Origin of the sequence: Streptomyces sp. NBC_01460 (assembly GCF_036227405.1) — a bacterium.
In the GTDB taxonomy this organism is placed as follows: Bacteria; Actinomycetota; Actinomycetes; order Streptomycetales; family Streptomycetaceae; genus Streptomyces.
Genome location: NZ_CP109473.1, coordinates 5,878,039 through 6,800,784, shown reverse-complemented (window position 1 = coordinate 6,800,784; position 922,746 = coordinate 5,878,039). Strand labels below are relative to the sequence as shown.

Annotated in this window: 775 protein-coding genes, 6 tRNA genes, 3 rRNA genes, 12 pseudogenes and 2 riboswitches (2 of these 798 cut by a window edge); of the genes and pseudogenes, 315 read left to right on the top strand and 481 right to left on the bottom strand. The window is 71.0% G+C overall.

The features are described 5' to 3' along the window. From OG488_RS30620 to OG488_RS30590, 7 genes are all read right to left on the bottom strand, one after another. Positions 1 to 3,054, bottom strand: partial view of an ABC transporter ATP-binding protein gene (locus tag OG488_RS30620; RefSeq protein ID WP_443074251.1) — the 5' portion only. Its footprint begins 798 nt before the window's first position; 3,054 of the gene's 3,852 nt are visible here — the first part of the coding sequence; it begins with the start codon at positions 3,052 to 3,054; the stop codon falls past the left edge of the window. Beyond that, the gene (locus tag OG488_RS30615; RefSeq protein WP_329234657.1) at positions 3,051 to 4,430 is read right to left on the bottom strand and encodes an LLM class flavin-dependent oxidoreductase; all 1,380 of its coding nucleotides are present in this window, start codon (positions 4,428 to 4,430) and stop codon (positions 3,051 to 3,053) included. Before OG488_RS30615 ends, OG488_RS30620 begins: the two co-directional genes overlap by 4 nt. Before the next feature lie 49 nt (positions 4,431 to 4,479). Next, positions 4,480 to 5,214 (bottom strand): ABC transporter ATP-binding protein, encoded by a 735-nt coding sequence (locus OG488_RS30610; RefSeq protein ID WP_329234654.1) that lies wholly within the window; start codon positions 5,212 to 5,214, stop codon positions 4,480 to 4,482. Beyond that, positions 5,190 to 6,071: an ABC transporter permease gene (locus OG488_RS30605; protein WP_329234651.1), complete on the bottom strand. Its 882-nt coding sequence runs from the start codon at positions 6,069 to 6,071 to the stop codon at positions 5,190 to 5,192. The genes OG488_RS30610 and OG488_RS30605 overlap by 25 nt, the downstream gene beginning before the upstream one ends. Beyond that, positions 6,068 to 7,132, bottom strand: coding sequence for an ABC transporter substrate-binding protein (locus OG488_RS30600; RefSeq protein ID WP_329234648.1), 1,065 nt, complete (start codon positions 7,130 to 7,132; stop codon positions 6,068 to 6,070). Before OG488_RS30600 ends, OG488_RS30605 begins: the two co-directional genes overlap by 4 nt. Before the next feature lie 14 nt (positions 7,133 to 7,146). Further along, on the bottom strand, positions 7,147 to 7,701 hold the full coding sequence (locus OG488_RS30595) for a flavin reductase family protein (RefSeq protein ID WP_329234646.1): 555 nt from the start codon (positions 7,699 to 7,701) through the stop codon (positions 7,147 to 7,149). 376 nt (positions 7,702 to 8,077) lie between these two features. Beyond that, positions 8,078 to 9,331 (bottom strand): ROK family transcriptional regulator, encoded by a 1,254-nt coding sequence (locus OG488_RS30590; RefSeq protein ID WP_329234643.1) that lies wholly within the window; start codon positions 9,329 to 9,331, stop codon positions 8,078 to 8,080. A 489-nt stretch (positions 9,332 to 9,820) separates the two neighbouring features. Here OG488_RS30590 and OG488_RS30585 point away from each other — a divergent pair, with 489 nt between their 5' ends. After that, positions 9,821 to 12,235 carry an endonuclease/exonuclease/phosphatase family protein gene (locus OG488_RS30585; protein ID WP_329234640.1) on the top strand — a complete coding sequence of 805 codons (2,415 nt, stop codon included), beginning with the start codon at positions 9,821 to 9,823 and terminating at the stop codon, positions 12,233 to 12,235. Between the two features lie 114 nt (positions 12,236 to 12,349). Here OG488_RS30585 and OG488_RS30580 read toward each other — a convergent pair whose 3' ends face one another. From OG488_RS30580 to OG488_RS30570, 3 genes are read right to left on the bottom strand one after another with little or no spacing between them, the layout of a single operon-like run. Further along, positions 12,350 to 13,315, bottom strand: coding sequence for an alpha/beta fold hydrolase (locus OG488_RS30580; RefSeq protein ID WP_329234637.1), 966 nt, complete (start codon positions 13,313 to 13,315; stop codon positions 12,350 to 12,352). Positions 13,316 to 13,333: 18 nt separating this feature from the next. Continuing rightward, positions 13,334 to 14,608, bottom strand: coding sequence for a beta-ketoacyl-[acyl-carrier-protein] synthase family protein (locus OG488_RS30575; protein ID WP_329234634.1), 1,275 nt, complete (start codon positions 14,606 to 14,608; stop codon positions 13,334 to 13,336). Then, positions 14,605 to 14,838: an acyl carrier protein gene (locus OG488_RS30570; RefSeq protein WP_329234631.1), complete on the bottom strand. Its 234-nt coding sequence runs from the start codon at positions 14,836 to 14,838 to the stop codon at positions 14,605 to 14,607. Before OG488_RS30570 ends, OG488_RS30575 begins: the two co-directional genes overlap by 4 nt. Positions 14,839 to 15,345: 507 nt before the next feature. On the opposite strand from OG488_RS30570, the gene OG488_RS30565 reads away from it, so the two are divergent. The 4 genes from OG488_RS30565 (at position 15,346) to OG488_RS30550 (ending at position 19,625) form a co-directional block, all read left to right on the top strand. Continuing rightward, on the top strand, positions 15,346 to 16,077 hold the full coding sequence (locus OG488_RS30565) for a nitroreductase family protein (protein WP_329234628.1): 732 nt from the start codon (positions 15,346 to 15,348) through the stop codon (positions 16,075 to 16,077). A 220-nt stretch (positions 16,078 to 16,297) separates the two neighbouring features. After that, positions 16,298 to 17,842, top strand: a complete 1,545-nt coding sequence (locus OG488_RS30560; RefSeq protein ID WP_329234625.1) for an N-acetylmuramoyl-L-alanine amidase — start codon at positions 16,298 to 16,300, stop codon at positions 17,840 to 17,842. Positions 17,843 to 18,031: 189 nt separating this feature from the next. Beyond that, complete coding sequence (locus tag OG488_RS30555) at positions 18,032 to 18,457, top strand: DUF3291 domain-containing protein (protein ID WP_329234621.1); 426 nt, start codon at positions 18,032 to 18,034, stop codon at positions 18,455 to 18,457. A 334-nt stretch (positions 18,458 to 18,791) separates the two neighbouring features. Beyond that, the gene (locus OG488_RS30550) at positions 18,792 to 19,625 is read left to right on the top strand and encodes a DUF3626 domain-containing protein (protein WP_329234618.1); all 834 of its coding nucleotides are present in this window, start codon (positions 18,792 to 18,794) and stop codon (positions 19,623 to 19,625) included. Positions 19,626 to 19,731: 106 nt separating this feature from the next. On the opposite strand, the gene OG488_RS30545 is transcribed toward OG488_RS30550, so the two are convergent. From OG488_RS30545 to OG488_RS30520, 6 genes are all read right to left on the bottom strand, one after another. Then, positions 19,732 to 23,484, bottom strand: a complete 3,753-nt coding sequence (locus tag OG488_RS30545) for a S8 family serine peptidase (RefSeq protein ID WP_329234614.1) — start codon at positions 23,482 to 23,484, stop codon at positions 19,732 to 19,734. Positions 23,485 to 23,589: 105 nt separating this feature from the next. Then, a complete protein-coding gene (locus tag OG488_RS30540; RefSeq protein WP_329234610.1) occupies positions 23,590 to 24,729 on the bottom strand; it encodes an XdhC/CoxI family protein in 1,140 nt (379 codons plus the stop codon). A gap of 41 nt (positions 24,730 to 24,770) precedes the next feature. After that, positions 24,771 to 26,228, bottom strand: coding sequence for an NCS2 family permease (locus OG488_RS30535; protein WP_329234606.1), 1,458 nt, complete (start codon positions 26,226 to 26,228; stop codon positions 24,771 to 24,773). A gap of 213 nt (positions 26,229 to 26,441) precedes the next feature. Next, a complete protein-coding gene (locus OG488_RS30530) occupies positions 26,442 to 28,859 on the bottom strand; it encodes a xanthine dehydrogenase family protein molybdopterin-binding subunit (RefSeq protein WP_329234603.1) in 2,418 nt (805 codons plus the stop codon). Between the two features lie 2 nt (positions 28,860 to 28,861). Then, positions 28,862 to 29,458 (bottom strand): (2Fe-2S)-binding protein, encoded by a 597-nt coding sequence (locus tag OG488_RS30525; RefSeq protein WP_329234601.1) that lies wholly within the window; start codon positions 29,456 to 29,458, stop codon positions 28,862 to 28,864. Between the two features lie 2 nt (positions 29,459 to 29,460). Next, entirely contained in the window at positions 29,461 to 30,351 is an 891-nt protein-coding gene (locus OG488_RS30520) for an FAD binding domain-containing protein (RefSeq protein ID WP_329234598.1), read from the bottom strand. A 269-nt stretch (positions 30,352 to 30,620) separates the two neighbouring features. On the opposite strand from OG488_RS30520, the gene OG488_RS30515 reads away from it, so the two are divergent. Beyond that, complete coding sequence (locus tag OG488_RS30515; protein ID WP_329234596.1) at positions 30,621 to 32,351, top strand: PucR family transcriptional regulator; 1,731 nt, start codon at positions 30,621 to 30,623, stop codon at positions 32,349 to 32,351. A 192-nt stretch (positions 32,352 to 32,543) separates the two neighbouring features. Further along, positions 32,544 to 33,329 (top strand): hypothetical protein, encoded by a 786-nt coding sequence (locus OG488_RS30510; protein WP_329234593.1) that lies wholly within the window; start codon positions 32,544 to 32,546, stop codon positions 33,327 to 33,329. 19 nt (positions 33,330 to 33,348) lie between these two features. Here the strand turns inward: OG488_RS30510 and OG488_RS30505 are convergent, their stop codons facing one another. Then, on the bottom strand, positions 33,349 to 34,098 hold the full coding sequence (locus OG488_RS30505; protein ID WP_329234590.1) for a GntR family transcriptional regulator: 750 nt from the start codon (positions 34,096 to 34,098) through the stop codon (positions 33,349 to 33,351). A 143-nt stretch (positions 34,099 to 34,241) separates the two neighbouring features. Between OG488_RS30505 and OG488_RS30500 the strand changes: the two genes are divergently transcribed. Beyond that, a complete protein-coding gene (locus tag OG488_RS30500; RefSeq protein ID WP_329234589.1) occupies positions 34,242 to 35,090 on the top strand; it encodes a (2Fe-2S)-binding protein in 849 nt (282 codons plus the stop codon). Positions 35,091 to 35,294: 204 nt separating this feature from the next. After that, positions 35,295 to 36,380, top strand: a complete 1,086-nt coding sequence (locus OG488_RS30495) for a DUF2637 domain-containing protein (protein WP_329234586.1) — start codon at positions 35,295 to 35,297, stop codon at positions 36,378 to 36,380. A gap of 3 nt (positions 36,381 to 36,383) precedes the next feature. On the opposite strand, the gene OG488_RS30490 is transcribed toward OG488_RS30495, so the two are convergent. After that, complete coding sequence (locus OG488_RS30490; protein ID WP_329234583.1) at positions 36,384 to 36,794, bottom strand: ATP-binding protein; 411 nt, start codon at positions 36,792 to 36,794, stop codon at positions 36,384 to 36,386. Positions 36,795 to 37,036: 242 nt separating this feature from the next. On the opposite strand from OG488_RS30490, the gene OG488_RS30485 reads away from it, so the two are divergent. Further along, positions 37,037 to 37,435, top strand: coding sequence for a ribonuclease (locus OG488_RS30485; protein ID WP_329234580.1), 399 nt, complete (start codon positions 37,037 to 37,039; stop codon positions 37,433 to 37,435). 96 nt (positions 37,436 to 37,531) lie between these two features. Beyond that, positions 37,532 to 37,921: a barstar family protein gene (locus OG488_RS30480; RefSeq protein ID WP_329234577.1), complete on the top strand. Its 390-nt coding sequence runs from the start codon at positions 37,532 to 37,534 to the stop codon at positions 37,919 to 37,921. A gap of 33 nt (positions 37,922 to 37,954) precedes the next feature. Here OG488_RS30480 and OG488_RS30475 read toward each other — a convergent pair whose 3' ends face one another. Together OG488_RS30475 and OG488_RS30470 are read right to left on the bottom strand one after the other, a co-directional pair. Further along, the gene (locus tag OG488_RS30475; protein ID WP_329234574.1) at positions 37,955 to 39,697 is read right to left on the bottom strand and encodes a pyruvate dehydrogenase; all 1,743 of its coding nucleotides are present in this window, start codon (positions 39,695 to 39,697) and stop codon (positions 37,955 to 37,957) included. 60 nt (positions 39,698 to 39,757) lie between these two features. Continuing rightward, positions 39,758 to 41,236, bottom strand: coding sequence for a protein phosphatase 2C domain-containing protein (locus OG488_RS30470; protein ID WP_329234572.1), 1,479 nt, complete (start codon positions 41,234 to 41,236; stop codon positions 39,758 to 39,760). Between the two features lie 310 nt (positions 41,237 to 41,546). On the opposite strand from OG488_RS30470, the gene OG488_RS30465 reads away from it, so the two are divergent. Next, the gene (locus OG488_RS30465) at positions 41,547 to 42,533 is read left to right on the top strand and encodes a helix-turn-helix domain-containing protein (RefSeq protein WP_329234569.1); all 987 of its coding nucleotides are present in this window, start codon (positions 41,547 to 41,549) and stop codon (positions 42,531 to 42,533) included. Positions 42,534 to 42,610: 77 nt separating this feature from the next. Continuing rightward, positions 42,611 to 43,093 (top strand): DUF456 domain-containing protein, encoded by a 483-nt coding sequence (locus OG488_RS30460; RefSeq protein WP_329234567.1) that lies wholly within the window; start codon positions 42,611 to 42,613, stop codon positions 43,091 to 43,093. A 52-nt stretch (positions 43,094 to 43,145) separates the two neighbouring features. Here OG488_RS30460 and rsgA read toward each other — a convergent pair whose 3' ends face one another. Beyond that, the gene (gene rsgA, locus OG488_RS30455) at positions 43,146 to 44,309 is read right to left on the bottom strand and encodes a ribosome small subunit-dependent GTPase A (protein ID WP_329234564.1); all 1,164 of its coding nucleotides are present in this window, start codon (positions 44,307 to 44,309) and stop codon (positions 43,146 to 43,148) included. A gap of 316 nt (positions 44,310 to 44,625) precedes the next feature. On the opposite strand from rsgA, the gene OG488_RS30450 reads away from it, so the two are divergent. Further along, complete coding sequence (locus OG488_RS30450; protein ID WP_329234561.1) at positions 44,626 to 45,126, top strand: DUF5949 family protein; 501 nt, start codon at positions 44,626 to 44,628, stop codon at positions 45,124 to 45,126. 140 nt (positions 45,127 to 45,266) lie between these two features. Here the strand turns inward: OG488_RS30450 and OG488_RS30445 are convergent, their stop codons facing one another. From OG488_RS30445 to OG488_RS30420, 6 genes are all read right to left on the bottom strand, one after another. Next, positions 45,267 to 45,674 carry a rodlin gene (locus OG488_RS30445; RefSeq protein WP_329234558.1) on the bottom strand — a complete coding sequence of 136 codons (408 nt, stop codon included), beginning with the start codon at positions 45,672 to 45,674 and terminating at the stop codon, positions 45,267 to 45,269. 115 nt (positions 45,675 to 45,789) lie between these two features. Next, on the bottom strand, positions 45,790 to 46,026 hold the full coding sequence (locus tag OG488_RS30440) for a hypothetical protein (RefSeq protein WP_329234555.1): 237 nt from the start codon (positions 46,024 to 46,026) through the stop codon (positions 45,790 to 45,792). 266 nt (positions 46,027 to 46,292) lie between these two features. Continuing rightward, positions 46,293 to 46,703 carry a rodlin gene (locus OG488_RS30435; protein WP_329234552.1) on the bottom strand — a complete coding sequence of 137 codons (411 nt, stop codon included), beginning with the start codon at positions 46,701 to 46,703 and terminating at the stop codon, positions 46,293 to 46,295. A 174-nt stretch (positions 46,704 to 46,877) separates the two neighbouring features. Then, complete coding sequence (locus tag OG488_RS30430) at positions 46,878 to 47,180, bottom strand: hypothetical protein (protein WP_329234549.1); 303 nt, start codon at positions 47,178 to 47,180, stop codon at positions 46,878 to 46,880. A gap of 191 nt (positions 47,181 to 47,371) precedes the next feature. Then, entirely contained in the window at positions 47,372 to 47,605 is a 234-nt protein-coding gene (locus OG488_RS30425) for a chaplin (RefSeq protein WP_386860295.1), read from the bottom strand. Between the two features lie 222 nt (positions 47,606 to 47,827). Further along, positions 47,828 to 48,232, bottom strand: coding sequence for a rodlin (locus OG488_RS30420; RefSeq protein WP_329234547.1), 405 nt, complete (start codon positions 48,230 to 48,232; stop codon positions 47,828 to 47,830). 266 nt (positions 48,233 to 48,498) lie between these two features. Between OG488_RS30420 and OG488_RS30415 the strand changes: the two genes are divergently transcribed. The 3 genes from OG488_RS30415 to OG488_RS30405 all read left to right on the top strand — a co-directional run bounded on the left by OG488_RS30415 (position 48,499) and on the right by OG488_RS30405 (position 51,420). After that, positions 48,499 to 49,257, top strand: a complete 759-nt coding sequence (locus OG488_RS30415) for a chaplin (protein ID WP_329234544.1) — start codon at positions 48,499 to 48,501, stop codon at positions 49,255 to 49,257. Between the two features lie 203 nt (positions 49,258 to 49,460). Beyond that, positions 49,461 to 50,192 (top strand): FadR/GntR family transcriptional regulator, encoded by a 732-nt coding sequence (locus OG488_RS30410; RefSeq protein WP_329234541.1) that lies wholly within the window; start codon positions 49,461 to 49,463, stop codon positions 50,190 to 50,192. A 55-nt stretch (positions 50,193 to 50,247) separates the two neighbouring features. Continuing rightward, positions 50,248 to 51,420: an FAD-dependent monooxygenase gene (locus OG488_RS30405; protein WP_329234538.1), complete on the top strand. Its 1,173-nt coding sequence runs from the start codon at positions 50,248 to 50,250 to the stop codon at positions 51,418 to 51,420. On the opposite strand, the gene OG488_RS30400 is transcribed toward OG488_RS30405, so the two are convergent. Then, entirely contained in the window at positions 51,408 to 52,106 is a 699-nt protein-coding gene (locus OG488_RS30400; protein ID WP_329234535.1) for a FadR/GntR family transcriptional regulator, read from the bottom strand. The two genes, OG488_RS30405 and OG488_RS30400, sit on opposite strands and share 13 nt — an antisense overlap. Positions 52,107 to 52,257: 151 nt before the next feature. Here OG488_RS30400 and OG488_RS30395 point away from each other — a divergent pair, with 151 nt between their 5' ends. From OG488_RS30395 to OG488_RS30380, 4 genes are read left to right on the top strand one after another with little or no spacing between them, the layout of a single operon-like run. Continuing rightward, positions 52,258 to 53,217: a dihydrodipicolinate synthase family protein gene (locus OG488_RS30395; RefSeq protein WP_329234531.1), complete on the top strand. Its 960-nt coding sequence runs from the start codon at positions 52,258 to 52,260 to the stop codon at positions 53,215 to 53,217. Beyond that, positions 53,214 to 54,158 carry an ROK family protein gene (locus OG488_RS30390; protein WP_329234528.1) on the top strand — a complete coding sequence of 315 codons (945 nt, stop codon included), beginning with the start codon at positions 53,214 to 53,216 and terminating at the stop codon, positions 54,156 to 54,158. The genes OG488_RS30395 and OG488_RS30390 overlap by 4 nt, the downstream gene beginning before the upstream one ends. Beyond that, positions 54,155 to 54,835, top strand: coding sequence for an N-acetylmannosamine-6-phosphate 2-epimerase (locus tag OG488_RS30385; protein ID WP_329234525.1), 681 nt, complete (start codon positions 54,155 to 54,157; stop codon positions 54,833 to 54,835). Before OG488_RS30390 ends, OG488_RS30385 begins: the two co-directional genes overlap by 4 nt. A gap of 40 nt (positions 54,836 to 54,875) precedes the next feature. Then, positions 54,876 to 56,348 carry a sialate:H+ symport family MFS transporter gene (locus OG488_RS30380; RefSeq protein WP_329234522.1) on the top strand — a complete coding sequence of 491 codons (1,473 nt, stop codon included), beginning with the start codon at positions 54,876 to 54,878 and terminating at the stop codon, positions 56,346 to 56,348. 47 nt (positions 56,349 to 56,395) lie between these two features. On the opposite strand, the gene OG488_RS30375 is transcribed toward OG488_RS30380, so the two are convergent. From OG488_RS30375 to OG488_RS30360, 4 genes are all read right to left on the bottom strand, one after another. Further along, entirely contained in the window at positions 56,396 to 56,854 is a 459-nt protein-coding gene (locus tag OG488_RS30375) for a MaoC family dehydratase (protein ID WP_329234519.1), read from the bottom strand. A gap of 48 nt (positions 56,855 to 56,902) precedes the next feature. Further along, the gene (locus OG488_RS30370) at positions 56,903 to 58,246 is read right to left on the bottom strand and encodes an MFS transporter (RefSeq protein WP_329234516.1); all 1,344 of its coding nucleotides are present in this window, start codon (positions 58,244 to 58,246) and stop codon (positions 56,903 to 56,905) included. Positions 58,247 to 58,367: 121 nt separating this feature from the next. Continuing rightward, on the bottom strand, positions 58,368 to 59,594 hold the full coding sequence (locus OG488_RS30365; RefSeq protein WP_329234514.1) for an acetyl-CoA C-acetyltransferase: 1,227 nt from the start codon (positions 59,592 to 59,594) through the stop codon (positions 58,368 to 58,370). Positions 59,595 to 59,709: 115 nt separating this feature from the next. After that, positions 59,710 to 60,600, bottom strand: coding sequence for a LysR family transcriptional regulator (locus OG488_RS30360; RefSeq protein ID WP_329234511.1), 891 nt, complete (start codon positions 60,598 to 60,600; stop codon positions 59,710 to 59,712). Positions 60,601 to 60,754: 154 nt separating this feature from the next. On the opposite strand from OG488_RS30360, the gene OG488_RS30355 reads away from it, so the two are divergent. From OG488_RS30355 to OG488_RS30330, 6 genes are all read left to right on the top strand, one after another. Next, positions 60,755 to 61,672, top strand: a complete 918-nt coding sequence (locus tag OG488_RS30355; protein WP_329239118.1) for a CoA transferase subunit A — start codon at positions 60,755 to 60,757, stop codon at positions 61,670 to 61,672. Between the two features lie 26 nt (positions 61,673 to 61,698). Further along, complete coding sequence (locus tag OG488_RS30350) at positions 61,699 to 62,475, top strand: CoA-transferase subunit beta (RefSeq protein ID WP_329234508.1); 777 nt, start codon at positions 61,699 to 61,701, stop codon at positions 62,473 to 62,475. A gap of 116 nt (positions 62,476 to 62,591) precedes the next feature. After that, positions 62,592 to 64,136 (top strand): 3-hydroxyacyl-CoA dehydrogenase, encoded by a 1,545-nt coding sequence (locus OG488_RS30345; protein WP_329234506.1) that lies wholly within the window; start codon positions 62,592 to 62,594, stop codon positions 64,134 to 64,136. Between the two features lie 113 nt (positions 64,137 to 64,249). Beyond that, the gene (locus tag OG488_RS30340) at positions 64,250 to 64,828 is read left to right on the top strand and encodes a TetR/AcrR family transcriptional regulator (protein ID WP_329234504.1); all 579 of its coding nucleotides are present in this window, start codon (positions 64,250 to 64,252) and stop codon (positions 64,826 to 64,828) included. 139 nt (positions 64,829 to 64,967) lie between these two features. Then, positions 64,968 to 66,260 carry a hypothetical protein gene (locus tag OG488_RS30335; protein WP_329234502.1) on the top strand — a complete coding sequence of 431 codons (1,293 nt, stop codon included), beginning with the start codon at positions 64,968 to 64,970 and terminating at the stop codon, positions 66,258 to 66,260. Positions 66,261 to 66,338: 78 nt separating this feature from the next. Further along, positions 66,339 to 66,734: a VOC family protein gene (locus tag OG488_RS30330; RefSeq protein ID WP_329234499.1), complete on the top strand. Its 396-nt coding sequence runs from the start codon at positions 66,339 to 66,341 to the stop codon at positions 66,732 to 66,734. On the opposite strand, the gene OG488_RS30325 is transcribed toward OG488_RS30330, so the two are convergent. Together OG488_RS30325 and OG488_RS30320 are read right to left on the bottom strand one after the other, a co-directional pair. Beyond that, positions 66,671 to 67,432, bottom strand: coding sequence for a DUF6597 domain-containing transcriptional factor (locus tag OG488_RS30325; RefSeq protein ID WP_329234498.1), 762 nt, complete (start codon positions 67,430 to 67,432; stop codon positions 66,671 to 66,673). The two genes, OG488_RS30330 and OG488_RS30325, sit on opposite strands and share 64 nt — an antisense overlap. A 25-nt stretch (positions 67,433 to 67,457) precedes the next feature. Next, positions 67,458 to 68,585 carry a YihY/virulence factor BrkB family protein gene (locus OG488_RS30320; RefSeq protein WP_329234497.1) on the bottom strand — a complete coding sequence of 376 codons (1,128 nt, stop codon included), beginning with the start codon at positions 68,583 to 68,585 and terminating at the stop codon, positions 67,458 to 67,460. 17 nt (positions 68,586 to 68,602) lie between these two features. Between OG488_RS30320 and OG488_RS30315 the strand changes: the two genes are divergently transcribed. Then, entirely contained in the window at positions 68,603 to 70,240 is a 1,638-nt protein-coding gene (locus OG488_RS30315) for an acyl-CoA dehydrogenase family protein (protein WP_329234495.1), read from the top strand. A gap of 165 nt (positions 70,241 to 70,405) precedes the next feature. Here the strand turns inward: OG488_RS30315 and OG488_RS30310 are convergent, their stop codons facing one another. Next, positions 70,406 to 70,900, bottom strand: a complete 495-nt coding sequence (locus tag OG488_RS30310) for a hemerythrin domain-containing protein (protein ID WP_329234493.1) — start codon at positions 70,898 to 70,900, stop codon at positions 70,406 to 70,408. Between the two features lie 633 nt (positions 70,901 to 71,533). Here OG488_RS30310 and OG488_RS30305 point away from each other — a divergent pair. The 13 genes from OG488_RS30305 to OG488_RS30250 all read left to right on the top strand — a co-directional run bounded on the left by OG488_RS30305 (position 71,534) and on the right by OG488_RS30250 (position 83,049). Next, positions 71,534 to 72,826 (top strand): helix-turn-helix domain-containing protein, encoded by a 1,293-nt coding sequence (locus OG488_RS30305; protein ID WP_329234490.1) that lies wholly within the window; start codon positions 71,534 to 71,536, stop codon positions 72,824 to 72,826. Positions 72,827 to 72,874: 48 nt separating this feature from the next. Further along, positions 72,875 to 73,468 carry a GNAT family N-acetyltransferase gene (locus tag OG488_RS30300; protein WP_329234487.1) on the top strand — a complete coding sequence of 198 codons (594 nt, stop codon included), beginning with the start codon at positions 72,875 to 72,877 and terminating at the stop codon, positions 73,466 to 73,468. Positions 73,469 to 73,600: 132 nt separating this feature from the next. Beyond that, positions 73,601 to 73,684, top strand: a complete 84-nt coding sequence (locus OG488_RS39330; RefSeq protein ID WP_349817346.1) for a putative leader peptide — start codon at positions 73,601 to 73,603, stop codon at positions 73,682 to 73,684. Between the two features lie 113 nt (positions 73,685 to 73,797). After that, the gene (locus OG488_RS30295; protein WP_329234484.1) at positions 73,798 to 75,495 is read left to right on the top strand and encodes a nitrite/sulfite reductase; all 1,698 of its coding nucleotides are present in this window, start codon (positions 73,798 to 73,800) and stop codon (positions 75,493 to 75,495) included. Then, positions 75,492 to 75,671, top strand: a complete 180-nt coding sequence (locus OG488_RS30290) for a hypothetical protein (RefSeq protein ID WP_031095411.1) — start codon at positions 75,492 to 75,494, stop codon at positions 75,669 to 75,671. Before OG488_RS30295 ends, OG488_RS30290 begins: the two co-directional genes overlap by 4 nt. Continuing rightward, positions 75,668 to 76,384, top strand: coding sequence for a phosphoadenylyl-sulfate reductase (locus OG488_RS30285; protein ID WP_329234477.1), 717 nt, complete (start codon positions 75,668 to 75,670; stop codon positions 76,382 to 76,384). The genes OG488_RS30290 and OG488_RS30285 overlap by 4 nt, the downstream gene beginning before the upstream one ends. Further along, positions 76,384 to 76,953, top strand: a complete 570-nt coding sequence (gene cysC / locus OG488_RS30280; protein ID WP_329234475.1) for an adenylyl-sulfate kinase — start codon at positions 76,384 to 76,386, stop codon at positions 76,951 to 76,953. The genes OG488_RS30285 and cysC overlap by 1 nt, the downstream gene beginning before the upstream one ends. Beyond that, entirely contained in the window at positions 76,950 to 77,885 is a 936-nt protein-coding gene (gene cysD, locus OG488_RS30275; RefSeq protein ID WP_329234472.1) for a sulfate adenylyltransferase subunit CysD, read from the top strand. Before cysC ends, cysD begins: the two co-directional genes overlap by 4 nt. A gap of 2 nt (positions 77,886 to 77,887) precedes the next feature. After that, a complete protein-coding gene (locus tag OG488_RS30270; protein ID WP_329234469.1) occupies positions 77,888 to 79,234 on the top strand; it encodes a sulfate adenylyltransferase subunit 1 in 1,347 nt (448 codons plus the stop codon). Positions 79,235 to 79,468: 234 nt separating this feature from the next. Continuing rightward, the gene (locus OG488_RS30265) at positions 79,469 to 80,584 is read left to right on the top strand and encodes an aliphatic sulfonate ABC transporter substrate-binding protein (protein WP_329234466.1); all 1,116 of its coding nucleotides are present in this window, start codon (positions 79,469 to 79,471) and stop codon (positions 80,582 to 80,584) included. A 49-nt stretch (positions 80,585 to 80,633) separates the two neighbouring features. Continuing rightward, positions 80,634 to 81,425, top strand: coding sequence for an ABC transporter ATP-binding protein (locus tag OG488_RS30260; RefSeq protein WP_329234463.1), 792 nt, complete (start codon positions 80,634 to 80,636; stop codon positions 81,423 to 81,425). After that, the gene (locus OG488_RS30255; RefSeq protein ID WP_329234459.1) at positions 81,412 to 82,290 is read left to right on the top strand and encodes an ABC transporter permease; all 879 of its coding nucleotides are present in this window, start codon (positions 81,412 to 81,414) and stop codon (positions 82,288 to 82,290) included. The genes OG488_RS30260 and OG488_RS30255 overlap by 14 nt, the downstream gene beginning before the upstream one ends. 6 nt (positions 82,291 to 82,296) lie before the next feature. After that, positions 82,297 to 83,049, top strand: a complete 753-nt coding sequence (locus tag OG488_RS30250) for a sirohydrochlorin chelatase (RefSeq protein ID WP_329234457.1) — start codon at positions 82,297 to 82,299, stop codon at positions 83,047 to 83,049. Here the strand turns inward: OG488_RS30250 and OG488_RS30245 are convergent. From OG488_RS30245 to OG488_RS30215, 7 genes are all read right to left on the bottom strand, one after another. Beyond that, the gene (locus tag OG488_RS30245) at positions 83,046 to 83,678 is read right to left on the bottom strand and encodes a mycothiol-dependent nitroreductase Rv2466c family protein (RefSeq protein ID WP_329234455.1); all 633 of its coding nucleotides are present in this window, start codon (positions 83,676 to 83,678) and stop codon (positions 83,046 to 83,048) included. The two genes, OG488_RS30250 and OG488_RS30245, sit on opposite strands and share 4 nt — an antisense overlap. Before the next feature lie 81 nt (positions 83,679 to 83,759). Continuing rightward, complete coding sequence (locus tag OG488_RS30240; protein WP_329234452.1) at positions 83,760 to 84,347, bottom strand: TIGR03086 family metal-binding protein; 588 nt, start codon at positions 84,345 to 84,347, stop codon at positions 83,760 to 83,762. Between the two features lie 56 nt (positions 84,348 to 84,403). Then, complete coding sequence (locus tag OG488_RS30235) at positions 84,404 to 85,405, bottom strand: ketopantoate reductase family protein (protein WP_329234450.1); 1,002 nt, start codon at positions 85,403 to 85,405, stop codon at positions 84,404 to 84,406. 95 nt (positions 85,406 to 85,500) lie between these two features. Continuing rightward, positions 85,501 to 86,418: a S1 family peptidase gene (locus OG488_RS30230; protein WP_329234447.1), complete on the bottom strand. Its 918-nt coding sequence runs from the start codon at positions 86,416 to 86,418 to the stop codon at positions 85,501 to 85,503. Positions 86,419 to 86,961: 543 nt separating this feature from the next. Continuing rightward, the gene (locus OG488_RS30225; RefSeq protein WP_329234446.1) at positions 86,962 to 87,345 is read right to left on the bottom strand and encodes a nuclear transport factor 2 family protein; all 384 of its coding nucleotides are present in this window, start codon (positions 87,343 to 87,345) and stop codon (positions 86,962 to 86,964) included. Further along, positions 87,338 to 87,886 (bottom strand): DUF1697 domain-containing protein, encoded by a 549-nt coding sequence (locus tag OG488_RS30220; RefSeq protein ID WP_329234443.1) that lies wholly within the window; start codon positions 87,884 to 87,886, stop codon positions 87,338 to 87,340. Before OG488_RS30220 ends, OG488_RS30225 begins: the two co-directional genes overlap by 8 nt. 84 nt (positions 87,887 to 87,970) lie before the next feature. Beyond that, entirely contained in the window at positions 87,971 to 89,173 is a 1,203-nt protein-coding gene (locus OG488_RS30215; protein WP_329234440.1) for a S8 family peptidase, read from the bottom strand. A 305-nt stretch (positions 89,174 to 89,478) separates the two neighbouring features. Between OG488_RS30215 and OG488_RS30210 the strand changes: the two genes are divergently transcribed. The 4 genes from OG488_RS30210 (at position 89,479) to OG488_RS30195 (ending at position 94,952) form a co-directional block, all read left to right on the top strand. After that, on the top strand, positions 89,479 to 90,900 hold the full coding sequence (locus tag OG488_RS30210) for a nucleotide sugar dehydrogenase (RefSeq protein WP_329234437.1): 1,422 nt from the start codon (positions 89,479 to 89,481) through the stop codon (positions 90,898 to 90,900). Beyond that, on the top strand, positions 90,897 to 91,847 hold the full coding sequence (locus OG488_RS30205; protein ID WP_329234434.1) for a hypothetical protein: 951 nt from the start codon (positions 90,897 to 90,899) through the stop codon (positions 91,845 to 91,847). Before OG488_RS30210 ends, OG488_RS30205 begins: the two co-directional genes overlap by 4 nt. Continuing rightward, on the top strand, positions 91,844 to 93,328 hold the full coding sequence (locus OG488_RS30200) for a glycosyltransferase family 2 protein (RefSeq protein ID WP_329234431.1): 1,485 nt from the start codon (positions 91,844 to 91,846) through the stop codon (positions 93,326 to 93,328). The genes OG488_RS30205 and OG488_RS30200 overlap by 4 nt, the downstream gene beginning before the upstream one ends. A 100-nt stretch (positions 93,329 to 93,428) precedes the next feature. Continuing rightward, positions 93,429 to 94,952, top strand: a complete 1,524-nt coding sequence (locus OG488_RS30195) for a polysaccharide deacetylase family protein (RefSeq protein WP_329234428.1) — start codon at positions 93,429 to 93,431, stop codon at positions 94,950 to 94,952. Here the strand turns inward: OG488_RS30195 and mgt are convergent. From mgt to OG488_RS30175, 4 genes are all read right to left on the bottom strand, one after another. Then, positions 94,924 to 96,126: a macrolide-inactivating glycosyltransferase gene (mgt, locus tag OG488_RS30190; protein WP_329234424.1), complete on the bottom strand. Its 1,203-nt coding sequence runs from the start codon at positions 96,124 to 96,126 to the stop codon at positions 94,924 to 94,926. The genes OG488_RS30195 and mgt overlap by 29 nt on opposite strands. A gap of 63 nt (positions 96,127 to 96,189) precedes the next feature. After that, the gene (locus tag OG488_RS30185; RefSeq protein ID WP_329234421.1) at positions 96,190 to 97,488 is read right to left on the bottom strand and encodes an ABC transporter substrate-binding protein; all 1,299 of its coding nucleotides are present in this window, start codon (positions 97,486 to 97,488) and stop codon (positions 96,190 to 96,192) included. Beyond that, the gene (locus tag OG488_RS30180) at positions 97,488 to 98,327 is read right to left on the bottom strand and encodes a carbohydrate ABC transporter permease (protein ID WP_329234419.1); all 840 of its coding nucleotides are present in this window, start codon (positions 98,325 to 98,327) and stop codon (positions 97,488 to 97,490) included. Before OG488_RS30180 ends, OG488_RS30185 begins: the two co-directional genes overlap by 1 nt. Further along, positions 98,324 to 99,280 carry a carbohydrate ABC transporter permease gene (locus OG488_RS30175; RefSeq protein ID WP_329234416.1) on the bottom strand — a complete coding sequence of 319 codons (957 nt, stop codon included), beginning with the start codon at positions 99,278 to 99,280 and terminating at the stop codon, positions 98,324 to 98,326. Before OG488_RS30175 ends, OG488_RS30180 begins: the two co-directional genes overlap by 4 nt. Before the next feature lie 124 nt (positions 99,281 to 99,404). Between OG488_RS30175 and OG488_RS30170 the strand changes: the two genes are divergently transcribed. The 3 genes from OG488_RS30170 (at position 99,405) to OG488_RS30160 (ending at position 101,640) form a co-directional block, all read left to right on the top strand. Next, positions 99,405 to 100,271, top strand: coding sequence for a phosphotransferase enzyme family protein (locus tag OG488_RS30170; protein ID WP_329234413.1), 867 nt, complete (start codon positions 99,405 to 99,407; stop codon positions 100,269 to 100,271). A gap of 301 nt (positions 100,272 to 100,572) precedes the next feature. Beyond that, positions 100,573 to 101,085: a hypothetical protein gene (locus OG488_RS30165; RefSeq protein WP_329234410.1), complete on the top strand. Its 513-nt coding sequence runs from the start codon at positions 100,573 to 100,575 to the stop codon at positions 101,083 to 101,085. A gap of 201 nt (positions 101,086 to 101,286) precedes the next feature. Next, a complete protein-coding gene (locus tag OG488_RS30160) occupies positions 101,287 to 101,640 on the top strand; it encodes a DUF4333 domain-containing protein (protein WP_329234407.1) in 354 nt (117 codons plus the stop codon). Between the two features lie 16 nt (positions 101,641 to 101,656). Here the strand turns inward: OG488_RS30160 and OG488_RS30155 are convergent, their stop codons facing one another. Beyond that, positions 101,657 to 102,391 (bottom strand): 3'-5' exonuclease, encoded by a 735-nt coding sequence (locus tag OG488_RS30155; RefSeq protein ID WP_329234404.1) that lies wholly within the window; start codon positions 102,389 to 102,391, stop codon positions 101,657 to 101,659. Between the two features lie 78 nt (positions 102,392 to 102,469). Beyond that, positions 102,470 to 103,702 carry an SAV2148 family HEPN domain-containing protein gene (locus OG488_RS30150; RefSeq protein WP_145811960.1) on the bottom strand — a complete coding sequence of 411 codons (1,233 nt, stop codon included), beginning with the start codon at positions 103,700 to 103,702 and terminating at the stop codon, positions 102,470 to 102,472. A 380-nt stretch (positions 103,703 to 104,082) separates the two neighbouring features. Here OG488_RS30150 and glgX point away from each other — a divergent pair, with 380 nt between their 5' ends. Further along, the gene (gene glgX / locus OG488_RS30145) at positions 104,083 to 106,236 is read left to right on the top strand and encodes a glycogen debranching protein GlgX (protein ID WP_329234397.1); all 2,154 of its coding nucleotides are present in this window, start codon (positions 104,083 to 104,085) and stop codon (positions 106,234 to 106,236) included. A gap of 97 nt (positions 106,237 to 106,333) precedes the next feature. Next, the gene (gene treY / locus OG488_RS30140; protein ID WP_329234394.1) at positions 106,334 to 108,733 is read left to right on the top strand and encodes a malto-oligosyltrehalose synthase; all 2,400 of its coding nucleotides are present in this window, start codon (positions 106,334 to 106,336) and stop codon (positions 108,731 to 108,733) included. Between the two features lie 26 nt (positions 108,734 to 108,759). On the opposite strand, the gene OG488_RS30135 is transcribed toward treY, so the two are convergent. Continuing rightward, positions 108,760 to 109,419 (bottom strand): TetR/AcrR family transcriptional regulator, encoded by a 660-nt coding sequence (locus OG488_RS30135; protein WP_329234391.1) that lies wholly within the window; start codon positions 109,417 to 109,419, stop codon positions 108,760 to 108,762. A 237-nt stretch (positions 109,420 to 109,656) separates the two neighbouring features. On the opposite strand from OG488_RS30135, the gene OG488_RS30130 reads away from it, so the two are divergent. Next, positions 109,657 to 111,549 carry an RICIN domain-containing protein gene (locus OG488_RS30130; protein WP_329234388.1) on the top strand — a complete coding sequence of 631 codons (1,893 nt, stop codon included), beginning with the start codon at positions 109,657 to 109,659 and terminating at the stop codon, positions 111,547 to 111,549. A gap of 133 nt (positions 111,550 to 111,682) precedes the next feature. Here the strand turns inward: OG488_RS30130 and OG488_RS30125 are convergent, their stop codons facing one another. Further along, a complete protein-coding gene (locus OG488_RS30125; protein ID WP_329234384.1) occupies positions 111,683 to 112,249 on the bottom strand; it encodes a DUF1707 and FHA domain-containing protein in 567 nt (188 codons plus the stop codon). Positions 112,250 to 112,412: 163 nt separating this feature from the next. On the opposite strand from OG488_RS30125, the gene OG488_RS30120 reads away from it, so the two are divergent. Together OG488_RS30120 and OG488_RS30115 are read left to right on the top strand one after the other, a co-directional pair. Then, positions 112,413 to 113,372 (top strand): GNAT family N-acetyltransferase, encoded by a 960-nt coding sequence (locus tag OG488_RS30120; protein WP_329234381.1) that lies wholly within the window; start codon positions 112,413 to 112,415, stop codon positions 113,370 to 113,372. A gap of 234 nt (positions 113,373 to 113,606) precedes the next feature. Then, complete coding sequence (locus OG488_RS30115; protein ID WP_329234378.1) at positions 113,607 to 114,518, top strand: GNAT family N-acetyltransferase; 912 nt, start codon at positions 113,607 to 113,609, stop codon at positions 114,516 to 114,518. On the opposite strand, the gene OG488_RS30110 is transcribed toward OG488_RS30115, so the two are convergent. After that, positions 114,490 to 115,884 carry a GH1 family beta-glucosidase gene (locus OG488_RS30110; protein WP_329234375.1) on the bottom strand — a complete coding sequence of 465 codons (1,395 nt, stop codon included), beginning with the start codon at positions 115,882 to 115,884 and terminating at the stop codon, positions 114,490 to 114,492. The two genes, OG488_RS30115 and OG488_RS30110, sit on opposite strands and share 29 nt — an antisense overlap. 203 nt (positions 115,885 to 116,087) lie before the next feature. Here OG488_RS30110 and treZ point away from each other — a divergent pair, with 203 nt between their 5' ends. After that, positions 116,088 to 117,848 carry a malto-oligosyltrehalose trehalohydrolase gene (gene treZ / locus OG488_RS30105; RefSeq protein ID WP_329234372.1) on the top strand — a complete coding sequence of 587 codons (1,761 nt, stop codon included), beginning with the start codon at positions 116,088 to 116,090 and terminating at the stop codon, positions 117,846 to 117,848. A gap of 97 nt (positions 117,849 to 117,945) precedes the next feature. Here the strand turns inward: treZ and OG488_RS30100 are convergent, their stop codons facing one another. Together OG488_RS30100 and OG488_RS30095 are read right to left on the bottom strand one after the other, a co-directional pair. Beyond that, on the bottom strand, positions 117,946 to 119,076 hold the full coding sequence (locus tag OG488_RS30100; protein WP_329234367.1) for a M24 family metallopeptidase: 1,131 nt from the start codon (positions 119,074 to 119,076) through the stop codon (positions 117,946 to 117,948). 92 nt (positions 119,077 to 119,168) lie between these two features. Continuing rightward, the gene (locus OG488_RS30095) at positions 119,169 to 119,795 is read right to left on the bottom strand and encodes a nucleoside/nucleotide kinase family protein (RefSeq protein ID WP_329234364.1); all 627 of its coding nucleotides are present in this window, start codon (positions 119,793 to 119,795) and stop codon (positions 119,169 to 119,171) included. A gap of 82 nt (positions 119,796 to 119,877) precedes the next feature. Here OG488_RS30095 and OG488_RS30090 point away from each other — a divergent pair, with 82 nt between their 5' ends. After that, positions 119,878 to 120,264 carry a VOC family protein gene (locus OG488_RS30090; RefSeq protein ID WP_329234360.1) on the top strand — a complete coding sequence of 129 codons (387 nt, stop codon included), beginning with the start codon at positions 119,878 to 119,880 and terminating at the stop codon, positions 120,262 to 120,264. A 45-nt stretch (positions 120,265 to 120,309) separates the two neighbouring features. Here OG488_RS30090 and OG488_RS30085 read toward each other — a convergent pair whose 3' ends face one another. The 4 genes from OG488_RS30085 to OG488_RS30070 form a co-directional block, all read right to left on the bottom strand. After that, entirely contained in the window at positions 120,310 to 121,215 is a 906-nt protein-coding gene (locus OG488_RS30085) for a LysR family transcriptional regulator (RefSeq protein ID WP_329234357.1), read from the bottom strand. 30 nt (positions 121,216 to 121,245) lie between these two features. Then, positions 121,246 to 122,439 carry a glycine C-acetyltransferase gene (locus OG488_RS30080; protein ID WP_329234354.1) on the bottom strand — a complete coding sequence of 398 codons (1,194 nt, stop codon included), beginning with the start codon at positions 122,437 to 122,439 and terminating at the stop codon, positions 121,246 to 121,248. A gap of 44 nt (positions 122,440 to 122,483) precedes the next feature. Next, entirely contained in the window at positions 122,484 to 123,512 is a 1,029-nt protein-coding gene (gene tdh, locus OG488_RS30075) for an L-threonine 3-dehydrogenase (RefSeq protein ID WP_329239115.1), read from the bottom strand. Between the two features lie 301 nt (positions 123,513 to 123,813). Then, complete coding sequence (locus OG488_RS30070; protein WP_329234351.1) at positions 123,814 to 124,266, bottom strand: MarR family winged helix-turn-helix transcriptional regulator; 453 nt, start codon at positions 124,264 to 124,266, stop codon at positions 123,814 to 123,816. 142 nt (positions 124,267 to 124,408) lie between these two features. On the opposite strand from OG488_RS30070, the gene OG488_RS30065 reads away from it, so the two are divergent. Continuing rightward, on the top strand, positions 124,409 to 124,882 hold the full coding sequence (locus OG488_RS30065) for a MarR family winged helix-turn-helix transcriptional regulator (protein ID WP_329234348.1): 474 nt from the start codon (positions 124,409 to 124,411) through the stop codon (positions 124,880 to 124,882). 162 nt (positions 124,883 to 125,044) lie between these two features. Then, positions 125,045 to 126,637, top strand: a complete 1,593-nt coding sequence (locus OG488_RS30060) for an MFS transporter (RefSeq protein WP_329234345.1) — start codon at positions 125,045 to 125,047, stop codon at positions 126,635 to 126,637. Between the two features lie 63 nt (positions 126,638 to 126,700). On the opposite strand, the gene OG488_RS30055 is transcribed toward OG488_RS30060, so the two are convergent. After that, complete coding sequence (locus OG488_RS30055) at positions 126,701 to 127,537, bottom strand: alpha/beta fold hydrolase (RefSeq protein WP_329234342.1); 837 nt, start codon at positions 127,535 to 127,537, stop codon at positions 126,701 to 126,703. A 195-nt stretch (positions 127,538 to 127,732) separates the two neighbouring features. On the opposite strand from OG488_RS30055, the gene OG488_RS30050 reads away from it, so the two are divergent. The 7 genes from OG488_RS30050 (at position 127,733) to OG488_RS30020 (ending at position 137,483) form a co-directional block, all read left to right on the top strand. Continuing rightward, positions 127,733 to 130,147, top strand: coding sequence for a GTPase-associated protein 1-related protein (locus OG488_RS30050; RefSeq protein WP_329234340.1), 2,415 nt, complete (start codon positions 127,733 to 127,735; stop codon positions 130,145 to 130,147). 95 nt (positions 130,148 to 130,242) lie between these two features. Next, a complete protein-coding gene (locus OG488_RS30045) occupies positions 130,243 to 130,719 on the top strand; it encodes a hypothetical protein (protein WP_329234338.1) in 477 nt (158 codons plus the stop codon). Between the two features lie 41 nt (positions 130,720 to 130,760). Continuing rightward, positions 130,761 to 131,483, top strand: coding sequence for a GntR family transcriptional regulator (locus OG488_RS30040; protein ID WP_403917854.1), 723 nt, complete (start codon positions 130,761 to 130,763; stop codon positions 131,481 to 131,483). Positions 131,484 to 131,681: 198 nt separating this feature from the next. Next, entirely contained in the window at positions 131,682 to 132,983 is a 1,302-nt protein-coding gene (locus OG488_RS30035; protein ID WP_329234335.1) for an amidohydrolase family protein, read from the top strand. A 121-nt stretch (positions 132,984 to 133,104) separates the two neighbouring features. Next, the gene (locus tag OG488_RS30030) at positions 133,105 to 134,451 is read left to right on the top strand and encodes an amidohydrolase family protein (protein WP_329234331.1); all 1,347 of its coding nucleotides are present in this window, start codon (positions 133,105 to 133,107) and stop codon (positions 134,449 to 134,451) included. A gap of 215 nt (positions 134,452 to 134,666) precedes the next feature. Continuing rightward, positions 134,667 to 135,215, top strand: coding sequence for a TetR/AcrR family transcriptional regulator (locus OG488_RS30025; RefSeq protein ID WP_329234329.1), 549 nt, complete (start codon positions 134,667 to 134,669; stop codon positions 135,213 to 135,215). Between the two features lie 96 nt (positions 135,216 to 135,311). Beyond that, positions 135,312 to 137,483, top strand: coding sequence for an MMPL family transporter (locus OG488_RS30020; protein ID WP_329234326.1), 2,172 nt, complete (start codon positions 135,312 to 135,314; stop codon positions 137,481 to 137,483). Positions 137,484 to 137,613: 130 nt separating this feature from the next. On the opposite strand, the gene msrB is transcribed toward OG488_RS30020, so the two are convergent. The 4 genes from msrB to OG488_RS30000 all read right to left on the bottom strand — a co-directional run bounded on the left by msrB (position 137,614) and on the right by OG488_RS30000 (position 140,864). Continuing rightward, the gene (gene msrB, locus OG488_RS30015) at positions 137,614 to 138,021 is read right to left on the bottom strand and encodes a peptide-methionine (R)-S-oxide reductase MsrB (RefSeq protein WP_329234322.1); all 408 of its coding nucleotides are present in this window, start codon (positions 138,019 to 138,021) and stop codon (positions 137,614 to 137,616) included. Between the two features lie 10 nt (positions 138,022 to 138,031). Further along, the gene (murC, locus tag OG488_RS30010) at positions 138,032 to 139,426 is read right to left on the bottom strand and encodes a UDP-N-acetylmuramate--L-alanine ligase (RefSeq protein WP_329234319.1); all 1,395 of its coding nucleotides are present in this window, start codon (positions 139,424 to 139,426) and stop codon (positions 138,032 to 138,034) included. 45 nt (positions 139,427 to 139,471) lie between these two features. Then, entirely contained in the window at positions 139,472 to 139,924 is a 453-nt protein-coding gene (locus OG488_RS30005) for an indole-3-glycerol phosphate synthase (RefSeq protein ID WP_329234317.1), read from the bottom strand. A gap of 157 nt (positions 139,925 to 140,081) precedes the next feature. After that, entirely contained in the window at positions 140,082 to 140,864 is a 783-nt protein-coding gene (locus OG488_RS30000) for a pyrimidine reductase family protein (protein ID WP_329234314.1), read from the bottom strand. A 59-nt stretch (positions 140,865 to 140,923) separates the two neighbouring features. Between OG488_RS30000 and zapE the strand changes: the two genes are divergently transcribed. The 4 genes from zapE (at position 140,924) to OG488_RS29980 (ending at position 145,013) form a co-directional block, all read left to right on the top strand. Further along, on the top strand, positions 140,924 to 142,018 hold the full coding sequence (zapE, locus tag OG488_RS29995) for a cell division protein ZapE (RefSeq protein ID WP_329234311.1): 1,095 nt from the start codon (positions 140,924 to 140,926) through the stop codon (positions 142,016 to 142,018). An 84-nt stretch (positions 142,019 to 142,102) separates the two neighbouring features. Next, positions 142,103 to 142,528, top strand: coding sequence for an OsmC family protein (locus tag OG488_RS29990; RefSeq protein WP_329234308.1), 426 nt, complete (start codon positions 142,103 to 142,105; stop codon positions 142,526 to 142,528). A 134-nt stretch (positions 142,529 to 142,662) separates the two neighbouring features. Further along, positions 142,663 to 144,039 carry an alkaline phosphatase PhoX gene (locus tag OG488_RS29985; RefSeq protein WP_329234305.1) on the top strand — a complete coding sequence of 459 codons (1,377 nt, stop codon included), beginning with the start codon at positions 142,663 to 142,665 and terminating at the stop codon, positions 144,037 to 144,039. A gap of 116 nt (positions 144,040 to 144,155) precedes the next feature. Next, positions 144,156 to 145,013 (top strand): polysaccharide deacetylase family protein, encoded by an 858-nt coding sequence (locus OG488_RS29980; protein WP_329234302.1) that lies wholly within the window; start codon positions 144,156 to 144,158, stop codon positions 145,011 to 145,013. A 21-nt stretch (positions 145,014 to 145,034) separates the two neighbouring features. Here OG488_RS29980 and OG488_RS29975 read toward each other — a convergent pair whose 3' ends face one another. From OG488_RS29975 to OG488_RS29965, 3 genes are read right to left on the bottom strand one after another with little or no spacing between them, the layout of a single operon-like run. Next, positions 145,035 to 145,214 (bottom strand): hypothetical protein, encoded by a 180-nt coding sequence (locus OG488_RS29975; protein WP_329234298.1) that lies wholly within the window; start codon positions 145,212 to 145,214, stop codon positions 145,035 to 145,037. A 14-nt stretch (positions 145,215 to 145,228) separates the two neighbouring features. Then, entirely contained in the window at positions 145,229 to 146,905 is a 1,677-nt protein-coding gene (locus OG488_RS29970) for an ATP-binding cassette domain-containing protein (RefSeq protein WP_329234295.1), read from the bottom strand. After that, entirely contained in the window at positions 146,902 to 147,579 is a 678-nt protein-coding gene (locus OG488_RS29965) for an AIM24 family protein (protein WP_329234292.1), read from the bottom strand. Before OG488_RS29965 ends, OG488_RS29970 begins: the two co-directional genes overlap by 4 nt. Before the next feature lie 74 nt (positions 147,580 to 147,653). Here OG488_RS29965 and OG488_RS29960 point away from each other — a divergent pair, with 74 nt between their 5' ends. Together OG488_RS29960 and OG488_RS29955 are read left to right on the top strand one after the other, a co-directional pair. Next, positions 147,654 to 148,418, top strand: a complete 765-nt coding sequence (locus OG488_RS29960) for an aminoacyl-tRNA hydrolase (RefSeq protein WP_329234289.1) — start codon at positions 147,654 to 147,656, stop codon at positions 148,416 to 148,418. Between the two features lie 235 nt (positions 148,419 to 148,653). Beyond that, positions 148,654 to 149,406 carry a DUF4142 domain-containing protein gene (locus OG488_RS29955; protein ID WP_329239110.1) on the top strand — a complete coding sequence of 251 codons (753 nt, stop codon included), beginning with the start codon at positions 148,654 to 148,656 and terminating at the stop codon, positions 149,404 to 149,406. Positions 149,407 to 149,437: 31 nt separating this feature from the next. Here OG488_RS29955 and OG488_RS29950 read toward each other — a convergent pair whose 3' ends face one another. After that, a complete protein-coding gene (locus tag OG488_RS29950) occupies positions 149,438 to 150,199 on the bottom strand; it encodes a helix-turn-helix domain-containing protein (protein WP_329234287.1) in 762 nt (253 codons plus the stop codon). Between the two features lie 223 nt (positions 150,200 to 150,422). Here OG488_RS29950 and OG488_RS29945 point away from each other — a divergent pair, with 223 nt between their 5' ends. Genes OG488_RS29945 through OG488_RS29935 form a run of 3 tightly spaced genes read left to right on the top strand, consistent with a single transcriptional unit; the run spans position 150,423 to position 152,864 of the window. Then, positions 150,423 to 151,085, top strand: coding sequence for a DUF4097 family beta strand repeat-containing protein (locus OG488_RS29945; RefSeq protein ID WP_329234284.1), 663 nt, complete (start codon positions 150,423 to 150,425; stop codon positions 151,083 to 151,085). 28 nt (positions 151,086 to 151,113) lie between these two features. Next, the gene (locus OG488_RS29940; protein WP_329234282.1) at positions 151,114 to 152,076 is read left to right on the top strand and encodes an ATP-binding cassette domain-containing protein; all 963 of its coding nucleotides are present in this window, start codon (positions 151,114 to 151,116) and stop codon (positions 152,074 to 152,076) included. Continuing rightward, the gene (locus tag OG488_RS29935; RefSeq protein ID WP_329234279.1) at positions 152,073 to 152,864 is read left to right on the top strand and encodes an ABC transporter permease; all 792 of its coding nucleotides are present in this window, start codon (positions 152,073 to 152,075) and stop codon (positions 152,862 to 152,864) included. Before OG488_RS29940 ends, OG488_RS29935 begins: the two co-directional genes overlap by 4 nt. A gap of 118 nt (positions 152,865 to 152,982) precedes the next feature. Here OG488_RS29935 and OG488_RS29930 read toward each other — a convergent pair whose 3' ends face one another. After that, complete coding sequence (locus tag OG488_RS29930; RefSeq protein WP_329234276.1) at positions 152,983 to 154,338, bottom strand: family 43 glycosylhydrolase; 1,356 nt, start codon at positions 154,336 to 154,338, stop codon at positions 152,983 to 152,985. A 599-nt stretch (positions 154,339 to 154,937) separates the two neighbouring features. Between OG488_RS29930 and OG488_RS29925 the strand changes: the two genes are divergently transcribed. The 3 genes from OG488_RS29925 to OG488_RS29915 all read left to right on the top strand — a co-directional run bounded on the left by OG488_RS29925 (position 154,938) and on the right by OG488_RS29915 (position 158,124). Further along, the gene (locus tag OG488_RS29925; protein WP_329234274.1) at positions 154,938 to 156,227 is read left to right on the top strand and encodes a DUF692 domain-containing protein; all 1,290 of its coding nucleotides are present in this window, start codon (positions 154,938 to 154,940) and stop codon (positions 156,225 to 156,227) included. Between the two features lie 7 nt (positions 156,228 to 156,234). Then, complete coding sequence (locus OG488_RS29920; RefSeq protein WP_329234272.1) at positions 156,235 to 157,230, top strand: TIGR04222 domain-containing membrane protein; 996 nt, start codon at positions 156,235 to 156,237, stop codon at positions 157,228 to 157,230. A gap of 117 nt (positions 157,231 to 157,347) precedes the next feature. Beyond that, entirely contained in the window at positions 157,348 to 158,124 is a 777-nt protein-coding gene (locus tag OG488_RS29915; RefSeq protein WP_329234269.1) for a TIGR04222 domain-containing membrane protein, read from the top strand. A 315-nt stretch (positions 158,125 to 158,439) separates the two neighbouring features. Here OG488_RS29915 and hemQ read toward each other — a convergent pair whose 3' ends face one another. Together hemQ and hemG are read right to left on the bottom strand one after the other, a co-directional pair. Beyond that, positions 158,440 to 159,153, bottom strand: a complete 714-nt coding sequence (gene hemQ / locus OG488_RS29910; protein ID WP_329234266.1) for a hydrogen peroxide-dependent heme synthase — start codon at positions 159,151 to 159,153, stop codon at positions 158,440 to 158,442. A 4-nt stretch (positions 159,154 to 159,157) separates the two neighbouring features. Further along, positions 159,158 to 160,645 (bottom strand): protoporphyrinogen oxidase, encoded by a 1,488-nt coding sequence (gene hemG / locus OG488_RS29905; protein WP_329234264.1) that lies wholly within the window; start codon positions 160,643 to 160,645, stop codon positions 159,158 to 159,160. 148 nt (positions 160,646 to 160,793) lie between these two features. Here hemG and OG488_RS29900 point away from each other — a divergent pair, with 148 nt between their 5' ends. Both OG488_RS29900 and OG488_RS29895 read left to right on the top strand, forming a co-directional pair. Beyond that, on the top strand, positions 160,794 to 161,765 hold the full coding sequence (locus tag OG488_RS29900) for a DUF4349 domain-containing protein (RefSeq protein ID WP_329234260.1): 972 nt from the start codon (positions 160,794 to 160,796) through the stop codon (positions 161,763 to 161,765). 50 nt (positions 161,766 to 161,815) lie between these two features. Then, positions 161,816 to 163,195 carry an FAD-dependent oxidoreductase gene (locus OG488_RS29895; protein ID WP_329234257.1) on the top strand — a complete coding sequence of 460 codons (1,380 nt, stop codon included), beginning with the start codon at positions 161,816 to 161,818 and terminating at the stop codon, positions 163,193 to 163,195. Between the two features lie 9 nt (positions 163,196 to 163,204). Here the strand turns inward: OG488_RS29895 and hemE are convergent, their stop codons facing one another. Next, complete coding sequence (gene hemE, locus OG488_RS29890) at positions 163,205 to 164,314, bottom strand: uroporphyrinogen decarboxylase (RefSeq protein WP_406465139.1); 1,110 nt, start codon at positions 164,312 to 164,314, stop codon at positions 163,205 to 163,207. A 92-nt stretch (positions 164,315 to 164,406) separates the two neighbouring features. Here hemE and OG488_RS29885 point away from each other — a divergent pair, with 92 nt between their 5' ends. The 6 genes from OG488_RS29885 to OG488_RS29860 all read left to right on the top strand — a co-directional run bounded on the left by OG488_RS29885 (position 164,407) and on the right by OG488_RS29860 (position 171,961). Further along, the gene (locus OG488_RS29885; RefSeq protein WP_329234254.1) at positions 164,407 to 165,066 is read left to right on the top strand and encodes a DUF3000 domain-containing protein; all 660 of its coding nucleotides are present in this window, start codon (positions 164,407 to 164,409) and stop codon (positions 165,064 to 165,066) included. Between the two features lie 224 nt (positions 165,067 to 165,290). Then, positions 165,291 to 165,953, top strand: coding sequence for a helix-turn-helix transcriptional regulator (locus OG488_RS29880; RefSeq protein WP_033300087.1), 663 nt, complete (start codon positions 165,291 to 165,293; stop codon positions 165,951 to 165,953). 117 nt (positions 165,954 to 166,070) lie between these two features. After that, entirely contained in the window at positions 166,071 to 167,345 is a 1,275-nt protein-coding gene (locus OG488_RS29875; RefSeq protein WP_329234251.1) for an HRDC domain-containing protein, read from the top strand. A gap of 272 nt (positions 167,346 to 167,617) precedes the next feature. Further along, positions 167,618 to 168,838 (top strand): thiolase family protein, encoded by a 1,221-nt coding sequence (locus OG488_RS29870; RefSeq protein ID WP_329234248.1) that lies wholly within the window; start codon positions 167,618 to 167,620, stop codon positions 168,836 to 168,838. Then, complete coding sequence (locus OG488_RS29865) at positions 168,835 to 170,964, top strand: 3-hydroxyacyl-CoA dehydrogenase NAD-binding domain-containing protein (RefSeq protein ID WP_329234243.1); 2,130 nt, start codon at positions 168,835 to 168,837, stop codon at positions 170,962 to 170,964. Before OG488_RS29870 ends, OG488_RS29865 begins: the two co-directional genes overlap by 4 nt. A gap of 151 nt (positions 170,965 to 171,115) precedes the next feature. Next, positions 171,116 to 171,961 (top strand): endonuclease/exonuclease/phosphatase family protein, encoded by an 846-nt coding sequence (locus tag OG488_RS29860; RefSeq protein WP_329234240.1) that lies wholly within the window; start codon positions 171,116 to 171,118, stop codon positions 171,959 to 171,961. Here OG488_RS29860 and OG488_RS29855 read toward each other — a convergent pair. From OG488_RS29855 to OG488_RS29840, 4 genes are all read right to left on the bottom strand, one after another. Further along, positions 171,936 to 173,450 carry a hypothetical protein gene (locus tag OG488_RS29855; RefSeq protein WP_329234237.1) on the bottom strand — a complete coding sequence of 505 codons (1,515 nt, stop codon included), beginning with the start codon at positions 173,448 to 173,450 and terminating at the stop codon, positions 171,936 to 171,938. The two genes, OG488_RS29860 and OG488_RS29855, sit on opposite strands and share 26 nt — an antisense overlap. Positions 173,451 to 173,492: 42 nt before the next feature. Further along, positions 173,493 to 175,040, bottom strand: coding sequence for a hypothetical protein (locus tag OG488_RS29850; RefSeq protein ID WP_329234234.1), 1,548 nt, complete (start codon positions 175,038 to 175,040; stop codon positions 173,493 to 173,495). Continuing rightward, the gene (locus OG488_RS29845; RefSeq protein ID WP_329234231.1) at positions 175,033 to 178,818 is read right to left on the bottom strand and encodes a bifunctional glycosyltransferase/CDP-glycerol:glycerophosphate glycerophosphotransferase; all 3,786 of its coding nucleotides are present in this window, start codon (positions 178,816 to 178,818) and stop codon (positions 175,033 to 175,035) included. Before OG488_RS29845 ends, OG488_RS29850 begins: the two co-directional genes overlap by 8 nt. A 363-nt stretch (positions 178,819 to 179,181) precedes the next feature. Then, complete coding sequence (locus OG488_RS29840) at positions 179,182 to 180,267, bottom strand: hypothetical protein (RefSeq protein WP_329234228.1); 1,086 nt, start codon at positions 180,265 to 180,267, stop codon at positions 179,182 to 179,184. A gap of 291 nt (positions 180,268 to 180,558) precedes the next feature. Between OG488_RS29840 and OG488_RS29835 the strand changes: the two genes are divergently transcribed. Both OG488_RS29835 and OG488_RS29830 read left to right on the top strand, forming a co-directional pair. Beyond that, the gene (locus OG488_RS29835; RefSeq protein ID WP_329234225.1) at positions 180,559 to 181,659 is read left to right on the top strand and encodes an LCP family protein; all 1,101 of its coding nucleotides are present in this window, start codon (positions 180,559 to 180,561) and stop codon (positions 181,657 to 181,659) included. A gap of 17 nt (positions 181,660 to 181,676) precedes the next feature. Further along, on the top strand, positions 181,677 to 182,075 hold the full coding sequence (locus OG488_RS29830) for an NTP pyrophosphohydrolase (protein WP_329234223.1): 399 nt from the start codon (positions 181,677 to 181,679) through the stop codon (positions 182,073 to 182,075). 6 nt (positions 182,076 to 182,081) lie between these two features. Here the strand turns inward: OG488_RS29830 and OG488_RS29825 are convergent, their stop codons facing one another. From OG488_RS29825 to OG488_RS29795, 7 genes are all read right to left on the bottom strand, one after another. Then, on the bottom strand, positions 182,082 to 183,584 hold the full coding sequence (locus OG488_RS29825; protein ID WP_329234220.1) for an amino acid permease: 1,503 nt from the start codon (positions 183,582 to 183,584) through the stop codon (positions 182,082 to 182,084). A gap of 145 nt (positions 183,585 to 183,729) precedes the next feature. Next, positions 183,730 to 185,643, bottom strand: coding sequence for a 1-deoxy-D-xylulose-5-phosphate synthase (gene dxs / locus OG488_RS29820; RefSeq protein WP_329234218.1), 1,914 nt, complete (start codon positions 185,641 to 185,643; stop codon positions 183,730 to 183,732). Between the two features lie 173 nt (positions 185,644 to 185,816). Then, positions 185,817 to 187,094 (bottom strand): sugar ABC transporter permease, encoded by a 1,278-nt coding sequence (locus OG488_RS29815; RefSeq protein ID WP_329234216.1) that lies wholly within the window; start codon positions 187,092 to 187,094, stop codon positions 185,817 to 185,819. Continuing rightward, positions 187,091 to 187,879, bottom strand: coding sequence for an ATP-binding cassette domain-containing protein (locus tag OG488_RS29810; protein WP_329234213.1), 789 nt, complete (start codon positions 187,877 to 187,879; stop codon positions 187,091 to 187,093). The genes OG488_RS29815 and OG488_RS29810 overlap by 4 nt, the downstream gene beginning before the upstream one ends. Before the next feature lie 188 nt (positions 187,880 to 188,067). Further along, positions 188,068 to 189,177: a sugar ABC transporter substrate-binding protein gene (locus OG488_RS29805; protein ID WP_329234210.1), complete on the bottom strand. Its 1,110-nt coding sequence runs from the start codon at positions 189,175 to 189,177 to the stop codon at positions 188,068 to 188,070. A gap of 119 nt (positions 189,178 to 189,296) precedes the next feature. Next, the gene (locus OG488_RS29800) at positions 189,297 to 190,496 is read right to left on the bottom strand and encodes an ROK family transcriptional regulator (protein WP_329234207.1); all 1,200 of its coding nucleotides are present in this window, start codon (positions 190,494 to 190,496) and stop codon (positions 189,297 to 189,299) included. A 318-nt stretch (positions 190,497 to 190,814) separates the two neighbouring features. Beyond that, the gene (locus OG488_RS29795) at positions 190,815 to 191,402 is read right to left on the bottom strand and encodes a dihydrofolate reductase family protein (RefSeq protein WP_329234204.1); all 588 of its coding nucleotides are present in this window, start codon (positions 191,400 to 191,402) and stop codon (positions 190,815 to 190,817) included. 67 nt (positions 191,403 to 191,469) lie between these two features. Between OG488_RS29795 and OG488_RS29790 the strand changes: the two genes are divergently transcribed. The 7 genes from OG488_RS29790 (at position 191,470) to OG488_RS29760 (ending at position 198,437) form a co-directional block, all read left to right on the top strand. Further along, entirely contained in the window at positions 191,470 to 192,045 is a 576-nt protein-coding gene (locus tag OG488_RS29790) for a TetR/AcrR family transcriptional regulator (RefSeq protein WP_329234201.1), read from the top strand. A 719-nt stretch (positions 192,046 to 192,764) separates the two neighbouring features. Then, positions 192,765 to 193,427, top strand: a complete 663-nt coding sequence (locus OG488_RS29785; protein WP_329234198.1) for a hydrolase — start codon at positions 192,765 to 192,767, stop codon at positions 193,425 to 193,427. Between the two features lie 5 nt (positions 193,428 to 193,432). Continuing rightward, entirely contained in the window at positions 193,433 to 193,963 is a 531-nt protein-coding gene (locus tag OG488_RS29780; RefSeq protein WP_329234194.1) for a DoxX family membrane protein, read from the top strand. 117 nt (positions 193,964 to 194,080) lie between these two features. Further along, entirely contained in the window at positions 194,081 to 194,668 is a 588-nt protein-coding gene (locus tag OG488_RS29775) for a Dps family protein (RefSeq protein ID WP_329234192.1), read from the top strand. Between the two features lie 192 nt (positions 194,669 to 194,860). Then, on the top strand, positions 194,861 to 195,814 hold the full coding sequence (locus OG488_RS29770) for an alpha/beta hydrolase (RefSeq protein WP_329234190.1): 954 nt from the start codon (positions 194,861 to 194,863) through the stop codon (positions 195,812 to 195,814). Next, positions 195,811 to 197,697 carry an amidohydrolase gene (locus OG488_RS29765; RefSeq protein WP_329234188.1) on the top strand — a complete coding sequence of 629 codons (1,887 nt, stop codon included), beginning with the start codon at positions 195,811 to 195,813 and terminating at the stop codon, positions 197,695 to 197,697. Before OG488_RS29770 ends, OG488_RS29765 begins: the two co-directional genes overlap by 4 nt. Before the next feature lie 17 nt (positions 197,698 to 197,714). Beyond that, positions 197,715 to 198,437 carry a GPR1/FUN34/YaaH family transporter gene (locus OG488_RS29760; RefSeq protein WP_329234186.1) on the top strand — a complete coding sequence of 241 codons (723 nt, stop codon included), beginning with the start codon at positions 197,715 to 197,717 and terminating at the stop codon, positions 198,435 to 198,437. A gap of 75 nt (positions 198,438 to 198,512) precedes the next feature. Here OG488_RS29760 and OG488_RS29755 read toward each other — a convergent pair whose 3' ends face one another. The 3 genes from OG488_RS29755 to ngcE form a co-directional block, all read right to left on the bottom strand. Further along, the gene (locus OG488_RS29755; protein WP_329234184.1) at positions 198,513 to 199,430 is read right to left on the bottom strand and encodes a carbohydrate ABC transporter permease; all 918 of its coding nucleotides are present in this window, start codon (positions 199,428 to 199,430) and stop codon (positions 198,513 to 198,515) included. Positions 199,431 to 199,527: 97 nt separating this feature from the next. Then, complete coding sequence (locus OG488_RS29750) at positions 199,528 to 200,451, bottom strand: carbohydrate ABC transporter permease (protein ID WP_329234182.1); 924 nt, start codon at positions 200,449 to 200,451, stop codon at positions 199,528 to 199,530. 50 nt (positions 200,452 to 200,501) lie between these two features. Further along, positions 200,502 to 201,950: an N-acetylglucosamine/diacetylchitobiose ABC transporter substrate-binding protein gene (ngcE, locus tag OG488_RS29745; RefSeq protein ID WP_329234180.1), complete on the bottom strand. Its 1,449-nt coding sequence runs from the start codon at positions 201,948 to 201,950 to the stop codon at positions 200,502 to 200,504. A 492-nt stretch (positions 201,951 to 202,442) separates the two neighbouring features. On the opposite strand from ngcE, the gene OG488_RS29740 reads away from it, so the two are divergent. From OG488_RS29740 to OG488_RS29725, 4 genes are all read left to right on the top strand, one after another. Then, the gene (locus tag OG488_RS29740; RefSeq protein ID WP_329234178.1) at positions 202,443 to 206,291 is read left to right on the top strand and encodes a GH92 family glycosyl hydrolase; all 3,849 of its coding nucleotides are present in this window, start codon (positions 202,443 to 202,445) and stop codon (positions 206,289 to 206,291) included. Between the two features lie 79 nt (positions 206,292 to 206,370). Next, positions 206,371 to 207,843 carry a hypothetical protein gene (locus OG488_RS29735; RefSeq protein ID WP_329234176.1) on the top strand — a complete coding sequence of 491 codons (1,473 nt, stop codon included), beginning with the start codon at positions 206,371 to 206,373 and terminating at the stop codon, positions 207,841 to 207,843. A gap of 245 nt (positions 207,844 to 208,088) precedes the next feature. Next, a complete protein-coding gene (locus OG488_RS29730) occupies positions 208,089 to 208,814 on the top strand; it encodes a hypothetical protein (protein ID WP_329234174.1) in 726 nt (241 codons plus the stop codon). A 52-nt stretch (positions 208,815 to 208,866) separates the two neighbouring features. Further along, positions 208,867 to 209,514 (top strand): class F sortase, encoded by a 648-nt coding sequence (locus tag OG488_RS29725; RefSeq protein WP_329234172.1) that lies wholly within the window; start codon positions 208,867 to 208,869, stop codon positions 209,512 to 209,514. 97 nt (positions 209,515 to 209,611) lie between these two features. Here OG488_RS29725 and OG488_RS29720 read toward each other — a convergent pair whose 3' ends face one another. Both OG488_RS29720 and OG488_RS29715 read right to left on the bottom strand, forming a co-directional pair. Continuing rightward, positions 209,612 to 211,345 carry an LCP family protein gene (locus tag OG488_RS29720; protein WP_329234170.1) on the bottom strand — a complete coding sequence of 578 codons (1,734 nt, stop codon included), beginning with the start codon at positions 211,343 to 211,345 and terminating at the stop codon, positions 209,612 to 209,614. A gap of 391 nt (positions 211,346 to 211,736) precedes the next feature. Continuing rightward, on the bottom strand, positions 211,737 to 212,360 hold the full coding sequence (locus OG488_RS29715; RefSeq protein WP_329234168.1) for a histidine phosphatase family protein: 624 nt from the start codon (positions 212,358 to 212,360) through the stop codon (positions 211,737 to 211,739). Between the two features lie 356 nt (positions 212,361 to 212,716). On the opposite strand from OG488_RS29715, the gene OG488_RS29710 reads away from it, so the two are divergent. Next, on the top strand, positions 212,717 to 212,998 hold the full coding sequence (locus OG488_RS29710) for a hypothetical protein (protein WP_329234166.1): 282 nt from the start codon (positions 212,717 to 212,719) through the stop codon (positions 212,996 to 212,998). Positions 212,999 to 213,069: 71 nt separating this feature from the next. Here the strand turns inward: OG488_RS29710 and OG488_RS29705 are convergent, their stop codons facing one another. The 4 genes from OG488_RS29705 to yicI all read right to left on the bottom strand — a co-directional run bounded on the left by OG488_RS29705 (position 213,070) and on the right by yicI (position 220,921). Further along, complete coding sequence (locus tag OG488_RS29705; RefSeq protein ID WP_329234164.1) at positions 213,070 to 213,792, bottom strand: hypothetical protein; 723 nt, start codon at positions 213,790 to 213,792, stop codon at positions 213,070 to 213,072. After that, positions 213,792 to 216,812 carry a hypothetical protein gene (locus OG488_RS29700; RefSeq protein WP_329234162.1) on the bottom strand — a complete coding sequence of 1,007 codons (3,021 nt, stop codon included), beginning with the start codon at positions 216,810 to 216,812 and terminating at the stop codon, positions 213,792 to 213,794. The genes OG488_RS29705 and OG488_RS29700 overlap by 1 nt, the downstream gene beginning before the upstream one ends. 8 nt (positions 216,813 to 216,820) lie before the next feature. Continuing rightward, positions 216,821 to 217,300 (bottom strand): DUF2690 domain-containing protein, encoded by a 480-nt coding sequence (locus tag OG488_RS29695; protein ID WP_329234160.1) that lies wholly within the window; start codon positions 217,298 to 217,300, stop codon positions 216,821 to 216,823. Between the two features lie 1,392 nt (positions 217,301 to 218,692). Beyond that, on the bottom strand, positions 218,693 to 220,921 hold the full coding sequence (yicI, locus tag OG488_RS29690) for an alpha-xylosidase (protein WP_329234158.1): 2,229 nt from the start codon (positions 220,919 to 220,921) through the stop codon (positions 218,693 to 218,695). A 329-nt stretch (positions 220,922 to 221,250) separates the two neighbouring features. Here yicI and xylA point away from each other — a divergent pair, with 329 nt between their 5' ends. The 7 genes from xylA to OG488_RS29655 all read left to right on the top strand — a co-directional run bounded on the left by xylA (position 221,251) and on the right by OG488_RS29655 (position 228,531). Then, the gene (gene xylA, locus OG488_RS29685; RefSeq protein ID WP_329234156.1) at positions 221,251 to 222,420 is read left to right on the top strand and encodes a xylose isomerase; all 1,170 of its coding nucleotides are present in this window, start codon (positions 221,251 to 221,253) and stop codon (positions 222,418 to 222,420) included. A 149-nt stretch (positions 222,421 to 222,569) separates the two neighbouring features. Beyond that, on the top strand, positions 222,570 to 223,832 hold the full coding sequence (locus tag OG488_RS29680) for an ABC transporter substrate-binding protein (protein ID WP_329234153.1): 1,263 nt from the start codon (positions 222,570 to 222,572) through the stop codon (positions 223,830 to 223,832). Between the two features lie 11 nt (positions 223,833 to 223,843). Beyond that, positions 223,844 to 224,806: a carbohydrate ABC transporter permease gene (locus OG488_RS29675; protein WP_329234151.1), complete on the top strand. Its 963-nt coding sequence runs from the start codon at positions 223,844 to 223,846 to the stop codon at positions 224,804 to 224,806. A 5-nt stretch (positions 224,807 to 224,811) separates the two neighbouring features. After that, complete coding sequence (locus tag OG488_RS29670; protein WP_329234149.1) at positions 224,812 to 225,666, top strand: carbohydrate ABC transporter permease; 855 nt, start codon at positions 224,812 to 224,814, stop codon at positions 225,664 to 225,666. Positions 225,667 to 225,674: 8 nt separating this feature from the next. Further along, positions 225,675 to 227,054: a GH1 family beta-glucosidase gene (locus OG488_RS29665; protein ID WP_329234146.1), complete on the top strand. Its 1,380-nt coding sequence runs from the start codon at positions 225,675 to 225,677 to the stop codon at positions 227,052 to 227,054. Between the two features lie 140 nt (positions 227,055 to 227,194). Beyond that, positions 227,195 to 227,656 carry a MarR family winged helix-turn-helix transcriptional regulator gene (locus OG488_RS29660; protein WP_329234144.1) on the top strand — a complete coding sequence of 154 codons (462 nt, stop codon included), beginning with the start codon at positions 227,195 to 227,197 and terminating at the stop codon, positions 227,654 to 227,656. 17 nt (positions 227,657 to 227,673) lie between these two features. Beyond that, positions 227,674 to 228,531, top strand: coding sequence for a haloalkane dehalogenase (locus OG488_RS29655; RefSeq protein WP_329234142.1), 858 nt, complete (start codon positions 227,674 to 227,676; stop codon positions 228,529 to 228,531). Between the two features lie 49 nt (positions 228,532 to 228,580). On the opposite strand, the gene OG488_RS29650 is transcribed toward OG488_RS29655, so the two are convergent. Together OG488_RS29650 and acnA are read right to left on the bottom strand one after the other, a co-directional pair. Then, complete coding sequence (locus tag OG488_RS29650) at positions 228,581 to 229,810, bottom strand: ROK family protein (protein WP_329234140.1); 1,230 nt, start codon at positions 229,808 to 229,810, stop codon at positions 228,581 to 228,583. A 69-nt stretch (positions 229,811 to 229,879) separates the two neighbouring features. Beyond that, on the bottom strand, positions 229,880 to 232,594 hold the full coding sequence (gene acnA, locus OG488_RS29645) for an aconitate hydratase AcnA (RefSeq protein WP_329234138.1): 2,715 nt from the start codon (positions 232,592 to 232,594) through the stop codon (positions 229,880 to 229,882). Between the two features lie 404 nt (positions 232,595 to 232,998). Here acnA and OG488_RS29640 point away from each other — a divergent pair, with 404 nt between their 5' ends. Beyond that, entirely contained in the window at positions 232,999 to 233,694 is a 696-nt protein-coding gene (locus OG488_RS29640) for a GNAT family N-acetyltransferase (protein WP_329234136.1), read from the top strand. A 28-nt stretch (positions 233,695 to 233,722) separates the two neighbouring features. Here the strand turns inward: OG488_RS29640 and OG488_RS29635 are convergent, their stop codons facing one another. From OG488_RS29635 to OG488_RS29625, 3 genes are all read right to left on the bottom strand, one after another. After that, entirely contained in the window at positions 233,723 to 235,066 is a 1,344-nt protein-coding gene (locus OG488_RS29635; RefSeq protein WP_329234134.1) for an amidohydrolase family protein, read from the bottom strand. Next, positions 235,063 to 235,569, bottom strand: a complete 507-nt coding sequence (locus OG488_RS29630) for a nucleoside deaminase (protein ID WP_329234132.1) — start codon at positions 235,567 to 235,569, stop codon at positions 235,063 to 235,065. Before OG488_RS29630 ends, OG488_RS29635 begins: the two co-directional genes overlap by 4 nt. Before the next feature lie 109 nt (positions 235,570 to 235,678). Continuing rightward, positions 235,679 to 237,106, bottom strand: coding sequence for a purine-cytosine permease family protein (locus OG488_RS29625; RefSeq protein WP_329234130.1), 1,428 nt, complete (start codon positions 237,104 to 237,106; stop codon positions 235,679 to 235,681). A gap of 387 nt (positions 237,107 to 237,493) precedes the next feature. Here OG488_RS29625 and OG488_RS29620 point away from each other — a divergent pair, with 387 nt between their 5' ends. The 4 genes from OG488_RS29620 (at position 237,494) to OG488_RS29605 (ending at position 241,140) form a co-directional block, all read left to right on the top strand. Next, entirely contained in the window at positions 237,494 to 239,032 is a 1,539-nt protein-coding gene (locus OG488_RS29620) for a helix-turn-helix domain-containing protein (protein ID WP_329234128.1), read from the top strand. Positions 239,033 to 239,114: 82 nt separating this feature from the next. Next, a complete protein-coding gene (locus OG488_RS29615; protein WP_329234124.1) occupies positions 239,115 to 239,246 on the top strand; it encodes a hypothetical protein in 132 nt (43 codons plus the stop codon). 14 nt (positions 239,247 to 239,260) lie between these two features. Then, on the top strand, positions 239,261 to 239,458 hold the full coding sequence (locus OG488_RS29610; RefSeq protein WP_329234122.1) for a DUF4236 domain-containing protein: 198 nt from the start codon (positions 239,261 to 239,263) through the stop codon (positions 239,456 to 239,458). Between the two features lie 152 nt (positions 239,459 to 239,610). Beyond that, positions 239,611 to 241,140: a helix-turn-helix domain-containing protein gene (locus tag OG488_RS29605; RefSeq protein ID WP_329234120.1), complete on the top strand. Its 1,530-nt coding sequence runs from the start codon at positions 239,611 to 239,613 to the stop codon at positions 241,138 to 241,140. Between the two features lie 402 nt (positions 241,141 to 241,542). Here the strand turns inward: OG488_RS29605 and OG488_RS29600 are convergent, their stop codons facing one another. From OG488_RS29600 to OG488_RS29580, 5 genes are all read right to left on the bottom strand, one after another. Further along, a complete protein-coding gene (locus OG488_RS29600) occupies positions 241,543 to 242,454 on the bottom strand; it encodes a carbohydrate ABC transporter permease (protein WP_306103173.1) in 912 nt (303 codons plus the stop codon). A gap of 2 nt (positions 242,455 to 242,456) precedes the next feature. Beyond that, entirely contained in the window at positions 242,457 to 243,350 is an 894-nt protein-coding gene (locus OG488_RS29595; protein ID WP_329234116.1) for a carbohydrate ABC transporter permease, read from the bottom strand. A gap of 94 nt (positions 243,351 to 243,444) precedes the next feature. Further along, on the bottom strand, positions 243,445 to 244,767 hold the full coding sequence (locus OG488_RS29590; RefSeq protein ID WP_236063478.1) for an ABC transporter substrate-binding protein: 1,323 nt from the start codon (positions 244,765 to 244,767) through the stop codon (positions 243,445 to 243,447). Positions 244,768 to 244,837: 70 nt separating this feature from the next. Continuing rightward, the gene (locus OG488_RS29585) at positions 244,838 to 246,571 is read right to left on the bottom strand and encodes an alpha-glucosidase (RefSeq protein WP_329234114.1); all 1,734 of its coding nucleotides are present in this window, start codon (positions 246,569 to 246,571) and stop codon (positions 244,838 to 244,840) included. Positions 246,572 to 246,653: 82 nt separating this feature from the next. Further along, positions 246,654 to 247,835 carry an ROK family transcriptional regulator gene (locus OG488_RS29580; protein WP_219568420.1) on the bottom strand — a complete coding sequence of 394 codons (1,182 nt, stop codon included), beginning with the start codon at positions 247,833 to 247,835 and terminating at the stop codon, positions 246,654 to 246,656. A 734-nt stretch (positions 247,836 to 248,569) separates the two neighbouring features. On the opposite strand from OG488_RS29580, the gene OG488_RS29575 reads away from it, so the two are divergent. From OG488_RS29575 to OG488_RS29555, 5 genes are all read left to right on the top strand, one after another. Beyond that, the gene (locus OG488_RS29575) at positions 248,570 to 250,945 is read left to right on the top strand and encodes a family 49 glycosyl hydrolase (RefSeq protein ID WP_329234112.1); all 2,376 of its coding nucleotides are present in this window, start codon (positions 248,570 to 248,572) and stop codon (positions 250,943 to 250,945) included. A gap of 97 nt (positions 250,946 to 251,042) precedes the next feature. Further along, entirely contained in the window at positions 251,043 to 251,477 is a 435-nt protein-coding gene (locus OG488_RS29570) for a DoxX family protein (RefSeq protein WP_329234110.1), read from the top strand. An 81-nt stretch (positions 251,478 to 251,558) separates the two neighbouring features. Further along, positions 251,559 to 252,212 (top strand): lytic polysaccharide monooxygenase auxiliary activity family 9 protein, encoded by a 654-nt coding sequence (locus OG488_RS29565; protein WP_329234107.1) that lies wholly within the window; start codon positions 251,559 to 251,561, stop codon positions 252,210 to 252,212. A 155-nt stretch (positions 252,213 to 252,367) separates the two neighbouring features. Then, positions 252,368 to 252,892, top strand: coding sequence for a DoxX family protein (locus tag OG488_RS29560; RefSeq protein ID WP_236063477.1), 525 nt, complete (start codon positions 252,368 to 252,370; stop codon positions 252,890 to 252,892). Positions 252,893 to 252,939: 47 nt separating this feature from the next. After that, positions 252,940 to 254,256: an ABC transporter ATP-binding protein gene (locus OG488_RS29555; RefSeq protein ID WP_329234105.1), complete on the top strand. Its 1,317-nt coding sequence runs from the start codon at positions 252,940 to 252,942 to the stop codon at positions 254,254 to 254,256. 891 nt (positions 254,257 to 255,147) lie between these two features. Here OG488_RS29555 and OG488_RS29550 read toward each other — a convergent pair. Next, positions 255,148 to 255,387 carry a hypothetical protein gene (locus tag OG488_RS29550; protein ID WP_329234103.1) on the bottom strand — a complete coding sequence of 80 codons (240 nt, stop codon included), beginning with the start codon at positions 255,385 to 255,387 and terminating at the stop codon, positions 255,148 to 255,150. After that, entirely contained in the window at positions 255,345 to 255,833 is a 489-nt protein-coding gene (locus OG488_RS29545; RefSeq protein ID WP_329234101.1) for a hypothetical protein, read from the bottom strand. Before OG488_RS29545 ends, OG488_RS29550 begins: the two co-directional genes overlap by 43 nt. Positions 255,834 to 256,507: 674 nt before the next feature. On the opposite strand from OG488_RS29545, the gene OG488_RS29540 reads away from it, so the two are divergent. The 8 genes and pseudogenes from OG488_RS29540 to OG488_RS29505 all read left to right on the top strand — a co-directional run bounded on the left by OG488_RS29540 (position 256,508) and on the right by OG488_RS29505 (position 274,795). Next, positions 256,508 to 257,413: a sterol desaturase family protein gene (locus tag OG488_RS29540; protein ID WP_329234099.1), complete on the top strand. Its 906-nt coding sequence runs from the start codon at positions 256,508 to 256,510 to the stop codon at positions 257,411 to 257,413. 137 nt (positions 257,414 to 257,550) lie between these two features. Next, positions 257,551 to 266,877, top strand: a complete 9,327-nt coding sequence (locus OG488_RS29535; protein ID WP_329234098.1) for a non-ribosomal peptide synthetase/type I polyketide synthase — start codon at positions 257,551 to 257,553, stop codon at positions 266,875 to 266,877. Beyond that, the gene (locus OG488_RS29530) at positions 266,864 to 268,549 is read left to right on the top strand and encodes a phytoene desaturase family protein (protein ID WP_329234096.1); all 1,686 of its coding nucleotides are present in this window, start codon (positions 266,864 to 266,866) and stop codon (positions 268,547 to 268,549) included. The genes OG488_RS29535 and OG488_RS29530 overlap by 14 nt, the downstream gene beginning before the upstream one ends. An 11-nt stretch (positions 268,550 to 268,560) precedes the next feature. After that, positions 268,561 to 270,204 carry a phytoene desaturase family protein gene (locus tag OG488_RS29525; protein WP_329239105.1) on the top strand — a complete coding sequence of 548 codons (1,644 nt, stop codon included), beginning with the start codon at positions 268,561 to 268,563 and terminating at the stop codon, positions 270,202 to 270,204. Continuing rightward, positions 270,201 to 271,256: an MDR family NADP-dependent oxidoreductase gene (locus OG488_RS29520; protein ID WP_329234095.1), complete on the top strand. Its 1,056-nt coding sequence runs from the start codon at positions 270,201 to 270,203 to the stop codon at positions 271,254 to 271,256. The genes OG488_RS29525 and OG488_RS29520 overlap by 4 nt, the downstream gene beginning before the upstream one ends. Beyond that, the gene (locus OG488_RS29515) at positions 271,253 to 272,347 is read left to right on the top strand and encodes a Rieske 2Fe-2S domain-containing protein (protein WP_329234092.1); all 1,095 of its coding nucleotides are present in this window, start codon (positions 271,253 to 271,255) and stop codon (positions 272,345 to 272,347) included. The genes OG488_RS29520 and OG488_RS29515 overlap by 4 nt, the downstream gene beginning before the upstream one ends. A 103-nt stretch (positions 272,348 to 272,450) precedes the next feature. Beyond that, a pseudogene (locus OG488_RS29510) lies at positions 272,451 to 272,630 on the top strand (hypothetical protein); the annotation flags it as partial. 629 nt (positions 272,631 to 273,259) lie between these two features. Next, the gene (locus OG488_RS29505) at positions 273,260 to 274,795 is read left to right on the top strand and encodes a gamma-glutamyltransferase (protein WP_329234090.1); all 1,536 of its coding nucleotides are present in this window, start codon (positions 273,260 to 273,262) and stop codon (positions 274,793 to 274,795) included. On the opposite strand, the gene OG488_RS29500 is transcribed toward OG488_RS29505, so the two are convergent. After that, a complete protein-coding gene (locus OG488_RS29500; RefSeq protein WP_329234088.1) occupies positions 274,792 to 275,628 on the bottom strand; it encodes a hypothetical protein in 837 nt (278 codons plus the stop codon). The two genes, OG488_RS29505 and OG488_RS29500, sit on opposite strands and share 4 nt — an antisense overlap. A 107-nt stretch (positions 275,629 to 275,735) precedes the next feature. Between OG488_RS29500 and OG488_RS29495 the strand changes: the two genes are divergently transcribed. Beyond that, a protein-coding gene (locus tag OG488_RS29495; protein ID WP_329234086.1) for an IS5 family transposase occupies positions 275,736 to 276,589 on the top strand; the annotation gives its coding sequence in 2 pieces (ribosomal slippage) (positions 275,736 to 276,083 and positions 276,086 to 276,589; 852 coding nt in all). A 21-nt stretch (positions 276,590 to 276,610) separates the two neighbouring features. On the opposite strand, the gene OG488_RS29490 is transcribed toward OG488_RS29495, so the two are convergent. Beyond that, positions 276,611 to 276,907 (bottom strand): barstar family protein, encoded by a 297-nt coding sequence (locus tag OG488_RS29490; RefSeq protein ID WP_329234084.1) that lies wholly within the window; start codon positions 276,905 to 276,907, stop codon positions 276,611 to 276,613. Between the two features lie 358 nt (positions 276,908 to 277,265). Here OG488_RS29490 and OG488_RS29485 point away from each other — a divergent pair. Next, positions 277,266 to 277,414 (top strand): annotated as a pseudogene (locus OG488_RS29485) (IS701 family transposase); the annotation flags it as partial. 309 nt (positions 277,415 to 277,723) lie between these two features. Here the strand turns inward: OG488_RS29485 and OG488_RS29480 are convergent. After that, positions 277,724 to 278,737, bottom strand: coding sequence for a LuxR family transcriptional regulator (locus OG488_RS29480; RefSeq protein ID WP_329234082.1), 1,014 nt, complete (start codon positions 278,735 to 278,737; stop codon positions 277,724 to 277,726). A 202-nt stretch (positions 278,738 to 278,939) separates the two neighbouring features. On the opposite strand from OG488_RS29480, the gene OG488_RS29475 reads away from it, so the two are divergent. Next, positions 278,940 to 281,750: a M4 family metallopeptidase gene (locus OG488_RS29475; RefSeq protein ID WP_329234080.1), complete on the top strand. Its 2,811-nt coding sequence runs from the start codon at positions 278,940 to 278,942 to the stop codon at positions 281,748 to 281,750. A 139-nt stretch (positions 281,751 to 281,889) separates the two neighbouring features. Here the strand turns inward: OG488_RS29475 and OG488_RS29470 are convergent, their stop codons facing one another. The 3 genes from OG488_RS29470 to OG488_RS29460 form a co-directional block, all read right to left on the bottom strand. Beyond that, positions 281,890 to 282,708, bottom strand: coding sequence for a helix-turn-helix domain-containing protein (locus OG488_RS29470; protein ID WP_329234077.1), 819 nt, complete (start codon positions 282,706 to 282,708; stop codon positions 281,890 to 281,892). Between the two features lie 157 nt (positions 282,709 to 282,865). After that, positions 282,866 to 283,570, bottom strand: coding sequence for a hypothetical protein (locus OG488_RS29465; RefSeq protein ID WP_329234075.1), 705 nt, complete (start codon positions 283,568 to 283,570; stop codon positions 282,866 to 282,868). A 68-nt stretch (positions 283,571 to 283,638) separates the two neighbouring features. Next, a complete protein-coding gene (locus tag OG488_RS29460; RefSeq protein WP_329234073.1) occupies positions 283,639 to 285,102 on the bottom strand; it encodes an MFS transporter in 1,464 nt (487 codons plus the stop codon). Positions 285,103 to 285,263: 161 nt separating this feature from the next. Between OG488_RS29460 and OG488_RS29455 the strand changes: the two genes are divergently transcribed. Next, the gene (locus OG488_RS29455) at positions 285,264 to 285,551 is read left to right on the top strand and encodes a hypothetical protein (protein ID WP_329234071.1); all 288 of its coding nucleotides are present in this window, start codon (positions 285,264 to 285,266) and stop codon (positions 285,549 to 285,551) included. Next, a complete protein-coding gene (locus OG488_RS29450; RefSeq protein WP_329234069.1) occupies positions 285,551 to 285,922 on the top strand; it encodes a hypothetical protein in 372 nt (123 codons plus the stop codon). The genes OG488_RS29455 and OG488_RS29450 overlap by 1 nt, the downstream gene beginning before the upstream one ends. A gap of 430 nt (positions 285,923 to 286,352) precedes the next feature. Here OG488_RS29450 and OG488_RS29445 read toward each other — a convergent pair whose 3' ends face one another. Together OG488_RS29445 and OG488_RS29440 are read right to left on the bottom strand one after the other, a co-directional pair. Next, positions 286,353 to 286,874 (bottom strand): helix-turn-helix transcriptional regulator, encoded by a 522-nt coding sequence (locus tag OG488_RS29445; RefSeq protein ID WP_329234067.1) that lies wholly within the window; start codon positions 286,872 to 286,874, stop codon positions 286,353 to 286,355. 112 nt (positions 286,875 to 286,986) lie between these two features. After that, positions 286,987 to 287,625, bottom strand: a pseudogene (locus OG488_RS29440) (anthranilate synthase component I family protein); the annotation flags it as partial. 737 nt (positions 287,626 to 288,362) lie between these two features. On the opposite strand from OG488_RS29440, the pseudogene OG488_RS29435 reads away from it, so the two are divergent. The 4 genes and pseudogenes from OG488_RS29435 to OG488_RS29420 form a co-directional block, all read left to right on the top strand. Further along, positions 288,363 to 289,113 (top strand): annotated as a pseudogene (locus OG488_RS29435) (3-deoxy-7-phosphoheptulonate synthase); the annotation flags it as partial. Positions 289,114 to 289,400: 287 nt separating this feature from the next. After that, positions 289,401 to 289,652 carry a hypothetical protein gene (locus OG488_RS29430; RefSeq protein ID WP_329234065.1) on the top strand — a complete coding sequence of 84 codons (252 nt, stop codon included), beginning with the start codon at positions 289,401 to 289,403 and terminating at the stop codon, positions 289,650 to 289,652. 200 nt (positions 289,653 to 289,852) lie between these two features. Beyond that, a complete protein-coding gene (locus OG488_RS29425; protein ID WP_329234063.1) occupies positions 289,853 to 290,224 on the top strand; it encodes a DoxX family protein in 372 nt (123 codons plus the stop codon). A 177-nt stretch (positions 290,225 to 290,401) separates the two neighbouring features. After that, entirely contained in the window at positions 290,402 to 290,755 is a 354-nt protein-coding gene (locus OG488_RS29420) for a cupin domain-containing protein (protein ID WP_329234061.1), read from the top strand. 152 nt (positions 290,756 to 290,907) lie between these two features. Here OG488_RS29420 and OG488_RS29415 read toward each other — a convergent pair whose 3' ends face one another. Both OG488_RS29415 and OG488_RS29410 read right to left on the bottom strand, forming a co-directional pair. Further along, positions 290,908 to 291,642, bottom strand: coding sequence for an esterase/lipase family protein (locus OG488_RS29415; RefSeq protein ID WP_329234059.1), 735 nt, complete (start codon positions 291,640 to 291,642; stop codon positions 290,908 to 290,910). Positions 291,643 to 291,898: 256 nt separating this feature from the next. Beyond that, on the bottom strand, positions 291,899 to 292,525 hold the full coding sequence (locus tag OG488_RS29410; protein ID WP_329234057.1) for a class I SAM-dependent methyltransferase: 627 nt from the start codon (positions 292,523 to 292,525) through the stop codon (positions 291,899 to 291,901). Between the two features lie 747 nt (positions 292,526 to 293,272). Here OG488_RS29410 and OG488_RS29405 point away from each other — a divergent pair. Then, positions 293,273 to 294,115: a GH25 family lysozyme gene (locus OG488_RS29405; protein WP_329239102.1), complete on the top strand. Its 843-nt coding sequence runs from the start codon at positions 293,273 to 293,275 to the stop codon at positions 294,113 to 294,115. An 89-nt stretch (positions 294,116 to 294,204) separates the two neighbouring features. Here OG488_RS29405 and OG488_RS29400 read toward each other — a convergent pair whose 3' ends face one another. The 11 genes from OG488_RS29400 to OG488_RS29350 form a co-directional block, all read right to left on the bottom strand. After that, a complete protein-coding gene (locus OG488_RS29400) occupies positions 294,205 to 295,701 on the bottom strand; it encodes an alkaline phosphatase family protein (protein WP_329234055.1) in 1,497 nt (498 codons plus the stop codon). 136 nt (positions 295,702 to 295,837) lie between these two features. Further along, on the bottom strand, positions 295,838 to 296,899 hold the full coding sequence (locus OG488_RS29395; RefSeq protein WP_329234053.1) for a 2-aminoethylphosphonate ABC transporter substrate-binding protein: 1,062 nt from the start codon (positions 296,897 to 296,899) through the stop codon (positions 295,838 to 295,840). Positions 296,900 to 296,986: 87 nt separating this feature from the next. Beyond that, positions 296,987 to 297,784, bottom strand: a complete 798-nt coding sequence (locus tag OG488_RS29390; RefSeq protein WP_329234051.1) for an ABC transporter permease — start codon at positions 297,782 to 297,784, stop codon at positions 296,987 to 296,989. Further along, on the bottom strand, positions 297,771 to 298,715 hold the full coding sequence (locus tag OG488_RS29385; RefSeq protein WP_406465054.1) for a 2-aminoethylphosphonate ABC transporter permease subunit: 945 nt from the start codon (positions 298,713 to 298,715) through the stop codon (positions 297,771 to 297,773). Before OG488_RS29385 ends, OG488_RS29390 begins: the two co-directional genes overlap by 14 nt. After that, positions 298,708 to 299,865: an ABC transporter ATP-binding protein gene (locus tag OG488_RS29380; protein ID WP_329234047.1), complete on the bottom strand. Its 1,158-nt coding sequence runs from the start codon at positions 299,863 to 299,865 to the stop codon at positions 298,708 to 298,710. Before OG488_RS29380 ends, OG488_RS29385 begins: the two co-directional genes overlap by 8 nt. Continuing rightward, the gene (locus OG488_RS29375; protein WP_329234045.1) at positions 299,862 to 300,566 is read right to left on the bottom strand and encodes a phosphonatase-like hydrolase; all 705 of its coding nucleotides are present in this window, start codon (positions 300,564 to 300,566) and stop codon (positions 299,862 to 299,864) included. Before OG488_RS29375 ends, OG488_RS29380 begins: the two co-directional genes overlap by 4 nt. A 5-nt stretch (positions 300,567 to 300,571) precedes the next feature. After that, positions 300,572 to 301,696: a TIGR03364 family FAD-dependent oxidoreductase gene (locus tag OG488_RS29370; protein WP_329234043.1), complete on the bottom strand. Its 1,125-nt coding sequence runs from the start codon at positions 301,694 to 301,696 to the stop codon at positions 300,572 to 300,574. Positions 301,697 to 301,843: 147 nt separating this feature from the next. Continuing rightward, complete coding sequence (locus OG488_RS29365) at positions 301,844 to 302,608, bottom strand: GntR family transcriptional regulator (RefSeq protein WP_329234041.1); 765 nt, start codon at positions 302,606 to 302,608, stop codon at positions 301,844 to 301,846. Between the two features lie 73 nt (positions 302,609 to 302,681). After that, positions 302,682 to 304,112, bottom strand: a complete 1,431-nt coding sequence (locus tag OG488_RS29360; protein ID WP_329234039.1) for an MFS transporter — start codon at positions 304,110 to 304,112, stop codon at positions 302,682 to 302,684. Next, positions 304,109 to 304,987, bottom strand: a complete 879-nt coding sequence (locus OG488_RS29355; RefSeq protein WP_329234038.1) for an SDR family NAD(P)-dependent oxidoreductase — start codon at positions 304,985 to 304,987, stop codon at positions 304,109 to 304,111. The genes OG488_RS29360 and OG488_RS29355 overlap by 4 nt, the downstream gene beginning before the upstream one ends. Continuing rightward, the gene (locus OG488_RS29350) at positions 304,984 to 306,345 is read right to left on the bottom strand and encodes a flavin-containing monooxygenase (RefSeq protein WP_329234036.1); all 1,362 of its coding nucleotides are present in this window, start codon (positions 306,343 to 306,345) and stop codon (positions 304,984 to 304,986) included. Before OG488_RS29350 ends, OG488_RS29355 begins: the two co-directional genes overlap by 4 nt. A 222-nt stretch (positions 306,346 to 306,567) precedes the next feature. Between OG488_RS29350 and OG488_RS29345 the strand changes: the two genes are divergently transcribed. Then, positions 306,568 to 307,746 carry a helix-turn-helix domain-containing protein gene (locus OG488_RS29345; RefSeq protein WP_329234035.1) on the top strand — a complete coding sequence of 393 codons (1,179 nt, stop codon included), beginning with the start codon at positions 306,568 to 306,570 and terminating at the stop codon, positions 307,744 to 307,746. A 102-nt stretch (positions 307,747 to 307,848) separates the two neighbouring features. Here OG488_RS29345 and OG488_RS29340 read toward each other — a convergent pair whose 3' ends face one another. From OG488_RS29340 to OG488_RS29305, 8 genes and pseudogenes are all read right to left on the bottom strand, one after another. Beyond that, positions 307,849 to 308,373, bottom strand: a complete 525-nt coding sequence (locus OG488_RS29340; RefSeq protein ID WP_329234033.1) for an O-acetyl-ADP-ribose deacetylase — start codon at positions 308,371 to 308,373, stop codon at positions 307,849 to 307,851. Between the two features lie 182 nt (positions 308,374 to 308,555). Continuing rightward, a pseudogene (locus OG488_RS29335) lies at positions 308,556 to 308,769 on the bottom strand (transposase); the annotation flags it as partial. Between the two features lie 136 nt (positions 308,770 to 308,905). After that, positions 308,906 to 309,593, bottom strand: a pseudogene (locus OG488_RS29330) (hypothetical protein). A 92-nt stretch (positions 309,594 to 309,685) separates the two neighbouring features. Beyond that, on the bottom strand, positions 309,686 to 312,496 hold the full coding sequence (locus OG488_RS29325) for a hypothetical protein (protein ID WP_329234029.1): 2,811 nt from the start codon (positions 312,494 to 312,496) through the stop codon (positions 309,686 to 309,688). Next, positions 312,493 to 313,605 (bottom strand): ATP-binding protein, encoded by a 1,113-nt coding sequence (locus OG488_RS29320; RefSeq protein WP_329234027.1) that lies wholly within the window; start codon positions 313,603 to 313,605, stop codon positions 312,493 to 312,495. The genes OG488_RS29325 and OG488_RS29320 overlap by 4 nt, the downstream gene beginning before the upstream one ends. Positions 313,606 to 313,664: 59 nt before the next feature. Further along, on the bottom strand, positions 313,665 to 315,185 hold the full coding sequence (locus OG488_RS29315) for a vWA domain-containing protein (RefSeq protein ID WP_329234025.1): 1,521 nt from the start codon (positions 315,183 to 315,185) through the stop codon (positions 313,665 to 313,667). After that, on the bottom strand, positions 315,182 to 316,573 hold the full coding sequence (locus tag OG488_RS29310; RefSeq protein ID WP_329234024.1) for a hypothetical protein: 1,392 nt from the start codon (positions 316,571 to 316,573) through the stop codon (positions 315,182 to 315,184). Before OG488_RS29310 ends, OG488_RS29315 begins: the two co-directional genes overlap by 4 nt. Next, on the bottom strand, positions 316,573 to 317,043 hold the full coding sequence (locus OG488_RS29305) for a hypothetical protein (RefSeq protein ID WP_329234022.1): 471 nt from the start codon (positions 317,041 to 317,043) through the stop codon (positions 316,573 to 316,575). Before OG488_RS29305 ends, OG488_RS29310 begins: the two co-directional genes overlap by 1 nt. Positions 317,044 to 317,574: 531 nt before the next feature. Between OG488_RS29305 and OG488_RS29300 the strand changes: the two genes are divergently transcribed. Next, positions 317,575 to 317,886 (top strand): hypothetical protein, encoded by a 312-nt coding sequence (locus tag OG488_RS29300; RefSeq protein WP_329234020.1) that lies wholly within the window; start codon positions 317,575 to 317,577, stop codon positions 317,884 to 317,886. A gap of 44 nt (positions 317,887 to 317,930) precedes the next feature. Here the strand turns inward: OG488_RS29300 and OG488_RS29295 are convergent, their stop codons facing one another. The 5 genes from OG488_RS29295 to OG488_RS29275 all read right to left on the bottom strand — a co-directional run bounded on the left by OG488_RS29295 (position 317,931) and on the right by OG488_RS29275 (position 322,922). Next, positions 317,931 to 318,452 (bottom strand): GNAT family N-acetyltransferase, encoded by a 522-nt coding sequence (locus tag OG488_RS29295; protein ID WP_329234018.1) that lies wholly within the window; start codon positions 318,450 to 318,452, stop codon positions 317,931 to 317,933. A 198-nt stretch (positions 318,453 to 318,650) separates the two neighbouring features. Next, positions 318,651 to 319,433: a class I SAM-dependent methyltransferase gene (locus tag OG488_RS29290; protein WP_329234016.1), complete on the bottom strand. Its 783-nt coding sequence runs from the start codon at positions 319,431 to 319,433 to the stop codon at positions 318,651 to 318,653. 806 nt (positions 319,434 to 320,239) lie between these two features. Continuing rightward, entirely contained in the window at positions 320,240 to 320,788 is a 549-nt protein-coding gene (locus tag OG488_RS29285; RefSeq protein ID WP_329234014.1) for an ABC transporter substrate-binding protein, read from the bottom strand. A 57-nt stretch (positions 320,789 to 320,845) separates the two neighbouring features. After that, complete coding sequence (locus OG488_RS29280) at positions 320,846 to 321,355, bottom strand: methylated-DNA--[protein]-cysteine S-methyltransferase (RefSeq protein WP_329234011.1); 510 nt, start codon at positions 321,353 to 321,355, stop codon at positions 320,846 to 320,848. 79 nt (positions 321,356 to 321,434) lie between these two features. After that, complete coding sequence (locus OG488_RS29275; protein ID WP_329234009.1) at positions 321,435 to 322,922, bottom strand: AlkA N-terminal domain-containing protein; 1,488 nt, start codon at positions 322,920 to 322,922, stop codon at positions 321,435 to 321,437. A gap of 132 nt (positions 322,923 to 323,054) precedes the next feature. On the opposite strand from OG488_RS29275, the gene OG488_RS29270 reads away from it, so the two are divergent. Next, a complete protein-coding gene (locus OG488_RS29270) occupies positions 323,055 to 323,402 on the top strand; it encodes a transcriptional repressor (protein ID WP_329234007.1) in 348 nt (115 codons plus the stop codon). Next, the gene (locus OG488_RS29265; protein ID WP_329239099.1) at positions 323,395 to 324,861 is read left to right on the top strand and encodes a catalase; all 1,467 of its coding nucleotides are present in this window, start codon (positions 323,395 to 323,397) and stop codon (positions 324,859 to 324,861) included. The genes OG488_RS29270 and OG488_RS29265 overlap by 8 nt, the downstream gene beginning before the upstream one ends. Before the next feature lie 67 nt (positions 324,862 to 324,928). Here the strand turns inward: OG488_RS29265 and OG488_RS29260 are convergent, their stop codons facing one another. Then, entirely contained in the window at positions 324,929 to 325,306 is a 378-nt protein-coding gene (locus tag OG488_RS29260; RefSeq protein WP_329234005.1) for an ankyrin repeat domain-containing protein, read from the bottom strand. Between the two features lie 200 nt (positions 325,307 to 325,506). Here OG488_RS29260 and OG488_RS29255 point away from each other — a divergent pair, with 200 nt between their 5' ends. Beyond that, positions 325,507 to 327,060 carry a sugar transferase gene (locus tag OG488_RS29255; protein WP_329234003.1) on the top strand — a complete coding sequence of 518 codons (1,554 nt, stop codon included), beginning with the start codon at positions 325,507 to 325,509 and terminating at the stop codon, positions 327,058 to 327,060. 72 nt (positions 327,061 to 327,132) lie between these two features. Here the strand turns inward: OG488_RS29255 and OG488_RS29250 are convergent, their stop codons facing one another. Continuing rightward, positions 327,133 to 328,116 (bottom strand): GDP-L-fucose synthase family protein, encoded by a 984-nt coding sequence (locus OG488_RS29250; RefSeq protein WP_329234001.1) that lies wholly within the window; start codon positions 328,114 to 328,116, stop codon positions 327,133 to 327,135. A gap of 114 nt (positions 328,117 to 328,230) precedes the next feature. Between OG488_RS29250 and gmd the strand changes: the two genes are divergently transcribed. From gmd to OG488_RS29225, 5 genes are read left to right on the top strand one after another with little or no spacing between them, the layout of a single operon-like run. Next, on the top strand, positions 328,231 to 329,244 hold the full coding sequence (gene gmd, locus OG488_RS29245; protein WP_329234000.1) for a GDP-mannose 4,6-dehydratase: 1,014 nt from the start codon (positions 328,231 to 328,233) through the stop codon (positions 329,242 to 329,244). Then, on the top strand, positions 329,241 to 332,021 hold the full coding sequence (locus OG488_RS29240; RefSeq protein WP_329233998.1) for a LamG-like jellyroll fold domain-containing protein: 2,781 nt from the start codon (positions 329,241 to 329,243) through the stop codon (positions 332,019 to 332,021). The genes gmd and OG488_RS29240 overlap by 4 nt, the downstream gene beginning before the upstream one ends. Then, positions 332,018 to 334,273: a LamG domain-containing protein gene (locus tag OG488_RS29235; protein WP_329233996.1), complete on the top strand. Its 2,256-nt coding sequence runs from the start codon at positions 332,018 to 332,020 to the stop codon at positions 334,271 to 334,273. The genes OG488_RS29240 and OG488_RS29235 overlap by 4 nt, the downstream gene beginning before the upstream one ends. After that, entirely contained in the window at positions 334,270 to 334,971 is a 702-nt protein-coding gene (locus tag OG488_RS29230; RefSeq protein ID WP_329233994.1) for a hypothetical protein, read from the top strand. Before OG488_RS29235 ends, OG488_RS29230 begins: the two co-directional genes overlap by 4 nt. Beyond that, on the top strand, positions 334,968 to 335,795 hold the full coding sequence (locus OG488_RS29225) for a glycosyltransferase family 2 protein (RefSeq protein WP_329233992.1): 828 nt from the start codon (positions 334,968 to 334,970) through the stop codon (positions 335,793 to 335,795). Before OG488_RS29230 ends, OG488_RS29225 begins: the two co-directional genes overlap by 4 nt. Positions 335,796 to 335,807: 12 nt before the next feature. Here the strand turns inward: OG488_RS29225 and OG488_RS29220 are convergent, their stop codons facing one another. Continuing rightward, entirely contained in the window at positions 335,808 to 336,965 is a 1,158-nt protein-coding gene (locus OG488_RS29220; protein WP_329233990.1) for a glycosyltransferase, read from the bottom strand. Between the two features lie 108 nt (positions 336,966 to 337,073). On the opposite strand from OG488_RS29220, the gene OG488_RS29215 reads away from it, so the two are divergent. Beyond that, positions 337,074 to 338,615 carry a hypothetical protein gene (locus tag OG488_RS29215; protein WP_329233988.1) on the top strand — a complete coding sequence of 514 codons (1,542 nt, stop codon included), beginning with the start codon at positions 337,074 to 337,076 and terminating at the stop codon, positions 338,613 to 338,615. Here OG488_RS29215 and OG488_RS29210 read toward each other — a convergent pair. Genes OG488_RS29210 through OG488_RS29200 form a run of 3 tightly spaced genes read right to left on the bottom strand, consistent with a single transcriptional unit; the run spans position 338,584 to position 342,829 of the window. Further along, a complete protein-coding gene (locus OG488_RS29210) occupies positions 338,584 to 339,828 on the bottom strand; it encodes a hypothetical protein (RefSeq protein ID WP_329233986.1) in 1,245 nt (414 codons plus the stop codon). The two genes, OG488_RS29215 and OG488_RS29210, sit on opposite strands and share 32 nt — an antisense overlap. Further along, the gene (locus OG488_RS29205; RefSeq protein WP_329233984.1) at positions 339,825 to 341,510 is read right to left on the bottom strand and encodes a lipopolysaccharide biosynthesis protein; all 1,686 of its coding nucleotides are present in this window, start codon (positions 341,508 to 341,510) and stop codon (positions 339,825 to 339,827) included. Before OG488_RS29205 ends, OG488_RS29210 begins: the two co-directional genes overlap by 4 nt. Continuing rightward, on the bottom strand, positions 341,507 to 342,829 hold the full coding sequence (locus OG488_RS29200; RefSeq protein WP_329233982.1) for a glycosyltransferase: 1,323 nt from the start codon (positions 342,827 to 342,829) through the stop codon (positions 341,507 to 341,509). Before OG488_RS29200 ends, OG488_RS29205 begins: the two co-directional genes overlap by 4 nt. Before the next feature lie 118 nt (positions 342,830 to 342,947). Here OG488_RS29200 and OG488_RS29195 point away from each other — a divergent pair, with 118 nt between their 5' ends. Next, entirely contained in the window at positions 342,948 to 343,397 is a 450-nt protein-coding gene (locus tag OG488_RS29195) for an adenylyltransferase/cytidyltransferase family protein (protein ID WP_329233981.1), read from the top strand. On the opposite strand, the gene OG488_RS29190 is transcribed toward OG488_RS29195, so the two are convergent. The 7 genes and pseudogenes from OG488_RS29190 to OG488_RS29160 all read right to left on the bottom strand — a co-directional run bounded on the left by OG488_RS29190 (position 343,366) and on the right by OG488_RS29160 (position 350,936). Next, positions 343,366 to 344,097, bottom strand: a complete 732-nt coding sequence (locus OG488_RS29190) for a CDP-alcohol phosphatidyltransferase family protein (RefSeq protein WP_329233979.1) — start codon at positions 344,095 to 344,097, stop codon at positions 343,366 to 343,368. The two genes, OG488_RS29195 and OG488_RS29190, sit on opposite strands and share 32 nt — an antisense overlap. 103 nt (positions 344,098 to 344,200) lie before the next feature. After that, positions 344,201 to 344,602, bottom strand: a complete 402-nt coding sequence (gene mnhG / locus OG488_RS29185; RefSeq protein ID WP_329233977.1) for a monovalent cation/H(+) antiporter subunit G — start codon at positions 344,600 to 344,602, stop codon at positions 344,201 to 344,203. Beyond that, positions 344,599 to 344,922, bottom strand: coding sequence for a monovalent cation/H+ antiporter complex subunit F (locus OG488_RS29180; RefSeq protein WP_329233975.1), 324 nt, complete (start codon positions 344,920 to 344,922; stop codon positions 344,599 to 344,601). The genes mnhG and OG488_RS29180 overlap by 4 nt, the downstream gene beginning before the upstream one ends. Beyond that, positions 344,919 to 345,545, bottom strand: coding sequence for a Na+/H+ antiporter subunit E (locus OG488_RS29175; protein WP_329233973.1), 627 nt, complete (start codon positions 345,543 to 345,545; stop codon positions 344,919 to 344,921). The genes OG488_RS29180 and OG488_RS29175 overlap by 4 nt, the downstream gene beginning before the upstream one ends. Beyond that, positions 345,542 to 347,200 carry a Na+/H+ antiporter subunit D gene (locus OG488_RS29170; RefSeq protein WP_329233971.1) on the bottom strand — a complete coding sequence of 553 codons (1,659 nt, stop codon included), beginning with the start codon at positions 347,198 to 347,200 and terminating at the stop codon, positions 345,542 to 345,544. Before OG488_RS29170 ends, OG488_RS29175 begins: the two co-directional genes overlap by 4 nt. A gap of 278 nt (positions 347,201 to 347,478) precedes the next feature. Further along, positions 347,479 to 348,033: pseudogene (locus OG488_RS29165) on the bottom strand (Na(+)/H(+) antiporter subunit C); the annotation flags it as partial. Then, entirely contained in the window at positions 348,030 to 350,936 is a 2,907-nt protein-coding gene (locus tag OG488_RS29160) for a Na+/H+ antiporter subunit A (protein ID WP_329233968.1), read from the bottom strand. The gene OG488_RS29160 and the pseudogene OG488_RS29165, both read right to left, overlap by 4 nt. Positions 350,937 to 351,671: 735 nt before the next feature. Between OG488_RS29160 and OG488_RS29155 the strand changes: the two genes are divergently transcribed. Genes OG488_RS29155 through OG488_RS29135 form a run of 5 tightly spaced genes read left to right on the top strand, consistent with a single transcriptional unit; the run spans position 351,672 to position 357,152 of the window. Further along, positions 351,672 to 354,551, top strand: a complete 2,880-nt coding sequence (locus OG488_RS29155; protein WP_329233966.1) for a nitrate- and nitrite sensing domain-containing protein — start codon at positions 351,672 to 351,674, stop codon at positions 354,549 to 354,551. Continuing rightward, the gene (locus OG488_RS29150) at positions 354,548 to 354,985 is read left to right on the top strand and encodes a roadblock/LC7 domain-containing protein (RefSeq protein WP_329233965.1); all 438 of its coding nucleotides are present in this window, start codon (positions 354,548 to 354,550) and stop codon (positions 354,983 to 354,985) included. Before OG488_RS29155 ends, OG488_RS29150 begins: the two co-directional genes overlap by 4 nt. Then, positions 354,982 to 355,389: a DUF742 domain-containing protein gene (locus OG488_RS29145; RefSeq protein ID WP_386860659.1), complete on the top strand. Its 408-nt coding sequence runs from the start codon at positions 354,982 to 354,984 to the stop codon at positions 355,387 to 355,389. Before OG488_RS29150 ends, OG488_RS29145 begins: the two co-directional genes overlap by 4 nt. Before the next feature lie 6 nt (positions 355,390 to 355,395). Next, complete coding sequence (locus OG488_RS29140) at positions 355,396 to 355,965, top strand: GTP-binding protein (protein ID WP_329233963.1); 570 nt, start codon at positions 355,396 to 355,398, stop codon at positions 355,963 to 355,965. 53 nt (positions 355,966 to 356,018) lie between these two features. Further along, positions 356,019 to 357,152: an FAD-dependent monooxygenase gene (locus tag OG488_RS29135; RefSeq protein WP_329233961.1), complete on the top strand. Its 1,134-nt coding sequence runs from the start codon at positions 356,019 to 356,021 to the stop codon at positions 357,150 to 357,152. Between the two features lie 59 nt (positions 357,153 to 357,211). Here the strand turns inward: OG488_RS29135 and OG488_RS29130 are convergent, their stop codons facing one another. Continuing rightward, on the bottom strand, positions 357,212 to 357,613 hold the full coding sequence (locus OG488_RS29130) for a RidA family protein (protein ID WP_329233959.1): 402 nt from the start codon (positions 357,611 to 357,613) through the stop codon (positions 357,212 to 357,214). Further along, complete coding sequence (locus OG488_RS29125) at positions 357,610 to 358,740, bottom strand: acyl-CoA dehydrogenase family protein (RefSeq protein WP_329233957.1); 1,131 nt, start codon at positions 358,738 to 358,740, stop codon at positions 357,610 to 357,612. The genes OG488_RS29130 and OG488_RS29125 overlap by 4 nt, the downstream gene beginning before the upstream one ends. A gap of 92 nt (positions 358,741 to 358,832) precedes the next feature. On the opposite strand from OG488_RS29125, the gene OG488_RS29120 reads away from it, so the two are divergent. Genes OG488_RS29120 through OG488_RS29105 form a run of 4 tightly spaced genes read left to right on the top strand, consistent with a single transcriptional unit; the run spans position 358,833 to position 362,615 of the window. After that, the gene (locus OG488_RS29120; protein WP_329233955.1) at positions 358,833 to 360,452 is read left to right on the top strand and encodes an AMP-binding protein; all 1,620 of its coding nucleotides are present in this window, start codon (positions 358,833 to 358,835) and stop codon (positions 360,450 to 360,452) included. A gap of 4 nt (positions 360,453 to 360,456) precedes the next feature. Next, complete coding sequence (locus OG488_RS29115; RefSeq protein WP_329233953.1) at positions 360,457 to 361,278, top strand: PaaX family transcriptional regulator; 822 nt, start codon at positions 360,457 to 360,459, stop codon at positions 361,276 to 361,278. A gap of 54 nt (positions 361,279 to 361,332) precedes the next feature. Next, positions 361,333 to 362,154: a GNAT family N-acetyltransferase gene (locus tag OG488_RS29110; RefSeq protein WP_329233951.1), complete on the top strand. Its 822-nt coding sequence runs from the start codon at positions 361,333 to 361,335 to the stop codon at positions 362,152 to 362,154. Then, the gene (locus OG488_RS29105) at positions 362,151 to 362,615 is read left to right on the top strand and encodes a hypothetical protein (protein WP_329233949.1); all 465 of its coding nucleotides are present in this window, start codon (positions 362,151 to 362,153) and stop codon (positions 362,613 to 362,615) included. Before OG488_RS29110 ends, OG488_RS29105 begins: the two co-directional genes overlap by 4 nt. Here the strand turns inward: OG488_RS29105 and OG488_RS29100 are convergent. Then, positions 362,602 to 364,887 carry a bifunctional salicylyl-CoA 5-hydroxylase/oxidoreductase gene (locus OG488_RS29100; protein ID WP_329233947.1) on the bottom strand — a complete coding sequence of 762 codons (2,286 nt, stop codon included), beginning with the start codon at positions 364,885 to 364,887 and terminating at the stop codon, positions 362,602 to 362,604. The two genes, OG488_RS29105 and OG488_RS29100, sit on opposite strands and share 14 nt — an antisense overlap. Positions 364,888 to 364,891: 4 nt before the next feature. Further along, positions 364,892 to 365,719 (bottom strand): enoyl-CoA hydratase family protein, encoded by an 828-nt coding sequence (locus tag OG488_RS29095; protein WP_329233945.1) that lies wholly within the window; start codon positions 365,717 to 365,719, stop codon positions 364,892 to 364,894. Between the two features lie 289 nt (positions 365,720 to 366,008). Between OG488_RS29095 and OG488_RS29090 the strand changes: the two genes are divergently transcribed. Further along, the gene (locus OG488_RS29090) at positions 366,009 to 366,467 is read left to right on the top strand and encodes an ATP-binding protein (protein WP_329233944.1); all 459 of its coding nucleotides are present in this window, start codon (positions 366,009 to 366,011) and stop codon (positions 366,465 to 366,467) included. Here the strand turns inward: OG488_RS29090 and OG488_RS29085 are convergent. The 3 genes from OG488_RS29085 to OG488_RS29075 all read right to left on the bottom strand — a co-directional run bounded on the left by OG488_RS29085 (position 366,415) and on the right by OG488_RS29075 (position 370,568). Then, positions 366,415 to 367,893 (bottom strand): amino acid permease, encoded by a 1,479-nt coding sequence (locus OG488_RS29085; RefSeq protein ID WP_329233942.1) that lies wholly within the window; start codon positions 367,891 to 367,893, stop codon positions 366,415 to 366,417. The genes OG488_RS29090 and OG488_RS29085 overlap by 53 nt on opposite strands. A 192-nt stretch (positions 367,894 to 368,085) precedes the next feature. Next, entirely contained in the window at positions 368,086 to 369,102 is a 1,017-nt protein-coding gene (gene argF / locus OG488_RS29080) for an ornithine carbamoyltransferase (protein WP_329233940.1), read from the bottom strand. Positions 369,103 to 369,335: 233 nt separating this feature from the next. Beyond that, on the bottom strand, positions 369,336 to 370,568 hold the full coding sequence (locus tag OG488_RS29075) for an arginine deiminase (RefSeq protein ID WP_329233938.1): 1,233 nt from the start codon (positions 370,566 to 370,568) through the stop codon (positions 369,336 to 369,338). 230 nt (positions 370,569 to 370,798) lie between these two features. Between OG488_RS29075 and OG488_RS29070 the strand changes: the two genes are divergently transcribed. Continuing rightward, complete coding sequence (locus OG488_RS29070) at positions 370,799 to 371,134, top strand: nuclear transport factor 2 family protein (protein WP_329233937.1); 336 nt, start codon at positions 370,799 to 370,801, stop codon at positions 371,132 to 371,134. Positions 371,135 to 371,234: 100 nt separating this feature from the next. On the opposite strand, the gene OG488_RS29065 is transcribed toward OG488_RS29070, so the two are convergent. The 14 genes from OG488_RS29065 to OG488_RS29000 all read right to left on the bottom strand — a co-directional run bounded on the left by OG488_RS29065 (position 371,235) and on the right by OG488_RS29000 (position 385,451). After that, the gene (locus OG488_RS29065) at positions 371,235 to 373,808 is read right to left on the bottom strand and encodes a polynucleotide kinase-phosphatase (RefSeq protein WP_329233935.1); all 2,574 of its coding nucleotides are present in this window, start codon (positions 373,806 to 373,808) and stop codon (positions 371,235 to 371,237) included. Then, positions 373,805 to 375,283 (bottom strand): 3' terminal RNA ribose 2'-O-methyltransferase Hen1, encoded by a 1,479-nt coding sequence (locus OG488_RS29060; RefSeq protein ID WP_329233933.1) that lies wholly within the window; start codon positions 375,281 to 375,283, stop codon positions 373,805 to 373,807. The genes OG488_RS29065 and OG488_RS29060 overlap by 4 nt, the downstream gene beginning before the upstream one ends. A 43-nt stretch (positions 375,284 to 375,326) precedes the next feature. Then, on the bottom strand, positions 375,327 to 376,262 hold the full coding sequence (mmuM, locus tag OG488_RS29055; protein WP_329233931.1) for a homocysteine S-methyltransferase: 936 nt from the start codon (positions 376,260 to 376,262) through the stop codon (positions 375,327 to 375,329). A 209-nt stretch (positions 376,263 to 376,471) separates the two neighbouring features. Beyond that, on the bottom strand, positions 376,472 to 377,395 hold the full coding sequence (locus OG488_RS29050; protein WP_329233929.1) for an LLM class F420-dependent oxidoreductase: 924 nt from the start codon (positions 377,393 to 377,395) through the stop codon (positions 376,472 to 376,474). Positions 377,396 to 377,488: 93 nt separating this feature from the next. Then, positions 377,489 to 378,025: a DUF6099 family protein gene (locus OG488_RS29045; protein WP_329233927.1), complete on the bottom strand. Its 537-nt coding sequence runs from the start codon at positions 378,023 to 378,025 to the stop codon at positions 377,489 to 377,491. A gap of 135 nt (positions 378,026 to 378,160) precedes the next feature. Continuing rightward, positions 378,161 to 378,520, bottom strand: coding sequence for a nucleotide pyrophosphohydrolase (locus OG488_RS29040; protein WP_329233924.1), 360 nt, complete (start codon positions 378,518 to 378,520; stop codon positions 378,161 to 378,163). Further along, positions 378,517 to 379,737 (bottom strand): AAA family ATPase, encoded by a 1,221-nt coding sequence (locus OG488_RS29035; RefSeq protein ID WP_329233922.1) that lies wholly within the window; start codon positions 379,735 to 379,737, stop codon positions 378,517 to 378,519. Before OG488_RS29035 ends, OG488_RS29040 begins: the two co-directional genes overlap by 4 nt. Positions 379,738 to 379,744: 7 nt before the next feature. Further along, the gene (locus OG488_RS29030) at positions 379,745 to 380,152 is read right to left on the bottom strand and encodes a cell division protein SepF (protein ID WP_329233920.1); all 408 of its coding nucleotides are present in this window, start codon (positions 380,150 to 380,152) and stop codon (positions 379,745 to 379,747) included. Positions 380,153 to 380,227: 75 nt separating this feature from the next. After that, positions 380,228 to 381,535: a cytochrome P450 gene (locus OG488_RS29025; RefSeq protein WP_329233918.1), complete on the bottom strand. Its 1,308-nt coding sequence runs from the start codon at positions 381,533 to 381,535 to the stop codon at positions 380,228 to 380,230. Further along, positions 381,532 to 382,146 (bottom strand): GTP-binding protein, encoded by a 615-nt coding sequence (locus OG488_RS29020; protein WP_329233916.1) that lies wholly within the window; start codon positions 382,144 to 382,146, stop codon positions 381,532 to 381,534. Before OG488_RS29020 ends, OG488_RS29025 begins: the two co-directional genes overlap by 4 nt. Further along, entirely contained in the window at positions 382,124 to 382,477 is a 354-nt protein-coding gene (locus OG488_RS29015; RefSeq protein WP_329233914.1) for a DUF742 domain-containing protein, read from the bottom strand. Before OG488_RS29015 ends, OG488_RS29020 begins: the two co-directional genes overlap by 23 nt. Next, positions 382,474 to 382,896 (bottom strand): roadblock/LC7 domain-containing protein, encoded by a 423-nt coding sequence (locus OG488_RS29010; RefSeq protein ID WP_329233912.1) that lies wholly within the window; start codon positions 382,894 to 382,896, stop codon positions 382,474 to 382,476. The genes OG488_RS29015 and OG488_RS29010 overlap by 4 nt, the downstream gene beginning before the upstream one ends. Next, positions 382,893 to 384,392, bottom strand: coding sequence for an ATP-binding protein (locus OG488_RS29005; RefSeq protein ID WP_329233910.1), 1,500 nt, complete (start codon positions 384,390 to 384,392; stop codon positions 382,893 to 382,895). The genes OG488_RS29010 and OG488_RS29005 overlap by 4 nt, the downstream gene beginning before the upstream one ends. Positions 384,393 to 384,458: 66 nt before the next feature. Further along, positions 384,459 to 385,451, bottom strand: a complete 993-nt coding sequence (locus tag OG488_RS29000) for an MBL fold metallo-hydrolase (RefSeq protein ID WP_329233909.1) — start codon at positions 385,449 to 385,451, stop codon at positions 384,459 to 384,461. A gap of 406 nt (positions 385,452 to 385,857) precedes the next feature. Here OG488_RS29000 and OG488_RS28995 point away from each other — a divergent pair, with 406 nt between their 5' ends. After that, the gene (locus tag OG488_RS28995; protein WP_329233907.1) at positions 385,858 to 386,751 is read left to right on the top strand and encodes an SIS domain-containing protein; all 894 of its coding nucleotides are present in this window, start codon (positions 385,858 to 385,860) and stop codon (positions 386,749 to 386,751) included. A 127-nt stretch (positions 386,752 to 386,878) separates the two neighbouring features. Here OG488_RS28995 and OG488_RS28990 read toward each other — a convergent pair whose 3' ends face one another. Further along, entirely contained in the window at positions 386,879 to 387,460 is a 582-nt protein-coding gene (locus tag OG488_RS28990; protein ID WP_329233905.1) for a hypothetical protein, read from the bottom strand. A gap of 210 nt (positions 387,461 to 387,670) precedes the next feature. Then, a complete protein-coding gene (locus tag OG488_RS28985) occupies positions 387,671 to 388,528 on the bottom strand; it encodes a LysM peptidoglycan-binding domain-containing protein (RefSeq protein WP_329233904.1) in 858 nt (285 codons plus the stop codon). A 2-nt stretch (positions 388,529 to 388,530) separates the two neighbouring features. Then, positions 388,531 to 388,716, bottom strand: a riboswitch (cyclic di-AMP (ydaO/yuaA leader). A 359-nt stretch (positions 388,717 to 389,075) separates the two neighbouring features. Between OG488_RS28985 and OG488_RS28980 the strand changes: the two genes are divergently transcribed. After that, positions 389,076 to 389,306 carry a hypothetical protein gene (locus OG488_RS28980; protein WP_329233902.1) on the top strand — a complete coding sequence of 77 codons (231 nt, stop codon included), beginning with the start codon at positions 389,076 to 389,078 and terminating at the stop codon, positions 389,304 to 389,306. A 104-nt stretch (positions 389,307 to 389,410) separates the two neighbouring features. On the opposite strand, the gene OG488_RS28975 is transcribed toward OG488_RS28980, so the two are convergent. Further along, a complete protein-coding gene (locus OG488_RS28975; RefSeq protein ID WP_329233900.1) occupies positions 389,411 to 390,049 on the bottom strand; it encodes a TetR/AcrR family transcriptional regulator in 639 nt (212 codons plus the stop codon). Between the two features lie 93 nt (positions 390,050 to 390,142). Here OG488_RS28975 and OG488_RS28970 point away from each other — a divergent pair, with 93 nt between their 5' ends. Then, positions 390,143 to 391,108 (top strand): quinone oxidoreductase family protein, encoded by a 966-nt coding sequence (locus OG488_RS28970; protein ID WP_329233899.1) that lies wholly within the window; start codon positions 390,143 to 390,145, stop codon positions 391,106 to 391,108. 102 nt (positions 391,109 to 391,210) lie between these two features. On the opposite strand, the gene OG488_RS28965 is transcribed toward OG488_RS28970, so the two are convergent. The 6 genes from OG488_RS28965 to OG488_RS28940 form a co-directional block, all read right to left on the bottom strand. After that, the gene (locus tag OG488_RS28965) at positions 391,211 to 391,402 is read right to left on the bottom strand and encodes a ferredoxin (RefSeq protein ID WP_329233897.1); all 192 of its coding nucleotides are present in this window, start codon (positions 391,400 to 391,402) and stop codon (positions 391,211 to 391,213) included. 49 nt (positions 391,403 to 391,451) lie between these two features. Then, positions 391,452 to 392,675, bottom strand: a complete 1,224-nt coding sequence (locus tag OG488_RS28960; RefSeq protein ID WP_329233895.1) for a cytochrome P450 — start codon at positions 392,673 to 392,675, stop codon at positions 391,452 to 391,454. 47 nt (positions 392,676 to 392,722) lie between these two features. Further along, positions 392,723 to 393,901 carry an NAD(P)/FAD-dependent oxidoreductase gene (locus OG488_RS28955; RefSeq protein ID WP_329233892.1) on the bottom strand — a complete coding sequence of 393 codons (1,179 nt, stop codon included), beginning with the start codon at positions 393,899 to 393,901 and terminating at the stop codon, positions 392,723 to 392,725. 71 nt (positions 393,902 to 393,972) lie between these two features. Then, positions 393,973 to 394,620 (bottom strand): TetR/AcrR family transcriptional regulator, encoded by a 648-nt coding sequence (locus tag OG488_RS28950; protein ID WP_329233890.1) that lies wholly within the window; start codon positions 394,618 to 394,620, stop codon positions 393,973 to 393,975. A gap of 321 nt (positions 394,621 to 394,941) precedes the next feature. After that, positions 394,942 to 395,394: a flavodoxin family protein gene (locus OG488_RS28945; RefSeq protein WP_329233889.1), complete on the bottom strand. Its 453-nt coding sequence runs from the start codon at positions 395,392 to 395,394 to the stop codon at positions 394,942 to 394,944. Positions 395,395 to 395,412: 18 nt separating this feature from the next. Continuing rightward, a complete protein-coding gene (locus tag OG488_RS28940; protein WP_329233887.1) occupies positions 395,413 to 397,743 on the bottom strand; it encodes a heavy metal translocating P-type ATPase in 2,331 nt (776 codons plus the stop codon). A gap of 186 nt (positions 397,744 to 397,929) precedes the next feature. Here OG488_RS28940 and OG488_RS28935 point away from each other — a divergent pair, with 186 nt between their 5' ends. Further along, positions 397,930 to 398,898: a hypothetical protein gene (locus tag OG488_RS28935; RefSeq protein ID WP_329233885.1), complete on the top strand. Its 969-nt coding sequence runs from the start codon at positions 397,930 to 397,932 to the stop codon at positions 398,896 to 398,898. Here OG488_RS28935 and OG488_RS28930 read toward each other — a convergent pair. Together OG488_RS28930 and OG488_RS28925 are read right to left on the bottom strand one after the other, a co-directional pair. Next, positions 398,801 to 399,274: an NUDIX domain-containing protein gene (locus OG488_RS28930; RefSeq protein WP_329239095.1), complete on the bottom strand. Its 474-nt coding sequence runs from the start codon at positions 399,272 to 399,274 to the stop codon at positions 398,801 to 398,803. The genes OG488_RS28935 and OG488_RS28930 overlap by 98 nt on opposite strands. A gap of 123 nt (positions 399,275 to 399,397) precedes the next feature. Then, positions 399,398 to 400,087, bottom strand: a complete 690-nt coding sequence (locus OG488_RS28925) for a FadR/GntR family transcriptional regulator (RefSeq protein WP_329233883.1) — start codon at positions 400,085 to 400,087, stop codon at positions 399,398 to 399,400. A gap of 197 nt (positions 400,088 to 400,284) precedes the next feature. Between OG488_RS28925 and leuA the strand changes: the two genes are divergently transcribed. Together leuA and OG488_RS28915 are read left to right on the top strand one after the other, a co-directional pair. After that, positions 400,285 to 402,090 (top strand): 2-isopropylmalate synthase, encoded by a 1,806-nt coding sequence (gene leuA / locus OG488_RS28920; RefSeq protein WP_329233881.1) that lies wholly within the window; start codon positions 400,285 to 400,287, stop codon positions 402,088 to 402,090. Next, a complete protein-coding gene (locus OG488_RS28915) occupies positions 402,087 to 402,890 on the top strand; it encodes an ABC transporter ATP-binding protein (RefSeq protein WP_329233879.1) in 804 nt (267 codons plus the stop codon). Before leuA ends, OG488_RS28915 begins: the two co-directional genes overlap by 4 nt. 83 nt (positions 402,891 to 402,973) lie before the next feature. Here the strand turns inward: OG488_RS28915 and OG488_RS28910 are convergent, their stop codons facing one another. Together OG488_RS28910 and OG488_RS28905 are read right to left on the bottom strand one after the other, a co-directional pair. After that, positions 402,974 to 404,587, bottom strand: coding sequence for a subtype B tannase (locus tag OG488_RS28910; protein ID WP_329239092.1), 1,614 nt, complete (start codon positions 404,585 to 404,587; stop codon positions 402,974 to 402,976). A gap of 297 nt (positions 404,588 to 404,884) precedes the next feature. After that, positions 404,885 to 405,886, bottom strand: coding sequence for a LysR family transcriptional regulator (locus tag OG488_RS28905; protein WP_329233877.1), 1,002 nt, complete (start codon positions 405,884 to 405,886; stop codon positions 404,885 to 404,887). Positions 405,887 to 406,034: 148 nt separating this feature from the next. Between OG488_RS28905 and OG488_RS28900 the strand changes: the two genes are divergently transcribed. After that, positions 406,035 to 406,931: an SDR family NAD(P)-dependent oxidoreductase gene (locus tag OG488_RS28900; protein WP_329233875.1), complete on the top strand. Its 897-nt coding sequence runs from the start codon at positions 406,035 to 406,037 to the stop codon at positions 406,929 to 406,931. A 193-nt stretch (positions 406,932 to 407,124) separates the two neighbouring features. Here OG488_RS28900 and OG488_RS28895 read toward each other — a convergent pair whose 3' ends face one another. The 4 genes from OG488_RS28895 to OG488_RS28880 form a co-directional block, all read right to left on the bottom strand. After that, a complete protein-coding gene (locus OG488_RS28895; protein ID WP_329233873.1) occupies positions 407,125 to 407,667 on the bottom strand; it encodes a hypothetical protein in 543 nt (180 codons plus the stop codon). Between the two features lie 220 nt (positions 407,668 to 407,887). Continuing rightward, entirely contained in the window at positions 407,888 to 409,216 is a 1,329-nt protein-coding gene (locus OG488_RS28890; protein WP_329233871.1) for an enolase C-terminal domain-like protein, read from the bottom strand. A 49-nt stretch (positions 409,217 to 409,265) separates the two neighbouring features. Further along, positions 409,266 to 410,603, bottom strand: a complete 1,338-nt coding sequence (locus OG488_RS28885) for a gluconate:H+ symporter (protein ID WP_329233869.1) — start codon at positions 410,601 to 410,603, stop codon at positions 409,266 to 409,268. Between the two features lie 114 nt (positions 410,604 to 410,717). Beyond that, a complete protein-coding gene (locus OG488_RS28880; RefSeq protein WP_329233867.1) occupies positions 410,718 to 410,867 on the bottom strand; it encodes a hypothetical protein in 150 nt (49 codons plus the stop codon). Positions 410,868 to 410,973: 106 nt separating this feature from the next. Here OG488_RS28880 and OG488_RS28875 point away from each other — a divergent pair, with 106 nt between their 5' ends. Continuing rightward, positions 410,974 to 411,762: an IclR family transcriptional regulator gene (locus OG488_RS28875; RefSeq protein ID WP_329233865.1), complete on the top strand. Its 789-nt coding sequence runs from the start codon at positions 410,974 to 410,976 to the stop codon at positions 411,760 to 411,762. A gap of 136 nt (positions 411,763 to 411,898) precedes the next feature. Here OG488_RS28875 and OG488_RS28870 read toward each other — a convergent pair whose 3' ends face one another. The 5 genes from OG488_RS28870 to OG488_RS28850 form a co-directional block, all read right to left on the bottom strand. Then, the gene (locus OG488_RS28870) at positions 411,899 to 413,125 is read right to left on the bottom strand and encodes a cysteine desulfurase-like protein (RefSeq protein ID WP_329233864.1); all 1,227 of its coding nucleotides are present in this window, start codon (positions 413,123 to 413,125) and stop codon (positions 411,899 to 411,901) included. A 94-nt stretch (positions 413,126 to 413,219) separates the two neighbouring features. Continuing rightward, positions 413,220 to 414,695, bottom strand: a complete 1,476-nt coding sequence (locus OG488_RS28865; protein ID WP_329233863.1) for an aldehyde dehydrogenase family protein — start codon at positions 414,693 to 414,695, stop codon at positions 413,220 to 413,222. A 357-nt stretch (positions 414,696 to 415,052) separates the two neighbouring features. After that, positions 415,053 to 416,615 (bottom strand): pectate lyase family protein, encoded by a 1,563-nt coding sequence (locus OG488_RS28860; RefSeq protein ID WP_329233861.1) that lies wholly within the window; start codon positions 416,613 to 416,615, stop codon positions 415,053 to 415,055. A gap of 315 nt (positions 416,616 to 416,930) precedes the next feature. Continuing rightward, positions 416,931 to 417,350 carry a DUF1737 domain-containing protein gene (locus tag OG488_RS39325; protein WP_443074250.1) on the bottom strand — a complete coding sequence of 140 codons (420 nt, stop codon included), beginning with the start codon at positions 417,348 to 417,350 and terminating at the stop codon, positions 416,931 to 416,933. A gap of 76 nt (positions 417,351 to 417,426) precedes the next feature. Then, a complete protein-coding gene (locus tag OG488_RS28850) occupies positions 417,427 to 418,635 on the bottom strand; it encodes a CaiB/BaiF CoA transferase family protein (protein ID WP_329233859.1) in 1,209 nt (402 codons plus the stop codon). Between the two features lie 57 nt (positions 418,636 to 418,692). Between OG488_RS28850 and OG488_RS28845 the strand changes: the two genes are divergently transcribed. Then, positions 418,693 to 419,019 (top strand): alpha/beta fold hydrolase, encoded by a 327-nt coding sequence (locus OG488_RS28845; RefSeq protein WP_329233857.1) that lies wholly within the window; start codon positions 418,693 to 418,695, stop codon positions 419,017 to 419,019. Positions 419,020 to 419,097: 78 nt separating this feature from the next. Here OG488_RS28845 and OG488_RS28840 read toward each other — a convergent pair whose 3' ends face one another. Beyond that, positions 419,098 to 419,415, bottom strand: a complete 318-nt coding sequence (locus OG488_RS28840; RefSeq protein WP_329233855.1) for an immunity 53 family protein — start codon at positions 419,413 to 419,415, stop codon at positions 419,098 to 419,100. A 206-nt stretch (positions 419,416 to 419,621) separates the two neighbouring features. Here OG488_RS28840 and OG488_RS28835 point away from each other — a divergent pair, with 206 nt between their 5' ends. From OG488_RS28835 to OG488_RS28820, 4 genes are all read left to right on the top strand, one after another. Next, a complete protein-coding gene (locus tag OG488_RS28835; protein ID WP_329233854.1) occupies positions 419,622 to 421,055 on the top strand; it encodes a hypothetical protein in 1,434 nt (477 codons plus the stop codon). A gap of 109 nt (positions 421,056 to 421,164) precedes the next feature. Further along, complete coding sequence (locus OG488_RS28830; protein WP_329233851.1) at positions 421,165 to 422,430, top strand: AAA family ATPase; 1,266 nt, start codon at positions 421,165 to 421,167, stop codon at positions 422,428 to 422,430. Further along, positions 422,427 to 423,761: a vWA domain-containing protein gene (locus OG488_RS28825; RefSeq protein ID WP_329233850.1), complete on the top strand. Its 1,335-nt coding sequence runs from the start codon at positions 422,427 to 422,429 to the stop codon at positions 423,759 to 423,761. Before OG488_RS28830 ends, OG488_RS28825 begins: the two co-directional genes overlap by 4 nt. Before the next feature lie 230 nt (positions 423,762 to 423,991). Continuing rightward, on the top strand, positions 423,992 to 425,134 hold the full coding sequence (locus OG488_RS28820; protein WP_329233848.1) for a serine hydrolase domain-containing protein: 1,143 nt from the start codon (positions 423,992 to 423,994) through the stop codon (positions 425,132 to 425,134). Positions 425,135 to 425,198: 64 nt separating this feature from the next. Here OG488_RS28820 and OG488_RS28815 read toward each other — a convergent pair whose 3' ends face one another. From OG488_RS28815 to OG488_RS28800, 4 genes are all read right to left on the bottom strand, one after another. Then, positions 425,199 to 425,702 carry a DinB family protein gene (locus OG488_RS28815; protein ID WP_329233846.1) on the bottom strand — a complete coding sequence of 168 codons (504 nt, stop codon included), beginning with the start codon at positions 425,700 to 425,702 and terminating at the stop codon, positions 425,199 to 425,201. Positions 425,703 to 425,928: 226 nt separating this feature from the next. Then, positions 425,929 to 427,266 (bottom strand): allantoinase AllB, encoded by a 1,338-nt coding sequence (gene allB, locus OG488_RS28810; RefSeq protein WP_329233844.1) that lies wholly within the window; start codon positions 427,264 to 427,266, stop codon positions 425,929 to 425,931. Positions 427,267 to 427,328: 62 nt separating this feature from the next. Then, on the bottom strand, positions 427,329 to 428,054 hold the full coding sequence (locus OG488_RS28805; protein ID WP_329233842.1) for an aspartate/glutamate racemase family protein: 726 nt from the start codon (positions 428,052 to 428,054) through the stop codon (positions 427,329 to 427,331). 23 nt (positions 428,055 to 428,077) lie between these two features. Then, complete coding sequence (locus OG488_RS28800) at positions 428,078 to 429,577, bottom strand: NCS1 family nucleobase:cation symporter-1 (protein ID WP_329233840.1); 1,500 nt, start codon at positions 429,575 to 429,577, stop codon at positions 428,078 to 428,080. 640 nt (positions 429,578 to 430,217) lie between these two features. Here OG488_RS28800 and OG488_RS28795 point away from each other — a divergent pair. Then, on the top strand, positions 430,218 to 430,736 hold the full coding sequence (locus tag OG488_RS28795; RefSeq protein WP_329233838.1) for a GtrA family protein: 519 nt from the start codon (positions 430,218 to 430,220) through the stop codon (positions 430,734 to 430,736). A 58-nt stretch (positions 430,737 to 430,794) separates the two neighbouring features. On the opposite strand, the gene OG488_RS28790 is transcribed toward OG488_RS28795, so the two are convergent. Both OG488_RS28790 and OG488_RS28785 read right to left on the bottom strand, forming a co-directional pair. Next, entirely contained in the window at positions 430,795 to 431,766 is a 972-nt protein-coding gene (locus tag OG488_RS28790) for a hypothetical protein (RefSeq protein WP_329233836.1), read from the bottom strand. A gap of 102 nt (positions 431,767 to 431,868) precedes the next feature. After that, positions 431,869 to 432,267, bottom strand: coding sequence for a VOC family protein (locus OG488_RS28785; RefSeq protein ID WP_329233833.1), 399 nt, complete (start codon positions 432,265 to 432,267; stop codon positions 431,869 to 431,871). A gap of 187 nt (positions 432,268 to 432,454) precedes the next feature. Between OG488_RS28785 and OG488_RS28780 the strand changes: the two genes are divergently transcribed. Next, entirely contained in the window at positions 432,455 to 434,476 is a 2,022-nt protein-coding gene (locus OG488_RS28780; RefSeq protein ID WP_329233832.1) for a beta-N-acetylglucosaminidase domain-containing protein, read from the top strand. A 347-nt stretch (positions 434,477 to 434,823) separates the two neighbouring features. After that, complete coding sequence (locus OG488_RS28775) at positions 434,824 to 436,485, top strand: amino acid permease (RefSeq protein WP_329233830.1); 1,662 nt, start codon at positions 434,824 to 434,826, stop codon at positions 436,483 to 436,485. 16 nt (positions 436,486 to 436,501) lie between these two features. On the opposite strand, the gene OG488_RS28770 is transcribed toward OG488_RS28775, so the two are convergent. Continuing rightward, positions 436,502 to 437,131, bottom strand: a complete 630-nt coding sequence (locus OG488_RS28770; protein ID WP_329233828.1) for a TetR/AcrR family transcriptional regulator — start codon at positions 437,129 to 437,131, stop codon at positions 436,502 to 436,504. Positions 437,132 to 437,327: 196 nt separating this feature from the next. Between OG488_RS28770 and OG488_RS28765 the strand changes: the two genes are divergently transcribed. Genes OG488_RS28765 through OG488_RS28750 form a run of 4 tightly spaced genes read left to right on the top strand, consistent with a single transcriptional unit; the run spans position 437,328 to position 444,020 of the window. Continuing rightward, entirely contained in the window at positions 437,328 to 438,146 is an 819-nt protein-coding gene (locus OG488_RS28765) for an urea amidolyase associated protein UAAP1 (RefSeq protein WP_329233826.1), read from the top strand. Then, entirely contained in the window at positions 438,143 to 438,766 is a 624-nt protein-coding gene (locus tag OG488_RS28760) for an urea amidolyase associated protein UAAP2 (protein ID WP_329233824.1), read from the top strand. The genes OG488_RS28765 and OG488_RS28760 overlap by 4 nt, the downstream gene beginning before the upstream one ends. Then, positions 438,763 to 442,362: an urea carboxylase gene (gene uca, locus OG488_RS28755; protein ID WP_329233822.1), complete on the top strand. Its 3,600-nt coding sequence runs from the start codon at positions 438,763 to 438,765 to the stop codon at positions 442,360 to 442,362. Before OG488_RS28760 ends, uca begins: the two co-directional genes overlap by 4 nt. 50 nt (positions 442,363 to 442,412) lie before the next feature. Then, the gene (locus OG488_RS28750; RefSeq protein ID WP_329233820.1) at positions 442,413 to 444,020 is read left to right on the top strand and encodes an allophanate hydrolase; all 1,608 of its coding nucleotides are present in this window, start codon (positions 442,413 to 442,415) and stop codon (positions 444,018 to 444,020) included. A gap of 112 nt (positions 444,021 to 444,132) precedes the next feature. Here OG488_RS28750 and OG488_RS28745 read toward each other — a convergent pair whose 3' ends face one another. After that, the gene (locus OG488_RS28745) at positions 444,133 to 444,591 is read right to left on the bottom strand and encodes an ATP-binding protein (RefSeq protein WP_329233818.1); all 459 of its coding nucleotides are present in this window, start codon (positions 444,589 to 444,591) and stop codon (positions 444,133 to 444,135) included. A gap of 289 nt (positions 444,592 to 444,880) precedes the next feature. Between OG488_RS28745 and OG488_RS28740 the strand changes: the two genes are divergently transcribed. After that, a complete protein-coding gene (locus OG488_RS28740; protein WP_329233816.1) occupies positions 444,881 to 446,095 on the top strand; it encodes a beta-ketoacyl-[acyl-carrier-protein] synthase family protein in 1,215 nt (404 codons plus the stop codon). A 73-nt stretch (positions 446,096 to 446,168) separates the two neighbouring features. On the opposite strand, the gene OG488_RS28735 is transcribed toward OG488_RS28740, so the two are convergent. Then, entirely contained in the window at positions 446,169 to 447,194 is a 1,026-nt protein-coding gene (locus OG488_RS28735; protein WP_329233814.1) for a MarR family transcriptional regulator, read from the bottom strand. A gap of 530 nt (positions 447,195 to 447,724) precedes the next feature. Here OG488_RS28735 and OG488_RS28730 point away from each other — a divergent pair. Further along, positions 447,725 to 448,612, top strand: a complete 888-nt coding sequence (locus tag OG488_RS28730; RefSeq protein ID WP_406464918.1) for a helix-turn-helix domain-containing protein — start codon at positions 447,725 to 447,727, stop codon at positions 448,610 to 448,612. After that, positions 448,609 to 448,794, top strand: coding sequence for a DUF397 domain-containing protein (locus OG488_RS28725; RefSeq protein WP_329233812.1), 186 nt, complete (start codon positions 448,609 to 448,611; stop codon positions 448,792 to 448,794). Before OG488_RS28730 ends, OG488_RS28725 begins: the two co-directional genes overlap by 4 nt. 73 nt (positions 448,795 to 448,867) lie before the next feature. Here OG488_RS28725 and OG488_RS28720 read toward each other — a convergent pair whose 3' ends face one another. Both OG488_RS28720 and OG488_RS28715 read right to left on the bottom strand, forming a co-directional pair. Continuing rightward, positions 448,868 to 449,590 (bottom strand): alpha/beta fold hydrolase, encoded by a 723-nt coding sequence (locus OG488_RS28720; protein WP_329233810.1) that lies wholly within the window; start codon positions 449,588 to 449,590, stop codon positions 448,868 to 448,870. 177 nt (positions 449,591 to 449,767) lie between these two features. After that, complete coding sequence (locus OG488_RS28715; RefSeq protein WP_329233809.1) at positions 449,768 to 450,346, bottom strand: TetR/AcrR family transcriptional regulator; 579 nt, start codon at positions 450,344 to 450,346, stop codon at positions 449,768 to 449,770. A 90-nt stretch (positions 450,347 to 450,436) separates the two neighbouring features. On the opposite strand from OG488_RS28715, the gene OG488_RS28710 reads away from it, so the two are divergent. The 3 genes from OG488_RS28710 (at position 450,437) to OG488_RS28700 (ending at position 451,771) form a co-directional block, all read left to right on the top strand. Further along, complete coding sequence (locus OG488_RS28710; protein WP_329233807.1) at positions 450,437 to 450,883, top strand: DUF1772 domain-containing protein; 447 nt, start codon at positions 450,437 to 450,439, stop codon at positions 450,881 to 450,883. Between the two features lie 75 nt (positions 450,884 to 450,958). Continuing rightward, entirely contained in the window at positions 450,959 to 451,384 is a 426-nt protein-coding gene (locus OG488_RS28705) for a DUF4267 domain-containing protein (protein WP_329233805.1), read from the top strand. Between the two features lie 66 nt (positions 451,385 to 451,450). After that, entirely contained in the window at positions 451,451 to 451,771 is a 321-nt protein-coding gene (locus OG488_RS28700; protein ID WP_329233803.1) for a hypothetical protein, read from the top strand. Positions 451,772 to 451,861: 90 nt separating this feature from the next. On the opposite strand, the gene OG488_RS28695 is transcribed toward OG488_RS28700, so the two are convergent. Both OG488_RS28695 and OG488_RS28690 read right to left on the bottom strand, forming a co-directional pair. After that, the gene (locus OG488_RS28695; RefSeq protein ID WP_329233801.1) at positions 451,862 to 452,365 is read right to left on the bottom strand and encodes a cupin domain-containing protein; all 504 of its coding nucleotides are present in this window, start codon (positions 452,363 to 452,365) and stop codon (positions 451,862 to 451,864) included. A 49-nt stretch (positions 452,366 to 452,414) separates the two neighbouring features. Further along, positions 452,415 to 452,852: an SRPBCC family protein gene (locus OG488_RS28690; RefSeq protein ID WP_329233800.1), complete on the bottom strand. Its 438-nt coding sequence runs from the start codon at positions 452,850 to 452,852 to the stop codon at positions 452,415 to 452,417. A gap of 107 nt (positions 452,853 to 452,959) precedes the next feature. Between OG488_RS28690 and OG488_RS28685 the strand changes: the two genes are divergently transcribed. Beyond that, positions 452,960 to 454,612 carry a hypothetical protein gene (locus tag OG488_RS28685; protein WP_329233797.1) on the top strand — a complete coding sequence of 551 codons (1,653 nt, stop codon included), beginning with the start codon at positions 452,960 to 452,962 and terminating at the stop codon, positions 454,610 to 454,612. 56 nt (positions 454,613 to 454,668) lie between these two features. On the opposite strand, the gene OG488_RS28680 is transcribed toward OG488_RS28685, so the two are convergent. Then, positions 454,669 to 454,947 (bottom strand): hypothetical protein, encoded by a 279-nt coding sequence (locus tag OG488_RS28680; protein ID WP_329233795.1) that lies wholly within the window; start codon positions 454,945 to 454,947, stop codon positions 454,669 to 454,671. A gap of 219 nt (positions 454,948 to 455,166) precedes the next feature. Here OG488_RS28680 and OG488_RS28675 point away from each other — a divergent pair, with 219 nt between their 5' ends. Beyond that, positions 455,167 to 456,855 carry an ABC-F family ATP-binding cassette domain-containing protein gene (locus tag OG488_RS28675; protein WP_406464908.1) on the top strand — a complete coding sequence of 563 codons (1,689 nt, stop codon included), beginning with the start codon at positions 455,167 to 455,169 and terminating at the stop codon, positions 456,853 to 456,855. A gap of 607 nt (positions 456,856 to 457,462) precedes the next feature. Here OG488_RS28675 and OG488_RS28670 read toward each other — a convergent pair. Continuing rightward, positions 457,463 to 460,519: an AfsR/SARP family transcriptional regulator gene (locus OG488_RS28670; RefSeq protein ID WP_329233791.1), complete on the bottom strand. Its 3,057-nt coding sequence runs from the start codon at positions 460,517 to 460,519 to the stop codon at positions 457,463 to 457,465. 269 nt (positions 460,520 to 460,788) lie between these two features. Between OG488_RS28670 and OG488_RS28665 the strand changes: the two genes are divergently transcribed. Both OG488_RS28665 and OG488_RS28660 read left to right on the top strand, forming a co-directional pair. After that, positions 460,789 to 461,337, top strand: coding sequence for a hypothetical protein (locus OG488_RS28665; RefSeq protein ID WP_329233789.1), 549 nt, complete (start codon positions 460,789 to 460,791; stop codon positions 461,335 to 461,337). Between the two features lie 118 nt (positions 461,338 to 461,455). After that, positions 461,456 to 462,976: an outer membrane protein assembly factor BamB family protein gene (locus OG488_RS28660; protein WP_329233787.1), complete on the top strand. Its 1,521-nt coding sequence runs from the start codon at positions 461,456 to 461,458 to the stop codon at positions 462,974 to 462,976. A gap of 619 nt (positions 462,977 to 463,595) precedes the next feature. On the opposite strand, the pseudogene OG488_RS28655 reads toward OG488_RS28660, so the two are convergent. The 3 genes and pseudogenes from OG488_RS28655 to uppS (OG488_RS28645) form a co-directional block, all read right to left on the bottom strand. Next, positions 463,596 to 463,832 (bottom strand): annotated as a pseudogene (locus tag OG488_RS28655) (NAD(P)-binding domain-containing protein); the annotation flags it as partial. Between the two features lie 358 nt (positions 463,833 to 464,190). Further along, entirely contained in the window at positions 464,191 to 464,862 is a 672-nt protein-coding gene (locus OG488_RS28650) for a hypothetical protein (protein WP_329233786.1), read from the bottom strand. Between the two features lie 29 nt (positions 464,863 to 464,891). Beyond that, positions 464,892 to 465,626, bottom strand: coding sequence for a polyprenyl diphosphate synthase (gene uppS / locus OG488_RS28645; protein ID WP_329233784.1), 735 nt, complete (start codon positions 465,624 to 465,626; stop codon positions 464,892 to 464,894). Between the two features lie 202 nt (positions 465,627 to 465,828). On the opposite strand from uppS (OG488_RS28645), the gene OG488_RS28640 reads away from it, so the two are divergent. After that, positions 465,829 to 466,800 carry a hypothetical protein gene (locus OG488_RS28640; RefSeq protein ID WP_329233782.1) on the top strand — a complete coding sequence of 324 codons (972 nt, stop codon included), beginning with the start codon at positions 465,829 to 465,831 and terminating at the stop codon, positions 466,798 to 466,800. Positions 466,801 to 467,262: 462 nt separating this feature from the next. Here the strand turns inward: OG488_RS28640 and OG488_RS28635 are convergent, their stop codons facing one another. The 3 genes from OG488_RS28635 to OG488_RS28625 all read right to left on the bottom strand — a co-directional run bounded on the left by OG488_RS28635 (position 467,263) and on the right by OG488_RS28625 (position 470,029). Further along, positions 467,263 to 468,258 (bottom strand): ABC transporter substrate-binding protein, encoded by a 996-nt coding sequence (locus tag OG488_RS28635; protein WP_329233780.1) that lies wholly within the window; start codon positions 468,256 to 468,258, stop codon positions 467,263 to 467,265. Positions 468,259 to 468,520: 262 nt separating this feature from the next. Then, complete coding sequence (locus OG488_RS28630; protein ID WP_329233778.1) at positions 468,521 to 469,153, bottom strand: ABC transporter substrate-binding protein; 633 nt, start codon at positions 469,151 to 469,153, stop codon at positions 468,521 to 468,523. A gap of 477 nt (positions 469,154 to 469,630) precedes the next feature. Next, positions 469,631 to 470,029, bottom strand: a complete 399-nt coding sequence (locus OG488_RS28625; RefSeq protein ID WP_329233777.1) for a hypothetical protein — start codon at positions 470,027 to 470,029, stop codon at positions 469,631 to 469,633. A 422-nt stretch (positions 470,030 to 470,451) separates the two neighbouring features. Between OG488_RS28625 and OG488_RS28620 the strand changes: the two genes are divergently transcribed. Together OG488_RS28620 and OG488_RS39320 are read left to right on the top strand one after the other, a co-directional pair. After that, positions 470,452 to 470,595 carry a hypothetical protein gene (locus OG488_RS28620; protein WP_329233775.1) on the top strand — a complete coding sequence of 48 codons (144 nt, stop codon included), beginning with the start codon at positions 470,452 to 470,454 and terminating at the stop codon, positions 470,593 to 470,595. Positions 470,596 to 470,654: 59 nt separating this feature from the next. Further along, positions 470,655 to 471,200 (top strand): carbohydrate-binding module family 14 protein, encoded by a 546-nt coding sequence (locus OG488_RS39320; RefSeq protein WP_406464902.1) that lies wholly within the window; start codon positions 470,655 to 470,657, stop codon positions 471,198 to 471,200. Positions 471,201 to 471,321: 121 nt separating this feature from the next. Here the strand turns inward: OG488_RS39320 and OG488_RS28615 are convergent, their stop codons facing one another. Continuing rightward, positions 471,322 to 471,486, bottom strand: a complete 165-nt coding sequence (locus tag OG488_RS28615; RefSeq protein WP_329233773.1) for a hypothetical protein — start codon at positions 471,484 to 471,486, stop codon at positions 471,322 to 471,324. A gap of 66 nt (positions 471,487 to 471,552) precedes the next feature. Here OG488_RS28615 and OG488_RS28610 point away from each other — a divergent pair. Then, positions 471,553 to 471,886, top strand: a pseudogene (locus OG488_RS28610) (transposase); the annotation flags it as partial. Between the two features lie 1,113 nt (positions 471,887 to 472,999). Here OG488_RS28610 and OG488_RS28605 read toward each other — a convergent pair. From OG488_RS28605 to OG488_RS28565, 9 genes are all read right to left on the bottom strand, one after another. Further along, entirely contained in the window at positions 473,000 to 474,376 is a 1,377-nt protein-coding gene (locus OG488_RS28605) for a condensation domain-containing protein (protein WP_329239087.1), read from the bottom strand. After that, positions 474,376 to 475,581, bottom strand: a complete 1,206-nt coding sequence (locus OG488_RS28600) for a cytochrome P450 (RefSeq protein WP_329233770.1) — start codon at positions 475,579 to 475,581, stop codon at positions 474,376 to 474,378. Before OG488_RS28600 ends, OG488_RS28605 begins: the two co-directional genes overlap by 1 nt. 121 nt (positions 475,582 to 475,702) lie before the next feature. Next, entirely contained in the window at positions 475,703 to 476,914 is a 1,212-nt protein-coding gene (locus OG488_RS28595; RefSeq protein WP_329233768.1) for a cytochrome P450, read from the bottom strand. Positions 476,915 to 477,013: 99 nt separating this feature from the next. Beyond that, complete coding sequence (locus OG488_RS28590; protein ID WP_329233766.1) at positions 477,014 to 477,562, bottom strand: hypothetical protein; 549 nt, start codon at positions 477,560 to 477,562, stop codon at positions 477,014 to 477,016. Between the two features lie 114 nt (positions 477,563 to 477,676). Then, entirely contained in the window at positions 477,677 to 478,885 is a 1,209-nt protein-coding gene (locus OG488_RS28585) for a cytochrome P450 (RefSeq protein WP_329233764.1), read from the bottom strand. A gap of 197 nt (positions 478,886 to 479,082) precedes the next feature. Then, a complete protein-coding gene (locus OG488_RS28580) occupies positions 479,083 to 480,303 on the bottom strand; it encodes a beta-ketoacyl-[acyl-carrier-protein] synthase family protein (RefSeq protein WP_329233762.1) in 1,221 nt (406 codons plus the stop codon). An 84-nt stretch (positions 480,304 to 480,387) separates the two neighbouring features. Next, positions 480,388 to 480,648, bottom strand: coding sequence for an acyl carrier protein (locus OG488_RS28575; RefSeq protein WP_329233760.1), 261 nt, complete (start codon positions 480,646 to 480,648; stop codon positions 480,388 to 480,390). Positions 480,649 to 481,024: 376 nt separating this feature from the next. Further along, entirely contained in the window at positions 481,025 to 481,825 is an 801-nt protein-coding gene (locus tag OG488_RS28570) for a bestrophin-like domain (RefSeq protein WP_329233758.1), read from the bottom strand. Positions 481,826 to 481,982: 157 nt separating this feature from the next. Continuing rightward, positions 481,983 to 482,657 carry a HalD/BesD family halogenase gene (locus OG488_RS28565; protein WP_329233756.1) on the bottom strand — a complete coding sequence of 225 codons (675 nt, stop codon included), beginning with the start codon at positions 482,655 to 482,657 and terminating at the stop codon, positions 481,983 to 481,985. Between the two features lie 519 nt (positions 482,658 to 483,176). On the opposite strand from OG488_RS28565, the gene OG488_RS28560 reads away from it, so the two are divergent. Continuing rightward, positions 483,177 to 483,968 (top strand): hypothetical protein, encoded by a 792-nt coding sequence (locus OG488_RS28560; protein ID WP_329233755.1) that lies wholly within the window; start codon positions 483,177 to 483,179, stop codon positions 483,966 to 483,968. A gap of 51 nt (positions 483,969 to 484,019) precedes the next feature. On the opposite strand, the gene OG488_RS28555 is transcribed toward OG488_RS28560, so the two are convergent. From OG488_RS28555 to OG488_RS28545, 3 genes are all read right to left on the bottom strand, one after another. Then, positions 484,020 to 484,694 carry a hypothetical protein gene (locus OG488_RS28555; protein ID WP_329233753.1) on the bottom strand — a complete coding sequence of 225 codons (675 nt, stop codon included), beginning with the start codon at positions 484,692 to 484,694 and terminating at the stop codon, positions 484,020 to 484,022. A gap of 32 nt (positions 484,695 to 484,726) precedes the next feature. Further along, entirely contained in the window at positions 484,727 to 485,461 is a 735-nt protein-coding gene (gene uppS, locus OG488_RS28550; RefSeq protein WP_329233751.1) for a polyprenyl diphosphate synthase, read from the bottom strand. Between the two features lie 698 nt (positions 485,462 to 486,159). Next, entirely contained in the window at positions 486,160 to 487,305 is a 1,146-nt protein-coding gene (locus tag OG488_RS28545) for a DegT/DnrJ/EryC1/StrS family aminotransferase (protein WP_329233748.1), read from the bottom strand. A 562-nt stretch (positions 487,306 to 487,867) separates the two neighbouring features. Between OG488_RS28545 and OG488_RS28540 the strand changes: the two genes are divergently transcribed. Together OG488_RS28540 and acpP are read left to right on the top strand one after the other, a co-directional pair. Continuing rightward, a complete protein-coding gene (locus OG488_RS28540; RefSeq protein WP_329233747.1) occupies positions 487,868 to 488,896 on the top strand; it encodes an HBL/NHE enterotoxin family protein in 1,029 nt (342 codons plus the stop codon). Positions 488,897 to 489,192: 296 nt separating this feature from the next. Then, positions 489,193 to 489,435 carry an acyl carrier protein gene (gene acpP, locus OG488_RS28535; protein WP_329233745.1) on the top strand — a complete coding sequence of 81 codons (243 nt, stop codon included), beginning with the start codon at positions 489,193 to 489,195 and terminating at the stop codon, positions 489,433 to 489,435. A 66-nt stretch (positions 489,436 to 489,501) separates the two neighbouring features. On the opposite strand, the pseudogene OG488_RS28530 reads toward acpP, so the two are convergent. Continuing rightward, positions 489,502 to 490,061: pseudogene (locus tag OG488_RS28530) on the bottom strand (NAD(P)-binding domain-containing protein); the annotation flags it as partial. A gap of 250 nt (positions 490,062 to 490,311) precedes the next feature. On the opposite strand from OG488_RS28530, the gene OG488_RS28525 reads away from it, so the two are divergent. Both OG488_RS28525 and OG488_RS28520 read left to right on the top strand, forming a co-directional pair. Further along, on the top strand, positions 490,312 to 491,388 hold the full coding sequence (locus tag OG488_RS28525) for an ImmA/IrrE family metallo-endopeptidase (protein WP_329233743.1): 1,077 nt from the start codon (positions 490,312 to 490,314) through the stop codon (positions 491,386 to 491,388). A 3-nt stretch (positions 491,389 to 491,391) separates the two neighbouring features. Next, a complete protein-coding gene (locus OG488_RS28520; protein WP_329233741.1) occupies positions 491,392 to 492,549 on the top strand; it encodes a hypothetical protein in 1,158 nt (385 codons plus the stop codon). A 19-nt stretch (positions 492,550 to 492,568) separates the two neighbouring features. On the opposite strand, the gene OG488_RS28515 is transcribed toward OG488_RS28520, so the two are convergent. Further along, positions 492,569 to 493,186, bottom strand: a complete 618-nt coding sequence (locus tag OG488_RS28515; RefSeq protein ID WP_329233739.1) for a hypothetical protein — start codon at positions 493,184 to 493,186, stop codon at positions 492,569 to 492,571. An 864-nt stretch (positions 493,187 to 494,050) separates the two neighbouring features. On the opposite strand from OG488_RS28515, the gene OG488_RS28510 reads away from it, so the two are divergent. Next, the gene (locus tag OG488_RS28510) at positions 494,051 to 495,121 is read left to right on the top strand and encodes a hypothetical protein (protein WP_329233738.1); all 1,071 of its coding nucleotides are present in this window, start codon (positions 494,051 to 494,053) and stop codon (positions 495,119 to 495,121) included. A gap of 273 nt (positions 495,122 to 495,394) precedes the next feature. Here the strand turns inward: OG488_RS28510 and OG488_RS28505 are convergent, their stop codons facing one another. Then, positions 495,395 to 496,738: a class I SAM-dependent RNA methyltransferase gene (locus OG488_RS28505; protein ID WP_329233736.1), complete on the bottom strand. Its 1,344-nt coding sequence runs from the start codon at positions 496,736 to 496,738 to the stop codon at positions 495,395 to 495,397. 104 nt (positions 496,739 to 496,842) lie between these two features. Further along, complete coding sequence (locus OG488_RS28500) at positions 496,843 to 498,894, bottom strand: APC family permease (protein ID WP_329233734.1); 2,052 nt, start codon at positions 498,892 to 498,894, stop codon at positions 496,843 to 496,845. A gap of 391 nt (positions 498,895 to 499,285) precedes the next feature. Here OG488_RS28500 and OG488_RS28495 point away from each other — a divergent pair, with 391 nt between their 5' ends. Together OG488_RS28495 and OG488_RS28490 are read left to right on the top strand one after the other, a co-directional pair. After that, the gene (locus OG488_RS28495; protein WP_014153600.1) at positions 499,286 to 499,954 is read left to right on the top strand and encodes a potassium channel family protein; all 669 of its coding nucleotides are present in this window, start codon (positions 499,286 to 499,288) and stop codon (positions 499,952 to 499,954) included. Next, positions 499,954 to 500,631 carry a potassium channel family protein gene (locus tag OG488_RS28490; RefSeq protein WP_073748168.1) on the top strand — a complete coding sequence of 226 codons (678 nt, stop codon included), beginning with the start codon at positions 499,954 to 499,956 and terminating at the stop codon, positions 500,629 to 500,631. The genes OG488_RS28495 and OG488_RS28490 overlap by 1 nt, the downstream gene beginning before the upstream one ends. A 69-nt stretch (positions 500,632 to 500,700) precedes the next feature. On the opposite strand, the gene OG488_RS28485 is transcribed toward OG488_RS28490, so the two are convergent. From OG488_RS28485 to OG488_RS28450, 8 genes are all read right to left on the bottom strand, one after another. Continuing rightward, positions 500,701 to 501,471, bottom strand: coding sequence for a DUF3159 domain-containing protein (locus OG488_RS28485; protein ID WP_329233731.1), 771 nt, complete (start codon positions 501,469 to 501,471; stop codon positions 500,701 to 500,703). A 3-nt stretch (positions 501,472 to 501,474) separates the two neighbouring features. After that, complete coding sequence (locus OG488_RS28480; protein ID WP_329233729.1) at positions 501,475 to 501,894, bottom strand: OB-fold nucleic acid binding domain-containing protein; 420 nt, start codon at positions 501,892 to 501,894, stop codon at positions 501,475 to 501,477. Between the two features lie 70 nt (positions 501,895 to 501,964). After that, a complete protein-coding gene (locus OG488_RS28475; protein ID WP_329233727.1) occupies positions 501,965 to 502,672 on the bottom strand; it encodes a response regulator in 708 nt (235 codons plus the stop codon). A 55-nt stretch (positions 502,673 to 502,727) separates the two neighbouring features. Next, positions 502,728 to 505,271, bottom strand: a complete 2,544-nt coding sequence (locus OG488_RS28470; RefSeq protein ID WP_329233725.1) for a DUF4118 domain-containing protein — start codon at positions 505,269 to 505,271, stop codon at positions 502,728 to 502,730. A gap of 169 nt (positions 505,272 to 505,440) precedes the next feature. Further along, entirely contained in the window at positions 505,441 to 506,175 is a 735-nt protein-coding gene (locus OG488_RS28465; protein ID WP_329233723.1) for an ABC transporter ATP-binding protein, read from the bottom strand. Positions 506,176 to 506,327: 152 nt separating this feature from the next. Next, positions 506,328 to 507,101 (bottom strand): DUF3710 domain-containing protein, encoded by a 774-nt coding sequence (locus OG488_RS28460; protein ID WP_329233722.1) that lies wholly within the window; start codon positions 507,099 to 507,101, stop codon positions 506,328 to 506,330. 1 nt (position 507,102) lies between these two features. Beyond that, positions 507,103 to 507,630, bottom strand: coding sequence for a dUTP diphosphatase (gene dut, locus OG488_RS28455; protein WP_329233720.1), 528 nt, complete (start codon positions 507,628 to 507,630; stop codon positions 507,103 to 507,105). Further along, the gene (locus OG488_RS28450; RefSeq protein ID WP_329233718.1) at positions 507,630 to 508,214 is read right to left on the bottom strand and encodes a PaaI family thioesterase; all 585 of its coding nucleotides are present in this window, start codon (positions 508,212 to 508,214) and stop codon (positions 507,630 to 507,632) included. The genes dut and OG488_RS28450 overlap by 1 nt, the downstream gene beginning before the upstream one ends. A gap of 58 nt (positions 508,215 to 508,272) precedes the next feature. Between OG488_RS28450 and OG488_RS28445 the strand changes: the two genes are divergently transcribed. After that, complete coding sequence (locus OG488_RS28445) at positions 508,273 to 508,728, top strand: DUF3093 domain-containing protein (protein WP_329233716.1); 456 nt, start codon at positions 508,273 to 508,275, stop codon at positions 508,726 to 508,728. 22 nt (positions 508,729 to 508,750) lie between these two features. Here OG488_RS28445 and OG488_RS28440 read toward each other — a convergent pair whose 3' ends face one another. The 4 genes from OG488_RS28440 to OG488_RS28425 form a co-directional block, all read right to left on the bottom strand. Then, entirely contained in the window at positions 508,751 to 509,701 is a 951-nt protein-coding gene (locus tag OG488_RS28440) for a hypothetical protein (RefSeq protein ID WP_329233714.1), read from the bottom strand. 12 nt (positions 509,702 to 509,713) lie between these two features. Then, positions 509,714 to 510,010, bottom strand: coding sequence for a DUF4193 domain-containing protein (locus tag OG488_RS28435; protein ID WP_003965732.1), 297 nt, complete (start codon positions 510,008 to 510,010; stop codon positions 509,714 to 509,716). A gap of 405 nt (positions 510,011 to 510,415) precedes the next feature. Continuing rightward, a complete protein-coding gene (locus tag OG488_RS28430) occupies positions 510,416 to 511,657 on the bottom strand; it encodes a sensor histidine kinase (protein ID WP_329233712.1) in 1,242 nt (413 codons plus the stop codon). A 7-nt stretch (positions 511,658 to 511,664) separates the two neighbouring features. Next, positions 511,665 to 512,318 carry a response regulator transcription factor gene (locus OG488_RS28425; RefSeq protein WP_031089418.1) on the bottom strand — a complete coding sequence of 218 codons (654 nt, stop codon included), beginning with the start codon at positions 512,316 to 512,318 and terminating at the stop codon, positions 511,665 to 511,667. A gap of 363 nt (positions 512,319 to 512,681) precedes the next feature. On the opposite strand from OG488_RS28425, the gene OG488_RS28420 reads away from it, so the two are divergent. Then, a complete protein-coding gene (locus OG488_RS28420) occupies positions 512,682 to 512,855 on the top strand; it encodes a hypothetical protein (protein ID WP_329233710.1) in 174 nt (57 codons plus the stop codon). 100 nt (positions 512,856 to 512,955) lie between these two features. On the opposite strand, the gene OG488_RS28415 is transcribed toward OG488_RS28420, so the two are convergent. Both OG488_RS28415 and OG488_RS28410 read right to left on the bottom strand, forming a co-directional pair. Next, on the bottom strand, positions 512,956 to 513,756 hold the full coding sequence (locus tag OG488_RS28415) for an inositol monophosphatase family protein (protein ID WP_329233708.1): 801 nt from the start codon (positions 513,754 to 513,756) through the stop codon (positions 512,956 to 512,958). A gap of 64 nt (positions 513,757 to 513,820) precedes the next feature. Then, positions 513,821 to 514,945 (bottom strand): ferrochelatase, encoded by a 1,125-nt coding sequence (locus OG488_RS28410; protein ID WP_329233706.1) that lies wholly within the window; start codon positions 514,943 to 514,945, stop codon positions 513,821 to 513,823. Positions 514,946 to 515,069: 124 nt separating this feature from the next. Between OG488_RS28410 and OG488_RS28405 the strand changes: the two genes are divergently transcribed. Both OG488_RS28405 and OG488_RS28400 read left to right on the top strand, forming a co-directional pair. After that, complete coding sequence (locus OG488_RS28405; protein ID WP_329233704.1) at positions 515,070 to 516,314, top strand: MFS transporter; 1,245 nt, start codon at positions 515,070 to 515,072, stop codon at positions 516,312 to 516,314. Then, positions 516,274 to 517,593: a D-arabinono-1,4-lactone oxidase gene (locus tag OG488_RS28400; protein ID WP_329233702.1), complete on the top strand. Its 1,320-nt coding sequence runs from the start codon at positions 516,274 to 516,276 to the stop codon at positions 517,591 to 517,593. The genes OG488_RS28405 and OG488_RS28400 overlap by 41 nt, the downstream gene beginning before the upstream one ends. A gap of 24 nt (positions 517,594 to 517,617) precedes the next feature. Here OG488_RS28400 and OG488_RS28395 read toward each other — a convergent pair whose 3' ends face one another. Next, positions 517,618 to 518,673 carry a hypothetical protein gene (locus OG488_RS28395; protein ID WP_329233700.1) on the bottom strand — a complete coding sequence of 352 codons (1,056 nt, stop codon included), beginning with the start codon at positions 518,671 to 518,673 and terminating at the stop codon, positions 517,618 to 517,620. Positions 518,674 to 519,170: 497 nt separating this feature from the next. On the opposite strand from OG488_RS28395, the gene sepH reads away from it, so the two are divergent. Beyond that, positions 519,171 to 520,235: a septation protein SepH gene (sepH, locus tag OG488_RS28390; protein WP_329233698.1), complete on the top strand. Its 1,065-nt coding sequence runs from the start codon at positions 519,171 to 519,173 to the stop codon at positions 520,233 to 520,235. An 83-nt stretch (positions 520,236 to 520,318) separates the two neighbouring features. On the opposite strand, the gene OG488_RS28385 is transcribed toward sepH, so the two are convergent. Continuing rightward, a complete protein-coding gene (locus OG488_RS28385) occupies positions 520,319 to 521,146 on the bottom strand; it encodes a sulfurtransferase (protein WP_329233696.1) in 828 nt (275 codons plus the stop codon). A gap of 239 nt (positions 521,147 to 521,385) precedes the next feature. Here OG488_RS28385 and OG488_RS28380 point away from each other — a divergent pair, with 239 nt between their 5' ends. The 9 genes and pseudogenes from OG488_RS28380 (at position 521,386) to OG488_RS28340 (ending at position 534,568) form a co-directional block, all read left to right on the top strand. Continuing rightward, entirely contained in the window at positions 521,386 to 522,162 is a 777-nt protein-coding gene (locus OG488_RS28380; RefSeq protein ID WP_329233694.1) for a VOC family protein, read from the top strand. 945 nt (positions 522,163 to 523,107) lie between these two features. Beyond that, positions 523,108 to 527,145 (top strand): amino acid adenylation domain-containing protein, encoded by a 4,038-nt coding sequence (locus OG488_RS28375; RefSeq protein WP_329233693.1) that lies wholly within the window; start codon positions 523,108 to 523,110, stop codon positions 527,143 to 527,145. A gap of 61 nt (positions 527,146 to 527,206) precedes the next feature. Next, positions 527,207 to 527,815: a serine O-acetyltransferase EpsC gene (epsC, locus tag OG488_RS28370; RefSeq protein ID WP_329233691.1), complete on the top strand. Its 609-nt coding sequence runs from the start codon at positions 527,207 to 527,209 to the stop codon at positions 527,813 to 527,815. Positions 527,816 to 527,864: 49 nt separating this feature from the next. Next, positions 527,865 to 528,767 (top strand): annotated as a pseudogene (locus tag OG488_RS28365) (ATP-grasp domain-containing protein); the annotation flags it as partial. Between the two features lie 57 nt (positions 528,768 to 528,824). Then, entirely contained in the window at positions 528,825 to 530,129 is a 1,305-nt protein-coding gene (locus tag OG488_RS28360) for a pyridoxal-phosphate dependent enzyme (protein WP_406466321.1), read from the top strand. Further along, positions 530,126 to 531,439 carry an ATP-grasp domain-containing protein gene (locus OG488_RS28355; RefSeq protein WP_329233688.1) on the top strand — a complete coding sequence of 438 codons (1,314 nt, stop codon included), beginning with the start codon at positions 530,126 to 530,128 and terminating at the stop codon, positions 531,437 to 531,439. The genes OG488_RS28360 and OG488_RS28355 overlap by 4 nt, the downstream gene beginning before the upstream one ends. Positions 531,440 to 531,520: 81 nt before the next feature. Beyond that, complete coding sequence (locus OG488_RS28350; protein WP_329233687.1) at positions 531,521 to 532,777, top strand: ATP-grasp domain-containing protein; 1,257 nt, start codon at positions 531,521 to 531,523, stop codon at positions 532,775 to 532,777. A gap of 8 nt (positions 532,778 to 532,785) precedes the next feature. Further along, a complete protein-coding gene (locus OG488_RS28345) occupies positions 532,786 to 534,051 on the top strand; it encodes an MFS transporter (RefSeq protein ID WP_329233685.1) in 1,266 nt (421 codons plus the stop codon). 64 nt (positions 534,052 to 534,115) lie between these two features. Further along, on the top strand, positions 534,116 to 534,568 hold the full coding sequence (locus OG488_RS28340; protein WP_329233683.1) for a cupin domain-containing protein: 453 nt from the start codon (positions 534,116 to 534,118) through the stop codon (positions 534,566 to 534,568). A 78-nt stretch (positions 534,569 to 534,646) separates the two neighbouring features. On the opposite strand, the gene OG488_RS28335 is transcribed toward OG488_RS28340, so the two are convergent. The 7 genes from OG488_RS28335 to OG488_RS28305 form a co-directional block, all read right to left on the bottom strand. Then, positions 534,647 to 535,192, bottom strand: coding sequence for a nucleoside deaminase (locus OG488_RS28335; RefSeq protein WP_443074249.1), 546 nt, complete (start codon positions 535,190 to 535,192; stop codon positions 534,647 to 534,649). A gap of 2 nt (positions 535,193 to 535,194) precedes the next feature. Next, entirely contained in the window at positions 535,195 to 536,055 is an 861-nt protein-coding gene (locus OG488_RS28330) for an LLM class flavin-dependent oxidoreductase (RefSeq protein ID WP_329233681.1), read from the bottom strand. A 158-nt stretch (positions 536,056 to 536,213) separates the two neighbouring features. Beyond that, positions 536,214 to 537,419 (bottom strand): MFS transporter, encoded by a 1,206-nt coding sequence (locus tag OG488_RS28325; protein ID WP_329233679.1) that lies wholly within the window; start codon positions 537,417 to 537,419, stop codon positions 536,214 to 536,216. 180 nt (positions 537,420 to 537,599) lie between these two features. Then, positions 537,600 to 538,250: a thymidine kinase gene (locus OG488_RS28320; protein ID WP_329233677.1), complete on the bottom strand. Its 651-nt coding sequence runs from the start codon at positions 538,248 to 538,250 to the stop codon at positions 537,600 to 537,602. A gap of 63 nt (positions 538,251 to 538,313) precedes the next feature. Continuing rightward, positions 538,314 to 539,501, bottom strand: a complete 1,188-nt coding sequence (locus tag OG488_RS28315; RefSeq protein WP_329233675.1) for an alkaline phosphatase family protein — start codon at positions 539,499 to 539,501, stop codon at positions 538,314 to 538,316. Then, complete coding sequence (locus tag OG488_RS28310; protein WP_329233674.1) at positions 539,501 to 540,097, bottom strand: DUF5998 family protein; 597 nt, start codon at positions 540,095 to 540,097, stop codon at positions 539,501 to 539,503. The genes OG488_RS28315 and OG488_RS28310 overlap by 1 nt, the downstream gene beginning before the upstream one ends. A gap of 70 nt (positions 540,098 to 540,167) precedes the next feature. After that, positions 540,168 to 543,149: a bifunctional acetate--CoA ligase family protein/GNAT family N-acetyltransferase gene (locus tag OG488_RS28305; RefSeq protein WP_329233672.1), complete on the bottom strand. Its 2,982-nt coding sequence runs from the start codon at positions 543,147 to 543,149 to the stop codon at positions 540,168 to 540,170. Positions 543,150 to 543,313: 164 nt separating this feature from the next. Between OG488_RS28305 and OG488_RS28300 the strand changes: the two genes are divergently transcribed. Then, complete coding sequence (locus OG488_RS28300; protein WP_018520603.1) at positions 543,314 to 543,595, top strand: HPr family phosphocarrier protein; 282 nt, start codon at positions 543,314 to 543,316, stop codon at positions 543,593 to 543,595. Between the two features lie 174 nt (positions 543,596 to 543,769). Here the strand turns inward: OG488_RS28300 and OG488_RS28295 are convergent, their stop codons facing one another. The 4 genes from OG488_RS28295 to OG488_RS28280 all read right to left on the bottom strand — a co-directional run bounded on the left by OG488_RS28295 (position 543,770) and on the right by OG488_RS28280 (position 548,634). Then, a complete protein-coding gene (locus tag OG488_RS28295; RefSeq protein WP_329233671.1) occupies positions 543,770 to 544,474 on the bottom strand; it encodes a GntR family transcriptional regulator in 705 nt (234 codons plus the stop codon). 223 nt (positions 544,475 to 544,697) lie between these two features. After that, a complete protein-coding gene (locus tag OG488_RS28290) occupies positions 544,698 to 545,492 on the bottom strand; it encodes a M23 family metallopeptidase (protein WP_329233669.1) in 795 nt (264 codons plus the stop codon). Between the two features lie 13 nt (positions 545,493 to 545,505). Further along, positions 545,506 to 545,673: riboswitch (cyclic di-AMP (ydaO/yuaA leader) on the bottom strand. 190 nt (positions 545,674 to 545,863) lie between these two features. Then, positions 545,864 to 547,246 (bottom strand): M16 family metallopeptidase, encoded by a 1,383-nt coding sequence (locus tag OG488_RS28285; protein WP_329233666.1) that lies wholly within the window; start codon positions 547,244 to 547,246, stop codon positions 545,864 to 545,866. Between the two features lie 26 nt (positions 547,247 to 547,272). After that, positions 547,273 to 548,634: a M16 family metallopeptidase gene (locus OG488_RS28280; RefSeq protein WP_329233665.1), complete on the bottom strand. Its 1,362-nt coding sequence runs from the start codon at positions 548,632 to 548,634 to the stop codon at positions 547,273 to 547,275. A 245-nt stretch (positions 548,635 to 548,879) separates the two neighbouring features. On the opposite strand from OG488_RS28280, the gene OG488_RS28275 reads away from it, so the two are divergent. Continuing rightward, positions 548,880 to 551,330, top strand: a complete 2,451-nt coding sequence (locus OG488_RS28275) for a DNA gyrase/topoisomerase IV subunit A (protein ID WP_329233663.1) — start codon at positions 548,880 to 548,882, stop codon at positions 551,328 to 551,330. A 24-nt stretch (positions 551,331 to 551,354) separates the two neighbouring features. Here the strand turns inward: OG488_RS28275 and OG488_RS28270 are convergent, their stop codons facing one another. After that, positions 551,355 to 552,419, bottom strand: a complete 1,065-nt coding sequence (locus OG488_RS28270; protein ID WP_329233660.1) for a CobW family GTP-binding protein — start codon at positions 552,417 to 552,419, stop codon at positions 551,355 to 551,357. Positions 552,420 to 552,441: 22 nt separating this feature from the next. Next, positions 552,442 to 553,611 carry a citrate synthase gene (locus tag OG488_RS28265; protein ID WP_329233658.1) on the bottom strand — a complete coding sequence of 390 codons (1,170 nt, stop codon included), beginning with the start codon at positions 553,609 to 553,611 and terminating at the stop codon, positions 552,442 to 552,444. 148 nt (positions 553,612 to 553,759) lie between these two features. Here OG488_RS28265 and OG488_RS28260 point away from each other — a divergent pair, with 148 nt between their 5' ends. Continuing rightward, on the top strand, positions 553,760 to 555,130 hold the full coding sequence (locus tag OG488_RS28260; protein WP_329233656.1) for a citrate/2-methylcitrate synthase: 1,371 nt from the start codon (positions 553,760 to 553,762) through the stop codon (positions 555,128 to 555,130). 29 nt (positions 555,131 to 555,159) lie between these two features. Here the strand turns inward: OG488_RS28260 and OG488_RS28255 are convergent, their stop codons facing one another. Beyond that, entirely contained in the window at positions 555,160 to 556,167 is a 1,008-nt protein-coding gene (locus OG488_RS28255) for a LacI family DNA-binding transcriptional regulator (RefSeq protein WP_329233654.1), read from the bottom strand. 157 nt (positions 556,168 to 556,324) lie between these two features. On the opposite strand from OG488_RS28255, the gene OG488_RS28250 reads away from it, so the two are divergent. Beyond that, a complete protein-coding gene (locus OG488_RS28250; RefSeq protein WP_329233652.1) occupies positions 556,325 to 558,040 on the top strand; it encodes a sensor histidine kinase in 1,716 nt (571 codons plus the stop codon). Further along, complete coding sequence (locus OG488_RS28245) at positions 558,037 to 558,714, top strand: DUF7342 family protein (RefSeq protein ID WP_329233650.1); 678 nt, start codon at positions 558,037 to 558,039, stop codon at positions 558,712 to 558,714. The genes OG488_RS28250 and OG488_RS28245 overlap by 4 nt, the downstream gene beginning before the upstream one ends. A gap of 51 nt (positions 558,715 to 558,765) precedes the next feature. Here the strand turns inward: OG488_RS28245 and OG488_RS28240 are convergent, their stop codons facing one another. From OG488_RS28240 to OG488_RS28215, 6 genes are all read right to left on the bottom strand, one after another. Further along, on the bottom strand, positions 558,766 to 560,358 hold the full coding sequence (locus tag OG488_RS28240) for a solute symporter family protein (protein WP_329233648.1): 1,593 nt from the start codon (positions 560,356 to 560,358) through the stop codon (positions 558,766 to 558,768). Then, the gene (locus OG488_RS28235) at positions 560,355 to 560,828 is read right to left on the bottom strand and encodes a DUF485 domain-containing protein (protein ID WP_329233646.1); all 474 of its coding nucleotides are present in this window, start codon (positions 560,826 to 560,828) and stop codon (positions 560,355 to 560,357) included. Before OG488_RS28235 ends, OG488_RS28240 begins: the two co-directional genes overlap by 4 nt. A gap of 96 nt (positions 560,829 to 560,924) precedes the next feature. Continuing rightward, positions 560,925 to 561,602, bottom strand: coding sequence for a response regulator transcription factor (locus tag OG488_RS28230; RefSeq protein ID WP_329233644.1), 678 nt, complete (start codon positions 561,600 to 561,602; stop codon positions 560,925 to 560,927). Next, positions 561,599 to 562,762, bottom strand: coding sequence for a sensor histidine kinase (locus tag OG488_RS28225; RefSeq protein ID WP_329233642.1), 1,164 nt, complete (start codon positions 562,760 to 562,762; stop codon positions 561,599 to 561,601). The genes OG488_RS28230 and OG488_RS28225 overlap by 4 nt, the downstream gene beginning before the upstream one ends. After that, positions 562,759 to 563,298 carry a DUF1453 domain-containing protein gene (locus OG488_RS28220; RefSeq protein ID WP_329233640.1) on the bottom strand — a complete coding sequence of 180 codons (540 nt, stop codon included), beginning with the start codon at positions 563,296 to 563,298 and terminating at the stop codon, positions 562,759 to 562,761. The genes OG488_RS28225 and OG488_RS28220 overlap by 4 nt, the downstream gene beginning before the upstream one ends. A gap of 122 nt (positions 563,299 to 563,420) precedes the next feature. Further along, positions 563,421 to 565,547: a DNA gyrase/topoisomerase IV subunit B gene (locus OG488_RS28215; protein WP_329233638.1), complete on the bottom strand. Its 2,127-nt coding sequence runs from the start codon at positions 565,545 to 565,547 to the stop codon at positions 563,421 to 563,423. A 432-nt stretch (positions 565,548 to 565,979) separates the two neighbouring features. On the opposite strand from OG488_RS28215, the gene OG488_RS28210 reads away from it, so the two are divergent. Continuing rightward, a complete protein-coding gene (locus tag OG488_RS28210) occupies positions 565,980 to 566,213 on the top strand; it encodes a DUF7455 domain-containing protein (protein WP_014153643.1) in 234 nt (77 codons plus the stop codon). A gap of 106 nt (positions 566,214 to 566,319) precedes the next feature. Here OG488_RS28210 and OG488_RS28205 read toward each other — a convergent pair whose 3' ends face one another. From OG488_RS28205 to OG488_RS28180, 6 genes are all read right to left on the bottom strand, one after another. Beyond that, positions 566,320 to 567,150 carry a S1 family peptidase gene (locus OG488_RS28205; protein WP_329233636.1) on the bottom strand — a complete coding sequence of 277 codons (831 nt, stop codon included), beginning with the start codon at positions 567,148 to 567,150 and terminating at the stop codon, positions 566,320 to 566,322. A gap of 126 nt (positions 567,151 to 567,276) precedes the next feature. Beyond that, positions 567,277 to 568,821: an RNA polymerase sigma factor gene (locus OG488_RS28200; protein WP_329233635.1), complete on the bottom strand. Its 1,545-nt coding sequence runs from the start codon at positions 568,819 to 568,821 to the stop codon at positions 567,277 to 567,279. A 324-nt stretch (positions 568,822 to 569,145) separates the two neighbouring features. Further along, positions 569,146 to 570,012, bottom strand: coding sequence for a FadR/GntR family transcriptional regulator (locus tag OG488_RS28195; protein ID WP_329239079.1), 867 nt, complete (start codon positions 570,010 to 570,012; stop codon positions 569,146 to 569,148). A 181-nt stretch (positions 570,013 to 570,193) separates the two neighbouring features. Further along, complete coding sequence (locus OG488_RS28190) at positions 570,194 to 572,014, bottom strand: ABC transporter ATP-binding protein (RefSeq protein ID WP_329233633.1); 1,821 nt, start codon at positions 572,012 to 572,014, stop codon at positions 570,194 to 570,196. 146 nt (positions 572,015 to 572,160) lie between these two features. Continuing rightward, positions 572,161 to 572,925, bottom strand: coding sequence for an NUDIX hydrolase (locus tag OG488_RS28185; protein WP_329233631.1), 765 nt, complete (start codon positions 572,923 to 572,925; stop codon positions 572,161 to 572,163). Between the two features lie 136 nt (positions 572,926 to 573,061). Then, entirely contained in the window at positions 573,062 to 574,408 is a 1,347-nt protein-coding gene (locus OG488_RS28180; protein ID WP_329233630.1) for a DUF4192 domain-containing protein, read from the bottom strand. A 111-nt stretch (positions 574,409 to 574,519) separates the two neighbouring features. Here OG488_RS28180 and OG488_RS28175 point away from each other — a divergent pair, with 111 nt between their 5' ends. Beyond that, on the top strand, positions 574,520 to 576,691 hold the full coding sequence (locus OG488_RS28175) for a RecQ family ATP-dependent DNA helicase (protein ID WP_329233628.1): 2,172 nt from the start codon (positions 574,520 to 574,522) through the stop codon (positions 576,689 to 576,691). Between the two features lie 216 nt (positions 576,692 to 576,907). Next, entirely contained in the window at positions 576,908 to 577,540 is a 633-nt protein-coding gene (locus tag OG488_RS28170) for a hypothetical protein (protein ID WP_329233626.1), read from the top strand. A gap of 57 nt (positions 577,541 to 577,597) precedes the next feature. Here OG488_RS28170 and OG488_RS28165 read toward each other — a convergent pair whose 3' ends face one another. From OG488_RS28165 to OG488_RS28140, 6 genes are all read right to left on the bottom strand, one after another. Further along, positions 577,598 to 578,236 (bottom strand): hypothetical protein, encoded by a 639-nt coding sequence (locus OG488_RS28165; protein ID WP_329233624.1) that lies wholly within the window; start codon positions 578,234 to 578,236, stop codon positions 577,598 to 577,600. 58 nt (positions 578,237 to 578,294) lie between these two features. Next, positions 578,295 to 579,005 carry a ribonuclease HII gene (locus OG488_RS28160; RefSeq protein ID WP_329233622.1) on the bottom strand — a complete coding sequence of 237 codons (711 nt, stop codon included), beginning with the start codon at positions 579,003 to 579,005 and terminating at the stop codon, positions 578,295 to 578,297. Positions 579,006 to 579,707: 702 nt separating this feature from the next. Further along, positions 579,708 to 581,489: a DUF4153 domain-containing protein gene (locus OG488_RS28155; protein WP_329233620.1), complete on the bottom strand. Its 1,782-nt coding sequence runs from the start codon at positions 581,487 to 581,489 to the stop codon at positions 579,708 to 579,710. A 224-nt stretch (positions 581,490 to 581,713) separates the two neighbouring features. Further along, positions 581,714 to 582,625 (bottom strand): ADP-ribosylglycohydrolase family protein, encoded by a 912-nt coding sequence (locus tag OG488_RS28150; protein WP_329233618.1) that lies wholly within the window; start codon positions 582,623 to 582,625, stop codon positions 581,714 to 581,716. 12 nt (positions 582,626 to 582,637) lie between these two features. After that, positions 582,638 to 583,297, bottom strand: a complete 660-nt coding sequence (locus OG488_RS28145) for a histidine phosphatase family protein (protein ID WP_329233616.1) — start codon at positions 583,295 to 583,297, stop codon at positions 582,638 to 582,640. 92 nt (positions 583,298 to 583,389) lie between these two features. Beyond that, positions 583,390 to 583,995, bottom strand: coding sequence for a YdbC family protein (locus OG488_RS28140; protein WP_329233614.1), 606 nt, complete (start codon positions 583,993 to 583,995; stop codon positions 583,390 to 583,392). Positions 583,996 to 584,199: 204 nt separating this feature from the next. Between OG488_RS28140 and OG488_RS28135 the strand changes: the two genes are divergently transcribed. After that, the gene (locus OG488_RS28135) at positions 584,200 to 584,730 is read left to right on the top strand and encodes a TerD family protein (protein WP_329233613.1); all 531 of its coding nucleotides are present in this window, start codon (positions 584,200 to 584,202) and stop codon (positions 584,728 to 584,730) included. A gap of 180 nt (positions 584,731 to 584,910) precedes the next feature. Here OG488_RS28135 and OG488_RS28130 read toward each other — a convergent pair whose 3' ends face one another. The 3 genes from OG488_RS28130 to nrdR form a co-directional block, all read right to left on the bottom strand. Continuing rightward, entirely contained in the window at positions 584,911 to 585,642 is a 732-nt protein-coding gene (locus OG488_RS28130) for a hypothetical protein (protein WP_329233611.1), read from the bottom strand. 205 nt (positions 585,643 to 585,847) lie between these two features. Next, a complete protein-coding gene (locus tag OG488_RS28125; RefSeq protein WP_329233609.1) occupies positions 585,848 to 588,757 on the bottom strand; it encodes a vitamin B12-dependent ribonucleotide reductase in 2,910 nt (969 codons plus the stop codon). Between the two features lie 156 nt (positions 588,758 to 588,913). Next, complete coding sequence (gene nrdR / locus OG488_RS28120) at positions 588,914 to 589,429, bottom strand: transcriptional regulator NrdR (RefSeq protein ID WP_329233607.1); 516 nt, start codon at positions 589,427 to 589,429, stop codon at positions 588,914 to 588,916. A 524-nt stretch (positions 589,430 to 589,953) separates the two neighbouring features. On the opposite strand from nrdR, the gene lexA reads away from it, so the two are divergent. Further along, positions 589,954 to 590,751: a transcriptional repressor LexA gene (lexA, locus tag OG488_RS28115; RefSeq protein WP_329233606.1), complete on the top strand. Its 798-nt coding sequence runs from the start codon at positions 589,954 to 589,956 to the stop codon at positions 590,749 to 590,751. A gap of 114 nt (positions 590,752 to 590,865) precedes the next feature. Here lexA and OG488_RS28110 read toward each other — a convergent pair whose 3' ends face one another. Genes OG488_RS28110 through OG488_RS28090 form a run of 5 tightly spaced genes read right to left on the bottom strand, consistent with a single transcriptional unit; the run spans position 590,866 to position 598,873 of the window. After that, positions 590,866 to 592,833, bottom strand: a complete 1,968-nt coding sequence (locus OG488_RS28110; protein WP_329233604.1) for an ATP-dependent DNA helicase — start codon at positions 592,831 to 592,833, stop codon at positions 590,866 to 590,868. A gap of 50 nt (positions 592,834 to 592,883) precedes the next feature. Beyond that, complete coding sequence (locus OG488_RS28105; RefSeq protein WP_329233602.1) at positions 592,884 to 594,728, bottom strand: IucA/IucC family protein; 1,845 nt, start codon at positions 594,726 to 594,728, stop codon at positions 592,884 to 592,886. 60 nt (positions 594,729 to 594,788) lie between these two features. Then, positions 594,789 to 595,505 carry a GNAT family N-acetyltransferase gene (locus tag OG488_RS28100; RefSeq protein WP_329233600.1) on the bottom strand — a complete coding sequence of 239 codons (717 nt, stop codon included), beginning with the start codon at positions 595,503 to 595,505 and terminating at the stop codon, positions 594,789 to 594,791. A gap of 40 nt (positions 595,506 to 595,545) precedes the next feature. Further along, a complete protein-coding gene (locus tag OG488_RS28095) occupies positions 595,546 to 597,453 on the bottom strand; it encodes an IucA/IucC family protein (RefSeq protein ID WP_329233599.1) in 1,908 nt (635 codons plus the stop codon). Between the two features lie 28 nt (positions 597,454 to 597,481). Beyond that, positions 597,482 to 598,873 carry a diaminobutyrate--2-oxoglutarate transaminase family protein gene (locus OG488_RS28090; protein WP_329233597.1) on the bottom strand — a complete coding sequence of 464 codons (1,392 nt, stop codon included), beginning with the start codon at positions 598,871 to 598,873 and terminating at the stop codon, positions 597,482 to 597,484. Positions 598,874 to 599,207: 334 nt separating this feature from the next. Here OG488_RS28090 and OG488_RS28085 point away from each other — a divergent pair, with 334 nt between their 5' ends. After that, positions 599,208 to 600,419 carry a trypsin-like serine peptidase gene (locus tag OG488_RS28085; protein WP_329233595.1) on the top strand — a complete coding sequence of 404 codons (1,212 nt, stop codon included), beginning with the start codon at positions 599,208 to 599,210 and terminating at the stop codon, positions 600,417 to 600,419. Positions 600,420 to 600,551: 132 nt separating this feature from the next. On the opposite strand, the gene hflX is transcribed toward OG488_RS28085, so the two are convergent. From hflX to miaA, 6 genes are all read right to left on the bottom strand, one after another. Then, a complete protein-coding gene (gene hflX / locus OG488_RS28080; protein WP_329233594.1) occupies positions 600,552 to 602,072 on the bottom strand; it encodes a GTPase HflX in 1,521 nt (506 codons plus the stop codon). Between the two features lie 133 nt (positions 602,073 to 602,205). After that, positions 602,206 to 603,696, bottom strand: coding sequence for a M1 family metallopeptidase (locus tag OG488_RS28075; RefSeq protein ID WP_329233592.1), 1,491 nt, complete (start codon positions 603,694 to 603,696; stop codon positions 602,206 to 602,208). A gap of 108 nt (positions 603,697 to 603,804) precedes the next feature. Next, positions 603,805 to 605,955: a RelA/SpoT family protein gene (locus OG488_RS28070; protein ID WP_329233590.1), complete on the bottom strand. Its 2,151-nt coding sequence runs from the start codon at positions 605,953 to 605,955 to the stop codon at positions 603,805 to 603,807. A gap of 140 nt (positions 605,956 to 606,095) precedes the next feature. Beyond that, positions 606,096 to 606,968 carry a diaminopimelate epimerase gene (gene dapF, locus OG488_RS28065; protein WP_329233588.1) on the bottom strand — a complete coding sequence of 291 codons (873 nt, stop codon included), beginning with the start codon at positions 606,966 to 606,968 and terminating at the stop codon, positions 606,096 to 606,098. 63 nt (positions 606,969 to 607,031) lie between these two features. Further along, positions 607,032 to 607,469: a hypothetical protein gene (locus OG488_RS28060; RefSeq protein WP_329239077.1), complete on the bottom strand. Its 438-nt coding sequence runs from the start codon at positions 607,467 to 607,469 to the stop codon at positions 607,032 to 607,034. Positions 607,470 to 607,576: 107 nt separating this feature from the next. Further along, positions 607,577 to 608,515, bottom strand: a complete 939-nt coding sequence (gene miaA / locus OG488_RS28055; protein WP_329233586.1) for a tRNA (adenosine(37)-N6)-dimethylallyltransferase MiaA — start codon at positions 608,513 to 608,515, stop codon at positions 607,577 to 607,579. 175 nt (positions 608,516 to 608,690) lie between these two features. Between miaA and OG488_RS28050 the strand changes: the two genes are divergently transcribed. After that, positions 608,691 to 608,936, top strand: coding sequence for an antitoxin (locus tag OG488_RS28050; RefSeq protein WP_329233584.1), 246 nt, complete (start codon positions 608,691 to 608,693; stop codon positions 608,934 to 608,936). 100 nt (positions 608,937 to 609,036) lie between these two features. Here OG488_RS28050 and OG488_RS28045 read toward each other — a convergent pair whose 3' ends face one another. Together OG488_RS28045 and miaB are read right to left on the bottom strand one after the other, a co-directional pair. Continuing rightward, entirely contained in the window at positions 609,037 to 609,756 is a 720-nt protein-coding gene (locus OG488_RS28045; protein ID WP_329233583.1) for a class III extradiol dioxygenase subunit B-like domain-containing protein, read from the bottom strand. A 14-nt stretch (positions 609,757 to 609,770) separates the two neighbouring features. Next, positions 609,771 to 611,291, bottom strand: coding sequence for a tRNA (N6-isopentenyl adenosine(37)-C2)-methylthiotransferase MiaB (gene miaB, locus OG488_RS28040; protein ID WP_329233581.1), 1,521 nt, complete (start codon positions 611,289 to 611,291; stop codon positions 609,771 to 609,773). A 263-nt stretch (positions 611,292 to 611,554) separates the two neighbouring features. On the opposite strand from miaB, the gene OG488_RS28035 reads away from it, so the two are divergent. Then, positions 611,555 to 612,469 carry a YceI family protein gene (locus OG488_RS28035; protein WP_329233578.1) on the top strand — a complete coding sequence of 305 codons (915 nt, stop codon included), beginning with the start codon at positions 611,555 to 611,557 and terminating at the stop codon, positions 612,467 to 612,469. 125 nt (positions 612,470 to 612,594) lie between these two features. Beyond that, entirely contained in the window at positions 612,595 to 613,593 is a 999-nt protein-coding gene (locus OG488_RS28030) for a TAXI family TRAP transporter solute-binding subunit (RefSeq protein ID WP_329233576.1), read from the top strand. 45 nt (positions 613,594 to 613,638) lie between these two features. On the opposite strand, the gene OG488_RS28025 is transcribed toward OG488_RS28030, so the two are convergent. Together OG488_RS28025 and OG488_RS28020 are read right to left on the bottom strand one after the other, a co-directional pair. Beyond that, positions 613,639 to 615,033, bottom strand: a complete 1,395-nt coding sequence (locus tag OG488_RS28025) for a sensor histidine kinase (protein WP_329233574.1) — start codon at positions 615,031 to 615,033, stop codon at positions 613,639 to 613,641. Between the two features lie 16 nt (positions 615,034 to 615,049). Next, a complete protein-coding gene (locus OG488_RS28020) occupies positions 615,050 to 615,742 on the bottom strand; it encodes a response regulator transcription factor (protein WP_329233572.1) in 693 nt (230 codons plus the stop codon). 361 nt (positions 615,743 to 616,103) lie between these two features. Between OG488_RS28020 and OG488_RS28015 the strand changes: the two genes are divergently transcribed. From OG488_RS28015 to OG488_RS27980, 9 genes are all read left to right on the top strand, one after another. Next, complete coding sequence (locus OG488_RS28015) at positions 616,104 to 616,889, top strand: amino acid ABC transporter ATP-binding protein (RefSeq protein WP_329233570.1); 786 nt, start codon at positions 616,104 to 616,106, stop codon at positions 616,887 to 616,889. A 32-nt stretch (positions 616,890 to 616,921) separates the two neighbouring features. Next, positions 616,922 to 617,845, top strand: a complete 924-nt coding sequence (locus tag OG488_RS28010; RefSeq protein WP_329233569.1) for a glutamate ABC transporter substrate-binding protein — start codon at positions 616,922 to 616,924, stop codon at positions 617,843 to 617,845. Between the two features lie 140 nt (positions 617,846 to 617,985). Next, positions 617,986 to 618,633: an amino acid ABC transporter permease gene (locus OG488_RS28005; RefSeq protein ID WP_329233568.1), complete on the top strand. Its 648-nt coding sequence runs from the start codon at positions 617,986 to 617,988 to the stop codon at positions 618,631 to 618,633. Then, positions 618,630 to 619,562 carry an amino acid ABC transporter permease gene (locus tag OG488_RS28000; RefSeq protein WP_329233566.1) on the top strand — a complete coding sequence of 311 codons (933 nt, stop codon included), beginning with the start codon at positions 618,630 to 618,632 and terminating at the stop codon, positions 619,560 to 619,562. The genes OG488_RS28005 and OG488_RS28000 overlap by 4 nt, the downstream gene beginning before the upstream one ends. Positions 619,563 to 619,933: 371 nt before the next feature. Continuing rightward, complete coding sequence (locus OG488_RS27995) at positions 619,934 to 621,565, top strand: FAD-dependent monooxygenase (RefSeq protein ID WP_329233564.1); 1,632 nt, start codon at positions 619,934 to 619,936, stop codon at positions 621,563 to 621,565. 32 nt (positions 621,566 to 621,597) lie between these two features. Next, positions 621,598 to 621,684, top strand: coding sequence for a putative leader peptide (locus OG488_RS39315; protein WP_311605579.1), 87 nt, complete (start codon positions 621,598 to 621,600; stop codon positions 621,682 to 621,684). Positions 621,685 to 621,757: 73 nt separating this feature from the next. Then, a complete protein-coding gene (locus OG488_RS27990; RefSeq protein ID WP_329233562.1) occupies positions 621,758 to 622,423 on the top strand; it encodes a cysteine dioxygenase in 666 nt (221 codons plus the stop codon). Then, positions 622,414 to 622,827 (top strand): rhodanese-like domain-containing protein, encoded by a 414-nt coding sequence (locus tag OG488_RS27985; protein ID WP_403916290.1) that lies wholly within the window; start codon positions 622,414 to 622,416, stop codon positions 622,825 to 622,827. Before OG488_RS27990 ends, OG488_RS27985 begins: the two co-directional genes overlap by 10 nt. Before the next feature lie 262 nt (positions 622,828 to 623,089). Beyond that, positions 623,090 to 623,755: a DUF6197 family protein gene (locus OG488_RS27980; protein ID WP_329233557.1), complete on the top strand. Its 666-nt coding sequence runs from the start codon at positions 623,090 to 623,092 to the stop codon at positions 623,753 to 623,755. A gap of 331 nt (positions 623,756 to 624,086) precedes the next feature. Here OG488_RS27980 and recX read toward each other — a convergent pair whose 3' ends face one another. The 4 genes from recX to OG488_RS27960 form a co-directional block, all read right to left on the bottom strand. Further along, a complete protein-coding gene (gene recX, locus OG488_RS27975) occupies positions 624,087 to 624,779 on the bottom strand; it encodes a recombination regulator RecX (protein WP_329233555.1) in 693 nt (230 codons plus the stop codon). 3 nt (positions 624,780 to 624,782) lie between these two features. Next, positions 624,783 to 625,913, bottom strand: a complete 1,131-nt coding sequence (recA, locus tag OG488_RS27970; RefSeq protein WP_329233553.1) for a recombinase RecA — start codon at positions 625,911 to 625,913, stop codon at positions 624,783 to 624,785. 502 nt (positions 625,914 to 626,415) lie between these two features. Then, positions 626,416 to 627,537 (bottom strand): AI-2E family transporter, encoded by a 1,122-nt coding sequence (locus OG488_RS27965; RefSeq protein ID WP_329239074.1) that lies wholly within the window; start codon positions 627,535 to 627,537, stop codon positions 626,416 to 626,418. 205 nt (positions 627,538 to 627,742) lie between these two features. Then, the gene (locus OG488_RS27960; protein ID WP_329233552.1) at positions 627,743 to 627,937 is read right to left on the bottom strand and encodes a DUF3046 domain-containing protein; all 195 of its coding nucleotides are present in this window, start codon (positions 627,935 to 627,937) and stop codon (positions 627,743 to 627,745) included. Between the two features lie 79 nt (positions 627,938 to 628,016). Between OG488_RS27960 and OG488_RS27955 the strand changes: the two genes are divergently transcribed. Beyond that, positions 628,017 to 628,931, top strand: a complete 915-nt coding sequence (locus tag OG488_RS27955) for a hypothetical protein (RefSeq protein ID WP_329233550.1) — start codon at positions 628,017 to 628,019, stop codon at positions 628,929 to 628,931. A gap of 10 nt (positions 628,932 to 628,941) precedes the next feature. Here OG488_RS27955 and OG488_RS27950 read toward each other — a convergent pair whose 3' ends face one another. Genes OG488_RS27950 through OG488_RS27940 form a run of 3 tightly spaced genes read right to left on the bottom strand, consistent with a single transcriptional unit; the run spans position 628,942 to position 630,906 of the window. After that, on the bottom strand, positions 628,942 to 629,247 hold the full coding sequence (locus OG488_RS27950) for an AzlD domain-containing protein (protein WP_329233548.1): 306 nt from the start codon (positions 629,245 to 629,247) through the stop codon (positions 628,942 to 628,944). Further along, a complete protein-coding gene (locus OG488_RS27945; RefSeq protein WP_329233546.1) occupies positions 629,244 to 630,032 on the bottom strand; it encodes an AzlC family ABC transporter permease in 789 nt (262 codons plus the stop codon). Before OG488_RS27945 ends, OG488_RS27950 begins: the two co-directional genes overlap by 4 nt. Positions 630,033 to 630,042: 10 nt before the next feature. After that, positions 630,043 to 630,906 (bottom strand): AraC family transcriptional regulator, encoded by an 864-nt coding sequence (locus tag OG488_RS27940; protein WP_329233544.1) that lies wholly within the window; start codon positions 630,904 to 630,906, stop codon positions 630,043 to 630,045. A 101-nt stretch (positions 630,907 to 631,007) separates the two neighbouring features. Between OG488_RS27940 and OG488_RS27935 the strand changes: the two genes are divergently transcribed. Further along, a complete protein-coding gene (locus tag OG488_RS27935) occupies positions 631,008 to 635,717 on the top strand; it encodes an Lhr family ATP-dependent helicase (RefSeq protein WP_329233543.1) in 4,710 nt (1,569 codons plus the stop codon). Positions 635,718 to 635,789: 72 nt separating this feature from the next. After that, entirely contained in the window at positions 635,790 to 636,596 is an 807-nt protein-coding gene (locus OG488_RS27930) for an Fpg/Nei family DNA glycosylase (RefSeq protein WP_329233542.1), read from the top strand. A 124-nt stretch (positions 636,597 to 636,720) separates the two neighbouring features. Here OG488_RS27930 and OG488_RS27925 read toward each other — a convergent pair whose 3' ends face one another. From OG488_RS27925 to OG488_RS27875, 11 genes are all read right to left on the bottom strand, one after another. Then, a complete protein-coding gene (locus tag OG488_RS27925; RefSeq protein ID WP_329233540.1) occupies positions 636,721 to 636,966 on the bottom strand; it encodes a hypothetical protein in 246 nt (81 codons plus the stop codon). 284 nt (positions 636,967 to 637,250) lie between these two features. Next, positions 637,251 to 637,439 (bottom strand): CsbD family protein, encoded by a 189-nt coding sequence (locus OG488_RS27920; RefSeq protein WP_329233538.1) that lies wholly within the window; start codon positions 637,437 to 637,439, stop codon positions 637,251 to 637,253. A 49-nt stretch (positions 637,440 to 637,488) separates the two neighbouring features. After that, positions 637,489 to 637,959, bottom strand: coding sequence for a Dps family protein (locus tag OG488_RS27915; protein ID WP_329233536.1), 471 nt, complete (start codon positions 637,957 to 637,959; stop codon positions 637,489 to 637,491). 239 nt (positions 637,960 to 638,198) lie between these two features. Then, the gene (locus OG488_RS27910) at positions 638,199 to 638,582 is read right to left on the bottom strand and encodes a helix-turn-helix domain-containing protein (RefSeq protein ID WP_014153702.1); all 384 of its coding nucleotides are present in this window, start codon (positions 638,580 to 638,582) and stop codon (positions 638,199 to 638,201) included. A gap of 109 nt (positions 638,583 to 638,691) precedes the next feature. Beyond that, positions 638,692 to 639,204: a CinA family protein gene (locus OG488_RS27905; protein WP_329233534.1), complete on the bottom strand. Its 513-nt coding sequence runs from the start codon at positions 639,202 to 639,204 to the stop codon at positions 638,692 to 638,694. Next, complete coding sequence (gene pgsA, locus OG488_RS27900) at positions 639,201 to 640,037, bottom strand: CDP-diacylglycerol--glycerol-3-phosphate 3-phosphatidyltransferase (protein ID WP_329233532.1); 837 nt, start codon at positions 640,035 to 640,037, stop codon at positions 639,201 to 639,203. The genes OG488_RS27905 and pgsA overlap by 4 nt, the downstream gene beginning before the upstream one ends. After that, a complete protein-coding gene (rimO, locus tag OG488_RS27895) occupies positions 640,034 to 641,512 on the bottom strand; it encodes a 30S ribosomal protein S12 methylthiotransferase RimO (protein WP_329233530.1) in 1,479 nt (492 codons plus the stop codon). The genes pgsA and rimO overlap by 4 nt, the downstream gene beginning before the upstream one ends. 169 nt (positions 641,513 to 641,681) lie before the next feature. Further along, positions 641,682 to 642,482, bottom strand: a complete 801-nt coding sequence (locus tag OG488_RS27890) for a helix-turn-helix domain-containing protein (RefSeq protein WP_329233528.1) — start codon at positions 642,480 to 642,482, stop codon at positions 641,682 to 641,684. Positions 642,483 to 642,695: 213 nt separating this feature from the next. Beyond that, on the bottom strand, positions 642,696 to 645,464 hold the full coding sequence (locus OG488_RS27885) for a DNA translocase FtsK (protein WP_329233527.1): 2,769 nt from the start codon (positions 645,462 to 645,464) through the stop codon (positions 642,696 to 642,698). Between the two features lie 111 nt (positions 645,465 to 645,575). Further along, positions 645,576 to 646,256 (bottom strand): response regulator, encoded by a 681-nt coding sequence (locus OG488_RS27880; RefSeq protein WP_329233525.1) that lies wholly within the window; start codon positions 646,254 to 646,256, stop codon positions 645,576 to 645,578. 244 nt (positions 646,257 to 646,500) lie between these two features. Next, complete coding sequence (locus OG488_RS27875) at positions 646,501 to 651,936, bottom strand: HAMP domain-containing protein (protein ID WP_329233523.1); 5,436 nt, start codon at positions 651,934 to 651,936, stop codon at positions 646,501 to 646,503. A gap of 402 nt (positions 651,937 to 652,338) precedes the next feature. Between OG488_RS27875 and OG488_RS27870 the strand changes: the two genes are divergently transcribed. Further along, entirely contained in the window at positions 652,339 to 654,966 is a 2,628-nt protein-coding gene (locus OG488_RS27870; RefSeq protein ID WP_329233521.1) for a SpoIIE family protein phosphatase, read from the top strand. Between the two features lie 115 nt (positions 654,967 to 655,081). Here OG488_RS27870 and OG488_RS27865 read toward each other — a convergent pair whose 3' ends face one another. Beyond that, positions 655,082 to 655,615, bottom strand: coding sequence for a DinB family protein (locus tag OG488_RS27865; protein ID WP_329233520.1), 534 nt, complete (start codon positions 655,613 to 655,615; stop codon positions 655,082 to 655,084). A gap of 70 nt (positions 655,616 to 655,685) precedes the next feature. On the opposite strand from OG488_RS27865, the gene OG488_RS27860 reads away from it, so the two are divergent. Beyond that, complete coding sequence (locus tag OG488_RS27860; protein ID WP_329233519.1) at positions 655,686 to 656,180, top strand: hypothetical protein; 495 nt, start codon at positions 655,686 to 655,688, stop codon at positions 656,178 to 656,180. A 731-nt stretch (positions 656,181 to 656,911) separates the two neighbouring features. Here OG488_RS27860 and OG488_RS27855 read toward each other — a convergent pair. The 7 genes from OG488_RS27855 to thyX form a co-directional block, all read right to left on the bottom strand. Further along, positions 656,912 to 656,984 (bottom strand) — tRNA-Thr (locus tag OG488_RS27855). Between the two features lie 241 nt (positions 656,985 to 657,225). Then, positions 657,226 to 657,342 (bottom strand): 5S ribosomal RNA (gene rrf, locus OG488_RS27850). A gap of 79 nt (positions 657,343 to 657,421) precedes the next feature. Further along, positions 657,422 to 660,545 (bottom strand): 23S ribosomal RNA (locus tag OG488_RS27845). Between the two features lie 303 nt (positions 660,546 to 660,848). After that, positions 660,849 to 662,374, bottom strand: a 16S ribosomal RNA gene (locus OG488_RS27840). Together the 16S, 23S and 5S rRNA genes with 1 tRNA gene alongside form the textbook arrangement of a ribosomal RNA operon. A gap of 632 nt (positions 662,375 to 663,006) precedes the next feature. After that, positions 663,007 to 664,692, bottom strand: coding sequence for a ribonuclease J (locus tag OG488_RS27835; RefSeq protein WP_329233517.1), 1,686 nt, complete (start codon positions 664,690 to 664,692; stop codon positions 663,007 to 663,009). A 130-nt stretch (positions 664,693 to 664,822) separates the two neighbouring features. Beyond that, a complete protein-coding gene (gene dapA / locus OG488_RS27830; protein ID WP_329233515.1) occupies positions 664,823 to 665,722 on the bottom strand; it encodes a 4-hydroxy-tetrahydrodipicolinate synthase in 900 nt (299 codons plus the stop codon). Between the two features lie 152 nt (positions 665,723 to 665,874). Next, positions 665,875 to 666,612, bottom strand: a complete 738-nt coding sequence (gene thyX, locus OG488_RS27825; protein WP_329233513.1) for an FAD-dependent thymidylate synthase — start codon at positions 666,610 to 666,612, stop codon at positions 665,875 to 665,877. A gap of 174 nt (positions 666,613 to 666,786) precedes the next feature. Here thyX and OG488_RS27820 point away from each other — a divergent pair, with 174 nt between their 5' ends. Then, positions 666,787 to 667,026: a hypothetical protein gene (locus OG488_RS27820; protein WP_329233511.1), complete on the top strand. Its 240-nt coding sequence runs from the start codon at positions 666,787 to 666,789 to the stop codon at positions 667,024 to 667,026. A gap of 93 nt (positions 667,027 to 667,119) precedes the next feature. Continuing rightward, entirely contained in the window at positions 667,120 to 667,671 is a 552-nt protein-coding gene (locus tag OG488_RS27815; protein WP_329233509.1) for a hypothetical protein, read from the top strand. 54 nt (positions 667,672 to 667,725) lie between these two features. On the opposite strand, the gene OG488_RS27810 is transcribed toward OG488_RS27815, so the two are convergent. The 6 genes from OG488_RS27810 to eccD form a co-directional block, all read right to left on the bottom strand. Next, entirely contained in the window at positions 667,726 to 668,178 is a 453-nt protein-coding gene (locus OG488_RS27810) for a hypothetical protein (protein WP_329233507.1), read from the bottom strand. 14 nt (positions 668,179 to 668,192) lie between these two features. Beyond that, a complete protein-coding gene (gene dapB, locus OG488_RS27805; protein WP_329233505.1) occupies positions 668,193 to 668,945 on the bottom strand; it encodes a 4-hydroxy-tetrahydrodipicolinate reductase in 753 nt (250 codons plus the stop codon). Positions 668,946 to 668,969: 24 nt separating this feature from the next. Continuing rightward, entirely contained in the window at positions 668,970 to 670,349 is a 1,380-nt protein-coding gene (locus tag OG488_RS27800; RefSeq protein ID WP_329233503.1) for a M16 family metallopeptidase, read from the bottom strand. Next, positions 670,346 to 672,559: a polyribonucleotide nucleotidyltransferase gene (locus tag OG488_RS27795; RefSeq protein WP_329239071.1), complete on the bottom strand. Its 2,214-nt coding sequence runs from the start codon at positions 672,557 to 672,559 to the stop codon at positions 670,346 to 670,348. Before OG488_RS27795 ends, OG488_RS27800 begins: the two co-directional genes overlap by 4 nt. 269 nt (positions 672,560 to 672,828) lie before the next feature. Continuing rightward, entirely contained in the window at positions 672,829 to 673,119 is a 291-nt protein-coding gene (gene rpsO / locus OG488_RS27790; RefSeq protein ID WP_003965855.1) for a 30S ribosomal protein S15, read from the bottom strand. A 188-nt stretch (positions 673,120 to 673,307) separates the two neighbouring features. Next, entirely contained in the window at positions 673,308 to 674,810 is a 1,503-nt protein-coding gene (gene eccD, locus OG488_RS27785) for a type VII secretion integral membrane protein EccD (RefSeq protein ID WP_329239067.1), read from the bottom strand. 244 nt (positions 674,811 to 675,054) lie between these two features. Here eccD and eccCa point away from each other — a divergent pair, with 244 nt between their 5' ends. From eccCa to OG488_RS27760, 5 genes are all read left to right on the top strand, one after another. Continuing rightward, entirely contained in the window at positions 675,055 to 679,023 is a 3,969-nt protein-coding gene (eccCa, locus tag OG488_RS27780; RefSeq protein ID WP_329233502.1) for a type VII secretion protein EccCa, read from the top strand. 156 nt (positions 679,024 to 679,179) lie between these two features. After that, positions 679,180 to 679,650 carry a hypothetical protein gene (locus tag OG488_RS27775; protein WP_329233500.1) on the top strand — a complete coding sequence of 157 codons (471 nt, stop codon included), beginning with the start codon at positions 679,180 to 679,182 and terminating at the stop codon, positions 679,648 to 679,650. Then, complete coding sequence (locus tag OG488_RS27770) at positions 679,650 to 681,950, top strand: DUF6571 family protein (protein WP_329233499.1); 2,301 nt, start codon at positions 679,650 to 679,652, stop codon at positions 681,948 to 681,950. The genes OG488_RS27775 and OG488_RS27770 overlap by 1 nt, the downstream gene beginning before the upstream one ends. 101 nt (positions 681,951 to 682,051) lie before the next feature. Beyond that, positions 682,052 to 683,047 carry a hypothetical protein gene (locus OG488_RS27765; protein WP_329233497.1) on the top strand — a complete coding sequence of 332 codons (996 nt, stop codon included), beginning with the start codon at positions 682,052 to 682,054 and terminating at the stop codon, positions 683,045 to 683,047. A gap of 1,353 nt (positions 683,048 to 684,400) precedes the next feature. After that, a complete protein-coding gene (locus OG488_RS27760; protein ID WP_329233496.1) occupies positions 684,401 to 685,471 on the top strand; it encodes a (+)-(1(10)E,4E,6S,7R)-germacradien-6-ol synthase in 1,071 nt (356 codons plus the stop codon). Between the two features lie 155 nt (positions 685,472 to 685,626). Here OG488_RS27760 and OG488_RS27755 read toward each other — a convergent pair whose 3' ends face one another. Then, positions 685,627 to 686,043, bottom strand: coding sequence for a hypothetical protein (locus OG488_RS27755; RefSeq protein ID WP_329233494.1), 417 nt, complete (start codon positions 686,041 to 686,043; stop codon positions 685,627 to 685,629). Positions 686,044 to 686,204: 161 nt separating this feature from the next. Between OG488_RS27755 and OG488_RS27750 the strand changes: the two genes are divergently transcribed. After that, positions 686,205 to 686,702, top strand: a complete 498-nt coding sequence (locus OG488_RS27750; RefSeq protein ID WP_329233493.1) for a GNAT family N-acetyltransferase — start codon at positions 686,205 to 686,207, stop codon at positions 686,700 to 686,702. A 179-nt stretch (positions 686,703 to 686,881) separates the two neighbouring features. On the opposite strand, the gene OG488_RS27745 is transcribed toward OG488_RS27750, so the two are convergent. The 7 genes from OG488_RS27745 to eccB all read right to left on the bottom strand — a co-directional run bounded on the left by OG488_RS27745 (position 686,882) and on the right by eccB (position 694,120). Then, complete coding sequence (locus OG488_RS27745; RefSeq protein ID WP_329233491.1) at positions 686,882 to 687,181, bottom strand: WXG100 family type VII secretion target; 300 nt, start codon at positions 687,179 to 687,181, stop codon at positions 686,882 to 686,884. 72 nt (positions 687,182 to 687,253) lie between these two features. After that, positions 687,254 to 687,607, bottom strand: a complete 354-nt coding sequence (locus OG488_RS27740) for a WXG100 family type VII secretion target (protein WP_329233489.1) — start codon at positions 687,605 to 687,607, stop codon at positions 687,254 to 687,256. A 76-nt stretch (positions 687,608 to 687,683) separates the two neighbouring features. Then, positions 687,684 to 688,940, bottom strand: a complete 1,257-nt coding sequence (locus OG488_RS27735; RefSeq protein WP_329233488.1) for a S8 family serine peptidase — start codon at positions 688,938 to 688,940, stop codon at positions 687,684 to 687,686. A 25-nt stretch (positions 688,941 to 688,965) separates the two neighbouring features. Then, positions 688,966 to 690,693 (bottom strand): hypothetical protein, encoded by a 1,728-nt coding sequence (locus OG488_RS39310; RefSeq protein WP_443074248.1) that lies wholly within the window; start codon positions 690,691 to 690,693, stop codon positions 688,966 to 688,968. Beyond that, positions 690,693 to 691,145: a hypothetical protein gene (locus OG488_RS27730; RefSeq protein ID WP_329233487.1), complete on the bottom strand. Its 453-nt coding sequence runs from the start codon at positions 691,143 to 691,145 to the stop codon at positions 690,693 to 690,695. Before OG488_RS27730 ends, OG488_RS39310 begins: the two co-directional genes overlap by 1 nt. A gap of 174 nt (positions 691,146 to 691,319) precedes the next feature. Further along, positions 691,320 to 692,579 (bottom strand): type VII secretion-associated serine protease mycosin, encoded by a 1,260-nt coding sequence (gene mycP / locus OG488_RS27725; protein ID WP_329233486.1) that lies wholly within the window; start codon positions 692,577 to 692,579, stop codon positions 691,320 to 691,322. An 11-nt stretch (positions 692,580 to 692,590) separates the two neighbouring features. Further along, positions 692,591 to 694,120, bottom strand: a complete 1,530-nt coding sequence (gene eccB / locus OG488_RS27720) for a type VII secretion protein EccB (RefSeq protein WP_329233484.1) — start codon at positions 694,118 to 694,120, stop codon at positions 692,591 to 692,593. 183 nt (positions 694,121 to 694,303) lie between these two features. Between eccB and eccE the strand changes: the two genes are divergently transcribed. The 9 genes from eccE (at position 694,304) to OG488_RS27675 (ending at position 706,164) form a co-directional block, all read left to right on the top strand. Next, positions 694,304 to 695,644 carry a type VII secretion protein EccE gene (gene eccE, locus OG488_RS27715; protein WP_329233482.1) on the top strand — a complete coding sequence of 447 codons (1,341 nt, stop codon included), beginning with the start codon at positions 694,304 to 694,306 and terminating at the stop codon, positions 695,642 to 695,644. Continuing rightward, entirely contained in the window at positions 695,641 to 696,351 is a 711-nt protein-coding gene (locus tag OG488_RS27710) for a hypothetical protein (protein ID WP_329233481.1), read from the top strand. The genes eccE and OG488_RS27710 overlap by 4 nt, the downstream gene beginning before the upstream one ends. Positions 696,352 to 696,434: 83 nt before the next feature. Next, positions 696,435 to 696,668, top strand: a complete 234-nt coding sequence (locus OG488_RS27705) for a DUF397 domain-containing protein (protein WP_329233478.1) — start codon at positions 696,435 to 696,437, stop codon at positions 696,666 to 696,668. A 332-nt stretch (positions 696,669 to 697,000) separates the two neighbouring features. Next, complete coding sequence (locus OG488_RS27700; protein WP_329233477.1) at positions 697,001 to 700,024, top strand: SCO5717 family growth-regulating ATPase; 3,024 nt, start codon at positions 697,001 to 697,003, stop codon at positions 700,022 to 700,024. Positions 700,025 to 700,221: 197 nt separating this feature from the next. Further along, complete coding sequence (locus OG488_RS27695; protein ID WP_329233474.1) at positions 700,222 to 702,096, top strand: ABC transporter substrate-binding protein; 1,875 nt, start codon at positions 700,222 to 700,224, stop codon at positions 702,094 to 702,096. Positions 702,097 to 702,099: 3 nt separating this feature from the next. After that, positions 702,100 to 703,191, top strand: coding sequence for an ABC transporter permease (locus tag OG488_RS27690; protein WP_329233472.1), 1,092 nt, complete (start codon positions 702,100 to 702,102; stop codon positions 703,189 to 703,191). Further along, a complete protein-coding gene (locus OG488_RS27685) occupies positions 703,188 to 704,108 on the top strand; it encodes an ABC transporter permease (protein WP_329233470.1) in 921 nt (306 codons plus the stop codon). Before OG488_RS27690 ends, OG488_RS27685 begins: the two co-directional genes overlap by 4 nt. Beyond that, positions 704,105 to 705,166: an ABC transporter ATP-binding protein gene (locus OG488_RS27680; RefSeq protein ID WP_329233468.1), complete on the top strand. Its 1,062-nt coding sequence runs from the start codon at positions 704,105 to 704,107 to the stop codon at positions 705,164 to 705,166. Before OG488_RS27685 ends, OG488_RS27680 begins: the two co-directional genes overlap by 4 nt. Continuing rightward, positions 705,163 to 706,164, top strand: a complete 1,002-nt coding sequence (locus OG488_RS27675) for an ABC transporter ATP-binding protein (protein WP_329233466.1) — start codon at positions 705,163 to 705,165, stop codon at positions 706,162 to 706,164. The genes OG488_RS27680 and OG488_RS27675 overlap by 4 nt, the downstream gene beginning before the upstream one ends. Before the next feature lie 16 nt (positions 706,165 to 706,180). Here the strand turns inward: OG488_RS27675 and OG488_RS27670 are convergent, their stop codons facing one another. The 10 genes from OG488_RS27670 to rimP all read right to left on the bottom strand — a co-directional run bounded on the left by OG488_RS27670 (position 706,181) and on the right by rimP (position 719,275). After that, positions 706,181 to 707,305: an XdhC/CoxI family protein gene (locus tag OG488_RS27670; RefSeq protein ID WP_329233464.1), complete on the bottom strand. Its 1,125-nt coding sequence runs from the start codon at positions 707,303 to 707,305 to the stop codon at positions 706,181 to 706,183. A 76-nt stretch (positions 707,306 to 707,381) separates the two neighbouring features. After that, positions 707,382 to 708,335: a bifunctional riboflavin kinase/FAD synthetase gene (locus tag OG488_RS27665; protein WP_329233462.1), complete on the bottom strand. Its 954-nt coding sequence runs from the start codon at positions 708,333 to 708,335 to the stop codon at positions 707,382 to 707,384. 43 nt (positions 708,336 to 708,378) lie between these two features. Next, positions 708,379 to 711,930 (bottom strand): serine protease, encoded by a 3,552-nt coding sequence (locus OG488_RS27660; protein ID WP_329233461.1) that lies wholly within the window; start codon positions 711,928 to 711,930, stop codon positions 708,379 to 708,381. Between the two features lie 248 nt (positions 711,931 to 712,178). Next, complete coding sequence (gene truB / locus OG488_RS27655) at positions 712,179 to 713,075, bottom strand: tRNA pseudouridine(55) synthase TruB (protein ID WP_329233459.1); 897 nt, start codon at positions 713,073 to 713,075, stop codon at positions 712,179 to 712,181. Further along, entirely contained in the window at positions 713,072 to 713,530 is a 459-nt protein-coding gene (gene rbfA, locus OG488_RS27650; RefSeq protein WP_056792836.1) for a 30S ribosome-binding factor RbfA, read from the bottom strand. The genes truB and rbfA overlap by 4 nt, the downstream gene beginning before the upstream one ends. 25 nt (positions 713,531 to 713,555) lie before the next feature. Beyond that, the gene (locus OG488_RS27645) at positions 713,556 to 713,852 is read right to left on the bottom strand and encodes a DUF503 domain-containing protein (protein WP_329233456.1); all 297 of its coding nucleotides are present in this window, start codon (positions 713,850 to 713,852) and stop codon (positions 713,556 to 713,558) included. 201 nt (positions 713,853 to 714,053) lie between these two features. After that, the gene (gene infB, locus OG488_RS27640; protein ID WP_329233454.1) at positions 714,054 to 717,164 is read right to left on the bottom strand and encodes a translation initiation factor IF-2; all 3,111 of its coding nucleotides are present in this window, start codon (positions 717,162 to 717,164) and stop codon (positions 714,054 to 714,056) included. 156 nt (positions 717,165 to 717,320) lie between these two features. After that, positions 717,321 to 717,590 (bottom strand): YlxR family protein, encoded by a 270-nt coding sequence (locus tag OG488_RS27635; protein ID WP_329233452.1) that lies wholly within the window; start codon positions 717,588 to 717,590, stop codon positions 717,321 to 717,323. Between the two features lie 144 nt (positions 717,591 to 717,734). Then, on the bottom strand, positions 717,735 to 718,775 hold the full coding sequence (nusA, locus tag OG488_RS27630) for a transcription termination factor NusA (RefSeq protein WP_329233450.1): 1,041 nt from the start codon (positions 718,773 to 718,775) through the stop codon (positions 717,735 to 717,737). A 2-nt stretch (positions 718,776 to 718,777) separates the two neighbouring features. Then, complete coding sequence (gene rimP / locus OG488_RS27625) at positions 718,778 to 719,275, bottom strand: ribosome maturation factor RimP (RefSeq protein WP_329233448.1); 498 nt, start codon at positions 719,273 to 719,275, stop codon at positions 718,778 to 718,780. 171 nt (positions 719,276 to 719,446) lie between these two features. On the opposite strand from rimP, the gene OG488_RS27620 reads away from it, so the two are divergent. The 3 genes from OG488_RS27620 to OG488_RS27610 are packed head-to-tail and all read left to right on the top strand — an operon-like array spanning position 719,447 to position 721,448. Then, the gene (locus tag OG488_RS27620; protein ID WP_329233446.1) at positions 719,447 to 719,974 is read left to right on the top strand and encodes a hypothetical protein; all 528 of its coding nucleotides are present in this window, start codon (positions 719,447 to 719,449) and stop codon (positions 719,972 to 719,974) included. Then, positions 719,971 to 720,483: a ferritin-like domain-containing protein gene (locus tag OG488_RS27615; protein WP_329233445.1), complete on the top strand. Its 513-nt coding sequence runs from the start codon at positions 719,971 to 719,973 to the stop codon at positions 720,481 to 720,483. The genes OG488_RS27620 and OG488_RS27615 overlap by 4 nt, the downstream gene beginning before the upstream one ends. 50 nt (positions 720,484 to 720,533) lie before the next feature. Beyond that, complete coding sequence (locus tag OG488_RS27610; protein WP_329233443.1) at positions 720,534 to 721,448, top strand: aminoglycoside phosphotransferase family protein; 915 nt, start codon at positions 720,534 to 720,536, stop codon at positions 721,446 to 721,448. A gap of 56 nt (positions 721,449 to 721,504) precedes the next feature. Here OG488_RS27610 and OG488_RS27605 read toward each other — a convergent pair whose 3' ends face one another. From OG488_RS27605 to OG488_RS27525, 17 genes are all read right to left on the bottom strand, one after another. Further along, positions 721,505 to 723,208 (bottom strand): proline--tRNA ligase, encoded by a 1,704-nt coding sequence (locus OG488_RS27605; RefSeq protein WP_329233441.1) that lies wholly within the window; start codon positions 723,206 to 723,208, stop codon positions 721,505 to 721,507. 72 nt (positions 723,209 to 723,280) lie between these two features. Continuing rightward, a complete protein-coding gene (locus OG488_RS27600) occupies positions 723,281 to 723,856 on the bottom strand; it encodes a GNAT family N-acetyltransferase (protein ID WP_329233439.1) in 576 nt (191 codons plus the stop codon). Positions 723,857 to 723,885: 29 nt separating this feature from the next. Continuing rightward, positions 723,886 to 724,731, bottom strand: coding sequence for a GNAT family N-acetyltransferase (locus OG488_RS27595; RefSeq protein ID WP_329233437.1), 846 nt, complete (start codon positions 724,729 to 724,731; stop codon positions 723,886 to 723,888). A gap of 152 nt (positions 724,732 to 724,883) precedes the next feature. Next, positions 724,884 to 726,041 (bottom strand): flavodoxin-dependent (E)-4-hydroxy-3-methylbut-2-enyl-diphosphate synthase, encoded by a 1,158-nt coding sequence (gene ispG, locus OG488_RS27590; protein ID WP_103513666.1) that lies wholly within the window; start codon positions 726,039 to 726,041, stop codon positions 724,884 to 724,886. Between the two features lie 181 nt (positions 726,042 to 726,222). Then, entirely contained in the window at positions 726,223 to 727,533 is a 1,311-nt protein-coding gene (locus tag OG488_RS27585) for a M50 family metallopeptidase (RefSeq protein ID WP_329233434.1), read from the bottom strand. Continuing rightward, positions 727,530 to 728,792 carry a 1-deoxy-D-xylulose-5-phosphate reductoisomerase gene (gene dxr, locus OG488_RS27580; RefSeq protein WP_329233431.1) on the bottom strand — a complete coding sequence of 421 codons (1,263 nt, stop codon included), beginning with the start codon at positions 728,790 to 728,792 and terminating at the stop codon, positions 727,530 to 727,532. Before dxr ends, OG488_RS27585 begins: the two co-directional genes overlap by 4 nt. Positions 728,793 to 728,844: 52 nt before the next feature. Next, positions 728,845 to 729,612 (bottom strand): hypothetical protein, encoded by a 768-nt coding sequence (locus tag OG488_RS27575; protein WP_329233429.1) that lies wholly within the window; start codon positions 729,610 to 729,612, stop codon positions 728,845 to 728,847. Between the two features lie 77 nt (positions 729,613 to 729,689). Continuing rightward, positions 729,690 to 730,184 (bottom strand): nucleotidyltransferase domain-containing protein, encoded by a 495-nt coding sequence (locus OG488_RS27570; protein WP_406464769.1) that lies wholly within the window; start codon positions 730,182 to 730,184, stop codon positions 729,690 to 729,692. Positions 730,185 to 730,222: 38 nt separating this feature from the next. Next, positions 730,223 to 731,467 carry a 3-phosphoshikimate 1-carboxyvinyltransferase gene (aroA, locus tag OG488_RS27565; RefSeq protein WP_329233425.1) on the bottom strand — a complete coding sequence of 415 codons (1,245 nt, stop codon included), beginning with the start codon at positions 731,465 to 731,467 and terminating at the stop codon, positions 730,223 to 730,225. Positions 731,468 to 731,546: 79 nt separating this feature from the next. Continuing rightward, the gene (locus OG488_RS27560) at positions 731,547 to 733,493 is read right to left on the bottom strand and encodes an acyl-CoA dehydrogenase family protein (protein ID WP_329233423.1); all 1,947 of its coding nucleotides are present in this window, start codon (positions 733,491 to 733,493) and stop codon (positions 731,547 to 731,549) included. 380 nt (positions 733,494 to 733,873) lie between these two features. Beyond that, on the bottom strand, positions 733,874 to 734,836 hold the full coding sequence (locus OG488_RS27555) for an SUKH-3 domain-containing protein (protein WP_329233420.1): 963 nt from the start codon (positions 734,834 to 734,836) through the stop codon (positions 733,874 to 733,876). Continuing rightward, a complete protein-coding gene (locus OG488_RS27550) occupies positions 734,833 to 735,222 on the bottom strand; it encodes a YwqJ-related putative deaminase (protein ID WP_329233418.1) in 390 nt (129 codons plus the stop codon). Before OG488_RS27550 ends, OG488_RS27555 begins: the two co-directional genes overlap by 4 nt. Next, a complete protein-coding gene (locus tag OG488_RS27545) occupies positions 735,215 to 735,688 on the bottom strand; it encodes an SUKH-3 domain-containing protein (protein WP_329233416.1) in 474 nt (157 codons plus the stop codon). Before OG488_RS27545 ends, OG488_RS27550 begins: the two co-directional genes overlap by 8 nt. A gap of 36 nt (positions 735,689 to 735,724) precedes the next feature. Then, positions 735,725 to 736,276: a YwqJ-related putative deaminase gene (locus OG488_RS27540; RefSeq protein WP_329233414.1), complete on the bottom strand. Its 552-nt coding sequence runs from the start codon at positions 736,274 to 736,276 to the stop codon at positions 735,725 to 735,727. 268 nt (positions 736,277 to 736,544) lie between these two features. After that, positions 736,545 to 737,990 carry an aldehyde dehydrogenase family protein gene (locus OG488_RS27535; RefSeq protein ID WP_329233412.1) on the bottom strand — a complete coding sequence of 482 codons (1,446 nt, stop codon included), beginning with the start codon at positions 737,988 to 737,990 and terminating at the stop codon, positions 736,545 to 736,547. A gap of 160 nt (positions 737,991 to 738,150) precedes the next feature. Continuing rightward, positions 738,151 to 739,728: a PucR family transcriptional regulator gene (locus OG488_RS27530; RefSeq protein WP_329233410.1), complete on the bottom strand. Its 1,578-nt coding sequence runs from the start codon at positions 739,726 to 739,728 to the stop codon at positions 738,151 to 738,153. A 160-nt stretch (positions 739,729 to 739,888) separates the two neighbouring features. Further along, positions 739,889 to 742,267, bottom strand: a complete 2,379-nt coding sequence (locus tag OG488_RS27525) for an ATP/GTP-binding protein (protein ID WP_329233408.1) — start codon at positions 742,265 to 742,267, stop codon at positions 739,889 to 739,891. 245 nt (positions 742,268 to 742,512) lie between these two features. On the opposite strand from OG488_RS27525, the gene gabT reads away from it, so the two are divergent. Together gabT and OG488_RS27515 are read left to right on the top strand one after the other, a co-directional pair. After that, complete coding sequence (gene gabT / locus OG488_RS27520; protein WP_329233407.1) at positions 742,513 to 743,853, top strand: 4-aminobutyrate--2-oxoglutarate transaminase; 1,341 nt, start codon at positions 742,513 to 742,515, stop codon at positions 743,851 to 743,853. Between the two features lie 404 nt (positions 743,854 to 744,257). Further along, positions 744,258 to 744,794 (top strand): phosphatase PAP2 family protein, encoded by a 537-nt coding sequence (locus OG488_RS27515; protein ID WP_329233406.1) that lies wholly within the window; start codon positions 744,258 to 744,260, stop codon positions 744,792 to 744,794. Here OG488_RS27515 and OG488_RS27510 read toward each other — a convergent pair. From OG488_RS27510 to OG488_RS27475, 8 genes are all read right to left on the bottom strand, one after another. Beyond that, positions 744,779 to 746,605, bottom strand: coding sequence for a chitinase (locus OG488_RS27510; protein WP_329233404.1), 1,827 nt, complete (start codon positions 746,603 to 746,605; stop codon positions 744,779 to 744,781). The two genes, OG488_RS27515 and OG488_RS27510, sit on opposite strands and share 16 nt — an antisense overlap. A gap of 85 nt (positions 746,606 to 746,690) precedes the next feature. Then, entirely contained in the window at positions 746,691 to 747,152 is a 462-nt protein-coding gene (locus OG488_RS27505) for a hypothetical protein (protein WP_329233402.1), read from the bottom strand. 125 nt (positions 747,153 to 747,277) lie between these two features. Further along, positions 747,278 to 748,693: an NAD(P)/FAD-dependent oxidoreductase gene (locus OG488_RS27500; protein ID WP_329233401.1), complete on the bottom strand. Its 1,416-nt coding sequence runs from the start codon at positions 748,691 to 748,693 to the stop codon at positions 747,278 to 747,280. A gap of 21 nt (positions 748,694 to 748,714) precedes the next feature. After that, complete coding sequence (locus tag OG488_RS27495; protein ID WP_329233399.1) at positions 748,715 to 749,518, bottom strand: ABC transporter permease; 804 nt, start codon at positions 749,516 to 749,518, stop codon at positions 748,715 to 748,717. Continuing rightward, positions 749,518 to 750,450 (bottom strand): ABC transporter permease, encoded by a 933-nt coding sequence (locus OG488_RS27490; RefSeq protein ID WP_329233397.1) that lies wholly within the window; start codon positions 750,448 to 750,450, stop codon positions 749,518 to 749,520. Before OG488_RS27490 ends, OG488_RS27495 begins: the two co-directional genes overlap by 1 nt. After that, positions 750,447 to 751,598 carry an ABC transporter ATP-binding protein gene (locus OG488_RS27485; RefSeq protein WP_329233394.1) on the bottom strand — a complete coding sequence of 384 codons (1,152 nt, stop codon included), beginning with the start codon at positions 751,596 to 751,598 and terminating at the stop codon, positions 750,447 to 750,449. The genes OG488_RS27490 and OG488_RS27485 overlap by 4 nt, the downstream gene beginning before the upstream one ends. A gap of 52 nt (positions 751,599 to 751,650) precedes the next feature. Then, complete coding sequence (locus OG488_RS27480; RefSeq protein ID WP_329233392.1) at positions 751,651 to 752,901, bottom strand: polyamine ABC transporter substrate-binding protein; 1,251 nt, start codon at positions 752,899 to 752,901, stop codon at positions 751,651 to 751,653. A 47-nt stretch (positions 752,902 to 752,948) separates the two neighbouring features. Beyond that, positions 752,949 to 754,463 carry a gamma-aminobutyraldehyde dehydrogenase gene (locus tag OG488_RS27475; RefSeq protein ID WP_329233390.1) on the bottom strand — a complete coding sequence of 505 codons (1,515 nt, stop codon included), beginning with the start codon at positions 754,461 to 754,463 and terminating at the stop codon, positions 752,949 to 752,951. A gap of 218 nt (positions 754,464 to 754,681) precedes the next feature. Here OG488_RS27475 and OG488_RS27470 point away from each other — a divergent pair, with 218 nt between their 5' ends. Continuing rightward, positions 754,682 to 755,221 carry an NADAR family protein gene (locus OG488_RS27470; RefSeq protein WP_329239064.1) on the top strand — a complete coding sequence of 180 codons (540 nt, stop codon included), beginning with the start codon at positions 754,682 to 754,684 and terminating at the stop codon, positions 755,219 to 755,221. Positions 755,222 to 755,284: 63 nt separating this feature from the next. On the opposite strand, the gene OG488_RS27465 is transcribed toward OG488_RS27470, so the two are convergent. Then, positions 755,285 to 755,989, bottom strand: a complete 705-nt coding sequence (locus OG488_RS27465) for a DUF4190 domain-containing protein (protein ID WP_329233388.1) — start codon at positions 755,987 to 755,989, stop codon at positions 755,285 to 755,287. A gap of 118 nt (positions 755,990 to 756,107) precedes the next feature. On the opposite strand from OG488_RS27465, the gene OG488_RS27460 reads away from it, so the two are divergent. From OG488_RS27460 to OG488_RS27435, 6 genes are all read left to right on the top strand, one after another. Further along, positions 756,108 to 757,142, top strand: a complete 1,035-nt coding sequence (locus OG488_RS27460; protein WP_329233386.1) for an adenosine deaminase — start codon at positions 756,108 to 756,110, stop codon at positions 757,140 to 757,142. Between the two features lie 22 nt (positions 757,143 to 757,164). After that, positions 757,165 to 757,869, top strand: a complete 705-nt coding sequence (locus tag OG488_RS27455; RefSeq protein ID WP_329233384.1) for a glycerophosphodiester phosphodiesterase — start codon at positions 757,165 to 757,167, stop codon at positions 757,867 to 757,869. Positions 757,870 to 757,920: 51 nt separating this feature from the next. Continuing rightward, entirely contained in the window at positions 757,921 to 758,727 is an 807-nt protein-coding gene (locus tag OG488_RS27450) for an SAM-dependent methyltransferase (protein WP_329233383.1), read from the top strand. Further along, entirely contained in the window at positions 758,727 to 759,926 is a 1,200-nt protein-coding gene (locus OG488_RS27445) for a sensor histidine kinase (protein WP_443074247.1), read from the top strand. The genes OG488_RS27450 and OG488_RS27445 overlap by 1 nt, the downstream gene beginning before the upstream one ends. A 22-nt stretch (positions 759,927 to 759,948) precedes the next feature. Continuing rightward, positions 759,949 to 760,680 carry a response regulator transcription factor gene (locus tag OG488_RS27440; protein WP_329233382.1) on the top strand — a complete coding sequence of 244 codons (732 nt, stop codon included), beginning with the start codon at positions 759,949 to 759,951 and terminating at the stop codon, positions 760,678 to 760,680. A gap of 71 nt (positions 760,681 to 760,751) precedes the next feature. Beyond that, entirely contained in the window at positions 760,752 to 761,960 is a 1,209-nt protein-coding gene (locus tag OG488_RS27435; protein WP_329233380.1) for a serine hydrolase domain-containing protein, read from the top strand. A gap of 2 nt (positions 761,961 to 761,962) precedes the next feature. On the opposite strand, the gene OG488_RS27430 is transcribed toward OG488_RS27435, so the two are convergent. The 3 genes from OG488_RS27430 to OG488_RS27420 form a co-directional block, all read right to left on the bottom strand. After that, a complete protein-coding gene (locus tag OG488_RS27430) occupies positions 761,963 to 762,499 on the bottom strand; it encodes a hypothetical protein (RefSeq protein WP_329233378.1) in 537 nt (178 codons plus the stop codon). Between the two features lie 86 nt (positions 762,500 to 762,585). Beyond that, on the bottom strand, positions 762,586 to 763,749 hold the full coding sequence (locus OG488_RS27425) for an ABC transporter substrate-binding protein (RefSeq protein WP_329239059.1): 1,164 nt from the start codon (positions 763,747 to 763,749) through the stop codon (positions 762,586 to 762,588). A gap of 243 nt (positions 763,750 to 763,992) precedes the next feature. Next, positions 763,993 to 765,432, bottom strand: coding sequence for a gamma-aminobutyraldehyde dehydrogenase (locus OG488_RS27420; protein ID WP_329233376.1), 1,440 nt, complete (start codon positions 765,430 to 765,432; stop codon positions 763,993 to 763,995). 162 nt (positions 765,433 to 765,594) lie between these two features. Between OG488_RS27420 and OG488_RS27415 the strand changes: the two genes are divergently transcribed. From OG488_RS27415 to OG488_RS27395, 5 genes are all read left to right on the top strand, one after another. Further along, complete coding sequence (locus OG488_RS27415) at positions 765,595 to 766,101, top strand: Lrp/AsnC family transcriptional regulator (protein ID WP_329233375.1); 507 nt, start codon at positions 765,595 to 765,597, stop codon at positions 766,099 to 766,101. Further along, complete coding sequence (locus tag OG488_RS27410) at positions 766,086 to 767,465, top strand: aspartate aminotransferase family protein (protein ID WP_329233373.1); 1,380 nt, start codon at positions 766,086 to 766,088, stop codon at positions 767,463 to 767,465. The genes OG488_RS27415 and OG488_RS27410 overlap by 16 nt, the downstream gene beginning before the upstream one ends. 227 nt (positions 767,466 to 767,692) lie before the next feature. Further along, positions 767,693 to 768,430, top strand: a complete 738-nt coding sequence (locus tag OG488_RS27405; protein WP_329233372.1) for an ABC transporter ATP-binding protein — start codon at positions 767,693 to 767,695, stop codon at positions 768,428 to 768,430. Further along, positions 768,412 to 769,575: a hypothetical protein gene (locus tag OG488_RS27400; protein ID WP_329233370.1), complete on the top strand. Its 1,164-nt coding sequence runs from the start codon at positions 768,412 to 768,414 to the stop codon at positions 769,573 to 769,575. Before OG488_RS27405 ends, OG488_RS27400 begins: the two co-directional genes overlap by 19 nt. Before the next feature lie 35 nt (positions 769,576 to 769,610). Then, complete coding sequence (locus OG488_RS27395) at positions 769,611 to 770,729, top strand: LOG family protein (protein ID WP_329233368.1); 1,119 nt, start codon at positions 769,611 to 769,613, stop codon at positions 770,727 to 770,729. A gap of 16 nt (positions 770,730 to 770,745) precedes the next feature. Here the strand turns inward: OG488_RS27395 and OG488_RS27390 are convergent, their stop codons facing one another. From OG488_RS27390 to rlmN, 5 genes are all read right to left on the bottom strand, one after another. Continuing rightward, positions 770,746 to 771,198 (bottom strand): SRPBCC family protein, encoded by a 453-nt coding sequence (locus OG488_RS27390; RefSeq protein ID WP_329233367.1) that lies wholly within the window; start codon positions 771,196 to 771,198, stop codon positions 770,746 to 770,748. A gap of 110 nt (positions 771,199 to 771,308) precedes the next feature. Further along, positions 771,309 to 772,331, bottom strand: a complete 1,023-nt coding sequence (locus OG488_RS27385; protein ID WP_329233365.1) for an ABC transporter ATP-binding protein — start codon at positions 772,329 to 772,331, stop codon at positions 771,309 to 771,311. A gap of 2 nt (positions 772,332 to 772,333) precedes the next feature. Beyond that, positions 772,334 to 773,947: an ABC transporter permease gene (locus OG488_RS27380; protein ID WP_329239056.1), complete on the bottom strand. Its 1,614-nt coding sequence runs from the start codon at positions 773,945 to 773,947 to the stop codon at positions 772,334 to 772,336. Positions 773,948 to 773,991: 44 nt separating this feature from the next. Beyond that, complete coding sequence (locus tag OG488_RS27375; protein WP_329233363.1) at positions 773,992 to 775,083, bottom strand: thiamine ABC transporter substrate-binding protein; 1,092 nt, start codon at positions 775,081 to 775,083, stop codon at positions 773,992 to 773,994. Between the two features lie 265 nt (positions 775,084 to 775,348). Further along, positions 775,349 to 776,455 carry a 23S rRNA (adenine(2503)-C(2))-methyltransferase RlmN gene (gene rlmN / locus OG488_RS27370; protein ID WP_033304082.1) on the bottom strand — a complete coding sequence of 369 codons (1,107 nt, stop codon included), beginning with the start codon at positions 776,453 to 776,455 and terminating at the stop codon, positions 775,349 to 775,351. A 414-nt stretch (positions 776,456 to 776,869) separates the two neighbouring features. On the opposite strand from rlmN, the gene OG488_RS27365 reads away from it, so the two are divergent. Beyond that, complete coding sequence (locus tag OG488_RS27365) at positions 776,870 to 777,025, top strand: hypothetical protein (RefSeq protein ID WP_329233361.1); 156 nt, start codon at positions 776,870 to 776,872, stop codon at positions 777,023 to 777,025. A gap of 107 nt (positions 777,026 to 777,132) precedes the next feature. On the opposite strand, the gene OG488_RS27360 is transcribed toward OG488_RS27365, so the two are convergent. From OG488_RS27360 to rpsB, 5 genes are all read right to left on the bottom strand, one after another. Next, positions 777,133 to 778,218 carry a phosphatidate cytidylyltransferase gene (locus OG488_RS27360; RefSeq protein ID WP_329233359.1) on the bottom strand — a complete coding sequence of 362 codons (1,086 nt, stop codon included), beginning with the start codon at positions 778,216 to 778,218 and terminating at the stop codon, positions 777,133 to 777,135. Next, complete coding sequence (gene frr / locus OG488_RS27355) at positions 778,218 to 778,775, bottom strand: ribosome recycling factor (protein WP_031100531.1); 558 nt, start codon at positions 778,773 to 778,775, stop codon at positions 778,218 to 778,220. Before frr ends, OG488_RS27360 begins: the two co-directional genes overlap by 1 nt. A 115-nt stretch (positions 778,776 to 778,890) precedes the next feature. Further along, on the bottom strand, positions 778,891 to 779,667 hold the full coding sequence (pyrH, locus tag OG488_RS27350; RefSeq protein WP_329233357.1) for a UMP kinase: 777 nt from the start codon (positions 779,665 to 779,667) through the stop codon (positions 778,891 to 778,893). Between the two features lie 158 nt (positions 779,668 to 779,825). Then, positions 779,826 to 780,662, bottom strand: coding sequence for a translation elongation factor Ts (gene tsf, locus OG488_RS27345; protein ID WP_329233355.1), 837 nt, complete (start codon positions 780,660 to 780,662; stop codon positions 779,826 to 779,828). Positions 780,663 to 780,763: 101 nt separating this feature from the next. Beyond that, a complete protein-coding gene (gene rpsB, locus OG488_RS27340) occupies positions 780,764 to 781,699 on the bottom strand; it encodes a 30S ribosomal protein S2 (protein ID WP_329233353.1) in 936 nt (311 codons plus the stop codon). A gap of 277 nt (positions 781,700 to 781,976) precedes the next feature. On the opposite strand from rpsB, the pseudogene OG488_RS27335 reads away from it, so the two are divergent. Next, positions 781,977 to 782,579: pseudogene (locus tag OG488_RS27335) on the top strand (peptidoglycan DD-metalloendopeptidase family protein); the annotation flags it as partial. 176 nt (positions 782,580 to 782,755) lie between these two features. On the opposite strand, the gene OG488_RS27330 reads toward OG488_RS27335, so the two are convergent. The 17 genes from OG488_RS27330 to OG488_RS27250 all read right to left on the bottom strand — a co-directional run bounded on the left by OG488_RS27330 (position 782,756) and on the right by OG488_RS27250 (position 795,601). Beyond that, entirely contained in the window at positions 782,756 to 783,313 is a 558-nt protein-coding gene (locus OG488_RS27330) for a TetR/AcrR family transcriptional regulator (protein WP_329239053.1), read from the bottom strand. 97 nt (positions 783,314 to 783,410) lie between these two features. Beyond that, complete coding sequence (gene whiG / locus OG488_RS27325) at positions 783,411 to 784,247, bottom strand: RNA polymerase sigma factor WhiG (protein ID WP_329233351.1); 837 nt, start codon at positions 784,245 to 784,247, stop codon at positions 783,411 to 783,413. A gap of 262 nt (positions 784,248 to 784,509) precedes the next feature. Then, entirely contained in the window at positions 784,510 to 785,688 is a 1,179-nt protein-coding gene (gene dprA / locus OG488_RS27320) for a DNA-processing protein DprA (protein WP_329233349.1), read from the bottom strand. After that, the gene (locus tag OG488_RS27315; RefSeq protein WP_329233348.1) at positions 785,685 to 787,307 is read right to left on the bottom strand and encodes a YifB family Mg chelatase-like AAA ATPase; all 1,623 of its coding nucleotides are present in this window, start codon (positions 787,305 to 787,307) and stop codon (positions 785,685 to 785,687) included. Before OG488_RS27315 ends, dprA begins: the two co-directional genes overlap by 4 nt. Continuing rightward, entirely contained in the window at positions 787,307 to 787,666 is a 360-nt protein-coding gene (locus OG488_RS27310; protein ID WP_329233346.1) for a YraN family protein, read from the bottom strand. The genes OG488_RS27315 and OG488_RS27310 overlap by 1 nt, the downstream gene beginning before the upstream one ends. Before the next feature lie 192 nt (positions 787,667 to 787,858). After that, positions 787,859 to 788,167, bottom strand: a complete 309-nt coding sequence (locus OG488_RS27305) for a DUF2469 domain-containing protein (RefSeq protein WP_003965949.1) — start codon at positions 788,165 to 788,167, stop codon at positions 787,859 to 787,861. 63 nt (positions 788,168 to 788,230) lie between these two features. After that, positions 788,231 to 788,719 (bottom strand): NUDIX hydrolase, encoded by a 489-nt coding sequence (locus OG488_RS27300; RefSeq protein ID WP_329233344.1) that lies wholly within the window; start codon positions 788,717 to 788,719, stop codon positions 788,231 to 788,233. Continuing rightward, positions 788,709 to 789,479, bottom strand: a complete 771-nt coding sequence (gene lepB / locus OG488_RS27295; RefSeq protein ID WP_329233342.1) for a signal peptidase I — start codon at positions 789,477 to 789,479, stop codon at positions 788,709 to 788,711. The genes OG488_RS27300 and lepB (OG488_RS27295) overlap by 11 nt, the downstream gene beginning before the upstream one ends. A gap of 49 nt (positions 789,480 to 789,528) precedes the next feature. Beyond that, entirely contained in the window at positions 789,529 to 790,410 is an 882-nt protein-coding gene (gene lepB / locus OG488_RS27290; protein ID WP_329239050.1) for a signal peptidase I, read from the bottom strand. Beyond that, positions 790,328 to 791,386, bottom strand: a complete 1,059-nt coding sequence (lepB, locus tag OG488_RS27285) for a signal peptidase I (protein ID WP_329233341.1) — start codon at positions 791,384 to 791,386, stop codon at positions 790,328 to 790,330. Before lepB (OG488_RS27285) ends, lepB (OG488_RS27290) begins: the two co-directional genes overlap by 83 nt. Further along, positions 791,379 to 792,143, bottom strand: coding sequence for a signal peptidase I (gene lepB, locus OG488_RS27280; RefSeq protein WP_329233340.1), 765 nt, complete (start codon positions 792,141 to 792,143; stop codon positions 791,379 to 791,381). Before lepB (OG488_RS27280) ends, lepB (OG488_RS27285) begins: the two co-directional genes overlap by 8 nt. Before the next feature lie 45 nt (positions 792,144 to 792,188). After that, complete coding sequence (gene rplS, locus OG488_RS27275; RefSeq protein WP_014048592.1) at positions 792,189 to 792,539, bottom strand: 50S ribosomal protein L19; 351 nt, start codon at positions 792,537 to 792,539, stop codon at positions 792,189 to 792,191. Positions 792,540 to 792,663: 124 nt separating this feature from the next. Beyond that, positions 792,664 to 793,485 (bottom strand): tRNA (guanosine(37)-N1)-methyltransferase TrmD, encoded by an 822-nt coding sequence (gene trmD / locus OG488_RS27270; protein WP_329233336.1) that lies wholly within the window; start codon positions 793,483 to 793,485, stop codon positions 792,664 to 792,666. After that, a complete protein-coding gene (gene rimM, locus OG488_RS27265; RefSeq protein ID WP_329233334.1) occupies positions 793,485 to 794,063 on the bottom strand; it encodes a ribosome maturation factor RimM in 579 nt (192 codons plus the stop codon). Before rimM ends, trmD begins: the two co-directional genes overlap by 1 nt. Positions 794,064 to 794,169: 106 nt before the next feature. Next, entirely contained in the window at positions 794,170 to 794,409 is a 240-nt protein-coding gene (locus OG488_RS27260) for an RNA-binding protein (RefSeq protein ID WP_014048589.1), read from the bottom strand. A 2-nt stretch (positions 794,410 to 794,411) separates the two neighbouring features. After that, positions 794,412 to 794,852: a 30S ribosomal protein S16 gene (gene rpsP / locus OG488_RS27255; RefSeq protein ID WP_015578912.1), complete on the bottom strand. Its 441-nt coding sequence runs from the start codon at positions 794,850 to 794,852 to the stop codon at positions 794,412 to 794,414. A 155-nt stretch (positions 794,853 to 795,007) separates the two neighbouring features. Then, entirely contained in the window at positions 795,008 to 795,601 is a 594-nt protein-coding gene (locus OG488_RS27250; protein ID WP_014153813.1) for a hypothetical protein, read from the bottom strand. A gap of 519 nt (positions 795,602 to 796,120) precedes the next feature. Between OG488_RS27250 and OG488_RS27245 the strand changes: the two genes are divergently transcribed. Then, entirely contained in the window at positions 796,121 to 796,987 is an 867-nt protein-coding gene (locus OG488_RS27245; protein WP_329233331.1) for a methyltransferase domain-containing protein, read from the top strand. Positions 796,988 to 797,046: 59 nt separating this feature from the next. On the opposite strand, the gene ffh is transcribed toward OG488_RS27245, so the two are convergent. From ffh to nsdA, 5 genes are all read right to left on the bottom strand, one after another. Then, positions 797,047 to 798,594, bottom strand: a complete 1,548-nt coding sequence (gene ffh / locus OG488_RS27240) for a signal recognition particle protein (protein WP_329233329.1) — start codon at positions 798,592 to 798,594, stop codon at positions 797,047 to 797,049. Between the two features lie 121 nt (positions 798,595 to 798,715). Continuing rightward, entirely contained in the window at positions 798,716 to 801,169 is a 2,454-nt protein-coding gene (locus tag OG488_RS27235) for a [protein-PII] uridylyltransferase (RefSeq protein WP_329233327.1), read from the bottom strand. Between the two features lie 32 nt (positions 801,170 to 801,201). Next, entirely contained in the window at positions 801,202 to 801,540 is a 339-nt protein-coding gene (locus tag OG488_RS27230; RefSeq protein WP_033304048.1) for a P-II family nitrogen regulator, read from the bottom strand. Beyond that, positions 801,537 to 802,889 carry an ammonium transporter gene (locus tag OG488_RS27225; protein WP_329233325.1) on the bottom strand — a complete coding sequence of 451 codons (1,353 nt, stop codon included), beginning with the start codon at positions 802,887 to 802,889 and terminating at the stop codon, positions 801,537 to 801,539. Before OG488_RS27225 ends, OG488_RS27230 begins: the two co-directional genes overlap by 4 nt. Positions 802,890 to 803,226: 337 nt before the next feature. After that, positions 803,227 to 804,702, bottom strand: a complete 1,476-nt coding sequence (gene nsdA, locus OG488_RS27220) for a transcriptional repressor NsdA (protein ID WP_329233324.1) — start codon at positions 804,700 to 804,702, stop codon at positions 803,227 to 803,229. Between the two features lie 421 nt (positions 804,703 to 805,123). Here nsdA and OG488_RS27215 point away from each other — a divergent pair, with 421 nt between their 5' ends. Next, positions 805,124 to 805,771 carry a bifunctional DNA primase/polymerase gene (locus OG488_RS27215; RefSeq protein ID WP_329233323.1) on the top strand — a complete coding sequence of 216 codons (648 nt, stop codon included), beginning with the start codon at positions 805,124 to 805,126 and terminating at the stop codon, positions 805,769 to 805,771. Positions 805,772 to 805,837: 66 nt separating this feature from the next. On the opposite strand, the gene ftsY is transcribed toward OG488_RS27215, so the two are convergent. Then, positions 805,838 to 807,052 (bottom strand): signal recognition particle-docking protein FtsY, encoded by a 1,215-nt coding sequence (gene ftsY / locus OG488_RS27210; protein ID WP_329233321.1) that lies wholly within the window; start codon positions 807,050 to 807,052, stop codon positions 805,838 to 805,840. A gap of 111 nt (positions 807,053 to 807,163) precedes the next feature. Here ftsY and OG488_RS27205 point away from each other — a divergent pair, with 111 nt between their 5' ends. Beyond that, positions 807,164 to 808,555, top strand: coding sequence for a purine-cytosine permease family protein (locus tag OG488_RS27205; protein WP_329233319.1), 1,392 nt, complete (start codon positions 807,164 to 807,166; stop codon positions 808,553 to 808,555). Between the two features lie 104 nt (positions 808,556 to 808,659). Here the strand turns inward: OG488_RS27205 and OG488_RS27200 are convergent, their stop codons facing one another. From OG488_RS27200 to OG488_RS27185, 4 genes are all read right to left on the bottom strand, one after another. Next, positions 808,660 to 810,078: a sugar porter family MFS transporter gene (locus tag OG488_RS27200; RefSeq protein WP_329233317.1), complete on the bottom strand. Its 1,419-nt coding sequence runs from the start codon at positions 810,076 to 810,078 to the stop codon at positions 808,660 to 808,662. Between the two features lie 253 nt (positions 810,079 to 810,331). Beyond that, complete coding sequence (locus OG488_RS27195; protein ID WP_329233315.1) at positions 810,332 to 814,066, bottom strand: chromosome segregation SMC family protein; 3,735 nt, start codon at positions 814,064 to 814,066, stop codon at positions 810,332 to 810,334. A gap of 315 nt (positions 814,067 to 814,381) precedes the next feature. After that, positions 814,382 to 814,594, bottom strand: coding sequence for a hypothetical protein (locus tag OG488_RS27190; RefSeq protein ID WP_033304037.1), 213 nt, complete (start codon positions 814,592 to 814,594; stop codon positions 814,382 to 814,384). Between the two features lie 444 nt (positions 814,595 to 815,038). Further along, positions 815,039 to 815,320 carry an acylphosphatase gene (locus OG488_RS27185; protein ID WP_329233313.1) on the bottom strand — a complete coding sequence of 94 codons (282 nt, stop codon included), beginning with the start codon at positions 815,318 to 815,320 and terminating at the stop codon, positions 815,039 to 815,041. 155 nt (positions 815,321 to 815,475) lie between these two features. Between OG488_RS27185 and OG488_RS27180 the strand changes: the two genes are divergently transcribed. After that, complete coding sequence (locus OG488_RS27180) at positions 815,476 to 816,420, top strand: CAP domain-containing protein (RefSeq protein WP_329233311.1); 945 nt, start codon at positions 815,476 to 815,478, stop codon at positions 816,418 to 816,420. Between the two features lie 20 nt (positions 816,421 to 816,440). On the opposite strand, the gene OG488_RS27175 is transcribed toward OG488_RS27180, so the two are convergent. The 5 genes from OG488_RS27175 to OG488_RS27155 are packed head-to-tail and all read right to left on the bottom strand — an operon-like array spanning position 816,441 to position 819,964. Continuing rightward, positions 816,441 to 817,676: a tyrosine-type recombinase/integrase gene (locus tag OG488_RS27175; RefSeq protein ID WP_329233309.1), complete on the bottom strand. Its 1,236-nt coding sequence runs from the start codon at positions 817,674 to 817,676 to the stop codon at positions 816,441 to 816,443. Next, positions 817,676 to 817,873: a helix-turn-helix transcriptional regulator gene (locus OG488_RS27170; RefSeq protein ID WP_329233307.1), complete on the bottom strand. Its 198-nt coding sequence runs from the start codon at positions 817,871 to 817,873 to the stop codon at positions 817,676 to 817,678. The genes OG488_RS27175 and OG488_RS27170 overlap by 1 nt, the downstream gene beginning before the upstream one ends. Continuing rightward, positions 817,870 to 819,303: a replication initiator protein RepSA gene (repSA, locus tag OG488_RS27165; RefSeq protein ID WP_443074246.1), complete on the bottom strand. Its 1,434-nt coding sequence runs from the start codon at positions 819,301 to 819,303 to the stop codon at positions 817,870 to 817,872. The genes OG488_RS27170 and repSA overlap by 4 nt, the downstream gene beginning before the upstream one ends. Next, complete coding sequence (locus OG488_RS27160) at positions 819,300 to 819,512, bottom strand: hypothetical protein (protein WP_329233305.1); 213 nt, start codon at positions 819,510 to 819,512, stop codon at positions 819,300 to 819,302. The genes repSA and OG488_RS27160 overlap by 4 nt, the downstream gene beginning before the upstream one ends. Next, positions 819,509 to 819,964, bottom strand: coding sequence for a hypothetical protein (locus OG488_RS27155; protein ID WP_329233304.1), 456 nt, complete (start codon positions 819,962 to 819,964; stop codon positions 819,509 to 819,511). The genes OG488_RS27160 and OG488_RS27155 overlap by 4 nt, the downstream gene beginning before the upstream one ends. A gap of 182 nt (positions 819,965 to 820,146) precedes the next feature. Between OG488_RS27155 and OG488_RS27150 the strand changes: the two genes are divergently transcribed. From OG488_RS27150 to OG488_RS27135, 4 genes are all read left to right on the top strand, one after another. Continuing rightward, positions 820,147 to 821,013, top strand: a complete 867-nt coding sequence (locus OG488_RS27150; protein ID WP_329233302.1) for a winged helix-turn-helix domain-containing protein — start codon at positions 820,147 to 820,149, stop codon at positions 821,011 to 821,013. Further along, positions 821,003 to 821,701, top strand: a complete 699-nt coding sequence (locus tag OG488_RS27145; protein ID WP_329233300.1) for an HAD family hydrolase — start codon at positions 821,003 to 821,005, stop codon at positions 821,699 to 821,701. Before OG488_RS27150 ends, OG488_RS27145 begins: the two co-directional genes overlap by 11 nt. A 776-nt stretch (positions 821,702 to 822,477) precedes the next feature. Further along, positions 822,478 to 822,651, top strand: coding sequence for a hypothetical protein (locus tag OG488_RS27140; protein WP_180288938.1), 174 nt, complete (start codon positions 822,478 to 822,480; stop codon positions 822,649 to 822,651). Positions 822,652 to 823,161: 510 nt separating this feature from the next. Further along, a complete protein-coding gene (locus OG488_RS27135) occupies positions 823,162 to 823,569 on the top strand; it encodes a winged helix-turn-helix transcriptional regulator (protein WP_329233298.1) in 408 nt (135 codons plus the stop codon). 9 nt (positions 823,570 to 823,578) lie between these two features. Here OG488_RS27135 and mutM read toward each other — a convergent pair whose 3' ends face one another. The 9 genes from mutM to OG488_RS27090 all read right to left on the bottom strand — a co-directional run bounded on the left by mutM (position 823,579) and on the right by OG488_RS27090 (position 832,663). Then, positions 823,579 to 824,436 carry a bifunctional DNA-formamidopyrimidine glycosylase/DNA-(apurinic or apyrimidinic site) lyase gene (gene mutM / locus OG488_RS27130; RefSeq protein WP_329233297.1) on the bottom strand — a complete coding sequence of 286 codons (858 nt, stop codon included), beginning with the start codon at positions 824,434 to 824,436 and terminating at the stop codon, positions 823,579 to 823,581. A 121-nt stretch (positions 824,437 to 824,557) separates the two neighbouring features. Then, positions 824,558 to 825,382, bottom strand: coding sequence for a ribonuclease III (rnc, locus tag OG488_RS27125; protein ID WP_329233296.1), 825 nt, complete (start codon positions 825,380 to 825,382; stop codon positions 824,558 to 824,560). A gap of 19 nt (positions 825,383 to 825,401) precedes the next feature. Further along, complete coding sequence (gene rpmF, locus OG488_RS27120; RefSeq protein ID WP_003965982.1) at positions 825,402 to 825,575, bottom strand: 50S ribosomal protein L32; 174 nt, start codon at positions 825,573 to 825,575, stop codon at positions 825,402 to 825,404. 2 nt (positions 825,576 to 825,577) lie between these two features. Beyond that, positions 825,578 to 826,243 carry a YceD family protein gene (locus OG488_RS27115; RefSeq protein WP_103760344.1) on the bottom strand — a complete coding sequence of 222 codons (666 nt, stop codon included), beginning with the start codon at positions 826,241 to 826,243 and terminating at the stop codon, positions 825,578 to 825,580. 136 nt (positions 826,244 to 826,379) lie between these two features. Beyond that, positions 826,380 to 827,492 carry an ATP synthase F0 subunit B gene (locus OG488_RS27110; RefSeq protein ID WP_329233294.1) on the bottom strand — a complete coding sequence of 371 codons (1,113 nt, stop codon included), beginning with the start codon at positions 827,490 to 827,492 and terminating at the stop codon, positions 826,380 to 826,382. Between the two features lie 97 nt (positions 827,493 to 827,589). Then, positions 827,590 to 828,069 carry a pantetheine-phosphate adenylyltransferase gene (coaD, locus tag OG488_RS27105; RefSeq protein ID WP_329239045.1) on the bottom strand — a complete coding sequence of 160 codons (480 nt, stop codon included), beginning with the start codon at positions 828,067 to 828,069 and terminating at the stop codon, positions 827,590 to 827,592. Positions 828,070 to 828,095: 26 nt separating this feature from the next. Then, positions 828,096 to 828,680: a 16S rRNA (guanine(966)-N(2))-methyltransferase RsmD gene (gene rsmD, locus OG488_RS27100; protein ID WP_329233292.1), complete on the bottom strand. Its 585-nt coding sequence runs from the start codon at positions 828,678 to 828,680 to the stop codon at positions 828,096 to 828,098. Positions 828,681 to 828,769: 89 nt separating this feature from the next. Further along, positions 828,770 to 830,989: an ATP-dependent DNA helicase RecG gene (gene recG, locus OG488_RS27095; RefSeq protein ID WP_329233290.1), complete on the bottom strand. Its 2,220-nt coding sequence runs from the start codon at positions 830,987 to 830,989 to the stop codon at positions 828,770 to 828,772. A gap of 51 nt (positions 830,990 to 831,040) precedes the next feature. Continuing rightward, on the bottom strand, positions 831,041 to 832,663 hold the full coding sequence (locus OG488_RS27090) for a DAK2 domain-containing protein (protein ID WP_329233289.1): 1,623 nt from the start codon (positions 832,661 to 832,663) through the stop codon (positions 831,041 to 831,043). Between the two features lie 256 nt (positions 832,664 to 832,919). Here OG488_RS27090 and rpmB point away from each other — a divergent pair, with 256 nt between their 5' ends. Further along, positions 832,920 to 833,105: a 50S ribosomal protein L28 gene (gene rpmB / locus OG488_RS27085; protein ID WP_003965989.1), complete on the top strand. Its 186-nt coding sequence runs from the start codon at positions 832,920 to 832,922 to the stop codon at positions 833,103 to 833,105. 87 nt (positions 833,106 to 833,192) lie between these two features. Here rpmB and thiD read toward each other — a convergent pair whose 3' ends face one another. Further along, the gene (thiD, locus tag OG488_RS27080; protein WP_329233288.1) at positions 833,193 to 834,002 is read right to left on the bottom strand and encodes a bifunctional hydroxymethylpyrimidine kinase/phosphomethylpyrimidine kinase; all 810 of its coding nucleotides are present in this window, start codon (positions 834,000 to 834,002) and stop codon (positions 833,193 to 833,195) included. A gap of 10 nt (positions 834,003 to 834,012) precedes the next feature. Next, positions 834,013 to 834,984 carry a thiamine-phosphate kinase gene (locus OG488_RS27075; protein ID WP_329233286.1) on the bottom strand — a complete coding sequence of 324 codons (972 nt, stop codon included), beginning with the start codon at positions 834,982 to 834,984 and terminating at the stop codon, positions 834,013 to 834,015. Positions 834,985 to 835,304: 320 nt separating this feature from the next. Between OG488_RS27075 and OG488_RS27070 the strand changes: the two genes are divergently transcribed. Further along, a complete protein-coding gene (locus tag OG488_RS27070) occupies positions 835,305 to 835,538 on the top strand; it encodes an Lrp/AsnC family transcriptional regulator (protein ID WP_056791028.1) in 234 nt (77 codons plus the stop codon). A gap of 20 nt (positions 835,539 to 835,558) precedes the next feature. Next, complete coding sequence (locus OG488_RS27065) at positions 835,559 to 836,062, top strand: DUF3515 domain-containing protein (RefSeq protein WP_329233284.1); 504 nt, start codon at positions 835,559 to 835,561, stop codon at positions 836,060 to 836,062. A gap of 35 nt (positions 836,063 to 836,097) precedes the next feature. On the opposite strand, the gene OG488_RS27060 is transcribed toward OG488_RS27065, so the two are convergent. Genes OG488_RS27060 through OG488_RS27050 form a run of 3 tightly spaced genes read right to left on the bottom strand, consistent with a single transcriptional unit; the run spans position 836,098 to position 839,076 of the window. Further along, positions 836,098 to 837,282, bottom strand: coding sequence for a D-alanine--D-alanine ligase family protein (locus tag OG488_RS27060; protein ID WP_329233282.1), 1,185 nt, complete (start codon positions 837,280 to 837,282; stop codon positions 836,098 to 836,100). Positions 837,283 to 837,316: 34 nt separating this feature from the next. Next, positions 837,317 to 838,327, bottom strand: a complete 1,011-nt coding sequence (locus OG488_RS27055) for an NAD(P)H-dependent glycerol-3-phosphate dehydrogenase (RefSeq protein ID WP_329233279.1) — start codon at positions 838,325 to 838,327, stop codon at positions 837,317 to 837,319. Beyond that, complete coding sequence (locus tag OG488_RS27050) at positions 838,324 to 839,076, bottom strand: lysophospholipid acyltransferase family protein (RefSeq protein WP_329233277.1); 753 nt, start codon at positions 839,074 to 839,076, stop codon at positions 838,324 to 838,326. The genes OG488_RS27055 and OG488_RS27050 overlap by 4 nt, the downstream gene beginning before the upstream one ends. Before the next feature lie 149 nt (positions 839,077 to 839,225). On the opposite strand from OG488_RS27050, the gene cofC reads away from it, so the two are divergent. Next, entirely contained in the window at positions 839,226 to 839,909 is a 684-nt protein-coding gene (gene cofC / locus OG488_RS27045; RefSeq protein WP_329233275.1) for a 2-phospho-L-lactate guanylyltransferase, read from the top strand. Positions 839,910 to 839,919: 10 nt separating this feature from the next. Then, the gene (locus OG488_RS27040; protein WP_147959669.1) at positions 839,920 to 840,123 is read left to right on the top strand and encodes a hypothetical protein; all 204 of its coding nucleotides are present in this window, start codon (positions 839,920 to 839,922) and stop codon (positions 840,121 to 840,123) included. 111 nt (positions 840,124 to 840,234) lie between these two features. Here the strand turns inward: OG488_RS27040 and OG488_RS27035 are convergent, their stop codons facing one another. From OG488_RS27035 to leuC, 4 genes are all read right to left on the bottom strand, one after another. Beyond that, entirely contained in the window at positions 840,235 to 840,894 is a 660-nt protein-coding gene (locus OG488_RS27035) for an HU family DNA-binding protein (RefSeq protein ID WP_329233270.1), read from the bottom strand. A 142-nt stretch (positions 840,895 to 841,036) separates the two neighbouring features. Continuing rightward, on the bottom strand, positions 841,037 to 841,264 hold the full coding sequence (locus OG488_RS27030) for a hypothetical protein (RefSeq protein WP_329233268.1): 228 nt from the start codon (positions 841,262 to 841,264) through the stop codon (positions 841,037 to 841,039). Positions 841,265 to 841,368: 104 nt separating this feature from the next. Then, positions 841,369 to 841,962 carry a 3-isopropylmalate dehydratase small subunit gene (leuD, locus tag OG488_RS27025; protein WP_329233267.1) on the bottom strand — a complete coding sequence of 198 codons (594 nt, stop codon included), beginning with the start codon at positions 841,960 to 841,962 and terminating at the stop codon, positions 841,369 to 841,371. A 5-nt stretch (positions 841,963 to 841,967) separates the two neighbouring features. Beyond that, positions 841,968 to 843,392 carry a 3-isopropylmalate dehydratase large subunit gene (gene leuC, locus OG488_RS27020; RefSeq protein ID WP_329233265.1) on the bottom strand — a complete coding sequence of 475 codons (1,425 nt, stop codon included), beginning with the start codon at positions 843,390 to 843,392 and terminating at the stop codon, positions 841,968 to 841,970. A 173-nt stretch (positions 843,393 to 843,565) separates the two neighbouring features. Between leuC and ndgR the strand changes: the two genes are divergently transcribed. Beyond that, positions 843,566 to 844,282 (top strand): IclR family transcriptional regulator NdgR, encoded by a 717-nt coding sequence (gene ndgR / locus OG488_RS27015; protein ID WP_033303994.1) that lies wholly within the window; start codon positions 843,566 to 843,568, stop codon positions 844,280 to 844,282. Between the two features lie 170 nt (positions 844,283 to 844,452). Here the strand turns inward: ndgR and OG488_RS27010 are convergent. From OG488_RS27010 to OG488_RS26970, 9 genes are all read right to left on the bottom strand, one after another. Beyond that, a tRNA-Glu gene (locus OG488_RS27010) sits at positions 844,453 to 844,525 on the bottom strand. A gap of 20 nt (positions 844,526 to 844,545) precedes the next feature. Further along, a tRNA-Gln gene (locus OG488_RS27005) sits at positions 844,546 to 844,617 on the bottom strand. A gap of 12 nt (positions 844,618 to 844,629) precedes the next feature. After that, positions 844,630 to 844,702 (bottom strand) — tRNA-Glu (locus OG488_RS27000). 60 nt (positions 844,703 to 844,762) lie between these two features. After that, a tRNA-Glu gene (locus tag OG488_RS26995) sits at positions 844,763 to 844,835 on the bottom strand. An 18-nt stretch (positions 844,836 to 844,853) separates the two neighbouring features. Then, positions 844,854 to 844,925: transfer RNA gene (locus OG488_RS26990), tRNA-Gln, on the bottom strand. A gap of 85 nt (positions 844,926 to 845,010) precedes the next feature. Continuing rightward, complete coding sequence (locus OG488_RS26985) at positions 845,011 to 845,730, bottom strand: HAD family hydrolase (RefSeq protein ID WP_329233263.1); 720 nt, start codon at positions 845,728 to 845,730, stop codon at positions 845,011 to 845,013. A gap of 104 nt (positions 845,731 to 845,834) precedes the next feature. Next, on the bottom strand, positions 845,835 to 847,307 hold the full coding sequence (gene gltX, locus OG488_RS26980) for a glutamate--tRNA ligase (protein WP_329233261.1): 1,473 nt from the start codon (positions 847,305 to 847,307) through the stop codon (positions 845,835 to 845,837). Beyond that, positions 847,300 to 848,076, bottom strand: a complete 777-nt coding sequence (locus OG488_RS26975) for a fumarylacetoacetate hydrolase family protein (RefSeq protein WP_329233260.1) — start codon at positions 848,074 to 848,076, stop codon at positions 847,300 to 847,302. The genes gltX and OG488_RS26975 overlap by 8 nt, the downstream gene beginning before the upstream one ends. 102 nt (positions 848,077 to 848,178) lie before the next feature. Beyond that, entirely contained in the window at positions 848,179 to 848,361 is a 183-nt protein-coding gene (locus OG488_RS26970) for a hypothetical protein (RefSeq protein ID WP_329233258.1), read from the bottom strand. Between the two features lie 608 nt (positions 848,362 to 848,969). Between OG488_RS26970 and OG488_RS26965 the strand changes: the two genes are divergently transcribed. The 8 genes from OG488_RS26965 (at position 848,970) to OG488_RS26930 (ending at position 859,425) form a co-directional block, all read left to right on the top strand. Continuing rightward, positions 848,970 to 852,602, top strand: a complete 3,633-nt coding sequence (locus tag OG488_RS26965; protein WP_329233257.1) for a nitrate- and nitrite sensing domain-containing protein — start codon at positions 848,970 to 848,972, stop codon at positions 852,600 to 852,602. 9 nt (positions 852,603 to 852,611) lie between these two features. Further along, a complete protein-coding gene (locus OG488_RS26960; RefSeq protein WP_006127850.1) occupies positions 852,612 to 853,025 on the top strand; it encodes a roadblock/LC7 domain-containing protein in 414 nt (137 codons plus the stop codon). Positions 853,026 to 853,159: 134 nt separating this feature from the next. Next, positions 853,160 to 853,567, top strand: a complete 408-nt coding sequence (locus tag OG488_RS26955) for a DUF742 domain-containing protein (protein WP_003966010.1) — start codon at positions 853,160 to 853,162, stop codon at positions 853,565 to 853,567. Then, positions 853,548 to 854,129 (top strand): GTP-binding protein, encoded by a 582-nt coding sequence (locus OG488_RS26950; protein WP_014153856.1) that lies wholly within the window; start codon positions 853,548 to 853,550, stop codon positions 854,127 to 854,129. Before OG488_RS26955 ends, OG488_RS26950 begins: the two co-directional genes overlap by 20 nt. Positions 854,130 to 854,480: 351 nt before the next feature. Next, positions 854,481 to 857,675 carry a nitrate- and nitrite sensing domain-containing protein gene (locus tag OG488_RS26945; RefSeq protein WP_329233256.1) on the top strand — a complete coding sequence of 1,065 codons (3,195 nt, stop codon included), beginning with the start codon at positions 854,481 to 854,483 and terminating at the stop codon, positions 857,673 to 857,675. Positions 857,676 to 857,685: 10 nt separating this feature from the next. Further along, positions 857,686 to 858,099, top strand: coding sequence for a roadblock/LC7 domain-containing protein (locus OG488_RS26940; RefSeq protein ID WP_006127847.1), 414 nt, complete (start codon positions 857,686 to 857,688; stop codon positions 858,097 to 858,099). 89 nt (positions 858,100 to 858,188) lie between these two features. After that, complete coding sequence (locus tag OG488_RS26935) at positions 858,189 to 858,863, top strand: DUF742 domain-containing protein (protein WP_329233254.1); 675 nt, start codon at positions 858,189 to 858,191, stop codon at positions 858,861 to 858,863. After that, positions 858,844 to 859,425 carry a GTP-binding protein gene (locus OG488_RS26930; RefSeq protein WP_014048542.1) on the top strand — a complete coding sequence of 194 codons (582 nt, stop codon included), beginning with the start codon at positions 858,844 to 858,846 and terminating at the stop codon, positions 859,423 to 859,425. Before OG488_RS26935 ends, OG488_RS26930 begins: the two co-directional genes overlap by 20 nt. 113 nt (positions 859,426 to 859,538) lie before the next feature. Here the strand turns inward: OG488_RS26930 and OG488_RS26925 are convergent, their stop codons facing one another. Beyond that, on the bottom strand, positions 859,539 to 859,742 hold the full coding sequence (locus OG488_RS26925; RefSeq protein ID WP_329233252.1) for an acyl-CoA carboxylase subunit epsilon: 204 nt from the start codon (positions 859,740 to 859,742) through the stop codon (positions 859,539 to 859,541). A 62-nt stretch (positions 859,743 to 859,804) separates the two neighbouring features. Next, positions 859,805 to 861,388: an acyl-CoA carboxylase subunit beta gene (locus OG488_RS26920; RefSeq protein ID WP_329233250.1), complete on the bottom strand. Its 1,584-nt coding sequence runs from the start codon at positions 861,386 to 861,388 to the stop codon at positions 859,805 to 859,807. 682 nt (positions 861,389 to 862,070) lie between these two features. On the opposite strand from OG488_RS26920, the gene OG488_RS26915 reads away from it, so the two are divergent. The 4 genes from OG488_RS26915 (at position 862,071) to OG488_RS26900 (ending at position 867,323) form a co-directional block, all read left to right on the top strand. Continuing rightward, positions 862,071 to 863,282, top strand: coding sequence for a glycoside hydrolase family 64 protein (locus tag OG488_RS26915; RefSeq protein ID WP_329239042.1), 1,212 nt, complete (start codon positions 862,071 to 862,073; stop codon positions 863,280 to 863,282). A 112-nt stretch (positions 863,283 to 863,394) separates the two neighbouring features. After that, positions 863,395 to 864,714 carry a metal-dependent hydrolase family protein gene (locus OG488_RS26910; RefSeq protein ID WP_329233249.1) on the top strand — a complete coding sequence of 440 codons (1,320 nt, stop codon included), beginning with the start codon at positions 863,395 to 863,397 and terminating at the stop codon, positions 864,712 to 864,714. A gap of 159 nt (positions 864,715 to 864,873) precedes the next feature. Next, positions 864,874 to 866,619, top strand: coding sequence for an amidohydrolase (locus OG488_RS26905; RefSeq protein WP_329233247.1), 1,746 nt, complete (start codon positions 864,874 to 864,876; stop codon positions 866,617 to 866,619). 101 nt (positions 866,620 to 866,720) lie between these two features. Beyond that, complete coding sequence (locus OG488_RS26900) at positions 866,721 to 867,323, top strand: hypothetical protein (RefSeq protein WP_329233245.1); 603 nt, start codon at positions 866,721 to 866,723, stop codon at positions 867,321 to 867,323. A gap of 130 nt (positions 867,324 to 867,453) precedes the next feature. Here OG488_RS26900 and OG488_RS26895 read toward each other — a convergent pair whose 3' ends face one another. After that, entirely contained in the window at positions 867,454 to 867,978 is a 525-nt protein-coding gene (locus OG488_RS26895) for a hypothetical protein (protein ID WP_329233243.1), read from the bottom strand. Positions 867,979 to 868,218: 240 nt separating this feature from the next. On the opposite strand from OG488_RS26895, the gene OG488_RS26890 reads away from it, so the two are divergent. Then, positions 868,219 to 868,833, top strand: coding sequence for a YceI family protein (locus OG488_RS26890; protein ID WP_329233241.1), 615 nt, complete (start codon positions 868,219 to 868,221; stop codon positions 868,831 to 868,833). Between the two features lie 63 nt (positions 868,834 to 868,896). Here the strand turns inward: OG488_RS26890 and OG488_RS26885 are convergent, their stop codons facing one another. Genes OG488_RS26885 through OG488_RS26875 form a run of 3 tightly spaced genes read right to left on the bottom strand, consistent with a single transcriptional unit; the run spans position 868,897 to position 871,031 of the window. Continuing rightward, positions 868,897 to 869,532 (bottom strand): SAM-dependent methyltransferase, encoded by a 636-nt coding sequence (locus OG488_RS26885; protein WP_329233239.1) that lies wholly within the window; start codon positions 869,530 to 869,532, stop codon positions 868,897 to 868,899. Continuing rightward, positions 869,529 to 870,569 carry an NAD(P)/FAD-dependent oxidoreductase gene (locus OG488_RS26880; protein ID WP_329233237.1) on the bottom strand — a complete coding sequence of 347 codons (1,041 nt, stop codon included), beginning with the start codon at positions 870,567 to 870,569 and terminating at the stop codon, positions 869,529 to 869,531. The genes OG488_RS26885 and OG488_RS26880 overlap by 4 nt, the downstream gene beginning before the upstream one ends. A 15-nt stretch (positions 870,570 to 870,584) precedes the next feature. Continuing rightward, on the bottom strand, positions 870,585 to 871,031 hold the full coding sequence (locus tag OG488_RS26875) for an ATP-binding protein (protein WP_329233236.1): 447 nt from the start codon (positions 871,029 to 871,031) through the stop codon (positions 870,585 to 870,587). Between the two features lie 111 nt (positions 871,032 to 871,142). Here OG488_RS26875 and OG488_RS26870 point away from each other — a divergent pair, with 111 nt between their 5' ends. Further along, the gene (locus OG488_RS26870; RefSeq protein WP_329233235.1) at positions 871,143 to 871,964 is read left to right on the top strand and encodes a helix-turn-helix domain-containing protein; all 822 of its coding nucleotides are present in this window, start codon (positions 871,143 to 871,145) and stop codon (positions 871,962 to 871,964) included. Next, entirely contained in the window at positions 871,961 to 872,212 is a 252-nt protein-coding gene (locus tag OG488_RS26865; protein ID WP_329233233.1) for a DUF397 domain-containing protein, read from the top strand. The genes OG488_RS26870 and OG488_RS26865 overlap by 4 nt, the downstream gene beginning before the upstream one ends. A 59-nt stretch (positions 872,213 to 872,271) precedes the next feature. On the opposite strand, the gene OG488_RS26860 is transcribed toward OG488_RS26865, so the two are convergent. From OG488_RS26860 to OG488_RS26850, 3 genes are all read right to left on the bottom strand, one after another. Next, complete coding sequence (locus OG488_RS26860) at positions 872,272 to 873,318, bottom strand: RNA polymerase sigma factor (protein ID WP_329233232.1); 1,047 nt, start codon at positions 873,316 to 873,318, stop codon at positions 872,272 to 872,274. A gap of 116 nt (positions 873,319 to 873,434) precedes the next feature. Further along, positions 873,435 to 873,671 (bottom strand): hypothetical protein, encoded by a 237-nt coding sequence (locus tag OG488_RS26855; RefSeq protein WP_329233231.1) that lies wholly within the window; start codon positions 873,669 to 873,671, stop codon positions 873,435 to 873,437. Between the two features lie 493 nt (positions 873,672 to 874,164). Next, on the bottom strand, positions 874,165 to 875,682 hold the full coding sequence (locus OG488_RS26850; RefSeq protein WP_329233229.1) for an MFS transporter: 1,518 nt from the start codon (positions 875,680 to 875,682) through the stop codon (positions 874,165 to 874,167). A 100-nt stretch (positions 875,683 to 875,782) separates the two neighbouring features. Here OG488_RS26850 and OG488_RS26845 point away from each other — a divergent pair, with 100 nt between their 5' ends. The 3 genes from OG488_RS26845 to OG488_RS26835 all read left to right on the top strand — a co-directional run bounded on the left by OG488_RS26845 (position 875,783) and on the right by OG488_RS26835 (position 879,358). Further along, complete coding sequence (locus tag OG488_RS26845) at positions 875,783 to 876,298, top strand: MarR family winged helix-turn-helix transcriptional regulator (RefSeq protein ID WP_329233227.1); 516 nt, start codon at positions 875,783 to 875,785, stop codon at positions 876,296 to 876,298. 179 nt (positions 876,299 to 876,477) lie between these two features. Next, the gene (locus OG488_RS26840) at positions 876,478 to 877,851 is read left to right on the top strand and encodes a cellulase family glycosylhydrolase (protein WP_329233225.1); all 1,374 of its coding nucleotides are present in this window, start codon (positions 876,478 to 876,480) and stop codon (positions 877,849 to 877,851) included. A gap of 304 nt (positions 877,852 to 878,155) precedes the next feature. Further along, positions 878,156 to 879,358 carry a M23 family metallopeptidase gene (locus OG488_RS26835; RefSeq protein ID WP_329233223.1) on the top strand — a complete coding sequence of 401 codons (1,203 nt, stop codon included), beginning with the start codon at positions 878,156 to 878,158 and terminating at the stop codon, positions 879,356 to 879,358. Between the two features lie 101 nt (positions 879,359 to 879,459). Here OG488_RS26835 and OG488_RS26830 read toward each other — a convergent pair whose 3' ends face one another. From OG488_RS26830 to OG488_RS26780, 11 genes are all read right to left on the bottom strand, one after another. Next, on the bottom strand, positions 879,460 to 880,431 hold the full coding sequence (locus tag OG488_RS26830) for an NADase-type glycan-binding domain-containing protein (protein WP_329233221.1): 972 nt from the start codon (positions 880,429 to 880,431) through the stop codon (positions 879,460 to 879,462). A gap of 290 nt (positions 880,432 to 880,721) precedes the next feature. After that, entirely contained in the window at positions 880,722 to 881,321 is a 600-nt protein-coding gene (locus OG488_RS26825) for a phage tail protein (protein ID WP_329239039.1), read from the bottom strand. 62 nt (positions 881,322 to 881,383) lie between these two features. Beyond that, positions 881,384 to 883,342: a putative baseplate assembly protein gene (locus OG488_RS26820; protein WP_329233219.1), complete on the bottom strand. Its 1,959-nt coding sequence runs from the start codon at positions 883,340 to 883,342 to the stop codon at positions 881,384 to 881,386. Next, a complete protein-coding gene (locus OG488_RS26815) occupies positions 883,342 to 883,785 on the bottom strand; it encodes a GPW/gp25 family protein (protein ID WP_329233217.1) in 444 nt (147 codons plus the stop codon). The genes OG488_RS26820 and OG488_RS26815 overlap by 1 nt, the downstream gene beginning before the upstream one ends. Continuing rightward, positions 883,785 to 885,656 carry a VgrG-related protein gene (locus OG488_RS26810; protein ID WP_329233215.1) on the bottom strand — a complete coding sequence of 624 codons (1,872 nt, stop codon included), beginning with the start codon at positions 885,654 to 885,656 and terminating at the stop codon, positions 883,785 to 883,787. The genes OG488_RS26815 and OG488_RS26810 overlap by 1 nt, the downstream gene beginning before the upstream one ends. Next, positions 885,656 to 886,378 (bottom strand): CIS tube protein, encoded by a 723-nt coding sequence (locus tag OG488_RS26805; RefSeq protein WP_329233213.1) that lies wholly within the window; start codon positions 886,376 to 886,378, stop codon positions 885,656 to 885,658. The genes OG488_RS26810 and OG488_RS26805 overlap by 1 nt, the downstream gene beginning before the upstream one ends. 3 nt (positions 886,379 to 886,381) lie before the next feature. Beyond that, complete coding sequence (locus OG488_RS26800) at positions 886,382 to 886,819, bottom strand: phage tail protein (protein ID WP_329233211.1); 438 nt, start codon at positions 886,817 to 886,819, stop codon at positions 886,382 to 886,384. A 3,734-nt stretch (positions 886,820 to 890,553) separates the two neighbouring features. Then, positions 890,554 to 890,712: a DUF6760 family protein gene (locus tag OG488_RS26795; RefSeq protein ID WP_329233208.1), complete on the bottom strand. Its 159-nt coding sequence runs from the start codon at positions 890,710 to 890,712 to the stop codon at positions 890,554 to 890,556. Next, entirely contained in the window at positions 890,709 to 891,191 is a 483-nt protein-coding gene (locus tag OG488_RS26790) for a hypothetical protein (protein ID WP_329233206.1), read from the bottom strand. The genes OG488_RS26795 and OG488_RS26790 overlap by 4 nt, the downstream gene beginning before the upstream one ends. Then, a complete protein-coding gene (locus tag OG488_RS26785) occupies positions 891,191 to 891,634 on the bottom strand; it encodes a phage tail protein (protein ID WP_033298593.1) in 444 nt (147 codons plus the stop codon). The genes OG488_RS26790 and OG488_RS26785 overlap by 1 nt, the downstream gene beginning before the upstream one ends. A gap of 75 nt (positions 891,635 to 891,709) precedes the next feature. Continuing rightward, a complete protein-coding gene (locus OG488_RS26780; protein WP_329233204.1) occupies positions 891,710 to 893,326 on the bottom strand; it encodes a phage tail sheath family protein in 1,617 nt (538 codons plus the stop codon). 343 nt (positions 893,327 to 893,669) lie between these two features. Between OG488_RS26780 and OG488_RS26775 the strand changes: the two genes are divergently transcribed. Beyond that, positions 893,670 to 895,199 carry a COG1470 family protein gene (locus OG488_RS26775; protein WP_329233201.1) on the top strand — a complete coding sequence of 510 codons (1,530 nt, stop codon included), beginning with the start codon at positions 893,670 to 893,672 and terminating at the stop codon, positions 895,197 to 895,199. 30 nt (positions 895,200 to 895,229) lie between these two features. On the opposite strand, the gene OG488_RS26770 is transcribed toward OG488_RS26775, so the two are convergent. The 3 genes from OG488_RS26770 to OG488_RS26760 form a co-directional block, all read right to left on the bottom strand. Further along, a complete protein-coding gene (locus OG488_RS26770; RefSeq protein ID WP_329233199.1) occupies positions 895,230 to 897,431 on the bottom strand; it encodes an ATP-binding protein in 2,202 nt (733 codons plus the stop codon). Beyond that, the gene (locus tag OG488_RS26765; protein ID WP_329233197.1) at positions 897,428 to 898,117 is read right to left on the bottom strand and encodes a DUF4255 domain-containing protein; all 690 of its coding nucleotides are present in this window, start codon (positions 898,115 to 898,117) and stop codon (positions 897,428 to 897,430) included. Before OG488_RS26765 ends, OG488_RS26770 begins: the two co-directional genes overlap by 4 nt. A gap of 286 nt (positions 898,118 to 898,403) precedes the next feature. Beyond that, on the bottom strand, positions 898,404 to 899,042 hold the full coding sequence (locus OG488_RS26760) for a helix-turn-helix transcriptional regulator (protein ID WP_329233195.1): 639 nt from the start codon (positions 899,040 to 899,042) through the stop codon (positions 898,404 to 898,406). Positions 899,043 to 899,169: 127 nt separating this feature from the next. Between OG488_RS26760 and OG488_RS26755 the strand changes: the two genes are divergently transcribed. The 4 genes from OG488_RS26755 to OG488_RS26740 all read left to right on the top strand — a co-directional run bounded on the left by OG488_RS26755 (position 899,170) and on the right by OG488_RS26740 (position 906,768). Further along, positions 899,170 to 902,127 (top strand): helix-turn-helix transcriptional regulator, encoded by a 2,958-nt coding sequence (locus tag OG488_RS26755; protein ID WP_329233194.1) that lies wholly within the window; start codon positions 899,170 to 899,172, stop codon positions 902,125 to 902,127. 128 nt (positions 902,128 to 902,255) lie between these two features. Next, on the top strand, positions 902,256 to 904,514 hold the full coding sequence (locus OG488_RS26750; RefSeq protein ID WP_329233193.1) for an eCIS core domain-containing protein: 2,259 nt from the start codon (positions 902,256 to 902,258) through the stop codon (positions 904,512 to 904,514). Between the two features lie 267 nt (positions 904,515 to 904,781). Continuing rightward, entirely contained in the window at positions 904,782 to 905,888 is a 1,107-nt protein-coding gene (locus OG488_RS26745) for a chitinase (RefSeq protein ID WP_329233191.1), read from the top strand. Positions 905,889 to 906,003: 115 nt separating this feature from the next. After that, positions 906,004 to 906,768 (top strand): DUF4097 family beta strand repeat-containing protein, encoded by a 765-nt coding sequence (locus tag OG488_RS26740; protein ID WP_329233189.1) that lies wholly within the window; start codon positions 906,004 to 906,006, stop codon positions 906,766 to 906,768. Positions 906,769 to 906,853: 85 nt separating this feature from the next. Here the strand turns inward: OG488_RS26740 and OG488_RS26735 are convergent, their stop codons facing one another. The 3 genes from OG488_RS26735 to ppk2 all read right to left on the bottom strand — a co-directional run bounded on the left by OG488_RS26735 (position 906,854) and on the right by ppk2 (position 909,617). Continuing rightward, entirely contained in the window at positions 906,854 to 907,288 is a 435-nt protein-coding gene (locus OG488_RS26735) for a hypothetical protein (RefSeq protein WP_329233187.1), read from the bottom strand. Positions 907,289 to 907,336: 48 nt separating this feature from the next. Next, positions 907,337 to 908,536, bottom strand: a complete 1,200-nt coding sequence (locus tag OG488_RS26730) for a serine hydrolase domain-containing protein (RefSeq protein ID WP_329233186.1) — start codon at positions 908,534 to 908,536, stop codon at positions 907,337 to 907,339. A gap of 130 nt (positions 908,537 to 908,666) precedes the next feature. Beyond that, positions 908,667 to 909,617 (bottom strand): polyphosphate kinase 2, encoded by a 951-nt coding sequence (ppk2, locus tag OG488_RS26725; protein ID WP_329239035.1) that lies wholly within the window; start codon positions 909,615 to 909,617, stop codon positions 908,667 to 908,669. A gap of 229 nt (positions 909,618 to 909,846) precedes the next feature. Between ppk2 and OG488_RS26720 the strand changes: the two genes are divergently transcribed. Continuing rightward, positions 909,847 to 910,425 (top strand): MSMEG_1061 family FMN-dependent PPOX-type flavoprotein, encoded by a 579-nt coding sequence (locus OG488_RS26720; RefSeq protein WP_329233184.1) that lies wholly within the window; start codon positions 909,847 to 909,849, stop codon positions 910,423 to 910,425. Positions 910,426 to 910,516: 91 nt separating this feature from the next. On the opposite strand, the gene OG488_RS26715 is transcribed toward OG488_RS26720, so the two are convergent. Further along, positions 910,517 to 910,750, bottom strand: a complete 234-nt coding sequence (locus tag OG488_RS26715; RefSeq protein WP_329233182.1) for a hypothetical protein — start codon at positions 910,748 to 910,750, stop codon at positions 910,517 to 910,519. Positions 910,751 to 910,868: 118 nt separating this feature from the next. Between OG488_RS26715 and OG488_RS26710 the strand changes: the two genes are divergently transcribed. Then, a complete protein-coding gene (locus OG488_RS26710) occupies positions 910,869 to 911,879 on the top strand; it encodes a YdcF family protein (RefSeq protein ID WP_329233180.1) in 1,011 nt (336 codons plus the stop codon). Positions 911,880 to 911,904: 25 nt separating this feature from the next. On the opposite strand, the gene OG488_RS26705 is transcribed toward OG488_RS26710, so the two are convergent. The 9 genes from OG488_RS26705 to OG488_RS26660 all read right to left on the bottom strand — a co-directional run. Further along, positions 911,905 to 913,293, bottom strand: a complete 1,389-nt coding sequence (locus OG488_RS26705) for a hypothetical protein (protein WP_329233178.1) — start codon at positions 913,291 to 913,293, stop codon at positions 911,905 to 911,907. 61 nt (positions 913,294 to 913,354) lie between these two features. Then, the gene (locus OG488_RS26700; RefSeq protein ID WP_329233176.1) at positions 913,355 to 916,450 is read right to left on the bottom strand and encodes a glycoside hydrolase family 3 N-terminal domain-containing protein; all 3,096 of its coding nucleotides are present in this window, start codon (positions 916,448 to 916,450) and stop codon (positions 913,355 to 913,357) included. A 187-nt stretch (positions 916,451 to 916,637) separates the two neighbouring features. Then, a complete protein-coding gene (locus OG488_RS26690) occupies positions 916,638 to 916,799 on the bottom strand; it encodes a hypothetical protein (RefSeq protein WP_329239341.1) in 162 nt (53 codons plus the stop codon). Further along, positions 916,780 to 918,192, bottom strand: a complete 1,413-nt coding sequence (locus OG488_RS26685; RefSeq protein ID WP_329233174.1) for a GH1 family beta-glucosidase — start codon at positions 918,190 to 918,192, stop codon at positions 916,780 to 916,782. The genes OG488_RS26690 and OG488_RS26685 overlap by 20 nt, the downstream gene beginning before the upstream one ends. A gap of 49 nt (positions 918,193 to 918,241) precedes the next feature. After that, a complete protein-coding gene (locus OG488_RS26680; protein ID WP_329233172.1) occupies positions 918,242 to 919,228 on the bottom strand; it encodes an ABC transporter ATP-binding protein in 987 nt (328 codons plus the stop codon). Next, on the bottom strand, positions 919,225 to 920,337 hold the full coding sequence (locus tag OG488_RS26675; RefSeq protein WP_406466320.1) for an ABC transporter permease: 1,113 nt from the start codon (positions 920,335 to 920,337) through the stop codon (positions 919,225 to 919,227). The genes OG488_RS26680 and OG488_RS26675 overlap by 4 nt, the downstream gene beginning before the upstream one ends. Before the next feature lie 5 nt (positions 920,338 to 920,342). After that, positions 920,343 to 921,323 carry an ABC transporter permease gene (locus OG488_RS26670; protein WP_329233171.1) on the bottom strand — a complete coding sequence of 327 codons (981 nt, stop codon included), beginning with the start codon at positions 921,321 to 921,323 and terminating at the stop codon, positions 920,343 to 920,345. Further along, the gene (locus OG488_RS26665) at positions 921,320 to 922,375 is read right to left on the bottom strand and encodes an ABC transporter ATP-binding protein (RefSeq protein ID WP_329233169.1); all 1,056 of its coding nucleotides are present in this window, start codon (positions 922,373 to 922,375) and stop codon (positions 921,320 to 921,322) included. Before OG488_RS26665 ends, OG488_RS26670 begins: the two co-directional genes overlap by 4 nt. Positions 922,376 to 922,393: 18 nt before the next feature. Then, positions 922,394 to 922,746 carry the end of an ABC transporter substrate-binding protein gene (locus tag OG488_RS26660; protein ID WP_329233167.1) on the bottom strand. It continues 1,327 nt past the right edge of the window, so 353 of the gene's 1,680 nt are visible here — the last part of the coding sequence; its start codon lies beyond the right edge, outside the window — the gene reads right to left on this strand; its stop codon occupies positions 922,394 to 922,396.

The window sequence follows — 922,746 nt, the reverse complement described above, 5'->3', positions numbered from 1 at the left end:
CTCTCCGCGCAGTCCGCCGACGTCGCGGGGGTGTTCGGCGGGCGGGGTGCCGGCCGGGGTCCGCATCAGCGTGCGGAGCCGGTCGAGGCCGATGACGGCCTGCTGGTAGCCGTCGAACACCTGGGAGAGCTGCTGGATCGGCGAGAAGAACAGCTCGACGTAGAGGAGGAACGCGATGAGGGTCCCCGCGCTCAGTTCGCCCGCCCCGACCCGCCCGGCGCCGATGACGAGTACGGCGGCCGTGGAGAGGGTGCCGAGGAACTCCACGAACGGGAAGAAGATGCCCATGGAGCGCTGGGCCCGCAGCCGTGAGGTGCGGAAGGCCCAGGCGAGCCGGGCGAAGGCGCGGGCGTTGTGCTCCTCCCGGCGGAACGCCTGGGTGACGCGGATGGCGGTGACGTTCTCCTGGAGGCATGCGTTGACCGCGCTGATGCGTTCCCGGGCCTCCCGGTAGGCGGGAACCGAGTGGTGGCGGAATACGGCGGTGGCGCCGATCAGCACGGGAAGCGCGACGAGCAGGACGACGGCCAGTCCCGCGTCGATGACGAGGAGCGCGGCCAGGACGCCGAGGATGGTCAGCAGGCTCACCACGGCGGTGATCAGCCCGGTCTGGAGGAAGTTCGACAAGGCGTCCACGTCGGTGGTCATCCTGGTCATGATCCGGCCGGCGGGCTCACGCTCGTAGTAGTCGAGTCCGAGGCGCTGGAGCTGCGCGAAGGTCTTCACCCGGAGGGTGTAGAGGAGCCGTTCGCCGGTGCGTCCGGTCGTCCGGACCTGCGCCACGCCGATCAGCCAGTTCGCGGCGACCACCACGGCCGCCGACGCGGCCGCGGCGAACAGCACCCCGCCCGCGTGGTGCGCGACCCCGTGGTCCACTCCGTGCCGTACGAGGACGGGCACGGCGATCTGCGCTCCGGCGTCCAGGGCCACGAGGAGCAGGCCCAGCAGCAGCGGCAGGCGCAACGGCCGCAGCAGGGTGCCGAGATGGAAGTCCGGGTCGGCTGCGACCGCCTGCGTGGTGGAGACCTCAGGATCGGCGGCGGGCAGGGGCATCCGGGCGAGCCCGGCCATGAGTTCGGCGCTGGGCGGCGCGGAGCCGAGCACCCCGCCGCCGGGGCCGCCCCGGCCCGGCCCCGAGGTGGCGGCGGCCTCGGCAAGTGCCTGGGCGGCCCGTACCGCGGTGCCCTCCTCGGCCTCGGCGTCGGCGCCCTCGGCGCGCTGCCACAGGTGCGCGGTGACCCCGTCGGCCGGCGGCGCGGCGGGCGGTTCCGCCTCGTCCCGGTCGGTCTCGGCGGTCGACAGCAGCGTGCGGAACAGGGCGGAGCGCGAGCGGAGTTCGTCCAGGGTCCCGGTGTCCGTGATCCTTCCGCCGTCGAGTACGGCGATCCGGTCGGCGAGCTCCAGTGTCGACCGGCGGTGCGCGATGACCAGGGTCGTCCGGCGACGGGTGGCCTCGTGCAGCCCCGCGTGGATCTCGGCCTCGACGCGGGCGTCGATGGCCGAGGTGGCGTCGTCCAGGACCAGGACGGCCGGGTCCGTGACGAGGGCGCGGGCCAGGGCGAGACGCTGGCGCTGCCCCCCGGAGAGGGTGAGTCCCTGCTCTCCCACCACGGTGTCGTACCCGAGGGGCAGCCGCTCGATGAACTCGTCGGCGCGGGCGGTGCGGGCCGCCCGGCGGATCTGCTCGTCGGTGGCGTCCGGGACGCCGTACGCGATGTTGGCGCGCACGGTGTCGGAGAGCAGCAGGCTCTCCTCGAAGACGAAGCCGATGCGGGAGCGCAGCGAGGCGGAGGTGAGTGCGCGCACGTCGGTCCCGCCGACCCGGACGGACCCCGACGGTACGTCGTAGAAGCGGGGCAGCAGGGCCGCGGCGGTGGACTTCCCCGATCCTGCCGGGCCGATGAGGGCGACGGTCTCGCCGGGTTCCACGTCGAGGCTGAAGCCGTCCAGCAGGGGGTCGGCGTCCCCGTAGGCGAAGGTGACGTCCCGCCAGGAAAGGGCAGGCGGCTCGTCGGGCAGGTCGAGGGCGCCGGGTGCGTCGGTGATCTCCGGTGCCTCGTCGACGACTTCCAGGACGCGCTCGGCGCCGGCGCGCGCCTGCTGCCAGACGGTGAGGAGGGTCGCGACCTGGCGCACCGGGGTGACGAAGGAGCCCAGATACGTGGTGAACGCGAGGAAGGTGCCCAGCGAGATCCGGCCGTGCAGGGCCATCCAGCCGCCGAGGGCGAGGACGGCTACCTGGCCGAGGGCGGGCACGGCCTGCAGCGCGGGGTTGTAGCGGCTGGTGAAGCGGACGACGCGCAGCCGGGAGGCGAACAGGCCGCGGGCGCGGTCCTCCAGTCCGGCGAGCTCGCGGTTCTCCTGGCCGAAGCCCTTGACCACGCGGACGCCGGTGACGGTCGCCTCCACGGCGGAGGCCACCTCGGCGGCCTCCTGCTGGGCGTGCCAGTTGGCGGGGAACAGGTCGCGGCGGCTGCGCAGCGCGATGAGGTACAGCAGCGGGCCGACGACCAGGGCGACCACGGTCAGCAGGGGGGAGAGCACCGCCATGACGACCAGGGAGACGAGGAACATCAGGACGTTGCCCGTGAGGTTGGGCAGGAACTGCAGCAGGGTCTGGATCAGGGTGATGTCGGAGATCGACCGGCTGACCACCTGCCCGGTACGCAGATCGTCCTGCTGGGCGCCGCCGAGTCTCAGCAGGGCCGCGAAGGTGTCGTTGCGGAGGTCGTACTGGACGCCGAGGGAGAGCCGGCCGGAGCGGTAGCGGCGGGTGAAGCTCGCCCCGAAGCGGATGGCCCCGAGGCCGGCGAGGAGGGCGATCCACGGCAGGAGGGACCCGGCGCCGCCCCCCGCCACCCCGTCGACCACATGGCGGAGGACGAGGGGCAGGGCGGCGGTCGCGACGGCGGCCACCAGAGCCGCTCCGAAGGCGAGAAGCAGGTCGGTGCGGTGGCGCAGGCAGTACGCCGACATCCGCCGGGCCCATCCGGACGACCGCTCGCCGGTCCGCTCCGTCCGTGTGCGCCGCCCCGGGTCCGGACAGTCGGTCACCGGGCCCCCGCCGTCGCCAGACCGATGCCGGTGTGACCCTCGGCGGTGTCGACGGTGTCGAACAGCCGGTTGGCGGGCCTGGGCAGGCCGTAGTGCTCGCGCAGGGTGGTCCCGGTGTACTCCGTGCGGAACAGTCCCCGCTCCTGGAGGATCGGCACGACCCGGTCCACGAAGACCGCGAGGCCGGAGGGGAGCACGGCGGGCATGATGTTGAAGCCGTCGGCGGCCCCGCTGTCGTACCAGTGCTCGATGGTGTCGGCGACCTGCTCGGCGGTCCCCGCGAACGTGCGGTGACCGCGTCCGCCCCCGAGTCTGCCGATGAGCTGCCGTACCGTCAGCCTCTCGCGGCGGGCCAGCTCCACCACCAGGGTGTAGCGGCTCTTGGCCCCCTCGATCTCGTCCTCGTCGGGGAGGTTCGCGGGGAGCTCCTTGTCGAGGTGGAGCTCGGACGGGTCGAGCTTCAGCGTCCTGGCGAGCTGGCGCTTGGCGTACTCCGGGACGATCAGCCGGTCGAGTTCGGCGTCCAGTTCCCGCGCCTCGGCCTCGGTGTCACCGATGACCGGGACGATGCCGGGAAGGATCTTGACGCCGTCGGGGTCACGGCCCAGCGCCTCGGCACGCTGCTTGACGTCCTTGTAGAAGGCGACACCCTCCTCCAGGGTCTGCTGCGCGGTGAACACCGCCTCGGCGTAGCGGGCCGCGAAGTCCTTGCCGTTCTCGCTGGAACCCGCCTGCACGAGCAACGGGTATCCCTGCGGTGACCGTTGGACGTTGAGGGGGCCGTCGACCCGGAAGAACTCGCCGGTGTGGCCGATGCCCCGGACCCGGTCGGCCAGCGCGTGGACCCCGGCCTCCTTGTCGGCGACGACCGCGTCGTCCGCCCAGCTGTCCCAGAGCTTCGTGGACACCTCGACGAACTCGGCCGCGCGCCGGTAGCGGTCACGGTGGAGGGGGGTGTCGTCGAGGCCGAAGTTGCGGGCCGCGTCGGCACCGGCCGTGGTGACGATGTTCCAGCCGGCCCGGCCGCCGGAGATGTGGTCCAGCGAGGCGAACCGGCGGGCCAGGTTGTACGGCTCGTTGTAGCTCGTGGACGCGGTGGCGATCAGGCCGATGTGCTCGGTGACGGCGGCGAGCGCGGTGAGCAGCAGGGTGGGTTCGAGCTTGGCGGCGGGCCGCCGGCCGGGGTCGCCCATGAGGACGGGGCCGTCGGCGAAGAACAGGGAGTCCAGGAGGCCGCGCTCGGCGATCCTGGCCAGGTTCTTGTAGTGCTCCAGGTCGGAGTTGGCTTCGGCGTGGCTCTCGGGGAGCCGCCAGGACGCCTCGTGGTGGCCGGTGGACATCAGGAAGGCGTTGAGGTGGAGCTGCTTGCGCGGCATGGTGTCTTCTCCTCGGAGCGTCTCGGAAGGTCGGTGCGTGGGCCGCGGTCTAGGGCTGCGCCACGCCGAGGGCGGCGAGCAGGGTGTCGCGGTACTCCTGGAAGCGGGGTTCGCGACGGGAGCGCGGGGACGGCAGGTCGATCCTGAGGTCGACGGAGATGAGGCCGTCGTCCAGGACGAGGACCCGGTCGGCGAGCTCCACGGCCTCGTCGACGTCATGGGTGACCAGCAGCACGGCGGGGCGGTGGCGTTCGTACAGCTCGCGCAGCAGGTCGTGCATCTTGATGCGGGTGAGGGCGTCGAGCGCACCGAACGGCTCGTCCGCCAGCAGGAGTTCGGGATCGCGCACGAGGGCGCGGGCCAGGGCGGCGCGCTGCTGCTCGCCGCCGGACAGCTCATGGGGCCAGGAGCCGTCGCGGCCCTCCAGACCGACCTCGGCGAGGGCGGTCAGTCCCCGCTCCCGTGCGTCGGGGCCGCGCAGCCCGAGGGTCACGTTGTCGAGCACCCTCAGCCAGGGCAGCAGCCGGGAGTCCTGGAAGGAGAGCGAGACCCTGTCCGGCACGGAGAGTTCGCCGGACCCCTCGACGGTGTGGTCGAGGCGGGCGACCGCTCGCAGCAGGGTGGACTTCCCGGAGCCGCTGCGGCCGAGGAGCGCGGTGAACTCCCCCTGCGCCACGGTCAGGTCGAGCTCCTTGAGGACCTTCCGGTCGCCGAACCGCCGTACGAGCCCGGAGGTGCGGATCGCCGGCCGGGCTTCCGTCAGCCCGCCAGTGTGCGTCGCCATGACAGAGCCTTCCTTTCGACTGCGCGTACCGCTGCGTCGGAGGCGAAGCCGAAGATCCCGTAGGCCACCAGCCCCACGATGATCACGTCGGACTGGGCGTACTGCTGGGCCTGGAACATCATGTAGCCGATGCCGCTGGTGGCGTTGATCTGCTCGACCACGATGAGGCCGAGCCAGGACGAGGTGACGCCGAGCCGCAGGCCGACGAAGAAGCCGGGCAGCGAACCGGGCACGACGACCTTGCGGATGAACGTCGCCCGGCTCAGGTCGAGCCCCTCGGCGAGCTCGACGTACCTGCTGTCGATGCCCGTCAGCGACGCGTAGGTGTTGATGTACATGTTCACCGCGACCCCGAGGGCGATCACGGTGACCTTCATCTGCTCGCCGATGCCGAGCCAGAGGATCAGCAGGGGGAGCATCGCCAGGGAGGGAATGGCGCGCTTGATCTGGAGGGGGCCGTCCAGCAGGTACTCACCGCTGCGGCTCAGCCCCGCCGCCACGGCCAGGACCACCCCGGCCGACACGCCGAAGAAGAGGCCGAGTCCGGCGCGCTGGAGCGAGATCAGGACGTTGTCCTGGAGACGGCCGGTGGCGACGAGGTCGACCGCGGTGGAGAACACGGTGCCGGGCGAGGAGAGGATCCGCGGGTCGAGATAGCCGGACGTGGAGGCCGCCCACCACACGAACACCAGGATCGCCGGGCCGATCAGCCGGCCGAACGGCAGGGCACGGCCGGGCCCGAGCCGCCTGCGGGTTCCCTTGGAGACGTGGGCCGTCCCCCCGGCGGCGGGCGGTCCGGCCGGTCGCTCCACCGTCTGCGCGCGGTCCGTCCGCGCCTTCGCCAACAGGTCGGTCATGACCCCTCCCGGTACTCGGCGGCCACGGCCTGGGCCGCCAGCCCTTCGAAGCGGCGGTCGAACAGTTCGGAGGCCTTCTGCTCCGGCACGAAGCCCCCTTCGGCCAGCAGGTCGGCGGTCTCCTGCTCCCAGTCGAGGGCCTCGTCCCAGCTGACCGGGAACTGCGGCTTGTGCTGGGAGTCGACGATGCGCCTGCCGTCCTCCTTCGACACGCCCTGGTCCTTCACGTAGTACGTGTCGATCCACTCGTCCTGGTTCTCCCAGGCCCACACCTGGCCGCGCGCCCACAGCGGGACGAAGCTGCGCACCGCCTTGGCCTTCTCCGGGTCGTTGAGGACCTCGTTGGGCGCCCAGAGCACGGTCAGCAGGTCGACGACCTCCGTCCTGACACCCCGAGCGCCGTCCTTGCCGTACTGGTCGAGGTATTTGGTGAGGGTCGGTTCGCCGAGCGGCGCCACATCGACCTGGGCGGACTGGAGCGCGGTGAGGAACTGCGTACTGGGCAGGGCGACCAGTTCGACGTCGGAGTTCTTCAGCCCGGCCTCCTTGAGCGCCCGCAGGACGACGACGCCCTGGGCCTGGCCCTGGGAGAACCCGATCTTCTTGCCCCGGAAGTCCTCGGCCTTCCGGATGGACGAGCCCGGGGCCGTCGCGAAGGTGTACAGGGGGTGCCGCCGTATCTGGACCGCGACGATCTTCGCCTGGACGCCGATGGCGTGTGCCTGGATCGGCGGGATTCCGGCATTCGTGGCGAGGTCGATGGATTTCGCGCGGAATCCCTGGATGATGTCGGGCCCGGCGGAGAGGTTCGGCCACTCGGTGACGGTGAAGGGGAGTTCCTTGGCCAGCCCCGCCGCACCCAGCTGGAGTTGCGTCGAACGGGCGGCGATCTTCAGTTTGGTTCCGGACGCGGGATTCCCGGACGGAAGAGCTCCCGCGGGTTCCGCGGTGGCCACGGATTTCGTCTGGGGAGAGCAGGCGGCGAGACCCAGCACGGCGCCTCCCGCAAGAGTGAGGAACGACCTCCGGGCCAGGGCCCGACTGTTGTCATGACGTGTCATGGTGAATTTCCTGATCACTGGTCGGGCGCGGGGCGGAGGGAGTGGTAGGAGCCGTCGTGGAAGAGCAGCGGGCTGCGCCCCTCGTCCAGCCAGGACTCCTCGACCCGGGCGACGACGATGCGGTGGTCGCCTGCCGGGACGACGGTCTGGACGGTGAGCCTCAGCCAGCCGGCCACCCCGTCGAGCACGGGCTCCCCGCCGGGCAGTCGGCCCCACCGGGTCGGCGCGGCGAAACGGTCGATGCCACTGGTGGCGAACGTGGTCGCCAGCTGTGCCTGTTCGGCACCGAGGAAGTTCACGACGGCCGTCGAGGCCCGCTCGATGTGGGGCCAGGACGAGGTGGACGTCCCGATGCCGAAGGAGACCAGCGGCGGGGCGAGGGACAGGGAGCTGAGCGAGGTCGCGGTGAATCCCACCGGTCCGTGACCGGCGTCGGCGGTGACGACGACGACACCCGCGGGATGCCTGCGGAAGGCCTTCTTGAAGCGCTCGGGTGCGATACCGGGGACGGCTGCGGTGGCGGTTTCGGACGATGGGACGGCTGCGTACGAGGACACGGTGACGGTCAATGTCTCTCCCCGGTCGGAAGGCGGAATTCGGGCGTGCGGAATCACGATTCGGGCGTGCGGAATCACGCGAGGAAACAGGAGCACGCGAGGGCACACAGGAGCGCACAGGAATGCGCTGGACAACAGGCGGATGGAGAATCACGCACGGATGCGGACCGCCCGTAAATGCGGCTGTGAGGTTACCGGTTACCCGGACAGGGGCGACAACAGGTACGCCGGGCATATTCGCTCGTCGGCGCGGCCGCGCGGCAGGAGTGTGCCCGTTGGGACACGTTCCCTGAATTCCGCTGTCGGCTGGTCATGAATCCATCTTCCCGTTCGTCCTGCGGCCGGTCAACAATGCAACGAATTGAATTAAAGCGGGAATCGGCGGCGCTCAGGAGACCGCGGGCAGCGCGGGCCACGGCCCCAGCGGGTCCGTGTACAGGGCGCCCAGCGCCACGGCACCTCCCGCGGTGGCCAGCACCGATCCGGTGAAGCTGCTCGGCACCACGGCCCGTTCCGGGTCCTCGCAGACCCAGGAGCGCATCCCCACCTCTTCCCGGAGGTCGGCGAGGCACTCCGGCAGCCGGCCCGCTCCGGGCTCGACCACGACCAGGCACTCCGGGTCGAACATGTCCAGGAGCAGCGCCGCGGCCCTGCCCACCAGACGGGCGCGACGCCGGAACAGGGCCACGGCACGGGGCTCGCCCGCCATGGCGTGGTCCAGCAACTCCTGGAACGTCCCGACGTACAGGCTCTGTTCGGCGGCACGGCGGATCATGGCCCGTTCGGACACCTCGGACTGCAGGCACCCGGTGCGTCCGCACCTACAGGGCTCCGCGTCCCCCGACCCGCCGGATCCCAGGGGGAGATGGGCCACGCTGCCCGCACCGGAGCGAGGGCCCCGGTGCAGCTCACCCGCGGTCGCGAAGGCCCCGTCGACGACCGCGCCGATGAAGAGCAGGACCGTGCTGGCCCGGGTCGACACCTCGCCGAACATCTGCTCCGCGCGGGCCAACGCCCGTGAGTGGCTGTCCACATGGACGGGCAGCCCGGTGGCGGCGGCCAGGACCTCGCGCACCGGGACGGCACGCCAGCCGAGGTGCGGGTGCTCCACGACGACTCCCGCGGCCGGGTCGACCCGGTGCCCGGTGGCGACGCCCAGCGCCAGCACCTGCCGTCCGGCCGCGTGCGCGGCCGTCAGCAGGGGCAGCCGGGCCGCCAGGTCGTCCAGGATCCGGCGCGGGTGGGTGCTGGTGTGCGGTCTGCGGTCCTCCGCCACGACCCGGCCGCGCAGGTCCATCAGGGCGACCGTCGAGTGCGCGACCGCGATGTGGGCGCCGGCCACCAGGAAGCGGGTGGTGTCGATCTCGACGGGTACGTGCGGGCGTCCGAGTCCGCGCGGTCCCGTCGTCTCCGCGCTCTCGCGGACCAGTCCGCGGGACAGGAGCTGCCCGACGTGCCCGGTCACCGAGGCGGGTGAGAGGCCGGTGAGCCGCGCGACGGTGGAACGGGCCACCGGACCGTGGTCGAGGATCGCGCCCAGCACGGATCCCGTACCGGAGGCGCGGCGGGCCTGTCCGCCGGAAGGGATCTCGGACCGGCGCGGGGGCCGGGTTCGGCGGGTGGGAGCGGGCAGACTTGTCACAGGTGTCTTCCAGGTCCTCGATGGCAGCGTGCGTGGAGGTGAGTACCCTTGCGGGGGGCCTCCTGACGGAACCGGGCGGCGTGGTGCCGGCCTGGGTCCCGCTGGGCCATGACGGGGCGTCCTGCGCGGAGCCGTGGAGGCGGAGGCCTCGGTCAGGCGCGCGGACTGCGGGCGTTCAGTCCCGGTGACACGCCGCGGAGCACACGCGCTTCAGGTCGACATGACCTCGCGTCGTCAGGTGTGCGGATCGCTGCATGTCACGCAACGTATCCGGAACGCCGTGAGCCGGTCAAACGTCTGACCGCATGGTGGACTCCGGCGTCCATGGCCGCCCTCGGACCCCGCGGGGGTGCGCGCGTCGGGCCGGGAGCCGCCGAACTCCAGTACGGGAGCGGGCTGATGACGCCCGGAATTAACCTCCCGTCTCTTGCCACGACGGGTCTACGCGCATAGCTTTTGGCCCTCACCACACATTTGGGGGCAGTTCCCGTGTACATAGCCAGACCCGGCTCCGCCCTGCTGGCCGCCGCCGTCGCCGTGACCCTCTCCGTGACCGCGCTGCCCGCCGCCTTCGCCGCACCGTCGTCGTCGGCCGTCATCTCCGAGGTGTACGGCGGCGGGGGCAACTCCGGTGCGACGCTGACCCGCGACTACATCGAGCTGGCCAACGCCGGGTCGGGCGCCTACGGCCTGTCCGGCCTCAGCGTCCAGTACCTGCCGGGCACCCCCTCCGCCGGGTCGCTGTGGCAGGTCTCCGAGCTGTCCGGCGCCGTCGCGCCGGGTGGCCGGTACCTCGTCGCCCAGGCCGCGGGCACCGGCGGGACGGTCGCCCTGCCGGCCCCCGACGCCACCGGCACGGTCGCGATGTCCGCGGCGAGCGGCACCGTCGCGCTCGTCTCCGGCACCGCTCCGCTGACCTGCAGGACCGCTGCGGACTGCGCCGCCGACACCCGGATCGTGGATCTCGTCGGCTACGGCTCCGCCGTCGTACGGGAGGGCAGCGGTCCCGTACCGGGCGCCTCCGCCACCGCTTCCGTGGCCCGTGGTGCGGCCCTGGCGGACACGGACGACAACGCCGCCGACCTGACGGCGGGCGCCCCGACCCCCGTCAACGCGGCGGGGGAGACCGCCGGCGGCTCCGGACCGGGCGAGCCCGGCGGACCGACCGAGCCGGGCACGGTGCGGGTGCACGACATCCAGGGCACGACCCGGCTCTCCCCGCTCGCCGGGCAGCCGGTCGCCGGGGTCCCGGGCGTCGTCACGGGCGTGCGGACCTCGGGCTCGCGCGGATTCTGGATCCAGGACACGGCGCCGGACGGCGACGCCCGCACGAGCGAGGGCCTGTTCGTCTACACCGGCTCCTCGGCCCCCGCGGTCGCCGTCGGCGACTCCGTGCTGGTCAGCGGCAAGGTCGCCGAGTACTACCCGGCCACCGGGACCCAGTCGCTCACCCAGATCACCGCTCCGCTGACCACGGTCCTCTCCTCGGGCAACGCCCTGCCGGAGGCCGTCGTCCTCGACGCCTCCTCCGTACCGGACGCCTACGTGCCGACGGCCGACGGCGGTTCGGTCGAGGCTCTCGCCCTCGACCCGACGGCGTACGCCCTGGATCTGTACGAGTCGCTCGAGGGCGCGCGCGTCACGATGGCCGACACCCGCGTGACCGGTGCGACCACCGCGTACGACGAGGTCTGGGTGACGGTGAAGCCCCGGGAGAACCCCACCCGTCGCGGCGGCACGCTGTACGCCTCCTACGAGGACCAGAACACCGGCCGCCTCAAGGTGATGTCCCTGGACGCGGCGCACCCGGTGCCGGTCGCCGACGTGGGCGACGTGCTGTCCGGCACCACCACGGGCGTCGTCGACTACGCCTCGTTCGGCGGCTACAACGTCCAGGCCACCCAACTGGGTTCGCTCGAGGACAACGGCCTGAAGCGTGAGGTGACGCGGAAGCAGAAGCGCAAGGAGCTCGCCGTCGCCACGTACAACGTGGAGAACCTCGACGCGGCGGACGACCAGGCCAAGTTCGACACGCTCGCCCGGGGGGTGGCGGTCAGCCTCGCCTCCCCGGACATCGTGTCGCTGGAGGAGATCCAGGACGACAACGGCGCGGTGAACGACGGCACCGTGGGCTCCGAGGCCACGCTGAAGCGCTTCACCGACGCGATCGTCGCCGCCGGCGGCCCCCGGTACGCCTGGCGCTACGTGGCCCCCCAGGACGGCAAGGACGGCGGCGAGCCGGGCGGCAACATCCGTAACGTCTTCCTCTTCCACCCCGGCCGTGTCGACTTCGTGGACCGGCCGGGTGGCGACGCGACCACCGCGGTGAAGGCGGTGAAGACGAAGAAGGGCGCCGCCCTCTCCGTCTCGCCCGGCCGGATCAACCCCACGAGCACGGCCTGGGACAGCAGCCGCAAGCCGCTGGTGGGCGAGTTCCGCTTCCGTGGTGAGCCGGTCTTCGTCATCGCCAACCACTTCGCGTCCAAGGGCGGCGACCAGCCCCTGCACGGCCGCTACCAGGAGCCGGTGCGCAGCTCGGAGACGCAGCGGGTGCGGCAGGCGACGGAGGTCAACACCTTCGTCACCTCGCTGCTGAAGGCGGACAGGGCGGCCCGGGTGGTCACGCTCGGCGACCTGAACGACTTCGCCTTCTCCCCCACGATGAGCGCCCTGACCAGCGGCAAGGTGCTCAAGCCGCTGATCACGACGCTGCCCGTCGGCGAGCAGTACAGCTATGTGTACGACGGCAACTCGCAGACGCTGGACCACATCCTGACCAGCCCGGCCGTCCGCCGCTTCGGCTACGACGTGGTGCACATCAACGCGGAGTTCGCCGACCAGGCGAGCGACCACGACCCGCAGATCGTGCGGATCGACGTGAAGGGGCAGGGCCACCGGCACTGACCCTCCCGGGTGGCGGCCCCGGCCGGGGCCGCCACCCGGACCGCCCGCCACCCGCCGGTGCGGAGCACCGCCCGGGAAAGCCGGCCGGGATCACGGCGGTGACGGCCGGCCGGCTCACCGCGGTGCCGTACGCGGTGCGGTCGCGCCGGGGGCCGGGGGCGATACGGGTGTGGAATCCGATGGAACGGCCTCCCCGGCCCGCGCCTGGTGCGGGAGCAGGTGCGCGACCGCGTCGACCGGCTGGTCGGTGAAGAAGCGGGTCACGAGGGACGCGACCTCGTCGGCCCGCTCCAGGACGACCCAGTGGTCGGACTCGGGGAGCGTGAGGAAGCGGCTCCCCTCGATGGTCCCGGCGAACTCCCGCTGCAGTTCGGGCGAGGTCACCGTGTCGTGCTCCCCGGCGAAGACCAGGGCGGGTACGCCCGACAGACCGCCGGAGAAGTCGGGCATGTCCCCCAGTGCCCGGCGCAGCGAGTCGGCGGCGTGCTCCGAGTGGGCGAGCGCGTGCAGGAAGGAGCGTCGCACGTAGCGCCGGGCGAGCTCCCTCCGGTGCACGGGGCGGGCCGGGTCCAGGCACATCAGCCCGTCGGCGGCCAGCGACGCGAAGCGCTCGGCGTCCCCCTCCGCCAGCGCCTGCGTCGCCCGGTGCCAGTACGCGCGCCGGTCCTCACCGATGTGGGTGGGGACACCGCCGAGGACGAGTCTGGCGACGCGCCCCGGGTCGTGCCGCGCACAGCCGAAGGCGATGGAGGCCCCGTAGGAGAAGCCGAAGAGATTGACCCTCGCGATGCCCAGGTCGTCGAGGATCCCGGTGACCGCCGCACGCAGGACCGGCGCGCCGGGGCCGGGCGGCAGGGGGTCGGCCGTGCCCATGCCGGGCAGGTCGGCGGTCACCACATCGGCCACGGGGCCCAGGTGGTCGTCCATCTGCGGCCAGCCGAACATGCCCTGCAGCGCGCCGCCGATGACGAGGACCGGTTCGGTGGCGGGTGCGCCGCCGGCGGACGGATCGCGGGGCAGGACGCGGTAGCCGTAACGCAGTCCGTCCACGGTCAGGGAACGGATGATCTCTTCGGGCATGGTGCTCCTCGCTTCCCGTCAGGCCCTGGTCAGCACGAGCGCCGCGTTGTGGCCGCCGAACCCGAGCGACGTCTTGACGGCGCAGTCGAACACGGCGCGCCGGGCCTCCTTGCTCACCACCTCGACGGGGATCGCGGGGTCGGGGGCGTCCAGGTTGGCGGTCGGCGGGACGAGCTGGTGCTGGAGCGCGAGGACGGTCAGGGCCGTCTCGATGCCGCCCGCGGCGCCCAGGGTGTGCCCGGTCATGGCCTTCGTGGAGGTGACGAGGGGGTGTTCGCCCAGGACGCGGCGGAGCATGACCGACTCGATGAGGTCGTTGGCGACGGTCGAGGTCCCGTGGGCGTTGACATGGCCGATGTCGGAGGCGTCGATGCCCGCGTCGGCCAGGGCGGTGCGCAGTGCCCGCTCGATGCCGAGGCCGTCGGGATCGGGGGCGACGGCGGAGTGGGCGTCGCTGGAGGCCCCGTAGCCGGCGACACGGGCGCGGACGGTGGCGCCGCGGGCGCGCGCGTGCTCGGGGCGTTCCATGACGAGGAGTCCCGCGCCCTCACCCACGACGAACCCGTCCCGGTGGGTGTCGAAGGGGCGGCAGGCCGCCACCGGATCGTCGCGGCGGGTGGAGACCGCCCTCATCTGACAGGCGCTGGCGATCAGCAGCCGGGAGCGGACCGACTCGGCGCCGCCCGCGACGACGATGTCGCAGGCCCCCGCGCGGAGCATCTGGTGGGCCGTGCCGATGGCCACGGTCCCGGACGAGCAGGCCGTGGACACGGCCTGGCTCGGGCCGTGCACGCCCAGGTCCATGGCGACGCTGCTGGCGGCGCCGTTGACGACGCTCAGCGGCGCGAGCTTCGGGGAGACACGGCGCGCGCCGCGCTCGGTGAGGGTGGTGTGCTGCTCGTCGTAGAACGGCAGCCCGCCGTGGGCGGAGCCGATCACGACGGCGACCCGGCCGCTGTCCCAGACCGAGGGGTCGAGCCCGGCGTCCGCGACCGCCTCACGGGCCGCGATCACGGCGAGCTGCGAGAAGCGGTCCATCAGCCGCTGGGCCGCGACGCCCAGGAGCGCCTTCGTGTCCAGGCCGTCGACGGTGTACATGAAGTCGCAGGGGAGCCCCTCCAGTTCCGGCAGGTGCGGAACCGAGGGGACGGTCGCGGTGTCGCACACCCCGTGCCAGGCCGCGTCGGTTCCGACTCCGGCGGCGGTGACCAGGCCGATGCCGGTGACCGCGGCGCTGAACGGCTCGATGCCCGGCCGCGGGCCCCTGCGCGCGTACGGCCCCCGGCCCGTCACGCGCCGGCCTTGCTGCGCACGGCCGCGACCAGGTGACCGACGGTGTCGCGCGACGACAGGACGACGTCCTCCAGATCGATGTCGAGCCGGTCCTCGATGAGGAGCCGGAGCTCCTCCAGGGCGAGCGAGTCCAGCCTCAGCTGACGGAGCGGCACCTCGGGCCGGATGGCCCCCGGATCGGTTCCGAACCTGGTGACGAGCAAGGCGCTGATCTCTTCCGAGGTGCTCATGCGGACGCTCCTGCGCTCTCGGTACGCGGTGACGCCGGCCGCGTGGGGGGTGAGGTGGCCATCGGGGGACGCCGGCTGCTCGGGAGGGACCCTTTATACGCCTTCGAGGCCGGTTTCCCGGCCCCCGTTCCCCCGTGAGGAGGGGGGACGTCCAGGTGTGCGAATCCGGCGCGCCGCAGCGGATCGGCCGATGGGCACGGACGTACGGATACGCCTCCCCGACGCGGAACGGAACACGAGGGTGACGGAGCGCCAGGACGGATCCGCCCGGCCCAACTGGAATGCCCCGTAAGCCGAGTTGCGCGACTCCCACCCCAAGGGCGAAGGGAGCTCCGCGCCGGGGGCGAAGGGGGCCGCCCCGCCCGCCGCACACCGTCCGCCGCCCGGTCCCGCCGACCGGCGCACCGGTTCGGCTCGACGACGGCGCTGACCTGCGCCGGGCCCAGCCGGAACGCGGACGCCAACAGGGCTCCCCGCGCCGGTGCTTGAGCCGTAAACTCCGCGATCATGACCTTCGAAACGGTGTACTCAGACGCGCCCTCCCCCGACGGGCCCGCCCTCTTCCCGACCATGTCGACCATGCGCGCCATGCGCCGCCTCAAGCCGGACGCCGTGCCGGACGAGACGCTCGAACAGCTCATACAGGCCGCGGTCTGGGGGCCCAGCGGCGGCAACATGCAGTGCTACGAGTACGTGGTCGTCACCGACCGCGCGGTCATGGCCGAGCTGGCACCCCTGTGGAAGCGGTGTGTGGACGCCTACCTCGCGACGACCGGCAAGCACGCGCCCGCGGGCATGCCCGACGCCGCGTACGGGCGGATGGTGGCGGCGATCGAGCACCAGCGCGACCACTTCGCGGACACCCCCGCGCTGATCATCCCGTGCTACAAGTTCCCCGAGCCCCGGTTCGACGAGGAGGGGCTGGGCGTCTACGCCGAGTCGCTCGGTCCGGCGGGTCTGGAGCACATGACGAACACCCAGACGCGCTTCCAGGCGCTCGCCGAGGGCTCCTGCGTCTATCCGGGCGTCCAGAACATCCTGCTGGCGGCGCGGGCCCTGGGGCTCGCGGCCAACGTCACCATCTGGCACCTGATGCTGGAGCAGGAGTGGAAGAAGGCCCTCGGGATCCCCTCGGACACGCACACCTTCGCCGCCATTCCGGTGGGGTGGCCGCAGGGCAACTTCGGACCGGTCCGGCGCCGCCCGGTCGCCGACGTCATCCACCGGGACCGCTGGTAGCACCACCGGCGGGCCGCCGGGCCCGGGAGCGGAGCGGCGGCCCGCCGGGGAGCCGTGGAGCGAGGCTCAAATCCATTGGAGTGACAGGGATTTGGACACGCCCGGGAGCGCACCGCCATGTGTTAATCACATGGATAGCCTGTGCGGGCTCGAACGGCCCCCGGCCCACCCCACTCCGGGTCCGGGGGCCTTCCTCTCCCCCACGAAACCTGGAGCAGGCATGCCCCGACGCCCCGTCGGCCACACCCGAGGCCGCGCAGCCGTTCTGGCCTCCCTCACCGCCACCGCCCTGGTCACCGCCGGCCAGCCCGCCGGCGCCGCCCCGGTCGGCGCCGACCCCATGAACCGCGCGTTCCGGCAGGCCGCCGCGGCGTACGGCGTACCGCGTGACCTGCTCGCCGCCGTCGGCTACGGCGAGACCCACCTGGACGGTCACGCCGGGCTCCCCAGCCAGGACAACGGCTACGGCGTGATGCACCTCGCCAGCAACCCCGTCAACCACTCCCTGGAGAAGGCGGCCTCGCTGACGGGCAGGTCCACGGCGGATCTCCGCGAGGACACCCCGGCCAACATCCTGGGCGGCGCGGCCGTGCTGCGGAACCACGCGGACGCCCTGGGCCTGGACAAGGCCGAGCGGGCCGACATCGACGCCTGGTACCCGGCGGTGGCCCGCTACAGCGAGGCCGAGGGGGCCGTCGCCGCCCTCTACGCGGACACCGTCTACACCTTCCTCGCGCAGGGCCTGCGGGCGACCGTCGCCGGCGGTGAGCGGATCTCGGTCACCTCCCGCCCGGTCTCCCCCGAGAAGGGCCCGCTCGCGAAGGCCGACGTCACCGCGCAGAGCCCGGACTACCCGCCGGCCCTCTGGGTGGCCGCCGCTTCCGCCAACTTCGCCACGGGGCGTACGGCGACGGTGGACAAGGTGGTCATCCACGTCGCGCAGGGTTCGTACGCCGGGACCATCAGCTGGTTCCAGGATCCCGTCTCGAAGGTCAGCTCCCACTACGTGGTGCGCTCCTCGGACGGCCGGATCACCCAGATGGTGCGCGACAAGGACACCGCTTACCACGCCAAGAGCGCCAACGCCTCGTCGCTGGGCATCGAGCACGAGGGCTTCATCGACAACCCGTCGTGGTTCACCGACCCGATGTACCGGTCCTCGGCGGCACTGACGAAGTACCTCTGCGACCGGTACGGCATCGCCAAGGACCGGTCGCACATCATCGGGCACAGCGAGGCGCCCGGGAACGACCACACCGATCCGGGCGTCAACTGGAACTGGACGTACTACATGCAGCTCGTCGGCGCCTCGGCCGGCGGGGCGGACGCGCAGAGCTTCGCGGCGTACACACCCCAGGAGCAGGGCTCGACGGGCGCACAGGTGAAGGCGGTCCAGAGCCTGCTCAACCAGCAGGGCTACGAGGCGGGCGCCGAGGACGGCGTCTTCGGCGCCACCACCAGGAGCGCCGTACAGGCCTTCCAGACGGCGCGCGGCCTCACCCCCGACGGCACGGTCGGCACCAGGACCTGGACCGCGCTGCTCTCCGCCGGCACGACACCGGCCCTCGCCCAGGGCTCCTCGGGCGACGCGGTGAAGCGGGTGCAGCGGGCGCTGACCGCAGCCCTGGGCCGGACGGTGACGGCCGACGGAGCCTTCGGGGCGCTCACGGACACGGCGGTCCGCGACTACCGGAGCGCCCGGGCGCTGGGGACCGACGGGAGCGTCGGCCCCGAGACCTGGAAGGCGCTGCAGTCCGGACGCTGACGCCGGATCACCGCGCCCCGCGTCCCGCCCCGCTCCCGCCGGGAGGCCGGCGGGAGCGGGGCGCGGCCGATGCCCCCGGGTCCGTCGGCCGGGTGAACCGTTCCCCGTAATTCACCGACAGGCGGGAGCACTCCCGCCTAACATGGAGAGCAGACAGCACCACTATCCATACTGAAGGCGAGTAGTGCGATGCCGACGCTTCCGTGGGTCACTCCCCAGCCTCCTCCCTCCGACGGCACGACCGTGGTCATGGCCTCGCGCTTCGAGGTCCGCTCGCTGCGCGACGTACCGCGCTTCTTCCTGAAGTCACTGGCGGCGTGGAAGCAGGTGCGCTCCGCGCCGGGAGCCTTCGGTGCCTCGCTCATCGCCCAGCCCGGCAGGCGGGTCTTCTACACCCTGTCCGCCTGGGAGAGCCGCGACGCCCTCCACGCCTACGCCCGGACGGAGCCGCACCGCGGCATCATGACCGCCCTCCGGCCCACGATGCGGTCGTCGACGTTCACCTTCTGGGACGCACCGGTCGGCCTCCTGCCGATCAGCTGGGACGAGGCCAAGCGGCGCGTCGAGGAGCAGCGGCAGGCCGATGCCGCCGGGCAGGGCGACGCCACCGTCTGACCGCCCACGCACTCCGGTGCGCACCCACGGGTCCCGGGTGCGCCTTCCCCCGCACCGCTCCCCCGGGCGAATCTGGGCACTGCCGGCAGAGGGCCGGCAGGACGGCAGAGCTCAGGGGGCGGTCGGACATGGCTCGTACGCAGCCGACGTGTGGAGCACTCACCCAGAAGGGCACACGCTGCCAACGGCTGGCGATGAAGGGGGCGTCGCGGTGCGACCGGCACCGGGGCGACTGGTCGACGTACACGGTGGCGAGGCGCAAGGCACGCGAGAAGGCGGCCCGCCGCCGCTGAACGCGCGAGCCCCGTGGTCGGCGCTCCGGCAGACTGGGCCGATGAGCGCCGACATACACACGGCCCGGACGCGCGCACTGACGCACGTGGCCTCGCTGTCCAAGGGTCCGCCGCTGGATCCGTCCCTGCGGGTGACGATGAACTTCCACCCGGACCGGGTCAGCGGTGGCCGTACGGTCCTGGAACGACTGGCCGAGGACGGCGTGTACGTCTCCCAGTTCGTGACCGGCACCAGCAACGGCGGCCTCACCGCCCACCCCGGCGGTGACCGGTGGCGCTGGGAGAGCCGCATCTTCGGCGGCGCCTACGACGGTGCGAGCGCACACGAACGCCCGGTGTACGGAGCCTTGGACTTCCGCCGTTCCCCGTACGGCGCGGCTCCCCGGTTCGGTTCCGCGCACATCAGGCTGGACTCAGGGGCCCTGGAGCACGCCACGTTCTGCTACCCGGACAGCTTCCTGGAGCCTTCCGACTTCGGTGTGGCCGCTGCCGGGAGCCGGCTCGTCGCCCTCGCCGAGGCGGACGGGGCGGATGCCCTGGACGACTACGTCGAGGCGCAGGTGCACACCCCGGTCCGGCTCGACCGCGATGTGGAGGCCCTGGTCCTCGACCCGTGCTTCCGGGGAACGGCTGTGGAGGAGGCGGCCCGCGCGCTGCCCTGCCCCGTCGAATGGCACGGTGGGTTCCGGCTCTCCGTCGAGGAGTTGCGGCGCCGCCCCGGCTACCGGGGCCCCGAGTACGTCGAGCTGGGTGCCGCGCTCGCGGTCGGCGGATTCCTCGACGCGCGGATCATCGGGGAGGCGGCGCGGTCGGGGCAGCACGATCAGCAGGACCTCAAGCGGGTGTGGCACTGCCTGGCACGCTTCGGGCGGTGAGCGGGCCGGTGCGGGCCGCACGGCGAGGTGGCCGGTCGCACGGCGAGGTGGCCCCGCATCCCCGGGCGGGGATGCGGGACCACCTCGGTCGGGTCCGTTCAGCGGGTCACTTCAGGCCGAAGGCCTTGATGATCTCCTGGTCGACGACCAGGCCGCCGGGACCCTCGGCGTGCGCCTTGAGCGAGACCGAGTCCGCGCCCTTGGCGGGTGTCCGCAACTTCGCGTTCCACTCGCCCGACGAGCCCTTGCGCAGCTCCACCGCCTTCCAGGTCCTGCCCTCGTCGTAGCTGACCGACAGCGAGGCCCTGGTCGCCTTCACGGCGCCGTCCAGCCAGGCCTGCGTGCCCGACTCGATGCCGACCTCGACCTGCTTGCCGGCCTTGGCGTCGCCCGCCAGGTCGGTGTCCACGTCGTAGTCGAGCTGGAGCAGGGGGATGTCGGCCTGCTGGGTGCCCTCGGGCAGGGCGCCCGAGACGAAGCCCCACTCGGAGTGCGTCCGCGTCGAGGTCTTCCAGGTGGCCTCGTCGCGCACCGAGTCGATGACCAGGCGGTACGGCACCTTCTCGGCGGACAGGTCCCAGGCGTAACCGGCCCGGCCCGCGCCCTTCTTGATCAGGGTGTCTCCCTGGTAGAAGGCGTAGGACGTGGTGTCGTACTCGTTCTCCGGCATCGAGCCGGAGTGGCCCTCACCCGAGTCGGTCCACGGCGTGATGTTGAACTGGACGTCGTTGTACGCGGTGCGGAACGGTCCCCAGTACCCGGTGCCGAGCCGGGGGCCGACCACCGGGGCGAACCACTCGTCGCGGTAGGTCCGGCCCGCCGTGTAGTCGAGCTCCGCGCTGCGCACCTCGTGCGCCGTGCCGGAGTCGGCGTTCAGCACCGAGTGGTTCTCGTACCAGAAGGAGGCGCCGGGCAGCGGGTTGACCCACTCCGTGCGGGTGCCGGGGAACTTCTCGTACTCCTCGAAGCCGAGGCCCGGTCCGTAGTCCGGGATGTCGTAGCGGTAGCCGCCGCCGAGCGTCTCCTTGTGGCCGTAGAAGGTGTTCTCCACCTTCGCGAGCTGCCGGGTCGACGGGGCGAAGGCCAGCGAACGGTCCGGGACCGTGCCGTCGTGACGGTCCACCAGGTCGTAGACGTACGAGGCGAACTTCTTCTGGTCCAGCGAGAGTGTCCTGCCGCGCTGCGCCGCCTTGACCAGCGTCTCGCCCGCGATCTTCTGCACCGAGGCGACCGGGATGGTGGTCTGCTCGCCGTACGGCACGTAGCTCTCCATCGCGACCCCACGGCCGTCGTTGACGACGAAGAGTGCCTTCGCACCCGCCGCGACCGCGTTGGCCAGCCGCTCGGCGGGTGGGACGGTGTCACTGCGGGTGACGACGACGGCCTTGCCCTTGACGCTGCGGCCCTTGTAGTCGGCCGCGGCGCCGTTGCCCGCGAAGACACCGGTGAGCCTCTGCTCGCTGTCCTCGGCGACGACCGAGCCGTTCTGCACCGTGACCGGGACGTCGTGGCCGTCGGCCGTCAGGTCGATCAGCTCCTCGCCCTGGCGCCAGCGGGTGAGGAAGCTGAAGTCGCCCTGGGTGACCTTCTTCGTGGGGCTGACCCACAACTGGTCGTAGGCCGGCGGGATCTGGTAGGCGTCACGCTGGACCATGCCCTCGGGCGACGTGCGGGCCATGTCGTAGCGCAGCTGCCGCGTCTCGGTCTCCTTCGGGGTGCGCACGCTGACCTTGCGGGCCTTCGAGGCGTCGAGGGTGACCGTGGTGGCCTTGTCGAGGATCGTCTCGGGGGCCGCGAGGAACGCCACGGCCTGTGAGTCGGCACGGTCCCCGTCGACGTCGGCGGAGGTCCAGGCGGTGTAGTTGCCGGGGGGCAGCCGCAGCGTGGTCTCACCGGAGACCTGGACGAGGCCGAGCTGCGGGTCGCCGAGCGCGGCGAACACCACGGTGCCGTCCATCGGCTCGCCGGCACGGTCCCGGAGACGGAGCGTCAGGTCGTAGAGCTCCTGCTCCTTGTTCACGGCGAAGCCGGTGTGGGCCACCGTCGTGCCGGAGGCGTCGGTGGCGACGACCTGGCCGGAGAACCGGGTGTCGTTCGCGACCTTCGACGGGTCGATCGAGAGGACGGCCTCGGCGGTGGAGCCGGCCGGGACGGTCAGCTCGGACGTCGACAGGGTGTAGGCCGCGGCGTCCGTGTCGGTCGCCAGCTTCAGCGTGACGTCGTTGTCACCCGTGTTGCGGTAGGTGAGGGTCCGCTCCGCGACGGCGTCCTCGGCGCTGTGCGGCCAGTCGTACGACGCGACCTCGACGGAGCCGGTGGCCTCGATCGTCGTGTCGATGGCCGCCTCGACGTCGAGGCGCCCGGTGCCCTGCTCGTACGGCGTGTAGTCGGGCAGCCGCTTCGACGAGCTCATCAGCGCGTCCTTGAGGCGCTGACCGGACCACTCGGGGTGGCGCTGCTTCAGGATGGCCGCGGCGCCGGCGACGTGCGGGGTCGCCATCGACGTACCGGACATCTGCTGGTACATGCCCTCGACACCGGGGACCGACTGCGAGGCGGCGGCGTTGATGTCGACGCCGGGTGCGGACAGGTCGGGCTTCAGCCCGTAGGACCGCACGAGCGGCCCCATGGAGGAGAAGTTCGCCCGGCCGTCCTGCTTGTCGACGGCGGCGATGGTGAGCGCGCTCGCGGCGGACCCGGGCGCGCCGATGGTCCCCGCCCCGTAGGCGTTGCCCGCGGCGATCACGAACAGCGGACCGCCGTCGGCGGAGAGGGCGTCGACCGCCTGCGCCATCGGGTCGGTGCCGTCGTCCGGGACGCTGGAGCCGAGGCTCATGGAGACGACGTCGGCGCCTTCGGCCTTCGCCCACTCCATCGCCTCGATGATGCCCGAGTCGGCGCCGGACCCCTGGTTGCTCAGGACCTTGCCGACGATGAGGTCGGCTGCGGGGGCGACGCCCTTGTTGACGCCGTCCGAGGCGGCGCCCGAACCCGCGATGGTGGAGGCGACGTGTGTGCCGTGACCGTGCTTGTCGTCGACCTCCTCGCCCGGCACGAAGCTCCTGGACTCCTTGACGCGGTCCTTGACGTCCGGGTGCGTGGCGTCGATGCCGGTGTCCAGGACGGCGACCGTGGTGCCCTTGCCGTCGAAGCCGGCCGCCCATGCCTGCGGCGCGTTGACCTGGGGCACGGAGTCCTTGAGCGCGGCCTCGACCTTCCCGTCGAGCCACAGCTTCGCGATGCCGTTGTTCAGCGAACGGCTCTTGCCCGTACGGGAGATGTCGCTCCAGAAGGCGCGGGCGTCGTCCTTGTCGGCCTTCAGGGCCGCACCGTTGACCGACTCCAGCCGGCGCACGGTCTTGCTGCCGCGCGGGGCGGCGGGCAGCGAGCGCGCCGTGCTCGCCGGGTAGGTCGCGATCAGCGGGATGCCGCCGGAGCGCCGGTCGTCGTAGCCCATCTCGACCAGCGTCGAGATGTTGAACAGCCGGCGGTCCAGCTTCTCGGCCGCGATCAGGGCGGTCGCCTCGTCGGGTATGACGAAGATGTCCTCCCCGGCCTGCTGCACGTGCACGCCGCCCTCGGCACCGTCGGGGCGGTCCACGGTGACGGTGTCCTGGCTGCCCGCGCCGTCCGTGTAGTGGACGACGTCACCGGTGACCAGCGTGATGTCGTAGTCGCGAACCGCCCCGGATCCGTGGCGGTTCTCGGCGGTCGACGGCTTCGGGGCGGCGGTGGCGGAGCCCGCCGCGGGAAGCATGACGCCACTCACGAGGGCGACCGAGGTCGCTACGAGCAGCGCCCTGCGTCCCGCGCGAGCGGGTCTCGCCCGGCCGGGAACGGAGGAGAGGGAAAATGTCATGCAGCTGATCTACCGGTAAATCCGGGGCTGCGGACGGCTTCACCCCTGGCGTGAAACCGCCGTGGCGGCAACCCGCCCGTCCGGAGGCGCTGTTGCCGGCCGGGTTCAGGCCACCGAGGCGAGCGGCTGTCCGCATTCGTGGTGGATCGGGGTGTGTGCGCCCTTGAGCGGCAGGCCGCTGCCCCCGCGCCGCTCGGCGACGATCTCCGCAGCGATGGAGAGGGCGGTCTCCTCCGGGGTGCGCGCTCCCAGGTCGAGTCCGATCGGCGAGTGCAGCGCGGCCAGCTGCCGTTCGGTGACCCCCGCCTCGCGGAGCCGCTCGTTGCGCTCCAGGTGGGTGCGGCGCGAGCCCATCGCGCCGACGTAGGCGACCGGTAGCCGCAGGGCCAGCTCCAGCAGGGGGATGTCGAACTTGGCGTCGTGCGTGAGGACGCAGAGCACCGTACGCGCGTCCACGTCGGTGGTGGCGAGGTAGCGGTGCGGCCAGTCGACGACGATCTCGTCGGCGTCCGGGAAGCGCGCCGCCGTGGCGAAGACGGGGCGGGCGTCGCAGACCGTGACGCGGTAGCCGAGGAAGCGGCCGGCCCGCACCAGGGCGGCGGCGAAGTCGATGGCCCCGAAGACGATCATCCGGGGCGGGGGGACGCTCGACTCGACGAGCAGGGTGAGGGGGCTGCCGCAGCGGGACCCCTCGGCGCCGATGACGATCTCGCCGGTACGGCCGGTGTCGAGCATCGCCCGCGCCTCGGCGGCGGCCGTGCGGTCCAGCTCGGCGTGCCCGCCGAGCCCGCCCTCGTACGTACCGTCGGGGTGCACGAGCAGCGGCAGGCCGAGCATCCCGGCCGGGCCTTCGGTGACCCGGGCGACCGCGGCTGCCGTCCCCCCGGCGGCGGCTGCGAACGCGGCGGCGAACACCGGGCGCGCGGGGTCGTCCGCGCGCACCGGTGTGACCAGGATGTCGATGACGCCGCCGCAGGTCAGACCGACCGCGAAGGCGTCGTCGTCGCTGTAGCCGAAGCGCTCGCGGACGGTGGTGCCGTCCGCGATCGCCTGCCGGCACAGCTCGTACACCGCGCCCTCCACACAGCCGCCGGAGACCGAACCGACGGCCGTGCCGTCGCTGTCCACCGCGAGCGCGGCACCCGGCTGCCGGGGCGCGCTGCCGCCGACGGCCACCACGGTGGCCACGGCGAACTCGCGTCCCTGCCCGACCCACCGGTGGAGCTCCTCGGCGATGTCCAGCATGGCGTGTCTCCTTACGACGGGGAAAGGGGGCGCGGCGGGCGTCAGCTGACGCCCAGCCAGCTCTCGATGGGGTGCAGGGCGAAGTAGACGAAGAAGACCAGCGTCAGGACCCACATGAAGACACCGACCTCGCGGGCCCGGCCCTGGGCGAGCTTGATCGCCGTGTACGAGATGACGCCGGCGGCGACACCGGTGGTGATGGTGTAAGTGAACGGCATCAGGACGACGGTGAGGAAGACGGGCACGGCGACCGAGCGGTCCGACCAGTCCACGTGCCGGGCGTTCTGCATCATCATGGCCCCGATGACGACCAGCGCGGCGGCGGCCACCTCGGCCGGCACGATCGCCGTGAGCGGGGTGAAGAAGAGGCAGGCCGCGAAGAAGAGTCCGGTGACGACGGAGGCGAGCCCGGTGCGGGCACCCTCCCCGACCCCGGTGGCGGACTCGACGAAGACGGTCTGGCCCGAGCCGCCGGCGACGCCGCCGATGGCACCGCCCGCGCCGTCGATGAACAGTGCCTTCGACAGGCCCGGCATGCGGCCCTTGTCGTCGGCGAGGTTCGCCTCGGTACCGACGCCGATGATGGTGGCCATGGCGTCGAAGAAGCCCGCCAGGACGAGGGTGAAGACGATCATGCCGACCGTCATGACGCCCACGTCGCCCCAGCCGCCGAACTCGACGTCGCCGAAGAGCGAGAAGTCCGGCGAGGAGACGGCGCTGCCGCTCAGCTCGGGGGGCCCGCTGCTCCAGGACTTGGGGTCGATGTCACCGACGGCGTTGACGACGATCGCGACGACCGTGCCGACGACGATGCCGATGAGGATCGCGCCGGGCACGTTCCGTGCCTGCAGCATGAAGATGAGCAGCAGGGTCACGGCGAAGATGAGCACCGGCCAGCCGGTGAGTTCACCGGTGGGGCCGAGGGAGAGCGGGGTCGCCGCTCCCTGGTGGACGAAGCCGGCCTTGACGAGGCCGATCAGGGCGATGAAGAGCCCGATCCCGATGGTGATGCCGTGCTTCAGCGCGAGCGGGATCGCGTTCATGATCATCTCGCGGAGCCCGGTCACCACCAGGAGGCAGATGATCACACCGTAGATCACGCACATGCCCATGGCCTGCTGCCAGGTCATGGCCGGCGCGACCTGGGAGGCGAGCACCCCGGAGACGCTGAGGCCGGCGGCGAGCGCGAGGGGCACCTTGCCGACGAAGCCCATCAGCAGGGTGGTGGCCGCCGCCGCGAGTGCGGTGGCCGTGATCAGGCCCGACTGGCCGAGGAGCTGGCCGTCGACGTCCTTGCCGCCGAGGATGAGCGGGTTGAGCAGGAGGATGTACGCCATGGCCATGAAGGTCGTGACGCCACCGCGCACCTCGCGCGCGACGGTCGATCCCCGCTCGGATATGTGGAAGTAACGGTCGAGCCAGGAGCGTCCGGCGGGGACACGCGAGCCGGGGCCCGCGTCCTCCGCGCTCGTCCTGGGTTCTACGGACTGCTGGGTCATGGTGCCTGACTCCCAAGGTTCACAGGGGCACCCGCGTGGAGCTCTCGTGATTGCGGGATTTGGGATGCTGCGAGGCGCACGACCCGGGGGACGGCCCGAGGCGAACTCATCGTGCAGGTGGTGCGGTGGTGCGAGGGCTCCGGACGGTGCGCGGCGCGGGGACGTGTGACGTCCACGGCAGGCACGCACCGCCCGGAGGGTCGTGAGGGCCCGTCAGGTCCCGGTGATGTGCTCGGGGCGCACCGGGGTCCTGTTGAGCTCCAGGCCCGTCGCGTTCCGGATCGCCGCGAGGACGGCCGGGGTGGACGACAGGGTCGGGGCCTCGCCGATGCCGCGCAGCCCGTACGGGGCGTGGTCGTCGGCGAGTTCGAGCACGTCGACCGGGATGGTCGGGGTGTCGAGGATGGTGGGGATCAGGTAGTCCGTGAAGGACGGGTTGCGCACCTTCGCGGTCTTCGGGTCGACGATGATCTCCTCCATGACGGCGACACCCAGTCCCTGGGTGGTGCCGCCCTGGATCTGACCCACGACCGACAGCGGGTTGAGCGCCTTGCCGACGTCCTGGGCGCAGGCGAGCTCGATGACCTTGACGAGGCCGAGCTCGGTGTCGACCTCCACCACCGCGCGGTGCGCGGCGAAGGAGTACTGGACGTGGCCGTTGCCCTGGCCGGTGCGCAGGTCGAAGGCCTCGGTGGGCCGGTGGCGCCACTCCAGCTCGACCTCGACGGCCTCGCCCTCCAGGACGTCCGCGATGCCGGCCAGGACCTCGCCGCCGTCGGTGACCACCTTGCCGCCCTCCAGGAGGAGTTCGGCGGTCGCCCAGGCGGGGTGGTACGTGCCGAGCTTCGCGCGGCCGATCTCCAGGACCTTCTCGCGCACGGCCTCGCAGGAGTTCTTGACCGCACCGCCGGTGACGTACGTCTGGCGGGAGGCGGAGGTGGATCCGGCGGAGCCGACCTGGGTGTCGGCCGGGTGGATGGTGACCTGGCTGACACCGAGCTCGGTGCGGGCGATCTGGGCGTGGACGGTGACGCCGCCCTGGCCGACCTCGGCCATCGCGGTGTGCACGGTCGCGACCGGCTCGCCGTTGATGACCTCCATCCGCACACGGGCGGTGGAGTAGTCGTCGAAGCCCTCGGAGAATCCGACGTTCTTCAGGCCGACCGCGTAGCCGATCCCGCGTACGACGCCCTCGCCGTGGGTGGTGTTGGAGAGCCCGCCGGGCAGCGCCCGGACGTCCACGGACGTGCCGTCCGCGCCGGCCGCCAGCCACTGCTGCTCGGGCGGCAGCGGCCGGGACTTGACCCGGCGCAGCAGCTCGGCGACCGGGGCGGGCGAGTCACAGGGCTGCCCGGTGGGGAGCAGGGTGCCCTGTTCCATGGCGTTCAGCTGGCGCAGCTCGACCGGGTCCATGTCCAGGGCGGCGGCGAGCTTGTCCATCTGCGCCTCGTAGGCGAAGCAGGCCTGGACCGCTCCGAAGCCGCGCATGGCGCCGCAGGGCGGGTTGTTGGAGTAGAGGGCGACGGCCTCGATGTCCACGTCCTCGACGGCGTACGGTCCGACCGCGAGCGAGGAGGCGTTGCCGACGACGGCCGGGGAGGCGGAGGCGTAGGCGCCGCCGTCCAGCACGATCCGGCACTTCATGTGGGTGAGCTTGCCGTCCTTGGTGGCCCCGTGCTCGTAGTGCAGCTTCGCGGGGTGGCGGTGGACGTGCCCGAAGAAGGACTCGAAGCGGTTGTAGACCATCTTGACGGGCTTGCCGGTGCGCAGCGCCAGCAGGCACGCGTGGATCTGCATCGACAGGTCCTCGCGCCCGCCGAAGGCGCCGCCGACGCCGGAGAGCGTCATGCGGACCTTGTCCTCGGGGAGGCCGAGGACGGGGGCGATCTGGCGGAGGTCGGAGTGCAGCCACTGGGTGGCGACGTAGAGCTCCACGCCGCCGTCCTCCGACGGCACGGCGAGGCCGGACTCGGGGCCGAGGAAGGCCTGGTCCTGCATGCCGAAGACGTAGTCGCCGGTGACGATCACGTCCGCTCGCGCGGCGGCCGCGTCCGCGTCGCCGCGGACGACGGGCTGGCGGTGGACGATGTTGGGGTGCGGGACGTGACCGATGTGGTGGTCGTCGCGGTTCTCGTGGACCAGGATCGCGTCGGGCGCGGTCGCCGACGCCTCGTCGGTGACGAGCGGCAGCTCGGCGTAGTCGATCTTGATCTTGGCCGCGGCGCGGCGCGCCGTCTCGGGGTGGTCCGCGGCGACGATCGCGACGGGCTCGCCGTGGTGGCGGACCTTGCCGTGGGCGAGTACGGGGGTGTCCTGGATCTCCAGCCCGTAGTTCTTCATCGCGGCCGGCAGGTCGTCGTACGTGAGGACGGCGTAGACGCCGGGCGTGGCCACGGCCTCCCCGATGTCGATCGACCGGATCTCGGCGTGCGCGACGGTGGAGCGGAGCGTGTGGCCCCACAGCATGTCCTCGTGCCACATGTCCGAGGAGTAGGCGAACTCGCCGGTGACCTTGAGGGTTCCGTCGGGGCGCAGGGTGGACTCACCGATGCCGCCCCGGGTCGGGGAGCCCTGGGTGATCTTGGTGGGGGTGCCGGCCGGTACGGTCGTGACTCGCGGGTGCGTCGACATGGCTATCGGACCGCCTCTTCCTGCCGGGCGGCCGCGAGGCGGACCGCGTCGAGGATCTTCTCGTAGCCGGTGCAGCGGCAGAGGTTGCCGGAGAGCGCCTCGCGGATGTCCTGGTCGGACGGGGAGGGCTGCGTCTCGAGCAGCTCGTCCGCCGCGACCAGCAGTCCCGGGGTGCAGAAGCCGCACTGGACGGCGCCCGCGTCGATGAACGCCTGCTGGACCGGCGAGAGTTCGCCCGCCTCGGCGCTCTGTCCGTCGGCGGGCCGCGCCTGCCAGCGCTGGGCGGCGTCGAGCGAGGTCCCGCAGGAGCTCGTCGCGCAGCCGGTGCCGGGGTGGGCGCCCTCGCGGTGCTTGGCGTAGTCGGCGAGGCCCTCGACGGTGACGACCTCGCGGCCCTCCGCCTGGCCCGCGGCGACGAGACAGGAACAGACCGGCACTCCGTCGAGGCGCACCGTGCAGGAGCCGCATTCGCCCTGTTCACAGGCGTTCTTGGAGCCGGGCAGACCCATCCGCTCACGCAGGACGTACAGGAGGGACTCTCCCTCCCAGACGTCGTCGGCTTCCTGCTTCCGTCCGTTGACCGTGAAATTCACTCGCATGGTTAAGCAGCTCCTTCGAGGGTGCGTCCCGCTCCGCGGTACTGCTCCCAGGTCCAGCCCAGCGTGCGGCGGGCCATGATGCCGACGGCGTGCCTGCGGTAGGCGGCGGTGCCCCGTACGTCGTCGATGGGGTTGCAGGCGCCTGAGGCGAGCTGGGCGAACTGCTTGGCGACCGACGGAGTGATGATCTTTCCGCTCTCCCAGAACCCGCCCTCCTCGAGCGCGGCGTTCAGGAACTCCTCGGCCTCCTTCGCCCGTACGGGGGTGGGGGCGGCGGAGCCGATGCCGGTGCGCACGGTGCGGGTCTCGGGGTGGAGCGCGAGGCCGAAGGCGCAGACGGCGATGACCATGGCGTTGCGCGTGCCGACCTTGGAGTACTGCTGCGGGCCGTCGGCCTTCTTGATGTGGACGGCCCTGATCAGCTCGTCCGGGGCGAGGGCGTTGCGCTTGACGCCCGTGTAGAAGTCGTCGATCGGGATCATCCGCGTCCCCCGTACGGACGCGGCTTCGACCTCGGCGCCCGCGGCGAGCAGCGCCGGGTGGGCGTCCCCGGCGGGCGAGGCCGTGCCCAGGTTGCCGCCGACACCGCCGCGGTTGCGGATCTGCGGCGAGGCGACGGTGTGCGAGGCGAGTGCGAGACCGGGCAGCTCGGCCCGCAGGTGTTCCATGACGGCGCTGTAGGGCACGGAGGCGCCGAGGCGTACGGCGTCCTGGCCGACCTGCCACTCGGACAGCTCACCGATACGGTTCAGGTCCATGAGGTACTCGGGCCGCCGGTGGTCGAAGTTGATCTCGACCATCACGTCGGTGCCACCGGCGATGGGCACAGCCGTCGGGTGCTCGGCCTTGGCGGCGAGCGCCTCCTCCCAGCTGGCGGGGCGAAGGAAGTCCATGAGTGGCTCTCTTCTTCTCAATCGGGTCGTTCGGCTGGGGCTGGGGACGGCCGGCCCTCGGGGTTCGTTCTGTGTTGTTGTCGCGGTGTGTGGCCCAGTACACAAGCCTTGCTCCACTCGGTGCAGTCACCGAAACCATGAAGGAATTGGCTGGTCCCCATCACTGTCTTGTAGATTCGAACAAATGGCGGGTCCCGGTAACCTCACCGCAATTCACAGGTCACCTCCGCCGTCCCCCGCACCAACGAAGAGAACGGCGGCAATCGACGATGCGGCTGCGCGCACTGCTGGACACCGAGGCGCTGGGCCTGCGGCTGCTCGGCGGCGAGGACGAGCTGGACCGTTCGGTCCGGGGCGTCATGACGACCGACCTGCGCGATCCCAGCCGCTACCTCTCCGGTGGGGAACTGGTCCTCACGGGGCTGGCCTGGCGCCGGGACGCGGCGGACTCGGAACCGTTCGTCCGGACCCTGGCGAACGCCGGAGTGGCCGGCCTGGCCGCCGGTGAGGCGGAGCTGGGGGCCGTCCCCGACGACCTGGTCGAGGCGTGCCTGCAGCACCGGCTCCCGCTCTTCGCGGTCGACGAGACCGTCGCGTTCGCAACGATCACCGAACACGTGGTGCGCCAGGTGTCCGGCGAGCGGGCCGGTGACCTGGCCGCGGTCGTCGACCGTCATCGCAGGCTGATGACCTCGGGCCCGGCGGGCGGCGGCCCCGAGGTGGTCCTCGACCTCCTCACCTCCGACCTGGACCTGCACGCCTGGGTCCTCTCCCCCACAGGCAGGCAGATCGCCGGAGCGGGCGAGCCCCTGTCTCCCCGGGTCGGCGCGGAACTGGCGGGACGGCACCTCGCGGCCACCCGTACCGGCCGCCCGGGGCCGCACCGGGCCGAGGTGGACGGCACGGCCTATTCGCTGTTCCCGATCCGGAACACCGGGCGGGGAGCCCTCCCCGCCCCGGCTCGCGACGTGCGCGCGTCCGTGCTCTCGGACTGGCTGCTGGCCGTCGCGGCCGACGCGGGCGACTGGCCCGAGGCGCGGCTGGACCTGCTCCAGGGGGTGACCCAGCTGATCGCCGTCGAGCGGGACCGCAGGGACGCGGCCCGGGCGGTACGCCGCAGGCTCGCCCAGGAGGTCCTGGAACTGGTCCAGACAGGCGCGCCCCCGGCGGAGATCGCGGCCAGGCTGCGGGTGGCCGCGCCGGTCCTGCTGCCCGGTCTCGGCACGGCTCCGCACTGGCAGGTCGTGGTGGCACGGGTCGAGTGGTCGCAGGAGGGCGCGGACCTCCCGGGCGGCCGGGCGGCGCAGGCGCTCCTGGAGGAGGTCCTGGTCGATCCCACGGTGACGGGCCCCGACTCGGCGGACCGGATCGCCGTGGCGCACACGGGCGAGGAGGCCATCGCCCTCGTGCCGCTGACCGCGGTGCCCGCGGCTCCCGAAGGGGCCGACGCCCCGGGAGGAACGGGCGCCCCGGAGGGAACGGACACCCCGGAGCGGCAGGAGACCGCGCTGCACGCCGACGCCCTGCTCGAAGCCGTCCGCGCGCCCCTGGCCGCCGGCCTCGCGGACGACGGCCGGCTGACACTGGGTGTCAGCGCGGCCGTGCACTCGGCCGAGGGGCTGCGCGGCGCGCTGGAGGAGGCCCGGCACGCCCGCCGGGTCGCCGCGGCCCGGCCGGGACCGGTCTGCGCGGCGGGCCACCACGAGCTCGCCTCGCACGTCCTGCTGCTGCCCTTCGTCCCCGACGACGTCCGCCGCGCGTTCACCGCGCGGCTCCTGGACCCGCTGCGCGACTACGACCGGCGCCACCGCGCGGAGCTGATCGAGACGCTGGAGGCCTTCCTGGACTGCGACGGTTCCTGGACCCGGTGCGCGGCCCGGCTGCACCTGCACGTCAACACGCTGCGCTACCGCGTCGGACGTATCGAGCAGTTGACGGGCCGTGACCTTTCCCGCCTCGAGGACAAGCTCGACTTCTTCCTCGCCCTGCGTATGAGCTGATCTTCCGGGCCCGTCACGGCGCCCCCGGCCTCCGGGCGATTGTGAAAACTTTCACCTGACATTGATCCCACCCCTTGGCCCGGCGTGCCATTCCGTGCTGAGATGCGCGCAGACCCTGGCCGACGGGCGTTCGCCCGCCGGCCTCCACAGCTCGATGGCGCGCTCGGGGAGGGCAACGTGGCGCATACCGCCATGTCTGGTTCCGGAACGACAGCAGATGACGATCCGCCGCTCCAGACCGCGGTATGGCGGCTGCGCTCACGCGCCTGCTGGACGGACGCCGCCGCACTGCTCGAACCCCACGCGTCCACCGATCCCGCGGCCGCCCTCCAGCGGACCTCGCTGCTGACCGAGCGGTGCCTGTACACCGGCGTCGGATGGACGGACGCCGAGGACGCCCTGCGCACCGCCGAGGCGCTCGCCCACGACGACTCCGAGCGCGGGGCGGCCGCCTGCGAGCGGGGCTACCTCGCGTACGCCTCGACCCTGCTCGGGGCCCGTGACCGGGCCGACGAGGCGAGCGTGGCGCTCAGCAGGGCCGCCGCCCTGCTCTCCCCGGCGGCCCCCGGCCGCCCCCTGCTGGACTTCCGCCGGGGCCTGATCGCCCAGAACATCGCCGACTCCCCCCAGTCCGCCCGGGCCGCCTACCGCAGGGCGCACGCCGGGGCCACGGCACGGGGCGACGAGCTCCTGCTCTCCTTCACCTGGCGGCACCTCGCCTCGCTCGCCCTGCGTGAGGGCGAGCTGGCGGAGGCGCGGCACGGCTTCGCCGAGTCGCTGCGGATACGGGAGGAGCTGGGCTACCTCGTCGGCACGGCTCCGGCGCTCATCTCGCTGGCGGACGCCGAGGCGGAACCCGAGGCGGCCGCCCGGCTGCGCGCCGAGGCCGGCCGGCTGTTCCGGCTGCTGGGAGGCGTACCGACCTGGCTCGCCCCCCGGCTGGAGCCGCCGGCCCCGGAGACCGTCGAGGCGAACTGACGGGCCGGGGACGCCGGGCTCAGACGTCCGCGCCGTTGAAGTGTTCGCGTACGAGCGACCGGACCACCGTCAGGTCGCGGGCGATGAGCGCGTCCAGGAGCGCGGTGTGCTCCGAGGCGTCGGCGAGCAGGTCGGCCCGGCGGCCGGCGGGGCTGTCGACGAGGGGCCACTGGGACCGCCGGTGGAGGTCGTCGGCGACCGACACCAGCTGCTGGTTGCCGGACAGGGCGAGCACGGCCCGGTGGAAGGCCCGGTCGGTCTCGGCGTAGGCCGCCCGGTCCCCCACGGCGGCCGCCGCGACCGTGGCGTCGGCCAGCGGGCGCAGCGCGCACCAGGCCGCCGCGGGGACGGTACGGGCGAGCCGCAGCATGACCGGGACCTCGATCAGGGCGCGCACCTCGGCGAGCTCAGCCAGCTCGCCCGGGCCCCGCTCGCTGACCCGGAAGCCGCGGTTCGGCACGACCTCGACGGCGCCCTCGACGGCCAGCTGCTGCATCGCCTCGCGCACCGGTGTCGCGGACACGCCGAAGCGGGCACCGAGTGCGGGAGCGGAGTAGACGTGCCCGGGAGTCAGCTCCCCGCCGACGAGCGCGGCGCGCAGGGCGTCGAGGATCTGGCCGCGTACGGAGTGCCGCTGGACGACGGCCCGGGGCGCGGGCGGCTCCCCGTGGGTGTGCTCGCCGCGCACCTGTTCGGGCACGCGGATCCCCGGCGGAGGGTCCGCGGGCGCGTACGGCCGCGCGTTCTCACGCGCTCTGCCCTGCTCCATCGGAACCTCCTCGGCCTGGCGGGCCGACTCGCGCGCGCCGGACCCCTTGTGCACGATAGGCGGAGCGGGCCACGGTTCACACATCGATCTCTTCGGGTAAGGTAAGGCTTACCTGCAAAAGATCGTGATTCGGTGGTCCCCGTATGACCGTGCCCGCCCTGCTCACCGCCATCGCCCCGTCGCCGCTGACGGCGGCGTACGTACGACTGGCCGAGGTCTTCCCCGGTCTGCGCGCGGAGGTGCTCGCCGACGACGTCGCGGCGCCCACGGGCGGCGGATGGGTCGGTGCCGCCGATCTCGCGGCCGGGGGTGCCGCGCTGGACGAGTTCCTGGCCTGGGACGAGGCACAGGTGCTGCGGGACTACGGCACCCGGGCCCGCCCCGACGTGGTGGCGAGCTTCGGACTGCACCGGTACGCGTGGCCGGCCTGCCTCCTGGTGACCCTCCCGTGGTTCACGCACCGCCGGGTCCCGCGGATCCCCGTCGACGAGGTCTCCTTCCACCGGGGCCTGGGCCGTCTCACCCTCCGCGCGGGGGAGTTCGCCTGCCTGCCCGACGACCCGGCGGCGGGGCTGCCGGGCGCGCGGGTCGTCCCCGACGAGGCGGCGCTGCGGGCCGAGGTGCTCGACGCCGTGGCGCAGCACATCGGCCCGGTGCTGGACGGCTTCCGGCCGCGCATGCGGCGCGGGAAGCGGGCCCTGTGGGGCATGGCGACCGACGAGATCGTCGAGGGCCTCTGGTACATCGCCCACCTGCTCGGGGAGGAGGGCCGCGCGATGAGGGAGCTGGAGCTCCTGCTGCCCGGCACCACCAAGCCGTACGTGGGCACGGCGGGCTTCCGCGAACTGACCGGTCCCGACGGCGAGTCGCTCCCGACGCGCGACCGCGCGAGCTGCTGCCTCTTCTACACCCTGCGGCCCGAGGACACGTGCGTCACCTGCCCGCGCACCTGCGACGCGGACCGCGTGCGGAAGCTGACGCCCGCCCCCTGAGCCGCACGGCGGCTCACACCACCCGGGCGGGCGACCACAATTCGAACGCAACTCAACTTACCCGTAAGGGCGCTCGAAAAGATTCCGTCCAACGATGAGCCCCGCCACCCCAATGGCGTTCACTTGCCCCGAAACCCGCTGAGCGCGGCGGTATTTCCGTCACGATGGCGCCCGAAACGCCCTACGTGACGCAAGGGACCGTGCATGAGACTGACCGACATATCGCTTGACTGGCTGCTTCCGGGCGCCGTGCTGCTCGTGGGAGTCATGGCGGCGGTGACGGTGGTCGCGCGCGGCAAGCGCGCCGCTGAGAAAGCCGCGGCCGACGACAGCTGGGAACGCAGCGAGGAGCGCCGCAGGCGCAAGGAGGCTCTCTACGCCACCGCCTCGTACGTCCTGCTGTTCTGCTGCGCCGCTGTCGCCGCCGCCCTCTCCTTCCACGGGCTCGTCGGCTTCGGCCGGCAAAACCTCAGCCTCTCCGGGGGCTGGGAGTACCTCGTACCCTTCGGCCTCGACGGGGCCGCGATGTTCTGTTCGGTGCTCGCGGTGCGGGAGGCCAGCCACGGCGACGCCGCACTGGGCTCCCGGCTGCTGGTGTGGACGTTCGCCGGTGCCGCCGCCTGGTTCAACTGGGTGCACGCACCGCGCGGCATGGACCACGCGGGCGCCCCGCACTTCTTCGCGGGGATGTCGCTCTCCGCGGCCGTGCTCTTCGACCGCGCGCTGAAGCAGACCCGTCGTGCGGCGCTGCGCGAGCAGGGCCTGGTGCCCCGCCCGCTGCCGCAGATCCGGATCGTGCGGTGGCTGCGCGCCCCCAGGGAGACCTTCGGCGCCTGGTCGCTGATGCTCCTCGAGGGCGTACGCACCCTCGACGAGGCGGTGGACGAGGTACGCGAGGACCGCCGGGAGAAGGAACAGAACCGGCACCGCCGGAGGGACCAGGCCAAGCTGGACAGGGCGCAGATCAAGGCCCTGAACCGGCAGAACCGGGCCTGGGGGCGCGGTGGCCGGGCCGGACGCCAGATGGACGTCCAGGCCATCGCCCCGGCAGCGGGAGGCGGCCCACCGGCCGTCGCGGAGCCTGCCATAACAGAGCCGGGACAACTGCCGCTGCGTCCCCGGCCATCCCTGCAAGCCGTGAACGGCTCGAACTCCAGGAGTACTTCGACACAGACCACCAGCGGTGACCCCGCGACCGTCGACCTCACCGCCGAGGACGACACCCAGGCCCTGCCCCGGCTCGATTCGCTGGAGCAGAAACTGAAGGACCTGGAGCAGCAGTTCGGCTGAGCGTCAGGACCTCCCCGCGTTCAGCTCGAACCAGACCACCTTGCCCAGCGCCTGCGTCATGACTCCCCAGGAGTCCGCCAGGCTCTGGACGAGGAGCAGTCCCCTGCCGTGCGTACCGTCGTCGGCGTTCGGTACGTACGGCGCGGGATCCTGCCCGGTCACGAAGTCGCGCACCTCCACCCGTAAGCGCGTGGGCGCGGACGTCACCGTGACCACGGCGCCGTGCCGCGTATGGATCAGCGCGTTCGTCACCAGCTCGCTGAGCAGGAGCTGTGCCACCTCGGCCTCCTCCGGGCGTCGGCGGCGGCGCAGGAACTCCCGCAGCTCCGCCCGTACTTCCCCCACGGCCGACAGATCGGCATGCCCGAGTCTCCGGTGCATCCGCGTCGGCGGTCTCTCCTGTCGCTTCGCCATGTCCCCCGCACGCACGCTGAATCGGCCTCCTCGGCTCCCGCTTCATCACGTCATGTGTCGAACGCTTTCACGGGATGCATGCCCCACGGCGCAACGGTCACGCATCAACACATGAACGGGCGAGAGTGCGACCCCGCGCGAACGACCGGCGCGTTCCATTTCCCTACCCCCGGTTAACTTCCGAAAAATTCACACGAGTTGGCGTTGACGGATGGGGATCTACGCGCGTCATCATGGTGGGTATGCGAATCCCCCCACGGATCACCACGCTCGGCGGCATCGCCGCCCTCCTGTCCGTCCTCTTCGTCGGCGGGCCGGTCACCGCCTCGGCGGCGACGGCTCCCTCGGCCGCCGCGGTCGGCAGTGTCTGCTACTCCGCACTGCCGTCCCAGGCACACGACACGCTCGACCTAATCGAGGCGGGCGGCCCGTTCCCGTACGACCAGGACGGCACCGTCTTCCAGAACCGGGAGGCGCTGCTGCCCAGCCAGGGCACGGGCTACTACCACGAGTACACGGTCATCACCCCCGGCTCCTCGGACCGCGGGGCCCGACGGATCGTCACGGGTGAGGAGGCCGAGGAGGACTACTACACCGCGGACCACTACGAGTCGTTCGACCTGGTCGACCACGGCTGCTGATCCGCACTCCCCCGGACCGGTCCGCGCCGTAGTCCCCCACCTGCGGCGCGGACCATCGGACGGCACGGGAGGCGAAGGCACCTGTACGCTCCCCGCATGACCGTGACCTATGTGCTGGACGGCTCGGGGATCACCGGCCTCGACAGCTTCTGGGATGCGATCGGCGAGGCGGTGAACGGCCCCGGCGGCTATTTCGGCCGCGGCCTGGACGCCTTCGCCGACTGTCTGAGCGGCGGCTTCGGCACCCCGCGGGACGGGGACTTCGTCATCGAGTGGCGCGACCACGCCCGCTCCGCCCGCGCGCTGGGGCACGAGGAGACCGCCCGCCGGCTGGAGCGCCTGCTCCCCCGGGTGCACCCCACCAACCGCGCGCGCGTCGAGGCGGAGCTGGCCGAGGCCCGGGCGGGCCGCGGTCCGACACTCTTCGACCAGTTGGCCGGGATCATCACGGACCGGACCACACCCGGGACACTCCGGCTGAGGTGAGCCCATGTCCCGTGCCGGGCGCGGCCGTCCGGCTCAGGGCCGGGGCACGTTCCGGAGGTTGGACCGGGCCATCTGGAGCATCCTGCCGACCCCGCCGTCCAGGACGATCTTGCTGGCGGAGAGGGCGAAGCCGGTGACCATGTCGGCGCTGATCTTCGGCGGGATGGAGAGGGCGTTCGGGTCGGTGACCACGTCGACGAGCGCGGGCCCCTTGTGCTTGAAGGCGTCCTTGAGCGCGCCCTCCAGCTGCTTGGGCTTCTCCACCCGCACCCCGTAGGCCCCCGCCGCCCGCGCGATCGCCGCGAAGTCGGGGTTCTTGTTGGTCGTACCGAACGACGGAAGCCCCGCCACCAGCATCTCCAGCTCGACCATGCCGAGCGAGGAGTTGTTGAAGAGGACGACCTTCACCGGCAGGTTGTACTGGACGAGGGTGAGGAAGTCGCCCATCAGCATGGTGAATCCGCCGTCGCCGGACATCGAGACGACCTGCCGGTTCCGGTCGGTGAACTGGGCGCCGATCGCCTGCGGCAGCGCGTTGGCCATCGAGCCGTGGCTGAACGATCCAATCACCCTGCGCTTGCCGTTGGGCGTGAGGTAGCGGGCCGCCCAGACGTTGCACATCCCGGTGTCCACGGTGAACACGGCGTCGTCGTCGGCGAGTTCGTCGAGGACCGAGGCGACGTACTCCGGGTGGATCGGGACGTGCTTCTCGACCTTGCGGGTGTACGCCTTGACCACGCCCTCGAGCGCGTCGGCGTGCTTCTTCAGCATCCGGTCGAGGAACTTGCGGTCGGTCTTGGCCTTCACACGCGGGGTCAGGGCGCGCAGCGTCTCCCGTACGTCGCCCCAGACCGCGAGGTCGAGCTTGGAACGCCGGCCCAGGTGCTCGGGGCGGACGTCGACCTGGACGATCTTCACATCGGTCGGGAGGAACGCGTTGTACGGGAAGTCGGTGCCCAGCAGGATCAGCAGGTCGCACTCGTTGGTGGCCTCGTAGGCGGCGCCGTAGCCGAGCAGCCCGCTCATCCCCACGTCGTACGGGTTGTCGTACTGGATCCACTCCTTGCCCCGCAGCGCGTGGCCGACCGGGGCCTTCACGCGCTCGGCGAACTCCATGACCTCGGCGTGGGCGCCCGCCGTGCCGCTCCCGCAGAACAGCGTCACCCGTTTGGCCTCGTCGACCATCCGGCAGAGCTTCTCGATCTCCGCGTCCCCGGGCTTCACGGAGGGCCGCGAGGTGACCAGGGCGTGCTCGATCGACTTCTCCGGGGCGGGCTGCGAGGCGATGTCGCCGGGCATCGAGACGACGCTGACGCCGCCCCGGCCGATCGCGTGCTGGATCGCCGTCTGCAGCAGCCGCGGCATCTGCTGCGGGTTGGAGATCATCTCGTTGTAGTGGCTGCACTCCTGGAAGAGCAGCTCCGGGTGGGTCTCCTGGAAGTAGCCGAGGCCGATCTCGCTCGACGGGATGTGCGAGGCGAGGGCGAGCACGGGGGCCATGGAGCGGTGCGCGTCGTAGAGGCCGTTGATGAGGTGGAGGTTGCCCGGGCCGCACGACCCGGCGCAGGCGGCGAGGGTGCCGGTGATCTGGGCCTCGGCACCCGCGGCGAACGCGGCGGTCTCCTCGTGCCTGACCTGGACCCACTCCACGGCGGAGTTCCGCCGGATGGCGTCGACGACGGGGTTGAGGCTGTCACCGACGACGCCGTACAGCCGCTTGACCCCCGCTCGCACCAGGATGTCGACGAACTGTTCCGACACGTTCTGCTTGGCCATGGGTGCGCACCCTCTCCGCCTCGGGCTGTCCGGGACTCCATCAACCCACGCCGCGCTCCGTTACGCCTCCCAGACCGCCGCGCACGTCCGGTCGTCCGCGTACCCCTTGATCCTGAGCTGTATGTCGGCCAGATAGGCCGGGAGTCCCGGAGGACCGCCCGCACCCCACCGCCGGGCGAGCTCCCCGGCCAGCCCCGGCTCCCCGCGCAGGGGCTCGGCGAGGCCGTTCCCGCAGAGCAGCAGCGTGTCGCCGGGCCGGGCGACGGAGGCGCGGAAGCGGAAGGGCTCGGCGGGCGGCGGCGGAGGGCCCTCGGCGTACGACGGCGAAGGCGTGGCGATCTGCAGATCCATCGTCAGACGGTCCCCGCCCGGGCTCTCCTCGTTCGCCGCGCCGCCGGTCGCGGGCAGCACGGGTTCGAGGTCCTGCCAGGCCCCGTCGCGGAGGCGGAACAGGCCGCCGGGCCCGATCCCGAAGAAGACCCGTGTGCGGCACGACGGGTCGGAGGAGAGCAGCAGACAGCGCAGACCGGTGCTGTACGCCGAGGGGTCCAGCCCTAGTTCGGCGGCACGGGCGCGCAGTCTGCCGTAGGTGCGGTCGGTGAGGCGGTGCAGACCCGACTTGAGGTCGCCCCTGCGGCCCGCCCTTATGTCGTCGGAGAGCCGGGCGTGGCTGCGGGCGACCGCTCCGCCGATCCAGCGACAGGCGTCGGTGGCGGCGAGACGGGCCTGCTCCTCACCCCGGGTGCCGCCGGCCACCGCGACCAGGACCAGCGCGGCGTCCCCGGTGCCGAAGCGCGCGGTGAGCAGGGCGTCGCGCCGCGGCTCGCCCCGGAAGCGCGCCGAGTCGCCGCGCACGGACGCGGCCCGGAGGGTGTACGTGCCGTAGCGGGCCCCGTCGAGGACCGTGTCGGGCACGAGGCCGTCCAGGTCGTCGGGGCCTGAGCCGGGCAGCGCCGCGGGCTCCGCGTCGTAGGTCGGCGGCCGGTCCCCGAGGTGGCCGACGGCCGGGCGCTCCGGCGGCCCGGGGGTGTGCACAGGCTCCGGCACGGGCGGTACGGCCACCGCGGGCGGCTGGGGGGGTACGGGCGGTGCCGGCGGCGGACGTACGGCGAAGGTCTGCGGCCGAGGGGGCGCGGCCGGGGGCTCCCAGGGGGCGCGCCCGACCGGGACGGTGCGCGGGGGCCGCGGCGGCTGCGCGGCGGGGGGACGCCCCGTGCCGGGAGTCGGCGCCGGTGCGGACGGTGGCGCCGGGGCCGACGGTGGCGCCGGTGCTCCGACCGGCGGAACGACGGGTCGCGCGGGCGGCGGTCCCGGCGCCGGGCCGGCTTCCGGCAGGCGCGGGTCGGGCAGCGGCACCACCGTGACCGGGTGGTCCGCACGGCCCGCCTCCGGGTCGCCCACGGCGTCCGACGCGGAGTCGAACCGGTCGTCGAGACTGTCGGCCGCGCCGCTCGGACCGGTGTCCGGCGCGGTCCCGTCGTACAGCTTGCGCCACCAGTCGTCCTCGTGTGCGGCGGGCTTCTCCCCCTGCTGACTCATGCCCATAGTGTCGACCGCTCGGGCCCCACGAAAACGGGTCATCCGGAAAACAGGCCCGGAAGTGGCAGCCACGAAGGGACCCGCCGGACGTCCCCACCCCCCACGGGAAGGTCGCCCGGCGGGCCGGTCCATCCGCATGGCCCTCCACCTGCGGGGCGGAAGGTGCCGACGGTGGCGCCAGGTTGTCAGAGTGGCGGAGGGTACGGGGCATGATGGGCCCGGCGGGTTTACGCCGTGGCCGTTTCCCGCCACGGCGGACCCGCCCGACGGGCGCGGGAACGCGCGTGCACCGAGCCGGGGAGGGCCGAGGATGCTGTCAGCGATAGGTCTCGACGAGAGACAGGAAGCGGCCTACCGGGCGCTGGTCGCGGCGGGCGCCGCGGAGCTCGCCGATCTCGCACGCCGGCTGGCCCTGCCCGAGGCGGACGCCGAGCGCGCCCTGCGCCGGCTGGAGCAGCAGGGGCTCGTGGCCCAGTCGTCGTCGCGGGCGGACCGCTGGGTCGCGGCGCCCCCCGGCGTGGCGCTGGGCGCGCTGCTGACCCAGCAGCGCCATGAGCTCGAACAGGCGGAGCTGGCGTCCGCCCTGCTCGCCGAGGAGTACCGGGCCGAAGCGGCCGAACCGGCGGTGCACGACCTGGTGGAGGTGGTGACCGGCGCGAGCGCGGTGGCCCACCGGTTCCACCAACTGCAGCTGGGCGCCGCGTCGGAGGTCTGCGCCCTGGTCACGGGGAAGCCGATCGCGGTCACCGGCATGGAGAACGAGTCCGAGGAGCGGGCGGCGATGCGGGGCGTCTCCTACCGCGTGGTCGTCGAGCGCGACGTCCTCTCGTTGCCGACAGGGATCACGGAGCTGTCGGCGGCGCTGGGCCGTGACGAGCAGTGCCGGGTGGTCGACCGGGTGCCGACGAAGCTGGTGGTCGCCGACGCCGCGCTGGCGATGGTGCCGCTGACCGGCCGGGGGGCCGAACCTGCCGCCCTGGTGATCCACGCCAGCGGGCTGCTGGAGTCCCTGATGGGCCTCTTCGAGGCGGTGTGGCGGGACGCGATGCCGCTGCGGCTGGGCAGGGGTGGGATCAGCGAGGAGAACGGGCCGGGTGCCGATCCGACCGATCTGGAGATCCTCTCGCTGCTGCTGGCCGGTCTGACGGACGCGAGCGTGGCGAAACAGCTGGACCTGGGGCTGCGGACGGTGCAGCGGCGGGTGAAGGGGCTGATGGAGCTCACCGGGGTCACCACCCGGCTGCAGCTCGGCTGGCACGCCTACGAGCGCGGCTGGGTGGCCCGCGCGCCCCGCTGACCGCCCTCGCGACACCGCGGCCACTCACACGACCGCGCTGACGGGCGGGACCCGGCGGACTCCGGCACGCTGGTCGAATGAGTGTGTGGCAGCTCGTTGCCGTCGGGGCGGTGATGCTGCTCGGCCTGGTCGGCGTCCTGGTGCCCGGCGTGCCGGGGCAGGCGATCGTCTGGGCGGCGGTGCTCTGGTGGGCGCTGACGGACCCGACGCCGGTCGCCTGGGGTGTGCTGATCGGCTCGACGTGCCTGCTGCTGCTGAACCAGGCGCTGAAGGCGCTGCTGCCCTCGCGGCGCCCCCGCGAGACGGGGGCGCCGCGCAGGACACTGATGGCCGGAGGGATCGCGGCGATCGCCGGCTTCTTCGTGATCCCGGTGGTGGGCGGGATCCTGGGATACGTGGGCGCGGTCTACGGGGCCGAGCGCCTGCGGCTCGGGAGCCGTGCGGCGGGCTGGACCTCGCTCCGCTCGGTGATGCGGGCGACCGGGTACTCGGTGCTCCTCGAACTCTTCTGCTGCCTGTTGGCGGTGGGGGCGTGGCTGGGAGCAGTCGTCTGGGGCTGAGGACCGGCTGTCCGGACGGCTCACGCCGCCGCCCGGACACCGGCCGTTCCCGCTAACGCGTCCTGCCCCGCTTCATCGCCATGGCCTCGCGGCCCTCCGCGCCCCTGCGCTTCCATTCGCGGAGGGTCTCGCTGCGCAGCCGGGCATCGGTCTTCGCCGCGATGCGGTGGTTCTCCCGGAGGAGCTTGCGATAGCTGTCGAGACGCCGTTCGGCCAGGGATCCGTCCTCGATCGCACCGAGCACGGCACAGCCGGGCTCGGACTCGTGGCCGCAGTCGTGGAAGCGGCACTGCCGCGCCAGGTCCTCGATCTCGGAGAAGACCTGGCCGACGCCCGTCTCCGCGTCCCACAGACCGACCCCCCGCAGCCCCGGGGTGTCGATGAGGACACCCCCGCCGGGGAGCACGAGGAGATTGCGGGTCGTGGTGGTGTGACGGCCCTTGCCGTCCACCTCGCGGGCCTCCTGCACGTGCATCACGTCCGTGCCGAGCAGCGTGTTGGCGAGGGTCGACTTGCCCGCGCCCGAGGTCCCGAGCAGCACGCTCGTACCACTGCCGACGATCGCGCCGAACACGTCGACGCCCTCCCCCGTGGCGGAGCTGACGGTGAGCACCTGCACCCCGGGGGCGATGCGCTCGACGTCCTGGACGAGGTGGGACAGCGTGGTGGCGTCCGGGACGAGGTCGGCCTTGGTGAGCAGCACGAGCGGCTGCGCCCCGTACGCCTCGTGCCCGGCGGAGGGGACCCCGTCGCCGAGCAGGGCGGCGCCGGCGGTGGCGGACATGGCCAGCGCCAGGAACCGCTCCAGCCGTCCGAGGTCGAGCTCGACCGCGAGCGAGACGCAGATGACGATGTGGTCGATGTTGGTGGCGAGCACCTGCCCTTCGGAACGCTGCGACGACGTCGAGCGCACGAAGGCCGTGCGGCGGGGCAGGAGCGTCCGGACGAACTGCGGGTCGCCGTCGGGGTCGACGGCCACCCAGTCACCGGTGCAGACGATCCGCATCGGGTCACGGGGCACCACGAACGCGGTGTCCGCCCTGAGGGTGCCCGCAGGGGTGACCACGTCGCACAGACCGCGGTCCACCCGCACCACACGCCCCGGCAGGAGTCCCTGCTCTGCGTACGGGGCGAAGGTGTCGGCCCACGCGTCGTCCCAGCCGTACGGAGCCAGCGGGTGCGACGGAGCGGAAGCCTGGGAAATGGAGAAAGACAAGGGAAACCCTTCACAAGGGCGGCCCCGGCAACGCGCGTCAGGCGCGGAGGAGAAGGTCGGTCAGCCGGTGGCCACAGGGGTGGGAACGATGCACTTCGGCTTGTGGGCAGTGCCCATCGCAACGACAGTCATCAATGTCCTCACCTCCTGGTTCCTCGAACTCCGCACACCATAGCCGGGGGTCGCCCGGCGCGGTCAACGGGTTTTCCGGGAGCGGACAGCCGATCCGGAGGATTGGGGCGGGTTGGCAAGGATATTCCCCGAACAGGTGATACGGGTGCACAAGGACGGGTCTCGGGCGGTTAGGGTGCCGGACATGACTTCACCGAAAACCGCCACCCTCCCTTATTCCCAGGCCCAGTTGGGCACCCAGGTACTGATCGGCTGGAGCGGGGCGAGCGCCCCCGGGGAGCGAGAGACGGCCTTCCTTCTCGCCTACTCGCTCGGCGACGGTCCGGACGGGCCCGAGGCCGGGGAGAGCGCCATGTACACGGCCCTGGAGCGCAGCGGCCTGCGCGTGGGAGGCGAGACCCTGGACGCCACGGACCTGCCGAACCTTCCGGTGAAGCTCCTCGTCCAGGCCGGTCAGGCCGTGCTGACGCTGCCTCACTTCAAGGCGCAGTACACCGTGCCCCCCGAGTGGCTGGCAGCGGCGCGGTCCGAGGGCAGGGTCCACGGGATGTTCGCCACGCGTCCGTGGCCCGCGGCCGTCCCCGGGCAGCCGGTGGGCGAGGAGGCCCTGCTGGCCTTCGTGGGCGACCCCGACGTCATCAGGACCTCCGCCCACTGCCTGCTGCCGGTGCGCAGCCTCGGCTGACCGCCCGGTGCCCCCCGCACACACGACGGCGATGCCCACCACCCCCCGTGGAGTGGTGGGCATCGCCCTGTGCGACCTGGGCCGCAACGGCGTGCGGGCGGCCCGCCGGCGTACACCCGGGGCCGCCCGCACGCGTGGTGTCAGTTGTTGCCGACGCCGTTGCCCGAGAGCACCGGGATGTCGTTCAGGATGTGCGACAGCGGCTCGTCGCCCTTGGCCTGCGTGGAGTTGTCCGCGCACTGCTGGTTCTGCGGGTTCGACAGGACGTTGATGTCCTGGACGGCGATCGGAATGAGACCGATCAGCGAACCCACGTTGGCCTTGACCGGCAGGGCGATGCAGGGCTTGTTCAGCGAGCCCTGGACGAGGCTGAGCTGGGGGCTCTGGTCGCCCTCGGTCTCGCTGTTGCCGAACTCCGACTCGGCGCCGTTGCCGTTGATCGTCGTCGTACCGTGGTCGTCGCCGATCGCCATGGCCGAGGGGGCCGCGGCGGCGGACAGGCCGATCAGGGACACGGCTACGGCGGCGCCGGCCATCATCTTCTTCATCACGCTTCACCTTTCGGAGCGTCCCGTTGTGGAACGTACTGATAACCCCAAGCGGAGCTTTCGGTTCCGCTACACCACTCGAACGGGTTGGATCCGGATCAGGGTCGACGCGCGGTCACGCGCCTCCGGACTCTGCGCCGCCCGCCGTACGGGCGGCGGGGACGAAGACGCCCCTCCGGTCGGACACGGCCCTGCCGGGCGTCTGCGATGCCGCTTCCGCGCCCCTCGGCCGCCACTCCGGCTCACTCCGGGCGGCATCGCGCCATTCGGCGAGCAGTCGGTCGTAGATGGGCGTGGAGCTCTCCGGCAACCGGGCGGGGCCGGGCTGGTGGTGCCTGTCGTACGGGTCCATGAGGCGCATCTACCCGGACCCGCCCGCAATGTCGGCCGATAGTGTGGCAATCAGCCCAATTCACGCACTATCGGGCTACCCGACGTGCAGACCGGTGGCCGCCGCCCGTGCGCGTACAGCCGTGTGGGGCCGCCCTGCCCGTGCGCCGACCGAGGTTCGGACGCGGCACGGACAGAACGGCCCCACACGTGTTCACGGACTACGACGAGGCGGGAAACCTAGCGCCCTGGCCCGAAGAGGCCAGGGAGGGACGGAGTCGCGCGGTGTCAGTTGTTGCCCGCGCCGTTGCCCGAGAGCACCGGGATGTCGTTGAGGATGTGCGACAGCGCCTCGTCACCCTTGGCCTGGGTGGAGTTCTCGGTGCACTGCTGGTTCTGCGGCGAGGACAGGACGTTGATGTCCTGGACCGAGATCGGGACGAGCCCGAGCAGCGAGCCGATGTTCGCCTTCGCCGGCAGGGCGATGCAGGGCTTGTTGAACGAGCCCTGGATGAGGCCGATCTGCGGGCTCATGTCCCCGTGGGTGCTGCTGTTGCCGTAGTACTGGTCGGAGCCGTTGCCGTTGACCGTCGTGGTGCCCTGGTCGTTGCCGATCGCCATGGCCGAGGGGGCCGCGGCGGCGGAAACACCGGCGACGGATGCGGCCATGGCCGCCGACGCCAGAATCTTCTTCATCATGAACGTGCCCTTCTGGTTTTTCTGTTGCCCGCCTGTCCGGAGCACTCTGAACAACTCCGTCCGGTGGCGCGCGGTTGCGCTCTTTCACTCGAACGATGTTTCTCGTCCGGCTCACCGCGCAGCGCACGGAAGCGGTGCGGTGAACCGCGCGGAACGACATTGCGGGCCCTGTGGTCAGCCGCCCAGCGGAAGTCCGCCCAACAGCGTTCCCGCCGAGTCGGCCGCACCGGTCACCAGGTCGGCCGACCTGCTCACCGTGCCGTCCTCGCGCACTTCTTCGACGGTGTCTCCGACCCCGTCCACCAGGGGGTTCACCACCCGGTCCGGGATCTGGGGCACCGTGGACGTCAGTTCGTTCACGCCGCCGGTGAGGCTGATCCGGGGGGCCGTGGGGGCGGTCACGGCGAGGGCGGGAGCGGCCGTCCCGAGAGCGGCGACGGAACCTGCGACCAGGGCGACGGTCTTCGCGTACTTCACTTTCCCAAATCCCTTCTTCGGCGGCGTCCACCGCCTTTCACGGGACAACGACCATCTGCCGGGCGGGGAAACTGCGCACGTCTGAATTTCCCCCCGGGCTCACCGAACCCGGGCGCACCGAGAGGGCCCTGGAGCGGCATGTGCGCTCCAGGGCCCTCTCATGACGAACCGTCGGCTCGACCGTAAGGAGATCAGTCGTTGATGCAGACGTTGCCGAAGGCCGGGTTGAGCAGACCGATGACGTTGATGGTGTTACCGCAGACGTTCACCGGGATGTGGATCGGAACCTGCACCACGTTGCCGGACAGGACGCCCGGGGAGCCGGCGGCGACGGCCTCGGCGCCGGAGTCGGCCATGGCCGGGGCAGCGGCACCGAGCGCCATGAGGGTTCCGGCGGCGACGGCGGCAACCTTGGTGTACTTCACTTTCGTCCCTTTCTGCAGCGGAGTCCTGAGCGGTCACGGCTTTCGTGCCGCACGAGCGATTTTCTGAAATGCGCTCGTGACTCCGGAGCTGTCATGCATAACGATTGGCAGGCGGCCACGAAACGCTGTGCGAGGAGTTTTCCGGAAGACCGCCCGAATGATGCAGGCCCGGGCCGCACGATGGAGGAGTGTCGGCGGCCCGGACCGGTCCCGGGGATCCGGTCAGCTGTTGCCGGCACCGTTGCCGGAGAGGACCGGGATGTCGGACAGGATGTGCGACAGCGGCTCGTCACCCTTGGCCTGGGTGGAGTTGTCGGTGCACTGCTGGTTCTGCGGGTTCGACAGGACATTGACGTCCTGGATGGCCAGCGCGGCGAGGATTCCGACGAGCGCACCGGCGTTGGCCTTGACCGGCAGGGCGATGCAGGGCTTGTTCAGCGAACCCTGGACGAGGCTGAGCTGCGGGCTCTGGTCGCCCTCGGTCGAGCTGTTGCCGAACTCCGACTCGGCACCGTTGCCGTTGATCGACGTCGTGCCGGTGTCGTTGCCGATCGCCATGGCGCTGGTCGCCGAGAGACCGAGGACGGAGGCGGCGACGGCGCCCGTAGCCAGAACCTTCTTGATCACGATGAACCCTTCTCGTACCGATTGCCCCGCAGCGGAGCACCCTGATCAACTGGGCGGCCGGCGTTTGGTTCCCCCCGTTCACCCGAATGCCATGACTCCGCCCAGGGGGCGAACACCCGTACGTGACCCTTTCGGGTGGTTACACAATTTCCACCGATCTCCAAGTTTCCCCCGTAACCGCCGTGTCGTTAGGGAGTCGTCCGCGTCGATGGAATGACTGCCATCAGGGCCACCGCCCACGCGAATTTCCCGGAGAAGGGCACGTAATGCGACAGGTTCTGAATAAAAGCATGATCGTCATGGCGGCGGCGTCGGGCATCCTGACCGCCGCCGGCGGTTACGCGCACGCCGACGCCTCGGCCGACGGTGTCGCCGCCAATTCCCCCGGTGTCGGCTCGGGCAACGCCGTGCAGGTCCCGGTGCACGTCCCGGTCAACCTGTGCGGCAACACCGTCAATGTGATCGCCCTGCTGAACCCGGCCTTCGGCAACACCTGCGCGAACGTCGGCTCGGACGACGGCCACGGCCACGGTTCGTCCGGTGCGAGCGCCGACGGCAAGGCGGTCGGATCGCCCGGCGTCCTGTCCGGCAACCTGGCACAGATCCCGGTGGACGTCCCCGTGAACGCCTGCGGCAACTCCGTCGACGTCGTCGGTGTGCTCAACCCCGTGTTCGGCAACACCTGCGTCAACGAGAGCGGCCGCGACCACGGTCACCCGCCGGTCCACCCGCCGGTGCACCCGCCTGTGGAGCCTCCGGTCGACCCGCCGGTCGAGCCGCCGGTGACGCCCCCGACCGAGGAGCCGCCCACGGTCACCCCGCCGACCGAGGAGCCCCCGACCGTCACGCCGCCGACCTCGAAGCCTCCGGTGGAGCCGCCGGCCGGCAACCCGGGTCCGAACACCCCTGGCGCGCAGCTGGCCCAGACCGGTGCGGGTGAGATCGGCCTGGCCGCCGGCGCGAGCGCGGCGCTGCTGCTGGGCGGCGCGGTGCTCATGCGCCGCACCCGCGGTTCGCGCGGCTGACCAGCTCCTGAGAGGGAGCCGCACAGAGAGGGCCGGCCGACAGCTGCACCTGTCGGCCGGCCCTTCCGCGTCCGGGACTGTGCTGCTCCCGGGCCTCGGCTCCTTCCACCGCCAGGGAGGAGACCTGGCATGACGTACGACGTCGGATATCTGACGCCTTGGTAGCGTGTCCCCCCGGCTTGACGAGCGAGAGGGGCCGAGAGGTGGCGAGTTCACCCGCGGGGGGCGGCAAGCCCGGCCGGACACTGCTCCGGCAGGAGGTCGCCGAGGGGATCAAGCGCTACATCCTGGAGGAGCGCCTGCGTCCGGGCGACGCCCTGCCCACGGAGCCCGCACTCTGCGAGGCGCTCGGCGCGAGCCGCTCCAGCGTGCGCGAGGCGGTCAAGATCCTCGACGCGCTGGACATCGTCGAGGTCCGTCACGGCCACGGCACCTACGTCGGCCGGCTGAGCCTGTCCGCCCTGGTGGAGAGCCTGACGTTCCGTGGACTGCTCTCCCCCGGCGACGACTTCCAGGTGCTGGCCGACCTCGTGGACGTACGCGAACTCTTCGAGCGCGGGATGGCCGACCGCATCATCTCGCTGCTCCGGCCCGCCGATCTCGACCGGCTGGACGCGCTGGTGGCCGACATGCGCGGGACCGACGCCCACGCCGGTGACGGCTTCGTGGCCGCCGACCGGGCGTTCCACGCGCTGCTCGTCGCCCCGCTCGGCAACGACCTCATCGGGCAGCTCTCGATGGCCTTCTGGGATGTGTACGCGATCGTCGCCCCGCATCTCGACGGGTTCACCCACGCCGACGAGACCGCGACGATCGCCGCCCACCAGGCCGTCGTCGACTCCGCGCGCGCCGGTGACACCGCCGGCTTCGTGAAGGCGCTGGTTGAGCACTACGCCCCGGTCAGGCGCCGGATCTCGGAGGCTCGCGGGTCCTGACCTGACATCCTGGGTCCCCATACGAGGATCGAGCTCAGGGGTGCCTGCGATGCCGATGACGGGCTTACGGATGGGTGTGGTCGGCGGGAGCATCGCCGGCTGCGCGACGGCGATCGCCGGGACACGGTCGGGGGCGGACGTCACCGTCTACGAACGCAGCGGCGGCGAGCTCCGGGACCGGGGCCTCGGGATCGTCATCCCGCCCGCCCTGCACACCCGGCTGGTCGGCCTCGGTTATCTGGACGCGTCGATGCCGACCGCCCCGGTCGCCTCCCATGTCTGGCTGGCCCGGCCGCGGGGCCTGCGCACCGCACGTGAACTCGCCCGGCAGCCGAGCCCGGTCACCCCCTGCAACTGGGGCCTGCTCTGGCAGTCGTTGCGGGCGAACACCGGCGGAGCCCGCCATCATCGGGGCCGGCCCGTCACCGGCGTCGGCCGGGCCCCCGGGGGAGGCGCGCTGATCCGCACGGCGGAGGGCGAGGAGGCGTACGACATCGTCGTGGGGGCCGACGGGCACCGGTCGCTCACCCGGCAGTCGCTCGCCCCGGGGCTGGAGCCCACCGCCGCCGGGTACGCGGTGTGGCGCGGCACGATCCCCATGAGCGCGCTGGCGGGCCACCGGCGCCAGCGGGAGCTGCTGCGCGAGGCCTGGGTCACGCTGGGCTTCCCGGGCGGCCACGGCATCTTCTATCTGATCCCGGCGGGGGCAGGCGCGGATCCCGAGGAGCGGCTGCTCGCCTACGCCGTCTACGCCACCGCGCCGGCCGGGGACGAGGGGCGGGAGACCGCCGCATACGTACGGGAGATCGCGGACGAGCACTTCCCGGACGAGTGGGCGGACATCGTGGCGCGGGGGGAGCACGTCTCGCTGGTCCGTCATCCGGTCACCGACCTCCACGCGCCGCGCGCCGCGGACCCGCCCTTCCTGCTCGCGGGTGACGCCGCCGGAATCACCCGGCCGCACACCGCGAGCGGGGCGGTCAAGGCGCTCGAGGACGCGCTCTGCCTGGAAGCCGCGCTGCGCGACAGCGCATCAGCCGAGGAGGCACTGCGCCGGTACGAGGCCGAACGCACGGCCGAGGGTGCCCGACTGGTCGAGCTGGGCCGCCGGCTGGGAGTGGCGCAGGTGGAGCGGGCTCCCGACTGGGGCGCGATGGGGCAGAGCGAGATCGACAGCTGGTTCCGCGCCGCCCTGGCCGGTACGGCCAGCTACCTCTACGAGGGCTGACCACCCGCGCCCAGCCGGTGGCGGATGCCGTCGAAGTGGGTGCGCATGGCGCGGACCGCCCGCTCGCCGTCGCCCGCCGCGACCGCCTCGACGATCTCCAGGTGCTGGGCGCAGGTGGTCCGCGGGTCCTGATGGCCGTCGTCGAGGTCCTCGCGCACCCGGTCCATCGCCGCCCAGAACGCGTCCAGCACCTCACTGAGCAGGTGGTTGTCGAGGGAGGCGTAGAGGGCGAGATGGAAGGCGCGGTCGGTGGCGCGGGCCACGCGGCCGGTGTGCGCCTCGGACTCCATGGTGGTCACGAGCACGCGGAGCGCGGCCAGGTCCTCCGCCGGTATGCCCGCGGTGACGGCTCCCACCAGGCCGGCCTCGAGGGCCTCCCGCACCTTCATCAGCTCCAGGAGGCCCGGTTCGCCCCGCCGGTGGCGGACGGCGGCGCGGAAGGCGAGCCCTTCGGCGAACGGTGAGAGCGAGAGCGAGCCGACGAAGGTCCCGGAGCCGCGCCTGATCTCCACCGCGTTGAGGGCCTGGAGCGACTTGAGCGCCTCGCGCACCGACACCCGGCCTGCGTCGAAGCGCTCCATCAACTCCCCCTCGGTGGGCAGCGGGTCGCCCGGGCCGAGCCGCTCGTCGAGGATCAGTTCCTTGATCCGGCGCTCGATGTCCTGCGCCATGGTGGGGCGGGCCACGTCTGTCCTCCTGGGGTGCCGTTACCTCTTGACCGTTCGCCGGGGCATCTGTTTAAGGTGAGCCCAGACGTAGGACATCTTACGTCTCATGTCCTCGATCTGCGCAGCCCACGGGCCACAGGTCGGTGTACCGACTCCCTGGAGCCTCCCCATGCCTCTGCCCGCACCGCTGCACGGCGTCGTACCGCCGGTCTGCACCCCCCTCGGCCCCGACGGGGAGGTGGACACCGCCTCGCTCGGCCGGCTCGTCGAGCACCTGATCGAGGGCGGTGTGCACGGGCTCTTCGCCCTCGGCTCGACCAGCGAGGTCGCCTTCCTCACCGACGCACAGCGCCGCACCGTCCTGGAGACCGTGGTCGGCGCGGCAGCGGGGCGGGTCCCGGTCCTGGCCGGGGTCATCGACACGACGACCGCCCGCGTCATCGACCACGCGCGGTCCGCCGCCGCTCTCGGCGCGGACGCCCTCGTCGCCACCGCGCCCTTCTACACCCGCACGCACCCCAAAGAGATCGCCGGGCACTTCCGCCGCATCCGCGCGGAGGTCGACCTGCCGCTCTTCGCCTACGACCTCCCGGTGTCCGTGCACTCCAAGCTCTCGGGCGCCCTGGTCCGCGAGCTCGCCGAGGACGGCACCCTGGCCGGCCTCAAGGACAGCAGCGGCGACGAGGGCGGGCTGCGCAGGCTGATCGTCGAGCTGGGCGGTCGCGACGGCCGTGCCACCGGCCCCGCGCCGCACTTCAGCGTGCTGACCGGTTCCGAGCTCACCGTCGACGCGGCGCTGCTGGCCGGTGCCGACGGAGTCGTGCCGGGCATCGGCAACGTCGACCCGGCCGCCTATGTGCGGCTCCACGACGCCGCCCTGGCCGGTGACTGGAAGCTCGCCGCGCGGGAACAGGAGCGACTCGTGGCGCTGTTCGCCCTCGTCGACGCCGGGCCCGAGGCCGACATGGGCCGCGGCTCGTCGGCCCTCGGCGCGTTCAAGGCCGCGCTGTGGCTGCTCGGCGTCATCGACGACGGCGCCACCGCCTTCCCGCAGATCCCGCTCTCCGCCGAGTCGGTCGCCCTGGTCGCGGAGCGGCTGCGCGGGGCCGGTCTGACTCCGGTCCGATGACACGGCCCGTCGGCGGGTCCCCGGTCGTGGGGCTCGATCTCGGCGGTACGAAGATCGCTGCGGCGCTCTTCGCCGCCGACGGCACGGTGTCCTCCCGGCACACCCGTCCCACCCCCGCCGGGGAGGGGCCGTCGGCGGTTCTGGACGCCCTCGCCGGAGCCGCCGCCGAGGTCGATCCCGAGGGGCACGCGACGGCGATCGGCGTCGCCGCCGCCGGGGTCGTCGATCCCCGCAGCGGCACGGTCACGAGCGCCACCGACTCGATCCGGGGCTGGGCGGGCACCGCGCTCGGCGCCGGACTCGCGGACCGTACGGGGCTGCCGGTGGCCTGCGACAACGACGTACGGGCGACCGCGGGTCCGGAGCTCGCGGCCCTGCCGGACCGCCGCGGTTCGCTCCTGTTCGCGGCCGTCGGCACGGGTGTGGGCGGCGCGCTCGCGGTCGACGGGCGGATGCTGCACGGCGCGTCCGGGATCGCGGGGCACCTCGGCCACCTCCCCAGCGCGGAGGCGGCCGGGCTGCCCTGCACCTGCGGGGCCACCGGTCACCTGGAGGTCATCGCCTCCGGTCCGGGCATCACCGCCCACTACGAGCGGCTCACCGGCACCCCGGTGGACCGGCTGGAAACGGTGGCCGCCCGGGCGGCCGGGGGCGACGCCGCCGCCGTACGGGCCGTCACCACCGGGGCCGAGGCGGCCGGACGGGTGCTCGGCGGCCTCGCCAACGCGCTCGGGCCCGACCGGGTCGTCGTCGGGGGCGGCGTCCCTCGGATCGGCCCGCTGTACGGCGACGCGCTGGCGCGCGCCTTCGCCGCCGAGCTGATGCCGCCGCTGCGCGGCCTCGCCCCCGAGCCCCCTCGGTTCGGCCACGACGCGGCCGTGACCGGGGCGGCGGCCCTCACCACGACCCTGCCCCTCCACCACCCTGGAGCTCTCCGATGACCGCACAGGACCTGGCCGGCTCCCTCCGGGGCCGTCTGATCGTCTCCTGCCAGGCGCCGCCCGGCGATCCGATGCGGGAGACCTCCGCCCTGGTGCGGCTGGCACGCTCGGCCGCCGCGGGCGGCGGCGCGGCGATCCGCGCCAACGAGCCGGAGGTCGTCGCCGCGATCGCCGGCGCCGTCGGCCTGCCGGTCATCGGCCTCTGGAAGGACGGCGACACCGGCGTGTACATCACGCCGACCGTCCGGCACGCCCTGGCGATCGTCGAGGCCGGTGCGGCGGTGGTGGCCGCGGACGCCACCGACCGGCCGCGGCCCGACGGTTCCTCCTTCGCCGATCTGGTCGCCGCCGTCCACGCCGCGGGCGCCCTGGTCATGGCCGACGTCTCCACGCTCGCCGAGGGGATCACCGCCGCCGGGCTGGGGGCGGACTTCGTCTCCACCACGCTGTCCGGCTACGTGCCGGGCACTCCGGCCCAGCACGGTCCCGACCTCGGCCTGGTGGCCGCGCTCGCCGCCGCCGTCGACGTGCCCGTGGTCGCCGAAGGCCGCGTCAACACCCCCGAGGAGGCCTCGGAAGCCCTGTCCCTCGGCGCCCACAGCGTCGTCGTCGGCACCGCCATCACCGCACCGACCGCTCTGACCGCCCGCTTCGTGGCCGCCCTCACCCTGCGCTGAACCGTCCGGACCGCTCAAGGGCCCCGCGCCCTCCCGCACCATGGAGTCCACCGTGCAGAAAACTCCCCCTACGCTCCCCTGGTACCGCGAGGTGAGCCGGACGCAGTGGAAGTCGTTCTTCGCCGCCTGGATCGGATACGTCCTCGACGGCTTCGACTTCGTCCTCATCACGCTCGTGCTCACCGAGATCAGCGACGAGTTCGGGCTGAGCACGGTGCAGGCCGCCAGTCTGATCTCCGGCGCCTTCATCACCCGGTGGCTGGGCGGCGCGGTGCTGGGCGCCCTCGGCGACCGGTACGGCCGCAAGCTCTCCATGGTGGTGAGCATCCTGCTCTACTCGCTGGGCACGTTCGCCTGCGGGTTCGCCTGGGACTTCCACAGCCTCTTCGCCGCCCGCCTGGCCATCGGGATGGGCATGGCCGGCGAGTACAGCGCCAGCGCCACGTACGTCATGGAGAGCTGGCCGGCCAGGGTCCGCAGCCGGGCCAGCGGCTTCCTGATCTCGGGCTTCTCCGTCGGCTCTGTACTCGCGGCGCAGGTCTACACCTGGGTGGTCCCCTCGCTCGGCTGGCGCTGGATGTTCTACCTGGGCCTGATACCGATCGCGGTCGCGCTGTGGATGCGGCGTGCGCTGCCGGAGGCGGAGGAGTGGACGTCGAGCGTCGCGGAGAGGGGGGCCAAGCCCAATCCGTTCGGCCCGTTGTTCGTGACCAGGGGCCGGGCCGTCGCCAACCTCGTCCTCGTCGTGACCGCCACGCTCTCGCTCTTCCTGATCTTCACCCCGGGCGGCGAGGGCCTCGTGCCCCCGCTGTCCGTCGTGGCGGGCCTGTCGCTCGCCGCCTTCGCCGTCCAGTTGGGCGGGAGGAGGGGGTGGCTGCTCCACCTCTCGATGATCGTGACGCTGTTCTTCGCCTTCCTGTACTCGTGGCCCATCCAGGCCCTGCTCCCCACCTATCTGAAGACGGAACTGGGCTACACCGCCGACCAGGTCACCGACGTGCTCTACTTCGCCGGTTTCGGAACGATGGTGGGCTGCTGGGCCGCGGGATTCCTGGGCGACCGCATCGGGGCGCGGAAGGCGTACGCGCTGACGCTGCTGGCCTCGCTGGCCTTCGTCTACCCGGTGTTCGCGGTGCAGGACGACCTGCTGGTCCTCGGCTGCCTGCTCTTCCTGCTCCAGGCCACCAGCTTCGGGATCTCCGGGCTGCTGCCGCGGTACATCGGCGGCCACTTCCCGACCGCGAGCCGAGGGGCGGCGCTGGGCTTCACGTACAACGTGGGGGCGCTCGGCGGTGCCGTCGCGCCGGTCCTCGGAGCGAATCTGGCGTCCGGGATGGACCTGGGCCGGGCGCTCGCGGTGCTGACCTTCGCCGGCACGGTGATCGTGGTGCTGCTGGTCGGCTTCGACGTGCCCTCCCGCCTGAACCGGCTGACGGACCCCGACGCACAGGGGGACCACCTGGCCGCTCCGTCCCCGGCCGTGGAGCCGGGGACGGCGGAGCGGACCGCGTAGCACCCCGCCGGCGTGCGGATGCCCGCACGCCGGCGGACGGCCCGGGCCTACGGGTAGAAGTGCGTGAGCGACTCGGCGACGCAGGCCGGCTTCTCGGATCCCTCGAGCTCGAAGGTGAAGCCCCGCGTCATCTGCACGCCGCCCCGCGCGACCTCGCTCACCCCCGTGACCGTGGCGTGCAGGCGCACGCGGCTGCCGACGGGGACGGGCGCCGGGTAACGGACCCGGTTGACCCCGTAGTTGAGCGCGCGTCCCACACCGCTCACCCGGAGCAGCTCGCCGAACATCGGGATGCCCCAGCTCAGGACCATGTAGCCGTGGGCGATGGTGCGCCCGTACGGGCCGGCGGCGGCCCGTTCGACGTCGGTGTGGATCCACTGGTGGTCCCCGGAGACGTACGCGTACGCGTCGATCAGCTCCTGGGTGACCTCCTTCCACTCCGAGCGTCCGAGGTCGCGCCCGCCGAGGGCGAGGATCTCCGGGATGCCGTGCGCGGTCAGGGGCATGGCGGTACTCCGATCTACGGGACGGGGGGTACGGGCAGGACGGGTGGGTCAGGCGGCGACGGGCGCGGTGCGGGGCGCGGCGACCGGGTCGGCGGCCTGCTCGTCGTGGTTGGGGCGCTTCAGCAGGAGGAGCATGCAGCCCAGGGTCAGTGCCACCTGGAGGACGGCGTAGGCGATGACCGCCGCGATGGAGCCGGTCCGGTTCAGCAGGAACTGGCCGATGATCGGGGTCGTCCCGCCGAGCAGGGTGCCGCAGAGCTGGTAGCAGAGCGAGATGCCGGTGTAGCGCAGATGGGCCGGGAAGCGGCTGGCGAGCATGCCGGCGAGGGCCGCGTAGTAGAGGCAGTGCGGGATGGTGGCGACGGCGACGCCGAGCATCGCGAGACCGTAGTTCTCCGTGCTGATCAGCATGAACATCACCGGCATCAGGATCAGTTCGGGGACCAGCATCACGATCACCGCGCGGGACCAGCTCTTCATCCGGGTGGCGATGAGGGCGCCGAAGGGCTGGACGATGATCTGGGTGATGTTGGCGACGAGGATGATCGTCAGGAACGAGCTGCGGTCGAAGTCGAGGGACGTGGTCGCCCAGGACAGCGCGAACGTCGACTTGAAGTACGTCGCGGACAGGCCGATGGTGCAGGCCCCGATGCCGAGGACGATCAGCATGGGGTGGCTGCGCAGGACCTCGGTCAGCGGGAGCTTGACGACTTCCTTCTTCTCGATGAGCTCGGCCATGGCCGGGGACTCGGCGACCTTCAGGCGGACGAGCAGGCCGACCATGACGAGGGCGGCGGAGGCGAGGAAGGGCACCCGCCAGCCCCAGGAGACGAAGGCGTCGTCGGGCAGCTGGCTGATGGCGAGAAAGCTCACGGTGGAGAGGGTGTTGCCGACGGGCGAGCCCTGCTGGGCGAAGGCCGCGTACAGCACCGACTTGCCCTTGGGCGCGTGCTCGGAGGCGATCAGGACGGAGCCGCCCCACTCACCGCCGAGGCCGATGCCCTGGATCATGCGGATGCAGACCAGCAGGATCGGGGCGGCGATGCCGATGGAGGCGTAGCCGGGCAGCAGGCCGATCGCGGTGGTCGAGACCCCCATCATCAGCAGGGTGATGACGAGGGTCTTCTTGCGGCCGAGCCGGTCGCCGTAGTGGCCGAAGATGATGCCGCCCAGCGGACGGGCGAGGAAGCCGACCCAGAAGGTGGCGAAGGCGACCAGGGTGCCTATGGGGCCTTCGAGTTCGGGGAAGAACACCTTGTCGAAGACGAGCGCTGCCGCGGTTCCGTAGATGTAGAAGTCGAACCACTCGATGGTGGAGCCGATGAAGGCTCCGAACCCTGCGCGGTTGGCGGCTTTCGTTCGCTCGCGTGCGGTGGCGGTGGTCGCACTCATGGGTGGCTCCCGAACATCGTTGATCAAGCGGATGGGGGCACGGCTGATCCGGGCGTCGCCCGGGACGCCCTGGATCGCGTGGTGGAGAGGGGACGGGGAGGAAGAGGGGGGGGACGGGCCGTCAGGCGGCGATGCGTTCGAAGACCGCGGCGAGGCCCTGGCCTCCGCCGATGCACATGGTCTCCAGCCCGTAGCGCGCCTGGCTGCGGTGCATCTCCCTGCTGAGGGTGGCGAGGATGCGGGCGCCGGTGGCGCCCACCGGGTGGCCGAGCGAGACGCCGGATCCGTTGACGTTGATCCGCTGCTCGTGGTCCTTCTCGCCGAGGCCGAGCTCGCGGGTGCAGGCGAGGACCTGGGCGGCGAAGGCCTCGTTGATCTCGATCAGGTCGAGGTCGGCGAGGGTGAGACCGGCCCGGCCGAGGGCCGCGTGGGTGGCCGGGACGGGGCCGATGCCCATCGTCGCGGCGGGGACACCCGCGCGGGCGAAGGAGACCAGGCGGACGAGCGGGGTGAGCCCGAGCCGTTCGGCGGTGGCGGCGCTGGTGACCAGGCAGGCGGCGGCCGCGTCGTTCTGGCCGCTGGCGTTGCCCGCGGTGACGGTCGCCCCGGGGTCGGACTCGGCCATGATCGGACGCAGTGCGGCGAGCTGCTCGGCGGTGGTGTCCGGGCGCGGGTGCTCGTCGGCCGAGACGACCGTCTCGCCCTTCCTGGTGCGCACGGTCACGGGGACGGTCTCGGCGTCGTAGCGCCCCTCCTTCGCGGCGCGGGCGGCGCGGGCCTGCGAGCGCAGGGCGAGGGCGTCCTGGTCGGCGCGGCTGACGGAGTAGGCGCGGCGGAGGTTCTCGGCGGTCTCGATCATGCCGCCGGGGACGGGGTGGTGGACGCCGCCCGCGGTGACGCGGCCCCGGGCCAGCGAGTCGTGGAGCTGGAGGCCGGGTCCCTTGATGCCCCAGCGTCCGTCGTGCGTGTAGTAGGGGGCAGCGCTCATGACGTCGACACCGCCGGCGATGACGACCTCGCTGAACCCGGCCCGGATCTGCATGGCGGCGTCGAGGACGGCCTGGAGCCCGGAGCCGCAGCGCCGGTCGATCTGGGCGCCGGTGACGGTGTCGGGGAGTCCGGCGTCCAGGGCGGCGACCCGGCCGATGGCGGGGGCTTCGGACGAGGGGTAGGCGTGTCCGAGGATCACCTCGTCCACCCGGTCGGGGTCGATCCCCGTGCGGGCGACGACCTCGGCGATGACGCGCGCGGCGAGCGCGGCGGGCGTCTGCTGGGCGAATGCTCCGCCGAACCGCCCGATGGGGGTACGCAGCGGTTCACAGATGACGACATCGGTCTGGTCGGGCACGGCGGAACACCTTTCGGCGGCTCGGGTGTGTGGGGTGACCTTCGCACTGGACCACTGAGTCGGTCCAATATCGAGTTACCGCACATTCAAGACGCCACGCGTCTCAATCGGACGACTACGGGGTCGGCAAGGCCTCCTCGGCGACCGCGAGCACCGCACGGAGCGCGGCCGAGGGGTTGTCCGTGCGCCAGGCCAGCGCTGCCTGGCGCCGGATGGGCGGACCGGCGAGGGTCCGATAGACGAGCCCGTTCTGCTGGATGTGGCGGACGGAGGAGACCGTGAGCGTGACGCCGACGCCCGCGGCGACGAGGGCCAGGATCGTGTACGAGTCCGGGGCCTCCTGCACCACGCGCGGGTTGAAGCCGTTGGCCTCGCACGCCTGCACCATGGCGTCGCGCACCGAGGAGCCTGCGTTGGCGGGGAAGGAGACGAAGGGTTCGTCGGCGAGGATCCCGATCGGAACGCTCTCCAGGCGGGCGAGCGGGTGGTCGGAGGGCAGCGCGCAGAGCAGCTCCTCCTCGTCGATCACCCGGTGGGCCACTCCCGGCTGGGTGACCGGGAGCCGGACGAACCCGAGGTCGAGGGTGCCGTCGGCGACCCGGGACAGGGCGACGTTGGCGTACGTCTGGCCCTTCATGGTCAGCTCGATCCCGGGGTGGGCCGCCCGCACGGCCCGGGTGAGCAGGGGCAGCGTCTCGTGGCTGGACGCCCCCGCGAAGCCGATGGTGACCCGGCCGGACTCCCCGCGCCCGGCGGCCTTGGCGGCCCGCACCGCGATGTCGAGGTCGTCGAGCACGGTCCGTACGGGTTCGAGGAAGGACTCCCCCGCACTCGTGAGCCGCACCGAGCGGGTGTTGCGCTCGAAGAGCTGCACACCGAGTTCCTTCTCCAGCTGCCTGATCTGCTGGCTGAGCGGGGGCTGCGCCATCTGGAGCCGCTTGGCGGCGCGGCCGAAGTGCAGCTCCTCGGCTACGGCGGTGAACGCGGTCAGATGACGCAGTTCCATCGGAGCTTCCATTCATTAACCATGGGTCTTGATCCGACCTTAATTTGGTATTGGACAGCAATCAATGGCCGCTGACACGGTAGGGCGACCAGCACGCACTCGCCCGAGGAGCACCGTGGAGCGGACGGATACGGCCGACGGGGCCGGCAAAGTCATGTCGATGAAGGAGGCGATCGCCTCCTTCGTGCACGACGGGGCCACCGTCAGCCTCGAAGGGTTCACCCATCTCGTCCCCACCGCCGCCGGGCACGAGATCATCCGCCAGGGCCGCAAGGACCTCACCGTCGTACGGATGACGGCGGACATCGTGGTCGACCAGATGGTCGCCGCGGGCTGCGTCTCGCGGCTGGTCTCCTCCTTCGTGGGCAACTCCTCCGCCGGGTCGCTCGGTGAGCTGCGGCGCAGGATCGAGCGCGCCGACCCGGAGCCGCTGGCCTTCGAGGAGTACAGCCACTACGGGATGGTCTGCCGCTACCTCGCGGGGTCCCAGCGGCTGCCGTTCTATCCGCTGCGCAGCTACGGCGGCAGCGATCTGCCGTCCGTCAACAGCGATCTGCGCAAGGTGACGTCGCCCTATCCGGGGCCCGACGGGGAACCGGAGCAGATCTACGTCGTACCGCCCGTGAACCCCGACGTGACGATCATCCACGCCCAGCGCGCCGACCGCCGGGGCAACACCCAGATCTGGGGGCTGACCGGCATCCAGGCCGAGGCGGTCTACGCGGCGGACAAGGCGGTCGTCGTCGTCGAGGAGGTCGTCGGGGACGACGTGGTCCGCTCCGACCCCAACCGCACGGTCGTCCCGTCGCACGCCGTGGACGCCGTCGTCGTCTGCCCGCGCGGGGCCCACCCGTCCTTCGCCCAGGGGTACTACGACCGCGACAACGCCTTCTACCGGGCCTGGTCGCACATCAGCAAGGATCCGGAACGGCTGCGGGCCTGGCTGGAGGAGTGGGTGTACGGCACCGCCGACCACGCCGAGTACGCCGCCAAGCTGGGCGAGGACTTCTGGGCGGGGCTCGCGGTGGGCGAGGCGCTCAGCGAACCGGTGAACTACGGGCGGCGGCTGTGAGCGCGCCGCGGGGGAAGGAACGGGACATGACCACCACCGCACCGGAGGCCGTCACCTCGTCCGAGCTGCTCTCGGTCGTCGCCTCCCGCGAACTGGCCTCCCGGCGCACGGTGTTCGCCGGCATCGGGCTGCCCACGCTCGCGACCGAGCTCGCCCATCTGACGGTCGCGCCGCTTATCGAGGTCGTGTACGAGTCCGGGGTCTGCGGGGCGCACCCCTCCCACCTCCCGGAGACCATCGCCGACTCCGTGCTCATCTCGGGCGCGGAGGCCGTGCTGTCGATGCCGGCGCTGTTCGGCTGCGTGCTCCAGGGCGGCCACATCGACGTCGGCTTCCTCGGCGCCGCACAGATCGACCGGTGGGGCAATCTGAACACCTCGGTGATCGGCGACTGGGAGAGCCCCACGGTGCGTCTCCCCGGGTCCGGGGGCGCCGTCGAGGTGATGGCCAACTCCCGTGAGGTCTTCGTGGTGATGCGCCGTCACAACCCGCGCTCGTTCACCGGGACCCTGGACTTCTGCACCACACCGGGCCCGGACCGCGCGCTGGCCGAGGGCATCCGGCCGCTGGGCGCGGGGGTCACCCGGGTCATCACCGAGCTGGGCATCCTGGCCCGGGCAGGCGTCGGGGAGGAGCTCCGGCTCGTCGCCGTACACCCGGGGGTGACGGTCGATCAGGTACGGGCGGCCACGGGCTGGGACCTCCGGGTCGCCGACTCCGTCGACACCGTGCCCCCGCCGACCGCGGCGGAGCTGCGGCTCCTGCGCGAGGACGTCGATCCCGACCGCGTCTACCTGCGCTGACCCGAGGGCGACCGCCTTCGCCCTCTCCCTCGCGGGCGTGCCTGTCTTCACCGGCCCGACCGCGTCCACCGTCTCCGCCATCGACCGACCACATCTGCCGAGAGGACGTCACCGCCATGCGTATCAGGATCGTCGGAGCCGGAGCCATGGGCCGGGGCATCGCCCAGTGGGCCGCGGCCGCCGGGCACACCGTGGAGCTCTGCGATGTCCGGACCGAGGCGGTGACAGCGGCCGTCGACTTCGTGCGGTCCATGCTGGAACGCGCGGTCCAGAAGGGCCGGACGAGCTCCGGCGAGGCCGCCGGGGCCCTGGAGCGACTCGTACCGCTGGACGACCCGTGGGCCCCGGGCCCGGAGGTCGAGCTGGTCATCGAGGCCGTACGGGAGGACCTGGACACCAAGGCCGAGGTGTTCGGGAAGCTGGAGGAGGCACTGCCGGACTCCACCGTCTTCGCGACCAACACCTCGTCGCTGTCGGTGACCCGGATCGCCTCGTCGCTGCGGGATCCGGCCCGTCTGGCCGGGCTGCACTTCTTCAACCCCGTGCCGCTGATGAAGATCGTCGAGGTCGTGCCGGGCGCCGCGACCCGCCCGGAGATCCCGCCGGCCCTGGCCGCGCTCGTCGAGGGCTGCGGCCATCGCGCGGTGACCGTCGCCGACACCCCCGGCTTCCTGGTCAACCACGCAGGCCGGGGCCTGGTGACGGAGGCCCTGGCGCTGCTGGAGGAGTCGGTGGCGGGCCCGGCGGACATCGACCGGATCGCCCGGGACGTCCTGGGGCTGCGCATGGGCCCGTTCGAGCTGACGGACCTCACGGGGCTCGATGTCACCGCCGCCGTGATCGACTCGATCTGGCAGGGCTTCCGCCACGAGGACCGGCTCCGCCCGTCCTACCTCACCCCGAACCGGGTGACCGCCGGTCTGCACGGCCGCAAGACCGGACAGGGCTGGTTCACCTACGGCCCCGAGGCACCCGCCGCGGCCCCGGAACCCCCGGTGACGGGCGACTCCGGCCGTCCGGTGTTCGTGGCGGGCGCGGAGAGCGAGGAGTTGCGGGGCGCGCTGACCGCCGCCGGGGCCGCGGTCGAGAGCGGCCCGGAGCCCTCGGAGGACGCGGTGGTCCTGGTCCCCGTGTGGGGCACCACGGTGGCGGCGGCGGTGTCCTCGCTGGGGCTGCCCGCCGCACGCACCTTCGGCGTGGACCCCCTGCCGGCGGCGGGCCGCCGCCGGGTCCTCGCGGTGACCCCCGCGGCCGACCCGGCCGCCGCACGGGACGCCCGCGCGGTACTGGCGCGCGCGCCGGAGGGCGAGGAGCCCCGCGCCGTCTCGGTCGTGCGGGACACCGCGGGTTCGGTGGCGCAGCGGCTGCTCGCCTCCGTGGTCGCGGTGGCCACGTCGATCGCGGAGCGCTCGCTGGCCACCCCGGCGGACATCGACCTCGCCGTGACGACCGGCCTCGGTTACCCCGTGGGCCCGCTGGCCTGGGGCGACCGCATCGGCGCCGGGCGTCTGCTGGACCTGCAGCGGGCACTGCACGCGACGACCGGAGACCCGAGGTACCGGCCGACCCGCTGGCTCACCGAACGGGCGCAGCTCGGCCTGTCCCTGACGGATCCGGGCACCACGCCCGCCGACTGCACGGGCCTCACGGACGACCGGTAGGCCGCTCGCTCACGGCAGGGAACCGGGGCCGCCGCGCCATCGACGACGGGGCGGCCCCGAGCCCTTCCCGCGCATTTCTTGAGCGAGCGTTCCAGTTGGGATACCTTGAACGTATGGCGAGGACGCGGGAGTTCGACACCGAGGCGGCGGTGAGCCGCGCGATGGACCTGTTCTGGACGCGCGGCTACGAGGCGACCTCGGTGCGCGACCTGACCGCACACCTCGGCATCGGCCAGGGGTCGCTGTACGCGGCGTTCGGCGACAAGGACGGCCTGTACCGGGCCACACTGGAGCACTACCGGACCACCCTCGCGGCGGACGCCCTGCGCAGCCTGGACGAGGGGACGGACGTGCGGTCGGCGATCCGGGCCCTCCTGGTCGAGCGCATCAGGATCGGGGTCGGGCACGACGGCCGGGGCTGCCTGGCGACCAACGCCGTCTGCGAGCGCGCACCGGCGGATCCGACCACCCGGCGCACCGTGCGGGACATCCAGGAAGCCGGCCGGGAGGCGCTCACCGACCTGCTGCGCGGGGCGGCCGAGCGGGGCGAGATCTCGACACGCCACGACCCTCACACACTGGCCGCCTTCTTCGTCACCTTCCTGGGCGGACTGCTCGTGTCCTCGAAGATCACACCGGACGCCCGCGCCCTCGAACCCCTCGTGGAGGTCGCGCTGGGCGCCCTCGACTGATTCTCCATGGCCTCAATCTGTATCGGACGTTCCAGAAAAGGCCCGGAAAGCCCCCCCTTGCTCTCCCTCGGCAGGGAGCGGCCCCGCTCCCCCGACGAGACCCGCACCGTCCACGACCCGCCTCACCCCGGAGGAACCAATGCACCTCTCGCCGACCTCGACCGCACCCGCCCTCGGCGGCTCCCGGTGGAACACCTTCCCGGCGGAAGGGGCCATGACCGCCCGCCAGTTCTTCGCCGGCGCGGAGCCACTGCTGCAGGGCGTCATCGACGACAACGCCCTGCGGGAGGCCGACGGCGACGTGCTGGAGGCCCAGATCCGCGCGACGCTCGCCCTCGGCACCCGGGAGACCTCCCTGCCGCTGGCCGTCGGCCCCGACAGCTCGTCGGCGGTCCGCGAACTGGGCGCGCAGGCCGAGACGATCGGCCGGGAGATCGCCGCGTGGTCGGTCACGGCCCTGCGCCGGCTGCTGGCCGATCCGATCCCGCTGCCGGCGGGCCCGCTGGTCGTACGGAGTCACTGCTACGGGCACCTGCTCACCCACCCCGCGACCGATCTGCTCATGGGCCGCCGTGGCGGGCCCGTCACGATCCAGCTCTACAACGAGTGGATCCACCAGATGGTCCTGCTCCGCGACGCCCTGCTGCCCTTCACCAACTGGCAGGAGGTCCCGCTCCGCGTCACCCCGGAAGGGCTCCGCCCCGTCGAGCAGGGCCGCGACCGCTTCCTCACCGAGCTCCTGGTCCGCCGGATCCGGCACACCGCCGTCGTGGACTTCGCCCGGCACGTCGTGACCGGCGGCTCCGGCCCCGCGGGATACGGGTTCGGCCACGAGGGCGGCACCGCCCTGCCGGCCGTCCTCGACGGAGAGCCCCTCACCGCGCCCAGGCACCTGCTGACCTGGCGCCCCTCGGCCCCGGCCCCTGCCTCGGAAGCGTCGGAGGGCACGACCACGTACGTCGCCGAAGCGGCCGACTGCTACGCCGAACCCCGCACCCCGGCCGCGGATCTGCCTGCCGGGGCCGGGGAGGAGGGACGGGTCACCGGCCGGGTCGTCACCGGTCCGGCCGTCGACGGCACCCGTACCGCGCGGATCGAGGTGACCCTCGGGGACAGGACCGCACACGCGGACCTCGGGCAGGCGCTGCGCGGGCACCGCTTCGCCCGTCCGGCCCCCGCCCCGGGCACCGCGACGGCCGGCACCGCCCGGACCGCCGGCCTCTGGGCGGTGCTGAGCGCACCCGGGCTGGTGTGGACGCAGGACGACGACGTCACGGTGGACGCCACCGGCCAGGACGGCCTCGTCGCACTGGCGCTGCTCGGCCGGCTCTACCCCGAGAACGTCTTCCTGCGGTCCGCCGGCCGGGACCCCGGACCGGCGGCGGGCGGTGAGGGACCCGGCCGCGTCACCGTCGACCTGCCCGGGCGGTGAGGCCGGGACATCCGGGGGCGTGAGCCCGTGACCGTTTCGTACAAGACCCGGGGGCGGGCCCCGGCCTACGGTCGTCCCATGACTCCACGACTCGACGCGATCTCCGTCACCACCGCCGACCTGGCGGCATCGCTCGCCTTCTACCGCAGGCTCGGGCTCGACATCCCCGCCGGGGCCGAGTCGGCCCCCCATGTCGAGGTGGCCCTTCCCGGAGGGCAGCGCCTGCTGTGGGACACCGAGGACGTCGTCCGTTCCTTCGACCCGGACTGGACGGGGGCCAAGGGCGGAGAGCGCCTCGGGCTCGCCTTCCTCTGCGAGGGCCCCTCGGAGGTCGACTCGGTGTACGCCGATCTGACCGCCGCCGGTTACGCGGGCCACCTGGAGCCCTGGGACGCCGTGTGGGGGCAGCGTTACGCGGTCGTCCTGGACCCCGACGGCTGCGCGGTCTCGCTCTTCGCCGCCAACCCCTCGTAGCCGGTCCCGGCGAGGTAGGCGCCGAGCGTCGTGCCCGCGAGGTCCCGCATCTCGCGGGCCAGATGCGCCTGGTCCGTGCAGCCGGCGGCGTACGCGGCCTCGGCGTACGGCGTTCCCCGCCGGACGAGGGCCAGGGCGCGCTGGAGCCTCAGGACCCTGGCCAGGGTCTTGGGGCCGTAGCCGAAGGCGGCGAGGGAACGGCGGTGGAGCTGGCGGGCGCCGAGCCCGACGCCGCGCGCGGTGTCGGCGACGGAACGGCCCTGCCGCAGCTGCGCGGCGACGGCCTCGGTGAGCGGGTCGGGGGGTGTGGTGCCGGCCGCCCGGCGCAGGGCGATGTCCTCGAGTGCGGCGGCCGGGTCACCCGCAGCGGCGATCCGCTCGGTGAGCCCGCGGACCTCCCGGCCCGGCCAGAGGGCGTCGAGGGCGACCCGGCGGTCGCGCAGCTCGTGCGCCGGCACGCCCAGGAGCGCGGGCGCGGTGCCGGGGGCGAAGCGGATGCCGGAGCAGCTGCCGGAGAGCGCCGCGGCCGGGGTGAACGCGCGGGTGTCGGGGCCTGCCACCAGGAGCCGGTCACCGGCCCACAGCAGGTCCATGCAGCCGTCGGGGAGCACCGGCCTCGCGGGGTCACGCGATCCGCACCAGGTCCAGAGGACCGCGCCGCCGAAGCGCGATGCCCGCTCCTCGTACCGTGCGCCCATGGTCACCAGGCTATCGGAGGAGCTTTCAGGGGGCGTCCTTGTCGCGGTTGCCGTGGAGACGGGACTTCACGTCGTCCGGGGGCAGGAAGCGGGACCAGCGCTCGGGGAATTCGGAGGGCATGGACACGTCCTCGTCGTCGTCCGCGTACGCGTCCCAGTTCGCCGCCTGGGTACGGGCGAGGAGTTCGGCGGCCTGCGCCGCCCGTGCGCGCTCGGTGACCTCGCGTGCCGCTGCGGTGGCCAGCGAGGGCCAGACACGGTCGATCGCCGCGTTCACCGCGGCACCGACGAGTACGGCGAAAGCGGAGATACCTATCCAGAGCAGGACGGCGATGGGTGCGGCCAACGACCCGTAGATGGTGGGTCCTTCGACGGTGCTCGTGAGGTAGATCCGCAGCAGGAAGCTGCCCAGGACCCACATGCCGAGCGCCACGAGCGCCCCGGGCACGTCCTCTATCCACGGCGAACGGACCGGGACGGACACGTGGTAGAGCGTCGTCAGGAAGGCGATGGACAGGACGATGACCAGCGGCCAGTACATGACGGCCAGCACCTCGGTGCCCCACGGGACGAACTCCACCACCCGGTCGGGGCCCACCACCAGCAGCGGCAGCACCACCGCCCCCAGCAGCAGGGCGACCACGTACAGCAGGAAGGCGAGCAGCCGGGTCTTGACGATGCCGCGGTGGCCGTCGAGCCCGTACATCACGGTGATGGTGTCGATGAAGACGTTCACCGCACGTGAACCCGACCAGAGCGCAATCGCGAAGCCGAGGGAGATGACGTCGGGGCGCGCGCCCGTGGTCACGTCGGCTATGAGCGGTTTGGCGATGTCGTTGACACCCCGCTCGGACAGCACCGTCTGCACCGCGCCCAGGATGTTGCGCTCGATGGAGGCGACCGTGGTGGTGGCCGTCCAGTCGTCGACGTACCCGAGCAGCCCGATCAGGCCGAGCAGCAGCGGGGGCAGGGACAGCAGGGTGAAGAACGCGGCCTCCGCCGCGAGGCCCAGGATGCGGTACTCGATGCACGAGTTGACCGTGTCCTTGAGCAACTGCCATGCCATCTGCCGCTTCGACACGTTGCGGTAGAGGACGCGAGCCCGGTGGAGCCGGCCCGGTGGCCGCTCGGGTGTTTCATTTGCTGCCTGCACCTCCTTACCGTATCGGCATGGCACCTAGCACCCACACAGTGACCAACCAGGTCCCGCCGCTGACCGGCTACGACGTCTTCGCCGCGGACCGGGCGCTGACGGAGGCCGTCGAGCGGCATCTCGCGCCCGGAATCCTCGACGAGGCCCGGGAGGAACTCGGCGGGCTGGGCCGGTCCGCCGGCTCCCTCCAGGCCCAGCGGTGGGGCGCCGAGGCCGATGAGAACCCGCCGAAACTGCGGACGCACGACCGGTACGGCAACCGCGTCGACGAGGTGGACTTCCACCCCGCGTGGCACCGGCTGCTGGGGCACGCGGTCTCGGCCGGGCTGACGGACGCCTGGGGCAGGCAGGGGGGTCATGTCCGGCGCGCGGCGGGATTCCTGGTCTGGACCCAGGCCGAGGCGGGTCATGGATGCCCGCTGTCGATGACGCACGCGGCGGTCCCGGCGCTGCGCACCGACCCCGCGCTGGCCGCGGAGTGGGAGCCGCTGCTGACCTCGCACGTGTACGAGGAGGGGCTGCGGCCGCCGGCGCAGAAGGCCGGTGTGCTCTTCGGGATGGGCATGACGGAGAAGCAGGGCGGCACCGACGTGCGGTCCAACACCACCCGGGCCGAGCCACTGGCCGGCGACGGGGAGTACCTGCTCACCGGCCACAAGTGGTTCTGCTCCGCGCCCATGTCCGACGGCTTCCTGGTGCTGGCGCAGGCGCCGGGCGGGCTGAGCTGCTTCCTCGTGCCCCGGGTCCTGCCGGACGGCGCCCGCAACGTGTTCGCGATCCAGCGCCTCAAGGACAAGCTGGGCAACCGGTCCAACGCGTCGAGCGAGGTCGAGTTCGACGGGACGTGGGCCCGCCGGGTCGGTGAGGAGGGGCGCGGGGTCCGCACCATCATCGAGATGGTGGCGGCGACCCGGCTGGACTGCGTGGTCGGTTCGGCGGCGCTGATGCGCCAGGCGGTGGCGCAGGCGATCCACCACAGTGCCTACCGCAGCGCGTTCGGCGGGCTGCTGATCGAGAAACCGCTGATGCGCAACGTCCTGGCGGACCTGGCCCTGGAGTCGGAGGCGGCGACGACGCTCGCGCTGCGGCTGGCCGCCGCGTACGACGCGGACACGGAGACGGAACGGGCCTTCCTGCGGATCGCGGTGCCGGCCGCCAAGTACTGGGTGACGAAGCGGTGCGCAGCGGTGGTCGGGGAAGCCCTGGAGTGCCTCGGCGGCAACGGCTACGTCGAGGAGTCCGGGATGCCCCGGCTGCTGCGCGAGGCGCCGCTCAACTCGATCTGGGAGGGCTCGGGCAACGTACAGGCCCTCGATGTGCTGCGTGCCCTGCAGCGTGAGTCGGGGGCGCTCGACGCCTTCCTGAGGGAGGTCGGCACGGCGCGCGGCGCCGACCACCGGCTGGACGCGGCGATCAAGGACCTGCTGACCGAGCTGGCGGATCTGGACGGTGCGGAGGCGCGGGCACGACGGCTGGTCGAGCGGATGGCCCTGGTGCTGCAGGGCTCGCTGCTGCTCCGCTGGGCACCGCCGGAGGTCGCTGACGCGTTCTGCGCCTCACGGCTGGGCGGGGACTGGGGTTCCGCCTTCGGGACGCTGCCGCACAGTCTGGATCTGGCCACGGTCGTGGAGCGGGCGCGCGCCCAGGAGGGCTAGGGGCTCCGTCACCTTGTGTGATCTTGGCTGGTCGTGGTCATCTTCGGTGCGAAGACTGCTGACGGCGCGGCATCCACACGAAACGCCCAGCGCTCGCCGAAGAGGCGGGAAACGGTCGACGGCACCTGTCAGGCCCTGCCTGACAGGTGCCGTCGACCGTGAGGTTCACCGCACATGTACGACCGCGCGGACGTTTTCGATGCTCCCGCAGTCGGCCTTCAGGTGCTTCTCCCTGTCCTGGAGGAAGACCGCACCGAGCTCGGCGCGCCGCTCGTCCGGAACGTTCTCCCGTGCCCCGTTGAGGATCGTGCGCTCCTCCTCGTCGAGGTGGTGCGTGACGGCCGCTGCGAGGTCCTCCAGCTTCTCGTCCCACTCGTCGGAGCCGACCTCCTCCACCTCCATGAGGGCGAGAAGCGCCTCATTGCCCTCGTGGTGCTCCTCCTCGCCGTGCTCGACCTCCTCGTCGTCCACGTTCCGGAACCGCTTGAGCGCGGGGTACACCTCGGCCTCCTCTGCTTCTGCGTGAGCGATGAGGAGCGCGGCGAAGTCCTTCAGGGCCGCCCCCCGGTCCTCCTCCACACTCCGCATCCGCCGGAGGAGTTCCTCCATGGTGCGATGGTCATCAAGAATCACGGCCACCACGTCACGCGCTTCGGACACACCAAGCTCCTTCTCTCAGGCCAGTGCTCCGCTGGTACCCCCGGCAGGTGCTGCCAAGCAGGGGCCCCGCACCCGGCACCCGAGCGGGCTCCGGCACTCCGGGGCAGAGACGCGCCCCGAGGTTCTGGGAGGTCGTTTTCATCCGGCCGATCGGGAGGCCCCGGTGAGAGATTCTCCGCCGGTCCGGAGGTGCTCGACGTGCAGGCGCGGACGCTTCGGAGACCGTGTCCGGCGAAGAGTTCACTCCCTGGGCGGCGAGGGCCGAGGGGTGGGCGCGCTCCGAACTCCATGACCCGCGGGGGAAGAGCTCCTCCTACCTGACCGACGCACTCGGGTCCGGGAGCCGGGACCGCACGGGAGACCCGAGGACACACGCCGGAGGGTGGTGCTGCGCCGACACGGCACCACCCTCCACGCTTGTGCACCACCACACGGCGGGTCGAGGACTCCCCGCGCGGTGTGAACGCCACTCTCGTACGGCACGCGGCCCGTCACCAGAGTTGCAAAGGGTTGCAACCATTGCGTGGAGTGCCGGTCAGGAGGACCCGCGCACGGCAGGATGGGTCCTTCGGGACCGGTTCCCCTCTTCCGGGCCGGGCCCACGTTGTCTTGGGGGGCTTGGGGGGACACGCCATGGACACACGCCCTGTCGCGTCGGCACGGCCGGCGGACGCCTCGTACTCCGCGGTGACCGAGCGCCTGGTCCACCGTGCGCGGGAGGCCCGGCTGGCGGGCGGGCGTACGGCCGCCGTTCCGCGCGCGGAGATCGACGCGTCCTGGGACCGTGTGCTGCGCAGCGGGATCGACCCGGAGCAGTCACCGGAGAGCCGGCTGCTGGAGACGGACGAGATCGAGCACCGGCGCAGGGGCACCGCTATCGGCGAGGTCATGCCCCTGCTGCGGGACGGGCTGGCCACGATCGCGGACGCCGCGCAGCAGATCATGGTGGTCACCGACACCGAGGGCCGGGTCCTGTGGCGTCAGGGGCATGCGGCGGTGATGCGCCGGGCCAAGGACATCTGCCTGGAGGAGGGCGCCGCCTGGGCCGAGTCGGCGACGGGGACCAACGCCATCGGTACCGCGCTCGCCGCGCGCACCCCCATACAGGTCCACTCCGCCGAGCACTTCATCCGCGCCCTGCACAACTGGACCTGTGCGGCGGCCCCGGTGCGCGACCCCCGGGACGGCCGGCTGATGGGCATCGTCGACATCAGCGGACCGGCCTCCACCTTCCACCCGGCGACGCTGGCACTGGTCGGCTCGGTGGCCGCGCTGGCGGAGGGCGAGCTGCGCGGCCGGCACCTGGTGGCGATCGAGCGGCTGCGTTCGGTGGCCGCCCCCATCCTGTGCCGGCTGGGCGGCCCCGCACTGGTGGTGGACACCCACGGCTGGCTGGCCGCCGTCAGCGGGATGCCGCCCGTGGACCGGTTGCCGCTGCCGAAGTCGCTCCAGCCGGGCACGGTCTGGCTGGCCTCGCTCGGGATGTGCCGGGTGGAGCCGCTGCCCGGCGGCTGGCTGGTGCAGGTCGCGGAGGGCGCGCACGACGGGCCCCCGCGCCGCGTGGTCCTCGACCTGAGCCGGGAGCGTGGGCTGACGGTCCATGTGACGGGCCCGGTGGGCAGCTGGACGCGCCGGCTCTCGCCCCGTCACGCGGAGCTGCTGTACGCGCTCGCCCTGCACCGGGAGGGGCGCACGGCGGCGGAGCTGGCCGAGGACGTCTTCGGTGACGCGACCCGGACGGTGACGGTGCGGGCCGAGATATCGCGGATGCGCCGGCATCTCGCGGAGGTGCTGGCGCACCGCCCGTACCGCTTCCGCGAGGGCGTCGGGGTGGAGATCGTCCACCCGGACGAACCCGCCGACCTGCTGCCCCGGTCGACGGCTCCGGTGGTGCTCAGGGCGCGTATGCCCGCGGGGACGGTCTGAGCCGGCCCGGTTTGGGCATGAAGCGGCGGCCGTGGTTCTCTGACCGCCATGAGCGACTTCACCGACCCCGCCCCCACCGTCTCCGACGTGACCGTCTGGTCCCTGGAGCAGACCTCGCCCGCCGATCTGAGCCCCGCGGCCGCCCCCGCGGCCGGTGTCACGGTCACGCGCGCGCAGACACCCCTGCCGGAGTTCAGCCGGTTCCTCTACACGGCGGTGGGCGGGGACGTCCGCTGGACCGACCGGCTGGGCCTCACCTACGCGCAGTGGCAGGAGATCCTGGACCGTCCGGGATCCGAGACGTGGGTGGCGTACGAGCACGGGACCCCGGCGGGGTTCATCGAGCTCGACCCCCAGGCGGACGGTGCGGTGGAGGTGGCCTACTTCGGGCTGATCCCGGCCTTCCGGGGGCGCAGGATCGGCGGCCACCTGCTGTCCTACGGCGTGGCGCGCGCCTGGGACCTCGCGGAACGGCATCCGGACCGGACCCCGACGAAGCGGGTCTGGGTGCACACGTGCTCCAACGACGGCCCGCACGCGATGGACAACTACCTGCGGCGAGGGTTCCGCCTGTTCGACACCAAGGTCGAGCAGGAGCCCGACGTCGCGAACCCCGGCCCGTGGCCCGGCGCGCACGCCTGAGGCGCACCCTGTTTGTCGCCTTGTCGACATGGCAGAGTGATCGACACCACATCGTCTCACATGTCGGGACCATCTCGTCCACATACTGGATCGTGGTGGACTGGCCCGAGATCCGCGTGACACGCTTCCGTCATGTCTGGAACTGGAATTGCCTTGGTGAGTCGACGGCACGTCGACCTCGGCCGCATGTCCAGCGCCATCTGTCCGGTCCGCTGAGAGTCTCCAGCACCGCGATTTCCTGAAGTCCGCTCCACCCCTGCGCACCGCCGCGCCTCACGCGAGTGTGCAGTTCAGAGCCGCCCTCCTGCAGTCCCGAAGGACGTATCGCCATGGCCGCCATCCCCGAGAAGCCTGCTACCGCCACGCCCCGCCGCAAGGCCGGACGTCACCGTGGTGAAGGTCAGTGGGCCATGGGTCACTTCACCCCGCTGAACGGGAACGAGCAGTTCAAGAAGGACGACGACAGTCTCAATGTGCGGACACGCATCGAGACGATCTACTCCAAGCGCGGATTCGACTCCATCGACCCGAACGACCTGCGCGGACGCATGCGCTGGTGGGGCCTGTACACGCAGCGCCGGCCTGGAATCGACGGCGGCAAGACCGCCGTGCTGGAGCCGGAGGAGCTGGACGACCGCTACTTCATGCTCCGCGTGCGCATCGACGGCGGACGGCTGACCACCGCGCAGCTGCGCGTCATCGGCGAGATCTCGCAGGAGTACGCGCGCGGCACCGCCGACGTCACCGACCGGCAGAACGTCCAGCTGCACTGGATCCGCATCGAGGACGTCCCGGCCATCTGGGAGAAGCTGGAGGCCGTCGGGCTCTCGACCACCGAGGCCTGTGGTGACTGCCCCCGTGTGATCATCGGTTCGCCCGTGGCCGGCATCGCCGCGGACGAGATCATCGACGGCACACCCGCCGTCGACGAGATCCACGAGCGGTACATCGGCAGCAAGGAGTTCTCCAACCTGCCCCGCAAGTTCAAGACCGCGATCTCGGGCTCGCCGGTCCAGGACGTGGTGCACGAGATCAACGACATCGCGTTCGTGGGGGTCGACCACCCGGAGCACGGTCCCGGCTTCGACCTGTGGGTCGGCGGCGGACTCTCCACCAACCCCCGGTTCGCCGAACGCCTGGGCGCCTGGGTGCCGCTGGACGAGGTCCCCGACGTATGGGCCGGTGTCATCGGGATCTTCCGCGACTACGGCTACCGCCGCCTGCGCACCCGCGCCCGTCTGAAGTTCCTGATGGCCGACTGGGGCCCGGAGAAGTTCCGCCAGGTCCTCGAGGACGAGTACCTCAAGCGCCCGATGCTGGACGGCCCGCCGCCCGCGCAGCCCTCCTCCCGCTGGCGCGACCACATCGGTGTGCACGCCCAGCAGGACGGCCGCTTCTACGTGGGCTTCGCCCCGCGCGTCGGCCGGGTGGACGGCTCCACCCTCGCCAAGATCGCCGATCTGGCCGAGGCACACGGCTCGGGCCGGGTGCGCACCACCGTCGAGCAGAAGATGCTGATCCTGGACGTCGAGCAGGACCAGGTCGAGTCCCTGACCGCCGGTCTCGAGGCGCTGGACTTCCAGGTGAACGCCTCACCCTTCCGGCGCGGCACGATGGCCTGCACCGGGATCGAGTTCTGCAAGCTGGCGATCGTCGAGACGAAGGCGCGCGGCGCCGCGCTCATCGACGAACTGGAGCGCCGCCTGCCGGACTTCGAGGAGCCGCTCTCCATCAACATCAACGGCTGCCCCAACGCCTGCGCACGCATCCAGACCGCCGACATCGGCCTCAAGGGCCAGCTGATGCTGGACGCCGACGGCAACCAGGTCGAGGGCTACCAGGTGCACCTCGGCGGCGCGCTCGGCCTGGAGGCCGGTTTCGGCCGCAAGGTCCGTGGTCTGAAGGTCACCTCGGCCGAACTCCCGGACTACGTAGAGCGGGTGCTCGGCAACTTCCAGGAGGAGCGCGAGGAGGGCGAGCGCTTCGCGACCTGGGCGGCCCGCGCCAGTGCGGAGTCGCTGTCATGAGCGAACGAGCCGCGCCGTTCTACTGCCCGTACTGCGGCGACGAGGACCTGCGCCCGCACGAGGCCGGACACGGCGCCTGGGAATGCGCTTCCTGCAACCGTGCGTTCCAGCTGAAGTTCCTGGGCCTCCTGGCCCAGGGGCTCCAGCGCGATGACGTGGAAGGGGACGGGACATGACGGACACTCTGCTCGCGGCCGAGCTCACCGACGAAGCCCTGAAGGACCTGGCGGAGCGGGCCGGGCGCGAGCTCGAGGACGCCTCCGCGAGCGACATCCTGAGGTGGGCGGCCGACACCTTCGGCAAGCGCTTCTGCGTGACCTCCTCCATGGAGGACGCGGTCGTCGCCCATCTGGCGTCCCGGGTCTTCCCCGGCGTGGACGTGGTCTTCCTGGACACCGGCTACCACTTCGAGGAGACCATCGGCACGCGGGACGCGGTGGGCGCCGTGATGGACGTCAACCTCATCACGCTGACGCCGCGTCAGTCGGTGGCCGAGCAGGACGCCGAGTACGGGCCGAAGCTGCACGACCGCGACCCCGACCTGTGCTGCGCGCTGCGGAAGGTCAGGCCCCTGGAAGAGGGCCTGACCGCGTACGCCGCCTGGGCGACCGGCCTGCGCCGCGACGAGTCCCCCACCCGGGCGAACACCCCGGTCGTGGGCTGGGACGAGAAGCGCCGCAAGGTCAAGGTCTCGCCGATCGCCCGGTGGACCCAGGAGGACGTGGACGCCTACGTCGCCGAACACGGCGTACTGACCAACCCGTTGCTGATGGACGGCTACGCCTCCGTCGGCTGCGCGCCCTGCACCCGGCGGGTGCTGGAGGGCGAGGACGCACGGGCCGGCCGCTGGGCCGGGCGCGGGAAGACCGAATGCGGGCTGCACGGCTGATGACGACTGATCAGGAGATATCGATGAGCGTGACGGAGACGGGAGCCACCGTCTGGCTCACCGGTCTGCCGAGCGCCGGCAAGACCACCATCGCGTACGAACTGGCGGGCCGGCTGCGCGGCGAGGGGCACCGGGTCGAGGTTCTGGACGGTGACGAGATCCGGGAGTTCCTCTCCGCGGGCCTCGGCTTCTCCCGCGAGGACCGTCACACCAACGTCCAGCGGATCGGCTTCGTCGCCGGACTGCTGGCCGCCAACGGCGTGAAGGTCCTCGTCCCGGTCATCGCCCCGTACGCCGACAGCCGTGACGCGGTGCGCAAGCGTCATCAGCAGGAGGGCACCGCGTACCTGGAGGTGCACGTCGCGACCCCGGTCGAGGTGTGCTCCGAGCGCGATGTGAAGGGGCTGTACGCCAAGCAGGCGGCAGGCGAGATCAGTGGTCTCACCGGGGTCGACGACCCCTACGAGGCACCCGAGTCCCCGGATCTGCGGATCGAGTCGCACCAGCAGACCGTGCAGGAGTCCGCAGCGGCGCTTCACGCGCTGCTCACCGAGAGGGGCCTGGCGTGAGCACCGTCGCCACCGTGCCGGAAGGCACCGTCAACCCGTACGCGCTGAGCCACCTGGACTCCCTGGAGTCGGAGGCGGTGCACATCTTCCGTGAGGTGGCGGGGGAGTTCGAGCGGCCGGTGATCCTCTTCTCCGGCGGCAAGGACTCGATCCTGATGCTGCACCTGGCGCTGAAGGCCTTCGCCCCCGCACCCATCCCCTTCACGCTCCTGCACGTGGACACCGGGCACAACTTCCCCGAGGTCCTCGAATACCGCGACCGCACCGTCGAGAAGCACGGGCTGCGCCTGCACGTCGCCTCCGTCCAGGAGTACATCGACGCCGGCAAGCTCCGTGAGCGCCCCGACGGCACCCGCAACCCCCTGCAGACGGTCCCGCTCACCGAGGCCATCCAGCAGCACCGCTTCGACGCCGTGTTCGGCGGCGGACGGCGCGACGAGGAGAAGGCCCGCGCCAAGGAGCGCGTCTTCTCCCTGCGCGACGAGTTCTCCCAGTGGGACCCGCGCCGCCAGCGCCCCGAGCTGTGGCAGCTCTACAACGGCCGTCACGCCCCCGGCGAGCACGTCCGCGTCTTCCCCATCTCCAACTGGACCGAGCTCGACGTCTGGCAGTACATCGAGCGCGAGGGCATCGAGCTCCCGGAGATCTACTTCGCCCACGAGCGTGAGGTCTTCAGCCGCTCCGGCATGTGGCTGACCGCCGGCGAGTGGGGCGGCCCCAAGGACCACGAGAAGGTGGAGACCCGCCAGGTCCGCTACCGCACCGTCGGGGACATGTCCTGCACCGGCGCCGTCGACTCCGACGCCACCACCCTGGACGCCGTCATCACCGAGATCGCCGCCTCCCGCCTCACCGAGCGGGGCGCGACCCGCGCCGACGACAAGATGTCCGAGGCCGCGATGGAAGACCGCAAGCGCGAGGGGTACTTCTAGACATGAGCATCACCACCACCGAGCAGCTCTCGGCCACCACCCTGCTGCGCTTCGCCACGGCCGGCTCCGTCGACGACGGCAAGTCGACCCTCGTCGGACGCCTGCTGCACGACTCCAAGTCGGTCCTCACCGACCAGCTCGAAGCCGTCACCCAGGCCTCGCTGGGCCGCGGCCAGGAGGCGCCCGACCTGGCGCTGCTCACCGACGGTCTGCGCGCCGAGCGCGAGCAGGGCATCACCATCGACGTCGCCTACCGCTACTTCGCCACGCCCCGGCGCCGGTTCATCCTCGCCGACACCCCCGGCCACGTGCAGTACACCCGCAACATGGTCACCGGCGCCTCCACCGCGGAGCTGGCCGTCGTGCTGGTCGACGCCCGCAACGGCGTGGTCGAGCAGACCCGCCGCCACGCGGCGGTCGCCGCGCTGCTGCGCGTCCCGCACGTCGTCCTCGCCGTGAACAAGATGGACCTCGTGGAGTACGCGGAGCCCGTGTTCGCCGCGATAGCGGAGGAGTTCACCGCGTACGCCGCGTCCCTCGGGGTCCCGGAGATCACCGCGATCCCGATCTCCGCCCTGGCCGGCGACAACGTCGTGGAGCCGTCCGCCCACATGGACTGGTACGGCGGCCCGACGGTCCTGGAGCACCTGGAGACGGTGCCGGTCAGCCATGACCTCACCGCCTGCCACGCGCGCTTCCCCGTCCAGTACGTGATCCGCCCCCAGACCGCCGAGCACCCCGACTACCGCGGGTACGCCGGTCAGATCGCGGCCGGGGTGTTCCGGGTCGGCGAGACCGTCTCCGTGCTGCCGTCGGGGCGCACCACGACGATCGAGGCGATCGACGCGCTCGGCGAGAGCGTCGACGTCGCCTGGGCCCCGCAGTCGGTGACGCTCCGGCTGGCCGACGACATCGACGTCTCGCGCGGCGATCTGATCGCGCCGAGCTCCGACACGCCCGCCACGACGCAGGACGTCGAGGCGACCGTCTGCCACGTGGCCGACCGGCCGCTCACCGTCGGCCAGCGTGTGCTCCTCAAGCACACGACCCGGACGGTCAAGGCGATCGTCAAGGACATCCCGTCGCGGCTCACCCTGGACGACCTGTCCCAGCACCCCGCCCCCGGGCAGCTCGTCGCCAACGACATCGGCCGCGTCGTCGTGCGCACCGCCGAGCCCCTGGCGCTCGACGCCTACGCGGACTCGCGGCGCACCGGCTCGTTCCTGCTGATCGACCCCGCGGACGGCACGACGCTGACCGCCGGCATGGCCGGCGCCTCGTTCGCCGCCGTCACCGAGGGGACGGCGGACGCGGACACCTCCGCCGAGGACGCGGAGTGGGACTTCTGATGATGACCGATTTCTTCTCGACCTTCGCGAAGGAGGGCGGCCGGGTCGGCAGCGGCGCCCTCGGCAGCGGCCAGGGCGGGGTCGGGCGATGTGCGTGATGACGTACGCGCACTGCCTGCGCGCCCGCTCGTACCACCCGCACCGCCCGTTCAGACGAAGACCTGCCGACCGCCCGGCCGCGCCACCTGATCCCAGGGGGACGTGAGCACCGGGCCAACGAGAGGAAAGCCTCCCGTGCCTGCCACCCGTACCACTCTCCGCCGCAGCCTCTCCGCTGCCGCCGCTCTGCCGCTGCTCGCCGTGGCGCTCACCGCCTGCGGCTACGGCTCCGAGGCGAAGGACGACGACTCCGCCAAGTCGAACGTCTCCGCCGACGGGAAGAAGCTCTCGACGGACACCGTGAAGATCGGGTACTTCCCGAACCTCACGCACGCCACCGCCCTGGTCGGTATCCAGGAAGGCCTCATCGCCAAGGAGCTGGGCGGCACCACGGTCAAGCCCTCGACGTTCAACGCCGGGCCCTCCGAGATCGAGGCGCTCAACGCGGGTGCGATCGACATCGGCTTCATCGGCCCCTCCCCCTCGATCAACGGCTACGCCAAGTCCGACGGCCAGAGCCTGCGCATCGTCGGCGGCTCGGCCTCCGGCGGCGTGAAGCTCGTCGTGGACCCGAAGAAGATCAAGACCCTGGACGACCTCAAGGGCAAGAAGATCGCCACCCCGCAGCTCGGCAACACCCAGGACGTGGCCTTCCTGCACTGGATCGCCGAGAAGGGCTGGAAGGTCGACGCCCAGAGCGGCAAGGGCGACGTCTCCGTGGTCCGCTCGGACAACAAGGTGACCCCGGACGCCTTCAAGTCGGGTTCCCTGGACGGCGCCTGGGTCCCTGAGCCGACCGCCTCGAAGCTGGTCGCCGAGGGTGGCAAGGTCCTGCTCGACGAGTCGTCGCTGTGGCCGGACGACAAGTTCGTCATCACGAACATCATCGTGTCGCAGAAGTTCCTCTCCGAGCACCCGGACGTCGTGGACGCGGTGCTGCGCGGCACGGTGAAGACCAACAAGTGGATCAACGCCAACCCGGACGAGGCGAAGGCCTCGGCCAACGCCGCGCTGGAGAAGCTGAGCGGCAAGGCGCTGCCCGCCGACGTCCTCGACCCGGCGTGGAAGTCCATCCAGATCACGAACGACCCGCTGGCCGCCACGCTCCAGGCGCAGGCTGACCACGCGGTCTCGGCCGGTCTGCTGGAGAAGCCCGACCTCACGGGCATCTACGACCTGAAGCCGCTGAACAAGATCCTCAAGGCCGAGGGACAGCCCGAGGTCGCCGACGCCGGTCTCGGCGCCAAGTAGCCCACCCGACCGCACCAGGATCCCTGAAGATTCCCAGGAGGTGACGACCATGGCGACCACCACCCTCACCAAGGCCGAGGACCGTGCAGCGGTCGAGCACGCCGCTCGTCTCACGAACGTCTCGAAGTCCTTCGCCGGACCCACGGGACAGCAGCTCGTCCTGGACGACATCACCCTCGATGTCGCTCCGGGCGAGTTCGTCACCCTCCTGGGAGCCTCCGGGTGCGGCAAGTCGACCCTGCTCAACCTGGTGGCCGGACTCGACCGCCCGACCGCGGGGTCCATCGCGACCCCCGGCGGGCGGCCGGCCCTGATGTTCCAGGAGCACGCCCTCTTCCCGTGGCTGACCGCGGGCAAGAACATCGAACTGGCCCTGCGGCTGCGCGGGGTACCGAAGTCGGACCGTCGCACCGAGGCGGAACGGCTGCTGGAGCTCGTGCGCCTCAACGGGGCGTACGGGAAGCGGGTGCACGAACTCTCGGGCGGGATGCGCCAGCGGGTCGCGATGGCCCGTGCGCTCGCCCAGGACAGCCAACTGCTGCTGATGGACGAGCCGTTCGCCGCGCTCGACGCCATCACCCGTGATGTGCTGCACGACGAGCTGACCCGGATCTGGCGCGAGACGAACGCCTCCGTCCTCTTCGTCACGCACAACGTGCGCGAGGCGGTGCGGCTCGCCCAGCGGGTCATCCTGCTGTCGTCGCGGCCCGGCCGGATCGCGCGTGAGTGGACGGTCGACATCGAGCAGCCGCGCCGCATCGAGGACACCGCCGTGGCGGAGCTGTCCGTCGAGATCACCGAAGAACTGCGTGGGGAGATCCGCCGACATGGCCAGCACTGAGACGAAGGCCGACGACCTGGCGGGCCTGGAGGCGGGCCTGGACGCGCTCGACGCCGTACAGGTCCGCAGGACGCCGACCCGCGAGATCCTGCTCAACAAGGTCCTGCCGCCCGTCGTCGCGGTCGTCCTGGTGGTCCTCGTCTGGCAGGTGCTGGTCTGGGCGAAGGTCACCGACGACTACAAGCTGCCGCCCCCCGCGGCGGTCTGGGACAGCCTGACCGACATGTGGGTGCAGGGCACCCTGCTGGAGGTCATCTGGACCAGTGTGTCGCGTGGTCTGCTCGGCTTCGTCATGGCCGTCGCGATCGGCACCCCGCTGGGGCTGCTGGTGGCACGGGTGAGGGTGGTCCGGGCCGCGATCGGCCCGATCCTGTCGGGGCTGCAGTCGCTGCCGTCCGTGGCGTGGGTGGCACCGGCCATCATCTGGCTGGGCCTGGACGACAAGACCATGTACGCCGTGATCCTGCTCGGCGCGGTCCCGTCCGTGGCCAACGGTCTGGTGTCCGGCGTCGACCAGGTGCCGCCGCTGTTCCTCCGCGCGGGCCGCACGATCGGCGCGACGGGGCTGCGCGGGACGATCCACATCGTCCTGCCGGCGGCACTGCCCGGCTATCTGGCGGGCCTGAAGCAGGGCTGGGCGTTCTCCTGGCGCTCGCTCATGGCCGCCGAGATCATCGCCTCCTCCCCCGACCTGGGCCTGGGGCTCGGCCAGCTGCTGGAGAACGGCCGGAACAACTTCGACATGCCGGGGATCTTCCTGGCGATCCTCCTCATCCTGTTCGTCGGCATCGCGATCGACCTGCTGATCTTCAGTCCGCTGGAGCGGCGGGTGCTGCGCAGCCGCGGTCTCCTCGTCAAGAGCTGAGTCTCCATGCCTGCCCCTGTCCTCCTCGTCATCGCCCACGGCAGCCGCGATCCGCGGCACGCGGCGACCGTCCACGCGCTCACCGCGCGGGTGCGGTCGCTGCGGCCCGGCCTGCGCGTGGAGACGGGTTTCCTGGAGTTCAACGCCCCGTCGGTGCCCCGGGTGCTGGAGCGGCTGGCCGCCGAGGGCGCGGAGGAGGTCGTGGCGCTTCCGCTGCTGCTGACCCGCGCCTTCCACGCCAAGTCGGACATCCCGTCGGTGCTGCACGAGGCCCGCACCCGGCTCCCTCGGCTGCGGATCGGCCAGGCCGACGTACTCGGGCCGTCCCCGCTGCTCAACGCAGCGCTGGAGCAACGGCTGCACGAGGCCGGGGTCACCCCCGGCGACAAGAGCTCGACCGGGCTGGTTCTGGCCTCGGCGGGCTCCACGGACCCGGAGGCGATCGCAGTGATCGCTGAAATCGCGCGGGAGCTGCGGCACACCGGTTGGTGCGCCGTGCGGCCTGCGTTCGCCTCCGCATCTCTTCCCCGCACCGCGGACGTGGTGCGGGCCCTTCGGGCCGACGGCGTAGGGCGGGTCGCGGTCGCGCCGTACGTCATCGCGCCGGGCCGTCTCCCCGACCGCATCGCGGCGGGCGCCGAGGAGGCCGGGGCCGACGTGCTCTCCGGCGTACTCGGCCCGTCCCCCACACTGGCCCGGCTGCTTCTGACCCGTTACGACGAAGCGCGCGTCCCGGTGCCCGGGACCATGAGCGCCTAGCCGAGGTCCAGGCTGCCGGTGCGCTCGCGCTTCATCTCGAAGAAGTCCGGGTGGGCCGCCAGGACCCGGAAGCTGTCGAAGATCCGCCCCGCCTCCTCACCGCGTGGGACGGAGTTGAGCACCGGACCGAACCAGACGGTGCCGTCGACGTGGATCGTGGGCGTTCCCACGTAGGAACCGGCGGCGGGGTCCTTCCCCCGGTCGTGGCTGCGGCGCACGGCCTCGTCGTACGTGTCCGTGTGCGCGGCGTCCGCGAGGGTGGCGGGCAGGCCCAGTTCGGCGAGGGACTCGGCGACGACGGCGTCGAAGTCCTCGTTCTTCTCCCGGTGGATGCGGGTGCCCAGGGCGGTGTAGAGGTCCCGCAGCACGCCTGGCCCGTGGTCCGTCGCCGCGGCGGCGGCGACCCGGACCGGGCCGATCGATCTGTCGACCAGATCGCGGTACCAGCCGGGGAGTTCGTTGCCGGTGTTGTGCAGGTGGAGGCTCATGAGGTGGAAGCGGAGCTCGATGTCCCGCTGCCGTTCCACCTCCAGCATCCAGCGGGAGGCGATCCAGGCGAACGGGCAGGCGGGGTCGAAGTAGAAGTCGACGGCCGCGCCGCCCGGTGTCGTGTTCACGTGCGTGCTCATGTGTGAAGCCTAGGGAGCCGGTGGCCCGCGGATCTGGGCCATTCAGCACCCATGACGGTGGGCCACCGGTGCCCATGGACGTCAGGCCGCCGCGGCCCCGCGCGGGTCGCGGCCGCTGAGGGCCAGTGCACGCATGAGCTCGGACTCCCCTGCTGACAGGGCGACTTCACCGGCGAAGCCCTCGTACTGCCGGTAGAGGGCGGCCGTGCCCTCCACGGTCTCCAGGACGTAGCGCGCCGCGGGACCCGAGACCCGGAACTCCTGTCCGGTGGCGCGGGCCACGTCCCAGCCGTGCAGCACCGTCTCCATGATGAGCATCCCCGCGATGTCCGGGGCCGGGGTGGAGCCGTGGCCGGTGTCGATGCCGCCCTCCCAGACCGCCGGATCCGACCAGGCGGCGAGGGCCTTGTCGAGCTGAGCGGCGTACTGCGCGGGCCAGTCGGCGTCGGCCGTGAAGTCACGGGCGGTCAGCTCGTCGGGGATGGGGGTGCGCAGCGCCCGGCACTCCAGGCCGTGGGAGGTGTGGAGCACCCAGTGGTTGATCAGTTCCCGCAGGTCCCAGCCGTGGCAGGACGTCGGGGTGGACGCCGGCAGCGCGGCGTCCACGCCCCGGGCGATCCGGGCGGCCTCGGTGGCGCATTCGGTCATGTGCGCGTACGCGTTCTTCATGCGCCCCATCCTGGGTTCCGCCCGGCGGCCCGGTCTTGAAGAAACACGACAACCGGTCAGGCCCCCGCGTCCACCAGCGCCGTGAGCTCGGCCACCGTCATCGACCCGGCGGCGCGCCGTTCCCGGGCGAAGGAGTTGGCGGTGCGCCGCAGCACGTCGTTCACGGGTGTCGGGATGCCGTGGATCCGGCCGAGCAGGACGATCTCGCCGTTGAGGTGGTCGGCCTCGATGGTGCCCGTGCCCCGGCTGAGACTCTGCCAGGAAGATCCGCCGCCACGCCCGGTGCCGTCCAGCGGGTGGAAGCGCATCCGGTCGCCTCGGACCGCCTGCTGCTCCGCCTTCCCGGTGACCTCGATCCCGGCCGCCGCGAGGACGGCCTCCCCCTCCTCGCGGGCCCGGTCGAACAGGGCGAACGCGTCCGGTCCGGTCAGGACGCCGGTCACGGCCTCGATCGCGTTGGCGAGGTTGGAGAGCAGCTTGGCGTACTTCCAGCGCATCACGTCGGGCACGACGGGCGCCGCGAACCTCGCCCTCTCCCAGTCGGCCGCGACGGCGTGCGCCGTGTCGTCGGCGCCCGACGGGTAGCGGCCGAGGTGCAGGATGCCGGTGAGCGGGGCGCAGGGCGCGGAGACCCTGCCCGGCTCCACGAAGGTCGCCGGGAGGTAGACGCAGCAGCCGTGGACCCGGCGGAAGCGGCGCAGCGCCAGGCGTTCGCTCTCGACGCCGTTCTGCGCGCAGATCAGGGGGAGCCTCTCCCCCGCCGTTCCGCCTCCCCGTACGGGCCGCGGGCTCCAGGCGTCGAGCGCGGTGGTGCTGTCCTGCGTCTTGACGGCGAGGACGAGGACGTCGTCAGGGGTGAGGTCCACCCCCTCCGGCCCGTCGGCGACGGGGAGGCGGTGGGTTCTCGTGCCCTCGGGGGTGGTGAGGCGCAGCCCGCCGGCGCACAGGGCTTCGTACTGTGCCCCTCGTGCGACGAGCACGACCTCGTGGCCCGCTTCCGCGAGCCGTCCGCCGAGGGCGCCGCCCACGGCGCCGGTCCCCACGATGATGTAGCGCATGCCCGCGAGCCTGGCACGGCGCCGCCGCGACCGGAAGCGGATACGGCGACGGGCCGCGCTCGGGGAGCGCGGCCCGTCGGTGGTACCCGCGTGTACTAGAAGACGCTGACGCCGTAGGCGTTGAGGGCCTCGACGACGGGCTGGAAGAAGGTGGTGCCGCCCGAGGAGCAGTTGCCGCTGCCGCCCGAGGTGAGGCCGAGGGCCGTCGAGCCGGAGAAGAGGGAGCCACCGCTGTCGCCGGGCTCGGCGCAGACGTTGGTCTGGATCAGGCCGTAGACGATGTCGCCGCCGCCGTAGTTCACCGTCGCGTTCAGACCGGTGACGGTGCCGCTGTGGACGCCGGTGGTCGAGCCGCTGCGCTTGACGGACTGACCGACGCTCGGGTTGGCGGCGGAGGTGATGTCCTGGTAGCTGCCGTTGTACAGGTAGACCCGGCCGTCGGCGGCCGCGGCGTTGCTGTGCCGGATGATCCCGTAGTCGTTGCTCGGGAAGCTGGAGCCGGTCCTCGTGCCGAGCAAGGTGGTCTGGCCGGAGTTGGTGTACCAGGTGCTGCCTATCGCGGTGCAGTGCCCGGCGGTCAGCGCGTAGTACGTGCTCCCGCTGCGGACGTTGAAGCCGAGGGAGCAGCGTCCGCCGCCGGCGTAGATGGCCTGGCCGCCCGCGATGAGCTTGTTGAAGGTGCCCTCGGTGCGGTTGATGTCGGCCTTGGCGCCCGAGTCGGTGACCGACTTCTTGATGGTGGCGATCTCGGCGGCGCTGACCGTGCTGTCGACGGTCACGACGACCTTGCCGGTGCTCGCCTCGGTGTACCACGCGGTGCCGGCGATGTCGGCGCCGCGGACGGCCGAACTGGCGCCCGCCAGTTCCGCCTTCGTCACCGTGGTGTCGGGTGCGGCCTGGGCGACCGCGGTGGGGGCCGCAAGCGCGACGGCGGTGACCAGACCCGAGGTCGCCGCGATGAGGCGAGCGCGTCTGGAGAGCGAGCCGAGGGGAGCGAAGCGCTTGAAGGTCACAGGATCCTCCGTCGTTGGGGGGTGTCCGGTCCGCTGGGTGGGCGGTCCGAGGTGTGCGGCTGTCCACGACCAGTGGGTTATCTCGTCGTGGACCTGCCAACCGCACGCCTCGAATCCTTGACTCCGCTTGACCGGGTGGCAAGGTCGCCTTCCGGACCACGAAGGAGGAGCGGACCGTGAACTCCGGCAGGCGTACGGGTGACCTCCGAACGCCGGCGTCCGCTCACCGAACGGAGAAGAGCAGCGAATTGCTGCAAACCCCGGTACCGGGGGCGGACTTCGGCCGCTGTCTACGCGCATCGCGTTCACACACGCCTCCGCCAGCCCGGGAGTCCCGTGCGGCCGGGCACCCACGGCCCGGAGCGGGCCCTGAGGGGCCTGGCCCGTTCGGACGGCTTACCGATGGTTTGCCCGGGCGCCCCGCATGGCCGGAATCAGCCCTTCCGGCGAGAACCGGCCGGGCTCCGGGCGTGGATCGGACCGGGGCGGCACTCTTGCGGCGCCGCTCCGGTGTGTGCTGCGGGGTCCTCGCGCGACCGGTGCTCAGATCTCGGCGAACGGGTCGTCGATGAAGGGCGTGGCCTGGTGGAAGTAGAGCAGCCAACGGCCCTCGGTCAGCCGCCACAGCGAACTGCGGTGGGACCGGAGCCCTTTGGACTCGGTGTCGAAGGTGAGATGCACCAGATCCGCCGCGAGCTGGTCGCCCCGCATCCGTGACGCGGTGAGCGGTCCGGGCTGCGGGGCTCCCGGGTCGGTGAGCATGGCGATGATGGTGTCCCGCTCCCAGAGCCGGCCGCTGGTGCCGATCTCCCTGAACTCGGGGTGCAGGAGGGTGGCCAGGACCTCGGGGGAGGCCCGCACCACGGGATCGAGGAGGCGGAGCTCGCCCTCGACGGCTGCGGCCACGGCGGGCGAGGGCTCAGTCACGTGTCATCTCCACGAGTGCGGCCACGGTGTTCCAGTTGCGGCTGGTGGCGACGAGACCACGGGTGACGGCGGGCCGCCCGAGCGCGACGGCGAGCTTGGAGCGGCCGAGCCCGTCGGGCGCGTACAGGTACAGGGCCCTGTCACCGAGCCGGAACTCCTCGGGGCGGAAGGCGTCGGCGTCGATCGGGGCGAAGCGTGCGGCGTCGACGGCCTCGTCGAAGTAGGTCACGTGCAGCTGCTTGCCCTCCAGCTCGGCGGCCGGGAAGGGGCAGGCCTCGGCCACTCCGGCGAGGTAGGCGCCCGAGCGGACGAGGCAGTCGACGGAAAAGCCGAAGTGGGCCTCGATCGCCTGCTCGAGCTCGGCCCTCAGGGCACTCTCGTCGCCCGACGCGCTGCGGAAGACCGCGTTCCCGCTCTGCAGGTGGGTGGCTACGTCCTCGTGTCCGAGTTCACCGAGCAGCGTGCGGAGGTCCGCCATGGGGACCCGCCGGTGGCCACTGACGTTGATCCCGCGCAGCAGCGCCGCGTACATCGTGCTCATGCCCCCACCCTAGATCCTCCGGCGCGGCGGCCGCCGCGCCCCGTGGGGGAGGGCGCGGCGGCCTTCGTGCGGGTCGTGCCGGTCCTACTCGACGATCTTCAGCAGCTTGTTCGAGGTGCCCTCGGTCGCGTTGGAGATGGCGTCCGGGGTGGCACCGCCGGTGAGCGCCGCGGCGACCTCCTCCGGGGTGGCGTCCGGGTGCCCGCCGAGGTAGACGGCCGCGGCGCCGACGACGTGGGGGGTCGCCATGGAGGTGCCGGAGATGGTGTTCGTGGCGTCGTCGCTGTCGTTCCAGGCGGAGGTGATGTCCGAACCGGGGGCGTAGATGTCCACGACGGAACCGAAGTTGGAGAACGACGACTGCTCGTCGTCCTTCGTGGACGAGGCGACGGTGATGGCCTCGGGGACGCGGGAGGGGGAGCCCTCGCCGGCGTCGCTCGACTCGTTGCCCGCGGCGACCGCGAAGGTGACGCCCGAGGCGATGGCCTTCTGGACGGCGGCGTCGAGAGCCGGGTCCGCGGACCCGCCGAGGCTCATGTTCGCGACGGACGGACCCTTGTGGTTCGCGGTGACCCAGTCGATCCCCGCGACGACCTGCTCGGTGGTGCCCGAGCCCGCGTCGTCCAGGACACGGACGGCCACGATCTTCGCCTTCTTGGCCACACCGTGGGACGCGCCCGCGATGGTGCCGGCCACATGCGTGCCGTGGCCGTTGCCGTCGTCGGCGTCGTCGTCGTTGTCCACGGCGTCGAAGCCCGAGGTGGCGCGGCCCTCGAAGTCCTTGTGGGTGACGCGCACACCGGTGTCGACGACGTACGCCGTGACGTCCCCGCCGGCGGCGTCCGGATAGGTGTACGCGCCGTCACCGGCGGTCCCGGCCTGGTCGATCCGGTCCAGCCCCCAGGACGGCGGATCGTCCTGGGTGGCGTCGATGTGGAACTTCTTGTTCTGGACGACCTTCGAGACGGCCGGGTCGGCCGCGAGCCGCTTGGCCTCGGTCTCCGAAAGGCCGCCGGCCGAGAAGCCGTTGACGGCCGAGCTGTAGTTCCGCCGGAGCGTGCCGCCGTACTCCTCGGCCAGATCGGCCTTGTCGGCCTTCCCGTCGAGCATGACGATGTAGCTGCCGGAGACGGCCGTTGCCGCGTCCGCTCCGTAGACGGTGCCCATGGCGGGCGCCGGGGCGGCTCCCGCGAAGGGGGTGGTGAGCAGGGTGACTCCTGCGGCGGCCGCCACCGCGGTTATCGCGGCGGTGAGCTTGACCGAACGGACGCGCTTGTGAATTGCCATGAAGAGGGGGTCTCCTCGTCATTCTTTGTGGGGGGATTGACCCTCGGCCGGAAGATCTCCGGGGGTTGCCTCGAAACCCTGCTCGATTGACGCGCCCAGATCAAGACCTTCATGTAGCCGTCACCCACTCGGCAAACTTTCGTCACAGCGGACCGTCACATTCCGCCCATGCGCGGGCATGCCGCCCGAGCCCTTCCGCGCATTAGGACGAACAGGAGTTCCGGACGGGTGAACTCGAACCGACCGGGCGGGGGTGACTCCGTCCCTTACGACGGAACAGCAAAACGGAATGGCATGTTTCGTTCGTGCACATCGCCAGCAATACACCCCATGCCTCTCACCAGGACACGTGGCGGAACGCTCGTACGACGGACCGGAACGACGATGCGCCGGGCGGCGCCGACACCCGCGTGGCCGGCCCGTCCACCGAGCCGACGGCCACCGCGACCCTGCCGGCGCAGAGCCAGCACGAGCGACGTGCCGACGTCGCCGTCATCGGCCTGGGGTACGTAGGGCTTCCCACCGCCCTCTCCCTGCACGCGGCAGGTCACACCGTCATCGGTGTGGACACCAGCGAAGCCCGGCTGGGCGACGTCCGGTCCGGCCGGGTCGACCTGTTGCCCTCCCAGCACAGCCGGCTGACGGCGGCGCTCCTCGACCCGGCCTTCCGGCTGACGGCCGACCCGTCGGCGGTCATGGACGCGGACGCGGTGATCATCTGCGTGCCGACCCCGGTCGACGGACAGCTCCGGCCGGACCTGCGCGCGCTCACCGCCGCGTGCGCGTCGGTGGTGGGTCACGCGCACCCCGGGCAGCTCCTGGTCCTCACCTCGACCAGCTACGTCGGCACCACGCGCGACCTGCTCGTCGAGCCGCTCAAGGCACGGGGGCTGCGTCCGGGCGAGGACGTCTTCGTGGCGTTCGCCCCCGAACGGATCGACCCCGGGAACCCCTCCCACTCCCCCGAGCGGACCCCGCGCGTCATCGGCGGCCTCACCCCGCGCAGCACCGAGCTCGCCGCCTCGCTGCTGGCCGGCACCGCACCCTCCGTCCACCGGGTCGACAGCCCCGAGGCCGCCGAGATGAGCAAGCTCTGGGAGAACACGTTCCGGGCCGTCAACATCGCGTTGGCAAACGAACTGGCCGAGAGCTGCCTGGAGTTCTCCCTCGAACCCCGCCAGGTCATCGACGCCGCGGCCACCAAGCCGTACGGCTTCATGCCCTTCTACCCGGGCGCGGGCGTCGGAGGGCACTGCATCCCCTGCGACCCGCACTACCTGCTGTGGCAGCTGCGGGCGAGGAAGGTGGCGTCCCCCCTGGTGGACGCGGCCATGACGGCCATCGCCGAGCGTCCTGCCCGGGTGGCCGGGAAGGCCCGGGAGGCCCTGGCGGCACGAGGGCTGGCGACCGCCGGTGCCCGCGTGCTGATCCTGGGCGTCGCCTACAAGCCCGGTGTGGCCGATCTCCGTGAGAGTCCGGCACTGGAGATCATGGACCTGCTCACCGCCTGGGGCGCCGCCGTCGAGTACACCGACGCCCTGGTGCCGCGCCTGGACCGGCACGGCGTCGTGCGCCACAGCGTCGGCGTCCCCGGCGCGCTGGAGTGGGACCTCGTCGTCGTGCACACCGTGCACCCGGGAACCGATCTGGACTGGCTGGACACCGGCCCCTCCGTCCTGGACGTCACCCACCGCCTGCCCAGGGCCGTCACCGGTGCCGCCGTATGAGGAGGGACCCCGCCCCGGAGGGTGGCCGCTCGCCGAGCCGGCGGGCCCTGCTCGCCGCGGCGGTCGCCACTCCGGCCGCCGGGTTCGCCGCCGCACTCACCGCGGACGCCCCTGACACGGGGCCGGCGGGACGGCCCGCCGACGGGAAGGGCACGGGCGGCCCGGCCGCCGCGGGCGGGACACCGTGGCCGCCGGAGCGCGACGACGGCCCGGGGGAGGTCTTCCGCCCGGTCTTCCCCGTGGAGGGGCTGGTCACCAACGAGTACGCCCACAGCCACCCGGACTCCGGCGACGCCCGCCTCTCGGACGACTGGGCCGTCACCAGCGGATCCCTCTTCGCACACTGGGCGTTCGGGTGGACCGGGGTGCCCGACGGCGGCTCCCCCGGCCCCGGATCGGCTCCGCACACCGGGTCCTCGGTCTTCCGGCTCGTCACCCGCCGCCGGGACTTCGGTGACACGACCGTGCGGTGCTGGGTGTTCCTGAAGCCGCCGGGCACCACCGGACGCACCCCCGCACAGGCCTGGGACGGCGGGCACCTCTGGCTCCGCTACCGGAGCCCGCAGGAGCTGTACGCCCTCAGCTTCCGCCGCCGCGACGGGGCGGTCGTTCTCAAGCGCAAATACCCGGCGCCCGGCCGCCCCGAGGGCGAGGAGGGCGTCTACACCGCCCTCGCCGCCGGTGAGCACGCCGTCGCGTACGGCCGGTGGCACCAGGTCTCGGCCACCGTGCGCGGCTGCGACGCCGACCGCGTCCGGATCACGCTCGCGCTGAACGGGCGGACGGTGCTGGACGCACAGGACAGGACACCGGGCAGGCTGGCCACGCCCGGCGGGATCGGACTGCGCGGGGACAACACCGAGATGGCCTTCTTCGGCTTCACGGCCAGGGGCGGTCCCGGTCGACGGCAGTGCACGGAGTCCTGGGACGGGGGCGACCGCCCGTGACCACCCTCCACAGGCCGCCCGCCGGCCCCCTCCCCCGTCCGCCGGACACCGCCCACGGCGACGGCCCGCCCGGCCGCCTCCGTGGGCTCACGCACCGTGCGGCACCCACCGATCCCGCGCTCCGGCACGGGATGCGCCGGCTGCTCGTCCTCCTCTGCCTGATGCCCCTGCTGATCGTCCTGGCCCATCAGGCCGCCCGGCTGCCGCGCCTGAACCTGCCGGTCTGCTACGGACTCGTCGTGCTGGCCGGCACGATCGCCATGCTCTACGTCGCCTACAGCCGGTACGAGGACCCCGCCGAGGGCGAACTGCGGGTGCGGCCCGGCCCCGAGGAGTCCTTCCCACCTCTGACGGCGGACCCCCGCGTCTCCTTCCTGCTCGCCGTCAAGGACGAGGTGGACGGCATCGAGGCGTGCGTACGCTCCATGGCCGCGTCCGACTGCCCCGGGGTGCGGATCATCGTGGTCGACGACCACTCCCAGGACGGCACCGGCGCGGTCCTGGACCGGCTCCGGGACGAGCTCGGGATCACGGTCATCCACCTGGCCGCCAACGTCGGCAAGAAGAACGCGCTGGTCCGTGCCTGCGAGCTCGCCGACACCGAGATCATCGCCTTCACCGACTCCGACTGCGTGCTCGCCCCCGACGCGCTGCGCCGCTGCGTGCGCGCACTGGTCACCCATCCCGAGCTGGGCGCCGTCAGCGGTCACTGCCGTGCGCTCAACACGGACTCCGGTCTGCTGGCGCGGGTCCAGGACGTCTGGTACGAGGGCCAGTTCAGGGTGGCCAAGGCCGCCGAGGCGTCCTTCGGCTCGGTCTCCTGCGTCTCGGGCCCGCTGGCCGTCTTCCGCCGGGACGCCGTCTACAACTACCTCCCCGCCTGGGCCGACGACCGCTTCATGGGTGCCCCGTTCCGCTTCGCGACGGACCGTCAGCTGACGGGATACGTCCTCGGTCAGGCCTGGACGGGCAGGGCGCTCAAGCGCCGCCACGCCGGATCGCCCTTCGTCGAGGAGGACTTCGCCGAACGCCGCTGGCGCGTCGGGTACGTACGCTCCGCGAAGGTGTGGACCGATGTGCCCGCCCGGTTCGGGCCGCTGCTCCGCCAGCAGATCCGCTGGAAGAAGAGCTTCATCCGCAACCTGTTCTTCACCGGCTCCTTCATGTGGCGTCGCGGCCCCGGGCCCGCCGCCCTCTACTACGGACACGCGCTGTGGGTCCTGGCCGCACCGGTGATGGCGTTCCTGCATCTGGTCTGGGCGCCGCTGCACGGTGCCCTCTTCCTGACCCTGCTCTACTTCTGCGGCGTGGTCCTCAAGGGCTGCGTCTGGGGGCTCGCGTACAGGATCGACCACCCCGGGGACACGCGCTGGCGCTACCGGCCGCTCATGAGCCTGTTCTCCTCGGTGCTGCTCGCCTGGCTGCTGCCGTACTCCCTGCTCACCGTCCGCCGCGGCGTGTGGTCCAGGGGGGCGTCATGAGGGATCTGGCCCGTCGGGCGTCCAGGGTGCTGGCCGCGCTGCTCAGCGCGGCCGCCGTCATCGCCGTGTACCTTCTCGTGCTCTCCCGGGGGACTCTTCCGTGACCCGCTCCGCGCCCAAGCGGGCGCTCCTCGGGCTGCTGGCCCTGACGATGGTCTGCGTCCCCTTCTACGGCGCCTGGCGTTACGAGGAGTTCCACAGGGCGGTGACCGTACAGGAACCGCCGCCCGGGGCGCGGCCCGGTGCCGCCCCGGCCGCGGGCGGCACCCCCGCGGGGCGGCGTGCACGAGGCACCGCCCCCGTCGTGCTGGCGTACCACGACATCTCCCGGGACCGTCGCAGCCGCAGCCGCTACACGGTGACCCCCGAGGCGTTCGACGCGCAGCTCGCTGCCCTCTCGGCGGCCGGCTACCGGACCCTGGACACCGAGGAGTTCGTCGCGTACCTCCGCGGAGGCCCGGCGCCCGCCCGGCCCACGGTGTTCCTGACCTTCGACGACGGTACGCGCGGGCTGTGGGTGCACGCCGACCGCATCCTGGCCGAGCACCGCATGAAGGCGGCCGCCTTCCTCATCACCCGCTCGGTCGGGAGCCACCGCCCGTACTACCTCTCCTGGGACGAGATCGGGCGGATGCACGATTCGGGTCGCTGGGACTTCCAGAACCACACCCGGGACCTGCACAGGCGGGCGGCCGTGGACGCGTCCGGCCGCCTGTCCTCCGCCCTCGCCGCCCGGCTGTGGCTGCCCGGCGAGAAGCGGCGGGAGACGGAGCGGGAGTACCGGCGGCGGGTCGAGGAGGACCTCGACCGGTCGAACGACGACATCACCGGCCACGGCCTGCCCGTACCCCGGCTCTTCGCCTACCCCTTCTCCGAGGCGGACGGGCACACCTCGGTGGGCCCGACCAACCGCATCCTGCGCGCGGCGCTCGCCTCCCGGTTCGCCGCCGCCCTGACCAACAGCTCCGTCCGGCCGCTCCCCGCCGGTCGCCGGGCGGCGGCGGCCCGTGAGGTGCGCCGGGTGGAGGTCACCGCCGGCACCGGCGTCGAGGACCTCATGGCGGACGTCGAACGCTGGACGGCGGTCCCGCCGGCGGCGTGCCCGGCCCCTCTGACGCAGCCGGAGCTCTGGCAGCACGGGGACCGTGCCGGCGCCACCGGGGTGGGGGTCCTCACGGGCGCGGGGCCGTACCCCCGCTCCACGGGGTACGCCGCGGCCGCGTACCGGCCGGAGAGCTCCGCCGACTGGACCGGCTACACCGTCGACGCCCGGGTGGGCGGTCTGCGTGACGCCACCAACAACGTGCGTCTGATCGTGCGCGACGGCGGTCTCGACCCCGTCGCGGTCGGGCTCAGCTACAGCTACGTGCGTCTGCTGGAGCTCCGGGGCGGCCGCTGGCACGAGGCCGCGCGCCGCAGGCTGACGGACTCCGCCGGGCACCGGGTCAGGATCACCGTGGAGGACGGCCGGACCGTGGTCGTCGTGGACGGCGGGACGCGGATCGAGCGGGCCGTGCGCGCGAGCGGCGGTGACGCGACCGGCGGCATCGCCCTCAGCGTGCGCAACGGCGGCCCCGCCGGCGCCTGGCCGCGCTTCACCTCCCTGGCAGTTCGGCCTCGATGAGGTCGGCCGCCCGCCGCGTGCCGCCCTCGCCCGCCATGCGCTCCCGGATCCGCGCCAGCCGCGCGGCGACCTCCGGGTCGTCCACCAGGGCGAGGACGGCGGCGCGCAGGGACGCGGCGTCGGCCTCCTCCTTCGGCAGGTGCCGGGCCACACCGAGCGACTGGAGCATGTCGGCGTTGCCGAACTGGTCGACGGCCTGCGGGACGGCGACCATCGGTGTGCCGGTGGCGAGCCCTTCCTGGCTGCCGCCCGCGCCCGCATGCGTGATGAAGGCGTCCGCCTGCTTCAGCACGGACAGCTGCGGGACCCAGGGGTGCACCTCGACGTTGTCCGGCACGTCCCCGAGTGCGCGGGGGTCGACGTGCGTGCCGATCTGCAGCACCACGTGCCAGCCCGGGAGGCCGCCGAACGCCTCGACGCACGCGCGGTAGAAGGCGGGCTCGTCGGTGTACGACGAGCCGAGGGAGACCAGCAGGACCTTCTCCGCGTCGGCCGGCCGCTTCCACTCCCCCTGGTCGGACCGCTCGCCCTGACAGGCGCCGACGAAGGTGAACCTGGCGTGGTCCACCCGGTCGGCGTTCGGCTGGAGGGCCTCGGGGATCAGCACCAGGCCCCGGCGCGGCCGGGCCACGAAGTCGTCCGAGGAGAGGTCACCCAGGCCGTTCTCGGCCAGCCAGGCCGCGAAGCGCGCGTAGTACGCCCGGCCCCGTCCGGTCTGCTTCAGTCCTGCGGTCGCGGGGTCCCCGACCTCCTCCGCATACCCCTCCCAGGGGACCAGGTTGGGCCAGAGCTGGACGGCCCGCACGCCCCAGCGGTGGGCGAGGACGCGGGCAGGGTAGGAGGTGATGTCGTGCAGGACGAGGTCCGGCTCGTCCCCCTCGAAGGCGCCGGCGAGCTGCGGGAGGGCCTGGACGGCGTCCTCCAGGAACGGCTCGATGTTGTCGATGAGTTCGGTTCCCCAGTCCTCCGGGTTGTCGGCGGTGGGCAGCACCGAGGTGTAGATCACCGGCTCGGCGCCGGTGGCGGCGACCGTCCCGGCGAACGAGGCCGGGATGGCGTAGCTGACGCGGTGCCCACGGGCGACGAGCTCCCGGATCACGTCGAGGCTCGGGTTCACGTGCCCGTGGGCGGCGATGGAGAACATGGCGATGTGGGCACGCGGGGTCGCTGTCATGCCACCACCGTAAGCGAGACGATACGTCTCGTCCAGTTGTTTTCGGCCCTCTCCGCGTCCGGATCAGCGCTGGTAGCGGGCCAGCACCCGGTTCCCGTCGTCGACCAGGCGTTTCCTCAGCTCCCCGGCGCCGATGGCCCCGCTGTAGTACTCCTGGAGGGCGGGTGTGGCGACCTTGTCCTTCCACTCGGGATAACCGCGCACCGACTGCGCGGGGGCGGGGCGCAGTGCCCGGGCGAGGGCGGTGCCCGCCGCCCAGCCGTTCTCCTCGGTGTGCAGCGCGGGGTCGGCCAGCGCCTCGGTGCCGGTCGGCAGCATCCAGTCACCCCTGGCCAGCCGCACCACGTTCGCGGGGCGCAGCAGGAAGTCGATGAACCGCACCGCCTCCTCCTTGTGCGGGCTGTCCTCGGCGACCGAGAGGGTCTGCGGGCTGACGCCCTGGGCGAGTCCGCCGCTGCCGGCCGGGGCGGGCAGCACCGTCCACTCGAAGCCCTCGGGTGCCTGCTCCACGACCTGCTGGCGGTAGGAGAAGCCCAGCGGGACCATGGCGTACTTGCCCCCGAAGAAGCCGGGGAGGGTGTCCGAGCCCCCCATGCCGAGCGCGGAGCGCGCCGCGCTGCCGTCGGAGCCGACCTGGTCCCGGACCGTGCCGGGCACGACCCCGTCGCCCTCGCCGAAGCGGATGGTCACCCTGCCGTCCGCACCGCGGTGGAAGAGCTGCCCGCCGGCGGAGAGGCCGAGGTTGAGCGTGACGGAGACCGGCTCCTTGAGGGGCCAGGCCACCCCGTACGTCCCCTTCTCCGTCAGCTCCGCGGTGACCTCGCGGAACTCGGGCCAGCTCCAGGGCTTCTCCGGGGTCGGGATCCGCACGCCCGAGGACTCGAGGATCTTCGTGTTGGCGATCAGGACCTTGGGTTCCTGGAGGAACGGGACGCCGTAGACGCCGTCGCCGAAGGTGGTGGCCTCCCAGGACCGCCGCGGGATGTCCTCGGTCAGCCGGCCGGGCAGCAGGGGCCGCAGGTCGGCGAGGTATCCCCCGTAGGCGAAGTCCGCGAGGTCGTCGGAGGCGTCGTGGATGATGTCGGGCGCCTCGCCGCCCTCGAAGGAGGTGAGCAGCTGGTCGTGCACGTTGTCCCAGCTGCCCTGGACGTAGTCGACCTGGATGTCCGGGTGGGCGGCGTTCCACTCGCGCACGAGCTGCTTGTTGGCGTCGACGGACTCCTTCTGCCAGGCCAGTGACTGGAAGCTGAGCCGGATCGTGCCGTCCGCGTCCCCGTCGCGGTCGCCCCCTCCGGAGCATCCGGACAGCAGGAGGGCGAGTGCGGTCAGCGCGGCGGCCGTCGCGGGGAGGCGGCGGCGCATCAGTGCTTCACCGCCCCGGCCGTCAGACCGCCCGTGATGCGCTTCTGGATGACCGCGAAGAGCACGAGCGAGGGAAGGGTGGCGAGGAAGGCGGCGGCGGCGAGCGGCCCGAGGTCGGCCACTCCCTCCGCGCCGAGGAAGTGGGTGAGTACGACCGGCAAGGTCTGCTTCTCCGGTGTCTTGAGCAGGACGAGTGCGAAGAAGAACTCGTTCCATGCGGTGATGAAAGCGAAGAGCGCGGTGGCGACGATCCCGGGGGCCAGCAGCGGCGCGGTGACCGACACGAGGATGCGCGCCTTCCCGGCGCCGTCGACCGCGGCGGCTTCCTCCAGTTCGGGCGGGACGGCCCGTACGTACCCGGCGAGCATCCAGAGCGCGAAGGGCAGCGACCAGACGACGTACACCAGGATCAGACCCCACAGCGAGTTGATCAGGTGCAGGTGCTTGAGGACCAGGAACAGCGGAATGATCACCAGGACGAAGGGGAACGCCTGGCTGACCACGACCCATCCGGTGGCGGCCGTGGACAGCCTGCCCCGGTGACGCGCCATCACATAGGCCATGGGTGTGGCGATGACGACCGCGATCAGGGCGGCGCAGACCGCGGCGGTGAGCGAGTTGGCGGCGGCCCGGAGCAGCGGCTGCTCGTCGAAGGCCTGCCGGAAGTTGTCCAGCGTCGGGTCCTCGGGGATCCACGTGGGATGCAGCGAGCCCAGCTCCCGGGCCGGCTTGAAGGCGGTGGAGATCAGCCAGAGGAAGGGGAACGCCAGGAAGACGAGATAGCCGAGGAGGGCGGCGTACTGCCCGGCGCGCGCGGTTCTGCCCGTACGGAGGCTCATGCGTCCTCGCCTCCCCTGAGCCGGCCGACGAGGTAGAGGGCGAGGAGCACCGAGATGACGGCGACCATCACGCAGCCCATCGCGGCGGCGTATCCGAACTGTCCGTAGCGGAAGGCCTCTTCGTAGGCGAAGAGCATGGGCAGCCGGGTGCGGCCGCCCGGTCCGCCGCTGGTCAGGACGTAGACCAGGGCGAAGGAGTTGAAGTTCCAGATGAAGTTGAGGGCGCTGATGGCGAGGGCCACGGGTCTGATGGCGGGCCAGGTGACCGTACGGAAGCGGCGCCAGGCCCCCGCGCCGTCGAGGGCGGCCGCCTCGTGGAGTTCGTGCGGGGTGTTCTGCAGGCCCGCCAGGAGCGCCACGGCGGTCTGCGGCATACCGGCCCAGACGCCGACGACGATCACGGCGGGCAGTGCGGTCGCGAGTCCGGTCAGCCAGTCCCTGCCGTCGCCGAGCCCGAGGTCGCGGATGGTCTCGTTGAGGATGCCGGCGTCGGGGTTGTAGACCAGGCGCCACATGATGCCGACGACGACCTCGGGCATGGCCCAGGGGATGATCGCCAGCGCCCTGGCGAGCCAGCGCATCCGCAGGTTCGCGTCGAGCAGCAGGGCGAGGCCGAGGGCGAGCACGAACTGGGGCACGGTGACCCCGACCGCCCACAGCAGGCCGATCCGGAAGGAGTCCCAGAAGAGGGTGTCGTGCAGGAGGTCCTGGAAGTTGAGGACACCGATCCACTGGGTGGAGCGGGTGCGGCCCGACTGTGCGTCGGTGAAGGCCAGCGCGATGCCGTAGAGAAGAGGGCCGACGCTCAGGATCAGGATGGGGATCAGTGCGGGCAGTACCAGGAACCAGGTGGCGCCGTCCCGTCGGCGGCCCTCGTCCCGTGGGCGGCCGTCCTTTCGGCCGCCCCGGGGGGCCTTGCGCCCGGACCGCGCCACCGCGCTCGTCAATGTCATGAATTCGACCCCTTTGTCTCTTCGGATCGGTTCATCCCCGTATGGCCGCCCGGGCGGCCCCCGTCATCGTGCTGACGGGCCGCCCGTTCGTCAAGGTGGCCTGCGGGGATGAGAAAATCGAGCCATGGACGAGATGCGCGCGCGTGAGGTACTGACCGCAGCCGGACTGCCCGGCGGCGCGGAGCTCCTCGCGCTGGGCGAGAACGCGGTGTTCGGCGTCGGCGACCTGGTGGCCAAGGTCGGGCGGGACGCCACCCACCACCCGGAGCTGCGGGAGCGGGCCGTGCGCGAGGTGGCCGTGGCACGGTGGCTCGCAGCCGCGGGCGTACCCGCCGTGCGGGCCGCCGAACCCCTGGCCCGCCTCGCGGAAGGACATCCGGTGACCCTGTGGCACCGGCTGCCCCCGGCGGTGCGGCCGTCCGAACCGCGCGATCTGGCCCCACTGCTCACCCAGGTGCACGCGCTGTCCGCCCCCGAGGACTTCACGCTGCCCCGCCGTGAGCTGCTCGGCGGTGTCGAGCGGTGGCTGCGGCTCGCGGGCGACGCGATCGATCCCGCGGACGCCGACTATCTGCGCGGCCGGCGCGACGGGTTCGCGAAGGCCGCGGCGGCGCTCGCCCCGCACCTTCCGCCGGGCCCCGTCCACGGCGACGCCCTGCCCCGCAACGTCCACGTCGGACCGGACGGGCCGGTGCTGGTCGACCTGGAGACCTTCTCCTCGGATCTGCGCGAACACGACCTGGTGGTCCTCGCCCTCTCCCGGGACCGGTACGGCCTGCCCGCCCCCGCCTACGACGCGTTCACCGAGGCGTACGGATGGGACGTGCGCACCTGGGAAGGGTGCGCGGTCCTGCGCGGCGCACGCGAGACCGCGAGCTGCGCCTGGGTCTCCCAGCACGCGCCGGGGAACCCGAAGGCGCGGGCGGAGTTCGAGCGCAGGGTCGCCTCACTGCGCGAGGACGACCCCGAGGTGCGCTGGTACCCCTTCTGAACTCCCTCTCCACGAACGGAATCAAAGAGGAGCGGGAGGAGGGATCTTCGCACGGCTCCGGGCCGCGGGCGCCCGTCCAGCCGCGACTCTCCACCGAACGCCCCCCGCACGCACACACCGTGCGCCGGCCGCCGGAACCGCACCTGAACACCTCGGATCGATCGTCCGTACCATGCGCTTGGCAGTTCCGGGCGTCGGCTTCGCGCGCACCGTCCGCCCGGACACCGGCGCGTCCCCGCGACGGGTCGCGCGGGGACGGCCGGCCTTGCACCGGCGATCCGGCCCCTCATAGGTTGACCTCATGGGACTCTTCGACATGCTGACCGGAACAAGGCGCCCGGAGGACGGCGTGGTGCCGCGGCCGGCCGAGGACGTGCGGACCGCCCTGCTCGGCCTCAACAGCCCGGATGTCCCGTACGTCGTCCACGACGGCGCGGAGTACGACGCCGACCTCGTGGCGGAGTGGCGGATCGCCGAACCCGCGTGGCAGAACTTCTTCATCTCCTCCCAGCTGACGCACGCCGTCCGGATCCGCATGCGCCTGGCCGGGGAAGGCCATGAGGTGCGCGCCGTGGAGGAGCAGTGGGAGGTCACCCGGGTCGGGAACCCCCCGCGTTTCCGGACGTCGGCGGAGTACTCGCGCGGCGCGGGCAGGACCGTCTCCCGCCGCTACACGCTCAAGCGCGGGGAGAGCGGACGCATCGAGGCGACGGAGACGTTCAGCTTCGACAGCGCACAGCTCACCGAACCCCTGAGGAACGCCGCCCTGGAGTCGGGCTGGGCCTGGCGCGGAGTGGTCTTCGGTAAGCTCTGATCGTCGGCGGGGCCCGACTCGACGGGTCGGCCCGCGACATCCCCCACCACTTTCCGGACATGTCCGTCCGGACACGGATCTTCCCGGTGTGTCCCGCACTCGTCGCCGTGAGTCGGCCGGGGCGCCCTCCGGCGTGATCCCCGGCGCAGGCCGGCACGTGAGCTACCGGCGTCAGGCTTGATCATCCAGAATGGAGCCCCTATGGCCATACCCCGCTCGACCGCAGCGAAGTGGAGCGTTCCGGCCGTGGCCGCGGGCGTGCTGCTCGTCGGCTGCTCGGCGTCGCTCGACGTCGGAAGGACCGACCCGAAGCTGTCGGCGGAGAAGCTGGCCACCACGGTCTCCGAGAAGCTCGCCCGGACGACGGGCCGGCCGAAGCCGGACATCAGCTGCCCCGAGGATCTCGCCGGGAAGGTCGGCACCACGACCCGGTGCGAGCTCACGGCGAGCGACGGCAGCACGCTCGGCGTGACGGTCACTGTCACCTCGGTCGAAGGAGAGCAGATCAACTTCGACATCAAGGCCGACGAGACGGCGTCACCCGCCCCCAACTGACGTCCCGACGGCCGGATCAGCCTCTTCCGCCGACGGGCTCCCGCCTCCGGGGGATGAGCGGCCAGGCAGGCTCGACGACGGCCGCCGGATCCGCGGTGCGCCGCAGATAGGCCTGCAGCGAGAGCGACTGCTCGGCGGCCGCGTGCACCTGAAGGCCGTGCAGGTCCTCCAGCGGCATCACACCGACCGGCTGGTGCCTCTCCCCCATACGCCGCACCACGCGCGCGGCCGCCAGGGCGTCGGCTCTCGCGTCGTGCGCGTCCTCGAGCGACACCCCGTAGTGGGTGCAGAGCGCGTGGAGGGCCCGCTTCCCCTTCCGGTACTTGTCGACGTGCTTGTCGATCACGAGCGGGTCGATGACGGGCGAGGGCGCGTCCCCCAGCCTCTCGCTGACCGACTCGACCCCGTGGCGCCCGCATTCACGGTCGAGCAGCGACAGGTCGTAGCGCGCGTTCATGACCACCAGGGGCGTTCCCGAGCGGAGCCCGTCGGCGACGGCCCGGGCGATCTCCCCGATCGCGGCGGCGGCCGGCCGGCCGTGCTCGCGGGCGCGTTCCGTCGAGATGCCGTGGATCGCCGAAGCCTGCTCGGGTATGGCCACGCCGGGATCCAGCAGCCAGGTCCGCTCCTCCGAGACGGATCCGTCCGCCTCCAGCCGGACGACCGCCGCCGTGACGATCCGGTCGGTCTCGACGTCCGTCCCCGTGGTCTCCAGGTCGAACGCCAGCAGCGGCCCGCTCATCCAACTCATCCCGTACCTCCTCCTGTGGTGCTTTTCCCCACGTGACGACCACCTTCGCACGCACCACTGACAACGCGGGGGGAGGCCTCAGGAGACGGGCCTGGAGTCCGTCCAGACCGACTCGAACTCCTCGCGGTACGTCTCGAAGAGGCCGTGCTCACTGTCCTGCCCCGCCCTGACCACCGCACGCCCCCCGCCGCGCAGCACCAGCACGGGCGCCTCCATGCCGCGTGCGCGCCGCAGATACGGCTGGACGACCCCGACCGCGTCGGGCCCGTCACCGTCCACCAGGTAGGCCGTGAAGCGCGGCGTCTCGTCGAAGACGTGGATCTGGAAGGCGCCCGGGTCGCGGAGCTTGGAGCGGACCCGGCGCATGTGGAGGATGTTCATCTCCACCGAGCGGCTCAGTTCGCCCTTCTTGAGGCCCAGTTCACGCTCGCGGCGCTTCACCGCGCTGCTCGCGGGGTTGATGAACAGCAGCCGAACCCGGCACCCCGACTCGGCGAGGCGGACCAGACGGCGCCCCGAGAAGTTCTGCGTCAGGAGGTTGAGCCCTATGCCGATCGCGTCCAGCCGGCGCGCGCCGCCGAACAGGTCCTCGGCGGGCAGCTGGCGCTGCAGCCGCACCCGGTCCGGGTGGACGGAGACGACGTCGGCGTAGCGGTCGCCGACCAGCTCCTCCACCGCGTCCACGGGCAGCCGGTCGGCGGACGGGACCGCCGCACCGCTGCCGAGGATCTCCAGCAGGCGGGCGGAGGCCCGCTCGGCCTGCGCCAGGACCGCCTCGTTGAGCGCGCGGTTGCGGGAGACGACGTTGCGCGCCACCTCCAGCTCGTCCAGCGCGAGCTCCACCTCGCGGCGGTCGTCGAAGTACGGCTCGAAGCAGGGCCAGTGCTGGACCATCAGCTCACGCAGTTGCGGCAGCGTCAGGAAGCTCAGGACGTTGTCGTCGGCCGGGTCGAGCAGGTAGCCCTTGCGGCGCGAGACCTCCCGGACCGCGACGGCGCGCTGCACCCACTCCTGGCCGGCGGGCCCCGCGGCGGCCACGACCCAGTCCTCGCCGTGCACCGGCTCGTAGATCGGCCGGATCACGGCGGAGACCACGGCGCGCAGCCGTTGTTCCACGAGATTCAGCCAGATGTACGCACGCCCCGCCCGCTGGGCCCGTGTGCGCACCTCGTTCCAGGCGTCCGCTCCCCAGTCCAGCTCAGCACCGATCTCCATGGGCTGGGCGAGGGAGACAGCACCTGGCGGGGCATCTGTCGATTCCCCCTCGTGACCTGCGTCACCTGGGGGCAGCTCGAATCCTCCCGAGCTCACCCGTGTACCGCCTTCCACTCCCCCACCAACGATCAAGGAAGGGTACTCCGGCAGCGGGAGCCGGTGCAGCCGGATGCACAGGCTCCTTACTCAACTCCCCTATCTCGCAGGCCCGTTCCTTGCGGGGAGATCGGGTGGAGTGAGATGGTTCATAGCGATTGCGCACCCCCTCGCACGCCGCATACCGGACGGAGGAGCTGTCGGGAGGCCCGTGACACCTGTCCGGGCGACACCGAGGTGTCCCAGGTTGACCGGCCCGACGGGACCGGGGCGACGGGACCCGGCCGCACCGGCCGACGTACTAGGTACGGGACCGTCTTTCGGGGAGTATCGGGTCGAAAACACCCAGCACCCGGATCAGAAGTGGAAGAGTCCTATCTATGCAGGTCTGGCCGGGACACGCGTATCCGCTCGGCGCCACCTACGACGGCGCCGGAACCAACTTCGCGGTCTTCTCGGAGGCCGCCGACCGAATCGAGTTGTGCCTGCTGCACGACGACGGTTCAGAAACGGCGGTGGAACTCCGCGAGACCGACGCCTTCGTCCGTCATGCCTATCTGCCCGGGGTGATGCCGGGTCAGAGGTACGGCTTCCGGGTGCACGGGCCCTACGAGCCGCAGCACGGACAGCGCTGCAATTCGGCGAAACTGCTCCTCGACCCGTACGCACGTGCGATCTCCGGGCGGATCCAGTGGGGCGAGGCGGTGTACGGCTACCCGTTCGGCAAGCCGGACGAGCGCAACGACCTCGACTCGGCCCCGCACACCATGAGCTCGGTCGTGGTCAACCCGTACTTCGACTGGGGTGACGACCGCCGCCCGCGGACCGACTACCACCGCACCGTGATCTACGAGGCCCACGTGAAGGGCCTGACGATGCTTCACCCGGGCCTGCCCGAGGAACTGCGCGGCACCTACGCGGGGCTCGCGCATCCCGAGATCATCGCCCATCTGACGGAGCTGGGCGTCACCGCCATCGAGCTCATGCCGGTGCATCAGTTCGTCCAGGACCACCGTCTCGCGGACGCCGGTCTGGCCAACTACTGGGGTTACAACACCATCGGCTTCTTCGCCCCGCACAACGCCTACGCCTCCTGGGGCGACCGCGGCGAGCAGGTGCTGGAGTTCAAGCAGGCGGTGAAGGCGCTGCACCAGGCGGGCATCGAGGTGATCCTCGACGTGGTCTACAACCACACGGCGGAGGGCAACCACCTCGGCCCGACGCTCTCCTTCCGGGGCCTCGACAACGCCTCGTACTACCGCCTGGCCGACGACCAGAAGTACTACATGGACACGACGGGCACGGGGAACTCGCTGCTGATGCGGTCCCCGCACGTCCTGCAGCTGATCATGGACTCGCTGCGGTACTGGGTGACCGAGATGCACGTGGACGGATTCCGCTTCGACCTGGCGGCGACGCTGGCCCGCCAGTTCCACGAGGTCGACCGGCTGTCCTCCTTCTTCGACCTGGTGCAGCAGGACCCTGTGGTCAGCCAGGTGAAGCTGATCGCCGAACCGTGGGACGTGGGCGAGGGCGGCTACCAGGTGGGGAACTTCCCCCCGCTGTGGACCGAGTGGAACGGCAAGTACCGGGACACGGTGCGGGACCTGTGGCGGGGTGAGCCCCGCACCCTGGCGGAGTTCGCCGGGCGCCTCACGGGCTCCTCGGACCTCTACCAGGACGACGGCCGGCGCCCGCTCGCCTCGATCAACTTCACCACCTGCCACGACGGTTTCACGCTGCACGACCTGGTCTCGTACAACGACAAGCGCAACGACGCCAACGGCGAGGGCAACCGGGACGGCGAGAGCCACAACCGCTCGTGGAACTGCGGGGCCGAGGGGGAGACCGAGGACAAGGAGATCCTGGAGCTGCGCAGCCGTCAGATGCGCAACTTCATCGCCACGCTGATGCTCTCCCAGGGCGTGCCCATGCTGAGCCACGGCGACGAGTTCGCCCGTACCCAGCGGGGCAACAACAACGGCTACTGCCAGGACAACGAGCTCTCCTGGGTCCACTGGCCCGATCCGGCCGCCGCCCGCACCGAGGACGGCGAGGAGGACGGGGGCGGCACGGACACGAGCCTGCTGGAGTTCACCCGGTCGATGGTCTGGCTCCGCCGCGACCACCCGGTCTTCCGGCGCCGGCGCTTCTTCCACGGCCGCCCGGTGGAGGGCACGCACGACGAGCTGTCCGACATCGCGTGGTTCACCCCCCGGGGCGAGGAGATGACCCAGCGGGACTGGCAGGCCGCCCACGCCAAGGCCATGACGGTCTTCCTGAACGGCCACGCGATCTCCGAACCGGGCCCGCGCGGTGAGCGGATCGCCGACGACTCCTTCCTGCTCATGTTCAACGCGGGCGCGGAGTCCCTGGAATTCGCCGTCCCGATGAACCACGGCAAGCAGTGGCAGGTCGTCGTGGACACGGCGATCCCGGACGGGGTACCGCCCGGCGCGGGGCCGAAGGTGTCGGCGGGTGAGCGGGTGACGCTGGTAGGGCGCAGCCTGACGGTGCTCAAGCGTCCGGCGTAGGCCGATGGGGTGACGGGCACCGGCCGCGCGGCGGCCGGTCGGTGCCCGGCGGCGGAGAAGGTGGGAGAGACGGGCCCGGCTGGGTACGTACGAATCCATGACGCCCACCGCCACGTACCGGCTGCAGCTCCAACCGGACTTCCCGTTCGCCGCCGCCGCGGACGCCGTGCCGTATCTCGCCGAGCTCGGCGTCTCCCATCTGCATCTGTCCCCCGTACTGGAGGCCGTGCCCGGTTCGGGACACGGCTACGACGTCGTCGACCACACCACGGTGCGGGCCGAGTTCGGGGGCGAGGAGGGACTGCGGGAGCTGGCCCGGACGGCACGCGCCCACGGCCTGGGGCTGGTCCTGGACATCGTGCCGAACCACATGGCCGCCGCGCCCCGGCACAACCTGCCGCTCTGGGAGGTGCTGCGCGAGGGCCCGGAGTCACCGTACGCCCGCTGGTTCGACATCGACTGGGCCGCGGGCGGCGGGAAGGTGCTGCTGCCGGTGCTCGCGGGGCGCGCCGGCGAGGAGAGCGGCAGCTTCGGGACGGGCACCCGGGACGACGGCACTCCCGTACTCCGCTACGGCGACCTGGAGTTCCCGTTGCGGGAGGGCACGGCGGGCCTCCCGCTTCCGGAGCTGCTGTCGGCGCAGCACTACCGGCTCGCCTGGTGGCGGCTGGCCAGGACCGAGCTGAACTACCGGCGGTTCTTCACCATCTCCGATCTGATCGGCGTCCGGGTGGAGCACCCCGAGGTCTTCGCGGCAACGCACGGCAAGATCCTCGAACTGGTCCGCGACGGGGTCCTCGACGGGCTGCGGATCGACCACCCGGACGGGCTGGCGGACCCCGCCGCGTATCTCGGGCAGCTCGGTGAGGCCACGGACGGGCGGTGGACCGTGGTGGAGAAGATCCTCACCGGCTCCGAGGCCCTGCCGGCCGGCTGGGCGGTCGCGGGGACGACCGGGTACGACGCCCTGCACCGGATCGACGGCCTGTTCACCGATCCGATCGGCGCGGCGGACCTGCTGGGCCGCTACCGGGACTTCGCCGGCCCTCCGGGGGACCGCGGCGGCTACTGGACCGCGACGGTCCGCCGGGCCGCGTACCGCGTCGTCACCCATGAGCTGGCGGCCGAGACCGAGTGGCTGACCCGCCTCGCCGTCGAGGCGTGCGCGGGTGATCCTGCCCTTGCCGACCACGCGCCGTGGGCGCTGCGCACGGCGGTGCGCGAGCTGCTGGTGCGGGTCCCCGTCTACCGGCCGTACGTGACGGCGGGCGGCCCGCTCACGGAGATCGCCGAGTCGACGCTTCCGGCGGAGGCGGTGCGGGACGCCAAGGCGGTGTTCTCCGTCTCCCAGGAGGCGGCGGCCGTCGACGTGGTGCGGGATCTGGCGCTGGGCCGTCTCGGGGACGGGCCGGAGCACGCGGCGTTCTGCGCACGGTTCGCGCAGACGGCCTCCGCGCTGCACGCCAAGTCGGTCGAGGACACGGCGTTCTACCGGTACGTGCCGCTGATCTCCGCGACCGAGGTGGGCGGCGACCCGGGACAGCCGGCGGTGAGCCCGGAGGAGTTCCACGCCTTCTGCGCGCGCATCGCGCGGGACTGGCCGGCCACCGGCACGGTGCTGACCACCCACGACACCAAGCGCAGCGGCGACGTACGGGCCCGGATCGCGGTCCTGTCGGAGTGTCCCGAGCGGTGGTCCTCGCTGGTGGCGCAGCTGGCCAGGGCGACGTCCGCCCCTGCCCCGGATCCGCAGCTGGCCTGGCAGGCCTGGCAGTCGGCGTACGGCTGCGCGGGGCTGCCCGCCGGTGAGATGGCGGGGAGGCTGGAGCCCGCGCTGCTGAAGGCCGTGCGCGAGGCGGGCCTGCACACCAGCTGGACGGAGCCGGATCCGGCGTACGAGAGGGCGGTGACCGACTTCGTGGCGGCCGGTCCGGGCAGCGACGCGGGCGAGGCACGGACGATGATGACCAGGTTCGCGGACACGCTCGCCCCCTTCGTCCGGGCCAATGTGCTGGGTGCCGCGCTGGTGCACCTGACCATGCCCGGCGTGCCCGATCTGTATCAGGGCACGGAGCGGGAGTACATCGCTCTGGTCGACCCCGACAACCGGCGTCCGTTCAGCAGGCCGCGCGGGGGCGACGACGAGAAGGCGGCGCTGACGACGGCCGCGTTGCGCCTGCGCCGGGAGCGCCCTGGGCTCTTCGACGAGTCGGGCACCTACGTCCCGCTGGCGGCGCGGGGCCCCGCGGCCGCGCACTGCCTGGCGTTCTGCCGGTCCGGTGAGGTGGTCACGGCGGTGACCAGGCTGGCCCTGCGCCTGGACGAGGAGGGCGGCTGGCGCGACACGGAGCTCGTACTGCCCGACGACGGCCCGTGGACCGATCTCCTCTCGCCAGGACGGGAGTTCACGGGGGCCGTCGTCAGTGTGGCGGGGCTCTTCGCCGATCGGCCGGTGGCGCTCCTCACGAGGGCGGGGGCTGTTCCCGGTCGCGTGTGAGAGGCGCACGGGGTGACGACTGCGACTCAGCGCTCCCCGGCGGGACCGAACCGGTGGGGAGCGAGGGTGGTCAGCAGCGAGCTGACCACGAGGTCGGTCGAGGCCGCCATGTCCACGGCCTCGGGTGACAGCAGCCACTGCACCTGGAGGCCGTCCATGACCGCGATGACGGCGTTGGCCGCGGTCTCGGCCTCGCCGGCGCGGTCGTCCGGCAGGTCGCAGGCCTCGCGCAGCGCGTCGGCGACGAAGGCGCGCAGCCCGCTGTACCGGTCGCGGAAGTAGGTCTGGGCGGGGTGGCTGTCGGTGACGGACTCGGCCGACAGCACGGCGTACAGCCGCACGATGCCCTCCCGCTCGGCGTTGCGGAGCGCGGTGTCCACCAGGTGGCGCAGGAATTCGAGGCCCTGGGGGCGGTCGGCGCCCAGCTGCTCGATGTCCGTCTGGTCCCGCAGTTCCAGGACGCTGGTGAGCAGGAGCGCCTTGGAGCGGAAGTAGTGCAGGACGCCCGCCTGGGTGAGGCCGGCCTGCTCCGCGATCTCGGCGAGCGAGGCGTTGTTGTAACCGCGGGCACCGAAGGTGTCCATCGCGATGTGCAGGATGCGCTGCTGTCGCTGCTTGGCCTCCGCGCTGCGCGGGGTGCGGGGCCGGGTCTTGTGGGCGGGCGTGCGCGCTGAAGGGTTACTCACCCGCGCAGCCTAATCCCGCTCCCCCTCGCGGGCACCGGCCTCCTCGGCACGACGGTCGACATGTGACCTGTATCACTTACTAACCACTCAGTGGGTGTGCTTTCATATGCGACGGCATCTCAACTCCTGCTTGTACAGAGGCATTTGTTCACCGGCGTCGGCACCTGCCCGAAGTGGGACCGAGGGCCGCCGGCCCCGCGCGCACCCCGCACCGGTACGAACCCAAGGAGCCGCACCATGTCACCACTCAGTCCCGCCCGCCGTCGGCGAACCGGAGCCGTGGGCGCCGCCCTGGCCCTGGCCCTGGCCGGTCTCGGCCTCTCCGGCTCGGGCGCCGCCCAGGCCGCCGACCCCACGGCGCAGGTGTGGATCACCACGCCGGACGGCGGCAAGAAGCTGGCCGCCGACGGCAGCATCCCGTTCACCGCCACGCCCCAGGCCGTGGACATACGCATCGACGGCGCCAGCAAGGGCCAGAGATTCACCGGCGCCGGGGCCTCGGTGACCGGCGCCTCCGCCCACCTGATCCAGGGCCTCCCCCAGGACAAGCGCGACGCGCTGATGAGGTCGCTGTTCTCCACTGCCGACGGCATCGGCCTCAACTACCTGCGCCAGCCACTGGGCGACTCCGACTTCAACGCCGCCGGCGGCTTCCACAGCTACGAGGACACGAGGGGCGCCTTCTCCATCGACCGCGACAGGAGCGAGATCCTCCCCGTCCTCAAGCAGGCCACCGGCATCAACCCCGCCATCCGCTTCATGGGCTCGCCCTGGTCCCCGCCCGCCTGGATGAAGACCAACAACTCGCTCATCGGCGGCAGCCTGAAGACCGAGAGCTACCAGGCCTACGCGGACTACCTGGTCAAGGCCATCCGGGCCTACGGGCAGGAGGGCATCGGCCTGACCGATCTCACCGTCCAGAACGAACCGGAGTTCGCGGCCGGTTACCCGTCGATGACCATGACGTCCGGTAGCCAGGCGGAGTTCTTCAAGGTCCTCGACCGCACCCTCACCGCCGCGGGCCTCCCCACCAACCTGCTGGCCTACGACCACAACTGGGACCACCCCGACTATCCGATCGAGGTCTTCGACGGGACCCGCGGTATCAACCGGGTGATCGGCGCCGCCTTCCACTGCTACGGCGGGGCACCCTCGGCCCAGCAGCAGGTCGTCGGCGCGGGCAAGCGCGTCTTCTTCACCGAGTGCTCGGGAACCGACAGCACCGACCCGGCCACGACCTTCGCGGACACCCTGCGGTGGCACGCGGAGAACCTCGTCGTGCAGAACATGCGCAACGGCGGGGAGACCGTCATCGACTGGAACCTCGCCCTCGACCGGAACGGCGGGCCCCACCAGGGCGGCTGCGGCACCCGCTGCAACGGAATCGTCGAGATCGCCGACGGCACGGTCAGCCGTAACGCCGAGTACTACGTCCTGGGCCACGTCACCAAGTTCATCAAGGCGGGGGCCACCCGCATCGGCTCCACCAGCCAGGGCGGCGGAGGGGTGCAGAACGTCGCCTTCCAGAACCCCGACGGCAGCCGCGCCGCCTACGTGGTCAACACCTCCGCGGGCGCCCAGCGGCTCTCGCTGACGGACAACGGCAGGTCCCTCGCCTACACCCTCCCCGCCGGCGCCGTCGCCACCTTCGTGTGGGACGGCACCGGCACCACCGAACCGCCCGCGGGATCGATCGACCCGAGCGCCTGGTACCGGGTGAGGAACAGCCACAGCGGCTCCTGCCTGGACGCCGCCGCCTGGGGTACCGCCGACGGCACCGCGCTCCAGCAGTGGGCCTGTGGCACCGGCGCCAACCAGAGCTGGCAGTTCCGTCCCGCCGGCGACGGCACCTACCAGGTCGTCAACCGGCACAACTCCAAGGCGTGGGACGTCGACGGCGGCGCGGGGGCCACCGGAAACGGCGTCAAGGTCCACCTCTGGTCCTACGAGGGCGGAAGCAACCAGCGGTGGAAGGCGGAGTCCGCCGGCACCGGCGGACAGTACCGCTTCTCCGCCCTGCACAGCGGCAAGTGCCTGACCGTGGACGGCTCCTCGACGGCCGACGGCGCCCGGCTCGCGCAGCAACCGTGCGACGGCTCGCCCGCGCAGGCGTTCACCCTGACCGGATGACCGGATGACCGGATGACCCGCTGACGCTGTGCCCCGGTCCGTGGGGTCCCGGTCCTCCGGAACGGGACCCCACGGACTCCGGCGGAGGGACGTGCTGGACCCGACGGACCGTCCGTCCGGGCGGACGCGGCTCTCAGGCCGGGGGCGCCGGCAGCGACGCGGTGAGCCGGAAGGTCATCCGGCCGAAGCTCACCTGGTCGCCCTCGCGCACCACGACCGAGCCGACGACCCGCTGGCCGTTGACACAGGTGCCGTTCGTCGAGCCCAGGTCGCGCAGCACCCACCGGCTGCCGTGCGCGGTCAGCTCGGCGTGCAGCCGTGACACCGTCTCGTGGCTCAGCCGGAGCCCGTTGCCCGGGTCGCGGCCGATGCGCAGCGGGTGCGGACCCGGCATGGGGAGCAGGAGTCTGGGCAGCCGCTCGGACTGCCACGCCCTGCGCACCCGGGCGGGGAAGGCGGAGACCCCTCCCACCGCGCGGAAGAGGTTGCGGGACCAGCGCCCACCGGAATCGAGGTCCGAGGTGAGCGCCTTCAGCTCCTCGGAACGCCGGGCGGTCAGGGCGATTTCCATGCGGCGCAGGAACGTGTCGTGGGAGAGCTTCCCCTGTGCGGCGCCGTCTCTGAGCACACCGAGAACACGGTCGCGCTCGGCGTCCGAGAGCCGCGCGGGATACGTGTGGTGCTCGAAGGAGGACGTCACAGGACCGATTGTCGGGCCGGGACGCCCGGGGTGTCCAGACGATGCCCGTTTCCGGTCGCTCCGACCTGCGCGGCAGCGGGAGAACACGGCACCGCGGCGGCACCCGGGTTGTTAGGGTCGCGCGACGCCGTCCACCGGACCGGCGCGACCTCGAGGAGCCTTCGTGACCCTTGCACCATCGGAACTGACCATCCGTCCGCTCGCGGGCGCCGACGAACTCGGTCTGTTCTGCGGCCTTTCCTACGTCCTGGACCATGAGCTGGCCGATGACCTCGCCACCGGCCGTCGCCGCCCCGAGTGGATGTGGGTGGCGCTGCGCGGCGACCGCGTCCTGGCCCGGATCGCCTGGTGGACGGGGCAGGAGGGTGCCGCTCCCCAGGCACTGGACTTCTTCGACCTGGACGACACCCTCCCGGACCCGGAGCGGGGCGAGATCGGGCGGCAGTTGCTGGAGAAGGCGGAGGCGGCGGTCCTTCCCGCCGGGTCGGCCCGGCCGGAGTACGGCCGCTTCGTGCCGCCGGACTGGCGGGAGGACCCGGCGGTACGCGACGGGGTGGAGGCCCGGATACGGGTCATGGAGGCCACCGGCGCCCGCATGCTCGTCGAGCGGCTGCGGCTGGAGTGGCGCGGGGGAACGCCCGTTCCGGAGGACACCGGCCGGCTCACCTTCCGCCCGGTGTCCGGCCGTGAGGACCTCGTCGCCCTGATGACCCCGGTGATGGAGGGCACGCTGGATGCCCACGGGCAGCAGGACCTGGCCTCCGGACTGAGTGCCCGCGAGGCGGCGGAGAAGCACTACGACGAGGAGTTCGCGCACTTCGGCACGCCGCGGGAGTGGTGGCGGATCGCGGAGCTGCCGGGCGGTGAACCGGTCGGCTTCGTGGTCCCGGCCCGCAACAGCTACCACCCGGTGCTCGCGTACATCGGGGTGCTGCCCGCCCACCGCGGCCACGGCTACATCGACGACATCCTCGCCGAGGGCACCCGGGTCCTCGCGGCCCAGGGCGTGGACCGGATCAGGGCGGCCACCGACCTCGGCAACGTGCCGATGGCGAAGTCCTTCGAACGGCTCGGATACGTGAACTTCGAGCGGGCGTTCAACATGACGTGGGACCAGCCGTAAACCGGTGGACCTCGTGAGCCGGGGCCCGTACCGTCACGGACGGAACAGGCCCCGGACCGTCACGGACGGACCCGGGCCCCGGGCACGGAAGGAGGCGAGACACGTGCGCACCCGCAGCACCGCTCCACGTACCACGTCGTACCCGCGCTCCCGTCCCGTCCTCGGGGTGGTGTCGGACCCGGTCTGACCGGGGAGCGCGGCTTCTCCCGTCACCGAGTCCCGGAGGACCCTTCCATGACCGTTCCGGTCATCCGTTCGCTCACCCAGGGCGACGCACATCTCTTTGCTTCACTGCGGGACCCCGGCCTCGTCGGCCGTGCCGCGTTCGGCCACCGCTGGGCCACCGTCGCCGACGGCGGTGAGTACCGCCCCGAGTGGACCCGGGTCGCCCTGCGCGACGGCGTCGTCGTCGCCAGAGCCGCCTGGTGGGGCGGGCCCGAGGACACCGAGCCCGTGATCCTGAACTGGTTCGACGTCGCCGAGGGCGAGGGCGCGGCGGGCGCCGAACTGCTGCGCACCGCCCCCTGGTCCGTCGAGTACGAGCTGATCGTGCCGCCGGGCTGGCGGGACCTGCCCGCGGTGCGGGCCGCCGCCGGGGCGCGGATCGCGGCGGCCGAGGCCGCCGGCATGAAGCCGCTGGTCGAGCGCTACCGCTACGAGTGGACGCCCGCGGACGGTCTGCCGGAGCGGCCCGGCCGGCTGGTCTTCCGTGAGGAGCCCGACGACGCAGTGATCCTGGACGTGCTGCGCCGGGTCCACTCCAGGACGCTGGACGCCCACGCCCTGCGTGCCGTCGAGGGACCGGGCGGCCTGGAGCGGGCCGCCCAGGAGGAGCTGGACTTCTTCCACTGGTGCCCCTCCCCCCGTTCCTGGTGGCAGCTCGCCCACACGCCGGACGGAGCGCTCGCGGGCATCCATGTGCCCGCGCGCAACCCGGGCGGCCCCTGCATCGGCTTCATCGGGGTCGTCCCCGAGGCGCGCGGCCACGGCTACGGCTACGACCTGCTGGTCGAGAGCACCCTCTTCCTCGCCGGGGAGGGCGCCACGTCCGTCGCGGGCTCGACGGACGTGGGCAACGTGCCGATGGCGGCCGCGTTCGCCCGGGCCGGGCACCGCGTCATCCAGGAGCGCGTTCACCTGAGGTGAGCGCCGGTCCCTGCGTACCGCCGGTGCGCTGCGCGCGGATGACGTCGCGGTACCAGGCGTACGACTCCTTGGGGGTGCGCCGCAGGGTCTCGTAGTCGATGTGGACGAGGCCGAACCGCTTGCTGGCGCCCTCGGTCCATTCGACGTTGTCGGTCAGCGACCAGGTGAAGTAGCCCCGTACGTCGACGCCCGCGTCGATGGCCGTGCGCAGCGCCTCCAGATGCCCCTCCAGGAAGGCGATGCGGCGGCCGTCGGCGACGGGCTCGTCGACCGCGCAGCCGTTCTCCGTGATGTAGACGGGCGGCAGGCGGTCACCGAAGCGGTCGCGCAGTTGACCGAGCGTCTCGGCCAGTCCCTGGGGGACGACGGGCCAGCCGAAGTCGGTGGTGTCGTACCCCTCGATCTCCCGGATCCCGAACGGGAGCCCGGCGGGCATGGAGTACCCGGAGAAGGAGTCGAGCGCGTCGGGCCGGGGCGCGCCGACGAGGGTCGGGTTGTAGTAGTTGACGCCGTACCAGTCGAGGGGGGCGGAGATGACCTTGAGGTCCTCCTCGACCGGCCCCGGCATCAGCGCGGCGAACCCCTCGTCGGGATAGCGGCCGGTGAGGACGGGATCCGCGAACAGCCAGTTGGTCAGGGTGTCGTAGATCTCCGCGCCCATGCGGTCCTCGTCGGACTCCCCCGCCGTCCAGACGGGGGTGTGGGAGAGGGCGATGCCGATGTTGTCCGCGCCGGCCGCGCGCAGCGCCCGTACGGCCAGCCCGTGGGCGAGGAGCTGGTGGTGGGCGGCCGGCAGCGCGTCGAAGAGAAGGGTGCGGCCCGGGGCGTGCTCGCCCAGCGCGTAACCGAGCATCGTCACCTCGGCCGGTTCGTTGATGGTGATCCACATGGGGACACGGTCGGCGAGGCGCTCGGCGACGATCCCCGCGTACTCGGCGAAGCGGTAGGCGGTGTCCCGGTTGAGCCAGCCCCCGGCCTCGTCCAGCGGGAGCGGGGTGTCCCAGTGGTAGAGCGTGGGGGCGGGGGTGATCCCGTGGGCGCAGAGTTCGTCGACGAGCCGGTCGTAGAAGTCCAGCCCGGCGGGGTTGAGCGAGCCGCTGCCGCCGGGTACGACCCGGGGCCAGCTGATGGAGAAGCGGAAGGCGTCCGCGCCGAGCCCGGCGAGCAGGGCGACGTCCTCGCGATAGTGCTCGTGGAAGCCGGTGCCACGCGTGGTGTCGGTACCGTCCTTGATCCTGCCGGGCTGTGCGGCGAAGGCGTCCCAGCCGGACGGTCCTTTGCCGTCCGTGTCGAACGCGCCTTCGGTCTGGAAAGCGGAGGCGGAGGCTCCCCAGAGGAAGCCGGGTGGGAAGGGCGGCACGGTCATCTCGGCCTCCAGCAGCCGTAAGAGGGACCTTGTATGACTGCCCGGGTTCCCTGCGAATGAGCAGAACCCGGCAGGGCAATGATCAGGACCAGACCCTAATCGCCAGTTGCGGGCTTGCTCCAGTGTCCCGGGACCGTGCGTGCGAATTCCGCCGATCATGAGGCCTCCGGCGAGGCATCAGGTTCATGGACGAGGAGTGCTGGATGCAGTTCGAGGTGTGGGCCCCCGAAGCCGGGTCGGCCGTGCTGTGCACGGCGGGCGGGCGCCGTCCGATGGAGCACTCCCCGGGACGAGCCGGCTGGTGGACGGCGGAGACCGAGGCGGCGGACGGCGACCGTTACGGCTTCTCGCTCGACGACGGCCCCGTCCTGCCCGACCCGCGTTCCCGCCGCCAGCCGGACGGGCCCGACGGCGAGAGCGCGGTCGTGGACCACGAGGCGTACGCCTGGCGCACCACCTGGGCCGGGCGCGGGCTGCCCGGTGCCGTCCTGTACGAGCTGCACGTCGGCACGTTCACGGAGGCGGGCACCTTCGACGCCGCGGCCGAGCGCCTCGGCCACCTGGCGGACCTCGGCATCACCCATGTCGAGCTGATGCCCGTCTGTCCGTTCCCGGGCACGCACGGGTGGGGCTACGAGGGGGTGTCGCTCTGGGCGGTGCACGAGCCGTACGGCGGCCCGGAGGGGCTGAAGCGTTTCGTCGACACGGCGCACGGGCTGGGTCTCGCGGTCCTCCTGGACGTGGTCCACAACCATCTGGGCCCCTCGGGCAACTACCTCCCGGCGTTCGGCCCGTACTTCACGGACACGCACCACACGCCCTGGGGCTCGGCGGTGAACCTCGACGCCCCCGGATCGGACGAGGTGCGCGCGTATCTGCTGGGCAGCGCGCTCGCCTGGCTCCGGGACTACCGTCTGGACGGCCTGCGCCTGGACGCCGTCCACGCGCTGGCCGACGGCCGGGCGCTCACCTTCCTGGAGGAGCTCTCCACGGCGGTCGACGCCCTGGCCTCGGAGCTAGGCCGGCCACTCACGCTCGTCGCCGAGTCCGACCTCTGCGATCCCCGTACGACGACCCCGCGCACGGAGGGCGGCATCGGGCTCCACGCCCAGTGGAACGACGACTTCCACCACGCCCTGCACACCGCGCTCACCGGCGAGTCGCAGGGCTACTACGCCGACTTCGCGACGGCACCGCTGAGCGCTCTCGCCAAGACCGTGACCAGGGCGTTCTTCCACAACGGCACGTACTCCAGCTTCCGCGGCCACGTGCACGGCCGCCCCGTCGACGCGACCCGTACGCCCTCCCACCGCTTCGTCGGCTACGCCCAGACGCACGACCAGATCGGCAACCGCGCCCTCGGTGACCGGCTCGCCGCCGGGCTCTCCCCCGGGCTCCAGGCGTGTGCGGCGGCGCTCGTGCTCACGGGACCCTTCACGCCGATGCTCTTCATGGGCGAGGAGTGGGGCGCCCGCACACCGTGGCAGTTCTTCACCGACCACACCGACCCGGAGCTGGCCCGGGCCGTGCGCGAGGGCAGGCGGCGGGAGTTCGGGGCGCACGGCTGGGCGGAGGAGGACATCCCCGATCCGCAGGACCCGGCCACCCGGGCCCGTTCCTGCCTCGACTGGAGCGAACCGGAGCGGGAGCCGCACGCCCGGCTGCACGCCTGGTACCGCGAGCTGATCGCCCTGCGCCGTACCCTGCCGGACCTCTCCGATCCGGACCTGGCGTCGGTCAGGACGGCGTACGACGAGGAGGCGCGGTGGATCGCCTACCGCAGGGGCGACCTGCGGATCGTGGTCAACCTCTCCGGGAAGCCCGCGGCCGTCCCGCTGGGCGCGGGCCGCCACCGGAGGGGCGGGGGACGGGTGCTGGCCGCCTGGGAACCCGCCGAGGCCCCGGGAGCCGACGGCGGGCTGCACCTGCCGCCGGAGTCGTGCGTGGTGCTGGCCGACGACTGACCGGACGGTCCAGCTCCGTTCGCGCGAGGCAGCCCTCGATGCCGTCGACGGGAGGGGCCGGGGTCCGGGCGGGCCCCGAACCCCGCGGCAGGGGGCCCTACTCGACGACGGCCAGTTCGCGGGCGGTGGTGTTCAGCCGCCTGCCCCCGCTCTCCGTGACCGTCACGATGTCCTCGATGCGGACGCCGAAGCGGCCCGGGAGGTAGATGCCCGGCTCCACGGAGAAGCACATGCCCGGCACCAGCGGCAGCTCCTCGCCCTCGATCATGTAGGGCGGTTCATGGGTGGTGACGCCGATGCCGTGGCCCGTGCGGTGGATGAAGCGTTCGCCGTAGCCGAACTCGGTGATGACGGCGCGGGCGGCCCGGTCGATGTCCTGGCAGGCCGCTCCGGGCCGCACCGCCCGGCAGCCCGCCTCCTGGGCCTCCCGTACGACGTCGTGGACCCGCTGTTCCTCGGCGGTGGGCTCCCCGACGTGCACCGTGCGGGAGGTGTCGGAGCCGTAGCCGTGCATCAGCCCGCCGAAGTCGAGGACGACCATGTCGCCGCCCTCGATGGTGCGCTCGCCGGCCTCGTGGTGCGGGTTGGCGCCGTTCGGACCGGACCCCACGACGGTGAAGTCGACCTGGGAGTGCCCGTGTTCCAGGAGGAGGGCGGCCAGGTCCGCGGCCACGTCGCTCTCCCGGCGGCCGGAGAAGCGGACCTTCAGGATCTGCCCGTAGACCGCGTCGGCCGCGGCCCCCGCGGCGGCGAGGCGCTCCAGCTCGGCCGCGTCCTTGACCGCGCGCAGCATCGGCAGGGCCTCGGTGAGCGAGGCGTAGGAGGTGTCGGGGAGGAGCGCGTGGAGTGCCAGGAGGTGCAGCGCCCAGGCGTTGTCGCTGATCCCGAAGCGCCCCTTCGCGTCCAGCAGTCCGGCGGTCAGGCCGTACGGGTTCGCGGCGTCGGTCCAGTCCCGGAGGGTCAGGGCGGGGGCGCCCGCCGCACGTTCCGCGTCCGCCGCCTCCAGGGCCGGGACGACGAGGACGGGGTCCTGGCCCGCCCTGAGGACGAGCAGGGTGAGGCGCTCGGTGTCCGCGGTCGGCCGGTAGCCGGTGAGATGGACCATGTCGGGCCCCGGTGCGACGAGGACGCCTGCCAGGCCGGCCTCGTCGGCGGCCTCGGCCGCGCGGATCATCCGGGCCCGGTAGTCCTCGGCGGTGAAGGGCACGGGCTGGTCGGTGCTGGGCATGGGGACCTCCTGGCGGGCGACGCGGCACTCTGCATCCTGCCCGTCGGCAGGGGTGGACGCGAGCGGGATTCAGGGCAACACGCGGGCCCGCCTCAGCGGAGCCGTACGACGAGGTCGGCCCGGCCCCTGTGCCTCTCGACGAGCCGCGCGTTGCGCTCGTCGGAGCCGGCGACCCAACGCTCGGCGTACGGGCGGGGCTTGCCGAACCGCACGTGCCGGTCCACGAGCCTGCTCACCCGCAGCTCCGGGTCGGCGTCCAGGAACCACGCCTCGTCCAGCAGCCCGCGCACCGGCGCCCAGGCCCCCTCGTCCAGCAGCAGGTAGTTGCCCTCGGTCACGACGAGCGGGGTGTCCGCGGGGACGCACACGGACCCGGCGACCGGCTCCTCCAGCGCCCGGTCGAAAGCGGGCGCGTAGACGGGGTGCGGCCCCTCGGGACGGCGCAGCCGCCGGAGCAGCGCCGCGTATCCGGCGGCGTCGAAGGTGTCGGGCGCACCCTTGCGGTCCGCCCGCCCGAGGCGTTCGAGCTCCGCCCCCGCCAGGTGGAAGCCGTCCATCGGGACGAGGACGGCGAGGCCTTCGAGCGCCTCGACGATGCGGGCGGCCAGCGTGGACTTGCCCGCGCCGGGAGCGCCCGCGATGCCGAGGACGCGGCGGTGGCCGCCCTGGGCCAGGCGGCGGGCGCGTGCCGTCAGCGCGGCGAGGTCGCTCGTGTCCATGGCCGGCATTCTCCCCGTCCGCACGGGTCCACGTTAGTGTTACGTATAACTCCATCCATCGCTCCCGACGACGAGGATCCCCATGTCCCACATCGCTCTGGTCACGCTGGTCGTCAGCGACTACGACGAGGCCCTCTCCTTCTACACCGGCGCCCTCGGCTTCGAGCTGGTGGAGGACACGGACCGGGGCGACGGCTCCCGCTGGGTGGTCGTGCGGCCGCGCGGCACCTCGGGCACCGGCCTGCTGCTGGCCCGCGCCAAGGACGAGGCGCAGCGGGCGAGCATCGGCGCGCAGACGGGCGGCCGGGTCGGCTTCTTCCTGCACACGGAGGACTTCGCAGGCGACCACGCCCGGATGCTGGCCGCCGGGGTGCGTTTCCTGGAGGAGCCGCGGCACGAGGTCTACGGCTCCGTCGCGGTGTTCGAGGACCTCCACGGGAACCGGTGGGACCTGCTGCAGCCCGCCTGAGCTCCGCCCCGCCCGCCCGGCGGCCGGGCGTGCGGCGCACGCGCGTCACACCGGTCCGGCCGCCGTGACCAGCGCGTCCAGGACCGGCTTGATCAACGGGTGTCCCTCCGCTCCCTGCCGTACCGCGGCGAACACGCGCCGGGTCGGGGCGACGCCCTCGACGGGCCGCACGACGACCCGGCCGAGCTCCGTGCCGCGGAGCGCCGAGCGGGGCACCAGCGCCACTCCCGCGCCCGCCCCGGCCAGCGCGACCACCGCGTGGAAGTCGTCCGACGAGTGCTCGAGCCGGGGTGCGAAGCCGGCGTACTCGCAGGCCAGGACCACCACGTCATGACACGGATTGCCGGGGTACGGGCCGATCCACACCTCCTCGGCCAGATCGGCCACGGACACGTGGTCCTGTCCGCCGAGGCGGTGGCCGACCGGCAGCACCGCGTCGAAGGGCTCGGAGTACAGCGGCACCCGGGTCAGCCTGCGGTCGTCGACCCCGGGCGCTCCCCGGTATTCGACGGCGACCGCCACGTCGACCTGCCGGTCCAGCACCATCGGCACGCTCGCGTCGCCCTCGGCGTCCTGCACCCGCACCCGGATCCCGGGTGCGGTACGGGTCAGTTCGGCGATGGCCGGGGCGAGGACGAGCCCGATGCCCGTGGCGAAGGCGGCGACGGTGACCGTCCCCGCGACGCCCGCGCCGTACTCCGCGAGCTCCGCCTCGGCCCGTTCCAGCTGGGCGAGGACGGCGTTGGCGTGGGTCAGCAGGATCTCCCCCGCGGCGGTCAGCCGGGCACCCCGCGCCCCGCGCTCCACCAGCCGGTGACCGGTCTCCTGCTCCAGGGCGGCGAGCTGCTGGGAGACGGCTGAGGGGGTCAGGTACAGCGCGGCGGCCGCGGCGGTCACCGTACGGTGGTCCGCCACCGCACGGAGGATCCGCAGCCGCCGGGCATCGATCATGTGCTCATTGTCCCAGGTCGCGGGGTGTCCCTACGCCTCCAGCGCGGACCGCGCGTCGACGAACGCGTCCACGGCCCGGTTGACGTCGTCGGTGGAGTGGGCCGCCGAGAGCTGCACGCGGATACGCGCGGCCCCCTGCGGGACGACGGGGTACGAGAACCCGATCACGTACACACCGCGCTCGAGGAGCAGCTCCGCCATCCGGCCTGCCTTCGCCGCGTCCCCGATCATCACGGGGGCGATGGCGTGGTCGCCGGGCAGGATGTCGAAGCCTTCCTCGGTCATCCGGGAGCGGAAGAGCGCGGTGTTGGCGTTGAGCCGCTCGCGCAGCTCGCCCGCGGACTCCAGCAGGTCGATGACCTTGAGGGAGGCGGCGGCGATGACCGGGGCGAGCGAGTTGGAGAAGAGGTACGGGCGCGAACGCTGGCGCAGCAGCGCGACGATCTCGGCGCGCGCGGCGACGTAACCGCCGGACGCGCCGCCCAGGGCCTTGCCGAGCGTGCCGGTGATGATGTCGACGCGGTCCATGACGCCGTGCAGCTCGGGGGTGCCCCGGCCGCCGGGGCCGACGAAGCCGACGGCGTGCGAGTCGTCGACCATGACCATGGCGCCGTAGCGGTCGGCGAGGTCGCAGATCTCGGCCAGGGGGGCGAGGTAGCCGTCCATGGAGAAGACCCCGTCGGTCACGACGAGCCTGCGGCGGGCCCCGGAGGCCTCCTTGAGCTGCTGCTCCAGGTCCGCCATGTCGCGGTTGGCGTAGCGGTAGCGCTTCGCCTTGGAGAGGCGGATGCCGTCGATGATGGAGGCGTGGTTGAGGGCGTCGGAGATCACCGCGTCCTCCGGGCCGAGGAGGGTCTCGAAGACTCCGCCGTTGGCGTCGAAGCAGGAGGAGTAGAGGATCGTGTCCTCCTGGCCGAGGAAGGAGGAGAGCCGCTGCTCCAGCTCCTTGTGGACCTCCTGGGTGCCGCAGATGAAGCGGACGGACGCGAGCCCGTACCCCCAGCGGTCCAGTGCCTCGTGGGCCGCGGCGACGACCTCGGGGTGGTCGGCGAGACCCAGGTAGTTGTTGGCGCAGAAGTTGAGCACCTCGCCCGCGCGGCCGCCGGCCGTGACGGCGACGGTCGCGGACTGCGGGGTCCCGATGACGCGCTCGGGCTTCTGGAGCCCGGCGTCGCGGATCTCGTCGAGGGTGGTGCGCAGGTCGTCGCGTACGGAATCGAACATGAAGGAGGTCTCCCAGGTGGATACGGAGGTGCGTACGAGGAGCTTCAGGCGGCCCAGTCCAGCAGTACCTTGCCACCGAGTCCGCTCGCGGCGTCGTCGAACGCGGCTTCGAAGTCGCGGTAGCCGTACCTGCCGGTGATCACCGGGGCGAGATCGAGCCCGCCCTCCAGGAGCACGGACATGGCGTACCAGGTCTCGTACATCTCGCGGCCGTAGATGCCCTTGATGGTGAGCATCGAGGTGACGACCCGGGACCAGTCCACCGGGAATTCCGCGGAGGGCAGGCCCAGCATCGCGATCCGCCCGCCGTGCGTCATGTTCGCGATCATGTCGCGCATGGCCTCGGGGCGGCCGGACATCTCCAGGCCGATGTCGAAGCCCTCGCGCAGCCCGAGGAGGCTCTGACCGTCGGCGACGCTCTGCTCGCCGACGTTCAGGGCGAGGTTCACCCCGACCTTCCTGGCCAGTTCGAGCCGGGCCTCGCTGACGTCGGTGATGACGACGTTGCGGGCTCCCGCGTGGCGTGCGACGGCGGCGGCCATGATGCCGATGGGGCCCGCGCCGGTGATCAGCACGTCCTCGCCGACCAGCGGGAACGAGAGCGCGGTGTGCACGGCGTTGCCGAACGGGTCGAAGATCGCGGCGATGTCGAGGTCGACCTTGTCCCGGTGCACCCAGACGTTGGAGGCGGGCAGGGCCAGGTACTCCGCGAACGCTCCGTCCCGGCCGACCCCGAGCCCGAGCGTGGAGCGGCACAGGTGCCGGCGCCCGGCGAGACAGTTGCGGCACTTCCCGCAGACCAGGTGGCCCTCGCCGCTCACCAGGTCACCGATCTTGATGTCGACGACGTCCGCGCCGATCCCGGCGACCTCACCGACGAACTCGTGGCCCACGATGAGGGGCGTGCGCACGGCCTGCTGCGCCCATCCGTCGTAGTCGCGGATGTGCAGGTCGGTGCCGCAGATCCCCGTACGCAGCACCTTGATCAGCACGTCGCCGGGACCGGTCTCCGGTTCCGGCACGTCCATCAGCCGGAGTCCCGGCTCGGCCTTGTGCTTCACGAGTGCCTTCACAGCTGCGGCTCCCTGTACCTGGTGCGTGTGGATGCCCCGGGCCGAGGGCATGCCGAAGACGGCCTGCGGCCCGGGGTTGCGGGGGATGTACGGCGGACGGGACAGGGCCGGCCGCCCCGGCTCCGCGCTCTGCGCCGTCACTGAGAAATGTCCCGCACCACGGCGCTCAGGTCCATCGAGGATTTCTTAAGCGCTCCCGTAGATCCTCTTCAGGCCCGGCCGGGGGTCCGCTCCGGGGCGCCGGCCCGGCCCGTCCGGAGGCGCGGTCCGGGAGACCGGCCCGGACGCCGCACGCCCGGTGTCAGGGCCGGGGCCAGGGACGTCCGTCGAGGCTCTCGATGTCGCTGTTGAGGCGCTTGAGGCAGGCGGCGAGGACGCTGACCTCGTCGGGCGACCAGTCGGCCATGACCCGCTCCAGGCCGCTGATGTTCTCGGCCCGTTCCGCGTCGAGAGCGCGCTCGCCCACGGCGGTGATGCGGAACTTGCGGGCGATGCCTCCGTCGGGGTCGGGGATGCGGTCGACGAGGCCGCCCCGCAGCATGGCGGCGGTCTGCCGGTTCAGGGTGGAGGCGTCGAGCCCGAAGGCGTCGCTGAGCTGCCCGATGGACATCGGGCCCTCCATGCGGATCCGGCTGAGCAGGGTGTAGGCGCTGCGGTCGAGGGAGCTGCCCCGTCTCGACCGGGGCGCGCCCAGCTGGAGGTGCCGTCCGAGCAGCATCGTCTCGAACTCGATCAGGTGCGTCGGCTTGTCCATGGTTCTTCTCTCGACCGCCTTCGTGGCGCACTGGCGCTTCGGCTCGGGGCTCTCCACGGCACATATACCACTGGGGCCCGCGGGCATGACGCGACATTTAAGTATGTTGACATAGCTATTGCTCCGTACCTATGCTGGCTCCATGCCCGGCCCCTCCGCGCCCCACCAGGACGTCGACCACGTAGCCTCCGCGCTCGTGGCGTCCCTGCCTGCGCTGCACCGGGGCCTGGAGCGGCAGGTCGCGCACGGGTTCCCGCATCCCCGGCTTCCGGACGGCCAGTTGGCGCTGCTCCTCCTCGTCGAGGAGCGCGAAGGGATCACCGTCCGGGAGACGGCCGAAGCCCTGCTGATGAAGCCGAACAACGTCAGCGCGCTGGTCTCCCAGCTCACCGACCAGGGGCTCCTGGAGCGCCGGCAGGACGCGGCCGACAAGCGGATCGCCCATCTCCACCCGACGGCCACGGCCCGTGAGCGGCTCGCCGAGGCGCGGACGCTCAAGGAAGCCCACCTGGCCCGTGTGCTGCACACCCTCACCGAGGGAGAGCTCGACGCTCTCGGTGCCGCCCTGGGCGCACTCGCGTCACTGAACCGGCACCTCCACTCCCCCGCCGGCTGACTCCGCTCCGCACCTGCCCCGACCGCGCCCCGAGCACGGCCGGGCCCTGAGCGCGGCCGGGCCCTGAGCAAGGCCGGGGGTGGGTGCTGCCCCGTGGCCCTCCCGTCATTCCGTCATTCCGACGTTCCGACTTCGCCGACGTTCCACAGACAAGGCTTCCGCATGTCCTCCACCACCATGGACACCACCTCCCTGCCCGAAACCGGCCCACCCGCCGCGCCCAGGGGCAGGCGGGCCAATCCCTGGCTGACCCTGATCGCCGTGGCCATCGGTCTGTTCATGGTCAACCTCGACGCCTCCGTCGTCGCGATCGCCAACCCCGAGATAGGCCGCGACCTCGACGCGTCCACCGCCGACCTGCAGTGGGTCACCAACGCCTACCTGATCGCCATGGCCGCCCTGCTGATCCTCGGCGGCAAGCTCGGTGACCGCTTCGGGCGGCACACGGTGTACATGGTGGGCACCGTCGGCTTCACCCTGGCATCGGTCGCGATCGCCCTCTCCGGTTCCATCGAGGGCGTCATCACCTTCCGTGCCGTCCAGGGCCTCTTCGGCGCCCTGCTGATCCCCAACACCCTCGGCCTCCTGCGCGCGGTCTTCCCTCCCCGGAAGTTCGGTATGGCCGTGGGCCTCTGGGCCATGGTGGCGTCCTGCTCCACCGCTCTCGGCCCGATCGTCGGCGGCCTGCTCATCGAGCACGTCAACTGGGAGTCGGTCTTCTACATCAACGCGCCCATCGGCGCCGCCGCGCTGCTCTTCAGCCTGTTCGTCCTCCCGAAGAGCAAGGACTCCACCGGTCACCACCGCTTCGACGTGGCCGGCGTGGTCCTCCTCGCCGTCGGTCTGGTCGCCCTGATCTTCGGCGTGGTCAAGGGGGAGACCTGGGGCTGGAGTTCGGGCGGGACGCTGGGATCGATCGCCGCGGGACTGGTCGTGCTGGCCGGCTTCTGCCGGTACGAGTCCCGCCGCGCGCACCCGTTGCTGCCGATGCGCCTCTTCCGTAACCGTTCGCTGGCCATCGGCACGCTCGTCACCGCGATCAACTTCTTCGTGATGCTCGGGGTCATCTTCTTCGTGATGCTGTACCTGCAGAACGTGCGCGGCTTCTCCCCGGTGGAGGCCGGAGTCCGCACCCTGCCGTTCAGCCTCGCCACGGTGGTGGCGGCGCCGCTCGGCGCGGCGCTGACCCAGCGTTTCGGTCCGCGGCTCACCATGCCGGTCGGCATGGCTCTCCAGGCCGCGGCCGCCCTGTGGATGCTGACCTGGGAGGCAGGGTCCTCCTACGCCGCGATGTGGCCGCCGTTCCTCGCCATCGGCCTCGGCGTCGGCATGGTGATGGCCGCGTCCTCCGATTCCATCGTCGGCAACGCGCCACGGAAGGACGGCGGCGTCGCGGGCGGTCTGCAGGCCACCTCGCTGCAGATCGGCGGTGCGCTCGGCACATCCGTGCTGGTCTCCCTGATCAGCGGCACGGTGGGCTCCACCCTCACCGGCGAACTGACCTCCGCCGGGGTCCCCGCAGAGGCGGCCGCCGGCTTCGGGGAGGCCGCGGACGCGGTGTCCATGGGGGTCGCGCCCGTGTCGGCGGACATGCCGGCGCAGCTCAGGGCCGCCGTGATCGAGGGCAGCGGCAACGCGTTCATGAACGGCATGCACAGCGCCCTGGTCGTCACCGCGGCCCTGTGCGTGGCCGGCGCGCTGCTGTCCGCGTTCGGTATGCGCCGCCGCACCGGACCGGTGGGCGCGGAGGGCTGAGGGCGGCCCCGACCGGCCGGGTGCGGGAGCGCCTGCGAGCGCCCCGCCTCCGGCCGGACTCCGTCACGGCAGGGGGACGAACTCCCTGACGGCCTCGCTCAGCCGCCGCGGCTGGTCCTCGGGGATGAGGGTGAAGCTGTCGGCGACCGTGACCAGTTCGCCCTGGGGCAGCAGGTCCGCCAGCCTCCGGCCGTGGTCGGGCGGCATGACCTTGTCCTCGGAGGCCCAGACGACGAGCGCCGGCCGGTCGAAGGTGCGCAGCGCGTCGGCCCACCTCAGGAGTTCGTCCCGGGGCGGCACCCCGAGCACGTACGCCCGGAGGTCCCGCCGGATGGCGGCCGAGGTCCACAGGGGCCGGAACCACTCGTCCATCACCTCGTGCGGGACCGGCCGCTTGCTCATCCACCCCCAGGTGACCGGCAGCCGTCGCATCGGCTTCAGCTTCAGCAGGGAGAAGGCGAACCGCAGACCGCCGGGCATTTTCGCGAGGGCGAGGAGGTTCCCGCCCGGCAGGCCGGGCGGGAAGTTGTCGAATGCCTCGCAGGACGTGATCACCAGCCGTCCGATCCGCCCGTCCCGGCCGTCCGCGACGAGTGCCTGTGCCCCGCCCCAGTCGTTCATCACCAGCGTGACGTCCCGGAGTTCCAGCTCGTCGAGGAACTCCGCCACCAGATGGGCGACCCCGAGAACGGTCAGATCGGCGTCCGGCCTCATCGGCCTGCGGTGGCCGCCCAGGGGCAGCGTGGGCACGACACACCTGAAGTCGGAGCGCAGATCCGCGACGACATGGCGCCAGAGCGAACCGTTCATCGCCACCCCGTGCAGCAGGACCACGACGGGCCCGTCGCCGCCCGTGTCCTCGTACTCCACCACTCCCGCGGAAAGCATCACCTCGGTCATACGGCCAACCTAGAGCTGCCTCGTGCGGCATGGGGTCCAACGGGCCGTCAGGGCTTGATAACGTCGCCCGCACGACTGCGGAAAGCTCCCCGCCGGGGTCGTCGCTCCGCCGGCCGGGCCGCACCGACAGGGCGGCGAGCGGCGGCCGGTGCGCGTGACGGGGACGCACGTGGCAGGGACGATGAGGGCCTACGCATGAGCCTCCCGCAGTTGCACTACACCTCCGTCACGTCCGGGGACGGGGAGCCGGCCGGCCGGTTCACCTCCGTCGACCCCGCGATACCCGGGCCGGTGCGCGCGGAGGCCGCACCGCTCCTGGCGTACGAGGCTCCGGAGGGCACCCCCGAGCGGCTCACCGACGCCCGGGTCCGCGCGCTGCCCGTGGCGTTCGGTTTCGTCCTGCTCTCCGACGGCAGCCATCTGCTCAGCCGTACGGTGGCCGCGGGCGCGGGCGGGTTCCACGCCCACGCCGTGCACCTGCCGCCCGGTACGCCGATACCCGGCCGGGTGCTCCCGGTCGCCGCGTGGGGAGCGGCGGGATGGCTCTCCGCGACGCCGGACCGGGTGCTGCCCGACCCCCTGACCTCGATGTCCACCGCGCAGGCTCCGGCTCAGGGGCTCACCCGGGAGAGCCTCGGCGACTTCGCGGTGTCCCGCAGTCCGTGGCTCGCCGCCGTGCTGAGCGACCTGCGCCGGGTGAGCGAGGACCCGTCCGCGCCGCCGGTCGTGCTCGTGGAGCGGCAGAGCGCGGACGTGGCCCGGTGGGTCGCGCTGGCGACCGCCGTCCTGCCCCGTGAGCACGCCGAGCGGCTGACCTTCGTCACGTACACGAGGCATCCGGGACGCACCGCGCACCAGGTCGTCGGGGTGCTGCCCGAGGACGCGCCCGACGCCCGTGACCCCCGCTTCCGTGTGCACGCCGCCTCGGGCCCCCGTCCCTCCGGGGTGGTGGACGACGCCTGGGCCGGGACCGCCGCCCGAATCTGGCGCAGCCGGGCCCCCGAGCTCTTCCGGGAGGCGGCGGAGCTGCCGGGCGAGCCCTTCGCCGCCGGTCCGCTCGCCGTCACGGCGCTGGGCGCGGGCATCGCGCTCGGGTCCGACGAGCGTGCCGCCGCGGCCAGTTGGGCGGCCGAGCGGCCGTACGCGCTGGACGAGAAGGGCATCCGGCAGCTGACCGACGCGCTGACCGCGCCCGCGGACGACCGTACGGCCGCGGAGTGCGCGGCGGCCCTCCGGCTGTTGACGGCGCTCGACGGCCGCAGCCCCGCCGCCGTCACCGCGCCGCTGGCCGCACTGCTGGTGACCCAGGCGGTGCGGGGCGGCGACGTGGCCCTGGAGCCGCCGGCGCGCTCGGCGTTCGAGGAGCCTGCCGGGGAACGCGCGCTCGCCGCGCTGGTCGAGGAGCTGGGTGACGAGCTGCTGGCCGAGCTCGCCGCCGGGGTGCCCCGGGGCGTCGCACGGACCGTGCAGCTGCTGCGGATCGTGCGGCTGCTCGGCATCGACTGCGCGGAGCTGCTTCCGGACGTCGTGGGCCGGCTGGCCCGCGCACTGCTCGACGACCCCGGGGCGGGTGCGTGCCGCGCCCTGCTGGACCTGATGGACGAGCAGTTCGACGTCCGTACGGCGCTGCTGGGTGAGCTGGACCGGCTGGCCCCGGACCACCCCGGGGACACGGAGCGGCTGCTGACCCGCGTGGCCCTGCCCTTCACCGGGACGCAGGCCCTGCCGCATCTGCGGATGTGCGCCGAGGCGCCCGGCGCGAAGGCGCGGGGCGGGGACCGGGTGGGGGTGCTGCACACGGTGCTGCGTGCGGCGGGCATGTCCCCGTTCGCGGAGCCGCTGGTGCTGAGGACCGCGGCCGGCCTGGTGTGGGGCGAGGAGACCCCGACGGCGGCCGAGGCCCGCTCGCTGCTGGGCGAGACCACGTCGGACGCCCACCGCACGGCGGGCACCTGGCAGACCCTGGTCGACGCCGCGCTCGCCGCCCCCCAGGACGACGAGGACGCCCCGGAGCTCGCCCACGACCTGCTGCGCGGCTTCCCGCAGGAGATCGGGGCCCGCGTACGGGCGTGCCTGATGCTGCTGGACTTCGCGCGGGACATGCGCGCGGGGACGGCGGAGCCCGGCTGGGCGGACCACGCCCGGACGCTGCGGTCCCGGGCCGAACCGGTGGAGCCCCTGGCCCTGGAGCACGCCTACGGCGCCCTCGCCGAACGGCTGCTCTCCCCGGACCGTCCGGAGGCGGAGCTGTACGCCTTCGTGCACAGCGGCGACGAGGACCTGATCGCGGCGTACGGCAGGGCCGCCCGCCGCGACGCGGTGGTGGCCCTGCTGCGGGAGGATCCCGCGTACGTGGCGGACTGCTTCACCGTGTGGAACGCCCACCCGCACGCGGGCACCGCCTGGACCGGGACCCGGACCGCCCTGCTGGAGGAGGTGCTGCGCCCCGCGGTGCGCGGCCTCTCGTCCGAGGCGCTGGCCGCGGTGGAGGGTGCGGTGGAGCGCGAGGGAAGCCCGCGCACGGTGGAGGCGTTCCGGGCCTGGAACCGGCCGTCCCGCTCCATCGGACGCCTCGGCCGACGCATCGTGGGGCGGGTGCGCAGGGGATGACGAGGTCGCTGGGGGCGCCGCGCGGCAGGTACCGTGGGACGTTCTGATCTCGTGTGCCTCCTGGTGGGCTGCGTGACACCCCAGGAGGAGACGGCATGACGACGAACCGCGGACGCAAGGACGTGATCCGGGACCGGATGGCCGCGACCGGCGAGTCGTACAACGTCGCCGCGCGGAACCTGAAGGCGATGAAGGACATGGGCGCGACCCGTGACGCCCTGCTCGTCCAGCGGTGGCGTCCCGCGGAGTCGCTGGACGTGCCGTGTCCGTGCGGCGGCACGTGCGAGCCGGGCGAGAAGTGCGATCACTGCCATGCCCGGCACCTGCACGTGAAGCGCTACCCGGGCAGCGTCACGGACGTGGAGGTCTGGGCCGACCGCTACGAGTGCATGGGCTGTTCCTCCTCGTACACGCTGACCGTCCGCCTGGCCGGGCGGCCGTGGGGTGTGGCCGAGACCGTGGTGCAGGGCGGCTCGGCGGAGGAGGTCGTGCGGGCCCGGGTGTTCCCCGGGGTGGCCCATCCCCTGCTGAGGGCCGAGGCGACCGCGGAGTCCGGGTCCGACGAGGACTGACTGTTCTATTCTTCGCCCGGGGCATGCCGGGTGAGGGACGAATGAAGGCGGACAAGGTGGCGGACGGCAGCGGGACCGGATCGGCGGCCCGCGAGGGCGGTTCGCGCACACCTGCGGTGGCCGGCGCCGCCTCGCTGAGCGCGCGGGCCCGTGAAGCCGTCCTGCAGCGCATCGTCGACCGGCGCTACGCGCAGGGCGCCCGGCTCGTCGAGCGGGAGGTCGCCGAGGAGCTGAGCATGTCCCGGGTGCCGGTGCGCGAGGCGCTGCGGGCGCTGGTCACCGAAGGGCTCCTCGAACTGCTCCCCCACAGCGGTGTCCGTGTGCGCCGCCTCGAGTACGCCGACGTCGACCACCTGTACGAGGTCTGGGAGCCCCTGGCCGTCCAGGCGTCGCGGCTCGCGGCGCGGGCCGTGGCAGCGGGCGGCACCGGGGAACTGACCGCCCTGGAAGCCACCCTCCGGCAGGCCGAGTCGGCCGCGGCGTCGGACGAGGGGCCACGCGAGGTGGCCGCCCACACGGCCTTCCACGAGGGTGTCGTGGCCCTGGCCGGCAACCCGCTGCTCGCCCGCACCATGGAACAGCTGAGCTGGCAGCTCCAGCTGCTGTTCGGCCTGCGCGAGGAGCCGGCGCACATGCGGGCGCAGCACGCGGAGATGTACCGGCACATCTCCGCGGGCGACGGGGAGGCCGCTGCGGCCAGCACGCTGCTGCACGTGCGTGACAGCCGGGCCGTCGCCCTGCGCTCGCTGTTCGGGGACGGCTGACCGGCCCGCGCGCGCCGACAGTGCTCCCGCACACCAGGCGCTCTTGTATACCAAAGACCGAAGAGCGCATCCTCCCCCGAGAGCCACATTGGTCTCCACCTGCCCATTTCCCCCGTTCGCAGACATGACCCTTGCCCGCCGCCGCCCCCTTGGTATACAAACTGGGAAGCCCTCGGCCCTCTCCCCCAAGGAGCCCTCATGTGCGTCGAAGCCATCCCCCCGCCCTCCGGCAGGCTGACCCGCCGCGGCGTCCTCGCCGGTGCGGCCGCCCTCGCCGGGACCATGGCCGCGGCCGCCCCCGCGACGGCCGCCCCCACCAACCGTGACGCGGCGTCGGCCGCCGGGCGGAGCGCCTCCGGCGGCCCGGCGCGCGGCGGCACGCTGGTGATCGAGGGCGGCACCCTGCTCGACCCTGCCACCGGCGACGTCACCGAGAACGCCGTCGTCGTCATCGAGGACGGGACCGTGCGCGCGGCCGGTCCGCGCGGCAGCGTCACCGTCCCCCGGGGCGCCGACACCCTCGACGCGCACGGCCGCTGGGTCCTGCCCGGCCTGATCGACGCGCACATCCACCTGAGCACCGCCGCCGAGGCCCGCGACGCCGTGCGCCAGGGCGCGACCAGCGCGCGCAGCGGATCGACCTCCTTCTACCAGGACATCGCCGTCCGCGAGCTCGCCCGGCACAGCCCCGGCCTCGCTCCCCGGCTGACCGCCGCCGGCATCTTCGTCACCCCGGACCTCGGGGAGACGGTGCTCGCAGATCCCGATCTCACGCCGCTCGCCCGCCTCGAGGACGGCGTCCGTTCCGCCGAGGCCCTGCGCCGCGTGGTGGAGGTCAACGTCGCCCGCGGTGCGGACGTCATCAAGACGCGGGTCAACGAGCGCGCCGGGCTGCCCGAGCAGGATCCGCTCACGCAGGTGTACTCGTACGAGCAGCTCTCGGAGATCGTCGGCGCGGCACGGCGTCGCGGCAAGGGCGTCCTCTGCCACAGCTACAGCGAGCGCGGCTGCCACGACGCGGTCACCGCCGGCATCCGCTCCCTGGAGCACGGCGTGTTCGTCGGCGAACGGACCCTGGGCGAGATGCGCCGCAGGGGCACGTACTTCACGCCCACCCTCACCGCCATCGCGGGCCTGGCCGACTCCGCCGACCCGGTCCTCGCGGAGCGGGGGCGCACCTATCTCCCCGTGCTGAAGCGGGCCGTGCTGGCCGCGCACGAGCTCGGCGTCCCGCTGGCCGCCGGCACCGACTCGTCCGGTGGCACGGTCCGCCCGATCGGCCGGGAGGTGGAGCTGATGCGCGCGGCCGGGCTGTCCGCGCTGGACGCGATCCGCACGGCCACGACCGGCGCGGCTCGGCTGCTCGGACTGGAGCGCACGGCGGGCCGCCTGGCGCGCGGTTTCGCCGGTGACGCGATCCTCCTGGACGGCGATCCGCTCGCCGACGTCACGCTCCTCAAGCGGCCGGTACGGGTCGTCCGGGCCGGCCTGGCGCTCTGACCCTCCGGCAGGTGCCCCACCGGCCGGGGTCTTCGGCCGGTGCCCCTCCACCGCGACCGGCCGGTCCCCGGCCTCGCCCCACCCGCCCCTTCGCCACGCCCGCCCCGAAGCAGGAGTGCCCATGCAGCCGCCCTCATCCGCCTCCGGTACCTTCTCCCGCCGCACGGTGCTCGCCGGTGCCGCCGCGCTGGCCGGCACCGCGGCCACGACGACCTCGGCCGCCGCCGCCCCGGCCGGCGCCGCCACCTCGGGCGCCCCGGGGGCCTCCACCGGGACCGTCGTCTTCCGCGACGTACGTCCGCTCGGCCAGGACCCCACCGACCTCGTGGTGGTCGACGGCCGTGTGTCGCGCGGCCCGGCGCCCCGGGGCGCGAAGGTCGTCGACGGCGGCGGACGCATCGCCCTGCCGTCCCTCGTGGACGCGCACATCCACCCCGACAAGACGACCTGGGGCGGATCCTGGGTGTCGCGTCGCCCGGCGAGCGGGATCGCCGACTACGTGGAGCAGGACGTGGAGCTGTTCCACAGTCAGCGCCGTCCCGTCGGTGAGCGCGCGTACGGCCTGATGACCCATGCCGTCTCCCGCGGGACACGGGCGATGCGCGCCCACGCCGACGTGGCCCCGGCCTACGGCCTGGCCGGGGTGGAGGGCCTCGCGGATGCCCGCCGTCGGCTGCGCCACGCCCTGGACGTCCAGATCGTGGCGTTCCCGCAGCACGGCGTGATCCGTACCCCGGGCACGGTGGAGCTCCTGGAGGAGGCGGCGCGCAGCGGGGACGTCGACATGATCGGCGGGATCGACCCCGGCGGCTTCGACCAGGCCCCCGAGGAACAGCTCGACGCCGTCTTCGGCATCGCGGACCGCCATGGCATCGGCCTGGACATCCACCTGCACGACCGCGGGGCGAAGGGGCTCGAAGCGATGCGCGGCATCATCGACCGCACACGCGCCCTGTCCCTGACCGGCAAGGTCACCGTCAGCCACGTCTTCTGCCTGACCGGCCTGACGAACGGCGAACTCGGGCCCGTCGCCGCCGATCTGGGCGACCTGGACATCGCGCTCACCACGGTGGCGCCGTCCGACTCGCTGGTACTGCCGATCGCCCGGCTGCGCGAGCACGGAGTGCGGGTGGGGCTCGGCTCCGACGGCGTACGCGACTCCTGGAGCCCCTTCGGCAACGCCGACATGCTGCACCGGGCGCACCTGCTCGGGTGGGTCACGGACGTGCGGCTCGACGACGAACTGACGGAGTGTTATCGCGTCGCCGCCCACGGGGGCGCGGACGTCATGGGCCTCGACCACGCGGACCTCGCGCCCGGCGCCCCGGCCGACTTCGTCCTGGTGAAGGGCGAGTGCCTGCCTCAGGTCGTCGTGGACATGCCCCAGCGGGACATCGTGGTGCACGGCGGTGCGGTCGTCGCGCGGGACGGGGAGTACCTCGGCCGGGGCGGGCCGACGGGAAGGTGACGCCCGGCCGGTGGCGACACCGGCCGCGGATCACCAGGCCCACGACACGAGTTCACGGATGGCCCTCCAGCAGCCCTGGGGGGCCATCTCCCGTTCTCGCCCACCCGCACACACGCCGAACCGTCCGCCCGCCCGCACGTGGACGTGTCCCGCGTCACAGGAGACGGCCTGACCGATCGGTCAGGGCTGACCGATCGGTCAGCTACGGTGGCCCCATGCCACGTCCGCCCTCCGCGATGCGCCGTCAGATCCTCGATGCCGCACTGCGCCTCTTCGCCGAGCACGGCTCCAAGGGGACCTCGCTGCACGACATCGCGGTGGAGGCGCGCTGCTCCAAGGCGTCCCTGCTGTACCACTTCGCCGGCAAGGACGCGATCCTCACCGAACTGCTGACCCCGCCGGCCGAGAGCCTTTCCGCCATGCGGGAGGAGCTGGGGGCGCTGCAGGGCGACCAGGCCGCCGAGTCGGCCGTGACGGTCTTCGTCGGCCTGGCGATGCGCTTCCATCTGGAAATCAAGATCATCTTTGCCGAACTGCCCGACATGCTCGGCCATCCGGTCCTGGCCGTCATCCCCCGGGCGGTCGACGAGCTCGCGGACGCGCTGGCCGGCCGCTCCCGGGATCCGCGTGCCCGCGTCATGGCCCAGATGGTGATCGGCGGCGTGGCCGTCACGGTCGCCGCCGACGTGGACGTCGACCCGGACACGATGCGTGCCGAACTGGTCCGGGGCGCGCTGCGAGCCCTCGACCGCCCCACCCGCTGACGGACGCCGGCTCCCGACGGGTCCCGCCGACTCCTGCTGAATCTGCTGAATCCCGCTGACAGAAGTCCAGTACGAAGAGAAAGACGCCTCCTTCGCATGGCAATCCTGCTCTACCGGCTCGGCCGGTTGTCCTTCCGCCGCCGAGGGCGAGTCGTCGCCCTCTGGCTCCTGCTGCTCGCACTGCTCGGAGGGGGTGCGGCGGCCTTCAGCGGTCCCACCACAAGCAAGTTCTCCATCCCCGGCACCGAGTCCCAGAAGGCCCTGGACTCGCTCTCCCGGGAGTTCCCGCAGGCGGGCGGTGCGACCGGGACCATCGTCGTGGCCGCGCCCGAGGGCGGGAAACTCACCCCAGTTGCCGTGGCTCCCGTGACCCAGGAGGCCGCGAAGGTCCCCGGCGTACTCGCAGCGGTCGACCCGTTCGCGTCGAAGGCCGTCTCGCCGGACGGCCGCTACGCCCTGGTCCAGGTGCAGTTCACGTCGGGCGTCGACGGCATCACCGACGCACAGCGTGAGGCGTTCTCGGAGGCCGGCGCGTCCGTCCCGGATCTGCGCGTCGAACACGGCGGCGAGATCATGCGGGGCGTCCCGGAGATCGGTTCGACCGAGGTCATCGGTGTGGCGGTCGCCGCCCTCGTCCTGGTCCTCACCTTCGGCTCGCTGGTCGCGGCGGGCATGACCCTGCTGAACGCGCTGGTCGGCGTCGCGGCGGGCATGGCCGGGCTGTTCGCCCTCAGCAGCGTCGTGGAGCTGACCAGCACCGCGCCCATCCTGGCGCTCATGCTGGGCCTGGCCGTCGGCATCGACTACTCCCTGTTCATCACCTCCCGCTACCGTCACTACCTGACGGACGGCATGGACGGTGAGGAAGCGGCCGGCCGCGCGGTCGGGACCGCCGGTTCGGCCGTCGTCTTCGCGGGCGCCACCGTCGTCATCGCGCTGGCGGGGCTCGCCGTCGCCGGGGTGCCCTTCCTGACGGTCATGGGTCTGGCGGCTGCCGCCACGGTCGCCCTCGCGGTCCTCGTGTCCCTCACCCTGCTGCCCGCCGTCCTCGGCTTCGCGGGCGCCCGCGTCCTGCCCCGGAAGCAGCGGACACGGGAACCGGCTGCCGCCTCCGCCCCCGTCGAGGCCGAGTCCGGCTTCGGCTTCCGCTGGGGCCGGATCGTGGCGCGGCTGCGCGTCCCCGTCCTCCTCCTCGGAGTGGTCGGCCTCGGCGCCCTCGCCCTGCCGGTGCAGGACATGCGTCTGGCCCTGCCCGACGCGAGCACCGAAGCGGTCGGATCACCCAACCGCGAGGCCTACGACCTCACCACCGAAGGCTTCGGCGAGGGCTTCAACGGCCGGCTCGTCGCCGTCGTGTCCGCCGGCACCCCGCAGGCGACCGGCGCGGCGGTCAAGGAGACGGCCGCCCTGATCACGAAGACCCCCGGGGTACTGGCCGTCGCCCCGCCGCAGACGAACGAGAAGGGCACCACGGCCCTGCTGGCCGTGATCCCCGAGACCGGCCCCACGGACGCCGCGACCGAGGACACCGTCAACGGGATCCGTGACCGCGTGGAGAGCGTCACGGGCGCCTCCGTCTCGCTGACGGGTGCCACCGCGGTGGGCATCGACGTGTCCGAGAAGCTCGCCGGCGCGCTGCCGGTCTACCTCCTGCTGGTGGTCGGGCTGTCCGTCCTGCTGCTGATGCTCGTCTTCCGGTCGGTCCTGGTGCCCCTCAAGGCCGCGCTGGGCTTCCTGCTGACGATCGGCGCCACGTTCGGCATCACCGTCGCCATCTTCCAGGAGGGCCACCTGGCCGGCCTGGTCGGCCTCGACACACCCGGACCGCTGGTCAGCTTCCTGCCCATCCTGCTGATCGGGATCCTCTTCGGGCTGGCCATGGACTACGAGGTCTTCCTCGTCTCGCGGATGCGGGAGGACTTCGTGCACGGCGCCGACGCCCGCGAGTCCGTCGTCAGCGGGGTCGGCCACAACGGACGCGTGGTGACGGCCGCGGCGGTGATCATGACTGCCGTCTTCGGCGGATTCGTCTTCATGCCCGATCCCATCATCAAGTCCATCGGGTTCGCCCTGGCGGTCGGCGTGCTCGTCGACGCCTTCGTCGTCCGCATGGCCCTCGTGCCCGCGGTCATGCACCTGCTGGGACGTGCCGCCTGGTGGCTGCCCGGCCCGGTCGACCGGGTCCTGCCCGACCTCGACATCGAGGGCGAGCGGCTGAACCGGGAGATCCCCGTGCAGCGGCAGCCGGAGGAGCTCGTGAAGGCGTGAGCGCTCGGTGTCCCCGGCCGGCCGGGGACACCAGCAGCATGGGAACGACGGAACGCCCGCCGGGAGGATGTCTCCCGGCGGGCGTTCCGTGCGTCGTACGGCCGGTCCCGGGCTACGGGACCACGCCGGCTCAGCTCTCGTCCGGCGCCAGGGTCAGCGAGATCGAGTTGATGCAGTACCGCTGGTCCGTGGGCGTCTGATAGCCCTCGCCCTCGAAGACGTGGCCCAGGTGCGAACCGCAGCGGGCGCAGCGCACCTCGGTGCGGGTCATGCCCATGCTGTTGTCCTGGATCAGCTCGACCGCGTCGGTGTCCTTCGGGTCGTAGAAGGACGGCCAGCCGCAGTGCGACTCGAATTTGGTGTCGGAGCGGAACAGCTCCGCCCCACAGGCACGGCAGGAGTAGAGGCCCGCGGTCTTGGTATCGGTGTATTCGCCCACGAATGCGGGCTCGGTGCCGGCCTTGCGCAGCACCGCGTACTCGGCGGGGGACAGCTCCGCCCGCCACTGCTCGTCCGGCTTCTCGACGTCGTAGGACACGGTGGCTCCCTCAGCTCGACAGGTGGTCCAGGATCTGCGGGCCGAGGTCGGTGACATCGCCCGCTCCCATGGTGAGAACCAGATCGCCCGGCTTCGCCATTCCCGCGACGGCGGCGGGGACCGCGGCCTTGTCGTGGACGGCCGTGACCTCGGCGCCCGCGGCCTTCGCGGCGTCGATGATCAGCTCGCTGGTGACGCCGGGGACCGGGTCCTCGCGGGCCGGGTAGATGTCCAGGACCAGGGAGGCGTCGGCGAGGGCGAGGGCCTGGCCCATCTCCGTGCCGAGCTCCTGGGTGCGGGAGAAGAGGTGGGGCTGGAAGACCACCAGGAGGCGGGAGCCGGTCGCCGCGCCGCGCATGGCCTCCAGGTCGGCGGTCATCTCCGTGGGGTGGTGCGCGTAGGAGTCGATGACCTGGACGCCGGCCGCCTCGCCCTTGAGCTGGAGGCGGCGCTTGACCCCGGTGTACTTCCCGAGGGCGGAGGCCAGGTTGTGCGCGGGGATGCCGAGGGCGACACCGGCGGCCAGGGCGGCCACCGCGTTGTGCGCGTAGTGGCGGCCGGGCACGGAGACCGTGAAGGTGAGGTACTTGCCGTTCAGCACGACCGTGACCTCGCTGGTCAGGCCGCGCGGAGTGACCTTGTGGACCCGGACGTCCGCGCCCTCGGACTCGCCGTACGTGACGACGTTGAGGGAGGGGAGGCCGCGGACCCGGCGGGTCAGCTCGACCGCGCCGGGCTGGTCGGCGGCGACGACCAGGGTGCCGCCGGGGACGACCTTGCCGACGAAGGTCTCGAAGGACTCGTAGATCTCGTCCATCGACGCGTAGTTCGCGTGGTGGTCGAGCTCCACGTTGAGGACGATCGCGACCTCGGGGACGTACTTCTGGAAGCTCCGGTCGCTCTCGTCCGCCTCGGCGACGAAGATGTCGCCACCGCCGTGCGTGGCGTTGGTGCCGGGGCCCTCCAGGTCGCCGCCGATGGCGTACGAGGGGTCGAGGGCCAGCTCGGACAGGGCGACGGCGAGCATCGACGTGGTGGTGGTCTTGCCGTGCGTGCCCGCGACGGCGATGGCGCGGAGGCCCTCCATCAGGGAGGCCAGGGCGTCGGAGCGGTGCACGACCGGGATGCCGAGCTCGGCGGCGCGGACCAGCTCGGGGTTGTCGGCGCGGATGGCGCTGGAGACGACCACCGAGGTCGCGTCGTCGGCCAGGTGGCCGGCGGCGTGCCCGATGTGGACGGTCGCTCCCAGCCCGCGCAGGGCGTCGGCGGTGGCGGACTCCTTGGCGTCGCTGCCCGCCACCTTCGCGCCGCGCTGGGCGAGGATCTTCGCGATGCCCGACATTCCGGCGCCGCCGATGCCGATGAAGTGCGGCCGTTCCAGGGCGGCAGGAATACCGGGTGCCATACGTGTCTCTCCCGAGGTGCGACGTGGTGCTGGGTCCGCCCCAGCCTATTCGCTGTGCGCGAAGAGCTTGAGCACCGGTACGCCGACCTTGTGACGGGCCCGGGAGGCCCAGTCGCGGTGGAAGAACTCCTCGACGTAGTGCGGCGCCGTCAGCACGATGACCTCGTCGGCCCCGGAGTCCTCGACCACGGTCTTCAGCTTGTCCAGGGGATGGTCCTCGACCACCTGCCCGACGGCCTCCGCACCCGCCTCGCGCAGCTCCCTGAGCGAGTACTCCAGGGCCATCTCGGCGGGCTCCCTGGCCTCCTTGCCCTCGGGCCGGTCACCTTCACGGACGGCCTCTCTGAGCTCGCCGATCGCCACGTCGTCGATCGCGCGCAGCAGGACGTCGGCCTGGTCGCTGCGGGGCTGCATCAGTACGACGAACGAGATCTGCTCCTCGCCGTGGAGGGTGGTGACGAATTCCACGTCCTCGGGAGTAAGGGGCTTCTCGATCATCAAAACGCTTGTGAACACGACAGGCGCCCTTCCGCTTCATCTCGTCGGCCGCGGGACGGCCGCTGTTGCTGAAACCATCCTTCCCCGCAATTGCACGGGGTAGCAGGACCTAGTCTGCCCACCGGGAGCCAACCGGAACGAGTAATTCCGCTAAGTGTCAGATCTTCCCGTACCGGCTGAAGAGGAATCCGTCCTCCTCCAGCAGCGAGACGAGGGAGAATCGTTCCGGCACGGTGAGTCCCGGCCCGCCCGCGATGCGCTGGGCGTCCCCGGCGACGAGCAGCGGGGACAGGGTCAGGCAGAGCTCGTCCAGCACCCCGGCCGCGACGAACTGGCCGAGGAGACGCGGCCCGCCCTCGGTGAGGAGCCGGCGGAAGCCCTGCCGGCCCAGCGTCTCCACGGCGCGCGCCGGGTCGACCGCGGCACCGTCCCCGGCGAACAGCACCTCGGCCCCCGCGTCCCGGGCCGCGTGGACCCGGTCCGAGGGGGCCGCGGCTCCGGTGACCACGACGGTCGGGACCGGCGGCGAGGTGAAGAGCGGGAGCGAGAAGTCCAGATCCAGACTCGCGCTGACGACCGCGACGGCCGCTGCGGGGCCCTGCCCGGCCGCCGCGCGTCGGCCGGCGAAGGCCTCGCGGACCCGCGGGGGGCGGTAGCCCTCCAGACGCACCGTCTCGGCGCCGACGACGATCACGTCGGCCAGGCCGCGCAGGGTGCCGAAGATCCGCATGTCGGCGGCGCACGAGATGCCCTGGGAGCGGCCGTCGTGCTGCGCCGCGCCGTCCAGGGTGGAGACCATGTTGGCGCGGAGCAGGGGGCGCTCCTCGCCCGCGGGGTAGGCGTAGGCGTCGGCCAGTTCGGCGAGCGTCCACTCGCGGCCGGTGGCGTCCGTGGACCCGGTCGTGGCTGTCGGGTCCGTCACAGGGAGCAGGCGTCGCATGGTCCGCAGTCTGGCACGGCGCCGAGGGCCTTCCGGGAGAGGCCTTAAGGTGGAGAGTTGTGTCGTCCTCCACAGCTGCGCCTGGGCAGAGCCCCATAGCCGAACCGTCCCCGCTGTCCCTGTGCGCCCTAGAGCCGCGCGTTCCCGCCGACCGGCTGGTCGCGGAGATGGTGCCGCCGCCGCGCTTCGACTCGGTGCGCTTCGATACGTACGTACCCGATCCGGACCAGCCGAGCCAGACCGAGGCGGTCGCGGTCCTCAGCTCGTTCGCCGAGGGGCTCGGCGGGGCGCACGCGACGGGATCCGGCAAGCGCAAGTGGTTCGGGAGGAAGCAGCCGGCCGCGCCCGCCGGCCCGCGCGGTGTCTATCTCGACGGCGGGTACGGCGTCGGCAAGACCCACCTCCTGGCCTCCCTCTGGCACGCCACCCCGGCCGACAGCTCGCTCAAGGCCTTCGGCACCTTCGTCGAACTGACGAACCTGGTCGGCGCCCTGGGCTTCCAGCAGACCGTGCAGACCCTGAGCGGGCACCGGCTGCTCTGCATCGACGAGTTCGAACTGGACGACCCGGGCGACACCGTCCTGGTGTCGTCGCTGCTCAGCCGGCTCGTCGAGGCGGGCGTCGCGCTGGCCGCCACGTCGAACACGCTGCCCGGCAAGCTCGGGGAGGGCCGGTTCGCCGCGGCCGACTTCCTCCGTGAGATCCAGGGGCTGTCCTCGCACTTCCGGCCGCTGCGGATCGACGGCGAGGACTACCGCCACCGGGGACTGCCCGAGGCGCCCCCGCCGTACTCCGACGACCAGGTGACCAAGGCCGCGTACGCGACCCCGGGTGCCTCCCTCGACGACTTCCCGTCCCTGCTCGACCATCTCGCCCGGGTCCACCCGAGCCGGTACGGCGCGCTGACGGACGGGATCGCGGCAGTCTGCCTCACCGACGTGCGGCCGGTGCCCGACCAGTCGACCGCGCTGCGCCTGGTGGTGCTCGCGGACCGGCTCTACGACCGTGAGGTGCCGGTGCTCGCCTCCGGCCTCCCCTTCGACCGGCTGTTCAGCGAAGAGATGCTGAACGGCGGGTACCGGAAGAAGTACTTCCGGGCCATCTCTCGGCTGACGGCGCTGGCGCGTGACGCAAAGGGACTGGTGGCGCAGTAGGTTCGGGGGTTGAAGGACGTGCGGGTGCCTCAGGGCGCCGCGTACGTCCCGATGACCGCGCACACCGTTTTGAAGGGATCCAGCATGGCTACCACGCGTCAGGCGCACACGGTCTGGGAAGGCAACCTGCTCGAGGGCAAGGGTGTCGTCACCTTCGACTCCTCCGGCGTCGGGGAGTTCCCGGTCTCCTGGCCGTCCCGCGCGGAGAAGGCGAACGGGAAGACCAGCCCGGAGGAGCTCATCGCGGCCGCGCACTCCAGCTGCTTCTCGATGGCGCTCTCCAACGGGCTGGCCACGGCGGGCACCCCGCCCACCCAGCTGAACACCCAGGCCGAGGTCACCTTCCAGCCCGGCACCGGCATCACCGGTATCCACCTCACGGTGGAGGGTGTCGTTCCGGGCCTGGACGAGGCGGGCTTCGTGAAGGCCGCCGAGGACGCCAAGGCGAACTGCCCGGTCAGCCAGGCGCTGACGGGCACCACCATCACGCTCAGCGCCTCGCTGGCCTGATTCCCCACCGTCCCCGGGGCCTCCCGCGCCCCGGGGACACAGGGAGCACCCTGGTGCGCATGGTTCCCGCGCGCGACGACGCGTGGTACACACATGCAGGTCACTTCACCTGTCCGCCAACAGGGAGTTGCCTCATGTCATCCGCACCTCGACGACTCGCAACACGACGACAGGTCCTGGCCGGCAGCGCCGCGACCGCCGCCTCGGTCGCCTTCACCGGGGCCTTCACCGAACTCTTCGCCGGCACCGCCGAGGCCCGGGGCCACAGCGGCTACGGCCCCCTCCTGCCGGACCCGGACGGCCTGCTCGACCTGCCGAAAGGTTTCCGCTACCGGGTGCTCTCCCGGGAGGGCGACCCGCTCCGCTCCGGTGAGGGCCGGGTGCCCAGCAACCACGACGGCATGGCCGCCTTCGCCGGCCGCCACGGCCGGGTCCATCTCGTACGCAACCACGAGAACCGCGTCACCGGAAAGTTCGGTGTGCCCACGGTCGAGGGACTCACCTACGACCCCATGGGCAAGGGCGGCTGCACGTCCCTCGAGCTCGACGGGCGCGGTGACGTACGCGGCGAGCGCGTCGCCATCGCGGGTACGGCCGTCAACTGCGCAGGGGGCCGGACCCCTTGGAACACCTGGCTGACCTGCGAGGAGACCGAGGACAAGGCCGGCACCAACGGCTACACGAAGGACCACGGCTTCATCTTCGAGGTGGACGGCGCCGATCCGCGCCGCACCGGCGCGGTCCCGCTGACCGCGATGGGACGCTTCCAGCACGAGGCCGTCGCCGTCGATCCGGGGAACGGGATCGTCTACGAGACGGAGGACGCGTTCGAGAGGCCGTTCGGGCTCTTCTACCGCTTCCTCCCCGAGAAGCCGCTCGGCGGGACGGGTTCGCTGCGGGCCGGCGGGGCGCTCGAGGCCATGCGGGTGCCCGGCGTTCCCGACCTCTCGGCCGTCCAGGAGACCGGCGCGGCCTTCGACCGGATCGAGTGGGTCCCCGTACCGGATCCGCAGGCCGCCGCGGAGCCGATCAGGCTGCAGGACTTCGGGCCGAAGGGCATCACGCACGCCCAGAAGCTGGAGGGATGTTACTGGGGCGGGTCGTCGGTGTACTTCGTCTCCAGCTTCGCGCACAGCGCGGAGGGGTCGGCCGCCGACCACTTCGGCCAGGTGTGGCGGTACGAGCCGAAGCGGCGCCGGCTCACGCTGGTGGTCGTCTTCGGCCCGGACACCGACATCCAGCTGCCGGGCGAGTCGCCGGACAACATCTGTCTCGCCACCGGGGGCGGGCTGATGGTCTGTGAGGACGGGGGCGGCGCGCAGCACGTCCTCGGGGTGACGCGGCGCGGCGAGGTCTACGCGATGGCGCGGGGGCGGCAGAACATCGGGACCGCCGAGGAGCCGGAGTGGGGCGAGTTCGCGGGCGTCACGTTCTCACCGGACGGCGGCACGATGTACGTGAACTGCTACACGCCGGGGACGACCTTCGCGGTGACGGGCCCCTGGCGCTGACCGCGACGCGGGCAGACGGGTGATCAGGCGCTCCGGCCACCGGACGGCCGGAGCGCCGCACCCACGCCCGGGGGACCATCAGCTAACGTCCCCCAGTGATCAAATCCGTTCGTACGATGATCGTGCTGACTGTTTTGAGTGGGGTGCTCGCCGGCTGCGGTGGCTCCGAGGACACCCGCGCCAGGACCGCCGCGCTTCCGACGGCCTCCAGGGAACCGGTGCAGGGCGGTGCTTCCTCCTCACCGGTCCCGGAGAGCGAGCCGCCCGTGCCCGCCCGGGGACCCGGCGGTCTCACACCGGTCTTCGCACGACGGGCGCACGGCTCCGCGGCAGGCGGCGCCGACAAGGTCGTGGCCCTCACCTTCGACGCGGACATGACGGCGGATCAGGGGCCGCGCGCCGCCGCCGGCGAGCACTTCGACAACCCCGCCCTGATCACGTCGCTCCGCCGGCTGAAGGTCCCGTCGACGGTCTTCATGACCGGCAGGTGGGCGCAGGAGTACCCGGTCCAGGCCCGCGCGATCGGAAACGACCCGCTGTTCGAGATCGCCAACCACTCGTTCAGCCACTACGCGTTCTCCTCCCCCTGCTACGGGCTGCCGACCGTCGCGGCGGCGGAGATGCGGGGCGATGTGGAGCGGGCCTTCACCGCGATCCGGGGGACGGGGGCGCGCCATGTCGTGCCGTACTTCCGCTTCCCCGGGGGCTGCTACGACGACGCGGCGCTGAAGGCGCTGGCCCCGGCCGGGGTGACCGCGGTCCAGTGGGACGTGGTCAGCGGCGACGCCTTCGCCACGGACGCGGACGCGGTGGCCGAGCAGGTGCTGGACGGGGTGAAGCCGGGTTCCCTGGTGGTCATGCACTGCACCCGCAGCGCGGCGCCCGTCACCGACGACGCCGTTCGCCGGATCGTCCCGGAGCTGCGCGAGCGCGGCTACCGCTTCGTCAAGGTCTCGGAGCTGATGCACGGCTGAGCGGGCCGCCACCCGGGGGCGTCAGCCGGAGCAGGCGTTGCGCCCCGCCTCCTGCCAGGCGCAGACCGGGCAGAGGGTGCTGCCCTTCGTCGACTCCGGGTACTCGGTCGGCTTCCGGCACAGCACGCACTCCGCGTACGGCGGGCCCGCGTCCACGGGTACGGGGGCCGGCGCGGGCGTCTCGCAGTACGCATCGTCCATGCCCACGAGCGTACTCACTCCCGAAGGGCGGCGAGCCGGGACGTGAGGACACCCACCGCGACGGCGACGACGGCCGCTCCGGCCAGGGGCAGGAGCGGGATCCTCACCCTGCCGGTCAGCGATCCGGACACCAGGTCCGTCACCGCGGCCTTCGCGGGTGAGCCGTCGGTCACGAGGACGAGCAGCGCGCCGGCCACGGTCGCGGCGAGCGACCAGCCGTGGCGGTGCAGGACCGGCCGCGCGCAGAGCGCCCCGGCCGCCGCTCCCGTCAGGGCGCAGCACAGAGTGGCGAGCAGGCCGGCGAGGGCGGCGGGCAGGAGAGGTACGGCGGCGGTGCGGTCGGTGCTGACCGGTTCACTGATCAGCAGGACGATCCCGGTCCCCGCGCCTCCCAGGGCGAGTGCGCACCCCAGGCCGGCGAGCAGGGAGGCGCGGTGGCCGCTCGACGGCCCGACGGCGGCGGCGACGACGTTCCGGGCGGCGGGCGGTTCCTGGGTGACGCAGAGCCGCACGAGCCAGGCGGCCAGGGGGACCACCGCCGCGGCGGCGTAACCGAGCGAGTCGAGCAGGGGCTGGCCGGCCCGGACACCGACGCCGAGGACGGCCGCGTACAGCAGGAGGGGCGCGAGCCAGCGCTGGGAGCGTGCCAGCAGTGCGGTCCGGTAGCGCGTCAGGGCGGCCGTCGCGCGCGGCTGCGGGCCGGACGGTCGCGCCGGGCGTGGGGCGACGACGGCGGCCTCGGGGTCGGCCCCCGGAGTGGCCTCGGGGGTGGCGGCTTCCGCCGGCCCGGTCGTGGGGGTCGGGCGGGGCTCCACGCCGACGGCCGTACCGTCGTGCCGGGAGCACGGCACGGGGACCGGCGCCGGGAGCTGCGAGAGGCCGGTGACGTGCCACGGCGGCCGGGCGGTGACGAGCGCGTGGAGCAGCGCGTCCGAGTGCGCCGCGGTGGTCGTGAGGCGGACGGCGGCCGGGTCCGGCGTGTTCCTCTCCACCGTGGGCGTGCCCGGCAGTCCTGGCGGGAGGGCGGCGGACGCCGGGCCCGTGGCCTCGATCCGGACGCGGGGGCCGTGATCGGCGGCGGGGGCCACGGCGTGCAGGGTGCGACCCTCCAGACGGTGGGTGCGGGAGGGTGACCCGGCGAGCCGGCGCGGGTCGTGGTCGACGAACACCACCGTGGCACCGTCCGCCACCCGCTCGGCGACGGCCCGGTCCAGTGCGTCGCGGGCGGCGGTGTCCAGTCCGGTCCACGCCTCGTCCAGGACGAGGAGGCCGGGCTCGGCGAGGAGCGCCTGGGCGACGGCGACCTTCTGGCTGGTTCCCTTGGAGAGCTCCGCGAGGGGCGTACGGGCGTACCCGGCGGCCCCGAACCGCGCCAGCCATTCCTGGGCCCGGTCCGCGGCCTCGGCGGCCGGAAGTCCGTGGACCCGGCCCATGTGCACGAGGTAGCCGACGGCGGTGAACGGCAGCGCCACGGGGAAGCGCTCGGGGACGTACGCCGTGCGCGGGCGCCCCGTGACGTGCCCCTCGGTCGGCGCGTCGATGCCGGCGAGCATCCGCAGCAGGGTCGACTTGCCCACGCCGTTGGCGCCCTCGATCCTGACCAGGGTGTGCGTGGGCAGGTCGAGGTCGAGCCCGCGCAGCACCCAGGGACCGCGCAGGCCGTACCGTCGGCCGACTCCTCGGAGGATCAATGGGCCGACGGCTTCTCCGGCTTGAGCTCACTGGGGCGGACGATCACGAAGCCCTCGCCCTGGAGCATCAGCTGGACCGCCTCGCCGGAGCCGCCGCGCACCATCGAACCGAAGCTCTGCGAGCGGTGCAGGGAGGTGGAGAGCTGGGCGCTCCAGCCGACGACGGCGTCCGTGTCGACGTACACCGGCTGCTGCGCGGTGACGGGGATCACTATGGGGGTGCCGTCGCAGATCAGACCCAGCTTCCCGTATCCGCTGAAGACGCTGTTGAAGAGGCCGCCGCCGGTCATCCCGGCGCCCTTCACGGTCTTTATCTCGTACGAGAGGCTCGCGTCGAAACAGAGCACGTTGCGGCCGTTGACGGTCAGGACGTCGCCCTGCTCCATCTCCACGATGAAACAGTTGGCCGCCTCGTGGGCGAACCACGCCTCGCCCTGGCCCGTGACCGCCATCAGGGCCAGCCCCTCGCCGGTCACCGCGCGCTTGAGCATGCCGCCGATGCCTTGGCCCTTGCGCTCGAACTGGAGGCTGCCGCGGAAGGCGATCATCGATCCCTGGCGCGCGTGCATCTCACCGTTGACGGCGTACTTGATGGATTTGGTGTTCTGCAGGGTCATGCCGGGGGCCGTGGCCGGCTGCGCCATGTGCTCACTGGAAAAGAGGTCGCTCTTCATGCCGTGCATCCTCACCCGGAGCCCTTCGTTCCGCCAAGAACGGGTTGTCGGAGGGGCCTGGCAGACTGGGGTGCGTGAGCAGCGACAGCATTCCTGAGCCCCTTCCCGCAGCGCCGGAGGCCCCCGCCGACAGCCCGTTCCGCACGGAGCCGACGGTCCGTGACGAAGCCCCGCAGTTCGTCCTCCCGCTGGTGGTGCACCTCGAGAAGACGGACCCCCCGGCGCGCACGGACGCCCTGGTGACCGCCGCCCGCGCGGTGCTCACGATCCTCTCCGACCCCCGCTCGCTGGGCGAGGAGGAGTGCGGGACCGAGGGCGAATGGGCGCGGGCGATGCGTGACTGGCAGGACGCCCGCATCCGCAAGGTGGTGCGCCGGGCGCGCGGCGCGGAGTGGCGCAAGGCGTCCACGCTGCCCGGGATCACGGTCACGGGCGCGCACGCCGAGGTGCGGGTGTTCCCGCCGGTGCCCCTGGACGGCTGGCCCAAGGAGCTGGCCAAGCTCCAGGTGTCAGGCACGGATCTGGACGACCCCGAGGCCCCGGCGGCACCCGATTCCGCCGGTCCGGTGCTCTGGATGAATCCGGACGTCGGCATGTCGGCGGGCAAGGCGATGGCACAGGCCGGGCACGGCGCCCAGCTCGCCTGGTGGGAGCTGTCGGACACGGAGCGCAAGGCGTGGCGCGAGGCCGGCTTCCCGCTCTCCGTCGCCACCCCGGACGCCGCCCACTGGCGTGAACTCGCGGCGAGCGGACTGCCGGTGGTGCGGGACGCCGGATTCACCGAGGTCGCACCGGGGTCCTGCACCGTGGTCGCCGACCACCCGGCGCTGCGCCGCTGACCCGGCTGCCCCGCATCGGGCCCGCCCCGCACGGTGTTCTCCGGCCACGGAGAACACCGGTGTCGTGGGACGGCGGGGTGAGCGCGGAAGACCACGCACCCCGGGGTGAACATCCCTGCGCCGCAATACGTATCTCCCCGTACTGCCGCATCGGCATTACCGCCAAGTAGGTTGAACGACGATTCCGTTGGCGGTTGATTCGACGCTGTCACGTACCGGCCCTGGAGACATCTTGCTGCGACGCATCAACGGAACGGCCCTCATCATCGCCGCGCTGGTGGCCACGCTCGGCGCCCTCGCCTTTCCGGTGTGGTCGTACGCCGACCGCTCCGGCACCGGCGAGGCCAATCTGAACGCGTCCAGCGTCGCCACCCAGTGGGGCCCGCTCTCCGCGACCGACCGCGACTTCCTGGTCAAGGTGCGCCTCGCCGGCCTGTGGGAGCTCCCCGCGGGGCAGCAGGCCATCGAGCGGGCCCCGAGCGAGGGGGTGCGGCTCGCCGGCGACCATCTGGTGGTCGGCCACACCGACCTGGACCGGCGGGCCCGCGACGTGGCGTCCAAGCTCGGCGTGGAGCTCCCGAACCAGCCGACGGAACAGCAGCAGGGCTGGCTCCGGGAGCTCACCGCCGCGAGCGGCGAGGAGTACCAGCTGAAGTTCGCCAACCTTCTGCGCGCCGCACACGGCAAGGTGTTCGCGCTGGTCGCGCAGGTACGCCACACCACGCGCAACTCACTGATCCGGCAACTGGCCTCGGACGCCAACCAGACGGTGCTCGACCACATCACCATGCTGGAGCGCACCGGCTTCGTGGACTTCGACGGTCTGGCGCGTGACGCGGCCGGCGCTTCGACGGCCAGCCCCTCGGGGCCGCCCGCGCCCTCCGGAGGCGACATCCCGCAGGTGCCGGTGCCGGTGACACCGAGCGGCGACCAGTCGTTCACGTCCCGCCCCGTGCCACCGACGATGGCTCCGCTCCCTCAGCCCTGACGCGTTCCGGGCCGAGCCCTGCCGCCGCCTCTCACTGTTCGTCGTCGAGGGGCGGCTGCCCGGCGCCGTCCGGGGCCGGCCCGGCGTTCGAGTAGAGGATGTCGCGGGCCTGTTCCGCCGCCCGGGCGAGGCTCTCGGAGACGAAGTCGAGGAAGCGGGCGACGCTCTCCAGGCGGACGGCGGCCGGGGTGCCGGGGCCGAGGACACCGACGCCCTGCCGCGATACCTCGACCTGCTGGGTGAGGGCGCTGACGCTGGCGATCATCGACTGGTACCAGAGGTTCTCGTCTATGACGTAGCGCTCCCGGCGGCGTTCGTCGCGTTCCCTGCGGACGAGGGCCTGACCCTCCAGGAACGCGATCGCCTTGGAGACGGACGCCGGGCTGACCTGAAGGCGCTGGACGAGTTCGGCGGCGGTCATGCTGCCCGAGTCGGTGGTGAGGAGACAGACCATCACCCGCGCCATCATCTTGTTGGACAGGCCCGACTGCATCATGACGGCCGTGAACTGCTCCTCGTACGCGGCCAGGGCCACGGGATCGCGCCCGTGCGGCAGGGCGGCGGGCTCCGCCTCCCGGGGCGAGGCGGGCTTGCGCCGCTGGACCCGGCGTTCGGTGGCCCGGTGGGCCAGGTCCGCGCGGTAGCCGGTGGGGCCGCCGTTGCGCATCACCTCACGCGTGATCGTCGAGGTCGGACGCTCCAGGCGCCGGGCGATCTCCGCGTAGGGCAGATCGTCGGTCAGCCCCAGTGCGATCTGCTGACGGTCCTTCTGGGTGAGCCTGCCTCCCGGCATCGCGCGCTCCTTCGTGTGGTCCGATGCCGCGAGAATAGCGTTCACGTTCAACCCATTGCAACACTTGACGTCACGCGCGTTGCATTCCTTTCAGGATCTCCGCAACGAAAACACGGCAACTACCTGCCAGAACAAGGATTTGACGCAACAACGCTGTTGCCGGGTCATCGAACGCAACGTAGCTTTTCCATTGTTCGAAACAACGAGTCACAAGGAGAGCACGATGCAGAAGTTCGAGACCCCCGCCCCGATCGCCGCCATCCTGGACATCCCCGCCGGACGCGTCCAGATCATCGCCGCCGACCGCGCGGACACCGTGGTCGAGGTCCGGCCCACGAACGCCTCGAAGAGCCGCGACGTGAAGACGGCGGAGCAGACCACGACCGCGTACGCCGACGGAGTCCTGCGGATCTCGGTCCCCGTGAAGAACGAGCACCTCGGCGCCTCCGGATCCGTCGAGGTGACGGTGCAGCTGCCCGCCGGCTCCCGCGTCGAGGCGAAGGCGTCGAGCACCGAGTTCCGGGCCGTCGGCCGCCTCGGCGACGTCGCCTTCGACGGCGCGTACCACCAGATCAAGATCGACGAGGCCGCGAGCGTCCGCCTCACCGCGACCGACGGCGACGTCGAGGTCGGCCGGCTCGGCGGCCCCGCGGAGATCAGCACCACGAGGGGTGACATCCGGATCGCTGAGGCCGGTGGCGGCAGGGTCGTCCTCACCACCCAGAAGGGCGACATCTCCGTCACCGCCGCCACCGGCGTCTCGGCCGCCCTGGACGCCGGCACCACCCTCGGCCGGATCAGCAACGAGCTCAGGAACGACGGCAGCACCGCCCTCGACATCCACGCGACCACCACTCAGGGCGACATCACCGCCCGCAGCCTCTGACCCGCAGTCCCGAGAAGGAGCAACCCCCATGACCAGCTTGGCCATCGCGGCGAACGGGCTGCGGAAGTCCTACGGCGACAAGACCGTCCTCGCCGGCATCGACCTCGCCGTCCCCGAAGGAACCGTCTTCTCCCTGCTCGGCCCGAACGGTGCCGGCAAGACCACCGCCGTCAAGATCCTCTCCACCCTCATCGGCGCCGACGCCGGTGACCTGCGCGTCGGGGGCCACGACGTGGTCGCCGAACCGCACGCGGTGCGCAGTGTGATCGGTGTGACGGGTCAGTTCTCGGCGGTGGACGGGCTGATCACGGGTGAGGAGAACATGCTCCTCATGGCGGACCTGCACCACCTGTCGAAGGCGGAGGGGCGGCGGGTGACCGCGGAGCTCCTGGAGCGCTTCGATCTGGTGGAGGCGGCGAAGAAGCCGGCCGCGAGCTACTCCGGCGGTATGAAGCGGCGACTGGACATCGCGATGACGCTGGTGGGCGGCCCCCGGATCATCTTCCTCGACGAGCCCACCACCGGGCTCGACCCCCGCGCCCGTCACACCATGTGGGGCATCATCCGCGAGCTCGTCACCGACGGGGTCACCGTCTTCCTCACCACGCAGTACCTGGAGGAGGCCGACGAACTCGCCGACCACATCGCCGTCCTCCACGACGGCCGCATCGCCGCCGAAGGCAGTGCCGACCAGCTCAAGCGGCTCGTCCCCGGCGGACACGTCCGCCTCCGCTTCACCGACCCCGCCGCCTACCGCTCCGCCACCACCACGCTGAACGAGGCCACCGGCGACGACGAATCCCTCACCGTACGCATCCCCAGCGACGGCAGCCAGCGCGAACTGCGCACCGTCCTCGACCGCCTGGACACCGCCGGCATCGAGGCCGACGAACTGACCGTCCACACCCCCGACCTCGACGACGTCTTCTTCGCCCTCACCGACGCCACCGTCCCCGCCCAGAACAACCAGACCCAGGAGAACGCCCGATGAGCACCCTGACCCTCGCCGTACGCGACTCCAGAACCATGCTGCGCCGCAACCTCCTGCACGCCCGCCGCTACCCCTCCATGACCCTGAACCTGCTGCTCACCCCGGTCATGCTCCTGCTGCTCTTCGTCTACATCTTCGGCGACGTCATGAGCGCCGGCATCGCCGGCGGCGGCGCGGACCGCTCCGACTACATCGCCTACATCCTGCCCGGCATCCTGCTGATGACCATCGGCAGCACCGTCATCGGCGCCGCGGTGTCCGTCGCCACCGACATGTCGGAAGGCATCATCGCCCGCTTCCGCACCATGGCCATCCACCGCGGATCCATCCTGATCGGCCACGTCGTCGGCAGCGTCCTGCAGTCCGTCGCCGCCGTCGTCCTCGTGGGAGCCGTCGGCGTGGCCATCGGCTTCCGCTCCGTGGACGCCACCGCCCTGGAGTGGCTGGCAGCCTTCGGACTCCTCGCCCTCTTCGCCCTCGCCCTCACCTGGATCGCCGTCGGCATGGGCATGGCCAGCCCCAACGCCGAAGCCGCCGGCAACAGCGCGATGCCCCTGATCCTGCTGCCGCTCATCTCCAGCGCCTTCACCCCCGTCGACGCCATGCCCGGCTGGTTCCAGCCGATCGCCGAGTACCAGCCCTTCACCCCCGCCATCGAAACCCTCCGCGGCCTCCTCCTGGGCACCGAGATCGGCCACAACGGCTGGCTCGCCCTCGCCTGGACCGTGGCCCTGACCGCACTCGGCTACACCTGGTCGACCAGCGCGTTCAAGCGCGACCCGAAGTAACCGGCATGAGCACGCGGGCCGCTCCCGCACCTCGTCCCCTCCGGGGCGGCATCCACCGGCACCATGCCGGGGACGCCGCCCCGTCGGCGTCCCCGGGCACGCGCGCCGCCCGGAAGGCTCAGTGGTCCCGGCGCCGGACGTACAGGCGGTTGCCCTTCGGGCCGGTCCACTCCACCCGCACGACGCCGGGCACGGCCGCGTCGGCGAGACGCGAGGGGTTGGACCAGTGGCCGAAGTTGGGATTGCGGAAGAACGTCGCCCACAGATCGCCGTGGGCGTCCGCGAAGAAGTTGTTGTGGCCGGCGCCGACCCCGACGGTCCAGCGCTCGGAGTACGGGCCCTCGAAGGTGTCCGACACGGCGGCCACCGCGTCGTACTGGTACTGCACACGGCCGGTCCCGGCCGGGGCGTAGGCCTGGCGCGCGGTGCCGTCGGCGTCGACCGACGTCCGGTCCCAGGCCGCGTGGAGGAGGAAGTACTTACCCCCGTGCTTGAAGACGTACGCGCCTTCCAGGTACGGCTCGGGCGTGTACGGGGTCTGCCGGAACGCGGGGAGGTCCGTCGTCGGGAGGATGTCCTCCATGTCGTCGCGGAACTTCGCGTACAGGTTGTTGTGCAGCACGAGCCAGGCGTCGTCGCCCTCGCTGTAGAGGCTGCCGTCGATGTGGTGGTAGGCGCCGGGCTTGATGAAGCTCGGGCCCCCTATGAACGACTCGCCGAAGGGCTTCTCCAGGTTGCCCTCGACGAGCCGGTACGGGCCCTCGACCCCTCCCTCGCTCACGAGCATGAACGAGCCGACCTTCTCGGAGTGGTCCCCCATGCACGCCACGATGTACCACTTCCCGCGGAAGCGGTGCAGCTCCGGGGCCCATGCCTGGCCGCGCTTGCCGAACTGCTCGTCGTACCAGTACTCCTGCCAGGGGGCGACGACCGTCCTCCCCGGCCGGTTCTCGTCGGTGAACTCGGGCGACCACACCTTGCCCTTCTCCGCTCCGGGCCGGATCCCGGTCGTGTCGGCCAGCTTCCACGGCCCTCGGAGTGAGCGGGCCAGCCAGACGAAGATGCCGTCGTTCCACGGGCCGGCCGCTTCGAGCCCCGGCACCCGGGTGGTGCCCGTGGCCACGTAGAGCGGACGCCCGTCCACGACGAAGCAGTTGACGTAGGTGTCCCGCATCCACACCACGCCCCGCTCCTCGTCGCGGGGGCGCAGTTCCAGCGGGAGGACGAAGGAGTTGTCCTCCCGTGGCCACAGGTCCGGCCGGGTGTCCGCGAGTCCGTAGGGCTCGGGGTCGGGCCAGTTCTCCGGGTAGCGCCCCATCGACGGGGCCGGAGCGGGCCGGCCGGGCGCCGGGGCGGCCGAGGCCTGCGCCGCCGGGACGGCGGCCACGGGCAGTGCCGCCACCGCTCCTACGCCGGCGGCACGGGCCAGCAGGGACCGGCGGCCGACCTGCGGCGTGTTCTCGGAACTGCTCATCGGTGGTGTTCTCCTTCATCGTTCCGGGGCGCGAGGGCCGAGGTCCGGAGCCCACGGGCCGGTCGAGGCCGAGGACGACCGGCCGGGAAGACCGTCGGCCGGCGCGGCCGAGCACCGGGCCGGGCCCTGGACCGGGCCCGGTCAGTCGGTCGGTCGGGGCGTCGGCTAGCGGGTCCGCGCCGGGGCCGTCCGGCGGAGTCGCCCCGGTCGGCGCACGGGAGCCGTGTGCCCTGCGGCGGAACACGTGGTTCCTGCCCGGCGGTTCGGGTGCGGGATCGTTCCCCTCGCCGAAATCATCCGGAATCGTGAGGCGGGGCGCTCCTGGGACGGCATGTCGATCAGCATGCGAACGCTCGTTGATCTCCGTCAACGGAGCCCGGAATTAATCCGGTGTGTCCGAGTCGTCGACGCGTGCGCCCCGCCCCACGTTTCCGCAGGTCGACGGCGTTCCGACCCGGACACCTGAAGCATCACGATCGGATAACGGGCCTTTTTGCGCACCTCCGGGAACCTCAAATTCAGCTCTGAACGTCCCCTCATCCGGATTCACCGGCGTCCGGCGGGGCCATGACCCCTGCACAGAACGGGGAGGGGACATCATGAAGCTGGGAATCGGCATCGGCTGGCGGCCGGAGATCGCGGACGCCGTCGAGGCCCTGCCGGGCGTCGACTGGGTCGAGGCGGTCGCGGAGAACCTCTGCACGGACCATCTCCCGGACTCACTGGTACGGCTCCGGGAGCGCGGGGTCACGGTCGTCCCGCACGGGGTCTCGCTGGGCCTGGGCGGCGCCGACCGCCCGGATCCCGGCCGCCTCGCCGGGCTGGCGGCGCGGGCCGAACTCCTGGGCACCCCGCTGGTGACGGAGCACATCGCGTTCGTACGCGCCGGGGGGCCGCTCACCGCCTCCCCGGTGCTGGAGGCGGGCCATCTGCTTCCGGTGCCCCGGACCTGGGACGCGCTGGGCGTCCTGTGCGAGAACGTGCGGATCGCGCAGGACTCGCTGCCCGTCCCGCTGGCCCTGGAGAACATCGCCGCGCTGGTCTCCTGGCCCGGCGAGGAGCTGACCGAGGGGCAGTTCCTCGCGGAGCTGGTCGAACGCACCGGTGTGCGGCTGCTGATCGACGTCGCGAACCTGCACACCAACCACGTCAACCGCGGCGAGGACCCCGTGACCGCGCTCGACGAACTGCCGGTCGAGGCCATCGCGTACGTGCATGTGGCGGGCGGCGTCGAGAAGGACGGCGTCTGGCACGACACGCACGCGCATCCCGTGACGCAGCCCGTCCTGGACGTGCTGGCCGAGCTCCGCTCGCGCGTCGACCCGCCGGGGGTGCTGCTGGAGCGCGACGACGACTTCCCGTCGGCCGAGGAGCTGGCCGGCGAACTGGCCGCGATCCGCTCCACGCCGGCCGAGGCGTCCACCGCCCGGGGAGCCGCCTGCGGAAGGACCGTCCGGCGACCGGAGCCGGCCCCCGCGGCCGGAGCCCGCGACCGGACCGCCGTGGCGCAGACCGCCCTGCTCTCCTCGCTGGTGGCCGGAACACCGGTGCCGGACGGCTTCGACCACCGGCGCCTCGGGGTGCAGAGCCGCGCCCTGGCCGCGAAGCGGGCCGATGTCGTCGCCAAGGTCGCACCGGAGCTGCCCGAGATCCTCGGCGACGGCTACCGGAAGGCGTTCCTCGCGTACGCCAGGAACCGGCCGATGTCCGGCGGTTACCGCCGCGACGCCCTGGCCTTCGCCGAGCTGCTGCTCGTCGAGGGCCGGCCCGACGACGAGGCGGCCCGGCGACGGCTCACCCTCTGGTGGCAGGACCGCGCCGGCCCCCGTCCCCCGCGCCGCGCGACCCGTCTGGTCCGCTCCGCCCGTGCCGCCCTCCTCGGAAAGTGACCACGCCATGAACCTCCTCGCTCTTCTGCTGACCCTTGCCGTGGCCGTCTCCTCCACCCTCCTGATCGTCGCGACGCGTCACGCCGGCCGGCAGGGCGGCGGGTCCGGCGGCTACCTGCTCGACCTCTCCGAAGTGGCATTCCTCAGCGGCGGTCCGGCCAGGGTCGTGGACACCGCGCTCACCCGCATGCACACGGACGGGCGGCTGACCATCGGCGGACCCGGCATCGTCGCACTCCAGCGGGCCGAGGCCCATGACGCGGTGGAGCGTGCCGTACTCCAGGAGATGGCCGCGGCCCCCAGCGGGGCCCTGAGCACCCTGCGGGCTGCGGTGATGCGGCATCCCGCGGTGCAGGAGATCGGCGACGGGCTGGCCTCCCGGGGACTGCTGATCGCCCCGGACGAGAGCCGGGGGCGCCGTCGGTGGGGGCTCGTCCTGGGGATCGGGTCCCTCATCGGCCTGCCGGTGAGCATCGCCCTGACCGTCGTCCAGTACGCCCTGCTCGACGCCTTCGCGGACCTCCCGGTGCCCTTCGTGGTGAAGATGCTGCCCGCGATCCTCACCGGGGCCGTGGTCGGGTTCAGCACAGCGGCGGCCGCCAGGTCCCGGATCACCCGGGCGGGACGGCAGGTCGCCGCCAACTACCGGACGGCCAACGCCCATGTGGCCGATCCGGCCCATCTGGTGGCAGCCCACGGTCTGCGCGCACTCCCCGATCCCGTGCTCCAGGGGCAGTTGGCGGATGCCGCCCGGCACCAGCCCTTCCTGCGCCCCTCGTCGGGCTCGACGACCTCGCCGGTCACGGCGAACGCCTTCATCCCGGTGCTGTGGTGCGCGGGGACGAGTCCCGGCGGTGGCGGCTGCGGGGGTTCCACCGGCGGGGGCGGCGACTCCGGACCGGGCTCCACCTGCAGTTCGGGGTCGAGCTGCAGCAGCGGATCCAGCTGCAGCAGCAGCGGCTCCAGTTGCAGCAGCGGGTCGAGCTGCGGCAGCAGTTCGTGAGCGTACGGAGCCTGAGAGGGGCGCAATCCAGCCACGCATGACCGTGTGTGACCGAGATGCGTCCATATCGTGAACACGGCATAGCGCTCCTCTGCCGTTCTCGCATAGAACTCCGCCATGCTCTGGGTCCTGCTTCTTCTGGTCGCGTGGTGCGCGGCCGCCGTCTCCTGCATCCGGCTGTGCCTCGTCACCGCGGGTGCGGCACAGCGGCCGCCCGCCGCCGCCCGGCCGGCCGTCTCCCCCGAACTCAACCTGTACGAGACGGCGTTCCTGGCCGGCGGACCACAGCGCGTCGCCGATCTCGCGCTGGTCTCCATGCACCTGCGGCGTCGGCTGCTGCTCGCCCACACGGGCTGGGCGACGGTCGTCGATCCTGAGGGGCGGGACGAGGTCGAGCGCACCGTGATCCGCGTGATCGGCCCGGCGGGCCAGTCCCGGATAGCACCGATACGGGCCGCCGCGGCGACGGCCGACACCGTACGCTCCCTCGCCGACCGCCTGGTCGCGGCGGGGCTGGCCGTGCCGCACGGGACCCGGACGGGTCTGGAGTCGGCGGTGCGCGGCGTCCGGGGCGCGGCGGTGCTGGTGGTGGCCCTGGCGGCCACCGCGATGCTGGTCCCCGGTCAGGACATGGGCTACGCGGGCCCGGTGGCCGCCTGGTTCGGTCTGCCGCTCGTACTGACGCTGGGCTGCCTGGCCATCGCGCGGGTGGAGAACCACCCGTACAGCCCGTGGGCCTCGCCGAGCGGGCAGCACTGGCTGGACTCGCTGCCGGCCCCGGTGCGCGGCGCGGACCGCGATCTCCTGGCGGCGGTGGCGGTACGGGGCGTGGGAGCCCTGGAGGACCCGGACCTGAGAGCGGCCCTGCCGATCCGGGCCCGGACCGGGGTCTGATCACGGTCCGATCGGTCAGCGGCGACCGGCCGCACCGTCACGGCGTCGCACACCACGAGGGCCGCCCCCGTCGCCGGAGGCGGCCCTCGTGGTGTTCTGTGCGGTTGTTCGGCCCGGGACACATCGGCCGGAGCCGGCGAGAGGCGGCGGTCCGCGGAGAGGAATGGCTGACTCCCCCGCGGGCCACGACAGTTCGCCGGCCGCCGGCCGATGTGTACCCGGCACCGGACCCGGTGTCGCTGGAACGACGGGCGGCGTCACACGCGCCGTTGCCCGCCAACTGATCTTCCGGGTCGGGATGACCGGAAACGCTGGCTATGCGAGTCCGGCCACCAAGTCTGCGACAGCCTTCCTGCGCCCCGTGTAGAACGGGACCTCTTCCCGCACGTGCAGCCGCGCCTCGGACGCCCGCAGGTGACGCATGAGGTCGACGATGCGGTAGAGCTCGTCGGCCTCGAAGGCGAGGAGCCACTCGTAGTCGCCCAGCGAGAAGGAGGCGACCGTGTTGGCGCGCACGTCCGGGTAGCCACGGGCCATCTTGCCGTGGTCCGCGAGCATGCGGCGGCGGTCCTCGTCGGGCAGCAGGTACCAGTCGTAGCTGCGCACGAAGGGGTACACGCTGATGTAGTCGCGCGGCGTCTCGTCGGCCAGGAAGGCCGGCACGTGCGACTTGTTGAACTCGGCCGGGCGGTGCAGCGCCATGTTCGACCAGACCGGCTCGAGTGCGCGGCCCAGCTTCGTGCGCCGGAAGAGGTTGTACGCCTCCTGGAGCTCGTCGGAGGTCTCCGCGTGCCACCAGATCATCAGATCGGCGTCGGCCCGCAGACCGGACACGTCGTAGGTGCCGCGGACCGTGATGTCCTTCGCCGCGAGCTGGTCGAACAGCTCCTGGACCTCGTCGGCGTAACCGGCGCGGTCGACGGGCAGGACGTCCTTCAGCCTGAAGACGGACCACAGGGTGTAGCGGATGACCTCGTTGAGGTCCTTGGCCTTCTTGCCTGCGTTCGGAAGCTTTTCTGGCGCACTCATACGGCTATTGTCCCGCCTCGCTCCCGGTGCCCCGAACCCGGGTCGGCGTGTTGTCGATCTCCCCCGTGCCCGCGGCCGTGAGGTCGCGGACGATCTCGTCCGCGGCCCGGTGCGCGCTCGCCACGCAGGCGGGGATCCCGACCCCGTCGTACACCGCTCCGCACACCCGCAGCCCGGGCAGCTTGGCGACCTCGTCGCGGATCCGGGCGACCCGGGTGAGGTGGCCCACCGGGTACTGGGGCAGTCCGCCGATCCAACGGGTGACCTCGGTGTCCACGGGCCTGGCCGCCAGCCCGGTCGCGGACGCGAGGTCCGCCAGGGAGGCGGCGACCAGCTCGGAGTCCTCACGGTGCAGGTGCTCCTCCTCGCCGTAGCGGCCGACGGAGGTGCGCAGCACGAAGAGGTCGGGGGCGGCGTCGGCGACCCACTGCCACTTGTTGCTGGAGAAGGTGGCGGCCTTGATCGTGCGCCCGTCGACGGGCGGCACGAGGAATCCGGACCGCCCCCGGAGCGCCTCGGTCCCCTCGGTGTCGGAGCGCCGGAAGGCCATGGTGACCAGGGCCATCGAGGCGTACTCGACGGCGGCGAGCTCGACCGACGCGGCCGGGCACTCGGCGGCGAGCAGGGTGGACGCCGACCAGGCGGGGGTGGCCAGGACGACGGCCTCGGCGGCGATCACCCGGCTGTCGGTGCGCACGTCCCAGCCGTCCGTGGTCCGGGTCAGGCCGAGCACCGGCGTCTCCAGGAGGATCTCGCCGCCCTCCTCCCGCACGGCGTCGGCGACGGCGCCCGGCAGGGTGCCGATCCCGCCCTCGATGCCCTGGAAGACCGGCCCGCTCTGCTGCCGGGCTGCGGCCCTCTCCTGGATCCGGAGCACCCCGTCGAGGAGGGGCCCGCCCTCCTTCACCGCTTCGAAGAGCTGGGGCACGGCCGCACGCATCGAGATCCGGTAGGCGTCGCCCGCGTACACCCCGCCGAGCAGCGGCTCCACGAGCCGGTCGACGACCTCGCGGCCGAGCCGGTCCGCGACGTACGAGCCGACCGCGACGTCGTCGCCGACGGCGGTCGGGGTGAGGTCGCGCTCCTCTGCGATCCTGGCCAGGCCCTCGGGCGAGAGGAGCCCGCTGAGCGCCGACGGATCTCCGGGCACGCCCATCACATGGCCCTTGGGCATGGGACGCAGGGCGTCGCGCGTCCAGACCGACGCGGTGGCGGTGGCCGGCGGCCGGAGCCGGCCGCCGAGCCCGGCCCCGGTGGCCAGCTCGACCGCTTCGGGCCGTCGCGCGAGCATCGACTCCGCGCCGAGGTCGACCTGGGTGCCCGCGATCTCGCCGGTCATCAGCTTCCCGCCGAGCCGCCCGGTCGCCTCCAGGACGGTGACCCGGACGCCCGAGTCCAGCAGCCGGCGGGCGGCGGCGAGTCCGGCGATGCCACCGCCGATGACGACGGCGTGGCCCGTACGTGTGGTGTCGCGCTGAAGAGGACGCTGCATGGGTCCACTCTCTCAAACCGCGTCCGAGTCCCGGACGAACCCCGTCCGAGTCCCGAACGTGACCGGTTCGAAACCGCTGCCCGGCAACCCGCGAAGGGTCCCGTACGTCGAACCAGCACCATCGACAACGGCCCTGGGGGGACGCGTTATGCCATACGGACGCCACACGGACAGTCATCCGCCCACCCGCCGGCGCACGCGCGCACTGGCGGCCGCCGGACTGCTCGTCACACTTCTTGCCACCGGTGCCTGCGGCGCCTCTTCCGGCGGCGACGACCAGGGGCTGAATTCGGCGGCGGACCAGAAGGCGGCCGCCCCCGCCGGCGTCGGGGCCGGCGCGAAGGACGCGGAGAAGTCCGGTGCCGGGACCTCCTCGACGCCGAAGCCGGGCTCCGCGGTCGCGGTCCACGTCATCCGCACGGCCACGCTCGGCATCGAGGTGAAGAGCGTGCCGAAGGCGGTGGCAGCCGCCCGCGCCACCACGGAGGGCGCGGGCGGGCTCGTCGCCGAGGAGAACACGGAGCGGGTCGACGACACCCACGAGGTCTCCCACCTCGTCCTGCGGGTGCCGCAGGACGCGTACGCCGAGGTGCTGCGCGACCTCGCGGGGACCGGGAAACTGCTGTCCCGTACGTCGAACGCGAAGGATGTCACGGGCCAGGTCGTCGACGTCGAGAGCCGGATCGCCACCCAGCGGGCGAGCGTCACCCGGGTCCGCGACCTGATGGACAAGGCCGAGAAGCTCACCGACGTGGTGACCCTGGAGGGCGAACTCAGCAGCCGTCAGGCCGACCTGGAGTCGCTGCTCGCCCAGCAGAAGTCGCTGAAGGACCGCACCACGCTGGCGACCGTCACACTCGAACTCAACGAACCGGAGGCGGAGGCGAACGACCCCCAGGACGAGGACACCGGCTTCCTCGACGCCCTGAGCGGTGGCTGGGACGCCTTCGTGACGGTACTGCGGTGGATCACCGTGGCGATCGGTGCCACGGCCCCCTTCCTGGCCGCCGCGGCCGTGCTGGTGCTGCTGTGGCGTCTGCTGCGCGGCCGGCTGCCGCGCCGCCGCACGACGGCCCCCGGGAAGGCCACGGAGCCCGCAGAGGCCCCACCGGCCCCGTAGGAGCCGTAGCGTGGGCCCCGACCTGGCACGGAGCGGCGAAGGGACCCGGCATGGCGGCGGAGCGACTGGTGGTCGTCGGAGGCGACGCGGCGGGCATGTCCGCCGCGTCCCAGGCCCGCAGGCTCAAGGGACCCGACGAGATGAGCATCGTCGCCTTCGAGCGCGGGGCGTTCACGTCGTACTCCGCGTGCGGCATCCCGTACTGGGTGAGCGGCGACGTCGAGGGGCCCGACGACCTCATCGCCCGTACGCCCGAGGAGCACCGGGCCCGGTCCATCGATCTGCGCACGCGCACCGAGGTGACGGAGATCGACGTCGCGGGGCACCGGGTACGGGCTCTGGACCGGGACAGCGGTGAGACGTACTGGACGGACTTCGACAAGCTGGTCATCGCGACGGGTGCCCGGCCGGTGCGTCCCGATCTGCCCGGGATCGACGCCCCGGGCGTCCACGGCGTGCAGACCCTGGGCGACGGACAGGCGCTCCTGGACTCGCTTGACCGGGCCACGGGGCGCCGGGCCGTCGTCGTCGGCGCGGGCTACATCGGTGTCGAGATGGCCGAGGCGATGCTGAAGCGCGGCTTCGCGGTGACGGTGCTCAACCGGGGTGCGCAGCCGATGGCGACGCTCGATCCGGACATGGGGCGCCTGGTCCACGACGCGATGGACGGACTGGGCATCACCACGGTCAACGACGCCGCGGTCACCGGGATCGAGGCCGGTCCGGACGGCCGGGTCACCGCCGTCTCCACGGACCGGGACACCTACCCGGCGGACGTCGTCGTGCTGGGCATCGGCGTGGAGCCGGAGACCGCCCTGGCCCGGGAGGCCGGCCTCCCGCTGGGACCGCACGGCGGCCTCCTCACGGACCTCTCGATGCGGGTCGTGGGGCAGGAGGACATCTGGGCGGGCGGCGACTGCGTCGAGGTCCTGGACCTCGTCGTCGGCCGCACCCGGCACATCGCGCTCGGCACCCACGCCAACAAGCACGGGCAGATCATCGGGTCCAACGTCGGCGGCGGCTACGGCACGTTCCCCGGCGTGGTCGGTACGGCGGTGAGCAAGGTCTGCGACCTGGAGATCGCCAGGACCGGGCTGCGCGAGAAGGACGCCCGCGCGGTCGGTCTGCGCTACGTCACGGCGACCATCGAGTCGACGGGCCGCGCCGGCTACTACCCGGGGGCGCAGCCCATGACGGTGAAGATGCTCGCGGAGTACCGGACCGGACGGCTCCTGGGTGTGCAGATCGTCGGCCGGGACGGGGCGGCGAAGCGTGTGGACGTCGCGGCGGTGGCGCTCACCGCCGGCATGACGGTGGAGGCCATGACGGCCCTCGACCTCGGCTACGCCCCGCCGTTCTCCCCGGTCTGGGACCCGGTCCTGGTCGCCGCCCGCAAGGCCGTGTCGGCGGTGCGGGCGGCGGGCTGCTGACCGGGGCGGTCAGTGCTCCGTCTGCTGGTGGACGTACTCGACGAGGCGGGTGAGGGCGTCCGGGTCGGTCGTCGGCATGACGCCGTGCCCGAGGTTGAAGACGTGGCCCTCGAGACCGGCGGCGGCGTCGAGCACCTCGCGGGTCTTCGCCTCGACCGCCTCGGTCGGCGCGAACAGCACCGCCGGGTCGAGGTTTCCCTGGAGCGCCTTGCCGGGTCCGACCCGGCGGGCGCCCTCGTCCATCGGCACGCGCCAGTCCACACCGACGACGTCCGCGCCGGCCTCGCCCATGAGGCCGAGGAGCTCGCCGGTGCCGACGCCGAAGTGGATGCGCGGGACGCCGTAGGACGCGACGGCGTCGAAGACCTTCGCGGAGGCCGGCATCACGGAGCTGCGGTAGTCGGCGGGGGCCAGCGCGCCGACCCAGGAGTCGAAGAGCTGGACCGCCGAGGCGCCCGCCTCGATCTGGACCTTCAGGAACGCGCCGGTGATCTCCGCCAGCCGGTCGAGCAGGTCGGCCCAGAGCTCCGGTTCGCCGTACATCATGGCCTTGGTGCGCTCGTGGTTGCGGGACGGGCCGCCCTCCACGAGGTAGCTCGCGAGGGTGAACGGCGCACCGGCGAATCCGATCAGCGGCGTCGCGCCGAGCTCGGCGGTGAGCATCCCGATGGCCTCGGTGACGTACATGACGTCCTCGGGCGTGAGGTCGCGCAGCCGGGCCAGGTCGGCGCGGGTGCGGATCGGCTCGGCGATCACCGGGCCCACGCCGGGCTTGATGTCGAGGTCGATCCCGATGGCCTTGAGGGGGACGACGATGTCGCTGAAGTAGATCGCGGCGTCGACCTTGTGGCGGCGTACGGGCTGCAGCGTGATCTCGGTGACCAGCTCCGGCATCATGCAGGAGTCGAGCATCGCGATGCCCTCGCGGACCTTCAGGTACTCGGGCAGCGACCGGCCCGCCTGACGCATGAACCAGACCGGGGTGTGCGGCACCGGCTCACGGCGGCAGGCCTTGAGGAACGCCGATTCATGGGTGGCGGGGTTCGTCCGCAGGCCCGAGGACGGGCCCTCCCCTGATCGGACGGAGCTGAGCTCTTGGGGAAGGTCGTTGGCACTCACGCACAGAATCTTCGCACGGAGCGGCAACGAGCCGGACCTCGCATGGGTGTCCCTCCCTGCACGGGGCTCCGGTTCCGCCTACTCTTCCCCGCATGGCTCCGGCTCAGGGACAATTTTCCGATCATTCCGATGGCACTGACAGCGAGGAGAGTGCGGAGGGCGAAACAGTCCCGCAGGCGTTCCGGTCGGCGGTCGACGCGCTGCGTTCCGCCCGCCTCCGGCCCGAACTGGAGGTCGAGTCCACGCGGCCGCCGAAGCGGCTCGCCCCGCACGCGTACGCCGTGGAGGCCGCCGTCGTGGAGGGCGAGGACGATCTCGCCGACGGCCGGCTGGTCCTCCTGCACGACCCGGCCGGCCACGACGCCTGGCAGGGCACCTTCCGCCTGGTGACGCTCGTCCGGGCCGAGCTGGAACCGGAGATGGCGGCCGACCCGCTGCTGCCCGAGGTGTGCTGGTCCTGGCTGACCGGGGCACTGGACGCCCGGGGGCTCTCGTACGGGGAGGCCGGCGGGACGGTGACGCGCGCCGGGTCGCACTACTTCGGCGCACTGTCCGAGCGCCGCCCGGCGACACAGATCGAGATCCGGGCCTCGTGGACGCCGCGCGAGGGGCGCGGCGGGGTGCCGGACATGGGCGCGCACCTGGTCGCCTGGGGAGATCTGCTCTGCCAGCTCGCCGGTCTGCCGCCGTCCGGCACGAGCGACGCCGCGGTGGTGACCCTGCCCCAGCGGCGCGGACCGCAGGTTTCCTGACGCTGCGTCACATTTGAGGAGAGCCGGTCGCACAGGGACCGGCTCTCCTTTCGTACAATCGATCGCGCGTCCTATTTGCCCGAATTGTTACTCACTAAATCGTGATCTTCCTCTAAAGGAGGACGCACCTGCTGCCGAAGAGGTCAATGACCCTTCAAGCACGGTTCGCCCCGGCTTCATCCCCGAGCCGGCCCGTCCCGCCACTCCACTCCCCAGGAGGCCTGGTGTCCGTTCTCCTCGAGCAGCCCGCAAGCCTGGTCGCCTACCGCCCGAACAAGCCGACGGCCATGGTCGTCGTGGCCGACCCGCGCGTCCGTTCCACCGTCACCCGCCATCTGTGGGCCCTCGGAGTTCGTGACGTCATCGAGGCGTCGTCCATCGCGGAGGCCCGCCCCCGCGTCGGCAACCCGCGCGACATCTGCGTTGCCGACGTCCACCTGCCCGACGGTTCCGGGCTGACCCTGCTGTCCGAGACCCGAGCCGCCGGCTGGCCGAACGGCCTCGCCCTCTCCGCCGCCGATGACATCGGCGCCGTGCGCAACGCCCTCGCGGGCGGCGTGAAGGGCTACGTCGTCACCGGCACCCGTACCAACATCGGCCACCCCACCCGTCCCGGCGTCGCCCCGATCGGCGCCAATGCCGCCCGTATGCACCGTCGGCCCCCCGGTTCCCCGAGCCACCCGGGCGGCTACCGCGAACTCTCCGGCCGTGAGGTGGAGGTGCTCCGCCTGGTCGCCGAAGGCCAGTCCAACAAGGCCATCGGCGTCTCGATGGGCCTCTCCGCACTCACCGTGAAGAGCCACCTCGCCCGCATCGCCCGCAAGCTCGGCACCGGGGACCGCGCCGGAATGGTCGCCGTGGCCCTGCGGACGGGCATCATCCACTGACCCCCACTCCCCGCCGGCACCTGCGCGGATGCGTATCCGGCCGGTTTACGTGCATGCCCGCCCGCCGACGGAACGTTCCGTCGGCGGGCGACGCACATACACAGATACCCTTGGCATGTGACCGACGCCCAAGAGACCGCAGCAGACACCTCACTGCGAACCACCGGGGGCGCTCCCCCGGACGACGTCGCCCCGGCGCCGATCCCCTTGCTCGAACCGCGCGAGGGCATCCCGCCGGTGGTGGCGGACGACGACGCGCTGGCCCGGGTGGTCGCGGCCTTCGCCGCGGGCACCGGCCCCGTCGCCGTCGACGCCGAGCGCGCCTCGGGCTACCGCTACGGACAGCGCGCCTACCTCGTGCAGCTGCGCCGCGAGGGCGCCGGGAGCGCGCTGATCGACCCGGTCGGCTGCCCCGACCTCTCCGGTCTCGGCCAGGCGCTCACCGGCACCGAGTGGATCCTGCACGCCGCCACCCAGGACCTGCCCTGCCTCCGCGACATAGGCATGACCCCGACCTCGCTCTTCGACACGGAGCTCGCCGGACGGCTGGCGGGATTCCCGCGCGTCGGACTGGGCGCCATAGTGGAGAACGTCCTCGGCTACGCCCTGGAGAAGGGCCACTCGGCGGTCGACTGGTCCACCCGACCCCTGCCCGACCCCTGGCTGCGCTACGCCGCGCTCGACGTCGAGCTGCTGGTGGACCTGCGCGACGCCCTGGAGGAGGAGCTGGACCGGCAGGGCAAGCTGGAGTGGGCGCTGGAGGAGTTCGACGCGATCGCCTCGGCCCCGCCGGCTCCCCCGCGCAAGGATCCCTGGCGCCGCACCTCCGGCATGCACAAGGTGCGCCGCCGCCGCCAGATCGCGGTCGTACGGGAGCTGTGGACCGCCCGTGACCAGGTGGCGCAGCGGCGTGACATCTCGCCCGGCAAGGTGCTCGGCGACGCCGCAATCATCGAGGCGGCCCTGGCCCTCCCGGTGAACGTGCAGGCGCTCACCGCGCTGCCCGGCTTCGGGCACCGCATGGGGCGCCGTCAGCTGGAGCAGTGGCAGGCGGCCGTCGACCGGGCCAAGGAGCTGCCCGAGTCGGAGCTGCCGCAGCCCGGCCAGCAGCCCGCCGGCCCTCCGCCGCCCCGCTCCTGGGCCGACAAGGACCCGGCCGCCGCGGCCCGGCTGTCGGCGGCCCGCACCGCGGTGTCGGAGCTCGCCGAGCGGCTGCACCTGCCGCAGGAGAACCTGATCACCCCCGACACCGTGCGCCGGGTCTGCTGGGAGCCGCCCAAGGTCCTGACCCCGGACACCGTCGAGAACGCCCTCGCCGGACACGGCGCGCGCCACTGGCAGATCACCCAGGTCGGCCCGCTGCTGCTGCGGGCCCTGGACACCAGCGCCTGAGACGGACCGACACGCGTACGCCCCCCGCCGGATCCGGCGGGGGGCGTACGCGTGTCGGGAGCACACCGGGGACCGCCCCGTCCAGGAGGATCGAATTCACGCCAGTTACCCGGACCTCCCGGGGCGCCGGCGAGGCCCCCGCCCCGTGTGACGTTCGCCGCTCCGGCGACGGGGGGTGGGCAGTCTGGTTACCCGCAAGTAGCATGAGGGTCGTGGCGCGCCGATGCGTGCGCCCGCAGCAGTGCCATCCCGCACCCTGGAGGAGAGCCACCGTGCCTCGTACCATCCGGGACGTCGTCTTCGTCGACGGCGTCCGCACCCCGTTCGGCAAAGCGGGCCCGAAGGGCATCTACCACGAGACCCGCGCCGACGATCTCGTCGTGAAGGCCATCCGGGAGCTGCTGCGCCGCAACCCGGACCTGGACCCCGCGAAGATCGACGAGGTCGCCATCGCCGCGACCACCCAGATCGGCGACCAGGGCCTCACCCTCGGGCGCACCGCCGGGATCCTGGCCGGTCTGCCGCAGTCGGTGCCCGGTTACTCCATCGACCGCATGTGTGCGGGCGCCCTCACCGCCGTCACCGCGACGGCCGGTTCCATCGCCTTCGGCGCGTACGACGTCGTCATCGCGGGCGGTGTCGAGCACATGGGCCGCCACCCGATGGGCGAGAGCGTGGACCCGAACCCGCGCCTCGTGTCGGAGAAGCTGGTCGACGAGTCCGCCCTCTTCATGGGCATGACCGCGGAGAACCTGCACGACCGGTACCCCTCGATCACCAAGCAGCGCGCCGACGAGTACGCGGTCCGCTCGCAGGAGAAGGCCGCCAAGGCCTACGCCAACGGCAAGATCCAGCAGGACCTCGTGCCGGTCTCCGTACGCCGCACCAACGCCGAGGCGGGCGAGACGGGCTGGGGCCTGGTCACCGCCGACGAGCCGATGCGCCCGGGCACCACACTGGAGTCCCTGGCCGGTCTGAAGACCCCCTTCCGCGCCCACGGCCGCGTGACGGCCGGTAACGCCGCGGGTCTCAACGACGGCGCCACCGCCTCGCTGCTCGCCTCCGAGGAGACCGCCCGCGAGCTGGGCCTCCCGGTCAAGATGCGCCTCGTGTCGTACGCCTTCGCGGGTGTCGAGCCCGAGGTCATGGGCTACGGCCCGATCCCGGCGACGGAGAAGGCCCTGGCCAAGGCCGGCCTCTCCATCGAGGACATCGGTCTCTTCGAGATCAACGAGGCCTTCGCCGTGCAGGTGCTCGCCTTCCTGGAGCACTACGGCATCGCCGACGACGACCAGCGCGTCAACCAGTACGGCGGCGCGATCGCCTACGGTCACCCGCTCGCCTCCTCCGGCGTCCGCCTGATGACTCAGCTGGCCCGCCAGTTCGAGGAGCAGCCGGAGGTCCGCTACGGCCTGACGACCATGTGCGTCGGCTTCGGCATGGGCGCGACGGTCGTCTGGGAGAACCCGAACTTCAACGGAGGCAACAAGTGAGCTCCACCACTGAGCTTCTGAAGGGTGCGGCCGAGCTGTTCCCCGGCGAGGTCGTCACGCAGGCGCACGTACGCCACCTCGACCTGCCCGGCGGTGCGGGGCGCTTCGCGCTCATCACGCTGGACAACGGCTTCGACCACACCAAGCCGACCACCATCGGCCCGCAGTCGCTGGCGAACCTGGACGCCGCCGTCGACCAGGTCGAGAAGGAGGCGGCCGAGGGCACGATCGTCGGCGTCGGTGTGACCGGCAAGCCGTTCATCTTCGCGGTCGGCGCGGACCTCAAGGGCGTCGAGCTCCTCAAGGACCACAAGGACGCGCTGGCCATCGGCAAGGGCGGCCACGACGTCTTCCGCCGCCTGTCCGGCCTCGCGGTCCCGACCTTCGCGTACTACAACGGCGCGGCCATGGGCGGCGGTGTGGAGATCGGTCTGCACTGCTCCTACCGCACCGTCTCCAGCGCGCTGCCGGCGTTCTCGCTGCCCGAGGTCTTCCTCGGCCTGGTCCCCGGCTGGGGCGGCTGCGCGCTGCTCCCGAACCTGATCGGCGCCGACCGCGCCGTCTCGGTGATCATCGAGAACTCGCTCAACCAGAACCGTCAGCTCAAGGGCAAGCAGGTCTTCGAGCTCGGGATCGCCGACGCGATCTTCGAGGGCGCGGACTTCCTGGAGCAGTCGCTGATCTGGACCGCGTCCGTCCTCAAGGGCGAGATCGCGGTCGAGCGGCCCGAGGTCGACCGCGGTGACGCCTGGGACCAGGCCGTCGCGCGCGGTAAGGCCGTCGCCGACTCCAAGGTGCACGGGGCGGCCCCGGCCGCGTACCGCGCGCTGGAGATCATCGCCGCGGCCAAGAGCGGTGACCTGGGCGCCGGCTTCGACGCCGAGGACCAGGCCCTCGCGGACCTGATCATGGGCGGCGAGCTGCGCTCCGGGATCTACTCCTTCAACCTGGTCCAGAAGCGCGCCAAGCGCCCGGCCGGCGCACCGGACAAGGCCCTGGCCCGTCCGGTCACCAAGGTCGGCGTCGTGGGCGCGGGCCTGATGGCCAGCCAGCTCGCGCTGCTCTTCCTCCGCCGCCTGGAGGTCCCGGTCGTCCTCACGGACATCGACCAGGAGCGTGTCGACAAGGGTGTGGGCTACGTCCAGGCCGAGATCGACAAGCTGCTCGGCAAGGGCCGCATCAACCAGGACAAGGCCAACCGCCTGAAGGCCCTGGTCTCCGGTGTGCTGGACAAGGCGGAGGGCTTCTCCGACGCCGACTTCATCATCGAGGCCGTCTTCGAGGAGATCGGCGTCAAGCAGCAGGTGTTCGCGGAGGTCGAGGCGGTCGCCCCGGCGCACGCGATCCTCGCCACGAACACCTCGTCCCTCTCGGTCACCGAGATGGCCTCGAAGCTGAAGAACCCCGAGCGGGTCGTCGGCTTCCACTTCTTCAACCCGGTCGCGATCCTCCCGCTCCTGGAGATCGTCCGCGGCGAGCAGACGGACGACGCCTCGCTGGCCACGGCCTTCGGTGTCGCCCGCAAGCTGAAGAAGACCGCGGTCCTGGTGAAGGACGCCCCGGCGTTCGTCGTCAACCGCATCCTCACCCGCTTCATGGGCGAGATCCAGAACATCATCGACGAGGGCACCCCGGTCGAGACGGCGGAGAAGGCCATCGAGCCCCTCGGCCTGCCGATGTCCCCGCTGGTGCTCCTGGAGCTGGTCGGCCCTGCGATCGGTCTGCACGTCTCCGAGACCCTGAACCGCGCGTTCCCGGACCGCTTCACGGTCTCCGAGAACCTCGCGGCGGTCGTCAAGGCCGGCAAGCGCGGCTTCTACGTCTACGATTCCGGCAAGCCGGAGCTGGACCCCGAGGTCGCCGCCCTCCTGAAGCAGGGCGACACCGTCCTGACGGAGGAGCAGGTCCGTGACCGCGTCCTGGACGCGGTGGCGCAGGAGATCGGCCTGATGCTCGCCGAGGGCGTCGTCGCCGAGCCCCAGGACATCGACCTCTGCCTGATCACGGGCGCCGGCTGGCCCTTCCACCTGGGCGGCATCACGCCGTACCTGGACCGCGAGGGTGTCTCGCAGCGGGTGAACGGCAAGCCGTTCCTCGCGCAGGGTGTGGCGAGCGTTCCGGCGTAGCCGCGAATTTCTCCATGGACGGGCCGTACGGGATCATTTCCGTACGGCCCGTTCCCGTTCGGGCTCGGGCAGGCGGGAAGAACAGGTCATGCGGCGTCGCGCCGGAAAGCTACCGAAGGGCCCCGCAGCGCCGCTCCACCGCAGGTGGCCGGTGCTGACGGTGTGCGCCCTCCTCCTCGGGCTGTCGCAGCCGCTGCACGCCACCCGGGCGTGGGCCCCGGACGCCGCGCCGGGGCACCTGCGTATCGCGACCTGGAACATGTGCGGGGTCCTGCAGTGGAACTGTGAGAGCACCGGAACCCGTACCGAGAAGATCCGTGCGCTGAAACGGCTGGCCGGCAGCGACCGCACGGACGTGGTGATGCTGCAGGAAGTCTGTGCCGGCGACCTCACCGACGCCCGGAATGAGCTGGGAGAGGACTGGCACAGCACCTTTCTGCCCTATGCCGTCCAGGACGCCGAGGGCCGGCGCACCGCCGTCCGGTGCGCGGAAGCGCGCCGAGGGACGGCGGGCCTGGCGCTTCTCGCGCTCTCTCCGCTCACCGAGGTGTCGGTGGTGTCCACCCGGCAGCCGGCGGTCGGGCTGCACCGGGGGATCGTCTGCGCGACGGCGGCCGCCCTCGCCGTGCGGGTGTGCAACGCACATCTCAGTCTGCCGAACGGTGACCGGGCGCATGCCGACCGGGAGTTCCGCGACGACCAGCTGAAGTCACTGGTGGGTGCGGCGGATGAGCGCACGGTGTTCGGCGGCGACCTGAACAGCGCACCGCCGCGGAGCGCCGACAGGGACAGCTGGATCTGGCCGTACGCCGCCTACCGGACCTACCGGGAATGCGACCAGAGATCGCCCGCGTCACGTGCGGGCAGGGCCACGCACAGCACCGGCCACAAGGTCGATTACCTGTTCACCGCGTTGCCGAGGACCGGCTGCTCCGTCCGCGGCACGGGGGCGTCGGACCACTCGGCCCTGATCATCCAGGTCGGTGCCCCTGCATGAGGTGCGAATCAGCCGCCGGTGAGGCGTAGGCGTACACCACGCCGAACGTGACCACGGAAGGCTGGGACAGGTTGCCGTGCATGTCCACCGCGTAGCACTCCACGGTGTGCCGGCCCTCGGCCCAGGACCAACCGGATTCCCAGGACCACCTGCTGTCAGGCTCGACCGGCGCGGCCCCCAGCCGCATACCGTCCTCGACGAACTCCACCTGCGCCGCGCCCGCCGCGTACCCCATGAGTCCGATGACCGGGCCCGGCATCTGCTGGCCGGCGGCCGGCACCGAGATCACCGGCCCCGGGGCGGCCACACCGGTCCCGGGTTGTGCCGGTACCGGGAGCCCGGGCTCAGGGAGCATGCCCACCGGAGCGGATCCTGGTGCCGGGACGGTGAACGGGATGTCGGCTGCCGGGGAGGCGAAACCCGTGGCGTCCACACCGAAGACACGAACGGCGTGGTCGCCCTGGGACCAGGGCCTGCCCAGGTCCCAGGACCATGTGCCGTCGGGCGCGACCTTGGGCGATCCCAGGAACTTGCCGTGTTCCCAGAAACTGACACGCACCGCGCCGGGCGCGGAGCCGGTGAACTGCGCGGTCTGTGCGTGGACCTGGCCTGGCGAAGGCGTGAAGACCACCGGCGCGGGGAAGGACGAGCGCACCTGCGACGTCTCGTCGAGGTAGCGGTCGATGCCGGACCTGTCGGCATCCGGCTGTTCTCTGCCGTTCACGGCGAAGCCGAGGCGCGGAGCCATGCCGTCGATGAGGAAGTTGATCAACCCCATGAGCACCGGCACGTTCCGCCGGGTCACCTGGGTGTGATCGGGAATGTGGGGGGAGTCGCTGAAGATGACGTTGAAGTTCTCGTAGCCGTTGAACAGCCCGAGATAGGGCTCCACCTGCACCGGCCACTGCTCGTCCTGCGGTGAGGACAGCACATAGATGTTGGCACCGCGGTTCGCCCCGGCACGTGCCAGGTCGGCGATCACGTTGTCGAGAATGCGGACGTTGGTCTCCGTGACCTGTCCCATCATGTACTCGGCGACCTTCGGGTGCTTTTCCAGGTAGGTGCCGATCCGGAACTGCGGGACGATCGAAACGATGTTGCGGAACCCGTACTTCAGCCCGAAGTAGAGGGCCGCGCTGCCGCCCTTGGAGCCGCCCCACATGGTGCACTGGTCCGGTGTGAGGCCCAGCGACGTCATCACGTTCGATATCAGGGTGACGACGGACCGCTCCAGGTCGAAGTCCATACCCTTGCAGAGGTAGTAACTGTTGTGGCCGTCGAACTGGTCCCGGATCCACAGGATGTTGGACCGGAGGCTGCCGAAGACCCCGTTCGACCAGCCGTAGTCATCAGGAGCGGCGAAGTTGGCGAAGACCACCACCAGGTGCTGGTTGCCCTTCTTCGCGTGGGAGAAGCGATACTGGACCGGGTACGTCCCGGACGTCTCGATGCCGCTGAGCGGGGCGCCGGCGGAAGCTGGTGTGGACATGGTTCGGGAGTCTCCGATCTGGTGGGGGGCCGCGCAGCCGCGTCAGTAACGCCCGTCGAGGTACGCGCCGTTCGCCGGCACGGCGTAGACGTTCACCACGGTGAAGGCGATCGGGACCGGGCGGGACGGGTTGCCGGACGCGTCCACGGAGAAGCACTCGACCGTGTGCGGGCCCTCGGCCCACGCCCAGCCGGATTCCCAGACCCAGGTGCCCTCCGGCGTGACGTGGCTGGCGCCCAGAGCCGCACCGGCTTCGCCGAACTCGACCCGGACCGCGCCAGGAGCATAGCCACTGAAGGCGACGGCGGTTCCCGGCAGTTGCTGGCCAGGTGCCGGTGCCGCGACCACCGGTGCGAGGGGAGGCGTCATCGGCGCCTGGGCGGAGAACAGCGGGCCCGTGCCCATCAGGTCCTCCGCGCGGCCCGGAGCCGGAGTCGGAGCCGCCGGCACCGTAGCGGCACTCCTCTCCGGGACGCTGAAGACGACCTCGGTCCGCGGGGAGTGGTAGCCGGCGGCGTCCACCGCGAACAGGCGGATGACATGCTTGCCCACCGACCAGTCGCGGTCCGGGTCCCAGCTCCAGTTACCGTCGGGCCCCACCTGGGGGGACGACAGGAACTTCCCGTTCTCCCAGAGGCTCACCCGCACCGCGCCGGGTGCCGATCCGGTGAACGCGACCATCCGCCCGGGTGTCGTCCCGCCCGATACCGGCGTGTGGACGGTGGGCGCGGTGAACGTGTCCTTGAGCCGGGACGTCGACTTGAGGTAGTCGTCGATGCCCGTGGTGCTGCGGTCCGGCTGCTCGTACCCGTTGCGGATGGTTCCGATGCGCGGGGTGACACCGTCGACGAGGAGGTTGGCCAGCCCCAGCATGACGGGGAGGTTCCGCAGGGTCACCTTGCCGTGCCCGGCGATGAGGGGGGAGTCGTTGTAGATGAAGTTGAAGTTGGTGTAATCGCGGAAGTGCCCGATGTACGGCTCGACATGCTGCTTGTACTGCTCGTCCTGCGGAGAGGAGATCAGGTAGATGTTGGCATTGCGGTTACTGCTCCGCCACACCGTGTCGGGGAGCAGCGAGTCGATGATCTCGACGTTGTGCTCCGGCACTCCCTCGCCCATCATGAAGCGGGCGGTGGGCTTCATGTGCTCCCTCACGAAGGAGCCGATCGCGAACTGGGGCACGCTGGCGACGATGTCGCGGAAACCGTACTTCAGGCCGTAGTACAGGGCGGCCGTGCCGCCCTTCGAGCTGCCGAACATGATGCAGTCGTCCGGGGTCAGTTCGAGTGCGTGCATGACGCGGGAGATGAGACCGATGACGGACTCCTCCAGCGAGAAGTCCATCTCCTTGCAGAGGTAGTAACTGTTCACACCGTCGAACTTGTCGCGTATCCAGAGGATGTTGGACCGCGTCTTGTCGAGCACTCCGTTGCCCCACCCGTACTCGTCGGGCGCGTTGAGGTTGGCGAAGACGACCATCAGGCGCCGGTTGCCGTTTCTCGCATGCGTGAACTTGTAGTCGATGGGGAACTTCCCCGACGCTTCCACACCGGTGAAGATTCTGCGGCCGGCCGGAGCTGCGTTAGACATGTGCGGAATCCATTCTCACCTGGGACTGCGATCCGGCCGGGGGGTACGGGGCTTGCCGTACGTCGCTCTCCGCATGCAGGACCGCCCTCACCGCGTCGTTGCCGGCCCGCGACAGGAACCCGCGGTCGCCGGCGGGCCCGTGCGCTTCCGTCGCCGGGGCCTGGGGCCGGGACGGGTCGAGATCGCCTCCGGCGACGAGGATGTGATCCGCCAGGCGGGCGGAGGCGTACCCGTCGTCCAGGTCGCAGAACTCCTCCTGGAACCACTGGTAGCGGTCGGCGTACCCCTCCTGGATGCGGTCGATGTCCTCGATCGCGGAGATGAGTTCAGCCGATTCGAACAGCAGCGGCCCGGGAGCGCTCTGCTCGAAGTCGAAGTAGAAGCCCCGGAGCGTGTCCCGGTAGTGGTCCAGGTCGTAGGTGAAGAACAGGATGGGACGTCCGGTGTTGACGAAGTCGAACATCAGGGACGAGTAGTCCGTGATCATCACATCGGTGATGAGGGAGAGATCCGCCATGTCCGGGTAGTCGGACACGTCGAAGACGAAACCGTCCCCGGCGCCCGGGACCGGGTCCACGACGTTGGGGTGCCGGCGGACCATCAGCACGTGATCGTCACCGAGGCGTCTGCGGGCGTCGTCGAGGTCGATCCGGAAGTCGAACTTGTACTTGCCGGGTGCGTAGAACTGGTCGTCGCGCCAGGTGGGTGCGTACATGATGATGCGCTTCCCCGCCGGCAGTCCGATGCGCTGTCTGATCTCCTCCGCACGCCGCTCCGTGCCAGGGCGACGCAGGATGTCGTTGCGGGGGTAGCCGCACTCGACCATCTCCCCGGGGAACTGGAAGGCCCGCTTGAGGATGGGCGTGGAGAAGCTGTTCGGGGAGACCAGCATGTCCCAGTTCTGGACCTCCTTCGCCACCCGTTCCAGATAGCGCTGGTCGGCGAAGTGGACGGCCTCGATGTCGTGGCCGATCTTCTTGAGCGGGGTGCCGTGCCAGGTCTGCACGACCACCTGCTCCGCGCGCTTCTCGAACCAGTCGGGGAGATGGTTGTTCGCGACGACGTAACGGGAGGTGGCCAGCGCCTCGTACCACTCCGACGACCACATGCGGACGGCCCTCGCTGTCGGAGGCACCTGGACCTGGTCGTCGCGGACCACCCACAGGTGCTCCAGCGGGACTCCGCGCCGGACCAGTTCCTCGTGGACGGCTCGTGGACTGTCCGAGTACTGGGTGCCCTTGAAGGCGTCGAACAGCACGGCGGGCCTGATCGGCTGCCGACGGGCCTGGGGGTAGCTCCTGGTGCGCAGCAGCTTCTGGCGGTACGGCCCCCGGGCGTCCTCGGCCATCGCGGAGCGGACGAGCAGCGACAGCCGGTCGTAGGCCTCGGCCTGGAGGTCGTACCCCCTGCCGTGCGTCTCGACCTCCTGCGGAAAGGTACTGATGAGGCTCTGCTCGATCTTGAGCATGAGGTCCGGCAGGCGCTCGTCCGGCGACACCTCGGAGGGGTCCTGACGACGCAGGAAGAAGTCCCAGCGGCCCGCGGCGAGCGGGATGGCCCCTGCGAGGGTCCGCATCGCCGCGGGGGTGACCACACAGCGGAAGCGAGGACCGTCCCATTCGACGGCCACCGCGCGCTCGGCGCCATGGGCGCGTGACCGTACGACCAGGTGGGCGGCGCTCCTCTCGTGCGGGGTCAGCCGGTCCGCACAGGAGTACCGGCCGATGATCTCGAGTGAACCGTCCTCGCGCCAGCAGTAGTCGGTGACCAGGGGCAGGGCGGAGCGCTCGAAGAGGACCACGTAGCCCGAACCGTTGCGGTGGGCGACGATCTCGCGGTCGCCGTCGTCGGTCTGCAGCCCTTCGGGCATCCGATAGTGCCCGTCGTCCGTGTCCTCGGCCATCACGGGGTACAGCGGTGATTTACGCCCTTCCAGATGGACGGTCGTCTTCCAGCCGTTGCTTCCCATGGTCCATGCCTGCGGTACGGATCCGTCGCCCGATCCCCGCGAGCCGGGCACCAGGTTGTTCAGGGGGATCCGGGCGACGAAGGTGCACCACCCCTCGCCGCCGGGCTGGAAGGACATCCAGGCGTCGTGCCGCCCCGCACCGTTCATGCTGGTGACGCGGAGCTTTCCCCACTCCGGGATCTTGGGTCCGAGGTAGACGCCTCCCAGCTCGAGATACTGGCCGGCCACGCGGTGCCTGGTGATGCGGCAGCGCACTCTCTCGACGCGGATCTTGAGACCGCCCTGGACGAAGAGCGGCACGATGCGCGTGTTCTTGTCCACATAGCGGATCGGCGGGTTGGCGGCGACGCCCGCCCCACCGCGTCCGATGCTCTTGTAGCGGAACAGCCCGCGGCTGAAGACACCTGCCGCGACGTCCCAGGTGCCCTCGACCCACTCACCCTTCTTCTTGAGACGCGTGGTGTCGAAGCGGCTTTCGAAGCCTGCCCAGTCGTAGCAGTAACGGTTCTGGTTCGAGTACTCGGTGGCCTGCGGGTAGTAGACGGTCCGTGCCAGGTTGACGAGCGTGTTGCCCGTCTTCTTGTTCCGCAGGGCCAGCATCTTCGTGGACATGTGCCGCTTGTGCACGTTGATGAAGCGCACATAGGCGGATCCGGTCAGGGTGAGCCACTCACCCTTCCACTGCGCGCCCGTGAGCGAACTGAAGGGCGACAGCTCCTTGTCGAGCCGGTAGTCGCGCTTGTAGAGGCCCGTCTCCCGGTTGCCCAGATGAGGGTAGTTCAGGTAACGGCGGAACCGCCTGCGGACAGGCAGCGGGCCGCCTTTCCGTTCGAACTCGAGAACGTCCAGGAGCTCGCCGAGCCGGCCCTGGTGGACGAGGAGCCACTTGACCCGGGCATCCGCCGGGAGTTCGTCGATGATGTCGTCGTCAGCCTCACCGAGGAAGTCCTGGGCCGCGTACATGAAGGCGTCCCGGTACTCCTCGTCGGCGTCGGGAAGGACCTTCAGGTGCAGCATCAGGTCCGACTTCAGGCAGGCGAGGTCGTACTTCCGCTTGTGGTCCCGGAACGAGCGTGAGCGGTGCTGCCCGAGGAAGCGGCTCACGGACTGGACCGCCGCGACACGGTCCTGGAGGTTGCTGAGCTCGGTGTGTCTCTGGGTGATCGACGGGGCGGCTCCGCCGTCCCGTCTTCGCCAGAAGTAGACGATGTCGGTGATGACATCGACCTTGGCGGCCTTGAAGTGAGCGAACATGTTGACCCAGGAGTCCTCGTAGAGAACCCCTTCGGGGAACTGGATGAAGTGGTAGTCCCAGAAGCTCCTCCGGAACACCTTGTTCCAGACGGTGCGGTCATAGATGAGCGCCTCGAAGCGCGTGATGTGGGTGCCCTTGCGGTCCCGCTGCATCGGCCCCTTGTGGAGGGGGGATTGCCACTTCGTCGTGGAATTCATCATCTGCACGTTTCCGGAGACGAAATCCGATCCGGACTCGGAGAGTGTGCGGATGAGCAGTTCGTAGGCGTACTCGGGAATGACGTCGTCGCCGTCGGCGAACACCAGGAACTCGCCGGCCGGATGCATCGCGCGCAGCCCGGTGTTGCGCGCGTGCCCGGGGCCGTTCGCCTCCTGGCGTATCAGCCGGAAGCGGGGGTCCTCGGCGCAGAACCCCTCCGCTATCGCCGTGGACGAGTCCGTCGATCCGTCGTCGACCATGATCACTTCGAAGTCGCGGAACGTCTGCCGCGCAATGGACTCCAGGCACTCCGCGAGGTAGATCTCCACGTCCTGGAACGGGACGATGACACTCAAGCGGGGCAGCCCAGCATCCATTATTCACACTCCAGTTCGAGGCAGGAGAGCACCTGCACCCCTTCGATTCCCAGCTTCCGCGCACCGCCCGGTCGAGTCGCCTTCGACCCGCAATCGGGCACCCCCGTCGAGCGCCTCGCGGCTCAGCTCTCGAACTGTCGCTTCAAACGCAAATCTTAAGTGAACATTAAAGGATGTCAATGTGCAGATTCAGCACAAGATCATGCATTGCTCTCGACAGAAGCGCGTGACACACGCCATACTCCCCGGCGCACAACCATAGATGCCGCCGGTCGATCTGACGGAGAAGGCCTCAAGCGCCGCGACGCGGACGTGAGGCCGGACGTTCCGCCCGTGCGGATGTCAGAGAGCGCACCATTCCGAGAGCGTCAGCCCCGGCCCGTCTGTCTGCCTGGCCACCTTCGGGGTTCCCTGCTCGTCGATGACCGCCACCACGAGCCTGCCGAACGCGTCCTGTGCGAGCGCCGGTGCGGCCAGACATCGCACCCCTGTGTCCGACCACCACACACCGTTGTCCTCCCCCTCGGTGACACCCACCCCCACCACGGCGGTCCCCTCCGCGCCGCGATGGGCCAGCACCGTGCAGTCGTAGCCGTCCAGGAAGGCGCGGGCCGCCCCATGGGCGCCCTCGCCCGGTGCGCCGCCCAGAGCCATGGGCCACCCTCCCGCCCGGTAGGCGACAACTCCACGGCCACCCGGATCGGTCCAGTAGAAAGTGGGCCGGTCGGGCCCGGTCTCCAGGACCGCCAAGGTGTCCTGGGACACCGCGAGACGTGACGGGTACCCGTCCCCCAGCCCTCCGCCGGCCTCCTTCTGGAACCAGTGCAGCGTCCCGTCGGCCGTGGTCGCGAACAACTCGATACGGCCCGAGGAAAGGGCGATGGCGGCGAGGCCCCCCTCGATGCCGGCCACGCCCTTGCGGTCCTCCCAGCCACGCCACTTGCCGTCGCTCTGTTCCCGCCGGAGCGCCAGGCCACCGTCCGCGTTCCGGACGAAGATGTGCACCATTCCCGCGGTCGTCACCACCGCGGCCGGCGGGCCGAGCCTGGCGGCATCGTCGGCACCCTTGTGCGGATTTCCCAGCGAACGCCACTCGGTGACCGGACGCCCCGACTGGTACTGAAGGGCGTGCACGATGTCCACGACGGTCCGACGGTCAGCGGTTCTGCGCTCGCGGCGTCCGACGAAGTGCACGTAGGCGCTGTCGTCCTGCGTGACGGACAGATGGGTGAGACCTGGCATGGGGACGAGCGTGGACCGCCCCCAGTCCGGACTCCCGGGCCGGCTCTCGGTCCAGCGCCTGAGTCCGCCCTCGGCCGACGCGTACGCCGTGAGACGGCCCTCCTTGCCCCGGGTGAGCCAGATGCCCTGCAACGCGCCTGCCCCGGAAGCAACCCTCGGGGTCGCGCGGGCATCCTGTCCGAGCATTTCCGCAGTCACCTTTCCAGGCGTCCGGCGCATCGCGCATGATTTCGAATCTGGCACATACTAGTCCCTCACATGAGAGAATTTTGAGTGCCCGAATGGTGACGGCCCGGTGCTGGTGGGCGGCTTCGCGGGGGGAGCTGTGGCGCGTATGACGCCCCACAGTGTTCGCACGCACGCTCGACGGACTGTCTATAGTGCTACGCACACCGAAGTCGGACCGGCTCCTCCCCCCACCCGAGTCCAACCCGCCCACAGCCCTCCCGGGCCGCGAGACCAAGGGACTCGAACAGGATGAGCAACGACGTCATGCCTCCAGGACGGCGCGCCTCCCGACGGGCGGAAGCTCCGAAGCGGGGCCGGAAGAAGGAACGCAAGCGCCGCCGCGGACTCAGGATCACACTCGGGGTCCTCCTCGTGCTCCTGCTCGCGGGCGGCGGCACGGCGTACTGGATGTACCAGGACCTCGACGGCAACATCAAGGGCGTCGACATCAACAAGGCCCTCGGCGAGGACCGCCCCGAGAAGCTCCCCACCACCGGTCAGAACCTGCTCGTCCTCGGCTCCGACTCGCGCGCCGGGGCGGAGAACAAGGAGCTGGGCGGGGGCGGCGCCGTCAGCGGGGCGCGCTCCGACACCGCACTGGTGGTGCACATACCCGAGGGCCGCACCGAGGCCACGGCGGTGTCCATCCCGCGCGACACCCTGGTGACCCGGCCCGAGTGCGTCAAGGCCGACGGTTCGAAGACGGCGTCCGCGAACCGGGTCATGTTCAACTCCGTCTACTCGCAGATCGGTCCGGCCTGTGTGGTCAAGACCGTGGAGAAGATGTCCGGGGTCCGGATCGACCACTACCTGGAGATCAACTTCGCCGGGTTCAAGGACCTCGTCGACGCGATAGGCGGGGTCACCGTCAAGGTCGAGGAGCCGATCAAGGACGAGGCCTCGGGCCTCGACCTGACCGCCGGCACGCACAGGCTGAACGGCATCGAGTCGCTCGCCTACGTCCGCACCCGCCACGGCGTCGGCGACGGCAGCGACCTCGGCCGCATCGGGCTCCAGCAGCAGTTCCTGCTCGCCCTGCTGACGGAGATCAAGTCGCAGGACCTGCTGGGCAGTCCGACGAGCACCTACAAGATCGCCAACTCCGCGACCAAGTCGCTCACGACCGACGAGGGGCTCGCCTCCCTGACCTCGCTCGCGGAGTTCGCGCGCTCGATGAACGGCGTCGATCCCTCCGCCATGGAGACGATCATGCTGCCCGTCGCCTACGACAAGCAGGACCCCAACCGCGTGGTGGCCTCCGAGCCCCAGGCCGGCGACCTCTGGAAGGCCATCCGGACGGACGGCACGATCCCCGAGTCGGCCAAGAAGTCGCCGGCGACCGGCGGCTGACCTGTCATCCTTCGGGGATGACCGGTGAGAGGGCCCTCGTGATCGTCGACGCCGCCAATGTCGTCGGCTCCGTACCTGATGGATGGTGGCGGGACCGGCGCGGGGCGGCCGAGCGGCTGCGGGACTCACTGGTCCCGTACGCCGCGGAGGGTCTGCCCGGGCAGGCCGGCCCCGTCGAGATCGTGCTGGTCGTGGAGGGCGCCGCGCGCGAGGTCGCGTCCGTCCAGGGCGTACGGGTGGAGGCGGCGCCGGGCAGCGGGGACGACCTGATCGTCGCGCTGGCCGCCGCCGCACGCGGAGCGCGGTCCTGCCTCGTGGTCACGGCCGACCGCGAGCTGCGGCAGCGGGCCGAGGCGCACGGGGCCCGGTGCGCGGGCCCTCGCACGGTACGACCGCTGCCGCCGCGGCGTGACTGACCGGGCTCAGCCGGTCTTCGCCATACGGCTGTTGCGGCGCCCGTACACGAAGTAGATGATCACGCCGAGCACCATCCAGATCCCGAACCGCAGCCACGTCTCGGCCGGCAGGTTCAGCATCAGCCAGACCGAGGCCGCCACCGACACGATCGGGAGCAGCGGCACCCACGGGGTGCGGAAGGCGCGGTGGAGATCGGGCCGGGTGCGGCGCAGGACGATGACGCCGAGGGCCACGACCACGAACGCGAAGAGCGTGCCGATGTTCACCAGGGTCGCCAGCTCGTTGATGCTCGTGAAGCCGGCCACGATCGCGATGATCACGCCGAGCAGGATCGTCGGACGGTACGGGGTCCCGAAGCGCGGGTGCGTCACCGAGAAGAACCTCGGGAGCAGCCCGTCACGGCTCATCGCGAAGAACACCCGGGTCTGGCCGAGCAGCAGGATCATGCAGACCGTGGTGAGCCCGACCGCCGCGCCGAAGCTGATGACGCCCGCGTAGAAGGGGTGCCCGACGGCCTTGAAGGCGTCGGCGAGCGGGGCGCTGACGGAGAGTTCGGAGTAGTTCTGCATGCCGGTGACGACGATCGACACGGCGACGTAGAGCAGGGTGCAGATGACGAGGGAGGCGAGGATCCCCCTCGGCATGTCCCGCTGCGGGAGCTTGGTCTCCTCGGCCGCGGTGGCCACGACGTCGAAGCCGATGAAGGCGAAGAAGACGATGGACGCCGCGGTGAAGATGCCCATGACGCCGAAGTTCGTCGGCTCGTAGCCGAAGATCAGCTGGACCAGCGGCGCGTCCAGGCCGGATCCGCCGGCCTGCTTCTCCGCTTCGGGGATGAAGGGCGAGTAGTTGGCCGACTTGATGAAGAAGGCGCCGGCGATGATCACGATGGCCACGACCGCGAGCTTGATGGCGACGACGACCGTGGTCACCCGGGCGGACAGCTTCATCCCGAGGACGAGGATCACCGTCAGGATCAGCACGAGGGCGAACGCCAGGATGTCGAAGCCGAATCCGCTCGCCACATCGGGACCGGAGAGGATCTCGGGCATCGTCCAGCCGATGTTGTCCATGAGTGAACGCACGTAGCCGGACCAGCCGACGGCGACCACCGCGGTGCCCAGCGCGAATTCCAGCACCAGGTCCCAGCCGATGATCCAGGCGACCAGCTCGCCCAGCGAGGCGTACGAGAAGGTGTACGCCGATCCGGCCACCGGCACGGTGGAGGCGAACTCGGCGTAGCAGAGTGCGGCCAGGGCACAGACGATGCCCGCCGCGACGAAGGCGAGGGCCGTGGCGGGGCCCGCCGTCTCCTTGGCGACCTTGCCCGTGAGGACGAAGATCCCGGTGCCGATGATGACACCCACGCCGAACACCGTGAGGTCCAGCGCGGAGAGCGATTTCTTGAGCGCGTGCTCCGGTTCTTCGGTATCACGGATGGACTGTTCGACCGTCTTGGTCCGGAACAGTCCCTTTCCGCTGGGGGGCGTGTCCTGCTGCGTGCTCACCGGCGTACCTCCACGCACTCGTCGTGCACGCCATGATTCGGAACGGGCCGCCCCGGCACGCCCCGCCCGGCCCGATTTCACGCGAATGGGCCGGTCGGACCACCCGAGTGGGGTGACCGGCCGGCCCATGGGACACGCGCGTGGATCAGTCGCGGACGGGCTCCGCGGTGCGGCTCTCGTACCGGCCGTCCAGCTTGGCGACCAGGCCGGTGACCTGCCGGGCGATGTCCGGTGCGGTCAGCCCGATCTCGGCCAGGACCTCGCCGCGCGAGGCGTGGTCCAGGAAGACCGGCGGGATGCCGAAGTCGCGCAGCGGTACGTCGACGCCGGCGTCGCGCAGCGCCTGGGCGACGGCGGAGCCGACACCGCCGGCCCTGCTGTTGTCCTCGACGGTGACGACGACCCGGTGCTCCGCGGCGAGCGGGGCGAGCGCCTCGTCGACCGGCTTGACCCAGCGCGGGTCGACCACGGTGGTGGAGATGCCCTGGGCGTCGAGCAGGGCGGCGATCTCCAGGCACATCGGGGCCAGGGCGCCGACGGAGACCAGGAGGACGTCCGGGGCGTCCGTGCCCGCCGCACGCAGGATGTCCATGCCGCCGGCCGTCCCGACGGCCTTGACCGCGGGGCCGACCGCGCCCTTGGAGAAGCGCACGACGGTGGGCGCGTCGTCCACGGCGACGGCCTCGCGCAGCTGGGCGCGGACCTGGTCGGCGTCGCGCGGGGCGGCGATGCGCAGGGTCGGCACGCACTGGAGGATCGACATGTCCCACATGCCGTTGTGCGAGGCGCCGTCCGTGCCGGTGACGCCGGCCCGGTCCAGGACGAAGGTCACTCCGCACCTGTGCAGGGCGACGTCCATCAGGACCTGGTCGAACGCGCGGTTCAGGAAGGTCGCGTAGACCGCGAAGACGGGGTGCAGCCCGCCGGTGGCCAGACCGGCCGCGGAGACCGCGCCGTGCTGCTCGGCGATCCCGACGTCGTAGATCCGGTCCGGGAACGCCTCCTCGAACTTCCCGAGGCCCACGGGCTGGAGCATGGCCGCCGTGATGGCGACGATGTCCTCGCGCTCGTGGCCGAGCTTGACCATCTCCTCGCCGAAGACCGAGGTCCAGTCGAGGCCGGAGGTGGAGATGGGCAGGCCGGTGTCCGGGTGGATCTTGCCGACCGCGTGGAAGCGGTCCGCCTCGTCCTGGAGGGCGGGGGTGTAGCCGCGGCCCTTCTCGGTGAGGCAGTGCACGATGACCGGGCCGCCGAAGCGCTTGGCCCGCTGGAGCGCGGACTCCAGGGCCTCGATGTCGTGGCCGTCGATGGGGCCGACGTACTTGAGACCGAGGTCCTCGAACATGCCCTGCGGGGCGATGAAGTCCTTGAGGCCCTTCTTGGCGCCGTGCAGGGTCTCGTACAGCGGCCTGCCGACGACGGGCGTGCGCTCCAGGAGGTCCTTGCCACGGGCCAGGAACCGCTCGTACCCGTCGGTGGTGCGGAGGGTGGCGAGGTGGTTCGCGAGGCCGCCGATGGTCGGGGCGTAGGAGCGCTCGTTGTCGTTGACGACGATGACGAGGGGGCGGTCCTTGGCGGCGGCGATGTTGTTCAGCGCCTCCCAGGCCATACCGCCCGTGAGCGCGCCGTCACCGATCACGGCGACGACGTGGTCGTCCTTCTTCAGGACCTCGTTGGCCTTGGCGAGGCCGTCGGCCCAGCCGAGCACCGTCGAGGCGTGCGAGTTCTCGATGACGTCGTGCTCGGACTCGGCGCGGGACGGGTACCCGGAGAGGCCGCCCTTGCTCTTGAGCTTCGAGAAGTCCTGCCGGCCGGTGAGCAGCTTGTGCACGTAGCTCTGGTGGCCCGTGTCGAAGAGGACCTTGTCCTGCGGGGACTCGAAGACCCGGTGCAGGGCGATGGTCAGCTCGACCACGCCGAGGTTCGGGCCGAGGTGGCCGCCGGTCTTGGACACCTCCTCGACGAGGAAGGTACGGATCTCCCCGGCGAGCTGGTCGAGCTGCTCGAGGCCGAGCCGGTCCAGGTCACGCGGTCCCTTGATGCGGGTCAGCAGGTCCACCCGTGCCTCCTTGCTTGTGAGCTGGTCGAGCGTGTCGATCCGATGAGTCTAATGTTCCGCCGGCGGCCCCGGTCATCGGGCGGCGCATTCCGCCGCGCCGCGCCGGGGCGCGGCGGACGTGCGAGTGCCCGGCATCGCGGACGATGCCGGGCACCTCTGTGCAGGTACGACGGTCAGGCGCGGCCTGCGGTCTTCTGCGTCTTGCGGGTGATGGAGTCGATGACGACCGTGATGAGAAGAACAGCGCCGGTGATCATGTAGTTGATCGGTGTGGCGATGCCCTCCAGGGCCAGGCCGTACTGGATCGAGACGATCACCATGACACCGAGCAGCGCGTTCCAGGTCCGGCCCCGGCCACCGAAGAGGCTGGTGCCGCCGATGACGGCCGCGGCGATGACGTTCATCAGGAGGTCGCCGCCGCCGGAGCCCTGGTTGGCCGCCGCGATCTTGGAGGCCCAGAAGAGGCCGCCGACCGCCGCGAAGGTGCCGGCGATGGCGAAGACCGAGATGCGGATGGCGGTGACGTTGATGCCCGCACGGCGGGACGCCTCGACGCTGCCGCCGAGCGCGAAGATCTTCCGGCCGTACGAGGTGCGGCGCAGGACGAAGTCCGTACCGACGAGGACGACGAGGAAGAGGACCAGGGCCAGCGGGAGGCCGCGGTACTGGTTGAACATGAACGCCGCGCCGAAGCCGAACACCGCGAGGACCACGGTGCGCACCACGATGTCGACGATCGGCCGCGACGGGACGCCCGCGGCCTCACGGCGGCGGGTGTCGAGGAACGCGGAGAGGAAGTACCCGATCACCGCGACGGCCGCGAGGCCGTAGGCGGCCGCGACGTCCGAGAAGTAGTACGTGGTCAGGCTGCCGACGACGCCGTCGCTGTCCAGGTTGATCGTGCCCGTGTCGCCGAGCAGCTGGAGCATGAAGCCCAGCCAGAACAGGAGGCCGGCGAGGGTCACGGCGAACGCCGGGGCGCCGATCCGTGCGAAGAAGAAGCCGTGGACGGCTCCGATGACCGCGCCGCTGACGATCGCGACGAGGACGGCGAGCCACTCGTTCATGCCGTGCGTGACGCTGAGCACGGCGACGACGGCACCGGCGACACCGCTGACCGAGCCGACCGAGAGGTCGATCTCGCCGAGCAGCAGCACGAAGATGATGCCGACGGCCATCATGCCGGTGGCCACCATCGTCACGGCGATGTCGCTGACGTTCTTCGCGGAGAGGAACTCGGAGTTCAGGCTCTGGAAGACCACGCAGATGATGATCAGGCCGATGATCACCGGGATCGAGCCCAGGTCACCGCCGCGCATCTTGCGCTTGAACTCGGTGATGTAGCCGCCGAAGCCCTGCTCGCGCACGAGGAGGCGGGGGTCGACCACGGTGTCGGCGCCCTTGGCGGCCTCCGGGTTGACCACTGCGGTGGACGTCTTGTCGGTTGTCACTTCTGGGCCTCCGCGTTGCGCGCCGCACGACGGGTCACGGCGTTCTCCGTGGCACCCGTGATGGCGGAGATGATCTGTTCCTGCGAGGTGGTCTTCACGTCGAAGACCCCGTTGTTCCGGCCCAGCCGGAGCACCGCGACCTTGTCGGCGACGGCCTTCACATCGGCCATGTTGTGGCTGATGAGGATGACCGCGTGGCCCCGCTCGCGCAGCCGCTCGACGAGGTCGAGGACCTGGGCGGTCTGCTCGACGCCGAGCGCGGCGGTGGGCTCGTCGAGGATGACGAGCTTGGGCTCGCCCAGCATCGAACGCGCGATGGCGACGGTCTGGCGCTGACCGCCGGAGAGCGACGCGATCGGTATGCGGACGCTGGGGATGCGGATCGACAGCGTGCTCAGGAGCTCGCGGGAGCGCCGCTCCATCTCGACCTCGTCGAGGATCCCGAACTTGCGGAGCTCCCTGCCGAGGTAGAGGTTGCCGACGACGTCGATGTTGTCGCAGAGCGCGAGGTCCTGGTAGACGGTCGCGATCCCCAGGTTCTGGGCATCGTGCGGCTTGTTGATCTGGACCGGGCGGCCGTCCCACTCGATGACTCCGTCATCGATGGGGTGCACCCCGGCGATCGTCTTGACCAGCGTTGATTTACCGGCGCCGTTGTCACCCACCAGGGCGACCACCTCACCGGCGTGGACCTCGAGCTCTACGTCGGTGAGCGCCTGGACGGCACCGAATCGCTTCGAGACCCCTCGCAACGCCAACACGGGCGTAGCGGACACGTGAACCATCTCCTTCGCCGCCTGACCCGGCGGGGATACCGCACCTGGGGGGAGGTGCGGTGGTTGAGCAGAAGTGAGAAACAGCAGAAGCGTTCCGTCCGACGCCCGGCCCGGTAGCGGGACAGTTGGTGGGCCGGGCGCCGGACAGGCTTCGGGGCCCGCCCGGCCGCCCCGTGGGGCCGGCCGGGCGGAGGGGCCTACTGCAGGCCCGCGGAGGTGCAGGCGGCCTTGTACTTGGCCGTGCAGATCTCGTCGAGCGTGTAGATCCCGTCCTTGATGACGGTGTCCTTGATGTTGTCCTTGGTCAGCGAGACGACCGGGACGAGGACGGTGGCGATGCCCTTCGTGCCGGCGTTGTCGACCTTGGACGTGGCGATGGTGTCGAGCTTCTCGCCCTTGGCGAGCGCGACGGCCATCTCCGCGGCGACGATGCCCTCCTGCGGGTACGACTTGTAGACGCTCATGAACTGCTCACCGGTGAGGATGCGCTGCACACCGGCGAGTTCGGCGTCCTGGCCGGTGACCGGCGGGAGCTTGGAGAGACCGGCCGACTTGAGGGCCTGGATGATGCCGCCCGCCATGCCGTCGTTGGCGGAGTAGACGCCGGCGATCTTGTCCTTGCCGAGCGCCGTGATCGCGCCCTCCATGTTGGAGTTGGCGTTCTCCGGCTTCCACTCCTTGGTGTCGTACTCCTTGCCGTACGTGACCTTGCCGTCGAGGACCGACTTGGCGCCCTGCTTGAAGAGCTTGGCGTTCGGGTCGGTGATCGAGCCGTTCATCATCACGATGGTGGGCTTGGCGGCGTCGCCCAGGGCCTCCAGCAGGGCCTTGCCCTGCACGCGGCCGACCTCTTCGTTGTCGAAGGAGGTGTAGGCGTCGATCGGGCCCTCGGCGAGGCGGTCGAAGGCGACGACCGGGATGCCCTGGTCCTTGGCCTTCTTGACGCTGTTCTCGATGGCCTTGGCGTCGACGGCGTCGACGATGAGCGCGTCGACCTTGTTCGTGATCATCGAGTCGACCTGCTGCGCCTGCAGCGTGGCATCCTGGCGGGCGTTGGCGTAGACGACCTCCGCCTTGCCGCCGGTCAGCTCGCTGACCTTCTTCTCGATGATCGGCTTGTCGAACTTCTCGTAACGAGCCGTGACGTTCTCGGGAAGGAGCAGACCGATCTTGAGGGCGTCGCCCTTCTTGCCCGAGTCGGTGCTGGCCTTGTCGCCGGACTCCTTGGCGCTTCCGCACGCTGCGAGCGAGACGGCCATGGTGGTGGCGGCAACGGCAACGGCGGCACGACGCATACGCGTGTTCATTTCGAACCTCCCTGACGAGGCCGCGACGTTGCGGCCGAGGTGGCTCGAAGTCAACTCGGCCGCTTCGTCAGCGTCAAGGAGTAAATCCTTAACGAGATGACAACGGTGCCATTCGTTATCTAAGTGAAGGCAGGCGTCGCGGCAGGGAGGGTGCTCTCCAAAAGGGTTGAATCCCCCATCTCGCTGAGCACGAGGGCCAGCGCGCCCAGCACCTCGGCCCGTCCGCCGAGCGCCCCGGGAAGCACGGAGAGCTGTCGTGCGGCGCTGGGAATGGCGTAGCGCGAGACCGAGTCGCGGATGGGCGCGAGCACCAACTCCCCCGCCTCCGCGAGGGATCCCCCGAGCACGACCCGGCTCGGGTTGAGCAGGTTGCACAGGTTCGCCACACCGCTGCCGATGTGCCGGCCGACGTCCCCGATGACTCTGCGGCAGCCTGGATCGCCCTCACGGGCCAGCTGGACCATCCGCTCCATGGTGAGATCCGGTCCGTGGCTGGGCTTCAGCAGCGGCAGGACGTACCGGGCCGCGGTGAAGGTCTCCAGGCAGCCGCGGTTGCCGCAGCGGCAGACGGGGCCGGACTCGTCGAGGGTGATGTGGCCGATCTCGCCGGCCGTGCCGCCGGGCCCCCGGTAGATGGTCCCGTCGATCACCAGACCTGCGCCGACACCGCTGGCGACCTTGATGTACGCGAGGTCCCTGACGCCCCTCCCGCTGCCCCAGACGAGCTCTCCGAGCGCCCCGAGGTTGGCATCGTTGTCGACGTAGACGGGCACCCCGAGACGCCCGGCGAGCTCCTGGCTGGGATTGATGCCCGTCCAGCCCGGCAGGATCGAGGTGGAGCCCAGCGTGCCGGATTCGACGTCGATCGGGCCCGGTACACCGAGGCCCACGCCGATCACCTTCTCGGGACTGATCCCGGTGGTCTCGATCAGGCGGTTGACCAGCTGTTCCGCCCGGCCGAAGCCCTGCGCGGAGGAGGCGTCCACATCGAGTGGCTCGGACTCCTCGGCCAGCACCTGGTGGGCCAGGTTGCCGACGGCCACCCGGAGGTGCGTGTGCCCGAAGTCCACACCGATGACGATGCCCGCGTCCCCGCTCAGGGAGACGCTCCTGGCACGGCGCCCACCCGCCGAGGTGGGGGTCACCTCGACCGTGCCGCCCTCCTTGAGCTCACGGACGATGTTGGAGACGGTGGCTGCGGAGAGCCCGGTGCTTCTGGCGATCTCGGCCTGGGTCAGGGAGCCCGCCATCCTTACGGCACGTACGACCCGCTCGAGGTTGGCCCTATGCAGAGATGTCTGCGACCCGGGAGTCTCCATCGACTCACTCACTCCTGCCGTTTTCTCTAACATGTGAACCCTAAGCTGAGCGTTTTGGGGTGCCCCCCGTCAAGACCTTGAGCAGTCGGAGCCTCCGATGAGCACCGGGCCTCCATATCCGGACAGCGGCAAAAGCCCAGGAAACGGCGCGAACCGCCGACCGACCGGGGCCGGGAGGCGGTTCAGGCCACAGCGGGGCCTGTTCACTCCTGGTGACAGTTGTTGTCCGGGTGAAGGCAAGAGCAGCGGGGGCCGGGCCGAGCGCCGCCCCGTGGACGCCCCGGTGCCGCCCCCAGGGCGGGGCGGCACACCTGCTCGTCAGCGCCGGGTGAACCAGGTGACGGCCACGTCGTTGTCGAACGAGGTGCGCTCGGTGACCTCGAAGAGCGTGGGGTCGAACGCTCCGTTGAACGCCGGGATCCCGGATCCCGCGACGACCGGATAGCTCTTGATGATCAGCTCGTCGATCTCGGGCAGCAGCGCGCCGGCGAGAAGACCGCCGCCGCAGAGCCAGATGTCCTGACCCTCCTCCTTCTTGAGTTCGCGCACCAGCGCGAGCGGGTCCCCGGGGACCACGGTGACGGCCGGGTCGGTGTCCGGCGCCAGCGTCGTCGACACGACGTACTGGCGCAGGTGGGCGTAAGGGCTGGTGAAACCCGCGTCCAGGCCGGGACGGTACGAGCCGAGTCCCATCAGCACGGTGTCGAACCGCAGGTTGGGCGCGTCCGTGAGGCCCACTCCCGCCCGGGCGAAGGTGGGGACGGTCTCGGGATAGCGGGTGTTCATCGACTTCATGTAGGCAGCCGCCTGGGCCTCGTCCCCCTGGGGATAGAAGTCGAACTCTCCCCCCGGGCCGGCGATGTAGCCGTCGATGGTGACCGCGACGTAGTACACGAGCTTTCGCAAGGGCGATCCATTCATAGTACTGTGGTTGAAGTGGTTAGACCGTAGTACTACAGATGGAGTGGTGTCAATGGTGCGCAGGAACGACGCGCGACGGGCCTCCCTCGTCGACGCCTCGATCGAGGTGCTGGCCAGGGAGGGGGCCCGCGGGCTGACCTTCAGGGCGGTGGACGCCGAGGCCGCCGTGCCCACGGGCACGGCTTCCAACTACTTCGCCAACCGTGACGACCTGCTCACCCAGGCGGCCGCACGGGTCTACGAACGGCTCCAGCCCGACGAGGCGACGGTCGAACGCCAGCGGTCCGCCCCGAGGGACCGCGAGACCTACACGGTGCTCATGCGGGAACTGATCGGCCGGATCAGCGCCTTCCGCACCGGCTACCTGGCCCTGCTCGAACTGCGCCTCGAATCCACCCGGCGCCCGGCGCTGCGGGCCGTGCTGACCGAGCAGGTGCGCGCGGACGTCGAGGCCAACGTGGCCTACCACGAGGCCTCGGGACTGCCGGGCGACGCCACCGCGGTCCGCCTGCTCATCCTGACGTTCAACTGGCTCATCGTCGAGCAGCTCACGCTGCCGGACGTGTTCTCCGAGGCCGAGCGCGACCGGCTGGTCGAAGCGGCGGTCGACCGCATCGTGACGGGGTGACGCGCCGGGCTTCCCCACTCACGCGGCGTACGGCCCCCAGCGGCCGGGTCCGGACCGTGTGCGGCGTCCTCGGTCCCGCCCGGCCGGTCCGGTGAGCTGTACGGCCTGCCGCTCCGTCGCCGTGCGAAGAACGCGCGGCTCCGTCGCCGTGCGAAGAACGCGCCACTGCACCGGGGAACGGCCGTGGACGGCACGGAACGTACGGCTGAGGTGGGCCGCGTCGACGGACCCTCGCCGCCCGGCGATGGAGGACACCGTCGAGGCGACGGGCTGCCGCGCGCCGGCTCCCGTGCGCACCGGTCCAGCCTCCGCTGCCTGATGAAACGGGCCACCGTGATGCCCTCGGCCCCGAAGAGCCGGTGCAGGTAGCACACGGAGATGTGGTGCGCCCGCGCCACGGTGCCCGGTGACAGACCGGGGTCGGCGAGGTGGTCGTCGATGTGGGCCCGGATCCGCGCGAGCAGGTGCGCGCGCCCCGTCGAGTCGTGGGTGCCCCGCAGGTCCACGAGCAGCTGTCCGTCCGGGAACCCGTCGGCCGCACCACTCGCCGCGTGCGGCGCCGGCGTCGCGAACGAAGGAGTTCACCGGTAGTGCGCTGTCGTGCAGCGGCTGTGCGCGGGAAGTCAAAACGGCCTGTCTCCCCGGCCGTAGCTTCAGTCCCTGACCGGCCGCGCCCTGCGGCCGGCGCCCACCCCTGACTGTTCCGAGAGGACACCCCCGTGTTCGACATCACCCAGGTGCAGGCTGCTCCGAGCGGAGACCTGCTCACGCCCGAGAACTCGGTCATGCTCTTCGTGGACCACCAGCCGCAGATGTTCTTCGGTGCCGGGAGCGGCGACCGCGCGGCGGTCATCAACAGCACGGTCGGGCTCGCGAAGGCGGCCCGGGCGTTCGAGGTGCCGGCCGTCCTGACCACGGTCGCCGCCGAGTCCTTCTCCGGGCCGCTGCTGCCGCAGCTCGCCGAGGTCTTCCCCGAGGCGGACGTCATCGACCGCACCTCCATGAACGCGTGGGAGGACGAGGCGCTCGTGGCGGCGGTCAGGGCGACGGGACGCAGGAAGATCATCCTGGCGGGCCTGTGGACCGAGGTCTGCCTCGTCCTGCCGGCGCTGTCCGCGCTGGAGCAGGGCTACGAGGTCTACGTGGTCTCCGACGCCTCCGCCGGGGTCAGTCCGGCCGCGCACGAGCACGCCCTGCAGCGGATGCTGGCCGCCGGCGCCGTGCCCGTGACCTGGGTGCAGGTGCTTCTGGAGCTCCAGCGCGACTGGGCGCGCCAGGAGACCTACGGCGCCGTGATGGAGATCGTCAAGGAGCACGCCGGAGCGTACGGGCTGGGCGTCGTGTACGCGCAGGCCGTCATCGGCGCCCACGCGGCCGGCTGACGTCCTTGGACACCGGCATCCTGGTCCTGCGTCTGCTGGTGGGCCTGCTCGTCGCCGCGCACGGCGTCCAGAAGATCAGCTCGCACCTCGGCGGCAACGGACTCGACGGAGGGGCCGAGGAGTTCCGCGCCGACGGATTCCGCGGCGGGGTCCTGACCGCCCTCGCGGCAGGAGGCGGCCAGATCGGATCGGGCCTCCTGCTGGCCTCCGGGCTCCTCACCCCGCTCGCCGCCGCCGGGACGATCGGGGTCATGACCGTCGCCCTCACCGTGAAACGGCACAACGGCCTGTGGGTGCAGAACGACGGGTACGAGTACCCCCTCGTCCTGATCGTCACCGCCGCCGCCCTGTCCGCGACCGGCCCCGGGACATGGTCGCTCGACGCCCCGCTCGGCCTGGCGACGTATCCGCTCTGGTGGGCGGCGCCGGTCCTCGCGGTGGGCGTCGGCAGCGGGCTGCTCGCCCGGCTGGTCCTGCACCGCGGCCCGGCGACGGAGCCCGCCGCCCCAGCGACGGAGCCCGCCTTCCGGCGCTGAGCGCCGGACGCACGCCGCGGGCCCGGTCCGTCCGCGTACACCCCTTTCCACGCGGACACCCGGGCCCGCCACACCCCCGGGCCGGCCGCCCGGCCGGTCCATGATCAGGAGCACTCGATGCAGACCGCCCCCGCCCCCACGCTCCCGCACGACACCGGCCAGCCTCTGCTGCATCAGACGGGCGCGGAGACCCAGCCTTTCGGAACCCTCAAGCAGCTTCCGGTCGGGCTCGGCCACGACACCCGGATGTACGCCTGTCAGCGGCTGAACCGCGTGCTCGCCGACACACAGATCCTGTACTCGCTCTATAAGAAGCACCACTGGCTCATGCGCGGAGCCACCTTCTACTCACTCCACCTGATGCTGGACAAGCACGCCGACGAGCAGCTGGCCCTCGTGGACGCGCTCGCCGAGCGGGTCCAGAGCCTCGGCGGGGTCGCTGTCGGAGATCCACGCCACGTCGCGGAGCTGACCTCCGTACCCCGGCCGCCCGACGGCGTCGAGAAGGTGCCCGTCATGCTCTCGCGTCTCCTCGACGCGCACGAGCGGATCCTGATCGACGCCCGGGACGCCGCGGCCCGGCTGTCGGCCGAGGGCGACGAAGGCAGCAACGACCTGCTCGTCTCCCAGATCGTCCGCACCGGTGAGGCACAGGTCTGGTTCCTGGCCGAACACCTCGTCGACACACCCCTGGTGCGCGTCTGACGGACGCGACACCCGTCCCGGCGCCGATGCGGCCCGCACGGTCCGATCCTGACCCACGCCGCCGATGTCGACGCCGCGCCGCTCGCCGGCCTCAGCTGAGCGGACCGGCGTCGCCTGAGTGGACCGGCCTCGCCGCCTTCCCACCCGTTGTTCCCCCTGTTCCCCGTGTTCCCTCCGAAGGAGAGCCCCGCCATGTCCGACCACCCGGTACTCGAGCCCGCCGCCCAGGCCTTCGCCGATGCCACGGCCCGGCCGCCGTACCTCTTCCAGATCCCCGTGGCGGACGGCCGCAAGGCCGTGGACGACGTCCAGAGCGACGAGGGTGTCGACCTGCCCGCCGTCGACGAGGAGTGGATCACCGTCGACGGGGGCCCCGCCGGGGACGTCCGCGCCCGGCTGGTCCGCCCCCGCGGTGTCACGGGCCCCCTCCCCGTCATCCTCTACCTCCACGGCGCGGGCTGGGTGTTCGGCAACGCCCACACCCACGACCGGCTCGTACGCGAGCTCACGGTCGCCACCGGAGCGGCCGTGGTCTTCCCCGAGTACGACCTCTCGCCCGAGGCCCGCTACCCCGTCGCCATCGAGCAGAACTACGGCGTGGCCCGGTGGATCACCCGGGAGGGGCACCTCAAGGGCCTCGACGGAGGCCGGATCGCCGTAGCCGGCGACTCGGTCGGCGGGAACATGACTGCCGCCCTCACCCTGATGGCCAAGGAGCGCGGCGACGTCAGCTTCGCCCACCAGGTCCTCTTCTACCCGGTCACCGACGCCTCCTTCGACACCGAGTCGTACGAGCGGTTCGCCGAGGGCTACTTCCTGCGCCGCGACGCCATGCGCTGGTTCTGGGACCAGTACACGACCGACGGGACCGAGCGGGCGCGGATCACCGCCTCACCGCTGCGCGCCTCCCTCGACGAACTGGCCGGCCTGCCGCCCGCCCTGGTGATCACCGCCGAGGCCGACGTCCTGCGCGACGAGGGCGAGGCCTACGCGGCGAAGCTCCGGGCGGCGGGAGTCCCGGTGACCGCCCTGCGCGTCGAGGGGACCATCCACGACTTCGTCATGCTGAACGCGCTGCGCGGGACCCGGGCGGCGGAGCTCGCCATCGGTCTCGCCGCCGACACCCTGTGCAAGGCCCTGGCATGACCGGCACGACGAGCATGCCCGTCGCCGGCGTACTCCCCGCCGAGCATGCGGAACACCCGCCGGCGGACCTCCTGGTCCGTAACGCGAAGGTGTTCACCGGCGACCCCGCGCGCCCCGAGGCCCGGGCCGTCGCCCTGCGCGACGGCAGGGTGGTGGGCGTCGGCGACGACCACGACCTCGCCGCGCTCGTGGGCCCTGCGACCGAGGTCGTCGACGCGCTCGGCCGACGTGTGATCCCCGGGCTCAACGACTCGCACCTGCACGTCATCAGGGGTGGCCTGAACTACGTCCTCGAACTGCGCTGGGACGGCGTACGCAGTCTCCGCCAGGCCCTGGCCATGCTGCGGGAGCAGGCCGGCCGCACACCGACGGGGCAGTGGATCCGCGTCGTGGGCGGCTGGACCGCCGAGCAGTTCACCGAACGCCGGATGCCGACCGTGGCGGAGCTGAACGCCGCCGCACCCGACACACCCGTCTTCGTCCTGCACCTCTACCAGTCCGCGCTGATGAACAGGGCCGCCGTACGGGCCGCGGGGTTCACCCGTGAGACCCCGGACCCTCGCGGCGGGCAGATCGTGCGGGGGCGGGACGGCCAACCCAACGGGGTGCTGCTGGCGGCGCCGAGCGCCCTCGTCCTGTACTCCACCCTGGCCAAGGCGCCGGCCCTGGACGACGCCGACAAGCGGACATCGACCCTGCACTTCCTGCGCGAGCTCAACCGCTTCGGTCTGACCTCGGCCGTGGACGCCGCCGGCGGCTTCCAGAACTTCCCCGACCACTACGCCACCGTCATCGACCTGGCCAGGTCGGGGGAACTGTCGCTGCGGATCGCCTACCACCTGTTCCCGCAGACCGCCGGGCAGGAGATCGCCGACCTGAGACGCTGGACCGCGACGGTCCGTCCCGAGGACGGGGACGAGTGGCTCCGCCTCAACGGCGCGGGCGAGAACCTGGTCTGGGCCGCGGCCGACTTCGAGAACTTCTCCGAGCCCCGCCCGGAACTCGCCGAGGGGTACGAGGCGGAGTTCGAGCAGGCGGTACGGCTGCTGATGGAGAACGGCTGGGGCTTCCGGCTCCACGCCACCTACGACGAGACCATCGGCCGCGACCTGGCCGTCTTCGAGAAGCTCGCGGCCGAGGGACTCTTCCCCGACGGCAACCGCTGGCTCTTCGACCACGCGGAGACGGTCTCGGCGCACAGCCTGGACCGGATCGCGGCGCTGGGCGGCGCCGTGTCCGTACAGAACCGCATGTCCTTCCAGGGCTCGGCGTTCCTCGACCGCTACGGGCCCGAGGCCGCCTCCCACGCCCCGCCGGTGCGGGCCATGCTCGACCGGGGACTGACCGTAGCCGCCGGAACCGACGCCACACGTGTGTCCTCGTACAACCCGTGGGTCGCGCTCCACTGGCTGGTGAGCGGCCGCACCGTCGGCGGCACGGCGCTGCGGCCCGCCGGGGAGCTGATCGACCGGGAGACCGCCCTGGGCCTCTACACCCGGGGTGGTGCCCGGCTGACGGGCGAGCAGGACGTCAAGGGCATCCTGCGGGAGGGCTTCTACGGTGACCTCGCGATCCTGTCGCACGACTTCCTGACCGTGCCCGAGGCCGCCATCCCCTCCATCGAATCCGTGCTCACCGTCGTCGGCGGACGGATCGTCCACGCGAGCGCGGAGTACGAGGGGCTCGACGAAGCCGTCCCGCCGGTCAGCCCCGCGTGGAGCCCGGTGGCCCACTTCGGCGGATACGCCTCCACCGGAGCGCGCCAGGCCCTGCTCATGGCCGGGGCCGTGGCCGAGTCGGAGGACCACCGCCTGTGGCGCGCCACCCGTGGCGACACGCCCCCTGTCCCCCCGCCCTTCGTCGACCCCTGCTTCGCACACTGACCCGAGGGAACCATCAGATGAGTACCGCACCCGCCGCCGGGCCGGACCAGAGCCCGGACGCGTCCCCGGGCCGCCGTTTCGAAGCGGACCTCCGGTCGATGACGCGCATCAACCTCCGCCCCATCGCCTCGCCGATGCCGCTGGGCTTCTTCACGGTGGCGATCGCCTCCGTGATGACGGCCTGCCTCCAGCTCGGGGTCTTCGACACCGCGGACCGCACCGCCGTCGCCCTGTGCGTGCTGCCCGCCTTCGTCCTCCAGCTCCTGGTGAGCCACCTGGCCTTCGGCGCCCGGGACGTGATCGCGGCGACCCTCATGGGCACGTTCGCCGGCAGCTGGCTGGCGTACGCCCTCGTCATGGGTACGGGCGTGGCCGGGGAAGCCCGGGTTCTCGGCGTCTTCAACCTGGCGTTCCTGTGCTTCGGGGCGCTCATGGTCGCCGTGACCCGGCCCAAGCGCGCCCTCTGGCTCGTCCTGGTCGTCTCGCTGCCCCGCTGGGCGGCCACCGGCCTCGCCGGGCTGACCGGGGCCGAATGGCTCAGGTACACGGCCGGGGGCTTCGGGTTCCTCGTGGCGATCGTCGCGATGTACGCGGCCTTCGCCCTGATGCTGGAGGACATGCGGAGCGAGGAGGTCCTGCCCATCGGGCGCAGCGGCCCCGCCCACACCGCGGTCGAGGGCGATCTCGCGGTGCAGCTGCGCGACCTGGAACGCCAGGCAGGGGTGCGGCGCACGCTGTGAGACGCCGAAGGGGCGCTTCCGTCCGGCCGGACGGAAGCGCCCCTTCGGCACGTCCCGCGGACGCTCCGGGCTTCCCTACTTGAGCGCCCCCGCCGTCAGACCGGCGACGACCTGCCGCTGGAAGACGATGTAGGCGAGGAGCACCGGCAGCATCGCCATGACCAGCCCGGCGAAGAGACCCGACCAGTCCCCCTTGTACCCCTGGCTGGTGGCCAGTTCGACCAGACCCTGGGACAGCACCTTGCCCTCCGGGTCGGTGTTCAGCACCGTCGGCAGCATGTACTGGTTCCACTGCCCGAGGAAGTTGAAGATGCCGACGCTGATCAGGCCCGGCTTGGCCATCGGCAGCATCACCTGGAAGAACGTCCGGGTGTGCGAGGCGCCGTCGAGCATGGCCGCTTCCGCGATCGAGGTCGGCAGCGTCCGGAAGAACGAGGTGAGGAAGAAGACGGTGAACGGGAGCGAGTAGGCGATGTAGACCAGGATCAGCCCGTGCACCGAGTTCAGCAGGCCCATGTTGTTCATGACGAAGAACAGCGGGACCAGCGCCAGGATGATCGGGAAGCTCATCCCTCCGATGAAGAGGAAGTAGATGAAGCGGTTCCCGGGGAAGTCGAACCGTGCCAGGACGTACGCCGCCATCGAGCCCAGCAGCAGCGTGCCGATGAGTGAACCTCCGACCACCAGGATGGTGTTCAGGAAGTAGTCGCTCATGTGGGCCTGGTTCCAGGCCCGTGACCAGTTCTCGAAGTGCAGCTTGTCCGGCAGCGCCCAGGGGGTCGAGAGGATGGAGTCGTCGGTCTTGAACGACGCCATCACCGCCCAGAGCAGCGGCATGACGACGAGCACGGCCCAGATGATGAGCACCCCGTGCGAGAAGACGTTGAGGACCTTGCCCTCGCTGCTCTTCGCCGCCTCGACAGCCGGGGCGTCCGTCTTCGTCACCGGCGAGCGCGGGGCCGGGACGGCGGGCGGAGTCTCAGTGACCTTCACGTGTGCTCACCTCGTACAACTGTCGGGCCGGCCACCGGGACCGAACTGATCTGCGCGCATCCGGCCGTCCGGTCGCGGAACCTCGGGGAGAGCGGCATCAGAACTCCAGCCGCTCGCGCCGGCCGAGGCGCATCACGATGCCCGCGAAGAGCATGGTGACGATGAGCAGCCCGACTCCGATGGTGGTCGCGTAGCCGGCCTGGGCGTCGCGGAAGGCCGTCTGGTAGACGTACAGCGGCAGGACGGTGGTGGAGTAGTCGGGACCACCCGGTCCGACCGTCATGACCTGTACGGCGGTGAAGGCCTCCACGCCGAGCGCCAGGATGCCCATGTAGACCCAGCCGGACTGCACGGTGTCCCAGAGCAGCGGCAGTGTGATCTTGAAGAACGTCGTGATGCGGCTGGCCCCGTCGAGCAGGGCGGCCTCGTAGAAGTCCTTCGGGATGGACGCCATCCCGGCGGAGAAGAGGACGACGAAGAATCCGACCGTCGACCAGATCAGCACGACCATCACGCAGTACAGCGCCAGGTCGGGATCGCCGAGCCAGTCCGGCTGGAGGCTCTTGAGTCCGACCGCCTTCAGCGTCTCGTTCAGCATTCCGGACGACGGGTTGAACGCGAACTGGAACAGCAGGGCCACGATCACGATCGACAGCACCTGAGGGAAGAAGTAGGCGACCTTGTAGAAGGAGGAGCCCCGCACTCCGGAAATCGCGGCGTTCTTCCGCCGACGGCCGCCGACATTGAGCATGAAGGCGAAGAAGAGTGCGAGGCCCAGCGTCACCAGCGGCAGCAGCAGGGCGAGCAGCACACTGTGCTGCAGGGACTTCCAGAAGATGTTGTCGCCGAGCATCCGGCTGTAGTTGTCGAAGCCGACCATCTGGAAGTCGGGGCTCAGACCGGTCCAGTCCGTGAACGAGTAGTAGATCGACTGGACGAAGGGCCAGATGACGAAGATGGCGTACAACGCCAGTGGGGCTACGAGAAACCCCACGATGAACCGGTACTTGCCGTGCTGCATCGTTTAACGACCCCGATTTCTGAGCGGGTGCCGCCGCTGGTGACGGTGGCTCACTGGTGCTTGTAGTGCTTGATGGACTGGTCCTTGGCCGCCGCGTCCGCGAAGGCCTGGATCTTCTTGATGGTCTCCGCCGGGGTCGCGCGGCCGGCCATCATCTCGCCGATTCCGGCGATACCGATCTGTTCCTTCTGGAGCTTGACGTACCAGTCCTGCAGCCGCGGGTTCACCACGTTGTCGCCGGCCTTCTTCAGCACGTCGACACCGGACTGCATGGCGGTGGACAGCGTGAGGCCGTCGGTGCCGCCGTTGAAGGCGCTGAGGGACTTCACCGACTTGGTGAAGTTCTTGGAGGACTCCTCGCTGAGCATGATGCGCAGCTGCTCCATGCCCCCCTCGGGGTTCTTCGCCTTCGCGGGCACGACGAACGGCTCGCCTCCGGACGCCCAGATGGTGCCGTAGGGCAGCTTGTCGGACGAGTCGAGGCTGGACGGCGCGCCGACCATCATCTTGAAGTCCTCGGGCGTGGTGGGCGCGGCCTCGTTCTCCACCCATGAGCCGTTCGGGATGAAGAGCGCCTTGCCCTTGGTCCACTCGGTCTGCGACTGGATGTGGGTCAGACCGGGCGTGCCCTTGAGGATGTAGCCCTTCTGGAAGAGCTCGTAGTACGCCTCGAAGGCGGCCTTGACGGCCGGGTCCTTCCAGGCGTTCGGCTCCAGGTTGTCGATCTTGTCGAGGACCTCGCGGCCACCGATCTTGCCGATGAAGGGGTACAGCGAGAACGGCAGGTAGTACGGGTACTTGCCGGGGTACGTCCAGCCGGCGATGCCCTTCTTCTTCGCCTTCGCGCAGAGCGCGAGCATGTCGTCCCAGGTCTCCGGGTACGCCGCGTCGAGCTTCTCCAGGTTGGTCTGGGAGTACCAGACGCCGTAGACCGTGTACGCGTAGTACATGATCCAGACCGGGTCGCCGTCGAACTGGCCCATCTCCAGGACACCCGGGCGCAGCGTGTCGCGGACCTTCTTCGCCGGGTCGTCGTAGGACGGGGCGTCCATCAGGGGCGTGAGGTCGAGCAGCTGCTTCTTGCCGACCAGGACACCCATGTCCATCTGCTCGGCGCCCGAGTTGTCGATCAGGTCCGGCGGGGTGCCACCGTTGAAGCGCGGCTGCAGCGTCGACTGGATCTTCTCGGTCGCGGCGTGCTTGACCTTCGGCGCCTTGGGGAAGGCCGCGTTGTACTTCTTCTCGGCGTCGATGGCGTACTGCTCGCCGAAGCCGCCGTTGAAGATGACCACCTCGAGGGCGGCGGTCTCATTGACACCGAGCGGGTTCTTCGCGCTCTTGGTGCCCTTTTCGACCTTCTCGTCAGTTCCGCTGTCACTGCTCGCGCAGGCGGACAGGAAGCTCATCGTCGGAACAGCGATCAGGCCGAGTGCGGCAGAACGCTTGATCAGATCGCGACGGCCAAGGCCTTCGTTCGTGCGGCCTGAGGTGGATCCCATGCTCAAGTCCTCGCCTTCTCCAGGACTCAGGCGGTGTACCGGTCACCCGTAAGGAATTCGCCTAGGCGAAGGGCCCCGCCACCGCGGTCAGTTGCGCTTGGGTCGTGCAATGTGCCGGATTTCCAGATGCAGTGGAGGAGTTGCGGGGCCGTGCGGCAGACGCTCGCGCGCCCACAGCCGTTCCCCCTCCCCCGTGCCCGCGCGCCGTTGTGAAGCGGCTGTGCAGACGCCGACAGGTATAGTCCACTTGCCGCCAACTGAGCAAGATCGAATGCAGGGTTGAGCGGCAGTCTTTCCCGAGTTGAGACCTCCCGGTCACCTCGGCACCGCGTGCCTCCGCACGGAAACGGCGTATTCCGCAATACGGTCGAATCACCGGCGTCGACCCCGTGCAACACCCTTGACACATCCAGTCACTTGGCTCCCTACTGGTACCCGCGCCCCACAATGACAACGTTGTCCAGAGCATGTCCCCGGGAGGAACGGCTCCGTATGCAGCCCCTACGTGGTCCCCAGCACGGCTCGCGCCACAGACACAACCGCTCCGCCGCGGTCCTCGCGGCCTCTCTCGTCATGGCCCTGGCGGCCCCCACCGCGGCCCTCGCCCAGCCGTCCGGCGCGGCGCGGAAGCCGTCCGGCGACACCTCGTTCAGCTCCTCCTTCGAGGCCGACCAGAAGCAGCCGGACTGGCGCAGCACCGTCGAGGAGGACGCCGACGGGAAGAAGCGGGCGTCGGGCATCGACGGTGGCTTCGCCGACGGAATACCCGGCAACGTCACCGACCAGGTCACGGACGTCCGCGCCAGCAGCGAGAACTCCGGCGGCGGCGAGGGCAAGGAGAACCTGGTCGACGTGGAGCCCGGCTCCAAGTGGCTGGCCTTCCAGGCCACGGGCTGGGTCGAGTTCGACCTCGCCGAGCCCACCAAGGTCGTGACCTACGCCCTGACGTCGGCCAACGACCACGACGAGCGGGACCCCAAGGACTGGACCCTGAAGGGCTCCGCCGACGGCAAGACCTGGACGGACCTCGACACCCGCACGGGCCAGGCCTTCTCCGAGCGCCACCAGACCAAGTCGTTCGACTTCACCACGGGCACCGCCTACCAGCACTTCCGGCTGGAGATCACGAAGAACAACGGCGCGTCCGACGCGATCCAGCTCGCCGACGTCCAGTTCTCGAACGGCGACACCTCCACCCCCGCGCCCGACGACATGCGCACCCAGCCCGACCGGGGCCCTTCGGGGTCCCCGACGGCCAAGCAGGGCGCCGGGTTCACCGGGAAGAAGGCGCTGCGCTACGCGGGTACGCACAAGTCCGAAGGCCACGCCTACTCGTACAACAAGGTCTTCGACGTCGACACGGCGATCACGAAGGACACCCAGCTGTCCTACCTGGTCTACCCGCAGATGGGCGAGACGGACCTCGCCTACCCCGCGACCCACGTGGCGGTGGACCTGGCCTTCACCGACGGGACCTACCTGAGCGAGCTGAAGGCCACCGACAGCCACGGCGGACTGCTCACCCCGCAGGGCCAGGCCGACGCCAAGCGGCTGTACGTGAACCAGTGGAACAAGGTCGCCTCGCGGATCGGCTCGGTCGCCGCCGGCAAGACCGTCGACCGCATCCTGGTGGCGTACGACTCCCCCAAGGGCCCCTCGAAGTTCCAGGGGTGGATCGACGACATCGCGATCGCCCCGAAGGCCCCCGAGAAGCGCAAGGCGCACCTCTCGGACTACGCGTCGACCGTCCGCGGCACCAACTCCAGCGGCGGCTTCTCGCGCGGCAACACCTTCCCCGCGACCGCGGTGCCGCACGGCTTCAACTTCTGGACGCCGGTCACCAACGCGGGCTCCACGAGCTGGCTGTACGACTACTCCCGGGGCAACAACGAGGACAACCTGCCCACCCTGCAGGCCTTCGGCGCGAGCCACGAGCCGAGCCCCTGGATGGGGGACCGCCAGACCTTCCAGATGATGCCGTCGGCGGCCTCCGGCACCCCGGACGCCTCCCGCACGGCCCGTGCGCTGCCGTTCCGCCACGAGAACGAGACGGCGACGCCGCACTACTACGGGGTGACGTTCGAGAACGGCCTCAAGGCCGAGATGGCGCCGACCGACCACGCGGCACGGATGCGCTTCACCTACCCCGGTGACGACGCGAGCCTCGTCTTCGACAACGTCTCCAACGACGGCGGTCTCACCCTCGACCCGAAGACCGGCTCGTTCACCGGCTACTCCGACGTGAAGAGCGGCGGCTCCACCGGCGCCACCCGGCTCTTCGTATACGGCTCCTTCGACGCACCGGTCACCGACAGCGGCAAGCTGAAGGGCGGCGGCGGTGACGACGTGACCGGCTTCTTCCGCTTCGACGCGGGCAAGGACCGGACGGTGAACCTGCGCCTGGCCACCTCGCTGATCAGCGTCGACCAGGCGAAGAAGAACCTCGCCATGGAGCTGCCCGCGAAGACCTCCTTCGACACGGTGGAGAGGAACGCGCAGAAGGCCTGGGACAAGATCCTCGGCAAGGTCGAGGTCGAGGGCGCGAACGCCGACCAGCTGACCACGCTCTACTCCAGCCTCTACCGGCTCTACCTCTACCCGAACTCCGGCTTCGAGCAGGTCGACGGGAAGAGCACCTACGCGAGCCCCTTCTCGCCGCAGACGGGTACGGACACCCCGACCCACACCGGCGCGAAGATCGTCAAGGGTGAGGTCTACGTCAACAACGGCTTCTGGGACACCTACCGGACGACCTGGCCGGCGTACTCCTTCCTCAGCCCGAAGCAGGCCGGGAAGATGGTCGACGGCTTCGTCCAGCAGTACAAGGACGGTGGCTGGATCTCGCGCTGGTCCTCCCCCGGCTACTCCGACCTGATGACCGGCACCAGCTCCGACGTCGCCTTCGCCGACGCCTACGTCAAGGGCGTCGACTTCGACGCCGAGGCGGCCTACGACGCGGCGGTCAAGAACGCCACGGTGACCCCGCCCTCCTCGGGCGTGGGACGCAAGGGCATGGAGACCTCGGTCTTCACCGGCTACGCGAACACCGAGACGCACGAGGGTCTCTCCTGGTCGCTGGAGGGCTACCTCAACGACTACGGCATCGCGCAGATGGGCCAGGCCCTCTACAAGAAGACGAAGAAGCAGCGCTACAAGGAGGAGGCCGCGTACTTCCTCAACCGCGCGCAGAACTACGTCAAGCTCTTCGACGACAAGGCCGGCTTCTTCCAGGGCAAGAAGCCGAACGGTGACTGGCGCCTTCCCTCGGACCAGTTCGACCCCCGTGTCTGGGGCTACGACTACACGGAGACCAACGGCTGGGGCTACGCCTTCACCGCCCCGCAGGACAGCCGGGGCCTGGCCAACCTCTACGGCGGGCGTGACGGCCTGGCGAAGAAGCTGGACACCTACTTCTCGACGCCGGAGACGGCCGGCAAGGAGTTCACCGGCTCGTACGGCGGAGTGATCCACGAGATGACCGAGGCACGCGACGTGCGGATGGGCCAGTACGGCCACAGCAACCAGGTCGCGCACCACGCCACCTACATGTACGACGCGGCCTCGCAGCCCTGGAAGACGCAGGAGAAGGTCCGCGAGGTCCTCGGCCGCCTGTACACGGGCAGCGAGATCGGCCAGGGCTACCACGGCGACGAGGACAACGGCGAGCAGTCGGCCTGGTTCCTCTTCTCCTCGCTCGGCTTCTACCCGCTGGTCATGGGCAGCGGGGAGTACGCCATCGGCTCGCCGCTCTTCACGAAGACGACGGTGCACCTGGAGAACGGCCGTGACCTCGTCGTCAAGGCGCCGAAGAACAGCTCCACGAACATCTACGTCCAGGGCCTGAAGGTCAACGGCAAGAAGTGGACCTCCACGTCGCTGCCGCACGACCTGCTGGCCAAGGGCGGCGTGCTGGAGTTCGACATGGGCTCCGAGCCCTCGGCGTGGGGCACCGGCAAGGACGCGGCCCCCGTCTCCCTCACCCAGGACGACAAGGTGCCGGCGCCCAGGGGCGACGTGCTCAAGGGTGACGGCGCGCTGTACGACAACACCTCGGCGACCTCGGCCACGGTCGAGTCGGTGGAGCTGCCGGCAGCCGCGGGCACGAAGGCGGTCCAGTACACGCTGACCTCGGCCACGGCGGACAAGGCCCCCACGGGCTGGGTGCTGCAGGGATCGACGGACGGCACGGCCTGGAAGGACCTCGACAAGCGGTCCGGCCAGACGTTCGCCTGGGACAAGCAGACCCGGGTCTTCTCGGTGCAGGCGCCCAAGGCGTACGCGAAGTACCGGCTGGTGAGCACGTCGGCGGCGACGCTGGCGGAGATCGAGCTGATCTCCTGAACACCTGACCGGAGTTGAGACGGCCGGGGGCGGCCACCCGCACGGACGGGTGGCCGCCCCCGGTGGCATAGTGCTCCGCATGCCCCCACGGATACGGATCCCCGGACGCGCGGCGGCAGTGACCGCGAGCCTCGCGACCGTGCTCGCCCTGCTGCTCGCACCGGCTCCGGCCACCGCCTCGGGCAGGGTCGCGCTGACCCTTGAGGACGTCCCGCGCACCATGGTCATGTACGCCGCGGACGAGGGCACCGAGGGGACGAACGAGGACTTCCAGGTGCCCGTCGCCGTCGTCCCGGGGAACACGGAACCTGCCCGGGACATCACGGTCACCGTCGACGCCTCGGGGCTGAAGGGCGTCGCCCGCGTCGTCCCGGGCGGTTACGGCAACTGCTCGGGCAAGGGCTGGGTGTTCACCTGCGACTACGGCACCCTGCGGAACGACGGCGAGAGCAACGCCCCCTTCCGCATCGTCGGGGTGGACGGTGTCGAGCCGGGAGACAGCGGCACGGTCACCTACACGGCGCGCGCCGCCAACGCGGCGCCCGTCACCGGCACCACCCGCATGGTCGTCGGCGGGCCGACCCTGGGCGCCCCCGGCAAGGACGTGAAGGTGAGCGGGGTGGAGCCGGGCCGACCCGCCCCGGTGACACCGGAGTTCGCCAACCACACACGGTTCGCCGCCGGCCGGGGCGTGGCCCTGCACCTCGGCGCGAGCGGCGGCCTCACGCTGCGGGCCCGTCACAGCAACTGCTCCTACGCGGGCGCCCCGCCCACGTCGGCGTGGTGCGTGTTCCCCACGAAGGCCGCACCGGGCACCGCGTACCGGACCGGCACACCCCTCGCGTACGTCGCGGCCGGGGAGGAGCTCTCCGGCACGCTCTCCTACAGCTGGTCGGCCTCGCCGGAGAGGCCCGCCGGCCACACGGTGCGCGGTACGGGCGCCCCGGTGGCCCTGGTCCGCACGAAGGATGGTGGCTTCGACGCCGTCAACGGCACCGTGGAGGTGGAAACCACGGTCCAGGCCGACTACAGGCCGGTCACCGGGACCGTCCGGGGACGCGTCGGCGACACGGTGGAGGTGCGGCTGGGGGCGCGTGACCTGGGCCCCGGACAGCTGGAGGGCGAGGAGGTGAAGGGCCGCTTCGAGGTGGTCCCGCCCGAGGGCACCACGGTCACCTCCATTCCGTACGCCTTCGAGGAGGCGGACCACACATGGGGGTGCGCGCGGCCGGAGAGCCCCGGCGGAGCCTTCGTCTGCGACCTCGGCGGTGAGGCCTTCGCCCAGAACGGGACGGCGGACATCGTGTTCCGCGTCCGCATCGACCGGCAGGTCGCGGGCGCGCGGGGCACCATCCGGACGTACCAGCCGTACGACCGCACGCCCGGCAACGACACGGCCGTCATCCCGCTGGAGGCATCGCCCGCACCGGCCTACCGGTCCCTCACGCGCCCGACGGCCTGGGCCGCGATCGCCGTGGCGGTCGGAGCCGCGGTCGCGCTGGTGACCGTGGGCCGGCGACGACTCCGGCAACGGCGGGGAAGGGCCGGCTGAGAGCCCGGCCCACCCGGCCCCCAGGCGACTGACGGGCCACCCACCCGCACGTGGGGATGGCCCGTCGCGCTTTCTCCCGCCCTCGGGAGGCGTCCGCCCCCGCCGCCCTGGTGACCGCTATCGGCTAGTCAGGGTACTTTTGCGCGTTTTTGCGGTGTCCCGACACACTCTTCTGAAGATCCATGGCATCCCTTAGGCGATCAGGTGATCAGTACGACAATCATCCCGGCTTGAAGGAGCCCTCCATGCGCATTTCCGCTTCCCTCCGCTCCCGCAGTGTCCGTACGGGCACCAAGGTGGCTGCCGCGGTCGCCGTCGCGGGCGCCGCCCTGGTGGCCGGAGCCCCGGCCGCGCTCGCCATCGGCGAGAGCGGCGACATCGACATCCGTTCCGTCAGCTGGCACTCGCGCGGTGACCGCAACGGCGTGGAGGTCTGCCAGTTCGTCCTCGTGGCCAACAACTTCGGGGAGCTCCCCCAGCTCGTGTGGACGATCACCGAGCGCCCCCCGGGGAACACGCTGACGAACACCCTCCCGCTCGTCGAGGGCAAGGCCCGCAGCCAGGAGTACCTGCTCCCTGAGGGCACGTACCAGCTGACCTGGACCGCCGGGCCCGTCCCGAAGCAGAAGAGCTTCGAGGTCGACTGCTCGCGTCCCGGCCAGGGCGGAGGCCAGGGCGGAGGCCAGAACGGCAACCGCGAGGAGGCCGGCGGCCGGGAGTCGTCCGAGGCGGGCACCCAGGCGGACAAGAGCGCCGAGAAGAGCAGCGAGAAGGCCACCGCCGAGATCTACGACAAGCCGTCCGGCGCGGTCCCCGCGGGCGGCGGCGGAGTCCCGGAGATGGAGGGCGTCAGCTCCGAGAGCGGTTCGGGCATCGGGACCTCGGCCGCCGTGGTCGCGGGTGCCGCCGGAATCGCCGGGCTGATCGTGGTGCGTCGTTCCGCACGTCGTCGTGCCCGCAACGAGGCCTGACACGCGCGGCCGACGGCGACGACGGGGTCCGAGCCGGGCATGCCGGCTCACGATGACCCTCTGCGTGACCTTCTCGCTGGTGACCGGCATCGTGTGGGCGAGCTCGGATTCGTCCGAGGACGCCTCGCCGGTCACCGCCGCCCGCGGCAGCGACGCCGCGGGCGGCGGGGCACCGCCCTTCCGGCGTGCACCGCACAGGCCTCAGAAGAAGGTGCCTGCCTCGCACGCCCCGCTGGTGCATTCCCGTCCGGTGAAGGTCGCCGTCCCGGCCATCTTCATCGAGGCTCCCGTCACCGGCCTCGGCCTCGACAAGAAGGGCCGGCTCGGCGCCCCACCGCTGAGCAAGCCCAAGCTGGTGGGGTGGTACGCGAAGGGACCGTCCCCCGGGGAAGCGGGAACGTCCCTGCTCGTCGGCCACCGGGACACCGCGACGGGCCCGGCGATCTTCCTCAATCTCAACGTCCTGCGCCGGGGTGACACCGTCAAGGTCACCCGGGCGGACCGGCGGACCGCGGTCTTCACCGTCGACGAGGTGAAGACCTACACGAAGGACAAGTTCCCCGACGAGAAGGTGTACGGGGCGACCGGGCGACCGGAGCTCAGACTCCTGACGTGCGGTGGACGCTTCGACAAGAAGGGCGGGTACTCCGCCAACGTCGTCGTCTTCGCCCACCTCACCTCACTGAAGAAGGCGGCCTGATCCGGGGCACGCCACACGGAACCGGCCGGTACCTCGGGGGCGAGGTACCGGCCGTTCGCCTTGCCCGGGGGCGCATGGGGCCGCACTCCAGGGGTGTTCACCGGGCGCACTCGCCCTCGTCGGCCCGGGACTGCTTGACGTCCACCTTCGTGGGCGCGGCGACAGGGGTGCCGGCCTCCTTGAAGTCCGCACCGAGGACGAGCCTCATCGGCTCCGTCCCGGCGGCGTCCTTCGTACCGGGCTTCAGCGCCGAGGCGGGCAGGCCCATGAGGTCCGCGAGCTCCCGCGCCTGGTCCGCCTGGTTCGGCGCGTACTCGAGCGTCGTCCTGGCCGCCTTCTCCGGAGCGTTGCCGGTGTTGCTGGACTTCGACACGCCCTTCGCGTTCTGCAGCCACTCCAGGACGGCACTCGCCGATCCGCGCGGCGCGCCGCCGTTGGTGAGGTCGACGCGCACGGCGGAGGCCTCCGCCCGGGGACCTTCCAGCAGCGCGGCCTGCTTGTCCTTGGCCGCCTTCTGCTTCTTCTTCACCTCGGTGAAGGACACGTCGCCCTGCATCATGCTGAAGAGCTTCGGCGCCTCGACCGGGTTCAGGACGACGGTGACGGGCGTGGGCTCGGCCGGGTTGTCGATCACCGGCACCGTCATCAAGGTGATGTTCTTCAGGTCGATCTTGCCGAGCTCCCTGGCGAGGGTGACGAGCTTTCCCGCGCTGCCTATCCCCTTGTCCACGGTGAGGGCGTTGGTGGCGGCCTCGGCGACATCGAGCATCTTGCCGGGACTGCTCAGCGTGTCCTCCTTCAGCTGCCGCATCATCGACGCGACGAACTGCTGCTGCATCTCGATCCGGTCGAGGTCGCTCTCGTTCTTGAGACCGTGCCGGTTCCGGAGGAACGACAGCGCGTCCTCGCCCGCGATCCTGCTCTCTCCGGCCGGCAGGTCGAGATCGGTCCCTCCGTCGAGGTCCTTGATGGGCGCCTTGAGACACACCTTGACGCCGCCGACCGCGGTGGACAGCGTCTTGACCGCGTTGAAGTCGAACATCATGAAGTGGTCGACCTCGAGGTCCGTGATGCCCTCGACCGTCCGCATGGTGCAGCCCGGATCCCGGCCCTTCACCCCGAAGGACTCGTTGAACCTGGTGGGGATCTCCGAGCCCGCGATCACCTTGGTCGAGCCGTCGGACTGCCGGGTCCCACAGTCCGGGATGCTGATCATGAGGTCCCTGGGGATGCTCACCACGGTGGCGTTGGAGCGGTCCTCGGCTATGTGGAACAGGAGGGTGGTGTCGGCGTGGCCGGTGACGTTGGTCCGGTTCCCGTAGGCCTCGTTGCCCTTGCCGACGCGTACGTCGTTACCGATGATCAGGATGTTGACCGGCCCGTCCGTAAGGACACTGTCACTCCCCACGTCGCCGACGTCGACGGTGCTGATGTTCCCGTCGAGGCGCTCGTACCAGTAGTACGCGTACGCCGACGTACCCACGAGGACCGTCGCGAGGGTGCCCCCTGTCCACAGCAGCACCTTCTTGCGGGCCCCTCTTCTTCGCTTGCGCCGGCTGGGCGCGGATGCGGCGCCCGGAGCGGGCGCGTCGCGGCGGCCGCGCTGCCGGGGGACGCGGGCCGGAGCGGTGGCGGGGGCGGCGGTGCGGTCGCCGCCACCGTCACCGGACGCGGAAGCGGAAGCGAAGGGGGCTTCGGGGCGGAGCCCGCTGCGAGAACGTGGGGCGGGAGGACCGTCCGGGCGCAGTTCGTACGTACCGGTGTCGGGGTTGAGCACCCACTGGTCCGCGGGGTCGATCCCGTCCGAACCTCCCTGAGTCTGCGCGTCCATGCTTCCCGGCCCTCCGTCAGGTGCCACACGATTCGCCTGGTTGTTCGACGCGTCATGCTACCGGGGCAAGGGGACGCGCAACGGCTTCCACACGATGCCGGAGGCGCTCCAGGGTGACTACGAAGGTTGATTGACTACACGTCATATCCGCTGTCGAAACACACAGTTGGCGACTCCACGGTGCGCCGGCGGACGGCAGCACCTGCGAGCGGCCGACGCCTCGTCAGGAGGGGTCGGCCGCCGCTCTCCTGCTCCTACCCCACTCCGCAGCCGAGTTGCGGCGAGGGATCCGGGGCGCCTCCATTGGTGACGCACCCGAAGGTCGTGGATCCACCGGGGTCCAGCGAGCAGGAGCGGCGCTCTCCGACCCCGCGCGGGCGCCCCGCCGGCATCAGCCGATGGCGTTGAACAAGCGCTCCGGGAGGGCCATGTTCAGCGCGGTGACGACCGGCTTGTCATGCTCCGTGCCGAGGCGGGAGACCGAGCCGGTGTGGAGCTGGAACAGTTCGCCGCTCGCCGGCGTCAGCCGCAGGTAGCGCGCGGTGAGCACCCGCAGGAAGTGTGAGTGGGCCACCAGCGCGATGTCCGCGTCGCCGAGACGGGACGCCGCCGCCTTGACCTCCGCCAGGATCCGGTCCGCGCGGGCGCCCACCTCCTGCGGACTCTCCCCCGGGTGCTCCGTCGGGCCGGGCGCGACGCCGTCGGTCCAGAGGTTCCAGTCCGGGCGGGTGCGGCGGATGTCGACCGTGGTCACGCCCTCGTACGCCCCGTAGTCCCACTCCCGCAGATCCGGCGTCTCGCGGGGCGCGGAGAGGCCCGCCAGTTCGGCGGTGCGACGGGCCCGGAGATAGGGGCTGACCAGGGTGAGACCGATCTCGCGCTCCGCGAGCAGCGGCACGAGGGCGCGGGCCTGGCGCTCCCCCAGCTCGGTCAGGGGCAGGTCGGTCCAGCTCGTGTGCTGCCCGGACCGTGACCACTCGGTCTCGCCGTGCCGGATCAGGATCAACTCACCCATGAAGACTTCCGCTCTGTACGCCGTGCTCGTCCGTGCGGTGCCGTCGGCTATCGACCCGCGGTACCGCCGGTGTCAACCCGCCGAGCCACGATCGCATTCCTCCGGGCGCCACCCGGAGACGACGCGCCCCGTTCCGCAGAGGCCATGATGCCTTGGAGCCACCCACCTGACGCGCCGTCATATTCTACGCCGTAAACTGTGCGCCGTCGGTTCCGGCGCCGGGCCGATTTCGTGTGGGCCAGTCCTCAGATGCTCGTCGGCGTACTCCGTGGGGCTGGACAATTATGGAAATCCAACGGGAAGAGGGCCTTGTGAGAAAAGTGCGCATAAGTCTCGCGGTGGTGGCGTGCACTCTCATGGCTGCCTCCTGCAGTAGCGGTGGCGGATCCCCCGACACGTCTCGCCTGACGGACCGGGAGAGGGAGTGGGTCGAGTTCTCCTACGCGCACGAGAAGAACGAGGACGTCAAGCGGACGTGGGAACAACTGCCGGCCGACGGCGTCAAGTCCTATCTCGATCAGCAGCGCCCCCGTCTGTGCGGCGACACGGCGGCCCTGATGAAGAGCCTCAAGGAAGCCGGCTACGAGGCGGGCGAGATGCAGGACTACAAAAGGAAGTCCGCAGAACTCGTCTGCTGAGCTCCTCGGGCAGAAGGCCCCTGCCGAATCCGGCAGGGGCCTTCGTACTTCCGGAAATCAGGGCAGCCGGTTCACGCCACCGCGCCGCCGAGAATCCTGAGCGAGTACTTGTCGTACGCCCGGTGCAGAACCATCGTCACCGGACCGGAGGAGTAGACGCCACTGATGACGTACTCCTTCTTGTTCCCCGTCTCGACGACTTTCTTCCCGTACAGGGAATCGGTCTCCTTCTTCGCCTGCCTGAGCCAGGAACGCGCGCCGGCGTGGTCGACTCCCGGGACATCGAGCCCGGTGCAGGAATCGAGGAAGTCGAGAGCGGTGTCCCGCTCCGTGCCGGTCCTGCACAGCAGGGAGGACAGGTTCCGGTGATCGGAGTAACCGGCCGAGACCGACGCTCCGTCCTCCGCCCGCCCGTGTACGTAGGTCCTCTTCTTCCCGTCGGGCATCTCCTGTTCGACGGGCTTGTCCAGCTCCAGCTTCCACCTCTTCGAGAGCGTGGCGAGAAAGTCCTCCCCGGTGTATCCGGAGGCCATCGTGTCCGCCGCGCCGAAGCTGGGTTTCTTGTCGCTGGTGACCGCGTGCTTCGGGAGATCGGCGACCTGGGGCGCGGTCCGTTCCCCCGCGGTCCGTTCCCCCGCGGTCCCTTCTCCTGCCTGACCGGACCGGGTGGCCGCCGCCTTCGGACGCTCGGAGGCCGTCGTACCGGGGGCGTCATCAGCAGCACAGGAAGTGACTCCCGCGGTGCCGATCACGAGGGTCATCAGCACGGCGGGGATCCGGAAGGCGGCGCGCATCACAGGCCGCCGTCGACGAGGGCGCACGCGCCGGGCTCGGCGTAGTTGTACGGAACGAAGGCGATCGCGTCGAACACCACGTTGTCGTCCCCGGTGCCGCCCTTCTGGATGTTGTCGGCCTCGATGTAGCCGCCCTTCCAGAAGCTGAAGGTCCCCATCTCGAACCAGGTGTTCTTGCCCGCGCTGCGAGTTCCCTGGTTCACGTTGCAGTAGTCGGGCTTTGCCCCCGCCGTGTTGTCGCCGGGTACGAAGTCGTACCGTACGACCGCTTCCGCGCCGTGGCTGGGCAGGTGGAGGTACACCTTGTAGCGCTGGCCGGGCTGGTCGCCGGAGGGGAGCTTGTGCGGGTTGACCTGCCACCGGCCGGTGACCCGGTGGAAGGGCTGACCGGTGTAGTCGTAGCTGTGCGTGAAGTAGACGTGGTGGTCGTAGCCGGCGCCGAGCTGGTGGAGGTCGATGGGAGCGATGTAGGGCGATGCCCGGAAGCTGCCGTCCTCCCTCTCCATGGTGATGTTGTCGCCGGCCTGAAGGGTGAACTTCCCGTCGTCCGCCGCCTCGAAGTCCCCGCATCCGTAGGTGTCCTCGTGCTCACCGAGGTCATCGACGATGATGGCGTTGGTGTACACGCTCGGATGGTCGATGCAGGGGCCGTGATCGTACTTGCTCTGGAGCGCGGGCTCTCCTGATCCGAGCGAGTAGCTGAGGTGCTCGGTGCTGGAGTTCCCGGTGCTCTGCGAGCCCATCCAGTCCACGCTGCCGTCCCAGCGGCACTGCTCGTCCCAGCTGGGGCACGGGTCTGCTGCGCCCGGGTCGCACGCGTTGATCGACGGGTTGCAGAACAGGGTGCGCGGGGCGACCTTGATGACTCCCAAGGGCATCTCCGGCTCGGAGTACGACTCCTCTCCGTCCCAGGTCATCTGCGGGACTTCCGCCCAGCCGAAGATCTTCTCCTGGTAGCTCCACTCACCGGGCCGGGAGGCGTCGTTGTAGCTGTAGCGCAGGAACGGCTGCCGGTCGGCCGGGTAGTCCGGGTTGGCCGGGTTGTTGAAGTAGCCCAGGCCGACGACGCCGGAGGGGTTCTCGACACCGGGCATGTAGACGCCGGAGTTGTAGCCCCAGAGCGCCGTGTACCAGTTCTCGATGTAGGCCGGACTGCCGTTGTTGGTCTGCATGCCCAGCGTCTTGAGCTGGTTCCACTTCTCGGCCAGGATACCCAGGCCCGCGGCGATGTTGGCCGCGTAGTCGGTGGTGACGGCGCCTGCGTGCAGGGTGTCGAAAGTCGGGTTGTGCAACTCCGACATACCGGTCGTCACCTGGGCGATGCCGTAGCCGCAGTCGGCCCTGCTCTTGTTGGGGTAGTTGTGGGTGCCGTTCTCGTTGCCGTACCAGTCGGACTTGGTGACGTTGCCGGAGTCCCCGTTCATGGAGTGCCAGGACGCCTGCTTGAAGTTGGACTCCTGGGCGAGGATCCCCAGCATGACCTGCGCGGGAATCTCACCCCCGCCGGTCAGCTTCGGCTTGGGGAACAGGCCCTGCGGGGTGTACGCGGCCAGGCCGGTGGAGTGCCAGTTCTGCGGGCGGGAGACGTTCAGCTCACCGTGGACCGCCTGGTCGACCGCCCACTCCACCATGTTCGCGCTGGCCTGGAGAGCCTGGCGCTTGGGGTCGTTGCGCTTGACGATGCACGGGGTCTCCATGTCCCACACCTCGCCCCGGATCTGCGCACCGGATCCGGAGATGCACTGCGTCTCGGGCATGCCCTCACCGCAGGTGGCGGGGTCCACGTCGTCGGGGCCGGCCACGGTGTACGCGACCGGGTCCACCGACGGCCAGGCCTTGGAGCGGGGCCGCTTGCGATCGGCGTCCACCAGGGTGGTGGCTTCGGCACCCGTCCTGAGCGCGGTCGCCTTGACCGTCAGCGTGCCCGCTCCCTCCTTGGAGGCCGAGCCGACACTGGCGGTGATGCCCTTCATCTGCTCGGAGAACACCGAGTTGGTGACCATGTGGCCCTGGCGGGAGATCCCGGCCACCTGTCCCGCCACCGCATGCTTCGACAGACCCGGGGCCTTGCCGGTGTCGATGCCCTTCACCTCACCGACGACGGCCGCACCGTCCGCCACGCGAAGGAGTTTCACCTTGCCCTTGGGGGCACGGCCCAGTTCGGTGAGTGCCTTTCCGTCGAACCGGGAGATGACGCTCTTGTCGCCCTCGACCGTGCCGACGTCCACGCTTCCGTCATTCGAAGCGGTCAGCGCGAACAGCGGGCCGGGCATCGCCGCGAGCTTGCGCGCGGACAGCTTCTTGCCGTCGCCCTTCAGGTCGACGAGGTTGCCGTCGAGTACGCCGACCGTGGACTTCTGGGTGGGGGTGACGTGCGTCAGGTGGCCCTCGACCGTGCGGCGGGAGGAGACCGAGCCCGTGGCCGCGTCGACCGATATCACCGTCGTCGACCCGGCGGAGGTGTCGGTGGCCGAACTGGAGGTGAAGGCCACCTCGTCGCCCGTTCCGCAGCCCGGGGTGAAGTACGCCAGCTGGACCCGGTCGGGAACGTCGGTGACCTTGCCGTCGGAGAGCCGGATCACCGCGGCGAACGCGCCGCCGCCGTACGCGCCGGGCTCGTTGGACCAGGCCGACGGTGCGTAGACCGCCGCCGCGTAGTTCCCGGATCCCGTGGTGCAGACGTACCCCGTCCACGGGCCGGTGTCGGACAGTTCCTTGCGGTTGAGGCGGGCGATCTCGTAGAAGGAGAACCCGTCGCTCTCCTTCGCCGCCAGGATGTGCAGGCCCTCCGCGTCACCCGTGGCCTGGACGATCGAGTCCGGCGACGCTGTGTAACCCGACCCCAACTGCTCACCGGGCGCCGAGAAGAGCCGGGGCGACGTGCTGTCCGCGGCCGCGGTGGCGGTCCGTTCCGTGGTGTCCGCGGAGACCTGCGGGACCAGGGCCACCGACGCCGCCACCACGCTCATGGCTATCAGCGGATTGAAGGAGAAGTACTTCCGGAGACGTCTCTTGCGCATTGCCTTCCTCACAGCCAGTCCGTGCAGGAGCCGTGCAGCTGCGGCAGACTCGCGTCGACAGGTTTGTCCCCGCTGGCGCTGGGATCTTGCATGGTGTACTTCCCCGGGAAGGGGTCGTACCGGGCGTCGACGTCGTTCCAGCACGCCTTCGCGCTCGTCTTCTTCCAGTTCTGCATCTTGGTGTAGGCACCCGCCACACCGTCGGAGAGAAGACCGGTCGTGTCGGACTGCTGGATTCCGCCGTCCGGAGCACGAGTGGTCCAGAGCGTCCCGTACACGTAGTCCGGGGAGGTGTCGAGATCGCGCGAGATCTTCATCCAGACCCCCTGGCACATGTAGGACCACATCAGCCGGACGGAGACCGACTCGTCCGCCTCGGTCACCTGCTGGAGGATCTCGGCATCGTTGTCACACCCCATCTGGATGGGGTCCTTGCCGGCACAGGTGGCACGGAAGCAGTCCACTGCGGCGGCAGGCGAGGCCTGCATCCCCTGGAAGGCTCCGGTCAGTAGCGTCAGGGCGGCCGCGGCCGGCCCCCATCTACGCACTCCGAGCACATTCATCACCTCGGATCTCTCTTTCCACCGCACCGGGTGCGGCACATAGGGCTGTTCACATGGGTGGTCCGGAAGGCGCTCGCCGCACGCCGGATTCCGTTCGGCAGGGACGTGCGTCGTCCGGTCCGCTGCCTGGGCTTCGGACGTGCCAGGTGACCGCAGCGGCCGGGCGGACGGCGTGTGTGCGCTGCCCCTGCCCGGCCGGCAGGCGCCATCAGGGCGGCGGTGCGCCGGTCGGGCCGCTGCCGGTACCCCGGACCGGGTCACGCGACACGTCGTCGCCGTGCACACGCGCGGTCGCACACCGGGCGGATGCGTCAAGGAAGGGAACGGGGTGGCAGCCCGGACGGGCCGATCGCCGTTCGCCGCACTCCTGGTGCATCAGGCGCGACATCCAGAGCCGCTGCCATCCGGACCGAACCCCATCACGTCATCCCCCACTGGACATCGATCGACGAGGTGTGACGCGCGGAATGTGAGTGACACGTTCGGCCGCCGAACCTCGCGACAAGCGGCGGCTGCAACCTAAGGGAAGGGATCCACCGGCGCAACGAGATAGAGGGGTGGCCGCACGGACGCGCGCGAGGACGGATGACCAGCAGTGATCCTGGCTGTCACCATATGCGCGACCTTTGCCGTGGACATGATGCGTTTTCCGAATTGGGAAGAAGACACAGGACGAGGAGTGCTTTTCGGCCAGCTGGCCTGGATCCCGGCTGCCGAGGAACGTGACGCCGCAACCGCCCCTCCGCAACCGTTCCGGCGTCGGAGCACATGCCGTCCGGGTCCGGTGCGACACCTGCGGCGACTTGCTCGGAACTGCGGTTTCGGCCATGTGAACGGCGGCTCGGTGAGTGACCCGGTGAGGGCTGAGAACGATGCGGAACACGCTCTGTCACATGGTGATCCTCGTCACCCGGATCAGGACCGGGAGGAGGACGGAATCCGATCGGGCGTCGACGCCCGGAAAAGAGCACCCGCTGGGACGGCGTGCGGTAGGAGCACGTCCAGGACAGGTGGGATGCGTACGGGCAGGACGGCCCATGACCGCCACGGCGCCGTTCGTGACATCGGCGAGCCGGCCGGCGAGGGCACGGAAGGGGGTGTGCGCTCCCACCCGACCGGCCCCAACGAGGCTGCCCGGTTGTGGGCGCTGTCGGCCGGCGGTCACAGCTGTCGACGCCTTCGCCGCGCCATGGCGGCCTTCGCCGCGCCCCGGCGGCGGGCTCCGTGGAGCGGCCCCCCTCGCACACCCCGCCGCTCGGCCCCTTCACCCCCGGGTCCGGCCGGCGGGCCCGGGGGGGAAGGGGCCGGTGTCTCCTGTCAGCCCACGATCGTGACCGTGTACGGCCGGTCCGTGTCCGTCGTGACGCGGACCTCGCCGCCCTCGCGGACCACCTCGTACGTCGCCGCCACCGCGCCCGTGCGGTCGGGGACGGTCACCGTGCGGGTGAAGTCGCCCGTGCCGGCGGGGGCGAACACGCGGAGTTCGAGGTCGTCGAGCCACTCGCCGTCCGGACGGGACTCGTCGGCGCCGAGCGCCAGGACCGCGCCCTGACGGACCAGCAGCGGCAGGCTGTCGAAGCCGTGCGTCTCCTGGCGCCAGGCCGGGCCCGTGACCGTGTCACCCGTCAGCAGATGGGTCCAGGTGCCCTCGGGGACGTAGTACTCGACGGTGCCGTCCTCGGAGAAGACCGGCGCGACCAGGACGTCCGGACCCAGCAGGTACTGCCGGTCCGCCACCCGGGCCGTCGGGTCGTCCGGGAACTCCAGGAGCAGCGGGCGCATCGTCGGGACGCCCGTACGGTGCGTCTCGACGGCGGTGCCGTACAGGTACGGCATGAGGCGGTGCTTGAGCCGGGTGAACTGCCGGGCCACGTCCACCGCTTCGTCACCGAACTCCCACGGCACGCGGTACGACGACGAGCCGTGCAGGCGGCTGTGCGAGGAGAGCAGCCCGAAGGCGAGCCAGCGCTTGAAGACCGCCGGGTCGGGGGTGCCCTCGAAGCCGCCGATGTCGTGGCTCCAGAAGCCGAAGCCGGACAGCGACAGGGAGAGGCCGCCGCGCAGGGACTCCGCCATGGCCTCGAAGGAGGACCAGCAGTCTCCGCCCCAGTGCACCGGGTACTGCTGGCCGCCGGCGGCGGCGGAACGGGCGAAGAGGACGGCCTCGCCCTGGCCGCGCTCCTCCTCCAGGAGCTCGAAGACGGCCTTGTTGTAGAGGTGCGTGTAGTAGTTGTGCATGCGCTCCTGGTCGGAGCCGTCGTGCCAGACGACGTCCGTGGGGATGCGCTCGCCGAAGTCGGTCTTGAAGCCGTCGACACCCTGGTCGAGGAGGACCTTCAGCTTGCCCTGGAACCAGGCGGTGGCCGCGGGGTTGGTGAAGTCGACCAGCGCCATGCCGGCCTGCCACTTGTCCCACTGCCAGATGTCGCCTTCGGGCGTCTGCACGAAGTAGCCCTCGCGGACGCCCTCTTCGTACAGGGCGCTCTTCTGCCCGATGTACGGGTTGATCCAGACGCAGATCTTGAGGCCCTTGTCCTTGAGCCGGGCGATCATGCCCTCCGGGTCGGGGAAGACCGCCGGGTCCCACTCGAAGTCGCACCACTGGTACTCGCGCATCCAGAAGCAGTCGAAGTGGAAGACGCTCAGCGGGATCCCGCGCTCGGCCATGCCGTCGACGAAGGAGGTGACGGTGGCCTCGTCGTACGAGGTGGTGAAGGACGTCGTCAGCCAGAGGCCGAACGACCAGGCCGGCGGGAGGGCCGGGCGGCCGGAGAGGGCGGTGTAGCGCGCGAGGACGTCCTTCGGTGTGGGGCCCGCGATGACGAAGTACTCCAGCGTCTGGTCCTCGACGCTGAACTGCACCTGGCCGACGGCCTCGGAGCCGACCTCGAAGGAGACCTTGCCGGGGTGGTTGACGAACACGCCGTAGCCGCGCGAGGAGAGGTAGAACGGGATGTTCTTGTACGCCTGCTCGCTGCTGGTGCCCCCGTCGGCCTGCCACATGTCGACGGTCTGGCCGTTCTTCACGTAGGGCGTGAAGCGCTCACCGAGGCCGTGGACGGTCTCGCCGACCCCCAGGGCGAGTTGGGCGAGCATGTGGTGGCTGCCGTCGTCGAGGGTGGCGAAGGCGCTGCCCTTGCGGCCGGCGGAGGTGAGGACCCGGCCGTCGCCGTCGAGGAACTCCAGGCCGAAGGTGCCTTCGGTGGGCAGCCGGAGGGTGAGCGGCCCGCTGGTCAGCTCGGCGGTGGCGCCCTGCGTCCGGGTGACGGCCGCGGACTGCGCCGCGGCGCCCGGCATCTCGAAGTCGGGGCCCTTGCGGCGCTTGCCGGCGTGGTGGGTGAGGCGCACCGCGATGACGCCTTCGGCCGGGGCGTGCGCCTCCACGGTGATCAGCGGGGCGTTCAGGGTGTCGCCTCGGCGCTCGACGCGCTTGACGGCGGCGTAGGCGGCGAGACGGTCGTCGTCGAGGCGGACATCGCGGACTTCCGTGGCGTACGAGGCGTGCACACCGCTGCGCAACTGCCAGAAGCCGTCGGTGAACTTCATGGGGGTGGTCCTTAACCGATCAGGTGGTGCTGGACTGCGGGACGTCCGGACGCCTGCGGCGAGCGCGGCTGCGGGTCCTCTCACTTTTGATCGTACACAAAACAAATATGACCGACAGGGGCGTCGAGCTTCGAGAATTTCCGGTTTGCCCGAGTAACTGGAGCGCGGAGAGTCACCCCGGAACAGCCATTCTGACGCCACGTGACGGCAATGTCACGGAAATGCTCTAGAAACCATCGCCGGGATGGCGTATTAGTACTGCAAGCAAACAAATTGGCCGGTCCGGCGGAGCTGTCGTCCGGGCCCCACGTCGACGAAGAGGCTGTGCAATGTCGGACCGCTTCACTCCCACCCCTGCGGACAGGTTCACCTTCGGTCTGTGGACCGTGGGCTGGCGTGGCAACGACCCGTTCGGTGAGCCGACGCGTCCCGCGCTGGACCCGGTCGAGTCCGTGGAGCGGCTCGCGGAACTCGGCGCGCACGGGGTGACGTTCCACGACGACGACCTGATCCCGTTCGGGTCCGACGAGGCGGAGCGGGCCCGGCTGATCGGCCGGTTCAAGGACGCACTGGACCGCACCGGGATGAAGGTCCCGATGGCCACGACCAACCTCTTCACGCACCCGGTGTTCAAGGACGGCGGGTTCACCGCGAACGACCGCGACGTACGCCGCTTCGCCCTGCGCAAGGTCATGCGCAACATCGACCTGGCCGCCGAGCTCGGCGCCACCACCTACGTCGCCTGGGGCGGACGCGAGGGAGCGGAGTCCGGCGGCGCGAAGGACGTCCGTATCGCCCTGGACCGCATGAAGGAAGCCTTCGACCTGCTGGGCGACTACGTCACAGAGCAGGGCTACGACCTGCGCTTCGCGATCGAGCCCAAGCCCAACGAGCCCCGCGGCGACATCCTCCTGCCCACCATCGGCCACGCCCTGGCCTTCATCGAGCGCCTCGAGCGCCCCGAGATGGTCGGCGTGAACCCGGAGACCGGCCACGAGCAGATGGCCGGACTCAACTTCCCCCACGGCATCGCCCAGGCCCTGTGGGCCGGCAAGCTCTTCCACATCGACCTCAACGGCCAGTCCGGCATCAAGTACGACCAGGACTTCCGCTTCGGCGCCGGCGACCTGCGCCAGGCCTTCTGGCTCGTCGACCTCCTGGAGACCTCCGACTACACCGGATCCCTCCACTTCGACTTCAAGCCCGTACGCACCGACGGCATCGACGGCGTGTGGGAGTCCGCGAAGAACTGCATGCGCAACTACCTCATCCTCAAGGAACGCGCCCTCGCCTTCCGCGCCGACCCCGCCGTCCAGGAAGCCCTCACCGCCTCCCGCCTGCACGAACTCGCCCAGCCCACCGCCGCCGACGGCCTCAAGGCACTCCTCGCCGACACCACCGCCTACGAGACCTTCGACGCCACCGCCGCAGCCGAACGCTCCATGGCCTTCGAAGCCCTCGACCAGCTCGCCATGGAACACCTCCTCAGCGTCCGCTGACCCACCCCCCCGGGGCACCCGGCACACCACCACCGGGCGCCCCGGACCTCCCTGCCGTGACCACGCCGAATCCGCGCAGGGTCTTGACCACCAGCCCGTGGGAGCGTTCCCATGGACCCCGGCCCCCCTCTCACCGCAAGGGCACCACCGTGACAGAACCCTCCCCGGACGGACGGATCCGACGCCCCGGCCGCCGCACCAGGCGGATCGTCGTCCCCTTCACCGTCGTCTCCGCGATCGTCGCCGGCACCGTTCTGTCGGGCTGCGGGCAGCAGCGGGACGAGGACGTCTACACCGTCATGAACTCCTCGACCGACGAGTCGTACCACCGCTGGGACGGTGACACCCTCAAGCGCTGCAGCAAGGAGCTCGGCGTCACCATCGAGCAGCAGAGCGTGCCGGCCGCGCAGCTGATGACGAAGGCGCTGCGCATGGCGTCCTCGAAGTCCCTGCCGGACGTCCTCCAGCTGGACGCCTCCGAGATGCCGACGTTCGCCGAGGCGGGCGGGCTGATACCGCTCAAGGACCTCGGGCTCACCACGACGGACATCCCCGAGGGGATCGTCGACTTCGGTTCGTTCGACGGGACGTACTACGGGGCCGCGCGCACGGTGAACACCCTGGCGCTGTTCTACAACAAGGACACCCTCGCCAAGGCGGGGCTGGAGGTGCCCACCACCTGGGCCGAGATGCAGTCGACCGCCAAGAAGCTGACCCAGGGCAAGCGGTACGGCCTGGCGCTCAGCGCGGGCGGCGCGGAGGACGGCGTCTTCCAGTTCACCCCGTTCATGTGGTCCAACGGCGGTGACGAGTCGAAGCTCGACACCCCCGAGGTCGCCGGAGCCCTGGACTACTGGAAGGCGCTCCTGAAGGACGGCTCGCTCTCCAAGTCCACGGTCAACTGGACGCAGGCCGACGTGAACGACCAGTTCATGGCCGGCAACGCGGCCATGATGATCAACGGCCCGTGGCAGGTCGAGACCCTGAACTCCAAGAAGGGCCTCGACTGGGGCATCGCCGAGATCCCCGTCCCCGAGGCCGGCGACGACTCGGTCGGCCCGCTGGGCGGCGGCGTGCTCACCGTGCCCAACACCGGTGACACCGAGCGCGAGAAGGTGTCCGCCAAGATCATCGGCTGTATGTCGGGCGAGCAGGAGGAGATCTCCTACGCCATCAACAGCTGGATGGTCCCGGCCAACACCAAGGCGGCCGACATCTGGCGGAAGAAGACCCCCGAGCTGGCGGCGCTGGCCGACCAGGTCGCCACGGCCCGTTCCCGTACCGCGAAGGTCGGCGCTCAGTGGTCGTCGGTGTCGCTCGCCCTGCAGAGCGCCTTCCAGTCCGCGCTCACCGGCGAGTCCAGCGAGGCCGCTCTGAAGCGTGCCCAGCAGCAGGTCACGAGCGGGAACTGAGGTAACGAACCATGTCATCCACCACTGCCTCGGCCGCCGCGCCGCCCGCCGGCCCGAAGGCCCCCGCGGCCGGGAAGCCCGTGAACCCGCGCAGCGCCCAGCGGCGCAGGACGCTCGCCCAGTGGGGGTTCATCGCCCCCGCCGTGATCTTCATGGCGCTGTTCTTCGGCTACCCGCTCGTCCGCAACATCGTGATGAGCTTCCAGGACTACTCGCCGTCCACCTTCTTCACCGGCGAGGCGCCGTTCAACGGCCTCGACAACTGGAACAACGTCTTCAGCGACGGGCTGTTCGGCAAGGCCCTCTGGCAGACGATCCTCTTCACCGTCGGATCGCTCGTCGGCCAGTTCTGCATCGGTCTCGCGCTCGCCGTCTTCTTCACCCGCCGCTTCCCGCTGAACGGCATCCTGCGCTCGCTGATCCTGCTGCCGTGGCTGGTCCCGATGGTGGTCTCCGGCATCGTCTGGCGCCGCATCTTCGACCAGGACACCGGCGTCCTCAACTCCTTCCTGGGCACCGTCGGCCTCCCCGGTGACACACCGTGGCTGACGAGCACGAGCATGGCGCTGATCTCGGTGATCCTGGTGAACATCTGGATCGGCATCCCGTTCAACATGGTGATCCTCTACGGCGGCCTCCAGGAGGTCCCCAAGGAGCTGAACGAGGCCGCCGCGCTCGACGGCGCCTCCGCCTGGCGCACGTTCCGCTCGGTCACCCTGCCCATGCTCAAGCCCGTCATCACCGTGGTGCTGGTGCTCGGCTTCATGTCGACGGTCAAGATCCTCGACCTGGTCCTCGCCCTCACCGACGGCGGCCCCGCCGACTCCACCCAGACGCTGGGCACGCTCACGTACCAGAACTCCTTCGTCCAGATGGACTTCGGAGCCGGTGCCGTGGTCGGCAACATCCTGATCCTGATCTCCGCCGTCTTCGCGGTGTTCTACCTGCGGGTCAACCGCAACGAGGGGAAGTGACCGGCATGGCGACCACCACCCAGATCCCCGCCGCCCCGGCTCCCGCGGTCCACCGGCCCAAGCGCCGCTGGGGTGCGACCGTCTTCGGCGTCGTCGTGCTCGCGGTCATGCTGTTCCCGCTGTACTGGATGATCAACACCGCGCTGCAGCCGGACGCGAGTCTCGTCGACGTGGGCCCGGTCCCCACGGGCATCGACTTCTCCGGCTTCACATCCGCCCTCACCGCGCAGGGCGGCAACCTGCTGACCTCGCTGGCCGTGGCGCTCGGCGCCGTGGCCATCTGCCTGGCGATCTCCGCGCCGGCGGCGTACGGACTGGCGCAGTTCAAGCTGCGGGGCAGCAAGACGATCGTCTTCGGCACGCTCATCACCCAGATGGTGCCGGGCATCGTCATCGCGAACGCGCTGTACAGCGCCTACGTGGACCTCGGCCTCGTCAACTCCTACTTCGGCCTCATGCTGGCGGACGCCTCGCTGGGCATCCCCTTCGCGATCGTGCTGATGCGGTCGTTCATGGTGTCGATCCCCCGCGAGGTCATCGAGGCGGCCGAGGTCGACGGCGCGGGCCGGATCCGTACGTTCGTCCAGGTCGTCCTGCCGATGAGCCGGAACTCGCTGATCACCGCCGGGCTGTTCTCGTTCCTCTACGCGTGGAGCGACTTCATGTTCGCGCTCACGCTGAACACGACGGACGACGTCAAGCCGATCACGCTCGGCATCTACCAGTACATCGGCGCGCACGTCGGCGACTGGGGCTCCGTGATGGCCGCCTCCGTGCTCTCCGCGGTGCCCGCCGCGGTCCTCCTCGTCCTGTCCCAGAAGTACATCGCCGCCGGGATCACCGGCGGCTCGGTCAAGTAAGGGTTCCCATGAGTGACTTCCCGGTCTTCCCGCCCGGATTCGTCTTCGGCGCGGCCACGGCCTCGTACCAGATCGAGGGCGCCGTGGAGGAAGACGGCCGCGGCCCGTCCATCTGGGACACCTACAGCCACACGCCCGGCAGGACCGACGGCGGCGACACGGGTGACGTCGCCTGCGACCACTACCACCGCTACCCGGAGGACGTGGCCCTGCTGCGCGACCTGGGTGTCGAGTCGTACCGCTTCTCGATCGCCTGGTCCCGTATCCAGGCGACGGGCAGCGGGGCGGTCAACCCCAAGGGGCTCGACTTCTACTCCCGGCTCGTGGACTCGCTCCTGGAGGCGGGCATCGAGCCGGCCGCCACGCTCTACCACTGGGACCTGCCGCAGGCCCTGGAGGACAAGGGCGGCTGGCGCGTGCGGGAGACGGCGGAGCGCTTCGGCGAGTACACGGCGGTCGTCGCCGAGCACCTGGGCGACCGCGTGCCGCGCTGGATCACCCTGAACGAGCCCTGGTGCAGCGCCTTCCTCGGCTACTCGGTGGGCCGGCACGCGCCGGGCGCCAAGGAGGGCCGCGGGGCCCTGGCCGCCGCGCACCACCTGCTGGTCGGCCATGGGCACGCCATGAACGCGCTGCGCGCGGCGGGCGTCCGGGAGGCGGGCATCACGCTCAACCTGGACCGCAACGTCCCGGCCACCGAGTCGGACGCCGACCTCGCGGCCGTCGTCCGTGCGGACACCCAGCACAACCTCGTGTGGACGGAGCCGCTCCTCGCGGGCCGCTACCCGGCCACCGAGGAGGAGACCTGGGGCGAGCTCATCACCGGCCAGGACTTCCGCCGCGAGGGCGACCTGGAGCTGATCTCCCAGCCGATGGACTTCCTGGGCATCAACTACTACCGCCCGATCGTCGTCGCCGCCGCACCGCACCGCGAGGCGGACCCGGCGCTGCGCGTGGCCACGGACAACCGGTACGCGGAGGGGACGTATCCGGACGTCCGCAGGACCGCCATGGGCTGGCCGGTCGTCCCGGAGTCGTTCACCGATCTGCTGACCGTGCTGAAGCAGACGTACGGCGACGCCCTGCCTCCGGTGCACATCACGGAGAACGGCTCGGCGGAGTTCGACAGCGTCGAGGCGGACGGCACCATCCACGACGCGGACCGGGTGGAGTACCTGCGCACCCACCTGACGGCGCTGCGCGCGGCCATGGACGCCGGTGTCGACGTGCGCGGCTACTACGTCTGGTCGCTGCTGGACAACTTCGAGTGGGCCCTGGGCTATGCGAAGCGGTTCGGCATCATCCGCGTCGACTACGACACCCTGGAGCGCACCCCGAAGGACAGCTACCGCTGGTATCAGCAGCTGATCGCCGCCCACCGGGCCTGATCCACCCGATTCCCCCGGCCCGGGGGCGTACGCGTTCCGTCCCGCGCGCGTACGCCCCCGGGCCGCACGCGTTCCGTCCGCCCCGGAGCGGTCTCCGGTTTTAGTAGCCATGGACACAGTATCCATGTACATTATTTTTCATGAGTGACGTTCCGCAGTGGGTGACGCCCGGCTATCTGGTCTGGCGTCTGTCGAACAAGTGGCGTGTCGCCGTGGACCAGGCCCTGGCGCCGCTGCACCTGACGCACGCGCAGTACGTCGCCCTCTCCTCCCTCTTCGGCATGGAGCGCTCCGGCCTGCGGCCGAGCCAGCGCGAACTCGCCGACCACACGGGCCTGGAGGCGCTGTACGTCTCCAAGCTGGCCCGCTCGCTGGAGGCGGCCGGGTTCCTCCGGCGGACGCGCGACGCCGAGGACACCCGCGTCGTGCGGCTGGAGCTCACCGGCGACGGACGCGAGGCGGTCCGTCCGGCCATCCTCCGCGTCGAGGCGTTGCACGGCCGGCTCCTCGCCCCGCTGGGCGGCATGGACGATCAGCGCACCGCCGACCTGGTCCGCGACCTCACAGCCCTCCTGAACGCCCCCCTCGAACCCTCGCCCTGACGGAAGGACCGCCCGGCATGCCCGCATTACGCGTACTGGACTCGACCCTGCACCACGAGGAGACGGGGAGCGGGACGGCCTTCGTCCTCCTCCACGGGAACCCGGGCTCCTCCCACGTGTGGAGGAACGTGCTGCCCGGCATCGGCCCCGGCCGTCTCCTGACGCCGGACCTCATCGGGATGGGCCGCTCCGGCAAGCCGGACATCGCCTACCGCTTCGACGACCACGCCCGCTATCTCGACGCCTGGTTCGACGCCCTCCGGCTCGACCGGGTGGTGCTGGTCGGGCACGACTGGGGCGGCGCCCTCGCCTTCGACTGGGCGGCCCGGCACCCGGACAGGGTGCTCGGCGTCGCCTTCCTGGAGAGCATCGTCAAGCCCATGGCCTGGGAGGAGCTCTCCCCGCAGGCGCGCAAGCGCTCCGAGACCCTCCGCACACCGGGCAGGGGCGAGGAACTGGTCCTGGACCAGGACCTGCTCGTCCGCCAGGCCTTCACCGGCGGGGTCCTCACACCGGTGGGCGAGGCCGACCTGGCCGCCTACCTGGCCCCGTACCCGACCCGCGAGAGCCGCCGGCCCCTGCTCGCGTGGGCCCGCCAGATGCCGCTCGGCGGCGACCCCGCGGAACTGGTCGCCCGTATCGACGCGTACGACGCCTGGCTCGCGAAGAGCGAGGACGTCCCCAAGCTGCTCATGACGTTCGACGGGTCAGCGACCCTCCTGATCGGCCCGGAGACGGCACAGTGGTGCGCCTCTCACATGGCCTCGCTCGAAACGGTCCACTGCGGGCCCGCCGGCCATCACGCGCCGGAGGACCGCCCCGCCGAGATCGCGGCGGCCATCTCCGCCTGGGCGGACCGGCAGGGGCTGCGGTAGAACACCGGGCGGGCCTCACGACGGGCGGGCCTCACGACGGCGTCCACCGTCACCGCACCGCGTACGCCGCCGGGTTCTCCAGCACCTCGTGCACCACCCGGGCCGCCGCGCCCCGCGCCGCGTCGCCGGAGACGGAGGACGCCCGCAGCCGGCTCCCGTTCTCGTGCCAGCGGCCGGAGACCACCCGGGCGGTGAGCTGGGCGTCCGCGGACTGTTCCAGCCAGGGCATCAGGTTGCGGTAGATCCCGCCGAGGACGACCGCCTCCGGGTCGAAGAGGTTCACCGCGCCGGCCAGCACCACACCCATTCGGTCCCCCGCCTCGCGCAGCGCCGACACGGCCCGCTCCTGGCCGGCCGCGGCCCGCTGTTCCAGCTCGGCGATCCCCCGCACGCCCGTCTCGGGGTCGATCCCGGCGGCCCGCAGCAGGGCCGCCCGCCCCGCGTACTGCTCCAGGCAGCCGTGCGCGCCGCACCGGCAGAGCGGGCCCTGCGGATCGACGACGACGTGGCCGATCTCGCCGGCGAACCCGTGGGCGCCGCGCAGCATCTCACCGTTCACCACGAGGGCGCCGCCGACGCCGATCTCACCCGTGAGATAGAGGAAGGTGCGCACCCCGCCGAGTCCGCCGAACCACAGCTCGGCCAGGGCCGCCAGGTTGGCCTCGTTGTCGGAGCCGACGGCCAGGGCCCGGCCGGCCGGGCGCAGCGTGCTGAGCGCCTGCCCGAAGATGCCCTCGGCCGCGACCCTGCTCCAGCCGAGGTTGGGGGCCTGCCGGACGACGCCGCCCGAGACGAGGCCGGGCAGCGCCAGCTCGACGCCGACCACGCGCAGTTCCTGTTCCCGGGTGGAGGAGATCACGCGGTTGGTGAGGCGTGCCGCGTGGGCCAGCACCTCGGCGGGCGGGACGTTCCGGTGGTCGGTGTGCTCGGTGACCCGGACCCGGTCGGTGCCGGTGAGGTCGACGGCGCACACCGACACGTAATCGATGTTGATCTCCACCCCGAGCCCGGCCGGGCCCGTCCGGGACAGCTTCAGCACGGTGCCGGGGCGCCCGGCCGATCCACTGGAGGTCTTGCCCGACTCGCTGAGGCAGTCCAGCGCGAGCAGCTCCTCGACGAGGGAGGAGACGGCGGCCCTGGTGAGCCCCACGAGGCTCGCGACCCGGGCCCGGGTGACCTCTCCCTCGTCACGGACGGTCCGCAGGACCAGGCTGAGGTTGTGACGCCGCACGGACTCGTGTCCGGCCTTGGCCGCCGGCGAGGCGAGGTTGTTCTTCATCAGACCGTCGAGCCTAACGGCGAAGGGCCGCACCCCAGGGGTGCGGCCCTCGCTCACTTCGCGGTGCCCTTACTTGCGGATCAGGCTGCGGAGCACGTACTGCAGGATGCCGCCGTTGCGGTAGTAGTCCGCCTCGCCGGGGGTGTCGATGCGGACGACGCCGTCGAACTCCACCCCGGTGTCGGTGGTGACCTTGACGGTGCGCGGCGTGGTGCCGTCGTTCAGCTCGGTCACGCCGGTGAAGGAGAAGGTCTCCTCGCCGGTCAGACCGAGGGACTCGGCGGTGTGGCCCTCCGGGAACTGGAGCGGGAGGACGCCCATGCCGATGAGGTTCGAGCGGTGGATGCGCTCGTAGGACTCGGCGATGACGGCCTTGACGCCCAGGAGCGCGGTGCCCTTGGCGGCCCAGTCGCGGGACGAGCCGGAGCCGTACTCCTTGCCCGCCAGGATCACGAGCGGGGTGCCCGCGGCCTGGTAGTTCTGGGAGGCGTCGTAGATGAAGGACACCGGACCGTCGGCCTGGGTGAAGTCGCGGGTGAAGCCGCCCTCGGTGCCCGGCGCGATCTGGTTGCGCAGGCGGATGTTGGCGAACGTGCCGCGGATCATGACCTCGTGGTTACCACGGCGCGAGCCGTAGGAGTTGAAGTCACGGCGCTCGATGCCGTGCTCCGTGAGGTACTTGCCGGCCGGGGTGTCGGCCTTGATGGCACCGGCCGGGGAGATGTGGTCGGTGGTGACCGAGTCGCCGAGCTTGGCGAGCACCCGGGCGCCGGTGATGTCCTCGACCGGGGTCGTCTCCATCGTCATGCCCTCGAAGTACGGGGGCTTGCGCACGTAGGTGGACTCGGAGTCCCACTCGAAGGTGTTGCCGGTGGGGATCGACAGCGCCTGCCACTGGGCGTCACCCGCGAAGACGTCCTGGTAGGACTTGTTGAACATGTCCTCGCCGATGGAGTTGGCGACGACGTCGTTGACCTCGGCCTCGGTCGGCCAGATGTCCTCGAGGAAGACGGGCTTGCCGTCCTGGTCGACGCCGAGGGCGTCCTTGGTGATGTCGACCTTCATCGAGCCGGCGAGGGCGTACGCGACGACCAGCGGCGGGGACGCCAGGTAGTTCATCTTGACGTCGGGGTTGATCCGGCCCTCGAAGTTGCGGTTGCCGGAGAGCACCGAGGTCACGGCCAGGTCGTGGTCGTTGACCGCCTTGGAGACCTCTTCGGGCAGCGGGCCGGAGTTGCCGATGCAGGTGGTGCAGCCGTAGCCGACGAGGTTGAAGCCGACCTTGTCGAGGTAGGGGGTCAGGCCCGCCTTGTCGAAGTAGTCGGTGACGACCTTCGAGCCCGGGGCGAGGGTGGTCTTGACCCACGGCTTGCGGGTCAGGCCCTTCTCCACGGCCTTCTTCGCCACGAGCGCCGCGGCGACCATGACGTACGGGTTCGAGGTGTTGGTGCAGGAGGTGATCGCGGCGACGGTCACGGCGCCGTGGTCCAGCTCGTACGTCGTGCCGTCGGGGGCCGTGACGGTGACCGGGTTCGACGGGACGCCGTTGGCGGCGGCCGGGGAGTCGGAGGCCGGGAAGGACTCCTTGCCCGCCTCCTCGTCGTCCGCGACGTAGTTGCGTACGTCCTGGGCGAACTGCGCCTTGGCGTTCGCGAGGACGATGCGGTCCTGCGGGCGCTTCGGGCCGGCGATGGAGGGGACGACCGTGGAGAGGTCGAGCTCCAGCTTCTCGGAGAAGTCGGGCTCGGCGGCCGGGTCGAGCCAGAGGCCCTGCTCCTTGGCGTACGCCTCGACGAGCGCGACCTGCTGCGCGTCGCGGCCGGTCAGGCGCAGGTACTTCAGCGTCTCGTCGTCGATCGGGAAGATCGCGGCGGTGGAGCCGAACTCGGGCGACATGTTGCCGATGGTGGCGCGGTTCGCGAGGGAGGTGGCGGCGACGCCCTCACCGTAGAACTCGACGAACTTGCCGACGACGCCGTGCTTGCGGAGCATCTCGGTGATGGTCAGCACGAGGTCGGTGGCGGTCGTGCCGGCCGGGAGCTCGCCGGTCAGCTTGAAGCCGACGACGCGCGGGATGAGCATGGAGACCGGCTGGCCGAGCATCGCGGCCTCGGCCTCGATGCCGCCGACGCCCCAGCCCAGCACACCGAGGCCGTTGACCATGGTGGTGTGCGAGTCGGTGCCGACGAGGGTGTCGGGGTACGCCTGGCCGTTGCGGACCATGACGGTGCGGGCCAGGTGCTCGATGTTGACCTGGTGGACGATGCCGGTGCCCGGGGGGACGACCTTGAACTCGTCGAAGGCGGTCTGGCCCCAGCGCAGGAACTGGTAGCGCTCCTTGTTGCGGCCGTACTCCAGCTCGACGTTCTGGCCGAAGGCGTCCTTCGTGCCGAACTTGTCGGCGATGACGGAGTGGTCGATGACCAGCTCGGCCGGGGCCAGCGGGTTGATCTTCGCCGGGTCGCCGCCGAGCTCCTTCACGGCCTCACGCATGGTGGCGAGGTCCACGACACAGGGGACGCCCGTGAAGTCCTGCATGATCACGCGAGCCGGCGTGAACTGGATCTCCTGGCTGGGCTGGGCCTGGGAGTCCCATCCGCCCAGCGCCCGGATGTGGTCGGCGGTGATGTTCGCGCCGTCCTCGGTGCGGAGCAGGTTCTCCAGCAGCACCTTCAGGCTGTAAGGGAGGCGCGCGGAGCCCTCGACCTTGTCCAGCTTGAAGATCTCGTACGACTCGTCGCCCACCTGCAGCGTGCTGCGGGCGTCGAAGCTGTTCGCCGACACGACAGTCTCCTTCTTCAATGTGCGCGTTCAACCGCGCCGCGCCTCATGTGCGGCCGGCGCCGCCTGCGGCCCCCACGATCCGCTAAGGTAAGGGTTAGTTAGGTAACCCTTACTGAGCGGCGGCTGCGGTGCGCCTCGGCAGATATCTCGATGTCGAGATAACTCTAGTACATCGCCGCCGCGCGGTCATGCCCGGGAGCCCGTGTCCGGCGCCACTCCGCGATGACGCGCGGCCACGACCAGGGGCCGGACGGGTTCCGTCCGAATCCGACGGGCCGCGTCCTCGGCGGTGCGGGCTGACCGGTCACACCCGAGCGTGACGAGCGATCACCGTGCGCAGCACCCCCGGGCGCCCGGCGAGGCAGCCGCACACCGACGACCACCCCCGCCCAGAGAAGGCGCGCATGTTATTCACCACCACCTCCGAGGCCGTACGGGCGTGGGTCCACGGCTGGGCCCTCTCGCGCGGCGCCGGCGAACCGAGCCCGGAGCCCTGGGGCTTCACGGTGACGATCGGGCTCCCCGGCCACCCCGTGAGCCACGTCCTGCCCTCCGCCGACGAGGCGACCGTACGGGAGCTCACCGGGAGCACCACCGGCCCCGGCGTCTGGCTGAAGGCGTTCGTCCCGGCGGAGTCGCTCGCCTCGTGGATCGCGCCGGGCTGGTACCTCCCCGGCGCACCCGGCTTCCTCATGTCCATCGCGCTGCACCGCGATTCCGCACGCACCCCACCCCCGCTGCCCGGCGGCTACCGGCTCCGCACCTGGACACGCGCCGGCGTGGTCCACGCCCGGGTCCACACCCCCGACGGCACCACAGCCGCGCGGGGCCAGATCTCGGTCGACGGCAGCACCGCCGTCGTCGACAAGGTGGAGACCCACCCCGCCCACCGGCGCCGCGGGCTCGGCCGGGTGATCATGGGCGCCCTCACGGTCACGGCCGCCGACCGGGGCGCCACGGCGGGCCTGCTGGCCTCGACGGCGGCGGGCCGCGCCCTGTACGAGGCGACGGGGTGGCGCGTGGCAGCTCCGCTGGCCAACGCCCTGCGGGGGCCGGACCTGGACCGGGAAGTCCGGGCCGGGCACAACGTCTCGGCCTGACCGGAGCCCCGGCCCATGGGCCGGGCCGTCACCGCGGGAGGGCGGCCCTCCTGCGGAAGAGGTCCTCCGCAGCACCCTGGGCCCGCTCGCGGACCGTCCCGAGGTCGACGCTGCGGACCTGGCCGCCCTCCACCAGCCGGTGGCCGTCCACCCAGACGTCGGAGACGTCGGCGGCCCCGGCCGAGAAGACCAGATGGGCGACGGCGTTGAAATCGGCTCCGTGCAGCAGGGGGGTGGTGTGCAGACCGCGCAGGTCGACGGTGACGACGTCGGCCTTCTTCCCCGGTTCCAGCGAACCGGTCTCCCCGTCCAGGCCGAGGGCGCGGGCTCCGTCCAGGGTGGCCATGGCAAGGATGTCCCACGGGTCGCCGGTCGTCGGGTCCAGCGTCGTCAACTTCTGCAGGAGGGATGCGAACTTCATCTCCTCCAGCAGGTCCAGGTTGTTGTTCTCCTTCTCGCCGTCGCTGCCGAGGCCGACCGTGATGCCTCTGTTCCGCATGTCGACGATGCGCGCCGGCCCGGAGGAGAGCTTCATGTTGGAGCAGGGGCAGTGTGCGACGGCCGTGCCGGTGCCGGCCAGGAGGTCGAGTTCGTGGTCGTCGAGCCAGACGCAGTGCGCCACGACCGTGCGGGGGCCGAGGATGCCCCGGTGGTGGAACTCCTCGATGGGCCGACGGCCGGTCAGGCGCAGCGACTCCTCCACCTCCCAGGTCGTCTCCGACGAGTGGGTGTGCAGGCCGGTGTCGAATTCGTCCGCCAGTGCCGCCGCCGCCTTGAATGCCTCCTCGGAGCAGTAGAAGAGGTGCTCCAGCCCCACCCAGGACCGGACCCGGCCCGCCGCGTGGGTGCGGTACTCCTCCAGGAGCCGCCGGTTGGTGTCGAGGGTCTCGAAGTAGTCGTAACCGGGCAGGTCGGCCACGTACGGGACGAGGGTGGCGCGGATGCCGACCTGTTCGGCGGCGTGCGCCGAGCCCTCCATGTGGCGCCACATGTCCATGACCGAGATCGTCCCCGCGCGCAGCGACTCGGTGTAGCAGAGCAGGGACGCGGCCTCGGCGATCTCCGGGGTGAGCGCCTTGTGAGCGGGGTCGACGTAGTCGCGCAGCCAGTCCCACAGCGACTTGGACTCGGCGGTGCCCCGCAGCAGCCCGGAGTGCAGGTGGGTGTTGTGCAGCCCTGGTATGACCGCGTGGCCGGTGGCGTCCACGACGACGGAGTGGGCGGCAGCCGCGTCAAGTTCCGCAACCGTACCGACGGCGGTGATCCTGCCGTTCTCGATCAGGACGGAGCCGGGGTCGTGGACCGCTTTCCCGCCCTCGCAGGGCAGGACGATGCCGTTGCGGATCAGGGTACGAGGGTGACGGGCGGTCATGCGCCGGCCCCCGTCCAGAAACCGGCGTGGACGGCCGCGGCCCGGTCGTGGAGGTGCGGGCCCGAGACCTGCACGACCCGCTGGCCCGCCGCGAAGACGGTGCGGCAGGGCAGGGCCATGGTCGGGTTCTCGACGTCGGCGCCGGTCAGGGCGAGGAGCTCGTCCTCGCCGAGGGCGTAGACGACCCGTCCGATACCGCTCCAGTAGACGGCCCCCGAGCACATCGCGCAGGGCTCGGTGCTGGTGTACAGCGTGGCGCGGGCCAGTTCGGCACGGTCGTAGGCGGCGGTGGCCAGCCGGACCAGGTTGGTCTCCGCGTGACCGGTGGCGTCCCGCCCGGTGGTCACGGTGTTGCCGGCTTCCAGGACGACGGCCCCGTCCAGGACCAGCAGCGAGCCGAAGGGGTGGTTGCCGTCCTTCCGGGACCGGGCGGCCAGGTCGATGGCGGCGGTCAGGAACGTCTCCTCGTCGGAGGTGAGGGGGGTGGGTGCTGCGGCGGTCACGGGATCTCCTTGATTCGTGCGGGTGCGGGAGTGAGCGGTACGGCAGTACGGCCCATGTGGCGCCGTACGGGGATGGAGGGCGAACGGTGGTGCGGGTGCGCGGCGGACCTCAGCCCTTCTGCGCGGGAGGCGCGCCGGGTGCGGGGAGCCCGGCCGGCGGGACGGGACGCCACGCGGTCAACGCGGCGTACGCCGCGGCCGACACGGCGAATCCCACGAGCAGTCCGAACGGCCCCGCCGCCGGATGGGCGGCGGCCACCGCGCCGGTGTAGAGGGACTGGTTCATGAAGGGGATCTCGGCGACCAGGGCGATCAGCACCGCCGGCAGCCCCCAGCCGAAGCGGTGCCGGGCGTCGTAGAGCCGGGCCGTGTCGTGCAGGCCCCGCTCCCGCCACCAGTACGCCGTGACGAGGACCGCGCCCCAGGGGGCCAGCCAGTAGCCGGTCATGAGCAGGAAGTCCTGCAACTGCGACGCGAAGTCGCCGTGCCCGGCGTACCAGGAGAGGACGGTGCCCAGGCCGCCGACCACCAGGACCGACACCCAGCGGGGGATGGCGAATCCGGCGGCGAGCGCCGCCATCGCGCCGGAGTACAGGTCGATGACCGTGGACGCCAGGGTCGAGAGGAGCAGGGCGCTCAGGACGACCACCCCGAGGACGTGCGGGAGCAGGCCGCTGACCATGGCACTCGGGTCGTCGACGGCGGCCACGGTGCCGATCGCCGCGCCCAGCGAGCCGATCCACACCCCGGCGAGCGTGCTGCCGCCGGCCGCCGCGAGGAAGACCCGGCGAGGGCGCGCGGTGGTGGGCAGGTAGCGGCTGTAGTCGGAGGCGTACGCCGACCAGCCCAGGCCACGGGCCGCGGTGACCGCGACGACCAGCAGGAACGTGGCGACCGGACCGCCCGAGGGGTCGGTGGGCGCGGCCGCGTGGGCCTCACCGAATCCGTAGACCGACACCACCGCGAAGACGACGACCAGCGCGAGGGCGAGACCGCGTTCGACGGCGTGGATCATCCGGTAACCGAGTACCGCCACCGTCAGTTGGGCCGCCGCCATGAGCAGCAGCGCGGGGGCGAACCCGAGTCCGGTCAGATCGCGCAGGATGAACATGCCGAGGAGTGTGTCGACGACGCACCAGCCGACACCGTTGACGACGGTGAAGGCCGCCGAGGGAAGCGCGCCGAGCCGCCCGAACGGGCCGCGCGTCTGGATGAGCTGGAGTACGCCGGTGAGCGGGCCCCGGGTGGAGAAGAGGCCCACCATCACCGCGCTGAGCACGGTCCCCACGGCGATCGCGAGGACCGCCGGCAGCAGGTCGAGACCGAACACGGAGGTCGACAGGGCGCCCACACTGAGCGTCGCGAACTGCACGTTCGCGCCGAACCACAGGGTGAACAGCGACCGTGGCCGGCCGTGCCGGCGGTCCGTCGGTACGGGTTCGACACCGGCCCGCTCGATGCCGAGCGGTGGCGCCTCGGACACGTGGTCCGGCGGGGCGGCGGACGGAGGTGCGGCGGGCAGAGGTTCGGCGCGCACGGGATCTCCTCAAGGGGCGACGGGAGTGCGACCGGACGCCGGGGTCGAACGGGGCGTCCGAGGCGCGGGGGCATGCGGCTCGGTGCGGGTGAGGCGAGTTGTTCGGGCGGGGTGGCCGGAGCGCGCGGACTCCGGTGTCCCGCGAAGGCGCGCGGTCCGGACGGCGGAGGGATACGTCCGAGTCCCGCGATGCCCCTCAGTGAACCTGCGGCGGACGGCGGGCGGACCGGGACGGGCCTACAGACGGCAAGCCCGGGAAGGGGGGCGACCCCGTACTATTCTCCAAATCCCGTGCCCACCGGTGTGCACGCCCGTAACACGCCCTGCGAGAGGCCGACCGCCGTCCGCCACGGGCACCGCGCCTCCCTCTGTCAGGCAGGAACCCTGGTGCTGCTGACCGAACTCCTCGCGATGCCCGGCCTCGGGCTCACCCCGCTGCTCCCCACCGGGCCCAGGGACCGCCGGGTGACCGGCGTCTACACCACCGATCTGCCCGATCCGGGCCGCTACCTGGACGGCGGGGAACTCGTCCTCACCTCGACCACCTGGTACCGGGAGCCCCGGGACGCCGACGTGTTCGTCGCCGCGCTCGCGTCGGCGGGTGCCGCCGCCCTGGTGGCCGGGTCGGCCGCCGTCCGGGTGCTGCCCGGCGCGCTCGCCGACGCCTGCGAGCGGCACGGCCTGCCGCTGCTCGCCGTCGGTGACGACGTGTCATACGCCGCGCTCACCGAGACCGTCCTCGCGGCGCTCGCCGGTCCCGTCGGCCGCTCCCCCGGCGCCGGACTCCACCGCGGTCTGGTTGCCAGCATGGCGTCAGGGGCCGGCGCCGAGGGGCTGGTCGAGGTGCTGGCCAGGTCCACCGGGGTGCACTGCGCGGTGCTCTCCGCCACCGGCCGCCCCACGGCGGGCGCGGTCCCGACGGTGTCCGGCCACCATCTGCGGCGCTCCCTCCGGGCGGCTTTCGCCGCCGGTGCCTTCCCCTCCGTGCAGCCGCTGCCCGGCGGCGGTCACCTCACGTTTCTGCCCGTGCAGTCCCCCGTCGCCCACCGCCCGCCCGCCGGTTACCTGGCCGCGGCCGGTGACCACCGGGACTGGGCGCCCGGGATCGCGGACGCCGCGGAGGAGGTGTGCGCGCTGCTCGCCCTGGAGGGGGTCGGTCGGCAGGAGCGCCGGCGCATCGAGGAAAGGCTGTTGCGCGAGTCCGTGGAACTCCTTCGCGAGGGCCGCACCGAGCCGGCCGCGGGACGACTGCGCAGCCTCGGCCTGGACCTGGACGCGCCGCTGGCCGTCGGGTACGTCACGACCACCGGCCGCCCGTACGGCGCGGAGCTCGCGGCCGTCGTCCTGGAAGACGTGTACGAGCAGATACCGGGCTGCTCGGCCCCCTTCACGGCGCCGGACGGGCACCTGATGTTCGTACCGGCCGCCGACGGCGACCCCTCACTCTGCGAACGGCTCACGGAGGCCGCCCGCAGGCTCGACCCGTTCCTCGCGCACGGCTGGGCCGCGATCGGAGTCTCAGGTCCCGCGACAGGACAGGAGGGGCTGCGCCGGATGCTGGAGGAGGCCCGGCAGGCCCAGCGTGTGGCCCGGCTCGGCACGGGCGCCGTGCGGACCGCCGGCCCCGAGGCGCTCTCCTCCCACCTGATGCTGCTCGCCGCCGTCCCGGACGAGGTGCGCCTGCTGTACAGGGAGCGCCTCATCGGCGTACTGGAGCGATACGACGCCGAGCACCACAGCGACCTCGTCGGCACCCTCAGCGCGTTCCTCGACGCGTCCGGGTCCTGGCAGCGGTGCGCGCAGCAACTGCACATCCACGTCAACACCCTGCGCTACCGCCTCCGGCGCGTCGAACAGCTCACGGGACACAGCCTGGCGACCCTGCACAACCGGGTGGACTTCTGCCTGGCGCTCGGCATCAGGTGAGCCGACCGGCCTGACCCGCAGGCACGGAGGCACGGAGGCACGGAGGCGCGGACGAGGGCCGACGCATCCGCGTACAGCAGGCATGACGCGAGCTGCTGGCTGCCCCTACCACCATGTGCGGGAGCTGCTGGAGGAGACGACGCGGCCGGGACTGCGACGACAGGGCTCGGCGGACACGCATGAGCAGGCGACTTCGGGATACCCGTACTCCTGACAGAGGAGGCGCAGATGCCGCTCACATTCCGCAAGAGTTTCCAGATCCTTCCGGGCGTCCGGCTGAACATCAACCGTCGCTCGTGGTCCGTCACGACCGGTGGACGGCACGGCCCGAAGCGCACCCACAGCAGCACAGGCCGGCGCACCACGTCCATGGACCTGCCGGGTCCGTTCGGCTGGCGGAAGACGACACGTCGCCGCAAGGGCTGACCCTCACCCGTTCGGCGCAGCCCGGCACGCCGGGCCGCCGGGCGCGTCCGATGCTCGAATCGGGCGCCTGCCCTGCGGTCCGGCACAGGACGGTCACCTGAACCTCACACCCCGCTGCGAGCTTCATCTCATATCTGAGATAGCGTGCGGCTATGGAAGACGACTACCTCGCCCGCATCGGCAAGCTCATCCGTGACGCCCGCCAGCACCGCGGCTGGACACAGAGTCAGCTCGCCGAGGCGCTCGCCACGAGCCAGAGCGCCGTCAACCGCATCGAGCGCGGCAACCAGAACATCAGCCTTGAGATGATCGCCCGCATCGGCGAGGCCCTCGACAGCGAGATCGTGTCGCTCGGCTACGCCGGACCCATGCATCTGCGGGTGGTCGGCGGACGCCGGCTCTCCGGCTCCATCGACGTCAAGACGAGCAAGAACGCGTGCGTCGCGCTGCTCTGCGGCTCACTGCTCAACAAGGGCCGCACCGTGCTGCGCCGGGTGGCCCGCATCGAGGAGGTCTTCCGCCTGCTGGAGGTCCTCAACTCCATCGGCGTGCGCACCCGCTGGATCAACGACGGCGTCGACCTCGAGATCCTGCCGCCCGCACAGCTCGAGCTGGAGTCGATCGACGCGGACGCGGCGCGCCGGACCCGCTCCATCATCATGTTCCTCGGCCCGCTGCTGCACCGCCTGGACCGCTTCACCCTGCCGTACGCCGGCGGGTGCGACCTCGGCACGCGCACGATCGAGCCGCACATGATCGCGCTGCGACGCTTCGGCCTGGAGATCGCGGCGACCGACGGGCTCTACCACGCGCAGGTCGACCACGAGGTCCGGCCGGGCCGCCCGATCGTCCTGACGGAACGCGGCGACACGGTGACCGAGAACGCTCTGCTGGCCGCCGCCCGGCACGACGGCACGACGGTCATCCGCAACGCGTCCTCCAACTACATGGTCCAGGACCTGTGCTTCTTCCTGGAGGCACTGGGCGTACGCGTCGAGGGCGTCGGAACGACGACCCTCACGGTGCACGGCGTCCCCGAGATCGACGTGGACGTCGACTACTCCCCTTCCGAGGACCCGGTCGAGGCGATGAGCCTGCTGGCCGCCGCCGTGGTGACGGAGTCCGAGCTGACGATCCGTCGCGTCCCGATCGAGTTCCTGGAGATCGAGCTGGCGGTCCTGGAGGAGATGGGCGTCGACTGCGACCGCACGGCGGAGTACGCCGCCGACAACGGCCGCACGCGGCTGGTGGACCTGACGGTCCGCCCCTCCAAACTGGAGGCGCCCATCGACAAGATCCACCCGATGCCCTTCCCCGGGCTGAACATCGACAACGTGCCGTTCTTCGCCGCGATCGCCGCGTCCGCGCACGGGCAGACCCTGATCCACGACTGGGTCTACGACAACCGAGCCATCTACCTCACCGACCTCAACCGCCTCGGCGGCCGGCTCCAGCTCCTGGACCCGCACCGCGTCCTGGTCGAGGGCCCGACCCGCTGGCGCGCCGCCGAGATGATGTGCCCGCCCGCACTGCGCCCGGCGGTGGTCGTTCTGCTCGCGATGATGGCCGCCGAGGGCACGTCCGTGCTGCGCAACGTCTACGTCATCAACCGCGGCTACGAGGAACTGGCGGAGCGGCTGAACTCGGTGGGGGCGCAGATCGAGATCTTCCGGGACATCTGAAAGCCTGCAGAAGAAACACCGTCACACCCCTTCTGACCTGCACAAATGCGAGTCGAGGCGGGGTGTGACGGAGTCCCTGGGACTTTTCTGGGACTTCGAACCAGGAGCGACGGCTTCCGTGCACCGCGCTCTTCACGTGATGAGTCATCGAAAAGATGTCGGTTCCAGCAGGCCCGGAAAAGCGCAGTTCAGAGCCTACTCAGCGGCCCGCTCTACCGTCTGCGGGCGTCAAACGAGCGTCATGGCCAGCAGCCACCCCCCTCTTCGGGAGGGGAGATTCGACATGAGTCACCGGCTCGAGCCGTGCGGTGCGGGCCCCTCCGCAGGCGTGGGTGTACCCCGGACCCGGCGGCGGGGCGGTGCGTGCCGGATCCGGGGTGGCTTTGGGGTGTTGCGGATGGGCTACTTGACGGCTCCGGCGGTCATACCGCGGGTGAGGGAGCGCTGGAATATGAGGAAGAAGACGACCATGGGGACGATGCCGAGGAGGGCTGCGGCGCTCATGGAGGTGGGGTCGCTGGTGTATTGGCCTTGCATGACGGACAGGCCGAGAGGGACGGTCTGGTTATCGTTGGAGATGAGGAGGACGAGTGGGTAGAGGAACTCGTTCCAGCTCCAGACGAAGAAGAAGACGCACATCACCGAGAGGGTGGGCCAGCTCATGGGCAGGACGATGCGCCACAGGATGGTCCATCGGCCGGCTCCGTCCATGGAGGCGGCTTCGATGAGTTCGCGGGGGAAGCTGGCAAAGACGGAGGAGAGGAGGTAGGTACCGAAGGCGCTGTAGGTGATGCCGACGAGGATGGTGTAGCCGAGTTTCCCGTCGTAGAGGCCCATCTCCTTGAAGAGGTAGTAGATGGGGTATACGAGGCCCTCTTGCGGCAGGACGTTGACGCCGAGGAAGAAGATGAGGAAGGGGGTGCGCCAGCGGATGCGGCCGATGCCTATGGCGTAGGCGTTGAAGAGGGCGAGCAGGACGGCGATGAGAACGACGCCGAGGCTGATCTGGATGCTGTTGAAGAGTTTCTGGGTGAAGCCGACGCGGTCCCAGACTTCGGCGATGATGCTCCAGTTCCACTGGGCGGGCAGGGACAGCGACCCGTTGGTGCGGAAGTCCGCGCTGGTTTTGAACGAGTTGAGCAGGATGACGATGAAGGGCGCCAGGAACGCGAGGACGAATACGGCGACGGCTGCCAGGACGGCGTAGGAGCCGGGGCTGCGGCGGTTGCCCGTCGCTTTGGCTTTACCCGCTTCAGCCTTGACCGCTTTGCGCCGGTGGCCGGGGGGTGCCGTGGAAGTGGTGTGCGTGGTCATGGTCATCCGTCCTCGCGGGCCTGGCGGGTGAGCATCGTTCCGGCGATGATCAGCACAAGCAGGGTGATCGTGCTGGAGATCGCGGAGCCGTATCCGACGTCGGCGCGCTCGAAGAAGTTCTGGTAGGCGAAGTACGCGGGGACGAGGGTCGAGTTGCCGGGGCCGCCGCCGGTGAGGACGAAGATCTGGGCGAAGACCTTCAGGCCGGCGATGGTGGTGGTGACAAGGACGACGTAGACCTCGGGCCGCAGGATGGGCACGGTGATGCGGGTGAAGCGCTGCCACCAGGTGGCGCCGTCGAGGGAAGCGGCTTCATACAGTTCGGGGTCGATGCGCTGGAGCCCGGAGAGGAACAGCACCAGGGGGTAGCCGAGCTGCATCCAGACGAGGACGGCGAGGACCATCCACAGGGCGAAGTCGGGGTCTCCGAGCCAGTTCTGGGCGAGGGAGTTCAGGCCGATCTTTTCGAGGACGCTGTTGACGGCGCCTTCGGGGGCGAGGATCCAGCCCCACATCAGCCCGGTGACGGCGACGGGGATGACCTGGGGGAGGTAGAGGCCGGAGCGGAAGAGGCTGACGAAGCCGTCTCCGTGCTTCTTGCCGATGTAGTCGAACAGGAGGGCGGCGAGGAAGAGCCCGAGCAGGGTGGGGACGACGGCGATGCCGACGATGACGAAGGCGATGTTGCGGAACGAGGCCCAGAAGTCGGCGTCGCTGAAGAGTCGGGTGTAGTTGTCGAAGCCGATCCAGGTGGGCTCTCCGACGCCCTGCCATTGGGTGAGGCTGTAGTAGAAGGTCATCACCAGCGGGACGACGAGGAAGAGCAGGCTCAGTAGCAGGCCGGGGGCGAGGAAGACGGCGTATCCCGTGGGCCGCGGGTGACGTGTGGTTTTCACTGTTGCTCCAAGAGGGGCGGGACGGCGGCCCGGTGCGGGCGGGCCGCCGTCCCCGGGAAGAAGGGACTGACGCGCGGGTTCGGGCGGGTCAGTCTCAGCGCCGGGTGGCGGTGTACTTCTCGTAGGGGGCCTTGAGCTCGTCGAGGACGGCGTGGGGCTTGCCGCCGTTCATGAGGTTCTGGGTGGCGCCCATCCAGGTGTCGTAGTAGCCGGGTGCCGGCCAGTCCGGGTAGAAGGCGAGCCCCTTGCCGTCCTGGTAGGTGTTGAACGCGGTGATGAGCTCGCGGGACTTGGGGTTTTCGATGGAGTCCGGCTTCACAGCGAGCGGGACGTTGCCCTCTTCCCCGAGGATTTTCTGGATCTTGTCCGACATGGTGATGTCGATGAAGTCCTCGGCGAGCTTCTTGTTCTTCGCCTTGGTGGGCACGACCCAGTGGTTGCCGCCGGAGCCGAGGGTCTTCTTGCTGCCGGGGTAGGGGGCGGTGGACCAGGTGAAGTCGGTGATGTCGGTGGTCAGGCCGCCGAACCACCAGTTGCCGCCGACCATGATCGGGCGCTTCTGCGAGACGAACTGCTCGGTCATGTCGCTGCCCTTGAGGCCGACGTCCTTCTTCTCGAAGTAGCCCTTGTCGAGCCAGTCCTTGTACGTTTCGACCGCGTAGGTCCACTCCGGGCCGTGGAAGTCGACCTTGCCCTTGTAGAGCTGGTAGTCGTCGACCCAGGCGTCATTCGCCTTGGCCAGGGCCAGGAGGTAGAGCCAGTGGCCGGCGGGGTGGTCGTTGCCGGCGTTGGCGAGCGGGGTGATCCCGGCGGCCTTGAAGTCGGCCAGGGCGGCCTCGAAGCTCTGGAGGTCGGTGGGCTTGGTGATGTTGTGCTTCTTGAATAGGTCGTCGTTGTAGTACGCGAGGACGAACTCGCCGTAGTTAGGGACGCCGTACCACTTGTCGCCGCCCATTTCGCCGTTGGCGTCGTAGCGGGCGGTGACGGACGCGCTCTCGCTGATCTTCTTGTCCCAGCCGCGTTCCTTCGCGACGGAGGTAAGGTCGGTGAGCAGGCCCTGCTTGGCGAGCAGTCCGGTGGTGGCATTGCCCTTGTTGTACTCCATGACGTCGGGCGCCTTGTCGGAGTTCAGGATCATGCCGGCGTTCTGCTGTATCTGCTCGAACGTCTTGCGTTCGAAGACGACCTTCACGTCGGGGTGGGTCTTCTTGAACTCCGCGATGGCCGAGTCCCAGGCGTTGCTCAGGGCGCCGTCCTCCTGCTCGTAGTGCCACAGGCGCAGAGTCTTGCCGTCTCCCTCGGCGGTGTCCGATCCGCCGCCGCAAGCGGTCAGCGGTGCCACGAGTGCCAGAGCGGACACGGCGAGCAGAGCTCGTCGGGTGGTGCGGCGCGGAGCACGGAAGCGCATGTTCGTCATGAGGATTCCTTGGGTGTGCAGGGTCAGGGCGGTGCGGGGGGAGGCGGTACGGGTGTTCAGGTGGGGCTGGTCAGGTATTGCGGCGGTGGACACGGGCTTCCCAGGGCTGCAGGGTGTGCGGGGCCGTGAGAGGTGTGGAGGCCGGGACGTTGGCGATGAGGGTCTCGCTGTGTTCCCAGCCGTCGGGCAGGTCGACGGTGAGGTCGGCTCCGCTGAAGTTGGCGAGGACCAGCAGTTCGGTGCCGGATGCCGCGTCGTGGCGGGTGAAGGCATAGAGCTGCTCGTGGTCGGGGTGCAGCATGTGGAAGTCACCGTGAGTGAGGGCGGGCTCGGTGTGCCGCAGGGCGATCAGGCGGCGGTAGTAGTGGAAGACGGAGTCGGGGTCGGCGAGCTGGACCTTGGCGTTGACATGGGTGTGATCGGGGTTCACCGCGATCCACGGGGTGCCAGCGGTGAAGCCGGCGTGCTGGGAGGTGTCCCACTGCATGGGGGTGCGGGCGTTGTCCCGGCTGCGGTGCCGAAGTCCGGCCAGGACCTGTTCCTCGTCGACACCGTGGGCGGTCTGCTCGCGGTGGTAGTTGAGGGACTCGATGTCGCGGAAGTCATCGATGGAGGCGAAACGGCTATTGGCCATGGCGAGCTCTTCGCCCTGGTACACGTAAGGGGTCCCGCGGTGCAGGTGGAGCACGGTGGCGAGGAGCTTCGCGGAGCGGTCGCGGGAGGCGGGACTGTCGTCGCCGAAGCGGGAGACGGCACGGGGCTGGTCGTGGTTGTTCCAGTACAGGCTGTTCCAGCCGGTCTCGCCCAGGCCGGTCTGCCAGCGGCCGAGGCTGGCCTTGAGGGCGGTCAGCTTCAGCGGACGGACATCGAACTTCCCGCTGGGTCCCTGGTCGAGGCCGACGTGCTCGAACTGGAACACCATGTCGAGCTCGCGGCGGGAGGGGTCGGTGAACAGCTTGGCGTCCCCGACAGTGACTCCGGGCATTTCGCCGACGGTCAGCAGGCGGCGAGGGTGGCCTTCGAAGACCTCACGGTGCATCTCCGCCAGGTACTCGTGGATGCGGGGGCCGCAGATGTAGTGGGGGCTGCCGTCCCCGTGCAAGGCACCCTCGTGCACGATGCCGTCGGGAAGGCCAGGGGTCTTGGAGATGAGGTTGATGACGTCCATGCGGAAGCCGTCGACGCCCCGGTCGAGCCACCAGCGCATCATGGCGTAGACCGCCTGGCGCACGGTGGGGTTCTCCCAGTTGAGGTCGGGCTGCTTGCGGGAGAACAAGTGCAGGTAGTACTCGCCGCTCTTCTCGTCGTAGGTCCAGGTGGGGCCGGAGAAGAAGGAGCCCCAGTTGTTGGGTTCCGCACCCGGGGTGCCCGGCTCCATGCCCTCGCGGGCGGGGCGCCAGAAGTACCAGTCCCGCTTGCCGCCCTGCGGGCCTTCGTTGCGGGAGGCGGTGAACCAGGGGTGTTCGTCGGAGGTGTGGTTGACGACCAGGTCCATGACGAGCTTCATGCCGCGCTCGTGGACGGCTGCCAGGAGCCGGTCGAAGTCGGCGAGGGTTCCGAAGAGCGGGTCGATGTCCTGGTAGTCGCTGATGTCGTACCCGTTGTCGTCGTGCGGGGACGGGTAGACAGGGGACAGCCACAGGACGTCGACGCCCAGCTGGGCCAGGTAGTCGAGCCGTTCGATGATGCCTTGCAGGTCGCCGATGCCGTCCGCGTTCGAGTCCGCGAAGCTGCGGGGGTAGATCTGGTACACCACCGCTTCGCTCCACCAGGCGTCGGCGGGATTGGCTTCGATTTCGGGCACGTCAAACCTCATAGTGTTCGCATGGTTACTTTTAGTGACTTTGCGGGTGATGGGTTGCCGCAGCATCGGCGGGCGCTGTGGGTCAGGAGATGGCCGCGCCCACGGTGTCGCGGATGACGAGGCAGGCGGCGCCCCGGGCCCAGAGGTCGTGGCGGGCGGGGTCGACGTGGATGTCGCAGTCGGTGGCCGCGGTGGAGAACGCCTGGGCTTGCATCGCCTCGCTCATGTGCGGGCCGAACAGGTCGTAGGCGACCGCGCCTTCGCCGGCGATGATGATTTTCTGCAGGTTGAGCAGGTTGCACATGCCGGCCACGCCTCTGCCGAGGGCGGTGCCGGCTTCGGCGAAGGCGGATCGGGCCACGGTGCGGGCCGCCCCGGCTTCGCCTCGCGCGAGCTCGATGGCGTCGGTGATCGTGTCGCAGGGAAATCCGCCGTCTGCGAGGTGGCGCAGGATGGCGCGGTCGCCCGCCAGGGCTTCGAGGCAACCGCGTCGGCCGCAGCTGCACATGGGTCCGGAGGGGTCCAGGGGAAGGTGGCCGAGTTCGCCCGCGAGTCCGGTGGCGCCGGAGAACAGGGCGCCGTCCAGGAGCAGGCCGCAGCCGATGCCGGGGCCGACGGTGACCACAGCGAAGGAATCGATGTCGCGGCCTTCGCCGAACCAGCGTTCGGCGACGACCAGGGTGTTGACGTCGTTGTTGACGACCACCGACAGCCCGGTCGCTTCCCGCAGGGGCCCGGCCACGTCGACCTTGTTCCAGTCGAGCAGGGCCGAGTAGCGGCAGATCCCGGCTGCCGAATCGACGTGGCCGCTGACCCCGACGCCGAGGCCGAGCACCCTGTCCGCCGCTTCGGGCGCCTCTGCGAGGAGCCTGCCGGTCAGGGAGGCGGCGGCGGACAGGGCGGTCTGGGGGGTGCAGTCGGCCAGGGGCTCCTCGTCCCGGGCCAGGACGTTGGCCGCCATGTCGGTGACGACGCCAAAGACCCGTCCGGGGGCGATCTTCATGCCGACGACCACGTGCTTGTCGGGATTGACGTGCAGCATCTTCTGCGGCCTGCCCCGCCCCTGGGCAACCGGGTCGCTCTCACGCAGGTAGTCATGCTCGAGCAGCGGCGGCAGCATGCGGGTGACAGAGGAGGGCACGAGGCCCAGGCGCTGGGCGAGCTGGGTGCGCGAGATGGGTCCTGCGGTGAGCACGGTCGCGAAGATCTCCGCCCTGGTCTGCTCACTGACAAGCTCCGAGAACCGGATCTTGGACGGGCTCATCACGCGGTGCCTCCAGGTAGTGGTCTGTCAGGGCCGTTGCATCAAGATCAGCGCCATCGAACCCGATGCGGGTAGCGAGGGCTTCCCGTATGCGCGGGGCCGGTACTGCCAAGCGTTGCAGAGATCGTCATCGCGCCTCCTGCGGCTGGGACGCCATCGACCTGTGGAAGTCGGCGTCGCTACTTATGACGGGAGTGTGTCCCGCAGCCTTTAAGTGCGTCAAGGAAGAAAACATCGCGTTACTCAACCGTGATGGCCCACTCCAACCGGGCACTCGTAGTCGCTTTGCGTCTTTTGTGCATCTTGTTATGCACGCGCTGGCCCCGCAGGTCGAAGAATCCTGTTCATTTCATTGACACGAGGAAGAAATGACGGGAAGTTAACCGGCAACCGGGGCGGAGCCAGGGCCTGTTGGGTCACAGGTCGCCGCCACATCTGCAGCCCCTCACCCCTCGGGGCGGGCAGGACCGGTTCGCTCCGCTCGCAGGACCGGTGTCCTGTGCTCCTGGCCCTGCGAATGATCCCCGCGTGGACTCCGTCAGCCGGCTCCCCCAAAGAGAGACGAACCGCCGACCAGGACGAGTGCCGCACCCCGGTCAGCCCCGGCAACGGGCGACCGCATGCACCGATGACTCCGCCACACAGCTGTTCCAGCTGTTCCAGCGGTGTCCGTGCCCGCCCCGGGCGGGCGCCCTGGGGGCCATGCCCCGACTCATCAAGGAGAGGACATCAACATGCCCGCAGGAAGACTGCGACGGCTCAACCCGCTGGCGGCCATCGCCGCCGGCCTGGCCTTGGCGCTCGCCGGAGCCGTCATGCCGACCAGCGCTCTGGCTTCGGTCTCCCCCCTGCCTTCGGGCCGGCTCGTCCCCGCGGCAGCTCTTGCCGCCGCGGCCTCGGCACCCGCGGCAGGAGCGGCGGGAGAGACCGCGAACAGCGAGCAGCTGCAGACCTGGTGGCACGACAACCACGAGTTCAACACGAGCAGCCCGGTGGGCGGTGACAAGGTGCGGCGGTCCTCCTTCTACGACGTGAAGGTCGCCACGGCCGCGGCTCCGACTACGAAGTACGACTCGTTCGCGTACATGAGCATCCCCCGCAGCGGCAAGGGAAAGATCGGCTACACCAAGGAGGACGGCGCGGAGTTCTCCGCCTCGGCGAACCTCACCATGAGCTGGTCGTCGTTCCAGTACACGGCCGACGTGTGGGTCGACGTGTCACTGCGCACCGACCAGAGCATCTCCTCGGCCGACCAGGTCAAGATCAAGCCGAGCAGCTTGAACTTCGACAAGGAGCTGGTCAACAGCAAGACCGTCCGGGTCAAGGTGCCCTACAGCTCGAAGGGCTACCGGTTCTCGGTCGAGTTCGACCCGCAGCTGTACACGGCCTACAACGACATGTCCGGCCCGGCCAATGACGCCGGGAAGCTGACCACCACCGGCGGCGGCAACAACCGGGCCATCCACACCGAGCCCCGTAACTCGATGATGATCTTTGCCGAGCCGACGCCGACCGGCGCGGAGAAGGAGCGGCTGATCCCCACCGCCGCGTCGGGGAGCATCCACTACCCCGAGCCCGGCCAGGTCACGAACCTGAACAACATCAGCCAGGACATCATCTACTTCCGCCCGGGTACCTACACCATGGGCTCGAAGTACCACGCGGTGCTCCCGGCCAACGTCAAGTGGGTCTACCTGGCACCCGGCGCGTACGTGAAGGGCGCCTTCCGCTTCTTCCACGATACCCAGGGCCTGTACAAGGTGACCGGGTACGGAGTCCTCTCCGGTGAGCAGTACGTCTACGAGGCGGACACCAACAACAACTACGACCACCTCAGCGGGGCGTCGAACTGTCACGCCTCCTGCGTGAAGATGCTCCAGTTCCAGTCCGCCGACGCCCAGCAGTACCTCGATCTGCAGGGCGTGACGATCAACGAACCGCCCTACCACTCGTTCGTCGTCTACGGCAACGAGCAGACCTTCCAGATGCGCGTCGACAACTACAAGCAGGTCGGCTCCTGGTACTGGCAGACCGACGGCATCGAGCTCTACCGCGGCAGCACCATGAAGAACACGTTCTTCAACGCCAACGACGACGTCCTGAAGATGTACCACAGCGACGTCAACATCGATAACACCGTCATCTGGAAGAACGAGAACGGCCCCGTCATCCAGTGGGGCTGGACTCCCCGCAACATCGACAACGTCCGGGTGACCAACACCCACGTCATCCACAACCGGATGTACTGGAAGGACGTCAAGTACAACACCTGCATCCTCAACTCCTCCTCCCACTGGGAGGACATGGGGTCCACCACCAAGGGCGACCCCAACACGAAGGTCCAGAATATGACCTTCGAGAACATCACCGTCGAAGGCCAGACCAACTGCGCGATCCGCGTCTTCGCGCTCTCCAGCACCGAAAACATCCTCGTCAAGAACCTGAAGATCGACAGCTGGAACGGCCTCGACCCGGGCAGCCAGGTCAGCCTCCTCAAGCGCTACACCAACACCGCCGGCCAGAAGGTCACCCTGGGTAACGAAACGGCTCAGAGCAAGGGCCTCAAGCTCGAGAACTACACCGTCGGCGGCACCGTCATCAACAAGTCCGGCACCAACTGGGGAGCGGACCAGCCCGGCCGCCTCGGCTTCGACGCGGAGACCTGGGACAACTGGAACGCCTGGGGTGCCGGCGGCAACCCCACCCCTGACCCCGAACCGAGCGCGGGTTCTGGCCGGATCGTCAACGGCGGCACCACCAAGTGCATCGACCGCGCCGGGGCCGGCACGGCCAACGGCACCGCGATCCAGCAGTGGACCTGCGCCAACACAGCCTCGATGACGTGGACGCTGGACGGCCAGCAGCTCAAGTCCGGCGGCAAGTGCCTGGACGTCGAAGGCGGCGCAACCGCCAACGGCACCAAGGCGCACCTGTGGGACTGCGGCGGCTGGGACAGCCAGAAGTGGGCCTTCCAGGCCAACGGAACGCTGAAGAACCTCAAGTCCGGCCGCTGCCTCGATGTCGAGGGCCAGAGCACTGCCAACGGTGCCCGCCTCCACCTGTGGGACTGCAGCACCTGGGCCAGCCAGAAGTTCAGCCTCACCGCCTAGCCACTTGATCGCGGGTGGCCACCACCCCAGCGGGCCGCCCGCGACCAGGCCCAGCAGCACCCCAATCCCTCCTCCCGCGCAGAAAGGCATGCCGCACATGCCAGCAGCCAGGTTCGAACAGCCCATCCTGAGCCTCTTCCGCATCGTGACCGGCCTGCTCTTCGCCTGCCACGGAGTCGCCACCCTCTTCAACGTCCTGGGCGGCCCGCACGGCGAGATGCCCAGCACCGGGGAGTGGCCCGGCTGGTGGGCCGCGGTGATCCAGCTGATCGGTGGAGCACTCGTGCTGATCGGACTGAGCACGCGCACGGCAGCACTTCTGTGCTCCGGGTCCATGGCCTACGCCTACTTCGTCAACCACCAGGGCGACGGGCTGTTTCCCATCGAGAACGGTGGCGAGAGCGCCGCGCTGTTCTGCTGGGCCTTCCTGCTCATCGCCGCCCTCGGCCCCGGCCAGTGGTCCCTGGCCGCCCTGCTGAACCGGCTCGCGCGTCGGCGAGAGGAGGTGAGCACCCACCTGAGTAACGCCTGACCGCATCACAAGCTGTCATGTGCACCTAAATCATTGGTCGGGGTCGGCCTGTGATCTCCACATACACGGAGGAAGAGCACCATGAACCGCATACCCGCAACGCTGTCCCGCGCCGTCGCGCTGAGCTCCACCGTACTGGCCACCGCCCTCCTGGGCGTCATCCAGGCACCGACGGCCTCCGCACACGGCACCGTCATCACCCCCGAGACCCGCAACTACGGCTGCCTGCAGCGCTGGGGCTACACCGAGCCCAGCGAGTCCCAGGACCCCATGTGCTATCGCACCTACCACGAGAACGCGAACGCCATCGGCGCGTGGAAGGCCGTCTACGCCAACAACACCGGCGACAACTACAAGCAGGTCATCCCCAACGGTCAGATCTGCAGCGCCGGCGGCCAGGGCGAGACGAACTACCGTCCCCTCGACCGCCCCGGACCGTGGAAGATGACCAACATCGGCTCCGACTTCACCATCGACCTCTACGACGAGGCACGACACGGCGCGGACTGGCTCGAGGTCTACGTCACCAAGCAGGGCTTCAACCCGGAGTACCAGCTGATCGGGTGGGACGACCTCGAGCTGGTGAAGAAGACCGGCAGGTACCCCTACCAGCCGCACTACGTCACGGACGTCAGCACCTCCGGCTACAGCGGACGCCACGTCGTGGTGACCGTCTGGAAGGCATCGCACATGGACCAGAAGTACTTCCTGTGCAGCGACGTCAACTTCAGCTGACCGGGACCGGCTAACCCGGGGCCCCGCAGGAGGCACTGCCCTCCGCGGGGCCCTTCCCCGTACGAAGAACCAGGGGCCCGGGCCGGCGGACAACCACCGCAGTCAGGTGCCCAGCAGCCAGCACCCGTGATCGTCTCCAGCGGAGGAGATTGTCGATGACCAGCACTTCCCACCACCGCCAGCCCGCCGAAAGCCCTGCCCCCGACGACCGGGCACCCGCCCCGGCGCTGGGCCTGCGGCAGACCCTGGGAAGCCGTGCAGCGGGCCACGCCCACCGCTACACGCGGATCAGCACCCTCGTGCTGCGCGTCTGCATCGGACTGGTCTTCTGCTGGTTCGGCGCCCTGAAGTTCTTCCCCGGCGCGAGCGCGGCCGAGGACTTCGCCATCAGCGCCATGACCGAATTGACCATGGGGTTCATCCCCGACCCGCTCTGCCTGCTCCTGCTCGCGGTTCTGGAGACGGGCATCGGGCTCGCGTTCCTGACCGGTTTCCTGCTCCGCTGGGCCCTGGCAGCATTCTTCCTCCACATGGCCGGAGTCTTTCTCTCGCTGCTCGTACTGCCGGACGCCGCCTGGCACACCGCGGCTGTCCCCACCCTCGAAGGCCAGTACGTCATCAAGAACATCGTCCTGGTCGCCGCCGGCCTCCACATCGCCGCCGGCGAACTCACCCCCTGACCGGCCCTCTCTTCTCCCGCCAAGCGCGACTCGCACCAGGAGCACCCGTGGGCAGCACCATTACCCTGCACAACCTCGCCAAGACCTACTCCAACGGACAGAGGGCCGTGCACCAGCTCTCTCTGACCGTCCAGGACGGGGAGTTCCTCGTACTGCTCGGCCCATCCGGATGCGGCAAGTCCACCCTGCTGCGCATGATCGCCGGCCTGGAAACCATCAGCGGGGGCGAGCTGCACCTCGGCGGAAGGATCGCCAACGATCTCCAGCCGAGCGAACGAGACATCGCGATGATCTTCCAGAGCTTCGCGCTCTACCCCAACATGACCACAGCGCAGAACATCGGCTTTCCCCTCGCGGTCCAGAAACAGGACCCCGACCAGGTGAGGGCACACGTGCAGTCCGTCGCCCAGACCCTGGGCATCGACCACCTCCTGAACCAGATCCCCGGCCGGCTCTCCGGCGGAGAGCGCCAGCGCGTCGCCATGGGCCGCGCAGTGGTACGGCGCCCCTCGGTCTTCCTGATGGACGAGCCGCTCTCCAGCCTCGACGCCCGGCTGCGGGCCCGCCTGCGCACCGAAATGCTCGCGGTCACCCGCAGCACCGGTGCGACGACCATCTACGTCACCCACGACCAGGCCGAAGCCATGGCGCTCGGCGACCGGGTGGCAGTCATGCGCGACGGAGTCCTTCAGCAGGTCGACACCCCCCGCACCCTCTACGCACTGCCCGCCAACGCCTTCGTCGCCTCGTTCGTCGGCACACCGAGGATCAACCTGCTGCACGGCACGGTGTACGCCCCCGTCGACGGCGTCATGGCGCTCAACGTGGGGGCCCAAAAAATCACCCTCTCCTACCCGCTCACGCATGACCACCAGATGCTCCGCGTCTTCCAGGGACAGCCGCTCCTCATCGGACTGCGTCCCGAAGCCATCCGCATAGCCGACAAGACACACGCCACCGCCTTCGAACGAGCCATGACCGGGGTCGTCGAGCACACCGAGTTCCAGGGCCACGAAGCGCTGCTCCACCTCTCACTCGGCGGACAGCAGGCCGACGTACCGGCCCAGCTCTCCGACCACATACCCCACCACCCGGCCCGCACAAGCGCCGCCGACGTCCTGCGGCAACTCCGCCGCCGCATCGGCGCCTTCGGCCGCCACCCCGCGCTCCCCGGCGCCACAGAGCCTCCGGCGCAGTCCCCTCCCCGCAAGGGCATCGGAGAACTCGTCATCCGCGATGAACCGGGCGCCCGTCATCGAAGAGGCCAGCACATCCCCCTCCTCATCGACGTACGCAACCTGCTCGTCTTCAATGCACGCGGCGAACGCATCAGCCCCGACCCCACCCAAGTGCCGCAACTCTGACTACAGCTAAAACACCCCACTCCAGCCCTGACCAGCCAGCCTTCCCCCGCCGAGGACAGAAACCGGCGACCGTCCAGAAGCACCACAAGGGGCACGTGGCGGTCGAGCACATCCGGACTTCCGAGTAGCCCACCGGCGGTCCGCTCGACAGGGCAAGACCGGGGTCCCGGCCGGACCGGGAGCAGGAACTCCTCTAAGCCGAGCGGCGGCGCCGGTGGCACGCGGCTATCGCAAGGGCATGTGAACAACAGATTGGAACCTGCGCGCCTTCGGATGTGAGACGGCGAAGTTGAACCGACGCGCCCAGGTAGGCCAGCAGACGTGCTTCTCCGCGCTGGCGGAGGTGAGCTGCCCATCGCGGCGGAGGAACAAAGGCCGACCTCCGCCCACAGCCCCGGCCCGCTGCCCCACGTCGAGTGAAGCCGAAAGAGCCTCCGTCAGCCGTGGGAGCGCTCTGGGACTTTTCTGGGACTTTCGGTTCCATCAACTGGCACGAGCATGAAACAACTGAAAGACCATTCTCCCAGGTCAGCGACCGAATCCCTCTCATCGTCGCAGGCCACCTCGCTGGCTGGTTTCTTCCGGGACATCTGAAAGCCCGCAAGAATGGCACCGCCACACCCCTTCTGACCTGCACAAATGCGAGTTGAGGCGGGGTGTGACGGAGTCCCTGGGACTTTTCTGGGACTTTGAACCAGGAGCAACGGCTTCCGTGCACCGCGCTCTTCACGTGATGAGTATCGAAAAGACGTTGGCCTGGGCGAGTCACGGAAAAGCCCAGGTCAGACACCATTTCTCAGCTCCCATCCTGCGTGTGGGTACCTGGAGCGTCAAACGAGCGTCACAGCCGACAGTCGGTGAACAGGCCGCCAAAGTGCCGGCCAGGGCCGACTACAGGTGCAGTCCCACATGGTTCACGATGAACCGCTTCTCCTCGGAGTCGAGGGCGAAGTAGATGCGTCCGACCTCGTTGGGCGAGACGGCGTCCCGTACCTTGATGTGCGGCAGTCCGTCCCAGCGCTTCCCGTTGAACGTGAAGTAACGCTTGTCCTTGTCCTTGCTGAGTTTCTCGTCGTTGGGCGCGAATTTCAGTCCGTGGTTGTCGTAGAACCACTGGGCCAGCCTGGGCATCTTGCCGGAATTGAGTACAGGTCCATCGCAGCCTGCGCGAGGGCGGTCAGCCGGTCGGCCATCTCCTGGGGGTACGGGTAGCGGGAGTCCTTCCAGCCGCGCGCCGCTCTCGCCGTGAGCACGATGTGCTCCTCCGACGCCTTGGCGAGAGCTTCGAAAGTGAGCACGGCATCCGATCCCAAAAGAGGGATCTCGCTCCAGGCATCGGATGTGGCCGCCCGCCCGCTCCCACCCTTCGACAGGCCCAGGTACTCGTTCTTCCCATAGTCCCGGTCCTGACGCAGGGCCTCAGCGGTGGCGGCATCGCCTCGCGCCTTGTCGCGTTCCTCCCTGCAGCTCTGTGCCATGTCCTCCCAGGACGTGGCATCCTCTTCGAGCTGCCGGACACGTTTCTGCAGTGCTTCGAGCTCGCCGGTCGTGTCTCCGGCGGCTTGGGCGCGCGACAACTGGCGTCGATGGCGCCGCTACCGCGGTTTCCGGCCCTGGGCAGGAAGTGGGCGTACTTTCTCACGGTAAACCCCGGGTCGGTGTGGCCGAGCCACCGCGTCAGGGAGAGCACCGATTCGCCGGCCTCCAGCTGCTCGGAGGCGTAGAAGTGTCGCAGGACGTGAAACCCGTGCTCTCTGGACGGTTCCCACACGGGAGCCTCCGGCGGCCGGTACCGTCCCTTGTTCAATCGCCTGCAACGTTGACGGGCCGCCAGGTTGGGTGGGCCTGCATACCCGGGCAATTCTCTCCTTGCGGGCTCCTGTGCGGTCCGGCCGCCCGAGTTGTACGGCTCGTGTTCTGCCCGTGGTCCCGCACGCGCCCCCACGGGGCGATGGTTTCGGGCATATCCGCCGTGCCCGGACCCTGCGGTAACCGCTCTCTACGTGGGTGGCGACCGGCATGGCCGGCGCCGCCCACGCGAGTGCGGAATCGTTGCTTCCGGTCACCGGCACCCCGCGCCCTCCACCCCGCCCCACGGGCACCGAACATTGAAAAGAACTTCTTCTTATAAATTACCCTCGCACGCCCCCCTTACCGCGCTGGCCAAAAAACGCCGTTCACTCATTCACGACCCCTCACGTCCGCTGCTACTCTGCGAACTCCCTATTCGGATGTGATGGAGATTCTCCGCATGGAAGATCGACCCGATACGGGGTCGCTGCCGGCGAATGCGTGGACCACCGGCGCGTCCGCCCGCGAGTGTCTCCGCTATGCCGCGTACCCGATTCTGCTCCTGTCGGCAGTCTGGCTCTTCACCTCGGTTCTACGCTTCGACTGGGACCGGGGCCGGGCCGTCCAGCTCTTCCTGATCGGCACCATCGTCTATCTCGCGGCGCTGGAGCGGCTGATCCCGCACCGGACCGACTGGCACCCGAGCGGCCGGGAACTGTGCTGGTACGCAGCCTATTTCGGGTTCACCATGGCCGGCGCCGTGCTCGGCCAGTCGGTCGTCGCGGCCGTTCTGGCCGCGACCCCCGTCACGGGACCGGGGCTCGCACTCGGGGCCGAGGTGCCCCTCGCGCTGCTGGCCTCCTCACTGACCGGCTACCTCGCCCACCGCTGGGCGCATTCCAATCGGTGGCTGTGGAAGGTACACGGAATTCATCACGTCCCGGGAAAAGTGAACGTCGCCAATAACGGCGTCAACCACCTACTGGATGTCGCCTTCAAACAGGGCACGGTCCAATTGTCACTGGGATTTCTCGGATTCTCCGCCGACTGCCTTTTCGCGGTGGCGCTCTTAACCCTTGTCCAAGGCTATTTCGTGCACGCGAACGTGGACGTCCGACTCGGTCCGCTTCACCACGTCCTGGCCAGCCCCGAGCAACACCGGCTGCACCACAGCGCCGACCTGGCCGAGGCCGGTCACTTCGGCGTGGACCTCTCGGTCTGGGACCGCCTCTTCGGCAGTTTCACCTGGCGACCGGACCGCCGCCCGGCGATCGTCGGTGTCAAGGACCCCGCCACGTTCCCGGAGACCGGCTCGATCGTCGCCAGCCTGCTCCACCCCGTGCGCCGCCCGCCCCACACCGCGTAGTCCCCCGTACCGCGCACACCCGCTCCGTACCGCGACCTCGCCGCCCCGTACCGCGCAGTCCCGCACCGTACCGGCGTCGTGCCCCCATACGCCCCCGCCCGGCCCGTACCGAGGCGTCGTCTCCACCGGATTGGACCATGACGGACTCACTCAGCGCCGCCCACCGCGACAAGGTCGCCATCATCGGCATCGGCTGCCGGCTCCCCGGACACGCGGGTGACCACCGGTCCTTCTGGCGCAATCTGATCGAAGGCCGGGACTGTCTCGTCCCCACCCCGGCGGACCGGTACGACACCACGACCCTCGGCAGCCGCGACCGGGCCAAGCCGGGCCGGCTGACCGGCGGCCGGGGCGGCTACATCGACGGCTTCGACGAGTTCGACCCCCACTTCTTCGGGATCAGCCCGCGCGAGGCCGAGCACATGGACCCGCAGCAGCGCAAGCTCCTGGAGGTGTCCTGGGAGGCCCTGGAGGACGGCGGACAGCGGCCCGCCGAACTGGCCGGGCGGGACGTCGGCGTCTTCATCGGCGCCTTCACCCTGGACTACAAGATCCTGCAGTTCGCCGACCTCGGCTTCGAGACGCTGGCCGCGCACACCGCGACCGGCACGATGATGACGATGGTCTCGAACCGTATCTCGCACTGCCTCGACTTCCGCGGCCCCAGCATCTCGATCGACACGGCGTGCAGCTCCTCCCTGGTCGCGGTCCACCTGGCCTGCCAGAGCCTGCAGCGCGGCGAGAGCGAACTCGCCCTGGCCGGAGGTACCCTGCTGCACCTCGCGCCGCAGTACACCATCGCCGAGACCAAGGGCGGCTTCCTCTCCCCCGACGGACGCTCCCGCGCCTTCGACGCCTCCGCCGACGGCTACGTACGGGCCGAGGGCGTCGGCGTCGTGGCGCTCAAGCGCCTCTCGGACGCGCTGCGCGACGGCGACCCGGTGCACGCCGTGGTGATCGGCAGCGGGGTGAACCAGGACGGACGCACCAACGGCATCACCGTGCCCAGCGCCGACGCCCAGGCCACGCTCATCGAGCGGGTCTGCGCCAAGGCGGGAGTGACACCGGGCAGCCTCCAGTACGTCGAGGCGCACGGCACCTCCACCCCCGTCGGCGACCCGATCGAAGCGCGGGCGCTGGGCCGGGTGCTGGCGCAGGGCCGGGCGCCCGGGGCGCGGTGCTACGTCGGCTCGGTCAAGACCAACATCGGGCACACGGAGGCCGCCGCCGGCGTCGCGGGCCTGATCAAGACGGCGCTGGCCCTCCGGCACCGCCGCATCCCACCGCACCTGAACCTCGAACAGCCCAACCCCGCCATCGACTTCGCCGCGCTGCCCTTCGAGATCCCGACCGCACCGGTCGACTGGCCGGAGCACGAGGGACCCGCGCGGGCAGGCGTCAACTCCTTCGGCTTCGGCGGCACCAACGCCCACGTCCTGCTGGAGGAGGCGCCGCCCCGCCCGCCGGAAGAGCCGCGCGCGACGGCCCGGACGCCCGCCCGCTCGGTCCTCCCGCTGAGCGCCCGGCACGCGTCGGGCCCGGCCGAACTGGCCGCGGGCGTCCGCCGCGAACTTGCCGCCGGAGTGCCCCTCGCGGACCTCGGGCACACCCTGGCCCACCGCCGCCAGCACTTCGAGGAGCGCCTCGCCGTCGTCCACTCCCCCCTCGGCCCGCCCGGCTCCCTCGACGAGGTACTGGCCGCCTGCGAGCGCGGGGAGCAGCACCCCCGGGCCGTGCGGGGCCGCCTCCGGGAGCCCGGGGCGCAGCGGCTGGTGTGGGTGTTCACCGGCATGGGGCCGCAGTGGTGGGGCATGGGGCGCGAGCTCCTGGACGCCGAGCCCGTGTTCCGGGAGGCGGTCGAGCGCTGCGACCGGGAGGTCCGGCGCCAGGCGGGCTGGTCGCTGCTCGACGAGCTGACCCGGCCCGAGGCTGAGTCCCGGATGGCCGAGACCTGGCTCGCCCAGCCCGCCAACTTCGCCGTCCAGGCGGGGCTCGCGGCGCTGTGGGAACACCACGGGGTGCGGCCGGACGCCGTCGTCGGGCACAGCACAGGCGAGATCGCGGCCTTCCACCAGGCCGGGGTGTACGGCCTGGAGGACGCCGTCCGGATCGCGCTGGCGCGCAGCGCCCTCCAGCACCGGCTCGCGGGCACCGGCGTGATGCTGGCGGCGAACCTGTCCGAGGAGGAGGCCGAGCGGCTGGTCCGCCCGTACCGGGACCACGTGTCGGTCGCCGCCGTGAACAGCCCGGCGTCAGTGACGCTGTCCGGGGACCGGGACACCCTCGGGGAGCTCGCCGGGCGGCTGGAGCGGGAGCAGGTCTTCGCCCGGTTCCTCGACGTCGAAGTGCCGTACCACAGCGTGCGGATGGACCCGATCAAGGCCGAGCTGCACGAGGCGCTGGCCGGGATCGCGCCGCGCGCCGCCGGTCTCCCGCTGTATCTGACCGCCCGCCAGGGGCGTGCGCGGGGGCCGGAGCTGGACGCCGCGTACTGGTGGGAGAACGTCCGGCGGCCCGTCCGGTTCCGTGCCGCGGTCGACCGGCTGGTCAACGACGGGTACACGCTGTTCCTGGAGATCGGTCCGCACCCGGTGCTCGGCCACTCGATCCGGGAGTGCCTGGAGGGCCGGGCCGTCGAGGGGGTGACGCTGCCGTCGATCCGGCGCCGGGAGGACGAGCCCGAGCGGTTCGCCCGCTCCCTCGCAGAGCTGTACACGCTGGGCGTCGACGTGGACTGGTCGGTGCTCCAGCCCGTGGGGAGGCCGGTGCCGCTGCCGGGCTATCCGTGGCAGCGGGAGCGGTACTGGGTGGAGCCCGCGCCGGTGGAGCAGATCCGGCTCGGCCGGCTGGACCACCCGCTGCTCGGCCGGCGGACCTCCGCGCTGCAGCCGACCTGGGAGAGCCGCCTGGACAGCGAGCGGCTGCCATACCTGGCCGACCACCGGATCGAGGACAGCACGGTCTTCCCGGCAGCCGGGTACCTGGAGATGGCTGCGCAGGCGGTCCGGGCGCTGACCGGCGGCGACACGGCGACCCTGGCCGACGTCGAGTTCTCCCGGGCCCTGTTCCTGCCCGACGGCGAGGCGACGACCGTTCAGCTCGCCTTCGCGCCGGAGGAGGCCGGGTTCACCATCGCCTCCCTCGCCCGTTCCGGGACCGGGGCTCCGGACCGTACGGTCCACGCGAGCGGGGTCGTCCGCACCGGGCAGCCACGCCGGCTCGCGGAACCGCTGGGCACGGACGCGGTACGGGCGCGGGCGCGGCGTCGGCTCGACCGGGAGGCGTGCTACGGCGAGCTGGCGGCGCTCGGCTACCACTACGGCCCGGCGTTCCGGGCGATCGACGAGGTGTGGACGGCGCCCGGCGAGGCGCTGTCGCTGATCCGGCCCACCCCGGGCATGGGCGACGGGGCCGCGGACTGCCATGTGCACCCCGTGCTCCTGGACGCCTGCTTCCAGACCATGCTCACCGCGACGACGCCCGACGACGGCCGGTCCGCCGGGATCCGGCTGCCCGTCGGCATCGCGGAGCTGCGGCTGGACGCGGTCGGCGACCGGGCCCTGTGGGCGCACGCGACGGTGACCACGGAGAGCGACGAGGAACTGGTCGGCGACCTCGCCCTGTACGCCGAGGACGGGACGCCGCTCGGCCGGATCAGCGGCTTCCGCGCGGCGGCGGTGGACCGGGTGGCCTCCTCGGTGAAGCTCGGCACCATCGACGGCTGGCTGGCCGAGGTGGTCTGGGAGGAGACGCCCACCGAGGCGCCGGAGGACGGCGGGACCGCCGAGGGGACCGGGGACGGTCCCGACGGCTCCCCCACGCCCGACCTGGTGGTCTTCGCCGACGAGGGCGGGCTCGGCGCGCGGATGGCCGAGGCGGTCGTGGCGCGCGGCGGGCGGTGCCGGCTGGTCCGCCCGGGCAGCCGATACCGAAGCGGGGCCCGGCACATGACCGTGCGACCCGATTCGGCGGCCGATCTGCGCAGGCTGTTCGACGAACTCGGGCCGGGGTTCAGAGCCGTGGTGCATCTGTGGAACCTCGATCTGCCCCCGCTGGACACGGTCGGCGCGGCGGACCTCGGCGGGATCGGCACAGTCGGCGGCTACTCGCTCGTCCTGCTCGCCCAGGTGCTGCCCGAGGCGTGCCCGGAGGGGCGCCTGCACATCGTCACCCGGGGCGCCCAGGCGGTGGTGCCGGGCGAGCCGGTGGAGCCGTTCGGCGCGCCCGCCTGGGGCATCGGCCGGGTGCTGTGGCAGCAGGAGCTCACCGGTCACAGCGGCAAACTGATCGATCTCGACCCGGCCGGGGGTCCCGGCGAGGCCGAGGTGCTGCTGCGGGCGCTCACGGCGGACGACGGCGAGGGCGAGATCGCGCTGCGGTCCGGGCGGCGGCACCTCAGCCGGCTGCGTCCGCCCGCGGGGCTGACCCGTCCGCTGCCGCTGCGGCTGCGCGCGGACGGCGCCTATCTGGTCACGGGCGCGTTCGGGGCGCTGGGGCGGCTGCTCTGCCGCACCCTGGTACGGCGCGGGGCCCGGCGCCTGGTCCTGCTCGGCCGCACCGGCGTGCCGGAGCGCGGCGCGTGGCGGGGGCTCGATCCGGGCGGCCCCAGGGGGCGGCGGGTCGCGTTCCTGCGCGAGCTCGAAGCGCTCGGCGCAGAGGTGCTGGTCGCCGCGGTAGACGTGACCGACGCAGCGGCCATGGAGAGCTGGCTGGCCGGGCGGCGGGCCGCCGGTCTGCCGCCGGTGCGGGGCGTGTTCCACCTTGCGGGACAGGTGCGGGACGTCCTGCTGCCGTCGTTGGACCGCGAAGCGTTCGACGCGGGCTACGGGCCGAAGGTGCACGGCGGGTACCTGCTGCACCGGCTGATGCGCGACGAGCCGGTCGAGCACTTCGTACTGTTCGCGTCGGTCGCCTCGCTGCTGACCACGGCCGGTCAGGTCAACTACGCGGCCGGGAACGCGTTCCTGGACGCGCTCGCCCATCACCGCCGGGCGCTCGGTCTGCCCGCGCTCAGCCTGGACTGGGGGCCGTGGGCCACCGGCATGATCGAGGAGCTCGGGCTGGTCGCCCACTACCGGGACGCGCGCGGGATGAGCTCGCTGGCGCCGGAGGCGGGCATGGCGGTCCTGGAGCGGGTGATCGGGCAGGACCGGGCCCAGTTACTGGTGGCCGCGGTGGTGGACTGGCCGGTGTTCCTGTCCTGGTATCCCACCCCGCCGCCGCTGGTGTCGGCGCTCGCCGCCGCGGCGGCGCGGGAGGTCCCGGCGGGGCAGGGCGGCAGTCTGCTCGACGCGTTCCGCGCCGCCGACGAGGCGGCGCGTACGGCGTTGGTGGCCGAGCGGTTCGCGGCCCTCGCGGCGGGTGTGCTGCGGGTGCGGCCGGAGCTGGTCGACGCGGACGCCCGGCTCGGCTCGCTCGGTCTGGACTCGCTGCTCGCCATGGAGCTGCGGGCCCGGACCCACACCGAGCTGGGGGTCTCGCTGCCGGTGGTGGCGCTGCTCAGCAATGGGCCGGTGAGCGAGCTGACCGAGCGGCTGCACGCGGGGCTGACCGAGCTCGCGGCGGCCGGGGGTCCGGTGGCGGAGACGGCGGTGGAGTTGTTCACCGACGAGGCGTGCTACCCACTCACCCACAACCAGCAGGCCCTGTGGTTCCTCCGGCAGCTCAATCCGGACGGCTTCGCGTACAACATCGGCGGCGCGGTGGAGGTACGCGCGGAGCTCGACCCGGAGCTGCTGTTCGATGCCTTCCGGACGCTGATCGCCCGGCATCCGAGCCTGCGCGTCAACATCACCACCGAGGACGGGCGTCCGGTGCAGCGGGTGCGGCCCGAGGCCATCGCCGACACCGGTCTTCTCGATGTGTCCGGGCTGCCCTGGGACGAGGTCCGCGCCCGGCTGGTAGCGGAGTACCGCAGGCCGTACGACCTGGAGCGGGATCCTCTGGTGCGGCTGCGGCTGCTCCGGCGGGCCCCGGACCGATGGGTGCTGATGAAGGCGGTCCACCACATCGTCTCGGACGCGATCTCCACCTTCACCTTCATCGAGGAGCTGTTCGAGGTCTGCCACGGGCTGCGCACCGGCCGGCCGGCGGAGCTGGCCCCGGTCCGGGCCCGCTACCTGGACTTCCTCAACCGGCGGAACCGCTTCCTGGCCGGGCCCGAGGCGCGGCGGATGCTGGAGTACTGGCGGGAGCACCTGCCGCGGGAGGTCCCGGCGCTCGAACTGCCCACCGACCGGCCGCGCCCGCCGGTGCAGACCGACAACGGCGCCTCCGAGTTCTTCCAGCTCGACGACGAGCTCAGCGCCCGGGTGCGGACGCTGGCCCGGGAGCACAACGTCACCGTGTTCACGGTGCTGCTCACCGCGTACTACCTGCTGCTGCACCGCTGGTCGGGGCAGGACGAGATCGTGGTCGGCAGCCCCGTCACCGGGCGCACCGAGGAGGAGTTCGCCTCCGTCTACGGCTACTTCGTCAATCCGCTGCCGCTGCACGTGAGCCTGGCCGGGGAGCCGTCGGTGGCCGAGCTACTGGGCCGGGTGCGGGACACGGTCCTCGGGGGCCTCGACAATCAGGAGTACCCGTTCGTGCTGCTCGTGGAGCAGTTGGGCCTCCAGCACGACCCGAGCCGCTCGGCGGTCTTCCAGGCGATGTTCATCCTGCTCACCCACAAGGTGGCCGTGGAGCGCTTCGGGTACACGCTGGAGTACATCGAACTCCCGGAGGAAGAGGGGCAGTTCGATGTCACGCTGTCCGCGTACGAGGACCGGTCCGACGGGCGCTTCCACTGCGTGCTGAAGTACAACACCGACCTGTTCGACGCGGCGACGGTGCGTCGGATGGCCGCGCACTACCGGAACCTCCTCGACGGCCTGACCCGCGCGGAGGGCGAGCGCCCGGCGGGACGGCTGCCGATGCTGGGGGCCGGGGAGCGGGAGCGGATCGTCACCGGGTTCGGCGGCGTCGGCCGACGGCTCGACCACGACGTGCCGGTGCACGAGCTGATCGGGAAGATCGCCGCGCAGTTCCCGGAGGCGGTCGCGGTGTCCGTGCCGGGCGGGCGGCGGCTCGGCTACCGGGAGCTGGACCAGCGCTCGCGGCGCGTGGCGGCCTCGCTGCGCGAACGCGGCGTCGGCGCCGGGACGGTGGTGGCGGTGCATCTTGCGAAGTCGCCGGAGCTGGTGATCGCGCTGCTCGCGGTGTGGCGGGCCGGGGGCGCGTATCTGCCGCTGGACCCGGACCACCCGGCGGAGCGGCTGGCCGAGCTGATGGAGAACGCCGGGGCCAAGCTGGTTCTGACCGACGGGCGGCGGGGCCAGGCGGCCCGGCTGCCGGGACGGCCGGTCACCCTCGACGAGCTGGACCGGCCGGGGACCGAGGAGCGGCCGGAGCCGGCCGTGGGCCTCGACCAGACGGCATACGTGATCCACACCTCGGGTTCCACCGGCCGCCCCAAGGCGGTGCGGGTCAGCCACCGCAACCTGGCCTCGGTGTTCGTCGCCTGGCAGCAGGAGTACCGGCTGGACACCGACGTCCGGGTGCACCTGCAGATGGCGGGCGTCTCCTTCGACGTGTTCACCGGGGACCTGGTCCGGGCGCTGTGTTCGGGCGGGACGCTGGTCCTCGTCGACCGGGACCTCCTCTTCGACACTGCGCGGCTCTACCGGACCATGCGCGCGGAGGGCGTGGACTGCGGCGAGTTCGTGCCGTCGGTGGCGCGCGGGCTGCTGGCGCACTGCGAGCGGGAGGGGCTGGGCCTGGAGTTCATGCGCCTGGTGATCGTCGGCTCGGACGCCTGGCGGGCGAGCGAGCACCGGAGGCTCGTCGCGCTGTGCGGGCCGGGGACCCGGGTGGTCAACTCGTACGGGCTGACCGAGGCCACCATCGACAGCGCCTACTACGAGGGGCCGGCGGAGGGGCTGGAGCCGGGCCGGATGGTGCCGGTCGGCCGGCCGCTGCCCAACAGCGAACTGTACGTCCTCGACCGGCACGGCGAGCCGGTGCCGCCGGGGGTGGCCGGTGAGCTGTGGATCGGCGGCGCCGGCGTCGCCGACCGCTACCTGGGCGATCCGGAGCGGACGGCCGAGCGGTTCGTGACCCTCGAACCGGGCGGCGAACCCGTACGGCTGTACCGGACGGGGGACCTCGGGCACTGGGACGCGGAGGGGGTGCTGCACCTCCTCGGGCGGGCCGACGGGCAGGTGAAGGTGCGCGGCCACCGGGTGGAGACCGGGGAGATCGAGGCGCGGCTGGCTGCCCGGCCCGAGCTGGCGCAGGTGTGCGTGGCGGTACGGCGGGACGAGACGGGCGAGAACGTGCTGTGCGCCTACTGCGTGCCCGCGCCGGGCGCGGTGGCCGACGCCCGGGAGCTGCGCCGCCACCTCGCGGAGCAGCTGCCGACGTATCTGATCCCGGCGCACTTCACGGAGCTGTCCGCGCTGCCGCTGACCGCGAACGGCAAGGTCGATCCCGGCGCGCTGCCGGAGCCGCGCGCGGAGGCGGGACCGGAGAGGTACGAACCGCCGGTGACGCTGTACGAGACGCGGATGGCGGCGCACTGGCGGTCGCTGCTCGGGCTGGAGCGGCCGGGGCTGCGGGACGACTTCTTCGATGCGGGCGGCAGCTCGATCAAGCTGATCGAGCTGATCCACCACCTGCGGACCGAGTTCAACGCGTCCGTGCCGGTCGGGCGGCTGTTCCAGACCAGCACCCTGCACGGCATGGCCCGCACCCTGGAGGACGTCGTCACCGGGCGGCTGCCCGGCGCCGAGCCGTACCTGTGGTTCAACCCGGGCGCGGATCCGGCGGCGACGGTGTTCTGCCTGCCGCCCGCGGGCGGGCACGGGCTGGTGTACCGGCAGCTCGCGGCGCGGCTGCCCGAGCACCGCTTCGCCGCGTTCAACTACCTGTCGGGTCCGGACAAGGCGGCCCGGTACGCGGATCTGGCCGAGGAGCTGCACCCGGGCGGGCCGTACACGCTGTTCGGTTACTCCCTCGGCGGCAACCTCGCGTTCGAGATCGCCGGGGAGCTGGAGCGGCGGGGCCGCGCGGTGGACCTCGTGCTGATCATGGACTCGTACCGGATCGCCGAGGCCGTCGCCCTCGGCGAGGAGCACCTGGCCGAGTTCGAGGCGGAGCTCGCGGAGCACCTGCGGCGGCACACCGGTTCCGAGATCGTCGCCCGGGAGACCGTGGAGCAGGCCCGCGAGTACCTGGCGCACTGCGGTGCTCACCCGTCGCTCGGTGTGCTCGGCGCGCCGATCGCGGTGATCTCCGACCAGGAGAAGCTGCTCCGCTTCGCGGCGGACGAGCCCGGCGGCTGGCACGGGGTCACCGCCGCCGGGTGCACCGTACGCGAGGGGCACGGGCGGCACGCCGAGATGCTCGACGGCTCGTTCCTCGACGGGAACGCGGAGCTGGTCCGGGCGCTGCTGGCGGGAGGTGCCGCGGATGGGCGTGCGTGACGGCGGGCACCGTTGGGAGGCCCGGCCTCCCGGCGGACGGCCCCGGGTGATCATCATCGGCGCGGGTATGTCGGGTCTGGCGGCCGGCTGCTACGCGCAGATGAGTGGGCTGGAGAGCCGGATCTTCGAGAAGCACGTGCTGCCAGGGGGCTGCTGCACCGCCTGGGCTCGGCAGGGCTACCTCTTCGACTACTGCATCGACTGGCTGATCGGCACGGCACCCGGGACCGGGGCGAACGACGTGTGGCGCGAGCTCGGGGCGCTGGACGGGAAGCGGATCGCCCATTTCGACCAGTTCAACCGGGTGGTGACGGAGGACGGCCGGTCCGTCACGTTCTACAACGACCCGGACCGGCTCCAGAAGCACCTGCTGGAGCTCTCGCCCGGCGACGAGCGCCTGATCCGGGCGTTCTGCCGGGACCTCAGGCGCTTCGCGGGGCTCGCCCCGCACTGGGAGCTGAAGCCGCCGCCGCTGAAGTCCCTGACGGAGAAGGCGCGAACGCTGCTCGCGATCCTGCCGGCGTTCCGGCTGTACTGGCGCACCGCAGCCACGCCGATGCGCCGGTTCGCGGACCGCTTCGAGGACCCGCTGCTGCGCCAGGCGTTCCCGAACATGTTCCTCCAAGAGCTGACCGGCTTCCCGCTGCTCCCCTTCCTCTTCACGATGTCCTGCGCCTTCAACGGCAACGCGGGCTTCCCGGAGGGTGGTTCGCTGGGTCTGGCCCGGTCGGTGGAGGAGCGGTACACGGGGCTCGGCGGGCACATCGGCTACCGCGCCCGGGTGGAGCGGATCCTCGTCGAGGACGGGCGGGCGGTCGGCGTACGGCTGCGGGACGGGCAGGAGCACTTCGCCGACCATGTGATCGCCGCCTGCGACGGGCCGACGGTGCTGGACCGGCTGCTGGAGGGGCGGTGGAGCAGCCCGCGCACCGAGCGGCTGTACACGGAGCTGCTGGACCGGCCGGACAACCTGTACCCGGCGGTGGTCTCCGCGTTCGTCGGGATCGACGGCCCGTTGCCCGCCGGTGAGCCACACAGCACCACGTACCTCCTCGGTCCGGAGCGGGGCGCGGCGCTGCCGGGGAGCCTCCAGCACAGTCTGGTGGTGCAGCGGCGGTCCGACTACGCCGACGGCTTCGCGCCGGCCGGGAAGTCGGTGCTGCACTGCACGTACTTCACCGACCACCGGTCCTGGCAGGATCTGCGGAAGGCGGACCGGCGGGCGTACCGGGAGCGCAAGCAGGAGGTCGTCGACTTCCTGCGGGGCTTCCTGGCCGAGCGTCATCCGGGCCTCGAGGAGCGGATCGAGCTGGTGGACGTGGCGACGCCGGCCACGACGGAGCGGTACACCGGCAACACCTACGGCAGCATCCTGGCCTGGAAGGCGTTCTCCGAGGCCGACGACGTGTCGACCGCGCTGGTGGACCGGGACCGGATGCGGCTGCCGGGGCTGAGCGGCTTCTCGATGGCCGGGCAGTGGACCGGGATGGGCGGCCTGATCCGGGCCGCGACCAGCGGCCGGTACGCGGTCCAGTTCCTCTGCGACGAGCTGGGCCGGGAGTTCCGGGCCTGGCCGAGCGAGGGTGCCGGGCCGTGGCATCCCGGGAAGCTGGGCCGGCTGCCACGACTCGAACAGCGGGGCGACGCCGGGAAGGCGGCGGTGGCCGAATGACCAGAAGGACCATGCTGATCGTCGGCGGAGGGCTCGGCGGGCTCTCCACCGGCTGCTACGCCCAGATGAACGGCTATCGCAGCAGGGTGCTGGAGATGCACGAGATCCCGGGCGGCTCCTGCACGGCCTGGGACCGGGGCGACTTCACCCTCGACTCCTGTGTGAGCTGGCTGCTCGGCAGCGGGCCGGGCAACGAGATGCACCAGATCTGGCTGGAGCTCGGCGCGCTCCAGGGCAAGCGGATGCGCAACTTCGACGTGTTCAACACGGTGCGCGGCCGGGACGGGCGGGCGGTCCACTTCTACTCCGATCCGGACCGCCTCGAAGCGCACCTGCTCGCACTCTCCCCCGGCGACGCCCGGGTGATCCGCGACTTCTGCGCCGGGCTGCGGACCTTCCGCAAGGCACTGGCCCGCTACCCGTTCCTCACCCCGGTCGGGCTCATGGGCCGCCTGGAGCGCTGGCGGATGCTGGCGTCCCTGGTCCCCTACTTCAACGTGATCCGGCGCTCCATCGGCACGCTGATGCGGGACTACTCGCAGCGCTTCCAGGACCCGCTGCTGCGCGAGGCGTTCAACTTCATCCTGTACGAGAAGCATCCCAACTTCCCCGTGCTGCCGTTCTACTTCCAGCTCGCGGCGCACGCCGACGCCTCGGCCGGTGTCCCCGAGGGCGGCTCGCTGGGCCTGGCCCGCTCGGTCGAGGAGCGCTACCGGGGGCTCGGCGGCGAGGTCATCTACAACGCCAGGGTCGTGGAGATCCTGGTGGAGAACGACCGGGCGGCCGGGGTCCGGCTGAGCGACGGCACGGAGCTGCGGGCGGACATCGTGGTCTCCGCCTGCGACGGGCGCACCACGCTCCTCGACCTGCTGAAGGGCCGCTACCTCACCGACACGTACCGGGAGCTGTACACCCGGACCATCGCGGAACCCGACATGGTCTTCCCCGGCTACCTCACGGTCTTCCTGGGGCTGCGCCGGCCCTTCCCGGACGGCGAGCCCTGCACCACGTACCTCCTGGAGGACGCGGTCGCGGAACGGCTCACCGGCATCCGGCACCCCAGCGTCAACGTGCAGTTCCGCAGCCGCCACTACCCGGAGCTGTCGCCGCCGGGCACCTCCGTGGTGTACGCCACGTACTTCTGCGACATCGCGCCGTGGAGGGAGCTGAGCACCGGTCCCGAGCAGTTCACCCGGATCCGCCGCGGCGAGGAGCTGCACACGCTGCCGGTCGGGCGCGGGCGCGACTACCAGCGGGCCAAGCGGCAGGTGCGGGACACGATCGTGGACTTCCTCGACGAGCGGCACCCCGGGCTGCGGGACGCGATCGTGGTGCGGGACGTGTCCACCCCGCTCACCCAGGTCCGCTACACCGGCAACTACGACGGCACGGTGCTCGGCTGGCAGCCGTTCGTGGACAGCGGCGAGACCGTGGAGCAGGAGGTCAAGCGACACGGTCCGGGACTGCCGGGGCTCGCGGACTTCTATCTGTCCGGCGTCTGGGCCACCACCGGCGGCCTGATCCGGGCCGCGGCCTCGGGACGGCACGTCATGCACTTCGTCTGCCGCGACGACGGGCGGCCGTTCACCGCCTCCGTCGACGGCAGCGCCCCTCTCCCCGTACAACTCATCGAACCCGCAGGAGCGACCCCGTGAAGACCGAGAAGTGGATCGTCAGCGAGCACAACGACGGCGTGCCGGACGTGGACCGGATGTACGTGAAGGTGGTGGAGGAGCTCGACACCGACCTGGCCGAGGACGAGATGCTGCTGCGCACGCGGTACGTCTCCGTCGACCCGTACCTCCACGGGATCGCCCTGGACACCCCGATGGGCGACCACATGGGCGCCGACTCGATCATGGAGGTGCTGGCGGCCGGACCGCGGGCGATGTTCGGCGTCGGGGACCTCGTGCAGGGCTTCGGCGGCTGGCGCACCCACCTGGTCAGTAACGGCGCGGGGGCGCTGTGGCAGACCGGCACGTTCCCGATGGTCTTCCCCGCGTACCGGAAGCTGGACCCGGCCCACTACGACGAGGCGCTGCCGCTGAGTACCGCGCTCGGCATCCTCGGCGGCGCCGGGATGACCGCGTGGGGCGCCCTCACCACCTTCCTGGCCGTACGAACCGGCGACACGGTCCTGATCAGCGGCGCGTCCGGCGCGATCGGCACGCTGGTCGGGCAGCTGGCGAAGCGGGCGGGCGCGCGGGTGGTGGGCACGACCGGTTCGCCGGAGAAGGCGGCGCGGCTGACGGCGCTCGGCTTCGACGCCGTCGTCGTCTTCCGGCACGGCGGGGACCCTGCGCAGCTCAGCGAGGACCTGTCGAAGGCGGCTCCTGGCGGCGTCGACCGGTACTTCGACAACCTCGGCGGGGTCATGACCGACGCCGTCTTCACGATGCTCACCGTGGACAGCCGGGTCGCGGTGTGCTGGCAGTGGGCGAGCCAGGTCGGCGGCGAGTGGACCGGGCCCCGGCTGCTGCCGTACATCATGTTCCCGCGCACGACGATCCGCGGGATCTTCGCGCTGGAGTGGTTCACCGAGGACAAGTGGGCGGCGCTGCACGCCGAGCTGGGGCCGCTGGTGCGCGCCGGCGAGATCCGCTACCAGCAGACCGTGCACCACGGCTTCGACTCCATTCCCGTCGCCTACCGCAGCCTGTACACCGACCGCGCGGCGTCCTTCGGCAAGGTGCTGGTCGAGCTGTGAGGCGCGGCCACACCCGGGCGCTCACGGAGGGCCCGAGCCCGGCCGACGCGCACGAGCCAGTCCTGCCGTACCCCGACGGCTGGTTCTCGGTGGCGTTCTCCTCGGAGGTGGTGCGGGGGGCGCTGCTGACCCGGCCGCTCCAGGGCGAGGACGTGGTGCTCTACCGGCTCCGCGACGGCGAGGTGCGGGCGGTCCGCCCGTACTGCCCGCACCTGGGGGCGCACCTCGGGCTCGGCGCGCTGGAGGGCGACGAACTGCTGTGCTCCTTCCACCGCTTCGCCTTCGGCCCGGACGGCGCCTGCACGCGGACGGGGTACGGCACGCCCCCGCCGCCGTCCTCGGATCTGACCCTGTTGCCGGTGCGCGAGGTCGACGGCGCCGTCTTCGTGTGGCGGCACCACGACGGGCGGGCGCCGGACTGGGAGCTCACGCCCTGGCACACGCTCGGGACGCGGGCGCCACGGTTGACCGCGTGGGAGATGGCGGGACACAGCCAGGACGTGGTCGAGAACACGGTGGACATCGGGCACTTCACGCCGCTGCACGGCTGGGGCGCGTCGGAGGTAGCCGAGCCGGCGGTCTTCGAGGGGCGGTCCTTCCGGATCTCGGTGCGCTCCGAGGAGCGGGTGCCGCTGCTGGGCGCGAGTCCGCTGGAGGTGATGTTGGAGGGCAACGGGATCAGCCGGGTGCACGTGTGCACGGCGCTCCCTCGGTTCGGGGTGCGCACCTGTGCCGTATACACGACCACGATGATCGCGCCCGCGGCTTTCCAGCTGCGCCAGACGAGCCGCTTCGAGGTGGCCGAGCCGGCCGCCCTCCCGGCCCCGCTGGCCCGCTGGGTGAGCGGCTCGGCACACCGGCTGCTGGCGGGTGTGATGTTCCGGGGCAACTGCGCTTTCGTGTCCCAGGACTTCCCGGTCTGGGCGACGAAGCGGTACGTGTCTCCGCCCCGGCTGGCCCGCGGCGACGGCCCGATCGGCCCGTTCCGCCACTGGGCCCGGCAGTTCTACCCGCCGGACCGGCTGCGGGCGCGGGTGCCGTCGTCAGTGATGCGGGGAGCGGCGGGGGAAGCGGAGAGCAGGGTGACGTAGCCTGGCCGCTCCGAGAAGCCGGGGGCGGGGGCCTCGCCGGACGGGAGGACGGGGCGGTTCGGATGACGGCGGGGCGTCAGGCGCTCCGTCACGCCTGGTGCTCTTCGAGCGCGAGGACCTGCAGGCACATCTCACCGGCGCGGAGTGGACCGACGACGAAGCCTTCGCCGCCTACGGGCTCGATGACTCCACCATCACCGCGCTTCGCACCTGAGCCCTGGAATGGGCCGACGACCTGGCAGGCCGTTTACTCGAAGAGACCCACGATCCGGACATCGACTGACCGCGTGAGGTGGTCGAGGACCGCCGGAGCACGCTGCCCTGACGGCCCCGGCGCACCTGAGGTTCCTCCGAGATGCGGAGGATGTTGACAGGGGGTCAGATGGTTCTCATGAGAGGAACATCAGCCATGGCTGCCCCCAGGAAGTACCCCGCGGCCGCCACGCCGACAGACGCCGCGCGGCACAGCCCGCATGACCTGGAAAGAACGCCTGGTCTCCTTGGGAGCCCTCTGGGACTTTCCTGGGACTTTCGGCCGCATCAAGGGGCACAAGTGTGAAACAAGCGAAAGGCCATTTCCCCAGGTCAGAGGCTGATATCGATCGTTCCTGCAGGTCAGCTGAGCGACGGGTCCCTTCCGGGACATCTGACCGGCGGGGTGTTGTCCCCCTTGGGCCCAAGGGGCACAACACTGCAGCATGCCATCTGAGCTGCGAATACTCACCTTCACGGCCCGTCACTGATCACTGTTGTTCTTCAGCGCCTTGTGCAACACATGTGCAAGATGATCTTGAATAGTCGACGATGCGTCAAGCCAACCTGAGCAGCCGTCAGCCTTCACGCAGAGTTGTCACCGAAGCAACCTCGCAACGTCCGCCCCAGGGGCGTCGAGGCTCGTGCCAGGGTTGTCCCATGACGCCGATGATCCCCGCACACGTCCCCGACGAGCCGCCACTCACCTACGCCGACAGCTTCGACATACCGGTGCTGTTTCGTAACGGGCCCGCGGCCAAGCCCAGGAAGCAGTGGCGGACGGCCGAGCACAAGGCGTGGAGCGCAACGGACGGGTTCCCGAAGGCGGACGGCTGGTATGCCCCGACCACCACGTGGCGGGAGATCATCAAGGCGGCCACTGAGGTCGGTCGCGACATCACCCCGCACCTGCAGAACCAGCCGCAGTACGCACACGGGGAGCTCGTCGCCCGAGTCGCCCCGTTGTACGCCTACCTAGGTGCGCACCCCTTCGGGCATCAGCCCCCCGTGCCGGGTGCCACGGGCCAGCGCCTGACGCTGAACCCGGTCTACGCGTACGGCACCGAGCGCACCGCGAAGAGCGCTGCCGCCTACCGGCTGGGCATGACGATGACCGAGTGGGTCTGCCGCTCGCTGCTGGGTCTGGGGCAGACCGAGCACCTCGAACTCGGCGGCCCCATCCCCGCCCTGAGCGCCACCTTCAAGGACCCCACGAGGAAGCTGCCGGACCTGTGGGGGCGGCACGAGGCGGAGAAGGCGTACTGGCTGATCGAGGCTAAGGGCGGTATCTGCGACTTCAAGACCCTGCGCGACGGGTGGGCGCAGCTGGAGGCCGGGAGCAAGGTCCTCGGCTCGTACGCGCACCGCAGCGTCCTGGTCGGAGCCGCCGTGCGGCCCGGGGACGACCTCTTCCTGACTATCGACCACGCGCTGTACCCTGGCCAGCCGCCCCTTCCCCCGGCCGGATCCGACCCCGACGGCGAGGCAGCGGTGGGCGAGGGCAACCTCGAAGACCACCTCGGCGAGAACGACGACGCGCTCATCGGCGCGGCCCGCGCCCAGATGCTCGTCTACCTGGCGCTGCGCTCCGCGTCGGCCTCGCAGTTGCGCACTGTGCCGGTGCCGGCCGACCGCACTTCGCGCCACCGACGCCACGGACTGACCACACCGCTGGAGAAGGACGACCCCACCCTCGCCATGCGGGCCGACCTCCGCGGAGCGGCACTTCACCGCAAGTCGCACCTCCCACGTGCCCAGATCCGTTCCTGGGGGATCGACGACTTCCTCACCTGTCGTATCCCCAGCACCGAGGTACATCTCGGTATGTCCCGGAAGCTGTTCGCCGTCTGCGCGCGCCTCCATGAGGAAGATCTCGCGATCGCTTGGCGTACCCCGGGGCTGCGCGCCGAGAACCAGCTGGCCGTCGACGAGCGGGGCAGCGAAGACGCTCAGGACGAGCAGCGGCTCACCCAGCGGCGGATTTTCCACGAACAGCAGGAGGAAGCCCGCCCCCGGCTGCGCTCCCTGCTCCGGGAAGCCTACGAGCGTGGAGCGACGAGCGACTGGAGCGACCTGCTGCGCCGTCCCGAGGAACCGGAGCTCGACCTGACGGGTGACGAAGGTCTTCTCGAGGCGGCCACCCCGGAAACCTACCTGGCCGTCAGTCGCTACGGCCTCCCCCCGATCCATGCCTAGGGCACGCCGCGCTCCGCGCGCAGGTTGGCGAAGTAGGACGGCGGAGGGCAGGGATTCGCAATCGTGTCGAAGCCCGGCACATGCTCGACCCAGACGTGCAGGAAGTAATCGAGCTTTTTGATCACCGCGCACTCGAACAACCGGTGCCACTGCTGCGGGTCTTCGACCGCGTTGATGGCGGCCCAGTCCGGGGTGGAGACCACGACGGTCACGAGACCGTTGCGCAGGGTGACGGAGAGGAACGGGCACCGTGCGAGCTGGGAGTAGTCGGGCAGGTTGATGCCCCAACTGGCCATTCCTACCCCCCGGGAGAACTCGGCCCACGTCTCCGTGACGACCTCCAGGATCGTGCCTACGGCAGGCGGGCGCCCCTCATGCGCAGCCTTCTTCCACAGCGTCTCGATGCGCTCCTGGACGTCGTCGAGAAGAGCGTCCTGGTCGCTGCTGCGGACGACGTTCGCCAGGACAAGCCCGATGGCCATGACGACGTGGAGGTCCGGCAGCTCCGAACTGCTCAGTGCCTTGTGCACGGTGCTGTGGGGGCGGCGCGTGAGCTCCCCGATGGTGCGCATGGACATCCGCCCGCTGCGGACGTGCAGGTCGTGGAGCAGGTCGACGAGTTCTCTGTGTGCGCCGGGAGGCAGATCGGGCTTCGTGATGTGTCCGGGGCGCCCCATCGGGGGGACCTCCTCTGTCGTGGCGAGCGCGGGCGGTGAGGCTTCTGGGGGCTTGGTGGGTGTCCGCCAACGGCGCAAGCACCACATGCCCAGCTCGATGGTCACCCCGGAAGCCACCGCCACGGCTCCCGTTCCCAGATGTTCGGCGAGGTTCATGTCAGGAGCATCGGGCGCGCGCCCTTGCCGGTGGACAGCTGTGGACAGAAGAGCGCGCCCGGCGGACTAGAGCGTGTCCCTTTGGCGAGTTGATCGGTTGATCGGATATGCCTGTCCGGTTAGTAATCACCGATGCGATGTGGGACCGGATCGAGCCGCTGATGCCGGCCGATCCGGTCCGTGGACGAAGGTGGGCCGACCACCGCCGAACCCTGGAAGGCATCGCGTGGAAGTACCGCACCTGCTCACCTTGGCGTGACCTGCCGGAGGAAGTCGGGTCCTTTCAGACCGCGCACAAACGCCTGATCAGGTGGGCCGTGGACGGCACATGGGAACGAGTCCTCGCAGCGATCCTCGCTATGGCGGATGCCGATGGCGACGTGGGCTGGACGGTCTCGGTGGACTCCACCGTCTGCCGCGCCCACCAGCATTCGGCCGGAGCCAGGAAAAAAGGGCTTCCGACCAGCCCGAGGACCACGCGCTTGGACGCTCTCGTGGTGGTTTGAGCACGAAGGTCCACTTGGCCAGCGACAGTAGGGCACGGCCTCTGTCCATTCACGTCACGGCAGGCCAAGCTGGCGACGCGCCAGCCTTCGAGGCGGTCATGGCCGGAATCCGAATCCTGCGAAGCGGACTCGGCAGGCCAAGAACCCGCCCTGCGGTCGTCCTTGCAGATCGCGCCTACTCCTCCCGCGCGATCCGTGGGCACCTCCGTCGACGCGGCATCCGTGCGGTCATCCCGCAGCCCGCCGACCAGGTCGGCCACCGCCTGCGGCGAGGCCGCGCCGGAGGCCGGCCCCCCGGCTTCAACGTCGAGGCATACAAGGAACGCAATACCGTCGAGCGATGTATCGCCCGACTCAAGCAGTGGCGCGGCCTCGCAATGCGGACGGACAAGCTCGCCATCGCCTACCAGGCCGCACTCCACCTTGCTGCCATTCTCATCTGGACCCGGCGCTGAGCAAGGCGCCCGAAGGATTCTTCAGGCCAACCCGTGCACGATGAGCCGGTTCTGCTCTCCGTCAAAGATGCCAGCCAGGACTTCGGCCTCCCGCAGATTCCCGCCGAAGAGACCCCGCCGGTCGACGTGCACGATCAGAATGTCGTGGCTGTCGATCATCTCAGAGATGCCCCGGGTCTCGATCGTGTCCGACCACGCGTCCAGATTCCGGCCGAACCACTCCGGCAGCCCACACGGCTCACTCACCGCGTCCCAGAAGTCGTTGAGGGTATCGACCAGTCGACCACGCAGGTCAACGACCAGCTCGCTATCCGTCATCGCAGCAGACTAACCAGCCCGCCCCACGAGGCACTCGTCGGTCAAAGGGACAGGCTCTAGTCTTCTGAGTCAGGCACACGAGGCGGCCCGTGCAACGGCCGCGACGTTCAACTCCCGTCCCGTCGATGGTGCCCGTGCCTGGCACCAGCCGGACCTGCGTGATGCCGATCAGGTCGACGCGGTCCTCGGCACCGCGTCACCGAGCACGGTGATCAACGCTTCCAGCGGCGGTGCTGCCTGAGCGGTCACCGCCGACGGTCCCATCCGCCTCGGCGCCGCGTTGGCGAGCAGGGGGATCCGCCTAGTACTGCAACGGTGCTTGCGGTGACTGGTGGCCAGGTCGGTCGTTGGTGTGGTTATGGGTGGGGACCTTGCTGATGTCAGGTTGGGGCGGGTGAACTGGACGCGGCGCATGAGCGGTTCGTGCACCGTTTCAGCAGGTCGGAGCCGGGTGAGTCGGCACTGGCCCCAGAGCAACCTCTTGTGCCGACCCGGGACGAACCCAACCCTCAGGCGGCAGAATGCGGCTGTCCGGGTGCGGGTTGCGTGCGGGTGGCGTCCAGGAATCTTGGAACCTGCGCGCCTTCGGATGTGAAACGGCGAAGCTGAACCGACGCGCCCAGGTAGGCCAGCAGACGTGCTCTCCGCGCTAGCGGAGGTGAGCTGCCCATCGCGGCGGAGGAACAAAGGCCGACCTCCAGCGCGCACAGCCCCGGGCGTACGCACCGTCGGCCTGGCGACCTCTGGCCTCCCTCGTCGGCCGATCGGCGAGCCGATCGACGCACCCGGGAGGTTGCGCCCCTGAGCCGGACGCCCTCACACGGTCAGCCAGCCCCGCAGCGCCGCTTGAACCCCGGCCTGGAACCGGGTCTCCGCGTTCAGGGCCTGCATCAGCCGGGTGATGCGGCGGCGGACCGTGTGCACGTGCATGTCGAGGCGCCGGGCCATCGCCTCGTCCTTCAGACCGGAGGCGAGCATGGTCAGCAGTTCCCGGTCCTCGTCCGTGATCCGGTCATGCGTGACGGACCCGATGGGGACGGCCCGTTCCCAGACCGACTCGAACAGCGGCACCAGCGCATGGCTCAGCAGCGAGTCGCTCACCACCAGGGCCGAGGCCGTCGGGTCCGCCGCGTCGGTCGGCGGCAGCAGGGTCACCCGCCGGTCCACGGTGATCAGTTTCGTCGGCAGATCCGTTCCCACCCGTATCTGGACGCCCTGACGGGCCAGACCGCCCAGGCCACGGGCGCGCCCCTGGAAGCTCAGCCCTTCGCGGTCCACCGCGACACGCACCCGTACTCCGCGCCGGACGGGTTCGGCCACGTCGAGGGGCGCGGGCATTCCGTCCGGCTGACTGGCCGCGTACGGCGGCCGGTCCAGCAGTGCCACCTCCTGGCTCGCCGACACCAGCAGCGAGGCCACCCGCGCGGCGATCGCGGCCCCGCCCCGGACCGTCTCGATACCGGTGGCGCGGGGGGTGTTCACGGAGCTCAGCAGCTGGGCGGCGATCCGGTCGACGGATCCGGTCAGCTCTTCCAACTCTGCTGATCTGTGGAGTAGCTCGGCCTGCCTCAGATGAATCAGGTTACGCAGCGCGGTGGCGGGAGCCACGGCGGCGGGCAGCCCGGACGATTCTCGGGCGGGGTGCGTGAAGTGGTGCTCGGCCAGCTGGTCCAGTGCGTGCGTGACCCGGCGCACGGTCAGCCCGAGGGCCTGAGCCAGCGCGGTACGGGAGGCGTGTTCGGGTGCGTCAAGCAGCGCTTCGTACACCCGGAGTTCGTCCGCTCCGAGCCCGAGCGCCTGCCATTGCGTGTCCCACCCAGTCGGCCCCACTGGCGGAATTCTCACCTGTCAATGCAGGCCACACAAGTGTGGACGTCCACAAGTGCACACCCGGAACGCATTGTTCACACCCCTGTTCCGGCCCTTGCATGTCCGTATCCGATATCCGTTCATGCAGTAGTGGCACCGGAGGGGCACCGTGCGGAGTTCATCGCGCAAGAGATCAGCCAGATCAGGACAGGGCGCCGGAAGCATGATCGTCGGCCAGGGCATCGCCGCATTGCTGGCCGCCGCAGGCCTGTTGGTGACGGCGATACCGGCCGCCCACGCGGACACCGTCCCCGCGTCCGCCACGTCCGAGGTGACGCCGGGCGCGGAGACCGAGACTCCGTCGCTCGTCACCGACCTGAACGAGCCGGTGGCCGCCACCGGCAACGCCGCCGACGCCGCGCGTGGACACCTCAAGGCGAAGAAGAGCCGCTACCACATCGCCGACACCTCGGCCAAGGACCTGACCTCCGTCGGCACCACCACCGACAAGGGCGGCAAGGAGACGGTCCGCCTCCAGCAGAAGTACAAGGGCGTCGAGGTTCTCGGCGGCCAGTACATGGTCCGGATGACCAAGAAGGACGGTAAGCGCGCCGTCACCGGCACCTCGGGCAACTACTTCACCCAGCTGAGACTCGACTCGGTCACCCCGAAGGTCACCGAGAAGACCGCGATCGAGCGCGCCGTCGGCGCCGTCACCACGCAGTTCGGCGGCGGCCTCCTGCGCGCCCCGGCCAAGGGCGAGAAGCAGGCCGTGGCGGAGTTCACCGGCACGGCCGGCGACGTCACGATCCTCCCGCAGGGCACCGGCGTGCTCACCCGGCACATCACCGTCACGGGCACCGACCCGGCCGACGGCTCGCCGGTGCGGCAGGAGGTGTACATCGACGCGCACTCCGGCTTCCCGGTCATGCAGTACAGCGGCATCAAGACCTTCGGCGCCAGGGGCACGGCCACCGGCGCGACGGAAGGCGTCGCGGCCCCCGCCGACGCCTCCACCGCGGCCGCCGACCAGCTCGTCGTCAAGGGCAGCGGCGTCCGCTACAACGGCCAGAAGGTCGACATCAATCTGTACAAGGACACCAAGGGTCTCCTGCAGATGATCGACTACAGCAAGCGGGCCGCGGACGACTCCCCGTACGCGGGCCCCATGATCGCCACGTACGACGCCCGCGGCCGTGAGGCGGGCAGCGCCTCCGGTGTCTGGCCCACCGGCGTCACGTACTTCCAGCCCGCAACCCCGGATCTCGGCGAGGAGTACACCAACTCCGGCGCCGTGGACGCCCACTGGGCGGCCGGCAAGGTCTACGACTACTACAGGAACCACTTCGGCCGGAAGGGCCTCGACGGCAAGGACGGCTACATCTACTCCCTGGTCGGTGTCGTCCAGCGGGGCCAGCCGTACAACAACGCCTTCTGGGACGGCCAGAAGATGGTGTACGGCCAGGGCGGCGGCGACTACCGCACCTTCTCCGCCGACACCGACGTCGTCGGCCACGAGATGACGCACGGCGTCGTCGAGCACACCGCGAACCTGGTCTACGCGGGCCAGTCCGGCGCGATGAACGAGGCGATCGCCGACTACTTCGGCAACGCCATCGACCTGGAGGCCAACGGTCAGTCGATGGACGACCCGGACGCCGGTCTCCTCGGCGAGGACCTGTGCACCACCGCGGGCCCCCGCGAGTGCGCCCTGCGCGACCTGGACGACGGCGCCACCACGTCGAAGAACTTCATCGGCGTCACCTACAGCGGTGACAACGGCGGCGTCCACCTCAACTCGACGATCTTCTCCGGCGCGCTGTGGGACCTGCGCGAGGACCTCGGAGCCGAGCTCGCCGACCAGATCGTCTACCGCGCCCTGTCCGCGTACATGACCCCTCTCGACGGCTTCACCGAAGGCCGCGCCGCGGTCATCGCGGCCGCGAAGGAGCTGGGCGCCACCAAGGCCCAGCTGGCGATCGTCAAGCGGTCCTTCGACGCGCACGGCATCGTCCCCGGCTGGGAGAAGGCCCTCGGCGTCGACACCGACACGCTCATCACCAAGGTCAACGTCGGCGGCACCGGCGTGGGCGCGGCCGGCGGCAGGTACGCCGTCTCCCGCTCCAACGAGGACGGCAGCGAGCCGTACTCGGTGTGGCTGGGCAACACCTCCGGCAAGGGCCAGCCGCAGCTGGTGAGCGCCAACAACGGCGACTACAACGTCTACGCCAACACCGACGGCAAGACGGTGGTGTGGGCCGACTACAGCAGCCAGGGCATCTTCATCATGGCGCGCCCGGTCGGCGGCGGCCTCGCCAAGAGGATCGACGGCATCGGAAGCGACGTCAACAGCCTTGTCGTGGACGGCGACTGGGTCGCGTACACCGCCCTCAACCCGCAGTACGGCGTCACGAACGTCCGGTACGTCAACATGAAGACCGGCGAGTACGGCCTGGTCGACGACGGCCGTCCGTACAACATCTCGGGCCTGCCCTCCATCAAGGACGGCAAGATCGCCTACGCCAAGGTGGCCCCTGACGCGAACGGCAACATGAAGGTCGGCGTCGAGGTCCTCGACGCGGCGACCCACACCAGGACGACGATGCCCGCGTCCGACGACGCCATGGGCATCGGCCAGACCGCGATCACCGACGACGGTGTCTTCTGGATCGAGGACGACGACGCCACCGACACCGGCAAGGCCGCGGTGCGCCGCGCGAACCTCGACGGCTCGAACCCGGTCACCGTCACCCCGGAGGCAGGCGAAGGCTCCCTCTACGCCTATTCGCTGACGGCCTCGGACGACGCGGTCAGCATCTCGACCGTTCCCCCGGCCACCTGGTGGGCCAACGACACGATGATGAAGCTGTACCAGATCGCCCCCGACGGCAAGGGCGGCGCGCAGCGCGTCTCCTGCAACCGCGGCGAGCAGACGTTCGGCGCAGCCGACGAGGGCCGGCGCGTCCTGTGGCTGGACGGCACGACCGGCTACACGAACCTGGTGAAGCGCGACCGCCCGGCGGGCGGGTGCTGACCGGGAACCGACCCGAGGCAGAGACGGCGACGCCCGGCGGGGCGGTGCTGATCCTGACCTGACATCGAGGGGAGAGGCGGCCAGGCTTCGGGGAGCCCGGCCGTCTCTCCCTCATGTGCCCCGTCGGGTCGTGCTCCGCCTACACCGCCCCCGCCGGATCCGATCCGGTGGGGGCTTCGGCGTGCAGGCGGTTGAGCAGCTCGCCGGTGGCCGCGTCCGCCGGCAGGAACGCCTCGACGGCCAGCTCTGCGACGGTCACGTCGAGTGGCATGCCGAAGGTGGCGATGGTGCAGATCAGCGAAAGTTCGGCGTCCCGGTACCGCAGCCGCAGCGGCAGGGTGAGATCAGCGTCGTCGGTGCCGGACGGCAGGCCCGGCTCGTCGGCCGCCGGGTAGGTGCGCAGTTCCCGCAGCAGCTCGGTCAGGCCCGGTTCGGCGGTCAGTTCCACCCGCCGCTGCAGGCGCAGCAGCAACTGGTCGTGCCACCCTGGGAAGTTCAGGATCCTCGGTCGCATGCCGTCGGGGTGCATCGCCAACCGCAGCGCGTTGACGGGAGGGCGCAGCAGTTCGGGTGCGGCGTCCTCGGCGAAGAGCGCGAAGCCGCTGTTGCTGAGCACGATGTTCCAGTTGCGGTCGACGACGAGCGCGGGGAAGGGTTCGTGCCCCTTCAGGATCTGGCGGAGCGCACCTCGTACGGGCAGCATCTCGGCCACGTCCAAGGGGGAGTCGGTGTAGGCGGGCGCGTACCCGGCCGCCAGCAGAAGCTGGTTCTTCTCGCGCAGTGCCAGGTCCAGGTGCAGACCCAGGCGCAGCACCATGCCGCGGCTGGGCTTGGACCGGCCGGTCTCCATGAAGCTGAGGTGACGAGCGGAGATGTCAGCCCGGGTGGCGAGCGCGAGCTGGCTGTAACCCCGCTGCTCGCGCCACCAACGCATCAGTTCGCCCACTGGGCGGGGCATCTGCCGGCTTTCCTGCACCTCGGTCATCTCGTCACCCTGCATCGATCTGGGCACCTGGCACAACTACGGTCCGGGTCGCGGAGGATGACGTGGGTGACAGCGTCCGCGACCCGCCCTCGTCCGGCCTGCGGTACCCGAAGGCTCCGCGGGCCGGGGATCACGCCGAGCGCTGTCCCGCTCCGGTGAAGCGGTGGTGCTCGCGGACCAGGCCCTTCTCGTCGCGGAGCAGGAAGTCGACGCCCCGCGCGCCCTCGGCGTCGCGCCACGGGTAGCGGAGGGCGTCGTGCTGCGCCGAGGCGCTTCCCCCCAGGTGCCGGGCGCCACCGGCCGCGAGCGCCGCGGCGACGGCGTCCGGCCCCTCGTGCACGCCGCTCTCGTCGACGAGGCGGGCGCCGGGCAGGTAGAGCTCGGCGACGTCCTTCTCCCGGTGGGCCGGTTCGGCGGTGGTGGTCGCCAGGTACCGACCGGCCTGGCCGTCGAGGTCGGCGGAGGACGCCGGGGGCTCGTTGAACTGGTAGTCGGCGGCGATACGGCCCCCGTCGTCCAGGAGCACCACGTCGAAGCCGATGGCGAGCACGGTGTCGCCGCGGTCCTTCGGCGTCATCACCCAGTTGAACGCCAGCGCGCCGTCGTGGTCCACCGGGGCGCCACCGGTCCGGAACAGCAGTCCCTGGCCGCCGACGAACTGGTCGTGCGCCTCGGTGACGCGGCCCACCAGTTCCTCTGTGCCCCGGAAGCGCCGGGTCCGGGTGAAGTGGAGGCCGTCCGGCGCCCACAGGTCCGTCACCGCGGCCCGCCGGACCGTGGCGTCGGGCTCGTTCCACATGGCTACGTAGCGTTCCAGCAGCTCGTTCGCGCTCACGTGCAGCTCTCTCTCGGTCCGCCCCGGAGCGGCGGCTCCGCGCCGCTCCGGGTGATCGTTCGGGTGGATCACGTGCCGGCGTGCGTGCGGGGCAGCGCCTGGACCAACAGGGCCAGGACGGCGGCGACCGCGACCAGGAGGATGATGCTCATGGTGAAGGCGTGCGGGTAGGACGAGGCCACGGGACTGTCCCCGAGGGCGTTGTAGAAGACGACGCCGATCACCGCCACGCCGATCGAGTTGCCGATCTGCAAGCCGGTGGTCAGCACGCCGGAGGCCGCACCGGCGTACTGCGGGTTGACCCGGGCGAGCACTGTGGACGCCAGTGGGGCGACCGCGAGGCCCATGCCGGCGCCGTCGATGATCAGACCGGGGATGAGCCACGCGGCGCTGCCGCCCGTACCCAGCCGCTCGGCGGTGACACCGATGACGACCAGGCCGACGAGCATGATCAGGGCGCCGACGGCGAGCACCTGGCGGCCGAACTTTACGGCGAACTTCGAGGCGTTCATCGACGTGTAGAGGTAGCCGGCCCCGATGGCGGAGAAGAGGAGACCCGCCTGCAGCGCGGTCAGGCCACGGCCTGCCTGCATGTATAGGGCGAGCACCAGGAAGAACGACGCCTGGCCCATCCAGAAGACGAGCTGGCAGGCCAGTCCGACGACGAGGGCGCGGTCGCCGAACATGGACATGTTCACCAGCGGCGAGCCGCCCCGAGCGGCGATCGACCGCTCGACGCCCACGAACACGGCGAGCAGCACCACGAACGCGCCGAACGAGATCCAGGTCCACGCCGGCCAGCCGTGCTCCCGGCCCTCGATGAGCGGCAGCACCAGGGCGGCCAGGGCGAGGGTGATGAGGGCGACGCCCGTGAAGTCCAGCTCGGGCCGGCCCTCCGCCCGCGCCTCCGGGACCAGCTTCAGGGTCAGGCCGATGATGAGCAGGCAGAGCGGCAGGTTCACCAGGAAGCAGGATCGCCAGCCCAAGCCCGCGATGTCGGCCTCGATCAGGAGGCCACCGATCAACTGCCCGAAAACGGCCGCCAGTCCCATGGCCAGGCCGTAGCCGACGAACACCTTCAGGCGGGCCGCCCCGGTGAACACCGTGCTCAGCAGCGCCAGTACCTGGGGCGCGAGCAGCGCCGCGGACAGCCCCTGGAGCACCCGGGAGAAGACGAGGAAGTCGCCGGTTCGGGCGATGCCGCACAGCAGCGAGGCGACGGTGAACAGGGCCAGGCCCAGCAGGAACATCCTGCGGCGCCCGTAGAGGTCGCCCAGCCGCCCCCCGGTGATCAGGCCGACGCCGTACGCCAGGCCGAACCCGGCGACCACCCACTCGATGGCGGCGGCGCTCGCCCCGAGGTCGGACCGGAGGGAGGGGATGGCGACGTTGACGATGAAGAAGTCAAGGGTGGTGATGAAGACGCCGGCCAGCACGATCGGCAGGATCAGCCTGTGCGGCACGGCCGGGCTGCCGGCTGCCTGCGTGGGCGGTGAGGGCGCCGAGGCACCGCGGTTGGTCTCGGTGGTCATCGTTCGCACTCCCGATAGCTGGACGAAGGGTGTTCACCTGGCGTCCGCGGCCGGTGGACGCGTGTGTCGAATACTCCGCACAGCGTGTCGGCGGTCCGCTACGGGGTCAATTACCTGCCAGGTAATCAAGGGGCCGCCCTTCGTTCCCCGACCCTCCGGACATGGCCGCGCACGACGTCCCGACCGGTTTCTCCGTACCCGGATCAGTACCGCGTCAGCGTGCGGTCGGCGCGGACTGCGGCCATCAAACTCGCTTTCGCCCCGATCTGGATCCCATTGACTTTCCGGAAGGCCAGCAGGGTGAATCCCGGGAAAACATGCACAGCTACGGACTGCATATCGCGGGGAAGGACTTGGAGGGCGACGGCTGGGTCTGCACCGTGACCTTTTCCAACCTCAGTCCGACGATGCCGGGCCAAGTGCCTGAGCCGGGTGATAGACACCTGTGATGGCGCAGTTCTTGGTACTGGTTGACGGTGAGGCGGGCGGGTGGCGGGTCGACCGCGAGGCGCTGACCGCGGCGATCCGGGCTCGGTGGTCAGATGTCGAGGTTGACTCGACGCACCGAAGTGAGGCGCGAGGCAACAGCTGGCACTTCGGGACGGAGAGCGGTCCGGGCGAGGCGTATCTGCATCAGGACGGGACCTGCCTGTACCTGGACGTCCGGCACGAGGGCGCTGCGTGGTTGTCAGTCGCCTTCCGCAGGCTCGCTCCGGCGGACCTCGATCTGATCTTCTGCGACGAGGACTTCACCTTCGATGTTCGGCTCAGGGCCGAGGCCACTGACGCGGAGCGGACTGCTCCGATGAACGATGTCTGACTCGGCGCGGCACGTGCGACTCGGTACGCCGAAGTCGTCCGACCGGCGTCCATGATGCCCAGTTGAGCTGGCAGTGTGGTGAAGCCCCTGGTATACGGGTTTTCGACCAAGAGAACCGCCTGCCGCATCACCAGCCTTGTTCAGGCCGTCCTCACCTTGCATTTGAATTGCTCAAACTGAGGTTGGAAAGGCTCACTGTCGGAAGCGGTTGTGGACGTTCGACCAGGCGCCGAACTCCGCCGACATCTCATCTCCCGCAACTGCCCGCCCGTCTCCAACAGCCGGATCAATCCCTCGAACTGCTGCCGCAGCCGATCGGGATATGAGCCGTACTCGCCGATCGGCACGCACGACTCGATCAACAGGCCTGCGGACACCTACCGTCGATGCCTTCGGCTGATCGGGGTGAAGCGGGCAGGTCCGGGACCGCTCACCTGCCTATCGCCCCTCCTGCAGGTGTCCGGAGCGTCGGCCCAGCCACACGGCGGAGGGGGGCCCGGGCTCCGGCACGGACGCGTGACAGCCCGTTCCCCTTCGTCCGGGGCCGGGGGGAACGGGCCGGCCTGAGCGCCTGGCGGTAGGCCCCCGGAGTGGTGTCGAACTCGCGGCGGAAGGCCAGGTGGAAGCCGACGTTGCTGTGGTAACCGACCCTGGCCGGGATGTCGCTCAAGGCCACCGATCCGTCCGAGAGCAGCGCACGAGCCTGCTGGAGCCGGCGTACCGTCAGGTGATGGGCCGGTGTGTCGCCGACGAGTGCCCGAAAGGTCTCGGAGAACACGGAGCGTGACATACCTGCCTCGCGGGCGAGGGTCTCGACCGTCCAGGGGCGGGCGTAGTCGCGGTAGATCGCCACCAGGGACGCACTGATGCCGGGGTGGCGCAGGGCCTGGAGAGCGGGGGAAAGCTCCGTGAGGCGTTCCAGGGCGGTTCGGAGCGCCAGGACGAAGACCATTTCGAAAGCGCGCAGGGCGACGAGCCCGGAGCCGGGGGACGTACGCGCGATCTCTGATGCGAGTCCCGTCGTGGACGATCGTCCGTATGCACAGGGCGAGCTCGGTCCAGCCACGGACGTCCATCAGCCCCACGGCACCTGCGTAGCTGCCCCTGGGCTCACGCTCCAGGCTGTCGATGATCTGCATGGCCCGCAGCTTCGGGGCGCCCGTCATCGTCCCGGCGGGGAAGGTGGCCCGTACGGCTTCCAGTGGGCTGGTCCCCTCTCCGAGCCGGCCGCTGACCGTCGACACCAGGTGGAACACGTGCGAGAACGCCTCCACCGCCATCAGCTCGTCGACCGGCCGGGTGGAAGGGCGGCTGACCCTGCCTATGTCGTTCCGGCAGAGGTCCACCAGCATGATGTGTTCGGCCTGTTCCTTGGCGCTCTCGCGCATCTCCTTGATCCGCCGCTGGTTCTCCTCCTCGTCCGGGCTGCGACGGGCCGTTCCGGCGATGGGGCACATGACGATCGTGTCGTCCTCGATCCGGATGAACAGCTCGGGGCTCGCGCCGATCAGCAGCTTCCCCGCACCCGGCATCACGTACATGTAGGGCGAGGGATTGCGGTGGCGCAACCGCCGGTAGACGTCCTCGGGCGCCAGCTCGGTCCGTACGTCCAGCCGGTGGCCGATCTGGATCTGGTAGATGTCCCCGGCCCTGATGTGCTCCAGACAACGGTCGGCCCACTCCAGGAACGTGTCCCGGTCCACGCTGTCGCGCACCGAGTGCGGTCGCGGCGCCGCCGGCACCCCCCGGCCCGGGGCGTCGGCCCTGGCGGCGTGCTCCGCCAGGGCCCCGGACGTCGGGGAGCGTGTCAGCGGGTGGGCCGGCCGGGTCGGCGAGGGCCGGGCCCGCTGCGTGGTGCAGGCGGACGGAGCCCGCTCCCACGTCGTACCAGACGGTGTCCCGGAAGAGGGTGAGCGTGATGTCGGGTGCCGGGGACGGCTTGGTCCGCTCCCCCAGCGTGTCCATGTTCCAGGTCGACTCGTAGGTGAAGGAGGAGAGGAATCCGAAGGCGTACGCGGTCTGCGGCACGTCGGTCTCGATCGCGAACGCCCCCCGCACCGATTCCAGTACGGTCCACAGGGCGTCGTCGCCGGTGAATTGCATGGCGGTTCGGGCAGGGCCGGGCAGAGCCGCCCCGGGTCCGGCCACGGTGAGGCCCGCACGTCGCGCCTCCGCCTCGATCGCCCGCACGAGCCCGGGCGGCCCTTCGGCCTCGATGCGCCCGGCACGACCGTCGCCACCGAAGACCCTGATCTCCGCGAGACGGCCGAAACCGACGACGGCGGAACGCCGGCCCTCGTCGGCTCCCTCGATGTTCTCGAGGAGAAACACCCCGTCGGCCGGAAGAGTCCGGCGCAGCGCCGAGTAGAGATCGAGCGGGTCGTGCGGTGCCAATTCGGTGCGCGTCACCGTGACCGGAAGCGGAATAATGGCGGGTTCACCCCCGCTCTTCCTTCCGGCCGAGTGCGATCTGCTGACCGGCCGTCTGGCAGCGGTCGCGCGGGGCGAGGCCCTGGTCCTTCAGGGCGGGGACTGCGCGGAGACCTTCTCCGGGGTCGGCGCGGACGCGGTGCGCACCACCCTGCGGACCCTGCTCCAGATGGCCGTCATCCTGACCCAAGCCTCCTCGCTTCCGGTGGTCAGGATCGGACGCATGGCGGGCCAGTTCGCCAAGCCCCGGTCCAGCGCCTTCGAGGAGCGGGGCGGTGTCAGGCTCCCGTCCTATCGGGGGGACGCCGTGAACGGGCTGGAGTTCTCCACCGGTTCCCGGTCACCGGACGCGACCCGGCTGAACCGTACGTACGAGGCGTCGGCGGCCACCCTCAATCTCGTCCGCGCGCTCACCGCCGGTGGTTTCACGGACCTGACCGAGATCCACGCGTGGAACCGGGAGTTCGTCATCTCGTCGCCCGCGGGCGGACGGCTACAAGACCCGTCATGTGGAGACGCTCCTGGACGAGCTGAGCGGATTCATGGAGGTCCACCGGAGCCTGGGCACCCATCCGGGAGGCATCCATGTGGAACTGACCGGGAGCGAGGTCACGGAATGCCTCGGTGGCAGCCGCCCGGTCGGCCCGCAGGACCTCGGAAGGCGATACGAGTCGGCATGCGATCCGAGACTCAACCGGGAGCAGTCCATCGATCTGGCATTCCGCCTCGCCGACATGTACCGCCGTGTGCCGACGGGTTGACACCGCGCTGTCGCCCCGTGCCCGAGGTGTGGTCTCGATCCGGTCGGACAGCAGCGCAGCGCCTCCCTGGCGTTCCCGAGGTCGTTGCCGAATACCCGGCCGTACGCCTGGGACTGCTCCCCCTCCCGTGGGGAGCGCCGCTGCAGCGTGCGCAGGACCACCCGGCGCACGTGGGCCGGGGGAGGATCTCGCAGTCGGTCCGCGCTTCCCCGGTATCCGATCGGGTTGGTCGTGACGGCGGTCCGCTCGGCACGTTTCGGGCAACGGCCGAGGGGCAAGCGGCGGTCATGGACAGAAATGATGATGTCGTGGAGACCCGCGGTAACGAACACCACGTAGTGCTGTCGGCGGACACCAACGGGGACGGCAAGGCCGACGTGTGGATGACGGACACCACAGGCGACGGCAAGGCGGACGTCTACCAGTTCGACACCACCGGCGACGGTGAGGTCGACATCACCATGGTCGAGCGCGCGGCGGAGGCCGGCGAGGACCGCGTCGTGGTCGAGGGGGACGGCGGACATCCGGTGGAACCCTGAGCGCCCGCGTAGCCGGCCCACCCTCTCGGCACCTGTGTCCGGGACTCCATCCGGGAGTCCCGGACACAGGCGTATGGGGGCTTCCCGGAGGCGCGTACGGCTCCGACGTACCGAGCATCGCCCCCACCGGGGACCGAGGGCCGTTCTTACCTCGGAGTAACATCAAGCCCGACCGCACCGGCCGAGTTCCAGGAGCCCCCATGGCACGCGTCCCGCTCGTCCCGCGCTCGCCCCTGCTGCTCGCAGGACTGATGGCCGCCGCCGGGATCGCGCACTTCGCGGCCCCCGCGCCGTTCGACGGGACCGTGCCGCGTAGCCTGCCCGGCAGCCCGAGGACCTGGACGCGGGCCAGTGGCGCCGTGGAGCTGGCGCTCGCGGCAGGCCTTGCCCTGCCGCGCACCCGGAGCCTCAGTGCCCGCGCCACAGCGCTCTTCTTCGTCGGCGTCTTCCCCGCCAACATCAAGATGGCGTACGACTGGCGCGACCGCCCCGCACCCGCCCGGGCACTCGCCTACGGCCGGCTCCCTCTTCAGATCCCGCTGTATCTGTGGGCCCGCGCGGCGAGCCGCTGACCGGCAGGAACCTCAGCGGCCGGGGCTCACCGCCCGCGCCGCACACCGTCGTCGGCGAGGCACGACAGCGTGGTCCCACCCGCCCTCGCGTGGTCGACGGATCGCCGCGCGAGGCGGCCCCCGGCGCGACAGTCTGGTGGTGGGGCCGCCTCCGAGCGGTGGCATAACGTCATGCGCATGACCCAGTCCACCGCCTTCGCCGTGCATATCCCCGACGCCGACCTCGAGCCGGAGCCGCTCGAGCCCTCGCAGATCCTCGAAGGTTCTCCGGAGGTGTCGGGCAAGGTCCTCTGGGAGTCGGAGGACGGCCGGCGGATCCGCGGCATCTGGCAGATCACTCCCGGAGTGGTGACCGACACCGAGGCGGACGAACTCTTCGTCGTCGTCAGCGGCCGCGCCTCCATCGAGGTCGAGGGCGGACCGACCCTCACCGTGGAGGCCGGCGACCTCTGCGTCCTGCGTGAGGGCGACCGGACCACGTGGACCGTCCACGAGACCCTGCGCAAGGCGTACGAGATCACCCTGCCCTGAGATGGCGGGACCGGCGGACCCGTCCGCGGGGGACCCCCGGGTGCCGGAACCATCAGAGCCGACCGCGGCGGCCTGCCGGCGGTCGGCCCTGCTCGTCACGACGCCACGAGGGCCGGCGCGTACGAAGTGGCGCGGAAGATGGTGACGGAGCGTCAGGATGCGACGAAGCGAGCGATCGCGCCCAGCGTGATGGTGTCCGTCAGGTACCCGATGTGGGTCTGGCAGGCCACGTTGTTGTTCGTCGCGCCGTCCAGCTTGGTGCTGGTGTACGGGAGGATGACGCCGTCGCACGCCGAGTACCAGGTGGCGTACTTGGTGGCGCCGGGGGTCTCGTCACCCGAGGTGATCTGGGAGATGTAGGAGGAGCCCGGGTACATCTGCTGGCAGGTCACGTAGATCAGACAGGCGCTGGCGAAGGTCGTCCCGTGGTTCGCACCGGCGATCGAGGCAAGGTGGCTGACGCTGGTGTTGCCGCCCAGCACCTTCAGGTAGTACTGGCTGACGAGGCCGCCCATCGAGTGGTTGACGAGGGCGACCTTGCTCGCGCCGGTCTGCGACTTCACGTTGTTGACGAAGCTCGCGAGCCCCTGGGCGTTGGTGACGTTGTTCCCGTAGGAGTTGTAGTCGTACGTGAACAGCTTGGAGCTGGACCAGCCGTTGAGCTGGAAGACGCTCTTGGCCGTGACCCAGTTGGACGCGTTGCCGGTGTACCCGTGGACGAAGACGACCGGGGTGCTGGTCGACAGCGCCTGGGCGGCGGATGCGGCCGGGGCGGCCTTGGTGGCGGTGTCGGCCGCGCCGGCCGTCGATGCCGAGGAGAACAGGCTGAAGGCGACCGTGACGGCCGCGAGAACGCCGAGAAGCCGGCGCGGGGAACGACGACGCATGGGGGCACTCCTGACGGGGATGCGGGTGCTTGACGCGACCAGACTCGTGGCGTCGGGCCGCGGGCACCATCGGTGAAATCGCCAGTAGGTGTGGCACACACCGGACTCCTCGTGGCCCCGCCTCACCACGACGGGACATCCCGGGCCCGACAGGCCTGCGGTCGGTGGGCCCGGCTCCGTCGGCCAGGCTCTTCGGTGACCTCACCTACGCGATCGACCGCGTGCGCGCCGGTGGAAATCCCTGGCCGCACCGGACTCACACGGCGGTGCGGGAGTGCACGCTGACGGCGTAGCCGCCTCCCTCGTGATACGGGTCGCCGCTCCAGGTGGCGTAACGGTGGAGCAGGGTCAGTCCGGCCCTGTCGCACCAGTGGTCCATCTCCGTCAGGGTCACCGTCGGCTCCGGCAGCGGCAGGTGGGCCGCGTCCAGCCCCATACCCGTGACCAGCAGGCCGCCGGGGCGCAGCGCGGTGGCGAGCTGCCGGACGACGCCGGGCTCGGTTCCGGGGGCCAGGAGGGGGATGACGTTCCCGGCGGCGAGCACCAGGTCGTACCCCGGCTCCAGGGAGAGGGCGTCCAGCCGGGCCAGGTCGCCGAGGAGCCACTCCTGCGTGGGGGCTTCGCGGCGGGCGACGTCGAGCATGGAGGAGTCGATGTCGACGCCGGTGCAGCGATGGCCCAGCTCGGCGAGACGGATCGCGATCCGGCCGGTGCCGCAGCCGGCGTCGAGCACCCGGGCGGCGGGCTGCAGCAGTGCGGCGCAGAAGGCGGCCTCGCCGTGGATGTCCTGGCCCGACTCGGCGAGCCGCGCGAAGCGCTGAGCGTACTGCTCGCCCGCCTGCCCGCCGGTCAGTTCCGCCCAGCGGTCCTGGTGTCCAGTCATGTACGGCGTGCCTTCCGGTCAGCCTCGCCCCACGGGGACGAGGACGGTGTCTTCACGCTCCTGCGCGGACCGTCCGGTCCCGCGCGTCACAGTGGACGGTGCGCGGTCGGCGGCGAGGCGGAGCCCGTCCACTTTCCCACTGCCCGGATGCGGTGCGCGCGGAGGGCACCGCGAGCTCAGCCGTCCGGCCTGCGTCGCCGGCGGACGGAGGGGGCGCTTCCCGCCTGCGGCCGCGCGGTCGGCCGCGTGGTGTCCAGGCTCTGACCGGTCGGACTCCGCCGGCCCTCCGGTCGAGGCGGTCTGGGGGCCGAGACGTTTTCAGCGCCTGAATTTTTCGCCCGGTGCCGAGCCATCACTCCAGCTCGGCGTCATCCTCTATGGTCTAGACCATAGAGGTCACCTGAAAACTCTTTACTTCGCAGGTGTGTTCATGGGTCACTCATGACGCGTCCACATCAACCACACGTGACCGTGGCGCGCATGGACCAGCCTGTACCCCCGGCGGCCCGGGGCTCCTCACCACGCCGCCCCGCGCACCCTGCTCGGCCTGCACGCTCTGCTCGGCCTGCACGCTCTGCTCGATCTGCTGTCCGAAACGGTGAAACCGACCACGACCGCTCACCGGCTACGCGGGTAGACCCGTGGACCGACGGGCACCCCCGCACCTGTCTTCCGCACTCCCCGACGCGCCTGGAGGCATCCGTGTTCTTCCGAGTCCGCACCCCCCGTTCCGCCCGCCGGACCGTCATGGCGGCAGCGGCGCTCGCCCTGAGCGCCGTACTCGCCCCGGCAGTGTCGGCAGGCCCGGCTGCCGCGCAGCCGGCGCCGCCGAACAGCACGGTTCCCCTCGGCGCCGGCTACATGGGCATCGGCTACACCCAGGACGGCGCGGCCTTCGCGCCGGACACGAGAACGCTCCGGCTCGAGGCCGAGGGGGCCGCAGGGCCGCTGGCCACACAGCTTCCGGGCATCGACGTCTCCCACTACCAGGGGACGATCAACTGGTCGTCGGTCAAGGCCGCGGGCATCAAGTTCGCCTACATCAAGGCGACCGAGTCGACCACCTACACGGACCCCCAGTTCAGCGCCAACTACGGGAACGCCCACAGCCAGAAGGTGATCCGGGGCGGTTACCACTTCGCCCGCCCGAACCTCTCCGGTGGTGCGGCCCAGGCCAACTACTTCGCGGCCCACGGCGGGGCCTGGTCCAGGGACAACCTGACCCTTCCCGGGATGCTGGACCTCGAAGCCGGCTGCTACGGCATGTCCACGTCGGCGATGAGGACGTGGATCCTCGACTTCTACAACGCGTACAAGGCGAAGACGAGCCGTGACGTCGTCATCTACACCAGCCCGAGCTGGTGGAACACCTGCACCGGCAGCTGGAGCGGCATGTCCGCCAGGAGCCCCCTCTTCGTGGCCCACTGGACCTCCGCGGCCAGTCCCTCGATCCCGGCGGGCTTCCCGTACTGGACCTTCTGGCAGTACAGCTCCACCGGTTCGGTGAGCGGTATCAGCGGCGCCGTGGACCGCGACCGCTTCAGCGGCACCGAGGCGCGGCTGCTGGCCCTGGCCAACAACACCGCCTGACGAGTGCGGGGAGATCCGTCCGGCCCGCAGGGAACGCGGGCCGGACGGGTCTCACCGCGAAAGGCCCTTCACCGTACGGCCGTTCACAATCAGGTGGCGGTGAGGGAGACCGCGTCGACGGTCCAGTACCAGTTGTTCCCCCCGGTGTAGCGGAAGCGGATCTGCGCGGTGGTGGCACCCGCCGGCACCTGGAGCGTGATGCTCTCGGCCCTGGACGCGACGTCGCCGGTGTACGTCTTCACGGCCACGGGAGCTCCACCGTCGTACGAGACGAGGACCTCACCCTTCTGCGGGGCCTCCTGACGGTAGTACGTCGTGTACCGCAGCACGGCCGTGGAACCGCCCGCCACCCTCCAGGCGGGGGTGACCAGGGTGGAGTCGAAGGTGCCGCTGTAGCTCTTGTCGACCCATTCGTCCCCGTCGGCGACCGCGAAGACGTTGCGGGCGCGGATGTTGTTCTCGCGGCCCTGGGACCGTTCGGACGCGGTCCAGAACTCGTCGGTGGTGAAGGTCCAGCCGCGCCATTCGGTGACCCCGCCCGTGCCCATCGCACTGTTGTCGACGGTCCAGCCCGTGGGTGGGGTGTGGGTGAAGCCGATGACCGAGGCCCCGGTGCCGGTCTCGTCGACACGGGTGCCGAGCTGCGGGCGCAGCGCGTCGAAGGCGTCCGGTGAGGGCTGCTGGAGGGGACGGCCGTCGAGGCCCCAGGAAGGCTCGACGGGGATGCCGAGGTGAGCGAGGGCGGAGACGGCGACGTCGGGCATCCTGAGGTCGTGGCGGACGGAGCCCGGGGTGATGCCACCGCCGGCGGCGACGAGGAAGGTCTGACGCTCCGCCGCGCTCGCGCCGCCGTGGCCGCCCGCGGCGGTGTGGCCGTGGTCGGTGGTGATCATGATCAGCCAGTCCTCCGACGCGTACGCGGGCCGGGCCCTGACGGCCGCGACGATCAGGCCGACCTGCGCGTCGGCGTCGTGGATCGCGGTGAGGTACTGGCCGCTGGCCGCGCCGTGGCTGTGGCCCGCGTGGTCGATGTTGTCCAGGTGGACGAAGACGGCGTCCCGGTTGCCGTCACGCAGCTCGGCCACCGCGCGGGCGGTGGTGCCGGTGTCGTACTCGGCGGAGGGTGTGGAGACCCGTGTGTCGACCTTCGGGGAGAAGATCGTGGTGGTGACGGGCGCCCAGGACGCGACCGCGTACGTGGAGAGGGCCGGCCTCGCGGTCTCGATCCGGGTGAGGAAGTCGGGGTACCGGGCGAAGGCGTGGCCCGTGAAGGCGTTGTCCTTCACCAGGTGCTTGTCGGGCCACACACCGGTGATGACGGTCGACCACCCGGGACCGGACAGCGTGGGGGCCAGCGGGTCGGCGTAGAGCGGGCTGAGCGAGGTCAGGCCGCTCGCCATGAGGGCATCGAGATTCGGCGCGTCGGCGTCCTTGATACGGCCGAGCAGCGCGCCGTCGAGCCCGATGACGAGGACCTTGGGGGTGCGGGCGGCGGCGCGCGCGGTGACCGCGGAGAGCGGTCCGGCGGCGGTGGCGAGGGCCGCCGCCGCGGCGAGGAGCGAGCGGCGGGACATACCTGCGGACATGAATGACCTCCGTCGTGACGAACTGGGTGACTCGACTCGCCGATGAGTGAGGCGAGTCGAGATGTGCTTCAGAGCTGTTGTGCGTTCGCTGCGACACCGCCGGTCCAGGACGCCCCGGCGAACCGCCCGGCAACGGTCAGCTCCCGGTGGCCGACTTCCACGCGTCCACGTAGCTGTCCAGGTGGGTACCGATGTCCGACCAGTCGGGCTCGAAGATCTCCACGCCCTTCATCAGCGTCGCCAGTTCGGTGGCGTTGGCGTCGGTGGCCTTCACGTCCTTGCGGGCCGCGAAGCCGCCGCCGACCGCGCTGACGTCCTGCTGGGCCTGCTCGGAGAGCATGAAGTCCAGGAGCTTCTTGCCGTTCTCGGAGTGAGGTGCCCGGTCGACCAGGCCGGCCGCGTACGGGAGGGCGAAGGTCGTCGGCGCTCCCCCGTTCCTGGCGGGGAACCAGATGCCGAGGTTGGGCATGTCCTTGGACTGGGCGAAGTTCATCTGGACGTCGCCGTTCGCGACGAGGAGTTCACCCTTGTCCACCTTGGGCGCGAGTTTGCCCGTGGACGCGGACGGTCCCACGTTGTTGGCCTGGAGCTTCTCGAGGTACTCCATCGCCGGCTCCTTGCCGCCGAAGTCGTGCATCGCCTTGATGAGCACCGCTGTCCCGTCGCCCGCGACACCCGGGGTGGAGTACTGGACCCTCTCCTTGTACGAGCCGTCGAGCAGCTCCTCCCAGTTCTTCGGCGCGGCGGGCAGCTCCTTCTTGTTGTAGACGAAGCCGAAGTAGTTGTTGACGACCGAGGTCCAGGTGCCGTCGGCCGCCTTGTCCGCGGCGTCGACCTGGTCGGAGTCGGCGGGTTCGTACGCGGCCAGCAGCTTCTTGGAGTCCGCCTGCTGGATGAAGGGCGGGAGGGTGACGAGGACGTCCGCCTGCGTGTGGGACTTCTCGCGCAGCGTCCGCTGCACCAGCTCTCCCGAGCCGCCCTCCACGTACTCGACCTCGATTCCGGTCTTCTTCTCGAAGTCCGCGAAGACCTTGTCGTACCAGCCGTTGCCGTTCTCGCCCTTGAGGCCGTCGGCGCTGTAGACGGTGACGACCTTCTCGTCCGAGGCGGCGGACGAGCCGCCGCAGGCGGAGAGGGTGGCGGCGAGGGCGAGGCAGCCGGCCGTGGCGGCCAGGGGCTTGAGGGGGTTGGCTCGCATGGGTGTCGAATCTCCTGGAGTCGTTCGGTTACGGGGATGCCGGCGGGCCGGCGGCAAGGGAGCCCTGGCCCAGGGGATGCCGGCGGATCAGCGGTAGGAGGCCCTCGTCCGGATGCGGGAGACACCCAGCAGCACGAGGAGCGTCGTCCCCATGAGGACCACGGCGACCGCGGCACCGGTGAAGAGCGAACCGCGGTCGGTGGCGGCGAAGATCCGCACCGGCAGCGGCGTCCAGTCGGGCGGGTAGAGCATCATCGTGGCGCTCAGCTCGCCCATGGACAGGGCGAAGCAGAGGCCCGCCGCCGCCGTGAGCGACGGCAGCAGGAGCGGCAGCCTGACGCGCCACAGGACGTACGCGGGGCGGGCGCCGAGTCCGGCCGCCGCCTGCTCGTACATCGGGTCGAGACGTACGATCGCCGCCGAGACCGACTGGTAGGCAAACGCGGTGACGAGAACGGTGTGCGCGAGGATCACGATCCAGCGCGTCCCGTTGAGCAGGACCGGCGGGCGGCTGAAGGCGACGAGCACCGCCAGTCCGACGACGACCGACGGCACGGCGACCGGCAGGACGAAGAGCGCGTCGAGGTACCGCTTCCCTCGGCTGCGCAGGGAGGCGGCGGCCAGGGCCGCCCAGCTCCCGAGGGTGAGGGCGAGCAGGCTCGCCGCCAGCGCGGTCATCAGGCTGGTCCCCAGGGCACGGAGGGAGTCGGTGCCGGTGGCCGCCGCGTAGTGCGCGCCGGTGAGGCCGGAGGGGAAGGCGCCGGACCAGTTCGTGGCGAAGGACGCGGCGACCACGACGGCCAGGGGCACGGCGAACAGCGGGACGAAGAGCACGAGGAAGAGGGCACACGCGGCCCACCTCCCGGCACGGCTATGCACCAGCACGGCGGCTCACCACCCGGTAGAGGCCGTAGAGACCGACGGAGAGGACGATGTTGACCACGGCGACGACGCAGGCCGCGGGATAGTCCGACTCCAGGATCGCCTTGCTGTAGACGAGCATCGGCAGCGTGGTGACGTCCTTCGCGCCGGTGAACAGGACGATCCCGAACTCGTTGAGGCACATCACCAGGACCAGGCTGCCGCCGGCCGCGAGCGCCGGGAGCGCCTCGGGCAGGATCACCCGGCGCACGATCCGGGCGGGCCGGGCACCGAGCGAGGACGCCACCTCCAGCTGTGCGGTGTCGAGTTGGGAGAAGGCGGCGAGCAGTGGGCGCATCACGAACGGGGTGAAGTAGGTGATCTCGGCGAGCAGCACGCCCCAGGGCGTGGTCAGGAAGTGGAAGGGGCCGTCGGGCCCTCCGGTGACGCCCGTCCAGATGCCGTTGGCCATGCCGGCCGTACCGTAGACGAACAGCAGGGCGAGCGTGATCAGGAAGGACGGGAAGGAGAGGAAGACGTCGATGAACCTGGCCACCGCCCGTGCGCCGGGGAACGGGACGAAGGCGATGACCAGGGCCAGGGTGAACCCCAGGACCAGGCAGCCGGCGGTGGATCCCGCGGCGAGCCAGACCGTCGTGGTGAGTGCCGACCGGAAGGACTCGGAGGCGAAGACCTCGGAGTAGGGGGCGAGGGAGGTGCCGCCCTCGTCCGGGGTGAACGACTGCCGCACGACGAGGGCCAGCGGGTAGACGAAGGCGAGCACCAGGGCGACGACGGGCGGCAGGGCCCAGAGGGACGCCGGGATGCGCCGGGCGGGCGCGGCACTGTCCTGCACCGGTGGTGTCCCGGCGGGCGCGGGAGCACCATCGGCCTGCCGTGAGGGCGGTCCCGTCGTCCTGCCGGACCTGTGGCGGATCACGGAGGCGCTAGGCATCGAAGCCTCCGGAGGCCCCTGCTGGTTCGGGCGCGGGCGCTGGTGCCGTTGCGGTTTCGGACGCGGCGAGGGCGGATGGCGGCGCTCCGCCTGCCCCCGCCGGCAGCAGGACCGCGTCCTCCGGGGCGAAGTGCAGGGTGACCTCGTCCCCGATGGCCGGCGCCTCGCGCAGTTCCCGCACGTCGGCCGTGAGGCGGTGTCCGCCGGTGTCGACGTACAGCCGGTGGGTGGAGCCGCGCCACTGGATCTCGGTGAGCGTGCCGGTGAGAGCGTTGGGTCCGGCGCCGAGGCCGACCAGGTGCGGTCGTACGCAGAGGGTCGCCGCGGCGCCCGCCACGGCCTCGCCGGAGGTGACGGTGAGCGGCTGTCCTGCGAAGTCCGCGCTGCCGGGCGAGGCCCCGACGGTGACCGGCAGCAGGTTGGCACTGCCGACGAACGAGGCGGTGAACTCCGTGCGCGGGCGGCGGTAGAGCTCCTGCGGGGTGTCGCAGTCCTGGAGTCGCGCACGGTCCATGACCGCGATCCGGTCGGCCAGGGTGAGCGCCTCGACCTGGTCGTGGGTGACGTAGAGGATCGACACGTCCGGCAGCTCGCGGTGCAGGCGCGCGAGTTCGGTGAGCATCCCCGAGCGCAGCTGGGCGTCGAGCGCGGAGAGCGGCTCGTCGAGCAGCAGCACACCGGGGCGGATGGCCAGCGCGCGGGCGATGGCGACGCGCTGCTGCTGGCCTCCGGAGAGTTCGCGGGGGTGGCGGTCGGCGTAGGCGGCCATGCCGACGAGCTCGAGGGCATCGGCGACACGGGCCGTGGTCTCGGCCCGCGCGACCTTTCGGGCCCTGAGCCCGAAGGCGACGTTCTCGCGGACCCGCATGTGCGGGAAGAGCGCGTACTGCTGCACCACCATGCCGATACCCCTGCGGTGCGGGGGCAGTGCGGTCACGTCGCGGCCTCCGAGGTACACCCGTCCGGACGCGGGCCGCACGAATCCGGCGACAGCGCGCAGGGCGGTGGTCTTCCCGGAGCCCGAAGGGCCCAGGAGAGCCATGACCTCACCCGGTTCGACGGTGAGGTCGAGCCGGTCGAGGACGACGTGACGGTCGTAGGCGACCGTGACCTGGTCGAAGCGGATACCGGAGGCCGTCGTGCTGCTCATGCCTCGGCCCGGGCGATCAGGTCCGGCAGTTCGGCCACCGAGCCGAGGACGTGTGTGGCACCGCTGCGGCCCAACAGGTCCTTGTCGTGGGCGCCGGTGAGAACGCCCGCGACGATCCCGGCTCCGGAGCGCACACCGCTGAGCATGTCGTACGAGGTGTCCCCCGCCACGGCGATCCGCCGGACGTCGTCCACCGCGCCCGTGCGCAGGAAGGCCGCGAGGACCATGTCCGGGTAGGGGCGCCCGCGTCCGCCCGTGTCGGCGGGGCAGAGCGTCAGCGGGACGAGGCCCTGCCATCCCAGGACGCCCAGGATCGCGTCCTGCGTGGTCCGGGCGAAGCCGGTGGTCAGGACGACCGTACGGCCCTCGGCCGTGAGCCGCTCCACGGTCTCGTGTGCTCCGGGCAGCGGAGCGATGCGGCCGTCGTCGACGAGCGCTCCGTACGCGTCCTCGAAGGCCCTGTTGGCGCGCCGGGCCTTCTCCTCGTCGCCGAACAGGTGCCGGAAGACGGAGATCTTCGACTCGCCCATGGTGGCCCGTACGTAGTCGAGTTGGGCGGTGTGCCGCGCCGATCCCGCTCGTACGCCCAGGTGTTCGGCGGCGGCGGAGAAGGCCTCCTCGACGAGCCCGCCGTCGGCGACCGTCGTGCCGGCCATGTCCAGGACGACGAGGTCGAACCTGTCGTTGTGCGTCGATGTCATGGGTGTCACCAGCCCAGTTCGTGTGCGGTCGATTCGGCGATGGCGGGCGAGCAGGTCATCCCGCGTCCGCCGGGCCCGGTGACCAGCCAGACACCGTCGCGCACCTGCTGGCGGTGGACGACGCGGCCGGTATCGGTGCACTGGGCGTAGACCCCGGCCCACCGGCGGCGTACGCGCGGCAGGGGGCGGCCGAGGAAGGACTCGACGACACCGGTGAGGTGCTCGTACGGCTCCTCCACGGTGTCGAAGGCGAAGGGGTGCTCGTACTCGTGCGTGTCGCCGATGGTCAGTCCGCCGTCGCGGCGCTGCACCATGAGCAGCTGCATCCGGTGGGCGGCGGCGGTCGGCGCCTGCGGCTGCCCCGCGTCGAGGGCGTCGAGCGCGCCGCCGGCGTAGGCCGGGTAGTAGCGGAAGCTGTCGGAGTCGGCCACCGAGGTGGTGAGCGGCTCACCGAGCGGGTCCGTCTGCATCATCTGCAGACGGACCCGGCGCACCGGCAGGTCCGGGCCCGCCAGCTCGCGGACGAGGCCGCCGAGCGAGGCGCCCGTGGCGAGGACGACGGCGTCACCGCGGTGCACGTCGCCGTGGTCGTCGCGCACGGAGGCGGCGCCTGTCACCTCGCGGACCTCGCGGCCGCCGAGGTAGGTGTACTTCCCCGAGGACAGCAAGGCCTGCTTCAGCGCGAGCTGGGCGGTGCGCGGCTCCACGGCCGCGTCCCTCTCGCACCACAGGGCGGCCTCGAACGCCCCGCGCAGGGCGGGATTCACCGCCCGTGCCTCGCCTGCGGTGAGCAGCTTGTAGCCACGGGCTCCCGCGTCCGGACGGGCCACGGCCGCCTCCGCCACGGCGAGCTCCAGTTCGGTGCGGAGCGGGGTCAGCGACCCGCAGGGCCGGAAGCCGAGGTCCGGCACCAGCCGGCCGATGGACTCCCACAGCTCGCGGGCCCGCAGCGCGGTCTCCAGCTCCTCGCCGCCTGCCCGGCCACTGACCCAGATCTGTCCGAAATTGCGGAGGGATGCCCCGCGTGCCTCACTCTCGCGCTCGATCTGTACGACCTCGTGGCCGCGGTTCACTGCGTGCCAGGCGTGCATGGTTCCCACCACGCCGGCTCCTACGACGATGACTCTCACGACGGCAACGCTCCTCGGGGCGGATGGCGCGGACGGGACCACGCGGCAACGGAGCGGTGAACTGGGCATCAAGCTTGGACTAGACCCGTTATGTTTCCGTTATCTTTATCGGTCGGCCCGTCCCGCCGTTCGCCGGAGGCGGAGCCCTCAGTCCTGGCGGCCCAGGCGGGTCGTGAACGAGAACCGGTCGCCGCGGAACAGGGTCCGCACACGCTCCAGTGAGCGCCCCTGGGAGTCACGGGACGAGCGGTGCAGCAGCAGCATCGGAAGCGCGGGCGGCGTCCCGATCAGCAGGGCCTCGCGCGGGGTCGCGAGGACGGTCTCGATGCGCTCGTCGGCGGACCCGAAGGAGACTCCGAGCCGGTCGCGCAGATAGGTGTAGAAGGAGGAATCGGGGTCGAACTCCACGTCGAGACGCGGGACTCGGGCCACGGTGACGTACGTGCTCTCCAGGCCGACCCGCTCCTCGTCGGCGAGCAGCACGCGCTCCATGTGCCACACGGGCTCACCACGCGGTACCTCGATCTCGACGGCCAGGGCGTCGGGGCAGGGGAACTGTTCGAGCCCGATGAGATGACGGCCCGGCGTGCGGCCCTGGCGTCGGACGCCTTCGGTGTAGCTGGCCAGCGAGAGAGGCTGTTCGAGCTTGGGGCCGGCCACCACGGTGCCCCGCCCCTGCCGGCGCAGCCGCCCCTCCAGCAGCAGTTCACGCAGCGCCTGCCGCACGGTCTCGCGCGAGACCTCGTAGCGCAGCGCCAGGTCCCGCTCGGTGGGCAGCGTCCGGCCCTCACCCAACTCGTCCAGGAGGAGCGAGACATGCGCCTTGACGGCGTAGTACTTCGGGATGCGGCCGTGCTCCGGGATGCCGGAGCGGATCGGTGCGCCAGGTGCCTGGTCGTTCGGGTAGTCCACCGCCCGATGGTGTCAGACGGAGGTGAACGGGCCGCTCCGGCCGTGCCTGTGCGGGCGGCGGGTGCCCCCGCCGTCACGTCCGGGCGCGCACCATACCCGTGCCGGACGGGCCGTCCAGGGCGCAGCGGCGCTGGAACGCGAGGGCGACGGTCATCAACAGGGCGGGCACCACGGTGAATCCGGTCAGCAGCGCCGTGAGGGCGGAGTCCGACTGGGCGACGGTGTGGCCCTCGGTCGTGGAGACGAAACCGCCCACGGCGAGGACGGCGGAGTACACGTACGGGCCCACGGCGGTGCCCGCGGCCTCCGTGGCCGTCCAGACGCCGGTGTAGGCACCCGCCGTGGCCGCCCCGCGCGCCTCGGCGGCGGCCACGGCGTCCGGCACCATCGAGAACGCGAACAGCTGAAGACCCGCGAAGGCGGCCCCGAGGACGGCGACCACGGCGACGGTCGGCCCGGCCCCGAGTGCCCTGCCGAGCAGCAGGCCGAGCGAACCGAGGGTGAACGCCGCCTGGGACAGCAGCAGTCCGCGCTGCTTCCCGATCCGCCGCGACACCCGCAGCCAGACGGGCCCGGCGATCACGGCGGGCCCCAGGAAGGCTCCCATGAAGAGCGCCGTCAGCCCGCTGTCCTCGAAGACGTACTCCGTGTAGAAGGGCAGCGCCGCCAGGAACAGGTGCGTGGTGGTCCCGGTGAAGAGGTACGACAGGACCATCGCCCGGAAGTCGCGGTCCCGGAGCACCGCCGCGATGTCCGCGCGCCCGGTCGTGTGCCCGTCACGCCCCTCGGGGACGCGGAAGCCGCAGCGGGCGGTCAGCCGGCGCACCCCGGTGATGCCCACCGCGCAGGTGACGAGCATGCACGCGCCGAGCGCGACGGCCATCACCGTGTAGTCGCGGCGGGCGCCGGACTCGACGAGCGCCGGTGCGGCGACCCCGGCCCCCAGCAGGCCGAGTGTCAGGAACAGCATCCGGAACATGAAGACCCGGGTGCGCTCGTGGTAGCCGATCCGCAGGTCGGAGGGGGTGGTGAGGTACGGCACCTGGAAACAGCCGTAGAGCAGGTTCCCCGCGAGGAACCAGCCGCCGACCCACAGCGCGGCCGGCGCCCCGGACAGGCCCGGCGGCACGGTGAACATCGCAGCCAGGGCGACCGCCAGGGACAGACCGGTCCACAGCAGCCCGAGGCGGTTCCCGCTCCGGCGTGCGTACCGGTCGGAGAGGGTGCCCAGCAGGGGGTGGACCAGGGTGTCGACGATCTTGGGCAGCAGCAGGGCCAGTCCCGCCAGGAAAGGCGGTACGCCGAGCGTGTGGGTCAGGAAGTACAGCAGGAGCAGCCCCGGCACGGTGCTCCAGATGCCCATGCCGACCGACCCGGTGGCGTAGGGGACGAGGTCGCCGGTCCTCGCCCGGTGCGCTTCCTCCTCGGCGCCGGTGGACGCGGCGCCGGTGGACGCGGCACCGTGTGACGCGGCATCGTGCGAGGGCGCGCCGGTCCCGCTCATGACCCGCCCCCGTGGCGAACGACGAGGGCGGCGGCGAGTTCGGCGTCGGCGAAGGCGCCCGCCCGTACCCGGCCGGCGAGGGTGCGGGCGACGATCCGGTCCGTGAGCCCCGGCAGGTGGCGGGCGAGGAAGAACTCGACGGCTCCCCTCCGGGTGGTGGGCAGGTCCCTGCGCACCCGGCGGCCGAGCGCGGCGCGCAGCACCGTGTCCACCACGCCCTCCAGCGGCTCGTACCGGCTCATCCCCTCCAGGGAGAGACCGGCGGCGGCGGTGGAGTCATGGATGGGACTGCGGACGGACGAGGGGTACACACAGGTGACCCCGACGTGGGTGCCCAGCTCCAGGCGGAGGGCGTCGGCGTAGGCGACCAGCGCCCGCTTCGACGCGCCGTACGCGGCGGCGAGGGGCAGCTGCATCACCGCCATCCGGGAGGAGAGCATCACGACCCGGCCGCGGGAGGCGACGAGGGCGTCGACACAGGCGGCGGTGGTCCGCCAGGTCCCGAGGAGGTTCAGGTCGAGCTGGCGCAACGCCTCAGCGCCCGGCGGTAGTTCGGCGGGCGCGGGGCCACCGGCGCCGGCGTTGTTGACGAGGATGTCCAGCCCGCCCAGCCGGTCGAGGGCGGCCGCGACCGCGTCCGCGACGGAGGCGTCGTCGGTGAGGTCGCACGGCAGGACGGTGATGTCCTCGTCCGGGCCGGGGGCGAGGTCCAGGCCGACCACCTCGGCCCCCAGGTCGGCGAAGCGGCGGCAGACGGCCCGCCCGAAGGTGCCGGACGCACCCGTGACGAGGACCCGCAGACCGGTGGCGGGGCGGAGCCGTCGCGCGGTACGGCGGCCGGAAGCGGTGAGGCGGCCGGAAGCGGTGCGGTTCACGCGGGGGTCTCCTGTCGGGTGGCGGGGGCGGCGGGACGTCCGGCGCCCCGCCGCAGCCGGGCCTGTCCGGCCCGCATCTCACGGGGCAGGGCGGCGAGGTACGCGTCGAAGTCGACGCGCATCATGGGGCGGCCGCCGGCCCCCCAGCGTGCCGTGGCACGGCTCAGGGCGCGGGCCACGGCCTGCCGTTGCCGCTCGGGCGCCGGCAGGGCGTACGCGCCCCCGAGATGCGCGGCGACCAGCTTCGCCTGGGCCTCGACGACGGGGAACGCCGCGCCGGTGGACTGCATGAGGCCGACGAAGGCGAGGCTTGGGTCGTCCAGGTGGAACACCCGCTGGTAGAGCGGGAGTTCCTCCGGATCGGCGCCCGTCCAGCGGGGAGCGAGGAAGGGGATCGTCACCCGGTATCCGGTGGCCCAGACGACCAGGTCGACCGGGTCCCGGCCGCCGTCGGCGAAGACGACGTCGCCGCCCTCGAGACGGTCGATGCCGGGTCGCGCGACGATCTCGCCGTGGGTGAGCCGGTGCAGGACCGTGTCGCTGATCGTCGGGTGGTTCTGGAAGAGGCCCCCGGCCGGAGCGGGGAGCCCGTAGCGCTCCGGCGTGCCGACGGCCAGCCGGAGCATCGTCCCGGCCAGTCGCTGGCGCAGCCGCCAGGGCAGCACGGACAGCGCGCCGCCGGTCGCGTCCGAGGGCCGCCCGAACAGGTACTTCGGTACGACGTGCACGCCGCGGCGGGCGGACAGGAGGACCGGGCCGCGCGCGGTGTGGGAGGCGTCGACAGCGATGTCCATGGCCGAGTTGCCCATGCCGACGACGAGGACCCGGCGGTCGCGGAAGACGTCGGCGGTCCGGTAGTCGTGGGCGTGCATCTGCGTCCCGGAGAACGCGCCGGGGTAGCCGGGCTCCGGGAGGCGGGGGTCCCAGTTGTGCCCGTTGGCCACCACCACGGCGTCGTACCGTGCGGTGTCCCCGCCCTCGGTGGTGACCAGCCATCCCCCGCCCTCCGGGGCCTGCTCGACGCCGGTCACCGACGTACCGAAGCGGATGTGCCCGTCGAGGCCGAAGGTCCGGGCGTAGTCGTCGAGATAGCGGGCGACCCGGTCGGCGGAGGGGTAGTCGGTCCAGGCGCGGGGCATCGGGAAGTCCGCGAACTCGGTCCGCTTCTTGCTGGTGTTGAGGTGCAGGGAGGCGTACGCCGGAGAGAGGCCACTGGTGTTGCCGCGGACCCACAGGCCACCGGGTACGTCGCCCTTCTCGTAGGTGACGACGTCGACTCCGGCATCGAGGAGGGCCTTGGTGGCGGCGAGGCCCGCCGCTCCGGCACCGATCACGGCTGCGCGGCGGTCGGTGGTCATGCGGGGTCTCTTCCGGTGGGTCGGGCGGGGGCGGTCCGCAGGACCGGGCGCACCTCCGCAGGGGCACGGGCGGCGCCCGCGGCACACGGTGACCGGTCCTCCCGGGCGCCACCCTGTGGTGAGGCCCAAACCTAGGCGGTGCGCACGGCCTCCGACATGGGGTGCGGTACGGGGTTCCGCTCCGGTCTTGTGAAATCCCACAACCCTGGCGATAGTCCGGGGATGCACTCCCCTGACGACTGGGCCTCGATGGTCCACCTGATCGAACGGGTCGTCGGCGAGGACGATCTGCTGCCCTCCGTGGTGAACGGCGTGCGCACGATGGTGCGGGAGGTCGCCGTGCTGCCCGCGGCCGACGTCTCCGGCCACACCCGTGCGCTGCTCGCCGCGGCGACCCGCGCGGTGGCGGCCCGCCGGGGCCCCACGGAGGCGGAGCTGTCGTTCGTCTCGGAGCTGGGCACGGCGCGCGCCCTCCAGGGGGTGCCCATCGAGGCGGTGCTCAGCGCGATCCACGTCGCGGAGCGGGCGATCTGGTCACGTGCCAGGGAGACCGCTGCCGAGGAGGGGGTGTCCGCCGGACTCCTGCTCGACGCCCGTGAGCTCTACGACGACTGGTCCGAGGCGGTCCGCGCCAGGCTGATCACCGCTCACCGGATGACGGAGGTGGCGCGGGCCCTGCCCGCCGCGAACCGGGACGCCGCGCTCCTGCGCCGGCTCCTCGCGGGCGGCTCGGCCGCCGCGCTGGCCGCGACGGAGGCGGGCCTCACGGGCACGGACGGCCTCTGGGTGCTGCTGGCGAGGCCCGGCGACACGCTCCCGGCCACCACCGGTGACCGGACACCGGGCGATCGGGCACCGGGCGATCGGGCATCCAGCGACCGGACACCCGGCGACAGGGCACCTGCGTTGCTGGCCCTTGTCGACGGGCTGCTGACCGGTGTGCTGACCCGCGCGCCGGGCTCCGCCCCGGTGCCGGGCGGATCCGTCGCCGGCGTGGCCGGCCCCGCCGGGCCGGAGGAGCTCGCAGCGGCACGGCGGCTGGCGCTCGCGGCGCTGACGGCGGCGGAGGCGGCGGGGCGCACCGGGGTGGTCCACATCGCCGACGTCGCCTCCCTGGCCGCGGTCCTCGACCGCGCCGACCTGTCCTCGGCGCTGGCCGACCACCACCGCCCGGCCCTGGCGGCACTCGGCGGCAACGCGCGGGCCGTCGCCCGGGCGGTCGGGACCTGGCTGGAGGCGGACCGGGACATCACGGCGGCGGCGGCCGCCCTCTTCGTCCACCCCAACACCATCCGGAACCGTGTCCAGCGGTTCACCCAGGTCACCGGGATCGACCCGCACACGACCTTCGGCGGCGTGGACGCCTGGTGGCTGTGCAGGACCTGGCTGGCACAGCCCTGACCCCGGCGGCCTGCCGGACCCCGGTCCGGCTCGGAAGCTCAACCGCGGAAGCTCCGTCTCGGGAGCTCCGCACACATCCGCGCCACTCGTCGTGGCGCCGGCTCAGTCGGTCAGTGCCTCTTCGAAGCGTGCGTAGGCTTCCTGGTCGAAAAGCACGAAGCGCACCTCGGCCACCGGGGGAAGCGTCGCTTCCCGCACCGTGCGGACGGCGATCCGGGCCCCGTCGTCGAGCGGCCAGCCGTAGACGCCCGTCGAGATCGCGGGGAAGGCGAGCGTGCGGGCGCCCAGCTCCGAGGCGATCCGCAGGGACTCCCGGTAGCAGGAGGCCAGCAGCGCGGAACGGTCCTCCTCGCGCGACCAGACCGGTCCCACCGTGTGGATGACGTGCTCCGCGCGCAGCCGGCCGGCCGTCGTCGCCACCGCCTGCCCGGTGGCGAGCCCCTTGCCGTAGTGCGAGGCCCGCAGCGTGCGGCAGGCAGCGAGGATCTCGGGCCCGCCCCGCCGATGGATGGCGCCGTCCACACCGCCCCCGCCGAGGAGCGAGGAGTTGGCGGCGTTGACCAGGGCGTCGGCGTGCTGCTCCGTGATGTCTCCGCGCACGAGGACGATGTGCGGTCGTGTCGTCATGCGGTCATCCTGCCGCAACCACCCCGGGGCGGCGTCCGACAGGACACGCGCCGGACCTGGGACCTGGGGTCATCTCACCTTCCGGCCGGCGTAGGAGTCGTCCGCCGTACGGACCTGTCCGCGCATGGTGGCGTGGATCCGCTGGACGGTCCCGTTCTCGTGCCACCAGGTGAAGTACCAGTACACGGTGGGCCAGGGCGGGAAGGACTTGGGCAGCCGACGCCAGGCGCACCCCGTCCGCGCCACGTAGAGCAGGGCGTTCACGATCCGGCGGCGTGGGTGCTTCTCCCGACGCCCGCCGTTCGGGCCGACCCTTGCCGCCGGCAGCAGGGGCTCGACCAGGGCCCACTGCTCATCCGTCAGATCCGACGGGTATCCACTTCCGGAGCCACTCACAGAAGGCTCAACGCCCCCTCCCGGTCCCGGGACACGACAGACGTCGAACGCGGGCTCGGAGGCGCCTGGAGCGGGCTCGGAACGGAGCATCGCTTCCGGGATCCATCGGCACCAGGAACATGACGAGCCGCCAGGCTCACGTGCGCCATGTCTGCGGGTAACCGATCTCGGAGATGTCCTGGGCCAGGTCAGCCAGGCTGACCTCGATGTTCAGCGACGAGACGCTTTCCTGACGCAGGGGTCGCAGGGCGTATACCTCGCTCACCGCCCCCAGGTCCACGGGGACTTCGTAGTAGTCCTCGGCGAAGCGCTGAAAGGCTTCGGGAGAGGGATCGACCAGGAGCTCGAACAGCCCCGTCGTCCCGTCGGGGTCGTCATGGCCCGGGGGAAAGTCGATCGAGCCGTGGCGCCACCGATCGTCCGTCGCCTCCCGCCACAGGCACGCCGTCGCGACGGGCGAACCGTCCTCGTCGGCGAAGGCGGGTTCCTCGACGAAGGATCTGAAGACGTCGGGGACGTCGTCGATCACACCCGGCCAGAGCCCGTCGTCGTCCCCTCGGCCGTACGGGCTCATCGGTGACTCGTGGTCGAAGGCGCGGACATACGCTCCGGCCGCCGAGAACAGAGAACACGATGGAGTACTCGTCCCCCGATCCGTTGCGCATCGAAGCCATCTCCTGGCCCTCGGCCCAGGCCGCGTCGAACGAGTGGTACCGGCTCTCCCACTCCGGACTCAGGATCGCGTCGAGCATCGCGAGCGAGCGGCACAGGTCGCGCAGGCCGGTGAGGGTGGGAAGCCTGCGGGCCACGTCGTAGACAGTCACAAGTTCATCCAACCGGACGCCACTGACATCCACCGCCCGCCCGGGAAGCGGCGGCGCGTGCCGACCGGGCCGCGCCGCCGCTTCCCCGGTCGTCAGACCCCCGCCAGCAGCGCCTCCAGCGCCGCCGCCGTCTCCGGGTGACGGCGGACGAGCACCGCACCCGAGGGCTCCTCGGCCTCCGCCTCCCAGGCGCCCTCGCAGCCCAGCAGTTCCGCCAGGCTGTCGCACGTCTCCGGGTGGGCGGCGAGCAGCACGACGCGGCGGGCCGTGGCACCTCCGGTCGCCGCCGGGGCGGTCGCCGGCGTTTCCGGGACGGCCTCCCACGGCGGGACCCAGGCGTCCAGAGCCGCGAGGCGCCCGGGGAAGACGCGGCCGGCCTCGCGGATCAGCAGCGGGGTCAGATCGGCTCCCTCGGACCGCAGGGTGGTGATCAGCGTGGGCAGCCAGGGCAGCAGTACCGTGTCGGGCAGCCGTGCGAACGCCTTCGACACCGCTTCGACGGCGAAGTCGGCAAGCTGCGGCACGGGTTCCAGAGCGTGCAGGAACCCGCTGAGATAGCGCGGGTAGGCCGGCACCACCAGGGGATTCGCCAGCAGCGCGTCGCACCGCTCCCGCAGCTCGGCGCGGGAGAGCCGCCCGAGCTGCACCTGGGCCGCCCAGAGCAGCGCCGTCCTGGACGGCTCCCGCGGGTGGGACTGGGCGAAGGCCAGGTCCAGCTGGGTCCGGTCGCAGCCGAGCGACAGCGCCAGGCTCTCCATGCTGAAGAGGAACCCCAGCATCGCGGCGACCTGGCGGACGGTGGCGTCGTCGTCGGTGAACGCCGTCGGCAGCAGCGTGCAGTAGTGCGCGTATCCTGTCTTGGCGAAGGACTCGATCCACGACGGCAGCACGGGCCGGGTGATCCGGTAGTACGCCAGGAGCCGGCGCACCCTGCGCAGAACCTCCGGAGCGCCGTCGACGCTGCGCTCGGTGGCCAGCACCTCCAGGGCGCGCGTGCCGAGTTCGTCGGCGAGGCGGCCGCTGCGCAGGTGCAGCACCGCGTCCTCGACCGCGGCCAGGACCTGCGCGGTGGTGGCGTTCGGGGCGTACGCGGCGCGGCGCAGGCGCTGCTCCAGCACCTGTTCGATGCTGACGCCCTCGTAACCGAGCTCGATCAGCGCCCGCTGATGGGTGCCGAGCGCGAGGTCCCAGGACTCCTGGACCGACTGCTTGCCGAGCTCCCGCTCGCCCATGATCGGCCGCGCGGCGCCGTGGGGCATGAGGTGCCGCAGCATCCAGAGCACGTCGGAGCACTGCCGCAGTTCCGGCTGGGAGCTCATGTCCAGCAGAGCCCGCTGCACACCGCGCTGCTGGAGCTTGAGGTTCAGCGGGGCGAGGCGGTCGTGCACGTCGCGGGCGAGGGGCGGCAGGGCTTCGTAACCGACCTGGCCGATACGGTCGCCGCCCATCAGGATCTCGACGAGGCGGCGCACGTCGCGCCTGCCCGGCACGGTCTCCTTCTCGATGCAGGTGACCGCCGCGTCCTGGAAGTCGTACGGGGTCGGCCTGGCCCGGTCACGCATGCCGGCCAGCAGGATCGATGTCTCGAACACGGCGATGGCGTCGGCGGTGGAGGCGAGGTAGCCGTTGCGGCGGGCGGAGCGCACGATCTCCACCGACCAGCCGAGCAGCTCCGCCTCGTCCAGCCGGTCGAGGGCGGGTGGGCTCTGCAGGAAGCCGGAGAGCTTGTCGGACGGTGCCTCCGGTGCCACAGGGGTGGCGGCTGCGACGGCCTTCCGGGGCTTCGCCGCCTTCTTGGCACCTGCCTGACCGGCGAGACGGAACGGCTGCACACGGGTGCGCTTGAGGTTCTTCGCCCACTGGGTGGCGGCGATCGACACGGATCCGGCGGCCAGTCCGAACTGCGCCTCGATCGCCGTGTGGCTCGACGGGATCAGGCCGTGCTGCCAGGTGCTCTCACTCGGCGGGCTGATCGCGAAGGTGTCGCTGCCGTGCACGCCGAACTCCTCGACACGGCTGGACGCGTGGAACGCGCCGCAGACGTAGAGGCAGTCCTCGGGGTCGGCGCCCGTCGCGGCCAGGTGCTCACGCATCCGGGTCCACATGTAGCGCTCCCGGTCCTCGTCCACCCGTACGCGGTCCGTGTCCCCGGGCGCGAGGCGACGGAAGAGGCTGCCGATGAGGAGCATGACCTGGCGGTAGGTGTCGTGGTCGCTGTCACCGAGCGGCAGCTCGACGTACTGGTGCCACCACTCCGACCAGTGCCGCACGCGGCCGTGGTGCAGGAGGTGCTCCTCCAGCTCGGCGAACCGGGGACGGAGATCGCCGATCTCCACCCCGACGGCGTCGCCGTGCAGCGCCGCCTCCTCCTCGGCGGGCGGCGCGTCCGGGGCGTCCGCGCCGGCCGGTTCGGAGGCACCCGCCTGCCACTGGAACACGTGGTCCGAGGAGCGGTCGACGAGGACCAGCTCGACGCCCGGGGTGTCCAGCGCGTAGGCGATGGCCTGGTACTCGGCCGAGGCCTCGGTGATCGGGGCGACCACCGACAGCGGTGCCCACTCCTCGGGGAAGCCCTTCACCTCGCTCGCGAACGCCTGGACGGCCACCGGGAGCCGGCAGTTCCTCAGCTCCGGCAGGAGCGGCGCCATGTCCTCGCACAGCTCCAGGTACACGACCTTCGGCTGCTTCTCCCGCAGCCGCCGTGCCATCGCGACCGCCGAGGCGGGCGAGTGGTGACAGACCGGGAAGATCTCCAGCGGTTCCCGTACGGCACGGTCGACGTCGTCGACGATGCCCAGGAGGATGCCCTGCAGCGCGTCCGGCCCGTCGGCGAACTCCGTCGCCGCCTCCTGCAGTTGTCCTCGGAGCGCCTCGAAGGGCGTCCCCTCGGTCGGGGCGCTCACGACAGGGTGGCGATCGCGTCGCGGCCGCCCTCCAGGAACTCCGGCCAGGAGCCGCCCTCCTCCTTGCTGCGCGGCTCGACGATGCCGTGCAGGTACTTGTTGAGGATGGCCAGGTCCTCGGGCTCACGCCGCGCCAGCGATCCGACGAGCGAGGAGGCGAGGGTACGGGCGGTCAGCTCGCGTTCGCCGAAGAAGTTGCTGTGCAGGATCGCGTCCTCCAGTACGCCGATCTGTTCGGCACTCGACAGCGCGGACTCCAGCTTCTCGTCGTCGCTGCCGGCCGCGGCGGAGGAGGCCCGCAGGTCGGCGAAGCTCTGCAGCAGCACGTCGAGCAGGGTCGGCGGCACGTCCAGCTCGATCTGGTGGCGGCGCAGCAGTTCCTCGGTGCGGAAGCGGACGATCTCCGCCTCACTCTTCTTGTTCGTCACCACCGGGATGCGGACGAAGTTGAAGCGGCGCTTGAGGGCGGAGGACAGGTCGTTGACCCCGCGGTCGCGGCTGTTGGCCGTGGCGATGACGGAGAACCCGGGCTTGGCGAAGACGATGTTGTCGCTGTCCATCTCGGGGACGGAGATGTACTTCTCCGAAAGGATCGAGATCAGCGCGTCCTGGACGTCGCTGGTGGAGCGGGTGAGTTCCTCGAAGCGGCCGATCGCCCCGGTCTCCATCGCGGTCATGATCGGTGAGGGGATCATCGACTCCCGCGACTGTCCCTTGGAGATCACCATGGACACGTTCCAGGAGTACTTGATGTGGTCCTCGGTGGTACCGGCCGTGCCCTGCACCACGAGGGTGGAGTTGCGGGAGATGGCTGCGGACAGCAGTTCGGCCAGCCAGCTCTTGCCCGTGCCCGGGTCGCCGATGAGCAGCAGACCGCGGTCGGACGCCAGGGTGACGATGGACCGCTCGACGAAGCTGCGGTCGCCGTACCACTTCTGGGAGATCTCGCGGTCGAGGCCGTCGGAGCGCTCGGATCCCAGGATGAACAAACGGACCATCTTGGGCGAGAGCCGCCAGGAGAAGGGCTTGGGGCCGTCGTCGACCGACTCCAGCCAGTCGAGCTCCTCGGCGTACTTGATCTCGGCGGGGGCGCGCAACAGGTCGGACATGTGTGTGCCTTTCTAAGATTTCGGGTTCGACTGCACCGGGCCGAGAGGCCTCAGGAGTCTCAGGTGAGGAAGGTCTTGAGCTCGTGGACGAGCTTGCGTATGTGGCCGGAGAGCACCGGCGTCCCCTGGTCCTTGAAGCGCTCGCGGAACCACGGGTTCACGCTGGCGCGGCCGGAGCTGGTCACCGAGCCGACGGGGATGAACTTGGCTCCGGAGCGGTGGATGGCGGCCATGCTCTCGAACAGCGGCTCGGTCTGCCATTCGTAGAAGTCGGAGATCCAGACCACGACGGTGTTGCGGGGTTCGGCGATCTTGGGCTGGGCCAGTGCCATGGCGACCGTACCGTCGGTGCCGCCGCCGAGATTGGTCCGCAGCAGGGTCTCGAACGGGTCGTGCACCCACGGGGTGAGGTCGAGCGCCTGGGTGTCGTACGCGATGAGGTGGACGTCCACCTTGGGCAGTCCCGCGAAGATCGAGGCCAGGATGGTGCAGTTGACCATCGAGTCCACCATCGAGCCCGACTGGTCGACCACCACGATCAGCCTCTGGGGCGTGGTCCTGCGCGCCGTGTGGCGGTAGAAGAGGCGGTCGACGTAGAGCCGTTCCTCCTCGGGGCTCCAGTTGGTGAGGTTCTTCCAGATCGTGCGGTCCAGGTCCAGGTTGCGGAACACCCGCTTGGGCGGGACCGAACGGTCCAGGGCGCCGACGGTCGACTTCTCCACCTGGGTGCGCAGCACCTCGGCGACCTCGTCGACGAAGCGCCGGATCAGGGCCTTGGCGTTAGCCAGGGCGACACCGGAGAGGTTGTCCTTGTCGCGCAGCAGCTGTTCGATCAGGGACATGCTCGGCGTCAGCTGCCCCGCGAGGTGGGGGTCGGCGAGGACCTCCCGCAACCGCATGCGCTTGACGAGGCCGGCCTCGATGGAGCCGAGCTCCGGGCCGATCTCGGGGATCAGCCGGCTCAGGTCGGGGGTCCTGCCGCCGCCGCCCGTACCGGTCGGGCCGGCGGCCATGCCTCCGGATCGTCCGCCGCGGCCGCCGCGCAGGTCGCCCGGCTTGCAGCCGAGGGCGCGCTCCAGCCAGCCCGCGTCGGACTGCCACCGGGACAGCTGGCCCGCGGAGACGGCGCCGGGCGGGGAGTGGAAGACGTTGAGCAGCACCTTCGACACGAGCGCGGCACGCCGCACCTCGGCGGCCCGGTCGCGGCCGCCGTCGTCCGCCTGCGGGTCGCCGTCCGTGTCGGCAGTCGTGTCGCCGTCCGTGTCCACGCTCGTGTCGCCGTCGCCGTCGGAGTCGGCGCCCGTCTCCGCCGCCGGCACCATCAGGCCCTCGAACTCGGTGGCCAGCCCGGGGTGGCGCTGCACCACCGAGTCGACGGAGGCGCGAGGGTCCAGCAGGGCGGCCGGCAGGCCGATGTCCTTGACCACGGCGAGGCTCGCCGATTCCAGGGCCGCGTGCTCCTCGGGGTCGAAGAGCTGGGCGAGCAGGCGCCAGTACACGACCTGGCGGCGGTTGTCGTGCGCGCTGTCCCCGGTCACGGGGTTCTCCCCGGTCACCTCGGGGTCCGGCTGTCCGGTCATTTCCGCAGCAGCCTTCCCGCACGCTCGCTCAGCACCTTCGCGGCGTCGGTGGCGGCCTTCTCGGCCCTCACCCCGGCCTTGTCGGTCGTTCCCCCGGCCCACGCGCCCGCGTGCACCGAGGTGACCTTCTTCCGCACCGTGGTCTCGACGGCGAGCGGCTGTACGGCGAACTCCCCGGCGTCCCAGCGGATCAGGGCGACGCAGGCGCCGGACCTGGCCACGGTCTCGGGGGTGAGCGGTCCGGCGGCCGGGATCCGGTCGGTGTCGACGCGCAGGTCGACCCCGGCGACGGTGAAGGTCAGCACGCCCTCGTCGTCCGTGCGGGCGGTGTAGCCCTCGAGGAAGACGGGTACGGCGATGCGCGCCGGGTGCCGGTCCAGCGGCGCCGTCACCGGGGCGGTCGCGGTGGGCAGGGCCACGCGGGCCGTGGCGAACGCCTCGGCCGGCTGTCCGGGGCGGGCGTGCTCGTCGCTCCAGACCAGGTCGCCCTCGGCGGTGACGGGCATACCGGTCAGGTCCATCGAGCGGCCCTCGCCGGCGGCCGCGAGGAGCGACATGTGCGGGCGCATCAACTGCCAGATCCCGGCCCCCACGACGGTGTCGGGTTTCGGCACCGACACGCTGGCGCGGACGAGGCGCGGCGCGGATCCGTCCGCGGGCTCGAACACCGCGTGCACCTGCGCCTGCGCGGCGGTCGCGTGCTCCTGTACGTCGATGCCGAGGGGAAGCAGGCGTCCGTCGGCGGTCCCGGTGACGGGCGTCGCGGCGGCGCCGGGCACCGTCAGCAGCATCCCCCGGGACCAGAGGTCGGCCCAGCGGCGCACCGGGAGGCGTTCCATGGACGAGCCGGGGCAGGACGCGGCGAGTTCGGCGGCGAAGCCGTCGAGGAGGGAGGCGAGCCGGCGCAGGGCGGGGTCGGGCAGCATCGCGGAGACGACCTCCGCCGCCCCGGACACCACCTCGTGGTCGATCCCCTGCCATCCGCAGCGTGCCAGGTCGGAGAGCCAGGCACGGGCGGCCGTCAGCAGGTTGGCCGCCGGCCGGTCGCCGGCCTCCGGGTCGGCCCGCTCGCCGCGCGTCCGGCTCGCGGCCTCCTCGACGCGGTCCAGCAGCGCGTCGTGGACGGAGCCGAGCAGTGCGGTCCGCGCGGCGGCCAGGGCCACGAAGTGGTCCTCGCCCGCCGCACCGGCGGCGGCCTTCGCCGCCGCCTCGGCGACCCTTCCGGCCAGCGGCGTGCCCGTCACGGCGTCGGCGAGCCGCGTCGGGCCGGCGGCCTCGGCCGGCTGGGGGCGGAGCAGACCGGCGACGAGAGCCCGGTCGAAGGCGTCCACGGCCTCCAGGGCTTCGTCCAGCCCGTCGACGGGCTCGGTGAGAAGATCGGCGCGCATCACGCCACCGCCCTGGTCGGCGGGAAGAACTGCATCTCGGGCAACGGCACCGTGGCCGGGGCGTGTTCGAGATAGGCCAGGTGGCGCAGGAACCGGCTGAAGACGGAGGCGGCGGCCTTGGTCTCGTCCGCCTGCGGACGGGTGATCCGCATCGCGGAGGCGAGCACCGATCCGTCCACGTCCCCCTCCGGGACCTCGACCTTCAGGTACCGGACGACGCGCTGGGCGCCGTACTGGAGGACCGCCTCGTTGACGAGGGCCCCGATGTGGTTGCAGAACGAGCCGCGCGCACCGCCGCAGGGCCGGTTGTTGTTGGTGCTGCAGGCGAATGCGTACGTCCCGGCCGCGACGGACGAGACGTAGACCCGCCCGATGTCCGAGCCGCTGGACACCACACCCTGCAGGCGTCCGTCGGCCAGCTCGACGAACGGAACCTTGGCGAGCTTGCGCGGCCTCGCGGGTGGTATCACCCGGGCCGTGCTCGACCTCTCCCAATCCGACAACGCGCCATCTCCAATGCACAGCTCAGGGGTTGTTCCCGCCTGACCGGCGGAACACGACTGAACCTACTGGCGCCCACTGACAACGAGGTCGTCACGGCGGGCCGGGGCGGGGCCGCCAGGGACGAACAACGGATTCAGCTCCTCTTGAGCCTGCGCCGTGCGAAAAGGTTGCCTCGCTCCGGTCAGCAGCCCCGCCGGTGGGTTGGACGGTCAGGTCTGAGCCGCCTCAGCTCGCGTCCGAGTCACCCGTACGGCCCGGCAGGCGCCTGCTCGGCCGGCTCTACGCTTCCGCAGCGGCCCGGCGCTGCTCTGCGGCAATGGTGGCAGCACCGACCACCTCTTGATGAGTTTGCGGCTCGGAGCCGCAAGCTCCACCGATCACGGGACCCCCTTTCACCAATTTGACTTTTGGCCGCAGGCCTTGACGTTCCGTCAGTCGTGTGTCATTATGCAATCGCACCGGATTTTGATCCGATTGCCACCACGGTATGGACCCACGTGGACGCCTTCACAGAAGGCAAGCTTGCAGTCATCTCGACCGCAACGGAGTGCGCCCTTTTCCAGGGCCTCCGCCGCGAAGGTGAAGGGTCCACTGTTTTGTCCATTCCTCTTGCTGACATCCTTGCCATGTCCCCGTATGCGTTTGCCGCGGCGCTGCTTGTCGCGCTCCTTGGCTTCCTCGCCCGCTGTGCCACATTCATCTGGGCGCTTCACATCAGTGTCCGGAACACCAGGAGCGGCGACCGTGCCAATGTCGTCGACGCGGTGGGCGACGCGCTGAAGGCGTTCGACTTCCTCCGCAGGAAGTAGCGCTCCAGGCCCCCGCGGGTCCGATTCCGCGGGGGCAAGCTTGGTCAGGAGAGTGGGTCGGTACGCGCCGTCATATCAGTCCAGGCGGTCTCGAAGTACCTGACGCGTTCGTCCTGTCCGGCCGGCCGCATGCCGACTGCCGTCATGACGTGTTGGGACGCGATGTTGTCGTGGTCGGCGTCGCCCTTCACGCTGGTGGCGCCGCATGCCCGCGCGAACAGCAGCAGTTCACGGAGGGCTTCGGAGGCGTATCCTTTGCCTCGTGCTGCCGGGATGAGGCCGTAGCCGATCGTGACGCTGCCGGCCGTGTCCGCAGGCCCGTGGAAGCCCAGGCCGCCGATCGTCACACCATCCTCGCGGCGACGGATCTCGTAGTTGCCGAACGGGTGGGGATCACCGGTGCTCGCGCAGGTATGCAGATAGCGTCTGGCGGCGGCGACTTCCCCATCGGTGGGGTATCCGGGCGCCCATCGGGCGCCGCTGTCCGACTCACCCGCCACCACTCGCTCAGCCTCGGTGACGGTCATCGGATGAAGTACGAGCCGCGCTGTCACAAGATCGTCCATGGCAGGGAGGAGTATCACGTGGGGCGACGGGGCCGCACGTGGATTATCCGACCGGGCAGCGCCCCGCCGGGCGTCGGTACGGATCAGCGTCCGGCGTCCGCGCCGGTGGTTCGGCACCTGGGCCAGGGCGATTCGGGCCGCGATGACGTGATCGACCGCGGTGTTACTGAGCCTGAGGACCCGGCGGCGCTTGCGGCGTCAGCTCGCCGCCGCGCCGGCCAGAGCTCGGTACTCGCCGACCGGGAGTCGGTAGACCGAGACGTGGGATCCCGAGTCGGCTGTGAACCGACCACGCTGCCAGTCTGCGTGCCTCGATTCGAGTTCGAACCCGGCGAGTTGCGCCATGAGATCGAGTTCCGATGGCCAGATGTAGCGGTGCGGGCTCTGGAACAACTTGGCAGTCCGTTTGCCCTCGTCGAAGTCGAAGTGGTGGGAGACAACGTGCTGGGCGAGCGTGTCGTAGGTGTCCAAGCTGATGTGGCCGGGCCCGGACTGGTAGACCACGGCTTTCTTGTCCGGCGGGAGCTTGTGCACCTCGGGCACCCACAGTTCGATCACGAACCGGCCACCGGGTGCGAGGTGGCGGGCCGCGTTGCGAAAGCACTCGACCTGCTCCGGCTGGGTCTGCAGCACGGAGATCGCGTTGAAGACCAGGTAGACGAGCTGGAAGGAACCCGCGCCGGGAGCGGTTGCGCCAGCCATGTCGCCCAGCACCACGGGGATCGTCTCTTCGTCGGCCTTCGTGCGCAACTGCTCGACCATGGGCCGACTCAGCTCGATACCAGTGACCGCAACACCCTTGGCGGCGAGCGGGACGGCCACCCGGCCCGTGCCAACGGCGAACTCCAGCGCTGGTCCACCGCCTGCGAGTTCGGCGAGTGTCTCCACGGTCGGCCCCAGGACGTCAGGGGCGAACATGCCGGTGCCGGGCGTGTCATAGCTATCGGCCGCATCGGCATCCCAGATCTCTTCCTGTCTCATACCTCGCATGGTCCAGGAGAGACGTGGCGAACGTCGACAGCATTTTTACGTCGCAGTTCGCAGAGCCACTCACCACACTGCCCGAATCGTGGCCCTGCCTGCATGGGCAGATTCTGCCGCCGTGCCCCACCTGTCAGGACGGACGTCATCGCTCATCCGTGGACAGGGCCCGATACGATTCTGCACCTGGGGAGCGCCTCCCACGGCGGCAGGAACGGCGGCAAGAACAAGGACCTCGACAATCCTCATCCTTGCCGGTGGTCAGAGGCAATTTTCGCTTACCTGACCACCCGTCGCGCAGCCCGCTTCATGAAAGCACGAGGCTCATGTTCAACCTCATCTTCGCAGTCCTCGCCCTTGCCGTCCTGGCAGGGCTGCTGATGCTGCGTCGCGGCGTGACAGCTCCATGGCATGCGCAGCCTATGACGCTCGTCGGTGTCGCCGGGACCGCCGGCGGCTTCACGGTCGTGGTGTGGGGGGGTCGGCGTCTTCGCAGGCGGGCTGGACGACCGGGAATCCTGCGAGCTCACCCATCACACCACCTACGACCAGGCATGGCGTACCCGCACGGGAGCGAACGGCACGTCCTTCTTCCCGTTGACCAATGCATGCAACGAGCACATCAGTCTCGTGCCCGCATGGGTGAACCCCACGATCGTCGTTCTCACTGTCTTCGCCGTCAGCGCTCTTGCCCTTGCTCTGTTCCGGATCGCCTGTCCAGTTCGCGCTGCGCGACGAGGGTGAACCGGCCGGATACGTGCCAGACGTCGGGGCTACCTCCAGGACGGGGCGTGGGATCAGGGCGCTCATGGTGCCTCCTGCCCCGGCGCGTACGCGGTGATCCCGTTGCGGCGTATCTGCCAGGTGCCACCCTCGGCGGTCGCGCCGCGCAGTCCGTGCGCGGTGTCGGGCCCGGCGAGCGCCGGCAGCCGGGGGTCCTGGAGAGAGGCGAAGGCGTAGGTGCGGGCCGGGTCCCACTCGGTGGAGTGCCGCAGCCTGCGGGCGAGCTGGGCGAAGCCCGGCAGGGCCGCCGCCATGATCCAGGCGTCGGGGAGCCGCGTCGTCAGCCGGGTCGCGGGGCGCAGCCAGGAGGCGGCCGTCTCCGGCCAGTCGACCGTGGTGAGGACCGTGCCGCCGCGCGCCCGCCACGCGGCGGCGAACGCGCCGGCCGCCGCCCGGGACGCGGCGTCCCGGCTGTGGCCGACGGCGACGGTGGCTGTCCGGGGGCCTCGCTGCCGCATCAACAGGGCGATCAGAGAGCCGAGTTCTTCCTCCGTGTGCGGGGCGAGGTTCGGCTGTGTGCCGTGAGCGGCGATGTCCCGGGCGCTGATCAGCGGGGACTTCATGTCGGGCATCGTGTGTCTTCCTCGCAGGCCCCGGGGCGTTCGCACGCCTCCAGGGGGGGGCGGCCGTCAGACCGTCCTGTGGTGGTTCTCCAGGTCCAGGAGCTGCCGCTTGCGGTCGATGCCACCCGCGTAGCCGGTCAGGGCGCCGCTCGCGCCGATCACGCGGTGGCAGGGCCGCACGACCAGCAGCGGGTTGGCTCCGATCGCGGTGCCGACCGCGCGCACCGCCACGCGCGACGCGCCGATCCGCGCGGCGATCTCCCCGTAGCTCAGGGTGGTGCCGTACGGGATGTCCTCCAGGGCCTTCCACACACGCCGCTGGAAGTCGGTGCCCCGGCCGGCGGCGTACTCGATGCCGAAGGCGTCCCGGCTCCCCTCGAAGTACGCCCGCAGTGCGCCGGCGATCGCGGTGAACGCCTCCGGGTCCCGCGTCCAGCCGTCCTGGACGGTCGCCCCGCCCTTCTGGCCCGGCACCGAGAGGGAGGCGAGGGCCGTGCCGCCCGTGGCGGTGGCCGACTCCTCCCCCACCAGCAGCAGCTCACCGAGCGGGCTGTCGATCGTGGTGTAGAGCGTCATGGTCGCGGTCCTTCCGGTCTTCCTGCGTGTACGTCAACTGTGCGGCGTCCGTCCCGCTCGCACCGGCGGGATTCGGACGTCACGCTGCGGCCGCGCGGCGCCGGTCCGCCGCCGCGCCCCAGAAGTGGTGCATGGCGTACGTGCGCCAGGGGCGCCAGTTCCCGGCGTCCACCGGGTCCACGCCTGTGTGCCGCATTCCGGCCAGGGCGGCCACGTCGCCGGTCAGCAGCACGTCGGGGTCGCCGAGGGCCCGCATACGGATGTAGCCGGCCGTCCAGAGGCCGACACCCCGCAGGCTCAGGAGCTCCTTCTCGGCCTGGTCCCGGTCGGCACCCGGGTCGAGCCCGATCCGCCCGTCGGCCAGGGCGGCCGCGACGGAGCGCAGGGTGTCGCGCCGCGAGGCGGGGACGCCCAGCTCCTCCAGGCCGGCCCCGGCCAGGTCGGCGGGGTCGGGGAAGGTGCGGGTGAGGGTTCCGCTGGACACCTGGAGGGGCGCGCCGTGGGTGTGCACCAGCGCGCTGCCCAGCCGGCGCCCGGCGGCCACGGAGACCTGCTGGCCGAGGACGGCCCGGACGGCCAGCTCGTGGACGTCGGCGGCTCCGGGGGCGCGCAGTCCTGGCGTACGGGCGACGAGCGGGGCCAGCGCGGGTACGGCGCCGAGGCGCTCGGCGACGGCGTGGGGGTCGGCGTCCAGGTCGAAGAGGCGGCGCATCCGCTGGGTGGCGGTCGTCAGGTCGCGCAGATCGCCCAGGTGCAGCCGGCACTCCAGCCATCCGTCGCCGGTCCGCTCGCGGACCTCGGCGATGCCGGTGCCGTGCGGCAGGCGCAGGGTGCGCCGGTAGGTGCGGTCGCCGTGCTCGCCGGTCATCTCCTCGATGCCGGTGAGGGCGCGGGCCGCGAGGTGGTCGAAGATCCGGTCCGCAGCGTACGGCCCCCGGTGGGCGAGCCTCAGCGGCACTCCACCGGCTCCGTCCGCGGTGCCGGTGGAGCCGAAGCGGGAGGACCGTCCGGGCGGGGCGGCGCGCAGCTCGCCGGGGGTGAGGGCGTAGACCTCCCGGACCGTGTCGTTGAACTGCCGCACGCTGGCGAAGCCCGAGGCGAAGGCGATCTCGGCGGCCTGCAGGGCGGTGGTCTGCAGCAGGACCCGTGCGGTGTGGGCGCGCTGGGCGCGGGCGAGGGCGATGGGTCCGGCGCCGACCTCCGCGTTCAGCTGGCGCTGCACCTGGCGGGCGCTGTATCCGAGGCGGGCGGCGAGCCCGGCGACGCCTTCCCGGTCGACGACTCCGTCGCCGATCAGCCGCATCGCGCGGCCGACCAGGTCGGCGCGGACGTTCCAGTCGGCGGAGCCGGGCACGGCGTCGGGGCGGCACCGTCGGCAGGCGCGGAATCCGCCTCCCTGGGCGGCGGCCGCGGTGGGGAAGAACGTCACGTTCCGCCGCTTGGGCGTGGTGGCCGGACAGCTGGGGCGGCAGTAGATCCCGGTCGTGGAGACGGCGAAGAAGAACTCGCCGTCGAACCGGGCGTCGCGGCTGCTCACCGCCTCGTACCTGCTGTCGTCACTGGTCATGCCTCAAGGGTGCGGCATCGCGGCCACCCCGCGCTGGCGGGAATCGGACATGGCGGTCGGTGGCGCGACACACTTCAGTTCTCTTACGTGTCTATGATTGGAATCATTCCAGAAAAGTGATTGACTGCATGGATGATCGAAGCCGAGACCAGGACGCTCCTCCCCGGAGCGTCGGTGCGGGTGACCCGACGCCGGGTCACCGTGCTCCCGGCCGTCCATGTGGCCCCGCACGCCGATGTCCGTACCCGCCTCATCCGGGTGCACACACGCATCGGCGCGGTCCCGGCCCGAGCCGTCCACGACGTGCTCACGACGCTCGTCGACGCCGGACCGGCGCGGCGGATCGACCTGTCGAATTCACCGGCACGGCACGACGTGCGGTCCCCGGACGAAGGGCAGCCCCCGGCCACCGGGCGCACCCCTCAGGGGCCGGAGCCGGTGCACGGAAGTCTTCACACCGAGGAGCAGAAAAATTTCTGACAACACGAAGCCGCTGACCACTGCCGCCGGCGCACCGGTCGCGAACAACGAGAACGCCGTCACCGCCGGTCCGCGCGGCCCGATGCTGCTCCAGGACGTCTGGTTCCTGGAGAAGCTGGCGCACTTCAGCCGCGAGGTCATCCCGGAGCGTCGTATGCACGCCAAGGGATCGGGCGCCTTCGGCACCTTCAAGGTGACGCAGGACATCACCCGCTACTCCCGGGCCGCGCTCTTCTCCGAGGTCGGCAAGGAGACCGAGCTCTTCGCCCGGTTCTCGACCGTCGCCGGTGAGCGCGGGGCGGCGGACGCGGAGCGCGACATCCGCGGCTTCGCCCTCCGCTTCTACACGGAGGAGGGCAACTGGGACGTGGTCGGCAACAACACGCCGGTCTTCTTCCACCGCGACCCCCACCACTTCCCCGACCTGAACCGCGCGGTGAAGCGCGACCCGCGCACCAACCTGCGCTCGGCCGAGAACAACTGGGACTTCTGGACGAGCCTCCCCGAGGCCCTGCACCAGATCACCATCGTGATGTCGGACCGCGGCATCCCGGACGGCTACCGCCACATGCACGGGTTCGGGTCGCACACCTACTCGTTCATCAACGAGAGCAACGAGCGCTTCTGGGTGAAGTTCCACTTCCGTACGCAGCAGGGCATCAAGAACCTCACCGACGCCGAGGCCGCGGCGGTCGTCGCCGACGACCGCGAGTCCTCGCAGGCGGACCTCTTCGACGCCATCGAGCGCGGCGACCACCCGAAGTGGACCTTCTTCATCCAGGTCATGCCGGAGGCGGACGCGGCGACGTACCGCTACCACCCCTTCGACCTGACCAAGGTCTGGTCGAAGAAGGACTACCCGCTCATCGAGGTCGGCGAGTTCGAGCTCAACCGCAACCCGGAGAACTACTTCGCCGACGTGGAGCAGGCCGCCTTCACCCCGGCGAACCTCGTCCCCGGCGTGGGCGCCTCGCCCGACCGCATGCTGCAGGGCCGGCTGTTCTCGTACGGTGACGCCGCCCGCTACCGCGTCGGTGTCAACCACCACCAGATCCCGGTGAACCAGCCCCGCGGTGCGAAGAACGTCAACACCTACCACCGCGACGGCCAGCTGCGCGTGGACGGCAACCAGGGCGCGGTCCCCGGCTACACCCCCAACAGCTACGGCCGTTGGGCGGAGCAGCCGCAGTTCGCCGAGCCCGGTCTGGCGCTCGACGGTGCCGCCGCCGACCGGTTCGACTACCGCGAGGACGACGACAACTACTTCGAGCAGCCGGGCAACCTGTTCCGGGCGATGACCCCGGACGAGCAGGACGCCCTGTTCGGGAACACCGCCCGGGCCATCGACGGCGCCTCGCCCGCCACCGTCGAGCGTCACATCGGCCACTGCACGCAGGCCGACCCGGCCTACGGCGAGGGTGTGCGCAAGGCCATCGAGGCCCTGAAGGCCTCCAAGTAGAGCAGGCCGCCGTACGCGAGGGGCCCCGGGCGACGCAGGTCGCCCGGGGCCCCTCGTGCCGTGGGCGCTACGCCAGCAGGGCCGTCCTCCCGAACATCTCGGCCGTGGCCCGCGCGCTGGGGGTCCCCGCGTCGAGGTCGGCGCCCGCCTCGACCAGCGCGCCCACGATCGCGTCCTCACCCTTGAACAGGGCGCCCGCCACCGGGGACTGGTCCCGGCCGTTGCGCAGATCGACGTCGGCGCCGCGCCCGATGAGCGCGCGCACGGTCGCCGTGTGCCCGTGGTACGCGGCGAGCATCAGCGCCGTGTTGCCCCCGGCGTCCTGGACGTCGACCGGCAGACCGTGGTCGAAGAACTCCAGGAGCTCTTCCGTACGCCCCTGCCTGGCCAGATCCGTCACGATCACGACGAGCTGGTCGGTCTGTTCCTCGGAAAGCGGTTCCATAGCACTAGTTTAGGCGCGCCCCCGGAAGTCCGCCGGAGGGAGCGACACGGATCACATCGTCCGCCGTGTCTGAACTTCACGAGAACTCCAGCGAAATGGCACGTGTGTGGATATCGTGCACGAGCGAGGGCGCATCCGTCAGTCCATGGGATCGGCGGATGCGCCCCGTTTGTGGGGATGCAACTGTGGCTGGGGGGTTCATGGGGCATGTCGAAACACCTGAATCGGATATATCCGGGCCCGTCGGGCTCGCGGGGACACCACGACCGCGTACCGCCGGGTCCAACAACCGCACGGTGGCTCACACGCAGGTGTGGAGAGCCCCGACGACTGTCGAGCGCGACCACGCGGAGAGACCGCGGGCGAGGACCTCGCCCGTTCCGCGTGTGCCCTTCCTCGTCCTGACCGATCTGCTGGGCCTGGGGATTCCCGCCTGGCTCGTGCTGCGGGCCGGCGACCAGCCGGGTCCGCTGACCGCCGCGGCATCGGCGGCCCTGGTGTGGACCGGTGTGCGCGCGGTGCGCGGCCGGTACGGGCACCGGCTGCCGGGGGAAGCCCCTGAGGCGGCCCACCTGCCCTTCGGCGACTGGCTGGCGCTCATCGGGGCACTGGCCCTGCTCCTGGCCGTGACGGGCGGTGGCCTCGACCCGGCGACCGCCGTGGCGGCGCTGGTGCCCGGACTGGCTGTGGCCCTGCTCGCGGGGGCCGCGGTCCGCCGCCGGCGTCCGGGGGCGGGACCGCGTGGGGGACGCCGGGTCCTGGTGGTCGGCGAGGCGGCCGGCCTGGACCGGGCGGTGAGGCTGCTCAACTCCCGTGCGGACCACCCGTACACGGCGGTGGCGGTGGTCCCGGTGGGTCCGGCGGCACCGGCCTCCGGGACGCCCGTCCCGGGGCGGCTGGCACCCGAACCGGCCGACGACGACGTGTCCACGGTGCTCGGCGGGGCCTTCGCCCATGACGCGGACCTCGTGCTCGTCGCGCCGGGTCCGCAGCTCGACGACGACCGGCTCCGCCGGCTGTCGTGGGGCCTGCACGACGGCGGGCTGGCCGTCTGCGTGCTCTCGGACCTCTCGGGGGTCGCCGCCGGCCGGGTGCGGCCCGCGTCCGCCGCCGGGCTGACGCTGCTGCACGTGACGCCTCCGCTGCGGCGCGGTCCGCAGACCGTGCTCAAGACCGTGGTGGACCGGACCGGTGCCGCGCTCGGGCTGCTGGCGCTCGCCCCGCTGTTCTTCGGGGTGGCCCTGGCGGTACGGCTCTCGTCGCCCGGTCCCGTGTTCCACCGTCAGACCCGGCACGGGCGGCACAACAGGCCCTTCACCATGTGGAAGTTCCGCACGATGGTGGCCGACGCGGAGGCCCGCAGGGAACAGCTCTCGACGGCCAACGAGAGCGAGGGCCCGATGTTCAAGATGCGTCGCGATCCGCGGGTGACCCGGATCGGCCACGCCCTGCGCCGGACGTCCGTGGACGAGCTCCCGCAGCTCCTCAACGTGCTGCGGGGTGACATGTCCCTGGTCGGCCCACGTCCGCCGCTTCCGGAGGAGGTGTCGCGCTACGACGAACGGGAGCTGCGCCGGCTGGCGGTCCGGCCCGGCCTGACCGGCCTCTGGCAGGTCAGCGGCAGGTCCGACCTGTCCTGGCAGGAGACGGTGTCGCTGGACCTCTGGTACGTCGACAACTGGTCGGTGGCCACGGACATGGGGCTCCTGGCCCGGACGGTGCGCGCCGTCACCGACGGCCGCGGAGCGTACTGAGACGTGGTGGGGGGACACGAGGGGGGCCGTGTGCACGGGTTCAGGGCGTACCGCGGCCGCCCGGCCGACAGGTCAGCCCAGGGGGGCCTGGCGGCCGAGCCACCAGGCGTAGGTGCGGGCGATGCCGTCCCGCAGGGGAATCTGCGGCTTGAAGCCGAGGGAGGAGAGCCGGGACACGTCCAGGAGCTTGCGCGGGGTGCCGTCGGGCTTCGAGGTGTCCCAGACAATGCGGCCCTGAAACTCCGTCACGTTTCGAACGGTCTCGGCCAGTTCGCGGATCGAGAGGTCCTCGCCGCAGCCGACGTTGACGGGTTCGTCGCCGTCGTAGGTCTCCAGCAGCCGCGCACAGGCGGCGGCGAGGTCGTCGACGTGGAGGAACTCGCGTCGGGGGCTGCCCGACCCCCAGAGGGTGACCTCGTCCGCGCCGTCCCGCTTCGCCTCGTGGAAGCGGCGGATCAGGGCGGGCAGCACGTGCGAGGTCTCCAGGTCGAAGTTGTCCCCGGGGCCGTAGAGGTTGGTCGGCATGGCGCTGATGTACGAGGCGCCGTACTGCCGGCGGTAGGACTGGATCTGCACGATGCCGGCGATCTTGGCGAGCGCGTAGGCCTCGTTGGTCGGCTCGAGCGGGCCGGTGAGCAGGGCGCCCTCGGGGATGGGCTGGGGGGCGTGCTTGGGATAGATGCACGAGGAGCCGAGGAAGAGCAGCCGCTGGACTCCGGCGGCGTGCGCGCCCGCGATCACGGCGAGCTGGATTCGGAGGTTGTCCTCCAGGAACTGCACCGGGCTGGTGCTGTTGGCCATGATCCCGCCCACCTTGGCGGCGGCCAGCACGACCGCGTCCGGGCGGGCGTCACGCAGGAACGCCTCGGTCGGCGCGGCCTCGCGCAGGTCGAGCTCGTCGCGGCCGCGGGTGATCACCTCGTGGCCGTCGGCGGTGAGGCGGCGCACCAGCGCCGAGCCGACGAGGCCGCGGTGGCCCGCGACGAATATGCGGGCGCCGGGGCGCAGCAGGGGGCGGACGGATTCCTGGGGTGGGCCGGGGAGATCAGTCGTCATGGCTCGGATTCTGCCAGCAGCACGGCGCCCGGGTGACTCTTTGTCGCATTCCGCTCAGATCAAGCTATTTCGGTGAACCAATCGCCCTACGGGCGACCACAGAAGGGGGGAGTCATGGCCAAAACCGCACTCATCACCGGCGTGACCGGACAGGACGGTTCGTACCTGTCGGAGCTGCTGCTCGAGAAGGGGTACACGGTCCACGGACTGATACGCCGTTCGTCGAGCTTCAACACGGAGCGGATCGACCACATCTACCAGGGGCCCGAGGAAGCGAATCGTTCCTTCGTGCTCCATCACGCCGACCTCTCCGACGGCGTCGCCCTGGTGAACCTCCTGCGGGACATACAGCCCGACGAGGTCTACAACCTCGGGGCCCAGTCCCATGTCCGGGTGTCCTTCGACGCCCCGCTGTACACCGGCGACGTCACGGGGCTCGGGACGGTGCGGCTGCTGGAGGCGGTCCGTGCCAGCGGCATCGACACCCGGGTCTACCAGGCGTCGTCGTCCGAGATGTTCGGCGCGAGCCCGCCCCCGCAGAACGAGAAGACCCCGTTCCACCCGCGCAGCCCCTACAGCGTGGCCAAGGTCTACGCGTACTGGGCGACGGTCAACTACCGCGAGGCGTACGGCATGTTCGCCACGAACGGGATCCTCTTCAACCACGAGTCCCCGCGCCGCGGCGAGACCTTCGTGACCCGCAAGATCACCCGCGGGGTGGCGAGGATCAAGGCCGGTCTGCAGGACCGGCTTCACCTGGGCAACCTGGACGCCGTACGCGACTGGGGGTACGCCCCCGAGTACGTGGAGGCGATGTGGCGGATGCTCCAGTGCGACAGCCCCGACGACTTCGTGGTGGCCACCGGTGAGGGGGTCAGTGTCCGCCAGTTCCTGGAGTACGCCTTCGAGCACGCGGGCCTCGACTGGGCGGAGCACGTCCGCTACGACCCGAAGTACGAGCGCCCCAGCGAGGTCGACGCGCTGATCGGTGACGCGTCCAAGGCGGAGGAACTCCTCGGCTGGAAGCCGGAGGTGAAGTCGCGCGAGCTGGCCCGGATCATGGTGGACGCGGACATCCGGCTGCTGAGCGACCAGCTCACGGGCTCCGCGGTCCGGGTGGACCGATGAGAGGGCCCGGACGTCTCAGACGTAACCGGGCCGGATCCCTCACCTCGGCCCTGGCGCTCGCCGCGGGCCTGCTCGGCGGCGCGTCCGTCGCCGCTCCCCCGGCGGCCGCGCTCACCCCACCGGTCGGCTTCACCGCCGACGCCCTGTCCACGTACCAGACCAACGGCATCGTCTGGGCCCTGGCCGAGGCCGGCGGGGTGGTCTACGCGGGCGGCACCTTCTCCGGGATCAGGCCCGCCGGCTCCCCCGCGGGGAGCAACACGACGGCCGCCGCGAACTTCGCGGCGTTCGACGCGGCCACCGGTGCGCCCACCGGCTGCTCGCTCTCCTTCACCCGCAGCAGCGGCACGGCCACGGTCCGGGCGCTCGCCGTCTCGCCCGACCGGTCCACGCTCTACGCCGGTGGGTACTTCAACGCCGTCAACGGGACGGCCGTCAACGGCCTGACCGCGATCGACACCGCCTCCTGCCGTCCGCGCACCGGCTTCGCCCCCCAGTTCGGGGCGACGGTGCGCGCGCTCGACGTCGCGGCGGACGGCACCGTCTACGCGGGCGGCGACTTCCGGACCGTCAACGGCACGCCCAGGGGCTTCTTCGGCGCGGTCACCGCCTCCGGCGCGCTCACCGGCTGGAATCCGGGCGCGGACCAGCCCGGACGCGCCCTGAAGGTGACGCCGGACGGGGACAGCGTCCTGATCGGCGGCGGCTTCTTCACCGTCGGCGGCGCCGCCTCGCACGCGCTCGCGGTGACCAGCGCCTCCACGGGCGCCGTCACGCGCGCCTACGGGGCCTCCTTCATCCCGCCGTCCGCCGTCATCAAGGACATCGTCACCGACGCGGCGTCCGACGGCTGGTACGCGGCGGGAGAGGGTGCGGGCGGCGCCTCCTTCGACGGCCGGCTCGCCATGGAGCTCGACGGCTTCGACCAGCGCTGGCGGGACACCTGCCAGGGCGCGACACAGGCACTCCGGGTCCACCGGGGCGTGCTCTACGCGGGCAGCCATGTGCACGACTGCTCGTCCATGGGCGGTTTCCCCAACCAGGTCCGCAAGCATCTGACGGCCCAGTCCGTCGACGACCCCGGTCTGCTGGGCTGGCTCCCGGACACCAACGACGGCATCGGCGAGCCGGTCGGGCCGCGGGCGCTGACCGTGTCCTCCCGGGGCGGCCGGGACTTCCTCTGGGTCGGCGGCGAGTTCACCACCGTCAACGGGGCCGGCCAGCAGGCACTGACGCGGTTCGCGAACACCCCGGACACCGGGGCGCCCACCGTACCGGTGGTGAGCGCGTCGGCGCCGCGGGCCGGTGAGGTCAGGGTCAGCTGGCGCAGCGGTCTGGACCTGGACGACAGCCTGCTGACCTACCGGGTCTACCGCGACGGCGGCTCGACACCGGTGTACACGACGACGGGCTCGTCACTGTTCTTCAGCAGACCGCAGCTGACGTTCACCGACCGGAACGTGGTGGCGGGCCGGACGTACAGCTACCGGATCACGGCGAGCGACGGCACGAACACCAGCGGGCTGTCCCCCGCGGCCCCGGTGACCGCCGCGTCCTCCGCCTCGCCCTACCAGGAGGAGGTCCTGGCGGACGGGGCCGATCTGTACTGGCGTTACGACGAGGCCTCCGGCGCCTTCGCGGCCGACGCCTCGGAGAGCGGCAACGGCGGGGTGTACGTGAACGCGCCGTCCTACCGGGCCACACCGTCCGCGGTGGCGGGTTCCGCCGCGCTCTCCCTCAACGGCACCGACGAGTACGTCCACAGCGACCGGCTTCATCACTACACCTCGCCGTCGCCCTACTCGGTCGAGACCTGGTTCCGCACCACGTCGGCGAACGGTGGCCGGATCATCGGCTACGGCAACAACATCGGCACCGCGCGGGGCCACACGAGCAGCATCTCCGACAAGCTGGTGTACCTGACGAACGACGGCCGGCTCGCCTTCGGGGTCCAGAGCGGCAGCACCCGGCCCACCATCACCTCGGCCGGTTCCTACAACGACGGCGACTGGCACCACGCCGTGGCCACGCAGGGACCGTCCGGCATGGTGCTGTACGTCGACGGGGAGGCGGTCGGCACGAACGCGGCGACCGGGAACCGCTCGTACAACGGGTTCTGGCGGGTGGGCGGCGACGCCATGAACAACGCCTGGCCGAACCGCCCCACGAGCGACTACTTCGCCGGGCAGGTCGACGAGACCGCGGTCTACCCGTCGGCGCTGACCGCCGCGCAGGTGGCCGAGCACCACGAGCTGGCCGGCACGCCGCCGGGGCCGGGCGACAGCACCGTCACCGTCGCCCCGGACGAGGACGCCTACGTCAACGGCGTGGCGGCGAACACGAACTACAACGACTCCCAGCTCGCCTCGCGCGGCACCACGGCCTACATCGGCTACCTGCGCTTCACCCTGCCGCCGGCTGCGGCCGGCCAGGTGCTCAGGAGCGCGCGGCTCACCTTCCGTACCTCGTCGGACTCGACGGCGGGTTCGGCCGAGAACCACAGCATCGTGCCGGTCACCGGCACGTGGACCGAATCGGCGGTCACCCACAACACCCGGCCGACGCTCTCCACGTCCGTGCTGGGGACCATCAGCGGCGCGACCTCGGTCTCCACCGGCTATTCGGCGGAACTGAACGCGTCCGCACTGGGCGGGGCCCTCGGCTCCGCCACCTCACTCGCCCTGACCGGCAGCGGGACGGACAGTCTCCGCATCTGGTCGAGCGAGGCAACGGCGGCCTACCGGCCGCAGCTCGTCCTCACCTTCGGAGATGAATGATGAACGGAAGCACGGGGCGGAGATCTGGGGGAAGCGGCCGCGTACGGGCCGCCTCCGCCGCACTCTGCCTGTTCGCCGGCGCCCTGACCGCGACAGCGGCCGGGGCCTCCCCGGCGGCCGCACTGACACCTCCGGTGTCCCTCACGGCCGACGACCTCACCACCTGGCAGACCAACGGCATCGTCTGGTCGATGGCCGCGACGGACGGGGTCGTCTACGCCGGCGGCACCTTCTCCACCGTCCGGCCGCCCGACGCGCCGGCGGGGACATCGGAACAGCCCGCGGTCAACTTCGCGGCGTTCGACGCGGCGACGGGCGCTCCGACGGGGTGCAGCCTGTCGTTCACGCTCTCCTCCGGGACGGCGACCGTACGGGCGCTCGCACTCTCCCCCGACGGGGACACCCTGTACGCGGGCGGCCAGTTCGGCGCGGTGAACGGGGTCGGTGTCAGCAACATCGTGGCCGTGGACACCGCGACCTGCACACCGCGCCAGGACTTCAAGATCGCCGTGTCGGCGACGGTGCGGGCGCTGGACGCGACCGCGGACACCGTCTATCTGGGCGGTGACTTCACCAGTGTGGGCGGCCAGACGAGGAACAGCTTCGCCGCCGTCACCACGGGTGCGGACCTCCTGCCGTGGACCGCGAACGCCGACGAGGTGGCGCGGGCGGTCGAGGTGACCCCCGACGGGCAGCACGTGGCGCTCGGCGGCGACTTCTTCACCGTCAACGGCACCACCTCGCACGCCCTGGCCGTGGTGGACGCCACCACGGGCGCGCTCACCAGGAGCTATCCGGGCTTCATCCCGAACACCTCGACGGTGCAGGACCTCACGTCGGACGCGACCGGGCTCTACACCGCCAACGAGGGCACCGGCGGCGGGGTGTTCGACGGCCGGATCGCCATCGACCTCGACGACTACCAGCAGCGCTGGCGGGACACCTGCCTGGGCGCCACCCAGGCCGTCCTGGTCCACTCGGGCGTGCTATACAGCGGAAGCCACGCCCACGACTGCGCCAGCATGGGCGGCTTCCCGGACCAGCCGCGCAGGCACCTGCTGGCCCAGTCCGTCGACGACCCGAAGCTCCTGCCCTGGTTCCCGGACACGAACGACGGCATCGGTGAGCCCGTCGGGCCCCGGGTGATGACGCAGACCGACAAGGGCGGACGTCACTACCTCTGGGTCGGCGGGGAGTTCACCACCGTCAACGGCGGCGGCCAGCAGGGCCTGACCCGGTTCGCCGACGGCCCGGACACCGGCGCCCCGTGGGTTCCCAACGTCAGCCTCTCGACGGTCTCCCCGGGGAAGATCGACGTCAACTGGCAGACCAGCTTCGACACCGACGACGGCGAGCTGACCTACCGGATCTACAAGGACGGCGCGACCACACCCGTCCACACCGTCACCGGCTACTCGCTGTTCTGGGACCGGCCGCAGCTGAAGTGGACGGACACCGACGTGGCGGCGGGCGAGACGCACTCGTACCGCATCACCGCGAGCGACGGCACCAACACCAGCGCCAAGTCCCCCGCGCAGTCCGCGACCGTGGCCGCGTCGACGCAGCCCTATCCGGCGCGGGTGCTGTCCGACGGCGCCTCGCTGTACTGGCGCTACGACGAGGGCACCTCCACCTTCGCGGCGGACACCACGGGCGGGATGAACAACGGCTTCCTGCGCAACGGGCCCGCCTACCGGCAGACCCCGGCCGCGATCGCGGGCGCCTCGACCGCCATCGGCTTCGACGGTTCCAGCGACTACGCCTACAGCAACAAGCTCCAGAGCCCGCCCACCCGCTTCACCGTGGAGACCTGGATCAAGACCACCACCACCAGGGGCGGCAAGATCATCGGCTTCGGCAACCTGACGATGCAGAACAGCACCCGTTACGACAAGCAGGTGTACATGGCCAACAACGGGCGGCTGGTCTTCGGCGTCTACAGCGGCGGGTACCGCACGGTCACCACGCTCGGGGCCTGGAACGACGGCGAGTGGCACCACGTCGTCGCCACCCAGGGCACCGGCGGCATGGCGCTGTACGTCGACGGGCAGCTGCGCGCGTCGAACTTCCTGTACAGCTCCAGCGAGAGCTACCCCGGGTACTGGCGGGTCGGCGGCGACAACCTCGCCAGCTGGCCGAACCGTCCGACGAGCAACTTCTTCGCCGGTCAGATCGACGAGACCGCCGTGTACCCGACCGCGCTGAACTCCTCCACGGTCAGCGCGCACTACGCCCTGAGGACGGCTGAATGAGATATCCGTTCCTGGCCGGTGCCGCCGTCGCCCTGGCGACGGCGGTGCTGGCCGGCTGCGGGTCGTCCGGCGGGTCCGGCGACGGAGACAGGGAGGCCGCGTCCGGCGGCACGCCGTCCGCGGCGGCCTCCCCCACGTCCTCCGTCGCCGGCCCGGCGGCCGCTTCCGGCACCCCGCGGCCCGAGGAGTCCAGCCGTACGCCGAAGGCACCCGCCGGGGACCTCACCCCGGCCACGGGCTCCTTCACGAAGAAGCAGAAGCAGTACCTCACCGACCGCGTGCCCAAGGGCATGGACCCGGCCGCGGTGCTCCAGACGGGACAGGAGACCTGCGACAGGCTCCGCTACCTGGTCAAGGCGGACCGGGACATCGCCGTCGGCGCGATCGTCTCCGGCGAGGTCACCGACGCGGAACCGGCCGTGAGCCATCTCTGCCCCCAGCACCAGGACCTCGTCGACGAGGCCGCGCTCGGGTACGCCGACGGCACGTACGAGGACGCGAAGATCCGGCCGGGCCGGTACAGGGCCCCCTCGCCCACGAAAGCCTGCAGCTGGCAGGTGGCGGGGGCGAACGGCAAGACCCTGGCGTCGGGGTCCTCGGACACCGGGCGCACGGTGGAGATCACCCTCCCGGAGTCCGCGCGCACCTTCACCTCCACAGGCTGCTACGCCTGGCTGCCCCGAGGAGACAACGGATGAGCAAGCTGCCCATCGCCGTGGCGATCCCCACGAAGAACGAGGGCCTGAACATCGCCGAGGCGGTGAAGTCGGTCCTGGGCCACTTCGAGGCCGTCGTCGTGGTGGACTCCCACAGCACCGACGACACCGCGAAGATCGCCGAGGAGTGCGGGGCCGAAGTGGTCACGTACACCTGGGACGGCGGGCATCCGCGCAAGAAGCAGTGGTGCCTGGAGAACGTCCGCACGGACCTGGACTGGATCCTGCTGCTCGACGGCGACGAGCGGCTCAGCCCCGGGCTGCTGGCGGAGCTGCGGCGGATCTTCGCCGACCCGGCCGCCCCGAAGCCGGCGGCGTACGACATACCGCTGGGCTACTGGTTCTCGGGGAAGCGGCTGCGGCACGGGTACACCATCCGCAAGCGGTCGCTGACCGACCGGACCCGGTGCCACTACCCGGAGGTCGGCGACCTCGCCGCGCCCGGCATCGGGGAGGTCGAGGGGCACTACCAGCCGGTCGCCGCGACGGCCGAGGCGCTCAGCAACCCCATCGAGCACCAGGACCTCGACCCCGTCACCGCCTGGTTCGAGCGCCACAACCGGTACTCGGACTGGGAGGCGTGGCTGGAGCACCACCCCGATGTCAAGGAGCAGGTACGGAAGGTGAAGTCCCGTCAGGGGCAGCTCTTCCACAAGGCGCCGTTCAAGCCGCTGGTGTCCTTCGCCTACATGTACGTCTACCGGCGGGGCTTCCTGGACGGACGGGCGGGGCTGGACTTCGCGCTGGCCATGAGCTTCTACCGCTGGCAGATCGCTCTCAAGTCCCGCGAGAGGCCCGGAGGCTGACAGGCCCGACCCTCACCTCCGGCGGACCACGTCCTCGTAGGTCCGCCGGAGGGTGGCGGTGACGGCCTCGATGGTGAACTGGTCGTTGACCAGCTGCCAGGCGGCCTTGCCCGCCTGCTCCGCGGCCTCCGGCTCCAGCAGCTCCAGGATCGCGTCGGCGACCTTACGGGCGTTGGCCGCGTCCTCGCCGACCCGGCTGTCGATGACCCGGCCCGCACCGGCCCCCGACACGTCGGGGCCCTGCCCGCAGGTGCGGGTGATGACGACCGGGGTGCCGACCGACATCGCCTCCAGGACCGAGACCGGGAACGGCTCCTCGATCGCCGGCAGCACGTACACATCGGCCTCGCGCCCGGCGGCGATGACCTCGTCGTGCTCCAGCGGGCCCACATGGTCGAGGGAGTCCGTGACGCCCAGCTTCCGGGCGAGGGCGAGGGTTCCGGCCAGCGCGCCGGTGTCCGGACCGGCCAGCACGAAGCGGGCGTCCGGGTGGTGGGCGAGGACGTGCGGCATCGCGGCGATGAAGTCCTCGGGCCGCTTGCGCTCCTGGACGCGGGCGAGGTACAGCACGGTCGGCGGCCGGCCGGGGTCGCGGGCGGGCTTGCGCTCCTGCGGGCGGACACCGTTGACCAGCCGCACGGTACGGGTGAGCGGCACGGGAGCCGCGACGGCGTTCACGTCGACCCGCTCCATCTCGGTGAGGTGCAGGACGGCGTCGGCCTCACGCAGCACCTTGCGGACCCCGAGGACGTCGGTGAGCTGGGCGACCTTCTTCTCGGTGGGGTCGATCATGCCGTGGGTCTGGACCACCAGGGGTGTGCGGGTCGCGAGCGCGAGGAGCGCCGCCGGCAGGGTCACCAGGTCCCGCATCAGATGGACGTGCACGAGGTCGGCGCCGCGCATCATGCGGCGCGCGGTACGCAGCAGCGCCGCGGAGGTGATGCCACTGACCTCGAACATCGGGAGCACGTGCCGCGCCTGGAAGAGGTGGACGGGAACTCCCTCCACGTGGCTGGGCAGTTCACCGTCGGGGAAGCCGTCGCCGAGGGCCATGACGCGTGCGTCGTCGCCGTTCGCCCGCTGCACCTTGGAGAGGTTGAACGCCACCCGGGTCGGTCCGCCGAAGGCATGGTCCGGAGTGTGGAGCGTGACAACATGCAGGATTTTCACCAGAGTTCCCCTCAACTGCGGCCAATACTTCACAGACTAGTCATCGCGCCCCCTCACGTGGGCTGATTCGTTAGAGTGTTCAGCGGTTCACTGATCCCGGGGGGGCGCATGACGTCGGTGCACACATCGGCGCAGGAGCGGGCCACCCGCCCGGTCGCGCCTCCGGAGCGGTCACGGGGCCGGAGCGGCGTCCCGGAGCCGCCCGAGCAGCAGATCGCCTGGTCGATGCTGTCGCGGGCCCTGTCCGTGCCGCTCATCCTCGGCCTGGTGTGCTTCCTGCCCGCGGTGATCGCCGCCCAGCCCGGCAGCGGCGTCCGGGACACCGCGTACTGGCTCCAGTTGGTGCTGACCTGCTATGCGGGGGCCCGGCTGGCGACGATGATCCTCTCCACCCGGCGGCGGCTCCTCCAGGGCGTCTTCTGGATGTTCGTGTACATCGCGATGGGCGTGGCGCCGTTCGCCCAGGTGGTGATCGGGCAGACGCCGACGCCGATGGTGGGCCCGCGCCAGGACCTGGTCACGGCCATCGCGATGGTCCTGGTGGGGTGTGCCGCCTTCGACCTGGGGGCACTGCTGGCCTCGCGGCGCCCGCTGCGGCGCCGTACGTCCTCCACGCGGAGCCCGGGCGGTGGACCGGCCGTGGCCCATCCGGTGAAACTGCGGCTGCTGGTGCTGCTGGCGTTCGCGGCGAGCGCGTTCTACGTGATGAAGCTGGGCGGGCCCGCGGTCTTCTTCTCCAGCCGGCAGGAGATCAACGAGACCGTCGCGGCGAGCGGGGTGGTCTCGGAGGGGTCCAACGTCGGCTCGGCGTTCGTCAAGGGCTTCGGCCAGGTCCCGGCGCTGCTGGCGCTGCTCTTCTACACCCGCCGGCTGGCAACCTCCTACCGGGCGCGGCGCTCCCCGTCGACGGTGCTGGTGTGGGTGGCGCTGGTGGCGCTGAACCTGGTGGTGAACAACCCTGTATCCAACGCCCGTTACTGGTTCCTGACGGTGCTGTTGGCCTTCGTGTTCACCGCGTTCCCGAGCAGTGCGGCGATCTACCGCGTGGTGCTGGCGACGGGGGTGGTGGGGGCGCTGGTGGTGTTCCCGTACGCCGACAAGTTCCGGTACGACGACGCGGGACAGCGGCCCGCGCAGTCGGCCTCGGTCTTCGAGCCGCTGGTGACCAAGGACTACGACCAGATGGTGATGTTCGCCAACAGCATCTCGTGGGTCGACACCCGGGGCCACACCTACGGCCGCCAGCTGACGGGCTCCGCGCTGTTCTTCGTGCCGCGTGCGGTGTGGAGCGGGAAGCCGGAGGACACCGGGGTCCGGGTCGGGCAGTGGATGGGGCTGCGGATGACCAACCTCTCGGCCCCGCTGTGGACCGAGTTCTGGGTCGACTTCGGTGCGTCCGGGGTGATCGGCGGGCTCGCGCTGATCGGGTACGCGGTGGCGCGCACCGACCGCCGGTACGCGCTGGCCGTCACCCGGGCGGGACCCGGCCCCGGGAGCGTGCTGGCCGTCGCCGCGCCGCTGATCGCCGGATACACCTTCATCCTGCTGCGCGGCCCGCTCCTGCAGGCGGCGGGGAAGCTGGCCATCGCCGCGCTGTGTCTGCTGCTGATCAGCACGTTCAAGGAGCAGAGGGCAGCGCGTCGGCGGTGACGACCTCGTCGGGCGCCGTCTTCCCGCGCCGGATCCGGGCCACCCTGGTCCAGGTGGCGGCGGCCTTGCAGAGCGATCCGAGACAGAGCCCCCAGGCGGCCCCGGGGACGCCTCCGAGGGCGTAGCCCCCCGCCATGAGCGCCACGGCGGTGAGCGAGAAGACCACCTGGATGCTCAGTGTCGTACGCGGGTCGAGCATGCGCAGGGCGAGAAGTCCGGCCGTGCCCACGGCCATCGCCGCGTACTGGCTGCCGGTCGCCGGGAGGAGGGCGGCGGCCGTCGGCCAGGTGTCGCCGAGCAGTTCACGTCCCGCCTTCTCGGGGAGCAGGGCCAGCGTGGTCGCCCAGAGGGCGGCGGTGGCGGCGAGGACGGCGGCGAGTCCCGCGGCGGCCCGCACCCGGCGCCTCTCGTCGCCGATGCGGCCGAGCAGCGGGGGGCCGAAGGACGTGGCGGAGGTGAACAGCACGTTGAGCGGCCCGAACAGGGTCGTCGCCCCGCGCAGTGCGCCGACCAGCAGCGGGTTGCCCACGGCGCCGAGGCCGAGGACGGAGAGCTGGCTGGTCGCGTTGCCGACGCCGAACTCGACGACGAAGCGCTTCCCGAGGTGGCCGCGCCCGAGCATCGGACGCAACCGCGTCGAGGACCCGGCGGTCCTGCGGTGCAGCAGCACGGCGGAGAGCAGGAGGGCCGGCAGGGCGGACAGCCCCCAGACCGCGATCAGCCGGGCGGGGCTCGCCCCGTACTCCTGGTCGGAGAGGGCGCCCAGGACGCAGGCAAGCCTCACCACGTCGGCACTCAGGGCGAGATGGGGCTGCTGGAGGGCGGAGAAGGCGTAGCGCAGGGCGTCCTGGCCGAGCACGGCCGGCAGGACGAGGCCGAGCATCGTCAGGGCACGAGCGGTGTCCCCGGGGACGAGCAGACAGACGGCGGCCAGCAGCGCCCCCAGCGCGGCCGAGACGGCCACGGTGAACACGACGGCCGAACGGCAGGCCCCCCGGATCCCCTCGCCGTCGCCGCGCCGCAGGACCAGGGGCTGTCCGCTGTACGCGCCGGAGACGCCCAGCAGCACCGTGAAGACGAGGTAGACCGCGGAGAAGCGCGCGAAGTCGGCCACGGTGGAGAGCCGGGCGGCGGCCACGAGCACCAGGATGTTGGTGAGCGCGGCCACGCCCTGGTCCGCGACCGAGCAGAGGATCGCGGTACGGGCTCTCACCGGCGCGCCCCCGGCAGGGTGAAGGAGCGCAGGCCCATCGTCTCGGAGGGGTCCCCTGTGACCTCCGGAGCGTCGTCCTCGACGGCCGGGCCCTGGGGCCCCCCGCCGCTGTGGCGCCGGGCCGACGTGGACCGGCGGTCCGCGCGCCGCAGCCGGCTGCGGCCGGGGTGGAGCAGGGCCCCGAGCACCTGGCCGCCGGAGGCCCCGATGATCTCCCGGATGCGCTCCAGGTCGCTGCGGTGCACCTCGCGGGGGTCGCAGACGATCATGACGCCCTCGACCCGGTCCACGAGAGCGACGGCGTCGGCGTAGGACAGCACCGGCGGTGCCAGGACGATGACGACGGCGCCGGGGCGGTCCGCCTCGGCGACGATGCGCCCGACGGACGCGGAGGTCAGGGCGCGCGGCACGTTGTCCGCGGTGGCGCCGGCCACCAGGGCGAAGGCACCGGAGCCGGGGACGTCCACGTTGGACCTGCCACCCGCGGGCCAGCTGCGGTCCCCCTCTTCGGCGGCCCAGCGCGGCGGCCGCACCTCATGGGCGGCCGGTCCCAGATCCCGGGCCAGGGACGGGGTGCGGAGATCGGCCTCGACGAGCAGGACGTCACGGCCCATCTCGGCGAAGGCGGCGGCCAGGTTGACCGCGGCGGCGGCCGCCGCCGCGTTGTCCCCGCGCGGTGCGGTGACCAGCAGCCGCCGCCGTTCCGCGAAGGACGGGTCGTAGGCGAGCCGGAAGGCGACCGCGCGGTACTCCTCGGCGAGCCGCGAGCCGCTGCGCCCGATGGCGAGCAGGGTGCCCACGGCGGCGCGCTCCCTGGGCAGGGTGCCGAGCAGCGGGGCTCCGAGGGAGCGCACGAGCTCGCGCGGGGAGCGTACGGCGGGGTCGAAGACGAGCCGCACCCAGGACAGCAGCAGCCCGAGGGCGAGACCGACGACGGCGCCGAGCCCCAGCAGCAGCGGCAGACCGGCTCCGGCCGGCTCGGTGGGGGCGACGGGCTTCTTGTTGAGGTAGCCGGGGGTGGTGTCGAGCGCCTTGAGCTCGGAGATCTTCCGGCTCAGCTCGGAGATGGAGACGATGATGTTGGCTCGGGCGCTGCTGACGTCGTCGCCGTCGACCCCGGCCCGCTCCTCCAGGAGGTCGCGCTTCTCCTCCAGTGGTTCGAGCTGGGCGCGGTAGCCGTTCGCCATGTTGTCGATGCTCTCCTCGGTGCGCGCCTTGCGGTGCGCCAGGTAGGCATTGGCCAGGGCTTCGGCGCGGGAGCGGGCCTGCTCGGGTGTGGCCCCGGTGTAGGAGAAGCGGAGGGTGAGCGTGTTGGGCGGGTTGGTGACCTGGAGGCCGGTGAGCAGCTTCCTGGCGGTGACGTCGTCCCCCTTCTTCAGCAGGGTGCCGGCGGCCAGGTCGCCCACGGTGTCGCTGACCGCGGTCTGCCGCTCCGAGCCGATGTTGATGCCCTTGTCGGCGGAGGCCCCGGTCGCGAAGGGATCGGCGGTCGCGGAGCGCACCTGGACCTCGCCGCTGGCGGTGTAGGTGTCGTCGCCGCTCAGGGCGAGGAAACCCCCGCCGAGCAGGCCCACCACGACACCCGCGGCGAGCAGGGCGCGGTAGCGCAGGAGCTGGCGGAACTGGTCGCGCAGCAGCGCCGGTTCGTCGTGGTCGTCCACGGGCCGGATCGGATGTGTCATCGGCGTGCTCCCCCTTGTGTGTCCCCGGCTCGCGCGTCTCCGCCTCGCGCTGTTCCGGCTCGTGCTGTTCCGGCTCGTGCGTCCCCGAGCGCCTCGGTGAGCAGGGCGTCGAAGCGGGCGAGGCCCGCCTCCCTGCTCAGGTGCTGTGCGACGTACCGGGGGCCGTGGTCCCCCAGCGCCCGGGCCGCCCCCGGATCGGCGGCCAGCGTGCGTACGGCGGCGAGGAGCGCGGCCGGGTCCTCGGGGGCCACCAGGACTCCCGCGCCCGAGCGGCGCACCTCGTCGGCGGTGCCGCCCTCGTCGGCCACGGAGGCGACGACCGGTCGTCCGGAGACGAAGTACGAGGTGAGCTTGGACGGCACACTCATGTCGAGCACGGAGGCCCGCTGGGTCACCGCGAGCACGTCGGCGGCGGCGAGCACATCGGTGAAGTCGTCCGCGCCCGCCGGCGGGAGGAAGTCGAGGTTGGACAGCCCGGCGGCCCGCGCGCGCAGTCCGTCCCGCTGGTTGCCGTCGCCCATCAGCACGACCCTGACGTCCGGGGCCAGCCGCGCCAGGTCCACGAGGACGTCGAGCCCCTGCTTGAGGCCCATGTTCCCCGAGTGGAGCAGCACGGGGGTGCCCTCGGGCCAGCCGAGCCGCGCGCGGGTGGCGGCGCGGTCGGCCGAAGGGCTGCGCACATGGGTCCAGTTGGGGACCACGCGGATGCGGCCGGGATCCACGCCGAGGGCGGTGACGCCCTCGACGAAGCTCTCGTGGATGACCCCGACGAGGGCCGCGCCGCGCAGCGCGTACCGCTCGGCCTTCGAGGCGACGGCCGCGGCCCTGCCTCCGCCGCGGATGCCGCTCTGTGCGGCGGCGGCGCCCATCAGGTCCTGGACGACGGGTATGTGGGGGACGCGGTGGCGGCGGGCCAGCCGCGCCGCGATCACACCGCCCGCGAGGCTCGGCATCTGGGATATCACCGCGTCGGGACGTCCCGGCGGCGGGGCGAGGAGCCCGTGGACGAGCACGGACGCCTCGAACGCGCCTCTTCGCAGGGCGGTCTGACGGGGCGGCACATAATGGCGCCGCCGGTGCACGCGCACCCCTTCGCGGCTCTCCGCCCGCCGCCACACCCCCCGGTAGCGTTCGTCCACCCGCCAGGCGGGGTAGTGCGGCATGCCGGTCAGGACCTCGGTCCTGGCGCCCGACGCCGCCCAGTGCTCGGCGAGCTGGGTGGCGTACGGCCCGATGCCCGTCAGCTCGGGGGCGTAGTTGGTGGAGACGACGAGAAGTCTGCGGTTCTCGAACGGCTTCTGATGCTCAGCAGCGGACAACGGATGATCGCCTTCCCCCCGGAACAGCCTCTTCTTTGAGCTTATCCGTTCACGGGTTGCGCAAGTGTTCTTCACAGTAAGGTCGTTGCACCAGTTCCACCGTGGGGGGAGAGAACGGATGGTGCAGCACAGAGTCGGTTACGCACCGGGGGTGTACGACCTGTTCCACGTCGGCCACCTGAACATCCTGCGGCATGCCCGCAGCCAGTGCGACTACCTGGTGGCCGGGGTCGTCTCCGACGAGATGGCCGCGCTGGCCAAGGGCCACAAGCCGGTGATCCCGCTGCCCGAGCGGCTGGAGATCGTGCGCAGCGTGCGCTATGTGGACGCGGCGTTCGTGGAGACCGTCCCGGACAAGGTCGAGACCTGGCAGCAGGTCCGCTTCGACGTCATCTTCAAGGGCGACGACTGGCGGGGCACGGAGAAGGGCGAATGCCTGGAGCGCGACTTCGCCGAGGTCGGCGTGGAGGTCGTCTACTTCCCGTACACCGTGCACACGTCCAGCACCCAGCTGCGCCGGGCACTCGACGTGCTCGTCAGCCGGCCCGGAGCGCTTTCAGCTCCCTGAACCACTTGGCGAGGAACGCCACGAGGAACAGGGCGTGCACGGCCGCGAGCACGGCGTACCCGGCCCGGAAGGCGCCGGGTGCGCCGAGCAGCAGGAAGACCAGGCAGAACACCCCGTAGTCCGCGGGCAGCAGCGCGACGGCGCGGACCCGGGACACCGGGGCCGCGGGCCCCGCGGCCACCGGCGCGGTACGGACGGCCGCCTTGCCGAGCTGCTCCCGCAGCAGCCCCGCGCAGAAGGTGAGCACGGCGACGAAGAGGAAGCCGAGCGGCAGGAGGAGCCAGCCCTCGCCGGGCAGTGCGCCGAACCGGTGGAACGAGATCAGCACCGCGCTGTGGACGAGGATCATCTTCGCGCAGTCCACGACGTGGTCGAGCCACTCCCCGTCCGGCCCGCCCCGCCCGGTCAGCCGCGCGAGCTGCCCGTCCGCCGAGTCGAAGGCGAAACCGACGACCAGGCCCGCGTACACGAGCACCCCGAGCCACCAGGACGGCTCCATGAGCGCCACGGCGGCGATCGACGCGAAGGTGAACGCCGCGCTGACCAGCGTGACTTGATTGGGCGTCAGGCCGACTCGGTACGCGCCCGCCGCCAGCAGGCGCCCGGCCGGCCGGTTCAGGTACCGCGAGTAGAGCGACACGCCCTTGGACGATTTCTGTGCGCCGCGCAATTCGCGCAGCACCGTTCCCGTACCCGACATACGCCCCCCAGCGCCCGGTGGTTCCCGGCCGCATCATCGCAGACCCGGCGCGTCCACGTGACGGGTACGCGGCACTTCACGGACCGCCCGGGGCGGGGGAGGGTCAGTCCTGCCGGCCGCCGGGGTCCGGGCGCGGCCCCGTCCCCCGCTCCGGTTCCGGATCGGTCAGCTGGGCGTCCAGATCGTCGAAGAGCAGCTCGCCGCGCTCGATCTGGCCCGTCCGGTACGCCGACCTCGCCACCAGGTGGGCGGCCACCGGGCCCGTCATCAGCTGGAAGAAGCCGATGAGGCCCAGCGTCGCCAGGTCCATGCCGCCGCGCAGCCTCAGACCGACTCCCGCCAGCACCAGCAGCAGGCCGAGGGTCTGCGGCTTGGTCGCCGCGTGGCTGCGCGACAGGACGTCGGGCAGTTTCAGCATGCCGACCACCCCGAGCAGGCAGATCGCCGCGCCGATGAACACGAGGACGGCCCCGGCCGTGTCCGTGACCTGCAGGAAGACGTTCACCGCTGTCCCTCCTCGCTCGTGGGCCTCCGGCGCGCGAGCGGCTTGTCGCGTACGGCGATGAAGCGGGCGATGCCGACCGATCCGGTGAAGCCCAGGAACGCGAGCACCAGCATGATCGGGAAGTAGAACGAGTCGCGCGCGAAGGCGGACTTGGCGCCCAGGCCCGCGATGATGACGGCGGCGCAGACGTCGAGCGCGATGGCCCGGTCCAGCATCGAGGGCCCCCGGCTGATCCGGACGAGCAGCAGCGCCCCGGCGACGACGATGAGCACCACGGCGGCGGTCATCAGGACCCGGTCGACGGTCTCGGGTCCGCTCATGACGTCTCCTCCCCGCCGCCGGGCCCCTCGGGCGGCGGCTCGGACACCCGCGCGATCTCGTCAGGGGTGCCGAACGCCCGTACCGTCAGCTCCTCCAGCTTCCAGACCGAGCGCCGGGCCGCCTCCAGTTCCTCCGGCCTGTCCGCGTCCAGGACGTGCAGGAAGAGCGTGGCGGTGGCCCTGCGCACCTCGATGACGGCGCCACCCGGCACGTTCGACACGGTGACGGCGGTCGCGGCGAGCATCAGGTCACCGCGGCAGCGCAGGGGGACGCCGATGACGGCGGGCCGGTGGGGACGGCCGGCGAAGATCTGCCGGGTGACCTCGACCCCCGAGGTGTACATGTCGTAGAGCAGGTAGGCGGCGAGCCGGAGGATGCCCCACGGGTGCAGCCGCAGCCCCAGATCGACCTGCGGCAGCGGGAACGCCAGACAGACGACGACCGCGACGACCACGCCGGTGACGACGTTCGCCCAGGTCAGGGTGGACCACAGCAGGACCCAGATCAGGGTGAGCCAGGCGATCAGCGGAAGATCGAGCACCCGGCGCCGGCGGCCGGCGAACTCGACACTGTACGGGGGAAGGTCGGGATTGCGGTGCGACAGGGTGATCAGGCGCCTCACGGGCCGAGCACCTCCTCCACATAGGGGCGGCGTGCGATGAGCTCGGCGGCCGAACGGTCGGTGAAGGCCGTCAGCGGACCGGCCAGGACGGTGAAGGCGAGCCCGAGCAGGACGGCGCCGGCCGTGGCCGCGGTCATGGCGAAGGGCGGGCGGACCGTGGTGGTGACGGTCCTTCCCTGGAGGGTCGCGGCCACGGTCTGCCCGGCCGGGCCTCGGGCCGTCACCACCACCCCTTCGTCACCGGTCCCCGGAATGCGGTCGGGCCCGGTGTCGGCGTCGTCGTCGTCACTGTCGTCGGCGGCCTCCAGGACGGTGCCGTAGGCGGCCTGGCCCGGTGGCTCGGCGCGCCAGAAGGCCAGGTTCCAGATCTTGGCCATCACGTAGAGGGTGAGCAGGCTCGTCACGGTCGCCCCCGCGACGAGGACCCAGGCCCAGGCACTGCCGTCCGCGACTCCGGCCCGCATGAGTCCGAGCTTCCCGATGAAGCCGGAGAGCGGGGGGATCCCGGCGAAGTTCATCGCGGGGACGAAGAACAGCACCGCGAGCAGCGGAGCGGATCGGGCCAGGCCGCCGAGCCGGGTGAGCTCGTTGGTGCCGCCCCGGCGTTCGATGAGTCCCGCGACGAGGAAGAGGGTGGTCTGGACGGTGATGTGGTGGGCGACGTAGAAGATCGCACCGCCGTACGCGTCACGCGTGGCGAGACCGATGCCGAAGACCATGTAACCGATGTGGCTGATGAGGGTGAACGAGAACAGCCGCTTCAGGTCCGTCTGGGCGACCGCTCCGAGGATGCCCACGATCATCGAGACGAGGGCGACGGCCATGAGCAGGTCGCCGAGCCGGTTCCCGGGGAAGAGGAGGGTCTCCACCCGCAGCATGCAGTAGATGCCGACCTTGGTCAGCAGGCCGGCGAAGACGGCGGTCACGGGCGCGGGGGCCGTCGGATAGGAGTCGGGGAGCCAGGCCGCCAGGGGGAAGACGGCGGCCTTGACGGCGAAGACGGTGAGGAGCAGCGCCTGGATCAGCGTCTGTACGCCGAGGGGGAGTTCGGGCAGCCGGAGGGCGAGCTGGGCGAAGTTGGCGGTTCCCGCCGCGGCGTAGGTCATGGCGATCGCGGTCAGGAACAGCATCGAGGAGAACAGCGAGATGATCACGTACGTGGATCCGGCCCGGATCCGGGGCCCGGTCCCGCCGAGCGTGAGCAGGACGAAGCTGGCGACCAGCATGATCTCGAAGCCGACGTACAGGTTGACGAGGTCGCCGGCGATGAAGGTGAGGGAGACCCCGGAGACCAGGATGAGGTAGGCGGGGTGGAAGACGGCGACGGGCGTCTCCTTGTCCCGGTCCGCCATGCCCTGGCCGAGTGAGTAGACCAGCACGCAGAGGGTCACGGCCGAGGAGACGGTCAGCATCAGCCCGGAGAGCCGGTCGGCGACCAGCGTGATGCCGAGCGGCGGCGCGAAGTCCCCGAGGTGGACGGAGAGGGGGCCCTGGCGGTCGGCGGCGATCATCAGCGCCACCGAGAGACCGAGGACGGCCGTGAGGACGGCGACGCTGATGAACCGCTGGAAGCGCGCGAGCCGGGTACCGAAGGCGAGGCTCAGCCCGGTGGCGCAGAGCGGCAGCAGGACCGGCAGCGGGACGAGCGCGTTCATCCGGCGGCTCCCCTGTCGGGGCCGTCGGAGGTCCCGGGGCCGTCCTCGGGTGCGGGGCCCTCGGGTGCGGGGCCCTCGGATGCGGGACCCTCGGATGCGGGGCCCTCGGGTGCGGGGCCCTCGGGTGCGGGGCCCTCGGATGCGGGACCCTCGGATGCGGGGCCCTCGGGTGCGGGGCCCTCGGGTGCGGGGCCCTCGGATGCGGGACCCTCGGATGCGGGACCCTCCGATGTGCGGCCGGAAGGCTCCGGTCCGGTGCTGTCGGGGCGGTGGTTCACGTAGTCCTCCGGATCGGCTCCCAGCACGTCGTGCCACAGGTCACCACTGGCATCGCGCCCCCGGGCCTGCAGGGCGCGGTCGGCACGCAGCCGGCCGCGCAGCCGGCGGTGCTCCTGGCGGTAGCGTGCGCGGTCCTTCCGCGAGCGGCCGGACTCCGCCCGGTACTCCTCGCGGAGTTCGGCCCGCTCCCCCAGCACTTCCGCGCGCAGGTAGATGCGGCGGTCCTCCAGGTCGTCGTGGACCTCGTCCGTGCCGGTCAGCTGGTAGCTGCGGTAGGCCATGGCGAGCAGGAAGGCGGTGGTGGCCAGCGTGATGACGATGGCGGTGAGGGCGATGGCCTGGGGCAGCGGGTCGGTGATCCGGCGCAGCGGGGCGCCGTAGAGCAGCGGTGCCGCACCCGCGGATCCGGTCGACGAGAGGACGAGCAGGTTGATGCCGTTGCCCGCGATCACCGCGCCGAGCAGGATGCGGGTGAGAGGCCGGGTGAGCATGAGGATGCCGCCGACCGCGCAGAGGACGACCGCCGTGACGAGGAGCGAGACGCTCATGATCATCGGTTCGGCCCCCCGGTCCCGGTGTCCGACGCGGGGGCCAGCGCGCCCGCCGCCCGTTCGATCTGCCGGTCGATCTTGGCGCCCAGCGCCCGGACGATGTCCAGGACCACACCCAGGACCAGCAGGTAGACACCGAAGTCGAAGAGGACCGAGCTGCTCAGGTGGTAGTCGCCGAACACGGGCAGGTGCCCGTAGTAGGTCCAGGCGTGCAGCACCGTCCCCTCCAGGAGGCCGCCCAGGGCGACTCCGGTGGACACGAACAGGCCGAGACCGGTGAAGAGTCCGGGCTGCAGCGGCGCGGCCTCGGCGAGCTCGAACCTGCCGCCCGCCAGGTAGCGGGTGATGAGGGCGAGTCCTGCCACGAGCCCGGCCACGAAGCCGCCGCCCGGCATGTTCTCCGCGCAGAACAGCAGGTACAGGGAGAGCACGAGGATGGGATGGAAGAGCAGCCGGCCCACCACCTCGAAGACGACGGACCGGTGTTCGGGCGCGAGGGTGGATCCGGCGGCCAGCCAGCTGCGTTCGGGCGCGGTGTCGTCGCCCTGCGGCAGGCCGCTGAGCCGTCGGCCCGAGAGCGACCACGCGGTCTCGTCCCCCCGCAGTTCGTCCCTGTTGACGGACGTCTCGCCGCGACGGTGCAGGTAGATGAGGCTGGTCACCCCGATGGCGGCCGCCGCGAGGACGGCGGACTCCCCCATCGTGTCCCAGGCCCGCAGGTCGACCAGGATGGTGGCCACCACGTCCTTGAGACCGTGGTGGGCGACCTCTTCGACCATCGCGGCGCCCGCGGGTTCGGCGATGCGGGCCGCGCCGGCCGCCCACACGGCCACGCCGACCGTCGCCGCGGCGCCCAGCGCCACCGGGATCCGCACCAGCCGCCGCCAGGTGCCGATCGACTCCTCGAAGCGCACCGGCATCCGGCGCAGGACCAGCACGAACACGATCATCGACACGGTCTCGACGCAGAACTGGGTGAGCGCCAGGTCGGGGGCCCCCTGCACGACGAAGAGCAGCGCCGTCCCGTACCCGGTCAGTCCCGCCAGGACGACGGCCTTCATCCGGCGGCTGACGGTCATGCAGGAGAGGGCGGCCGCGCAGGTGAGGACGGCCACCGCGCCCTGGAGCGGTGTGTCCCAGACTCGGGGGGCGACCGCGCCCTCCCAGGGACGGTCGGTGAAGAGGACGGCCAGCTGGCCCGTCAGCATCACCACCATGGTGATGGCCAGATAGCCGGAGAGGGAGCCGCGCTGGACGAATCCGGTGACCTGGAGGGCCAGGCGCTCCAGGCCGAGCAGGAGGTGCCCGAAGACACCGTCCGCGGTGGGCCAGGCGATGCGCCGGGAGACCCGGGTGACCGTCCCGCGCCCCGCGAAGAGCACGGCACCGCCCGCCCAGGCCAGTGCGGAGAGCAGCAGGACCGTCCCGAATCCGTGCCAGAGCGCGAGGTGGTAGGCGTGGGCCGGGGCCGGGAAGACATCGGCGTACGCGGCGAAGAGGCGGTCCGTCCACCCGACGCCCGGGCCGAGCACCAGCCCGGCGAGGGCCAGCACGGCGGGCGGGGCCACGAGGGCGACGCCCGCGCGGTGGACGGGGGTGTCGGTGACGCCGGCCTTGCGGGCGAACGCCCCCCACACGAAGCGGAGGGTGTACGCGACGGTCAGCACCGAGCCGGCCACGAGAACGGCCAGCGCCCAGCGGTCCGCGGTCCCGCCGCTCAGCATCGCCTCGAAGGCGGCCTCCTTCGCGGCGAATCCGAGGAGCGGCGGAACGGCGGCCATGGACGCGGCGGAGAGCACCGCGACCGCGCAGAGGAACGGCATGGTGCGGCCGAGACCGGAGAGCGCGCGCAGATCACGGGTGCCGGCCGCGTGGTCCACGATGCCGACGACGAGGAACAGCGCGGCCTTGAACAGGGCGTGCGCCAGGATCATGGCGGCCGCGGCGAGCGCGGCGTCACGGTTGCCCGCCCCGGCGAGCACGGTGAGGAAGCCGAGCTGGCTGACGGTGCCGTACGCGAGGACGAGCTTCAGGTCGTTGAGGCGCAGGGCCCGCCAGCCCCCGAGGAGCATGGTGGCTCCCCCCAGCAGCAGGACGACGGGCCGCCAGACGGGGATGTCGGCGAAGCCGGGGGCGAGCCGCGCCACGAGGTAGACCCCGGCCTTGACCATGGCCGCGGCGTGCAGATAGGCGCTGACGGGGGTGGGTGCGGCCATGGCGTTCGGGAGCCAGAGGCTGAAGGGCCAGATCGCCGACTTGGACAGGGCCCCGCACAGGACGAGGACCACGGCCACGGACACGGCGAGGGTGGGCTCCGGCGGGTCCGCGACGATCGCGGAGATCCGGTAGGTGCCCGCCGCCTGACCGAGGATCAGGAAGCCGACCAGCATGGCCAGGCCGCCCAGCGTGGTGACCGTGAGGGCCTGGAGGGCGGAACGCCGGTTCTGCTTGCGTGTGCTGGTGTGGCCGATCAGCAGGTAGGAGAAGACCGTGGTCAGCTCCCAGAACACGTAGAGGGTGATCAGGTCGTCCGCGAGGACGAGGGCCAGCATCGCGCCGGCGAAGGCCAGCAGGTTCCCGGCGAAGGCGGCCAGTTGAGGCGTGTCGTCACTGAAGTAGGACGCGCAGTAGAGCAGCACGAGCATGCCGACCCCGGCCGCGAGCAGCACCATCAGCTCGGCGAGCGCGTCCAGGCGCAGGGCGACCGACACGTCGTACGTGCCGATCCACTCCCAGGACCAGGTGACGGCCTTCCCGTCGGCCGCGCCCGCCCATCGGGTGGCGGCCCACACCGTGGCGGCGGCGGGCGGCAGGGCGAGCACGACGAAGGCGAGCCTGCCGAGCCGCCGCACCAGCGGGCTCGCGCAGGCCGCCAGGACGAAATGGCTGACGATGAGCGCGATCACGACGAGGGGTCCGGAGCAAAGGCCACCGAATACAGATATATCCCCCGGCCCGGTTCACCCGTCCGGCGCGCCGCGCGGCGACCGGTCCGCTGGTTACGGTCCGGGTCGGTGGGGGTCGGCTCTCGTCCCGCTGTGGTCACAGGACGCCGCCTGCCCTGTTCGCCCGCGGTCACACGGCATGACGTGGGATTCCTCGCGCCCGGACGCGCCCGGCGCACCCTCCGGGCGGAGCACCCGGTCCGCGTCCAGCGGCAGATGGGCCGGGGCGTCGGGCACCTCGTCGGGCATGCCCCGGCCGGCCGCCGGGGCGCGCAGGCGGCAGTGCGCGTCGCCGGACACCGTGATCCCGTCGCCCTCGGACGACCTGCCCACGCCGCGCGGGTTCACGCCGGACGGATTCACGCCGGACGGATTCACGCACGGCGGAGGGGTCGCATCCGTCACCGTCGTCGCCTCCTCGGCCCCCGGAACGTATACGTCACCTTCAGCCTCACTCCGGAGCGTGCGGGCCGCTACCTGGGCACGGCAGACATCACCGACACTTCGGCGGACACGCGTGTGCATGATGTGGGCGCGCCGTGTTGCACATGTGAGGCCACTTTCTCTTCTTTTTTGCACTGTGACTAATATCCATGTGTCCAAGTTCTCAACGTATTTGACCAGTCACCGGCTGGCATCATCGTCAAGGAGCATCCCCTGCGCACGCGCGCGTCACGGCGGACCGACTCGGCACCCATGTCGTTGCGGACAGCCCTACTCGTACTGGCGGTCGTTCCCGGAGTCGCACTGGCCGCCCTGTGGGCCGTCACCAGTGGCCAGACCTTCCTGGACTTCCAACGCCAGGCAGCCCAGGGACTCTTGGCCGAACAAGCGGGCCAACCGTCCAACATCGTGTACTACAACCTGCAGGAGGAGCGCCGGCTCAGCGCACAGGCGCTGGCCCGGCCCGGAGACTCCGGTAAGGCGCTGAAGCAGCAGCGCACGCTCACCGACGAGGCGATCACGACCTTCGAGTCCCTCTCGGACGTGAGCGCGGACGACGCGCCCGAAGAGGTGCGGAACGCCGTCGGCAGGGCGCGGGAGGCCATCAACCGGCTGCCGGCCCAGCGCACCCTGGTCGACGAGGGCGACAGCGACCAGCAGGCGGTGGTCTACGGCTACTACACCGACCTGATCGCCGTGGACCTCGAACTGTTCTCGGCCCTCAGCCACGTGGACAACGGCGAGGTGACCACGATGGGGCAGCCCCTCGTGGACCTCTTCTGGGCCAAGGAGATGATCTCCCGCTCGGACGCGATCCTCGCCCGCGGCTGGCCCTCGGGCAAGCTCAGCACGGAAGACCTCCAGGAGGTCCGGAACGCGGTCTCCGGTCAGTCCTTCCAGGCCGGGACCAAGGTGGTCCCGTACCTCCCCGAGGACGAACGGGCCCAGTGGCAGGAGCTGACCGAGAGTTCCGCCTGGGCGGCCAAGACGAAGGTCGAGGAGCAGATCCTGCGGCCGGTGTCCGCCGACCGGTCCGGCTTCGTCGAGCTGGACGCCGAGGAGAAGACCTGGCGCAAGGCCATGGACGGGGTCACCCCGCAGCTCGTCGAGCTGCTGGAGAAGCGCACCGACGCGGTCATGGTGACGGGCAAGGGCACCGTCATGTCCCTGCTCCTCAAGATGGTCCTCACGTCGGTGATCGGCCTGCTCGCCGTCGTCGCGGTCGTCTGGACCACCTGGCGCCTCACCCGTAACCTGCGCCGGCGCATCTCCGGCCTCCAGGAGCGGGCCGAGGAGCTCGAGAGGGCCCTGCCCGACGTCGTCGAGCGGCTGGCGCGGGGAGAGAAGATCGATGTCGAGGCCGAGGTCCGGGCGATCGACACCCGGAGCGAGGACGGCGACGAGCTCACCCGGCTCGGCGGCGCGCTCAACCAGGCCCGCACCAGCGCGCTGCAGGCCGCCGTCAGACAGGCAGACCAGCACCGCGGCTTCGAGCGGCTGCTGCAGCGCATCGCCCGCCGTACACAGCAGCTGATCGGCCAGCAGCTCAAGAAGCTGGACGAGCTGGAGCGCAAGCACGAGGACCCCGAGGTGCTCGACGGCCTCTTCGACCTCGACCACCTGACGGCACGTCTGCGCCGCTACGAGGAGAACCTGGTGATCCTCGCCGGCGGTTCGCCTCACCGCCGCTGGCGCAAGCCCGTACCGCTGCTGGACGTCATGCGGTCCGCGCAGGGTGAGGTGCAGGACTACCGCCGGGTCCAGCTGGACCTGGACGGCGCCCCCTGGCTGGCCGAGCGGGCCGTCGGCCCGGTCTCCCACGTCCTGGCGGAGCTGATCGAGAACGCGCTGACCTTCTCCAGGCCGCCGAGCCCGGTCGAGGTCCGCGCGGCGAAGGTGAGCCGGGGTCTGGCCATCGAGGTCGAGGACCGCGGCCTGGGCATGGACGAGCAACAGCTGGCCGACGCCAACGAACTGATGAGCCGTCCGCCACGGATGGACGTGCTGGCCCACTCGGAGGACATCCGACTCGGCCTCTACGTGATCTCCCGCCTCGCGGACCAGCACGGGCTGCGGGTCGAGTTCCGGCCCTCCGCCTTCGGTGGCACCCGGGTGGTCGTCCTGGTCCCGGACGAGCTGACCGTTCCCGAGCCCGGTGCCCGCCCGGCCGCCGTGCCGTCGGCCGCCCCGGCACCGACGGTGGAGCACTCCCCCGCTGCCCCCGGCGCGCTGCCGACCCGGGTACAGGGGCGGGCGATGGCCGGGGTCACGGCCCTGGCCGACCACGCCGCGAGGTCACGCCCCGCCGAGGGGGATCAGCAGGCCGTCGAGCAGCCGTACACCGGCGCCGAGGATCCGTTCCCCGTGCCCGGACGTCCTTTCCCGCCGGACGGCCCGCCCTACCGGGCCGAGGGCGCGTACCCCGACGCGGACACCCCGTACCCCGACGACACCCCGTACCCCGACGCGGACCAGCCGTACACCTCCGGCGACGCCGCGTACCAGGGGCCCGGGCAGACCTACACCTCCGGTGACGCCGCGTACCCGGGACCCGGGCAGCCGTACACCGACGGCGCGTATCCGGGACCCGAGCAGGCGTACGCGGAGCCCGGCGGCCCGTATCCCGCCTCCGGCGGCCCGTACGCCGGCGCCGAACAGCCCTACGCCGGCCACGAGCAGCCGTACATGACGGCGGCGGGCCAGTACCCCGTGCCCGGTCACTCCTACGCGGAGCCGGCCGAGAACGCGTACCCGGTGCCCGAGCCGGCTCCTCCGCAGCCCTACCCGGGTGACACCACGGCCCCGCACGCCTACGGCGCGCCCGCGCAGGACGCCGTCGCCGCCGTCCCGGCGGAGCAGCAGGCCCTCATGCCGGCAGGCGTGGAGCCCCCGCTCCCCCGCCGCGTGCGCCAGGCCAGCCTGGTGGACGAGCTCCGGGTGAACCCGGCTGCCCGGACGTCCCCGCCCAAGCCCCCGAGCTGGGACGAGAACCCGCTGCTGCGCCCCGTCCCCCGGCGGGCCGGTGCGGCGATCGGGGCATTCCAGCGGCGTTCGCGCGCGGCACGTGCGGCGGAGGAGCCGCCGGGCCCCGCCCCCGCCGCACCCTCCCCTACGAGAGAAGAACGGTCATGACACGCACAACGGCCACCCTCCAGGATCTGGACTGGCTGCTCGACGGTCTGGTGGACTCGGTCGCCGAGACCCTGAACGCCGTGCTGCTGTCCGACGACGGACTGGTGGTGAGCCACTCGCGCACCGTCGACCGCGCGGACGCCGAACGGCTCGCGGCGATATGCACCGGCCAGCAGAGCCTCGCCCGCGGGGTCGGCCAGCTGTTCGACGGTGGTTCGGTGCACCAGGTGATCGTCGAACTGGCCGATCTCTGGCTCTTCATCATCGCCGCCGGCCAGGGCACCCACCTCGCCGTCGTCGCCTCCCAGGAGGTCGACGCCGAGGTGATGTCGCTGGCGATGCACAACCTGGTCCAGCAGGTGGGCCAGAAGCTCACCGCTCCGGCGCGCGGCGACTTCGACGCCTTCGGGACCGGGGAGGGGCAGCGGGTGTGAGCCCCTACTGGGACGACGAGGAGACCGAGGAGGACGGTGCGGGCACGATGGTGCGCCCGTACACGATCACCCGCGGCCGGACCGCCCCCGAGCGGGACGACTTCAGCCTCATCACCGTGCTCACCACCGCCGAACAACCGGTGGACGAGCACGGTGCGCCCCTGCGGGCGGGCCGGCTCCAGCCGGAGCACCGCATGATCCTGGAACGCTGCCGCCGGCCCGCCGCGGTCGCCGAGGTATCCGCCGGTCTCGACCTGCCGGTCTCGGTGACCAAGATCCTGCTGGCGGACCTGGTCGCCCAGGGCCTGCTGCTCGCGCGCGCCCCGCTGACGGTGGCCCGGGCGTCCGGCGGGGCCGACATGGGCCTGCTGGCCGCCCTACGTGACGGACTCCGGAGACTCTGAACCGATATGACAAGCAGTCAGACGGCGCCCGCCGCCGTCAAGATCCTGATAGCCGGTGGCTTCGGCGTCGGAAAGACCACGCTGGTGGGCGCCGTCAGCGAGGTGGCACCCCTGCGCACCGAGGAGTTCCTCACCCAGGCGAGCGTCGGCGTCGACAGCCTGGCCGGCGTCAGCCGGAAGAACACCACCACCGTGGCACTGGACTTCGGCCGCATCACGGTCAGCCCCGAGCTGGTGGCCTACCTCTTCGGCACGCCGGGCCAGGAACGCTTCTGGTTCATGTGGAACGACCTGGTCAACGGCGCGCTCGGCGGAGTGGTGATCGCCGACACCCGCCGGCTCGAGACGAGTTTCGCCTCGATCGACTTCTTCGAGAGCCGGGACATCCCCTTCGTGGTGGCGATCAACTGCTTCCACGGCCACAACACCCGCTCCACGGACGAGATCCGGGCCGCCCTGGACCTGGATCCGCACGTGCCCCTGCTGGTCGGGGACGTCCGGGAGCGCCCCTTCGGCCGCGATGTGCTGCTGGCCCTGGTCGACCACCTGATGAGCCTGCCCGCGGCGGTCGGCTGACCGGGCACCCTTCCCGCTTCCCCTTCCTTCTTTCTTGCCTGGAGAGATCTGAGATGGCAACACCCCTGCGTGTACTGGTACATGGCGGCGGCATCGGCGGACTCACCCTCGCCGTCGCGCTCGCCCGGAGCGGGCACACGGTCGAGGTCGTCGAGCTCCGTGACGAGCTGGACGCACTCGGCGTCGGCATCATCCAGCCGTCCAACGCCCTTCACGTCATGCGCGAGGTCGGTGTCCTCGACGCGTGCCTGGCGGCGGGCTTCGAGTGGGAGGTGCTGACCATCTGCGACCCGGCCGGCGCCCCGCTCGCCAAGATCCCGCAGCCCCGGATGGACGGAGCCCCGGCCGGCAACGGCATACCGCGCCCCGCGCTGGCGAGGATCCTGGGCGACGCCACCGCGGCCGCCGGGGTCCCCATCCACTTCGGTACGACGATCAGCGGGCTGACCGACGACGGTTCCGGTGTCGAGGTGGCCCTGTCCGACGGTTCCTCCGCCCGCTGGGACCTCGTCGTCGGCTTCGACGGCATCGGCTCGCCGCTGCGGTCCCGCCTGTACGGCGACCGCTTCACCCCCGAGTACACGGGCTTCTCCAACTGGCGGGTCACCGTGCCCCGTCTGCCCGGGGTCCAGGGTGTCGTGGTGAGTGCCGGCCGGTCGTCCACCAAGGCACTGCTCACCCCGATCACGGACGAGCTGATGTATCTGGCCGCCGTGACCGCCGAGGAGCCGGACTTCCGGCCGGACCCCGCGCGGGCCCACGAGCAGCTCGCGGAGCGCCTCGCGGCGTTCGGCGGGCCCGTCGCCGAGGCGCTGGCCACGGTCACCGCGGCGGACGACGTCGTCTACTCACGCATCTCGCAGGTCACGGTCGACGCGCCCTGGCACGTCGGCCGGGTCGTCATCGCCGGTGACGCCGCGCACGCGAGCACCCCGAACCTCGCGCAGGGTGCGGCGATGGCGGTGGAGGACGCGCTGGTCCTGGCCCGCTCGCTGGACGCGGAGGACGACGTCACGGCGGCGCTCGGCGTGTGGGAGCAGCGCCGCCGCCCCCGGGCGATGTTCGTGCAGAACCTCTCGCGCGCCCTCCTCAAGGAGGAGACGGGGAGCCCGACGACGCCCGAGGAGGACGAGCTCCTGAAGGTCGGAATGGCGGGCGCCGCCCACGTCCTGGTCAAGCCGTACTAGGACGCGTCACACGGTCGGGGGCGGGGCGGCCGGGCCGCCCCGCCCCCTCGCGTTCCCGCTCAGTCCAGCACCGCGATGCCGTCGAGCTCGACGAGGGCCTGCTCGTCCCAGAGCCTGGTCGTCCCGATGACGGCCATGGCCGGGTACTCACGGCCCGCCAGCCGCCGCCAGACGGCCCCCAGCTCAGCGGCGTGGGCACGGTAGTCGGCGACATCGGTGGCGTAGACGGTGACCCTGGCGAGGGAGGTCGGGGCGCCGCCCGCCGCGCGCAGGGCGGTGAGCAGATTCCCCAGGGCCGTCTCGAACTGCTCCGGCAGGGTCTCTCCGACGACCTTGCCGTCGCCGTCCAGAGCCGTCTGGCCGGCCAGGAGGACGAGTGTGCCGCCGGTCGCCGTGACGGCGTGCGAGAAACCGGTGGGCGGGGCGAGCTCGGCGGGGTTGATCCGGGTGATCGGGTTCATGCGGACGTCTCCTGGGTCGCGTACAGCTCCTTGGCGATGATGGTGCGCTGTACCTCGGTGGCGCCCTCGTAGATCCGGGGTGCGCGGACCTCCCGGTAGAGGTGTTCGAGGAGATGGCCCCGGCGCAGGGCCCGCGCGCCGTGCAGCTGGACAGCGGCGTCGACGACGTACTGCGCGGTCTCCGTCGCGTACAGCTTGGCCATGGCGGCGCGCCGGGGCACTCCGGGCTCGCCCGCGTCGTGGGCGGCGGCGGCCGCGTAGACGAGCAGCCGGGCCGCCTCGGTGCGGGTGGCCATCTCGGCGACCTGGTGCGAGACGGCCTGCAGATCCTTGAGCGGGCCGCCGAAGGCGGTGCGGCGCGCCGTGTGCTCCAGGGTGGCGTCGAGCGCGGCGCGCGCCATGCCGACGGCGAACGCCCCGACACTGGGCCGGAAGAGGTTCAGGGTGTCCATGGCGACCCGGAACCCCCGGCCCGGCTCCCCGAGCACGTCCTCGGCCGTCACCGGTACGCCGTCGAGGTCCAGGGCGCCGACGGGGTGCGGGGAGAGCATCTCCAGGGCCGTCCCGGTGAGGCCGGGACGGTCGGCGGGGACGAGGAACGCGGTCACTCCGCGGGCGCCCTCCCCCTCGCCCGTCCGGGCGAAGACGGTGTAGAAGTCGGCCTCGGGGGCGTTGGAGATCCAGCACTTCTCCCCGGTGAGCCGCCAGCCGCCGCCGGGGGCCGGCCGCGCGGCGAGGGCGAGCGCCGCCGCGTCGGATCCGGCGCCCGGCTCGCTGAGCGCGAAGGCGGCGACGGCGCGGCCCGCGCGCACCTCGGGGAGCCAGCGCGCGCGCTGGGCCTCGGTGCCCGCCTGCCGGACCGGCCCGGCGCCCAGCCCCTGGAGTGCGAGTGCGGTCTCCGCCTCGGTGCAGCCCCGGGCCAGTGACTCGCGCAGCAGGCAGAGGTCGAGGGCGCCCGAGCCGAGGAGCCGGTCCAGGAGCCCCAGTCCGCCGAGCGCGGCGACGAGCGGGCGGTTGACGCGACCGGGCTCGCCCTTCTCCGCGAGGGGGCGCAGCTCGTCCCGGGCGAGGGCGTGCAGCTCGTCGCACCAGGCGGTCTGACCTGGTTCGAGGGAGAATGCCGTCATACCGGCGCCTCTCTTGTCACGACTTATCGCGGACCGTTGACTACCGTCACTCAAACGATACGCTCCATGGGCGACAAGGGGGGCGATGCTTCATGAAGCCGTCAGGTACCGCGAGCGCGCACACCGACACCTTCGCGCGCGACCATCTCCCACCCGCCGAGGACCGGCCCGAGCTGGTCTTCGACCTCCCCGAACTGGCCTATCCGGACCGCCTCAACTGCGGGTACGAGCTGCTCGACCGCACCGCCGGCCGGTTCGGTCCCGACCGTCCGGCCTTCCGGAGCGGCGACGGCGACGTCTGGAGCTACGGCGAGCTGCGGGACCGCGTGGACCGGATCGCCCAGGTCCTGCACCACGACCTGGGCGTCGTGCCCGGCAACCGCGTGCTGCTGCGCGGCCCCACGTCGCCGTGGCTCGCGGCCTGCTGGCTCGCCGTGATGAAGGCGGGAGCGGTCGCCGTGACGGTCCTGGACCGGCAGAGGGCCTCGGAGCTCGCCACGATCTGCTCCCTCGCCCGCGTCGGCCACGCCCTCTGCGACATCAGATCGGTCGACGACCTGGCGCGGGCCGCCGTGCCCGGACTGCGCGTCACGACGTACGGGGGTGGCTCCCCCGGCGATCTGACGCGGCTCACGGCAGCCCGGCCGGGGCCCTTCCGGACGGTGGACACCGCCGCCGACGACATCGCGCTCATCGCGTTCACCTCGGGCACCACCGGTCGGCCCAAGGGCTGTATGCACGCCCACCGCGACGTGCTGGCCGTCGCGGACACCTTCGCCCGCCACGTCCTGCGGCCGGGGCCCGACGACGTGTTCGCGGGCAGCCCGCCGCTCGCCTTCACCTTCGGGCTCGGCGGGCTCGTCGTCTTCCCGCTGCGCGCCGGTGCCTCGGCCCTGCTGCTGGAACAGGCGGGCCCCGAGCAGCTCCTGCCCGCACTCGCCGCCCACCGGGTCTCGGTGCTGTTCACCGCGCCGACCGCGTACCGGGTGATGCTCGACTCCCTCGACGGCCACGACCTCTCCGCGCTGCGGCGCTGCGTCTCGGCCGGGGAGAACCTCCCCGCGGCCACCTGGCGGTCCTGGTACGAGCGGACGGGGCTGCGCATCATCAACGGCATCGGGGCGACCGAGCTGCTGCACATCTTCATCTCTGCCGCGGACGAGGCCGTCCGGCCGGGCACCACCGGCGTGCCCGTGCCGGGCTGGCAGGCGCGCGTGGTGGACGAGAACGGCGAGGAGCTGCCCGACGGCGAACCCGGCCTGCTCGCCGTGCGCGGCCCGGTCGGCTGCCGGTACCTCGCCGACGAGCGCCAGCGGGTGTACGTACGCCACGGCTGGAACATCACCGGCGACACCTACGTCCGCGAGCCCGACGGCTACTTCCGCTACGTCGCCCGGGCCGACGACATGATCATCTCCGCCGGGTACAACATCGCCGGCCCGGAGGTCGAGGAGGCCCTCCTCCGCCACCCCGGCGTGGCGGAGGCGGCGGTGGTGGGCCGGGCGGACGAGCTGCGCGGGCAGATCGTGGCCGCGTACGTCGTACCGCGCGAGGGTGTGCGGCTGTCGGCCGACGAGCTGCGCACGTACATGAAGTCCGAACTCGCCCCGTACAAGTGCCCGCGCGCCATCGAGTTCCTGCCCGCGCTCCCCCGGACCGCGACCGGAAAGCTCCAGCGCTTCCTGCTGCGCGGCGGCGCCGCTCTAGAGTGATCCCGTGGCCGAGCACACTCCCCGTTCCCTGATCGTCAGCCTGTACGGCGCGTACGGCCGTCGCCCCGGCAACGCCCCGCTGGCGGTGTCCGAGCTGATCCGGCTTCTGCACGCGGTCGGGGTCGACGCCCCGTCGGTGCGCTCGTCCGTCTCCCGCCTCAAGCGCCGCGGGCTGCTCCTCCCCGCCCGTACGGCGGACGGGGCGGCCGGATACGCCCTGTCGGCCGACGCCCGTCAGCTGCTGGACGACGGCGACCGGCGGATCTACCGGCGTCCGGCGCCCCTGAGCGAGGACGGCTGGGTGCTCGCCGTCTTCTCCGTGCCGGAGGCCGAGCGCCACAAGCGCCACCTGCTGCGCTCCCGTCTCGCGCGGCTCGGCTTCGGCACGGCGGCGCCGGGGGTGTGGATCGCTCCCGCCCGGCTGTACGAGGAGACGCGGCATACGCTGGAGCGCCTCGAACTCGCCCCGTACGTCGACCTGTTCCGCGGGGAGCACCTCGGCTTCGCCGCGACGCGGGAGTCCGTGGCGCGCTGGTGGGACCTGGACGCGATCGCCGCGCTGCACCTCGAGTTCCTGGAGCAGCAGGAGCCGGTGCTGCGGTCCTGGGAGGCGCGGGAGGGCGGCGCGGAGGCGGATCCCGAGGAGGCCTACCGCGACTACCTCCGCGCGCTGGACACCTGGCGGCAGCTGCCGTACGCGGACCCCGGGCTCCCCGGCGAGCTGCTGCCGAAGGACTGGCCGGGAGACCGCTCGGCGGAGGTCTTCGGGCTGCTCCACGCCCGACTGCGGGAAGCGGGGGCCCTGTTCGTCCGGGAGGGCCTCTGACCCGGCGCCGGAAATCGGGATGACCCCAGGACGTGCGACCCGCCAGGATGAGGCATGACCTGGACCTTCACCGACGACGTCGGCCACTTCCTGGACGCGGCCGGAGCGTCCCTGGCCGCTCGGCCGGCCGAGAACACGTTGCTGCTGACCGTCGTCGCCACCCTGCGGGACAACGGGCCGCGGGCCTACGGCCCGGAGCCGCCGGTGCTGGGCTGGTGGCGAGGCGCCGACGGCGCGGTGGCGGGCGCACTGGTGCATACACCTCCGTTCCTGCCGCTCCTGGGCACGGCATCGGCCGAGGCGGTCGGCGCGCTGGCCGACGCGCTTCCGCTGCCGGGCGTCAACGCGGACCGTGACACCGCCCGCGCCCTCGCCGCCCGCTGGCCCCGCCACCGCGTCGACGAGGAGCACCGGCTGTACAGACTGGGCTCGTTGGTGCCGCCCATCCCCGCACCGGCCGGTGGCCCCCGGACCGCCACCACCGCGGACCGGGCGGTGCTCGTCGAGTGGCTGAAGGCGTTCGGCCGGGAGACCGGCCAGTCGGGCGACCGGGCGGAGCGGATCGTGGACGAGCGCACGGCCCACGGTGGCCTGACCGTCTGGGAGACCGACGGCGCCCCCGTGTCGATGGCGGGCGTCTCGCGCAGGATCGCGGGCATGGTGCGGGTGGCGAACGTCTACACGCCGCCGGAGCACCGGGGCCGCGGGTACGCGGCAGCGGTGACGGCGGAGGCGAGCCGCGTGGCGCGGGAGGAGGGGGCCCGGGAGGTACTGCTCTTCACGGATCTCGCGAATCCGACCAGCAACGGTGTCTACCGGCGCATCGGCTACGAGGCCGTCTCGGACCGCCTGCTGATCACCGCGGAGCCGGAGTGAGCACCGGGGCGGCTTCGGCTTCGGCTCCGGCGGAACAGAGCTGGCTGATCGCCGCGAACGTGGTGCGGTGGCGGCGCTACGGCGACGGCGGCCAGGAGCTGCGGCCCGGCACCAAGTCCTACCGGGGCGGCTCGAAGGTGTACGTGATCGGGAGTCACGCCGGTTCGGGGCACGAGCAGCTGACCACGATCGGACGGGGACGCCACACCGGCACGTACATCACCCTCGGCATGGCGACGCGCAACCTGCACACCTTCCGGGCTGTGCCGGTCCACAGCCCGACCGTGCTGCGGCTGTGCGAGGAGGCGGACGTTGGCGGCTGCTGGACGACCCGCGAGGACGCCGAGGAACTGGCCGTCCGCCTGGCCGGGCTGGCCGTCGAGTACCGCACCACCCACTGGGACAGCACGCACCCGGTTCCCTGCCGGTGCCACGAGTGCCTGACGCTCAGCCCAGGGTGAGCCGGGGCTTCGGGGCGTCGGTGCGGCCCGTCGGCGGCGGGCGGCTGCCCGCGCGGTACGGGAGCGGCCAGGAGACACCCGGCCCGGCGTAGCCCTGCTCGGCCGCCGCGTGCAGCGTCCAGTGCGGGTCGTACAGATGGGGGCGGGCCAGGGCGCAGAGATCGGCGCGACCCGCGAGCAGCAGCGAGTTGACGTCGTCCCAGGAGGAGACGGCGCCGACAGCGATGACGGGTACGCCCAGGGAGTTGCGGATCCGGTCGGCGTACGGGGTCTGGTACGAGCGGCCGTACGCGGGGCGTTCCTCCGCGACGACCTGCCCGGTGGACACGTCGATGGCGTCCGCTCCGTGGGCGGCGAACGCGCGCGCGACCGTCAGGGTGTCCTCGTCGCTCGTACCGCCCCGCGCCCAGTCCGTGGCGGAGATCCGCACGGTCATGGGGCGGTCCCCGGGCCATGCGGCGCGGACCGCGTCGAAGACCTCCAGGGGGAAGCGGAGCCGGTTCTCCACGGACCCGCCGTAGGCGTCGTCGCGCTGGTTGGTGAGCGGGGAGAGGAAGCCGGAGAGCAGGTAGCCGTGGGCGCAGTGCAGTTCGAGGAGGTCGAAGCCGCAGCGGGCGGCCCGGTGCGTGGCCTCGGCGAACCGGTCGCGGACCGCGTCCATCCCGGCCCTGTCCAGCGCCTGCGGGACCTGGCTGACCCCATCGGCGTACGGGAGGGGCGAGGCGGCGGCGACCGGCCAGTTGCCCTCCTCCAGCGGCTGGTCGATGCCCTCCCACATCAGCCGGGTGGAGCCCTTGCGGCCGGAGTGGCCCAGCTGGAGGCCGATCGCGGCGCCGGGAGCGGCGTCGTGGACGAAGCGCGTGATCCTGGTCCAGGCGTCGGCCTGTTCATCGGTCCACAGGCCGGTGCAGCCGGGGGTGATGCGTCCGTCGGGGCTCACGCAGACCATCTCGGTCATGACGAGTCCGGCGCCGCCGAGGGCACGGGCGCCGAGGTGGACGAGGTGGAAGTCTCCGGGCATCCCGTCGACGGCGGAGTACATGTCCATGGGCGAGACGACGACCCGGTTGCGGAGTTCGAGGCCGCGCAGCCGCAGCGGGGTGAACATCGGCGGGGTGCCCGGCGGGCAGCCGAACTCCTCCTCGACCTCCTCCGTGAAGCCGGGGTCGCGCAGTCGCAGGTTGTCGTGGGTGACGCGGCGGCTGCGGGTGAGCAGATTGAAGGCGAACCGCCCCAGGGGCTGGTCGACGTACTGCGGGAGCTCCTCGAACCAGCGCAGGCTGGCGGCGGCGGCGCGCTGCGTGGACAGGACGACGGGCCGGCGCTCGGCCTCGTACGCGGCGAGCGCGGTGGGCAGGTCGGGCTCCTCCTCGACGCAGGCGGCCAGGGCCAGGGCGTCCTCGACGGCGAGCTTGGTGCCGGAGCCGATGGAGAAGTGGGCGGTGTGGGCGGCGTCCCCGATGAGGACCGTACCGCCGTGGGACCAGTGCGCGTTGGAGACGGTGGCGAAGGCGAGCCAGGAGGATCTGTTGGACCGCAGCGGCCGGCCGCCGAGCGCTTCGGCGAAGATCTTGGCGCAGCGTTCGGCCGACTGTGCCGTGTCGCAGGTGTCGAGGCCCGCGGCCCGCCAGACCTCCTCGCGCATCTCGACGATGACGGTGGAGGCGCCGGCCGAGAAGGGGTAGGCGTGCAGCTGCATCACGCCGTACTCCGTCTCGGCGATCTCGAAGCGGAAGGCGTCGAACGCGAAGTCGGCGGCGAGCCAGATGTAGCGGTTGCGGTGGCCGGTGACGGTGGGGCGGAAGTGGTGGGCCTGGGCCTCGCGGGTGGCGCTGTGCACGCCGTCGGCGGCGATGACCAGGTCGTGGCCGGTGGCGAGCTCGGCGGCGGGCGGCGCCTCGGTCCCGAAGCGGAGCCGCACGCCGAGGGAGGCGCAGCGCTCGTGCAGGATCCGCAGCAGCGTACGGCGGCCGAGCGCGGCGAAGCCGTGGCCGCCGGAGGTCCGCGTCACCCCCCGGTGCACGACGTCGATCCTGTCCCAGCGGACGAACGCGTCGCTCAGGGCCCGGTACACGACGGGGTCGGCGTGCTCGATGCCGCCGAGCGTCTCGTCGGAGAGGACCACCCCGAAGCCGAAGGTGTCGTCGGGGGCGTTGCGCTCCCACACGGTGATCTCACGGCCGGGGCGGAGCCGCTTGAGCAGGGCGGCGGCGTAGAGCCCGCCGGGTCCGCCGCCGATGACCGCGATCCGCCCCGTGTCCGAGGACGGCATCGCGCTACCTGCCCCGCCACTTCGGCGGCCGCTTCTCGGTGAAGGCGGCGTGGAACTCGGCGTAGTCCTCGCCGTTCATCAGCAGGGCCTGGGTGGCGGCGTCCATCTCGACCGCAGCGGCGAGCGGCATGTCGAGCTCGGCGGTGAGGAGCGCCTTCGTCTGGGCCAGCGCGAGGGCGGGGCCGTCGGCCAGCCGCCTGGCCAGCGCGGCGGCCCGGGCGTCGGCCTCCCCTTCGCCGGTCATCTCGCTGATCAGCCCGATGCGCTCGGCCTCGGGGGCGCGGACGGCTTCGCCGAGCATCAGGATCCGGGTGGCATGCCCCAGGCCGACGACGCGGGGCAGGAGGTAGGCGGCGCCCATGTCACCGCCGGAGAGCCCTACGGCGGTGAAGAGGAAGGCGAAGCGCGCGGAGGGGGCGGCGACCCGGAAGTCGGCTGCCAGGGCGAGGACCGCTCCGGCTCCGGCGGCCACGCCGTGCACGGCGGCGACGACGGGGAAGGGGCACTCGCGGATCGCCCGTACGACCTGTCCGGTCATCCGGTTGAAGTCCAGGAGCTGCGCGGTGTCCATGGCGAGCGTGGCGCCGATGATCTCGTCGACGTCACCGCCGGAGCAGAAGCCGCGCCCCTCACCGGCGAGCACGAGGGCCCGCACGGAACGTTCGCGGGAGAGCTCGGCCAGGAGGTCCCGCAGATCGGCGTAGGCGCCGAAGGTGAGCGCGTTGAGCTTCTCGGGGCGGGCGAGCGTGACGGTCGCCACACCGTCCTGGGTCGTCAGGCGCAGATGCTGCCAGCGCTCCGTACGCGGGGCGGAGCCGGTGAACGGGCTCATGGAAGGGTCCCCTCCAGCCGTCGGGCTGCTGCTGATGCGTTTCGAAGCTATCACTCATCTGTGACTTCCGTCATGAGTGCGCGATAGAGCCGTATGGGGTCACTGTGGCGAAGGTCCCCTTTGCACCGGTCGGCAGCCTCTATGTCTGAGGCGTCGCGCTTCGTATGGTTGAGCGCAGGAAGTCCTGGTACAGAAGCCCGTACCGTCCGGCGACGGAGGACGCGGCCCCGGAGCCCCGGGGCGGACGTCCCTGCCGGATTGTCTCCCTCCCGAACGGAAACTCCCCGCCGTGCCCCCCGACGTCCCCTCACCGCCGCCCCGCTCCTGGCGCATCGCCCTGCCGCACTCCACGGCAGCGGTGCCGATCGCCCGCGCCCTCGTCCGCACCGCGCTGGCGGACCTCGACGCGCCCGCGGACAGTGACACCGCCGAGCTGCTGACCGCGGAGCTGGTCGCCAACGCCGTGGAGCACACGGACGGCTCGGGGCCCATCGAGCTGGTGGTCGAGCTCCTGGCGTCCGGCTGCCAGGTGGAGGTCCACGACCACGACCCGGGCCCGCCCGGGGATCTGTCCCGTCTGCTGCCCGGCGTGGCACCGGACCCGTGGCAGGAGCACGGGCGCGGACTGCTCCTGATCCGCGCCCTCAGCTCAGCCTGCGGCCACCGCCCCACCGAGTACGGCAAGGCGGTCTGGTTCACCCTCCGGTCGGCTCCGACGCCGCCCGGTCCCCCGGCTCCCCGGGGCTGACGAGCCGGGAGCGGCTGCGGCTGTACCCCGCGTACACGAGGGCGCCCACGGCGAGGAAGACGACGAACTGCACCCAGGTCGTCCAGCCCGTGCCGTACATCAGGTACAGGCAGAAGCCGACGCCCAGGATCGGGCTCAGCGGATAGAGCGGCACCCGGAACGAACGCTTCAGCTCCGGGTTGCGGCGACGCAGGGTCATGACGGCGATGTTGACCACGGCCATGGTCGCGAGCGTGCCGATGGTCGTCAGGTTCACGACGACGTCGAGGGAGGAGAACGCGGCCGGCACCGCGAAGACGACCGCCACGATCCACGTGTTGGCGACCGGAGTGCGGGTCTTGGGCGACACCCGCTCGAAGACCCGCGGGATCAGCCCGTCACGGGACATCGACATCAGGATCCGGGTCTGGCCGTACATCACGGCGAGGACGACGGACGCGATGGCCACCACGGCACCGAAGGCGACGATCCCGCCGCCCACGCTCGACTCGGTGACCTGGTCGACGACCAGCGACAGCGCGGCCGGCTTGTCACCCACCGCGTCCGCGCCCAGCGCGCCGATGGCGCCGAGGGCGACGGCGCAGTAGAGCAGCGTGACCACGCCGATGCAGACCATGATCGCGATCGGGATGTTCCGGCGGGGATTCCTGACCTCTTCACCGGCGGTGGTGATGGCGTCGAACCCGATGTACGAGAAGAACGCCACCGACGCGCCTGCGGTGACCCCGGCCATGCCCTGGGGGGCGAAGGGCGAGAGGTGACCGTCCTCGAACGCGGTGAAGGCGATCGCGCAGAACGCGACGAGGATGCCGATCTTCAGGACCGCCATCGCCGCCGTGGCACCCGCGCTCTCCCTGATGCCGCGCACCAGCAGGGTGGCCGCCATCATGACCACGACGACCGCGGGCAGGTTGATCACCCCGCCGTCGCCGGGTCCGGAGGAGAGCGCCTCGGGCAGGCTCCAGCCGATCAGGCTGTCGAGCAGTTCGTTGACGTACTGGCTCCAGCCGACCGCGACCGCCGAGACCGAGACGCCGTACTCCAGCAGCAGGCACCAGCCGACCAGGAACGCGACGCGTTCCCCGAGGGTGGCGTAGGCGAAGGAGTAGGAGCTGCCGGAGACCGGGATGGCCCCGCCGAGCTCGGCGAAGGAGAAGGCGGTGAAGATGCAGGTGACGGCGGCGAGGGCGAACGAGACCACCACGGCGGGGCCCGCCTCGGCGACGCTGTCGGAGAGTCCGACGAAGATCCCGGTGCCGACGATCGCCCCGACGCCGAAGCAGACGAGCTGGAACAGCCCCATGCTGCGCCGCAGACCGTGGCCTTCCAGGTCGGCTCCGGACTCGGCGAGCAGCAGCTCGGGGCTCTTGACGCGGGCCCCGGGCCTGCGCGCAGGGATGTGGGGGGTGGAGGAGGCGGGACTCATGGGGGGACGGGTCTCTTCTCTGGTGGTGCGGGGGACCGAGCCTGTGGGGAGGCTCCCAGCTGGCCATGCGCTCCGGACCGGGCACATGGCGGACCGGCACATGGAAAAGGGGTTCGGGCGTGCGAGCCCGAACCCCACCAAGTAGCACCATCGTAGCCACTTACGCGCATCTTCACCCAATCGGGTGTATGTTCATGCGCCTTGCGCGTCGCCCGCCAGCGTCGCGACGAGCACGGCCTTGATCGTGTGCATCCGGTTCTCGGCCTCGTCGAAGACGACCGAGTGCGAGGACTCGAAGACCTCGTCGGTGACCTCCAGCTCCGAGATGCCGTGCCGCTCGTGGATACCCCTGGCCACCTTCGTGCCGAGGTCGTGGTAGGCCGGGAGGCAGTGCATGAACTTCACGTCGGCGTTGCCCGTGGCGCGCAGCACGTCCATGGTCACGGCATACGGCGCGAGGGCGGCGATGCGTTCGTCCCAGACCTCGACGGGCTCCCCCATGGAGACCCAGACGTCGGTGACGACGAAGTCGGCTCCCCGGACGCCCTCGGTCACGTCCTCGGTGAGGGTGACGCGCGCCCCGCTGGACTCGGCCAGCTTGTGGGCCCGGTCCACGACCTCCTGCGCCGGCCAGTAGGCGGCGGGCGCGACGAGCCGGACGTCCATGCCGAGCAGGGCCCCGGTGATCAGGTAGGAGTTGCCCATGTTGAAGCGGGCGTCGCCCAGGTAGGCGAAGGTGATCTCCTCCAGGGGCTTGGGGCTGTGCTCGGTCATCGTGAGGACGTCGGCGAGCATCTGGGTGGGGTGCCAGTCGTCGGTCAGCCCGTTGAAGACGGGCACACCGCCGTAGGCCGCCAGCTCCTCGACCGCCTCCTGACTGTCGCCCCGGTACTCGATGCCGTCGAACATCCGGCCGAGCACCCGCGCGGTGTCCTTCACCGACTCCTTGTGCCCCATCTGCGAGCCGGAGGGGTCGAGGTACGTCGTGGAGGCGCCCTGGTCGGCGGCGGCCACCTCGAACGCGCAGCGGGTACGGGTCGAGGTCTTCTCGAAGATCAGCGCGATGTTCTTGCCGCACAGCCGCCGCACCTCGCCGCCCGCCTTCTTGGCGGCCTTGAGCTCGGCGGAGAGAGCGATCAGGCCGCGGAACTCCTCGGCCGTGAAGTCCAGCTCCTTGAGGAAATGGCGGCCTGTGAGGTCTATGGCCATGGTGACTGCTCCTGGGTCGGGCTGAGGCGTACGGACGGCTTCCTGGAAGTCTATACGAGCCACCGTATTGCTATACAGGCACTTCCGTCAGCAGCCTCGTCCGTACGCGGCTCCCCCCGCCGTCACCCGGCTCCTCGTCGTCACCCGATCCCTCGTCCGTGGCACCGTGCCTCGTCCGTGGCACCGTGCTTTGTCCGTCACCCGGTCCCCCGCCCGTGACACGGCCCCGTCCGTCAGACGGGATCACGCACCACGGGGCAGCTCATGCAGCGCGGGCCGCCCCGGCCCCGCCCCAGCTCGCTGCCACAGATCTCGATGACCTCGATGCCCTCGTTGCGCAGATACGTGTTGGTGGTGGCGTTCCGCTCGTACGCGACGACGACCCCGGGCTCCACGGCCAGCACGTTGCACCCGTCGTCCCACTGCTCGCGCTCGGCCGCGTGCACGTCCTGGGTGGCGGTGAGCACCCGGATCGCGTCCAGGCCGAGCGCGGCGGCGATCGCCCGGTGCATGTGCTCGGGCGGATGATCGGTGACCTTCAGCTCACGTGGGCCGGTGCCCGGCTCGATCGTGTAGGAGCGGAGCATCCCGAGTCCGGCGTACTTGGTGAACGTGTCACCGTCGATCATCGTCATCACCGTGTCGAGGTGCATGAACGCCCGGCGCTTCGGCATGTCCAGGGCCACGATCGTCCGGGCCGACCCCGCGTCGAAGAGCCCTCTGGCCAGCATCTCCACGGCCTGCGGGGTGGTGCGCTCACTCATTCCGATCAGGACGGCGCCCCGGCCGATGACGAGGACGTCGCCGCCCTCGATGGTGGACGGATAGTCGTCCTGGCCCTCCGACCAGTGGTGGAAGACGCCGGCCTCGGGCCCGGTGAACAGGGGATGGTGGCGGTAGATCGCCTCGAAGTGCACGGTCTCCCGCTGTCTGGCCGGCCAGCGCATCGCGTTGATGGACACGCCGTCGTAGATCCAGGCGGAGGTGTCGCGGGTGAAGATGTGGTTGGGCAGGGGGCTGAGCAGGAAGTCGTCCAGATCCATGACGTGGAAGCGCACGGAGGTCGGCTCGGCGTGCCGCTCCAGGAACTCCCGCTTGGTCATCCCGCCCACGAGGGCTTCGGTCAGCTCCGCGGCGGACAGCTCCTCGAACACCGAACGCAGATGCTCGGTGGCGAGCGGCCCGTACTCCTTCTCCGCGAAGACCCGGTCCAGGACGAGTCGCCGCGCGACCGGGATGTCGAGGGACTCCCGGAGCAGGTCACCGAAGAGATGGACCTCCACTCCCCGGTCGCGCAGCACATCGGCGAAACCGTCGTGTTCCTCCCTGGCGCGGCGCACCCAGAGCACGTCGTCGAAGAGAAGAGCGTCCTTGTTGCTGGGGGTGAGCCGCTTCAGCTCCAGATCGGGGCGGTGCAGGATGACGCGGCGCAGCCGCCCGGCCTCGGAATCGACATGGAATCCCATGCCCTCATCCTCACCGCGCGAGACGCCGTTCACCCTGCGAACCGCCACCCCGTTCCGGGGCAGGCCGGGAACGGGCACCGGCGAGGGCCGTTCCCGGCTCATGGCGTACGGCCGCGTCCGGCGGTGTCCACCACGGGAGCGGTGTTCGCCGGTACCGGCGTGCCGACCGGGCCGCCCGGGGGCACCGCCACCGAGACTGAGGCCCTCCCCCACCTCGAAGGAGCCTCACCATGCCGGCCAGCCCGCCCCTGCCCCCGGTGGTCAGTGCCTTCCTGGACGCCGCGAACGCCCATGACACCGCCGCCTGGCTGCGGACCTTCGCGCCGGACGGCGCCGTGGACGACTGGGGACGCGTGTTCACCGGGTACGAGGAGGTGCACGGCTGGAGCGACGCGGAGTTCATCGGCGCGCGCGTCACCCTCGACGTCACCGAGGTGTCGGCGGGACCCGGGGACGAGGACGTCACCGTCCTGGCGCAGGTCGGCGGGGACGGCTTCAACGGCCCGTCCCACTTCACGTTCACCGTGCGGGAGGGCCTCATCGGCCTGATGCGCATCACCGGCTGACCGCGCCAGGGCCGCCGTGCCCCGGACGGGCGAGCCGCCCGTCCGGGGCACGGTCCTGCTGCGGCCGGGACCGCGCCCCTCCTACGGCCGGGGGCGGCTCCTACAGCCGGGGGTCGACCGGCTCCGACTCCAGGGCGAGCACCGCGAAGACCGCCTCGTGGATCCGCCAGAGCGGCTCCCCCTCGGCCAGCCGGTCGAGCGCCTCCAGGCCGAGGGCGTACTCCCGCAGGGCCAGCGACCGCTTGTGGCCGAGGAACCGGGAGCGCAGACGCTCCAGATTCTCCTGCCGCGTGTACTCGGGGCCGTAGATGATCCGCAGGTACTCCCGGCCGCGCACCTTGATGCCCGGCTGGACGAGCCTGCCCTTCGCGTCCCGGACCACGGCGCCGAGCGGCTTGACGACCATGCCCTCGCCCCCGCGGCCGGTCATCTCCAGCCACCAGTCGACGCCGGAGCGCACGGAGGCCTCGTCACCCGTGTCGACGACGAGACGCCGCGTGACCTGGAGCAGTCCGGTCGGGTCGTGCTCGACGAGGCGGTCCAGCCAGGCCAGCTGCTCGTCGTGCGCCACGGAGGCCAGGGAGCGGCCCTGCACCGCAAGGATCTGGAACGGCGCCAGCCGGACACCGTCGAGCCCTTCGGTGCTCCAGCAGTAGCGGCGGTAGGCCTCCGTGAAGGCGGCGGCGTCCGTCGCGCGCTCCCGCTGACGGCCGGCGAGGTCGCCGACGTCGATGCCCCTGGCGAGCGCCGCCGCCAGGGCGCCCTCCGCCACGGGCAGGACCGCGCCCGCGGCGGCGCCCACGGCCGCGTACTGCGAACGGAGCAGGCCCGCGGCCTTGAGGGACCAGGGCATCAGCTCGGCGTCGAGCAGCACCCAGTCGGTGTCCCACTCGTCCCAGAGTCCGGCGGCGGTGACCGCCGTACGCAACCGGCCGAGGACGACCTCGGTGAGTGCCGTGTCGTCCAGGAACGGCCGCCCGGTACGGGTGTACAGGGCGCCGGTGGGACCTCCCTCACCGCCGGGGGCGTGGGAGGCGCCCCCGACGCCGAAGCGCTCGCGGGCCGTCGCGGCGTCGCGGCAGACGAGAGCCACGGCGCGCGAGCCCATGTGCTTCTCCTCGCAGACCACCTTGTCCACGCCGTCCGCACGGTACTGCGCGAAGGCCTCGGCCGGATGCTCCAGGAAGCCGTCCTCGTGGGAGGTGGCGGTCGGCGCCATCGTCGGGGGCAGATAGGCCAGCAGCCGGGGGTCGACGGCGAAGCGGCTCATGACTTCCAGCGCCGCCGCCGCGTTCTCCTCGCGCACCGCGACGCGGCCCATGTGCCGGGTCTCCACGATGCGGCGGCCCTGCACGTCGGCGAGGTCGAGCGGCCGGCCCTCACGCCCTCCCGGGGCCTCGGTGGTCAGCGGCTTCACGGGCTCGTACCAGACGCGCTCGGCCGGCACGTCGACGATCTCGCGCTCCGGCCAGCGCAGGGCCGTCATCTTCCCGCCGAAGACGGCGCCGGTGTCCAGGCAGAGCGTGTTGTTCACCCAGGAGGCCACGGGCACCGGGGTGTGCCCGTAGACCACCGCGGCACTGCCCCGGTAGTCCTCCGCCCACGGGTAGCGGACGGGCAGGCCGAACTCGTCGGTCTCGCCGGTCGTCTCCCCGTACAGGGCGTGCGAGCGGACCCGCCCCGAGGTACGCCCGTGGTACTTCTCGGGCAGCCCCGCGTGGCAGACGACCAGCTTGCCCTCGTCGAGGACGTAGTGGCTGACCAGTCCGTCGATGAACTCCGCGACCTCCTTGCGGAACTCGGGGTGCTCGGCGTCCTCCCGCTCCAGCTGCTCCACGGTCTCGGCGAGACCGTGGCTGTGCTGGACCTTGCGTCCCTTGAGATGGCGGCCGAGCTTGTTCTCGTGGTTGCCGGGGACGCACAGTGCGTTCCCCGACGCCACCATGGACATGACGCGGCGCAGCACACCGGGGCTGTCGGGGCCGCGGTCGACGAGGTCGCCGACGAACACGGCGGTACGCCCCTCGGGGTGCGCGCCGTCCTTGTACCCCAGCTCACCGAGCAGGGTGTCCAGCTCGGAACTGCATCCGTGGATGTCGCCGATGATGTCGAACGGACCGGTGAGGTGCCGGAGGTCGTTGTAGCGGCGCTCGATGACGACCTCCGCGGTGTCGGCCTCCTCCTCGGTGCGCAGGACGTGCACCTTGCGGAAGCCTTCGCGCTCCAGTCCGCGCAGGGAGCGGCGCAGCTCGCGGCGGTGACGCTGCACGACGTGGCGGGGCATGCCGGAGCGGTCGGGGCGGGCGGCGTTGCGCGCCTGGCAGACCTCTTCCGGCAGGTCGAGCACGACGGCGATGGGCAGCACGTCGTGCTCGCGGGCCAGCTGGACGAGCTGCTTGCGGCTCTCGGGCTGCACGTTGGTGGCGTCCACGACGGTGAGGCGGCCGGCCGCGAGGCGTTTGCCCGCGATGTAGTGGAGCACGTCGAAGGCGTCGCGGCTGGCGCTCTGGTCGTTCTCGTCGTCGGCGACGAGACCTCGGCAGAAGTCCGACGAGATGACCTCGGTGGGCTTGAAGTTCTTGCGGGCGAAGGTGGACTTGCCCGATCCGCTGGCGCCGATGAGGACGACGAGGGACAGGTCGGTCACCGGCAGGGTGCGAGAGGTACCGGTCATGCGGCTTCCGCCTCCTTCGTCGTCGTCTCGTGGGCCGTGGTCATCGTGAACACGGCCATCTGTGTGGGAGGCCCCACCTCGGGGTCCTCCGGTCCCACGGGTACGAACTCCGCCGTGTAGCCGTGGCGTCCGGCGACCTGTCCGGCCCACTCCTGGAACTGCTCCCGGGTCCATTCGAAGCGGTGGTCGCTGTGGCGCACGTGCCCGGCGGGGAGTGTCTCCCAGCGGACGTTGTACTCGACGTTGGGCGTCGTCACCAGCACGGTCCGCGGTCGCGCGGTGCCGAACACCGCGTACTCCAGGGCGGGGAGCCGGTCCAGGTCGAGGTGCTCGATCACCTCGCTCAGGACGGCGGCGTCGTACCCCTTCAACTGCTTGTCCGTGTAGGTGAGCGCGCCCTGGCGGAGGGTGACCCGCCCGGCCTGCCGCTCGCCCATCCGGTCCAGCTTCAGCCGGCGTGCGGCGACGGTCAGCGCACGCACCGACACGTCGACCCCGACGATCTCCGTGAAGCGCACGTCCTTGAGCAGGGCCTGCACCAACTGGCCCTGGCCGCAGCCCAGGTCGAGCACACGGCTCGCCCCGGCGGCGCGCAGCGCCTCCAGGACCGCCGAGCGGCGCCGCTCGGCGAGCGGGAGCGGCTTCTCCTCCGTGTCGGTGGTCTCGTCCACCGCGTTGTCGACGCTCTCCACCTCGAGGTCGTCCGACTCGGCGAGCCGGACCAGCTCGAGCCGCTCCGTCGCCTGCCGGGTGAGACCCAGGCGGCGGGAGAGATAGCGGCTGGTGATCAGCCTCTGCTCAGGGTGGCCCGCGAGCCAGCCCTCGCCGGCCCGCAGGAGCTTGTCCACCTCGTCGGGCGCGACCCAGTAGTGCTTGGCGTCGTCGAGCACCGGCAGCAGCACGTACAGCTGACGCAGGGCGTCCGCGAGCCGCAGCTCCCCTTCGAGCACGAGATGTACGTAGCGCGAGTCGCCCCACTCCGGGAACCGCTCGTCCAGAGGTACGGGCACGGCCTCGACCCGCGTCCAGCCGAGCGGGAGGAACAGCTTCCGCACCAGCTCCGCCCCGCCGCGTGCGGGCAGCGCGGGGACCTCGACGCGCAGGGGCAACGATTCCCGGGCCCGCTCGGGCAGCGCCCGGCACTCCCCCTTCAGCGCGGACTTGAACACCGTCGTCATCGCGACCGAGAGCAGCGACGACGCCGCGTACGGCCGGTCGTTGACGTACTGCGCGAGCGCCGCGTCAGGTGCTCCGCCCCGGCCCTTGCCCTTGCCGCGCCTCACCAGCGCCACCGGATCCACCTCCAGCAGCAGCGCGGCGGTGCAGCGCTCCGCGGACGCCTCGGGGTAGAAGACGTGCGCGGTGCCGTGCGAGGTGGAGAACGTCTGCGCCTTGTCCGGATGCTTGTGCAGGAGATAACCGAGATCGGTGGCGGGACGCTCAGGGGTGCCGGTCGTACTGATAGTCAGGAACACCCGTCCGAGTATGGTGCGGTGGTCCGTCTCCCACCAGGCCTTTTCACACGGCCGGCGGCTCGAGACGGTCGGCCAGCGCCGCGATTGCGGACGGACCGATCCGGCAGCAGCCGCCGACCAGCCGCGCGCCGGCCTTCTGCCAGTCCCGCACCCTGCCCGGCTCGAAGGTTCCCCTCCCGGTCCAGTCACGGCTCTCGGCGTCCCACTCCTCCCCGCTGTTCGGATAGACGACGACAGGCTTGCCGGTGGCCGCGGCCGCCACCTCCACCGCCCGGTCCGCGTCGGCGGGATCGCAGCAGTTGACCCCGACGGCGACCACCTGATCGATGCCCGCGACGAGCCCGAACGCCTCCGCCAGGGGCTGCCCGGCCCTGGTACGGTCACCCGCCACGCTGTACGAGAGCCAGACCGGCACCGGGAGCTCCTGGACCACTTCCAGCAGGGCCTCGGCCTCGACGATGTCCGGCACCGTCTCCAGGGCCAGGACGTCGGGGCCCGCCGCGGCGAGTGCCTCCGCCCGGGGCCGGTGGAAGCGCACCAGTTCGCGGACGGTCAGGCCGTACCGGCCCCGGTACTCGCTGCCGTCCGCGAGCATCGCCCCGTACGGGCCGACGGAGGCGGCGACCCAGAGCTCGCGCCCCGTCACCGCGCCCGCCCTGCGCGCCGACTCCACGCTGCCGGCCATCAGCTCAGCGGCCCGGGCCCTGCCGACGCCGTGCCGTGCGAAGCCCTCGAACGTCGCCTGGTAGCTGGCGGTGATGAGCACCTGCGCACCCGCCCGCGCATAAGCCACGTGGGCGGCCTCGATCTGCTGGGGCGCGTCGGTCAGCAGACGGGCCGACCACAGGGAGTCGGACAGATCGCAGCCCTGCGCCTCCAACTGGTTGGAGAGACCCCCGTCCAGCAGGACGGTCCCCTCGGCGAGCGCCTCGCCGAGGCTACGGCCCGGCGGGGCCGCCGGTGTGCGGGCGGTGTGCACAGCTGCTCCCTTTCTGTCGGCCGGTGCCGACGGGCCCGTACGACGGGCCCGTCGGCACGGCTGTTCCCTGTCCGCGGACGCGTGTCCGCCGATCGGTCGTGTCTCCCCCCGCGGCCCCGCGGAATCCGCCCCACGGGGGCCGTCCAACGGCCGTCCCACGGGGGTTCGTCCGGCGGACCGCTTCCCCGCGGTCAGCCCGGTCAGCCCGGTCAGCCCAGCTGCGACTGGACCTGCGACGAGATCAGTTCCAGGTGCTCCAGATCGTCCAGGTCCAGGACCTGGAGGTAGATCCGCGAGGAGCCGATGGCGGCGTAGCGTCCGATCTTGTCGACGACCTCGGCGGGTGAGCCCGCCAGGCCGTTCGCCTTGATCTCCTCGACCTCCCGCCCGATGGCGGACGCGCGCCGCGCCACCTCCGCGTCGTTCTTCCCGACGCACACCACCAGGGCGTTGGAGTACACCAGGTCGTCAGGGGCCCGGCCGGCCGCCACGGCCGCGTCCCGGACCCGGCCGAACTGCTTCTCGCTGTCCTCGATCGACGCGAAGGGGATGTTGAACTCGTCCGCGTACCGCGCGGCCAGCCGAGGAGTGCGGACCGCTCCGTGGCCGCCGATCAGGACCGGCACCTTCGCCTGGGCGGGCTTCGGCAGGGCCGGCGAGTCGGTGAGCTGGTAGTAGGTCCCGTCGTAGCTGAACGTCTCAAGGGGCTCGGTCGCCCACAGGCCCGTGACGATGGCCAGTTGTTCCTCCAGCCGGCCGAACTTCTCCTTGGGGAACGGAATGCCGTACGCCTTGTGCTCCTCCTCGAACCAGCCCGCGCCCAGGCCGAGCTCGACCCGGCCGCCGGACATCTGGTCGACCTGGGCGACCTGGATGGCCAGCACGCCGGGCAAACGGAAGGTGCCCGCCGTCATCAGCGTGCCGAGGCGGATCCGCCTGGTCTCCCGGGCCAGCCCGGCGAGGGTGATCCACGCGTCGGTCGGGCCGGGCAGGCCGTCCCCCGAGCCCATGCGCAGGTAGTGGTCCGACCGGTAGAAGGCGTCGAAGCCGAGGTCCTCGGTGGCCTTGGCGACGGTGAGCAGGGTGTCGTAGCTCGCCCCTTGCTGGGGCTCGGTGAAGATTCGAAGATCCATGTCTCCATCCTGCACCTTCGAAACCGCCGGGCTCCGTCTCCCCTGCCCTCCTCCCCGCCTGCCTCCTCGGCGCCGGCACCGGGACCGGCGGGCTCACGGTTGTCCGGCGACGAAGCCGGCCGGTCCCGTGATCACGCCGTGCGGGCCGTCACGCTCCCGGTCCGGCTCCTGATCCCGCTCCCGGTCGCGCTCCTGTTCCGCGAGCCGTCTGAGCATGCCGTGGACCCGGTCCACGGACTCGTCGACGGCGTCTATCGCCTCGATGCACTGCCAGTAGAGCCCCTCCTCCTCCGTACCGCAGGCGACGCCCACCAGCGCGATGCCCGCCTCGCCGAGCAGCAGGGCGAGCGCGGCCAACGTCCGCGGCACATGGACCACTTCGGTGAGCTGAGCGGCCCGCACCCCTCCGGCAGGGACCAACGGGTGGTCCAGCACCGCACTGCCCAGGGCGCAGGTCTCGCTGAGCCCGCGCGCCTCCGTCCGTAATTCCGCCGGTCCGCACCTCGCCAGCTGTCCGCCGACCGCCCGGGCGAGTGCCTGGGCCTGCCACGCCTCCGCCATGACGGCCGGCACCCCCCGGCTCCCCGCCAGCGCGCCCCGCCCTGCCGCGATCAGTCGCTCCGCTTCCACGCGATTCCCCCGTCGCCGAGACCACCCGAACAGAAACCCGCTCACCTCTTCATTACCCACAGTGAGCTGCGTGGCACACGAAAGCCAGAGGAAATCGGAAATCTGTGGACAGGAAGTGGATTGTGGGTAAGTCGATCACTCCGAAGAGTGACGGTCCGTCGACTCGTCCCCGCTCGGCACCGGAAAGCGCGTCTCATTCCGGTCGATCTTGGCCGCCAGCGCCGCCAGCACGTCGATGCCCAGGACCTCGCAGAACTGCAGCAGATAGGCCAGGACGTCCGCGACCTCGTCCGTGACACGGAACGCCGTCCCGGAGTCCTCCATCACCCTCTCCGACTGCTCCGGCGTCAGCCACTGGAAGATCTCCAGGAGTTCGGACGCCTCCACGCTGAGCGCGACGGCCAGGTTCTTGGGGGTGTGGTACGGCCCCCAGGCCCGGGACGCCGCGAAGTCGGCCAGCCGCCGCTGCAGTTGTGCTACATCCAGTTCGGTCACGGTGCCAGGTCTACCACTGTCGTGCCGGCCACCCCGCGGACAGCCGCCGCGGTCGCCTCACCGACCGTACCCAGCAGACGCATGTGCCCGTCCGCGCAGATCGACGCCGCCAGTGCCAGCAGCTCGCCGGCCTGCCGGGCGTCGAGGCTCCGGTCGAGTCCGTCGGCGAGGACGGTGAGCGCCTGCATGGCCGACGGCACCTCCGCCGCCGGGTCCACCACCAGGACATGGGGTCCCGTCAGCAGCACCAGTGCGAAGGCGAGATACCTGAGCTCGCCGTCCCCGAGCCGGCCGATGGGGGTGCTCCGGCCCGGACCGCGGCCGGTCACGGCGCGCACGGTCCCGTCCTCAAGGCGCTCGACGGTCAGACCGGTCACCGGTCCCGCGCACCCCGAGTCGGCCGTGGCGACCAGGCGGGCGTGCCGTTGCGCGCACTGGCTGTGGGTGCGGTGCAGGACCTCGGCGAGGTTGTCGCAGGACGAGGTCAGGCGCCCTTCCCCGACCGGGACCGCCGCGCGCATCCGCCGCGGCTGCGGATCGCAGACGAAGGCCGACCGCAGAGCGACCACCACCTGCTCGGCGGCGGCCAGGACCCTGAGCTGCCCGTCGGTCGTCCCCGCGACCCGCAGCGGCAGCAGGGCCGTGCCGAGCCGGTCGTCGGGGAAGGGGGCGCGCGTCACCGGCACGGCCCCCGCGGTGTGCCAGGCCGCCTGGACGAAGGGGCGCCGGGGGTCCAGCAGCGCCGTGGTGAGCAGGGTCTCGCGGTCGTCAGCCAGCCGCTCGCCGACGATGCGGAGCACGGGCTCGGCCTGCACGGCGAGATCCAGGCTCACCGGGCCGGCCGGGCCCTCCACCGTGCAGCCGAGCCTGAATCCGCGCCGGCCCTGCGCGTCGGCGCCCGCCCGCTCCGGCACCCAGGCCGCCGGATCGGGGAAGACGTCCTCCAGCGGATCACCGGCGGCCAGCCGTGCGAGCGCCTCGTACCCGCGCAGGGCGGTCGTCTTCCCGCTGCCGCTTCCTCCGGCGAGCAGCGTGAGCGGCCCGAGCGGGATGACGGTGCGGCGGTGCGAGGCGAAGGCGCCGAGCCGGAGTTCACCGACGAAGGGGCGGGCGGGGCGGGCCGCGGCGGACGGCGACGGGGCCGTCCTCCCCGAGGAGATCACAGTCATGAGCGGACCGTACGCACGCCCCGGAGCGGCGAACCGTTCCGCCCGCACGACCTTCCTACGATTGGGGTACGCCCGCCGCGGTGACCCCCTCGACCTCCATGCCGACCGGCGCGAGCAGGAAGACGTTGCGGTCCACCCGGTGCATCCCACTGCCGAGACCGAAGACCACGCCGCTGCTGAAGTCCAGGATCCGCTTGGCCACGTCGGTCTCCGCCCCGGTCAGGTCCAGCAGGACCGGGATCTGCGCCACCAGGTACTCGGCCACCTCGCGCGCGTCGGCGAACACCTGGACCCTCAGCACGACGAGGCGCCGCTGCTCGGCCGATTCGCGCTGCTCCGGGACCGTCCGGTGGTCGACGCGGGAGGGCCATTCGTTACGGCCCCTCAGGGGTACGACCTGGGCGAGACCTTCCCACTGCTCGTCGGTGGCGTCGTACCTGTCGTACCTGTCGTACCTGCTCACAGAACCACCCCGTCCGTGTGCCGGTTGGCTGTGCGCCGGCTGCGCTCGCTGTTCATCGGGCAATTCTCTCGCCCCTCACCCGTTCGGCGTACCACCGACACGGGTCGGAACGTGATCGGAGGTGTCCGGGGCTCCCGCGCCGTCCGGTTCGGGGAGCGTGTCGAGCGGTGTGAAACGGACCGGGAGGTGCGCCGGGGCGCGGTGGAACGGGCCCGGCCGCCAGACCAGCGCGCCGGGTTCGACAGCCAGTTCCAGGTCGCAGAGCTGGCTGGTGAGCTGCTCGATCGCGGTCATCGCCATCAGCAGGGCGGGCTGCCTGGCGGGGCAGCGGTGCGGTCCCGTCGACCACGCCAGGTGCGCGCCGTCACCGGAGCGCACGGCCGGGTCCTGGACGGCGGGCAGCGACTGCGTGTTGGCGGCGGCGAACGAGACCAGCACCAACTGCCCGGCGCGCAGCGGTACCCCGTGGAACTCGGTGTCGTGGCGCGGGAAGTGGGCGCCCATGTTGGCCAGCGGCGGATCGCGCCACAGCACGTCGTCCACCGCCTCGCGCGCGGTCATGGCGCCGCCGTGCAGGGATCCCCCGTACCCGGTGTCGCTGAGCATGCGCAGCAGCGCGTTGCCGATCAGGTTGGTCGTGGGGTCGTGGCCGGCGCTCATGATGAGCGTGATCTGGCGCACGGCCTCGTTGTCGTCGAGGCCCGCCGGGTGCTCCAGCAGGTACGAGGTGAGGTCGCGGCGGGGCCTGCGCCGCCGCTCGGCGACGAGGGCGGTGACGACGCCGACGAGATCGTCGTAGGCGGCGGTCGCGTCCGCGGCGGAGTCCATCATCCCGGCGGTGCCGCGGACCACCCGCTCGATGTCCTCGGCCGCCACGCCGAAGGAGGCGGTGAAGACGTGCAGGGGGAGCCGGCGGGCGTACTGGGCGATGAGGTCGCCGCTGCCGGTGGCCGAGAACGCGGCGATGAGCCGCTGCGCGACCCGGGCGACCTCCGCGCGCAGCAGGTGGGGTTCGATCAGGGCGAGGGTGTCGTTGATGGCGTCGCGGTACCGCGCGTGGACGGCGCCGTCGGTGAAGAGGGCCGTGGGCCGGTGGCCGAGCACGGGCAGGACCGGCGAGTCGGCGGGGATGCCCGCCTGCCAGGTACGCGGGTCCTTGGTGAAGGTCTCGGTGTCACGCAGCAGGTCGACGGCCGCGTGGTAGTCGGTGACCAGCAGTGCGTCGACGTCCGGGGCGATGCGCACCCTGGCCACCGGCCCCTGGGCACGCAGCCTGCGGTAGTGACCGTGCGGATCGGCGGCGAATCCGGCGCCGTACAGCGCGAGCGGCTCGAGGACGGAGGGGGTGGCACCGGGGGAAGTGCCGTACCGGTCAGGGGTCATGACGGTTCCTGGGACACGGGCAGGCAGGTCAGCGCGTGCTCGGCGAGGGCGATCAGGGCTTCGATGCCGCCCTGGCGTTCACGGGCATCGCACTGCACAAGCGGGGTACGGGCGTCGAGGTCGAGGTGTTTGCGCAGGACCTCGTCCGCATGGGCGGGCGCGTCGGGGAAGTGGTTCACGGCGACGGCGTACGGCAGTCCCTGCTCCTCCACCATGTCCATGACGGCGAAGGAGTCCTCGAGCCGGCGCGTGTCGACCATGACGAGGGCACCGAGGGCACCCCGCGCGATGTCCTCCCAGAGGGGGAGGAAGCGTTCCTGGCCGGGGGTGCCGAACATGTAGAGCACCAGGTCGTCCTGGACGGTCAGCCGGCCGAAGTCGACGGCCACCGTGGTCGTGGTCTTGTCCGGAAGCCCCGCGGTGTCGTCGAGTCCCGTGCTGGACTGCGTCATCGCCTCTTCCGTGTGCAGGGTCGGGATCTCCGACAGCGTACGGATCAGGGTCGTCTTGCCCACGCCGAAGGGCCCCGTGACGACGAGCTTCATCAGGGTCTCGGCGGCGCTCGGCAGATAGCCGATGCCGCCCCGGTCAGTGGAGGGAACGGAGTCCAACGAGCAGCCTCTCGACGAGCGACCGGTCGATCTCACCGGCGCTGGGGATCGGTGGTCGAGCGTGCAGATGTCCGGCGGCCACGAGGTCCGTGGCCAGGAAGACCGTCGCGCTGACGGGCAGTTCCAGGTGGGCGGCGCACTCGACGACGGTGAGCGCTCCCGGTTCCAGGAGCTCGCACAGCCTGCGCTGCTCCGCACCGGTCTCCGGCGGCAGTGCCGCATCCGTACGGAGGAGCACGGCGAGCCGGTCGAGCGCGGGACCGGTGGGCGCGGAGCGGCCACCGGTGACCAGATAGGCGGGGATCAGGCGGCGCCCTGGGCCGGGGGTCATGGCCGGGTGGGAGCGTCCGGTTGGCGGGTGGGGGCGTGCATGGCCCTGGTCAGCGCGGTGACTTGCACCTGCATCTGGTAGGCGATGTTCCCGAGGTGTGCGTCGGGGGCCGCGAACAGGGCCAGCGTGGTGTTCCTGCCCGCCGGTACGACGATGGCGAAGCCCAGGTCGGACTCCACGACGGTCTGGGCCAGGCGGGGTGACTCGGCCTCGGTGAACGCCGTGGTGAAGGCGCGGGCGGACGCGTGCAGGGTGGCCGTCATCGCGGCGACGCGCTCGGCGGACGCGCGGTCCAGGCCGGGCGACGCGCCCTCGACGAGCCCGTCGCCGGTGGCGACCACGGCGTGTTGCACTCCGGGCAGCTCCAGCAGGGGGGTCAGCACCCAGGCGAGATCACCGGCGGTGGGGGTGGTGCTCACGTCTCGTCGTCTCCTTGGTCGTCCGATGGGGATGCTGAGGGCGCCTCTGCCGGGGGCTCGGGCGCCTTCCTGCCGCTGAGTGTGCCCTCCTGGAGTGCGGCCCAGGCCGCTCCCGCCCCCTCCGGTGTACGGAGCACGGGCTCCTCCGCCGTCTGCGGGCGGGCCGTCGGCGCGTCCGGGGAGGCCGCCTTGCGGGATCTGCGCCGCCGGGTGGGCAGCTCCGCCGCGTGCGCCCCGCCGCCGGCCGCCGCAGGGGCTCCACCGGCCGCAGCGGGGTCCGCGACGGGCTCGGAGGGGGCTCCACCGGCCGCAGCGGGGTCCGCGACGGGTTCGGAGGGTCCGGCAGGCTCCGTGGACGGCACCGGCGCGGCAGCGGGGGCCGGCTGGACGGATGGGGCGGCCGGGGCGGAAGCCTCATGGGGCTCGGCGCCGGCCCCGCGCGCGTGCACCGGCTTCGGCGCGAGCACGGACAGCGTGCGGTCGTCGTCCATCACGGTCAGCAGATGGGCGGGGATGCGCAGCATCGCGCGCATCCCCCCGTACGGGGACGACTCGATGTGGCAGCTGAAGCCGTAGCGCGCGATGAGCCGTCCCACGACGGCGAAGCCGGTCTGCGGCGGGTCCCCCAGCTCGGTGAGGAGCACCTCGGACGGGCCCGACAGGAGGGTGCGGGCGCGCTTCAGCGCGTCGTCGTCCATGCCGATCCCGGCGTCGTCGACCAGGATCAGGGCCCCGCGGCCCGGAGTCTGCTGGACCGTCACCGGCACCTCGGTGTCCGGGTGGGAGTACGCCGTCGCGTTGGCCAGCAGCTCGGCGAGCGCGATGGCGAGGGGTTCGGCGGCACGGGCGACGAGGGCGAGCCGCTCCTGGCGCAGATGGTTGGCGACCTTGATCCGCTCGTACCCGGCGACCCGGGACTGGGCGCCGAGCACGACTTCGACGAGGGAGGAGTTCTGCCGGGCGAGTCCCGGCCAGGCGTCGCAGAGCACGGCCGTGGCCTGGGTGCGGCGCAGGGCCAGTTCGTTGCGGAAGTCGAGCTGCAGGATCCTCGGGTCGTCGTACTCGTGCTGGAGCTCCTGCAGGAGGTGCTGCGACTGGTTGAGCAGCGACTGGATCTTGGCGGAGGTGCCGCGCATGGCCGACCGTGCCGCCGCGTCGACCCGTCGGCGCTCCTCCAGCACCGCCGTGCGCGCGGCCTGAACGGCCTCGGTGAGCAGCCGGGCGGCGTCGCCCTCGATGTCCGCGGCCTCGCGCAGGCCGGGAACGGGTGCCGCCCGGTGGGAGAGCGCGGTGGCCGCGGCGGGTATCCGCTTCCGGGCGAGCTGGCGGATCTCCTCGGTGAGGGCGAGGGTGCGGGCCTCCGCGGCCCTCGCCTGACGTTCGGCCAGTTCTGCGCTCGCCGAGGCACCGTAGGCCTCCCGCCGGGCCTGGTACATGCGCGTCGACGTCCATATCGCCACCACGACGGCGATCAGGGTCAGGATCCATGGCACCACGGCGTCACCGCGTCTCTGTCGTCGGGGACGGCCGGCGGCCCGCGCCGTCGCCGTTCCGGCCGGCCGTCATGCCGGCTCGCCGGTACACGCCGCGCCGGTCTCGTGGGCGACGGCGGCGACATCGGCCATCACCTGCAGGACGCCGGGGAGTTCGGACCCGTCGAGGTGGCGGTATTCGCTCCCGATGGTCACCACGAGCCGTTCCGGCAGGCCGAGCGCCGGATGGCGGCCCTCGGCGATCACCCGGCGGGCGGCCTCGACGGCGGGCACCCCCGCCGCGTGGAGGGCGTGGGCGCGTTCGCGTACGTACGCGAGGTAGCCCATGTGCTCGCGGACGCCGGCCGGGTCGAGCACGGGTCCGTGGCCGGGCACGATCACCTCGGCGCCGGTGGCCAGGACCCGTTCGCAGGCCTCGATCACGTTGCTCAGGGGGCCCGCCCAGTGCACCGGGTGGTCACCGGGCTGCTCCGGGGTGGAGGAGAAGATGACGTCGCCGCTGAACACCGTGCGCTGCGCGGGGAGATACACCATGAGGTCACCCCCCGTGTGCGCGGGCGGGAGGGACGACACCTGGACCGTGTACTCCCCCAGGGTCAGTTCGAGTTCCCCGGTGAAGTAGGTCGTCGGCCGCACGGCCTCGGTCTCCGACCAGTCGAAGCCCCCGAAGTGACGGCCAAGGTAGGCGCCGAGGGGTGTGGAGGGATCACTTCCGGCCACCAGGGCGTGCTGCTGCTGGGGGGTGGGGTCGTAGTGGATGTGCTCCCGGGCCTCCCGGGTCACGATGATCTCCGCGTCCGGGAGCACCCCGGCGCCCCAGAAGTGGTCGCCGTTGGCGTGGGTGACGACCACACGGTCGATATTCGCCCCGTCGGGCAGCCGCTTCCGGCTCTCCGCGAGGAACTGGCCGGCCAGCACCGGGTCGTAGGGGGTGTCGATCCACAGCCCGCCGCGCGGCGACACGAGCAGGCCGCAGTTGGCCAGGCCCCAGCCCCGCTTCGGCGGCAGCCAGGCGTACAGGCCCCTGCCGAGGTCAACGACGTCCCCACCCGTGATCGACATGGGGCGATTATGCCGACCAGGATCCGGCCGCGCGTTCGAACTCGGCCAACGATCCGTTCCGGTGACGTGAAATCACCCCTCCTCCGGACCGCCCACCTCCCGCCGGTGACCGTCCGAGGTCACCGCAGACCGACCTCACAGGGGATGTTCCGCCCGATGTACGAGATATCGCCTGCCGACTCCGGCCCGCCGAGCAGATACCCACGGGGTGGCGACGGAACCGGATTGAGCCGACTACCCACCGAGCATGGCCGAAAACAGATGCCGATCGGATCAGGAAGAGAGGAGCCATTTGCTTGTTCTTGCTCGATTCACCCAGGTACCATGCAACATTGAGCAAAAGGGCGACGAATTCACCCAGCCCCACCCATCAGGCGCGAGTCAGCAGCGGAAGCGGAGTGCGGACATGTCCCATGTCGAGACCGAGACAGCCGGCCAGCCGGAGTGCTGGCGCCGCGCCGCGGAGGTCGCCGTCGGCCGGAAGGCGGCCCTGCCGGCCACCGGTGAGCGCATCGCCGTCGTCGGCTGCGGAACGTCGTACTACATGGCGCAGGCCTACGCCTCGCTCCGGGAGGCCTCCGGGCAGGGCGAGTCGGACGCGTACGCCGCCTCGGAGTTCCCCTTCGGGCGCGCCTACGACCGGGTGGTGGCCCTCACCCGGTCGGGAACCACGACCGAGGTGCTCGGTCTGCTGGACCGGCTGCGGGGCACCACCCGTACCGTCGCCGTGACCGCCGACCCGCGGACCCCGGTGATGGACGCGGCCGACGAGGTGGTGGTCCTCGACTTCGCCGACGAACGGTCCGTGGTCCAGACGCGCTTCGCGACGACCGCGCTGACCCTGTTCCGCGCCCACCTCGGACTGCACACCGAGGACGTCGTACGCGACGCGGAGACGGCGCTGGCGGAGCCGCTTCCCGAAGGGCTGCTGGAGTGCACCCAGTTCAGCTTCCTGGGGCGCGGCTGGACGGTCGGGCTCGCCAACGAGGCGGCGCTGAAGATGAAGGAGGCGTCGCTCTCCTGGACGGAGTCGTACCCGGCGATGGAATACCGCCACGGCCCCATCAGCATCGCCACGGCCGGGACCGCGACCTGGATGTTCGGCGCGGCCCCGGAGGGGCTCCGGGAGCAGGTGCTGGCGACCGGGGCCCGCTGGGTCGAGAGCGCTCTGGACCCGCTGGCCGACCTGGTCCGGGTCCAGCGGCTGGCGATCGCCCGAGCGGCGGCCCGCGGTCTCGATCCCGACCTTCCGCGCCATCTGACGCGGTCCGTGGTGCTCGGCACGGCGGCCGGGGCCTGAGCCTCCGGCCCGCGGTGCCCGGGCACGACGGCCGGGGCCGGGCACGGCGGTCGAGGGCCGGCCCCCGTCAGGGCATGCCGCGCACCGGGCCGGCGAGCAGCCCGGTGTGCGGCCCCGGACGCGGGGGTCAGGCCTCTTCGAAGTAGGCGTCGAGCACCTCGTCGAGTTCCGCCGTCCACCCCTTGAGCTCGCTTCGGGCCCCGGCCTCGACCTCGGCGTTGAACCACCGGACGCTCGACAGGTGGACCGTCACGGTGAACCGGCGCCCGAAGCGGCCGGTCCTGACCTCGACCGCGCCGATCTCGGACCAGTCGAACTCCGCCTCCTGGTCGTCGAGCCGGAAGCGGACACCCGCGGCGTCCACCCTGATCGATCCGCGCCGGTCGCTGACCTCGAAGACGGGCGCGTCCTTGTCCTCGGCGCCGTCGGCGTCCTTGGCTCCGGCGTCCTCGCTCACCGCCTCGCCGTCCGGGGTGGCCTCGTCGTCCGGGATCGCGTCGGCGGCGGCCGTGGACTCCTCCGCGGCCTCCTCGGCCGCACCCTCGGCGGGAGCGTCCGCGACGTCGCCCGCCGGGACCTCGCCGGGCTCCGCCTTCTCCGCTTCCGCCTCCGTCCGCGCGGGGGCAGGGGCCGTCAGGCCGGGGATGTACGCCGGGTCTGTCCCCGCGGCGAACTCGGGCTTGTTGTTCGAATCTATGCGCTGCTCCACGGCGGGCAGTATGGACGACGAACCTGTACGAGGCCAGTCACCCCGGCCCCGACCGGCCTGTCGCGCGGGTGCCGGCCGCCGCGGTGGGGGAGCACCGGGGGACCTCGGACACGACAGAAGGGTGGTGCGGGTTCCGCCGAACCCGTACCACCCTTCAATGCCGGCCCTCTGTCACACGCCGTGTGTCAGAGGCCCCGTGTCCATGGAGCCTCAGTAGGCACCGAAGACGTTGTCGATCGAGCCGTACCGGTCCGCGGCGTAGTTGCACGCGGCGGTGATGTTGGCGACCGGGTCGTAGCTGTCCGTCGACGTACCGGGCACGTGGTACGCCTGGAAGGTCGGGTCGATGACCTGCAGCAGGCCCTTCGACGGGACGCCGTTGATCGCGTTGATGTCCCAGTTGTTGATGGCCTTCGGGTCACCCGCGGACTCGCGGATGATGTTGCGGTGGATGCCCTCGTAGGTGCCGGGGATGCCGTGCTCGGCCATGACGGCCAGCGACTCCTTGATCCAGCCGTCGAGGTCGTTCGTGTACGAGACCGGCGCGGCCGCGGGGGCGGCTTCGGCGGCCGGAGCGCCCTCGGTGGCGAGCGACGTGCTCGTGCGCTCCGAGCGGTCGGCGCGGTCGGCGCTCTTCTCGGCACGGTCGGAAGCCTTGGACCCGGCCTTGTCGGCCTTGTCCGCCGCCTTGTTCTCACCCTTGGCGCCAATGGTGATCTTCAGGCCGGGGTGAATGAGGTCCGGGTTTCCGCCGATGACCTTCTTGTTGCCCTCGTACAGGGCCTTCCAGCCACCGCTCACGGAATGCTCGCGAGCGATCTTGGCGAGAGTGTCGCCGAAGACGACGGAATAGGTGGTGGACGTGGACTTCTGCGCGGCAATTCCCTTGCCGGACACAGCAGTCGACGTTGCAGCCTTTTCCACCGCAGCGGGCTGGGCCGGGGCGGCGAAGGCGCCGGTGGCACCGATGAGGGGCAGGGCCAGGGCGGCTCCACCCGTGCTCACGGCGATGATGCCGCGGGTGAGCGAAGTGGTCCTGGAACGACGGTGCTTACCGCTTTCGGGCATGCTGAATTCCTCTCCGCCGCCTGCGAAGTGAGCTGTCGGGTTCGAGCTGGAGATGCCCGGCCGCATGGGAATGCGACTTCACCCCGAGCCGCTCCGGAAACCGGATCGGCGCTTACTTGGGTCCCCCGCTCCTGCCGTACGAGAAGTGGTCGGGTAACCGGACGGCGGCAGGATTCGGCGTTCCGCCCGGAGTGATGGTGACCGTAGGCGAGAAATAGGGAAAGGAACAAGCCTGGCGGAGTGATCACAATTCATTCGCAAGATCAATTCACGGGAATTCATGTAATCCACCCCACATCGCGTCACTCATTTCTCTTGCCGCAGAAGGGAACCGACGGGCGCACGCCCGCGTCCGGGGCGTCGGAGGTGACCCTGGTCACTGAGTCCGATTCGGGCGTTTTGCGCCTACCCGCAGGGGCCCAGGTCGCACGAAATGGCCTTTTATGGATTACGGGATTAAATTCAAAAAACACTCCAAATCGGGCATATGACTCACGCCCGATGCCCGCAGGCGTACCTGGAGCGTCGGCGTGGAACCGATCTGCCTATGACTGAGAGCCCGTACGCGCCTGTCCCCCGGATCACCGTCCTGCCGGTCCAGCCGGGTGACCCGCCCTTCCGTGTCGTGGAGATCGACGGCGAGGTGATCGGGACGGCGACCGCCATGACGGACGTCCTGAGCGCCGCCGCCACGGCCGGGGTCGTGGTCCACGACCTCGACGACCCGGCCTCCGTCCGGTGGGTGGGCGGCGGCAAGCTGCACTGGAGGCCACACTGAGCGGAAGGGCCGGGCGGGGCCGGAAGGGACTGCCGGAAGGGACTGCCGAGGGTTCGCGAGGCGCCCGGCCGGTGACGGGCCCGGCGCGCGTCAGGCCCTTGCGGTCAGACCTCGGGGGAGGGCGCCGGCGCGGCCGTGGCGCGCAGCAGGTCCAGCGACGTGTCCAGCGCGGCTTCCAGGTGGGTGATCCGGCCGGTGGACATCAGGATGACCACTCCCCCCTGCACCGCGGCGACCAGTGCGGCAGCCGCGCGGTCGGTGTCCAGCCGGGGGTCGACCTCGCCACTGTCCTGCATGAGGCGGATCCCGGCACGCAGGGCCGCCTGCCACTGGTCGAGCAGTCGTCCGGTCAGCGCCTGGGCGGCGGGGGTCGTGCGGCCCAGCTCGGTGATCAGCACGCCGAGCGGGCAGTTGACGCCCTGTTGCTCGTATCGCCGGACGACCGCGTCGCGCCAGTCCTGCCACGCCTGCCACGTACCCAGGTCGCTGAGGTGCGGCTCCTGGTCCTCCAGGACACGCTCGGCCTCGCGGGCCCCGACAGCGAGGAGCAGCTCCTCCTTGCCTCCGGGGAAGTAGTGGAAGATCTGGCTCTTGCTCGTGGAAGTGCGCGCCCGCACGTCGTCGAGCGTGGTGGCCCCGGCGCCCCTGGCCCGGATCTCCTCCGCCGCGCCCTCCACGATGCGGCGCCGGGTGGCCGCCCCCTTGGCCGTGAGTCGCGGTGGGGCACTGGTCCCGCTCGGCATGCCTGCCTCCGTTTCTGGACTTGCCAGTCCATTTTATCCGGACGACTCTGGCACCCGTCCACAGGGAACGAGAGCAGACAAGAGGACGGAAACATGCGAGCGATCGTCATCGAACGACTGGGCGGCCCGGAGGAACTCCGGCTCGTCGACCGTCCGGCCCCCAGGCCCGGCCCGGGCGACATCCTGGTCGACGTCACGGTGGCCGGTGTGAACTTCATGGACACGGGTGTGCGCCGACTGGGCCCCTCCGCGGGCGGAGTCCCCTTCACGCCCGGCGTGGAGGGTGCCGGGCGGATCGGCGCCCTGGGCGAGGGCGTGACCGGGTTCGCCGTCGGCGATCGAGTCTCCTGGGTGTACGCGTCCGGCTCCTACGCCGAACAGATCGTGCTGCCTGCCGCCGATGCCGTGCCCGTGCCGGACGACATCTCCGACGAGACGGCGACGAGCCTCATGATGCAGGGCATCACGGCCCATCACTTCACCACCGAGGCAGCCCCGGTGGAGCCTGGCCAGACGACGCTGGTCCACGGGGCGGCCGGCGGCCTGGGACATAATCTGACCCGGATGATCAAGGCGCGTGGTGCGACCGTCATCGGGCTCGCCTCCACCGAGGAGAAGGCGGAGGCGGCCCGGCGCAACGGGGCGGACCACGCGATCGTGTCCAGCGGGGACGCTTTCGTGGCACCCGTCCTGGAGCTGACCGGCGGCCACGGTGTCCACACCGTGTTCGACGGCGGGGGCGGGACCACGTTCCGGGCGTCGATGGGCGTCGTACGGCGCCACGGGACGTTGCTCTACTACGGAGCGTTCAACGGCACGGTCCCCGTACTGAACATGAGGGAGCTGCCCCGCAGCATCAAGGTCTGCTATCCGGTCTTCCGCGACCACATCCCCGGCCGCGAGGAGCTCCTGCGCCACAGCGCCGCGCTCTTCGACCTGGTGCGCCAGGGGGTACTGCTTCCCGCTGTCGGAGGGCGCTACCCGCTGCGGGACGCGGAGCGGGCGCACCGCGACATCGAGTCCCGGTCCACCACGGGCAAGCTCCTCCTCTTCCCGTAGCGGAAGGAGCCCCTGCGCAACGACGACGGGGAGACGTCGACCGGGGGACGGCCGCGGGCCACCGCCGCCGCCCCCGGGCTCCTTCCCGTCAGTCCTGGACCGTCAGTCCTGGACCGTGATGGCGAGGGCCGGGCAGACCGCCGCGGCCTGCTCGACGTCGTCGGCCCGGTCCGACGGCGGTGCGGGGTCGAGCAGCACCGCGATGCCGTCGTCGTCCTGGTCGAACACGTCAGCGGCGGCGACCACGCACTGTCCGGACGCCACACACTTGTCCTGGTCGAGGGTCACTTTCATGAGCACTCCTTCGTCGTCGGTGTCGATGAGGGGACGGTGGGGGGAGGAGTCACCAGGCCACGGGCAGTTCGTGGACCCCGTAGACGGATCCGTCGTGCTTGAACGACAGCTGCTCCAGGGCGGTGTCCAGGCGCAGGGTCGGGATGCGCCGGTAGAGGGTGCTGTAGACCACCTGCAGCTCCATGCGGGCCAGCGGCTGGCCGACGCACTGGTGCACGCCGAAGCCGAAGGCGACGTGGCGGCGCGCGTCACGCCGGAGGTCGAGCCGGTCGGGGTCGGGGAAGACCTCGGGATCACGGTTGCCGATGTCGTTCGGCACGATGATCCCCTCCCCCGCCCGGATGACCTCACCGGCGATCTCGATGTCCTCCAGCGCGACACGGCGGCGGCCGCCGTGGGTGATGTTGAGGTAGCGCAGCAGCTCCTCCACGGCGCCGGAAACCACCTTCGCGTCCCCGGTGTCGCGCAGCAGGGCGAGCTGGTCGGGGTGTTCCAGGAGGGCGAGGGTGCCCAGGGCGATCATGTTCGCGGTGGTCTCGTGTCCGGCGATCAGCAGGAGCACGCCCATCTCGGCCGCCTCACGGCGGGACAGCTCCCCCGCCTCGACGCGCGTACCGAGTCCCGACAGGAGGTCGTCCGCCGGACCGGCGATCTTGTCGCCCATCAGCTCGTCCAGGTACCCGATCAGGTCGGCGTGGGCCGCGGCCCGCGCCTCGGGCGGTGCGCTGCGGCTGATGAGGGTCTTGCTGTTGACCTGGAAGAAGTCGTGGTCGCCGTACGGCACTCCGAGCAGTTCGCAGATCACGAGCGAGGGGACCGGGAGGGCGAAGGCCTGGACGAGGTCGGTCCGCGCGGGGCCGGACAGCATCTCGTCGATCAGTCCGTCCACGATCTTCTGGACGGCGGGCCGTAGCGCCTCCACCCGCCTGATCGTGAAGGGGGCCGTCACCATCCGCCGCTGACGGGCGTGTTCGGGGTCGTCCATCAGGATGAAGCTGAAGCTCGTCCCCCTCAGCGGCGCCGGGCTGGGATATCCGGGCCGGGTGACGTCGGCGCTGATCCTCGGGTCGGCGAGGAGGGTGCGCTGTTCGGCGTATCGGGTCACCAGCCAGGGCGTGGTCCCGTCCCACAGGCGGACCTTCCGGAGCGGCCCCTGTTCCTGCTCGGCCTTCAGGGCGGGTGGCGGGTCGAAGGGGCATGCCGCCGCCCGGGACATCGGGAATTCCGGGGCCGCTGACGGGTGTACCTCTTCCGGGCGTGCCGTGCTGGTCATCGCTTCCTCACTTCGTCGTGCGGGGGCTGACGCGCCGTCGGCCGCTGTCACGGCGCGGACGGTTCGAGGGACGGGACGGGACCGCCGATCTCCGGGCGGCGCAGTCGGGCCTGTCTGGGCATGTTCCAGCCGAGGACGCCGGTCACCCTTCCGTCGCGCGCGTAGCGCAGGACGAACCGTCCGCCCGCGAGGTCGCCGTCCACGACGGTGGCCTCGGCGTCCGGCCCGGGCCGGCCGTGGGCCTGGATGCGGGCATCGAACTGGTCGGTCCAGAAGTAGGGCACAGGGACGTACGGCCGGTCGGCGCCCAGGATGTTGTCCGCGACGACGAGGGCCTGCTCGGTGGCGTTCGTACGGTTCTCGAGGCGCATCGTGGTGTCGAGGAGTTCGTGGTGCCAGGCCGCCACGTCCCCGACGGCGTAGATCCCCTCCGCCGCCCGGCAGCGGGAGTCGCAGACCAGGCCGCCGTCGACGCGCAGCCCGCTGCCGGCCAGCCATCCGGTGGCTGGTTCGGCCCCGATGGCGACCACGACGACATCGGCGGGGAGCACCTCCCCGGTGCCCAGGCGCACTCCGGTCACCCGGCCCCCGGCGGCCTCGAGCCCGGCGACCGCCCCGCCCAGCCGGAGGCGTACGCCGTTCCCCGTGTGCAGCTCGGCGAGCAGTCCTGCGGCCAGCGGCCCGAGCTGGGCCAGCATGGGTGCCGGCCGGGGGCCGGCGAGGGTCACGTCCAGGCCCATGGAGCGTGCGGTGGCGGCGATCTCGGAGCCGAGCACCCCCTCCCCGACCACGACGGCCCGCCGTGACACGAGCAGGTCCGACCGGAGCGCCAGCGCGTCGTCGAGGGTCCTCAGCACGTGGACGCCCGCGGTGTCCTGCGCGCCGGGCAGGGTCCTCGGCCGGAGCCCGGTGGCCACGACGACGGCGTCGGCGCTCAGTTCGCGGCCCGACGCGGTGCGCACGGTACGGGTCCGCGGGTCGAGGCCGACCGCCGGATCGCCGAGGAGGAGCTCGGCGTCCAGCACGTCGGAGGTGCGCAGCCGGACCGTGTCGGGAGACCTGGCGCCGGCCAGTACCTGTTTGGACAACGGAGGACGGTCGTAGGGCGGGTGGAGCTCGCCGCCGAGCAGCGTCAGCCTGCCCTCGTATCCCTTGCGGCGCAGTGCCTCCGCGGTGGTCAGCCCGGCGGCGGAGGCGCCGACCACGAGCACGTGGGAGAGGAGCATGGGACCTCTGTTCTCGGCACGGGCGGCCCGCGTGGAACCGCTGGTGCGCAGGTGGGGGAGACGGGCTGCCGTCAGCGGCAGGGGGTGACCGGCGCGGTCCAGAGCCCGACGATGGCGTCGACGAGTCCGGTGGCGGTGTCGTGCCAGTTCGCGCGGGGCGTGGCGGTGTTCCCGGCGAGCGCGCGTTCACGCTCCGCGCAGGTGTGGAGGATCAGGTTGCGCGCCATGGCGGCACGCTCGACGTGGACGTCGGCCGGCAGGTCCGGCAGGCACCGGTTCAGCCCTTCGAGGGTGCGCAGCGTCGGGGGGCAGGCCAGCGACTCCTCGGCCATGATGTCCTGCAGTGCGGGGTCCGTCATGACCTGGGCGCAGAACCGGGCGAACCAGGTGGGGCTGCCCAGCGCGGCGAGGTGTTCCGTGGTGGGGCGGACGAAGCAGGCCACCCACTCCCCTATGTCCGTGGGGTCCTCGATGCCGGCCAGCAGACGGGCGCGGGCCTCCTCGATGGGCCGGCTGTGCTTCCGCGTGATCGCACGGACCAGGTCCGCCTTGGTGCCGAAGTGGTAGCCGACGGCGGCGTTGTTGCCCTGCTGCGCGGCCTCGCTGACCCGGCGGTTGGACACCGCGTAGACGCCTTGCTCGGCGAAGAGCCGCTCCGCGGCGTGCAGGATCCGCTCCCTGGTCCCGTCGGCCTGCTCGGTCCGCGCCGTACGCTCCATCTGCCGTCTCCTCGGTCGGGGGCGTCTCGGGGCGTCCAGGCAATCCGGTGCCGTCGTGTCGGTCAAGCGACTGACTTAAAGATGGCCGAGATGGTCACACACCCGCCGCGGGAAGGTCCCGGACCGTCCACGACACCCCGTCACCTGCCACGATCGGCCTGCGGGCGGCGGTGGTCGCGGCGACGTACGCGGCCGTCCGGCGCGGCACGTGCCCTCCGCGGACCGGGGACGGGCGCGGCACGTGCCCGCCGCGGAGCGGGACGCGGGGTGCGCGGAATTGGCGCGAACCCGCCCGGGCGGGCGCCCTGCCCGCAGGAGGCCTCAGGCCATCAGTCCGGCGGCGACGGTCGCCCCCAGTTCCCAGCACGCCTCGGTCTCGACCTTCCCCGGCTCGCCCGTGACGGTCACCGCGTCGGCCGCGCGGCGCCAGCCGAGCCCGGTCGTGATCGCCTCGATGCCCCGTACGGCCCCGGTCACGTCGTTGCCCCCGTGGACGTAGTAGCCGAAGGGCCGGCCCTTCGTCGCGTCCAGGCACGGGTAGTAGACCTGGTCGAAGAAGTGCTTCAGGGCACCGGACATGTACCCGAGGTTCGCCGGGGTGCCGAGCAGGTAGCCGTCGGCGGCGAGCACGTCGGACGCCGTCGCGGCGAGTGCGGCGCGCCGCACGACGCGTACGCCTTCGATGTCCTCCGTCGTCGCGCCGGAGACGACCGCCTCGAACAGCGCCTGGCAGTTGGGCGAGGGGGTGTGATGCACGATCAGCAGAGTGGCCACACCTCCGAACCCTGCCGGTCAGGCCCTCCGGACGCAAACGCCGGACGCCGTGTCGCCACGGCCGGGGTCCCGGCTGTCCCGGTCCGCCGCGCGGAAGCCGCGCAGGCGGAGGCTGTTGCCGACGACGAAGACCGACGAGAAGGCCATGGCCGCTCCGGCGATCATGGGGTTGAGCAGACCGGCGGCGGCGAGCGGGAGGGCCGCCACGTTGTAGGCGAAGGCCCAGAAGAGGTTCGAGCGGATCGTGGACAGCGTCCTGCGGGAGAGCCGGATCGCGTCGGCGGCCACCCGGAGGTCCCCCCGTACGAGGGTCAGGTCTGCCGCCTCGATGGCGGCGTCCGTGCCCGTCCCCATCGACAGACCGAGGTCCGCCTGGGCGAGCGCGGCGGCGTCGTTGACTCCGTCGCCGACCATGGCGACGCTGCGGCCCTCCGCCTGGAGCCTTCTCACGACCCCGGCCTTCTCCTGCGGCAGGACTTCGGCGATGACCTCGTCGATGCCGACCTCGGCCGCGACGGACTCGGCGACCGCCTTGTTGTCGCCGGTCAGCAGGATGGGCCTGAGCCCCAGGGCCCGTAGCCGCCGGACCGCCTCGGCGCTGGTCCCCTTGACCGCGTCGGCGACCTCGAGGACCGCACGCGCCTCGCCGTCCCAGGCCACGGCGATCACGGTCCTGCCGCCCCTCTCGGCGAGGTCCTTGGCCTTCCTGAGTTCCTCGGGAAGCACGACGGCCCGTTCGGCCAGCAGCTTCTCGCGGCCCACCAGGACCGCGTGACCGTCCACGACACCCTGCACACCGAGACCGGGGATGTTGGCGAAGTCCTCGGGAGCGGGCAGCGCGCCCACGCGCACGGCCGCGCCCTCGGCGACCGCCCGGGCGACCGGGTGCTCGGAGGCGTGCTCCAACGCGCCCGCGAGACGCAGCACTTCGGACTCGTCCGCCGCCCCGGTGGCGTGGACCTTCAGCAGCGTCATACGGCCCGTGGTGACGGTGCCGGTCTTGTCGAGGAGGATCGTGTCGGCCCGGCGGGTGGTCTCCAGGACCTCGGGGCCCTTGATCAAAATGCCGAGCTGGGCCCCTCGCCCGGTGCCGACCAGAAGCGCGGTGGGCGTGGCCAGCCCGAGGGCGCAGGGGCAGGCGATGATCAGCACGGCGACGGCGGCGGTGAAGGCGGCGGTGAGTCCGGCGCCCGAGCCGAGCCAGAAGCCGAGGGTGGCGAGCGCCAGCGCGATGACGACCGGGACGAACACCGCGGAGATCCGGTCGGCCAGGCGCTGGGCGGCCGCCTTGCCGTTCTGCGCCTCTTCCACGAGTGCGGCCGTCCTGGCCAGTTGGGTGTCGGCTCCGACCCTGGTGGCCTCGACTACCAGGCGCCCGCCGGCGTTGAGCGTCGCTCCGGTGACGGGGTCGCCCACGGACACCTCGACGGGAACCGACTCGCCGGTGAGCATGGAGGCGTCCACGGCGGAGGAGCCTTCGACCACCGTCCCGTCCGTGGCTATCTTCTCCCCGGGGCGGACCAGGAAGCGGTCCCCGACCCGCAGGACGGCTGTGGGCACAGTGGTCTCACGGCCCTCACGCACCACGGTGACCTCCTTGGCGCCCAGCTCCATCAGCGCCTTGAGCGCGGCTCCCGCCTTGCGCTTCGAGCGGGCCTCGAAGTACCGGCCGGCCAGGATGAAGGCCGTGACGCCGGCCGCGGCCTCCAGATAGATGTTCCCCGCCCCGTCGCTGCGGCCGATCGTGAAGGCGAAGGGATGCATCATGCCCGGCGTCCCGGCCGTTCCGAGGAACAGCGCCCACAGCGACCACAGGAACGCGGCCGACGTGCCGAGCGAGATCAAGGTGTCCATGGTGGCCGCGCCGTGCCTGGCGTTGGTCCAGGCGGCGCGGTGGAAGGGCCACGCCGCGTAGGTGACCACCGGGGCGGCGAGCGTGAGGGAGAGCCACTGCCAGTACGCGAACTGGAGGGCCGGGATCATCGCCATCGCGATCACCGGAGCGGCGAGCAGGGTCGCGGTGACGAGCCTCTGCCGCAGCGACTCCAGCTCGCGGCCGGGCCCCTCGTCCCCGGCGTCGCGGCCCGGCGCGGCGACGTCGCCGGGCCCGGGGCGGGGAGGGGCCGGAGGCCGGGCGGTGTAGCCGGTGGCCTCGACCGTGGCGACCAGGTCGTCGATCGAGACGTCGTCGGCGAAGACGATCCCGGCCTTCTCCGTCGCGTAGTTGACGGTGGCCTCGACCCCCTCCATGCGGTTGAGCTTCTTCTCGATCCGCGCCGCGCAGGAGGCACAGGTCATGCCGCCGATGGCCAGCTCGACCCGGGCGGCGCCGGGCGTCGTGGGAACCATTTCCCGCTCCTCGTCCGAACGGAACCAGCATACCCCTCATGGGTATCTGTCCGCCCTTCCAGATATACCCCCCAGCCGTATGTATCGCAAGCGTCGACGAGAGGGCTTGCACATACCCCCTAAGGGTATACGCTCGACCGTGTCGGACCCTCGCGGGCCCTCCACGCAGAGAGCACAGGAGCAGTCATGAATCCCGCCGCGAAGATCACCGCGTTCGCCGCCGCGCTCGCAGCCTCCTTCGGGGCCGCCTACGGCGTCGGCCTCACGGCCGGCCCGGAGACCGGCACCACCGGCGCCTCCGAGCGCTCCGGACACGCGGAGAGCAGCACGCCGCACACCGGTGAGGACCCGGCCGGTCCTCCCGCCGGGGGCCTCCAGGTCACCGAGGGCGGATACACGCTCGACCTCAGGACCCCGCGCGTGAAGGCGGGACAGCGGAGCGATCTGCGCTTCGCCATCCGCGACCGGACCGGACAGCAGGTCACGGAATTTCAGCGCGAGCACGAAAAGGAGCTCCATCTCATCGTCGCCTCGCGCGACCTGGCCACCTACCGCCACGTGCACCCCGTCCGTGCGGCCGACGGCACGTGGAGCACTCCGGTGAAGCTGCCCGCAGCGGGTGACTACCGGGTCTTCGCCGACTTCACGCCGGCCGGGGGGAACTCCACCGGCCTGACCCTGGGCACGGATCTGGCCGTCTCCGGGCCGTACAAGCCGGCGGAACTCCCCGAGCCCGCCCGGACGGCCGCCGTCGACGGATACACCGTCGCGCTGAACGGCACCCTGCGCCCTGACACCCCGGAGCGCCTCACCTTCACCGTGCGGAAGGACGGCCGGCCCGTCACCGGCCTCCAGCCCTATCTGGGCTCGTACGGACATCTCGTTGCCCTGCGCACCGGCGACCTCGCCTATCTCCACGTCCACCCGGAGGGCGAACCCGGCGACGGCTCCACGGAGGCCGGGCCGGACGTCGCGTTCACGGCGACATCGCCCGGCCCGGCCGCCTACCGCCTGTTCCTGGACTTCAAGCACGGGGGGAAGGTCCGGACGGCGGCCTTCACCGTCCTGTCCGGAGCAGCGGCGGAGAGCACACGGCCGGACGACCCGTCGGACGGCCACGAGGACGGCCCTTCGGACGGTGGCCACGGGCACTGACCCCGGCGTAGGCGCCTGGTGTCACCGCGCGAGAAGGGCCGCGCACCGCCCCAGCCACGCGTCCTGGCCGTCGGCCGGCGGACGGCGGACGGCGGGGGAGAAAACGGCGGTCGAAGACGAGACCGGCGTCGTCGCCCGCGCCCCGCACCCGGTGCCGCCACGCGTCGTGGGTGTCCGCCGGCGCCCGGAGCAGGAAGAAGGTGGTCAGGCGCGGTTGCGGCGTGTGCGGGTGAGGTCTGCCGTCGACGGCGACCCGGCCGGTCACGGTGACGGTCGTCAGGCCCGTCTCCTCCGCGGCCTCCCGCAGGACCGCCGATGTCAGCTCCTCGCCCGGCTCGACTCCCCCGGCGGGGACCTGGGTTCCGGCCTCGGCCATGCCGACGTGGTCGAACATCAGGAGCTCCGCGACGGTACGACGGTACGCACCCTGATCACGTACGCGGCGACGCGGATCCTCGGTCCGGTCACCCTCGCTCCTTCCCCGGCCATGGACCGGACCCTACGGCCGGGTGAGCCGGGCGAGCGTCTCCTCCAGTTCCGCGCGCAGCGTGCGTCCCGCCGCGTCGCCGTCCCCCCGCACGACGGCGTCCACCAGCCGTGCGTGGCTGTCGTCGCCGTGGTTCGGGTCGTCGGAGCGCAGGGCGAGCAGCTGCAGCATGTCGATCAGCCCCCGGCGCAGCGCGGGGACGAATTCGGTGAACAGCGCCGAGAGCACCGGGTTGTGGGCCGCCGCGACCACCGCCGCGTGCAGGGCGATGTCGGCGTCGACGAACGCGGCGTCGCCCGCGCCCGCGGCGTCGCGCCGTCCGGCCAGGGCGGCGGTGAGGGCGGTGACGTCGTCGTCCGTACGGCGCCGTGCGGCCAGCCGGGCGGCTTCGACCTCGATGCCGATGCGGACCTCGTAGACGTCGGTGACGGCGGCGCGGCGCAGCTTCGCGGCCCAGTCCTCCTGGGGCTCCGCCGCGACGACGAAGACCCCCGCCCCCTGCCGCGCCCGCACGAGTCCGGCCCCGGCGAGTGCGCGCAGCGCCTCACGGACCGTCGAGCGGCCCACCCCCAGGGAGGCCGCCAGGGTCGTCTCGCCGGGGAGCTTCGTCCCCACGGGCCAGGCACCACCGGTGATCTGTTCCCGCAGGTGCGCGGTGGCCTGTTCGACCAGGGGCGAGGGCCTCAGGGGTCCCAGCGGCATGTGGTGTCACTTTCCGGGGCTCACACCTCAGGTTGTCTGAGGAGTTGATTCGGGGCTACTGTACCCGGCATGCCGCTGAACGAGCTCCTTCTCCTCGTCCGCCGCTGCGGGGCCTGACACACGACCGACCGGCCCCCCGCAGCGGGTGTCGGGCTGTGCCGGTCGCTCCACGGCCGACCGAAAGAAGTCCTCCCGCGATGGCCCCCTCCGAGACCTTCCGGACCACGGCGTTCCCCACCCTGCGCACTCCGTCCGGTGATGTCCCACCGGACGCACCGGCCTGGAACCTCCAGCGCCCGAGCGCGATGCCCCACCACCGCTACCGCCCCGCCCAGGACCGGGTGGCGCTGCCCCTGACGGACCGCACCTGGCCCTCGCACCGGCTCGAGCGGGCCCCTCTCTGGGTCCCCGTCGATCTGCGGGACGGCAACCAGGCGCTGGCCGAGCCCATGGACACCGCGCGCAAGCGCCGCCTCTTCGATCTCCTCGTCACCATGGGCTTCAAGGAGATCGAGGTCGGTTACCCGTCCGCCAGCCGGACCGACTTCGACTTCGTACGCCACCTCGCCGAGAGCGGCGCGGTGCCCGACGACGTCACGGTCTCCGTGTTCACCGCGGCGCGGCAGGACCTGATCGACCGGACCGTCGACTCCGTCGAAGGCCTCCCCCGCACCGTCGTGCACCTCTACACCGCCACCGCGCCCGCGTGGCGTGACGTCGTCCTGGGGCGCTCGCGCTCCGAGGTCCACGCGATGATCAGGGAGGCCGCCACCCACCTGATGCGGCGTGCGGGGGAACGGCCGGGCGCGGACATCCGGTTCGAGTTCTCCCCGGAGGTCTTCAACCTGACCGAGCCCGACTTCGTCCTGGACATCTGCAACGGGCTCACCGAGCTGTGGGAGGCGAGCCCGGACAGGCCGGTGATCCACAACCTGCCGGCCACGGTGGAGATCGCCACCCCCAACGTCTACGCCGACCAGATCGAGTACATGCACCGCCATCTGGCACGGCGCGACTCCGTCATCCTCTCGGTGCACCCGCACAACGACCGCGGCACCGGCGTCGCCTGTGCCGAACTCGCCGTGCTGGCGGGCGCCCAGCGGGTCGAGGGCTGTCTGTTCGGCAACGGCGAGCGCACCGGGAACGTCGACCTGGTCACCCTGGCCCTCAACCTGTACGCGCAGGGGGTCGATCCGATGGTCGACTTCTCCGACATCGACGCCGTCCGCGACGTGGTGGAGGACTGCAACCGGCTCCCGGTCCACCCCCGGCACCCCTACGGCGGCGAACTCGTGCACACGGCGTTCTCGGGCACCCACCAGGACGCCATCGCCAAGGGCATGGCCCACCACACGAGGCAGGCCGAGGAATCCGGCGTGAGCGCCGGGGAGGCTCCCTGGGCCGTGCCCTACCTGCCCATCGACCCGGCGGACATCGGGCGTACGTACGAGGAGGTCATCCGCATCAACTCGCAGTCCGGCAAAGGCGGAATCGCCCACCTGCTCCGCACCCACCACGGGCTGGACCTGCCGCAGGCGATGCGCCCGGACTTCTCACGCGTGGTGCAGGAGGTGACGGACGGCACGGGGCGGGAGCTCTCCCCCAAGGAGCTGTGGGACCTCTTCCGCGCCACCTACATCACCCCCGGCCAGGACGGCCGTCTCACGCTGGAGTCCTGGTCCACCTCGCAGACCGGCCCGGGCGAGCACGAGTTCACCGGTGAGCTGCGCACGGGCGCGGTGGTCCGGCCCTGCCGGGGTACCGGGAACGGCCCGCTCTCCGCCCTCACGGACGCCCTGCGTGCGGCAGGTGTCACCGTCGACGTCCTCGGCTACACCGAGCACTCCACCGCCACCGGTCCGGACAGCCCTGCCGTCGCCTACACCGAGTGCCGTGTGGACGGGGTCACCCGTTGGGGCTCCGGCCGGGACACCTCGGTCCTCGCCGCTTCCGTCCACGCGGTCATGGCCGCCGTCAACCGGGCGGGGGCGCGGTCCCGATGACGGACACACGACCGGTGCTCCGCGTGAGCGACGTGGACCTCGTCCGCGACGGCAACCCGATCCTCGGCGAGGTGTCGCTGACCGTGCGGGCCGGCGAGCACTGGGCCCTGCTCGGTGCCAACGGCGCCGGCAAGAGCACCCTGCTCGGTCTCCTGGGCGCGCTCACCCACCCCACCCGCGGGAGGGTCGAGGTCCTGGGGCACGAGCTGGGGCGGGTCGACCTGCGCCTGCTGCGCACGTACGTCGGTCACGTCGATCCGCGCCACGCGCTGCGCTCACCGCTCAAGGTCCGGGACGTCGTGCTGACGGGCCTGACCAACAGCATCGAGCCCCTCCCCCGCTGGAGGCCGACACCGGAGCAGGCCGAACTGGCCGAGGAGCTCCTCGGCCTGCTCGGCCTCGCCGGAAGGCGCGAGGCCCGGTGGCCGACCCTGTCCCAGGGGGAGCGGGGGCGCGCCCTGATCGCGCGGGCGCTGATGCCACGACCGCGGCTGCTGCTCCTGGACGAACCGGCGACGGGTCTGGACGTCGCGGGACGGGAGCAGCTGATCGAACGGCTCGACTCCCTCCAGCAGAGCTCGCCCGAGCTCGCGTCGGTCCTGGTCACGCACCACCTCGAGGAGCTTCCTCCCGGCACGACGCATGCGATGCTGCTGCGTGACGGGCGGTGCCTGGCCTCGGGCCCCGTCGACGAGGTGCTGACCAGCGATCAGGTCAGCAAGTGCTTCGACCACCCGGTCCGCCTCAGCCGCTCCGAGGGCAGGTGGAGCGTGCGGACGAACCGCCCGGCGCGCCGCTGACCGGATCCCGTCCTCCCCGCCGGGGCCCGGCGCTCCTCAGGAGCGCTTCGCCCCGGCGGCGGCCTCCCGTTCCCGGCCGCCCGTCAGCGGCCCGGGGCGTTCCCCTTCCTGTTGCTGTAGCCCGTCACCGCGCCGATCCAGGTGATGAAGTCGGCCGCGTCGGTGTTGGCCCCGTGCCCCTGGTCCCAGTAGTAGAGGACGTCGACGTCGTCGCCGAGCTGCCGGAGACTCGCGGCGAGGTTGGCGACGACCGTCAGCGAGGTGTCGCTGTCCTTGGCGCCGACCCGGATCCACCAGTGCTTCGAGCGGCCGGGGTTGCGCTTCTCGACGAGGTGGTACATCGGGTTCATCAGCCGGAGCTTCTCTCCGAGGTCCCCGTCCAGCCGCGCGCCGGCGCCCTGTTCGTGGCGCAGGCTGTACAGCGTGAAGTGCCGCGCCCGGGTGGTCCCTTCACCGAACAGGTTGTTCTCGCCCGAGGACAGGTCGAAGGGGTCGAAGGCCGGTGCGTCCTTCTTCCGCGCCCCCACGTGTCCGAGGAAGCCTTCCCAGGTGAAGGCGGCCCGGCCGCCCGACCAGGTGAGGAAGGGGTTCGCGGCCAGGTAGGCCGAACGGTCGGAGTCCGAGAGGCCCTTGAGGTAGGTGGTCGCCGCCGGCCGGAGGTAGGTCTCCAGGAGGTGGTCGTCGAGGTTGCGGGCCGTGAGTGTCCCGAAGCCCTTCACCCGCAGCTTGAGGGATGCCTGGTAGTCGGCGAAGGCCGTGGACAGCTCCTTGGAGACGGTCCGGTCGACGAGCGCGCCGCTGCTCAGCGCGTTGGCGCCCCAGTTCCACTCGTACGCCATGTCGGCGTGCTCGAGGTCGGCGATCGGGCACCAGTCGCCGCTGGCGAAGACGGCGTCGCTCGCGTCGGCCGCGCCGAGCTCGTCGAGGTACTCCGCGTACAGCGGGCTGTCGCCGGAGGCCCCGAGGAGGGCGGACAGGGCGCCGCCCGCGCTGGTGCCGGAGGTGACGATCCGGTCGGTGTCGCCCGGTATGCGGCCCTTGTTGAAGCGCACATAGCGCACCGCTGCCTTCAGGTCCACGATCGCGGCGGGGGCCGTGCCGTAGTAGGTGCCGTCCTCGTCGGTGAGGGTGCGGCCGCGCGCTCCGGGCTCCACGACGACGTAGCCCGCGGCCAGGGCGAGCTGGGCGTTGCTGACCATCTTGCCGAGGGCGTCGGCCTGCCCGTTGCCGCCGGAGGGCACCTCACCGGTCGCGCCACCGGGCGCCGTGGCCGTGGGAGAGGCGCCGGGGCCTCCCCCGCCGGGCGGCATGCCGCCGCCCATCCCGCCGGCGCCCACTCCGGTGGCGTCCGCCACGGAGGAGGGCATGTAGCCGCCCACCGAGTTGGCGAACAGGATGGGAGCGCCGGAGGCGTGCGACGCGACGCCGTCGATCTCGACGGGGACGCTGACATTCAGGCTCTGGTACTTCTCGTCCACGGGATGCGCGACATAGGTGATGGCCTTGTAGAAGTGGTACGTCACTTCCTTGTCGCCGTCGTCCGTGGTGATGGTCGTCGTGAGCTCGGTGAAGTCGTCCTTGTCGAAGACGAGCGAACCGGTGGCCCCGGACGACGTGGATTCCTTCGTCCCCGACGCCTGCGCGTCGAGGACGAATCCGCCCGCCGCCATGGCCCCGACGGCCGCGCCCGCACCCATGACGACGCTCCTGCGCTTCACTGCCCTGTGCTTCACGATCTCTCCTTCGCGGCCGCCCGGCGGCCGGTGACATGACCTGGTTGCACGCGGCGGGCCTTCCCCGAGGCGGCCGGCGCCCTGTCCGAACCTGCGCTGCGAACGTAGGCGACCTCGAGGAAAAGTGTCAACAATCTTGCTGACTTTATTGGCTAACCCATTGCTGACACACAGGAATCGGAGAAGGGCGTTCGCGAGAACACCTGAGATCCAGAAAAGGGAGAACGCTCGGAGAGAATTCTCAGGAGCGATGCCGGCGGATCATCCCGCCGCTGCCGCGGACCGGACCGTCTCCGCCCCGCTCGCCCCGCCCGCCCTGCCGCCCGAGAGGCCGCTGCCCGGTTCCGAGGCCGGCCCGCCCCGCTCCGAGGCCCGCGCCGCCTTCTCCGGCGTCCGGAACGACGCGACGGTGTGCCGGACGAAACGGCGGACGGCCTGCGTCGCACGCCCCTTCGGCCAGACCAGCCGCAGAGGCACGGCCGGTCCGTCCTCCAGCCGGATGCTGACGGTCCCCTCGGGCGCACCCGCGCCGTCGGACGGCTGGGCCGCGAGCGCGACCGCCTGGCCGAGCCGGACGACCGCGAGCATCTGCAGGCCGTCGCTCACCTGGGGCCCCGGCGTCCCGGGCAGCCCGTCCGGCCACAGGCCGGGGTCGCCGACCTGCGGACCCGGGCCCAGCCAGCCGAGCAGGGGTTCACCGGCGAGGTCGGCGATCCGCAGTGAGTCCCTGTCGGCCATCGGGTGCCGCGTTCCCATCAGCACGTGGACGCCTTCGTGGCGCAGGACCACGCCGTGCAGCCCGCGGTCCCGCAGCGGCGCGCGCCACAGGGCGATGTCGGCCCGCCCCGACCGGAGCCGGTCGAGCTGGTCGTCGATGGTGCCGACCGCCGTCCGGGCCGGGTGCGCCGGGCCGGTCCCGTTGTACGACCGGACCATCCCGTCGAGCAGTTCCGCGTCGCAGCCGGGGCCGCTCACCGTCAGCGAGGCCCGCTCCTCGGCGGCCCGGCGCACACGTGAGGTCACGTTCCCCGCCTGCGCCAGCAGCGACCTTCCTTCGTCGAGCATCGCCTGCCCGGCGGCGGTGAGCGTGACGCCCTTCGGCGTGCGCAGCAGCAGGGTGGTCCCGACGGTCTTCTCCAGGGCCAGGATCGCCCGGGAGAGCGCGGGCTGTGTCATCGCCAGCCGTTGCGCGGCGCGGGTGAAGTTGCCCTCCTCCGCCACAGCGACGAAGTAGTGGACCTGCCGGATCTCCACGTCACCCATGCACCGATCCTCCCACCTGAGGTCATGCCGGTGCGGCATCGCGCCATGCCGGATCGGAACTTCCATGAGAGGAGCCGGGGTTGTCTGCTGGAGGCACGGACGGAGGGCGGCCCGCCTCCCGGACGACGCATCGCATGGGGAGCACAGCATGACCGAGCACGTCTCGAAGACCGGGCACACCTCGAAGAAGGCGGTGGTGACGGCCGGCACCGGCGGCATAGGCCTGGAGACCGCACTGGGACTGGCGCGTCAGGGGTGGGACGTCACCCTCGTCGCACGCGACGAGGGGCGGGGGGAGGCGGCGGTGGCCCGCGTCGACGAGGCCGCCGGACGCCGCGCGGGACGCTTCGTCCGCGCGGATCTGTCGTCCCTCGCCGAGACCCGGCGGCTCGGGGAGCGCCTCGCCGGTGAAGGCGGCCTGGACCTGCTGGTGAACAACGTCGGCGGCATGTGGACCGACCGCCGGGAGAACCCGGAGGGCATCGAGGCGAGCATCGCCCTGAACCACCTCTCTCCCTACGTCCTCACCGAGGAGCTTCTCGACGCGCTCGCCGCCGCGGCTCCGAGCCGCATCGTGAACGTCACGTCGAGCGCGATCGCCGCGGCGCAGACCGTGTTCGAGGAGGCCGAACCGCCGGGCCCCCACTACGGCCTGGCCGTCACCGGACGGGCCAAGCTGGCCCATCTCGCGTACACCCTGGAACTCGCCGGGCGTCTGGAGCCCAGGGGCGTCGCGGTCCTCGCCGCCGATCCCGGCGCCGCCGCCACCGACAACGCCGCGCAGATGACCATCGACATCCTGCCGCCGGCGCTGCGCCCCCACTGGGAGCAGATCCAGCAGGGAGTCTCGGCGCCCGTCGTGGCCGCCGCGACGGGTCCGCTGGCCGCCGCCACCGATCCGGCCCTGGAGGGTCGCACCGGACTGGTCGTCGGCCCCGCCGGAACCGTGGACGACACGCTCCTGGCCTTCGTCACCCCCGAGCTCACCGAGTCCGTACGCACCTGGACGGCGAAGCTCATGGCGACGGCGGGCCGGCCGTCCTGACGGACAGCAGGAGCCCGGAGAGTCGCCGGGCGGGCCCGCCGGACTCCGCACCCTGGCACGGGACCTGCCCGTGTGCGGAGTCCGGTGCCGGCCCCGGGGCTGGGCGCCGGGTTCCTGCCGGTGCCGCATGCCCATGACGGTCTTCTCGTGCGCGACTCCGCGCTCACCCCGCCCCCCATGACTCGTCGTCCTGTCAGCGCGCCCCTCCGGCTCGGTTCTTCGCGATGTTCCGAATCTTCTTCCTGCTGCCCGACTCCGCGAGCAGGGCGAGTACCGCCGGTGACGTCGACCTCTCGGCGAGGACGCGCTGCATCCAGTCCGTGGCATTCGACAGCTCGCCCCGTGTCGGAACGTGACCGTCCTCGACGGACAGAAGGAGCAGCCAGTCCTGGATCCGGCGGCGGATGAAATCGCGGTACCCCTCCGTCTCGAACTGGGCGGTCTCCGACTGGATTCCGGCCGACCACTGCCGGAATTCGGCGGCACCGGTCGCCTTCGTCGCGATCCCGTCCACTAGGGCGACCACCGCGGTCTTGGACACCAGGTCGACGGGATCGCGCAGGATCGTGGCCACGATCGCGCGGTCCCTGTCGCGGCTCCGCGAGGAAGCGGTCACCAGGACGACGCGGTGGTACGCGGACGATCGCACGTGTTCGTCCGCGACGGCATCGTCGACGTCCACGTCGAGAATGCCTGCCTCCGCCAGCAACTCGGCCACATCGGAATACAAGGTCATCGCCGCATCCCTTCCCGCAGGACCGGACTCCACGCCCAAGGCGTGGAGCTCGGCACCGGATCGCTGCCGCACTCCGCTTCGGCAGCATGAGGAGTGCCCGCTCCAGCGCGTCGTGGCAGCGGCTCCGGGCCCCCGATGGATCCGCACGCGCGGCCGGAGCGGCGGCCGGCCGCACCGCGGGCGGACCGCCCGACGCGCCACCGCTCCGGCCTGGCACGCGCTACCGCACCAGGCAGGGCCGCTTGGCGTCGAACGTCCAGCCGGGGACGAGGTGCTGCATGGCGGCGGCGTCGTCCCGCGCCCCCAGCGCCTCCTTCAGATAGAGCTCGTGGGCCGCCTGCAAGCGGTCCATGTCGAGCTCGACGCCCAGGCCGGGTGCCCGGGGGACGGCGATCTCGCCGCCGGTGATCCGGGGCGGGTCCACGGTCAGCCGCTCCAGGCCCTCCTGCCAGATCCAGTGCGTGTCCAGGGCGTTGTACTCGCCCGGGGCCGCGGCACCGCAGTGCGTGATCATGGCGAGGGAGATGTCGAAGTGGTTGTTGGAGTGGCAGCCCCAGGTCAGGCCCATCGCGTTGCAGAGCTGCGCCACCCGCACCGAACCCTGCATGGTCCAGAAGTGCGGGTCGGCCAGCGGGATGGACACGGACTGCAGGGCCAGGGCGTGGGTCAGCTGCCGCCAGTCGGTCGCGATCATGTTGGTCGCGGTCGGGAGGCCCGTCGCCCGGCGGAACTCGGCGAGGACCTCGCGCCCCGAGTAGCCGTCCTCCGCCCCGCAGGGGTCCTCGGCGTAGGCGAGCGTGCCCACCAGCGGGGAGCACAGCTCGACCGCCTCGCGAAGCGACCACGCTCCGTTGGGGTCCAGGGTGATGCGCGCGGCGGGGAAGCGGTCCTTGAGGGCGCGTACGGCCTCGACCTCCTGCGCGCCCGCGAGGACGCCGCCCTTGAGCTTGAAGTCCCGGAAGCCGTAGAGGTCGTAGGCGGCTTCGGCCTGGCGGACGATCGCCTCGGGGGTGAGGGCCTCCTCGTGCCGGATGCGGTACCAGTCGACGTCGGACGTGGGCTCACGGACGTAGTCGAGACCGGTGCGGTCGGGGTCGCCGACGTAGAAGAGGTAGCCCAGCACCCGTACGGAGTCGCGCTGCTGACCGTCGCCGAGCAGCGCCGCGACCGGGACGTCGAGGTGCTGGCCGAGCAGGTCGAGCAGCGCCGACTCGACGGCGGTGACGGCGTGCACGGTGGTCCGCAGGTCGAAGGTCTGGGCGCCGCGTCCGCCCGAGTCGCGGTCCGCGAACCGGCTTCCGATCTCGCGCAGGACGCGCTTGTAGTCGCCCACCTTCGCGCCGACGACCAGCGACTCGGAGTCCCGCAGGGTCCGGGTGATCTTCTCGCCTCCGGGCACCTCCCCCAGCCCCGTACGGCCCTCGGAGTCCTTGAGCACGACGATGTTGCGGGTGAAGAAGGGGCCGTGCGCTCCGGAGAGGTTGAGCTCCATGCAGTCGCGGCCGGCGACGGGGTGGACGGCGAAGTGGGTGACGGTCGGCTGGTTCATGCGGGTCGGACTCCTTGGGTACGAGTGGGGGCGGGCCGGGATCGGGTGTTCAGGGACCGAGGGTGTCGAGGGCCCACTCCGCCGCCAGGACGCCGCCGAGGCCGAGGACCGCGAGCACCGTCGTGTAGCCGGTACGGACCTTGATCGCCTGGATGACCGAGAGGTTGAAGTACTCCTTGAACAGCCAGAAGCCGGGGTCGTTGACGTGGGAGAAGGCGATCGACCCGCACGAGACGGCGAGCACCATCATCTCGGGGTGGGTGCCGCTGCCCGCCAGGAGCGGCAGCACCACGCCGGAGGCGGTGACCACGGCGACGGTCGCCGAACCGAGCGCGATGCGCAGGATGGCGGCGATGAGCCAGGCCAGGATGATCGGCGAGACGGACCAGTGCTCGGTGACGTCCTTGATGTAGTCGGATATCCCGCCTTCGACGAGGACGTTCTTGAAGGCACCGCCCGCGCCGATGACCAGGAGGATCATGGCCATCGCCTGGGCAGCCGAGGCGCAGGAGGCGCTGACGTCGGCCAGGCTGCGACCGATCCGCGGCCCGAAGGCCCAGGCGGCCAGGAGCAGGGCCAGCAGGAGCGCGACGGGTGCGGAGCCGAGGAAGGCGACCCCGTGGAGGAAGGGGCTGTCGCCGGTCGTGAGCATGTCGGTCACGGCCGCTCCGGCGATCAGCACCACCGGGAAGAGGGCCACGAACAGCGACCAGCCCATGCCCGGCATCTCCTCGTCGGTGAACTCGCGCTCACTGACGAGGCCCTTGGGTATGGAGGGGTTCATGGCCCTGACGAACGGCAGCCGCGGCCACACCAGCGCGACGAGCGCGCCGGCGGGAACGGCGATGAACAGGCCGTAGAAGAGGGTGTGTCCGACGGAGGCGTGGAAGGTCGCCGCCACGGCGGTGGGACCGGGGTGCGGTGGCAGGAAGCTGTGCATGGTCGACAGGGAGATCGACATCGGGAGACCCACCCACAGCAGGTTCACGCCGGTGACCCTGACCAGGGTGAACGCGATGGGCACGATGATGATGAAGGCGACCTCGTAGAACATGGTCACGCCGATGAGCATGGACGTCACCACCATGGCCAGCTGGACCCCGCGCGGCCCGAAGGCGTCGAGCAGCCTGCCCGCGATCCGCTGGGCGGCTCCGGAATCGCCCATGACCCGGCCGACCATGGCGCCGAGGCCGATGGTCAGCATGGTGTCGCCGATCTGGTCCCCGATGCCCGCGGAGAGGACGTCCGGGATCTCGACCGCCGGGATCCCCTGGACCAGCGCGACGCCGACCGCCACGAGCAGGAGTGCGGCGAATCCGTTGAGCTTCATACGGGTCATCAGGAGCAGCAGCACGAGAACGCTGATCCCGACTACGAGGAGCGGCATGTCAGTTCCCCTTCGAACTGTCGGACTGTGGGGGTGGTCGAGCCGCCGGCCCCGGGGACTCCCCGGCGGGAGCACGGTGCCGGCGCTGTGAGGGCGTGGCTCGGGCGGTGCGACTCAGGCGGTGCGGCGGCGTGGGGCGCCGACCAGGCCGGGACCGGTGTCGAGCTGCGGGGCCGGGACGCGGGGGAAGGAGCACACCCCGCCGGCCGTGCCGTCCCGCAGCCGCCGTCTGACGCCTTCGGTGTCCGTGCTGAACCGCCCCACAACTCACATCCCTATATGCAGATGGCGTACATGTATGGGAACGGAGGTTAGGCGTGTGAACGCAACGGGGTCAATGGGTGCGACAGCCCGGATCTAGGATGGGGAGATGCCGGAGAACAACGGGGTACGTGGGGTGAAGTCGGCGTCCCGTACCGTGGCGCTGCTCGAACTCCTCGCCGCGCGGGGCGACCGGCCGGCCCGCCTCGACGAACTCGCCGAGGAGCTGGGCGTGCCGCGCAGCAGCATGTACCAGCTGCTCCGGACCCTCATCGACTGCGGCTGGGTGCGCACCGACACGACGGGGTCCCTCTACGGCATCGGCATCCGCGCCCTGCACACGGGGACGAGCTACCTGGACAGCGACCCGCATGTGCGCGCGGCCCGCCCCTATCTCGACGAGGCGTCGGACGCGCTCGGCGAGACGATCCACCTGGCCCGGCTGGACGGATCCAACGTCGTCTATCTCGCGACGCGGGAGTCCCACGAGTACCGGCGCACCCTCACCCGGGTCGGCCGCAGGATCCCGGCCCATGCCGGAGCGCTCGGCAAGGCTCTGCTCGCCGAGCGCCCGGATGATGAACTACCCCTCCCCGAGGGGCCTCTGACGCCCCGTACGGAGCACACGCACACCGACCGCGCCACCCTGCTCGCGGACCTCGCCGGGGTGCGCGCGCGCGGATACTCCGTCGAGCGCGAGGAGACGGTGACGGGCATCGCGGGCTTCGGCTTCGCCCTGCGGTACGACTCACCGGCCGTCGACGCCATCAGCTGCTCGGTCCCGCTGGCGAGGCTCGGCGAGGAGCACGAGGCCCGGGTCGTGGCGGTCATGCGGGAGATCCGGACGAAGATCGAGAGTGTCCTGTCCCCCGCGTCGGGCGCTCCCGACTGGCGCTGATCCGTCCGCGGCAGGGAGGGCGCGCCGGTCCTGCAGCCCTGCGTGGCCGGGAGGCCCGCGGCGGGCGGAGGCCCGCCGGTCCTGATCCGCCACGTCTCGGGCCGTCCGGCCGCGCTCTCCCCTCGCGTCAGCCGCGTCAGCCGCGGGGCACGTCGAGCGCGTTCAGGAGCCGGTCGACGTCCTCGTCGCACGTGTAGGGCGCGAGACCGACCCGGATGCCGCCCTCGTCACCCAGCCCCAGCCACCGGGACGCCTCCAGCGCGTAGAACGATCCGGCCGGCGCGTCCACACCGCGCTCGGCCAGCTGCCGGGAGACGTCCCCCGGGGCCCTGCCCGCCACGGTGAACAGGGTGGTCGGGGTACGCCGGGCCGCGCGTGAATGCACCGTGACGCCGTCCAGCGTGGCCAGCCCCTCCTCGATGCGGCCGCGCAGCCGGTCCTCGTGCGAGGCGAGCGCCGTGAAGGCGCGGCCCAGGCTCTCCCGGCGGCTGCCCGCGCCGGGGACGAGTCCCGCGAGGAAGTCGACGGCCGCCGTCGCGCCGGCCAGCAGTTCGTAGGGCAGCGTGCCGAGCTCGAAGCGCTCCGGTACGGCGTCGGAGGACGGCAGCAGCTTGTCCGGGCGCAGGCTCTCCAGCAGTTCGCGCCGCCCGGTCAGGACGCCGAGGTGCGGTCCCAGGAATTTGTACGGCGAGCAGACCAGGGTGTCCGCCCCGAGTGCGGTCAGGTCGACCGTCGCGTGCGAGGCGTAGTGCACCGCGTCGACGTGGAAGAGGGCGCCGGCCCGGTGCACCAGCGCCGCGAGGGCCGGGATGTCGGGGCGGGTACCGATGAGGTTGGAGGCCGCGGTGACGGCGACGAGCCGGGTGCGGCGGGACAGCACGGCCTCGATGTGCCCGGCGCCCAGCTCACCCGTCGCGGGGTCGAAGTCGGCCCGGCGGACCGTCGCCCCGACCGCCTCGGCGGCCTGGATCCAGGGCCGTATGTTCGAGTCGTGGTCCAGCCGGGACACCACCACCTCGTCCCCCGGGCCCCAGTCCTTGGCCAGGGTGCGCGCCAGGTCGTAGACGAGCTGCGTGGCGCTGCGCCCGAACACCACCGATTCCGCCTCCGATCCGAGCAGGTCGGCCAGGGCCCGGCGCGCGCCGGTCACGATCGCCTCGGCGTTGCGTCCGCCCTCGGTGAGCACCCCGCGGTTGGCCAGGGGCCGGGTGAGCGCCTCGGTGATCGCGTCGATGACCTGCTGGGGCGTCTGGGTGCCACCGGGCGCGTCGAAGCGGGCGGTTCCCGCCTTCAGCGCCGGGAAGCAGGCACGGATCGCCTGCACGTCGAGGGCGTCGGGGGTGGGGACGGTCTCGCTGCTCAAGAGGAACTCCAGGAAGGGAAGGGTGGGTGGCCGGAGCGGCGCGGGTCGGCCCACGCGCTCGCTGGGGACGGGGAGCACCGCGGCCCCCGCGTCGTCAGAAGGGGTAGCGCTCGATGTGCGCCTGCGCGGTGATCCACTGCAGGTCCGAGAAGGTGTCCAGGCTCGCCCTGCCGCCGAACCGGCCTCCCGTGCCGGACGCCTTGCTGCCGCCGAAGGGGGCCACGGCCTCGTCGTCCACCGTCTGGTCGTTGATGTGCACCGCGCCCGATTCGATCCGGTCGGCGAGCTCCCACGCGGCGAAGGCGTTCGCCGTGAGGATCGAGACGGAGAGCCCGTACTCCGAGGCGTTGACGAGGTCGATGGCCTCGTCGACCGTCTCGTACGCGACGACGGGGGCGACCGGGCCGAACACCTCCTCGGCGAACGCCGGGGAGTCCGGCGGGACGTCGGTCAGCACGGTCGGCCGGTAGAAGAGGCCGTCGTAGGTACCGCCCGCGGCGAGCACCGCGCCCTGCTCGACGCTGCGCGTGACGATCGAGTGGATCCGGTCGCGCTGCCGCTCGTCGATGACCGGGCCGAGGGCGTTGGCCGGGTCGGTGGGGTCGCCGACGGGGAGGGCGTTCGCCTTCTCGACGAGCCTGGCGGCGTACTCGGCGGCCTGCGACACGTGGACCAGGTGGCGGCCGGTGGTCATGCAGATCTGGCCCTGGTGCAGGAAGGAACCCCAGGCGCCGGCCGAGGCCGCGGCCTCCAGGTCGGCGTCCGGGAGGACCAGGAGGGCGTTGTTCCCGCCCAGTTCGAGGTGGACCTTCTTGAGCAGGGGCCCGGCGGCCGCACCGATGGCACGCCCGGCCGGGGTGGAGCCGGTGAAGGAGATGCACGGGACGTCCGGGTGCGTGACCAGGGCCTCACCGATGTCGGATCCGCCGGGCAGGACGTGCAGCAGCCCCTCGGGCAGGCCCGCCTCGGCCAGCAGCTCGGCGAGGGCCAGGCCGCCGGAGACCGGGGTACGCGGATCGGGCTTGAGGACCACCGCGTTGCCCGCGGCCAGGGCCGGGGCCACCGAACGCAGAGCGAGGACGGCGGGGAAGTTGAACGGACTGATGACGCCCACGACCCCCAGCGGGACCCGGCGGACGGCGGAGAGCCGGGGCTTCGAGCTCCGCAGCAGCTCTCCGTAGGGCTCCGAGGTCAGCGCGGCTGCCTCGTTGAGCTCCGCGACGAGCAGACCGACCTCGAACTGCGCCTTGCCCTGTCCGGAACCGGATTCGGGGACGAGCCACCGCACGATGCGGTCCGGGTCCGCGGAGAGCAGGGCGGACGCCTTGATGAAGACCTGCGCCCGCTCGGCGTGAGCGAGCTTCGCCCAGGCGCGCTGGGCCGTCCTGGCCGACGCCACGGAGGCGTCGACGTCCCCGGGGGTGGCCGCTCCCACGGTCGCGACGACCGTGCCGGTGGCGGGTGCGGTGACGTCCATGGTGCCGCCCCCCGCCTCACGCCAGGAACCGTCGAAGATCTTCGCGGACCAGATCGGCGCGGACGCGGAGGGGGCGGAGTCTGTGCTGGTCATGACGCTTCCTTGTCGCGAGTCGGGATCGGTCCGGCCGGCGGGGAGCTCGCACGGCCCGGTCCCCCGATTGCATCACAGGGCTCGGCGCGGGGCCGGTCGCCGTCCGGTACGGCCTGCTGCCGGAGGCTCGTGGGTCCGTCTCCCGGACATGCGGGAGCGGGGGCCGTCGCGTGCGACGGCCCCCGCTCCGGGAGATCCGGCGGCGAGCCGTCGTCACGGCTCGCCGCTTTCCTGCGTGTCGGCCGCCCCGGAAGGTGCCGGGGGCCGGCCGGTCCCGGACGGCTCCGAGGGGGCAGCCGGTTCCGGACGGTCACCGGGGACCAGCCACGGTCCCGGACGGACGCCGGGACCGCGCCGCTATCCGGCGTACGTCTCGAACTCGGCGACCTTCGGAGTCCCCGTCGAGCTCGTGATCTCGAAGGTGAGCTTCTTCAGCGAGGTCGGGGCGATGGTGACCGCACCGGCACCGCTGCCTGTCTTGAGAACGGCGCCGGTGTCACCGTTGATCAGCTTCCAGGAGCCGAGGACGGAGCCCGACGCCTCCCGGATGTTGACCTTGGACACGGAGGTCGCGGTGCCCCACTTCACGGAGACCGAGCCGGTGGATCCGGCCGGCGACCAGAAGGTGCTCAGGCTGCCGTCCCGCACGTTGCCGTAGCTCGTCCCGGAGGCCTTGCTGGAGCCGTCGGCCCCGGCCGCGAGGCTGAGGTTGGTCCCGCTGGGCTGCGTCGGGTCCGGCGTGGGGTCGGTCGGGTCCGGGGTCGGGTCCGTCGGGTCCGGCGTCGGAGTGGGGGTCGGGGTGGGCGTGGTCGGCGAGCAGCTGCCGTCCGACACCTTCAGGCCCTTGTTGGCACCCGCCGTCTGGGCCACGATGCCCGGCACGCAGCTCGCGGCGTCGAGGGTGAACGCGTAGGGAATGCTGACGGTGGTGTTGGACGTCGGGTTGGGCCCGGCGGGGTTGTTCTCGCTGCCGCGCGCGGACCACGTCACGTTGTCGAACGTGTTGCCGCTGACCTGCCAGTACCCGGCCGCGTCGGTGTAGAAGGTCCCCAGGACGTCCTTGGAGTCCTTGAAGTAGTTGTTGTCGACCTTCGCCTTCGCCCCGGCCCGGGAGTTGATGCCCGACTCGTTCAGCTTCACGTAGTAGTTGTTGTAGATGTGGGCGATGCCGCCACGCAGCAGGGGCGCGCGGGAGTCGATGTTCTCGTACAGGTTGTGGTGGTACGTGATGAAGCCGTTGGAGAGTTCGGTCTCGCTGGACCCGACGAGTCCGCCACGGCCCGAGTTGCGCAGGGTGCTGTAGGACAGCGTGACGTACTGCGTGTTGTCCTTCATGTCGAAGAGCCCGTCGTAGCCCTCCGACTCCCCGCCCGACGCCTCGAGCGTGGTGTGGTCGACCCAGACGTTGCGGACGTCGCTCTCCATGCCGATGGCGTCGCCGCCGTTGGACGTGGGCGAGCCGGACTTCTTGACGTTCTTGACCGTCACGTTCTGGATGATGATGTTGCTGGACTGGCGGATGTGGATGCCCAGCTGGTCGAAGACGGCACCGCTGCCGACGCCGACGATCGTGACGTTGCTGATCTGCTTGAGCTCGATCACCCCGGCGGCGGTGTTGCAGCTGTCGCCCGACACCTTCGCGGTGTTGCCGTGGTTGATCGTCCCCTCGACCTCGATGACGATCGGGGTGCTGGCGCTGGCACGGTTGCACAGCGCCGTGTGGATCGCGGTACCCGTGGTGGCGCGCACCGTCTGTCCGCCGGCGCCGCCGGTGGTTCCGCCGTTCTGAGTCGCGTAGCCGGTGGCACCACCGGCTACCGCGGCCGATGCCTGAGGCATCGTCAGCACCACGCCGGTCGCGCCCGCGACCGCCATCGTGGCCACTGCCGCATACAGTCGCCGTGCGACTGATCGTCTCATTTTCGTGTCCCCATTCGTCTGCGCATGCTGATGTGATCAGCTGCTTCATGCCGCGGTCGCAACGGCGGACCTCAAGGGCTGCCGGCTTCTCACCGGGCGGCCCCGTCGGCCTGTTGTGCAGATACCTCTCGGAGCGGTCGGGACGGCTGTTCGGCCGTCCCGGATCCTGGGCGGGCCGTGTACCGGACCGGTGGCGGCTCGTCCACGTCCTTCGCGACGGCCGTCGCGAAGGACGCTTCCACCGGAACGGCGCCCAGGAGGGGAAAGCGCTTTCTGTCCGCGACAATAGAGCGCCCGCGGCCACGCTGACAAGGTTCATGACACGTTCGGAATCGGGCTCCGCCGCGCGGCGTTCGGCGGCAACACCTCAGCGCATGGGCCGAGTTCAGAGCACGCGGGGCCGGCGCAGGCGTGCGTCGGCGCCGATTCCGCTTCACGGCGGACCCCTGACACCAGGGGGCGTGTCTGCGCGGGAGCCGGCGGCCGAAGCGCCCGCCCCCGCACCGGACGGACGACCTCAACGACCACGCCCGCGCCGGAGCGACGCACCTGTCCCCGCGCCGGCCGGACCAGCGCCTGGGCCACGATGACCCTCCTGCCGTCGAAGGTGACGGCCGGGCCTTCGTGCGGCTCGTAGCCGAGGGCGAGCGCCTCACTGACACGACGGCAGAATGCGGCGTCGTCCGGCCCGGCCGGAGCTCGGTAGGCGGGCAGTCCGTCCGGTGGCGTGTTCATGGGGACGAGGATCCCGGACCGGGGCCACGCGGCGTCCGGCGTCCGCCTCCCGGGCCGCGTACCCGTGTCGGGGTGGTCAGACGGCGCCGCGGGCGCGCAGGGCGTCGATCCGGGCGGGTGCGTGGCCGAGCTCGGCCAGGATCCGCTCGGTGTGCTCACCGAGCGCGGGGACGGCGTCCATGCGCGGGGTGGTGCCGGCCAGGTCGACGGGCGGGACCAGGGCCGCCACCGTCTCACCGCCGGGTACGGGCACGTCCCGCCAGCGGTCCCGGCCGGCCAGCACGGGGTGCTCCAGGAACTGCTTCACGTCGTTCACCGGCGCGTTGGCGATACCGATGGCGTCGAGCAGCTCCCTCACCCGGGCGCTGTCCGACGCGGCGATCCGCTCCGCCAGGAGCGCGTCGACCTCGTCGCGGTGGCTGACCCGGGCGGACCCGGTGGCGAAGCGGGGGTCGTCGGTGAGGCCGGGCTCACCGAGGAACCGCTCGCACAGGGCGGCCCATTCACGCTCGTTCTGCACGGACAGCAGGACGTCCTTGCCGTCGGCGGCCGTGTAGGTGCCGTACGGGGCGATGGTGGCGTGCCGGGTGCCGATCCGGGGCGGCTGGGTGCCGCTGTACGCCGTGTAATAGGCGGGCTGGCTCATCCATTCCGCCAGCGCTTCGAACAGCGACACCTCCACGGCGCGTACGGACCCGCGGGTCGCACGCGTGAACAGGGCGGTGAGGATGCCGCTGTAGGCGTACATGCCCGCGGCGATGTCGGCGACCGACACCCCGACCCGGGCGGCCTCCCGGGCGCTGCCCGTCAGGGAGACGAGGCCGGTCTGGCACTGCACCAGCAGGTCGTAGGCCTTGCGGTCCGCCCAGGGTCCGCTCGATCCGTAGCCCGTGACGGAACAGGGGATGAGTGAGGGGAAGCGCTCCGCCAGGGCCTCGGCCCCGAGGCCCATGCGCGCGGCGGCGCCGGGCGCGAGGTTCTGCACGAACACGTCCGCCCGGCCCAGGAGTTCCTCCAGGATCTCCCGCCCCTCCTCGGACTTCAGGTCGAGCGTCACCGACTCCTTGGACCGGTTCAGCCACACGAAGTAGCTGGACTGGCCGTGCACCGTGGTGTCGTACCGGCGGGCGAAGTCGCCGCCGTCCGGGCGCTCCACCTTGATCACCCGTGCTCCGAGGTCGGCGAGCTGGCGGGTGGCGAAGGGGGCGGCCACCGCCTGCTCGATGCTCACGACGGTGATGCCGGACAGCGGCAGGTCATCGGCGGGCGCTGCTTTGTCGGCCATGCGTTGTCCTCCGGAGGTGTCGGTGACCCGGGCGGGCGTACCATTCTGGGCATTCATGTGAGGCCAAGGGTCCCCGCGCACGCCAGGGCGCGGCATCCCGGCCGGTACGGCACCCTCGGTGACCCGCACATGCCGCCGCACGCCCGCCACGGCCACCTGGTCACCGACAACTGGCACGACGCGTGGGAGGCGCTCCCCTCCGTCGCCGCGCCCACGCTGGTGCTCCACGGCGACCAGGACCGGCTCACCCCGCCGGAGAACGCCCCACCGCTGGCGGAACGCATCCCGGACGCCCGGGTCCACCTCCTCCCCGCGGCCCGCCACGCCTGCTTCGAGGAGTGCCGGGACACGGCCGGTGCCCCGGTCCGTGCCTTCCTCGCCTGAGCGACCAACTCAGCCGCGAGTGCCCCCGGCGCCCTCGGTACGGTCCGTCCGGGGCCGGAGGTGCCGGGCCGGGGTGGCTCATCCCCGGTCGGGGGTGTTCTCCCCCGCCCAGCGGCGGAAGAGGGTCAGGGCCTCGGTGAGGTTGCCCGGTCCGCACGCCGCGTGGAAGGTCAGGTCGGAGGTCCGGGCGATGATCCAGTCGTCCTTGCCTCGCCTGAGGTCCTGGCGCGGGAAGTCATGAGCTTCGAGGTAGGTGTCCTCCAGGTCGATGCGGACGGACCAGCCAGGGTTGTCGAGCGTGTCGATCTTCACGCCCCACTCGTGCTCCCAGTCCCCGTCGCACTGCGCGGCGTACCAGCCCTGCAGCCAGTCCATGACGTGTTCGGCTTCACTCATGGCACGGAACCCTAGGCCGCTCGCGACTCCAGGACCGAGGTGGAGGTCTCCTCTCCGGCCCGCCTCCGCCGAAGCGGGCTGACCGGCGCACCCCGTGCCGCTCCGGAAAAGGTGTGGATCCCGCGGGCGGTCCGGGCTACGCTCCCGCCGATGACTACTCGATGGGTTCTCAGATTGGGGGTCCCGTCCGCGCAAGGTGAGTGCTGATGCTCACCGGGACCGCGTTCGGAGATTCCCGCCTTTCCCTCTGGCTGCGCGTGCGCGAAGTCGCCGTGCCGCCCCTCATGATCCGGACCGCGACGGCCCGGCGCACCGCCGGCGACTGGGCAGGGGCGTGTGCCGCCGCCGGATTCGACGTCGACCTCGACCTGCGTTCCGTCGCACGTGTCCACGGTGGCGACACCGCGTCCCGCCTCCGGGCGGACCTGCGCCGGCTGGCCCCCGATCTGCTGCGGTGGCACATGCCGCGCACCGCACCGGACGGCTTCCTGCGGCCGGGTACGACCCTCGTCCTCGCCCGGTACGAGGAGCCGGGGCGTTCACGTCCGGTGCACCTCGTGGCGCGCACCGCCCCCGCGTGGGCGGACGCCGGGCAGCGGATCAGCCTCGCCGTGTGGGACGGACCGGTGCCGCCCGGGCGCGCGTCCGGGCCACGCGGCTACCGTGCCCCCGACCGACGGTTCCGTCTCGACCTGCACCGCCACCTGTGGGACGCGGACAGCAGCGGTGAACTGCGCGGCCGCGCCGGGGCTGTTGCCGCGACGTCGGGGCCGCAGCACCGGCCCGCGCCCGCGTGGGCCCCGTCGGTACCGGACCCTGAGCGGTTCGCACTCGACGGGTGGGCCGCCGAGGCGGCTCTGCTGCTGAGCGCGGAGGGACGTACGGAGGGGGGCCGCGTCGCGGTCCGCCTCGGCGCTCGGCGCCGTCTCCTGCTCGACGTACGCCCATCTCCTGCGCGCACAGGGGCGGATGAGGGTGCGCCGGAGGTGCGGTCGGCCCGGCTCGCACGGGCGGGCGCCTGCGCGGGACTCCCGGTCCTGCCCGATGCCGCCACGTGGGTCCTGCCCGACCTGGAACTGCTGTGCGGCGGCTGGATCGCGGCCGGCGGGCTGCATCCGCTGGTCGCCGCGGCCCTGGCGCCCGGCGCGCCGCCGTCCGGGCCGGGCGCGGACACGGGATCGCCCGCGGACGGCCCTACGGTGCCCCGCGTCGTGGACTGCCGAGGCGCCCGGCACCGGATCGGCCTGGTGGACGGGGTGCTGGTCCCGCTGGACCACGACCCCGCCGAGATCCGGCGGGAGGAGCTGCTCGCCGCCCTCACCGGCACGCCGCTCCCCTGCCTCCAGGTCATCGACGCCGCGCACCGCCGGCCGGACTGCCTCACCGAGGTCCGTGACCGGCTGGCGCACGGCGACTCCGCGGGCGCGCTGACCCGGATCGAGAGCACGCTCGGCCCCGGGGCGCTCCTGCGCGACGGCGACCTGCGCGACGCCCTCCACGACGCGGCCCTACAGCGCGTCAAACACGGCCTGTTCAGGGCGGGACTGGCCGGTCCCGGCCTCCGGCACGGCGAGCCGGCCCGGACACCGTCCCGCCCCGAGACCCACCGCTCACGACCCCGGCAAGCAGCATCCCGCTGACCTCCGCCACCGGCGGATCCGCGCTGCGGCGCCGCCCTCCTTCCTTACTCCTCCCGCGCCCGCGGCTCCCGGCCGCGACGGCTTCGGACGACCCCAAAGGTGATGCCTCATGCCCACGTCCACCCCGCTCTTCGAGACACCCCAGCCGTGCCCCTCCGACGTCCCGGCCTCCCGGCTCGACGTGTCGGGCGCGCTGCTGGGGCTGCTGCGTGACACGACGACCGCGCCCCGCCCGGATCCGCAGCTGGAGGCGCTGACCCTGGCGGTGGCGGCGGACCTGCCCGTGCTGCTGTGGGGCGAGCCCGGCATCGGCAAGACGGCCGCGCTCACCCAGCTCGCCGACACGCTCGACCTGCCGCTGACCACGGTGATCGCGAGCGTGCACGAACCGTCGGACTTCTCCGGCCTCCCCGTCATCGGTGACGACCCGGCGGGCAACGGCATCCCCATGGCTCCGCCGGACTGGGCGGTGCGGCTCGTACGGGCGGGACGCGGGCTGCTGTTCCTCGACGAGCTGTCCACGGCTCCTCCCGCCGTGCAGGCGGCCCTGCTGCGGCTGGTGCTGGAACGCCGGGTCGGATCCCTGCGGCTGCCGCCGGACGTCCGGATCGTCGCCGCCGCCAACCCCCGGTCCTCCGCCGCCGACGGCTGGGAGCTGAGTCCGCCGCTCGCCAACCGGTTCGTCCATCTGCAGTGGGTCCATGACGTGGACGTCGTGGTGCGGGGGCTGGGCGGCGTCTGGCCGCGGGCCACGCTGCCGACGCTGGATCCCGGCCGGCTCACCGAAGCCGTGGCGTTCGCACGCCGCGCGGTCTGCGGACTGCTGGGCGCGCGGCCCGCCCTGGTACACCGGCTGCCCTCGGGCGAGACGCAGCGGGGCGGCGCCTGGCCGTCACCGCGCAGCTGGGACATGACGCTGTCCCTGATCGCGTTCGCCACCGCCGCCGGCGCCTCCCGCGACGTCCTGTCGATGCTCGTCAGGGGGACGGTGGGGGACGGGCCCGGGCTGGAACTGCTGGCCTACGTGGACCGGATGGACCTGCCGGACCCGGAGGACCTGCTGGCCGACCCCGGCGGCGCACGGCTTCCGGAACGCGGCGACCTGCGGCAGGCGGCGCTGGACGGGGTGGTCGCGGCCGTCCGCGCGCGTCCGGCGAAGGACCGGTGGGACGCCGCGTGGGCCCTGCTGGCGAGGGCGGCGGAGACCGGCGCTCCGGATCTGCTGGTCGTCCCGGCGACGACGCTGGCCTCCCTGCGCCGCGACGACTGGGACGTCCCGGAGTCGATCGAGGGGATCGCCGGGGCGGTGTCCGTGTCCCGGCGGGCCGACCGGGCGAACGTCCGGGCCCTGTCCTCCGCACCGGCGGACCGATGAACAGTCCCTCCCCCGGCGGCCGGCCGGCCGCGCCCCGCGAGGTCCCCGGGAACACGACGGGCACCTCGGACGCGCCGAACACTCCGGATGTGCCGGACACTCCGGGCACGTTGGACACGGACAAGCTCTTCGCCGCCCGCCTCCAGGCGGCGCGGGCCCGCCCCTATCTGGCGACAGCGCTCTTCGCCCTGCACGTCGTGGAGTCCCGTGGTGTACCGACGATGGCCGTCGACGCCCACTGGCGGTGCTACGTGTCCCCCGCGTTCGTCGACCGCACCCCCGTGGAGGAGCTGGCCGGCGTATGGGTGCACGAGGTGTCCCACCTGCTGCGCGACCATCACGGGCGCAGCGACCGCTACGCGCACCTGCACGAGCTGAGCGGCCCGGCGGAGCGGCTGCGGATGAACATCGCGGCCGACTGCGAGATCAACGACGACATCTTCGGTGACGGCCTGGTGAAGCCCGAGGGAGCCGTCGTGCCGGGGAGCCTGGGGCTCCGGGACGGCGAACTGATGGAGGACTACCTCCGCCAGTTCCGGCTCGGCCCGCACACCGCCCATCTGGCGTGGCTGGAGTGCGGCAGCGGCGCGGACGGCCTCCCGCGCCCCTGGGACCTGGGCCCGGACGGGGCGTACGGGCTCAGCCGGCAGGAGCGGGACGCGGTCCGGTTCCGGGTCGCGCAGGGCATCGTCGGCCGTCCGGGGAGCGCGCCCGCAGGGTGGCGGCGGTGGGCGGAGGAGGCCTTCCACCCGCCGCAGCCGTGGCGGCAGTTGCTGGGCGCGGCCGTGCGCGCGGCGGCCTCCGCGCCGGGGACGGGAGAGGACTACGTCTACGGCAGGCCTGCCCGGCGCTCGGCGGCGGTTCCCGGCGCCGTCCTCCCCAGCCTGCGGCGCAGACCGACGCGGGTCGTGGTGGTGATCGACACCTCGGGATCGGTCAGTGACGCCGAACTGGGTAGCGCCCTGCTGGAGGTGGCGGCGATCTCACGGGCGGTCGGCGGACGTGGCGACCTCGTCGGCGTCCTGCCGTGCGACGCGGCGGCGGGCCGGGTCCGCCCCCTGTGCGGGGGCGCGGAGGGGGTGGAGCTGCTCGGCGGCGGCGGAACGGACCTGCGTACGGGCTTCACCCGCGCCCTGGAGACCCGCCCCCGCCCGGACGTCGTGGTGGTCCTGACCGACGGCCAGACCCCCTGGCCGTCCCGGCGTCCGTCGTGCCGGACGGTGGTGGGGCTCTTCGGGCGGCACCACGGGCGCTCGTCCTACGACGAGTCCGATCCCGAGTACCGCCCCGGCGGACCACCCGCGTGGGCGCGGGTGGTGACCATCGGCTAGGCCCCGGCCGCCGCCCCCGCTGTTCAGGACGGTGAGCCGGGGGTTCCCCTCAGGCTCCTCATGAGGGGAACCCCCGGCGCCCCCGTGAGGGCAGCACACCCTCGGCCCATGGGGACGGCCGGATGGGCGGATCCGCTCCCCGCTGGTGGGATGGTCGCCACACGCTCGGGGCGGAACAGCTGCGGCCTGAGCGGTCCCTGTACGCGCGGACGACCCGAACGGACGAGGAAATGATCAAGCATGCGTCAGGACGGCACCGCCACGGCCTGCTCGTCACCGGTCTGGCCTCGGTACTCCTCGCCGCAACGGCCGGACCTGCGGCGGCGACGGAGCCGCGAGGCACCGATCCGCTCCAGCAGCAGGTGGACGCGGTCCACGGCACCGGCGCTGTCGGGGCGTTCGCCGAGGTGACGTCACCGGGCGGCCGTGACAGCGCGCGCGCCGGGACGGCCCGGATCGGCACCGGACGGCCGATGCCGTGGAACGGAAGATTTCGGATCGGCAGCGCCACCAAGACCTTCACCGCCACGGTGATCCTGCAACTCGTCGGCGAGGGGCGGCTGTCCCTGGAGGACACCGTCGAGACGTGGCTGCCGGGAGTGGTCCGGGGCGGCAGCGACGGCAGCCGGATCACCGTGCGGCAGCTGCTCCAGCACACCAGCCACATCCCCGAGGTGCTGCCGGAGGTACCCGCGTTGAACAGCGCGGAGGGCTACCGGGCCGAACGGTTCCGTACCTACACCCCCGAGGAGCTGGTGGCGACGGCGATGCGGCAGCCTCCCGTGCCGGGCACCGGCTGGTCCTACTCCAACACCAACTACATGCTCGCCGCGATGATCATCCACGAGGTCACCCACCGGAGTTGGGCCCATGAGGTGCGGTCCAGGATCATCCGCCCACTGGGCCTGAGGAACACCCTCGTGCCCGGCACCTTCCCGCTGGTCCCGGGCCCGCACGCCCAGGCCTACACCGCGTTCGGCACCGGCACCAGCAGCGACGTCACGGTGCTCGATCCAAGCATGGCGATCGGCTCCGGCTCCCTCATCAGCACCACGCACGACCTGAACCGCTTCTACGCCGATCTGCTCGGCGGCCGGCTGCTGCCCCGGGAACAGCTCGACGAGATGACGACCACCGTGCCCACACCCGATCGGGGCGTGAGTTACGGACTCGGCCTGGGCGAGATCAGTTTGTCCTGCGGTGGCAGCTACTTCGGCCATCCGGGCAACCTGCTCGGCTATCGCACCTGGGGCGGCGCCACCCGGGGCGGTGCCCGGACCGCCGTGGTGTACGTCAACAGCGACGGCGGACGGGACACCCAGGAGGCCATGACCACACTCGTGGACCGGGAACTGTGCCGAACCCGCTCCTAGACGATCCGTCCCGAAGGGGCGACCGGTTGGTCGTCGCGATCACTCCTGAGGTACGAGACCGGCATCACCGCCCGACCGAGCCGTCGATCTGCTCGCGCAGGATGTCCGCATGACCGGCGTGGCGGGCGGTCTCCTCGATCATGTGGACCAGCACCCAGCGCATCGACGGCGGCGGGGTCTCGCGCAGCGAGCGTGCGCCGGGGCGGTCCAGGTCGGTGCACGCGTGGACGACCTCGTCGGCTCGGGCGATCGCCTCGCGATAGGCGTCCGCCACGTCCGACGCGGTCTCGTCGGCGAGCACCTCACACGCGTCGTCCATGAGTTCGCGGTCGGCGCCGGCGTAGGCCCAGACGAACCAGTTGAGTTCGACTGCCGTCAGATGCTTGAGCAACAGGAGCAGGCTGGTCCCGGAAGGGACGCCGGCCGTGCGGACCGACGGCTCCGGGACACCGGCCGCCTTCGCGAGGACGGACTCGCGCAGATAGTCCAGGAAGGCCGACAAGGTGGTCTTCTCGTCGGCGTTCAAGCCGGGGGGCCGAAGATCGGGACGAGGCTCCGTAGTCGTCATGAGGGAACCGTAGTTGATCGGTTCAAGCGGTCGGTGGCCGTCTGCAGCCACCGATCGTACGACGGGGCGCCCGGTGTGCTCCTGCTGCCGTACGTCGGCGGTCAGTGCACGTATCCGCCGTGACGCACACCCCGTGGCGCACCCGGGCAGGACCGGGTGCGCCCTCACGCGATCGTGGGACCGGGGCGTGTGACGCGGGCACCTCCGTGCCTTTTCGAGCGGTCTCTCAGTGGTTCCTTTCGAGGAGGCGGCCGGTGGGCTCGGTGAGGACGCCGTCGGCCGCGATCCGCGTGCCGCGCAGCCAGGTCGACCTGACGACACCGTGGAGGGTCTTGCCCGCGTAGGCGGTGACCTGGTTGCGGTGGAACAACCCCGCCGGATCGACGGTGAACGTCTCCTCGGGAGCCAGGACCGCGAAGTCGGCGTCCCGCCCCACCTCGATCGCACCCTTACGACTCAGCCCGGCCAGCGCCGCCGGCCCCGCCGACATCCACCGCACCACGTCCTCCAGACCGTGCCCACGCCGACGCGCCTCGGTCCAGACCGCCGGCAGACCCAGCTGCAGCGAGGAGATCCCACCCCACGCCGACGCGAAGTCCGCAGTCTTCAGATCCGTGGTGCACGGCGAGTGGTCCGACACGATGCAGTCGATCGTCCCGTCCGCCAGCCCCGCCCACAACGCGTCCTGGTTCGCCGCCTCCCGGATCGGCGGACAGCACTTGAACTCCGTCGCCCCGTCCGGAACCTCCTCCGCCGTCAGCGTCAGGAAATGCGGACACGACTCCACCGACACCCGCACCCCCTCCGCCTTCGCCGCCGCGATCAACGGCAACGCGTCCGACGACGACAGATGCAGCACATGAACACGCGCGTTCAACCGCCTGGCATGAGCGATCAGATTCCCGATCGCCGTGTTCTCCGCGTCCCGCGGACGCGAGGCCAGGAAATCGGCGTACCTCTCCCCGCTCCGCTGCGGAGCCGCCGCCAGATGATGCGGATCCTCCGCGTGCACGATCAGCAGCCCGCCGAAACCCGCGATCTCCGCCATCGACCGGGCCAGCTGCTCCTGATCCAGCTCAGGGAACTCCTCCACCCCGGACGGCGACAGGAAACACTTGAAACCGAACACCCCCGCCTCGAACAGCGGCCGCAGATCCTTCACGTTCGACGGCAGCGCACCACCCCAGAAACCCGTGTCGACATGCGCCTTGGGGGCGGCAACCTCCTGCTTCACCCGCAGGTTCCCCACCGTCGTCGTCGGCGGCAACGAGTTCAACGGCATGTCCAGCAGCGTCGTGATACCACCGGCCGCCGCCGCACGGGTCGCCGTCCAGAAACCCTCCCACTCCGCACGCCCCGGATCATTCACATGAACATGCGTATCGACCAGACCCGGCAACAGGACATCATCACCGAAATCCTCCACACGGGCACCGGCCGGCACCTCGGCATCATGGGGCAGCACTGCGGCGATGGTCCCGCCGGAGACGGCGATCGATGCGGGACGCGTCCCCTCGGGGGTGATGACACGGGTCGAGCGCAACACCAGCTGTACATCGGGCACGGAGACCCCTCCTCTTCTGCGGTGGTTCGTCGTACGGGGCCGAGGCCTCAGCCCGGGCGGTCTCAACGTGCCTGCGGCGGCCAGTTGAGGATCTGCTTGGGACGCGGCGGGGCGTAGGTGCGCACCTTCGAGGTGGTCAGCCCCAGCCGGACGAGGGACTCGGCGATCGTCACCGCGGCGCTCACGCCGTCGACGACGGGGACTCCGGTCCGTTCGACGACGCGTTCGGTGAGGCCGGACATGCCCCCGCAGCCCAGGCAGATCACCTCGGCGCGGTCGATCTCCACGGCCTGGGCGGCCTGCTCGACGATGGCGTCGACGGCGGCCTTCTCGTCCCGCTCCAGATCCAGCACGGCGAGTCCGCTGGCCCGCACGGAGGCGCAGCGCGCGCTCAGACCCGCGGTGTGGAGACGCTCCTCGATCAGCGGCACCGTACGGTCGAGGCTGGTGACGACGGAGTAACTGCGCCCGAGGAACTGGGCGGTGCTCGCGGCGGCCTCGGTGATGTCGACGACCGGGACGTCGAGCAGCTCCTGCAGTCCCTCCCGGCCGTGCTCGCCGTAGCCGGCCTGGATCACGGCGTCGAACGGCTCCGGGTAGGCGCGTACGGCTTCCATCACGGCGACGGCGGCGAGGTAACTCTCGTAGTTGCCTTCGACGGACTCCGCCCCGAAGGCGGGTGTGAGCGGGACGATCTCGGTACCGGGTGACGCCGCACCGGCCGCCTGCTCGCCGATCGAGTCGGTGATCGACTGTGTGGTGTTGACGTTGACGACGAGGATGCGCACGATACGGCCTTCGGTTCGGTGGTTCATTCGGCGGCGACGGCGATGGCCTCGCCGTCCACGTCCTGGATCTGCCTGGTGCGGTCGGCGAGGAACGCGTACAGGACGGCGGCGAGGAAGGCGCCGACGAACCACGAGAAGCCGGCCGCGGCGTGGAAGAAGGGCACGAGGGCGACGACCACCGCGAGCGCGGCACTGGGCACGAAGGCGGCGACGGCACGGGGGTTGAAGCCGCGGCTGTAGTGGTACTCGCCCTGCGGGTCCTCGCTGTAGAGGTCGGGCACGTTGATCCGGGACTTCCGCAGCAGCCAGTAGTCCGCCATGATCACGCCGAAGAGGGGTCCGAGCAGGGCCCCGAGCCCTCCGAGGAAGTAGTTCACGACGATCGGGCTGTTGTAGAGGTTCCACGGCAGGATCACCAGCCCGGCGACCGCGCTCACCACGCCCGCGCGGCGGAAGTTCAGCCGGCGCGGGAAGAGGTCGATGAGCGCGTAGATCGGCGCCACGAAGTTGGCCAGCAGGTTCACCGCCACGGTCAGGGCGATGAGGGCGAGCGAAGCGGTCGCCAGCAGGAACATGTTGGGGATGGTCCGGACGATGTCCGTGGGGCTGGTGATGACGTGCCCGTCGAGCTTGAACTGCGCCCCGCTGAGGACGACCACGATGACGGCGAAGAAGAGCATGTTGAGCGGGATGCCGATCACGTTGCCGCGGACGATCGAGGCGCGGCTCTTCGCCGACCGGGTGAAGTCGCAGAAGTTCAGGACGAACGTCCCGTAGATCACCACCCACAGCGCGGCGGCCTGGAGGATCTGCAGCCACATGGCACCACCGGTGAGCGGGGCGTCGACGGACAGGGAGATCGAGGCGTCCGCCCGTACGAACATCCAGACCGCGAGGGCGCACATGGTGATCAGGGTGGTGGGCGCCGCGAAGGCCATGTACCTCCGGATCATCTGCATCCCGTAGGACACGATGAGGAGTTGGAGGGCCCAGAGCGAGAGGAAGGAGATCCACCCGAGGGTGGACTGCCCGAGCAGGGAGTTGGAGTCCAGGTCCCGCAGCCCCGGGAACATCGCGATGAGCAGGGCGCTCAGGACGGCGGAGGCGAGGTAGGTCTGGATGCCGAACCAGGCGATGGCCACGATGCCGCGGACAGCAGCCGGGATCTTCGCCCCCCTGATGCCGAACGCGATGCGGCTCATGACGGGGAAGGGGACACCTGTCTTGTGGCCCATGAAACCGGACAGGGTCAGCAGCAGGAAGAGCAGGACGGACGCGAGCGCGAAGGCGGCCAGAATGCCCCATACGTTCAGCCCGAGCGCGAACAGGCCGATGGCGAAGGCGTAGTTCCCCAGGCTGTGCACGTCGTTGGCCCAGAGGGTGAAGACGTTGTAGGCACCCCAGCGGCGCCCCTGCTTCTTCGTCGGGGCCAGGTCGTAGGTGTACAGGACGGAGCTGGTGGCTCCGGCGGTTCCGGTGTCCCCGGTGGCCGCCTCGGGCGGCCGGTCCTCCACAGCAGTCATCGATCGGCCCTCGATCATTCGCTAGGGGTCGCGCAACGAGGCCCGTGGACGGCCTACTTCGGAGAAGGCTGCGCACCATAAGCCCCTGGCGACCGAGAGAGGTTCAGAGGTTTCCATAAAGTGGAAGTTGATTTCCGCAGACCAAAACGTAGTTTTCACCAAAGGGCAGCGTCAAGAGTTACGGGCGGCCGACTTCGAGGCGGACACAGCACCTGCACCGAATGCGCAACACCTCAGGTCAGACCGGCATGAGCAGCCGCACTCCGGGCGCGAGGGGTCGCGAGCACCACCGCCGGAGCCCTGGATTCCGCCCACACCGGAGAGCACCGGCGAACCCCTGCGAACCCCGGAGGGATCGGCCACCGGCGAGCACACGTGACCCCCTGAGCCCTCCACCCTTACGCCGATACCCCGCACCCCTCGACTCACCCCGGACCGCGACGGAGTCATTCCCCGAGGCGCTGACCTGCACATTTACGTCTTCATCCTGATGCAGCGCCACTCGATGCCACTCGTGGCACACAAAGAGGCTCCACGTGGTGCCATTCATGTGCCAGAATGGCACCACAAGAACGCGCTCCTCGGCGTCACCGTCGAGCGGGCGCACATCACGGTGTGAGTCGAAAAAGGGGGTCGGATCATGGAGACGGCACAGGACCGGACAGAGGCGTCACCCGGCCCCTTCACGGCCTTCGCCCGCTTCGTGCTCTGCGGCGGCGGGGTGGGACTCGCCTCCAGCTTCGCCGTGTCGGCCCTCGCCGGCTGGATCCCCTGGGTCTGCGCCAACGCCCTGGTCACCGTGGTGTCCACGCTCCTCGCCACCGAACTGCACGCCCGCTTCACGTTCGGCGCCGGCGGGCGGGCGACGTGGCGCCAGCATGCGCAGTCGGCCGGATCCGCGGCGGCCGCGTACGTGGTGACCTGCGTGGCGGTACTCGCCCTGCACCAGCTGGTGGCGGAGCCCGACGCCATGCTCGACCAAGCCGTCTACCTGTCCGCCTCCGCACTCACCGGTGTCGTACGGTTCGCGGTGCTGCGCCTGGTCGTCTTCGCACGGAACCGCGCGCAGACCCCGGCACCCGCCGCCCTTCCCGCGCACACGACCGAGACACCCGCCTCGGCCACGATCGGCACCGAGGAGCTCTGCTGCGCGGCCTGACGGTGCTGTGGGCGGCATGCCGCCCACAGCACCGTGCCAACCGCACGACGGTGTTCCCTCACACCCGCGGGGGCGGGGTCTCCGCGAGCCGGTCGACGCCGAAACCGCTGATCAGCAGGCGCTCCTTGCGGTTGCCGGTGAGAGACTGACTCCAGTCGACGAAACCGCCGTCGCCGACTTCCGGGCCGCTCTCGTCGACTCCGGCGAAGATCTTGAAGCAGAGCCCTCCGTAGTACCCGCGTCCGGTCGTACGGTCGGGATCCTCGGTGACGGAGACATCCGGGAACCCCGCGCACTCCTCCCGTATCCGGTCGGCGACCGGGCGGCTCGCGTCCTCCAGGCAGGTGAGCCGGATCTGTGTCCACCGCGCCCCGGCGGCCGCCGTCGCCCGGGCCGCGAACCGCAGGTGCTCGGCCAGCTGCTGGTGCTCGAAGGACCGGTTGCCCGTGTCCCGTCCGGCGGTCACCAGGCCGAGGATCTGGAAGTGGGCAAGCATCCCGGACCGTCCGAAGTGCTGGGCCCGCACCACGCGTTGGCAGGCCGCCAGCCGCACCAGCGCATCCGACCGGGGATCGGCGGCCAGGGCCCGGGAACGTCGCAGCGACGCCTCCAACGCCAGGGCGTTGGTCGGGTCGGCCGCGACCTCGCTGCCGCGTACGGTGGCGATCACCTTGCGCGGATCGACGGTCGCGACGGCCGAGTGCGCGGCCAGCGGCAGGACGGGGGCGAGCACGAGCGTCTCGAAGCCGTCGGGCAGCGCGGACAGCAGCGCGTCCTCGGTGCGGCGGAGTGCCACGAAGCTGACCGGCGCCGGCGCGACGAACCGGTCGTCGCGATAGCGCCGCATCACCTCGGCGGGCGAGCGCCGGTCGGCCCTGCGCCTGAAGACTTCGAGCAGCAGCGTGGTCAGGTCTCCGCCGGACATACCGTCGGTGAGCAGGTCCAGAAGCTCCGGACCACCGTGCCGCCCGAGGATGCGTCGCAGTGCCGGGTTGGCGGGGAAGTCCTGATCGAGATCGTCACTCGTCATGGAGAGGGAGTATCGCCGGACGGCTTCCGGCTGGACCAGTGACTTTCCGGCACCGCCCGCCGGGGCCCGCAGCTGCCCCTCGTGTCCGGACCGGCGCAGATCTCAGGTCGTCGTCCCGCTGCCGCCGCTGGGGACGTGGCCCAGGTCCACCACGCAGAAGATGTTGTCGTCCGGGTCGGCGAGGACGACGAAATCAGGATCCGGCGGATAGGAGTCCCAGTCGACGGCCCGCGCGCCCAGAGCGATCAACCGGTCCACCTCCGCCCGCTGCTCCTCCCGCGTCTCCGCGTAGAGGTCCAGGTGGATACGGGGTCGGGGCTCGGCCGGGGACGTACTGCGCATCAGCCCGAGGGCACGGCCGGAGCCGTCGGCGTGGTCGAGGAACCGCCAGGTCTCGCTCTCCGCCTCGCGGGAGGCGACGAGATCCAGGGCCGCGGTCCAGAAGGCCACCGCGCGGGGAATGTCCGCGACACCGATGGCGGGGACTCCGAGTCTCAGCATGGAGCGAGTCTAGGCTCGGCACCCTTCGCACCGCCCAGGACCGGTTCGGGGCGGACCCACAGAAACCGACACCCCGTCAGGGACCGGTGCGTTTTTCTCGGAGCTTGATCTTGACACCGACGCCCACGAGTGGTGGTTTAGACCACTCCACCACCTGAATGTAGTGGTCCACTTTCGTGGAGGTGCAGTGACCCGTATGCCTCGAAGTCATCCGTACCGTCTCCCCCGTGTCCCCCGTCTCCCCCTTCTCGGCGCCACAGCCCTGCTGGCGCTCGGTACGCTCTCCGCTCCCGCCCAGGCGGCCGGAGAGCCGGCGGCCACCACGGCGCCACCCTCGTCCGGCGGCGCCCCCTCCGCAGGCCGGCCCGTCGTCACTCCCACGCCGCAGCAGATGAAGTCGGCCGGCCGGGACCTCCGCGTCCCGGACCGCGTGCGCCTCGTACTCGGTGACGACGTCGACGCCGCGAGCGCCGATGTGATCAAGAAGGCGCTGGCCTCGGCCGGGGCCCGCCACATCGTCACGAGCACGGCCGGGGCCTCCGCCTCCGCGCCGCGCGGCCGTGGAGCGACGCTGACCGTCGTCGCCGGTTCCCTCAAGGACGGCGCGGTGGCCGACGCCCTGCGCGCCACCGGCGGCACCGTCCCCCGCACCCTGGTCGCGGAGGGCTACTCCCTCGCCTCCCGGGGTGACAGCGTCGTGCTGGCCGGCAACGACGGCGACGGCATCTACTACGCCGCCCAGACGCTGCGGCAACTGGTGACCGGAAAGCACACCCTGGCCGCCGTGTCGATCACCGACCACCCGGCCATGCCCCTCCGAGGCAGCATCGAGGGCTTCTACGGTGCTCCCTGGTCGCACACCGACCGGCTGGACCAACTCGCCTTCTACGGCGACATCAAGGCCAACACCTACATCTACACCCCGAAGGACGACGCGTACCTGCGGGAGGAGTGGCGCGAGCCCTACCCCGCCGACAAGCTGGCCGACCTGCACGCACTGATCCAGCAGGCCACCGCCCACCACGTCGACTTCACCTACGCCGTCTCCCCGGGGCTGTCGATCTGCTACAGCGACCCGGACGACGTGAGCGCCCTGAAGACGAAGCTGGGCACCCTCTACGACCAGGGCGCCCGCAGTTTCTACGTGGCGCTGGACGACATCAGCTACACCAGGTGGAACTGCGACGCCGACCAGGAGAAGTACGGCGCCCCGGGGAGGGGCAGCGCGGGCCGGGCGCAGACCGACCTGCTGAACGCCGTGCAGCACGACTTCATCGACGCCCGTCAGGACGCGGAGCCACTCCAGTTCGTCCCCACGGAGTACTCCGACACGGCCGACTCCGCCTACAAGTCCGCGCTGCGCGAGCACCTGGACCCGAAGGTCGTCGTGCAGTGGACGGGGACGGACGTCGTTCCCCCCTCGATCAGCATGGAGGACGCCCAGGCGGCCTCGGCGGTGTGGGGACGCAAGGTGTTCCTCTGGGACAACTACCCGGTCAACGACTACGGGCAGACGACGGGCCGGCTGCTGATGGCCCCGTACGACAAGCGGGAGGCCGGGCTGCACAAGGCGCTGAGCGGCATCGTGCTCAACCCGATGAACCAGGCCGCGCCGAGCAAGGTCGCCCTCTTCGGCGGGGCGTCCTTCGCCTGGAACGACGAGGACTACGATCCCGACCGCACCTGGCGCGCGGCAGCCGGCTACCTGGCCGGCGGCGACCCCGCCACCACCCGGGCCCTGCTGGCGTTCTTCGACACCGAACATCTCGCACCGACCTTCGGCGACACGAACTGGCAGCCGCAGGCACCCGAACTGGCGTCACGGCTGGCGGACTTCACCCAGGCCTGGAACGGCGGATCCCTCACCGAACGCCGAGCCGCACTACGCAAGCTCGACGCCTACGCGGACGTGCTGGCCGGAGCTCCCGAGCAGATCCGCACCGGTGTACGGGATCCGGCCTTCCTGGCGCAGACGAAGCCGTGGCTGGACGCGCTCGACCTGTGGGGCGACGCGCTGAACGCCACTCTGGACGGCCTGCGGGCCCAGATCCGCCCGGGCGACGGGCAGGCGGACTTCACCAAGGCGGCGGACCTGGCGAAGCAGGCCGCCGCGCTCACCACCATCCCGGGCACGACCCGGCCACAGGGCGCGATCAAGGTGGCCGACGGGGTGCTGGACACGTTCATCAAGCAGGCGCCACAGCTCTGACGCGCGTCCCGCGTCGCGCGCTCGCCCGATCCCGCCCTGACCGCATGCCGAAGCCCTCCGGAAAACTCGCCCGGAGGGCTTCGGCATGCATGTGGCCGACGGGCGCCCATGCCGCCCCTGCGTCCGTGGCCGCCCGCCGGCCCTTCGGGCTCCCCGTGCTCCCCCGGACCCGAGCCCCTCGCCCCTCCCCCGGGCAGCGCGGTGCGTTCCCGGCGGCCGGACTGCCGCGCGCTCTCCCGCGCCCGTGAGGACTTGGGTCCCCGCCGGTCACCACGACGTCATCACGCGGAAACAGCCCCTCCCTATTTTCTGTCGCTTGACAGGAACTCTCGGACGAAGGGGCTCCCATGACCGACCCCCGCTCACCCGCACGGCTCCGGGAACGCCTCCTCCCCGCCGTCCCGGCGGACGGCGTACCGACACCGCCCCCGCCGCACGACAGCAGAAAGCAGGTGTCGCACGTGACGACCACGGAGACCGGCCCCCTCCCCGGGCCCGCTGCCGCGCCGGTCCCCGAGGACGGTGCCTCCCTCGAATCCTTCGGATACCGCCAGGAGCTCCACCGCAGCCTCGGCGGCTACGCGTCCTTCGCCGCCGGCTTCTCCTTCATCTCCGTCCTGACCACGGTCTTCCAGTTCTTCGCGGTCGGATACGCCTTCGGCGGACCGGTGTTCTTCTGGGCCTGGCCGTTCGTCCTCGCCGGCCAGCTGCTGGTGGCCGCCTGCTTCGCGGAACTCGCCGCCCGGTACCCGATATCCGGGGCCGTCTACCAGTGGTCCAGCCGCCTCTCCTCCCCGTCCTTCGGCTGGTACAGCGGCTGGATCATGGTGCTCGGCCAGATCGTGGTGGTCTGCGCGGCGGCGCTCGCGCTCCAGATGGTGATGCCTCCCCTCTGGTCGGGGTTCCAGCTGGTCGGCGGCGACCCGGCTCCCCTCTCCCCCACCGGCGCGGCCAACGCGGCGGTGCTCGGCGTCGTCCTGCTCGCCCTCACCACCCTGGTGAACGCGGTCGACAACCGGGTCCTGTCGCTCGTCAACCGGATCGGGGTCACCGCGGAGATCATCGGCGCGATCCTGATCGTGGTCCTCCTCCTCAGCCACTCCGAGCGCACCCCCGGCATCACCTTCCACACCTCGGCCGGCTCGGGGACCGGGCTCTTCGGGGCTCTGCTGGTCGGCTCGTTCACCGCCGCGTACGTCATGATCGGCTTCGACAGCGCGGGTGAGCTGAGCGAGGAGACCCACAACCCGCGGCGGACAGCGCCGCGCACGATCCTCACCGCCCTCACGGCGGCGGGTGTCCTCGGCGGACTCCTCGTCCTGGGCGGGCTGCTCGCCGCGCCCAGCCTCACCGACGGGAACCTCGCCACCGACGGCATGAGCTACGTCCTGACCAGCAGCCTGGGTGACGGCGTCGGCCGTTTCCTGCTCGCGGACGTCGTCGTGGCCATCTCCGTGGCCACGCTGGCCGTGCAGACGTCCGCGTCCCGGATGCTGTTCTCCATGGCCCGGGACGGACGGCTGCCGTGTGCCCGGGCCCTGTCCGAGGTCAGTCCGCGGACCGGGGTCCCCGTGGCTCCGACGCTGGTCGTGGGTGTGCTCGCCGCCGGCCTGCTGCTGCTCAACTTCGCCTCGCCCGACGCCTTCCTCGCCATCGGGTCGACCTGCGTCGTGATGCTGTACCTGGCCTACTCCATGGTGACCGGCCCACTCCTGTACCGCCGTCTGCGCGGGGAGTTCACCACGCGCGGGGACGGCGTCGACGAGACGGGACGCCCGCTGTTCTCACTCGGCCGCTGGGGGACCGCGGTGAACACCGGCGCCCTCGTGTACGGCGTCTTCATGACCGTCAACCTCGCCTGGCCGCGCGCCGCGGTGTACGACCCCACGGGCGGCCACTGGTATTTCCAGTGGTTCGCCGTGCTGTTCGTGGGCGCCTCGGTGGCACTGGGCGCGGTCTACCGCTTCCGGTCCTCCCGGCGGTCGGCGGCCCGTACGACAGCCTCCTGATCCCCGGCCGGGCCGTTCAGCGCACGCAGCCGGCGATCCGCAGCGCGGCGTCCGCCGTGGCCTCGGCGAAGGCTGCGGCGGGCCGGTCCGGGTCGGACCGGTGGATCAGGATGACCCCCTCGATCAGCCCGAAGACCAGGTCGGTGCGGAGCGCCAGGTCGCCCTTCGCGAGCGCCGCGCCGGGTTCGGTCGCGGCGATGAGCTGGGCGTACAGGTCCTTGAGGTCGGCCCGCACCCGGTGGAAACCCGCGAACTGTTCGCCCTGCACCTCGGGCAGCACGTACAGCGCACCGAGGTTGTGGGGCCCGCCGCACAGGAGCGTGACGTCGGAGCGGCACAGCTGCCACAGCCGCTCGGCGGCCGGGACTCCCTCGCGGGCCAGGAGCGCGCGGGCGAACACCAGGGACGGGGTGACCGTCGATTCGAGGAGCTCGCACAGGAGGTCCTCCTTGCCGCCGACGTAGTGGTACATCGACGCCTGCCGCATCCCCGCGCGCTCGGCGAGCGCCCGCGTGGTGGTCGCGCCGTATCCACGGGTGGTGAACAACTCCGCTGCCGCCGCGAGGAGTTCCTCGCGCGGGGACAGGCCGCTGTCCGGCCGCTGCTCGGCACGCGGCCGGCCGACCCGGCGTCCTGGAGTGCTCATGTCCCCGATCGTCGCACACGGCTCCGCGGCGCTGCGCGGGTGAGCGATTCGTAACTCCCGTGCAACGGAGGGGCAACGGCGCCGAATCGCCCACTCCCTAATTTCTGTCGAGCGACAGAAACAAGGGGCGCCCGGGGTCACCCGGGCGCATCCCCGCCGACCCATCACAGCCCCACCGAGCCGGAGGGACGCCGCCATGGCGACAGCGACGACGTACGGAGCCAGGGACCACGCCCGCGCCCAGGAGGGCGCGCGCGTCGAGGCGATGCCCACGGTCCCCGCCGAGGAGTGGCCGGGCGAAGCACCCGGCCCGGTGGTCTGGGCCGAGGTGGTGGCCGGCGGCAACTACACCCACCGCGTCCTCGCGCGGGGCACCGAACTCCGCCTCACCGATCTGCGCGGCGACGCCTGCGCCCACCTCCTCCTGTACGTCGACGGCCGCCCGTGGGAACGCCTCAACACCGCCGACACGGTCAAGGTCCGGTGGAACGCCTACCTCACCGAGGGCGCCCAGCTGCTCTCCGGCCAGGGACGCGTCCTCGCGACCGTGGTCGCCGACAGCTCGGGCCGCCACGACACGCTGTGCGGCACCTCCGCCCTCGCCCGCAACAGGGAGCGGTACGGAGCCGGTGAGCCGGAGTCCGCCTCCCCGGCGGGCCGCGAGCTGTTCAAGCTCGCCGCACTCAAGAACGGCCTGGAGCCCCGCGACCTGCCCCCCTCGCTCTCCTTCTTCCAGGGGGTCGAGGTCCGCGAGGACGGCACTGCGGACTTCACCGGCTCGGGCGGCCCCGGCACCTCGCTCACCCTGCGTGCCGAGCAGGACCTGACCGTCCTGATCGCGAACGTCCCGCACCCGCTGGACCCGCGCCCGGAGTACGTCTCCACCCCTCTGGAGGTCCTCGCCTGGCGGGCCACGCCCACCCGGCCCGGCGACCCGCTGTGGGACGCCACTCCCGAGGGCCGCCGCGCCTACGCCAACACCGCCGACTTCCTTGCCTCCCGGGGGATCGCATGAGCCGCACCCGAACCGCGTCCGACAGGACCGCCACCGTCCCCGCCCGCGGGTCCTGGTCGGCCGGGATCCGTGCCGGCGAGCACCTGACGATCACCGACCTGCACGGCAACCAGGCCGTCGACTTCCTCGTGTACGACGCCCACGACACCGCCGTCAGGTACAGCGCGCCCGACACCGTGCACGCGCGGGGCTCGCTCTTCCTGACCACCGGCAGCGTGCTCCTGTCCAACGAGCACACTCCGCTGATGACCGTCGTGGAGGACACCTGCGGCCGTCACGACACGGTCGGCGGAGCCTGCTCCAAGGAGTCCAACACCCTGCGCTACGGGCACCACACCTACGCCCAGCACGCCTGCGTGGACAACTTCCTCGCCGAGGGTGCCAAGCACGGCCTGGGCGCACGCGATCTGGTCTCCAACATCAACTGGTACATGAACGTGCCGGTCGAGAAGGACGGCACACTCGGCATCGTGGACGGCATCTCCGCCCCCGGCCTGCGGGTCGTGCTGCGGGCCGAGACCGACGTGCTGGTCCTGGTGTCCAACTGCCCGCAGATCAACAACCCCTGCAACGGCTTCGAACCGACCGCCGTACGGATGACCGTGGGAGTGCCCGCATGACCTTCGACGACCGCCCGGCCCCGGGCACCCCCGCCGCCTCCTACGACCTCCCGGCCTCCGGCGCCCCCGCCGCCTTCGACACCCTGCTCGTCGCCAACCGGGGCGAGATCGCCTGCCGGATCATCCGTACGGCGAGGCGGCTGGGCCTGCGTACGGTCGCCGTCTTCTCCGACCCGGACCGTTCGGCCCCGCACGTGCGGCTCGCGGACGAGGCGGTGCGTCTCGGACCCGCTCCCGCCAAGGAGTCGTACCTCGACGCCGATCTCGTCCTCAGGGCCGCGAAGGACACCGGCGCCGGCGCCGTCCACCCCGGCTACGGCTTCCTGTCCGAGGACGCGGACTTCGCCCGCCGCTGCGCGGACGCCGGGATCATGTTCGTCGGGCCGACCGCCGGACAGCTGGAGCTCTTCGGCGCGAAGCACACCGCCCGCGCGGCGGCCGAGGCGGCCGGGGTCCCGCTCGCACCCGGCACCGGCCTGCTCGCGGACCTCGACGAGGCACGCGCCGCCGCCGGCCGCATCGGCTACCCCGTCATGCTCAAGGCGACCGGCGGCGGAGGCGGCATCGGCATGAGCGCCTGCCACGATCCGGCCTCGCTCGCCGACGCCTGGGAGCGTGTGCAGCGGGTGGCGGCGGCCTCCTTCTCCTCCGCAGGCGTCTTCCTGGAACGCCTCGTCGAGAGCGCCCGCCATGTCGAGGTACAGGTCTTCGGTGACGGTGCCGGCCGTGTGGTCACCTTCGGCGACCGCGACTGCTCCCTCCAGCGCCGTAACCAGAAGGTCCTGGAGGAGGCTCCCGCTCCGGGCCTGCCGGCCGCCGTACGCGCCAGGCTCGCCGCCGACGCGCGCGAACTGTGCGCGAGCGTCGGCTACCGCTCCGCCGGGACCGTGGAGTTCGTCTACGACGCCGCTCGTGAGGAGGCGTACTTCCTGGAGGTCAACACCCGGCTCCAGGTCGAGCACCCCGTCACCGAGGAGGTCTACGGCGTCGACCTCGTCGAGTGGATGCTGCGCCTGGCCAGGGGTGAGACCGGGGTCGTCCAGGACCCGGCCCCGGCCGCCGGGCACGCCGTCGAGGCGCGCGTCTACGCCGAGGACCCCTCCCGCGACCACCGGCCGAGCGCCGGGCTCCTCACCCGGGTCCGCTTCCCCGAGGGCCCCGGGGTCCGCGTCGACGCCTGGGTGGAGACCGGGACCGAGGTCACCACCTCGTACGACCCCATGCTCGCGAAGATCATCGCCCACGGCGCCGACCGCGCCGAGGCGCTGGCCCGGCTCGACGAGGCCCTCGCCGCGACCCGCGTGGACGGCATCGAGACGAACCTCGGGCTGGTGCGCGCCGCCCTGCGCACCCCCGCCGTCCGCGAGGCCACCCACACCACCGCCACCCTCGCCGGCGTCACCGACCCCACCCCGCGCATCGAGGTCACGGCCGGCGGCACGCTCACCACCGTGCAGGACTGGCCGGGACGCCTGGGCCACTGGCAGGTCGGTGTGCCGCCGTCCGGTCCGATGGACGACCTGTCCTTCCGGCTCGGCAACCGCGCCCTGGGCAACGACGAGGGCGCGCCGGGACTCGAATGCACCCTGCGGGGCCCGACGCTCCGGTTCACCCACCCCACCACGGTGTGCGTGACCGGCGCGGCCGCGCCGGTGACCGTGGACGGGGCGGCGGTGTCACAGTGGGAGCCCGTCACCGTCCCGGCCGGGGCGGCGCTCGCCGTGGGCAAGCCGGCCGGGTACGGGCTGCGGACCTACGTCCTGTTCGCGGGCGGCCTCGACGTGCCGGCGTTCCTGGGCAGCGCCTCGACCTTCACCCTCGGCAGGTTCGGCGGACACGGCGGCCGGGCGCTGCGCACCGGCGACGTGCTGCACGGGGGCGAGGCACGCGGGTCCGCCCGCCCCGTCCCGCACGGGGACCGGCCCGTTCTCGGCGCGACGTGGGAGATCGCCGCGGTCGAAGGGCCGCACGCCGCACCGGAGTTCTTCACCGAGGAGGACATCCACGACTTCTACGCGGCCGACTGGAAGGTCCACTTCAACTCGGCGCGCACCGGCGTACGGCTGGTCGGCCCCAAACCCCGCTGGGCCAGGACCGACGGCGGCGAGGCGGGCCTGCACCCGTCCAACATCCACGACACGCCGTACTCGGTGGGCGCGGTCGACTACACGGGGGACATGCCGGTCCTGCTCGGCCCCGACGGGCCGTCGCTCGGCGGGTTCGTCTGCCCGGCGACGATCGTCCGCGGCCAGCGCTGGAAGCTCGGCCAGGTACGCCCCGGGGACACCGTCCGCTTCGTCCCCGTCACCGTCGAGGCGGCGGCCCTGCTCCGTGCGGCACCCGCCGTCGCGCCCGTCGCGGACCGGGCCCCGATCGTCGACGGCGGCATCCTCGCCCGCGACGGCGATGTGACGTACCGGCGCAGCGGTGACGACAACCTTCTCGTCGAGTTCGGGCCGATGCAGCTCGATCTCGCGCTGCGGATGCGGGTGCACGCGCTCGCCGAGGCACTGGGCGAGGGAGGGCCGCACGGGATCACGGACCTGACCCCGGGCATCCGCTCGCTCCAGATCCAGGTCGCGCCGGACATCCTCCCGCTGTCCGAACTGCTGCCCGTCGTCCGTGCGTCGCAGGCCGTGATCCCGCCCACCGGCGAGCTGACCGTGCCGTCCAGGACCGTCCATCTCCCGCTCTCCTGGGACGATCCGGCGACCCGCGAAGCCATCGCGCGCTACATCGCGGGAGTCAGGGACGACGCCCCCTGGTGCCCGTGGAACATCGAGTTCATCCGCCGGGTGAACGGCCTGGACACCCCTGACGACGTCTACCGGACGGTCTTCGACGCCGAGTACCTGGTGATGGGGCTCGGGGACGTCTATCTCGGGGCCCCCGTCGCGACCCCGCTCGACCCGCGCCACCGCCTGGTCACGACGAAGTACAACCCGGCCCGTACCTGGACCGCGGAGAACTCCGTCGGAATCGGCGGCGCCTACCTGTGCGTCTACGGCATGGAGGGGCCCGGCGGATACCAGTTCGTGGGGCGCACCACGCAGGTCTGGGCGCGCTGGCAGGAGACCCCGTGGCTGCTGCGGTTCTTCGACCGCATCACGTGGTATCCCGTCGAGGCCGACGAACTGCTCGAACTGAGGGCGGACATGGCCGCGGGCCGCTGGTCGCCCCGTATCGAGGAGGGCACCTTCGCGCTCGCCGACCACGAGCGCTTCCTGGCCGACAACGCGGAGTCGATCGCCGCCTTCCGGGCGCGGCAGGCCACCGCCTTCGGAGCCGAGCGGGACGCGTGGGAGGCCTCGGGCGAATTCGCCCGCGCGGCGTCGGTCGCCGAACCCGCCGTCGCACAGGAGATCGAGCTGCCGGAGGGGAGCCGTCTCGTCGAGGCCGAATTCGCCGCCTCCGTCTGGCAGTTGTCCGTGGCGGAGGGCGACAGGGTCACCGCAGGACAGCTGCTGATCGCCCTGGAGGCGATGAAGATGGAGTCCCCGGTCCACGCCCCGGCCTCGGGCACGGTGACCCGCATCCTCACCAGGCCCGGCGCCCAGGTGGAGGCGGGCACCCCGTTGCTGGTCCTCGCCCCGTGAGCTCAGACGTGGGGGCGACGCCCCCGACCGACCCCACAAGGGATGTCCCCATGCATCACATCCGTGCCGCCTACGACCGCATCGCCGCCGCCGACCGCCCCGAGATCTGGATCCACCTCCGGCCCCGGGCCGAGGTGGAGGCGGAGGCGGCCGCCGTGGATCCCGGGCTGCCCCTCGCCGGCCGCCTGTTCGCGGTCAAGGGCAACATCGACGTGGCCGGGTTGCCCACCACCGCGGGGTGCCCGTCCTACGCCTACCGGCCGGACCGCGACGCCCCCGTGGTGGCGCACCTCCGCGCGGCGGGCGCGGTCGTCGTCGGGACCACCAACCTGGATCAGTTCGCCACCGGGCTGGTGGGCACCAGGTCACCGTACGGAGCGGTCCGCAACGCCCTCGCCCCCGACCGGATCAGCGGCGGGTCCAGCTCCGGGTCGGCCGTGGCCGTCGCGCTGGGCATGGCCGACTTCGCCCTGGGCACGGACACCGCGGGGTCGGGCCGCGTACCCGCCGCATTCAACGGGATCGTGGGCCTCAAGCCGACCTACGGTGCGGTGCCCACGCAGGGCGTCGTCCCGGCCTGCGCGAGCCTGGACTGCGTGACCGTGTTCGCCCGCACCCTCCCGGAGGCCGAGCGGGCCCTCGCCCACATGGTGACCGACGCCGGCCGGCCTCCGTCCCGCTCCCCCGGCCCCTGGCGTGTCGCCGTTCCCGGCGCGGAGGGTCTCGGCGAGCTCGACCCTGGGTGGGCGGAGGCCTACGAGGCCGCGGCCGGCCGCCTGGAGGCTGCGGGCGCCCTTCTGCGCCCGCTCGATCCTTCCCCCTTCCTGGAGGCCGCCGGGATGCTCTACGAGGGTGCGTTCGTCGCGGAGCGCTACACCGCGGTGGGCGAGTTCGCGGACAAGGGAGCCCCCGACCTCGACCCCACGGTCGCGGCGATCATCGCGGGGGCCCGCGAGCTCCCGGCCCACCGCCTCTACGCCGACCGGACCCGGCTGGCGGCGCTCCGGGCGCGGGCCCTCGACTCCCTCGGTGACGCCGACGCCCTCCTGCTGCCCACCGCGCCCGGCCATCCCACCCTCGCCGAGGTCGCCGCCGATCCCCTCGGATCGAACGCCCGGCTGGGCCGCTTCACCAACTCGACCAACCTGTTCGGCCTCGCCGCCGTCGCGGTTCCCGCGGGCACGGTCAGCGGTCTCCCCTTCGGAGTGATGCTCATCGGCCCCGCCCACACCGAGGACCGGCTGGCGCGCATCGCGACCCTGCTCACCGAACCGCCCGCCCGCCTGGCCGTCGTGGGCGCCCACCTGACCGGTCAGCCGCTGAACCCGCAGCTCCTGGCCCTCGGAGGCCGCTACGTGGACACGACCACGACCGCCGCCGAGTACCGTCTCCACGCCCTGGCCACCGTTCCGCCGAAGCCCGGACTGGTCCATGTCCCGGACGGTACGGGAGCTCCGGTCGAGGCCGAGATCTGGGAGCTTCCCGCCGCCGCTCTGGGTGCTCTCGTGGCCGCTCTCCCCCGGCCGATGGCGATCGGCAGCGTCTCCCTCGCCGACGGGACGTCGGTGCCCGGCTTCCTGTGCGAGCCCGAAGCGACCTCCGACGCGCGGGACATCACCCGGTACGGCGGCTGGCGCGCCTACATCGCCTCGCTCTGATCCGCCGGTGCCGACGGGTACGGTCGCGGCTGCCGTCGCCTGCACCGACGGCTACGGTCCCAGCTGCCGTCGCCGGCACCGACGCCTACGGTCCCAGCCGCCGTCGCCGGCGTCAGTGCGGCAGGTCCAGCTCGGCCACGATCGTCTTGCCCACGGGCGCGCGGTCGAGGACGTCCCACCGGTCGGCGAGCGCCGCCACCAGGAGCAGACCCCGGCCGCCCTCCGCCAGCGGCGGCGTCGAGGGGTGGAGCTCGCCCGGGGCGGGAGGCCGTCGTTCCCCCCGGGCGTCGGACACCGCGATACACAGGGTCCGGCCACGGATCGCGACGGTGACCTCGAAGTCCCTTCCAGGGACGCAGCCGTGGGTGACGGCGTTGGCCGCGAGCTCAGCGACGAGCAGGGCGGCGGTGTCGGACGCCTCACTGCCGTGCGGCACGCCCCATGTGTCGAGCTGGTGCAGCACGAGCCGGCGGGCGAGGCGGGCGCCACGTGGAGTGGAGCTGAAGCGCTGGACGAACACACCCGTGAGGGGCAGTGCTCGACCGGTCACGGTGACGGACAGTGCGTTCATGCGCCCACGATGACGGCGCCCACCCCCCTTCACCAGCGGCGACGCGCGTACGCCGCATCGGCGTACGCCCCTTCCGGGCGCCCGGTACGCGACACCGGGCGTGGCGCCGGGCCGACCACCTCCGGCGTCACGGCGTCATGACCTCAAGCCGAGTGATTGTCCAGACCGAACAACCTCTCTCCTGCAAATCGGTCGACTCCTCTCCTGATTTTCCTTCTGAACGCTGCCATGATCCCCCTGTAGGCAAGCCAGGCACTATGTAGCAACTTCACAAATCAGGGAGGCTCGTGTGACCCGCAACGGTCGTGTGCTGGTGACGGGCGTCGGTGCGATGACGCCGTTGGGGGCCGATGCGCCGTCGTCGTGGTCGGGGCTGCTGGACGGCAGGTCGGGGGTGCGCTTCCTGGAGGAGGACTGGGCCGCGGACCTACCCGTACATGTCGCGGCCGGCCTCACGGTCGACCCCGCCTCCCTGTTTCCGAGGACCGAGGCCAGAAAGCTGGACCGCGGTGAGCAGGTCGCCGTCCTCAGCGCGCGCGAAGCCTGGCAGGACGCCGGTGCTCCACAGGCCGAACCGGAACGACTGGCCGTCGTCATCGGCACGGGGACCGGCGGTGTCCTCACCACGCTGGACCAGGACGACGCCTTCGAGCGCGCCGGGATTCGACGGCTCTCGCCGTTCGCGGTCCCCATGCTGATGCCCAACGGACCGGCTGCCCGGGTGAGCATGGACCTGGGCGCGAGGGGCGGCGCCAGAACGCCGGTGAGTGCCTGCGCGTCCGGAGCGGAGGCACTCGCCCTGGGGCAGGACCTGATTCGCAGCGGGCGGGCGGACGTGGTCGTCGCAGGAGGGGTGGAGGCATGCCTCCACCCCTTCACCATCGCGGCGTTCGCACAGATGAAGGCCCTGTCGACACGGTCCGTGGACCCGGAGAGCGTGTCCCGCCCGTTCGACGTCGAGCGGTCCGGGTTCGTCATGGGCGAGGGCGCGGGGATGATGGTGCTCGAACGCGCCGAGTTCGCCCGGGCCCGTGGAGCACGTGCCTACGGCACGCTGGCCGGCAGTGCCGTGAGTTCAAGCGCGAAGCACATCACGGCGTCCGACGCGGAAGGCCAGGCCTTCGCCATGGAGCTGGCGTTGCGCGACGCCGGCCTGACCCCGGCGGACATCGGGATCGTGCACGCGCACGCCACCTCCACGGAGTCCGGTGACCTCGCGGAGGCGGAGGCCATCGGCCGGGCCATCGGCAACCATGCCGTGGTGACGGCGACGAAGTCGATGACGGGTCACATGATGGGCGCGTCCGGAACGGTCGGCGCCATGGCCGCTCTGTTCGCCCTCAGGGAAGGCACGGTTCCGGCCACGCGCAACCTCGACGCGCTCGACCCGCGCGTGGAACTGGACGTGGTGCGTGGTGAGCGGCGAACCGGACAGTGGTCCGCCGCTCTGGCCAACTCGTTCGGGTTCGGCGGACACAACGTCAGTCTCGTCTTCACCGAGTGACGACGACCGTACGGCTCGATGAGGAGGCCGGGCGGAAGCCCCCCTTCCGGTGGCGATGCGCACGTACGACGGCTCAGGGCGTACGCATCAGGTTGCGGAGGCCGGCGACGAGGGCCGGGACATCGCGTTCGACCTGCTCCGGGGGCGTCCGGTCGGACGATTCCGGCTTCTGGAGCACGGCGTGACAAGGGCGGCAGAGGCCGTCCGGGAGTGCCCCGGCCGGGCCTGGTCGACCACACTCGGCGCACTCGACCAAGAGGCCGCGCACGGGAACACCTGGCGGGCCCGAAGCCGGTCCCGGTGCGGCGGGCAGGTGGGGCGGCATCTTGTCGGTGAGGCGGCGGCGCACCAGGCCGACGGGGGACCCGATCCGCTCGGGGAGCCCGGCGGTGAGTGCCGAGGTCACGTAGTCGGCGCCGACACCGCGCGCGAACCAGGCGGCGGCGAGTGGTTCCAGGACGGCGCAGTCGGCTGCGGAGAGCGCCAAGCGGTTTTCGTGGCGGCCCAGTTCGGCGAGAACGAGGTAGGCGGGGGAAGGGGCCTCAGAGGGATGCGGGCCGCCCATGTCAGGCCCGCTCTCCGGCACCGGGGGCTGCGGCGGTTTCAGGGAGGGCAACGCCGTGGTGTCCACCTCCGCACCGCGCTGAGGGGGTACAACCGGCGCGGCGAAGGGCTCGGGCGCCTGCTCCGGCACGGTGGTTCCGCCTGCGAGCTGTGCGGCCCACCATGCGTTGTCGCGGGCCGCACGCGACCAGTAGGTGAGCGTCACCCATCGGCACTGCCCCTCCCCCGCCACCCGGCAGCGCACGCGCCGCAGGTGCCCGGCCACCGCGAGGGCGCGCAGGGCGGTACCGATGGCCATCTGGCCGTACAGGGGCAGGTCCTTGGCCAGCGACTTGATGTCCATCGCGGCGCCGTCGGGCAGGCGGTCGATATACCCGGCGACATACCGCTCACGTTCCGGGAGGAAGGCGAAGTCGTCTCGGCGGGCCTGCTCCTGGCCGGGAACGGACTGCTTGCCGTAGCCGGAGGGAGCCGCGCGGTACGGACGTGAGGCTGCGGGGGCGGGCAACGCGGAGCTAGGGTGCTGGATAGCCACGAGATCGTCTTTCTAAGGGGTCGATCTTGGGTCAGACCCCGGCCGGTGCGCCTAACACCGCGTCGGGGTCGATGCGTTGAGGGCACCGTAAGCAGCCGCGACTCTCCGCCGCAACTCGCCCACAATGAGTCATACTTGCTGGCCGTGACGGGGCGGGGAGGGGGAGAGGTTTCTCCCAACCCCCCTACCTACCTCCCGGATGAACAACACCGCTCGCATCTCGAACCTCGCAGCCCGACCCTCGGAACTCGGAGCTCAAGCGTCGGCCCGCACACCCCTCCCGCACCCCCGAACGAGTGACAGGGCGGCGTACGGCGCTCGAACCCCGAGACTCGGGACACGAGCTCCGGAGCAGGCGGGCGACAGCCCCGCGCGTGGAGCGAACACACATCGCACCACCCTTGCCGCGCGTACGCTATGAGATCGCACGCACACACTCAGTCGCCAGCGTCTCGCATCCACGGGTGTGCCGGTGCGACGGAGTCAGAAGCGGCACGGCGGGGGCGGGTACGCGCGAAAGGTGGCCAGCGGTGGCCTACGAGAACATGGACGACGGCGCTGCGGATGCGGCGGCGGGAGGCACCGGCGCGGGAACCGGAACCGAGCCCGGAGTGTCGGACAGCCTGCGTACGTTCGGCGCGGTCGTCCAGGCCCTGCGAGAACACGCGGGCCTCACGCGCGAGGAGTTCGCCGACCAGGTGCGCTTCTCCAAGCACACGGTCGCCTCGATCGAGCAGGGCCGCCGGATGCCGGACCACGACTTCGTGGAACGCGCGGAGGCGGCGCTCGGAAATACGGGAGCGCTGCGGAAGGCCGCTCCGCATCTGTCCCGGCAGGCGGGGCTGGCGAGTTGGTTCCGGCAGTGGGCGCGGGTGGAGACGACGGCGATCAGCCTGTACACGTACGAATGCCGGGTGATCCCGGGCCTGTTGCAGACCGAGGCGTACGCGCGAGCCGTCTCGCTGGACGCACCACCGCTGCCCGACCCGGACGAGCTGGAGAACCGGATCGCGGCGCGGCTGGCCAGGCAGGAACTGCTGGCGATGACGCGGAGGCCGCCGACCGCGTTCAGCTTCATCGTGGAGCAGGCGGTGCTGGAGAGGTGGACGGGCGGGGAAGCGGTGACGCGGGAACAGTTCGACCGACTGCTGGAGTTGATCGAGCGGAACTGGAACGTGGAGTTTCAGGTCATGCCGCTGCGACAGCCGTCGCACGCAGGGATGGATGGGCCTCTGCAATTGGCCGAGACACCCGACAACCGCTGGTTCGGATACTCCGAGGGCCAGAAGAACGGCCGCCTGATCACCGTCCCAAAGGAGATCAGCGTCCTCCAACAGCGGTATGCGAAACTGCGCTCGCAGGCCCTGACGCCCGACGACTCTTGCAGCCTGCTGAAGCGAATGCGAGGAGCGCTATGAGCACGTCCCAACTGGCCTGGCACAAGAGCAGTTACAGCGGCTCCGAAGGAGACAGCTGCATCGAGGTGGCGGAGGGCACACAGGTGATACACGTCCGCGACTCCAAGGTCCAGCTGAGCCCTGAACTCACCCTCTCCCCGACCGCATGGCGCGCCTTCGTCACCTACGCCGTCCAGGGCTGACCCTCACCCACACCCCGGACCCGTCCGGCGCGGGGCGTAGCCGACACTGCCTCACGTCGCATCGTTGTCGGATTCAGGGGAGCTGGCGCGCGAAGCGGCGGACGGCATCAGTGAAGGCATCTGGATCGTCGAAGTTCGCGAGGTGCCGTGCCCGCGGGATCAGTTCGACGCGCGCGTGGGGATGTGCGCGGGCGAAGTCCGCCTCCCCTGCGCGGAAGACGGCGTCCTTCTCGCCGTTCAGGATCAGGACCGGAGCCTTCACGTGACGCATCGCCCCCGCGTCGAAGCGTCCGAGTACGTCTCCCCAGGCCGCCGGCAGGGTATGGAAGGCGTAGCCGGCACGGAGGGTTGCCTCCACCACGTCCCGTGGGTAAAGCCGCCGCAGCAACCGGTCGTTCCACCGGGTCAGGCGATCTGCAGGCATACGAGGGACCAGTCCGGCGACCAGGCGATAGGGCACTGCCCGGAGACCGCGGGTGGAGGCACTGGCTCCCGCGAGGATCATTCCGCGCAGTTGTTCCGGACAGCGCCGCGCGAACTCCAGTGAGGCGTATCCGCCGAGCGAGTGCCCCACGACCAGGGCCGGCCCATGGTCGAGCGAGTCCACCGCAGAAGAGATGATCTCCGTCGCCGCGCTCAGGCTCCAGGGCTGAGCGGAGCGGTCCCCGTGGCCGGGCAGGTCGATGGCGATCACCGGGAATTCGTCCCGGAGCGCGGCAAGCTGCATGCTCCACTGTCCGGCGCTGAAACGCGTCCCGTGAACGAAGACTATGGGCACTGCATCCACTGCCGTCATCACTCCCCCAAGAGACACCGTCCTAGCCGACTTTACCGGCGGGATCCACGTCGCGATCAAGGGAGATTCCGGAAGGTTCTCACACTGCGCCCGTCTGCCCGCGTGTGACCACGTCCGGTGCCACACGCGGGCAGACGGGCCCGGAAACCCCGGTCGCGTGCCCGCCTGGACGGTGCGTCAGACGATGGCGAGCCGGTCCACCAGCAGCTCCACCCACTGCTCGGTGCCCTCCGGCAGCAGTCGTCCGGCCCGGGTCAGGGTGGCCAGCCCGTGCAGGGACGCCCAGAACGTCTCGGTGAAGAGCCCCGGGTCGACCCCCTCCCCGGCGACTTCGCCGAGGCTCTCCAACAGCGCGGCGAAGGCGTCCTTGAGAGGTGCCGGGGTGTCCTCGCGCGCGAACGCCAGACCGCCGTCGAGCTGGAAGATGGCGTCGTAGACCGCCGGGTTGCGCTCGGCGAAGTCCAGATAAGCGCGGGCCAGGGCGGCGACCCGGGCACGAGGGCCATCCGCGGCGGCGGTCGCGTCGCGCACCACCACGGCCAGCTCGGCGGCGCCCTCCAGGGCGACGGCGCCGATGATCTCCCGTTTGCCGCGGAAGTGGCTGTAGAGGACGGGCTGGCTGTATTCGATGCGCTCGGCGAGCCGACGGGTGGTGACCGCGCCCCAGCCCTGCTGCTCCGCGAGTTCGCGGGCCGTGGCCACGATGAGGCGCTCGCGTTCCGCCCGCTCGCGCTCCTTGCGTTCCTGTACCGACATGATTCGACCCTAGCACCGCTAGACAACTGAACGGCACTAGTACTAGCGTTGCCACATCGGCTAGCAGCACTAGATTCCGAAAGGGTCATCATGCTCAACACACTTGAGGTCGTCACCACCGTGGTCGTCGGAGTGATGGTGGGGGTGGAGTTCTCCGTCGCCTTTGTCATGAACCCGATCTTCAACGCCCTCCCGGAGGACAGCGGCCAAGCCGGCCGCGCCCACGGAGGCCGGATGCTCGGCGCCGTGATGCCGTTCTGGTACATCGGCTCGCTCGTCCTCGTCGCGATCTGGGCCGTCACCGGATGGCAGCAAGACGGCGCGGGCCTCGTCGTCATCGGCGGCGCGCTGCTGATCATCAGCGTGATCATGTCGATCCTGCTGCTCGTCCCGATCAACAACCGGAGCAAGACGTGGACCGCCGAGAACCGGCCCGCCGACTGGAAGCAGCAGACGACCCGCTGGGACCGCTACCACTACGTCCGCGTCGCCGTCATCATCGCCGCCTTCGCCCTGCTGGTCGCCGCCCTCGCCTGACACCAGGGCCCACAGCAGCCGGGAACGCACCCCCGAAGCTCACCAGGCGGACGAAGACCCACAAGGAGAAGAACCATGTCACTGAAGAAGATCAACACCTTCCTGACCGCCGCCTTCATCCTCTTCATCCTCTGGTTCGGGACGGAGTTCATCCTGAGCCCGGAGACGACGGCACCGAACTTCGGCCTGCCGAGCTGGCCGTCCGGCGACGGCGGCGGCTTCCTGATCGTCAAGGGGATCCGCGACGTCGTCCTGGCCCTGGTCCTGGGCATCCTGCTGGTGACGGGCCACCGTCGGGCGCTGGGCTGGGTGCTGCTGGTGGAGGCCGTCGCCGCGTACGGCGACATGACCACCGTGCTGGCCCACCACGGCTCCGTGGCGACAGCGCTCGGCGTACACGGCCTGACCGCGACGCTGATGGTGGTCAACGGCCTGCTGGTCATGCGGGAGACCCGCAAGATCGCGACCGCTCCGGCAACACCCGTCACGCAGCCCGCCTAGCCGGCTCTGCCTGGTGCATCATGTGACCGCTCCAGGCCCGGGTCTCTGACGCGGCCATGGATCGGGATGTCGAGTGATGCCGAGCGGGAACGACTGCGGCCGTTCCCACCGGTCAGCAACGGGCGTTGCAGCCGGCGCCCGCAACGAACCGCCGCCGACGTTCTCGGACGCCGCGTCATCGTCTCCCAGGAGCGGGTGCCGGAGGTCCCGCGGCTCGATGACGACGACGTGCGGGCGCGGTTCCGCGAGGCGGCGGCTGAGGTGCTGAGCACGGCAGCGGTCGAGCGCGTCGTGACGCTCGTCGCGGACCTGCCGGAGCCGACCGACTGCTCCGAACTGTTCGAGCTCTTCGCCTCGGCCCCGTGTCACGGTGTCCCTGAGGCTTGAGAGCGCCAGGCGTGCGGCGCATGGCACTCGCGTGGCCACGATTCCGGGAAAGCCCTGTGCACGGTCCGGGTGAGGGGTGTCGCGGTCGGGTCACCCCGATCCGGCGGGGCGGCAGTAGGCGTGGATCAGTTCCTCGTGCTGGGGGAAGGTCTGCAGCAGGTCCTGGGCCCGGGCGAGCGTCATGTCGGCGTAGTCGAACCCGGGTGCGACGGCTTCACTGATCAGGCCGTGGTCCCCATCGGTGAGGTGAGATGCCTTCCAGACTCCTCCAGCGACCGCGAGGGTGAGGAGCTGGCCCTGTCCGGGGTCCTGGCCCAGGACGGCGGTGCGGTGGCGGCCGTCGGGGAACAGGAGGTGGTAGGTGATCGGCTCGCCGTGGTGATGGAAGTGGAGGATGTCCGAACGGTTGAGGTGCCAGTGGCCGATCGGTGACCGGCGGGTCAGCAGGTAGTGGATGGACGTCAGGGTGTACCGGTCTCCCGCGGGCGTGGGGACGTGGGGGCGGTGGTCGGCCTGGAAGGTCCGGCGGAAGTATCCGCCCTCGGCGTGCTCTTCCAGGCCGAGTGTCTCGATCCAGTGGTCCGCTGTGAGCATGGGAGCGTCCTTCGGCAGATCAATTCGGCCGGTTCCGTTCAGGTTCTGCTCAGGAATCTTCGTCCAGTGCACGAATTCCTGCCTTGAAGACGTCGTCCCGGAAGAGCGCGCGGAGCCGGTCGCCGTCCTTCTGGTCCTGGGGTTCGAATTCTGCCGTCCAGTGGATTCTGCAGGATCCAGGCGTTCGGTTTTCGATTACCTGGATCTTCGCGCGGTAGAAGGTGACGGGAAACGGGCTGGTGATGATGGCGTAGCGGACACTGCGTGTGGTGGTGTCACAGGCCAGGAGCTCCTCGCGGATGACGCCCCCGTCGCGGGTGGTGAGGGTTCTGACGATGCCGCCCTCGGGGCCGGGCTCGGTTTCCCGGCTGCTGTGCGCGATGAGGGGGTGCCAGTCGGCGATGTCGCAGAATGCCTCGACCTTCTCCCAGGCGGATGCGAGCGGACGGCTGATGTCGTCCTCTACGGTGACCTGCCCAGCGGGCATGATATTCATCCTATGATCGGGAAATGGAGAGGGTTTTGGGGAACTGAGGCGTCATCATATACAACGAGGTCTTCATTCCATTTCGACTGGATCGGGACCCGTCAACCGTGACCAGCCCTCTTCTGCAAGGTGAGCCGCGACCCGTTGAGGGCCTGGTTCCATTCGCGGCCACCACCGTCGATGTCACCGCATCGCCGCAGGACGGACCCAGCCTTCTGCTGCGTGCAGCCGCCCGCCTGACCGCAGCAGCACCGCTGGGTGACCAGCCGGCCCTGGCCCGTGGCGAGCTCACCTGCCGGCTCGAACCGGGCCTGCAGGCCCGCATGTTCCTCACCACCGAGATGCGTCCGGGGGCAGCCGCTGACCGGCTGCTGCGTCTGAACCTGACGCTCTCGGGCTCGTCGGCTCCTTCCGCCGCGGTCCTGGCACGCTGGGCCGAGATCTGGCACCGCCAGCCTCTGTCCGCCCTCGAAGTGGAGCGGGTGGCCGGTGAACTGCCGCTGATGAACGCCACCGTGGAGCGACTGCGCCCGGGCAAACCGCTGGCCGGCTACGCACTGCTGGTCACCGGGCACTTCCTGACCGACCTCGTCCACCTCGTGGGCTGCCTCGGTGAACTCGGTGCGCCGCTGGAGGCAGTGACGGTTCTGCGCAAGGACTACGCGTACCAGTGGCGCGACCGTGTCCACGGGCACCTGCAGGAGTGGGGAGTCACCGTTGCCGACTGCACCGACTCCCGGGCCGTGCACGAACACGCGGTACGTGCCGACCGTGCCGGGCTGCGGCCTCTGGCCCTCGACGACGGCGGCTACGTCGCCCCGCAGCTGTTGGACGCCGCCCGCGCCGGGACCTGGGCGGGCGACTGGGCAGGGGTGGTCGAGCAGACCATGTCGGGCGTCTACAAGCTGCGGGGCCGCGAGCCGGAGCTGACGTTCCCGGTGTTCTCCGTGGCCCAGTCGCGCCTCAAGGGCCGGATCGAGTCGTACTGGATCGCGGACCAGGCCGTCACCACCGCCTTGTCCCTGCTGCCCGCGCCGAAGATCGAGGGACAGCCCGCCCTGGTCATCGGCTACGGCAATGTCGGCGCCCAGATCGCTGACATCCTCGCCCGGCGCCGGATGCGCGTCGCCGTGCACGACGCCGACATCCTCCATCTCATCGAAGCCCACGAGAGGGGCTACACCACCGCACGCAGCCTGCCCGACCTGCTCGGTGACCACGCTCCCCTGCTCGTCTTCGGCGCGACGGGCCGTACGAGCATGTCCTCCCCCGAGTTCACGGCCCTGCGCCGTCCGGCCTACCTGGCCAGCGTCAGCAGCCGGGACGTCGAATTCGACCTCGCCGCTCTCGAAGCCCTCTCCGGCCGGCGACCCGCATCCCCCGGGACGGCAGGCCACCGCCCCTCGTCCACCTACGGACTGCCCTCGGGCGTCGACGTCACCGTGCTGGCCGGTGGCCGCCCCGTCAACTTCTACGAGACCGACAGCATCAGCAACCTGCACTCCGACCTGGTCTACGCCGGCATGCTCACCGGCGCGTGCGCCGTCACCGCCCCGGCGACCACACCCGGCCTGGACCCGGCCTGGGCTGATGAGGTACTGGAGGAATCCGGACTGCTCCAGGACTACTACCACCGCTACGGCCCCCCTGCCGGCCGGCCGATCCCCGCCTCCACGAATCCCGAGGTTGCTCCAACCTCTCCTGCCCACAAAGGGTTTGCCGACCTCACGGCGGGCGGCGACGACACGCGACACAACTGAACGCGGGCGGAGATGTCATCTCCATCGGATCGATACGCTGTCGACCGTGGTGGGGATTACGGCGGTGCTTGGGTGACGTCGTCGCGGTTGCCGGGGGTCGGTGCAGCGGCGAGAGCGATGTCGGTGGCGTCGGCGATCAGCTGATGCCCGCTCCCGTCGCAACGGCCGGTGGAGGCCTTGTCGGTCCGCAGGATGTTGGCCCGAGCCGCGGCGTCGACGGCGTCCGGCTTCTTGCGCGTGGCGGTCCTGGTAAGGGGAAAGCAGCCGGCAGGTTGATCGCGAAGACCGGCCGACTCGCGGCCGGCCCGCGAGCAGGCGACGAGCAGTCCACGCACATTCGATCGCCACGGGAATCCGCGCGGCCCCGCTATCGCCATGCTCGGCCAGCAGGTGCGTGAGCTCGCAAACCTGCAGCATGGTCGCTGATCCGCACCGTGGCGAGTTGTCGACCCTTGACGAGACGGACCGTATCGTCTAGCTTTCTGACCGTCGGTCGGCAGCTGGTGCTCCTTCTGCTTGCCACACCATCCTGTTCGCCCAGCAAAGGACTGCTCTTGCACTGTGCTTCCGTCGGCACCACCGTTACTGCTGCACCTCTCACCACGTCTCAGATCGCTCTTGCCGAGGTGACCAAGCGCTACGGCGAACAATTGGTGCTGGACCGCGTGTCTCTCACCATTCGGCCGGGCGAAAAGGTCGGGGTCGTCGGGGACAACGGCTCCGGGAAGTCCACGCTCCTGCAACTGCTCGCAGGGCAGGAGCCTGTCAACAACGGCAGCCTGACCGTCATAGCACCGGGCGGGATCGGCCACCTTCGTCAGACGCTCGACCTGCCCGGCTCGGCGCGCGTGGGCGATGCCGTGGATCACGTACTGGGCGAACTGCGTGCCCTGGAGAACCGGATTCGTGTCGCCGAGGCCACACTGGGCACAGTCGGCACTGCTGGGTTCGAGCGCTACGCCTCGCTGGTGGCCGAGTTCGATGCGCGGGGCGGGCACGCAGCCGATCGCCGGGTCGAGGTGACCTTGCGCCGGCTCGGCGAGCATGAGCCACTGGACCGGAAGCGTGCGCTGAGCACCCTCTCCGGAGGGCAGCGCTCCCGGCTCGAGCTCGCCGCGACCCTGGCCCTGGACTCCGAACTGCTGCTGCTCGACGAACCGACCAACGATCTGGACGACGAGGCCGTGGCCTGGCTCGAAGGACATCTGCACCGTCATCGGGGCACGGTCATCGTGGCCACGCACGATCGGGCGTTCCTGGAACGCGTCACCGACACCATCCTGGAAGTGGACCACGATCAGCGCACGGTACGGCGCTACGGCAATGGATACACCGGCTTCCTCGCCGCCAAGGCGGCAGCTCGGGCACGGTGGGTGTGGGATCACGAGCAATGGCGCAATGAGGTCGCCCGGCAGGAACACCTCGCCGACTCCGGTATCGGGCTGCTGGCAGCGATCCCCCGCAAGGGACCGTGGGCGTTCAGCGGCGCCGGCACCTTTCGAGCGCGCTCGCGGTCACACGGCGCACAAAGCCGGATCCGGAACGCACGCGAGCGGTTGCAACGACTCACGGAGCACCCCGTGCCGCCGCCTCCGCGGCCGCTGCGGTTCACCGGCCGCGTCGAAGGCACGCCGACCGCCGAGGAAACATCAACAGCAGCGCACCTGGAAGGCGTCCTGGTCAAAGGGCGGTTGTATGTTCCGTCCCTGAAACTCGCCCCTGGTGACCGACTGCTCGTCACCGGCCCCAACGGCGCCGGCAAAAGCACCCTTCTCCAACTGCTCGCAGGGGATCTGGCGCCTGACGCCGGCATAGTGCGCCGACCGCGCCGGGTTGGATTCCTACGTCAGCACAGCGCGCCCGACGACGCCCTCGATGCCCGACCGCTGCTCGCGGCATTCGCAGCCGACAGGGTGGGACAGCCCGACGAGCACGCCGACGCGCTCCTTGCACTCGGCTTGTTCCACGCTCACGACCTCGCTGTTCCTGTACGGAACCTGTCCGTCGGGCAGCGCCGCAAGCTCGAACTGGCGCGGCTCGTGACGGCCGGGCCACTCGATCTGCTCCTGCTCGACGAGCCGACGAACCACTTGGCCCCCGCCTTGGTGGAAGAGATCGAGGCAGCCTTGGCCCACTACGCCGGCACGCTGGTCGTGGTGACGCACGACCGGCTCCTGCGCGAACGCTTCCACGGGCCCCGCCTGGAACTCCCCATGGCGGCCGAGAGAACGCACCAGAACTGACGGCCTTGATCCGCCCGACCGTGTGCGCCGAATGGCTGCAAGGACGAGTGTCTCGAGAATGCCGACTACTGGGTGCAGTCGAGTCTGCAAAGCTCGACCTCTTCTGAACTGACGGGTCAAAGTGTCCGCAGAGCGTCGTCACGTGTGACGACCGTCCATCCCAGCTGTGCCTGGGACTTCGGACGGCACCGGTGTGCAGTCGAGCCGTGACCCCGTGATCGTTCGACGCTCGTGTGATCCTCATCGGCATCGAACGGAACAAGGAGATCGCCCACCGGCCGGTGGAGGGCTTCTCCGCAGACGGCGACATCAACGCGGCCTTCGCCCTGCTCCCGCCAGGACTCTGTGCGGACCCAGGTTCCCCCGACGGCCCGTGGTCACGAGCTGTCCGGCCTCGGTGGACAGGCGGAGCCGTAGTCGACGGGCTCCCGGAGCCTGGCCCTGCCGGTCAGGGCGAGCATCGGCATCCAGGCCGGCAGGTCGAACCGTCACCACCAGCTGGTGGAGCGCGGCGCCGTCCACACCACGCTGGTAGGCCTTGATGTGCGTGAGCCCGGTCCGCAGGACGAGGTCGTCCTGCCCCTCGACTCCCGCCGCCGGCTACCCGTCACCACCCGGATCCGATGTTCTCCTCAGGCGGGCAGCGCACGTCGTCGCCTCTCAGCCCGTCGCGTGCCATGCGGTTCTGCCGGGGGTGGTCACCGGCTCCGGGCAGAGAGAGGGCGGTACGGAATTCATGCCGCGCCTCTGCGCGACGGCCTGCCGCCGCGTACGTGTTGCCGAGACGGACGCGAACCTCCATCTCCAGCCATGTGCTCGCGCTCTGTGTGAGGGTGGACAGGGCTTCGTGGTGGATGTCGACGGCAGAGTGCAGACTGCCCTGGACATGTTCCGCAGTGGCGAGACGGGACAGGCTCGCCGCGTGCAGTGGCAGGTCTTCGGCCTCGCGGGCCAGTTCGACAGCCCGCCGCAGCAGGTCGGTGGCCTCCGTGTGCCGGCCCAGAGCCAGGTTGGCATCGGCGGCGAAGCACAGGGCGTTGCTGATCGTTCTGGGTCGGCCGTTCCTCTGGGCGATGGCGACGGCGACGGCGTAGTGCTCGAGCGCCTGCTCGTGCCGCCCTTGCTGGGATCGGATCGCGCCGAGATTGCAGAGCGCGATCCCGGTCAGCCAGCCGTCGCCGAGCCGGGCCGCCAGCTCCACCGCCTCACTCAGGTGAGCAACCGCGTCCTCGATGCCGCCCAGCATCCACTCCGCGGCACCCATCCCGGCGACGGTCCGAGCCTGGTTCCGCAGATCGTCGTGGCCGCAGCCGTGGCGCCGCGCCTCGGTGAACCAGGTGTACGCCTGCCGGAACCGCCCCTGGTAGATGTCGACCATTCCCATGCAGTTACGCAGCGAGGAGGACATCCGCCGGTCGGCGGCCATGTCCGCGCACGGCAGCGCAAGCTCCAGCGCTGCACGGCACTCGTGGAACCGGCCCCCGCGGACCAGGTGGTCGACCAGGGCTTCGGCGATCCGGCAGGCGTGGTCGGACTGCCCGGCGGCGGCCGCGTAGGCCACCACGTCGACCAGTTCACCGCCTGCCGCCTTCAGCCATGCCGAGGCTTCCCGCCACGTCGGGAACGGGGAACCACCCGTGCCGTCGGGGCCGGTTGAGAAGCCTTCGGGGCCCCAGTCACTGGCCATGCGGCCTGCGGCCGTATAGAGGTGCAGGACAGCGGCGCGGTCTGCGGCCGCCTCCTCGGGCGCTTCGATGGCGAGTCGCCGCGCGTGTGCCCGTACGAGATCGTGCAGCCTGTAGCGGCCGGGATGCGGCTGCTGCAGCAAGCTCGCGTCGACCAGGTCTTCCAGGATGTTCTCGGCTTCCTCACGGGAGCTGCTCAGCATGGCGGCGAGGGTGAGCACGTCGAAGCGTGCGGTCGGAGCCAGGCCCAGTGCGCGGAATCCCCGCCGCTGTTCGGGGGTGAGCTGGTCGTACGACATCCTGAAGGCGGCTTCCACGCTGCGGTCCTCGGCACGCAGCTCGCCGAGGCTGCGTGCGTCGTCGGACATCCGGCCGGCCAGGAAGGCCAGAGTCCAGGACGGGCGGTTCTGCAGCCGTGCGCTCGCGATGCGCAGCGCCAGGGGCAGGCCGCCGCAACGCCGGGCAAGCTCGAGTGCTGCCTGGGGCTCGTGGTCCGCGCGCAACTCCCCGATGAGCTCTCGGAGCAGGCCGACGGCCTCGTCCGTGCCGAGTGGCTCGACGGTGAGCCGCAGATCGGCGTCGAGGCCGGCCAGGTGGTGCCGGCCTGCCACCAGAACCCGGCTCCCCGGCCCGGCGGGGAGGAGCGGACGCACCTGCTCGGCGCTGCGGGCATCGTCGACGACCAGCAGCAGCCGTAGTGCACTCGTGGCCGCACGCCAGGCCGTGACCAGGTCCACCACGTCATCCAGGTCGTCCGGGATCTCGTCACCGCCGGGGCGGACCGCGCGCAGCAACCGCCGCAGGGCCCGCTGCGGGCCGACGCTCTCGTGGGCGGCGCCGTGCGTGTGCAGGTCCACGAACAGGCAGCCGTCGGGGTAGGCGTCGTCGAGCGCCCAGGCGGCGCGTACCACCAGGGCGGTCTTGCCGACACCCGCCGTGCCGTCGACCGTCACCACGGACACACCCTCTGCGGACACCGGTGCGGTGAGCAGGGCGAGTTCCCGTTCGCGGCCGACCAGACAGGCGGTGTCACCGGGAAGGTCGTTTCGACGGGGGCGGGGGCCGCCCGGGTGATCGGATGCGTCGGGGAGGCGCTGCTCGGCCGGGGATTCCTCGGGCTGCGTGTCATGGGAAGTCGGGGTGCCGGGCGCGGGCGACCCCGCCGTACGGCTGGGCAGCAACTGGTGGTCCCGGCGCAGGACTGCCTGGTGCACGCCGCGCAGTTCCTCTCCGGGCTCCATGCCCAGCTCGTCGAGGAGCCGGCGCCGCATCTCCTGGTAGACGGCCAGTGCCTCGGCCTGCCGGCCGACGCCGTACAGCGCGCGCATCCGCAGGGCGGCGAGCGGCTCGTCGTGCGGACGGGCCAGGGGCGCTGCCGTGAGCGCGTCCAGGGCCTCCGGGTAGCGCCCGAGCAGCACCAGACACTCCGCCCGGTCCTGGTGCAGCGTGCGTCGCTGCCGTGCCAGCCGCTGCCGCTCCGCGTCGGCGAGCGGCCCGGGCAGACCCGGCAGCGGCTCGCTGCGGAGCAGGTCCAGGGCCCGGCCGCCGTGGTCGAGCGCCGCGTCGAAGTCACCGTCGGATTTGGCGCCTTGGGTACGGGCGACCAGTTCGACGAGGTCTTCGAGGTCGGTCCGGGCTCCGCCGGGCGCGAAGCGGTAGCCGCCGCTCCCACCGTGAATCACCGAGTGGGCCGGCCCGGCGCTCGCCCCGTTCAGCGTCTTGCGAAGCGCGTAGACATAGCTCGACAGGACCCGGTGGCCCGTCCCCGGGGGCTCGGTTCCCCATACGTCGTCGAGGAGTTGCCGGTATGTCACGAAGGCCGGTGCCCGCAGGACCAGGGCGGCGAGAACCGCCTGCCGTCGTACCGGTCCGAGCGCGAGCGGTGAATCGCCGCGTCGGGCCCTGACCGGGCCGAGCAGGTCGATCCGCAGGTGCCCCCTCGAATCGACCGGGCTCGCGCCCGAATCCACCGCGTCCACGCCCACTTCGAAGTCCCCACGTCCCCGTGCGCCCCGTGCCGGGGCAGCTCTCACGTCCCTGCATCAGCAGGATTTCACCGGCATTTCAGCGCGTCGCGCAAGAGTTTGCCAGGTTGCCTCGGTGCCGACGCCCGGACGGAGGGCGAGCTGCCCCATGAGTCACCGAACGGTCGGGCATCGACGGAAGGGTCAGCCAACAGACCCTCTCGTGGGCGAGGTTGCGGACGGCAAACGCCCGGCCGACACGACATCAAGAGAGAAAGAACACCATGTCGCATATCAATCGCACCCCCGGCACACAGCCCACCCGCCGCGGTGGGCGATGGGAACGCTACCGGGTCGCCCACCCGTTCTCCGCCCGGGACCAGGCGGGCCTGTGGGGCTTGATCCTGGGCGTCGTAGCACTCGCCGTCCTGCTCGGCTGGGCGCTCGACATGAAGGGCGGTGTGGTCATCGTCGCGGCGGTCCCCTTCATCATCACCTGGTTCGAAAAGCGACGCACCGCGTTCCAGTTCGACGCAGCCGGCGCCCGGTTCGGCCACGTCCTGCTGCCGTGGACGGACGTCACCCAGTTCGTCGTGGCCACTCCGCCGAACGACCAGCACGCGCTGATCGGCGCACGCCTGCGTCCCGGCGCGACCTTGCCGGCGGGTGCCGTCGGCCCGTCGCGTAACCCGGCCATGCCCGCACCGATCCATGTCGCCGTTCCGCGTACCAAGTTCGATCTGGCGAAGATGGTCCGCAAGGCGCGTACGTACGCCCCGCCGCACATCGAGATCGTGGTCGCCGATGCGTCCGGTGAACGCGCGGCAGGCTAGGGGCGGCCCCATGTCCGCTAATCATGAACATGCCACTATGACATGAGGAGAGAAAGATCGTGACGTTCCGAGTGCGGCGGGGCGAAGACTGATGCCTCGCTCGCCACAACCCTGGGACATGCCACCCCCGGAGCAGCGACCGGTGCCGGGCAACCCGTACGCCACGGATGGCTACGGCCCTCCGGTGCCGCCGGGCCGCCGCAGGCGCTTCGGCACGATGCCGGCGATCGCCGCGGCCGTCGTTCTTCTGCTCCTGGCGGCAGGTGGAGCGGTGTACGCCGTCTCCGACGGCCGGTGGGGCGGCTCCACCGCGCCCGAGGCGGAGAAGGCAGCCCGTCCCTCCGGGTCGCCGGCCGCTCCCCGTACCCCCGCGGTCCGTACACCCGAACCGAAGCGGATCCCGACGTCGAAGGAGATCAACGCCGCGCGCGAGCCGGGGGATGCCACCGCGTGGATCGTCGACGACCCGACCGATCTGCCCCGGCGGAACATTCATCTCAACGATCTGTGGATCGTCGGCGACACGGTCGTCCAGGCCGTGTACAGGAAGGTCACCGCCCACCGGCTCTCGGACGGTGCCGAGCTGTGGAGCGTGCCGTTGCCCGCTCCCGTCTGCGAGACACCGGTCAACCCGACCCCTGACGGCAAGGTCGTCCTGGTGTACAAGAACAGCCAGGCCCGGAACGGGAACCGGTGCAACCAGCTCCAGATGATCGACCTGCGGACCGGGAAGGCCGGGTGGCACAAGGAGCTCACCGAGACCGGCTCCGGGGACGACACGATCATCGTGCACACCGCCATCAGCGGGGGCACCCTCGCGGTCGTGCAGGACATGAGTGCCGCCGCGTACGGGGTCGGGGACGGCGCCAAGCTCTACGACATCCCGATGGAAAACCCTGGGAAGTGCTACCCCGACGACGTGGCGGGCGGCTCCCGGCTCCTGGTGAGCTCCGACTGCGCGATCGGTTTCGACCGCAGCAGGACCTACAGCCAACTCCGCGAAATCGACCCGCGCACCGGCAAGGTTCTCTGGCGCTTCCGGACCCAGCCGGGCTGGAAGGCCGGCAAGGTGCTCTCCGTCGCCCCTGTCGTCCTCACGACGCTCCACGCCGGGGAAGGCACCGACAACTGGCGGATCGTCGCCCTGGGACCCGGCGGAAAGGTCCGCACCACCATCGACGCGAGGGAGAAGGGCTTCAAGCACTGCGCCGACATGGGGGACGCGGGCGAGGGCATCCAGAACTGCGACGGCACCGCCGTCGGCAAGGACACCGTCCATCTGGGGGGCACCGACCAGGTCGGCGCGTACGACCTCACCACCGGGAAGTTCGTCTGGGGCGTGAAGTCCGATGACAGCACCCTCCACCCCCTGTACGCGGAGGGCGGCACGTACGCGCTCGTCTACGAGGCGGCCTCGCTGCGCCGGCCGGGCGCAATCATCCGGCTCGGCCCAGGTGGCGCGGACACGGACGAACAGGTGCTCCAGCATCCCGCATCGGCCCGGGCCCCGGAGTACGGGATGCTCGCCGGGAACCTGGCCTACGCGAACGGCCGGATCGTCATCACGCCGTCGTTCGTGAACGGCGACGACGCGCGTCCCACAGCCCGCATGCTGTCCTTCGCCCCCGAGGTCCCGTGAGCGGGCCGTACGAGCACTGATGTCCGGCACCGGCACCGTGCCGCGTTCCGGACGCGGGCAGATGATGGACCACCTTGCCGACCCTTATCGACGCGGGCAAGCCGTCCGCTCGACCCACTACAGGGAGGGAAACAGGTCGAGCGACCCAACCGAGCCGCATAACCGCAGTTCAGGATCCCTTAACGGCAGGCTCAAGGATCGCCACGCACTCCACGTGGTGGGTCATCACGAAACACGTGGAACAAAAACGTGTGGAAGTTTCCGCAGGTCAGCGGCCCGCATGGGAAAACCCGGACGAATTACCTTTGTGCGTTACGGGCGCTGCGGGCACTACGGGCGCGAATCTGACGCACGCCGCTGGTGTGACCGTCCGCTCCTCAGGGACAAACGCAAGGCGCTTGCGGAGGCGGCGGCAGCCAGGGTCGCAGCCGCAAGGGATGCGACGGAGAGCACGGTGAACAAGTGCGGGTAGCCGCCCAAGATCTCGGCGAGGCTCGCACCCGCCCAGGGCGCGATAGCTGCGGCGACAGTCGCAGGTACAGCCAGCAGGCCGGAGAGAGAGCCGTAGTGGGTGACGCCCCAGCGATCGGTGACGGCGGCGGAGACCAACAGAGCCGTGGTCGGCGGCGATCTGGGCGCCGGAGTTGCCGCCTGACCACCACAACGCGCTGTCCGGTGAAGTCGGCCGGGCTGCGGTAGTCGACCGTGTGCAGCTGGCGGCCCGCGAAGTCCGTGCGGCCGGGGAGCGAGGGCAGGTACGGCCGCCACCACGTTCCGGTCGCGGAGTTAGCGCGCGGGTCCGCCAGCTCCCACTATCGGCCTCGACCCGCAGGTAGGCGCCGTCGTGGTGGACGCCTGATGTGACGGCGCAGGAGAGTGGGCAAATCAGCAGGCTTGTTGGCGAACGCCGCCGACGTAGTTTTGTGGCTACTCTGCGAAGTCACGGTTTCCCGGCTCACGATCTGCGTGGTACGGAGACGGGAAGGGTTCCTACGGCAAGTCAGAGGTCGCCTCCCGCAGTGAGGCGCGAGCCGTCAACCAACTCGTCGAGGCCGCCGAGCGCCCCCGAGATGCAGCGGGCTGAGATCCAGGTGAGCGCCGTGTGCTTCGCCCGTGCCGTACGCGAGCACGAGTGGCCTGCCGACGCTCGCCGGTTGCCCAGCGAGTCGTCTGACCGGGGTGAGAAGTAGCGGCCAGGGACGATGGGCTGGCCTTCAGGTCAGGAGGAATGCGGCTGCGGTGGTGGCGCCGACGCTGGCGCCGGCCGCGGTCTGGGCGACGGTGTGGTAGGTGAGTGCGACGCGGGACCAGCACACGGCGAGGGTCAGGCCGTAGGCGAGGAGCCACCAGGGGGAGTGGACGGCGGCGAGCATCGCGGGGATCGCGGAGGCGACCGCGCTGTCGACGCTGATCTTCCAGACGTGATTGACGGCGAGCAGGACGACGGTCATTGCCCATAGGGCGAGCATCGCGAGGAGGATGCCGGTGGGGGCGTGGCCGAGGATCATGATGATGGAGCCGAGGCCGATGGAGGCCAGGATGACCAGGAAGATCGGGGGCCGTTTGGTGCGGTCGACGATGTTGCGGTCTCCCCAGGTGCCGCGTTTGCGTTCCCACTGGATGTAGGCGGCGGGAATGATCCCGGCGCACAGGGCGCCGAGCAGCCCCCAGGGGATGCCGCTCCAGTTGCCGGCGGCGGCCAGCCCGATGCCGGGCATGCCGGCGAGCAGGACGTTGCGCGGCTGGAGTACGTCGGTGACGGTCCGGGCCACCGTCGTGCGGCCCGCACGCTCACTGCCGTCCGGGCGGCCGGGCTGTTCGTGCGGCCGGTGCGGGGGTTTGTGTGTGCCCGCGAGCACGGGGCCGTCGGACGGTGTGAGGCTCATGTCCTTCTCCCTCTGCTGCATCGTCGGGCCTACAGTCCCAGCCGACGCTGGCGTGAGGCGTAGCTGTGCAGTGCCTCACGCAGGTCTTCGCGGGTGAAGTCGGGCCACAGCCGCTCGCAGAAGTACAGCTCCGACTGCGCTGTCTGCCAGGTCAGATACCCCGACAGGCGCTGCTCGCCCGAGGTGCGGATCACCAGGTCCGGGTCCGCGAGCCCCGCCGTGCCCAGATGGGACGCGAACTCCCCCTCCCACCAGGACAGGTCCCCGCCCGGCTCCTGCGGCCACCGCTCCCGGCACTTCTGCGCCAGCGACCGTGCCGCGGCGGCGATCTCCCGGCGGCCGTCGTAGGCGACGGCGAAGTTGGCCTGCACCCCCTCCACCTGCTCGGTGCGCCGCTGCACGTCCTGAAACGCCTCCGCGACCGGTGGGGGCAGCAAGTCCAGGGCTCCGATCACCCTCACCCGCCAGCGCTGCGCCTCGGCCAGACGTGCACACAGGCTGATGAACGACTCGTAGAGACCAGCGAGTTCCTGGGGGCTGCGCTGCAGGTTCCTGACGGAGAGGATCCACTGCGTCACCATGGCGACCCCTTCCTCCTCGCACCACTGCAGGACATCAGGGATCTTGCCGATGCCGCGACGGTGCCCCTCGTCCGTTCCGAGACCACGCTGGGCGGCCCACCGCCGATTGCCGTCGAGAACGAGAGCGACATGCGCCGGCACTCCCGGGCGCACCGGGGCGGCGAGTGCGGACGGTTCGGTCATGGCGGCTCCCAATCGGAGGGGACGGAGAAGACAAAAGAGGAACAGCCCCACGAGCAAGAAGGTCACGCCACGCGGGCGACGACGGGCATGGTGCGCGGTTCACCGGCCCCCGACCGGCGGCCAGTTCGTCTGTTCGTCCGAAGGGGTGAGGGGTCACGTGTGGGCGTGCACGCGGCCGGTTCGTTGGGAGACGCTGCTGTCCATGATCTCTACCGAGGACCTGCAGCATCCTGCCGTCCGGGCATTCATTGACTCCCTCAACGCCCGGGACGAGCGGGCGTTCGCCGAGGCGTTCGATGGCACGTTCACCTATACCTGCGGGGAGGAGGAGGGCGACGCCGCCGGTTTCTACCCGGTTCACACCCGGTTCGTGGTGACCGACGAGAGCAGTGACGGATGCACTCTGACCGGCGTCATGCTCAAGGCCGGTGATCCGGTCGCCGCCCGGTTGACGTTTGTCCCCTGGGGATACGGGAGTGTGGCCGAGCTGGGCGTCTCCACGGACGTGGAGATCCCGGATGATTCCTTCATCGACGCCTTGGGCCACCTCGACAGCGGCGGCAGGGCGGAGCCCCAGCCTGCGGTGGGTACCCTTCGCCGGCTGAAGCTGGGCGACGACTATTACGTCCACCGCTGGGGACGGGGAGTAATGGGCAGTGCCGACTGGATCAACACCGGGGAGAAGGCGCCCGACCCGGACGTCTACCAGAGCTTCCACAGCCCGGCCCATGGCGAGCAGACCGACGAGGTGCGGGTGAGCCGCGTGGTCTCGCGCCTGAGCGTGGACCTCGGCTGGGACGGCACCTACCAGAAGGCCACCGCCCGCTTCCACGCGACGCTGTCCTTCTGGGAGGCGGTGACCTGGCTGTCGGAGAAGTACCGCCTGGCCGGCGACTCCATTCCCAAGGTCACGGGGACGCTGACACTGACCGGCCCGCCGACCCTGACCGCCCCCGACGGCAACGTGATCAGCACCGAGGAGATCACGGTCACGGGCGGCAAGCCGCCCTACCCGATCGACTTCACGCGCGAGTTCCCGCTCACCGACCTGCCACTGGGCACCTACACGCTCACACTCGCCAACGCCGTGAAGACGGGCGGCTACTGGTCCAGCAAATACAACACCACCATCGAACTGAGGGACCACACCATCAGCTTCACCGTCGGCGGCTGACGCCCCGCAGCCCCGGAACGAGCCACGACCGGACCGCCCCTTCAGGGGCCGCGCCCTGCCGTGGCCCGGCCGGTTGCCTGCCTTACCTTCTTGGTGGGTTCGAACCGCGCGCATTTATAGGTTCGGCGGAGCCCGGGGGCTCTGGGTATGGCTCGTTGCCTGTTGCGGTCGGTTTGGCTCCGGCAACTTGGCCGCCCGGAGCCCCGCGACAACTCGACCATCAATTGGGAATCGCGGCTTGATCGCTCTTGTAAGACAGCGTCGGCGAGGTCGTCTGCGGGATCGGAACGAGACGACAAGCGACGGAGGTGGCCGTGCCCCAGCTCTGGGCCGGACTCGACATCGGGAAGAAGAACCACTACGCGGTGGTGATCGACGCGGATGGCAAGCGGCTCCTGTCGCGTCGGCAAACCCCCTGCGGCGCAGAGCCTCAAATCGTCAGAGCGGCTTGACTGCGCCTGTCTACTCCATCTCGATGATGACCTGCTCCTGCCACAGCTGGGGGAGCTTCTTGAGAGTGGATTCCCATGCGTCGGCGTTCTTGATCGGCTGCGTGGCTGCGTACTGCTCGCTCGGCAACAGCTTCGCCTGCGCGTCTGCCGGCAGCTTCAGGTGCTCGGCGCGAATCGGCCGGGCGTGGCCGCGGGCGAGGTGGGCCTGGCCGACATCGCTGAGGATGAACTCGCGGGCCAGCTTGGCGGCGTTCGGGTTCTTGGCGTGCTTGTTGATGACGGTGGAGTACCCGGAAGTGATCGATCCGTCGGAAGGGATCAGGACCTCGAAGCGGTCGGCGTCGATGTGGTTGCGGTAGCTCAGGGCGTTGAAGTCCCAGAGGATACCGACCGCGATCTCGCCCTTCTGCAGGGATTGGATCGTCGGGTTGGCCAGGGACAGGCGCTGCTGCTGGGCGAGCCTGGTGAACAGCTGCAGGGCCGGCTCGATGTTGCTCTCGTCGCCCTTGTAGGCGATGGCCGCTGCCAGAACGCCGCAGGCGGCTTGGGCCGCAGTGCCGACGTCGCCGATGGCCACCTTGTAGGTGCCCCTCGCCAGGTCGTACCAGGTTTCGGGCCGTTCACCCTCCTTGACCAGCTGCTTGTTGACGATGAACGCGATGGTGCCGGTGTAGGCCAGCATCCAGTGTCCGTCGGAGTCCTTCGCCCAGGCGGGAATCTGGTCCCAGGTGCTCGGCTTGAACGCCTGGGTCAGGCCCTTGGTGACCGCGATGGGTCCGAATGCGGCGCCGATGTCGCCGATGTCGGCGCCGTTCTTCTCGGCCTCGAACTTGGCGAGCTGCTGGGCGGAGCTCAGGTCCCTGTCGGTGTGCTTGAGGCCATAGCGCGAGGCCAGATCTTCCCAGGTGCCCTTCCAGTTCGCCCAGTTGTCCGGCATGCCGGCGCTGCTGACGGCTCCTTCCTTCTTCGCAGCATCAACCAGAGCGGTGTCGATCGTGTCGGCCACGGATGGCTCCTTCATCTCAAGGCAGAACCTCAGCAACGCAGGAGCGTCAACACACTGGGCTCCACTCTGACTACTTAGCGTGTTCGGTCTCAGCCTAGTCACCTGAGCTCCCGGAAGATCACGATTGCTCTAAAAGTGGCTGGCTCTCGCTGCGGGCGGGCTTGACATCAAGATGGGAAGCTGCCGTCGGTATGGCTTAGGCAACTCGGCCGCCGGATGCCCCATTTCCTGGGAGCCCCGACCGAGACCTCTCCGCAACGAACTAGTCCTTCAGGTCACCCTTCTCGTCAAAGGAAATGGTGCCGATTGAGGTCCTGAACGTGCCGCTGTGGAGCTCCTTGGCGACCTTGTCGGTGTCCTCCGACTTGGCCGCCTTGATGCCTTCGGCGATCAGCTGGACTGCCGAGTAGGCAGGGAAGACGTAGAGCCCGTTGGGGTCCTTGCCGTCGGCCTTGATCGCGTCGACGATCGCCTTGTTCTCGGGGTCCTTGGCGAAGGAGTTGCCGACAGCCGGATCCTGCGCGCTGCCAACGGGGACCGTGCGGAAGATGAGCTGGTAGCCGCGGGCGGTGATCTCGGGGTCGGTGACACCAGGCGTGATCATGATGACGCCCTCGTCCTCGTAAATGTCCGAGGCCGGCTGGGTGGTGACCGAGGCCATGTGGCCGATGACGAACTTCACGCCGTCGTTGACGATCCTGTTCGCCGCGGCGACGGCCTTCTTGGGGTCTCCGCCGTCGTCATACTCCTTGGACTCCACCATCTTGCCGTTGACGCCGCCCCTGGCGTTGATGTCCTTGATGGCCTGCTTGACGCCGATGAACTGCATGTCGGCGTACTGGGTCTCCGTGCCGGTCTTCGGGCCGGCGATTGCGATCTTGATCGTGTCAGCCACTGCGTCTCCCACTGGAATGGATGGTCGGCAAATCGCCCGCAACCGGGCTCAGACAAGGGCAACGACGCCACCTCGCAAGGCGGTCAGCGCACCCAGTCGCAGTCCATCGCCATGATCAACCGACCGCTCGACACCATGCCGGAAACGGGGAGCATTCACTCGAACGAGCAAGCGTGAGGATGATTCGCAGTGAGGTAAAGGCAGCCTGTTCAACCCCCTGGCAGACATGCCGCCTACCGCGAATCGATCCCCTCAGGTCACAGAAGCGGCTTGACGTCGAGATTGGGAAGTCGTACGGCACCACGACAGCGTGCACAGCCCGTACGCGTCCCAGTTGCGCAGTGGTCCGGGGCCTGCGGGCCCCTGTGCGAGCCGGAGGCCGTCGACCAGGATCAGCGCGGTCAGGAACAGCGAGGGCCAGACACTGCGACGGTGCCCCGCCCGGGAACCCGGGCGGGGCACCGTCGCAGCGGGTTGTTACGGGACCATGAAGTAGAACGGCCGGTTCGCCGCCACGCCGTCGGTGCCTGTGGTCACGCGGATGGAGTTGTCCGGGCAGGTGGGGTCGTTGCGCGAGACGCGGACGTCGCTGCCCCGGGGGGCGCCGTTACCGAGAGTGGCCATCGGGATGGACTTGTACGCCCGAACAAGATCTGTCAGCACGATGCAGTACGACCCGGTCTCGGGGTGGCTGACCGAGGCGATGGTGGCGGTCTTCTGGGAGGTGCTGCCGTTCGCGTTGACGGTCGCCGCGGCCTGGGCGTAGGGGGCCACGGTGTCGGAGGTGGGGTCGGCGGCCATCGCGATCCCGCCGAGGGTGGCCCCGACCGTGGCGACGCCGAGACCGGCCAGAACCAGCTTGTTACGCATACGCATGTGAATGATGCCCTTTCTGGGCAGAGATACGGCCCGGCCGAAAACCGGGAACGCCTCATTCACTCCCGCCGCCGCGGCGTCCCCCAGCCACATTCACCCCTGCGGATGATCATGATCGCCGCAATCACCCGAACGGTCCCCGGCGGCGGGCCCCGGAGGTCGAGCGCGTGAGGCGCGGGCAATGATCAGGGGCCGTGCGCGACACGCGTCGCCGGGCCGGCCGCGATCGGACGGAAGCCTGACCCCATGTCACCGCCCGACCTCTCCAGGCCACCCGTCCTGCAGAGCCAGCTCGAAGCCCTGATGCAGGGGTCGTGAAGTCGGCCTGATCCACCTCGATCGCCTCGGGTTACGCCTGGGCCTTCTCGTGTTCGGCGAGTGCCCGGTAGATGCTCCCGCCGGAGGGGCTGTGCCCTTTGTGGTTGCCGGGGGATGATCAAGCCGGGCTGCATCTGCTCGACGGACTCTCCGGCAGCGCGGCAGCGGAGCACGGTGTGGAGCATGTCCTCGGTGATGACTGGCGGGCGGCCGCCAAGGGATCCCGCTACATCCGGCTCCCCGGCTGACACGGTGGCCTCCTCGAGCGGGTCCGGTAGGCGCAGGCATCTCCGGCTTGTCAGGAGCGATGGTGCCGTTATGGATCTCCACGGAAAGGACAGCGGCAGCCTGGCATTGCCGCACCACTCGTGACTTCGTAGGGCGCGCGCGGCCCACTGGGGGAGGAGCAAAGCGCCGCCTCCTATGTGACCGTGCAGGGTATCGGCGTTACCAGAAGGGACGTGGGGGCGTTGGGAGGGTGGCTCGGCACGGGTTGCCACACGGCGACGGGTGCCGGGCGGGTTCTGCTGGGCTACGAATCAAGGATGCAAGAATGATCAAGATGTCGCGGGTGGCGGCTTCCGCCGTCCTCGCTTTCGGCGCACTGTGCCTTCCCACATACGCCGCGTCTGCACAGAGCCTCCCAACTGCCTCGGCGGCTGATCTCTTCGACGGCGCGCCCTGCGAAGCGTATGGGCATGGCGCCCTCGTGGCGGACCCGGACGACCCGACCGTCTACTACCACTGTGCGTGGGGAGTGGCTCACATGAAGCAATGTGAGGGCCCGCTGCACTTCAACCCGGTCCTGGGGGTCTGCGACTGGCCTAAGGACGCTGGCGGCCCGGCCGCCTGAAAAAGTTCTGAAGTCAGCTACGTCCGGGCGGAGACCGCTGCTGTCCCGGCTTGAGCCGCCTTGGCAGGCGGGGCCGCCGGCAAGCTCCGGGCGGCCCCGCCGCTGTCGTTCTTACCGGTCGTCACCGGGGAAGCTGGGAGGTCTTTTCCGGGTGGGCAACGCTGACGTAGTGCATGGCGGTCTTCTCCGTGATGCCGAACAGGCGCATGAGCTTCAGATGGTCGCCGGTCTCGAACGCCTCGTTGAGGATCCGGTCCTGTCGCAGGCCGTCCAGACAACTTCCCAATGCCGAGTCGTTTGATCACGTTCGGCACCACGGGGCAAGCCGGAAAGGGCCAGTCGAGTGGTTGCGAGTGTCCATGTGGCCGCCGGGGTCCCCGCCGACACGAGCGGCCATGACCCGGCCAAGCGCGTGCCCGGCCGCAAGCGCGGACTGGCTGTGGATGTCCTTGGACTGGTCATCGCGGTCGTCGTCCTGGCCGCGAACACCCATGCCAATGCTGCGGGCATCGTCCTGCTGGACCAGGTCGCCGAACAGGCCGGCGGAACCGTCCGTAAGGCTCTCGTCGACCAGGGCTTCAAGAACCAAGTCGTCGCGCACGGCGCCGCCCCTGGGCATCGACGTCGAGATCGTCGCCCGCGAAGTGGGATCGCGGAAGTCCACACCTTCTTACCGAAGGGCCCGCAAGACGTTCCGCAGGACGATGTGGATCGAGCGGGCCGGCGTCCCTTGCGGGGGCGATGGCCCGCTTGACGTCGTCCTGAGTGATTTCGCGCATGCTCTCGATGCCGTTCGCGAGCACCCCTTGAGGACCGGGTCCAGGACGTTCCAGTAGCGGGCGATGCTCCAGTAGCTGCGGCCGGTGTGCTCCCACTTGCCCTCTCCGCGCACGACCTTGATCCAGACCGAAAGTTCCTGTGCGATCGTCGCAGGCAGTGCGGCGAGCTGGGCCTCCAAGCGCTTCTGCTGTGCATCTCGGCGAAAACTCGGTATCCGGGATCAGCAGGCCGCGGGTTTCCAGGAACTGTGTGACCCGCCGCCCGCTGAACTGCATGGGACGGTTGTCGACCAGGGCCCGGATGTCGGACTCCAGCAGAGGGGGATCCGCTCCGAGCCAGGACACCAAGACGGTCAAGGTGCGCCGAGTCTTGGTGGCGGGGAACTTGGACCACATCTCCCGCTTCATCACGCTGTCGAGGTCGGCGAGCAGCAGTTGGGCCGAGTCTGTGGGCGTCGGCAGATCCTGCCGTTCCAACTCGACCACCGACTTCCAGTCCCGCCAGAGCTCGAACCGCCTCTCCTGTCCAGGGTCCATCAGGTGCTCGGAGACAGAGCGGCGCGAAGGAGGCGGGGACACTTCCGAGTGACGCAGGCTTGTAGGTGCGGGGACCGGTGTACCGAGCCACAACTGAGTTCCGTGCCGGGTGATGTCTCCTGGGCCGTGGATGGCTACGTGCCATCGGCATCCGCGACAGTGTCCGTCGGCGAGCGGCAGGTCGACACGGCGGCAGCGGTCGCACACCTTCGTGGAAGCCGTGCTGTTTCCTCTCGTCCGGGCGATGGATGAGCAGGGCTCGCAGGTGGTCTTCATCTTCGCTGCGAACCAAGAGCCGCACTGCTTGAAGGACCTCGGTGTCATCGCCCGGGGCGCCCAGAATCGGCGCGTGGTCCGTGACGTCCGTGACCGCTGGGGGCGCTCGGGTTCACGCAGCTCTGGAAGGAGCCTGAGCATCTCCGCCCGCATCAAGATCGCCCGGACGGACCGCCGTAGTTGGGGATTTCGCCTGCACCAGCTCAATCACTCCGAGAAGGAGAGAAGGGTGCGGACGAGGCGGTGGGCCAGGGAGTCGGTGGTCTGTCGTGCGAGGGGGGTGTCGGCGTGGAGGCTGTTGAGGTGCAGCCCGCTGTGGTTGCGGTGGAACCACAGGAGGCTTCCGTTACAGGCCGAGGACCACGCGTGCACGGTGGCTGTGCGAGTCGATGGGTGTTCGGCCCCCTGTGCGGTGCGGAAGTCAAGGTAGGAGAAGAAGCTGACGGGGCGGTGGACTTCGCTGGTGGCGTCTGCGGAGCGGAGTAGCTGCTGTGCGCGGACAGAGTGGACGTCGGCCTGCTGGCGTGCCGGTTCGTATCCCGCGCGTGCCAGGGCGAGTCGGGAGGCGAGGGAGGCACTGCGGGGGGCGGGGATCGCGAGGGGGACAGCGTTGATGAACCAGCCGATGGAGCGGGAGTACCGATGTTGTCCGCGCCGGTTGATCGGCATGAGCGCCCGGTAGATGTCGGGGCCGCCTTCTTCCCGGAGGGTCGCCGCCGTCGCGGCGAGGAGGCCGGTGAGCAGGCTGCCGCCGGAGGTGCGGCACGCTGTTTCCAGCTGGTCCGTCAGAGGTCCGGGCAACAGGGTACGGGTGCGGTTGACCGACGGGTGCACATGGCCTGGTCGAACGCCGAGGTCCAGGGGAAAGGCAGGTGGGTGTTCCCCGCCGTCGGTGAGGAAGCCCCGCCAGTGCTGTAGTTGTTCGTCCTGTGCGCGCAGGGCGAGGTTGTGGGTGCGTTCCTCGCGTGCGAAGTCGAGGTAGCTGCCGGCCGGCGCGGGGTCCGGCCGGCGCCCGTGTACCAGGTCCTCGTAGACGCGGGCGAGATCGGCGACGGTGATCGGCGCGGAGAGCACGTCGGCCACGAGGTGGTCGTAGACCACGTGGACCGTGGCCGAGCCCTCACGGACGATGGCGCCCGCGACCATCAGGGGCCCTGTGACAGGGTCGACGAGCCGGAGGAGTTCATGCAGGTGGGCGCGGGTGGCGACGCGTGAGAGGAGTGGACCCGCATCGACACGTTCGAGGTGCGTCTCCTCTGGTGTGCGGACATGGATGGACACGCTCCGTGCTGTGCGGCGGCAGCAGGTGCGGAGCACCTCGTGCCGGCGGATCAGGTGCAGCAGCGCGCCTTCGAGGGCCGACAGGTCGATAGAGCTGGTCAGTTCGAAGCTGCAGGCGATGGCGAGGGCGAAGGGCGGCGGCCGGTCGGACAGGTGCGCGGAACAGGCTGCGGCCAGATGGGCGGCCTGGTTGTAGCTCGCTGGCCGGCGGGAACCCGGATCTGCGGGCAGGTCCGGGAAGGAGATGCGCCAGGTGTAGGCGTGGCCAGGTTCGATCTCGGCCGCCTCGGCGGGGATCTGCATCACGTCGCGTCCTGGGGGGTGGTGTCGTCGGTGCGGACCGGGACGCGCTCGTAGCAGCGGTCGACGAGCACGCCCTGCCGGCGCAGCGCGGTCCTCCCGGTGGCGAGGCGGATGTCGGGGAATCTGCTGAACAGGGCGGTGAGCGCGCTGGCGGCCTGTACGCGGGCGAGGGGGGCGCCGGGGCAGTAGTGCGGGCCCAGTCCGAATGCCAGGTGGGCGCCGGGGCGGTGCGGGTGCGCGGTGTCGGGTTCGGGGTAGGCGTCCGGGTCGCGGTTGGCGGCGGCCAGGGCGATCAGTACCACGGCGCCCTGCGGGATCACCGTGTCGCCGACGGTGAGGTCCTCAAGGGCGAATCGCCAGGTGGCAACCGGGAAAGGGCTGGTGATGCGCAGCAGTTCCTCGGTGAGGCGGGTCGCGTCGGCGCCGGCGTGCAGTGCTCGGCGCAGTTTTGGGCTCTGCATGATTTCGACTGCTCCGGAGACGATCAGGGCGGTGGTGGGGGTGATGCCGCCGGAGAACAGGCCCCAGGCCACGGAGAGGAGTTCCTCGGCCGAGAGGCGGCCCTGGCGGTGAGCGACAGTGAGGCGAGTGAGGACGTCGTCGCCGGGCCTGCGCCGTTTGTCGCCGAGGACGCGGGACCACAGTCCGAACAGTTCGGTACGGCGCTTTCGAACGGTGGGGTTCTCGGGGTCAGCGGCGGTGATCATCGTCAGCGTCAGGTTGGTCAGGCGGCGCTGCAGTTCCACCGGGATCCCCAGGAGGGCGGTGGTGACCCGGACGGCCAGGGGGCGGGCGTAGTCGGCGACCAAGTCGGGATGGTCGGCCGCGGCCAGGGCGTCGAGGAGTTCCTCGCAGGTGCGGGTGATGAACGGCTGCCACCGCTGTGCGGCCGTGCGGGTCAGCAGGGGGGCGAGGACCGCCCGCAGCCGTTGGTGGGCCGTGCCGTCGCTGTTGAGCAGGTGGCGGCCCTCAGCGGAGAAGAGGTCGTCGGGGTAGCGGAGGCCGCCGAACCCCTGCCGGGGGTCGGGAAGCCGTCGCATGTCGTGGGCAAGGCGGCCGTCGGTCAGAGCCTGTCGCGCCTGGGCTGCTCCGGTGATCATCCAGGTGACAAGGCCGCCGGGCAGGACGACCTGCTGGGCGGGTGCCCGCTCGCGCAGTTCCCGAAAGGTCATGTCCGCGTCCCAGGACATGGGATCACCGGTCACCAGCCAGGGGTACGGGCATGCCCCCGCGGCGAGGCTCGGCGGTACCTGCGGGCAGAGGGACACCATGAGGAGGGTCGTTCCCTTCTTCTGTCGGCGGGGGTACAGGTGGCGGGCCGGTGGATCAGGCGGGAGTGAGAACGACGGGGAGCGCTTTCACCCCGCGGACGGTGGCGGTGGTGTTCTTGTGCCGGACCGGGCCGGAGGAGAGTTCGATGGCGCGGGTCCGGGCGAGCAGCCGGCCCAGAGCCAGGGACGCTTCCAGCCTGGCGAGGGGCGCTCCGAGGCAGTAGTGGATGCCCGCGCCGAAGCTCAGGTGCGGATTGTGTGCGCGGTCCAGGTCCAGTCGGCCGGGGTCGGTGAACACGCGGGGGTCGTGGTTGGCCGATCCGATGAGCAGAGCCGTCGGAGTTCCTTGCGCCAGTGGGGTGCCTGCGATCACGGTCGGGCTCTGCACCGTGCGGAAGGTGATCTGGATCGAGGAGTCGTAGCGCAGCAGTTCGTTCATGGCGCTGCTGTCCAGCCGCCCGCCGTCGACGCGGTTGCGCGCGGTGGCGAGCTGGTCCGGGTGGCGCAGCAGGGCAAGAGCACTGTTGGCGATGACGTTGGCGGTGGTCTCGTAGCCGGCGAGCAGCAGCAGGGCACACATGGGCAACAGGTCGCGGCGGGTGAATCCGGTGCCCAGGTCGGCTTCGGCGGCCAGGGCACTGAGGGCGTCCGGGCCGGGGTGCCGGCGCCGTTCGTTGATCTTGCGGTGCAGGTAGGCGACGAACCCGCCGGCCGCCGAGTGGGCCGTGGCCACGTCGTGGTCGGTGAGGGCATAGGCCGGGTCGAGGAGCCGGGCGATGGGCGGGGTCTGTTCCCGGATCCACGCCTGGTCCTGCTCGGGGAGCGCGAACAGGCCGCAGACCACGCGAAGTGATAGCGGGTAGGCGAAGTCGGCGAGCAGGTCGACCTGTCGTTTCCGCAGCGCCTGGTCGAGCAGTTCGTCGACGGCGGCGGTGATCTGTCGGGCCAACGCGCTGACGGCCGCGGGGCTGAAGAAGCGCGCGGCGAGTCGGCGCAGCGGCCCGTGGTGGGGCGGGTCCATGCCCAGGAAGGAGAAGATCCGGTTCGGTGCGGTGAGCGGACCGTGGCCGAGCCGGTTGTCCCGCAGGGCCTGTGAAACGTCCGCATGGCGGGTCACCACCACCAGACCGTGCGGCCCTTCGCACAATGCGGCGGCCTCGCGCGCCGCGGTGTAACGGGCGTACGGGTCGGTGTGCAGGGCGGGATCGAAGGGGTCGAAGAACGGTCGCAACGCCGTCTTCGGCCCGGTGGTCGTCGAGGGGTTCATCGGCTGGGTCTTTCACGACGGAGCGGCGGCGCGTACGCGGATCTGCGGCAGTGCCGGGTGTGGTGGCGTCCCGGGACGCCACCACACCGGGCGCGTGGGTCACGGCGTGTAGAGGACCTGGCCCTGCTCCGTGGTGTGGATTTCCCCGGTGGGGTCGGGGACCTCGCGGACGGACTGCCCAGTGATGGAGGCGGTGTAGCCGCCGAAGCGGGTGCTGGCGGCGTCGTTGACGCCCTTGATGGTGAACTTCAGGACGCCGTCGTCGCCGACCTCGGTGCCGAAGTCGGTGAACGTGCCGGTGGTGATCTTTCCGTCCGACCACTCCACCCTGCCCCGGTACTCGGGCTCCGTAGCCGCCGTCGGGGAGGGCAGCGTGCCGCTGAACTCGGTCGTGCCTTCCAGGTAGGGCTCACCCTGTTCGTTGCGGCACGTGATGGTTCCCGTGCCGGTGAAGCGCGTCGGACTGCCGATCTGCGGGGCCTGGAGCGTGCCGCGGGCGGTGCTTTCGCAGACAACGGACTCCGCCGCGGCAGGCTTCGCGGCGGCGGCCGGTGCCAGGATCGCCGTACCCGCGGACAGGGCCGCGGCGCAGACGGCGAGGGCCTGCAGGTGACGGGTGTACCGGGCTGCGCCGGAGAGGGGATGCATGGTTGTGTCCTTTCGTTGGATGACGTGGTGCGAACGGTCCGGAGAGTTGTCGGGACCGGGTGGGGGTGGCACGGCCGGGAGGTCCTGTGCTGTCGTGCCGGGTGCGGGGCAGGCTCAGGGGTCGAGCACGACTGGAAGGGCTGTCCAGCCGCTCACGGTGACGCGGTCGTCGGGACACGGCGGGCCGGCGGGCGCCATGCGGGGGAAACGCCGTAGCAGAGCGGGCAGGACGAGGGAGGCTTCCAGGCGTGCCAGTTGGGCGCCCAGGCAGTAGTGGGCGCCACCGCCGAAGGAGAGCAGCCGGCTTGCCGGGCGGTTGGGGTCGAACACGTCCGGATCGGTGAAGTGCTCGGGGTCCCGGTGCGCTTCGGCGATGAGCGCCATGACTTCCCGGCCGGCCGGGACCCGCACACCGCCGACGGTTACCTCGTGCCGGGCGACCCGCGTGATCAGCCGAACCGGCGGGGCGAGACGCAGGGACTCGCTGATCGCGGCGTCGACGTGGGATGGCTCGCCAGCAGCCACTGCGGCTCGCGCCGGCGATGTCATCAGCGCGGTGATCGCGTGGTCGAGCAGTGTCACCGTGGTGTCGAAACCGGCGGTCAGTGCGAGGGCGAGAGCGGAAGCCGCCTCGTCGTCGCCGAGCAAGCAGGCGACCGACGACGCCAGGTCCTCTCCCGGCCGCGCCCGTCGTTCGGCCACCAGCCTGTCGAGGTAGGGCCGCAGGGTCTCGGCGGCGCGGTCCGCCTCCCGTAGTGCGCGCGGGCCGACCACGGGGTCGAGCAGCGCCAGCAGCGGCTGCACCAGCTCGTGGAGGAAGGGCGCATCCTGCTCGGGGAGGCCGATGAGGGCGCACTGGGTGCGGCAGGTGACCGGAAGGGTGAGCAGCGCGTGCAGATCGACGACGTCACCGTGCGGCCGCGCGTCGAGCAGATCCAGACATTCCTCGGTGGCGGCGTGCACGGTCTCACGCAAGGAGCGAAGGCGCGCCGGGCTGAAGGCGGGCGAGGCGGCCTTCCGCAGCCGCTGGTGGCTCGCCCCGTTGTGGAACACCATGCTGGTGCCGAACAAGCGCATCCCGGGACTGCGCCGCCAGCCGGGAAGGTACGCGTCGAACCAGGCGGCGTCCTTGGCCTCGAACGCGGGATCGCGGGCGATCACCGCCACGTCGGCGTACCGGCTGAACACCAGGACCTCGCTCTCCGACTGCTGCCCGCGATCTGCGCGGCCGACGGACGGCGCGGGCACGGGAGCACACCGGGCCGAGGGCGGGCACGGCTCGTGCTCCGTGCCGTCCTGGGTTCGTTGCGTGGTGTTCGGCACGCGGCCTCTCCTCTTGCGCTGCGAGCGCCCGGACGGTCCCGGGCGACGTGAAATCGGGCCTTAAAGGGCAACGATCACCGGTCACCGAGGGCACGGCGCCGGGGGCGAATGACTCCTCAAGGCCGAACGCCGACCGCGCGCGCCGACCGGCCTCGTTGCGCGACGGGCGGGGCGGGGGTGGCCCGGGCAGGCCGGATTCAGGCGGCGCCGAACACCAGCGCGGCGTTCTGGCCCCCGAAGGCGAAAGACGTCGACAGTGCTCGGCCGAAGTCCACCTTGCGCGGGCTGCCGGTGACGATGTCCAGCTCACCACCAGGGTCCTGGCGGCTGATGTTGGCCACTGGCGGCACCTCCTGCCGTTCCAGGGCGAGCACGGTGACCGCGGCCTCGATGGCTCCCGCCGCGCCCAGCGCATGGCCGATGACGCCCTTGGTCGCCGTCACCGGCGGCATACGGTCGCGGAAGACCCGCCGGAGCATGCCGGCCTCCGCCGCGTCGCCCAACCGGGTCGACGTGCCGTGTGCGTTGACGTGGCCGATGTCGCCGGGCGTGCATCCGGCGTCGGTCAGGGCCTGCCGTACGGCCTGCTCCGCACCTGCGCCCTCAGGGTGCGGGGCGGTCACGTGGTGGGCATCGGCGGAGGACCCGTACCCGCACAGCAGTGCGCGGCTGCGTGCCCCCCGTGCCCGCGCGTGCCCGAGGCGTTCGAGAACGAGTACGGCGGCCCCCTCGCCCAGGACGAAGCCGTCGCGGTCCCGGTCGAAGGGGCGCGAGGCCAGTTCGGGCCGGTCCGTGCGCGAAGACAACGCCCGCATCTGGGAGAAGCAGGCGGCGGTCATCCGCGACCACGACTCGCTGCCGCCGGCAAGGACCACGTCGCACATGCCGCCGAGCAGCAGGCTGCGGGCAACCCCGAGCGCGTTGCTGCCCGAGGCGCACGCACTGGAGAGCGTGAAGTTCGGACCCCGAGCCCCGATGTCGAGGGCAATCTCCCCGGCAACCATGGACGGAACGCTGCGGGGCAGAGCGAGCGGCGAAACCGCGGCGGGCCGGTCCTCGGCAAGGCGCGTGAACTCGGCGACGTACGTCCGCAGGCTGTTCGAACCCACCCCGAGCACCACACCGACCCGCTCCGGCGGACCCTCCGCGACCCGCAGGTCCGCGTCCGCCAAAGCACAGCGGGCGGCCGCGATCCCCAGGTGGGCGAACCGGTCCAGACGGCGCGTGAGCCGTCCACCGAGTTCCGCGAAAGGATCAAAGTCCCTTACGTCGCACGAGATGTCGACCGCGAGGCCCGCGAACTGCGGGTTCCTCGCGGCCAGCGAGCGCCCCGCGCACAGATTCGTCCAGTTCGTGTCCGCGTCACAGCCCGCCGGAGTAAGGAGACCGAGACCAGTAACGGCCACCGGCTCACCCATCGCTCACCCCAAGGAGCCCGAGAACCGGGACCGCCGAGCTACGCCCCCCGTCGGCGGCGAGCGGCGCCCGATCGCCATCGACGGTCATCGAGCCAAGAACCCCGCGATCGTCCGAGCCACCTGGTCCAGCGACTCGGACCCGGAGACGTCGACCAGCCGACTGCCCATTTCGACACCGGTGCGCTCCTCAAGGACCGTCCCCAACTCCATCATGGCAAGGGAATCCAAGCCCAGATCGTCGAGAGTCGCCGTGAGGGCGAGCGAGTCGGCCGGGAACCCGAACAACTCCTCCACAAGGCTGCGAAGGCTGTCCGGGCCGAACCCCTCCAACGTCCGTTCAGTCATCGCTCCGTCTTCCCTTCCGAGCGGCTGTGTCGACGGGCCAACGACACCGAGGACGGACGGTCACGGTCCCGGGACACGGCGTCCGAAAGGAGCCCAAGCCGTGCGCCGGCACCGCTGATCGCCTGATGACGGCCCGGCACGCCGCTGACCGGGACCGACCGAGACCAGTCCGCCCGCGGTCCCGGCGGTTTCAACTGGCGCCCGTGGGCAGGCCTGCTGGAGCGCTTCGCAACGCCGACCTCACTGTTCCTCAAGTTCCACAGAGGCCCGCCGTAAGTGCTCCGCGCTCTTCGGCCGTGACCTGCGCCTGCTCGTCCGGCTGAGCTCACCGCGCAAATACCACTTCGGCAGCGGAGCCTGTCGAGGGGGACGGAGGTCAGGCGGTCTTGCGGTTGCCGTGGTCGTCGCAGGGAATTTCGGCAGCCGGGTGGTTGGTGGTGTAGTCGCGCAAGGCCTGGCGTTCGACCTCGGCAATGGCGGTGGGCTGCACGTCGATGATGCCTCCGAAAGGCCGGTCGACGTCCCGGATGATGCACAGCGCTGTCGTCAACAGTGCGGTGATCACGATCAGTGTGATGAGTTGGCCGCGATTGTTGCGGCGAGGGAGGCAGATACCGAGGGCGATGACGGTGATGGCGAGGGTGGCGAGGAGGAACCACAGGATGACGCCGGGGATGCTGGCCGTCGCCTGGGTAAGCCGTTCCTCGCGTTCCTCGGAGCGCTTGTTGTCGGCGGCGATCAGCATGCCGAAGACCGGCTTGCCCTCCACCTCGCGGAAGACGCGGCGGAAGTCGGTGGACCACACGCTGGGTGCCGGTGAGCCGTGGCCGTCAGCCATGGCGGGCCATTCCTGGGCCCGTACGGCGCGGGCGTAGCAGACGGCGTCCGCCTGGACCTCTGCCCGCTGGGCCGCGGGCGCGTATTCGGCGGACTCGACGAGCTGGTCGACGGCGCGGGCTTCGCCGCGCGCGGCGGTTTCGGCTTTGCCATAGGAGCCGTTCGCGGTGACCAGGACGAAGGCGAGAAGCAGGACGGTCAGGGTGAGCAGCGGGCCGACGAGGTCCTTGACGGCCATGCCGGTGTCGTCGTCCTCGTTGAGGAGCCGCGGGCGCAGGTAGCGGTTGGCAGCGAGACCGGCGAGCAGAGCGAGTACAGCGACGACGATGACAAGGACCACGGACGGACACCTCCGGGGGAGCAAGTGAGAAGACCCCAGCGTGCGGGGCGCCGGGATCATCTCCCGCGCCGCGTCCCGCCCCCAACAGCGGAAACGTCCCCTCGCCCCCGAACGAGCGACACCCTGTGTGCCAGACGCCCCAACCGGCCCCAGCACCTCAGTCGTAGAGAAGGGATGCGGAGGTGGTGGTCGCCTGTTGGCGGTCGGGTGTGGTGTAGGCGAAGTTGAGGACGGTACGCCGCACCCCTGGGCGTTCGAGTGGGGTGACGCGGTGGTCGGTGAGGTCGCTGCGCAGGAGGTATCCGTCGGCCGGCCGGTGGTGCACACGCCGGGTGCCCGGTGCGACGAGGGCGGCGAGATCTCGGCGTCCGGGGTGAAACTCGAGGAGTCCGCCGTCGGTGGGGTGTGGTGGCGCTTCGAGGAAGAGGACCAGGGCGAGGGGGTAGTCGTCGGTGTGGGCGCCGTGGGTGTCGCCGGGCCGGTGCAGGACATTGAGGACGTGGCGCTCGACGGGGTCGCGGACGGCGACGACCATCTCGTCCAGGAGCGAGGAGAGCAGCCGCATGAGGGCCCGGTCTTCGTAGGTCTGCGTTATGAGGGGTGATGCGCGGGCGATGTGGTCTCCGCCGAGGGTGGTCATGTGACGGGGGCTGTCGCCCATGCACCGCATGCGGAAGTCCCGCCGCACGGCGTCGCTCTCGAGACGGCCGGCTTCGCTTCCGAGCTCGGAGAGCCCGAGGGGGCTGATGAGCTCGGGCAGGGGCAGGTAGCCGTCGGCGGCGAACTGCCGGCGCAGGGATTCCCAGCGTGGGGATGCAGGTAGTGAGAACACGGCCGATGGATCCCTCGGGCCCGCGGAGGACAAACCCGGCCTCGACCATCTGGACCCCGCCTGCCCACAGGTGATCGGGGCGTCCCCGCGCCGCCCCACCGGCGGGCCGTGGCCTGGAAAGCTCCGGGGGCGATGTGTCCCACGCAACCGTTCTACAGGCCGGCGGAGAAGGGAAGCTGATTCATCCCGATGTATGCGCAGGCGGGTGTGTCTCAGTGGAGGCGCCCCCGCGATCGCAAGTTCGCTCGCCCCGCACGGGCGGGCCGTCAACGTCGAAGGGAGGGTGTTCGTTGCCCCGGCCCCGTGTGAGTGAAGATCCACGGGGCTGCGTGGCCTTCCTGCATGACTCGGTCCCCCTTGGCACAGTTGGCCGTGGGACTGTCCCCGCACCTGTCCCGGTCGGCGGTGGATCTTCCAGGAGTCCGCTGACGTCTGAACGCGGGGATGGCTGGGCATTGTCAGCCATCAGGTAATCGATCAACCGTGCGCTGAATCGCTTGGAAGGCAAGGGAGATACCAATGTCGGATCTTGAGCTGTCGTTGGAGTTGCGGGATGGGGAAATGGCACTGAGGGCGAGCGAGGGGGACCCGCAGATCACCTGTGTGGAGACGGTCCGTCAGGCCCTGAGCGCCGCCCGCGATCACGAGGTCACGGACAAGTCCGGTACCCGTCATGTGCTGCGGCTGTCCCTGACACTCGGGGAGACAGGTTCGCCCGACGGGGAACTCGGCACGGCGCTGGCCGAGTCGGACTCGACTGGGGCGCAGCACACGCCTGCGGACGAGACGGAACATGGAGTGGAGTTCAAGGGCTTCCCTAAGAAGAGGCTGTCCACCGATCAGGCTCACGCAGTGTGGGCCGGCCTGAGGGAGGGGCTGCCACAGACCGGGCCCGTGGCCGGATTCCCACTCGGCTGCTTGACCGCTGTTTTGAGGCAGGTGGAGGTCGTGGCGGGGTCGCCCACCGTTGAGATGTACCGCGAAGCAGCCAGGCAGGTAGCCGAGAAGATGACGGCGAAGGCGAACTGGAAGGTGCTGGAGCCCTTCGCCCAGGTCATCGTGTCCGTCGACAGCGCGAAGGTTTCGGAAGTTCAAAAAGTTCTGGTCCGCCGCGGGGGAGAAGGAGAGATTCATCCCGACACGTCGAGCACGGAGCTCGTCTTCCGTATGCCCATGAGGCAGACGTTCGGTATCAAGGCAGAGATCGTTGAAGCTGCCAGGGGCAAGGCGACCTGCGTGGTGGCCTTCAGCCACTTTGGGGACGTCAGCGCGGAGAACTTGAAGGTACTCACGGCCTCCGTGAAGAAGTAGCGAGGGCCTCGACCAGAGGTGACCGGGGTCATGGACGGCTCCGGGCCGGCGCTAGGTCAGGAGGAATGCGGCTGCGGTGGTGGCGCCGACGCCGGCGCCGGCCGCGGTCTGGGCGACGCTGTGGTAGGTCAGTGCGACGCGGGACCAGCACACGGCGAGGGTCAGGCCGTAGGCGAGGAGCCACCACGGTGAGTGGGTCACGGCGAGCATCGCGGGGATCGCGGAGGCAACCGCGCTGTCGACGCTGATCTTCCAGACGTGGTTCACGGCCAGCAGGACGACGGTCATCACCCACAGGGCGAGCATCGCGAGGAGGATCCCGGTGGGGGCGTGGCCGAGGATCATGATGATCGAGCCGAGGCCGATGGAGGCCAGGATGACCAGGAAGATCGGGGGCCGCTTCGTGCGGTCGACGATGTTCCGGTCTTCCCAGGTGCCGCGCTTGCGTTCCCACTGGATGTAGGCCGCGGGAATGATCCCGGCGCACAGGGCTCCGAGCAGCCCCCAGGGAATGCCGCTCCAGTTGCCAGCGGCGGCCAGCCCGATGCCCGGCATGCCGACAAGCAGGACGTTGCGCGGCTGGAGTACGTCCGTGACCGTCCGGGCCACCGTCGTGCGGTCCGCACGCCCGTCCCCCTCAAGGCGGGGCTGCCCGTCCGGCTGGTGTGGGTGTGGGTGTTCGTGCGTGCCCGTAAGCACGGGGCCGTCAGACGGTGTGGCGGTCATGTCCTTCTTCCTCTGCAGCATCGTCGTCGGGCCTACAGTCCCAGCCGTCGCTGTCGCGAGGCGTAACTGTCCAGCGCGTGGCGCAGGTCTTCGCGGGTGAAGTCGGGCCACAGCCGCTCGCAGAAGTACAGCTCCGATTGCGTTGTCTGCCAGGTCAGATACCCCGACAGACGCTGCTCGCCCGAGGTGCGGATCACCAGGTCCGGGTCCGCGAGTCCCGCCGTGCCCAGATGGGATGCGAACTCCCCTTCCCACCAGGACAAGTCCCCGGCCGGCTCCTGTGGCCCCCGGTCGCGGAACTTTTCCGCCAGGGACCGGGCCGCGGCGACGATCTCCCGCCGGCCGTCGTAGGCCACAGCGATATTGGCCTGCACTCCCTCCACCCGCTCGGTGCGCCGCTGCACGTCCTCGAACGCGGCCGCGACCGGCGCGGGCAACAACTCCAGGGCTCCGATCACCCGGACCCGCCAGCGCTGCGCCTCGGCGAGACGCTCGCACAGGCTGATGAACGACTCGTAGAGACCGGCCAGTTCCTGGGGGCTGCGCTGCAGGTTCCTGATGGACAGGATCCACTGCGTCACCATGGCGACCCCTTCCTCCTCGCACCACTGCAGGACATCAGGGATCTTCCCGATGCCGTAGCGGTGCCCCTCGGGCACGCTGAGACCACGCTGGGCAGCCCAGCGCCGATTGCCGTCGAGAACGAGAGCGACATGCGCCGGCACCCCCGGGCGCACAGAGGCAGTGAGTACGGACGGTTCGGTCATGGCGGATCCCAACCAGAGGCAACGGAAAAGACAAAAAGGGAACAGGCCCACGAACAAGGAGGACACGGCAGCTCGTGGGACCACGGAATCACTGCTCCCGGGACCCGGTGCTACGGAAGCTGGATCGGGTCATACCGCCAACTGTGCTGAAGGGACAGGGGCAGTAGGGAGAAGCACGCGACAGGGCGCGTGATCTTCATCCACACGTGTGAATGCGCTGCCTCGCGGCAACGGGCGAACGCAGCTGTGGGTGCGTGAGGATCCCCCCTGCACTCGGCCGAGGGCGCCCGGGTGACCGACGCGTCCGTCACGTCCTGCCGCAGGAGCCTGCCGGGCATACCGGCCTCGACGGACGGCACCCCGGCGAGCTCGGTGTTCGCGCGGCGCATGGTAGCCGCCTGGCTCCTTGCGCACGGCACGCTCAGGATCCCCACCACCCGGCCCGCCGCCACGGCATGCACCAGGGGCAACGGGCGGGCGCACGCCGACGATTCGATTCGACGACCTGCTGCTCCTCCTGGCGGACAACGTCTCCAGCGGCGACGAGTCCGCCGCCGAGAACGGTGTGATGCCGTAACGGCTTCCAGGGCCGGTCCAGCGGCACTGTGCAAGGGGGCAAGCCGTTGCGCGGTGTTCCCTCTCCGCCCCGCCCCGGCCGCACACCGGGCCCGATACCGCCGCTGTCCTCCGGGTGCGGTTCAGCTGCCGGTGTAGAAGGCGGTCACTGCGGTGATGACGTGGTCGACCTCGGCGTCGGTGAGCTCCGGGTAGGCCGGAAGGCACAGCCGCCGGGTGGCCGCGTCCGACCGTTCGGTGACGTGGCTCCGGTGGGCGATCTCCTCGAAGGCGGGCTGGTCGGGCAGGAGGTAGGGGTAGACCTGCTCGGCTTCGATGCCCGCGTTTGCGAGGTGTTCGGTGAGGGCGGCGATGTCTTCGCAGCCGAGCGCGTACTTGTAGAAGGCGTGGACGTGCCCGTCCTGGACCACCGGCGTCTCGACGGGCAGTTCGGCGAAGGCGGCCGTGTACCGGCGGGCGATGGTGTTGCGGCGCTCGATCCACGAGGGCAGCAGACCCAGCTGCGCGGTGAGGATCCCGGCGTTGACCTCGCCCAGCCGGGCCCGGTGACCGCGTACGTGGTGCAGGTGGCGCTCGCCGCGGTCGCGGCCCATGTCGGTCAGCCGGCGCAGCTGCCCGGCACGCTCGGCGGTGGTGGTGAGGATCGCTCCGGCGTCGTCGAGACCGCCGATGTTCTTGCCCACCCAGAACGAGAAGCAGCCGTAGTCCCCCCACGTCCCGGCGGCCCTGCCCTGCAGGCTGGCACCGGGGGCCTGGGCGCAGTCCTCGATGACGGCCAGGCCGTGCCGGGCGGCGACCTGGTTGATCGCGGGCATGTCGGCCATGTGCCCGTGCAGGTGTACCGGGATCACCGCCCGGGTGCGGTCGGTGACCGCGGCTTCCATCGCTTTCGGGCACAGAGTGAGGGTGGGTTCGGCGACGTCCACGATCACCGGCACGGCACCGAGGTCGGCCACCGCGAACGCAGTCGCGGCGAAGGTGGCGGCCGGCACGATCACCTCGCCCCCGGACCGCACCCCGGCCGCTTCAAGCGCGAGCACGAGCGCCTGCGTGCAGGACGTCGTGGCCACCGCATGTCCGCCCCAGACGTGCGACAGGGTGTCCTCGAGCCGCTCGGTCTGCGGGCCGTAGTGGAACTTCCCGGTGTCGATCACCGCGTCGGTGATCTGGTGGATCGTCTCCCGCAGGGCGGCCACCCGGCGGGCATGGCCCTCGGCCGGGACCGTGACGATGGCGGTGCGGTCGGGCAGCGTGGTGCTGACCCTCATGGGCGAATCCGATCTGTGTGGCGACATGCAAAAGCGTTTCTTGATCCAATTCGGCCACGGCCGACCCACGCTCACGCACCGCGTTCACTCCCCTGGAGGAGCGCACACCGGGGCTTTTGGGAGCACGCCCGCCCAACAACAGGGCGGCCGGGTGACCGCGGTGGTCTGTGGGAGCACGCGTGGGCCGAGAACGCCGCCGTTCCTGCACTTCGATGCCGAGGTCCCGTCGGTTCGGGTGCGATTCCTTGACCGCCCGCATCCGCCGGGGGGCACAGCCTGCGGCCACTTCCCCTCCGAGAGAGCCGCCATGAAGGGCGTCTACCGAGGTACCGCAAGCTGTGGGTGCGCCTGTAAGGGCGCGGGCCGCTGCATTGAACTACGCACGTGCGAGCTTGGTCCCGGGCGCGGAGTGGGGCAGTGCCGTGGGATCGCGAGGCCCCGGTTGTCAAGTGCCTGGCGATTGCGGTGACTGGGCGTCAGCATCCAGTTACGATCTTGCTCGCCGGCGGGGCGGTCCTGCGGGCGCGTGGCTGCCGCCACGGATACCGCTGAAGGAATCACCATGGAAGATCTGTTGATCCCGGTCGGGCAGTTCGCCGAGGCGCTGTCGGATGTGTTCGGTGTGGCGACGTCGGCCGGGTTGGCCGCTCAGGTCATCGCCGCTCAGCCCGACGTCGATCTGACCGACATCGCGAGCCTTAAGCCCAGCCAGGAGGTGGCGCGGGAGAACGCCACGCTATGCATGGACAGGCTACTGCCCGAACTGCGACGCGGGTTCACGAAGGCGAAGTCCTTTGCTGACATGGTCGGGTCCTTGTCCGAGAGCGATGTCGAAGACCTGACCGGCCAGCTCGGCACCGAGGCGGGGAAGCAGGAGTTCGCTGAAACTATCCGGACGTTCAAGGAGGAGGCTGACCGCTCGCTCGCCGAGGTCAGTGAGACTGCCAGCACTCTGGCGCAGTTCGCCACCCTCCTCGGCGCAGACCTGGGCGACTTCCAGCGGATCCGCGAGGAGGCCGTCTCGAAGTACGGGGGTCAGGACGGCAAGCTCGCTTCGCTCGTCCAGGAGATGGCGGCCGCCGCCGAGGCCAGGTCAAAGGCGGTGGATGACGTGGCGACCCTGGCGGCCACGCTCGACATCGGGGTCTTCGCCGTGGTCGGCACGGTCGTGGCCAGCCCGAAGGTGTCGCTGACCAAGGCCAGCCTGGCCGTCAGGCCCTCCAGCACGCACGACCAGCTGAACCGGGCGCTCAAGGCCCAGGCCGACAGCGACGCCGCGTACACCCGGCAGTTCGAGGCGGCAGGCCGCCTTCAGCTGCAGCCCGCCGTCCTCCAGTGGCTTTCCGACACCTTCGTCTCCCTTGAGCGCGCCCGCGACGGGGCCCTGGACGGCCTGACCGCTGCCTGGGCCACAACGTCGGGCAACTTCGAAACCCTCGCTGAGTCGGGACAGGGCGTTGTTGATCAAGAGCTCCGCGCGAACATCCGCCAGCGCCTGGTCCAGGCGATCGGAAGTGCCAAGGAGTTGAAGACCCTGGCGGAGAACCTGGATGCGAGGGGCCCCCTGCCCGTCGTGCCCGAGTCGAAGTGAACGCGGTCACCGGCCGCCGGGCCGGTGACCTATTGGTGGCTCCGGGCGGACTGCCCGGAGCCCGTCAACCCGCAGTCAAAGACCAATACGGGACAGCCTTTAAGCCCGTTCCTTCTGGATCACTACGTGAACAGGGGGAAGGGCGCCTGCCTGCGATCGTTTCCATCCGCACCCTGTGCTCACTCCTTCAGGGCTACTCCGTACGGCTTCTGCACGGCACGGGCCTGGGTACAGCATGATCGGGTTGCCCGAGCGTTCGGGCACCCGCACGCAGCCAACCACCAAGGAGCCACGGCATGAGCACAATTGAAGAGCGCGTAAAGAAGCTTGTCTCCGAGCAGCTCAACGTCCCAGTGGACGACGTCACGAACATGAAGTCCTTCGTGGACGACCTCGGGGCGAGCGAACAGGACGTGACCGAGATCCACATGGCCATCGAAGAGGAGTTCGAGACGGAGATCCCTGACGAGGAGGGCGAAAAGATCACCACCGTCGAGTCGGCGATCGACTACGTGAAGTCCCACAAGGCGTCCGCATAGGCAAGGCCGCCTGAGCCGCCGACGGAACCGCGCCCCTTCGGCCATCGGGTCCTTGACCTGGGTACGTCGTGGACTGACGCAGGCGCGGGTTCCGGTCGTGGCGATGTGGCCGCGGGTCCCGCGCAGGCGCAGCGAGGCGAAGTGCGCGAGACCGGGGCGTCGCGGGCTTCGCGGACCGGGGATATGGCGACGATGTCGCCGAGGGAGGACACGCCACCGGTGTCGCTGCGGCCGGCTTCCAGGGCACGGCGGCGGGCGGTGGCGGCGTCGAAGGGGGCCCGGACGTCGATGTCATCGGCAAGTTAGCGGGGCGGACGCTGGGTGAGCCAGGTCAGGTCAGCCGGAGAGGCGAGGCCTGCGGCGATCTGGGCAACGGAATTGCCTCCGCCGATCACCATCACCCTCTGGCCGGCCAACTCGGCCGGGCTCTTGTACTGCACCGTGTGGAGCTGGCGTCCGGAGAGCTCCCGGCGACCGGGGACAGCAGGGATGAACGGGCGGGTCCAGGTCCCGGTCACGCTGATGACCGCGCGAGCCGGCCAGCCGCCTGAGTCACTCTCGACGCGGAGGAACTCGATGTCGCGGTGGACGACTTCGACCCACACGCCGCGCTGGGCCGGCAGCTCGTTTGGTGACACCGGCACGGGGTGCGGTCGACCATCAACGGCCGACAACACGCTCTCGGTGCCGAAAGGCTCCCTCGAGCAGCGGAGTTGGACTGTCAGTGGGGTCTGGTATGCCTGGACGTGTGGCGAGCCTCGAATCATGTGCGGAATATTTTGAGGCATAGAACCGTGTACTCTCGGGGGAGTTGAACTCACCAGGGCTGGAGGTGGGCACGTGCGCGACCAGAGGAGCTTGGTTGCGGATCCAGGGATGCTCACCTTGGCCCGTGACTCGCGCGGCTGGACACAGTCCGAACTTGCTGACGAGATGACGCGTCTTGATGGCAGCCGCATCACCCAGGGGTACGTCAGCCGAGCCGAAGCTGGCCGCATCCCGGTCAAGGACGGGCGCGTGCAGCTGTTCGCCGACGCCCTGCGCTACACCGCCGACACCCTGTGCCGCGCCACTGACACGGCCGGGACAGGCGTCGGACTGGTGCACCACCGCAAGCGCGCCTCCCTGGGGGCGCCCGCCCTGCGTCGGATCCATGCGACGTTGGCGCTCACCCGGCTCCAGGTCGACAGCTTGGCCCGGGCAGCGGACGTCCATCGCAACGACCGGTTTCGGCGCGTGGAGGTCAACGACTTCGACACTCCCGCGGATGCGGCGGAGACGATGCGTGAGGCGTGGAACGTCCCCGCAGGGCCGATCGAGGACATGGTCGCCCTCCTCGAAGACGCCGGCGCTCTGGTCGTAGTCCGGGATCTCTGCACCACCGAGCTCGATGCCGTAAGCCAGTGGCCCCCCGGCGGGTACCCGTTGATCCTGCTCAACTCGCATGCACCAGGCGATCGTTCTCGCTTCAGCCTGGCGCACGAGCTGGGCCATCTGGTGATGCACGGCGAGCCAGGTGAGGGACGCGTACAGGAGGACCAGGCCAACCGGTTCGCCGCCGAGTTCCTCATGCCCCACGACGCGGTCCTGCCCGAACTGAAGCCAGGCATCGACGTGTCCCGCCTGCTGGACCTCAAGGCCCGGTGGGGGGTGTCCATGGCAGCTCTCATCAGGCGCGCCATGGACTTGGGAGTCATCAGCGAATGGCACTACCGCACGCTCATGGTCGAGTTGTCCGCCCTCGGCTACCGCACCAACGAGCCGACCACCATCCGGCGCGAAACCCCGCGCCACCTCGCTCAAGCCGTCACCCGGCTTGAGCAGCAGCTCCACCTCAGTCCGACCGAGACCGCCCACCTAGCGGGCCTGGGTCGCGAGGAGTTCCACGAGATCTACTTGTGCGCTTCTTCTCCGTCCGGACACAAGGACGTGCCGGACTCTTCTGCGAGGTGATTCATGAGCAACACCCCCTCCCCGAGGCGGCGACCGCCCGCCCTGAAGACGCTCGACCACACCGTTGCCGCCGTGCCGCTCCTCCAAGGGCGGGTGCTGCTCCACGAAAACGCCATCAACCTTCCGCGACCGCGGCCCGCGCTCGATGACGACTTCAGCGGCGTCGTGATGACGGGAGCCAAAGCCGACGAGCGGGCCTTCCACCTTCGCAGCACGGCCGGCTACGAAGGCACCCTGCTGATCGACAGCGCCCCCTACACCACCTACGTCGCAACCGCCGACGAGCCGTTCATGGTGCCCACCGACGAGCTGTTCGCCTCAGTGGACACCTCGCTGGCCTTCCAGAAGGCACGCGGAGCGAGCGCGGCACTGACCCCGACCGGCTACATTCCGCCCGCGGACTCCAAGACGCTCAAGGCAGTGATACGCGAGGCCAACAAGATCGAACGCGCCGACACCATCGTGACGCTCCCGATCGACGTCACGTGGCTGAACCGCGAGAACATTGGTCAACTCATCGCGGTCTGCACGAAGATCCGGCACCCGAAGGCCCTCGTCCTCTTCCGCCAGTTCGATCCGCTGGAGCAGACGAAGGACATCCCCACCAATTTGCGCCGCCTCCTGGCCGAGGTCGAACACATGGCGCTGCTGCGGACCGACCTCGCTGCGCTTGATGCGATCGCGCACGGCGCCCTCTGCGCCGGTATCGGCGTGCAGAGTTCACTCCGCCACGCGATCCCGCCCGGCGAGAAGGCCCAGACCAACAAGGCCGGCCCCTCCTACCCGAGCGTGCTGATGCCGGAGCTCATGTGCTTCAAGGGCGCCGAGTCCCTCTCCAGGCTGTACGGGAACGCGGACCCCGCAACCTGCGCCTGCGAGGAGTGCGACGGGCGTGGACTCGACCGCTTCCTCCTGCCGGACGGCGAAACCCGGCGCGAGGCCGACAATCACACCGTCCTCACGTGGAGCGACTGGGTCACCGAAATGGCCGGCTACCGGCCAGGCACCCCGCGTAAATCGTGGTGGCGCGACAAGTGTGCGGCCGCGATCGACCGCTACGCGCTGGAGAACCAGCGCATCGGCCTGGGCGCCAGCCCCCGCTCCGGATTCCAGGCGCCCTCCCCGCTCAAAGCATGGGCGACACTCTCCGTCACCCCGTAGCGAACCGCGGGCCGGATGCTCAGGGGAGCTGGCGGTGGACGTCTTCCAGAAACTTCCAGCCGGCAACGGTATGGCGTCTGCGCACGAAGGGCCGCGGCGGCACCACCACTTCCACCGAGTCCCCCTGAAGCGTGAGCAGGCCGATGCCGTAGAAGTCCGCGCGCAGCACGGCATCATCCTTGCGCCGCAATACGCCGTCCACCACCACCGCGCGAGAACAGAACGGAGTAAATCGCTCGGCCTTCTCCATCCCCGACTCCCAGCTGCGGCCGGGCACGAACGCCATGTCGATGTGGACAGGCTGCGCCGCGCGACGGGTGATCGACCCGTCCCTGCGGACCACCGCACCCTTGGGAAGGGACTTCAGCACCCGCCGCTCCCTCTCGCTCAAGGAGCTGGCAGGAACCGGCTCGCCCAGGGGCAGCGACATGAGGAGATCCAGCACGTCAGGTCGCGTCAGCGGCGGCATTCCTTCAGCTGCCCGCCGCTCCCGCTCAAGCGCGTCATGCCGATAGGCCACAACAGCTTCCGTCCCGAATGCTTCGACAAGCGCGAGCTTCGCCTCGCGGGGCACGAGGTCGCAGGGAGCCAGCGCACCTGCGACAACATTCATCTGCTCTCGCGCCACGACCGACATGAACCAACCCGCTCTCGTCTCGAACCGACGCCCTCATCCGCGGTGCGCCTGCACGCCCCTGCTTACCCCCAGGCAGCCATCACCGGAAGCACGAGCGGCTCACGTTCACACGATCCACTCCACCGCCTGGCCGCAGTCGAGCGGGACCGACACCCCTAACCAGCCTTCCCCTGCCCGAGACACGGGAAAGCCTCAGCACGGACGGCCAGGCTAGTACGGACAGTCGTACGCACGGCGGCCACCTGCTCGGATGATCGCGAAATGGCCAGCACCCGTCACAGGCCGACCAGCAAGCGTCCACGGCGGCCACGGCGGCCACGGCGGCCACCAACGAACGACTGCGAGCCTAGCCACCACCGGCGGCCATGCCTACATCTGTCCGAATCTTCATCGCCGCCGGCCACCTCCCTTCGCCTTCCGCCCGCGCCAGGCGGAGTGGGGCTGCGAGCATTCCCGTGCAGGCATTCGTACGGTGGGGAGTTCAGGTGCCACGAGAGCTCAACGAACGGCAGCAACAGGTGCTGCAATGGGTCGGCCAAGGCTGCCCTGACGGCGTGTGGGAAGGGACCGCGCACAAACTCAGCTGCCAAGCTCTTCACAGCCGGGGACTGGTCAAAGTCTCCAGGAGCCAGGGGCGGTGGTCCGTCGCCCTCACCAAGGCCGGCCAGCAATACCTGGACCACAGATCCCCTCCCCCCCGATCAGCCTCGCAGCAGAGACACCGTGCCCGCACCACGGGCTGGAACCCTGCCGCCTGAAGTAGCCGAGGGCGAAAAGGCCGGCGTCAAGGCAGCCGCGCCTGTGTCATCGCCGGGAACGAGCCCCCTGCCGCGGAAGAGGGCTAAGACCGTCACCGAGCAGCTCGTGGAGGAGCTCGCCGAAGCCGGCGGCCGAATCGTGAAACGCGAAGCCAGCGGTCGGGAGACCGAGAAATGGCCGATCCGTGTTGCCGCAGCACGGCGGTCGGGAAAGATCCCTGCGACCAAGGAACTGCACGCAGGCTGGTGCCGCGACGGATACGAAATCTGCCTGGTCGACGCCCCGGCCTGGCGCTTGGCCGTGCTGTCACCCGTTGCCATACCGGCACGGCTCCCCACTCCACACCCCGTGGTCAGAGCTCTGCAGGCGCACCCCCAGCCCATGGCACTGACCAAAGCCGTGCAGAGCAGAGCCTTCCGCCTCATCCACGCATTGCTCACCGCAAGTCAGAGGCTGGGATTTACCAGCGCGTTCGGCTCGGCCGAGAGTGCACCCGCACCACATCGCCGACGAAACGGCCCTCCCCACTTCACCATCACCGCCCAAGGCCAGCGATGCGATTTCCTCATCCTGCAGGAACAGGACCGCACCGACCACATCCCCACGAAGAAGGAACTCGCGGACTCCGAGAAGCACTCCTGGGCCAAGATTCCTCGGTACGACCACTCCCCCGCCGAACGCCTGCGCATCTGTATCAGTGGCGGGCTGCCACACAGGGCCGGGGAGTGGGCCGATACGACTTCACGCCCCCTTGAGGATCAGCTCGCCGAAATCGTGCAGGAAGTAGGACTTCGAGGCGAGGCCGCCGAACGCAAACGACTGGCCGACCTGGAGGCGGCACGGGAGAAACGGCTGCAATGGGAAGCCGCGACACAACGGGCAAAGATCGACTTCGCCGAGGCAGCCCGAGTCCAGCACCTTGAAGCGCAGGAACAAGCATGGCGCCGTGCAGCGGGCCTGGCCGAGTACGTCGACGCCCTCCGACTCCACGCAGAGACCTTGGCGACCGGACCGGAGAGGGACGGAGCCGAGGCATGGATCGCCTGGGCCGCCGACCACGTGGAGCGCCTGAACCCGCTCAACGGGACGCTCCGCCTGCCCGACATCCCCGAACCTCGCGCCAACGACCTGCAGCCGTTCCTGCACGGATGGAACCCCTACGGTCCCGGCTACTAGTCGCGAGCCCCCTCGGATTATCACAGAGCGTAATCGGGGAGGGGAAGGTGGATCGCAGGTCTGACGCCGACCGACTCGGTCGCCGACTGCCGGAAAGGGCGCTTCCCGCAGCAAGATCAAAACCTGCTGCGGGACGCACCCTCCAGGGCCTGATGGCTCGTCAGAGATCGCCGATGGCGTGCGTCAAACGTGCGTCACGAGCGTCAAATCTGCGTCAAGATATCGCCCGTAACGCCCACACCGCACATAACGCACACTGCACTAACCTGCAGGTCAGAGGCCCTTTCCAACGGGCTCAAGGATCGCGACGCACTCGACATGATGGGTCATCGGGAACAGGTCGAACGCCCGCAGCGTCCGCACCTTGTACCCGCCCTCAGCGAAGTACGCGATGTCCCGCGCCAGCGCCGCCGGGTCGCAGGCGACGTACGCGATGCGGCGGGCGCCCAGGGCGACCAGTTGCTTGACCGTGCCCTTGCCCGCGCCCGCGCGCGGGGGGTCCAGGACGATCAGGTCGCACTCGGTGATGCCCGTGCGTGGCAGCACCTGGTCGACCTTGCCGTGTTCGATGCGGACCCGGTCCAGGTCCTTCAGGTTGTGCCGGGCGTCCTCGACCGCGCGCTTGCCGGACTCGATGCCCAGCACCGCGCCCTTCTCGCCGATCCGCTGGCCGATGGCGCCGGCGAACAGGCCGACACCGCAGTAGAGGTCCAGCGCCGTGTCGTTCTTGCGGGGCAGCAGTCCCTGCATGACCGCGCGGACCAGCGTGTCCGCCGCCTGCGGGTGGACCTGCCAGAAGCCGCCCGAGCCGACGCGGTACGTACGGTCGTCTGCGCGCTCGCGGACGAAGGCGCGGCCGTGGACGCGGTGGACCCCGCCGTCCTTCTCCTCGACGCGGAGCACGGAGACGGGCTTGTCCAGCTCGACCAGCGGGAGCCGGCCGCCCTCGCGCGGGGTCAGGATGACTTGGCGGTCGTGGGAGCCGGTGGCTGAGATCGCCTCCACCGTGGCCATCTGCGGCCAGTCCTGCTTCTCGATGCCGAGCTCCGAGACGCCGGGCGCCGCGATCAGGCAGTGGTCGATCGGCTGGACCTCGTGCGAGCGGTGCTTGCGCAGCCCGACCAGGCCGTCCGCGTCGACGGCGTACTGGACGCGGGTGCGCCAGGCCGGGACCTCGCCCGGCGGGAGCTTGTCGCCCTCGGCCGGCATGACCGTGCCGTCCCAGCCGGCCTCCTCGGGCGTGAGGCCCGCGAGGCGCAGGAGCTGCTCGGCGATGACCTCGCCCTTCAGACGGCGCTGGGCGCCGGGCTTGGCGTGCTGCCAGTCGCAGCCGCCGCACTTGCCGGGGCCGGCGTACGGGCAGGGGGCCTCGACCCGGTCCTTGGACGCGTCGATGACCGTGACCGCGTCGGCGCGCAGGAAGCGCGAGTCGCTCTCGCCCTCGGTGACCCGGGCGACGACCTTCTCGCCGGGGAGGGTGTGGCGCACGAAGAGCACCTGCCCCTCGGACGTGCGGGCGATGCAGTGGCCGCCGTGGGCGACAGGGCCGACCTCGACCTCGTACTCCCGACCGATCAGGGACTCCCCGGCCTGCGACGACGTGGATTCGTTCTGCATGAGGGGGTGGCTCCAGAGATCAGGAAACGGGAAAAGCGGCCGGACAACAGCCCACCAGTCTACGTGGGCGGAAGCCGGCCGCTTACCACAGGCGGAGCGCCGAGTCAGCCCTTGTGGCTGGACTCCTTGTGCTGGCGCCGTTCCACGGGGCCGCGGCGCACCGAGCCCGGAGCGGTCCAGTCCGCGCGCTTCCTGGCCCGGACCTTCGCGGCCTCGGAGGACTCCAGCTGGTACGGCACCGAGGTCACCATCACCCCCGGGGTGAAGAGGAGCCGGCCCTTGAGCCGCAGCGCGCTCTGGTTGTGCAGCAGGTGCTCGTACCAGTGGCCGACCACGTACTCCGGGATGTAGACGCTGATCACATCGCGCGGGCGGTCCTTGCGCAGGCCCTTGACGTACTCGATGACCGGGCGGGTCACCTCGCGGTAGGGCGAGTCGAGGATCTTCAGCGGGATGTCGATGCCGCGGCGTTCCCAGTCGTCCCTGAGCGCCTTCGTCTCGTCGTGGTCGACGCTGATGGAGAGCGCCTCCAGCTGGTCGGAGCGCACGAGCTTGGCGTACGCGAGGGCGCGCAGCGTGGGCCGGTGGAGCTTGGAGACCAGGACGATCGAGTGGACCCGCGAGGGCCGGATGGTGTCGTCCGACGGGGCCTCGTCCGCGGAGATCTCCTCCGCGACCCGGTCGTAGTGCTTACGGATCGCGGTCATCGTGCCGAAGAAGATCACCATGCCGAGCAGGGCGACCCAGGCACCGTGCGTGAACTTGGTGGCCAGGACCACGACGAGGACCAGGCCGGTGAAGAACGCGCCGAAGGTGTTGATCGCCCGGGAGCGGAACATGTGGCGCCGCACCGCCGGGTCCTTCTCCGTACGCAGGTGACGGTTCCAGTGCCGCACCATGCCGGTCTGGCTGAGCGTGAAGGAGACGAACACGCCGACGATGTAGAGCTGGATCAGCCGGGTCGAGTCGGCCCCGTAGATCCAGACGAGCAGGATCGCGGCTCCGGCCAGCAGCACGATGCCGTTGGAGAAGGCCAGCCGGTCGCCGCGGGTGTGCAGCTGGCGGGGCAGGTAGCGGTCCTGGGCGAGGATCGAACCGAGCAGCGGGAAGCCGTTGTACGCGGTGTTGGCCGCGAGGAACAGCACGAGCGCGGTGGCCGCCGCCAGGAAGACGAAGAGGAAGGTGCCCTCCCCGAAGACGGCCGCGGCGACCTGGGAGATCACCGGGTCCTGGACGAAGCCCGCGCCGACCGCCGCACCGTTGTGGATCAGGTCCTTCGCCGGGTTCTCGGCCATCTTCACGTCGGTGGCCATGGCGAGGCCGATGATGCCGCAGAACATGGTGACGGCGAGCAGGCCCATCGCCGCGAGCGTGGTCGCGGCGTTCTTGCTCTTGGGCTTGCGGAACGCGGGGACGCCGTTGCTGATGGCCTCGACTCCGGTGAGCGCCGCACACCCCGAGGAGAAGGCGCGCAGCAGCAGGAAGACGAGGGCGAAGCCGGCGAGCCCCTGGTGCTCGGGCTTGATCTCGTAGTCCGAGGTGGGCGCGTGCATCGTCTCGCCGAGGGCGAGTCCCCGGAACGCTCCCCAGAGGATCATCAGGAAGACGCCGGCCACGAAGAGGTACGTCGGGATGGCGAAGAGCTTGCCGGACTCCTTGACGCCGCGCAGGTTCATCAGCGTCAGCAGCACGATGGCCCCGATCGCGCAGAACGTCTTGTGCTCGACGACGAAGGGGACGGCGGAGCCGAGGTTCTCCACGCCGGAGGAGATGGACACGGCGACGGTGAGGACGTAGTCGACGAGGAGCGCGCTGGCGACGGTCAGACCGGCCTTCGGCCCGAGGTTGGTGTTGGCGACCTCGTAGTCGCCGCCGCCGCTCGGGTAGGCGCGGACGTTCTGCCGGTACGAGGCGACGACGGTGAACATCAGGACCACGACCGCGACCGCGATCCACGGGCTGAAGTGGTACGCCGACACGCCCGCGATGGACAGCACGAGGAGGACTTCTCCGGGTGCGTACGCAACGGAGGACAGCGGGTCGGATGCGAAGACGGGGAGCGCGATGCGCTTGGGGAGGAGCGTTTCCCCCAGCTTGTCGCTGCGCAGCGCCCGGCCGATCAGGATCCGTTTGGGCACGTCGGTCAGTTTGGACACGGTGAGGATCGTAAGCGTTGGCTGGACACGCCGACGAGGCACCACCCCCTCGGCACCCGGAAAACCTTCATAATTACCCGCCCTCACCGGAAAAGTCCATGGAATCCTTAACGAAATCCTTGCGTCACGGACCGGCCGGGACCCGGAGGACGCTGTGGTTCCGGTCGCCCTCCCGGCGGCACTCCCGGACAACGCCCGGCTCCCCTTTTGCTCATCGGCCCGCGGGGTACGCACACTCGGATGAGGCGGCGCGGTGGTGGCCGCATAAGCTCATCCCCGGGCAACGCCGGAAGTCGTTGCCCCATTGTTTGCCCCGCAAGCTGAGAGAGAAGTGTGAGCAGGGTGTTTTCGCAGGTCATCCGGATGACCAGGACGGCGAGGTAGGCGCAAGGTGCACATCGTCATCATGGGCTGCGGGCGCGTCGGAGCCGCTCTCGCACAGACCCTGGAGCAGCAGGGGCACACGGTCGCCGTGATCGACCAGGACCCCACGGCGTTCCGCCGTCTCGGTTCCGGATTCGGCGGCCGGCGGGTCAGCGGGGTCGGCTTCGACCAGGACACCCTCCGCGAGGCGGGGATCGAGGAGGCCGGGGCGTTCGCCGCGGTCAGCAGCGGCGACAACTCCAACATCATCGCCGCCCGGGTGGCGCGCGAGATGTTCGGCATCGAGAACGTCGCCGCGCGCATCTACGACCCGCGGCGCGCCGAGGTCTACCAGCGTCTGGGCATCCCCACGGTCGCCACGGTCCGCTGGACGGCGGACCAGATGCTGCGGCGGCTGCTGCCGTCGGGCGCGGAGCCGCTGTGGCGCGACCCGAGCGGCGGTGTGCAGCTCGCGGAGGTGCACACCACGCCGTCCTGGATCGGGCACAAGATCAGCACGCTGCAGGAGGAGACGGGCGTCCGCGTCGCCTTCCTCACCCGGTTGGGCGAGGCCATACTGCCCACGTCGCAGACGGTTCTGCAGGAGGGCGACCTGGTCCACGTGATGATGCGTACGGACGAGATCGCGAAGGTCGAGGAGGCCTTTGCCGAAGGTCCCGAGGAGGGCGGTCACTGATGCGCGTGGCGATTGCCGGGGCCGGCGCGGTGGGCCGTTCCATCGCGGCCGAGCTCCTGGAGAACGGGCACGAGGTCCTGCTGATCGACAAGGCCCCGACGGCCATCTCGGTGGAGCGGGTCCCGATGGCCGAATGGCTGCTCGCGGACGCCTGTGAGATCACGTCCCTCGACGAGGCGGCGCTCCAGCGGTGCAACGTCGTCATCGCGTCGACGGGGGACGACAAGGTCAACCTGGTCGTCTCCCTGCTCGCGAAGACCGAGTACGGCGTGCCGAGGGTCGTGGCCCGGGTGAACAACCCGAAGAACGAGTGGCTGTTCAACGAGTCCTGGGGGGTCGATGTCGCGGTCTCCACGCCGCGTCTGATGTCCGCCCTGGTCGAGGAGGCCGTGAGCGTCGGCGATCTCGTCCGGCTGCTGCGGTTCAGCCACGGCGACGCCAACCTGGTCGAGCTGACACTGCCCCCGGAATCGGCGATGGCCGGCATCCGGGTGAGCGATGTCGCCTGGCCCGAGGACACCTCGCTCGTCACGATCATCCGCGGCACGCGGGTGCTGACGCCGAGCCCCGAGGAGACCCTGGAGGCCGGTGACGAACTGCTGTTCGTGGCCGCCCAGGCGCGCGAGGAGCAGTTGGAGGACCTGCTGTCGGTCCGCCGGGAGCCGGCCGAGGACTGAGTCCGCGTACGCGTGGGGCCCCGGACCGTTCCCGGTCCGGGGCCCCACGCGTGAGTGCGTCGTCGCGCGTCAGATCTCGGAGTTGCGGGCCTCCGCGGCCCGCGCGCTCTGCGCGGCCTTCCGCTCCTTCTCGGCCTTCTCCTCCGCCTCCATCTCGGCGAAGACGTCGATGGGCGGCGGCGCCTTGGCGAGGAAGACCCAGGTCAGATACACCGCGAGCAGGAACGGCGGGATCTTGAGCGCGACCAGGACCCAGCCGAGCTGGGCGGTGTCGGCCCACCAGTACAGCGGGAAGAGGATCGCGCACTTGGCGAGCAGGATCAGCCCCCAGGCGTAGCTCGCCTTGGCGTACGCCTTCTTGCGGCCGGGGTTCCTGGTGCGCCAGGAGAGGTTCTCCTTGAAGACCGGGCCGAGGATCAGCCCGATCAGCGGCACCCCCGCGAGCGTCGTGACGAGGTAGGCGAGGGCCAGTCCGAGCGTGTAGATCATGCCCGGCAGGTAGAAGTCCTTGGCGTTGCCCGTCATCTTCGCGAAGAGCACACCGAAGGCCACACCGAAGACACCGCTGAAGGCGTGCTTGACGGTGTCCTTGCGGATCAGCCGTACGACGACGAGCAGCAGGGAGACGGCGAGCGCGGCGATCGCCGAGGCCGTCAGGTTCTTGTTGATGGTGAAGATCGTGACGAAGAGCAGCCCGGGCAGGACTGTCTCCACCATGCCCCGCACGCCGCCGAAGGCCTCGAAGAGCGCGGCTTCCGTGACCGCCTTCGCGTCGGCGTCCTGCTGGTCGGTGCGGTGGGGCTGGTCCGTGTCGGACGTCGGCTTGTCGAGAGACGTCACCGGCTACTCCTTGCCGAGCGGTCGGAGTTCGTATTTGGGATTGAACAGCACCCGGCGCCCGTGGCTCATGGCCACGCGGCCCGACGCGATGAGCTTGCGGCCCGGCTCGATGCCGACGATGGAACGCCGGCCCAGCCAGACCACGTCGAGCGGCGCGGTGCCGTCGAAGAGCTCCGCCTCCAGGGCGGGCACTCCGGCCCGCGGGCGCAGGGTGACGGTCCGCAAGGTACCAGTGACCTTGACGATCTGGCGGTCCGTGCATTCGGAGATGCGCGTGCACCCCGAAGCGTGCGAGTCCTCCCGCAGCTCCTCGGACTCGAGGTCCTCCTGGGAGCTGGACAGCCGGTCGAGCATGCGGCGGAAGCGGCCGGACGGCTTCTCCGCCCTGCTGCCGGACTTCTCGGATCGGGGAACAGCGCTCATACCCGAAGGGTACCGGTCTCCTGTGGTAGGGGCGGGCCCGCACGAGTACCACCCGGACGAGTGACCCCGTTCACTCCGGGACGGGGCGTCCCCGCTCGAAGCGGTAGCCCATTCCGGGCTCGGTGACGAAGTGCCTCGGGTGCGAGGGATCCGTCTCCAGCTTGCGGCGCAGTTGTGCCATGTACACGCGCAGATAGTTGGTCTCGGTGCCGTACGAGGGCCCCCAGACCTCCTGGAGCAGCTGTTTCTGGCTGACGAGCCTCCCGGCGTTGCGGACGAGGACCTCCAGCAGGTGCCACTCGGTGGGTGTCAGCCGCACGTCACGGCCCTCGCGGTGGACCTTCTTCGCGGCGAGGTCGACGGTGAACCCCTCGGTCTCGACGACCACCAGGTCGTCCGCGCCGTCCTGGCCGACCGGTTCCGCCCGGCGCACGGCGGCGCGGAGCCGGGCCAGCAGCTCGTCCATGCCGAACGGCTTGGTGACGTAGTCGTCGGCCCCCGCGTCGAGGGCCTCGACCTTCTCGTCGGAGGTGTGGCGGGCCGAGAGCACGAGGATGGGCACCCGGGTCCAGCCGCGCAGTCCCCTGATCACCTCGACGCCGTCCATGTCCGGCAGTCCGAGGTCGAGGACGACGACGTCGGGGTGGCGCGCCGCAGCCAGCTGCAGGGCGGTCGCCCCGTCGGGCGCCGCGTCCACCTCGTACCTGCGCGCCTTCAGGTTGATCACGAGGGCGCGTACGATCTGCGGCTCGTCGTCGACCACGAGGACCCGGGTCATCGCGGACCTGCCTTTCCGGAATACGTGTACGGGGCCGGGGTGCGCCCCGGAGGTCTCATGAGGTGACGTGCGCGGGAGGGACGGGGCCTGCCCGCACCTGTCCCGGGGCGGCCGTGAGGGTGAGGACCATGGTGAGCCCGCCGCCCGGGGTGTCCTCGGCGTCGAGGGTGCCGCCCATGGACTCCACGAAGCCGCGGGCGACCGCGAGCCCGAGGCCGACCCCGGCGCCGCGCGGGGCGTCCCCGTACCGCTGGAAGGGCTCGAATATGCGTTCCTTGGCCTCGTCGGGGACCCCGCGGCCCCGGTCGGCCACCCGCAGCTCGACGCGCTCGCCCAGGGCGCTGGCGGCGACGGCGACCCGCGCGCGGCCGGGGCTGTACTTGACGGCGTTCTCGACGATGTTGGCCACGGCCCGCTCCAGCAGCCCCGGGTCGACGGCGACCATGGGCAGCGTCTCGGGGATGTCCAGGTCGACGCTGCCCTCCGGTACGCCGCCGAGCGCCATCGGGACGACCTCGTCGAGGTCGATCTCGCGGATCAGCGGGGTGACCGTCCCGGTCTGCAGGCGCGACATGTCGAGCAGGTTGCCGACCAGGTGGTCCAGGCGGTCGGCGCCGTCCTCGATGGCCGCGAGGAGCTCCGCCTCGTCCGCGTCGGACCAGGAGACGTCGTCGGACCGCAGGGAGCTCACCGCCGCCTTGATGGCGGCCAGCGGGGTACGCAGGTCGTGGCTGACGGCGGCGAGCAGCGCGGTCCTGATCCGGTTGCCCTCGGCCAGCCGCCTGGCCGCCTCCGCCTCCCCGACCAGGCGCTGCCGGTCGAGCACCACGGCGGCCTGCGCGGCGAAGGCGCCCAGGACCCTGCGGTCCTCGGCGGGCAGCACACGACCGGAGAGCGCCAGCGCCATGTGGTCGCCGACGGGCATGTCCACGTCCGCGTCGTCGGGCCGGGCCACGGGCGCGGGGCCGACCGACCCGGCGCAGGTCCACGGCTCGACGTCGCTCTGCCGCTCCAGGAGGGCGACGGATTCCATGCCGAAGGTCTCGCGGACCCGGTCCAGCAGGGCGTCCAGGGCGGTCTCGCCCCGCAGGACGCTCCCGGCGAGGGCGGAGAGGATCTCCGACTCGGCACGCAGCCGGGCCGCCTGGTGGGTGCGCCGGGCCGCCAGGTCGACGACGGAGGCGACCGCGACCGCCACCGCGAAGAAGATCACGATGGCGACGAAGTTCTCCGGGTCCTGCACGGTCAGGGTGTGGGTGGGAGGGGTGAACCAGTAGTTCAGGAGCAGGGAGCCCGCGGCGGCCGAGGCGAGCGCGGGGGCCAGCCCGCCGAGCAGCGCGGCGGCGACGGTCATGAAGAGGAAGAGCAGGACGTCGTTGGCGAGTCCGGGTCCGTTCTCCAGGCCGTGCAGGAGCACGGTCAGGAGGGCCGGTCCGCCGACGCCGACCAGCCAGCCCGAGATGATCCGGGTGCGGCTGAGCCGCGCGCCGCGCGCGATGGGCAGCCCGCGCCCCTTGGCGACCTCCTCGTGCGTGACGATGTGCACGTCGAGGTCGGGGCCGGACTCGCGGGCGACGGTGGCGCCGACCCCGGGGCCGTAGACGTACTGCCAGGTCTTGCGGCGGCTGGACCCGAGGACGATCTGGGTGGCGTTGACGCCCCGGGCGAACGCGAGGAGCGCGGAGGGTATGTCGTCGCCGATGACGTGATGGAAGGTGCCCCCGAGGTCCTCGACGAGGGTGCGCTGCACCGCCAGTTCCTTGGGCGAGGCGCTGGTCAGCCCGTCGCTGCGGGCGATGTAGACCGCGAGGATCTCGCTGCCGGAGCCCTTGGCCGCCATCCGGGAGGCCCGGCGGATGAGCGTGCGGCCCTCGGGGCCGCCGGTCAGCCCGACGACGATGCGCTCGCGGGCCTGCCAGGGGGCGCTGATGTCGTGCTCGCCGCGGTACTGCTGGAGGTACTCGTCGACCCGGTCGGCGACCCAGAGGAGGGCCAGTTCCCGCAGGGCGGTGAGGTTGCCGGGGCGGAAGTAGTTGGACAGGGCGGCGTCGACCTTGTCGGACTGGTAGATGTTGCCGTGGGCCATGCGGCGGCGCAGCGCCTGGGGCGACATGTCGACGAGCTCGATCTGGTCGGCCCGGCGGGCGACCTCGTCGGGGATGGTCTCCTGCTGGCGCACCCCCGTTATCGACTCCACGACGTCGCCGAGGGACTCCAGGTGCTGGATGTTGACGGTGGACACCACGTCGATGCCGGCCTTGAGGAGTTCCTCGACGTCCTGCCAGCGCTTGGCGTTGCGGGAGCCGGGCACGTTGGTGTGGGCCAGTTCGTCCACGAGCACGACGGCCGGGGCCCGCTCCAGGACGGCGTCGACGTCCATCTCGGCGAAGACGGCCGAGCGGTACTCGATGTCGCGCCGCCGGATCTGCTCCAGGCCGTGCAGCAGCACCTCGGTGCGCGGCCGGTCGTGGTGCTCGACGAACGCGACGACGCAGTCCGTGCCCCGTTCCACCCGGCGGTGGGCCTCGGACAGCATCGCGTACGTCTTGCCGACGCCGGGTGCCGCACCCAGGTAGATCCGAAGCTTGCCGCGTGCCATGGCCCCATTGTCTTCTCTGCGACCGGCCGCCGCCGATTCGGCTGCCGGTGTCGAAGCTACCCCGAGAATTTCCGGCATATGGGGTCAGGGCCGGACGCGGAGATCGTCTTGACGGGATTCTGATGCGGGCCGGGTGGGCCGGTCCGTGCGGGCCCGCGTCCGCCCGCGGCTACCCCTGCTCGACGATGTGCCCGTCGCTGAGCTCCAGGACCCGGTCGGCGAAGCCGAGCAGCTGGGGGTCGTGGGTGGCGACGAGGACGGTGACGCCCTCGCTGCGCACGACCGCCCGCAGGAGCTGCATGACCGCGAGCCCGGTCTCCGCGTCGAGCTGCCCGGTGGGCTCGTCGGCGATCAGGAGGGCGGGCCGGTTGGCGAGCGCCCTGGCGATGGCGACACGCTGCTGCTGGCCGCCCGAGAGCTCCCCCGGGCGCTGCTGGGCGTGATCACCGAGGCCCACCAGGGAGAGCAGCAGGGCCACCCGCTCCTCGCGCTCGTGCGGGTCGGTCCTGCGCAGGCGCATGGGTACGCCGACGTTCTCCGCCGCGGTCAGGATCGGTATCAGCCCGAACGACTGGAAGATGAAGCCGATCCGGTCCCTGCGCAGCTCCAGCAGCCCGTCCTCTCCGAGCTCCGAGAGGTCGGTGCCGGCGACGGTGATGCGCCCGCCGTCCGGGGCGTCGAGGCCGCCGACGAGGTTGAGCAGGGTGGTCTTGCCCGATCCCGAGCGGCCCTTGAGCGCGACGAGCTCTCCGCGCGGGATCTCGAAGGAGACGCCACGCAGGGCGTGCACGGCCGCGGCGCCGGTCCCGTACGACCGGTGCAGGTCCTCGATCCGCACCATCGGACCGTCGGCGGGGCTGTCGGCCAGGGCCGTGCCGGCCCGTCCGTCGGTGCTCCGTGTCATCGCTCTCCCCCGTGCGTACGCCGTCGTGCGTACCGCTCCCTCGGCAGCGGCCAGTATGTGCATGAGGCACCCGGTGAGGCAATGGAAAGGCCGGTGGGCCGCATCCCCTCCCCGGGACGCGGCCCACCGGACCTGGAGCGAGCGGGGTGCGGTCAGCGCACCTCGGTGATCTCGGGCCCGCGCTGGAGCTGGCCCATCCCGCCGGAGAACTTCGAGCTCTCCTGGTCCTCCTGCTGCACGCCCTCGGGCACCATCTGTGCGTCGTTGGGCAGCTTGAGGACGATCGGGTCGCGCGGGGCCATCGGGCCCTCGCCGCGGACGACGACGGTGTCCCGGAAGATGGTCTCCAGCAGCCCGGCGGCCTCCGGCTGCACCGCGCCCTGGCCGGAGATCACTCCGCGCAGGAACCAGCGCGGCCCGTCGACCCCGACGAAGCGCACCAGCTGCACGCCGTTCTTCCCGTCGGGGAGCTGTACGGGGACCTGGGCGCGCAGCTCCCAGCCGAGCGGGCCCTCGACCTCGTCGATGATCCCGCCCTGCTGGGTGATGCCTGAGGCGATCTCCTCGCGCACCTCACCCCAGATGCCCTCCTTCTTGGGAGCGGCGAAGGCCTGCAGCTGGACCGCGCTGTCACGCAGGACGACGGTGGCCGCGACGATGGCGTCACCGGCGACCTCCACGCGGAGCTCCATGCCCTCGACCCCGGGCACGAAGATGCCGCCCAGGTCCACCCTGCCCTCGCCGGGCTGCGAGGTCTCGGAGATGTCCCACGGCCCGTCGGGGCGGGGGGCGGGCGGAAGGTTCGTGCGGCGCGGCGAGCCGCTCTCGGCCCCGGTGTCGTCGAGCTCGTCGGCGACCTGCTCGGCCTCGCGTGCTTCGTCCGCCGAGTCCTTGGCGGAACCACTGTTCTTGCGACGTCCGAACACGTCAATGTCCTTCCCGGTCGGATACGACCGAAGCGTAGCTGTTCCCACCCTGGGTGTTACCGCCCGTGACGCCGTCCACAGCGGCATGGCCGCCGGTGGATCCGAAGCCCCCCTCGGCCCGCGCCGAGCCGGGGAGCTCCGTCACCTCGTGGAAACGCACCTTCTCGACCTGCTGGACGACCAGTTGGGCAATCCGGTCGAACCGTTCGAACTTCACGGTCTCGCGTGGGTCGAGATTGACCACGATGACCTTGATCTCCCCACGGTACCCGGCATCGACCGTCCCTGGGGCGTTCACGAGGGCCACTCCGCAGCGGGCTGCGAGGCCCGAGCGGGGGTGCACGAAGGCCGCGTAGCCGTCGGGCAGCGCGATCGACACCCCGGTGGGGAGCACAGCCCGTTCGCCGGGGGCGAGTTCGGCTGCCTCGGTGGTGACCAGATCGGCACCGGCGTCGCCCGGGTGACCGTAGGAGGGGATCGGCACGTCCGGGTCGACCCGGCGGATGAGTACGTCGACGGGCCGGCGCATCAGGGGTTCACCTCGAAGGCACGGGCACGCCGGACCTGGTCGGGGTCGGACATCGCCGCCCGGATCTCCTCCGGCCGTCCGTTGTCGATGAAGTGGTCCACCTTGACCTCGATGAAGAGGGCCTCCGCACGGACCGCGACGGGCCCCTCGGGGCCGCCGGTCCGTCCCGTCGCGCGGCAGTAGATCTTCCGGCCGTGGACGGCGGTCACTTCGGCCTCCAGGAAGAGGACGGTGTCCACCGGCACCGGCAGGACGTAGTCGGTCTCCAGCCGTCCGGTCACCGCGATGACCCTCAGCAGCCAGCTCAGGGCGCCGAGTGTCTCGTCCATGGCCGTGGCCAGGACCCCGCCGTGCGCCAGTCCCGGGGCGCCCTGGTGGGCGGGCTTCACGGTGAACTCGGCGGTGACGCTCACGCCCTCGCCGGCCGTCGCGCGCAGGTGCAGTCCGTGCGGCTGTCCGCCACCACAGCCGAAACAGTGTTCGTAGTGGGAGCCGAGGATCTCGCCGGGCGCCGGGGCGTCGGGGTGCCGGACGGGCTTCACCGCGTCGGCCGGGGGTGTCAGACGTGCAGATGTTCCACTCACAGGCGCAGACCTTACCCGCGCGGCCGACCGCGGGGCGCGCCGTGCCAAGCTTGCTTTCATGCAGCCTTCCGCACCCCCCTTCGACGAACGCCTCACCGCACCCCGTTCGTGGTGGCTCATCGCTTTCGGCATCGGCGTCGCCTGTGCGCTGATGCTCCTGCCGCTCGGCGCCCTGCCCATGCTCGGCGGCCTGGTCGGCGGCACGGCCGCGGCGTGCGCGGGCGTGAGTTCGTACGGCTCCGCGCGCATCCGGGTCGTGGCGGGCGCCCTCGTCGCGGGCGATGCGCGGATCCCCCTGGAAGCGCTCGGCGACGCCGAGGTGCTGGACGGGGAGGAGGCGCGCGCCTGGCGCTCGTACAAGGCGGACACCCGCGCGTTCATGCTGCTGCGCAGCTACATCCCGACGGCGGTCCGGGTGAAGGTCACGGATCCGGCCGACCCGACGCCGTACGTCTACCTGTCGACCCGGGAACCGCAGGCGCTGGTCGCGGCGCTCGCGCCCGTACCCGCCTGAGGTCCCGTACCCGCCTGCCAGGTCAGCGGCCCGGGTCGTCCAGGCCCTCGGGGAGCTCCTTCGCGGGCTCCGCGGGCTGTTCCAGCGGGGGAAGCGCCGGAAGGCGGTCCCAGGGGACCTGGTGGCGCCGCAGGTCGTTCCTGACCCGGTCGGCGAGCTTCCTGGTGTCCCGCCGGTTCATCAGCGCGCCGACGGCGGCGCCGACCATGAACGGGATGAGGTTCGGCAGGTCGCGCACCATGCGCTTCATGATCTGCTGGCGCAGTTCGCGCTTCATCTGTCCGCCCAGCGCCGCGTTGAGCGTGGTGGGGCGGGAGACGTCGATGCCGCGCTCCTCCGTCCACGACGTCAGATACGCGGTGCTGCGCTGGCCGAGGTTGCCCGGCGGGCGACGGCCGTAGACCTCGTGGAGCTCGGCGACGAGCTTCATCTCGACGGCTGCCACTCCGGTGATCTCGGCGGCCAGCTCGGCGAGCATCGCGGGGGGTACGGGCATCATCGCCGCCGCCCCGATGCCCGCGCCGACGGCCGCGGTGGCCTTGCAGGCACCCGCGACGAGCTTGTCGGCGAGCTCTTCGGGGCCGAGCCCCGGGAACTGCCTGCGCAGGGTGGCGAGGTCCCGCACGGGGACACGGGGAGCCGTGTCGATGATGCGGTCGGCCACCAGGCCGACTGCGGATACGGCGCTCTCCCGGCTCTTGCGTACGCCTCGTTTCAGTGAGTGCAGGCGGCCGGTCCCCTTCGGGGAACGCTCCGGTCCGTCCTGTCCGGGAGGCGGGTCGGCCGCCCCTACCGCTTCGAGCGAGGCCGGAAGGCCCCGCTCGTCGTCAGGTGTGCCGGGAGAGGCAGGCAGGGCGGCCTGGTGCTCGGCAGTGGGGCTCTCGCCCTCTGCCGGGCCTGCGCCGCCCTGATGTGCCTCCGACGACTTCGTGCGCCGCAAGCGCCGCTTCCGGAACGGTGTGTCGCCTGCCACGGCCGGCCGGCCTCAGTCGCAGTCGCGGCAGATGGGCTGGCCGTTCTTCTCGCGCGCCAGCTGGCTGCGGTGGTGCACGAGGAAGCAGCTCATGCAGGTGAACTCATCGGCCTGCTTGGGCAGGACCCGCACGGCCAGTTCTTCGTTGGACAGGTCTGCGCCGGGCAGCTCCAGTCCCTCGGCCGCGTCGAACTCGTCGACGTCGACGGCGGATGCCGTCTTGTCGCTCCGACGAGCCTTGAGCTCTTCGAGGCTGTCCTGGTCCACGTCGTCGTCGGTCTTGCGTGGGGTGTCGTAATCCGTTGCCATGTTCGCTCTCCCCCTCTTGGGTGTCTGCGGTGTCTCAGCGCACGTAACGCGTGAGAGGCCGGACTTGTGCCCGACCTGAGGCGGAGATTTTGCCTCACATCAAGGTCTGTTACTCAATCGACACCCAACCGGATCCCTCATGAGCGATCAGCTTGGGTGGCGATGGGGACCGTACACGGTCCTGTTGCTGCGGTTCACGGGCGCCACCCCGTGTACTTCCCGTGATATCGCCCCCCGGAAACCCGGACGTTTCCAGGCTTTCGGGAGGAGATGTGATCACGGAGAGTGGAGAGACCGAAATTCGCTTCTGTGATCGATCACACAGGGACAGAACGGAAACACGGTTCAAAAATTCCGCCCAAAGCGAACAGAGCCATCCAATGCGGCTTCACACCGTGAAGCCTCTCAGACCGGGAGGGTGACGCGCATCACGAGACCACCGCCCTCGCGGGGCTCCGCGATGATACGGCCTCCGTGCGCCCGCGCGACGGATCGCGCGATCGACAGGCCGAGCCCGACCCCCTTGTCACTGCCCGTGCGCTCCGTGCGCAGCCGCCGGAAGGGCTCGAAGAGGTTGTCGATCTCGTAGGCCGGCACCACCGGCCCCGTGTTGGAGACGGTCAGGAGCGCCTGCCCGTGCTGGAGCTCGGTGGTGACCTCCACCCAGCCGTCCTCCGCCACGTTGTAGCGCACGGCGTTCTGCACGAGGTTGAGCGCGATGCGCTCCAGGAGGACCCCGTTGCCCTGGACGGTCGCGGAACCGCGCTCCCCCAGGATCTGCACGCCCTTGTCCGCCGCCTCCGACCTGGCCTGGTCGATGGCGCGGTCCGCGACCTCGGCGAGATCGACGGGCTTCCGCTCCACGATCTGGTTGTCGCTGCGGGCGAGCAGGAGCAGGCCCTCCACGAGCTGCTCACTGCGCTCGTTCGTCGCCAGGAGCGTCTTGCCCAGCTGCTGGAGCTCCGGCGGGGCCCCGGGATCGGAGAGATGCACCTCGAGCAGGGTGCGGTTGATCGCCAGAGGGGTGCGCAGTTCGTGCGAGGCGTTGCCCACGAACCGCTGCTGGGCCGTGAAGGCCCGCTCCAGCCGGTCCAGCATCTCGTCGAAGGTGTCCGCGAGCTCCTTCAGCTCGTCGTCCGGCCCGTCCAGCTCGATCCGCCGGGTCAGGTCGGTCCCGGCCACCCTGCGGGCGGTGCGGGTGATCCGGCCCAGGGGCGAGAGCACGCGTCCGGCCATGGCGTAGCCGAAGGCGAAGGCGATGATGCTGAGGCCCACAAGGGCCAGGAGCGCCCTGTTCAGCAGACTGTCGAGGGCGTGCTGCCGCTGTGCCGCGGTGCAGTCCTTGATCGTCTCGTTGAGCTGGGTGTTGTTCAGCGCCGAGCTCAGCTGCGGGCACATGTCGCTGGAGATCTGCACGTTGGTGCCCTTGACCTGGAACTCCAGGCCGCCCGCGTCGTGCAGCGCCTGCGCCGCCAACATGTAGATGATCGAGAGCAGCAGGATGCCCGCGATCAGGAACATGCCGCCGTACAGCAGGGTGAGACGTATCCGGATGGTCGGTCGCAGCCAGGGGTACGGCGACTCCTGCGCCTTGGGTTCCCAGGTCGGCTTCGGAGGCGCCTTGATGGGTGCGGGTGAGGCTGCCATCACGCCCTCAGATCCGGTATCCGGAGCCGGGGACGGTGACGATGACGGGAGGCTCGCCGAGCTTGCGCCGCAGGGTCATGACCGTCACCCGCACCACGTTGGTGAAGGGGTCGGTGTTCTCGTCCCAGGCCTTCTCCAGCAGCTGCTCGGCGGAGACGACGGCCCCCTCGCTGCGCATCAGGACCTCCAGGACGGCGAACTCCTTCGGGGCGAGCTGGATCTCCTGCTCGTCCCGGAAGACCTCGCGGCGGTTGGGGTCCAGCTTGATGCCGGCGCGCTCCAGCACGGGCGGCAGCGCGACCGTGGTGCGGCGCCCCAGGGCGCGCACCCGGGCCGTCAGCTCACTGAAGGCGAAGGGCTTGGGCAGGTAGTCGTCCGCGCCGAGCTCCAGCCCCTCGACGCGGTCACTGACGTCACCGGAAGCGGTGAGCATCAGCACCCGGGTGGGCATGCCGAGCTCGACGATCTTGCGGCAGACGTCGTCACCGTGCACCACCGGGAGGTCCCGGTCGAGCACGACGACGTCGTAGTCGTTGACCCCGACGCGCTCGAGGGCCGCCGCTCCGTCGTAGACGACGTCGACGGCCATGGCCTCCCGGCGCAGACCGGTGGCCACCGCATCGGCGAGCAGCTGCTCGTCCTCGACGACGAGTACGCGCACGGCGCAGTCCTTCCCTAGATTCCCGAAAAAACGGCGAGCGGCCCTGGATCCGGCCGCTCGCCGCACGTCAGCGGCACCGACTGTGCGCGTCCATCCTGCCCGTAACGCGCATAAACCGGCGGTAAGACGACGCCGCTCCGGCCGGGCCTCCGGGGAAATGATCGGATTCATATGCCAGTTGAGGTTTCTCCCGGGCCCGCCAGGGGGAGGACGACCTCACACCCGCGATCACGCCCTGCATGTGGCGTACCACAGCCCGTCCTGCTTCCAGAGGGACTGCGTGATCACCCGCACTCCGGTTCGCGGACCGGAGGACCACCGGGCACACCCCCGTGCCACCGACCCACGACGAGGGGGCGCTTCATGGACGCTTTCACCGCAGGTCTGCTGCAACGCATCAGAACCACCGAGTCCGACCTCACGAAGGCTCGCGAGACGGGCGACGACTTCCTCGCGGACGTCGAGCAGGGAGAGCTTGACGACCTGCACCGCCTCGCCGCCGAGCACGGCGTGGAAATCGGCGCCACAAGCGTTTGAGCCGCTACGAGAGGGCCCCGGGAGCCGTCATGGCTCTCCGGGGCCCTCTCGTGTCGTGCGTCCTCCCTGGGGGCCGCGACGGGCTCGGGGAGGTCCTGCGTCAGTCGTGCCAGGCTCCCAGTTCCTCGAGGAGCGCCTGCAGCGGCTCGAAGACGCCGGGGGTCGCCGCGACCGTCAGGTCTCCGTCCGCGGGCCGGCCGGGCCTGCCCCCGGTGAGGGCGCCCGCCTCCCTGGCGATGAGGTCGCCCGCCGCGACGTCCCACGGGTGGAGTCCGCGCTCGTAGTAGCCGTCGAGCCGGCCGGCCGCGACGTCGCAGAGCTCGATGGCTGCCGATCCCCCGCGGCGGATGTCGCGCAGCCGCGGGATCAGCTGCTGGGCCACGGCCGCCTGGTGGGCGCGGACCTCGGTGACGTAGTTGAAGCCGGTCGACACCAGGGCCTGGTCGAGGGGTGCCGTCGGGCGGCACCGCAACCGGTCGCCGTTCCCGTACGCACCGCCTCCCAGCACCGCGTGGAACGTCTCGCGCCGCATCGGTGCCTCGACCACGCCGACGACCCGTTCCCCGTCGCGCTCGGCGGCGATGGAGACGGACCAGGTGGGGAGGCCGTAGAGGTAGTTCACCGTGCCGTCGAGCGGGTCGATGACCCACCGGATGCCGCTGGTGCCCTCGGCGCTCGCGCCCTCCTCGCCGAGGAAACCGTCGGCGGGTCGGTGCTCGGAGAGGTAGCCGGTGATCAGCTTCTCCGCCCGGATGTCCATCTCGGTGACGACGTCGATGGGGCTGGACTTCGTCGCGGCCACCCCGAGGTCGGCGGGACGTCCGTCGCGGAGCAGCGCGCCGGCCCTGCGGGCGGCCTCCAGGGCGAGGTCGAGCAGTTCGGACAGGAGGGGGTCGGTCACAGCGCTCCAGAGGTCGTGTCGCGGGACGGGCTCGTCCGGGCCCGGGCGGTGGGAAGGCGGCCGGTCAGAACGGGCTGTCGGCCCCGGCGGCCGCGGGCTTGGGGGCCCTGGCCGGGCAGCAGCCGACGGGACAGAGGTCGTGGGACGGGCCGAGCGCGCCCAGGGCGCACGGCGCGACGGGCCGGTCCTGCTCCGCCGCGGCGCGCTCCAGGACGAGCTCGCGCACGGCGGCGGCGAACCGGGGGTCGGCCCCCACCGTCGCGGAGCGGCGCACCGGGAGCCCGAGCTCGGCCGCCTTCGCGGTGGCCTCGGTGTCGAGGTCGTACAGCACCTCCATGTGGTCGGACACGAAACCGATGGGGGCCATGACGACCGCGGGGACGCCGTCGCCGTGGAGCGTCTCCAGGTGGTCGCAGATGTCGGGCTCGAGCCACGGGATGTGCGGGGCGCCGCTGCGCGACTGGTAGACCAGCTCCCAGGGGTGCTCGACTCCGGTCTCCTCGCGCACGGCCTCGGTGATCAGCCGGGCGACGTCGAGGTGTTCGGCGACGTAGGAACCGCCGTCGCCGTGGGTCTCCGCCGGCCCGGAGGTGTCGGCCGCCGAGGTGGGGATGGAGTGGGTGGTGAAGGCGAGATGCGCCCCCGCCCTGACGTCCTCGGGGAGGCCGGCCAGCGAGGCGAGCACACCGTCGACCATCGGCCGGACGAAGCCGGGGTGGTTGAAGTAGTGCCGCAGCTTGTCGACGCGCGGCACCGGGAGCCCCTCGGCCTCCAGCGCGGACAGCGACTCCGCGAGGTTCTCGCGGTACTGGCGGCAGCCGGAGTACGAGGCGTAGGCGCTGGTGGCGAGGACGGCGATCCGGCGGTGTCCGTCCGTGACCATCTCGCGCAGGGTGTCGGTGAGGTAGGGGGCCCAGTTGCGGTTGCCCCAGTACACCGGCAGTTCGAGGCCGTGGTCCGCGAAGTCCTTGCGCAGGGCGTCGAGCAGCGCCCTGTTCTGCGCGTTGATCGGGCTCACGCCCCCGAAGAGGAAGTAGTGCTTGCCGACCTCCTTGAGCCGCTCCTCGGGGATGCCCCGGCCACGCGTCACGTTCGCCAGGAACGGGACCACGTCGTCAGGGCCTTCGGGACCGCCGAAGGAGAGCAGCAGCAGGGCGTCGTAGGGAGCGGGACCGCGCAGATCGGACATGCACCCGATCCTGCCACCCGCCGCCGACAGCGCGGCAACCGCCGTCGGCGGGTCCGCGCGCCACGCGGCCGCCGTAAGCTGTGTCAGCCCCTCGTACACCTGACAGGCCTCCCCGGAGCTCCCTTTGCCCAGCCCCTACCGCGCCATCTTCGCCGCCCCGGGAACCCGGGAGTTCTCGGCGGCCGGGTTCCTCGGCCGGATGCCGTTGTCCATGATGGGGATCGGCGTGGTGACGATGGTCTCCCAGCTCACCGGCCGGTACGGGCTGGCGGGCGCGCTCTCCGCGACCCTCGCCATGGCGGCCGCCGTCATGGGGCCGCAGGTCTCCCGGCTCGTCGACCGCCACGGACAGCGCAGGGTCCTGCGCCCCGTCACCCTGTTCGCCGCCGCGTCGGTCGCCGGGCTGCTGCTCTGCGCCCAGCAGCGGCTGCCCGACTGGACCCTGTTCGTCTTCGCCGCGGGCGCCGGCTGCGTCCCGAGCGTGGGGTCGATGGTCCGGGCCCGCTGGGCCGAGATCTACCGGGGGTCCGGGCGGCAGCTGCACACCGCGTACTCCTGGGAGTCGATCGTCGACGAGGTGTGCTTCATCTTCGGGCCCATCGTCTCCATCGGCCTGTCCACCGCCTGGTTCCCCGAGGCGGGCCCCCTGCTGGCCGGCGGGTTCCTGGTGGTGGGCGTCTTCTGGCTGACGGCCCAGCGGGCGACCGAGCCCAGACCGCACCCGAAGGAGCACCACACCGGCGGGTCGGCCCTGCGTTCGACCGGTCTCCAGGTGCTGGTGGTCACGTTCGTCGCCACGGGGGCGATCTTCGGCGCGGTGGACGTGGTGACCGTGGCGTTCGCCGAGGAGCGCGGCCACAAGGCCGCGGCCAGTCTCGTGCTGGCCGTCTACGCCCTGGGGTCGTGCCTCGCCGGGGCGGTCTTCGGCCTGCTGCACCTGCGGGGGAAGCCCTCCACGCGGTGGCTGGTGGGAGTGGGTGCGATGGCCGTGAGTATGATCCCCCTCCAACTGGCCGGGAGCCTGCCGTTCCTGGCCGTGGCGCTCTTTGTCGCGGGCCTCGCCATCGCACCGACGATGGTCACCACGATGGCTCTCGTCGAACAGCACGTACCGCGCACCCAGCTCACCGAGGGCATGACCTGGACCAGCACCGGACTCGCGGTCGGGGTGGCGCTCGGCTCCTCCGCCGCAGGCTGGGTGGTCGACGCCTCCGGGGCGGAGGCGGGGTACGCGGTGCCCGCCGTGGCGGGAGCGCTCGCGGCCGCGGTGGCGCTCCTGGGGTATCGCCGGCTCGCGGAGCCGGTTCCTACGGGAGGGCGCGGGGAAGATGACCGACACCTACGCACGGACGGCGAGCACGTGGCGTAACTGGGCGGGCAATGTCACCGCCCGGCCCGCACGCGTGGCGTCCCCCGCTTCCGTCGACGAGCTCGCCGAGGTGCTCCGCAGGGCGTCCGAGGACGGTCTGACGGTCAAGCCCGTCGGCACCGGTCATTCGTTCACCGCGACCGCGGCCACCGACGGCGTCCTCATACGCCCGGACCTGCTCACCGGCATCCGGGACGTCGACCGCACGGCGATGACCGTGACGGTCGAGGCCGGCACGCCGTTGAAGCGCCTGAACGCGGCGCTCGCCCGTGAGGGGCTCTCCCTCACCAACATGGGCGACATCATGGAGCAGACGGTCGCCGGAGCCACCTCCACGGGTACGCACGGCACCGGCCGTGACTCGGCGTCGATCGCCGCCCAGATCCGCGCGCTGGAGCTGGTCACGGCGGACGGCACGGTGCTGCGCTGCTCGGCCGACGAGAACCCGGACGTCTTCGCGGCCGCCCGGATCGGGCTCGGCGCGCTCGGCGTGGTCACGGCCGTCACCTTCGCGGTGGAACCCGTCTTCCTCCTCACCGCCCGTGAGGAACCGATGACCTTCGACCGGGTCACCGCCGATTTCGGTCAGCTCGTCGCGGAGAACGAACACTTCGAGTTCTACTGGTTCCCGCACACCGGCAACTGCAACACCAAGCGCAACAACCGCAGCGCGGGTCCCGCTGATCCGCCCGGGCGGATCAGCGGCTGGATCGAGGACGAGCTCCTCTCCAACGGGATCTTCCAGGTCGCCTGTTCCGTCGGCCGGGTGCTCCCCGGGGCCATCCCCTCCCTCGCGAGGATCTCCAGCCGCGCGCTGTCGGCCCGTACGTACACGGACATCCCGTACAAGGTGTTCACCAGCCCCAGGCGGGTGCGCTTCGTTGAGATGGAGTACGCGCTGCCCCGCGAGGTCGCCGTCGAGGCGCTACGTGAGCTCAAGGCCATGGTGGAGCGCTCACCTCTGCGGATCAGCTTCCCGGTGGAGGTCCGCACGGCGCCCGCGGACGACATCGCGCTCTCCACGGCCTCGGGCCGGGAGAGCGCCTACATCGCGGTGCACCTGTACCGGGGCACTCCGTACCAGGCGTACTTCACGGCGGTCGAGCGGATCATGACGGCGTACGAGGGCCGCCCGCACTGGGGCAAGATCCACACCCGGGACTCCGGCTACCTCGCCGGGGTCTACCCCCGGTTCGGGGAGTTCACCGCCGTACGTGACCGGCTCGACCCGGACCGGCTGTTCGCCAACGACTACCTGCGCCGCGTGCTCGGGGACTGAGCCCCGCGGGCCGGGCGGCTCGGGTCACCGGTCGGTGTCCGTCCCCGTCCCGGTACCGTCCTGCTGGTCCGGGGCCTCACCCGTCACCGTCGGATCCGGTGCCGCCGGAGGGGTGTCGCCGGCGTCCGGTGTCGTAGGGGTGGGTTCCGGGGTGCTCGCCCCGGAGGACGCGGAAGGTGTGGGGGTGGGGCCGGTGACCGACCCGCCGCCGCCGGAGGGCTCGGGCTGGGCGCTCCGGCCGTCGCCGGGGTCGGTTCCGGGCGTCGTGGAGCTCCCGCCGTCCGGCACGCCGCCGTCACCCCCGTCGCTCCCGTCCTCCTCCCGGCCCGTGCCGGAGGAGGGCGACGGCGAGGTCGGCCCACCGTGGCGCTCCCCGCTCACGACGGAGCCGATCGTCGTCCCTCCGTTGCCCCCCAGGTCATGGCCGGACACCATTTCGTACACGGTGATACCGGCCATGGACAGGACGAAGACCCCCGTCGCCGCGAGGACCGACCGCTTCCAGCCCCGCACGCGGGTGCCGTGCGTGCGGGCGTCGGAATAGGAGTCGTCCGGGAGTGCCTCACCCGGGCGCGGCTCCGCGTCGCCCGCGCCTCCGGGCCTCGCCTTCCGGAGCACCGTGGTGCGGTCCGGGTCCGTACCGCCGGGTCCGACCTGCCGCAGCACCGTGGTGCGCTCCGGGTCCGAGCCACCGGATCCGACCTGCCGGAGCACCGTGGTGCGTTCCGCCTCGGACTCCGCGGTGCGCAGCACGCGGGTCGCGTCGTCCTCACGCCCCCGGGGCACGGGCGATGTCTCCCGGGTGCGCACCGTCACCTGACGGCCCGCCGGATGCTTCACCTGGACGGTGACTTCGCGGATCTGCTCCCCCGTACGACGGAAGAAGTGCTGGAAGACGGATCCCCCGCAGGTGGCGACCACGCTCATCACGCCGGCGCCGGCGATCGTCCCGTACACACCGAGCTGCGAGGCCATCACCGCCGCCGCCACCGCCGCGACGGCGCTGCCGGCGACCTGCGGCAGGCTCAGATCTATGCGCCTTTCCTTATGTTCCGCATCACTCTGCGGCTTCTGAACCATGATCAGCCCCTGCTCGACAACTACCCCACCTTGCACCAGGACAGGACATTTGAGCGAATCAGATAGTTCCGTTTCTGGAGATTTTGTGAAGCAGCACACTCATTGGGGGCATAGCGCGGACAACGGGGTAACCCAACTCCCGTGCCCGGTGAGAACTTCGGCGGCGCGCCGGTCCACCCACGTGGCCCGAATGGAGTACTGTGGCGAGCCCTGGGGCCGGACTCCCACACGGGTATCCGGGACCTGCGGGAGGGGGCCGAAGGCGGCACCCGAACCGGCGGCGCCGCGGCATCGCACGGGCGCCTGCTGCATGGAGCGACCACCCGGTCGCTCCGCGTCGCAAACAGGTGATCGTGCCATCGTGGCGTTCCAGGGCCAAGGCCCGACACGCCGGGTAACTTGGCAAGGTTGTGGCAGGCTGAACCCGGGCAGGTCACACTCGACTAGCGGAAGCAGCGACGCACGTGACGTCGGCAGGCACCACCCGGGAGGTTCCCATGCCCGAACTGCGTGTCGTGGCCGTCTCGAACGACGGCACACGACTGGTGCTCAAGGCTGCGGACAGCACGGAGTACACGCTTCCGATCGATGAGCGGCTGCGTGCCGCCGTGCGCAATGACCGCGCCCGGCTCGGCCAGATCGAGATCGAGGTGGAGAGCCATCTCCGCCCGCGCGACATCCAGGCGCGCATACGCGCAGGCGCCTCCGCCGAGGAGGTCGCCCAGTTCGCCGGCATCCCGGTGGACCGGGTGCGACGCTTCGAGGGCCCCGTGCTCGCGGAGCGCGCGTTCATGGCCGAGCGCGCCCGGAAGACACCGGTGCGGCGCCCCGGCGAGAACACCGGTCCCCAGCTCGGCGAGGCGGTGCAGGAGCGACTGCTGCTGCGCGGCGCCGACAGGGAGACCGTCCAGTGGGACTCCTGGCGCCGGGACGACGGCACCTGGGAGGTCCTCCTCGTCTACCGCGTCGCCGGTGAGCCGCACTCGGCGAGCTGGACGTACGACCCGCCGCGCCGGCTGGTCCAGGCCGTGGACGAAGAGGCACGCTCGCTCATCGGCGAGACCGACGACGTCGCGGCACCGGAGCCCAGCTTCCCGTTCGTGCCCCGGATCGCGCGGCTGCCGCGCGACCGGCCGCTGGACCGTGCCCTGGACCGTCAGATCGAGCGCCCCGCCCCCTCGGCTCCAGACCCGGAGGAGCGCGTCGGCGGGGTGTCCGCCGGTGAGCGCGACTCGCTGACCAGCCTCCTGGAGGCGGTTCCGAGCTTCCGTGGCGACATGGTCGTCCCGGAGCGGCCCTCCCCGCCCGAACCGCCCGCGCTCGAGCCCGCGGTCCACCAGGAGCCCGAGGCGGACGAGCCTCCGGCCGCGGCGGCGTCCGCCGGGGCGGGTTCCGCGTACGCCGACGTCCTGATGCCCCGCGCGGTGGCGGGCCACCGCGACCGGCTGACCGGGACGACGGACCGCCAGGCTGAGGCGGACGGTGTCCGTCCGGGACGCCGTGCGGCGGTGCCGAGCTGGGACGAGATCGTCTTCGGCACGCGCCGGAAGAAGCAGGACTGACAGCGGGCCGACTGCCCGCGGCACCAGGAGGGCCCGTACGCACCGCGTACGGGCCCTCGCCGCGTCCGGAGGGCGGGGCGGCGTCAGACGGGGTCGGGCCCGGTGGCGACGGGGCGGGACTCGTCCGAGGACCACTCCGACCAGGACCCGGCGTACAGGGAGGCCCGGTACCCGGCGAGCTCCAGCGCCAGGACCTCGTGGGCACCCGAGACGCCCGAGCCGCAGTAGACGCCGACCTGGGTGCCGCTGTCCGCGCCCAGCTCCGCGAACCGGGAAGCCAGCGAGCCGGCGGGCAGGAAGCGGCCCCCCTCGTCGACGTTCTGCGCGGTGGGGGCGGACACCGCACCCGGGATGTGCCCGCCGACGCGGTCGATCGGCTCGACGTCGCCCCGGTAGCGCTCCGCGGCCCGCGCGTCGAGGAGCAGACCGGAGCGGGCCAGCTCCGCGGCGGCGTCCGCGTCCAGGAGGCCCAGCGCACCCGGCTCCGGCCGGAAATCCCCTTCGGCCGGCTTCGGCTCGTCGGTGGTGAGTTCACCCGTCCATGCGGCGAGACCGCCGTCGAGCACGCGGACATCGGGGTGCCCGGTCCAGCGCAGCAGCCACCAGGCGCGTGCCGCCGCCCATCCCTGGCCTCCGTCGTAGACCACCACCGGGGTCTCCTTGCCGACCCCCGCGCGCCGCATGACCGCGCCGAAGGCCTCCGGGTCCGGCAGGGGGTGGCGACCGCCGGTGCCCGCCGGGCCGGCGAGCTCGGAGTCGAGATCGACGAAGACCGCCCCGGGAAGGTGCCCGGCCTCGTAGTCGGCACGGCCGTTCGGCCCGCCGAGCTGCCAGCGGATGTCCAGGAGCACGGGCGGGCGCGGCCCGGCCGACTCGCTCATGTATTCGGATGCGGTGATGATGGGCTTCATGGGTGCCATCTTCGCGCAGGGGCCGCCCCGGGCGACCTCGTACCGAAATGGATGTACCCCACCAAAACGGACTCCCGGTTGAGGGGAAGCCGGAAAACGCGGCGCGGCCGGGTGCTTCGGAGCCTGAGTGGTGCGAGCATCTGCACGGAGCGTACGCACCCGTATCCGTACCGGTGGACGCCGTGCAGGCCCCCGCCCTCCCGTACGGCCGTCCCGATGGTACGAGGAGAGAGAAGAAGATGACCGAGGCTGCCGCCCGGCGCACGCCCGGAGCACCGTGCTGGGTGAGTCTGATCGTGCACGGCCTGACCGCGACCCAGGAGTTCTACAGCCGGCTGTTCGGCTGGGAGTTCCGGCCGGGACCGGAGCAGTTGGGGCCCTACGTCCGTGCGCTGCTGTGCGGCAAGGAGGTCGCGGGCATCGGACAGCTGCCGCCCGACCGGCACCTGCCGATCGCCTGGACGACCTACCTCGCCACGGAGGACGCGGACGCCACGGCGGAGGCGATCCGGTCGTGCGGCGGGACGGTGGCCGTCGGGCCCATCGAGGCGGGGGACGCCGGCCGCCTCCTGCTCGCGTCCGACCCCGCCGGAGCGGTCTTCGGCGTGTGGCAGGCCGCCGAGCACCTCGGCACCGCGCTCGCGGGCACTCCGGGCACTCCCGTGTGGAACGAGCTGGTGACCCGGGAGACCGCGTCGGTCGCCAAGTTCTACCAGGCCGTGTTCGGGTTCGAGACCGAGGCGGTCGTCTCGGCGGACTTCGACTACCAGACGCTGCACCTCCAGGGCCGCCCGGTGGCCGCGCTGCACGGTGTGGGCCATGGCCTGCCGCGCGACCGCGGCCCGCACTGGATGACCTACTTCCAGGTCGCCGACACCGACGAGGCGGCGGCACGCGTGGTGGAGCTCGGCGGGCACGTGCTGCAGCCGCCACGGGAGGCGTCCAGCGGCAGGCTGGCCACGGTGGCCGACCCGGAGGGCGCCGTGTTCACGATCGTCCGGCCGCCCGGCAGCTGACCTCCGCCCGGGACACCGCGCTCCGCCCGGGCCACTCCGGGCAAGCGGCCGGACAACGGTCCCGAGCCGTATCGGTTGTCCTGTCCATTGCAGCTCTGTGAACTGTTTCCGAGTGTCCTGATCCTTTCGGCCGATCGTCGAGGGGCCGCACCGCCGCGCGATGTTTACTACAGAAGACGGCAACAGACGTTCGCGTCGCCAGGAGCCACCCGGCCGGACGGCCCGTCGGCGGACCGTGCGAACAGGGCCGCCCGGCCACCTCCAACAGCGACTCCCGCTGGTGACGAGCTCGGACCTCGCTCGCGCGACCGACGGCGAGCATCCGGAACACCGCCTCTCTCTTTGCATCACGCAACGCTGCGACCGGGCGGCCCTCACCGTGAACGACGCGACGGCAAGTGCCACAAAAGGGGCAGCCGCTCCTTCCGATCCACCCGGCGCCGGCCACTTCCATCGTGTACGTTCTGGCTGCTCGCCGAGAAAGGTTGTCCTGTTTCGGCTTGCGCCGCATCCTCCTGACGGGGGGCGGAATTCAAGGGGCGAGGATCAACGACTCGGGGGGAGGCGTGAAAAGCGTGCTCGCAGGGCTTTTTGCGCGACCGCAGAACCGATGTCGCCGATGTACCGGTACGGCCTGAGCGCCGTCAGAGCTCGGCACGGCCGCCTGAAGTTCCCTCAGTGACAAGGCCGTTCATACACGCACAGCGCGAACGCGACCGCTCCCCCGCGGGAGAGGCACGGGAAGAAGACCGTCCCGGGCCACGGTCCCCTCATTCATGTCCCCAGGGTCTGTTACGCGACAACAGGTGGTCGATCATTGTTGCTGCCTTTGACACCGGTCATGTCAGCACGCCTCTCACCGGCGATTCCCTCCACGAAGACGAATTCCAGGTTCGAAGGATGATGGCGAAACTAGCGGGGCCCGAGGAATTGTCTCTGTCAGACATGCTGCGCACGTCAGTACGTCTCCAGCCCGACCGAACCGCCGTCATATGCGGCACGGAGCGGCTGACCTTTCAGCAGCTCGGTGAGCGCGCCGAGGACGTGGCGGACCGCCTACGGCAGTTCGGCGCGGCGACCGACGAGCTGGTGGGCATCTTCATGGAGCCCTCCGTCGATCTCATGGCGAGCGTCTGGGGCGTCCTGCACGCAGGCGCCGCGTACCTGCCGCTGTCGCCGGAGTATCCGGACGAGCGCGTGCGCTACATGATCCTCGACTCGCAGGCCAAGGTCATCCTGACCGACGAGTCCCTGGCACCCCGGCTGGCCGCGATGACGCCACCGGACACGGAGATCGTCACCCTCACCGGCGCGGGAGCGTCCCGCGGGACCGGGCAGGCCGCACGGGCTGCCGCCGGGCCGTCCGGGTACTCGGACGCGCCCTCGGACGCACAGGCCGACGATCTCGCGTATGTCATCTACACCTCCGGGAGCACGGGCAACCCGAAGGGCATCGGCATCGAGCACCACAGCATCGTGGCCCAGTTGCGGTGGCTGGCCGACGAACACGGCCTCGACCGGCGCAGGACCGTGCTGCAGAAGACACCGCTGAGTTTCGACGCGGCGCAGTGGGAGATCCTCGCACCGGCCTGCGGCAGCAGTGTGGTGATGAGCGAACGAGGGGTCTACGCCGACCCCGGCGGGCTCATCGACCTGATCGTGGCGAACGAGGTGACCACCCTCCAGGGAGTCCCCACCCTGCTGCAGGCGCTCGTCGACACCGGACGGCTGTCCCGGTGCACCTCGCTCACCCATGTCTTCAGCGGCGGCGAGGCACTCCCCAAGAGCCTGGCGGTCGAGCTGCTCGACGCGTTACCCCACAGCGAACTGGTCAACCTCTACGGCCCGAGCGAATGCACGATCAACGCGTCCTCCCACCGCGTCGACCGCGACACCGTCCAGCACGGCCCGGACCACGTCTCCATAGGCCGGCCGGTGCGGGACGTGAGCTTCCACATCCTGGACGCCGCCCGGCAGCCCGTCGCGCACGGAGAATCGGGGGAGCTCCACATCGCGGGCCGCCAGCTCGCCCGCGGGTATCTGAGGCGCCCCGACCTGACCGCCGAACGCTTCATACCCAACCCGTTCTCCACCGATCCCCGGTACGCCCTGCTCTACCGCACCGGTGATCTGGCCCGGTGGAACGACGACGGCACCGTCCAGTTCCTCGGCCGCACCGACACCCAGGTCAAGCTGCGCGGCTTCCGGGTGGAGCTGGACGAGATCAAGGTCGCGATCGAGAAGCACGACTGGGTGAAGCGCGCCGCCGTCCTGGTGCGGGAGGACCCCAGACTCGGTGCCAACCTCATCTCGTTCATCGAGCTCGACCCCCAGCGGGCCGCGCTGATGGACCAGGGCAACCACGGCGCCCACCACCAGTCGAAGCAGAGCAAGCTGCAACTACGCGCTCAGCTCGCCGACCTGGGAGTCCGCCGGGAGACCGCCGGACACCACGTCATCGATCTGCCCGGGCGGTCGCCCACGGTCCGGCAGCGGCGCGCGGTGTTCGCCCGCAAGACCTACAGGTTCTTCGAAGGCGGCGAGGTCACCAGGGACGACATCCTGGCCCTGCTCGCGGGGCGGACGGAGCACCCGGCCGCTCCCCGTGACCCGGGCACCCTCACCCGGGACGAACTCGGCACCCTGCTGCGGTCCTTCGGCCAGTTCACGAGTGGCGAGAGGCTGCTGCCCAAGTACGGATACGCCTCTCCCGGAGCGCTGTACGCCACCCAGCTGTACCTCGAACTGTCCGGCGTCGCGGACCTCGACGCCGGCCACTACTACTACAACCCGGTCAGCCATCAGCTCTCACTGATCGCTCCCGCCCCGGCAGGCGGGCCGAGGCTGCGGGTCCACCTCATCGGTCGCCGTTCGGCGATCGAACCGGTCTACCGCAACAACATCCAGGAAGTGCTCCAGTTCGAAGCCGGCCACGTGGTCGGCCTGTTCGACGGGCTCCTTCCCGAACTCGGCCTCCGGATCGAGGCAGGTGAGGGAACACCCGAGGTCAAGGCGGCCCTGCGGTGCCCGGACGAGGACTACCACCTGGCCACCTACGAGGTGAGGCCGTCCTCCTCCCCCGCCGTTCCCGCCGCGGTGGACGTCTACGTGCAGGCCCACCCGGGCCGGATCGCCGATCTGGACGGCGGCCAGTACCGGTACGACGGCACCGGCCTGGAGCGGGTGTCCGACGAACTGGTCCTGAGACAGCACGTCATCGCCATCAACCAGGAGGTCTACGAACGCGCGAGCTTCGGGATCACCCTGGTCGGCCGGTCCCCTGCCCCCTGGCAGCGCTACACCGACCTCGGCCGGGAGCTGCAGCGCCTCCAGATGAACGACATCGGCGTGGGGCTGATGTCGTCCGGTTACAGCTCGGAGACCGGCAACGACCTGCCGTCGGCCCGGCGCATCGCGGCCATCACCGGCCTCGGACCGGACCGGGCCTCGTACTTCGCCCTCGGCGGTCGTGTCAGCGCGGAGCAGCGGCTCAGCGAGGGCATGAAGGAGGACTCCGTCCACACCCGTGGGCCGGCCGAGATCGTCAGGGACAACCTCTCCGCCTCCCTGCCTCCGTACATGGTGCCCAACCGGGTCACCGTGCTGGACTCCTTCCCGCTCACGGCCAACGGCAAGATCGACCACCAGGCGCTGCGCGCCCTCGACGAGGCCGCCGTGCGCGACGCCGAGGCTCCTGTCGTACCGCCGCGCACGCCGACCGAGGAGACCGTGGCCGCGCTGTGGCAGCAGGTGCTCCGGCAGGAGCGGGTCTCCATCCGCGACAGCTTCTTCGCGGCCGGGGGCCACTCGCTGACCGCCGTCAATCTGGTCGGCCGGATCAACAGGGAGCTGGGCAGCTCCCTCCCGCTCCAGGTCCTGTTCGACGCGCCGACGATCGCGGAGCTGGCCAGACGCATCGACCGGGAACCCGCGACCGCCCTCTCCAGAGCGGTGCGGTTGCGCGGCGGGGACGGCCGCCGGCCGGTCTTCTGCTGGCCGGGCCTGGGCGGCTACCCGATGAGTCTGCGGCTGCTCGCGAACAGGCTCGACCTGGAGCGACCGTTCTTCGGCGTCCAGGCGTACGGCGTCAACGCGGGCGAGACCGCGTACGCGACGTTCGAGGAGACGGTCGCCGAGGACATCGCGCTCGTACGGAAAATCCAGCCCGAGGGTCCGTACGTGCTGTGGGGTTACTCGTTCGGGGCCCGGGTCGCGTTCGAAGTGGCGTACCAGCTGGAGCGCCAGGGGCAGCGGGTCGAGGAGCTGACCCTCATCGCGCCGGGCAAGCCTCCGGTGGAGGTGCGCGAGGAGTCCCCGGCCGACACCACGGCCGGCTTCGCCAGCCCCACCTTCGTGTCGATCCTGTACTCGGTGTTCGCCGGGACCCTCGAGCGGTCTGAGGTCGACGCGTGCCTGGCCGCCACCCATGACGAGGACTCGTTCGTCGCCTTCGTCTGCGACCGGTTCGAGCACCTGGACCAGGAGTTGGTGCGACGGATCGTGGGGGTGGTGCGGCGGACGTTCCTGTTCGAGTACGCCCCCCACGAGCTGGCCGAGCGCACCGTCGCGGCGCCCGTCACCGTGTTCAGGGCCCGGGGCGACCAGGGGTCCTTCATCGACTCCGGCCACGTCCTGTCGAGCACGCCTCCCAGGATCAAGGAGCTGGAGGCCGGCCACTACGCCCTGCTCCGCACCGGCGGGGTGGACGAACTCGTCTCCGCCGTCCAGTCCGCACGGCTCACCAGAAAGGTCATCGGAGTGCCCCACGTCAACATCAAACACTTCCCCGGCAACCTCGAGGCACACCAGGTGTCGGCCTTGGTCGACGCGATCACCAGGGCGGTCCAGACCGCGTTCTCGGTCGACGGGGGCACGGTGTCGATCGCCCTCGAACCGGTGGCTCAGGACGCCTGGAACGAGCGGGTGTACGTGCCGGAGATAACCGGGGGCGCGGGCACGCTCATCAAGCTCCCGAACTACTGAGCCCGGCCGCCCACATCCGACGGGCCGCGGGGGAACCGGGCCATGACCAACGGAGGACCACATGCGCAGGACGATCGCCAGGGCGAGGGAGGACCTCGCCATGATCGTCGCGCGGGACCCGTCGATGCGGTCGCGTGCGGAGGCACTGCTGCATCCCGCGCTGCCCGCGCTGTGGGCCCACCGTCTCGCCCATGTCCTGCACACCCGCGGGCACCGTCACACCGCGCGGGTCCTGGCCTACGGGGCGCGCGTCGCGACCGGCGGCATCGAGATCCATCCGGCGGCGTGCCTGGGCCGGCGCGTGTTCATCGATCACGGTGCCGCCGTGGTGATCGGGGAGACCGCCAGGATCGGTGACGACGTCACGATCTTCCACCAGGTCACCCTCGGCGCGGTCGGCTGGTGGCGGGACGGCCGGCGCGAGCCCGGTGCACGTCGTCACCCGGTCCTCGGCGACCGGGTGGTGGTCGGCGCCAACGCGATCGTGCTGGGTCCGGTCACCGTCGGCGACGACGCCCTGGTCGGCGCGGGTTCGCTCGTGCTGACCGATGTGCCGCCCGGCGCACGCGTCATGGCTCCCGCGGCCGAGATCGTGCGACGGCCGTCGGCCGAGGACCGCGAGGACGCCGCCCAGCTGTTGCGCGCCCTGGCCACCTCGGGGTGCTGGTGACATCCCGCCCGTCCCCGTCCGTCCCGTCCCCACCCGACCGTGTGTCGGCATGCCAACGGAGGCATACGTGATTCATGTCGGTGTCCTGGAGAGCAACCTCTCCGGTTCCGGCTTCGAGGGCCTGCAGATCATCAAGGAACTCGACTGCCGCGTCACCTTCTTCACCCGCGACCTGGACCGGTATCTCGAAGTACCGGGCGGTCCGGCCTACTTCGACGACTACGTGGACGAGATCGTCCACTGCGAGACCAACATCCTCGAGAAGCTGCTGCCCCACGTGCACGCGGCCGGAGCCGAGCACCCGTTCGACGCCTTCCTGACCCTGGCCGAGTACGACGTGGTCGTGGCCGCCGAGGTGGCCGTCCTGCTGGGGCTCCCCACGGTCAGCGTCGACGGGGTCACCGTGGCACGCAACAAGGCGTTGATGCGCCGGCGCTGCGCCGAGGTCGGGGTGCCGATGCCGGCGTTCCGCACGGTGCGGACCCCCGAGGAGGCGGAGTCGGCCGCGGCCGAGATCGGTCTCCCCTGCGTGGTGAAGCCGGCCGACGAGACCAGCAGCGCCGACGTCCGGCTGGTGGAGACCGCGGCCCAGGCCGCGGAGCACGTCCGGCTGATCCGGACCCGGGTGGAGAACACCCGGGGCCAGAGCCGCTACCACGAGCTGATGGTCGAGGAGTACGTCAGCGGTCCCGAGGTCAGCGTGGAGGTCCTGGCCGAGGGCGACCGGTACGAGGTGTTCGGCGTGACCGACAAGTCGGTCGGCGGCCTGGGGTACTTCGTCGAGCTCGGCCACACCTTCCCGTCCAGCCTTCCCGGGCCGATCGTGAGCGCCTGTGGCGAACTGGCCGTGGACGCGCTGCGTGCGGTCGGGTTCGACCTGGGCATGGCCCACGTCGAGATCAAGGTGACCCCGTCCGGGCCCAAGCTCATAGAGATCAACCCGCGGCCCGCGGGCGGAAAGATCACCTACCTGGTCGACCGCGCTCTCGGCATCCGCTCCCTGGAGCTGGTGGCCAGGCAGTACCTCGGCCAGCCGCTCCCGGCCCGGGTCCTGCCCGAGCGGCCGGTCGGCGGGACCTCGATCCGCTATCTGACGGCGCAGCCCGGCCGGGTGGTCTCCATAGGCGGCCAGGAGCGGGCCGCCGCGCTGCCCGGCGTGGAGGAGGTCGTGCTCAAGCCGAAGCCGGGCGACGAGATACGCGAACTCCGCCGCAACGGCGACCGGGCCGGTCATGTGCTCGTGGTGGCCGAGACCGCGCAGCTCGCGGCGCGGACCGCCGAGGCCGCCGCCAAGGAGATCAGCATCAGGACCGAGCCGGTCACCCGGCGCCCGGTCGCGGACTCGCTCGTCGAGCTGATCGGCGGCACACCGCTGCTGCGGCTCCCGGTGGACCGCATCCTGGACGGCGTACCCGGTGATACCAGCGTGCTGGCGAAGCTGGAGCTGTTCAACCCCTGGGCCAGCAGCAAGGACCGGGCCGCGCTCTCGATGCTGCGCGGTGCCGAGGAGCAGGGACTGCTCGGCCCGGTCGGCGGCACCGTGATCGAGGCGACCTCGGGCAACACGGGGATCTCGCTGGCCGCGCTGGCGGCGGCCCGCGGCTACCGCTGCGTCATCGTGCTGCCGGACAACGCGACCCGGGAGCGGGTGGCCATCCTCGAGTCCCTCGGTGCCGAGGTGGTGGCGACACCGCACGCGGGCGGATACCAGGCGGCGGTCGACAGGGCCGAGGAGCTCCACCACGCGACCCCCGGGTCGTGGTTCTGCCGACAGCACGACAACCCCGACAACGCGCGGGCGCACTACGAGTCGACCGGGCCGGAGATCTGGTCCGACACCGAAGGGCGCATCGATGTCTTCGTCTGCGGGGTCGGCACCGGCGGCACGCTCAGCGGCGCGGGCCGGTACCTCCGTGAGCGGCTCCCCTCGGTCCGCATCGTGGCGGTGGAGCCGGCGGGGTCACCGCTCCTGTCCGGCGGCGAGCCCGGCACGCACTGCATCCCCGGGTTCAACGGCGGCTTCATCGCGCCGACCACGGACCAGGAGCTCATCGACGAGGTGATCGCCGTCTCCGACACCGACGCGCTGGACACCACCCGGCGGCTCGCCACGCACGCGGGCCTCCTGGTCGGCGTCTCGGCCGGCGCGGTCGTGTACGCGTCCGGTGTCGTGGCGGGCCGCCCGGAGTACCGGGGCAAGCGCGTGGTCACCCTCCTGCCGGACACCGGCGAGCGGTACCTGAGCCTGCTGAGCCGCGCGGCCGAGCCGGTGGCGGCCGCGGTCGGCGCCGGTGCCGGCGGAGGTGCCCGGTGACCGCCCCCGCCCGGTCCTCCCCCAGCGACGGCCGGCCCCGCCTGCTGATGGTGATGCCGTACCGCCAGTTCGTCAGGAAGGCGCAGGAGGAGGGCTTCTGGGTCGGCGCGATCTGGGACCCCCGCCTGGAGTCCCCGGAGTACCTCGAAGACGTACGCGCCCTGGCGGACCTGTTCGTGACGGCCGACTTCGGGGACGAGGAGCTGCTGCGCCGCACCATCCGTGAGGTGGCGCAGGAGCACGGCGTCTCGGCGGTCTACCACATCGGCCGGGAAGAGACGATGGTCAGCGCCTACGAGGTGGCCGAGGAGCTGCACGCCGAGCTCAGCCCGGCGTCGGCGATCCGGTATCTCGCCGACAAGCACGCGATGCGGGAACTGCTGGCCGAACGCGGCCTGTCCCCGGTGTCGTTCGCCGTGGCGGCGACCCGGGACGAGGTGCCGGACGCGGTACGCCGGATCGGGTGGCCCGCCGTCGTCAAACCGACCGCGCTCGCCGGCAGTCGCGGGGTGTTCCTGTGGCAGGAACCCGCCGACCAGGCGCCCTGGACCCAGCTGGTCGACCGGTACGCCTACGACGGCCCGTTCCTCGTCGAGGAGTACCTGCGCGGTCCGGAGTACAGCGTCGAGACCTTGAGCAGGGACGGCCGCCACCAGGTCGTCGGGATCACCGAGAAGCTGCTGGGCCCGCCACCTCTGTTCGTGGAGGTGGGGCACGTCCATCCGGCGCCGCTGCCCCAGGACCGCAGACAGGCCGTGGAGGCACTGACGACGGAGCTCCTCACGGCCTGTGGCTACCGCTTCGGCCCCGCGCACACCGAGGTGATCTGGACGCAGGAGGGCCCGCGCATCGTCGAGTCGCAGGCACGGCTCGGCGGCGACCGCATACCTAGGCTCGTCCAGCTGGCGACCGGCCTGGACATGGAACAGGCGATCTTCGCCGCCCTGGCCGGCACCGGGACCGAGACCGAGCGGTCACAGCCCACGGCTACGGCTACGGCTACGGCTACGGCTACGGCGATCGTGCGGTTCTTCGCCTTCCCTCCCGGCCACGTCGACGAGGTCCGGGGTCTCGAGGCAGCCGCCGCGCTCGGCCACGTCGACGAGCTGACCGTCCGGCTGAGACCCGGGGACACGGTGCCGGAGGTCCGCGACTCCAAGAGCCGCCACGGCCACGTCATCGTCTCCGGCGCCTCTCCCGAGGAGGCGCGGACCCGTTGCGCCGAGGTGCTCGCGTCCATAGAGGTCGTCATCGACGGAGTGCCCGCACGGGCGGGCGACCGGAGCGAGGCGCTCGGAGCACCCGCGTGAACACCCTCGCGCACCAGGCTTCCCACCCATGAAGAAAGGCAGTGCCATGCAGCGGTCCGTCCCCTCAGACAGGAGGTCGCCATGACCGTCCCCGACACGGACACCCAGGTGCTGTTCGTCGGATACAACGCGGCCTATCTGCGCGCGATCGACGGGAGGGTGCCCAGCGGATCCGTCGTGGTGATCGAGGAACCCGACATGATCCGCAAGCGGAAACTGCAGGACGCGCCGGCGGCGTTCGACTGCCTGGACAGGATCGTCCCGGCGCGGTACCAGCAGTCGGCCGAAGCCCTCGACCTCGCGGTCGAGCTCTCGGCGGCGCGGCCGGTGGCCGCCGTCGTGCCGGGTCTGGAGTACGCGGTCCCGGCGGCGGCCGCCCTGGCCGAGAAGCTGGGGCTGCCGGGCGCGACGGAGGCCGCGGCACAGGCGCTCCGGGACAAGGTCCGGTTGCGCGAGGTCGCCGGCGCGGGCGGAGTCCGCAATCCCCGCTGGCGCGAGGTGCACGGGCCCGAGGACATCCTCGACTTCGCCGGTGACGGGCCGGTGGTGGTCAAACCGGCGAACCGGCAGGCGAGCGTCGGCGTGCAGCTGCTGGACTCGGTCGACGCCACCACCGCGGCGCTGGCGTGGGAGCGGACCTCGTCGGCCACCGAGTACGAACAGGTACCCGACCGGCCGCTCGACTGGCGCTTCCTGGCCGAGGAACGCCTGCGCGGTCCCGAGTACAGCATCGAGGCACTGGTGCGGCACGGCGAGATCGTCTTCGAGAACATCACGGCCAAGACGGTGATCCCCGGGCCCTATCCGGTGGAGCTCGGCCATCTGCTGCCCGCACCGCTGGACGAGGACACCAAGGCGGCGTTCGAGACGGCCATCCGGTCGCTGGTCTCCGCGATCGGCTTCCGGACCGGCATCCTGCACGCCGAGTGGATCCTGACCGAGTCCGGCCCGACGCTGGTCGAATGCGCCGGCCGGTGCCCCGGCGACTACCTGATCGACCTGATCGACCTGGCCTACGACACCCGGATCAGGCTGACCCTCATCGATCTCCTGGCCGACCGCCCGGTCACGCTTCCCCGGACAGCGCAGCGGACGTCTGCGATCCGGTTCCTGTCGGCCCGGCCGGGCACCGTCATCGAGGTCGCCGGCGAGGACACGGCGAAGCAACTGCCGGGCATCCGGGCCGTGGAGGTGGATGTCGAGGCCGGCCAGGAGGTCGGGGCATGGGCCTCCTCCTGGGACCGCGCCGGGCACGTCATCGCGACCGGACCGGACGCGGACACCACGCGGCAGCGCGTCCTGGACGCGGACGCCGCCATCCGCATCGCCACTGATTGAGGAACGACATGTCTGTTCGCTGGCAGCGCCTACGTGGGCTGCGCACGTCCATACCCGGAGGTTCGGTCGGCATACGGCTGGCCGTGATCGGGGCGATCGACGCGGTGGGAACGGGCGCCTTCCTGGCCGTCTCCGTCCCGTTCATCACCAGATCGGTCCACCTGTCGGAGCGCAACCTCGGTTTCGGCCTCGGCCTGTCCGCCGCCATCGCCCTGGCCACGGCGATCCCGATCGGGATCGTGGCGGACCGGATCGGTCCGAAGAAGGTCCTGATCGGGGTGAGCCTGTGGCGCTGCGCCTGCTTCGTGCTCTACCCGTTCGTCCAGAACCTGTGGCAGTTCCTCACCGTGGTGTGTCTGCTCGGCCTCGTCGACAAGGCGGCCGCGCCGATGGAACAGGCCCTCGTCGGGCAGGCGGTGTCGACCTCGGACCGGGTCAGGGTGGTCGCCGTCCTGCGGTCGACGCGCAACGTCGGCTTCACCGTCGGAGCCCTGCTCGGCGGTGTCGGGCTGCTGATCGACACCCGGCCCGGGTACGCCGTGATCCTCCTGCTGAACGCCGCGTCGTTCGCCGCGCTGGCGTTCCTCGCCTCCCGGCTGCCGTTGCTCAACGCACCGGCGAAGGAACTCCGACGGCGGTTCTCGGTCCGTGTGCTGCGGGACGGCTCGTTCCTCTCCTTCGCCGGGATCAACGCGATCCTCACCATGCACATGACCCTGCTCAGCATCGGCATCCCCTTGTGGATCGTGGGACACACGGATGTCTCGGCCGCGCTGATCTCCCCCCTGGTGGCCGTCAACACCGTACTGGCGGTCCTCCTTCAGGTACGGGCGAGCCGTGGCACCGAGGACATCCCCGGGGCGTCGCGGGCACTGGTGCGGGCCGGGATCTCGCTCGCCGCCTGCTGTCTGCTGCTCGGCGCCGCACCGGGGCTGCCGGTCGTCCTTGCCGTCGTCGTGCTGCTGCTGGCCATGATCGCCCTGACGGGCGGGGAGCTGTGGCAGTCCGCCGGCGGATGGGGCGGGTCCTACCTGCTCGCGCCCGCCGGCCAGGAGGGCGTCTACCTCTCGGTCTTCTGGCTCGGCGTCGCCGTGCAGCAGATCGCGGCACCGATCGCGGTCAGCCTGATCGTCACGGTCGGCTCCTCGGGATGGGTCGCACTGGCCGTGGTGTTCGCCGCCGCCGGCTTCGCCGCGCCGGCCATCGGCCGGTGGGCACAGACGCAGGCGGCCGCACGGCCGCAGCAGGACCCGAGCCTTGCCGAGACCACCTGATCCACTTCCTGCCGCCGCGCCGGTGAGCAGGCCGTTCGTTGTCACACACCAACCGAGGAGAGAAGTGTCTGTTCCGCTGTATGTCCCTGCCGGCGAAGGCGAGTTCGTCAACATCCGGGACACGAAGAGGACGTACCTCAAGCTCACGACGCCCGATTCCGACGGCGAATTCGGCTTCTTCGAGCACCACATGGCCCCGGAGGCCAAGGGTGCCAGTCCTCACGTGCACAAGAAGTCCACGGAGATGTTCTACGTCGTGCGTGGCGAGATCGAGTTCACGATAGGCGACCGCACGGTGGTGGGTGAGCCGGGCGCGTTCGCCTACGTGCCCAAGGGGGAGCCGCACGGCTTCACGAACAGGGGCAATGAGGACGCGACCCTGCTGATCATGTTCTATCCGATCTACAACCGTGAGGAGTACTTCCGCGGCCTCGGCCGCCTCACGGCCAACGGGCGCAACCCCAGCCTGGAGGAACTGCAGGAGCACATGGCCAAGTACGACCAGTTCATGGTCTGATCCGGGACACACCGGCTGACCACGCAGAAGCCCGGGCCTCGCGGCGACAGCCGCCGCAGGCCCGGGCTTCGGCCGTCGTCAGCTCGCTTCGTCGGCCCCCGTACGGGAGCGGAGAGTCAAGGCCTTGACCTGGGCGGCGAGTTCGGGAACGGGGCCGGCCGTCACCAGTCCCGGGACGACGTCCCCGACGGACAGCGGGCTCAGGGGCGAGGTGAGGGGCACACCCCACTCGGCCTTCCAGTCCCTGGCCTGCTGGGCCGAGCTCGCGTACACGATGCGGCCCAGTCCGACCCAGCCGTGTGCGGCGGCGCACATCGGGCAGTGCTCCCCCGAGGTGTAGACGGTCGCCGTGGCCCGTTCCTCGGGGCTCAGGTGGCCCGCGGCCCACCGCGCGAGCTCGAACTCCGGGTGCATGGTGGGGTCTCCGGTGGTGGACTCGCGGTTGCGGTCCTCCGCGAGGATCTTGCCGTCGGCGTCGACCAGCACGGACCCGAACGGCCAGTCGCCGGCGTCCACCGCTTCCGCCGCCAGTTCGAGGCAGCGGCGCAGGTAGGTCAGGTCGGTGTCGGTGACTGCGGCGCCGTCGGCGTCGCCCCCGGGAAGGTCGTGGTCGTTGGGAGCCACTGCTACTCCGTCTCTGTGGGATATCGGTGGGCCCTGTGCGCGGCCACGGTGGCCAGGGCCTGCCACGCCGCCTCGGGCCGGAGTGTCTCGTCCGGATCGCCGTTGTAGGGGTCGAGCAGCACGGTTTCCGCACCGGCGAGGCGCAGCTGCTCGATGTCGTCGAAGATCTGGTCGATGGTGCCTTCGCCGGCGCGACGGTCCGGATCGTCGACCGGTGTGTCCGTGAGCCGGAGGGTGATACGCGGCACCAGATCGGGCACGGGTCGTCCGAGTTCCGCCGCGATGCCCCGCAGACGGTCCAGCGCGCCGTGGAACCACGGCATGGTGAATCGCAGGGGATGCCAGGGCATTCCGAGACGTGTCGCCCGACGCAGTGCGGCGTCGCTGTTGCCGCCGATCCAGATCGGAATCTGTCCGCTCTCGTAGTCGGCTTCGTCGTCCCATGCGGCGCGCAATGCGCCGAGGTGTGCGTCGGTCAGTGCGCCACGCTTTTCGAAAGGCACACCGAGCGCCGCGAATTCCTCACGCGCCCAGCCGACGCCGACTCCGAGAATCAGTCTGCCTCCGGAGAGCTGGTGCAGGTTGGCCGCCATTCGGGCGGTCAACAGTGGGTGCCGGTAGGGAAGAATGAGAACGGTCGTGCCCAGCTTGATCCTGGTCGTGATCCCGGCCAGCCAGGCGAGCGTGGTGAACGGCTCGTAGAACGGGGCGGGATACTGCTTGGCGACATCCGCCGTGATCGCCACATGGTCGGAGACCATCAACAGGTCAAAGCCGAGACCCTCCACCGTTTTGGCCCAGCGGGCAAGATTGTCCGGGGTGGTGCCGGGGCCGAAGTTGGGAACATTTACGCCTATCCGCATGGCCTGAGAATATCAACTCCCGCGCCTTGTAGTGGAATTACCGCCGAGTGAAATGCCCGGCAGGAATGAGGGAGAAGCGGCGGGCGGTCCCGGCGCTCTCTGTACGCCAGACGGAGGCCGGCCACTTTGCGGGTGCGTACGGGGTGAAGCCGAGGGCCTCATGTCCGTCCCTCCGGCCGGCTGGGGCTTCGCGCGGCCGGGACGAGAAGCAGAGCGGCCAGTACGGCCCCGGTCGTCACGAAGAGAGCGGGCGGGCCGCCGGCGGCGAGCAGGGGGCCGCCCGCGAGCGACCCGATCCCGGTGCCGGCGTCGAACGCGATGTTCCAGGCGACGCCGGCCAGCCCGAGCCCGGCGGCGCTGTCGCCGGCCGCCTCCATGGCCAGCACCAGGGTGGCGCTCTGGACGGCACCGAAGCCCGCGCCGAACAGCACGGCACCGGCCAGCAGCAGGCCCGGTTCATGGGAGGCCGCTCCCGCCGCGGTGCCGAGCGCGGTGAGGACCACGGCGGGTGCGAGCACGCGCCGGCCGCCGTACCGGTCGATGAGCCACCCTCCGCCGAGCCGGGCCAGCACGGAGGAGGCCTGCGCGGTGAGCAGTGCCCCTGGCGCGGCCGAGGCGGTCAGCGGCAGAAAGGTGAAGACGACTCCGTAGGCCGTGGTGGAGGCGATCTCCACCAGCAGGGGGCCGGTCATGGGGCGCAAGGCCCTCCATGTCCCGCGCGGGGCCCGGGTCCGTTTCGCGGGGCGAGGCCCGGCCGGAGTTCCCCGGGGGAAGCCGAACGAGCCGAGCACCACGAGGCCGGCCGCCCCGGCGGCGAGCGCGAAGGTGAGCGTGTACGCCTCCTGCCGGGCCAGCGCGATGCCCAGGGGCGCACCCAGGACTCCGGCGACGCCGACCACGGCGCCGTACCAGCCGATGACCCGCCCCCGGTGAGCCGGGGGGAACAGTTCCGTGGTGAAGGTGACACCGGCGACGACGAGGATGCCGAAGCCCAGCCCGCGTACCGCCGCGAGGCCGTTCAGAGCGGTCAGCGTGGAGGCGGCCGGCAGGGCCAGGCAGGGCAGCCCGAGCAGCGCACCGCTCACCGCGAGGGACGTCCGCCGCCCGAGGCGGACGAAGAGCCACGGCGTGAAGGGCTGCACGGCCAGGGTGGTCGCCATCAGGGTGGCGGTGAGAGCCCCGGCACCCGACGGTCCGGCACCGGAGCGGACGGCGTACGCCGGCAGCGCGGAGAGCAGCAGGTTGAAACCGGCGAAGCCGCCGAAGGCGGCGATCAGGGCACCGCCGAACGCCGTCCGCCTGCCCCGGACGGACGGCGGCGCGTCGCGCTCCGCAGGCGCGGACGGGTCCGTCGGCGTGATCACCTCGACCGGGCCGCGCCCGTGGGCGAGGGGTGGATCATGCGTAAGCCGTGCGGCGTCTTCTCTGGCACGTGGACGAAGGTACCCGGGCGGAGCGGTGAAACGGCTTCCGTACACGTGGAGTTCACAGTACGGCGGAAGGCCGGCCGGACGGCCGGACGCACGGAGGCTACAGACGTACGGTCACGAGGAGGCGACCGGCAGGACGTCCGGCGACAGCGCCCCCGCGTGGGCCGAGGCGCTCGTCATGTGACGACGGTGGTGACGCCGGCAGAGGACCTCGTAGCCGACGTCCGTGGCCTGCTGGTCCACATCGCCCACGACCACCTGCTCACCCTCGACCACCATCACCCCGCCGACCGTCCGCGCGTTGTGCGTGGCACGGGCGCCGCACCAGCACAGGGCCTCGACCTGGAGCGTCTCTATCCGGTCCGCCAGCTCGATCAGCCGCTGCGAACCGGGGAAGAGCTTGGTGCGGAAGTCCGTGGTGATGCCGAACGCGAAGACGTCGAGGCCGAGGTCGTCGACGACACGGGCCAGTTGGTCGATCTGCTCGGGGGCGAGGAACTGGGCCTCGTCCACGATCACGTGGTCGACCTTGTCGCCCTTCGACATCCGGCTCACGAGATAGCCGTAGAGATCCATGCCCGGCGACGCCTCGACCGCCTCGGTCACCAGGCCCAGACGGGACGACAGCTTGCCTTCGCCCGCACGGTCGTCCCGGGTGAAGATCACACCCCGCAGCCCGCGCGCCGACCGGTTGTGGCCGATCTGGAGGGCCAGCGTGCTCTTTCCGCAGTCCATCGTTCCGGAGAAGAACACAAGCTCGGGCATGAGAAGTCGAGCGCCTTTCGGGTGCGGTACGTGTGTGCGTGGGGGGGGTGGGGGAAATGCCGGCTACGAGCGTACTTCGAGGAGCGGGACGAGCTGTTCCACGGGGGTGAGCGATCCGTGCATCCCCACCATGGCGGACTCGTGGGGCTCGTTGGCCGAAGCGGTGATGACCACGTCGTCGTGGGCGGCGGCCACGACGTCGCCGATCCTGCCGTACACCCGCTCGTCGATCCGGGGACCGAACCAGCCCGCCGCGACGGCCTCGTCCCGGCTCGCCACCCAGAACTGCTCGCCGAGCACCTCGCGCCAGACGGTGAGCACGTCGGCCTCGGCCCCGGGGACCGCGTACACGTGGCGCGCGCGGCCCTCGCCGCCCAGCAGGGCGACTCCGGCGCTCAGCTCCCAGTCCTCGTCGAAGTCGATCCGCGACTGCTCGTCGAACGGGATGTCGATCATGCCGTGGTCGGCGGTGATGTAGAGCGCGGAGCGGGGCGGCAGTTGCTCCGCGAGACGCCGGGCGAGCCCGTCGACGTACATGAGCTGCCCCCTCCAGGCGTCGGAGTCGACACCGAAGCGGTGCCCCTGGCCGTCGACCTCGCTGTAGTACGTGTAGACGAGTGACCTGTCGCCGGCGGCGAGCCGCTCACCGGCGAGGTCCATGCGTTCCTCGCCGGTGAGCCTGCCGAGGAAGGAACCGCCGCTGAGCGCGACCTTGGTGAGCGGGGTCTGCTCGAAGCCGGGGGCGGAGACCTGGGCCGTGCGCACGCCCGCGGCGTCGGCCAGCTTGAAGACGGTGGGGTACGGCTGCCAGGCCTTGAGGTCGGTCCACGGACGCCAGCGGAGCTGGTTCATCAGCGCGCCCGTCGCCGGGTTGCGCACCGTGTAACCGGGAAGGCCGTGCTCCCCGGGAGGCAGGCCCGTACCGACCGAGGCGAGCGACGTCGCCGTGGTGGACGGGAAGCCCGAGGTGAGGGGCCGGCCGGTGCCGCCGCGGGAGGTGGGGAGCAGCGAGTGCAGGAAGGGCGCCTCGTCCGGGTGGGCCTTGATCTGCTCCCAGCCGAGGCCGTCGATCAGGAAGACGCAGTTCCGGTCGGCCGGGGTGAGCTCCGGGATCAACGCCTCGAAACCGGGTACGCCCTGGCCCGCGGCCAGCGTGGGCAGCAGATCGGCGAGCGAGCCGGTGCCGTACTCGGGTGCGGGCGCGCTTTCGGGAGCGAGCAGGACCGGGTCCTGCCAGGCGGGCTGGACCATCAGCGGGCGGGCGGCGCGGTCGCGGCCGTGGCCTCGGAGAGGGCCTGGGCGAACGCGAGGGTCTGGCGCACGGTGTCGGGACCGTCGCCGGCCTCGCTGACACGCAGGCTGAGGTCGTCGGCGGTGGAACTGCCGGTGTAGCCGTGGTCGGCCTCGCAGTTGGAGTCGCCGCAGGCGGCGGGCTCGAGGTCGATGCGGGAGACCGCGCCCCAGCCGATGGTCAGGACGACCTCGCGGGGCAGGGTGCCGGGCACGTACTTCTCAGGATTGGCGACCACGCGGCTGACCACGACGGACGAGATCCGGTCGAGCTTCACCGACTCCGTGGACGTCGTGGCGTACGGCGTCGGGGAGCTGGTGTCGGCGGCCTGCTCGTCGGTGTGGCTGACGATGAAGCGGGTGTCCGTCAGGACGAGGACCGTGACATGGCGGCGGACCTCGTTGGAGTCGAAGGTGGTCTCCTGGTGCACCAGGTACGAAGCGACCGGCTCACCGCCGACGGCGGCCTCCACCGCCTCGGCCACGAGGGCCGGGTAGTAGCCGCTGCGCTCGATCGCCGCGCGCAGCCCCTGGGTCGTCGTACCGGTCTTTGCCATGCGGACCATCCTACGGGGGACCGGTGGCTGCGGGGGACGCCGTGCGCGGGCCCGTACGCCGATCCGCCGGTCAGTAGCTGGGAAGCCGGCGCGGACCGAGGTCGCTGCGGGCGGGCGGCGGGGCGAGCCGGACGCTCGCTCCGAGCACCGTGAGGCCCTGTGTCGCCACGACCACCGGTTCCAGGGTGACCGACACCACCTCGGGGTGGTCGTCGACCAGCCGGGACACCCGCAGCAGGAGCTCCTCGAGCGCCGCGGTGTCCGCCGGCGCGGCTCCGCGCCACCCGAACAGCACCGGAGCCGCCCGGATCGAGCGGATCAGCTCGGCGGCGTCCCGGTCGGTGGCGGGGACGAGACGGTGGGCCGTGTCGCCCAGCAGTTCGGAGGGGGCCCCGGCCAGACCGAAGGAGAGGACGGCACCGGCGGCCGCGTCGATCGAGGCCCTGACGACGGTGTCGACGCCTCGGGGTGCCATGGCCTGCACGACGGGCCTGAGCTCCGCGGGCGAGCCGAGCAGGTCGGTCAGTTCGGCGTACGCACGGCGCAGGGCGTTCTCGTTGGCGAGATCGAGCCGGACGCCACCGAGGTCGGCGCGATGGCGGAGATGGGGAGCGGTGGTCTTGAGGGCCACCGGGTAGCCGAGCGTCCCGGCGGCGGCGACCGCTGCCTCCGGATCGGGGGCGGGGAGCGCCGGCCGCACGGCGACGCCGTAGCGGGCGAGCAGCTCGCGGGCCTCGTCGTGGGTGAGGGGACGGCCGCGCGGGTCCGGGTCCGGCCCGAGCAGCGTCTCGATCAGTCCGGCGGTCCCGTGTTCGTCGATGGTGTCGTCCAGGAATTCGGGCACCCTTCCGGGGGCGGCCGCCTGGCGTCGCCACTGTGCGTACTTCACCGCCTCGGCGAGCGCCCGGACGGCTCGCTCGGCGGCCGGGTAGGCGGGGATGCGCCCGGCGGGAGGCCCGGCGGCGTCCACCTCCTCGGGCGGCGCGGCCGGCGCCGTGCCCTCGCTCCGTCCCCCGCTCGCCGCAGGAGCGGGGGACGGAGCGGGCGGCTCCGGGTCGGCGGCTCGGGCACCCGGCTCCGTGGCGATGGGGGCGGCGGGCCGGGTCCCGGGCGGAGTGGCGGTGCTCGTGGCGGGCCGGGTCGCGGTGCTCGCGGCGGGCCGGGTGCCGGGCGGAGTGGCGGTGCTCGCGGCGACCGCCAGGGCCTGCGCCAGGCCACCCATCTCCACGTGCACCACGGCCACCGGCTTGGCGGGGCCGGTGGCCGCCGCCTCGCGCAGCGCGGCCGCCAGGACCTCGCCGTCCCCGGTCTCCGCCTCGCCGTTCTCCCCCACCCAGGGGATCGCGGTCACGATCACGGCGTCGCACTTCCGGTCGGCGAGGGCCTCCCCCAGCGCGTCCCGGAAGTCTCCGGGGCCCGCAGCCGTGGTGAGGTCGCGGGGCGGGCGCGGGCGTAGCCCCTCCGCCAGGCAGGCGTCGTAGGTGAGGAGGCCGAGGGACTCCGAGTTGCCGAGGATCGCGACCCGGGGGCCGTCCGGCAGGGGCTGGCCGGCGAGGAGCAGCCCCACGTCGACCATCTCCGTCACGGTGTCGACGCGGATCACGCCCGCCTGCCGCATCAGCGCGGACACCGTCGCGTCGGGGATGCGGCTGACCGGTACGGCGTGGCCGGGCGGGTTGGCTCCGCTGTGCCGGGCCCCCTTCACCACGACGACGGGCTTCACGGCCGCCGTCCGGCGCGCGAGCCGGGTGAACTTGCGGGGGTTGCCGAGCGATTCGAGGTACAGCAGGGCGACGTCCGTGCCCTGGTCCTCGAACCAGTACTGCAGGAAGTCGTTGCCGGAGACGTCGGCCCGGTTGCCCGCGGAGATGAACGCCGACAGGCCGGCGCCCCTCCGGTGGAGGCCGGACAGGACGGCGATCCCGATGGCGCCGGACTGGGTGAAGAGCCCGATGCGCCCGGCCTTGGGCGACTCGGGGGCGAGGGAGGCGTTGAGACGGACCGCGTCGGAGGTGTTGATGATGCCGAAGGCGTTCGGCCCGATGATCCGCATGCCGTACGAGCGTGCCTGCCGGACCAGCTCCCGCTGCCGCTCCCGGCCTTCGGCGCCGCGCTCGGCGTATCCGGCGGAGAGGACGACGAGGCCCTGGACCCCGTGCTCGCCGCAGTCGGCGACGGCCTCGGGCACCCGGTCGGCGGGGACGGCGACGACAGCGAGGTCGACCTGCTCGCCGATCCCGCCCACCGAGCGGTGCGCGGGGACTCCCTCGACCGTTTCCGTCTCCTCGGGGAAGGACGTGTTCACCGCGTAGGCGCGTCCGGTGAAGCCCGAGCGGAGGAGATTGCGCAGCACCGTCCTGCCCACGCCGCCTGGCGCCCGGCCGACGCCGACGACCGCGACCGACCCGGGGGCCAGCAGGCGCTGCACCGAGCGCGCTTCGGCACGCTGTTCACGGGCGCGCTGGACCGCGAGGGACTCGGCCGTGGGTTCGAGGTCGAGGGTGAGGTGGACGGAGCCGTCCTCGAAGCTGCGCTGCTGGGTGAACCCGGCGTCCCGGAAGACCTTGATCATCTTGTTGTTGGCGGGCAGCACCTCGGCGGCGAAGCGCCGGATGCCTCGCTCCCTGGCCACTGCCGCGATGTGTTCGAGCAGGGCGGACGCCACGCCGCGGCCCTGGTGGGCGTCCTGGACGAGGAAGGCGACCTCGGCCTCGTCCGCCGGGGCGGAGGCCGGCCGGCCCTGGTCGTTGATGCGGTCGAAGCGCACGGTGGCGATGAACTCGCCGCCGATCGTGACGGCCAGTCCCACCCGGTCGACGTAGTCGTGATGGGTGAAGCGGTGCACGTCCCGGGCGGAGAGGCGCGGATACGGGGCGAAGAAGCGGTAGTACTTCGACTCGTCGGACACCTGCTCGTAGAAGCTGACCAGCCGCTCGGCATCGTCCGTGGTGATGGGCCTGATGCGCGCGGTGCCACCGTCGCGGAGCACCACGTCCGCCTCCCAGTGGTCGGGGTACGCGTGGTGCGGACTCTGCTCCGGAGTGGGCTCCATGGGCAAAGCCTACGGCGCCGCGCACCGGTCGCGGAGGGTTCGCGGCAGGGGCACGCTGAGGGGGCCGACGGGCGGTGGGCGCCCGGCGGCGACGCCGGGCACAGCAGTGCGCACCACATGAGAGACTGGTCTAGACAACCCATTGATACGTGAAGGGCAGAACCATGGCTGAGCGCCGCGTCAACGTCGGTTGGGCCGAGGGCCTGCACGCCCGCCCCGCTTCCATCTTCGTCCGTGCCGCCACGGCCTCCGGCGTCCCCGTGACGATCGCCAAGGCGGACGGCAACCCCGTGAACGCCGCCTCCATGCTCGCGGTGCTCGGCCTGGGCGCCCAGGGCGGCGAGGAGATCGTGCTCGCGTCCGAGGCGGACAACGCCGAGGCCGCCCTGGACCGTCTGGCGAAGCTGGTCGCCGAGGGGCTCGAGGAGCTTCCGGAGACCGTCTGATTCCGGCCATTCCGATCCGGATTTCTTTCTGCGGGAAAGCCGCGGCACCCCCGACCGGGAGCCGCGGCTTTTCTGTTTCCGGATCAGGTGCGGACACCGCTCCGGAAATCCTGAATCAGGGCAGCAAAAAGAAAGCCCTCCGGCAATTACCCCTCTTTGTATACGGCGCAATTGTTAATGGCGGACTCCCGCGATGTTTACGTGGTGTTGCGAAGTCCTCACCCGGGCGGAGGCCGCCGGGTGCCCCGGCCGGTCGGGGCGCCGCAGCCGGTGCGCCGCCGTGGCCCGCTCCGCGTGCTGGGTGGCGAGCGCCCTGGCCCGCTCGGCGTCGCGGCGCGCCACGGCGTCGACGAGAGCGCCGTGCTCGGCCCAGGAGTCCGCGGGGCGGACCGGCTGCTCGACGGCGTACATCCAGGCGATCTTGTGCCGGAGCTGGGTGAGCAGCGCGATGAGCGCCGGGCTGCCGGAGGCCTGTGCCAGCGTCTCGTGGAACCAGCCGCCCAGGGAGCGCAGATCCTCTCCCTCGCCCCTGCGGACCCGCTCCTGCCCCAGCCTGACCAGGCCTCGGAGCACCTTGAGGTGCGCCTCGGTGCGGCGCTGGGCCGCACGTGCGGCTCCCAGGGGCTCCAGGAGCATCCGGATCTCCAGAAGGTCCGCGGCCTCCTGTTCCGTGGGCTCGGCGACACAGGCGCCGGCGTGCCTGCGGGTGACGACGAACCCTTCGGACTCCAGGGTGCGCAGCGCCTCGCGTACGGGGACGCGGGAGACGCCGTAGCGACGCGCGAGCACCTCTTCGGTGAGGCGGCTGCCGCGCTCGAAGACACCGGAGACGATGTCGTCACGGATTGCCGTGCATACCGAATGCGCGGGAATGCGCATGTCCGAACCTCCGCCTTAATCCCCGCGAAACGCGGCTGATCGACGCCTGTCCTGCGACTCTATTGCAACCGGCGCGCATTTCCGATGGCGGGGCGGAATCCATGGATATCTTTTGGCCAGGGAGCTGTTCCGCGGAGGCGTCGGCGCACACACTTCCGGACGCACGACGAAGGCCCCGGCGGATGCCGGGGCCTTCGTCGGAGCGGTGTGGTGAGGTGTCGGATCAGACCTGGACGCCGTGGGCGCGGAGGTAGGCGACGGGGTCCATGTCCGAGCCGTACTCGGGGGTGGTCCGGGCCTCGAAGTGCAGGTGCGGCCCGGTGGAGTTGCCGGTCGAGCCGGAGATGCCGATCTGCTCGCCCGAGCCGACGCTCTGGCCGACGGAGACACCGATCGAGGAGAGGTGGCCGTACTGGGTGTACGTGCCGTCCTTCATCTTGAGCACGATGTTGTTGCCGTACGCGCCGCCCCAGCCGGCCTCGACGACCGTGCCGGCGCCGACCGCGACGACGGAGGTGCCGGACGCGGCCTGGAAGTCCACGCCGGAGTGGGTGCCGGAGGACCAGAGCGCGCCGCCGGACTGGTACCCCGTGGTCACGTGCGAGCCGGCGACCGGGAGGTGGAACGCGTTCAGCCGGGCGCGCTCGGCGGCGCGGGCTGCCCGCGCCTTCTCCTCACGGGCCTCCTTGGCACGGGCTTCGGCCTTGCGCTTCGCCTCGGCCTCGGCCTTCGCCTTGGCCTTCGCAGCTGCCTTCGCCTTGGCCACGACCTCGGCCTGGTGCGCCTGGGCCTCGGCCTGGGCGTCGATCTGGGCGGCGAGCGTGGTGTCGAGGGCGACGGCCTGCGTCAGACCGGTGGAGGACGGGGCGACGGCCTCGGAGTCCGCGGCGAGGGCGGGGGACGCGGTGGCGCCGATGACACCGGCGGTGGCCAGGGCCGCGATGCCGGCGACCTCGGCGCTCTTGCGCGTCAGGCGGCTCGGGGCACGGTGCTTCCCGGTGGCACGGATGAACGCCATGGAGGGGCTGGTCCTTTCCTTCCTTCTCGCCTACCGGGTTAGCTGACGGGTTCGGAGCAGGAAGGTCTCCTACGGGCCCCTGAGCCTCGTGCGAGGTGCAGGGATCCGATTCACCCCAGGGACTTCGTGGGTCCCCGGCTCCCCAGGCTCGCGCCGGACGGGGACTCGGCGATGACTGCCCGGCGCCACGGATGCGGCATTCGTCTGACGGACAGCCGGGCCGACGCTAGAGGGGGCCGCTTTCGCCCGCCAAACGGAACGGGTCTTTTGTCGCACATCCCACAGGATGAACATGTATTTTCCGCTTAAAACAGACAAAAGACAGAACCCCGGCGAGAGTGCCCCGCCGGGGTCCCTGATGTCCCGTCATGTCAGCCGGTGACGACCGACACCTCGCCGATGCCGAGCGCGCGTACGGGGTCCGCGATCTGTGCGGCGTCCCCGACCAGGACGGTGACCAGCCGGTCCACCGGGAACGCGTTGACGACGGCGGCGGTCGCCTCGACCGTGCCGGTCGCCGCCAGGCGCGCGTACAGCTGGGCCTGGTAGTCGTCCGGCAGGTGCTGCTCCACCTGGTCGGCCAGGGTGCCCGCGACCGAGGCCGCGGTCTCGTACTTCAGCGGGGCGACGCCCACGAGGTTCTGGACGGCCGTCTCACGCTCGGCGTCGGTGAGCCCTTCGGCCGCCAGGGTGCGCAGGACCTTCCAGAGGTCGTCGAGCGCGGGCCCGGTGGACTCCGTGTCGACGGAACCGCTGATGGCGAGCATGGCGGCCCCGGTCGCCCCGGAGGAGGAGCCGGGCGCCGTCGAGCGCAGCACCTGCCCGAAGGCCCGGACACCGTACGTGTAGCCCTTCTCCTCGCGCAGCACGCGGTCCAGCCGCGAGGTGAGCGTGCCCCCCAGGCAGTACGTGCCGAGGACCTGGGCGGGCCACACGCTGTCATGCCGGTCCGCGCCGATCCGGCCGATCAGCAGCTGAGTCTGGACGGCTCCGGGACGGTCCACGACGACCACACGGCCCGTGTCGTCCGCGGTGATCGGGGGCACCGGGCGGGCCTGGCCCGCATTGCCCGACCAGTCCCCGACGGTCTCGGCGAGCAGCGCGTCCAGGTCCACCTCGGTGAGGTCGCCGACGACGACCGCCGTCGCCGTGGACGGGCGGACGTGGGCGTCGTAGAAGGCGCGCACGGCCGCGGCGTCGATCCGCCGGACGGTCTCCTCGGTGCCCTGGCGCGGACGGGACATCCGGGCCGTGGCGGGGAAGAGCTCCTTGGACAGCTGCTTGGCGGCCCGGCGCGCGGGGTTGGCCTGCTCGTGCGGGATCTCGTCGAGGCGGTTGCCGACCAGGCGCTCGATCTCGCTCTCGGCGAAGGCCGGGGCCCGCAGGGCCTCGGCGACCAGCCCGAGCGCCTTGGACAGGCGGGAGACCGGGACCTCGAGGGAGACCCGGATCCCCGGGTGGTCCGCGTGGGCGTCCAGCGTGGCGCCGCAGCGCTCCAGCTCCGCGGCGAACTCCTCGGCGGAGCGCTTGTCCGTGCCCTCGGACAGGGCGCGCGACATGATCGTCGCCACTCCGTCCAGCCCCTCGGGCTCGGCGTCGAGCGGCGCGTCGAGGAAGATCTCCACGGCGACGACCTGCTGCCCGGGGCGGTGGCAGCGCAGTACGGTCAGCCCGTTGGGCAGGGCGCCGCGCTCGGGCGCGGGGAAGGCCCAGGGCCTGGCCTCGCCGGCGGTCGGCTGCGGGTGGTACTCCATCGCTACTCCAGTCACGGCGGCGTCGGTCACTTGTCGGCCCCCTCGTGCGCGTCGGTGCCGGCGGTCTCGTCGGCCTCGTCGGCCGGTTCGACCGGCTCGTAGACCAGGACGGCACGGTTGTCGGGGCGCAGGGCGGCCCGGGCGGCCTCCCTGACCTCCTCCGCCGTCACGTCGAGCACCCGGCCCACCGCGGTCAGGGCGAGCTGCGGGTCACCGAACAGGACGGCGTACCGGCAGAGTTCGTCGGCGCGGCCGGCGACCGTGCCGAGCCGGTCCAGCCACTCGCGCTCCAACTGCGCCTGGGCGCGCTCCATCTCCTCGGGCGTGGGGCCCTCCTCGGCGAAGCGGGCCAGCTCCTCGTCGACGGCCGCCTCGATCTGCGGCACCTCGACACCGCCGGACGTCTTGACGTCCAGCCACCCCAGGGAGGGCGCGCCGGCCAGCCTGAGCAGCCCGAAACCGGCGGCCACCGCCGTACGGTCGCGGCGGACCAGACGGTTGTGCAGACGGGACGACTCACCTCCGCCGAGCACGGTCAGGGCGAGGTCCGCGGCGTCGCACGCGCGCGTGCCGTCGTGCGGCAGCCGGTAGGCGGCCATCAGCGCACGCGCGGGGACCTCCTCGTGGACGACCTCGCGCAGCTGCTCGCCGATGACGTCCGGCAGGGTGCCGTCGCGCGGGGGCTGCTTGCCGTCGTGCGAGGGGATCGAGCCGAAGTACTTCTCGATCCAGGCGAGCGTCTGCTCCGGGTCGATGTCACCGACGACGGAGAGCACCGCGTTGTTCGGCGCGTAGTACGTGCGGAAGAACGCCTGCGCGTCGTCCAGGGTCGCCGCGTCGAGGTCGGCCATCGAGCCGATCGGCGTGTGGTGGTACGGGTGGCCCTCCGGGTACGCGAGGGCGGTGAGCTTCTCGAAGGCGGTGCCGTACGGAACGTTGTCGTAGCGCTGGCGGCGCTCGTTCTTCACGACGTCCCGCTGGTTCTCCATGGACTCCTCGTCGAGCGCGGCGAGCAGCGAGCCCATCCGGTCGGCCTCGAGCCACAGGGCCAGCTCCAGCTGGTGCGTGGGCATGGTCTCGAAGTAGTTGGTGCGTTCGAAGCTGGTCGTGCCGTTCAGGGAACCACCGGCCCCCTGCACCAGCTCGAAGTGCCCGTTCCCCTTGACCTGGCCCGAGCCCTGGAACATCAGGTGCTCGAAGAGGTGAGCCAGGCCCGTGCGGCCCTTGACCTCGTGACGGGAGCCGACGTCGTACCAGAGGCAGACCGCGGCGACGGGGGTCAGATGGTCCTCGGAGAGCACCACGCGCAGGCCGTTGGCCAAGCGGTGCTCGGTCGCCGTCAAGCCGCCGGAACCGGCCTGGGCTGTGGCCGTGTGACCCATGGGCATGTACGTCCCTTCGATCGGTACAGGATTTCCTGCCGGACCTGCCACTCTAAGCAAGCGCACGGGCACCTGGCGAAGTTCCCGTTGGGTGAATGTTGTCGTAGATGCTGCCGTAAACGGGGGCCCGGCGGGGCCCCCGGGACCGCTTCGGACGGGTCGAGGTCGGCGTTGTCGGTACGGCGGTCCACAATGGTCGGCGTCAGAACCTGAGGTTGCCCGACAGAATCTGTGAAGGAGTCGCAGCCGCGATGGCCCGCCGCAGCACGAAAACCCCGCCGCCGGACGACTTCGAGGAGAAGATCCTCGACATCGACGTCGTCGACGAAATGCAGGGCTCCTTCCTCGAGTACGCCTACTCGGTGATCTACTCCAGGGCGCTGCCCGATGCCCGCGACGGCATGAAGCCGGTGCACCGCCGCATCGTGTCCCAGATGAACGAGATGGGGCTGCGCCCCGACCGCGGCTACGTGAAGTGCGCACGGGTCGTCGGCGAGGTGATGGGCAAACTGCACCCGCACGGCGACGCGTCGATCTATGACGCACTGGTGCGCATGGCACAGCCGTTCTCGATGCGCCTGCCCCTCGTCGACGGGCACGGCAACTTCGGCTCGCTGGGCAACGACGACCCGCCGGCCGCCATGCGGTACACCGAGTGCCGGATGGCCGACGCCACATCCCTGATGACGGAGTCGATCGACGAGGACACCGTCGACTACCAGTCCAACTACGACGGCCAGGAGCAGGAGCCGGTCGTCCTCCCGGCGGCGTACCCGAACCTCCTGGTCAACGGTGCCTCCGGCATCGCGGTCGGCATGGCGACGAACATGCCCCCGCACAACCTCGGCGAGGTCATCGCCGCCGCCCGCCACCTCATCCGGCACCCGGGCGCCGACCTCGAGACGCTGATGCGCTTCGTCCCGGGGCCCGACCTGCCGACCGGCGGCAGGATCGTCGGCCTCGGCGGCATCAAGGACGCCTACGCGTCCGGGCGCGGCACGTTCAAGATCCGTGCCACCGTCGCCATAGAGAACGTCACGGCCCGTCGCAAGGGTCTCGTCGTCACCGAACTGCCCTTCAGCGTCGGGCCGGAGAAGGTGATCGCCAAGATCAAGGACCTCGTCGGTTCGAAGAAGCTCCAGGGCATCGCCGACGTCAAGGACCTCACGGACCGGGCCCACGGCCTGCGCCTGGTGATCGAGGTCAAGAACGGCTTCGTCCCCGAGGCCGTGCTGGAGCAGCTCTACAAGCTGACGCCGATGGAGGAGTCCTTCGGCATCAACAACGTGGCGCTGGTCGACGGGCAGCCGCTCACCCTGGGGCTCAAGGAGCTCCTGGAGGTCTACCTCGACCACCGCTTCGACGTGGTGCGCCGGCGCAGCGAGTTCCGCAGGACCAAGCGCCGCAACCGGCTGCACCTGGTCGAGGGCCTCCTCGTGGCGCTGCTCGACATCGACGAGGTCATCCGTCTCATCCGGGACAGCGACAACTCGGCGCAGGCGAAGGAGCGCCTGATGGAGCGCTTCTCGCTGAGCGAGATCCAGACCCAGTACATCCTGGACACCCCGCTGCGCAGGCTCACCCGCTTCGACCGGATCGAGCTGGAGACCGAGCGCGACAAGCTGTCCGAGGAGATCGCCGAACTGACGGCGATCCTGGAGTCGGACGCCGAGCTGCGCAAGCTCGTCTCGGCCGAACTGGCCGCGGTGGCGAAGAAGTTCGGAACCGATCGCCGCACGGTGCTTCTGGAGTCCGCGGGTTCGCAGGTCGCCTCGGTGCCGCTGGAGGTCGCCGACGACCCGTGCCAGGTCCTCCTCTCCTCGACCGGCCTCCTGGCCCGTACGGCCAACGCCGAGCCGGTCGTCCAGGCCGAGGACGCCAAGCGCGTGAAGCACGACGCGATCGTCTCGGCCGTCGCCGCCACGGCACGCGGGGACGTGGGGGCGGTGACGTCCACCGGGCGGCTGCTGCGCCTCTCGGTGATCGACCTGCCGCAGCTGCCGGACACCCACGCGGCCCCGAATCTCTCGGGCGGGGCGCAGGTCTCCGAGTTCCTGACACTGGAGCCGGACGAGGCGCTGATCTGCCTCACCACCCTCGACGAGGAGGCGCCCGGCCTGGCCATCGGGACGCTGCAGGGTGTGGTCAAGCGTGTGGTGCCCGACTACCCGTCCAACAAGGACGAGTTGGAGGTCATCTCGCTGAAGGACGGTGACCGCGTCGTCGGCGCCACACAGCTGCGTACGGGCGACGAGGACCTGGTCTTCATCACGTCCGACGCGCAGTTGCTGCGCTATCCGGCCTCGTCGGTGCGTCCGCAGGGACGCGCGGCGGGCGGTATGGCGGGCGTCAAGCTCGCGCCGGGCACCGTCGTCCTGTCGTTCAACGCGGTGGATCCCGCGGCGGACGCCGTGGTCTTCACCGTCGCCGGGTCGCACGGCACGCTGGACGACTCCGAGCGGACGTGGAAGCTCACCCCGTTCGACCAGTATCCACGCAAGGGCAGGGCCACCGGCGGCGTGCGCTGCCAGCGCTTCCTCAAGGGGGAGGACGTCCTGGTGTTCGCCTGGGCGGGCGGATCCCCCGCACGGGCGGCGCAGAAGAACGGTGCGCCGGCCGACCTGCCGGCCCCGGATCCGCGCCGCGACGGCTCGGGCACGCCCCAGACGAGCCCGGTCGCGGTGATCGCCGCGCCGCTGTAGGACACCGCCGGGCGGCGGGAGGCCTCAGGCCTCACCGTCGTCCGGCTGCCGCACGTACCGCAGGACGCCCCACATGCTGCGCTCCAGCTCGTCGGTGGCGTCCTGCCAGGGGTCCTGACAGCCCTCGAGCTCCTTGCGCAGGGCCTCGGCGTCGATACCGGATCCGATCAGCACCAGCTGGGTCCTCCGCGGTTCGTCGCGGGGCCAGGGCTGGGGCACGAAGCGCAGGAACCTGCCGACGGCGTGGAGGACGTACCGGTTGCCGGGGTCTCCGGCGCCGAGGTCGGCGAAGCCCTTGATCCGGTAGAGACCCGCGGGCCGGGAGTCGAGGAAGGCCATGAAGCGCCGGGGACTCAGCGGCACGTCGGTGGCGAAGGAGAGGCTCTCGTACGCCCCGTGCAGGTGCTCCTCGTGCATGCGGTCCGCCTCGGGGAGCAGATCCTCGAAGGTCAGCTGGCGGACGGCGTCGTCCTCGTCGGGCCGGTCCACGGGGTCGATGAGCAGCTCCGGGTCGATCCTCCCGTACGCGGCGGAAATGACCCCCGCTCGGCCGCCCGCCGCGGCGACGGCCTCCCGGACCGCCCGGAGCTCCGCCTCGGCGACCCGGTCGGTCTTGTTCAGGACGATGAGGTCGGCGGCCGCGAGGTGGCGGTCGATCTCGGGGTGGCGCTCCCGCGTCGCGGGGAACTCCGCGGCGTCGACGACCTCGACCAGTCCCCCGTACCGGATGTGCGGATTGTCGCTGGCCAGCAGCATCCGCACGAGTTCCTGGGGCTCGGCCAGACCGCTCGCCTCGATGACGATCACGTCGAGGCGGGCGGCCGGGCCGGTCAGCGTCTCCAGGTAGGTGTCGAGCTCGCTCGCGTCGACGGCGCAGCACAGGCAGCCGTTGCCCAGCGAGACCGTGGATCCGACCTGTCCCGCGACGGTCATGGCATCGATCTCGATGGCGCCGAAGTCGTTGACGACGACGCCGATGCGGTTGCCAGCCCTGTTGCGGAGCAGATGGTTGAGCAGGGTCGTCTTGCCGGATCCGAGGAAGCCCGCCAGGACGACGACCGGGATCTGGGGGGCGCGGGGCGGGGTCAACAGGTGGCCTTCCTCGGGTGGGTCAGGGTGCCGGCACGGGGTGGGGCGGCGGGGTGCCGACGTAGCGGGCCGCCGGGCGGATGATCTTCGAGTCCTCCGCCTGTTCCAGGATATTGGCGCTCCAGCCGACCATGCGCGCGGCGCAGAAGGTGGGGGTGAACATCTCGCGGGGCAGTCCGCAGAGCTCCATGACGACCCCGGCGTAGAACTCCACGTTGGTGTGCAGCTCGCGTCCCGGTTTGAGCTCGGCGAGGATCGCCTCCACCTGCCGTTCGACCTCGACGGCGAAGTCGACGAGGGGCCCGCCGAAGCCCTGGGCGACCGAGCGCAGCATGCGGGAGCGCGGGTCCTCGGTGCGGTAGACGGGGTGTCCGAATCCCATGATCCGCTCCCCCGCGAGGACCCGTTCGCGGATCCAGCCGTCGATCCGGTCGGGGGTGCCGATGGCGTCCAGGGTGTCCAGCGCACGGCTGGGGGCGCCGCCGTGCAGCGGGCCGGAGAGCGCGCCCACCGCTCCCACCAGGCATGCGGCGATGTCCGCGCCGGTGGAGGCGATCACCCGCGCGGTGAAGGTGGAGGCGTTGAAGCCGTGGTCGACGGTCGAGACCAGGTACCGCTCCACGGCCGCGGCGCGTGCCTCTTCCGGCTCCTCGCCGGTGAGCATGTACAGGTAGTTCGCGGCGAACGGGAGGTCGTCCCGCGGTTCGACCGGCTCCAGGCCCCGGCCCAGGCGGTGGAGCGCGGTCAGCACCGTGGGAACGGCGGCGCACACGGCGAGGGCGTCCTCGCGACGGCGGTCGGCGCCGATGTCGTACACCGGGCGGAATCCTGCCGAGGCCCCGAGCAGGGAGAGCGCGGTCCGCAGCCCGGCGAGCGGACCGGAGACCGTCCCCGCACGGGCGATGGCGGGGAGCGCCTCCCGCACCTCGGCGGGCAGTCGGCGCAGGCCGGCGGTGCGTGCGGCGAACGCGGCGCTCGCCGCCCGGTCGGGCAGCTCGCCGTGGAACATCAGATGCCAGACGTCCTCGAAGCTGCGGCTGTGCGCCAGTTCGACCGCCGAGTACTGGCGGTAGTGGTAGAAGCCCTCGCGTCCGCGTACGTCTCCGAGCGCGGTATCGGTGACGATCACGCCGGCGAGGCCCCGGGGCACGTCGAGCGGGGCGGTGTGCGGGTGCGGGTGCGTGGCAGTCATGGCAGGTCCCTCTTCCACCTGGGGGTTGAACATTGATTCGACTGTCCATGCTTGACTGAATGTCTGTCAATATTGATTGAATCAATATGAAGTCTGGCTGAGGGTGATCTGACATGGACGAGCCATGGATATGGGTACGGTGGGCGCCATGACGCATGACTCGACGCACGGGACCGGAGCGCAGGACGCGGATGCCCGGACGGCCTCCGACGTCCCGGGACTCACCACCCGGGAGGCGGCCGAACGTCTCGGGGTGAAGCCCGAGACCGTGTACGCGTACGTGAGCCGGGGCCAGCTCACCAGCAGGCGCACGCCCGGTGGCCGCGGCAGCCTGTTCGACGCCGCAGAGGTCGACGCCCTGGCCCGCCGCACCGGCCGCAGGGACCCTTCGCCGTCCGCCGCGGGCGAGCTGGTCTTCCGTACCGGCATCACGCTCATCGAGCCGGACCGCTACTTCTTCCGCGGCGTCGACGCCGCGGAGCTCGCCCGCCGGTACGGCTACGAGGAGGTCGCCGAGTGGATCTGGACGGGTGAGCTCCGGCCGGGTGTCCGGTTCACCGCGCCTGCCGAGTCCCTCGGCGCGGCCCGGCGCACGGCAGCCGCCCTGCCACGGCACAGCAGCTCGACGGACCGGCTCCGAGCGGCGGTCGCCGCCGCCGCTGCCGCCGACCCCCTTCGGTTCGACCTCTCCCCGGAGGGGGTGCTGAACAGCGCGCGGGGCCTGCTGCCCACCCTGGTGGGCGCGCTGCCGACGGCCGGAGAGGCCGACGGGGAAACGGGCGCCGGTGCCTCACTCGCCCGCCGGCTGTGGCCGAAGCTCTCCGACCGGCCCGCCGACGCGGCGTCACTGGCCGTGCTCGACACCGCGCTCGGGCTGCTGGCCGACCACGATCTCGCGGCCTCGACCCTGGCCGCACGCGTCGCGGCGTCGACCCACGCACACCCGTACGCCGTGGTCTCCGCGGGGCTCGGCGCGCTGGAGGGACCGCTGCACGGCGCCGCGAGCGGGTCGGCCCACCGCATGCTCGCGGAGGTCGTCGGCCGGGGCGGCGCGGCTCCGGTCGTCGCGGAGCACCTGCGGGCGGGCCGTCGGGTGCCCGGGCTCGGCCATCGCCTCTACACGGGCGAGGACCCACGGGCGAGTGTGCTGTTCGCGCTGCTGGACGAGGTGCCTCGGGCGGCCCCGGCGATGGCGGCGGCACGGGATGTGGTCGCGACCACCGCCCGCCACACCCCGCTGCACGCCAACGTCGATCTCGCCCTGGCCGTTCTCTCGGTCACCTGCGGCATGCCGGCCGAGGCGGGCGAGACGGTCTTCGCCGTCTCCCGCGCCGCGGGCTGGATCGCCCACGCGATGGAGGAGTACGCGGAAGCGCCGCTGCGCATGCGGCCCAGCGGGCAGTACATCGGCCCGCGCCCGCCGCAGCCGCTGCCGGCCCCGGGCGGAGCTGCCGTGGAGACGTCACCCCCGCACGGGGCGGTTCGCGGGACGGGCACCGACCCGGGTTCTGCAAATTAGCTACAGCTCGCGCAAGATTTCACGGACCCCTACCGGGGCGGGCGGGCCGTGGACCCGCGTACGACGAGCTCCGGCTCGAAGAGGAGCTCGTCGGACGCCACCGCACGCCCCCCGATCTGCACCGAGAGCAGTTCGACTGCGGCCCTGCCCATTGCTTCGATCGGCTGGCGCACCGTGGTCAGCGGCGGTTCGGTGCAGTTCATGAACGCCGAGTCGTCGTAGCCGACGACGGAGACGTCCTCGGGCACCGACAGCCCTCGGCGGCGCGCCGCGCGCACCGCGCCCAGGGCCAGCGGGTCGCTGGCACAGATGATGCCGGTGACACCCTCGTCGAGCAACCGGGTGGCTGCGGCCTGACCGCCTTCGAGCGAGAACATCGCCCGCGCCACGTGCTCGTCCGGCACCGTGGCCCCCGATTGTCCGGCGAGGGCCCGGGCCGCGGCCAGCTTGCGCTGGGAGGGCATGTGGTCGGCCGGGCCGAGGACGAATCCGATCTTCTCGTGCCCCAGGGAGACGAGATGGCGCCAGGCCTGCTCGATGGCCACCGAGTCGTCGCAGGAGACCGTGGGGAAACCCAGGTGTGCGATGGCCGCGTTGATCAGGACGACCGGGATCTTGCGGTCGGCGAGCACCTTGTAGTGGTCGTGCGGGGCGTCGGCCTGGGCGTAGAGCCCGCCCGCGAACACGACCCCGGACACCTGCTGCTGGAGCAGCAGCTCGACGTAGTCGGCCTCGGAGACGCCCCCCTTGGTCTGCGTGCAGAGCACCGGGGTCAGCCCCTGCTGGGCGAGCGCGCCCCCGACCACTTCGGCGAAGGCCGGGAAGATGGGGTTCTGCAGCTCGGGCAGGACGAGTCCGACCAGCCGGGCGCGCTCGCCCCTGAGCTGCGTCGGACGCTCGTATCCGAGCACGTCCAAGGCGGAGAGGACGGCTTGCCGTGTGGCGTCGGAGACGCCCGGCTTGCCGTTCAGCACGCGGCTGACCGTGGCCTCGCTGACTCCAACTTTCTGGGCAACCTGAGCAAGTCGTCGCGTCATGAACGCAAGATTAGCGCAAGAAAAGCAAGAAGATTGCGTCAAGGTCAATACCCATAGAACGCTCACAGATGGACGGCGCAGAGGCAAGAGCCCCGGTCCACCGGCGTCCGCCCTCGGAGATTTCGGTCAGCACGCTTTGCCCTCTACCGTTCGTACGATGAGCGCCCCACCGACCACCCCACGGGGACCGCGCCGGTTCGGCTGGCCGAAGCGGGTCTTCTCCCAGGTCCTGCTGATGCAGCTGGCCATCGTCACCGGTGTCACGGTCCTCGTCACGGGCCTCTTCCTGGCACCGCTCAGCGCGCAGCTCGACGACCAGGCGATGCGGCGTGCCCTGGCGATCGCACAGAGCACGGCCGCACAGCCGCAGATAGCCGCCTCACTGGTCTCCACCGAGCCGAGCACGGACGGCGCCGTCCAGGCAGCGGCGGAGCGCATCAGGCGGTCGACCGGCGCCGAGTACGTCGTGATCATGGACAAGCAGGGGGTGCGCTGGTCGCACACCGACTCCTCCCGCATCGGCGACGTCGTCTCCACCGACCCGAGCTCCGCGCTCGCCGGCAGGTCCGTGATGGAGATCGACAGCGGCACGCTCGGCCGTTCGGCCCGCGGCAAGGTACCGCTGCTCGACGGATCGGACCGGGTCGTCGGTGCCGTCTCGGTCGGCATCGCGTACGACAGCGTCCGCGCCCGGCTGCTCGCCGCGATCCCGGGCCTTCTCGCGTACGCGGGCGGGGCGCTGGCCGTGGGGGCCCTGGCCGCGTACCTGATCTCCCGCCGCCTTCAGCGGCAGACCCACGACCTGGCGTTCTCCGACATCTCGGCGCTGCTGACCGAACGCGAGGCCATGTTGCACAGCATCCGCGAGGGGGTCGTCGCACTCGACCGCACGGGACGCATCAGGCTCCTGAACGACGAGGCGCAGCGCCTGCTCGGTCTCGGCCCCGGAGCGGCGGGCAAGCGGCTCGACGAGGCCCTCGGCACGGGCCGCACCACCGACGTGCTGGCCGGGCGGGTGGTCGGCGACGACCTGGTCACCGTCCGGGGCAGCCGCGTACTGCTCGCCAACCGGATGCCCACCGACGACGGCGGGGCCGTGGCCACGCTGCGCGACCGGACGGAGCTGGAGTACCTCGGCCGCGAGCTCGACTCCACCCGTGGGCTGATCGACGCGCTCCGCGCCCAGGACCACGAGCACGCCAACCGGCTGCACACCCTCCTGGGCCTGCTGGAGCTGGAGATGCACGAAGAAGCGGTGGAGTTCGTCACGGAGGTCGTCGGGGTCCACCGCGCCACGGCCGAGCAGGTCACCGAGAAGGTCCACGACCCTCTGCTCGCCTCGCTCCTGGTCGGCAAGGCGACGGTGGCCGCGGAACGCGGCGTGGCCCTGCGCATGGCCCCGGAAACGCTGCTTCCGGACCGGCTGGTGGACCCGCGGGGCCTCGTCACCGTCCTCGGCAATCTGGTCGACAACGCACTGGACGCGGCCGCCGGGTCGGCCGACGCACGCATCGAGGTCGGACTGCGGGCCGACGGCCGTACGGTGGAACTGCGGGTGCGCGACAGCGGGCCCGGCGTACCGGCCGGCGACCACGAGTCCATCTTCCTGGAGGGCTGGTCGACCAAGGAACTGCCGGCCCACGGCAAACGCGGCCTGGGGCTGCCCCTGGTGCGACGGCTCGCCGAGCGGCAGGGTGGCGGTGTGACCGTGTCGGAGTCCCCCGGAGGCGGGGCGGTGTTCACCGTCGTCCTCCCGGAGGCACTGAGCGAACCGGCGCACCCCGCCGCACCCGGGCAGACTCAGGGGCCGGGTCCGGCCCCGGCTGTCGGTCCGGCCCGGGAACGACCCGCGATGTCAGGAGACACCCCGTGATCGAGGTTCTGGTCGTGGACGACGACGTACGGGTCGCCCGGATCAACGCGGCCTACGTCTCCAAGGTGGCGGGATTCCGCGTGGCCGCCATGGCCCACTCGGCCACCGAGGCCCTGGCCAGGATCGGCGAGACGCCCGTCGACCTGGTCCTGCTCGATCACTATCTGCCGGACCGCAACGGCCTGGCGGTGGTGCGGGAACTGCGCGCACTCGGTCACCACACCGATGTGATCATGGTGACCGCGGCGCGCGACGTCGCGACCGTGCAGGCCGCGATGCGCCACGGAGCCCTGCAATACCTGGTGAAGCCGTTCGCCTTTGCCGGGCTCCGCACCAAACTGGAGGCGTACGCGGCACTGCGCCGCACCTTCGAGGGCGGCGGCGAGGCCGAGCAGACAGAGGTGGACCGGCTGTTCGGGGCCCTGTGGGCCACCGGTGGGTCCGACCTCCCCAAGGGGCATTCGACGACGACGGCGGACCTGGTCCGCCAGGCCCTGCGCACCGCCGAAGGGCCGCTCTCCGCGCAGGAGCTCGCGGAGAGCGCCGGCATGAGCCGGCAGACGGCCCAGCGCTATCTGAAGCTGCTGGAACGCACGGGCAGGGTGCGGCTGTCCCTCAAGTACGGCGAGACGGGCCGCCCGGAACACCGCTACACCTGGGCCACCGGCCCCTGACCCAGCCGGCTCCTCCAGCCGCCGGCTCCTGTAGCCACCGCCTCCGCTCTCCTACGCCGCCCCCGCTCCGGTGAGCGACCGGACCTCCGTCTCGGCGTGCTTGGCCGGGTCGGGCGGCTCGGGTGAGGTGACGGTGCCGATCCAACCGGCCAGGAAGCCGGCAGGGATCGACACGAGCCCCGGGTTCTCCAGAGGGAAGAGTGCGAGGTCCACTCCGGGAAAGAGTGAGGTGGGGCTCCCCGAGACGACCGGTGAGAGCAGGACCAGCAGGATCGCCGGGATCAGACCGCCGTAGACGGCCCAGACCGCTCCCCGGGTGGTGAAGTTCCGCCAGAACAGCGAGTAGAGCAGCGCCGGGAGGTTGGCGGAGGCGGCGACCGCGAAGGCCAGCCCCACCAGGAACGCGACGTTCAGGTCCTGGGCGAGGAGTCCGAGGGCGATGGCGACCACCCCGACACCGGCCGCGGCCACCCGCGCCACGCCGACCTCGCTCCGCTGCTCGGCACCTGGCCGCCGGAACGAGGCGTAGAGGTCGTGGGCCACGGAGGCGGAGGAGGCGAGCGTGATCCCGGCGACCACGGCGAGGATCGTGGCGAAGGCGATGGCGGCCACGACGGCGAAGAGCACCGTGCCCCCCGTGGATCCCTCACCACCTCCGAGGACGAGCGCCAGGAGCGGGACAGCCGTGTTCCCGGAGGCACTGGACGCCCGGACCTCCGCGGAGCCGACGAGTGCGGCCGCTCCGAACCCGAGCACGATGGTCATCAGGTAGAAGCTGCCGATCAGCCCGATGGACCAGACGACGGAACGCCGTGCCGCGCGGGCGGTGGGAACCGTGTAGAAGCGCGACAGGATGTGCGGCAGGCCGGCCGTACCGAGGACGAGGGCGAGGCCGAGGCTGATGAAGTCGAACCGCGCCGTCCAGCTGCCGCCGTACCTGAGCCCGGGCGAGAGGAAGTCCCCGCCGTGGCCGCTGCGTTCGGCTGCGGAGGTGAGCAGTGCGTTGACGTCACCGTGGAAGCGGGCGAGGACCAGGACGGTGAGCGCGACTGCGCCGGCCATCAGCAGGACCGCCTTGACGATCTGGATCCAGGTCGTGGCCCGCATGCCGCCGAGCGACACGTAGACCACCATGAGCGCTCCGACCCCGACCACGGTCCAGGACCGGGCGGTGTCGCTGGTGCCACCGAGCAGGAGCGCGACGAGGCTGCCCGCCCCCACCATCTGGGCCACGAGGTACAGCACCGAGACGGTGACGGACGACGCGCCCACCGCCGTACGCACCGGGCGCTCCGCCATGCGCGCGGCTACCACGTCGGCCAGGGTGAACCGGCCGCAGTTGCGCACGAGTTCGGCGACGAGGAGAAGGACGACGAGCCAGGCCACGAGGAAGCCCACCGAGTAGAGCATGCCGTCGTAGCCGAAGAGGGCGATCAGCCCCGAGATGCCGAGGAAGGACGCGGCCGACATGTAGTCGCCGGCGATGGCGAATCCGTTCTCCATGGGGGAGAACAGCCTCCCGCCGGCGTAGAACTCCTCCGCGGAACCCTGCCTGTTCCGGCTGACCCAGGTGGTGATGCCGAGCGTCACGGCGATGAACACGCTGAACAGCAGCAGCGCCAGCGTCTGGTGTTCTCCCCTCACCGGTCGGCCCCTCTTGTCATCTCCTGGGTCTCCCAGCGCAGTTCCAGGGCGGCACGGTCCCGGTGCAGACGCGCGTGGCGCGCGTACGCCCAGGTGAGCAGGAACGTGGTGAGGAACTGTCCCAGCCCCGCGACCATGGCCACGTTCAGCGCACCGGCCACGGGACGCGCCATCAGGTCGTGCGCGGTGGTCGCCGCGATGACGTAGGCGAGGTACCAGAGCAGGAAGGCGACCGCGGCCGGCACCACGAACCTCCGGTAACGGCGGCGCACTTCGCGGAAGGCCGGGCTGCTCTGCACCTCCAGATAGATCTCGGCGGCACTGCGGCCCTGCTGCTCCGCCGGCCGGGGCCGCCCGTCGCCGCCGAGGGCCCTCGCGCCGTCCGGCTCGTCCCACCCGGTGGCCGGCGCCTCGTACCACGGGTCGTCGAGCCGCACCGCTGCGGCTCCCGGCCCTGCTTCCTTCTCCACCAACAACTCCCTTGTCCACGAGCCTTTTCGGCCGCGTAGCCAAGAATGGGCAGATCGGGAAGATCCCGGGCACTTCATTCGCCGTGCTTCACCATTTCAGGTGACGGATGTGCCGGGTGGGTGCGCGAGCCCCCGGCCGTACGCATAGCGCACGGCCCCTGTCCGGTCGCGCGCCCCCGACTTGGAGAAGAGGTTGTTGATGTGCGTCTTCACCGTGGCCCGGGAGATGTGCAGGGTGCGCGCGATCTCCGTGTTGGACAGTCCGTCGGCGATGAGGACCAGCACTTCGGCCTCCCGCGGGGTGAGCCCGTCGGGCAGTTCGGCGGGCAGCGGCGCCCCGGTCCCGACGGCCTGGGCCGTGACGCGCTCCAGCAGCCGGCTCTGCACCTTCGGCGAGAGGCCCGCCTCACCGGACAGCACGGCCTCGATGGCCTGGGCGATCTCCTCGCCGCGGGCGTCCTTGGTCAGGTAGCCCCGCGCACCCGCCTGCAGAGCGGTTAACAGCGAGTCGTCGTCCGCGAAGGTGGTGAGGACCACCACCTGGGTCCCTGGATGCTCCCGACGGATCCGGCGGGTGGCCTCGACACCGTCGCAACGGGGCATCCGCAGATCCATCAGCACCACGTCGGGCGCCGTCTCGGCGACGAGGGCGACCGCCTCGTCACCGTCGCGCGCGGCACCGACCACCTCGATGCCCGGCAGAAGCCCCAGCAGCATGACGATTCCCTCGCGCACCACCGACTGGTCGTCGGCGACCACCACCCGCGCAGTCACGCGGGCACCCGCAGCCTCACCACGAACCCCTCCTCGTCCGGCCCTGCCTCCAGCGTGCCGCCGAGCAGCTCGGCACGCTCCCTCATCCCCACAAGACCGTAACCGGAGCCGCTGACAGCGAGCTCGTCCACCGGACGACCGCCGCCGGAATCGCGTACCTGCAAGGCCACCAGGTCCGACCGGTACTCCAGCCGGACGGAGACCGCTGCCCCTGGAGCGTGCTTCCGGGTATTGGTCAGCGCCTCCTGTGCCACCCGCCGCACCGTCTGCGACGCTTCCGCCGTCAGCTCCCTCCGCTCCCCCACCACGGAGACGTCGGCCCGCTCATCGGCCACCAGCTGCCGCAGGAAGTCCTCCACCGGGGTCATCTCCCCCCGTAGCGCGGACAGCGCCTGGCGCGTCTCCGCGAGGCCCTCACGCGCCATGGAGCGCGCCGCCACCACCCTCTCCAGCACCTGGTCGCGGAATTCCGCGGACGGCTCCCGTTCGATCAGCAGCCGGGCCGCCTCCAGGTGCACGAGCTGGGCGGAGAGGCTGTGGGCGAGAACATCGTGGATCTCACGCGCGATCCTGGACCTCTCCGCCAGCGCGGCCGTACCGGCTTCCGCCTCCCTCGCCGCCCGCTCCTGGGCGAGGAGCCGCTGGGAGGTTCCTCGGGCCTCGGCGTCGAGCCGCAGCACGTATCCGCCCAGACACAGACTGCCTGTGGTGATCACGGTCGTCAGCCAGCCGTCGCCCTTGACGAGGGCGTAGGCGAGGAGTGTCACCGCGGTGAGGGGAACCGCGGCGAAGAGCGGGAGCCGTTCCAGGGCGACGACGGCGCACCCGCACCACAACGCGATCGCGAGCGCTCCGGCTCCCGCCTCCAGAGCTCCGGCCGCCACCAGGGTCAGCAGCACCAGCAGCCCCAGGGACGGTCCCAGACGGTGCTCCCGGGTGGTGCGGAAGAACGTCCTGGCGGCTGTCGCACAGCCCGCGGTCGCCACCAGGCCCAGCGCGACCTGCCAGAGGGCGTACCGCCCGCCCGCGAATGCGTTCCAGAGGAGGCCGACGAACACCGCACTCCACACGAGCCGGGCGATCGCGGTCCGGGACCGGGAGCGGGGCGCTCGGGTGAGGGCCTCCCTGGAGGGCCAGCTCGTCCACGTGTCGCGGTTCACGCCCCGCCCTTCGCCATGGCCCGCGCGACCGCCGAGGGCGCGTCGTCGGCCGGAGAACCTGCGGTGACACCGTACTGCTCGCGCAGGCCCCTGGCCCGTACGGCCAGGACGCCACCGCGTGCGAACAGCATCGCCGCCAGCGAGACGAGCAGGGCTGCCGTCCCCTGGTGTATGCCGAGCAGCAGGGCGGCCACCGCCAGCGAGACGCGCAGCGCGATCCCTCCCGCCCACACGAACGCCGTTGCCCTGGTGCCCCGGCTCCAGACGGATTCGTCCGGCCCCTGCCACAGTCGGGCGGTCCAGCCCCATCCCGCCCCGGTGAACAGTCCGACGACGAGGCCGGCGCCCAGCACCACAGCCGACAGGGTCTCGTGACGGGGATCGAGGGCCCCGTCACTGCGCAGAGCGGCGAGGAACAGGACGGTGGGCAGCACCCACCACCGCCCCCGGTCACCGACCCGCTGGGCGGAGAACTGGCGCACGACGACGAGCGCGACGACCGCGGCCGTCACCAGGACGTTGAAGAGCTCTGACATGGCAGCCTCCGAGGGCGTGAAGGTTTCGATGTCTTCGACGCTACGGAGACGCGGGGATCACCGGATCGGCTCAGGGGCTGACCGTGGGTGGAGAAAGAGCCTCCACCCACGGGTGGAGAGGATCAGACGTCGATGCGCGAGCGGTCCAAGGTGGCCGCCGAGCTGGTGATGAACTCCTTGCGGGGAGCGACCTCGTTGCCCATCAGCAGGTCGAAGACCTGCTCGGACGACTCCAGGTCACCGATGTTGATCCGGCGCAGGGTGCGGTGCCGCGGGTCCATCGTGGTCTCCGCCAGCTGGTCCGCGTCCATCTCACCGAGCCCCTTGTACCGCTGGATCGAGTCCTTGAACCGGACGTTCTTCCGCTGCAGCTCCAGCAGCGTCTGTCGGAGCTCGTTGTCCGAGTACGTGTAGACGTACTTGTCCTGGCCCTTCTTTGGCTGGACGAGCTCGATCCGGTGCAGCGGGGGTACAGCCGCGAAGACCCGCCCCGCCTCGACCATCGGCCGCATGTACCGCTGGAAGAGGGTGAGCAGCAGGGTGCGGATGTGCGAACCGTCGACGTCGGCGTCCGTCATCATGATCACCTTGCCGTACCGCGCCGCGTCGATGTCGAAGGTGCGTCCGGAGCCGGCTCCTATGACCTGGATGATGGCGCCGCACTCGGCGTTCTTGAGCATGTCCGAGACGGACGACTTCTGGACGTTGAGGATCTTGCCGCGGATCGGCAGCAGGGCCTGGAACTCACTGTTGCGGGCCAGCTTCGCCGTGCCGAGGGCCGAGTCGCCCTCCACGATGAAGAGCTCGCTGCGCTCCACGTCGTCGCTCCGGCAGTCGGCGAGCTTCGCGGGCAGCGAGGAGGACTCGAGCGCCGTCTTACGGCGCTGCGCGTCCTTGTGCTGGCGCGCCGCGATACGGGTACGGGCCGCGGCCACCGCCTTGTCCAGCACCGCCCTGGCCTGGGCCTTCGCGTCACGCTTGGTCGACGTCAGGAAGGCCTTGAGCTCCTTGGCGACCACATTGGCCACGATCCGGTTGGCCGCCGAGGTTCCGAGCACCTCCTTCGTCTGCCCTTCGAACTGCGGCTCCGCGAGCCGCACGGTGACGACCGCGGTCAGCCCCTCGAGCGCGTCGTCCTTGACGATGTCGTCCTCGGCGACGCGGAGCAGCTTCGCGGACCGCAGGACCTCGTTCACCGTCTTCGTGAGGGAGCGCTCGAAGCCGGAGACGTGGGTGCCGCCCTTGGGGGTGGCGATGATGTTGACGAAGGACTTGAGGTTGGTCTCGTAGCCCGTGCCCCAGCGCAGGGCGATGTCGACGCCCAGCTCACGGGTGACCTCGGTCGCCGTCATGTGTCCGCGGTCGTCCAGGACGGGCACCGTCTCCTTGAACGTCCCCGTCCCGGTCAGTCGCTGGACGTCGCAGACGGCCTTGTCCTGGGCCAGGTACTCGCAGAACTCGCTGATTCCGCCGTCGAAGTGGAAGGTCTCCTCCGTCTTGCCCTCACCGTCGATGCCGCGCTCGTCACGCACGACGATCGTCAGGCCGGGCACGAGGAACGCAGTCTGGCGGGCCCGCTGGTGCAGCGTCTCCAGGTTGAGCTTCGCGTCCTTGAGGAAGATCTGCCGGTCGGCCCAGTACCGCGTACGGGTGCCCGTACGCGTCTTCGGGACGCGCTTGCCCTTGCGGAGTCCGTTGGCGGGGTCGAAGGGACTGTCGGGCCCCTGTTCGGTGAACATGCCCGGCACACCGCGACGGAAACTGATCGAGTGGGTCGCGCTGTTGCGGTCGACCTCGATGTCCAGCCGGGCGGAGAGCGCGTTCACGACGGAGGCGCCGACGCCGTGCAGGCCGCCCGACGCCGAGTAGGACCCGCCGCCGAACTTTCCGCCCGCGTGCAGCTTGGTCATGACGACCTCGACGCCCGAGAGGCCGGTCTTGGGCTCCACGTCGACCGGGATGCCCCGGCCGTTGTCACGGACCTCGACGGACGCGTCGTCGTGGAGGATGACCTCGATGGAGTCGCAGTACCCGCCGAGAGCCTCGTCGACGGAGTTGTCGATGATCTCCCAGAGGCAGTGCATGAGTCCCCGGCTGTCGGTGGACCCGATGTACATTCCGGGGCGCTTACGAACCGCTTCGAGCCCTTCGAGGACGAGAAGGTGCCGCGCGGTGTAGTTGGAGCTGTCCCTGTCTGCGCCGCCTGCTCCGGTCAGCAGCGCAGTGGACGGCACGGAATCGGCGGTCACGCGGTTCGCTCCTCGCTGAATTTCATTTGGGGCCCAGTGGGTAACGGGCTCGGCCTCGGTAGCCGCTGAGAGCCTACCGAGGCCTGGTAGAGCGGTTGTAACGCCACCCAGGGGGAATCCTTATGGTAGTCCAGCCTCGCATACACGTTCGATCACTCGTTGGGGTGACGTGCACATCACGTTCCCTTCGAGGCATGAACCATTTAGGCTCCGGGCACGTCCTCATGAACAACCGGCAAGCCAGCCGGCGGACCGGCCCACACAAGCAACGCGAAACCGTAGCGCTACGCAATACGGCACATTCGCCGCCAACCGGCAACAGACAGCCATCCTGAGAAGAAGTTTCGAAGAAATGCCACGAGCGGGAACGTTTTCGGCCTGGTTGGATGTTGACCCTGGTACGACAGCTCGTCGAGCTAGAGAAGAGGCGACGTGACTACTGTTCTGACCCCCGCGAGCCCGCTGACCGCAGCAGACCGCTGTGACCGTTGCGGCGCCCAGGCTTATCTGCGCGTCGTCCTGATCAGCGGCGGTGAACTGCTCTTCTGCGCCCACCACGGGCGCAAGTTCGAGCCGGAACTCAAGAAGATCGCCGCGGAAATACAGGATGAGACAGATCGGCTCACTGCCGTGCAGGCCAGTGCCGCCGACGAGGAACAACACTGACACCTCGCATCCACGACGAGCCACGGGTACGGTCCAGGACCGGCCGACGGGCGGCCTCCCCGCAGGGAAGCCGCCCGTTCTCATGCCGTGCCGCGCCCTCCCGCGGTCAGCTCCGATCGGCCATCCACCCGATCGCCGCGGACACGCGGGTGTAGACGCCGGGGCTGCCGGGGCTCCCGCAGCCGCTGCCCCAGGAGACGAGCCCGACGAGGCTCCCACGGGCCACCAGCGGCCCTCCGCTGTCCCCCTGGCACGCATCCCGCCCGCCAGCCGTCTCACCGGCGCAGAGCATCGATGAGGCGTCGTACGAGCCCTGTGTGCCGCCGGGGTACGCCCGGACGCACTCGCTGTCCGGCAGCACCCGCACGGTGGCAGCGCGCAGGGTGGAGGCGTAGGCGCCGTATCCGGTCGTGTCACCCCAGCCGTACACCGTCGCCGCAGTGCCCGGCTCGTACGCCGCGCTCCCGGCCCCGGCCATCGGGACGACATCCCCCTCCGGCAGCGCCCGGTCCAGGGTGAGGACCGCGAGGTCGCCGGAGTTGGTGTGCGGGTCGTAGCCGGGGTTGACCCACGTCGACCGTACGGAGATCTCCTGGCCCCCCGGTCCGCTCAGCTCGTCCCGTCCGGCGATGACCCGCAGGTCCCGGACGTCCGTGACGGCGGCCCCCAGGACGTCCTCCCGCAGGCAGTGCGCCGCCGTCAGCACCTTGGTGGGCGCGATCGCCACTCCCCCGCAGAACTGTCCCGCGCGGGTTCCTCCGAACCGGTCACGGCTCGACAGGGCCACGGCCCACGGACTGTCCGCGACGGCCACCGGCCGCCCGCCGACGATGATGCTGTCCGCTTCGGCGGGAGCCGGGGGACCGAGGGGTATCACTGCCGTGGCAAGCGCCAGGGTGAGCGCGGCGGGAAGGACACGGACGAGGACGCGGGGCATGGGGACTCCTGACGCCGAGGTGAACAGTGCCCACTCAGCGTCATCCGCCGCCGTGCCCGCCGCATGCGGACATGGGCCGGGCCCGGAACCTCGCGGTTCCGGGCCCGGCCCATGTCCGTCCCCGATCTAGTCGAGGTAGTCGCGCAGTACCTGCGAGCGCGACGGGTGGCGCAGCTTCGACATCGTCTTGGACTCGATCTGACGGATGCGCTCGCGCGTCACCCCGTAGACCTTGCCGATCTCGTCCAGCGTCTTCGGCTGACCGTCGGTGAGACCGAAACGCATCGAGACCACGCCCGCCTCACGCTCGGAGAGCGTGTCGAGCACGGAGTGCAGCTGCTCCTGGAGCAGCGTGAAGCTCACCGCGTCCGCGGGCACGACGGCCTCGGAGTCCTCGATCAGGTCTCCGAACTCGCTGTCCCCGTCCTCACCCAGCGGGGTGTGGAGGGAGATCGGCTCACGGCCGTACTTCTGGACCTCGATGACCTTCTCGGGGGTCATGTCGAGCTCCTTGGCCAGCTCCTCCGGAGTGGGCTCACGGCCCAGGTCCTGGAGCATCTGGCGCTGCACCCGCGCGAGCTTGTTGATGACCTCGACCATGTGCACCGGGATACGGATGGTGCGGGCCTGGTCGGCCATGGCGCGGGTGATGGCCTGACGGATCCACCACGTCGCGTACGTGGAGAACTTGTAGCCCTTGGTGTAGTCGAACTTCTCGACCGCTCGGATCAGACCGAGGTTGCCCTCCTGGATGAGGTCCAGGAAGAGCATGCCGCGACCCGTGTACCGCTTGGCCAGCGACACCACGAGACGGAGGTTGGCCTCCAGCAGGTGGTTCTTGGCCCGGCGGCCGTCCTCGGCGATGATCTCCAGCTCGCGCTTGAGCTTCGGCGCGAGCTTGTCGGAGTTGGCGAGCTTGTCCTCGGCGAAGAGGCCGGCCTCGATCCGCTTGGCGAGCTCGACCTCCTGCTCGGCGTTGAGGAGGGGAACCTTGCCGATCTGCTTCAGGTAGTCCTTGACCGGGTCGGCCGTGGCGCCGGCGACGGCGACCTGCTGCGCAGGTGCGTCGTCCTCGTCGTCGTCGGAGAGGACGAAGCCCTTGTTCTCGCCCTCGCCCTCCTCTTCCTCACCCTTGCCGACCTTGACTTCCTCGGCCGCCTCGTCGCCGTCGAGCAGTTCGTCGTCCTGCTTGCCGGCCTTCTTCGCGGCGGTCTTCTTGACCGCGGTCTTCTTGGCCGCGGCCTTCTTGGCAACCGTCTTCTTGGCTGCCGTCTTCTTCGCGGGAGCGGCAGCGGCGTCGCCGGCCGCCGCATCCGCGCTCTCGGCCGCCGGGGCGGCAGATGCCGCGACGGTCCGCGTCACGGTTGTCTTGGCCGCGACAGTCTTGGTGGCGGTGCGCTTGACCGGGCTCTTCGCTGCGACGCTCTTGCGGGCGCGCTTAGGCGACTCCGCGGCACTGACCATCAGCGTCACACCCTCTTCCTCGAGGATCTGGTTGAGGCTGCGCAGAACGTTCTTCCACTGGGTTGGCGGAATCTGGTCAGCCTCGAAGGCCCGACGCACGTCATCGCCGGCGATCTGCCCATCAGCCTTTCCCCGCTCGATGAGCGCCATCACAGACTCGGACTCGGCGATCTCCGGCGGGAGCGTACGGGATGTGCTGGCCGACACGAACAACCTCTCGGAACGATGGAAACGGCTTCCGGCCCGGCCCTGGAGAGGGCTGGAACCGACGACCGTCGACTGGGGATGTCGCCGACGGCGCGGGTTTGGCCTCAGAACTGCACAGCGCACTGTGTGGCTGCTGTATTCCTTCCGCGGCGGTCACCTCTTAAGTCATCGCACTGTTTCGAGGAGTGTTACGCCCAATTCGCGTGGCCCCAGTCACACCTCATTCGCGACAAACCTGAACCAGGGGTGTGCGTCCGTACAAATGTGCCACCGAACCGCACGAGCCCGGCGGCACATGGTCCGCATACCCCGATCCGACCGCGCTCAGTGCTCCCGAGGTGCGGGAACCACTCGCTCGCCGTCGGTGTGCCCGACCAGCAGCTGACGCATGGCGGCTTCGGCACCGGCCGAATCGCCCGAGGCGAGCGCCTCGGCGATCCGCGCGTGGTGACCGAGGGACGCCTCCGCGGGGCGGTCGCAGCCGGTGACCGGCCCACCGGAGACGTGAAGCGCCGCCGACACGATCCCGGAGAGGTGCTCGAGCATGCGGTTGCCCGCCGCCTGGATGAGCAGGGCGTGGAACTCCGCGTCGGCCCGGGAGAACGTGAGGGCGTCCCCCTGCCCCATCGCGTGCCCCATGATCTCGATCATGTCGCCGAGACGCTGCTGAATGTCCTCGCGCCCGTGACCGGCGGCCAGGCGGGCGGCCAGCGGCTCGATGGTCCACCGAAGGTCCTCCAGCTCGCGGCGCTGGTCATCACGCTGCGGCCCGAAGGCGCGCCACTCGATGATGTCGGGGTCCAGCAGATTCCAGTCACTCACCGGCCGGACCCGCGTGCCCACATTGGGGCGGGCGCTGACCAGGCCCTTGGCCTCGAGAACACGCAGGGACTCCCGCACCACGGTGCGGGAGACCTCGAAGCGCTGGCCGATCTCCTCCGGCACGAGCGGCCGGTCGGCTCCGAGGTCACCGGAAACAATCATCTGGCCGAGCTGCTGGACCAGTTGGCCGTGAAGCCCACGGCCCCTGCTGGCCGTGCCGCGCCGGCTCGCCCGCCCCAGCTCGGAGTCGGCCCCTCCCCAGGAACGGAGCGCGGCGCGCTCGCCGGCCGGCGTCTCCGTATAGGGGTAGCGGTCGAGTTCGCCCGGGCCGGCGAGGCCGGAGTCGGCGGAGCGGGCGGCGGTCATCATGGTGTGCGCAAGGGTACTCACGCATCCTTTTTCGGCGCGGCTCGCCCAGCCCTTGAGGTCTTTGCTGAAAAGCACACGAAAGGGTGATCGGCACCCACCTCTCAATTGACGCGTTATCGGTAAAAATCGCATCCTTTCAGGCGAGTTACCCTCAGCTGATCACCTGCTCCGCGCGACCCGGTCACCAACGGGCCCTCCCTCGAAGGCTGGTGAACACATAGGCGCAGATCAGGACGGACAACGACAAGGACAGGGCCAGTCCCACGGGCTGAGCGACGACGCGCACGACCGCCATGGCCCAGCGATCCACCTCGTAGGGCCACTGCAGCCAGCCGAGTTCACGCAGCCGGCCCGGGAGTCCGGTGACCGAACGCACCGCCGGACCCGCGAGGAGCTTCTGGACCAGCGGTACGACGAGGACCGGCACAGCCAGCACCGCCGCGACTCCGGCGACGGTCAGCCGGAACACGCCGGCACCCAGCAACCCCGCCCACGCGCACCCGACCGACAACCCCGCCCAACTGACGGCCAGCTGGGGAGCATGTGCCGGAACGGCCACCAAGTCCCCTCCGTACACGAGGCGGAGAGCTTCGGCGTCGACGAGCACCGAGAGCGCGGCGAGCAACAGCGCGACGCTTCCGGAGACCACCAGCTTGGCCACCAGGAGACCGATACGGCGCGGGATGGTTCCCCGCCCCGCGGCGAGCGCCGGGTAGCGGAACTCGTCACCGAAGGAGAGGGCCCCCAGCAGCCCCGCGGCGAAGGCCGCGGGAGGCAGCGGCAGCAGATCCGGCCAGGCGACCAGAAGATCGGATAGGGGTGTCCTGCCGGAGCGGGCCAGGACCACGGAGAGAGCCGCGGACACGACCAGGACCGCCGCAAGGATCAGGGCGGCCGTTCTGACACCGAAGAGACGGCGCAGTTCGTACCGCAGAGGGCGGAGAGGGCCACGAGCCGGTCGTACGGGGATCGGCGGCGGCAACTGCGAGATCGCCACGGTCGAGGCGGGGCCCGGCAGCACGGCCCTCACCGGAACGCCGCTCGGACCGCAGCCCGGCGCCCGGGCCGGAACAGCGACCGGACCCCGGGCCCGGACCATGCCCGAACCCGGGGCCGGAACGACGGCCGGGCCCGCGTCGCCCGTCTCGTCCGCGAGTTGATGGAGGGGGACTCCGTGCCGGTACGCCGTGTCCCCTACCTCCGCGCAGCTACTGCCGTACACGGACAGCCGGCTGCCGTCCTCGGCGACCACTTCGACGGAGCGATGGGCCGCGCGGGCCTCACGGCTCATCACTGCGGCGAGCCGGGCCGCGTGCGGGGTCCGCACGGCGACCCGCGGCCTCAGGCGCGTGCGGGAGAAGTCCGAGACGTCCTGGTCCGCGACGAGCCGCCCCCGGTCGATGGTGACGACACGGTCGGCCGCCCGGGCGGCCTCCTTGGGGTCGCCGGTCGTGTGCAGGACCGTGCCGCCTTCGGCCGCGTGTGCGCGGAGCAGCCCGTGGAGCCAGCTCCTCTCGCGGGGCGAGAGGCCGTCGGCGGGCTCGTCGAGGACGAGGGTGTGCGGATCTCCGAGCAGCACCGAGGCGAGGCCGAGCCGCCGGTCCATTCCTGCCGACAGTGTCCCGATGCGCTGGTCCCCCAGCCCCGCGAGACCGACGACCTCGAGCAGTTCGTCGGCTCGCGACGCCGGCACACCGGCAGCGGCGCAGAGCATCCGGAGCTGGCCGCGAGCGGTGCGCCCGGGGTGTCCTGGCACGTCCCCGAGCAGCACCCCGACCTCACGGGCGGGATGGCCGATGCGATGCAGCGGCCTGCCCTTGAAGTAGGTGACCCCCCTCCCCGCCTCCAGTTCGAGCATCAGGCGGAGGGCCGTGGTCTTGCCGGAGCCCGGAGCGCCGAGCAGCACGGTGACACTGCCCGGCGGGGCTTCGAAGGTCAGGTCGTCCACGACGGGAGGGCGGTCGCGGCGGGGGGCACTGGTGAGTCCGATGGCCTGGAGCATCGCTTCTCTCGCGGAGGGTGAGACCGCTCAGCGGCAGGGAGGGGTACCCCCGCAACATAACGCGACATTTCAGACTTTTGGTGCACCGATGGTTCTGTGGGCGTTCCGCAGGTCCGCGCGGCGCGAACCTGAGGAGCCGTGCGTGCTCAGACTTCCGGCCTCAGCATCGGAGGGTTCAGCACGGTCGCCGCACCGGCCCGGAACAGCTGCGCGGGGCGGCCTCCTTGCCGTGTGGTCGTCCCTCCGGACGGAACCAGGAAGCCGGGCGTGCCCGTGACCTTGCGGTGGAAGTTCCGGGGGTCCAGGACCACACCCCACACCGCCTCGTACACCCTGCGCAGCTCCCCGACCGTGAACTCGGGCGGGCAGAAAGCCGTGGCCAGCGACGAGTACTCGATCTTCGAGCGGGCCCGCTCCACCCCGTCGTCGAGAATCTTCGCGTGATCGAAGGCGAGTGGCGCGGACTGCTCACCCTCGCGGCCGAAGCCGCCCCCCGGAGCGAGCAGGTCGTCGACGGGCGCCCAGCGGGCACTGTTCGCGTCACCGCCCGCACGCGGGGCCGGGAGGTCGGGAGCGAGCGCGAGGTGCGCGACGCTGACGACGCGCATCCGAGGATCGCGACCCGGGTCGCCGTACGTGGCCAACTGCTCGAGGTGGGCACCGTTTCCGACGGAGGGACCGGCCGGATCGTGTGCGCAGAGCCCGGTCTCCTCGACGAGCTCACGCGCTGCCGCCGCTCCGAGGTCCTCATCGGCTCTGACGAATCCTCCCGGTAGCGCCCACCTTCCCTGGAAGGGCGATTCACCGCGGCGCACCACCAACGCGCAGAGCGCGTGACGTCGCACCGTGAGGACGACCAGATCGACGGTGACAGCGAAGGGCGGAAAGGTCGACGGGTCGTAGGGCGGCATGCCGAAATCATAGTCGTCTTCCTGACGATAAACACTCCCTTCGCCGCACCCGTTGCGTGCCTCTTCCGTCCACGCTCGCGGCTTGTCGCATGATCGCGGTCGCCCCTGCCCGACTTCGTCCCGGTCCCTCCGGTCCTCACTCGCGCCTCCCGGCTCCGCGGTGATCCAGCCGCCGGGCGTCACGGACCCGGCCGCGGCGCACGGCCGTGCCCGGGCGCGAACCGGTGGAGCGGGCCTGCCGGGGCGCCGCCTTCCGCCTCCCCTTCCCGGCCGGATCACGCACCGGCCGCGATCCGCGTCGGCTCCCCGACTGCCGCCCGGCGCGCCCGTGGGCGGAGCCGTCGCCTTCTCGACGGTCGCGCAGGACGCGCTCACCCCGGAGACAGCGGCGCAGCGTTTCCGGATCAAGGCCTTGATTGCACGCCTGGTGCAGCAGTTGGGCGAACGTGTAGTCGGGGTCGGCCCGCAGGGCGAGCCCCAGCGCCACCCTGGCCCCCGCCTCGTCCCCGGTGGACCACGAGACCCAGCCGGCGAGGGTGAGCGGCGCCGCCGCGTGCTCCACGTAGGGACCGACGCACCTGCGGGCGAGCGCACGCCACAGCCGCAGCGCCGCTTCGGCCTCGCGCCCTTCCATCCACTCAGCGGCACGATCCCTGGTCTCGCGGTCCTGGAGGCCCAGAATCACCGCTGCGGCCTCCTCGCACGTGATCAGACCGTCGTCACCGGCGTCGGTCACCACGACGCCCCCGGCCGGCGCGTTCTCGAGACGTCGTGTGAGCTCCCGCGCGAGCGCCAGCGTCTCGCCCGCCACCTCACCGCGCCCGTCGGCGTCGAGGATCCGGGAGACCAGCACGGCACCCGCCGAATCGAGAGCCCTCTCCTGCTCCTGGGCCGCCGCGGGATCCCACGGCGCGAGCCGCGCTTCCATGTCCCGCAGCGATCCACGCACCTGGATGCCCGCGTACGCGGCGGCGGCCGCCATCACCGTGGTGCCCGGGAGCGCCAGCGGATTTCCCTCGGCCGGGCAGCAGCGGTCGTCGGGGCAGCAGTAGGACCAGTAACGGCCGTCGGAGATGCAGAGCGCTTCGAGCACCGGCACGTCCAGCGCCCCGCAGGCCATGCGCAGGCACTGCGCGAGGGGCCTCAGACGCTCCATGGTCCGGGAAGCGCTCTCCCCCTCGGCCGGGTCCTGGCAGAGGAAGACCACGATCGCGTCGGGGCGGGAATCACGCCGCTCGCTTCCCACGATCAGGCTGCGCGCGAGTTGGTCGGCGACCGGGGCCCACTCCTCCCGCTGCTGCGGGATGCCCAGCCTGAGCCGGCCGCCGAAGCGGCCCCGGCCCCCGTGCAGGGCCACCATGACCACGCTGTCGTTCGGGTGGAAGCCCATCAGGTAGGGAAGGGCGTCGGCAAGTTCCGCGGGACCGCGCAGGGTGATCTGCTGCGCGTCGGAGGGTCCGGCGGTTTCGTCGTGCTTGTTCATGGCACGACCGTCCCGCGGGGCGCCGATTTCCGCGACCCCCTGTGGATAACTTGTCCACAGTGCTGGGGCCACCGTTCGCGCTTTGTCGTAGGCATCGGGTTGCATGGGGGCATGACCAACGCAGACCGCGCAGAGCTCAGGGCCTCGGCCGATTCCGTACTCGCCCGTCTGGTCGGGGATGCGACCGGCGCCGCCCGGCTGCGGGAGGACCAGTGGCGGGCCATCGAGGCCCTCGTCGCCGACAAGCGCAGGGCACTGGTCGTCCAGCGGACAGGATGGGGCAAGTCCGCGGTCTACTTCGTGGCGACGTCGCTGCTGCGCGCGCGGGGCAGTGGGCCGACCGTGATCGTCTCGCCCCTGCTCGCCCTGATGCGCAACCAGGTGGCGGCGGCGGCCAGGGCCGGCATCAGTGCCCGCACGATCAACTCCTCCAACACCGAGGAGTGGGAGACCGTCCAGGCCGAGGTGGCGGCGGGCGAGGTGGACGTGCTGCTGGTCAGTCCCGAGCGGCTCAACAACCCCGACTTCCGGGACCAGGTGCTGCCCCGTCTCGCCGCGGCTACGGGCCTGCTCGTGGTCGACGAGGCTCACTGCATCTCCGACTGGGGGCACGACTTCCGCCCGGACTACCGGAGGCTGCGGACCATGCTCGCCGATCTGCCCGCGGGTGTTCCCGTGCTCGCCACCACGGCCACCGCCAACGCCCGTGTGACCGCTGACGTCGCGGAGCAGCTCGGCACGGGGGCGGGCACGGACGCGCTGGTGCTGCGGGGCCCACTGGACCGGGAGAGCCTCAGTCTCGGTGTGCTCCGGCTTCCCGATGCCGCTCACCGACTGGCCTGGTTGGGCGATCACCTCGGGGAGCTGCCGGGCTCGGGCATCATCTACACGCTCACGGTGGCGGCCGCCGAGGAGATCACGGCCTACCTCCGCCAGTGCGGTCACCCGGTCACCTCGTACACCGGCCGGACCGAGAACGCCGACCGGCAGCAGGCCGAGGACGACCTCCTGGCCAACCGGGTCAAGGCCCTGGTGGCCACGTCCGCGCTCGGGATGGGGTTCGACAAGCCCGACCTCGGCTTCGTCGTGCACGTGGGATCGCCGTCCTCCCCCATCGCCTACTACCAGCAGGTCGGGCGCGCGGGCCGTGGGGTGGAGCACGCCGAGGTACTGCTGCTCCCGGGCAAGGAGGACGAAGCCATCTGGCAGTACTTCGCGTCGGTCGCCTTCCCGCCGGAGGAGCAGGTCCGCCGGACTCTCGACGTCCTCGCCCAGGCCGGCCGCCCCCTCTCGCTGCCTGCCATGGAGCCCTTGGTAGACCTGCGGCGCACCCGTCTCGAGACGATGCTCAAGGTGCTGGACGTCGATGGTGCGGTGAAGCGGGTGAAGGGCGGCTGGATCTCCACCGGCGAGCCCTGGGTCTACGACGCCGAGCGCTACGCCTGGGTCGCGCGCCAGCGGGCCGCCGAGCAGCAGGCCATGCGCGACTACGCCTCCGGGACCGGGTGCCGCATGGAGTTCCTCCGGCGCCAGTTGGACGACGAGGAGGCCACCGCGTGCGGGCGCTGCGACAACTGCGCCGGTTCGCGGTTCGACGACAAGGTCTCCACGGCGGCGCTCGACGGGGCACGCGGTGAGCTCGGCCGGCCAGGAGTGGAGGTGGAGCCGCGCAAGATGTGGCCCACCGGTCTCTCCGCGGTGGGGATCGACCTCAAGGGCCGAATCCCGGCGGGCGAGCTGGCACTCCCCGGCCGGGCGCTCGGCCGGCTCTCGGACATCGGGTGGGGCAACAGGCTGCGTCCGCTGCTGGCGGCTCAGGCTCAGGACGTCCCGGTCCCCGACGACGTGTCCGGCGCGGTGGTCACGGTCATCGCCGACTGGGCCAAGGGCCCGGGCGGCTGGGCCTCCGGGGCGCCGGACGCCGCCCCTCGTCCGGTCGGCGTCGTCACGGTCGCCTCTCGCCGGAGGCCTCAGTTGGTCCACTCGCTCGGCAGCCGCATCGCCGAGGTCGGCCGGATGCCCCTTCTGGGTACGGTCACCTACGCGCCGGGCAGCGAGGAACTGCGGATCTCACAGACCAACAGCGCGCAGCGGGTGAAGGCACTGCACGAGGCACTCGTCGTCGAGCCCGCGCTGGCGGAGGCACTCGCGTCCGCGGGAGGACCCGTCCTGCTCGTGGACGACCTCTCCGACACCGGATGGACACTCGCCGTCGCGGCGCGGCTGCTCCGACGCGCGGGAGCCCAGGGGGTGTTTCCGCTGGTCCTCGCGGTTCAGGCGTGAGACATGGCTTCGTTCGTCGCCGAACGGGCAGGGATATCTGTGTCATTCCGTCAGATACCCGTCAGCCGCGCCAATTGCTCGTTGCCGCCTGCCGGTACGACAGGAAGAATTGGAGTCGCTCCCCGCACGGTCTTTTCGCGGGCCCGGAAGGGCTGTGCCGCGGCGCGCCCTCATTCGACCCTGCCCGCACCGTGGGCGCGTAGCGAAGGGAGGACCGTGACCTTCGGATTCGCTCCGTCCGCAGCCACTTCACTGTCGGCGTCCGCCGGCTCCGTCAACCACGTCGCCAGGATGCTCGAACCGGCCGAGTGGGCGGCGGCCGGCATACCCCTGCTACGCAGTCCACGAGAGGTCGTCAGCGGCCTCCACGCACGGCACCGGCCGGCTCCGGCCACCGCGGTCGTCGCCGTCCTCGATCATGAGGAACGGCTCACGGCCAGCGCCTCGTTCGCCCGGCGGTCCACCGCGGCCACGGACGGCTGGGAGTTCCGCAACGCCCTGCTGGCTCATCTGCGCCGGGTGATCCCGCACGATCTGCGCCGCCGCACCCCGGTGCGTACCGCGGTCCTGCTCTACTGCCGCGAGGGCGACGAGCGCTGGACGGAGGAGGACGGGGCGTGGATGTGGGGCCTGCGGGACGCCTGCACCCTGCACGGCCTGCGCTGCGGGGCCTACATCACCCTGACGCGCGGCGGCTGGCAGGTCCTCGGCGAGGGCCGGGGTGGCCGCGTGCCGTCGCTGCTGTCCAGGCCGTCCGCCCTGGCGGACACCTCCGTGGACCACGACCCCGTTCCGCTGCGCACCGGCGGCGGGGCCGCCGAGGCTCTCCGGCGGAGCGCGGCCCGATAGAACGGCCCGTGGGTCCCGGCCGCCCTCACGGACGGCCGGGACCCACGGACGTACGGCTCAGACTCCGGCACCGAGCGCGGAGTTGATCTTCTGAGGGTCTCCGCAGACGACCAGCAGCGCACCCTCGCGCTCCCGGACGTCGGAGAGCGCACGGGCAGCCGTGTCGTCCAGTTCGCCGTTGACGGCGACGATGACCACGGGCCGCAGGGCACAGCGGCCTGCGCTCGCCGTGCCGGCGAAGAAGACGTCGTCACCGGCGTCCTGCTGGGCCCAGTACGCGGTCTCCCCGAAGGAGAGTTCGTGTGAGGCCCAGGGGTGCTGTCCGCCGGTGGTGAGCACCAGGATGTCGCCGGGCGCCCGTCCGGAGTCGAGCAGCAGGTCGACGGCCTCGTCGGCGGCGTCGACGGCGCCGTCGGCCGGAGCGGGAATCACCTGGAACTGCGCGGCGGAACGGTCCTCCGGCAGCGTCCGTCCGGCGGGAGCCGGAGCGGCGGGAGGTGCGGGTGTGGGATGCGGGCGCTGCGCCGGGGGCGCGGGCCGCGCGGGTCCACGGCCGGGGTTTCCGGGACGCGGTGTGGCCGCGGAACGCGGGCCGGGTACGGGACGGGGGGTCGGCGCGGTGCGGCCGGCGGCCGGAGTAACGCGGGGACCCTGGGCGCTCTCGGGAATCTGAGGCTCCTCGGGGATGAGAGGCATGAATGGTTGTCTGTCACAGCCGACGCGCACGCGTCGGCACGTAGGTGCGCCTGCGCGATCAGAAGTCGAAGCCGAGTTGGCCCCCGCTTTCCAGTGCCGCCGCCTCGGCGGAGAATCGGACCTTCTTCAGGTGCTGCCACTTGGGCAGCGCGTCGAGGTAGGCCCAGCTGAGGCGATGGTGAGGCGTAGGCCCCTGCTCCTCCAGCGCGGCCCGGTGCACCGGTGACGGATAGCCGGCGTTCGCGCCGAAGGCGAAGTCTGCGTACTGCCCCGTGCCCGCGCCCAGTTCGGCCATCATCGCGTCCCTGCGGACCTTGGCGATCACCGAGGCCGCGGCGACGGCGATGCAGGACTGGTCGCCCTTGATCACCGTGCGGACGTTCCAGGGCGGTCCGAGGTAGTCGTGCTTGCCGTCGAGGATCACGGCGTCCGGCCGGACGGGCAGGGCATCGAGAGCCCTGACAGCCGCGAGACGGAGTGCCGCGGTCATGCCGAGGTCATCGATCTCCAGGGGTGACGCATGACCCAGTCCGTAGGCCGTGACCCACTTCTCGAGCATCGGGGCGAGTTCGGCCCGGCGCCTGGGACTGATCAGCTTGGAGTCGGTGAGGCCCTCAGGCGGTCTGCGGAGGCCGGTGACGGCCGCGCACACGGTGACGGGGCCGGCCCACGCTCCGCGTCCGACCTCGTCGACACCGGCGACGGTCCTGGCACCGGAGGTAGCGCGCAGTGAGCGCTCGACGGTGTGCGTGGGTGGTTCGTACGGCATGGCGCCTGCCAGGGTACGCCGATGGGTGCGGCAAGAACACCCCGGGGCACCGTCCAGCCGCTCCACCCGTTTTCCGGGCATGTCCGGAACACCGTCCGGGGGTGCGGGCACGTCTGTTCGACGTCCTGACAGGCGGTGGGGCGACGCCCTGACCCGGCCGGTGATCCGCGCCTCACCACCGAATGGATGTTCACTTACGCACACGGCTCGGGGAGGCATCTCCGCCGCTCCGTCCCCACCCGGAAACCTCAGCCGACGAGGTCGAGGAACGCCACATGGGCCCGGTTGGCAAGGAGGGGTTCCGCCCCAAGGTAACGGCCCCGGAGCTGCCCGCCCCTTCGGCGGATCGTCGCCCGGAACCCCTCAGGAAGCATTCTCATCGCAGGTGCGAATTCTCCGACGCCGGCTCTCCCCAGCCCGCGCGGACCGCACGGAAGCCGAGGTCACGCGCCCGTGGCCGACACACACTGCCGGACCCGACAGCACTCCGAGCCCGGCGCACACTGCCGGACCCGACAGCACTCCGGGCCCCGCGGCCGGCGCACCGCTGACTGGCTCGGAGGACACCACCGTGCCGCCGCCCCGAAGCGAACCGGCACAGGTTCCTCGAACACCCGGCATCGAGCCGGGCGTTCGAGGTGCCCCACCGCGTGAGCGAGAGACCGGCGGACGTCATGTCGAGCGGTCCCGGGGCATCCGGACTCAGTACGGATCGTAGGAGTCCTCGTCGTAGTCGTCCCGGTCGTCGGTCTCCTGTCCGAGGCCGTAGCACTCGGTTCCTTGATTCTTCACGGATGTGCTCTCCAGGACGTCCCGGGCCCGGACTTCACCCCAGCTGGACGCGTACCACGGAGTGTCCTGGAGGGCGAGGTCCCGCTGGAAGGCCTCGAGCGCGCAGGACCTCAGCGGCTCCGGAAGCTTGTCCAGGGCCGGTACGGCATCGGCCGACAGTCCCTTGAGGTACTCGAGGTCGATCGTCCGGTGCTTGTCGTACCGCTGGACGTTCTGCTCGGCGATCAGTCCGTCCGGCGAGAGCAGCCCGAAGGCCAGCACACCCACCGCGGCACTCGCCGCGATCGCCCGCGGCAGCATCCTGGCTCCGAGGACACCGGCCGCGATGATGAGAACCAGCACCACTCCGAGCCAGAGCTCCACGGCGGCCACGGAGATCCGCAGCCGGGTCAGCCCGAACGCTTCGACGTAGAGGTCCATGCGCCGCAGGGCGGAGGCCACGACGACGAGGGTGAGGACGCACAAGGCTCCGAGGACGCTGCGGACCAGGGTGCGGTCACCGGGTCCGCCCCGCGGGGCCCAGCGTAGTGCGAGCGCGATGACGAGCAGGGTCAGGACGGTCGCCCAGAGCAGCTGCCAGAACCCCTGCCGGGCGTATTCGGCGGGCAGCAGGCCGGTCTCCTCCCGCACCTTGTCGTACCCGCCCAGGAGCACGACGAGCTGAAGCGCGATGAAGGCCGCGAAGAGCAGGTTGAGCACGATCAGCGGAACTGCCCACTCCGCTCTGTTCCTGGCCTTGCCCGGCCGGACGGTGATGCCGTCCCAGCGCACGGGTGCCGCAGCGCTGTATGCGGCGGCGAGAGCGCCGACCGCCCCCAGGACGAAGAGGAAGAGGCGCCAGGGGCTGTCACCGACCGACACGTCGGGGGTGAGGCTGCCCAGCAGGTCGGCGAAGGCCGCGTCGGCGGAGGCGAAGAGCGCGCCGAACACGATGAGCAGCACGACCGCCACCGCGGCACTGCGCACCGCGGTGCGCACCCGGCCCCGGGAGTCGCCCGCCCGGTCGCGCACCCCGAGCCACCCCCAGCGCACGCCGCCCGCGACCGAGGGGATCAGCCCCAGCGAGCCGAGCAGCACACCGGGCCAGCTGCGGCTCCCGTGCAGGGCCAGCGATCCCAGGGCGAATGCCGACACGACCGCGAGGAAGACCGGCCACCCCGCCTCCCGGAGCGCGGGAACGGCCAGGAGGGCGACGCCGCCCACGGCCCACACGGCGGTCCAGGGCCGCAGCACACGCCCCGCCGAGCGTGCGGCGAAGAAGGCCCCCAGGGATGCGGGCACGGCCACGATGAGGAGGTTGGGCCCCAGTCCGTCGCCGAGCAGCAGACCACTGAGCAGAGCCGTGGTGAGGACCGACCACAGGGTCGCCGGTCCCACGGCGGGCGGGGACGGCGTCCGTAGCCGGGACAGCACCCCGGGTGGCTGCGGGCCCCGGCCCGGCCAGACATCCGGGCGGGGCTGCGGCCGGAGATAGGCGGGCACCTTCGGCACGTCCGGTCCGGTGCCCTGCGGCGGCACCGGTGGGGTGGATGCCCGCGCGGGCCGGCCTGCTGGTGCGTCCGCGCGGCCGGGGCCCGCGGGAGCGGCCTCGCTCGCCGGCGTCGGAGCGCCGACGGACGCCGCTTCGGCGGTGTCCCCGGACTCCGGTGCTGTCTCGGGCCGACGGGGCGCGTCGGACGATTGTTCGGACATGGGACCCCTCCCCCCACCGAGGTCCGCTCGCACGGCACATCGCGGCGCGAGGCCCCGGCGTCTCTGGGCACACGCCCACCAAGATCGATGGGGGTGGCGTGGCCGAAAGAGTAAGGCCCGACCGGGCCCTTCGACGCCGCGGGGCCACCGCTGTGGCAGGACCGTGACAGTCGGAGCGCCCCACTCACGGACCGGGCCCACGGAGGGACGCGAGCGGTCGGGGGTCAGTGGCGCGCCGGCGCGAGGGGCACCCAGTCGGGCAGTTCCTCGGTCCGTGCCAGCCATTCCGCGGGAGGGGCGCCTACGGGCTCCGAGGCGACGATTCCGCCGACGATGGCGCAGGTGGTGTCCACGTCACCGCCCGCCTGCGCCGTCACCCAGAAGGCCTGCTCGAAGTCCCCGAGGCTCCGCGCCGCCGACCAGAGGGCGAAGGGCACCGTGTCGTGGGCACTCGTACGGCGGCCGTTGCCGAGCACCGCCGCGACCGTCCCCGCGTCCCGGTAGTCGAGCATGTCGCGCGCCCTGCGGAGCCCTGCACCGACCGCACTGCGCGGGACGAGTGCGACGACGCCGTCGAGCAGGCCCTCCGGTGTCGGCGGTTCTCCTGGCGCGGCGACGAGGGCGGCTGCCGCCGCGACGGCCATGGCCCCCACGACGGCCTCGCGGTGCTGATGGGTGGTGTAGGACGAGATCTCCGCCTGGTGGGTGGCCTGCTCCGGGTCGTCCGCGTACCAGGCGCCCAGCGGCGCGATGCGCATCGCCGAGCCGTTCCCCCAGGAGCCCTGTCCCTGGAAGAGGGCGGAGGCCAGCTCCCGCCAGTCACCGCCTTCCCGCACCAGCCTGAGCAGACGGTTCACGGCGGGGCCGTAGCCCCGGTCGAAGTCGTGGTGCCGGGCGAAGGAGTGGGCGAGCACGTCCTGGTCGATCCGCTCGTGCGTGGCCAGCACGGCGAGCACGGAACAGGCCATCTCGGTGTCGTCGGTCCACTGCCAGTCGGCGGGAGGCAGGTCCCGGCTCTTGAGCAGGGGGTAGTTGGCCGGGACGAAGAACTGGGAGCCGAGGGCGTCTCCCACGGACAGTCCACGCAGGCTGGCCAGAGCGCGTTCGAAGCGGTCGGAAGCGGAGTCAGCGGTCATCGCCCTGCCACTCTATCCGGAGATTCCGTACGGCTCGGGGGTGCGCCACTGCTCGAAGGGCCGGTCGAGCGTATAGCGGCCGTCCTCGCCGAGCAGCAGCGTTCTCGATTCGCCGTTTCCAGGATTGGACAGCGATTCGAACTCCGCCACCGACCAGTGGAACCAGCGCATGCAGAAGAGCCGCATGGTCAGCCCGTGGGTGACCAGCAGGACGTTCGGCGGGTGGTCGGGGGCGTCGAAGCTGCGGTGGAGACTCTCCAGGAAGGCGTCGACCCGGTCGTACACATCGGCCCCGGACTCACCCTGCGCGAAGCGGTAGAAGAAATGCCCGTACGCGTCCCGGTAGGCCTTCTGGAGCCTGACGTCGTCCCGGTCCTGCCAGTTGCCCCAGTCCTGCTCGCGCAGCCGGGGCTCCTCCCTGACCCGGACACTGCCGGGTTCGAGGCCGAAGGCCCGGAACGTCTCGTGGGTGCGCCGGTAGGGCGAGATGTAGACGCTGACGCGCTCGCCACCGAACGTCTCACGCAGCCGGGAGCCCGTCGCCCGTGCCTGACGGAGGCCCTTCTCCGTGAGCCTGAGCGCGTGGTCGGGCTCACGTTCGTAGACCGTGTCGTCGGCATTGCCCTCGGACTCACCGTGGCGGACGAGAACGATGCGTTGCGGTCGTGCCATGTACCGACCCTAGACGCCGTCCGGCCCGATCGAGCACGTGTGCGGGCTCCATCGGGCGTATGTGACCAAGGAGACGATGATCCAGGCACGGATCAGACCGTCCATGACGGTTCGAGCCGCACCACGTCCCCCGTGAGTGTCTCGACGTCCCTCTCGGTCTCCGCGCGCGCCGAGAGCCGGGCGAGGCCCTCGGGCCGGTACTTGCCGCGCTCCGCGCTCGACTGCCACATCGACAGCACCAGGAACTCGTGACCGGGCGCCTCCCCGAAGACGCCACGCAGCATCCCCGGGGATCCGGCCATGGCCGGGTTCCACACCCTCTGCTGCATGAGGGCGAAGTGGTCGACGCGGTCCTCGTACACCCGGCTGTGCGCGACCCTGACCACGTCGGCGTCGGTGAAATCCGGCTCGAAACCGGTCTTCACGTCGAAGCGGTACTCGAAGAGGCTCACCTGCATGTCCTTGTACATGCCGGACTGGGAAGCGGCCAGCCGGTCGTGCTCGCGGGCCATGAAGGAGTCGTAGAAGACGCGGTTCTCCCAGAACGCGAACACGTGGGCTACGTCGGGCCGCCCCCGGCTCCACCCGCCGCCCTGTCCCCGGAATCCCGGCTCGCCGAGCAGCCCCGCCCACTTCCGCTGCCCCCGCTCGAAACCGTGGCGGTCCACCACGGTGCAGCGAATCCACTTGACCAGCACGGCGCCATCGTACGGCTCCGGGCGTGGCGTGGGTCACGCTCCGGGCGGACCGGTGCCGGCCGGCACCGGCACCGTGCGGCCGCGGCCGCACGATGGCCCGAATACGACGCCTCCATCCAACACGGTTGGATTCACGGACAGTTACGGACATGATCTGAGGACGGTAGGTGGGACTGTCGGTACAGCAGCGAGGAGACCCGTCCGATGAGCACTCCCAACAAGGACATCGACAAGGTCGAGATCAGGGTGAAATGGGACCCGAGCGGCGCCGGTGAGCCCGCCAACGATCTCGACATCATCGCGGCCACCTACGGGCCGGACGCGCCCTACGGCAGCCCCGTCTATCTCGTGCACTTCGACAGCAGGTCACCGGACGGGACGATCACGCTGAACCGGGACAGCCGGACGGGACAGGGATACGGCTTCGACGAGGTCATGACGCTCGAGCTGGACCGGCTGTCGGACGCGTACGCCAGGGTCGTGGTCGGCGTCGCCATCCAGCAGCGCGACGGCCACAAGACCTTCGGCCAGATAGAGCACACGGCCGTGCAGGTCCGCGAGGGCTACACGAATCTGGCGGAGGACGACTTCTCCGCGGTGGCGACCGCCACCGCCGCGGTAGTCGCCGAGTTCGTCCGGGACGCCTCCGGCTCATGGAGCTTCCACGGGGCGGTCCGCGGATTCGACGGCGACCCCGGTTCGTTCGCCTCCGTGATGGGGAGCCGCTCCGGCTGACACCCGGCGGAGCGGACGCCGCTGAACCCTCCGGCACACCGGCACCCACACGTTCGGGAACGGCGTCGTACTGCTCCGCTACAGCCGGCCGGACGGGGCGTCCTGAGACCGTGCCTCAGGCCTGACGCGTGAGGTGCGGCCCCCGCCCGCCCCGGGCTCTCCTCGCGTCCTCGGTCTCCTTCAGGACAGCGGCCAGGGGTAGCCGAGCCGGTCGGCGAACGCCTTCGATCCGCCGCAGACCTCCGCGACCCGGCGGGGGTCCTCGGCGGTGATTCGGGCGCGGAGGCGCTCGGCCTGTTCCGCGGGATCGTCCCCGGTGACCGGGAAGGTCATCCTGAACTGGAGCCAGGGCCGGTCGTCCTCCACCGCCGCGAGGCCGGGATGGAACAGGAAGACGACGATCCGCTCGGGCTCCCCGGGCCATGCGGAGACGCCGGACAGCTCGCACTTCCAGGCCGCGAGCCGGTCGGAGTGCGCCTGGAGCCGTGCCTCCAGCAGTCTGGCGACCGTTCGAGCCGGCCATTCCCAGACGAGATCCGCAACGGCTCGGCGGAGCTCCGCGTCGTACTGGTCCGCGTCGAACCTGAACTCCGGGAGACAGAGCTCGTCGTCATCCGGATTGCGCCACCCGTTCCAGACCACGTGCCGTCCCTCACGCCGGATCGTCACGTGGACGGCGCCGCAGCAGCCCTCGGTGCACTCCGCCTCGGCGAGCCGGACCTCCCGGGGCACTCCGGTCGCGTGCAGCGGCGTCTCCGGACCCAGCAGGTGCCGGGGATCCTCTGCCGGGCCGTCCTCGAAGACGTCGGCCAGGATGTCCCGCCCGTCGACGACGGGCCTGCATTCCACCGACCCGTGGGTCCCGAGGGGTGGCACGACGACGCGGAGGAACAGACGAGGTTCTGTGGTCACCGCCCGATGGTCCAGGAACGGACCCCCCTTGTCAGCCGGGTTTCCGCTCGGCGAAAGCGGAAGCCACGGGCCGGGCTCGCTCAACGGCCGTCGTCGCGGACACGGCGAAGGGGACCGGCCGTCGGCCGGTCCCCTTCGTCAGGCGCTGGTCAGCCGCCCTCGCGGAGTACGCCGGACGAGGTGTCCGGCGGCGCTCCGCCCTTGATCAGCTGCACCCGCTGGTCGAGCCGCAGCCCTCGCAGATGTAGCAGGACCCGGCGCGCTGCATCTTCGTACCGCACGAGAAGCACAGCGGTGCGTCCGCGCTGATGCCGAGCTGCATCTCGACCAGTTCGGCCGAGGTGTGCGCCGTCTTGGGCGCCGGCTTCTCGGCAACGCTCTCCTCGGGCGAGGCGACCGCCTTGAGCGGCTGGGCCTGCACGGGAGCGGACTGGGCCAGGCTCTCGGCGTCCAGCTCGTCGTCCCCGAAGTCCGGCTCGTACGAACCGGTGTCCAGGTGACGCTGACGCTCCTCGGCCGAGTGGATGCCGAGCGCGGAGCGCGTCTCGAACGGCAGGAAGTCGAGCGCCAGGCGGCGGAAGATGTAGTCGACGATCGACTGCGCCATCCGCACGTCCGGGTCGTCCGTCATACCGGCCGGCTCGAAGCGCATGTTGGTGAACTTGGAGACGTAGGTCTCCAGCGGCACGCCGTACTGCAGGCCGACGGAGACGGCGATCGAGAAGGCGTCCATCATGCCCGCGAGGGTGGAGCCCTGCTTGGACATCTTGAGGAAGACCTCGCCGAGACCGTCGTCCGGGTAGGAGTTGGCGGTCATGTAGCCCTCGGCGCCGCCCACCGTGAACGAGGTGGTGATACCGGGACGGCCCTTGGGCAGACGCTTGCGGACCGGGCGGTACTCGACGACCTTCTCGACCGCGGCACGGATGGTGTCCTCGGCCTTGGCCGTGACCTCGTCCTTCTTCTCCTCCCACTTCTTGGTGGAGAGGGGCTGGCCGACCTTGCAGTTGTCGCGGTAGATCGCGAGCGCCTTGACGCCCATCTTCCACGCCTCGAAGTAGACCTCCTCGACGTCCTCGACGGTGGCCGTCTCCGGCAGGTTCACCGTCTTGGACAGCGCGCCGGAGATCCACGGCTGGATGGCCGCCATCATCCGGACGTGGCCCATGGCCGAGATGGAACGCTCGCCCATGGCGCAGTCGAAGACCTCGTAGTGCTCGGTCCTGAGGCCCGGGGCGTCGATCACATTGCCGTGGTCGGCGATGTGGGCGACGATCGCCTCGATCTGCTCCGGCTGGTAGCCGAGACGGCGCAGGGCCTGCGGGACCGTGCCGTTGACGATCTGCATCGAGCCGCCACCGACGAGCTTCTTGAACTTGACCAGGGCGAGGTCGGGCTCGAGACCGGTGGTGTCGCAGGACATCGCGAGACCGATGGTGCCGGTCGGGGCGATGACCGAGGCCTGGGCGTTGCGGAAGCCGTTCTTCGCGCCGAGGCGGATCACGTCCTGCCAGGCCTCCGTGGCGGCGGCCCAGATCGGCGAGTCCAGGTCGTCCACGTGGACGGCCACGGCGTTGGCGTCCGAGTGCTGCTTCATGACGCGCTGGTGCGGCTCGGCGTTGCGGGCGTAGCCGTCGTACGGGCCGACGACCGCGGCGAGCTCGGCGGAGCGCCGGTAGGACGTACCGGTCATCAGCGAGGTGATGGCACCGGCGAGCGCGCGGCCGCCCTCACTGTCGTACGCGTGGCCGGTGGCCATCAGCAGGGCGCCCAGGTTGGCGTAGCCGATACCCAGCTGGCGGTAGGCGCGGGTGTTCTCGCCGATCTTCTGGGTCGGGAAGTCCGCGAAGCAGATCGAGATGTCCATCGCGGTGATGACCAGCTCGACGACCTTGGCGAAGCGCTCGGCCTGGAACGACTGGTGACCCTCGCCGTCGTCCTTGAGGAACTTCATGAGGTTCAGCGAGGCCAGGTTGCACGAGGTGTTGTCCAGGTGCATGTACTCGCTGCAGGGGTTCGAGCCGTTGATGCGGCCGGACTCCGGGCAGGTGTGCCAGTGGTTGATGGTGTCGTCGTACTGGATGCCCGGGTCGGCACAGGCCCAGGCGGCCTCGGCCATCTTGCGGAAGAGGGACTTGGCCTCGACCTCTTCGATGATGTCGCCGGTCATCCGGGCACGCAGACCGAACTTCCCGCCGGACTCGACGGCCTTCATGAACTCGTCGTTCACACGGACCGAGTTGTTGGCGTTCTGGTACTGGACGGACGTGATGTCGTCGCCGCCCAGGTCCATGTCGAAGCCCGCGTCACGCAGGGCGCGGATCTTCTCCTCCTCCTTCACCTTGGTCTCGATGAAGTTCTCGATGTCGGGGTGGTCGACGTCGAGGATGACCATCTTGGCCGCGCGGCGCGTCGCGCCACCGGACTTGATCGTTCCTGCGGAGGCGTCGGCACCGCGCATGAAGGAGACCGGGCCGGAGGCGTTGCCGCCGGAGGAGAGCAGCTCCTTGGAGGAGCGGATGCGGGACAGGTTCAGGCCTGCGCCCGAACCGCCCTTGAAGATCATGCCCTCTTCCTTGTACCAGTCGAGGATCGACTCCATGGAGTCGTCGACGGCCAGGATGAAGCAGGCCGAGACCTGCTGCGGCTGCGGGGTTCCGACGTTGAACCACACCGGCGAGTTGAAGCTGAAGATCTGGTGCAGGAGAGCGTAGGCCAGCTCGTGCTCGAAGATCTCGGCGTCGGCGGGAGAGGCGAAGTAGCTGTAGTCCTCGCCCGCCTTCCGGTAGGTCTTCACGATCCGGTCGATCAGCTGCCGCAGACCGGTCTCGCGCTGCGGGGTGCCGACGGCCCCCCGGAAGTACTTACTGGTGACGATGTTGACCGCGTTCACCGACCAGAAGTCGGGGAACTCGACGCCACGCTGCTCGAAGTTGATCGAGCCGTCGCGCCAGTTGGTCATGACGACGTCACGGCGCTCCCACGCGACCTCGTCGTACGGGTGCACGCCGGGGGTCGTGTGGATGCGCTCGATGCGCAGGCCCTGCTTGGTCGCAGTCGACTTGGCTCCCTTGGTGCGGGAACCCCGTGCCGGGCCGCTCGCCGTCTCTGTCATGCCGCCTCCCATATGTGGGCAAAAACGCCCTGAAGTGCCCAGTTCTTCCCAGGGCACAGTGTGTGTCTGATGCTCCGGGCGCCGCGCACAGCGCCTCGGAACAGGTCTGGTACCGCCCACCGCCGGTCCCGCAGCCCCTGCGGGCCGGCCCGGTGATCAATCAGCGGCGACTGCGGCGGGGGCGGGGACCTCCGGGGTCCCGCCGCTCCCGCATTGCTCCGCACGGGGCCGCTGTTCGCGGAGCTCCGCGATAGCGGTCTCGAAGTCTTCGAGCGAATCGAACGCCCGGTACACCGACGCGAAACGCAGGTACGCGACCAGGTCGAGTTCCTGCAGGGGGCCGAGTATGGCCAGACCCACGTCGTGTGTCGTCAGCTCGGCGCTCCCGGTGGCCCGCACCGCCTCCTCGACCCGCTGGCCGAGCTTCGCCAGGGCGTCCTCGGTGACCGGACGCCCCTGGCACGCCTTACGGACGCCGGAGATGACCTTGGTGCGGCTGAAGGGTTCGGTCACGCCGCTGCGCTTCACCACCATCAGCGAGCAGGTCTCCACCGTCGTGAAGCGACGGGAGCAGTCGGGGCACTGTCGGCGCCGTCGGATCGACGTCCCGTCGTCCGTCGTGCGGCTGTCCACGACCCGGCTGTCGGGGTGCCTGCAGAAGGGGCAGTGCATGTCTCCGAACCCTCCTTCACAGCACGACTGAATAGCCCTCCGGGTCCGTCACGGACCCTCGAAGACAGCCCCAAGCATAGGCGATGAACTCGACCCCGAAGGACCGGGGACCACTACTTATGGGCGGCGATAGCAGTGCAACCACTACATCTAGGGTTTTGCTCTCCCTCTACCCCCCGCGCGTGTCGCGCTTCCCGGAAGGCCGGGGGGCAGCCTACGGCCCGCCACGAGGGTACGGGAAACGCACCCCCGCCCGGGCCGCGGGGGCGCCGTGCGGCAGCAGCCGGGAGGGCTCGCCGCGGCGCGCCGGGAGGGCACCCCCAGAGGGGGGATCGAGTCGGCGGAACGCTAGCGTGAACCCCGGCAGACCTTGCGTCGTTCCGGGTCCACAGCATCGGCTCATACACCTCTCGGCAAGCCGACAACAGCCCTTTATTTGTTTTTCACTCGAACGTGTGTTTGGCGCAACCTTTCGAAAGCTACTACCGTTGCCTAACCAGGGAGACCATTCGAGAGGGGCCGACGTGACCACCACCGCAGACAGTGCCACCATCACTGCCCAGGACCACCGCTCCCAGGGCCGACTTGAGCCGGTGCATGCCATGAATGACGCAGTCATGAACGCGGAGGGGCCGGAGCCCACGCGCCCCGCACGCTCCTTGCCCGGCCGCCCCCCAGGAATCCGGGCGGACAGCTCCGGGCTCACGGACCGGCAGCGGCGCGTGATCGAGGTGATCCGGGATTCCGTGCAGCGGCGGGGCTATCCCCCGTCGATGCGCGAGATCGGCCAGGCGGTGGGACTCTCCAGCACCTCGTCCGTGGCCCACCAGCTGATGGCTCTGGAGCGTAAGGGCTTCCTGCGCCGCGACCCTCACCGTCCCCGCGCCTACGAGGTCAGGGGCTCGGACCAGCCCAGCACGCAGCCGACCGACACCACCGGGAAGCCCGCCGCCTCGTACGTGCCCCTGGTCGGCCGGATCGCGGCCGGCGGCCCGATCCTCGCCGAGGAGTCCGTCGAGGACGTCTTCCCGCTCCCCCGCCAGCTCGTCGGTGACGGCGAGCTCTTCGTGCTGAAGGTCGTCGGCGACTCGATGATCGAAGCAGCGATCATGGACGGGGACTGGGTCACCGTCCGGCGCCAGCCGGTCGCGGAGAACGGCGACATCGTGGCGGCCATGCTGGACGGCGAGGCCACGGTCAAGCGGTTCAAGCGCGAGGACGGCCACGTATGGCTCCTCCCGCACAACTCCGCCTACCAGCCGATCCCCGGTGACGAGGCGACGATCCTGGGCAAGGTCGTGGCGGTGCTGCGGCGGGTGTGAGCACCGCCGGTTCGGACCGGGCCCCGGGATCCCTGCGCCGATCTCGGGGCCCTGACACGTCTGCCGCCCCTCCCTGGTGCCGGGCCGAGGCCCGGAGCACGGGGGCGGCCCCCTTCACTGCGCGGTCTTGGCCGCCGCGTCGATGGCAGCAAGCGAGCGGCGCGCCTGGTTCCGGTCCGTCGTGTACCAGAAGTCCGGCAGCGAGGCGCGGAGGTAGCTCCCGTACCGGGCGTTCGCCAGCCGGGGGTCGAGCACCGCGACGACGCCCTTGTCCCCCATGGCCCGGACGAGGCGGCCGGCACCCTGGGCCATCAGGAGCGCCGCGTGGGTCGCCGCCACCGCCATGAAGCCGTTGCCGCCGGCTTCCTCGACCGCCTTCTGGCGCGCGCTCATCAGCGGGTCGTCCGGCCGGGGGAACGGAATCCGGTCCATGACCACGAGCTGGCAGCTCGGGCCGGGGACGTCGACGCCCTGCCAGAGGGACAGCGTCCCGAACAGGCAGGTCTCGGGGTCCGCGGCAAAGTTCTTGATCAGCTCCCCGAGCGTCTCCTCGCCCTGCAGCAGGACCGGCTTGTCCTGCCGGCTCCGCATCTCCTCGGCTGCCGCCTGGGCCGCGCGCATGGACGAGAACAGGCCCAGGGTGCGGCCGCCGGCCGCGTCCACCAGCTCGGCGAGCTCGTCCAGCATGTCCGTGCGGGAGCCCTCCCGGCCCGGCGTGGCCAGGTGCCGGGCGACGTAGAGGATGCCCTGCCTCGGATAGTCGAACGGCGAGCCGACGTCGAGCCCCTTCCACTGCGGGATGTCGTTTCCGGCCGTGCCCTCGGGCGCGAGCCCGAGCGACGCCCCGACCCCGTTGAAGTCACCGCCGAGCTTGAGCGTGGCCGAGGTCAGCACCACCGAGCGGTCGGCGAACAGCTTCTCGCGCAGCAGCCCGGACACCGACAGCGGTGCGACGCGGACCGACGCCCCGAAGCGGTCGTGGCGCTCGTACCAGACGACGTCGTACTCGGAGCCCTGGGCGATGCGCTCCGCGACGCTGTGGATGGACTCGACCGACGCCATGGCCTGCTTGCGCACCGCGTCCTCGTCCTGGACGGACTTGTCCCTGGTGCCTCCGAGGGCGGAGATCACCGTGCGCGCGGCGTCGCGCAGGGCCATCAGCGCGTAGCCCAGGTCTTCCGGCACCTCTTCGAGGCGTCCCGGGAGTGCGAGCTCCAGGACCCGCTCGAACCCCTCCGACGCGGTCAGCAGGGCGTCGGCCGCCTTCTCGTTGACCAGCTTCGCGGCGCGGCGCACGGCCCGGTTCACCTGCCCCGGGTTGAGCTCGCCGGTCGCCACCCCGGTGACCCGCGAGACCAGCTCGTGCGCCTCGTCGACGATGAGCACCTCGTGCTTGGGGAGCACGGGGGCTCCCTCGATCGCGTCGATGGCGAGCAGGGCGTGGTTGGTCACGACGACATCGGCGAGCTTGGCCCTCTCGCGGGCCGCCTCCGCGAAGCACTCGGCGCCGTACGCGCACTTGGTGGCACCGAGACACTCGCGCGAGGAGACGGAGATCTGGGACCACGCGCGGTCCGAGACACCCGGTGTCAGGTCGTCACGGTCGCCGGTCTCCGTCTCGTCCGACCAGTCGCGCAGACGCAGGAGGTCCTGGCCCAGCTTGCTCGACGGCGCCGCCGCCTCGAACTGGTCGAAGAGCCCCTCCTCCTCGTCCTGCGGGGCCCCCTCGTGGAGCCGGTGCAGACAGAGGTAGTTCGACCGGCCCTTCAGCATCGCGAACTGGGGCCGCCGGCGCAGCAGCGGATGCAGGGCCTCGACCGTGCGCGGGAGGTCCCGCTCCACGAGCTGGCGCTGGAGGGCCAGCGTCGCCGTGGCCACCACGACCCGCTCGCCGTGGGCCAGCGCCGGCACCAGGTAGCCGAGGGACTTGCCCGTGCCGGTACCGGCCTGGACGAGGAGATGGGCGTTGTCGTCGACGGCCTCGGCGACGGCCTCGGCCATGGAGACCTGGCCGGGCCTTTCCGTACCGCCGACGGCGGCGACGGCGGCGTGGAGGAGCTCGGGGAGAGATGGCTTCGTCATAGCCCGTCCACCCTAAGGCTCCCCACTGACACCATCGAGCGGTCCCGGCCTCACGCGGAGGGGTGGAGCGGGTTGGGGACCACCCCGTGGACGGCGGCGTGCGGGCGCTCGGGCCGGTCCCGGTAGCCGTCAAGATGCAGACGGTTGCGGTTGAGACAGAGGCGCTCGATCGTCGGGGTCAGCATGTCGAAGATCTCGAACCGCTCCTTGAGCTCGGGGAAGCGGGCGTGATGGCGCAGGATCTCGGCACGGACGAGTGACCAGAATTCACCCTCCGGTACGTCCAGCTGCTCCTCGCAGAGCGGGGAGAGGTAGCGGAAGACGCCCACGAAGAGCCCGGAGTGGATGAACTGGGTCAGGAAGGAGGGGTCCTCCGTCAGCAAGATCTCGCGGACACCCTCCGGCATCGTGTCGTGTTCGGGCAGCGGCCGCGCACTGACGTTCACGTCGTCGACGAAGTCCTTGATCGCCAGGCGGACCGGTACGTCGTTCTCGTCGAAGACGACGATGGCGTTCTCGCCGTGGGGGGAGAACACCGTGCCGTAGCGGTACAGGAAGTGCAGGAGCGGGGGCAGAAGGGCGGCGAAGAGCCGGGTCAGCCAGGCGGCGGGGGCCAGTCCCGAGCGCTCGACGAGCTCGGCCGTGAAGGAACGGCCGCCGGGGTCCGTGTGCAGCAGTGAGGCCAGCGTACGAGCGCGTTCACCGGGTGCGAGCCTCGGCTGGAGCGGCTCCCTCCAGATCGCCCCGAGGATCTCCTTGAACTGGTACGGCGACTCCGGGAGGTGGTCGTAGAGGGGATGCTCGACCGCCACCGAGGCGACCTCCCCGAGCAGAATGACTCCACAGGTGTCGCGGAGGAACGGATCGGCCTCGCACAGCCCCTGGACCCACGCCGTGACCTGGGGGGCGGCGAGCGTGCGTTCGGTGGGCAGGCCCCGCCAGACAAGGGTGTTCAGGATCGAGAGGGGCAGTTTGACCGTGTGCCGGTCGGGCCGCCCCACATTGGTGAAGGTGCGGATGGACTGCTGCGGCAGCCGGAGGTCGTCGTCGGTGTGCAGGGGCACGATGTCGCCGTCCGCGATGGCGGGGGCGAAGAGGGGGACGATCCACTCGTCCCACTGCCACGGGTGCACGGGGAGGAACAGGTAGTCCGCGGGGTCGAGCCGCCGGTCGCGCAGGACGGTGGTGAAGGATTCCCTGACGTCCGGGTCCAGTTCCTGGCCGTAGAGGTCCCGGGGGTCGGCGACACGGCCCACTCCCCGGTAGCTCGCTATCCGCGTGCTGACGGCGATCCAGGGCAGCACGGTGGCGGACCGGGCCTCCGGGGCGAAGCGGGCGGCGTCGGCGGCGGAGAATCCGATGCGGCCCTTGTTCGCGACGAGCCAGGGGTGCCCCGTCTGGTGGCCTTCGAGCTCGGCGTAGGGGAGACCGGCGAGCTGCGCGGCGCTGAGGGCGGTGTGGTCGAGCCGGGCGTCGGCCGTGAGCGTGGCGGTGAGTTCGCGGATGAGGTGACCGAGTGTGGCACCGTCGAGACCGAGCAGCCGGCTGCCGCGGGCGAGGAACCGCAGCGGGTCGTGGAAGGGTGTCCCGCCCCCGGTGCCCTCAGCATCCTCGCGGATCGTCGTGGGGTCGACGCGCCAGCCTCCGTAGACACCGCGCCGGGCGTGGAAGCCCAGGGAGGTCCCGTCGTCGAGAGTCAGGGAGTACGCGCCGGACCGCCCGGCGCCCTCGTCCGTCACGGGTACGGGACGGATGACCTCCTCGTAGGCGAACTCTCCGAGCATCTTGGCGAGGAGCCTCGCCGCCACCCGGTCCCAGACGGCCCGGTTGAGCTCCGGGGTGTCGAAGGGGGTGTGGGGCGCCGCCGGATGACGGCTCGCTGGATATGTCGGCACGGGGACTCCTCCGGGTGGGACCGATGGGGTTCGAGCGGGCTGGGCGGTACGGCGAGTGGTTCACAGCTGGTCACGGTGGGCTCGGTCACGCACCATCAGGGCGGCGCGCTTGTCGGGCAGGTCCACTTCCCCGCAGAAGCGGAATCCGGCGCTCAGGAAGGCGGACACGGACGGGGTGTTGCGCAGGTCCGGCTCGGCGACGATCCGGCCGCAGAGCGGACGGTTGTCCAGCACGAGGTCCGAGACGGCCCTGAGCAGCAGGGAGCCGATGCCCCGTCCGCGGTTGCCCACCGCGCCGATGAGGAGATGGACGCCCACGTCGTGGGGCCGTGCGGGGTAATGGCGGGCCAACGGATCCAGATCCGCCCGGTAGATCTCCCAGTAGCTCATGGGTGAGCCGTCGAGGACCCCGAGGCAGGGCACGCTGCGACCGTCCCCGGCGAGCTGCTGCCGGAGGTGCGCGGCGGTGACCGCCTCCGGTCCGGCCAGCTCCCAGAAGGCGGCGACCGCCGGATCGTTCATCCAGCGGCTGATCGTCGCGAGATCGCGTTCCGCCTCCACCGCGACGAGCCGGAACTCCCCGGCGGAGGTGGTCACCGGGCTCCATGTGCCGGGGCTGCCCACGAGAGCGGAGGCGTCGGCCGCAGCGGGGGCCGCGGGGCCGTCACCGAGCAGGGCGAGGAGTTCCTCGGTGAGCCGCAGCTCCAGGGTGTCCTCGGTACCGGTGGCGTCGGACGGGTCGGCACCGGTCCCGGTGCGGGCATCGGCGTGGTGCACCGTGCCACTCTCCTCTCGTGGGTTCGGGCGGTCCTGACCCTCAGCCTCGGAGGGGGTTGGCGATCGTGACGTAGACGGACTGGGTGTCGACCGGCCCGACCAGTTCGTCGAGGCCGTGCATCCGGGTCATCAGATTGGCCTTGCACCGCAGGTGCGCGGTCTCCAGGAGGTAGGCGGGAAGGGGGGATCCCAGCGCCACGGCGCCTTCGAGGAAGCGGCGGAACGCGGCGAGGAGGAGCCTTTCGTCGGCGAGCCGTTGGGCGCCGAAGGCCCCGATCAGACCGAACACGTTGTTGATGCCGAGGTAGTAGGCGAGTCGCTCGTCGGTGACAGCGTCGGAGACGAAGGTGTCGCTGACGGTCCCGATGCCGGGGAGCCGGCGCTCGAGCGCGCTCCGGTGGGACTCGCGGAAGTAGTACCCCTGGTTGTCGCGGTACCTGCCGCCCACGGGCCAGCCGTCGTGGTCGAGGAGCACGAGCGTGTTCTGCTGGTGCGCCTCCAGGGCGACGCCCGCGTGCGCGTCGAGCCAGAGGACGGGCAGGACCACCCGGTCGAGGTAGCGCAGGAACCACTCGGCGCAGACGGCCCCGGTCGTCCTGCCCGTGCGCGCGGCCAGCGAGGAGATGGTGTCGGCGAGCCGCGAGTGCGTGCCGGAACGGCCGGGCCACGGGCGGGGAGCGGTGAGTCCCGCGATGCACACCGCGTCGTCGGCCGGGCCGAACGGGTTGTGGCGGAGCATCACGTCGAGGCCGGGGACGGGGCTGCCGTCCGGGTGGTCGACGGCCAGCCAGGCCGGGTCCCGGACGATGTCGAAGCCCGGGTGTGCCTCCCGCCATCGGTCGGCCAGCCCGGTGCGGAGCAGCCGGTGGACCTCGGCTCCGCGGTGGAGTTCCTTACGGAGGTTCTCCCGGCGGGAGTTGGTGATCCGTACGCCCAGGGACAGCTTCAGCATGAGGTCGGATCCGGGCCGGTGCACGGTGCGGACGGAAGAGGTGGGGTGCCAGCGCTCCCCGTACGGGCCGAGGTCGTGCAGGAGTCCCTTCTCGCACAGCGCCACGACCTCGGGGCGGCGCAGGACCTCCGTGGCCTGCCACGGGTGGAGCGGGAGGGCCGCGGTGCCCTCGGGGAGGCTCAGCCCCTCGGCGTGGGGCGCGAGGAGCGCCTCCGCGGGTACGGGCCGGCCGGCCTTCGTCCACGACGAGTCCGTGGCCAGCACGGAGCGGTCCACGGCCAGCCAGTGGAGCGGGAAGGAGCCGCGCAACTCGGGTGAGTAGAGCAGGGTTTCGGACTCGGAGAGCCCTTCGCGGCTCTTGGGTGTGGGGTGCAGGGGGTGGCCGAGGACGAGGGACTGCTCGCCGGTGAGGAAGAGATCGGCCTCGGACGACGCGGTGGGTGCGCTGCGCCGGTCCGCGATGAAGGAAGCGGTGTGCCGTACGGAGTCGGCCACCCTGGCCACCAGGTCGACCCCGGCGCTCCGCTCGCTCTCACGGCTCAGCAGCGCGGCCACGGTGACGGCGTCGGCGCCCGGGGCGCCGGGGGGCGCGTTCTCGAGCACGGGGGTCCCGAAGCGGTGCCAGCCCGTGGCGGACCAGTGGGCGACCGGGACCAGCAGGGCCGTGCCGCTCGCGGGGAGCGGGATGCGCAGAGTGCCACCGTGCGGCCGGGGCAGGTCGTTCTCCCTGGTCCAGCAGCGCAGCAGGTTCTCCGTGCCGGCCGAGTCCGCGGCCCGGAGCGGGTCCGGATGGTCCAGCGGGTCCATGGGGCAGGGGCGGTCGGCGAAGGCGGCTCCGGCCGGGGAGTCCGCTGCGGCACGCGGGGGCCCGTGGGGTCCGGCCTTCTGGCGCGGCACGGTCGTCGACTCGACGGCGAGCAGCCCGTCCGGGAGGTCATGTCCTCGCTGCTGACTGGTGAGGGGGCCGTCGGCCTCGGGCGCAGGGGTGGTGTTCACAGCGGTCTTCCTTGTGAGGGGTCCGGGATCAGCGGGTCTGCCCGGCAGCCGCCCGGCGGTACGGAGAACGCTCGGCGGCTCTCAGCGCGTCGGCGAGGCGGTCGACGACCGCCACCGCCTGCTCGTCGGTGAGAGTGAGGGGAGGCAGCAGACGGACCACGGCGCTGTGCCGTCCGCCGACTTCGACGATGAGACCGCGGTGCAGGCACTCCTGTTGCACCGCCGCGGCGAGGGCGGGGTCGGGCGGCGGAGCGGAGCGCTTCTCGTCGGTGACGGTGAGCGGCTCGGCCTCGGGGTCCACGAGCTCGATGCCGATCATCAGGCCACGGCCCCGGACGTCACCGATGCTCGGGTGGTCGGCGCTCAGCGCCTGGAGCCTGGCGAGCATCCGCGCGCCCAGCGTCCCCGCGCGTTCGGCGAGCTGGTTCTCCCGTACGTACGCGAGAGTCGCGGCACCGGCCGCCATGGCCAGCTGGTTGCCCCGGAAGGTACCGGCGTGTGCCCCCGGCCGCCAGAGGTCGAGCGCGGAGCGGTAGACGATCACCGCGAGGGGCAGCGAGCCGCCGATCGCCTTCGAGAGCACCATGACGTCGGGCACGACCCCGCTGTGCTCGACCGCCCAGAACGTGCCGGTCCTGCCGACGCCGGTCTGCACCTCGTCCGCGATCAGCGCGATCGAACGCTCCTGGGTGATCTCCCGCATCCGGCGCATCCACCCGTCCGGGGCGGGGTTCACCCCGCCTTCGCCCTGGACCGGCTCCAGGATCATGCCGGCCGGCGCGGGCACACCGCCCTTGGGATCGTCCAGGAGGTACTCCGTCCACCGTGCGGCGAGCTCCGCGCCGTGCTCCCCGCCGGCTCCGAAGGGGCAGCGGTACGTATGCGGGAAGGGGAGCCTCGTCACCCCCACGTCCGTGGCGCCTCCCGAGGCGGCCAGGGCACCGGCGGTCATGCCGTGGTACGCGCCGGTGAAGGCGAGGAGCCCACTGCGCCCGCTCGCCACCCGCACGAGCTTGAGTGCCGCCTCGACGGCGTCCGTGCCCGCCGGACCGCAGAACTGGACGCGGGCGTCGTCCGCCAGCTCCCGCGGCAGTGTGGAGAACAGCTCGGTCGTGAAGGCGTCCTTGACGGGTGTGGCGAGGTCGAGCACGTGCAGCGGCGCGCCCGAGTCGATGACCTTCCTGATGGCCTCGAGCACCACGGGGTGGTTGTGACCGAGCGCGAGTGTGCCCGCCCCTGACAGACAGTCGAGATAGCGTCGGCCGTCGGCGCCCTCGATGGTCATGCCCCGCGCGCGCACGGGCACGATCGGCAGGGACCGCGCATAGGTGCGGGCGGCCGATTCACGCAGCGCCTGACGCCGCAGGATCCCCTCGTGCGCGGGGGGAAGTGCCACCGGAGCTGGTTCGGTCACGGCCACGGCTGTCGGTCCTCCTGCGGTAACAGTTGCGTTGCGCCTCGGTACGGCCTCTTCGAGGGCAGACCGCAGCGCTGAACGCGGTCCGGGTGTCCCCCGTACGTACCAACGACGCGAACGGCAGGAGATCACGGGTAAATCGGAAGATCCTTGCGCAGCGGAACCGTGGCCCTGCCGCGCGCCGTCCCCATCGGCACCGGCATAGTAGGGGCCGCACTCGGGAAGGAGCGCCGCTCCGGGAGTGTGCGCCGCGCCGGGCCGTGCCCGCGACTCCCGAGTCCGCAGTGCAGTACCGAAGTCAGTGACGAAGTCCCAGGGGGATCATCAGATGCGACCCATGCGCCCGATCGACACCGCACGCCGTGGGGGGAGCGTCCGTCGCACCCCCCGGGTTTTCGCCGCAGCCGCCCTCGCCGCTGTCCTGACGCTCACCGCCACGGCCTGCGGGCCGGAGGAGGACGGCGCGGCCGGCGAGCCGAGCAGCTCCACCGGCCAGGCCTCCGACGGGAAGGTCGTGATCCCGGACGACCTCAAGGACCGTCTCAAGGAGCACGGGATCGACCTCGAGAACTGGAGGGACGGCGAGTGGAAGAACTGGGACAGGGACAAGTGGCTGCGTGAGGCCAAGGACTACGTCAACCCGATCATCGAGGACCTCTGGAACCCGGACCGGATGCGGGAGGCGGACAAGCCCCCGGAGAACCCCGTCGACAACGACATCTCCGGCGACGAGGGCGTGACGGACCCGACCCCCGCCCCGGTCGAGGCGGCGAACCTGCGGGCGCCGTACCACGCCAGCGCGCCGACGTCCGGCAAACTGCTGTTCGACGGACCCGAGGGGTCGATGGTCTGCTCGGCGACCGTGGTGCAGGACCCGGCCCACCCGGGCAAGTCCAACATGGTGTGGACCGCCGGGCACTGCGTGCACGCGGGCAAGAACGGCGGCTGGTACCGCAACATCGCCTTCGTCCCGTCGTACAACGACAGCGGCCTGTCGACGGCGGAGCTGGAGAACGCCTCGAAGGAGCAGATCGCTCCGTACGGCGTGTGGTGGGGCCAGTGGGCGCAGACCTCCGACCAGTGGATCAACCAGGGTGCCGCGACCGGAGGTCAGGGCGCCCCGTACGACTTCGCGGTCCTTCAGGTCGCTCCCGAGAAGGGGTCGACGGGCAAGTCCCTGGAGGAGACCGTCGGTTCGGCGCTCCCCGTCGACTTCGACGCCCCGGCCGTCCCGCAGATCGACAGCATGACGGCGACGGGCTACCCGGCCGCCCCGCCCTACGACGGCCAGAAGGCCCTCCAGTGCACCGACGGGCCGGGACGCCTCGCCGTGTTCGAGGCGCAGCCGACGATGTACCGCATCGGGTGCACGATGACCGGTGGTTCCTCGGGCGGCGGCTGGGTCGCGAAGGGCCAGGACGGTAAGCCCGCCCTCGTCTCCAACACCTCCATCGGCCCGGTGACGGCGGGCTGGCTGGCCGGCCCCCGGCTGGGCAAGGAGGCCAAGGGCGTCTACGACGCGGTCAGCAAGAAGTACGCGGGGCGGTAGGCAGGAGAACAGCGGGCCCCGGCATGGTGGTTGCCGTGCCGGGGCCCGTCACGAGAGAGCCGGGCCCGCCCACGCAGGAGGCCGGACACCCCCGTCGAGCGGGGGTGTCCGGCCCCTTGCGTGTCTACCGCGTCAGTGGGCAGCCGGGACGAAGACCGCGAGGTCCGCTCCGAGCTCCTCGTGGACGCGTGCCTTGAGCAGCGTGCCCTCCGGGGTGTGCTCCTCGGAGATCACCTCGCCCTCGGCGTGCACCCGGGAGACCAGCCCGCCCTGGGTGTACGGCACGAGCGCCTCGATCTCCACGGACGGCCGCGGCAGCTCGGCGTCGATGAGCGCGAGCAGCTCGTCGATCCCCGCGCCGGTCCGTGCCGACACCGCGATCGCGTGCTTCTCGGTGCGCAGCAGGCGCTGCAGCACCAGCGGGTCCGCGGCGTCCGCCTTGTTGATCACGACGACTTCGGGCACGTCGACGGCGCCGACCTCCCGGATCACCTCACGCACGGCGGCGAGCTGCTCCTCGGGCACCGGGTGCGAGCCGTCCACCACGTGCAGGATCAGGTCGGACTCGCCGACCTCCTCCATGGTGGAGCGGAAGGCCTCGACCAGGTGGTGGGGCAGGTGCCGCACGAAGCCGACGGTGTCGGCCAGGGTGTAGATGCGGCCGCTCGGTGTCTCGGCCCGGCGCACGGTCGGGTCGAGGGTCGCGAACAGGGCGTTCTCCACGAGGACGCCCGCCCCGGTGAGCCGGTTGAGCAGCGACGACTTGCCTGCGTTGGTGTATCCGGCGATCGCCACCGAGGGCACCTTGTTGCGCTTGCGTTCCTGGCGCTTGATCTCGCGGCCGGTCTTCATCTCCGCGATCTCCCGGCGCATCTTCGCCATCTTCTCGCGGATCCGTCGCCGGTCGGTCTCGATCTTGGTCTCACCGGGACCACGGGTCGCCATGCCGCCACCGCCGCTGGAACCGCCGCCGCCCATCTGACGGGACAGGGACTGACCCCAGCCGCGCAGACGCGGCAGCATGTACTGCATCTGTGCCAGCGACACCTGCGCCTTGCCCTCGCGGGACTTGGCGTGCTGGGCGAAGATGTCGAGGATCAGGGCGGTCCTGTCGACCACCTTGACCTTGACGACGTCTTCCAGGTGGATCAGCTGGCCGGGGCTGAGCTCACCGTCGCAGACGACGGTGTCGGCCCCGGATTCGAGAACGATGTCACGCAGCTCCAGCGCCTTGCCCGAACCGATGTAGGTGGCCGGGTCGGGCTTGTCACGCCGCTGGAACACGGCGTCGAGCACCTGGGCACCGGCTGTCTCGGCCAGTGCCGCGAGCTCCGCGAGGGAGATCTCCGCGTCGTGGACGGTCCCCGATGTCCAGACACCGACGAGCACCACACGCTCCAGGCGCAGCTGCCGGTACTCGACCTCGGTGACGTCCTCGAGCTCGGTGGAGAGACCGGCGACACGGCGCAGGGCCGCGCGCTCGGAACGGTCGAGCTGCTCGCCGTCCCGCTCTCCGTCGATCTCGTGGCTCCAGGCGACGTCCTCTTCCATCAGGGCGTCGGCCCGAAGGCTCTCGGTGAGGCTCTCGGAGTTGGCTTCCGGAGCGCTCTGCGCGTCCTGCGCGTCCTGGGGAAGGGAAGAAGAGGAGGTCATTGGATCCTTACGTCGATAGAAGTCCGATACGTCAGTCACAACGCGTGACCCCGCCGGAAGATTCCCCTGGGGGAGACCGACCGGCCGGCCGCCGTGCCGACGCGTCGATAGTGGCATGTACCCGCCCGGCGCGTCACTCGGGTTTCGGTGCCCGGGCGGGGCTCCGCACGGCTGCGGCGTCCCGGGGGGCGTCGGTGCGCCATTCCGGGTGGCCGGGCATCGGCGGGGTCTTCTTCCCGTAGAGCCAGCCGTCGAAGAACGCCGTCAGGTCCCGGCCCGCGATCGTGGACGCGAGGGTGGTGAACTGCTGCGTGGTCGCCGACCCGTCGCGGTGGGCACGCACCCAGGTCCGCTCCAGGCGGTCGAACGCGGCCTCGCCGATCTCCTCACGCAGGGCGTACAGGATGAGCGCGCTGCCGTCGTACACGACCGGCCTGAACAGGCTGATCTTGTGGTCGGGGGTGGGGACGTCGGGGCGGGCGGGCGGCCCGCCCGCGGCGCGCCACGTGTCGGAGCGAGCGTAGGCCTCCCGCATCCGCCGCTCCAGCGGCTTCTTCGCGTGCTCCTCGGCGTACCGGGCCTCGTACCAGGTCGCGTGCCCCTCGTTGAGCCAGAGATCGGACCAGGACCTCGGGGAGACGCTGTCGCCGAACCACTGGTGGGCGAGCTCGTGGACCATGACCGAGTCGACGTACCACTCGGGGTATCCGGATCCGGTGAACAGGGAGCGCTCGAAGAGGGAGAGCGTCTGGGTCTCCAGCTCGAAGCCGGTCTCGGTGTCGGCGACCAGCAGTCCGTACGTCTCGAACGGGTACGGCCCGACCTGGTTCTCCATCCACGCCAGCTGCGCGGGGGTCTTCTTCAGCCAGGGCTCCAGCTTCTCGCGGTCGGCCGCGGGCACCACGTCGCGTACCGGCAGGCCACGCGGCCCGGTGCGGTGCAGGACAGCGGAGCGGCCGATGGACACCTGGGCCAGTTCGGTCGCCATGGGGTGCTCGGTGCGGTAGGTCCAGGTGGTCGTGTCCGCGTGGTGCCGCTGTCCGGCGGGAAGGCCGCCCGCCACGACCGTGAACTGCTTCGGCGCGGTCACCCGGAAGGTGAAGTACGCCTTGTCCGCGGGGTGGTCGTTGCCGGGGAACACGCGGTGCGCGGCGTCGGCCTGGTTCGCCATCGCGAGACCGTCGGCGGTGGGGACCCAGCCGCCGTTGGCCTTGTCGCCGGTGGGGTCGCTCGTGTGCCGGACGGTGATCCGCACGGGCGTCCCGTCCGGGAGCGGGACGGGCGCGTCGACGACCAGGTCCTCCCCGGCGGTGGCGAACTCCGCCGCCAGGCCGTTGACCTCGACGGAGCGTACGGCGCCGCGGGCGAAGTCGAGATTGATCCGGTCCAGGGGCGCCGTGGTCCGTGCGTCGATGGTGGTGACGGCGTCGAGGGGCTTGGTGTTGCTGCCCTTGTAGGTGAGCGAGATGTCGTACGCGAGGACGTCGTAGCCCGGGTTGCCGAGGTGAGGGAACAGACGGTCGCCGATGCCGAGCGGCTCGGGTGCGGGCAGGGTGGCGGCGACGAGGGTGACCGACGCGGTGGCCAGCAGAGCGGCACGCAGTCGGCGCGAGGTGAGCGGCATGGACTACGGCTACCAGCGCGCACCGCCCGTGCGGGGGTGGCGCGCGCCGCACCACCCGAACGGGGTCGACGGGACGCGGCAAGGAGAGGCTCGTGGAGGAGGGGGCCGTCAGCCCGTCGCGGCAGGCTGCTGGGCCCGGCTCACGTCGTACACGCCGGGTACGTCGCGCATCGCCCGCATGAGGCCGGGCAGCCCTGCCGCGTCGGGCAGCTGCAGCGTGTAGGTGTGCCGGACGCGCTGCTCACTGGGCGGCTCGACGGTCGCGGAGACGATGGCCGCCTCCGCGGTCGCGATGGCCTCGGTGAGGTCGGCGAGGAGGCGGGGCCGGCCGAAGGACTCGGCGACGAGGGTGACCCGGTAGTCGGTGGTGCCGCTCCAGTCGCCCGGGTCGCTCCAGCGGGCCTCCACGGCCGCCCGGCCGGTCGTCCGCATCCGGGTCACCGCGGGGCACTCCTCGCGGTGGACGGTCACGGCCCCGCCGCGCACGGTGAATCCGACGATGCCGTCGGGCGGCACGGGGGTGCAGCAGCCGGCGAGCCGGACCGGCGCCCCCGGCGCGTCGACGGCCACGCTCGGAGCCCTGCCGGCCGCCCGGCCCCGGCCGCCCGGCGCCTCGTCGGCCGGCTGCGCGTGCGGCCGCGGTGCGTCGGGCCGGTTCCGCTGGGGGCCTTGCGCGCCGTCGGGATGCGCGTCCAGCCATGCGGTGATCGCGATCCGGGCGGCGGGGGTACGGGCGTGGTCGAGCCACTCCGGGGAGGGGCCGGACGAGGCGTCCTGGGCGAGCAGCAGCTGCACGGTGTCGCCGTCGTTCAGTACGGTGCTGAGCGTGGCCAGGCGGCCGTTGACACGGGCTCCGATACAGCCGTGCGCCTCGTCGCCGTACTGGGCGTAGGCGGCGTCGATACAGCTGGCGCCGGCGGGCAGCCCGAGCCTCCTGCCCCCGTCTGTGCGGAAGACGGTGATCTCCCGGTCCTGTGCGAGGTCGGCGCGGAGCGTGGCCCAGAACGTGTCGGAGTCGGTGGCGGACTCCTGCCAGTCCAGGAGGCGGGAGAGCCACCCGGGCCGGGTGGGGTCGGCGCGCTCGCCGTCGACGGGTTCGGCCTGGTGCGCCGTGGTGGTGCCGTCCTGGGTGTACGGGTTGCCGAGCGCGACGACGCCCGCCTCCGCCACCTTGTGCATCCGGTGCGTCCGGATGAGGACCTCGGCGACGGCGCCTTCGGGGCCGACCACCGCGGTGTGCAGCGACTGGTAGAGGTTGAACTTGGGGGCCGCGATGAAGTCCTTGAACTCGGAGATCACCGGGGTGAAACAGGTGTGCAGTTCGCCCAGGACCGCGTAGCAGTCGGCGTCCTCCCCCACCAGGACGAGCAGCCGCCCGAAGTCGGTGCCCCGCATCTCGCCGCGTTTGATCCGTACCCGGTGGACGGACACGAAGTGCCGTGGCCTGATGAGCACTTCGGCGCTGATACCGGCTTCCCGGAGCGTCGTCCTGACGTTGTCGGCGATCTCGGTGAGCGGGTCCTGCGCGCTCTCCCAGGCGGAGATGAGGGCCTGGGTGCGCTCGTACTCCTCCGGGTGGAGGATGGCGAAGACGAGGTCCTCGAGCTCCGTCTTGAGCGCCTGCACGCCGAGGCGTTCGGCGAGCGGGATGAGGACGTCGCGGGTGACCTTGGCGATCCTGGCCTGTTTCTCGGGACGCATGACGCCGAGGGTCCGCATGTTGTGCAGCCGGTCGGCCAGTTTGATCGACATGACCCGGACGTCGTTGCCGGTGGCGACGAGCATCTTGCGGAAGGTCTCGGGCTCGGCGGCGGCGCCGTAGTCGACCTTCTCGAGCTTGGTGACGCCGTCGACCAGATAACAGACCTCGTCGCCGAACTCCTCCCGCACCTGATCGAGGGTCACCTCGGTGTCCTCGACCGTGTCGTGGAGGAGTGAGGCCGTCAAGGTCGTGGTCTCCGCGCCCAGTTCGGCGAGGATCAGGGTGACGGCCAGCGGATGGGTGATGTACGGCTCGCCGCTCTTGCGCATCTGGCCGCGGTGGGAGGACTCGGCGAGGACATAGGCCTTGCGCAGGACGGAGAGGCCGGCGTCGGGGTGGTGCGCGCGGTGGGCCTCCGCGACGTGCCCGATGGCGTCGGGCAGCCGGTCACGGGAGACCGGCCCGAGCAGGGCGACACGGCCCAGCCTGCGCAGATCGATCCGTGGACGACCGCGCTTGCGAAGGGGAGCACCTGGATTGGTGGCCTCTGCGCTCATGGGGCACCTCCGGCAACGTCGACCGGCGGTGGAGAGGTGCGGATGCACCTCCGGGCCGGTGCTTGATGCTATCGACCCCACCACGTGGCGCAGTCCCGCTCTCGCTCAGCGTGAAACGGATCACCCATTCGAGCGAAGCTCTAACCGATCATCGTTTCGAGCCAGGAGGGGTCGATCACGCCTTCGGCGACGATCACGGCAGGCCCCGTCATGTCGATCCCGCCGTCCGGGAATTCGGTGATCATCAGGGTGCCGCCGGGCAGGTCCACGGTGTACGTGGCCGGGGCGCCGGTCAGCGCCGGGTCCACGCCGTCCCTGCGGGCGGCCGCCACGGCCACGGCGCAGGCGCCGGTGCCGCAGGAGCGGGTCTCGCCGGAGCCGCGCTCGTGGACCCGCATGGCGACGTGCCGCGGCCCGCGGTCCGCGACGAACTCGATGTTGACCCCGTCCGGGTAGACGGACTGCGGGCTGAACGGCGGTACGCCGTGGAGCTCCCCGGCGTGTGCCAGGTCATCGACGAACGCGACGGCGTGCGGATTGCCCATGTTCACGTTGCGGGCCGCCCAGCTCCGGCCGTCGACCGTGACCGTGACACCGTCCTCGGGGAGCTCGGCACGCCCCATGGAGACCGTGATGTCACCGTCCTTGGCGATGTGCACCCGCTTGACCCCGCCCCGGGTCGCGACGGCCAGATCGCCTTCGGCGACGAGACCGGCGCGCCGCAGGTGGTGGGCGAAGACACGCACCCCGTTGCCGCACATCTCGGCGACGGAGCCGTCGGCGTTGCGGTAGTCCATGAACCACTCGGCCTGCTCGGCCATGCCCCGGGCCTCGGGGTGTGCCGCGGACCGCACGACGTGCAGCAGCCCGTCGCCGCCGATGCCCGCCCGGCGGTCGCAGAGCCGCGCGACGACGGGGGCCGGCAGGTCGAGGGCGTTGTCCGGGTCGGGAACGATCACGAAGTCGTTCTCGGTTCCGTGGCCCTTGAGGAAGGAGATCTGCGAAGTGCTCACGAGCCAACTGTACGAGGCTTCACCGACAGGCCGCCGATCCGGGTCCGCGAGGGTCCGGGCAGGTCAGCGGAGCCGGGCCACGCGCCAGACGGCCAGGGCCACCAGTACGGCGCAGACGGCCACGTACAGCGCGACCATCCGCCAGTCGGGACGCTCGTCCGATCCCCGGCCGGGCAGGCCGGGCCAGGTGTGACCCACACGGCGCGCCGCCATCATGCCCCAGCCGGCGGCGCAGCAGCTGATCAGCAGTCCCAGCATCGCCACGACGGCACCGCCGCCGCCGAACTCGAAGGCGAGCGGGAAGGCGAACATCAGGGAACCGACCGCTGCCAGGCCCACGATGGGCGCGAGCTGCCAGATCCGCAGCCGGCGGGCGGGTCGGAGCTCGACCTCGACCTCGGGGGTCACCAGATGCTCGTCCGGCCCGTCAGGGCTCAGGCGTCCTGGCTCGTGCCGCGTACCCGGTGCGTCTCGGTCTGTGTCGCGAGGGCCGGCCTCCATCGCCACGCGCCCTCCCAACTCGGACTCCACTGGTCGATCGATGCTCGATGATGGCACGGCGGGGACCGCCGGAATGACGGCCGGAGCGTCCCGATGCCATCACGTGATCAGGCTGTGACCGCCCGTTCGACCAACGCCAGCGCCCGGTGCGGGAGTTCTCCGCGCTGTTCCTCGGAGCCACTCAGCCACCGGACGCGCGGGTCGCGCCGGAACCAGGAGTCCTGACGGCGCGCGAAGCGTTTGGTGGCGCGTACGGTCTCGGTGCGCGCCTCCCCCTCGGTGCACTCCCCGGCGAGCGCCGCCAGGACCTGCTGGTAGCCGAGCGCCCGGGAAGCGGTCCGCCCCTCCCGCAGGCCGCGGGCCTCCAGTGCGCGCACCTCGTCCACCAGGCCGGCTTCCCACATCCGGTCGACCCGGGTGCTGATCCGCTCGTCGAGCTCGGGGCGTTCGACGTCCACGCCGATCTGGACGGCGTCGTAGACCGCTTCGTCGCCCGGGAGGTTGGCCGTGAAGGGCTTGCCCGTGATCTCGATGACCTCCAGGGCCCGGACGATGCGGCGCCCGTTGCTCGCCAGGATGGCGCGGGCGGCCTCGGGGTCGGCGGCGGCGAGCCGGGCGTGCAGGGCGCCGGAGCCGAGCTCCGTCAGTTCCTGTTCGAGCCTGGTGCGCACCTCGGGGTCCGTGCCCGGGAACTCCAGGGCATCGATCGCGCCCTTCACGTAGAGACCGGAGCCGCCCACCAGGACGGGGGTCCGCCCTTCGGCCAGCAGCCGGTCGATCTCGGCGCGGGCGAGCCGCTGGTACTCGGCGACGCTCGCGGCCTCGGTGACGTCCCAGATGTCCAGCAGGTGGTGGGGTACGCCGAGCCGCTCGGGGGAGGTCAGCTTCGCCGTGCCGATGTCCATGCCCCGGTAGAGCTGCATGGAGTCGGCGTTGACCACCTCGCCACCGAGCTCCTGGGCGAGGAACACACCCAGATCGGACTTCCCGGCGGCGGTGGGACCGACGACGGTGATGACGCGCGGGGCGGGAGCTGCTCTTCTCACCGGGACAGTCTCCCAAACTTCGGGACGCCCCCCGACCGGGAGGAGCGGCACGCGCTTCTCCGGAGCCCGTTTCCGGCCGGTCCCCGCCGGGCACGGACGGACACGGCGAGTGACGCGTGATTGCTCACAGAAGGGTAAAATGTGACCCACAGTCCCCCAGCACGGAAGGTGACCCATGGGTTTCCTGGACAACCTGAAGGCCAAGCTGGCCCCGGCCAAGGAGAAGGTCGGCGACCTCGCGCAGCAGCACGGGGGCAAGATCGACCAGGGCCTCGACAAGGCCGCCCGCACGGTCGACCAAAGGACCAAGGGCAAGTACAGCGACAAGATCGTGTCCGGCACGCAGAAGGCCAAGGACGCGGTCGACCGCCTGGGCAACAAGAACGAGGGCGGTACACCGCCACCGCCGCCCGCCTCCTGACCCGGGTGTCAGCGGAACCGAGGGCCGTGGAGCGATCTCGCTCCACGGCCCTCGCGCATGACGGCGGCGGAGTGGCCGGGTTCCGCGGCCCGGCCGTGGTTCACGACCAGGCGGCGACGGCGTAGCCCACGCCGTACGGGGCGTCCTCGTACAGGAGCTGCCCTTCCAGGCCAGCGCCCCGGGCGGCGCCCGCGAGCACCTGCCAGGGTGCCCGGCCCGCCGCCTTGAGTTCGTACGCGAGGGACTCGTCCAGGGCGCTCAGCGCGGCCACGTCCGCGCGGCCCAGGGCCCGGGCCGCCTCGGCGTCGAAGCCGGCCGCCCGCTCGTCCAGGTAGCCGGGCGCCTTGACCGTACGGCAGGCGCTGCCGTCGCCCATGACGAGCAGGGCCACCCGCTCCGCCCTGGCCGCCAGCTCCGCCCCGGCCGTGAGGCAGCGTTCGGCGGTGAGCGTCTCCCCCACGCCGAGACCTTCGACCGGGGGGCCGCTCCACCGGGCCCGCTCCAGCAGCCAGGCGCCGACGGCGAGGGACGCCGGCAGCGGGCGCTCCGGGGCGGCGGCCCCGGCGGGCGACTCCCCCAGCCGCACGGTCAGGTCGACGCCGAACGCGGCGAAGGAGCCGGCCGAGCCCGGAAGGAACGGGCCCCGGTCGTCCGGCCCGGCGGGTCCGGCCACGATCAGCACATCCGGTTGCGAGGCGGCGAGCACGCCCAGCGCGTCGAGGCACGCGTTCCTCGCGGCGTCTAGCTCGGGCCCGGCGCCCGCGGCCACCTCGGGAACCAGGAGCGGCGGGCAGGGGCAGACGGCTGCGGCGACAAGCATGCCGGTCAGCGTACTCAGTCGCAGCCGCACCCCGGGGTGGCGGCCGCGGGCTGCGGTGCCGGGGCGCCGATGCCGGGCAGGCCGAGCATGACGCCCGCGGGCTGTACGGCGGGGGCGGCGGTGCGCTTCTCCCAGGCGTCGCCCGACCGGGTGCGGCGGACGCCCAGAGGTGTGCCCTCGGCGAGCAGGTGGTGCGGGGCGGCGTAGGTGATCTCGACGGTCACCACGTCCCCGGGGCGTACGTCCTCGGCCGGCTTGGTGAAGTGGACCAGGCGGTTGTCGGGAGCGCGGCCGGACAGCCGGTGCGTGGCACCGTCCTTGCGGCCCTCGCCCTCCGCGACCATGACGTCGATGGTCCGGCCGACCTGCTTCTTGTTCTCCTCCCAGGAGATCTCCTCCTGGAGGGCCGACAGGCGCATGTAGCGCTCCTGTACGACCTCCTTGGGAATCTGCCCCTCCATGTCGGCGGCGGGGGTCCCGGGGCGCTTGGAGTACTGGAAGGTGAAGGCGTTCGCGAAACGGGCCTCGCGGACGGCGTGCATGGTCTGCTCGAAGTCCTCCTCCGTCTCTCCGGGGAAGCCGACGATGATGTCGGTGGAGATGGCGGCGTCCGGCATGGCGGCACGCACCTTCTCGATGATCCCGAGGAAGCGCTCCTGGCGGTAGGAGCGGCGCATGGCCTTGAGGATCGTGTCCGAGCCCGACTGCATCGGCATGTGCAGCTGCGGCATCACGTTCGGCGTCTCGGCCATCGCCGCGATCACGTCGTCGGTGAAGTCACGCGGGTGGGGCGAGGTGAACCGCACCCGCTCCAGACCCTCGATCGTGCCGCAGGCCCGCAGCAGCTTGGAGAAGGCCTCCCGGTCGCCGATGTCGGAGCCGTAGGCGTTGACGTTCTGGCCGAGCAGGGTGATCTCGCTGACGCCCTCGGCCACGAGGGCCTCGATCTCGGCGAGGATGTCACCGGTGCGGCGGTCCTTCTCCTTGCCGCGCAGCGCCGGGACGATGCAGAAGGTGCAGGTGTTGTTGCAGCCGACGGAGATCGACACCCACGCGGCGTAGGCGGACTCACGGCGGGTGGGCAGCGTCGAGGGGAACGCCTCCAGGGACTCGGCGATCTCGACCTGCGCCTCCTCCTGGACCCGGGCGCGCTCCAGCAGCACCGGCAGCTTGCCGATGTTGTGCGTACCGAAGACGACGTCCACCCAGGGGGCGCGCCGGACGATCGTGTCGCGGTCCTTCTGCGCCAGGCAGCCGCCGACGGCGATCTGCATCCCGGGGCGCTTCGTCTTCATCGGGGCGAGGCGGCCGAGGTTGCCGTAGAGCTTGTTGTCGGCGTTCTCACGGACCGCGCAGGTGTTGAAGACGACGACGTCGGCGTCGCCGTCGGAGCCCTCGGGGGCGCGCACGTATCCGGCGCCCTCCAGAAGACCCGACAAGCGTTCGGAGTCGTGGACGTTCATCTGGCACCCGTAAGTGCGTACCTCGTAGCTCTTCTGGACGTCCACTGCTTCGCTCCGGTTGCCGCTGGTCATGGGACAAGGGTAGGCGGTGGCCGGGGCACGCCCCTACGCCGGAGCAGCGGCACGACGTGTACGGCAGCCGTGGGGGCGTGCCGTCCGGCTGCGAGCCGCGCTCCGGCGACCGTCGCGCGGGACGGCCCCGGACCGGCCGGACGGCTCCGCGGGTCCGCGGAGGACAGGCGCCGGCCCGGGGGCGGAGGGGACCCGGGGGGCCGTTGAATGCCTCGTTCCGGTCTCTTCCTATGCTGATCTTCCACGCTCGAAAGGTGCATGTCATGGTCCTCTCTCTCCTCCGCGGCAGGCGATCGAAGGCAGCCTCCGGCGGCGGTGCGAGATTCGCCCTTCCCGTCCCGGCCGGGGCCGGAACCGTCACCTGTGAGGTGATCGACCCGATGGGCCAGCCGCTCGGCGGCGCCGAGATCACGGTGACCGCCCAGGAATCGGCCCGGACGGTTGCGAAGGGCACCACCGACCTCTACGGCATGTTCGTCGCCGCCCTGCCGCCCGGCGACTACCGACTGCTGATGACGGCCGAAGGGATGCAGCCGGCCAGCTGGACGTTCGGCATCGCCGCGGGCGAGACCCTGTCGATGGGCCGCGTACAGCTGGACGTCGCCCGGCAGCTGGAGCCCCCGGCACCCGGCACCTGGCTCTTCGACCCGCCGCACACCGCGATCCGCTTCATCGCGAAGCACGTCGGCATGGCCAACGTGCACGGCCGCTTCACCGCCTTCGAGGGCGGAGTCCGGATCGCACCCGTGGTCGAGGACTCGCAGGTCGAGATACGCATCGACGCCTCGAGCATCAACACGGGCAACAAGACCCGGGACAACCATCTGCGCTCCGCGGACTTCCTCGACGTGGAGAACTACCCGCACCTCCATTTCGCCAGCAGGCGCTTCGTGTACCGGGGCGGGAACAACTGGACGGTCCAGGGAGGGCTGACGATGCACGGTGTGAGCCGTTCCGTCTCCCTGGACACGCAGTACCTGGGCGCCGTCAACGGCGGTTACGGCGAGGAACTGCGCTGCGCGGCGCGTGCCACGGCCGAGCTGCACCGCGAGGACTACACCCTGAACTGGCGCAACATGCTCGCCCGCGGCATCGCCATCGTCGGGCCCACGATCCAGCTGGAGATGGACATCCAGACGATGTTCCAGGGCCCCGACACCCCGACGCCTCCGGAGTGACGGCGGGGGGGCGCCCTCCCCGGGGCGCGGAAATCCTGACCCGCGCGACAGGAGGGGCCGCGACCGGCACGGGTGTCACCTGTCCGCCCTGGCCAGCACGGGCAGGGAAATGGCAGGATCGCGCCATGCTGCACGCACCGTCCCGTTTCGGCCGGCGACGCATCCTTCAAGGGAGCGCCGCCGCCGCGGTCGTGCTCGGACTCCTGCTGTGGTGGGTCCTCCCGATCGGGGAGGAGGAACCGAGCGGTTCGCTCACGTTCTCCACCGGCGTGCGGAGCGGGGTCTACCAGCGCTACGGGCAGCGGCTGGAAGGCGCGTTGGCCAAGGACATGCCCAAGGTGTCCATAGGGCTGCAGACGAGCGAGGGCTCCCAGCAGAACGTCGAACGGGTGGCGACGGGGAAGGCCGACTTCACCATCGCCACGGCCGATGCCGTCGCCACGTACCTGCACAGCGGAAAGCCGGGCGCCGACCGGCTGCGGGGCTGCGTCCGGCTGTACGACGACTACGTCCAGCTGATCGTGCCCAGGGACTCCGGGATCCGGACGGTCGCCGATCTCCGCGGCAGGAGGATCGGTGTGGGGCAGGCGGGGTCCGGGGTGCTCCTCGTCGCCGACCGGCTGATGAAGGCGGCGGGCCTCGACCCCACGGCGGACATCACGCCCGTCCACGCGGGCATCGACACCATGCCGGAGAGGCTGACGGACGGCCGGCTGGACGCCTTCTTCTGGTCGGGCGGGCTGCCGACCGGCGCGGTGCAGGACCTCTCGAAGAGGTTCGCCATCCGTCTGGTGCCCCTCGACGAGAAGCTGGTGACCGAGCTCCAGGCGGCCGGTGGATCCACCCGCTACTACCGTTCGGCCGTGATGCCGGCGGACGCCTACCTCGACGCCCAGCAGGGGCAGGCCGTGCAGACGGTGGCGGTCTCCAACCTGCTGATCACCACGGACCGTGTGGATCCGCTGACGACCGAGGCGTTCACCCGGACCGTGATCGACAGCCGGGACCGGATCGGCCGCGAGGTGCACTCGGCGCAGCTGGTGGATCTGCGGACGGCGATCTACACGGATCCGCTGCCCCTGCACGAGGGAGCCAAGCGCTACTACCGCTCGGCCAAGCCCTGACGGGACCGCCCGGGGCTCACAGGGGCTGACAGGAACGCGCGGGGCTCACAGGTGCGGAGGGTTGCGCGGCACCGTCACGGTGACCCGCAGGCCGTGCGGCTCGTGGGTGCCGTAGCCGATCGACCCGCCGCCCGCCGCGAGCAGCGCACGCGAGATGGAGAGGCCGAGCCCGGACCCCTTGACGTTCTGGTGCCGCCCGCTGCGCCAGAAACGGTCGCCGACGCGCTCCAGCTCCTGTTCCGTGAGACCGGGCCCACGGTCCGCGACCACGACCGTCGCGACCTCGCCGTCGGCCCCGGCCGTGACCCTGACCTCCTCGCCCTCCGGCGTGAACTTCAGCGCGTTGTCGATCACGGCGTCCAGCGCGCTGGACAGGGCGATCGGGTCCGCCCAGCCGGTCACCGCGGGCGCCCCGTCCAGCGTCAGCAGCACGCCCTTCTCCTCGGCCAGCGGACGCCATGAGGCGACCCGTTCGCCGGTGAGCGCGGCGATGTCCGTGAGCCGGAGGTCCGCTGCGGTGTGTTCGGCCAGCGCGAGGTCCAACAGGTCGTCGAGGACCTGCGCGAGGCGCTTGCCCTCCGTACGGACCGAGGCGATCTCCTCGTTTCCCTCGGGCAGTTCGAGGGCGAGGAGCTCGATCCTGAGCAGGAGCGCGGCCAGCGGGTTGCGCAACTGGTGCGAGGCGTCGGCGACGAAGGCGCGCTGTTGCTCCAGCACGTCCTCGACGTTGTCGGCCATCTCGTTGAACGACCGGGCCAGGCGCCTGAGCTCCGGAGGCCCGCCGGACGCGACGACGCGGGACCTCATCCGGCCGCTCGCGATGTCGTGGGTGGCCGCGTCCAGCACCCGTACCGGCAGCAGCACCCAGCCGGTGAGCCGGATCGCCGCCCCGACCGCCACCAGCATGGCCACGGCCTCCCCGAGGGCGATGAGCAGCCAGCCGCGCACGGTCCGGGACCGCATGTCCCCGGTGGGTGAGTCGGTCACGACGACGGCGACCACGTCTCCGTCCCTGACGACGGGCGAGGCGACGACGATACGGCCGTGCTGCCAGGGCCAGACCTGGGGCGGGTCGTGGGAGCGGCGGCCGAGGAGGGCCTCCTGGAAGGCCTCCCGGCCCTCTCCCTCGACGGGCAGGGTCCAGGAGGCAGGGGCCTTGGCGAGGGCTCTGTCGTCCCGGTAGAAGACCCCGGCGCGGATCCCGTACACCGAGTCGTAGGCCTCGAGTTCGGCCTGGAGGATGCGCCGCCGTTCGTCGGAACCCTGGGCGGGTTCGCTGACGAACTGGGCGAGCGCGCCGAACCGAGCGGTGTCGTCGATCCGGTCGATGACGACCCGCTGCTGTTCGGCGGCGGCCACCCGCGCGGCCAGCGGGACCCCGAGGGCCAGCAGCACGGCGGCCATCAGGACGATGAGCAGGGGGAGCAGGCGGGTGCGCACAGGAAGGCCGACGTCCTCAGTCCGACGGGGGGACGAGCCGGTAGCCGACGCCCCTGACGGTCTCGACCAGCGCGGGAAGCCGCAGCTTCGAGCGCAGCGAGGCGACGTGGACCTCGAGCGTGCGCCCCGTTCCCTCCCAGCTCGTCCGCCAGACCTCGCTGATGATCTGCTCCCGGCGGAAGACCACGCCGGGTCGCTGGGCGAGCAGCGCGAGCAGATCGAACTCCTTGCGGGTGAGCTGGACCTCCTGGCCGTCGACACTGACCCTGCGCGTGGGCAGCTCGATGCGGACCGTGCCGATCCGCAGCGCCGCGAGCGGGGTCGGTCCGGTGTCCCCGGCAGCTGTCCTGCGCCGGGCGACGGCGTGGATGCGGGCCAGGAGCTCACCGGTGTCGTACGGCTTCACGACGTAGTCGTCGGCGCCGAGGTTCAGCCCGTGGATCCTGGACCGGACGTCGGAGCGCGCGGTCACCATGATGACCGGGATCGCCGAGCGTTTGCGGATCTTCCCGCACACCTCGTAGCCGTCCTGGTCGGGCAGCCCCAGGTCGAGGAGCACGACCCCGAAGGGTTCCTTGTCGGCGGGCAGCAACGCCTGCAGGGCCTCCTCGCCACTGCGGGCGTGCACGACCTGGAAGCCGTGCCGGGACAGCACGGCGGAGAGCGCGGCCGCGACGTGGTCGTCGTCCTCGACGAGCAGCAGTCTCATGGTCCCCTCACCGCCTCATGACTTCTCAAGGTGCTTCGCGTTTCTTCGTGACGGCCGGACCGTGCGTGACGGTGCGCCGGTGTTCCACCCGGCGGACCTTCCCGTACAGCGGCGATTCACGTCATTCCCGTACCAGGGCATCCACGCCGATGACCGGTACGCCAGTCAAGTCCCTGCCGGTTACCAGCGGGTTTCCGTTACCCACCCGGTACGCCGACGAGCACCCCGTGGCGTCCCGTTCACGCGGTGTGTCCGGTTGCGGCCGGATCGTTATGCTCAATTTCCGCTCAGATGTAATGACGCTGGTCGCACTGCGTCACTAGGGTCCTTCCCTAACCGAGGAGGACGGAGCAAGAAGCCGATGAGCGGAGTGTCAGTGACCAAGGCCGCCGAGGATGCCGCACCTGCGGGAGACGACCTTGTCGTACTGAGCAACGTCAACAAGCACTTCGGCGCGCTGCATGTGCTCCAGGACATCGACCTGACCATCGCCGCCGGCGAGGTCGTCGTAGTCATCGGACCCTCCGGGTCCGGGAAGTCCACGCTGTGCCGCACGATCAACCGCTTGGAGACGATCGACTCGGGCGCGATCTCGATCGACGGCAAGCCGCTGCCCCAGGAGGGCAAGGAGCTCGCCAGGCTGCGTGCCGATGTCGGCATGGTCTTCCAGTCGTTCAATCTCTTCGCGCACAAGACGGTGCTCGAGAACGTGATGCTGGGCCAGGTCAAGGTTCGAGGGACGGACAAGAAGGCGGCCGAGGAGAAGGCCCGCAACCTGCTCGACCGCGTAGGGGTCGGCGTGCAGGCGGACAAGTACCCCGCGCAGCTCTCCGGTGGTCAGCAGCAGCGCGTCGCGATCGCCCGCGCGCTGGCCATGGACCCCAAGGTCATGCTCTTCGACGAGCCCACGTCGGCGCTCGACCCGGAGATGATCAACGAAGTGCTCGAGGTCATGCAGCAGCTGGCCCGGGACGGGATGACGATGGTCGTCGTCACCCACGAGATGGGCTTCGCCCGCTCGGCGGCCAACCGCGTGGTCTTCATGGCGGACGGAAAGATCGTCGAAGAGGCGACTCCCGACCAGTTCTTCAGCAATCCGAGCAGCGACCGGGCCAAGGACTTCCTGTCGAAGATCCTTCACCACTGATACCGACGACCTACGACACGAGGACTGTTCACATGAAGCTCCGTAAGCCGGCCGCCGTTGCGGCCATCGCTGTGCTCGCCCTGACCGCCACGGCGTGTGGTGGCAAGGAGGGCTCCGCCGGTGACAAGCCGTCGGGCGTCAAGCCCGGTTCGTCGGAGGCCCCGAAGCTGCCGACGTACACCGTCGCGACCGGTGTCGACCTGGACTCGCCCACCTTCAAGGAGGCGAAGACGCGCGGCAAGCTGGTCATCGGCGCCAAGGCCGACCAGCCGTACCTCGGCTTCGAGGACCAGTCGACCAAGGAGCGTTCCGGCTTCGACATCGAGATCGCCAAGATGATCGCTGCCGACCTCGGCTTCTCCGAGAAGCAGATCGAGTGGAAGACCGTCGACTCCGGTATCCGCGAGACGGCCATCTCCAAGGGCCAGGTCGACTACTTCGTCGGTACCTACACGATCAACGACGAGCGCAAGAAGCAGGTCGGCTTCGCAGGCCCGTACTACAAGGCCGGCGCGGACCTGCTGGTGCGCAAGGACGAGACGTCCATCACCGGCAAGGAGTCGGTGAAGGACAAGAAGGTCTGCTCGATCGTGGGCTCCACCCCGCTCCAGGAGATCAAGAAGCCCGAGTACGGCGCGAAGGTCGTCGAGCTGGCCAAGTACTCGGACTGCGTGCAGCAGCTCCTGACCAAGCAGGTCGACGCCGTCACCACCGACGACTCGATCCTCAAGGGCTACGCCGCCGCGAACTCCGGCAAGCTCAGGGTCGTCGGCAAGCCGTTCACCGACGAGCCCTACGGCGTCGGCCTGAACAAGGACGACAAGGTGCTGCGCGAGGCGATCAACAAGTCGCTGGACGACCACATCAAGGACGGCACGTACAAGAAGATCTACGAGGCGACCCTCGGCCTGTCGGGTTCGGACTACACCGAGCCGCCGGCCATCGAGCGCTACTGACGCAGCGCCTGCTGTCGTCCCGTCACTGACGCCACCCGCGTGAGTGAGGCGTCCCGTACGCCCCCGTCGCTCCACACGGCGGGCGTACGGGGCGAACCTTCCCCTGCCCTGATGCCGCTGACCGCCGACGCGGAGACCCCATGAACGTATTGCTCGACAACTTCCCGGAATTCCGCGACGGCTTCATAGGCACCGTGTCGATCACCGCCGTCAGTTCGGTCATCGCACTGGTCCTGGGTGTCGCCGTCGCCGGCTTCCGGGTGTCGCCCGTGCCGCCGCTGCGCTACTTCGGCACCGCCTGGGTGACGCTGCTGCGCAACACCCCGCTGACCCTTCTCTTCCTGATCTTCTTCTTCGTGGTGCCGGAGATCCTGTTCCCGGGCATGAGCCCCTTCCTGCTCGGGTCGCTGGCCCTCGGCTTCTACACCTCTTCCTTCGTGTGCGAGGCGGTCCGCTCCGGCATCAACACGGTGCCGCTGGGACAGGCCGAGGCCGCGCGCTCCATCGGCATGACGTTCGCCCAGACCTTGCGGATCGTGGTGCTTCCGCAGGCCACCAGGTCCGTCATCCCGCCGCTGAGCAGCATCTTCATCGCGCTCACGAAGAACTCGGCGATCGCCGGCGCCTTCAGTGTCACCGAACTCTTCGGATGGCAGAAGCTGATGAGCGACCGGGGCTACGAGATCACGCCCGTCTTCATCTGGGTGGCCCTCGGCTACCTGGTCGTCACGTTCGCCATCAGCGGTCTGTTCCGGCTGCTGGAGCGCCGCATGGAGGTCGCCCGATGAGCGCCAGCGTTCTCTACGACGCCCCGGGCCCCAAGGCCGCTGTCCGCAACAGGATCTACGCCGTCGTCGGCGGTCTCGCCATCCTGGCCCTGATCGCGGTCAGCGTGATCAGGCTGTCCGACAAGGGGCACCTCGCCCCCGAGATGTGGGACATCTTCAACTACGCGGGCATCAGGCAGAACATCGCCGACGCGGTGCTCGCCACACTCAAGGTCTTCGGTCTGGCGGCGGTCGGCTCACTGATCCTGGGAGTCCTGCTCGCCGTCGGCCGGCTCTCCGACCACAAGCCGGTCCGCTGGGCCGCGACCACCTTCATCGAACTCTTCCGTTCGATCCCGCTGCTGATCACCATCTACGCCATCTGGGTCGGCTTCCTCACCGACTACTCGATGTGGGCCCTGGCGCTCGGACTGTCCGTCTACAACGGCTGTGTCCAGGCCGAGGTGCTGCGCGCGGGTATCAACTCGGTGCCCAAGGGCCAGAGCGAAGCGGCGTTCGCGCTCGGGATGAGCAAGACGCAGGTCATGGTCAGTGTGCTCATGCCGCAGGCGGTCCGGGCGATGCTTCCGACGATCATCAGCCAGCTGGTCGTGACTCTGAAGGACACCTCGCTCGGCTTCATCATCCTGTACCCGGAGCTTCTCCAGACGGCGCGTCTGATCGCCTCCAACACACAGGTCAACGGCCAGTACCCGTACGTGTCGACCATCGCCGTCATCGGCACGATCTACGTGGCGATGTGTCTGCTCCTGTCGGCGCTCGCCACCTGGATCGAGAAGCGCGGCAGGCGGGCCAAGACCGGCATCGCGGTGGCCGGCGCCGCCGAGACGCCGGAAATCCTGCCCGCCGGCAGCCTCGTCGGGCCTCGCGCCGAGGACCGGTCCGCAGAAGGACCCGACGCGAATGAGGGAACCAGCAAGACGAACTGACGGGCCGAGGGTCGGGTTTCCTCTCACAGGCCAGGCACCGCCCGCTCTTTGCCTCCGAAGCCGCCCCCCGGTGATCCGGCGGGCGGCTTCGGACTCCTCCGCCGCAGAATGCACGTGGGCAGGCCGTCGGAGACGGCGCGTCAGGATCACCGGGCGACCGGGCCTGTACCGCCCCGAGCTTCTGCCGTTGGTTCCTCGTCCGGCCTGTCGGACTGCGGAGGCTCTGCCGCAACGCGGGGCTTCACGATCCGGTGTCACTTGACGCAAGCACCGGCAGTGGGTTGCATACGTTCTGTGATCCCGCCTCGAACGATTCCGGCAGCCACCTCCTCCCCCTCGGCCCCGACGACCGGCGCGGAAGGGATCACCCCGTGGACCCGGTGATCGTCGTCGGCGCCGGCCCGGTCGGGCTGGCGCTGTCGCTCGCTCTGGCCGCCCAAGGTGTTCCCTCGGTCCTCCTCGACGAGGGCCCGGGCAAGGACGAACCCCGCCCCGCGCGCACCGTCGTGCTGCGGGAGGACACCGCGGACCTGGTGGAACGGCTGGGCTGCCCGGCGCTCCACGACGAGGGGCTGCGCTGGACCGGCTGGCGGTCCGTGCGACGGAAGCAGCTGGTGCGCGCCGTGCCCCTGGGCGATGCGGAAGGCACCGTCCCACTGCCCTCGCCGGTCCATCTGCCCCAGCACGCGCTCACCGGGGGGCTGCGGGCCGCCGTGGCCGCGCGGGATCTCGTCACCATGGTTCCGCTCAGCAGGATCGACACCCTGGAGCAGGACCCGCACGGCGTCACCGTGCACACCCGGGAGCCCGGATCGACCTGGTGGCGCGGTAGCTACGTGGTGGGCTGCGACGGCGCGCGGTCCACCGTCCGCAAGCTCCTCGACATCAGGTTCCCCGGCCGTACGGCGGTGGAGCGGCACGCAGTCGCCGCTCTGCGGGCCGAGCTGCCCTGGCCCGGCGAGGCCGTGCTGCACCGCTCCCCGCCCTGGCGCAGCGGTGGTGCGGAGATCACGGCGCGACCGCTCCCGGGGGACGTCTGGCGGCTGGACTGGCTCCTGCCGCCCCGCGGTGAACTCGTCACTCCCGACGCCCTCGTCACCCGGATCCGCGACACCCTCGAGGGCTGGTGCGGCGAGACACCGGCGTACGAGCTGCTGGACACCGGCGTGTACACGCTGCACCACAGGCTGGCCAGGCGGTGGCGGTCCCAGCGGGCCTTTCTCGCGGGCGACGCCGCACACCTGCTGGGCGCGCTCGGCACCCAGGGACTGGACGAGGGGCTCCGGGACGCCGAGAACCTGGCCTGGAAGCTGGCCCAGGCATGGCACCAGAGCGCTTCCGAGCTGCTGCTCGACAGCTACCAGGCGGAGCGCAGGGCCGCTGTCGCCTCCCGACTCCGCGCCGCCGACCAGTCGCTGCCGATACTGCGGGGCGGCGGGGGCCTCCGGACGCTCGTACCCGGCACCGCGCGCGGGCACGACACCCTGCTGGCCGACGGTCATCTGGGATGCGGCCCCCTGGGCGCGCCCCCTTCGTACACGCACTCCCCCCTTTCGCCTCGGCACGCCGAGGCGCACGCGACGGTGGGGACGGCCCCCGGCGCGCCGGTCATCGATGTCCGGGTGACCGCCCCCGACGGGAAGGCGGTGCGGCTCCGCGACCGGCTGGGCCAGGGGCATCTGCTGGTGATCCTGGTCGCGCCGGGCACCGGGGTGTGGGACAGGCGGCACTGGATGACGGCGGGGGTCATGCCCCGGCTCGTCGACGCGGTGGAGGCCCTCCCGGTGCAGGCCGAGCTGCTGGTGGCCGAGAGCTACCCGGGAGCGACGGCCCACACGGTGCTGCTGGTCAGGCCGGACGGACATCTCGTGGCGGCCTTCGGCGGAGTGCGGCCGGCGGAGCTCTTCGCGGCGGCGGACGCAGCGCGCGGCGGCGCGGACACGGCGCACGAGGACGACGGGCGCACCACCACGAGCTCCGACCGGACCGCGGACGTCAATTGACCGTCGTAGACGCACATGGTGTACTCCAGATCATGACCGACACCGATGTGCGCCTGTGGCGGAGGGTCCATATGGACCTCGTCCGCTATGCGGGCTGCGTGTGTCGCCCGTCCTGCTGAATCGCCTTCCCAGGCACGCCGTGCTGTCTTCCGTGCGGCAGTGCTCCCACGCGAACTTCTCAGGACGGTCCCTGTGTCTGCATCTTCTCCTTCCCTGCCCACACCCGCGTCCGCCGTCAGCACGGATGTCGCCGCCCCGACCGCTCAGGGGACGGATGCCACACCCCCGACCTCCCCGCGCACGGATGTCACGACAACGCCGGCCGCGGGGGCGGACGCACGTGCCGCCGTCGGCTCGGACGGTCCTGCCCCGACCGTCGCGGAACTGCTCGACTTCGTCCGCCGGACCGCCGAGGACACCGCGCTCGTCGCCTCGCTCCCCCTCGATCCCGAGGGGCGCACCTGGCTCCGGCTCGACGGTCCCGGTGGCAGCGAGGCGTGGCTGATCAGCTGGCCACCCGGCACCGGCACCGGCTGGCACGACCACGCCGAGTCGACGGGTGCGTTCACCGTCGCGGCGGGCGCCCTCAGGGAGCACTCTCTTGCCGCCCGGCTGCCTACCGACGGCTGGAAGACCCTCGAACTGAACGAGGGCGTCGACCGGACCCGGCTCCTGGCGACCGGCCAGGGCAGGGCCTTCGGACAGCACCACGTCCACGAGGTCCTCAACGAGTCAGGCGAGGAGCACGCCGTCTCCGTGCACGCGTACTATCCGCCGCTGCCGCAGATTCGCCGCTACAGCCGCGCGGGAGCGGTGCTGCGCCTGGAGCAGACGGAGCGCCCGGAGGACTGGCAGTGAGCGGCGCACACGAGGACCGTCAGGAGCCGGTGGGCATCGACGACCTGCTCGACCGGGTGCGGTCCGGCTACGAGCGGATCGGCCCCGAGGAGGCCGCGGCCGCGGCCGCCGAGGGCGCACTCCTGGTCGACATCCGCTACGCGGCGCTGCGCGAGAAGGACGGGCTGATCCCCGGAGCGCTGGTGGTCGAGCGCAACGAGCTGGAATGGCGGCTCGATCCGCGGGGCAGCCACCGTGCCCCTGAGGCGGTGAGCCACGACCTGCGGGTCGTGGTGATCTGCAACGAGGGCTACGCCTCGAGTCTCGCCGTCGCCTCCCTGCGTCAGCTGGGACTGCACCGGGCCACGGATCTGACCGGCGGCTTCCAGGCGTGGCGCGCGGCGGGACTCCCCGTCACCCTCTGACCGGAAGACTCCGGATCGATCCCGGCACCGTCGACGGCATGCCGTGCCGGTGCCCAGGGCCCCCGGGGCACCCCGCCGGTTCTCCGCACCGGCCGCCAGGCAGCCGAACGACCAGCAGTACCGCCCCGGGCCATTCGGCTGCCTGGCAGGACCGAATGCCGCACCAGCCCACCCGAACGCCGCTCTCCGGTGGAGCGATCCTCGCGCGCGACGGACATTCGCCTCATCACTGAGGACCGGAATGTACGGAGACGTGGCGCCGATGGAAACCGCTCAGCTCACCCCGGACCAGCTCGACGCACAGGCCTCCCGGCTCCACGACACCGACGTGTGGCAGCACATCGTCACGGGGTGGGAGCGCACCGCCCAGGAGCCCACCGCACCCGCCCCCGAACCCGTCCCCGCGTCACCTATGCCCGCATCGGACGGCGAGGCGCCGCTCGTACTACGCCCGGCCGACTGGCGGGATCTCCTGTCCGTCCCCGTCGACCGGCTCATCGAGGATTCCCTGCGGACCCTGCCCTCGCGAGTGCCCCGCGAGCGCCCGCTCCCCGGACGCTTCGGCGCCGTGCTGCCCGAGCGTCTGCACTCCTGGCGCCGCATCGGACAGCCCGATGTCCGTCCGTCCGTCCACCTCGGCTACGCGCGGCAGATCCTGACCGAGTGGGGCTGGCAGAACACCCCCTACCGCCTGCGCAACGCCCGTGGTGCGCGCTGCCTCTGCGGGGCCATGCTGACCGCCCATCGGCTCGGCTACGGCTCGCTGTCCACCGTGGACCGCGCCGGCGCCTGGCTGATCACCGAGCTGCGCTCGCAGGGCTGGGCCGACCTCATCGGCCCCTGGAACCGGCATCCCGGGCGCACCGTGACGGAGGCGCTGGCGCTGATCGACGCCACGATCCGCCGGGCGTCCCTGGCAGGGCACTGACACCGTCACCACACGACCGACGCCTGCCGCTGCCCGGAATCAGCAGGACCGTCCGACGGACCTGACCGCGCCCCCGCCCCTCCCCCGACCTGTGACACCACAGATGCCTGGAGCAAGACGGAGCAGCCCACCGGCAGCCGGTGGCTCCGCGGCGGTGGCCCCCTCCGCCACCGCAGCAGTCCCCGTCCGCACGAGCTGTACACGCCCCCCGGCCGTGTCGTTCCCCCGGTGCCACCACGGTTGCGCGCACGTCGGGCTGCCCAACCCCCATACCCGTGTCGGCCGCTCCACCGTCCCCGGCTGCCCCGTCCCTTCGCTCCCTGTTCCCCGGTCAGAAGGGTTCGTCCAGCCCTTCCGTGTCCTCCCCCTCGGATTCGAGCGCCTGACGCACCACACGCAGGGCCATCCCCTCCCCGTACCCCTTGCGCGCGAGCATGCCCGCGAGCCTGCGCAGGCGCTTGTCACGGTCCAGCCCGCGGGTGGAGCGCAGCTTTCGCGCGACGAGCTCCCTGGCGGTCTCCTCCTCCTGCTCGGGATCGAGCTGCCCGACCGCCTCGTCGATCACCGCGGAGTCCACCCCCTTGGTCCGCAGCTCCCGCACGAGGGCCCGGCGCGCCAGACCTCTGCCGTGGTGCCGCGACTCGACCCAGGCGTCCGCGAAGGCCGCGTCGTCGATCAGACCCACGTCCTCGAACCGCGACAGCACTTCCTCCGCGGCCTCGTCGGGGATCTCCCGCTTCCGGAGGGCGTCGGCCAACTGCTTACGGGTGCGCGGGGTCCCTGTCAGCAGCCTGAGACAGATATTGCGTGCCTGCTCGACCGGATCTCGCGGTTCCCCCTTCTCGGCCCTCGACGAGGAAGGGGAACCGCTGCTTCTGGAGCGGGAGCGGGAACGACGGCCCACCCCCTCGCCGAACCCGGCCCCCCGGCCGGGTTCCGGTGGATTCCCGGACGGCTCTGCGGCGTACTCGGGGCCGGGTCCCGCACCGTCGTCGGCGCCCGGCCACTCCGTGCGACGCGTCACGGTCTAGCTCTTGGCCGCCGCGGCCTTGGCAGGCTTGGCCTTGGTCGCGGGAGCCGGTACCGACTTGGCCGCCCCGTCCGCCGGAGCACCCGCCGCGACCGCGGCGTCGGCCGCGGGCTCCGCCGTGGCCTCCTCCGGACGGACACCGACGCCGAGCTTGTCGAGAATCTTCTTCTCGATCTCGTTGGCGAGGTCGGGGTTGTCCTTCAGGAAGTTACGGGAGTTCTCCTTGCCCTGGCCGAGCTGGTCACCCTCGTACGTGTACCAGGCGCCGGCCTTGCGGACGAAGCCGTGCTCCACGCCCATGTCGATCAGACCGCCCTCGCGGCTGATGCCCTGGCCGTAGAGGATGTCGAATTCGGCCTGCTTGAACGGCGGCGCGACCTTGTTCTTGACGACCTTGACGCGGGTGCGGTTACCCACGGCGTCGGTGCCGTCCTTGAGGGTCTCGATCCGGCGGATGTCCAGACGCACCGAGGCGTAGAACTTCAGCGCCCGGCCACCGGTCGTGGTCTCCGGGGAACCGAACATCACGCCGATCTTCTCGCGGAGCTGGTTGATGAAGATCGCGGTGGTCTTGGACTGGTTGAGCGCACTGGTGATCTTACGGAGCGCCTGGCTCATCAGGCGGGCCTGCAGACCCACGTGCGAGTCACCCATCTCGCCCTCGATCTCCGCACGGGGCACGAGGGCCGCGACGGAGTCGATGACGATCAGGTCCAGCGCACCGGAGCGGACCAGCATGTCCACGATCTCCAGCGCCTGCTCGCCGTTGTCCGGCTGCGAGAGGATGAGGTTGTCGATGTCGACGCCGAGCTTCTTCGCGTACTCCGGGTCCAGAGCGTGCTCCGCGTCGATGAACGCCACCGAGCCGCCGAGCTTCTGCGCGTTCGCCACGGCGTGCAGCGTCAGCGTCGTCTTACCGGAGGACTCCGGTCCGTAGACCTCCACCACGCGGCCCCGCGGAAGGCCGCCGACGCCGAGCGCGACGTCGAGCGCGGTGGACCCGGTGGGGATCACCTCGATCGGCTCGTTCGGCCGCTCACCGAGGCGCATCACCGCGCCCTTGCCGAATTGCCGTTCAATCTGTGCGAGTGCGGCGTCCAGCGCCTTCTCGCGGTCGGTTCCTGCCATGGGTTCCACCCGATTTGCTTGAGTCGATCGCTTCACGTCACAGACGCTAACCCCTGCCACTGACAATGGGCCTCGACGTCCTCCCGGCCTGTGGACAACTCCACGGTCGGGTCCGGCAAAAACCGGGCCGGAATCCCATGAGAATGGATGTTCGATTTACGTGTCAAGCGCACCACGCCGGACCCACAGGACCGAGAGTAGCCGCTCATAACAGCCGACATCGAGCAAGTCAATGAATCGTGACGTACCTCATGACAAAAATAGGCCAAACGGGGTAATTCGACCTCGCGTGCAAGGAAAGGGGCGCTCCTGTCGGCAGGGACCCCGCAGGGCCCGTGGTGCCGACCGAGCCCGTCCCGGCGCGAGCACACGCCTGCCGAGCCCTCGTACGCCGGGCAGGAATTGGCCCGCGCCCCCGTGACGCACACGACGTCCACGACGTCCACGACGTCCACGACGAGCAGCAGGGGCCGTCAGGAGACGGCAAGCGGTCCCGTCGTGCTCATCCCCGGCCCACACCCCGCACGGCGCGGCGAATCCTCGTCAGCACCGGCTCGCCACGCCTCCAACGGTGCCCGCCCTGCACCCGCGGGTCGTCCATCACGTCGTAGCGCTTCACATATGCCCCCAGGAACGCCTGGAGCGTCGCGACCGCCGGAATGGCGATCAGTGCCCCGACCGCGCCCATCAGCGCCGTGCCCGCGACCACCGAGCCGAAGGCGACCGCGGGGTGGATGTCGACCGTCTTGGACGTGAGCTTCGGCTGCAGCACGTAGTTCTCGAACTGCTGGTAGACCACGACGAAACCGAGAACCCACAACGCGTACCAGGGGTTGACCGTGAAGGCGATCAGCATGGGCAGCGCCCCGGCCAGATACGTGCCGATCGTGGGGATGAACTGCGAGACGAGGCCGACCCAGACCGCGAGCGCCGGTGCGTAGGGCACTCCGAGAACCACCAGCAGGATGTAATGCGCCGCGCCCGAGATCAAGGCCATCAAGCCGCGCGAGTAGATGTAGCCGCCGGTCTTGTCGACCGCGATCTCCCAGGCGCGCAGCACCTCGGTCTGCCGCGAGGGCGGCAGCACGGTGCACAGCGCGCGCCGCAGCCGGGGGCCGTCGGCGGCGAAGTAGAACGAGAACAGGAAGATCGTGAGCAGCCGGAACAGCCCGCCGAGCACGGTCGTGGAGACGTCGAGCACGCCGGTCGCACTGTTCTGCACGTACTTCTGGAGCCAGTCGGAGTGCAGCAGGCTGTCCTGCACCTCGACGCGGGAGAGCTCGGTGTGGAAGGTCTGGTTGACCCAGTTGATCACCGAGTCGAGGTACTTGGGGAACTCCTCGACCATGTCGACGATCTGTCCGGCGAGCATCGATCCGAGCAGGACGACGAAGCCCACTCCGGCGATCAGCACGGCGAGGAAGACCAGGAAGGTGGCGAGCCCCCGCCGCATCCCCCGTCCGGCCATGCGGCTGACGGCCGGCTCGATGGCCAGCGCCAGGAAGAAGGCGATCAGTACGTTGGTCAGCAGCCCGATGAGCTGGTAGAACGCCCAGCTGCCCAGTTGGAAGCATCCGTAGAGCGCCAGAGCCATGACAACGGCACGCGGCAGCCAGCCGGGCATGCGGACGGGGCCGCCGCCTGGCGGGGGATTCGGTGGTGCGGCCGGTGGAACAGGCGGCGAGGCGGGCGGCTGGGTCTGGGCGGTGTCGTCTGTCGGTGCCACGGGACAAGTCTCGCTCACCGCGGCGACTCCTCCGCCGCCCGGCCCCGCCCGCGTGGAGCGGGCGGCAGGTGTCGCGGTCCGGCGGTGGGTGGGACCGTACAGCTCAGCGCTTGTCAGGAGGTACGCCGACCGCCGAGCAGACCCCCCGCCAGACCTCCTTGGCCTCCCAGCCCGCGGCCAGGGCCTCGTGCACCGTGCGTCCGCCGAGCTCCGCCATGTGGTGATCACGCGCGAAGGAATCGGCGTACGTCTCGCCGAAGTGGTCCGCCATCCGTTCCCAGAAAATCGTCAACCGCATGCCCTCAGTATCCCGCTCCTGAGAGTGGGGCCGGGCGGGAGGGCCCTGCCGGGGGTGCTTTTCCCTCTACGGTCGGTCCATGGCTGGAACAGGACCGACCCCTCTCGCCCGCGCCGAACAGTTCATCTGGCTCACCGCACGCGTTCTCGAACAGCGGCGGTTCGCCCACCTCTTCCTCGCTGGAGGCGCGGACCCCGTCGAGACCGCGCTCACCGCCTACCGGAACGAGGACGGTGGCTACGGTCACGCACTCGAACCCGATCTCCGGGGGCCTGTGAGCCAACCGCTGCACACCGCTCACGCGCTGAACGTTCTCGACTCCATCGGCCGCTGCGGTGGCCTGCGCGTGGAGCGGATCTGCCGGTACCTGACGGACGTGTCGACCAAGGAAGGCGCTCTGCCCGCCCTCCACCCCTCCCAGCGGGGCTACCCGGCGGCCCCGTTCATCCCCGTCGTCGACGATCCGCCCGCCGAACTGCTGGCGACGGGTCCGGTGGTCGGGCTGCTGCACCGCAACGAGGTGTGGCACGCCTGGCTGTTCAGGGCCACCGACTTCTGCTGGGCCGCGGTCGACGCGCTGGAACACTCCCATCCGTACGAGATCGAGGCCGCCGTCGCCTTCCTGGACGGCGTCCCGGACCGGGCGCGTGCCGAATCGGCGGCCGACCGGCTGGGGCAACTGGTGCGTGAACAAAAGTGGGTGGTGCTCGATCCGCGACGCCGGGCGGAGTACCCGGTGGCCCCCGGTTACGCCCAGGGGGAGCACCACTTCCCCTACGACTACGCCCGCACGCCCGGGTCGCTCGCCCGCCGCTGGTTCAGCGACGGCGAGCTGGAGAGCTCCCTGGACCATCTGGCGGCCGAACAGCAGGAGGACGGCGGCTGGCCTGTCAACTGGCGTCAGTGGGCTCCCGGAACGGCCCTGGAGGGCCGCCCGATCGTGACGCTCAAGGCTCTGCAGACCCTCCGGGCGTACGGCCGTGGCCTCGGCTGATCCGTTCCTCTCAGGACACGGCGCGTACGACGGCGGTGACCAGCACAGCTGCCCCGACGACGACCAGGAAGGGAGCCCGCAGGACGAGGGCGAGGGCCGCCGCGGCCAGTCCGGCCGCCCGGGCGTCCAGCACCAGGTGCTGTCCCTCGGCGAAGGTCTGCTGGGCGGTCAGCGCGGCGAGCAGCGCCACCGGCAGGAGCGCCGCCATGCGTTGCACGAGGGGGCGTTCCAGGACTCCTGCGGGGACCAGCAGCCCCAGGAGCTTCGCGAGGTAGCAGCCGACGGCGGTGAGCCCGATGGCGATCCAGATGTTCATCGGCCCTCCCCGGGCGTCGAGTCCTCGGTGACGGTCCTGTCCGTGGTGCGCCCGCGGCCCTTCAGGAAGAGGACGGCGGGTGCCGCGAGAGCCGACACGAGTACGGGCGCTCCCGCCGGCAGCACCGGCAGGAGCCCCAGTGCCAGCAGGACGGCGAGCCCCGCTGTGACGCGCTCCGTGGTGCTCTTCAGCATCGGGGCGAGCAGGGCGAGGAACACGGCGGGACTGGCCGCGTCCAGGCCCCAGGCATCGGTGTCGCCGAGCGCCTTCGCGCCGAGCGCGCCGATCAGTGTGGTCAGGTTCCACAAGGTGTAGAGGGTGAGCCCTGTGACGGTGAACCCGATGCGCGCCGCGCGCCGGGTGGGCTGGGGCAGGGTGACGGCGGTCGTCTCGTCGATGACCCACTGGGCGGCGAAAGGGCGCAGCGCGCGCGGCAGGGCAAGGAGCTGTGACAGCCGCAACCCGTAGAAGGCGTTGCGGACGCCCAGGAAGAACGCTCCGGCGGCAGCGGTGTAGGGGTTTCCACCGGCGGCGAGGGCGCCCACGAGTGCGAACTGGGAGGCACCGGTGAAGACGAGGAGACTGAGCGCGCACGTCTGGAGGAGCGTGAGTCCGGAGCCTGCCGAGGTCACACCGAAGGCGAAGCCGGAGAGACCCACGGCTATGCCGACACCGAGTGCGTCCCGGACGACTGCGGCGTCCGGCTTCTCCCCGGCCGGGCCCAGGGTGTCCGGGCCGGCCGGGGGCTGAGGGGGTGCTGGAGGGGGTGCTGTCTGTTCTGCCACGTCCGGAACGCTACGGGGAGGGATCCCGGCCGGTCTTGTACGTTCTTGCGCGCTCGCGCCGGTACGCGCCCGGGGGCACCCCGACGATCCGGGTGAAGTGACGGTTGAGGTGGGGCTGGTCGGTGAAGCCCACGGCGACGGCCGCCTCGGCAGGAGCGGTCCCCGCGTCGAGCATCCGGCGTGCCCGGCGTACACGGGCATCGGTCAGCCAGGTGTGCGGGGGCATTCCGTACTGCTTCTTGAAGGCCCGCAGCAGCGCGAACGGGCTGGTGCCCAGCTCCGCGGCGAGCGCTTCCAGGGTGGGCGGCCGCTCCATCCGCTCCTCCAGCACGCCGCGTGCGCGGGCGGCGTCACGGGCGCCGGCGGCGTGGGGCGCCCCGGCCGGCAGCACGCCGCCGTGGCGGTCGATCAGCTGGGCGACCAGGACACGCAGGACGCTGTCGGCGGCCAGGGCGTTGCCCTCCTCGGCCGCCCGGTGGACCTCGGTGATCAGCCGGGCGGCTCGCGGGTCCCTCACGCCTGTCTCGGCGAAACCGACCGTGCCGCGCGCGTACATCAGTTCGGCCGCGATGTCGTTGATCACCTGGGCGGACGGGTAGAGCGTGGCGTACGCCCACCCCTCCGGCACTCCGGCGCGGGCGGTGTGCGGCACCTCCGGGTTGATCATGAGCACGGTCCCCGGCCCGGCGTGCAGGGTGCCGCCGGGAAGGCCGACGTCCTCGACGCCGCTGGTGATCGCGGCGAGGACGTAGCCCTCGTGGCTGTGGCGCGGAAAGGTGTGGCGGACGTACCGGGCCCGCAGGAGGTCGAGGTCGGGCAGTTCGGCGTGCTGCCAGTGCCTCGCCCATTCCTGTGTCGCGTCCGCCTCCACCATGCTCGCATTCTCGCAGGTCCGGGCCGTTGCCGAAGCTCACGGAGGTGAGCGGTGGGCACGTCCACCGGCCGTTGTCGGTGGTGGGGTGCACGATGGGGGGCATGGCCGGTTCCGCACTCGAATCCTTCTCGCCCGCGACCCGCGGCTGGTTCGCGGGCGCCTTCGACGCGCCCACCCCGGCGCAGGAGGGCGCCTGGCGGGCCATCGGCGAGGGCTCGGACGTACTGGTCGTGGCGCCGACCGGATCGGGCAAGACCCTCGCCGCCTTCCTGGCCTCCCTCGACCGGCTGGCGGCCGCCCCGCCACCCGCCGAGGCGAAGAAGCGCTGCCGCGTGCTGTACGTGTCGCCGATGAAGGCGCTCGCCGTGGACGTGGAGCGGAATCTGCGTTCACCACTGACCGGGATCCGTCAGGAATCCGTCCGGCTGGGCCTGCCCGAGCCTGAGGTGCGGGTGGGGATCCGCTCCGGCGACACCCCTCCGGCCGAGCGCCGCTCGATGGCGACGAAGCCGCCGGACATCATGATCACCACCCCCGAGTCGCTGTTCCTGATGCTCACCTCGTCGGCCCGGGACGCGCTGGCCGGAGTCGAGACGGTGATCGTGGACGAGGTGCACGCCGTCGCGGGCACCAAGCGGGGTGCCCATCTGGCCGTGTCCCTGGAGCGTCTCGACGAGCTGCTTCCACGCCCCGCGCGCCGCATCGGGCTGTCGGCCACGGTCCGGCCGGTCGACGAGGTCGCGCGGTTCCTTTCCCCCCAGCGGAAGGTGGAGATCGTCCAGCCGCCGTCCACCAAGGAGTTCGACCTCTCCGTCGTGGTCCCGGTCGAGGATCTGGGCGAGCTCAGCGGCTCCCCCGCCACGGGCGACGAGGGCGGCCAGGCCGAGAAGCCGTCGATCTGGCCCCATGTCGAGGAGCGGATCGCCGATCTCGTCCAGTCCCACCGCTCCACGATCGTCTTCGCCAACTCCCGGCGGCTGGCCGAGCGCCTGTGCAACCGGCTGAACGAGATCGCCTACGAGCGGGCGACCGGTGCCGCGTTCGAGGAGGGGGCGGAGGCCGGCGGCCCGCTGCCCGAGGCCCACTCCCCCGCCGAGGTCATGGCCCAGTCCGGGGCAGCGAAGGGCGCGCCTGCAGTCCTCGCCCGTGCGCACCACGGCTCGGTGTCCAAGGAGCAGCGCTCCCAGGTCGAGGAGGACCTCAAGGCGGGCCGGCTGCCTGCCGTGGTCGCCACCTCCAGTCTGGAGCTGGGCATCGACATGGGAGCGGTCGATCTGGTGATCCAGGTCGAGTCGCCGCCGTCGGTGGCCTCGGGGCTGCAGCGGGTGGGCCGTGCCGGTCACCAGGTCGGTGCCGTGTCCACCGGCGTGGTCTTCCCCAAGTACCGCGGCGACCTGGTGCAGGCGGCCGTGGTCACCGAGCGGATGCGTACGGGGGCCATCGAGGCCCTGAGGATCCCGTCCAACCCGCTGGACGTGCTCGCCCAGCAGATCGTCGCGACGGTGGCCCTCGACAGCTGGCAGGCCGACGACCTGCTCGCGCTCGCCAGGCGGTCAGCGCCCTTCGCCTCGCTGCCCGAGTCCGCGTTCACCGCCGTGCTCGACATGCTCGCCGGCCGCTATCCGTCCGACGCGTTCGCGGAGCTGCGCCCCCGGGTCGTGTGGGACCGCGTCACCGGTACGGTCACGGGCCGCCCCGGTGCCCAGCGGCTCGCCGTCACCTCGGGCGGCACCATCCCCGACCGCGGGCTCTTCGGAGTCTTCCTGGCGGGCGCGGACCCGAAGAAGGGCGGCGGGCGGGTCGGCGAGCTGGACGAGGAGATGGTCTACGAGTCCCGGGTCGGCGACGTCTTCACCCTGGGCACCACGTCGTGGCGGATCGAGGACATCACCAGGGACCGGGTCCTGGTCTCGCCCGCCCCCGGGGTCCCGGGCAGGCTGCCCTTCTGGAAGGGCGACCAACTGGGCCGCCCGCTGGAGCTGGGCCGCGCCCTGGGCGCGTTCCTCAGGGAGATCGGCGCCCTGTCCGACGAGGACGCCCGGCTGCGGCTGCTCGCCGCCGGGCTCGACGCCTGGGCGGCGGACAACACCCTGTCGTACCTCGACGAGCAGCGCCGCGCCTGCGGTCACGTCCCCGACGACCGCACGGTCCTGGTCGAGCGGTTCCGGGACGAGCTCGGCGACTGGCGGGTCGTGGTGCACTCGCCGTTCGGCGCCCAGGTGCACGCACCGTGGGCACTCGCCCTGTCCGCCCGGCTCGGCGAGCGGTACGGCATGGACGCACAGGTCATGCACGCGGACGACGGCATCGTGCTCCGGCTGCCCGACGCCGATCTCATGGGTCTCGACCTCCTCGACTTCGATCCGGCCCAGGCGGATGCGGGAGGTGGCGGGGGTGCCGAGCGCGGCGACACCGGCCGGGGCTTCCCCGCTGCCGGATCCGACGGTGAACAGCCCCCGGTGGGGGCCACCGATGTGGTGTTCGACAAGGGTGAGATCAGCCAGCTCGTCACCGAACAGGTCGGCGGATCGGCCCTCTTCGCCTCCCGCTTCCGTGAATGCGCCGCACGCGCCCTGCTGTTGCCCCGGCGCAGTCCGGGAAAGCGCACCCCCCTCTGGCAGCAGCGCCAGCGCGCGTCCCAGCTGCTGCAGGTCGCCTCCGAGTTCGGCTCGTTCCCGATCGTCCTCGAAGCCGTCCGCGAGTGCCTTCAGGACGTCTTCGACGTCCCGGGCCTCACCGAGCTGATGGGCGACCTGGAGGCGCGCCGTATCCGCCTGGTCGAGGTGACCACGCCCGAGCCGTCCCCGTTCGCCCGCTCGCTCCTCTTCGGCTACGTCGCGCAGTTCCTGTACGAGGGCGACTCACCCCTCGCCGAGAGGCGTGCGGCAGCCCTCTCGCTCGACTCCCATCTCCTGGCCGAGCTGCTCGGCCAGGCGGAGCTGCGCGAGCTGCTCGACGCCGACGTCCTCGGCGTGCTGGAGCGCGAGCTGCAGTGGCTGACCGACGACCGGAAGATCAAGGACGTCGAGGGGGTCGCGGATCTGCTGCGCGTCCTGGGCCCGCTCACCGACGCGGAGCTGGCCGAGCGTGGCGCGGAGCCCGCGTGGGCACCGGAGCTGGAGACGTCGAGGCGCGCCATCCAGGTCCGCATCGGCGGTGCCGCCCACTGGGCGGCCGTCGAGGACGCGGGCAGGCTGCGCGACGCCCTCGGCACCGCGCTCCCGGTGGGGGTCCCCGAGGCGTTCACCGAGCCGGTCAAGGACCCCCTCGGCGACCTGCTCGCCCGGTACGCCCGCACACACGGCCCGTTCACCAGCACCCGGGCGGCAAACCGTTTCGGTCTCGGAACCGCCGTCACGGACGGGGCGCTGCAACGGCTCGCCGCGTCGAGCCGTGTCGTCCAGGGTGAGTTCCACCCCGCGGGCATCGGCCAGGAGTGGTGCGACGCCACGGTGCTTCGACGGCTCCGCCGCCGTTCGCTCGCCGCGCTCCGCCAGGAGCTGGAGCCGGTCCCGCCCGCGGCGCTGGCCGGTTTCCTCCCCCAGTGGCAGCACGTGGGCGACAACAGTCTGCGCGGGATCGACGGACTGGCCCGCGCCATCGAGCAGTTGCAGGGTGCTCCGGTCCCCGCGTCCGCGCTGGAGAAGCTGATCCTGCCGAGCCGGGTCATGGGCTACACCCCGGCGATGCTCGACGAGCTCACGACGACCGGCGAGGTCGTCTGGGCGGGTGCGGGCGCCCTCCCGGGAAAGGACGGCTGGCTCTCCGTCCACCTGGCCGACAGCGCGCCGCTGCTCCTTCCCCCGCCCCACCCGCTGGAGCTGACCGCGGTGCACGAGTCGGTCCTCACCGTCCTCTCCGGCGGGTACGGGCTCTTCTTCCGGCAGATCGCCGACCAGGTCCGCGCCACCACCCACCCGGACTGCACCGATTCCCAGCTGGCCGACGCGCTCTGGGACCTGGTCTGGTCCGGCCGTCTCACCAACGACACGCTGGCCCCGCTGCGTTCGCTCCTCGGCTCGGGGCGCACAGCCGGCTCCACCGCACACCGCGCGAGACGCAATGTGCCGCGGGGGCGTTACGGCTCGCTGACCGCGGCAGCCCGACCGGCCTCCCGGACCGGCCCGCCGACCGTGTCGGGACGCTGGTCGCTCCTGCCTCCCGCGGAGCCCGAGCCGACCCATCGCGCTCATGCCCTGGCACGGACGCTCCTCGACCGCCACGGCGTGGTCACCCGCGGTGCGGTGCAGGCCGAGGGCGTCGAGGGAGGGTTCTCGGCGATCTACCGCATCCTCGCCGCGTTCGAGGACAGCGGGCAGGCCCGTCGTGGTTACGTCGTCGAGGGGCTGGGGGCGGCCCAGTTCGCGATGGACGGCGCCGTGGACCGGCTGAGGGCCGCCTCCACCGCGCGCGACCGCGCCGACCCCGGCTCGGTCCCCCGCGCCCTGGTCCTCGCCGCGGCCGATCCGGCCAACGCGTACGGCGCAGCCCTGCCCTGGCCCGAGTCGCCGGACGGCGCCGGACACAAACCAGGGCGTAAGGCCGGATCACTGGTGGTCCTCGTGGACGGCGAGCTGACGCTCTACATGGAGCGAGGCGGCAAATCCCTCCTCGCGTGGCCGACCGATCCCTCCGACCCCGCGCTCCGCGCGGCGGCCGAGGCGCTCGCCTCGGCCGCCCGCGCGGGAACCCTCGGCACGATCACGGTGGAACGCACCAACGGCGCCTCCTCGCTGACCTCGCCACTGGGCCGGACCCTGGAGGCCGCAGGCTTCCTCGCCACGCCCCGAGGGCTGCGCCTGCGCGCCTGAGGAACCCCACGGGACACAGCGGCAGAGCACGGGACAGGGCCGCGCGCGGCCCTGTCCGCGCATCATGGAGTCATGCCTGAAGGTGACACCGTCCTGCAGACGGCCCGACGTCTCGACGCGGCGCTGGCCGGCCAGCCGCTGACGGGCTTCGACCTGCGAGTCCCTCGGTTCGCCACGGCCGACCTGACCGGCCGCACGGTGCTGGGCGTCGCCTCGCGCGGCAAGCACCTGCTCACCCGGTTCCAGGGCGGCCTCACCCTCCACAGCCATCTGCGCATGGAGGGCGCCTGGCGCGTGTACGGCCACGGCGAGCGCTGGCGGGGCGGCCCCTCCCATCAGATCCGCGCCGTCCTCGCCACCGCGGAGCGCACCGCCGTCGGCTACCGGCTGCCGGTCCTCGAACTGCTCCGCACCGAGGACGAGGAGCAGGCCGTCGGCCACCTCGGCCCCGATCTCCTGGGGCCGGACTGGGAACCGGACACCGCTCTGCGCAATCTGCTCGCCGACCCCGGGCGCCGTGTCGGGGACGCGCTTCTGGACCAGCGCAATCTCGCGGGAATCGGCAACGTCTACATGTGCGAGCTCTGCTTCATGGCCCGTGCGACACCCTGGCTGCCTGTGGGCGAGCTGTCCCTGCCCCTCACCACTCGCCTGGTCAGCACGGCCAAGCAGCTCCTGGAGGCCAACCGCGACCGTCCGATGCGGACCACCACGGGAGCGACCGCGGCCCTGTCCCGCAGCCGCGTACGGGAGCGGCTCTTCGTCTACGGACGAGCGGGCCGCCCCTGCCTGCGCTGCCGCACACCCATCCGTGTGGCGGACCGGGACGACCGCCCCACCTACTGGTGTCCGCACTGCCAGTCCGGACCCACCGCCTGAGACCCCCTGGCCTGAGACCCCTCGGCCTGAGCCCCACTGACCGGTCCGACGGCGGTCCTACAGCCGGTTTGCAGCCGGTCCGACGGCCACTCCGACGCCTCCGCGCCGGCACACGTCGAGAGGGCTAGTCGGATATCTGTGTCCGGTCCGCCCCGGACTTCTCCGCGGCCTCCTGCGGCCCGGGCTCCTCGGCAGCCTGCTCCGGCCGCGCCGCAGCCGCCACATGCACCGGAAGGAGGCTCAGCCCCCATCCCCCGGCCGCCACCGCGCCCTCGACCACTCCGGCGTGTTCCGGTTTCAGGAGCAGCCGCAGCACCGCCCACCACCAGGCGCCACCGAGGACGAGTGCCGACACCCATCGCCGCACCATGGCTGCCTCCTCCGGCCGACGCTAGTACGGCACGATCGCCCGACGGGAGGGCGCACCGGTGCGTTACCGGCGTGCGAGGCGCGAGCCGAGTGGCCGTGTGCGCTCTCCGGAGCCGCTGTCGGGAGAGACGGGACCCCGCCCTCTCCCGCAGTTTCCCCCGAGTCCGTGTCGGCTGCATCCCGCGGGCGGAGAGCGGAGGCGTCGGCCGCCACGGGCCGTGCCCCCTGGACACGCCGGTGCCCCCGGGACCGGAATCCGCGGGGGCACGCCGGTGGGCGGACGTCTCACTTGTCGTCGGTGAGCGAGTCCTTCACACCCTTGGCACGGTCGCCGGTCTCGCCCAGAGCGCCCTCGGCCTTCGCCTTGGCCTGGTCGGATTTGCCCTCGGTCTCCTTGCGGCGGTCTCCGGTGAGCTTGCCGGTCGTTTCCTTCGCCTTGCCCTTGAGCTTGTCCATGGCCTTCTTGTCCGTCATGGCGATTCCTTCCTCGAGTGCGAAGTTCGGGTTCGGCAGGGGTTCTGGTTCAGGCGCTCTCGGCCTGGAACATCCACGCGTGCTTCTCGAGATCCGCGGTGAGCGTGATGAGGATGTCCTGGCTCACGGGGTCCGGTTCGCCGGTCGCGTCGATCCGCTCCCGCATGCGGTCGATGACCACGCGAAGGGCGTCCACGAGGACACGTACCGCGTCCACGTCCTTGATCCAGCCGTCGGGCACGACATCGATCGCCGTGGTCTTCGCGAGCGTCCTGGACCGGCCGTCCGGGTTGACGCCGACCGCGGAAGCCCTCTCCGCGACCGTGTCCGAGTGCTGTCGTGCCGTGTCGACGACCTCGTCGAGCTGCAGGTGCACGGAGCGGAAGCGGGGGCCGACCACGTTCCAGTGGACCTGCTTGGCCACCAGGGAGAGGTCGACCAGGTCGACCAGCGCGCCTTGCAGCGCGTCGCCCACGACCTTGCGGTCGCCATCGGACAGAGCGCTCTTCACGACAGACATGCAGTTCTCCGTTCAGATAGCTGTTCGGCCTATCACCCGGCCTACCACCTGTCCACAATGGCACATATGTGGTGAAACTGGCATTCAGGTGGCTGATCCGGAGAATTGCCCTCCGGCCTCACTTGGCCGCATGCCCCACGAACGGCCCGGCACACACCACGAACCACACCGCGATACGCGAAAGCCCCGGCCGGCCCATGAGGGCCGGCCGGGGCTTCGTTCACCACGAACCGTGCGGGTCAAGCGGCGACGACATCCACCGCTTCCGCGGGCGCCTTGATGGTCACCCGTCCCGTGGGTACGCCGGCGACCGACGCAACAGAGACGGAGTTGAGCATCGGGCGTACTGGCACAGGCACCGCATCACTGGCCGCTGCCGACTCGGCCAGCTCAGCCAGCGACAGTTCGTCGCTCACTTCACGCATGAGCTCGGACATCCGTACGTCCAGCGCGTCGCAAATGGCGGAGAGCAGTTCGGAGGATGCCTCCTTCTGCCCCCGCTCCACCTCGGAGAGATAGCCGAGCGAGACTCGGGCGGACGAGGAGACTTCGCGCAGAGTACGGCCTTGGCGCTGGCGCTGCCGACGCAGCACGTCACCAAGCAGGCGACGGAGCAGAATCATCGGTGGCTCCCTCCTCGGACCGCGTAGCCGCATCCTTCACGCCCCACCGTACCGCCTCGCGCTGCGGCCGTGCGGGGAGCGATGTCGTGTTCACTCAGGGCTGCAAACATCAATTCCCCCCGTTCTGTTCCGTATCCTGTGCCCTCGCGTTTTCGCCGAGTTCGCGGGAGAGCAGCTCGAGCAGGCTCCGTACACTCTCCTTACGGATGTCCGCCCGCCCGCCGTTCAACCTCAGCTCGGCGACTTTCTGTACTCCCCCCGGCCCGGAAACGGCTATGAAGACGGTCCCCACGGGCTTGCCGTCCTGCGGCTCGGGGCCGGCGACACCGGTGGTCGAGATCCCCCAGTCCGCGCCCAGCACCCGGCGTACGCCGGCGGCCATCGACCGGGCGACCGCGGGGTCCACCGCTCCGCGCTCGGCCAGGAGTGCGCCGTCGACGCCCAGCACATCCCGCTTGAGGGACGTGGCGTACGCCGTGACGGACCCGCGGAAGGCCTGAGAGGCACCGGGTACGGAAGTGAGCTCAGCGGCCACCAGACCCCCGGTGAGGGATTCGGCGACGGCGAGCGTCTCACCGCGCTCCTGAAGCCGCAGCAGCACCCGGGCGGCCCCGGACGTCACCGCTCGACCTCCGCAGTCCCCCGACCGCCCGCCACACGCTCTCCGACGGGGTCCCCGAGGGGCTCGACCATGGGCTCCACACTGTCTCCCCCGGCCGCGTCGACGTCATCGGCGGCGCATTCGCCGCCCGCGCCCACGCCCGCTTCCGCCTCCGCGGCCGCCGCGACCGCTTCCAGGGCGGCGGCCTGCTCGGCCGCGAGCCCGTGGCCGCGCAGCACGACGGCCTGCCGCACGTAGTCGAGGCCGGTGACGACCGTCAGGACGACGGCGACCGCCATCACCCAGAACCGCAGAGTCGCCAGGGGCCCTGTCAGCGCCAGGACGTACATGCCCACGGCGATGCCCTGGGCGAGGGTCTTCACCTTCCCGCCGCGGCTGGCGGGGATCACGGAGTGACGGATGACCCAGAAGCGCATCAGCGTGATGCCGAGTTCACGGAAGAGGATCACACCGGTGACCCACCAGGGCAGGTCACCGAGCGAGGACAGGCAGATCAGCGCCGCGCCCATGATCGCCTTGTCCGCGATCGGATCGGCGATCTTCCCGAAGTCGGTGACCAGGTTGTACGTGCGCGCCAGATGCCCGTCGAAGACATCGGTGATCATCGCGACGGCGAAGGCCGCCCAGGCGAACGACCGCCAGACCGGGTCATAGCCCCCGTCGTGCAGAAGCAGCATGACGAAGCCCGGGACCAGCAGCAGGCGCACCATCGTGAGGATGTTCGCGATGTTCCACAGACCGGCCTGGTTGACGGCCGCCGCGCCCAGCTTGCCGCCGCGGGGAACCGGTGTCGCGCCGGAGCCGCCTGCCGCGGATGCCGGGGCTCCCGTCATCTGGCTGCCTCCGCAAGCTCGTGGTGTTCGGCCACGAGGTCCACTCCCTCGGTGCCCACTGCCTTCGCTTCGACCATACGGCCCGGCGCGAGCCCTTCGCGTGCGGTGAAGATGACCTGGCCGTCCGTTTCCGGCGCCTGGTGGGCGGCTCGGCCCACCGCCACGGGGCCGTCCTCGTCGGACTCCACGGACTCGACGAGGACCTGGAGGGTCTCGCCGACCCGCTCCTCGGCGCGCTGCGAGGTCAGCTCCTCGGCGAGCTGCGAGATGTGCGCGAGGCGCTCCGCGATGACGTCGGCGTCCAGCTTGTTCTCGTAGCCGACGGCCTCGGTGCCCTCCTCGTCGGAGTAGCCGAAGACCCCGATGGCGTCCAGGCGCGCGCCGGTGAGGAAGCGCTCCAGCTCGGCCAGGTCGGCCTCCGTCTCACCGGGGAATCCCACGATGAAGTTCGACCGGGCACCGGCCTGCGGCGCCTTGCCCCGAATGGTGTCCAGCAGCTCGAGGAAACGGTCCGTGTCGCCGAACCGCCGCATCGCGCGCAGGACCCCGGGGGCGGAGTGCTGGAACGAGAGGTCGAAGTACGGGGCGACCTTCGGCGTCGAGGTGAGTACGTCGATCAGTCCCGGCCGCATCTCCGCGGGCTGCAGGTAGCTGACGCGGATCCGCTCGATCCCGTCGACGTCGGCGAGCTCGGGCAGCAGGGTCTCCAGGAGCCTGATGTCCCCGAGGTCCTTGCCGTAGGAGGTGTTGTTCTCGGAGACGAGCATGACCTCCTTGACACCCTGCTCGGCGAGCCAGCGGGTCTCCTGGAGGACGTCGGAGGGGCGCCGCGAGATGAACGAGCCGCGGAAGGAGGGGATGGCGCAGAACGAGCAGCGCCGGTCACAGCCCGAGGCGAGCTTCACGGAGGCGACCGGGCTGGTGCCCAGCCTGCGGCGCAGCGGTGCCCGCGGTCCCGAGACCGGTGCGACACCTTCCGGCAGGTCCGCCGGTGCCGGCGTGATCTCCTGGGCGTGCCCCGGCAGCGCGACGGCGGCGTCCTGCCGCTCGGCCGGGCTGATCGGCAGCAGCTTGCGGCGGTCGCGCGGGGTGTGGGAGGCGTGGATGCCACCGTTGAGAATGGTCTGAAGACGGTCGGAGATGTCGGCGTAGTCGTCGAATCCGAGGACTCCGTCCGCTTCCGGCAGCGCCTCGGCGAGGTCCTTGCCGTACCGCTCGGCCATGCAGCCGACGGCCACGACGGCCTGGGTTCTGCCGTGATCCTTCAGATCGTTGGCTTCGAGCAGGGCGTCGACGGAGTCCTTCTTGGCGGCTTCGACGAATCCACAAGTGTTGACGACGGCGACATCCGCGTCCGTGGCGTTCTCGACGAGCTCCCAGCCGTCCGCTGCCAAGCGGCCTGCGAGCTCCTCCGAGTCCACCTCGTTACGGGCGCAGCCAAGAGTGACAAGGGCGACGGTACGGCGTTCGGGCATGGGCTCAAGACTACTTTGTCCCGGCGCTCGCCCTACCGCGCAGGGTTCACCGCTACGGGGAGTGACCGAACGCTCGGTGAATCCGGGGAGAGCACGCCGAACGCAGACGGTGCGTGCCCGGCAGGACTGCCGGGCACGCACCGTCGGAAGCGAGCGGGTGGGAGAGAGATCAGCCGACCTCGGGGTCACCCTTGGTGTACGAAAGCCGTTCGACCTGACCCGACTCGAACTGGTCGTCGACCTTCTTGCCGTTCACGAAGAGATCGATCGCTCCGGCGTCGCCGAGGACGAGATCGACCCGCTCCTTGTCCTGGAAGGTCTTGGAGTCGCCCTGGTTCAGCAGCCCGTCGAAGAGCAGCCGTCCGTTGTGGTCCTTGGCGGAGATCCAGCTCTTGCCCTCGGTGGCGCTGAGCCTGACCGTCACCTTGTCCCGGGGGGCAGCGGCGATGGCGCTCTCGGAGGGCGCGGGCTTGGGGTCTGCGGGCTTGGTGGCGGTGGGCTTGGGAGTGGTCTTGTCGGGGGTCGAGCCTTCGGCGACCTGCGCCGAGCCCGCACCCTCGTCGTCGCCGCTGAACAATGTGAAGCCGACGAAACCGACCACGGCCACGATCGCGGCGACCATGGCAGCGGTCCAGTTGGGCCGACGGGGTTCGGAGCGGATCCGCTCCGCCTCGAACAGCGGTGCCGCGGGGGTGGGCGCGGGACGCCCACCGTGTTCGGCGTCGAACTCCTCGATCAGCGGATCGGGGTCGAGCCGGACGGCACGGGCGAGCATGCGGATGTGGCCGCGTGCGTAGACGTCGCCGCCGCAGCGGGAGAAGTCGTCCTCCTCGATCGCGTGCACGATGGGGATGCGCACCCGGGTGGAGCTGCTGACTTCTTCGACCGTCAGACCTGCGGCGATACGAGCCTGGTGAAGCACGCGACCGATCGAAGGCCGGTCGTCTTCGGGGGAGTTGCCGATGGACACGGGGGCGCCTTTCGAGCGTGAGCCACCTGCTGGACGTTCAGTCTAGGGGTGGTACGAAAGGGTGGGGCAACCGGGAGCGAGGGCTTTGTACGCCATCGGGTTCGCCGGGCAGCCCCTCGGGCAGGGCGGGGGTCGGAGAGCACAACGGAGCATCCCGCTGCTCCTCCTTTCAACTTGACGTACGGCCGGGCGAAACGGTTGCCCGCAAAACTCCTACGAAGCGGTTTCCCCGCGGATGACGGCCAACACACCGTCGAGTTCGTCCGGCTTCACCATGACATCGCGCGCCTTGGAACCCTCGCTGGGACCCACGATATTGCGCGACTCCATCAGATCCATCAGCCGACCGGCCTTCGCGAAGCCGACCCGCAGCTTGCGCTGGAGCATCGATGTCGAGCCGAACTGGGTGGACACGACCAGCTCGGCCGCCTGGCAGAGCAGATCGAGGTCGTCGCCGATGTCCTCGTCGATCTCCTTCTTCTGCTTGGTGCCGACCACCACGTCCTCGCGGAAGACCGGCGCCATCTGATCCTTGCAGTGCTGGACGACCGCCGCGACCTCGGCCTCGGTGACGAAGGCCCCCTGCATACGGGTCGGCTTGTTCGCCCCCATCGGCAGGAACAGACCGTCACCCTTTCCGATGAGCTTCTCGGCGCCGGGCTGGTCGAGGATGACCCGGCTGTCGGCGAGCGACGAGGTCGCGAAGGCGAGCCGGGAGGGAACGTTGGCCTTGATCAGTCCGGTCACGACATCGACCGACGGCCGCTGCGTGGCGAGCACCAGGTGGATGCCCGCGGCGCGCGCCAGCTGGGTGATGCGGACGATGGAGTCCTCGACGTCGCGCGGGGCCACCATCATGAGGTCCGCCAGCTCGTCGACGATGACCAGCAGATACGGATAGGGCGAGAGCTCCCGCTCGCTCCCCTCCGGCGCCTTCGCCTTGCCGGCGCGCACCGCGTGGTTGAAGTCGTCGATGTGCCGGAAGCCGTAGGCCGCGAGGTCGTCGTAGCGGAGATCCATCTCCCGTACGACCCACTGGAGTGCCTCGGCGGCCTTCTTCGGGTTGGTGATGATGGGCGTGATGAGGTGCGGGATGCCCTCGTAGGCGGTGAGCTCGACCCGCTTCGGGTCGACGAGCACCATCCGTACGTCCTCGGGTGTCGCCCGCACCATGACCGAGGTGATCAGACAGTTGATGCAGGAGGACTTGCCGGAACCGGTCGCACCGGCGACCAGGACGTGCGGCATGTTCGCCAGGTTGGCCATCTCGTAGCCGCCCTCGACGTTCTTGCCGAGCGCGACCAGCATGGGGTGGTCGTCCTCCGCCGCGTCCGCGAGGCGCAGGACGTCCCCGAGGTTGACCATCTCCCGGTCGGAGTTGGGGATCTCGATGCCGACGGCGGACTTGCCGGGGATCGGGGAGATGATCCGGACATCGGGGCTGGCCACGGCGTAGGCGATGTTCTTGGTGAGAGCGGTGATCCGCTCGACCTTGACGGCGGGTCCGAGTTCCACCTCGTAGCGGGTGACCGTGGGACCGCGGGTGAAGCCGGTGACGGCGGCGTCGACCTTGAACTCCGTGAAGACGTTGGTCAGTGAGGCGACGACCGCGTCGTTGGCGGCGCTGCGCGTCTTGCCGGGGCCACCGCGCTCCAGCAGGTCCAGGGAGGGCAGCGCGTAGGTGATGTCGCCGGAGAGCTGGAGCTGCTCGGCCCGGGCGGGCAACGGCAGCGGCCGCTCGGGGGCCGGCTTCGTCAGATCGGGGACGCCTCCGGAGGACACGTCCTTCTCCGTGCCCCCGTCGCCGGGCGGGGTCTTCCCGGCCGACCGGGCACCGGGCACCGGGGTGCCGGCCCGCTCCCGTTCGGTGGAGACGCCCTGGGTCAGATCGGCGACCACCGGGGAGGGGGGCATGCCGTTGAGCACCGCCCCGTCGAGCGCGGCGGCCGCCGCGGCGGCGACGTCCACCGCGTCCAGGGTGCGGTTCATCGCAGGCTGGGCCGACGTCCTGCGGGGCCTGCGCCGCTTGGACAGCGCCTCGCCCTCGGCCTGGTCCGGGTCGTACACGTCCGGTCCCGCGCCACGGGCCGAGGACCTGCGGGACCCCTCGGGCAGCGCGTCGCGCCACTGCTCGTCGTACCGCTCGTCGTCGCTCCCGTCCTCTTCGCCCGGCGCGTACACCGGGTCGACGATGCCGAGCCTGACGCCGAGCTGCCGCATCCGCCGGGGGATGGCGTTGACCGGGGTGGCGGTGACCACCAGGAGTCCGAAGACCGTCAGCAGCAGAAGCAGCGGGACTGCGAGGACCTCGCCCATCATGAAGACGAGGGGCTGGGAGGCGGCCCAGCCGATCAGCCCGCCGGCGTCCTGCATGGCGCCGGTGCCGTCCTCGCGGCCCGGCGATCCGCAGGCGATGTGGACCTGGCCGAGCACGCCGATGACGAGGGCGGAGAGCCCGATGACGATACGGCCGTTGGCCTCCGGCTTCTCCGGATAGAGGATCAGCCGCACGGCGACGGCGCCCAGCAGGAGTGGCACCAGCAGATCGAGCCGGCCGAACGCCCCCGTCACCAGCATCTCGACGAGATCGCCTACGGGGCCCTTCAGATGCGACCAGGTGCCCGCCGCGACGACCAACGCGAGGCCGAGGAGCAGCAGGGCGAGTCCGTCCTTGCGGTGCGCCGGGTCGAGTCCCTTCGCTCCGCGCCCTATGGAGCGGAACACCGCCCCGACACCGTGCGCGGTACCCAGCCACAGCGCGCGGACGAGCCGGTACACGCCCCCCGTGGGGGACGGTGCGGGCCTGGGCGCGGCTTTCTTCGCGGCCGCCTTCCTGGCGGGCGCCTTCCTGGGCGGCGCTGTCTTCTTCGCCGCCGCCTTCTTGGCGGGCGCGGCTTTCTTCGCCGGTCCCTGGGTACGGCCGGCGCGCTTCGCGGTGCCCGCCGTGCCCAGGGAACCCTTGCCGGACGTACGTGAGGCCATGTGACTGAGGTTACCGGTGCCGACGGCGGTGGACACGTGTGCCTACGGCTTCACCCGTCCGTGTCGTCCTTGCGCAGGCGGTGAACTGACGCAGCCTCAGGCCGTCGCGGGTCAGCCCTGCGAGGGCAGAGTGGCCGCGGAACCGCCCGCGCCCGGTTCCAGTGCGTCGAGCGCACGGCGCAACCCGGTGAGCTTGCGCTCGAGGTGCGCGGCGGTGGCCACCGCCCCCGCGTCCGCCGATTCGTCGTCCAACTGCTTGGAGAGGGCCTCTGCCTGCTCCTCGACCGCGGCGAGCCTCGCCGAGAGCTCGGCGAGCAGACCGGCCGGCTCCTTCTCGTCGACACCCTGCTGGGTGCCGCCCTCGAGCTGGAGCCGGAGCAGCGCCGCCTGTTCACGCAGCTGGCAGTTCTTCATGTAGAGCTCGACGAAGACCGAGACCTTGGCACGCAGCACCCAAGGGTCGAAGGGCTTCGAGATGTAGTCCACCGCGCCCGCCGCGTACCCCCTGAAGGTGTGATGCGGCCCGTGGTTGATCGCGGTCAGGAAGATGATCGGGATATCCCGGGTCCGCTCCCGCCGCTTGATGTGCGCGGCCGTCTCGAATCCGTCCATACCGGGCATCTGCACGTCCAGCAGAATGACCGCGAAATCATCCGTGAGCAGCGCCTTGAGCGCTTCCTCCCCTGACGATGCCCGCACCAGTGTCTGATCGAGCGCAGAGAGGATGGCCTCCAGCGCCAGCAGATTCTCCGGCCGGTCATCGACCAGGAGGATCTTGGCCTTCTGCACCATGGCCCGTCCTCCTCGCCCCGGAATCGCACCGGGTGCCGCCCCAGGGGACGACTCCCTTACGCCGTCCGTCCTTGTGCCGGTCATGGTAGCCGCACCCCGCCCGTCACCACACCCTGTCACCGCGATGTCACTGTGCACACAGCGAAAACGCGGTCGAAGACCAGAAGGTTCCCCGGAATCCGTCCACTCACACTCTTCCGGACACAGCCGGTCGACGGATTCCGGCGAACTGCCTCCCGCCCGGTCACTCTCCGCGCATCCACTTCTCCATCACCGACAGCAGATGATCGGAATCGACCGGCTTGGTCACGTAGTCGGAGGCTCCGCAGTCGATCGCCTTCTCGCGGTCGCCCTTCATGGCCTTGGCGGTCAGCGCGACGATCGGCAGGCCGGCGAACTGCGGCATCCGGCGGATCGCCGTCGTCGTGGCATAGCCATCCATCTCGGGCATCATGATGTCCATCAGTACGATCGTCACATCGTCGTGCTGCTCAAGGACTTCGATGCCCTCGCGCCCGTTCTCCGCGTACAGCACCGACAGCCCGTGCTGCTCCAGCACGCTGGTGAGGGCGAAGACGTTGCGGATGTCGTCGTCGACGATCAGCACCTTCTCACCCTGGAAGCGGAAGGTCCTCCGCGGCTCCTGCTCGTCCTGCGCGCTCTTCACCCACTCCTCCGGTGTCGCGGCCTGCGCCTCACCGGAGACACCGTTCGCCAGGGCAGGACGCTGCGCCGATCCGCCGAGGGCCTTGCGCCGGCGCCTGAACACCCCTGCGGAGTTGGCGGGATCACCCAGGGGCTGCTCGCCGCCGCTGCCCTGCGACGGCTCCAGACGCAGGGCTCCGTCGCCGGAACCGCCCTGGACCTCGATGGGGCCCGGCCCCATCTGCGGGTAGCCCTGCGGCGGCAGCTCGCTCGGGTGCAGCGGCAGGTACAGCGTGAAGGTCGAACCACGTCCCGGTTCGCTCGCTGCGTGGATCTCGCCGCCCAGCAGGCGGGCGATCTCCCGGCTGATGGAGAGACCCAGGCCCGTCCCCCCGTACTTGCGGCTGGTCGTCCCGTCCGCCTGCTTGAACGCCTCGAAGATCACCAGCATCTTGCTGGAAGCGATGCCGATCCCGGTGTCGGTCACCGAGAAGGCGATCAGGTCGCCGTCGGCGTCGCGCAGCGAGCCCGCTTCCAGCAGGTGTTCCCGGATCGCGTTCGGCACATCGGCGCCGGCGGGCCGGATCACCAGCTCCACGGCGCCGCCGTCGGTGAACTTCACCGCGTTCGACAGGAGGTTGCGGAGGACCTGCAGCAGCCGCTGCTCGTCCGTGTGCAGCGTGGCGGGCAGCTCCGGAGACACCCGTACGGAGAAGTCGAGCCCCTTCTCCGCGGTGAGCGGCCGGAACGTCGCCTCCACGTAGTCGACCAGCTGCACCAGGGCGATCCTCGTCGGACTGACGTCCATCTTGCCCGCCTCGACCTTGGACAGGTCGAGGATGTCGTTGATCAGCTGGAGCAGGTCGGAGCCCGCACCGTGGATCGTCTCGGCGAACTCCACCTGCTTCGGCGAGAGATTGCCCTCGGCGTTGTCCGCCAGCAGCTTGGCCAGGATGAGCAGCGAGTTGAGCGGTGTGCGCAGCTCGTGGGACATGTTGGCCAGGAACTCGGACTTGTAGCGCATGGAGACGGCGAGCTGCTCGGCACGCTCCTCCAGGACCTGCCGCGCCTCCTCGATCTCGGTGTTCTTCACCTCGATGTCGCGGTTCTGCTGTGCCAGCAGTTCGGCCTTCTCCTCCAGCTCGGCGTTGGAGGCCTGCAGCGCCTTCTGCCGGTTCTCGAGCTCCTGCGAACGGTCACGCAGCTGCTCGGTGAGCTCCTGGGACTGTTCCAGGAGCTTCTCGGTCTTCGTGTTGACGCTGATGGTGTTGACGCTCGTGGCGATCATCTCGGCGAGCTGGTTGAGGAAGTCCCGCTGGATGTGGGTGAACGGCTGGAACGAGGCCAGCTCGATCACACCGAGCACCTGGCCCTCGAACAGCACCGGCAGCACGATCACATGCGCGGGCGGTGCCTCGCCGAGGCCCGAGGAGATCTTGAGATACCCGGGCGGCACGTTGTCCACCTGGATCGTCCGCTTCTCCTCCGCCGCCGTGCCGATGAGCGTCTCACCGGGCCGGAAGGAGGTCGGCATCGAGCCCGCCGAGTAGCCGTAACTGCCGCGCATGCGCAGCTCGTACGCACTCTCGTTGCCGCTGTCGGAGCCCACCTCCTCACCGTCACCGGTGCTGATGGCCAGGAAGAACGCACCGTGCTGGGCGGAGACGACCGGCGTCAGCTCGCTCATGATCAGCGAGGCGACGTCGTCCAGATCGCGGCGGCCCTGCATCAGACCGGAGATCCGGGCGAGGTTGCCCTTGAGCCAGTCCTGCTCCTTGTTGGCGAGCGTGGTGTCGCGCAGATTGGCGATCATCGTGTTGATGTTGTCCTGCAGCACCTGGATCTCGCCGGCCGCGTCCACATCGATCTTGAGGTTGAGGTCGCCCCGGGTCACCGCGGTGGCGACGGCCGCGATGGCGCGCACCTGACGGGTCAGGTTCCCCGCCATCTCGTTCACCGACTCCGTGAGGTCGCGCCACGTGCCGTCGACGTCCCGGACCCTGGCCTGGCCGCCCAGCTGCCCCTCGGTACCCACCTCACGGGCCACCCGGGTCACCTGCTCGGCGAAGGAGGAGAGCTGGTCCACCATGGTGTTGATGGTGTTCTTCAGCTCCAGGATCTCACCGCGCGCGTCGATGTCGATCTTCTTGGTGAGATCGCCCTTGGCGATGGCCGTCGTGACGGTGGCGATCTGACGGACCTGCCCGGTCAGGTTGTCCGCCATCGAGTTCACCGACTCGGTCAGGTCCTTCCACGTGCCGGAGACACCAGGGACGCGCGCCTGGCCGCCCAGCTCGCCCTCCGTACCCACCTCGCGGGCCACCCGGGTCACCTCGTCGGCGAACGAGGACAGGGTCGTCACCATCGTGTTGACGGTGTCGGCGAGTTCGGCGACCTCGCCGCGCGCCTCGACGGTGACCTTCTTCGTCAGATCGCCGTTGGCGACCGCGGACGAGACCCGGGAGATGTTCCGCACCTGACTGGTCAGGTTGTTGGCCATCAGGTTGACGTTCTCGCTGAGGTCCTTCCAGATGCCCGTCGCGCCGCGCACCCGGGCCTGGCCGCCGAGGATGCCCTCGGTGCCCACCTCGCGGGCCACCCGGGTCACCTCGTCACCGAAGTTCATCAGCTGGTCGACCATCGTGTTGACCGTCGTCACCAGTTCGAGGATCTCGCCCTTGGCGTCGACGGTGATCTTCTTGGAGAGATCCCCCTTGGCGACCGCGGTGGTGACCTCGGCGATGTTGCGCACCTGAAGCGTCAGGTTGTTCGCCATGCCGTTGACGGACTGCGTCAGGTCCTTCCACGTACCGGAGACGCCCTGCACCTCCGCCTGCCCGCCCAGGATGCCCTCCGTGCCCACCTCGCGGGCCACCCGGGTCACCTGCTCCGCGAAGTTCGAGAGCTGGTCGACCATCGTGTTGAGGGTGTTCTTCAGCTCCAGGATCTCGCCCCGGGCGTCCACATCGATCTTCTGCGACAGGTCACCCCGCGCCACCGCCGTGGCGACCTGCGCGATGTTGCGGACCTGGGCGGTGAGGTTCCCGGCCATGCCGTTCACCGAGTCCGTCAGGTCACGCCACACGCCGGCCACACCGGGCACCTGGGCCTGGCCGCCGAGACGGCCGTCGGTGCCCACCTCGCGGGCCACGCGTGTCACCTGGTCGGCGAACGCGGAGAGCTGGTCGACCATCGTGTTGATGGTGTTCTTCAGCTCCAGGATCTCGCCCCGGGCGTCCACATCGATCTTCTGCGACAGGTCGCCCCGCGCCACCGCCGTGGTCACCTGCGCGATCTGGCGGACCTGCGAGGTGAGGTTCCCGGCCATGAAGTTGACGGAGTCGGTGAGCTCCTTCCACGTGCCGGAGACGCCGTCGACGCGCGCCTGACCGCCGAGGCGGCCCTCCGTACCCACGTCACGGGCCATCCGCGTCACCTGGTCGGCGAAGTTGGACAGCTGCGCCACCATCGTGTTGACGGTGTTCTTCAGCTCCAGCATCTCGCCGGCCACGTCGACGGTGACCTTCTGCGACAGATCTCCGTTGGCGACGGCCGTGGTGACCTGCGCGATGTCCCGCACCTGGCCCGTGAGGTTACGGAAGGCGGTGTTCACCGAGTCGGTGAGGTCCTTCCAGGTACCCGCCGCTCCCGGTACCTCGGCCTGGCCTCCGAGGCGGCCCTCGACGCCGACCTCCCTGGCCACCCGGGTCACCTCCGAACCGAAGGCCTGGAGCTGGTCGACCATCGTGTTGACGGTGTTCTTCAGCTCCAGCATCTCGCCGGCCACGTCGACGGTGACCTTCTGCGTCATGTCACCGCTGGCCACCGCGGTGGTCACCTGCGCGATGTCCCGCACCTGCGTCGTCAGGTTCCGGAAGACCGTGTTGACCGAGTCGGTGAGGTCCTTCCAGGTGCCCGCGGCACCCGGCACCTGGGCCTGGCCTCCGAGCAGACCCTCACCGCCGACCTCGCTCGCCACACGCGTCACCTCGTCGGCGAACGTACGCAGCGTCTCGGTCATCTGGTTGATCGTCTCGGCGAGCTGTGCGACCTCGCCGCGGGCGCTCACCGTGACCTTCTGCGAGAGATCACCGTTGGCGACGGCCGTCGTCACCTCGGCGATCCCGCGTACCTGGGAAGTGAGGTTCCCGGCCATCGTGTTGACGGAGTCGGTCAGGTCCTTCCAGACCCCGGCAACGCCGGGCACCGTCGCCTGCCCGCCCAGTTCGCCCTCGGTACCCACCTCACGGGCGACCCGGGTCACCTCGGAGGAGAACGACGACAGCTGGTCGACCATCGTGTTGACGGTGTTCTTGAGCTGGAGCATCTCGCCGGCGACATGGACGGTGACCTTCCGTGACAGGTCTCCCTTGGCCACGGCCGTCGTCACCAGGGCGATGTCCCGCACCTGCGCGGTGAGCCGGTAGGCCATGGTGTTCACGGAGTCGGTGAGGTCCTTCCAGGACCCCGACATGCCCCGCACCTGGGCCTGACCGCCCAGCTTGCCCTCGGTGCCCACCTCGACCGCGACGCGCGTCACCTGCTCCGTGAAGGCGGACAGCTGGTCGACGAGGTTGTTGACCGTACGGGCGACCTTCAGGAACTCCCCTCGCAGCGGGCGCACGGTCTCGTCCACCGCGTGGGTCCGCAGCTCCATCCGCTGCTCGAGGTCACCGTCGGCGACCGCGGAGAGTACGCGCCCGACTTCGGAGACGGGCCGCGCCAGGTCGTCGACGAGCTCGTTGGAGGCGTCGATCGCAGCCGCCCAGGAACCCTCGCACGCGCCGGTCTCCAGGCGCTCGGTGAGTTTCCCCTCGCGCCCGACCACACGCCGCACACGGGCGAGCTCGCCCGTCAGGTGCAGATTGCGGTCCGCCACCTCGTTGAAGACCGCGGCGATCTCCGTGAGTACGCCGTCACCCGAGACGGTGAGCCGCCTGCGGAAGTTGCCGTCACGCATCGCCACGAGGGCCGCGAGCAGTCTGTTCAGAGCCGCCGCGTCCACATCGATGGTCCCATTGCGCTGCTTTTTCACGGACTGCCCGCCTTTTGTGCGCGTTCCTGAACCCCGCGCCGCCACGCCAGACTCCACCGTGTCCCTCCCGCAGGGGTTGACCGTATCGCTCGGGCCATTATCGGAAGCTTGCCCATTTCCACTTCGGCTCACCGCCACAGCACACCGTCGACGGGTGACTATGCGGTCGTCAAATCGTTGAAACGTACCAGGCCGGAAGGGGAGGGCGGGGAAGGTCTCATGGTCATCCCATTTCCCTCACCGGGGGCCCCATAGTTGTGCGCCCGGCGCACAACCGCTGGGTGCTCTGCGTACCCAAGTCCGCCCTCGTGTACCCGGGACACCTGGCGAGCGTCTAGCCTGGCAGGCGAATCGAAGCGGCGAAATACGGGCACAGGACTCGGGGAAGCGACGAGACACCATATGGGGAGTGCTGTGATCACCGCGCGCGCGGCTGCCACCTTCGATCCGGTCGGACGCTCGGTCGCGACCGCCCGCGCGTTCGTCCGCGACACCCTCCAGGGGTGGGGTTATACCGACGTCGTTGACGACGCCGTCGTTCTTACCAGTGAACTCGTGACCAATGCCGTCGTTCACGCGGGCACGGCCGCCGACGTGCTCTGTCTGCGCACCGAGGACGGCGTGCGCGTCGAGGTCGCCGACCACTATCCGGAGCGGGAGGTCCCGCTCCAGAGCTCGGGCCTCGATTTCGGCAGCCCGGATCGCGAAGGCGGTCGCGGGCTGCTGCTCTGCGCGGCGCTCGCCTCCCGCTGGGGCGTCGAGTACACCCCGACGCACAAACACGTCTGGTTCCAGCTCGACCTTCCCGAACGCCCCGTGGGTGTCCGCTCCGCCAGCCCGGTGCTGCCCACCGCTCTGCTGCCCGTGGCGGAACCGCGTGTACGGGTGGCCGTCGTCCAGATCGACGGCTCCGGCGCCATCGCCTCGTGGAACGACGACGCCACGTTCCTCTTCGGCTACGCCGCGGAGCAGGTCGGCGGCAAGCAGCTGACCGACTTCGTGGCCTGGCCGCACACTCCCGGCACCAACACCGGCATCGCCGACGCCCTGCGGCTCTCCCGGTGGGAGGGCAGTTACGGCATCCGCGGGGCCGACGGCCGGATCATCCCCGTGTACGGCTCGCACCTCAGGGTCCGCGACGCGGACGGCGAACCCTCCACCGTCTGCCTCCTCGTGCGCGACTACGAACGCGCCGTGCTCCAGACCCCGGTCCGCGCCCCCGTCTCCGACACCTCGGCCGAGAACCGCAGTACGGATCCGTTCGAGATCTTCATCGGCTCGCCCGCACCCGACGACCTGGACGGACTGCTTCAGCGCACGGTGGAGCGCGCCCGGGACATGCTGGACGCCGACGCCGCCTTCCTGCTGCTGGCCACCGACGACGAGACCGAGCTGGAGGTCCGGGCGACGACCGGCCTCCCCTCGGCCCGCCAGCGCTTCGCACGGGTGCCCGTGGAGGCCGGCACGGGGCGCTACGGCTCCGCCCGTATGCCCGCGGTCCATGAGGACCTCACCGTCGTCCCCGGCGCCGTACCGCTGCTCAGCGACACCGGGATGCGCTCGGTCGTCACGGTTCCCCTCAAGGTCGAGGGCCGTCTCACCGGTTCGCTGGGGGTGGCGGCCGAAGCCCCGGGACGCTACTCCAACGAGGAGGCGCTGAGGCTGCAGTTCGCCGCGGACCGCATCGCGCTGGCCGTCGAGTCGGCCAGACTCGGCGAGCTGGAACGCCTGCGCCGCGGCTCGCTGTCCTTCCTCGTCGAGGCGTCCGACCTGCTCGCCGGCACCCTGGACAGGGACCAGACACTGGCGCTGATGGCCCAGATGACCGTGCCCACCCTGGCCACCTGGTGCGCCGTCTACACCATCGCCGACCAGTCCTCGGAGCCGTACCTCTCGTACGTCCTCCACGAGGACGAGGAACTCATCGACGGCCTGAAGGCCCTGCTCTCCTCCATCGACCCTCCCGACCCCGTCCCCGCCCCGGGCGCCCGCCTCTGGCCGGTACCCACGGAAGCGGGCCATCAGGCCGCCCTGCGGACGTCCAAGCGCACCCTGGGCAGGGACGCCCCGCTGAGCATGGGAGCCGCCGCCCGCACCGTCCTGGCCACGGCGGTCGCCGTCGGAGGCGAGACCGTGGTCCTGCCCCTGGTGGCCAGGAACCGGGTGATCGGCATGCTCACCCTCGGCAAGCCGTCCGACGAGCACTTCCGCCAGGAGATCCTGGAGCTGGCCGAGGACCTGTCCCGACGGGCCGCTCTCGCCCTCGACAACGCCCGCCTGTACTCGGAGCGCATGGCCATCAGCCAGTCGCTCCAGCGCAGCCTCCTGCCGCCCGGCCTGCCCGACGTGCCCAACGTCGAGATCGAGGTCATCTACCGCGCGGCGGGCGAGGGCAACGAGGTCGGCGGCGACTTCTACGACGTGTTCCCCATCCGTGACGGTGCGTACGGCTTCGCCATCGGCGACGTCTGCGGTACCGGCCCGGAGGCGGCAGCCGTCACCGGCCTCGCCCGGCACGCCCTGCGCCTGCTGGCCCGCGAGGGCTTCGGCGGCCCGGCGGTGCTGGAGCGGCTCAACGCGGCGATCCTGGACGAGGGGGCGCGCAGCCGCTTCCTCACCCTGCTCTACGGGGAGTTGTGGCCCCAGGAGGACGGAAGCGCCCTCCTGAAGGTCGTCTGTGCCGGACACCCTCTCCCCCTGCGCCTGCGCCAGGACGGCTCCGTGGAGGCCGCGGCCGAGCCGCAGCCGCTGCTGGGCGTCATCGAGGACCTCGAACTCTACGAGCAGGAGGTCACACTGGAGCCCGGGGACGTGCTCCTGTGCGTGACCGACGGGGTCACCGAACGCCGCGAGGGAACTCGCATGCTGGGCGACGACGGCCTGGCCGAGGTCCTGACCATGTGTACGGGCCTGACGGCCGGCGCGGTCGCCGGCCGCATCCTGCGGGCGGTGGAGCGCTTCGCCGCGGAGCCGGCATCCGACGACATGGCCATTCTGGCCATGCGCGTCCCGGAGCCGCAGAACATCTAGTCGCGCCACGCAGCAGGCGGGCACCCGTAGGGTCCCGCCTGCTGCGGACTGCCGGTGCTGCTCTCCTCCCCGATGCCCGCACCCGCTCCGGAAGCAGCCGGCCCGCGTCCGTGGATCAGCCGGAGTCACCCGTCGCCCCGTCGGTACGCTCCCGCAGGAGGTCTGCGTGCCCGTTGTGCCGGGCGTACTCCTGGATCATCACGAAGTAGACCCAGCGCAGGCTGAGAGGGATTCCCCCGGCCGACCGGAACGTCTCGTCGAGGTCGCGGCCGGCAGCTGCTGCGTCACTCAGGCGAATCTCGGTCCGGAACAATTCGAATGCCCGAGCCGCATTCGCCGCCTCGACTCCGTCCAGCCCTTCGTTTCCGTCCTCCGGGCCTGTGAAGACGCAGCCGAGAGCCTCACCCGCAAAGCTCCGCCGGAACCACCAGCGCTCGATCTCCGCCATATGACGGACGAGTCCGAGGAGGCTGAGCGTGGACGGTGCCACCGTCGTCCTGGCCAGGTCCACCGACGACAGCCCGGCGCATTTGGCCATGAGCGTCTCCCGGTGCCACTGCAGCCAGCCCTCCAGCATCTGACGCTCGGGGAGGACTCCCAGACTGCCGAGCTCCACGGTCCGGACGACGGGCGGTGCTGTCCATGCCATACGTTCACCTTGTCTGTCGCGGTGGTCGGATCCACCAGGGAAGCCGGCTCCGGCCTGGCAGCATGCCGCCATGACCATTCCCTCGCCCGACAGCGATTACGCGATCACCACGATGTACTCCGTGCCCGACGACTCCTGGTACCTGGAGCTGGATCACTCGTCCACCGACCGGACCCTGGTCATCGCGATCGTTCCCGACGAGGATCCGGCGCGTGAGCCGACGGTGTGCTTCGACACCCACGGAGAGCATTTGGACATCCCGTACGCGGTGATTCGCTGGTTCATGGACCAGGTGGACGCGGAGATCCGCACGTCGCGTGCATGGATGCGCCTTCGGCCGGAACTCGTCGATGTCATCCACGGGTTGCGTCAGGAGTTCCTGGGCGTCATCAGTGACGGCGAGTTCCGCCAGGTCCTGCCGGGGATACGCGCCCGGGTCGCCGAAGCGGACCTTCCCGTGGTCCTTGAGGCGTCCTTCGGACGGAGACCGGACGGCACCACCACGGACGACGTGGAAGCGCTCATGCCCACTGCGACAGCCATATCAAGATCATCTCACCCGTGACCGGCAGCTTTCGGGCAGCCTTGTGCCGACCATGGAGTGCGTAATGGATGAGATCCCCTGGTTCGAGTACGACGAGGACGACCTGGACGGGGCGCAACGCGCGTTCGTAGATGTTCTGGCCGACCGCGCGGGAACCTGGCTGGTGGACCCGCTCGACACCGTGGTGCTGCCCTCGGCTTCCACCTTCGACGGCCGGCTGATCGTCTACCTGGACATCGGTGACCCTCAACGCAACCAGGGAGTTCTGACTGTGGGCGCCCACTTCGACGGCTGTGTCGTCCGAGGGGGCACACTCCATAACCAGCACTTCACTGTCCAGCAGGCCGCGAGTGAGTTCAGCCTCGTCGCCGCGGGCAGCCCGACAGAGCTGGGGAACAGAGCGGCAGAGTGGTTCGAAGCGGTCCTCGCGCGACCTCTGGTGCGCTGGGAATGGCATCACGAGGGAAGCATGTACGCGGTCCGGTACGAGTACGCAGACACGGGGCGAGGCCTCAGCGAGGGCTTCGAGGACTCACTGGCACCCGACGCGCTGCGGAAGACACTGGTCGCAGACGGCGTGATCCGAGGCCGAGGCCGGATCAACCGTGCCGGCCTGGGCCCACCAGACGTGATCGCACATGTCCGAGGCGTCCGCCTCGATCAGAAGGTGCGGGACACCTCTTGGACGCACGGGCCCGGTAGCCAGGACACAGAAAAGGCCCCCGCCGTGGGGCGGGGGCCTTTCTCTGCTGAGCCCCAATGCGGAATCGAACCGCAGACCTTCTCCTTACCATGGAGACGCTCTACCGACTGAGCTATTGGGGCCTTGTTGCCCTGCGGCAACGAGATAAAGCATACCCCGAACAGGGGGGTACTCAAAACCATCCTGACGCGCCGTCCGGTGCTCGTGTCCTGCGGGGCAGTCGCCTGCCACGCCCCGGCCTTGCAGGGATCGACCGATGGCACCGGCGGCCGGCACCACAGGCTCTGTCCCGACTGCACCTTACTGATCCGGAACGCAGAAAAGCCCCGTGCCACAAGGGCACGGGGCTTTCCCGGAATAATTGTTCGGCGGCGTCCTACTCTCCCACAGGGTCCCCCCTGCAGTACCATCGGCGCTGAAAGGCTTAGCTTCCGGGTTCGGAATGTAACCGGGCGTTTCCCTAACGCAATGACCACCGAAACACTATGAAATTAACCAACACCGGGCAAAAACACGGCCGTTCGTTATTTCAGAACTAACACAGTGGACGCGAGCAACTGAGGACAAGCCCTCGGCCTATTAGTACCAGTCAGCTCCACCCGTTACCGGGCTTCCACATCTGGCCTATCAACCCAGTCGTCTACTGGGAGCCTTAACCACTCAAGGTGGTGGGAATACTCATCTCGAAGCAGGCTTCCCGCTTAGATGCTTTCAGCGGTTATCCTTTCCGAACGTAGCCAACCAGCCATGCCCTTGGCAGGACAACTGGCACACCAGAGGTTCGTCCGTCCCGGTCCTCTCGTACTAGGGACAGCCCTTCTCAATATTCCTACGCGCACAGCGGATAGGGACCGAACTGTCTCACGACGTTCTAAACCCAGCTCGCGTACCGCTTTAATGGGCGAACAGCCCAACCCTTGGGACCGACTCCAGCCCCAGGATGCGACGAGCCGACATCGAGGTGCCAAACCATCCCGTCGATATGGACTCTTGGGGAAGATCAGCCTGTTATCCCCGGGGTACCTTTTATCCGTTGAGCGACAGCGCTTCCACAAGCCACTGCCGGATCACTAGTCCCGACTTTCGTCCCTGCTCGACCCGTCGGTCTCACAGTCAAGCTCCCTTGTGCACTTACACTCAACACCTGATTGCCAACCAGGCTGAGGGAACCTTTGGGCGCCTCCGTTACTCTTTAGGAGGCAACCGCCCCAGTTAAACTACCCATCAGACACTGTCCCTGATCCGGATCACGGACCCAGGTTAGACATCCAGCACGACCAGAGTGGTATTTCAACGGCGACTCCACAACCACTGGCGTGGCTGCTTCAAAGTCTCCCACCTATCCTACACAAGCCGAACCGAACACCAATATCAAACTATAGTAAAGGTCCCGGGGTCTTTCCGTCCTGCTGCGCGAAACGAGCATCTTTACTCGTAGTGCAATTTCACCGGGCCTATGGTTGAGACAGTCGAGAAGTCGTTACGCCATTCGTGCAGGTCGGAACTTACCCGACAAGGAATTTCGCTACCTTAGGATGGTTATAGTTACCACCGCCGTTTACTGGCGCTTAAGTTCTCAGCTTCGCACACCCGAAAGTGCACTAACCGGTCCCCTTAACGTTCCAGCACCGGGCAGGCGTCAGTCCGTATACATCGCCTTACGGCTTCGCACGGACCTGTGTTTTTAGTAAACAGTCGCTTCTCGCTGGTCTCTGCGGCCACCCCCAGCTCACCGAGTAAATCGGATCACCAGTGATGGCCCCCTTCTCCCGAAGTTACGGGGGCATTTTGCCGAGTTCCTTAACCATAGTTCACCCGAACGCCTCGGTATTCTCTACCTGACTACCTGAGTCGGTTTAGGGTACGGGCCGCCATGAAACTCGCTAGAGGCTTTTCTCGACAGCATAGGATCATCCACTTCACCACAATCGGCTCGGCATCAGGTCTCAGCCTTAATGTGTGACGGATTTGCCTACCACACGGCCTACACCCTTACCCCGGGACAACCACCGCCCGGGCTGGACTACCTTCCTGCGTCACCCCATCGCTTACCTAGTACAAGTCTGGTTCGTCGGCTCCACCACTACCCTCAACTCCGAAGAGATCGGGCCGGCTTCACGGACTTAGCATCGCCTGATTCAGTATTGGGCGTTTCAAAGCGGGTACCGGAATATCAACCGGTTGTCCATCGACTACGCCTGTCGGCCTCGCCTTAGGTCCCGACTTACCCTGGGCAGATCAGCTTGACCCAGGAACCCTTAGTCAATCGGCGCACACGTTTCTCACGTGTGTATCGCTACTCATGCCTGCATTCTCACTCGTGAACCGTCCACAACTCGCTTCCGCGGCTGCTTCACCCGGCACACGACGCTCCCCTACCCATCCACACAGGCGTTGGCCCTATATGTGTGAATGACACGACTTCGGCGGTACGCTTGAGCCCCGCTACATTGTCGGCGCGGAATCACTTGACCAGTGAGCTATTACGCACTCTTTCAAGGGTGGCTGCTTCTAAGCCAACCTCCTGGTTGTCTCTGCGACTCCACATCCTTTCCCACTTAGCGTACGCTTAGGGGCCTTAGTCGATGCTCTGGGCTGTTTCCCTCTCGACCATGGAGCTTATCCCCCACAGTCTCACTGCCGTGCTCTCACTTACCGGCATTCGGAGTTTGGCTAAGGTCAGTAACCCGGTAGGGCCCATCGCCTATCCAGTGCTCTACCTCCGGCAAGAAACACACGACGCTGCACCTAAATGCATTTCGGGGAGAACCAGCTATCACGGAGTTTGATTGGCCTTTCACCCCTAACCACAGGTCATCCCCCAGGTTTTCAACCCTGGTGGGTTCGGTCCTCCACGAAGTCTTACCTCCGCTTCAACCTGCCCATGGCTAGATCACTCCGCTTCGGGTCTAGAGCGTGCAACTCAATCGCCCTATTCGGACTCGCTTTCGCTACGGCTTCCCCACACGGGTTAACCTCGCTACACACCGCTAACTCGCAGGCTCATTCTTCAAAAGGCACGCAGTCACGACTGACAGCACAAGTGCTGCCAGCGACGCTCCCACGGCTTGTAGGCACACGGTTTCAGGTACTATTTCACTCCGCTCCCGCGGTACTTTTCACCATTCCCTCACGGTACTATCCGCTATCGGTCACCAGGGAATATTTAGGCTTAGCGGGTGGTCCCGCCAGATTCACACGGGATTTCTCGGGCCCCGTGCTACTTGGGTGGTTCTCAAGCAAGCCGTTGATGTTTCAGCTACGGGGGTCTTACCCTCTACGCCGGACCTTTCGCATGTCCTTCGCCTACACCAACGGTTTCTGACTTGCCGACCAATCGGCAGATTGATCAAGAGAACTCCCACAACCCCGCATGCGCAACCCCTGCCGGGTATCACACGCATACGGTTTGGCCTCATCCAGTTTCGCTCGCCACTACTCCCGGAATCACGGTTGTTTTCTCTTCCTGAGGGTACTGAGATGTTTCACTTCCCCTCGTTCCCTCCACACTGCCTATGTGTTCAGCAGCGGGTGACAGCCCATGACGACTGCCGGGTTTCCCCATTCGGAAACCCCCGGATCAAAGCTTGGTTGACAGCTCCCCGGGGACTATCGTGGCCTCCCACGTCCTTCATCGGTTCCTGGTGCCAAGGCATCCACCGTGCGCCCTTAAAAACTTGGCCACAGATGCTCGCGTCCACTGTGCAGTTCTCAAACAACGACCAGCCACCCATCACCCCGCCCAAACAGGCGAGTTCACTGGGGCCGGCAACCGAAGATCCAGACTCAACGAGCCCGTACCTTCAGATACCCAACAGCGTGCCCGACCCGACCAACCCGATCCTGTTTTCCACGCCGAAGCAGTACTCACAGAACCGTGCTCATCGTGCCGAATAATCAACGTTCCACCCATGAGCAACCACCGTCGAACATTTGCCGACGTAATGGTCTCTGGATTCCCCGAAGGAAACCTAGATGCTCCTTAGAAAGGAGGTGATCCAGCCGCACCTTCCGGTACGGCTACCTTGTTACGACTTCGTCCCAATCGCCAGTCCCACCTTCGACAGCTCCCTCCCACAAGGGGTTGGGCCACCGGCTTCGGGTGTTACCGACTTTCGTGACGTGACGGGCGGTGTGTACAAGGCCCGGGAACGTATTCACCGCAGCAATGCTGATCTGCGATTACTAGCAACTCCGACTTCATGGGGTCGAGTTGCAGACCCCAATCCGAACTGAGACCGGCTTTTTGAGATTCGCTCCGCCTCGCGGCATCGCAGCTCATTGTACCGGCCATTGTAGCACGTGTGCAGCCCAAGACATAAGGGGCATGATGACTTGACGTCGTCCCCACCTTCCTCCGAGTTGACCCCGGCAGTCTCCTGTGAGTCCCCATCACCCCGAAGGGCATGCTGGCAACACAGAACAAGGGTTGCGCTCGTTGCGGGACTTAACCCAACATCTCACGACACGAGCTGACGACAGCCATGCACCACCTGTATACCGACCACAAGGGGGGCACCATCTCTGATGCTTTCCGGTATATGTCAAGCCTTGGTAAGGTTCTTCGCGTTGCGTCGAATTAAGCCACATGCTCCGCTGCTTGTGCGGGCCCCCGTCAATTCCTTTGAGTTTTAGCCTTGCGGCCGTACTCCCCAGGCGGGGAACTTAATGCGTTAGCTGCGGCACCGACGACGTGGAATGTCGCCAACACCTAGTTCCCAACGTTTACGGCGTGGACTACCAGGGTATCTAATCCTGTTCGCTCCCCACGCTTTCGCTCCTCAGCGTCAGTAATGGCCCAGAGATCCGCCTTCGCCACCGGTGTTCCTCCTGATATCTGCGCATTTCACCGCTACACCAGGAATTCCGATCTCCCCTACCACACTCTAGCTAGCCCGTATCGAATGCAGACTCGGGGTTAAGCCCCGAGCTTTCACATCCGACGTGACAAGCCGCCTACGAGCTCTTTACGCCCAATAATTCCGGACAACGCTTGCGCCCTACGTATTACCGCGGCTGCTGGCACGTAGTTAGCCGGCGCTTCTTCTGCAGGTACCGTCACTTTCGCTTCTTCCCTGCTGAAAGAGGTTTACAACCCGAAGGCCGTCATCCCTCACGCGGCGTCGCTGCATCAGGCTTTCGCCCATTGTGCAATATTCCCCACTGCTGCCTCCCGTAGGAGTCTGGGCCGTGTCTCAGTCCCAGTGTGGCCGGTCGCCCTCTCAGGCCGGCTACCCGTCGTCGCCTTGGTAGGCCATTACCCCACCAACAAGCTGATAGGCCGCGGGCTCATCCTTCACCGCCGGAGCTTTTAACCCCGCCCCATGAGGGACAGAGTGTTATCCGGTATTAGACCCCGTTTCCAGGGCTTGTCCCAGAGTGAAGGGCAGATTGCCCACGTGTTACTCACCCGTTCGCCACTAATCCACCCCGAAGGGCTTCATCGTTCGACTTGCATGTGTTAAGCACGCCGCCAGCGTTCGTCCTGAGCCAGGATCAAACTCTCCATGAATGTTTTCCCGTAATCGGGAGAGCACCATAGAAGAGCGGGACGACCGATCCGGAATAGGGATGGTCGTCCACAGCGTCCTCGCTGATGTTGCCTACCCGCCACATGGGCCGGTAGGACTTCAAAGGAACCACCAACCCACCGAAGTGGGCCGGGGTATCAACAAATTTGGCGTTGATTTTTGGCACGCTGTTGAGTTCTCAAGGAACGGACGCTTCCTTCGGTCCCGTTTCACCGGGGCCCTCCGGGCGCTTCCCTTCGTTCTTGCGTTTCCGACTCTATCAGACTCTTTCGTGTCCGATTCCCGGCCGAAGCGGGTTCCTGCTGTTTCGCTTTCCAGTTCTTCGCTTTCGCGTTTCCCTTTCCGGCGAGTCCGACTTTACCAGACTCTTTTCCGTTCCGTTTCCGGTCCGAATCAGAATCCAGCGGCCTGCGGAGTGGCCTTTGCCTTTCGGCGGACCCGACTTTATCAGAGATTCTGAGCCGGATTTCCCGCCCCCTCGGGGTGCCTCTCGGCGCACAGGTGCGCGAGCTGCTTCCCGTTCAGGCGGAATCGCAAACGTACTGGAGCGGGGCGCCCCGATGCAAATCGAGGCGCCCCGCTCCTGGTTGGCGACCTGTCGGCGCCCGTCGGGTCAGACCTCGACGACGACCGGAAGGATCATCGGACGCCGGCGGTAGGTGTCCGACACCCACTTGCCCACGGTGCGCCGGACCAGCTGCTGGAGCTGGTGCGGCTCCATCACGCCGTCCTGGGCCGACTTGTTGAGGGCGTCCTGGACCTTGGGCACCACGGCGCTGAACGCGGAGTCGTCGATGCCGGAGCCGCGGGCCTGGATGTGAGGACCGCCCACGATCTTGCCGGACGAGCTGTCGACCACGATGAAGACCGAGATGATCCCCTCGTCGCCGAGGATGCGACGGTCCTTGAGGGACGTCTCCGTGACGTCGCCGACCGAGAGGCCGTCGACGTACACGTAACCGGCCTGGACCTTGCCGACGATCTTCGCCTTGCCGTCGACGAGGTCGACGACGACGCCGTCCTCCGCGATGACGATGTGGTCCTTCGGCACCCCGGTCAGCGCACCGAGCTCGGCGTTGGCCCTGAGATGGCGCCATTCGCCGTGCACCGGCATCAGGTTCTTCGGCTTGCAGATGTTGTAGAAGTACAGCAGCTCGCCGGCCGAGGCGTGGCCCGAGACGTGGACCTTGGCGTTGCCCTTGTGGACGACGTTCGCGCCCCAGCGGGTCAGGCCGTTGATCACGCGGTAGACCGCGTTCTCGTTGCCCGGGATCAGTGAGGACGCCAGGATCACGGTGTCGCCCGGGACGATCCGGATCTGGTGGTCACGGTTGGCCATGCGGGAGAGCGCGGCCATGGGCTCGCCCTGGGAGCCCGTGCAGACGAGCACGACCTCGTCGTCGGGCAGGTCGTCGAGGCTCTTGACGTCCACGACCAGGCCGGCGGGCACCTTCAGGTAGCCCAGGTCACGAGCGATCCCCATGTTGCGGACCATGGAACGTCCCACGAAGGCGACCCTGCGGCCGTACTCGTGGGCGGCGTCCAGGATCTGCTGGATGCGGTGCACGTGGCTCGCGAAGCTGGCCACGATGATGCGCTTCTGCGCGTTGGCGAACACCGTGCGCAGGACGTTGGAGATGTCCCGCTCCGGCGGAACGAATCCCGGGACCTCCGCGTTCGTCGAGTCGGAGAGGAGGAGGTCGATGCCTTCCTCGCTCAGCCTCGCGAAGGCGTGCAGGTCGGTGAGACGGCCGTCCAGCGGGAGCTGGTCCATCTTGAAGTCGCCGGTGACGACGGCCATGCCCGCAGGGGTGCGGATGGCGACCGCGAGGGCGTCCGGGATGGAGTGGTTGACCGCGACGAACTCGCAGTCGAAGATGCCGATGCGCTCACGCTGTCCCTCGGTCACCTCGAGGGTGTAGGGACGGATCCGGTGCTCCTGGAGCTTGGCCTCGATGAGTGCGAGGGTCAGCTTGGAGCCGATGAGGGGGATGTCCGGCTTCAGCCGGAGCAGATACGGGACGGCTCCGATGTGGTCCTCGTGGCCGTGCGTGAGGACGATGCCCTCGATGTCGTCCAGGCGGTCCCGGATGGTGGTGAAGTCCGGAAGGATCAGGTCGATCCCGGGCTGCTCCTCCTCGGGGAAGAGCACACCGCAGTCGACGATGAGCAGACGGCCGCCGTACTCGAAGACCGTCATGTTGCGGCCGATCTCGCCCAGGCCGCCCAGCGGGGTGACCCGCAGGCCGTTCTTGGGGAGCTTCGGCGGCGTACCGAGTTCAGGATGCGGATGACTCAAAAGACTCTCCTTACCACGCACGCCACGTACCGCTGAGGGCACGTGGCGCGCATGTCATTCGTGCACTTGCTGTTGTCAGGTGGTGTTTCCGCCGCGAGTGTCCTCGCGTATTCAGTTGTGAAGTCCGTGGTCAGAGCTGTACCCCACCGGCAGCCAGATCGATCTTGAGCTGGGCCGTCTCCTGTGCGGTGAGTTCCACCAGGGGGAGGCGCAGTGGGCCGGCGGGCAGGCCCTGCAGGGTGAGCGCGGCCTTGGTGGTGATCACGCCCTGGGTGCGGAACATCCCGGTGAAGACCGGGAGCAGCTTCTGGTGGATCTCCGTGGCCTTCTGCACGTCACCGCCGAGGTGTGCCTCGATGAGCGCGCGGAGCTCCGGGGTGACGACGTGGCCGACGACGGAGACGAAGCCGACGGCGCCGACCGAGAGCAGGGGAAGGTTGAGCATGTCGTCGCCCGAGTACCAGGCGAGGCCGGACTGAGCTATGGCCCAGCTGGCACGGCCCAGGTCTCCCTTGGCGTCCTTGTTGGCGACGATCCTGGGGTGCTCGGCGAGACGCACGAGCGTCTCTGTGTCGATCGGCACACCGCTGCGGCCGGGAATGTCGTACAGCATCACCGGGAGCTCCGTGGAGTCCGCGATGGCGCCGAAGTGGCGGAGGAGGCCCTCCTGCGGCGGCTTGTTGTAGTACGGCGTGACCGCGAGGAGGCCGTGGGCGCCGGTGCGCTCGGCGGTGCGTGCCAGCTCGATGCTGTGCCGTGTGTCGTTGGTGCCGACGCCTGCGACGACGTGGGCGCGGTCTCCTACCGCTTCCAGCACAGCCCTGACGAGCTGGTCTTTCTCCGCGTCGCTGGTGGTCGGGGACTCGCCCGTGGTGCCGTTGACGACCAGGCCGTCGTTGCCTGCGTCCACCAGATGGGCGGCGAGCCGCTGGGCGCCGTCGAGGTCGATTGCGCCGTCCGCCGTGAAGGGCGTGACCATAGCGGTGAGGACCCTCCCGAAGGGGGTCTGCGGAGTGGAGATCGGAGCCATGGGTAACACGCTACTCGTTGCTCGGAGCGTCGTGCCCCCTCGGGGGGACGAGGAAGAGGAGCCCGGCACTGCCTGCTCGGGGGTTCAGGCAGTGCCGGGTCCGTTTGATCAGCCTAGATGAACTTCATGAAACGCCGCAATACGGACACCGCCTATGGGGCGACCCGTCCGTTTTTGTTGAAGGCGGCATGAGTGAGCGGCATCAGGGTCTGCCAGTGCTGTTCCATCTGCTCTCCGACCATTTCGATCTCGCGCTGCGGGAACGACGGCACCTTGGCCAGCTCGTGCTGCGTGCGCAGACCGAGGAAGTGCATCAGCGACCGGGCGTTGCAGGTGGCGTACATCGTGGAGAAGAGACCGACGGGGAGCACGGCGCGGGCGACCTCACGGGCGACTCCGGCGGCGAGCATCTCCTGGTAGGCGTCGTACGCCTGGCGGTAGGAGTCCTCCATGGCACGGCTGGTGAGCGCGTGCTGCTCCGGGGTGCCCTCGACGAACTCGTACTTTCCGGGGCGGCCCTGCTGGATGAGCTTGCGGGACTCCCCCGGCACGTAGAAAACCGGCTCGAGCTCCCTGTAGCGGCCCGATTCCTCGTTGTACGACCAGCCCACGCGGTGCCGCATGAACTCACGGAACACGAAGATCGGGGCGCTGATGAAGAAGGTCATCGAGTTGTGCTCGAACGGGCTGCCGTGCCGGTCCCGCATCAGGTAGTTGATGAGTCCCTTGGAGCGCTCGGGGTCCTTCGTGACCTCTTCCAGGGACTGCTCCCCGGCCGTGGACACACGGGCTGCGAACAGCACGTCGGAGTCGCCGGCCGCTGATTTCACCAGGTCAACGGTGACATCGCTGCGGAAGTGGGCCTTCGTGGGCTCGGGGGTGTCGCTCACCGGCGGGGGTCCTTCCAATTGCTTCGCTCGGGCGGCGTCCACTCTACGGGCCGTGGGGAAGCGATCCGTCAGCGGGAAATCTGGAGGAGATCGGCGATTCGGGGCACCGATCGTGTCTCTCGTACGTCTGACTCATTAGCAGCACCCGTCACACAGTTCAAGGAGAGTTTCCTCATGTTCCGCCGGCGTGAATCCGTCCCGTTCTCGTTCGTCGCCGAGGCCGACCGGTTCCGCAGTAATGTCACCCCGCCTCCCCGCCGGCGAGCCAGTCGCTCCCAGCTGGCCTCTCGTTCCCTCGTGGGGCTCACGCTGATCGCCGGTTTCGCCGGATCGCTGCTCTTCGGTCTGCCGGCCCTCGACACCGATCCGACGCCGTCCCACGGTCAGACGTCCGAGGCCTCCCAGCACCGCTGACCCGTACGGGCCCCCTGGAGTGGTCGGCCGGGGGGCCGCTCGGTAGCCTCACCGGGCACAGCAATCGAGCGTGCTTGTGAGTGAGGATCAGTCGTGCCCCTGCCCTTCCTGACGGCCGACCGCGTATTCGACGCGGACGCAGAGGACATCGCGCTGCCGTTCGACGACCACGACAGCTGGCGGCGTCCCTACCGCCCCGGCCCGTGGCGGGTCGCGGCGGCGGCCACCCTGCTGCTGCTGGCGTCCTTCGTGCTGCTCGCCGCGATGATCATCACCTTCGCCGGATCGCTGTCCAGCGCCAGCCTGTGCTTCCTGCTCGCGGCCGTGGTGATCGCCGGCGCACTGCGGCTCCTGAGGGTCGGCGCCTGGGTGAGCCGCCACGGCGTACGCCGCGTGGGCTTCTTCCGCACGACGACCGTGCGCTGGGCGGACGCCACGGCGGTCCGCACGGTGCAGCAGCCGGTGAAGTGGCTCGGTCTCCCGCGCACGGTCCAGGGGCAGGCCCTGGTCGTGGTGCGCAAGGGGGGCCAGCCGCTGGCTCCGCTGGTCACCGACCACAACGCGGACTTCCTGGCCCGCGCCGAGGCGTTCGAGCGTGCCACGGACTCCATCGAGGCCTGGGGCGACGAGTACCGCGCCGGCTGACCCGCCGCGGCCCCTCGGGGCCGCAGGGACCCCCACAAGCCGGTACGGCGCCGCTCAGGCGCGTACCGGCTTGTCCATGTGCAGGGCGATGGCGCGCTGCATCGCCTTGCGGGCGCGTGGGGTGTCCCTGGCGTCCTGGTAGGCGACCGCCAGCCGGAACCAGCAGCGCCAGTCGTCCGGGCTGTCCTCGGTCTCCTCGCGGCGCCGCGCGAAGACGGCGTCGGCGGAGTCGCGGTCGATACGCCCGGAGGGGGTGCGCACCAGCTCGTCGACGGGGAGGCCGCCCTCCGCGTCCAGTTCGGCGGCCAGGGCGTTGGCCCTGCGGACGAACTGGGTGTTCTTCCAGAGGAACCAGATGCCGATCACCGGCAGGATCAGCACGGCCACGCCGAAGGTGACCGTGAGCAGCGTGCCGTGCTTGATGAGCAGGACGCCGCGGCTGCCGGCCAGGACGAAGTAGAAGACCAGGACGGCGGCGGTGACGGCGTAGGTGAGCTTTGCGCGCATGGGGTGGGGCCCAGTCAGTTCAGGTCGAGGAAGTGTTCCAGGCCGAAGGTGAGGCCGGGAGTGGTCACCACACGGCGGGTGCCGAGCAGGATGCCCGGCATGAAGCTGCTGTGGTGCAGCGAGTCGTGCCGGATGGTGAGGGTCTCGCCCTCGCCGCCTAGCAGGACCTCCTGGTGCGCCAGGAGGCCGCGGAGGCGGACGGAGTGGACCGGGACGCCGTCGACGTCCGCGCCGCGGGCACCGTCGAGCGCCGTGGCGGTGGCGTCGGGCTGCGGCCCTACTCCGGCCTTGTCGCGCGCCGCCGCGATGAGCTGCGCGGTCCTGGTGGCCGTGCCGGAGGGGGCGTCCGCCTTGTTCGGGTGGTGCAGTTCGATGACCTCGACGGACTCGAAGTAACGGGCGGCCTGCTCCGCGAACGTCATCGTGAGGACCGCGCCGATGGAGAAGTTCGGCGCGATGAGCACGCCGGTCTCCGGGGAGCCGGAGAGCCAGGTGTTCAGCTGCGCGAGCCGTTCGTCGGTCCAGCCCGTGGTGCCGACGACGGCGTGGATCCCGTGCCGGACGCAGAAGTCGAGGTTGTCCATCACCGACGAGGGCGTGGTCAGCTCGACGACCGCCTGGGCCCCGCTGTCCGTGAGGGCCTCCAGCCGGTCGCCGCGGCCGAGCGCGGCGACGAGCTCCATGTCGTCGGCGGCCTCCACGGCTCGTACCGCCTCGGAACCGATGCGTCCCTTGGCGCCGAGAACGGCCACGCGCAACTTGCTCATGTGCTCTTTTTCCTTACGGGGAGGTTAGGAGACGGCTTCCTGGAGGCGGTCCGCCTGCTTGTCCTTCAAAGGGCCGATGACCGAGAGCGAGGGCCGCTGTCCGAGGACGTCGGCCGCCACGGCCCGGACCTCGTCGGGGGTGACCGCCGCGATCTTGGCCAGCATGTCATCGACGGACATCTGTTCGCCCCAGCAGAGCTCGCTCTTGCCGATGCGGTTCATGAGCGCGCCCGTGTCCTCCAGGCCGAGGACGGTGGAACCGGCGAGCTGGCCGACGGCGCGGCTGATCTCCTCGTCGCCGAGGCCGTCCGTCGCCACGCGGTCGAGCTCGTCGCGGCAGATCTTGAGGACGTCGTGCACCTGGCTGGGCCGGCAGCCGGCGTAGACGCCGAAGAGTCCGCAGTCGGCGAAGCCCGAGGTGTACGAGTACACGCTGTAGGCGAGGCCGCGCTTCTCCCGGACCTCCTGGAAGAGGCGGGAGCTCATTCCGCCGCCGAGCGCGGTGTTCAGGACGCCGAGCGCCCAGCGGCGCTCGTCGGTCCTGGCCAGGCCGGGCATGCCGAGGACGACGTGGGCCTGCTCGGTCTTGCGGTTGAGCAGCTCGACACGGCCGGTGGCACGCAGGGTGCGGGAGCCCTCGCGCGGCGCCGTGGGGACGGCGTCGGTGCGGGTCAGGGCGCCCGCGCGCTCGAACGCCCTGCGGACCTGGCGTACGACCGTGGCGTGGTCGACGTTGCCCGCGGCGGCGACGACGAGGTGCGTGGGGTCGTAGTGCTTCTTGTAGAAGCGGGCGATCTGGCCGCGGTTCAGCGCGTTGATCGTGTCCACGGTCCCCAGGACCGGGCGGCCGAGCGGGGTGTCGCCGAGCATGGTGTGCGCGAACAGGTCGTGCACGCAGTCGCCCGGGTCGTCCTCCGTCATCGCGATCTCCTCGAGGATGACGCCGCGCTCGGCGTCGACGTCCTCGGGGGCGATCAGGGAGCCGGTCAGCATGTCGCAGACGACATCGATGGCCAGCGGGAGGTCGGTGTCCAGGACCCGCGCGTAGTAGCAGGTGTACTCCTTCGCCGTGAAGGCGTTCATCTCGCCGCCGACCGCGTCGATCGCGGACGAGATGTCGAGGGCGCTGCGCTTGGCCGTGCCCTTGAAGAGGAGGTGCTCGAGGTAGTGCGTCGCGCCGTTCAGGGTGGGCGTCTCGTCGCGCGAACCGACGTTGGCCCAGATCCCGAAGGTGGCGGAGCGGACGGAGGGCAGCGTCTCGGTGACGACCCGGAGACCGCCGGGGAGGACGGTGCGGCGGACGGTGCCGATGCCGTTGCTGCCCTTGAGAAGGGTTTGGGTACGGGCGACGGCCCGCCCCTCCGAGGAGGGGCGGGCCGTCGTCACGGAACTACGGGACGTCACTTGTCGGTGTCGTCCTTCTTCTCGTCCTCTTCGCCCTCGATGACGGGGATGAGGGAGAGCTTGCCGCGGGAGTCGATCTCCGCGATCTCGACCTGGACCTTGGCGCCGACGCCGAGCACGTCCTCGACGTTCTCCACGCGCTTGCCACCGGCGAGCTTGCGGATCTGCGAGATGTGCAGCAGACCGTCCTTGCCGGGCATCAGGGAGACGAAAGCACCGAAGGTGGTGGTCTTGACGACCGTACCCAGGTAGCGCTCGCCGACCTCCGGCATGGTCGGGTTGGCGATGGCGTTGATCGTGGCGCGGGCGGCCTCGGCCTGCGAGCCCTGCTGGGCACCGATGTAGATGGTGCCGTCGTCCTCGATCGTGATGTCGGCGCCGGTGTCCTCCTGGATCTGGTTGATCATCTTGCCCTTGGGGCCGATGACCTCACCGATCTTGTCCACCGGGATCTTGACGGTGATGATCCGCGGGGCGTTCGGGGACATCTCGTCCGGGACGTCGATGGCCTCGTTCATGACGTCCAGGATGTGCAGACGCGCGTCACGGGCCTGCTTCAGCGCGGCGGCCAGGACCGAGGCGGGGATGCCGTCGAGCTTGGTGTCGAGCTGGAGCGCGGTCACGAACTGCTTCGTGCCGGCGACCTTGAAGTCCATGTCGCCGAAGGCGTCCTCCGCACCGAGGATGTCGGTGAGGGCGACGTAGTGGGTCTTGCCGTCGATCTCCTGCGAGATCAGGCCCATGGCGATACCGGCGACGGCGGCCTTGAGGGGCACACCGGCGTTCAGCAGGGACATGGTGGAGGCGCAGACCGAGCCCATGGACGTCGAGCCGTTGGAGCCCAGCGCCTCGGAGACCTGGCGGATCGCGTAGGGGAACTCCTCGCGCGACGGCAGCACCGGCACGATGGCGCGCTCGGCGAGCGCGCCGTGGCCGATCTCGCGGCGCTTGGGCGAGCCCACGCGGCCGGTCTCACCGACGGAGTACGGCGGGAAGTTGTAGTTGTGCATGTAGCGCTTGCGGGTCACCGGGGAGAGGGTGTCCAGCTGCTGCTCCATGCGGAGCATGTTGAGGGTGGTGACGCCCAGGATCTGGGTCTCGCCACGCTCGAACAGCGCCGAGCCGTGCACGCGCGGGATGGCCTCGACCTCGGCGGCGAGCGTACGGATGTCCGTGACGCCACGGCCGTCGATGCGGACCTTGTCCTTGATGACGCGCTCGCGGACCAGCTTCTTGGTCAGCGCGCGGTAGGCACCCGAGATCTCCTTCTCGCGGCCCTCGAAGGCCGGGAGCAGCTTCTCGCCGGCGATCTCCTTGATGCGGTCCAGCTCCGCCTCGCGCTCCTGCTTGCCGGCGATGGTGAGCGCCTTGGCGAGCTCGGTGCTGACGGCCTTGCTGAGCGCCTCCAGGACGTCGTCCTGGTAGTCGAGGAAGACCGGGAACTCGCCGGTGGGCTTGGCGGCCTTGGAGGCGAGATCGGACTGGGCCTTGCAGAGCGCCTTGATGAAGGGCTTCGCGGCCTCGAGGCCCGCGGCGACGACCTCTTCGGTCGGGGCCTCGGCGCCGTCCTTCACGAGCTGGATGGTCTTCTCGGTGGCCTCGGCCTCGACCATCATGATCGCGACATCGCCGTCCTCGAGGACGCGACCGGCGACGACCATGTCGAAGACGGCGTCCTCGAGCTCGGTGTGCGTCGGGAACGCGACCCACTGGCCCTTGATCAGGGCGACGCGGGTGGCGCCGATCGGGCCGGAGAAGGGCAGGCCCGCCAGGATCGTCGAAGCGGAGGCGGCGTTGATCGCGACCACGTCGTACAGGTGGTCGGGGTTGAGCGCCATGATCGTCTCGACGATCTGGATCTCGTTGCGCAGGCCCTTCTTGAAGGAGGGGCGCAGCGGGCGGTCGATCAGGCGGCAGGTGAGGATCGCGTCCTCGGAGGGCCGGCCCTCACGGCGGAAGAAGGAGCCGGGGATCTTGCCGGCCGCGTACTGCCGCTCCTCGACGTCCACCGTGAGGGGGAAGAAGTCGAGCTGGTCCTTGGGCCGCTTGGAAGCGGTGGTGGCCGACAGCACCATGGTGTCGTCGTCCAGGTACGCGACGGCGGAGCCTGCGGCCTGCTTGGCCAGGCGGCCCGTCTCGAAGCGGATGGTGCGGGTGCCGAAGGTTCCGTTGTCGATAACGGCCTCGGCGTAGTGGGTCTCGTTCTCCACTAGTGATTTCTCCATACTCGTCGTCTTTCGTCCTGACGCCCGTGTGGCTCAGGACGGTGCGGAGAAGCGCACCGTGTGTGCGGGGCCGGTCTTCGATCGAAGCTCCCGGGCGTTGTCCCGGGGGCCACTACCGAGGACCGGCGGCGGCCGTGGCGCGCCTCTCCTCGTCGTTGTCGTACGTCCAGGTTACTGAGGTTGCCCCCGGTCCCGCACGTACGGCAAAGGGAGCGGCCCCCTAGAAGTGGGAACCGCTCCCTTTCACAGCGTCCTTACTTGGCGCCGCCGGCCGCGCCACGGCGGATGCCGAGGCGGTCGACGAGCGCACGGAAGCGCTGGATGTCCTTCTTGGCCAGGTACTGCAGGAGGCGGCGACGCTGGCCGACCAGGATCAGCAGACCACGACGGGAGTGGTGGTCGTGCTTGTGCGTCTTGAGGTGCTCCGTCAGGTCCGAGATCCGGCGGGAGAGCATGGCGACCTGAACCTCGGGGGATCCGGTGTCACCCTCCTTCTGGGCGAACTCGGACATGATCTGCTTCTTCGTAGCGGCGTCGAGCGGCACGCGTACTCCTCTTGGTGTTCGATGCGCCCACGAGTGCCCCTGGTCTTGATCTCAGGGGAGCTTCCATGACTCGGAGGCGAAGGTCCGATGAGCGCAGCCCTCAGGATGATCCCGGAGGCGCGTACACAAACGGCCGTCACACAGCGTACCAGCCGCCACGGACCCGGTTGCCCTCGGCCCCGGAGGGATCAGCTGGTGAGCGCCCGGATCGAGTGGTAGACGTCGAAGACCGCGAGGCACAGCGGCAGCAGCGTGAGGAGGACGCACGCTTCGGCGACCTCCAGGAAACGTCCCCAGAACGGGGTGACTCCCTTGCGCGGCACGATGAGCCCGATCGCGGTGATCAGAGCGGCGACACCGGCGACGGCGGCGGTGAGCCAGATCGTACGGATGTCGAGTCCGGCGCCGTCCCCGTGGGCCGCCTCGGAGAGCAGTTCGAGCGGCGGGTTGAGCGACAGGCCGAGGCCGAGGAGCACGAGGGCGGCGAGACCGGCCCCCAGGGCGCAGCCGACCTGGGCCGTGTAGCGGAACAGGTGGGCGCGCATGAGCATGGCCACGCCGGTGGCGAGCGCCAGCAGCTGGCCCCAGACGCCGTCCGAGAAGCCGAGCACCGCGGCTGCTCCGACGGCCACCAGTGCGCATCCGCCGACCAGGCCGAGGAGCAGTTCGTGGCCGCGCCGCGCCTGGGCGGCGATGCGGTCGGCGTCGACCGGGCCCTGCGGCGCGGGGTCGGCCGTGCCGTAGTCGCCCACGGTGGTACGGGGCGGCTCGAAGCCGATCGGGAGACGGGCGAAGCGGGTGGAGAGCCCGGGCAGGAACGCGAGGAGCCCGACCGAGAGGGGGGCGCAGACGGCCGCGGTCTCGGCCGGCTCCATGCCGGTCATGATCGCGACGAAGGTCACAAGTGCCCCGATCACGGAGGCGAAGACGAAGGCGACGAAGGTCCCGTCGCCCTCGGGGGCGGCGATCATGAGGATCACCGACGCCACCAGCACGGCGGCGCAGGCGAGGAGGAACTGGAGCCTTCCGACTCCCTGGCCCTCACTGAGCGGGAGCAGGCCGGCACCGGCGACCGCCGCGTTGGCGAGCACGCCGATCCCCAGGGCGATGGACGAGCCGCGGTCCGCGTAGACACGCGCGCGGACGCAGGCCAGCGCGAGCAGGAGTACGGCGGTGACGGCGGCCAGGATGCCCGGCAGGCCGTGCATGTCGTGCCGGATGTCGGAGGTCCACAGCACGAAGCCGAGCAGGACCAGCAGGACCGAGCCGCCGAAGAGTCCGGCCGTGCGCATGAGGCTGTCGCCCCAGAGGGTCCGGTCCCGGGCCACGGCGGTCGCCACGGCGTCGGAGACGTCGTCGAAGACCGCGGGGGGCAGCGATTCCGAGAAGGGCCGCAGGGACAGCAGCTCGCCGTCGAGGATGCGCTGGCCCGCCAGCGTGCGCCCGCCGTCGAGGACGGTGCCGTCACGGCGCACCAGGTGGTAGCCGACCGGGGCGCCCGGGGCGGGGCTCTGCCCCGACAGCCGGAGGATCTCCGGGTAGAGGTCGGCGACGGCGACGTCCTCGGGCAGCGCCACGTCGACGCGGCTGTCGGGCGCGACGACCGTGACCCGGCAGAAACCGGTTCCGTTGCCCGCCTGAACTCCGGGACCCGGCCGACCGGATCCGGTAGCCGCCGTCTGGGCCGTCATAGTCACGTGCTGCTCCCCCTCATGCTGCTCCTGGACCTCCTGCGACGCACCCCTGGATCACCGGTTCCGACTCCGTCCCGAATGACCCATTTTTTTGCGGTAGTTAGCGGATGCGTACACGCGTCGCGACACCCTACCGCCCTCGGGTCACCGGGTACGCCAGTAGGATCCTCCCGCGGACGGAACCCGTCGCCACGGGGGCGCCGATAGGAACAGTTCCGTCCGGCAAGGGAATTGGTGAGCTGTGAGCCAGATCGTCGTCAAGCGCCCACCGCGGGCCCTCCCCTCCGAAGTTCCGGGCGAGCAGGTGCAGTTGCAACCTCCGCCCGAGCTGCCTCGCGGGCAGCAGGAGGGGGTGATGATGCAGCTGCTGCCGATGCTCGGCATGGGTGGTTCCGTCGTCTTCTTCTTCATGACGCCGAACCCGATCATGCGGATCATGGGCATGATCATGATTGCGTCGACCGTCGCGATGGCCGTCGCGATGATCCTCCGCTTCCGGCGGGGCACCCAGGGCCAGCTCGCGGACATGCGACGCGACTATCTGAAGTACCTGACGCAGACCCGTCGCGCCGTGCTCAGGACGGCCCGGGAGCAGCGCGACGCGCAGTTCTACCTCCACCCGTCCCCCGAGCAGCTGTGGGCGCTCGTCGCCGAGGGCAGCCGGGTGTGGGAGCGCCGTGTCGGGGACGCGGACTTCGCTCACGTACGCATCGGCCTGGGCAGCCAGGAGCTCGCCACACCGCTCGTCGCACCCGACACCGCGCCGGTCGACGAGCTGGAGCCGCTGACCGCCGGGGCGATGCAGCAGTTCCTGACGACGCACAGCACGCTGGACGGCCTTCCGATGGCCGTCTCCCTCCGCGCCTTCTACCACCTGACGATCAGCGGCGAGGCGGAGTCCGCGCGGGCCACGGCACGCGCGATGATCGGGGCCCTCGCGTCGCTCCACTCCCCCGAGGACCTGATCATCGCCGTCGCGACGGGCCGCGACTCCGCTCCGCGCTGGGACTGGACGAAGTGGCTCCCGCACGTCCAGGCGCGCGGCGCCGTGGACGGTGCCGGCAGCCGCCGCCTGATCAGCACCAGCGTCGCGGAGCTCGAGGAGATGCTCGCGGGCCGTCTCGACGGCCGGCCCCGCTTCCAGCCGGGCGGCCAGCCGCTCATGGACCAGCCCCACGTCGTCGTCGTGCTCGACGGCGAGTCCGTACCCGCGACGTCCGCGCTCGCGTCCGCCGAGGGCCTCCAGGGCGTGACGGTCGTCGAGATCGTCACGGGCCAGGTCAACGGAGCGCGCGGCGGCCTCTCCGTCGTGGTGGATCCCCACGCGCTCCAGCTGGAGTCGGGGCACGGCCTGGTGTACGACGGCGTCCCCGATCTGCTGAGCCAGGAGGCCGCGGAGGCGCTGGCCCGTCAGCTGGCCCCGCTGCACGTGGCCTCGGGCGGTGACGACGACGAACCGCTGCTCGCCAATCTGGAGTTCACCGATCTGCTGAACCTCGGTGACGCGGCCTCGGTCGACGTCAGCCGGACCTGGCGGGCTCGCTCGCAGGCGGAGCGCCTCAGGGTGCCGATCGGCGTCGGCGAGGACGGCTCCCCGGTGATGCTGGACCTCAAGGAGGCGGCGCAGGAGGGCATGGGGCCGCACGGCCTGTGTGTCGGCGCCACCGGCTCCGGCAAGTCCGAGCTGCTCCGCACGCTCGTACTGGGCCTGGCCGTCACCCACACCTCGGAGACACTCAACTTCGTCCTCGCGGACTTCAAGGGTGGTGCCACCTTCGCCGGCATGGCACAGATGCCCCATGTCGCCGCGGTGATCACCAACCTCGCCGACGACCTGACGCTGGTGGACCGCATGGGCGACTCCATCAGCGGTGAGCTCAACCGCCGCCAGGAGATGCTGCGCGACGCGGGCAACTACGCGAACATCCACGACTACGAGAAGGCGCGGGCCGCGGGCGCACCGCTCCAGCCCATCCCCTCCCTCGTCCTGGTCATCGACGAGTTCAGCGAGCTGCTGACGGCCAAGCCGGACTTCATCGAGATGTTCGTACAGATCGGGCGCATCGGCCGTTCGCTGGGCGTCCACCTGCTGCTGGCCTCGCAGCGCCTCGAGGAGGGGCGGCTCCGCGGCCTGGAGACCTACCTGTCGTACCGGATCGGTCTGCGGACGTTCTCCGCGGGCGAGTCCCGGGCCGCACTGGGCGTCCCCGACGCCTACCACCTGCCCAACGTCCCCGGTTCGGGCTATCTGAAGTACGGCACGGACGAGATGGTGCGCTTCAAGGCGGCGTACGTCTCCGGGGTGTACCGCTCGGGCTCCCAGCCGGCGGCGTCCTCCGGTCCTCTGCCGGTGGACCGCCGGCCCGTGCTCTTCACGGCCGCTCCGGTGCCGGTGCGTTACGTGCAGCCGACGGCGCAGCCCGGGGTGCCCGAGGCGCGCAAGGCCGAGGACGACGCCCTGGCCGACACCGTGCTCGACGTGATCGTGCGCCGGCTGGAGGGCCGGGGTGCCTCGGCGCACCAGGTGTGGCTGCCCCCGCTGGACAATCCGCCGTCGCTGGACGAGCTCCTGCCGGGACTCTCCGCGGTCGAGGGCCGGGGGCTCACCCAGCCCGGGTTCGAGGGCTCGGGGCGCCTCGTCGTGCCGCTGGGCGTGGTCGACAAGCCGTACGAGCAGCGCCGCGACACGCTCTACCGGGACTTCTCCGGTGCGGCCGGCCACATGCAGATCACCGGTGGTCCGCAGTCGGGCAAGTCCACGCTGCTGCGCACGCTCATCGCGGGCTTCGCCCTCACGCACACGCCGCAGGAGGTCCAGTTCTACGGCCTCGACTTCGGTGGCGGCGGCATGGCGTCCGTCTCCGGCCTGCCCCATGTGGGCGGTATCGCGTCCCGGCTCGACCCGGAGCGCGTGCGCCGTACGGTCGCCGAGGTCTACGGGATCATGGCGCGCCGTGAGGAGTACTTCCGCAGCGCGGGCATCGACTCCATCGCCACCTTCCGCAGGCTCCGGGCGCGCGGCGACATCTCGGTGACGGATCAGCCGTGGGGCGACGTCTTCCTGCTCATCGACGGCTGGGGCAACTTCCGCACGGACTACGAGGCCCTCGAAGCGGCCGCGATCGACATCGCTCAGCGCGGCCTCGGCTACGGCATCCACCTGATCGTCACGGCGTCGCGTTCCATGGAGGTCCGGGCCAACCTGAAGGACCACCTGATGAACCGGCTCGAACTGCGGCTCGGTGACGTCATGGACTCCGAGCTGGACCGCAAGGCCGCGGTCAACGTGCCCGCCGGCGTACCCGGCCGGGGTCTGACCCCGGAGAAGCTGCACTTCATGGCCGCGGTGCCGCGGATCGACGGCATCAACTCCGACAGCGACCTCTCCGAGGCCACGGCGGCGATGAACCAGGAGGTCGCCCGCCACTGGACGGCGGCTCCCGCCCCGGCCGTCCGGCTGCTCCCCCGCGAACTCCCGGCGCACGAGCTGCCGGCGGGCTACGCGCAGCCGGAGCGGGGCGTCGCGTTCGCCATCGACGAGAACAACCTGGAGCCGGTCTTCCTCGACTTCGAGCGGGACCCGTTCTTCCTGGTGTTCGGCGAGAGCGAGTCCGGCAAGTCCAACATGCTGCGCCTGCTCATCAAGCAGCTGACCGAGCGGTACGAGGGGAACGCCGCCAAGTTCTTCGTCATCGACAACCGGCGGGCGCTGCTCGACGTCACCCCCGCGACGCACCTCGCGGAGTACGTGCCCATGTCCAACAACATGGAGCACCACACGGACGCGCTGTACGACCTGATGAAGCGCCGCACACCGTCCCCCGACGTCACGGCCCAGGAGCTGCGTGAGCGCAGCTGGTGGAGCGGCCCGACGGTGTACGTGGTCGTGGACGACTACGACCTGGTCTCCACGTCCAGCGGGAACCCGCTGGGCAAGCTCGCGGAGATGCTGCCGTTCGCCAGGGACGTCGGCGTCCGGTTCATCATCGCCCGCAGCACGGCGGGCGCCGGCCGCGCCCTGTACGAGCCCTTCATGCAGCGGATGCTGGAGCTCGGGGCCCAGGGCCTGATGCTCTCCGGCGACCCCATCGAGGGCGACATCCTCGGCAACGTACGACCGCGCCCGATGCCCCCGGGGCGCGGGGTCTTCGTGACCCGGCGCCGCGGGAACCCGCTGGTGCAGTCCGGGCTCATGGACGTCGAGCGGTAGGGCGTACCGCGGTGAGGGGGCGGGCGGTGACGGCGGGCGGTGTACGCGCCGATGTCACCGCCCGCTCCGGTGTCCGGACGGTCCACCGAGGTGGAGCGATGCCGGAGATTCGTCATTTCCACGTACTGACACGTACTGACTGAGGGGGTCCCGCACATGGCATGGGCCGAGTGGGAGCAGTTGAAGGCTGAAGCGACCGACAAGGGCAGCACGCAGATGCGCTTGAACAAGGCCGAACCCGGGGGCGGCGGGGGAAAGAAGGGCGACCTCGCCGTCAATCAGACGGACCTGTCGGGCGTCCGTGACGAGGCATCCACACTCAACACCCGCTTGTGGAAAGAGGCCCGCGTCGCGGTACCCACGAGCGAATCAGCCGCAGGCGACCTCAGCACTCAGGGCTTCGAGCTCGGAGGAGCCCTTCGGCACGTGTCGGACCGGTGGGACGTACAGCTCAAGTCTCTGATGGACGCCTGCGGCCACATTGCGAACCACGTGGACCTCACGAAGTTCCTCCACAACGGCGACGACCAGTACGTGAGGAGCAGGGTCAGCAGTATCGCCGCGCTCGACCAGGCATTCGATGACGACAACGCGCCCAAGGGTGAGAAGAACAAGGCGGACAACTGATGGATCTCGAAACCCTGCGGTTCGCCACCTTCGGCCAGTTGGACGCGGCAGTCACGGACTGGTCGGCCATGGTGACCAACCTCGCCACCTTGAAAGAGGATGCCCGCGACGGCCTCAAGGCAAAGGCAGACAAGGCCGACTGGTCCGGCGAGAACGCTACTGTCACCAAAGGGTTCGTCGACAGGACGGTGCGCGAGTTCGATGACGCCCACAAGCAGGCCAAGTCCCTGTGGAGCATCCTCAAGGACACGCGGGACGAGTTGAAGACGTACCAAGGGCAGCTCGACGACGCACTGGGACGCGGGCTGAAGAAGAACCTCACGGTCACCACGACAGGTGGTGGCGGTTTCACCGTCACGATGAACATCCACCCCGACCGTGCGGCCAAGGGGACGGCTGTTCCCGACCACGAGCAGAACGACGTCACCGCGCTTCGCGACGAACTCCAGAGGATTCTCGACAAGGCGACCGAGAGCGATCACACGGGCTCCGGCGCCCTGAAGGCCCTCGCGGACCAGGCCGCACTCGGGTTCACGGGCGCCGAATACAAGGACCGGGACACCGCTGCCAACGCGATCAAGCAGGCCGATGATCTCTCGGCGCTCGCGAAGAAGAACCCGGAGGACCTCACGGCCAAGGAGTTCGACAAGCTGAACACCGGGCTCAAGAAGATGTCGGGCGACGAGCTGTTCAGCTCCCGCTTCGCGGGGAACCTGGGGGCCCAGGGAACGCTGGACTTCTGGGCAGGGCTGAACACTCCGAGGCCCACAGACCTGCAGAGCGCCCGGGGCGGCCAGTTCGACGATCTGCAGAAGAACCTGAGCCTGACTCTGGCTACTGCGAGCCACAGCGACTCGTACGAGATGAGGAACTGGAAGCGCGAGATGGTGGATCTCGGCAACCAGCCCATCTCTCGGAACTCGGGCACCGTCGGCTTCCAGGTGATGAGCAACCTCATGCGCTGGGGCAATTACGACAACAAGTTCCTCGACGACTACGGGAACGAACTGATCAAGGCCGAGAAGGAACGCACGGACAACGGCAGGCACGAGGCCTGGCGGGTCGGTGCCCCCATGGACCCGATCCTCAACCGCACGGGCTCGGATTCCGGAACCGACCCGTTGACGGGCTTCATGAAGGCCCTCTCGAACAGCCCCGATGCTGCGACCGAGTTCTTCAGTGACACCTTCCTGACGAAGGAGGAGGACCACGAGTTCAAGGAGGACACGGATGGCGACAAGAAGATGGGAATAAGGGAGCTCAGTAACTTCGACTACCTCTTCGAAGAGCGAGACTGGCCGAAGGACTATACCGACAAGGGCGAGGACAGTATCTCCGGCCGGAACGCGATGGCCCTGGCTCTGGAAGCGGCAATCACCGGGCACCCTGCAGGAGAAATACCCTCGGCAGGATTGTCGGCCCACAGCGAAAGTCAGGCGAAGCTTATGGAAAGCCTTACCGCCTCCATCTCGGAGGATCCTGGGCGCCTGACAGACCACGGATACATGTCTGACAGCATCGGCCAGATTGCGTCTGAGTATCTGCCTGACATCAACAGAGCCACCACCGATGCCAGCGAAGATAATACGAGCGTTCCCAAACTCTTCCCGATTGCCGGTTCTGCAGCCAATTTGGGCCATACGGATGTAACTCGCCTACTGGTGAGCCTGGGGCAGAACCCGGAGGGCTACAGCGCTGTCGAAGTGGGCCAGAAATCATACATGGCCAGCCTCATGGATTATCACCTCAACCCGAACCTAGCCGACGACCAGAAGTACCCGCACTCCACCGAAGATACGGTCAAGGAAATTTCTCGCCGATCGGGCGAGGTCGGCGGGACACTGGCTATTGGGCGCCAGGAAGCAGTACTGGGGGAAGCCAAGGAAGACGACGACAACTTCGAGAATGCTGTGAATCAGAAGAAGGGTATCGCTTCAGGTGTCATTGGCACAGGTGTAGGCATTGGCACCAGTTTTGTCGCCAGCCCGGTCGTCGGGGCTGCTGTGGGCGGCGTTGCGGGAACTGTCAGCGGGGCCGTCCTGGAACAGCTGTTCAAGGACACTGAACCCGAAAAGGTAAAGAGTTCTGGACAGACCGTAGGCGAGCTCTGGGAGGACAACTCGAGGAGGAATACCGAACTCGCAAAAACTGCGGCAGAAAGCGCGGGAAATGTGCACAATTCGCGCAACATAGGGCAGTTCATGGAATGGACGCGAGTCGGCACCAAGGACGGTTTTGGTGACGCCTCAACGGCGGCACAACAAATGGCGGATGACCTGGAGACAGATATCCCCACCTGATCGGATAAACCTCCGATCTTGTCCACCCATTCCCAGACAGATCTACCGCGAGAAGGAGCATTTCGTTGGATACTAAAAAAAGAGTGAGGCGCGGCGTAATCGTGGTTGCGCTATTGGCTCTTCTGACGGGTGGATATCTTTGGCATCATGAAGGTACACCTGCCGTCCGCTTGGCAAATTTCTGTGATGGCGTGCTACCTGTTGACGAAATGCTGAGGGTTACAGGCACGAATGCCAACGGTTTCTCTGGGGGCAGACTCGGCAGCCTTCACACGAATGAGTTTCGCAACACGGGTGAACTGGGAACTGTCTGCAGTATTAACAAACCCGGGGCATTCCGGGTATCCATCGAGGCCATGGAAGACTCCAAACCATTCGCCACCTACGTCTCTCCGCACGGCGGGGAAGTGCTGCCAATTCCGCTGGGCAACAGCTGGTCCGGGTTTTTGGCGCCGTCAGAAAAGGCGCTCTCCGGGTCAGTGGTTCTCGATTGCCCGGGCTGGAGGGAAGGCCAGGGCAAGGGAATCCTGGTCACCGGTGCATGGGGCAATGTCAATGGATATGCACCAGAAATTCATAAAAGGCTGGCTAAAATCATCACCACAGCCGCAGAACGCACTGCCGAACAAACCGCGTGCAAGGCGGAATTGGGGACGCCAGTAAATAGAATTGACCGCGCCGTCACCAAGGCCAAGGAAGCAGATCGGGCCACAGGAACCTGCGAAGGCGTGGAATCGCAGCGCACCGTCTTGGAGACGGCCGCAAGTACCGCACCGGTAGAATACTGCATACTCAAGGACGGGCTGCGCCTGTCGGCACTGTATGGAGAATTTGCGGGTTCCGATTTCGGCGGTTTCGAAGGAGAAGGCCCTGACGACCTGAGAGGAGAGAACAAATCTACCTTCTGGGGGACAGCTCAATGCTCTGGGGGCTTGCAGTACGCCCAGTTCACTGCGGCTGCCGAACAGGAAGGAGAGAGGGAAGGGTTTTCCGAAAGGCCGCCTACAGCGCAGGAGTACGCGGATCTCCGCACCTTTGCCGAGCGTTCAGCAGACCGGCACGGCTGCAAAAACCTTACTCTTCCTCCCAAGGGTTGAATCGTGCCAGGTCGGAATTCGACATCTGTCCCAGGTTCGCGCAATCGTGGTTCATCACAGTTGCTACGTCCAGAAATATGAACACCGCAAGAGCAGGTGCCGGTCAGTCATATCGGTGCGCGGCCCACACATTGTGCATACTGAAAGAGGCAGGCGTTGATCGCACTGAACGTGATCCTTATAGTGGTGGCTGCAGGACTCGTCACCATGGGCTGCCTCAAGGCAGACCGAGTACGCGGGTGGCGTGAGTCAATCAACCCCTCCGCACCCGAAATACCCCATTCTTCTTTTATCGCAGCGCGCGTATTTCTTTTTGTGCTAGCGGGAGTATGCGTCATCTCCGTGTTCCAGTGGCCGTAGCCACCGAAGCGGAGCGGAGCGATGACGGGCGGGCTCCAGAGTGGTCCGCCTGGCCATGACAGAGCTGGACGGCACTTCGCGTTGCTGGCTTCTTCGGCAAGCCGGCTGCTTCGACGAGGAGTTCGCGAGGGTACGAAGACGGAGCCGCCGAGAACGGCGTCGGAGACACCCCACAGAGTGGCGTGGACGTTGGCTGCTGACGACCTCGTGCACGGTTAGCGGGGGGCGTCGGGCGCTGAATAGCGATCATGGCCACACGGTGGGGCACGCGACGCGCACAGCGATCATCAGCGACCGGAGAATCACCGGCCTGTCGGTCGCTGTGATCGCTGAACTCGTTGTCGCGGTTGGACCGTTGCGGCATGGCCGGCGCCGGGCCGGGCGTGCGTCCCGGCTGCGGAAGCGCACGGTGGGCACCGGTACGAAGCTCCGCACGATCTTCGTCGACCGGCTCCTGGCCACCCTCGTGCACCTTCGCCACGGGCTACTCGTGACGTGCCGGCCTGCTGATTCGGCGTGGACCGTTCGACCGACACACGGGTGGTCGGCGAGGTGCGGCCCCTACTAGCGGAACATGGATGCACCATCGTGTCCGCCACCCGGCCGTGGGTCGCAAGAACCGGGATCGGTTCGTCTCCGGCAAGGACAAGCAGAACGCCGTGAGGCCGCCGTCTTCACCGACGGGAGGGGACAGCCGGCTGCTGTCCTCCAGCCGGACGAGCATATTCCACCCCGAACTGGTGAATCCCGAACTCGCAAGAGTCACTTTCGGGCCAACGGCGTGCCGGGACTGATCAGCCGCAGACACATGCATGATCAACCGTTTTCGACTGTCTCGCAGGTGCCCATGACGGATCCGGAGCCCGATCCGAGGCCGAAAAGGACAGCCGCCGACAGGCCAACCCGGCTTGAAACAGCCGTACCCGTTCTTCGTGCACCTTGCTAACTTCCGGGGCTCGGAGGCATTGAAAAGCACATGTGAAAGGGCGGTACATGACGTCCCCAGCTCCAGCGCCGAAGATCCCTCAGCTGTGGGTTCCGCTCCCGTCGGGAATCCATCCGCGTTGGCGTGAGATCGACGAAACATCGGCTGCCTGGCTCGATCGCTTCGGTCTCTACTCCGACCGGGCCCAGCGCGAACGGCTGGCGCGTATCGCGGTGGGCGAGATAACCGGCCGCGGCGCACCCACCGGGCGCCTCCCTGCCTTGCAGTGGACCTCGGACTTCCTGATGTGGCTCTTCGCGTTCGACGACGAATTCTGCGACGAGGGCCCGTCCGCGGCCTCCCCGGACGCCACCCTGCTCATCATCACCAAGCTGCAACGCGTCGTCGAAGTCCCCTGGGCCGCCGTCGTCGACGACAGCTACAGCGCCGCTCTGAGCGAGTTACGTCTGCGCCTCGACGAGCTGACGTCCCCCGTGCAGACAGCCCGGTGGGCAGCCAGCTTCCGTGCCTACCTCCAGGGCCAGATCTGGATGACCGCCAACAGTGCGCACGGACGCGTTCCGAGCCTCTCCGACCACCTGGCGGTCCGGCTCGACTCCTCGGGCGTCAAGATCTTCTCGACACTCAGCGAGATCATCCACGGGTACGACCTCCCCGCAGCCGACTACGAGCGGCACGAGGTCCGCGGGTTCGTCGAGGTCTTCGCCTCGATCATCGGGTGGTCCAATGATCTGGTCTCGTACCACAAGGAGCGCGAGCGCAGCCAGGACGGGTACGGCAACATCGTCGACCTGATCGCGTACGAACGGGGGTGCTCCCTCGATGAGGCGGTGAACGAGACCGCCATGATGCACACCCGCGCCATGGCCCTCTACCTCCGCCTCCGCGACCAGATCCTGCGCGACGCCGGCCCCGAACTCAGCCGGTGGATCACTGACTGCGACTCCTGGATCCGTGCCGACTACGACTGGTCGCTCACCACCAACCGCTACGTCAATCCGGAGAACCCCGCCGACCTTCCTGCCGGCAGCGCCGCATCGCCGTTCCAGGAGAGGGAGGCGGACCAGCCTCTGCCCATCGCCAGCATCGCCTGGTGGTGGACCCTGTTGAAGAGCTGAGCCCTCCGGGAGGGAGGTGTGCGGCCGATCGAGCGGTGTGGTCGTCTGCTGGACCTGTCGGCCTGTGTGGGAACCCTTCGAGGGACTGCCGTACCCGGGAAGCGGCATCCCCCCGGCCGCACATCCCCCATGGAGAGCCGACCGCGGACCATTCCCTAGCCTTTGGGCGCCCATGGGTTCTCCGGAGGCTCGGGGCCATCCAGAGCGCGTTTGACCTTCTCCTTGAAGGACTTCTGCGGGGCCTGCTTCTCCTCCTGCGTGTGTACCAGGCGGGCAGTCGTCACGCGTATGTGGCACTCGCGGTGGTGTTGTTGGAGCCGGACCAGCCAGGCGCCGTCGGAGGTGAGGAAAGCACGGCGGGCCGGGGACTCCCCCGGTCGGGCATGGCGTGCCAGGACAGCCGGCATGTAGTGCAGGGCCGCATCTTCGGCCGCTGCACGGGCCTGTTCCTCCGTGCCACTGATGGGGTGACTGGCCGCCAGTGTCCAGCGGTGCAGTTTCAGGTCGACGCCGTCAGCTCGTCGACTCACACGGGTGTCCTCCTCTATGAGGACGTACCACTGAGCAGTCATGAGCGGAGCCTAGCCAGCTGATGTCCGCCACGGAGGCGCCGACCGATTCCTCGCCCTCGGCAGGCTGTGGCGAAGCGGGTTCGGGCGAGGGGTGCGCGTCTGTCGACGCGGATGTCCGGGGCTCACGCGGAAGGCCCTCCCCGCCGTGTGATGCTGGCGTCATGAGTGATCACCGCGAGGTTGCCGTACTCCGCTGGCCGGGCCGGACCCCTGCGATCGACGATGGCCTGGCCGCCCTGCTGGCGGCCTACCATCTGCGGACCGAGGCCGAGAAGGGCGAACCGGTCGCCTGTGTGGACGAACTGCCGGATCGCTACCGGGCAGAGATCACCGACCCTCGGACCGCATTCGCCGATGATGTCGTACTGGTGGCTCTTCTGGGGGACACCGCTGTGGGCTGTCTGGTGGTGAACTCCCTGACCGATGGGCAGTCGGAGATCAAGAGGCTCTGGACCGACCCTGAGTTCCGTGGCCGAGGCATTGCGTCCGCCTTGCTCGGTTCCGCGCTCGCTCATGCTGCGGAACAAGGCGCCACCGTCCGGCTCTCGGTGTGGGAGTGGCGGACCGGGGCCATCGCCTTGTACGAGCGACTCGGCTTCGCCGTCACCCAGTCATGGGATGAGCGGGTTCAACTGGTGTGCATGCAGCGCACGGTATGAGCGTTCACGGCCGTTGGGCGGTGGCCGAGACAAGGACGGGCGTCTCTCGCCTCCTCTGGCCAACCGCGAGGTCGTCGTATCTCGCCGTACATCGTGGAGCAGCGACGCCTCATGACACAGGTCAGGGTGGGCACCTCCCGTGCGTGCCCACCCTGACCGTGTTCGTTCTTCCGCTGTGCCTACTCGAAGTTGGCCCTGGCCCGCTTGTCACCGGCCTGGTAGGCGGTGCCGGCGTCGCGCACCTTGCGAGAGATCTCCGACAGGGCGGTGTGGATCCCCGTGGCGTCGCGGTCCCAGCCGGCCTGGGCGGCGTCGTACGCCGTCTTGGCCTCGCCCACCCAGAGCTCGGACACGTTGGCGACCATGCGCTTGATCGCCGCCAGGTCCTCTTGGAGCTGCCTGCTCTGCCGGTCGATGTCCCCGGCGGCCTGGTCCAGGCTTGAATAAGTGACAACCATCGTGCCGTCGTTGCTAGGCATGCGGTCCTCCAGTTCAATCTAGTTCGGTGAGACGGTTCTCGTACGTCGTACGTCGTACGAGCACGAAAGAGATCAGAGCGCGTTGATGGCCGACGTCTTGGCTTCGGAGCCCGTCGAGTAACCGCCGACGACATCGACGCCCTGGAGGGCCTGCCTGATCTCGTCCTCGGTGTTGCCCGAGATGGTGCGGGCCGCCTTGATCGCTTCCTGGAAGTTGACCAGCCGGGTGGCGATGTTGCCCATCATCCGGTTGATGTTGTCCTGCTTGGCGTTGAAGGCGTTGGCGCCGACGCCCTTCCATGCGCCTTCCAGGCTGTCGATCGTTGCCTGGAGGGTCTTGAGCTGGCCCTTCACGGAGTCGAAGCGCTTGCTGAGCTCGCCTTCGAGCTTGAGCAGCATTTCATCTGAAAGCTTCTGATCTGCCATGGTGCTGGCTTCCTTCCTGGTGCTCTTGTTCAGTCCGGCGTGACCGCCGGGGGCGTATATGAGGAGCTACGAGCGATCAGGCGGCGCGGCGCTTGCGGGCGAACGCGAATGCGCCGCCGCCGAGCACGAGCACGGCCGCTACTCCGCCGATGATCAGGCCGAGTTGGCTGTCGTCGTCCTTCTCAGTGCTGGAGCCTGCCATGGCCGCGTCCTCAGCCTTCTCCTTCTTCTCAGGCTGTGACGAGGCTGATGCAGATGGGGCGGCTGAGCCTGCGGAGCCGGACGTCTTCTCCTTGGTGAGAGGGCTGATGTCCGGAGCGCCCGGCTCGCCTTTGCCCTTCAGGATGTTGACGGCAGGGCGAATGATGCCGTGACCGAGGTAGTTGCTGAGCGTGCCCTTCTCCCAGTCACGGCCAGCAGTGTCGAAGAGGACGTTGAGGACCTGGTTAGCTGTCCACTCCGGGTGGGCGGACCAGATCAGGGCAGCGGCGGCTGAGGTGATAGCTGTTGCGGAACTGGTCCCACCATTGCCCTGGCAATAGCGTGAAAAGTTCTGGTCACACCAGAATGGAAGATCATCACCGGGCGCGGCAATGTCCACAAAGTCACCGTGCTGGGAGGTGTCAGATACCTTCGCCTGCGCGTCAGTCGCCCCAACTCCGACGACTTCCGGGTATGCCGCCGGGTAGCTCGCCTCATTACCCTCCTCGGCCTCATTTCCGACAGCCGCGAAGAACAACTTCCCCTTACTCTGCGCGTATTTTACTGCTTCTCGTTCTTCGGTGGTTGGGAACTCACTACCGAACGACATGCTGATGATCTGCGCTTCACTGTCAACCGCAGCTTTGATCGCGTCCCGCGTGTCGTATGCATTCACCGAATGTTCGTTCTGAAATTCCGTATCAGTAATTCTCACCGGGATGATTTTTGCCCCCGGTGCGAGACCTTTCAGACCTCCACCGTTGCCCGTTCCAGCAATCAGCTCAGCCATGGTGGTGCCATGCCCGCGATAATCGTCGTACTCGTCACCCTCGGCACCTGTCGCATCAAATCCCTTCAGGACCTGCCCCTTCAAGGAAGCCGTCGACGAGTTCACCCCGGAGTCAATGACAGCGACCTTGATGCCTTCGCCCGTGGAAATTTTCCACATCTTGTCGGCCTGCATCGCGCTGAGGTACCACTGCTTGGACTGCACATCCGCAGCAAACGCGGAAGGCGCAACCCCCGCGAACCCCACACTCCAGGCAGCGGCCACAGCCATCGTGCCAAGTAGGCGCCCTCGCACTCTGAGCGGCATGCGACGCTTACGGGTCTGGCTCATTCCTGCTGTCATCCTGACTTCCGAACCTTCCCTGTACCTACTCGATCACCGGCGGTGCGACTCCACGGCGTCCGGCCTCCCACGTCTCGCGGTCCTCCGTCAGGTAGTCCGGGCGCGGCGTACCGTCGTCCTGGTCTTGATCTCCGGAGTCCTTGCGACCTGCAGGGCCGCGTACGAGACCTGCGCCACCGGTGGTGAAGCCCTTGGCGCCGCCACGGGCTCCCGCACCGCCGCGAGGTGTACCGACAACACCATTGGTCGTGGGAGTACCTCGCCCACCGGGCCGGGACGCGCCCTTCGTTCCACCGGAGCCGACGACACCCCTCTGTCCGACCGGGCCAGCAGGACCGCCTGTTCGGGCCGCTCCGCCGGCTCCGACGACTGTGCCGCGCGGGACGCCACGGGCTCCGCCAGTCGTGCCCGGAGCGGCACGCTGAGGGGTGCCCCCAACGATGCCGCTCGCTCGACCAGCACGCGGACCGGTCGTTCCGGAAGCCCCTGCATGGCCTGCCGCCATGGGCCTGCCGCCGGTGATACCAGACCGGCCGGCAGTTGGGGTCTGGGAGCCGCCACCAGCCCGGCCGGTCCCTCCCGAAGTCGAGCCCCCACTCATGGGCGAGGGGCGTCCCACTGGCGGTCCGGAGCGGCCGTTCGCCGAAGAACTGCCAGCCGTGGGGCCGGTTGCTCGGGCCCCGCCGCCCGCTGTCTGACCAGTGGCTCTGGGGGCGCCCATTGAGCCCTGTAGACCCTTTGAGCCAGCAGTAACGGGGTTCACGAAGCCGGTTGCCATGGGAGGAGTCAGACTTGGGCCTCCGGCCGGACCGACAGGACTCGTGGGAGCTGGAGCAGAGGGTCCCGACGTGGTCACCGGGGCCGTTGGTGTTGCCACACTGTTGATCTCCGTGGAGATGCTCTCGTCCAATACAGGCTCAACCGACCTGGGTGCCGCGACGGAAGCCTGGTGACCTGTCGTGCCTGAACTCGTGGATCCGCCCGGCTCACCTGGGGCTGTCGCACGAGATGGACCGTCGGAGCCCGTCGATGATTCCCCGGTGTCTTCGCCCAACCGGTATCGCCCCGGCTTGGGCATCGCCACATCAAGCTTCTTCTCGAACCGCGGCGGCTCCTGGGCCGCCAGTGTCTCCTCCGAGACCGCGTAGTACGACGCCAGCCGGTTCGCCTGGTTGATGGCCTCCTGGCGGTCCTTCTCGACCTTCACCGCCGCGGCGTACTCCGGGTTGCCCTCGATCTGTGCCGGAGTCTCGATGTCGTCCGGGGACTTGCGGACCAGGCGGGTGTCGCGGGGCGGCAGAGAGCTGCGCACCGAGGCGAGGCCCGTGCCCGCGACCGTGATCTGAGTGCCGGCCGTCTCCGCGAACTCGCCCAGCTTGTAGGCGTGCGCGACCAGACCGCTGCCCCAGTCCCGGAAAGCCGTTCCGGACTCACCTTCCCAGTCGACCCCCTCGATGAAGCCGCCCAGTTCCTTGGCGGCGTCGTTGAGAGAGCTCCTCGCCTTCAGGAGCGCCTGGCCCGCCTGTTCGAGGTGCTCCGGATTGGAGTTCTCGATCAGGTCGATCATCGCGTTGAGCTCATGCCCCTCGAAGGACGTCCGCCCCGAGGAGCCGGAGCTCCCGAAGCCGAACGCCTCCATGACGCCCTGCATCTGGCGGGTGACGTCCGTAACGACCAACTGTCCCTGGACGCGCTCCTTGTCCTCCTTCTGCTGTTCCGCAGGAGTCAGTTCCGGATGCTTCTCGCCGCTCATCAGCTGTCACCCAAGTCGTCGTAGGCAGAGCCGGTCTTATCGTCGGAACGCGGCTGCTCCGGCGCAGGCTTCTTCTCCGCCTGTGCCTTCTCCCGCTGCTCGTCCAGGTCTGCCTGGATCTCGTAGAACCGCCGCCGCGTGTCGTCGTCCACGTTGTCGAAGCCGACCGCTGCCGCGTGCACACCGAGGCTCAGGTACTCGATCTGGTCACCCAGGGACTTGGAGAGCGTGACGAGCGACTCGTGGACGCGGTTGTACTGGGTGTAGAGCCCATCGGCTTCCGCGAAGCATGCGTTCTGCCCGCTCAAGGAGGAACGCGACACCGATTGCGCCGCGACCTTCGACTTGCCGGCCGGTGAGCTCTCGAGTTCCGCCAGCAGCGTGTTCACGCTCTTCTGGAACTTCTCCAGGGCGCCTACGCCCTTACGGAGATCCCCTTTGCCTTTGGTCACGTCGCTGCCCTTCCCCGTTTCCCCGTTTGCACAGTCCGTTTCGCGTTGCTATCGCACCCGCGTGAACACCACTGGCCCCATCACATCACTCTAGCCAATGGCACTGACAGGACCAACTGTCTTGTCCATCACGTGACTTCCCTGACACGACCTGACGCGTCCTGCCACCCGGGGTCACGCACCGCCCGGTCGTCCCTGCCGCCGTCGCCTGTCGCGCACCGCCACGGCCGCCCCCGCTATGGCGGCGACCAGGACGCCACCGCCCACCACGACGTAGGTCGCCAGTCGTGCGTTGCGTTCGTCGGCGGTCTCACCCAGGTGGAACGCGGCGGGCATGGGCTCTTCGCCCTTGCTCACGCCCTCGTGCGCCACCGGCTTCTCGATGGGCTTGTCGTCCTCGGTCAGGGCGCGCACCGGATCGACGACGCCCCAGCCGACCAGGTGGTCATGGCCCGCGATCGAGCGTTCCGCCGTCTGCTCGATCTGCGCGACGATTTGCTCCTGCGTCCAGTCCTTGTGCTTGGCCTTGATGAGCGCCGCGACTCCCGCGACGTAGGGGGCCGAGAAGCTGGTGCCGTTGTCGGAGCAGTGTCCCCCGCCGGGAACCGTGGAGATCATGTCGACGCCGGGGGCGGCGACACCCACGAAGTCCCCGGACTGGGAGAAGGCCGCCCGTTCGTTGTTGCGGTCGGAAGCGGCCACGGCGAGGACGCCGTCGTAGGAGGCCGGGTAGGTCTTCTTGACGTTTCCGCCCAGGCCGTCGTTGCCGGCCGAGGCGACGACCACGATCTCCTTGGCCAGGGCGGCGTTCACCGCCTCCTGCAGACGTGTCGTGGGCTCGACCGCGTTGGCCGTGTCCTGCGAGATGTTGATGACGTCCGCGTCCGCCTGGTCGGCGGCGTACCGGATGGCGGCGGCGAGGGACTCGGCCGTGCCGTGGCCCTCGGCGTCGTTCTGCTGGATCGGGATGATCGTCGTGTCGGGGGCCAGGCCGGTGAAGCCGGTGCCCTTCACCTCGCGGGCGGCGATGATGCCGGCGACCTTGGTGCCGTGGCCGACCACGTCGGTGGTGCCGTTCTCCTTGCCGCGCTCGAGCTTGTTGCCGTTCTCGTCCTTGAGGTTCCTGTCCAGGAGGTTGCGGCCGCTCCCGGTGTCCACCGCCTTGGTGAGCTGCGGGTTCTTGACGTCGACACCCGTGTCGATGACCGCCACCCGTACGCCCTTGCCCGTGGACTCCTCCCACAGTTCGTCCATCAGTACGCGTTGCAGCGCCCAGGGGCGGCCCACGTACTTCTTCGAGGGGAAGGTGCACTGGGTGGAGTCCTCGGCGGCCGCGGGCAGCGCCGGGAGGGTGACGAAGAGGACGGCCGTGGCGGCCCCGGCCGTCAGCAGGCGCCGGCGGGAGGAAGAGGGGGAGGAGGAGTGCGTGGTCACGTGGTCGCTCCTCACGAACCCTGCGGCTGGCGTGCGGCGCCGGTCGACAGGCGCGGTCCCGTCGGCAGGAAGGCGGACCAGGCGGCCGGAACGGCCGCGGGGGCGACGTCCTTGTACCCGAGCTGGTTCTGCGCCTGCTGGGCCTCCTGCTGCCGCTGCTCCCGCTCCTCCTTCGTGCCGGACTCACCGATGCCGGAGTCGCCCTGCACGCTGTCGCCGTTGGACTGCATGGCATAGCGGAGGCCGGTGTCGGTCACCAGGAAGAGCGGACCGGATTCCGGGCTGGATCCCTTGAACTGCCGGAAGAGCTGCCCGGATCCGGGGGTGACGTAGGCGCTGCTGGATCCGGTGGGGAGTGTGGCGGGGAAGCTCTTGCCCACCCAGGTGCTGAGCGTGGTGGCGCCGTCCTTGTCCGCGACGTCGCGCAGGACGTTGCAGACGGTGTTGCGGCTTCCGCTCGTCGTGCTCGCGGAGTTGACGGGCTCCGGCACGCTCGTGGGCCAGTCCCACTCCTGCCCGAACGCCTCACCGGGCTCGAAGGCTCCGGCGCTGACGTGCTTCACCTTGCCGTCCGGGTTCAGGTTGACCAGTGCACGGCTGTTGAGCAGGAGTTTGGCGACGAAGTCGGACACCGGGGCGACCCGGCCCGGCAGGACCACGTACTGCTGGGTCCTGGTGCCGGCGGTGGCCGCGAGGACCATGCCCACCTTGTTGTCCCCTGGCTGCAGCTGGCCCGGAACACCCGCGTCGGTACCGGGAGTTCCGTCGATGGAGGGGAAGGAGACGGCGTCCCCCATGTGCAGCGTGGCGAGCCAGTCGGCGGACACCCGCTGGGCGCGGCCCTCGTCGACGAGGGTGCGCAGCAGCAGTTCGTCGTTCTTCACCGGGTAGGCCTTCCCCGTGGCGTCCACGAGGTAGCGGGTCCGCTCCGGACCCGGGCCCTCGACGTACGCCACCTCGCCGCCCCGCAGCTTGCCGGTGCCGTCGGTCTTCTTCTGCTCGCGCTCCGCGAAGACGAAGGCCGCCTTCTGGATGGCCCGGCCGCCCTCACCGGGCCGTTCGCAGACGGCCCAGCGCTTCGTGGAACCGGCTTCGGTCTTGTCGGGCAGGCGGTCCGGGGCGTACGGGATGCCGAGAGTCGCCCCGTGCGGGATCTTGCCGCTGTCGAGGACCGATTCGTCGACGTTGACGACCGTCCCCTTGTCGGGGGCGAGGAGGAGCTTGGCGCTGGACATGTTGAGCACCGGGTGGAGCTGCGTCTTGCCGTCGGTCTTCAACACCACGTACCGCGTGGTGGACTTGCTGGCGATGATGACGTTCTCGTACGGGGTGTCCCACTTCTGCGGGGCGACGGGCTTGAACATCCCCCAGGCCCCGAACACCGCCAGGACGACCGCGCCGACGATCACTCCGGGCACGACCGCGCGAAGAGGGCGTGGCGCCCCCTCCTCCGAGCCGGACGGGTGGGGCTGCAGGAACTGTGCGACCAACCTCCGCTTCGCGAAGGTGTAGGCATTGAGTTCGTCCCGCCGTGATGCCATGTGCGCGCTGCCCCTTCTCCCCAGTGGGCGACCAGGTTCCCACACCCGCCGTGGACCGCCGCCGCCGACCGGGACCCCTACTATGCCTGTTGGCACTTGGCTCTCACCGCTCAGGTAGGGTGATCGCCCGATCAACGCCCGTGAAAAAAACGATGAATACGGACACGAGGGGGCAACGCGGCGATGGGTGCAGCGACGGGGGAGCGCACGAGGCGGTCTGCCCACCGAACGCCCGGCCCTTCCCGACGGCAACGCAGCAACGGGCCTGACGGCACAGCCCCCCGCCCGTCGGCGGACGCCCCCGCGGCGACCACTCTCCACTCGATCTCCAGGACCGGCCGCGTCGGTCCCGCGCTGCGCCGGCTGGTGCTGGTCGAGGCGGCCCTGGCAGTCGCCGTGGTGGGCGCCGCGATGGGGGGCGCCTGGGTGATCCCCGCCGGTGTCATCGCCTGTCTGCTGATCCTCCTCGCGGTGGTACGCCGACGGGGCCGGGCCGTGCAGGACTGGCTGTCCACGGTGTCGTCCCTCCGCCGCCGCAGGAACACCGCGGCGGCTCCGCCCCCGGAGACGGAGCCCCAACTGGCGCCCGTGGCGGAGAGCGTGCCGGGATTCGCTCCGTACATCTACGTGGACGGCGCCCGCCGCACGGTCGGCATGGTCGGGGACGGCACGTTCCTGACGGCGGTGGTGCGGGTCGAGGCGAGCGGTGAGTCGCTGCGCCAGGCCATGGGCGCCCGGGCGCTTCCGCTGTCCCTCCTGGGTGAGGCGCTCGCGGTGGACGACATCGTGCTGGAGTCCGCGCAGCTCGTGCAGCAGGTGCGGCCCGCTCCGGCGCCGCACCTGCCGGAGCGGTCGGTCGCCCGGCTCTCGTACGGTCCTCTGCAGGACAGGACCGGGGCACCCGCGCTGCGGATGACCTGGGTGGCGGTGAAGCTGGATCCGGAGCTGTGCCGGGAGGCCGTGGAGGCGCGCGGCGGCGGCATGGGAGGGGCTCAGCGCTGTCTGGTGCGGGTCGCGGACCATGTGGCGAGCCGGATCACCGGCGCGGGTTTCCGGGCCGCGGTGCTGGACCAGGACGAGCTGAACTCCGCCCTGGCGACGTCCGCGTGCGCCAACCCGATCCTGTCGGCCCGCGCCGGACGCCCCGACGCCGCGCCCCAGCGTCGGACGGCCGAGACGGCGCGGGTCTGGCGCTGCGACGACCGCTGGCACACCACGTACGCGGTGGACCGCTGGCCCGAGCTGGGCAGGGGCGCGACCCCGCTTCCGCGGCTCGTCGCGCTGCTGACCTCGGTGCCGGCGTACGCGACGACGTTCAGCCTGACGGTGCGACGCGGTACGCACCAGGGCCATGTGTCCGTGCGCGGCCACGTACGGATCACCGGCGGCTCGGACACCGAACTGGTCGGAGTACGAAGGACATTGGAGCAGGCCGCACGGCACGCGGAGGTCGGCCTCGTACGGCTGGACCGCGAACAGCTGCCGGGGGTCCTCGCCACGCTCCCGCTGGGAGGCGCACAGTGACACGGCGACTCGTCCCGAGGCGGGGACTGCTCGGTCCCCGTCACGCGGGCCACACCCTGGCGGCGGATCACCTGGGCGCGCTCTCGCTGCCCGTGGGGGACGACGGCGTGATCATCGGCGACGACGCCGAGGGCCGCCCGCAGATGATCGGGTTCCACCGGCCCGCGCCGTACGACATCCTGCTGATCGGCGGCCTGTGGACCGCTCAGGTGCTGGCGCTGCGCGCGGCCGCCACCGGTGCGAGGGTGGCGGTCGAGACCGGACGCACCCAGGCGTGGACGACCCTGGCGCAGGCTGCGGGCGCCGGCCTCGAGTGCATCTCCCTCCACGACGTGGGCAGGGTTCCGCCGACCGGGGCCACCGTCAGCAGCCCGGTGGTGGTGGTACGCGACTGCGGCATGCGTCCGCCACGCGGCCGGGTGGTGTCCTCGCCGTGGCAGTCGGTCCTGACGCTGCTGCCCTATCTGAGCCCGGTGGCGCCCAGGTTGATGCGCTCGGCCACGCTCGTGGGCATCCAGCGGGTGTCACCCGCCGAGGCGGAGCAGACCGGACGGATCCTGGGGCTCGCGCGGACGGAGATCGAGGCGCTGCCGACCCTGGCGGACGGTGTCACGCTCTGGGTGGCCGGCCGCGACCGCCACTGGGTGATGACCAGCGCGACGGACGTCGAGACGGGACTGCTGGGCACAGCTCGTCGGATGGACTGATTCCTGCCTCGTTCGCACCCCGGACGCGCCGATTTTCAGGATCATGGCGGGTGGACGACACAGTTCGACGGAAGGGACGTGCCATGGGCACCCAGCAGGAAAAGGAAGAGCTCTACGCTCTCGACATCTCGGGTGTGGAGTGGCTCAGCGCACCCGGTACCGAGAACGTCGAGGAGCGGGTCGAGATCGCCCATCTCCCGGACGGCGCGGTCGCCATGCGCTCGTCGCTGGATCCGGAGACGGTGCTGCGCTACACGGAGGCCGAGTGGCGCGCGTTCGTACTGGGCGCGCGGGACGGCGAGTTCGACCTGAAGTAGCGGACCGCACGGCGCGGGGGCGGCTGTCATGGACGGTCGCCCCCTCGCCGTGTCCGGTCGCGCCCCCCGTGGGTGACATTTGGCCCAGTCCCCCACGATCCGGCGTACTCGCTCCGCCCGGGGGCCGAACGTGACCTACGGGACAGTTGACGCTGGGCGATACAGCCTGCCGCAGTGCGCCCCATGGCGATTAGGGTGGGTGGGGGCGCGGCAGAGGAACCTGCGGGCAGGCACTGCGCGTCGCAAGGGGGAGAGCCGGGCGGACCGGACATCGGGAACGGTCGCCCCCACCCACCACGGCACAAGGGTGCTCGACCACACCAGGAGGCAAAGTGAACGGCGATCGGGACGAGATCAGCGGGGGATGGAACACGCCCGTCGACGAGTCGTCCGACGCGGATCCCGCCGAGATGACGGGTGAGTTCACCATCGACTACACCCCTCCCGCCTGGTACACACAGAACACACCGGGTGACACGTCGGGGGGCGCCGGGTCGCACCTGGCTCCGCCTCCGCCGCCGCAGGGGGCGCCTCTGCCCGTGCCGGGGCTTCCGGCGTCCGGCGGATTCGAGCCCGGCTGGCGGCCGACGCCGGCCGCACCGTCGGAGACCGCGCCGGCCGCCTCGGCGGAGCCGCCTCCGCCTTCCTTCGAGCCCGCGCCCCCGGCCCCCGCTCCGGCACCCGCATCGCCTCCGGCCCCCGCGCCCGCTTCGCCTCCGGCGCCCTCCGAGGAGCCGGGCGCGGTGAGCGGCACGTCCGGCCCGTTCGGTGGCGGGGACGTGGAGAGCGGCGCGACCATGCGTTTCTCCCCCGCCGCGCTGAAGCGGGAGATCGCCGAGCGGGAGGCGGACAAGGCCGGGACGGCGGCATCCGGTTCCGGCGATTCCGCCGAGCCCTCGTCTTCGGACGCTCCGTCCGGGGACGACGGCGAGGAGCAGGCCGGTCCGGTCGGCGCGAAGGCCTCCACAGAGGATTCCGCCACTACCTCGCAGACCGACGAGGCGGACGAGGCGGACGAGGCGCCAGAGACGGACGAGACCGACGCCCCGGAGGCCGGCACGGCACAGGACTCCGGGGGTGCCGCAGCCGACGCCCCCGAGGTGGACGACTGGCCCGTCGACGTGCGGACCGCCCCCCAGGCCGGCGGGCCCATGGACACGGCGTCCGGCGCGGCGCCCCAGGACACCCCGCCGGCGGGCGCACCGACCGCCGACGGGTCCCCGGAGGAGGCACCCCGGAGCGCCGCGCCTTCGGACGCACCGGCGCCGTGGTCCCCCGCGCCCCCCGCACAGGGCGCCCTTCCGCCGCTGCCCCCGGCCTTCCAGCCGGCCGCGCAGCAGCCGAACGCGCCTCAGCCCGCGCCGCAGTGGCCCGCGCAGCAGCCGGCCGCTCCGGCCGCCGGGGCACAGAGCGGCTACGGGTTCCCGCAGGCCGCGCAGGGGGGCCCCGGCTTCCCGCAGGCACCCACGCCGCCGCCCGCACAGCCGTCGCCGCAGGCACCCCAGCAGCCGGTGCGACCCGACGCACAGGCTCCGCAGGGCGGCTACGGCTTCCCCCAGGCGCCGCAACAGGGCGGCTACGGGTTCCCTCAGCAGCCCCAGCAGCAGCCGCCCGTACAGGGTGCGCCTCCACTGCCCCCGGGCGGACAGCCTCAGGGCGGTTACGGCTTCCCGGCCCCGCAGGCTCCCCAGCCGCCGCACTACCCCGCGCAGGGAGCACCGCTCCCCCCGCAGATCCCTCAGCAGCCGGCCCAGGGCACACCGAACCTGCCCGCTCCGCAGCAGCAGCAGCAGCAGCAGCAGCCCGAGGCCTACCAGCCCCAGCCGCCCGCACCCCAGGCACCGCCCGTCGACCCGCGCACCGGGTCCGCGTGGCCGACGCCGGTCACCCATGACCAGCGCGAGCGTTCCGTCCCCGGCGCCCCGCTCGGCTACACGGCCGCGGTGGAGCTGTCGTCGGACCGGCTGGTCCGGGGCAAGCAGAAGGCCAAGAGCAGCCGCACCCCCTCCGCCGCGTCCCGCTTCAAGCTGGGTGGCAAGAAGGAGGAGATCGAGCGGCAGCGCAAGCTGGACCTGATCCGCACGCCGGTGCTGTCCTGCTACCGGATCGCGGTCATCAGCCTCAAGGGCGGCGTCGGCAAGACCACGACGACCACGGCGCTCGGATCGACCCTGGCCACCGAGCGGCAGGACAAGATCCTGGCGATCGACGCCAACCCGGACGCCGGCACGCTCGGCCGACGGGTGCGCCGCGAGACCGGGGCCACCATCCGCGACCTGGTGGGCGCAATCCCGTACCTCAACTCGTACATGGACATCCGCCGCTTCACCTCGCAGGCACCCTCCGGCCTGGAGATCCTCGCCAACGACGTGGACCCCGCGGTCTCCACGGCCTTCAACGACGAGGACTACCGGCGGGCCATCGACGTCCTCGGCAAGCAGTACCCGATCATCCTCACCGACTCCGGCACCGGCCTGCTCTACAGCGCGATGCGCGGTGTGCTGGACCTCGCGGACCAGCTGATCATCATCTCGACGCCGTCCGTCGACGGTGCCTCCAGCGCGTCGACCACGCTGGACTGGCTGTCGGCGCACGGCTACGCGGAGCTCGTGCAGCGGTCCCTGACCGTCATCTCCGGTGTCCGTGAGACCGGAAAGATGATCAAGGTCGACGACATCGTGCAGCACTTCGAGACGCGGTGCCGCGGTGTGGTGGTCGTGCCGTTCGACGAACACCTGTCGGCGGGCGCGGAGGTCGACCTCGACATGATGCGCCCGAAGACCCGTGAGGCCTACTTCAACCTCTCCGCGCTCGTCGCGGAGGACTTCCAGCGGGCCCAGCAGCAGCAGGGGTTGTGGACGGCGGACGGCAGCAACCCGCCCCCGCAGTTCGCGCCGCCGATGCCGGGTCAGCAGATGCCGGGTCAGCAGGTGCCCGGCCAGCAGCAGTACGCGCCGCAGCAGCAGCCGGGCCAGCCGTACCCGGGACAGCCGCAACCCGGACAGCCGTACCCCGGACAGCCCTACCCGGGGCAGCCGCAGCAGCCGTATACACCCCAGCAGCCCTATGGCGGGCAGCAGCCGTACGGGGGACAGCAGCCCCCGGCCCAGCAGGCCGCCGCGCCGCAGCAGCAGGCATACCCGCCGCACCCCGGCCAGGGCGCGCAGAACAACGGCTGGCAGCAGCTGCCCCCCGCCCAGGGACAGCCCGGCGGGGCTCCGGCCGGGCCGCCCCCGCCGCCCGCCCAGCACGATGGCCAGGCACATCAGTCCGGGCAGCCCGAACTGCAAGGCCCCGTTCCGCCCGCGGGCTGGCAGCAGCACCCCCCGCAGCCACCGTCGGCGCCTCAGCAGTAAGGCAGTAGAGGTCTAAACCAATGAGGGCTCGCACCGTTCGCACGGTGCGGGCCCTCATCGCATTCCCGCAGACCACACGCGGTTTGGCCGACCGTTGACGCGACTCGACCGCCGCTGATAAACCTTCGCTTCACCAGCTGGCGAACCAGAGATCTGCCCGCCTTCACCGTGCGAGTCCTGACGCGAGGTCCACGTCCATGGTCACAAGATTTCCACCACGCTCCTCCCGCCCACGCGGCCGTCTGCGCATTCTTCTCGCCTCCGGAGCCGCCGCCCTGGCGCTGGCCGCCGGATCGGTCGTCCCCGGAAACCCGATCGGCCCCGCCCCGCAGGAGGCGCAGGCGGCTGACGGCTCGTCGACCCTCACGGTCGCGGTCGCGCAGAGCGTCGACTCCCTGAGCCCGTTCCTCGCCCAGCGGCTGCTCTCCACGAGCATCAGCCGGCTGATGTACGACTTCCTGACCAACTACGACGCCAAGGACAGCCACACGATCCCCGGCCTCGCGACCACGTGGGAGCCGTCGCCGGACAAGCTGACGTGGACGTACACCATCCGGACCGACTCGAAGTGGTCGGACGGCGAGAAGGCCACCGCCGAGGACGCGGCGTGGACCTTCAACACGATGATGACCGACGAGGGGGCCGCGACCTCGAACGGCAGCTTCGTCTCCAACTTCAAGAAGGTGACCGCGCCCAGCCCGGACAAGCTGGTCATCGAGCTGAAGAAGCCTCAGGCGACGATGACGGCGCTGGACGTGCCCATCGTGCCCAAGCACGTCTGGGAGAAGGTCGGCGACTTCTCCAAGTTCAACAACGACACGAAGTTCCCGATCGTGGGGAACGGGCCGTTCATCCTGACGGACTACAAGGTCGACAGCTATGTGAAGCTCAAGGCGAACAAGGACTTCTGGCGCGGCGCGCCCAAGTTCGACGAGCTCGTCTTCCGGTACTACAAGGACCAGGACGCAGCCGTCGCCGCCCTCCGAAAGGGTGAAGTCTCCTTCGTCGCCGGCAGCCCGAGCCTGACACCCGCTCAGGCCGCGTCGCTGAAGACCGCCGCCAACATCAAGGTGAACGACGCCCCCGGCCGCCGCTTCTACGCGCTGGCCACCAACCCGGGCGCGCAGACCAAGGACGGCAAGAAGTTCGGCGACGGGCACGCGGCGCTGCAGGACCAGAAGGTCCGCCAGGCGCTGTTCATGGCCGTGGACCGCACGACGATCATCGACAAGGTCTTCCAGGGCTACGCCATAGAGGGCGAGGGCTACATCCCGCCCCGCTACGACTCGTACTTCTGGAAGCCCGAGGCCGGGCAGAAGCTCGCCTACGACCCGGCGAAGGCGGGCGCCCTGCTCGACGAGGCGGGCTACAAGAAGAACAGCGACGGCAAGCGGGCCGGCAAGGACGGCAAGCCGCTCGACTTCCGCATCCTGTGCCACGCCACGGACCCCAACGACAAGGCTGTCGGCAAGTACCTCCAGGAGTGGTGGGGCGACCTGGGTGTCGGCCTGAAGGTCGACTGCCGCGACAACGTCTCCGACCCCTGGTACGCGGGTGAGTACGACCTCGCCTTCGACGGCTGGTCCGTCAACCCGGACCCCGACTTCGTCATGTCGATCCACACCTGTGCCGCGCTCCCGGCCAAGGCCAAGGAGACGGCGGCGACGGACAACTTCATCTGCGACAAGCAGTACGACGAGCTCTACTCGAAGCAGTTGGCGGAGTACGACCCCGCCAAACGGGCCGACCTCGTGAAGCAGATGGAGTCGCGGCTGTACGACACGGGGTACATGAACGTCATGGCGTACCCGAATGCCGTCGAGGCCTACCGCACCGACCAGATCGAGTCCATCACGACCATGCCCTCGGACGCGGGCAACATCTTCGGTCAGGACGGCTACTGGAGCTGGTGGTCGGCGGTCCCGGCCGCCGGTGCGTCGGACGGTTCGTCCGGCGACAGCGGCAGCTCCACCGGAGTCCTCATCGGTGTCGGTGTCGCCGTAGTCGTCCTCGCCGGTGGCGGGCTGCTGTTCGCCATGCGTCGTCGTTCCACCGCGGAAGACCGTGAATAGTCCATGAGCACAGAAAGCACTCCCGCGCTCCTGAAGGGCGCGGCGGGCGTGGACGCTGTGCAGACCGACGGCCCGGCTCCGGCCGGGCCGTCGGCCCGCAGTCCACGCGCCCGCAGCACGACCGCCTATCTCCGCTACGCGGCGGGCAAGCTGGCCGGTGCGGCCGTCTCGCTGTTCGCCGTGCTCGTCACCAGCTTCTTCCTGTTCCGCCTGATCCCCGGCGACCCGGTCAAGCAGATGACCGGCGGCCGGCAGGTGTCGACCGAACAGATCGCCGCGATGCGCAGGGAATTCGGCCTGGACCTGCCCCTGTGGCAGCAGTTCACCGAGTACTGCGGCAAGGCCCTGACCGGGGACTTCGGTACGTCGTACCAGTTCCACGCCCCGGTCATGGACAAGATCTCCGAGGCGCTGCCCGCGACGCTGCTGCTCACCGGCACCGCGTTCGTGATCTACACGGCGATCGGCATCTGGCTCGGCGCCAGGTCCGCCTGGCGCAACGGCTCGGCCGGTGACCGCTTCCACACCGCCTTCGCCCTGACGCTGTACTCGGTGCCCTCGTTCTGGCTCGGCCTGCTCCTGATCATCACCCTGTCGGTGGGCATCGGGCCCATCCCGGGCATGTTCCCGACCGGCGGCATGGAGTCGGGCAACTCGAGCGGCTTCGGATACGTCCTCGACGTCGCGCACCACCTGGTCCTGCCGGTCGTCACGCTCGTCGCCGTCGAGTACGCGCGCACCCTGCTGGTGATGCGGTCCTCGCTGCTCGACGAGATGGGCAGCGACTACCTGACGACGGCCCGTGCCAAGGGGCTGCGCGACGACCTCGTACGTCGTCGCCACGCCGTCCCGAACGCGATGCTGCCGACGGTGACGCTGCTCTTCGTCAACCTGGGCAACACGGTGGCGGGCGCCATCCTGGTGGAGACGGTGTTCTCCTGGCCCGGTCTGGGCGGACTCTTCTACCAGGCGCTGAGCGTGCCCGACCTGCCACTCGTGCAGGCGCTGTTCTTCGTCTTCGCCGCCGCGGTGATCCTGATGAACACGCTCGCCGATGTGATCTATCCGCTCCTCGATCCCCGGGTGGGCCGATGACGACCACGACCGACGCCGCGAAGGCCACCAGCCCGCGCGCGCTGACCTGGGCCCGCCGGCGCCATGCGGCCACCCGCTTCTGGCAGCAGTACCGCACCCACCGGGCCGGCCTGGCGGGACTTGCCGTGCTCGCCCTGATCGCCCTGGTCGCGCTGGCCGCCCCCCTGCTGGTGGGCGCGGACTCCCGGAGCGTCACCGAGGCGCCCGGCGGGGCGCTGGAGTCCCCGAGCGCGGAGTTCCCGCTCGGCACCGACCAGTTCGGCCGCAGTCTGCTCGCCCTCCTTGTGTGGGGGACGCGCGTGTCCCTGACCGTGGGCCTGCTCGCCGCGTTCCTGTCCGTGGCCATCGGGACCCTGGTGGGCATCACGGCCGGCCACTTCAAGGGGTGGTACGGCAACGTCGTCATGCGGATCACCGACTGGTTCCTGGTGATGCCGACGCTCGTGCTCGCCATCGCGCTGGCCACCGTGCTCTCGCGGTCCCTGTGGACGACGGTCCTCGCCATCGGCGTGACGACCTGGCCGACGACCGCGCGGCTCGTCCGCGCGCAGACGCTGTCCGTGGAGTCCCGTCCGTACATCGAGCGCTCCAAGGCGCTCGGCGGCGGGCACGGCCACATCATGTCCCGCCACGTGCTGCCCAACGTGATGCCCCTGGTGCTCGCGCAGACCACGCTGGTGATCTCCACCGCCATCCTCACCGAGGCGACCCTCGCCTTCCTGGGCCTCGGCGATCCCACGATCGTCTCCTGGGGCGGCCTGCTCCAGGACGCCCGTGAGGCCGGAGCGGTCAGCTCCGGCAACTGGTGGTACCTCGCTCCGCCCGGACTCGCCATCGCGGTCGTCGCCCTCGCGTTCACGCTGTGCGGCCGCACCATCGAGACCGTGCTCAACCCCAAGCTGGGGGTGTCCCGTTGACCGCCGTGAAGACCGAGAGCGTTCCGAAACCGGAGACCGGGCAGCCATTGCTCGACGTCCGGAACCTGCATGTCACCTACGGCTCGGGGGCCTCGGCCGTCCCGGCCGTGCGGGGGGTCGACCTGCGGGTCGAGGCGGGCCAGAAGCTCGGCATCGCCGGGGAGTCCGGCTGCGGGAAGTCGACCCTGGCGCTCGCCCTGCTGCGCCTGCTCCCCCCGTCCGCGACCCTGAGCGGCGAGATCCTGCTGGACGGCGAGGACATCCTCACCATGAAGTGGGGCCGGCTCCGGGCCGTGCGCTGGGCGGGGGCGTCGATCGTCTTCCAGGGCGCGATGCACTCGCTGAACGCCGTGCACCGTATCGGGGACCAGATCGCCGAGCCGATCCTTCTGCACCGCGGGGCCACCCCGGCGGCGGCGCGCAGGCGCGCCGGTGAGCTGCTGGAGCAGGTGGGGCTTCCGGCGGCGCGTGCGGACGCCTACCCGCACGAGCTGTCGGGCGGTCAGCGCCAGCGCGTGATGATCGCCATGGCGCTGGCCTGCGACCCGCGGCTGATCATCGCCGACGAACCCACCACCGCCCTCGACGTGATGATCCAGGCCCAGATCCTGCGGCTGATCGAACAGCTCGTCAGCGACCAGGACCTCGGCCTGATCATGATCAGCCACGACCTGGCGGTGCTCTCCGACACCTGCGACCGGCTGTCGGTGATGTACGCGGGCCGGGTCGTCGAGGAGGGCCCCGCGAAGCAGGTCCACGAGAACGCGAGGCACCCGTACGGCGCCGCGCTGTCGGCCGCCTTCCCGCGGATCGGCGACCTCGCGTCCCGGCACGCGCCGAAGGGCCTGCCGGGCGATCCGCCGGACCCGTCGGCGCTGCCCTCCGGCTGTACGTTCCACCCCCGCTGTCCGGTGGCGCTGGACTCCTGCGCCACCGAGGACCAGGAGCTGAGGGCCGCCGGGCCGTCCCGGCGGGCGGCCTGTGTGCTGGTGGAGCCGGGCGCCACCGCGCCAGCCGGTCCGTCCGGCGGCGCCGAGGAAGCAAGGAGCACCTCATGACGACCACTCCCCCGGCCCCCCTGCTCAGCGCCCAGGCGCTGGAGGTCGCCTTCCCGGGCCGTCGCGGAGCGGCGACCGCGCGTGCGGTCGACGGGGTCGACCTGGACATCCGTCCCGGTGAGATCGTCGCCCTGGTCGGCGAGTCCGGCTGCGGCAAGACGACGCTGGCCCGGTCGCTGATGGGTCTGGTGGCGCCGACGGCCGGCCGGGTCACCTTCGGCGGCGAGCCCCTCGACTACGCGGGCCGGGCGCTCAAGGCGTACCGCAAGCGGGTGCAGCTGGTGCTCCAGGACCCGAGCGGCTCCCTCAATCCCCGCCACACCGTGTACGACGCGGTCGCCGAGGGCCTGCGCATCCACGGCTACGCGGGTGACGAGCACGCGGCGGTGTCCGGGGCGCTGGCACGGGCGGGGCTGCGCCCCCCTGAGCGGTTCTTCCTTCGCTATCCGCACGAGCTGTCGGGCGGTCAGCGCCAGCGCGTCGTGATCGCGGGCGCGCTGGTCCTGGAGCCGGAGCTCATCGTGGCGGACGAGCCCGTGGCCTCGCTGGACGCGTCCGTACGCGGCGAGATCCTGGCGCTGCTGCTGCGTCTGCGCGACGAACTGAACCTGTCGGCGCTGGTGGTGACGCACGATCTGGGGCTGGCGTGGAACATCGCGGACCGGGTCGCCGTGATGTATCTCGGCCGGATCGTGGAGACGGGTGACGTCGAGCAGATCCTCACGGCTCCCCGGCACCCCTACACCCAGGCGCTGCTGTCCGTGCTGCCGGAGGCGGACGGCGAGCCGGTGATCCTGTCGGGCGAGCCGCCGGATCCCTCGAAGGTCCCGTCCGGCTGCCGCTTCCACGCCCGCTGCCAGATCCTCGCCTCGGGCGAGGCGGAGCGTGCGGGCGTCGCCGACGCGTGCCGTACGAAGGACCTGCCGGTGCTGGAGGGGGACGGCCGTGCGCAGGTCGCCTGCCACTGGGCCGCGGCGGAGGTGGAGGCGGTCTCCTAGCTCCCGGGAGGCGCGGTCACCCCGGGGCGGGCCCTCGGACCCCGGGGGCGTGGTGGATCGCGCCCGTCAGCTCCCCCAGGGGACGGCCGGTACCGCCCCAGCGGTGCTGGATGATCTCGGCGGCGATGGAGACGGCCGTCTCCTCCGGCGTACGGGCTCCGAGGTCGAGGCCCACGGGTGAGGCGAGGCGGGCGAGTTCCGCCTCGTCCACCCCGGTCTCCCGCAGCCGGGCGATCCGGTCGGCGTGGGTGCGCCGGCTGCCCATCACGCCGATGTACGCGGCGGGTGTGCGGAGCACCGCGGCGAGCAGGGGCACGTCGAACTTCGGATCGTGGGTCAGGACGCAGACCACCGTGCGCGCGTCCACCTCGGTCGACTCCAGATAGGTGTGCGGCCAGGCGCAGACGACCTCGTCGGCCGTGGGGAAGCGCTCCCGGGTGGCGAAGGCGGGGCGGGCGTCGCAGACGGTCACCCGGTAGCCGAGGAAGGACCCGATCCGCGCGGTGGCCGCCGCGTGGTCGATGGCTCCGAAGACGAGCATGCGCGGCGCGGGGGCGAACGTCTGGACGAAGACGGTGACGTCCTGCATCCGGCGCTCACCGTGCGGGCCGTACCGGCCGGTTCCGGTCGCTCCCTGGGCGAGCAGCCCGCGCGCGTCGTCGGTGACGGCCGCGTCGAGCCCCTCGTCGCCGAGCGAGCCGCTGGTGCGGCCGTCGAGAACCGTCCGGCAGGCGCCCGGAGCGGCTCCGGACACCACGGTGGCGAGCGCCACGGGCTCCCCGGCGGCGACGAGGTCGGCCAGCTCCCGCAGCCCGTCCCGGTCGGCCGCGGTGACACAGGGCCGGATCAGGACGTCGATCGTCCCGCCGCAGGTCAGACCGGCGCCGAAGGCCTCCTCGTCGCTGATGCCGTACGTCCTCAGCCGCGTCTCGCCCGTGGTGAGCGTCTCGGTGGCGACCTCGTACACATCGCTCTCGACACAGCCCCCGGAGACGCTGCCCGCCACCGTGCCGGTGGCGGTCACCGCCATCGCGGCGCCGGGGGCACGCGGCGCACTGCCCCGCACCGCGACGACGGTGGCCAGCGCGAAAGGCGTACCGGTGGTCTGCCAGGCACGCAGTTCCGACAGCAGTTCACGCACGGTGGACGCCCTTCCGGATCGACGGCTCCTGCCCCCGACGATGCCCCGGTCCCGGCGTGCGCACCACAGGAAGGGGTCAGGCGCGCTCGTACGCCGCGACCAGCTCGCTGGACCGCTTCACGTCGGCGGCCATGGCCACGAGCAGGTCCTCGATCGAATCGAACTTCAGCATGCCGCGCACGTAGGCGAGGAAGTCCACCGCGACGTGCAGTCCGTACAGGTCGAGGCCGACGCGGTCGATCGCGTACGCCTCGACGGTCCGCTCGGTGCCGTCGAACTGCGGGTTGGTGCCCACGGAGATCGCGGCGGGCATCGCCTCGCCGGCCACCGTCAGCCAGCCCGCGTAGACGCCGTCGGCGGGGATCGCCGTGTGCGGGAGGGTCTCCACGTTCGCGGTGGGGAAGCCGAGCTCACGGCCGCGCTGGGCTCCGCGCACGACGACGCCCTCGACCCGGTGCGGGCGGCCGAGGATCTCGGCGGCCCCCGCCATGTCGCCCTCGGCGACCAGACGGCGGGTGAGGGTGGAGGAGAACGGCTCGCCGCCGCCGGCGTCACCGCTCACGTAGAGGTCGATGACCTCGACGCCGTAGCCATGGGTGGGACCGAGCTCGGCGAGGTACGCGACGTTGCCGGCCGCCCGGTGCCCGAAGCGGAAGTTGGGTCCTTCGATGACCAGCTCGGCGTGCAGCTTGTCGACGAGCACCTTCACGATGAAGTCGGCGGGCGAGAGCTGCGAGAACTCGGTGGTGAACGGCAGGATGAGCACCGCGTCCACGCCCAGTCCTGCCATGAGCTCGGCACGCCGGTGGTGCGGGGCGAGCAGCGGCGGGTGCGTGCCGGGGCGGACGACCTCGCTGGGGTGCGGGTCGAAGGTGACGACGACGGAGGGGACGCCCAGCTCCCGCGCCCGCTCCACGGCCCGGCCGATGATCAGCTGGTGCCCGCGGTGCACCCCGTCGTAGGAGCCGATGGTGACGACGCTGCGTCCCCAGCCCTCAGGGATGTCCTCCAAGCCACGCCAGCAGTGCACTGTGACCGCTCCTCGCCCGAACCCGTGTACGTGTGTATGTCCATTACGCAGGTCTAAGACTGCCATGCTCACGTCCCGCTGCCTGCATCGGCATCGGGATGCCGGGGCGCGCCCCGTCCAGGGACTCCATCGTCCGCCGGGCGCCGGGACCCACGACGGCGGCCCACTCCTGCGGGGCGTCGGTCAGCCACCGGACGACGAGCGCCGCGAATCCGGGGACGTCGCGGGCGATCTCGACCAGCCCGCGGTCGAAGCGGGCCGCGCCCTCGGGCGTCCGAGCGAGGAGCATCCCGGTGCGGTGCACCAGCGCCCGGGTGCGGGCCTCGGGGCGGCGTCCGGAACCGGCCGCCGCCGCCCTGAGCAGGGCGTCGAGGACCTCGGGGTCCCTCCCGGTGCCCTGCTCGAACTCCAGCAGCACCTCCAGCAGCTCGGCCCGCAGCGGCCGCGAGGCGGCGGTTCCGGGGGTGGCCAGCACCCGGGCCAGCGCGGCGCGCACGGGCGGTGGCGCGGGGCGGTCCCTCAGCAGCGCGGTCATCATGGGCAGGAGCAGTGCCCGCGCCGCAGGGCTGTGCTCCAGCCTGAGATCCACGTACGCGGCGGCCTGCGCCCCGGCGTCCTCCCCGGGCCGGCTGTCGATGTACAGCCGTACGAGACCGGGGGCGTGCAGGGCCAGGGCGGGGGTGTCGAGGGAAGCCAGTTCCCTCAGGACGTCGTCCGCGGCCCGGCCGGGGAGCGACAGGCGGGCGCGAAGCGCGGCGAGGACCGGCTCGGGGTACTTGGGGAACACCTCCGCCAGCAACGGGAGCGGCAGCCTGGGGTCACCCGCGGCGAAGATCCGCAGGGCCTGCGGCAGGTAGCGGCCCCCGGCCCTCGGGTCACGCACGAGGACGGTGAGCGCCTGGGCGTGCAGGGCGGTGTCGTCCGGCCGGGCCAGCAGGGTGAGGGCCGCGCCCCGCAGCAGGGCACGGTCGGCCTCGGTCAGGGCGGAAGCGGCGGCGAGTGTGGCGTGGAACGCGGCGGCGGCGCGCCGCGCGGGCCGGTCCTCGTCGCGCGCCCACCGGTCGACGGCCCGGCACAGGGCGGCCGGCTCGTCCTCGGCGAGGGTGGCGAGCAGTTCCGCGGCCCGCGGGTGGTCGGTGTCGACGAGGGCCTCGGTCAGATCGTCGACGGCGAGGTCCCTGCGGGCGTAGAGGAGGGCCTGCGCGGCGGCGGCCACGGTGAGCCGCATCGGCGCGCCGTCCTCGGCGGGCAGGGGGCTCTCGTCACCGAGCCAGTGGCACAGCAGCGGCTGGACGGTCCGGGGGTGGGCGGCCAGACGCCGGGCGACCGCGTCCAGATACCGTTCGCCGCCGTCCGCGCGAGGGGCTCCGTCGGCGGGCAGAAGCCTGCGCAGGAGGTCGATCCGGGCGCCCTCGGGCAGCAGGATCCGGCGCCAGAACCACGGCCCGAACACGGCGTAGGGACCGAGCGCCGGCCGGCCCCCCGACAGGGAGCGCCGGGCGATCCGGCCGGCGAGCACCTTCAGCACCCCGAGGCAGGGCCGGGCGTCGTCCACCCTGAGCAGGCTCTCGCGGAGCAGGTGGGCCGCCCACCAGGCGGCGTCGGGGAGCCGCTCCCGCGCGCCCGGCGCGGGCGCCAGACGGTCCATCGCCTCGATCAGGTCGGCCATGCGGTGGGCGAGCGCGGCGTGCCCCTGGCGCCGCTCCAGCAGGAGCATCGCCTGGAGGACCGGGCCGATGCGGTGGCGCGGCACCGGGAGGTTACGGGGTTCCCCGGCGCCCTGCGGGGGCGGTGCGGGCACCGCGGTCGCCCCCTCCGCGTGCCAGCGGTGGACCAGCGCGTGCAGGGCGGCGTCCAGGTCGAGGTGGGCGCCCTGCACCCAGTCGCCCAGCTCCTCGTGGGCGAAGCGGTATCCCGCGCCCGCCGGGACCAGCAGTCCCTCGGTGAGGACCGCCGACGCCCACCCCGTGCGCCAGGGGAAGATCTCCTCGAACGACGCCCGGTCCAGCTCTCCCTGCCCGGGGCCGAGGCAGCGCCTGGCCGCCTCGTGGATCTGGCCCGCCACCTTCGCAGCCAGTCTGCGGACCGCCGTGCCCCGCAGCCGGGGTTCGGCCTCTGCGCCGATGCGGACGGCGATGCGGAGACAGGCGAGGTCCAGGTGCGCCGCGAAGACCTCCTCCGTGCCGGGCCGGCCCGGCACGTCGGGGGGCAGCGCCTCCCGCACCTCGGCGAGCAGCCGCAGGGTGAGGGGATGCCGGTCGTGGCCCGGCGCGAGCATGCCGGGCGGGATGCCGTACCGCTCCCACGCCCGCTCGGCCTGCTCCGCCGTGAGATCGCGGAGCCTGACGGCGGGCGGCAGTCCTCCGGCGGGCCGCTCCGGCCGGTGCAGGGCGCCCCGCGGGTAGAGCGCGCCGGCGGTCTCCCAGTGCTCGGGGCGGCAGGCGACGACCATGCGGACCTCGTGGGTGAGGAGCCAGTCGGCCGTCGCGCCCGCCCACGCGGTGAGCCGGTGGGCCAGCAGGGGCGGCATCTCCTCGGGACCGTCGACGACGACGAGCAGCGGGTTCCCGGAGGCCGCGGCGAGGGCGGCCACCCGCTCCGAGGTGGCCTCCTCCATGTCCCCCGGGGTCCCGGCGGCGCTGATGATCCTCCCGGAACGCCGCAGCCCCCGGGTCATGGCGTCGGCGACCGAGGCGTCGTCGGCCAGCAGATCCGCTCCGCGCAGCCAGAGCGTGAGAGCGGGCACCGGGCCGCGGGCGCGACGGGCGGCCAGCGCGGCGAGCTCCGTGGTGCGGCCGGTCCCCGGCGCGCCGACCAGGCCGAGGACGGGTCCCGTGCCGGTCTCGAAGGCGGTGAACTCGGCGCTGATGTGCGGGCGTTCGACGGCTTCGGCGTCACCGGGACGGCCCTCGGCATGGCCGAGCGAGGTGGCGGTCAGCTGCAGCGCTCCCGCGAGGTTGAGGTCGCGGCCGTACCCCGGCACGCTGCTCGCGTTGCGCCGGAGGACCTCCGCCAGGGGACTCGGGGCGTCCTCGGGGGTCAGGGGGAGTGCCAGTCCGGCGGTCTCGTGCCCGGCGCTCAGAGCGGTCGAGAGCACTCCGAGGACGGCCCCGGTGCGCGGGTCGGTGACGGGCCCTCCGACGGCGGCACCGCCGGAGCGCAGCGCGTCGCGCCCGTCCGTGCCGAGGACGAGCTCCAGCGCGTCGCCCACCGGATGGTCGCGTCCGCCCTCGGTGTACGTCGCCGGGGTCGTCCCGAGCACGCGTGCCTCGCGCCAGCCGTGGGCGGCGATCCGCACGTAGGTGCCCGTCCCGATCTCCTCGCGGACGGCGATGGGGAGCGGTTCCACCCCCAGGACTCCCGGGCCGCCGGTGTGCAGCAGGGCGAGCCCCAGGGCGGGCATCGCGACGATGTCGTCGGGGCCGACGACGCAGGTGCGGCCGTCCGCGCCGTGGAGCGTCAGGACCTCGGAACGTGCGACGGCCTGGTGGCCGGTGACGACCGTGCCACGGTCGTCCGCCACGAATCCCGTCCCTCGCGGCCGGCCGGCCTGATCGCAGATTCTCACCAGTGTCGACCGGTCCCCGCTGCCCATGGTCCGACCGTAGGTCCAGGGTGATCGGCACACGAAACTCAGGGGGCGTGAGCGCCCCCCTCACACCCCCCTGTCGCTCCGAGCGCCCGTCCATCGGGGTGAATCGGTGCGTCCCCGTGGACAGGAATGGGCGCGGGAGGGGGATCGTGGAGCGGGCACGCACCGGGGGGACTGCCCGCTCCACGATGGGCCCGGTCCTGACGGAGCCGCTCGTGGAGCCGTTCGTGAAACCGCTCGTGGGGCCTTCGTCAGGCGAAGACGGCGAGGCTCCTGGCCTTGCCCTTCTGCTCCTCGACGAGCACCAGGAACGCCCCGTCGGGCCCGAAGACACCGACCGGCCCCGGCGGATAGGCGGGCATGTCCAGCCGCACGCCGTTGAGGAGCAGTTTGGCGCGCTTCTCGTCCACGTCCCAGCGGGGGAAGGCCGACGCGGCCGCCTCGGCCACCGGCATCACGGTCAGCTCCTGCTGGTGCTGGTCGAGCGTGCGCGCCGCGTCGAGGCCGTACGGGCCGACGCGGGTGCGCCGCAGCGCCGTCAGGTGCCCGCCGACGCCGAGCCCGGCGCCGAGGTCACGGGCCAGGGCGCGGATGTACGTACCCGAGGAGCACACGACGGAGACGACCAGGTCGACGACGGGGGTGCCGTCCTCGGCGACCGCCTCGCGGACGTCGTAGACGCGGAAGGACGAGATGGTCACCGGGCGGGCCGGGATCTCGAACTCCTCGCCGCCACGCACCCGGGCGTAGGACCGCTTGCCGTCGATCTTGATGGCGCTGACCTTGGACGGCACCTGCATGATCGGGCCGGACAGGACGGCGACCCCGGCGTCGATGCCTTCCCTGGTCACTCCCGAGGCGTCGGTGGACGAGGTGATCTCGCCCTCCGCGTCGTCGGTGACGGTGTCCTGGCCGAGCCGGATCGTGCCCAGGTACTCCTTCTCGGTCAGCGCGAGATGGCCGAGCAGTTTGGTCGCCCGCTCGACGCCCAGGACGAGGACGCCCGTCGCCATCGGGTCCAGCGTGCCGGCGTGACCGACCCGCCGGGTGCGGGCGATGCCGCGCATCTTGGCCACGACGTCGTGCGAAGTGAAGCCGGACGGCTTGTCGACGATGACAAGGCCGTCCGGCGTTTTGTTCTGCGTCATGCGGAAGGTGAGCCCTCGCCGTTCTCGTCCTCGTCCTCCGGCTTGCGGTACGGGTCCGCTCCGCCGGCGTACGTGGCGCCCGAGGACGCCTCACGCACCTTGGCGTCCGAGGCGCGTGCCCGGTCGAGGAGGTCCTCGATCGCCTTGGCGTTGTCCGGCAGGGCGTCCGCCACGAAGGCCAGGGTGGGGGTGAACTTGGTCCCCGCCGCGGCACCGACCGCCGAGCGCAGGATGCCCTTGGCGCTCTCGAGGCCCGCGGCCGCGCTGGCCCGCTCCTCGTCGTCGCCGTAGACCGTGTAGAAGACCGTGGCCTCCCGCAGGTCGCCGGTGACACGGGTGTCCGTGATGGTCACGTGCGTGCCCAGACGCGGGTCCTTGATACCGCGCTGCAGTTTCTCGGCGACCACCACCTGGATGAGGTCTGCCAGCTTCTTCGCCCGCGCGTTGTCGGCCACTGGTCCGTCTCCTTCTTGAACGTGCTCAATCTTCTTCGTCGTTGTGCAGCCGCCGTCGTACGGACAGCAGCTCCACCTCCGGCCGGCCCGCGATCATGCGCTCGCACCGGTCGAGTACGTCTGTGAGGTGCCCGGTGTCCCCGGAGACCACGGCAAGACCGATCTCGGCCCTGCGGTAGAGGTCCTGGCCGCCCGTCTCCGCGACGCTCACCGCGAACTTGCGGTGGAGCTCGGCGACGATCGGGCGGACGATGGAGCGTTTCTCCTTCAACGACCGTACGTCGCCGAGAAGCAGATCGAAGGACAGTGTCCCCACATACATGTATGTCCGGATGTCCCGCCGGTTCGGGTTCGGGGGCCCGGGGGTCGCCCCCCGGAGTGGCACAGCCACGCCCCGCCGTCACTCGGCGGGGACACCCGAACCGTACCGGAACGGCCGGGGCCGATCGACGGAAATACGACCCGTCGACCGGCCCCGACCGTGCAGGAGGGCCCGGGGGTCTCCCCCCGGGAATCCCGTGGATCAGCCTCGCGGCTTCTCGCGCATCTCGTACGTCGCGATGACGTCGTCGATCTTGATGTCGTTGAAGTTTCCGAGGTTGATACCGCCCTCGAAGCCTTCGCGGATCTCCGTGACGTCGTCCTTGAAGCGGCGCAGACCGGAGATGTTGAGGTTCTCCGCGATGACCTTGCCATCGCGCAGCAGGCGCGCCTTCGTGTTGCGCTTGACCTCGCCGGAGCGGACCAGCACACCGGCGATGTTGCCCAGCTTGGACGAGCGGAAGATCTCGCGGATCTCCGCCGTGCCGAGCTCGACCTCTTCGTACTCCGGCTTGAGCAGGCCCTTGAGGGCCGCTTCGATCTCTTCGATCGCCTGGTAGATGACCGAGTAGTACCGGACGTCCACGCCTTCGCGCTCGGCCATCTGCTCGGCACGCCCTGCGGCGCGCACGTTGAAGCCGATCACGATGGCGTCGGAGCCGGTCGCCAGGTTGATGTCCGACTCGGTGACCGCACCCACACCGCGGTGCAGGATCCGGATGTCGACCTCTTCACCGACGTCGAGCTGGAGCAGCGAGGACTCGAGAGCCTCCACCGAACCGGACGCGTCGCCCTTGATGATGAGGTTGAGTTCCTGGACCAGACCGGCCTTGAGCGCCTCGTCCAGGTTCTCCAGGGAGAACCGGACGCCCTTGCGGGCGAAGTTGGCGTTGCGCTCACGGGCGGCACGCTTCTCGGCGATCTGACGGGCCGTACGGTCCTCGTCGACCACCAGGAGGTTGTCGCCGGCACCCGGGACGTTGGTGAGACCGAGCACCAGGACGGGGGTCGAGGGACCCGCTTCCTGGACGTTCTGACCGCTGTCGTCGAGCATCGCCCGGACACGGCCGTACGCGTCGCCCACGACCACCGTGTCGCCGATGCGCAGTGTTCCGCGCTGGACGAGGACGGTCGAGACGGCACCGCGGCCGCGGTCGAGGTGGGACTCGATCGCAATACCCTGCGCGTCCTGCTCCGGGTTGGCCCGCAGGTCGAGCGAGGCGTCGGCGGTGAGGACGACGGCCTCCAGCAGCGCCTCGATGTTGAGGCCCTGCTTGGCGGAGATGTCGACGAACATCGTGTCGCCGCCGTACTCCTCGGCCACCAGACCGAACTCGGTGAGCTGACCGCGCACCTTGGTCGGGTCGGCACCCTCGACGTCGATCTTGTTGACCGCGACCACGATCGGCACCTCGGCCGCCTTGGCGTGGTTCAGCGCCTCGATCGTCTGGGGCATCACACCGTCGTTCGCCGCCACCACGAGGATCGCGATGTCGGTGGACTTCGCACCACGTGCACGCATGGCGGTGAACGCCTCGTGACCCGGGGTGTCGATGAAGGTGATACGGCGGTCCTCGCCGTTGACCTCGGAGGAGACCTGGTACGCACCGATGTGCTGCGTGATACCGCCGGCCTCGCCCGCGACGACGTTCGTCTTGCGGATCGCGTCCAGCAGCCGGGTCTTACCGTGGTCGACGTGACCCATGACGGTCACGACCGGCGGACGGGAGACCAGGGCCTCTTCGCCGCCCTCGTCCTCACCGAACTCGATGTCGAAGGACTCGAGCAGCTCGCGGTCCTCCTCCTCCGGGCTGACGATCTCGAGGACGTAGTTCATCTCGTCCGCGAGGAGCCTCAGCGTCTCGTCGGAGACGGACTGCGTGGCGGTGACCATCTCGCCGAGGTTCATCATCACGGCGACGAGCGACGCCGGGTTGGCGTTGATCTTCTCCGCGAAGTCGGTCAGGGACGCACCGCGCGACAGCCGGACAGCCTGCCCGTTGCCGCGAGGCAGCATGACGCCGCCCACCGACGGGGCCTGCATGGCCTCGTACTCCTGGCGCCTCTGACGCTTCGACTTGCGACCACGACGCGCGGGACCACCGGGACGGCCGAACGCACCCTGTGTGCCACCACGGGCACCCGGGCCGCCGGGACGTCCACCGAAGCCGGGACGACCGCCGAAGCCGCCGCCACCACCGGGACGGCCTGCGCCGCCACCGCCGCCGGGACCACCGGGACGGCCGGCGAAGCCGCCGCCGCCACCACCGGGACCTGCCGGACGGCCTGCGAAGCCGCCGCCACCGGGACGACCGCCGCCGCCACCGGGACGGGCACCGCCGCCACCGGGACCACGGCCACCGCCGCCGGGGCCACCGCCGGGACGCGGGCCCGCAGCGGGACGCTGCGGCATCATGCCCGGGTTCGGACGGTTACCCGAGGGGGCACCGCCCGGACGGGGAGCCTGCGGACGGGGCATGCCGCCCGGAGAGGGACGTGCGCCACCCTGACCCTGCGGGCGCGGGGCGCCGCCGGGACCACCCTGGGGTCGCGGGGCGCCGGGGCGCTCCTGACCGCCGCCGGGGCGCGGGGCACCGCCGGGACGGGGCGCCTGGGGGCGCGCCATGCCGGTGGAACCGCCGGAGGTGAAGGGGTTGTTGCCCGGACGGGGACCGGCCGGACGCGCGCCGCCGGGACGCGGTGCGCCCTGGCCCGCGGGACGTGCGGGACGGTCTCCGCCGCGCTCGGCGCCGCGCTGGCCGCCGTCACGCTGGCCGCCGTCACGCTGACCGCCGGCCGGAGCCGGACGGGCGGGGCGGGGGCCGGGGGTGGCACCCGCGGGACGCGGGGCCTGCTGCGGTGCGGCCGGCTGCTGGGCCGGAGCCGGAGCCGAGAACTCCGCGGCGGGCACCGGGGTGACCGGGGCGGGCTTCGGCGCGGGCTTGGGACCCGGACGGGGTCCGCCGGACTGCGCGGCGGGCGCCGCGGGGGTGCTGCTCGCCGGGGTCTCCGCGGCGGCCGGCTTGGGGGCCGGGGCGCCGGGCTTCGGGGCAGCGGGACGTGCCGCGGCGGCCGGAGACGGCGCCGCGGGCTTTGCGGGGGCGGCCTTGCGAGGCGCGCCAGGCTTTGCAGCGGACTTGCCGGCGTTGCCGCCGGGACCCTGCAGTGCGTCAGTCAATTTGCGTACAACCGGCGCCTCGATCGTCGAGGACGCCGAACGGACGAATTCACCGAGTTCTTGGAGCTTGGCCATGACGACCTTGCTCTCGACGCCGAACTCCTTGGCGAGTTCGTATACCCGGACCTTAGCCACTTCGCTCCTTTTAGGTCCGGGTTACCGCCGGACCGTCGCTACTTCATGGGCGTACTCATCGCGTACTCATCGAGTGCTCATCGCAATCTCGACCTACTTCCAACTCGCGAGGTACCTGACCGCACGGGGACCCGTGCCGTTCACTTTCTTACGGTGTCACCGCTCGACGAACCGCTGCAGTGCCGCGGAATCGAACGGCCCCTTGGCCTTGAAGGCCCGGAGGAATGCCCGGCGGCGGACCGCCAGGTCGAGACAGACAGAGGCGGGGTGCACGTACGCACCCCGGCCGGGCAGCGTACCGCGTGGATCAGGGACAACTTCACCCTCGTCCACCACGATGCGCAGCAGCTCGCTCTTGGCCGCCCGCTCCCGGCATCCCACACAGGTTCGCTCGGGGCAAGCGCGGGCTTGCGTCCGGCCAGACACGGCTAAGTCTACCTCCCCGCACCGACCTCACCCGTTTGGGGCAAAAATCGAACGGATGTTGTCGTGATCTCAGCGCCAGGGCGCTGTGATCTATTCCATCGGACGTGGTCGCGGCCCGTCGCGCGGGCCGGACCTCGCAGGGGTTCAGCCGCGCTCGGAACGCTCCCGGGCACGCTCCGCGCGCTCGCGGTCGGCGATGTCGCGCTCGGCGTCGGTCTCGGTGTCCGGGCGGATGTCGATGCGCCAGCCGGTGAGGCGGGCGGCCAGGCGGGCGTTCTGCCCCTCCTTGCCGATCGCGAGCGACAGCTGGTAGTCGGGCACGGTCACCCGGGCGGAGCGCGTCCCGAGGTCCACGACCTCGACCTTGCTCACCCGTGCGGGTGACAGCGCGTTGGCGACCATCTCCGCGGGGTCGTCCGACCAGTCCACGATGTCGATCTTCTCACCGTGCAGCTCCGCCATGACGTTGCGCACCCGGCTGCCCATCGGGCCGATGCAGGCGCCCTTGGGGTTGAGGCCGGCGCGGGTGGAGCGTACGGCGATCTTGGTGCGGTGGCCGGCCTCGCGGGCGATGGCCTCGATGACGACCGAGCCGTCCGCGATCTCCGGGACCTCCAGCGCGAAGAGCTTCTTCACCAGGTTCGGGTGGGTGCGCGAGAGCGTCACGGAGGGACCACGCACACCCTTGGCCACCCGGACCACATAGGTGCGCAGCCGCAGGCCGTGGGTGTACTCCTCGCCCGGCACCTGCTCCTGCACGGGCAGGATCGCTTCCAGCTTGCCGATGTCGACCAGGACGTTCTTCGGGTCCTTGCCCTGCTGGACGAGGCCGGTGACGACATCGCCCTCGTGGCCCGCGTACTCGCCGAACGTCCGGTCGTCCTCGGCGTCGCGCAGCCGCTGCAGGATGACCTGCTTGGCGGTGGTGGCGGCGATACGGCCGAAACCGGACGGCGTGTCGTCGAACTCCTTGGGCTCCTGGCCCTCCTCGAGCTCGGCCGGGTCGTCCTTGGCCCACACCGTGACGTGGCCGCCGGCGTCCAGCTCGACGCGCGCACGGCGGTGGCTGCCGTCGGTGCGGTGGTACGCGATGAGGAGGGCCGACTCGATCGCCCCGACGAGCACGTCGAAGGGGATCTCCTTGTCCTGCGCCAAGCCCTTCAGAAGCTTCACATCGATGTCCACGGCTACGCCTCCTCTTCCTTCTTGTCCTTGCGGTTGAATTCGATCTCCACGCGCGCCTTGACGATCTCGTCGAAGGCGACACGGCGCGCCGTGGGCTTGCGGCCCTTGACGCCCGGCACTTCCAGATCGAGTCCCTCGTCGTCCACCCCGAGGATGCGGGCCACCAGCTCGCCGCCCTCGCCCAGGGTCAGTCCGACCAGCCGGCCGGTGGCGCGTACGTAGTGGCGGTGCTCGGTCAACGGGCGGTCGGCGCCCGGAGAGCTCACCTCGAGGACGTACTCGCCCTCACCCATGGCGTCGGTCTCGTCCAGCGTCTCGGAGATGCTGCGGCTGAGCTCCGCACAGGTGTCGAGCTCCACGCCGTCCTCGGAATCCACGATGACCCTCAGCACCCGGCGGCGGCCCGCCCGGGAGACCTCGATCTCCTCGAGGTCCAGCTCCTTGGCGCTGACGAGCGGCTCCAGCAGTTCGCGCAGCCTGTCGCTCTGGGTGGTGCTCATCCGGGTGACTCCTCGGCCGCGTGTGCTGTTGTGGGGATCGTCGCGTGTCAGGTCAAAGGGTATCCGGTCCGCAGGGGTGTTGCCGTCCGCCTCCCGCCCGGCCGCGGGTACGCTCACTTCCGGTGATCACTTCACGTCAGAAACTGTCAAAAACCAGGCTGAAGGAGACAAGTGCACCGCACGGGGACGACGCGCAGGGGTGCGCTCACCGCTACGGGAGCCTTCGCCCTGGGCGCGGTACTGGCAGGCTGCGGGGGCGGCCAGGAGGCACCGGGGAGCCCTGCGGCGGCCGACGCGCGGAGCGCCTCGCTCCGCGCGGGGAAGGCGCTCCGGGCCGCCGCCGCCCGTGACAGTGTCTCGCTGCTCTCCCGCTACGACCTGGTCGCGGCCGCCCATCCGGTCGCGGAGGCCGGGCTCGCACCGCTGCGGGCCACCGTGCGGGAGCACCTGAGCGCCCTGGGCGAGCCCGCGAAGGCATCGGGCGGCTCCCCCGCCCCCGCCCCTCCGGCCGCCGCCCCCACGGACCCGCGGGCGGCGCTGAGGGAGCTGGCGGCCGAGGAGCGCCGGGTGTCCGACGTCCGCGCCGCGGCACTGCTGACGGCCGAACCGGAACTGGCCAGGCTGCTGGCCTCGGTCGCCGCGGCCGGCGCGGCCCACGCCTATCTGCTCACCGAACTGGCCAAGGAGACCTCGTCATGACCCGGGTGGCCGGAACGGACAACACCGACAGCACGGACGGCACCGAGGAGACGCTGCGGGCCGCACAGGCCGCGCTCGCCGCCGAGCACGCCGCGGTGTACGGCTACGGGGTGCTCGGCGGCCGGCTGGAGGGCGGCCGGCGCGGCGACGCCACGGCGGCCCGCGACGCGCACCGGTCCCGGCGCGACGCGCTCACCCGCACCGTGCGTGACCTGGGCGGTGCGCCGGTGGCCGCGCACGCGGCGTACGCCCTGCCCTTCGCCGCGCGGGACCCGGCGGCCGCGATGCGGCTCGCCGCGGTGCTGGAGGACCGGGTCGCCGGCGTGTACTCCGACCTCGTACGGGCCGCCCGGGGGCCGCTGCGCCAGGACGCCGCGGGCGCGCTCCGGGAGGCCGCGGTGCGCGCGGTGCGCTGGCGCGGCACCGGCGTAGCCTTTCCTGGGCTCGTCGAGAAGGCCGCCCCCGCCGACAACACAGCGGAGGCCGGCGCCACGGGCGTCACGCACTGAGCACGTACTGAGCACGCACTGAGCACGCTCTGAAAGGGAACAAGGCACGTATGGGTTTCGAACCGCCGCAGCGTCTGGTGCGAGCGCTCGGCGAGACGTGCGGGGACGCGGCCGCCGCCGAGTGGCTCGGGCGGCTCCCCGCGCTCGCCGACGACGCGCTGTCCGCGCACTCGGTCTCCCTCGACCGGGTGTGCGCCCCCGGCGGGCGGACGAGCCTCGTCCTCCTGGTGCGCCGCGCGGACGGCACGCCCGCCGCGCTGAAGCTCGCGCCTGCCGCTGCCGGACCCGCGCCCGAGCGGGCGGCGCTCGCGCACTGGGACGGCTGGGGCGCGGTCGAGCTCCTCGACGCTCCGGACGCTCCGGTCGCGGAGCACGCGCTGCTGGTGGAACGGCTGCACCACGAGGTGTCCCTGCGCTCCCTGCCCGAGGCCAAGGCCCTGCTGGAGGCCGCCGGCATCGTACGGCGGCTGTGGGTCGACCCGCCGGCCGGCCACTCCTTCGAGAGCGTCGCGGAGCGCACCGCCCGGCAGGTGGAGCCGATGCGGGCCGCCGCCGGGCTGGACCCCTCGCTCGAACCGCTCGTCTCGGCGGCCCTGGCGGCCCGCGAGGAGCTGCTCCAGGACTCCCCCGAGCACGTCCTGCTGCACGGCAACTTCCGGCAGAGCAAGGTCCTTTCGGGCGAGCGTGCCCCGTGGCTCGCGGTCGGTCCCGAGCCGCTGACCGGCGAGCGGGCGTACGACCTGGCCCGCCTGGTGCGCGACCGGGTGGAGGACCTGATCGCCTCGCCCGGCGGCGCCGCGACGGCCCGTCGCCGGGTCAAGAAGCTCGCGGAATCGCTGGAGGTCGACCAGGCGCGGCTGCGCGGCTGGACGCTGTTCCGGGCCGTCGAGTCCGGCACGCGTGCGCTGACGGCGGGGCGCGGGCAGGACGGCGAGCTCTCGCTGGAGTTCGCGGGCTGGCTGTAGCCGGACGCACGGAGAGGGCCCCGCGCGGTGCGCGGGGCCCTCTGCTGTCCGGCGGCTCAGCCCTGGTCGGTCAGGCGCGCGATCGCCTCGTCGACGGTGAGCTCCTCGCGCTCGCCCGTGCGGCGGTCCTTCAGCTCCAGGACACCCTCGGCCGAACGGCGTCCGGCGACGAGGATCTTCGGGACACCGATGAGCTCGGAGTCGGTGAACTTCACACCCGGCGAGACACCGGGGCGGTCGTCGACCAGGACGCGCAGGCCCGCGGCGCCGAGCTTCTCGGAGACGTCGAGCGCCAGCTCGGTCTGGAGCGCCTTGCCGGCGGCGACGACGTGCACGTCGGCCGGGGCGATCTCGCGGGGCCAGCACAGCCCCTTGTCGTCGGCGGTCTGCTCGGCGAGCGCGGCCACCGCACGGGAGACGCCGATGCCGTACGAGCCCATCGTGACGCGGACCGGCTTGCCCTGCTGGCCGAGGACGTCGAGGGAGAAGATGTCGGCGTACTTGCGGCCGAGCTGGAAGATGTGCCCGATCTCGATCGCACGGTCCACCTGGAGGCCGGTGCCGCACTTGGGGCAGGGGTCGCCCGCCTCGACGACGACGACGTCGAGGTGGTCGTCGACCTCGAAGTCGCGGCCCACGACCACGTTCTTCGCGTGCTTGCCCTCCTTGTTGGCACCCGTGATCCAGGCGGTGCCGGCGGCGACCCGGGGGTCGGCGATGTAGCGGACCTTCTCCAGGCCCTGCGGGCCGACGTAGCCGCGCACCAGGTCGGGGCGGCCCACGAAGTCCTCGGCGGTGACGAGCTCGACGACGGCGGGGGCGAGGTGCTCGCCGAGCTTGCCGAGGTCGACCTCACGGTCGCCGGGCACGCCCACGGCGACGATCTCGCCGTCGACCTTGACCAGGAGGTTCTTCAGGGTGGCCGAGGCCGGGACGCCGAGGTGGGCGGCGAGGGTCTCGATGGTCGGGGTGTCGGGGGTGTCCAGCTCCTCGACGGCGGCGACCCCGGAGGCGTCGGCGACCGTCGTGACCTTGTACGTCACGGCCTCGGTGTTGGCCGCGTAGTCGCAGTGGGGGCAGTCGACGAAGGTGTCCTCGCCGGCGGGCGCGGGGGCGAGGAACTCCTCGGAGGCGGAACCGCCCATGGCGCCGGAGACCGCGGAGACGACGCGGTGGTCGAGGCCGAGGCGGTCGAAGATCCGGATGTACGCCGCGCGGTGCAGCTGGTAGGCCTCGGCCAGGCCCTCGTCGGTGGTGTCGAAGGAGTACGAGTCCTTCATCTGGAACTCGCGGCCGCGCAGCACACCGGCGCGGGGGCGGGCCTCGTCGCGGTACTTGGTCTGGATCTGATAGAGGATCACGGGCAGGTCCTTGTAGGACGAGCACATGTCCTTGACGACCTGGGTGAAGATCTCCTCGTGGGTGGGGCCGAGGAGGTAGTCGGCGCCCTTGCGGTCCTGGAGCCTGAACAGCAGGTCGCCGTACTCGTCGTACCGGCCGCTCGCCTCGTACGCCTCCTTGGGCAGGAGCGCGGGGAGGAGGACCTCCTGGCCGCCGATGGCGTCCATCTCCTCGCGGACGACGCGGGTGATGTTCTCCAGGACCTTCTTGCCGAGCGGCAGCCACGACCAGATGCCGGCCGCGGTGCGGCGTACGTAACCGGCGCGGACGAGGAGCTTGTGGTTGAGCGTCTCGGCGTCCGCCGGGTCGTCGCGCAGTGTCTTGATCATCAATCGGGACATGCGCTGGACCTGGGCCATGATGAACTCCTGCTCGGAAGGGTGGTGAGCCCGAGGTTAGCCGGGGGGCCCGCGCGGGCGGAAATCGATTCCTCAGCCTCGGCGCAGCGGGAGGGGCGCGCCCATCACCGCGTACGGCTTGGGCGCGCTCGGGAAGAGCACCTGCCGGGCCAGGTCCTGGTAGCCCAGGGCGCGGTAGAGGCCGCGGGCGGGGCTCTCGGTGTCGATCGCGGAGAGGATGGAACGGGGCAGGTCGACGGCGTCCGTGATGGTGGTGATCAGACCGCGGCCGACGCCGCGCTGCTGGAACTCCGGGTGGACGTGGAGTTCGGTGATCACGAACGAGTCGTCGAGCCAGCCCTCGGAGCCGGTGGCGCGCAGATACGGCTCCACGACGGTGGACCACCAGTGCGCCCGGTCGTTCGGCAGCCCGTAGACGAACCCGACGAGCCGTCCGTCGGCGGTGGTGGCGCCGAGAGCGCGTGCCCGCGGGTGGTCGAGGTGCCGCAGCACGATATGGCGGCGTACGTCGATCTCGTCCTGGGTGAGGCCGAAGGCGAGGGCCTGCACGGCGAGGGCCTCGTCGACACGGGCGGCGAGGTCGAGCGGTCCGACCACGATGTCGGGGGTCCCGGGGTCCCGGGGGGACGTGGGCGTTGCTGCTGCCATGCGGGAACCCTACTGGCCGTACCGCCGGGTCAGAACAGCACGCTCATGAACGTGCCCGTCTCGCGGAAGCCGACGCGGCTGTACGCCCTGCGGGCGGCGGTGTTGTAGTCGTTCACGTAGAGGCTGACGACCGGTGCGACATCGCGGAGCGCGAGCTGCAGGACGGCTGCCATGCCCGTCTCGGAGAGTCCTCGTCCCCGGGCCTCGGGGGCGACCCAGACGCCCTGGATCTGGCAGGCGCGGGAGGTGGCCGCGCCGATCTCCGCCTTGAAGAGGACCTTGCCGTCCTCGATGCGCGCGAAGGACCGGCCGGTGGCGATCAGCTCGGCGACCCGCGCCTGGTAGAGGAGTCCGCCGTCGCCGGCGAGCGGGGAGATGCCGACCTCCTCGGTGAACATGGCCACGCAGGCCGGCATGAGGACGTCCATCTCGTCCTTGCGGACCCTGCGCACGAGCGGGTCGGGTGCGACCTCGGCCGAGGGGTGCTCGGTCACCATGAGCGGCTGGTTGGGCCGGACCTCACGGGCGGGGCCCCAGCTGGGTTCGAGCAGGCGCCACAGCTGGGCCGTGGGGCCCGCCGGGCCGACGATCGAGGAGCAGCGGCGGCCGGCTCTCCTGGCGCGGTCGGCGAAGGCCCTGACGGCCTCGGGGGTGGCGCAGATGGGTACGAGGTTGGCCCCGGAGTAGCAGAGTGAGCGCAGCCGGCCGTCGGTGTACCAGCCCCACATCTCTCCGCCGAGACGCCAGGGGTCGAGCCCGGCGACCTGGACGCGCGACGTGACGAAGGCGTTCTCGACGGGGGCGCTCTCAAGGATGGCGAGCGCGGCGGGGAGCTCGCCGGGGTCGAGGACCCGGGTAGTGGTCTGCGTCAACACTGGGGCCTCACCAAACGGTCTGCTGATGTCCGCACTGTACCCAACAAGCCTGTGGGGTGCCGCCCCGCGGGAGTAATCACAGGTGAGGGAGGGCGGACGCACCTGTGCCCCCGCAGAGCACCGCCTGCGGGGGCACGGAGAGGACGGGGAGGTCAGCCGGCGATGGAGACCTGGGGCTCGCCCGAGGCGATGCCGTCCTTCTCCATCTGCTCCGCGATCTTCATGGCTTCCTCGATGAGGGTCTCCACGATCTTCGACTCCGGGACGGTCTTGATGACCTCGCCCTTCACGAAGATCTGGCCCTTGCCGTTGCCCGACGCCACACCCAGGTCGGCCTCGCGGGCCTCACCCGGACCGTTCACGACGCAGCCCATCACCGCCACCCGCAGCGGGACCTCCATGCCCTCCAGGCCCGCGCTCACCTGGTCCGCCAGCTTGTAGACGTCCACCTGGGCGCGCCCGCACGACGGGCACGACACGATCTCCAGCCGCCGCTGCTTCAGGTTCAGCGCCTCGAGGATCTGCAGACCGACCTTGACCTCCTCCGCCGGAGGGGCGGACAGCGAGACCCGGATCGTGTCCCCGATCCCCTCGGAGAGCAGCGCGCCGAACGCGACCGCGGACTTGATCGTCCCCTGGAACGCCGGGCCGGCCTCCGTCACACCCAGGTGGAGGGGGTAGTCCGACTGCGCGGCCAGCTGACGGTAGGCGTTCACCATCACGACCGGGTCGTTGTGCTTCACCGAGATCTTGATGTCCCGGAAACCGTGCTCCTCGAAGAGCGACGCCTCCCAGAGCGCCGACTCCACGAGCGCCTCGGGCGTCGCCTTGCCGTACTTCTTCAGGAGCCGCGCGTCCAGCGAGCCGGCGTTCACACCGATGCGGATCGGAGTGCCCGCGTCGCCCGCCGCCTTCGCGATCTCCTTGACCTTGTCGTCGAACTGCTTGATGTTGCCCGGGTTCACCCGGACCGCGGCGCAGCCGGCGTCGATCGCCGCGAACACGTACTTCGGCTGGAAGTGGATGTCGGCGATGACCGGGATCTGCGACTTCCGCGCGATCGTCGCCAGCGCGTCCGCGTCGTCCTGCGTCGGGCACGCCACGCGCACGATCTGGCAGCCCGAGGCCGTCAGCTCCGCGATCTGCTGCAGCGTCGCACCGATGTCCGACGTACGCGTGGTCGTCATCGACTGCACCGACACGGGCGCGTCCCCGCCGACCGCCACGGTGCCGACCTGGATCTGACGGCTGACGCGTCGTTCGGCGAGCTTGGTCGGAACGGCGGGCATTCCGAGAGAAATCGCAGTCATGCGCTGAGCATCCCCAAGGTGTGGATCAGTGTGGATCGAGGTACCGAGAACGGCGGACTCCAGGCTTCGAGGTTACGGCACCCGAGCCGAACAGGACGCACCCGTGCCGTCAAACCGCCCGTAGGTGGGCGGCCGGACACCGTCTGTGTGACCGGCCGCCACCCGTGGGACAGGTGGGACGTCAGGTGATCTTCACCGGGTTCACGATGTCGGCGACCAGCACCAGCAGCGTGAAGCAGATGAAGATCCCGGCGACCACATAGGCGACGGGCATGAGCTTCGCCACGTCGAAGGGGCCGGGGTCGGGCCGCTTGAAGACCTTGGCCACGTTGCGGCGCAGGGCTTCCCAGAGCGCGCCCGCGATGTGCCCGCCGTCGAGCGGGAGCAGCGGGAGCATGTTGAACAGGAACAGCGAGAGGTTGAAGCCGGCCAGCAGGAACAGCATCATCGCGATCTGGTTCTGCGCCGGGACGTCGAGGTTCATCACCTCGCCGCCGATCCGGGCCGCGCCGACCACACCGACCGGCGAGTCGTCGGCACGCTCGCCGTCGCCGAACGCCGCGTTCCAGAGGTCGGGGATCTTGGAGGGCAGGGCGATGATCGAGTCGACGCCGTTCTCGATCATGTCGCCCATGCGGACGACCGAGTCGCCGAAGGAGAGCGGCAGGATCTCCGTCTTCGCGGCGAAGCCGAGGTAGCCGGCGCTGATGTACTGGTCCGGGACGACCTCACCGTCGGCGTCCTTCTTGGCGACGGCGTTCTTCTTGAGCACGGCGCTCAGGGTCTGTTCCCGGCCGTCGCGCTCCACGGTGAGGGTGGCGGGGCCGATGGTCTGCCGGATCCTGTCCGACAGGGTGGCCCAGTCGTCGATCTTCTGCCCGTTGAAGGCGACGATCGTGTCGCCCTCCTCGAGACCCGCGGCCTTCGCCGGCGAGACCGGGTCCGACGACTTGCAGGTGTCGCGGTTCTCGCTCTGCGCGATCACGCACTGCTGGACGCCCGCGACCTCGGTGGTCTGGGTCTGGAAGCCGAAGGTCATCGCCACGCCCATGAAGATCGCGACGGCGAGGACCAGGTTCATGAAGGGCCCGGCGAACATCACGATCACGCGCTTCCACGGCTTGCGCGTGTAGAAGAGGCGCGTCTCGTCGCCCGGCTCGAGCTCCTCGAAGGCCGCGGACCTGGCGTCCTCGATCATGCCGCGCCAGGGCGAGGTCGAGCGTGCCTCGATCCGGCCGTCGGGCCCCGGGGGGAACATGCCGATCATGCGGATGTAGCCGCCGGCGGGGATGGCCTTGATGCCGTACTCGGTGTCGCCCCTCTTGCGCGACCAGACCGTCGGCCCGAAGCCGACCATGTACTGGGGCACCCTGATGCCGAAGAGCTTGGCCGTCGACAGGTGGCCCAGTTCGTGCCAGGCGATCGAGAACAGCAGACCCACGGCGAAGATGGCGATCCCGAGGATCGTCATCAGGATCGTCGTCATGCTCATACGTGCGCCTCCGCTGTCGCTGCCGCCGAGAGTTCACGGGCCCTGGACCGGGCCCAGGTCTCCGCTTCCAGGACGTCCGCGACCGTCAGTGAAGTTCCCGTGGCAGGGGTGCCGTGTTCGGCCACCACCGTCGTGACCGTATCCATGATGCCGTTGAAGGGGAGCCGTCCGGACAGGAACGCCTCCACGCACTCCTCGTTGGCCGCGTTGAACACGGCGGGCGCCGTGCCGCCGAGGGTGCCCACGTGCCGGGCGAGCCCGACCGAGGGGAACGCCTCGGTGTCGAGCGGGAAGAACTCCCAGCTGGATGCCTTCGTCCAGTCGAAGGCGGGGGCCGCGTCCGGGACCCGCTCGGGCCAGCCGAGACCGATGGCGATGGGCCCGCCCATGTCGGGCGGGGTCGCCTGGGCGAGGGTGGAGCCGTCGGTGAACTCCACCATCGAATGCACGTACGACTGCGGGTGGACCACGACCTCGATGCGGTCGAACGGGATGTCGTAGAGCAGGTGCGCCTCGATGACCTCCAGACCCTTGTTGACCAGGGTCGCGGAGTTGACGGTGATGACCGGGCCCATGGCCCAGGTCGGATGCGCCAGGGCCTGCTCCCGGGTCACGTCGGCCAGCTCGGCGCGCGTACGGCCGCGGAAGGGTCCGCCGGAGGCGGTCACGACCAGCTTGCGGACGTCGGCGCGCTTCCCCGCGGCCACGGCCTGGAAGAGCGCGGCGTGCTCGGAGTCGACCGGGATGATCTGCCCGGGGGCGGCCAGCGCCTTCACCAGCGGGCCGCCGACGATCAGCGACTCCTTGTTGGCCAGGGCGAGGGTGCGGCCGGCCTTCAGCGCGGCGAGCGTGGGGGCGAGGCCGATCGAGCCGGTGATGCCGTTCAGCACGGTGTGGCAGTCGCTCGCCGCGAGATCGGTGGCCGCGTCGGGGCCGGCCAGGACCTCCGGGAGCGGCTCCCCCGTGCCGTACTCCTCGCGCAGGGCCTCGGTGAGCGCCGGCACCTTGCCCTCGTCGGCGACCGCGACCGTGCGTACGCGCAGCTGCCGCGCCTGCTCGGCGAGGAGCCGGACCCTGCCGCCCGCGGCGGAGAGCGCGGTGACGCGGAAACGGCCGGGGTTGCGCAGGACCAGGTCGATGGCCTGGGTGCCGATGGACCCGGTGGAGCCGAGGATCACCAGATCCCGGCGGCCTTCCGTCGCGTCGAAGACACGATGCGGATCGGCGAGGGGTGAGGGGCTGTCGCTCATGCCCCCCATTGTTGCCGCATCCGCTGTGCGCGCTGACAGGGCGCCCCTGTCAGCGCGTGCCTCAGGCCTGCCCGGCACGGAATTTCTTCCACTGGGCGGCCATGACGTCCTCCGGAACTCCTCCGATGTCCTCGGTGCCCAGGACCTCCGCGCGGAAGGCGAGGGTGGTCGGCCCGGACCGCAGGACGGTGAGGTACTCGTACAGCTTCAGCTTCCCCTTCACGTCGAGGACGGTGAAGCGGTAGGCCTTCGCGTCGTCGGCCTCGTCCGCGAAGGCGGGGAGCGACGCCGGTTCGACCTTCTCGTACCTGGCGCGCGCGACGGCCCGTTCCTCGGTGAGGCCGCCGGCGCAGTCCCGGCCCGCCCTCTCCAGGGACTCCATGACCTTCGCGGCCTCACCGTCACCGTACGAGCGGAGGGTCACGTCGACGGTGACGCCGAGCATCTCCTCGGGCTTGTCGGCCTTGCGCCGCACCTGGGCGACGGGCTCGTGGCCGCTGACGTCGCCGGAGAGGCTGACGAGCGGCTGGCAGACGGCCGGGTCGGCGGTGTACGCGTCTCCGAGCGGCCCGTCCAGGGCGTACTCGGACGCGGTGAGCGTGCCGGCCCGCTCCCCGTCGGTGAAGGCGAGGGCGGTGAGCTGCGCCTCGGTGAGCGCGCCACCCGCGGGCGCCGTGCTCGCAGGCTGCGAGGCGGCGGGACTCCTCCCGGCTCCGCCCTTGCCGCTGTCGTCGTCGCCCCCGCATCCGGTGAGACCCGTGAGCGCCAGCACCGCGCATCCCGCAACCAGGCCGCCCCGTCGGCCGCCCGCCCCGTACACCCCGAACATCCCCGCCCCTGTCTCCTGTTGACGAGCCGGGACCGGTGTCCGGTCGCGGCCGAGGCTCGATTGTGCGGCATACGGGGTCAGAAACGCGTATCGAGACCGAACTTCTCCCTCAGCCGCCGCATGTCCGCCACATCGCGCTCGGCCGGTTCGTAGCCCTGGTGGAACAGGGCCTGCTGCTCGGCGGAGATGCATCGCACCGTCGTCGTGCCGACGGTGCCGGTGACGAAGCAGTCGGCGGGGTAGCGGAACGGCTCGGCGGGATCCAGGGAGGACTGGACGGCCGAGCCGTCTGCGGCGAACTCCAGCGGGTGCAGGTCGATCTCGAGCCCGGAGGGGTGGCTGAGCACGAAGCGGGCCGGACGCCAGTCCAGCGTCTCGGTGTATCCGGCCGACTCCAGGGCCGCCACGACCGCCGGCTCCTGCTCACGGACGTGCAGCAGGTCGAGGTCACGGTGCTCGCGCGTCTCCTCACCGAGCAGGGCGTCGACGCCCCAGCCCCCCGCGACCACCACGTCGGTGCCCGCCGCGCGCAGCAGGGCCAGGACGGACAGGACGTCGTTCCGGGACATCATGCGGGCGACCGTAGTCCGCCCCGCGTCGGAGCGCACCGTCATTTCCCGGCGGCGCCACCCGCCACGAACGCGGCGAACTCCTCGTGGAACCGGGGGAAGGTCTTCCGTACGCAGCCGGGGTCGTCGTAGCTCACGCCGGGTGTGCGCAGTCCGGCGACGGCGAACGACATCACGATGCGGTGGTCGCCGTGGGTGACGATCTCGGCGGGGCGAGGGGTGCCCGGGTGGATCTCGATCCAGTCGGGTCCCGTGTGCACGGTGATCCCCATGTTCCGCAGGTTCTCCGCACACGCCTCCAGCCGGTCGCACTCCTTCACCCGGGTGTTGGCGACGTCCTCGATCCGTACGGGCGAACCCGCGAACGGCGCGATGGCGGCGAGGGTCGGCATCGTGTCGGAGATGTCGCGCATGTTGACGGTCAGGCCGGAGAGCCGGCCGGAGGAGCTGACGGTCGTGGAGTCCGCGGTCGTGCGGACGTCCGCTCCCATGCGGCGCAGCACGTCGGTGAAGCGCAGGTCGCCCTGGAGCGCGCCGGTGCCGAGACCGGGAACGGTGACCTCACGGCCGGTGAGGGCCGCCGCGGCGAAGAAGTAGCTCGCGGTCGACGCGTCGGGCTCGACGGCGTAGGTCGTGGCGCGGTAGCCCCCGGGCGGGACGGTGAAGGTGTTCCCCTCCCGGACGACCTCGACACCGAAGCTGCGCATCATCGCGAGGGTGATCTCGATGTACGGCGCCGAGACCAGCTCCGTCACGTCGATCCGGAGGCCTTCGTCGGTCAGCGGGCCGAGCATGAGCAGGGCGGTGAGGTACTGGGACGACTCCCCCGCGTCGAGGGTGAGTGTGCCGCCCTTGACGCCCGACGCCTCGATGGTGAGCGGGTGGTGGCCCTCGGCCCCCTCGTGGCGCAGGTCGACACCGAGGGCCCGCAGGGCCTGGGTGAGCGGGGCGAGGGGCCGGCGGCGCATCTGCGCGGAGGCGTCGAAGCGGTACGTGCCGGACGACGCGGCGGCGGCGAGCGTGGGCAGGAAGCGCGCGGTGGTGGCGCCGTCACGGCAGTGGACCTCGGCGTCCTCGGCGGCGGGCCCCGAGGGGCGCCCCTCGATGTGCCATCGGTCCGGTTCACGGCTCACCCCGTAGCCGAGGTGGGTCAGGCCCTCGGTGAACCCCTCGGTGTCGTCCGAGTGGAGGGGCCTCAGAAGGGTGGTGGTGCCGTTCGCAGCCGCGGCCAGGAACAGGGCGCGGGCGGTGACGGACTTGGATCCGGGGATGTCTATGACGGTCACGGGCGCCCATTTTGCCGTGCGGCGCCCGTGCCCGCGGGACGCGTCCAGGCAGTGGACGCGTCCCGCGGGGGTGCCGGGTTCAGCGGACGGTGCGGTGCACGTCGTCCCCGGTCGCCGGGCCGGGGGTGGCGTCGGCGATCCAGGGGCCGTCGCCGCTGGGGTCGAGGACGCCTTCCTCCAGCCAGGTGTAGGTCCCGGAGAGGACACCGTCGACGACGCGCTTGTCGATGTCGTCGGTGTTGGACCAGAGCCGGCCGAAGAGCTCCTCCACCCGGATGCGGGACTGCCGGCAGAAGGCGTCGGCGAGCTGGTACGCCTCGCGCCCGTGGTCGTCGTCGGCCCGCAGGTGCTCGGCCCGGACGCACGCCGCGCTCATCGCGAAGAGCTCGGCGCCGATGTCGACGATGCGGCCGAGGAAGCCCTGCTTGGTCTCCATGCGGCCCTGCCACCGGGACATCGCGTAGAACGTGGAGCGGGCCAGCTTGCGGGACGAGCGCTCGACGTACCGCAGGTGCGCGGAGAGGTCGGGGTACCCGGGGACGCGGAACTCGCCGTAGGAGTTGGGCAGTCGGCCGGGGCCACTGACCAGCTTCGGGAGCCATCGGGCGTAGAAACCGGCGGCGTTCGCCCCGGCCCTCGCCTTGTCGGAGAGCGGCTTGTCGGGGTCGATGATGTCGCCCGCGACCTTGAGGTGGGCGTCGACGGCCTCGCGGGCGATCAGCAGGTGCATGATCTCCGTGGAGCCCTCGAAGATCCGGTTGATCCGCATGTCGCGGAGCATCTGCTCGGCGGGGACGGCGCGTTCGCCTCGGGCGGCGAGCGAGGCGGCGGTCTCGAAGCCGCGTCCGCCGCGGATCTGGACGAGCTCGTCGGAGATCAGCCAGCCCATCTCGGAGCCGTACAGCTTGGCGAGCGCGGCCTCGATGCGGATGTCGTTGCGGCTCTCGTCGGCCATCTGCGAGGAGAGGTCCACCACCGCTTCGAGGGCGAAGGTGGTCGCGGCGATGAAGGAGATCTTCGCGCCGACCGCCTCGTGCCGGGCGACCGCCCTGCCCCACTGCTCGCGGACCGCCGTCCACTCCCGGGCGATCTTCAGGGACCACTTCCCGACGCCGACGCACATGGCGGGCAGCGAGAGGCGGCCGGTGTTGAGGGTGGTGAGGGCGATCTTGAGGCCCGCGCCCTCGGGGCCGATGCGGTTGGCGGAGGGCACCCGGACCTGGTGGAAGCGGGTCACACCGTTCTCGATGCCGCGCAGGCCCATGAAGGAGTTGCGGTGCTCCACGGTGATGCCCGGGGAGTCGGCCTCGACGACGAAGGCGGTGATGCCGCCCTTGTGCCCGTCGGACCCGGGGACCCGGGCCATGACGACGAGCAGGTCGGCGACGACCCCGTTGGTCGTCCAGAGCTTCACGCCGTCCAGGACGTAGTCGTCCCCGTCGGGCACGGCCGCGGTCGCGAGCCGTGCCGGGTCGGACCCGACGTCGGGCTCGGTGAGGAGGAAGGCGGAGATGTCCGTCCGCGCGAGGCGGGGCAGGAACGTGTCCTTCTGCTCCTGTGTGCCGAACATCTTCAGCGGCTGCGGTACGCCGATGGACTGGTGCGCGGAGAGCAGCGCGCCGATCGAGGGGTTCGCCGAACCGGCCAGGGCGAGGGCCTTGTTGTAGTAGACCTGGGTCAGGCCGAGGCCGCCGTACTTGGTCTCGATCTTCATGCCGAGGGCGCCGAGTTCCTTGAGGCCGTTGATCACCTCGTCGGGGATCCTGGCCTCGCGCTCGATGAGGGCGCCGTCGACCCGCGTCTCGCAGAACTCGCGCAGCCGGGCGAGGAAGGCCTCACCGCGCCGTACGTCGTCCGGGGCGGGCTGGGGATGGGGGTGGATCAGGTCCAGCCGGAAGCGTCCGAGGAAGAGTTCCTTGGCGAAACTCGGCTTGCGCCAGTCCTGTTCGCGGGCGGCCTCGGCCACCTGCCGGGCTTCGCGCTCGGTGACTTTGGGGGCCTGGGGGATGTCGGATGGGGCGGACATGAGGAGCTCACCTCGCCGCGAGTCGGGATATGGGTCGGGCCGTACGCGTGCCGATCGGTGTCACTTGTCCGTATCTACCCGATCCCCGCCACCCCCACCACCGTGCGGCGGCCTCCCGAGGCATACGGAACCGGCCTGAACCCCCGCACAGCGGGCTCGGGCCGGTTCGTTGCCCGCCCGGTCACCCTCTACGCGGAGCAGGAGACGGGGAGACTCGAAGTTCGCCTGACGACTCGGCTGATCGGGCGACCGCGATTCCCGGCCGCAGGAGTGCGGCCCGACGAAGGCGGACACCTCCCCGTCTGCTTCATGAGCCGCGCTGAGCGGGCCCGGGTCCGGCGCCCTCCACCGTACGGACCGCGCGGACCCGGGCACGTCGTTCAGCGGGGCCGTACGACCCGGTCGGCCACCCGACCCGTATAGCGGTCCAGATCCCTGACACATCCCTGGACGGCCTCCCACGGCCGGCCGAAGGCCGTCCCGGCTCCTGCTGCCAGGGACAGTTCCGTCGCCGTGGGAGCCGCCGCCGAGTGCCCGACCCGTACGGCGCAGCTCACCGAGGAGTACGGGGCAGTGGTCCCCTCCGGGACGCTCACCGTCACCGTGAGCGCGCAGCTTCGCAGGTGTGCCCCCTCGGCATCGATGAGCGGCCGCATGCGCGCCACCAGCGGCGCGGCGAACTCGTCCAGGGAACCACCCGGCAGTGGCACCGCACGGTCCAGTACCTGAGCGCCGATGCCACGCAGGGCGGTCACCGTCAGCCGCAGGGCCCGGGCGTCGAAGAGCTGCCTGTGGTGCAGCGCGTACACCCCCACAAGTGCGGTGCGCACCGCGTTCTCCAGCGGGTCCTCGTGCATGACGGGTACCGCCCATGTCCACCGCCGGGGCGTGATCCGGCGCGGAGCCCGTCCTCGGGCCAGAGCACGGAGCCCGTCCGCCACCGTGTCGCCGAGCAGCCACCGGCCGCCGTGGTCGACGCACAGCAGGCGCCCCGACTCGGTCACCGCGATCAGCCCGTCCGCGTCCGTGCGGCCGAGCGGAAACACGTCCTCCCCGACTGTGTCACCGAGCGCCCGTAAGGCATGGAGCGCGTGTCTCCCCTCACGGGGGTCGATGACGCAGCCCGTCGCGGCGACGTCGGCGCCCTCCGCGACAGGGTGGAGCACCAGCCCGAAGAACTCGCGCAGCGCCCTCCGCGCGGCCGGGAAGAGCTCCCAGCCGCGGATGCCGGTGGCGGGTGGGACGACGGCCGTGGTCATGAGCGCGGCGGACATGGCACGGTCACCGGCGTCCCTGCCGGGGTGCCACCCCGCGGCGGTCAGCGCGTCCTCGTCCGTGCTCATGAACCGATGACGTCGACGCCGAGTTCGTCGAGCAGCGCGGAACAGGAACGGCAGACGCGGGCGGGGGTCCCGTGTTCCGGATCCCCTTGCGCACGGATCTTCTTCGCGACCAGCGCGGAGCCCGCGAAGTGGTCCCGTGCCTCGGCGAGGCTCGTGCTCCCCCGGTCGGCGCGTTGCCGGTCCAGCGCCCACAGCTGGTCCGAGACGAGCGCGGACTCGGCGCAGTAGCCGATGAAGGGCTCGCGCAGGCCGGCGGGCAGTGCGTCGAGGAACGCCTGCACGGCGGGGTGAAGCCGAGGCGTTTCGTCACCGGTCAGATTCGTGTGGCTGACGATGGTTCCCTGGATGAGCAGGGAGGCGGCCACACCTGGTACGAGGTCAGACAAAGTAGCTCTCCGCGTCTTCCTGGTCGCCGGTCATCAGACTGGCCAGGGCCTCCATGTCATTCCCACCGAGGAAGTAGGGCCCGGTGTGGTGCAGGTAGAAGAAGCGCCCCACATCGTCCAGGAGGACGATGCCGTTCTCGGATGTCTCCCAGCCCACGGGGAAGAGCCGGCGCCCCAGGTTCTGCGCCAGTTCGACGACGAGTTCGGCGTCGCCTTCATAGCCGAAGGTGGGATCGGCCCGGAACTTCCTCTCCGGCGCCAGGGGCATGGGGAACTCCAGGCCGGCGTAGGACGAGACGAATCGGTACACCTCGTCCCACGGCTGCAGCGGGAAGCCCTGGTCGGCGGAGCCGCGGACACGGACCGCGATCAGCCGCTCGGCCTCCGCCTCGTTCTCTCGCCCCGGATACCAGCCGTTGGCCCGCAGCCAGGCGTCGAGCTCGTCCCTGGGGGGTGGTGGTCTCATCGTGTTCCTTGCTTCAGGGGATCAACGGCCGGCAGGTCAGCTGTGCAGACCGACGCCCAGGGCCTCCAGCACGGGGCCGCAACTCCGGCAGGGCGGCAGGTACGAGCCGTGCGCGACCTTGTTGCCGTCGTTGTCGAACTGCTCGCCGACAGCCACGGTGTAGATCTTGCTCCCGGCCAGGGCACGGCGGGCGTCGTCGGTGGTGGAGATGCTCTCCGTACGCCCGAGCTCGTGCAACCGGTCGGAGATCAAGGATACTTCCGCGCATCTGCCGTGCCCTCGGCCGAGGACCAGCTCCCCTCGGTCCGCCCGGGCCTGGACGTCGTCGTAGGCGGATTGCAGGGCGGAGTGGGTGTCCGGGTACTTCTGCCCGTGCCGTCCCTGCGAGCTGGTGTGTGAGGTGATGACGTCGTCGTGGACCAGGGCCCCGGAGCAGCCCTGCGGAATCCGGTCCTTGCCCTCCGGCTGTTGCCCCGAAGCCTTCTGGGCGTCATTGGCGAGCTCACCGGCTTCGTGCTCGAGAAGCCGCATCCGCTGCGAGGCGTCGAGTCCGCTCACGTCCAGGGCGTCACGCCGGTGGTGACGCATGCGGCCGGCGCTCCTGCCGTGCCAGGCCGGGGGCGGCTGGATGGGGCGCCCACCCCCGGAACCGGAGGCTCCCTGCTCGGGCGCCCGTGCCCCTGACCACCCGCGAGTTGAGGACCTCCTGGGAGTCCGGCCACCGCGCCTGGCCCGGCCGCGCCACCGTCCCGAACAGCCCTCCCCGTCACCCGCAGCCGTACGGGGGATGGCAGCAAGAGGACCGGCCTGAGCCCCCGCACAGCGGGCTCAGGCCGGTCCGTTCCGTGGTTCCTGGCTACAGGGCCAGGCCCGTGAGGACGAGGACCCGCTCGTAGGTGTAGTCGTCCATGGCGTAGCGCACGCCCTCGCGGCCCACTCCGGACTGCTTGGCGCCGCCGTACGGCATCTGGTCGGCGCGGTAGGAGGGAACGTCGCCGATGATCACGCCGCCCACCTCCAGGGCGCGGTGGGCGCGGAAGGCGGTCTGCAGGTCGTGGGTGAAGACGCCCGCCTGCAGTCCGTACTTGGAGGCGTTGACGGCGGCGAATGCCTCGGCCTCGCCGTCGGTCCGCTGGATGTGCAGGACCGGGCCGAAGACCTCCTCGTCCGCGAGGGTCGCGGTGTCCGGGACGCCGGTGAGGACCGTCGGGGCGTACGTGGCGCCGTCACGCCTGCCGCCGGTCAGCAGCGTGGCGCCGGCGGTGACGGCCTCGTCGACCCAGGACTCGACCCGGCGGGCGGCGTCCTCGCTGACCAGCGGGCCGACGTCGGTGGCCGCGTCGGAGGGGTCACCGGTCACCAGGGCCTCGACGGCCGCGACGATCTTCGGGACGAGCCGGTCGTACACGGCGGCGTCGGCGATCACGCGCTGCACGGAGATGCAGGACTGGCCGCCCTGGTAGTTGGAGAAGGTCGCGATGCGCGTCGCGGCCCAGTCCAGGTCCTTCTCGGAGGCGTAGTCGCCGAGCACGACGGCCGCGCCGTTGCCACCGAGCTCCAGGGTGCAGTGCTTGCGCGGCACCGACTCCATGATCGCGTAGCCGACCGGGCCGGATCCCGTGAAGGAGATCACCGGCAGCCGCTCGTCCTGGACCAGTGCGGGCATCTTGTCGTTGGGCACGGTCAGCACGGACCAGGATCCGGCCGGGAGGTCCGTCTCGGCCAGCAGCTCGCCCAGGATCAGGGACGAGATCGGGGTGGCGGGTGCCGGCTTGAGGATGATCGGCGCACCGACGGCGATGGCGGGGGCGACCTTGTGGGCGCTCAGGTTCAGCGGGAAGTTGAAGGGCGCGATGCCGAGGACCGGGCCGCGCGGGAAGCGCCGGGTCAGCCCGAGGCGGCCGGTGCCACCCGCGTCGGTGTCGAGCCGCTGGGCGTCGCCGCCGTTGAAGCGGCGGGCCTCCTCGGCGGCGAACCGGAAGACGGACACGGCACGGCCGACCTCACCGCGGGCCCACTTGACGGGCTTGCCGTTCTCGGCGGAGATCAGCTGGGCGATCTCCTCGGTCCGCTCGGTGAGGCGGCGTACGACGTGGTCCAGCGCGGCGACCCGTACGTGCGCCGGGGTCGCGGCGAACTCCTCGCGCACCGCGTACGCGGCGGCGACGGCCTCCTCGACCTGGGCGTCGGTCGGCACGGAGACCGTGCCGACGAGGCGGCCGTCGTACGGGTTGGTGACGTCGAAGCTGTCCTCGCCGGTGGCCTGGCGGCCGGCGAGCCAGAAGGCGTGGGTGGAAGTCATGGCGGTTCCGGCCCTTCAGGGGTGGTGAACACGATCGCCGGGCACCGTGCGGGCGCCCTCCGGCCACCGTAGGGCGAGCCGTCGCGGATGAGGTTTGTCCTGTGTGGAGTGGAGCGGGGGCCCGGTGCGCCGGTTTGTCGTAGCGGGCGGGTCGATACAGCTAGTGCGTACCCGACGAGGCGGCCGACGTCTTCAGGGCCAGCCACAGCTCCATGCGTACGTCCGGGTCGTCCAGGGAGCGGCCGAGGATCTCCTCCACCCGTCTCATCCGGTAGCGCAGGGTGTGGCGGTGGACGCCGAGGTCGGCGGCGGCCGCGTCCCACTGGCCGTGCCGGGAGAGCCACGCGCGCAGGGAGTCGACCAGATCGCCGCGGCCCTTCGCGTCGTGCTCCTGCAGCGGGCGCAGCATCCCGTCGGCGAAGGCCCGTACGGCGTCGTCGGCGAGGAGCGGCAGGACGGAGCCGGCCGCGAGCTCCTCGTGCTCGACCAGGGTCCTGCCCCGGCGGCGGGCGACCGAGAGGGCCTGTTCGGCCTGCTTGTACGCGGCGGCCACGGCGATCGGCCCGGAGGGGGCGGACATGCCGACGACCACCTCGGTGTCGTCGGGGCCGGGCTCGCGCGCCGGCCGGTCGTCCGCGGTCCGGGCATGGGCGGCGCAGGCCTCGACCGCCGTGCCGCCGTCCACGGCCAGCACCATGAGGCGGTCGCCCTCGGGGACCATCAGCAGGGTCTCGCCGGACCGGGAGGCGACGGCCTCCATCGTCTCGGCGAGCAGTTCCGTCCCCGCGGGGGCCGGGGCCTCGGCGATCAGGAGCCGGAAGGGGGCGTCGAGCAGCCCGCCGTAGAGGTCTCCGGCGACGGCCCGGGCGTGGTCGGACTCGCCCGCGAGCAGCATGCGCAGGACCGCGGCGCCTAGGCGCTGCTCCGCGCCCTGGAGGGCTCGGGAGCGGGCGGTGGTCAGCGTCAGCAGGGCGACGGCGGAGTGCACGGCGTAGCGCTCGGCCGTGCCGAGCGCCGCCCCCGTGCCCACGGCCAGCGCCCCGCGGTTGCGGCGGCCGGTTCCCAGCGACTGGAGTTCGACCCGGTCGTCGCCCTCGGTGTCGCCGACGACGGTGCTGGCCGGGGCCGGGCGCTCCCGCAGCCGCTCCACGTCGGGGGTGAGCCGGGCGGCGCGGCGTGCGGCCCAGTCGGGCGCGGCGGCGACGACGGCGCCCGAGGAGTCGTAGAGCGCGGCCCAGCCGTCGACGTGCGCGGCGAGGCGGGTGAGCAGCTCGGCGGGGCCGTCCCCGGCGACCGCGGCGCGGGTCAGTTCCCGCTGGGCCTCGAAGCCGGCCGTGACGGACCTGTACTGGTCGGCTGCGATCGCCGCGGACACGGCCTTGCTGATGGCGAGGAACGGCGTACGCCGGGGCACTTCCAGGAGCGGCAGCCCTGTCTCCTCGGCGGCGTCCACGAGGGCCGGCGGGATCTCGTCGTAGGTGACGCCCACGCCGAAGCCGATCCCGGCCACACCCGCGCCGGCCAGCCTCTGCACGTAGCGGAGCATCGTCGCCGGGTCCCGGGCGTCCAGGTTGGTCGCGGTGACGAGGAGCAGCTCGCCGCCGTCCATGTACGGGACCGGGTCGGCGAGCTCGCTGGCGTGCGCCCAGCGCACGGGGGTGGAGAGCCGGTCGGCGCCCGCCCGGACGGTGAGCTTGAGCGCCGAGTGCTGGACGAGCGAGGCGAGAGTGGGAGGCATGGGACCGCCGGACCTCTGGAGTCGATGACGCCGTCCGTGGGAACGGCTCGATGGGGCCGCCCCGCGCGGACGGCTCGAATGCGCCGTCCCGTACAGACGGCCGCACTCAAGTCTGCCAGGGCGGCAGGGTCCCCGTAACCTCGCCACTCAGCGCCCCAGCTCAGCGTCCCAGCTCGACAAGGAGCGGGGGCGCGTGCTCGCCGTCCACCGTCGTCAGCGACAGGACCGCGTGGCCGGCGGGCAGCTGGTAGGCCAGCTCCGACGCGGACCAGCGCTCCCGCTCGACCCGCCGTACGGTCACGGCGTCCCTGGTCACGGCCTTGCCGGTGACGAGCTTGCGCAGTCCGTGCAGGGCGCGGGTGAACGGCTGGTCGGCGAAGACGGCGTGCTGGGCGACCTCGCGGGTCTCCACCCACTCCTTGCCCCACACCTCGGCGAAGCGCTTGCCGTCCCAGGTGGTGACCCCGCTGAACGCCATGCAGCAGCCGACCGCCCCGAGCAGCGCGGTGTGCAGCCCCTCGGGGACGTCGTCGACGGTGCGCAGCGTCAGGACCGCTCCCGCGTTGACCGAACGGAGCCTCCGGACGCCCCGGACGGTCTCCGCGGTGACCGTGTGCGTGGCGTCGTCCAGGACCAGGCAGACGAAGAGCGACCGGTCGGCGCGGGCGGCTGCGATCGCCGTGAACTGGGCGAGGACGAGCCGGGCGAGCAGCCGTGACGCCTCGGCGTGCGCCCGTTCCGGGAGGTCGATCCTGACCCGGAGCGGCAGGTGCTCCAGGGAGCGCAGCGAGAAGGGCCGGGCCTGTTCCCCGGTGGTGAAGAACGTCGCGAAGGCGGGCCTGTCGAGCAGGGCGATCCGGTCGGCGAGCACCGGTCCGGGGTCTCCGGCGCCGCCCCTCTGCCGGGTGCGGGCCTCCAGCTCGCGCAGCATGGCCTGGTGGCCGCCGGCCGCGAGCGCCTCACGCAGCGCGTCGACGGCGGCGAGGTCCCCGTCCAGGAGCTCCCGGAGCGCCGGCACGCCGGGGAAGTGCCCGTGGACGGCCGCGTAGGGACCGAGCAGCTGGGCGAGGACGGTTGCGGCGCGGCGGCTGTCGAGGTGCGTCACGTCGCCGACGAGTCCCTCGGCGAGCACGCTCGCGGCCTCGTCGGGGTCGGTCGTGCCGCCGTACAGGTCGAAGTCGTGCGCGGAGGCCGGGTCGCCGATCCGTACGACGACGTCGAACGCCTCGTCCGGGCCGAGCTCGCCGCCGGCGCCACCGACGGCGAGGACCGCCGCCCGGCCGGCGAGCGCCTGCAGGGCGAGCGACTCCACGACCGGCCGTACCAGCCGGGCGGACTTGCCCGCCCCGGGCGGGCCCACCGCCAGCAGGGAGGTGCCCAGCAGCGCCGGCTCCAGGGCGATGCCCGAGCCCCGGCGGGCGTACGGGTTGTGCGGGTCCTCCGCGCAGCTGCCGAGCCGGACCTGGCCGGTGAGCAGGTCGTGCCGGGCGGTGCGGACCGGCAGGTCACGGGCGCCCGAGGGGTGGAGTGCGGCGGCGCCCCCGGCGCGCAGGACCGCCTTGTCGAGCGCGTCCAGGCGCTCCGGGTGCGCCCGGCCCACGGTCCAGGCGTGGCGCAGGCGCGCGACGTCGACGTCGTTCATCCGGCCTGTGCGCACCTCGGCGGTGAGGGCGTCGGCCGCGTCCGTGCGCCCCGCCGCGCGGAGCTCCGGCCACTGTTCGGGGGTGGGGGCCTCCGGGGGCGCTGCCGGGGCGGAGGACGCCGTGGCGGCGCTCTTCCCGGACCGGTCGGCGAGCAGTCGGCGCCAGCGGCCGAGCAGGGCGAAGGGCCAGAGCACCCCGAGGGCGATCAGGGTGTAGATCACGTTGACGACGGCCTGGCTCTGGTAGATCTCGCCGCCCGCGACCGAGGCGACGAGGATCAGGACCGGCCGGACGACCGGCACCCCGTCCTTCCAGACGAGGAGCTCGGCGAGGCCGCCCGCGGCGGCGGTGGCCAGGGCGAGGAAGGGCTGCCCCCGTCCGGCGACATGGCGCCGGAAGAGCTCCGGCCAGTTGCCCAGGCGCCCGCAGCCGTAGACGAGGAGCCCGAAGAGGGCGGCCTCGTAGACCGTGAGGGCGTCCGCGCCCTCGATCGTGCGCGGCCCGCCGAACGTACCGGCGTACCACCAGTCACCGGGGGTGAAGAGCTTCAGCGGGACGAGCCGGTAGGGGATGTAGCCGTTGCGCCACAGCGACCAGAGCAGCAGTCCGCTGAGTACGGAGATGAGCACGCCGACCAGCAGGGAGCGGTCGGAGACGCCCTCGGGCGTCTCGGGCGGGCGCGGGGTGTGCCCGAAGCGCCACACGCCGGGTTCCCGCACGGGGCGGGGAGTGCGGAGCCATGCCTCGACACCGTCGTCCCCGGCCTGCGGGCGCCGGGGGTGCGGGGCGTACGGGGCGTACGGGGGAGGCGGTGGCGCCGCGGGCGGTGGCCCGGCAGGGCGGGGCACCCGGTCCGCGCCCGTGCCCCGTGCGTCGTACGTGCCTTCGGTGTCCATGAACCGCTGCCCCCTGACCAGCCAGGTCCGCCTTCTGCACCGGCCAATCTAGTGCCCGTGCCCGGGGAGTTCAGCCATGCGGCCGTACGGCCCGGCGCGGATGTCGCCCGGCGGGCTCTCCGGGGTATCTGTCCGCGGCGGACAAGGACACGCCGCCACCACTCCCGATCGGAGCATGACCGCCGCCCGTGCCCGCCCCTAGCCTGCAGAAACAGAAGCGTCCGAAACACCCCCAGGAGCCCCGCATGTCCGACATCCCGCAGGAGCGCCGCGTCCTCACCGCCATCCCCGGCCCGAAGTCGGCCGAGCTGCAGGCCCGCCGTGTCGCGGCCGTGGCCGCGGGCGTGGGTTCCACCCTGCCGGTCTTCACCGCTCGGGCGGGCGGCGGCATCATCGAGGACGTGGACGGCAACCGCCTGATCGACTTCGGTTCCGGTATCGCCGTGACCTCCGTGGGCGCGTCCGCCGAAGCGGTCGTACGCCGCGCCTCGGCGCAGCTCGCCGACTTCACCCACACCTGTTTCATGGTCACGCCGTACGAGGGGTACGTCGAGGTCTGCGAGCAGCTCGCCGAGCTGACGCCGGGCGACCACGCGAAGAAGTCCGCGCTGTTCAACTCGGGTGCCGAGGCGGTCGAGAACGCGGTGAAGATCGCCCGTGCGTACACGAAGCGCACCGCGGTCGTCGTCTTCGACCACGGCTACCACGGCCGCACCAACCTCACCATGGGCATGACGGCGAAGAACATGCCGTACAAGCAGGGCTTCGGCCCGTTCGCCCCCGAGGTGTACCGCGTGCCGGTGGCGTACGGCTACCGCTGGCCGACCGGCCCGGAGAACGCGGGTGCCGAGGCGTCCGCGCAGGCCATCGACGAGATCACCAAGCAGATCGGCGCGGACAACGTCGCCGCGATCATCATCGAGCCGGTCCTCGGCGAGGGCGGTTTCATCGAGCCGGCCAAGGGCTTCCTCCCGGAGATCGCCCGGTTCGCGAAGGACAACGGCATCGTCTTCGTCGCGGACGAGATCCAGTCGGGCTTCTGCCGCACCGGCCAGTGGTTCGCCTGCGAGGACGAGGGCCTCGTGCCCGACCTGATCACCACGGCCAAGGGCATCGCCGGCGGCCTCCCGCTCTCCGCGGTGACCGGCCGCGCCGAGATCATGGACGCCGCCCACGCGGGCGGCCTCGGCGGGACCTACGGCGGCAACCCGGTGGCCTGCGCGGGCGCGCTCGGCGCCATCGAGACGATGCGCGAGCTGGACCTGAACGGCAAGGCCAGGCGGATCGAGGAGGTCATGAAGGGCCGCCTCGCCGAGATGCGGTCGAAGCTCCCCAACGGCGACATCATCGGCGACATCCGCGGCCGCGGCGCCATGATCGCGATCGAGCTGGTGAAGCCTGGCTCCAAGGAGCCGGACGCGGCCGCCGCCGGTGCCCTGGCCAAGGCCTGCCACGCCGAGGGCGTGCTGGTGCTGACCTGCGGCACCTACGGCAACGTCCTGCGCTTCCTGCCGCCGCTCGTCATCGGTGAGGACCTCCTGAACGAGGGCCTGGACGTCATCGAGCAGGCGTTCGCGCGCCTCTGATCCGTGCGAGTCCCCGACGCCGTCCGACCGCTCCGGGGAGCGGTCGGACGGCGTCGGCGTGAGGGCGTGTGAAGAAGGTGTGCGGGGGCGATGGCGGGTTACGGTTGTCACTTCCGGCGCCTCCTCCCCCTGACGTACGGTCTTCCCAGATGAGAGAAACACCCCGCCCGCAGGGGACTGCGGGTGATGCCGGACCGGGGCTCCCCCCGCGCCGATCCGGCCGTGCCGTCGCGCACACCGCTGGAGCTTCGGGCTCCGGGACTCCTCACCGATCGGATGGCCGCTCGCCCCACACCCCCCGGGGCGCGCGGCAAACCGATCCGACCGGCCACCTCGGAACAATCCCCCCTGTTCCCCGGTGGCCGGTTCTTCTCGTTGCGGCCGCCCTGGCGGCGCTCTTCGCCGTGATCACCTGGCAGGTGCTCGCCGACGGCCCCCTGCTCGGTCCGGACGAGCGCCTCGGCCTTGAGCTGGCCGGCCGGGGCCCCGCGCCGCTCGCCGACCTCTTCGCCGATCTCGGCAACATGCAGGTCGCCGTTCCCGTGCTGGCGTGCGCGGTCGTCGTCGCGTGGCTCCGCCGCGCCAGGCGCGCCGCGCTCTGTGCCGTCCTGGCCATGGCCGCCGTCCCGGCCCTCGTCGTCCCGCTCAAGCTGTGGACGGACCGTCAGGGCCCGTTGACGGAGGCGACCGGCTACTACCCCTCGGGCCACACGACCACGGCGATGGTCGCGTACGGGGCCGCGGCCCTGCTGCTGGCCCCGTACCTGCGGCGGACGTGGATGACGCCCGTCGCCGCCGTCCTGCTGACGGCGGCGACGAGCGTCGGTCTGGTGCTGCGCGGCTACCACTGGCCGTTGGACGTGGTGGCCGCCTGGTGCCTGAGCGGGATCCTGCTGATCGCCCTGCGGGCGGGGAGCAGGAGCGGTCAGCCGCCGAAGTAGGCGTCGAAGTTCTTGGAGAACTCCCAGTTGTTGAAGCGGTCCCAGTTGATCGACCAGGTCATCAGCCCGCGCAGCCCGCTCCAGGTGCCGTGCGTCTGGTAGGTACCGCAGTCGGTCTTCTTCGTCAGGCAGTTCAGCGCCTTGGTGACCTCGGCCGGGGAGGTGTGGCCGTTGCCCGCCTGGGTGGACGCCGGGAGGCCGAAGGCGACCTGCTCGGGGCGCAGCGCCGGGAAGACCCGGCTCTGGTCGCCGGCGACGGGGAAGCCGGTGAGCAGCATGTCCGTCATGGCGATGTGGAAGTCGGCGCCGCCCATGGAGTGGTACTGGTTGTCGAGGCCCATGATGGAGCCGGAGTTGTAGTCCTGGACGTGCAGCAGGGTCAGGTCGTCGCGCAGGGCGTGGATGACGGGCAGGTAGGCCCCGGCGCGCGGGTCCTGGCCGCCCCAGGGGCCGGAGCCGTAGTACTGGTAGCCGAGCTGCACGAAGAAGGTCTCGGGCGCCATGGTGAGGACGAAGTCGTCACCGTACTTGGCCTTGAGCGTCTTCACCGCGGAGATCAGGTTCACGATGACCGGTGTGGTCGGGCTGCGGAAGTCGGTGTCGCCCGTGGCGAGCGAGAGCGAGTGGCCCTCGAAGTCGATGTCCAGGCCGTCGAGGCCGTAGGTGTCGATGATCTTGCTGACGGAGGTGACGAAGGTGTCCCGCGCGGCGGTCGAGGCGAGCTGCACCTGTCCGTTCTGGCCGCCGATCGAGATCAGCACCTTCTTGCCCGCGGCCTGCTTGGCCTTGACGGCCGCCTTGAACTCCGCCTCGGTCTCCACGCCCGGGCACTCGGCGACGGGGCAGAGCGAGAACCGGATGTCTCCGGAGGTCACGGAGGTGGGCTCGCCGAAGGCGAGGTTGATGACGTCCCACGAGGCGGGCACGTCGGCCATCCGCGTGTAGCCGGAGCCGTTGGCGAAGCTGGAGTGGAGGTAGCCGACGAGCGCGTGGGCCGGGAGGCCCGCGTCGCCCCCTCCCCCGCCGCCCGCGGCCGTCGTGGCGCTCACGGCTCCGGACTTCGCGGACTCGCCCGCGGCGTTGACCGCCGTGACCTGGAAGCTGTACGCGGTCGACGCGGCCAGACCGGTCGCGGTCGCCGAGGTGCCGGTGGCGTCCAGGATCTTCGTACCGTTGCGGTACACGCGGTAACCGGTGGCACCGGCCGACGCCGTCCAGGACAGCGGGACGGAGGAGGCGGTGGCGGTGCCGGCCCGCAGTCCGGCGGGGGCGGCCGGCACGGCGACCGGGCCGGCGCCGGGGCCGACGAGGGTGAGGTCGTCGGCGTAGTAGGCGGGGGTGCCGTACCAGCCGTGGGTGTAGACGGTCACCGAGGTGGTCGAGGGGCCGGTCCTGAACGTGGTGGTCAGCTGCTTGTACGCACCGGCGGACTGGGTCCAGGTGGAGACGTCGGTGGTCCCGGTGCCGGTGGCCCCCAGGTAGACGTAACTTCCCTGCACCCAGGCGCTGAGCGTGTAGGCGGAGTCCGGCTTCACCGTGACCGTCTGGGAGCACCGGGCGTTGTCGCTCCCCGCGGGGGTCGCCTTCAGCGCCGAACTCCCGCCGTGCACGGGCGTGCTGACGGCCGCGCCGCTGCCACCGGAGCAGCTCCAGCCGTCCAGCCCCGCCTCGAAGCCGCCGTTGCGCGCCAGATCGGCGTCGGCCGCCCCGGCGGCCGGGGCCGTGGCGAGGAGGGCGCCGGTGGCGAGGACCACCGCGGAGAACGCGGCGAGAAGTCCGGAAGGTCTCAGGGGTGGTCCGCTACGTTCCACAACAGCCTCCGTGCAAGGGGGGATTGAGTTGTCCGCGCACAACATGGTCCAGACCAATCAGGTTGTCAAGACCTCTGGCGGTGGTTCAGCCCCCGCCTCCCCTCGCGCCACGCGCCGCCGCGGCCTCGTGCAGAGCCAGTTCCAGGAGGGTCGCGTCGGTGAGCGTGCCCGAGCCGTCCGGGAGGATCAGCCATCGCACCCCGCCCACGGTGCTGCCCGGCCGGGGGACGACGATCCAGGTCCCCCCGCCGACCCCGCGGATGCCCGTCCCGACCCAGCGGGCCGCCGTCCCCGGGGGCACGAAGAAGCCCATCCTGGAGTCGCCGAAGCCGGCGAGGACGGGACCGGGCCGGTCGACGAGGCGCGTGAGCACGTCGAGCGTCGGATGGCCGAGCTCCCCCGGGACGATCAGCACGTCCCAGCGCTTCCCGGCCGGAAGGAGCGCGATCCCGTGCGGGTCGCGCTCCCACATCCTCCGGCAGGCACCCGGATCCGGTGCCACCGATGCGAGCCATGCGACCGCGGCTTTCGCCCCCGTGCCGGTCATGGGCCACCTTCCCTTCCCGTGGGCACCGGCGGCTGATGCCGGTGCGTTCACGGGAGAGAGGGCGCGCGGAGCGGATCATGACGCGGGTTCGGGCATCCGTCTCCGGTGACCTGCGTCACCAGGGCTCAGCTGTCGAAACCCAGCCCCAGCCGGTCCATGGTCCGCAGCCACAGGTTGCGCCGTCCGCCGTTGCTGTCGGCGTGGGCGAGCGACCGCTTGGTGATCTCGATCCCGGCCCAGGCGAACGGCTCGGGCGGGAACGGCATCGGCTTGGAGCGGACCATCTCCAGCCGGGTCCGCTCGGTCTCCTCCCCGGCCAGCAGGTCGAGCATGACCTCCGCGCCGAACCGGGTGGAGCCGACGCCGAGACCCGTGTACCCGGCGGCGTACGCGACACGTCCCCGGTGGGCCGTGCCGAAGAACGCGGTGAATCGGGAACAGGTGTCGATCGCACCTCCCCAGGCGTGCGAGAAACGCACTCCGGAAAGCTGCGGGAAACACGCGAAGAACTGCCCGGCGAGTTTCAGGAACGTCTCCGGCCTCTGGTCCAGATCGGCGCTGAGACGGCCCCCGTAGGGATAGACCGCGTCGTATCCGCCCCACAGGATCCGGTTGTCCGCGGACATCCGGAAATAGTGGAACTGATTCGCGCTGTCACCGAGCCCCTGGCGCCCCTTCCAGCCGATGGACGCGCATTGCTCCGGGGTGAGCGGCTCGGTCATCAGGGCGTAGTCGTAGACCGGCACGGTGTAGGACCGGACTCGCTTGACCAGCGAGGGGAAGACGTTGGTACCGAGCGCGACCCGGCCGGCGAAGACCCGGCCGTACGGGGTGCGGACCGCCATGCCGGAGCCGGAGCGCACGAGGTCGAGGCCCCTGGTGTGCTCGTAGATCCGTACGCCGAGGTCCAGACAGACCCGCTTGAGGCCCCAGGCGAGTTTGGCCGGGTGCAGCATCGCCACGCCGCGCCGGTCCCAGAGACCGCCGAGGAAGGTGGGCGAGTCGACCTCGGCGCGCACGGCGTCCCGGTCCAGGAAATCCACCCCGGTGATGCCGCGCCTGTGGAGCTCCTCGTGCCATTCCCGCAGCTCGTCGAGGTGATGGGGCTCGGTGGCGACATCGATCTCACCGGTGCGCTCGAACTCGCAGTCGATGCCGTAGCGGGCGACGGTCTCCTCGATGGCGTCGAGGTTCCTCGCACCGAGTTTCTCCAGCGTGCCGATCTCCTCCGGCCAGCGCTCCAGCCCGTTGGCCAGGCCGTGGGTGAGGGACGCCGCGCAGAAACCGCCGTTGCGGCCCGAGGCCGCCCATCCGACCTCGTCGCCCTCGATCAGGACGACGTCGCGGCCGGGGTCGCGCTCCTTGGCCAGCAGCGCCGTCCACAGTCCGCTGTAGCCGCCGCCGACGACGAGGAGGTCGCAGTGCTCGTCCCCGGTCAGCGCAGGGAGGGCCCGCGGCCTCGCGGGGTCGTCGAGCCAGTACGACACGGGACGCGCGTCGGAAAGGGATTGTGCTGCGGTACGCATGGCATCCGGGGCCATGGTTTCCAACTCCTTCGGGTTCTATTTTCCCGCATTACTCTTACGCCGGTTGGCCATGAGCTGACCGGCGAGAACCACCGCCACGGCGATGACGAACATGGCCGTGCCGATGACGTTGATCTGCACGGGTGTTCCACGCTGGGCCGATCCCCAGACGAACATGGGGAAGGTGACCGTGGAGCCCGCGTTGAAATTGGTGATGATGAAGTCGTCGAAGGAGAGCGCGAAGGCGAGAAGCGCTCCCGCGGCGATTCCGGGGGCGGCGATGGGGAGGGTCACCCGGACGAACGTCTGGACCGGGCCCGCGTAGAGGTCGCGGGCGGCCTCCTCCAGCCGCGGGTCCATCGACATCACCCGTGCCTTGACCGCCGTCACCACGAAGCTCAGACAGAACATGATGTGGGCGATCAGGATCGTCCAGAACCCCAGCTGGGCGCCCATGTTGAGGAAGAGCGTGAGCAGCGAGGCGGCCATGACGACCTCGGGCATGGCCATCGGCAGGAAGATCAGCGAGTTGATCGTGCCGCGCGCCCGGAACCGGTAGCGGACCAGCGCGAAGGCGATCATGGTGCCGAGCGCGGTGGCCCCCAAGGTCGCCCAGAACGCGATCTGGAGCGAGAGGGAGAGCGAACCGCACAGGTCGGCGACCCCGCAGGGGTCCTTCCACGCGTCCAGGGAGAACTGCCGCCAGGCGTAGTTGAAGCGCCCCTTCGGCTTGTTGAAGGAGAACACCATCACGACGGCGTTCGGCAGGATCATGTACGCGAGGGTCAGCAGTCCCGCGAGCACGACCAGATTCCGGCGTATCCATCGGAGTACGGGCATCAGACCAGGTCCTCCGTGCCTGAGCGGCGGATGTAGACGGTGACCATCAGCAGGACGACCGCCATGAGGATGAACGAGAGGGCGGCGGCCGTCGGATAGTCCAGGACCCGCAGGAACTGGCTCTGGATGACGCTGCCGACCATCTTGGTGTCGGTGGAGCCGAGGAGTTCCGCGTTGACGTAGTCGCCGCTGGCCGGGATGAAGGTCAGCAGGGTGCCCGAGACGACGCCCGGCATGGAGAGCGGGAACGTCACCTTGCGGAAGGTGGTGGCGGGGGTGGCGTAGAGGTCGCCCGCCGCCTCGTGCAGCCGGCCGTCGATCCGCTCCAGGGAGGTGTAGAGCGGAAGGATCATGAACGGCAGGAAGTTGTACGTGAGACCGCAGACGACGGCCATCGGGGTGGCCAGGACACGGTTGTTCTCGGTCCAGCCGAGCCAGCTGGTGACATCCAGGACGTGGAGGGTGCCGAGCACGTCCACGACCGCGCCGCCGTCGGCGAGGATGGTCTTCCAGGCGAGCGTGCGGATGAGGAAGCTGGTGAAGAACGGCGCGATGACCAGCACGAGCACCAGGTTGCGCCAGCGGCCGGCCTTGAAGGCGATCAGATAGGCCAGCGGGTACCCGAGCAGCAGGCAGAGGACCGTGGCGGTGCCCGCGTACAGCAGGGACCGGATGAACTGCGGGTAGTAGTCGCGCAGGGCGTCCGCGTACGTCTGGACGTGCCAGGTGACCTCGAAGCCCTTCTCCAGCGAGCCGGTCTGCACCGAGGTCGAGGCCTGGTAGACGAGCGGCAGGGCGAAGAAGACGACCAGCCACAGGATGCCGGGGAGCAGCAGCCAGTAGGGCACGAGCCGTTTGCGGGTGGAGGGCTTGCGGAGCTTCGGCTCCCCGGGTCCGGTGGGCGGCGCGGGCGGCGCCTCGGTGAGGCTCACGCCGCGTCCTCCACGCTCGCCGCGCCCGCGTCGATGTCCTGGTCCGCGTCGAGACCGAAGGTGTGGGCGGGGTCCCAGTGCAGGACGACCTCGGAGCCGGGGAGGAGTCCCTCACGCCTGTCGACGTTCTGCTCGTACACCTGGAGGGCCGTTCCGGCCGGGCTCTCCACGACGTACTGGGTGGAGACGCCGATGAAGCTGGAGTCCACGACGCGGCCGGAGACACGGTTGCGGCCGGCCGCTATCGCGTGCGCGTCGTCCGCGCGGACCAGGGCTATCTTCTCGGGCCGGATCCCCAGCAGGAGGCGCCCGCCGGTGGTGGTCGGAGCCTGACAGCGCTCGCTCGGCAGGGAGAGTTTCCCGCCGCCCGCCGCGACGACGACCTCGCTGCCGGTGGAGACGATCTCGCCCCCGATCAGGTTGGAGGTGCCGAGGAAGTTGGCGACGAACGTGCTGCGCGGGTTCTCGTAGAGGTCGGCGGGCGCGCCGAGCTGCTCGACCCGGCCGCCGTTCATCACCGCGACGGTGTCGGCCATGGTCATGGCCTCCTCCTGGTCGTGCGTGACGTGGACGAACGTGATGCCGACCTCGGTCTGGATGCGCTTGAGCTCCAGCTGCATCTGGCGGCGCAGCTTGAGGTCGAGGGCGCCCAGGGGCTCGTCGAGGAGAAGGACCTGGGGGTGGTTGATGAGCGCGCGTGCCACGGCGACGCGCTGCTGCTGGCCGCCGGAGAGCTGGTGGGGCTTGCGGTGGGCGAAGTCGCCGAGCTGGACGAGCTCCAGCATCTCGTCGACCTGCTTCTTCACGGACTTGATGCCGCGCCGGCGGAGGCCGAAGGCGATGTTCTCGCTGACGTCGAGGTGCGGGAAGAGCGCGTAGCTCTGGAAGACGGTGTTGACGGGCCTCTTGTACGGGGGGAGGCCGGTGATGTCGCGGCCGCCCAGCGAGACCGTGCCGGTGGTCGCCTCCTCCAGACCCGCGATCATGCGCAGGGTGGTGGTCTTTCCGCATCCGGACGCGCCGAGCAGCGCGAAGAAGGAGCCCTGCGGGACGGTCAGGTCGAGGGGGTGCACTGCGGTGAAGGAGCCGTAGGTCTTGCTGATCCCGGTGAGTCGGACGTCGCCGCCCGCTGTCTGCTGCTGTGTCATGGGTCGCGGTCCCGGTGGTGTCGGAGGGAGAACGGACGGGGAGGCGGGCAGGTCAGGCGCCGATGAGCTTGGCGAACTTCTCTTCGTACGCCGTCTCTTCCTCGGCGCTGAGGGAGCGGAAGGCCCGTGACTTCGCGGCCATCGCCTTGTCCGGGAGGATCAGCGTGTTGGACGCCATGGACGCGTCGATCTTCGCGAGCTCCGCGGCGACCCCGTCCACGGGACAGACGTAGTTGATGTAGGCCGCGAGCTGCGCGGCGACCGGGGGCTCGTAGTAGTAGTCCATGAGCTTCTCGGCGTTGGTCTTGTGCCGTGCCTCGGCCGGGACCAGCATGTTGTCGCTCGAGGTGATGTAGCCGGCGGCCGGGATCGCGAACTTGATGTCCGGGTTGTCGGCCTGGAGCTGGATGATGTCGCCGGCCCAGGCCACGCAGGCCGCGATGTCGCCCTTGCTGAGGTCGGCGGTGTAGTCGTTGCCGGTGAACCGGCGTATCTGTTTCCTGTCGACGCCCTTCTGGAGACGGCCGATGGCGGCGTCGTAGTCGGCGTCGGTGAACGAGCCGGGGTCCTTGCCCATGTCCAGGAGCGTCATGCCGACCGAGTCGCGCATCTCGGAGAGGAAGGAGACCTTGCCCTTGAGCTTCGGGTCGTCCAGCAGCTGGGTGATGGAGTCGACCTTGCGGCCACCGGTGGCCTTCGCGTTGTAGGCGATGACGGTCGGGATGCCGGTCCAGGGGTAGGAGTAGGCGCGCCCCGGGTCCCAGTCGGGGGTGCGGAACTGGGGCGACAGGTTCGCGAAGGCGTGCGGGAGGTTCGCGTGGTCGAGCTTCTGCGCCCAGCCGAGCCGGATGATGCGGGCGGCGAGCCAGTCCGTCACGATGATGAGGTCGCGGCCGGTGTCCTGGCCCGCGGCGAGCTGCGGCTTGATCTTTCCGAAGAACTCGACGTTGTCGTTGATGTCCTCGGTGTACTTGACCTTGATCCCGGTGCGTTTCGTGAACGCGTCGAGCGTCGGACGGCTCTTCTCGTCCTCGCTGACGTCCATGTACTCGGTCCAGTTGGAGAAGTTGATCCGCTTCTCCGCCGCGGAGTGGTCGTCGGAGGCCGCCGCGGTGTCCCCTTCCCGCTTGGCGGGCGGGATGCCGCAGGCGCTCAGGGTGCCGAGGCCGCCGAGCGCGAGGGCGCCCATGCCCGATGCCCTCAGAAGCGAACGGCGGGTGAGGGCACCCCGACCGTCGGTGAGGCTGCGCCTCATCGCGGCAAGCTGGGGCGCGGAGAGGCGCTCGGGCTCGTACTGCTCCATACGCGTTGCCCTTCCGGGTGGGTGGGGCCGCCGGCCGGCGGCCGCTGCTATCGGTCCCCGAAGACGGTGCGGTGCCAGTCCTTCCGGGCGACCGCGGTGTTGTCGTACATGACGTGCTTGACCTGCGTGTACTCCTCGAAGGAGTACGACGACATGTCCTTGCCGAAGCCACTGGCCTTGTATCCGCCGTGCGGCATCTCGCTGATGATCGGGATGTGGTCGTTGATCCACACGCAGCCCGCCGCGATCTCGCGGGTGGCGCGGTTGGCCCGGTAGAGGTCGCGGCTCCAGGCGGAGGCGGCGAGGCCGTACGGGGTGTCGTTGGCGAGGGCGATTCCCTCGTCGTCGGTGTCGAAGGGCAGCACCACGAGGACCGGGCCGAAGATCTCCGAGCGGACGACCTCGCTGTCCTGGGCGGCGCCCGCGATGAGGGTGGGCCGGTAGTAGGCGCCCGCGGCGAGTTCGCCACCGGGGGCCTCGCCGCCGGTGACGACGGTGGCGTAGGCACGGGCGCGCTCGACGAAACCGGCGACACGGTCACGCTGCTGGTGGCTGATCAGCGGGCCGAGATCGGTCGACGGGTCGAAGGGGTCACCGAGCCGGACGCTCTCCATCAGTGCTGCCACGCCCTCCACGAACGCGTCGTACAGCGGGCGCTGGACGTAGGCGCGGGTGGCGGCCGTGCAGTCCTGGCCGGTGTTGATGAGGGAGGCGGCGACCGCGCCGTTCACCGCCGCGTCGAGATCGGCGTCGTCGAAGACGAGGAACGGCGCCTTGCCGCCGAGTTCCAGGTGAAGACGCTTGACGGTGGAGGTGGCGATCTCGGCGACCCGCTTGCCGACCGCGGTGGAGCCGGTGAAGGAGGTCATCACGACGTCGGGGTGGCCCACGAGGTGCTCGCCCGCGTCCCGGCCGGCACCGGAGACGATGTTGACCACGCCGTCCGGGATGCCTGCCTCCGTGGCGGCCTGCGCGAACATCAGCGAGGTCAGCGGGGTGATCTCGGCGGGCTTGAGCACGATCGTGTTGCCCGCCGCGACGGCCGGGAGGATCTTCCAGGCCGCCATCTGGAGCGGGTAGTTCCACGGTGCGATCGATCCGACGACCCCGATGGCCTCCCGCCGCACGTAGGAGGTGTGGTCGCCGCTGTACTCGGCGGCCGCCTGCCCCTCCAGGTGGCGGGCGGCGCCGGCGAAGAAGGCGGCGTTGTCGACGGTGCCGGGGACGTCGAACTCGGTGGAGAGCTTGAGGGGCTTGCCGCACTGCAGGGACTCGGCGTACGCGAAGTCGTCCGCCTGCTCCGCGAGTACGGCGGCGAAGCGGTGCAGCGCCTCGGAGCGTTCGGCGGGAGTGAGACCCGACCAGCCCGGGAACGCGGCGCGGGCAGCGGCCACGGCCGCGTCGACGTCGTCGGTACCGGCCAGTTCGTAGCGGAGCACCGTCGTGCCCGTCGCGGGGTCCACCACCTCCTGGTGGTGTCCCGACGTGCCGCGGCACAGCCGTCCGCCGATGTACTGCGCCCCCTCGGCGAAGCGGTCCTGCACCTGGAATCCGTTGCCCATGACGCTCTCCTCCGCCGTCCCCCTGACCAGGGGCGGCGTAGCTTCTTCCCGAATTGAGTGCCGATCCTGACAGAGGAGACCTCCACCAACAAGTGATTCCGTTGTTTCCTTTTGATTACGCGACGGAATCTGTCGACGTTGTGTCGCGTGAACACGGAAAACCCCATACCCGCTGTCAGTGGCGGATGCCAGACTCGGCTGCCATGGGACAGGAACACATGGACGGACTGCTGGCGCGCACGGCACGCGGTGAGCGCGTGAAGTACCTGCCGTTCTGGGGACACAGGCCCCGTCCGGACGGGGGGCTCGGGGCGAGCTGTCTCAGCCAGTGGTGGCCGGCGCCGTTCACGGTCGACTCGGTGACGTACGCGTCGGCCGAGCACTGGATGATGGCCGGCAAGGCGCGGCTCTTCGGGGACACCGAGGCGGAGGCGCTGGCCGTGGCCGCGAGCAGTCCCGCGGCGGCGAAGAAGGTGGGCCGGCTGGTCAAGGGCTTCGACGACGGCATTTGGACCCGGGAGCGGTTCGCCCTGGTCGTCGAGGGCAGCGTCCACAAGTTCGGTCAGGATCCCGCGCTGCGGGCGTACCTGCTGGGCACGGGCGAGCGCGTTCTCGTCGAGGCCAGTCCGATGGACCGGATCTGGGGCATCGGGCTCGCCAAGGACGATCCGCGGGCCGCGGACCCGGCCTCCTGGCGCGGGCTGAATCTGCTGGGTTTCGCGCTCATGGAGGCGCGTGCGCGGCTGCGCGCGGGCTGACACGGCACGCGGCCGGGCCGGGAGGAGCTCCCGGCCCGGCCGCGTGCGGACGCCGGCCGCGGGTCAGTGGGAGGAACCGACGACCAGCGAGGTGGCGTAGGGGTCGTCGTAGTCGTAGTCGCTGCCCGACTCGTCGTTGGCGACGGTCCAGATCAGGAATCCGAGGAAGATCGCGCTGATCACGATCGAGACCGATCCCAGGATGATGCCCGCGAGCGCCATGCCCGCGTTGGTCGCCTCGCCCCGCTTGGCGCGGCCGCGGCCGATGATGCCGAAGATCAGGGCGAGGATGCCCAGGATGATGCCGAATCCCCACATGCAGAAGCCGACCACGGCGATGATCCCCAGGACCATCGCCGCGATCCCCAGCCCGTTCGCCGGCGCAGGGCCCCAGGGCTGCTGACCTCCGTAGCCGGGGTATCCCGGGTATCCGTAGGACGCCGGGGGTGCGGGCTGGGCGGCCGGGTAGCCGTACGCCGCGGAGGGTGCGGAGGGAGCGGACGGATAGCCGTACTGGCCGGGCTGTCCCGGTCCGTTCGGACCGACCGGCGGCGCGGGCACCGGCGGCTGCTGCGGGCCGAAGGCTCCGGCGGGTATGGGACCGGTGCTCCCGTCGGCACTCGGCATCGACGTCATGGTCGGCTGGTCGTGCACGGCGGGCGGAACGGCGTCCGCGGGCTGCTTGCCCAGCTCGACCCTGCTGTCCGGCGGAGCCCATGGATCGCGCGGCGCGCCCTCGCCGCCGGGCTGCTGTGTGTTGTCTGACATGGGCCTCCCCCATCGTGGTCCCGCCATGCTACGGCCCGGCATCCCACCGCAGGCCCCCGCCTACGATGATCGGTGCAGCCGGTACACCCGGCCGAATTCAGAGAACCGGGAGTATCCGATGAGCGATCTGCACCCCTTCATCGCGGGGCTGCCCAAGGCCGAGCTCCACGTCCACCACGTCGGGTCGGCCTCACCCCGCATCGTGGCCGAACTCGCGGCCCACCACCCCGACTCCAAGGTCCCCACGGACCCTGAGGCGATCGCGGACTTCTTCACCTTCACCGACTTCGGGCACTTCATCGACGTCTACCTGTCGGTCGTGGACCTGGTCCGCACCCCGGAGGACGTCCGGCTGCTGACCTTCGAGATCGCCAGGGACATGGCGCGGCAGAACATCCGGTACGCGGAGCTGACCGTCACGCCGTTCAGCTCGACCCGCCGGGGTATCCCGGAGCAGGGCTTCATGGAGGCGATCGAGGACGCCCGCAAGGCGGCCGAGGCCGAGCTCGGCGTCGTCCTGCGCTGGTGCTTCGACATCCCGGGCGAGGCCGGTCTCGAAGCCGCCGAGGAGACGACCCGGCTCGCCGTCGACCTGCGCCCCGAAGGGCTGGTCTCCTTCGGCCTGGGCGGTCCCGAGGTCGGGGTGGAGCGCCCGCAGTTCAAGCCCTACTTCGACCGCGCGATCGCCGAGGGCCTGCACTCCGTCCCGCACGCCGGGGAGACCACGGGCCCGCGGACGGTGTGGGACGCGCTCACCGCGCTGCGGGCGGAGCGCATCGGGCACGGCACCAGCTCCGTCCAGGACCCGGAGCTGCTGGCCCATCTGGCCGAGCACCGCATCGCCCTGGAGGTCTGCCCGACGTCGAACATCGCCACCCGGGCGGTCACGGACCTCGACCGGCACCCGATCAGGGAGATGGTCGAGGCGGGCGTCCTCGTCACCGTCAACAGCGACGACCCGCCCATGTTCGGTACCGATCTCAACAACGAGTACGGGGTGGCGGCCCGTCTGCTCGGCCTGGACGAACGCGGCCTGGCCGATCTGGCGAAGAACGCGGTGGAGGCCTCCTTCCTCGACCCGGCGGGCAAGCGGGCGCTGGCCACCGAGATCGACACGTACACGACGAACTGGCTGAGGGCTCCGGGCCGGTGACCCCTCCGGTCACAATGGCCCCATGACCACCACCGTCACCGCCGTGGCCCACCGCGGCGATCCTTACCGTGCCCGCGAGAACACGCTCCCCTCGGTCCGCTCCGCCGTGGACCGGGGGGCGGACGCGGTCGAGATCGACGTCCGCGTCACCCGGGACCGGGTGCCCGTGCTGCTCCACGACTCCACGCTGAAGCGCCTGTGGGGCCACGACGTCCGTCTCGACCGGCTGGACCACCGGGAGCTGACGGAGAGGACCGGCGGCGGGGTGCCCACCCTGCGCGAGGCGCTCTCCGCCGCCGGCGACCGCCGGATCATGCTCGATCTGCCCGGTGCGACCGACGCGTCCGTACGGGAGATCGTCGGCGCCGTGCGGGAGTGCGGGGCGCGGGAGCGCGTCTACTACTGCGCGGACACGCACGCGATGCTGAAGGTGCGCGCGGCCGATCCGTCCGCGGAGATCGCTCTGACCTGGACGACGCTCGCGCCGCCCCGCGCCGTCCTGCTCGACGCGGTACGGCCCCGCTGGCTGAACTACCGTTTCGGGCTGCTGAGCCGCGAGCTGGCCGACCGTGTCCACGCCGACGGGCTGCTGGTCTCCGTGTGGACGGTCGACACCCGGCGCACGATGCGGCGGCTGCTGGCGTACGGCGTCGATTCGATGACCACCAACCGGATCGACGCGCTTCGGGCGCAGCTGGCCAACTCGGCCCCGCGCGACGCCTCTTGATCGGTCCGGCATCATGGACCGTCCGCCCCGTCCCTGATCCCAGGAGCCGACGTGACCGAGCCCGGTCCCCGTACCGCACCCTCCCGTGTCCGTGCCGACATCGCCCACAACGCCCGGGTGTGGAACCACTGGCTGGGCGGCACCGACAACTACCCGGTGGACCGCGTGGTGGGCGACCGGGTCACCGGGATGTATCCGAGCATCGGCGAAGTGGCCCGTGCCGACAGGGCGTTCCTGGGCCGGGCGGTGCGCCATCTGGCCGGTGACGCGGGGATCGGCCAGTTCCTGGACATCGGCACCGGGCTGCCGACCGCGGAGAACACCCATGAGGTCGCCCAGCACACCGCTCCGGACGCGCGGGTCGTCTACGTCGACAACGACCCGATCGTCCTGGCCCACGCGCGTTCCCTGCTCACCAGTTCGCCGGAGGGCGCCACCGAGTACATCGAGGCGGACGCACGGGACCCGGAACGGATCCTGCGCGCGGCCGGACGGACCCTGGACCTCCGGCGCCCGGTCGCGGTCATGATGCTGGGCATCCTCAACTTCGTCCTGGACACGGACGAGGCGCGGGCCGTCGTGACGACGCTGATGGGCGCCCTGCCGCCGGGCAGCCACCTGGTGCTCACCCATCCCACGCTGGAGCTGGGCGGCGAGGGCAACGAGGCAGCGATGCGCTTCTGGAACGAGAACGCCACCCCGCCGATCACCGCCCGCAGCCGGTCCGAGTTCTCCTCGCTCCTCGACGGCCTGGAGATCCTCGAGCCGGGCATCGTGTCCTGCTCCCGCTGGCGGTCGGGTCCCGCGCCCCGGACCCCGGAGGTGGCCCAGTTCGGCGCGGTGGGCCGGAAGCCCTGATGCGAAGACCCCCGGTGGGGAGCACCCGGTCGCGGGGGCCGCGGCCCCGGTGGCTGCCGCGCGACGCGTGGACGGTCGACATCGGCGTCACCCTGCTGGTGCAGGCCGCGGTGACCATGCCGTTCGTGGTGCCCCGCTCCCCCGGGCTGCCGCCGGCCACCTGGGCGGCGTACGGGCTGACGACGCTGACCGTGCTGCCGCTGGTGGCCCGCCGGCGCGCACCGGTCGCCGTGCTGCTGGCCGTGCTGGCGGCGGGCGCCCTGTACAGGTTCGGTGTGGACGGCCCGGGGCAGCCCCTGCCGTACACCGGGCTGGTCGCCTTCTACACGGTGGCCGAGCTGTCGTCGCCACGGCCTCGGCTGGCGGTCGCCGCACTGGTGCTGGCGGCGGTGTTCCCCTCGGTGGCGTGGAACACGGGGGAGGCCAGGGAGCTGCTGTTCTCACTGTTCGTGTTCGCGGCCGCGTACGCCTTCGGCCGGTTCACCCACACCCGCAAGGCCTACATCCGGGCGATGGAGGACCGCGCGCGACAGCTGGAGGTGACCCACCGGATCGAGGCCGAGCAGGCGGCGGCCCGGGAGCGGGCCCGGATCGCGCGGGAGATGCACGACATCCTCTCCCACGCGGTGAGCCTGATGATCGTGCAGGCCGAGGCGGGTCCGGTGGCCGTACGCTCGGCTCCCGAACGGGCGGAGGCCGCGTTCGACGCCATCTCGGAGACCGGCAGGGACGCCATGGTGCAGTTGTGCCGGATGCTCGGGGTGCTGCGGGACGACGGCCACGGGGGCCCACCGCCGCCGCGTGCTCCGCAGCCCGCACTGGCCGAGCTGCCCGAACTGCTGGACCGGGTGCGGTCCGGAGGGCCCGAGGTCACCTGCACGGTGACGGGGACGCCCGGCCCACTGCCGGCGGACACCGGGGCCACGGTCTACCGCATCGTGCAGGAGGCGTTGACGAACGTCGTCAAGCACGCCCGCGCGAGGCGTGTGACGGTCGAACTGGACCACTCCCCGACGGAGCTGACCGTGACCGTCACGGACGACGGCCGGGGGCCGGGCTCCACCACCGGCCTGGGGCTGATCGGCATCAGGGAACGGGCCGCCGCGCACGCCGGGACCGCCAGGGCCGGAGCGGGGCCGGGCGGCCGGGGCTTCCAGGTGCTCGTCGTCCTGCCCGTCGCGCCCTCACCCGAGTTGTAACCTCCCCCGAGGAGGTGGGCAGTTGACGATCCGTGTGGTGGTGGCGGACGACCAGGAGCTGGTGCGCAGCGGCTTCGCGATGATCCTGGACGCTCAGCCGGACATCGAGGTGCTCGCCGAGGCGGGGGACGGCGCCCAGGCTCTCGACGCGGTGCGCAGGCTGCGCCCCGACGTGGCACTGCTGGACATCAGGATGCCCGTCATGGACGGCATCGAGGCGTGCCGGGCGATCACCGGCGGGAGCGACTGCCGCACGGTCATGCTGACGACGTTCGACGCCGACGAGTACGTGTACGAGGCACTGCACGCGGGCGCCAGCGGCTTCCTGCTGAAGGACGTCCGACGGGACGACCTGGTGCACGCGGTGCGGGTGGTGGCGGCCGGGGAGTCGCTGGTCGCGCCGTCGGTGGCCCGCAGGCTCATCGCCGAGTACACCTCACGGCCGTCTCCCGGCCGCTCCCCCGTGGGGCCGGCCCGGCTGGACGCACTCACCGCCCGGGAGCGGGAGACTCTTCTTCACCTGGCGCGGGGACTCTCCAACGCGGAGATCGCGGCGGCGCTCGTGCTCAGCGAGCACACGGTGAAGACCCATGTGGGCAACGTGCTGTCCAAGCTGGGTCTGCGGGACCGCGTACAGGCCGTGATCTGCGCCTACGAGACGGGGCTCGTCTCTCCCTCGTCCGAGGGAGGATCCGCCGGCACCTCCCCCGCACGGGTGAGGAGATCTCCCCCGCACGACCCCTCGCTCGGGTGATCCAGGCGCGTCTCCGGACCAACAGGATGGAGCTGTCGAGCAGTTACCGATTTCCTCCCTGGAGACGCCTGATGAACACACGCACCCGCACGCTCCTCGCCGCGGCCGTCGTCCTCGGTGTCGCCGCGGGGCCCGCCGCTCCGGCCGCCCTCGCGCACGCGGCCCCCGCCCCGGCACACGCCGCCGAGGCACGCACGCGGACCGTCCCGGCGGCGGACGCCGGAGCCCTGCGCGCGGCGATCTCCGGACTGCCCGCGGAGGGCGACGCCACCGCCGCACTCGTGCGGGTGAGCGGGACCGACGGCACGTGGCGCGGCAGCTCCGGCGTCCACGACCTGGTCTCCGGCCGCCCCGCCGATCCGGCGGCGCGCTTCCGGGCCGGCTCGGTGACCAAGGTCTTCACCGCGGCGACGGTCCTGCAACTGGCCGGCGAGCGGAAGCTGGACCTCGACCGCACGGCCAGGCACTACCTCCCGGACCTGATCCCGGTCTCCTACGGCCGGGTCACCGTCCGGCAGCTGCTCAATCACACCAGCGGGATACCGGCCGCGCGGATGCCCGGCACCACCCTGGAGGAGGCGTACGCCCACCGCTTTGACCTGCACACGCCCCGCGGGATGGTCGCCTCGGCCATGGCACAGGCTCCGGAGTTCACGCCCGGTCTGAGCCAGCACTACCTCAACATCAACTACACGGTGCTGGGACTGCTCGTGGAGAGAGTGACCGGCGACTCCTACGCACACCAGGTGGGCGAGCGCGTCCTGCGCCCGCTGGGTCTGCGCTCCACATCGTTCCCCGGCACCGACCCGCGGCTCCGGGGGCCGCACAACCACGGCTACCAGACCTTCGACACCCCGGGTGGTGGTACGGAGCTGCGGGATGTGACGGTGTGGGGCGTGACCGATGCCTGGGCGGCCGGGGACATCGTCTCGACCACGGCGGACCTGGAGCGCTTCACCCGTGCGCTGTTCGCCGGGAGGGTCGTCCGCGGTCCGCTGCTGGAGGAGATGTTCACGCTGCCCGACCCCTCGGTGCGCACCTACCGGACGGGCGGGCCCGCCCAGTACAGCGCCGGGCTGAGCGCACTGACCCTGGGCGGGCGTGAGGTGTGGGGGAAGACGGGCGGCCGCTGGGGCTACAACACGGTGGTGGCGGCCACCCGAGATCTGTCCAGGACCTTGGTGTACAGCGTCAACTCCACCGACGCGAAGGGCCAGGACATGAACGCCACGGCGATGGACATCGTGGTGGCCGCCTTCGGGGCGCCGCCGGCGAAGTGATGTCACGCCGTCCCGGCCGCCTCCAGGGGCTTCACACCGTCACGGCTGTCGCCCTCCAGGCGCTTGATCATGCGGCGGACGACGAGCAGCGGGATGACTCCGAAGACCCCGAAGGACATGTCGATGACGGTCCACCAGAAGGGGATCTCGCGGATCGCTCCGCAGATCAGGGCGAGCGGGATGATCCCGGCACACGCGATCATCCCGAACTCGACCACCCAGATGTTGCGGACCGGGTCGCGGTAGGGGCCGTAGAAGGCGACCGCGATCACGAGGTGGGCGAAGGCCAGCCAGTCGGTGCCGTACAGGACGAAGGGGTAGGTCGCGTCGGCCTCGTCGAGGCCGGTCCGGACCCGGGTGATCCAGTCCGTCAGGGCCGGGAAGTGCTCGGGTACGGGGGAGGCGGAGGACGTCAGAAGGTCCTCGGCCCAGTGGAGTTCGGTGACCAGCGGGAAGGCGGTCAGCCCACTGAGCACCAGACAGACGATGAAGACGACCAACCACACGCGTATGCGCCGCAAGAGGGCTCGCTCGCTCATGCCCGCAGCGTACGCTCACCATGAACACGTTCAAAAAGTGGGGCCGGTGAGCCGCACCGGCCTCTGAGGGGCACCAGGGGTGCCCCTCAGAGACCGACGACGGAGTTCCACCTCTTCGCGAAGCCGACGCGCTCCTCGGAGGTGATGTCGCGGGCGATGGCCAGCCGTTCACGCAGGGCACCGTCGGGGAAGATCAGCGGATCCTCCGCGAGCGCGGCCGTCTCCTCGTCCTTGGAGGAGGCGAGGATGTCGCGGGCGGCCGGCACCGGACAGACGTAGTTGACCCAGGTGGCCAGTTCCGCGGCGACCTCAGGCTCGTAGTAGAAGTCGACGAGCTTCTCCGCGTTGCGCTTGTGCCGCGCGAGGTTGGGGATCATGAGGGACTCCGACCAGAGCTCGCCCCCCTCCTCGGGGACCACGAACTCGATGTCCGGGTTGTCGGCCTGGAGCTGGATGACGTCCCCCGAGTAGGCCTGGCAGGCGAGCACGTCCCCGTTGGCCAGGTCCTTGATGTAGTCGTTGCCGGTGAAGCGGCGGATGTGGCGCGACCTCACCCGCCGCTCCACCTGGTCGCACATCTCGTGGAAGTCGTCGGCGGTCCAGCGGGTGATGTCGGCGCCGTTGCCCTGCATCAGCAGGGCGAAGGCCTCGTCGAGACCGGACAGCAGGGTCACCCTGCCCCGCAGGTCGTCCGCCCAGAGCTCACCCGTGTGCCGGATCTCCCTGCCGAGCCTCTCCCGGTTGTACGCGATCCCGGTGATGCCGGACTGCCAGGGCACACTGTGCGACCGCCCCTGGTCGAAGGCGGGCGCGCGCAGCTGGGGGTCGAGGTGCTCGGCGACGTTCGGCTGCCGCGACCGGTCCATCTCCTGCACCCAGCCGAGCCGCACGAAGCGCGCCGCCATCCAGTCACTGATGACGACGAGGTCCCGGCCCGTCGGCTGGTGGTTCATCAGCGCCGGACTGATCTTCCCGAAGAACTCGTCGTTGTCGTTGATCTCCTCGGTGTAGGTGACGGAGATCCCCGTACGGCGTGCGAACGCGTCGAGCGTGGGCCGCTTCGACTCGTCCTCGTCGTCGGTGTCGATGTAGAGGGGCCAGTTGGCGAAGTGCAGCAAGTGTTCGCTGTCCGACCGGTCGCGGCCGGCCCGGTCGCCGGGCTCCACGTAGGCGGCGGGCACGCCGCAGGCGGCCAGAGCGGCACCGGCCGATCCGACGCCGAGGGCGCGCAGGAGGGAACGACGGGGCATGAGGTGGTCCGGAATCGAGCGCACCCGCGCAGCATGGCGGTCCGGCGCCGCGCCGGGCAATGGACCAACCGTCCAGCGGGAGCAGCCGGTTGCGCACATCCTGCCCATGTCGCCGGCGCACGGAACGAGGACACGTGAAACGGAGACACGCGGAACGGGCACACGGGGCACGAGGCACGCGAACGAGGACGCGCGAACGGCCCCGGGCGACGCCCGGGGCCGTTCGTCACCGCTGCACTCCGGTCAGTCGTCGAGCGACGTCATGACGTGCTTGATGCGGGTGTAGTCCTCGAAGCCGTACGCGGAGAGGTCCTTGCCGTACCCGGACTTCTTGAACCCGCCGTGCGGCATCTCGGCGACGAGCGGGATGTGGGTGTTGATCCACACACAGCCGAAGTCGAGCTTCTTGGACATCCGCATCGCGCGGGAGTGGTCCTTGGTCCACACCGAGGAGGCCAGGGCGTACTCGACGCCGTTGGCGTACTCGACGGCCTGCGCCTCGTCCGTGAAGGACTGGACGGTGATGACGGGCCCGAAGACCTCGTGCTGGATGATCTCGTCGTCCTGGCGGAGGCCGGAGACGACGGTCGGGGCGTAGAAGTAGCCCTTGTCGCCGACCCGGTGGCCGCCCGCCTCGACCTTGGCGTGCGCGGGGAGCCGCTCGATGAAGCCGCTGACCTGCGTCAGCTGGTTGGCGTTGTTGAGCGGGCCGTACAGCACGTCCTCGTCGTCCGGCAGGCCGGTCTTCGTGTCGGCCGCCGCCTTGGCGAGCGCGGTGACGAACTCGTCGTGGATGGACTCGTGGACCATGACACGGGTCGCGGCCGTACAGTCCTGGCCCGCGTTGAAGTAACCCGCCACCGAGATGCCCTCGACGGCCTTGGCGATGTCGGTGTCCTCGAAGACGACGACCGGGGCCTTGCCCCCGAGCTCCAGGTGGACCCGCTTGACGTCCTTGGCGGCGGACTCGGCGACCTGCATGCCGGCCCGCACCGAGCCGGTGATGGAGGCCATCGCCGGGGTCGGGTGCTCCACCATCGCGCGGCCGGTGTCGCGGTCGCCGCAGATGACGTTGAAGACGCCCTTGGGAAGGATCTGCCCGATGATCTCGGCGATCAGCACGGTCGACGCCGGAGTGGTGTCCGAGGGCTTGATGACGACGGTGTTGCCCGCGGCGAGCGCCGGGGCGAACTTCCACACGGCCATCATCATCGGGTAGTTCCACGGCGCGACCTGGGCGCAGACGCCCACCGGCTCGCGGCGGACGATGGAGGTGAGCCCCTCCATGTACTCGCCGGCCGAACGCCCTTCGAGCAGCCGGGCGGCACCCGCGAAGAACCGGATCTGGTCCACCATCGGCGGGATCTCTTCGGTGCGGGTGAGGGCCAGCGGCTTGCCGGTGTTCTCCGACTCCGCCGCGATGAGGTCCTCGGCCCTCTCCTCGAAGGCGTCCGCGATCTTCAGCAGCGCCTTCTGTCGTTCGGCGGGCGTCACGTCGCGCCAGGCGGGGAACGCCGCCGCGGCGGCGTCCATGGCGGCATCGACGTCGGCCTGTCCGGAGAGCGGTGAGGTCGCGTAGACCTCTTCCGTCACCGGGTTGACCACGTCGATGGTCCGCCCGTCCGCGGCGTCCCGGAACTCTCCGTTGATGTAGTTGCGCAGGCGGCGCACCTCGGTGGTCACGACCACCCCTCCTGTCGGCTGTCCGATGGGTGAGACTTCCACCCTAGACCGTTCGGTGACGCTTTCGACATACCCAACCGCCGTCTCCTTCGGATTCAGTCAGATTCAGGCATGCAGACAACGAAATTCATTGATTCAGGCTTGCCAGACAGACGAGTCGCGGTGCACAGTGGGGTTGTGGCCAGCCGTAGCGCAGACTCCAGGAACGGGAGCGGATCGTCACCAGCGGTCGATGCCGTCTCCCTCGCAATCATCGAGCAGCTCCAGGAGGACGGGCGGCGTCCGTACGCCGCGATCGGAAAGGCCGTCGGCCTTTCCGAGGCCGCCGTGCGCCAGCGCGTCCAGAAGCTGCTCGACCAGGGCGTGATGCAGATCGTCGCCGTCACGGACCCGCTCACCGTGGGACTGCGGCGCCAGGCGATGGTCGGCATCAACGTCGAGGGCGACCTCGACCCGGTGGCCGAGGCCCTGTCGGCCATGGCCGAGTGCGAGTACGTGGTGATGACCGCGGGCTCCTTCGACCTCATGGTGGAGATCGTCTGCGAGGACGACGACCACCTGCTGGAGACGATCAACAAACGCATCCGGGCCATACCCGGTGTGCGCTCCACCGAGAGCTTCGTCTACCTCAAGCTCAAGAAGCAGACCTATATGTGGGGAACCCGATAGCCGTGAGCAAGGACCTCAGCCGAACCGCGTACGACCACCTGTGGATGCACTTCACCCGCATGTCGGACTACGAGAACGCGCCCGTTCCCACCATCGTGCGTGGCGAGGGCACCTACATCTACGACGACAAGGGCAAGCGCTACCTCGACGGTCTCTCCGGCCTGTTCGTCGTCAACGCCGGACACGGCCGCCACGAGCTCGCCGAGACCGCGTACAAGCAGGCGCAGGAACTGGCCTTCTTCCCGGTGTGGTCCTACGCCCACCCCAAGGCCGTCGAGCTCGCGGAGCGGCTGGCCCACCACGCCCCGGGCGACCTCAACAAGGTCTTCTTCACCACCGGTGGCGGTGAGGCGGTCGAGACCGCATGGAAGCTGGCCAAGCAGTACTTCAAGCTCAAGGGCAAGCCGACCAAGTACAAGGTCATCTCGCGCGCGGTCGCATACCACGGCACCCCGCAGGGAGCCCTGTCGATCACCGGACTGCCCGCGCTCAAGGCCCCGTTCGAGCCGCTGGTGCCCGGTGCGCACAAGGTGCCGAACACCAACATCTACCGCGCCCCGCTCTTCGGCGACGACCCGGAGGCCTTCGGCCGCTGGGCCGCCGACCAGATCGAGCAGCAGATCCTCTTCGAGGGCCCGGACACCGTCGCGGCGGTCTTCCTGGAGCCCGTGCAGAACGCCGGCGGCTGCTTCCCGCCCCCGCCCGGCTACTTCCAGCGGGTGCGCGAGATCTGCGACCGGCACGACGTGCTCCTCGTCTCCGACGAGGTCATCTGCGCGTTCGGCCGCCTCGGCACGATGTTCGCCTGCGACAAGTTCGGCTACGTACCGGACATGATCACCTGCGCCAAGGGCATGACCTCGGGCTACTCCCCCATCGGCGCCTGCATCATCTCCGACCGGCTGGCCGAGCCGTTCTACGAGGGTGACAACACCTTCCTGCACGGTTACACCTTCGGCGGCCACCCGGTGTCCGCCGCGGTGGGTCTCGCCAACCTCGACATCTTCGAGCGCGAGGGCCTCAACCAGCACGTCCTCGACAACGAGAACGCGTTCCTGACGACACTGCAGAAGCTGCACGACCTGCCGATCGTCGGCGACGTCCGCGGCAACGGCTTCTTCTACGGCATCGAGCTGGTGAAGGACAAGGCCACCAAGGAGACCTTCACCGACGAGGAGACCGAGCGCGTCCTCTACGGCTTCCTCTCCAAGGCGCTGTACGAGAACGGCCTCTACTGCCGGGCCGACGACCGCGGCGACCCGGTCGTCCAGCTCGCGCCGCCGCTGATCTCCGACCAGTCGACGTTCGACGAGATCGAGGGCATCCTGCGGAACGTCCTGACGGAGGCCTGGACGAAGCTCTGACCGACGCCACCGACTGCCGGCACCACGGCTTCCGGCAGTCATTTCATACGGACCACGCGGCCCGGATGCACCCGTTCGAGTGAGAAGGGGGGCGTCCGGGCCGCGTACTGTCCCGACACCTCGCTTCGGCTGCCTAGCGTGCCGAGTGACCGATCGGCCTCTTTTTCGTTGTATTCGTTCCCCCGTAGGGGGGAACAGGAAAACTGATCCGAACCGAGGTGTACGCCATGGTGGCCCCGCCCGACAACGACGTGATCTGGGCACGTTCCCTGCACCACTCCCACAACGGATCGCCGGGGCTCGGTGGTGTCTCCCTCGGCGTCCGTGACGGCGAGGTCCTCGCCGTGGCCGGGCCCCGCGGGTGCGGGAAGACGACCCTGCTGCACTGCCTCTCCGGCCAGCTGGTGCCCGACCAGGGCGAGGTCTGGTTCAACAGCGTGCCCGTCCACACCATGGGCCCCCGGCTCCGCGAACAGCTCCGCAGGGACAGGTTCGGCTGGATCGCGGCCGAGCCGCAGCTCGTGCCGGAGCTCAGCACCTGGGAGAACGCCGCGCTGCCGCTGCTGCTGCGGGGCGTCTCGCACCGGGCCGCGAAGAAGGCCGCCACGGAGTGGCTGGAGCGCCTGGACATCGGGCCTCTCGCCAAGAAGCGGCCCCACACCCTGCTCCAGTCGCAGCGCCAGCGGATCTCCGTGGCCCGCGCGCTGGCCGCGTCGCCGTCCGTGATCTTCGCGGACGAACCGACCGCGTCCCTGCACCACGCCGAGCGCGCGCAGCTCCTGCGCACGCTCACCACCGCGGCACGGTCCCACGGGATCACCGTCGTGCTCGCCACCCACGACGCCGAGGTCGCCGCACTCGCCGACCGGGTGGTCAGCATGCTGGACGGCCGCCGTGTCAACACCGTCTCCCTGCCCGCCGCGCCCGATACGGAAGGCCGCTCGGCGTGCTCGCTCTCCGTCTGACCCGTGGCTCGCACCCCCTCGTCCTGATGCGCCGGCTGCTGCTCGCCGCCGCGTCGGCCGGGGTCGGGTTCCTGCTCCTGTGCACCCTGGGGTACGCCTCCGGGCATCCGGCGCACGCGTCGAGCTCCGTCCTGCGGCTGCTGTGGTGCGCCGTGCCGCTCGCCGCGACCGTGCAGTTCGCGGTCGCCGTCGCGCGCACGGATCCGAGCACCCGCCCGAGGCCCGCGCTCTTCGCCGCAGGCCTGGGCCCGGCCCGTCTCGCGGTGCTGGCGGCGATCTCGACGGCGGTGTCCACCACGCTGGGGTCGGTGGTGGCGCTGCTCTTCTTCCTCCATCTGCGCGGCGATCTGACCGGACTGCCGTTCGACGGCGGTGCGGCGGAGTTCCTCGGCGCGGGCACCCCGCTGCCGCTCGCCGCGGCGCTGACGCTGCTGGCCGTCGTCCCGCTGGCCGCGTCCGCCGCCGGCGGTCTCGCCCTGCGCTCCAGGCCGGTCGCGCCGTCCGAGGCCCAGGAGACCGAGGCGGATCTCGCGCCGTCCCCGACGCCGACGGGGCTGCCCTGGGGAGTCGCGCTCACCGCGGCCGGTCTCGCGGTCGAGGCGTACGCGAGCCGCGGCTCGGCGGGCAGCCCCTTCCCCTTGCCGGGGCGGCTGGACGCCACCCCCACGGCCGTCCTCGTGGGCTGGACGCTCACCGCGATCGGTCTGGCCATGGCGGGGCCCGGCCTGACCTACCTGTGCGGACGGCTGCTCCAGGCGGTGCGCCCGGGAGCCGTACGGCTCCTGGCGGGCAGGGTCCTGATGGATGAGGCCTCCCGCATCGGCCGTCCGCTGGGAATCGTCTGCGCCGTGGCGTCCGGGGTGATCGCCGCCTCCGTGCTGTACACGGGCGGACCCCGCCCCTTCGGCCCGCTCACCGCGCTCGGCGCCGTCCTCGTCATCGGCTGCACCCTGGCCACGCTGCTGACCACCGCGCTGGAGGCCAAGCAGGCCCGTGCCCGGACGGCGGCGACGCTGCTGCGGCTCGGCGCCCCGGCGTCCGCGCTCCGGACCGCCGCCGCCCTGCGGGCCTTGGTGCTGCTGGCCGTCTTCGCGCCGCTGACCTGGGCGATCGCGGAGCTCGCAGCGCTGCCTCTGACGGGGTGACACCCGCCGCCCGGGGCGGTACGTAGCATGGCGGCGTGGAGAATCCGGACGAGAACACCTACCCGCCGGGCGTCGAGATCGAGACGCTCACCGCTTTCGACCGGGCCGTCGCGGCCGGGACCCTCGCGGGCCACCGCATCCAGTCCGTCGACCTGACCGACCGGGGCGAGGCGCTCCTGGCGACCGACACCCGGGGCGCCGTCTTCCTCGGCTGCCGTATGGAGCCCCGCGCCGACGCGAAGATACGCGGCGACGGGGCCTTCGTCTTCCCGCCGGTGCCCGGCCTGCCCTTCGACCCGTACCGCGGGCTGCTCTACACCCCTCAGGCGCTGTACGAGGGCCTGTCGGAGGGCGGTTACGGGGCGACCCCGGACGCGCGGGCGTACGGCTGGTTCCAGCTCACCAAGGCGAACGGCGACGTCTTCGCCTCGATGCTGCGGGCCCTGCACGACGACGCGGTCTCCGACGCCCTGGACGAACACCTCGTCGGGGCGCGCGTGGTGGGCGTGATGGGCGGCCACGCGATGGCCCGGGGCTCCGAGGCGTACCGCGGTGCCGCCGTGCTCGGCAGGGAGCTGGCCCGCAGCGGTCTGACCGTGGCGACCGGCGGTGGCCCGGGTGCCATGGAGGCGGCCAACCTCGGCGCGTACGCGGCGCCGCACTCCGACGCCATGCTCCTCAAGGCCTGCGAACTGCTCGCCTCTGCCCCGTCGTTCAGCCCTTCGGTCACGGACTGGGCGAAGGCCGCGTTCGCCGTGCGGGAACGCTGGCCCGACGGGGGTTCCTCGGTCGCGATCCCCACGTGGTTCTACGGTCACGAGCCGCCGAACGCCTTCGCGGACAACATCGCCAAGTACTTCGCCAACGCCGTGCGCGAGGACGGGCTGCTGGCCCGCTCCACCGCCGGCGTGATCTTCCTCCCGGGCGCCGCCGGGACCGTGCAGGAGATCTTCGACAACGCGACGCCGAACTACTACGAGTCGCGTTCCGCGCCCACACCGATGGTGCTGGTGAACCGCGCGCACTGGACGGAGAAGCTGCCCGCCTGGCCGCTGCTGAGCGCGCTGGCGGAGGGCCGGGCCATGGAGTCCCGGATCGCGCTCGTCGACACGGTGGAGGAGGCGGCCGGGGCGCTCGCCCGGCTGACGGGCTGACCCGGACCGGCCGGGTTCAGCGGGCGGCGAGCCGGGCGTCGAGTGCGTCGAAGAACGCCTCCCAGCCGTCCTCGGCCGCCGCGTACTGCTCGGGTGTGAGATGGCCGCCGCGCTGGCGGAAGACCATCTCGGTGGACTTCCGGCCCAGCTCGGTCAGGGTGACGGTCACGGTCTCCCCCTCGATGTCCTCGGGCGCGCTCCCGTCCTTCAGGGTGAAGACGAGCCTCTCGGGGGCCGTCACCTCCCGGTAGACACCGTGGAAGGGCATCTCCACGCCGGGGACCAGGATGACCAGGCTCCACGCACCGCCCGGCACGACGTCCATCGACACCCGGTCCAGCGGCACGTCGGCTTCGCCCCCGTACCAGGCGGCGAAGTCCTCGGGGACGGTCCAGGCCTCGAAGACCCGGTCTCGCGGAGCCGCGACGACTCGGGTGATGTCGATGCCCTCGCGTGCTGACTCGGCCATGGCCCTGTTCCCTTCCGACGCCTCGGCCCCCTGCCCGTCCAGAGGACCAGGCTCCGGGGACGAACGCCAGCGGACGGGTCAGCCCGGGGGAAGGAGCGCCGCCCCACCGGTCAGGCCGGGGGGAGGACCACCGTCTCCGCCGGGTCGAAGGCCACGCCGACGACGGCTCCCTCGTCCGGGGTGTCCCTCAACCCGCACTCCGCCTCCAGGGCCGGGCCGTCCACGGGGTGCAGGAGCACGGTGACGTGGTGGCCGCGGAAGGTGCGGACGCCCACCGTGCAGCGCAGGCCGTCCTTCGGGCTCCCGATCCGGACGCCGCCCGGCCGCACGAGCAGCTCGCACGCGCCCTGGGGCGAGCCGTCCGGCACCGGCACCTTGCCCCAGGCGGTGTCGGCGGCCGTGCCCGTGACCACGGCGTCGACCAGGTTGTCGAAGCCGAGGAAACGGGCGACGAACGCCGACGCGGGCTGCTGCCAGACCTCCAGGGGGGTGCCCGCCTGGGCGATGCGGCCGTCCCGCATAACCACGACCCGGTCGGCGAGCGCGAAGGCCTCGCCCTGGTCGTGGGTGACGGCGAGGACCGTGGTGCCCAGCCGGCCGAAGAGGGTGCGGAGTTCGACGACGAGCCGTTCACGCAGGCTCCGGTCCAGCTGTCCCAGCGGTTCGTCCAGCATCAGCAGCCTCGGGCGGGGCGCCAGGGCCCGGGCGAGCGCCACCCGCTGCTGCTCGCCCCCGGAGAGCGCGGTGACCGCCCGCCGGCCGGCTCCGGGCAGGCCGACCAGGTCCAGCAGTTCGTCGGCCCGGCGGTCGCGCTCGGCCCGGGGGACGCCGTGCATCCGCAGACCGAAGGCGACGTTGGCGCCGGCGTCCCGGTGCGGGAACAGCTGGTGGTCCTGGAACATCAGCCCGAGCCCTCGCCGGTGCACGGGCAGCGGCGCCTGGTCCTCCCCGTCCAGCAGCACCCGCCCGCCGTCCAGGGGCTGCAGCCCGGCCACGGCACGCAGCAGCGTCGACTTGCCGCTGCCGCTCGGCCCCAGCACACAGACGATCTCGTGGTCCGCGACCTCCAGGTCCACCGCGTCCAGCGCGGTCCGCCCCCCGAACCGGACCGTGGCGGTCTCCACTGCCAGCATCTCTAGAACTCCCCGGATCGGTCGGTGCGGATACGTTCGAGCAGGAGCAGCGACACCGCGCAGACGAGCATCAGAATCGTGCTCAGGGCCATGGCCTGGCCGTAGTTGAGCTCTCCCGAGCGACCCAGCAGCCTGGCCACGGCGACGGGCAGGGTGGGGTTGTCGGGGCGGGCGATGAAGACGGTCGCCCCGAACTCCCCGAGCGACACGGCGAAGGCGAAGCCCGCGGCGACCAGCACCGCCCGTCGGACGAGCGGCAGGTCCACCTCGCGCCAGGCCCGCAGCGGCGACGCGCCGAGCACCGCGGCGGCCTCCCTCAGCCGGTCGTCCACGGCGCGCAGGACGGGCAGCATCGTGCGTACGACGAAGGGGACACCCACCAGCGCCTGCGCGAGCGGGACGAGGATCCAGGACGTCCGCAGGTCGAGCGGCGGCTCGTCCAGCGTGATGAGGAAGCCGAAGCCGACGGTGACGGCGGAGACGCCGAGCGGCAGCATCAGCAGCGCGTCGAAACCCCGTACCAGACGGCCCGCCCGCCGGGTCAGCGCGGCGGCCGCGAGGCCGCCGACCACCAGGGCGATGAGGGTCGCGACCAGCGCGTAGCGCAGCGAGTTGCCGATGGCGTCGAGCGGCGGGACCAGGAAGGTGGAACCGTTGGCGTCGACGGACTGCAGTGCGCGGTAGAAGGCGAGTCCGTAGCCGCCGGAGGTGTCGAAGGAGCGCTCCACCAGCACGCCGAGGGGCAGCAGGATGAGCAGGAGCACCGTCAGCAGGACGCCGCCGAGCAGCGCCCGCTGTCCGGCTCCCCGGGGCGGCCGGGCGGTCTGCGCCGGGTCGACCAGCCTCAGGGCGGTCTCCCTGCGCCGCACGGTCCACGCGTGCACGGCGAGGATCCCGCCCACGGCGGCGAACTGGACCAGGGTCAGCACCGCGGCCGTCGGCAGGTCCAGCAGCTGCGCGGTCTGCCGGTAGATCTCCACCTCCAGCGTGGAGTAGGCCGGACCGCCGAGGATCTGGACCACTCCGAAGGAGGTGAACGTGAAGAGGAAGACCATCAGCGCCGCGGCGGCCACGGCCGGGGCCAGCGCGGGCAGGGTCACCCGCCGCCAGGCGGCGAAGCGGCCGGCCCCGAGCACCCGGGCGGCCTCCTCCTGGCGGGGGTCGAGCTGTGACCACAGGCCGCCCACGGTCCGTACGACCACGGCGTAGTTGAAGAACACATGGGCGAGCAGGATCGCCCACACGGTCGTGTCGAGCCTGACCCCCCAGAGCTCGTCGAGGAACCCGCCGCGTCCCAGCAGGGCGAGGAACGCCGTGCCCACCACGACCGTGGGCAGGACGAACGGCACGGTCACCACGGCGCGCAGCACCTGTTTGCCGGGGAAGTCGAAGCGGGCGAAGACGTAGGCTCCCGGCAGCGCGATCAGGAGGGTGAGCGCGGTGGAGGCGAGAGCCTGCCAGGTCGTGAACCAGAGGACGTCCAGGATGTCCGGCCGGCTCAGCACCGTGCCGATCCGGCCGAACTGCCAGTCTCCCCCCGCCTTCAGCCCCCGGCCGACGATCGCGACGACCGGGTAGGCGAAGAACAGCGCGAAGAACGCGACGGGCACGGCCATCAGGCCGAGCCGCACCGCGTTACCCCCGCCCGCGGGCCGCGCGGCTACTTCACGACGAGCGAGGACCACGACTGGACCCACTGCTCACGGTTCTTGGCGATCTTCTCCGGGTCCACCGTCGCCGGCTTGTCGACGGACGCACCGAACTTCGTGAAGAGCTCCGGCAGCTTCGCGTCCTTCGCCACCGGGTTCACGAACATGTTCAGCGGCATGTCCTCCTGGAACTGCTTGCTGATCAGGAAGTCCAGCAGTGCCTTGCCGCCCGCCTCGTTCCTCGCACCGTCCAGGAGGCCGGCGAACTCGATCTGGCGGAAGCAGGTACCGGTGGCGACCCCGGTCGGCGCCTCGGTGGGCCGCGGATCGGCGTACAGCACCTCGACGGGCGGGCTGGAGGCGTACGAGACGACGAGCGGACGGTCGGCCTTGGCCTTCTTGCCGCCCGCGGAGCCCGAGAACTCCTCGTTGTACGCCTGCTCCCAGCCGTCGACGGTCTTGACCCCGTTGTCCTTCAGCTTCTTCCAGTAGTCCTGGTAGCCGGTCTCGCCGTAGGTGGCGACGGTACCGAGGAGGAAGCCGAGGCCGGGCGAGGAGGTCGCGGCGTTCTCGGTGACGAGGAGGTTCTTGTACGCGGGCTTCAGCAGGTCGTCGAAGGACTTCGGCGGGTCGAGCTTCTTGTCGGCGAAGTACTTCTTGTCGTAGTTGACGCAGATGTCGCCGGTGTCGACGGGCGTGACCCGGTGGTCCGCGTCGAGCTGGGTGTCGGCCTCGACGCGGTCGAGGCCCTTCGCCTCGTACGGCGTGAACAGGCCGTTGTCCAGGGCGCGGGAGAGCAGGGTGTTGTCGACGCCGAAGAACACGTCGCCCCGGGGGGAGCCCTTGGTCAGGATCTCCTGGTTGAGCGCGGCTCCGGCATCACCGCTCTTGAGCACCTTGACCTGGTAGCCGGTCTCCTTCGTGAACGCCTTGAGGACGGCGTCCGAGGCGTTGAACGAGTCGTGGCTGACCAGCGTGACGGTCTTGGAACCGGCCCCCGTGTCACCGGAAGCCTTGTCGTCGGAACCGCCGCAGCCCGCGAGCACGGTGACGCCGAGCGCGGCGGCGAGCGCCGTCGCCGCGTACTTCGTGGTGGTGTTCATGTGATTCCTCCTGGAGGTGACCAGGAAGAGACGCGGCCCCGCCCGCTCGTGAGCGGGCAGGGCGCAACAGCTTGAGTAAGGTCCGAACTTCCTACCCGGAATGACCCGGGCGAGGTTCAGAGGGTCTGCGGCCGACCTGTCCTCGGTGCCGCACTCTCAGCGCTGTGGCGCTCCCCTGTCGGAATATGAAGTTGATTTCGGGGCCAGGCTACACCGGTCGGATCACGCCGGACCGGCCGGATCGAACCGGCCCGGCGGAACCCCCTCAGCGCTCGGAGGCCGCCAGCTGCCCGCAGGCGCCGTCGATCTCCTGGCCACGGGTGTCGCGGACGGTCACCGGCACCCCATGGGCGGCGATGGCCTCGACGAAGGCCTTCTCGTCCTCGGGCCGCGAGGCGGTCCACTTCGAGCCCGGGGTCGGGTTCAGCGGGATGAGGTTGACGTGCACCCGCTTGCCCTTGAGCAGACGGCCCAGCCGGTCGCCCCGCCACGCCTGGTCGTTGATGTCGCGGATCAGCGCGTACTCGATGGAGATACGGCGGCCCGACTTCTCCGCGTACTCCCACGCGGCGTCCAGGACCTCACGGACCTTCCAGCGGGTGTTCACGGGGACGAGGGTGTCGCGCAGCTCGTCGTCCGGGGCGTGCAGCGAGACCGCGAGGCGGCACTTGAAGCCCTCGTCGGCGAAGCGCAGCATCGCCGGCACGAGGCCCACCGTGGAGACGGTGATCCCGCGCTGCGAGAGCCCCAGGCCGTCCGGCTCGGGGTCCGTCAGCCGGCGGATCGCCCCGACCACACGCTTGTAGTTGGCCAGCGGCTCGCCCATGCCCATGAAGACGATGTTGGACAGCCGGGCCGGCCCGCCCGGGACCTCGCCGTCCCGCAGCGCCCGCATGCCGTCCACGATCTGGTGCACGATCTCGGCGGTCGACAGGTTGCGGTCGAGCCCCGCCTGCCCGGTCGCGCAGAACGGGCAGTTCATCCCGCAGCCCGCCTGCGACGAGATGCACATGGTCACCCGGTCCGGGTACCGCATGAGGACGGACTCGACGAGCGTGCCGTCGTGCAGCTTCCAGAGCGTCTTGCGGGTGGTGTCGTCGTCACAGCTGATATGGCGCATGACCGACATCAGATCCGGGAACATCGCCTCCGCGAGCTTGTCGCGCGACGCGGCCGGGATGTTGGTCCACTCCGCCGGGTCGTGCGCGTACCGCGTGAAGTAGTGCTGCGACAGCTGCTTGGCGCGGAAGGGCTTCTCGCCGGTCGCGGCGACTGCTTCCTTGCGCTCGTCGGGCGTGAGGTCGGCGAGGTGCCGCGGCGGCCGCTTGGCTCCACGGGGCGCGACGAAAGTGAGTTCTCCGGGCTTAGGCATGGTTCCTCCAGTGTTACAGACACGCCGTGGTCCCAGAGACCTCCGCAGGCCCAGGAGGGGCGAGGGGCCGGGGGCCCCGGGCGTCACCGGCCGCCATCAGCCGACGTGGGCGCCTCTCGACGGCCCCGGAACGGCCCGGCGCACGCGCGGGGACCGTGACCGATCGCACGGCGGACAGCGGGAGGTGCGGTCACCTGCTGGCGATCTGGAAGCGCGTACGCGTACGCCGTCGTCACCGGCGTCACACATTCCCCGGTGAGGTCCCTGGCCCGGCTTCGGCGGCCGGATCGCCGTCATGAAGACGGCGAATTCCACACCGCCGGTATCGGTGGGCGACCCACAGGCGTCCAGAGGCGCGGGCCCCGGTATCCACACGCCGCGTGTCCCCGCCCGGAGCGTGGGCACACGCAGCGCATGACCCCTCACATGCCGTTCGCGGTCGAACTCGCCGAGCGCTGGCAGGGCCCGCCCTGGTTCCGATGGGCTTTCCTGGGGGTGTGGGCCCTGTGCGGGGTGTACGTCCTCGTGCGGCTCCGCAGGAACGGCTGGAGGTTTCCCCGACGCCGCTGAGCAGGCACCCGCCGAGCAGAACCGCTGAGCGGCGGCCCCGGGTACACGCGAAGGGCCCGCCGTGGACGGCGGGCCCTTCGTGGGAACGCGAGGCGGAACCGGGAACGTCAGCCCGATCCGACGAACAGCACCAGCAGGAGCCACACGACCGGAGCGCTCGGCAGGAGCGAGTCGAGCCGGTCCATGATGCCGCCGTGACCGGGCAACAGCGTGCCCATGTCCTTGATGCCCAGGTCCCGCTTGATCATGGACTCACCCAGGTCGCCCAGCGTGGCGCTGGCGGCGACCGCGAGCCCCATCAGCAGACCCTGCCACCAGGTCCCGTCGTCGATCAGGAACTCCATGCACAGGGCGCCGGCCACCATCGCGAAACCGACGGCACCCAACAGACCCTCACGGGTCTTCCCGGGGCTGATGCGCGGAGCCAGCTTGTGCGTCCCGAAGCGCCAGCCCACGGCGTACGCACCGGTGTCGCTGACCACGGTGAGCAGCAGGAACGTCAGCACACGCCACGCACCGTCGTCCGCGGTGAGCATCATCGTGACGAACGTCGCCAGGAAGGGCACGTAGAAGACGGCGAAGACACCCGCCGTGACGTCCTTGAGGTATCCCTCGGGCGGCTCCGTCATCCGCCAGACGAGCACCGCGAGCGCGGTGAGCGCCATGGCGACCCAGGCACCCTCCGCCTCCCGCACATAACCGGCGACCACCATCGCGGCGCCGCCGACGGCGAGCGGCACGAGGGGGGCGTTGATGCCCTTGCGCTCCTTGAGGCGGGAGGTGAGCTCCCAGAGGCCCACCACCACCGCCAGCACGACCACACCGACGAAGACGGCCTTCACGATGAAGAGGGAGCCGGCGACGAGGGCACCGAGACCGACACCGACCCCTATGGCGGCGCGCAGGTCACGCCCCGCCCGCTTCTTGGGCGGCGGGGACGGCAGCGGGGTGGACATGGGCTCCTGCGGCTTCTCGTCACGGAACAGGGGGCCGCTGACGCGCGCGGCGCCCCCGTTCCGGTCGTCGCGGTCGTCAGCGTCTCTACCTGCGTCGGGAACGTCCGGCACGATGGGCATGGGCCGAGTCTGCTGGGCGCCGTGCACATCGTATGCAGGACCCGCCGGAGCGGCCCCCATCTCGGGAGCGCTCCAGTATCCGGCTCCCTGCGGGGCGCCCCAGGAAGAGTCGTTCATCAGACTTCGAGCAGCTCGGCTTCCTTGTGCTTGAGCAGCTCGTCCACCTGCGCCACGTACTTCGCGGTGGTGTCGTCGAGCTCCTTCTCCGCGCGGCGGACCTCGTCCTCGCCGGACTCCTTGTCCTTGACGAGCTTGTCGAGCGACTCCTTGGCCTTGCGGCGGATGGAGCGGATCGAGATCTTGGAGTCCTCGGCCTTGGTCTTGGCGACCTTGATGTACTCCTTGCGGCGGTCCTGCGTGAGCTCGGGGAACGTCACACGGATGATGTTGCCGTCGTTGCTCGGGTTGACCCCGAGGTCGGAGTCACGGATCGCCTGCTCGATGTTGCGCAGCGCCGTCTTGTCGAACGGGGTCACCACGGCCATCCGCGGCTCGGGGACCGAGAACGAGGCCAGCTGGTTGATCGGGGTCAGCGCGCCGTAGTAGTCCGCGACGATCTTGTTGAACATCGCCGGGTGCGCACGGCCGGTGCGGATCGCGGCGAAGTCCTCTTTCGCGACGACGACGGCCTTCTCCATCTTCTCCTCGGCCTCGAGGAGGATTTCTTCGATCACCACGTGCTCCTGCGTGTCTTGATCGGACCCGGCATCGTCGGGTCCTGCGGATCCTGCGTCGCGTCCTCACCTGCACGGTGTCCGACCGGCAGGCCGTTGTCCATCTCGTGGGCCGTCAGGCCCGGGTGCTCTCGTCGCTCACCAGCGTGCCGATCTTCTCACCCTTGACCGCGCGGGCGATATTGCCCTCCTGGGTCAGTTCGAAGACGAGGATCGGGAGCTGGTTGTCACGGCAGAGGGTGATCGCGGTGGCGTCGGCGACCTTGAGGTCGCGGGCGATCACCTCGCCGTACTCCAGGGCGTCGAACTTCACCGCGCCGGGGTTGGTCCTCGGGTCGGAGTCGTAGACCCCGTCCACGCCGTTCTTCCCCATCAGCAGCGCCTCGGCGTCGATCTCCAGGGCGCGCTGGGCGGCGGTCGTGTCGGTGGAGAAGTACGGCATCCCCATGCCGGCACCGAAGATCACGACGCGTCCCTTCTCCAGGTGCCGTACGGCACGGAGCGGGATGTACGGCTCCGCGACCTGGCCCATGGTGATGGCGGTCTGGACGCGTGAGTCGATGCCTTCCTTCTCCAGGAAGTCCTGCAGCGCCAGGCAGTTCATGACCGTGCCGAGCATGCCCATGTAGTCGGACCGCGCCCGGTCCATGCCGCGCTGCTGGAGCTCGGCGCCACGGAAGAAGTTTCCGCCGCCGATGACGACGGCGATCTCCGCGCCGTCGCGTACGACCGCGGCGATCTCGCGGGCGATGGCGTGCACGACATCGGGGTCGACACCGAGGCCTCCGCCACCGGCGAAGGCCTCGCCGGACAGCTTCAGCATGAAGCGTCCGGAAATCGTGCCGTCGTCGCGCTTGTGGTCACCCTGTGTGGCGTCCGCGCCCTTGTTCATGGAGATTCTCCTCGTGCACATACGAAGAAGGCCATTGCCGGTGGGTCTGTTGTCCCTCAGCGGCAATGGCCTCCTCGTCAGATCTGCGGTCGTCCGGCTAGGTGCGGCCGTCGACTGCACCAGACCCTATCGGGGTCCACCGTTGTTCGCGGACGGACTCAGATGCCGACCTTGATACGCGTGAAGCGCTTCAGGGTGACACCGGCCTCGTCCAGGACCTTCTGGACGGACTTCTTGTTGTCCAGCGCGTAGGGCTGGCCGAGGAGGGTGGCCTCCTTGAAGAAGCCGTTGACGCGACCCTCGACGATCTTCGGGAGCGCGGCCTCCGGCTTGCCCTCGGCGCGCGTGGTCTCCTCGGCGACGCGGCGCTCGGCCTCGACGACCTCGGCCGGGACGTCCTCGCGGGACAGGTACTTCGGGGCGAAGGCGGCGATGTGCTGCGCGAGGCCCTTGGCCAGCTCGGCGTCGGCCTTGTCCAGCTCGACCATGACACCGATCTGCGGGGGCAGGTCGGGCATGGTGCGGTGCATGTACACGGAGACGTAGGCACCCTGGAACTGCGCGAAGCGGTCCAGGACGATCTTCTCGCCGAGGTTGGCGTTGGCCTCGTCCACGTACGCCTGGACGGTCTTGCCGGGCTCGATCTCGGAGGCGAGGAGCGCCTCGATGTCGGCCGGGGAGGTCGCGGCGACGTGGGCGGCGAGCGTGTTGGCGACGGCCTGGAACTTGTCGCCCTTGGCGACGAAGTCCGTCTCGCACTTCAGCTCGAGCAGGACGCCGGACGTCTTGTCCTCGGCGAGGAGGGAGACGACGGCACCGTTCTCGGCGGAACGGCCCTCGCGCTTGGCGACGCCCTTCTGGCCCTTGATGCGGAGCGCCTCGACGGCACCGTCCACATTGCCGTCGGCCTCGTCGAGCGCCTTCTTGCAGTCCATCATGCCGGCGCCGGTGAGCTCGCGGAGCTTCTTGACGTCAGCGGCGGTGTAGTTCGCCATGAGTCTGTTTCTCTCTCGAAGTCTGAAAGATCTACGGGTGAACGGCGGGGGCGGTGCCAGTGCACCGGCCCCCGCCGTCATTCAGCCGTGACTGACGGGTGTCAGGCCTGCTCGTCCGTGGCCGGGGCCTCGGCGGCGGGGGCCTCGGCGGCGGGCGCCTCGGCCTGCTCGGCAGCCTGCTCGTCGGCGGCGGCGGCCGGCTCGGCGTCGGCGGCCTTCTCGGTCTCGGCGGAGGACTGGACCTCGGCGTCGTCCTTCTTCTCGCCCGTGAGCAGGTCGCGCTCCCACTCGGCGAGGGGCTCGCCGGCGGCCTTCTCGCCCGGCTTCGAGTCACCGGTGGCGGCACCGGAGCGGGCGATGAGGCCCTCGGCGACGGCGTCGGCGATCACGCGGGTGAGCAGGGTGACGGAGCGGATCGCGTCGTCGTTGCCCGGAATCTTGTAGTCGACCTCGTCGGGGTCGCAGTTGGTGTCGAGGATCGCGACGACCGGGATGTGGAGCTTGCGCGCCTCACCGACGGCGATGTGCTCCTTCTTGGTGTCGACGATCCAGACGGCGCTCGGCACCTTCTGCATCTCGCGGATACCACCGAGGGTCTTCTCCAGCTTGGCCTTCTCGCGGGAGAGGACCAGGAGCTCCTTCTTGGTGAGGCCGGAGGCGGCCACGTCCTCGAAGTCGATGAGCTCGAGCTCCTTCAGACGCTGAAGGCGCTTGTAGACGGTGGAGAAGTTGGTGAGCATGCCACCGAGCCAACGCTGGTTGACGTACGGCATGCCGACGCGCGTCGCCTGCTCGGCGATGGCCTCCTGGGCCTGCTTCTTCGTACCCACGAACATGATGGAGCCGCCGTGGGCGACGGTCTCCTTGACGAACTCGTAGGCGCGGTCGATGTACGACAGCGACTGGAGCAGGTCGATGATGTAGATGCCGTTGCGCTCGGTGAAGATGAAGCGCTTCATCTTCGGGTTCCAGCGACGGGTCTGGTGACCGAAGTGGACGCCGCTTTCCAGCAGCTCCCGCATCGTGACGACGGCCATGGCCGTACTCCTTGAGGTGCTCGGTTGTCGCGACCGCAGGATTGCTGTCGCGCCTGACGCCCCGACGCGCCGTGCCACGAGGGACCGAGGAGCGCGGCCACCGTCCGCAGAGAGGGAGGTGGCGGGGCGTGCGAAGTCGACCCGGTGACCCGGATCGCCAGAAGAAGTGTACGGGACCCGCCGGGTGCCGGGTGACGGCGATGTCCACAACCCACCGGTCGTCCACAGATCCGGGCCGTGATCCCCGCGGGACGGGCATCCGGGAGATCGTTCCGTCATGCGCCGCTCACCAGGAAAGACCGCCGGCCGCTGCCGTGCCGCCCGCCCGGAGGCGCCGCCCGCGCCGGGCCCGTCGCGGGCGTGTGCGCCGACGGTTCCGCGGTCGGCCGGGCCCGTCCCACCGGTGACCGGCCCAGCAGCCGCCGCTCCCCCGGCCGCCGCTCCCTCTGCCGCCGCTTCCCCGGCCGGGCTCCTCGCCTGGCTCCTCGCCGGCCTGCTGGCGGCACTGCTCGCGGTCGTGCCGGGAGCGGCCACCGCCAGGGCGGCGACGGGCCCGCCGCCGCCGGGTGACATCCGGGTCTGGCCGCTCGCGGGCAGGCCCCTTGTCGTAAGGGGCTGGGAGCCCCCCGCCGGTCCCTACGGACCGGGGCACCGCGGGGTCGACCTGGCCGCCCCGCCGGGCACCCCGGTGCTGGCGGCCGCCTCGGGCCTGGTCGCCTTCGCTGGGCCGGTGGCGGGGCGCGGGGTGGTCTCGGTCGATGTGGCGGGGAGCGGGGAGCCACCGCTCCGCTTCACGTACGAGCCGGTGCGGGCGCGGGTCGCCGCGGGCGACGAGGTGACCGCGGGGCAGGTGGTGGGGGTGGTGGGGCCGGAGCCCTCCCACTGCGCCTCCGGGTGCCTGCACTGGGGGCTGCGGCGCGGTGACGTCTACCTGGATCCGCTGACGCTGCTTCCTCCGTCACTGCTGCTACGGGGCCCTTCCCGGCTGCTGCCGGTGTTCGGCGTACCCCTCACGGAGGCGGGCCCCATGCCTGCTCGGAGCGCCTGGAGCGGTGCTCAGCCCCGGACGCCGCGCAGGACCATGGCGACGGCCGTGTCCGCGACGATGCCCGGTTCCTCCGCCGCGCCCAGCTCGATCCTGCGCACCGCGGCGTCCACGGAACCCTGCAGCAGCATGGCCGCGAGCCTCGGCTCGGTGTGGCCCAGGTCGGCGAGCGCCTCGACGATCATGGCGATGAGCCCGCCGTGCGCGGCGCGGATCTTCTCCCGTGCCCCCGCGTCCAGTTCGCTGGCCGAGATCGCCACGACCGCGCGGTGGCGCCGGTCCCCGACCAGGTCGAGCTGCCTGCGCACATAGGCCTCGATCTTCGCCTCGGGGGTACCGGAGCGCTCCATCGCGTTCTCGACCTCGGCGGCCCAGACGGGGAAGTCGACGGCGCAGAGCTCCTCGACCACGGCCGCGCGGGAGCGGAAGTACTCGTAGACGGAGGACCTGGCGAGGCCGGTGCGCTCGGCGAGGGCGGGGAAGGTCAGCGCCTCCGTACCGCCCTCGGACAGCAAGGAGCGAGCGGCGTCCAGGAGGGCGCCGCGCTGCATGGTCCGGTGCTCGGCCACGGAGGCCGCTCGAATCCTGGGCACCCGTCCACTCTACGGCGGCGTCGCCTCGGAGCGGGGTCCGCGTCCGGAGCCGGGTGGCCGGAGCGGCTCGGGTTCAGCGTCCGGCGTCGGCCAGTTTCGCCCGGAGCTGGAGCACGGACTTGGTGTGGATCTGGCTGACCCTACTCTCGGTGACTCCGAGGACGTTGCCGATCTCGGCGAGGGTGAGGCCTTCGTAGTAGTACAGGGTGACCACGGTCTTCTCCCTTTCGGGGAGCGTGTTGATGGCGCGGGCGAGCATCCGTCTGAGCTCGCGGTCCTCGGCGACCTCGACCGGGTTGTCGGCCGCGGTGTCCTCCAGGGTGTCCATCAGGCTCAGCCGGTCACCGCCCTCGCCGCCGACGTGCAGCAGCTCCTCCAGGGCCACCACGTTGGCGAGCGACAACTGGCTGAAAACAGCGTGGAGTTCCTCCAGCGCGATGCCCATCTCCGCGGCGACCTCGGCCTCGGAGGGGGTGCGTCGCAGCTGGGCCTCCAGCGTGGCGTAGGCACGTTCGACGTTGCGCGCCTTCTGCCGGACGGACCGGGGAATCCAGTCCAGGGCGCGGAGTTCGTCGATCATCGCGCCGCGGATCCTGGTGATCGCGTAGGTCTCGAACTTGATGGCCCGCTCGACGTCGAACTTCTCGATGGCGTCGATCAGCCCGAAGACCCCGGACGAGACGAAGTCCGCCTGCTCCACGTTGGACGGCAGCCCCACACTGACCCGGCCGGCGACGTACTTCACCAGGGGTGAGTAATGCAGGATCAGCTGCTCCCGCAGCCGCTCGTCGCCCGTGGTCTTGTACGAACGCCACAACTCGTCGAGCGAGGAGGGGGCGGGAGGGCGCACAGTGCCACGCGCAGCCGGTGGTACTGCCGCGCGGTCAGACCCGGAGGTGTGCTGGGGCATGTGGTGCCTTGAGCCGTTCTGCCGTGAAGTGCTGGGACGTGTCTCTGGGGCGGATTCCTCGTGAGCGTAGCGTGACTGAGGTGTTGCGGTGCGCGCAGGACAAAGGAGCCGTGGGGTGTGATTCGGTCCCGAATCACCCGGCCACCCCTTCGTCGCCGGACACGACCGACAGCGGGAACCGTCGGCGGTCGCACGGTTCCCGGAGGCCCGGCCGGGTGCTGCCGAGGCCACCGGCATCACCTTTTCACCCGAATGCTCCGGGTCAAGTACCGCCTCGCCGCGCGTCGCCATCGCGTGTCCGTCCTGGCGTCAACCGCCACCTGTCGCCCTCGCGTTCGACGAACCCCAGTGAGTGAAGTTCGTACAGGCGCCCGAGGGTTTCGTCCGTCGACACGCCGGCGTTCCGGGCCACGTCACGCCCGCCCAGGGAACCCGTTCCGGGCAGGGCGTCCAGGACCCTCGCGGAGGCGGCGTCGAGCAGGTCCCGGGGCAGGACCGGTCCGGTCCTGGCGGGGGCGAGGTCGCCGATCTCCCCCACCAGCTCGCAGATTTCGGCGGCATCGGTGACCAGGACGCCCTCGCCACGCAGGAGTTCATGGACCCCGGCCGAGAGACCGCTGGTGGCGGGGCCGGGCACCCCCATGGCGAAGCGGCCCAGCCGTTGGGCGTTCCTCGCCGTGACGAGTGAGCCGCTGCGGTATTCGGCCTCCACCACCACGGTGCCTCTCGTGAGTGCCGCGATCACCCTGTTGCGGAGGATGAATCTGCTGCGCGTCGGATGCTCCGAGGGCGGCAGCTCACCCATGACCAGGCCCTGTTCCACGATGCGCCCGATCAGTTCGGCATGGCCCCGGGGATAGGCCACGTCCACCCCGCAGGCCAGCACCGCCATAGTCGCCCCACCCGCGGCCAGTGCACCTCGGTGGGCGGCGCCGTCCACCCCGAACGCCGCCCCGGAGACGACCACCCAGCCCCGCTCGGCGAGCCCCGCGGCCAGCGTCGCCGCCATGTGCGCCCCGTAGGGCGTACAGGCCCGGGCGCCGACCAGGGCGACCGAGCGCAGCGCCCAGAGACGCAGGTCGGACCTGCCACGCACCCAGAGTCCGATCGGCCGCGCGTCGCCCAGGTCGTCGAGCTGGCTCGGCCACTCCCGGTCACCGGGGCAGACGAACCGCCCGCCGGCCGCGGCCACGTCCGCCAGGTCCCGCACGGGGTCGGCGCCCGATGCCCGGAGGCGGTAGCCGGCGAGGCGGGCCGCCGTCATCCCTTTGAGCGTCCGCGCGGCTCCCTCCGCGCCGGTGAGACGCCGCATCAGCTCGACGGGACCGGCCTCGCGGAGCCAGCGGCCACCGCGCTCGTCCCCCGGCTCGAACACCCGGGTCAGGGCCGCACGCGCCAGCCGCTCCCGCCCGTCGTCGGCCGGGGCCGGCGGGGCGGTCACCGGGCACCCGCCTGCATCGGGACTCCACGCTGGACGCCCGTCCGCAGCTCCAGCGCCACCGCGACGTCCGAGGCGTCCGGGCGGTCGGCGCCCCGCAGGTCCGCCACGGTCCACGCCACGCGCAGGACCCGGTCGAGGCCGCGGGCCGTGAGGACGCCTCGCTCCAGGTCGCGCTCGGCCGCCATGAGGGCGCCGGGCGCCGCGACCAGCCTCGTCCTCAGCTCGTGCCCGGGCACTTCGCTGTTGGTGGTCCAGGGCGTGCCCGCGAGCCGCTCGACCGCGCGCTCCCTGGCCTCCCGCACCCGGACGGCCACCTCGGCGGAGGATTCCCCCCGGCCCCCCTGTCCCATCAGATCCGCCCTTCCGACCGGCTCCACCTCGACCCGGAGGTCCACCCGGTCAAGCAAGGGGCCCGACAGTCTCGCCTGATAGCGGCGGACCGTGGAGGGCGGGCATTCGCAGCCCGCACCGGCCAGGGTGTGCCTGCCGCAGGGGCAGGGGTTCGCGGCCAGGACCATCAGGAAACGCGCGGGCAGCCGGACCACCCCGGCCGCTCGCGCGACCACCACGTGCCCGGATTCCAGGGGCTGGCGCAGCGCGTCGAGGGCCCGCCCGGAGAACTCCGGCGCCTCGTCGAGAAAGAGCACTCCCCGGTGCGCCAGGGACACCGCTCCCGGCCTCGGCAGGCCGTTGCCCCCGCCGACGAGCGACTGCATCGTCGCCGAGTGGTGCGGCGCGCAGTACGGCGCCCTGCTGATCAGAGGTTCACCCGGCGGGAGGATGCCCGCGACCGAGTGCACCGCCGTCACTTCGAGGGATTCCCGCCGGGACAGCGGCGGCAGGATCGCCGTGAGCCGCTCCGCCAGCATCGTCTTCCCCGCCCCCGGCGGCCCGGAGAGCAGGAGATGGTGCCCCCCTGCCGCCGCTACCTCAAGGGCCGTGCGCGCCCGGCCCTGGCCGGCGACGTCGGCCAGATCGGGCCGGTGCGCCGTGCCGTCGGCCGACAGTGGTGCGAGCCCCGTGCCGAGACCCGCGCCGGGCACCATCAGCCCGGCCAGCATCGTGTCGGGGCGGCCCTGGTCGGCGGCCGGCTCGTCGGGCACCGGCTCGTCGCCGAGCACGGCGATCAGCTGGCGCAGGCTCCGGACGCCGAGGACGGAGACGCCCGGCACGAGGGCGGCCTCCCCGGCGGTCTGCTCCGGGACGACGACCTGCCGGTACCCCGCCTCCGCCGCCGCGAGCACGGCGGGCAGCACCCCGCGCACCGGGCGCACCCGGCCGTCGAGGCCGAGCTCCCCGATCATCACCACATCGGCGATGGCCGCCGGATCGATCCGCTCCGCCGCCCCGAGCACCGCGCACGCGACAGCGAGGTCGAATCCGGATCCGCTCTTGGGTACGGAGGCGGGAGAGAGTCCCACCGTGAGCTTCTTCTGCGGCCACTCCGCCCCGGAGTTGACGACCGCGGCCCTGACCCTGTCCCGGCTCTCCACCAGGCTCTTGTCAGGCAGACCCACCAGCGTGAACGCCGCCACGCCCGGCTCCAGGTCCGCCTGGACCTCCACCACCACACCCTCGACGCCGACCAGCGCCACCGAACAGGCCCGTGCGAACCCCATCAGGCCACGCCCCGCACATGTTCGGCGACCGGGGCACCGCGCCTCGGCAGGACCACACCGACCAGATCGATACGGACCCCGCCCGGCGGCGGTCCGCCGTGCCGGTCGAGCCAGATCTCCGCGAGCCTGCGCAGCCGGTCCGCCTTGGCCGGTGTCACAGCCTCCATCGGATGCTCGAAGGAGCCCGCCCTGCGGGCCTTCACCTCGCAGACGACCACCGCGTCGCCGTCCCTGGCGACGATGTCGATCTCTCCTGCGCGACACCGCCAGTTGCGCTCCAGGACGGTCATGCCGGCGTCGGCCAGCAGCCGTGCCGCCAGATCCTCGCCGTACCGCCCGAGTGCCCCCCGTGCGTTCATATCGGCAACACCTCCGGCACCGACTGTGACGCTCCCCGCCCGATCCATTGGATCTTGGTGGACAACCAGGCCGTTGTGCATATCCCGGCCACTCGGACGAGTGAACCGGGACACCGCAGGGCACGCCAGGAGGGCTGGGGGACACCCCCCGGGATCAGCTGCCGGGATCAGCCCCGGGACCAGCTGCCGGGATCAGCCGCCCGGCAGTTCGAGGTCGCTCTTGTTGAGCTCCTCGATATTCACGTCCTTGAACGTTAGGACACGGACCTGCTTGACGAACCGAGCAGGCCTGTACATGTCCCAGACCCACGCGTCCGCCATGGAAACCTCGAAAAAGACCTCACCCTGAACCGAGTGCACCTGCATCTCGTAGTCGTTGGTGAGGTAGAAGCGCCGTTCGGTCTCGATCACATATTTGAACAGACCGACGACATCGCGGTACTCCCGGTAGAGCTTCAGCTCCATCTCGGTCTCGTACTTCTCGAGGTCCTCGGCACTCATGGCATGTTCCCCTTCAGCCGTGCGTCCCCCTATTGTGCGTCAGCCCCGCGCACCCCTGGCCGATTAGACGATTTCGGGGGCGAGAACCAGCGGAACACTCGGGGGACCCTCGTCGAGCAGCGTGCGCAGCAGCCCGGCGAGCCTGGTCGGATACACCGTCTCACGCGTGGCCAGAAGTTCGGCGGAAGTCCACCACCTCAGACCGGCGACGCTGCGCAGTTCCAGCTCGGTGAGGCCCTTCGGGTCGGTGGCCGTCTGCGAGGTGCGGGCGAGGAAGTACCACTCGTCCTGGTCCCAGCGGCGCCCGTCGAACGTGAAGGAGCAGATCCTCGTCCACAGCAGGGGGCCGAGAACGACATCGGTGATCCCGGTCTCCTCGGCGAGCTCACGCAGGGCGGCCTGCTCCCGCGTCTCGTCGCCCTCCAGGCCTCCGCCCGGGGTGAACCACCAGCTCTCGGCCGGGTCCTCGGGCTCGAAACCGTGCAACAGCAGGATCCGGTCGTCCGGATCCAGGAGCACCACCCGAGCGACCCTGCGTGCCTCAGCGGGCACCGGCGGACGCCTTCGGCCGCTCGGCACCGCGCCCGGACCGCGCCACCAGCGGGCCGTAGGCCGCCCCGCCCAGGATGAGCACCACGCCGAGCACGAGGGCACCGGCCTGCAGGGGCAGCGGTCCCTCGGAGGACACGCCGCCGGGCAGGGCCGCGAAGGCCCCGGGCCGGCCGATCATGCCCTTGTAGGGCCAGACGACGGCGTCCACCCGCGCCTCGACGGCACTGCGCGGCACGGAACCGTGCCCCGCGTCCTCCAGGTGGACGCGGGAGTCCATGGAGGTGCTGCGCTCGTCACCGAGGAGGAAGAGCTGCCCCTCGGGCACCTCGGCCGTGAAGTTCTGGGGGGAGGCCGGACCACCGGCCGCGCCGCCGAGCGACGAGGCGCCGTCCGCGCGCAGATACGGTTCGTCGACGGCCTTGCCGTTGACGGTGAGCCGTCCGTCCTTGTCGCAACAGGCGATCGTGTCACCGCCCACACCGACGACCCGCTTCACCATGGGCACGTCGCCCCACGTCGCATCGGTGAACACCACCACGTCGCCGCGCCGGACGTCACCGCCGTCCACCCGCTCCGCGAGGATCCGGTCCCCGGCGTTCACCGTCGGCGTCATCGAATCCGTCGGCACGGTGTACGGCTTGTACACCACCGCGCCCCAGGCGAATCCGCCGAGGAAGAGCACACAGCCGACGGCCACGGCCAGGTTCGACAACACGTTGCCGAGCCGGCCGCGGCCGTCATGACGTCCTGATCCACTCATCCCAGCGTCCCCCATCGGAGATCGACAATCGCTGATCCGAGTCGGCACCTTACCCGGCGGTACGCTCCCGGGTCAGCCTGCGGCGACGCCAGAACACGAGGGGCAGCGCTCCGGCTACACCCAGTGCTCCCGGCACCGCGGCGGAGGCGGCCGCGTTCAGTCCGGGCTGGTCGAAGGTGCTCGGCACCGGGAGGGTCGCCCAGCGGTTGACGGGCCAGGCGATGACGACGGCCCGCCCGACGACCTCGTCGGTGGAGACCGTGCCCTGACCGGGCAGCTCCTGGTGGTAGCGGGAGTCCAGCGAATTCTGCCGGTGGTCGCCCATCACCCAGATCCGGCCCTCGGGCACATGGATCGGTCCGAACGGCTCGTCGTCGCACGCGCTGTTGCCGGCGAAGATGAACGACTTGTCGTCCAGCGCCTTGCCGTTGACCGTGACCGGCCCGTTCTTCTTGCACTCGACCGTGTCGCCGCCGACCGCGATGACCCGCTTGATCAGGTCCTTCTCCTCGGCGGACGGCATCAGTCCGATGAAGCTCAGGAACTTCTGCACCGCGTTCGGCTCGGGCGTCGCGGTGTCCTCCAGCCAGCCGCCCGGGTCGTGGAAGACCACGACCTCGCCGCGCTCCGGCTCCGAGCCGAACCACGGCGTCAGCTTGTCCACCAGCACCCGGTCGCCCCGCTGCAGCGTGTTCTGCATGGAGTCCGAGGGGATCGAGAACGCCTGCACCAGGAACGTCTTGATCAGCAGCGCGAGAATGAGCGCGATACCGATGAGGAGCGGGAGCTCCTTCCAGAACGAGCGCGGCTTCTTCACCGCCGTACTGCCACCCTCCGGGGACTCGCCGTCACTCTCCGCCCCCACCGGGATCCCGTCGCTCGAAGGCCGGTCCTCGGGTTCGTCGTGTCCGGATCGTGCGCCGACCGCCAAATCCCCCACATCCACTCCTCACTCCGTGCCACCGCCCGCGCCCGAATCGGCGCAGGCCCACCACTCCCATAACGAGCGGGAGTTCCGCAGGGGTCGGGAGCAGGACCATTCCGTTGTGATCCTGGGAGGACACACTATTCGACGGGCCCGCCGCAGCCGTCGCTCCGGCGCTCCCGTCGGGGACGGAGGCGTACGTTCCGGGCTCCTCCAGCCTGCGCCAATGCCCGAACGGCCAGGCGATCACCACGGCCCGGCCGACGACCTCGTCCTCCGACACCGTGCCGTTGCCCGGTTTGTCGAGGTGGAAGCGCGAGTCCGCGGAATTCGACCGGTGGTCCCCCATCACGAAGATGCGGCCCTGGGGAACCTTTACCTCGAATTTGAGAGTGGATGGCACATCGCCGGGATTCAGATAGGGCTCGTCGAGCGCCACGCCGTTGACCGTGATCCTGCCGTCGGTCCCGCAGCACTTCACGGTGTCGCCCCCGACGGCCACCACGCGCTTGATCAGATCCTGCTCGTCCTCGGAGGGCAGCAGTCCGATGAAGGTCAGCAGCTCCTTGACCTGTTTGACCCCGGCGGGCGGGTCCTCGGTGCCGGCGGTCTCCTGTTGCAGCCAGCCGCCCGGGTCCTTGAACACGACGACGTCGCCACGCCGGGGCTCGGAGCCGAACCAGGGGGTCAGCTTGTCCACCAGCACCCGGTCGCCGATCCGGATGGTCTGCTCCATCGACCCGGAGGGGATCACGAAGGCCTGGACGAGGAAGGTCTTGAGCACCAGCGCGATCAGCAGCGCCACCAGGACGAGGAGAGGTATCTCCTTGATCGCCGAACGGCGCCTGCGGCGCTTCACCTTCCGGGCGAGCTTGCGGCGTTCCGCCCGCGTGGGCAGGGAGCGGCCCGTGGTCGGCCTCGACCCGGTGGGCAGCGGCGGGTCGGTGTCCGCCTCTCCCGGCCTGCGCCCCCGGTTACCCATGGTCCGCCGGCCGTATGCCGGTGAAGGCGTCCGTGCCCTCCAGGGAGCCGAGCCTGCCGAGCGGCCAGCCGAGCCAGTCGACCCGTCCGATCACCCGCTCCACCGGCACCATGCCGCCCCCCGGCTCCCCCAGGTGGTCGCGCGAGTCCCGGGAGTTGCTGCGGTGATCGCCCATCACCCACAGCCTGCCGTCGGGCACCACGATGTCGAAGGCGACCTCGGAGGGGCGGTCGCCCGGGTGCAGATACTCCTCGGTCACCGGAGCGCCGTTCACCTCGAGCCTCCCCCGCTTGTCGCAGCAGACCACACGGTCGCCCCCCACGCCCACCACCCGCTTCACGAAGTCGGACCCGGCCGGTTCGGCCAGCCCGAGGGATGCGGCGGCCCCGCGCAGCAGCGCGCCGACGGCGTTCTCCGGCTCGGTCTCCTGCACGAAGGATCCGGTGCCGTCGAAGACCACCACCTCACCGCGCCGGGGCTCCGAGCCGAAACGGTACGCCAGTTTGTTGACGAGAACCCGGTCGCCGACCCGCAGCGTGGGCTGCATCGAGCCACTGGGAATGAGGAAGGGCTGCAGCACAAAGGTGCTGAAGAGCAGCAGGGCGGTCGTGCAGAGCATGCCCAGGAAGACCGTGCGCCCCCAGGACATCGAGGCGGCCGAACGGTCCGGGACATGCGTGGAGCGCGACCCCTCCTCCGGCCCGTCTGCGGGGCCGGAGGAACGATCGCGCTCCATGTGCTGTGCTTCCGTGTCCATCGGGGCCGAATCCTATCGGGCCACGCTGTGGACGCCGGAGGTGAATCAGCGGTCGCGCTTCTCCTTGATCTTCGCGGCCTTGCCGCGGAGCTCACGGAGGAAGTACAGCTTGGCGCGGCGGACGTCACCGCGGGTGACGAGCTCGATCTTCTCGAAGATCGGGCTGTGCACCGGGAAGGTGCGCTCGACGCCGACGCTGAAGGAGACCTTGCGGACCGTGAAGGTCTCGCTGACGCCCGAGCCCTGGCGGCGGATGACGATGCCCTTGAACTGCTGGATACGGGAGCGGTTGCCCTCGATCACGCGCACGTGGACGTTGACGGTGTCACCGGGGCGGAACGCCGGGAGGTCGGTACGGAGCGAGGCGGCGTTGACGCCATCGAGCAGGGAAGCCATGTTGTCTGCTTTCTTCGCCGATGCCACAGGTCATCGACGGGAGAGAGTGAAGTTCGGATGCTGATCACATCGGGCGGGCGTCTTTCCCCCTGTGGCAGGGGCGCACGCCGGACGTACAGCGGCCCTATTCTTCCACGGCGTCGGGCCTGCGCCAAAATCGGCCCCCGGGCTCCGGGGACCAGCCGAGGATGGAGAGGATCTCGCGGTCCTTCTTGTCGAAGCCGGACGCCTCGCAACGCTCGATGAGATCGGGCCTGTTGAGCGCCGTACGCCGGAACGCCTCGTCCCGTCGCCAGCGTGCGATCCGGCCGTGATGGCCGCTGAGCAGCACGTCGGGGATGCCCCGTCCGCGCCACTCGGGAGGCTTCGTGTAGACCGGGCCTTCGAGCAGGTCGGCCATGGCGCCGGGTGCGAAGGAGTCGTCGCGGTGCGACTCGGCGTTGCCGAGCACCCCCGGCAGCAGCCGGGCCACGGCCTCCGTGATCACCAGGACGGCGGCTTCGCCGCCCGCCAGGACGTAGTCCCCGATGGACACCTCGACGACCGGTATGCGGGTCGCGTACTCGTCCATCACCCGGCGGTCGATGCCCTCGTAGCGGGCCGGGGTGAAGATCAGCCACGGCCGTTCGGAGAGCTCGACGGCCAGTTCCTGCGTGAAGGGCCTGCCGCTGGGCGTCGGTACGACGAGCACCGGGGAGTGCGCCCCGGCCTCGTACCCGTCGGCGAGCGCCTCGTCCAGCGCCTCGCCCCACGGCCCGGTCTTCATGACCATGCCGGGGCCGCCGCCGTAGGGGGTGTCGTCCACCGTGTTGTGCCGGTCGTGGGTCCAGTCGCGGAGGTCGTGGACGTGCACGTCGAGACGGCCGCGTGCGCGCGCCTTGCCGACGAGCGAGACGTTCAGGGGCTCGAGGTACTCGGGGAAGATCGTGACGACGTCGAGCCGCATCACTCCGCCCCCTTCCCCATGCCGTCCCCGGTGCCGTCCTCGTCACGCGTGGAGGCGATCACGGCTTCGCTCTCGTCGATCAGACCGGGCGGGGGGCTGATGACGGCCCGCTGCTCCTCCAGGTCGATCTCGGTGACGATCTCCTCGACGAAGGGGATCATCACCTCGGTGCCGTCCGGCCGTTCCACGATGAACAGGTCCTGCGACGGCAGGTGCGAGATCTCGGTGATCCGGCCGATCTCCGTGCCGTCGGCGAGGACGACGTCCAGGTCGATCAGCTGGTGGTCGTAGAACTCCTCCGGGTCCTCGGGGAGTTCCTCCGGGTCCACCTCGGCGATCAGCAGCGTGTTGCGCAGCGCCTCGGCGCCCGTACGGTCGCGTACGCCCTCGAACCGCAACAGCAGCCGGCCGCTGTGCACCCGGCCGGTCTCGATGGTCAGCGGTCCGGTACCGGCGGGCTCCGTGGCCAGCACGGCCCCGGGACCGAGCCGGAGCTCCGGCTCGTCGGTGCGCACCTCGACGGTGACCTCGCCCTTGATGCCATGGGCGCGACCGATCCGCGCAACTACCAACTGCACGCTACTTCTCCTGGTGATCTCTTGCTGAGGAGGCGGTCATGTACGGACGACAAAGGCCGGGGACGGCTCGAAAGCCCTCCCCGGCCCCTGCCGGTGTTCAACTCTTTCAGCGAACCTGGTCCACATCGACGAGGTCGACACGGATTCCACGCCCGCCGATGGCACCCACGACGGTACGCAGGGCACGTGCGGTGCGGCCGTTACGGCCGATCACCTTGCCGAGGTCTTCGGGGTGGACCCGGACCTCGAGCACGCGTCCCCGGCGCAGGTCGCGCGAGGCGACCTGCACATCGTCGGGGTTGTCGACGATGCCCTTCACGAGGTGCTCAAGAGCCTCCTCGAGCATGCTCAGGCCTCGGTCGACTCGGTGGACGCGGCAGCGTCGGCCGCCTCGTCCGCCTTCTTGTCCGACTTCTTGGCCTTCTGGGTGATGGCCTCACCCTTGGCCTCGTCGCCGTCCGTGGCCAGGGCCTCGAACAGGGCGCGCTTGTCAGCCTTGGGCTCCGGCTGCAGCAGCGGCGCCGGGGCCGGGAGGCCCTTGTGGGCCTGCCAGTCACCGGTGAGCTTCAGGATCGCGAGGACGGGCTCGGTCGGCTGGGCGCCGACGGACAGCCAGTACTGCGCGCGCTCTGCGTTGACCTCGATGCGCGAGGGGTTCTGCACCGGGTGGTACAGGCCGATCTCCTCGATGGCCCGGCCGTCACGGCGGGTACGGGAGTCGGCGACGACGATGCGGTAGTGAGGCGAACGGATCTTGCCCAGACGCTTCAGCTTGATCTTGACTGCCACGGAAGTGGTGTCTCCTGGTCTCTGACGTGGTTGGGCACAAAAGATGCCACGTGGGGTTGCGGTACTCGGGTGCCCGATGGACGCGTCAGCCGGAGGAGAGAGGGGTCCTATGCGACTGTCGAGTACAGCTAGCCATTGTGCCACACCACATCGGGTCACCCCACCGCGACCGCCCCTTCCGGGATGCGGAAGGGCTTGCCGCACCCGCCGCAGACGATCGGGGCCTGGGCGAGGACCGAGGGGACGACACGGACGTTGCGTCCGCAGTCGCAGACGGCCTTGACCCGCACCCCTCCCCCGGACGAGCCGTGCCGCGCCGCGGGGCCGCGGAACGAGCGCTTGGTGTCCGCCGCGGTGGCCACGGTGTGCGCCTTGAGCGCACGCTGGAGCCGTTCCGCCGTGGGACGGTATCTGCGTTTGGCCTCGGGATTCAGCGTCACCAGCGAGAATCCGCTGCTGGGGTGGGGCTCCTCGGCGTGATCGAGGCCCAATTCCTCGGCGATCGCGAGGAAACGTCGGTTGTGGTAACGGCCGGCGCGTGAGGTGTCCCGGACACCTCTCGCGGCGGCGATGCCGTGGACTGCCTCATGAAGCAGCCGTTCGAAGGAGAGCTCGGCGCCACAGGCGGACGAGGACTCTCCGATCAGGGACTCGGGCGCGGCAAGATCGGGCAGCTCGGGGTGGTACCGCTGAATGTCGGCCCACGCCTGCGCCAGCTCTGCGGCAAGTACAGGTGGTGTCGTGCTCACGTCGTGACAACGAGCCTGAGTGCTCCGGTGTTCCTATTCCGGGGCATCCCAAATAATTTGCACGTACCAGTCAGTTGCCCTTGATGCGTCCGGACGAGGGCGGGTGCGCAGATCAGCGGAGAAGTCTCACAGCTCGCACCAAGGTGGTACGTAGCAACGCGTACGCACCGGCGTGGACGGGCGCCCGACGGGCGACCCTACCCGGCACGGAGCGGCGGCCGCACACCGGGCGCGGCCGGGCCCGGGGCGCTCGACGTGCTGCGCCCCGCGTGTCGGGTAAGACTGTGAGGAAGCGAGCAGCAGGCGTGCTGTTCCCGGCGCCCGCACGCGTCACGCGGCGCCGGGGGCGCACGACCGGAGCACGCAAGCATTGCCATCCCACCCCGTCCGACCCCTGGACGGGACCGCCGATGCGGAGTTCTCTGACATACGGGGGCTGTGGGCGTACTCACACAGCACATAGACATGGGGGACCTCACTCGGGCACGACCGACCTCACGGCGGATTGGGGCGCATTCCATGACACCTACGCTCGTCCGGCACCACAGGTACGCGGATTCGTCCGCCCAGGTGGACGCCGGTACCCGTGCCCGCGACTGGGCCGAGATCCAGGAGCGCATGCTGGCACCGCTCTACGAGGCGGTGTACGAGCGCCTCGAAGTGGGAGCCGGTAAGCGGATGCTCTCCCTCGGCTGCGGTTCCGGGCTGGCGCTGCTGATCGCGGCCTCGCGCGGGGCGCGCGTCACCGGCGTCGACGCCGACCGTGAACGGCTCGCTCTGGCCCGCGAGCGCCTCGCGTCCGGTCCCGGACCTGACGCCGGCCCGGGCCGTACGGAGCGGCGGGCGAGGCTCGCCGACAGCATCGGGGAGGCCGCCCCGGACGGCGGGGCGCCCTACAACCTGCTGACCGCCTTCCAGCCGATCGGCTGCGCGGCCGGCGACTCGGAGGGGCTCGCGCCCGCGCTGGTGTCCGCCGTGCCGCTGGCCGCGCGGGGAGCCACGGTGGTGCTGGCCGGCTGGGGGCCGCCCGAGCGGTGCGCCACGGCTCCGGTGCTGAGGGTGGCGGCCCGGCTCACGGAGTCGGCGCGTGCGCCGCGCTCCGGGAACAACTGGCGGCCGGCGCTCCGGGACGACCTGGAGGAGATCGCGGCGCGGGCCGGGCTCAAGCCGGACGGATCCGGCCGTGTGTCCTGCCCGTTCGGCTACGCGGACGTGGACAGCGCGGTCCGCGGCCTGCTGTCGACCGGGCTGTTCGACACGGCGATCCGGGCCACGGACCGCACGCAGGTGGAGAAGGAGGTCGCCGAGGCCCTGCATCCGCATCTGCGGCCCGACGGCACGGTGTGGATGCCGAACGTCTTCCGCTACCTGGTGTGCGTGACCTGACGGGAACGCGAAGGGGCGCCCCGCCGGGCGGGGCGCCCCTTCGTCGGTGTCCGGGCCGGTCAGCCCATGAACTTCTTGAACTCGTCCGGCAGTTCGAAGTTCTTGTCCTCCTGGGCGGGCAGGTTGAAGGCGCCGCCCTGCGCCGCCTGCTCACGACGGGCGGCCTCGGCCTGCTCCTCCGCCTTGCGCTTCATCGGGTTGCCGCTCTTGCGCTTGCCCTTGGCCTGCTTGACCTGCTTCTTCTGACGGCCGGGGCCGCCACCCATGCCCGGCATGCCCGGCATCCCCGGCATGCCGCCCCCCTGGGCCATCTTCGACATCATCTTGCGGGCCTCGAAGAACCGCTCCACGAGGTTCTTCACGGCGGAGACCTCGACACCGGAACCCTTGGCGATACGGGCCCGGCGCGAGCCGTTGATGATCGTCGCGTCGGCGCGTTCCTTGGGGGTCATCGACTTGATGATCGCGGCCGTGCGGTCGACGTCGCGCTCGTCGATGTTGGCGATCTGGTCCTTGATCTGCCCCATGCCGGGCAGCATCCCGAGCAGCTTGGAGATGGAGCCCATCTTCCTGACCTGCTCCATCTGTGCCAGGAAGTCGTCGAGCGTGAAGTCCTTGCCCTTGCTCGACGCCAGCTTGGAGGCCATTTTGGCGGCCTCTTCCTGGCTGAAGGTCTTCTCCGCCTGCTCGATCAGGGTGAGCAGGTCACCCATGTCGAGGATGCGGGACGCCATGCGGTCGGGGTGGAAGGCGTCGAAGTCCTCGAGCTTCTCACCGTTCGACGCGAACATGATCTGCTTGCCCGTGACGTGGGCGATCGACAGGGCGGCGCCACCACGGGCGTCACCGTCGAGCTTGGAGAGCACCACGCCGTCGAAGCCGACGCCGTCGCGGAAGGCCTCGGCGGTGTTGACCGCGTCCTGGCCGATCATCGCGTCGACGACGAAGAGGATCTCGTCGGGGCTGACGGCGTCGCGGATGTCCGCGGCCTGCCGCATCAGCTCCTCGTCGATGCCGAGGCGTCCGGCGGTGTCGACGATGACGATGTCGTGGACCTTGGACTTGGCGAACTCGATGGAGTCCTTGGCGACCTTGACCGGGTCGCCCACGCCGTTGCCGGGCTCCGGCGCGTAGACCGCGACACCCGCGCGGTCGGCGACGACGCTCAGCTGGTTGACGGCGTTGGGGCGCTGGAGGTCACAGGCGACGAGCAGCGGGGAGTGGCCCTGGCTCTTGAGCCAGAGGCCGAGCTTTCCGGCGAGGGTGGTCTTACCGGCACCCTGCAGACCCGCCAGCATGATCACGGTGGGCGGGTTCTTGGCGAACCTGAGCCGCCGGGTCTCGCCGCCGAGGATGCCGACGAGCTCCTCGTTGACGATCTTGACGACCTGCTGGGCGGGGTTCAGCGCCTGGGAGACCTCGCTCCCCCGCGCGCGCTCCTTGATGTTGGCGATGAACGCGCGGACGACGGGGAGGGCGACATCGGCCTCGAGCAGGGCGATACGGATCTCGCGAGCCGTGGCGTCGATGTCCGCCTCGGACAAGCGGCCCTTGCCCCTGAGGTTTTTGAAAGTCGCGCTAAGGCGGTCGGAGAGAGTATCGAACACGGCGCTCGTCGGTCCTCAGGGTCGGGGGCGTGGCAGGTCAGTCGCCCTCCAGGGTATCCGGACCCCGGAGAACACAAAGCCCTCGCCCGATTCTCGTGACGAACGGGCCCGGGACGGGGGGTCAGCCCAGCTCCTTCTCGACCTCTCCGGCCACCTCCGCGGCGCGTTCCGGGGACAGCGGTGCGCCGTCGGCGTCCGTGACGTAGAACGCGTCGACGGCGTTCGCCCCGAGCGTGGAGACATGGGCGCTGCGGACGCGCACCGCGCGGTGTTCCAGCGCCCGTCCGATCCGGTGCAGCAGCCCCGGGGCGTCCTGGGCACGGACCTCGATCACCGTGGCCAGACGTGAGCCGGCGGCGGCCACGGTCACCGTGGGGGGCGGGGCCTTCACCCCGCGCCGCCGCGGATAGGCGGCCTCGCGTTCGGCGAGCCTGGCCCGGATGTCCAGGGAGCCGTCCAGGGCGCGTACGAGGTCGGCCCGCAGCCGGGTGGCCTGGGGAAGCGAGCCGTACTCGGCCGCGACCCGCCAGCTGAGCACCAGCAGCCCGGCCGTCTCGCCCAGTTCGGTGGGGAGCTCGACGGCGCGCAGGTCGGCGGCGCGCACGGTGAGGCGGTGCAGCGCGAGCACTCCGGCCGCCGCGGGCAGCACGCCCGGCCGGTCGGGCAGGGCGATGAGGAGCTCGACACCGACGGGCTCCGGTTCGCCGTCCTCGCGGGCGGGCTCGGGCCGGGTGTGCAGGGACAGGACGGGCTCGCCGGTGCGCAGGGCCTCGACGGCGAGGCGCTCCTGCTCGGCGCTGGGCGCGAGGGGCTCCGGTGCGGGGGGTTCCTCGCCGGCCAGGAGCGCGGCAACGCGTTTGACGAGGTCGGTGACGAGGGAGGCCCGCCAGGAGCTCCAGGCGGCGGGGCCGGTCGCCAGTGCGTCGGCCTCGGTGAGCGCGTGCAGGAGTTCCAGGGTGGAGGCGCTGCCCACGGCGGTGGCGACGGAACGGACGGTCGCGGGGTCGTCGAGGTCGCGCCGGGTGGCGGTCTCGACGAGCAGGAGGTGGTGGCGTACGAGCGTGGCGACGACGCCGACGTCCTGCTTGTCGAAGCCGATGCGGGCGGCCATGTCGCGGGCGATGACCTCGCCCGCGACGGAGTGGTCCCCCGGCCAGCCCTTGCCGATGTCGTGGAGCAGGGCGGCGATCAGGAGGAGGTCGGGGCGGCCGACGCGGCGCGTGAGGTGGGAGGCGCGGACGGCTGTCTCGACGAGGTGCCGGTCGACGGTCCAGGTGTGGACGGGGTTGCGCTGCGGCCGGCAGTGGACCCGTTCCCAGTCGGGCAGCAGGCGGGTGATGATGCCCTCCGCCTCGAGGGCTTCCCAGACGCCGACGGTGGACTCGCCCGCGCCGAGCAGGGTGACGAGCTCCTCGCGTGCCTGGGGAGGCCACGGCACGGGCAGCGGCTGGGCCGCCGTGGACAGGTGGCGTACGAGATGGCGGGAGAGCGGCAGCCCGGCCTCCGCCGCGGCGGCGGCGGCCCGGAGGGTGAGCACGGGGTCGCGTTCGGGGCGCGCGGTGCGCGCGAGGACGACTTCGCCGTCCGCCTCGACGACGCCCTCGGCGAGCGGGGTGCGTTCGGGTGCGGCCTTGGCACCGCCGCCGAGGATCGTCCGCAGCCGGGGCCGTGCGGAGCGGGCGCGCAGGACGCGATTGACCTCGCGCCAGGTCACATCGGTGGCGTAGGAGACGGTCCGGGCGGCCTCGTACACGTGGCGCAGCAGGGCGTCGGCGTCGAGGAGGCCGAGGGCCCCGGCGACCTGGTCCTGCTCCTGCAGGGCGAGGCGGTCGGTGGCCCGGCCGGTGGTGAGGTGGAGGGCGTCCCGGGCGTCGAGGAGGGTGCGGCGTGCCTCGGCGAGCCCTTCGCGGGGCGCGTCCGCGACCCAGGAGGCGGCGACGGCACGCAGCGCGGTGGCGTCGCGGAGGCCGCCGCGTGCCTCCTTCAGGTCGGGTTCCAGGAGGAACTGGAGCTCGCCCATGCGTTCGGCCCGCTCGCGGCAGAGCTCGTCCAGTGCGGGGAGGCGCTTCGGCGCCTGGTTGCGCCAGTCGGCGAGGATCGCGGTCCGCAGGCCGGAGACGAGGCCGAGGTCCCCGGCGACGGGGCGCGCGTCGAGCAGTCCGAGCTGGACCTTGAGGTCCTCCCCCGCGGTCCTGCGCGCTTCGCCGGGGGTGCGCACGGAGTGGTCGAGGGCGAGGCCGAGGTCCCAGACGGGGTACCAGATCCCGTCGGCGAGAGCGGCGACGGCTCCGGCGTCCGCGGTGCCGTCGTGGAGGAGCAGCAGGTCGAGGTCGCTGCGCGGGGAGAGCTCGCCGCGGCCGTATCCGCCGACGGCGACGAGGGCGGCGCCCCGGACACCCGCCCGCTCGGCGGCGGTGGTGAACAGGCCGGTGAGCCAGTCGTCGGTGAGCCGGGCCAGGGCAGCACGGCGCGGCGGCCCGGACTGCGCCTCCTCCTGGAGGAGGCGCAGCCGGGCCGCCGCATAGCCGCTGGGTCCCGAGTCCTCGGATTCGGTGGTCACTTCGGTGCTCGTCACCCAGTTGCCTTTCCGTTCACAGGGACCGTCGGTCAGAGTGCGTCCGGGCCGCGTTCACCCGTCCGTACGCGGATCGCGGTGTCGACCGGGACGCTCCAGACCTTGCCGTCACCGATCTTGCCCGTCCGGGCGGCCTTGACGACCACATCGATGAGCTGTTCGGCGTCCTCGTCCTCGACGAGCACCTCGATGCGGATCTTCGGCACGAGGTCGACGGTGTACTCGGCTCCACGGTAGACCTCGGTGTGCCCGCGCTGACGCCCGTACCCGCTGGCTTCCGTGACCGTGAGGCCCTGGACGCCGAAGGCCTGGAGGGCCTCCTTGATCTCGTCCAGCCTGTGCGGCTTCACGACTGCGGTGATGAGCTTCATGCGTCCACCTTCTTGTTCGTCGGGGCTGCCGTGGTGCCGGGGGCCGGCGGGGCGGTGCGGGTGGCCGCGCCGCCGCCGGCTCCGCTGAAGTCGTACGCCGTCTCGGCGTGCTCGACCTGGTCGATGCCGGAGACCTCGTCGTCCTCGCTGACCCGCATCCCGATCGCCTTGTCGACGAGGAAGGCCAGGACAGCGGAGACGACCAGGGAGTACGCCAGGACCGCGAAGACACCGACGGCCTGCTTGCCGAGCTGGTCGAGCCCGCCGCCGTAGAACAGGCCCTTGGCGTCGGACTGCACACCGCCGGTGGCGAAGAAGCCGATGAGGAGGGAGCCGAGGATGCCGCCGACGAGGTGGACGCCGACGACGTCCAGGGAGTCGTCGTAACCGAGCTTGTACTTGAGGCCGACGGCCATGGCGCACAGCACGCCGGCGATGACGCCGATGGCGATGGCGCCCAGCGGGCTGACCGCACCCCCGGCGGGGGTGATGGCGACGAGGCCCGCGACGGCGCCGGACGCGGCACCCAGCGTGGTGAAGGAGCCGTGGCGGATCTTCTCGTAGGCGAGCCAGCCGAGGACCGCCGCACCGGCCGCGACCTGCGTGTTGACGAACATGACGGCACCGACACCGTCGTCGTTGCCGAGCCACGAGCCGGCGTTGAAGCCGAACCAGCCGAACCACAGGAGGGCGGCGCCGAGCATGACGAGCGGCAGGCTGTGCGGCCGCATCGGGTCCTTCTTGAAGCCGACCCGCTTGCCGATGACGAGGATGACGCCGAGGGCCGCGGCACCGGCGTTGATGTGGACGGCCGTACCGCCGGCGAAGTCGATGACACCCAGCTCGAAGAGCCAGCCGCCGGCGCCCCAGACCCAGTGCGCGACGGGGAAGTAGACGACGGTGACCCAGAGGGTGATGAAGAGGGCCCAGGAGGTGAACTTGACCCGGTCGGCGAGGGCGCCGCTGATCAGGGCCGGGGTGAGGATGGCGAACATCAGCTGGAAGACGGCGAAGACGTACACCGGGATGGTGTAGCCGTCCCAGAGCTCCGTGACGCCGATCCCGCTGAGGCCGACGTAGTCCGAGCTCCAGCCGATGACGGAGCCGACGTCGGTGCCGAAGGCGAGACTGAATCCGTAGAGCACCCACAGGATCGTGACGATCCCGAGGCTGATGAAGCTCATCATCAGCATGTTCAGGGTGCTCTTGACGCGGACCATGCCTCCGTAGAAGAAGGCCAGACCCGGGGTCATGAGCATCACCAGCGCGGAGCAGATGAGCATGAACCCTGTGTTGGCGGCAGACAGCTGCGGGGCGTCTGCGGCAAGCGTCGTGATGCCTGGGGGCATCGGCGTCTCCTCGTCGTCGGTGCGGCCACGTGCGGGGGTGCGGGACCACGGTGAAAAGGTGCGGGCCGGTTATGCGCCATGAGATTCGCGCAGCGCGGTTTCCACGAATGCCGCACGATGTTTCACCACAGTGACGAAGGCGCGCCGCGTGTTACGGAGCGATGAACCACGGGTGTCGGACCCGCTGCGCTGCCTACCATGCTGCCTGCGCCGCATACGGTGCGGTTGAACGCCCGAACACGTGAACCGGCCACGACGGCGACCCGCTGACCTGGCAATGGGGGAGCCGAGTCGGGTGGTACGGGGCGGCCGTCGTGGCCGGTGGCTGTGGGGCCGGTCAGACCGCTTCCGCGGTCTCCGGGAGCTGCTCGGAGAGCAGGTCGGTGAGTTGCGCGACCTCGGGGATGTCACCGAAATCCCTGGCAGCGGTGTCGACGGTCTTGCGGAGCCTGGTGTTGACGCGCTCCGACCTGACCTTCTTGGCGATCTTCAGGGCGTGGGTGGCCAGGACGGTCGACTCCTCGGGCTCGCGCTTGAGGAGGTGCACCGTGGCCATGCCGATCAGATTGAGCGCGTAGGACCTCTGGTGCTCGTCGTCCTCGCCGAAGAGCTCGACGGCGCGGGCCATGACGGGCTCGGCGAGTGAGGCGTACGTGGGGCTGCGGCCGGCGACATAGGCGAGGTCACGGTAGGAATGGGCGTTCTCGCCGTGCAGCTCGGCGTCGGAGAAGAAGCGGATCCAGTCGGGCTCGGGCTCGTCGTCGAGGACGGCGTCGGCGAAGGTGTCCTCGGCCATCCGGACCGCTCGCTTGCACTTGCTCGGCTGGCCCATGTTGGCGTACGCGCGCGCCTCCATCGCATACAGCATGGCCTGGGTCCGCGCGGTGGCGCAGTCCCGGCTTCCGTACTGGGCGAGGTGGATGAGTTCGAGTGCGTCGTCGGGCCGGCCGAGGTGGATCATCTGGCGGCTCATGCTGGAGAGGATGTACGAGCCGAGCGGCTTGTCGCCGGCCTCCTTGGAGGCGTGCAGGGCGAGTACGAAGTACTTCTGGGCGGTGGGCTGGAGACCCACGTCGTAGCTCATCCAGCCCGCGAGCTCGGCCAGTTCGGCCGCGCAGCGGAACAGCCTCCTGGCGGTCGCGTGGGGCTGCGGCTCCTGCAGCAGGTCGGTGACCTCGTGGAGCTGGCCGACGACGGCCTTGCGGCGCAGTCCGCCGCCGCACTGGGCGTCCCACTGACGGAACATCGCCGTGGTGGATTCCAGCAGGTCCAGCTCGGGACCGGAGAGCCGCGACGGGCGGCTCTCCGCGCTCGGCAGCTCGGGTTCCGCCTGCCCCGTACGGGCGACGGGCACGAGCCAGCGCTGCATGGGCTCGATGAGGGTGGGGCCGGCGGCCAGGGCGAGGGAACTGCCGAGGAAGCCGCGCCGGGCGAGCATGAGGTCGCTGCGGGAGAACTCGCTGAGCAGGGCGACGGTCTGCGGACCCGCCCAGGGAAGGTCGACCCCCGCGACCGAGGGCGCCTGGTGGGCGGCGCGCAGTCCGAGGTCCTCGACCGGGACGACCGCGCCGAAGCGCTCGGAGAAGAGCTCGGAGAGGATCCGCGGGATCGGTTCGCGGGGCTGCTCGCCGTCGAGCCAGCGGCGCACCCGGGAGGTGTCGGTGCTGATGTGGTGGGCGCCCAGCTGCCGGGCCCGCCGGTTCACCTGGCGGGCGAGCTCACCCTTCGACCAGCCGCTCCGCACGAACCACGATCCCAATTGCCCGTTGGGGCGCTTCCCGGCATTCGTCTCGCCTGCGCCGCTGCCACTCACTGGAACGCCCCCATCCCGCTGAAACCTGTCGCGCGAACCTCTATCAGAATGCCGTGCCCTGGTGCCGCCCGTACCGGCGTTGCGCACCATCGAACAGAAAACCGGGTTGCCCGGGGCATACCCACCAGCGCGTGCAATTGCAGGTTCGAGTACCGACGGTAATCCTACGATCACTGCCGCCGCGAGGGTCGTTGCTGAAACGCCACCATTCGCCACCCCTTCGGGTGAACCCGTCCGGCGTGGTCCGCGATTCACTTGACGGGCCGCGTTCAGTAGCTGGCGGAGTGAAGCATTCAGGGGCGCGGGAGCCATGACACGCACCCCTGGAACGCCACCCCGCGCGCCGACGGATCGGCGGTGACGGAGGACGTCGAGGCCTCCGGGTCGTAACCACCGGTGAGTCGGACCCGTTGGAGGGGGCATGGGCTTCACGATCGGCGGCATCCGGGAGATGCGGTCCGGCACGCGGCGTCGCGGCCGCGGGACCGGCGCGACCGCGGTGGCCGAGTACACAGGACTCTGGGGCTGGGCGGTGGCTCCCGGCGCGCGTGCCTCGGCGGGCGCCTGCTCGTGCGGCGACACCGCGTGCGCGTCCCCCGGCGCGCACCCGCTGGACTTCGCCGGTGAGGTGCCGCCGGGCGCCACCCTGGGCGCCGCCGCGGATGCCTGGGCCGAGGTGCCGGGCGCCTCGGTACTGCTCCCCGTGGGCCGGACCTTCGACGTGCTCGACGTCCCCGAGGCAGCCGGCCGGCACGCCCTGGTGCGGATGGAGCGGATGGGGCTGCCGCTGGGGCCGGTGGCGGTGACCCCGGCCGGCCGCGCCCAGTTCTTCGTCGCCCCCGGGGCCGCCGCCGGACTGCCCGGGCTGCTCTACCGGATGGGCTGGGACGACGCGGATCTGGATCTGCGGGCGCTGGGCCCCGGTGCGTACGTCACCGCTCCCCCCTCGGACCTCGGGGGCCTCGGCCCGGTCCGCTGGCTGCGCGCCCCGGAGCCGGACACGGCCGCGGCTCCTCCGCAGGCACGGTTGTTACTGGGCACGCTCGCCTACATATGCCATCGCGCGTGAACGCGCCGAGGGCGGTGGACCCCTCCCGGGTCCACCGCCCTCGGCGCGTGCGTGGGGCTGCTCCGGTCAGTCGCCGATCAGGGCGTCGACGAAGGCGCCGGGCTCGAACGGGGCCAGGTCGTCCGGTCCCTCACCGAGGCCGATGAGCTTCACGGGCACGCCCAGCTCGCGCTGGACGGCGATGACGATGCCGCCCTTGGCGGTGCCGTCCAGCTTGGTGAGGACGATGCCGGTGATGTCGACCACCTCGGCGAAGACCCGCGCCTGGACGAGGCCGTTCTGCCCGGTCGTGGCGTCGAGGACGAGCAGGATCTCGTCGAGCGGACCGTGCTTCTCGACGACCCGCTTGACCTTGCCGAGCTCGTCCATCAGACCGGTCTTGGTGTGCAGCCGGCCCGCGGTGTCGATGAGCACCACGTCCGCGCCCTCGGCGATGCCCTCCTTCACCGCGTCGAAGGCGATCGACGCGGGGTCGCCGCCCTCGGGGCCGCGCACGGTACGGGCGCCGACGCGCTCGCCCCAGGTCTGGAGCTGATCGGCTGCGGCGGCGCGGAAGGTGTCCGCCGCGCCGAGCACGACGCTGCGGCCGTCGGCGACGAGCACCCGCGCGAGCTTCCCCGTCGTGGTGGTCTTGCCGGTGCCGTTGACCCCGACGACCATGACGACGCCGGGCGTCCCGTCGCCGCCCTCAGTCTTCACCGCACGGTCGAAGTCGGGGCCGAGCAGGGTGACGAGCTCTTCGCGCAACAGGGTGCGCAGCTCGTCGGGCGTACGGGTGCCGAGGACACGGACGCGCTCGCGGAGCCGCTCCACCAGCTCCTGGGTGGGGGCGACGCCGACATCGGCGGTGAGGAGGGTGTCCTCGATCTCCTCCCAGGTGTCCTCGTCGAGGTTGTCGCGGGACAGGAGCGTGAGCAGCCCCTTGCCCAGGGAGTTCTGCGAACGGGCGAGCCGGGCGCGGAGCCGCACGAGGCGGCCCGCGGTGGGCTCGGGGACTTCGAGCTCGGGGGTCTCCGGCTCGATGACGACCGGGGCCTCCCCGACGGGAGTCCCGTCGCCGGGGAGACCGACCTCCTCGACGGTGCGCCGCGCTTCGTCGCGCGGCGTCTCGGCCTCCTCGCCGACATGGGGCTCGGCGGGAGGAGTGAGGGTCGGCGTGCTCGACGGCGCCGAGGGCGGCAGCTGCTTCTTCTTGCGGCTGCTGACCACGAGCCCGCTGATCAGGCCGACCGCGACCAGGGCGATGACTACAGCAAGGATGACGATTTCGGCGATTTCCATAACCCGTCCAGTATCGGCCACGGCCGTGGCCCGGGCACGGTTCCGGACGACCGCGGTGACGGACCGCATGGCCCGTATGCCACGTTTGGGCGTAAAGGTACGCTCCTGTCCGTGGAGAACCGTGGCCTGGATCCCGTCCCCGACGACGAGCGCACCGGCCGGGTCCGTGCCCTCTTCCCCACCTGGGTGACGGCCAACATGACGGTGCTGCTGCTCACCGTGGGAGCCGGTCTCACCGTCTTCGACGGGCTCAACCTCTGGCAGGTCCTCGTCGTGGCGGCCACGGCCCCGGTCCTCTCCTTCGGGCTGGTCGGCCTCGTGTCGATCGCGGGCAAGCGGGGCGGGGCTCCCGGCATGGCGCTGTCCCGAGCCGTTTTCGGACAGCGCGGGAACCTCTTCCCCGGAGCGCTGCTCTGGGTGGCCCGCTGGGGCTGGGAGACCGCCAACGCGGTCACCGGCTCCTTGGCCCTGCTGGCCGTGCTCGACCTGCTGTTCGACGTCCGGCGCACCCACACCCTGGTCCTGGTGACCCTGACGGCCTTCGTCGCAGCGAGCTTCCTGGTGTCCGGGCTCGGCATCACGGCGCTGCGGGTGTCCTCCCGGACCTCCGCCTGGCTCTTCGGGGGCGCGAGCCTGCTCGTCCTGGTCCATCTGATCGGTGCGACGCCGTGGCGGACCGTCCTCGACCGCCCTCCGGGACCGGCGGGGATGGTGATCGCGGGGATCGGCACGCTGGCTGCCGGGGGCATCAGCTGGGTGCCCTCCGCTCCGGACTTCACCCGCTACCTGCCACGCTCCGCGTCCGCCCGGGCGATGGTGGGCGTGACCGTGGGAGGGGCGCTGGTCACCGTTCTGCCGATGGTGATGATCGGGGCGGTGATGGCGGTGGGCTCGCCGGATCTGGCCGTCACGAAGGACCCCGTGGCGTTCATCGGCGACCTGCTGCCGAAGTGGATCTCGGTTCCCTACCTGCTGACCGCAGTCGTCGGCATGGTGCTGATCAACGCGCTGTCGATGTACTCCGCCGGCTTCACCGCGCAGACGCTCGGATTCGATCTCCCGCGCCCCTGGGCCGTGGGCGTGAACGCGGCGATCAGCCTGCTGCTCGGCGGAACGCTGATGATGGTGGCGACGAGCCTCATCCACACCTTCTTCTCGTTCCTGACCCTGCTCGGCGTGACGTTCTCCGCCTGGATCGGGGTCTTCGGCGTGGATCTGCTGCGCGGCCGCACGTACGACCCGGCGGCACTCATGGACACCACCCCCCGCAGCGGCTACTGGTACACCGCGGGATTCAGTCCGCAGGCCATGGGCGCCTGGGGCGCGGGGCTGGTGGTGGGGCTGCTGTTCACCGACGTGGAGTGGTTCACCGGCCCGCTCGCCGCCACCTGGATCGGGCGCGACGGCCTGGGATGGGCGGCGACGATCCTCGTCGCGGCGGGTGTGTCCGCCCTGCTGCCCCGTCCGGCGGACGGGACGGGCGGTGCACCGGTCCGGTTCTGACACCGGTTCCGGCCGGTGCCGACGGACCTCCTCACGGCAGAACGCTGCCCCGGGCCGGCGTGGGCCGGACCGGGGCAGCGGGTCGAAGAGAGGGGCAGCGGGGATCAGCCCATCTCCTCCAGCGCCTTGCCCTTGGTCTCCTTCACGAACTTGATCACGAAGGGGATGGAGAGCACGGCGAAGCAGGTGTAGATGATGTAGGTGGCCGACAGGTTCCAGTCGGCCAGACTCGGGAAGCTCGCGGTGATCGCCCAGTTGGCGATCCACTGCGCCGACGCGGCGACACCGAGGGCGGCGGCGCGGATGCGGTTCGGGAACATCTCGCCGAGGAAGACCCAGACGACGACACCCCACGACAGCGCAAAGAAGAGCACGAAGACGTGGGCGGCGATCAGAGCGACCGTTCCCTGTGTCGTCGGGAGCTTGCCGTCCACGAGGTCCGCGGAGAAGGCCCAGGCCTCGAACGCCAGGGCGACGGCCATGCCGATGGATCCGACGAGCGCGAGCGGCCTGCGGCCCACCCGGTCGACCAGGATCATGGCGATCACGGTGCCGATGATGTTGATGATCGACGTGGTGAACGAGTAGAAGAACGAGTCGGTCGGGTCGATACCGACGGACTGCCACAGCGTCGCCGAGTAGTAGAACGCGACGTTGATGCCGACGAGCTGCTGGAAGACCGACAGCCCGATACCGACCCAGACGATCGGCAGGAAGCCGAAGCGGCTGCCGAGCAGGTCGCTGAACTTCGACTTGTGCTCCCGGCGCATGGCCGTCTCGATCTCGTCCACACGTGCGTCGAGGTCGACGTTCTTGCCCTCGACCTCCTCGAGGATCTTCCGTGCCCGGTCCCTCTTGCCGACGGAGATCAGGAAGCGCGGCGACTCGGGGATCGCGAAGGACAGCAGCCCGTAGAGGATGGCCGGCACGACCATCACGCCGAGCATCCACTGCCAGGCCTCGAGGCCGCCGATCTCACCGCGCTGGTCGCCGTCCGCGATCTGCAGGATGCCGTAGTTGACCAGCTGCGAGATGGCGATACCGATGACGATGGCGGCCTGCTGGAAGGAGCCGAGACGCCCGCGGTAGGCGGGCGGCGAGACCTCGGCGATGTAGGCGGGGCCGATCACCGACGCCATACCGATCGCGAAACCGCCGATGATCCGCCACATGGCGAGGTCCCAGAGGGCGAACGGCAGCGCGGACCCGACGGCGCTGATGGTGAACAGCACCGACGCGATCTGCATGCAGCGGATACGGCCGATCCGGTCGGCGATGCGTCCCGCCGTCGCCGCGCCGATCGCACAGCCGATCAGCGCGATGGCGATCACCTGGGCGAGTGTCCCGGACCCGATGTCGTAGCGGTCACGGATGGCTTCGACGGCTCCGTTGATGACGGAACTGTCGTAGCCGAAGAGGAAACCGCCCATCGCAGCGGCTGCCGTGATGAAGATGACATGGCCGAGATGGTCCGGGTGGGCCTCCCGGGCTCCGGACTCCGGTCCGCGCGCTCTGCTGGTCACATGAACTCCTGGTACCTGGCCGCAACGTCAGGTGTGGGGGGTGAGCCCTCCTAGTGGCGCACACCTTTCGGTCGACCACCACTTGAAGGTAAAAACAACATTGCTGAGGTTATGCGTTCAAGTTTCGAAGTCAAGACTCCGTCACACTCCTGGCGTTCTTCACAAGTACCCAGGAGCACCCAAAAGGTGCGTTGAAGTATTGAAGATTGAGTAAAGACGGAGTGATGGCCCGTCAGTCCGTATGCCCCGGTTGTCAGCGAAGACGCTGACTGATCACCTTGGACACTCCGTCGCCCTGCATCGAGACGCCGTACAGCGCGTCGGCGACCTCCATCGTCCGCTTCTGGTGCGTGATCACGATGAGCTGGGAGCTCTCCTGGAGCTCCTCCATGATCCGGATCAGACGCTGCAGATTCGTGTCGTCGAGCGCCGCCTCGACCTCGTCCATGACGTAGAACGGGCTCGGCCTGGCCTTGAAGATGGAGACCAGGAGGGCAACGGCCGTAAGGGATCGCTCGCCCCCGGACAGCAGCGAGAGCCGCTTGACCTTCTTGCCCGGCGGCCTCGCCTCGACGTCGAGACCGGTCGTCAGCATGTTGTCCGGGTCGGTGAGGACGAGGCGGCCCTCGCCGCCCGGGAAGAGCCGGGAGAAGACACCCTCGAACTCCCGTGCCGTGTCCCGGAAGGCCTCCGTGAACACCTGCTCGACCCGCTCGTCGACCTCCTTGATCACCTGCATCAGATCGGCCCGCGTCTTCTTCAGGTCCTCCAGCTGCTCGGAGAGGAACTTGTGCCGTTCCTCGAGCGCCGAGAACTCCTCGAGGGCGAGAGGATTCACCTTCCCGAGTTGCTGATACGCCCGTTCGGCCGCCTTCAGCCGCTTCTCCTGCTCGGCCCTGACGAACGGCATCGGCCGGTTGCGTGGATCCTCCGGATCGGAGGGAAGCTCCTCGCCCTCCGCGGCGGGGGACGGCGGCACCGGCTGGTCCGGCCCGTACTCGGCGGCCAGACCGGCCGGCTCGACGCCGAACTCCTCCAGCGCCTTGGCCTCCACCTGCTCCATGCGCAGCCGCTTCTCGGCCCCGAGCACCTCACCCCGGTGCACCGAGTCGGTGAGCCGGTCGAGCTCGCTCTTGAGGTCCCGGCCGCGGCCCCGCTCGGTGGCCAGGCCCCGCTCGCGCTCGGCCTTCGCCGCCTCGGCCCTCCTCCGCTCCTCCTCCGCGCGGACGACCGAGACCTCCACGTGGCCGAGCAGCTGCCTGGCGCCCGACGCGACGGCGGTGGCGACGGCGGCCTCATGGCGCAGCCGGGCCCGGCGCTGCTCGGCTCGGGCACGGGCCTCGCGCTCGGCACGGGCCCCGCGGTCGAGGGCGTCGGCCCGCCCGGCGAGCGCCTTCACCCGCTCCTCATGGGTGCGGGCCTGGAGGCGGGCCTCCATCTCGGTCTGCCGCGCGTTCGCGCCGTCGGCGGCGAGCCGGTCGCGTACGGAGGTGTCGGGCTCCTCCTCGACCGGGGTCTCCTCGGCCACCAGCAGCCGTTCCGCCAGCTCCTCCGCCTCCGCGGTGGCACGCTCCAGCGCCTCCTGCGCCCGGACGGCGGAGGCGGTCGTCCGCTCGGCCTCCCCCGCGGCGCCACGGGCCTGCCCGGCCAGCCGCCCGAGCTGCTGCGCCACCCCCGACTTCTCCCGCTCGGCGGCCCGGCGCCGCTCCCCGAGCTCCTCCGTCAGCGACGAGGCCGCCCCGCGCCGGGCAGCCGCGGCGCGCTGGGCGGAGGCGAGCTCCTCGCAGCGCACGGCGAGCTCGGCCAGCTCGGCGGCGGCCTCGTCGACGGAGGCCTGCACCTCCAGCAGGCTGGGGGCACCGGCGGATCCGCCGTGCGCGAAGTGGGTGCCCAGCACATCTCCCTCGGCGGTGACGGCGGTCAGCCCGGGGTGGGCCGCGACGAGCTCCTCGGCGTCCTCCAGGGTGCCGACGACCACCATGTCGCGCACCAGCCGCCCCACGGCGGCCATCAGCTCGGCGGGCCCCCGGAGCAGTCCGGCGACGGCGGGCGCGGCGCACTCCCCGGTGGCGACGGCGCGGCGCGCCGGCTCGGAGGCGGCCTGGGGCTGCTCCGCACCGGCCACCGCCTGCCCGGAGACGGCGGGGGACAAAGGCCCGGACGCCTGCCCGGAGACCGCGGAGGACGCAGGCCCGGACGCCTGCCCGGGTACGTGGCCGGCCGGCCCGGCGGAAGGCTCCGTACCCTGCGCGGGTACCTGCCCCGCCCCCGCTCCGCCGGTCACCAGCGCCGCGCGTCCCGCGTCCTGCTTGCGCAGCAGGCGGATCGCGTCGGCCGCCGTGGCCGGGTCCGTCACCGCGATCGCGTCGGCGGCGGCGCCCAGCGCCGCCGCGACGGCGATCTCGTGCCCCGGAGCGACGGTGAGCAGCTCCGCGACCGGTCCGAGCAGTCCCGCGAGCCGGTCCCCCGCACCGAGCAGCACGCCGGTGCCGTCCTTGCGCCGCAGCCCCAGGGACAGTGCCTCGTGCCGGGCCGAGACCGCGGCGCGGCTGCGTTCCGCCGAGGTGACCGCCTCGCGCGCCGTGCTCAGGTCCGACTCCGCCGCGGCGAGTTCCCGCTTGGCGGCCTCGTGCCGCTCCGCCAGTTCGGCGTCGCCGGCGTCCAGGCCGTCGACCTCCGCCTTGAGCTGCTCGTACTCCTCCTGGGCCGCGACCGCCCGCTCCCGCGCCTCGTCCCGCGACGCGGCCAGCCGGTCGATCTCGGCCTGGGCCGAACCCGCCCGGCTCCGGGCGGCGTTGACCTGCCCGTGGAGCCGTGCGAGGCCCTCACGCCGGTCGGCGATGGCGCGGGCCGCGTCCCGGAGCCTGCGCTCCTCCGCCGCCAACTCCCTCTCCAGTTCGGACCGGTGCGCGGTGGTGTCCTCCAGGGCGTGCTCCGCCGCTTCGAGGGCCGCCTCCAGCTCCGCCTCCTGCTCGCGGATCCGGGCGGCCTCGCGCTCCATGTCCTCGGGGTCGCGCCCCCGTCGCTCCTCGTCCGGTGCCGAGGTGGCGCTCTTCACCCGCGCGTCGGCCAGCGAGATGGTGCCCCGGACGCGCTCGGCGAGCTGCGAGAGCTCGTACCAGGTCTGCTGGGCCCGCTGCAGCCGTGGCGCGAGCCGGCGTACCTCGTCCTCCAGGTCCGCCTCGCGGGCGAGCGCCGCCTTGAGCTCGGCCTCGGCCTTCTCCCTGCGCTGCTTGAGAGCTGCCTCGTCGGCGATCTCCCCGCGCAGTGCTTCCCTCAGCCGCACCAGGTCGTCGGCGAGGAGCCGCAGCCGGGCGTCCCGGAGGTCGGCCTGGATGACGGCGGCCCGGCGGGCGACGGCCGCCTGTCTGCCCAGCGGTTTGAGCTGGCGCCGCAGCTCGTCGGTGAGGTCCTGGACACGGGCGAGGTTGGCGCCCATCGCCTCCAGCTTCCGCAGCGCCTTCTCCTTGCGCTTGCGGTGCTTGAGCACGCCCGCCGCCTCCTCGATGAAGGCGCGGCGTCCCGTCGGGTCCGCGTGCAGGACCGAGTCCAGCCGGCCCTGGCCGACGATGACATGCATTTCGCGGCCGATACCGGAATCCGAGAGGAGATCCTGGATGTCGAGCAAGCGGCAGGTGTCGCCATTGATCTGGTATTCGCTGCCGCCGTTGCGGAACATGATCCGGGTGATCGTCACTTCGGCGTACTCGATGGGCAGCGCGCCATCGGAATTGTCGATGGTCAGCGACACTTCCGCACGGCCCAGGGGCGGCCTTCCCGTGGTGCCGGCGAAGATCACGTCTTCCATCTTGCCGCCGCGCAGGGATTTCGCCCCCTGCTCTCCCATCACCCAGGAGAGCGCGTCCACCACATTGGATTTGCCCGACCCGTTGGGTCCGACGACACACGTGATCCCCGGTTCGAACCGCAGGGTCGTGGCGGAGGCGAACGATTTGAAACCACGGAGGGTCAGAGCCTTGAGGTGCACGCCGCCGGACTCTACCTTTCACTCCCGGTTTCACTGATGAAGGTGCAGGGCACATCAGACGGTAAGCGAAGAGCGACAGGCCGGTGACGGCCCCGGGGGGAAAGAAAGAAGGGACGCCGGAGCGTCCCTTGTGAATCGTGCGCGGTGCTGCGCGTGCAGCCGTCCGAGCACAGTCGTGCGTGACGGATCGCGGGCGGGCCGGATCATGAGGAGTTCTCGGAGTTCCGGGACGACGATCCGTGACGACGTCATATCGGTGGGTTGATCCCGAGCGGACTGGCGTGCGGCCCTACCGGCCCCGGCAGGGCCTGGGGGTCAGGTCAGCGCGGGCTCCGCCTGGGGTACGTCGATGTCGATGCTGTCGAGCAGCGACTCTTGGTGCTGGGCGGCGGCGTTGAGCGCGTCGTTCTCGTCCTGGATCCGTACGAGCTCGGATTCCAGGTCCTGGACGCGCTTCTGAAGCCGTCGCATCTCGGCGAGGAGTCGCGGGTCGGAACCGCCGACGTAACCGAGAAGCGCCTTTGCCATGATTGATGGTCCTCCACACTGAGTGACCGACCGGATGCGGTGTGGGTCGTGAGGGAATCGCACCCGCGGTGCTCGGCAGTCTTCTGTCTTCACTGTTCACTGCTGTTCTGCTGTCACCAGCTCTGCCGAACAGCTGAGGTGCGCGGGGTTTTCAGCGTCTCACCAAAAAGTTTGACGGTCAACACGATCACACGCCAGGGGGCCGGGTGTCCCGGGGGCGCGCGGCTCGGCGATCATGCGGCGCGGCTCTCCTGCGGGTCCCGAAGGGCGTGGAGATCTTCGTCAATGCCGCAGCCTGGCATGAGGCGCGCTTCTTGGCAACCATGTCCGGACGCCGGCTTCTTTCGCAGGTCATTTCGGGTGCGCGGCGCCCGTTACCCCTCCCGGCCACCGCTCGGCACCCCTCGTGCGCACAGCGCGTCGGGTCCCGTTTCACCGCCGTGATCAACGGATAGCGAATCCCTCGTATCCGCCGCGCGGCGTGTCCCAGATCTCAGTGACGCCGTCGACGCGGCCGGGTGTGTCGTCGGAGCCGAGCCAGTCGAGCAGACGGTGGCAATTCTCACGCGGCCCTTCGGCCACCACCTGTACCCGGCCGTCGTCGAGATTGAGGGCGAAGCCGGTGAGTTTCCCGATCCCCAAAGCATTTGCCCTGGTGAACCAGCGGAACCCCACTTGCTGTACTCGGCCGCGTACCCATACGACGAGTCGTGCGTCTTCGTTCATGCCCGAACGCTAACCGGCCAATTGCTTCACGAGCACCTCGCCCCAATCCGTCATGGCGTAAGGTCCCCTCGCAATAGCCTCACCCGAACGGGTGAGTTTGATCTTGAATACGGTGACGTCGCCACGACGCCCGGAGCACGAGGAAGGCACAGCGCATGGGACGGCATCGACGCGCAGGCGCGGCCCCCGCCGCTGAGCAGTACACGGCGGACGCCCCGGAGGGGCACAGGAGTGCTCGCCGGAAGAAGCGGACCGGCATACCCGTGCGCGCCGGACTTCTCGGCGTCTCGGCCGCCGTGGCCGTCGGAGCCGTCGCTGTCGCCTCCGGCCTGCTGCCCGGGGGCGGCAGCTACAGCGTCAGCGGGGGCGGGGCATCCGACCAGGTCCACGCGGGCGGTGCTCCCGACCTGCTGACCCAGGGCGACGCGTCCGCCGAACCGACCAGCCGCACCTCGGCGTCCGCGTCGGCCGAGGCCAACCGCGGTGCCGGCCGTTCCGCCGCGCCCTCCACGTCCCCCTCGGCCACCCCGAGCGAGAAGGCGAGCAAGAAGCCTTCCGCCACCGCCTCGAAGCGGGCGACGAAGACGCCGGAGCGGACGAAGGCCCCCGCGGCCGAGCCGAGGAAGAGCACGTCGTCCGGCCCGGCGACCAAGGCCCCGGCGGCTCCGAAGACCTCGTCGGCCACCCCGAGCCGTGAGGCCGAGGCGCCGGCGAGCCCGTCCGCCACCTCCGCCCAGGCCGCCGTGCTCAGCCTCGTCAACCAGGAGCGCGCCAAGGTCGGCTGCAGTCCGGTCACCGCGAGCGCCGCGCTGACCGCGCTCGCCCAGGACTTCAGCGACGACATGGCCGCCCGCGACTTCTTCGGTCACACCGACCCCGACGGCGCCACCCCCTGGGACCGTGCCGACGCGGCCGGTGTGGAGGGCCTCGGCGGCGAGAACATCGCCCGCGGTCAGGCCGACGCGCAGGCCGTGATGGACGCCTGGATGAGCAGCGAAGGCCACCGCGCGAACATTCTCAACTGCGACTACAAGACGCTCGGAGTGGGAGTCCACCTGGGCTCCGGCGGCCCCTGGTGGACGCAGGACTTCGGCTTCTAAGAATTCCGCAGGTCAGCGACCTACGAACTCTCGTGGGCCGTCTCGGGGCCGTCATTGGCGACCGGGGCGGCCCACACTGCGTCCACGGCGGCTCGCGTACGCGTCTGACTGGCCGGCATGAGGTGCGTGTAGGTCCGCAGCGTGAAGCCCGGATCGTGATGGCCGAGGTACTCGCTCAGGGCCTTGATGCTTTCCCCGGCGTCCAACAGCACGGATGCATAGAAGTGCCGTAGCGCGTGCATCCCGTTATCCCTCCCGTTGGCGATACCGGCAGCACGGAGACCAGGGCGCCACTGCCGGTCGTTGAAGCGATTCCGGTTCAGGGAAAAGCCCTCAGGGCTCCGGAAAATCAGAGAAGCGGTAATCGGCGGGCCGTCCAAAGACTTCCAGGGCAAGGTGACCTCCGCCGCCGGGTACTGCGTGAGGTGGCCGGCCAACGCGAAGGCGATGGACTCCGGCAGGGGAACCTCCCGCTCCTTGCCACCCTTGGGCGGTGCGAACACGGGCCGGTTGCGCAGGAGCTTCACCTGTCGGACCACGTGCACGACACCGCCGAGGAAGTCGATGTCCTCGACAGCCAGGCCGAACACCTCCCCCTGCCGAAGACCGCACCCGGCGGCGGGGTCGACAAGCGCCCGATACCGCTCAGGCAGGGCAGCCCGCACAGCCTTGACCTGATCACCAGACCAAGGCTTGACCTTGCGCGGGTCGAGGCGGGGAGCCTTCACAGACCTTGCGCTGCATGGATTGGCCCGGATCACCCGGTCTTCGACAGCGGCCGTGAAGACGGTCGAGACGTGAGCGAAGATGCCGCGCCGATATGCAGGCGAGAGTCCCGCGTCCTCAAGGATCCGCATCCAAAGTCGAATGTGTGTCGGGTTGAACGAACCGATGGGGCGCTTGCCGATGTGCGGGAGCGCGTGAAGACGCAATCGCATCTCGACGGACTCCCGAGTGGAGGGGTCAGTCATCTGCGTCTTCATCCACTGCGTGGCGTACTGCTCGAAAGTGGCCTTACCAGCCTCCGGAGCGATGTAGTCGCCACGGGACATGTCGGCCTCGATGTTCGCCAACCAGGTCTCGGCCTTGCGCTTCTGCTTGTCCGGGAAGCTCTTGGACTTCTCGCTGCCATCGGGACCGACGTATCGCGCGCGGTAGCGCATACCGATGCCGTGACGTTCGGTCGCGACCTTGACCGTCTTGCCGTTCGGGCCCGGCTCGGTCTTGTACCAGCGGTCTTGGATGTGTCCGGCCATCAGGCAGCTTCCTTGTCCATCAGCGCGGCGACCCAGACGCGCACGTCTTCGGGGTCGTAGCGGAGGTGCCGGCCGACGCGGAAGCCGCGGGGCCCGGTGTCCTTGCGGCGCCACTGATAGACCGTCTCGACCGGGACGCCAAGGAGGTCAGCCAGATCAACTGGCGTCAGATAGCGATCGGGGAGCGGACGCCTCATGCCCACACCTCCGATCCGTCGAGCGCTTCGAGTTCGGCGCGTGCGTCGCGGGCGGTTTCGCGGTTGGTGTGGATGTCGCGGTGGATGTTGGCGGCGAGCCAGGATTCGCCGGGGGTGTGGCCGTGTCCGGCGTAGGTCCAGTGGGCAAGGGTCAGCGTGGAGCCCTCCGGGGAGTCGTCCGGATCGGGCAGGCCCCGTTCCCGGCGCTCCTGGCGGGCGCGGAAGTCGGCCCGGACCTGTCGCAGTGCGCCGAGGGTGGTCGAGTAGCGGCGGGACTTCGTGGAGAAGTGGCCCCGGAAGCCGAGCATGTGGGCCCACTGCCAGAGCTTGCGTTCGGGGTAGGCGTCGTCCAGGTCGAAGCACGCTCCGATGAGGCGCCGGGCGTGGTCGGGGAGGTCGGTGAGCTTGTCGAGTTCGGCCAGCTCTCCGATGCGCCGGTCCACGGTGCCGGTCGTCTCGGCCGCCTTGGTGGCGTACTTCGCGACGTACGCGGCCACCGCCTGTTCGGTCAGGTCGTCGTTTGCGTTGTCCGCGCCGATCGGCCGCACGTCCACCTGAGCACCCCACCGAAGCGTCCGAGCCGGTTGGGCGCCCGAAGGCGGAACGGGCACGCTCACACGGGCAGCAGCCGCCTGAATCGCGTCCGACAGCAGAGCGACGCTGGCCCAGGGCGGAGGGGTGGTGTCGGGGCCGTCCGGGCCGTCGAGTCGGACGATCGCGTGGAAGTGGACCGCGCCGCGCTTCTGGAACTCGGCGACCTTCCCGAACGAGATCCGGCACTCCTCGGCCGAGGCTTTCTGGGAGAGGCCGGCGCGAGCGGCGACCTCCCGTCGGAGGTAGATCGTGAAGCGGCGCCACAGGTCCCCGGCGTGGTTGTTCCACAGCACCGCACCGGCGTAGTCGTACGTGCTCGGGTTGAGGGCCGTGCCGAGATCCGGGGAGCCTTCGGGGTGCTCGGTGCCGCACCGGCAGACGCCACGGGTGGGGCGGTTGTGGACCGGGCCGAACGAGGGGGCGGTGAGGGTCGCGAAGACCTTGGGGTGCGTGCGCACCGTGGTGGGGGTGCCCTTGTTCACGTCGCCGGTCAGTCCGGCGCGGATCAGGTGGAAGGTGTCCCCGGCGTAGGTCCAGGCGCAGGAGGGGCACCGGGAGGCACGGCGGTTCCCGCAGGCCACCCGCAGTCGTCCGCCGGGTTCGCCCTGGGTGCTGTAGGAGTAGAGCACCCGTCCCGACTTCGCGTCGCGGGTGGTGGTCATGCCCTCCAGGTGGATCGGGTCCGAGCAGCCACCAGTACGGCGTACCTGTTCCTGCCACCGGTCGAAACCGGGAGCGTTGGCGACGCGTAGGAGGTCGGCCAGGGTCAGGGGGTCGGTGCCCACGACCGCAGCAGTACCGGCCACGGCCGAAGGCTCGACGGGGAAGACCGTCACTGGTCCTCCCTCGGGTAGCCGTGCCCGATCGGCGGGTAGAGCCCGCGCACCTTGGCGTCTTCCTCGGCGTAGTGGGCGTCATCGATCACGGTGAAGAACCGGGTGTAGGGGTGGACGTCGTGAGCGTCGAGGTACATGCCGATCTGCTCGGTACGCCTCTCGTCCGCCCACTCAGCCGCGTGCAGGGCGTCATCGGGGAAGGCGGTCACACGCCCACCTCGTCCACGTCATCGCCGTAGGCGCGATACACCCGGAAAGTGTCGTCCCCGACGTAGCCGGAGACCGGCTCGTAGTCGCCCAGGCGGAAGGTCAGCATGGCGTTGGCCTGCTCCACACAGTCCAGCCGCGCACGGTCGGGGAAACGACCACGAAACCAGCGCCGCGCCGCTGTCGAGACCTGACCGGCCAGACGCAGAACCCTGTAGTGCTGCGCCTCCACACCGGAGCGGTACACGTCTTCGAAGCCGAGTCGGTCAACGCCCTGCACTACCCAGGCGATCACCTGCGGTGTGATGCCCCTCGACCAGGAGAAGCCCGTGGGCATGTCCGAGGCGTACAGCGCGACCGTCCGTTCAGCACCCGTCATCCGCAAGGTTGCGAGCAAGTCACGCTCAGCGGAGGTGTCCGGACTGGTACGCGCAGCTAAGAGTGTTGCAGGCATGATGGAAGCTCCCTCAGGGGACGAGGGGCGGCACATCTGCTTGGCCGTAGGGTGCCGCCCCGACGTGACCAACCTGACTAGCTTGGTTGGCCATGTCCCAAGTTAGAGAGCATGGCTAGCCATGTCAACAACTTGGCTGACATGACTGTCCTAGTCCGCCTCCGGTCACCTACCATCGAGAAATGACCTACGTTCCCGACCCGTTGGATCCAGACGACGACCGACCGCCGTACGAACAGGTGGCAAGCAGCCTGAGCGCCGCCATCCGCACCCGCCGAATCGCCCCCGGAGAGAAGCTCCCCTCCCACAAGGAGCTAACCGAGCTGTACGGCTTCGCGCGGGCCACGATCCAACGGGCCTTGCGGGACTTGGAGGACGAGGGCCTTGTCATCTCCCGAAAGGGCAGCGGGGTCTACGTCCGTAACCGCACCGAGCGTCCCTCTGGTCTTCGCCCGTATGTAGAGCAGGCGTTCAGTCGGGATGAGGTCACCATCGACTTCGCTGGGTTCTCCAGCGAAACCCTGCATGGTGCACTCCAAGAGCCACTGGACAAGATCCGAGTAGGCAGGCTGACGCCGCAGAGCATCACCATGCGGATACTCGTCCCGGACATGTCGGTGCCCCAGGCCGCGCCGGTCCGGATGACGGACGGCCAGGATGATCAGCGTCTCCGCGACCGCATGCGGGAGATCATGATCAGCTACACCCGCAGCATCCGTGACTCCTTCGCTGAGCTGAAGCACCTGGGCCTCGTCTCAGAAACCCGCATCCAGGTGCGCGTCCACAGCGGGACGCCCTTCTTCAAGCTGTACGTCATCAACGGTGAGGACGCCTTCTTCGGGTACTACCCGATCCGGCCCAACAAGGTCGTCGCCCAGGGCGAAACCATCGAGATCTACGACTTGGTGGGCAAGGACACTGTGCTGTTCCACCACTCCCTCAACGATGGCGAATCCTCCAGCGGTGCCCAACAGGTGCAGCAGGCTGGCATGTGGTTCGACAGCGTGTGGGGAACCATCGGAAGGGACTTCGATCTCGATGCCCACTGACCCGCTCAGCCAGGCGCTCATCGGAGCCCGTGTCCTGTTGTTCGACTTCGACGGGCCTCTCTGCGATGTGTTCGCCGGACTGCCGGCACCGCAAGTTGCCAACGAGCTGGCGCGGCTGCTTTCGGCTGAAGATGGAGCTGCGGGGGCGAAGGCGATGGGAACGACCGACCCCATCGAGGTACTCAGCATTGCCCACGAGGCGGACGCAGCCTTGGGCCAGAGGATCGAGCAGGCCCTAACGGCAGCAGAGGTTCGGGCGGTTGAGGTTGCTGGAGCTCCGACGCCGGGTTCTGTGGCTGCGCTGCTGGCGGCTAAGGAGTCCAACCGAGGGATTGCGGTGGTGAGCAACAACTCTGCCCAATGTGTAAGAGCCTTCTTGGACCGTCATGGGTTGGGGGGATACGTCACCGAGATCGTGGGCCGCCCATCCGAGCAGCCGCATCTCATGAAGCCGAACCCGTATCCGCTGATCCACGCCGCTGAACTGATGCACGTGGACGTCTCTGTATGCGCTCTGATCGGTGACTCAGTGACTGACATACAAGCTGCGCGGGCTGCTGGAGCCAGCGTGATCGGCTACGCCAACAAGCCCACCAAGGCCGAGACGTTCGCTTCTCTGGGTGCCAACGCCATCACCCATGAGATGCAGGCCATCGCGGACGCCCTCTCCGCCGAGCAGATCTCCTAGCCAGCACGCAGGCCGGGTTACAGGTTTCTCTACCTCATCAAGGCACCCGGCTGCGCTCCGCTCCGCCGGGCGCGCTTCCCGGCTCTGGCCGCTCCCGCGCTCCTGCCTCCGGCCCGCTCGTCGCTGCCGCCGCCGACGCGCGCCCGCAGTGGATAGGCCGAAAGGCATGAGTCGAGACCAAAGCCCGCGGCTTCAAGACATGCCTCCGGCGGGGGCGCTACGGCACCGGGATGGATGGGGCGCCGTTCGCGAGTGCCGGCCGGAACGTGGTGAGCGTCGTGGTGGCCCCCATCCCGACCACCTTCGACCCAGGCAAAGCCGAGCAGTCGCGGCCCAGGGCGTCAAGGTCGTTCGTACAGTGGCGCGCTCCACCTTGACGCCCTGAACCACGACCGCTCCACAGAGTGTGGGTCGAAGGCGGACGGGATGGGAGCTGGGGCGAGTGGTGGGGGAAGGAAAGACGCCGCTGCACCCCTGACTGTCAGTGGCTGCCGATAGTCTGAAAGGTTGGCAGCTAGCCCTACATCTAGTGGCTGGATGGCCCGACACGCCCACAACTTGTGGTTCGTGTACCCCATTTGAGCCACAGGAGGCGCTATCCTTCTCAACAGCGCGAAAGACCCCAGTTCGGAAGGACTGACGCGGGGTCGGTACCTGTTCGAACTGGGGTCGTGATGCGTTCCTAGGCGCCCAACGACCCTACACGGCTTCCCCCTTCCCTCTGAAGGGTGGGGCCGACGTCGAGCGGTATCCAGCTCGAAAGGTAGGTGATCAGGATGGCTAAGAAGCTGACGCCGGGTACGCCCGCGCCGAAGTCGGGGCAGTACAAGGTCCCCGGATCGAAGACCGAGGTCACGGCCGTGAAGGGCAAGCCCCTTCCGCCGACGCCCAAGGCTGGCCAGGGTTACAAGATCGTTGACCCGACCAAGCACAAGCCGAAGGGCAAGTGACCTGAGGGGCAGGTTCTCCGGAACCTGCCCCTCAGGCGTCCACATGACTTCCGAGCGCAGGGCGTCACGATGAACGCATATCCAGACTTCGGCCACCCCGGGGGCATGAGCGCAAGCCCCTGGTTCAAGCTCCGGTAGGAGCACCTTCCCGGGCCGCCGCCGGGCCGTCCGGGGGCGCTCAAGGGTGACCAACGCTGACAACCGTCAACAGCTTAATTGCAGGTCACAGCACTGGCCACCATCAAGATCGCAGGTCAGGAGAACGACCCGTCACTTCTTCGGCTTCTGAGCAGAGGACAGCCGCTTCACGAACCACGAAGCCCCCTGCCGTCCCAGGACGGCAGGGGGCTTCTCCTGTCCGGACGCCCCCGCCGGCTGCGGGACGACCGGCGCCCGTTCCCTCCGCGCCCGCGACCACGGCCTCCTACGCGTCCCGGTCGACTACGCGGACGGCACCCGTCCGTGCAGCGCTCACCGGAAGTGAGCGCTGCACGGGCGTAAGCTGGCGGTATGGGTGAGACACAGACGGACTCCGTGCGTGACGACGAGGGCGAGTCCCCCTTCGACGTCTTCTCGCGGCAGTGCCCCTCACGCGGAACCCTGGAACACGCCACGGGCCGCTGGGGCAGCCTGACCCTCGGCGCGCTCCACGAGAACGGCGCCCGCTTCAACGAACTGCGGCGCCGGATCGACGGGGTCAGCGAGAAGATGCTCTCCCGGACGCTCCACGCGCTGGAGCGCGACGGCCTGGTCCACCGGGACGCCAGGCTCACCAACCCGCCGCGTGTCGACTACGCGCTGACGCCGCTCGGCCACGAGGTCACGGCCCGGCTGATGGACCTCATCCAGCTCGTCGAGGGGCGGATGCCCGAGGTCATGGAGGCCCGGAGCCGTTACGACGCGGCGCACGAGGCCTGAACAGGACGGTCAGGAAGGCCGCGGCGGACGCTGGCAGCGCGGGCAGAAGTAGCTGGAGCGGTTCATCCAGGGCCGGCGGCGCATCGGCGTACCGCACCGGCGGCAGGGCTCGTCCTCGCGGCCGTAGGCGTCCAGCGACCGGTCGAAGTACCCGGATTCGCCGTTCACGTTGACGTACAGGCTGTCGAAGCTGGTGCCGCCCTGGTCGAGGGCCGCCCGCATGACCTCCCGGACATGGCCCAGCAGCTCCGCCGTCCTCGGGCGGGTCAGGGTCGCGGTCGGCCGCTCGTAGTGGAGCCGGCTGCGCCACAGCGCCTCGTCCGCGTAGATGTTGCCGACACCGCTGATCAGGGACTGGTCGAGCAGGGCACGCTTGACCGTCGTACGGCGCAGTCGCAGCGCCAGGTGGAAGGCGGCGTCGTCGAAGGCCGGGTCGAGGGGGTCGCGGGCGATGTGCGCGATGACGTCGGGCAGACCGTCAGGCGTGTTCTCGTGCAGCGACAGCCCGCCGAACGTCCGCTGGTCGACGAAGCGCAGCTCGGTGCCGAGCGGGTCGTCGAAGCGGATCCTGATCCGCAGGTGCTTCTCGTCGGGGGCGTCCTCGGGCTGGACGAGCAGCTGACCGCTCATGCCGAGGTGTCCCAGGAGCGAGGACTCCACCTCGTCGAGGGGGACCCAGAGGTACTTGCCGCGGCGCATCGCCGTGCCGAAGCGCAGACCCTGGAGCCGGGCCGCGAAGTCCGCGCCCCCCGCGAGGTGCCGCCGGACCGCACGCGGGTGCAGCACCTCGACCGCCTCGACGGTGCGCCCGGCGGTCCAGCGCTCCAGCCCCCGCCGCACGACTTCGACCTCGGGCAGTTCGGGCACGGCGGGCACTCCTTCGGAGAAGCGACGGGACGGACAGGAAGGACGTGACAGGACAGCGAGGACGTGACGGGACAGCGGAAACCCCCCGGTGCGCGGGCGCACCGAGGGGTTTCCGGATCAATCAGGCAGGAGCCGCGTCCGACTTCGGCGACGGGTCGGCAGGGGTGTCGGCGACCCCTCCGTCGGCCGCGGCCTTGGCCGCAGCCTCCCGTGCTTCCGCGGCGGCGCTGATCTCGCGCCAGGCGGACTCGGCCGCCTGCTGCTCCGCTTCCTTCTTGCTACGGCCGGTGCCGGTGCCGTACGAGACACCACCGACGCGAGCAGCAGCAGTAAAGGTCTTCTCGTGATCGGGGCCGGTCTCCGTGACGAGGTACTCGGGGACTCCGAGGCTCTCGCTCGCGGTGAGCTCCTGGAGACTGGTCTTCCAGTCCAGGCCGGCTCCGAGGTTGGAGGACCTGTCGATCAGCGGGTCGAAGAGCCGGTGGACCAGCTCCGAGGCCGCGCCTAGGCCCTGGTCGAGATAGACGGCGCCGATCACCGCTTCAAGGGTGTCGGCGAGGATGGAAGCCTTGTCCCGGCCACCCGTGCCCTCTTCACCGCGGCCGAGCCGGATGAAGGAGCCGAGTTCGAGGCCGCGGCCCACTTCCGCAAGTGCACGCGAGTTGACCACCGCGGCCCGCAACTTGGCCAGCTGGCCTTCGGGCAGGTCGGGGTGGGTGCGGTACAGCGTGTCCGTGACCACCAGGCCGAGCACCGAATCCCCGAGGAATTCGAGCCGCTCGTTGGTGGGCAGACCGCCGTTCTCGTATGCGTACGAACGGTGGGTCAGCGCACGCACCAGAAGGGCGGACTCGAGGTGATACCCGAGCCGCCCTTCCAGAAGCGTGTGGGACGAGGCTGTGTTGATGTTGTCTGCCTGCTTCTTGGCGCTGGACAACTCAGACATCGGGCCTCTCACCAGCCGCTCAGACCTCGAGGACCTGGCGCTTGTTGTAGGTGCCGCAGCTCGGGCACGCGATGTGCTGGAGCTTCGGCTCCTGGCAACGCTCACACGAAACCAGGGTGGGGACCGCAGCCTTCCACTGCGACCGGCGGTGGCGCGTGTTGCTGCGCGACATCTTCCGCTTCGGAACAGCCACGGCTACTTCTCCTGCTTCTCGTCGACGCCAGGTTCGGCGCCGCCCATGTTGTCCTTCTCGCCGTCCTGAACGGTCTCGGCGAGTCCTTGCAGTGCCGCCCAACGGATGTCGGCGACGTCGTGGTGGTGGTCCGGATTCTCGTCCAGCCTGATTCCGCATTCGGAACACAGACCGGCACAGGTCTCCTTGCACACCGGCTGCAGCGGCAGTGCGAGCACCACCGCGTCACGCAGCACAGGCTCGAGATCGAACGAGTCGTCCTCGAGAAAGAACCTGTCCTCGTCGTCCTCGGCGTCGTCGACCGGGTCCGCGGTCCTGCTGCGGTTCCGGTCGTCGGCGTCAGGGTACGAGAACATCTCCTGGAAGTCCGCTTCGACCTCGAGGGTCAGCGGCTCCAGACACCTTACGCACTCCCCCTCGGCGGTCGCACGGGCGGTGCCTGTGACAAGCACCCCTTCCATGACCGATTCGAGGCGGAGGTCCAGCGCCAGGGGCGCGTTCTCCGGAACTCCGACGACCCCGTCGATGCCGAGGTCCTTCGGTGCTTCCGCCGTGCGGGTCAGCCGCTTCTGGGTACCCGGACGCCGGCCCAGCTCACGCGTATCGAACACGAGAGGGCTGCGGTGGTCGAGGTGGCCGTTCAGGGCTTTTCCTGCTTTCGAGATCATGTGCGTGGTGCTGCTTCGGGGAAGCTGCCCCTGTCCTCAGGGAAAGAGGGCAGCTGGGATCGCTGCATACGCGCGACCGAAGAGCCAGGATACTGGACGTACCGCCCAGCTCCCAATCCGGTACGAGCCGCTCCGGTCAGCGGCCCTGTTCGTACCGGCGCAGCTGTTCCAGGTCGATCATGCCGGTGTCGAACAGGCTGGTCTCGTCGAGCGCGCTCTCGCCCTGCTGCGCGGGCACCTGGGCCTGCTGCGGCCAGTACTCCTGCTGCTGGTTCGGGTCGTACGCCTGCTGCTGGTAGGCCGCGTACGGGTCGGGCTGCTGCGGGTAGCCGTAGCCGTCCTGGACCTGCTGCTGGTCCTGGTAGCCGTACGTCTGCGCGTACGGCGCCTCCGGCTGGGCCTGGACCGGGAAGTCGCTCGGGGACGGGTCCTGATAGTCGGCCACCGGCGCGTACTCCGGCTGCGCCGGCTCCGCGTAGGAGGGCTGCTGAGGGCTCCGGAGCGGCTCGGGGCCGGCCAGCTCGGCCAGGCCCGCCCAGTGGTCCTCGTCGCTGGTGTGCTGGTGGCCGCCCGCGGCGTCCTGGGCCGCCATGTGCGCGCCGAGGTCGTCGGTGGCGACCCGGCCGTGCAGCTTCTGACGGCCCCGGCCGACGGCCTCCAGGGTCTTGGCCAGCACGGCCTCGAAGGCGCCGAGCTTGGTGTCCACGTAGTCGTCGGCGCGGCGGCGGAGCGTCTCGGGGTCGGCGCTGCGCTCCGGGGCCTCGGCGAAGTCCGGGTCCTGGTAGCCCTGCTCGTCGAGGCCCTCGCCGCGGCCCAGGAGCTTCTCCCGGCCCCGGTCGACGGAGCCGATGGTCTTGGTGAGGACGACCTCGAAGTTGGCGAGCTTGCTGTCGACGTACTCGTCGGCCTCGGCGCGGACCTCGTCGGCCTCCCTGCGGGCCTCGGACAGGATCCGGTCCGCCTCCGCCTGGGACCGCTGCGCGATCTCGGTGCCGGAGACCAGCGAGCCGCGCTCCGCACGGGCGGACGCGATGATCCGCTCGGCCTCCTGCCGGGCCTGCTCGACGAGCTGCTCATGGCCGCCGATGAGCTCCTGGGCGTGGGCGAGGGACCCGGGCAGGGCCTCGCGCACCTCCTCGAGCATCGCGAGCAGTTCGGCCCGGTTCACCACACAGGACGCCGACATGGGCATGGAGCGGGCGTTCCCGACCGTTTCGACGATCTCGTCGAGCTTCTTCTGCACGTCCACCGTGTGCTCGCCACTCTCTGCTGCTGTTGGAGACGGACGGGACGACTGTAAGGCCAGTCGCCGCCACTCCGACACCTGGTGACGGACGGTCAGCTCGTCACTTCTTACCGAGACGGTCCACGAGCGCCTCGTGGACCGCCGGCGGCAGCAGGTGCGCCACGTCGCCGCCCCAGGCGGCGACCTCCTTGACCAGGGAGGACGACAGGAAGCTGTAGGTCGGGTTCGTCGGCACGAAGAGCGTCTCGACGCCCGAGAGGCCGTTGTTCATCTGGGCCATCTGGAGTTCGTAGTCGAAGTCGCTGACGGCCCGCAGGCCCTTCACGATCGCCGGGATGTCACGCTGCTTGCAGAAGTCGACCAGCAGGCCGTGGAAGGACTCGACCTCGACGTTGCCGAAGTCCGCCGTCACCTCGCGGATCATCGCGATCCGCTCGTCGACGGTGAACAGCCCTTTCTTGGACTGGTTGATCATCACGGCGACGTGCACGACGTCGTACAGCTTCGAGGCTCGTCCGATGATGTCGAGATGTCCGTTGGTGATGGGGTCGAACGACCCCGGACAGACGGCGCGGCGCAACGTGGTTCCCTCGCTCTCCGGTGCGGTCATCGTGCGTCTTCGCACGTAGAGGCGGCGCGACCGTACCAAAACGTGGCTTCGCCGTAGCGACGCGCCCGCTGGGGCTCGAATCCGTCGGGCCAGGTGAATTCCCCGCCTCTGGTGCTCCGTTCCACCGTGACGAGAGCATCGCCCGTGAGCCACCCCTGAGCACGGAGTGTGAGCAGGATCTCCCGGAGATCGTCGTCGGTGACGGCGTAGGGCGGGTCGAGGAAGACCACGTCGTACGGGTCCGAGGGCGCCGGTCCGGTCACGATCTGTTCCGCTCTGCCCGCACGGAGTTCCGCGCCGGGCAGACCCAGGGTGCGGATGTTGTCGCGGACGGTGCGCGCGGCCTTGGCGTCGGCCTCCACGAGCAGCGCGTGGGCGGCTCCGCGCGAGAGGGCCTCCAGTCCCACGGCCCCCGAGCCCGCGTACAGGTCGGCGACACGGATGCCGTCGAGCGTGCCCAGGAGCGCCTGCCAGGTGGAGAACAGGCCCTCGCGCGCACGGTCGGAGGTGGGGCGGGTGCCGGTGCCGGGGGGGACGGCGAGGCGGCGTCCGCCGGCCGAACCGGCAATCACGCGGGTCATGGGTGTCTGTTCCTCGGGTCGCGGGCGGCACACCGGACGGGACGTGTGCCGTGCTCCCCACGATATGGCGTCACCGGGGATCCGCCCGGTCACCCCTTGTCGAGGTACTCCTCCCGCTCCTTGTCGAGCAGGGCGTCCAGCGCGGTGCGCAGCTCCGGCAGCCGTTCGAGGCCGGGGTCGTCCGCGACGACGCGGACGGCCTCCTCGCGGGCCGCCGCGATGACCTCCTCGTCGTCGATGACGCTGAGCACCCGCAGGGAGGAGCGGACGCCGGACTGGGCCTGGCCGAGGACGTCGCCCTCGCGCCGCTGTTCGAGGTCGATCCGGGAGAGCTCGAAGCCGTCGAGGGTGGCGGCGACCGCGGAGAGCCGGGCCCGGGCGGGGCTCGCCTCGTGCGCCTCGCTCACCAGCAGACAGAGACCGGGGGCGCTGCCACGACCGACACGGCCCCTGAGCTGGTGCAGCTGGGACACCCCGAAGCGGTCCGCGTCCATGATCACCATCGCGGTGGCGTTGGGAACGTTCACCCCGACCTCGATGACGGTGGTGGCGACCAGGACGTCGGCCCGGCCGTCGGCGAACCGGCGCATGACGTCGTCCTTGTCGTCGGGCGGCATCCTGCCGTGGAGGACCTCGACGCGCAGGCCGGCGAGCGGTCCCTTCGCGAGCTGGTCCGCGATGTCCAGCACCGCGAGCGGCGGCCTCTTCTCGGCGTCCTCCTCCGGGGCGGCCTTCTTCTTCCCGGCCTTCCCCTTCTTCTCCGCGGCCTCGTCGGCGTCGTCACCGATGCGGGGGCACACGACGTAGGCCTGGTGGCCGTTCTCCACCTCCTCGCGGACCCGCTCCCAGGCGCGGCTGAGGAAGTGGGGCTTGTCCTTGGCCGGGACGACATGGCTCGCGATGGGCGACCGGCCGGCCGGGAGCTGGTCGAGGACGGACGTCTCCAGATCGCCGAAGACGGTCATCGCGACCGTACGGGGAATGGGGGTGGCCGTCATGACGAGCAGGTGGGGCGGCTGCTTCCCCTTGGAGCGCAGCGCGTCGCGCTGTTCCACCCCGAAGCGGTGCTGTTCGTCGACGACGACCAGGCCGAGGTCGTGGAACCGGACCTTGTCCTCGATCAGCGCATGGGTGCCGATGACGATCCCGGCCTCGCCCGTCACCAGGTCGAGCAGGGCCTGCCGGCGGGCCGCCGTACCCATGGAGCCGGTGAGCAGGACGACCTTCGTGCCCAGGTCGGAGCCGCCGAGCAGGCCGCCCTCGGCGAGCTCCCCCATCATCTCGGTGATCGACCGGTGGTGCTGCTGGGCCAGCACCTCGGTGGGTGCGAGCATCGCCGCCTGGCCGCCCGCGTCGACGGTGCGGAGCATGGCCCGCAGCGCGACGAGCGTCTTGCCGGACCCGACCTCGCCCTGGAGCAGCCGGTGCATGGGGTGTTCGGTCGCCAGGGCGTCGAAGATCTCCCCGGTGACCTTCTGCTGGCCCTCGGTGAGGGTGAAGGGGAGCGTGGCGTCGAAGGCGTCGAGCAGTCCGCCGGCGACGGGCCGGCGGGCCACCGCCGGGAGCTGGGTGTCCGCGTAGCGGCGGCGGGCCAGGGCGACCTGGAGGACGAAGGCCTCGTCCCAGCGCAGCCGGTCCCGCGCGGCGGCGATGTCCGCCTTGGTGTGCGGGCGGTGGATCCTGAGCAGCGCCTCGGGGAGCGGGACGAGTCCCCTGCCGTCGCGCAGTGCCGGGGGCAGCGGGTCCACCGCCTCCTGCGCGCTCGGGAGGACCGTGTCGACGGCCTTGGCGATCCGCCAGGAGTCCAGTTGCTTGCAGGCCGGGTAGATCGGCAGCAGCTGCCCCGCGAAGGCGTCGACGGCCTCGGTCGCCTCGTCCTCGTCATTCGCGTCGAGGAGCTGGTACGTGGGGTGGGCCAGCTGCATCTTGTGGTTGAACAGGGATGCCTTGCCCGCGAACATCGCCCGCCGGCCGGGGAGGAGCTCCTTGTGCGGCTTGTGGACGCCGTGTCCGAAGAAGACCAGCTGGAGTCTGCCGCTGCCGTCGGTGAGGGTGACCTCGAGCCGCTTGCCCCGGCCGTTGTTGAACATCATGACGCGCGCGTCGGCGACCTGGGCGACGACCGTCACGTGCTCGTCCAGCGGGAGCTCGGTGAGCGTCGTGAGGCGGCCCCGCTCCTCGTAGCGCCGCGGGTAGTGGTGCAGCAGATCACCGACCGTGTGCAGGTAGAGGTGTTCGGCCATCACCTTCGCGGTGGCTCCGCCGAGCAGCTTCTTGAGGGGTTCATCGAAAGCGGACACGCGGTCCATTGCACACCACGCCACTGACAGATGTCGCCGGGCGCCGCGCCCCGTGACGTGTCACTCGACGCCGATCAGCAGGGGCGCCGCCTGGTGTCCGCCCCGGTAGACGACCGTGTCGACGGCGAGGTAGCCCTCGCGGATGTGCGCGCCCAGGTCGTCGGCCAGGGCGTCGGGCACGTCCTCGCCGAGGACCAGGGTGACGAGTTCGCCGCCGGCCGACAGCATCCGGTCCAGGACCGTGCGGGCCGTGCCGGGGACGTCCTCACCGATGACGGCGACGTCCCCGTCGATCAGGCCGAGGATGTCGCCGGCCTGGCAGATGCCCGCCATGGTCCACGACTGCCGTTCCGCGACGGCGAGTTCGGCGTAGCGGGTGGCCCCGGCCGCCGAGGTCATCGCGACGACGTCCTCGTCGAAGGTGCGGTCGGGTTCGTGGACGGCGAGCGCGGCGATGCCCTGGACCGCGGCGCGGGTGGGGACCAGCGCGACACGGATGCCCTCGGTCCTGGCCTGTTCGGCGGCGGCGGCGGCGGTGTGGCGCAGCTGTGCGTCGTTGGGCAGCAGGACGACCTCGCGGGCGTGGGCCCGGCGGATGGCGTCGACCAGCTCGCCGCTGGCGGGCGGCTCGCCGGGCCGGGCCAGCACGGTGGTCGCCCCCGCCTCGGCGCAGAGGCCGGCGAGCCCGTCGCCGGGAACGACCACCACGACGGCGCGCTGGGCGGGCTCCCGGTGGGCCGCGCCCCGGTCGGCGGCGAAGTGGGTGATCCGGATCCGGTAGGGCCGGCCGGCCTCGACCCCGGCCTCGACGGCCGCCCCGGCGTCGTCGACGTGGACGTGGACGTTCCACAGCCCGTCGCCGCCGACCACGACCAGGGAGTCCCCCAGGGCGTCCAGCCGGCTCCGCAGCCGGGCCACGGCGTCGTCGGGCGCCTCCAGCAGATAGATGACCTCGAAGGCGGGGCCGCCGTCCGGGCCCGCGTCGGCGCAGTCGCCCGTCAGGGGCGCGGCCTCGGGCGCGGGCCGGACGCCCCGCTCCTGCGCCCGGCCGCCCACGGCTTCCAGCAGCGCTCCGAGCACGGTCACCAGGCCCTGCCCTCCCGCGTCCACGACGCCCGCGCGCCCGAGGACGGCGAGCTGGCCGGGGGTGGCGGCCAGGGCCGTGCGGGCTCCGCCGTACGCCGCGTCGACCACTTCCTTGAGGCCGGCGCCCCCCTCCGTGGCCCCGGCCGCCTCGGCGGCGGCGGTGGCGACGGTGAGCACGGTGCCCTCGACGGGGTGGGCGACGGCCTGCCGTGCCGCGGCGGCGGCCTCGGCGAGGGCGGCCCTCAGGTGATCCGCGTCACCCGACTCGGAGAGCACGCTCGCCATGCCCCGGAGCAGCTGGGCCAGGATGGTCCCGGAGTTCCCCCGGGCGCCGATCAGCGCGCCGTGGGCCATGGCCCGTACGGCGTCGGCGGGGGCGGGCACGGTGGAGCCGGTCTCGTGGGCGGCGAAGACCGCTTCGACGGCGGCGGCCGCCGACTCGACGGTGAGGTACAGGTTGGTGCCGGTGTCCCCGTCGGCGACGGGGTAGACGTTGATGGCGTCGATGGCCGCCCGCTCCCGGCCCAGTGCTTCCAGGGCAAGTGAGCACCAGGTGCGCACCGCGACGGCGTCAAGATCGTCGGGGGACTGCGGCACCGTTGGTCCTCCTTGGGACGGCCGTGGGGGGCTGGCTGCACCGCAGGGTAGTCCTCGTCCGTGGACCCGTCGGGCACAGGTGCGGGACGGAGGGCCCGGGGAGCCGTGGTAGTTTCGTATCTCCGACGCAGCCGTTGTATGCTGCTTCGGTTGCCCGACGAAAGTCGGGCCATTCCTCCGGTACCGCCACTTCAGTAAAATGATTCCGGCGCGCCGGAATTCACTGTAAGTGCATCTGAAGTCTTTGGAGTGACCCGTGGCTGCCAACTGCGACGTTTGCGGCAAGGGGCCGAGCTTCGGCAACAGCATTTCGCACTCGCACCGCCGTACGTCCCGTCGCTGGAATCCCAACATCCAGCGCGTGCGTGCCGTGGTCGGGCGGACGCCGAAGCGGCTCAACGTCTGCACCTCGTGCATCAAGGCCGGCAAGGTCGCGCGCTGACGTCTCGTCGTAGCGCAGCCTTCCGGTTGCCCAAAAAGCCGGTCCACCTCGGTGGACCGGCTTTTTGCTGTGCCCGGGGGCCCCGCCTCACCCCACGGGGCGTGTGAGCCAGCCGTGGTCGACGGGGCCGATCCCGCCGCCCAGCGCGAAGCCGGCCCGGATCGCGCCGGTGACGTACTCCTTCGCCCCCCGCACCGCGGTCGGCACGTCCTGGCCGCGGGCGAGTCCGCACGCGATGGCGGAGGCGAGGGTGCAGCCCGTGCCGTGGGTGTGCCGGTTGTCGTACCGGGGCGCGCGCAGCCAGTGCTCCTCGCCGCCGTCCGTCAGCAGGTCCACGGCCTCGCCGGGCAGATGGCCGCCCTTGACGACCACCCAGCGCGGACCGTACGCGAGGATCTCCGCGGCGGCCCGCCGCATCCCCGCCTCGTCGGTGACGGTGACGCCGGTGAGCTGGGCCACCTCGTCGAGGTTCGGGGTGGCGACCGTGGCGACGGGCAGCAGCTTCGTGCGTACGGAGTCGAGGGCTTCGGCGGCGAGCAGGGCGTCCCCGTGCTTGGAGACGCCGACGGGGTCGACGACGACGGGTGCGCCGGTCCCCGCGAGGAGTTCCGCGACGGTGTCGACGAGGGCGGCCGAGGACAGCATGCCGGTCTTCACGGCCTGGACGCCGATGTCGTCGACGACGCTGCGGTACTGGGCGCGCACGGCGTCCACCGGAAGCTCCCAGGCTCCTTGCACGCCCAGCGAGTTCTGGGCGGTGACCGCGGTCAGCACGCTCATGCCGTGGGCGCCGAGGGCCAGCATCGTCTTCAGGTCGGCCTGGATGCCCGCACCGCCGCCGGAGTCTGATCCGGCGACGGTGAGGACACGGGGCGGTATCGGGGCAGGTGCGGTCATGCCCCGGAATCTACTGCGCGTCCTCGATGGATCCGAAATGGTCCCAGCCGCCCTTGCTCGTCCAGGGCGCCCCGTCGACGGTGACCTGGGGCAGCGCCGACGGGTTGAGTACCTCCCCGATGACCTTCCAGCGCGCGGGCAGCTTCACGTCGGCCGGGAACGTCGCCACGATCGCGTGGTCCTCTCCCCCGGTGAGCACCCACTGCAGCGGGTCGACCCCGACGGCCTGTCCGATGTCGGACATCTGCGACGGGATGTCGATGAGCCCGGACCGCAGGTCGATGCGGACCTTGCTGGCCTCGGCGATGTGACCGAGGTCGGCGACGAGTCCGTCACTGACGTCGGTCATGGCCGTGGCGCCCAGCCCCGCCGCCGCGGGACCCGCGTGGTACGGGGGTTCGGGGCGCCGGTGGGCCTCCACGAAGGCGCGCGGCGAGCGGAACCCCCGGGAGAGCACGGCGAATCCGGCGGCGGACCAGCCGAGCCATCCGGTGACGGCCACGACGTCACCGGGCCGGGCCCCGGACCGGGTGACGGGTTCGTGGTTGCGCAGGTCGCCGAGGGCGGTGATGGCGACGGTGATGGTGTCGCCGCCGACGACGTCACCGCCGACCACGGCCGCGCCGGCGACCTGGCATTCGTCGCGCAGCCCGTCCATCAGCTCGGCGGCCCAGGTGACGGGCAGGTCGGCCGGTACGACGAGGCCGAGCAGCAGCGCGGTGGGCACGGCGCCCATGGCGGCGATGTCGGCGAGGTTCTGTGCGGCCGCCTTGCGGCCGACGTCGTACGCCGTCGACCAGTCGCGGCGGAAGTGCCGCCCTTCCAGCAGGATGTCCGTACTGGCCACGACCCTGCGGTCGGGAGCGGCCACGACCGCGGCGTCGTCGCCGGGTCCCAGCCGTACCGCCGGAGTGGTGGTGAGCCGGGAAGTGAGCTCTCTGATGAGCCCGAACTCCCCCAACTCGCCCACGGTTCCCTTCACCGAGTCTCACCTCTCATCTATCGCACCGGACACCTGTCCGGGCTGCTGCAGCGGCCGGAGGTCCGGACCGTGGACGGACGGCCCGCGGAAGCCGGTGGCCCCGGGACGTGCGGGCGTCACCGTCACCCTTCCGCACCGGTGGGCTTGCGGTCGCGAGCCCTCACTGCTGTCGGTACCGTCAAGAGATACGTCAACTTCTGTGGTGCGTACGCCACGCTGTGGGCGTCAACCGGCCCGTAGGTCTCCCCGCGGCCCGGGGCGACGCGATAACGTGGCGTCCCTTTCCCCCACATGATCCTCGTGGCCGCCCTGGAGGTTCCGTGGTACAGGCGTACATCCTTATCCAGACCGAGGTGGGCAAGGCGTCGATCGTCGCCGAGACCATCGCCAAACTCCCGGGAGTGATCCAGGCAGAGGACGTCACAGGCCCCTACGACGTGATCGTGCGCGCACAGGCCGACACGGTCGACGCGCTCGGCCGCATGGTGGTCGCCAAGGTCCAGCAGGTGGACGGCATCACGCGTACGCTGACCTGCCCGGTCGTCCACCTCTGACCCCTGTCTACGCTGGTCCGGTGACTCACACCCGCCGCCGGTCCCGCCGCTCACGTGTTCTCGTCCCGTCCGCCGCCCTCTTCGTGCTGGCCGTGGCGGGCTGTTCGGACGGCGGTGCCCGGCCCTCGGTGGCGGTTCCCACGCCGTCGTCGGAGGCCGCCGCCGGCTACTGCGAGAAGCTGCACGAGGAGCTGCCGGAGACCGTCGACGGTCTGGAACGGAACGATCCCTCACCGGATTCGGACCTGACCGCCGGCTGGGGGGACGGGGCGATCGTACTGCGCTGCGGCGTCCCCCGGCCCGCGAGGATGGACGATTCCCAGTCCAAGGCCGTCGACGCGGACGGCGTCAACTGGCTGCTGGAGCAGCCCGACGACGCCGACGCCGGCGCCGGCCCGCGCTTCACCACCACGTACCGCAAGGCGTACGTCGAGGTGACGCTCGGGACGGAGTACGCCCATGACATCACCCCGCTGTCCGCGTTCGCCGTGCCGGTGAAGAGGACGGTCCCCGACAGCCTCTGAGGGCTGCCCCGCGCGGGGCAGCCCTCGGGCCGGGGTCAGCGCAGGCCGGTGGAGCGGTTCAGCGCGGCCGTGATCAGCCGGTCCACCAGCTCCGGGTACTCGACACCGCTCGCCTGCCACATGCGGGGGTACATGGAGATCGGAGTGAAGCCCGGCATGGTGTTGATCTCGTTGATGACGAACGTGCCGTCCTCCGTGAGGAAGAAGTCGGCGCGCACCAGGCCCTCGCAGGAGGCCGCCTCGAAGGCCTCGACGGCGAGCCGCCGCACCTCGGCGGTCTGCTCCTCGGTCAGCGGCGCGGGAACCATGCCTGCCGCCGAGTCGATGTACTTGGCCTCGAAGTCGTAGAAGTCGTGCGCGGTGACGGGCGGGATCTCGGCGGGCACGCTGGCGCGCGGTCCGTCCTCGAACTCCAGCACGCCGCACTCGATCTCCCGGCCGCGCAGCAGCGATTCCACGAGGAACTTGGGGTCGTGCCGGCGGGCCTCCTCGATCGCCTCGTCGAGCCCGGCGGCGTCGTCGACCTTGGTGATGCCCATCGAGGACCCGCCGCGGGCGGGCTTGACGAAGAGCGGCCAGCCGTTCTCGGCCGCGAACTCCATGATGCGCTTGCGGGCGGCGGGCTGGTCCGACTCCCATTCCCGGGGGCGGACGACCTCGTAGGGGCCGACCGGCAGCCCGAAGGAGGTGAACACCCGCTTCATGTACTCCTTGTCCTGGCCGACGGCCGAGGACAGGACGCCCGCGCCGACGTAGGGCACCCCGGAGAGCTCGAGGAGCCCCTGGAGGGTGCCGTCCTCGCCGTAGGGGCCGTGGAGCATGGGGAAGACGACGTCGACCTCGCCCAGGACCGTGGGCACCGCACCGGGTTCACCCACGACGACGTCCCGGTTGCCGGGGTCGACGGAGAGCGTCACGGCGCCCCGCGCGGACTCCGCGAGCTGGTCCACGTCGGGCACCTGCCGGTCCGTGATGGCCATGCGGGCGGGGTCGTCGGACGTGAGGGCCCAACGCCCGTCCCTGGTGATACCGATCGGCAGGACGTCGTACTTCGTCCGGTCGATGGCGCTCATGATGGCACCGGCCGTGACGACCGAGATGCCGTGTTCGGAGCTACGGCCGCCGAACACGACGGCCACGCGCGGCTTGCGGCCCTGCGCGGAGCTCCGCTCGGAGCTCAGGGGGCTCTCAGGGCTCTGGGGGAGGTTCTGGCTGCTCATATCGCGATGAGCGTACCTGCTGGTAGGGCTCGAGTCAGCGTCGCTCGGGCTTGGCGCTGCGCGACATCAGCTCCTTGAGGGCGACGACCGGCGGCTTGCCCTCGTGGACGATGCCGACGACCGTCTCGGTGATCGGCATGTCGACGCCGTGCCTGCGCGCCAGATCGAGCACCGACTCGCAGGACTTGACGCCCTCGGCGGTCTGGCTCGTGACGGCGACGGTCTCCTGGAGGGTCATGCCGCGCCCCAGGTTGGTGCCGAAGGTGTGGTTGCGCGAGAGCGGCGAGGAGCAGGTGGCCACCAGGTCGCCCAGTCCGGCCAGTCCGGAGAAGGTGAGCGGGTCGGCGCCCATGGCCAGTCCCAGGCGGGTGGTCTCGGCGAGGCCCCGGGTGATGAGGGAGCCCTTGGCGTTGTCACCGAGGCCCATGCCGTCCGCGATGCCCACGGCGAGGCCGATGACGTTCTTCACGGCGCCGCCCAGCTCGCAGCCGACCACATCGGTGTTGGTGTACGGCCGGAAGTACGGGGTGTGGCAGGCGGCCTGGAGGCGCCGGGCGACGTCCTCGTCGGCGCAGGCGACGACGGCCGCGGCCGGGCGGCGTTCGGCGATCTCCTTGGCCAGGTTGGGGCCGGTGACGACGGCGATGCGGTCCGGGGTGACATCGGTGACGTCCCCGATGACCTCGCTCATCCGCTTGGCGGTGCCGAGTTCGACCCCCTTCATGAGGGAGACGAGCACGGTGCCGGGCTCCAGGTGGGGCGCCCAGTCCGCGAGGTTGGCGCGCAGGGTCTGGGACGGTACGACCAGGACGGCGAAGTCGGCGCCGCGCAGCGCCTCGGCGGGATCGGTCGTGGCCCGCACGGAGGCGGGCAGCTCGACGCCCGGCAGGTAGCCCGGGTTGGTGCGGGTCCTGTTGACGGTCTCGACGACCTCGGCGCGACGGCCCCAGAGGGTGACCTCGCAGCCGGCGTCGGCGAGGACCATGGCGAAGGCCGTACCCCATGAGCCGGTTCCGAAGACGGCCGCCTTCGCGGGGTGCGTCACGTCGATCCCTTTCCCTCTGCCTTGCGCCGCTGTTCAGCACGGGCCCTGCGGTGATCGTAGAGCTCCGCGGGGGCCTTCTCGCCGCGCACCTCCTCGAGCTGGGCGGTGACGGCGGCCATGATGGTCTCGGTGGCCTGGCGCAGGACGTCGGGCGTCGGCTCGAGGCCGTAGTAGCGGGAGAGGTCGACCGGCGGACCGGCCTGTACCCGCAGGGTCTTGCGGGGGAACAGCTGGAGCTTGTTCTCCTTGGCGTAGGGCGGCATCGCGAGGTTGGCGCCCCACTGGGCGACGGGGATGACCGGGGCCTTGGTCATCAGCGCGACCCGGGCGGCGCCGGTCTTGCCGGCCATCGGCCACATGTCGGGGTCGCGGGTGAGGGTGCCCTCCGGGTAGAAGGCGACGCACTCACCCCGCTCGATGGCGTCGACGGCGGCGCGGAAGGCGTCGAGCGCGTTGGTCGTCTCGCGGTACACGGGGATCTGGCCGGTGCCGCGCAGGATCATTCCGACGAAGGGTGTCCTGAACAGCCCCGCCTTCGCGAGGAGCCGGGGCACGCGTCCGGTGTTGTACTGGAAGTGCCCGTACGACAGCGGGTCCAGGTACGAGTTGTGATTGACCGCGGTGATGAATCCGCCGTCGGCCGGAATGTGTTCCATTCCCCGCCAGTCCCGCTTGAACAGAACCACCAGGGGCGGTTTCGCGATGACCGCGGCCAGGCGGTACCAGAAGCCGATTCTGCGGCGGGACACTCGGACGCCTTCCTCTAGAGCTGTGTGCTGCTGCGGGGCCGGCGGCCGTACTGCCTCGCCCCCGGGCCCCTGCTGTGGAGAACACCGTACGCCTCACCCGTGGGGGCGGACCTCCGGGTTGTCGTACCGGCAGGCGAGAATAAGGGCTGATGCGTACGGAGGGGGAGATCGCCACGAACACCGACCCGACCGGCCCCTGGTCCCTGGTCGTCCCGCTGAAGCCGCTCGCGCGGGCCAAGAGCAGGCTCGCCCGGGCGGTGGGCGGGGATCTGCGTCCCCGCCTGGCCCTGGCGTTCGCGCGGGACACCGTGTCGGCGGCGCTGTCCTGCCGGGCCGTGGGGGATGTGGTGGTCGTCACGGACGACCCGGTGGCCGGGGCGGCACTGGCCGCGCTGGGCGCGCGCACGGTGGCCGACACCCCGGCGGCCGGGCTCAACGCCGCGCTGGAGCACGGCGCGCGCTCGGCTCTCGCCCGGCGCGGGGGTGCGGCGGTGGCCGTGCTGAACGCGGATCTTCCCGCACTGCGGACGGACGAATTGGCGCGGGTGCTCGAATTCTCTTCGGCATTTCCCCGCGCATTTGTCGCCGACGCGCAGGGAATCGGCACCACATTTCTTTCCGCGACGCCCGGGGTGGAATTGCGTCCGGGCTTCGGCGGCGCGTCGCGGGCCCGGCATCTCGCGTCGGGAGCGGTGGAGATCGGGCTGCCGGGCCTCGATTCGGTCCGCAGGGACGTGGACACGGGCGACGACCTCGCCGCGGCGCTGGCGCTGGGGGTGGGGCGGTTCACCGCGGATCTGACGGCCCCGGTGGCGCCCGCCGCGGACCGATAGGCTGCCGCTCATGCAGGCGACCTCGTTCACGTACGACTCCGAGACCCGCACCGGCAGTGTGCTGCTCGACGACGGCACCCCGGTGGACTTCGACGCACCCGCGTTCGACGCGGGAGGCCTGCGGCTGCTGCGTCCGGGGCAGCGGGTGCGGATCGAGACCGAGGGCGAGGGGGCCTCGCTGCGGATCACCCTGGTGACGCTGCAGACCCTCTGAGCGCCCCGGTGTGGCCGCCGGCACCCCGGACAGGCCCCTGAACAGCCCGCGGGCCGGGCTCCCCGAGGGGAGCCCGGCCCGGCGCGTATGAGGAACGAGCGGTGCCCGGTCTCACTTCTTGCGTGCGGTGACCTTCTTGGCTGTCGTCTTGCGTGCCGTGGTCTTCTTCGCGGGCGCCTTCTTCGCCGTGGTCTTCTTGGCGGGCGCGGTCTTGGCCGCGACGGTCTTCTTCGTGGCCGTCGCCTTCTTGGCCGGCGTCGCCTTCTTCGCGGCCGACGTGGTCTTCTTGGCCGCGGCCGTGGTCTTCTTCGCCGGCGTCGCCTTCTTCGCGGCCGACGTGGTCTTCTTCGCCGCCGCTGTGGCCTTCTTCGCCGCGGTGGTCTTCTTGGCGGTGGCCTTCTTCGCGGCCGCCTTCGCCGTCGTACGGGTGGAAGAACCGCCCGAGAGGCTGCCCTTGGGGGCCTTCTTCACGGCCACGTCGTTCTTGGGGAGCTTCTTGGAGCCGCTTACCAGGTCCTTGAACCCCTGGCCCGCGCGGAAGCGGGGCACGGAGGTCTTCTTGACCCGCACGCGCTCGCCCGTCTGGGGGTTGCGGGCGTACCGGGCGGGACGGTCGACCTTCTCGAACGAGCCGAAGCCGGTGACCGAGACACGGTCCCCCGCGACGACCGCACGGACGATCGCGTCGAGTACCACGTCGACGGCGTCTGCGGCCTGCTGGCGGCCGCCGACCTTGTCGGCAATCGCTTCTACGAGCTGCGCCTTGTTCACGTCTTCCCCTTCGGAGACATTGCCGGAACGAAACTGTTCAGGCTTTTTCGCACGTTAGGCAGATATATACCGCAAATCAAACACGAAACGGGCTAATCACCCTAGTGCCGCAACGAAGTCGACCGCTGCGCTGTCCGCAGAGTCAGTCACCTTCGGGGAATCGGCCCTCATCGAGGTCCTTCATCAACCGGTCCAGACGTCTTGCCGCGCCTGGGAGATCGTGCTTAGCCGCGGCCGTGACGACCAGCAGCTTCCGGGACAGCGCCATCCGTACGCCCTCCGGGACTTGCAGTGCGCTCACCTTTGCGTGCGCTTCTTTCAATCGGTCGGCGACGTGGCCATAGAGCTCGAGTTGGCTGTCGCGTTCCATGCACCGATTGTGCCATCTGGGGCGAGTTGTCGCCCGAGGGGGTCTCAACAAGCGACTGCGCCCCCTGCCGGGCGGCAGGGGGCGCAGTTCGGGAAAAGCGCTGCTCAGGCGTCAATCGTGCGCGGCTTGTGGGACGGCCGGGCCGCCTCATAAGTCGCAATGTCCGCTTCGTTCTGAAGAGTGAGGCTGATGTCGTCCAGCCCGTTCAGCAGTCGCCAGCGGGCGTTCTCGTCGAGCTCGAAGTCGGCCGTGATCCCGTCCGCGAGGACCTGGCGCTTCTCCAGGTCGACGGTCACCTCGGCCGTCGGGTCGGCCTCGGTCAGCTCCCAGAGGCGGTCGACGACCTTCTGCTCCAGGACGACGGTCAACAGACCGTTCTTCAGGGAGTTGCCGCGGAAGATGTCGGCGAACCGGGAGGAGATGACTGCCTTGAAGCCGAAGTTCTGCAGGGCCCAGACCGCGTGCTCACGCGAGGAGCCGGTGCCGAAGTCGGGGCCGGCCACCAGGACCGTCGCACCCTGGCGCTCGGGGCGGTTGAGGACGAAGTTCTCGTCCTTGCGCCAGGCCTCGAAGAGGCCGTCCTCGAAGCCGTCGCGGGTGACCTTCTTCAGCCAGTGCGCGGGGATGATCTGGTCGGTGTCGACGTTGCTGCGGCGCAGCGGGACGGCCCGGCCGGTGTGTGCGGTGAATGCTTCCATGGCTCTCAGACTCCGGCGGGCGTGCGGTCGTCGGACAGGTCGGCGGGCGAGGCCAGATGGCCCAGCACGGCGGTGGCGGCGGCGACCTGCGGGGAGACCAGGTGGGTGCGGCCGCCCTTGCCCTGCCTGCCCTCGAAGTTCCGGTTCGAGGTGGAGGCGGAGCGCTCACCGGGGGCCAGCTGGTCGGGGTTCATGCCGAGGCACATCGAGCAGCCCGCGTGCCGCCATTCGGCGCCGGCCGCGGTGAAGACCTTGTCCAGGCCCTCCTCGACGGCCTGCAGGGCGACCCGGACGGAGCCCGGGACGACCAGCATCCGTACGCCGTCGGCGACTTTACGGCCGTCCATGATCGAGGCCACGTTGCGCAGGTCCTCGATGCGTCCGTTGGTGCAGGAGCCCACGAACACCGTGTCCACGCTGATCTCACGCAGCGGCTGGCCGGCGGTCAACCCCATGTACTCCAGGGCCTTTTCGGCGGCGTAGCGCTCCGAGGCGTCCTCGTACGAAGCGGGGTCGGGGACGTCGGCCGACAGGGGTGCGCCCTGGCCCGGGTTGGTGCCCCACGTGACGAACGGCGCGAGGGCGGTCCCGTCGATGACGACCTCGGCGTCGAAGACGGCGTCGTCGTCGGTGCGCAGTGTCTTCCAGTACTCCACCGCCGCGTCCCACTCCTCGCCCCGGGGGGCGTGGTCGCGGCCCTGCAGGTAGGCGAAGGTGGTCTCGTCGGGGGCGATCATGCCCGCGCGGGCGCCGGCCTCGATCGACATGTTGCAGATGGTCATCCGGGCTTCCATCGAGAGCTTCTCGATGGCGGAGCCGCGGTATTCGAGGATGTAGCCCTGGCCGCCGCCGGTGCCGATCCGGGCGATGATGGCCAGGATGAGATCCTTGGCGGTGACGCTGTCGGGGAGTTCGCCCTCGACGGTGATCGCCATGGTCCTGGGGCGGGCCAGCGGCAGCGTCTGGGTGGCCAGGACGTGCTCGACCTGGCTGGTGCCGATGCCGAAGGCCAGGGCCCCGAACGCGCCGTGGGTGGAGGTGTGGGAGTCGCCGCAGACGACGGTGGTGCCGGGCTGGGTCAGGCCGAGCTGCGGGCCGACCACGTGCACGACGCCCTGCTCGACGTCACCCAGCGGGTGCAGCCGGACGCCGAAGTCCGCGCAGTTCTTGCGCAGGGTCTCCAGCTGGGCGCGGGAGACGGGGTCGGCGATCGGCTTGTCGATGTCGAGGGTCGGGGTGTTGTGGTCCTCGGTGGCGATGGTGAGGTCGAGACGCCGCACCGGGCGGCCGGCCTGGCGCAGGCCGTCGAACGCCTGCGGGCTGGTCACCTCGTGCAGCAGGTGCAGATCGATGAAGAGGAGGTCGGGCTCGCCATCGGCGCGCCGGACGACGTGGTCGTCCCAGACCTTCTCCGCGAGTGTCCTACCCATCGCTTTCCCTCCGGCCGGCATCCTCGCCGGCCCAACTAGAGATTCGGGTGCCGCCGTCCGGACCCCCGAGCGGGGCGGTGGCTGCGGGCCTTTGTAAGGCCGCACGTACAGGTTCGCAACTTCCGGGGAAAATTGAACTTGCGTTTCACAGAGTGAGACGCGAGTATCGTCGTATGGACAACTCTAGCGGCGTCGGCGTTCTCGACAAGGCAGCTCTGGTATTGAGCGCCCTGGAGTCCGGTCCGGCCACCCTCGCCGGGCTGGTCGCGGCGACAGGGCTCGCACGACCCACGGCACACAGACTCGCCGTGGCACTCGAACACCACCGGATGGTGGCGAGGGACATGCAGGGCCGGTTCATTCTCGGCCCGAGGCTCGCGGAGCTCGCGGCCGCGGCCGGCGAGGACCGCCTCCTGGCGACGGCCGGACCGGTACTCACACATCTGCGGGACATCACCGGTGAGAGCGCCCAGCTCTACCGCCGGCAGGGCGACATGCGGATCTGCGTGGCGGCGGCGGAGCGACTGTCCGGACTGCGGGACACCGTGCCGGTCGGCTCCACCCTCACCATGAAGGCGGGTTCGTCCGCGCAGATCCTGATGGCCTGGGAGGAGCCGGAGCGTCTGCACCGGGGCCTGCAGGGGGCCCGCTTCACGGCGACCGCCCTCTCCGGCGTACGGCGGCGGGGCTGGGCCCAGTCGATCGGCGAGCGCGAGCCGGGCGTGGCCTCCGTCTCGGCGCCGGTCCGCGGACCGTCGAACCGGGTCGTCGCCGCGGTGTCGGTCTCCGGCCCCATCGAGCGCCTCACCCGCCACCCGGGCCGGATGCACGCCCAGGCGATCATCGACTCGGCGGCGCGGCTGAGCGAGGCGCTGCGCCGCACGGGCTGAGCCCCTTCACCTCCCCCTCCGGCCGCCCCAGCGTCGTGGCGGCCCAAGTCATGTGCCACACACCCGAGATGAACACCTCGCCCACGGTCCGCACCGGCGGGGACATCAGCGCCGCGGACACGCAGAAGGCCCTCCACCGAAGTGAAGGGCCTTGTCGTACTGCTGTGTTGTACCCCCGACCGGATTCGAACCGGCGCTACTGCCGTGAGAGGGCAGCGTGCTAGGCCGCTACACAACGGGGGCGTGGTTACTGCTGACTTGCGCTGGGCTACCAGGACTCGAACCTAGAATGACGGTACCAGAAACCGTAGTGTTGCCAATTACACCATAGCCCATGGTGTGACAAGTACCCCCGACCGGATTCGAACCGGCGCTACTGCCGTGAGAGGGCAGCGTGCTAGGCCGCTACACAACGGGGGCCCTAGCGATCCTGCATCAAGAACGTGGGTGCGACCCAGATGTTCTCGCGGGAAGGATCTGTACCCCCGACCGGATTCGAACCGGCGCTACTGCCGTGAGAGGGCAGCGTGCTAGGCCGCTACACAACGGGGGCGTGTTACTTGGTTTTGCGCTGGGCTACCAGGACTCGAACCTAGAATGACGGTACCAGAAACCGTAGTGTTGCCAATTACACCATAGCCCACTGAAACGCAACCCCTGGGGGTTCTGTTTCTGTCTGCGCCTCCCTGCCGGACCTTTCGGCCCGCTCGGGCGGCGCAGGAAGAACATTACCCGAAGGTGTCCGGCGCTCCAAAACGGGTATCTCCCGCCAGCAGGCCGGGGAGCTCTGCCAGCCCTGTGATCCGGACGAGTTCGGGGCGCCCGCCCCGTCCCTCCCTGTCCAGCCAGATCCCGGTGAGCCCGGCGGCCACGGCGCCGCCCGCGTCGATGTCGGGTTCGTTGCCGACGTACGCCACCTCGTGCGGGTCGAGCTCCAGGACCTCGCAGGCCGCGTGGAAGGCACCCGCGTCCGGCTTGGAGATGCCCAGCTCGACGGCGCAGACCACCGCTTCGAAGCGGTCCCGCACCCCGAGGGCGCGCAGCTTGCGGTCCTGGTTGTGGATGCTGGAATTCGACAGGACGGCATGGCGGAAGGTCCCCGCCAGCCGGTCCAGGACCGGCAGGGTGTCAGGGAAGAGCGCCCAGGCGGCCTCGTAGTGGGTGGCGTGACGGCCGAACCACTCGTCGGCCTCGCCATCGCTCAGCCACCGCCCGAGGAAGGCGCGGACGCGCTCCCTCCGCTGCTGCTGGAAGTCGAGCTCGCCGGCGGCGAAGCGTGCCCATTGCACGTCCGTGACGGCCTTCCAGGCGTCGAGGGCGCGCTCCAGGGAGTCGTACCCCTCGGGGAAGCCCTCGCGCTCCAGATGCTTGCGCATCCCGGTGCGGTCGGCGCCGGAGTAGTCGAAGATCGTGTCGTCGATGTCCCAGAGCACCGCGCGGATCGGCATGTGAGCGAACTTACCCCGTGCGCCGCTCCGGCGGGTCCGGTCCGAAAAGCCCGGAGGCCGGGGCCCCCGACGGGTTCCCCGGCCTCCGGTGTGCGTGCTGCCCGTTATGCGGCGAGCTTCGCCAGCGCGGCGTCGATGCGGGCGACGGTCTTCTCGCGGCCCAGGATCTCCAGGGACTCGAAGAGCGGCAGACCCACCGTGCGGCCGGTGACGGCGACGCGGACCGGGGCCTGCGCCTTGCCGAGCTTCAGGCCGTGCTTCTCACCGGCGGTGAGGACGGCGGTCTTGAGCGCCTCGGCGTTCCACTCGGCCTCGGTCAGCTCGGCGCGGGCCGTGACGAGCAGGGCGTCGGAGCCCTCCTTCATGGCCTTGGCCCAGGACGCCTCGTCCTGGACGGGCTCGTCCAGGAAGAGGAAGTCGACGTTGGCCGTGATGTCCGAGAGGACCGTCACACGGGTCTGGGCGTGCGGGGCGATCTCGGCGAACTGCTCCGCGTCGAAGGCCTCGGGCGCCCAGGGGGCGAAGGGGGCCTTCAGCCAGGGGCCGCAGGCCTCGGTGAAGGTCTTCACGTCGAGCATCCGCAGGTGCTCGGCGTTGATGTGCTCGGCCTTCTTCAGGTCGAAGCGCGCCGGGTTGGCGTTGACGTCGGCGATGTCGAACGCCGCCACCAGCTCGTCACGGCCGAAGATGTCGCGGTCCTCGGCGATCGACCAGCCGAGCAGCGAGAGGTAGTTGAGCAGCCCCTCGGGCAGGAAGCCGCGCTCGCGGTACAGGTTGAGCGAGGCCTGCGGGTCACGCTTGGAGAGCTTCTTGTTGCCCTCCCCCATGACGTAGGGGAGGTGACCGAAGGCCGGGGTGTCCTTGGCGATGCCCAGCTCGATGAGCGCCCGGTAGAGGGCGATCTGGCGCGGGGTGGAGGAGAGCAGGTCCTCGCCGCGCAGGACGTGGGTGATCTCCATCAGGGCGTCGTCGACCGGGTTGACGAGCGTGTAGAGGGGAGCACCGTTGGCGCGGACGATGCCGTAGTCCGGCACGTTCTCCGGCTGGACCGTGATGTCCCCGCGGACCAGGTCGGTGAAGGTGATGGCCTCGTCGGGCATCCGGAAGCGGACGATCGAGGTGCGGCCCTCGGCCTCGTACGCGGCCTTCCGCTCGTCGCTCAGGTCGCGGCAGTGGCCGTCGTAGCCCGACGGCTTGCCGGCGGCGCGGGCGGCGTCGCGCCGGGTGTCGAGCTCCTCGGTGGTGCAGTAGCAGGGGTACGCGTGGCCCGCGGCCAGGAGCTTCTCGGCGACGTCCTTGTAGAGGTCCATCCGCTGCGACTGGCGGTACGGGGCGTGCGGGCCGCCGACCTCGGGGCCCTCGTCCCAGTCCAGGCCGAGCCAGCGCATCGAGTCGAGCAGCTGGCCGTAGGACTCCTCGGAGTCACGGGCCGCGTCGGTGTCCTCGATGCGGAAGACCAGCGTGCCCTGGTGGTGCCGTGCGAAGGCCCAGTTGAAGAGAGCCGTCCGGACCAGGCCCACGTGGGGGTTGCCGGTCGGGGAGGGGCAGAAACGTACACGGACAGGTGCGTTAGCCACGCTTGATCACCTTGTTGGTGAGAGTGCCGATGCCTTCGATGGTGACGGCGACCTCGTCGCCGACGTGCAGGGGGCCGACCCCTGCGGGGGTCCCGGTGAGGATCACGTCGCCCGGGAGCAGCGTCATGGCCTCCGTGATGTGGACGACCAGGTCCTCGACGGACCGGATCATGTCGCTCGTGCGCCCGAGCTGTCGCTGTTCGCCGTTGACCGTGGCCTGGATGGCCAGGTTGCCGGGGTCGACGTCGGTCTCCACCCATGGGCCGAGCGGGCAGGAGGTGTCGAAGCCCTTCGCCCGGGCCCACTGGCTCTCGCGCCGCTGGACGTCGCGTGCGGTGACGTCGTTGGCGCAGGTGTAGCCGAAGATGACGTCCTTGACGCGCTCACGCGGGACCTCGCGGCACATGCGGCCGATCACCACGGCCAGCTCGGCCTCGTGGTGCAGCTCCTCGGAGAAGGAGGGGTACTCGATGGAGTCGCCGGCACCGATCACCGAGGTGGTGGGCTTGAAGAAGGCGACCGGCACGTCCGGGACCTCGTTGCCCATCTCGGCGGCGTGTTCCGCGTAGTTGCGGCCGATGGCCACGACCTTGTTGGGAAGCACGGGCGGCAGCAGCCGGACCTTCTTCAGCGGGACCTTGGTCCCCGAGAGCTCGAAGTCGGTGTACGGGATGCCCTTGATGATGTCGAGGACGAGGCTGTCGGGGCTGTCGCCCTCGACCGCGCCGAAGGCGACATTGCCGTCGATGGAGAACCTGGCGATGCGCACGGGATGCTGTCGCCCCTCACTTGCTGGCTGGCTGAAGACTGACGCTCCAGGCTAACGCGGGAGAGGGGGACAGCCGTGCGCATGACGCCGTGCGCAGGGCCGTCAGCCGGCCGCCGCGACCGGGGCCTCCATGAGGATGGTGCGGCGCGGGTTGGCCGTCTGGGTCGGCAGGTCGACGGCGTGCTCCCGCTGCTCCGGCGTCTGCAGCGCGGCGGCGTCCTCGAGGTGCGCCAGCGTCGTGCGCCGGGGGTTGGCGATGTTGCGGAACGTCATCGTCGTCTTCATCTGCCGTGTGGACCCTTGTCGCTGGGGCGCGGCCCGGAGGTGCGCCGGTTGTCGGATTCGCTATCCCTGTAAAGCTTCAGGCTAAACATCGGATTCCCGGACGTGGCCGGGATGAGACGGCGATCATCATGTGAGTTTGCTCACGAAGTTGCCGACAATTCGCTCATTCCAGACAGTTGATCACGGGATGCAAAACCGACAATACGGCTCTGAATCTGCCATTCCGCTCCCGATCATGGCGTCTGGGACACCTGTCACCCCGGGAGGGTGCACCCTTAATTGCCCGGTTTGACCGTGAACACGCTCCACGCCTTGTGATCCACCCATCACACCGTGTCATCCAGGTCACAGCCCGGTACGCGGGCCTTGTTGGAGATCCTCCACTGTGCTGGAATTCCACGCACCGCCGCGGGTTTCAGGCCCAGCGCGCAGGGGCGCAACGCAGCGCCGAGTGGCGGCGGGAGGGGGAAGTACGCCGGTCACTCACGACCACCATGGGGCGCGTCCAGCGCCCCACGACGCCGACACCGTCCGACCGCGCCACGCGCGGAGGGACGCCTGGTCCAGAGGTTGCGACGCTAGTGCAGGGACGTTTCAAGAGGGATGGCATGGGGTCGCCCCAGCCCCGCCAGGGCCGAGGGGAAACCCCGGCGGACCAGGAGCCGCGGGGCGGGAACGACCGCGGTTCCTCACCCCAGCACGCCCAGAATCCCGGCGCGGCCGGTGACGGCGGCGAGCGTGCGCAGCGCTCCGGCACGACGGGCACCGGCGGCGCGGACACCGCGACGCCGGCCACACCGGCCGGACCCACCACGGCCGGATCGCGCCTGGCCCTGCGCAACTGGCGCATCAGCACGCGTCTGGTCTCCCTGCTCGCCCTCCCCGTGGTCGCGGCGACCACCCTGGGCGGACTGCGGATCAACGAGTCCATGAACGACATGGACCAGCTGGAGCACATGCAGCTGCTCACCAAGATGACCAAGCAGGCGACCGCGCTCGCCAACGCGCTCCAGGAGGAGCGCGACAAGTCGGCAGGCCCGCTGTCCAACGGCGTGAAGGCCACCGACTACAAGGTCACCCAGCCCCGCGAGCGCACCGACCGCGCCAAGGACGCCTTCTTCGAGGCGACCGACGAGATAGGCAACACCCCCGGCGACGCGGCCCTGGACAGCATCCACGCGAGCGTCGCCCAGATCGGCGTCCAGCTGGGCAACATCACCAGCATCCGCAAGGACGCGTACGCCAAGGACAGCCCCAGCCTCAACACGGTCGACCAGTACAGCCAGCTGATCACCTCGCTGCTGAGCCTCTCGCAGGACATGGCGCAGGCCACCAGCAACCCCGAGATGATCAAGCGGACGCGTGCGCTGGCCGCCTTCTCCTCCTCCAAGGAGTACGCCTCCGTCGAGCGCGCGATCATCGCCGCGGCCCTGCCGGGCGGTGACAGCGACAAGACGCACCTGAACGACAACGACCAGGCGTTCGGGCGCAACGCGCTCGGCAAGGCGGGCACGACCCTCAAGACCTTCGAGACGACCTACGAGTCCACCGGCAAGAGCTCCGCCGAGCTCCTGGCCCCGCTGGACAACGGGAACCCCGAGATCACCGCCGCGGACATCTACGCGAAGAAGGTGCTCGACAGCCCGCTGGGCATGGAGGGCAACGGCAAGACCCGTACGTACATGGACTGGTACGACCAGAGCTCGAACAAGATCCAGGCCATGAAGACCATCGAGGAGACGCTCCTCGGTGAGATGGAGAGCAAGGCCCGCGAGCTCCGCGAGGAGTCGCAGCGCGACGCGATCCTCAACGGTGCGATCATCCTCATCGTCCTCGGTGTGTCGCTGGTCGGCGCCTTCGTGGTGGCGCGGTCCATGATCCGCTCGCTGCGCCGGCTGCAGGACACCGCGACCCGGGTCGCCCAGGACCGGCTGCCCGAGCTCGTCAAGCAGCTCTCCGAGACGGACCCGCAGGACGTCGACACCTCCGTCGAGTCGGTCGGTGTGCACTCCCGGGACGAGATCGGCCAGGTGGCCGCGGCCTTCGACGACGTGCACCGCGAGGCGGTCCGTCTGGCCGCCGAGCAGGCGCTGCTCCGAGGCAACGTCAACGCGATGTTCACCAACCTCTCGCGCCGAAGCCAGGGCCTCATCCAGCGTCAGCTCTCGCTCATCTCCGAGCTGGAGTCCCGCGAGGCCGACCCGGACCAGCTGTCCTCGCTGTTCAAGCTCGACCACCTCGCGACCCGTATGCGCCGTAACGGCGAGAACCTGCTCGTCCTCGCGGGTGAGGAACCGGGACGCCGGTGGACCCGGCCCGTGCCGCTGGTCGACGTGCTCCGTGCCGCCGCCTCCGAGGTGGAGCAGTACGAGCGCATCGAACTGGCCGCCGTTCCCGCCACCGAGGTCGCCGGCCGCGTCGTCAACGACCTCGTGCACCTTCTCGCCGAGCTGCTGGAGAACGCCACGTCGTTCTCCTCGCCGCAGACGAAGGTCCGGGTCACCGGTCACGCGCTGCCCGACGGCCGTGTGCTCGTCGAGATCCACGACACCGGCATCGGCCTCTCCCCCGAGGACCTGGCCGCGATCAACGAGCGGCTCGCCTCGCCGCCGACCGTGGACGTCTCGGTGTCCCGGCGCATGGGTCTGTTCGTGGTCGGCCGGCTGTCCCTGCGTCACGGCATCCGCATCCAGCTGCGTCCCTCGGACTCCGGCGGCACGACCGCACTGGTCATGCTGCCCATGGAGGTCGCGCACGGCGGCAAGCAGCCGCCGAAGCCGGGCCAGCAGGGCAAGGGCCCCCAGGGCGGCGCCCCGGGCGGCCTCCTCGCCGGCGGTGCTCCCGCCGCGGGCGGCCAGCGTCCCGGACTCGCCGGTCCCGGCGCGGCTCCCGCCAAGGGGCTCGGTGCCACCGCTCCGCGTGGCCAGGTCGGCGCGGGCGCGTCCCCGCGGGCCGCGCTCCCCTCGCGCGACGGCGGACCGCGTCAGCCGCAGCAGGGTCCCGGCCAGCAGGGCAACGGCCAGCAGGGTCCCGGCCAGCCCAACCAGGGCCGGCCCGAGGCCCCGCGCCAGGGTGGCGGCGGCCTCGCCGGCGCCTTCGCCGGTGGCGCCCGTCCGGGTGCGCGGCCCCCGCAGGACCCCTCGGCCGGCGCGGACTCCGGCCGGCCCAACCTCTTCGGCCACTCCGGCCAGCAGAGCGGCCCGCCGGCCCGGCAGGCGCCGCAGCCGCAGCAGGGCGGTCAGCAGCAGCCCGGCGGCCCCGGCCGCCAGCTGCCGCCCTCGGGCGGACCGCGGGCAGAGCTGCCCGGCGGTGGCCCGCAGCGCCCGCAGAACACCAGCTGGGGTGTCGAGGAGCAGGGCGCTCCCCGGCGTACGCAGCCGGACTCACCGCGCGGTCACGAGGAGCACGACGCCGGCCGGTTCGCCCGGCCGGGCACCTCCGCCCCGAACCAGCCGTTCAGCCCGCCGAACCAGCGTCCGCCGATGAACGACCGCCAGGGCCCCGGTGCAACGGCGGAGTTCGCCCGGCCGGACTTCTCGGCCCCGCAGGCGCCCCACGCCCCGCAGGGCCAGGACCCGGCGAGCACCGCCCAGTTCGCCCGTCCCGACTTCAACGCGCCGATGCCGCAGGACCAGGGCTACGGTGGCCAGGGCTACGGCGCCCAGGCCCCGCAGGTTCCCGCTCCCCGTCGGAACGACAACGCCGACTTCGGCGCACCGCGTCCCCCGGCCCTGCCGCAGCAGCCCGAGGCGCTGCCGCCGGCCGGTCCCGGCGACGGGCGCACGCCGCTGTACGACACGCTGGAGACGAACTGGTTCCACGGCCCGCAGCAGGGCGGCCAGCCGCCCGCCGCGGAGCCGCAGGCGCCGGCCGCTCCTCAGCCCGTCGGCACCCCGCCTCCGGCCATGCCCCGGCGTGGTGCGGCCGACACCGGTGCCACCAGTTCGTGGCGCGCTTCACCCAACGACGAACTCGTACGGCAGGCGGAGCGGGTCAAGAAGCCCGCCGCCGGCGGGATCACCACTTCCGGGCTGCCCCGCCGTGTCCCACGTGCCAATTTGGTGCCAGGCACTGCTCAACAGCAGAATCATCAGTCCGGACCTCAGGTTTCGCGTGCGCCCGATGACGTACGCGGCCGTCTGACCAATCTCCGCCGGGGCATCCAGCAGGGACGACAGGCCAACACCGGCTCGTCTACCGGCAGTTTCCAACTCGGCCCCACTCACCAGCAGGAGCGTTAGTTGAGCCCCATGAGTCAGGCCGCGCAGAATCTGAACTGGCTGATCACCAACTTCGTGGACAACACCCCAGGGGTGTCCCACACGGTGGTGGTCTCCGCGGATGGCCTGCTGCTGGCGATGTCCGAAGGTTTCCCGCGCGACCGCGCCGATCAGCTGGCGGCTGTCGCCTCCGGGCTGACGTCGCTGACGGCGGGGGCCTCCCGGATCTTCGAAGGCGGCGCCGTGAGCCAGACGGTCGTGGAGATGGAGAGAGGTTTCCTCTTCCTCATGTCCATCTCGGACGGGTCCTCGCTCGCCGTCCTCGCGCACCCGGACGCGGACATCGGTCTGGTCGGGTACGAGATGGCACTCCTCGTCGACCGCGCGGGGACCGTCCTCACCCCCGACCTGCGCGCCGAGCTACAAGGAAGTCTGCTCCACTAGGCGGCCATGCGGCATACACCTGACACGATCCCCCCAGGTACTACTCAAAACCCTCACCCGTCCGGCCGACACAGCCCCCCACCGGCCACCTTCAGACGGCAAGCCGACACCCTGCTGTCACGCCCGGAGGATTTATGACCCCGCCACCCGCCTCACCTGATCCGTACGGCGCACTGCACCACGCGTCGTACGACGGTGAAGGCGACCAGCCGCTGGTCCGCCCCTACGCCATGACCGGCGGCCGGACCCGGCCTCGCTATCAGCTCGCGATAGAGGCGCTGGTCAGCACCACAGCAGACCCCGCCCACCTCGGGACCCTGCTCCCCGAACACCAGCGGATCTGCCACCTGTGCCGCGAGGTCAAGTCGGTGGCCGAGGTCTCGGCCCTGCTGTCCATGCCCCTGGGTGTGGCGCGGATCCTCGTGGCAGACCTGGCGGAAGCCGGCATGGTGGCCATCCACCAGCCGGGCAATGGAGAGGCCGGCGGCGCGCCGGATGTGACACTGCTCGAAAGGGTGCTCAGTGGACTTCGCAAGCTCTAGCGGCGGGACGGCCCGCTCCACCACCTCGGCGAAGATCGTGGTGGCAGGGGGCTTCGGCGTGGGTAAGACCACGTTTGTCGGTGCCGTTTCGGAGATCAATCCGCTGCGCACCGAAGCCGTGATGACGTCCGCGTCCGCGGGCATCGACGACCTGACCCACACCGGGGACAAGACCACCACCACGGTGGCCATGGACTTCGGACGCATCACCCTGGACCAGGACCTGATCCTCTACCTGTTCGGCACCCCCGGACAGGACCGCTTCTGGTTCATGTGGGACGACCTGGTCCGCGGCGCCATCGGCGCCGTCGTCCTCGTCGACACCCGCCGCCTCGCCGACTGCTTCCCCGCGGTCGACTACTTCGAGAACAGCGGCCTCCCCTTCGTCATCGCCCTCAACGGCTTCGACGGACACCAGCCCTACACACCCGACGAAGTACGCGAAGCCCTCCAGATCGGCCCCGACGCCCCGATCATCACGACGGACGCCCGGCACCGCGCGGACGCCAAGAGCGGTTTGATCACCCTGGTCGAGCACGCCCTCATGGCCCGGCTGAAGTAGTCGCAAGTCGGTAGCGATCTACGGAAGTTGCTGTAGTCACGCGGGGGCGGCCTGTGTCCTTTGACACGATCCGCCCCCGCGTTCATAACATTTCGACAGAGAATTGGAGCCTCATCAATACCCGATGCGCACGACCGGTACCACTGTGCTCATACGAGCCTCGCCTTTTGACGGGGCTCGCTCTTTATGCCCGTTTTATCTCCGGGCGGCCGTAGCCGGAATCACTCATTCCGACTGTTTGGAACGCGACCGGTCCGCGTGCTGCAATGCCTCGAACTACCCAGTAGTACGGCCCCCTGAACGATAATTCCGGCACAACGTAGGTGCCGACGCCGAGAGGTTGTTGGTCGAGTGAGGCGAAGCAACGAGGGCTCCGCGGCGCAGCCGGAGCGGGGCAACTTCACCCCGCCGCCGCGCGCTGCGCTGTCCCCGCCTGCGGACACGTCGTCCGAGGCGGAACCGGCGGCCGGCAGTACCAACCGGCTGTCACCGCGCAACTGGCGGGTGCCCACCCGGCTGAACGCGATTCTGCTGATACCCGCGCTGGTCGGCCTGGTCATGGGCGGCTTCCAGGTGAAGGGGTCGGTCGACACCTGGAACGAGGCTCAGGACGCCGAGAAGACGGCCCTGGTCGTCCGTGCGGCAGCGGAGTACGGGCAGGCGCTGCTGAACGAGCGTGACCTCACCGCTCAGCCCCTGCTGTCCAACAAGCGCACCGCCGCCGAGGTGGAGCAGGTGCGCGCGACGACGGACGGCGCCGCACGGAAGTTCGACGCCGCCGTGCAGAACATGCCGGACAAGGCGGGCCTCCACCGCCGTCTGAAGCTCTTCAAGGTCGAGGAGCCCCTGCTCCCCGAGCTGAGGAAGGCCGCCTACGCCGAGGCGATGGACCCGGTGAAGACGGAAGAGGGCTACACCAAGGTCCAGCACTCTCTGATGGAGTTCTCCAACGAGCTCGGTCTGGGCACGGGCAACATCACGAGCTACGGCCGGACCGTGTACGCGATCGAGCTGGCCAAGGCCGCCGAGTCGCTCCAGCGCTCGATCGGCATGCACCTGCTGGTGCGTCCGAGCCAGGAGCAGCGCAAGTTCAACGGCCAGGTCACGGCGTTCAGCTCGTACAACTACCTGGAGCAGATCGCTCTCGGCGAGTTCGTCTCCGGTGGCACGGAGGCCGACGCGGCCCGGCTCAAGGAAGTCATGGCCGGCAAGGCCGCCGAGGGTGCCGCGCAGCTGAAGGAGGCCGCGGCGCAGGCCAAGGCCACGGGTCAGCCCTTCGTGGCACCGCCGAGCATCGACGGTTCGGTCTTCGACGGCATGGCCCAGCAGATCGGCCAGGGCAAGCAGCCGGACCAGCTGAAGGCCAAGGGCATCACCCCCGAGACCTGGATGGCGGCTTCCACCGCGAAGTTCGAGGGCTACTCGACGGTCGAGAACGAGCTCGTCGACAAGGCCGTGGCCGAGGCGGCGGAGATCTCGACCGACGCCAGGAACGACGCCATCGTCAACGCGGCGATCGTGATCATCGCGCTGCTGGCCGCCTTCATCATCGCCGGCCTCATGGCCCGCCAGATGAGCCGCTCGATGCGCCAGCTGCGTACGGCTGCCTTCACCATCGCCGAGCAGCGGCTGCCGATGCTGGTCGACCAGCTGTCGCGGACCGAGCCGGGCCGGGTGGACACCCGCGTGCAGCCGATCCCGATCAACAGCCAGGACGAGATCGGCGAGGTCGCCCGCGCCTTCGACCAGGTGCACCGTGAGGCGGTCCGGCTCGCCGCCGAGCAGGCCATGCTCCGGGGCAACGTCAACGCGATCTTCACCAACCTGTCGCGCCGCAACCAGTCGCTCATCGAGGGCCAGCTGACCCTCATCACCGACCTGGAGAACAACGAGGCCGACCCGGACCAGCTGGAGAGCCTCTTCAAGCTGGACCACCTGGCCACGCGTATGCGCCGTAACGGCGAGAACCTCCTCGTCCTCGCCGGCGAGGAGCCGGGCCGCCGCTGGAACCAGCCGGTGCCGCTGGTCGACGTGCTGCGAGCCGCCTCCTCCGAGGTGGAGTCCTACGAGCGCATCGAGCTCACCGGTGTGCCGGAGAGCGAGATCCACGGCCAGGCCGTGACCGACCTCGTGCACCTGCTGGCCGAGCTGCTGGAGAACGCCACCACCTTCTCCTCTCCACAGACCAAGGTCCGGGTCACCGCGACCCGGCTGCCCGACGGCCGCGTCATGGTCGAGATCCACGACAAGGGCATCGGCCTCACCGCGGAGGACTTCGCGGACATCAACCACAAGCTGGCCAACCCGCCGACCGTGGACGCCGCGGTGTCCCAGCGGATGGGTCTGTTCGTGGTCGGCCGGCTGGCCGACCGGCACGGCATCCGCGTCCAGCTCCGCCCCTCGGGCGAGCAGGCGGGGACCACGTCGCTGGTCATGCTGCCGGACGCGATCACGCACGGTGGCGGTGGCGAGTCGGCCCAGCAGAGCGACTTCACGGTCTCCTCGATCATCCCCGAGCAGCAGCAGCCGCAGCAGCAGGCCTTCGACCCGATGCCGCACCACGCGCCGATGCGTACGGCGGCGGAGCTCGGCTTCGACGACTCGCGTTACGACACCGAGGCCGCGGACTCCCCGCAGCTGGACCCGGTCAACCGCTCGCTGATGCGTGAGGAGCGCCGGGCCGCGCTGGAGGCGCAGACCGGTGGCGACCGCCCGGCGTTCCAGGACAACGGTGCGGGACAGCAGCAGGACTACTCCCAGGGGCAGTACGACCAGGGGCAGTACGCCTCCGGGCAGTACGCCCAGCAGCAGGAGTACGCGCAGCCCGGCTACGAGGGCGGCTACGACCCCTACGCCGGCAACGGCTACCAGGAACCGGCGCAGAACGCCTATCCGGAAGCCGGGTACGCCACTCCGGACGGTCAGCAGGAGCAGTACGCCGACCAGTTCGCTCCGCAGAACGACCACTCCCACCAGGGAGACTGGCCGGGACAGGGTTCCTACCAGGAGTCCTTCGAGCCCATGGCGCAGCCCGAAGCGGAATCCGCTCCGAGCGCTCCCGCCGAGACCCGGGAACACGTAGGCTTCGACCACCAGGGACCCACGCCGAATCCCGGTCAGGACCTGACCGAGGCGGGTCTTCCGCGCCGGGGCGCCGGCCAGCAGCACTGGCAGCCCACCGGCCGCGGAAACGATCAGCCTGCCGCACCGGAACAGCGGCAGCGGCCGCAGCCGGAGCAGCCGCAGGCCGAGCCGGCCGGCGGGGAGGGCCCCGACGACTGGCGCTCGGCGAACGACGAGCGCTGGGAGCGGGCCGAGAAGCTCAAGGACCCGAAGGCGGGCGGAATCACTCCTTCCGGACTCCCTCGGCGCGTGCCCAAGGCCAATCTGGTCGAGGGCACGGCGGAGCAGACCCAGCAGGGCGGCCCACAGGTCTCCCGCGCTCCCGAGGACGTGCGGGGCAGGTTGAGCAACCTGCGCCGTGGTGTCCTGCGGGGTCGCACCGCGGGGTCGGACACAAGTAATACCTACAACCAGGAGCGTTAGTGTGAGCCCGATGAGCCAGGCGGCGCAGAATCTGAACTGGTTGATCACCAACTTCGTGGACAACACCCCTGGGGTGTCGCACACGGTGGTGGTCTCCGCCGACGGACTCCTGCTGGCGATGTCCGAAGGTTTCCCACGGGACCGCGCCGATCAGCTGGCGGCCGTCGCCTCCGGTCTGACGTCGCTGACCGCGGGTGCCTCGCGGATCTTCGAAGGCGGCGCCGTGAATCAGACCGTTGTGGAGATGGAGCGAGGATTCCTCTTCATCATGTCCATCTCTGACGGATCCTCACTCGCCGTTCTCGCCCACCCGGATGCCGATATCGGCCTGGTTGGGTACGAAATGGCACTTCTCGTAGACCGTGCAGGAAGTGTTCTCACCCCGGATCTCCGCGCCGAACTCCAGGGAAGTCTTCTTAACTAATAGACAGACAGTGCGTTTCTCGTCACCGCGCCATAAGGTGCGGTGGCGCGGCACCACTGGGATGGCGACCGGCATTCGGAGGAGGAAACGTGGCAGCACCCACAGGCGGACACCCGTACGAGGGCGGTCAGCGGGTCCCGGGTGAGCAGGGTGACAACCGTTTCGACACCCCCTCCGTGCCCGGCAGACAGGGCCCGCAAGAGACTTACCAGCCGTATCAGCCCTACCAGCAGTCCCATCAGGGCTCGCAGGGCGGCGACTGGCAGCAGCAGCCCCAGCAGCCCGGTTCCGGGTGGCCCCAGCAGCAGCCGCACTACCAGCAGCCGCAGCAGGGACAGCAGCCGCCGCAGCGCTACGACGCGCCGCCGTCGCGCATCCAGCCGGTTCAGCGGCAGGCTCCGGCGCCCGCGAAGCCGGCGGCGCACAACCCGCTGGTCCGCCCGTACGCCATGACCGGCGGCCGGACCCGGCCGCGGTACCAGCTCGCCATCGAGGCGCTGGTCAGCACCACGGCCGATCCGTCACGGCTGCAAGGGCAGTTGCCCGAGCACCAGCGGATCTGCCGGCTCTGCATCGAGATCAAGTCGGTGGCCGAGGTGTCGGCCCTCCTCTCGATCCCCCTCGGCGTTGCCCGGATCCTCGTCGCCGACCTGGCCGAGGCCGGACTCGTCGCTATCCATCAGCCCGGCGGCGACGAGGCCGCCGGCGGCCAACCAGATGTGACACTGCTCGAAAGGGTGCTCAGTGGACTTCGCAAGCTCTAGCGGCGGAGCGGCCCGCTCCACTACCTCGGCGAAGATCGTGGTGGCAGGGGGCTTCGGCGTGGGTAAGACCACGTTTGTCGGTGCCGTTTCGGAGATCAATCCGCTGCGCACCGAAGCCGTGATGACGTCCGCGTCCGCGGGCATCGACGACCTGACCCACACCGGGGACAAGACCACCACCACGGTGGCCATGGACTTCGGACGCATCACCCTGGACCAGGACCTGATCCTCTACCTGTTCGGCACCCCCGGACAGGACCGCTTCTGGTTCATGTGGGACGACCTGGTCCGCGGCGCCATCGGCGCCGTCGTCCTCGTCGACACCCGCCGCCTCGCCGACTGCTTCCCCGCGGTCGACTACTTCGAGAACAGCGGCCTCCCCTTCGTCATCGCCCTCAACGGCTTCGACGGACACCAGCCCTACACACCCGACGAAGTACGCGAAGCCCTCCAGATCGGCCCGGACACCCCGATCCTCACCACGGACGCCCGGCACCGCGCGGACGCCAAGAGCGCGCTGATCACCCTGGTCGAGCACGCCCTCATGGCCCGCCTGCGCTGACCCCGTCGCCGCACGACAGAGGCCCCGTACTCCTGAGGAGTACGGGGCCTCTGTCGTGCGTACGGGCCGTACTACAGGCCCTACGGGCCCTGGAACGGCCTCAGTGGCCGTTCTCAGCCCTGCCAGCTGTGCGGGGCGCGGAACCCGGGAGTGCGCTCCAGCCGGCGCCATCCGGCGGTGCTGCGGCCCCGGTGGGCCGGCGCGTCGGGCTGGGCGGCCGCGCGGGCGAGCAGGACCGCGGTGATGGCGGCGAGCTCCTCGGGGCCTGCCTGGCCCTTCTCGACGCGCAGGACCGAATCGGCGGGAGTGATGCTCATGGTGTCTCCGTCTTCTGGGCAGGTGATCGCGGACGTGGGCGGGGTCGCCGCTGCGGCTGCGACTACTGCGGGGGGTTGCCGTGCTTGCGGGACGGCAGGTCGGCGTGCTTGTTGCGGAGCATCGCGAGCGAGGCGATCAGTACCTCGCGCGTCTCGGCGGGGTCGATGACGTCGTCGACCAGGCCGCGCTCGGCCGCGTAGTAGGGGTGCATCAGCTCGGCCTTGTACTCCTTGACCATGCGGGCCCGCATGGCTTCCGGGTCCTCGGCGTCGGCGATCTGCCGGCGGAAGATGACGTTGGCGGCGCCTTCCGCGCCCATCACCGCGATCTCGTTGGTGGGCCACGCGTAGGTGAGGTCGGCGCCGATGGACTGGCTGTCCATGACGATGTACGCGCCTCCGTAGGCCTTGCGCAGGATCAGCGAGATCCTCGGCACGGTGGCGTTGCAGTACGCGTAGAGCAGCTTCGCACCGTGCCGGATGATCCCACCGTGCTCCTGATCGACGCCCGGCAGGAAGCCGGGTACGTCCAGCAGAGTGACGATGGGGATGTTGAACGCGTCACACATCTGGACGAAACGTGCGGCCTTCTCGGACGCCTCGATGTCCAGGACACCCGCCAGCGCCTGCGGCTGGTTGGCCACGATGCCGACGACCTGGCCGTCGAGCCGGGCCAGGGCGCAGACGATGTTGCGGGCCCACCGCTCGTGGACCTCCAGGAAGTCGCCGTCGTCGACGAGCTCCTCGATGACCTTGTGCATGTCGTACGGACGGTTGCCGTCGGCCGGGACCAGGTCCAGGAGGACGTCGCCGCGCCGGTCGGCCGGGTCGTCGCTGGGGACGACCGGCGGGTTCTCCCGGTTGTTGGAGGGGAGCATGCCGATCAGGTAGCGGACCTCGGCGATGCAGGTCTCCTCGTCGTCGTACGCGAAGTGCGCGACGCCCGAGGTCTCGGCGTGCACGTCGGCGCCGCCGAGGCCGTTCTGGGTGATCTCCTCGCCGGTGACCGCCTTGACGACGTCCGGTCCGGTGATGAACATCTGGGAGGTCTCGCGGACCATGAACACGAAGTCGGTCAGGGCGGGGCTGTAGGCCGCGCCGCCCGCGCACGGGCCGAGCATCACGCTGATCTGCGGGATGACACCGGAGGCCCGGGTGTTGCGCTGGAAGATCCCGCCGTACCCGGCGAGCGCGGAGACACCCTCCTGGATACGGGCGCCGGCGCCGTCGTTCAGGGAGACCAGCGGGGCACCGGCCGAGATGGCCATGTCCATGATCTTGTGGATCTTCGTGGCGTGGGCCTCGCCCAGCGCCCCGCCGAAGATCCGGAAGTCGTGCGCGTAGACGAACACCGTCCGGCCCTCGACCGTGCCCCACCCGGTGATGACACCGTCGGTGTACGGCTTCTTGGCCTCCAGGCCGAAGCCGGTCGCCCGGTGACGGCGCAGCTGCTCGACCTCCTTGAACGACCCCTCGTCCAGCAGCAGTGCGATGCGCTCCCGCGCCGTCAGCTTGCCCTTGGCGTGCTGCGCCTCGGTCGCGCGCTCGCTCGGCCCGCGCCGGGCCTGCTCGCGCAGCGCCAGCAGTTCGGCCACCCGGCCACGCGTGTCGCTCGGCTCGCCCGGGATTTCGTCCACAACGGTCATACGTCGACCCTACGAACCCGACCGCGGAAACCCTGCCGTTGACTCCGGACAGTCTCCTGCCCGGTTTACTGGTGGCACCTGACAGAACCGGGGCATCATGCAACCCATCTGCCAGCTCACGGGGCTCTCACGTTGTAGGGCTCCGACAAAGCCCGTGTTGTGGCCCCGGCCACACACCGGGGCCGCGCGCCACGCCGTGGATACACCGGGCGGGCGACCGGGCGCACCGCAATGGCAGGGGGCGCCGCCGGATCCCTCGCCGGCGGAGGCGCGCGCCGGGCGTCCGCCCCCGCTGCGGGAGGTCATATCCGTCCGTGGCGAGGAGGACAGTACCCGGGCGGCGCCCACGGGGGGCGAGCGGCACCCTCCATCGCGAGCCGCACGCTGGCGCACGCCCCCCCCTCCGCCCGCAGCCGGCTCCGGTCGTCGACGCGTTCAGTTCCTGTTCACTCCGCGCATCCGGCGATCGACCACGCGTGGCCAAACCCCTTCCTGGAGCGTCGAGTTGTGAAGAACGGCAATTATTGAGAGCGCTCTCAGCCATAACTCTTGACGCTCACCGGAGGCCTCGCAAGAGTGGTGCGCACCGCAGACACCCCCCACCGCTCCACCTCCCCGCACCACCCCCTGACCCCTGTCTGCGACCCCCACACCCAGGAGTTCCTCCGTGATTTCGCGCAGAATGTTCCTGACGGGCGCCGCCGCCTCCGCGACCGCGCTCACCTACCCCCTCTGGGGCAGCGCCCTGAGCCCCCGTACCTCGGCGGCGGCCGCGACGTGCGAGCTGGCGCTGGAGAACCGCTCGCTGCCCGGCACGGTGCACGCGTACGTCACCGGCCACGAGCAGGGCACGGACCGCTGGGTGCTCCTGCGCCCCGACGGCAGTGTCTACCGCCCCGACTCCCCCGGTGCCCCGCAGACCCCGCTGCCGGTGGACTGCGCCATCCCGCTGAAGGCCGCGGGGGCCGGGCCGGTCGTCCTGACCCTGCCGCAGATGTACGGCGCGCGGGTCTACTTCGTCCGCGACGACAAGCTGGACTTCTACCTCAACCCGGGCCCCTCCCTGGTCGAGCCGGCCTTCGCGACGTCCACCGACCCGAACTACGGGCGCACCTGGTCGTTCTGCGAGTTCACCTTCAACCCGCAGCAGCTGTACGCGAACATCAGCTACGTCGACCTGGTGACCGCCCTCCCGATCGGGCTGACCCTGGAGGGTGACGCCACGCACACGGTGGCCCCGCTCCCGGACGGCGCGGTCCAGCGCATCGCCGACGACCTCACGGCCCAGGCGGCCTCCGACGGTCAGCCCTGGGACGAGCTGGTCACCCGCGGCGCGGACGGGAAGGTCCTCCGGGTCGTGTCGCCGCAGAACCTGATGGCCCCGTTCTTCGACCGCCCGGACCAGATGCCGTTCCGGGACCTGTTCACCGCGCAGATCGACGAGGTCTGGGAGAAGTACCGCTCCACCGACCTCCGGATCGACCTCCAGGGCGGCCGGGGCACCCTGGCGGGCCGCGTCAGCGGCGACACCCTGACGTTCGAGGGCGGTCACACCTTCGTCAAGCCCACGTCGAAGGACATCTTCACCTGCAACCACGGTCCCTTCACGAACAACCCGGGCGACTCCGACGACAAGAAGGCGCTGCTGGCCAGGATCGCGGCCGGCTTCAACCGCTCGATCATGCTCAGCCACCCGCAGCAGCCGAACGGGACCTCGGTCGCGGACTACTACAAGGGCGCGGTGACGAACCACTGGTCGCGCGTCGTCCACGCGAACTCCCCGATCGGCTACGCGTTCCCGTACGACGACGTGCGCCCGGACGGTGAGCCGGACGTCTCGGGGGCGGCCCACGACGGCAACCCCCGCCGCTTCACGGTGACCGTCGGCTCCTGACGCTCCCGCGCCGCAGGGCCGCCCCTCCCCCCGGGCGGCCCTGCGGCGCGTCCGGTACCCGTGCGGCCCAGTCCGGCCTGCGCCGCCGCCCCGCGCGGCGGATCGTTGTCGGATGCCCTCCCTCGACGAACCGCCCGCCGGCGAGTCCGGTGCCCGGGTCCTCCTCCACGGCCTTCGCCTGATCGACGGCACCGGCGGCGCCCCCGTGCCGGACGCCGCTCTGCTGATCGAGGGCGAGGTGATCCGGTGGGCCGGTCCCGAGACGCGTCTGCCCCCGGACCTCGGACCCGTGCGGCGGCTCGGCCTCGGCGGCCGGACCGTGTGCCCGGGCTTCATCGACACCCATGTGCACTTCGCCCTGCCCGGGCCGGCCGGCAACCCCCTGCAGGGCCTCTCCGAGCTGCCCAGCTACCGGACCCTGAAGGTGCTGGACCGGCTCCGCGTCACCCTGGAGAACGGGGTGACCACCGCCCGCGATCTGATGGGCCTCGACGCGGGCTTCCGGCAGGCCGTGGCCGAGCGGAGGATCCCCGGGCCCCGCCTGCTGGTCTCGGTCACCATGCTCAGCCAGCGCGCCGGTCACGCCGACTTCACCCTCGCCGGGGGCATCGACGGGCTCGCCCTCGCCGTCACCTTCCCCGAGAGCCCGCGCAGCCTGGTCGACTCCGTGGACGAGATGCGCGCCCGGGTGCGCGAGCTGGTCGCGGCGGGCGCCGACTGCGTCAAGCTCGCCACGAGCGGAGGCGTCACCTCCCCCCACGACCGACCCGAGTGGCTGGGGCTGCGGCCCGAGATGATCCGGGCCGCGGTCGAGGAGGCCCGGGCGTACGGAGGTCTGCCGGTCGCCGCCCACGCGATCGGGCGGCCGGGCATCGAGGCCGCCGTCCGGGCGGGCGTCAGCAGCATCGAGCACGGCTACGCCCTGGACGACGGACTGCGGGCCGAGATGGTCGACCGGGGCCAGTACCTGGTGCCCACGCTGCTGGAGACGACCCAGGACCTGGATCCCGCGCACACCTCCCCGGCGGCGTACGAGAAGGGGGTCCGCTGGCACCGGATCGCCCAGGAGTCGGTGGCCCGCTCGGCCGCGGCGGGGGTCAGGATCGCCATGGGCACCGACAGCGGCCTGGCCGTCGGCCACGGGAGGAATCTCCAGGAACTGGGGCTGCTCGTGGACATCGCCGGGCTGACCCCGATGGCGGCCCTCGTGGCCGCGACGCGCGACGCCGCCCGGCTGTGCGGCGTCGACGGGACGACCGGCACCGTGGAGGCGGGCAAGGTGGCCGACCTGGTGGTCACGGACATCGATCCCCTGACCGACATCGCGGCGCTCGGCGAACCCGCGCACATCCTGGCGGTGGTGAAGGAGGGGCGGATCGCCGTCGACCGGGCGGGGGTCCTCGGCGGCGTCCTCCCCGCGCTCAGCCCCTGAGGCGTGTGCCGGCTCAGGCGCCGGGCGCCCCTGAGCCGGTGGCGCCGCGGGAAGCGGAGCGCGTAACTCCGCGGTTACGCGTACCTATTGACTTCGCAACAACCGGAATGGAGAGTGCCGGGCACTGTACTTGTACATGCCATCGGACCGGAGGCGCCCGTGTGCGACTTGCACGACCCCAGCGACCACGACCACGCGGTACACACGGGCGACGGGCTGAGCCGCCGCCGGATCATGCAGATGCTCGGGGCCGCCGGGATCGCCACCACGGCGATGGGCGCGACAGCGGATCCGGCCATGGCCGCGGCGTCGGACGAGGCCGCCGGTGCCGCGGTGGACTCCGCCGCCTACACCCCGCCCGAGGGGCTCGCCCAGGACTCGGCGGCCAAGCGCACCGCGCTCGGCTGGATCGAACGGAACACGTCCCGGATCAACGCGCTGAACGACGAGATCTGGGAGCACGCGGAGCTGAGCCTGCGGGAGTGGAACTCCTCCCTCGCCGAAGCCGACTTCCTGCGCAGGGCGGGCTTCGACGTGGAGTTCGGCACGGCCGGTTTCCCGACCGCCTTCACCGCCACGTACACCCGGGGCAAGGGCGGCCCGGTGATCGGTTTCAGCGGTGAGTACGACGCCCTGCCCGGCCTGTCCCAGAACAAGGGCGTGGGCGAGCACGACCCGAAGGAGTACGTCCACGACCCGTTCGCGCCGGGCTACGGGCCGGGTCACGGCTGCGGGCACTGCGCCCTGGGGACCGCGGCGGCCGCCGCAGCGGCAGCGGTCGCGGAGGCGTCCCGGCGCCACAAGCTCGACGTGACGGTGAAGTTCTTCGGCTCCACCGCCGAGGAGCAGCTGATCGGCAAGACGTACGCCGTGAGCAAGGGCGTCTACGACGGGCTCGACGCCTTCCTCGACTGGCACCCCTCCACCGGGAACGCCACCGGCTGGGGCACCTCCAACGCGATGACGGCCGTCACCTTCACGTTCCTCGGTGTCGCCGGCCACGGCGGTACCCCGCTCGGCAACAAGAGCGCGCTGGACGCCGCCGTGATGATGGCGACCATGTCGGAGTTCCTCCGCGAGGAGAGCATGGCGCCCTCGGCTCGGCTGCACTGGGTGATCAACAACGGGGGCGACATCCCCAATGTGACACCCGAGATCGCGGAGATCTCCTACTACGTCCGCGAGGGCAGCGTGGGACGGGTCACCTCGCTCCTGGACAAGGTCATCGCCGTCTCGGAGGCGGCGGCGACCGCCAGCCGCACATCGGTGCGCCACCGGATCACCTCGGCGTGCTGGAACCAGCTCCCCTCGAAGGCCTTCGCCGAGCTGATGTACGACAACATGCGGCAGATCGGGCCCCCGGTCTTCTCCGCGGACGCCCAGCGTCTGGCCAAGGAGCTCCAGAGCTCGCTGGGACTGCCGGAGAGCGGCCTGCACGACAAGGTCGGTGAGCTGGCGCCGCCCAACCCGGCCTTCCTGGGCGGCGGTTCCACCGACGTGGCCGATATCAGCTGGCAGGTTCCGACGGTCTCCATGGGTGCGGCCGTCGCCCCCATCGGGTCGAAGATGCACACCTGGTCGACCGCGTCCTGCGCGGGCTCGGCGCCCGCCCACGCGGCGATCCCGGCCGCCGCCGCCTATCTCGCGGCGACGGCCGTCGACCTCCTGGTGAAGCCGGAGCTGCTGCGCGGGGTGAAGGAGGAGTTCGAGAAGCGGACCAAGGGCCTGACCTGGAAGACCGCGCTGCCGGAGGGCTACGAGCCGCCCATGTACGAGCCGCCGGCCTGGTTCCTCAAGAGGACGGGGCAGAGCTGGCCGCCGGAGAACATCACCTGGCCGCCCCGCCGGGTCGTCAGCAAGGAGAAGTTCGCCTCGCTCGGACCGGCGCTGGAGCCGCAGGTCTGAGCGTGGCTCCGTGGGCTTCCGTCGACGCACGGCGTGCGTCGACGGAAGCCCCCGGGTAATCCGGTCGCCGTCCGCCCGGCGGCCGGCGCACCATGTCGGCCATGGGTACGGACATCTACGGATTCATCGAGTGCCGCCACGGGTACTCCGCCGACGGCGACCCCGCGCCCTTCTGGCAGCCCGCCATCGAGCTGGACCACCTCTACGACTACCGGGACTACGCCGCGTTCGGCAGCCTGTTCGGGGTCCGGAACCACCCTGGAGGCCTCGAACCGCTGGCCTTGGCGAGAGGCCTGCCCGAGGACGTCTCGGAGACGGTGTCCCAGGCGCACCTCGGCCACGGCACGACCTGGATCACCTGGGCCGAGCTGGCAGCGGCCGACTGGGAGGAGGCGACGCCCGAGCCGGACACGTACCTCCACCGCTACCGGCGGAGTGCCCCCGGCGACGCGTGGGTCTTCGAGGAGCGGGCCTTCCCCGTGGACCGCCTCGCGGAGCTCTCCGGGCAGGCTCCGCCCCCGGACGGCCGTGGGTGGCCGGCGGGGACGGAGTGGGAGGACGGCGACGTCCTCCTGAGGATCGAGCCGCTGACACGCCGCCAGACCGTGCACGCCGCGACGTGGGCGCCCGTTCTGACCGCCATGCGGGTGCTGGCCGAACGGCACGGCGACACCTGCGTGCGCCTGGTCGTCTGGTTCGACTGAGGGCCCTGCCACGGGCTCGGGCCGACCTGCGTCCGAGGTCTCCCGCTCGGTCCGCCCGTTCCGGTCACGCATGTGAGGGTGCCCCCGCCCGCCCGGGCGGGGGCACCTTCACGCGCGGGGAGTGTGCGCGTCAGCAGCCGCCGCAGTTGTAGTACGTCACGTCCCAGTGGTTGCCCTCGTCGGCGTAGACGTTGCCCGAGCCCGACTTGTACTGGGGGGCGCCGTCGCCCCGCAGGCCGATGTAGCTGAACACGCCCTTCACGTAGTTCGTGAGGCAGGTGGTCTTTCCGAAGTCGAGCTTGTAACCGTTCCAGTGCGAGTACGTGCCACTGGCGTGCCCGGTCTCGGTGCCGCCGGTGATGTTGAGCGCGCAGCCCGTCGCGCTCTTCAGCGTCTGGGCGCCCTGCGCGCTGGTCAGGTTCAGCTGGTCGAAGGACGTGCAGGTGGAGACGTTCCGGTTGGAACAGCCACCCGAGGACGACCAGGTGATCCCCGACGAGGAGAAGCGGGAGGTCGCCTGCGAGTGGGTCAGCTTGGTGACGGCGTGCGCCTCGGTGGCACCGCCGCCGAGTACGCCGACGCCGGGCGCGAAGAGGGCGCCGAGGACGAGAACGAGAGCGGTGAGGGCCGAGCGGAGTCTGGGACGGGTCAGCATGGGGGAAGTCCTCCTGCTCATGACAATTTGGGGGCAGGGAGATAGTGCCCCACATCTACGCGCGTCCGCCAGGGGGTGGCGCGGGTGCGCCCAGCCCTTTCCGCGACTTTCGGACCGGCCTGGACCCTTGATGTTGAACTTTGAACAAAAGAGGTCTACAGTCAAACTCGTTGAAGGTTAAACCAAACGTTCGACGAGCTGTCGTACAGAACGCGTCGGACCACGTCCCGAGGAGGAGCCATGGCTCTGTTCAACCGCAAGAACACCGCCCCGTCCACCACCGCCACCCTCGCCGTGGACCCGGCGCTGGCGGCCCTGACCGGCACCTACACGATCGACCCGGCGCACAGCAGCATCGGTTTCACCGTGCGTCACGCCATGGTCACCAACGTGCGCGGCTCCTTCGGTGACCACGAGGGCACCCTGGTGCTGGACGGCGCGAACCCGGCCGCCTCCACCGCGTCCATCGACGTCAAGATCTCCAGCGTCGACACCGGCATCACCGACCGCGACGGCCACCTGGTCAGCGGGGACTTCTTCGACGCCGAGACCTTCCCCCTCATGACCTTCCGGTCCACGCAGGCCGAGCAGCTCGGCGGCGACACGTACCGCGTCACCGGTGACCTCACCATCAAGGACGTCACCCGTCCGCTCTCCATCGACCTGGAGTTCAACGGCTCCGCCACCGACCCCTACGGCAACCAGCGCGTGGGCTTCGAGGGCAGCGCCGAGATCCTGCGCTCCGACTGGGGCCTGACCTACAACGCCGCGCTGGAGACCGGCGGCGTGCTGGTCGGCGACAAGGTCAAGCTGAGCTTCGATATCTCCGCCATCAAGGCCGCCCCGCAGGCCTGACGCGTCCGGACCGAGCGCGCCCGCCGGCTCTCCCCTTCGGGGGAGGGCGGCGGGCGCTCGTCGTCATCCGGCGGTGCGGCGGACCTTCAGCGCGTTGTCGGTCCGGGTGGTGGGGTTGCCGTCGGGGTCGTTCTGGACCCGCTCGTGCTCGGCACTGAGCAGCACCTCCCACTCCCCCTCCGGGAGTTCGAGGGACGCGAGGACCTCGTCCGTCGTCGGAAGTTCGATGTCCGGGTGGTCGTGCTCCCAGGAGGGGAAGCCCGCGTGTCCGACGATCAGCAGCACCCCGCCCGGCGCGACCGCCGACGCCGCCCGTCGCAGGATCTCCTCACGGGGCAGGTCGCCCATCGAGTGCAGGAACTGGGCGGAGACCAGGTCGAACTCCCCCTCGGGGAACGACGCGCCGAGGTCGTGCCACTGCCAGTCGATCCGGTCCGCGAGGCCGGCGTCCGCCGCGTGACCGGCCGCCCGGTCCAGGGCGACCCGGGAGATGTCGGTGGCGGTGACCGTCCAGCCCTGCCGGGCCAGCCAGACCGCGTCGGCGCCCTCGCCGCAGCCCAGGTCGAGGGCGCGGCCCGGCTTCAGCCCGTCCACTTCCCGGACGAGGGCGGCATTGGGGTCGCCGCTCCAGATCCGGTCGCTCTCGCGGTACCGGTCGTCCCACATCTCGGCGTCGGTGCGGGTGCTGTCGGTGGTCATCGTGTCGTCTCCTGAAGTCCATGACGGCGGTCGCCGAGCACGCGCTCGGTGACCCGGCGCTCGGCCTCGGCCGAGAAGGGTGCGCGGCGGGCGTCGACCGCGCGGCGGGTGTCGTCGGTGACGAGGTCCATGTTGATCATCGAGGCCGCCTTCAGCCCGGCCGCCGCCGCTCCGACGACCTGCTCCATGAGGTTGGCGACGTTACCGGCCACCCATACGCCGGGCACGTCGGTCGCCCCGGCAGGGTCGGCCGCGATGTACGTGCCGACGACGTGGTCACCCATCGTCATCTCGGTGGGCACCAGGCCGAGCCCCTCCAGGACCGCCGACCGGGCGGTGAAGCGCGGCTGGACGACGAGCGCCTCGCGCGGGATCACCGTGCCCCCGGCGAGCCGCACACCGGTGAGCCGGTCGCCGGTCACCTCCAGCGCGGTCACCTCGCCGTCCACGACGGAGATGCCCCGGGCGGCGAGCTGCTCGTACTCGTCGTCACCGAAGTCGGCCTGTCCGTGCCGGAACAGCACCACGTCGTCGGTCCACTGCCGCCAGAGCAGGGCCTGGTGCACGGCCATGGGGCTGAGCGCCAGAATCCCGACCGGCGCGTCCCGCACCTCCCAGCCGTGGCAGTACGGGCAGTGCAGCACGTCGCGGCCCCAGCGCTCCGCGAGGCCCTCGACGGCCGGCAGCTCGTCCACGATTCCCGTGGTCACCAGCAGACGGCGCGCCTCGACGGCGCTCCCGTCCTCCCGTACGACACGGAAGCCGTCGGACAGCCTCTCTGCCGAGACGACCTCGCCCCGGACGATCTCGGCTCCGTAGTCCGCCGCCTCGGCCCGGCCGATGGCCAGCAGTTCCAGGGGCGGGACACCCTCCCTGCCCAAGTAGTTGTGCGCGTGGGACGCGGGTGCGTTGCGCGGGCTGCCCGCGTCGATCACGAGCACCGAACGCCGGGCCCGGGAGAGGGCGAGCGCCCCGCTCAGCCCGGCGGCCCCGCCGCCGATCACCACTACGTCGTACCGCTGGTTCGTCTCGCTCATGCGGATCACCTCCTGTTACGGGAGATGGTGCGCGCGGGGCGCCGATTCGACAAGCTCGCTTGCCGAACCGGCAAATTCGCACCAGACCGTCTTCCCGGGGTCCCGCTCGCCCACCCCCCAGGCGTCGGCGAGTGCCCCGACCAGCAGCAGCCCGCGCCCGTACTCCGCGTACGGGGCCGAGCCCCGCTCCTCACGGACCTCGCCGCCGCCGCTGTCGTCGACCTCGATCCGGAGCAGGTCACCCCAGGTGAGCCGCACCCGGAATCCCCGGCCGGGCGGTACGCCGTGGACCAGGGCGTTGGTGGCGAGCTCGCTCACGCAGAGCAGCACCTCCTCGAGGTCCACCTCGCACGCCCAGTCGAGCAGCGCCTCCCGGACGAACTGGCGCGCGAGGGGGACGGACCTGCGCTCACGGCGGTAGAACGCCTCACGAAAGGAGGCGAGTTGCGTTGGTTCATTCACGGGACGACTCTCACAGGGCATCACTACTGTGGGTCACCGCGTCAGGTCGTACACCACGTCTGTACGCGCGCTGACGGGTCCGGCGGGCTCGCGTACGGGGAGAGGCACGGCATGCACTCGGTGAAGAGGAACAAGCGCGTCACGTCCTGGCACGTCATCGGCGCGCAGCTGGCCGCCCTCCGCCGGGCGGCCGGATTCACGCAGGCGTCGCTGGCCGACCGGCTCTGCGTGGGCGAGGACACGATCGCCTCGATCGAACAGGGCCGCCGGCCGCTCCAGGCGGACTTCGCGGCGCAGCTGGACGAACTGCTGGACACGAAGGGTGTCTTGGGGATCGCGGTGGCGAAGGTGCCGCAGAGGGAGCGGTTCCCGGCGTTCGTGCAGGACTTCGTGGAGTACGAGCAGGAGGCGGTGACGCTGCTGTGGTACGAGAATCAAGTGGTGCCGGGACTGCTCCAGACAGAGGCGTACGCACGCTTCGTATTCTCCTGTCTCTTCCCACCCATCGAGGAGGAGCAACAGGAGGAGTGGGTGGCCGCCCGGATGGAGCGGCAGAAGCTCCTCGAACGCAGACCCCGGCCGATGCTCCACTTCATCCTGGAGGAGGGCATCCTTCGTGGCGAGATCGGAGACTCCGCAATGCGCCGGGAGCAGTTCGCCCATCTGCGGCAGTGCATGGAACTCCCCTTCCTGGGCTTGCAGATCATGCCCAGGAAGCTCCCCAAGCACGCCGGCCTCGCGGGTCCCATGGTGCTCTTGGAGACACCTGACCATGACCACCTCGCTTACGTCGAAGGGCAGTTGACCAGCGTGCTGCACGACGACCCGGACCAGGTCAGCTTGCTCCAGCAGAAATATGGGATGCTGCGTTCGCAGGCGCTTTCCGTCGAGAACAGCGCGCGCCTACTGGATGACCTGCTTGGAGAGTCATGACTCGCGCAGCACGCGGTAAAGCCCTCGACTGGTTCAAGTCCAGCTACAGCAGCAGCCAAGGTGGCGACTGCCTCGAAGTCGCCTACGAATGGACCAAGTCCAGCTACAGCAGCGACCAGGGCGGCGCCTGCGTCGAGGTCTCCGCTCACCCCTCCGCCGTGCACATCCGCGACTCCAAGGTCACCGACGGCGCGGTCCTGACGGTGCCGCCGGCCGCGTGGGCCGCGTTCGTCCGCGCCGCCCTCTGACGGCCGGTCTCCCCCGGATCACACAGGTGCCAGGCCGGAACGATCGCCATGGAAAGGGCTCAGCGGGAAAGCACTCCCTGCCGGCCGGTCCGATCCAGATCCGGTAGCACGGTGGGCCTTTCCGTGGAGATATCGACCGGTGCCGGCGGCGCTTCAGGGTCATCGATGTCGGGCACGTCCACCGGCAGGTCCGGAATCGACGCCGATATGGCCACCGGTCGCAGTACGGTGGCGCGCTCGCCGAATCCGATCTCTATCTCCACGACTGTCGCATTCGACGGCTCGCGCGTTCTCGGCGGCTTCCTCGGCGTCGGCCGCGCATGGTCCCGGATCTTCCGGTCGGTGGAGTCCGGGGAGGCGGAGGGTGTGGGAGAACGTCCCGGAGTCACGCGGGGAACGGGAGCCTCCACGGCCCGCGGGGCGGAACTGTCCGCCGGAGGCCGGCTCTCCGGTCGGACGGGGGGATCGGCGGGCAAGGTCAGCCCCACCACGGCGACCGTCACCGCCGCCGATGCCGCCACCGACTGCTGGGTGACCCCCGTACGCGGGAATCTCCGCACGGACAGCCACACGGTCATGGCGAGGGTGAGGCCTCCGGCCAGGGCGTTGCGCAGCGAGCGCCTGGCCCGGGCGAGCAGTGACTCGGTGGCCCGGTAACTCAGGCCCATGGTCCGGGCCACCTGGCCGACGTCGAGGTCCTGGGACTGCAGCCGCAGCGCCTCCGCCTGGCGTGCGGGCAGCAACTCCGCGCTGCGGGCGGCCAGCCACCTGGCCTCCGCCCGGTCACATGCCGCCTCTTCGACCGGGCACGGGTCGGCGGGGGCGGCGGAGAGGCTCTCGCTCAACTCCGAGTCCCGGACGACCTGGCGACGCCGGTCGGCGCACGCGCGTACGGTCGCGAGCCTGAGCCACGAGCGGACCCGGCCGTACTGGACGTCGGGGTCCTCCACCGCGCGGATCATCGCTTCCTGGACGGCGTCCTCGGCCTCTTCGGCGCTCGCCGAGCGGCTGCGCGCCATCTCCAGCAGTTCGTCCCGGTGGCTCCAGACGAGCTCCCACCGGTTGCCCGGACCGTGAGGTCGACGAGCGGTACCTGAGTCCTTCACGTTCAAAGCCCTCTGGTCCGTGTTTCAGGGTCCGCCATGTGCCCGATCATGGTGCCCCACGACACGTATGCCCCGCGGCCTGGGTCGGCATCGGGGCATACGGGCTAGCTGTCGGATCAGGCCGAGAGCGTGGTGGCGGAGCCGATCCCGGCGACGCCCAGCACGTTGGCGCCGACGGCGCCCGCGATGCCGCCCGCGAGCGGCGCGACGCCCGTCAGGTCGGCGCTGACGCCACCCGCGATGCCGCCGATGACCGGCGCGTCGAGAGAAACCGCACCGCCGAGGCCACCGGACACGTTGTCCAGGTCGGCGTCGGAGATTTCCTGGGTCTGCACCTGGGGGGCGGAGCTCATGATGTGAATTCCCTTCGCGTTAAATCCGAGAATGGCAGGGACCCGCACCGTCAGGAAAGAAGGCCCTTGCCGCTTTCGCGGTTGCCGGCGCCTCGATGTGGGGCCCGAGGGATGCGGCACATTCCTGTGCGGCTTCCGCGATGTGGAGGATGTAAGCACGTGAGCTCGGGGAGAGGCCACCCGCCCGGGAGCCCCTCGTAGGGCTTTTCCGCGACGAAAGGACGGTGCGCTCACATCACCCTTCGGACCGGTACAGCTTCTTCACTTCGCTGACCGACGGACGGCCCGGCGACCACTTCCTTAAGCCGCCCCGAAAGAGACATTCCCGGCCGTGGACGCGCCGCACCGGGTCCGGCCACGCGGGACGGTCTCCGGCGGCGCGCCACCTGCGCGCACGGTGTGCAGATCTGCCGCAGGGGGCCTGACGGGGCGCCCCGCGCCGTCGGCGGACAGCCCTGGGCCGAGGGTCCGGGCATGGGCGCGGATACCGGTCTCACACCGTGAGGCGCTGCTCGGCACCGGAGCCGTCGGCCGCCGACTCGGGGGTGATGCCGTGCTGCTCGTCCTCGGGGCGGCCCTTCCTGGGCAGCAGGAAGGTGATCGCGAGGAAGACCACCAGCAGACATGCCTGGACGATCAGCGCGCGGTGGAAGCCGCCGGTGAAGTCACCGGTCTCGGCCCGGGCGAAGAACACCGAGCCGAAGATCGCGACGCCGACGGAGCCGCCGATCGCCTGGACCGCCGACAGGACGCCGGAGGCGGATCCGATCTCGTCGTCGTCGACCGCGGCCAGGATGAAGCTGAACAGGGCGGCGATCACCATGCCGGCGCCGATGCCCGCCACCGCGACGCCGGGAGCGATGTCCCAGATCGAGAACGAGGCGGCATCGAGGCCGTCGAGCTCGAACCACAGCACGGCTGCGCCGGCCAGCTGGACGAGCGGTCCGATCTGCAGCACCTTGCGGCCGATCCTGTCGGCCAGGAACGCGCCGCTGACCGCGCCGCCGATCGCGGTTCCCACCGCGAGGGGCAGGTTGCCGAGCCCCGCGTCACCGGCGGTGAAGTGCTGACCGATCTGGAGGAACAGGGTCAGTACGAGCTGGGTGCCGATCAGTCCGCCGAAGAACAGGGCGATGCCGCCGAGGCCGACGGTGAAGGCCGGCTTGCGCAGCAGGCCCGGGGTCACCAGCGGCTCGCGGCCCGCGGCGGCCGTACGGCGCTGCTGGAGGGCGAAGAGGCCGAACCCGATCACCGAGGCGGCCATGCACAGCCACGTCCACAGCGGCCAGCCCTCCTCCTGCCCCTGGTTGAGCGGCAGCACCAGCAGGGCGCAGGCCGCCACGACCAGGGCGGCGCCGGTCATGTCGACCCGTACCGTGCGGTCGCCCGCCTTCTTCGGCACGAACTTCGCGGCGACGATCAGTGCGGCGATGCCGATGGGCAGGTTGATCAGGAACACCGACCGCCAGCCCAGACCGAAGAAGTCACCCTCGATGAGGAAGCCGCCCAGGACCGGGCCGATGATGCCGCCCAGGCCGAGGACGGGTCCGAAGATCGCGAAGACCTTGGTGAGTTCAGGGCCTGAGAAGTTCTCCCGCAGCAGGCCCAGACCCTGGGGCAGCAGCATCGCTCCGGCGGTGCCCTGCAGCAGGCGGAAGGCGATCAGCGACTCGATGTTCGGCGCGATCGCGCACAGCAGCGAGCTCGCGGTGAAGGCCGCCAGACCGATCAGGAACATCCGGCGCCGGCCGTAGCGGTCACCGAGCCGCCCGCCGAGCACGAGCCCGGCACCCAGGGTGAGGGCGTAGCCGCCGATCACCCATTGCAGGCCGACGGGACCGGCACCGAGGGATCTCTCCAGGTCCGGCCCCGCGACGTTGACGATCGAGGCGTCCAGGAGATCCATGATCTCGGCGACGATCATCACCGCCAGGATCAGCCAGCGCCACCGGTAGGGCGCGGTCGTCTCGTCAGGCTGGGGCGAGGGGTCACGCACGTCAGATACCTCCATGGTGAAGTAATTCCATGGTGAAGGTAGATTGGAGTAGGTAGGTTGTCAAAGCGAGGCGGCCGGGTGGGCCTCACAGCAGGGGAGAAAGAGGGAGGTCGGCATGGACGACGCCGTGCGCGAGGGTGTCGCGGAGCAGCGTGAGCGGCTGATGGAATCGTTGAGGATCTACGGCGGCCACTACGCCGAGCTCAGCCGACGCTTCGCCACCTGGCTGGGACTGCACTCCACCGACGCGATCGCGGTCCTGGAGATCGCCGCCGCCGAGGAGCGCGGCACCCCCCTGTCACCGGCACGGCTGAGCGAGCGGATCTCCCTGTCCACGGGCGCCACGACCGCACTGCTGAACCGTCTCGAAGCGGCTGGGCACATCACGCGCGCCCGGGAGCACTCCGACCGGCGCGTCGTCACGCTGCGCAGCGGGGGGCACATCCAGGAACGGGCGGACGAGTTCTTCGGCCCGCTCGCCCGCCGCCTCGACACCGCGATGTCGCACTATCCGCCGCGGTTCCTGGAACAGTTCGAAGCGTTCGTGGCCGACCTGAACGCCACCATGGACAGCCACCTCGCGGAACAGGCCCCGACGGCACCGCGCTCCCCTGACGGCCGGTCCGCCTGAGGGTCCCGCTCCCGGCCCGCCCGGCCGGATCCTTCGCCCGCTCGCCGGGCCACCCTTCGTCGCATGCCTGTCGAATCTCTGTACGCACCCCCACGCACCGGTGTACGGTCTCGGCCCGATGGGCTTTGGGAGCGCTCCCATGGCGCTGTTTCCGCTTCACCCCCACGAGGAGGAACGCTATGAAACGCCTATTCGCCTTAGTGGCGACCTGTGCGACCGCCCTGGGCCTCACGGCCGCAGTGGCTCCCCAGGCGGTGGCAGCCACCGGCTGCAAGGTCGACTACACCGTCACCAGCCAGTGGACGGGCGGCTTCCAGGCCGGAGTGAAGGTCACGAACCTGGGCGCACCCCTCAGCGGATGGACTCTCGGGTTCTCCCTGCCCGACGGGGGACAGAAGATCGCCCAGGGCTGGAACGCCACCTGGTCGCAGTCCGGCTCCGCGGTCACCGCCGCGGGCGTCGACTGGAACCGCGCGCTGGCCACCAACGCCTCGGCCGACCTGGGGTTCACGGGCACCTTCACGGGCGCCAACCCGAAGCCGACGGCGTTCACGCTCAACGGCGTCGCCTGTACGGGCTCCCTCGAAGAGGAGCCCCCGCCCGTCCCGGTCGACGGCACCCCCGTGGACGTCAACGGCCAACTACACGTATGCGGCGTGAACCTGTGCAACCAGTACAACCGCGCCATCCAGCTGCGCGGCATGAGCACGCACGGCATCCAGTGGTTCAGCCAGTGCTACAACGCCGCGTCCCTGGACGCACTGGCGCACGACTGGAAGTCCGACCTGCTGCGCACCGCCATGTACGTGCAGGAGGACGGCTACGAGACCGACCCCGCCGGCTTCACCAGCCGCGTGAACGGCCTCGTCGACATGGCCGAGGCGCGGGGCATGTACGCGCTGATCGACTTCCACACGCTGACGCCGGGTGACCCGAACTACAACCTCGCCCGCGCGAAGACGTTCTTCGCGTCCGTCGCCGCCCGCAACGCCGCCAAGAAGAACGTGATCTACGAGATCGCCAATGAGCCCAACGGCGTGAGCTGGTCGGCCATCAAGAGTTACGCCGAGCAGGTCATCCCGGTGATCCGGGCCGCCGATCCGGACGCCGTCGTCATCGTCGGAACCCGCGGCTGGTCCTCGCTGGGAGTCTCCGACGGCTCCGACGAGAGCGAGGTGGTCAGCAATCCCGTCAACGCCACCAACCTCATGTACGCGTTCCACTTCTACGCCGCGAGCCACAAGGACACCTACCGCTCCACGCTGAGCCGAGCGGCGTCACGACTGCCGCTCTTCGTCACCGAGTTCGGCACGGTGAGCGCCACCGGCGGTGGAGCGATGGACCGGGCGAGCACCACGGCCTGGCTGGACCTGCTCGACCAGCTGAAGATCAGCTACGCGAACTGGACCTACTCCGACGCCCCCGAGAGCAGTGCGGCGTTCAAGCCCGGGACCTGCGGCGGCAGCGACTACAGCAGCAGCGGCGTACTGACCGAGTCGGGAGCACTGCTCAAGAGCCGGATCAGCACTCCTGACACCTTCCCCACCGGCTGACCTCCGACGGGGGCTCCGGCCGGGCCGGAGCCCCCGTACGGATGACGGAATCCATCTGCGTCCTCGGCACGTCGAACGGGTCAGGGCCGTCCTCCCTGTCGGCGGACCTGGGTGCTCAGGACGCTCGGCGTGGTCTTCGACGGCACGTCCCTGCCGGCCCTCGTGTTCTTCCTCGTGCCGTACCGACCGATCGAAGTCCTGTCCCGCCGACCTGGCCGCACCCCTTCCGGCACGGATGGCATAGTGAGCCTCAACGCGACGGTCGATCAGGGGAGTTGTCGGGTCTGTGAGGATCGCTCGCTGGATGGTGCCGGTCATCGTCGGGGTCGTGGTGACTCCGTTGTCGATCGGTCTGGGAGCCGTACTGCTCGGGTCCTTCGACGACAGCGAGGCAGTCGGCGGAGGGGTCCCGGCACCGGTGAGCACCGAGTTGAAGGCGGGCGACGTGGGGGTTCCCGTCCTGTACGCGAAGCTCCTGCGCGACGCCGCGGCGGACTGCGACGAGAAGCTGCTCACCGCGCCCGTGCTGGCCGCGCAGTTGAAGCGGGAGAGCAACTTCAACCCGAGGGCCAGGTCGATCGCGGCCGACGGGCCGGCGGACGACGACGGCTCCTTGACGGATCCGCGGAGCGAGGAGCAGCGGGCCGAGGACGGGAAGCCGGGCGGAGCAGACCTGCCCGGCGGGGAACAGGCCACCGGATCCGGCTCGGAGGAGACCTCCTCGGGCGAGGAGCTGCCTGCCGTGGCACAGGCCGAACGGCCCGTCACCAGGGGTATCGCCCAGTTCTCGGACGCCGACTGGGTGGCCGCGGGGATCGACGGCAACAACGACGGCGTCAGGGACGTCCTGGACCCTGCGGACGCCATACCGGCCCAGGGCAGGAAGATGTGCGGACTCCTGCGGACCGCGAAGAAACACCCCGGCTACCGGGGCACTCCCCTGGAACTTGCCCTGGCCGCCTATCGCGTGAGCTGGAAGACGGTCGGGGAGTACGGCGGTGTGCCGCGCGCGAGTGGAGCGGACGGGGAGACGTACGAGTACGTCAAGGCCGTCATGAAGTCCTACCCGAAGATGGTCGTGCCCGTCGGCGGCAACGCGTCCGGCGGCTGGACCCTGCCCGTCGAGGGACCGGCCGGAACCCCGTACCACCAGCGGGGCTCCGCCTGGTCCACCGGCCTGCACACCGGCGTCGACTTCGTGATCCCCACCGGGACGCAGGTCAAGGCCATCGGCCCGGGTGAGGTCGTCACGGCCGGGGACGGCGGCGACTACGGCAATCAGGTCGTCGTCCGCCACGAGGACGGTACGTACAGCCAGTACGCCCACCTCTCCGAGGTGAAGGCCGTCGTGGGCCAGAGCGTCCAGGGCGGCACGCTCATCGGCTGGTCCGGCGAGACCGGCAACGCCACGGGCCCGCATCTGCACGTCGAGATCCGCACGGGGCCCGGGTTCGGGTCCGACATCTCCCCCGTCCCGTATCTGCGGGCCAAGGGCCTGATCCTCTGAGGACGTACACCTCCGGCTGAACGCGAGCGCCTCCTCGGCCGACGCTCCGAGGAGGCCGGCAGAGGAGGCGTTCCGTGCGGGAACGGCGGTGGGCCCGGGCCCTACGTGCCGCTGGTCGTGGCGCGGGTGAAGAACTCGATCTCGGCGATCGAGACCTGCTTGTCGGGGCCCACGTTGAACGCCGAACGGATGACGAACCGTACGCTGACGACGTTCTGCGCCCGGAACTTCCGCTGCTGGGGGCCGCTCACCTGGTCGAGTTTGATGTGGCGGGTGGTCTTCTTCCCGTCCGCCGTGGTGATGACCGCGTCCATGCGGTGCGGCAGCGCGGCCTCGGAGAGGTCGGACGGCTTGGTGGAGATGCCGGACGTGATGAGGATGTCCAGCAGACGGGTGGGTTCCATGAAACGCGCCTCGACCCACTCACCCTCGGCGGCCTGCGACACCCCCGGACCCCACCAGCTGTTGTTGATCTTGTCGAAGAGAGACTTCGGCGGGTGGCCGCCGAAGGAACGGGACGCCACGGCGGCATCAGGACTGATCTGGGCCCGCTTCGCGAAGTGGTCGCGTCCCGCGTTCCACGCCGTACTCACGTGGAACGCCGCGTAGATCACCAGCGCGAGCGCGAGACCGTAGGCGACCCAGGTGACGATGCGGCCGATGCCCCGGCGCAGCCTCGGGCGGTCGCCCGCCCACGGTGCCGGGCGGTCACCGAAGTCCCGCATCCGGCGCCACCAGGGGCGCCGTGCCTCCGGGACTCCGGGGCGCTTCGCGAGGGACATGCCGCAGCGCCGGCAGAAGTGCCGGTCGGGGCGGTTGCCGACCTCGCACCAGGGGCACGGGGGGCCGACGTCGTCGGCCGGTTCGCCGCCGGGGGCCTGGACCCGGGGGCGGGGAGCGGAGGGCACACCCGGGAGGACCGGGGCCACTCCCGGTGCCGGTGCGGCGGCGCGCCGGTCGGCGACCGGTACGAGCAGCGCCCTGGCTCGCGCACTCGCGTCCGGGTCCGGTTCCGGGGTCGCGGCGGAGACCGGCGGCATCGCGGGCAGGGTGTCGTCCTCCTCGGGCGCCACGGCCCGAGCATCGGCGCGTGCGGGTTCGCGCACCGGGTCCGTGCTGCCTGCGTCGGCCGACGGGTCCGGGCCCGAGACGCCCGGAGTGTCCGCACCGGCTGGCCGATCCGCGGTGCCCGCACCCCGTTGCCCCGTGTCCGGGGTCCAGCTCAGTACCGCGCCGCAGTCGTCGCAGAAGGACTGCCCCGGAGTCGGCCGCGTGCCGCACTCCGCACAGTGAGGTGGCTCGTTCCCCGTGTCGCCGGTGACCGCGGGAGAAGGCGGTGTGGAGGGGGAGGCCTGGTGACTGGTCACCTGTCGGAAGTCCTTTCGGCGGCGGTCACGTGGACCGTGTAAGGCATATGGGCGGGGCGAGCTGCCGCGACGAGGCGCTCCAGCCGGTGTTCGGCGGCGGGGCCGGGCTCCGGCAGCCGTACGGTGACGTGCAGATGCGGGCGGCTCTCGCCGGGGACCGGGCCCAGGGGCCTGGCGTCCCAGACGGCCGCGCCGCTCTCGGTGATCTCCGGCTCCACGCCGAAGGCGAGCCGTACCGCCTCGGAGAGGCCGCGCCGGGTGCCGCGGATGCGGTGCAGCCGCACGGCGGCGGTCACCGCGGCGCGCAGAGCGGCCGTCGCCTCCGTGTCCTGCGGGTGACCGGTGGCGGGTGCGGTGAGCGGCGCCTCCGCCGGCTCCCGGCCCATGGACCCGTCGGCGCGTCCGGCCGTGTCCGGCCCTTCGGTCTCCGCGCCCACCCAGCTGCCGAGCCAGCGGGTGAAGTCCTCGGGCGCGAGCGACGGCGTGAAGTAGGCGTCCAGGCAGTCGAGCACGTTGTGGAGCGGCGCGAGGACCTCGTCGATGCCCGCGACGAACCGCTGGGCGAGGTCGTCGTCGGCGAACACCGCCGGCAGCATCACGCCCAGCGGAGCCGACGAGGCGAGTCCGTCGACGGACCCGCGCGTGCTCCCGCTCGTGGTCACGAGGCGTCCCCTATCACCCGCACGCGGTGGTCGAACGAGAAGACGAGCGCGGGGGGATCGAGATCGATCCGCTCCGTGGGATCGCCGCGCTTCCCGCTGAGCGGGTCGGCGGGGTGCAGCAGCACCTCGTCCACCAGCTCGACACCGGGCACCCGTTGCAGCACCGCGAACACCTCGCCCGCCTGGACCGGCCGGCCGAAGGGCCAGCCCGTGCCATGGGCTCCCCCGGTCAGCGGGTCGAGATGGCGGTACAGGGCGTCGTGCGCCTGCCGCCTGACCCGGTCGGTGTCGGTGCCACGGAAGGCGTGCACCGTCGCGACGACCGTCACACCCTGGTAGAAGGGCGGCCCGACCGCCAGCCGGGTGCCGATCAGCCGCCGCTCGTCGAGGTACCGGGTGATACGCCCCAGCAGGGCGTCACCGGGGACGAGTTGCTCGAAGCGCAGCCGTCCGCCCGGGTCGGACACGGCCTGCGGGACGACCAGAACCCGTACGGCGTGCGCGCCGTGCTCGTCCGGCTCGGCCGCGAGGCAGGTGATGCGCGCGGTCTCGGGCGCGGCGCGTCTCGCGAGTTCCTCGTAGTCCCGCAGGGTCACGGCGCGGTCCTGCGCACTCAGCGCGATGGGCGCCCTGAGCTTGGCCTCCTCGACGGTCTCGCCGTCGACCCCACCGCGTGCGGCCTCCCGGTTGACGACGTCGGAGACGTACGGGACGGAGTCGCGCAGCACCTGGATGGCACCCCTGGCGACGTTGCCGGCCTTTCCGCCGCCCGTACGGTAGCGGCGGGCCCGGATGGGCGCGCCCTTGGGCGGTACGGCCCCGTACTGGCGCAGAGTGCCGTCCGGTTCGCGGACGGACGGGCCGAAGGCGATCTCGCCGGTGGTCGCGTCCACGGTGATGTGCCGGTCGGCCGGGCCCGAGGCGGCGAAGTGGCCGACGGTCTCCCAGTCGACCCAGCCGTCGCGCTCGGCGACCTGCAGGAGTACCGGCTGCACGTCGCCGACGACGGGGCTGTTGGCCAGCCGCAGCCGGTGTCCCGGCAGTCCGGTGGACTCCCCCAGCGCTTCGTCCCGCACCGTCTCCGCGTGCACGACGCCGGTGGTGCCGCCGATGCTGAACGCCTCGGCGGAGCGGATGGTGGGCGAGGTGGTGTAGAAGGGCCGGCCCTGTTCCGGCTCGGTGACCCGGCAGCGCAACCAGCCGGCCTCGCGCCGCCCGGTACGGGAGAGCGCGTGGCCGCCGGGGACGTGCAGCACGACCTCGCCGGGGCGGTTCAGCCCACCGGTCGTGTCCCGGTCGACGTCGCAGGCGGCCCAGCCGTCGGCGGTCCACGCCTCCCAGGCGAGCGGCGGCTGCCTCGGGTCGACACCGACACCGTCCACCTGGCTGTCGAGCTCCAGGACGACCACGCACTCCGGTACGGCGGCGCTGAGCCCGAACAGCATGCGGTCACCGGGGCCCGGGGACTCCGCGAAGCAGTGCACGTCCTTGGACTCGGCGAGGTCCGAGGTGCGGTCGACCGCCTCCTGACCGGCCCGCTGGACCACGACGTATGACAACTCGCAAGGAATCACGGTCAGTTCGCGCTCGGTGGCGAAGACCACCGCGTCCTCGGTCTGGGTACGGACCGTGGCGACCTCCGTGCCCGTCGCCAGCACGACGGGCTGCTGCTGCGGCGCCGACAACCAGAACGTGACGTCGGCGCGCGCCGCGGACGGAGGGAAGAGCGTGATCCCGATGAGGTCCAGGAACGCGAGGTGGTTCTTCTCGGGCACCCGGTTGAGCCGGTACACGATCTGGTCGGCCATGTGGGCGACCGTCTCGACGAGGGTCACGCCCGGGTCGGAGACGTTGTGGTCGGTCCACTCGGGGGCGCGCTGCTGGATGTAGCGCTTGGCGTCGTCGACGAACTGCTGGAAGCGCCGGTCGTCGAGGTTCGGGGAGGGCAGTGCCATCAGCGGTCGCTTCCAAGGTGCTCGTCGGGCGTACCGGACCCCTCGGGCCCGTCGTGGGAGGGGATCACGTAGAAGGGGAAGACCAGGCTGCGCGGGTTGTTGGTGCCCGTGATCGAGTAGCGGACGTCGATGAAGAGCACGCCCTGTTCCTCGCCGGCCGTCACCGTGACGTCGTCGACCTCGATGCGCGGTTCCCAGCGGTCCAGGCAGCTGTGCACCTCGTGCTGGATCCGGCCCGCGGTGGCCTCGTTGACCGGGGCGAAGACCATGTCGTGGATGGCGCAGCCGAACTCGGGGCGCATCGGCCGTTCACCGGGCGCCGTGGAGAGGACGAGGCGGATGGCCTCCTCGACCTCGCGTTCCCCGCTGACCAGGGCGATGCCGCCGGTGGGGCTGATGCGCAGCGGGAAGGCCCATCCGGAGCCGACGAACTGTTCCGCCATCAGATTCCTCCCACCGTGAGCACCGGCTTCATCTTGGACAGGACCAGGGGAGCGTTCAGGCCGATCTCCAGACCCGAGTTGATCTTCAGGGCAAGTCCTGCGGTCAGCGACATGGCGGCGGCGGCCGACACGCTCAGCGCGCTCGCGTTCACGGCCGTGACACCCGCCCGCACCGACAGGGCGCCGGCGTTGATGTTCATCGGCCCGCCGCTGCGGAGCGTCAGGGAGCCCACCGCGTTCAGCGAGAGGTTGCCGCCCGCGTTGATGGCCACGGCGCCGGTCCCCCGGATGGAGACCTTTCCCTTGCTGTCCACCACGATCTCGGTCTTCGTCCGGTCCAGGTTGATGGTGAGCCGGTTGTCGCCGGTGGAGAGCCGCACCCCGCGCTTGAGGCCGACGCTCTGGTCGAGCAGGTCGATACGGTTGTTGCTGCGGTCGGACAGGGTGCGCCGGGTGACCTTCCCGCGCGTCGGGTCGTACACCGGCACGTCGACGGGATCCGGCTTGTCGACGCCGTTGTAGAGGCCGCCGATGACGTACGGGTGGTCGAGGGCGCCCCGGTCGAACGCCACCAGCACCTCGTCGTCCACGTCCGGTGAGATCATGCTGCCGCCCTTGGCTCCGCCGAACTGGACGGTCCTGGTCCAGTCACTGACGTACATGTCGTCCAGCCACGGGAACCTCAGCTTGACCCTGCCCTGCCTCAACGGGTCCTTGATGTCGGTGACCAGGGCATTGGCGACGCTCGGCAGGCCGGCCGGACCCGCCCCGCCGCCTCCGGACGTGAGCCCGTACAGCGATCGCCACTGACGCCCGCTGACGTTCAGGAACGTCTCGTAGTGCTCCTGGTCGCCGAAGGTGTGGCGGGCGGCGGTGACCGTGTACTTGCCCTGGAACGGCTTCCCCACGTCCTTGAGGGTGACCGCGACGCCCGGACGCAGTTGGGTGTTGCCGCGCGCCGTGATCTCCACCTCGGCGAAGGAGGACGTCACGTCGTCCGCCACGGCGTCGGCGGCGTGCTTGACCTCGTCGAGCTTGTCGTAGGGCGTGTCGGTCACGACGAGCTCGGCCTTGCCGAACGTCTTGGACACCTCGGACGGCTTCGTACCGATGACGAAGCCCGGATTGTCCAGCGCGGGCGACTTGGAGACAAGAGGCTGCTTGGTGGTGACGTTCCAGCCGCGCGCCTCGACTGCGGTCACCTGGTCGGCCGAGGTGACCGCCGCGCGGCAGCGCAGGATCTCCTCACCGCCCTTCAGGAGGAGGGCGCTCTGTGCGCTCGGCATGCTCTCCGGGGGAGCCGTCGCCGCCTGCTGGCGCTTGACGAACTGGAATCTGCCCTTCGAGTTGATGGACATCACCATCTCGTTCTCGTCCGCGAGCCGCTGGACGAAGTCCCAGTCGGTGACGTTGGCCTGGCTGATGAACTCGTACTGCCCCTTGGTCCGCTGGGTCTTCCCCAGCGGTATGCCGCTCTTGCGCGCCAGTTCGACGGCGATCTCGGTGGCGGTCTTGTTCTTGTACGCCGCGACCCTCCGCTGCCGGAGCATGCGGTGGCCCTTGTCGTAACCGCGGATGACGGTGAAGGTTCCGGTGCGGTCGTAGTCGGTCTCCAGCGCGGTGACCTCTCCGGTGATCAAGGGTGTGCCCTTGCCGTCGGAGAGGGGCGCGATGACCACGGGCACACCGATCTCGACGTTCAGCCTGGCGAGGATGTCCTTCTTGTCGTCACGGAAGGTGAGATGGAACGCGCCGGGCACGCCCGCGCCGAAGTCGACCCGGCCCGCCACCAGCTTCGTGTTCTCCGGGGACTTGAGCTTCGTGCCGGCGATCTGCACCGTGAGGATGTTGGAGAAACCGATGTCGGACATCAGACGCCGACCTCTTCGGCGGCGGGAAGCATCAGTTCGGCACCCGGCGTGAGCGCCTTCGGGTCGTCGATGCCGTTGGCCTCGGCGATCGTGCGCCACACCGTGGCGTCTCCGTACTCGCGCCACGCGAGGAGCGGGAGCGAGTCGCCGGCCACGACCCGGTGCACCCGGCGGGTGGTGAGCGCGCCCGAGGTGGGGTTCTGACCGGGGGTGCTGCTCGGGATCTCGTGCAGGTTCACCTGGCAGACGGCCCGGATCGGCATCCCGTTGGTGTTGAAGAGGGTGTACTGGGCCTCCACGGAGCTGACGTACGCGTTGAAGCGGGCCGTGGAGAAGGCACCCCACTCGAAGACCACCCACGGCGTCGACGGCTGGTTCGCCGCGATGCTGGCGGTGGTCGTCTCGCAGCAGGAGAAGAGGGCTTCGACCTTCTTGCGCACGTCGTTGCTGTCCGGGTCGTCGGAGCGGTCGAGGAAGATCTCCACCGTCATCTCCCGGGGCTCGGGCCCCATGAACTCCGGGACCGCGCCGTCCCGCACCGCGGCGGTGGGCGTGGTCTTCCACTGAGCCCTGCGGGTCAGCGACAACTGCGACGGGTTGAAGTCGAAGTTGAACGTCTTCATCAGCGCGCCGGGCTTGGTGCTGCTGCCGATCGGCGGCTGGTGGATGGCGAGCGTCGCCCGCACCAGGCTGTCCCCGATACCGAAACTGGAGAGGTTCATCGGCTACGCCGCCCCCGCGTCCGTGAATCCGTGATGGGCGATCTCCAGGACCTCGGTGGCCACGGCGGGGCTCGCCGGGTCGAAGGAGGGACCGCGCCAGCTCACCGGGAGTACGTCGATCAGCCCCCACTGGGCGACCATCGAGCCGTCCGCGCGCAGCGCGGCGATCTGCCCGGTGGGCCGGGTCACCCCCGTGGTCACGGAGGAGATCCACTCCGCCACCTTCGCGGTCTCCTCGGTGAGGGGCCGGGTCAGCGTGATGTTGGAGAAGGTGATGCGGGAGGGCAGCTGCCAGACGAATCCGTTGTTGCCGCCCTCCTGCCGCTGCTCGATCTCGACCTGGGAGGAGAGCCCTTCGCAGCCGTTGAAGTTGCCCAGGCTCTCACCGTCGATGGTGAGGTTGAAGAAGATGGTGGAGCCTGCGTCGAGTTCCTGGGGCATCGGGTGGGGCCTTCCTGCGGTTCCACGTGCGGTTGGGGGGGCGGAGGTTCCCGCGGGGCGGGACGTACGGGCTTGCGGGCCCGGGGCCTGTCAGTGGCGTGGGTCGCGCAGTCTGCCGATCCGCTCGCGGTCGAGCCGTAGCTCGGTGCGCAGCAGCCGGGTCATCGGCCCGATCAGCCGGTGGACCAGCTCCGCCACCTGGTCCTCCTTCAGCTCACGCGGTTGGAACCGGCTCGTCACCGAGGGGGCGGGCCTGTCCGCGGAGCCTGTGCCGCCTCCGCTCCGTTGCACAGCGACGGACGTGGTGCTCCGTTGGACCGCGACGGACGTGGCGCGGGGCGGTGCGGTCACGCGTGCGGGGGCGGGCGCCGGTGTCCGGACGGGGGACGGGGGCGGCGAGGGCCGCGCGGCCGGGACGGCGGGCGCCCGCTGCACGGGGAGCAGGGCAGCCGGAGCGGGCCGGGCGGGCGCCAGGGACACGACGGGGCTCCGGACAGGCCGGTCCACGGAGGCGGCCGGGGCGCCCGGAACTCCGGGAGCTTGAGGGGTTCCGGAGCCGCCGGGGGCGTCCGCCGGCGGAGTACGGGCGATCCCGCCGGGGACGGGTGGCGCCGACGCGGGCAGGTACGCGGAGCGCTGGACGACGGGGAAGGCAGCGGCGGTACTGCCGGGTCGCGCGGGGGCGGATGCCGTGGTGGGAACGGCCACGGGACGGGCGGGGCGGGTGGTTGCCCGCGGCTGCGGACGGACGGCGGGAGCCTGCACCGACGACGGCGCCGCGGCACGCTGTACCGGATTCCCGCGGACACCGCCGATACCGGTGGTCGCCGGGGCCGGACTTGTCGTGGGGGCGGTCCGAACGTGCCGTAGACGCACGGCGCGCGGGGCACTCCTCGGTGCGGGGGCAGGCGCCGGCGAAGACGGTGAAACGGCCTTGCGGACGCCCGGGTGCGTGGATGTCCCGGGAGCGGCGGCCGCGAGGGCGCCGGCCACCTGGGCATCGTCGCGTCGGCGCGAGGCGGGCGCCGGAGCGCTGCCCACCCCCGCGCCGGGGACCGCCGGCCCCGTCCCCACCGGCGCCGGCGTGAACCCGGCGACTGTGAGCGGCCGCGCGGAACCCACCAGCGGGGCGACCGGCATGGGTCGCGCCCGCGACGCCGAAGGCGCGTCGGCCGATGCAACGGTCACGGCGGACGCAACGGCTACGGCGGGCGATCGCACCACGGACGGCAGGGCACGCGTCGACGGCGACGGAGGAGAAGCGGGGGCCGGGGCAGAGGGAGACGCCGGGATCTGTGACGAGGGCCGGGGCGGGGGCGAGGTCCGGGCTCCGGACGACCGCTGCACGGGCAGCGCGCCGCCCGGGCGGCCGGATACGGATGCGTCATCGGCGACCGGCCGCGCCGGCTCCCGTACCGCGGAGTCGGCGTCGGAGCCGCGTACCGGACCGGCGTCGGGTGCGGGCAGCGACCGGGGTCGAGTCACAGGAGGGACGGCCGAAGCCGTCACCGGCCGCCGCGCTGCCACGGTGGCCGGCACTGCCCGCTGCACCCGCGGCGCGGAGGCCGACCGGACGGCTCCGGATCCGCTCGCCGCCACGGGCGGTGTCGAACTCACCGACGGGGCCGCCGCGTCGGTGCCGCTCACGACGGGGCGGCTCAGCGGCCGGACGGGAGCGCCGGGCACCGCTGCACCAGCGGGGCCCACCGGACCGGAGGACGGTGAGCCGGAGCGGTGGACCTCAGCCGGACGCGTAGGTGCCGGAAGGGCAGCGGGACGGGGGGCCAGTGCGGGCGTGGAGCCCTTGGCGGGTGCGGGGCGCTGTGCAGGGGCGGGGACCTGTGCGCGCGTGGGGTTCTGTTCGGGGGCGGGACTCTGGGCGCGTACAGGGCTCTGTTCGGGGGCGGGAAGCCGCCGTCCCGACGGTCCGTCCGCAGTGCGGTGCCCGGCGCCCGGACCGCTGGGCGTCGCCACAGCAGCGGGGTCGGCCGCCCCTGAGGCGGCGGGCCGCCGCACCGGACGAGCACCACCGGTCCTGCCCGCGGGTGAATCGGCCGCCACCACGGAGGCCGCACGCGTCGCAACGGCGGGGCGCCCCGTTCGGGTACCGGGCGCCGTCACCGCGCCGCTCGCGCCGGAGCGGGACGAGCTGGATGAACCGGTGGGCCTGGAGGGGCCTGGCCCGGAATCCGGCCCGGCCCCGGTGCTCGCGGGCCGGGGCCCGTCCGATGACGCTCCCGCGGCGACGTCGCGCCGCTGTACGGGCCGCACAGGTGCGGGAGTGACGGGCGGCGTCATGGGCCCGGGCACCGGCCGCGCGGCCGGTGACGCCGGGGCGCCCGGCCGGCTTCCGGCCGCCGACGAACGCTGTACGGGAGGTGTGGGGGCAGGCGCCGGGGCGCCGGTCTGCCGACGCACGGCCGGGGCAGCCGCCGGACCGGCGACAGGCCGGCTCGACGGCGCACCCAGCCCCGGCCGGACGGCCGGGCGTGGACCGGGCGTACCCGTTCCGGGCGTACCGGCTCCGGGCGTCACGGCTCCCGGCGTACCGGCCTGCCGCGCAGCACCCTCAGGGGCGGCCGCCGGTGCCCTCCGGGCAGGAGGCGTTCCCCCGCCGGCCGCACGCCACCGCCCTGACGGCACTTCGCCCCCGGAGATGCCCGGGGGCGGGACCGCGGGCGCCTCCGGCCCTGGCGAGGACGGTCGCACGACGGGAGTGGCGATGCCACGACGCCACTGCGCCGGGGATGCCTCGGCCGTCGGCGGCCCCGGCGGAACCACCGGTCCTGACAGCGGGGGCCCGAGCAGCGAGCGCCGGGCCGGCGCGGAGCCCGCCGGTCCGGCCGCCTTCGCCTCACGTCGCTGGACGGGGAGTGAGGAGGTGCGATCCGGAGGAGTCCGGCCCGGCGGGAGCGCCGCCCCGGGTGCCCCCGTCGGACCCGGCTGCCGGGGGCCCTGCGGCTCGATCCGCGCGGAGCCGCCACGAGGGCCGCCCGTGTCCCCCTCCGAGGTGCGGCCGGCGGAAGGCGGAGGCACCGAGGCCGGAGGGACGGGAGAACGGGGAGCGGGGGCCGGAGAGGAGGCGGCCGAGGAGGAAGGAGCGGGCGTCGGTGCGGACACCCGTGAGCGGCTCGGCACCACCGTGGGCAGCACCCTGCGCTGGACCGTGGCCGGGGTGGAAGCCCGGGTCAGTGCCGAGGGCGTGGGTCCCGGCCGGGGCCGGACGGGGGCGACCCGCGGGCCGAGGGCGCGCTGGACCGAAGGCCCCTGCCGATCGCCACGGCTCCCCGGATCCCCGCCTCCTCCGTCCCCGTCGGCGACGAAAGCGGCCGACGGGGCGAGCCTGGCCTCGCCGAGGGCTGTCGGCCCGGACCCCATGGCGAACGTCGACGTGTCCTTGAGGAGACCGGTCGGCGCGTCGACCAGGACGGCGTGCGAGAGGGTCCCCGAAAAGGAGTGGTTCTGCCAAGTGGTCAGCGAGCCGCCGAATTCGGCGGACGCGACCGTCTGCCGCGCCGGCGCCAGCATCGCGCGCCGGATCGGCGGCAGACCCACCCAGCCGCGTCCCCGGCCGGGAGCACCGGCACCGGTGCCGGCACCTTCGCCGACGGACTCCCCGGGGACGGGGCCCGGCACCGTACCGTCTCCGCCCGCGCTCCCCTCCAGGTCATGGCCTTGGGTCCGGCTCCGGTTCCCGCCTCGGCCCCGTCCCTTGAGCCGGTCGAACATGCCCATCACCGCTCCGTCGCAGCACGCGTCACCAACGTGGCGATCTGCTCGGCGAATCGCCGCCGCTCACGGTGTTCGAGGTCCAGAATGTCGTCCAGGTTCCAGTGGAAGTGGTAGGCGATGTACGCGATCTCCTCATGGATCCGGTCGGTCGCGTACGTCACGATTCCCCCAGGCGGCTCCCGCCGAGCTCGACCTCGAACGGCTGCTCGCAGTGCGGACAGGACACGCCGGCCCTGGTGTGGCCCTCGGCGTTGACCTGACGGTAGAAGTCCTGCAGAAACGCGAGGTCGGAGGCGAACATGTTCTCCACCACGCCGTCGTGCATGTGCGCCACGGTGCCCAACTGGGTGATGACCCGGCCGAGCAGCACCACCGAGAGATACGCGGGGTTCTCCTGCACCCGCATGTCCCGCAGCGGAATCAGCTCGTCCCGGGCGGTCGCCAGTCGCATGACGCCTTCGCGGTGCACGGTTCCCATGTCGTCCACGTACCCGCGCGGCAGCTCGAACGCGAACTCGGTCCGCAACTGCTGCCGTACGGGTGGTGCTTCCGCGGGTGCGACGGCCGGGGCCGCCACGTCCGCGAATGCGGATGTGGCGGCAGCGGCGTCGGCGGCGGGCCTGGCAGGTCCGCGGCGCATTACTCGGTGACCAGCTCTTCGTAGACGATCGTGACGGTCTCGGTCATCACGGACGCCTCGCCGGCCGTCGCCGCCGCACCCATCACCTTGGTGCACCAGGCGTTACGCAGGTGCTGACGCCTGACGGGGTTGTACTGGTAGTCCATGTAGATGATGCTCGCGTTCTTACGGGCGGAGCCCATGTCGCCGCGCAGCGAGGCGTTGATCCACTCCGTGAAGGCGGTGGACTGCTCCATTCCGCGGGTGACGGTGGTCTCGCCGGCCTTCTTCACGCCGGGCATCTTCTTGGTGATCGGCTGGCCGTTCGCCGAGACCTGCTGGTACTCGATGACGTCCTGCTCCATCCCCACCTCGCCCACGGCGTGGAGGTACTCGACCATGACTCCGTCGATCTGGAGGCCGAAGTTGTGGGTAGTGAGGGCGTCACCCTGGGAGAGACTCATGAAAAGCCGTTCCTTCTACTGAGGCTGGGACCTGTGGCTGTACGCGAGAACGAGCGGGGCCGGAGGCTGTGACGTCTACTCCTCCAACTCGCCGCTGCCGCCGGAGAACTGTGCGAGCCGGAAGATCACGAACTCGGCGGGCTTGACCGGCGAGACACCGATCTGGCAGATGACCCGTCCCAGGTCCACCGACTCCGGCGGGTTGGTCTCGGCATCGCACTTCACGTAGTAGGCGTCCTCCGGCGTGGCGCCGAACAGTGCGCCGCTGCGCCACTCCGTCACCAGGAACGCGGAGATGTTCCGCCTGATCCGGGCCCACAGCGCCTGGTCGTTGGGCTCGAACACCACCCACTGCGTGCCGTTGAGGATCGACTCCTCCAGGTAGTTGAAGTACCTGCGGACGTTGAGGTAGCGCCAGGCCGGGTCGGAGGAGAGGGTGCGTGCGCCCCAGACGCGGATGCCGCGGCCGGGGAAGGTGCGGATGCAGTTGACGCCGATCGGGTTGAGCAGGTCCTGCTCGCCCCGGGTGATCTGCATCTCCAGGTCGACGGCGCCGCGCACGACCTCGTTGGCGGGGGCCTTGTGCACGCCGCGCTCGGAGTCGTTGCGGGCCCAGATGCCGGCGATGTGGCCGCTCGGCGGGATGAGCCGGGTCTGGCCGCCGGCCGGGTCGAATACCTTGATCCACGGGTAGTAGAGCGCTGCGTACTTCGAGTCGTAGTTGGACGTCTCCTGACGCCAGACCCGGATCTGCCTGGCGTTGAGGCCGGGCGGCGGGTCGATGATCGCCAGTCGGTCGCCCATCAGCTCGCAGTGGGCGATCAGGCCGAGCTGGACGGCCTTCACGGCCTCCAGGTCGATCGCGCCGCGCTGGTAGGCGGCCATCAGATCGGGGACGGCGACCATCGAGATCTCGTCCACCGCTTCGAGACCGCCGAAGCCGGTGCGGTCCGCGGAGTCACCCAGGTACTCGGCGATGCCGACCGACTCGTCGTCCGCCGCGTCCGGGACCGCGGGGGCCTGCGCGGCGGCAGGCGCCTCGAGCGCGACCGTCTGGTTGTCGGGGCGGGCGAGTTGCGATGCCGCGGCCCCTTCCTGCACGGAGATCAGCTTGGAGCGTTCCTTGACCTGCGTGACCACATAGTTGCGGGCGCTCTTCTTCGCCGAGACGTCGAAGGTCTCGACGGGCTTCGCACCGTCCTTGACGACCAGCCGGAAGCGCTCGGCGGGGCCCTCGCCCTCGGCGTCCGTGACCTCGACGCTGAGTGTGCCGCTCTCCCCGGACGCCACGGCCGACACCTTGAACGTCCCCAGAGCCGCGGGCTCTCCGGCCGTCAGCGCGGCGGGCACCGCGGCGCCGCCTGCGACGGCCGTCCGGCCGCGCTGCGCGCCGGCCGGGTCGGTGCCTTCGCCCGTCACTCCGCCGGGCGCCCCGCCCACCCTGACGACGTAGGCGGCGGACCCGCCGTTGTTGAAGAAGCCGTACACCGAATGTGCCAGGAAGTACCCGTCGGTGAACTCGCCGAAGGACGCGACGTACTGGGTCCAGTTGGTCACCAGCGTCGGCTCGTTCAGAGGACCGTCGGGTGCCAGCCCGACGAATGCGGCCACCGAGGTGCCGACCCCCTCGATCGGACGAGAGCCGCTGGCCACCTCTTCCACGTACACGCCGGGCGACAGGTAAGACGGCATGCTCTGCTCTCCTCGGGGTACCGATACAAGACCCGACTCACCCTCGCGGCTCAGGCGCAAGCGGGTAAACGTCCTCAAGTGCCTCATCAGGGGCACCGAACCTGCCCTCAGGGGCAACCCGGAGAAGCCTGCGAGGCCCTCTCCCGCGACCAGGGGTCCTGGCGGGACGTGGCGGAAGTGACTCCGGGCGCCGTACCGCGGAGTGCGGCCGGGGACGCGGTCCGCGCCTCCGGCCGGAGTCGCACAGGAAGGGATTCGAGGGCAGCGAGCGATACCTTTCGGGCAGCGGTCCTACCCTGCGGCCTCTGACGTCGCCTCTCCCGTGAGCAGTAGCGTCCGTCGGGTGACCACCTGGACATCTCTGGAGCCCGCCTCGACCACGGTCGACCCGGGCAGCAGCACCACCGTACGACTCCGTCTGCGCAACACCGGCGACGTCGTCGACGAGTACCGCTTCGAGGCGGTCGGCGACGTCGCACCGTACGTCTCGGTGGAGCCGCCGTCCATCAGACTCTTTCCAGGGACCACCGGAATCGTGGAGCTGACGTTCGCTCCGCCCCGTACCCCGGACGCGACCGCGGGACCGCATCCGTACGGTGTCCGCATCCTGCCGACCGAGCACCCCGGGGCCACCACCGTCGCCGAAGGCAACGTCACCTTCACCACGTTCATGGAGGTGCGGGCCGAGCTGGTCCCGCACACCGTCAAGGGACGCTTCAGGGGCCGGCCCAAGCTGGCCGTCGACAACCTCGGAAACACCGTGCTCACGGCGTCGATCGGTGGCGGCGACAAGAGCAGCGACGACCTCTCGTACGAGATCGTCCCGGCCAACGTCCAGATCCAGCCCGGCCGCGCGGCCTTCGTCGACGCGACGCTCAAACCCCGGCAGATCACCTGGGTGGGGCAGAAGCAGGAGCGGCCCTACGAGCTGTCGGTGCGACGCTCCGGGTTCGAGCCCCTGGCGGTGAACGGGACGTACGTACAGCGCAGCCTGCTGCCGCTCTGGATGATGACGACGCTGAGTCTGCTGCTCGCCCTCACCATCACCGGCCTCGTGCTCTGGTTCACCTACAAGGCACCGGTCCGCACCCTCGCGCAGCCGAAGCTCGAACAGGCGGCGGCCACCGCACTGCCGGAGGAGCCGCCGGAGCAGCCGGCCGAGAAGCCCACGCAGGAGGCCGCACCCTCCGAGGAGCCCGGTGGGACGGGCGGCGGCGGTGGAGAGAAGGAGAAGCCCGAGGAGGAGAAACCCGAGCGGGGCCCGCTGCCCATCACGTCGGAGGACAAGCCGAACCTCTTCGTGCAGTTCGCACAGGTACGGCTGGTCGTGGGGGCGGGCGGCTGCAAGCTGACCGCCGCGCACACGGTGGGCAAGCTGGACGCCGCGACCCAGAAGGCGCTGAAGTGCTTCCAGCAGTCCAACAACTCGAAGTACGGCGCCTTCAGCAGACTGGCGGAGACCGACGGACCCGGAAACCTGGGCCGCTCCACGATGACGGCACTCCTGGCCTCGCACTTCGTCGACGCGAAGACGGTGCCTCTGAAGGCGGACGAGGCGAGCCCGGAGGTGCCGTGGGTGCGGAACGTCCTCCTCTGGGGCACGCAGGCCGAGTTCGACGACGGTGACCTGGACCTGGCGATCCACGCCACGAAGGCCAACCTCGACTATCTGCGGAAGCACGTGCAGCTCAAGGAGAAGCCGTCCCAGGGCGTCTTCGACAGGATCAAGGAGTACCAGCGCCAGTTCGCGGCCGAGCAGACCGGGGTCCTCGACGAGACGACGCTCAACAAGGCGAAACTGGGCTGGATCAACGGGCAGGACCAGCCGGGCACGGTGGTCGCGAAGGGCTGGCTCCCGGCAACGGTGGAGTAGAGGCCCCGTTCCGTGCCCTCGCGGGCCGGCCTACCAGGACGCGTCGTCCAGGACCAGCCGGCCCGCCTTGCGGTATTCGCGCTGGGCGCCCGCCAGCAGATCCGCCGTCGACACTCCGTCGCCACGGCCCGCCGCCGCGTACGCGGCCGTGACGACGGCACTGCGGATCGAGCCGCCCGCCAGCTCGAAGTCCGCCGCGCAGGACGCCGGATCGATGTCGTCGGCGCACGGGACGTGGGCGAGGCTGTGCCGCCAGAGCGCCAGGCGCTGTTCCTCGTCGGGGAAGGGGAAGTCGACCACCAGGTCCAGCCGGCGGGTGAAGGCGTCGTCGATGTTCGAGCGCAGGTTGGTGGTCAGCAGGGCGATGCCGTCGAACGACTCCAGGCGCTGGAGGAGATAGGCGCTCTCCATGTTCGCGTGGCGGTCGTTGGAGCTGCTGACCTCGGAGCGCTTCCCGAAGACGGCGTCCGCCTCGTCGAAGAGCAGCACCGCGTCCGTACGGTCGGCTTCGGTGAAGATCCGCTCCAGGTTCTTCTCCGTCTCACCGACGTACTTGTCCACGACGGACGGCAGCTGCACGACGTAGAGATCGAGGCCGAGTTCACCCGCGACCACCTCGGCGGAGAGCGTCTTCCCGGTACCGGAATCGCCCGCGAACAGCCCGACCACGCCCCGCCCGCGCCCGCCGCCCGCGCTCAGCCGCCAGTCGCCGAGCACCCGGTCGCGGTGCTGGGCACGAAGGACCAGCTCCCGTAGCTGCGCCAGCGGGCCGTCGGGCAGGACGAGGTCGTTCCAGCCGACGTCGGGGCGGATACGGCGGGCGTGCCGCTCAAGGCCCGACGCGGACTGCTGCCGGGCCGCGAGCCGCAGATGCGCGGCGGACAGCGCCGTACCGTCGAACGCGGCGCGGTCCAGCGCCGCGCGGGCCGCGCGGTCGATGCCGCCGGGTCCGAGCCGGTACGCGGCGACCACCGGCGCCAGGTCGAACTCCGGTTCGTCGGGGCCGAGCGCCGTCCGCCAGGTGTCGAGATCGCCGGCACGCTGCCGGTGTGCGTCCAGCACGATCGGGTCGCGCCCCCCGTCGTACCACTGCGGGTCGTAGGGGCGCGGGTCGGCGAACAGCACGGGGACGTCGTTCACCGTGAGTGCCCTGATCAGCTCCTCGGGCCTCTCGGGCAGCGCGGTCACCACGATCGCGCGGCCCGTCAGCCGTGCCTCCCGGAGCAGTTCCCGGTACGGGAGGCGCGGTGCCGTCGTGCGTTCCACCGGCGCGTGCTCCTCGGGAGCGTGGTCCCCCGAGCGATTCCCCGGGACGAGGTGCAGGGCCGGGATGCCGGCCGCGCCCAGGGCGGCGGTGGCGAAGGCCAGTCCGTCGCCGTCGCGGTGCTCACGCAGGTAGGCCGTGAGGGGGCGCGCCGAAAGCTGCTCGGCCAGCCTCCGCAACAGCGGGTCGACGCCGTACGCCTTGCCGGTGCCCGCCGCACCCTCCGGGTTCTCCGCGTCCACGTCCATGGGCAGGTACGGAAGCAGGCGTACGGTCCCTTCCAGCGCGGGGTCCGGGGTGTCGTCGCCGAGCAGATGGGCCACGACCCGGTCCGGCACGCGCAAGGAGCGGCTGAGGAAGGGACGTTCGGGATCGTCCACCTCGATCAGCCCGCGCGCGAGCAGCCGCGCGGCCGGATGGAACCGGGACCGCCCCGCGGCGGAGTGCGCGGGCACCCCGCACAGGTCGAGCGCGAGCGAGACGGTCGCCCGGTGACGGGTGACGTCGTCGTTGAGGTAGCCGTACAGCGGCTCGAACGTGCGGTCCAGGTCGGGTGCCAGCGCGATCAGCAGGATCTGGGTGTCGAGCGGGCTGAGCCGCAGCCAGTGGGCGAGCCAGTGGAGGCGGTCGTCGTCGGACGGCTCGGATCCGTCCGGCTCCTCCTCGGCCTCCGGCTCCTCCGGCGTCTCCGGCGTCTCCGGCCCCCCGGATCCGCCCGGCTCGGACCGCCGGGCGGGCTCGTCCCGCTCGTCCCGCTGGTCCGGCTCGTCCCGGTCGTCCGGGCCTGAGGGGTACGCGGGCTCCGTCCTCCCGAACAGCAGGTGCCGTACCGCGTCGTCCGTCAGATACATCCCGCGCATCGGATCGGCGGCCGTCGGGTCGGTGGCGCTGCGACGCTCGACGAGGACGGCCACTCGCTCGCGCAGTGCCGCGAGCCGTTCGAGCAGCGGAGAGGAGGGGTCGCTCACTTCGGCTGCTCCTGGAGCGTTCCTGTCCTGCCGTGCATCTTCGCGAAGCCCTCCTTGGCGGCGTCGACGCTCTCCGCGCTGTGGTAGCGCACGGGACTGTCGTCGGGCCGGCCCTCCGTCCCGCGCACCTCGACTCCGAGCCCTTCCGTGACGGGCGGGCCGACCCGGTATTCGGGGTAGGCGAGGAAGGGCGCGGTGATCACCACGTCGAGCGAGGGCTTGAGTTCGCCGCCGAGCGCGGACCAGATGTCCGCGAGCGAGCGCGCCTCGGTGTGCAGCCCCGCGACGGTCAGCGGGACGGACAGGCCCAGTCCGGCGAGTGTGCCGGTCAGGTCCTCCGGCGGGAGGATCTCTTTGGGCAGCAGCGTGTGCAGCACGGCGGAGAGCATCCGGTGTTCGTCCTGCGGGCGTTTGGTCCAGGCCGTGACGAGATACGAGAGCCGGAACCAGCGTGGCGGCTGGTGCTCCTTGAGGACGATCCCCTGCTCGTCGCGGAGCGCCATCCTGCCTCGCTGGCGACGCTTGGTGTCCTCACGGATGTCGTAGAGGTACGCGTCGATGGTCGGGGCGTTCCGCCGGGCCGCCCAGTCGCGCGTCGGGGCGTCGAAGGTGACCTCGACGTCGGACCCGGCGAAGGCGCCGCGGGTGAGCAGCCCTCTCAGGATGTCATCCACCTCGTGGATCACGGTCGCCCTGCCCTTCACCGTCGCCGCCCGTCACGGAACCGCTCGTAGCCGAACGGACCGCCGCGGAGAGCGGCCTGTCGTATCCCCACACCTGTCACCGCACTACGCCGGACCCGTCCGTGGTCCGTCCGGACACGGGCGGGCCTCGGCACGGAGCGGCCCAGTCCATCGTCGCCGTCAGGACGCCGGACCCGCGAGGCACCCGGGGGACGACCTAGGGGCAGTCACGTCACCCTCGTGTCGCCCGTCCCCTGCCCCTGGGGCCCTTGATTCGACGGACGGGTCGTCAGATGTAGCCTTCCCGCAAGGCATATGCCACGGCATGGGCACGGTTGCGGAGCTGCAGCCGGGTCGTCAGACCGTGCATGACGTTCTTCACGGTGCGTTCGGAGTACGACAGTTTGCTGGCAATCTCCCCTGTATCCATGCCCTCGGCCACCAGCCGGAGCACATCGACCTCGCGTGGCGCCAAGCCGGAAGCCGTGGTGGCCGACGCGCTGGTCGCGCCGCGCTGCAACGTGCCGACCTGGGCCATCAAGCGGCCCAGCAGGTCCGAGGGCAGATCGCCGTCGCCTCGGGAGGCGGCCAGGACCGCTCGGAGGAGGCGGTGGCCGGTGGCCTCGCGCCGCCAGACGATCGCGCCGACGCCGTACTCGATCACCTGGAGCAGTTCCGCCTCACGGATCAGGCTCGTGACGAGGACGGTCCTGGTGCCGTCCGCGCGCGTCAGCCGCCTCAGCCGCGACAGCGTGGGTTCGTCCAGCGCCTCGGCCAGCAGGACCGCGACCGTGCCCGGTCGGCCCGTGCCCTCGTCGATCAGCTCCACCTCGGAGTGCCGGCGGAGCTGGCTCACCGCTCCGTCCAGGGACAGCGGGTCCGACGCGTGGACCTCCACGGGGATTCTGACCGGGGCCCGATGAACCATGCCTGTACGTCCTCGCGTCCTGCTCGACGGAACCAACCGTTCCTGCCCCTTCATCCTTCCTTCGCCGAAAGGACGACCACAACGTGGTCCACCACGAGACCGACCACGAGATCGGCGGCACGTCCCCATGACAGGGTTATCGAGTCAGCCACTGCCTCGTCCACCGGTCCCCTCGTCGGCTCCGGGCCCCGCCTCTGCCGGACTGCTCGAACGCGAGTCCGCTCTGGATCTGCTGACGGCGGAGGCCCACCGGGCGATGGAGGGATCCGGACGACTGGTCCTGTTCCGGGCGCCCACGGGTACGGGCCGCAGCGCGCTGCTGGAGGCCGCCGCCGAACTGGGTGCCCGGCTGGGTATGCGGGTGCTGCGGGCCCATGCCTCCGCCGAGAGCTCCGGCATCCCCCTCGCCCTCGTCACCCAGCTCCTGGGCCCACCGCACGATCTCGGCGGCCTCCAGGACGACACCCCGGAGACCCCGCACCACCTCCGCTACCCGTCCCGCCTGTGGCAGTCGCTGTGCGAGCACGCGGCCGGGTCGCCCCTGCTGCTCGCCGTCGACGACGCGCACCTCGCCGACCAGCCCTCCCGGCGCTGGCTGGCCGAGGCCGCCCGGCGGCTGACCGGGATGCCGGTCCTGATGGTGGTCACCGAGCGCGGCCAGTACGACGTCGCCCCGCCGCAACCGGGCCTCGCGTACTCCCTGCCCCCCGGCGTGGTCCGGATGCACGCGGTGGCGCCGCTGAGCCGTCCTGCCGCCGAGGAGCTGGTACGCCGCGCCCTGGGCCCGGACACCGGCGAGGCCTGGGTGGACGGCTGCGTACGGGCGGGCGCCGGCAACCCGCTGCTGCTGCGCGCGCTGCTCGATGACCTGCGGGCGGTCTTCCCGCACCGCGGCCGGGCCGGCGCCGCGGACGGTGGCTGCCCGGAGCCGATGCTGCCCGAGAACTGCGCCGAGCTGTACCCGGGGGCGTTCGTCACGGCGGTCTCGTGGTGGCTGAGCAGCACCGGCCCGGAAAGCACCCTGGTGGCCCGCGCGCTCGCGGAACTGGAGGACTCGGCAGGGTGTGACGAGGGGGAACACCGGCCCCCCGGCAGCCCCGGGATGCCAGGCACCCGACCGGGGCCCGCCGCCCACGAAGACCCCGAACCCGGCGACGACTTCGGCGACTTCCTCGCCGAGCTCACTCGTGCCGACCCCGACCGGGTCGACGGCTGGATCACCGCGATGCTCCGGCTCGGTCTGCTGTGCCGCGCTCCCGGCACCGGTGTCCCGCGCTTCGCGCACCCCCTGCTGCGCGGGGCGGTCCTCGACAGCTGGCCCCGCTCGCACCGGCAGGCACTGCACCTCCGCGCGGCCGAACTGCGCCAGTGCCGGGGCCACGGGGTCGAAGCGGTGGCCGGGCATCTGCTGCGTACCACCCCCGGCGGTACCAAGCGCGTCGCCAAGGCCCTTCTCGACGCGGCAGCCGACGCGTCCAGGGCCGGCAGGACCGGCGCAGCCGCGCACTACCTGCGCCGCGCGCTCGACGAACCGATGTCACGTGAGCGCCGGGCCGCGGTGCTCACGGAACTGGGCGAACTGGAGTTCGGCACCCTGCGGACCGGCGGGATACCCCGCCTGGCCGAGGCGCTGCGTCTCCAGGAGGAGCCCAGGGACAGGGTGCTGGCGGCGGTCCACCTGGGCAACGCCCTGGCCGCCCGGGGCAAGCCGCACGCCGCACTCGACGTCATGCGCGATCTGGGCGCGCTGGACGGGGAGCCCGTCCTCGCCCGTACGATCCAGACGGCGTCGGCCTTCTTCTCGGACCACGACCCTGAGATCCGGCGGGCCGTCCACACCCGGCTGCGCGAGCGCGCCGAGCGCTCCCCGGAGTGGATCAGCCCGGCCCTGCGCGCCCTGCTGATCCGGTACGAGTCGACGGCCGGGCTGCTGTCGGCGGAGTCGGCCATGCGGCAGATCCGGCACCTGCTGACGTCCCCGGAGGACCCGCTGCTGGTGCCCTACCTCCTGGGCACGGCCGCCGCCGTGGCGCAATGGGCCGACGCGCCGGACGACGCCGAACGCATCATCAGGACCGGGCTGACCGAGCACTGGCTGTCGCCGCTGCACCCCGTCCACCGGCCCCTGCTCAACACGCGGGTGGACACCGCAGCCGCACGCGGCCGCTACCGGTGGGTGCTGGAGGAGACCGCCCACAGGTTGCGGTCTCCGGGCGACTCCCCCCGCACCGGTGCGAGCAACTTCCTGGCCCACCGCGTCATCGCACTCGTCGAGTGCGGCCGCTCCTCCGAGGCCGAACGGCTCATCGCAGGTACCCACGACAGCACGGCGCAGGACGGCTGGGAGCACAATCGGTTCCTCTATGCGCGGGGCGTGCTGCGTGCGTCCGTCGGCGATCACGCGGGCGCCCTGGCCGACTTCCGGGAGTGCGGCAGGCGCCAGACCGCCCGCGACGTGGAGAGCCCCGTCGTCACACCGTGGCGCTCGGCCGCCGCCGAATCCCATCTCCGGCTGGGGGAGACGCGGGAGGCCCTCGCACTCGCCGAGGAGGAGAGCCGGTACGCCTCCGTGTGGGACACGCCCCGGGTCCGGGGCCGCGCCCTGCGCGTCCTCGGCGCGGCCACCGGCGGCCGACGCGGTCTCGAACTCACCGCCGAGGCCGTCGGCGTCCTGCGCGGCACATCGCTGGACGTCGAGCTGATCCCCGCGCTCATCACCCACGGGCTCCAGCTCACGGCCGCCGGCCGGGCTCGCACCGCCCGCCCGCTGCTCAGGGAGGCCGCCACGGCGGCCGAACGGCTGGGCTCGGTCCGGCTGTCGGGCCGCGCGGAACGGGCCCTGCGCGCCAGCGGTGCCCGTCCTGGGAACGCCTCCCTCACGGGCCGCGACTCACTGACCGTCAGTGAACGCCGCATCGCCGCACTGGCCGCCGACGGACGCACGAACGCCGAGATCTCCGCACTGCTGCATCTGGCGCGGCGTACCGTGGAGACGCATCTGACCAGCACGTACCGCAAACTCGGCATACGACGGAGGGGGGACCTTCCGGCCGCGCTGAACAGCGGTGCGGACGAGCCCTCCTGACGGCCGGGTTGCCCCTGCGGCCCTTCTGCTCACCCGCTCACACCCGGGATCCTGCCCCGGCGGCCCTCCCGCCGCCCGCGTCGATCGGGTGACCATGGTCGATCAGGCGTTGAGTGGCGAGGAGTACCGTGCGCGCATACAGAGCACAGGCCGAGCAGGCCCGGGGCCGGGAGAGCAGCCGCCGCGCGGAGGTGCCGGCCACGTTCGCGCAACGCGTCCGGGCTCTCCAGCGCGCGGCGGGAAACGCGGTCGTGGCCCGTGCCGTCGAGGAGGAACGGCACCAGCACGGTGCCGCATGCGGCCATGAGGCCGCCGAGCAGCCGCCCGCCGACGCCTCGTCCGCACAGCTGTCCTCGGTGATGGACGCCGTTCGCTCCCCGGGCCGTCCGCTGGACTCGCGTCTGATGGAACGGGCGGAGCAGGGCTACGGCATGTCCTTCCGCCATGTGCGCGTCCACAGCGACCCGGTCGCGCAGAGCTCGGCCACGGCCTTCGGCGCCCGTGCCTACACGACGGGCCATGACATCGTCGTCGGCCCCCAGGGCGCGGACGACGAGACGATGTTCCACGAGCTCGACCACGTCCGCCAGCAGTCCCTGGGTCCCGTCGCGGGGACCGACAACGGGGCCGGGGTGGCGGTCTCCCACCAGGACGATCCGTTCGAACGCCATGCCACGGCGAACGGCAGGAGGATGGCCCAGGGGGCCATGCCCGACCTGTCCGGCCCCGGGTCCGGCGCCTCGACCGGAACGGCCGGGACCGGCGGCGGTATCGCGGTGGCCCGCATGATGTCGTCCAGTGGCGGCCGGAGGATGCACACGAAGGACCGCGGCCAGATGTTCGAGATCAGCGGCGAGCGCGGCCCGGTCGTCGGCAGGTACGTCAGGTCCGCGTCGGACGGCACGGAGGTCTTCGACACCACCCAGGGGCGCATCCATGTGCGCCGCGAACAGATCATGGGCCCCCGGGCCACGGTGGGCGGCCTCCACCCGGAGGGCCGGACCCGCCCGCCCGAGCAGAATCTGCACGACCGGGACCAGATCCTGCTCTCCGAGGCCGACCTGTCCGGTGCACGGGCGCGGGTGCGCCGGGACCCCAGCCAGGCGGGCAGGATGGCCGCCACCACGTTCGAGGAACAGCCCGACTACCAGGAGTACGAGAACAACCGCGAGGATCTGCGGCGACTGGGTGTCCCCGTCCTCAACAACGTCGACCTCAGCCGGCCCGAGGCCGCCGACCGCTTCCGCGATGTCGGCCCGAACGCCAACATGCACTTCCAGATGCCGCGTGTGCCACGGGGAACTCGCGGCTACTCCACCCAGGAGCTCATCAGGGACACCGGCAGGCTCCCTGGACGCGCCGGCCGCGACGACGTGACGGTGAGCGTCACCACGCCTCATCCGTCCAGATACCCGAAGTCGGGCACGCACAACGGCTTCTACGGCATGGAGAACCGGAGGGGCGTGCCGGAGGGCATGAGGCTCGCGGGCGAGCACTCCGACGACGACGCGGACCTCGAGGCGTACGGCTACGGTCACCGGCAGTCCACGAAGGACGTGGGTGCCGCCGTGGCGGACCGCAGGAAGACGTACCTGATGGAGCCGGACCGGCGCAGCAACAGCCCCGAGGAGGATCCGGATCCCTCGTACCGACGCCGGAGCAAGAGCCGCAGCAAGAGCCAGAGCCGCGCGAGCCAGGCTCCGGCCCCCACCCGTCGGCGCAGGTCGAGGCCGCCCCTGAGCACCACGGGGCGCCGCCATCACGCCCCCGCCCCCGTCAACTACGCGGCGGTGGAGGACGAGGACGACTACGTCGGCAGCCAGCAGCCCGAGAGCAGCAGCCACCGGCGCCGCCGCGGCAGTGTCGCGCCCAGCTACGTCATGGAATCCGAGGACGAGGGGCGAAGGTCGCGCAGAAGGAGCCGTCGCTCCGTGGACGTAGGACCGTTCGAGCCCGAACCCGAGCGGGAACGCAGCCGTAGCCGTCGGCGCAGGCCGAGCCGGGCACCCGCCGGCATGAGCAGCAGCCGTCCCGTCATCCTCGACGACGACGTCTCGTACGGAGCCGGGCCCATCGACGACGAACCCCGGCGCGAACGCAGCCGCAGCCGTCGGCGCAGGCCGAGCCGGGCACCCGCCGGCATGAGCAGCAGCCGTCCCGTCATCCTCGACGACGACGTCTCGTACGGAGCCGGACCGATCGACGACGAACCCCGGCGGGAGCGGGGGCGCAGCCGTCGGCCCTCGTCCTCCCGCACGCCCTTCATCACGGACAGCGGCCGTCGCACCGTCGTACCCGCCAGCTACGCCGAACCGGAGTGGGAAGAGGACTTCTCGTACGAGGCCGGTCCGTTCGCTCCCGCCCCCCGGGGGCGCGATCGCCGGTGAGGACGACCGGCTGCCGGCGGTCAGGACGAGCCGCCCGCCCGGCCCTCCCCGGGAGAGCCGCGGGAGAACATTGGTATGGACATGCTCAATCGGCGGGACTAGCCTCACAGTTGGTCTAGACCGCAATGGACGCACGGCCTCCGCTTCCCCACCTGCCGCATCGGGTTCGCTCCACCGGGCGGTCGTGTCGGAGGCCGTGTGTCCGCGGCCGGGCCCCGGCATCCCCCCACTGTGCCCGCCCCGGCACAGCCCACAGAAAGGGCACCCATGCCTCGACCGCAGCGACGCACGGCAGGACACACGTACACCGCCCGGCTGCTGGCCCTCGCGCTGGCGGCTGCGGGAGCCGCCCAGGCCCTGATCGGCACGGCCCCCACCGCGTCCGCCACCACCGATGCACCCTCCGCCTCCACGGCCGCCGCCACCTGCGCCCTGAAGTCCCGGCCGCAGGGCAAGGTGCTCCAGGGCTACTGGGAGAACTGGGACGGCGCCGCGAACGGCGTCCACCCGCCGTTCGGCTGGACCTCGATCGCCGATCCGCGTATCCCCCAGCACGGCTACAACGTCGTGACCGCGGCCTTCCCGGTCATCCGCTCGGACGGCACGGTGCTGTGGGAGGACGGCATGGACGCCACCGTCAAGGTACCCACGCCCGAGGAGATGTGCGCGGCCAAGGAGGGCGGGCTCACCACCCTGCTCTCCATCGGCGGCGCGACGGCCGGCATCGACCTCAGCTCCGCGGCGGTGGCCGACCGCTTCGTGGAGACGGTGGTGCCGATCCTCAAGCGGTACCAGTTCGACGGCATCGACATCGACATCGAGACCGGCCTCAGCGGCAGCGGCGACATCAGCACGCTCTCGCCCTCGCAGGCCAACCTGATCCGCATCATCGACGGGGTCCTCGCCGCCATGCCCGACGGGTTCGGCCTGACCATGGCCCCGGAGACCGCGTACGTCACCGGCGGCAGCGTCACCTACGGCTCGATCTGGGGCGCCTACCTGCCGGTCGTCAAGAAGTACGCCGACAACGGCCGGCTGTGGTGGCTGAACATGCAGTACTACAACGGCAGCATGTACGGGTGCTCCGGCGACTCCTACGAGGCGGGCACCGTCCAGGGCTTCACCGCCCAGACCGACTGTCTGGACCGGGACCTCGTCGTGCAGGGCACGACCATCAGGGTCCCGTACGACAAGCAGGTGCCCGGCCTGCCCGCCCAGTCGGGAGCGGGCGGCGGCTACATGGCGCCCTCGCTGGTCGCCCAGGCGTGGAACGGCATCAGCGGCCTCAAGGGACTGATGACGTGGTCGCTCAACTGGGACGGGTCGCGCGACTGGACCTTCGGCGACAACGTCAAGGCCCTGCAAGGACGTTGATCCGTCCGGCGCCGCCTCCCGGTGCCGGGCCTCCGGACCGGGTGCGGGGAGGCGGCCGCCTGCGCGGACCCGGATCCGGGCCATGGACGGCCCGGCTCCGGGAACACGAGCAGGCATGGACACCAGGGCCTTCACCCACGGACGCCGTCTCGCCGCACTGCTGGCCGTCGTGCCCCTGGCCGCGGCGTGCGGCGGGGGCCACGACGGGAACCTCGGCGGGCGGCCCGGTCCGGAGCCGCCCGCCCTGTCCCGGGGGACGCACCTGCTGATCACCACCGACAACGGCGTACGGCTGCGCCCGGCCGATGGCGAGCGGGCCGCCACCGACCGGCACGTGACGAGTCGGTGGTTCCGCCATGACGACACCTGGACCCTCGACCTGACCTGCACGGACCACGGCGGCCAGGACCGGCCCGACTGCCCGCGGATGCCCGTGGTCGCCGTCCCCGCCGGCACCTCCGTCACGGTCACGGCGAGGAACGCGGGCGTCGACGCGGTGGGCGTGGAGGCGGAGTTGGACCTGACCACCGTCAACGGCGACGTGACGGTGACCCGTTCGGGCCGGGACGACGCCTCCGTCCGGCTCGTCACCCGCAACGGCTCCGTCCGGACCAGCACGCTGCACTCCGTACGCCTGCACGCGGAGACGGTCAACGGCGACGTGACAATCGGCAGCGCCACCTCGCCCGCCGGCCTCACCGCCCTCACGACCAACGGTTCCGTAAGGGTGGCGCTGCCCCACGACTCCCCCGGCTACCGCACGACCGCCACCGCGCGGAACGGCCGGACCTCGGTCACCGTCCCGGGCCCCACGGGCGGGACCGGGCACGCGATGTCGCTCACCACCGTCAACGGTGACGTCACGGCGGCGCGCGGCTGAACCCGGTGCCGTCAGTTCAGGCGACGACGCAGCCACCAGGCGCAGAAGCGACGTCCGGCGCGCCACGCGCCCCGCGCGCGAGCCGCTACGCGACCCAGCAGTAGACACGCCGGCCCTGGAGCCGGGCGCTGACGACGAGAGCGGCCAGATCGACGAGGATCACTTCGGCGATCTCCACGTCGATGGTTTCGCCGTCCTCCGCGCACTGCGCGGACCACGCGGCAGCGGCGTCCTCCAGCTCGGACCGCTCGGCCTCGGCGAGTGCGGTGGACAGGTGCGGTGAGATCGCGAAGACGACGCACCCGTCGTCGTCCTGGCCGGCGACGGTACGAGGCTCACCGGCTTCGACGAGGTCCTCGAAGCTGCCGCCGACGAGGAGGCATTCCCATGCGACCACGGCTTCTTCGGGATCGAAGTTGCCGAAGGAAAGCGACGCGAAAGCGCGTCGCGGCCCGGTCCGGACGACCGAGGCCGCCGACGCGTCGTCCGGGGCCGCGAAGAACTCGACGATGATGCTCACCCAGGCATCATGCAGGACCGCCCGCGACCGTGATCGGCCGGGCGGCGCCTAACGCCCGACAACCGCGCCGTCGTAGACGTGGTCGGGGGTGGCGACCGCGGTGATCGCGCGGGCGAGCAGCGTGGACGGCTCCTGACCGCCGGTCTGGATGTCCGTGTTGATCATGATGACCAGGGTGGCCTTCCGTGCCGGCAGATGGACGGTCACGGTCTCGTATCCGGGGATCGAGCCGTTGTGCCCGATCCATCCGTTGGTCTCGAAGATCCCGAGCCCGTAGCTCGTGCCGGGGAAGCCGGTCGGCAGCGTCCTGAGCCGCTGCGCCTGGGTCCCGGGGCTGAGCAGGGTGCCGGTGGCGACGATCCGGGCCCAGCGGCGCAGGTCCTGCAGATCCGAGATCATCGCTCCGGCCGCCCAGGCCCAGCTGGGGTTCCAGTTCGTGGCGTCCGCGGTGCTGCCGTCGAGCGTCTGGTCGGTGTATCCGCGCGGGTGCGGCTCGGGGAACTCCGCCCCCTGCGGGAACAGCGTGTGGCGCAGGTGGGAGGGGCGGAGCACCCGGTGGTGGATGAAGTCGGCGAGCCGGTGTCCGCTGATCTTCTCGATCACGAGGCCGAGCAGGACGAGGTTGGTGTTGGAGTACTGGAACTGCTTGCCCGGCGCGAAGGTGTTCGCGTGCTTGAAGCCGTAGGCGAGCGTCTCCCTCGGGGTGAAGGAGCGGCGCGGGTCGCTCAACAGGGCTTTGATGAAGCCGGGGTCGGAGGTGTACGGGAACAGGCCGCTGCGCATCTCGGCGAGGTGGCGCAGCGTGATCCGGTGGCCGCCCGGAACGCCGCGGACGTAGCGGGAGATCGGGTCGTCGAGCCCGATCAGGCCGTCGTCGACGAGTTCGAGCAGCGCGGTGACGGTGAAGGTCTTGGTCTCGCTGCCGATCCGGAGGGAGGAGTCGGCGGCCATCGGCTCGCCGGTCGCCTTGTCGGCCACCCCGGTCGCGCGGACGTAGCACCCCTTGCCCGGCATCCACAGTCCGACGACGGCGCCGGGGACACCCGCCTTCTTCCGTACGTCCTCGATGGTCCTGTCCAGGCGGGCGGTGAGCCCGGCGCCGAAGCCGTCCGGCGGGCAGCCGTCCTCGTCGTGCCGGGCGGCGCCCGCCGCGGGGCCGGCCGTGGCGGGGAACGCCGCCATCGGGGCCAGTGCGGACGCCACGAGCAGAGCCACGGCGAGCAGCCGGCGGGAGGGGGTACGTCGCATGCGGGGGCACCTCTTCGTGAGGGGGAGCGGACGGCAAGAACCTCACCATCCGCACCCGCCGCGGGTGCCGTTTCCCTTCCGTGCGCCGAGGAGTCCACTCATTCGGAGCCGCGCGGCCTCCCGGCTCGGGTCACGGGTGTTCGCCGGGTCCCTCGGCGTTCGGGGCGAGGCGCGTGGGCGAGAGGGCGGTGTCCTCCTCGCCCGGCTCCAGCAGGGTGGCCGCGGCACCCACGATGAGGGGGTCCGGCGTGCCGACGGCCTCGCGGTCCTTGGCCGCGTAGTCGATGCGTGCGAGGAGGCTGCGCATCGCTTCGAGACGGGCCCGGCGCTTGTCGTTGCTCTTCACGACGGTCCACGGCGCGTGCTCGGTGTCGGTGGCGCGGAACATGTCGATCTTCGCCGTGGTGTAGTCGTCCCACCGGTCGAGGGAGTCGATGTCCGTGGGCGAGAGCTTCCACTGACGCACGGGGTCGACCTGGCGGATGGCGAAGCGCGTGCGCTGCTCGGCACGGGAGACGGAGAACCAGAACTTGACGACGATGATCCCGTCGTCGACGAGCATCCGCTCGAAGGCCGGGCACTGCCGGAGGAAGAGTTCGTACTCGGGCGGGGTGCAGAAGCCCATGACGCGTTCGACCCCGGCCCGGTTGTACCAGGAGCGGTCGAAGAAGACGAGCTCGCCGGGCGCCGGCAGATGGGCCGTATAGCGCTGGAAGTACCACTGGCCCCGCTCGCGGTCCGTGGGCTTGTCCAGGGCGACGATGCGCGCGCCTCGGGGGTTGAGGCGCTCGGTGAAGCGCTGGATGGTGCCGCCCTTGCCGGCCGCGTCCCGTCCCTCGCAGACCACGACGACCCGCGCCCCGGTCTCCTTCGTCCACCGCTGCAGCTTGAGCATCTCGATCTGGAGGATGCGCTTGGCCCGCTCGTACTCCTTGCGGCGGATCTTGCGCTCGTACGGGTAGTTCTCCCGCCAGGTCTTGATCGGCCTGCCCGCCTCGTCCAGCAGGATCGGCTGCTCCGGCCTGCTGGTGTCGACGGTCAGGCCGTCCAGCAGCTGCTTCTCCACCCGGTCACGGTCCACCCGGCCAAGACTGTCACCCGTTCGCGCCACCCGCCACCACGTGGCGGGGGCGCGTGCGGCGGATCCGGCGTCCTCCCCCGCGAGGGCCCACGCCTCCGTGCGGTGGTGCACTGTTCCTCGCCCCTGCTCGCCGCCCCGGGACGGGAGACAGCCACGCACATAAGTAAGGTGAACCTAACAGCGCCAGGTCAGCGGTCCGCTGCCGCACCATGTGACTACGGAGAACCCCTTGTCGAATGCCGCGCCCGTGGCCCCCGCCACCGCCCCCTCCCCCGGCGACGACCCCCTCGCCGGAGCGGTGCCCCTGCGGTCGGCGGAGCAGTTGCGGGAGATCCTGGGCGAACCCTGGCCGCTCGTCATCGAGAAGGTCCACGACGAGCTCACCGAGGACGACCTCGGCCTGCTGGCCCGGGCGCCGTTCTGCGCGGTGTCGACGTCCGACGCCGACGGCAACTGCGACACCTCACCGCGGGGAGGGGAGCCGGGCTTCACCCGGGTCCTGGACGCGTGCACCCTCGTGCTCCCCGACCTCCCGGGCAACCGGCGCGGCGACAGCTTCCACAACATCCTGTCCAACCCGCACGTGGGCCTGCTCTACCTGATACCCGGCGCGATGACCGTCCTGCGGATCAACGGCCGCGCCCGCATCCTGACGGACGCCCCCTTCTTCGACGAGATGGCCGTCAAGGGCCGGCGTCCCGACCTGGCGCTGGTCGTGGACATCGACGAGATCTACCTGCACTGCCCGGCCTCGCTCAAGCGCTCGGGCGTGTGGGCGCCGGAGACGTGGGAGGGGGCGGCGGCCTGAGGCCCAGGGTTCGCCGTCCGGCCCCGGCACACGGTGTGCCGGGAACCATGAGGCGGGACCGGCGCGGAACGCGCCGCGCTCGTCGGTCGCCTCAGCTGTCGCGGGCTTCCTCCACCGTGCTGACGACCGTGGAGACGGTGGATGCCGTGGCTCCGGCGGCGCCGTCGACCAGTTCGCCGAGTCCCCCGGCGTCGTCGAGCGCTCCGAGCGAGACGGGCTGTCCGGCCGCGTGTGCGACGTCCCCGTCTCCCGGGTGCGGACTGATCGCGGCGATGACCACGCCGGTGGCGAACGTGAGAACGGCGAGTGCGCTTCGCTTCTTCATGCCGGATCAACGGCTCGCGGCCCCGGAGGACACGCCGGATCTCCGCGCCACCCGCACCTTCCCGCCGTGGTCCCACCTCGCCGTCCCGCCGGACCGGCGCGCTGCCTACGCTGTACGCATGGTGATCTACGCCCCGGCGGCGCTCCTTCTCCTCGCCTTCTGTGTGAGCGTCTCGCGTGAGCGCCGGAAGTTCAGCAACGCTGTGATCCTGGGGCTGGCGGTTCTCTGCGCCCTGGCGGGCCTCCTGCACAGCACGGTCTCGTCGGGGTCCGTGTCGGCACGGGTCGTGGCTGTGTCGCTGCTGGTTCCGGGTGCCGTGGCCGTCCTCGTCCTGACGTACTTCCTCTTCCACAACGGCGTACGGATGCTGCGCAAGGAGGGCAGGAGCCCGTCCAACCTGCTGTCGCTGCTGAGCGCCCTGGCGATCCTCGCCGTGCTCGCCCTGCTGGCCGTCGCCGCCGTGCTGCGGACCCCGGTGCTGATCGGGGTGGCGGCCACGGCCGGCGGGCTGGCGCTCTACTTCTCGTTCCTGTTCCTCTGCTTCGTCTGCTACGCCTTCCTCTACGGACGGCTGCTGGTACGCCGCAGGGCCGATTTCGTGGTGGTGCTGGGTTCGGGGCTCGTCGGCGGGTCCACCGTGCCGCCGCTGCTCGCGAGCCGGCTGAAGCGGGGGCGGGAGGTCCACGCCCGGCTCTCCCGGCGCGGCGGTTCCCCCGTGCTCATCACCTCGGGCGGGCAGGGACCCGACGAGGACCTGCCCGAATCCCACGCCATGGCGGATCACCTGGTGGCCGAGGGCTTTCCGGCTCACCTCATCGAGCGGGAGGACCGGTCGACGACGACGGAGGAGAACCTGCGGTTCAGCAAAGCGATCATGGAGGAGGCGAAACCCGGCTACCGGTGCGTCGTCGTGACGAACAACTACCACGCCTTCCGTGCCGCCCTCACCGCCCGACGGGTCCGGATCCGGGGACAGGTGGTGGGCGCGCCCACGGCCGCGTACTTCTGGCCCAACGCGACGATCCGCGAGTTCACGGCGGTCCTGATGGACTACCGGCGGAGCAACGCCGTGATGTGCCTGCTGATCGTCCTCGGCGGAGTGGCCGTCTGGTGGACCCGTCTGAGGTAGGAGCGCCGACACGCCGCGAAGACGCTCAGAACCCGCCGCCGCCGTCGAACCCGCCACCGCCGCCGAACCCACCGCCGTCCCCGAAGCCGCCGCCGCCGAAGCCGGAGGAGTCGAAGTCGGAGCCGGAGACGTCTCCGCCGCCCCAGTCGCCGCCCCCTCCGCCACCGCCGAAGTCGCCGCCGCCGTACTCCGCCGCGTACGCCGGGGTGGAGAGCATCGAGCCGAGCATGGTGCCGACCAGCAGGCCCGGCAGCAGCCCGCCGCCGAAGTAGCCGCCGGCCCAGGGGCCGTAGGCGGGGCCCGCCTCCCAGTACGGGCGCCGTCGGCCGTCGCCGACGTCGACCGTGCGGCTCATGGGGTCCTCGCCCTCGCGGAGCCGGACCTCGTCGGCGCCGCAGACGGGGACCTCGCGGGACGCGCCGCCGGACGGTGTCCACATGACGTCCGCGACCGAGGGGCCGTGGCGCGGGTCGAAGAAACAGGGCGGCCTGCGCGCCGGGAGCGACCGGCCCGTGCGACGGGCCTCCAGGACGGCGAGGGAGAAGCGGCCGTCCTCCAGGGCCTGGGTGACCCCGCGTACGTCGGAGGGGTGGCGCGCGCCGCCCATCCGGGACTTGGCGTCCTCGTAGGAGTCGAGCGCGCGCTCGTAGTCGATGCGCATCGCGTCGTCCGCGCCCTTCTCGGCCGGGTGGAAGTCCAGCCGGTCCAGGGTCTCGCCGTACGCGGTGATGTCCTCGTCCACGACGACCCGGAGCTTCTCCAGAGCGGCCTGCTCCTCTTCCTCCTTGCGCTTCCTGTTGCGGCGGACGACCGCGAAGGCGGCGCCGCCGCCGAGGACGACCACTCCGCCCAGGACGACCAGACCGGCCACCGGGGCGCCGTTCGTGGCACCGTCGTCCGCGGAACCACCGGACCAGGAGGCCGGGGCGCTGCCCTTGGCCTGGTCGACGGCCTTGTCGACGAACGCGTTCAGCTGCGCCGCCGTGCTGGTGTCCGCGCCGGGTGCCTTCACGAGTGTCGTGAGGTTCTCGACGGCCCGGGTCGGCATCACCTGCGGGTCGGCGCCCGCGTCGAACCCGTCGCCGAGGCGGACGGCGTAGACACCGGTGATCCCGGTGTCGGTGCGCAGGTTCTGGAGCAGGTTCTCCGGCGGGTACTGGGACGTCGCCGGCAGCACGGCCACGAAGACCGGCTTGTCGGCGTCCGTGATCTTCTTCTCCAGGGCGGCCTCCTGGGACGCCGAGAGCCGGCCGGACGCCGCCGGGTCGACGTACACGGGGCCCTGGCGCAGGGCACGGGCCGCGTCGTCGATCGTGGACGGGGCGGCTTGGGCAGGGGAGGACAGGGCCAGTAGTGCCGCCGAGAGGATCAGCAGCAGGCCGGCCCACAAGGGGGCGAACAGCCTCTTCCGCATACTCCGAAGGTAACCCGGACGGGTGATAAATGCGTCGCCCGCCCGGGTCCCTTCCATGCTGTTACCCCTGCGGCACGGCGCGGTACGCCGCGCGCAGCTTCGCCACCGCTCCGGTCAGGTCACCGGTGAGCAGCAGGTGGTCCGCCTCCGCGAAGGGCTTGGACACCGCCGGGGTCAGCTTGCCGCCGGCCCTCTGCTGGACCAGGAGCCTCGCCCGGTCCACGATCTCCTTGCCGACCGCGGTCCTGCCCAGGCCCGCCCGCTCGGCGAGCTGGGCGGCGACGGCGAGGCCCGCGAGGGTGAGGTCACCGCCCGACGGCACCTTCTTCAGGGTGGTCAGTCCCCAGCCGTACGGGAACTGCGGGTCGTAGGCCGCGTCGCCGACGTTGATCGGCAGCTGCGACTCCGACTTCGGCCAGGTCACCGGGAGCTGTCCGGTGAAGGCCCGCTTGCCGTAGAGGACGTCGGCGACGCCGTCGCCCTCGGTGCCCGGCAGCCAGGAGGCGACCAGCGCGTCGATGTCGCCGAGCCGGTCCCCGATGAGCTGGGGGCGGCCCGAGACGATCAGGACCGCGCACTTCATGGCGGCGCAGACCGTGTCGACGGCCTTCTTGTCGGCCTCGGAGAGCTCCAGGTCGTGGCCGTTGCCCACGTCCCCGATGCCCTCGGCGTACGGCTTCTCGCCGACGACCACGACACCGGCGTCGTAGCCGTCGGTCGGGGCGGAGGCGTCCTTGGAGAAGGTGGCCGAGGAGGTGTTCTTCTCGATGCCCTTCAGGATCGTCGTACCCGTGGTGGTGGCACCGGAGGCGCCCTGCCAGCTGACGGTCCAGCCGCCGGCCTGGTTGCCGAGGTCGTCGGCGTTGGAGCCGGCGACGTAGACCTTCTGCGAGGCCTTGAGCGGGAGCACCGAGCCGTCGTTCTTCAGGAGCACCTGGGACGTGGCGGCTGCCTCACGGGCGACCGCGCGGTGCAGCGCCGAGCCGACGTCGTCCAGGTTCGACGTGTCGGCGTACGGCTTCTCGAAGAGGCCGAGGCGGAACTTCTGGGTGAGGATCCGGGACACCGCGTCGTCGATCCGGGCCTGGCCGATCCGGCCGGCGGTGACCTCGTCCTGGAGCGTCCTCGTGAAGTCCTGGTACGCGGTCGGGACCATGATCATGTCGAGGCCGGCGTTGACCGAGGTGCGGACGTCGCTCGCGTAGTCACCGGGGATCTGGTCGATGGCCTGCCAGTCGCTGATGACGAAGCCCTCGAAGCCCATCCGGTCCTTGAGCACGCCGTTGATCATCTCCGCGTTGGCGTGCATCTTCACCGGGCCGGCGTCGTCGCCGAGGACGTCCAGCGAGGAGTACGACGGCATGACCGTGCCGACGCCGCGCTTCACGGACTCGGCGAACGGCGCCAGGTGCACGGCTTCGAGCTCCTGCCGCGTGACCTTCGTGACGCCCTGGTCGATGGTGTACGAGCCGGTGGTGGAGGAGCCGAACTCCGTGCCGCCGTCGCCGACGAAGTGCTTGGCGCTGGCCAGCACCTTGTCGTTGCGGGCGAGGTCCTTGCCCGACGCGCTGCCCTGCATGCCGGTGATGACCGTCTCCATGGCCTCGACCAGGGCGGGGTCCTCGCCGTACGCCTCGTAGGAGCGGCCCCAGCGCTCGTCGCGGGTGACGCACACGCAGGGGGCGAAGTCCCACGGGATGCCCGTGGCGCGGACCTCGCTCGCGGTGACCGCACCCGTCCTCTCCGCGAGCTTCGGGTCACGGCCCGCGCCGATGCCGATGTTGTGCGGCATGATCGTCGAGCCGATCACGTTGTTGTGGCCGTGCACCGCGTCCACGCCGTAGATCAGCGGGATCTGGAAGCGGGTGGCCTGGGCGCGCAGTTGGTAGGCGTCCACCATCTTCGCCCACGCCTCGGGCGTGTTCGGGGTGGGCACCGAGCCGCCGCCGGAGAGCAGCGAGCCGAGGTCGTAGGCGGCGATGTCGCCCTGCGACTTCAGCGCGTTGCGCTCGGCCTGGGTCATCTGGCCGGCCTTCTCGGCCGGCGACATCCGCGCCAGCAGGTCGGCGACGCGCTGCTTCACCGGGAGCTTCGCGTTCTGGTAGGGCAGCCCGTGGGCGTCGATGACGACCTGCGGGTTCTCCTTGGGCGCCTTGGCACCGGTGACCGTGAGCTCCAGCGGGACCGTCTCCGCGGACTCGGCCCCCTTGTCCTTGGCGGTGGCCACGGTGACGGTGTGCGTGGTGCCGGAGGCGGTGCCCGCGGGGAAGGTGTGGGTGCCGCTGACCGGGGTGTAGTCCTTGCCGGACTCGGCGCTGCCGCCCTTGGTCGTGTACGCGACGGTGACGGGCTCCTCGACGGGCACGGAGCCGGTGGTGGCGACGGAGATCCTGATGTCCGCCGAGCCGCCCTCCTTGACCGTGTGCACGGCGGAGTCCACGACGACGCTCGACTTCAGGGCGGGGTCGGCCTTGCCGTAGAGCTCGACGGCGTCCATGGCGAAGGAACCGGGCGCGCCGGTCGGCAGGGTGAGGGCGTAGCCCCACATCTCGTTCAGGCCGAGGACCTGGTCGATGCCGCCGACGGGCTGGTAGTCCGCGCGGTAGACGAAGTCCGCGAAGGGGATCTCGACCTGGTGCCACCCCTCCCAGTCGTCGGTGAAGGAAGTGGTCCACAGCTCGGAGGCGCCGCCGTTCGCGCCGCCGTCCTTGATCTCGAAGTTGATCCGCTTGCCCGAACCGGGCGGCAGGGGCGCGGTGTTCTGTCCGTACCACCAGAAGCGGATGCCCTTGTGGGCGGTCCAGTCCTCGGGCGGCTGGTCGACGGCGAACTCGTGGCTCAGTCCGCCCCAGGCGCTGATGTCGTACGTCCCCTGGAGGACCTTGGCGCCCTCGGGTGCGTCGGCGCGCTCCCTGAACTCCAGCGCGGGGTGGTCGTCCGCGTCGCCGCCCCAGGTGAACAGGGAGTCGGCGGGCGGGTTGCCGAAGGGGACCTCGCCCTCGAAGCGGTCGACGAGGACGGGGGCGGGGTCCTCGGCGTCGGCGGCCGCGCTGGGGACGGCCCCGGCGAGGAGCGAGGCGAGGACGGTGGCTGCGGCGAGCGCGGCGGTCGCCGGTCTCGCGCGGTGGCGTGCGCGGGTGTGCGGTGTACGGGGCATGTGCGGCTCTTCTCTGCTCCGGTGGCCGGTGGTCGGGGCTGCTTCTGCTCGACCCGCACCCGGTCGATCTCCGCCGTGATGCCGCCCTGGGCGACGCGGTCGACGCTGGACTGCGGGAGACTCCGGTAGGGCTGGGTGACCTTGTTCCCGCCGGCGGGACAGGCACCGCCGAGGGCGAGGTCGGGGATCACTTACTGGTTGTGGAACCGAGGTCGATCCGTGTCCAGGCGTCGTCGGCGACGTCGCTGGACCAGCGCGTGGCGGCGCTGCCGTCGGCCGCGGCCCCCGGGACGGCCGCGGCGTTCTCGCTGCCGATGCTCCGGTACGGGTCAGTCGGTGCGGGACTCACGGGTGAGGCGGATCGTGTCGCGGTACCACTTGGCGCTGTCCTTGAGCGTCCGCACCTGCGTGTCGTAGTCGACGCGGACGATGCCGAACCGCTTGTCGTAGCCGTAGGCCCACTCGAAGTTGTCCATGAGGGACCAGGCGAAGTAGCCCCGGACGTCGGCGCCCTGCCGGCGTGCCTCGGCCATGGCCTCGATGTGGTCGGCGAGATAGGCGGTGCGGTCGGTGTCGGGCACGGAGCCGTCCGCGGCGACGGTGTCGTCGAAGGCGGCGCCGTTCTCGGTGATGACGGTCGGCAGCGCGTAGTCGCGCTGGAGACGCGTCAGCAGGTGGGTGAGCTCGGTGGGGGTGATCTCCCAGTCCATGGCGGTGCGCGCCAGGTCGCGCTCGACCTCGCGGACGACGGGGAGGCCGTCGGCGTCGGTCGGCGATCCCTCCTCGGTGACCCCGGAGACCAGGGCGCCCCGGTAGAAGTTGACGCCGAGGACGTCGAGGGGGGTCGAGACGGCTTCCAGGTCGCCGTCGCGCACGGGGAGCTCGATGCCCTGGGCCGCGAGGTCCTCGACGACGTCCTGCGGGTAGCGCCCGTGGACGATCGGGTCGAGGTAGAGGCGGGTGCCCATGCCGTCGGCGCGGCGGCAGGCCTCCCGGTCGGCCTCACTGCCGGTCTCCGGGGTGGCGGTGCCCAGGTTGAGGGTGATGCCGAGTTCGAGGGGGTTGCTCCCCGCCGCCTCGCGCATCTGCCGGGCGGCGAGGCCGTGGCCCAGGAGCAGGTGGTGGACGGCGCCCATGGCGTCGCCCATGTCGCTGCGGCCGGGGGCGTGCGCCCCGTAGGCGTATCCGAGCATCGCCGAGCACCACGGCTCGTTCAGGGTCGTCCAGTGCTCGACCCGGTCGCCGAGCGCCTCGTAGGCGAGCATGGCGTACTCGGCGAACCGCAGGGCGGTGTCCCGGACCGGCCAGCCGCCCGCGTCCTCCAGCTCCTGCGGCAGGTCCCAGTGGTAGAGAGTGATCCAGGGGGTGACTCCCCTGCCCCGGAGCTCGTCGACGAGCCGCTTGTAGAAGTCGAGGCCCTTGGCGTTGGCGGGGCCCCGGCCGCCCGGCTGGATGCGCGGCCAGGCGAGGGAGAAGCGGTAGGTGTCGACACCGAGGCCGGCGATCAGCTCCACGTCCTCGGGCATCCGGTGGTAGTGGTCGCAGGCCACGTCGCCGTGCTCCGCGTGGTGCACGGCGCCCGGGACCCGGCAGAAGGTGTCCCAGATGGAGGGGGTGCGGCCGTCCTCGGAGACGGCGCCCTCGATCTGGTACGAGGAGGTGGCCACGCCCCAGCGGAAGTCCGCGGGGAGTCCCTGGACGGCGGCGGGCTGCAGGCTGCTGCGGGGCGTGACGAGATTCATGGGTCTCCGTAACTCCGGGTGTGCTGTGGGGTGGTGAGGGGTGGTGCGGTCAGTGGTGCAGCCAGCAGGCGACCTCGCGGTCCTGGCCGGCGTCCGGTGCGGCCAGGACCGGCACCCGGGCGGAGCAGGCGTCGAACGCCTTGCCGCACCGGGGGTGGAAGGCGCAGCCCGAGGGCATCGCGGACAGGTGCGGGGGTGAGCCGGGGATGCCGGTGAGCTCGCGCCGGGGGCCGTGCAGCGCGGGGAAGGAGTGCAGCAGGCCCTCGCTGTAGGGGTGGCGGGGGTCGCGGTAGATCTCGGCGGCTCCCGCCTGCTCCACGATCCGCCCGCCGTACATGATGGCGATCCGGTCGGAGAACTCGATGAGCAGCGAGATGTCGTGGGTGATGAACACGACGGAGAACGAGAGGCGTTCGCGCAGCTCCACCAGCTTGCGGAGGATCTGCCGCTGCATGACGACGTCCAGCGCGGTGGTGGGCTCGTCCATGATGACGATCTCGGGCTCCAGGGCGAGCGCCATCGCGATCATCACGCGCTGGCGCATGCCGCCCGAGAGCTGGTGCGGGTAGGCGGCGAGCCGGTCGGCGGAGATGCCGACGAGGTTCAGCAGCTCCTCGGCCCGCGCGGTCCGCTCGGCGGCCCGCATGCCGGGGCGGTGCGCGGTGAGCACGTCGGTGAGCTGGCTGTGGACGGTGTGCACGGGGTTCAGCGAGTTCATCGCCCCCTGGAACACGATCGACAGCTCCTGCCAGCGGAAGGCGCGCAGCTGGTCCGGGCTCAGGGCGAGGATGTCGACGGCCTCACCGCCGGGCCGGTGGTAGTGAACGTCGCCCCCGGTGATCACCCCGGGCGGGGAGAGCAGCCGGGTGACGGCGTACGCCAGCGTGGACTTGCCCGAGCCCGACTCGCCGGCCAGACCGAGGACTTCACCGCGGTGCAGGGTGAGGTCGATGTCCCGCAGCGCGTGGACGCCGGTCGCGCCGGTGCCGTAGTCGACGTTCAGGCCGCTGATGGTGAGGATCGGCTCGGCGGTCATGCGCTGTGCTCCTTGCTGGGCTTGCCGGGCGAATCGGGGGCGCCGGACGGGGTCGGCTCCGCGGGGGCCCCGGACGATGCCGGATCCGCGGGGCCGCCGTCGCGGACCACCGGGGTGAACGCGGGCGGCTCGGACGCGCCGGGCGACGGGGGCCCGGCGGTGCGGACGACGGGGGTGAAGCCCACCCGCATCCGGACCTTCCGGGAGGAGCCCGTCGCGGTGCGCAGGCGCGGGTTGACGAACTCGTCGATGCCGAAGTTGATGAGGGAGAGCGCGGTGCCCAGCAGGGCGATGCACAGGCCGGCCGGGACGAACCACCACCAGGCGCCCTGGGCCAGGGCCTGGTTGGACTGTGCCCAGAAGAGCACCGTCCCCCAGTTCCAGTGGGAGATGTCGGCGACGCCGATGAAGGCGAGGGTGATCTCCGAGAGCACCGCGAAGATGACGGTGCCGACGAACCCGGACGCGATGACGGCGGTGAGGTTCGGCATGACCTCGAACAGGATGATCCGCCAGGTCGACTCACCGGTGGCGCGGGCCGCCTCCACGTAGTCGCGGCGCCGGAGCGACAGGGTCTGGGCGCGCAGCACGCGTGCGCCCCAGGCCCATGAGGTGAGGGCGATGACGGCGGCTATCAGCAGGTCCCCGGTGTCCTCGACGAAGCTCGCGATGATGATGATCAGCGGCAGGCCGGGGATGACGAGGAAGATGTTGGAGAGCATCGAGAGGATCTCGTCGGCGGCTCCGCCGAGGAAACCCGCGCTGACCCCGATGAGCACGGACAGCACGGTCGCCAGGATGCCGGCGAGGAATCCGACGAGCAGCACGCCGCGGGTGCCCACCAGGATCTGGGAGAGGACGTCCTGACCGGTCTGGGTCGTCCCGAACCAGTGCTCGGCGGACGGGGGTTGCAGCAGCTGGTCGCTCATCGCGTCCGGGTCGTACGGGGCGAGCCAGGGGCCCGCCACGGCGAGGAACACGAAGAACGCGAGGATGAGCAGCCCGGTGCGGGTCTTCCCTCCGCGCAGGAAGCGGAACCTCACCCGGCCCGCCGCGGCGGGGGTGGGCGGGTCGTCCAGGACGGCGACGTCGGTGGCGGTGACGGACACAGTCGTCATGCCTCCTTACGAGTGCGGGGGTCGAGGAGGGCGTAGGCCATGTCGGCCAGCAGGTTCGCGGCGAGCACGGAGAGCGTGATGATCAGGAAGACGCCCTGCATGAGCGGGTAGTCCTTGGCTCCGACGGCCTGGAAGAGCTGGTAGCCGATGCCCGGGTAGGAGAAGACCATCTCGACCAGCAGGGTGCCGCCGACGATGAAGCCCAGCGAGAGGGCGAAGCCCGAGATGTTGGGCAGGACGGCGTTGCGCGCCGCGTAGGAGAACATCACGCGCCGTTCGGAGAGCCCCTTGGCCTGCGCGACCATGACGTAGTCCTCCGAGGAGACCGTCACCATCATGTTGCGCATGCCGAGGATCCACCCGGCGATGGCGCTCAGGACGATCGTCACGCCGGGGAGCACGCCGTGGTAGAGCGCGCTGGAGACGAACGGCCAGTCGAAGGCCGGGACCAGGGAGTTGTCGTACCCTCCGGCGGCCGGGAAGATCTGCCACTTCACCGCGAACACCGCGATGGCGATGAGGCCCAGCCAGAAGTACGGGATGGCCGAGATGAAGGTGGTCACCGGCAGCAGCCCGTCCAGCCAGGAGCCGCGCCGCCAGCCGCTGTAGACGCCGATGCCGGTGCCGAGCAGGAAGCTGATCAGGGTGGTGATCCCGACCAGGGCGAGCGTCCAGGGCAGCGACTGGGAGATCACCTCGCCGACCGGGGTCGGGAAGAAGGTGAAGGAGAGCCCGAGGTCGCCGTCGAGGAGATGCGACCAGTAGTCGGTGTACTGCGACCAGACGGACTGGTTCTCGTCGAGGCCGAACAGCGCCTTCAGCGAGGCGATGGCGGTGGTGTCGAGCTGCCCCTGGTAACGGCTCATCAGGGCGTCGACGGGGTCGCCCGGCATCATGCGCGGGATCAGGAAGTTGATGGTGATCGCGGCCCACGCGGTGACCGCGTAGAAGGCGAACCGCTGGAGGATGTACTTCACTTCGCTGCTCCCTCGGCGGTGGTGCCGTCGTACAGCCAGCAGGCGGCCCACTGGCCGTCCGCCAGGTCGAAGCGCGGCGGCAGCTCGGTGCGGCAGCGCTCCATGGCCTTCGGGCAGCGGGGGTGGAAGCGGCAGCCGGCCGGCGGGGCGATCAGGGAGGGCGGCTCGCCGCTCCCGGCCTCCTCCTGCGCCTCGGCGTCCGCCACCCGGTCGGGGTCCGGCGCGGAGGCGATGAGCAGCTGGGTGTACGGGTGCGCGGGGTGCTGGGTGACGGTCTCGCTGTCACCGCCCTCGACGATCCGGCCGGCGTACATCACCAGGGTCGTGTCCGCGAAGTAGCGGGCGGACGCGATGTCGTGGGTGATGTAGAGGATCGCCAGGTGCAGACGCTCCTTGAGGTCGCGGAGCAGGTTGAGGACCCCGAGCCGGATCGACACGTCCAGCATCGACACCGGCTCGTCGGCGAGCAGGACCTGGGGGTCGGCGCCGAGCGCGCGCGCGATCGCGACGCGCTGGCGCTGCCCACCCGACAGCTCGTGCGGGAACTTCTCCAGGTACTGATGAGGAGGAGTCAGCTGGACGCGTTCCAGCAGAGCCGCCAGGTTGGTCTCCAGCTCCGCCTCCCCGTCCCCCGCCCGGCCGTGGATCTTCAGGGCGCGGGTCAGGTGGTAGCGCACGGTGTGCACCGGGTTGAGCGAGGCGAAGGGGTCCTGGAAGATCAGCTGGACCTGCTTGACGTATCTACGGAAGGACCGGCCACGCCCGGCCTTCACCGCCGTGCCGCCCAGCTCGATCTCCCCCGCGGTGAGCGGGTACAGCTGGGCGAGCAGCCGTGCGACGGTGGATTTGCCCGAGCCGGACTCCCCCACCAGAGCCGTGACGGTGCCGCGCCGGAGCTTCAGCGAGACGTCGTCGACGGCGTGGACGGTACGGCGGCTGCGGGCGAGGAGGTCCTTGCCGGTGCGCCGTACGGGGAAGTGCTTGGTGACTCCGCGTGCTTCGAGCACCACATCCGTCGTGGTGCGCACGTCTTCGGACTGTTCGGTGGTCATGGCCGGTTCTTCCCGTGCTTACTTGGCGGGCTTCAGGTTCAGCACGACTTCCAGCGCGTCCTGCTGGGTGTGCTGCGGGGCGGCGTAGGGGTCCTCCTCGGTCGGCCAGCCCACCCAGTTCTTCGTGGAGTACTCGGCACCGATGGGGGCCGCGGCCGTCGGGATGACCGGCGCCTGGTCGACCATGATCTTCTGGAGGGAGTTCATGGCCTTGGTGCGCGTCGCGTCGTCCGTGGCGTTGGCGTACTCCTTCAGCGCGGCGGTGGCCTCGGGGCTCTTGAAGCGGCCGAAGTTGCCGAGCTGGGAGGCCTTGCCGACGGGCTGGAGGATCGCCCCGTCCATGATGTTCTGGTACATGTCGTACGGGGTGG

Coding starts and splice junctions, on each gene's coding strand:
- OG488_RS30615 (WP_329234657.1), bottom strand. CDS start 4,430: ATGCCGCGCAAGCAGCTCCACCTCAACGCCTTCCTGATGTCCACCGGC.
- OG488_RS30610 (WP_329234654.1), bottom strand. CDS start 5,214: ATGGCGACGCACACTGGCGGGCTGACGGAAGCCCGGCCGGCGATCCGC.
- OG488_RS30605 (WP_329234651.1), bottom strand. CDS start 6,071: ATGACCGACCTGTTGGCGAAGGCGCGGACGGACCGCGCGCAGACGGTG.
- OG488_RS30600 (WP_329234648.1), bottom strand. CDS start 7,132: ATGACACGTCATGACAACAGTCGGGCCCTGGCCCGGAGGTCGTTCCTC.
- OG488_RS30580 (WP_329234637.1), bottom strand. CDS start 13,315: ATGCCCGAAGAGATCATCCGTTCCCTGACCGTGGACGGACTGCGTTAC.
- OG488_RS30570 (WP_329234631.1), bottom strand. CDS start 14,838: ATGAGCACCTCGGAAGAGATCAGCGCCTTGCTCGTCACCAGGTTCGGA.
- OG488_RS30565 (WP_329234628.1), top strand. CDS start 15,346: ATGACCTTCGAAACGGTGTACTCAGACGCGCCCTCCCCCGACGGGCCC.
- OG488_RS30560 (WP_329234625.1), top strand. CDS start 16,298: ATGCCCCGACGCCCCGTCGGCCACACCCGAGGCCGCGCAGCCGTTCTG.
- OG488_RS30555 (WP_329234621.1), top strand. CDS start 18,032: ATGCCGACGCTTCCGTGGGTCACTCCCCAGCCTCCTCCCTCCGACGGC.
- OG488_RS30550 (WP_329234618.1), top strand. CDS start 18,792: ATGAGCGCCGACATACACACGGCCCGGACGCGCGCACTGACGCACGTG.
- OG488_RS30545 (WP_329234614.1), bottom strand. CDS start 23,484: ATGACATTTTCCCTCTCCTCCGTTCCCGGCCGGGCGAGACCCGCTCGC.
- OG488_RS30540 (WP_329234610.1), bottom strand. CDS start 24,729: ATGCTGGACATCGCCGAGGAGCTCCACCGGTGGGTCGGGCAGGGACGC.
- OG488_RS30535 (WP_329234606.1), bottom strand. CDS start 26,228: ATGACCCAGCAGTCCGTAGAACCCAGGACGAGCGCGGAGGACGCGGGC.
- OG488_RS30530 (WP_329234603.1), bottom strand. CDS start 28,859: ATGTCGACGCACCCGCGAGTCACGACCGTACCGGCCGGCACCCCCACC.
- OG488_RS30525 (WP_329234601.1), bottom strand. CDS start 29,458: ATGCGAGTGAATTTCACGGTCAACGGACGGAAGCAGGAAGCCGACGAC.
- OG488_RS30520 (WP_329234598.1), bottom strand. CDS start 30,351: ATGGACTTCCTTCGCCCCGCCAGCTGGGAGGAGGCGCTCGCCGCCAAG.
- OG488_RS30515 (WP_329234596.1), top strand. CDS start 30,621: ATGCGGCTGCGCGCACTGCTGGACACCGAGGCGCTGGGCCTGCGGCTG.
- OG488_RS30510 (WP_329234593.1), top strand. CDS start 32,544: ATGTCTGGTTCCGGAACGACAGCAGATGACGATCCGCCGCTCCAGACC.
- OG488_RS30505 (WP_329234590.1), bottom strand. CDS start 34,098: ATGGAGCAGGGCAGAGCGCGTGAGAACGCGCGGCCGTACGCGCCCGCG.
- OG488_RS30500 (WP_329234589.1), top strand. CDS start 34,242: ATGACCGTGCCCGCCCTGCTCACCGCCATCGCCCCGTCGCCGCTGACG.
- OG488_RS30495 (WP_329234586.1), top strand. CDS start 35,295: ATGAGACTGACCGACATATCGCTTGACTGGCTGCTTCCGGGCGCCGTG.
- OG488_RS30490 (WP_329234583.1), bottom strand. CDS start 36,794: ATGGCGAAGCGACAGGAGAGACCGCCGACGCGGATGCACCGGAGACTC.
- OG488_RS30485 (WP_329234580.1), top strand. CDS start 37,037: ATGCGAATCCCCCCACGGATCACCACGCTCGGCGGCATCGCCGCCCTC.
- OG488_RS30480 (WP_329234577.1), top strand. CDS start 37,532: ATGACCGTGACCTATGTGCTGGACGGCTCGGGGATCACCGGCCTCGAC.
- OG488_RS30475 (WP_329234574.1), bottom strand. CDS start 39,697: ATGGCCAAGCAGAACGTGTCGGAACAGTTCGTCGACATCCTGGTGCGA.
- OG488_RS30470 (WP_329234572.1), bottom strand. CDS start 41,236: ATGAGTCAGCAGGGGGAGAAGCCCGCCGCACACGAGGACGACTGGTGG.
- OG488_RS30465 (WP_329234569.1), top strand. CDS start 41,547: ATGCTGTCAGCGATAGGTCTCGACGAGAGACAGGAAGCGGCCTACCGG.
- OG488_RS30460 (WP_329234567.1), top strand. CDS start 42,611: ATGAGTGTGTGGCAGCTCGTTGCCGTCGGGGCGGTGATGCTGCTCGGC.
- OG488_RS30450 (WP_329234561.1), top strand. CDS start 44,626: ATGACTTCACCGAAAACCGCCACCCTCCCTTATTCCCAGGCCCAGTTG.
- OG488_RS30445 (WP_329234558.1), bottom strand. CDS start 45,674: ATGAAGAAGATGATGGCCGGCGCCGCCGTAGCCGTGTCCCTGATCGGC.
- OG488_RS30440 (WP_329234555.1), bottom strand. CDS start 46,026: ATGGACCCGTACGACAGGCACCACCAGCCCGGCCCCGCCCGGTTGCCG.
- OG488_RS30435 (WP_329234552.1), bottom strand. CDS start 46,703: ATGATGAAGAAGATTCTGGCGTCGGCGGCCATGGCCGCATCCGTCGCC.
- OG488_RS30415 (WP_329234544.1), top strand. CDS start 48,499: ATGCGACAGGTTCTGAATAAAAGCATGATCGTCATGGCGGCGGCGTCG.
- OG488_RS30405 (WP_329234538.1), top strand. CDS start 50,248: ATGACGGGCTTACGGATGGGTGTGGTCGGCGGGAGCATCGCCGGCTGC.
- OG488_RS30395 (WP_329234531.1), top strand. CDS start 52,258: ATGCCTCTGCCCGCACCGCTGCACGGCGTCGTACCGCCGGTCTGCACC.
- OG488_RS30390 (WP_329234528.1), top strand. CDS start 53,214: ATGACACGGCCCGTCGGCGGGTCCCCGGTCGTGGGGCTCGATCTCGGC.
- OG488_RS30385 (WP_329234525.1), top strand. CDS start 54,155: ATGACCGCACAGGACCTGGCCGGCTCCCTCCGGGGCCGTCTGATCGTC.
- OG488_RS30380 (WP_329234522.1), top strand. CDS start 54,876: ATGGAGTCCACCGTGCAGAAAACTCCCCCTACGCTCCCCTGGTACCGC.
- OG488_RS30375 (WP_329234519.1), bottom strand. CDS start 56,854: ATGCCCCTGACCGCGCACGGCATCCCGGAGATCCTCGCCCTCGGCGGG.
- OG488_RS30370 (WP_329234516.1), bottom strand. CDS start 58,246: ATGAGTGCGACCACCGCCACCGCACGCGAGCGAACGAAAGCCGCCAAC.
- OG488_RS30360 (WP_329234511.1), bottom strand. CDS start 60,600: ATGGAACTGCGTCATCTGACCGCGTTCACCGCCGTAGCCGAGGAGCTG.
- OG488_RS30355 (WP_329239118.1), top strand. CDS start 60,755: ATGTCGATGAAGGAGGCGATCGCCTCCTTCGTGCACGACGGGGCCACC.
- OG488_RS30350 (WP_329234508.1), top strand. CDS start 61,699: ATGACCACCACCGCACCGGAGGCCGTCACCTCGTCCGAGCTGCTCTCG.
- OG488_RS30345 (WP_329234506.1), top strand. CDS start 62,592: ATGCGTATCAGGATCGTCGGAGCCGGAGCCATGGGCCGGGGCATCGCC.
- OG488_RS30340 (WP_329234504.1), top strand. CDS start 64,250: ATGGCGAGGACGCGGGAGTTCGACACCGAGGCGGCGGTGAGCCGCGCG.
- OG488_RS30335 (WP_329234502.1), top strand. CDS start 64,968: ATGCACCTCTCGCCGACCTCGACCGCACCCGCCCTCGGCGGCTCCCGG.
- OG488_RS30330 (WP_329234499.1), top strand. CDS start 66,339: ATGACTCCACGACTCGACGCGATCTCCGTCACCACCGCCGACCTGGCG.
- OG488_RS30325 (WP_329234498.1), bottom strand. CDS start 67,432: ATGGGCGCACGGTACGAGGAGCGGGCATCGCGCTTCGGCGGCGCGGTC.
- OG488_RS30315 (WP_329234495.1), top strand. CDS start 68,603: ATGGCACCTAGCACCCACACAGTGACCAACCAGGTCCCGCCGCTGACC.
- OG488_RS30305 (WP_329234490.1), top strand. CDS start 71,534: ATGGACACACGCCCTGTCGCGTCGGCACGGCCGGCGGACGCCTCGTAC.
- OG488_RS30300 (WP_329234487.1), top strand. CDS start 72,875: ATGAGCGACTTCACCGACCCCGCCCCCACCGTCTCCGACGTGACCGTC.
- OG488_RS39330 (WP_349817346.1), top strand. CDS start 73,601: ATGTCTGGAACTGGAATTGCCTTGGTGAGTCGACGGCACGTCGACCTC.
- OG488_RS30295 (WP_329234484.1), top strand. CDS start 73,798: ATGGCCGCCATCCCCGAGAAGCCTGCTACCGCCACGCCCCGCCGCAAG.
- OG488_RS30290 (WP_031095411.1), top strand. CDS start 75,492: ATGAGCGAACGAGCCGCGCCGTTCTACTGCCCGTACTGCGGCGACGAG.
- OG488_RS30285 (WP_329234477.1), top strand. CDS start 75,668: ATGACGGACACTCTGCTCGCGGCCGAGCTCACCGACGAAGCCCTGAAG.
- cysC (WP_329234475.1), top strand. CDS start 76,384: ATGACGACTGATCAGGAGATATCGATGAGCGTGACGGAGACGGGAGCC.
- OG488_RS30270 (WP_329234469.1), top strand. CDS start 77,888: ATGAGCATCACCACCACCGAGCAGCTCTCGGCCACCACCCTGCTGCGC.
- OG488_RS30260 (WP_329234463.1), top strand. CDS start 80,634: ATGGCGACCACCACCCTCACCAAGGCCGAGGACCGTGCAGCGGTCGAG.
- OG488_RS30255 (WP_329234459.1), top strand. CDS start 81,412: ATGGCCAGCACTGAGACGAAGGCCGACGACCTGGCGGGCCTGGAGGCG.
- OG488_RS30250 (WP_329234457.1), top strand. CDS start 82,297: ATGCCTGCCCCTGTCCTCCTCGTCATCGCCCACGGCAGCCGCGATCCG.
- OG488_RS30245 (WP_329234455.1), bottom strand. CDS start 83,678: ATGAGCACGCACGTGAACACGACACCGGGCGGCGCGGCCGTCGACTTC.
- OG488_RS30240 (WP_329234452.1), bottom strand. CDS start 84,347: ATGAAGAACGCGTACGCGCACATGACCGAATGCGCCACCGAGGCCGCC.
- OG488_RS30235 (WP_329234450.1), bottom strand. CDS start 85,405: ATGCGCTACATCATCGTGGGGACCGGCGCCGTGGGCGGCGCCCTCGGC.
- OG488_RS30220 (WP_329234443.1), bottom strand. CDS start 87,886: ATGAGCACGATGTACGCGGCGCTGCTGCGCGGGATCAACGTCAGTGGC.
- OG488_RS30215 (WP_329234440.1), bottom strand. CDS start 89,173: ATGGCAATTCACAAGCGCGTCCGTTCGGTCAAGCTCACCGCCGCGATA.
- OG488_RS30205 (WP_329234434.1), top strand. CDS start 90,897: ATGAGGAGGGACCCCGCCCCGGAGGGTGGCCGCTCGCCGAGCCGGCGG.
- mgt (WP_329234424.1), bottom strand. CDS start 96,126: ATGACAGCGACCCCGCGTGCCCACATCGCCATGTTCTCCATCGCCGCC.
- OG488_RS30185 (WP_329234421.1), bottom strand. CDS start 97,488: ATGCGCCGCCGCCTCCCCGCGACGGCCGCCGCGCTGACCGCACTCGCC.
- OG488_RS30180 (WP_329234419.1), bottom strand. CDS start 98,327: ATGAGCCTCCGTACGGGCAGAACCGCGCGCGCCGGGCAGTACGCCGCC.
- OG488_RS30175 (WP_329234416.1), bottom strand. CDS start 99,280: ATGACATTGACGAGCGCGGTGGCGCGGTCCGGGCGCAAGGCCCCCCGG.
- OG488_RS30170 (WP_329234413.1), top strand. CDS start 99,405: ATGGACGAGATGCGCGCGCGTGAGGTACTGACCGCAGCCGGACTGCCC.
- OG488_RS30165 (WP_329234410.1), top strand. CDS start 100,573: ATGGGACTCTTCGACATGCTGACCGGAACAAGGCGCCCGGAGGACGGC.
- OG488_RS30160 (WP_329234407.1), top strand. CDS start 101,287: ATGGCCATACCCCGCTCGACCGCAGCGAAGTGGAGCGTTCCGGCCGTG.
- OG488_RS30155 (WP_329234404.1), bottom strand. CDS start 102,391: ATGAGTTGGATGAGCGGGCCGCTGCTGGCGTTCGACCTGGAGACCACG.
- glgX (WP_329234397.1), top strand. CDS start 104,083: ATGCAGGTCTGGCCGGGACACGCGTATCCGCTCGGCGCCACCTACGAC.
- treY (WP_329234394.1), top strand. CDS start 106,334: ATGACGCCCACCGCCACGTACCGGCTGCAGCTCCAACCGGACTTCCCG.
- OG488_RS30130 (WP_329234388.1), top strand. CDS start 109,657: ATGTCACCACTCAGTCCCGCCCGCCGTCGGCGAACCGGAGCCGTGGGC.
- OG488_RS30115 (WP_329234378.1), top strand. CDS start 113,607: ATGACCGTTCCGGTCATCCGTTCGCTCACCCAGGGCGACGCACATCTC.
- OG488_RS30110 (WP_329234375.1), bottom strand. CDS start 115,884: ATGACCGTGCCGCCCTTCCCACCCGGCTTCCTCTGGGGAGCCTCCGCC.
- treZ (WP_329234372.1), top strand. CDS start 116,088: ATGCAGTTCGAGGTGTGGGCCCCCGAAGCCGGGTCGGCCGTGCTGTGC.
- OG488_RS30100 (WP_329234367.1), bottom strand. CDS start 119,076: ATGCCCAGCACCGACCAGCCCGTGCCCTTCACCGCCGAGGACTACCGG.
- OG488_RS30095 (WP_329234364.1), bottom strand. CDS start 119,795: ATGGACACGAGCGACCTCGCCGCGCTGACGGCACGCGCCCGCCGCCTG.
- OG488_RS30090 (WP_329234360.1), top strand. CDS start 119,878: ATGTCCCACATCGCTCTGGTCACGCTGGTCGTCAGCGACTACGACGAG.
- OG488_RS30085 (WP_329234357.1), bottom strand. CDS start 121,215: ATGATCGATGCCCGGCGGCTGCGGATCCTCCGTGCGGTGGCGGACCAC.
- OG488_RS30080 (WP_329234354.1), bottom strand. CDS start 122,439: ATGTTCGATTCCGTACGCGACGACCTGCGCACCACCCTCGACGAGATC.
- OG488_RS30070 (WP_329234351.1), bottom strand. CDS start 124,266: ATGGACAAGCCGACGCACCTGATCGAGTTCGAGACGATGCTGCTCGGA.
- OG488_RS30065 (WP_329234348.1), top strand. CDS start 124,409: ATGCCCGGCCCCTCCGCGCCCCACCAGGACGTCGACCACGTAGCCTCC.
- OG488_RS30060 (WP_329234345.1), top strand. CDS start 125,045: ATGTCCTCCACCACCATGGACACCACCTCCCTGCCCGAAACCGGCCCA.
- OG488_RS30055 (WP_329234342.1), bottom strand. CDS start 127,537: ATGACCGAGGTGATGCTTTCCGCGGGAGTGGTGGAGTACGAGGACACG.
- OG488_RS30050 (WP_329234340.1), top strand. CDS start 127,733: ATGAGCCTCCCGCAGTTGCACTACACCTCCGTCACGTCCGGGGACGGG.
- OG488_RS30045 (WP_329234338.1), top strand. CDS start 130,243: ATGACGACGAACCGCGGACGCAAGGACGTGATCCGGGACCGGATGGCC.
- OG488_RS30040 (WP_403917854.1), top strand. CDS start 130,761: ATGAAGGCGGACAAGGTGGCGGACGGCAGCGGGACCGGATCGGCGGCC.
- OG488_RS30035 (WP_329234335.1), top strand. CDS start 131,682: ATGTGCGTCGAAGCCATCCCCCCGCCCTCCGGCAGGCTGACCCGCCGC.
- OG488_RS30030 (WP_329234331.1), top strand. CDS start 133,105: ATGCAGCCGCCCTCATCCGCCTCCGGTACCTTCTCCCGCCGCACGGTG.
- OG488_RS30025 (WP_329234329.1), top strand. CDS start 134,667: ATGCCACGTCCGCCCTCCGCGATGCGCCGTCAGATCCTCGATGCCGCA.
- OG488_RS30020 (WP_329234326.1), top strand. CDS start 135,312: ATGGCAATCCTGCTCTACCGGCTCGGCCGGTTGTCCTTCCGCCGCCGA.
- murC (WP_329234319.1), bottom strand. CDS start 139,426: ATGGCACCCGGTATTCCTGCCGCCCTGGAACGGCCGCACTTCATCGGC.
- OG488_RS30005 (WP_329234317.1), bottom strand. CDS start 139,924: ATGATCGAGAAGCCCCTTACTCCCGAGGACGTGGAATTCGTCACCACC.
- OG488_RS30000 (WP_329234314.1), bottom strand. CDS start 140,864: ATGCGACGCCTGCTCCCTGTGACGGACCCGACAGCCACGACCGGGTCC.
- OG488_RS29990 (WP_329234308.1), top strand. CDS start 142,103: ATGGCTACCACGCGTCAGGCGCACACGGTCTGGGAAGGCAACCTGCTC.
- OG488_RS29985 (WP_329234305.1), top strand. CDS start 142,663: ATGTCATCCGCACCTCGACGACTCGCAACACGACGACAGGTCCTGGCC.
- OG488_RS29980 (WP_329234302.1), top strand. CDS start 144,156: ATGATCGTGCTGACTGTTTTGAGTGGGGTGCTCGCCGGCTGCGGTGGC.
- OG488_RS29975 (WP_329234298.1), bottom strand. CDS start 145,214: ATGGACGATGCGTACTGCGAGACGCCCGCGCCGGCCCCCGTACCCGTG.
- OG488_RS29965 (WP_329234292.1), bottom strand. CDS start 147,579: ATGAAGAGCGACCTCTTTTCCAGTGAGCACATGGCGCAGCCGGCCACG.
- OG488_RS29950 (WP_329234287.1), bottom strand. CDS start 150,199: ATGCCGGGAGGCAGGCTCACCCAGAAGGACCGTCAGCAGATCGCACTG.
- OG488_RS29945 (WP_329234284.1), top strand. CDS start 150,423: ATGCAGAAGTTCGAGACCCCCGCCCCGATCGCCGCCATCCTGGACATC.
- OG488_RS29940 (WP_329234282.1), top strand. CDS start 151,114: ATGACCAGCTTGGCCATCGCGGCGAACGGGCTGCGGAAGTCCTACGGC.
- OG488_RS29935 (WP_329234279.1), top strand. CDS start 152,073: ATGAGCACCCTGACCCTCGCCGTACGCGACTCCAGAACCATGCTGCGC.
- OG488_RS29930 (WP_329234276.1), bottom strand. CDS start 154,338: ATGAGCAGTTCCGAGAACACGCCGCAGGTCGGCCGCCGGTCCCTGCTG.
- OG488_RS29925 (WP_329234274.1), top strand. CDS start 154,938: ATGAAGCTGGGAATCGGCATCGGCTGGCGGCCGGAGATCGCGGACGCC.
- OG488_RS29920 (WP_329234272.1), top strand. CDS start 156,235: ATGAACCTCCTCGCTCTTCTGCTGACCCTTGCCGTGGCCGTCTCCTCC.
- OG488_RS29915 (WP_329234269.1), top strand. CDS start 157,348: ATGCTCTGGGTCCTGCTTCTTCTGGTCGCGTGGTGCGCGGCCGCCGTC.
- hemQ (WP_329234266.1), bottom strand. CDS start 159,153: ATGAGTGCGCCAGAAAAGCTTCCGAACGCAGGCAAGAAGGCCAAGGAC.
- hemG (WP_329234264.1), bottom strand. CDS start 160,645: ATGCAGCGTCCTCTTCAGCGCGACACCACACGTACGGGCCACGCCGTC.
- OG488_RS29900 (WP_329234260.1), top strand. CDS start 160,794: ATGCCATACGGACGCCACACGGACAGTCATCCGCCCACCCGCCGGCGC.
- OG488_RS29895 (WP_329234257.1), top strand. CDS start 161,816: ATGGCGGCGGAGCGACTGGTGGTCGTCGGAGGCGACGCGGCGGGCATG.
- OG488_RS29885 (WP_329234254.1), top strand. CDS start 164,407: ATGGCTCCGGCTCAGGGACAATTTTCCGATCATTCCGATGGCACTGAC.
- OG488_RS29855 (WP_329234237.1), bottom strand. CDS start 173,450: ATGTCCACACCAGCTTCCGCCGGCGCCCCGCTCAGCGGCATCGAGACG.
- OG488_RS29850 (WP_329234234.1), bottom strand. CDS start 175,040: ATGTCTAACGCAGCTCCGGCCGGCCGCAGAATCTTCACCGGTGTGGAA.
- OG488_RS29840 (WP_329234228.1), bottom strand. CDS start 180,267: ATGCTCGGACAGGATGCCCGCGCGACCCCGAGGGTTGCTTCCGGGGCA.
- OG488_RS29835 (WP_329234225.1), top strand. CDS start 180,559: ATGAGCAACGACGTCATGCCTCCAGGACGGCGCGCCTCCCGACGGGCG.
- OG488_RS29830 (WP_329234223.1), top strand. CDS start 181,677: ATGACCGGTGAGAGGGCCCTCGTGATCGTCGACGCCGCCAATGTCGTC.
- OG488_RS29810 (WP_329234213.1), bottom strand. CDS start 187,879: ATGGTTCACGTGTCCGCTACGCCCGTGTTGGCGTTGCGAGGGGTCTCG.
- OG488_RS29805 (WP_329234210.1), bottom strand. CDS start 189,177: ATGAACACGCGTATGCGTCGTGCCGCCGTTGCCGTTGCCGCCACCACC.
- OG488_RS29800 (WP_329234207.1), bottom strand. CDS start 190,496: ATGGAGACTCCCGGGTCGCAGACATCTCTGCATAGGGCCAACCTCGAG.
- OG488_RS29790 (WP_329234201.1), top strand. CDS start 191,470: ATGGTGCGCAGGAACGACGCGCGACGGGCCTCCCTCGTCGACGCCTCG.
- OG488_RS29775 (WP_329234192.1), top strand. CDS start 194,081: ATGCAGACCGCCCCCGCCCCCACGCTCCCGCACGACACCGGCCAGCCT.
- OG488_RS29770 (WP_329234190.1), top strand. CDS start 194,861: ATGTCCGACCACCCGGTACTCGAGCCCGCCGCCCAGGCCTTCGCCGAT.
- OG488_RS29765 (WP_329234188.1), top strand. CDS start 195,811: ATGACCGGCACGACGAGCATGCCCGTCGCCGGCGTACTCCCCGCCGAG.
- OG488_RS29760 (WP_329234186.1), top strand. CDS start 197,715: ATGAGTACCGCACCCGCCGCCGGGCCGGACCAGAGCCCGGACGCGTCC.
- OG488_RS29750 (WP_329234182.1), bottom strand. CDS start 200,451: ATGCAGCACGGCAAGTACCGGTTCATCGTGGGGTTTCTCGTAGCCCCA.
- ngcE (WP_329234180.1), bottom strand. CDS start 201,950: ATGGGATCCACCTCAGGCCGCACGAACGAAGGCCTTGGCCGTCGCGAT.
- OG488_RS29740 (WP_329234178.1), top strand. CDS start 202,443: ATGCAGCCCCTACGTGGTCCCCAGCACGGCTCGCGCCACAGACACAAC.
- OG488_RS29735 (WP_329234176.1), top strand. CDS start 206,371: ATGCCCCCACGGATACGGATCCCCGGACGCGCGGCGGCAGTGACCGCG.
- OG488_RS29730 (WP_329234174.1), top strand. CDS start 208,089: ATGCGCATTTCCGCTTCCCTCCGCTCCCGCAGTGTCCGTACGGGCACC.
- OG488_RS29725 (WP_329234172.1), top strand. CDS start 208,867: ATGACCCTCTGCGTGACCTTCTCGCTGGTGACCGGCATCGTGTGGGCG.
- OG488_RS29720 (WP_329234170.1), bottom strand. CDS start 211,345: ATGGACGCGCAGACTCAGGGAGGTTCGGACGGGATCGACCCCGCGGAC.
- OG488_RS29715 (WP_329234168.1), bottom strand. CDS start 212,360: ATGGGTGAGTTGATCCTGATCCGGCACGGCGAGACCGAGTGGTCACGG.
- OG488_RS29710 (WP_329234166.1), top strand. CDS start 212,717: ATGGCTGCCTCCTGCAGTAGCGGTGGCGGATCCCCCGACACGTCTCGC.
- OG488_RS29705 (WP_329234164.1), bottom strand. CDS start 213,792: ATGCGCGCCGCCTTCCGGATCCCCGCCGTGCTGATGACCCTCGTGATC.
- OG488_RS29700 (WP_329234162.1), bottom strand. CDS start 216,812: ATGCGCAAGAGACGTCTCCGGAAGTACTTCTCCTTCAATCCGCTGATA.
- OG488_RS29695 (WP_329234160.1), bottom strand. CDS start 217,300: ATGCAGGCCTCGCCTGCCGCCGCAGTGGACTGCTTCCGTGCCACCTGT.
- yicI (WP_329234158.1), bottom strand. CDS start 220,921: ATGAAGTTCACCGACGGCTTCTGGCAGTTGCGCAGCGGTGTGCACGCC.
- xylA (WP_329234156.1), top strand. CDS start 221,251: ATGTCGGACCGCTTCACTCCCACCCCTGCGGACAGGTTCACCTTCGGT.
- OG488_RS29675 (WP_329234151.1), top strand. CDS start 223,844: ATGTCATCCACCACTGCCTCGGCCGCCGCGCCGCCCGCCGGCCCGAAG.
- OG488_RS29670 (WP_329234149.1), top strand. CDS start 224,812: ATGGCGACCACCACCCAGATCCCCGCCGCCCCGGCTCCCGCGGTCCAC.
- OG488_RS29665 (WP_329234146.1), top strand. CDS start 225,675: ATGAGTGACTTCCCGGTCTTCCCGCCCGGATTCGTCTTCGGCGCGGCC.
- OG488_RS29660 (WP_329234144.1), top strand. CDS start 227,195: ATGAGTGACGTTCCGCAGTGGGTGACGCCCGGCTATCTGGTCTGGCGT.
- OG488_RS29655 (WP_329234142.1), top strand. CDS start 227,674: ATGCCCGCATTACGCGTACTGGACTCGACCCTGCACCACGAGGAGACG.
- OG488_RS29650 (WP_329234140.1), bottom strand. CDS start 229,810: ATGAAGAACAACCTCGCCTCGCCGGCGGCCAAGGCCGGACACGAGTCC.
- OG488_RS29640 (WP_329234136.1), top strand. CDS start 232,999: ATGTTATTCACCACCACCTCCGAGGCCGTACGGGCGTGGGTCCACGGC.
- OG488_RS29635 (WP_329234134.1), bottom strand. CDS start 235,066: ATGACCGCCCGTCACCCTCGTACCCTGATCCGCAACGGCATCGTCCTG.
- OG488_RS29615 (WP_329234124.1), top strand. CDS start 239,115: ATGACGCGAGCTGCTGGCTGCCCCTACCACCATGTGCGGGAGCTGCTG.
- OG488_RS29610 (WP_329234122.1), top strand. CDS start 239,261: ATGCCGCTCACATTCCGCAAGAGTTTCCAGATCCTTCCGGGCGTCCGG.
- OG488_RS29605 (WP_329234120.1), top strand. CDS start 239,611: ATGGAAGACGACTACCTCGCCCGCATCGGCAAGCTCATCCGTGACGCC.
- OG488_RS29600 (WP_306103173.1), bottom strand. CDS start 242,454: ATGACCACGCACACCACTTCCACGGCACCCCCCGGCCACCGGCGCAAA.
- OG488_RS29590 (WP_236063478.1), bottom strand. CDS start 244,767: ATGACGAACATGCGCTTCCGTGCTCCGCGCCGCACCACCCGACGAGCT.
- OG488_RS29580 (WP_219568420.1), bottom strand. CDS start 247,835: ATGAGCCCGTCCAAGATCCGGTTCTCGGAGCTTGTCAGTGAGCAGACC.
- OG488_RS29575 (WP_329234112.1), top strand. CDS start 248,570: ATGCCCGCAGGAAGACTGCGACGGCTCAACCCGCTGGCGGCCATCGCC.
- OG488_RS29570 (WP_329234110.1), top strand. CDS start 251,043: ATGCCAGCAGCCAGGTTCGAACAGCCCATCCTGAGCCTCTTCCGCATC.
- OG488_RS29565 (WP_329234107.1), top strand. CDS start 251,559: ATGAACCGCATACCCGCAACGCTGTCCCGCGCCGTCGCGCTGAGCTCC.
- OG488_RS29560 (WP_236063477.1), top strand. CDS start 252,368: ATGACCAGCACTTCCCACCACCGCCAGCCCGCCGAAAGCCCTGCCCCC.
- OG488_RS29550 (WP_329234103.1), bottom strand. CDS start 255,387: ATGCCCAGGCTGGCCCAGTGGTTCTACGACAACCACGGACTGAAATTC.
- OG488_RS29540 (WP_329234099.1), top strand. CDS start 256,508: ATGGAAGATCGACCCGATACGGGGTCGCTGCCGGCGAATGCGTGGACC.
- OG488_RS29535 (WP_329234098.1), top strand. CDS start 257,551: ATGACGGACTCACTCAGCGCCGCCCACCGCGACAAGGTCGCCATCATC.
- OG488_RS29530 (WP_329234096.1), top strand. CDS start 266,864: ATGGGCGTGCGTGACGGCGGGCACCGTTGGGAGGCCCGGCCTCCCGGC.
- OG488_RS29525 (WP_329239105.1), top strand. CDS start 268,561: ATGCTGATCGTCGGCGGAGGGCTCGGCGGGCTCTCCACCGGCTGCTAC.
- OG488_RS29505 (WP_329234090.1), top strand. CDS start 273,260: ATGACGCCGATGATCCCCGCACACGTCCCCGACGAGCCGCCACTCACC.
- OG488_RS29500 (WP_329234088.1), bottom strand. CDS start 275,628: ATGAACCTCGCCGAACATCTGGGAACGGGAGCCGTGGCGGTGGCTTCC.
- OG488_RS29490 (WP_329234084.1), bottom strand. CDS start 276,907: ATGACGGATAGCGAGCTGGTCGTTGACCTGCGTGGTCGACTGGTCGAT.
- OG488_RS29475 (WP_329234080.1), top strand. CDS start 278,940: ATGATCGTCGGCCAGGGCATCGCCGCATTGCTGGCCGCCGCAGGCCTG.
- OG488_RS29470 (WP_329234077.1), bottom strand. CDS start 282,708: ATGCCCCGCCCAGTGGGCGAACTGATGCGTTGGTGGCGCGAGCAGCGG.
- OG488_RS29460 (WP_329234073.1), bottom strand. CDS start 285,102: ATGACCACCGAGACCAACCGCGGTGCCTCGGCGCCCTCACCGCCCACG.
- OG488_RS29455 (WP_329234071.1), top strand. CDS start 285,264: ATGGCCGCGCACGACGTCCCGACCGGTTTCTCCGTACCCGGATCAGTA.
- OG488_RS29450 (WP_329234069.1), top strand. CDS start 285,551: ATGGCGCAGTTCTTGGTACTGGTTGACGGTGAGGCGGGCGGGTGGCGG.
- OG488_RS29445 (WP_329234067.1), bottom strand. CDS start 286,874: ATGGTCTTCGTCCTGGCGCTCCGAACCGCCCTGGAACGCCTCACGGAG.
- OG488_RS29430 (WP_329234065.1), top strand. CDS start 289,401: ATGGACAGAAATGATGATGTCGTGGAGACCCGCGGTAACGAACACCAC.
- OG488_RS29425 (WP_329234063.1), top strand. CDS start 289,853: ATGGCACGCGTCCCGCTCGTCCCGCGCTCGCCCCTGCTGCTCGCAGGA.
- OG488_RS29420 (WP_329234061.1), top strand. CDS start 290,402: ATGACCCAGTCCACCGCCTTCGCCGTGCATATCCCCGACGCCGACCTC.
- OG488_RS29415 (WP_329234059.1), bottom strand. CDS start 291,642: ATGCGTCGTCGTTCCCCGCGCCGGCTTCTCGGCGTTCTCGCGGCCGTC.
- OG488_RS29410 (WP_329234057.1), bottom strand. CDS start 292,525: ATGACTGGACACCAGGACCGCTGGGCGGAACTGACCGGCGGGCAGGCG.
- OG488_RS29405 (WP_329239102.1), top strand. CDS start 293,273: ATGGCGGCAGCGGCGCTCGCCCTGAGCGCCGTACTCGCCCCGGCAGTG.
- OG488_RS29400 (WP_329234055.1), bottom strand. CDS start 295,701: ATGTCCGCAGGTATGTCCCGCCGCTCGCTCCTCGCCGCGGCGGCGGCC.
- OG488_RS29395 (WP_329234053.1), bottom strand. CDS start 296,899: ATGCGAGCCAACCCCCTCAAGCCCCTGGCCGCCACGGCCGGCTGCCTC.
- OG488_RS29385 (WP_406465054.1), bottom strand. CDS start 298,715: ATGCCTAGCGCCTCCGTGATCCGCCACAGGTCCGGCAGGACGACGGGA.
- OG488_RS29380 (WP_329234047.1), bottom strand. CDS start 299,865: ATGAGCAGCACGACGGCCTCCGGTATCCGCTTCGACCAGGTCACGGTC.
- OG488_RS29375 (WP_329234045.1), bottom strand. CDS start 300,566: ATGACATCGACGCACAACGACAGGTTCGACCTCGTCGTCCTGGACATG.
- OG488_RS29360 (WP_329234039.1), bottom strand. CDS start 304,112: ATGAGCGGGACCGGCGCGCCCTCGCACGATGCCGCGTCACACGGTGCC.
- OG488_RS29350 (WP_329234036.1), bottom strand. CDS start 306,345: ATGACCACCGACCGCCGCGCAGCCGTGATCGGTGCCGGAGCGGCGGGC.
- OG488_RS29345 (WP_329234035.1), top strand. CDS start 306,568: ATGCACTCCCCTGACGACTGGGCCTCGATGGTCCACCTGATCGAACGG.
- OG488_RS29340 (WP_329234033.1), bottom strand. CDS start 308,373: ATGACGACACGACCGCACATCGTCCTCGTGCGCGGAGACATCACGGAG.
- OG488_RS29320 (WP_329234027.1), bottom strand. CDS start 313,605: ATGTCCGACCTGTTGCGCGCCCCCGCCGAGATCAAGTACGCCGAGGAG.
- OG488_RS29315 (WP_329234025.1), bottom strand. CDS start 315,185: ATGACCGGACAGCCGGACCCCGAGGTGACCGGGGAGAACCCCGTGACC.
- OG488_RS29310 (WP_329234024.1), bottom strand. CDS start 316,573: ATGCGCGCCGATCTTCTCACCGAGCCCGTCGACGGGCTGGACGAAGCC.
- OG488_RS29295 (WP_329234018.1), bottom strand. CDS start 318,452: ATGGACGATCTTGTGACAGCGCGGCTCGTACTTCATCCGATGACCGTC.
- OG488_RS29290 (WP_329234016.1), bottom strand. CDS start 319,433: ATGAGACAGGAAGAGATCTGGGATGCCGATGCGGCCGATAGCTATGAC.
- OG488_RS29285 (WP_329234014.1), bottom strand. CDS start 320,788: ATGCCCGACATGAAGTCCCCGCTGATCAGCGCCCGGGACATCGCCGCT.
- OG488_RS29280 (WP_329234011.1), bottom strand. CDS start 321,355: ATGACGCTCTACACCACGATCGACAGCCCGCTCGGTGAGCTGCTGCTG.
- OG488_RS29275 (WP_329234009.1), bottom strand. CDS start 322,922: ATGACCAGTGACGACAGCAGGTACGAGGCGGTGAGCAGCCGCGACGCC.
- OG488_RS29270 (WP_329234007.1), top strand. CDS start 323,055: ATGATCGAAGCCGAGACCAGGACGCTCCTCCCCGGAGCGTCGGTGCGG.
- OG488_RS29260 (WP_329234005.1), bottom strand. CDS start 325,306: ATGGAACCGCTTTCCGAGGAACAGACCGACCAGCTCGTCGTGATCGTG.
- OG488_RS29255 (WP_329234003.1), top strand. CDS start 325,507: ATGGGGCATGTCGAAACACCTGAATCGGATATATCCGGGCCCGTCGGG.
- OG488_RS29250 (WP_329234001.1), bottom strand. CDS start 328,116: ATGACGACTGATCTCCCCGGCCCACCCCAGGAATCCGTCCGCCCCCTG.
- gmd (WP_329234000.1), top strand. CDS start 328,231: ATGGCCAAAACCGCACTCATCACCGGCGTGACCGGACAGGACGGTTCG.
- OG488_RS29240 (WP_329233998.1), top strand. CDS start 329,241: ATGAGAGGGCCCGGACGTCTCAGACGTAACCGGGCCGGATCCCTCACC.
- OG488_RS29235 (WP_329233996.1), top strand. CDS start 332,018: ATGATGAACGGAAGCACGGGGCGGAGATCTGGGGGAAGCGGCCGCGTA.
- OG488_RS29230 (WP_329233994.1), top strand. CDS start 334,270: ATGAGATATCCGTTCCTGGCCGGTGCCGCCGTCGCCCTGGCGACGGCG.
- OG488_RS29225 (WP_329233992.1), top strand. CDS start 334,968: ATGAGCAAGCTGCCCATCGCCGTGGCGATCCCCACGAAGAACGAGGGC.
- OG488_RS29215 (WP_329233988.1), top strand. CDS start 337,074: ATGACGTCGGTGCACACATCGGCGCAGGAGCGGGCCACCCGCCCGGTC.
- OG488_RS29205 (WP_329233984.1), bottom strand. CDS start 341,510: ATGACACATCCGATCCGGCCCGTGGACGACCACGACGAACCGGCGCTG.
- OG488_RS29195 (WP_329233981.1), top strand. CDS start 342,948: ATGGTGCAGCACAGAGTCGGTTACGCACCGGGGGTGTACGACCTGTTC.
- OG488_RS29190 (WP_329233979.1), bottom strand. CDS start 344,097: ATGTCGGGTACGGGAACGGTGCTGCGCGAATTGCGCGGCGCACAGAAA.
- OG488_RS29180 (WP_329233975.1), bottom strand. CDS start 344,922: ATGAGCGGACCCGAGACCGTCGACCGGGTCCTGATGACCGCCGCCGTG.
- OG488_RS29170 (WP_329233971.1), bottom strand. CDS start 347,200: ATGAACGCGCTCGTCCCGCTGCCGGTCCTGCTGCCGCTCTGCGCCACC.
- OG488_RS29155 (WP_329233966.1), top strand. CDS start 351,672: ATGTCGTTGCGGACAGCCCTACTCGTACTGGCGGTCGTTCCCGGAGTC.
- OG488_RS29150 (WP_329233965.1), top strand. CDS start 354,548: ATGACACGCACAACGGCCACCCTCCAGGATCTGGACTGGCTGCTCGAC.
- OG488_RS29140 (WP_329233963.1), top strand. CDS start 355,396: ATGACAAGCAGTCAGACGGCGCCCGCCGCCGTCAAGATCCTGATAGCC.
- OG488_RS29135 (WP_329233961.1), top strand. CDS start 356,019: ATGGCAACACCCCTGCGTGTACTGGTACATGGCGGCGGCATCGGCGGA.
- OG488_RS29130 (WP_329233959.1), bottom strand. CDS start 357,613: ATGAACCCGATCACCCGGATCAACCCCGCCGAGCTCGCCCCGCCCACC.
- OG488_RS29125 (WP_329233957.1), bottom strand. CDS start 358,740: ATGACGGCATTCTCCCTCGAACCAGGTCAGACCGCCTGGTGCGACGAG.
- OG488_RS29120 (WP_329233955.1), top strand. CDS start 358,833: ATGAAGCCGTCAGGTACCGCGAGCGCGCACACCGACACCTTCGCGCGC.
- OG488_RS29110 (WP_329233951.1), top strand. CDS start 361,333: ATGACCTGGACCTTCACCGACGACGTCGGCCACTTCCTGGACGCGGCC.
- OG488_RS29100 (WP_329233947.1), bottom strand. CDS start 364,887: ATGCCGTCCTCGGACACGGGGCGGATCGCGGTCATCGGCGGCGGACCC.
- OG488_RS29095 (WP_329233945.1), bottom strand. CDS start 365,719: ATGAGCCCGTTCACCGGCTCCGCCCCGCGTACGGAGCGCTGGCAGCAT.
- OG488_RS29085 (WP_329233942.1), bottom strand. CDS start 367,893: ATGAGTCCCGCCTCCTCCACCCCCCACATCCCTGCGCGCAGGCCCGGG.
- argF (WP_329233940.1), bottom strand. CDS start 369,102: ATGGCCATAGACCTCACAGGCCGCCATTTCCTCAAGGAGCTGGACTTC.
- OG488_RS29075 (WP_329233938.1), bottom strand. CDS start 370,568: ATGGGATTCCATGTCGATTCCGAGGCCGGGCGGCTGCGCCGCGTCATC.
- OG488_RS29070 (WP_329233937.1), top strand. CDS start 370,799: ATGCCGGCCAGCCCGCCCCTGCCCCCGGTGGTCAGTGCCTTCCTGGAC.
- OG488_RS29065 (WP_329233935.1), bottom strand. CDS start 373,808: ATGACCGGTACCTCTCGCACCCTGCCGGTGACCGACCTGTCCCTCGTC.
- OG488_RS29050 (WP_329233929.1), bottom strand. CDS start 377,395: ATGGATCTTCGAATCTTCACCGAGCCCCAGCAAGGGGCGAGCTACGAC.
- OG488_RS29025 (WP_329233918.1), bottom strand. CDS start 381,535: ATGACCCCTGACCGGTACGGCACTTCCCCCGGTGCCACCCCCTCCGTC.
- OG488_RS29015 (WP_329233914.1), bottom strand. CDS start 382,477: ATGACCCCCGGCCCAGGGCGCCGCCTGATCCCCGCCTATCTGGTCACC.
- OG488_RS29000 (WP_329233909.1), bottom strand. CDS start 385,451: ATGTCGATCACGGGTGGGGACGTCGTTGACCTCGGCAGGGGCCTGTAC.
- OG488_RS28995 (WP_329233907.1), top strand. CDS start 385,858: ATGTCCCATGTCGAGACCGAGACAGCCGGCCAGCCGGAGTGCTGGCGC.
- OG488_RS28985 (WP_329233904.1), bottom strand. CDS start 388,528: ATGCCCGAAAGCGGTAAGCACCGTCGTTCCAGGACCACTTCGCTCACC.
- OG488_RS28980 (WP_329233902.1), top strand. CDS start 389,076: ATGACTGAGAGCCCGTACGCGCCTGTCCCCCGGATCACCGTCCTGCCG.
- OG488_RS28975 (WP_329233900.1), bottom strand. CDS start 390,049: ATGCCGAGCGGGACCAGTGCCCCACCGCGACTCACGGCCAAGGGGGCG.
- OG488_RS28970 (WP_329233899.1), top strand. CDS start 390,143: ATGCGAGCGATCGTCATCGAACGACTGGGCGGCCCGGAGGAACTCCGG.
- OG488_RS28965 (WP_329233897.1), bottom strand. CDS start 391,402: ATGAAAGTGACCCTCGACCAGGACAAGTGTGTGGCGTCCGGACAGTGC.
- OG488_RS28960 (WP_329233895.1), bottom strand. CDS start 392,675: ATGACCAGCACGGCACGCCCGGAAGAGGTACACCCGTCAGCGGCCCCG.
- OG488_RS28955 (WP_329233892.1), bottom strand. CDS start 393,901: ATGCTCCTCTCCCACGTGCTCGTGGTCGGCGCCTCCGCCGCCGGGCTG.
- OG488_RS28950 (WP_329233890.1), bottom strand. CDS start 394,620: ATGGAGCGTACGGCGCGGACCGAGCAGGCCGACGGGACCAGGGAGCGG.
- OG488_RS28940 (WP_329233887.1), bottom strand. CDS start 397,743: ATGGTTCCCACGACGCCCGGCGCCGCCCGGGTCGAGCTGGCCATCGGC.
- OG488_RS28935 (WP_329233885.1), top strand. CDS start 397,930: ATGAATCCCGCCGCGAAGATCACCGCGTTCGCCGCCGCGCTCGCAGCC.
- OG488_RS28930 (WP_329239095.1), bottom strand. CDS start 399,274: ATGGCCGAGGCCGGAACCCAGGTCCCCGCCGGGGGAGTCGAGCCGGGC.
- OG488_RS28925 (WP_329233883.1), bottom strand. CDS start 400,087: ATGCCGCTGGGACCCCTGAGGCCCTCGCCCCTGGTCGAACAGGCCACC.
- leuA (WP_329233881.1), top strand. CDS start 400,285: ATGGCCCCCTCCGAGACCTTCCGGACCACGGCGTTCCCCACCCTGCGC.
- OG488_RS28915 (WP_329233879.1), top strand. CDS start 402,087: ATGACGGACACACGACCGGTGCTCCGCGTGAGCGACGTGGACCTCGTC.
- OG488_RS28910 (WP_329239092.1), bottom strand. CDS start 404,587: ATGGGTGCGGGCGCGGCCGTCGGGGCCATGGCGGCGGGCGGATTCGTC.
- OG488_RS28905 (WP_329233877.1), bottom strand. CDS start 405,886: ATGGGTGACGTGGAGATCCGGCAGGTCCACTACTTCGTCGCTGTGGCG.
- OG488_RS28900 (WP_329233875.1), top strand. CDS start 406,035: ATGACCGAGCACGTCTCGAAGACCGGGCACACCTCGAAGAAGGCGGTG.
- OG488_RS28895 (WP_329233873.1), bottom strand. CDS start 407,667: ATGACCTTGTATTCCGATGTGGCCGAGTTGCTGGCGGAGGCAGGCATT.
- OG488_RS28890 (WP_329233871.1), bottom strand. CDS start 409,216: ATGAACCAGCCGACCGTCACCCACTTCGCCGTCCACCCCGTCGCCGGC.
- OG488_RS28885 (WP_329233869.1), bottom strand. CDS start 410,603: ATGCCGCTCCTCGTAGTCGGGATCAGCGTTCTCGTGCTGCTGCTCCTG.
- OG488_RS28875 (WP_329233865.1), top strand. CDS start 410,974: ATGCCGGAGAACAACGGGGTACGTGGGGTGAAGTCGGCGTCCCGTACC.
- OG488_RS28865 (WP_329233863.1), bottom strand. CDS start 414,695: ATGACCAGCACAGACTCCGCCCCCTCCGCGTCCGCGCCGATCTGGTCC.
- OG488_RS28860 (WP_329233861.1), bottom strand. CDS start 416,615: ATGAGACGATCAGTCGCACGGCGACTGTATGCGGCAGTGGCCACGATG.
- OG488_RS39325 (WP_443074250.1), bottom strand. CDS start 417,350: ATGAACACGCCACCGGACGGACTGCCCGCCTACCGAGCTCCGGCCGGG.
- OG488_RS28850 (WP_329233859.1), bottom strand. CDS start 418,635: ATGGCCGACAAAGCAGCGCCCGCCGATGACCTGCCGCTGTCCGGCATC.
- OG488_RS28840 (WP_329233855.1), bottom strand. CDS start 419,415: ATGAGTGAAGCCGAACACGTCATGGACTGGCTGCAGGGCTGGTACGCC.
- OG488_RS28835 (WP_329233854.1), top strand. CDS start 419,622: ATGCTCACCGGGACCGCGTTCGGAGATTCCCGCCTTTCCCTCTGGCTG.
- OG488_RS28830 (WP_329233851.1), top strand. CDS start 421,165: ATGCCCACGTCCACCCCGCTCTTCGAGACACCCCAGCCGTGCCCCTCC.
- OG488_RS28825 (WP_329233850.1), top strand. CDS start 422,427: ATGAACAGTCCCTCCCCCGGCGGCCGGCCGGCCGCGCCCCGCGAGGTC.
- OG488_RS28820 (WP_329233848.1), top strand. CDS start 423,992: ATGATCAAGCATGCGTCAGGACGGCACCGCCACGGCCTGCTCGTCACC.
- OG488_RS28815 (WP_329233846.1), bottom strand. CDS start 425,702: ATGACGACTACGGAGCCTCGTCCCGATCTTCGGCCCCCCGGCTTGAAC.
- OG488_RS28800 (WP_329233840.1), bottom strand. CDS start 429,577: ATGACTGCTGTGGAGGACCGGCCGCCCGAGGCGGCCACCGGGGACACC.
- OG488_RS28795 (WP_329233838.1), top strand. CDS start 430,218: ATGGAGACGGCACAGGACCGGACAGAGGCGTCACCCGGCCCCTTCACG.
- OG488_RS28790 (WP_329233836.1), bottom strand. CDS start 431,766: ATGACGAGTGACGATCTCGATCAGGACTTCCCCGCCAACCCGGCACTG.
- OG488_RS28785 (WP_329233833.1), bottom strand. CDS start 432,267: ATGCTGAGACTCGGAGTCCCCGCCATCGGTGTCGCGGACATTCCCCGC.
- OG488_RS28775 (WP_329233830.1), top strand. CDS start 434,824: ATGACCGACCCCCGCTCACCCGCACGGCTCCGGGAACGCCTCCTCCCC.
- OG488_RS28770 (WP_329233828.1), bottom strand. CDS start 437,131: ATGAGCACTCCAGGACGCCGGGTCGGCCGGCCGCGTGCCGAGCAGCGG.
- OG488_RS28765 (WP_329233826.1), top strand. CDS start 437,328: ATGGCGACAGCGACGACGTACGGAGCCAGGGACCACGCCCGCGCCCAG.
- OG488_RS28760 (WP_329233824.1), top strand. CDS start 438,143: ATGAGCCGCACCCGAACCGCGTCCGACAGGACCGCCACCGTCCCCGCC.
- uca (WP_329233822.1), top strand. CDS start 438,763: ATGACCTTCGACGACCGCCCGGCCCCGGGCACCCCCGCCGCCTCCTAC.
- OG488_RS28750 (WP_329233820.1), top strand. CDS start 442,413: ATGCATCACATCCGTGCCGCCTACGACCGCATCGCCGCCGCCGACCGC.
- OG488_RS28745 (WP_329233818.1), bottom strand. CDS start 444,591: ATGAACGCACTGTCCGTCACCGTGACCGGTCGAGCACTGCCCCTCACG.
- OG488_RS28725 (WP_329233812.1), top strand. CDS start 448,609: ATGAGCACGTCCCAACTGGCCTGGCACAAGAGCAGTTACAGCGGCTCC.
- OG488_RS28720 (WP_329233810.1), bottom strand. CDS start 449,590: ATGACGGCAGTGGATGCAGTGCCCATAGTCTTCGTTCACGGGACGCGT.
- OG488_RS28715 (WP_329233809.1), bottom strand. CDS start 450,346: ATGTCGGTACAGGAACGCAAGGAGCGCGAGCGGGCGGAACGCGAGCGC.
- OG488_RS28710 (WP_329233807.1), top strand. CDS start 450,437: ATGCTCAACACACTTGAGGTCGTCACCACCGTGGTCGTCGGAGTGATG.
- OG488_RS28705 (WP_329233805.1), top strand. CDS start 450,959: ATGTCACTGAAGAAGATCAACACCTTCCTGACCGCCGCCTTCATCCTC.
- OG488_RS28700 (WP_329233803.1), top strand. CDS start 451,451: ATGTCGAGTGATGCCGAGCGGGAACGACTGCGGCCGTTCCCACCGGTC.
- OG488_RS28695 (WP_329233801.1), bottom strand. CDS start 452,365: ATGCTCACAGCGGACCACTGGATCGAGACACTCGGCCTGGAAGAGCAC.
- OG488_RS28690 (WP_329233800.1), bottom strand. CDS start 452,852: ATGCCCGCTGGGCAGGTCACCGTAGAGGACGACATCAGCCGTCCGCTC.
- OG488_RS28665 (WP_329233789.1), top strand. CDS start 460,789: ATGTCGCATATCAATCGCACCCCCGGCACACAGCCCACCCGCCGCGGT.
- OG488_RS28660 (WP_329233787.1), top strand. CDS start 461,456: ATGCCACCCCCGGAGCAGCGACCGGTGCCGGGCAACCCGTACGCCACG.
- OG488_RS28650 (WP_329233786.1), bottom strand. CDS start 464,862: ATGAGCCTCACACCGTCCGACGGCCCCGTGCTCGCGGGCACACACAAA.
- uppS (WP_329233784.1), bottom strand. CDS start 465,626: ATGACCGAACCGTCCGCACTCGCCGCCCCGGTGCGCCCGGGAGTGCCG.
- OG488_RS28640 (WP_329233782.1), top strand. CDS start 465,829: ATGATCTCTACCGAGGACCTGCAGCATCCTGCCGTCCGGGCATTCATT.
- OG488_RS28625 (WP_329233777.1), bottom strand. CDS start 470,029: ATGCGTATGCGTAACAAGCTGGTTCTGGCCGGTCTCGGCGTCGCCACG.
- OG488_RS39320 (WP_406464902.1), top strand. CDS start 470,655: ATGGTGCCGTTATGGATCTCCACGGAAAGGACAGCGGCAGCCTGGCAT.
- OG488_RS28605 (WP_329239087.1), bottom strand. CDS start 474,376: ATGCAGATCCCCGCCGAGGCGGCCGAGATCGAACCTGGCCACGCCTAC.
- OG488_RS28595 (WP_329233768.1), bottom strand. CDS start 476,914: ATGAACCCCTCGACGACCACCGGGCCGAAGACGGCGTTGCGACCGTTC.
- OG488_RS28590 (WP_329233766.1), bottom strand. CDS start 477,562: ATGCATCCCCTCTCCGGCGCAGCCCGGTACACCCGTCACCTGCAGGCC.
- OG488_RS28580 (WP_329233762.1), bottom strand. CDS start 480,303: ATGGGTGAGCCGGTGGCCGTTACTGGTCTCGGTCTCCTTACTCCGGCG.
- OG488_RS28575 (WP_329233760.1), bottom strand. CDS start 480,648: ATGACTGAACGGACGTTGGAGGGGTTCGGCCCGGACAGCCTTCGCAGC.
- OG488_RS28560 (WP_329233755.1), top strand. CDS start 483,177: ATGTCGGATCTTGAGCTGTCGTTGGAGTTGCGGGATGGGGAAATGGCA.
- OG488_RS28555 (WP_329233753.1), bottom strand. CDS start 484,694: ATGACCGCCACACCGTCTGACGGCCCCGTGCTTACGGGCACGCACGAA.
- uppS (WP_329233751.1), bottom strand. CDS start 485,461: ATGACCGAACCGTCCGTACTCACTGCCTCTGTGCGCCCGGGGGTGCCG.
- OG488_RS28545 (WP_329233748.1), bottom strand. CDS start 487,305: ATGAGGGTCAGCACCACGCTGCCCGACCGCACCGCCATCGTCACGGTC.
- OG488_RS28540 (WP_329233747.1), top strand. CDS start 487,868: ATGGAAGATCTGTTGATCCCGGTCGGGCAGTTCGCCGAGGCGCTGTCG.
- acpP (WP_329233745.1), top strand. CDS start 489,193: ATGAGCACAATTGAAGAGCGCGTAAAGAAGCTTGTCTCCGAGCAGCTC.
- OG488_RS28525 (WP_329233743.1), top strand. CDS start 490,312: ATGCTCACCTTGGCCCGTGACTCGCGCGGCTGGACACAGTCCGAACTT.
- OG488_RS28520 (WP_329233741.1), top strand. CDS start 491,392: ATGAGCAACACCCCCTCCCCGAGGCGGCGACCGCCCGCCCTGAAGACG.
- OG488_RS28515 (WP_329233739.1), bottom strand. CDS start 493,186: ATGTCGGTCGTGGCGCGAGAGCAGATGAATGTTGTCGCAGGTGCGCTG.
- OG488_RS28505 (WP_329233736.1), bottom strand. CDS start 496,738: ATGCAGAACGAATCCACGTCGTCGCAGGCCGGGGAGTCCCTGATCGGT.
- OG488_RS28490 (WP_073748168.1), top strand. CDS start 499,954: ATGCGCGTGGCGATTGCCGGGGCCGGCGCGGTGGGCCGTTCCATCGCG.
- OG488_RS28480 (WP_329233729.1), bottom strand. CDS start 501,894: ATGAGCGCTGTTCCCCGATCCGAGAAGTCCGGCAGCAGGGCGGAGAAG.
- OG488_RS28475 (WP_329233727.1), bottom strand. CDS start 502,672: ATGACCCGGGTCCTCGTGGTCGACGACGAGCCGCAGATCGTACGCGCC.
- OG488_RS28470 (WP_329233725.1), bottom strand. CDS start 505,271: ATGGCACGCGGCAAGCTTCGGATCTACCTGGGTGCGGCACCCGGCGTC.
- OG488_RS28465 (WP_329233723.1), bottom strand. CDS start 506,175: ATGACACGGAGCACCGACGGACGGGCCGGCACGGCCCTGGCCGACAGC.
- dut (WP_329233720.1), bottom strand. CDS start 507,630: ATGCGCCGGCCCGTCGACGTACTCATCCGCCGGGTCGACCCGGACGTG.
- OG488_RS28445 (WP_329233716.1), top strand. CDS start 508,273: ATGCAGCCTTCCGCACCCCCCTTCGACGAACGCCTCACCGCACCCCGT.
- OG488_RS28435 (WP_003965732.1), bottom strand. CDS start 510,010: ATGGCAACGGATTACGACACCCCACGCAAGACCGACGACGACGTGGAC.
- OG488_RS28430 (WP_329233712.1), bottom strand. CDS start 511,657: ATGGCAGCCTCACCCGCACCCATCAAGGCGCCTCCGAAGCCGACCTGG.
- OG488_RS28420 (WP_329233710.1), top strand. CDS start 512,682: ATGGACGCTTTCACCGCAGGTCTGCTGCAACGCATCAGAACCACCGAG.
- OG488_RS28410 (WP_329233706.1), bottom strand. CDS start 514,945: ATGTCCGATCTGCGCGGTCCCGCTCCCTACGACGCCCTGCTGCTGCTC.
- OG488_RS28400 (WP_329233702.1), top strand. CDS start 516,274: ATGACCGACACCTACGCACGGACGGCGAGCACGTGGCGTAACTGGGCG.
- OG488_RS28395 (WP_329233700.1), bottom strand. CDS start 518,673: ATGGTTCAGAAGCCGCAGAGTGATGCGGAACATAAGGAAAGGCGCATA.
- sepH (WP_329233698.1), top strand. CDS start 519,171: ATGCCCGAACTGCGTGTCGTGGCCGTCTCGAACGACGGCACACGACTG.
- OG488_RS28385 (WP_329233696.1), bottom strand. CDS start 521,146: ATGAAGCCCATCATCACCGCATCCGAATACATGAGCGAGTCGGCCGGG.
- OG488_RS28380 (WP_329233694.1), top strand. CDS start 521,386: ATGACCGAGGCTGCCGCCCGGCGCACGCCCGGAGCACCGTGCTGGGTG.
- OG488_RS28375 (WP_329233693.1), top strand. CDS start 523,108: ATGCTGCGCACGTCAGTACGTCTCCAGCCCGACCGAACCGCCGTCATA.
- epsC (WP_329233691.1), top strand. CDS start 527,207: ATGCGCAGGACGATCGCCAGGGCGAGGGAGGACCTCGCCATGATCGTC.
- OG488_RS28350 (WP_329233687.1), top strand. CDS start 531,521: ATGACCGTCCCCGACACGGACACCCAGGTGCTGTTCGTCGGATACAAC.
- OG488_RS28345 (WP_329233685.1), top strand. CDS start 532,786: ATGTCTGTTCGCTGGCAGCGCCTACGTGGGCTGCGCACGTCCATACCC.
- OG488_RS28330 (WP_329233681.1), bottom strand. CDS start 536,055: ATGCGGATAGGCGTAAATGTTCCCAACTTCGGCCCCGGCACCACCCCG.
- OG488_RS28320 (WP_329233677.1), bottom strand. CDS start 538,250: ATGCCCGAGCTTGTGTTCTTCTCCGGAACGATGGACTGCGGAAAGAGC.
- OG488_RS28315 (WP_329233675.1), bottom strand. CDS start 539,501: ATGGTCCAGCCCGCCTGGCAGGACCCGGTCCTGCTCGCTCCCGAAAGC.
- OG488_RS28310 (WP_329233674.1), bottom strand. CDS start 540,097: ATGGCAAAGACCGGTACGACGACCCAGGGGCTGCGCGCGGCGATCGAG.
- OG488_RS28305 (WP_329233672.1), bottom strand. CDS start 543,149: ATGGAGCCCACTCCGGAGCAGAGTCCGCACCACGCGTACCCCGACCAC.
- OG488_RS28300 (WP_018520603.1), top strand. CDS start 543,314: ATGGCTGAGCGCCGCGTCAACGTCGGTTGGGCCGAGGGCCTGCACGCC.
- OG488_RS28295 (WP_329233671.1), bottom strand. CDS start 544,474: ATGCGCATTCCCGCGCATTCGGTATGCACGGCAATCCGTGACGACATC.
- OG488_RS28290 (WP_329233669.1), bottom strand. CDS start 545,492: ATGGCGTTCATCCGTGCCACCGGGAAGCACCGTGCCCCGAGCCGCCTG.
- OG488_RS28285 (WP_329233666.1), bottom strand. CDS start 547,246: ATGGAGTACCACCCGCAGCCGACCGCCGGCGAGGCCAGGCCCTGGGCC.
- OG488_RS28280 (WP_329233665.1), bottom strand. CDS start 548,634: ATGCCCATGGGTCACACGGCCACAGCCCAGGCCGGTTCCGGCGGCTTG.
- OG488_RS28275 (WP_329233663.1), top strand. CDS start 548,880: ATGGCCCGCCGCAGCACGAAAACCCCGCCGCCGGACGACTTCGAGGAG.
- OG488_RS28265 (WP_329233658.1), bottom strand. CDS start 553,611: ATGACTGCCACGCACCCGCACCCGCACACCGCCCCGCTCGACGTGCCC.
- OG488_RS28260 (WP_329233656.1), top strand. CDS start 553,760: ATGACGCATGACTCGACGCACGGGACCGGAGCGCAGGACGCGGATGCC.
- OG488_RS28255 (WP_329233654.1), bottom strand. CDS start 556,167: ATGACGCGACGACTTGCTCAGGTTGCCCAGAAAGTTGGAGTCAGCGAG.
- OG488_RS28250 (WP_329233652.1), top strand. CDS start 556,325: ATGAGCGCCCCACCGACCACCCCACGGGGACCGCGCCGGTTCGGCTGG.
- OG488_RS28220 (WP_329233640.1), bottom strand. CDS start 563,298: ATGTCAGAGCTCTTCAACGTCCTGGTGACGGCCGCGGTCGTCGCGCTC.
- OG488_RS28205 (WP_329233636.1), bottom strand. CDS start 567,150: ATGCCCCGCGTCCTCGTCCGTGTCCTTCCCGCCGCGCTCACCCTGGCG.
- OG488_RS28195 (WP_329239079.1), bottom strand. CDS start 570,012: ATGATGACCGCCGCCCGCTCCGCCGACTCCGGCCTCGCCGGCCCGGGC.
- OG488_RS28190 (WP_329233633.1), bottom strand. CDS start 572,014: ATGCTCCAGGCCATCGGACTCACCAGTGCCCCCCGCCGCGACCGCCCT.
- OG488_RS28185 (WP_329233631.1), bottom strand. CDS start 572,925: ATGCCGCCCTACGACCCGTCGACCTTTCCGCCCTTCGCTGTCACCGTC.
- OG488_RS28180 (WP_329233630.1), bottom strand. CDS start 574,408: ATGAACAAGCACGACGAAACCGCCGGACCCTCCGACGCGCAGCAGATC.
- OG488_RS28175 (WP_329233628.1), top strand. CDS start 574,520: ATGACCAACGCAGACCGCGCAGAGCTCAGGGCCTCGGCCGATTCCGTA.
- OG488_RS28165 (WP_329233624.1), bottom strand. CDS start 578,236: ATGCCTCTCATCCCCGAGGAGCCTCAGATTCCCGAGAGCGCCCAGGGT.
- OG488_RS28160 (WP_329233622.1), bottom strand. CDS start 579,005: ATGCCGTACGAACCACCCACGCACACCGTCGAGCGCTCACTGCGCGCT.
- OG488_RS28155 (WP_329233620.1), bottom strand. CDS start 581,489: ATGTCCGAACAATCGTCCGACGCGCCCCGTCGGCCCGAGACAGCACCG.
- OG488_RS28150 (WP_329233618.1), bottom strand. CDS start 582,625: ATGACCGCTGACTCCGCTTCCGACCGCTTCGAACGCGCTCTGGCCAGC.
- OG488_RS28145 (WP_329233616.1), bottom strand. CDS start 583,297: ATGGCACGACCGCAACGCATCGTTCTCGTCCGCCACGGTGAGTCCGAG.
- OG488_RS28135 (WP_329233613.1), top strand. CDS start 584,200: ATGAGCACTCCCAACAAGGACATCGACAAGGTCGAGATCAGGGTGAAA.
- OG488_RS28125 (WP_329233609.1), bottom strand. CDS start 588,757: ATGACAGAGACGGCGAGCGGCCCGGCACGGGGTTCCCGCACCAAGGGA.
- nrdR (WP_329233607.1), bottom strand. CDS start 589,429: ATGCACTGCCCCTTCTGCAGGCACCCCGACAGCCGGGTCGTGGACAGC.
- OG488_RS28110 (WP_329233604.1), bottom strand. CDS start 592,833: ATGACGAAGCCATCTCTCCCCGAGCTCCTCCACGCCGCCGTCGCCGCC.
- OG488_RS28085 (WP_329233595.1), top strand. CDS start 599,208: ATGCGCCCGATCGACACCGCACGCCGTGGGGGGAGCGTCCGTCGCACC.
- hflX (WP_329233594.1), bottom strand. CDS start 602,072: ATGACCTCCTCTTCTTCCCTTCCCCAGGACGCGCAGGACGCGCAGAGC.
- OG488_RS28075 (WP_329233592.1), bottom strand. CDS start 603,696: ATGCCGCTCACCTCGCGCCGACTGCGTGCCGCTCTGCTGGCCACCGCG.
- OG488_RS28070 (WP_329233590.1), bottom strand. CDS start 605,955: ATGAGCGCAGAGGCCACCAATCCAGGTGCTCCCCTTCGCAAGCGCGGT.
- OG488_RS28060 (WP_329239077.1), bottom strand. CDS start 607,469: ATGGAGGCCGGCCCTCGCGACACAGACCGAGACGCACCGGGTACGCGG.
- OG488_RS28050 (WP_329233584.1), top strand. CDS start 608,691: ATGGGTTTCCTGGACAACCTGAAGGCCAAGCTGGCCCCGGCCAAGGAG.
- OG488_RS28045 (WP_329233583.1), bottom strand. CDS start 609,756: ATGCTTGTCGCCGCAGCCGTCTGCCCCTGCCCGCCGCTCCTGGTTCCC.
- miaB (WP_329233581.1), bottom strand. CDS start 611,291: ATGACCAGCGGCAACCGGAGCGAAGCAGTGGACGTCCAGAAGAGCTAC.
- OG488_RS28035 (WP_329233578.1), top strand. CDS start 611,555: ATGGTCCTCTCTCTCCTCCGCGGCAGGCGATCGAAGGCAGCCTCCGGC.
- OG488_RS28030 (WP_329233576.1), top strand. CDS start 612,595: ATGCTGCACGCACCGTCCCGTTTCGGCCGGCGACGCATCCTTCAAGGG.
- OG488_RS28020 (WP_329233572.1), bottom strand. CDS start 615,742: ATGAGACTGCTGCTCGTCGAGGACGACGACCACGTCGCGGCCGCGCTC.
- OG488_RS28015 (WP_329233570.1), top strand. CDS start 616,104: ATGAGCGGAGTGTCAGTGACCAAGGCCGCCGAGGATGCCGCACCTGCG.
- OG488_RS28010 (WP_329233569.1), top strand. CDS start 616,922: ATGAAGCTCCGTAAGCCGGCCGCCGTTGCGGCCATCGCTGTGCTCGCC.
- OG488_RS28005 (WP_329233568.1), top strand. CDS start 617,986: ATGAACGTATTGCTCGACAACTTCCCGGAATTCCGCGACGGCTTCATA.
- OG488_RS28000 (WP_329233566.1), top strand. CDS start 618,630: ATGAGCGCCAGCGTTCTCTACGACGCCCCGGGCCCCAAGGCCGCTGTC.
- OG488_RS39315 (WP_311605579.1), top strand. CDS start 621,598: ATGACCGACACCGATGTGCGCCTGTGGCGGAGGGTCCATATGGACCTC.
- OG488_RS27980 (WP_329233557.1), top strand. CDS start 623,090: ATGGAAACCGCTCAGCTCACCCCGGACCAGCTCGACGCACAGGCCTCC.
- recA (WP_329233553.1), bottom strand. CDS start 625,913: ATGGCAGGAACCGACCGCGAGAAGGCGCTGGACGCCGCACTCGCACAG.
- OG488_RS27965 (WP_329239074.1), bottom strand. CDS start 627,537: ATGCCCGGCTGGCTGCCGCGTGCCGTTGTCATGGCTCTGGCGCTCTAC.
- OG488_RS27960 (WP_329233552.1), bottom strand. CDS start 627,937: ATGCGGTTGACGATTTTCTGGGAACGGATGGCGGACCACTTCGGCGAG.
- OG488_RS27955 (WP_329233550.1), top strand. CDS start 628,017: ATGGCTGGAACAGGACCGACCCCTCTCGCCCGCGCCGAACAGTTCATC.
- OG488_RS27950 (WP_329233548.1), bottom strand. CDS start 629,247: ATGAACATCTGGATCGCCATCGGGCTCACCGCCGTCGGCTGCTACCTC.
- OG488_RS27940 (WP_329233544.1), bottom strand. CDS start 630,906: ATGGTGGAGGCGGACGCGACACAGGAATGGGCGAGGCACTGGCAGCAC.
- OG488_RS27935 (WP_329233543.1), top strand. CDS start 631,008: ATGGCCGGTTCCGCACTCGAATCCTTCTCGCCCGCGACCCGCGGCTGG.
- OG488_RS27930 (WP_329233542.1), top strand. CDS start 635,790: ATGCCTGAAGGTGACACCGTCCTGCAGACGGCCCGACGTCTCGACGCG.
- OG488_RS27925 (WP_329233540.1), bottom strand. CDS start 636,966: ATGGTGCGGCGATGGGTGTCGGCACTCGTCCTCGGTGGCGCCTGGTGG.
- OG488_RS27920 (WP_329233538.1), bottom strand. CDS start 637,439: ATGACGGACAAGAAGGCCATGGACAAGCTCAAGGGCAAGGCGAAGGAA.
- OG488_RS27915 (WP_329233536.1), bottom strand. CDS start 637,959: ATGTCTGTCGTGAAGAGCGCTCTGTCCGATGGCGACCGCAAGGTCGTG.
- OG488_RS27910 (WP_014153702.1), bottom strand. CDS start 638,582: ATGATTCTGCTCCGTCGCCTGCTTGGTGACGTGCTGCGTCGGCAGCGC.
- pgsA (WP_329233532.1), bottom strand. CDS start 640,037: ATGACGGGAGCCCCGGCATCCGCGGCAGGCGGCTCCGGCGCGACACCG.
- rimO (WP_329233530.1), bottom strand. CDS start 641,512: ATGCCCGAACGCCGTACCGTCGCCCTTGTCACTCTTGGCTGCGCCCGT.
- OG488_RS27885 (WP_329233527.1), bottom strand. CDS start 645,464: ATGGCCTCACGTACGTCCGGCAAGGGTTCCCTGGGCACGGCGGGCACC.
- OG488_RS27880 (WP_329233525.1), bottom strand. CDS start 646,256: ATGGTGCAGAAGGCCAAGATCCTCCTGGTCGATGACCGGCCGGAGAAT.
- OG488_RS27870 (WP_329233521.1), top strand. CDS start 652,339: ATGGGGAGTGCTGTGATCACCGCGCGCGCGGCTGCCACCTTCGATCCG.
- OG488_RS27865 (WP_329233520.1), bottom strand. CDS start 655,615: ATGGCATGGACAGCACCGCCCGTCGTCCGGACCGTGGAGCTCGGCAGT.
- OG488_RS27860 (WP_329233519.1), top strand. CDS start 655,686: ATGACCATTCCCTCGCCCGACAGCGATTACGCGATCACCACGATGTAC.
- dapA (WP_329233515.1), bottom strand. CDS start 665,722: ATGGCTCCGATCTCCACTCCGCAGACCCCCTTCGGGAGGGTCCTCACC.
- OG488_RS27820 (WP_329233511.1), top strand. CDS start 666,787: ATGTTCCGCCGGCGTGAATCCGTCCCGTTCTCGTTCGTCGCCGAGGCC.
- OG488_RS27810 (WP_329233507.1), bottom strand. CDS start 668,178: ATGCGCGCAAAGCTCACCTACGCCGTCACCGCCGCCGTCCTGGTCTTC.
- dapB (WP_329233505.1), bottom strand. CDS start 668,945: ATGAGCAAGTTGCGCGTGGCCGTTCTCGGCGCCAAGGGACGCATCGGT.
- eccD (WP_329239067.1), bottom strand. CDS start 674,810: ATGACGGCCCAGACGGCGGCTACCGGATCCGGTCGGCCGGGTCCCGGA.
- OG488_RS27775 (WP_329233500.1), top strand. CDS start 679,180: ATGGCATGGGCCGAGTGGGAGCAGTTGAAGGCTGAAGCGACCGACAAG.
- OG488_RS27770 (WP_329233499.1), top strand. CDS start 679,650: ATGGATCTCGAAACCCTGCGGTTCGCCACCTTCGGCCAGTTGGACGCG.
- OG488_RS27760 (WP_329233496.1), top strand. CDS start 684,401: ATGACGTCCCCAGCTCCAGCGCCGAAGATCCCTCAGCTGTGGGTTCCG.
- OG488_RS27755 (WP_329233494.1), bottom strand. CDS start 686,043: ATGACTGCTCAGTGGTACGTCCTCATAGAGGAGGACACCCGTGTGAGT.
- OG488_RS27750 (WP_329233493.1), top strand. CDS start 686,205: ATGAGTGATCACCGCGAGGTTGCCGTACTCCGCTGGCCGGGCCGGACC.
- OG488_RS27745 (WP_329233491.1), bottom strand. CDS start 687,181: ATGCCTAGCAACGACGGCACGATGGTTGTCACTTATTCAAGCCTGGAC.
- OG488_RS27740 (WP_329233489.1), bottom strand. CDS start 687,607: ATGGCAGATCAGAAGCTTTCAGATGAAATGCTGCTCAAGCTCGAAGGC.
- OG488_RS27735 (WP_329233488.1), bottom strand. CDS start 688,940: ATGACAGCAGGAATGAGCCAGACCCGTAAGCGTCGCATGCCGCTCAGA.
- OG488_RS39310 (WP_443074248.1), bottom strand. CDS start 690,693: ATGAGCGGCGAGAAGCATCCGGAACTGACTCCTGCGGAACAGCAGAAG.
- eccB (WP_329233484.1), bottom strand. CDS start 694,120: ATGGCATCACGGCGGGACGAACTCAATGCCTACACCTTCGCGAAGCGG.
- eccE (WP_329233482.1), top strand. CDS start 694,304: ATGGGTGCAGCGACGGGGGAGCGCACGAGGCGGTCTGCCCACCGAACG.
- OG488_RS27705 (WP_329233478.1), top strand. CDS start 696,435: ATGGGCACCCAGCAGGAAAAGGAAGAGCTCTACGCTCTCGACATCTCG.
- OG488_RS27695 (WP_329233474.1), top strand. CDS start 700,222: ATGGTCACAAGATTTCCACCACGCTCCTCCCGCCCACGCGGCCGTCTG.
- OG488_RS27690 (WP_329233472.1), top strand. CDS start 702,100: ATGAGCACAGAAAGCACTCCCGCGCTCCTGAAGGGCGCGGCGGGCGTG.
- OG488_RS27685 (WP_329233470.1), top strand. CDS start 703,188: ATGACGACCACGACCGACGCCGCGAAGGCCACCAGCCCGCGCGCGCTG.
- OG488_RS27675 (WP_329233466.1), top strand. CDS start 705,163: ATGACGACCACTCCCCCGGCCCCCCTGCTCAGCGCCCAGGCGCTGGAG.
- OG488_RS27660 (WP_329233461.1), bottom strand. CDS start 711,930: ATGGGCAGCGGGGACCGGTCGACACTGGTGAGAATCTGCGATCAGGCC.
- truB (WP_329233459.1), bottom strand. CDS start 713,075: ATGACGCAGAACAAAACGCCGGACGGCCTTGTCATCGTCGACAAGCCG.
- OG488_RS27645 (WP_329233456.1), bottom strand. CDS start 713,852: ATGTATGTGGGGACACTGTCCTTCGATCTGCTTCTCGGCGACGTACGG.
- rimP (WP_329233448.1), bottom strand. CDS start 719,275: ATGAGCACCACCCAGAGCGACAGGCTGCGCGAACTGCTGGAGCCGCTC.
- OG488_RS27615 (WP_329233445.1), top strand. CDS start 719,971: ATGACCCGGGTGGCCGGAACGGACAACACCGACAGCACGGACGGCACC.
- OG488_RS27610 (WP_329233443.1), top strand. CDS start 720,534: ATGGGTTTCGAACCGCCGCAGCGTCTGGTGCGAGCGCTCGGCGAGACG.
- OG488_RS27605 (WP_329233441.1), bottom strand. CDS start 723,208: ATGGCCCAGGTCCAGCGCATGTCCCGATTGATGATCAAGACACTGCGC.
- OG488_RS27600 (WP_329233439.1), bottom strand. CDS start 723,856: ATGGCAGCAGCAACGCCCACGTCCCCCCGGGACCCCGGGACCCCCGAC.
- ispG (WP_103513666.1), bottom strand. CDS start 726,041: ATGACTGCGATTTCTCTCGGAATGCCCGCCGTTCCGACCAAGCTCGCC.
- OG488_RS27585 (WP_329233434.1), bottom strand. CDS start 727,533: ATGAGCATGACGACGATCCTGATGACGATCCTCGGGATCGCCATCTTC.
- dxr (WP_329233431.1), bottom strand. CDS start 728,792: ATGGGGGGCATGAGCGACAGCCCCTCACCCCTCGCCGATCCGCATCGT.
- OG488_RS27575 (WP_329233429.1), bottom strand. CDS start 729,612: ATGTTCGGGGTGTACGGGGCGGGCGGCCGACGGGGCGGCCTGGTTGCG.
- OG488_RS27570 (WP_406464769.1), bottom strand. CDS start 730,184: ATGATGTCCCGGAACGACGTCCTGTCCGTCCTGGCCCTGCTGCGCGCG.
- OG488_RS27560 (WP_329233423.1), bottom strand. CDS start 733,493: ATGTCCGCCCCATCCGACATCCCCCAGGCCCCCAAAGTCACCGAGCGC.
- OG488_RS27555 (WP_329233420.1), bottom strand. CDS start 734,836: ATGAGCACGGACGAGGACGCGCTGACCGCCGCGGGGTGGCACCCCGGC.
- OG488_RS27545 (WP_329233416.1), bottom strand. CDS start 735,688: ATGAGACCACCACCCCCCAGGGACGAGCTCGACGCCTGGCTGCGGGCC.
- OG488_RS27540 (WP_329233414.1), bottom strand. CDS start 736,276: ATGCGTCACCACCGGCGTGACGCCCTGGACGTGAGCGGACTCGACGCC.
- OG488_RS27535 (WP_329233412.1), bottom strand. CDS start 737,990: ATGACTTCCACCCACGCCTTCTGGCTCGCCGGCCGCCAGGCCACCGGC.
- OG488_RS27530 (WP_329233410.1), bottom strand. CDS start 739,728: ATGCCTCCCACTCTCGCCTCGCTCGTCCAGCACTCGGCGCTCAAGCTC.
- OG488_RS27525 (WP_329233408.1), bottom strand. CDS start 742,267: ATGGACACCGAAGGCACGTACGACGCACGGGGCACGGGCGCGGACCGG.
- gabT (WP_329233407.1), top strand. CDS start 742,513: ATGTCCGACATCCCGCAGGAGCGCCGCGTCCTCACCGCCATCCCCGGC.
- OG488_RS27505 (WP_329233402.1), bottom strand. CDS start 747,152: ATGACCGGCACGGGGGCGAAAGCCGCGGTCGCATGGCTCGCATCGGTG.
- OG488_RS27500 (WP_329233401.1), bottom strand. CDS start 748,693: ATGGCCCCGGATGCCATGCGTACCGCAGCACAATCCCTTTCCGACGCG.
- OG488_RS27495 (WP_329233399.1), bottom strand. CDS start 749,518: ATGCCCGTACTCCGATGGATACGCCGGAATCTGGTCGTGCTCGCGGGA.
- OG488_RS27485 (WP_329233394.1), bottom strand. CDS start 751,598: ATGACACAGCAGCAGACAGCGGGCGGCGACGTCCGACTCACCGGGATC.
- OG488_RS27480 (WP_329233392.1), bottom strand. CDS start 752,901: ATGGAGCAGTACGAGCCCGAGCGCCTCTCCGCGCCCCAGCTTGCCGCG.
- OG488_RS27475 (WP_329233390.1), bottom strand. CDS start 754,463: ATGGGCAACGGATTCCAGGTGCAGGACCGCTTCGCCGAGGGGGCGCAG.
- OG488_RS27470 (WP_329239064.1), top strand. CDS start 754,682: ATGGACGGACTGCTGGCGCGCACGGCACGCGGTGAGCGCGTGAAGTAC.
- OG488_RS27465 (WP_329233388.1), bottom strand. CDS start 755,989: ATGTCAGACAACACACAGCAGCCCGGCGGCGAGGGCGCGCCGCGCGAT.
- OG488_RS27460 (WP_329233386.1), top strand. CDS start 756,108: ATGAGCGATCTGCACCCCTTCATCGCGGGGCTGCCCAAGGCCGAGCTC.
- OG488_RS27455 (WP_329233384.1), top strand. CDS start 757,165: ATGACCACCACCGTCACCGCCGTGGCCCACCGCGGCGATCCTTACCGT.
- OG488_RS27445 (WP_443074247.1), top strand. CDS start 758,727: ATGCGAAGACCCCCGGTGGGGAGCACCCGGTCGCGGGGGCCGCGGCCC.
- OG488_RS27435 (WP_329233380.1), top strand. CDS start 760,752: ATGAACACACGCACCCGCACGCTCCTCGCCGCGGCCGTCGTCCTCGGT.
- OG488_RS27430 (WP_329233378.1), bottom strand. CDS start 762,499: ATGAGCGAGCGAGCCCTCTTGCGGCGCATACGCGTGTGGTTGGTCGTC.
- OG488_RS27425 (WP_329239059.1), bottom strand. CDS start 763,749: ATGCCCCGTCGTTCCCTCCTGCGCGCCCTCGGCGTCGGATCGGCCGGT.
- OG488_RS27405 (WP_329233372.1), top strand. CDS start 767,693: ATGGTGGCCCCGCCCGACAACGACGTGATCTGGGCACGTTCCCTGCAC.
- OG488_RS27390 (WP_329233367.1), bottom strand. CDS start 771,198: ATGGCCGAGTCAGCACGCGAGGGCATCGACATCACCCGAGTCGTCGCG.
- OG488_RS27385 (WP_329233365.1), bottom strand. CDS start 772,331: ATGCTGGCAGTGGAGACCGCCACGGTCCGGTTCGGGGGGCGGACCGCG.
- OG488_RS27380 (WP_329239056.1), bottom strand. CDS start 773,947: ATGGCCGTGCCCGTCGCGTTCTTCGCGCTGTTCTTCGCCTACCCGGTC.
- OG488_RS27375 (WP_329233363.1), bottom strand. CDS start 775,083: ATGAACACCACCACGAAGTACGCGGCGACGGCGCTCGCCGCCGCGCTC.
- rlmN (WP_033304082.1), bottom strand. CDS start 776,455: ATGCCTAAGCCCGGAGAACTCACTTTCGTCGCGCCCCGTGGAGCCAAG.
- OG488_RS27365 (WP_329233361.1), top strand. CDS start 776,870: ATGACCCCTCACATGCCGTTCGCGGTCGAACTCGCCGAGCGCTGGCAG.
- OG488_RS27360 (WP_329233359.1), bottom strand. CDS start 778,218: ATGAACGACTCTTCCTGGGGCGCCCCGCAGGGAGCCGGATACTGGAGC.
- pyrH (WP_329233357.1), bottom strand. CDS start 779,667: ATGAACAAGGGCGCGGACGCCACACAGGGTGACCACAAGCGCGACGAC.
- tsf (WP_329233355.1), bottom strand. CDS start 780,662: ATGGCGAACTACACCGCCGCTGACGTCAAGAAGCTCCGCGAGCTCACC.
- rpsB (WP_329233353.1), bottom strand. CDS start 781,699: ATGGCCGTCGTCACGATGCGGGAGCTGCTGGAAAGCGGCGTCCACTTC.
- whiG (WP_329233351.1), bottom strand. CDS start 784,247: ATGCCCCAGCACACCTCCGGGTCTGACCGCGCGGCAGTACCACCGGCT.
- OG488_RS27315 (WP_329233348.1), bottom strand. CDS start 787,307: ATGGGGTTCGCACGGGCCTGTTCGGTGGCGCTGGTCGGCGTCGAGGGT.
- OG488_RS27310 (WP_329233346.1), bottom strand. CDS start 787,666: ATGAACGCACGGGGGGCACTCGGGCGGTACGGCGAGGATCTGGCGGCA.
- OG488_RS27305 (WP_003965949.1), bottom strand. CDS start 788,167: ATGAGTGCCGAGGACCTCGAGAAGTACGAGACCGAGATGGAGCTGAAG.
- lepB (WP_329233342.1), bottom strand. CDS start 789,479: ATGAGTGGATCAGGACGTCATGACGGCCGCGGCCGGCTCGGCAACGTG.
- lepB (WP_329233341.1), bottom strand. CDS start 791,386: ATGGGTAACCGGGGGCGCAGGCCGGGAGAGGCGGACACCGACCCGCCG.
- lepB (WP_329233340.1), bottom strand. CDS start 792,143: ATGGACACGGAAGCACAGCACATGGAGCGCGATCGTTCCTCCGGCCCC.
- rplS (WP_014048592.1), bottom strand. CDS start 792,539: ATGGCTTCCCTGCTCGATGGCGTCAACGCCGCCTCGCTCCGTACCGAC.
- trmD (WP_329233336.1), bottom strand. CDS start 793,485: ATGCGGCTCGACGTCGTCACGATCTTCCCCGAGTACCTCGAGCCCCTG.
- OG488_RS27260 (WP_014048589.1), bottom strand. CDS start 794,409: ATGCTCGAGGAGGCTCTTGAGCACCTCGTGAAGGGCATCGTCGACAAC.
- OG488_RS27245 (WP_329233331.1), top strand. CDS start 796,121: ATGACACCTACGCTCGTCCGGCACCACAGGTACGCGGATTCGTCCGCC.
- OG488_RS27230 (WP_033304048.1), bottom strand. CDS start 801,540: ATGAAGCTCATCACCGCAGTCGTGAAGCCGCACAGGCTGGACGAGATC.
- OG488_RS27225 (WP_329233325.1), bottom strand. CDS start 802,889: ATGCCCCCAGGCATCACGACGCTTGCCGCAGACGCCCCGCAGCTGTCT.
- OG488_RS27215 (WP_329233323.1), top strand. CDS start 805,124: ATGGGCTTCACGATCGGCGGCATCCGGGAGATGCGGTCCGGCACGCGG.
- ftsY (WP_329233321.1), bottom strand. CDS start 807,052: ATGGAAATCGCCGAAATCGTCATCCTTGCTGTAGTCATCGCCCTGGTC.
- OG488_RS27190 (WP_033304037.1), bottom strand. CDS start 814,594: ATGGCAAAGGCGCTTCTCGGTTACGTCGGCGGTTCCGACCCGCGACTC.
- OG488_RS27185 (WP_329233313.1), bottom strand. CDS start 815,320: ATGAACGAAGACGCACGACTCGTCGTATGGGTACGCGGCCGAGTACAG.
- OG488_RS27180 (WP_329233311.1), top strand. CDS start 815,476: ATGGGACGGCATCGACGCGCAGGCGCGGCCCCCGCCGCTGAGCAGTAC.
- OG488_RS27175 (WP_329233309.1), bottom strand. CDS start 817,676: ATGGCCGGACACATCCAAGACCGCTGGTACAAGACCGAGCCGGGCCCG.
- OG488_RS27170 (WP_329233307.1), bottom strand. CDS start 817,873: ATGAGGCGTCCGCTCCCCGATCGCTATCTGACGCCAGTTGATCTGGCT.
- OG488_RS27155 (WP_329233304.1), bottom strand. CDS start 819,964: ATGCCTGCAACACTCTTAGCTGCGCGTACCAGTCCGGACACCTCCGCT.
- OG488_RS27150 (WP_329233302.1), top strand. CDS start 820,147: ATGACCTACGTTCCCGACCCGTTGGATCCAGACGACGACCGACCGCCG.
- OG488_RS27145 (WP_329233300.1), top strand. CDS start 821,003: ATGCCCACTGACCCGCTCAGCCAGGCGCTCATCGGAGCCCGTGTCCTG.
- OG488_RS27140 (WP_180288938.1), top strand. CDS start 822,478: ATGGCTAAGAAGCTGACGCCGGGTACGCCCGCGCCGAAGTCGGGGCAG.
- OG488_RS27135 (WP_329233298.1), top strand. CDS start 823,162: ATGGGTGAGACACAGACGGACTCCGTGCGTGACGACGAGGGCGAGTCC.
- rnc (WP_329233296.1), bottom strand. CDS start 825,382: ATGTCTGAGTTGTCCAGCGCCAAGAAGCAGGCAGACAACATCAACACA.
- OG488_RS27115 (WP_103760344.1), bottom strand. CDS start 826,243: ATGATCTCGAAAGCAGGAAAAGCCCTGAACGGCCACCTCGACCACCGC.
- rsmD (WP_329233292.1), bottom strand. CDS start 828,680: ATGACCCGCGTGATTGCCGGTTCGGCCGGCGGACGCCGCCTCGCCGTC.
- recG (WP_329233290.1), bottom strand. CDS start 830,989: ATGGACCGCGTGTCCGCTTTCGATGAACCCCTCAAGAAGCTGCTCGGC.
- thiD (WP_329233288.1), bottom strand. CDS start 834,002: ATGACCGCACCTGCCCCGATACCGCCCCGTGTCCTCACCGTCGCCGGA.
- OG488_RS27060 (WP_329233282.1), bottom strand. CDS start 837,282: ATGAGCAGCCAGAACCTCCCCCAGAGCCCTGAGAGCCCCCTGAGCTCC.
- cofC (WP_329233275.1), top strand. CDS start 839,226: ATGCGTACGGAGGGGGAGATCGCCACGAACACCGACCCGACCGGCCCC.
- OG488_RS27040 (WP_147959669.1), top strand. CDS start 839,920: ATGCAGGCGACCTCGTTCACGTACGACTCCGAGACCCGCACCGGCAGT.
- OG488_RS27030 (WP_329233268.1), bottom strand. CDS start 841,264: ATGGAACGCGACAGCCAACTCGAGCTCTATGGCCACGTCGCCGACCGA.
- leuD (WP_329233267.1), bottom strand. CDS start 841,962: ATGGAAGCATTCACCGCACACACCGGCCGGGCCGTCCCGCTGCGCCGC.
- leuC (WP_329233265.1), bottom strand. CDS start 843,392: ATGGGTAGGACACTCGCGGAGAAGGTCTGGGACGACCACGTCGTCCGG.
- ndgR (WP_033303994.1), top strand. CDS start 843,566: ATGGACAACTCTAGCGGCGTCGGCGTTCTCGACAAGGCAGCTCTGGTA.
- OG488_RS26985 (WP_329233263.1), bottom strand. CDS start 845,730: ATGCCGATCCGCGCGGTGCTCTGGGACATCGACGACACGATCTTCGAC.
- OG488_RS26970 (WP_329233258.1), bottom strand. CDS start 848,361: ATGAAGACGACGATGACGTTCCGCAACATCGCCAACCCCCGGCGCACG.
- OG488_RS26965 (WP_329233257.1), top strand. CDS start 848,970: ATGGGGTCGCCCCAGCCCCGCCAGGGCCGAGGGGAAACCCCGGCGGAC.
- OG488_RS26960 (WP_006127850.1), top strand. CDS start 852,612: ATGAGTCAGGCCGCGCAGAATCTGAACTGGCTGATCACCAACTTCGTG.
- OG488_RS26955 (WP_003966010.1), top strand. CDS start 853,160: ATGACCCCGCCACCCGCCTCACCTGATCCGTACGGCGCACTGCACCAC.
- OG488_RS26940 (WP_006127847.1), top strand. CDS start 857,686: ATGAGCCAGGCGGCGCAGAATCTGAACTGGTTGATCACCAACTTCGTG.
- OG488_RS26925 (WP_329233252.1), bottom strand. CDS start 859,742: ATGAGCATCACTCCCGCCGATTCGGTCCTGCGCGTCGAGAAGGGCCAG.
- OG488_RS26920 (WP_329233250.1), bottom strand. CDS start 861,388: ATGACCGTTGTGGACGAAATCCCGGGCGAGCCGAGCGACACGCGTGGC.
- OG488_RS26915 (WP_329239042.1), top strand. CDS start 862,071: ATGTTCCTGACGGGCGCCGCCGCCTCCGCGACCGCGCTCACCTACCCC.
- OG488_RS26910 (WP_329233249.1), top strand. CDS start 863,395: ATGCCCTCCCTCGACGAACCGCCCGCCGGCGAGTCCGGTGCCCGGGTC.
- OG488_RS26900 (WP_329233245.1), top strand. CDS start 866,721: ATGGGTACGGACATCTACGGATTCATCGAGTGCCGCCACGGGTACTCC.
- OG488_RS26895 (WP_329233243.1), bottom strand. CDS start 867,978: ATGCTGACCCGTCCCAGACTCCGCTCGGCCCTCACCGCTCTCGTTCTC.
- OG488_RS26890 (WP_329233241.1), top strand. CDS start 868,219: ATGGCTCTGTTCAACCGCAAGAACACCGCCCCGTCCACCACCGCCACC.
- OG488_RS26885 (WP_329233239.1), bottom strand. CDS start 869,532: ATGACCACCGACAGCACCCGCACCGACGCCGAGATGTGGGACGACCGG.
- OG488_RS26880 (WP_329233237.1), bottom strand. CDS start 870,569: ATGAGCGAGACGAACCAGCGGTACGACGTAGTGGTGATCGGCGGCGGG.
- OG488_RS26870 (WP_329233235.1), top strand. CDS start 871,143: ATGCACTCGGTGAAGAGGAACAAGCGCGTCACGTCCTGGCACGTCATC.
- OG488_RS26865 (WP_329233233.1), top strand. CDS start 871,961: ATGACTCGCGCAGCACGCGGTAAAGCCCTCGACTGGTTCAAGTCCAGC.
- OG488_RS26855 (WP_329233231.1), bottom strand. CDS start 873,671: ATGAGCTCCGCCCCCCAGGTGCAGACCCAGGAAATCTCCGACGCCGAC.
- OG488_RS26850 (WP_329233229.1), bottom strand. CDS start 875,682: ATGGAGGTATCTGACGTGCGTGACCCCTCGCCCCAGCCTGACGAGACG.
- OG488_RS26845 (WP_329233227.1), top strand. CDS start 875,783: ATGGACGACGCCGTGCGCGAGGGTGTCGCGGAGCAGCGTGAGCGGCTG.
- OG488_RS26840 (WP_329233225.1), top strand. CDS start 876,478: ATGAAACGCCTATTCGCCTTAGTGGCGACCTGTGCGACCGCCCTGGGC.
- OG488_RS26835 (WP_329233223.1), top strand. CDS start 878,156: ATGGTGCCGGTCATCGTCGGGGTCGTGGTGACTCCGTTGTCGATCGGT.
- OG488_RS26825 (WP_329239039.1), bottom strand. CDS start 881,321: ATGCTGCCGGCGGTGTTCGCCGACGACGACCTCGCCCAGCGGTTCGTC.
- OG488_RS26820 (WP_329233219.1), bottom strand. CDS start 883,342: ATGGCACTGCCCTCCCCGAACCTCGACGACCGGCGCTTCCAGCAGTTC.
- OG488_RS26815 (WP_329233217.1), bottom strand. CDS start 883,785: ATGGCGGAACAGTTCGTCGGCTCCGGATGGGCCTTCCCGCTGCGCATC.
- OG488_RS26810 (WP_329233215.1), bottom strand. CDS start 885,656: ATGTCCGACATCGGTTTCTCCAACATCCTCACGGTGCAGATCGCCGGC.
- OG488_RS26805 (WP_329233213.1), bottom strand. CDS start 886,378: ATGAACCTCTCCAGTTTCGGTATCGGGGACAGCCTGGTGCGGGCGACG.
- OG488_RS26800 (WP_329233211.1), bottom strand. CDS start 886,819: ATGCCCCAGGAACTCGACGCAGGCTCCACCATCTTCTTCAACCTCACC.
- OG488_RS26790 (WP_329233206.1), bottom strand. CDS start 891,191: ATGCGCCGCGGACCTGCCAGGCCCGCCGCCGACGCCGCTGCCGCCACA.
- OG488_RS26785 (WP_033298593.1), bottom strand. CDS start 891,634: ATGAGTCTCTCCCAGGGTGACGCCCTCACTACCCACAACTTCGGCCTC.
- OG488_RS26780 (WP_329233204.1), bottom strand. CDS start 893,326: ATGCCGTCTTACCTGTCGCCCGGCGTGTACGTGGAAGAGGTGGCCAGC.
- OG488_RS26760 (WP_329233195.1), bottom strand. CDS start 899,042: ATGGTTCATCGGGCCCCGGTCAGAATCCCCGTGGAGGTCCACGCGTCG.
- OG488_RS26755 (WP_329233194.1), top strand. CDS start 899,170: ATGACAGGGTTATCGAGTCAGCCACTGCCTCGTCCACCGGTCCCCTCG.
- OG488_RS26745 (WP_329233191.1), top strand. CDS start 904,782: ATGCCTCGACCGCAGCGACGCACGGCAGGACACACGTACACCGCCCGG.
- OG488_RS26740 (WP_329233189.1), top strand. CDS start 906,004: ATGGACACCAGGGCCTTCACCCACGGACGCCGTCTCGCCGCACTGCTG.
- OG488_RS26730 (WP_329233186.1), bottom strand. CDS start 908,536: ATGCGACGTACCCCCTCCCGCCGGCTGCTCGCCGTGGCTCTGCTCGTG.
- OG488_RS26715 (WP_329233182.1), bottom strand. CDS start 910,750: ATGAAGAAGCGAAGCGCACTCGCCGTTCTCACGTTCGCCACCGGCGTG.
- OG488_RS26710 (WP_329233180.1), top strand. CDS start 910,869: ATGGTGATCTACGCCCCGGCGGCGCTCCTTCTCCTCGCCTTCTGTGTG.
- OG488_RS26705 (WP_329233178.1), bottom strand. CDS start 913,293: ATGCGGAAGAGGCTGTTCGCCCCCTTGTGGGCCGGCCTGCTGCTGATC.
- OG488_RS26700 (WP_329233176.1), bottom strand. CDS start 916,450: ATGCCCCGTACACCGCACACCCGCGCACGCCACCGCGCGAGACCGGCG.
- OG488_RS26685 (WP_329233174.1), bottom strand. CDS start 918,192: ATGAATCTCGTCACGCCCCGCAGCAGCCTGCAGCCCGCCGCCGTCCAG.
- OG488_RS26680 (WP_329233172.1), bottom strand. CDS start 919,228: ATGACCGCCGAGCCGATCCTCACCATCAGCGGCCTGAACGTCGACTAC.
- OG488_RS26665 (WP_329233169.1), bottom strand. CDS start 922,375: ATGACCACCGAACAGTCCGAAGACGTGCGCACCACGACGGATGTGGTG.